This window comes from Rhodobacteraceae bacterium M382 (assembly GCA_025141015.1).
Classification (GTDB): Bacteria; Pseudomonadota; Alphaproteobacteria; order Rhodobacterales; family Rhodobacteraceae; genus Aliisedimentitalea; species Aliisedimentitalea scapharcae.
In genome coordinates, this window is record CP081098.1 from 1498011 (window position 1) to 2420756 (window position 922746).

General features: G+C 58.5%; 870 protein-coding genes, 8 tRNA genes, 10 pseudogenes and 2 riboswitches (2 of these 890 running past the window's edge). Of the genes and pseudogenes, 451 read left to right on the plus strand and 437 right to left on the minus strand.

Annotated elements, in window-relative coordinates:
• The 6 genes from K3727_06865 to cbiE form a co-directional block, all read right to left on the minus strand.
• Positions 1 to 261, minus strand: the beginning of a protein-coding gene (locus K3727_06865) for an energy-coupling factor ABC transporter permease (protein ID UWQ92496.1). 417 nt of this gene lie to the left of the window's left edge; the window shows 261 of its 678 coding nt (coding positions 1-261); the start codon lies at positions 259 to 261; its stop codon lies off the left edge, out of view.
• A gap of 56 nt (positions 262 to 317) precedes the next feature.
• Positions 318 to 539, minus strand: a riboswitch (cobalamin riboswitch).
• 30 nt (positions 540 to 569) lie between these two features.
• Positions 570 to 1295 (minus strand): uroporphyrinogen-III C-methyltransferase, encoded by a 726-nt coding sequence (gene cobA, locus K3727_06870; GenBank protein ID UWQ92497.1) that lies wholly within the window; start codon positions 1293 to 1295, stop codon positions 570 to 572.
• A gap of 2 nt (positions 1296 to 1297) precedes the next feature.
• Complete coding sequence (locus tag K3727_06875; protein UWQ92498.1) at positions 1298 to 2605, minus strand: cobyrinate a,c-diamide synthase; 1308 nt, start codon at positions 2603 to 2605, stop codon at positions 1298 to 1300.
• The gene (gene cobM / locus K3727_06880) at positions 2605 to 3390 is read right to left on the minus strand and encodes a precorrin-4 C(11)-methyltransferase (protein UWQ92499.1); all 786 of its coding nucleotides are present in this window, start codon (positions 3388 to 3390) and stop codon (positions 2605 to 2607) included. Before cobM ends, K3727_06875 begins: the two co-directional genes overlap by 1 nt.
• Entirely contained in the window at positions 3390 to 3776 is a 387-nt protein-coding gene (locus K3727_06885) for a cobalamin biosynthesis protein (protein ID UWQ93302.1), read from the minus strand. Before K3727_06885 ends, cobM begins: the two co-directional genes overlap by 1 nt.
• On the minus strand, positions 3773 to 4960 hold the full coding sequence (cbiE, locus tag K3727_06890) for a precorrin-6y C5,15-methyltransferase (decarboxylating) subunit CbiE (GenBank protein ID UWQ92500.1): 1188 nt from the start codon (positions 4958 to 4960) through the stop codon (positions 3773 to 3775). The genes K3727_06885 and cbiE overlap by 4 nt, the downstream gene beginning before the upstream one ends.
• On the opposite strand from cbiE, the gene K3727_06895 reads away from it, so the two are divergent.
• Positions 4959 to 5705: a cobalt-precorrin-6A reductase gene (locus K3727_06895; GenBank protein UWQ92501.1), complete on the plus strand. Its 747-nt coding sequence runs from the start codon at positions 4959 to 4961 to the stop codon at positions 5703 to 5705. The genes cbiE and K3727_06895 overlap by 2 nt on opposite strands.
• Here K3727_06895 and cobJ read toward each other — a convergent pair.
• From cobJ to K3727_06930, 7 genes are read right to left on the minus strand one after another with little or no spacing between them, the layout of a single operon-like run.
• Positions 5684 to 6466: a precorrin-3B C(17)-methyltransferase gene (gene cobJ, locus K3727_06900; GenBank protein ID UWQ92502.1), complete on the minus strand. Its 783-nt coding sequence runs from the start codon at positions 6464 to 6466 to the stop codon at positions 5684 to 5686. The genes K3727_06895 and cobJ overlap by 22 nt on opposite strands.
• Positions 6463 to 7179 (minus strand): precorrin-2 C(20)-methyltransferase, encoded by a 717-nt coding sequence (gene cobI, locus K3727_06905; protein ID UWQ92503.1) that lies wholly within the window; start codon positions 7177 to 7179, stop codon positions 6463 to 6465. Before cobI ends, cobJ begins: the two co-directional genes overlap by 4 nt.
• Before the next feature lies 1 nt (position 7180).
• Entirely contained in the window at positions 7181 to 7810 is a 630-nt protein-coding gene (locus K3727_06910) for a precorrin-8X methylmutase (GenBank protein UWQ92504.1), read from the minus strand.
• Between the two features lies 1 nt (position 7811).
• Positions 7812 to 8987, minus strand: coding sequence for a precorrin-3B synthase (cobG, locus tag K3727_06915; GenBank protein UWQ92505.1), 1176 nt, complete (start codon positions 8985 to 8987; stop codon positions 7812 to 7814).
• Positions 8984 to 12229: a cobaltochelatase subunit CobN gene (gene cobN, locus K3727_06920; GenBank protein ID UWQ92506.1), complete on the minus strand. Its 3246-nt coding sequence runs from the start codon at positions 12227 to 12229 to the stop codon at positions 8984 to 8986. Before cobN ends, cobG begins: the two co-directional genes overlap by 4 nt.
• Positions 12230 to 12235: 6 nt before the next feature.
• Entirely contained in the window at positions 12236 to 13270 is a 1035-nt protein-coding gene (gene cobW / locus K3727_06925) for a cobalamin biosynthesis protein CobW (protein ID UWQ92507.1), read from the minus strand.
• Positions 13271 to 13273: 3 nt separating this feature from the next.
• Positions 13274 to 13663 carry a DUF1636 domain-containing protein gene (locus tag K3727_06930; protein ID UWQ92508.1) on the minus strand — a complete coding sequence of 130 codons (390 nt, stop codon included), beginning with the start codon at positions 13661 to 13663 and terminating at the stop codon, positions 13274 to 13276.
• A gap of 101 nt (positions 13664 to 13764) precedes the next feature.
• Positions 13765 to 13996, minus strand: a riboswitch (cobalamin riboswitch).
• A gap of 28 nt (positions 13997 to 14024) precedes the next feature.
• Here K3727_06930 and cobO point away from each other — a divergent pair.
• Positions 14025 to 14663, plus strand: coding sequence for a cob(I)yrinic acid a,c-diamide adenosyltransferase (cobO, locus tag K3727_06935; protein ID UWQ92509.1), 639 nt, complete (start codon positions 14025 to 14027; stop codon positions 14661 to 14663).
• Between the two features lie 1024 nt (positions 14664 to 15687).
• Here cobO and glpD read toward each other — a convergent pair.
• From glpD to K3727_06960, 5 genes and pseudogenes are all read right to left on the minus strand, one after another.
• Positions 15688 to 17265: a glycerol-3-phosphate dehydrogenase gene (glpD, locus tag K3727_06940; GenBank protein UWQ92510.1), complete on the minus strand. Its 1578-nt coding sequence runs from the start codon at positions 17263 to 17265 to the stop codon at positions 15688 to 15690.
• Positions 17258 to 18043 (minus strand): DeoR/GlpR family DNA-binding transcription regulator, encoded by a 786-nt coding sequence (locus K3727_06945; protein ID UWQ93303.1) that lies wholly within the window; start codon positions 18041 to 18043, stop codon positions 17258 to 17260. Before K3727_06945 ends, glpD begins: the two co-directional genes overlap by 8 nt.
• A gap of 213 nt (positions 18044 to 18256) precedes the next feature.
• Positions 18257 to 19819, minus strand: coding sequence for a thiol oxidoreductase (locus tag K3727_06950; protein ID UWQ92511.1), 1563 nt, complete (start codon positions 19817 to 19819; stop codon positions 18257 to 18259).
• Between the two features lie 118 nt (positions 19820 to 19937).
• Positions 19938 to 20882 (minus strand): annotated as a pseudogene (locus K3727_06955) (hypothetical protein).
• A 315-nt stretch (positions 20883 to 21197) separates the two neighbouring features.
• A complete protein-coding gene (locus K3727_06960; protein ID UWQ92512.1) occupies positions 21198 to 21362 on the minus strand; it encodes a hemin uptake protein HemP in 165 nt (54 codons plus the stop codon).
• Between the two features lie 345 nt (positions 21363 to 21707).
• Here K3727_06960 and K3727_06965 point away from each other — a divergent pair, with 345 nt between their 5' ends.
• Positions 21708 to 21887 (plus strand): hypothetical protein, encoded by a 180-nt coding sequence (locus tag K3727_06965; GenBank protein UWQ92513.1) that lies wholly within the window; start codon positions 21708 to 21710, stop codon positions 21885 to 21887.
• 118 nt (positions 21888 to 22005) lie between these two features.
• On the opposite strand, the gene metG is transcribed toward K3727_06965, so the two are convergent.
• From metG to K3727_06990, 5 genes are all read right to left on the minus strand, one after another.
• Positions 22006 to 23724 (minus strand): methionine--tRNA ligase, encoded by a 1719-nt coding sequence (gene metG / locus K3727_06970; GenBank protein ID UWQ92514.1) that lies wholly within the window; start codon positions 23722 to 23724, stop codon positions 22006 to 22008.
• Between the two features lie 135 nt (positions 23725 to 23859).
• Complete coding sequence (locus tag K3727_06975) at positions 23860 to 25083, minus strand: MFS transporter (GenBank protein ID UWQ92515.1); 1224 nt, start codon at positions 25081 to 25083, stop codon at positions 23860 to 23862.
• Between the two features lie 91 nt (positions 25084 to 25174).
• The gene (locus K3727_06980) at positions 25175 to 25774 is read right to left on the minus strand and encodes a YceI family protein (protein ID UWQ92516.1); all 600 of its coding nucleotides are present in this window, start codon (positions 25772 to 25774) and stop codon (positions 25175 to 25177) included.
• A 186-nt stretch (positions 25775 to 25960) separates the two neighbouring features.
• On the minus strand, positions 25961 to 26569 hold the full coding sequence (locus K3727_06985; protein ID UWQ92517.1) for a hypothetical protein: 609 nt from the start codon (positions 26567 to 26569) through the stop codon (positions 25961 to 25963).
• 403 nt (positions 26570 to 26972) lie between these two features.
• Positions 26973 to 27371 (minus strand): rhodanese-like domain-containing protein, encoded by a 399-nt coding sequence (locus K3727_06990; protein ID UWQ92518.1) that lies wholly within the window; start codon positions 27369 to 27371, stop codon positions 26973 to 26975.
• Positions 27372 to 27503: 132 nt separating this feature from the next.
• Here K3727_06990 and K3727_06995 point away from each other — a divergent pair, with 132 nt between their 5' ends.
• The gene (locus K3727_06995; GenBank protein ID UWQ92519.1) at positions 27504 to 28547 is read left to right on the plus strand and encodes an aldo/keto reductase; all 1044 of its coding nucleotides are present in this window, start codon (positions 27504 to 27506) and stop codon (positions 28545 to 28547) included.
• A gap of 147 nt (positions 28548 to 28694) precedes the next feature.
• Here the strand turns inward: K3727_06995 and eda are convergent, their stop codons facing one another.
• The 5 genes from eda to K3727_07020 form a co-directional block, all read right to left on the minus strand.
• Positions 28695 to 29348 carry a bifunctional 4-hydroxy-2-oxoglutarate aldolase/2-dehydro-3-deoxy-phosphogluconate aldolase gene (gene eda, locus K3727_07000; GenBank protein ID UWQ92520.1) on the minus strand — a complete coding sequence of 218 codons (654 nt, stop codon included), beginning with the start codon at positions 29346 to 29348 and terminating at the stop codon, positions 28695 to 28697.
• 5 nt (positions 29349 to 29353) lie between these two features.
• Positions 29354 to 31162 carry a phosphogluconate dehydratase gene (gene edd / locus K3727_07005; protein UWQ92521.1) on the minus strand — a complete coding sequence of 603 codons (1809 nt, stop codon included), beginning with the start codon at positions 31160 to 31162 and terminating at the stop codon, positions 29354 to 29356.
• 13 nt (positions 31163 to 31175) lie between these two features.
• Entirely contained in the window at positions 31176 to 32624 is a 1449-nt protein-coding gene (zwf, locus tag K3727_07010; GenBank protein UWQ92522.1) for a glucose-6-phosphate dehydrogenase, read from the minus strand.
• A 4-nt stretch (positions 32625 to 32628) separates the two neighbouring features.
• Entirely contained in the window at positions 32629 to 33660 is a 1032-nt protein-coding gene (gap, locus tag K3727_07015) for a type I glyceraldehyde-3-phosphate dehydrogenase (GenBank protein ID UWQ92523.1), read from the minus strand.
• A gap of 607 nt (positions 33661 to 34267) precedes the next feature.
• Positions 34268 to 35254 carry a GlxA family transcriptional regulator gene (locus tag K3727_07020; GenBank protein ID UWQ92524.1) on the minus strand — a complete coding sequence of 329 codons (987 nt, stop codon included), beginning with the start codon at positions 35252 to 35254 and terminating at the stop codon, positions 34268 to 34270.
• A 133-nt stretch (positions 35255 to 35387) separates the two neighbouring features.
• Here K3727_07020 and K3727_07025 point away from each other — a divergent pair, with 133 nt between their 5' ends.
• Genes K3727_07025 through K3727_07040 form a run of 4 tightly spaced genes read left to right on the plus strand, consistent with a single transcriptional unit; the run spans position 35388 to position 38898 of the window.
• The gene (locus K3727_07025; GenBank protein ID UWQ92525.1) at positions 35388 to 36305 is read left to right on the plus strand and encodes a 3-keto-5-aminohexanoate cleavage protein; all 918 of its coding nucleotides are present in this window, start codon (positions 35388 to 35390) and stop codon (positions 36303 to 36305) included.
• Positions 36302 to 36664, plus strand: a complete 363-nt coding sequence (locus K3727_07030; GenBank protein UWQ92526.1) for a hypothetical protein — start codon at positions 36302 to 36304, stop codon at positions 36662 to 36664. The genes K3727_07025 and K3727_07030 overlap by 4 nt, the downstream gene beginning before the upstream one ends.
• Before the next feature lie 6 nt (positions 36665 to 36670).
• Entirely contained in the window at positions 36671 to 38140 is a 1470-nt protein-coding gene (locus K3727_07035) for a carnitine 3-dehydrogenase (protein UWQ92527.1), read from the plus strand.
• A complete protein-coding gene (locus K3727_07040; GenBank protein UWQ92528.1) occupies positions 38140 to 38898 on the plus strand; it encodes an SDR family oxidoreductase in 759 nt (252 codons plus the stop codon). Before K3727_07035 ends, K3727_07040 begins: the two co-directional genes overlap by 1 nt.
• A 191-nt stretch (positions 38899 to 39089) precedes the next feature.
• On the opposite strand, the gene K3727_07045 is transcribed toward K3727_07040, so the two are convergent.
• Positions 39090 to 39953 carry a helix-turn-helix domain-containing protein gene (locus K3727_07045; GenBank protein UWQ92529.1) on the minus strand — a complete coding sequence of 288 codons (864 nt, stop codon included), beginning with the start codon at positions 39951 to 39953 and terminating at the stop codon, positions 39090 to 39092.
• Between the two features lie 106 nt (positions 39954 to 40059).
• Here K3727_07045 and K3727_07050 point away from each other — a divergent pair, with 106 nt between their 5' ends.
• From K3727_07050 to K3727_07060, 3 genes are read left to right on the plus strand one after another with little or no spacing between them, the layout of a single operon-like run.
• Positions 40060 to 40266, plus strand: coding sequence for a DUF2061 domain-containing protein (locus tag K3727_07050; GenBank protein ID UWQ92530.1), 207 nt, complete (start codon positions 40060 to 40062; stop codon positions 40264 to 40266).
• Positions 40259 to 41164 (plus strand): fatty acid desaturase, encoded by a 906-nt coding sequence (locus K3727_07055; protein ID UWQ92531.1) that lies wholly within the window; start codon positions 40259 to 40261, stop codon positions 41162 to 41164. The genes K3727_07050 and K3727_07055 overlap by 8 nt, the downstream gene beginning before the upstream one ends.
• Before the next feature lie 21 nt (positions 41165 to 41185).
• A complete protein-coding gene (locus K3727_07060; protein ID UWQ92532.1) occupies positions 41186 to 42088 on the plus strand; it encodes a DMT family transporter in 903 nt (300 codons plus the stop codon).
• 123 nt (positions 42089 to 42211) lie between these two features.
• Here the strand turns inward: K3727_07060 and K3727_07065 are convergent, their stop codons facing one another.
• Together K3727_07065 and K3727_07070 are read right to left on the minus strand one after the other, a co-directional pair.
• Positions 42212 to 42913, minus strand: a complete 702-nt coding sequence (locus K3727_07065) for an NUDIX hydrolase (GenBank protein ID UWQ92533.1) — start codon at positions 42911 to 42913, stop codon at positions 42212 to 42214.
• Between the two features lie 35 nt (positions 42914 to 42948).
• Positions 42949 to 43365 (minus strand): DUF983 domain-containing protein, encoded by a 417-nt coding sequence (locus K3727_07070; GenBank protein UWQ92534.1) that lies wholly within the window; start codon positions 43363 to 43365, stop codon positions 42949 to 42951.
• A gap of 201 nt (positions 43366 to 43566) precedes the next feature.
• On the opposite strand from K3727_07070, the gene K3727_07075 reads away from it, so the two are divergent.
• From K3727_07075 to K3727_07090, 4 genes are all read left to right on the plus strand, one after another.
• Positions 43567 to 44049, plus strand: coding sequence for a calcium-binding protein (locus K3727_07075; GenBank protein UWQ92535.1), 483 nt, complete (start codon positions 43567 to 43569; stop codon positions 44047 to 44049).
• 97 nt (positions 44050 to 44146) lie between these two features.
• Positions 44147 to 44728, plus strand: coding sequence for an RNA polymerase sigma factor (locus tag K3727_07080; protein UWQ92536.1), 582 nt, complete (start codon positions 44147 to 44149; stop codon positions 44726 to 44728).
• On the plus strand, positions 44721 to 45122 hold the full coding sequence (locus K3727_07085; GenBank protein UWQ92537.1) for a hypothetical protein: 402 nt from the start codon (positions 44721 to 44723) through the stop codon (positions 45120 to 45122). Before K3727_07080 ends, K3727_07085 begins: the two co-directional genes overlap by 8 nt.
• A complete protein-coding gene (locus K3727_07090; protein ID UWQ92538.1) occupies positions 45119 to 45598 on the plus strand; it encodes a periplasmic heavy metal sensor in 480 nt (159 codons plus the stop codon). The genes K3727_07085 and K3727_07090 overlap by 4 nt, the downstream gene beginning before the upstream one ends.
• Before the next feature lie 205 nt (positions 45599 to 45803).
• Here the strand turns inward: K3727_07090 and K3727_07095 are convergent, their stop codons facing one another.
• Positions 45804 to 47198, minus strand: a complete 1395-nt coding sequence (locus K3727_07095; protein UWQ92539.1) for a diguanylate cyclase — start codon at positions 47196 to 47198, stop codon at positions 45804 to 45806.
• Between the two features lie 101 nt (positions 47199 to 47299).
• On the opposite strand from K3727_07095, the gene K3727_07100 reads away from it, so the two are divergent.
• The 11 genes from K3727_07100 to K3727_07150 all read left to right on the plus strand — a co-directional run bounded on the left by K3727_07100 (position 47300) and on the right by K3727_07150 (position 61202).
• A complete protein-coding gene (locus K3727_07100; GenBank protein ID UWQ92540.1) occupies positions 47300 to 47578 on the plus strand; it encodes a DUF3572 domain-containing protein in 279 nt (92 codons plus the stop codon).
• Between the two features lie 44 nt (positions 47579 to 47622).
• On the plus strand, positions 47623 to 48312 hold the full coding sequence (locus tag K3727_07105) for an HAD family hydrolase (GenBank protein UWQ92541.1): 690 nt from the start codon (positions 47623 to 47625) through the stop codon (positions 48310 to 48312).
• 215 nt (positions 48313 to 48527) lie between these two features.
• A complete protein-coding gene (locus tag K3727_07110) occupies positions 48528 to 50087 on the plus strand; it encodes a trimethylamine methyltransferase family protein (protein ID UWQ92542.1) in 1560 nt (519 codons plus the stop codon).
• A gap of 306 nt (positions 50088 to 50393) precedes the next feature.
• On the plus strand, positions 50394 to 52175 hold the full coding sequence (locus K3727_07115) for a DUF4153 domain-containing protein (GenBank protein ID UWQ92543.1): 1782 nt from the start codon (positions 50394 to 50396) through the stop codon (positions 52173 to 52175).
• 95 nt (positions 52176 to 52270) lie between these two features.
• Positions 52271 to 52858, plus strand: coding sequence for a heme NO-binding domain-containing protein (locus K3727_07120; protein ID UWQ92544.1), 588 nt, complete (start codon positions 52271 to 52273; stop codon positions 52856 to 52858).
• Positions 52855 to 53868, plus strand: a complete 1014-nt coding sequence (locus K3727_07125; GenBank protein ID UWQ92545.1) for a GGDEF domain-containing protein — start codon at positions 52855 to 52857, stop codon at positions 53866 to 53868. Before K3727_07120 ends, K3727_07125 begins: the two co-directional genes overlap by 4 nt.
• Positions 53869 to 54108: 240 nt before the next feature.
• Entirely contained in the window at positions 54109 to 55395 is a 1287-nt protein-coding gene (locus K3727_07130) for a peptidoglycan-binding protein (protein UWQ92546.1), read from the plus strand.
• Positions 55396 to 55660: 265 nt separating this feature from the next.
• Positions 55661 to 57739: a hydantoinase/oxoprolinase family protein gene (locus K3727_07135; protein UWQ92547.1), complete on the plus strand. Its 2079-nt coding sequence runs from the start codon at positions 55661 to 55663 to the stop codon at positions 57737 to 57739.
• A gap of 12 nt (positions 57740 to 57751) precedes the next feature.
• The gene (locus K3727_07140; GenBank protein UWQ92548.1) at positions 57752 to 59401 is read left to right on the plus strand and encodes a hydantoinase B/oxoprolinase family protein; all 1650 of its coding nucleotides are present in this window, start codon (positions 57752 to 57754) and stop codon (positions 59399 to 59401) included.
• Entirely contained in the window at positions 59398 to 60465 is a 1068-nt protein-coding gene (locus K3727_07145; GenBank protein ID UWQ92549.1) for an aminotransferase class I/II-fold pyridoxal phosphate-dependent enzyme, read from the plus strand. Before K3727_07140 ends, K3727_07145 begins: the two co-directional genes overlap by 4 nt.
• A 71-nt stretch (positions 60466 to 60536) precedes the next feature.
• The gene (locus K3727_07150; GenBank protein UWQ93304.1) at positions 60537 to 61202 is read left to right on the plus strand and encodes an Asp/Glu racemase; all 666 of its coding nucleotides are present in this window, start codon (positions 60537 to 60539) and stop codon (positions 61200 to 61202) included.
• A 218-nt stretch (positions 61203 to 61420) separates the two neighbouring features.
• Here K3727_07150 and K3727_07155 read toward each other — a convergent pair whose 3' ends face one another.
• Positions 61421 to 63328 (minus strand): elongation factor G, encoded by a 1908-nt coding sequence (locus tag K3727_07155; protein UWQ93305.1) that lies wholly within the window; start codon positions 63326 to 63328, stop codon positions 61421 to 61423.
• A gap of 308 nt (positions 63329 to 63636) precedes the next feature.
• On the opposite strand from K3727_07155, the gene K3727_07160 reads away from it, so the two are divergent.
• On the plus strand, positions 63637 to 64020 hold the full coding sequence (locus K3727_07160) for a rhodanese-like domain-containing protein (GenBank protein ID UWQ92550.1): 384 nt from the start codon (positions 63637 to 63639) through the stop codon (positions 64018 to 64020).
• A gap of 46 nt (positions 64021 to 64066) precedes the next feature.
• On the opposite strand, the gene K3727_07165 is transcribed toward K3727_07160, so the two are convergent.
• The 3 genes from K3727_07165 to K3727_07175 are packed head-to-tail and all read right to left on the minus strand — an operon-like array spanning position 64067 to position 68914.
• Positions 64067 to 65629, minus strand: coding sequence for a SpoVR family protein (locus K3727_07165; protein ID UWQ92551.1), 1563 nt, complete (start codon positions 65627 to 65629; stop codon positions 64067 to 64069).
• Entirely contained in the window at positions 65626 to 66957 is a 1332-nt protein-coding gene (locus tag K3727_07170) for a YeaH/YhbH family protein (protein ID UWQ92552.1), read from the minus strand. Before K3727_07170 ends, K3727_07165 begins: the two co-directional genes overlap by 4 nt.
• 22 nt (positions 66958 to 66979) lie before the next feature.
• Positions 66980 to 68914: a PrkA family serine protein kinase gene (locus K3727_07175; protein ID UWQ92553.1), complete on the minus strand. Its 1935-nt coding sequence runs from the start codon at positions 68912 to 68914 to the stop codon at positions 66980 to 66982.
• 1009 nt (positions 68915 to 69923) lie between these two features.
• Between K3727_07175 and K3727_07180 the strand changes: the two genes are divergently transcribed.
• On the plus strand, positions 69924 to 70598 hold the full coding sequence (locus tag K3727_07180) for a GntR family transcriptional regulator (GenBank protein ID UWQ92554.1): 675 nt from the start codon (positions 69924 to 69926) through the stop codon (positions 70596 to 70598).
• 147 nt (positions 70599 to 70745) lie between these two features.
• Here K3727_07180 and K3727_07185 read toward each other — a convergent pair whose 3' ends face one another.
• From K3727_07185 to K3727_07215, 7 genes are all read right to left on the minus strand, one after another.
• The gene (locus K3727_07185) at positions 70746 to 71702 is read right to left on the minus strand and encodes a dipeptide ABC transporter ATP-binding protein (GenBank protein UWQ92555.1); all 957 of its coding nucleotides are present in this window, start codon (positions 71700 to 71702) and stop codon (positions 70746 to 70748) included.
• On the minus strand, positions 71699 to 72676 hold the full coding sequence (locus tag K3727_07190) for an ABC transporter ATP-binding protein (GenBank protein ID UWQ92556.1): 978 nt from the start codon (positions 72674 to 72676) through the stop codon (positions 71699 to 71701). The genes K3727_07185 and K3727_07190 overlap by 4 nt, the downstream gene beginning before the upstream one ends.
• 4 nt (positions 72677 to 72680) lie before the next feature.
• On the minus strand, positions 72681 to 73580 hold the full coding sequence (locus K3727_07195) for an ABC transporter permease subunit (GenBank protein ID UWQ92557.1): 900 nt from the start codon (positions 73578 to 73580) through the stop codon (positions 72681 to 72683).
• Positions 73580 to 74587 carry an ABC transporter permease subunit gene (locus tag K3727_07200; protein UWQ92558.1) on the minus strand — a complete coding sequence of 336 codons (1008 nt, stop codon included), beginning with the start codon at positions 74585 to 74587 and terminating at the stop codon, positions 73580 to 73582. Before K3727_07200 ends, K3727_07195 begins: the two co-directional genes overlap by 1 nt.
• Positions 74587 to 75684 (minus strand): Xaa-Pro peptidase family protein, encoded by a 1098-nt coding sequence (locus K3727_07205; GenBank protein ID UWQ92559.1) that lies wholly within the window; start codon positions 75682 to 75684, stop codon positions 74587 to 74589. The genes K3727_07200 and K3727_07205 overlap by 1 nt, the downstream gene beginning before the upstream one ends.
• Before the next feature lie 66 nt (positions 75685 to 75750).
• Positions 75751 to 77334: an ABC transporter substrate-binding protein gene (locus K3727_07210; GenBank protein ID UWQ92560.1), complete on the minus strand. Its 1584-nt coding sequence runs from the start codon at positions 77332 to 77334 to the stop codon at positions 75751 to 75753.
• Positions 77335 to 77745: 411 nt separating this feature from the next.
• On the minus strand, positions 77746 to 80181 hold the full coding sequence (locus K3727_07215; GenBank protein UWQ92561.1) for an FAD-dependent oxidoreductase: 2436 nt from the start codon (positions 80179 to 80181) through the stop codon (positions 77746 to 77748).
• Between the two features lie 192 nt (positions 80182 to 80373).
• Between K3727_07215 and K3727_07220 the strand changes: the two genes are divergently transcribed.
• Positions 80374 to 81891, plus strand: coding sequence for a trimethylamine methyltransferase family protein (locus K3727_07220; protein UWQ92562.1), 1518 nt, complete (start codon positions 80374 to 80376; stop codon positions 81889 to 81891).
• Here the strand turns inward: K3727_07220 and K3727_07225 are convergent, their stop codons facing one another.
• A complete protein-coding gene (locus K3727_07225) occupies positions 81892 to 82086 on the minus strand; it encodes a SlyX family protein (protein ID UWQ92563.1) in 195 nt (64 codons plus the stop codon). It lies immediately after the preceding gene.
• Positions 82087 to 82182: 96 nt separating this feature from the next.
• On the opposite strand from K3727_07225, the gene K3727_07230 reads away from it, so the two are divergent.
• The 5 genes from K3727_07230 (at position 82183) to K3727_07250 (ending at position 87905) form a co-directional block, all read left to right on the plus strand.
• Positions 82183 to 82986, plus strand: a complete 804-nt coding sequence (locus K3727_07230; protein UWQ92564.1) for a crotonase/enoyl-CoA hydratase family protein — start codon at positions 82183 to 82185, stop codon at positions 82984 to 82986.
• A 192-nt stretch (positions 82987 to 83178) separates the two neighbouring features.
• Positions 83179 to 84666, plus strand: coding sequence for a histidine--tRNA ligase (gene hisS, locus K3727_07235; protein UWQ92565.1), 1488 nt, complete (start codon positions 83179 to 83181; stop codon positions 84664 to 84666).
• A gap of 2 nt (positions 84667 to 84668) precedes the next feature.
• Entirely contained in the window at positions 84669 to 85757 is a 1089-nt protein-coding gene (locus K3727_07240) for an ATP phosphoribosyltransferase regulatory subunit (protein ID UWQ92566.1), read from the plus strand.
• Positions 85754 to 86443 (plus strand): ATP phosphoribosyltransferase, encoded by a 690-nt coding sequence (gene hisG, locus K3727_07245; protein UWQ92567.1) that lies wholly within the window; start codon positions 85754 to 85756, stop codon positions 86441 to 86443. Before K3727_07240 ends, hisG begins: the two co-directional genes overlap by 4 nt.
• Positions 86444 to 86801: 358 nt before the next feature.
• Positions 86802 to 87905, plus strand: coding sequence for a cystathionine gamma-lyase (locus tag K3727_07250; protein ID UWQ92568.1), 1104 nt, complete (start codon positions 86802 to 86804; stop codon positions 87903 to 87905).
• 36 nt (positions 87906 to 87941) lie between these two features.
• Here K3727_07250 and K3727_07255 read toward each other — a convergent pair whose 3' ends face one another.
• A complete protein-coding gene (locus K3727_07255; protein ID UWQ92569.1) occupies positions 87942 to 88373 on the minus strand; it encodes a DUF1489 domain-containing protein in 432 nt (143 codons plus the stop codon).
• 177 nt (positions 88374 to 88550) lie between these two features.
• On the opposite strand from K3727_07255, the gene K3727_07260 reads away from it, so the two are divergent.
• The gene (locus tag K3727_07260; protein ID UWQ92570.1) at positions 88551 to 90833 is read left to right on the plus strand and encodes an adenosylcobalamin-dependent ribonucleoside-diphosphate reductase; all 2283 of its coding nucleotides are present in this window, start codon (positions 88551 to 88553) and stop codon (positions 90831 to 90833) included.
• A gap of 541 nt (positions 90834 to 91374) precedes the next feature.
• Positions 91375 to 92418, plus strand: a complete 1044-nt coding sequence (locus K3727_07265) for an AAA family ATPase (GenBank protein UWQ92571.1) — start codon at positions 91375 to 91377, stop codon at positions 92416 to 92418.
• A 660-nt stretch (positions 92419 to 93078) separates the two neighbouring features.
• Here the strand turns inward: K3727_07265 and K3727_07270 are convergent.
• The 5 genes from K3727_07270 to K3727_07290 form a co-directional block, all read right to left on the minus strand.
• A complete protein-coding gene (locus K3727_07270; GenBank protein UWQ92572.1) occupies positions 93079 to 93606 on the minus strand; it encodes a TRAP transporter small permease subunit in 528 nt (175 codons plus the stop codon).
• 52 nt (positions 93607 to 93658) lie between these two features.
• Positions 93659 to 94633, minus strand: coding sequence for a TRAP transporter substrate-binding protein (locus tag K3727_07275; GenBank protein ID UWQ92573.1), 975 nt, complete (start codon positions 94631 to 94633; stop codon positions 93659 to 93661).
• A gap of 24 nt (positions 94634 to 94657) precedes the next feature.
• Positions 94658 to 95941, minus strand: a complete 1284-nt coding sequence (locus K3727_07280; protein ID UWQ92574.1) for a TRAP transporter large permease — start codon at positions 95939 to 95941, stop codon at positions 94658 to 94660.
• A gap of 1 nt (position 95942) precedes the next feature.
• A complete protein-coding gene (locus K3727_07285; protein ID UWQ92575.1) occupies positions 95943 to 97472 on the minus strand; it encodes an amidase in 1530 nt (509 codons plus the stop codon).
• 117 nt (positions 97473 to 97589) lie between these two features.
• Positions 97590 to 98546, minus strand: a complete 957-nt coding sequence (locus K3727_07290) for a LysR family transcriptional regulator (GenBank protein ID UWQ92576.1) — start codon at positions 98544 to 98546, stop codon at positions 97590 to 97592.
• A gap of 1039 nt (positions 98547 to 99585) precedes the next feature.
• Between K3727_07290 and K3727_07295 the strand changes: the two genes are divergently transcribed.
• The 6 genes from K3727_07295 to K3727_07320 all read left to right on the plus strand — a co-directional run bounded on the left by K3727_07295 (position 99586) and on the right by K3727_07320 (position 103864).
• Positions 99586 to 99939, plus strand: coding sequence for a hypothetical protein (locus K3727_07295; GenBank protein ID UWQ92577.1), 354 nt, complete (start codon positions 99586 to 99588; stop codon positions 99937 to 99939).
• A 70-nt stretch (positions 99940 to 100009) separates the two neighbouring features.
• Entirely contained in the window at positions 100010 to 100768 is a 759-nt protein-coding gene (locus K3727_07300) for a hypothetical protein (GenBank protein UWQ93306.1), read from the plus strand.
• A 150-nt stretch (positions 100769 to 100918) separates the two neighbouring features.
• Complete coding sequence (locus tag K3727_07305; GenBank protein UWQ93307.1) at positions 100919 to 102052, plus strand: DUF1611 domain-containing protein; 1134 nt, start codon at positions 100919 to 100921, stop codon at positions 102050 to 102052.
• The gene (locus K3727_07310; protein UWQ92578.1) at positions 102049 to 103170 is read left to right on the plus strand and encodes an alanine/ornithine racemase family PLP-dependent enzyme; all 1122 of its coding nucleotides are present in this window, start codon (positions 102049 to 102051) and stop codon (positions 103168 to 103170) included. Before K3727_07305 ends, K3727_07310 begins: the two co-directional genes overlap by 4 nt.
• A gap of 49 nt (positions 103171 to 103219) precedes the next feature.
• Entirely contained in the window at positions 103220 to 103456 is a 237-nt protein-coding gene (locus tag K3727_07315) for a hypothetical protein (GenBank protein UWQ92579.1), read from the plus strand.
• A 126-nt stretch (positions 103457 to 103582) separates the two neighbouring features.
• The gene (locus K3727_07320) at positions 103583 to 103864 is read left to right on the plus strand and encodes a hypothetical protein (GenBank protein UWQ92580.1); all 282 of its coding nucleotides are present in this window, start codon (positions 103583 to 103585) and stop codon (positions 103862 to 103864) included.
• A 597-nt stretch (positions 103865 to 104461) separates the two neighbouring features.
• On the opposite strand, the gene K3727_07325 is transcribed toward K3727_07320, so the two are convergent.
• The 8 genes from K3727_07325 to K3727_07360 all read right to left on the minus strand — a co-directional run bounded on the left by K3727_07325 (position 104462) and on the right by K3727_07360 (position 113110).
• On the minus strand, positions 104462 to 105388 hold the full coding sequence (locus K3727_07325) for a carbohydrate kinase (GenBank protein ID UWQ92581.1): 927 nt from the start codon (positions 105386 to 105388) through the stop codon (positions 104462 to 104464).
• Positions 105389 to 105458: 70 nt separating this feature from the next.
• Positions 105459 to 106955: a mannitol dehydrogenase family protein gene (locus K3727_07330; GenBank protein UWQ92582.1), complete on the minus strand. Its 1497-nt coding sequence runs from the start codon at positions 106953 to 106955 to the stop codon at positions 105459 to 105461.
• The gene (locus tag K3727_07335) at positions 106955 to 107728 is read right to left on the minus strand and encodes an L-iditol 2-dehydrogenase (protein ID UWQ92583.1); all 774 of its coding nucleotides are present in this window, start codon (positions 107726 to 107728) and stop codon (positions 106955 to 106957) included. Before K3727_07335 ends, K3727_07330 begins: the two co-directional genes overlap by 1 nt.
• Complete coding sequence (locus K3727_07340) at positions 107725 to 108729, minus strand: ABC transporter ATP-binding protein (protein ID UWQ92584.1); 1005 nt, start codon at positions 108727 to 108729, stop codon at positions 107725 to 107727. The genes K3727_07335 and K3727_07340 overlap by 4 nt, the downstream gene beginning before the upstream one ends.
• A gap of 9 nt (positions 108730 to 108738) precedes the next feature.
• A complete protein-coding gene (locus tag K3727_07345; protein ID UWQ92585.1) occupies positions 108739 to 109572 on the minus strand; it encodes a carbohydrate ABC transporter permease in 834 nt (277 codons plus the stop codon).
• A gap of 12 nt (positions 109573 to 109584) precedes the next feature.
• Positions 109585 to 110523, minus strand: a complete 939-nt coding sequence (locus tag K3727_07350; GenBank protein UWQ92586.1) for a sugar ABC transporter permease — start codon at positions 110521 to 110523, stop codon at positions 109585 to 109587.
• A gap of 151 nt (positions 110524 to 110674) precedes the next feature.
• Positions 110675 to 111961: a sugar ABC transporter substrate-binding protein gene (locus tag K3727_07355; GenBank protein ID UWQ92587.1), complete on the minus strand. Its 1287-nt coding sequence runs from the start codon at positions 111959 to 111961 to the stop codon at positions 110675 to 110677.
• A 117-nt stretch (positions 111962 to 112078) separates the two neighbouring features.
• Positions 112079 to 113110, minus strand: coding sequence for a LacI family transcriptional regulator (locus K3727_07360; protein UWQ92588.1), 1032 nt, complete (start codon positions 113108 to 113110; stop codon positions 112079 to 112081).
• A 1154-nt stretch (positions 113111 to 114264) separates the two neighbouring features.
• Here K3727_07360 and K3727_07365 point away from each other — a divergent pair.
• Positions 114265 to 114846, plus strand: a complete 582-nt coding sequence (locus tag K3727_07365; GenBank protein UWQ92589.1) for a TetR family transcriptional regulator — start codon at positions 114265 to 114267, stop codon at positions 114844 to 114846.
• Positions 114847 to 114889: 43 nt separating this feature from the next.
• Here the strand turns inward: K3727_07365 and K3727_07370 are convergent, their stop codons facing one another.
• Together K3727_07370 and K3727_07375 are read right to left on the minus strand one after the other, a co-directional pair.
• Positions 114890 to 117295: an FAD-dependent oxidoreductase gene (locus K3727_07370; GenBank protein ID UWQ92590.1), complete on the minus strand. Its 2406-nt coding sequence runs from the start codon at positions 117293 to 117295 to the stop codon at positions 114890 to 114892.
• Positions 117292 to 119679, minus strand: a complete 2388-nt coding sequence (locus K3727_07375; GenBank protein ID UWQ92591.1) for an FAD-dependent oxidoreductase — start codon at positions 119677 to 119679, stop codon at positions 117292 to 117294. The genes K3727_07370 and K3727_07375 overlap by 4 nt, the downstream gene beginning before the upstream one ends.
• 102 nt (positions 119680 to 119781) lie before the next feature.
• Here K3727_07375 and K3727_07380 point away from each other — a divergent pair, with 102 nt between their 5' ends.
• The 8 genes from K3727_07380 to K3727_07415 all read left to right on the plus strand — a co-directional run bounded on the left by K3727_07380 (position 119782) and on the right by K3727_07415 (position 129558).
• Positions 119782 to 120747 (plus strand): LysR family transcriptional regulator, encoded by a 966-nt coding sequence (locus tag K3727_07380; protein ID UWQ92592.1) that lies wholly within the window; start codon positions 119782 to 119784, stop codon positions 120745 to 120747.
• Positions 120748 to 120846: 99 nt separating this feature from the next.
• Complete coding sequence (locus K3727_07385) at positions 120847 to 122379, plus strand: trimethylamine methyltransferase family protein (GenBank protein UWQ92593.1); 1533 nt, start codon at positions 120847 to 120849, stop codon at positions 122377 to 122379.
• Positions 122376 to 123683: an aspartate aminotransferase family protein gene (locus tag K3727_07390; protein UWQ92594.1), complete on the plus strand. Its 1308-nt coding sequence runs from the start codon at positions 122376 to 122378 to the stop codon at positions 123681 to 123683. Before K3727_07385 ends, K3727_07390 begins: the two co-directional genes overlap by 4 nt.
• Positions 123684 to 124111: 428 nt before the next feature.
• A complete protein-coding gene (locus K3727_07395) occupies positions 124112 to 125065 on the plus strand; it encodes an ABC transporter substrate-binding protein (GenBank protein ID UWQ93308.1) in 954 nt (317 codons plus the stop codon).
• An 8-nt stretch (positions 125066 to 125073) separates the two neighbouring features.
• On the plus strand, positions 125074 to 126141 hold the full coding sequence (locus K3727_07400; protein UWQ92595.1) for a betaine/proline/choline family ABC transporter ATP-binding protein: 1068 nt from the start codon (positions 125074 to 125076) through the stop codon (positions 126139 to 126141).
• A complete protein-coding gene (locus tag K3727_07405) occupies positions 126138 to 128177 on the plus strand; it encodes an ABC transporter permease subunit (protein UWQ92596.1) in 2040 nt (679 codons plus the stop codon). The genes K3727_07400 and K3727_07405 overlap by 4 nt, the downstream gene beginning before the upstream one ends.
• A 116-nt stretch (positions 128178 to 128293) precedes the next feature.
• Positions 128294 to 128956, plus strand: coding sequence for an NnrU family protein (locus tag K3727_07410; protein UWQ92597.1), 663 nt, complete (start codon positions 128294 to 128296; stop codon positions 128954 to 128956).
• Positions 128957 to 129042: 86 nt separating this feature from the next.
• On the plus strand, positions 129043 to 129558 hold the full coding sequence (locus tag K3727_07415) for a DUF2478 domain-containing protein (GenBank protein UWQ92598.1): 516 nt from the start codon (positions 129043 to 129045) through the stop codon (positions 129556 to 129558).
• Positions 129559 to 130234: 676 nt separating this feature from the next.
• On the opposite strand, the gene K3727_07420 is transcribed toward K3727_07415, so the two are convergent.
• A tRNA-Tyr gene (locus K3727_07420) sits at positions 130235 to 130318 on the minus strand.
• 119 nt (positions 130319 to 130437) lie between these two features.
• Between K3727_07420 and rlmB the strand changes: the two genes are divergently transcribed.
• The 4 genes from rlmB to K3727_07440 all read left to right on the plus strand — a co-directional run bounded on the left by rlmB (position 130438) and on the right by K3727_07440 (position 132846).
• On the plus strand, positions 130438 to 131214 hold the full coding sequence (gene rlmB, locus K3727_07425; protein ID UWQ92599.1) for a 23S rRNA (guanosine(2251)-2'-O)-methyltransferase RlmB: 777 nt from the start codon (positions 130438 to 130440) through the stop codon (positions 131212 to 131214).
• A 63-nt stretch (positions 131215 to 131277) separates the two neighbouring features.
• A complete protein-coding gene (locus K3727_07430) occupies positions 131278 to 131544 on the plus strand; it encodes a hypothetical protein (GenBank protein ID UWQ92600.1) in 267 nt (88 codons plus the stop codon).
• A 114-nt stretch (positions 131545 to 131658) separates the two neighbouring features.
• On the plus strand, positions 131659 to 132102 hold the full coding sequence (locus K3727_07435) for a hypothetical protein (GenBank protein UWQ92601.1): 444 nt from the start codon (positions 131659 to 131661) through the stop codon (positions 132100 to 132102).
• 273 nt (positions 132103 to 132375) lie between these two features.
• Positions 132376 to 132846, plus strand: coding sequence for a CoA-binding protein (locus tag K3727_07440; protein ID UWQ92602.1), 471 nt, complete (start codon positions 132376 to 132378; stop codon positions 132844 to 132846).
• Positions 132847 to 133074: 228 nt separating this feature from the next.
• On the opposite strand, the gene K3727_07445 is transcribed toward K3727_07440, so the two are convergent.
• The 3 genes from K3727_07445 to gcvA all read right to left on the minus strand — a co-directional run bounded on the left by K3727_07445 (position 133075) and on the right by gcvA (position 135654).
• A complete protein-coding gene (locus K3727_07445) occupies positions 133075 to 133392 on the minus strand; it encodes a phosphoribosyl-ATP diphosphatase (protein ID UWQ92603.1) in 318 nt (105 codons plus the stop codon).
• A 10-nt stretch (positions 133393 to 133402) separates the two neighbouring features.
• Positions 133403 to 134164, minus strand: coding sequence for an imidazole glycerol phosphate synthase subunit HisF (gene hisF, locus K3727_07450; protein ID UWQ92604.1), 762 nt, complete (start codon positions 134162 to 134164; stop codon positions 133403 to 133405).
• 593 nt (positions 134165 to 134757) lie between these two features.
• Positions 134758 to 135654: a transcriptional regulator GcvA gene (gene gcvA, locus K3727_07455; GenBank protein ID UWQ92605.1), complete on the minus strand. Its 897-nt coding sequence runs from the start codon at positions 135652 to 135654 to the stop codon at positions 134758 to 134760.
• A 123-nt stretch (positions 135655 to 135777) separates the two neighbouring features.
• Here gcvA and K3727_07460 point away from each other — a divergent pair, with 123 nt between their 5' ends.
• On the plus strand, positions 135778 to 136485 hold the full coding sequence (locus tag K3727_07460; GenBank protein UWQ92606.1) for an SDR family oxidoreductase: 708 nt from the start codon (positions 135778 to 135780) through the stop codon (positions 136483 to 136485).
• Between the two features lie 133 nt (positions 136486 to 136618).
• Here the strand turns inward: K3727_07460 and hisA are convergent, their stop codons facing one another.
• Positions 136619 to 137341, minus strand: coding sequence for a 1-(5-phosphoribosyl)-5-[(5-phosphoribosylamino)methylideneamino]imidazole-4-carboxamide isomerase (gene hisA, locus K3727_07465; protein UWQ92607.1), 723 nt, complete (start codon positions 137339 to 137341; stop codon positions 136619 to 136621).
• Positions 137342 to 137485: 144 nt separating this feature from the next.
• Here hisA and K3727_07470 point away from each other — a divergent pair, with 144 nt between their 5' ends.
• Complete coding sequence (locus K3727_07470; protein ID UWQ92608.1) at positions 137486 to 137884, plus strand: DUF2147 domain-containing protein; 399 nt, start codon at positions 137486 to 137488, stop codon at positions 137882 to 137884.
• Between the two features lie 104 nt (positions 137885 to 137988).
• Here K3727_07470 and K3727_07475 read toward each other — a convergent pair whose 3' ends face one another.
• From K3727_07475 to K3727_07495, 5 genes are all read right to left on the minus strand, one after another.
• Positions 137989 to 138744, minus strand: coding sequence for an ABC transporter ATP-binding protein (locus K3727_07475; GenBank protein UWQ92609.1), 756 nt, complete (start codon positions 138742 to 138744; stop codon positions 137989 to 137991).
• 12 nt (positions 138745 to 138756) lie between these two features.
• Positions 138757 to 139512, minus strand: coding sequence for an ABC transporter ATP-binding protein (locus K3727_07480; GenBank protein ID UWQ92610.1), 756 nt, complete (start codon positions 139510 to 139512; stop codon positions 138757 to 138759).
• Positions 139513 to 139524: 12 nt separating this feature from the next.
• Positions 139525 to 140727, minus strand: coding sequence for a branched-chain amino acid ABC transporter permease (locus K3727_07485; GenBank protein UWQ92611.1), 1203 nt, complete (start codon positions 140725 to 140727; stop codon positions 139525 to 139527).
• 3 nt (positions 140728 to 140730) lie between these two features.
• Positions 140731 to 141762, minus strand: a complete 1032-nt coding sequence (locus K3727_07490; protein ID UWQ92612.1) for a branched-chain amino acid ABC transporter permease — start codon at positions 141760 to 141762, stop codon at positions 140731 to 140733.
• A 135-nt stretch (positions 141763 to 141897) separates the two neighbouring features.
• On the minus strand, positions 141898 to 143244 hold the full coding sequence (locus tag K3727_07495; protein ID UWQ92613.1) for a substrate-binding protein: 1347 nt from the start codon (positions 143242 to 143244) through the stop codon (positions 141898 to 141900).
• A 232-nt stretch (positions 143245 to 143476) separates the two neighbouring features.
• Here K3727_07495 and K3727_07500 point away from each other — a divergent pair, with 232 nt between their 5' ends.
• The 5 genes from K3727_07500 (at position 143477) to K3727_07520 (ending at position 149611) form a co-directional block, all read left to right on the plus strand.
• Positions 143477 to 144784, plus strand: a complete 1308-nt coding sequence (locus K3727_07500) for a short-chain fatty acyl-CoA regulator family protein (GenBank protein UWQ92614.1) — start codon at positions 143477 to 143479, stop codon at positions 144782 to 144784.
• Positions 144785 to 144877: 93 nt separating this feature from the next.
• The gene (locus K3727_07505; protein ID UWQ92615.1) at positions 144878 to 145258 is read left to right on the plus strand and encodes a response regulator; all 381 of its coding nucleotides are present in this window, start codon (positions 144878 to 144880) and stop codon (positions 145256 to 145258) included.
• 44 nt (positions 145259 to 145302) lie between these two features.
• A complete protein-coding gene (locus K3727_07510; protein ID UWQ93309.1) occupies positions 145303 to 145617 on the plus strand; it encodes a hypothetical protein in 315 nt (104 codons plus the stop codon).
• On the plus strand, positions 145617 to 148286 hold the full coding sequence (locus K3727_07515; protein UWQ92616.1) for a sensor histidine kinase: 2670 nt from the start codon (positions 145617 to 145619) through the stop codon (positions 148284 to 148286). Before K3727_07510 ends, K3727_07515 begins: the two co-directional genes overlap by 1 nt.
• Positions 148287 to 148405: 119 nt before the next feature.
• Positions 148406 to 149611, plus strand: coding sequence for a FliM/FliN family flagellar motor C-terminal domain-containing protein (locus K3727_07520; protein UWQ92617.1), 1206 nt, complete (start codon positions 148406 to 148408; stop codon positions 149609 to 149611).
• A gap of 238 nt (positions 149612 to 149849) precedes the next feature.
• On the opposite strand, the gene K3727_07525 is transcribed toward K3727_07520, so the two are convergent.
• The 4 genes from K3727_07525 to K3727_07540 are packed head-to-tail and all read right to left on the minus strand — an operon-like array spanning position 149850 to position 152056.
• Entirely contained in the window at positions 149850 to 150284 is a 435-nt protein-coding gene (locus K3727_07525) for a TIGR01244 family phosphatase (GenBank protein ID UWQ92618.1), read from the minus strand.
• Between the two features lie 9 nt (positions 150285 to 150293).
• Positions 150294 to 150725 (minus strand): hypothetical protein, encoded by a 432-nt coding sequence (locus K3727_07530; protein ID UWQ92619.1) that lies wholly within the window; start codon positions 150723 to 150725, stop codon positions 150294 to 150296.
• Complete coding sequence (locus tag K3727_07535) at positions 150725 to 151153, minus strand: YeeE/YedE family protein (GenBank protein ID UWQ92620.1); 429 nt, start codon at positions 151151 to 151153, stop codon at positions 150725 to 150727. Before K3727_07535 ends, K3727_07530 begins: the two co-directional genes overlap by 1 nt.
• Positions 151154 to 151192: 39 nt before the next feature.
• Entirely contained in the window at positions 151193 to 152056 is an 864-nt protein-coding gene (locus tag K3727_07540) for an MBL fold metallo-hydrolase (protein UWQ92621.1), read from the minus strand.
• 262 nt (positions 152057 to 152318) lie between these two features.
• On the opposite strand from K3727_07540, the gene K3727_07545 reads away from it, so the two are divergent.
• On the plus strand, positions 152319 to 152534 hold the full coding sequence (locus K3727_07545; GenBank protein UWQ92622.1) for a hypothetical protein: 216 nt from the start codon (positions 152319 to 152321) through the stop codon (positions 152532 to 152534).
• 99 nt (positions 152535 to 152633) lie between these two features.
• Here K3727_07545 and K3727_07550 read toward each other — a convergent pair whose 3' ends face one another.
• Positions 152634 to 152852, minus strand: coding sequence for a hypothetical protein (locus tag K3727_07550; protein ID UWQ92623.1), 219 nt, complete (start codon positions 152850 to 152852; stop codon positions 152634 to 152636).
• A gap of 160 nt (positions 152853 to 153012) precedes the next feature.
• Here K3727_07550 and K3727_07555 point away from each other — a divergent pair, with 160 nt between their 5' ends.
• Positions 153013 to 153279, plus strand: coding sequence for a DUF2312 domain-containing protein (locus K3727_07555; protein ID UWQ92624.1), 267 nt, complete (start codon positions 153013 to 153015; stop codon positions 153277 to 153279).
• Positions 153280 to 153342: 63 nt separating this feature from the next.
• Here K3727_07555 and K3727_07560 read toward each other — a convergent pair whose 3' ends face one another.
• Entirely contained in the window at positions 153343 to 154593 is a 1251-nt protein-coding gene (locus K3727_07560; GenBank protein UWQ92625.1) for a Xaa-Pro peptidase family protein, read from the minus strand.
• Complete coding sequence (locus K3727_07565) at positions 154590 to 155378, minus strand: 2OG-Fe(II) oxygenase (protein UWQ92626.1); 789 nt, start codon at positions 155376 to 155378, stop codon at positions 154590 to 154592. Before K3727_07565 ends, K3727_07560 begins: the two co-directional genes overlap by 4 nt.
• Before the next feature lie 117 nt (positions 155379 to 155495).
• Here K3727_07565 and K3727_07570 point away from each other — a divergent pair, with 117 nt between their 5' ends.
• The 4 genes from K3727_07570 (at position 155496) to K3727_07585 (ending at position 160662) form a co-directional block, all read left to right on the plus strand.
• On the plus strand, positions 155496 to 156347 hold the full coding sequence (locus K3727_07570; protein UWQ92627.1) for a LysR family transcriptional regulator: 852 nt from the start codon (positions 155496 to 155498) through the stop codon (positions 156345 to 156347).
• 119 nt (positions 156348 to 156466) lie between these two features.
• A complete protein-coding gene (gene folE2, locus K3727_07575) occupies positions 156467 to 157570 on the plus strand; it encodes a GTP cyclohydrolase FolE2 (GenBank protein UWQ92628.1) in 1104 nt (367 codons plus the stop codon).
• Positions 157571 to 157636: 66 nt separating this feature from the next.
• Positions 157637 to 159085 carry a TrkH family potassium uptake protein gene (locus tag K3727_07580; GenBank protein UWQ92629.1) on the plus strand — a complete coding sequence of 483 codons (1449 nt, stop codon included), beginning with the start codon at positions 157637 to 157639 and terminating at the stop codon, positions 159083 to 159085.
• Positions 159085 to 160662: an acetolactate synthase isozyme1 large subunit gene (locus K3727_07585; protein ID UWQ92630.1), complete on the plus strand. Its 1578-nt coding sequence runs from the start codon at positions 159085 to 159087 to the stop codon at positions 160660 to 160662. Before K3727_07580 ends, K3727_07585 begins: the two co-directional genes overlap by 1 nt.
• Positions 160663 to 160939: 277 nt before the next feature.
• Here K3727_07585 and K3727_07590 read toward each other — a convergent pair whose 3' ends face one another.
• The gene (locus K3727_07590) at positions 160940 to 162679 is read right to left on the minus strand and encodes a trypsin-like peptidase domain-containing protein (protein UWQ92631.1); all 1740 of its coding nucleotides are present in this window, start codon (positions 162677 to 162679) and stop codon (positions 160940 to 160942) included.
• A 275-nt stretch (positions 162680 to 162954) separates the two neighbouring features.
• Here K3727_07590 and K3727_07595 point away from each other — a divergent pair, with 275 nt between their 5' ends.
• From K3727_07595 to glmM, 9 genes are all read left to right on the plus strand, one after another.
• Positions 162955 to 163884 (plus strand): glycine--tRNA ligase subunit alpha, encoded by a 930-nt coding sequence (locus tag K3727_07595; protein ID UWQ92632.1) that lies wholly within the window; start codon positions 162955 to 162957, stop codon positions 163882 to 163884.
• A 65-nt stretch (positions 163885 to 163949) separates the two neighbouring features.
• Positions 163950 to 164474 (plus strand): histidine kinase, encoded by a 525-nt coding sequence (locus K3727_07600; GenBank protein UWQ92633.1) that lies wholly within the window; start codon positions 163950 to 163952, stop codon positions 164472 to 164474.
• Positions 164475 to 164507: 33 nt separating this feature from the next.
• Positions 164508 to 165719, plus strand: a complete 1212-nt coding sequence (gene gltS, locus K3727_07605; protein ID UWQ92634.1) for a sodium/glutamate symporter — start codon at positions 164508 to 164510, stop codon at positions 165717 to 165719.
• A 9-nt stretch (positions 165720 to 165728) separates the two neighbouring features.
• A complete protein-coding gene (gene glyS / locus K3727_07610) occupies positions 165729 to 167960 on the plus strand; it encodes a glycine--tRNA ligase subunit beta (protein UWQ92635.1) in 2232 nt (743 codons plus the stop codon).
• 323 nt (positions 167961 to 168283) lie between these two features.
• On the plus strand, positions 168284 to 170866 hold the full coding sequence (locus K3727_07615) for a pyruvate, phosphate dikinase (protein ID UWQ92636.1): 2583 nt from the start codon (positions 168284 to 168286) through the stop codon (positions 170864 to 170866).
• A 198-nt stretch (positions 170867 to 171064) separates the two neighbouring features.
• Positions 171065 to 171706, plus strand: coding sequence for a cell wall hydrolase (locus tag K3727_07620; GenBank protein UWQ92637.1), 642 nt, complete (start codon positions 171065 to 171067; stop codon positions 171704 to 171706).
• Positions 171707 to 171838: 132 nt separating this feature from the next.
• Complete coding sequence (locus K3727_07625) at positions 171839 to 172759, plus strand: dihydroneopterin aldolase (GenBank protein UWQ92638.1); 921 nt, start codon at positions 171839 to 171841, stop codon at positions 172757 to 172759.
• Complete coding sequence (folP, locus tag K3727_07630) at positions 172756 to 173754, plus strand: dihydropteroate synthase (GenBank protein UWQ92639.1); 999 nt, start codon at positions 172756 to 172758, stop codon at positions 173752 to 173754. The genes K3727_07625 and folP overlap by 4 nt, the downstream gene beginning before the upstream one ends.
• A 9-nt stretch (positions 173755 to 173763) precedes the next feature.
• The gene (gene glmM, locus K3727_07635; GenBank protein ID UWQ92640.1) at positions 173764 to 175110 is read left to right on the plus strand and encodes a phosphoglucosamine mutase; all 1347 of its coding nucleotides are present in this window, start codon (positions 173764 to 173766) and stop codon (positions 175108 to 175110) included.
• Between the two features lie 58 nt (positions 175111 to 175168).
• Here glmM and K3727_07640 read toward each other — a convergent pair whose 3' ends face one another.
• The gene (locus tag K3727_07640; protein UWQ92641.1) at positions 175169 to 176089 is read right to left on the minus strand and encodes a DMT family transporter; all 921 of its coding nucleotides are present in this window, start codon (positions 176087 to 176089) and stop codon (positions 175169 to 175171) included.
• 157 nt (positions 176090 to 176246) lie between these two features.
• Here K3727_07640 and K3727_07645 point away from each other — a divergent pair, with 157 nt between their 5' ends.
• Entirely contained in the window at positions 176247 to 176750 is a 504-nt protein-coding gene (locus K3727_07645; protein ID UWQ92642.1) for a hypothetical protein, read from the plus strand.
• 66 nt (positions 176751 to 176816) lie between these two features.
• Here the strand turns inward: K3727_07645 and ilvC are convergent, their stop codons facing one another.
• Positions 176817 to 177839 (minus strand): ketol-acid reductoisomerase, encoded by a 1023-nt coding sequence (gene ilvC / locus K3727_07650; GenBank protein ID UWQ92643.1) that lies wholly within the window; start codon positions 177837 to 177839, stop codon positions 176817 to 176819.
• A gap of 132 nt (positions 177840 to 177971) precedes the next feature.
• Between ilvC and K3727_07655 the strand changes: the two genes are divergently transcribed.
• From K3727_07655 to K3727_07665, 3 genes are all read left to right on the plus strand, one after another.
• The gene (locus K3727_07655) at positions 177972 to 178427 is read left to right on the plus strand and encodes an Lrp/AsnC family transcriptional regulator (protein UWQ92644.1); all 456 of its coding nucleotides are present in this window, start codon (positions 177972 to 177974) and stop codon (positions 178425 to 178427) included.
• A complete protein-coding gene (locus tag K3727_07660) occupies positions 178424 to 178882 on the plus strand; it encodes an Lrp/AsnC family transcriptional regulator (protein UWQ92645.1) in 459 nt (152 codons plus the stop codon). Before K3727_07655 ends, K3727_07660 begins: the two co-directional genes overlap by 4 nt.
• Positions 178883 to 179099: 217 nt before the next feature.
• Complete coding sequence (locus K3727_07665) at positions 179100 to 180224, plus strand: aminotransferase class V-fold PLP-dependent enzyme (protein UWQ92646.1); 1125 nt, start codon at positions 179100 to 179102, stop codon at positions 180222 to 180224.
• 72 nt (positions 180225 to 180296) lie between these two features.
• On the opposite strand, the gene K3727_07670 is transcribed toward K3727_07665, so the two are convergent.
• Positions 180297 to 181496: a UbiH/UbiF family hydroxylase gene (locus K3727_07670; protein UWQ92647.1), complete on the minus strand. Its 1200-nt coding sequence runs from the start codon at positions 181494 to 181496 to the stop codon at positions 180297 to 180299.
• 79 nt (positions 181497 to 181575) lie between these two features.
• Positions 181576 to 182223 (minus strand): pyrimidine 5'-nucleotidase, encoded by a 648-nt coding sequence (locus K3727_07675; protein UWQ92648.1) that lies wholly within the window; start codon positions 182221 to 182223, stop codon positions 181576 to 181578.
• 145 nt (positions 182224 to 182368) lie between these two features.
• Between K3727_07675 and K3727_07680 the strand changes: the two genes are divergently transcribed.
• Complete coding sequence (locus K3727_07680; protein UWQ92649.1) at positions 182369 to 183019, plus strand: GntR family transcriptional regulator; 651 nt, start codon at positions 182369 to 182371, stop codon at positions 183017 to 183019.
• Here the strand turns inward: K3727_07680 and K3727_07685 are convergent, their stop codons facing one another.
• Positions 183020 to 184903 carry a glycosyltransferase gene (locus tag K3727_07685; protein UWQ92650.1) on the minus strand — a complete coding sequence of 628 codons (1884 nt, stop codon included), beginning with the start codon at positions 184901 to 184903 and terminating at the stop codon, positions 183020 to 183022. It lies immediately after the preceding gene.
• Positions 184904 to 185083: 180 nt separating this feature from the next.
• Positions 185084 to 186247, minus strand: a complete 1164-nt coding sequence (gene carA / locus K3727_07690; GenBank protein UWQ92651.1) for a glutamine-hydrolyzing carbamoyl-phosphate synthase small subunit — start codon at positions 186245 to 186247, stop codon at positions 185084 to 185086.
• A 187-nt stretch (positions 186248 to 186434) separates the two neighbouring features.
• On the opposite strand from carA, the gene K3727_07695 reads away from it, so the two are divergent.
• Complete coding sequence (locus K3727_07695) at positions 186435 to 186917, plus strand: GatB/YqeY domain-containing protein (protein ID UWQ92652.1); 483 nt, start codon at positions 186435 to 186437, stop codon at positions 186915 to 186917.
• Positions 186918 to 187055: 138 nt separating this feature from the next.
• Here K3727_07695 and K3727_07700 read toward each other — a convergent pair whose 3' ends face one another.
• From K3727_07700 to ctaD, 3 genes are all read right to left on the minus strand, one after another.
• Positions 187056 to 187541 (minus strand): DUF2244 domain-containing protein, encoded by a 486-nt coding sequence (locus tag K3727_07700; protein ID UWQ92653.1) that lies wholly within the window; start codon positions 187539 to 187541, stop codon positions 187056 to 187058.
• 139 nt (positions 187542 to 187680) lie between these two features.
• Positions 187681 to 188700, minus strand: a complete 1020-nt coding sequence (locus tag K3727_07705; GenBank protein UWQ92654.1) for a porin — start codon at positions 188698 to 188700, stop codon at positions 187681 to 187683.
• 237 nt (positions 188701 to 188937) lie between these two features.
• Positions 188938 to 190608 carry a cytochrome c oxidase subunit I gene (ctaD, locus tag K3727_07710; protein UWQ92655.1) on the minus strand — a complete coding sequence of 557 codons (1671 nt, stop codon included), beginning with the start codon at positions 190606 to 190608 and terminating at the stop codon, positions 188938 to 188940.
• Positions 190609 to 190890: 282 nt separating this feature from the next.
• Between ctaD and K3727_07715 the strand changes: the two genes are divergently transcribed.
• The 4 genes from K3727_07715 to K3727_07730 all read left to right on the plus strand — a co-directional run bounded on the left by K3727_07715 (position 190891) and on the right by K3727_07730 (position 193299).
• The gene (locus K3727_07715; protein UWQ92656.1) at positions 190891 to 191304 is read left to right on the plus strand and encodes an HIT family protein; all 414 of its coding nucleotides are present in this window, start codon (positions 190891 to 190893) and stop codon (positions 191302 to 191304) included.
• A gap of 551 nt (positions 191305 to 191855) precedes the next feature.
• Positions 191856 to 192497 carry a hypothetical protein gene (locus K3727_07720; protein ID UWQ92657.1) on the plus strand — a complete coding sequence of 214 codons (642 nt, stop codon included), beginning with the start codon at positions 191856 to 191858 and terminating at the stop codon, positions 192495 to 192497.
• Positions 192494 to 192913, plus strand: a complete 420-nt coding sequence (locus K3727_07725) for an alpha/beta hydrolase (GenBank protein ID UWQ92658.1) — start codon at positions 192494 to 192496, stop codon at positions 192911 to 192913. Before K3727_07720 ends, K3727_07725 begins: the two co-directional genes overlap by 4 nt.
• Positions 192910 to 193299, plus strand: coding sequence for a hypothetical protein (locus K3727_07730; GenBank protein ID UWQ92659.1), 390 nt, complete (start codon positions 192910 to 192912; stop codon positions 193297 to 193299). The genes K3727_07725 and K3727_07730 overlap by 4 nt, the downstream gene beginning before the upstream one ends.
• Positions 193300 to 193305: 6 nt before the next feature.
• On the opposite strand, the gene lipB is transcribed toward K3727_07730, so the two are convergent.
• Together lipB and K3727_07740 are read right to left on the minus strand one after the other, a co-directional pair.
• Positions 193306 to 193962 carry a lipoyl(octanoyl) transferase LipB gene (gene lipB / locus K3727_07735; GenBank protein ID UWQ92660.1) on the minus strand — a complete coding sequence of 219 codons (657 nt, stop codon included), beginning with the start codon at positions 193960 to 193962 and terminating at the stop codon, positions 193306 to 193308.
• Between the two features lie 31 nt (positions 193963 to 193993).
• Complete coding sequence (locus K3727_07740) at positions 193994 to 194650, minus strand: DsbA family oxidoreductase (protein ID UWQ92661.1); 657 nt, start codon at positions 194648 to 194650, stop codon at positions 193994 to 193996.
• 156 nt (positions 194651 to 194806) lie between these two features.
• On the opposite strand from K3727_07740, the gene K3727_07745 reads away from it, so the two are divergent.
• Positions 194807 to 194893: transfer RNA gene (locus tag K3727_07745), tRNA-Leu, on the plus strand.
• A 402-nt stretch (positions 194894 to 195295) separates the two neighbouring features.
• Here K3727_07745 and K3727_07750 read toward each other — a convergent pair.
• A complete protein-coding gene (locus K3727_07750) occupies positions 195296 to 197155 on the minus strand; it encodes an amidohydrolase (GenBank protein UWQ92662.1) in 1860 nt (619 codons plus the stop codon).
• A gap of 609 nt (positions 197156 to 197764) precedes the next feature.
• On the minus strand, positions 197765 to 198382 hold the full coding sequence (locus tag K3727_07755) for a sulfotransferase family protein (GenBank protein ID UWQ92663.1): 618 nt from the start codon (positions 198380 to 198382) through the stop codon (positions 197765 to 197767).
• A gap of 398 nt (positions 198383 to 198780) precedes the next feature.
• Between K3727_07755 and K3727_07760 the strand changes: the two genes are divergently transcribed.
• The 3 genes from K3727_07760 to K3727_07770 all read left to right on the plus strand — a co-directional run bounded on the left by K3727_07760 (position 198781) and on the right by K3727_07770 (position 201490).
• Positions 198781 to 199323 (plus strand): YaeQ family protein, encoded by a 543-nt coding sequence (locus K3727_07760; protein UWQ92664.1) that lies wholly within the window; start codon positions 198781 to 198783, stop codon positions 199321 to 199323.
• Positions 199324 to 199534: 211 nt separating this feature from the next.
• Positions 199535 to 200422, plus strand: a complete 888-nt coding sequence (locus tag K3727_07765) for a helix-turn-helix transcriptional regulator (GenBank protein UWQ92665.1) — start codon at positions 199535 to 199537, stop codon at positions 200420 to 200422.
• Positions 200423 to 200536: 114 nt separating this feature from the next.
• Positions 200537 to 201490, plus strand: coding sequence for an alpha/beta hydrolase (locus tag K3727_07770; protein ID UWQ92666.1), 954 nt, complete (start codon positions 200537 to 200539; stop codon positions 201488 to 201490).
• A 100-nt stretch (positions 201491 to 201590) separates the two neighbouring features.
• On the opposite strand, the gene K3727_07775 is transcribed toward K3727_07770, so the two are convergent.
• The gene (locus tag K3727_07775) at positions 201591 to 202070 is read right to left on the minus strand and encodes a helix-turn-helix transcriptional regulator (protein UWQ92667.1); all 480 of its coding nucleotides are present in this window, start codon (positions 202068 to 202070) and stop codon (positions 201591 to 201593) included.
• Positions 202071 to 202208: 138 nt separating this feature from the next.
• Here K3727_07775 and K3727_07780 point away from each other — a divergent pair, with 138 nt between their 5' ends.
• The 4 genes from K3727_07780 to K3727_07795 all read left to right on the plus strand — a co-directional run bounded on the left by K3727_07780 (position 202209) and on the right by K3727_07795 (position 204988).
• Positions 202209 to 202811 (plus strand): glutathione S-transferase family protein, encoded by a 603-nt coding sequence (locus K3727_07780; protein UWQ92668.1) that lies wholly within the window; start codon positions 202209 to 202211, stop codon positions 202809 to 202811.
• Positions 202812 to 202820: 9 nt separating this feature from the next.
• Positions 202821 to 203558 (plus strand): SDR family oxidoreductase, encoded by a 738-nt coding sequence (locus tag K3727_07785; GenBank protein ID UWQ92669.1) that lies wholly within the window; start codon positions 202821 to 202823, stop codon positions 203556 to 203558.
• A 64-nt stretch (positions 203559 to 203622) separates the two neighbouring features.
• On the plus strand, positions 203623 to 204537 hold the full coding sequence (locus K3727_07790; protein ID UWQ92670.1) for an AEC family transporter: 915 nt from the start codon (positions 203623 to 203625) through the stop codon (positions 204535 to 204537).
• 37 nt (positions 204538 to 204574) lie between these two features.
• Positions 204575 to 204988: a GFA family protein gene (locus K3727_07795; protein ID UWQ92671.1), complete on the plus strand. Its 414-nt coding sequence runs from the start codon at positions 204575 to 204577 to the stop codon at positions 204986 to 204988.
• Between the two features lie 230 nt (positions 204989 to 205218).
• On the opposite strand, the gene K3727_07800 is transcribed toward K3727_07795, so the two are convergent.
• The 6 genes from K3727_07800 to K3727_07825 all read right to left on the minus strand — a co-directional run bounded on the left by K3727_07800 (position 205219) and on the right by K3727_07825 (position 210540).
• Positions 205219 to 205902, minus strand: coding sequence for an aspartate/glutamate racemase family protein (locus K3727_07800; GenBank protein ID UWQ92672.1), 684 nt, complete (start codon positions 205900 to 205902; stop codon positions 205219 to 205221).
• Positions 205903 to 205908: 6 nt separating this feature from the next.
• Positions 205909 to 206631 (minus strand): ABC transporter ATP-binding protein, encoded by a 723-nt coding sequence (locus K3727_07805; GenBank protein UWQ92673.1) that lies wholly within the window; start codon positions 206629 to 206631, stop codon positions 205909 to 205911.
• A gap of 3 nt (positions 206632 to 206634) precedes the next feature.
• Positions 206635 to 207417 (minus strand): ABC transporter ATP-binding protein, encoded by a 783-nt coding sequence (locus K3727_07810; protein UWQ92674.1) that lies wholly within the window; start codon positions 207415 to 207417, stop codon positions 206635 to 206637.
• Positions 207414 to 208394 (minus strand): branched-chain amino acid ABC transporter permease, encoded by a 981-nt coding sequence (locus K3727_07815; protein UWQ92675.1) that lies wholly within the window; start codon positions 208392 to 208394, stop codon positions 207414 to 207416. The genes K3727_07810 and K3727_07815 overlap by 4 nt, the downstream gene beginning before the upstream one ends.
• A 4-nt stretch (positions 208395 to 208398) precedes the next feature.
• Positions 208399 to 209268, minus strand: coding sequence for a branched-chain amino acid ABC transporter permease (locus tag K3727_07820; protein ID UWQ92676.1), 870 nt, complete (start codon positions 209266 to 209268; stop codon positions 208399 to 208401).
• 84 nt (positions 209269 to 209352) lie between these two features.
• Positions 209353 to 210540, minus strand: a complete 1188-nt coding sequence (locus tag K3727_07825) for an ABC transporter substrate-binding protein (GenBank protein ID UWQ92677.1) — start codon at positions 210538 to 210540, stop codon at positions 209353 to 209355.
• Between the two features lie 333 nt (positions 210541 to 210873).
• Between K3727_07825 and K3727_07830 the strand changes: the two genes are divergently transcribed.
• The 4 genes from K3727_07830 to K3727_07845 all read left to right on the plus strand — a co-directional run bounded on the left by K3727_07830 (position 210874) and on the right by K3727_07845 (position 217288).
• Entirely contained in the window at positions 210874 to 211497 is a 624-nt protein-coding gene (locus K3727_07830) for a GntR family transcriptional regulator (GenBank protein ID UWQ93310.1), read from the plus strand.
• Between the two features lie 405 nt (positions 211498 to 211902).
• The gene (locus K3727_07835; protein UWQ92678.1) at positions 211903 to 214143 is read left to right on the plus strand and encodes a mechanosensitive ion channel; all 2241 of its coding nucleotides are present in this window, start codon (positions 211903 to 211905) and stop codon (positions 214141 to 214143) included.
• Positions 214144 to 214367: 224 nt separating this feature from the next.
• The gene (locus tag K3727_07840) at positions 214368 to 215810 is read left to right on the plus strand and encodes a coniferyl aldehyde dehydrogenase (GenBank protein UWQ92679.1); all 1443 of its coding nucleotides are present in this window, start codon (positions 214368 to 214370) and stop codon (positions 215808 to 215810) included.
• 146 nt (positions 215811 to 215956) lie between these two features.
• On the plus strand, positions 215957 to 217288 hold the full coding sequence (locus tag K3727_07845) for an MmgE/PrpD family protein (GenBank protein ID UWQ92680.1): 1332 nt from the start codon (positions 215957 to 215959) through the stop codon (positions 217286 to 217288).
• 231 nt (positions 217289 to 217519) lie between these two features.
• On the opposite strand, the gene K3727_07850 is transcribed toward K3727_07845, so the two are convergent.
• Genes K3727_07850 through K3727_07860 form a run of 3 tightly spaced genes read right to left on the minus strand, consistent with a single transcriptional unit; the run spans position 217520 to position 219615 of the window.
• On the minus strand, positions 217520 to 218500 hold the full coding sequence (locus tag K3727_07850) for an alpha/beta hydrolase (GenBank protein UWQ92681.1): 981 nt from the start codon (positions 218498 to 218500) through the stop codon (positions 217520 to 217522).
• A gap of 11 nt (positions 218501 to 218511) precedes the next feature.
• The gene (locus K3727_07855; GenBank protein UWQ92682.1) at positions 218512 to 219135 is read right to left on the minus strand and encodes a pyridoxamine 5'-phosphate oxidase family protein; all 624 of its coding nucleotides are present in this window, start codon (positions 219133 to 219135) and stop codon (positions 218512 to 218514) included.
• A gap of 15 nt (positions 219136 to 219150) precedes the next feature.
• A complete protein-coding gene (locus K3727_07860; GenBank protein UWQ92683.1) occupies positions 219151 to 219615 on the minus strand; it encodes a nuclear transport factor 2 family protein in 465 nt (154 codons plus the stop codon).
• 386 nt (positions 219616 to 220001) lie between these two features.
• On the opposite strand from K3727_07860, the gene K3727_07865 reads away from it, so the two are divergent.
• From K3727_07865 to K3727_07875, 3 genes are all read left to right on the plus strand, one after another.
• Positions 220002 to 221063, plus strand: a complete 1062-nt coding sequence (locus tag K3727_07865) for a Hint domain-containing protein (protein ID UWQ92684.1) — start codon at positions 220002 to 220004, stop codon at positions 221061 to 221063.
• A gap of 308 nt (positions 221064 to 221371) precedes the next feature.
• Entirely contained in the window at positions 221372 to 221992 is a 621-nt protein-coding gene (gene rpsD / locus K3727_07870) for a 30S ribosomal protein S4 (GenBank protein ID UWQ92685.1), read from the plus strand.
• 188 nt (positions 221993 to 222180) lie between these two features.
• Positions 222181 to 222753, plus strand: a complete 573-nt coding sequence (locus K3727_07875; GenBank protein ID UWQ92686.1) for a hypothetical protein — start codon at positions 222181 to 222183, stop codon at positions 222751 to 222753.
• A gap of 109 nt (positions 222754 to 222862) precedes the next feature.
• On the opposite strand, the gene K3727_07880 is transcribed toward K3727_07875, so the two are convergent.
• Positions 222863 to 223324 (minus strand): Lrp/AsnC family transcriptional regulator, encoded by a 462-nt coding sequence (locus K3727_07880; GenBank protein UWQ92687.1) that lies wholly within the window; start codon positions 223322 to 223324, stop codon positions 222863 to 222865.
• A 102-nt stretch (positions 223325 to 223426) separates the two neighbouring features.
• On the opposite strand from K3727_07880, the gene K3727_07885 reads away from it, so the two are divergent.
• The 4 genes from K3727_07885 (at position 223427) to K3727_07900 (ending at position 227872) form a co-directional block, all read left to right on the plus strand.
• On the plus strand, positions 223427 to 224851 hold the full coding sequence (locus K3727_07885) for an aminotransferase class V-fold PLP-dependent enzyme (GenBank protein UWQ92688.1): 1425 nt from the start codon (positions 223427 to 223429) through the stop codon (positions 224849 to 224851).
• A 98-nt stretch (positions 224852 to 224949) separates the two neighbouring features.
• Positions 224950 to 226038 (plus strand): histidinol-phosphate transaminase, encoded by a 1089-nt coding sequence (hisC, locus tag K3727_07890; GenBank protein ID UWQ92689.1) that lies wholly within the window; start codon positions 224950 to 224952, stop codon positions 226036 to 226038.
• Entirely contained in the window at positions 226035 to 226958 is a 924-nt protein-coding gene (locus K3727_07895) for a prephenate/arogenate dehydrogenase family protein (protein UWQ92690.1), read from the plus strand. Before hisC ends, K3727_07895 begins: the two co-directional genes overlap by 4 nt.
• Positions 226955 to 227872 (plus strand): extensin family protein, encoded by a 918-nt coding sequence (locus K3727_07900; protein ID UWQ92691.1) that lies wholly within the window; start codon positions 226955 to 226957, stop codon positions 227870 to 227872. The genes K3727_07895 and K3727_07900 overlap by 4 nt, the downstream gene beginning before the upstream one ends.
• Positions 227873 to 227878: 6 nt before the next feature.
• Here K3727_07900 and K3727_07905 read toward each other — a convergent pair whose 3' ends face one another.
• Positions 227879 to 228880 carry a DUF2125 domain-containing protein gene (locus tag K3727_07905; GenBank protein ID UWQ92692.1) on the minus strand — a complete coding sequence of 334 codons (1002 nt, stop codon included), beginning with the start codon at positions 228878 to 228880 and terminating at the stop codon, positions 227879 to 227881.
• A gap of 66 nt (positions 228881 to 228946) precedes the next feature.
• On the opposite strand from K3727_07905, the gene K3727_07910 reads away from it, so the two are divergent.
• From K3727_07910 to K3727_07920, 3 genes are all read left to right on the plus strand, one after another.
• Positions 228947 to 229489 (plus strand): gamma-glutamylcyclotransferase, encoded by a 543-nt coding sequence (locus tag K3727_07910; GenBank protein ID UWQ92693.1) that lies wholly within the window; start codon positions 228947 to 228949, stop codon positions 229487 to 229489.
• A gap of 74 nt (positions 229490 to 229563) precedes the next feature.
• Positions 229564 to 230763: a biopolymer transporter ExbB gene (locus tag K3727_07915; GenBank protein ID UWQ92694.1), complete on the plus strand. Its 1200-nt coding sequence runs from the start codon at positions 229564 to 229566 to the stop codon at positions 230761 to 230763.
• A gap of 3 nt (positions 230764 to 230766) precedes the next feature.
• Positions 230767 to 233163 carry a peptidoglycan -binding protein gene (locus K3727_07920; GenBank protein ID UWQ92695.1) on the plus strand — a complete coding sequence of 799 codons (2397 nt, stop codon included), beginning with the start codon at positions 230767 to 230769 and terminating at the stop codon, positions 233161 to 233163.
• A 185-nt stretch (positions 233164 to 233348) separates the two neighbouring features.
• Here K3727_07920 and K3727_07925 read toward each other — a convergent pair whose 3' ends face one another.
• The 3 genes from K3727_07925 to gloB all read right to left on the minus strand — a co-directional run bounded on the left by K3727_07925 (position 233349) and on the right by gloB (position 237606).
• Positions 233349 to 234332: a M23 family metallopeptidase gene (locus K3727_07925; protein ID UWQ92696.1), complete on the minus strand. Its 984-nt coding sequence runs from the start codon at positions 234330 to 234332 to the stop codon at positions 233349 to 233351.
• The gene (gene clpA / locus K3727_07930; GenBank protein UWQ92697.1) at positions 234332 to 236659 is read right to left on the minus strand and encodes an ATP-dependent Clp protease ATP-binding subunit ClpA; all 2328 of its coding nucleotides are present in this window, start codon (positions 236657 to 236659) and stop codon (positions 234332 to 234334) included. The genes K3727_07925 and clpA overlap by 1 nt, the downstream gene beginning before the upstream one ends.
• Positions 236660 to 236838: 179 nt before the next feature.
• Entirely contained in the window at positions 236839 to 237606 is a 768-nt protein-coding gene (gene gloB / locus K3727_07935; GenBank protein ID UWQ93311.1) for a hydroxyacylglutathione hydrolase, read from the minus strand.
• Between the two features lie 61 nt (positions 237607 to 237667).
• On the opposite strand from gloB, the gene K3727_07940 reads away from it, so the two are divergent.
• The 7 genes from K3727_07940 to K3727_07970 all read left to right on the plus strand — a co-directional run bounded on the left by K3727_07940 (position 237668) and on the right by K3727_07970 (position 244338).
• Positions 237668 to 238414 carry a methyltransferase domain-containing protein gene (locus K3727_07940; protein UWQ92698.1) on the plus strand — a complete coding sequence of 249 codons (747 nt, stop codon included), beginning with the start codon at positions 237668 to 237670 and terminating at the stop codon, positions 238412 to 238414.
• A gap of 604 nt (positions 238415 to 239018) precedes the next feature.
• Positions 239019 to 239579 carry a F0F1 ATP synthase subunit delta gene (locus K3727_07945; protein ID UWQ92699.1) on the plus strand — a complete coding sequence of 187 codons (561 nt, stop codon included), beginning with the start codon at positions 239019 to 239021 and terminating at the stop codon, positions 239577 to 239579.
• Positions 239580 to 241118: a F0F1 ATP synthase subunit alpha gene (atpA, locus tag K3727_07950; GenBank protein ID UWQ92700.1), complete on the plus strand. Its 1539-nt coding sequence runs from the start codon at positions 239580 to 239582 to the stop codon at positions 241116 to 241118. It abuts the gene before it with no gap.
• Positions 241119 to 241132: 14 nt separating this feature from the next.
• Positions 241133 to 242008 carry a F0F1 ATP synthase subunit gamma gene (locus tag K3727_07955; GenBank protein ID UWQ92701.1) on the plus strand — a complete coding sequence of 292 codons (876 nt, stop codon included), beginning with the start codon at positions 241133 to 241135 and terminating at the stop codon, positions 242006 to 242008.
• Between the two features lie 20 nt (positions 242009 to 242028).
• Positions 242029 to 243453 (plus strand): F0F1 ATP synthase subunit beta, encoded by a 1425-nt coding sequence (atpD, locus tag K3727_07960; GenBank protein UWQ92702.1) that lies wholly within the window; start codon positions 242029 to 242031, stop codon positions 243451 to 243453.
• 11 nt (positions 243454 to 243464) lie between these two features.
• Entirely contained in the window at positions 243465 to 243872 is a 408-nt protein-coding gene (locus K3727_07965) for a F0F1 ATP synthase subunit epsilon (protein UWQ92703.1), read from the plus strand.
• A gap of 115 nt (positions 243873 to 243987) precedes the next feature.
• A complete protein-coding gene (locus K3727_07970) occupies positions 243988 to 244338 on the plus strand; it encodes an H-type lectin domain-containing protein (protein UWQ92704.1) in 351 nt (116 codons plus the stop codon).
• Positions 244339 to 244873: 535 nt separating this feature from the next.
• Here the strand turns inward: K3727_07970 and K3727_07975 are convergent.
• On the minus strand, positions 244874 to 245890 hold the full coding sequence (locus K3727_07975) for a ribose-phosphate pyrophosphokinase (GenBank protein UWQ92705.1): 1017 nt from the start codon (positions 245888 to 245890) through the stop codon (positions 244874 to 244876).
• 105 nt (positions 245891 to 245995) lie between these two features.
• Between K3727_07975 and K3727_07980 the strand changes: the two genes are divergently transcribed.
• The gene (locus K3727_07980; GenBank protein ID UWQ92706.1) at positions 245996 to 246598 is read left to right on the plus strand and encodes a 2-hydroxychromene-2-carboxylate isomerase; all 603 of its coding nucleotides are present in this window, start codon (positions 245996 to 245998) and stop codon (positions 246596 to 246598) included.
• Positions 246595 to 247413: an alpha/beta hydrolase gene (locus K3727_07985; GenBank protein UWQ92707.1), complete on the plus strand. Its 819-nt coding sequence runs from the start codon at positions 246595 to 246597 to the stop codon at positions 247411 to 247413. Before K3727_07980 ends, K3727_07985 begins: the two co-directional genes overlap by 4 nt.
• A 116-nt stretch (positions 247414 to 247529) precedes the next feature.
• On the opposite strand, the gene K3727_07990 is transcribed toward K3727_07985, so the two are convergent.
• The 5 genes from K3727_07990 to K3727_08010 all read right to left on the minus strand — a co-directional run bounded on the left by K3727_07990 (position 247530) and on the right by K3727_08010 (position 251577).
• A complete protein-coding gene (locus K3727_07990) occupies positions 247530 to 248567 on the minus strand; it encodes a low specificity L-threonine aldolase (GenBank protein ID UWQ92708.1) in 1038 nt (345 codons plus the stop codon).
• On the minus strand, positions 248567 to 249037 hold the full coding sequence (locus tag K3727_07995) for a YcgN family cysteine cluster protein (protein UWQ92709.1): 471 nt from the start codon (positions 249035 to 249037) through the stop codon (positions 248567 to 248569). Before K3727_07995 ends, K3727_07990 begins: the two co-directional genes overlap by 1 nt.
• Positions 249034 to 249966, minus strand: coding sequence for a bifunctional riboflavin kinase/FAD synthetase (locus K3727_08000; GenBank protein ID UWQ92710.1), 933 nt, complete (start codon positions 249964 to 249966; stop codon positions 249034 to 249036). The genes K3727_07995 and K3727_08000 overlap by 4 nt, the downstream gene beginning before the upstream one ends.
• 189 nt (positions 249967 to 250155) lie before the next feature.
• Positions 250156 to 250599, minus strand: coding sequence for a MaoC family dehydratase (locus K3727_08005; GenBank protein ID UWQ92711.1), 444 nt, complete (start codon positions 250597 to 250599; stop codon positions 250156 to 250158).
• Positions 250600 to 250701: 102 nt separating this feature from the next.
• On the minus strand, positions 250702 to 251577 hold the full coding sequence (locus tag K3727_08010) for a TIGR01459 family HAD-type hydrolase (protein ID UWQ92712.1): 876 nt from the start codon (positions 251575 to 251577) through the stop codon (positions 250702 to 250704).
• 179 nt (positions 251578 to 251756) lie between these two features.
• On the opposite strand from K3727_08010, the gene K3727_08015 reads away from it, so the two are divergent.
• On the plus strand, positions 251757 to 252566 hold the full coding sequence (locus K3727_08015; protein UWQ92713.1) for a M48 family metallopeptidase: 810 nt from the start codon (positions 251757 to 251759) through the stop codon (positions 252564 to 252566).
• Between the two features lie 69 nt (positions 252567 to 252635).
• Here the strand turns inward: K3727_08015 and K3727_08020 are convergent, their stop codons facing one another.
• Both K3727_08020 and K3727_08025 read right to left on the minus strand, forming a co-directional pair.
• On the minus strand, positions 252636 to 253556 hold the full coding sequence (locus K3727_08020; GenBank protein UWQ92714.1) for a manganese-dependent inorganic pyrophosphatase: 921 nt from the start codon (positions 253554 to 253556) through the stop codon (positions 252636 to 252638).
• 208 nt (positions 253557 to 253764) lie between these two features.
• Entirely contained in the window at positions 253765 to 254742 is a 978-nt protein-coding gene (locus K3727_08025) for a TraB/GumN family protein (protein ID UWQ92715.1), read from the minus strand.
• A 128-nt stretch (positions 254743 to 254870) separates the two neighbouring features.
• Here K3727_08025 and K3727_08030 point away from each other — a divergent pair, with 128 nt between their 5' ends.
• The 3 genes from K3727_08030 (at position 254871) to rpsU (ending at position 256641) form a co-directional block, all read left to right on the plus strand.
• Positions 254871 to 255572: a hypothetical protein gene (locus K3727_08030; protein ID UWQ92716.1), complete on the plus strand. Its 702-nt coding sequence runs from the start codon at positions 254871 to 254873 to the stop codon at positions 255570 to 255572.
• A gap of 128 nt (positions 255573 to 255700) precedes the next feature.
• Entirely contained in the window at positions 255701 to 256303 is a 603-nt protein-coding gene (locus tag K3727_08035) for a class I SAM-dependent methyltransferase (GenBank protein UWQ92717.1), read from the plus strand.
• A 137-nt stretch (positions 256304 to 256440) separates the two neighbouring features.
• On the plus strand, positions 256441 to 256641 hold the full coding sequence (gene rpsU, locus K3727_08040) for a 30S ribosomal protein S21 (protein ID UWQ92718.1): 201 nt from the start codon (positions 256441 to 256443) through the stop codon (positions 256639 to 256641).
• Positions 256642 to 256765: 124 nt separating this feature from the next.
• Here the strand turns inward: rpsU and K3727_08045 are convergent, their stop codons facing one another.
• Positions 256766 to 257704 carry an alpha/beta hydrolase gene (locus K3727_08045; GenBank protein ID UWQ92719.1) on the minus strand — a complete coding sequence of 313 codons (939 nt, stop codon included), beginning with the start codon at positions 257702 to 257704 and terminating at the stop codon, positions 256766 to 256768.
• A 205-nt stretch (positions 257705 to 257909) separates the two neighbouring features.
• Here K3727_08045 and K3727_08050 point away from each other — a divergent pair, with 205 nt between their 5' ends.
• The 6 genes from K3727_08050 to K3727_08075 all read left to right on the plus strand — a co-directional run bounded on the left by K3727_08050 (position 257910) and on the right by K3727_08075 (position 263473).
• Positions 257910 to 258197: a co-chaperone GroES gene (locus tag K3727_08050; GenBank protein ID UWQ92720.1), complete on the plus strand. Its 288-nt coding sequence runs from the start codon at positions 257910 to 257912 to the stop codon at positions 258195 to 258197.
• A 105-nt stretch (positions 258198 to 258302) separates the two neighbouring features.
• On the plus strand, positions 258303 to 259955 hold the full coding sequence (gene groL / locus K3727_08055) for a chaperonin GroEL (GenBank protein UWQ92721.1): 1653 nt from the start codon (positions 258303 to 258305) through the stop codon (positions 259953 to 259955).
• Between the two features lie 76 nt (positions 259956 to 260031).
• Positions 260032 to 260571, plus strand: a complete 540-nt coding sequence (locus K3727_08060; GenBank protein ID UWQ92722.1) for an N-acetyltransferase — start codon at positions 260032 to 260034, stop codon at positions 260569 to 260571.
• A gap of 74 nt (positions 260572 to 260645) precedes the next feature.
• Entirely contained in the window at positions 260646 to 261497 is an 852-nt protein-coding gene (locus K3727_08065; protein ID UWQ92723.1) for a DMT family transporter, read from the plus strand.
• Positions 261498 to 261539: 42 nt separating this feature from the next.
• Positions 261540 to 262325: an alpha/beta fold hydrolase gene (locus K3727_08070; GenBank protein UWQ92724.1), complete on the plus strand. Its 786-nt coding sequence runs from the start codon at positions 261540 to 261542 to the stop codon at positions 262323 to 262325.
• A complete protein-coding gene (locus K3727_08075) occupies positions 262322 to 263473 on the plus strand; it encodes an alpha-D-ribose 1-methylphosphonate 5-triphosphate diphosphatase (protein UWQ92725.1) in 1152 nt (383 codons plus the stop codon). Before K3727_08070 ends, K3727_08075 begins: the two co-directional genes overlap by 4 nt.
• Positions 263474 to 263585: 112 nt before the next feature.
• Here K3727_08075 and K3727_08080 read toward each other — a convergent pair whose 3' ends face one another.
• The 3 genes from K3727_08080 to K3727_08090 form a co-directional block, all read right to left on the minus strand.
• Positions 263586 to 264677, minus strand: a complete 1092-nt coding sequence (locus K3727_08080; GenBank protein ID UWQ92726.1) for a 5-(carboxyamino)imidazole ribonucleotide synthase — start codon at positions 264675 to 264677, stop codon at positions 263586 to 263588.
• Positions 264670 to 265158, minus strand: coding sequence for a 5-(carboxyamino)imidazole ribonucleotide mutase (gene purE / locus K3727_08085; protein UWQ92727.1), 489 nt, complete (start codon positions 265156 to 265158; stop codon positions 264670 to 264672). Before purE ends, K3727_08080 begins: the two co-directional genes overlap by 8 nt.
• Before the next feature lie 372 nt (positions 265159 to 265530).
• Positions 265531 to 265755, minus strand: coding sequence for a DUF465 domain-containing protein (locus K3727_08090; GenBank protein UWQ92728.1), 225 nt, complete (start codon positions 265753 to 265755; stop codon positions 265531 to 265533).
• A 164-nt stretch (positions 265756 to 265919) separates the two neighbouring features.
• On the opposite strand from K3727_08090, the gene K3727_08095 reads away from it, so the two are divergent.
• From K3727_08095 to K3727_08110, 4 genes are all read left to right on the plus strand, one after another.
• Complete coding sequence (locus K3727_08095) at positions 265920 to 266333, plus strand: Hsp20 family protein (protein ID UWQ92729.1); 414 nt, start codon at positions 265920 to 265922, stop codon at positions 266331 to 266333.
• A 3-nt stretch (positions 266334 to 266336) separates the two neighbouring features.
• Positions 266337 to 266561: a DUF1150 domain-containing protein gene (locus K3727_08100; GenBank protein UWQ92730.1), complete on the plus strand. Its 225-nt coding sequence runs from the start codon at positions 266337 to 266339 to the stop codon at positions 266559 to 266561.
• A gap of 126 nt (positions 266562 to 266687) precedes the next feature.
• Positions 266688 to 267566 (plus strand): PhzF family phenazine biosynthesis protein, encoded by an 879-nt coding sequence (locus tag K3727_08105; protein UWQ92731.1) that lies wholly within the window; start codon positions 266688 to 266690, stop codon positions 267564 to 267566.
• Positions 267566 to 268429, plus strand: a complete 864-nt coding sequence (locus K3727_08110; GenBank protein ID UWQ92732.1) for a hypothetical protein — start codon at positions 267566 to 267568, stop codon at positions 268427 to 268429. Before K3727_08105 ends, K3727_08110 begins: the two co-directional genes overlap by 1 nt.
• A 327-nt stretch (positions 268430 to 268756) precedes the next feature.
• Here K3727_08110 and K3727_08115 read toward each other — a convergent pair whose 3' ends face one another.
• The 4 genes from K3727_08115 to trxB form a co-directional block, all read right to left on the minus strand.
• A complete protein-coding gene (locus tag K3727_08115) occupies positions 268757 to 270475 on the minus strand; it encodes a bifunctional sulfate adenylyltransferase/adenylylsulfate kinase (GenBank protein UWQ92733.1) in 1719 nt (572 codons plus the stop codon).
• Between the two features lie 219 nt (positions 270476 to 270694).
• Positions 270695 to 271195, minus strand: coding sequence for an RES family NAD+ phosphorylase (locus tag K3727_08120; GenBank protein ID UWQ92734.1), 501 nt, complete (start codon positions 271193 to 271195; stop codon positions 270695 to 270697).
• 8 nt (positions 271196 to 271203) lie between these two features.
• Positions 271204 to 271539 (minus strand): ribonuclease E inhibitor RraB, encoded by a 336-nt coding sequence (locus tag K3727_08125; protein UWQ92735.1) that lies wholly within the window; start codon positions 271537 to 271539, stop codon positions 271204 to 271206.
• A 5-nt stretch (positions 271540 to 271544) separates the two neighbouring features.
• Positions 271545 to 272486: a thioredoxin-disulfide reductase gene (gene trxB, locus K3727_08130; GenBank protein ID UWQ92736.1), complete on the minus strand. Its 942-nt coding sequence runs from the start codon at positions 272484 to 272486 to the stop codon at positions 271545 to 271547.
• Between the two features lie 242 nt (positions 272487 to 272728).
• Here trxB and K3727_08135 point away from each other — a divergent pair, with 242 nt between their 5' ends.
• A complete protein-coding gene (locus tag K3727_08135) occupies positions 272729 to 273229 on the plus strand; it encodes an Lrp/AsnC family transcriptional regulator (GenBank protein ID UWQ92737.1) in 501 nt (166 codons plus the stop codon).
• Between the two features lie 255 nt (positions 273230 to 273484).
• Here K3727_08135 and K3727_08140 read toward each other — a convergent pair whose 3' ends face one another.
• From K3727_08140 to lgt, 5 genes are all read right to left on the minus strand, one after another.
• Positions 273485 to 274267: a Hint domain-containing protein gene (locus K3727_08140; GenBank protein UWQ92738.1), complete on the minus strand. Its 783-nt coding sequence runs from the start codon at positions 274265 to 274267 to the stop codon at positions 273485 to 273487.
• Between the two features lie 337 nt (positions 274268 to 274604).
• Complete coding sequence (locus K3727_08145) at positions 274605 to 274757, minus strand: hypothetical protein (protein ID UWQ92739.1); 153 nt, start codon at positions 274755 to 274757, stop codon at positions 274605 to 274607.
• 295 nt (positions 274758 to 275052) lie between these two features.
• On the minus strand, positions 275053 to 275808 hold the full coding sequence (gene pgeF / locus K3727_08150) for a peptidoglycan editing factor PgeF (protein ID UWQ92740.1): 756 nt from the start codon (positions 275806 to 275808) through the stop codon (positions 275053 to 275055).
• Entirely contained in the window at positions 275805 to 276872 is a 1068-nt protein-coding gene (locus tag K3727_08155) for an SAM-dependent methyltransferase (GenBank protein ID UWQ92741.1), read from the minus strand. The genes pgeF and K3727_08155 overlap by 4 nt, the downstream gene beginning before the upstream one ends.
• Positions 276872 to 277756: a prolipoprotein diacylglyceryl transferase gene (gene lgt, locus K3727_08160; protein UWQ92742.1), complete on the minus strand. Its 885-nt coding sequence runs from the start codon at positions 277754 to 277756 to the stop codon at positions 276872 to 276874. The genes K3727_08155 and lgt overlap by 1 nt, the downstream gene beginning before the upstream one ends.
• A 95-nt stretch (positions 277757 to 277851) precedes the next feature.
• Between lgt and K3727_08165 the strand changes: the two genes are divergently transcribed.
• The 5 genes from K3727_08165 (at position 277852) to K3727_08185 (ending at position 281459) form a co-directional block, all read left to right on the plus strand.
• A complete protein-coding gene (locus K3727_08165) occupies positions 277852 to 278100 on the plus strand; it encodes an accessory factor UbiK family protein (GenBank protein ID UWQ92743.1) in 249 nt (82 codons plus the stop codon).
• 624 nt (positions 278101 to 278724) lie between these two features.
• The gene (locus K3727_08170) at positions 278725 to 279225 is read left to right on the plus strand and encodes a YbjN domain-containing protein (protein UWQ92744.1); all 501 of its coding nucleotides are present in this window, start codon (positions 278725 to 278727) and stop codon (positions 279223 to 279225) included.
• Between the two features lie 128 nt (positions 279226 to 279353).
• Complete coding sequence (gene proC / locus K3727_08175; protein ID UWQ92745.1) at positions 279354 to 280169, plus strand: pyrroline-5-carboxylate reductase; 816 nt, start codon at positions 279354 to 279356, stop codon at positions 280167 to 280169.
• The gene (locus K3727_08180; protein UWQ92746.1) at positions 280162 to 280500 is read left to right on the plus strand and encodes a tRNA-binding protein; all 339 of its coding nucleotides are present in this window, start codon (positions 280162 to 280164) and stop codon (positions 280498 to 280500) included. The genes proC and K3727_08180 overlap by 8 nt, the downstream gene beginning before the upstream one ends.
• Before the next feature lie 2 nt (positions 280501 to 280502).
• A complete protein-coding gene (locus tag K3727_08185) occupies positions 280503 to 281459 on the plus strand; it encodes a D-glycerate dehydrogenase (GenBank protein UWQ92747.1) in 957 nt (318 codons plus the stop codon).
• A 65-nt stretch (positions 281460 to 281524) separates the two neighbouring features.
• Here the strand turns inward: K3727_08185 and K3727_08190 are convergent, their stop codons facing one another.
• Positions 281525 to 282115, minus strand: a complete 591-nt coding sequence (locus tag K3727_08190) for a thymidine kinase (GenBank protein UWQ92748.1) — start codon at positions 282113 to 282115, stop codon at positions 281525 to 281527.
• Positions 282116 to 282538: 423 nt separating this feature from the next.
• Between K3727_08190 and K3727_08195 the strand changes: the two genes are divergently transcribed.
• Positions 282539 to 283000 (plus strand): hypothetical protein, encoded by a 462-nt coding sequence (locus K3727_08195; GenBank protein UWQ92749.1) that lies wholly within the window; start codon positions 282539 to 282541, stop codon positions 282998 to 283000.
• A 291-nt stretch (positions 283001 to 283291) separates the two neighbouring features.
• On the opposite strand, the gene carB is transcribed toward K3727_08195, so the two are convergent.
• On the minus strand, positions 283292 to 286639 hold the full coding sequence (carB, locus tag K3727_08200) for a carbamoyl-phosphate synthase large subunit (protein UWQ92750.1): 3348 nt from the start codon (positions 286637 to 286639) through the stop codon (positions 283292 to 283294).
• A 187-nt stretch (positions 286640 to 286826) separates the two neighbouring features.
• On the opposite strand from carB, the gene K3727_08205 reads away from it, so the two are divergent.
• The 5 genes from K3727_08205 to K3727_08225 all read left to right on the plus strand — a co-directional run bounded on the left by K3727_08205 (position 286827) and on the right by K3727_08225 (position 293470).
• Positions 286827 to 287960, plus strand: a complete 1134-nt coding sequence (locus tag K3727_08205; protein ID UWQ92751.1) for an aminodeoxychorismate synthase component I — start codon at positions 286827 to 286829, stop codon at positions 287958 to 287960.
• Entirely contained in the window at positions 287903 to 288571 is a 669-nt protein-coding gene (locus tag K3727_08210) for an aminotransferase class IV family protein (protein UWQ92752.1), read from the plus strand. Before K3727_08205 ends, K3727_08210 begins: the two co-directional genes overlap by 58 nt.
• Positions 288572 to 288774: 203 nt before the next feature.
• Positions 288775 to 290625 (plus strand): aspartate--tRNA ligase, encoded by a 1851-nt coding sequence (gene aspS, locus K3727_08215; GenBank protein ID UWQ92753.1) that lies wholly within the window; start codon positions 288775 to 288777, stop codon positions 290623 to 290625.
• Between the two features lie 195 nt (positions 290626 to 290820).
• The gene (locus K3727_08220) at positions 290821 to 292212 is read left to right on the plus strand and encodes a DUF1800 domain-containing protein (protein UWQ92754.1); all 1392 of its coding nucleotides are present in this window, start codon (positions 290821 to 290823) and stop codon (positions 292210 to 292212) included.
• A gap of 22 nt (positions 292213 to 292234) precedes the next feature.
• Positions 292235 to 293470 (plus strand): DUF1501 domain-containing protein, encoded by a 1236-nt coding sequence (locus K3727_08225; protein UWQ93312.1) that lies wholly within the window; start codon positions 292235 to 292237, stop codon positions 293468 to 293470.
• 247 nt (positions 293471 to 293717) lie between these two features.
• On the opposite strand, the gene K3727_08230 is transcribed toward K3727_08225, so the two are convergent.
• Complete coding sequence (locus K3727_08230; GenBank protein ID UWQ92755.1) at positions 293718 to 294437, minus strand: response regulator; 720 nt, start codon at positions 294435 to 294437, stop codon at positions 293718 to 293720.
• A 197-nt stretch (positions 294438 to 294634) separates the two neighbouring features.
• Between K3727_08230 and mce the strand changes: the two genes are divergently transcribed.
• Positions 294635 to 295039 (plus strand): methylmalonyl-CoA epimerase, encoded by a 405-nt coding sequence (gene mce, locus K3727_08235; protein ID UWQ92756.1) that lies wholly within the window; start codon positions 294635 to 294637, stop codon positions 295037 to 295039.
• Positions 295040 to 295095: 56 nt separating this feature from the next.
• Positions 295096 to 295362 carry a DUF1467 family protein gene (locus K3727_08240; GenBank protein ID UWQ92757.1) on the plus strand — a complete coding sequence of 89 codons (267 nt, stop codon included), beginning with the start codon at positions 295096 to 295098 and terminating at the stop codon, positions 295360 to 295362.
• Positions 295363 to 295449: 87 nt separating this feature from the next.
• Here the strand turns inward: K3727_08240 and K3727_08245 are convergent, their stop codons facing one another.
• Positions 295450 to 296151 (minus strand): EI24 domain-containing protein, encoded by a 702-nt coding sequence (locus tag K3727_08245; protein UWQ93313.1) that lies wholly within the window; start codon positions 296149 to 296151, stop codon positions 295450 to 295452.
• Positions 296148 to 296726: a nitroreductase family protein gene (locus K3727_08250; GenBank protein ID UWQ92758.1), complete on the minus strand. Its 579-nt coding sequence runs from the start codon at positions 296724 to 296726 to the stop codon at positions 296148 to 296150. Before K3727_08250 ends, K3727_08245 begins: the two co-directional genes overlap by 4 nt.
• A gap of 206 nt (positions 296727 to 296932) precedes the next feature.
• On the opposite strand from K3727_08250, the gene K3727_08255 reads away from it, so the two are divergent.
• The gene (locus K3727_08255) at positions 296933 to 297220 is read left to right on the plus strand and encodes a DUF167 domain-containing protein (GenBank protein UWQ92759.1); all 288 of its coding nucleotides are present in this window, start codon (positions 296933 to 296935) and stop codon (positions 297218 to 297220) included.
• On the opposite strand, the gene K3727_08260 is transcribed toward K3727_08255, so the two are convergent.
• A complete protein-coding gene (locus K3727_08260) occupies positions 297196 to 297435 on the minus strand; it encodes a hypothetical protein (GenBank protein ID UWQ93314.1) in 240 nt (79 codons plus the stop codon). The genes K3727_08255 and K3727_08260 overlap by 25 nt on opposite strands.
• Positions 297436 to 297560: 125 nt before the next feature.
• Here K3727_08260 and K3727_08265 point away from each other — a divergent pair, with 125 nt between their 5' ends.
• From K3727_08265 to K3727_08285, 5 genes are read left to right on the plus strand one after another with little or no spacing between them, the layout of a single operon-like run.
• The gene (locus tag K3727_08265; protein ID UWQ92760.1) at positions 297561 to 298277 is read left to right on the plus strand and encodes a M48 family metallopeptidase; all 717 of its coding nucleotides are present in this window, start codon (positions 297561 to 297563) and stop codon (positions 298275 to 298277) included.
• A gap of 4 nt (positions 298278 to 298281) precedes the next feature.
• On the plus strand, positions 298282 to 298665 hold the full coding sequence (locus K3727_08270) for a YigZ family protein (protein UWQ92761.1): 384 nt from the start codon (positions 298282 to 298284) through the stop codon (positions 298663 to 298665).
• A gap of 22 nt (positions 298666 to 298687) precedes the next feature.
• Complete coding sequence (locus tag K3727_08275; GenBank protein UWQ92762.1) at positions 298688 to 299005, plus strand: hypothetical protein; 318 nt, start codon at positions 298688 to 298690, stop codon at positions 299003 to 299005.
• A 22-nt stretch (positions 299006 to 299027) separates the two neighbouring features.
• Positions 299028 to 299303, plus strand: a complete 276-nt coding sequence (locus K3727_08280) for a hypothetical protein (GenBank protein UWQ92763.1) — start codon at positions 299028 to 299030, stop codon at positions 299301 to 299303.
• A 19-nt stretch (positions 299304 to 299322) separates the two neighbouring features.
• Positions 299323 to 299583 (plus strand): hypothetical protein, encoded by a 261-nt coding sequence (locus tag K3727_08285; protein ID UWQ93315.1) that lies wholly within the window; start codon positions 299323 to 299325, stop codon positions 299581 to 299583.
• A 168-nt stretch (positions 299584 to 299751) separates the two neighbouring features.
• Here the strand turns inward: K3727_08285 and K3727_08290 are convergent, their stop codons facing one another.
• A complete protein-coding gene (locus K3727_08290; GenBank protein ID UWQ92764.1) occupies positions 299752 to 299994 on the minus strand; it encodes a CDGSH iron-sulfur domain-containing protein in 243 nt (80 codons plus the stop codon).
• A gap of 151 nt (positions 299995 to 300145) precedes the next feature.
• Between K3727_08290 and K3727_08295 the strand changes: the two genes are divergently transcribed.
• Positions 300146 to 300502 (plus strand): diacylglycerol kinase, encoded by a 357-nt coding sequence (locus K3727_08295; protein UWQ92765.1) that lies wholly within the window; start codon positions 300146 to 300148, stop codon positions 300500 to 300502.
• A 99-nt stretch (positions 300503 to 300601) separates the two neighbouring features.
• Here K3727_08295 and K3727_08300 read toward each other — a convergent pair whose 3' ends face one another.
• Together K3727_08300 and rimO are read right to left on the minus strand one after the other, a co-directional pair.
• A complete protein-coding gene (locus K3727_08300) occupies positions 300602 to 301504 on the minus strand; it encodes a hypothetical protein (protein ID UWQ92766.1) in 903 nt (300 codons plus the stop codon).
• On the minus strand, positions 301486 to 302889 hold the full coding sequence (gene rimO / locus K3727_08305) for a 30S ribosomal protein S12 methylthiotransferase RimO (protein ID UWQ92767.1): 1404 nt from the start codon (positions 302887 to 302889) through the stop codon (positions 301486 to 301488). The genes K3727_08300 and rimO overlap by 19 nt, the downstream gene beginning before the upstream one ends.
• Before the next feature lie 116 nt (positions 302890 to 303005).
• On the opposite strand from rimO, the gene K3727_08310 reads away from it, so the two are divergent.
• Positions 303006 to 304970: an AsmA family protein gene (locus K3727_08310; GenBank protein ID UWQ92768.1), complete on the plus strand. Its 1965-nt coding sequence runs from the start codon at positions 303006 to 303008 to the stop codon at positions 304968 to 304970.
• Positions 304971 to 305130: 160 nt separating this feature from the next.
• Here K3727_08310 and K3727_08315 read toward each other — a convergent pair whose 3' ends face one another.
• The 4 genes from K3727_08315 to K3727_08330 are packed head-to-tail and all read right to left on the minus strand — an operon-like array spanning position 305131 to position 309893.
• The gene (locus tag K3727_08315) at positions 305131 to 306627 is read right to left on the minus strand and encodes a phosphomannomutase/phosphoglucomutase (GenBank protein ID UWQ92769.1); all 1497 of its coding nucleotides are present in this window, start codon (positions 306625 to 306627) and stop codon (positions 305131 to 305133) included.
• A gap of 22 nt (positions 306628 to 306649) precedes the next feature.
• Positions 306650 to 307483, minus strand: a complete 834-nt coding sequence (gene kdsA, locus K3727_08320; protein UWQ92770.1) for a 3-deoxy-8-phosphooctulonate synthase — start codon at positions 307481 to 307483, stop codon at positions 306650 to 306652.
• Between the two features lie 3 nt (positions 307484 to 307486).
• On the minus strand, positions 307487 to 309256 hold the full coding sequence (locus tag K3727_08325) for a capsule biosynthesis protein (protein UWQ92771.1): 1770 nt from the start codon (positions 309254 to 309256) through the stop codon (positions 307487 to 307489).
• The gene (locus tag K3727_08330) at positions 309234 to 309893 is read right to left on the minus strand and encodes an ATP-binding cassette domain-containing protein (GenBank protein UWQ92772.1); all 660 of its coding nucleotides are present in this window, start codon (positions 309891 to 309893) and stop codon (positions 309234 to 309236) included. Before K3727_08330 ends, K3727_08325 begins: the two co-directional genes overlap by 23 nt.
• A 280-nt stretch (positions 309894 to 310173) precedes the next feature.
• Between K3727_08330 and K3727_08335 the strand changes: the two genes are divergently transcribed.
• The 3 genes from K3727_08335 to K3727_08345 all read left to right on the plus strand — a co-directional run bounded on the left by K3727_08335 (position 310174) and on the right by K3727_08345 (position 312119).
• Positions 310174 to 310767 carry a uracil-DNA glycosylase family protein gene (locus tag K3727_08335; protein UWQ93316.1) on the plus strand — a complete coding sequence of 198 codons (594 nt, stop codon included), beginning with the start codon at positions 310174 to 310176 and terminating at the stop codon, positions 310765 to 310767.
• Between the two features lie 9 nt (positions 310768 to 310776).
• Positions 310777 to 311580, plus strand: coding sequence for an SseB family protein (locus K3727_08340; protein ID UWQ92773.1), 804 nt, complete (start codon positions 310777 to 310779; stop codon positions 311578 to 311580).
• Between the two features lie 125 nt (positions 311581 to 311705).
• Positions 311706 to 312119 carry a nuclear transport factor 2 family protein gene (locus K3727_08345; protein ID UWQ92774.1) on the plus strand — a complete coding sequence of 138 codons (414 nt, stop codon included), beginning with the start codon at positions 311706 to 311708 and terminating at the stop codon, positions 312117 to 312119.
• 97 nt (positions 312120 to 312216) lie between these two features.
• On the opposite strand, the gene yghU is transcribed toward K3727_08345, so the two are convergent.
• Positions 312217 to 313101, minus strand: coding sequence for a glutathione-dependent disulfide-bond oxidoreductase (gene yghU / locus K3727_08350; GenBank protein UWQ93317.1), 885 nt, complete (start codon positions 313099 to 313101; stop codon positions 312217 to 312219).
• Between the two features lie 269 nt (positions 313102 to 313370).
• Here yghU and K3727_08355 point away from each other — a divergent pair, with 269 nt between their 5' ends.
• Positions 313371 to 313889: a YHS domain-containing protein gene (locus K3727_08355; GenBank protein ID UWQ92775.1), complete on the plus strand. Its 519-nt coding sequence runs from the start codon at positions 313371 to 313373 to the stop codon at positions 313887 to 313889.
• A gap of 161 nt (positions 313890 to 314050) precedes the next feature.
• Here the strand turns inward: K3727_08355 and K3727_08360 are convergent, their stop codons facing one another.
• Positions 314051 to 314644 carry a GcrA cell cycle regulator gene (locus K3727_08360; GenBank protein UWQ92776.1) on the minus strand — a complete coding sequence of 198 codons (594 nt, stop codon included), beginning with the start codon at positions 314642 to 314644 and terminating at the stop codon, positions 314051 to 314053.
• 164 nt (positions 314645 to 314808) lie between these two features.
• Between K3727_08360 and K3727_08365 the strand changes: the two genes are divergently transcribed.
• Positions 314809 to 315621 (plus strand): ABC transporter permease, encoded by an 813-nt coding sequence (locus K3727_08365; GenBank protein ID UWQ92777.1) that lies wholly within the window; start codon positions 314809 to 314811, stop codon positions 315619 to 315621.
• Positions 315622 to 315623: 2 nt separating this feature from the next.
• Here the strand turns inward: K3727_08365 and K3727_08370 are convergent, their stop codons facing one another.
• From K3727_08370 to K3727_08380, 3 genes are all read right to left on the minus strand, one after another.
• Entirely contained in the window at positions 315624 to 316868 is a 1245-nt protein-coding gene (locus K3727_08370) for an MFS transporter (protein ID UWQ92778.1), read from the minus strand.
• A 110-nt stretch (positions 316869 to 316978) separates the two neighbouring features.
• Positions 316979 to 317857, minus strand: a complete 879-nt coding sequence (locus K3727_08375; GenBank protein ID UWQ92779.1) for a DMT family transporter — start codon at positions 317855 to 317857, stop codon at positions 316979 to 316981.
• Positions 317858 to 318007: 150 nt separating this feature from the next.
• On the minus strand, positions 318008 to 319249 hold the full coding sequence (locus K3727_08380) for an MFS transporter (GenBank protein ID UWQ93318.1): 1242 nt from the start codon (positions 319247 to 319249) through the stop codon (positions 318008 to 318010).
• A gap of 335 nt (positions 319250 to 319584) precedes the next feature.
• Here K3727_08380 and K3727_08385 point away from each other — a divergent pair, with 335 nt between their 5' ends.
• The gene (locus tag K3727_08385) at positions 319585 to 320760 is read left to right on the plus strand and encodes an aspartate aminotransferase family protein (GenBank protein UWQ92780.1); all 1176 of its coding nucleotides are present in this window, start codon (positions 319585 to 319587) and stop codon (positions 320758 to 320760) included.
• 76 nt (positions 320761 to 320836) lie between these two features.
• Positions 320837 to 321763 (plus strand): ornithine carbamoyltransferase, encoded by a 927-nt coding sequence (gene argF, locus K3727_08390; protein UWQ92781.1) that lies wholly within the window; start codon positions 320837 to 320839, stop codon positions 321761 to 321763.
• A gap of 144 nt (positions 321764 to 321907) precedes the next feature.
• On the opposite strand, the gene K3727_08395 is transcribed toward argF, so the two are convergent.
• Positions 321908 to 322324 carry a VOC family protein gene (locus tag K3727_08395; GenBank protein ID UWQ92782.1) on the minus strand — a complete coding sequence of 139 codons (417 nt, stop codon included), beginning with the start codon at positions 322322 to 322324 and terminating at the stop codon, positions 321908 to 321910.
• A 334-nt stretch (positions 322325 to 322658) separates the two neighbouring features.
• Complete coding sequence (locus tag K3727_08400; GenBank protein UWQ92783.1) at positions 322659 to 323123, minus strand: NUDIX hydrolase; 465 nt, start codon at positions 323121 to 323123, stop codon at positions 322659 to 322661.
• Positions 323124 to 323343: 220 nt separating this feature from the next.
• Here K3727_08400 and gndA point away from each other — a divergent pair, with 220 nt between their 5' ends.
• A complete protein-coding gene (gene gndA / locus K3727_08405) occupies positions 323344 to 324744 on the plus strand; it encodes an NADP-dependent phosphogluconate dehydrogenase (protein UWQ92784.1) in 1401 nt (466 codons plus the stop codon).
• 30 nt (positions 324745 to 324774) lie between these two features.
• The gene (locus tag K3727_08410; protein UWQ92785.1) at positions 324775 to 325524 is read left to right on the plus strand and encodes an SDR family oxidoreductase; all 750 of its coding nucleotides are present in this window, start codon (positions 324775 to 324777) and stop codon (positions 325522 to 325524) included.
• A 163-nt stretch (positions 325525 to 325687) separates the two neighbouring features.
• Here K3727_08410 and hrpB read toward each other — a convergent pair whose 3' ends face one another.
• Positions 325688 to 328138: an ATP-dependent helicase HrpB gene (gene hrpB, locus K3727_08415; GenBank protein ID UWQ92786.1), complete on the minus strand. Its 2451-nt coding sequence runs from the start codon at positions 328136 to 328138 to the stop codon at positions 325688 to 325690.
• Positions 328139 to 328302: 164 nt separating this feature from the next.
• Here hrpB and meaB point away from each other — a divergent pair, with 164 nt between their 5' ends.
• The 4 genes from meaB (at position 328303) to K3727_08435 (ending at position 330912) form a co-directional block, all read left to right on the plus strand.
• Positions 328303 to 329280, plus strand: coding sequence for a methylmalonyl Co-A mutase-associated GTPase MeaB (gene meaB / locus K3727_08420; protein ID UWQ93319.1), 978 nt, complete (start codon positions 328303 to 328305; stop codon positions 329278 to 329280).
• A 276-nt stretch (positions 329281 to 329556) separates the two neighbouring features.
• On the plus strand, positions 329557 to 329847 hold the full coding sequence (rpmB, locus tag K3727_08425) for a 50S ribosomal protein L28 (GenBank protein ID UWQ92787.1): 291 nt from the start codon (positions 329557 to 329559) through the stop codon (positions 329845 to 329847).
• Between the two features lie 165 nt (positions 329848 to 330012).
• Positions 330013 to 330372: a hypothetical protein gene (locus tag K3727_08430; protein UWQ92788.1), complete on the plus strand. Its 360-nt coding sequence runs from the start codon at positions 330013 to 330015 to the stop codon at positions 330370 to 330372.
• Between the two features lie 57 nt (positions 330373 to 330429).
• A complete protein-coding gene (locus K3727_08435; protein UWQ92789.1) occupies positions 330430 to 330912 on the plus strand; it encodes a copper chaperone PCu(A)C in 483 nt (160 codons plus the stop codon).
• A gap of 71 nt (positions 330913 to 330983) precedes the next feature.
• Here K3727_08435 and K3727_08440 read toward each other — a convergent pair whose 3' ends face one another.
• Positions 330984 to 331700, minus strand: a complete 717-nt coding sequence (locus K3727_08440) for an NAD-dependent deacylase (protein UWQ92790.1) — start codon at positions 331698 to 331700, stop codon at positions 330984 to 330986.
• A 131-nt stretch (positions 331701 to 331831) separates the two neighbouring features.
• Here K3727_08440 and K3727_08445 point away from each other — a divergent pair, with 131 nt between their 5' ends.
• Positions 331832 to 332287 carry a low molecular weight phosphotyrosine protein phosphatase gene (locus K3727_08445; GenBank protein ID UWQ92791.1) on the plus strand — a complete coding sequence of 152 codons (456 nt, stop codon included), beginning with the start codon at positions 331832 to 331834 and terminating at the stop codon, positions 332285 to 332287.
• A 206-nt stretch (positions 332288 to 332493) separates the two neighbouring features.
• On the opposite strand, the gene K3727_08450 is transcribed toward K3727_08445, so the two are convergent.
• Positions 332494 to 333459, minus strand: a complete 966-nt coding sequence (locus K3727_08450; protein ID UWQ92792.1) for a LysR family transcriptional regulator — start codon at positions 333457 to 333459, stop codon at positions 332494 to 332496.
• 79 nt (positions 333460 to 333538) lie between these two features.
• Between K3727_08450 and hisD the strand changes: the two genes are divergently transcribed.
• Positions 333539 to 334864 carry a histidinol dehydrogenase gene (gene hisD, locus K3727_08455; protein UWQ92793.1) on the plus strand — a complete coding sequence of 442 codons (1326 nt, stop codon included), beginning with the start codon at positions 333539 to 333541 and terminating at the stop codon, positions 334862 to 334864.
• A gap of 55 nt (positions 334865 to 334919) precedes the next feature.
• Here hisD and K3727_08460 read toward each other — a convergent pair whose 3' ends face one another.
• Positions 334920 to 335237: a hypothetical protein gene (locus tag K3727_08460; GenBank protein UWQ92794.1), complete on the minus strand. Its 318-nt coding sequence runs from the start codon at positions 335235 to 335237 to the stop codon at positions 334920 to 334922.
• Between the two features lie 202 nt (positions 335238 to 335439).
• On the opposite strand from K3727_08460, the gene K3727_08465 reads away from it, so the two are divergent.
• The gene (locus K3727_08465) at positions 335440 to 336630 is read left to right on the plus strand and encodes a DUF4062 domain-containing protein (GenBank protein ID UWQ92795.1); all 1191 of its coding nucleotides are present in this window, start codon (positions 335440 to 335442) and stop codon (positions 336628 to 336630) included.
• A 148-nt stretch (positions 336631 to 336778) separates the two neighbouring features.
• On the opposite strand, the gene lepA is transcribed toward K3727_08465, so the two are convergent.
• On the minus strand, positions 336779 to 338593 hold the full coding sequence (gene lepA, locus K3727_08470) for a translation elongation factor 4 (GenBank protein ID UWQ92796.1): 1815 nt from the start codon (positions 338591 to 338593) through the stop codon (positions 336779 to 336781).
• Positions 338594 to 338603: 10 nt separating this feature from the next.
• Here lepA and K3727_08475 point away from each other — a divergent pair, with 10 nt between their 5' ends.
• From K3727_08475 to K3727_08495, 5 genes are all read left to right on the plus strand, one after another.
• The gene (locus K3727_08475) at positions 338604 to 338828 is read left to right on the plus strand and encodes a hypothetical protein (protein ID UWQ92797.1); all 225 of its coding nucleotides are present in this window, start codon (positions 338604 to 338606) and stop codon (positions 338826 to 338828) included.
• Positions 338829 to 339325: 497 nt separating this feature from the next.
• Positions 339326 to 339835, plus strand: a complete 510-nt coding sequence (locus K3727_08480; protein UWQ92798.1) for a PhnA domain-containing protein — start codon at positions 339326 to 339328, stop codon at positions 339833 to 339835.
• A gap of 136 nt (positions 339836 to 339971) precedes the next feature.
• The gene (locus K3727_08485) at positions 339972 to 340622 is read left to right on the plus strand and encodes a protein-L-isoaspartate O-methyltransferase (GenBank protein UWQ92799.1); all 651 of its coding nucleotides are present in this window, start codon (positions 339972 to 339974) and stop codon (positions 340620 to 340622) included.
• 87 nt (positions 340623 to 340709) lie between these two features.
• Positions 340710 to 342128, plus strand: a complete 1419-nt coding sequence (locus K3727_08490; GenBank protein ID UWQ92800.1) for a TolC family outer membrane protein — start codon at positions 340710 to 340712, stop codon at positions 342126 to 342128.
• Positions 342129 to 342202: 74 nt separating this feature from the next.
• Entirely contained in the window at positions 342203 to 343267 is a 1065-nt protein-coding gene (locus K3727_08495; protein UWQ92801.1) for a hypothetical protein, read from the plus strand.
• A gap of 111 nt (positions 343268 to 343378) precedes the next feature.
• On the opposite strand, the gene K3727_08500 is transcribed toward K3727_08495, so the two are convergent.
• Together K3727_08500 and K3727_08505 are read right to left on the minus strand one after the other, a co-directional pair.
• Positions 343379 to 344851, minus strand: coding sequence for a cobyric acid synthase (locus tag K3727_08500; protein ID UWQ92802.1), 1473 nt, complete (start codon positions 344849 to 344851; stop codon positions 343379 to 343381).
• A 374-nt stretch (positions 344852 to 345225) separates the two neighbouring features.
• Positions 345226 to 345546, minus strand: a complete 321-nt coding sequence (locus tag K3727_08505; protein UWQ92803.1) for an elongation factor P — start codon at positions 345544 to 345546, stop codon at positions 345226 to 345228.
• Positions 345547 to 345763: 217 nt separating this feature from the next.
• On the opposite strand from K3727_08505, the gene efp reads away from it, so the two are divergent.
• The 5 genes from efp (at position 345764) to preA (ending at position 350528) form a co-directional block, all read left to right on the plus strand.
• The gene (gene efp / locus K3727_08510; GenBank protein UWQ92804.1) at positions 345764 to 346327 is read left to right on the plus strand and encodes an elongation factor P; all 564 of its coding nucleotides are present in this window, start codon (positions 345764 to 345766) and stop codon (positions 346325 to 346327) included.
• 176 nt (positions 346328 to 346503) lie between these two features.
• A complete protein-coding gene (locus tag K3727_08515; GenBank protein ID UWQ92805.1) occupies positions 346504 to 346902 on the plus strand; it encodes a RidA family protein in 399 nt (132 codons plus the stop codon).
• Positions 346903 to 347027: 125 nt separating this feature from the next.
• On the plus strand, positions 347028 to 347666 hold the full coding sequence (locus K3727_08520; protein ID UWQ92806.1) for a cupin domain-containing protein: 639 nt from the start codon (positions 347028 to 347030) through the stop codon (positions 347664 to 347666).
• A gap of 160 nt (positions 347667 to 347826) precedes the next feature.
• Positions 347827 to 349161 (plus strand): NAD(P)-dependent oxidoreductase, encoded by a 1335-nt coding sequence (locus K3727_08525; GenBank protein ID UWQ92807.1) that lies wholly within the window; start codon positions 347827 to 347829, stop codon positions 349159 to 349161.
• 62 nt (positions 349162 to 349223) lie between these two features.
• Positions 349224 to 350528, plus strand: a complete 1305-nt coding sequence (gene preA, locus K3727_08530; protein ID UWQ92808.1) for an NAD-dependent dihydropyrimidine dehydrogenase subunit PreA — start codon at positions 349224 to 349226, stop codon at positions 350526 to 350528.
• Positions 350529 to 350620: 92 nt separating this feature from the next.
• On the opposite strand, the gene K3727_08535 is transcribed toward preA, so the two are convergent.
• Positions 350621 to 351232 carry a TetR/AcrR family transcriptional regulator gene (locus tag K3727_08535; protein UWQ92809.1) on the minus strand — a complete coding sequence of 204 codons (612 nt, stop codon included), beginning with the start codon at positions 351230 to 351232 and terminating at the stop codon, positions 350621 to 350623.
• Between the two features lie 246 nt (positions 351233 to 351478).
• On the opposite strand from K3727_08535, the gene K3727_08540 reads away from it, so the two are divergent.
• The 6 genes and pseudogenes from K3727_08540 to K3727_08565 all read left to right on the plus strand — a co-directional run bounded on the left by K3727_08540 (position 351479) and on the right by K3727_08565 (position 358279).
• A complete protein-coding gene (locus tag K3727_08540; protein UWQ92810.1) occupies positions 351479 to 352729 on the plus strand; it encodes a Zn-dependent hydrolase in 1251 nt (416 codons plus the stop codon).
• Between the two features lie 108 nt (positions 352730 to 352837).
• A complete protein-coding gene (gene hydA, locus K3727_08545) occupies positions 352838 to 354292 on the plus strand; it encodes a dihydropyrimidinase (GenBank protein UWQ92811.1) in 1455 nt (484 codons plus the stop codon).
• A gap of 214 nt (positions 354293 to 354506) precedes the next feature.
• Complete coding sequence (locus K3727_08550) at positions 354507 to 355304, plus strand: ABC transporter ATP-binding protein (GenBank protein UWQ92812.1); 798 nt, start codon at positions 354507 to 354509, stop codon at positions 355302 to 355304.
• A gap of 87 nt (positions 355305 to 355391) precedes the next feature.
• On the plus strand, positions 355392 to 356309 hold the full coding sequence (locus K3727_08555) for an ABC transporter permease (GenBank protein ID UWQ92813.1): 918 nt from the start codon (positions 355392 to 355394) through the stop codon (positions 356307 to 356309).
• Positions 356310 to 356394: 85 nt separating this feature from the next.
• The gene (locus K3727_08560) at positions 356395 to 357237 is read left to right on the plus strand and encodes an ABC transporter permease (GenBank protein UWQ92814.1); all 843 of its coding nucleotides are present in this window, start codon (positions 356395 to 356397) and stop codon (positions 357235 to 357237) included.
• 130 nt (positions 357238 to 357367) lie between these two features.
• A pseudogene (locus K3727_08565) lies at positions 357368 to 358279 on the plus strand (ABC transporter substrate-binding protein).
• Positions 358280 to 358484: 205 nt separating this feature from the next.
• Here the strand turns inward: K3727_08565 and K3727_08570 are convergent.
• Both K3727_08570 and K3727_08575 read right to left on the minus strand, forming a co-directional pair.
• The gene (locus K3727_08570; protein UWQ92815.1) at positions 358485 to 358772 is read right to left on the minus strand and encodes a sulfotransferase domain-containing protein; all 288 of its coding nucleotides are present in this window, start codon (positions 358770 to 358772) and stop codon (positions 358485 to 358487) included.
• A 3-nt stretch (positions 358773 to 358775) separates the two neighbouring features.
• The gene (locus K3727_08575) at positions 358776 to 359003 is read right to left on the minus strand and encodes a hypothetical protein (GenBank protein ID UWQ92816.1); all 228 of its coding nucleotides are present in this window, start codon (positions 359001 to 359003) and stop codon (positions 358776 to 358778) included.
• Between the two features lie 501 nt (positions 359004 to 359504).
• On the opposite strand from K3727_08575, the pseudogene K3727_08580 reads away from it, so the two are divergent.
• The 3 genes and pseudogenes from K3727_08580 (at position 359505) to K3727_08590 (ending at position 361779) form a co-directional block, all read left to right on the plus strand.
• Positions 359505 to 360320 (plus strand): annotated as a pseudogene (locus K3727_08580) (substrate-binding domain-containing protein).
• A 197-nt stretch (positions 360321 to 360517) separates the two neighbouring features.
• A complete protein-coding gene (locus K3727_08585) occupies positions 360518 to 360715 on the plus strand; it encodes a hypothetical protein (protein UWQ92817.1) in 198 nt (65 codons plus the stop codon).
• Positions 360712 to 361779: an Mrp/NBP35 family ATP-binding protein gene (locus tag K3727_08590; protein UWQ92818.1), complete on the plus strand. Its 1068-nt coding sequence runs from the start codon at positions 360712 to 360714 to the stop codon at positions 361777 to 361779. The genes K3727_08585 and K3727_08590 overlap by 4 nt, the downstream gene beginning before the upstream one ends.
• Positions 361780 to 361944: 165 nt before the next feature.
• Here the strand turns inward: K3727_08590 and K3727_08595 are convergent, their stop codons facing one another.
• The 8 genes from K3727_08595 to acs form a co-directional block, all read right to left on the minus strand.
• Positions 361945 to 362445 carry a flavin reductase family protein gene (locus tag K3727_08595; protein ID UWQ92819.1) on the minus strand — a complete coding sequence of 167 codons (501 nt, stop codon included), beginning with the start codon at positions 362443 to 362445 and terminating at the stop codon, positions 361945 to 361947.
• 90 nt (positions 362446 to 362535) lie between these two features.
• Positions 362536 to 363945, minus strand: coding sequence for a 3'-5' exonuclease (locus K3727_08600; protein UWQ92820.1), 1410 nt, complete (start codon positions 363943 to 363945; stop codon positions 362536 to 362538).
• A 3-nt stretch (positions 363946 to 363948) separates the two neighbouring features.
• A complete protein-coding gene (locus tag K3727_08605; protein UWQ92821.1) occupies positions 363949 to 364470 on the minus strand; it encodes a hypothetical protein in 522 nt (173 codons plus the stop codon).
• A gap of 135 nt (positions 364471 to 364605) precedes the next feature.
• Positions 364606 to 366429, minus strand: coding sequence for a CBS domain-containing protein (locus tag K3727_08610; protein UWQ92822.1), 1824 nt, complete (start codon positions 366427 to 366429; stop codon positions 364606 to 364608).
• 225 nt (positions 366430 to 366654) lie between these two features.
• A complete protein-coding gene (locus tag K3727_08615; GenBank protein ID UWQ92823.1) occupies positions 366655 to 368436 on the minus strand; it encodes a cation acetate symporter in 1782 nt (593 codons plus the stop codon).
• A gap of 6 nt (positions 368437 to 368442) precedes the next feature.
• Complete coding sequence (locus K3727_08620) at positions 368443 to 368724, minus strand: DUF4212 domain-containing protein (GenBank protein UWQ92824.1); 282 nt, start codon at positions 368722 to 368724, stop codon at positions 368443 to 368445.
• A 204-nt stretch (positions 368725 to 368928) separates the two neighbouring features.
• Entirely contained in the window at positions 368929 to 369612 is a 684-nt protein-coding gene (locus tag K3727_08625; protein UWQ92825.1) for an adenylate kinase, read from the minus strand.
• 11 nt (positions 369613 to 369623) lie between these two features.
• On the minus strand, positions 369624 to 371588 hold the full coding sequence (acs, locus tag K3727_08630) for an acetate--CoA ligase (protein ID UWQ92826.1): 1965 nt from the start codon (positions 371586 to 371588) through the stop codon (positions 369624 to 369626).
• Between the two features lie 550 nt (positions 371589 to 372138).
• On the opposite strand from acs, the gene K3727_08635 reads away from it, so the two are divergent.
• Genes K3727_08635 through thpR form a run of 4 tightly spaced genes read left to right on the plus strand, consistent with a single transcriptional unit; the run spans position 372139 to position 375782 of the window.
• Positions 372139 to 373155, plus strand: coding sequence for a C4-dicarboxylate TRAP transporter substrate-binding protein (locus K3727_08635; protein ID UWQ92827.1), 1017 nt, complete (start codon positions 372139 to 372141; stop codon positions 373153 to 373155).
• A gap of 59 nt (positions 373156 to 373214) precedes the next feature.
• Positions 373215 to 373856, plus strand: coding sequence for a TRAP transporter small permease (locus K3727_08640; protein ID UWQ92828.1), 642 nt, complete (start codon positions 373215 to 373217; stop codon positions 373854 to 373856).
• Between the two features lie 6 nt (positions 373857 to 373862).
• Positions 373863 to 375266 (plus strand): TRAP transporter large permease, encoded by a 1404-nt coding sequence (locus tag K3727_08645; GenBank protein UWQ92829.1) that lies wholly within the window; start codon positions 373863 to 373865, stop codon positions 375264 to 375266.
• Complete coding sequence (thpR, locus tag K3727_08650) at positions 375267 to 375782, plus strand: RNA 2',3'-cyclic phosphodiesterase (GenBank protein ID UWQ92830.1); 516 nt, start codon at positions 375267 to 375269, stop codon at positions 375780 to 375782.
• Positions 375783 to 375863: 81 nt separating this feature from the next.
• On the opposite strand, the gene K3727_08655 is transcribed toward thpR, so the two are convergent.
• The 3 genes from K3727_08655 to K3727_08665 all read right to left on the minus strand — a co-directional run bounded on the left by K3727_08655 (position 375864) and on the right by K3727_08665 (position 379860).
• Positions 375864 to 377402, minus strand: coding sequence for a trimethylamine methyltransferase family protein (locus tag K3727_08655; protein ID UWQ92831.1), 1539 nt, complete (start codon positions 377400 to 377402; stop codon positions 375864 to 375866).
• 102 nt (positions 377403 to 377504) lie between these two features.
• Positions 377505 to 378473, minus strand: coding sequence for a D-2-hydroxyacid dehydrogenase (locus K3727_08660; protein UWQ92832.1), 969 nt, complete (start codon positions 378471 to 378473; stop codon positions 377505 to 377507).
• 40 nt (positions 378474 to 378513) lie between these two features.
• Positions 378514 to 379860 carry an MmgE/PrpD family protein gene (locus K3727_08665; protein UWQ92833.1) on the minus strand — a complete coding sequence of 449 codons (1347 nt, stop codon included), beginning with the start codon at positions 379858 to 379860 and terminating at the stop codon, positions 378514 to 378516.
• A 221-nt stretch (positions 379861 to 380081) separates the two neighbouring features.
• On the opposite strand from K3727_08665, the gene K3727_08670 reads away from it, so the two are divergent.
• Complete coding sequence (locus K3727_08670; GenBank protein ID UWQ92834.1) at positions 380082 to 380969, plus strand: LysR family transcriptional regulator; 888 nt, start codon at positions 380082 to 380084, stop codon at positions 380967 to 380969.
• A 150-nt stretch (positions 380970 to 381119) separates the two neighbouring features.
• Here the strand turns inward: K3727_08670 and K3727_08675 are convergent, their stop codons facing one another.
• The 3 genes from K3727_08675 to K3727_08685 all read right to left on the minus strand — a co-directional run bounded on the left by K3727_08675 (position 381120) and on the right by K3727_08685 (position 386273).
• The gene (locus K3727_08675; protein UWQ92835.1) at positions 381120 to 383537 is read right to left on the minus strand and encodes an FAD-dependent oxidoreductase; all 2418 of its coding nucleotides are present in this window, start codon (positions 383535 to 383537) and stop codon (positions 381120 to 381122) included.
• 245 nt (positions 383538 to 383782) lie between these two features.
• Positions 383783 to 385036 (minus strand): aminotransferase class V-fold PLP-dependent enzyme, encoded by a 1254-nt coding sequence (locus K3727_08680; protein UWQ92836.1) that lies wholly within the window; start codon positions 385034 to 385036, stop codon positions 383783 to 383785.
• Positions 385037 to 385319: 283 nt separating this feature from the next.
• Positions 385320 to 386273 (minus strand): helix-turn-helix domain-containing protein, encoded by a 954-nt coding sequence (locus K3727_08685; GenBank protein ID UWQ92837.1) that lies wholly within the window; start codon positions 386271 to 386273, stop codon positions 385320 to 385322.
• A 270-nt stretch (positions 386274 to 386543) separates the two neighbouring features.
• Here K3727_08685 and K3727_08690 point away from each other — a divergent pair, with 270 nt between their 5' ends.
• The 7 genes from K3727_08690 to K3727_08720 are packed head-to-tail and all read left to right on the plus strand — an operon-like array spanning position 386544 to position 395136.
• Complete coding sequence (locus tag K3727_08690; protein UWQ92838.1) at positions 386544 to 388295, plus strand: hydantoinase B/oxoprolinase family protein; 1752 nt, start codon at positions 386544 to 386546, stop codon at positions 388293 to 388295.
• Between the two features lie 25 nt (positions 388296 to 388320).
• Positions 388321 to 390447 carry a hydantoinase/oxoprolinase family protein gene (locus K3727_08695; GenBank protein ID UWQ92839.1) on the plus strand — a complete coding sequence of 709 codons (2127 nt, stop codon included), beginning with the start codon at positions 388321 to 388323 and terminating at the stop codon, positions 390445 to 390447.
• A 3-nt stretch (positions 390448 to 390450) separates the two neighbouring features.
• On the plus strand, positions 390451 to 391245 hold the full coding sequence (locus K3727_08700; GenBank protein UWQ92840.1) for an ABC transporter ATP-binding protein: 795 nt from the start codon (positions 390451 to 390453) through the stop codon (positions 391243 to 391245).
• Complete coding sequence (locus tag K3727_08705; protein UWQ92841.1) at positions 391245 to 391979, plus strand: ABC transporter ATP-binding protein; 735 nt, start codon at positions 391245 to 391247, stop codon at positions 391977 to 391979. The genes K3727_08700 and K3727_08705 overlap by 1 nt, the downstream gene beginning before the upstream one ends.
• Entirely contained in the window at positions 391976 to 392890 is a 915-nt protein-coding gene (locus K3727_08710; GenBank protein ID UWQ92842.1) for a branched-chain amino acid ABC transporter permease, read from the plus strand. The genes K3727_08705 and K3727_08710 overlap by 4 nt, the downstream gene beginning before the upstream one ends.
• Positions 392891 to 392893: 3 nt before the next feature.
• Complete coding sequence (locus K3727_08715; protein ID UWQ92843.1) at positions 392894 to 393952, plus strand: branched-chain amino acid ABC transporter permease; 1059 nt, start codon at positions 392894 to 392896, stop codon at positions 393950 to 393952.
• An 11-nt stretch (positions 393953 to 393963) separates the two neighbouring features.
• Complete coding sequence (locus tag K3727_08720) at positions 393964 to 395136, plus strand: ABC transporter substrate-binding protein (GenBank protein ID UWQ92844.1); 1173 nt, start codon at positions 393964 to 393966, stop codon at positions 395134 to 395136.
• Between the two features lie 252 nt (positions 395137 to 395388).
• Here K3727_08720 and K3727_08725 read toward each other — a convergent pair whose 3' ends face one another.
• Positions 395389 to 396318, minus strand: coding sequence for a helix-turn-helix domain-containing protein (locus tag K3727_08725; GenBank protein UWQ92845.1), 930 nt, complete (start codon positions 396316 to 396318; stop codon positions 395389 to 395391).
• 104 nt (positions 396319 to 396422) lie between these two features.
• Between K3727_08725 and K3727_08730 the strand changes: the two genes are divergently transcribed.
• The 3 genes from K3727_08730 (at position 396423) to K3727_08740 (ending at position 400668) form a co-directional block, all read left to right on the plus strand.
• Positions 396423 to 397598: a TauD/TfdA family dioxygenase gene (locus tag K3727_08730; protein UWQ92846.1), complete on the plus strand. Its 1176-nt coding sequence runs from the start codon at positions 396423 to 396425 to the stop codon at positions 397596 to 397598.
• 142 nt (positions 397599 to 397740) lie between these two features.
• Entirely contained in the window at positions 397741 to 399843 is a 2103-nt protein-coding gene (locus K3727_08735; protein ID UWQ92847.1) for an acetate--CoA ligase family protein, read from the plus strand.
• A gap of 3 nt (positions 399844 to 399846) precedes the next feature.
• Positions 399847 to 400668, plus strand: coding sequence for an enoyl-CoA hydratase/isomerase family protein (locus K3727_08740; protein UWQ92848.1), 822 nt, complete (start codon positions 399847 to 399849; stop codon positions 400666 to 400668).
• Between the two features lie 71 nt (positions 400669 to 400739).
• Here K3727_08740 and K3727_08745 read toward each other — a convergent pair whose 3' ends face one another.
• Positions 400740 to 401618, minus strand: a complete 879-nt coding sequence (locus K3727_08745) for a LysR family transcriptional regulator (GenBank protein UWQ92849.1) — start codon at positions 401616 to 401618, stop codon at positions 400740 to 400742.
• Between the two features lie 109 nt (positions 401619 to 401727).
• Between K3727_08745 and K3727_08750 the strand changes: the two genes are divergently transcribed.
• Both K3727_08750 and leuB read left to right on the plus strand, forming a co-directional pair.
• The gene (locus K3727_08750) at positions 401728 to 402921 is read left to right on the plus strand and encodes a TauD/TfdA family dioxygenase (protein UWQ92850.1); all 1194 of its coding nucleotides are present in this window, start codon (positions 401728 to 401730) and stop codon (positions 402919 to 402921) included.
• Positions 402918 to 404030 (plus strand): 3-isopropylmalate dehydrogenase, encoded by a 1113-nt coding sequence (leuB, locus tag K3727_08755; protein ID UWQ92851.1) that lies wholly within the window; start codon positions 402918 to 402920, stop codon positions 404028 to 404030. The genes K3727_08750 and leuB overlap by 4 nt, the downstream gene beginning before the upstream one ends.
• A 145-nt stretch (positions 404031 to 404175) precedes the next feature.
• On the opposite strand, the gene K3727_08760 is transcribed toward leuB, so the two are convergent.
• The 7 genes from K3727_08760 to K3727_08790 form a co-directional block, all read right to left on the minus strand.
• Entirely contained in the window at positions 404176 to 404937 is a 762-nt protein-coding gene (locus tag K3727_08760) for an ABC transporter ATP-binding protein (GenBank protein UWQ92852.1), read from the minus strand.
• On the minus strand, positions 404934 to 405938 hold the full coding sequence (locus K3727_08765) for an iron ABC transporter permease (GenBank protein ID UWQ93320.1): 1005 nt from the start codon (positions 405936 to 405938) through the stop codon (positions 404934 to 404936). Before K3727_08765 ends, K3727_08760 begins: the two co-directional genes overlap by 4 nt.
• Positions 405939 to 406030: 92 nt before the next feature.
• Entirely contained in the window at positions 406031 to 407149 is a 1119-nt protein-coding gene (locus K3727_08770) for an ABC transporter substrate-binding protein (protein UWQ92853.1), read from the minus strand.
• Positions 407150 to 407233: 84 nt separating this feature from the next.
• Positions 407234 to 407608 (minus strand): hypothetical protein, encoded by a 375-nt coding sequence (locus K3727_08775; GenBank protein UWQ92854.1) that lies wholly within the window; start codon positions 407606 to 407608, stop codon positions 407234 to 407236.
• A 233-nt stretch (positions 407609 to 407841) separates the two neighbouring features.
• A complete protein-coding gene (gene betC, locus K3727_08780; protein UWQ92855.1) occupies positions 407842 to 409308 on the minus strand; it encodes a choline-sulfatase in 1467 nt (488 codons plus the stop codon).
• A gap of 11 nt (positions 409309 to 409319) precedes the next feature.
• Positions 409320 to 410141: an MBL fold metallo-hydrolase gene (locus K3727_08785; GenBank protein ID UWQ92856.1), complete on the minus strand. Its 822-nt coding sequence runs from the start codon at positions 410139 to 410141 to the stop codon at positions 409320 to 409322.
• The gene (locus K3727_08790; protein UWQ92857.1) at positions 410138 to 411148 is read right to left on the minus strand and encodes an extracellular solute-binding protein; all 1011 of its coding nucleotides are present in this window, start codon (positions 411146 to 411148) and stop codon (positions 410138 to 410140) included. The genes K3727_08785 and K3727_08790 overlap by 4 nt, the downstream gene beginning before the upstream one ends.
• A 95-nt stretch (positions 411149 to 411243) precedes the next feature.
• Between K3727_08790 and K3727_08795 the strand changes: the two genes are divergently transcribed.
• The 7 genes from K3727_08795 (at position 411244) to K3727_08825 (ending at position 417866) form a co-directional block, all read left to right on the plus strand.
• Positions 411244 to 412194 carry a helix-turn-helix domain-containing protein gene (locus K3727_08795; GenBank protein ID UWQ92858.1) on the plus strand — a complete coding sequence of 317 codons (951 nt, stop codon included), beginning with the start codon at positions 411244 to 411246 and terminating at the stop codon, positions 412192 to 412194.
• Positions 412195 to 412432: 238 nt separating this feature from the next.
• Positions 412433 to 413293, plus strand: coding sequence for a LysR family transcriptional regulator (locus K3727_08800; GenBank protein ID UWQ92859.1), 861 nt, complete (start codon positions 412433 to 412435; stop codon positions 413291 to 413293).
• An 89-nt stretch (positions 413294 to 413382) separates the two neighbouring features.
• Positions 413383 to 414603 (plus strand): acyl-CoA dehydrogenase family protein, encoded by a 1221-nt coding sequence (locus K3727_08805; GenBank protein ID UWQ92860.1) that lies wholly within the window; start codon positions 413383 to 413385, stop codon positions 414601 to 414603.
• Between the two features lie 118 nt (positions 414604 to 414721).
• Complete coding sequence (locus K3727_08810) at positions 414722 to 415027, plus strand: hypothetical protein (protein UWQ92861.1); 306 nt, start codon at positions 414722 to 414724, stop codon at positions 415025 to 415027.
• 185 nt (positions 415028 to 415212) lie between these two features.
• On the plus strand, positions 415213 to 416205 hold the full coding sequence (dusA, locus tag K3727_08815) for a tRNA dihydrouridine(20/20a) synthase DusA (protein ID UWQ92862.1): 993 nt from the start codon (positions 415213 to 415215) through the stop codon (positions 416203 to 416205).
• Positions 416206 to 416235: 30 nt separating this feature from the next.
• Positions 416236 to 417060 carry a sulfite exporter TauE/SafE family protein gene (locus K3727_08820; GenBank protein ID UWQ92863.1) on the plus strand — a complete coding sequence of 275 codons (825 nt, stop codon included), beginning with the start codon at positions 416236 to 416238 and terminating at the stop codon, positions 417058 to 417060.
• A gap of 11 nt (positions 417061 to 417071) precedes the next feature.
• The gene (locus K3727_08825; GenBank protein ID UWQ93321.1) at positions 417072 to 417866 is read left to right on the plus strand and encodes a hypothetical protein; all 795 of its coding nucleotides are present in this window, start codon (positions 417072 to 417074) and stop codon (positions 417864 to 417866) included.
• Between the two features lie 71 nt (positions 417867 to 417937).
• Here K3727_08825 and K3727_08830 read toward each other — a convergent pair whose 3' ends face one another.
• The 3 genes from K3727_08830 to ccmI are packed head-to-tail and all read right to left on the minus strand — an operon-like array spanning position 417938 to position 419878.
• Complete coding sequence (locus tag K3727_08830; GenBank protein ID UWQ92864.1) at positions 417938 to 418168, minus strand: DUF1289 domain-containing protein; 231 nt, start codon at positions 418166 to 418168, stop codon at positions 417938 to 417940.
• Position 418169: 1 nt separating this feature from the next.
• Positions 418170 to 418649 carry a Holliday junction resolvase RuvX gene (ruvX, locus tag K3727_08835; GenBank protein UWQ92865.1) on the minus strand — a complete coding sequence of 160 codons (480 nt, stop codon included), beginning with the start codon at positions 418647 to 418649 and terminating at the stop codon, positions 418170 to 418172.
• Positions 418646 to 419878 (minus strand): c-type cytochrome biogenesis protein CcmI, encoded by a 1233-nt coding sequence (gene ccmI / locus K3727_08840; protein UWQ92866.1) that lies wholly within the window; start codon positions 419876 to 419878, stop codon positions 418646 to 418648. The genes ruvX and ccmI overlap by 4 nt, the downstream gene beginning before the upstream one ends.
• 186 nt (positions 419879 to 420064) lie before the next feature.
• Between ccmI and K3727_08845 the strand changes: the two genes are divergently transcribed.
• The 4 genes from K3727_08845 to K3727_08860 all read left to right on the plus strand — a co-directional run bounded on the left by K3727_08845 (position 420065) and on the right by K3727_08860 (position 425500).
• A complete protein-coding gene (locus K3727_08845; protein ID UWQ92867.1) occupies positions 420065 to 421309 on the plus strand; it encodes a sarcosine oxidase subunit beta family protein in 1245 nt (414 codons plus the stop codon).
• A gap of 226 nt (positions 421310 to 421535) precedes the next feature.
• Positions 421536 to 421865, plus strand: a complete 330-nt coding sequence (locus tag K3727_08850) for a sarcosine oxidase subunit delta (protein UWQ92868.1) — start codon at positions 421536 to 421538, stop codon at positions 421863 to 421865.
• Between the two features lie 58 nt (positions 421866 to 421923).
• Positions 421924 to 424941, plus strand: a complete 3018-nt coding sequence (locus K3727_08855) for a sarcosine oxidase subunit alpha family protein (protein ID UWQ92869.1) — start codon at positions 421924 to 421926, stop codon at positions 424939 to 424941.
• Positions 424934 to 425500 (plus strand): sarcosine oxidase subunit gamma, encoded by a 567-nt coding sequence (locus tag K3727_08860; protein UWQ92870.1) that lies wholly within the window; start codon positions 424934 to 424936, stop codon positions 425498 to 425500. The genes K3727_08855 and K3727_08860 overlap by 8 nt, the downstream gene beginning before the upstream one ends.
• 109 nt (positions 425501 to 425609) lie before the next feature.
• Here the strand turns inward: K3727_08860 and K3727_08865 are convergent, their stop codons facing one another.
• The gene (locus K3727_08865) at positions 425610 to 425999 is read right to left on the minus strand and encodes a helix-turn-helix domain-containing protein (GenBank protein UWQ92871.1); all 390 of its coding nucleotides are present in this window, start codon (positions 425997 to 425999) and stop codon (positions 425610 to 425612) included.
• Positions 426000 to 426098: 99 nt separating this feature from the next.
• Between K3727_08865 and K3727_08870 the strand changes: the two genes are divergently transcribed.
• The gene (locus K3727_08870) at positions 426099 to 426422 is read left to right on the plus strand and encodes a hypothetical protein (GenBank protein UWQ92872.1); all 324 of its coding nucleotides are present in this window, start codon (positions 426099 to 426101) and stop codon (positions 426420 to 426422) included.
• A 295-nt stretch (positions 426423 to 426717) separates the two neighbouring features.
• Here K3727_08870 and K3727_08875 read toward each other — a convergent pair whose 3' ends face one another.
• A complete protein-coding gene (locus K3727_08875; GenBank protein ID UWQ92873.1) occupies positions 426718 to 427482 on the minus strand; it encodes an FkbM family methyltransferase in 765 nt (254 codons plus the stop codon).
• Between the two features lie 104 nt (positions 427483 to 427586).
• Here K3727_08875 and K3727_08880 point away from each other — a divergent pair, with 104 nt between their 5' ends.
• Positions 427587 to 428186 carry a superoxide dismutase gene (locus tag K3727_08880; GenBank protein ID UWQ92874.1) on the plus strand — a complete coding sequence of 200 codons (600 nt, stop codon included), beginning with the start codon at positions 427587 to 427589 and terminating at the stop codon, positions 428184 to 428186.
• 171 nt (positions 428187 to 428357) lie between these two features.
• Complete coding sequence (locus tag K3727_08885; protein ID UWQ92875.1) at positions 428358 to 429227, plus strand: DMT family transporter; 870 nt, start codon at positions 428358 to 428360, stop codon at positions 429225 to 429227.
• Here K3727_08885 and K3727_08890 read toward each other — a convergent pair.
• Positions 429224 to 429775: a TIGR00730 family Rossman fold protein gene (locus K3727_08890; GenBank protein ID UWQ92876.1), complete on the minus strand. Its 552-nt coding sequence runs from the start codon at positions 429773 to 429775 to the stop codon at positions 429224 to 429226. The genes K3727_08885 and K3727_08890 overlap by 4 nt on opposite strands.
• 852 nt (positions 429776 to 430627) lie before the next feature.
• On the opposite strand from K3727_08890, the gene K3727_08895 reads away from it, so the two are divergent.
• The 3 genes from K3727_08895 to xrtE all read left to right on the plus strand — a co-directional run bounded on the left by K3727_08895 (position 430628) and on the right by xrtE (position 435519).
• Positions 430628 to 431896 carry a LysM peptidoglycan-binding domain-containing protein gene (locus K3727_08895; GenBank protein UWQ93322.1) on the plus strand — a complete coding sequence of 423 codons (1269 nt, stop codon included), beginning with the start codon at positions 430628 to 430630 and terminating at the stop codon, positions 431894 to 431896.
• A 127-nt stretch (positions 431897 to 432023) separates the two neighbouring features.
• The gene (locus tag K3727_08900) at positions 432024 to 433841 is read left to right on the plus strand and encodes an ABC transporter ATP-binding protein/permease (protein UWQ92877.1); all 1818 of its coding nucleotides are present in this window, start codon (positions 432024 to 432026) and stop codon (positions 433839 to 433841) included.
• Positions 433842 to 433935: 94 nt separating this feature from the next.
• A complete protein-coding gene (gene xrtE / locus K3727_08905) occupies positions 433936 to 435519 on the plus strand; it encodes an exosortase E/protease, VPEID-CTERM system (protein UWQ92878.1) in 1584 nt (527 codons plus the stop codon).
• Positions 435520 to 435616: 97 nt separating this feature from the next.
• Here the strand turns inward: xrtE and K3727_08910 are convergent, their stop codons facing one another.
• The 3 genes from K3727_08910 to K3727_08920 form a co-directional block, all read right to left on the minus strand.
• Positions 435617 to 435856: a VPEID-CTERM sorting domain-containing protein gene (locus K3727_08910; protein UWQ92879.1), complete on the minus strand. Its 240-nt coding sequence runs from the start codon at positions 435854 to 435856 to the stop codon at positions 435617 to 435619.
• 260 nt (positions 435857 to 436116) lie between these two features.
• A complete protein-coding gene (locus K3727_08915; GenBank protein UWQ92880.1) occupies positions 436117 to 439923 on the minus strand; it encodes an efflux RND transporter permease subunit in 3807 nt (1268 codons plus the stop codon).
• Complete coding sequence (locus K3727_08920; GenBank protein ID UWQ92881.1) at positions 439920 to 441173, minus strand: efflux RND transporter periplasmic adaptor subunit; 1254 nt, start codon at positions 441171 to 441173, stop codon at positions 439920 to 439922. Before K3727_08920 ends, K3727_08915 begins: the two co-directional genes overlap by 4 nt.
• Positions 441174 to 441431: 258 nt before the next feature.
• On the opposite strand from K3727_08920, the gene K3727_08925 reads away from it, so the two are divergent.
• The 5 genes from K3727_08925 to K3727_08945 all read left to right on the plus strand — a co-directional run bounded on the left by K3727_08925 (position 441432) and on the right by K3727_08945 (position 446970).
• Positions 441432 to 442091, plus strand: coding sequence for a tetratricopeptide repeat protein (locus K3727_08925; protein ID UWQ92882.1), 660 nt, complete (start codon positions 441432 to 441434; stop codon positions 442089 to 442091).
• A 73-nt stretch (positions 442092 to 442164) separates the two neighbouring features.
• The gene (locus K3727_08930; protein ID UWQ92883.1) at positions 442165 to 443493 is read left to right on the plus strand and encodes a PQQ-like beta-propeller repeat protein; all 1329 of its coding nucleotides are present in this window, start codon (positions 442165 to 442167) and stop codon (positions 443491 to 443493) included.
• A gap of 50 nt (positions 443494 to 443543) precedes the next feature.
• Complete coding sequence (der, locus tag K3727_08935) at positions 443544 to 445016, plus strand: ribosome biogenesis GTPase Der (protein ID UWQ92884.1); 1473 nt, start codon at positions 443544 to 443546, stop codon at positions 445014 to 445016.
• Positions 445017 to 445356: 340 nt separating this feature from the next.
• On the plus strand, positions 445357 to 446307 hold the full coding sequence (locus tag K3727_08940; GenBank protein UWQ92885.1) for a fatty acid desaturase: 951 nt from the start codon (positions 445357 to 445359) through the stop codon (positions 446305 to 446307).
• A gap of 123 nt (positions 446308 to 446430) precedes the next feature.
• Entirely contained in the window at positions 446431 to 446970 is a 540-nt protein-coding gene (locus K3727_08945; GenBank protein UWQ92886.1) for a helix-hairpin-helix domain-containing protein, read from the plus strand.
• A gap of 167 nt (positions 446971 to 447137) precedes the next feature.
• Here the strand turns inward: K3727_08945 and serS are convergent, their stop codons facing one another.
• Both serS and K3727_08955 read right to left on the minus strand, forming a co-directional pair.
• Positions 447138 to 448427: a serine--tRNA ligase gene (serS, locus tag K3727_08950; protein ID UWQ92887.1), complete on the minus strand. Its 1290-nt coding sequence runs from the start codon at positions 448425 to 448427 to the stop codon at positions 447138 to 447140.
• Between the two features lie 131 nt (positions 448428 to 448558).
• Complete coding sequence (locus K3727_08955) at positions 448559 to 449932, minus strand: pentapeptide repeat-containing protein (GenBank protein ID UWQ92888.1); 1374 nt, start codon at positions 449930 to 449932, stop codon at positions 448559 to 448561.
• A gap of 200 nt (positions 449933 to 450132) precedes the next feature.
• Here K3727_08955 and yajC point away from each other — a divergent pair, with 200 nt between their 5' ends.
• The 11 genes from yajC to K3727_09010 all read left to right on the plus strand — a co-directional run bounded on the left by yajC (position 450133) and on the right by K3727_09010 (position 457305).
• Positions 450133 to 450417, plus strand: coding sequence for a preprotein translocase subunit YajC (yajC, locus tag K3727_08960; protein UWQ93323.1), 285 nt, complete (start codon positions 450133 to 450135; stop codon positions 450415 to 450417).
• A gap of 34 nt (positions 450418 to 450451) precedes the next feature.
• Positions 450452 to 452113 carry a protein translocase subunit SecD gene (gene secD / locus K3727_08965; protein ID UWQ92889.1) on the plus strand — a complete coding sequence of 554 codons (1662 nt, stop codon included), beginning with the start codon at positions 450452 to 450454 and terminating at the stop codon, positions 452111 to 452113.
• Position 452114: 1 nt separating this feature from the next.
• A complete protein-coding gene (gene secF, locus K3727_08970; protein UWQ92890.1) occupies positions 452115 to 453083 on the plus strand; it encodes a protein translocase subunit SecF in 969 nt (322 codons plus the stop codon).
• Positions 453076 to 453366, plus strand: coding sequence for a hypothetical protein (locus K3727_08975; protein UWQ92891.1), 291 nt, complete (start codon positions 453076 to 453078; stop codon positions 453364 to 453366). Before secF ends, K3727_08975 begins: the two co-directional genes overlap by 8 nt.
• 27 nt (positions 453367 to 453393) lie before the next feature.
• Entirely contained in the window at positions 453394 to 453747 is a 354-nt protein-coding gene (locus K3727_08980; GenBank protein ID UWQ92892.1) for an Mth938-like domain-containing protein, read from the plus strand.
• A 46-nt stretch (positions 453748 to 453793) separates the two neighbouring features.
• The gene (ccmA, locus tag K3727_08985; protein UWQ92893.1) at positions 453794 to 454408 is read left to right on the plus strand and encodes a heme ABC exporter ATP-binding protein CcmA; all 615 of its coding nucleotides are present in this window, start codon (positions 453794 to 453796) and stop codon (positions 454406 to 454408) included.
• A complete protein-coding gene (gene ccmB / locus K3727_08990) occupies positions 454405 to 455061 on the plus strand; it encodes a heme exporter protein CcmB (GenBank protein UWQ92894.1) in 657 nt (218 codons plus the stop codon). Before ccmA ends, ccmB begins: the two co-directional genes overlap by 4 nt.
• A 42-nt stretch (positions 455062 to 455103) precedes the next feature.
• Positions 455104 to 455835, plus strand: a complete 732-nt coding sequence (locus K3727_08995; GenBank protein ID UWQ92895.1) for a heme ABC transporter permease — start codon at positions 455104 to 455106, stop codon at positions 455833 to 455835.
• Positions 455832 to 455990, plus strand: a complete 159-nt coding sequence (ccmD, locus tag K3727_09000) for a heme exporter protein CcmD (GenBank protein UWQ92896.1) — start codon at positions 455832 to 455834, stop codon at positions 455988 to 455990. Before K3727_08995 ends, ccmD begins: the two co-directional genes overlap by 4 nt.
• Positions 455983 to 456525 carry a DsbE family thiol:disulfide interchange protein gene (locus tag K3727_09005; GenBank protein ID UWQ92897.1) on the plus strand — a complete coding sequence of 181 codons (543 nt, stop codon included), beginning with the start codon at positions 455983 to 455985 and terminating at the stop codon, positions 456523 to 456525. The genes ccmD and K3727_09005 overlap by 8 nt, the downstream gene beginning before the upstream one ends.
• 231 nt (positions 456526 to 456756) lie before the next feature.
• On the plus strand, positions 456757 to 457305 hold the full coding sequence (locus K3727_09010) for a DUF2059 domain-containing protein (GenBank protein ID UWQ92898.1): 549 nt from the start codon (positions 456757 to 456759) through the stop codon (positions 457303 to 457305).
• Between the two features lie 101 nt (positions 457306 to 457406).
• Here K3727_09010 and K3727_09015 read toward each other — a convergent pair whose 3' ends face one another.
• Both K3727_09015 and acnA read right to left on the minus strand, forming a co-directional pair.
• A complete protein-coding gene (locus tag K3727_09015) occupies positions 457407 to 457748 on the minus strand; it encodes a DOPA 4,5-dioxygenase family protein (GenBank protein ID UWQ92899.1) in 342 nt (113 codons plus the stop codon).
• A gap of 177 nt (positions 457749 to 457925) precedes the next feature.
• The gene (acnA, locus tag K3727_09020) at positions 457926 to 460613 is read right to left on the minus strand and encodes an aconitate hydratase AcnA (GenBank protein ID UWQ92900.1); all 2688 of its coding nucleotides are present in this window, start codon (positions 460611 to 460613) and stop codon (positions 457926 to 457928) included.
• A gap of 243 nt (positions 460614 to 460856) precedes the next feature.
• On the opposite strand from acnA, the gene K3727_09025 reads away from it, so the two are divergent.
• Entirely contained in the window at positions 460857 to 461555 is a 699-nt protein-coding gene (locus K3727_09025) for a DUF1223 domain-containing protein (protein ID UWQ92901.1), read from the plus strand.
• 6 nt (positions 461556 to 461561) lie between these two features.
• Here K3727_09025 and K3727_09030 read toward each other — a convergent pair whose 3' ends face one another.
• The 6 genes from K3727_09030 to purB form a co-directional block, all read right to left on the minus strand.
• The gene (locus K3727_09030) at positions 461562 to 462485 is read right to left on the minus strand and encodes a lysophospholipid acyltransferase family protein (protein UWQ92902.1); all 924 of its coding nucleotides are present in this window, start codon (positions 462483 to 462485) and stop codon (positions 461562 to 461564) included.
• Positions 462486 to 462493: 8 nt separating this feature from the next.
• The gene (locus K3727_09035) at positions 462494 to 463465 is read right to left on the minus strand and encodes a DMT family transporter (protein ID UWQ92903.1); all 972 of its coding nucleotides are present in this window, start codon (positions 463463 to 463465) and stop codon (positions 462494 to 462496) included.
• A 115-nt stretch (positions 463466 to 463580) separates the two neighbouring features.
• Entirely contained in the window at positions 463581 to 464681 is a 1101-nt protein-coding gene (locus tag K3727_09040) for a flagellar motor switch protein FliG (GenBank protein ID UWQ92904.1), read from the minus strand.
• Between the two features lie 81 nt (positions 464682 to 464762).
• Positions 464763 to 465311 (minus strand): hypothetical protein, encoded by a 549-nt coding sequence (locus K3727_09045; GenBank protein ID UWQ92905.1) that lies wholly within the window; start codon positions 465309 to 465311, stop codon positions 464763 to 464765.
• Positions 465312 to 465412: 101 nt separating this feature from the next.
• Positions 465413 to 465571 (minus strand): hypothetical protein, encoded by a 159-nt coding sequence (locus K3727_09050; GenBank protein UWQ92906.1) that lies wholly within the window; start codon positions 465569 to 465571, stop codon positions 465413 to 465415.
• A gap of 133 nt (positions 465572 to 465704) precedes the next feature.
• Positions 465705 to 467009 (minus strand): adenylosuccinate lyase, encoded by a 1305-nt coding sequence (gene purB / locus K3727_09055; GenBank protein ID UWQ92907.1) that lies wholly within the window; start codon positions 467007 to 467009, stop codon positions 465705 to 465707.
• A gap of 78 nt (positions 467010 to 467087) precedes the next feature.
• On the opposite strand from purB, the gene K3727_09060 reads away from it, so the two are divergent.
• Positions 467088 to 467270, plus strand: coding sequence for a hypothetical protein (locus K3727_09060; GenBank protein UWQ92908.1), 183 nt, complete (start codon positions 467088 to 467090; stop codon positions 467268 to 467270).
• Between the two features lie 144 nt (positions 467271 to 467414).
• On the opposite strand, the gene K3727_09065 is transcribed toward K3727_09060, so the two are convergent.
• Positions 467415 to 467672 (minus strand): adenylosuccinate lyase, encoded by a 258-nt coding sequence (locus tag K3727_09065; GenBank protein ID UWQ92909.1) that lies wholly within the window; start codon positions 467670 to 467672, stop codon positions 467415 to 467417.
• Between the two features lie 222 nt (positions 467673 to 467894).
• Here K3727_09065 and K3727_09070 point away from each other — a divergent pair, with 222 nt between their 5' ends.
• The gene (locus K3727_09070) at positions 467895 to 468251 is read left to right on the plus strand and encodes a hypothetical protein (protein UWQ92910.1); all 357 of its coding nucleotides are present in this window, start codon (positions 467895 to 467897) and stop codon (positions 468249 to 468251) included.
• Between the two features lie 94 nt (positions 468252 to 468345).
• Here K3727_09070 and K3727_09075 read toward each other — a convergent pair whose 3' ends face one another.
• Entirely contained in the window at positions 468346 to 469557 is a 1212-nt protein-coding gene (locus K3727_09075; protein UWQ92911.1) for a bifunctional alpha/beta hydrolase/OsmC family protein, read from the minus strand.
• Between the two features lie 240 nt (positions 469558 to 469797).
• Between K3727_09075 and K3727_09080 the strand changes: the two genes are divergently transcribed.
• Complete coding sequence (locus K3727_09080) at positions 469798 to 470670, plus strand: hypothetical protein (protein ID UWQ92912.1); 873 nt, start codon at positions 469798 to 469800, stop codon at positions 470668 to 470670.
• Positions 470661 to 471656 (plus strand): Hint domain-containing protein, encoded by a 996-nt coding sequence (locus K3727_09085; GenBank protein ID UWQ92913.1) that lies wholly within the window; start codon positions 470661 to 470663, stop codon positions 471654 to 471656. Before K3727_09080 ends, K3727_09085 begins: the two co-directional genes overlap by 10 nt.
• A gap of 2 nt (positions 471657 to 471658) precedes the next feature.
• Here the strand turns inward: K3727_09085 and K3727_09090 are convergent, their stop codons facing one another.
• A complete protein-coding gene (locus tag K3727_09090; protein ID UWQ92914.1) occupies positions 471659 to 473002 on the minus strand; it encodes a Xaa-Pro peptidase family protein in 1344 nt (447 codons plus the stop codon).
• 157 nt (positions 473003 to 473159) lie between these two features.
• Here K3727_09090 and K3727_09095 point away from each other — a divergent pair, with 157 nt between their 5' ends.
• The gene (locus K3727_09095) at positions 473160 to 473909 is read left to right on the plus strand and encodes a DUF3445 domain-containing protein (GenBank protein ID UWQ92915.1); all 750 of its coding nucleotides are present in this window, start codon (positions 473160 to 473162) and stop codon (positions 473907 to 473909) included.
• An 84-nt stretch (positions 473910 to 473993) separates the two neighbouring features.
• Here the strand turns inward: K3727_09095 and K3727_09100 are convergent, their stop codons facing one another.
• The 5 genes from K3727_09100 to K3727_09120 form a co-directional block, all read right to left on the minus strand.
• The gene (locus tag K3727_09100; GenBank protein UWQ92916.1) at positions 473994 to 474860 is read right to left on the minus strand and encodes a hypothetical protein; all 867 of its coding nucleotides are present in this window, start codon (positions 474858 to 474860) and stop codon (positions 473994 to 473996) included.
• A 266-nt stretch (positions 474861 to 475126) separates the two neighbouring features.
• Positions 475127 to 475921, minus strand: coding sequence for a lytic murein transglycosylase (locus K3727_09105; GenBank protein UWQ92917.1), 795 nt, complete (start codon positions 475919 to 475921; stop codon positions 475127 to 475129).
• Positions 475922 to 476011: 90 nt separating this feature from the next.
• Positions 476012 to 477262 carry an Hsp70 family protein gene (locus K3727_09110; GenBank protein ID UWQ92918.1) on the minus strand — a complete coding sequence of 417 codons (1251 nt, stop codon included), beginning with the start codon at positions 477260 to 477262 and terminating at the stop codon, positions 476012 to 476014.
• 57 nt (positions 477263 to 477319) lie between these two features.
• Positions 477320 to 478534 (minus strand): hypothetical protein, encoded by a 1215-nt coding sequence (locus K3727_09115; protein UWQ92919.1) that lies wholly within the window; start codon positions 478532 to 478534, stop codon positions 477320 to 477322.
• A gap of 215 nt (positions 478535 to 478749) precedes the next feature.
• The gene (locus tag K3727_09120; protein UWQ93324.1) at positions 478750 to 479631 is read right to left on the minus strand and encodes an aminotransferase class IV; all 882 of its coding nucleotides are present in this window, start codon (positions 479629 to 479631) and stop codon (positions 478750 to 478752) included.
• Positions 479632 to 479839: 208 nt separating this feature from the next.
• Between K3727_09120 and K3727_09125 the strand changes: the two genes are divergently transcribed.
• Entirely contained in the window at positions 479840 to 480292 is a 453-nt protein-coding gene (locus K3727_09125; protein ID UWQ93325.1) for an Lrp/AsnC family transcriptional regulator, read from the plus strand.
• Between the two features lie 173 nt (positions 480293 to 480465).
• Here the strand turns inward: K3727_09125 and glnA are convergent, their stop codons facing one another.
• Together glnA and K3727_09135 are read right to left on the minus strand one after the other, a co-directional pair.
• The gene (gene glnA / locus K3727_09130) at positions 480466 to 481872 is read right to left on the minus strand and encodes a type I glutamate--ammonia ligase (protein ID UWQ92920.1); all 1407 of its coding nucleotides are present in this window, start codon (positions 481870 to 481872) and stop codon (positions 480466 to 480468) included.
• Positions 481873 to 481939: 67 nt separating this feature from the next.
• On the minus strand, positions 481940 to 482278 hold the full coding sequence (locus K3727_09135) for a P-II family nitrogen regulator (protein ID UWQ92921.1): 339 nt from the start codon (positions 482276 to 482278) through the stop codon (positions 481940 to 481942).
• A gap of 180 nt (positions 482279 to 482458) precedes the next feature.
• Between K3727_09135 and K3727_09140 the strand changes: the two genes are divergently transcribed.
• Positions 482459 to 484054 carry an NAD(P)H-hydrate dehydratase gene (locus K3727_09140; protein ID UWQ92922.1) on the plus strand — a complete coding sequence of 532 codons (1596 nt, stop codon included), beginning with the start codon at positions 482459 to 482461 and terminating at the stop codon, positions 484052 to 484054.
• 33 nt (positions 484055 to 484087) lie between these two features.
• Here K3727_09140 and K3727_09145 read toward each other — a convergent pair whose 3' ends face one another.
• Positions 484088 to 484585, minus strand: coding sequence for a Hint domain-containing protein (locus tag K3727_09145; protein ID UWQ93326.1), 498 nt, complete (start codon positions 484583 to 484585; stop codon positions 484088 to 484090).
• 195 nt (positions 484586 to 484780) lie between these two features.
• Here K3727_09145 and K3727_09150 point away from each other — a divergent pair.
• A tRNA-Leu gene (locus K3727_09150) sits at positions 484781 to 484865 on the plus strand.
• 737 nt (positions 484866 to 485602) lie between these two features.
• Here the strand turns inward: K3727_09150 and K3727_09155 are convergent.
• Positions 485603 to 487912: a hypothetical protein gene (locus K3727_09155; GenBank protein UWQ92923.1), complete on the minus strand. Its 2310-nt coding sequence runs from the start codon at positions 487910 to 487912 to the stop codon at positions 485603 to 485605.
• 681 nt (positions 487913 to 488593) lie between these two features.
• Between K3727_09155 and K3727_09160 the strand changes: the two genes are divergently transcribed.
• Complete coding sequence (locus K3727_09160; GenBank protein ID UWQ92924.1) at positions 488594 to 489325, plus strand: hypothetical protein; 732 nt, start codon at positions 488594 to 488596, stop codon at positions 489323 to 489325.
• On the opposite strand, the gene K3727_09165 is transcribed toward K3727_09160, so the two are convergent.
• The 3 genes from K3727_09165 to K3727_09175 form a co-directional block, all read right to left on the minus strand.
• Positions 489256 to 490050, minus strand: coding sequence for a helix-turn-helix domain-containing protein (locus tag K3727_09165; protein UWQ92925.1), 795 nt, complete (start codon positions 490048 to 490050; stop codon positions 489256 to 489258). The two genes, K3727_09160 and K3727_09165, sit on opposite strands and share 70 nt — an antisense overlap.
• A 283-nt stretch (positions 490051 to 490333) precedes the next feature.
• Positions 490334 to 491659 (minus strand): aspartate aminotransferase family protein, encoded by a 1326-nt coding sequence (locus K3727_09170; protein UWQ92926.1) that lies wholly within the window; start codon positions 491657 to 491659, stop codon positions 490334 to 490336.
• Positions 491660 to 491667: 8 nt separating this feature from the next.
• Entirely contained in the window at positions 491668 to 492426 is a 759-nt protein-coding gene (locus K3727_09175) for a 3-keto-5-aminohexanoate cleavage protein (GenBank protein UWQ92927.1), read from the minus strand.
• Positions 492427 to 492716: 290 nt separating this feature from the next.
• Between K3727_09175 and K3727_09180 the strand changes: the two genes are divergently transcribed.
• From K3727_09180 to aqpZ, 4 genes are all read left to right on the plus strand, one after another.
• Positions 492717 to 493604 carry a MurR/RpiR family transcriptional regulator gene (locus tag K3727_09180; protein UWQ92928.1) on the plus strand — a complete coding sequence of 296 codons (888 nt, stop codon included), beginning with the start codon at positions 492717 to 492719 and terminating at the stop codon, positions 493602 to 493604.
• Positions 493605 to 493954: 350 nt separating this feature from the next.
• Positions 493955 to 495058 carry a porin gene (locus K3727_09185; protein UWQ92929.1) on the plus strand — a complete coding sequence of 368 codons (1104 nt, stop codon included), beginning with the start codon at positions 493955 to 493957 and terminating at the stop codon, positions 495056 to 495058.
• Between the two features lie 211 nt (positions 495059 to 495269).
• On the plus strand, positions 495270 to 496604 hold the full coding sequence (gene tig / locus K3727_09190; protein ID UWQ92930.1) for a trigger factor: 1335 nt from the start codon (positions 495270 to 495272) through the stop codon (positions 496602 to 496604).
• Between the two features lie 203 nt (positions 496605 to 496807).
• Positions 496808 to 497500: an aquaporin Z gene (aqpZ, locus tag K3727_09195; protein UWQ92931.1), complete on the plus strand. Its 693-nt coding sequence runs from the start codon at positions 496808 to 496810 to the stop codon at positions 497498 to 497500.
• 30 nt (positions 497501 to 497530) lie between these two features.
• Here the strand turns inward: aqpZ and K3727_09200 are convergent, their stop codons facing one another.
• From K3727_09200 to rpsF, 4 genes are all read right to left on the minus strand, one after another.
• Positions 497531 to 498001, minus strand: coding sequence for a lytic transglycosylase domain-containing protein (locus K3727_09200; protein ID UWQ92932.1), 471 nt, complete (start codon positions 497999 to 498001; stop codon positions 497531 to 497533).
• A gap of 392 nt (positions 498002 to 498393) precedes the next feature.
• Positions 498394 to 498996, minus strand: coding sequence for a 50S ribosomal protein L9 (gene rplI, locus K3727_09205; protein UWQ92933.1), 603 nt, complete (start codon positions 498994 to 498996; stop codon positions 498394 to 498396).
• 12 nt (positions 498997 to 499008) lie between these two features.
• Positions 499009 to 499236, minus strand: a complete 228-nt coding sequence (rpsR, locus tag K3727_09210) for a 30S ribosomal protein S18 (protein UWQ92934.1) — start codon at positions 499234 to 499236, stop codon at positions 499009 to 499011.
• A 28-nt stretch (positions 499237 to 499264) separates the two neighbouring features.
• Entirely contained in the window at positions 499265 to 499618 is a 354-nt protein-coding gene (rpsF, locus tag K3727_09215; GenBank protein UWQ92935.1) for a 30S ribosomal protein S6, read from the minus strand.
• Between the two features lie 377 nt (positions 499619 to 499995).
• Between rpsF and K3727_09220 the strand changes: the two genes are divergently transcribed.
• Positions 499996 to 500526 (plus strand): hypothetical protein, encoded by a 531-nt coding sequence (locus tag K3727_09220; GenBank protein ID UWQ92936.1) that lies wholly within the window; start codon positions 499996 to 499998, stop codon positions 500524 to 500526.
• 166 nt (positions 500527 to 500692) lie between these two features.
• On the plus strand, positions 500693 to 501268 hold the full coding sequence (locus K3727_09225; GenBank protein UWQ92937.1) for a YceI family protein: 576 nt from the start codon (positions 500693 to 500695) through the stop codon (positions 501266 to 501268).
• A 99-nt stretch (positions 501269 to 501367) separates the two neighbouring features.
• Here K3727_09225 and K3727_09230 read toward each other — a convergent pair whose 3' ends face one another.
• The gene (locus K3727_09230) at positions 501368 to 502639 is read right to left on the minus strand and encodes a cytochrome b/b6 domain-containing protein (protein ID UWQ92938.1); all 1272 of its coding nucleotides are present in this window, start codon (positions 502637 to 502639) and stop codon (positions 501368 to 501370) included.
• A gap of 195 nt (positions 502640 to 502834) precedes the next feature.
• Between K3727_09230 and fabD the strand changes: the two genes are divergently transcribed.
• The 4 genes from fabD (at position 502835) to K3727_09250 (ending at position 506065) form a co-directional block, all read left to right on the plus strand.
• Positions 502835 to 503767: an ACP S-malonyltransferase gene (fabD, locus tag K3727_09235; GenBank protein UWQ92939.1), complete on the plus strand. Its 933-nt coding sequence runs from the start codon at positions 502835 to 502837 to the stop codon at positions 503765 to 503767.
• A gap of 78 nt (positions 503768 to 503845) precedes the next feature.
• Positions 503846 to 504583 (plus strand): 3-oxoacyl-[acyl-carrier-protein] reductase, encoded by a 738-nt coding sequence (gene fabG, locus K3727_09240; protein UWQ92940.1) that lies wholly within the window; start codon positions 503846 to 503848, stop codon positions 504581 to 504583.
• A gap of 342 nt (positions 504584 to 504925) precedes the next feature.
• On the plus strand, positions 504926 to 505159 hold the full coding sequence (locus K3727_09245; protein UWQ92941.1) for an acyl carrier protein: 234 nt from the start codon (positions 504926 to 504928) through the stop codon (positions 505157 to 505159).
• A 162-nt stretch (positions 505160 to 505321) separates the two neighbouring features.
• On the plus strand, positions 505322 to 506065 hold the full coding sequence (locus K3727_09250; protein ID UWQ92942.1) for a 1-(5-phosphoribosyl)-5-[(5-phosphoribosylamino)methylideneamino] imidazole-4-carboxamide isomerase: 744 nt from the start codon (positions 505322 to 505324) through the stop codon (positions 506063 to 506065).
• A gap of 81 nt (positions 506066 to 506146) precedes the next feature.
• Here K3727_09250 and K3727_09255 read toward each other — a convergent pair whose 3' ends face one another.
• Positions 506147 to 506866: a PilZ domain-containing protein gene (locus tag K3727_09255; GenBank protein UWQ92943.1), complete on the minus strand. Its 720-nt coding sequence runs from the start codon at positions 506864 to 506866 to the stop codon at positions 506147 to 506149.
• 270 nt (positions 506867 to 507136) lie between these two features.
• On the opposite strand from K3727_09255, the gene fabF reads away from it, so the two are divergent.
• The 20 genes from fabF (at position 507137) to K3727_09355 (ending at position 524264) form a co-directional block, all read left to right on the plus strand.
• Positions 507137 to 508402: a beta-ketoacyl-ACP synthase II gene (gene fabF, locus K3727_09260; protein UWQ93327.1), complete on the plus strand. Its 1266-nt coding sequence runs from the start codon at positions 507137 to 507139 to the stop codon at positions 508400 to 508402.
• Entirely contained in the window at positions 508403 to 509557 is a 1155-nt protein-coding gene (mltG, locus tag K3727_09265) for an endolytic transglycosylase MltG (GenBank protein UWQ92944.1), read from the plus strand.
• Positions 509558 to 509852: 295 nt separating this feature from the next.
• Positions 509853 to 510197 (plus strand): hypothetical protein, encoded by a 345-nt coding sequence (locus tag K3727_09270; GenBank protein UWQ92945.1) that lies wholly within the window; start codon positions 509853 to 509855, stop codon positions 510195 to 510197.
• Entirely contained in the window at positions 510118 to 511476 is a 1359-nt protein-coding gene (locus tag K3727_09275; protein UWQ92946.1) for a terminase family protein, read from the plus strand. The genes K3727_09270 and K3727_09275 overlap by 80 nt, the downstream gene beginning before the upstream one ends.
• 214 nt (positions 511477 to 511690) lie before the next feature.
• Positions 511691 to 512878 (plus strand): phage portal protein, encoded by a 1188-nt coding sequence (locus tag K3727_09280; GenBank protein UWQ92947.1) that lies wholly within the window; start codon positions 511691 to 511693, stop codon positions 512876 to 512878.
• Positions 512871 to 513095 (plus strand): hypothetical protein, encoded by a 225-nt coding sequence (locus tag K3727_09285; GenBank protein ID UWQ92948.1) that lies wholly within the window; start codon positions 512871 to 512873, stop codon positions 513093 to 513095. The genes K3727_09280 and K3727_09285 overlap by 8 nt, the downstream gene beginning before the upstream one ends.
• Positions 513096 to 513121: 26 nt before the next feature.
• Positions 513122 to 513679 (plus strand): HK97 family phage prohead protease, encoded by a 558-nt coding sequence (locus K3727_09290; GenBank protein UWQ92949.1) that lies wholly within the window; start codon positions 513122 to 513124, stop codon positions 513677 to 513679.
• Positions 513680 to 513712: 33 nt separating this feature from the next.
• Entirely contained in the window at positions 513713 to 514891 is a 1179-nt protein-coding gene (locus tag K3727_09295; protein ID UWQ92950.1) for a phage major capsid protein, read from the plus strand.
• 175 nt (positions 514892 to 515066) lie between these two features.
• A complete protein-coding gene (locus K3727_09300) occupies positions 515067 to 515681 on the plus strand; it encodes a head-tail connector protein (protein ID UWQ92951.1) in 615 nt (204 codons plus the stop codon).
• Positions 515678 to 516016, plus strand: a complete 339-nt coding sequence (locus tag K3727_09305) for a head-tail adaptor protein (protein UWQ92952.1) — start codon at positions 515678 to 515680, stop codon at positions 516014 to 516016. Before K3727_09300 ends, K3727_09305 begins: the two co-directional genes overlap by 4 nt.
• Positions 516013 to 516426 carry a DUF3168 domain-containing protein gene (locus K3727_09310; GenBank protein ID UWQ92953.1) on the plus strand — a complete coding sequence of 138 codons (414 nt, stop codon included), beginning with the start codon at positions 516013 to 516015 and terminating at the stop codon, positions 516424 to 516426. Before K3727_09305 ends, K3727_09310 begins: the two co-directional genes overlap by 4 nt.
• Before the next feature lie 37 nt (positions 516427 to 516463).
• Entirely contained in the window at positions 516464 to 516877 is a 414-nt protein-coding gene (locus K3727_09315) for a phage major tail protein, TP901-1 family (GenBank protein ID UWQ92954.1), read from the plus strand.
• A gap of 3 nt (positions 516878 to 516880) precedes the next feature.
• Entirely contained in the window at positions 516881 to 517198 is a 318-nt protein-coding gene (locus K3727_09320; GenBank protein UWQ92955.1) for a gene transfer agent family protein, read from the plus strand.
• Positions 517195 to 517413 (plus strand): phage tail assembly chaperone, encoded by a 219-nt coding sequence (locus tag K3727_09325; protein ID UWQ92956.1) that lies wholly within the window; start codon positions 517195 to 517197, stop codon positions 517411 to 517413. Before K3727_09320 ends, K3727_09325 begins: the two co-directional genes overlap by 4 nt.
• The gene (locus K3727_09330) at positions 517406 to 518065 is read left to right on the plus strand and encodes a phage tail tape measure protein (protein UWQ92957.1); all 660 of its coding nucleotides are present in this window, start codon (positions 517406 to 517408) and stop codon (positions 518063 to 518065) included. The genes K3727_09325 and K3727_09330 overlap by 8 nt, the downstream gene beginning before the upstream one ends.
• Positions 518066 to 518076: 11 nt before the next feature.
• Positions 518077 to 518709, plus strand: coding sequence for a DUF2460 domain-containing protein (locus K3727_09335; GenBank protein ID UWQ92958.1), 633 nt, complete (start codon positions 518077 to 518079; stop codon positions 518707 to 518709).
• The gene (locus tag K3727_09340) at positions 518709 to 519596 is read left to right on the plus strand and encodes a DUF2163 domain-containing protein (protein ID UWQ92959.1); all 888 of its coding nucleotides are present in this window, start codon (positions 518709 to 518711) and stop codon (positions 519594 to 519596) included. Before K3727_09335 ends, K3727_09340 begins: the two co-directional genes overlap by 1 nt.
• Positions 519593 to 520039 (plus strand): C40 family peptidase, encoded by a 447-nt coding sequence (locus K3727_09345; protein ID UWQ92960.1) that lies wholly within the window; start codon positions 519593 to 519595, stop codon positions 520037 to 520039. The genes K3727_09340 and K3727_09345 overlap by 4 nt, the downstream gene beginning before the upstream one ends.
• Positions 520039 to 523968: a glycoside hydrolase/phage tail family protein gene (locus K3727_09350; protein ID UWQ92961.1), complete on the plus strand. Its 3930-nt coding sequence runs from the start codon at positions 520039 to 520041 to the stop codon at positions 523966 to 523968. The genes K3727_09345 and K3727_09350 overlap by 1 nt, the downstream gene beginning before the upstream one ends.
• Positions 523968 to 524264: a hypothetical protein gene (locus K3727_09355; protein UWQ92962.1), complete on the plus strand. Its 297-nt coding sequence runs from the start codon at positions 523968 to 523970 to the stop codon at positions 524262 to 524264. Before K3727_09350 ends, K3727_09355 begins: the two co-directional genes overlap by 1 nt.
• Here the strand turns inward: K3727_09355 and K3727_09360 are convergent.
• Positions 524245 to 524583, minus strand: a complete 339-nt coding sequence (locus K3727_09360) for a TraR/DksA C4-type zinc finger protein (GenBank protein UWQ92963.1) — start codon at positions 524581 to 524583, stop codon at positions 524245 to 524247. The genes K3727_09355 and K3727_09360 overlap by 20 nt on opposite strands.
• Before the next feature lie 83 nt (positions 524584 to 524666).
• Here K3727_09360 and cysE point away from each other — a divergent pair, with 83 nt between their 5' ends.
• Complete coding sequence (cysE, locus tag K3727_09365; protein UWQ92964.1) at positions 524667 to 525476, plus strand: serine O-acetyltransferase; 810 nt, start codon at positions 524667 to 524669, stop codon at positions 525474 to 525476.
• 77 nt (positions 525477 to 525553) lie between these two features.
• On the opposite strand, the gene K3727_09370 is transcribed toward cysE, so the two are convergent.
• The 51 genes from K3727_09370 to K3727_09620 form a co-directional block, all read right to left on the minus strand.
• Positions 525554 to 526876: a pyruvate dehydrogenase complex dihydrolipoamide acetyltransferase gene (locus tag K3727_09370; protein ID UWQ92965.1), complete on the minus strand. Its 1323-nt coding sequence runs from the start codon at positions 526874 to 526876 to the stop codon at positions 525554 to 525556.
• A gap of 270 nt (positions 526877 to 527146) precedes the next feature.
• Positions 527147 to 528526, minus strand: coding sequence for a pyruvate dehydrogenase complex E1 component subunit beta (locus tag K3727_09375; protein ID UWQ92966.1), 1380 nt, complete (start codon positions 528524 to 528526; stop codon positions 527147 to 527149).
• 17 nt (positions 528527 to 528543) lie between these two features.
• Positions 528544 to 529533: a pyruvate dehydrogenase (acetyl-transferring) E1 component subunit alpha gene (gene pdhA, locus K3727_09380; protein UWQ92967.1), complete on the minus strand. Its 990-nt coding sequence runs from the start codon at positions 529531 to 529533 to the stop codon at positions 528544 to 528546.
• Between the two features lie 223 nt (positions 529534 to 529756).
• Positions 529757 to 530317 carry a hypothetical protein gene (locus tag K3727_09385; protein ID UWQ92968.1) on the minus strand — a complete coding sequence of 187 codons (561 nt, stop codon included), beginning with the start codon at positions 530315 to 530317 and terminating at the stop codon, positions 529757 to 529759.
• Positions 530307 to 531380, minus strand: a complete 1074-nt coding sequence (locus tag K3727_09390; GenBank protein ID UWQ92969.1) for an ABC transporter ATP-binding protein — start codon at positions 531378 to 531380, stop codon at positions 530307 to 530309. The genes K3727_09385 and K3727_09390 overlap by 11 nt, the downstream gene beginning before the upstream one ends.
• Entirely contained in the window at positions 531377 to 531559 is a 183-nt protein-coding gene (locus tag K3727_09395) for a hypothetical protein (GenBank protein ID UWQ92970.1), read from the minus strand. The genes K3727_09390 and K3727_09395 overlap by 4 nt, the downstream gene beginning before the upstream one ends.
• A complete protein-coding gene (locus K3727_09400; GenBank protein ID UWQ92971.1) occupies positions 531516 to 531734 on the minus strand; it encodes a Com family DNA-binding transcriptional regulator in 219 nt (72 codons plus the stop codon). Before K3727_09400 ends, K3727_09395 begins: the two co-directional genes overlap by 44 nt.
• A 121-nt stretch (positions 531735 to 531855) precedes the next feature.
• Positions 531856 to 532029, minus strand: a complete 174-nt coding sequence (locus tag K3727_09405; GenBank protein ID UWQ92972.1) for a hypothetical protein — start codon at positions 532027 to 532029, stop codon at positions 531856 to 531858.
• A gap of 13 nt (positions 532030 to 532042) precedes the next feature.
• A complete protein-coding gene (locus tag K3727_09410; protein UWQ92973.1) occupies positions 532043 to 532453 on the minus strand; it encodes a DUF4376 domain-containing protein in 411 nt (136 codons plus the stop codon).
• Complete coding sequence (locus K3727_09415) at positions 532450 to 532785, minus strand: hypothetical protein (GenBank protein ID UWQ92974.1); 336 nt, start codon at positions 532783 to 532785, stop codon at positions 532450 to 532452. Before K3727_09415 ends, K3727_09410 begins: the two co-directional genes overlap by 4 nt.
• A gap of 11 nt (positions 532786 to 532796) precedes the next feature.
• Positions 532797 to 533903 carry a hypothetical protein gene (locus K3727_09420; GenBank protein UWQ92975.1) on the minus strand — a complete coding sequence of 369 codons (1107 nt, stop codon included), beginning with the start codon at positions 533901 to 533903 and terminating at the stop codon, positions 532797 to 532799.
• Positions 533900 to 534304: a phage tail assembly chaperone gene (locus K3727_09425; protein UWQ92976.1), complete on the minus strand. Its 405-nt coding sequence runs from the start codon at positions 534302 to 534304 to the stop codon at positions 533900 to 533902. Before K3727_09425 ends, K3727_09420 begins: the two co-directional genes overlap by 4 nt.
• Positions 534301 to 539067 carry a hypothetical protein gene (locus tag K3727_09430; protein ID UWQ92977.1) on the minus strand — a complete coding sequence of 1589 codons (4767 nt, stop codon included), beginning with the start codon at positions 539065 to 539067 and terminating at the stop codon, positions 534301 to 534303. Before K3727_09430 ends, K3727_09425 begins: the two co-directional genes overlap by 4 nt.
• Positions 539064 to 539459: a hypothetical protein gene (locus K3727_09435; GenBank protein ID UWQ92978.1), complete on the minus strand. Its 396-nt coding sequence runs from the start codon at positions 539457 to 539459 to the stop codon at positions 539064 to 539066. Before K3727_09435 ends, K3727_09430 begins: the two co-directional genes overlap by 4 nt.
• Positions 539456 to 540058, minus strand: a complete 603-nt coding sequence (locus tag K3727_09440; GenBank protein UWQ92979.1) for a hypothetical protein — start codon at positions 540056 to 540058, stop codon at positions 539456 to 539458. Before K3727_09440 ends, K3727_09435 begins: the two co-directional genes overlap by 4 nt.
• A gap of 3 nt (positions 540059 to 540061) precedes the next feature.
• Positions 540062 to 540712 (minus strand): hypothetical protein, encoded by a 651-nt coding sequence (locus tag K3727_09445; protein ID UWQ92980.1) that lies wholly within the window; start codon positions 540710 to 540712, stop codon positions 540062 to 540064.
• A 3-nt stretch (positions 540713 to 540715) separates the two neighbouring features.
• The gene (locus K3727_09450; GenBank protein UWQ92981.1) at positions 540716 to 543244 is read right to left on the minus strand and encodes a phage tail length tape measure family protein; all 2529 of its coding nucleotides are present in this window, start codon (positions 543242 to 543244) and stop codon (positions 540716 to 540718) included.
• 5 nt (positions 543245 to 543249) lie between these two features.
• Complete coding sequence (locus K3727_09455) at positions 543250 to 543459, minus strand: DUF1799 domain-containing protein (protein ID UWQ92982.1); 210 nt, start codon at positions 543457 to 543459, stop codon at positions 543250 to 543252.
• 140 nt (positions 543460 to 543599) lie between these two features.
• Complete coding sequence (locus K3727_09460) at positions 543600 to 543926, minus strand: hypothetical protein (protein UWQ92983.1); 327 nt, start codon at positions 543924 to 543926, stop codon at positions 543600 to 543602.
• A 13-nt stretch (positions 543927 to 543939) separates the two neighbouring features.
• The gene (locus K3727_09465; protein UWQ92984.1) at positions 543940 to 544872 is read right to left on the minus strand and encodes a hypothetical protein; all 933 of its coding nucleotides are present in this window, start codon (positions 544870 to 544872) and stop codon (positions 543940 to 543942) included.
• A complete protein-coding gene (locus K3727_09470) occupies positions 544869 to 545018 on the minus strand; it encodes a hypothetical protein (protein UWQ92985.1) in 150 nt (49 codons plus the stop codon). Before K3727_09470 ends, K3727_09465 begins: the two co-directional genes overlap by 4 nt.
• Positions 545015 to 545443, minus strand: coding sequence for a hypothetical protein (locus K3727_09475; GenBank protein ID UWQ92986.1), 429 nt, complete (start codon positions 545441 to 545443; stop codon positions 545015 to 545017). Before K3727_09475 ends, K3727_09470 begins: the two co-directional genes overlap by 4 nt.
• Positions 545443 to 545871 carry a DUF1320 domain-containing protein gene (locus K3727_09480; GenBank protein ID UWQ92987.1) on the minus strand — a complete coding sequence of 143 codons (429 nt, stop codon included), beginning with the start codon at positions 545869 to 545871 and terminating at the stop codon, positions 545443 to 545445. The genes K3727_09475 and K3727_09480 overlap by 1 nt, the downstream gene beginning before the upstream one ends.
• A 78-nt stretch (positions 545872 to 545949) precedes the next feature.
• Positions 545950 to 546312, minus strand: coding sequence for a hypothetical protein (locus tag K3727_09485; GenBank protein ID UWQ92988.1), 363 nt, complete (start codon positions 546310 to 546312; stop codon positions 545950 to 545952).
• A gap of 10 nt (positions 546313 to 546322) precedes the next feature.
• Entirely contained in the window at positions 546323 to 547291 is a 969-nt protein-coding gene (locus tag K3727_09490; protein ID UWQ92989.1) for a capsid protein, read from the minus strand.
• Positions 547292 to 547312: 21 nt separating this feature from the next.
• Entirely contained in the window at positions 547313 to 547693 is a 381-nt protein-coding gene (locus tag K3727_09495) for a hypothetical protein (protein ID UWQ92990.1), read from the minus strand.
• Positions 547690 to 548790, minus strand: coding sequence for a phage protease (locus K3727_09500; GenBank protein UWQ92991.1), 1101 nt, complete (start codon positions 548788 to 548790; stop codon positions 547690 to 547692). The genes K3727_09495 and K3727_09500 overlap by 4 nt, the downstream gene beginning before the upstream one ends.
• Before the next feature lie 114 nt (positions 548791 to 548904).
• Positions 548905 to 549396, minus strand: a complete 492-nt coding sequence (locus K3727_09505; protein UWQ92992.1) for a phage virion morphogenesis protein — start codon at positions 549394 to 549396, stop codon at positions 548905 to 548907.
• 99 nt (positions 549397 to 549495) lie between these two features.
• Positions 549496 to 550761: a phage head protein gene (locus tag K3727_09510; protein UWQ92993.1), complete on the minus strand. Its 1266-nt coding sequence runs from the start codon at positions 550759 to 550761 to the stop codon at positions 549496 to 549498.
• Entirely contained in the window at positions 550754 to 552385 is a 1632-nt protein-coding gene (locus K3727_09515) for a DUF935 domain-containing protein (protein UWQ92994.1), read from the minus strand. Before K3727_09515 ends, K3727_09510 begins: the two co-directional genes overlap by 8 nt.
• 42 nt (positions 552386 to 552427) lie before the next feature.
• Positions 552428 to 554110 (minus strand): terminase family protein, encoded by a 1683-nt coding sequence (locus K3727_09520; protein ID UWQ92995.1) that lies wholly within the window; start codon positions 554108 to 554110, stop codon positions 552428 to 552430.
• Positions 554111 to 554132: 22 nt separating this feature from the next.
• Positions 554133 to 554420: a hypothetical protein gene (locus K3727_09525; protein ID UWQ92996.1), complete on the minus strand. Its 288-nt coding sequence runs from the start codon at positions 554418 to 554420 to the stop codon at positions 554133 to 554135.
• Complete coding sequence (locus K3727_09530) at positions 554417 to 554737, minus strand: hypothetical protein (GenBank protein UWQ92997.1); 321 nt, start codon at positions 554735 to 554737, stop codon at positions 554417 to 554419. The genes K3727_09525 and K3727_09530 overlap by 4 nt, the downstream gene beginning before the upstream one ends.
• Positions 554737 to 555291: a DUF3486 family protein gene (locus K3727_09535; GenBank protein ID UWQ92998.1), complete on the minus strand. Its 555-nt coding sequence runs from the start codon at positions 555289 to 555291 to the stop codon at positions 554737 to 554739. The genes K3727_09530 and K3727_09535 overlap by 1 nt, the downstream gene beginning before the upstream one ends.
• A 3-nt stretch (positions 555292 to 555294) precedes the next feature.
• A complete protein-coding gene (locus tag K3727_09540; GenBank protein ID UWQ92999.1) occupies positions 555295 to 555591 on the minus strand; it encodes a hypothetical protein in 297 nt (98 codons plus the stop codon).
• Entirely contained in the window at positions 555588 to 555920 is a 333-nt protein-coding gene (locus tag K3727_09545; GenBank protein ID UWQ93000.1) for a DUF2730 domain-containing protein, read from the minus strand. Before K3727_09545 ends, K3727_09540 begins: the two co-directional genes overlap by 4 nt.
• Positions 555921 to 555932: 12 nt before the next feature.
• On the minus strand, positions 555933 to 556139 hold the full coding sequence (locus K3727_09550) for a hypothetical protein (protein ID UWQ93001.1): 207 nt from the start codon (positions 556137 to 556139) through the stop codon (positions 555933 to 555935).
• The gene (locus tag K3727_09555; GenBank protein ID UWQ93002.1) at positions 556136 to 557056 is read right to left on the minus strand and encodes an N-acetylmuramoyl-L-alanine amidase; all 921 of its coding nucleotides are present in this window, start codon (positions 557054 to 557056) and stop codon (positions 556136 to 556138) included. The genes K3727_09550 and K3727_09555 overlap by 4 nt, the downstream gene beginning before the upstream one ends.
• 101 nt (positions 557057 to 557157) lie before the next feature.
• Positions 557158 to 557544: a helix-turn-helix domain-containing protein gene (locus K3727_09560; GenBank protein UWQ93003.1), complete on the minus strand. Its 387-nt coding sequence runs from the start codon at positions 557542 to 557544 to the stop codon at positions 557158 to 557160.
• Positions 557541 to 557996 (minus strand): regulatory protein GemA, encoded by a 456-nt coding sequence (locus K3727_09565; GenBank protein ID UWQ93004.1) that lies wholly within the window; start codon positions 557994 to 557996, stop codon positions 557541 to 557543. The genes K3727_09560 and K3727_09565 overlap by 4 nt, the downstream gene beginning before the upstream one ends.
• Positions 557993 to 558244, minus strand: a complete 252-nt coding sequence (locus tag K3727_09570) for a hypothetical protein (GenBank protein ID UWQ93005.1) — start codon at positions 558242 to 558244, stop codon at positions 557993 to 557995. Before K3727_09570 ends, K3727_09565 begins: the two co-directional genes overlap by 4 nt.
• Positions 558245 to 558246: 2 nt before the next feature.
• Entirely contained in the window at positions 558247 to 558519 is a 273-nt protein-coding gene (locus tag K3727_09575; protein ID UWQ93006.1) for a hypothetical protein, read from the minus strand.
• Positions 558520 to 558530: 11 nt separating this feature from the next.
• Positions 558531 to 559136 carry a DUF3164 family protein gene (locus K3727_09580; GenBank protein UWQ93328.1) on the minus strand — a complete coding sequence of 202 codons (606 nt, stop codon included), beginning with the start codon at positions 559134 to 559136 and terminating at the stop codon, positions 558531 to 558533.
• A 212-nt stretch (positions 559137 to 559348) separates the two neighbouring features.
• Positions 559349 to 559567, minus strand: coding sequence for a hypothetical protein (locus K3727_09585; protein UWQ93007.1), 219 nt, complete (start codon positions 559565 to 559567; stop codon positions 559349 to 559351).
• Complete coding sequence (locus tag K3727_09590; GenBank protein ID UWQ93008.1) at positions 559560 to 559874, minus strand: hypothetical protein; 315 nt, start codon at positions 559872 to 559874, stop codon at positions 559560 to 559562. Before K3727_09590 ends, K3727_09585 begins: the two co-directional genes overlap by 8 nt.
• On the minus strand, positions 559871 to 560233 hold the full coding sequence (locus K3727_09595) for a helix-turn-helix transcriptional regulator (GenBank protein ID UWQ93009.1): 363 nt from the start codon (positions 560231 to 560233) through the stop codon (positions 559871 to 559873). The genes K3727_09590 and K3727_09595 overlap by 4 nt, the downstream gene beginning before the upstream one ends.
• Before the next feature lie 8 nt (positions 560234 to 560241).
• Positions 560242 to 561087, minus strand: a complete 846-nt coding sequence (locus tag K3727_09600) for a hypothetical protein (GenBank protein UWQ93010.1) — start codon at positions 561085 to 561087, stop codon at positions 560242 to 560244.
• Positions 561084 to 561827: an ATP-binding protein gene (locus K3727_09605; protein ID UWQ93011.1), complete on the minus strand. Its 744-nt coding sequence runs from the start codon at positions 561825 to 561827 to the stop codon at positions 561084 to 561086. The genes K3727_09600 and K3727_09605 overlap by 4 nt, the downstream gene beginning before the upstream one ends.
• A gap of 63 nt (positions 561828 to 561890) precedes the next feature.
• Positions 561891 to 564017, minus strand: coding sequence for a Mu transposase C-terminal domain-containing protein (locus K3727_09610; GenBank protein ID UWQ93012.1), 2127 nt, complete (start codon positions 564015 to 564017; stop codon positions 561891 to 561893).
• A 3-nt stretch (positions 564018 to 564020) separates the two neighbouring features.
• Positions 564021 to 564914, minus strand: coding sequence for a ParB N-terminal domain-containing protein (locus K3727_09615; GenBank protein ID UWQ93013.1), 894 nt, complete (start codon positions 564912 to 564914; stop codon positions 564021 to 564023).
• A 32-nt stretch (positions 564915 to 564946) separates the two neighbouring features.
• A complete protein-coding gene (locus K3727_09620; GenBank protein ID UWQ93014.1) occupies positions 564947 to 565279 on the minus strand; it encodes a hypothetical protein in 333 nt (110 codons plus the stop codon).
• 593 nt (positions 565280 to 565872) lie between these two features.
• Here K3727_09620 and K3727_09625 point away from each other — a divergent pair.
• From K3727_09625 to K3727_09655, 7 genes are all read left to right on the plus strand, one after another.
• The gene (locus K3727_09625) at positions 565873 to 566208 is read left to right on the plus strand and encodes a helix-turn-helix domain-containing protein (GenBank protein UWQ93015.1); all 336 of its coding nucleotides are present in this window, start codon (positions 565873 to 565875) and stop codon (positions 566206 to 566208) included.
• 219 nt (positions 566209 to 566427) lie between these two features.
• Entirely contained in the window at positions 566428 to 567030 is a 603-nt protein-coding gene (locus K3727_09630; protein ID UWQ93016.1) for a LuxR family transcriptional regulator, read from the plus strand.
• 61 nt (positions 567031 to 567091) lie between these two features.
• Complete coding sequence (locus K3727_09635; GenBank protein UWQ93017.1) at positions 567092 to 567769, plus strand: hypothetical protein; 678 nt, start codon at positions 567092 to 567094, stop codon at positions 567767 to 567769.
• Positions 567770 to 567907: 138 nt separating this feature from the next.
• Complete coding sequence (locus K3727_09640; GenBank protein UWQ93018.1) at positions 567908 to 568279, plus strand: thermonuclease family protein; 372 nt, start codon at positions 567908 to 567910, stop codon at positions 568277 to 568279.
• A gap of 355 nt (positions 568280 to 568634) precedes the next feature.
• Positions 568635 to 572240, plus strand: a complete 3606-nt coding sequence (locus K3727_09645) for an SIR2 family protein (GenBank protein UWQ93019.1) — start codon at positions 568635 to 568637, stop codon at positions 572238 to 572240.
• A gap of 192 nt (positions 572241 to 572432) precedes the next feature.
• Positions 572433 to 573365: a hypothetical protein gene (locus K3727_09650; GenBank protein UWQ93020.1), complete on the plus strand. Its 933-nt coding sequence runs from the start codon at positions 572433 to 572435 to the stop codon at positions 573363 to 573365.
• Between the two features lie 686 nt (positions 573366 to 574051).
• Complete coding sequence (locus K3727_09655) at positions 574052 to 574531, plus strand: hypothetical protein (GenBank protein UWQ93021.1); 480 nt, start codon at positions 574052 to 574054, stop codon at positions 574529 to 574531.
• Positions 574532 to 574661: 130 nt separating this feature from the next.
• On the opposite strand, the gene K3727_09660 is transcribed toward K3727_09655, so the two are convergent.
• On the minus strand, positions 574662 to 577421 hold the full coding sequence (locus K3727_09660; GenBank protein UWQ93022.1) for a calcium-binding protein: 2760 nt from the start codon (positions 577419 to 577421) through the stop codon (positions 574662 to 574664).
• A gap of 843 nt (positions 577422 to 578264) precedes the next feature.
• Here K3727_09660 and K3727_09665 point away from each other — a divergent pair.
• Positions 578265 to 579938 (plus strand): hypothetical protein, encoded by a 1674-nt coding sequence (locus K3727_09665; protein UWQ93023.1) that lies wholly within the window; start codon positions 578265 to 578267, stop codon positions 579936 to 579938.
• A gap of 2 nt (positions 579939 to 579940) precedes the next feature.
• Here K3727_09665 and K3727_09670 read toward each other — a convergent pair whose 3' ends face one another.
• Positions 579941 to 580639 carry a hypothetical protein gene (locus K3727_09670; GenBank protein UWQ93024.1) on the minus strand — a complete coding sequence of 233 codons (699 nt, stop codon included), beginning with the start codon at positions 580637 to 580639 and terminating at the stop codon, positions 579941 to 579943.
• Positions 580640 to 581306: 667 nt separating this feature from the next.
• Between K3727_09670 and K3727_09675 the strand changes: the two are divergent.
• Positions 581307 to 581477, plus strand: a pseudogene (locus K3727_09675) (helix-turn-helix transcriptional regulator).
• 9 nt (positions 581478 to 581486) lie between these two features.
• On the opposite strand, the pseudogene K3727_09680 reads toward K3727_09675, so the two are convergent.
• The 8 genes and pseudogenes from K3727_09680 to panB all read right to left on the minus strand — a co-directional run bounded on the left by K3727_09680 (position 581487) and on the right by panB (position 590468).
• A pseudogene (locus tag K3727_09680) lies at positions 581487 to 582243 on the minus strand (IS5 family transposase).
• A gap of 295 nt (positions 582244 to 582538) precedes the next feature.
• Positions 582539 to 583981: a hypothetical protein gene (locus K3727_09685; GenBank protein ID UWQ93329.1), complete on the minus strand. Its 1443-nt coding sequence runs from the start codon at positions 583979 to 583981 to the stop codon at positions 582539 to 582541.
• Between the two features lie 21 nt (positions 583982 to 584002).
• Positions 584003 to 585361: pseudogene (locus K3727_09690) on the minus strand (hypothetical protein).
• Between the two features lie 435 nt (positions 585362 to 585796).
• A pseudogene (locus K3727_09695) lies at positions 585797 to 586120 on the minus strand (hypothetical protein).
• A gap of 405 nt (positions 586121 to 586525) precedes the next feature.
• A pseudogene (locus tag K3727_09700) lies at positions 586526 to 587428 on the minus strand (hypothetical protein).
• Between the two features lie 165 nt (positions 587429 to 587593).
• Entirely contained in the window at positions 587594 to 588070 is a 477-nt protein-coding gene (locus K3727_09705; protein UWQ93025.1) for a hypothetical protein, read from the minus strand.
• A 443-nt stretch (positions 588071 to 588513) separates the two neighbouring features.
• Positions 588514 to 589605, minus strand: a complete 1092-nt coding sequence (locus tag K3727_09710; GenBank protein UWQ93026.1) for an aromatic ring-hydroxylating dioxygenase subunit alpha — start codon at positions 589603 to 589605, stop codon at positions 588514 to 588516.
• Entirely contained in the window at positions 589602 to 590468 is an 867-nt protein-coding gene (gene panB / locus K3727_09715) for a 3-methyl-2-oxobutanoate hydroxymethyltransferase (protein ID UWQ93027.1), read from the minus strand. The genes K3727_09710 and panB overlap by 4 nt, the downstream gene beginning before the upstream one ends.
• A gap of 118 nt (positions 590469 to 590586) precedes the next feature.
• Between panB and K3727_09720 the strand changes: the two genes are divergently transcribed.
• The 3 genes from K3727_09720 (at position 590587) to K3727_09730 (ending at position 594219) form a co-directional block, all read left to right on the plus strand.
• Positions 590587 to 591060: a MarR family transcriptional regulator gene (locus K3727_09720; protein UWQ93028.1), complete on the plus strand. Its 474-nt coding sequence runs from the start codon at positions 590587 to 590589 to the stop codon at positions 591058 to 591060.
• A gap of 10 nt (positions 591061 to 591070) precedes the next feature.
• Positions 591071 to 592174, plus strand: a complete 1104-nt coding sequence (locus K3727_09725; GenBank protein ID UWQ93029.1) for a glycine cleavage system protein T — start codon at positions 591071 to 591073, stop codon at positions 592172 to 592174.
• Positions 592175 to 592632: 458 nt separating this feature from the next.
• Positions 592633 to 594219, plus strand: coding sequence for an RNA-directed DNA polymerase (locus K3727_09730; protein UWQ93330.1), 1587 nt, complete (start codon positions 592633 to 592635; stop codon positions 594217 to 594219).
• 681 nt (positions 594220 to 594900) lie between these two features.
• On the opposite strand, the gene K3727_09735 is transcribed toward K3727_09730, so the two are convergent.
• Positions 594901 to 595599, minus strand: coding sequence for a cytochrome b (locus K3727_09735; GenBank protein UWQ93030.1), 699 nt, complete (start codon positions 595597 to 595599; stop codon positions 594901 to 594903).
• On the opposite strand from K3727_09735, the gene K3727_09740 reads away from it, so the two are divergent.
• Positions 595598 to 596401 (plus strand): LytTR family transcriptional regulator, encoded by an 804-nt coding sequence (locus tag K3727_09740; protein ID UWQ93031.1) that lies wholly within the window; start codon positions 595598 to 595600, stop codon positions 596399 to 596401. The two genes, K3727_09735 and K3727_09740, sit on opposite strands and share 2 nt — an antisense overlap.
• 235 nt (positions 596402 to 596636) lie before the next feature.
• Here the strand turns inward: K3727_09740 and K3727_09745 are convergent, their stop codons facing one another.
• Both K3727_09745 and K3727_09750 read right to left on the minus strand, forming a co-directional pair.
• Positions 596637 to 597029, minus strand: coding sequence for a nuclear transport factor 2 family protein (locus tag K3727_09745; protein UWQ93032.1), 393 nt, complete (start codon positions 597027 to 597029; stop codon positions 596637 to 596639).
• Between the two features lie 42 nt (positions 597030 to 597071).
• The gene (locus tag K3727_09750) at positions 597072 to 597974 is read right to left on the minus strand and encodes an MBL fold metallo-hydrolase (protein UWQ93033.1); all 903 of its coding nucleotides are present in this window, start codon (positions 597972 to 597974) and stop codon (positions 597072 to 597074) included.
• 103 nt (positions 597975 to 598077) lie between these two features.
• Between K3727_09750 and K3727_09755 the strand changes: the two genes are divergently transcribed.
• Complete coding sequence (locus K3727_09755) at positions 598078 to 598980, plus strand: helix-turn-helix domain-containing protein (protein UWQ93034.1); 903 nt, start codon at positions 598078 to 598080, stop codon at positions 598978 to 598980.
• 320 nt (positions 598981 to 599300) lie between these two features.
• Here K3727_09755 and K3727_09760 read toward each other — a convergent pair whose 3' ends face one another.
• Both K3727_09760 and K3727_09765 read right to left on the minus strand, forming a co-directional pair.
• Positions 599301 to 599594, minus strand: a complete 294-nt coding sequence (locus K3727_09760) for a DUF1330 domain-containing protein (GenBank protein ID UWQ93035.1) — start codon at positions 599592 to 599594, stop codon at positions 599301 to 599303.
• Between the two features lie 498 nt (positions 599595 to 600092).
• Positions 600093 to 600689, minus strand: coding sequence for a TetR/AcrR family transcriptional regulator (locus tag K3727_09765; protein UWQ93036.1), 597 nt, complete (start codon positions 600687 to 600689; stop codon positions 600093 to 600095).
• A 126-nt stretch (positions 600690 to 600815) separates the two neighbouring features.
• Between K3727_09765 and K3727_09770 the strand changes: the two genes are divergently transcribed.
• Positions 600816 to 601259, plus strand: coding sequence for a DUF4345 domain-containing protein (locus K3727_09770; GenBank protein UWQ93037.1), 444 nt, complete (start codon positions 600816 to 600818; stop codon positions 601257 to 601259).
• Between the two features lie 383 nt (positions 601260 to 601642).
• Here the strand turns inward: K3727_09770 and K3727_09775 are convergent, their stop codons facing one another.
• Positions 601643 to 603082 carry a hypothetical protein gene (locus K3727_09775; GenBank protein UWQ93038.1) on the minus strand — a complete coding sequence of 480 codons (1440 nt, stop codon included), beginning with the start codon at positions 603080 to 603082 and terminating at the stop codon, positions 601643 to 601645.
• Between the two features lie 3 nt (positions 603083 to 603085).
• Entirely contained in the window at positions 603086 to 603745 is a 660-nt protein-coding gene (locus tag K3727_09780) for a response regulator transcription factor (GenBank protein UWQ93039.1), read from the minus strand.
• 232 nt (positions 603746 to 603977) lie between these two features.
• On the opposite strand from K3727_09780, the gene K3727_09785 reads away from it, so the two are divergent.
• The 6 genes from K3727_09785 to K3727_09810 all read left to right on the plus strand — a co-directional run bounded on the left by K3727_09785 (position 603978) and on the right by K3727_09810 (position 610258).
• Complete coding sequence (locus K3727_09785; protein ID UWQ93040.1) at positions 603978 to 605234, plus strand: ABC transporter substrate-binding protein; 1257 nt, start codon at positions 603978 to 603980, stop codon at positions 605232 to 605234.
• Between the two features lie 110 nt (positions 605235 to 605344).
• Positions 605345 to 606220: a sugar ABC transporter permease gene (locus tag K3727_09790; GenBank protein ID UWQ93331.1), complete on the plus strand. Its 876-nt coding sequence runs from the start codon at positions 605345 to 605347 to the stop codon at positions 606218 to 606220.
• Positions 606213 to 607100, plus strand: a complete 888-nt coding sequence (locus K3727_09795) for a carbohydrate ABC transporter permease (protein ID UWQ93041.1) — start codon at positions 606213 to 606215, stop codon at positions 607098 to 607100. Before K3727_09790 ends, K3727_09795 begins: the two co-directional genes overlap by 8 nt.
• A gap of 4 nt (positions 607101 to 607104) precedes the next feature.
• Complete coding sequence (ugpC, locus tag K3727_09800) at positions 607105 to 608220, plus strand: sn-glycerol-3-phosphate ABC transporter ATP-binding protein UgpC (GenBank protein ID UWQ93042.1); 1116 nt, start codon at positions 607105 to 607107, stop codon at positions 608218 to 608220.
• 40 nt (positions 608221 to 608260) lie between these two features.
• Complete coding sequence (locus K3727_09805; protein UWQ93043.1) at positions 608261 to 609223, plus strand: glucokinase; 963 nt, start codon at positions 608261 to 608263, stop codon at positions 609221 to 609223.
• Between the two features lie 12 nt (positions 609224 to 609235).
• A complete protein-coding gene (locus K3727_09810; protein ID UWQ93044.1) occupies positions 609236 to 610258 on the plus strand; it encodes an oxidoreductase in 1023 nt (340 codons plus the stop codon).
• Positions 610259 to 610414: 156 nt separating this feature from the next.
• Here the strand turns inward: K3727_09810 and K3727_09815 are convergent, their stop codons facing one another.
• Genes K3727_09815 through K3727_09835 form a run of 5 tightly spaced genes read right to left on the minus strand, consistent with a single transcriptional unit; the run spans position 610415 to position 615226 of the window.
• Positions 610415 to 611371 (minus strand): sugar phosphate isomerase/epimerase, encoded by a 957-nt coding sequence (locus K3727_09815; GenBank protein UWQ93045.1) that lies wholly within the window; start codon positions 611369 to 611371, stop codon positions 610415 to 610417.
• Positions 611368 to 612216 carry a hypothetical protein gene (locus K3727_09820; protein ID UWQ93046.1) on the minus strand — a complete coding sequence of 283 codons (849 nt, stop codon included), beginning with the start codon at positions 612214 to 612216 and terminating at the stop codon, positions 611368 to 611370. Before K3727_09820 ends, K3727_09815 begins: the two co-directional genes overlap by 4 nt.
• Positions 612213 to 613214, minus strand: a complete 1002-nt coding sequence (locus K3727_09825; GenBank protein ID UWQ93047.1) for an Ldh family oxidoreductase — start codon at positions 613212 to 613214, stop codon at positions 612213 to 612215. The genes K3727_09820 and K3727_09825 overlap by 4 nt, the downstream gene beginning before the upstream one ends.
• On the minus strand, positions 613211 to 614200 hold the full coding sequence (locus tag K3727_09830) for a sterol desaturase family protein (protein UWQ93048.1): 990 nt from the start codon (positions 614198 to 614200) through the stop codon (positions 613211 to 613213). Before K3727_09830 ends, K3727_09825 begins: the two co-directional genes overlap by 4 nt.
• Before the next feature lie 24 nt (positions 614201 to 614224).
• A complete protein-coding gene (locus K3727_09835; protein UWQ93049.1) occupies positions 614225 to 615226 on the minus strand; it encodes a sterol desaturase family protein in 1002 nt (333 codons plus the stop codon).
• A gap of 97 nt (positions 615227 to 615323) precedes the next feature.
• On the opposite strand from K3727_09835, the gene K3727_09840 reads away from it, so the two are divergent.
• Both K3727_09840 and K3727_09845 read left to right on the plus strand, forming a co-directional pair.
• Positions 615324 to 616259, plus strand: coding sequence for a LysR family transcriptional regulator (locus tag K3727_09840; protein ID UWQ93050.1), 936 nt, complete (start codon positions 615324 to 615326; stop codon positions 616257 to 616259).
• A gap of 378 nt (positions 616260 to 616637) precedes the next feature.
• Positions 616638 to 617603 (plus strand): transporter, encoded by a 966-nt coding sequence (locus K3727_09845; GenBank protein UWQ93051.1) that lies wholly within the window; start codon positions 616638 to 616640, stop codon positions 617601 to 617603.
• Between the two features lie 303 nt (positions 617604 to 617906).
• Here K3727_09845 and K3727_09850 read toward each other — a convergent pair whose 3' ends face one another.
• Positions 617907 to 619463 (minus strand): arylsulfatase, encoded by a 1557-nt coding sequence (locus K3727_09850; GenBank protein UWQ93332.1) that lies wholly within the window; start codon positions 619461 to 619463, stop codon positions 617907 to 617909.
• 171 nt (positions 619464 to 619634) lie between these two features.
• Between K3727_09850 and K3727_09855 the strand changes: the two genes are divergently transcribed.
• The 3 genes from K3727_09855 (at position 619635) to K3727_09865 (ending at position 623105) form a co-directional block, all read left to right on the plus strand.
• Complete coding sequence (locus tag K3727_09855; protein ID UWQ93052.1) at positions 619635 to 620546, plus strand: LysR family transcriptional regulator; 912 nt, start codon at positions 619635 to 619637, stop codon at positions 620544 to 620546.
• A gap of 300 nt (positions 620547 to 620846) precedes the next feature.
• Positions 620847 to 622019, plus strand: a complete 1173-nt coding sequence (locus K3727_09860) for an adenylate/guanylate cyclase domain-containing protein (protein ID UWQ93053.1) — start codon at positions 620847 to 620849, stop codon at positions 622017 to 622019.
• Positions 622020 to 622328: 309 nt separating this feature from the next.
• Positions 622329 to 623105: an ion transporter gene (locus tag K3727_09865; GenBank protein ID UWQ93054.1), complete on the plus strand. Its 777-nt coding sequence runs from the start codon at positions 622329 to 622331 to the stop codon at positions 623103 to 623105.
• 34 nt (positions 623106 to 623139) lie between these two features.
• Here the strand turns inward: K3727_09865 and K3727_09870 are convergent, their stop codons facing one another.
• From K3727_09870 to K3727_09880, 3 genes are all read right to left on the minus strand, one after another.
• Positions 623140 to 623439: a septum formation initiator family protein gene (locus K3727_09870; GenBank protein ID UWQ93055.1), complete on the minus strand. Its 300-nt coding sequence runs from the start codon at positions 623437 to 623439 to the stop codon at positions 623140 to 623142.
• 153 nt (positions 623440 to 623592) lie between these two features.
• The gene (locus tag K3727_09875) at positions 623593 to 624738 is read right to left on the minus strand and encodes an aminopeptidase P family N-terminal domain-containing protein (protein UWQ93056.1); all 1146 of its coding nucleotides are present in this window, start codon (positions 624736 to 624738) and stop codon (positions 623593 to 623595) included.
• Between the two features lie 164 nt (positions 624739 to 624902).
• Complete coding sequence (locus K3727_09880) at positions 624903 to 626093, minus strand: phosphoglycerate kinase (GenBank protein ID UWQ93057.1); 1191 nt, start codon at positions 626091 to 626093, stop codon at positions 624903 to 624905.
• A 133-nt stretch (positions 626094 to 626226) separates the two neighbouring features.
• Here K3727_09880 and K3727_09885 point away from each other — a divergent pair, with 133 nt between their 5' ends.
• The 3 genes from K3727_09885 (at position 626227) to K3727_09895 (ending at position 628444) form a co-directional block, all read left to right on the plus strand.
• Complete coding sequence (locus K3727_09885) at positions 626227 to 626733, plus strand: peptidylprolyl isomerase (GenBank protein UWQ93058.1); 507 nt, start codon at positions 626227 to 626229, stop codon at positions 626731 to 626733.
• Positions 626726 to 627271 (plus strand): peptidylprolyl isomerase, encoded by a 546-nt coding sequence (locus K3727_09890; GenBank protein ID UWQ93059.1) that lies wholly within the window; start codon positions 626726 to 626728, stop codon positions 627269 to 627271. The genes K3727_09885 and K3727_09890 overlap by 8 nt, the downstream gene beginning before the upstream one ends.
• 201 nt (positions 627272 to 627472) lie before the next feature.
• On the plus strand, positions 627473 to 628444 hold the full coding sequence (locus K3727_09895; protein UWQ93333.1) for a DUF3179 domain-containing protein: 972 nt from the start codon (positions 627473 to 627475) through the stop codon (positions 628442 to 628444).
• 143 nt (positions 628445 to 628587) lie between these two features.
• Here the strand turns inward: K3727_09895 and K3727_09900 are convergent, their stop codons facing one another.
• From K3727_09900 to K3727_09915, 4 genes are all read right to left on the minus strand, one after another.
• The gene (locus K3727_09900; protein ID UWQ93060.1) at positions 628588 to 629085 is read right to left on the minus strand and encodes a polymer-forming cytoskeletal protein; all 498 of its coding nucleotides are present in this window, start codon (positions 629083 to 629085) and stop codon (positions 628588 to 628590) included.
• Positions 629075 to 630403: a peptidoglycan DD-metalloendopeptidase family protein gene (locus K3727_09905; GenBank protein UWQ93061.1), complete on the minus strand. Its 1329-nt coding sequence runs from the start codon at positions 630401 to 630403 to the stop codon at positions 629075 to 629077. Before K3727_09905 ends, K3727_09900 begins: the two co-directional genes overlap by 11 nt.
• Positions 630404 to 630605: 202 nt before the next feature.
• The gene (locus K3727_09910) at positions 630606 to 631454 is read right to left on the minus strand and encodes a ferritin-like domain-containing protein (protein UWQ93062.1); all 849 of its coding nucleotides are present in this window, start codon (positions 631452 to 631454) and stop codon (positions 630606 to 630608) included.
• A 73-nt stretch (positions 631455 to 631527) separates the two neighbouring features.
• Positions 631528 to 631995 carry a peroxiredoxin gene (locus K3727_09915; GenBank protein ID UWQ93063.1) on the minus strand — a complete coding sequence of 156 codons (468 nt, stop codon included), beginning with the start codon at positions 631993 to 631995 and terminating at the stop codon, positions 631528 to 631530.
• A 76-nt stretch (positions 631996 to 632071) separates the two neighbouring features.
• Between K3727_09915 and K3727_09920 the strand changes: the two genes are divergently transcribed.
• The 4 genes from K3727_09920 to K3727_09935 all read left to right on the plus strand — a co-directional run bounded on the left by K3727_09920 (position 632072) and on the right by K3727_09935 (position 638621).
• Complete coding sequence (locus tag K3727_09920; GenBank protein ID UWQ93064.1) at positions 632072 to 635461, plus strand: AsmA family protein; 3390 nt, start codon at positions 632072 to 632074, stop codon at positions 635459 to 635461.
• A 41-nt stretch (positions 635462 to 635502) separates the two neighbouring features.
• Positions 635503 to 636582, plus strand: a complete 1080-nt coding sequence (gene queA / locus K3727_09925; protein ID UWQ93065.1) for a tRNA preQ1(34) S-adenosylmethionine ribosyltransferase-isomerase QueA — start codon at positions 635503 to 635505, stop codon at positions 636580 to 636582.
• 85 nt (positions 636583 to 636667) lie between these two features.
• Entirely contained in the window at positions 636668 to 637939 is a 1272-nt protein-coding gene (locus K3727_09930; protein UWQ93066.1) for an MFS transporter, read from the plus strand.
• A gap of 103 nt (positions 637940 to 638042) precedes the next feature.
• Complete coding sequence (locus K3727_09935) at positions 638043 to 638621, plus strand: DUF924 domain-containing protein (protein ID UWQ93067.1); 579 nt, start codon at positions 638043 to 638045, stop codon at positions 638619 to 638621.
• Here the strand turns inward: K3727_09935 and K3727_09940 are convergent.
• Entirely contained in the window at positions 638618 to 639067 is a 450-nt protein-coding gene (locus tag K3727_09940) for a hypothetical protein (GenBank protein ID UWQ93068.1), read from the minus strand. The two genes, K3727_09935 and K3727_09940, sit on opposite strands and share 4 nt — an antisense overlap.
• Before the next feature lie 197 nt (positions 639068 to 639264).
• On the opposite strand from K3727_09940, the gene lpdA reads away from it, so the two are divergent.
• Positions 639265 to 640659, plus strand: a complete 1395-nt coding sequence (gene lpdA, locus K3727_09945; protein ID UWQ93069.1) for a dihydrolipoyl dehydrogenase — start codon at positions 639265 to 639267, stop codon at positions 640657 to 640659.
• A 310-nt stretch (positions 640660 to 640969) separates the two neighbouring features.
• Positions 640970 to 641506 carry a class I SAM-dependent methyltransferase gene (locus K3727_09950; GenBank protein UWQ93334.1) on the plus strand — a complete coding sequence of 179 codons (537 nt, stop codon included), beginning with the start codon at positions 640970 to 640972 and terminating at the stop codon, positions 641504 to 641506.
• A gap of 21 nt (positions 641507 to 641527) precedes the next feature.
• Here the strand turns inward: K3727_09950 and K3727_09955 are convergent, their stop codons facing one another.
• Positions 641528 to 641887 (minus strand): sulfurtransferase, encoded by a 360-nt coding sequence (locus K3727_09955; protein ID UWQ93070.1) that lies wholly within the window; start codon positions 641885 to 641887, stop codon positions 641528 to 641530.
• Between the two features lie 163 nt (positions 641888 to 642050).
• On the opposite strand from K3727_09955, the gene uvrA reads away from it, so the two are divergent.
• Together uvrA and K3727_09965 are read left to right on the plus strand one after the other, a co-directional pair.
• Positions 642051 to 644933, plus strand: coding sequence for an excinuclease ABC subunit UvrA (gene uvrA, locus K3727_09960; protein UWQ93071.1), 2883 nt, complete (start codon positions 642051 to 642053; stop codon positions 644931 to 644933).
• 205 nt (positions 644934 to 645138) lie between these two features.
• Complete coding sequence (locus K3727_09965) at positions 645139 to 645723, plus strand: VOC family protein (protein ID UWQ93072.1); 585 nt, start codon at positions 645139 to 645141, stop codon at positions 645721 to 645723.
• Between the two features lie 223 nt (positions 645724 to 645946).
• Here K3727_09965 and mmsB read toward each other — a convergent pair whose 3' ends face one another.
• The 6 genes from mmsB to K3727_09995 form a co-directional block, all read right to left on the minus strand.
• A complete protein-coding gene (gene mmsB / locus K3727_09970) occupies positions 645947 to 646819 on the minus strand; it encodes a 3-hydroxyisobutyrate dehydrogenase (protein ID UWQ93073.1) in 873 nt (290 codons plus the stop codon).
• Between the two features lie 3 nt (positions 646820 to 646822).
• The gene (locus K3727_09975) at positions 646823 to 647863 is read right to left on the minus strand and encodes an enoyl-CoA hydratase/isomerase family protein (GenBank protein ID UWQ93074.1); all 1041 of its coding nucleotides are present in this window, start codon (positions 647861 to 647863) and stop codon (positions 646823 to 646825) included.
• Between the two features lie 14 nt (positions 647864 to 647877).
• Positions 647878 to 649023 (minus strand): acyl-CoA dehydrogenase family protein, encoded by a 1146-nt coding sequence (locus K3727_09980; protein UWQ93075.1) that lies wholly within the window; start codon positions 649021 to 649023, stop codon positions 647878 to 647880.
• 197 nt (positions 649024 to 649220) lie between these two features.
• On the minus strand, positions 649221 to 649532 hold the full coding sequence (locus tag K3727_09985; protein UWQ93076.1) for a cupin domain-containing protein: 312 nt from the start codon (positions 649530 to 649532) through the stop codon (positions 649221 to 649223).
• A gap of 228 nt (positions 649533 to 649760) precedes the next feature.
• Positions 649761 to 651665, minus strand: coding sequence for a DUF3604 domain-containing protein (locus K3727_09990; GenBank protein ID UWQ93335.1), 1905 nt, complete (start codon positions 651663 to 651665; stop codon positions 649761 to 649763).
• A gap of 249 nt (positions 651666 to 651914) precedes the next feature.
• Positions 651915 to 653039 carry a carboxylate-amine ligase gene (locus K3727_09995; protein ID UWQ93077.1) on the minus strand — a complete coding sequence of 375 codons (1125 nt, stop codon included), beginning with the start codon at positions 653037 to 653039 and terminating at the stop codon, positions 651915 to 651917.
• Positions 653040 to 653189: 150 nt separating this feature from the next.
• Between K3727_09995 and K3727_10000 the strand changes: the two genes are divergently transcribed.
• The gene (locus K3727_10000; protein ID UWQ93078.1) at positions 653190 to 653678 is read left to right on the plus strand and encodes a DsrE family protein; all 489 of its coding nucleotides are present in this window, start codon (positions 653190 to 653192) and stop codon (positions 653676 to 653678) included.
• A gap of 72 nt (positions 653679 to 653750) precedes the next feature.
• Here the strand turns inward: K3727_10000 and rsgA are convergent, their stop codons facing one another.
• Complete coding sequence (rsgA, locus tag K3727_10005) at positions 653751 to 654827, minus strand: ribosome small subunit-dependent GTPase A (protein UWQ93079.1); 1077 nt, start codon at positions 654825 to 654827, stop codon at positions 653751 to 653753.
• Positions 654828 to 655307: 480 nt separating this feature from the next.
• A complete protein-coding gene (locus tag K3727_10010) occupies positions 655308 to 655718 on the minus strand; it encodes an SAM-dependent methyltransferase (protein ID UWQ93080.1) in 411 nt (136 codons plus the stop codon).
• 96 nt (positions 655719 to 655814) lie between these two features.
• Between K3727_10010 and K3727_10015 the strand changes: the two genes are divergently transcribed.
• On the plus strand, positions 655815 to 656390 hold the full coding sequence (locus tag K3727_10015; protein ID UWQ93081.1) for a TetR/AcrR family transcriptional regulator: 576 nt from the start codon (positions 655815 to 655817) through the stop codon (positions 656388 to 656390).
• A gap of 11 nt (positions 656391 to 656401) precedes the next feature.
• Here K3727_10015 and K3727_10020 read toward each other — a convergent pair whose 3' ends face one another.
• The 4 genes from K3727_10020 to K3727_10035 all read right to left on the minus strand — a co-directional run bounded on the left by K3727_10020 (position 656402) and on the right by K3727_10035 (position 661240).
• Positions 656402 to 657073, minus strand: a complete 672-nt coding sequence (locus tag K3727_10020) for a glutathione S-transferase family protein (protein UWQ93082.1) — start codon at positions 657071 to 657073, stop codon at positions 656402 to 656404.
• A 125-nt stretch (positions 657074 to 657198) separates the two neighbouring features.
• The gene (locus K3727_10025; GenBank protein ID UWQ93336.1) at positions 657199 to 658002 is read right to left on the minus strand and encodes a DMT family transporter; all 804 of its coding nucleotides are present in this window, start codon (positions 658000 to 658002) and stop codon (positions 657199 to 657201) included.
• 539 nt (positions 658003 to 658541) lie between these two features.
• Entirely contained in the window at positions 658542 to 659057 is a 516-nt protein-coding gene (locus K3727_10030) for a fasciclin domain-containing protein (GenBank protein UWQ93083.1), read from the minus strand.
• A 683-nt stretch (positions 659058 to 659740) separates the two neighbouring features.
• A complete protein-coding gene (locus K3727_10035; protein UWQ93084.1) occupies positions 659741 to 661240 on the minus strand; it encodes a CoA-acylating methylmalonate-semialdehyde dehydrogenase in 1500 nt (499 codons plus the stop codon).
• A gap of 137 nt (positions 661241 to 661377) precedes the next feature.
• Between K3727_10035 and K3727_10040 the strand changes: the two genes are divergently transcribed.
• The 3 genes from K3727_10040 (at position 661378) to coaD (ending at position 663354) form a co-directional block, all read left to right on the plus strand.
• Positions 661378 to 662274: a LysR family transcriptional regulator gene (locus tag K3727_10040; protein ID UWQ93085.1), complete on the plus strand. Its 897-nt coding sequence runs from the start codon at positions 661378 to 661380 to the stop codon at positions 662272 to 662274.
• Between the two features lie 59 nt (positions 662275 to 662333).
• On the plus strand, positions 662334 to 662768 hold the full coding sequence (locus K3727_10045; protein ID UWQ93086.1) for a CBS domain-containing protein: 435 nt from the start codon (positions 662334 to 662336) through the stop codon (positions 662766 to 662768).
• An 88-nt stretch (positions 662769 to 662856) separates the two neighbouring features.
• Positions 662857 to 663354 (plus strand): pantetheine-phosphate adenylyltransferase, encoded by a 498-nt coding sequence (gene coaD / locus K3727_10050; GenBank protein ID UWQ93087.1) that lies wholly within the window; start codon positions 662857 to 662859, stop codon positions 663352 to 663354.
• Positions 663355 to 663517: 163 nt separating this feature from the next.
• Here the strand turns inward: coaD and K3727_10055 are convergent, their stop codons facing one another.
• Both K3727_10055 and gap (K3727_10060) read right to left on the minus strand, forming a co-directional pair.
• A complete protein-coding gene (locus K3727_10055) occupies positions 663518 to 663661 on the minus strand; it encodes a hypothetical protein (protein ID UWQ93088.1) in 144 nt (47 codons plus the stop codon).
• Between the two features lie 90 nt (positions 663662 to 663751).
• A complete protein-coding gene (gap, locus tag K3727_10060) occupies positions 663752 to 664753 on the minus strand; it encodes a type I glyceraldehyde-3-phosphate dehydrogenase (GenBank protein UWQ93089.1) in 1002 nt (333 codons plus the stop codon).
• A 267-nt stretch (positions 664754 to 665020) separates the two neighbouring features.
• Between gap (K3727_10060) and K3727_10065 the strand changes: the two genes are divergently transcribed.
• Positions 665021 to 665992 carry a DUF808 domain-containing protein gene (locus K3727_10065; protein UWQ93090.1) on the plus strand — a complete coding sequence of 324 codons (972 nt, stop codon included), beginning with the start codon at positions 665021 to 665023 and terminating at the stop codon, positions 665990 to 665992.
• 290 nt (positions 665993 to 666282) lie between these two features.
• Here K3727_10065 and K3727_10070 read toward each other — a convergent pair whose 3' ends face one another.
• A complete protein-coding gene (locus K3727_10070; protein UWQ93091.1) occupies positions 666283 to 667527 on the minus strand; it encodes an FAD-binding oxidoreductase in 1245 nt (414 codons plus the stop codon).
• Between the two features lie 201 nt (positions 667528 to 667728).
• Between K3727_10070 and K3727_10075 the strand changes: the two genes are divergently transcribed.
• On the plus strand, positions 667729 to 668214 hold the full coding sequence (locus K3727_10075; protein UWQ93092.1) for a RidA family protein: 486 nt from the start codon (positions 667729 to 667731) through the stop codon (positions 668212 to 668214).
• A gap of 127 nt (positions 668215 to 668341) precedes the next feature.
• Here the strand turns inward: K3727_10075 and tkt are convergent, their stop codons facing one another.
• Entirely contained in the window at positions 668342 to 670363 is a 2022-nt protein-coding gene (tkt, locus tag K3727_10080) for a transketolase (protein UWQ93093.1), read from the minus strand.
• A 285-nt stretch (positions 670364 to 670648) separates the two neighbouring features.
• Here tkt and K3727_10085 point away from each other — a divergent pair, with 285 nt between their 5' ends.
• Positions 670649 to 671383 carry a hypothetical protein gene (locus K3727_10085; GenBank protein ID UWQ93094.1) on the plus strand — a complete coding sequence of 245 codons (735 nt, stop codon included), beginning with the start codon at positions 670649 to 670651 and terminating at the stop codon, positions 671381 to 671383.
• Positions 671383 to 671778 (plus strand): cell division protein ZapA, encoded by a 396-nt coding sequence (locus K3727_10090; GenBank protein UWQ93095.1) that lies wholly within the window; start codon positions 671383 to 671385, stop codon positions 671776 to 671778. Before K3727_10085 ends, K3727_10090 begins: the two co-directional genes overlap by 1 nt.
• Before the next feature lie 856 nt (positions 671779 to 672634).
• Here K3727_10090 and grxD read toward each other — a convergent pair.
• From grxD to K3727_10125, 7 genes are all read right to left on the minus strand, one after another.
• Positions 672635 to 672997, minus strand: a complete 363-nt coding sequence (gene grxD, locus K3727_10095) for a Grx4 family monothiol glutaredoxin (GenBank protein ID UWQ93096.1) — start codon at positions 672995 to 672997, stop codon at positions 672635 to 672637.
• A 211-nt stretch (positions 672998 to 673208) separates the two neighbouring features.
• A complete protein-coding gene (locus tag K3727_10100; protein UWQ93097.1) occupies positions 673209 to 673448 on the minus strand; it encodes a hypothetical protein in 240 nt (79 codons plus the stop codon).
• 52 nt (positions 673449 to 673500) lie between these two features.
• On the minus strand, positions 673501 to 673737 hold the full coding sequence (locus K3727_10105; protein ID UWQ93098.1) for a BolA/IbaG family iron-sulfur metabolism protein: 237 nt from the start codon (positions 673735 to 673737) through the stop codon (positions 673501 to 673503).
• A 65-nt stretch (positions 673738 to 673802) separates the two neighbouring features.
• The gene (locus tag K3727_10110; GenBank protein ID UWQ93099.1) at positions 673803 to 674459 is read right to left on the minus strand and encodes an ureidoglycolate lyase; all 657 of its coding nucleotides are present in this window, start codon (positions 674457 to 674459) and stop codon (positions 673803 to 673805) included.
• Between the two features lie 184 nt (positions 674460 to 674643).
• On the minus strand, positions 674644 to 676809 hold the full coding sequence (purL, locus tag K3727_10115) for a phosphoribosylformylglycinamidine synthase subunit PurL (GenBank protein ID UWQ93100.1): 2166 nt from the start codon (positions 676807 to 676809) through the stop codon (positions 674644 to 674646).
• 175 nt (positions 676810 to 676984) lie between these two features.
• Positions 676985 to 677290: a hypothetical protein gene (locus K3727_10120; GenBank protein ID UWQ93101.1), complete on the minus strand. Its 306-nt coding sequence runs from the start codon at positions 677288 to 677290 to the stop codon at positions 676985 to 676987.
• A 38-nt stretch (positions 677291 to 677328) separates the two neighbouring features.
• On the minus strand, positions 677329 to 678234 hold the full coding sequence (locus tag K3727_10125; protein ID UWQ93102.1) for a LysR family transcriptional regulator: 906 nt from the start codon (positions 678232 to 678234) through the stop codon (positions 677329 to 677331).
• 170 nt (positions 678235 to 678404) lie between these two features.
• On the opposite strand from K3727_10125, the gene K3727_10130 reads away from it, so the two are divergent.
• The 10 genes from K3727_10130 to K3727_10175 all read left to right on the plus strand — a co-directional run bounded on the left by K3727_10130 (position 678405) and on the right by K3727_10175 (position 689978).
• Positions 678405 to 681830, plus strand: coding sequence for an indolepyruvate ferredoxin oxidoreductase family protein (locus tag K3727_10130; GenBank protein UWQ93103.1), 3426 nt, complete (start codon positions 678405 to 678407; stop codon positions 681828 to 681830).
• Between the two features lie 105 nt (positions 681831 to 681935).
• Positions 681936 to 682814: a lysophospholipid acyltransferase family protein gene (locus K3727_10135; GenBank protein UWQ93104.1), complete on the plus strand. Its 879-nt coding sequence runs from the start codon at positions 681936 to 681938 to the stop codon at positions 682812 to 682814.
• Between the two features lie 20 nt (positions 682815 to 682834).
• Positions 682835 to 683644, plus strand: coding sequence for an aspartate/glutamate racemase family protein (locus tag K3727_10140; GenBank protein UWQ93105.1), 810 nt, complete (start codon positions 682835 to 682837; stop codon positions 683642 to 683644).
• A gap of 103 nt (positions 683645 to 683747) precedes the next feature.
• The gene (gene argC / locus K3727_10145) at positions 683748 to 684776 is read left to right on the plus strand and encodes an N-acetyl-gamma-glutamyl-phosphate reductase (GenBank protein UWQ93106.1); all 1029 of its coding nucleotides are present in this window, start codon (positions 683748 to 683750) and stop codon (positions 684774 to 684776) included.
• Positions 684777 to 684787: 11 nt separating this feature from the next.
• On the plus strand, positions 684788 to 685231 hold the full coding sequence (ccmE, locus tag K3727_10150) for a cytochrome c maturation protein CcmE (GenBank protein UWQ93107.1): 444 nt from the start codon (positions 684788 to 684790) through the stop codon (positions 685229 to 685231).
• 191 nt (positions 685232 to 685422) lie between these two features.
• Entirely contained in the window at positions 685423 to 686034 is a 612-nt protein-coding gene (locus tag K3727_10155; GenBank protein UWQ93108.1) for a peptidoglycan-binding protein, read from the plus strand.
• On the plus strand, positions 686025 to 686606 hold the full coding sequence (locus K3727_10160) for a holin family protein (GenBank protein ID UWQ93109.1): 582 nt from the start codon (positions 686025 to 686027) through the stop codon (positions 686604 to 686606). The genes K3727_10155 and K3727_10160 overlap by 10 nt, the downstream gene beginning before the upstream one ends.
• Before the next feature lie 75 nt (positions 686607 to 686681).
• Positions 686682 to 688649 (plus strand): heme lyase CcmF/NrfE family subunit, encoded by a 1968-nt coding sequence (locus K3727_10165; GenBank protein UWQ93110.1) that lies wholly within the window; start codon positions 686682 to 686684, stop codon positions 688647 to 688649.
• A complete protein-coding gene (locus tag K3727_10170) occupies positions 688646 to 689128 on the plus strand; it encodes a cytochrome c-type biogenesis protein CcmH (GenBank protein UWQ93111.1) in 483 nt (160 codons plus the stop codon). The genes K3727_10165 and K3727_10170 overlap by 4 nt, the downstream gene beginning before the upstream one ends.
• A gap of 73 nt (positions 689129 to 689201) precedes the next feature.
• Positions 689202 to 689978, plus strand: a complete 777-nt coding sequence (locus K3727_10175) for an enoyl-CoA hydratase/isomerase family protein (GenBank protein ID UWQ93112.1) — start codon at positions 689202 to 689204, stop codon at positions 689976 to 689978.
• A 184-nt stretch (positions 689979 to 690162) separates the two neighbouring features.
• On the opposite strand, the gene gltA is transcribed toward K3727_10175, so the two are convergent.
• A complete protein-coding gene (gltA, locus tag K3727_10180) occupies positions 690163 to 691455 on the minus strand; it encodes a citrate (Si)-synthase (protein UWQ93113.1) in 1293 nt (430 codons plus the stop codon).
• A 123-nt stretch (positions 691456 to 691578) separates the two neighbouring features.
• Complete coding sequence (gene gltX, locus K3727_10185; protein ID UWQ93114.1) at positions 691579 to 692979, minus strand: glutamate--tRNA ligase; 1401 nt, start codon at positions 692977 to 692979, stop codon at positions 691579 to 691581.
• Between the two features lie 79 nt (positions 692980 to 693058).
• Here gltX and K3727_10190 point away from each other — a divergent pair, with 79 nt between their 5' ends.
• On the plus strand, positions 693059 to 695068 hold the full coding sequence (locus K3727_10190; protein ID UWQ93115.1) for a ComEC family competence protein: 2010 nt from the start codon (positions 693059 to 693061) through the stop codon (positions 695066 to 695068).
• Positions 695069 to 695355: 287 nt separating this feature from the next.
• On the opposite strand, the gene lexA is transcribed toward K3727_10190, so the two are convergent.
• The 7 genes from lexA to K3727_10225 all read right to left on the minus strand — a co-directional run bounded on the left by lexA (position 695356) and on the right by K3727_10225 (position 700928).
• Positions 695356 to 696051: a transcriptional repressor LexA gene (lexA, locus tag K3727_10195; protein ID UWQ93116.1), complete on the minus strand. Its 696-nt coding sequence runs from the start codon at positions 696049 to 696051 to the stop codon at positions 695356 to 695358.
• A 166-nt stretch (positions 696052 to 696217) separates the two neighbouring features.
• Positions 696218 to 697390: a molybdopterin molybdotransferase MoeA gene (locus K3727_10200; protein ID UWQ93117.1), complete on the minus strand. Its 1173-nt coding sequence runs from the start codon at positions 697388 to 697390 to the stop codon at positions 696218 to 696220.
• The gene (gene moaC, locus K3727_10205; protein UWQ93118.1) at positions 697387 to 697860 is read right to left on the minus strand and encodes a cyclic pyranopterin monophosphate synthase MoaC; all 474 of its coding nucleotides are present in this window, start codon (positions 697858 to 697860) and stop codon (positions 697387 to 697389) included. Before moaC ends, K3727_10200 begins: the two co-directional genes overlap by 4 nt.
• The gene (gene trpC / locus K3727_10210) at positions 697860 to 698672 is read right to left on the minus strand and encodes an indole-3-glycerol phosphate synthase TrpC (protein UWQ93119.1); all 813 of its coding nucleotides are present in this window, start codon (positions 698670 to 698672) and stop codon (positions 697860 to 697862) included. The genes moaC and trpC overlap by 1 nt, the downstream gene beginning before the upstream one ends.
• A gap of 14 nt (positions 698673 to 698686) precedes the next feature.
• Positions 698687 to 699334, minus strand: coding sequence for a uracil-DNA glycosylase (locus K3727_10215; protein UWQ93120.1), 648 nt, complete (start codon positions 699332 to 699334; stop codon positions 698687 to 698689).
• Complete coding sequence (gene trpD, locus K3727_10220) at positions 699331 to 700350, minus strand: anthranilate phosphoribosyltransferase (protein ID UWQ93121.1); 1020 nt, start codon at positions 700348 to 700350, stop codon at positions 699331 to 699333. The genes K3727_10215 and trpD overlap by 4 nt, the downstream gene beginning before the upstream one ends.
• The gene (locus tag K3727_10225; protein ID UWQ93122.1) at positions 700347 to 700928 is read right to left on the minus strand and encodes an aminodeoxychorismate/anthranilate synthase component II; all 582 of its coding nucleotides are present in this window, start codon (positions 700926 to 700928) and stop codon (positions 700347 to 700349) included. Before K3727_10225 ends, trpD begins: the two co-directional genes overlap by 4 nt.
• A 186-nt stretch (positions 700929 to 701114) precedes the next feature.
• On the opposite strand from K3727_10225, the gene K3727_10230 reads away from it, so the two are divergent.
• From K3727_10230 to K3727_10245, 4 genes are all read left to right on the plus strand, one after another.
• A complete protein-coding gene (locus K3727_10230) occupies positions 701115 to 702620 on the plus strand; it encodes a divergent polysaccharide deacetylase family protein (GenBank protein UWQ93123.1) in 1506 nt (501 codons plus the stop codon).
• A 57-nt stretch (positions 702621 to 702677) separates the two neighbouring features.
• Positions 702678 to 703478: an alpha/beta hydrolase gene (locus K3727_10235; GenBank protein ID UWQ93124.1), complete on the plus strand. Its 801-nt coding sequence runs from the start codon at positions 702678 to 702680 to the stop codon at positions 703476 to 703478.
• Positions 703479 to 703571: 93 nt separating this feature from the next.
• Entirely contained in the window at positions 703572 to 704612 is a 1041-nt protein-coding gene (locus K3727_10240) for a hypothetical protein (GenBank protein UWQ93125.1), read from the plus strand.
• A 4-nt stretch (positions 704613 to 704616) separates the two neighbouring features.
• Positions 704617 to 705330 carry a hypothetical protein gene (locus K3727_10245; GenBank protein ID UWQ93126.1) on the plus strand — a complete coding sequence of 238 codons (714 nt, stop codon included), beginning with the start codon at positions 704617 to 704619 and terminating at the stop codon, positions 705328 to 705330.
• A gap of 89 nt (positions 705331 to 705419) precedes the next feature.
• Here the strand turns inward: K3727_10245 and trpE are convergent, their stop codons facing one another.
• The 6 genes from trpE to fabI form a co-directional block, all read right to left on the minus strand.
• Positions 705420 to 706931 carry an anthranilate synthase component I gene (gene trpE, locus K3727_10250; protein ID UWQ93127.1) on the minus strand — a complete coding sequence of 504 codons (1512 nt, stop codon included), beginning with the start codon at positions 706929 to 706931 and terminating at the stop codon, positions 705420 to 705422.
• 27 nt (positions 706932 to 706958) lie between these two features.
• On the minus strand, positions 706959 to 708803 hold the full coding sequence (locus tag K3727_10255; protein UWQ93128.1) for a SurA N-terminal domain-containing protein: 1845 nt from the start codon (positions 708801 to 708803) through the stop codon (positions 706959 to 706961).
• 101 nt (positions 708804 to 708904) lie between these two features.
• Entirely contained in the window at positions 708905 to 710080 is a 1176-nt protein-coding gene (locus K3727_10260; protein UWQ93129.1) for an aminotransferase, read from the minus strand.
• Between the two features lie 134 nt (positions 710081 to 710214).
• Positions 710215 to 710718, minus strand: coding sequence for a xanthine phosphoribosyltransferase (gpt, locus tag K3727_10265; protein ID UWQ93130.1), 504 nt, complete (start codon positions 710716 to 710718; stop codon positions 710215 to 710217).
• 11 nt (positions 710719 to 710729) lie between these two features.
• On the minus strand, positions 710730 to 711338 hold the full coding sequence (locus K3727_10270) for a LysE family transporter (protein ID UWQ93131.1): 609 nt from the start codon (positions 711336 to 711338) through the stop codon (positions 710730 to 710732).
• An 8-nt stretch (positions 711339 to 711346) separates the two neighbouring features.
• Positions 711347 to 712153, minus strand: a complete 807-nt coding sequence (gene fabI / locus K3727_10275; GenBank protein ID UWQ93132.1) for an enoyl-ACP reductase FabI — start codon at positions 712151 to 712153, stop codon at positions 711347 to 711349.
• Between the two features lie 131 nt (positions 712154 to 712284).
• On the opposite strand from fabI, the gene pdxH reads away from it, so the two are divergent.
• The 7 genes from pdxH to K3727_10310 all read left to right on the plus strand — a co-directional run bounded on the left by pdxH (position 712285) and on the right by K3727_10310 (position 720241).
• Entirely contained in the window at positions 712285 to 712890 is a 606-nt protein-coding gene (gene pdxH / locus K3727_10280) for a pyridoxamine 5'-phosphate oxidase (GenBank protein ID UWQ93133.1), read from the plus strand.
• Positions 712891 to 713012: 122 nt separating this feature from the next.
• Complete coding sequence (locus tag K3727_10285) at positions 713013 to 713555, plus strand: cold shock domain-containing protein (protein UWQ93134.1); 543 nt, start codon at positions 713013 to 713015, stop codon at positions 713553 to 713555.
• Positions 713539 to 714027, plus strand: coding sequence for a DUF192 domain-containing protein (locus K3727_10290; protein UWQ93135.1), 489 nt, complete (start codon positions 713539 to 713541; stop codon positions 714025 to 714027). The genes K3727_10285 and K3727_10290 overlap by 17 nt, the downstream gene beginning before the upstream one ends.
• Before the next feature lie 44 nt (positions 714028 to 714071).
• Positions 714072 to 714148 (plus strand) — tRNA-Pro (locus tag K3727_10295).
• A 711-nt stretch (positions 714149 to 714859) separates the two neighbouring features.
• Positions 714860 to 718510, plus strand: a complete 3651-nt coding sequence (locus K3727_10300; protein UWQ93136.1) for a vitamin B12-dependent ribonucleotide reductase — start codon at positions 714860 to 714862, stop codon at positions 718508 to 718510.
• Positions 718511 to 719037: 527 nt separating this feature from the next.
• Entirely contained in the window at positions 719038 to 719283 is a 246-nt protein-coding gene (locus tag K3727_10305) for a hypothetical protein (protein UWQ93137.1), read from the plus strand.
• Between the two features lie 247 nt (positions 719284 to 719530).
• Positions 719531 to 720241: a class I SAM-dependent methyltransferase gene (locus K3727_10310; GenBank protein UWQ93138.1), complete on the plus strand. Its 711-nt coding sequence runs from the start codon at positions 719531 to 719533 to the stop codon at positions 720239 to 720241.
• 98 nt (positions 720242 to 720339) lie between these two features.
• On the opposite strand, the gene K3727_10315 is transcribed toward K3727_10310, so the two are convergent.
• Complete coding sequence (locus tag K3727_10315) at positions 720340 to 721890, minus strand: trimethylamine methyltransferase family protein (protein ID UWQ93139.1); 1551 nt, start codon at positions 721888 to 721890, stop codon at positions 720340 to 720342.
• Positions 721891 to 722283: 393 nt separating this feature from the next.
• On the opposite strand from K3727_10315, the gene K3727_10320 reads away from it, so the two are divergent.
• From K3727_10320 to K3727_10335, 4 genes are all read left to right on the plus strand, one after another.
• Positions 722284 to 722802, plus strand: a complete 519-nt coding sequence (locus K3727_10320; protein UWQ93140.1) for a hypothetical protein — start codon at positions 722284 to 722286, stop codon at positions 722800 to 722802.
• Between the two features lie 269 nt (positions 722803 to 723071).
• The gene (cysS, locus tag K3727_10325) at positions 723072 to 724556 is read left to right on the plus strand and encodes a cysteine--tRNA ligase (protein UWQ93141.1); all 1485 of its coding nucleotides are present in this window, start codon (positions 723072 to 723074) and stop codon (positions 724554 to 724556) included.
• A 96-nt stretch (positions 724557 to 724652) separates the two neighbouring features.
• Complete coding sequence (cimA, locus tag K3727_10330) at positions 724653 to 726278, plus strand: citramalate synthase (GenBank protein ID UWQ93142.1); 1626 nt, start codon at positions 724653 to 724655, stop codon at positions 726276 to 726278.
• On the plus strand, positions 726268 to 727044 hold the full coding sequence (locus K3727_10335) for a squalene/phytoene synthase family protein (GenBank protein ID UWQ93143.1): 777 nt from the start codon (positions 726268 to 726270) through the stop codon (positions 727042 to 727044). The genes cimA and K3727_10335 overlap by 11 nt, the downstream gene beginning before the upstream one ends.
• Positions 727045 to 727094: 50 nt before the next feature.
• Here the strand turns inward: K3727_10335 and K3727_10340 are convergent, their stop codons facing one another.
• Entirely contained in the window at positions 727095 to 727685 is a 591-nt protein-coding gene (locus tag K3727_10340) for a YceI family protein (GenBank protein UWQ93144.1), read from the minus strand.
• Positions 727686 to 727782: 97 nt separating this feature from the next.
• Here K3727_10340 and K3727_10345 point away from each other — a divergent pair, with 97 nt between their 5' ends.
• Positions 727783 to 728214: a MarR family transcriptional regulator gene (locus tag K3727_10345; protein ID UWQ93145.1), complete on the plus strand. Its 432-nt coding sequence runs from the start codon at positions 727783 to 727785 to the stop codon at positions 728212 to 728214.
• A 2-nt stretch (positions 728215 to 728216) separates the two neighbouring features.
• On the opposite strand, the gene K3727_10350 is transcribed toward K3727_10345, so the two are convergent.
• On the minus strand, positions 728217 to 729485 hold the full coding sequence (locus K3727_10350; protein UWQ93146.1) for an MFS transporter: 1269 nt from the start codon (positions 729483 to 729485) through the stop codon (positions 728217 to 728219).
• 63 nt (positions 729486 to 729548) lie between these two features.
• On the opposite strand from K3727_10350, the gene K3727_10355 reads away from it, so the two are divergent.
• Both K3727_10355 and K3727_10360 read left to right on the plus strand, forming a co-directional pair.
• Positions 729549 to 730175 carry a DNA-3-methyladenine glycosylase 2 family protein gene (locus tag K3727_10355; GenBank protein UWQ93337.1) on the plus strand — a complete coding sequence of 209 codons (627 nt, stop codon included), beginning with the start codon at positions 729549 to 729551 and terminating at the stop codon, positions 730173 to 730175.
• Positions 730172 to 730837, plus strand: coding sequence for an alpha/beta fold hydrolase (locus K3727_10360; protein UWQ93147.1), 666 nt, complete (start codon positions 730172 to 730174; stop codon positions 730835 to 730837). The genes K3727_10355 and K3727_10360 overlap by 4 nt, the downstream gene beginning before the upstream one ends.
• 206 nt (positions 730838 to 731043) lie before the next feature.
• Here the strand turns inward: K3727_10360 and K3727_10365 are convergent, their stop codons facing one another.
• Both K3727_10365 and K3727_10370 read right to left on the minus strand, forming a co-directional pair.
• A complete protein-coding gene (locus K3727_10365; GenBank protein UWQ93148.1) occupies positions 731044 to 731469 on the minus strand; it encodes a VOC family protein in 426 nt (141 codons plus the stop codon).
• Between the two features lie 13 nt (positions 731470 to 731482).
• Complete coding sequence (locus K3727_10370; protein UWQ93149.1) at positions 731483 to 732058, minus strand: pseudouridine synthase; 576 nt, start codon at positions 732056 to 732058, stop codon at positions 731483 to 731485.
• A 261-nt stretch (positions 732059 to 732319) separates the two neighbouring features.
• On the opposite strand from K3727_10370, the gene K3727_10375 reads away from it, so the two are divergent.
• Positions 732320 to 732904 (plus strand): HNH endonuclease, encoded by a 585-nt coding sequence (locus K3727_10375; GenBank protein UWQ93150.1) that lies wholly within the window; start codon positions 732320 to 732322, stop codon positions 732902 to 732904.
• Between the two features lie 118 nt (positions 732905 to 733022).
• Here K3727_10375 and K3727_10380 read toward each other — a convergent pair whose 3' ends face one another.
• The 3 genes from K3727_10380 to rocF are packed head-to-tail and all read right to left on the minus strand — an operon-like array spanning position 733023 to position 735918.
• Complete coding sequence (locus K3727_10380) at positions 733023 to 734069, minus strand: ornithine cyclodeaminase (protein UWQ93151.1); 1047 nt, start codon at positions 734067 to 734069, stop codon at positions 733023 to 733025.
• Complete coding sequence (locus tag K3727_10385) at positions 734066 to 734995, minus strand: amidinotransferase (protein UWQ93152.1); 930 nt, start codon at positions 734993 to 734995, stop codon at positions 734066 to 734068. Before K3727_10385 ends, K3727_10380 begins: the two co-directional genes overlap by 4 nt.
• A complete protein-coding gene (gene rocF, locus K3727_10390; GenBank protein ID UWQ93153.1) occupies positions 734992 to 735918 on the minus strand; it encodes an arginase in 927 nt (308 codons plus the stop codon). The genes K3727_10385 and rocF overlap by 4 nt, the downstream gene beginning before the upstream one ends.
• Positions 735919 to 736026: 108 nt before the next feature.
• Between rocF and K3727_10395 the strand changes: the two genes are divergently transcribed.
• Complete coding sequence (locus K3727_10395; protein UWQ93338.1) at positions 736027 to 736452, plus strand: Lrp/AsnC family transcriptional regulator; 426 nt, start codon at positions 736027 to 736029, stop codon at positions 736450 to 736452.
• A gap of 40 nt (positions 736453 to 736492) precedes the next feature.
• Here the strand turns inward: K3727_10395 and K3727_10400 are convergent, their stop codons facing one another.
• Both K3727_10400 and K3727_10405 read right to left on the minus strand, forming a co-directional pair.
• Positions 736493 to 736963, minus strand: a complete 471-nt coding sequence (locus tag K3727_10400; GenBank protein ID UWQ93154.1) for a disulfide bond formation protein B — start codon at positions 736961 to 736963, stop codon at positions 736493 to 736495.
• A gap of 2 nt (positions 736964 to 736965) precedes the next feature.
• Positions 736966 to 737544 carry a DedA family protein gene (locus tag K3727_10405; protein ID UWQ93155.1) on the minus strand — a complete coding sequence of 193 codons (579 nt, stop codon included), beginning with the start codon at positions 737542 to 737544 and terminating at the stop codon, positions 736966 to 736968.
• A 148-nt stretch (positions 737545 to 737692) separates the two neighbouring features.
• Between K3727_10405 and K3727_10410 the strand changes: the two genes are divergently transcribed.
• A tRNA-Leu gene (locus K3727_10410) sits at positions 737693 to 737778 on the plus strand.
• Positions 737779 to 737991: 213 nt separating this feature from the next.
• Here K3727_10410 and K3727_10415 read toward each other — a convergent pair.
• From K3727_10415 to K3727_10425, 3 genes are read right to left on the minus strand one after another with little or no spacing between them, the layout of a single operon-like run.
• A complete protein-coding gene (locus K3727_10415; protein ID UWQ93156.1) occupies positions 737992 to 739527 on the minus strand; it encodes a trimethylamine methyltransferase family protein in 1536 nt (511 codons plus the stop codon).
• Positions 739528 to 739553: 26 nt separating this feature from the next.
• Entirely contained in the window at positions 739554 to 740426 is an 873-nt protein-coding gene (locus K3727_10420; GenBank protein ID UWQ93157.1) for a dihydrodipicolinate synthase family protein, read from the minus strand.
• 12 nt (positions 740427 to 740438) lie between these two features.
• On the minus strand, positions 740439 to 741758 hold the full coding sequence (locus K3727_10425) for an FAD-binding oxidoreductase (protein ID UWQ93158.1): 1320 nt from the start codon (positions 741756 to 741758) through the stop codon (positions 740439 to 740441).
• A 69-nt stretch (positions 741759 to 741827) separates the two neighbouring features.
• Here K3727_10425 and K3727_10430 point away from each other — a divergent pair, with 69 nt between their 5' ends.
• On the plus strand, positions 741828 to 742721 hold the full coding sequence (locus tag K3727_10430) for a LysR family transcriptional regulator (GenBank protein UWQ93159.1): 894 nt from the start codon (positions 741828 to 741830) through the stop codon (positions 742719 to 742721).
• 42 nt (positions 742722 to 742763) lie between these two features.
• Here K3727_10430 and K3727_10435 read toward each other — a convergent pair whose 3' ends face one another.
• Positions 742764 to 743633, minus strand: a complete 870-nt coding sequence (locus K3727_10435; protein UWQ93160.1) for a LysR family transcriptional regulator — start codon at positions 743631 to 743633, stop codon at positions 742764 to 742766.
• 115 nt (positions 743634 to 743748) lie between these two features.
• Here K3727_10435 and K3727_10440 point away from each other — a divergent pair, with 115 nt between their 5' ends.
• The 4 genes from K3727_10440 to K3727_10455 all read left to right on the plus strand — a co-directional run bounded on the left by K3727_10440 (position 743749) and on the right by K3727_10455 (position 749594).
• A complete protein-coding gene (locus tag K3727_10440) occupies positions 743749 to 745290 on the plus strand; it encodes a trimethylamine methyltransferase family protein (GenBank protein UWQ93339.1) in 1542 nt (513 codons plus the stop codon).
• A 13-nt stretch (positions 745291 to 745303) separates the two neighbouring features.
• Entirely contained in the window at positions 745304 to 746395 is a 1092-nt protein-coding gene (locus tag K3727_10445) for an aminomethyltransferase family protein (GenBank protein ID UWQ93161.1), read from the plus strand.
• A gap of 281 nt (positions 746396 to 746676) precedes the next feature.
• Complete coding sequence (locus K3727_10450) at positions 746677 to 747348, plus strand: TorF family putative porin (protein UWQ93162.1); 672 nt, start codon at positions 746677 to 746679, stop codon at positions 747346 to 747348.
• A 314-nt stretch (positions 747349 to 747662) separates the two neighbouring features.
• A complete protein-coding gene (locus K3727_10455; protein UWQ93163.1) occupies positions 747663 to 749594 on the plus strand; it encodes a malonate decarboxylase subunit alpha in 1932 nt (643 codons plus the stop codon).
• A 56-nt stretch (positions 749595 to 749650) separates the two neighbouring features.
• Here K3727_10455 and pta read toward each other — a convergent pair whose 3' ends face one another.
• Positions 749651 to 750649, minus strand: coding sequence for a phosphate acetyltransferase (pta, locus tag K3727_10460; protein UWQ93164.1), 999 nt, complete (start codon positions 750647 to 750649; stop codon positions 749651 to 749653).
• A 240-nt stretch (positions 750650 to 750889) separates the two neighbouring features.
• On the opposite strand from pta, the gene K3727_10465 reads away from it, so the two are divergent.
• Both K3727_10465 and K3727_10470 read left to right on the plus strand, forming a co-directional pair.
• Positions 750890 to 752005, plus strand: coding sequence for a class I SAM-dependent RNA methyltransferase (locus tag K3727_10465; protein UWQ93165.1), 1116 nt, complete (start codon positions 750890 to 750892; stop codon positions 752003 to 752005).
• Positions 752006 to 752233: 228 nt separating this feature from the next.
• Positions 752234 to 752310, plus strand: a tRNA-Met gene (locus K3727_10470).
• Here K3727_10470 and K3727_10475 read toward each other — a convergent pair.
• A complete protein-coding gene (locus K3727_10475; GenBank protein UWQ93166.1) occupies positions 752289 to 752708 on the minus strand; it encodes a hypothetical protein in 420 nt (139 codons plus the stop codon). The genes K3727_10470 and K3727_10475 overlap by 22 nt on opposite strands.
• A gap of 394 nt (positions 752709 to 753102) precedes the next feature.
• Between K3727_10475 and K3727_10480 the strand changes: the two genes are divergently transcribed.
• Positions 753103 to 754692: a sulfatase-like hydrolase/transferase gene (locus tag K3727_10480; protein UWQ93167.1), complete on the plus strand. Its 1590-nt coding sequence runs from the start codon at positions 753103 to 753105 to the stop codon at positions 754690 to 754692.
• 223 nt (positions 754693 to 754915) lie between these two features.
• Here the strand turns inward: K3727_10480 and K3727_10485 are convergent, their stop codons facing one another.
• A complete protein-coding gene (locus K3727_10485) occupies positions 754916 to 755602 on the minus strand; it encodes a hypothetical protein (GenBank protein UWQ93168.1) in 687 nt (228 codons plus the stop codon).
• Between the two features lie 257 nt (positions 755603 to 755859).
• Between K3727_10485 and K3727_10490 the strand changes: the two genes are divergently transcribed.
• Together K3727_10490 and K3727_10495 are read left to right on the plus strand one after the other, a co-directional pair.
• Positions 755860 to 757083: a hypothetical protein gene (locus K3727_10490; protein ID UWQ93169.1), complete on the plus strand. Its 1224-nt coding sequence runs from the start codon at positions 755860 to 755862 to the stop codon at positions 757081 to 757083.
• 66 nt (positions 757084 to 757149) lie between these two features.
• Positions 757150 to 757953, plus strand: a complete 804-nt coding sequence (locus K3727_10495) for a hypothetical protein (GenBank protein UWQ93170.1) — start codon at positions 757150 to 757152, stop codon at positions 757951 to 757953.
• A 791-nt stretch (positions 757954 to 758744) separates the two neighbouring features.
• Here K3727_10495 and K3727_10500 read toward each other — a convergent pair.
• The 4 genes from K3727_10500 to K3727_10515 form a co-directional block, all read right to left on the minus strand.
• Entirely contained in the window at positions 758745 to 759929 is a 1185-nt protein-coding gene (locus K3727_10500) for a VWA domain-containing protein (protein ID UWQ93171.1), read from the minus strand.
• 13 nt (positions 759930 to 759942) lie between these two features.
• Positions 759943 to 760110 (minus strand): hypothetical protein, encoded by a 168-nt coding sequence (locus K3727_10505; protein ID UWQ93172.1) that lies wholly within the window; start codon positions 760108 to 760110, stop codon positions 759943 to 759945.
• Positions 760111 to 760114: 4 nt separating this feature from the next.
• Complete coding sequence (locus K3727_10510) at positions 760115 to 761488, minus strand: DUF2927 domain-containing protein (GenBank protein ID UWQ93173.1); 1374 nt, start codon at positions 761486 to 761488, stop codon at positions 760115 to 760117.
• Between the two features lie 272 nt (positions 761489 to 761760).
• Entirely contained in the window at positions 761761 to 762600 is an 840-nt protein-coding gene (locus K3727_10515; GenBank protein UWQ93174.1) for a MoxR family ATPase, read from the minus strand.
• Positions 762601 to 763043: 443 nt separating this feature from the next.
• On the opposite strand from K3727_10515, the gene dksA reads away from it, so the two are divergent.
• Positions 763044 to 763466, plus strand: coding sequence for an RNA polymerase-binding protein DksA (dksA, locus tag K3727_10520; GenBank protein UWQ93175.1), 423 nt, complete (start codon positions 763044 to 763046; stop codon positions 763464 to 763466).
• Positions 763467 to 763673: 207 nt separating this feature from the next.
• A complete protein-coding gene (locus tag K3727_10525; GenBank protein ID UWQ93176.1) occupies positions 763674 to 764861 on the plus strand; it encodes an FAD-dependent monooxygenase in 1188 nt (395 codons plus the stop codon).
• A gap of 15 nt (positions 764862 to 764876) precedes the next feature.
• Here the strand turns inward: K3727_10525 and xth are convergent, their stop codons facing one another.
• Entirely contained in the window at positions 764877 to 765683 is an 807-nt protein-coding gene (gene xth, locus K3727_10530) for an exodeoxyribonuclease III (protein ID UWQ93177.1), read from the minus strand.
• A 367-nt stretch (positions 765684 to 766050) separates the two neighbouring features.
• Here xth and K3727_10535 point away from each other — a divergent pair, with 367 nt between their 5' ends.
• From K3727_10535 to K3727_10555, 5 genes are all read left to right on the plus strand, one after another.
• Complete coding sequence (locus tag K3727_10535; protein ID UWQ93178.1) at positions 766051 to 766788, plus strand: hypothetical protein; 738 nt, start codon at positions 766051 to 766053, stop codon at positions 766786 to 766788.
• Between the two features lie 72 nt (positions 766789 to 766860).
• Positions 766861 to 767940, plus strand: coding sequence for a hypothetical protein (locus tag K3727_10540; GenBank protein UWQ93179.1), 1080 nt, complete (start codon positions 766861 to 766863; stop codon positions 767938 to 767940).
• Positions 767940 to 768860: a DMT family transporter gene (locus K3727_10545; protein ID UWQ93180.1), complete on the plus strand. Its 921-nt coding sequence runs from the start codon at positions 767940 to 767942 to the stop codon at positions 768858 to 768860. The genes K3727_10540 and K3727_10545 overlap by 1 nt, the downstream gene beginning before the upstream one ends.
• Before the next feature lie 614 nt (positions 768861 to 769474).
• Positions 769475 to 769744 carry a transposase gene (locus tag K3727_10550; GenBank protein UWQ93181.1) on the plus strand — a complete coding sequence of 90 codons (270 nt, stop codon included), beginning with the start codon at positions 769475 to 769477 and terminating at the stop codon, positions 769742 to 769744.
• Positions 769741 to 770109 (plus strand): transposase, encoded by a 369-nt coding sequence (locus K3727_10555; protein ID UWQ93182.1) that lies wholly within the window; start codon positions 769741 to 769743, stop codon positions 770107 to 770109. Before K3727_10550 ends, K3727_10555 begins: the two co-directional genes overlap by 4 nt.
• A 292-nt stretch (positions 770110 to 770401) precedes the next feature.
• On the opposite strand, the gene K3727_10560 is transcribed toward K3727_10555, so the two are convergent.
• On the minus strand, positions 770402 to 771832 hold the full coding sequence (locus K3727_10560; GenBank protein UWQ93183.1) for an amidohydrolase family protein: 1431 nt from the start codon (positions 771830 to 771832) through the stop codon (positions 770402 to 770404).
• Between the two features lie 79 nt (positions 771833 to 771911).
• Positions 771912 to 773333, minus strand: coding sequence for an amidohydrolase family protein (locus K3727_10565; GenBank protein ID UWQ93184.1), 1422 nt, complete (start codon positions 773331 to 773333; stop codon positions 771912 to 771914).
• Between the two features lie 233 nt (positions 773334 to 773566).
• Between K3727_10565 and K3727_10570 the strand changes: the two genes are divergently transcribed.
• Both K3727_10570 and K3727_10575 read left to right on the plus strand, forming a co-directional pair.
• Positions 773567 to 774562, plus strand: a complete 996-nt coding sequence (locus K3727_10570; GenBank protein ID UWQ93185.1) for an AraC family transcriptional regulator — start codon at positions 773567 to 773569, stop codon at positions 774560 to 774562.
• 2 nt (positions 774563 to 774564) lie between these two features.
• Entirely contained in the window at positions 774565 to 774927 is a 363-nt protein-coding gene (locus tag K3727_10575; protein ID UWQ93186.1) for a DoxX family protein, read from the plus strand.
• Between the two features lie 405 nt (positions 774928 to 775332).
• Here the strand turns inward: K3727_10575 and K3727_10580 are convergent, their stop codons facing one another.
• On the minus strand, positions 775333 to 775656 hold the full coding sequence (locus K3727_10580) for an iron-sulfur cluster assembly accessory protein (GenBank protein UWQ93187.1): 324 nt from the start codon (positions 775654 to 775656) through the stop codon (positions 775333 to 775335).
• A gap of 91 nt (positions 775657 to 775747) precedes the next feature.
• Between K3727_10580 and K3727_10585 the strand changes: the two genes are divergently transcribed.
• The 8 genes from K3727_10585 to K3727_10620 all read left to right on the plus strand — a co-directional run bounded on the left by K3727_10585 (position 775748) and on the right by K3727_10620 (position 783117).
• Positions 775748 to 776884: a deoxyguanosinetriphosphate triphosphohydrolase gene (locus K3727_10585; GenBank protein ID UWQ93188.1), complete on the plus strand. Its 1137-nt coding sequence runs from the start codon at positions 775748 to 775750 to the stop codon at positions 776882 to 776884.
• An 82-nt stretch (positions 776885 to 776966) separates the two neighbouring features.
• The gene (locus tag K3727_10590; GenBank protein ID UWQ93189.1) at positions 776967 to 777266 is read left to right on the plus strand and encodes a hypothetical protein; all 300 of its coding nucleotides are present in this window, start codon (positions 776967 to 776969) and stop codon (positions 777264 to 777266) included.
• Positions 777267 to 777343: 77 nt separating this feature from the next.
• Positions 777344 to 779089: an arginine--tRNA ligase gene (argS, locus tag K3727_10595; protein UWQ93190.1), complete on the plus strand. Its 1746-nt coding sequence runs from the start codon at positions 777344 to 777346 to the stop codon at positions 779087 to 779089.
• Between the two features lie 100 nt (positions 779090 to 779189).
• The gene (locus K3727_10600; protein UWQ93191.1) at positions 779190 to 780395 is read left to right on the plus strand and encodes an SPOR domain-containing protein; all 1206 of its coding nucleotides are present in this window, start codon (positions 779190 to 779192) and stop codon (positions 780393 to 780395) included.
• A gap of 11 nt (positions 780396 to 780406) precedes the next feature.
• Positions 780407 to 781411: a beta-N-acetylhexosaminidase gene (gene nagZ / locus K3727_10605; GenBank protein ID UWQ93340.1), complete on the plus strand. Its 1005-nt coding sequence runs from the start codon at positions 780407 to 780409 to the stop codon at positions 781409 to 781411.
• A complete protein-coding gene (locus K3727_10610; GenBank protein UWQ93192.1) occupies positions 781404 to 782198 on the plus strand; it encodes a segregation/condensation protein A in 795 nt (264 codons plus the stop codon). The genes nagZ and K3727_10610 overlap by 8 nt, the downstream gene beginning before the upstream one ends.
• 62 nt (positions 782199 to 782260) lie before the next feature.
• A complete protein-coding gene (scpB, locus tag K3727_10615; GenBank protein UWQ93341.1) occupies positions 782261 to 782848 on the plus strand; it encodes an SMC-Scp complex subunit ScpB in 588 nt (195 codons plus the stop codon).
• 71 nt (positions 782849 to 782919) lie between these two features.
• Positions 782920 to 783117 (plus strand): hypothetical protein, encoded by a 198-nt coding sequence (locus K3727_10620; GenBank protein ID UWQ93193.1) that lies wholly within the window; start codon positions 782920 to 782922, stop codon positions 783115 to 783117.
• 74 nt (positions 783118 to 783191) lie between these two features.
• Here the strand turns inward: K3727_10620 and K3727_10625 are convergent, their stop codons facing one another.
• The 8 genes and pseudogenes from K3727_10625 to K3727_10660 all read right to left on the minus strand — a co-directional run bounded on the left by K3727_10625 (position 783192) and on the right by K3727_10660 (position 788726).
• Positions 783192 to 784271: a 2'-deoxycytidine 5'-triphosphate deaminase gene (locus K3727_10625; protein UWQ93194.1), complete on the minus strand. Its 1080-nt coding sequence runs from the start codon at positions 784269 to 784271 to the stop codon at positions 783192 to 783194.
• A 57-nt stretch (positions 784272 to 784328) separates the two neighbouring features.
• Positions 784329 to 784405, minus strand: a tRNA-Pro gene (locus tag K3727_10630).
• Between the two features lie 576 nt (positions 784406 to 784981).
• Positions 784982 to 785260 (minus strand): annotated as a pseudogene (locus K3727_10635) (MerR family transcriptional regulator).
• Positions 785261 to 785275: 15 nt separating this feature from the next.
• Entirely contained in the window at positions 785276 to 785578 is a 303-nt protein-coding gene (ihfA, locus tag K3727_10640) for an integration host factor subunit alpha (protein UWQ93195.1), read from the minus strand.
• A gap of 93 nt (positions 785579 to 785671) precedes the next feature.
• Entirely contained in the window at positions 785672 to 786643 is a 972-nt protein-coding gene (locus K3727_10645; GenBank protein ID UWQ93196.1) for a ketoacyl-ACP synthase III, read from the minus strand.
• A 13-nt stretch (positions 786644 to 786656) separates the two neighbouring features.
• Positions 786657 to 787766 carry a phosphate acyltransferase PlsX gene (gene plsX, locus K3727_10650; protein UWQ93197.1) on the minus strand — a complete coding sequence of 370 codons (1110 nt, stop codon included), beginning with the start codon at positions 787764 to 787766 and terminating at the stop codon, positions 786657 to 786659.
• 23 nt (positions 787767 to 787789) lie between these two features.
• On the minus strand, positions 787790 to 787996 hold the full coding sequence (rpmF, locus tag K3727_10655) for a 50S ribosomal protein L32 (GenBank protein UWQ93198.1): 207 nt from the start codon (positions 787994 to 787996) through the stop codon (positions 787790 to 787792).
• Between the two features lie 193 nt (positions 787997 to 788189).
• Positions 788190 to 788726, minus strand: a complete 537-nt coding sequence (locus tag K3727_10660; GenBank protein UWQ93199.1) for a DUF177 domain-containing protein — start codon at positions 788724 to 788726, stop codon at positions 788190 to 788192.
• Positions 788727 to 788812: 86 nt separating this feature from the next.
• Between K3727_10660 and bamE the strand changes: the two genes are divergently transcribed.
• The 4 genes and pseudogenes from bamE (at position 788813) to K3727_10680 (ending at position 792582) form a co-directional block, all read left to right on the plus strand.
• On the plus strand, positions 788813 to 789280 hold the full coding sequence (gene bamE, locus K3727_10665; protein ID UWQ93200.1) for an outer membrane protein assembly factor BamE: 468 nt from the start codon (positions 788813 to 788815) through the stop codon (positions 789278 to 789280).
• Between the two features lie 124 nt (positions 789281 to 789404).
• On the plus strand, positions 789405 to 790148 hold the full coding sequence (locus K3727_10670; protein UWQ93201.1) for a GNAT family N-acetyltransferase: 744 nt from the start codon (positions 789405 to 789407) through the stop codon (positions 790146 to 790148).
• A gap of 94 nt (positions 790149 to 790242) precedes the next feature.
• Positions 790243 to 792027 (plus strand): ATP-binding cassette domain-containing protein, encoded by a 1785-nt coding sequence (locus tag K3727_10675; GenBank protein UWQ93342.1) that lies wholly within the window; start codon positions 790243 to 790245, stop codon positions 792025 to 792027.
• 6 nt (positions 792028 to 792033) lie between these two features.
• A pseudogene (locus tag K3727_10680) lies at positions 792034 to 792582 on the plus strand (chloramphenicol phosphotransferase CPT family protein).
• Here K3727_10680 and K3727_10685 read toward each other — a convergent pair.
• Both K3727_10685 and K3727_10690 read right to left on the minus strand, forming a co-directional pair.
• Positions 792583 to 793338 carry a 3-hydroxyacyl-CoA dehydrogenase gene (locus tag K3727_10685; protein UWQ93202.1) on the minus strand — a complete coding sequence of 252 codons (756 nt, stop codon included), beginning with the start codon at positions 793336 to 793338 and terminating at the stop codon, positions 792583 to 792585.
• 30 nt (positions 793339 to 793368) lie between these two features.
• A complete protein-coding gene (locus tag K3727_10690) occupies positions 793369 to 794346 on the minus strand; it encodes a GNAT family N-acetyltransferase (GenBank protein ID UWQ93203.1) in 978 nt (325 codons plus the stop codon).
• 46 nt (positions 794347 to 794392) lie between these two features.
• Here K3727_10690 and K3727_10695 point away from each other — a divergent pair, with 46 nt between their 5' ends.
• Positions 794393 to 794530: a hypothetical protein gene (locus K3727_10695; protein ID UWQ93204.1), complete on the plus strand. Its 138-nt coding sequence runs from the start codon at positions 794393 to 794395 to the stop codon at positions 794528 to 794530.
• Here K3727_10695 and tyrS read toward each other — a convergent pair.
• A complete protein-coding gene (gene tyrS, locus K3727_10700; GenBank protein ID UWQ93205.1) occupies positions 794527 to 795783 on the minus strand; it encodes a tyrosine--tRNA ligase in 1257 nt (418 codons plus the stop codon). The two genes, K3727_10695 and tyrS, sit on opposite strands and share 4 nt — an antisense overlap.
• A 143-nt stretch (positions 795784 to 795926) precedes the next feature.
• Between tyrS and K3727_10705 the strand changes: the two genes are divergently transcribed.
• On the plus strand, positions 795927 to 797036 hold the full coding sequence (locus tag K3727_10705) for an anhydro-N-acetylmuramic acid kinase (GenBank protein ID UWQ93206.1): 1110 nt from the start codon (positions 795927 to 795929) through the stop codon (positions 797034 to 797036).
• Positions 797037 to 797052: 16 nt separating this feature from the next.
• On the opposite strand, the gene K3727_10710 is transcribed toward K3727_10705, so the two are convergent.
• Both K3727_10710 and K3727_10715 read right to left on the minus strand, forming a co-directional pair.
• Entirely contained in the window at positions 797053 to 797955 is a 903-nt protein-coding gene (locus K3727_10710) for a fatty acid desaturase (GenBank protein UWQ93207.1), read from the minus strand.
• 70 nt (positions 797956 to 798025) lie between these two features.
• The gene (locus tag K3727_10715) at positions 798026 to 798445 is read right to left on the minus strand and encodes a cupin domain-containing protein (protein ID UWQ93208.1); all 420 of its coding nucleotides are present in this window, start codon (positions 798443 to 798445) and stop codon (positions 798026 to 798028) included.
• A gap of 70 nt (positions 798446 to 798515) precedes the next feature.
• Between K3727_10715 and K3727_10720 the strand changes: the two genes are divergently transcribed.
• Entirely contained in the window at positions 798516 to 799934 is a 1419-nt protein-coding gene (locus K3727_10720; GenBank protein ID UWQ93209.1) for a YdiU family protein, read from the plus strand.
• Between the two features lie 108 nt (positions 799935 to 800042).
• On the opposite strand, the gene K3727_10725 is transcribed toward K3727_10720, so the two are convergent.
• The gene (locus K3727_10725) at positions 800043 to 800921 is read right to left on the minus strand and encodes a DMT family transporter (GenBank protein ID UWQ89311.1); all 879 of its coding nucleotides are present in this window, start codon (positions 800919 to 800921) and stop codon (positions 800043 to 800045) included.
• A gap of 186 nt (positions 800922 to 801107) precedes the next feature.
• Between K3727_10725 and K3727_10730 the strand changes: the two genes are divergently transcribed.
• From K3727_10730 to eno, 3 genes are all read left to right on the plus strand, one after another.
• Complete coding sequence (locus K3727_10730; protein UWQ89312.1) at positions 801108 to 801521, plus strand: transcriptional repressor; 414 nt, start codon at positions 801108 to 801110, stop codon at positions 801519 to 801521.
• 165 nt (positions 801522 to 801686) lie between these two features.
• The gene (locus tag K3727_10735; GenBank protein ID UWQ89313.1) at positions 801687 to 802580 is read left to right on the plus strand and encodes a DMT family transporter; all 894 of its coding nucleotides are present in this window, start codon (positions 801687 to 801689) and stop codon (positions 802578 to 802580) included.
• A 168-nt stretch (positions 802581 to 802748) separates the two neighbouring features.
• Positions 802749 to 804026, plus strand: coding sequence for a phosphopyruvate hydratase (gene eno / locus K3727_10740; protein UWQ89314.1), 1278 nt, complete (start codon positions 802749 to 802751; stop codon positions 804024 to 804026).
• Between the two features lie 250 nt (positions 804027 to 804276).
• Here the strand turns inward: eno and K3727_10745 are convergent, their stop codons facing one another.
• From K3727_10745 to mazG, 5 genes are all read right to left on the minus strand, one after another.
• The gene (locus K3727_10745) at positions 804277 to 804573 is read right to left on the minus strand and encodes an antibiotic biosynthesis monooxygenase (protein UWQ89315.1); all 297 of its coding nucleotides are present in this window, start codon (positions 804571 to 804573) and stop codon (positions 804277 to 804279) included.
• A gap of 285 nt (positions 804574 to 804858) precedes the next feature.
• The gene (locus K3727_10750; GenBank protein UWQ89316.1) at positions 804859 to 805308 is read right to left on the minus strand and encodes a GNAT family N-acetyltransferase; all 450 of its coding nucleotides are present in this window, start codon (positions 805306 to 805308) and stop codon (positions 804859 to 804861) included.
• Entirely contained in the window at positions 805305 to 805817 is a 513-nt protein-coding gene (locus K3727_10755; protein ID UWQ89317.1) for a GrpB family protein, read from the minus strand. The genes K3727_10750 and K3727_10755 overlap by 4 nt, the downstream gene beginning before the upstream one ends.
• Positions 805814 to 806755, minus strand: a complete 942-nt coding sequence (locus tag K3727_10760) for a nucleoside hydrolase (protein UWQ89318.1) — start codon at positions 806753 to 806755, stop codon at positions 805814 to 805816. The genes K3727_10755 and K3727_10760 overlap by 4 nt, the downstream gene beginning before the upstream one ends.
• Before the next feature lie 113 nt (positions 806756 to 806868).
• Positions 806869 to 807687, minus strand: coding sequence for a nucleoside triphosphate pyrophosphohydrolase (gene mazG, locus K3727_10765; GenBank protein UWQ89319.1), 819 nt, complete (start codon positions 807685 to 807687; stop codon positions 806869 to 806871).
• 63 nt (positions 807688 to 807750) lie between these two features.
• Between mazG and K3727_10770 the strand changes: the two genes are divergently transcribed.
• From K3727_10770 to K3727_10785, 4 genes are all read left to right on the plus strand, one after another.
• Positions 807751 to 808914 (plus strand): amidohydrolase, encoded by a 1164-nt coding sequence (locus K3727_10770; GenBank protein UWQ89320.1) that lies wholly within the window; start codon positions 807751 to 807753, stop codon positions 808912 to 808914.
• 81 nt (positions 808915 to 808995) lie between these two features.
• Positions 808996 to 809964: an agmatinase gene (gene speB, locus K3727_10775; protein UWQ89321.1), complete on the plus strand. Its 969-nt coding sequence runs from the start codon at positions 808996 to 808998 to the stop codon at positions 809962 to 809964.
• On the plus strand, positions 809957 to 810904 hold the full coding sequence (gene speB, locus K3727_10780; protein UWQ89322.1) for an agmatinase: 948 nt from the start codon (positions 809957 to 809959) through the stop codon (positions 810902 to 810904). The genes speB (K3727_10775) and speB (K3727_10780) overlap by 8 nt, the downstream gene beginning before the upstream one ends.
• Before the next feature lie 134 nt (positions 810905 to 811038).
• On the plus strand, positions 811039 to 811452 hold the full coding sequence (locus K3727_10785) for a DUF1499 domain-containing protein (protein UWQ89323.1): 414 nt from the start codon (positions 811039 to 811041) through the stop codon (positions 811450 to 811452).
• Here the strand turns inward: K3727_10785 and K3727_10790 are convergent.
• Positions 811393 to 811683 carry a hypothetical protein gene (locus K3727_10790; GenBank protein ID UWQ89324.1) on the minus strand — a complete coding sequence of 97 codons (291 nt, stop codon included), beginning with the start codon at positions 811681 to 811683 and terminating at the stop codon, positions 811393 to 811395. The genes K3727_10785 and K3727_10790 overlap by 60 nt on opposite strands.
• Before the next feature lie 60 nt (positions 811684 to 811743).
• Between K3727_10790 and prfA the strand changes: the two genes are divergently transcribed.
• The 3 genes from prfA to K3727_10805 all read left to right on the plus strand — a co-directional run bounded on the left by prfA (position 811744) and on the right by K3727_10805 (position 814601).
• Complete coding sequence (prfA, locus tag K3727_10795) at positions 811744 to 812799, plus strand: peptide chain release factor 1 (GenBank protein ID UWQ89325.1); 1056 nt, start codon at positions 811744 to 811746, stop codon at positions 812797 to 812799.
• Between the two features lie 29 nt (positions 812800 to 812828).
• Positions 812829 to 813644: a peptide chain release factor N(5)-glutamine methyltransferase gene (gene prmC, locus K3727_10800; protein UWQ93343.1), complete on the plus strand. Its 816-nt coding sequence runs from the start codon at positions 812829 to 812831 to the stop codon at positions 813642 to 813644.
• A 228-nt stretch (positions 813645 to 813872) separates the two neighbouring features.
• Positions 813873 to 814601 carry a DUF4167 domain-containing protein gene (locus K3727_10805; protein ID UWQ89326.1) on the plus strand — a complete coding sequence of 243 codons (729 nt, stop codon included), beginning with the start codon at positions 813873 to 813875 and terminating at the stop codon, positions 814599 to 814601.
• A 5-nt stretch (positions 814602 to 814606) separates the two neighbouring features.
• Here K3727_10805 and K3727_10810 read toward each other — a convergent pair whose 3' ends face one another.
• The 8 genes from K3727_10810 to lptF all read right to left on the minus strand — a co-directional run bounded on the left by K3727_10810 (position 814607) and on the right by lptF (position 823455).
• Positions 814607 to 815173: a TetR/AcrR family transcriptional regulator gene (locus K3727_10810; protein UWQ89327.1), complete on the minus strand. Its 567-nt coding sequence runs from the start codon at positions 815171 to 815173 to the stop codon at positions 814607 to 814609.
• A 112-nt stretch (positions 815174 to 815285) separates the two neighbouring features.
• Entirely contained in the window at positions 815286 to 815840 is a 555-nt protein-coding gene (locus K3727_10815) for a hypothetical protein (GenBank protein UWQ89328.1), read from the minus strand.
• 145 nt (positions 815841 to 815985) lie between these two features.
• Complete coding sequence (rsmA, locus tag K3727_10820; GenBank protein ID UWQ89329.1) at positions 815986 to 816831, minus strand: 16S rRNA (adenine(1518)-N(6)/adenine(1519)-N(6))-dimethyltransferase RsmA; 846 nt, start codon at positions 816829 to 816831, stop codon at positions 815986 to 815988.
• Entirely contained in the window at positions 816828 to 817802 is a 975-nt protein-coding gene (pdxA, locus tag K3727_10825; GenBank protein ID UWQ89330.1) for a 4-hydroxythreonine-4-phosphate dehydrogenase PdxA, read from the minus strand. The genes rsmA and pdxA overlap by 4 nt, the downstream gene beginning before the upstream one ends.
• The gene (locus tag K3727_10830; protein UWQ89331.1) at positions 817799 to 819046 is read right to left on the minus strand and encodes a peptidylprolyl isomerase; all 1248 of its coding nucleotides are present in this window, start codon (positions 819044 to 819046) and stop codon (positions 817799 to 817801) included. The genes pdxA and K3727_10830 overlap by 4 nt, the downstream gene beginning before the upstream one ends.
• The gene (gene lptD / locus K3727_10835; protein UWQ89332.1) at positions 819031 to 821217 is read right to left on the minus strand and encodes an LPS assembly protein LptD; all 2187 of its coding nucleotides are present in this window, start codon (positions 821215 to 821217) and stop codon (positions 819031 to 819033) included. The genes K3727_10830 and lptD overlap by 16 nt, the downstream gene beginning before the upstream one ends.
• A 1-nt stretch (position 821218) precedes the next feature.
• On the minus strand, positions 821219 to 822322 hold the full coding sequence (lptG, locus tag K3727_10840) for an LPS export ABC transporter permease LptG (GenBank protein UWQ89333.1): 1104 nt from the start codon (positions 822320 to 822322) through the stop codon (positions 821219 to 821221).
• Complete coding sequence (gene lptF / locus K3727_10845; protein UWQ89334.1) at positions 822319 to 823455, minus strand: LPS export ABC transporter permease LptF; 1137 nt, start codon at positions 823453 to 823455, stop codon at positions 822319 to 822321. Before lptF ends, lptG begins: the two co-directional genes overlap by 4 nt.
• A gap of 143 nt (positions 823456 to 823598) precedes the next feature.
• Between lptF and K3727_10850 the strand changes: the two genes are divergently transcribed.
• The 4 genes from K3727_10850 (at position 823599) to pssA (ending at position 827126) form a co-directional block, all read left to right on the plus strand.
• Complete coding sequence (locus K3727_10850) at positions 823599 to 825077, plus strand: leucyl aminopeptidase (GenBank protein ID UWQ89335.1); 1479 nt, start codon at positions 823599 to 823601, stop codon at positions 825075 to 825077.
• 8 nt (positions 825078 to 825085) lie between these two features.
• Entirely contained in the window at positions 825086 to 825544 is a 459-nt protein-coding gene (locus K3727_10855) for a DNA polymerase III subunit chi (GenBank protein ID UWQ89336.1), read from the plus strand.
• 133 nt (positions 825545 to 825677) lie between these two features.
• A complete protein-coding gene (locus K3727_10860) occupies positions 825678 to 826370 on the plus strand; it encodes a phosphatidylserine decarboxylase (GenBank protein ID UWQ89337.1) in 693 nt (230 codons plus the stop codon).
• A 66-nt stretch (positions 826371 to 826436) separates the two neighbouring features.
• Positions 826437 to 827126, plus strand: a complete 690-nt coding sequence (pssA, locus tag K3727_10865; protein UWQ93344.1) for a CDP-diacylglycerol--serine O-phosphatidyltransferase — start codon at positions 826437 to 826439, stop codon at positions 827124 to 827126.
• On the opposite strand, the gene K3727_10870 is transcribed toward pssA, so the two are convergent.
• The 4 genes from K3727_10870 to K3727_10885 all read right to left on the minus strand — a co-directional run bounded on the left by K3727_10870 (position 827127) and on the right by K3727_10885 (position 830682).
• Positions 827127 to 827708, minus strand: coding sequence for a TIGR02281 family clan AA aspartic protease (locus K3727_10870; protein ID UWQ89338.1), 582 nt, complete (start codon positions 827706 to 827708; stop codon positions 827127 to 827129).
• 80 nt (positions 827709 to 827788) lie between these two features.
• Positions 827789 to 828403 (minus strand): MarC family protein, encoded by a 615-nt coding sequence (locus K3727_10875; protein UWQ89339.1) that lies wholly within the window; start codon positions 828401 to 828403, stop codon positions 827789 to 827791.
• 41 nt (positions 828404 to 828444) lie between these two features.
• Positions 828445 to 830298: an ATP-binding cassette domain-containing protein gene (locus tag K3727_10880; protein UWQ89340.1), complete on the minus strand. Its 1854-nt coding sequence runs from the start codon at positions 830296 to 830298 to the stop codon at positions 828445 to 828447.
• A 111-nt stretch (positions 830299 to 830409) separates the two neighbouring features.
• The gene (locus K3727_10885) at positions 830410 to 830682 is read right to left on the minus strand and encodes a hypothetical protein (GenBank protein ID UWQ89341.1); all 273 of its coding nucleotides are present in this window, start codon (positions 830680 to 830682) and stop codon (positions 830410 to 830412) included.
• Between the two features lie 209 nt (positions 830683 to 830891).
• Here K3727_10885 and ndk point away from each other — a divergent pair, with 209 nt between their 5' ends.
• The gene (ndk, locus tag K3727_10890; GenBank protein UWQ89342.1) at positions 830892 to 831314 is read left to right on the plus strand and encodes a nucleoside-diphosphate kinase; all 423 of its coding nucleotides are present in this window, start codon (positions 830892 to 830894) and stop codon (positions 831312 to 831314) included.
• A 152-nt stretch (positions 831315 to 831466) separates the two neighbouring features.
• Here the strand turns inward: ndk and K3727_10895 are convergent, their stop codons facing one another.
• The gene (locus K3727_10895) at positions 831467 to 831808 is read right to left on the minus strand and encodes a TfoX/Sxy family protein (GenBank protein UWQ89343.1); all 342 of its coding nucleotides are present in this window, start codon (positions 831806 to 831808) and stop codon (positions 831467 to 831469) included.
• A 322-nt stretch (positions 831809 to 832130) separates the two neighbouring features.
• On the opposite strand from K3727_10895, the gene K3727_10900 reads away from it, so the two are divergent.
• A complete protein-coding gene (locus K3727_10900) occupies positions 832131 to 833354 on the plus strand; it encodes a cytochrome P450 (protein UWQ89344.1) in 1224 nt (407 codons plus the stop codon).
• 7 nt (positions 833355 to 833361) lie between these two features.
• Here K3727_10900 and K3727_10905 read toward each other — a convergent pair whose 3' ends face one another.
• A complete protein-coding gene (locus tag K3727_10905) occupies positions 833362 to 833976 on the minus strand; it encodes a response regulator transcription factor (GenBank protein ID UWQ89345.1) in 615 nt (204 codons plus the stop codon).
• A 336-nt stretch (positions 833977 to 834312) separates the two neighbouring features.
• On the opposite strand from K3727_10905, the gene K3727_10910 reads away from it, so the two are divergent.
• Positions 834313 to 834780, plus strand: coding sequence for a molybdopterin-dependent oxidoreductase (locus K3727_10910; GenBank protein ID UWQ93345.1), 468 nt, complete (start codon positions 834313 to 834315; stop codon positions 834778 to 834780).
• 20 nt (positions 834781 to 834800) lie between these two features.
• Positions 834801 to 837323: a response regulator gene (locus K3727_10915; protein UWQ89346.1), complete on the plus strand. Its 2523-nt coding sequence runs from the start codon at positions 834801 to 834803 to the stop codon at positions 837321 to 837323.
• A 142-nt stretch (positions 837324 to 837465) separates the two neighbouring features.
• Here the strand turns inward: K3727_10915 and K3727_10920 are convergent, their stop codons facing one another.
• On the minus strand, positions 837466 to 838065 hold the full coding sequence (locus K3727_10920) for an invasion associated locus B family protein (protein ID UWQ89347.1): 600 nt from the start codon (positions 838063 to 838065) through the stop codon (positions 837466 to 837468).
• A 513-nt stretch (positions 838066 to 838578) separates the two neighbouring features.
• Here K3727_10920 and K3727_10925 point away from each other — a divergent pair.
• Entirely contained in the window at positions 838579 to 840129 is a 1551-nt protein-coding gene (locus K3727_10925; GenBank protein UWQ89348.1) for a DUF853 domain-containing protein, read from the plus strand.
• A gap of 93 nt (positions 840130 to 840222) precedes the next feature.
• Here the strand turns inward: K3727_10925 and K3727_10930 are convergent, their stop codons facing one another.
• The 5 genes from K3727_10930 to K3727_10950 all read right to left on the minus strand — a co-directional run bounded on the left by K3727_10930 (position 840223) and on the right by K3727_10950 (position 845330).
• Positions 840223 to 841527: a branched-chain amino acid ABC transporter permease gene (locus K3727_10930; GenBank protein UWQ89349.1), complete on the minus strand. Its 1305-nt coding sequence runs from the start codon at positions 841525 to 841527 to the stop codon at positions 840223 to 840225.
• On the minus strand, positions 841524 to 842534 hold the full coding sequence (locus tag K3727_10935) for a branched-chain amino acid ABC transporter permease (protein UWQ89350.1): 1011 nt from the start codon (positions 842532 to 842534) through the stop codon (positions 841524 to 841526). Before K3727_10935 ends, K3727_10930 begins: the two co-directional genes overlap by 4 nt.
• Positions 842535 to 842537: 3 nt before the next feature.
• A complete protein-coding gene (locus tag K3727_10940; protein UWQ93346.1) occupies positions 842538 to 843251 on the minus strand; it encodes an ABC transporter ATP-binding protein in 714 nt (237 codons plus the stop codon).
• Positions 843251 to 844036, minus strand: coding sequence for an ABC transporter ATP-binding protein (locus tag K3727_10945; GenBank protein ID UWQ89351.1), 786 nt, complete (start codon positions 844034 to 844036; stop codon positions 843251 to 843253). The genes K3727_10940 and K3727_10945 overlap by 1 nt, the downstream gene beginning before the upstream one ends.
• A 97-nt stretch (positions 844037 to 844133) precedes the next feature.
• Positions 844134 to 845330, minus strand: a complete 1197-nt coding sequence (locus tag K3727_10950; protein ID UWQ89352.1) for an ABC transporter substrate-binding protein — start codon at positions 845328 to 845330, stop codon at positions 844134 to 844136.
• Between the two features lie 170 nt (positions 845331 to 845500).
• On the opposite strand from K3727_10950, the gene K3727_10955 reads away from it, so the two are divergent.
• On the plus strand, positions 845501 to 846622 hold the full coding sequence (locus K3727_10955) for a PQQ-dependent sugar dehydrogenase (GenBank protein UWQ89353.1): 1122 nt from the start codon (positions 845501 to 845503) through the stop codon (positions 846620 to 846622).
• Positions 846623 to 846652: 30 nt separating this feature from the next.
• A complete protein-coding gene (locus tag K3727_10960) occupies positions 846653 to 847063 on the plus strand; it encodes a hypothetical protein (protein ID UWQ89354.1) in 411 nt (136 codons plus the stop codon).
• Between the two features lie 21 nt (positions 847064 to 847084).
• Here K3727_10960 and K3727_10965 read toward each other — a convergent pair whose 3' ends face one another.
• Entirely contained in the window at positions 847085 to 848089 is a 1005-nt protein-coding gene (locus tag K3727_10965; GenBank protein ID UWQ89355.1) for a GlxA family transcriptional regulator, read from the minus strand.
• Positions 848090 to 848275: 186 nt separating this feature from the next.
• On the opposite strand from K3727_10965, the gene K3727_10970 reads away from it, so the two are divergent.
• A complete protein-coding gene (locus tag K3727_10970; GenBank protein ID UWQ89356.1) occupies positions 848276 to 849646 on the plus strand; it encodes a 3-deoxy-7-phosphoheptulonate synthase class II in 1371 nt (456 codons plus the stop codon).
• Between the two features lie 236 nt (positions 849647 to 849882).
• On the opposite strand, the gene K3727_10975 is transcribed toward K3727_10970, so the two are convergent.
• A complete protein-coding gene (locus K3727_10975) occupies positions 849883 to 850578 on the minus strand; it encodes a PAS domain-containing protein (GenBank protein ID UWQ89357.1) in 696 nt (231 codons plus the stop codon).
• Between the two features lie 278 nt (positions 850579 to 850856).
• Between K3727_10975 and K3727_10980 the strand changes: the two genes are divergently transcribed.
• From K3727_10980 to phoB, 10 genes are all read left to right on the plus strand, one after another.
• Positions 850857 to 851738 (plus strand): YicC family protein, encoded by an 882-nt coding sequence (locus tag K3727_10980; GenBank protein ID UWQ93347.1) that lies wholly within the window; start codon positions 850857 to 850859, stop codon positions 851736 to 851738.
• A gap of 27 nt (positions 851739 to 851765) precedes the next feature.
• Positions 851766 to 852407 (plus strand): guanylate kinase, encoded by a 642-nt coding sequence (gmk, locus tag K3727_10985; protein ID UWQ89358.1) that lies wholly within the window; start codon positions 851766 to 851768, stop codon positions 852405 to 852407.
• Positions 852404 to 852931: a gamma carbonic anhydrase family protein gene (locus K3727_10990; GenBank protein UWQ89359.1), complete on the plus strand. Its 528-nt coding sequence runs from the start codon at positions 852404 to 852406 to the stop codon at positions 852929 to 852931. Before gmk ends, K3727_10990 begins: the two co-directional genes overlap by 4 nt.
• 111 nt (positions 852932 to 853042) lie before the next feature.
• The gene (locus K3727_10995) at positions 853043 to 854089 is read left to right on the plus strand and encodes a PAS domain-containing protein (protein UWQ89360.1); all 1047 of its coding nucleotides are present in this window, start codon (positions 853043 to 853045) and stop codon (positions 854087 to 854089) included.
• 268 nt (positions 854090 to 854357) lie between these two features.
• On the plus strand, positions 854358 to 855359 hold the full coding sequence (locus tag K3727_11000) for a substrate-binding domain-containing protein (GenBank protein ID UWQ89361.1): 1002 nt from the start codon (positions 854358 to 854360) through the stop codon (positions 855357 to 855359).
• Positions 855360 to 855450: 91 nt separating this feature from the next.
• Positions 855451 to 856827, plus strand: coding sequence for a phosphate ABC transporter permease subunit PstC (gene pstC, locus K3727_11005; GenBank protein UWQ89362.1), 1377 nt, complete (start codon positions 855451 to 855453; stop codon positions 856825 to 856827).
• A 14-nt stretch (positions 856828 to 856841) separates the two neighbouring features.
• A complete protein-coding gene (gene pstA, locus K3727_11010) occupies positions 856842 to 858626 on the plus strand; it encodes a phosphate ABC transporter permease PstA (GenBank protein ID UWQ89363.1) in 1785 nt (594 codons plus the stop codon).
• Positions 858627 to 858650: 24 nt separating this feature from the next.
• Entirely contained in the window at positions 858651 to 859448 is a 798-nt protein-coding gene (pstB, locus tag K3727_11015; protein ID UWQ89364.1) for a phosphate ABC transporter ATP-binding protein PstB, read from the plus strand.
• 76 nt (positions 859449 to 859524) lie between these two features.
• The gene (gene phoU / locus K3727_11020) at positions 859525 to 860235 is read left to right on the plus strand and encodes a phosphate signaling complex protein PhoU (protein UWQ89365.1); all 711 of its coding nucleotides are present in this window, start codon (positions 859525 to 859527) and stop codon (positions 860233 to 860235) included.
• 3 nt (positions 860236 to 860238) lie between these two features.
• A complete protein-coding gene (gene phoB, locus K3727_11025; GenBank protein UWQ89366.1) occupies positions 860239 to 860928 on the plus strand; it encodes a phosphate regulon transcriptional regulator PhoB in 690 nt (229 codons plus the stop codon).
• 118 nt (positions 860929 to 861046) lie between these two features.
• On the opposite strand, the gene K3727_11030 is transcribed toward phoB, so the two are convergent.
• Positions 861047 to 861958, minus strand: a complete 912-nt coding sequence (locus K3727_11030) for a LysR family transcriptional regulator (GenBank protein ID UWQ93348.1) — start codon at positions 861956 to 861958, stop codon at positions 861047 to 861049.
• A gap of 103 nt (positions 861959 to 862061) precedes the next feature.
• Between K3727_11030 and K3727_11035 the strand changes: the two genes are divergently transcribed.
• Complete coding sequence (locus K3727_11035) at positions 862062 to 863288, plus strand: acyl-CoA dehydrogenase (GenBank protein UWQ89367.1); 1227 nt, start codon at positions 862062 to 862064, stop codon at positions 863286 to 863288.
• Positions 863289 to 864048: 760 nt separating this feature from the next.
• Here K3727_11035 and K3727_11040 read toward each other — a convergent pair.
• Positions 864049 to 864123: transfer RNA gene (locus K3727_11040), tRNA-Asn, on the minus strand.
• Positions 864124 to 864216: 93 nt separating this feature from the next.
• Entirely contained in the window at positions 864217 to 865131 is a 915-nt protein-coding gene (locus tag K3727_11045) for an MBL fold metallo-hydrolase (GenBank protein UWQ89368.1), read from the minus strand.
• 78 nt (positions 865132 to 865209) lie between these two features.
• Between K3727_11045 and K3727_11050 the strand changes: the two genes are divergently transcribed.
• Positions 865210 to 866529: a two-component sensor histidine kinase gene (locus tag K3727_11050; GenBank protein ID UWQ89369.1), complete on the plus strand. Its 1320-nt coding sequence runs from the start codon at positions 865210 to 865212 to the stop codon at positions 866527 to 866529.
• 6 nt (positions 866530 to 866535) lie between these two features.
• Here the strand turns inward: K3727_11050 and K3727_11055 are convergent, their stop codons facing one another.
• Both K3727_11055 and K3727_11060 read right to left on the minus strand, forming a co-directional pair.
• Positions 866536 to 867840 carry a DUF2235 domain-containing protein gene (locus K3727_11055; protein ID UWQ89370.1) on the minus strand — a complete coding sequence of 435 codons (1305 nt, stop codon included), beginning with the start codon at positions 867838 to 867840 and terminating at the stop codon, positions 866536 to 866538.
• Between the two features lie 109 nt (positions 867841 to 867949).
• Positions 867950 to 869995: an ASKHA domain-containing protein gene (locus tag K3727_11060; GenBank protein ID UWQ89371.1), complete on the minus strand. Its 2046-nt coding sequence runs from the start codon at positions 869993 to 869995 to the stop codon at positions 867950 to 867952.
• A 318-nt stretch (positions 869996 to 870313) separates the two neighbouring features.
• Here K3727_11060 and K3727_11065 point away from each other — a divergent pair, with 318 nt between their 5' ends.
• The 6 genes from K3727_11065 (at position 870314) to K3727_11090 (ending at position 878762) form a co-directional block, all read left to right on the plus strand.
• Positions 870314 to 870832 carry a hypothetical protein gene (locus K3727_11065; GenBank protein ID UWQ89372.1) on the plus strand — a complete coding sequence of 173 codons (519 nt, stop codon included), beginning with the start codon at positions 870314 to 870316 and terminating at the stop codon, positions 870830 to 870832.
• A 107-nt stretch (positions 870833 to 870939) separates the two neighbouring features.
• Entirely contained in the window at positions 870940 to 872388 is a 1449-nt protein-coding gene (guaB, locus tag K3727_11070) for an IMP dehydrogenase (protein UWQ89373.1), read from the plus strand.
• A 239-nt stretch (positions 872389 to 872627) separates the two neighbouring features.
• Positions 872628 to 873773 (plus strand): DNA cytosine methyltransferase, encoded by a 1146-nt coding sequence (locus K3727_11075; protein UWQ89374.1) that lies wholly within the window; start codon positions 872628 to 872630, stop codon positions 873771 to 873773.
• Complete coding sequence (locus tag K3727_11080) at positions 873770 to 874627, plus strand: hypothetical protein (protein UWQ89375.1); 858 nt, start codon at positions 873770 to 873772, stop codon at positions 874625 to 874627. Before K3727_11075 ends, K3727_11080 begins: the two co-directional genes overlap by 4 nt.
• A gap of 549 nt (positions 874628 to 875176) precedes the next feature.
• The gene (locus K3727_11085; GenBank protein UWQ89376.1) at positions 875177 to 876343 is read left to right on the plus strand and encodes an RsmB/NOP family class I SAM-dependent RNA methyltransferase; all 1167 of its coding nucleotides are present in this window, start codon (positions 875177 to 875179) and stop codon (positions 876341 to 876343) included.
• Positions 876344 to 876536: 193 nt separating this feature from the next.
• Positions 876537 to 878762, plus strand: coding sequence for a response regulator (locus K3727_11090; protein ID UWQ93349.1), 2226 nt, complete (start codon positions 876537 to 876539; stop codon positions 878760 to 878762).
• Between the two features lie 37 nt (positions 878763 to 878799).
• Here the strand turns inward: K3727_11090 and K3727_11095 are convergent, their stop codons facing one another.
• Positions 878800 to 879393: a sulfotransferase family 2 domain-containing protein gene (locus K3727_11095; GenBank protein ID UWQ89377.1), complete on the minus strand. Its 594-nt coding sequence runs from the start codon at positions 879391 to 879393 to the stop codon at positions 878800 to 878802.
• A gap of 193 nt (positions 879394 to 879586) precedes the next feature.
• Between K3727_11095 and recA the strand changes: the two genes are divergently transcribed.
• From recA to K3727_11110, 3 genes are all read left to right on the plus strand, one after another.
• Positions 879587 to 880654: a recombinase RecA gene (gene recA, locus K3727_11100; protein ID UWQ89378.1), complete on the plus strand. Its 1068-nt coding sequence runs from the start codon at positions 879587 to 879589 to the stop codon at positions 880652 to 880654.
• Between the two features lie 213 nt (positions 880655 to 880867).
• Positions 880868 to 883540, plus strand: a complete 2673-nt coding sequence (alaS, locus tag K3727_11105) for an alanine--tRNA ligase (GenBank protein UWQ89379.1) — start codon at positions 880868 to 880870, stop codon at positions 883538 to 883540.
• Positions 883541 to 883543: 3 nt separating this feature from the next.
• Complete coding sequence (locus tag K3727_11110; protein ID UWQ89380.1) at positions 883544 to 883831, plus strand: DUF1330 domain-containing protein; 288 nt, start codon at positions 883544 to 883546, stop codon at positions 883829 to 883831.
• A 75-nt stretch (positions 883832 to 883906) separates the two neighbouring features.
• On the opposite strand, the gene K3727_11115 is transcribed toward K3727_11110, so the two are convergent.
• The 4 genes from K3727_11115 to K3727_11130 are packed head-to-tail and all read right to left on the minus strand — an operon-like array spanning position 883907 to position 890004.
• Entirely contained in the window at positions 883907 to 885268 is a 1362-nt protein-coding gene (locus K3727_11115) for an aminotransferase class III-fold pyridoxal phosphate-dependent enzyme (GenBank protein ID UWQ89381.1), read from the minus strand.
• A 43-nt stretch (positions 885269 to 885311) separates the two neighbouring features.
• Complete coding sequence (locus K3727_11120) at positions 885312 to 886418, minus strand: mandelate racemase/muconate lactonizing enzyme family protein (protein ID UWQ89382.1); 1107 nt, start codon at positions 886416 to 886418, stop codon at positions 885312 to 885314.
• A gap of 11 nt (positions 886419 to 886429) precedes the next feature.
• Positions 886430 to 887509, minus strand: coding sequence for an alcohol dehydrogenase family protein (locus K3727_11125; GenBank protein UWQ93350.1), 1080 nt, complete (start codon positions 887507 to 887509; stop codon positions 886430 to 886432).
• Positions 887510 to 887535: 26 nt separating this feature from the next.
• Complete coding sequence (locus tag K3727_11130; GenBank protein UWQ89383.1) at positions 887536 to 890004, minus strand: FAD-dependent oxidoreductase; 2469 nt, start codon at positions 890002 to 890004, stop codon at positions 887536 to 887538.
• 126 nt (positions 890005 to 890130) lie between these two features.
• Between K3727_11130 and K3727_11135 the strand changes: the two genes are divergently transcribed.
• The 4 genes from K3727_11135 (at position 890131) to K3727_11150 (ending at position 893021) form a co-directional block, all read left to right on the plus strand.
• Positions 890131 to 891018, plus strand: a complete 888-nt coding sequence (locus tag K3727_11135) for a MurR/RpiR family transcriptional regulator (protein UWQ89384.1) — start codon at positions 890131 to 890133, stop codon at positions 891016 to 891018.
• Positions 891015 to 892106, plus strand: coding sequence for an aromatic ring-hydroxylating dioxygenase subunit alpha (locus K3727_11140; GenBank protein UWQ89385.1), 1092 nt, complete (start codon positions 891015 to 891017; stop codon positions 892104 to 892106). Before K3727_11135 ends, K3727_11140 begins: the two co-directional genes overlap by 4 nt.
• Before the next feature lie 48 nt (positions 892107 to 892154).
• Positions 892155 to 892556 carry a hypothetical protein gene (locus tag K3727_11145; GenBank protein UWQ89386.1) on the plus strand — a complete coding sequence of 134 codons (402 nt, stop codon included), beginning with the start codon at positions 892155 to 892157 and terminating at the stop codon, positions 892554 to 892556.
• A 78-nt stretch (positions 892557 to 892634) separates the two neighbouring features.
• Positions 892635 to 893021, plus strand: a complete 387-nt coding sequence (locus K3727_11150) for a carboxymuconolactone decarboxylase family protein (GenBank protein ID UWQ89387.1) — start codon at positions 892635 to 892637, stop codon at positions 893019 to 893021.
• A gap of 74 nt (positions 893022 to 893095) precedes the next feature.
• Here the strand turns inward: K3727_11150 and K3727_11155 are convergent, their stop codons facing one another.
• Positions 893096 to 893404 (minus strand): hypothetical protein, encoded by a 309-nt coding sequence (locus K3727_11155; protein ID UWQ89388.1) that lies wholly within the window; start codon positions 893402 to 893404, stop codon positions 893096 to 893098.
• On the opposite strand from K3727_11155, the gene K3727_11160 reads away from it, so the two are divergent.
• Together K3727_11160 and rpoH are read left to right on the plus strand one after the other, a co-directional pair.
• Positions 893403 to 894431: an RluA family pseudouridine synthase gene (locus tag K3727_11160; protein UWQ89389.1), complete on the plus strand. Its 1029-nt coding sequence runs from the start codon at positions 893403 to 893405 to the stop codon at positions 894429 to 894431. The two genes, K3727_11155 and K3727_11160, sit on opposite strands and share 2 nt — an antisense overlap.
• A gap of 153 nt (positions 894432 to 894584) precedes the next feature.
• Positions 894585 to 895481, plus strand: a complete 897-nt coding sequence (rpoH, locus tag K3727_11165; protein UWQ89390.1) for an RNA polymerase sigma factor RpoH — start codon at positions 894585 to 894587, stop codon at positions 895479 to 895481.
• 64 nt (positions 895482 to 895545) lie between these two features.
• Here rpoH and K3727_11170 read toward each other — a convergent pair whose 3' ends face one another.
• Positions 895546 to 896718, minus strand: a complete 1173-nt coding sequence (locus K3727_11170; protein UWQ89391.1) for a membrane dipeptidase — start codon at positions 896716 to 896718, stop codon at positions 895546 to 895548.
• Positions 896719 to 896857: 139 nt separating this feature from the next.
• On the opposite strand from K3727_11170, the gene K3727_11175 reads away from it, so the two are divergent.
• Positions 896858 to 897127, plus strand: a complete 270-nt coding sequence (locus tag K3727_11175; protein ID UWQ89392.1) for a DksA/TraR family C4-type zinc finger protein — start codon at positions 896858 to 896860, stop codon at positions 897125 to 897127.
• 47 nt (positions 897128 to 897174) lie between these two features.
• On the opposite strand, the gene K3727_11180 is transcribed toward K3727_11175, so the two are convergent.
• Positions 897175 to 897597, minus strand: coding sequence for a MarR family transcriptional regulator (locus tag K3727_11180; protein ID UWQ93351.1), 423 nt, complete (start codon positions 897595 to 897597; stop codon positions 897175 to 897177).
• A 154-nt stretch (positions 897598 to 897751) separates the two neighbouring features.
• On the opposite strand from K3727_11180, the gene K3727_11185 reads away from it, so the two are divergent.
• Complete coding sequence (locus tag K3727_11185) at positions 897752 to 897976, plus strand: hexameric tyrosine-coordinated heme protein (GenBank protein UWQ89393.1); 225 nt, start codon at positions 897752 to 897754, stop codon at positions 897974 to 897976.
• Positions 897977 to 898093: 117 nt separating this feature from the next.
• On the opposite strand, the gene K3727_11190 is transcribed toward K3727_11185, so the two are convergent.
• The 3 genes from K3727_11190 to K3727_11200 all read right to left on the minus strand — a co-directional run bounded on the left by K3727_11190 (position 898094) and on the right by K3727_11200 (position 901262).
• Positions 898094 to 899914 (minus strand): M3 family oligoendopeptidase, encoded by a 1821-nt coding sequence (locus K3727_11190; GenBank protein UWQ89394.1) that lies wholly within the window; start codon positions 899912 to 899914, stop codon positions 898094 to 898096.
• 107 nt (positions 899915 to 900021) lie between these two features.
• Positions 900022 to 900972 carry an alpha/beta hydrolase gene (locus K3727_11195; GenBank protein UWQ89395.1) on the minus strand — a complete coding sequence of 317 codons (951 nt, stop codon included), beginning with the start codon at positions 900970 to 900972 and terminating at the stop codon, positions 900022 to 900024.
• Positions 900972 to 901262, minus strand: coding sequence for an SCP2 sterol-binding domain-containing protein (locus K3727_11200; GenBank protein UWQ89396.1), 291 nt, complete (start codon positions 901260 to 901262; stop codon positions 900972 to 900974). The genes K3727_11195 and K3727_11200 overlap by 1 nt, the downstream gene beginning before the upstream one ends.
• 84 nt (positions 901263 to 901346) lie before the next feature.
• On the opposite strand from K3727_11200, the gene K3727_11205 reads away from it, so the two are divergent.
• The 5 genes from K3727_11205 (at position 901347) to K3727_11225 (ending at position 906484) form a co-directional block, all read left to right on the plus strand.
• Positions 901347 to 901907 (plus strand): tetratricopeptide repeat protein, encoded by a 561-nt coding sequence (locus tag K3727_11205; protein UWQ89397.1) that lies wholly within the window; start codon positions 901347 to 901349, stop codon positions 901905 to 901907.
• 46 nt (positions 901908 to 901953) lie between these two features.
• Entirely contained in the window at positions 901954 to 904860 is a 2907-nt protein-coding gene (locus K3727_11210) for a disulfide oxidoreductase (protein UWQ89398.1), read from the plus strand.
• Positions 904861 to 904868: 8 nt separating this feature from the next.
• Positions 904869 to 905243 (plus strand): RNA-binding S4 domain-containing protein, encoded by a 375-nt coding sequence (locus K3727_11215; protein UWQ89399.1) that lies wholly within the window; start codon positions 904869 to 904871, stop codon positions 905241 to 905243.
• Positions 905244 to 905308: 65 nt separating this feature from the next.
• Positions 905309 to 905647 carry a ferredoxin family protein gene (locus tag K3727_11220; protein ID UWQ89400.1) on the plus strand — a complete coding sequence of 113 codons (339 nt, stop codon included), beginning with the start codon at positions 905309 to 905311 and terminating at the stop codon, positions 905645 to 905647.
• A 318-nt stretch (positions 905648 to 905965) separates the two neighbouring features.
• Positions 905966 to 906484 (plus strand): CarD family transcriptional regulator, encoded by a 519-nt coding sequence (locus K3727_11225; GenBank protein ID UWQ89401.1) that lies wholly within the window; start codon positions 905966 to 905968, stop codon positions 906482 to 906484.
• A gap of 299 nt (positions 906485 to 906783) precedes the next feature.
• On the opposite strand, the gene K3727_11230 is transcribed toward K3727_11225, so the two are convergent.
• Positions 906784 to 907557 carry an adenosylcobinamide-GDP ribazoletransferase gene (locus K3727_11230; protein UWQ89402.1) on the minus strand — a complete coding sequence of 258 codons (774 nt, stop codon included), beginning with the start codon at positions 907555 to 907557 and terminating at the stop codon, positions 906784 to 906786.
• 101 nt (positions 907558 to 907658) lie between these two features.
• On the opposite strand from K3727_11230, the gene cobT reads away from it, so the two are divergent.
• On the plus strand, positions 907659 to 908675 hold the full coding sequence (cobT, locus tag K3727_11235) for a nicotinate-nucleotide--dimethylbenzimidazole phosphoribosyltransferase (GenBank protein ID UWQ89403.1): 1017 nt from the start codon (positions 907659 to 907661) through the stop codon (positions 908673 to 908675).
• A 34-nt stretch (positions 908676 to 908709) separates the two neighbouring features.
• Here the strand turns inward: cobT and K3727_11240 are convergent, their stop codons facing one another.
• The 8 genes from K3727_11240 to K3727_11275 all read right to left on the minus strand — a co-directional run bounded on the left by K3727_11240 (position 908710) and on the right by K3727_11275 (position 918457).
• Positions 908710 to 909291, minus strand: a complete 582-nt coding sequence (locus tag K3727_11240; protein ID UWQ89404.1) for a nucleotidyltransferase family protein — start codon at positions 909289 to 909291, stop codon at positions 908710 to 908712.
• A gap of 151 nt (positions 909292 to 909442) precedes the next feature.
• Positions 909443 to 911872, minus strand: coding sequence for an FAD-dependent oxidoreductase (locus tag K3727_11245; GenBank protein ID UWQ89405.1), 2430 nt, complete (start codon positions 911870 to 911872; stop codon positions 909443 to 909445).
• Between the two features lie 81 nt (positions 911873 to 911953).
• Positions 911954 to 912715, minus strand: coding sequence for a hypothetical protein (locus tag K3727_11250; protein UWQ89406.1), 762 nt, complete (start codon positions 912713 to 912715; stop codon positions 911954 to 911956).
• An 81-nt stretch (positions 912716 to 912796) separates the two neighbouring features.
• Positions 912797 to 914407, minus strand: a complete 1611-nt coding sequence (locus tag K3727_11255) for a hypothetical protein (protein ID UWQ89407.1) — start codon at positions 914405 to 914407, stop codon at positions 912797 to 912799.
• A gap of 2 nt (positions 914408 to 914409) precedes the next feature.
• Positions 914410 to 915717, minus strand: coding sequence for an HlyC/CorC family transporter (locus tag K3727_11260; protein UWQ89408.1), 1308 nt, complete (start codon positions 915715 to 915717; stop codon positions 914410 to 914412).
• A 103-nt stretch (positions 915718 to 915820) separates the two neighbouring features.
• Positions 915821 to 916786, minus strand: coding sequence for a tyrosine recombinase (locus K3727_11265; protein ID UWQ89409.1), 966 nt, complete (start codon positions 916784 to 916786; stop codon positions 915821 to 915823).
• 2 nt (positions 916787 to 916788) lie between these two features.
• Complete coding sequence (locus tag K3727_11270; GenBank protein UWQ89410.1) at positions 916789 to 918318, minus strand: hypothetical protein; 1530 nt, start codon at positions 918316 to 918318, stop codon at positions 916789 to 916791.
• Positions 918308 to 918457, minus strand: coding sequence for a hypothetical protein (locus K3727_11275; GenBank protein UWQ89411.1), 150 nt, complete (start codon positions 918455 to 918457; stop codon positions 918308 to 918310). Before K3727_11275 ends, K3727_11270 begins: the two co-directional genes overlap by 11 nt.
• An 82-nt stretch (positions 918458 to 918539) precedes the next feature.
• On the opposite strand from K3727_11275, the gene K3727_11280 reads away from it, so the two are divergent.
• A complete protein-coding gene (locus tag K3727_11280; protein ID UWQ89412.1) occupies positions 918540 to 919130 on the plus strand; it encodes a shikimate kinase in 591 nt (196 codons plus the stop codon).
• Positions 919130 to 920242 carry a 3-dehydroquinate synthase gene (gene aroB / locus K3727_11285; GenBank protein UWQ89413.1) on the plus strand — a complete coding sequence of 371 codons (1113 nt, stop codon included), beginning with the start codon at positions 919130 to 919132 and terminating at the stop codon, positions 920240 to 920242. The genes K3727_11280 and aroB overlap by 1 nt, the downstream gene beginning before the upstream one ends.
• A gap of 19 nt (positions 920243 to 920261) precedes the next feature.
• Here the strand turns inward: aroB and K3727_11290 are convergent, their stop codons facing one another.
• The 3 genes from K3727_11290 to K3727_11300 all read right to left on the minus strand — a co-directional run.
• Complete coding sequence (locus K3727_11290; protein ID UWQ89414.1) at positions 920262 to 921332, minus strand: site-2 protease family protein; 1071 nt, start codon at positions 921330 to 921332, stop codon at positions 920262 to 920264.
• Positions 921333 to 921481: 149 nt separating this feature from the next.
• Positions 921482 to 922618, minus strand: a complete 1137-nt coding sequence (locus K3727_11295; GenBank protein ID UWQ89415.1) for an acyl-CoA dehydrogenase family protein — start codon at positions 922616 to 922618, stop codon at positions 921482 to 921484.
• Positions 922615 to 922746, minus strand: partial view of a CoA transferase gene (locus tag K3727_11300; protein ID UWQ89416.1) — the final stretch only. The gene runs 1038 nt beyond the window's last position; 132 of the gene's 1170 nt are visible here — the last part of the coding sequence; its start codon lies beyond the right edge, outside the window; the stop codon is at positions 922615 to 922617. The genes K3727_11295 and K3727_11300 overlap by 4 nt, the downstream gene beginning before the upstream one ends.

Here is a 922746-nt window from a genome sequence, read left to right on the forward strand (position 1 = left end):
AGGGGCTGCGCCCAGGATCAGGAACAAGGTCGAGCCGAGGATAAAGTGGACTTCGGACACGCCGACGGGGAAATGTGGCAGCACCTGAAAGAAGGTGAAGGCCGCAGCGGTCGCCATGACCGAGCGCACCGCCAGCGATATGGCACCGGATACGCCAAAGGCAGACGCGGCTTCCTTGACCATATAGGTGGCGGCACCGGCTGCAGTTGCGTAGGACAGCGTGATTTTGGCACCGTTTACGATGCCGGGTTCGATATGCATAATGTGTCTCCCTGCCGTCTCACCCGACGGCCGAAAAGTTCAGGACCAGTCCGGGACCATCCCGGACCGCTGACGGCAGGTCTCCTGACTCGCGGGTCATAGTTTGCCCCGACCTTCCCGACGCCCTTTGGGGCGATCAGTGGTCTTTGGCGGGGCACACTCTCCGCTCACAGTTGCGGGGGCAGTCACGGATTTGGCGCCTTTTGGCTACACCACACCGTGTTCCCTTTTAATCCCTTGGTCTTGGACCGCTGGGAACCGTCAATGGCCTTTGTTTTCATAAGGAATCGCAGTCTGTCAAGCGTCACTTACGCGTCCGCAACAGCCAAGGCTCCATACAGGATCAAAACCGGCGCCTTGGTATCCAGCTGCGCCAAATGAGCGGGCAGATCACCCAATGTGTGATGCGACAGGGCCTGGTCCGGCGTCGAAACACCGGTGGCCAACAAACAGGCAGTGTCGGCGGACAACCCACGCTCCAGCAGCTGTTCGGCAAGGGCGGCAAAGGTGCGTTTGCCCATATAGACCACGGTTGTTGCTTCGCCATCGGCCAGCGCCGCCCAGTTCAGTTTTTCGGGCAATTCGCCAGTAACATCGTGGCCGGTGACATATTGCAGGCGCCGTGCCGTCAACCGTCGGGTCAGCGGGATGCCCGCCGCCGCTGCTGCGGCCGATGCGGCTGTGACACCAGGGATGATTTCGTATTCGATCCCGGCTGCGCGCAGGGCGGTCAACTCTTCTTCGAGCCGTCCGAAAATTCCGCAATCCCCGGATTTCAACCGCACAACCCGCGCGCCGGTGGACGCATAGTCCACCAAAAGCTGGCTGACGTGGTCCTGCTTGGGGGACGGGCGGCCCGCGCGTTTGCCAACGCCGACCAGATCGGCGTCCTCGCGCGCATGGCTCAGGATCGGGCCGGAACTCAGATCGTCAAACAGAACCGCATCGGCCTGTTGCAGCGATTTGACCGCCTTGACGGTCAACAGGTCGGGATCGCCCGGCCCAGAGGAGACAAAACTGACAAAGCCGCTCATCGTCACGCTTCTCCAGTGATGAGGTGAAAGAAAGTGCCCGTGACATTGCCTTTGATCGACCCGGTTTCTGGCACCGGGTTGCCATCGGCGTCAAATACCTGTGCCAGCGGGGCGTCGGGTTCGTCCAGGATTGTGGAGTAATGGAATTCATGCCCACGCAGGGCGCGACCTGCGTCAAACCCGGGCATGCCCGCGCCCAGAACCGCCCGGCGATACCCGAGATGGAACTTGCGTTTTTCATAGGATGTGACCAGGCCCAGCAGACCGGCCATCTGATGGCGCACACCCTGTTTGTCGATCAGCGCCTCGCCCAAGGCCATGTATCCACCGCATTCGCCATGCACCGGTTTGGTCTGCGCATGTTTGCACAGACCAGCACGGAAATTCTCGGCAGCGGCCAAGGTGCCGCCGTGCAATTCGGGGTATCCGCCGGGCAACCAGACCAAATCTGCGTCCGCCGCCGGGGCCTCATCGGCCAGCGGTGAAAACGGCAGGATTTCTGCCCCCGCATCACGCCAGCCTTTCAGAAGGTGCGGATAGGTAAAGGAAAACGCCGCATCCCGTGCCAATGCAATGCGCTGGGCAGGGGGCTTTGGCAGACCGTTTGTTGCGGGCTCGACCGGCCCAGCCATGGCGGCGGCCTTGATCGCGTCGAGATCGACGTTGTACCGCAGGAAAGTGGCATAGCCTGCAATCGCGGCGTCCAGATCGGGATGTTCAACGGCCTGGATCAGCCCCAAATGCCGTTCTGGTAAAGTCAGATCACCGCGCCGGGGCAGAGATCCCAGAAACTTGATCCCGGCGCGCTCCATTCCCAAACGGGTCAGGCGTTCGTGCCGGGGGCTGGCGACGCGGTTCAGGATCACCCCTGCAAAGGGCAATTCCGGGTCGTAATTTTTGAAACCCAACGCTGTAGCGGCGGCCGATTGGGCCTGCCCGCCGACATCGACCACCAGAATAACGGGCCACCCCATGCGCTTGGCGGTTTCCGCACTGGTGCCGAACGCAGTCTGGCCCCGCGTGGCGACCCCGTCATACAGACCCATGGACCCTTCGCCGATGCAGATTTCTGCGCCCTCAGCTTGCGCCGAAATTGCGTTCAACAGGTCCGGCGCCATCGCCCAGGTATCCAGATTGAACGACGCCCGTCCGGCGGCAGCCAGATGAAACGCCGGGTCGATATAGTCCGGGCCGCTTTTGAACGGCTGAACGGCCAGCCCGTCGTCGGCCAAAGCGCGCAATAGACCCAGCATGACCGTGGTCTTGCCGGTGCCCGATGCAGGCGCTGAAATCATCAGACCTGCTGGCATTATTCTACTCCTTCCGGGAACCGTGGATTGGTGCCGACGGGGCGATAGCGGCGGTCATAATCGCCAGCATACAGGCAACTTTCGTCGAACTCCTCGGCCCCGATGGCGCGGCCGACCAAGATCAGCGCAGTGCGACCGCGTTCACCATCGGTGGCCTCGATCAACGTGTCCAGTGTCGCCTTGACCACCCGCTGATCCGGCCAGGTTGCCCGCCAGATCACCGCCACCGGGCAATCGGCACCATAATGGGGGGTCAGCCGGTCAACGACATCGTCCAGCACATGCACCGACAGGTGAATGGCCAACGTGGCACCTGTGCGGGCAAAATTCTCCAGCGTTTCGCCTTCGGGCATCGACGAGGCACGCCCCGAAGTCCGGGTCAGGATCAGCGATTGTGCAACACCCGGCAGGGTCAGTTCAGCGCCCAAAGTGGCCGCCGCGGCGGCAAAGGCGGGTACACCTGGAGTGACGTCATAGGGAATATCTTCGGCACGCAGGCGGCGCAGCTGTTCGCCCATCGCCGACCAGACAGACAGATCACCAGAATGCAAACGGGCCACATCGTGACCGGCGGCATGGGCGGTTTTGATCTCGGCAACGATCTCGTCCAGCGACATGGACGCGGTGTTCACGATATGCGCGCCCTCGGGGCAATGTTGCAGCAATTCGGTCGGGACCAGCGATCCGGCATACAGACATACGGGGCAGGCGGCGATCAGGTCGCGCCCGCGCAGGGTGATCAGGTCAGCAGCACCCGGTCCGGCGCCGATAAAGTGAACGGTCATCAGGTTCGTCCTTTTGCAGTCGCCTGCGCAATCGCCACTGTGGCGTTGCCGTTGGCGGTTATTACGCGGGGGCTTAGTAAACGTACAGTTGCCCCTTTGACGCTGGTCCGTGCGCCTGCTTGTGCAGCGGCTTCGGCCAGCGACCCGGTTCCAAACCGGGCCTTGATCCGGGGGGAACAGGTCAATGTCTGTTCTCCGGCAATTTCATTTTCGTCCAACGCGATCAGGGGCACATCCAGCTCTTTGGCCAGTTGTTGCAGCACGGGTGTCTGTGCCTTGGTTGAGATCGACGCCACCGCATCCGGTGTCTGCCCGGTCAGCGCCAGAACGTCGCGTAGATCAGCAACAGTTGCGCCTGAGCGAAAGCCGAACCCCGCCACCTTCATCGGGTCACGCTCCACTGGATCACCGGGCGGGCCCGGTCCCAGCCATGCATACTGCCCAAGGGGGCGGCTTCGGCGATTTCCGCTTTTAACAGATGACCGCCGCGGGTCTTGTGGGCGGTCATCAGCAGCGTCTCGGTTTCCAGCGTCACACCATTGGCAACGATGCGTGTGCCTGCGGGCAGGATATTCCAAAGGTGATCCAACAACATCCGCGAGCCACCACCGCCGATAAACACGGTGTTGGGCAGCTCAACTCCGTCCAGCACGGCGGGGGCCTTGCCAATGACCGGCGTCATCCGGTGGGCTATTCCGAATTTTTCCGCGTTTGCACGAATATTTGTCAGACGATCTTCGCGTGGTTCGAAAGTGATTGCGCGCGCGCCACGTGCGGCCAGACACCATTCGACCGAAATCGACCCGGACCCGCCGCCGATGTCCCACAACAGCTGACCCGGACGCGGGGACAGGGCCGATAGCGTCAGGGCACGGATTGGACGTTTGGTGATTTGGCCATCACTGTGGAACAGATCATCCGCCAACCCCGACGCCTGGGGTAGCCCAGCAGCACCGGCCGCCTGAATCGCCACGGTAACAAGCGTGTCTATCTCTTTGAGATCAAAGATCTCTGCCGTGGCGGTGCGGATCCTCTCACGCGGGCCACCAACACATTCCAGAACGGTGAGCGTCGATGCGCCAAACCCCTGTGTCTCCAGCCATGTGGCCAGCTCGGCCGGGGCCGCCGCGTCGCGCACCGTAGCAATGATCTGAACACCGGGTGCCAGAATCGGAAGCAATTGCTCAAACGGGGCCGCATGCAGCCCTGTGCATAACACCTCTTCCAGCTTCCAACCCAGCCGGTTGGCGGCCAAGGCAAATGTGGATAAGCTGGGAAACGATTGCCATTCCCCATCCGCCAGATGACGTGACAATGACCCGCCCGCCCCATGCCAGAATGGGTCACCCGACGCCAGAACCGCCACTTTGCGGCCTCGTGCAGCCAGCACAGGCGTGATGGAAAACGGTATTTGCCAGGGCTGACCGCGGTCACCGGCATTCACCAGATCCAGATGGCGCGGACCACCAAAGATGATTTCTGCCGCGTCCAGCGCGGACTGGCTTGCATCCGACAGCCCGCTCAGGCCATCTTCGCCCAAACCAATAATCGACAACCACGGGTTACTCATGACACGCATCCTTTTGCTTGGCGGCACAACCGAAGCGTCGCGCCTGGCCCGCGTTCTCGCAGAACGCGGTGCGGATGCGGTGTTTTCCTATGCCGGACGCACGGCCAGCCCGGTGGCGCAACCGTTGCCCATGCGCATCGGCGGCTATGGCGGCGCGGGCGGTCTGGTCCAATACCTGCGGGCCGAAAACATCACCCATGTGATCGATTCCACCCATCCTTTTGCCGCACAGATGAGCACCAATGCGGTTGCGGCCTGTGCGCAAGCGGGTGTGAAATTGGCCGCGCTGGAACGTGCACCATGGCAGGCGGTGGAAGGAGATTCGTGGTTGCATGTCAGCGATATGCAATGCGCGGTTGATGCGTTGCCCGAAGACAAGGCCAACGTTTTTCTGGCCATCGGAAAACAGAACCTCGACGTGTTTGCCGCCAAACCCCAGCACCATTATCTGCTGCGTCTGGTCGACGCGCCAGAGGCGGCGCTGCCCTTGCCTGATACGTCCCTGGTCATTGCCCGCGGTCCGTTTGACGCCGACACTGACACAGCCCTGATGCGGGAACACGCCATCACCCATGTGGTTGCCAAGAATGCCGGTGGCGCGGGGGCCGAGGCCAAGCTGATCGCCGCACGGGCTTTGGGCGCGACGATCATCATGATCGACCGCCCCCAGGTGCCGCAGCGCCGGATCCTGCGATCCGTTGATCAGGTTCTGGCCTGGTTGGATCACGTCGCCGACCCTTCCTGATCTGGGGCCTGATCGGGGGCAAAACGGGGCGTATAGACATACCGCCCGACGACCCGTGTGTCGCTGTTGCCGACAATAACCACGGTGCGCATATCCGCCATTTCGGGCGTCGCGTCCTTCAGCGGAACGGTGGTGATCGTCTGCCCCGGTTTGGTCACGTCGCGGGCAAAGCTGATCAGCGTGTCACCGCCACAAGCTTCGCGTAGGATCTCCAGCGCGCGGGCGAACTGATGCGGGCGCGATTTTGAACGCGGATTGTAAAACGCCATGGCAAATCCGGCCTCGCCAGCCGCGCGCAGGCGGGTTTCGATCAGGGACCAGGGTTTCAGATTGTCGGACAGGTTGATTGCCGCGAAATCATGACCCAAGGGCGCGCCGATCTGGGCCGCCGCTGCCAACATGGCTGTGATGCCGGGCAGGACCTTGATGTCGATGTCCAGCCACTCGGGCTTGCCGTCTTCCAGCGCTTCGAACACGGCCGAAGCCATGGCAAACACACCGGGATCACCGGAGGAAACCACAACAACCCGTTTGCCCTCGGTCGCCATTTCCAGCGCATGGGCGGCGCGATCGACTTCGACCCGGTTGTCGCTGGCGTGCAGGGTCAGCCCGTCACGCGGTTCGATCCGTTTGACATAAGGGATATAGCCGACAATGTCGGTGGCCTGGGCCAGCGCATCGCGCACTTCCTGGGTGACCAATGCCTCGTCTCCGGGGCCAAGCCCCGCGATAACGACCCAGCCGTTTTCCGAAACACTCATGGTCTGCGCCCCTGTCCATGAACCATCGCGATGGAGAAATAGGGCACAGGACCGTCCAACTCGGACAGCTTGTGTACTTGTTGCTCGGCCATGGTGCCTTTGACCACGATCCAGGCGTCGTTCAAACGGCCAGCCCGTTCCAATGCGCGGCGCAGTTTTGGCAGATTGCGGCCAATTTTCATCACCACCAGCGCGTCGGTTCCAGCGGCACGTTCGGTCAGCTCGTCTTCGGAGAGCGTCGCCATTGCCACGGTCAGCACATCGTCGCCCCAGGTGATCGGGTGGCCGGTGGCGGTCCAGCAGCCGGACATGCCGGTAATGCCGGGGATCACGTCGACCTGTGTCCGGTCGCGCAGGCGGGTATAGAGATGCATGAACGACCCATAAAGGAACGGGTCACCTTCGCACAGGACCACGACGTCTTCGGATTGAGACAACTCGGCCAGACGGTCGGCCCAATCGTCATAAAACGCCGAAAGCTGCCGGTTGTATTCGGGATCGGAGAAATGGATTTCCGTGGTGACCGGGTATTCCATCGCATGTTCCACGGCCGTATCGGGCATCAACCCGTTGACGATGGTCCGGGCCTGGCCCACATGGCCGGCCTTGCGGAAATAGGCCACATGACGCGCCGATTGGATCGCGCGGTACGATCGGACGCTCATCAATTCGGGATCGCCGGGACCCAGCCCGGCACAGATCACTTTACCCATGTCACTCTTTCCAGCTGGCCAGCGCGTTGATCGCGGCCACGGTGATGGCCGATCCACCCAAGCGGCCTTTGACGATCATCGACGGCACCGGCGGATCTTGCATCAATGCGTCCTTGGATTCCATGGCGCCGACAAACCCCACGGGGCAGCCGATGATGGCGGCAGGGCGGGGGCAATTGGGATCCTGCAGGATGTTCAGCAGGTGAAACAGCGCCGTGGGGGCGTTGCCAATGGCAACCAGCGCGCCTTCGAGCTTGGGCCGCCACAACTCTACGGCAGCCGCAGAGCGGGTGTTGCCCATCTCCTTGGCCATCTCGGGCACTTTGGGGTCGCGCAGGGTGCAGATCACTTCGTTGTCGGCGGGCATGCGCGGACGGGTGACGCCTTCGGACACCATATAGGCGTCGCACAGGATCGGCGCGCCATTGGCCAATGCGGCGCGGGCGATTTCGGCCATGCCGGGGGTGAAGCGCACGTGTTCTTCCAGCCCCACCATACCAGCGGCATGGATCATGCGGACAACAACGGATTCCTCATCCTTGTTAAAGCGGGCCAGATCGGCTTCGGAGCGGATGGTGGCAAAGCTCTCTTTATAGATCTTGGCGCCATCGGTTTCATAGGTGTGGAGCATCTCAGGTCCCCTGGGTCAGAATGTCGGGTGCGCGGCGCAGGGCGTCGGCGGTCAAATCGGTTTGGGCGGGTCGATCCGCGGCGGTGCCACCCCGGATCAAGTCAAAAGTATCAGGGCCAGTCGCGGTCAGCGTCAGCGGGGCCGGGCCCGGATGCGCGCATCCTTTGGCGCAGCCTGACACGTGCAGGGTTTGGTTGGCCGGCAATGTGGGAGCCAGATCCAACGCCAGCTGACGGGTGGCGCCAAGCGCCTGCGGGCACCCGGGCGCGCCTGTGCAAGCGGTCACACGCAGGCGCGGGTCAGCGGCGTCAAAGATGGCACCGTCGCAGGGGGCACAGGTGGCAAGCCCTTCGAGCAGCAGCATCCGCCAGGGTGTGAGCCGGATCGGGGCCAGATCCGCAAGGGTGGCAAAGCTGTCGGCCTCGATCTGACCAAACGCCAATGCCGCGAGCGTGCCCGAGGGGCAGGGGCCGGGCAGGGGCTGAGTTTGTTGGGGGCGCATTGCACCGGTGGTATGGCCCTGCGGTAGTGTGGCGCCGTTTGCGATCAGCGTCTTCATCCGTCCGCGACCCGAGGGCGCGCCACCAGAGGCCAGAAACCAGCGGGCCAGATCCAAGGCCGCGTTAGCCGCGGTTTCTACTGTGACCAAAAGCCCGGTTTCGGCACCATCAGCGCGCAGGATCACCCCGTCAGATGTCCGTTCAATGCGAATGTCGGCGGCCACATTCTGCAACACCGGGGCTGGGCCACAATCCACCGCGAAACCGAATTTTCCGGGCAGTTTCAAATCGGTGGCAGCTGTCAGTGCCGTGCTGAGTGCCTTGGCGATCCGGTGCGTGTCATCCCCGTCGCGCCAGAATGGGGTCAGCAGCACGTTACGGCGTGCTTCGGCTTCGGCGTCGTCGTCCACCAGCCCCAGTTTGCGCAGCCCGGCGATCAATTCAGGATGAGACTCCTGACGAATGCCGCGCATCTGAAGGTTGGCGCGGGCGGACAGGTCCAGCAACCCATTGCCAAAGCGGCGCGACAGCTCGGCAATGCCGATGCCCTGTTCGCGGGTCAGATGTCCCAGAGGCGCGCGGACGCGTACCACCAGACCGTCGCCCGACATCATCGGACGCAGGGCACCGGGGCACCAGCCGTAAACCTTGGGGCTGTGGGCGGAGGCTGCGCTCATGCTGCGCCCTCCAGTTCGGCCATGATCGAATTGCGCCGTGTGATCCACAGGCCCGCGTCATGCAGCGCCCGGAACCGGTCGCGCATGGCCTGGAGCGCCTGTGGGTTTTCACGTTCCATGAAATCGACCAGATCGTCGCGCCCCAGCGTGGCTTCGAAATAGAGATCGAACAGATGCGGCTGTACCACCTGCGCCAGATGGGCAAAGGCCGCCATATGGTCCAAGGTTGCAGAAATTTCGGCTGCGCCCCGGAACCCATGCTCCATCATCGCGGTCGCCCAATCGGGGTTGGCGGCGCGCGCGCGGGTGACGCGGGCAATTTCTTCGCCCAAAGATCGCGCCTGTGGCTGATCGGGGCGGGTGGCGTCCATGTGATAGAGCGCCGGGGCCTTGTGGCCGACGCGGGCCATGGCGGCGGCAAATCCGGCCTCATGCGCGGCATAATCCGAGGCCATCAACAGGTCGGTTTCCGGCAGATCCTGCAAGTGGACAAAGCTGTCGGCACCCTTCAGCCGGTTTTCGAGAGCGGCGCGGGCGTTGGTGATGTCGCCCTTGGCGTCGATGGCGTGGGACGAGGCGTTGAGCCAGGCCTCGCCTGCGGCTTCGCGGGCCTCGTGGGTATAATCGTCCAGGGACGCGGTCATGTTCAGGCCGTATTGCCCGGGGCGGGGGCCAAAGACGCGGGGTGTCTCGGTCAGATAAGGGTTGTCGTCGGCGCTTTCGTCACGGGTGTGCAACACTGCGGCGGCGGATTCGAACATCTGCGCCAGCCCGGGGAACACATCGCGGAAGAGCCCCGACACGCGCAAAGTCACGTCGATCCGGGGACGGTTCAGGAGCGCCAGCGGGATCACTTCGAATCCGGACACACGTTCCGAATTCTCGTCCCATTTCGGTGCCAGTCCCGCCAGATGCAAGGCCATGGCAAATTCTTCACCTGCGGTGCGCATGGTGGCGGACCCCCACAGGTCGATGACCAACCCTTTGGGCCAGTCGCCATGGTCCTGAAGGTGGCGGCGCAACAACTCTTCGGCCAGTTTCACGCCCTGCGCCTGCGCCGCCCGCGACGGGACCGCGCGTGGGTCGGTGGTAAACAGGTTGCGCCCGGTCGGCAATACATCCGAGCGCCCGCGAAATGGAGAACCGGAGGGGCCGGGGGCGACCAGACGACCGGCCAACGCATCGCGCAGGCCCTGGCGTTCACTGTCACCGCAGTCACCGGTGCCAAAGATGTGCAGACCTTCGCCGTATTGGCTTTCTTTGATGTCACAGACAAAGCGGTCGATGCGTGTGATCGCTTCGGCAGGCGAGCTGTCAGGTGTCAGTCCCAGGTCGGCTTCGACCCCGGTGCCCTGGGCTTCGGCGCGGATGTCCGAGATCAGCCGGTCACGCCGGGCCGGGTCCAGCCCATCGGCAGTGGAATATTCATCCAGCAGGCTTTCCAGCCGTCCCATGCCTTCGGGCAGGGCGGTCTGTGCCAGCGGCGGCGGCAGATGCCCGATGGTCACGCCGCCGATACGGCGTTTGGCCTGGGCGGCCTCGCCGGGGTCATTGACGATGAACGGATAGGTGACGGGCAGGGCGCCCGTCAGTGCCTCGGGCCAGCAGTCGCTGCCAAGCGCCACGGATTTGCCCGGCAGCCATTCCAGCGTGCCATGGGCACCGATATGTACCAGCGCGTCGATCTGGCCCTGCATCCATAGATAAAACGCCACATAGGCATGGCGCGGCGTGCGTTCGAGATCGTGGTAATCATCGCTGCGTGTCTGAACATCGCCGCGTTCAGGTTGCAGCGCGATCAGCGCCTGACCGGCGCGCAGCGCCTTGAACACGAACTGACCGTCGATACAATCGGGATCACTGTCCGGTGCGCCCCAGGCCGCATTCAGATCGTCGCGCAGCGTTGTAGGCAGGGCGTCGCGCGCGGCGAGGTAGTCCTTTACCGGCCAGCTCAACGAGTCGCGCATCAGCGCCTGACCCAGATCTGAGGGCGCAGCGACTGCATAGCTATGTGTGGCCAGATCCGTCAAAATTTCGGTGCAGGAGGCCAGCGCGTCCATTCCCACGGCATGAGCCAACTGGTGTGCCTTACCGGGATAGGTGGACAGGATGATGCCGAGGCGTTTGTCCGCGTTGGACAGGGTGGCCAGTTTGCGCCAGCCATCAACACGATCCACCACGGCGCGAATGCGGTCCGCATCAGCGCGGTGGGCAAAGCGAGAGTATTGCAGATCGAGGTCCTGGCGTCCGGGGGCCTTGAAGCTGGCAACCCCGGCAAAGATCCGACCGTCGACTTCGGGCAGCACCACATGCATCGCCAGATCGGCAGGGGATAGCCCGCGTTCGGCCTCGGCCCAATCCTTGCGCCGGGCGGTTGACAGAGCGACCTGAAACACCGGGCAGCCGACAACCGACAAGGGGGATCCAGAACCATCCGCCGCTTGGGCTGAAAAGGCTGTGGCGTTGATGATCGCAACCGGGTCCAGCGCGGGCAATGTCTCGCGCAGCCATCCCGCCGCGGCAGGGGCTTTGAGCGAGGCGGCAAAGACGCCCAAGGCGGCATAGCCGCGACTGCGCAACTCGGCGATCAGCGCATCCACTGGTTCGGTATCGGCAGAAGTTAGATAAGAGCGGTAAAAGCTGACCAGAGCCAGCGGTTTGCCGTCCGGATCAACGTCCGGCACGACGCCCCGATCCGGATCATAAAACCCGAATTGCGGCATGGATTTGAGCCCCAGTACCGGCCCGGCATAGAGACCAGCAGCCAGCGCCAACTGTGCCAGCGCCGCCTGTGCAGCCACAGCACCGCCCGCATCGCACAACGCCTGCAATCGGCGTAATGTGGAAACGGGCAGGGTGGACAGTTCGTCCAGGCGTGCATCTTCGCGCCCGTCCGCAGGCAAGATGGCCAAGGCAATGCCCTTGCGCCGTGCCAAATCCTGAAGCGTGGCCAGACCATAGGACCAATAGCTTTCGCCGCCGATCAGACGCACCAGAATGCCCTTGGCCCCCTCCAGCGTCTGTTCGGCATACACATCCACCGACAGCGGATGTTTCAGTGCCACCAGGTTGGCCAATCGGCACGTGGGCAGTTTGCCATTCGCGCGATGCCAGCCCGCCGCAAAAGCACCCAGGTCACTGTCCGAGAACGACAACACCACCAGGTCCGCAGGGTTTTGCCCCAGATCCTGTGGGGTGTCGGTCTGGTCCAACCCATGGCTTTCGCGAAAGACGACATGCATCGTGCGTCAGGCTCCCAATTCGGCGCGGATCGCCGTTTCGTTGATGTCGTCATGCTCGGCGATCACAACCAATTGGGTCTTGCGGGGCTGACTGCCCCAGGGCTGATCGTACTGCGCCCGCAGCCGTTCACCGACGGCCTGAACCAGCATGCGCATCGGCTTGCCAGTAACAGCGACGTACCCTTTGACCCGCAGGATGTTGCGTTCGCGCGCAAGACGGATGATTGCATCCTGCAGCACTTGGGGGTCATCTACTTCGCCCATTTCGACCACTATGGATTCGAAATCGTCATGTTCGTGGTCATGATGGCCATCATGGTGGCTGGGGCGGGCATCCAGGTCGTCTTCGGCGGCGGCGTTCAGGCCCAGAATCACCCGCGGGTCAATCACGCCTTCGCTCATGGGCAGCACCGGCAGCTTGCGCGGGGTTTCCGCATCAATCACGGCGCGTGCCTTGGCAATACCCTCTTCGCCAGCCAGATCCGCCTTGGAGAGCAGCACGATGTCAGCGCAGGAAATCTGGTCCTCGAACACCTCGGACAGGGGCGTTTCGTGATCCAGCGACTCATCGGCTTCGCGCTGGGCCTGAACCGCGTCCAGATCGGGAGCGAACTGGCCTTTGGCGACAGCTTCGGCATCGGCCAGAGCAATCACCCCGTCCACGGTGATGCGCGATCGGATCGCGGGCCAATCAAACGCCTTGAGCAACGGTTTGGGCAGCGCCAAACCGGATGTTTCGATCAGGATATGCTCGGGCTGCTCCGGCAGGGCCATCAGCTGTTCGATGGTCGGGATAAAGTCATCCGCCACGGTGCAGCAGATACAGCCGTTGGCCAGCTCGACAATGCTGTTTTCCGGACAGTTTTCATCGGCGCAGGATTTCAGGATGTCACCATCCACACCGGCGGTGCCAAATTCATTGACCAGCACGGCCAGACGTTTGCCCTGAGGGTTCTGCATCAAATGCCGGATCAGCGTGGTTTTGCCAGCGCCAAGAAAACCGGTGATGACGGTGACGGGGATCTTGTTGAGGTCGGACATGACTTACTCCTCTGTCGGCATTTCAGCCGGGGGGATACGTGCGATGGATTGTTTGCGAAAGACAACGGGGCGTTCGCGCCAGGGCACCAGCCCGTTGTCGGTATTGGCATAGGCGGTGACGCCGGCAATGATGTCTTCGGCGTGTTGCGCCGGGTCCATATCGCCGTACACATAGGACCAGCGCGCCGGCCCACCGGTCAGCGCCATGGAACAGCCCCGGGTACAGGCCGACAGGCATTCCGCCGGGCGCAAGCTGATATTGTCCGGCAGGTCGAAGGCCTGCAAGGCTTCGTACATTTCGGTGCCCGGGCGTTTGGCTTCCGGGTCGCTCATCTCTCCACGACGGCAGGTCGTGCAGATCGTCAGTGTTACCTGGCCCTTTTTAGCCATCATGGCAGACCTCTTTCGCGCGTTTCGACGACAAGGGAGAGATGGCCAGCAAGGGCGCCATGAGCGGCATGCCCAACAGCCGGACGCGAAACACCCCGTTCGCCCGTTACAGTTCCAGCGCTGGCAGGTCTCCCGGCTTGCGGATTTCGAGAAACCCACGTGGGGCTCTCTGCGGCTGGCCTGCCTTCCCAACCTTGCGGTCAGTGGCCAGGCAACCTCTCCGGTCACGGTCGCGGGGGCGGCTGCGCTTCGGCTTTGGACATTTACATGTCGCGCAGCCTATCGCATTCCCTCTTCGCCTGTCCTAGAACAGGCACCAGCCTTGCCCCCTTGCGGCAAAGGCCTGCCCCTTGTCAAGAGAAGGATGTCCCCCGTGACCGACACGCCAGAAACACCAAGTGATGACGATGCCCGCCACGCGGCGAAAATGGCCAAGAAAAAAGCCGCCCGCGACAGGATGATGGCCACCAAAGACGGTGAAAAAGGGCTGATCATCGTGCATACCGGCCCGGGCAAGGGCAAATCCAGCTCTGGATTTGGCATGATCATGCGCTGCATCGCCCATGAAATGCCTTCGGCTGTGGTGCAATTCATCAAAGGTGGTTGGCAGACCGGGGAGCGCACCCTGATCGAAACGCATTTTTCCGACCTGTGCCAATTCTATGCCATGGGCGAAGGGTTCACCTGGGAAACCCAGGACAAGTCCCGCGATATTGCCGCCGCGCAACGGGGCTGGGAAAAAGCCAAGGAAATGATTCGTAACCCCGAGATACAGATGGTGTTGCTGGACGAAATCAATATCGCGCTGCGCTATGAGTATCTGGATATCAACGAAGTGGTGGAATTTCTGGCCACTGAAAAGCCCGAGATGACCCATGTGGTGTTGACCGGTCGTAATGCCAAGGAAGAGCTGATCGAAATCGCGGATCTGGTCACTGAAATGGCGCTGGTCAAACATCCCTTCCGGGCGGGTGTGAGGGCGCAAAAGGGCGTGGAATTCTGATCTTTGGGTGAGGTCCGGTCGGCGGTTCCTTCGGCGCGCCGATCGGGGCAGATTACGCCGTCGTTTCCTTGACGCTCAGTGTCAGGGCCGACAGGCGGGTGATGTTTCCCACTGAACTGCTCTGCCATAGCTTTGGCAAAGCAAAGGGTTTGTGCAGCTCCCGGTGTGTGGGCCACCGGACTGAAAGTTCTCGGGGGGGGCAGTCTCAGGGCGCTTGTTGCATGTCTGAGCCATTCATCAACGCGGTCGGCGGGGTGTTTCCGATTGCGCTGAGGAGGCGACCTTCGCTGTCGTCGCTACACCACTCCTGGGTTTTGAACCTGCATCGTCCAGGCTCGGGACCCAGTGTGTGCTCAGGTCTTTCGCTCGGAACTTTCCGGTAAACCCTGCGATTGCGGCATTCGGCAGGGTCACACGGACCAATGGCGTGACGCGGCTCATTCCAACGGCAGATCAGCGGCCCGGTGTGTCATCCTGGTGATCGCCTCATCCGACATCTTCAAATGTTTTATCTCGGGCGGCATCTGGTCCGAATATTTTTTGCACCAGTTGTGGAGTGTCACCTCGGCAATTCCGCTCGGCGGCACCGCTCGGCATTGCGCGCGCCATCAGCGTGCAATCCTCCACCTGCTTGGGCAAAAACGCCATCTGTGCATGTGTGACCTTGCCCGCTTGTTGCACCTCTCTGTCTGCCGCGCGGGGAAAAGCACTGGAAAACTCCAGCGTTAGACCGTCCAGTAGTCAGCTATTCAGGTCAGGGCCAGGACCCCCGCACCGATGACCGGTCCGCGCGTCCGCTCGAAGCCGGGCACAGGGCTGCTGCTTCTTTCTGGTTGAAAATACCTGGTCGCTGCCCGTGACAGACAAAGCGACGCCAGTGGTCAGACCGACGCGTTCGATGCCGGCGGTGTGCTCCCGCCCGGAGCTCAGCGCATCGCAGATGCGCCTCCTCCCGTTGGGCCAGGCATCGCGCGGGCAAGCCCACCCGATGCCCGCCGTCCGTCGAGCGCCCGGTTTGTGTGACCTATACTTTGCGACCGGTGCAACTGGCAGCGATGAAGGCGTCGATCTCAGAGACCTGCTGTGGAGAGACCCGCAGCCCCAGCTTGCTTCGCCGCCACAAGAAGTCTTCGGCCGTGCGCACCCATTCCTGATCCATGGCCCATTCGAGTTCCCGGGCCGTGATCGTGGCCCCAAAGGACTGTCCCAGATCGCTTTCGGATTTGGCATCGCCCAGAACGATCCGGGCTTCGGTTCCATAGGTCCGTATGAGTCGGCGCGCCCAATAGGGGGTTAGAAACGGATAGCTCTGCTCAAGCGCTTGCACCTGCGCCCCAACCTCGTCCACGCCAAAATCGCCACCTGGCATTGCCACGCCTGCCGTCCAGTTCGACGCGAGATCCGGAAATACCGCCTGGGCCTGTGCCATCGCGGCTTCGGCCAGTTTGCGATAGGTTGTGATCTTGCCTCCGAATACGGTCAGCAAAGGCGCGGCGGCCTGATCCAGATTGAGCACATATTCCCGGGTCGCGGCGGTCGCAGAACTGGCACCGTCGTCATACAGGGGGCGTACCCCTGAATAGGTCCACGTGATGTCATCCCGGCTGATGGGGTGTTCAAAGTACTCTGACGCAAATTTCACCAGATACTCCTGTTCGGCCTCGCTGCAGGTTGGGGCCGTGTCGGGGGTATCATGATCGGCATCGGTGGTTCCAATCAATGTGAAATCTTCTTCATAGGGGATCGCAAAGATGATCCGCCCGTCCGTACCCTGAAAGAAATAGCACCGGTCGTGATCAAACAGCCTGTGGGTCACAATATGGCTGCCGCGCACCAGCCGTACGGTTTCACGGCTTTTGATCCCCAACGGATCCTTCAGGACATCCGCAACCCAGGGGCCGGTGGCATTGACCAGCATGCGGGCGCGGTGCGTCTGGATGGTGCCGGTGGTTTTGTTCTGGACTTTGATCACCCAGAGATCCTGCTCCCGGCTGGCGGACACCACCTTGGACCGTGTCAGAATGTCGGCCCCGCGGGCCTGTGCGTCCCGCGCGTTCAACACGACCAGGCGGGCGTCCTCGACCCAGCAATCAGAATATTCAAAAGCCGTGCTGAATTCGGGTTTCAACACCTGCCCGGCAGGGTCTTGTGTCAGGTCGATCTTGCGGGTGCCTGGCAAGATGCCGCGCTTACCCAGGTGATCATACAGAAAGAGACCCAATCGGATCAACCAGGCCGGTCTGCGCCCCTTCATCCAGGGCATGACCCACGTCAACAAGCGCGAGGTCGGGGTGTCGCTTTCAAACCGCATGTCGCGATGATACGGCAACACAAATCGCATCGGCCATGAGATGTGGGGCATGGCGCGCAGCAGAGTTTCCCGCTCGACCAATGCTTCGCGCACCAGGCGGAATTCAAAGTACTCCAGGTATCTGAGTCCCCCATGAAACAGCTTGGTCGAGGCCGACGAAGTGGCCGAGGCCAGGTCATTCATTTCGGCCAGTGTCACGCTCAATCCACGGCCCGCCGCATCGCGGGCGATGCCGCAGCCGTTGATGCCACCGCCGATAATGAACAGGTCCTTGATTTCACTTTCAGACATTTTCGGTCCTTTCGGCTTGGGAGGCGACAAGGATCTTGGTGCCAGCAGCGCTGGCGGCTTCGGCGAAATCGGACGGGACGGGGCGGTCGGTAATCACCATGTCCAATTCGGAAATCGCGCAGATTCGTACCGCTGCGGTGCGCGAAAACTTTGACCCGTCACAGACCAAAATGCGTGTGCGGGCATTTTGCAACAGCGCGCGTGCAACCGTGACTTCGCGTGCATCGTGATCCAAAATTGCCCCATCGGTGTCCAGGGCCGAAGCCCCGATGATTGCGAAATCGGTTTTATATCGGGAGATGAAGGCCGCTGCATCTTCTCCGACAACCGCACCATCGCTTTGCCGGACAGCACCGCCCACCAGGATCAGCTCTCTGAGCCGGGCAGACATCATGAGATTTATAATGTTGATATTATTGGATAGAACCGTGAGCCCCTGATGATCTGACAGCGCGCGGGCGACCTGTTCCGTCGAGGTGCCGATGTTCAGGGAAATCGAACAATGTTCGGGGATGTGTTCGGCGACCAGCGCGGCCATGGCGTGTTTTCCGGCGGCGTTGAATTGGCGTCTCTCATCATACCCGCGCCCGGCCGCCGCTCCCAGCGGAACCGCGCCGCCATGGACACGGGACAACAGGCCCCGGTTGCTCAGGTCGCGCAGGTCCGATCGAATGGTCTGGCTGGACACTGACAGACGCTGGGCCAGATCATCGACTTCGACCTGCCCGTTTTTGGTCAGGAGCGCAATGATGTCACTATGACGGTTCGGGGCGTTCATGTCTGGGGCTCGCATGGTTTTGAGACCGTCAGGTACTTTCATTTCCTTTCGTTGTCACGCATTTATTTTCGTTTTGCTTTGGTTTGTGTCCCCCGCGTGTATCCGGGTACCTGCAGCGCAGGGCCACGGCCCTGCGCCGCGCGGCCCAACGGGCCCCCAGCATCCTTGGATGTTGGGAGGGACGGGCGGGAGAACTCCGGTTCGGATGGGCTGTCAAAGACTGGCGAGAAAGCGCAACAAGGCGTCGCGATCTTCGGCAGACAGGGAAATCACCGCATCCCGGGATGCGCGCGCTTCGCCGCCATGCCACAGAACCGCCTCCAACATTGTACGGGCACGTCCGTCGTGCAAGAAGCCCGCGTCGGGTGAAACCTGGGTGGTCAGACCGAGCCCCCACAAGGGCGGGGTACGCCATTCCCGTCCGCTGGCCAGCCCTTCGGGCATGTCATCGGCCAATCCGTCACCCATGTCGTGAAGCAGCATATCGGTGTATGGCCATATCAACTGAAAGCTCTGTTCCGGTTGATCCGGCAGCTTGTGAGTTACGAATTTGGGGCGGTGGCAGTCGGCGCAGCCGCTTTGGTGAAACACGGCCTTACCCCTCAGAACTTGGGGGGCATTGGCATTTCGTCTGGCTGGCACTGCCAGATTGCGGCTGTAGAACGTGATCAAGTCCAGCCCGATGTCGTCGATCTCTGTGAAGCGTGCATCATCGTCGCCATGCGGGGCGGCCTGACAGGCGGGTTGGGCGGCGGTACAATCGCCCCATGGATCAGGGTGCATGGACGATGAGATGCCGATGTCGAACGAAAACGCCGCTGCAGACTGGTCCCGAACCGTAGGGCTTGCTGCCTTGAGGCCAAAACGGCCCAGCACTGTCCTTTGGTATCGATCGGACCAGACCAGATTGGCGCGTCCCGAGATGCCGTCCGCGTCGTGATCGTCGGGGTCTGCTCCGGCCAGGATTTCGGTAGCGGGAATGGCTTCGAGCAACCCCAGACCAATCATCTGGGGTGCGACCCGGGGGGAAAGACGGGCCCCTTTGGCAAAAGGCCCCCAACCAAGGTCGACAACCTGGTGGTCGGGCACGCGCAGATGCACCGTCACCCCATCGGCCAATACGACAGGATGTTCTTTCCATTGGACAGTGATGCGACCTTCGGCACGCAGTCCGGGCAGGCTGTGATCCTGAATCTGACCTCCATAAACAGGATCTGGGGCAGAGGCGGTTGTGGACCTGTCCCTTGGTCCGCTCTCTGGCACCGAGATTTTGAACAGCAGCGATCCGCTGTCGCCCGTCTCATCAGGGGCCGCGCCGCGACCGTCCCGGATGTGACAGGATTGGCAGGCGCGGGCGTTGTACAGCGGTCCCAACCCATCGGAGGCTTTGGTCGATGAGGGCGAGGACACCCAAAGTTTTTCGAACAATGCATTGCCCAGTTGAAACTCGAGCTTTTGCTCAAACTCCATGTTGCCAGAGGGTTGTGAAAATGCGTCCTGCCCAAAGACGTCACCACCTGTGGCCGCGCCACCCGGGTAGGCTTCAAAAGCTTCGGGCTCCTGCGCGGTGACAGGTCGCTCAACTGCAATCCGGGCTCGGTTCTGTTCCTGCTGGGTCCAGGGCGCAACAGCCAGATGCGACCAGCCCGGGTCAAACTCCTGACTGACCGCCGGGGTTCGATCCTGGTCTGCGGTGTTTTCGCTGGCCAGCGCAATACTGGAACAGGCAACACAGAGCGTCGCAAAGAGGGTAACCGCGTGTTGCACCATAATCATGATATTGTCCGGTTTGGATGTAGAAACAGGCTTACAGGACGCAAAGCCCCTTGCCAAAACGAAAGCGGCCCGGAGCTGGTCCGGGCACGCCGTTGCCGGGTTGCAGGTGCGCCGGCTGTTACCCGCCAAACGGCAGGATCAGGTTGATACCGATCACTGTGTCCTTGACGCCTGAATTATCGACACGCGCCAGTGCGCCGCCAACGGTCCAGCCATTTTGCAGTTCGTATTCCGCAGCCAGTGACGCCAGCTTGGTCTCTCCCGACGTGTCCAGATCCGCCTGGGCCAGGGTGCCGGACAGGGTGACTTCGCCAATCGCGTAAGCCGCGTTCAACGTCACATAAGTCGCATCATCGACGGTGCCACCAAAGTTCGAAAACCGAGCCACCTCACCGAACATGTCCAGCCCGGAGTCAAAGCTGTGGCCGATCCCAACCACGAGGCCCTGTTCATCGTCCACATCACCGACGCCGGCGCTCAGATGGCGGGCACCGATCTGGTAATAGGTGTCTCCGACTTCGCCATCCCATTGAATGGCAAAATTATCGAGCTTGCCGGTATTGCCTGCGCCACCAGCGGCGACGGTATTGCGGCCCCGATCAAACCCGACAGACCGGCTGAGTCCGGTGTCGTCGGCATAAAAGACCCCAAAGGACAGCGTGCCAGCCCCGTCAAACTGAACGTCGGCCAGGATCCCAATCTGTTCGATCAACTCATAATCTTCGGCCAGCGTACCCCCAAAGAAACCGGCGGTATTGTCCCAGGCTGACCCAAAGACCGGATGCAGTTTGCCCAACGAAACGGTGGCGGATTGACCAACGGCAAAGAACAGGCCCAGCTCTTCGATATAGGCGCCAAAGTCGTCAAAGCTGCGATCGGCTGTGGCGTCGGTCAGGGACTCGGCTGTGAGGGTAGAGAATACGCCGATCCCATTGCCAAACGTATAGGCACCGCTGAACGTCATAATGGCATAGGTGTCGCGGATTTCATTGGCCGCGACAGGAGAGGACACGATTTGTTCGTTTCCGATCTCGATTTCTCCTTCCCATTCGAAACTTTGGGCAACAACGGGCTGTGCCAGCAAAAGAGCTGGGGCGCTGGCCAGGATGGCCAGGGTAGTGGGCTTTTTCATCTTGTCTTCTTCTTGAGTTTGGAGAGGGTTGCAGTGTTAAGTTATGATATAACGTAACATGCCTACTGGCCGCCTTGAAAAGCATCAAGGCGAATCTGCGCTGAGCTGCGATATTGTGGGCAGGACGGGTATTCGGCAGAACTTGGGTAAGTGCCGGGCGACCGTCCCTCCGATCCAAAGATCAAAAAGGCGAAAACTGAGTCGCTTGCATGCGACCGATTTCGATCAATTTGACCTAAATTGGATCTATTTTGTCAGGATCAACTTCCCCGCCCGAGTGATGCGCAGGGAATAAATTTGACCGTTCAGCAGAATCCGCGCCTGATTTCCGCCCTTGGTCAGTTCTTCGGCGTGAAATGTGGGGAATACTTCGGTTGCGGTGGACACGGTGTCTCGGACGATTTGATTCATGGCATCAGCCTCGTTGCGGATCACATGGGGCCCTTGGCATCCGCTGGAACGGGTGCGGGGCCCCTATGGGGTTGCGTTGATGGTCGTGGCTTCCCGATTCCAGATCGGGTGGCTGATGTATAATACCTGATTGATATAGTCAGCTTTGTCAATCTGACTTTTTTACTAAGGTATTATTTTTTGACAAACACTTGGTGATCAGTGTTCGCCAAGGCGCTGTATTTGTGCTTCAACTGAAACAATCCAGGGGGCGACCGGCCTGAAATATCAGGTTTTTTCAAATCTCCCTTTGGTTTCAGAGAGAATTTTACGCATTATGGGGCAAAGCTTTTGGGGATTGGAGACATGAAACGTATTTCACTCGTGCTGCTCTTGCCGTTGATTTTGACGGCTTGTGGCGGCTGGAAGCAACCGACAGAAGAGCGGCGCGCGACCAAAGAACGCTGCGTTGCCGGTGACTATGACGCCTGTGCTGAAATCGGGCATCTGGCCCGCGAAGAGATGAACGGGCAGGTGGTGGAATAAGACGCCAGTCTCTTGTGGTGTCGGGTTTTCCGACGACGGATTGAAGAAAAAGCACCTCGCAGCGATGCGGGGTGCTTTTGTGTTTGTGCAAGGATCAGATGTCGACCGCCGGGATCGGTCAGTCCCGGGTGCCCGAGAACCGAGTTTGCCAATCTTCGCGTTGATCGTCGGTGATCTTGGCAAACAGGACTTCGGGGACGACAAATTCATGTCCCGGTGTCAGCGCGGACAACGCGGCCGGCACATCATCGGGCCAGCTGTCGTCGGTGCATTTCATCGACTCGAGCATACTGGCCGAGGCCTGTGGAATGAACGGCGCGCTCAGCACGGCATAAAGCCGAACCAGGTTCAGGCCCAGCCGGACCTGCGCAGCGGCCTGTTCTGGGTCGGTTTTGAACACGGACCATGGCGCGGTATTTTGCAGATATTCATTGCCCGCAACCCAGATTGCACGCAGCTCTTGGGCGGACTTGCGAACTTCCATAGCTTCCATATGGGCTTCATAAGTGCGGACCCGTGCAGTGACCTCGTCGATCAAGGCCTGTTCCTGCGGCCCATATTCGGCACCCTCAGGCACCGCTTCGCCAAATTTCGAGCGACAGAATTTGGTGATGCGGCTGACAAAATTGCCCAGCACATCCGCGAGATCTTTGTTCACCGACTGCTGGAAGTTTTCCCAGGTGAATTCGCTGTCGCTGTTTTCCGGTGCATGGCTCAACAGCCACCAGCGCCAATAATCGGCGGGCAGGATCTCCAGCGCCTGATCCATGAACACGCCGCGCCCTTGCGAGGTCGAAAACTGACCGCCATCATAATTCAGGTAGTTGAAGGATTTCAGGTGATCGACCATCTTCCATGGCTCGCCCGAACCCAGAATGGTCGCCGGGAAGCTGAGCGTGTGGAAGGGCACATTGTCCTTGCCCATGAACTGGACATAGCGCACGTCATCGGCCCCTTTGTCGGTGCGCCACCACCGTTCCCAATCGGCGTCTGTCTTGCCATTGGCCTCGGCCCATTCACCGGCGCAGGCGATGTATTCGATGGGGGCATCGAACCAGACATAGAACACTTTGCCTTCCATGCCGGGCCAATCATGGCCACCCTTTTTCACCGGGATGCCCCAATCCAGATCGCGGGTGATGCCACGGTCCTGCAATCCGTCACCGTCGTGCAGCCACTTTTTGGCGATCGAGGTTGTTAGAATAGGCCAGTCGGCCTTGCTGTCGATCCAGGCGTCCAGATCCTCCTTCAGAGAGGACTGGCACAGATACAGGTGTTTGGTCTCGCGCACTTCCAGATCGGTGGACCCCGACACCGCGCTGCGCGGTTCGATCAGATCGGTCGGGTCCAATTGTTTGGTACAGTTTTCACACTGGTCGCCGCGCGCCTTGTCATAGCCGCAGTTGGGACAGGTCCCTTCGATATAGCGATCGGGCAGGAACCGGCCATCAGCGTTGGAATACACCTGTTTTTCCGAGACTTCGCGGATCAACCCTGCCTCTGCCAGCTTGCCTGCAAAATGCTGGGTCAGCACGTGGTTCTGCGGGCTGGAGGACCGGCCAAAGTGATCAAAGCTCAGGCAGAATCCCTTGGCGATCTCGGCCTGGACAGCGTGCATCTCGGCACAATATTCGGCGACCGGCTTGCCGGCCTTTGCGGCGGCCAGCTCGGCCGGGGTGCCGTGTTCATCGGTGGCGCACAGGAACATGACTTCATTGTTCCGGCACCGCTGATACCGGGCATACAGGTCCGCCGGCAGCTGGCTGCCCACAAGGTTGCCCAGGTGTTTGATCCCATTGATATAGGGAATTGCCGAGGTAATGAGAATCCGCGCCATTTTTATCCGCCGTCTGATGTGGTGCGGGCGTGTTTACCGCAGCTATGGGTATGCGTCACCCCCGAAACGAAGCCCATTTGTACACCGCGGGGGAAAGTCACGTCTTTCTCACTGTGTCAGGCTGGACTGCCTGGGCTAGCGACGCTCGCGCTGACGTCGCAACAACCGGCCGACCACAAAGGACGTTCGCGGCGAATAGACATATTTGGTCCGGTCTTCGGGGGTTGGGCGGGCCCGCATCCGGGTCAGGCCAAAGATGATCAGCACCACATGGCCCAACGCGATGAATCCGAACAGGGCTCCGGGGCCATAGGCCTCGATCAGGCTGGAGGCGACATAGGGGGCGGCAATGGCCCCCAACGCAAAAAAGAACATCAGCGCGGCGGCGAGCTCGATTCGCTGCTCTGATGTGGCAAAGTCATTGGCGTGGGCAGCCGAGACAGAAAAGATCGGAAAGGTGGTAAAGCCAAAAAAGACCGCCGACAGCATGACGCCAGTGATGCCTGACGAACTGGCCATCATGGTGATGCCGCAGGACACAATGGCGACGACAGACAACCAGATCAGCACCCAGCGGCGGTCGTATTTATCCGCTAACCAGCCCATCGGATATTGCGCCAACGCACCACCCAGAACAAAAGCCGCCAGGAAAAACGCGATCTGCCCGATCTCTAACCCGACTTCCTGGCCGTAAATCGGACCGACCATCCGAAAGGATGCCGAGCTGAGCGCCGCGACGATCACACCGGCCACGGCCAGAGGCGAACAGCGCCAGGCCAATTTGGGCCGCAGACGGGGCGCATCGGGTGTTTCGGGCTGGCTCGCCTTGGTCAGGGTCAATGGCAACAAGGCAGCACAGCACAGGATTGCCAACAGGTTATAGGACACATAGCTGGCCGGCGGCAGCACGGCGATGATCAACTGGGCTCCCAGCGATGCGCTCATGTCGACGATGCGGTAAACCCCGGTTGCACGGCCGCGGTTTTCATTGGTGACCTTTGAATTCAACCAGGCTTCGATCACGGTGTAACAGCCGGCCACGCAGGTGCCCGACGCAATCCGCAGCATCGCCCAGACATAAGGGTCTTCGGTCAACGTGTGGCCGATCAACCCCATGGCACCCAACGCAGTACAGACGGCAAAAGCACGCGAATGCCCGACCGACCCCATCAACCGCGGGGCCCACCAGCAGCCAATGAAAAAGCCCAGGAAATGCGCCGACCCCAACAGACCGATCTGTCCCTTGTTAAAGTTCAGCGACAGGCCGGAAATTGCATCTAGCGGCCCGACGCCTCCGGTCGAGAGCTGCAGCAGAATGACGGACAAAAACAGGGCGGCAAAGGAAATGATCAGGCGCATGACGTCACACCATGGCGCAAGGTGGGCGGGCCGCTTGGGATTTTTCGACGTATTGATGTCGCGAATGGGGTATTGTCATCACTTCGTCGCCTTATTCCGTAACATGGATCACGGCGCGGATGTCGATCTGTACCTGATCGGCAACCAGCTTGGGAAATCCGACCGCTCCGAATGCCTGCCTGCTGATACTGCCTTTCAATTGAATGCTCAACCGGTCCAGGGCGTCGGGCGCGCTGCCTGCGGGGCGGTAGATATCAGCGCTCAGGGTGATTTGACGGGTCACGTCGCGGATGGTCAGGTCTCCGATAACCGCGGCCCCGTCTGACAATCGCCCACTGGGTGCCAATCGGATTTGCGTGGATCGAAAACGGATCATCGGATAGTGCGCCACATTCAGAACCTCTGGTCCGGTTAACGCCTGTGTTGCCAGAAATATCCCGGTACGGGCTTTGGCTACATTCAGATCAACGGCCACGACCGCCCTGTGCAGGGCCTTGGGATCGATCCGGATATCTGCCTTGTGAACAGGGATGGTGCCGCGCTGTTTGCTTCCCTGCAGGTCAAATAGGAACCCGACCTGCGACTCCCCTTGTACCAACTGATACTGCCGCATTTGCGCCAGGGCCGTGCGGGGTAGGGCGATCAGCCCGGCCAGTGCTGCGATCGCTTGGCGTCGATTTGGAAATGTCACGTGATGCGCCCCTTTGTGTGTGACCGTAACATCTTTCCGCTCGCTGTCAGCCGGGGGTCACTGTTTTGTCAGATCCAGAGAGCCGCCTTCCTGCTTCTTTCTGGTTGGAAATACCTCGGGGGAGCCGCAGCAGAGCTGCGGTGGGGGCAGCGCCCCCAACAGGTTGGCGTTCTGCCAGTCAGCGGGTCAGACCGTTTCCGGCTCCACCAGGTTCATCCCGGCTCCGGGGGCCCGCTGCTGCAATTGCCAGCCGCGCGGTGGCAGGGTCCGGGCGCGCAGCCGCTCCAGATGCCAGATCCGCAACCGGGCCTGATGACACGGGGTCATCCGCCAGCGGCTTTCGATGCCCTGCGCCCCGCCCTCGCCGGGGGTCAGCAGCAGCCCCAGCGGTGCAGGCCCCAGGGTGCCGCCCTGTTCGGCGGCCAGATGCAGGCGGCGCACCGGGGTCAGTGCGGGCGGTGCAGGCAGGTCGGCCACAACCAGGGGCACCGCTCCTGCGCGCAGGGCCTCTTCCATCGTCCACAGCAGATCGTTGGCCCGCGCCGCGCTGACAAAGATGAACCGCCCCGGGTCGACAAAATCCCGCATCCCGTCCGGGTTCAGCTGTCCGGGTTCCCAGGTCGGAGAAATCCACAGCACCGGCCCGCTACAGACAGACGCCAGCCACAGCGCAAAACTGCGCCGCGCCGCGCCGCACGCCTCATGCACCCGCGCTTGCGACAGGGTGATTCCGGGCAGCAGGGTAAGATGCGGGCGCGCCCGCTCTGGCGCGCGTCTGAGCAGATGAGTCGACATGAGAGCACTTTACTATGTTCCCGTTATGTTCTCAATATTCTTTCACGACCTCTCAGACCACAGGAGGAGCCCCGTCCCTCGCGCATCGTCGCAACGCAACCAAATCGACCGTTTCCCTTACTAAAAGGGCTGGGCGGCTGGTGGCCATAACGAAGCGGGCAGCGTCGAAATCTGATGCCTGGGGGACCGGACGGTCGCCACCGCCATCTACACCACAATCTTCATCGACATCAGCGGCGCGAAACTGGCCGATGCTGCGTGCGATCTTGTCGATTGTCGTGATGTTTCACATTTGAAGCCAGACAGCGCTGTCCGATCTCCCTCAAAGATTTTGCCCCCAGAGATTTCGGCCCCAAAGCCCGGTGCACCGACACCGACACCGACGACCAACCTGGGTCCCGGTTCAGCCCTTTTCAACCGTGGGGCCGTCCTGTTTGACCCATGCGCTGAACCCGCCTTCCAGGTGCATCACGGGCTTCAATCCCATGTCCTGGGCGGTGCGCGCGCTCAGCGCCGAGCGCCAGGCGCTGGCGCAATAAAACACATAGGTCTTGTCCTGATTAAAGACCTCCTTGTGATAGGGGCTGTCGGGGTCGATCCAGAACTCCAGCATCCCGCGCGGGCAGGAAAAGGCACCGGGGATCATGCCGCTGCGTTGCAGTTCTCGGATGTCACGCAGGTCGACAAACACGTAATCCTCGTTGTCATACAGGGTTTTGGCCTCGGCCACAGACAGGGTTGTCACGACCTTGTTGGCGTCGTCCACCAGGGTTTTGATTCCTGTGGTGATGGTTTGGGGCATGGCGTTCTCCTTGGCTGTTGTGTTGCAGGCTGGCGCAAACAGGGCGAAGGCTCAATGCCAAAACGGGGGGCTTGTGGTCGCGCCCCAGAGCGTTACCTTCACAGCAACCGCGAACAAAGAAGGAATGTCCCGATGAAAATGAATCCGCTGGGCCGGACAGGGATGATGGTCTCTGAGCTGTGTTTGGGTACCATGACCTTTGGCACGCAAACCCCCGAAGACGAAGCCCATGCCCAGATTGACCAGGCGCTGGCGGGTGGGGTGAATTTCATCGACACCGCCGAAATGTATCCGGTAAACCCGATCAGCCCCGAAAATATTGGGGGCAGCGAGGCAATCATCGGCAATTGGAACGCACGTACGGGGCGGCGTGGCGATTACATTCTGGCCACCAAACACTCGGGTGAAGGCATGAAGCACGTGCGCGACGGGGCACCGATCAGCGCGGCGACCATTGCCCCCACGATCGAGGCCTCGTTGCGCCGGCTCAAAACCGACTACATCGACCTCTATCAGTTTCACTGGCCCAACCGGGGCAGCTATATGTTCCGCCAGAACTGGACCTTTGACCCATCCAGCCAGAACCGCGAAGAAACCCTGGCGAACATGGCTGAATGCCTGGAGGCGCTGCAGGAACAGGTGGACAAGGGCAATATCCGCGCCTTTGGTCTGTCGAACGAAAGCGCCTGGGGCACGGCACAATGGCTGCGGATTGCCGATGCGCAGGGCGGGCCACGGGTGGCGTCGATCCAGAACGAATATTCTCTGGTCTGCCGGATGTATGACACCGATCTGGCCGAGCTGAGCGTAAACGAAGATGTTGGGCTATTGGCGTTTTCGCCGCTGGGGACCGGATTGTTGACCGGCAAGTATCAGGGCGGCGCACTACCCGAAGGGTCACGCAAGACGATTAACCCCGAGTTGGGCGGGCGCCATTCGGACCGGGTTTATGACGCGGTGGACGCCTATCTGGAGATCGCGGCGCGTCATGGGCTGGACCCTGTGCACATGGCGCTGGCCTGGTGTCGGACGCGGCCCTTCATGGCTTCGGCAATCTTTGGGGCGACACGGTTGGCACAGTTGGATCACATCCTCGGATCGACCGATCTGGAGTTGAGCCAGGAGGTTCTGGACGAAATCAATGTCGCGCACCGGGCGCACCCGATGCCCTATTGACCGGATGCGGCCCGACCGGACGCTATCGGCAAAGGCTTCGATTTCACAGGGGGTGAGAGGCGTGCCAGGGCACGCCCCCTCTGCGTCAACGACCGGGTGGTGGTTTCCTTCGACTGCGGTGCCAATCAAACTTTTGCCGGATCCCGTTCATGATGAGGTTCCCAGCTTGGAGGCGTCACGGGCGAGGGTTTCGATTCCGCTCCAGTCCCCAGCCGCAATCTTGTCCTTTGCCGCGACCCAGCTTCCGCCTGCGCAGATGACGTTTGGGAGGTCTAGATAGCTTTTGGCGTTCGCTGGGCTGATACCGCCTGTGGGACAGAAAGTGATTTGGGGAAGGGGGGCACCGATAGCTTTCAGCGCTGGTGCACCGCCCGAGGTCTCGGCGGGAAAGAATTTGAGCATGTCATAGCCGCACGCCAACAGACGCATCGCTTCGCTTGCAGTTGCAGCGCCAGGCAAAAGTGGCAGATCCGCCTCTTCGCAGGCCTTCAGCAATTCATCCGTTGCGCCGGGGGAGACGCCAAAGGTTGCGCCAGCCTGTTTTGCTGCGCGCACATCTTCGGGGGTGACCAAGGTGCCGGCGCCGACATGCCCACCCGGCACCTGGGCCATGATGGCGATGGCATCCAAGGCTGCTGGCGTGCGCAGCGTGACTTCCAGCGCTGGCAATCCACCTGCGACCAGGGCCTCGGCCAGGGGGCGGGCGCTGGTGATGTCGTCGATCACCAGAACTGGAACAATAGGGGCGAGCGCACAAATCCCTCGGGTCAGCTGGCTTGCATCAGATGGCGTAAGTGTCATGGCGATCAGCCTCCGAATATGGTTGCGCCTGTGTTGGCGGCACTGACGGTGTTGCGGAACATGGAAAACAGCTCGCGGCCCGTGCCTGCTTGGTTGGCGGACAGATCCGCCACCTCGGCCGGGCGATCAAGGACACCTGTGGTCAGGATGTCCAGCGTTCCGGCCACGGCATCCACGCGCAGCACGTCACCGTCCCGAAGTTTTGCGATGGGACCGCCATCGACAGCTTCGGGGCAGACATGAATGGCGGCTGGCACCTTGCCGGATGCACCAGACATGCGCCCATCCGTGACCAGCGCAACTTTCTGGCCCCGTCCCTGCAGGATCGAAAGCAGCGGCGTCAGGCTATGCAGTTCAGGCATGCCGTTTGCTTTTGGTCCCTGAAAGCGCACTACTACGATCAGATCGTCGGTGAAGTCTCCGGCCTTGAACGCTGCCTTGACGGCCTGCTGGTCAGCAAACACCCGTACGGGTGCTTCGACCACCTGATGTTGGGGAGCCACAGCCGAGACTTTCATCACAGCGCTGCCCAGCGATCCGGTCAATAGGCTAAGACCCCCGGTCGGTTGGAACGGGTCGCTGGCCGGGCGCAGGATCTTGTCGTTCAGGCTGTGACCCGCGCCGTCGCGCCAGCCCAGCGTACCGTCGGCAAGCACCGGATCCCTGGCGTAGTGTTCCAGCCCGGTCCCAACCACCGTTTGCGTGTCGGGGTGCAGCAGGCCAGCGTTCAGCAAATCGCCGATCAAATAGCCCAGACCGCCCGCCGCGTGGAAATGGTTCACGTCTGCCAATCCGTTGGGATAGACCCGCGCCATCAAAGGCGTCACCGCCGACAGATCTGCAAAATCCTGCCAGTCCAGCACAATTCCGCCCGCCCGCGCCATCGCGACAAGGTGGATCAGCAGATTTGTCGAACCACCCGTGGCATTCAACCCGACGATTCCGTTCACAAAAGCCTTTTCGTCCAGAATGTTGCAGACTGGCGTATACTTGTCGCCCAGGGCGCTGAGGCGCAGGGCCTGCCGACTGCCTTCGATCGTCAGCGCATCGCGCAATTCGGTGTTTGGCGGCACAAAACTGGATCCGGGCAGATGCAGCCCCATGAATTCCATCAGCATCTGGTTGGTGTTGGCGGTGCCATAAAAGGTACAGGTGCCGGGGCCATGGTAGGCGGCCATTTCGGCAGCCATCAACGCATCACGGCCAACTTTTCCGGTCGCAAAGTCCTGACGGACCTTGGCTTTTTCATCATTTGCCAACCCGCTGGTCATCGGACCTGCTGGCAGGAAAACGGCTGGCAGATGGCCAAAGGTCTGGGCTGCAATCACCAGTCCGGGCACGATCTTGTCGCAGACCCCAAGAAAAACAGCCGCGTCAAAAGTATTGTGGCTCAACGCCACCGAAGCCGCCAACGCGATCACATCCCGAGAAAACAGGCTCAATTCCATCCCGGCTTCGCCCTGGGTGACACCATCGCACATGGCAGGCACACCGCCCGCGACCTGTGCCGTTCCCCCCACATCACGGGCCGCCTGCCGGATCAAATCGGGATAGCGTTCAAAGGGCTGATGCGCAGACAGCATGTCATTGTAGGTCGTAACAATGCCGAGATTGCCAGATTGCCCATCACACAGTCCTTCTTTGTCCGAACCGCTTGCCGCATAGGCATGGGCCTGCCCACTACAGGACAGATGCGCCCGGGCCGGACCTTTGGATGTGGCCTGAGCCATGCGCTCCAGATAGGGTTTCCGGGTTGCTTGGCTGCGGGCAACGATGCGTTCGGTGACGCGGAGGAGCGTTGGGTTCAGGGTCATGTTCTGTTGCCTTTCAATCAATCTCGCGCCAGCGCCGGCCATCCCGATGTAATAGCATCAATGCGTCTTCGGGTCCCGAGCTGCCGGGATCATAGGGGGCGGGGGCCAGGCGGGCCTCTTCCCAGCCCGAAATGATCGGATCGGCCCAGGCCCAGGCGGCTTCGACTTCGTCACCGCGCATGAACAACGTCTGATCGCCCCGGATCACGTCCATGATCAACCGCTCATAGGCGTCTTGGGCTTGGGCCTGTTCGCCGAGGGCATCGGCAAAGGTCATGTCCAGCGTAACCTCGGCCAGCCGCATTCCGCCGGGGCCGGGTTCCTTGATCGTGGTACGCAGGGTGATGCCTTCGTCGGGTTGCAGGCGAATGATCAGGGCGTTTCCGCGCCGTCCCTCCATTTTCGGAAAAATCATGTGTGGTGGATCCCGGAACATCACGACAATCTCTGATGTGCGCGCGCGCAGTTTCTTGCCAGTGCGCAAATAGAAAGGTGTGCCTGCCCACCGCCAGTTGCCGATGTTGACCTTTAACGCGACAAAGCTTTCGGTGTTGCTTTTGGCGTCGCCGGCGTGATCACGGTAGCTGCCAGAGCCATCGCGATCCCGATACTGACCGCGTATGATATCGGCTTGGGGAACAGGCTCCAGGGCCTCTATCACCTTGACTTTTTCGTCCCGCACCGCGTTTGGGTGCAGTCTGGACGGTGGCTCCATCGCGGTAAGGCACAAGAGCTGCATCAGGTGGTTCTGCACCATGTCCCGCATCGCGCCCGAGCGGTCATAGTATTCGCCGCGCCCCTCGACGCCGAGGCGTTCGGCTACGGTAATCTGAACGTGGTCCACATGTGTGGAATTCCACAACGGTTCCCACAGGGAATTGGCGAACCGCAATGCCATCAGGTTCTGGACAGTCTCCTTGCCCAGGTAATGGTCGATCCGATAGATCTGATGTTCTTCGAAGCTGTGGCGCAAATCGGCGTTCAGGGCCCTGGCCGAAGCCAGATCGTGGCCAAAGGGTTTTTCCACCACGAGGCGGCTGTCGGGTGTCGCAATGCCATGGGCATTCAAATTGGCGGCAAGCGCACCAAACAAAGCCGGGGACACCGACAGATAGAACGCCCGGGTCACGCCATTGCGCAGCTTTTCACCCAGTTCGGTCCAACCCTGTTCCCCAGTTGCATCGACGCAGACATAGCTGATCTTGGCAAGAAAACCGTCCAGCACATCGGTCTGTGCGCTCAGGTCGGGCGCGAATTCGGTCAAGGTCGCGCGCATCTGTTCGCGGAAGGCGTCTTCGGCCATCGCTGAACGGGCCGCCCCGATGATCCGGGCATCCGCAGGCATTTGCCCCACGGCAAAGCGATGGAACAAACCCGGCAGGATTTTACGGCGCGCCAGGTCGCCTGTTGCACCAAAGATAACCAGGTCAAAAGGATCAACTGGTATAACACGAGACACCATTGATTCAACTCGCCAAGCTGAAAGCGTTGCCAGTTCGGAGCAGGGCTCCGATCCGGCGGCCGGTGTCGATCATTCGATTGGAGAATCCCCATTCGTTGTCATACCAGCTGACGATACGGATCAGGCCATCATCTGTCACCGAGGTTTGCGCTGCGGCAAAGCAGGACGAATGTGAATCGTGGTTGAAATCAATCGAGACAAGCGGATCTTCTTCATAGGAGAGGATACCGGCAAGCGGACCCTGCGCCGCCTTTTGGATCACCGAATTGATGTCATCCCGCGTTGCCAAAGACCGCGGCACAAAGGAGAGATCCACCAAAGAGACATTGGGTGTCGGTACGCGTATGGCCGAGCCTTCCAGTTTGCCCTTGAGCTGTGGCAGGACCAGCGAGATTGCCCGCGCCGCGCCAGTTGACGTGGGTACCATCGACAGTGACGCGGCCCGCGCGCGGTAAAGGTCGCTGTGGCTGGTGTCGTGACTGGGCTGGTCGCCGGTGAACGAATGGACCGTGGTCATATAACCGGTTGTGATGCCAAACGCCTGATCCAGGACCATTGCAATCGGGGCCAGACAATTGGTGGTGCAGGATGCATTGGAAATGATCACGTCATCAGGTGTCAGATCCGCATGGTTGACTCCGTAAACAACGGTTCGATCAACATCCGTGCCCGGTGCGGAAATCAGTACCCGTTTGGATCCATTGTCGAGGTGCAGCGCAGCCTTTTCACGCGTCGTGAACAGGCCGGTGCACTCATAGGCGATATCGACGTCTCCCCAGGGCAGGTCCTGGGGGTTGCGGATGGCGGTCAGGCGAATTCTGTTTTTTCCAACCACCAGCCGGTCACCGTCCACAAGAACGCGTTCGTTCAGCCGCCCGTGAACGCTGTCGTATTTCAAAAGGTGGGCAATGGTCTGTGCCGGGGCCAGATCGTTGATGGCGATGACCTCGATATCATGGGTGTTCCCCTCGATGAGCGCACGCAGCACACCCCGACCAATTCGCCCAAATCCGTTGATTGCAATCTTGACTGTCATTGATTCATCCTCCGCGCGGGATAGGGCCAGAGAGCGGCCGCATCTATTGATGATAGCGCTAACATGGATGGAAAAGAAAAGCGAGTCTCTTGTTGGGCCTCTCTTGGGTCTCGGTTTTGTTCAACGCTCTCCTGCCCACGGGGGATTGGCACCGGCACGCAAAACAGGGACGGCCGCAACCCTGGCACCATGCGACAAGGCCGCTTCCAAAACCTCAGGCGACAGAGTTTTCAGCTTGGGCCTTTTCAGTTGGCCAAGTTCCAACCTTTTTCTCCACCGGCATAGGGGCGGGCAGAATCCAGTTCAGGTCTTGGTCGGGCACGTTGACAATATCGGCTTGTTTCATCATCCGACCCGCCGAGTTTTCGTCGAAAACGCAATACGTCGCTTGGCCATCCACAAGGCGGAAAAACGCCAGCGTTGTTTATCGGTCCGAGAGGATCACATGAGCGGTGCCCGCATAGAGTGCCCGCTTGCTTCACATGGCGGCATTTTGGACGGGCGGATTATTCGAGCGCAAATTGGGATGAGAGCGGGGCCCGTCGTTCCCGCCCGTTTCTGATGTTCCCTCTGCCCAGGGGCTTTCCGACCCGGCACAGAGAGGAGATTAGTGTAAGGTCGTGCGCTGGTTTTCCAACCGCAGGTCACGCGCCGAGGTCCCATGAGCGGTACGAAAGGCGCGGGCAAAGCTGGATTGAGATGTGAAACCGGTGGCAATCGCCACATCCATCAGCGGTGTTTCCGTATCAGTGACCAGACGGCGGGCTTCGGCAAGACGCAGTTGCAGGTAATGGTCCTGCGGCGTGGTGTCCAACCGCAGGCGGAACTGTTGCTGCAAGCTGCGCGGTGAGCTGCCAAGCGATTTGGCAATTTCAGCCAGCGGGATCGGGTCGTCCAGCGCCGCCTCCATCATGGCGTGGGCCTTGGCCGTCAGGGCATTGTGTTTGTGCGAACCCAGGCGGCTTTGTGGACGCTGAGCAGGGGCCGTAGGGCCGTCGTACAAAAACAACCCAGCCACGCGCGAGGCAAAGCCTGCGCCATGGCGGGCCCCAATGATGTGCAACATCATTTCGATCGCCGGAGTGGCCCCACCGCTGGTCAGGCGCGACTCTGAAACCACGAAACGATCCTGCCTGACGTCGACATCGGGAAAGCGGGTGGCAAAGTTCTCCAGATCTTCCCAGTGGTTCGTCGCGGCATGGCCGTTCAGCAGCCCAGCTTCGGCCAGCAACCACGGACCACCGTCGATCCCGGCGATGGTGGCACCGGTGCCCGCGATCCGGCGCAATCCGGCCAGAAGCGAGGGCGTCGCATGGCGCGCGAGCTGAAATCCGGCGACCACAATCAACAGCTCGCAGCTGTCCAATCGCGACAACGGGATGCCGGGTACCTGCACCCCGCTGGTCAGCGTTGCGGGTGCACCGGTGGCGGTGACATAGTCCCAGTCAAACGCCGCGCGACCCGCCAAACGGTTGGCCGCCCGCATCGGATCTACGGTCGCCGCAAAGCTGAGCGTGTTGCAATCGTCCAGCACCAGGACGGCGGTTTTCAGGGCCCGATGTTCGGGTTGAAGGATGTTTTTTGCGGATTTCATCAAGTACGATTCGCATGTTGTAAAGTTTGGAGCCCAAGGCTGCGGCACTCTGATTGCGAAATCAAATCGGAATCGGGGGACAAGCCTGGGGATATCCCTCGGGGAAACCCGGTAAAACTTGGGGAAAGAAAATATGCCTCTCGAAATGAACCGCGAAGTCTTTATCACCTGTGCTGTGACCGGATCGGGCGGTACCCAGGATCGCAGCCCGCATGTGCCGCGTTCGCCCAAACAGATCGCCGACAGCGCCATCGCCGCGGCCAAGGCGGGGGCCGCCATTGTGCATTGCCACGTGCGTGATCCCGAAACCGGCACACCGTCACGTGATCTGGCAATGTATCGCGAAGTCACCGACCGCATTCGCGACGCCGAGGTCGATGTGGTGCTGAACCTGACCGCGGGCATGGGCGGCGACATCGTGTTCGGCGGGGTCGAAAGCCCGTTCCCGGTCAATGCGGCCGCCACCGACATGATTGGTGCCACCGAGCGCGTGGCCCATATCGCGGAATGCCTGCCGGAAATCTGTACGCTGGACTGCGGCACGATGAACTTTGCCGAGGCCGATTACGTCATGACCAACACCCCCGGTGCGTTGCGCGCCATGGGGCAGATGATGACCGATCTGGGCGTGCAGCCGGAAATCGAAGCCTTTGACACCGGCCACCTGTGGTTTGCCAAACAGCTGGTCAAGGAAGGCATTCTGAGCAGCCCTGCGCTGGTGCAGCTGTGCATGGGCGTGCCGTGGGGGGCTCCGGATGACCTGAACACGTTCATGGCGATGGTCAACAATGTGCCGGACGACTGGACCTTTTCGGCCTTTTCGCTGGGGCGGAACCAAATGGCCTATGCGGCGGCCGCTGTTCTGGCTGGTGGAAATGTACGGGTCGGTCTCGAAGACAACCTGTGGCTGGACAAGGGCGTGCTGGCCGAGAACTGGCAGTTGGTTGAGCGTGCCAATACCGTGGTGTCCAACATGGGTGCCCGCGTGATCGGAGCGCAAGAGGTGCGTGAGAAGCTGGGTCTGACCAAACGGGCCCCGGTGGCCAAGTGATCCGGCTTGCCGCTGTTTTTGGCCTGATGGCCTGTTCCGCTCTGGCAGAGCAGGCCCCCGGTTGGGAAGGTCATTGGAGCGGCAATGCAAGTTGGTGCGTCCGGGCGGGCGAGGTCGGAGACGAAACGCCGACCTGGTTCGGGCGCGACGGGTTTTTTGGCATCGAATGGAGCTGTGACATCACCCGTGCACGCCCAACAGGCCTGCCCAACAGCTGGACCATCGACACGACCTGTCTGGATGCAGGATTTGAATACAAGCAGTCGCAGCTCTTCCTGCTGACCGTTCAGGACCGGCTGCTGATCATCGACGAAACTGGCGTGACCGACAACCTGGTACGCTGTGTCAAAGGACAATAGAGACACATGAAAACCGCAGCAATCATTGGTGGTGGTGTGATCGGCGGCGGCTGGGCCGCGCGCTTTTTGCTCAATGGATGGGACGTTCGGGTGTTTGACCCGGACCCCGAAGCCGAACGCAAGATTGGCGAAGTACTGGGCAATGCGCGTCGCTCGCTGCCCGGTCTGGGCAATGTGGCATTGCCGCCCGAAGGCACCCTGACATTTCATGGCACCGTGGCCGAAGCCGTGACCGGAGCCGAATGGATCCAGGAAAGCGTGCCCGAGCGGTTGGATATGAAACAGCGGGTTTACGGCGAACTGCAGGCGCATTGCGCGCCGGATGCGGTGATCGGGTCGTCGACCAGCGGGTTCAAGCCGTCGGAATTGCAGGCCGGGCGCGACAACCCGGGCCAGATCGTGGTGACCCACCCGTTCAACCCGGTGTATCTGTTGCCGCTGATTGAACTGGTTACCACCCCGGCCAACACGCAGGGCGTGATCGACCGGGCCAAGGAGATCATTTCGTCGGTTGGGATGTATCCACTGCACCTGAAGAAAGAGATCGACGCACATGTGGCGGACCGTTTTCTGGAAGCGGTCTGGCGCGAGGCGCTGTGGCTGGTCAAGGACGGCATCGCCACCACCGAAGAGATCGACAACGCAATCCGCTATGGTTTTGGGATCCGTTGGGCGCAGATGGGCCTGTTCGAGACGTATCGCGTCGCGGGTGGCGAAGCCGGGATGAAGCATTTCATGGCGCAATTCGGCCCGGCGCTGAAATGGCCCTGGACCAAGCTGATGGACGTGCCCGAGTTCACCGATGAACTGGTGGATCTGATTGCCGGGCAGTCTGACGATCAATCCGGCCATATGTCGATCCGTGAACTGGAACGCGCGCGCGATGACAACCTGGTGGGCATGATGCGGGCGCTGGGGGCCAATGACTTTGGCGCGGGTGCATTGCAGAACGCCCACGACCTGACGCTGGAGACCGAAGCCGGGCTGTCCCGCGGGATGGACGGTGTCGATGTTACGCAGCCGATCCTGACCCAGTCCCGCGTGGTGCCGCTGGATTGGACCGATTACAACGGGCACATGAACGAAGCGCGCTATCTCGAGGCGTATTCCCAGGCGACGGATCGGCTGATGATCATCATTGGCTGTGATGCGGATTACATCGCCAATGGCGGCAGCTATTTCACGGCGGAATCGCATGTGCGGTATCTGGACGAGGCCCACGCCGGGGATGCGATCGAGGTGAAAACGACCGTGATCCAGGGCGGCGGTAAGAAAATGCACCTGTGGCACGAGATGTTCGTGGGCGACCGTTTGGTGTCCACCGGGGAAACAATGTTGCTGCATGTGGATCTGAAGACCCGCAAGACATCGGCTCCGGCCCCGCACATCGAGTCCAATCTGGTCAAGATTGCCGAGGCACACGCGGCGCTGGACGCTCCTGAAGGGTTGGGCCGCGGCGTGGGGGCCCCCCGGTGATGACGGGTCGGGTTTTGATCACCGCAGGCGCGTCCGGAATTGGGCGCGCCATGGGCGAAGGTTTTGCCGCAGCCGGATACGACGTTTGGATCACCGATGTGGACACCGGCGCGTTGGAACAGGTCCCTGCCAATTGGCGTAGCTTTGCAGTGGATGTGACCGACGAACCAGCCATGCAGGCGGTGTTTGCCGAGGTCGACGCAGCCGGAGGCTTGGATGTCCTGTGTGCCAATGCCGGAGTGGCAGGGCCGACGGCGTTGATCGAAGACGTGGCACTGGCAGAGTGGCGACGCTGTGTCAGCGTCAATCTTGAAGGTGCATTTCTGGCTGCGAAATACGCGGCGCCGATCATGAAGGCCGCCGGGCGGGGATCCATTGTGGTGACGTCGTCGACCGCTGGACAGTTTGGCTATCCAAACCGTGCGCCCTATGCGGCGGCGAAATGGGCGGTGATTGGATTGATGAAGACCCTGGCCATGGAGCTGGGCCCGCATGGGATCCGGGCCAATGTCGTCTGCCCCGGAGCGGTAGAGGGCCCGCGTATGGAAGGCGTGCTGGAACGCGAAGCCGCGGCCAAGGGCATGACCCGGGATCAGGTTTATGATGGCTATGCGTCGGGCACCTCGATGCGGTCCTTTGTCGAAGCCAGCGACATTGCCAACATGGCGGTGTTCCTGGGGTCTGATGCGGCGCGGATGGTATCGGGTCAGGTGATCGCAGTGGATGGGCATACGGAAAACCCCGACCCCAAGGTGTAGGATGTATGTGTTTATGGCCGCGCCCCTGGCGGGGCGCGGCGATGTCGCTGGCGCCCTGCGGGCGCAGGTCCGGTGGTGGCCTGCGGGCGAGCCCATTCTTGGTGGCACCCAAAGGGTGCGTTAGGGGCGCTGCCCCTCATGCACCTGCGGTGCATTCACCCCGGGATATTTTTAGCCAGGCGAAGGACGGATCAGCAGGTCAGCCTGGCGAGAAGGTGATCAATGTGATCTGGGATCTGGCGGGCGGTCAGGTCAGCTTCGCGCACCAGCCGGTCGAAATGTGTGGTGAAGGTTTGAATCCGGTCGCTGTCACGAAATGCCAGATAGTGCGATCCGGCATAAAAGACGCACAGAAGTGGACCAAAGAGGGTGACCGGGGCCGAATAGAGGCGTTTGGCGTCAAACAGATAGATCCGTAAACGCGGGTAAAGCTGGTCACAGACCGTTTTCATGTGTCCGAGCTGCTCCCGCCGGATTTCGAGCGGTAGCCCATTGTAATAACCGGTCCCGGTGGCGAAATTGTCCAGCTCGTAGAGCGGCATGGCGATTTCATAATCTGACGGAGCCTGTTGCATCCAGGCCAGCCGGTCCTGCGAGGCGCCGATCGCCTGATCGGCAGTGCGCCCCAGATGCGGGGCGTATTCCCATTCCAGCAGGGCGCGGGTCTTGAGCATGTCGGGCAGGGCGGCAGGAACGTGGCGGATCTTGTAACCGGCGGCTTCGCGGTGCCATTCAAAAATACGCTCGTCAACCAGCGCCCGGGGGGCTTCGGTCAGTGACAGCGACCCCGCCAGCAACTCTGCTGCGCTTTCGGGGCGTTCGGAGAGCGAGAGCAACCAATCCGCCGAAACCCCCAGCACGGCAGCGCAGGCCCCGACCACATGGGCGTTGGGGAGACGCGCGCCATCATCTGTCAAAAGCTGGGATATTGTCGAGCGGTCCACCCCGGTCTGACGCGCCAGGGCGCTTTGGCTGAGACCGCTGTCCTGCAGTGCCCGGACCAGGCGCAGGCGAAATTGTTCGGCGCGCAAACGTTTGTCGATATTTATGCTCATATGGTGACTAATATCACGTTCTGTGAGTTTTGTTAATCATATTCGGAATTCGAAAACCCATGCTCTTGCAGTAACAGTTTTGTGAAATCAACGAGCAGGGGCAAAAATGGAATCGGGTTTAAGATCAATGGTCAAAGCGGTGATCTGGAATGTGATGGGATTGCTGACCATGACCATTGTCGGATTTCTGGCCACCGGGTCGGTTGCGGCAGGCGGTGTCATGGCGGTGGTTAATACTGCCATCGGTTTTGGCATGTACCTGTTTTACGAACGGGTCTGGGCCCGGATCGGATGGGGGCGGCGTCATGTCTGAGCGTCGGGTCCACTGGGCCGGAGTGGAGTGGATTACCCTTGGATTGATTCTGGCCTGTTATGCGATCTGGTTGGGTGCGCTGTGGTGGCTGCCCGGGTTGAACATGGTGTTGGCGGTGCTCGTGTTGGGAGTTGTGATCGCGTTCCATGCCTCGCTGACCCATGAGGTTCTGCATGGTCACCCGTTCAAGTCGAAATGCGTCAACGAGATGACCATGTTCCTGCCGCTGAACCTGTTCATCCCGTATAATCGGTTCCGAGACACGCATCTGGCGCATCACCGGGATGCGTTGTTGACCGATCCCTATGACGATCCGGAATCCAATTTTCTGGATCCTGCGGTATGGCACGCCATGCCGGTTTGGAAACGGGCGCTGTATCGGGTGAACAATACGCTGTTGGGGCGGATCCTGGTGGGGCCCGCCATTGGCCAGACCTGTTTTACGCTGGACGATCTGCGCGCCATGGGCCGGGGCGACGGGGCTGTTCTTTGGGCCTGGATGTTGCATGTGCCCGGAGTGGCACTGGTGATCTGGGCGGTTGTGGCATCTCCCATGCCGGTCTGGGCCTATGTGCTGGCGGCCTATATCGGGCTGGGGCTTCTCAAGATCCGGACCTTTCTGGAACATCGCGCCCACGAAAAATCCCGGGCACGAACCGTGATCGTCGAAGACCGCGGGCCGTTGGCCTGGCTGTTTCTGTTCAACTCGTTGCATGTGGTGCATCACATGCACCCAGGTGCTGCCTGGTACGAGCTGCCGCGGCTCTATCGGGAAGGCAAGGAGCGTTACCTGGCCTGCAACGAGGCCTATGTGTTCCGTTCTTACGGCCAGGTGTTTCGGCAGTATTTTCTTCGTGCCAAAGATCCGGTTCCGCATCCGCTCTGGCCTCAGGGCTGAATTGCCGTCATAGACGGGAACATGAGCTTATGGATTCCGGTCGCAATCGCCGCCGCATCGTTTCAAACGGTGCGGTTCATGCTGCAAAAGGTGCTCAGCACCGCCACCCTGTCGCCCGTCGGAGCGACGTTTTCGCGGTTTGCCTATTCGATGCCGCTGATCCTGTTGGGGTTGGCGGGCTATCTGGTTGTTTCAGGGCGTGAACTGCCGACGTTGAACGCGACGTTCTGGATGTTTGCCGCGATTGGCGGAACGGCACAGATCCTGGCCACAGTTTGTGTGGTGGCGCTATTCAAACAGCGTAATTTCGCGGTGGGGATCACTTTCAAGAAGACCGAAGTGATCCAGACCGCAATCGTTGGACTGCTGGTGCTGGGGGACCAGGTATCGCTGTGGGGCACGGTTGCAATTCTCATTGGCCTGGTGGCAGTTCTGGTCCTGTCCAAAGCGCCCGACAGCACCGGGGCCTGGTGGCGGCATCTGACCAACCGGGCGGCGCAGCTGGGTCTGGGCTCTGGGGTGTTGTTTGCCTTTTCAGCGGTCAGCTATCGGGGGGCGTCTTTGGAGCTGGGCATGCTGGAACCGGCGTTCCGTGCAGCTGTGACATTGGCGGCCGTTGTGTCGCTACAGGCGGGCAGCATGGCATTGTGGCTGGCGTGGCGGGATCGGCCGCAATTGCGCGCAGTCTGGGCCAGCCGCCGTGTGGGCCTGTGGGTGGGGCTGACCAGCATGGGAGGGTCTTTCTGTTGGTTTCTGGCCTTTACCCTGCAGAATGCCGCCTACGTCAAAGCGCTGGGCCAGGTCGAATTGATCCTGAGCCTGCTGGCTTCGGTGCTGTTTTTTCGCGAAAAGATTTCCGCCCGCGAAATGTTGGGTATGGCGCTGTTGGGGGGGTCGATCCTGGCGTTGGTTTTGACCATCTGATTCCAGTGTCCAGATGCTGTGACGCAGCGCCCGACGGGCGCTGCGCGGCCCAACGCCAAGCCTGGCATCCAGAGGATGCAAGGCGCGGGGGCGGGAGTATCCCGTCGATTTTTCACGGATGGATCAATCCGTGTCAGGCATCGCGTGACCGCGCAGGCGCAGGAACAGGCTGGCCTCGTCGTTGTTGTGAAAATAGGGGACCGATTTGGGGGGCGTTCGGTCCCGGGCACGACCGGCAACTTCGGCCAGCACCACCTCGGTGATAAACGGCAGATCGAACTGACGGGCTTCGCTCAGTTTGATCCACTGCAGATGCGACAGTTCGTCAGACGCATGGGTGAAATCATCCAGATCGCCCTGAATTTCGCCCGCATCCACCAAGAAGAACCGGGCGTCAAATCGGCGTGGTCGACCGGGAGGGGTCAGGGCCCGAAACACGAACTGCAACGGATGGGCGGCCGGGACGTGGCCAGTGGCGGCAAAGCTGGTCCAATCCTCCGGGGCGTCGCCCTGCCAGGACCCGGGGGTTCCCAGCACCAGACCGGTTTCTTCCCACAGCTCGCGCACCGCGGCCACAGCCAGCGCATGATGCAGACCCTCCGGAGCCTGATCGGCCAGGCGGTCGCGGCACAGATCTGGCAACGCAGTACCCAAGGGCACATCGGCATCCGCCGCGTCCACTGCGCCGCCGGGAAACACGAACTTGTTGGGCATGAATGCGGCTTTGGCACCCCGCTGCCCCATCAGGATTGCCGGATCATCCATCCGGTTCCGCAAAACAATTACTGTTGCCGCATTGCGAATGGCGGTCTTGTCCGTGCTCATACTGCGTGCCCTTTTCCCCGATGATCCGCTGTCGATCAATCGCTGTCCCCGAACCCGTGCATACGCCGTGCCCATTGGAACCCGATGACCGCGCCCTTAATTCTGGGCAGAAGGTACAGAGACAATCCGGTGCAGCCAACCGCAAAGATGGTAAACAGTGTCAACGGCTCCGGCCTCCAGGTGGTAAATACCACATGCAACAATGGTGCCATCAGATGTCCGACAATCAGGATCGTCAAATAGGCAGGGGCATCATCCGCGCGGTGATGGTGTAACGGCTGTTCGCAGATCGAACAGGCGTCATTCACCTTCAGGTAGGCGTGCAACAGATTGCCGCTTCCACAATTGGGACATTTGCGCCGCCACCCTTTCAGCAGGGCCGGTTTCAGCGGGCGATCGGTCTGCGCCTCGGTCTGATCCGGAAGCGACTCCAAAATCTGGGATTGGGTCATGAGAAATTCCTGTGTCTTTGATCCATATTTGGGGGGTGGGTCGGGTCAGGGAAAGAGGCGAGCCTATCTCTGCGGCAGGATGCCGCGAAAGCGAGGGAGCCAGAAGAAAATGCATTTTTCTGCGACGGAACCCGTGGAGCGTTTCGTTAGAGAAGCATGGTTGGCGGCACCGGGTCGCCCATTATCACAGGAACATAGACCATGAAAAACACTGCTTTCATCGCTGCCATTCTTGCCACCGCAGGTGTGATCGTGGCTGGAACGGCACATGCGCAACCAGGTGGTTTTGGCAAACACGGTCCTAAGGTGAGCTTTGAAGAACTGGATACGGACGGCAATGGTGAAGTGACCAAAACGGAAATGGAAGCTCATCGTGACGCCCGGTTTGCCAAGGCAGACACCAATGGTGACGGCAAGCTGACCCTGGACGAAATGCAAGCCCAGGCCCGGAAAAAGGCCGAAGCGCGCAGCGCCAATATGCTCAAGGAGTTTGACAAGAATGGTGACAATGCACTGAGCCAGGATGAGATGCCCAAACCCCGTCGCGCAGGCAAAATGTTCACGCATATGGATGCGGATGGAAGTGGCGGGATCTCGGCCGAAGAATTCGCCGAGGCCAAATCTCGCATGGGCCAGAAACGTGGCTGGATGAAAGGCAAGGGCAAGGATTGCAGCAGCAACTGATCCGGCCTAGGTGATAACAACAGGAGCAAGGCGGCCAGAGGCGGGCCCATGGACCGCGCTGCCTTGCTCCGGACGCAACGCTGACAGGCCTGAATACATGACAAAGCCGGAACAGATTCCGTCAGAAGATGCGCTGTTGGTGTTGTTTGCCAACGGGGACCCTCGGGCTGCGCGGGATCTGACGGATCGGTTGGCACCACGTGCTTTTGCTGTTGCACAACGGGTGCTGGGCGACCGGGCCGAGGCCGAAGACGTTACCCAGGAAGCCATGATGCGTCTGTGGCGAATGGCACCGGACTGGCAAACCGGCCAGGCCAAAGTGTCGACCTGGCTGTATCGTGTGGTTATGAATTTGTGTCTGGACCGCAAGAGGCGTGCGCGCGGTGGGGCGGTTGGGTTGGATGCCATCCCGGAACCCGCAGACCCCGCCCAAAGCGCGGCAGATCGGATGCAGGACAACGCCCGTTGGGATGCGCTGCAGCAGGGATTAATGCAATTGTCTGACCGACAGCGTCAGGCCGTGGTTCTGCGCCACATCGAAGAATTATCCAATCCGGAGATCGCCGGAATTATGGACATCACAATCGAGGCGGTTGAAAGTCTGACCGCTCGGGGGAAACGGGCCCTGGCAGCCGCATTGGCTGGTCAGCGCAAGGAGTTGGGGTATAGCGATGGTTGACCAAAGCAAAGATTCCGAAGAGCCGGGCGACGCGGATGCAACACTTGAGGCGTTGTTTGCAAAGGCGCGGGCCATTCCGCCCGAGATGCCGGTGGGATTGAGCAATCGGATCGTGATGGATGCCCAACAGATTCAAATCAGCCGATCACAGGCCAGTGTCGAGATGGGGCCTCCCGAAGCCGGACCTGGGCTGTGGGCTCAGCTGAGGGCAACGCTGGGCGGATGGCCTGCGCTGGGCGGCATGGTGGTTGCATCGCTGTTGGGTGTCTGGATCGGCGCAGCACCTCCGGCGTTCCTGCCGGATGCGACACAGACCCTGGGGCAGACTGCCCAAGACGTCGATGTTTTTGACAGTTTCGATATGGCTATCGTGTTTGCAGAGGACGGATCATGAGCACCGAACAGGACAAACCGCAAAAGACCCCGATGCGCCCGTGGCTGCGGGTCGTGTTGATTGGATCCCTGACGGCCAACCTGTTGGTGGTCGGCCTGGTCATCGGAGCAGCCTGGCGGTTCCGGGATCATGACGGAATGCGCCCCACACCGTCCGTTGGGGCGATGATGTACCGGGAGTTGTCCCGCGCGGATCGCAATGAACTGCGCCAACATGCCTGGGGAGATCGCGGCAAGTTCAAACAAAAGCGGCTGGAAGACGGGCTGGCCGTGACCCAGGTGCTGCGGCAGGTGCCTTTTGATCCTGACGCATTGTCAGAATTGTTGAGGGCCCAGGTGCATCGACGCGAGACGTTTCAAGCTGGCATTCAAGAGAAATGGATCAATCGGGTTGCGAAAATGAGCGATGGAGAGCGTCAGGACTATGCTGATCGTCTCGAAACCCGCATGAAAAAAGGCGGACACAAACGCCACTGATGCCCTGGAAATTGATCCAGCATAGACCGCTGTAGGTCTGTCTGATCACGAATGTCAGTAGCCGGGCCCAGAGCATTCGGATGCGGTGCCCCTGAACATTCCACGAAATCCTGGCGTGGTCCAAACATCAGCCCGGGCAACGACGGGGGCTTTTTGCCTGGCGGCAGTTTCCCACCTACAGCGTCCTGGCAAAGGACCGGTCCCGTCACGCGGCTTGGGGCGACAGGGTCACCCGATTGCGCCCGGCATGTTTGGCCGCATATAGCGCCTGATCAGCCTTGCCAATCAACTGTTCAACCTGGTTGCGGCCGGTGTCTGAAAGTGACGGTCCCAAGGTGCCACCGATGCTGATGGTGACGGGGACAGGGTGGTCGACTTTGGCGACCTGAAACGGGCTGTGGTTTACGACCCGGCACAGTTCACTGGCAGTTTTCTGCAATTCGTTGGCCGTTGTCCCGGGCATGACGATCAGGAATTCCTCGCCGCCGACCCTTGCAGCCAGATCACCCGGACGCAGAACCGACCGCAATCGTTTGGCGGTTTCGACCAGAACCGCATCCCCGGCCGGGTGGCCGTAGCGGTCGTTGATCGATTTGAAATGATCCAGATCTGCGAGGATCACCGCAAAACTCTGGTTATGCAGCTCTGCATGCTGTGACAACCGGGCCAGATAGGGCAGGGCATAGCGGCGATTGTATAACCCGGTCATCGGGTCCAGAACCGCCGCGCGTAATCCGCTGCGCACCTGGTCGCGGACCCTGTCGCTTTGTGCCTTGAGGCGCAGTTGGGTTCGTAATCGCAGCGCCAGCTCGTCGACACAGAACCCGGTCTGCATTGCGTCATGGGCCCCCCGGTCCAGCGCTTCGGCCGCCAGTTTCGGGCTGGCCGGGTTGGGCACGGCAATGACAACCGTCTGGCGCGTGGCAGCGCGGGCGCGCAAATCGGCGAGCAGTCGCAGTCCGGCGCTTTCGGCGCTTTGGTCCAGCTCCAGAATGACCGCATCCGGCACCGGATCTGTCATCAGCGCCTGGATGTCGTTCAGTTGATGGGTGCGCAGTTGGTACGGCACCTCGGGTTTCAGCCGGGCGCGCCACAGCGCGGCAGTGGCGGCGTTCTGCGCCACAAGTGCAACTGAAATTGTCGATTGCGCCGGAGCAAAGGGCTCCATGCTTTCAGCGAAGCCCATCGCAGGCGTGCTGTTGCTTTGGTGGGTGATCTCAGCGGTGTTGGTGCGATTGCGGATCAGGCTGCGGATCCGAGCCTGAAGAATAACATCATCCAACGGGTAACTCAGCACGTCGTCAATTCCAGCCGACAGCGCGGCCAGCCGGTTTTGGCGGTCATTCTGTTCCGTAACAGCAATTATGGGTACGCCTGCAAATCCATCGCTGCGGGCCAGCATGGCCTTGATATCTGTGACTTTGCCATCGGGCAGGGACATGGCCGACAGGATCAGGTCGGGGCGGGTTCGTTGGATGGTCGCACCCAACCCTTCCAGCCGTTCAGCCTGTACCACATGATAGTACGCAGCAGTGAGCTGAACCTTGAGCATGATCCGATTGGTGGCCACGCCATCTATGATCAAAATGGTGCCCTGCACATTAACACCTTTTCCATACTTGCTATACACGATGGTTGAAGTGTTATTGAATGTGGTTAACAAACCCTTTCTTCCATCGCTAAAAATGGTGAGGTGCGCGCGTGAACGCCGATACTGCCGAAACACTTGCCCTGCAGGCGCTGACCTGGCTGGTGGGTAATGATGAACTTCTGCCCGTGTTTCTGGGGGCCACCGGAGCGGACGCCAAGGATCTGCGTGCCCGGGCGGATCAACCGGAATTTCTGAGCTCTGTGCTGGACTTCCTGATGATGGATGATGCCTGGGTCATGGCGTTTTGCGACGCCCATGGTGTCGCTTACGAGATGCCAATGCGGGCGCGGATGTCGCTGCCGGGTGGTGCACAGGTGCATTGGACCTGATACAAGGCCCGCAACTGAACGTCGCGACCCAAAAGGATCCCACCATGCCCGTTGACGCCATTCTCTTTGACAAGGACGGAACCCTGTTCGATTTCGCGGCTACGTGGAACGGTTGGACAGGTCAGATGATTCGCGACCTGTCCGACGGAGACGAAGATCTGATCCAGGCCCTGGCAGATGTTGTCAGCTATGATCTGGAAACCGGCAGCATCCGTCCCGACAGCATTGTCATCGCCGCTTCGAACGCAGTGATTTCAAAGGCATTGGCCGAACCGCTGCCCGGAAAAACAGCCGAGGAAATCGCCGATTATCTGGCCCACAGTGCAGCAACTGCGCCGCTGGTGCCTGCCACGGACCTTGCACAGATGTGCAAGGCGTTGACAGATCACGGTGTGACGCTGGGTGTGATGACCAATGACGCAGAACATTCGGCCCGCGCGCATCTGACGTCGGCGGGAATTCTGGAACAATTTGCCTTTGTCGCCGGGTATGATAGCGGGCATGGCGCAAAGCCGGACCCTGATCCCCTGCTTGCATTTTGCAAAGCCGTCGGCGTGGATCCTGCCCGCGCCGCCATGGTCGGCGACAGCGAACATGATCTTGTTGCAGGTCGCGCCGCTGGTATGCGCACCCTTGCGGTGCTGACAGGGATGGCTGGCGCGGATGAACTGAGCCCACATGCCGATGCGGTGCTGCCCGATGTGGGCCATATCCCGGCCTGGCTGACCCAGTAACCCTTTTTCGATTGGCACCACTGACAGATCCCGTTGGCCCCCCGGCCAGCGGGTTTTTGCTTTTTGCGGGTGGCGTGATCCCGTGGCGATCCTGTGCAATCTCTCTCGAATTTATTTGGAAATCCAAAAACGACAAAACTTGTCGTGTTTGTTTGTGCGGCTTTTGCGGGTCAACGGCACAAATTCGACACATCATGACGCAAGGGAGACATGGCATGGCAGATTCGGCGGGACGCAAACGGCGCGGTGGCGGTCGGGCAGGGGCATCGGCACGGCGCGGAACCTCGGTGATTGAACAAATGCCCTGGTCGATCCCGATCAACAGGGACAATCCGGTCGAACCCATGCCGCCCGAAGGGGTTGAAGCCATCCACGAGGGCGCCATGCGGATCCTCGAAGAGATCGGTGTGGTGTTCCTGAACCCCGAAGCGCTGGCGATCTTCAAACAGGCTGGCTGCAAGGTCGATGGTGAACTGGTCCGTTTTGATCGCGATTTCATCATGGAGATGATCGCCAAGGCCCCCAGCGAATTCACCATCACCCCGCGCAACCCGGATCGGACCATTCCCATCGGTGGCAACCACATGCTGTTTGGCAATGTCTCATCGCCGCCAAACTATTGGGACATGGAAATCGGCCGCAAGGTGCCCGGCAATCGAGAGATGTGCCAGAACCTTCTCAAACTGACCCAGTATTTCAACTGCATCCACTTTGCCGGTGGCTATCCGGTGGAACCGGTGGATATTCATGCGTCGGTGCGTCACCTGGATGTGCTGTTTGACAAGCTGACTATCACCGACAAGGCCATGCACGCCTATAGCCTGGGCAAGGAGCGGGTCGAGGACGTGATGGAGATGGTGCGTATCGCGGGTGGACTCAGCCACGAAGAATTCGACGCAAAACCGCATATGTACACCAACATCAACTCGACCTCGCCGTTGAAACACGACTACCCGATGATCGACGGGTGTCTGCGGCTGGCGCGGCGTGGCCAGGCCATCGTTGTATCGCCCTTTACCCTGGCGGGTGCCATGGCACCGGTAACCATGGCCGGAGCGGTTGCACAGTCGATTGCCGAAAGCCTCTGTGCCATTGCGCTGTTCCAATATGTGGCCCCCGGAACACCCTGTGTCATCGGCACATTCACCTCGAATGTGGACATGAAGACCGGCGCGCCCGCCTTTGGTACACCGGAATACATGCGTTCGACCCAGATGACCGGCCAGATGGCGCGGTTTTACAACCTGCCAATGCGGTCTTCCGGTGTTTGCGCGGCCAATGTGCCGGACGGTCAGGCCATGTGGGAAACCTCGAATTCGCTCTGGGCGGCCGTGCAATCGGGCACCCATATGGTCTATCACGCGGCTGGCTGGCTCGAGGGCGGGCTGATCGCCAGCCCCGAAAAATTCATCATGGACTGCGAAATCCTGCAACAGATCCAGCGCTACAACCAGCCCGAGATCTGGCGCACTGACACCGATGACATTGCCTTTGATGCGATCCAAGAGGTCGGCAACGAAGGCCACTTCTTTGGCATTCAGCACACCCAGGACCGTTACTCCACTGCCTTTTACCAACCCTTCCTCAGCGATTGGAAAAACTACGAAGGCTGGGAAGCCGCCGGTGCGGTATGGACCCCGGAACGGGCCCATCACATGTTCAAGGACATCATTGCCAACTTTGAAGAGCCCCCGATGGAGGTCGCTATCCGCGATGAGCTTGCCGACTTTGTGGCGCGGCGCAAATCCGAAGGCGGTGCCCCGACCGATTTCTAATCCGGCACGGCCCTGAAAAACAGCGCAGGACGCCCGCAACCGGCGTCCGCGTATCTTTATCTCTCCCCGAAAAAGCGGCTTCTTTCTGGTCGGAAATACCTCGGGGGAGCAGCCTTTGGCTGCGGGGGCAGAGCCCCCTCTTGGCTCTCATGTTTCGCTGCGTTTGTCTGGTGTCGTTTGCCGCAATGCCAGGCCCAACGGGCGGGAACGGGCGGGCGCGCGCCGATGCGGGCCTGCGCCGCGTTGCAGTTGTGATCCACGCTGGGCTAGAACAGTCAGGCCCCTGCGTCGCATCAAGGATCGCTCATGCCCGCTTCTGTCCCTGCACCATCCTCCGCATCCTTGATGAAGGATCGCCTGTTGTTCAGCGTCTTGGGGAGCGGACTGGCGTTGGCGCTGTGGGGGTTGGGCGAGAACTGGAACCATTCGGCCTGGCCCCGGGGTGCATTTCTGGCGGCATTCACATTTGTATCGGTCTATGCGGCGGTGGTTCTTGCGCTGATTGGCCCGGTGTCCATGGGGCGGGCGCTAATCGGTGCCGGGCTGATTGCTGTACCGGCGACGGTTCTGGTGTCCTTGGGGGGGCAACGATATGTCGATCCGATGCAGCTGCTTGATCGGGCACCGGCCCTGACAGTCACGGTGCTTCTTGTCTATCTCGCAACCCCCTTCCTCTCGGTGATCCTGCGCAATCGCAGCGCCTGGCGGGATTACGCACTGCTGTTTGATACAGCCTGGTCCTTTAGCACGCGCTATCTGTTGGCCTGGATCCTGGTGTCGGTGTTCTGGTTGCTGGTGTTTTTGTCGGATGCGCTGATGAATCTGATCGGCATTGATCTGATTGAACGGCTCTTGGACTCTGAATGGGTGGTGTTCGGTCTCAGCGGAGGTGTTTTGGGGCTCGGGCTCGCGGTTGTGTACGAGCTGCGCCAAACCCTGTCTCCTTTTGTCGTGCTGCGGATGTTCCGCATGCTTGTGCCCTTTGTGTTGGTGATCGTCGCGCTCTTTCTCGCTGCCTTGCCGTTTCGGGGGCTTTCGCAATTGTTTGGCGCGGTGTCCTCGGCTGGAACGCTGATGTCGGTGTGCATCTCGGCAATATGTCTGATTTCGATTGCCGTGGATCGGGATGACGATGCCCGGGTGTCGTCGGCGGGGCTCAACCTTGCAACACGGGGGCTGGCAATTCTGCTGCCCGGGTTGGCGGGGCTGGCGATCTGGGCGATTGCGATCCGGGTGGCCCAATATGGATGGACGCCGGATCGCGTTTTGGCAGCGGTGTTTTCCATCGTCCTGGGGCTGTATGGGGCCGGCTATGCCGGGGCCTCACTGATCAACCGTCGCTGGACCGGACTCATTCGTGGATGGAATGTGATCATGGCCTTTGGTGTCATGACAGTATCGGCGGCGTGGCTGACGCCGGTACTGGATGCCAACCGGATCAGCACGAACAGCCAGATCACCAGGTTTTCTGCCGGTGAGTTGACGACGCAACAACTGGCCCTGTGGGCAATGCAACATGATTGGGGCACTGCCGGGCAGGCGGGTTTGGCCCGACTCGAGGCGTTGGTTGATCATCCGGAACACGCCCAATTGGTCCAAAGCATCGAGGTCGTGCAGACGCAGCCCGACAAATATCGGTTTGAACAGACATTGATTGACCAGCGTGCACCCGAAGAACTGGCCCAACTCGTCGCTGCAATGCCTGTCCGCCCTGAAAATAGCCCCCTGAGTGTTGCGGATCTGTCCGGGTTGCCAGAGTTCCGCCGGACGCAATGGCTGACGGCCTGTACACAGATCAGGCCCGAAGGCACACCAGGCTGTGTTATGATCCGGGGACAGTTTTTGCCGGGGTCAGAAGAACAGGCGATGGTCCTGTTTGTGGATGAATTCAATCGAACCAGGGTCAACCATCTGATTGTTCGCGCGGACGGCGTCCAGGTTCAGGATGCGTATGACATGGCAACCCGTGGTTGGCCTGAACTGCCTGCAAACGCAGTGGCCGATGCGTTGAACGGCGACTTTGACCTGCGCCCGCGCGGCGGCGTTGCCTTGCATATCGGTGGCCAGACGCTCGAGGCCATCCCCTGAAACAGGGAGGTCAAAAGTACCTCCAGTTTTATTTGTTGGGTTTTTCTTAAGGGTTGTCCGGTGAAATCTGGGCAACGCGACTAGAGAGGCCAGACATGCACGGTCTGATCAACAAGGCCATACAATCTTTTGTATGCAACACATATGGGCAGGAACGATGGCACACGGTGATGGACCGTGCCGGCCTGGGATTCACCGATTTTGAGGCGATGCTGATCTATGAAGATGAGCAGTCACAAAAAGTGCTCGCTGAACTGGGGCGCGAATTGGGTCGACCGTTGGATGAAATCCTGGAGGATATGGGAACCTTTCTGGTATCCCATCCCCAGCTTGAAGCGCTGCGTCGTCTATTGCGGTTTGGAGGGGTGACTTATGTCGAATTCCTGCATTCGCTGGATGATCTGCCTGATCGCGCACGGTTGGCAGTGTCGGATTTGCATCTTCCCGCCATGGAACTGAGGGAATATGCATCAGATCAATTCACGTTGACCTGCCACCCCGGATTGCCGGGGTTTTGCAGCGTCATGGTGGGCGTTCTGCGTGCCATGGCCGATGACTATGGTGCGTTGGCCATGCTGGACCTGAACCCATCGGGCGGGCAAACCGATGTGATTTCCATAACTTTGATTGAAACCGCGTTTGCAGAAGGCCGCAGCTTTGAACTGGGGGCCCGGGCAGGATGATTTCGTCGCCGGAATTCGCCAAGATCCTTGATTGTATCTGTCCAATGTATGTCATGCTGGACGAGACGGGCCATATGCTGCGCGTAGGGCCCACCTTGCAAAAGCTGAGACCACAAAGCCTGATGCCAGGCCAGCGGTTCCTGGAAGTGTTCGAATTGAACCGTCCCCGGTCGATTGACCGTATGGAAACCTTGATGTCCACGGCCGGGGCCAAGCTACACCTGTGTTTCAGAGATCAACCCAGAACAAGCCTGAAAGGGGTGTTGGTTCCCTTGCCAGAGGAAAAGGGAGCTTTGGTCAATCTGTCTTTTGGTATTTCGGTGCTGGACGCGGTGCGTGACTATGCGCTGACCAGCGCCGATTTTTCGGCAACGGATCTGACCATTGAACTGTTGTATCTGGTCGAGGCAAAGTCGGCGGCAATGGAAGCATCGCGAACGTTGAACCTGCGTTTGCAGGACGCCATGATTGCGGCAGAGGAACAGGCCTTTACGGATACGCTGACCGGGTTGAAGAACCGCCGCGCCATGGACCACATTCTGGATCGCACGATTTCCAAATCAAATTGCTTTGCCGTAATGAACCTGGATCTGGACTATTTCAAGACGGTCAATGATACGCTGGGTCATGCTGCTGGGGATCATGTGCTGGAACATGTGGCGCAGGTCATGATCGCGGAAACGCGCCAATCGGATACTGTTGCACGGGTGGGCGGTGATGAATTCGTTCTGTTGTTCGACGGTTTGCAGGACCGGGACATCCTGGACAGGATTGCAAGCCGTCTGATCAATCAACTGGAAGAGCCGATTTTCTTTAATGGTCAGGTCTGTCGGATCTCGGCCAGCATCGGCACTGCGCTGTCGGTTCCGGACCAAAAGACCGAAGCGGCCGTTCTCTTGCACCAGGCGGATGTCGCATTATACGCGGCCAAGAATGCAGGGCGGGCGCAGCATTTCTTTTATGACCCGTCGCTGGAGGAAACCGAAGAGCAGAAGACGGTGGCGAATTAGTACGCGGTGCATATGCTGCCAGAATGTCCGACCCTATGTGACACCCATGCAAAATGGAGGGAACCGAGGTTATTGGACCCGATCTCGCCTTGTGAATAGGGACAGGGGGATGATCATCTGTATCGAAACCTTGACACAGATGATTGTATTTGGTCGGCTGAGAGCAGGTTTTTCATAAGTTTAATACCACGCCGTCGACCAGGGGCTCCCATGAGGCGGCCAATTCATGAGGGTGGAAAAATGTTTGCTCGTAAACTCTGTATGTCAGCCGTCGCGGCCAGCTTGGTTCTGGGTCCCGTGCAACGCGCACAAGCCAATGATGCGGCCGCGTTGCTGGGCGGAATGATCATCGGCGGCGCAATCGTGAACGAAGTCAACAAAAGCAAGCGCCGCAAGACCACAACCCGTCGCAAGTCTACAGTGTCCTCGGCCCAAAGGGCGCAGAACCGGCAGGTTCAGGAATCCCTGAATTACTTTGGATATAACGTAGGGGCGGTGGATGGTTCCCTGGGGCGGCGCAGCCGCGCTGGGATTTCGCGGTATCAGGCTGACATGGGGTACACATCAGACGGGTATCTGGACGACTATGAACGCGAATTTCTGATCAACAGTCACCATCGCGCGCAGGCAAGCATTCATGTCGCGCCTTATAACCAGATCCTGGCAAGCCAGGGGACGATCGGGGTTTTGCGGACATATCGCAATGAACAGCTGGGCATTGCCACACCGCAGGGTCAGTATCAGCAGCCCTATACAGCGGCATCCCAGGCGCCAGCGAGCGTGCCGGTGACCGCGCCTGCTCCAACCGCCGCGCAGCCCCAGGGTATTCTGGCCCGAAATCAGACGGCGGCGCTGCCGACATTCAATTTTACACCTACGGAACAATCCGCCGCGACGCATTGCAACCAAATCAATGTCATGACCACGACCAATGGTGGGCTCACGTCAGCCGTCCGTATTGGCGATGCCGAATTTGCGCTGTCTGAACAATTCTGTCTGGCCCGCACGCAGGTTCAGGTTGACGCAGCCCGGGTCGAATCCACCATTCCCAACATGACACCGGCGCAGATCGAACAGCAATGCGATGGGCTGACCCAGGTGATCCAACCGCATATGGGCGCGCTCAGCACAACTGATCCGCAACAGGTCACCCGTCAGATCGGTGTGGTTCTGCAGAATTCCGGCCATCCGATCGCACAGTTGATCTCGGGCGGTAAAGTGTGCCTGGGGGTTGGGTATCGCAATGACAATTCCGAAATGGCCCTGGCCTCGGCTCTGGTTCTGAGCGCTGGCGGCGAGCCTGCTTATGCCGAATTGGTCAGCCACCACCTGCGCGGCGGTTTCGGCACCCAAAGTTCGTCTTTGGCGGCGGCCAGCTGGATGCAGATGACGCTGGCCTCCTTGGATGCAGGTGCTGCGCCGTTCACCGGTCAAACACCTGATCGCATTGCCGTTCTGCGGGCTGCGCTCTCGGGAGGTGGACAGGCCGCGACCACGATCCCGGTGTTTTCATCCTCTAACAACTGATCGGGCTTGGGCCTGATTTTGCAACTGCGCGCTGCCCTTGGTTGGGGCAGCGCGTTTTTTATGGCCCCGGATTTTTGTTGCCATGACCCCGTTTTTTTTGGTTGCGAGACTGTCGGTTGTGGATCAACCATTGTGATATGAAAACTGTGCCATCTCTGCTGCGCCGTGCGACCGGCTGTGATCTGGTGACCTGAACGGTCGCTTGGGGTGTGTGACACCCGCTCACGCTGTTTGTCCTTTGTTTTCAATTCTCGGAACCTGCAACATGACTCATGACGCGCTGCGTCTGGCGATCGATATCGGTGGCACCTTTACAGATACCGTTCTTATGGCCGGTGAGGATCAGATCCTCGCTTCGACCAAGACCCTGACAACCCATGACAATCCGGCCGAGGGGGCTCTTTTGGGCGCGACGCGGGTGATGCAGGACAGCGGACGCGCGCTGCACCAGGTGACTGGGTTTATTCATGGGACAACCCTGGCAACCAATGCGCTGATCGAACGGCGTGGCGCACAGGTTGCGACCATCACCACCCAGGGTTTTCGCGACATCCTCGAAATCGCCTATGAGCGACGTTATTCGCAATATGACATAGATCTGGAAAAACCTGATTTGCTGGTGACGCGGGAGCGGGCCTTTACCGTATGTGAACGGATGTCTGCCGATGGGCAGGTTCTGATCCCTTTGGATGAAGACATTTCGGATCTGTTGACAGCGCTTGATGGTTCGGGTGCACAGGCTGTCGCCATCTGCCTGATGCATTCCTATGCCAATGACGCCCATGAACGGCATCTGCGGGAATTGATACAGATCGCGCGCCCGCATCTGGAGGTGTCAATTTCCTCCGAGGTCAGCCCCGAAGCCCGCGAATTTGACCGGCTATGCACCACCGTGGCCAATGTTTATATCCAGCCCCTGATGCGCCATTACCTGGAACGTTTCCAGGCAGCTTTTTCCGATCAGGGGCTGACCTGTCCGATCCTGATGATGACTGCGGGCGGCGGTATGTGCACGTTGGGAACCGCGGCGCGCCTGCCGATCCGGCTGGTTGAATCCGGTCCTGCGGGAGGGGCCATTCTGGCCGCACGGATTGCCGCGCAGGCGGGGTTGGATGAGGTTCTGAGCTTTGACATGGGCGGCACCACGGCCAAGCTGTGTTTGATCGACAATGCCCGCCCCCAGACCGCGCGACAGTTTGAAATTGCCCGCGCCGCGCGGTTCATCAAGGGATCAGGTATGCCTGTTCGCATTCCCGTGATCGAGATGATCGAGATCGGGGCCGGCGGTGGATCAATCGCGGCGGTGGACCGTCTGGGCCGGCTGAACGTCGGTCCGCGCAGTGCCGGATCAGAGCCTGGTCCAGCCGCCTTTGGTCGCGGCGGCGATGACCCGACAGTCAGCGACAGTGACATAGCACTGGGCTATATCCGACCCGAAACATTTGCAGAGGGCCACCTGAAGATCGAACCCGAGGCCGCCCGCCGGGTGTTGGCCCGCGACATAGGGGACAAGATGGGGACCGATGCCACCGGGGCCGCCGATGGGGTTAGCCGCATCGTCGATGAATCCATGGCCAGCGCGGGGCGCATGCATGCTGTGGAATCGGGCAAGGATCTGGGGAATCGCACAATGATTGCCTATGGTGGAAATGGCCCATTGCACGCAACACGCGTGGCCCGGGCCTGTGGTGTGTCGCGTGTGTTGGTTCCGCCAAACCCCGGGGTCGGTTCCGCCGTCGGTTTCCTGTTTGCGCCGGTGTCGTTTGAAATCGTGCGTAGCCGTTATACCTTGCTTGATGACATCGGATCGGGTGTCAACACGCTGTTGACCGACATGGGAAATGAAGCCCGCGCGGTTGTAGAATTGGGGGCTGATGGTCAAAAGATCGAGCTGCGCCGCACGGCCTTCATGCGCTATGCAGGACAGGGGCATGAGATCGAAATTTCGCTGCCGAACCATGATCTTGCTGCGGGCGATCTCCCGTTGCTGACCCAATCGTTCGAGGCGGAATATCGCCGCCAGTTTTCGCGTCCGGTGCCGGGTATGGTGATCGAGATCCTGAACTGGGCGGTCTATGCGTCGACCCCGGCCCGCAGGGTTCAGGATGCGGTTGCCGCGCCACCCGAACGGGTTTTGCCCCGACACGATACATCCGAAATCAGCTGTGACATTGATGGTACCCTGAAACAGGCGCATCTGATCGCCCGTTGCGATCTGAGTGCAGGGGATGTGGTGCACGGGCCCGCGCTGATATTTGAACCGCAGACCACCACATTGGTCAGTGCTGATTTCACCGCTCGGGCCGATGCTCTGGGCAACCTGATCCTGACACGGCAGGGCTGAGGAGAGACCAAGATGACCCAAATTAGCAATGCCCGCCTGCAAGTGATGTGGAACCGTTTGTTGGCGCTGGTCGAGGAGCAGGGGCAAACCCTGATCCGTGCCGCCTTTTCCCCGATCGTGCGCGAATGCGGCGATATTTCGGCCGGGATCTTTGACGCCCAGGGACAGATGTTGGCCCAGGCCGTGACCGGAACGCCTGGCCATATCAATACCATGGCCGAAGCGGTGCAACACCTGCGCGCCCGGTTTCCGTCACAACAGATGCAGCCCGGCGACATCTATATGACCAATGATCCCTGGCTGGCTTCGGGGCATCTGAACGATTTCCTGTTGATGATGCCCGCGTTCAAGGACGGCAAGGTCGTTGGCTTTACCTCCTGCACCTCGCATTTGGTGGATCTGGGTGGTCTGGGCATGGGGCCCGAGGGGTCGGATATCTATGACGAAGGCCTGTTGATCCCCCCCTGCAAGCTGGTCGAAGGTGGTGTGCCCAACCCGCTGTTGATGGACATCATCCGGGCAAATTCTCGCGAACCCATTGCCAACGAAGGCGACATCTATGCTCTGATTGCCTGTTGCGAAGCTGGTGTGAACCGGCTGCTGGGCATGATGGAGGAATACAAGCTCGACGATCTCGAGGAATTGTCCGCCTACATCATCAACACCTCCCGGCGGGGCACATTGGAGGCTATCGCAGAAGTTCCCAATGGCGTTTATCGCAATGCCATGCGCACGGATGGTTATGATCGCGAAATCGAGCTGCACGCGACACTCACCATCAGCGACAACCGAATGGTGGTGGATTTCGATGGCACCTCGGGGTGTTCCAACAAGGGCATAAATGTGCCGCTGAATTATGCGACGGCGTATACGGTGTTTGCGCTGCGCTGTATCGTTGGATCGGACATTCCCAACAACGCCGGGTCGCTCGAGCCGTTTGAGGTCACGGGACCTGCGGGATGTATCCTGAACGCGCAGCGGCCGGTGCCGGTGGCAATGCGGCACACCTTGGGGCAAATGACGCCGGATCTGGTGTTCGGGTGCCTGCACCAGGCGCTGCCTGAACGGGTGCCCGCCGAAGGGGCCTCGTGCATGTTTGATCTGCCAATGCGCCACGCGCCCGAGGTGGCCCGCGACGGGGGGCGCGAATTCGCCATCGAACCCGTCCATAATGGCGGCACCGGCGCGCGACCCCATGCAGACGGATTGTCGGCGACGGCCTATCCGTCCGGCGTCTGGGGGAGCCAGATCGAGATCACTGAGGCTGTGGCACCTGTCACAATCTGGCGGCGCGAATTGCGCCCGGACAGCGGTGGTGCCGGGCAGTATCGCGGTGGATTGGGGCAGCGCATTGAATTGAGCGCGACCAATGATGCGGCGTTCATGGTGTTCCTGTCGGTTGAACGGTTGAAATTTCCAGCACAGGGCCGGGCCGGGGGGCTGTCCGGCGCACCGGGCCGCATCCGGTTCGACGGCGCGGACACGGATATTCCGGGCAAGGGCGAATTGCGGGTCGAACCCGGTCAGCGGTTGATTTTTGAAACCCCAGGCGGGGGTGGTTTTGGTGATCCGCTCCTGCGCGATCCGCAGGCGCTCGCGCAGGATCTGGCCCGTGATCTGGTCACGCCGACCGGGGCCAAGAAATACGGAGGTGCCACATGATCAATCCCACTCCACACATCGGGGCCATGGCCCCCTATGCTCTGGCCGACCTGGGGCCCGAAGGTGCCGTTTCAATGGCCCAGAATGAAAGCGCCTTTGCCCCCAGCCCATTGGCTCTGGCCGCGGGGCAGGCGGCGCTGGCGCAGGCGGCGCTTTACCCCGATCCTGACTGGATTGACCTGCGTGCAGCAATCGCCCGGGTGCATCAGCTGGACGCTGGCCGTATCCTGTGCGGGGCCGGGTCGATGGAGCTGATTGGCGCTTTGATTTCGGCCTTTTCGGGACCCGGTGACGAAGTTCTGGGCAGCCAATTTGGCTATGCCTATGTTGCGACCGCCTGTCAGCTGAGCCAATCCCGATATGTAACCGCACCAGAACTGGATCTGGTGGTGTCTCCAACCGAAATCCTGGCCCGGGTTACGCCAGCGACGCGTATCGTGTTTGTCTGCAATCCGGGCAACCCGACCGGCACAACAATCGCCAACGCAGATCTGGTGGCGTTGCGCCGGGATCTGCCGGATGATGTACTCTTGGTCATTGACCAGGCTTATGGTGAATTCGCTGACCCGCTGGACGATCCGGCGTGTTTGTTCGCGCTTGTCGATTTGGGCAATACGATCATCACCCGCAGCTTTTCCAAAGCTTATGCGCTGGCCGGCGTGCGGGTGGGCTGGGCCTATGCCCCTGACCGGATCGGTTCCGAAATCCGCAAGGTTCTGAATCCCAACAACGTTTCGATCATTTCACAACAGATGGCGCGGGGCGCGATAGAGGATCAGGCGCATCTATCCGGTATCGTCGCCAGGACCGGCGCACTGCGCACTGCGTTTTCAACACAGTGCCGGGCCTTGGGTCTGCATGTCCCGCCGTCTCAGACGAATTTCGCCTTGATGCAATTTGGCTCTGCCGAAGATGCCCGACGCGCGGATCAGGCGCTGCGGCGACATGGCCTGATGATGCGGGGCATGGGGGGCTATGGGCTGTCGGACTGCCTGCGGGCCACAATCTGCGACCAAACGGTGATGGACCGTGCGGTTGCTGTTCTCAAAGGAGTGCTGACATGACAACGATCACCCGGAACGGCCCCCGGATCGGGGTTCTGGTGCCCTATACCAACTGCAATATCGAACCGGATATGCAACTGTTGTGCCCGCCCGGCGCGACCATACATTGTGCCCGTATGGGCGGCTATGACGTTGATGAAATCCCCGGCTCTGATCAGATGGCGGGTCTTGGGTCTTCGGATATATCCGATCCGCTGATGCTGTTGTCCGGGGTCAGGCCCCATGCCATTCTGTATGGATGCACCTCGGCGACGCTGACCCACGGGCCAGCCTTTGACGCGGATCTGTCCGAGCGGATCAAATCCGGGTCTGGTGCGCTGTCTCTGACAGCTGCGGGTTCCTTGGTGGCTGCCATTCAGGCGCTCGGCGCGGCGCGGGTGGGCTTTGCTTCGCCCTATCTGGGGGAAATCAACGACCAGGCCATGCGATTTTTGTCCGGGCAGGGCATCGAAACCGTCAAATGCCACGATGTTGGCCGCCCCTTGGGCAATTATGGACAGGGAGAGTTGACGCCGGATGAAGTCTTTGAGCTGGCGCTGCAAGCGGATCACCCCGATGCGCAAGCCATCGTGCTCAGCTGCACGGATATGCGGTCGGTCGAATGCATCACCCGGGTCGAAGCGGCGCTGGGCAAACCGGTGGTTAGCTCGAACCAGGCGATGATGTTCTGCCTGATGCGTGCGCTTGATCTGCCCCGTCATGATGATGCACCGGGACGGCTTTTTGATCTGCTTTAAAACGTGTCGTGAAAAGCTTGAGAGAGACTGTTTCGATTAACACGTTGAAATCACTGATGTCAGGCGGTTCAGGTGTCTCGCGAAACGCCCAAGGACGCATTTTGCCTGTGGACTATACAGCCTCAGGATCGTGGAAGGGCACAGCTCTCTGCTTCTTTCTGGTCAAAAATACCTCAGGGGGTCTGGGGGACAGCGTCCCCCAGCCTCGTCACCCGCGCCTAAAGGCCGAAATCTTCTTTGCGGGTTTCCTGATAATGGTCAAAGTCGGACGTGTACCAGGCTGTCCCACGGGTATTTGACGCCAACGCATTGGCCAGATCATCCAGGGCCGACATCGGCAACAGCGTGTTGAACACGTCCCATCCGGCGGCCGTCGGATGTGCCTCGAACCCCAAAACCTGACCTTTCATGCCACTGATCACCGGAACGAGTGCCCCGGTGAAGGACGATGGAACGTGGATGTCGATCTTCATGATGGGTTGCAACAGAACCGGTGCCGCCGTTGCCATCGCGTCATTCACGGCGTTGCGCCCAGCCGTTCGAAAGGCATAGTCCGAACTGTCGACCGAATGGTGTTTACCGTCTTTCAGCGTCACGCTCACATCGACAACCGGAAACCCGACTGGCCCCTTGGCCAGCGCGTCGCGTGCACCGGATTCCACAGAAGGAATATAGTTGCGCGGCACAGCACCACCTTTGACGATCTCGTCGAACCGGAACCCGGCCCCGCGGGTCTGAGGGGCCAATTCGATCACCACATCGGCAAATTGTCCGGCACCCCCGGATTGCTTGCGGTGACGGTGGCGGTGTTCCACGGATTTGGTGATGGTCTCGCGTAACGTCGGTGGCAGCTGTTCCTGTGTGGTTTTAATGCCAAAGCTGTGTTCAAGCATGGCAATGAGACGGCGCAAATGCTGCGGTCCCTGGCAGGATAGAACTGCGTGTCCCGTCTGTTCATCCTGGCTGACCTGGGCGGCTGGGTCGATTTCGGACAGCTTGTCCAGCGCTGTCGTCAGCCGGGTTTCGTCGCGTTCGCTCAGCGGTGTGATCAGGCGGCGATAGGTTGACGGGTGACCGCTGGCCCAACCAGGCAACGCCGATGCGCCATCCGCGTCATACGACCATCCGAGAGAGAGCTGATCGGATTTGGCCGCAACGCCCAACTGCCCGGGGGCCAATTCCTGAATCTGTTGCCCGGATCCGACGGCCGTCAAATTGCCGATCGACCCGCCAGCCAGGGCTGTGTTGCTGTTAACAGGCCCGCCCAAGGCGCGCACCACGATGGTTTTGCCCAGATGTTTGACCAGATCGGCGGCACATCCCACCGCCTGTGGGGGTTTGCCGGTTGTCAGGCGTTCACAGGTGGCTTCAATCCCTGGGGCTTCGTGACGAAGGGATTTCATGATCCGGGTCATGCCGTTGCGATGCAGCGCAGATCCAATAAGCGCGGGGACCAGATCGTTGTGTTGCAGAACTTGGGTGGCCACGTCAAAAACGTCGTCAGCCATGGGTTGTTTGTCTTCGATCAACTGTTCCAGGAGCGTGTCGTCAAAATCGGAGTAAGCCTCCAGCAGCTCGGTCCGGGCCTCCTGTTCGCGGTTCAGTACGTCGCTGGGGATTTCGATCAGGGTGGAAGGTTCCCCATCGTGATATTCCCAGGCCCGTTCGGATATCAGATCTACAGCGCCGACAATATGGTCCCCGTCACGCATCGGAACCTGACGCAACACGATATTGTGGCCGCAATAGGACTGCAGCGCCATGACGATATCGCTCAGCCGGTCAGTGGCAACATCCACCTTGTTGATGAACAGAAAGGCCGGAATACCGGCCTCTTCGATCAGGCGGATGAATGGGGCGCTGAGCACTGCGGCCTCGGCGTCGGCAGGCACACACAGCACCGCCGCGTCGCTGGCAGCGAGCGCAGGCCCCGCCTGACATAGGTTTTCAGCGCCGCCAGCAATGTCGATCGCGCCCCAATCTTCGCCCATATAGCTGAACGTGTGCACGCTGGCAGTACCAGAGATGTCGAGGGTCTGATGCGGAGTGTCATCCAACCCCGCCAATGTTGCCGCCAGAGTTGACTTGCCCGAATGCGACGGCCCCAATATCGTGAATACCCTCATCGTCAGTACCTCTCTCATGCATATCTCAATTCCTGCGCTGCACGACAGCGGGGATCGTGCGGCGGGTCCGCGCAGGAAAACGGCCATGGATATCCACAGTGTCGCCGATATCCACTGGTCGCATCGGGCCGCATCGGGCCACGTCGCAAGAGGTCTCAACCATTCGGCAACATTTGGATTTTTCGCCATGCAAGGGGCGGGGTCAAGCTTATTGCGCAATTTCCCGAGCGTCGGGGTGACGCAGGTGTCTGGTCAGCGCGCGTACCTTGCAATACCGTACGCCCGACATATTGAAATGGAGATCTCGAATGCCGGTGACATTACAAGCCATGATGCAAGAGGCGAATGCCGTAGTTGAACGCATTGACAGCAGTCGCGCGCAGGAATTGATGGGGCAGGGGGCGCTGTTGCTGGACATCCGCGATGCACCCGAGTTGGAGAAATCCGGGCGTGCCGTCGGTTCGCACCATATCCCTCGTGGGATGTTGGAGTTTCGCGCTGACCCGGCCAGCCCGTTTCACGATCCCGAAATGCGCCCGGAGCGCGTGATTGTGCTGCATTGTGCCAGCGGTGGACGTGCGGCCCTCGCGGGAAAGCTTCTGCGGGACATGGGGTATGATCAGGTGTTCAATCTGGGTGGGCTAGGGGATTGGGCCGGCCCCAAACAGGAGCCGGTAGACCCCGGCATGTAAGACAGTACCGGGGCGGGCTGGTATGGCGCGCCCCGAGATCCCGGTGTCAGGCGGCGTCCGCCGCAGCAACCCGCGTGGTGCGGCTGTACAGTGTCTCGCCTGAATCGCGGTCAATCCCAGTTAGTTTCACCTCATAGCCCCACAAACGCTTGATGTGCTTCAGGACTTCGGTGCGGTCCTCGTCGACCAGATCAATGCCGTTTTGTACCCGGTGCACCAGTTGCAATTCACGGTCGCCTTTCAGGTCTGCGTCCACCACCTGAATATCCGGTTCCAGAAACGCCAGATCATAGGACCGGGCCAGAATTTGACGCACCTCGCGGTATCCGCGTTTGTTGTGGATCTGGCTGACCACCAGATTGGCCTGTTTTTCGTCGTCGGTGATGACAAACAGCTTGAGTTGTCGGATCAGATGCGGTGACAGGAATTGCAGGATAAAGGATTCATCCCGGTAATTGGCCCAGGCATTGCGCATCACCGATTTCCAATCAGGATCGCCTGCAAATTCGGGGAACCATTCACGGTCCTCATTCGTAGGGTTTTCGCAGATCCGCCGAATGTCCTGCATCATGGCAAAACCGATGGCATAAGGGTTGAGCCCGTTGAACCGCGGGTCGTCGAATTCCGGCTGCATGATCACATTGGTATGGCTGTGCATCATCTCCATGAATGCGCCTTGGGTGATCAGCCCTTTCTCATACAACCGGATGATGATGTAGTAATGGGTGAAGGTCGCACAGCCTTCGTTCATCACCTTGGTCTGTTTCTGCGGGTACATGTATTGCGCCAGATACCGCACGATCCGCACGATTTCACGTTGCCAGGGCGCTAAATTGGGGCTGTGTTTTTCCAGGAAGTACAGCAGATTTTCCTGTGGGAGACTTAGCTCCCCCTGGCGCGAACTGAGCGCGGCCTCGCCCTCGGATTGGGCCTGTTCTGGAGAACCCAATATCGTGTCGGTCCACAGATCCAGAACACTGCGACCGCTTTTGGCACCCTCGCGCTGTTGTAACATCGCCGCCTGTTCCTGTGCTGTCGGCTTGGGGGGGCGCCCGTACCGAAACACCCCCTGATCGCGCAATGCATGGGCCGCATCCAGCACCTGTTCAACCGCATCCAACCCATGGCGTTCTTCGCAATCGGCGATGAAGTTTTTGGCAAAGGCCAGATAATCGTGGATGCCTGACGCATCGGTCCAGTCGCGAAACAGATAATTGTTCTTGAAAAAATGGTTATGCCCAAAGGCCGCATGTGCCATGACCAGCGTTTGCATTGCCATGGTGTTTTCTTCCATGTTGTAGCTGATGCAGGGGTTTGAATTGATCACGATTTCATAGGCCAGCCCCATCATCCCCTTTCGGTAATAGGTTTCGTCGCGCACGAAATGTTTGCCAAAGGACCAATGCTGATACATCAACGGCATTCCGACACAGGAATAGGCATCCAGCATTTGTTCCGCCGAAATGATTTCAATCTGGTTGGGATAGATATTCAGTCCCAGATCGTTCAGCGCGATTTCCTGGATCGCATCATGGACCGTGCTCATCAGATCAAAGCTCCAGTCCGGGCCGTCAAACAGCGGACGCGCATGTGTGGTGGAATCGATCATGAGGTGTCTCCCGCGACTTTCTTGGCAAACAATTTGCGGAACATCGGATAGATATGGGCCGGTTCCGACACGCGCAGCATTTCAAAGTTGGGGAAATTCTGTTTGACCCGACGATAGGAATGCCACAGATCGCCCCCGGCACCTGGGTCGTTCAACAGGCGGTCTTCGCTTTCGGGGACGATTTCGACATAGGCGAAATATTGGCAAAACGGCAAAAGCTGTTCCGTGAGCAGGCTCTCGCATTTGACCGAGTCGTTGCCAAAGTTTTCTCCGTCCGACGCCTGGGCCCCATAGATGTTCCATTCGTCGCTCGGGTATCTGTCGTCGATGATGTCGCGCATCTCCTGTAACGCGGTGCTGACAATGGTGCCGCCGGTTTCGCGGGCATAGAAAAACGTCTCTTCATCGACCTCTTGTGCGTGGTGTGTGTGACGAACAAACACGATCTCCGAATGCTCGTATGCGCGTTCCAGAAACAGGTTCAACAGGATGAAGAACCTTTTTGCCAGATCCTTTTCGCGCTCTTGCATGGATCCCGACACATCCATTAGGCAAAAAATCACAGCCTTGGAATTGCGCACTTTTTCCGTCGTGAACGTATCAAACCGCAGATCCAGCGGGTCGATATAGCCGACGACCCGGCGTTTGCGTTCCAATGCCTCAAACTGATGGCGCAGGTCTGCCAACAGACGTATCTGTGCAGCATTTGGATCGCTCAAGGCCTCAAGATCGACGATCTCTTGCTCCAGTTTGGCAAAGTCATCCGCCGACGGGCGTTTCAACGCAATCCGTCGCCCCAAAGAGTTGCGCATGGTGCGCACCAGGTTGAGGTTGTTGGGAGTGCCGGATGTGGTGATGCCCGCCCGTCGGGTCGCGATGGTTTCGGTTTCCACTGATGCCTTTTTGATCAGGTCCGGCAGTTCCAGCCCGTCAAACAGGATCTGGAGATATTCCTCGCGGGTGAGGTTGAAGGAAAACCCATCTTCGCCCTCGCCACTATCGGCCCCTTCGCGCCCGCCCTGACCAGCACCACCTTTGGGGCGGGGAAAACTGTCCCCCACCACAAAGTCCTTGTTGCCCGGAAACACCCGTTGACGAAACCCGCCGGTATTGGATTGCGTCAGCCGAGGTTCGCGAATGCCTTTGACCGGGATTGTGACCCGTTCGCCGACACTGTGATCGTCGGTCCCGTCGCCTTTGACCGATCGTTTCTGCACCGATTTGTCGACCATGTCCTTGATATGGTGACGGGTGCGGCGCAGAAACCGTTGCCTGTTGCCCAGACTCTTGCCTTTGGGATTGCGACGGCGGTCGATAAAGTGATGCATCGTACGTGCACCTCCTCGATGATTACCCTGCCTTGTTCACACGCATGTACCATTCGACCAGTCGCCGGACCTGGCGAGTGGTATACCCATGGCTTTGCATGCGTTCGACAAACTCCATGTGCTTGCCTTCGGTGTCGCTGTCTTTCTTGGACCCGAAACTGATCACGGGCAGCAGCTCTTCGACCTGGCTGAACATGTGCTTTTCGATGACGTCGCGCAGCTTTTCATAGGAATTCCACGCCGGGTTCGATCCGGTGTTGGCGCGGTGGCGCAGGGCGAATTTGACCACCTCGTTGCGGAAATCCTTGGGGTTTGAAATCCCGGCCGGTTTTTCGACCTTGGACAGTTCCTTGTCCAGGATCTCCCGGTCATAAAGCTGTCCGGTGTCAGGATCCTTGTAATCCTGTTCTTCGATCCAGGCATCCGCATAGGAAATATAGCGGTCAAACACGTTTTGCCCGTATTCCGAATAACTCTCCAGATAGGCTTTCTGGATCTCATTGCCGATGAAATCTTCGTACCGGGGGGCCAGTTCGGTCTTTATGAACTCCAGATAGGTGGCTTCGGTCTCGGGCGGAAACTGTTCGCGTTTGATCATCTGCTCCAACAGATACATCAGATGCACCGGGTCGGCGGCAACTTCTTTGGTGTCATAGTTGAACACATTGGACAAAACCTTGAACGCGAACCGTGTCGACACGCCGCTCATGCCTTCGTCGACACCGGCATGGTCCTGATATTCTTGAACCGTCTTGGCCTTGGGGTCGGTATCTTTCAGTGTTTCGCCATCATAGACGCGCATTTTCGAATAGAGGTTCGAGTTCTCATGTGGTTTCAGGCGTGACAAAACACTGAAGCGGGCCAGAATCCGCAACGTCTCCGGTGCGCAGGATGCATTGTTCAGTTCACTGTTTTCCAACAGTTTATGATAGATCATCGCCTCTTCGGTCACGCGCAGGCAATAGGGGACTTTGACGATGCTGACCCGGTCGATAAAGGCTTCGTTGTTCTTGTTGTTCTTGAACGCCTGCCATTCGCTTTCGTTTGAATGGGCCAGAATAAGGCCGGTGAACGGGATGGCCCCAAAGCTTTCGGTGCCCATATAATTGCCTTCCTGCGTTGCGGTCAGCAACGGGTGCAACATCTTGATCGGAGCCTTGAACATCTCGACGAATTCCATGATGCCTTGGGTGGCCCGGTTCAATCCGCCGGAAAACGAATAGGCATCCGGGTGATCCTGACTGTAATGTTCCAGCTGCCGGATATCGACCTTGCCTACCAGGGTCGAAATATCCTGGTTGTTCTCATCGCCCGGTTCCACCTTTGCCACACAGATGCGTCTTAGGCGGGAGGGGTGCAGCTTGACGACCGTGAACTTTGAAATATCACCGTCGAATTCGTCCAGCCGTTTTACGGCCCAGGGTGACATCAGGCCGGGCAGGCGGTGTTTTGCGATGCCATATTCGGTCTCCAGCATGTCGCCCATGCGGGTTGGGTCAAACAGCCCCAGCGGAGATTCAAAGATCGGGCTGATCTGGTCCCCGGCCTTGAGCACATAAATGGGTTGTTCTTCGACAAGTCGTTTCAGCCGCTCGGCGAGCGAGGATTTACCGCCACCGACGGGGCCCAGCAGGTACAGGATCTGCTTGCGCTCCTCCAACCCCTGCGCTGCATAGCGGAAATAGCCAACGATCCGTTCGATCGTATCCTCCATGCCGTAAAAATCCTTGAAGGCGGCATATCGTTTGATGGTGCGGTTTTGAAAGAGAGGGCCCAAGCGTGGATCCTTGGAGGTATCCACCAATTCTTCCTCTCCGATGGCGGCCAACATGCGTTCTGCCACGGTGGCATAGGTCTGGGGATTTTCGCGACATGCATTCAGATAGTCATGCAGCGACATCTCCTGCTCTTTTGTTTCTGCGTACTGCTCCGCAAAAAGCTCGACAATGTCCTTCATCGACACGTACCTCCTGGTTGCCAATATCCTCCACGGTCCTCCCTGTGCGAAAACATAGTGCTGTCCGCACGTGAGGAAACTTTGTCCACAACGTTTTCTGAGCCTGCCCAAACCCGCTCACGGGCTGCCATTCCCTGGTTTGGCACAGCGCGCGCAATCCAGAGTGTTGAATCTATTCAACATTTTATTTGGCGATTGGGTTCATGTTACATCAATTCCTTGGATTTTTCTATCCCAATTTGGTTAACAACCTTCAAAGACTGTTGGAGAGACCGTGATCATGGCACTGGCCTGAGCGGCTCGGCACGTACCAGATGATCCTGGGCGAGGCCGGGTTTTCGATGGCCCAGGCATCCGATCAGCCAACATTTCCTACATGAAAACACACATCAGGTCATCGGCGCGCACAGGGGGGCACAGGGGGGCACAGGGGCGTACAGGCGATCACAAAACTGAAACATCCAGCGCTTCAAACTTGGTTTTTCGATGAATTTTCTGCGTTCCAGACGGACCTTTCGGGCCAAAATCCGGGCGGCTGTCGCGATTTTGTGAAGGGAGGCGGGCCAGGATTTCGCACATATGCGAATGTGATTCTTTGTGCGGAAACAAGACAGTTGACGCATCTGCGGCTTACGTCCACGTCAGTATTTGTCCCAGACACACTTTGAGGGTGCACAGCGTCGAACCAAATGTTCATGGGGCGGGTCATCGGGAGGGAGGCCTATGTTCTGTTTGCAACCGCTCCGTCAGGAGGGGTTCTGTTTCTCGCGTGAATTTGGCCCAGGTCGTGGCGCTGTCCGGGGATATACCCATCGGGTCGCCATGGGATCAAAGATGAGCTAATTAGAGGTGGCGCAGCGATGGTCGACGGCTCTGGTTTGCGATCATCGTTGTTTTATGGTGCAAATCCAGATTGGATAATGGATACATTATTCCCTTTTCCCAAAATCATTGCCAATATCGCATGTGACGAGGCCAAAAATCCGGGGATCGTTCATGGGGGAGTGACATGGCAGGTAAGTTTCAGGCTGTTGATATCGGCAAAACCGCATCGGCGGCGACGATCATTTTTAACGCATTGCGCAAAGCCATCGTTGAAGGGGATCTATCGGATGGAGACCCGCTCCGCCAGGACGAGATTGCCCGTATGTTCAACACCAGCCGCATACCGGTGCGTGAAGCTTTGACCATGCTGGAGCAGCAAGGGCTGGTCAAAACCGTACGGTACAAGGGCGCTGTCGTGGCGGCGCTTTCGATGCAGGAGGCCAGCGAAATCTTTGATTTCCGGGCCTTTCTCGAGGCAGAAGTGATCCGGCAGGCTGTGCCGGTCATGAGTTCGGGGGTCTTGGATCAGGCCCAGCAGTTTCTGGAGAAGTTTGCAGCTGCGAGCGAGCCCATGGAGTATGGTGATCTGAACCGTGGGTTCCATGCGACCCTGTACCGTGCCAGCGGACGGCCCTATCACCTGAGCGTGATCGAGAATTCGATGGACCGGATCGACCGTTACCTGAGGGCGCAATTGGTTCTGAGCGGGGGGATGTCACGTGCGGATCGCGAACATCAGGCCATTCTGGACGCTTGCCGCAAGGGCGACGCGGACAAAGCCGCGCAACTGACGGCCGACCATATCCTGGGGGCAAAGGCTTCGTTGGAAGAACATATCCACGCCAAGCCGCAAACCTGAAAAGCCGCTTCGGGCGGGATTGACCACGCGGTTAGAGCTCGGGTTCAACGCCCTTGCCCGGCCCTGTCGACAGGCGTTTCAAAACGCCTATCCCGGTGCCCGCCTGCGACAATATTTCGACCGGCTTACAATGGGCTTACAATGGGCTTACAATGGATGGTAGCAGGCGACCTGATGTCCGGTCTCACCCTCCATCGGTGGCATTGCTGCGCGGCACGTGTCTGTTGCCAGCCAACAGCGCGGTGCAAAAGCACACCCGGGCGGTACGTTCAGGGGCGATGGCAACTCGCCTTCCAGCTTGATCCGATCCTTTTTGGCTTCGGGGTCCGCACGTGGTGTGGTCGACAACAAGGCCTTGGAATAGGGGTGGCGAGGCGCGGCAAACAACGTCTGTTTGCTGGCCTTTTCCACGGCACGGCCCAGGTACATGACGATCACGTCATCGGCGAAATGTTTGACCACCGACAAGTCATGCGAAATGAACAAATAGGCCAGCCCCAACCGGTCCTGCAGTTCGACCAACAGGTTCAGAATCTGGCTTTGGATTGACACATCCAGCGCTGACACCGGTTCATCCAGCACCAGGATTTTGGGGTTCAGCATCAGAGCGCGTGCGATGGAAATGCGCTGTCGCTGACCGCCGGAAAACATATGCGGATAGCGATCAAAATGTTCCGAACGCAATCCCACCAGGTCCATCATCTCGCGCGCCCTGGCTTCACGCTCGCTTGCGGGCATCTGCGGGCGATTGATCACCAGCGGTTCCATCAGGATGGTGCCGATTTTCTGGCGTGGGTTGAGCGAGCCATAAGGATCCTGGAACACGATCTGCACGGTTTCGCGCAGCGATGCCCATGTGTCGGGCCGAACTTCGGTGCCGTCCAGGGTCAACCGTCCTGCGCTGGGCTCTTCGATCATCGTTATCAGGCGGGCCAGAGTGGACTTTCCACAGCCGGACTCTCCGACGATCGCCAGCGTTTTACCCGGTGACAATTCGAAATCGACTCCGGCAAGCGCGCGCACGGTCTGGGTCTTGGACAGGAAGCCCTCTTTGACATCATAGAAGCGGGCCAGCCCTTCGGCTTTTACGATTGGGGCGCTCATGTCAGCTCTTTCTCTTGCAATGTCCGCGCATGGTGACACAGGGCCCGGCCCAATTCGGGGGCTTCGGGGCGCGGGGGCGTTGTCTGGCACAGGTCTGTGGCGTGGGTGCAGCGCGGCGCAAACAGGCACCCAGCCGGTCGGTCGAATTGCCCCGGCACGACACCGGGGATCGAGGGCAACAGCCTGGATGTGGCGCGTTCCGGCAGAGCGGCCAAAAGCGCCGTGGTGTAGGGATGGTATGGGTGACGGAACAGGTTTCGGACGGATTGTTCTTCGACCTTTTGACCGGCGTATTGCACCTGAACCCGTTCGGCGGTTTCAGCAACAACCCCCATGTCATGGGTGATCAACACCAACCCTGTGCCGGTGTCTTTGCGCAAGGAAACCAGCAGATCCAGGATCTGCGCCTGAATGGTCACATCCAGCGCGGTGGTGGGTTCGTCCGCGATCAACAGCTTGGGGCTGCAGGCGATGGCCATGGCGATCATGACCCGCTGGTTCATCCCGCCAGACATCTGGTGCGGGAATGTATTCAGGCGGGTTTCCGGAGCCGGGATGCCGACTTTTTCAAAAAGTTCGATGGCGCGTTTGTTGCGTGCGGCCCGGTCCAGTCCCAGATGGATGCGCAGGGCTTCCTTGATCTGAAAACCGACGGTGAAACAGGGGTTCAGCGACGACATCGGCTCCTGAAAGATCATCGCCATATCCTTGCCGATGATCTTGCGTCGATCCCGTGGGCTGAGACCGCGCAGGTCCTGTCCCTGAAACGACATTTCATCCGCCGTGATCGTGGCGGTCCAGGGCAGCAGCCCCATCAGCGCCAGCATGGACACGGATTTTCCGGATCCGCTTTCGCCAACAATGGCGAGGATTTCGCCCTCGTCCAGCGTCAGGTCGACGCCGTCCACCGCCCGAAAAGATCCCGACGAGGTGGCAAAATCGACAGAGAGGTTGCGTATGCGCAGCAGTGTCATGGTATCAGCTCCGCTTGAGTTTCGGGTCGAGCGCGTCGCGCAGCCCGTCGCCCATCAGGTTGATGGCCAGCACGGTGACCAGAATGGCCAGACCGGGAAAGGTGACAACCCACCAGGCGCGCAGGATGAATTCGCGGGCCTCGGCCAGCATGGTGCCCCATTCCGGGGTCGGCGGTTGCGCCCCCATTCCCAGGAACCCCAACGCGGCAGCATCCAGGATCGCAGTCGAAAACGACAGCGCCCCCTGCACGATCAGCGGTGCCAGACAATTGGGCAGCACGGTGATGAACATCAACCGCCACAACCCGGCACCGGCCACGCGGGCAGATGTCACATAGTCCTTTTGCCGCTCGGCCAGAACCTGTGCGCGGGTCAGGCGCACATAATGGGGCTGGAACACGATGGCGATGGCGATCATCGCATTGGTCAGTGACGGCCCCAGAATGGCCACCAGCACCAGCGCCAGCAACAGCGACGGAAAGGCCAGAATGATGTCCATGATCCGCATGATGATATTGTCGACCATCTTTGGGGCAAAGCCCGACAGCAGCCCGATCAGGATCCCGCCCGACGCCGCGATCGTTACCACCACGATGCCGACAAAGAACGAATAGCGTGACCCCGCAATCAGGCGCGACAGCATATCCCGACCCAACGGATCGGTGCCCAGAATGAACTCCCAACTGCCACCCTCGCTCCAGACCGGGGGTTGCAGGATATGATCGCGGAACTGTTCTGTGGGGTCATAGGGTGCGATGAACGGCGCAAACGCCGCGCAAAAGGCAAAAGCGGCAAAGAAGTAGAAGCCAATGACCGCACCACGGTTTTCGCGGAAGTAATACCAGAATTCGCGCAGGGCGCTGGGGCGGGCGGGGCTGTTGGGTGTCATGGTCTGATCCGCCATTACCGCTTCCTGATCTTGGGGTTGATCACGCCATACAGCAGATCAACGGTTAGGTTCACGATCATCACGATCACGGCAATCATCAGCAATCCGCCCTGCACAACCGGATAGTCGCGGCGCGAAATGCTGTCGACCATCCACTTGCCGATGCCAGGCCAGCTAAAGATGGTTTCTGTCAGGATGGCCCCGGCCAGCAGCGTACCAACCGACAGGCCGATCACGGTGACCACGGGGATCAGCGCATTGCGCAGTGCGTGTACACCGTTGATACGTGTCGGGCTCAGGCCCTTGGCGCGGGCGGTGCGGATATAATCTTCGCCCAATACCTCCAACATGGCGGATCGGGTTTGGCGGGCAATCACGGCCAGCGGGATAGTGCCCAAGACGATGGTCGGCAGGATCAAGTGGCGCACCGCAGATTTGAACGCGCCCTCCTGGCCAGACAGCAGGCTGTCGACCAGCATCAGCCCCGTCACATCGTCAAACCAATAAAGCAGGTCGATGCGCCCGGACACCGGGGTCCAGCCCAGATTGCCGGAAAACACGATGATCAGCAGCAACGCCCACCAGAAAATCGGCATCGAATACCCGATCAACGCCGATGACATCAGCGCCCGGTCAAAGAATTTGCCCCGGTTGACGGCGGCAATCACCCCCGCAGGCAGCCCCAGCAACACCGCAAAGATCATGGCGCAGAAGGCCAGCTCGAACGTTGCAGGAAACAGGGCAAAAAATTCGTCCCAGACCGGTTTTTTGGTGACAAAGCTTTCGCCCAGATCGCCCTGAACCACGCCAACCAGATAGTCGGTGTATTGCTGCCAGACGGGTTTATCAAACCCCAGTTTGACCACCATCTCCTGATAGCGTTCTTCGGTCATGCCGCGTTCGCCGGCCATGACAATGATGGGATCCCCGGGCAGCACCCGGATGAACATGAAGGAGATCAGCGTCACCCCGATAAACGTCGGAATGAAAGTCCCCAGTTTGGTGAGCAGGTAGCGTAGCATCAGCGGCCTATGATCAGCAGATCTTTGGTGAATGTTGTGAGGGTGCGACAGCCGTCTTCGGTGATCAACACGTCGTCTTCGATCCGGACGCCGAATTTGCCTTCGCCATAGAGCCCCGGTTCGTTGGTATAAACCGTGCCCGCAGGCAGAACCATCGGATTGCCGCGCATGATATAGGGGGCTTCGTGTACATCACGGCCCAATCCATGCCCGGTTTTGGTGCGGATCCGGTCTGCGTAGGGCGACGCTTCGAGCACGCCGGTCACCGCGTCATCAATGTCATGGGCGGTGACACCGGCGCAGGTGGCTTCCAGCCCTTTCATATTGGCGGCGAGCACGGTGTTATAGACGGCGCGCCCTTCGTCGGACACCTCGCCAACAAACACGGTGCGGGTGATATCGGCGGCAAACCCGTGTTTGCGCGCGCCAAAGTCAAACAGCAGCGCGTCGCCGGATTGCACGGGATAGTCATCGCGCGCATGGGCATGAGGCAGGGCGGAGTTCGCACCCGCCGCGACAATGGGGGCAAAGGCCAGATCATCGGCCCCTTCGGCAAACAGCGCCGCAATCAGCGCGCCTTCGATCTGTTTTTCGGTCTGCCCGATGCGCACCCCGTCCAGCACCCGTGTCAGGGCGCGTTCGGAAATGTCGATGGCGGCCTGCAATGCGGCGATGTCGTCGGGGGTTTTGATCATTCGCAGGGCCGAGATTTCGCGTTCGGCATCAACGATGTCCAGGTCGCCATAGGCCTGCGCCAGGGCGTGATGCACAAACACCCGCATGACCTGACCTTCGACGGCCAGTCGCTTCATCGGCATATGTGCTGCCAGCGCGGCAAAGGCATCCATGTATCCGGTCTGGTCGCGCCAATCGAATGTGGCCCCGTCCAGTCCCACAAGGGCCCAGCTGGAGAGTTCGAGATTGGGAACAATGGCCGCCGGGGCACCATCGGCGGGGATGACCACCAGAAACGGGCGTTCGTGGCTCATGAAGCTGTGGCCAAGGGCGCGGGTGAAATTGGGCCCCGGCACCAGGGCCACGGCATCCACCGACAGGTCACGGGCGACCTGACGATATTCGGCCAAGCGATCGGTCATTTTGGGGTCTCCGACAAAAGAGGAAACCGGGGCTGTGCGTGACAGCCCCGGTTCAAATGTTTGGTCTTATTCGACGCTAACGCCGTAGAAGATGTGGCTGCCCAGCGGGTGGACCTTGTAGCCCGAGACCTTGGTGCTCATCGGCATATAGACAACCGAATGCGCGATGGTCGCCCAGGGGGCCTGATCCTTGAACACGGCCTGTGCCTCTTCGTACAGTTTGGTACGTTCGGCGGTGTCGGTGGTCACCTTGGCCTTTTTGATCAACGCATCAAACGGCTCGTGGCACCACTGTGCCCGGTTCGATGCTTCGACCCCGTCGCAGCCCAGCAGAACGGCCAGGAAGTTGTCCGGATCCCCATTGTCCCCGGTCCAGCCCAGCAGAACGGCACCATCGCGGTTCAGTTCCTTGGAACGGGCCAGGTATTCACCCCATTCGTAGGAAACGATTTCCACGTTTACCCCAACCTTGGCGAAATCGGCCTGCATCAGTTCGGCCATACGACGCGCATTGGGGTTATAGGGACGCTGAACCGGCATCGCCCAGATCTTCATCTCCAGACCGGACACGCCTTCGGCTTCCAGCGCGGCCTTGGCGGCCTCGGGATCATAATTGTCGTCCTGAATGGCGTCGCTATAGCTCCACATGGTGGGCGGGATCGGGTTTTTGGCGATCTGGCCCGACCCCTGGAACACGACGTCAATGATGGCCTGTTTGTCGATGGCCATGTTCAGCGCCTTGCGCACCTTTGGGTTGTCGTAGGGGGCCATGGTGGTGTTATAGGCCAGATAGCCGACGTTCAGACCTTCCTGCTCCATCATGGTGATGTCGCCGTCTTCTTTCATCGCTGCGATATCAGCCGGGTTCGGGTACGGCATGATGTGGCATTCGCCGGCTTTCAGCTTCTGATACCGCACGGACGCATCCGGAGTGATCGCAAAGATCAGGTTGTCCACGTCGGCCTTGCCGCGCCAATAGCCTTCGTTGGCCTGATAGCGGATCACGGCGTCCTTTTGATAGGCGACCATCTTGAACGGGCCAGTGCCAATGGGGGCTGTGTTCAGCTTTTCGGGGGTCCCAGCGGCCATCATCGCATCGGCGTATTCAGCCGACAGAACCGATGCAAAATCCATTGCCATATTGGCAACGAATGGCGCTTCGGGTGTGTTCAGGGTGAATTTGACGGTATAGTCGTCAATCTTTTCAACCGATTTCACCAGGTCCGGCATCCCCATGCCGTTGAAATATTCCCAGGTGCCGCCATTGACCTTGTTGAACGGGTGATCGTCCAGACGCTGGCGTTCAAAGGTGAACACAACGTCATCGGCGTTGAAATCGCGGGTCGGGGTGAAATCGGCGTTCGAATGGAACGCGACGCCCTGACGCAGCTTGAAGGTATAGACCAGGCCATCATCGCTGGCTTCGACGCTTTCCGCCAGCCCGGGGATGACGTTGGTGGTGCCGGTTTCGAATTCCATCAAACGGCTATAGATCGGCTGGGCCGAGGCGTCGAAAGTGGTGCCCGCAGTGAACAGCGCCGGGTCAAACCCTTCGGGCGATCCTTCGGAACAGTAAACCAATGTGCTGGACAATGCCGGCGCCGCCATCAGGCCAAGCGCGGCAGTCGCCGCTAAAAAACGAGACTTCATGATGTTCTCCCAATGATTGTTTTTTGATCACGGCCCCGACCCGAAACACTCCCCGTTTCCCGGCTCTTTGTCGCAATGCGACCTCAGGTCAGGGCCGTGACATATTTCATATTGTATCCAATTACGCCAATCGGGAGTCAATGCGAATTTGTTACGGGAATGAAATCAGAAACGGGAAGCTGTCACGGCTTTGATTTGAAAGTGAAAATATTATTCCAAAAGCCGGGGGCAATGCGAACCTTGGGGAAGCTGCCGCAAGGTCAGGTTTCGCTGTGGGAAGGAGATTTGCACCGTGTTAAACGAGACTCCTGTCGAGTCATCCGGTCGAACGGCCCGGTATCCCAGCCGGTCAAGTCCGCAGCCTTGGATCGACCGTTCCAAGGTTGCGGAAATTTGGCGTGTGGTCCTGTCTCAGCCGCGCATGCGGGTGTGGTCGGGATCATAGGGGCAGGGTGGGATCACAGTCGCACCAACAATCGTGCCGCACAGATCCAGATCCAGGGTCTGACCAACCTTGCCCAGGTCCGGCAGGACAAAGGCATAGGCCAGGTTCATCCCAACCCGATACCCCCAATCCCCCGAGGTCACAGTGCCGACCACCTCATCGCCGTGCATCAGCGAGGCACCGCCATGGGCGGGAGTGGTGGTGCTGTCTATCTGGAGGCTCACCAGCTTGCGGTTTGGCCCATGCGCCTGCCGTTTCAGTAACGCTTCGCGCCCAACAAAATCACCCTTGTTGAGTTTCACGAAACGATCCAGCCCGGTTTCGAAGGGGTCGAATTCGGTAATCAGATCGGCCTTCCAATGCAGGAAGCCCTTTTCCATCCGCATCGACTCCACCGCGCGGGCACCGAACAGCTTCATGCCATGGATCTCACCCGCCTGACGCAGCGCCTTGTACGCGGCATAAAGCGAAGCGTTGGGCACGTGGATCTCATAAGCCAGTTCGCCCGAGAAGCTGACTGCCATCACCGTGGCAGGCGCAAAGCCGATGAAACATTCCCGCACGCTCAACCAGGGAAAACCCGCCGCAGACCAGTCGCCCCGGGACACGGAGGAGAGCACATCGCGCGCCCGGGGACCGGCCAGAACCAGAATGGTCTGGTTGTTGGTGAGACTGCGGACTTGTACATCTTCGTCGTCGCGCAGGTGCTGTTGCAGCCAATCCATGTCGTGGAATTCAGATGCGGCGGCCGACCCGTACCAGACCCGGTCGGGGCCTCGATCCGTGGCGGGCAGGTTGGCGACTGTGGCCTCGCCTTTGACCATGCCATGATGGTTCAACAGATAACCGAGGCCCACCCGGCCCACGCGTTTGGTGACGGTGCCGCAGAACATCCGGTCAAGGAAACTGTGCCGGTCCGTCCCGGTGATCTCGAACCTGTTAAAGCCGTTAACTTCGGCCAGACCAACGGTCTCCTGCACGGCTTTGACCTCTGCGGCGACAAGATCGTGCGCCTCGTCGAAATCGAAACCCAGAGTGGGGTGGAAATCGGATGTGGGTTTGAAATACTCCGCCCGCTCCCAGCCGTTGACGGGCGTGAATTCGGCACCTTCGACCTCCAGCACCGGGGTCAGCGGTGTGGTCTTGGCATACCGCCCGGCAGGGCGGTGTTCGTTGGGGAAGTGGAAACGGAATTCGTTCTGATAGTCCTGAATGGCGTATTGCGCGCAGAGTTCCACATTGGTGTGGCCGGTATAACGACGCGGATCCAGGCACCAGGTGTCATAACACGCCTCACCGTGCACGATCTGTTGTGCCAGCAGCCAGCCGTGACCGCCGCCTTCGCCCAATCCCGCGCGCAGGCCGATAATGCAAAAAGCGTTGCGTTTGCCCGGAATCGGCCCGACCAGCGGTGCGCCGTCGATGGTATAGGTGATTGGCCCGTTGACCACGGTGTGAATGCCGACCTCTTGCAGGGCGGGCATCCGCGCAAATGCGCCGTCCAACACATCCATGATGCGTTCCAGATCATCGGGGCACAGCGCGTTGACAAAATTGGGGTCGATCCCGTCCATGCCCCAGGTCTTGCAGTCCTGTTCATAGAATCCGACCAGCAACCCGTTTTTCTCCTGCCGGCAGTAATAATCGCTGATCGGGCAGCGGATCAGCGGCATCCGGTGCCCGGCGTCCTTGATCGCGGGGATTTCTTCGGTCAGGAAATACTGATGCTCCATCGACATGACCGGGTGATGCACGCCCATCATGGCGCCGACCTCGTTCACGCGATAGCCGCAGGCGTTGACCACGATATCACAGTCAATGTCCCCATGTTCCGTGTGCACGGTCCAGGTGTCGTCCTTGCGCTGGGTCAGCGAGGTGACGGGAGTGTTGCGGTAAACCTCGGCCCCGGCCTTGCGGGCGCGCCGGGCCAATGCCTGACACAGCTGCGCCGGGTCGATGTCCCCATCCAGCGGATCCCACAGACCGCCAATCAGGTTGTCAGTCGAAATCAGCGGGTGTCGGCGGGCGCATTCCTGGGCGTCGATGACTTCGAAATGCACATCCATGCCCCGCGCCATCGAGGCGAAATGGCGATAGCCCTGCATATGGGCTTCGGTGTTGGCCATGCGGATGCCGCCGTCACCGTGGTGGTAATTGATCGGATACTCAGGATCGTTGGCGAGTTCCTGATACAGGTTGATGGAATGGGTTTTGAGCCCGACCATGGTCTGGTTCATGCCGAAATTCGTCACCTGAGCAGCCGAATGCCAGGTGGTTCCGCTGGTCAATTCGTTGCGTTCGACCAGAACCACATCGGTCCATCCCTCTTGCGTGAGGTGATAGAGCGTTGAACACCCGGCGATGCCGCCGCCGATGACCACTACTTTGGTGCGCGATTTCATGTGCCTGATGTCTCCGAGCAAGAATGTAACTGGGACCATGGAAGGACGGGTTTTGCGGGTAAGGGTCAACGGGTTTGATCTGAGTTACGAAAAAAACGAAAGTATAATTCGATAATCTTGGATTTAGGGATTGCCACTTGCCCAAATCATCCTGGCCCCGGCCTTATGGCACCCAAGGCAGGGGAGGTTGCAATGCAGCAAGCACGTAAACGCGGTGGGCGCAAAGAGAGATTGGCGCTGCGCGCAGCACCTCCGCAGGTGAACCCCTGCCCACCAGGACAATCCGGCGGGGCCTATCGCCCGCTGTCCGAAACGGATCTGCACAGCATTTATGACACGGCTCTGCGCCTGTTGGCGGAACTGGGCATGGGCGAAGTCCCCGACCGATTGCACCGGGATCTGTTGGCGGCAGGGGCCAGTGATGCGGGCAACGGGCGGGTTCTGTTTCCCCGCGCGTTGATCGAAGACGCGATTGCGGCGGCGGCTAAGATATTCGTGTTGCATGGGCGCGACCCGGATCGATCCATCGAAGTGGGCGGCGACAAGGTGTATTTCGGCACGGGCGGCGCGGCGGTCCAGACCTTGGATCTGGATAGCGGGCTGTATCGCCCGTCAACCCTGTTGGATCTGCATGATTTCACCCGATTGCAGGATCGGCTGACCAATGTGGCCTGGTTCACCCGCTGTTGCGTGGCGACCGATGTGCCGGATGTGTTGGATCTGGACGTGAACACCGCCTATGCGCTGATGCGGAACACGACCAAACCTGTGGCGACGTCGTTTACCATTGCCGAAAACGTTGATCCCATTGTCAAAATGCTGGATATCGCGGCCGGGGGCGAAGGCGCGTTTGCGCGCCGCCCCTTTCTCAAGGCGCACATCAGCCCGGTGATTTCACCCATGCGTTATGGCGAGGACGCGGTGGATGTCGTTTATGAATGCATCCGCCACAATATCCCGATGTCCTGTATCACCGCGGCCCAGGCGGGGGCGACAGCGCCTGCGACCATGGCCGGGTTTCTGGCGCAATCGCTGGCGGAAACGCTGGCCAGTCTGGTGATGGTTCACGCCATTAGTCCGGGCTATCCGATGGTGTTCTCAAATTGGCCGTTGGTGATCGATCTGCGCACCGGTGCCTTTTCAGGGGGCGGTGGAGAGACCGCGCTGCTCAATGCCGCCTCGGCGCAGCTGTCCAACTGGTTGGGCCTGCCATCGGGTGTCGCCGCATCGATGAGCGACGCCAAGGCGATTGATGCCCAATATGGCGTGGAAAAGGGGCTGACCTCGCTGGCGGCGGCACTGGCCGGGGGCAATCTGATCTACGAAAGCTCAGGCATGACGGCGGCATTGCTGGGGGTCAGTTTTGAGGCGTTTGTTCTGGATGACGAAATGCACGCCCATACTTATCGCGTTCTGCGCGGGGTCGAGGTCAGCGACGATACGCTGGGTTTTGACGCCATTTGCCAGTCGGTTCTGGGCGAGGGGCATTTTCTGGGCGGGGCGCACACATTGCAGGCGATGGAGCGGGATTACTTTTACCCACCGCTCGCGGATCGAGACGAGCCACGCAGCTGGGCGATCTCAGGCGCGCGCGATGCCTGGAGCGTGGCCAAAGACAAGGCGCGCGAGATCCTGACGACGCATCATCCCGAATACCTGAGCGGCGCGCAGGATCAGGCAATCCGCGATCGGTTCAAGATCCTGACGTGATCAATAGTGTGGCGGGCGTTCGTCGCCGATGACCACGCCGCCACCGCCATCCTGTTCGCGCATGGCTTCGCGTTCCATCAGCATGTGAACCCGGCGCGTCAGCACGTCGATTTCGCCCTGCTGTTTGGCAACCACGTCGTTCAGATCATCCACGGTGCGGATCAGATGGGCGATTTTCTCTTCGAGATGCTGCATGGAATCCTCATGGCGTTGATCGCAACGTCATAGGGGCAAACCTCTTGCCGGTCCATGGCGTGTTGCGCAGGCTTGGCCGTGAGGGAGGAATTTATCATGACAGTCAGCAGTGAAACCCAAGGTGGGATCACCACCATCACCATCCAACGACCAGAGGTGCGCAATTGTGTGAACCCGGCCACGGCGCGGTTGCTTTATGATGCGTTTCTGGCGTTTGAGGCCGACCCGGATGCGCAGGTCGCAGTCTTTACCGGAACCGGCGGCTATTTCTGCGCGGGCTTTGACCTGAAGGAAGCAGGCAGCGGCGACGCGGATGATTGGATTGACAGCCTGGATATTCCCGAAACCTGGAATGATCCGATAAATGTTCCGCGCCCTGGGCCCATGGGGCCATCCCGGTTGATGCTGTCCAAACCGGTGATCGGGGCGATCGAAGGGTTCGCGGTTGCTGGAGGCATGGAACTGGCGGCCTGGTGCGACATGCGGGTCATGGCCGAGGATGCCGCAACGGGCGTGTTCTGTCGTCGCTGGGGAGTGCCGCTGCTGGACGGTGGTACTGTGCGATTGCCGCAGATCCTGGGACAGGGTCGGGCAAATGACATTATCCTGACCGGACGGCCCGTCACCGGCGTAGAAGCGCATCAGATCGGGTTTTCGGATCGGTTGTGCGCACCGGGGCAGGCGTTGTCCGTGGCAATGGATCTGGCGCGTGACCTGACCCGGTTCCCGCAGGACTGTATGCGGGCCGACCACCTGTCCGCACGCCAGACCCCGGCACAGTTGGCTGCCGCCCTGCGTCGGGAATGGGTGTCGGCGACGGCTTTTGTTTCTGAGGGGCGTTCGGGCGCGGCGCGGTTCGCGGCAGGCAAGGGGCGGTCCGGGAGTTTTTCCGATATCTGAAGCGACGAAGCTGCGCCGGGATGCGGTTTTCTGGGGAAAACCCGCAGACCTCTGGCGGGGATTTTTTGCACTGGACCTGGCTGGGCGCGCGGTTATGGACCGCTCAGCTGGGCTCTCGCGCCTTGCTGTTGTTACACGCATGGGCTAGACCGCGCGGCGACGACAAACCCGTACTGACGCGAGGAGGCCGAGATGGCCAAACCCAAGAAGACCCCCCGCCCCAGGGCCGAGACGCCCAAGGGGTTCCGTGACTATTTTGGTGCCGAGGTGACGCAGCGCACCGAGATGCTGCGTGCGATTGCGGGTGTCTATCATCATTACGGGTTCGAGGCGCTGGAATCTTCGGCGGTTGAAACAGTCGAAGCGCTGGGCAAGTTCTTGCCCGATGTGGATCGCCCGAACGAGGGTGTGTTTGCCTGGCAGGAGTTTGACGAAAACGATCGCGGGGATTGGATGGCGCTGCGCTATGATCTGACCGCGCCTCTGGCCCGTGTCTATGCGCAGCACCGCAATGACCTGCCGACACCCTATCGCCGGTTTGCAATGGGGCCCGTGTGGCGCAATGAAAAGCCCGGCCCAGGGAGGTATCGCCAGTTCTATCAATGCGACGCCGACACCGTGGGCACCGCGTCGATGGCGGCAGATGCCGAAATCTGTGCGATGCTGAGCGACACGCTGGAAACCGTGGGCATTCCGCGCGGCGACTATCTGGTGCGGGTGAATAACCGCAAGGTTCTGAACGGCGTGCTCGAGGCGATGGGTCTGGGCGACGATCAGGGCGCACGCGACAATGTGCTGCGCACCATCGACAAGTTCGACAAGGTGGGCGAGCAGGGCGTGCGCGAATTGCTGACCAAGGGACGTCTGGATGCCTCTGGCGCGTTCATCGACGGTGTTGGCCTCAGCGACGATCAAGCGGCCCCCGTGTTGGCGTTTCTGACATCCAAGGCGGCAGATGCGGCGGGCACCATTGCCAACCTGCGCGCGGCCATTGGGTCCAGCGACATCGGTGCCAAAGGCGTGGCCGAGCTGGAACAGATTGGTGAGCTGTTGGCCGCAGGCGGATATGGATCGGACCGGATCGAGATTGACCCGTCGGTCGTGCGTGGTCTTGGGTACTACACTGGACCGGTTTATGAGGCCGAGCTGACCTTTGATATTCTGGATGAAAAGGGGCGCAAGCGTCAGTTCGGATCTGTGTCTGGTGGCGGGCGCTATGACGATCTGGTCAAACGGTTCACCGGACAGGAAGTCCCCGCGACAGGGGTTTCCATCGGCGTAGACCGCCTGTTGGCGGCTTTGCGCGAAAAAGGCCGGATCGCCGCCCAACCCAAGGGGCCGGTTGTCGTCACCGTGATGGATCGCGACCGGATGGCGGATTATCAGGCCATGGTGTCCGAGCTGCGCAATTCAGGCATCCGCGCAGAGGTCTATCTGGGCAACCCCAAGAATTTTGGCAACCAGCTGAAATACGCGGACAAACGCAATTCGCCAGTGGCCGTGATCGAAGGCGGGGATGAAAAGGCCAACGGCATCATCCAGATCAAGGATCTGATCCTGGGCGCACAGATCGCACAGAGCGCGACCCTGGAAGAGTGGAAAGAGCGCCCCAGCCAATTCGAAGTGCCGCGTGACCAGTTGGTCGCCAAGGTGCGCGAGATCCTGGAAGGGCAGGAATAATCATGCCAGATCGTTCCCAGATCGCCGCCCGCGCGGCACAGTTGCGCGTGCGGTTCGAAGCGGCCGGCGGGTTGGTGGTGGACCCGCCGCTGTTGCAACCCGCAGGTACCTTGTTGGACCTTTATGGCGAAGATATCCGTGCGCGCGCCTATGTGACCAGCGACGCATTGCGCGGCGAACAGATGTTGCGCCCCGATTTCACCGTGCCGGTGGTTCAGATGCATATGAGCGAAGGGGCCGAACCGGCGCGTTATACCTATTCGGGCGAAGTGTTCCGGCGTCAGGAACACGACCCCGATCGCGCCAACGAATATGTCCAAGTCGGATACGAGGTGTTTGACCGCGAAGATCCGGCTGCCGCCGATGCCGAAGTGTTTTCATTGTTTGCCTTGCAATTGCGTGGGGTGTCGCTGCGTGCTGCGACCGGGGACATCGGAATTCTGATGGCCGCTGTCGAAGGGCTGAACACCAGCGACAAGCGCAAATCCGCGCTGATGCGTCATATCTGGCGTCCGCGTCGTTTCCGGGCGCTGCTGGATCGGTATGCCGGGCGTGCGCCGATACCAGAGGGCCGCAAGGCGTTGTTGTCGACCAAAGGCGATCTGTTGCGGGGGGCCGTTGCAATCGGCAAGCGCAGCGCCGCCGAAATTGCCGAACGCATCGAGGTCTTGCGCGCTGACGCCGCCGCACCACCGATTGCCGAAAAGGAAATCCTGGCGCTTGAAGCCCTGATGGCGGTGCGGGAAACCGTGCCTTATGCCATCGAACAGATGCGTGATATTGCTGTTGATCTGCCCGCGATCATCCCGGCTTTGGACCGATTGGATGCGCGTACCGCCGCGATGAAAGCACGAGGTGTCGATGTGGACAATCTCGATTTCGAGGCCTCCTATGGGCGTACGTCGATGGAGTATTACGACGGTTTTGTCTTTGGCTTCTACGCGGAAACCCGCCCTGATCTGCCGTCGATTGCCAGCGGTGGTCGGTATGATGCCTTGACCTGGCATCTGGGGCAGGGGGCAGAAATTCCGGCCGTGGGCGGTGTGATCCGCCCGGATCTGATCCTTGAGATTGAGGAGTCCCGGATATGACCATCAAGCTGGGCGTGCCGTCCAAGGGGCGGCTGATGGAGAAGACATTCGACTGGTTCGCCAAACGGGACATTTCCCTGTCACGGACGGGATCTGACCGTGAATACGCAGGACGTGTAGATGGCGTTGATGGGGTGGATCTGGTTCTGCTGAGCGCTGGCGAAATCCCGCGGGAACTGGCCGCAGGGCGTATCCACCTGGGCGTGACGGGCACCGATCTGGTTCAGGAAAAACTGCCACGCTGGGAACAGCAGGTCGAAGAGATCGCAGCTTTGGGTTTTGGCCATGCGGATCTTATTCTGGCGGTGCCGCAGTTCTGGATCGACGTTGATGCACTGGATGATCTGGACGCAGCGGCCGCAGTTTTTCGCAAAACCCACGGGTTCCGTCTGAGGATTGCAACCAAATACCACCGCCTGGTGCGGGAATTCCTGAATGACGCAGGCGTGGCTGACTATCAGTTGGTCGATAGCCAGGGCGCAACCGAAGGCACAGTCAAGAACGAAACCGCTGAAATGGTCGCCGATATCACATCGACCGGTGAAACCCTGCGTGCCAATCACCTGAAGCTGTTGTCTGACGGGTTGGTTTTGAAATCACAGGCCACTTTGTGGCGCAGCCGTGTGGCGCGCTATGACAAGGATGACAAGCAGGCCTTGAACCAGTTGCTGGATCGGCTCGTCTGACCAAACGGTCCGCCCTGTTTGGTCAATGGCCACATCATTAAAGGCTCTCAGCCGGGGCGTGTCTCCGGCTGGGTTTCTTGTCTCGGCGCACTGGTTTTGACGACTGTTCCAGGGAACATGTGAACCCGATAGGGGACGGATGAAAGCCCACTAGAAGAACCAACACCGCAGGACAGCCGATTTGGTGGTGCGGGCCTTGTTGGTGGGGACTGTTGAACGTGGTGCCGCATCTGACGCGCTGCCGTGCACGTATTGTCCCAAACCTTTGGGCAAAGCCTCTTGCATTGGGCGGAGCGACCAGTATCCATGATCCGGCCCGCATACCTCCTGTGCGGGCTCGAAGGACAGGACATTCACGATGACAAACCCCATGTTGCCCCGCGCCGGTGAAATGTTGCATCTGCGAGGGAATGCGCTTGAAAAAGGCGATCCCGTGGCTTTGCCACTGGTCCAAAGTTCGATGTATCATCTGCCGGGCACCTGGCAAGGTGAGCGGTCTTATGGGCGGGTCGACAACCCGACATGGGAACAGCTGGAACATGTGCTGTCGCATCTGGAACAGGCACCTTGTCTGAGCTTCCCTTCGGGGATGGCAGCGATTTCAGCGGCGTTGTTTGCCACGGTGCGGGCCGGGGCACGGTTGTTGATCCCGTCGGACGGATATTATGTCACCCGCCGCCTGTCGGATCGGTTTCTGGCCAATCTGGGGGTCGAGGTCGTAGAGCGACCGACGACCGCTTTTGATCGTGGCGGGTTTGACGGGTTTGACGTGGTGTTTCTGGAAAGCCCGTCCAATCCGGGGCTCGACATGGTTGATCTGGCAGATGTGGCGAAACAGGTGCGGGCCGCAGGTGGGGTGACCATTGCTGACAATACCACGCTGACCCCGCTGGGGCAGAGACCGTTGGATCTGGGCATTGACGTCGTGGTGTCGTCGGATACCAAATCCATGGGCGGCCACTCGGATGCCCTGATGGGGCATGTGGCGACGCGGAATGAAAAAATCCTTGAGGCCGTGAAAGAGTGGCGCACGTTTTCGGGGTGTATTCCCGGCCCGCAGGAGGCCTGGTTGCTGCACCGGGGGCTTGAAACGCTGGACGTCAGGTTCGACCGCATGTGCAGTTCGGCACAGATCGTTGCTGAACGGTTGGTCGATCACCCAGAGGTGCAAAAGGTTCGCTATCCGGGGTTGCAGGGGGATCCGGCTCATATGTTGGCGGTGCAGCAGACACATCGGTTCGGGTTTCTGATATCGCTGACATTGGCAAGCGCGGAAAAGGCCGACAGCTTTATCAATTCCTGCCCGCTCTTGCGGCCGGCAACTTCCTTTGGCGGGGTTCACAGTTCGGCCGAGCGCCGCGCACGCTGGGGAGATGACGTGGCACCCGGGTTTGTACGCCTGTCTGTGGGATGCGAACCCATAGAGGAGCTGTGGGCGGCGATGGACGCTGCGCTGGGATAGCGCCTGTGGTGTTTGCGACCCCCTCGGGTGCCCCGATCAGATGACCCCGATTTCGGCCAGCGCCTGGTTCAGCTCTGGGGGCAGGGTGTCTTCGCTGTGTCGTCCCATGGGCAGGTCTGGCGGGCTGTCTTCGGGTTTGAGATAGCGCCAGCCCTGAAATGGACGTTTCTGGGCGGTCTGTGTGCGGTGCAATTCAGGATCCAGAATGATGGCACAGCGACGAATCCCGTCTTCGCCGATCACCTCATCCAGACGCAGCACCCGTTGACGGCATTGAACGACGCCTTTGATGACCCAATAGATCGACCCGCCGTTCAGGATCTCGGCTTCGCGCTTGGGCCACATCCGGGTGACATGGCGCGGCAACCCATCGGGCAGTTCTGCCCGACGCATCTCTTGCCAGTCAATCAGGGATTCGACGCTCTCCGAGCCAACGGACAGTTTGATCAGATTGATATGCTTATCCACAGGTCATCCCCAGAGTCGTCCCGAGCTTCATCATGATATTGTAGTTTACTGGTCGCGGGCTTCAAGGTATTGTGTGTGTCTCAGGAAAAAACCTCTCTAAACCGTGAATTCGGCGTTGAGGGTTTCTGGAATCCTGTAGTATCGAAGCCGCCAGCCTACCCAGGAAGGATTCGCCCCATGAGCCGCTTTGCCGCCCCGATCGCCGAACAGATTTGGGATATGAAATACCGTTTCAAAGGTGCCGATGGCACCCCAATCGATCAAACGGTCGAAGACAGCTGGCGGCGGATTGCCCGGGATCTGGCCAAGGTCGAAGACGATGCGGCGGTTTGGGAAGACAAATTCTATGGGGCGCTGGAGGATTTCAAATTCCTGCCAGCAGGCCGCATTACCGCAGGCGCAGGTACCGCGCGTCAGGTTACTTTGTTCAACTGTTTTGTCATGGGCACCGTGCCAGACAGCATGGGCGGTATCTTTGACATGCTCAAAGAGGCTGCGCTGACCATGCAGCAGGGGGGTGGTATCGGATATGATTTCTCGACCATTCGCCCGCGTGGTGCCGACGTAAAAGGCGTGGCGGCCGATGCCTCGGGCCCCTTGAGCTTTATGGATGTGTGGGACGCCATGTGCCGCACGATCATGTCCGCCGGTTCGCGCCGGGGTGCGATGATGGCCACCATGCGGTGTGACCATCCCGATATCGAACATTTCATCACCGCCAAATCCGATCCCGCCCGTTTGCGCATGTTCAACATGTCAGTGCTGGTAACCGATGATTTCATGGAAGCGGTCAAGGCAGACGGGTCGTGGGAGCTGTCTTTTGGCGGCAAAGTCTACCACACGGTTCAGGCGCGCGACCTGTGGAACAAGATCATGCAGGCGACGTTTGATTATGCCGAGCCGGGCGTGATTTTTATCGACCGGATCAACACCGCAAACAATCTTAGCTATTGCGAAACCATCGCTGCGACAAACCCCTGTGGTGAACAGCCGCTGCCGCCATATGGTGCCTGTCTGCTGGGGTCGATCAACATGGCGCGGTTGGTGTCGAACCCGTTCGAAACCGGTGCCGCTCTGGATGAGACAGCCATGCAGGAGCTGGTCGCTACGGCCGTGCGGATGATGGACAACGTTGTCGATGCATCCAAATTCCCGCTCGAGGCGCAGGCGCTGGAAGCACATAACAAACGGCGGATCGGTCTCGGTGTCACCGGTCTGGCCGACGCGCTGCTGATGATGGGGCTGCGCTATGGTTCGGACGCGGCGGCGCGTCAGACCGAAGGCTGGTTGAAAGCCATCGCCCGCGCCGCATATCTGGCGTCGGTGGATTTGGCCAAGGAAAAAGGCGCGTTCCCGCTGTTCGACGCCGAGCCTTATCTGAATTCCGGGACGATGCAGGCAATGGACAGCGATGTGCGTGATGCAATCCGTGAAAACGGCATTCGCAATGCACTGCTGACATCAATTGCACCGACCGGCACCATCAGCCTGTATGCGGGGAATGTCAGCTCGGGGATCGAGCCTGTGTTCGCCTATGCCTATACTCGCAAGGTTCTGCAGAAGGACGGTTCGCGCACCGAAGAGGAAGTGGTTGATTACGCCGTGCAGATGTGGCGTGACAAATTCGGTGACAAGGAATTGCCCGATTATTTCGTCAATGCCCAGACCCTGGCCCCGACGGCCCACGTCAAGATGCAGGCTGCAGCTCAGAAATGGATCGACAGCTCAATCTCGAAAACCATCAATTGCCCCGAAGACATCAGCTTTGATGACTTCAAGGACGTTTACATGCAGGCATGGGATCAGGGCTGCAAGGGCTGCACGACCTATCGTCCCAATGATGTGACCGGGTCGGTTTTGACCGTTTCGGAAAGTTCCGAGCAGGCACCGGGTGAAAGCGCCGGAGCCCCGCATGAGGTTGAAGGTGGCGATGTCATTTACATGTCTGAACCGCTGGACCGTCCGCAGTCGCTCGAAGGGCATACATATAAACTGAAATGGCCCGACAGCGAACACGCGATCTATCTGACCATCAACGATATTGTGATAAACAACCATCGCCGCCCGTTCGAGGTCTTCATCAACTCCAAGAACATGGAGCATTATGCCTGGACCCTGGCATTGACACGGATGATTTCGGCCGTGTTCCGGCGTGGGGGTGATGTGTCCTTTGTGGTGGAAGAGCTCAAGGCCGTGTTCGATCCGCGCGGTGGGGCCTGGGTGCAGGGCAAATACATCCCGTCGATCTTGGCCGCCATCGGGGGCGTGATCGAAACCCATATGGTCAAAACCGGGTTCCTCGAAGGCGAAGGCATGGGGCTCAAAGCCGACCCTCAGGCGCAAGTCGTCAACTTGGACCAACCCCGCGGCAAAGCCTGTCCGAGCTGCGGCCAGTTCGACATGCAGATGGTAGAAGGCTGCATGACCTGTCGCAGCTGTGGTCACTCCAAGTGTGGCTAACGGAGCACCGGGACTCGTTGTTGTTTCAGGGTGCATAAAGAACCCATATGGGCGATTTCGTCGCCCATATGCCAAGTGATTGTCGCCCAAGTTTGCGTAACCTATTGAAATAAATCATTATAGTTAAATCTCGAAATCTGGCGATTCGAGGATAGAATGCAGCCGTCGGTTTGCTGGCGGCTATTGACGCACTGCGTGAAATCCAGATCATGATGAGCATGGAATTGAACAAGCTCATACACGCCAACTACACCTGCTGACCAAGCAGCGACCTTCTCCCGAGCGGACAATTGCTCGGATCGTTTCCCATCAAATGGAATACTGTCATGACGAGAATGACGGATCCACCTCTCGGGAATCTCTTCAGTTGATGGCCTCCACACGCATCCATTTCAAAGGTCGAATACGGCGCTGACTTGAAGACGTCACGTTGGAGAGTGCGGGGCAACAGAGCCGTTGCTGAGACTGCTCAGACTTTGGTCATGGTCACTCTGTATCCAACCCATAAGAATTTTTGGAAAAGATGGTTTTGAGGTGCGAGATGTCTCACGAACTGGACGACAAGTTAAAGAAATTAGCCGCGTCTGCAAACTACTCACCCGCTGGCCTGAAAGACCTTTTTGAAGGCTGGGACATTGTGGATTTCATGATGGTCGAGGCGGCCATTCGTCAAGCGAGTGATCCAGCAGAATGGCAACAGTCATTGGATACTATCCCTCGTGATCGCCACGAGGATTGGATGCAAAGCTGGGAAAAACGCCTCCTCGAGGCCTGGGAATTCTCAGGGTTTTCGGACATGAGAAGGGCTGCCACTGTACTTCGTCGATTGCTGCTCATTACCCAACAGTCGGAATTCGAGCTGATTAGGGAAGCGTTTCGGTTGCCCTTGGAGCTGCCTGAAGGAAGGGGGGTGCCAGAGTACCTGATTGGTATGGATGACAAGACGGAGTTGTCCCGAACTGTCAGAAACAACATTGACAAGCCGGAGCGCCTGTTTGCCGTTCGTGACCTTGCCCGGTTCGATGACAAGGCGTTGGTCGCTGCTGAGGAGGTCAAATCTTGCTTCCCGAACGCAAGTCAGGTGATCGATGGGCTCTTGGCTGAGATGCTTCGAGGTTTCGAGTTCGGCAATGATACCATTAAATTTCGACCGACGATCATTCTGGGCGAACCAGGCATCGGCAAGACCACCGTCGTACGCAGTTTGCTTGGTTCCCTCGAGATGCGGCCAGAGATCGTCTCGGTGGCTGGTCACACTGACTCTCAGGTGTTCGGGGTGTCGGCTGGTTGGTCGAGTGCGATGCCGAGTGTGATGACGAACGCCGTATTGAGACAGAAAATCCTTAACCCTGTCTTGGTGCTCGATGAAATTGACAAGGTACGTCCGAGCCATAATGGGGATATATATGCGGAACTGTTGCTTCTCACCGAACCCTCGGATGCAAAGGCATACAGGGACAAGTTCCTGAGCGCTGCTACCGATTGCTCTCGAATGTCCTGGCTTTTCACTGCGAATGACCTGACAAGTATTCCGCCCCCGCTAAAAAAACAGGTGCACCATCTACAAAATGGAACGACCCACTGATGATCAATTACCCCCAATCATCAGATCCATGCATTCCTCATATGCGATTGAACGCGCAGTGGACCCAAGATTGATCCCCTTATGCTTGGGAGATATCGAATTACTGGAGCGAGACTTCAGGGACTATCGGGACCTGCGCCGCCTTCGAGAGATGATCCGCATCTTAGTACACCTGCGCCAAAAAGAACTTCCGCATGCCTAGTGTTTAGGCCTTCGGCCGCATAGGTCCCAACGGCCGTAGATGGACTTTCTGGTGCTGGTCAAAGTGCCACATGTGGAAGTGTCAGGGTTAGTCACTCTGGCGACGATCTTAGCAAGCTTTGTCTGCTTTGCGCAGATAGTGACCTTTGCAAAGTCAATCGAACAGCCCTTTGCCGCGCTTGACCAGCACACCGGTTGCTGCGTTGCAGCTACCCCGAAGCAGCCGTTCGAAACATTGCGCAGCATTATAGATGGCCCGAGATCAGCAAGCGGACTTTTCAGACCTTCGACGCTTTCGGATCAATGGCCGCTTCCGTGGTTTTGCACCTGAACCCTCTCCTGTATAATTCACACATAAAACAACGCCAGAAGCGCGTAAGAGCGCTTTTAGCGCCTGAAAGAATTTTGGTCCGATTGACAGGTTGTGGCAGTGTGGAAGATTGATTGAAAACAGTTTATTTAGTCAAGTTGCGTGGCGGTATCTTTCGCCACGTCATCACCTGCCCATCTGGCGAACAGGTGAATTAGAATTATGATCATTGACACAGGGACCGCCACAGAAATCCAGACCATTGGAATCCCAAGCGTATCTGCTGTCAGGCCAGATTGCCGCGCCAGATATCCTTTTGCAAACCCGCCTCGCAGTCCGATAAAGCAGAAATAGATTACGGGCAGGATGAAAGTCAGCACTGCAAGGCTTTGGATGGCTTTCGCAAAGGCCGCCAGAATGTGAGGTGGTTCAGGGAAAACACTTTGCATCAACACCGCATCTGACTGTGTCTTGAACGATAGCGTCGCGCCCAGCAATCCGGTCCACACCATCGCGTAGCGGGCGACATCTTCGGTCCAGACGGGGGGCGAGGAGAAGACATAGCGCGCGATGATCTGCACCACGACTGTCACGAACATCACACAAACCGCAAAGACAGCGATGCGGCGCATGAGCAGGTGCAAGCTGTCGCTGGTGCTGAGGATGAGGTGGCGCATGTGTCTCTCCGGTAATGGAGGGCGGGCCGCAGGGAGCAGCCCGCCAATTGGATTAGCGGTTCTCGTCAGAGAGCTTTTTCCAAAGCGCGGTATCTTCTGCCGACATCAGGTCTGAATCGTAGACTGGCAATGATGCTTCGCGGAAGACGGCGCGTTCCTCAGGCGTCAGGCGCTGAACTGTTACGCCTTTTTCCTCAAGCGCGCTCAGCCCATTTTCCGACGCTTCTGCAAGCCACGCCCGTGCAGCAGCATCCGCTGTGATAACCGCCCCATCCACTGCGGCACGGTCCGCGTCAGACAATCCGTCATACCAGGCTTTTGAGACAATCACGGCACGCAGCGGCCAAATCACATCGGCAGTGGCAAAGTTCTTCACGAAGTCGGTTTGGCCGAACATCACCGGCACGAAGGGAGAGTTCAGGTAGCCATCAATCACCCCAGTTTGCAGGCCCGCTGGGACTTCGCCCCAAGGCACGATCGTGCCGCTAGACCCCCACGCCTGATACATCGCGATTTGCGCGTCATCCAAAGCCCGCATCCGCAGGCTGGCCATATCCGCGGGTGAGCGCACGGCTTGCGTTGTAGTAATCACGCCAGAGGCGGGGCCAAGCGGGGCCAAGGCCAAAAGGATCGCGTCTTGTTTGGCAAGGTTTTCGTTGATGCGCGTGTAGACATCTCCGGCGGCCAAGGCGCGGTCCATGTGCCCGATGTCGCTGAAGATATATGGCAGACGGACCCCGTAGATAAAGGGATCAACCTGTGCGACGGCACGTACATCCGAGAGTGATACTTCGAGCAGGCCGGTTGAAACCTGATCGAATTTTTCGGCCTCATTGCCGACAGAACCGCGCGGCATTTCGCGCACGTCCATACCTGCCTCTTTGAGCGCATTGCCAAAGGCGAATGCCCAGTTGTACGAGCCTGATGTTTCCAGATCCGGTTTGCTGTCCAGCGCAATTTTGACCTCTGCTGACGCAGATGTGGCCATCGCGAGCAATGCCGCTAGTGTAAGTGCCTTGAGTTTCATTGGTCGTCCTCCCTTTTGGATTGGTTAGTTCACGGAAAATCCGAACAGGCGTGGCAACGTGAGACTGATCGCGGGCCAATAGACCAGCGCCAGCAACAACAGCACCTGAACGAAAATGAAGGGCAGGACAGCATAAGCCAGCCGCCAGTAATTGAGATTTGTCAGGGCTGATACAACCACAAGGCATTTACCCAGCGGTGGCGTAATCAGACCAACACACAGGTTGAAGCACAGCACGATGCCAAGGTGGATCGGGCTAATGCCTTGCTCTAGCGCTTGGGGGGCGAACAGCGGGATTAGCAGGGTCAGGGCCACGGGCGTGTCCATGAACATGCCCGCGATCAGAAAAATACCGATGAGGAAGAAGAGGTACTTTGTGCCTGTCAGCCCAAAGGATTCTACCCATGTCGCCAAGGCCTGTGACCAGCCCAATTGCCCCGCTAAATAGCCTAGCACCGAAATCGCAGCGAGAATGATAAAGATCGTGCCGGTCATCTTTGCAGTGGCCTCAACCGCGTCAAAAATCATGCGCCAGTTCAACCCTTTGTAGAACTGGCCTGCCATCAACGCAAAAAACACCGCAATTGCAGAGCCCTCGGTTGGAGTCGCCAGCCCGAACACAAGCGAGCCAAGGATCGCCACAGGCAGGCACAGTGCAGGTGCTGCGTTCAGCAAGCTGGGCAAAAAACGCGGCAGGTCGTCAGATGCCCCGCCCGGATGCCCTTTGATCTGCGCGATGACCGCGTTCAGGATCATCAGGGCTGCCGCAAGCATCAGACCGGGCACAACGCCTGCGATGAACAGGGCTGCGACAGAGGCCCCGGTCAAACCGCCATAGATGATCATGATGATCGATGGGGGGATGATCGGCCCGATCATCGAGGACGCCGCCGTGATGGCCCCTGCGTAATAGGGATCATAGCCACGCGCCTTCATTTCCGGCACGAATGTGCGCGACAAGGCAGCACTGTCGGCTATTGCCGAACCTGAAATCCCCGCAAAGAACACGCTTGTCAGGATATTCACATGCCCCAAGCCACCGCGAAAGCGGCCCACGATGGACATAGCAAAATCGATCAGGCTGCGGGTCACCCCTGCGCGGCTCATGATCTCGGCGGTCAGGATAAACAGTGGCATCGCCATGAAAGCAAAAACATCAAGCTGGGCGAAAATACGCTGTGGCAGGATCGAGAGAAACTGTGTCTTGTCGACGGCGACAAAGGTCAGGACGGAGACAGCGCCCATGAGATAGGCAAAGGCCGTGCCGCTGATCAGCAGTAAGATGAAGACGAAAGGGATCAGCCACATGTCACACCGCCGTCCGCATAACGCCGCCGTTGGGTGAGGGTTCTGCGCGCACGTCAGGTGGATGCGTCACAATAGAGGTCAACTCCACTTTCGAGTGTGGAAGGCTAGCCATATTTGCCAAAGGTCGAGCCGTCTGCTCCGAGTGCTCAAAGAGATTTTCCATAGCCTTTGCTGCGCTTAGCAACCGGTCGTCGCCCCGCATAGGCCCTAACACTTGAAGGCCAAAGGGCATGCCAGCCGAATCGCGTCCACAAGGCAGAGTGATAGAAGGCGCGCCCGTCAAAGACCCACGATAGCACAGCGCGAGCCAGCGGTAGTAGATGTCCATCTTCTGCCCGTCGATTTCACCGGCATAGGACTGTGTCCACGCAAACGGCGATACAGGCGATGTTGGCAGCACGATCACATCAAACTCAGCGATCAGCGCGTTGAATTTGCGCAAGATGTGCGTTTGCTCGGCATGGGCCCAACCACGATCGGCCAGTGACATAGTTTGCCCAAGGGCAACATTATCTCTGATATGCGCGCCAAAGTTGTTGGGTTCTTGGGCCACGGCCTCGCCGAAGGCTACGCCAAAACTCTCGGCCCGTAGAATATCGAAGCAGTGGTCCATATCACCCAGATCGAGATTCGCCGCGCGGCATTCCTTGACCTGCGGACGAAGCACCTCAAGACGGGCGCGAAACGTCTCACGGATGCTTTGCTCGACCGGAGCGCCACCAAAATCTTCGCTGAAGCCAACGCGCAATTCTTTCAAGTCTGTGGATGGCAGCTCTGTGAAACGGCCTGTGACAGAGGGAGCAGAAAGCGGATCATCAGGATCATAGCCCTGACAAACCGACAACATTAGCGTCAGATCATCCATCGTACGCGCCATCGGGCCAAGCACCGAAATGCCCGACCACCCCAAGGGTCGCGTGGGATGTGCAATCACATCAACAGAGGGACGATACCCGACAACTCCGCAAAGTGCTGCTGGCATCCGAAGGGACCCGCCAGTGTCGGACCCAGTGCAAAGGGGCAGTAGGTTTGCTGCCAAAGCGGCAGCGGAGCCACCAGACGATCCACCAGCGATCAAATTTGCGTCAAACGGATTGCCCGTCGCACCCCAAACCGGATTGCGGCTGTTTCCTCCGGCACCCATTTCAGGGACATTTGTTTTGGCAAGTATGATTGCGCCCGCTGCACGCAGCCGTCCAACCATCAGCAAATCTTCGTCGGGCACAAAACCACGCGTCCGGACGCTGCCGTGCGTTGTCAGCAAGCCTTTGGTGTTCTGCAAGTCTTTGACGCCAATCGGCAAACCGTCAAGTGCGCCCTTTGGATCACCGTCCTTCCAACGCTGTGTCGCGGCCGCGGCGCTGGCGATGGCCCCTTCGATATCCATAGCGGATAAAGCGTTAATCTTGGGATTGAAGCGGGAGATTTGTTCAAGACAGGCCGCCAAATACTCACTTGGCGTCAAAGTTCGGGCCTTGAAGGCCGCAAGGACTTCACAGGCCGATAGTGCGAGCAGAGCCTCCCTAGTCAAAGGCTCGTTCCAATTATCGTAATTGTCCGAACAGACACCCGAGCCCTCCCAAACTGTGTGTTTGGTTAAGATAAGGTATGAGTAATGCGGAAAATAGTGAAATACACACCAACAACATTAACCAAATGGAATGGTATTAATGTCTTCAGTGGTTTGCTGCAGGCATTTGAGGAACAACGATAACGTCGCATTCTGCGAAACTTGGTCTTTGCGCCAAAAGCAGCGTGCCTCTGACAATAAGTCGCGCGTATCAAGCGGTAGGATCATGGTTTCACCCCGCGCTGCCTGTGCCTGTGCAAGTCGTTGCGGAAGCAAGCCGAGCGCAGGCATTGTCCGTAAAAGTTCAAGGTTCAGGGCAAGTGACAAAGATGCAATTGTATTGGTCGGGGGCGACAGCCCATTTGCGGCAAAAAGTGCGTCTACGGCCTGGCGCGCCACTGAGTTGGGCTGCGGCAATATCCACGGATAACTTGCGACTTCCGCCCATGTTACATCACCGGCTTGCGCTAGCGGATGGTTTCGCCCAGCAACGACGACAACCGGTTCGGAAAACAAGGCCATTTGGTCAATTCCAGCCAATTCCTGAGGCTGCCAAATCCTTGCGATCACCAGATCCAGCGCCCCCGCCTCGAGCTGCGGTAACAATTCAACAAAATGCCCTTCGGAAACGGATACGTTTGCTTGCGGCGTGCTGCGCTTGAACAATGCAATCGTGCCGGGCAGCAAGGTAGGTGCAACCGAACTGACAACGCCGATAGAGACAGACCCTGAAACTCCACTGGTCATCGCTTCAATGTCAAATGCTGCGCGATCAAGTTGGCCAAGTGCTTGGCGTGCATGATCTGCAAGACGCGTGCCGATAGGCGTCAGGTAAAGCCTGTTGCGGTCCCGGGTAACAACAGGCACGCCAACAATCTTTTCCAACTCGGCAATCTGTTTTGACACGGCTGGCTGCGTGACTCCAAGCGCCTCGGACACTCGTGCGACGAGCTTGAGATCGGAAAGCGCCACAAGAGCACGTAAGTGCCGAAGCGTTATGCCCTGTTGAAATCCCTTGCCCAAAATTGGTCGCACCTCTTCGCAAACTCAAATTGATTGTGTCATGGCTTTCACAAGGGGACACATGCCCAGTTTGTATGCGAAGTTGATTAAACATGTCGATAGAACGTAAAACTCTGGATCGTCATGCTTGGTAATAACTTAGCCCACGATCCTGTCCTAAGCGTACAAAGTAGCGAAGGCCCTATGCCTCCCATTTCGGCCATTGGTACAGTTTGCAGCATTCGGCAAAGTGGGCTCAGACCGGCCATTGACCTATAGTTTTCTGCATTGGCGGCTCGAACGGCGGCATTTGGAAAATCCAGCCTGACAGTTTGCGTTCGCAGCAATGATCCGCATTTCGTCCCTACGTGTCAGTTGGGCGAGTCCGCTTTGGGCTGGGAGCGGTCGTCTGTGCCAGGTGCGGAGAATGACGGCACCGAGCCCTCTTTGCCAATTTTCTGTGACGCGGCGAAGGTCTGCTCCTGGGCCGGCGAACCAAGAAAGATGGCTGGAGGGTGATCTTCAAATGCGCGGGGTGGAGGCTTGCCAACCTTGACCTCTTTTGGGGTATGGGTGGCCTGAGAAAATTGAGCCGGAGTCACCGACGTTGCATTTTCGATGCCAAGAGACTATGTGAGAGATACGAAAGTTGGGGTTCTCTGAGGCATTGGCGTATCAGCCTGCAAGAGCGGACCACAACCCTCCATCATGAAAATTCAGCTGTCACGTCCTGTAGCAGGGATCTGATGTTTGGGAAGGGTGCCGATGTCATCGCGCACGACCACGTCAGTTGTGACATTTCTTCATCCGTTTGTGGTCGCGGGATACGCAAATGAGCTGGCCGTTGGTGAATAGGACGTGTTGGCAAACGATGACGTGATGCTGAGCCACAGCTTTGCGGCCTAACGACGGACAGCGACGGTTCTATTGATCAATTGGTACGCAGGAAAGTCAGAGCTGCGCGCAGTGGATCATCGAGACCTAGAGTTGGCTCTGGCGCAATATCAGGCCAACGCAAGGACATACGTAATCAAAATAGTGCGGCGGCGCTTTCTCCGTCAGAGGATCAAAAATGACATTTCCCGAATGGACGAAACCCGGTGTTTACGGAACCTTGGTTGGCGCTGTCGCTGTCTCAATTGTTGGCTTCAGCTGGGGTGGCTGGACAACTTCAGGTACCGCGCAGGATATGGCCGATAGCTTTGCCGCAGAGCAAGTCACCTTGGCCATGGTGCCGGTCTGTCTCGGCCTTTCAGAAGCTGATGCGGAACGGGTCGAAATACTGGCAACGCTTCGAGAAGCTTCCAACTTTCAGCGGCGCAAAGCGATGATGGAAACCGGCTGGGCCACATTGCCGGGCACTGATGCCCCGAGCCGAGATCTGGCAGACGCCTGTCTCGCAGAGCTTGCTTTAGATGGATCGTAAATCAGGAACAACGGAACCACAGGCTCCGCACTCCGTCAAAGCCCAAATCCCCGCAAACACATCAACAGTCATGGCCCTCTTTATGGGTTCAATTATTGCAGCCATACTGCTTGTACTCCCAGCCTTTGCCCAAACCGACGCACAACCAATACCTGAGAACGCCAGTGCCAAGAGTTACGGTGATGGATGGAAATGTAATATTGGTTTCCGACTAGACGAAAATGCCTGTGTCGCTGTTGTTGTGCCGCAAAACGCATACGACACGAACCGGTCCTATGGGTCAGGATGGGAATGCCTGCATGGGTTTCGCAAAACTGACGAAGCTGAATGCGTTGCAGTAGAGGTGCCCGAGGGTGGGTTTTTGGACCCGTCAGGCGAACGGTGGCGGTGTTTGCGGGGCTACATCAAGTTCGATGATACATGTCAGGAAATCGTGCTGCCAGCGAATGCATACCTGGTAGGTGCCTCACATAGCTCTAGTTGGTCGTGCGAGCGCGGCTTTGAAGAAACTGACGGCCAGTGTCTTGCCATTGAGGTTCCGGCCAATGCCTTTCTGAACGGATCAGGATACGGTCAGCCCTGGACATGTGAGCGTGGCTTCTTTGAGAAAGCTGGTCGGTGCGAAGCCGTCGCGATCCCTGCCAATGCATATTTCGACGACGCAACCTACGGAACAGGGTGGAAGTGTGATCGTGGATACGTCGCCTCTGGGGAGACATGTCAATTTATAAACGTTCCCGAAAACGCGCATCTGGACAGGACGGGCAACCGATGGAAATGCAATAAAAATTTCCAAAATTCCAAGGGGCAGTGCGTGCTGAACAACTAGACGCACTACACGGAAACGCTTTCACCGAAATACGCAAGTGAGGGCGGGTCCGCCTTTCGTACCGAATTTCAATAGGGAACTAACATGGAAACCAAATCTGAAACTGTTGATACCATCCGTCGCCCTATCAGGGGTCCGCAAGCGCCGCCAATGACACAGATCAAACCCGCAGGCATGACGTCAGGCAGGCAAATAACAGCCTCACCGACGGCCGTCGTCTATTGCGAGGGGAACTTCGCGCAAATCGATGGCAAGACGGCAAATGGCCTTGTGCGCCATTCTCAAGCGTATCGCATCCTTTCTGTTATCGACAGCACCTGTAGCGGACAAGACAGCGGGACCGTTCTGGATGCTGTCAGCAACAACATACCGATCTTTGGTCATCTGGAGGCGGCAGCTTCCCATGAAGCCACCCTTCCCGACACGCTGATCTATGGGATGGCTCCGTCAACAGGGCGTCTCTCGACGGTGGACCGGGGTGTTGTTCTGCAAGCGATCGAGCTAGGCATGAACATCGTGAGTGGGTTGCATGAATATCTGAGCGACGACAGCGAAATAGCCAACGCTGCATCGATGCGGAATGTCACGATCCGCGACATCCGCAAGCCGAAACCCAGCAAGGATATGCGCCTGTTCGACGGCAGTGTTGCCGGTGTCAAGGCGCTGCGCATTGCCGTTCTCGGCACCGATTGCGCCATTGGAAAGCGGACTACGGCGACCGTCTTGGCCCGGGCTTTGAATGCGAAGGGCATCAAGACAGTGCTTGTCGGCACGGGCCAGACCGGCCTGATGCAGGGCGCGAAGTATGGTGTCGCAATGGATGCCGTGCCGCCCCAGTTCTGTTGTGGCGAGCTTGAAGGCGCGATTGTTGCGGCTTCTGAAGCCGAACAACCCGATGTTATTTTGATCGAAGGTCAGGGCGCACTCAGCCATCCCGCATTTTGCACATCTGCCTTTATTCTGCGTGGGAGCCAGCCAGATGCTGTCATCCTTCAGCACGCACCCAAACGTGCACATCGCTGCGACTTTCCCGATATGCCGATGCCCGCGCCTTTAAGTGAGATTGCTTTGATCGAAGCCTTTGCTGACACAAAGGTCATCGGTGTCACGCTCAATCACGAGGGGATGTCTGAGGCAGAAATCACAACCACCATCGCCGCGCAATCACACAAACTCGGGTTGCCTGTCACCGATGCCTTGGCCCGACCGGTGTCACATTTACTTTCAATGGTGGTCGCTGCGTACCCCGGCTTGATGCAAAGGCCCTCTGTGGCCGCGATATGAGTTGCCCGCGCATCGAAGTGGATCTGGGCAAGATACGGCGCAACACGCAGACACTTGTCGCGCGCCTGGGCCCACGTGGAATCGGAGTCACGGGCGTGACCAAGGCTGTCTGTGGGCATCCTGCGATTGCACAGGCGATGCTCGATGGGGGGGCTAAGGGGTTGGCCGAAGCACGAATCGGCAATGTTCAAAGGCTACGTGCGGCAGGTCTGACAGGGCCCATTACTCTGATCCGTACGCCGATGCTAAGCCAAGCCGATCAAGTCGTGCAATCCTGTGAAACAAGCTACAACACAGAGGTTTTAGTCATTTCGGCCTTGGCTGCCGCCGCGATCCGCAATGGTTCTGTCCACGGTATCGTCCTAATGGTCGAGATGGGTGACCGGCGCGATGGGATATTACCCGAGAATTTGGCAGATATTGCTCAGATGGTCATACAAACGTCTGGGGTTGCGTTGAAAGGGATTGGGGCGAATTTTGCGTGTTTGAACGGGGGCGCTCCCACGGCCGCTCAGATGATGTCTCTTTGCGACCTCGCGAATGAGATTGAGGGCGGATGCGGTCTATTCCTCAGAATCGTGTCTGGTGGCAACTCAGCCAATTTGCCCTGGGCGCTTGGCGAACGCACGACGGGTCGCGTCAACGACCTCCGTCTGGGCGAGGCGATTCTTCTGGGTGTTGAGCCAGTTTCTGGGGACCAGATCGGCGGGATGCACACGGACGCCTTCACTCTTGTTGCCGAAGTTATCGAAACCGATGCAAAACCCTCGCCTTCCCCTATTGCCCTGATCGATCCAACGACGGACCGACTTCGCATTGTGACAACCAGTGGTGCCAGTACACGCGTGATCCTCGCGATAGGGCATCAGGACACCGACATTCTGGGGCTTTCAATGCCTATTGGAAGCACATTGATTGGTGCAACCAGCGATCATCTTGTCCTTGGAGCACCTCGACCCCGGCCGACGGTGGGTTCCGAGGTGAGATTTCAGATGAATTACAATGCGTTGATGCATGCCATGGCCACGCCCGATATCAAGGTGAAACTCTTGGGCAGCCCACCCACATGGCTATCACAGCATACCCAAAGCAAGGTCGACCACTTGGCGCTGGTTTGAAAGACTTCGCTTGGTTCAGCCGACCTTAAACCACAAAGGAAACTGAAAATTGAAGAAGCTCACAAAAACCAATGTGTTCAAAGAATATGTTTCAAAACCGGAAACCCCGATGGACAAGACGACGCGTGTCGTCAGACAAATGGTCGACGAAGAAACGGAGCAACGTGACGCCAAAAATTCCCGACTGCGCAATGCTCGCCTTGAAAGAGAGGCGAACACGCCACCTGAAACCAAAGCTTCAGCAGCGCCCAAACCGCGTCGCACCAAAGCCACTTCGACGCGGTAGCCGAACTTCGGCGACTTTGTTTGCGTGATGTGTTCCGCAGGGCAGCAGGCACTTCAATCAGGCTGAAATCGGCCAGGGCTGGTCCCAGAACTTCCAATCGTCCCAGCCGAGCACAAGGATCCATCCATGACAAACGCAGAGCGTTCCCCAGAAAAAACACACGATATCTGCCAGACTTATGTTGAAACGAAGGCTGGGCGAAACGGGCAGACCAGCCTGAAAATTGCCAAGCAATTTGAATATTCCACAGCGTCGGAAGCACAAAACAGAGCCGAACGAGAAGCTCTATCAGAGGATTGCGCGGGTGCCGACGCATACATGGTGAGTGAAGACCCGAACAGTGGAGAAGTTGGCGAGCCAAGCTTCCTCGTAAGGCTAGGCAATGTTCCCGAATTTGACGATTTTTAAGATCCCGAAAATAGCCGCGGCTTGCCCGGAGTTCATGTCCCTCAAACACGACAATTCCCTGGTCACCAGGAGCGTTGGGGGCGAGCTCTTCCTCGACCCGAACTACGCAAGCGAAGTCAAGCGGTCATTGGTACGAGTGCAGCGAGTTCACACTCTATCCCGCGGTGCGGTCGCATCTTACAAGTGACACTAATATCCGCTTCGGGGCTGTCAGTAGCATTCTGGGCTGGAGCCAGCCGTATCGACCCAAGCCGTGGATGCTGTTCCGACCGCCTGCGGTTGCAGTAGGCAGAAAGCGATCTTTGAAAAGTCACTGTTAAGGCAGCCAGGTTTATGATGTGAGCGGCCCTTAGTTGCTTGCCGATCACGCATCTCAACACTCGATGCTGTGCGGTCCGTCAGGTCGGACTTTCGTCGCAGGCATATGAAATTGGAGCCTTGGAAGGCAAAACCGGACAAAGCAGGCTTTCACGGCGGGTGCCCGAGCGGAACTGTCATTCTGAAATCTTGGCGACGGACGGCGACCTAGCACAGCGTTTTGGTTGTACGCGGCACTGCGGATTGGCGGCTTCGAAACGACACAGGCTCTTGGCGGTGTCAAAGCTCATCACGCCATGGCGGGTTTGAACCGGCTCGGCCAACATTGATTGCTGCAACCTGCGTGCCAAATTCAATGGCCCGTTGAATAGCGCACTCTGAAACCGTTTGCAGAGCGGATTTTGTGAGCACGCCGGCCTCGGACAGTCCTGCAAGTACACCGGCATTGAACGTGTCGCCTGCGCCAACGGTGTCGACGACATCGACTTTTTGACCGGCCACAAAAACAGATTGCCCGTCCGGCAGCCATGCCTGGGCACCCGACCTGCCATGTGTCAATATCACGACAGAGGGTCCAAACGACCGTAGGTGGGCGATTTTCATTTCGAGCGCATCGGTTGTTGGAATGATCCAGTTCAGGTCTTCATCAGATACTTTTACGATGTCCGCCAGCTTGAGCATCCGTTCGATACGGTTTCTGAAGTTCGGCTCATCAGTGATAAAACTGGGCCGAATGTTGGGATCGACCATCACAACACAGTTGCCTGCGTGCATTTGCGCAAACTGCATGTATGTTTCGGCCCCCGGATCGCAGGCTAAACTGATGCCGCCAAAGTAAAGAGCGGAAACGTCGCCCAGATTGCCAGGTAAATCATCGGTTGCGATCATCCGCCCGGCCGAGTTCTCGTCAAAGAACGAATACGATGCGTGACCTTCAGACAGTTTGACAAAGGCCAAAGTCGTAGGGCGATCTGATCGTATGATCCTGTGCGTTTCGACGTTGCTGGCCCGCAAGTCGGCCATAAGCTGATGACCAAACATATCTGTTGAAATGCCGCTCAATAGGCCGGTTCGGCAGCCAAGCCGCCCCAATCCAATTGCCGTGTTGAATATCGCGCCACCCGATCGCGGCACATATCCATTCGAGCCCCCAAGCGTTGGCTCGGGGATCATGTCGATGAGAGCTTCACCGCAGCAAAGGATCATGGGCTTCCCTCAACAAATGCTAAGATACTGAATCGTGTTGCACACATGGTATTCCAAATTTTGGCAGTTCTCACTGGGCGAGGTAAGTTGCCATCGCTTTTTCGAGCCCTTCGTCCCAGATCACGTTTAGCCACTTGGTAAAGCTGTCCGAAAATTGAGGCTGATCTGCCAGGTCTCCGTAAATCTGGCGCATCTCAAGCCATGTGACCGGGTTTTCGCGTGCTTGATTGGCTTTCGTTCTCAATTCGTCCCAGAATGGGTCATTGGGTTCAATTGTGCTGCCATCCTCGCGGGTGCCTTGGCACATCCGTGCCCAGGCCGCTTCGATCAGGGCAAGCCCCTTGATTGGCGTGCCATTCGTCAGACCATCACGGATTGAGGGGATCACAAAACCAGCATGGCGAGACGATCCGTCAAATGCCACCCGCCGGGTTGTATCGACAATCTGCGGGTTCGAGAACCGGCCATGGATCAGTGCGACATAGTCTTTGGGTGTCGTACCCAAGACAGGTTTTACCGATGGTGCGATTTCTTCCGTCGCAACCTTGGTGAACAGTCGGCTGATCAGATCATGCTTCATACAATCCGCAATCGTTTGGACCGAAAGAATCTCTCCTGGCACCGAGATCACCTGATGGCCGCCGTTCAGTATCCTTATTTTCATCGCCTCATAGCCGTGAACATCATCCGTGAATGTCACGCCGACATCATCCAGATCGGGCCGCCCGGCACAAAAGTTATCTTCGATAACCCATTGGCGGAAATTTTCATGAGTCACCGGGGCCTGATCGTCGATGCCCAGCTGATGGACCAAGGCCAGCTCATTCGGACCGGTTGCCGGGACGATGCAATCGACCATTGAATTCGGGAACGTACAGCTGAGATCAATCCAATCTGCCAGCTCGGGGTCGGACATGCGCGCCAATGACACCACCGTTTGCCGCAATACATCTCCGTTGCCCTGCAAGTTGTCGCAACACAGGCAGGTAAACGGACCGGACCCATTTTCGCGACGCAAGCGAAGCGCTGCAACAACTGCACCGAATGCGGTTTTGGGCTGGTCGGGTTTGCGGCTGTCATGGACAATATCGGGGTGCGTCGGGTCAAACCCCTTGTTGGCAGGGTCAATAAAGTAACCGCCCTCGGTCACAGTCATCGAAACGATGCGAATCTCCGGGTGGGCCATCCGTTCGATCAGTCGCCCGTTACCTTGCTCAATCGGCAGGTAATCGATCATCGAGCCGACGACTTCGGCAAATGACGATGATGGATCCAGCTCAATCAAGGTTGTCAGGCAATCCTGCACCACCAGCTTGTCCCGCATGATGGCGTCGTAGGGGCGAACACCGGCGCCAATGATCGCCCAATCCAGCGCCGCCCCCCTTTGCATCAAGCGATGCAGATACCATGCCTGATGGGCACGGTGAAAGTTACCAAGGCCAATGTGGACAATACCCGGTTTCAGCTTGGCACGATTATAGGACGGGCGCAAAACAGCCTCTGGAAGCTCGTTCAGAGTTGCATTGCTCAGTTTTACCAGATCGGTTCCCTGCGGTTGCTTTTCCATCAGCTCATCCAGTTTCCACCGTCCACATTGTAGGTTTGTGCAACAATGTAATCGGCGTCTTGCGAGGCGAGAAAAACCGCCATTCCAGTCAGATCTTCGGCCTGCGCCATGCGCCCAACAGGAACAGCTTCGCCAACTTCTTTTTTCTTTTGTCCGGGGGCTTTGCTTTCGTATTTTGCAAAATAGGCGTCTACGCCGTCCCAGTGTTCACCATCCACCACACCCGGTGCGATGGCATTCACGTTGATCCCATGTTTGATCAGGTCGAGACCCGCCGATTGGGTCAAGCTGATGACGGCGGATTTGCTGGCGCAGTAGACGGCAACCAAGGGTTCACCGCGTCGACCGGCCTGGCTGGCCATGTTGATGATCTTGCCCTTGATGCCGTGTATAATCATATGTCGCGCAACGGCTTGCAGCGTGAACAAGGGCCCGGCGACATTGGCATCAAAAACCCGTGCGTATTCTTCGCGTGTGATTTCCACAATCGGGGCTGCGGTGAACACCGCCGCGTTGTTGATCAAAATGTCGATCTGACCCAGGCTTTTGACGGTTTGGGCAACGGCGGCATCAATGCTGTCTTGCCGGGTGACATCCATTTCAACGGCCATTGCACCCTCACCGATTTCGGCAGCGGCGACCCGCGCGCGATCACAGTCGATGTCCGCGACGGCAACACGGGCGCCTTCGGTGACATAGGCCTTGGCAAAGGCCAGCCCGATCCCCCGGGCAGCCCCAGTTATCAGCGCCGATTTACCGTCCAGTCGTTTCATTCGATCCGCAGCCCCTGCGCATCGAATTTATGGATCTGGTTGGCTTGGGGTGTCAGGTAAATCGTATCGCCGTGTTTCACCGAAATATCCCCGGTAATGCGGACGGTGACCATGTCGGCAAGCCCGGTGTCATGAACGTGGATAAACGTGTCAGACCCCAGATGTTCGGCGACGCCAACGCGCCCTTCCCATTGGCCTGCAGTCATGCTGACTTCGGTATGCTCCGGGCGGATGCCAATTGTATGTGCGCCATGTTTCTCGGCCTCTGGCCCCGAGAAAAGGTTCATCTTTGGCGAGCCGATAAAGCCGGCAACAAAGACATTCTGTGGCTTGTGGTACAGATCCAGCGGTGAGCCGACCTGCTCAATCACACCTGCCTGAAGAACAACAATCTTGTCGGCCATGGTCATTGCCTCCACCTGATCGTGCGTCACGTAGATCATGGTGGTCTGCATGCGCTCATGCATCTCGCTGATTTCAAGCCGCATTCCCACGCGCAACGCTGCGTCGAGGTTCGATAGCGGTTCGTCAAACAGGAAGGCCGAAGGGTCACGGACAATGGCACGGCCAATGGCGACCCGCTGCCGCTGCCCACCGGACAGTTGCCCCGGCTTGCGATCCAGATAATCTATTAGGTTCAAAGATCGGGCCGCAGTTTCAACACGTTTGTCGATTTCCGCCTGATCCATCTTTTCCATACGAAGTGGAAAGCCAATGTTCTTGCGCACCGTCATATGCGGATAAAGCGCATAGGACTGGAACACCATGGCCAGGCCCCGTTTTGACGGGGGCACGTCGGTCATATCCATACCGTCAATCGCGATGCCGCCAGAGGTCAGGTTTTCGAGCCCGGCAATCATGCGCAACAGCGTGGATTTACCACAACCGGACGGGCCGACAAAAACTGCAAATTCGCCGTCTTCGATGGTCAGGTCCAGCGGAGGGATGACTTCGACATCACCGAACCGCTTGGATACTTGATCGAGTACAATACGTCCCATGGTCTTTCCTTATTTCACGGCGCCAAAGGTCAAGCCTTGGACAAGTTGTTTCTGGCAGAACCATCCAAGGACAACGATGGGCCCAACTGCGGCGGTTGAGACGGCGGACAGGCGCCCGAAGAACAAGCCTTCTGGTGCACGGTTGCCTTCGATGAGCTTGGAGAGCGTGGCGGCGTCGATCGTAGTCAGACGGACCGTCCAATAGGCTTCGTTCCAGCAAAAAATGAAAACCAGAAGCGCAGTAGAGGCGATGCCACCCCAGGCAAGGGGAATGAGGATCTCTTTGATCTCACCCCAGGTATTGACGCCGTCCATCTTGCCCGCTTCGATGATGTCCCTTGGGATTTCCTTGAAGTAGGTGAACAGCATCCAGATTGCGATTGGCAGGTTGATCAGGCTCAGCACGGTAATGATCAAGATATGCGTGTCATAAAGCCCGATGCCTTTGGCAAGAAATATCATCGGATAGAGCACGGCCGCTGCCGGAAGCATTTTGGTCGACAACATCCACATCAAGATGTCTTTGGTGGCGCGGCTTGGATTGAACGCCATCGCGTATGCTGCGGGGATACTGACAAAAAGTGTAAATATCGTGGCCGACACAGCCGTGATGATCGAGTTGCGTGCAAAGCGCCAGTAGTCGTAATTTTCCACCATGTTGAAATAGTTCTCAAGCGTTGGTGTAAAGAAGACCAGGTTCTCTGGCTTTACCGCGTCGGCATCTGTCTTAAAGCTGGTCAATACCATCCAGAAAATCGGGAAGAAAAAGAGCAGTCCGACACCCCAGGCCAGAACAGGCCGCCCATAGGTGCTGAATTTCGAAGTTTGTGCAACGATTGGCATGATCTGGCGCTCCTATTCCATCAGGGTCTTGCCAACCATCCGCAGCAGGAAAATGGCTACGATGTTGGCTAGGATGACGGCAAAGATGCCGGTTGCGCTGGCGGCGCCAATGTTGTTGTTGGCAAACTCGCCAATCAGGTACGGCAGGTTCTTGTTGCCATTGCCCCGGCTGACGATTTCGATTTCCGCATACAGCGACAGGTGAAAAATGGCCTGGATCATCACCACGATTGCGATCGGTCGGCCCAGATGCGGCAACGTCAGAAAGCGGAATTGAGACCAGGTGCCCGCGCCATCCAGAACCGCCGCTTCTTTTTGCTGCTGATCCTCGGATTGAAGCGAGGTCATAAAGATCAGGACAGCAAACGGCGTCCACTGCCACGTGACCATCATGATAACTGCGATGGCCGATGTCTGTGTTGCGCGAAAGGATATCGGTTCGAATTCAGGCCAAAGCGAAAAGAAGCTGCCCAACACGGGCATTTGCCTCAGGCCGTCCAGCATGTCGTTCACGCCGGCAACTGCGATGCCTTGCAGGCCAAGAACCGGATCAAGGATCATGTTGATCCAGAGAACGGCATTGACCGCAGGCATCACAAAGAACGGCGAGATCAGCAATACCCGTACAATCCCCTGTCCGGGAAAAGTCTTGTTGATCAGTACGGCAATCAAAATACCCAGTATGACCGTCAGGAACAGAATGCTGCACACGATGAACAGGCTGTTCTGAATGGCGAGCACGAAGTCCTTGGAATTCAGAACAAATTCGTAGTTGCCGAAACCACGCCAGTTGCTCAGGCTTGGTGATGTCCATTCGGGTCGGCGCAGGTTGTTCAGCACGTACCGAATGAAAGAGAAATAAAGGGTCATCCCAAGCGGGACCAGCATCCAAATCAAAAGCAGCAAAACCGCAGGTGTTTGAAGAAGCCGAGGAAGCTTTCTGTCAGACATGAATCTATCCTTCGAGCGGAACGGTGATTTCGTTCAGCTTGTGATGAGAGCGTTGCGAATGCTTGGACTGTATCTGCGGCTTGATCGTTTTATCAACAAAAGCTGCAGGGTTATGAGAGGGCCCGGTGAACCTGGGCCCTCTTTGGTGTGATCAGTCGTAGTAACCAGCTTCGCGCATAATCGAATCTGCTGCGTCCTGCGATGCGGCCAGGGCGTCTTCGACGGATTTGGCACCAGACAAAGCGGCTGCCATTTCCTGTGCAACGGCTGAACCCACTTCGGGGAATTCCGGGATGGCCGCGAATTGAACTCCGACATAAGGCTTCAGGTCGGTTGCGGCAGGTGCTGCGCTGTCGATCGCGGCCAGTTCAGCCGCTGCAAAGCCAGCAGCGGCCTGAAATTCGGGGATCGCATAGGTCGATGCCCGTTGGCCTGTCGGAACTGCCCCCCAACCAAAGTCCGGGTGGTTGCCAACAGCCTGGACATAGTCTTTTGAGGTTGCCCATTCGATGAAAGCACCCGCCGCTTCGGCATTTGGTGACCCTGCAGGAATTGCCATTGCCCACGCCCACAACCAGTTTGCACCAACCGGGTTGCCCGCGTTCGGCGATTGAGCGTATGCGACACCGTCAACTTCCAGGAACGAGGCCGCGATCGTTGCGTCAATCCACATGCCGCACTTGCCTTCGTTATAAAGCGCAAGGATCTCGTTGAACGAATTGCCTTCTGAACCCGGAGGGCCGTAGTTGCCGAGCAGGTCAACGTAAAAGTTGATTGCAGCGTTCCATTCAGCGGAGTCCAGCGTTGGCTTCATGTCTTTGTCGAACCATGCACCACCAAAGGAGTTCACGACTGTCGTGATAAACGCCATGTTGTCGCCCCAACCCGGCTTGCCGCGAAGACAGGCACCATAGACACCGTTGTCCGGGTCGTGGATCGCGGCGGCCGCTGCTTTGACATTTTCCCAGCTGTCATTGTCAGCGATGGAAACGCCAGCCGCGTCCGTCAAATCCTTGCGGTACATGACCATCGACGATTCACCGTAGAACGGGGCCGCGTAAAGCGTCCCGTCATGCGACAAACCATTGCGCATGGCGGGCAGGATGTCGTCTACGTCATAGTCCGTTCCAAAAGTCAGGGGTTCAATCCAACCGGCCGCGCCCCAGATCGGTGCCTCCTGCATGCCGATGTTGATGATGTCGTATTGACCGCCGCCGGTTGCCGTATCGGACGTGACCTGTTCGCGCAGAACGCCTTCTTCGAGGGAGACCCAGTTCAGCTCGACACCAGTTTCGGCGGTGTAAGCTTCGGCCACCTTCTGCATGTTGATCATATGGCCGTTGTTTACGATTGCGATTGTCAGGCTTTCAGCGGTCGCAGCAGAGCCCGACATGAGAGCAATAGCGCTGGCCGCGCAAAGTGCTTTTCCAAAGGACATCCGGGTTCCTCCCTAGGTTGGATGTGATGCACGAACGGTAGCAAGTCTCATTGCTTCGCGTCAATTAAAACTTTTACGCGCGTAAATTTATGTAATTATGGGTTCCCTTTCAGTCCCTTACGCTGAACCTCGCATCTCCAACTTGCCTTCAAACAAGGTTTCCTCTCGCGTTTTCAGACGCTCGTTAGATTCGATCAGCAACAGAGCCGTCTCAACACTTCTGGCGGCAATGGCATCATAGTTTTGCGAAACGGTGGTCAAACTTGGACATGTAAAACGGGAAAATGGGTGATCGTCGTGCCCTGCGATCCTAAGAGAGTCGCCCTCAGCCAACCCAACCTTGATACCGTTTTCATATGCTGCCGAGAGCAGTCCAATGGCGAGCCTGTCATTGGAGCAAAGAATTGTGTTCGTCAAAAGTCGACGGCTTGTGAGAACCCGTGCGCCCTCGCGAAACCCGATCTCTTCGAAATTCCAGCCCTCTCCGTCGACCTGGATCAGATGTGGTTCATGCCCCAGACGTTCCATCGCTGCCTGATAGGCCGAGCGACGTTTGTAGGCATTTGGGTTTATCGGTGTCCTGACTTCAAAGAACGCGGGGGGCTCACCGGATCGGCACAGATACTCGACGATCAAGCCGACACTTTGGTCGTTGTCCGAGCCAAAAAATGCTTCGCCGATGTTGTCGAGGTTGGCGTCAAAAAGCACCGTCGGAACTTCGCGTGCGAACTCTGCAACCTGCGCATCAAGCGATGCCCGGCCGAGAGGGGCCAACAGCACAGCCGCAGGCTTGATAGACCGAAGGCTATCAAGGTTGGAAATCTCTTGTTCCGGCCCGCCATGCGAACTGAGCAATAATGGATTGAAGCCAGCCTTGACGATAAGCCCCTCGATTGTTCGCGCAATACCGGCAAAAAACGGATCGGTTAAATTTGGAACCACAAGCCCGATGTTCTTGGTCTGGCGTCGGTTCTGATTGACCGCATAAATGTTGGGTCGATAGTTGTGCTCCTTGAGCGCAGCCTCAATTTTTTCGCGTGTTGACTGTCGAACGCTGTGTGGATCATTGAAGTATTTCGAAACTGTTGGACGGGAAATTCCGCTAACGGCTGCAAAATCCTCCATATTCCTGATTTTGGGATCGCTCATAGGCGAGACCTTCCATAGCTCTGCGATATATGTGCTGTCCAAGAGTGCTCAGAAACAAATATCTATGTAAAGATATTATTTTGCGCGCGTAAAGTTGCTGCTACCTTGCAGCGATAGCCTGGTCGGCCGCGCGTCCAATATGAGGTGATGCCACTCAACTGATATTGACGAGGCCGTTCGCTCAGAAAATTGGTTTGCTTTGGGCCTTGAGCGAGGACCTCCCCGTCTGATCATGTTGTCTTGCTTCTCATCTGACCAACGTTTCGAAACGCAGGCAGGGCATCTGTGGCCAGACACGCCCCAGGCAATCTGACCGAGATAGCCGCAACTCCGGTACTGAAGCATCGCGCCTTTTGACGGCAGGTTCAGCCCAACCGTGGGGAACTTCCCCGAGCGCGCGACTGCTGCCTCATGCGTGCTAACAGAACAGGTTGCCATACCGGAATCCGATACATTGAATTCTCGAAACGTTTCCACAGTGCTCACAACTTCTTTCAGCTTTCTGTTCGGCTTCCTCCAGGCTCGACTGGATGAACGGGGCATCTGTTACGCCGCCCAGGTGAATTCTAAGCGCGCCGTATTTTTGTTTGATATGGCAAACTGAGGGGTGGTTTTTTCTTCCCTGTTACCATGCAGTTTAGTCCCTTCGAGGCATTCCGTGACAATCCGGATCCAACCAACAGTGCCTTTTGAGAGGTGTTTTGCTACGGAACCGCGGATGTCATCACAGTCGAGCCGGTCACCCGAGAACCAGACAGCGATAGCTCCAAACATCTCACCCAAGCTCACCAGCCGCACAATGCCTCTGGTTGGGAGGGGAGGTGGCTGACTGTCCGATTTTCAGGGATCACCTCACCCAACCGGCATTGCAAACAAGCTTTCTGCCGTTTCTTCAAGTGAACATACCACCCGAGAGCCAGTAAGAGATCGTAAGGAACACGATGAGCACATATGTCGATCTGACCAAATTTCTGATCGATGCTGTCGCCCATGGAACCTGCGTCTTGAACAAGACAAACGGCGGATCCGTCCCGATCTTTTCTCGGACATCTGCTCAGCGGTGGGCTGTGCAATAAAGCCCTCATTCTCGCAGAGGAAATTGTAATGGTCGATCTGGTGTCTTATGTACTGATCAGTAACCAATGGAGCGGTACATGCGACCGAACAAACGTGAAGAGCTGGTCAGCAAGGCGTTGACCGTCTTCTACCAGAACGGGTTTCACGCCACCGGAATGGACCGGTTGGTGGCTGAAACCGGTATATCAAAAACGTCGATGTACAAGCATTTCCGCACCAAGGACGAATTGATTCTGGCGGCGCTGCGCCTGCGTGACGAGCGGTTTCGCAACTGGTTCATGCGCCGGGTCGAAGAACTGGCCGTGGCACCGCGTGACCGGCTGTTGGCGGTGTTCGACGTTCTGGGAGAATGGATCAACCTGGATGAGTTCAAAGGGTGCATGTTCATCAAGGCCAGTGCCGAATTTCAGGATAGATCTCACCCGATTCATGTACAATCGACCGAACATAAACGGCTGGTGTACGATTATTTGTCCGGGATTGCAGCACAGGCCGGGGCTCGGGACCCCGAGCAGCTGGCCTGTCAGTTGATGATCCTCAAGGAAGGCGCGATTGTATCGGCCATTCTGAATGTCGGGTGTGATGCCGTGGTCCAATCGAAAGCGGCGGCCAAAGCCCTGATTGACCAGGCCCTCGCATCACCGACCCCAACGCATTGATCGCCCGCACCCCAAGCAAATAGCCGCGATATGCGGGCGATCCTCAGCCATTCCGCATACGGGCGTTTTCCGGATCATAAGGGGGGTGGGAGAGAACGCTGGCCTCACGTCTGTGCCCCAAAATCTCGACCTGCAAACCGTCTACGGCATCGCGATTGCGCAGATAAGCCAAGGCCAGTGTTTTGCCGGTGCGATGTCCGTGGGCGGCTGAGGTTACAATACCGACACAAGAATCGCCCTGATACAGCCCGTGGGCATAATAGGGGTCCACATCGCCGGGTTCGACCTCCAGCAGCACCAGCTCCCAGCGATCGGGCGACGCCATGCGGTCGAGCAGCGCCGGTTTGCCGATGAACTCCCGCCCTTCGGGTTTGATCAGATGCCCGGCACCGGTTTCCGCTGGGGTGCGTTCAGTGGTGAAGTCAGCCCCCCAGGCTGCATAGCCCTTTTCCAGCCGCATGGCGTTCATCGCATAGGCTCCAAAATAGCCCAGGCCATGAGGGGTTCCCGCCTTTTCAATTACTTGGAACAGATCCTTCATCTGTTCCGCTTTCACATGCAACTCCCAGCCCAGTTCGCCGACATAGGACACCCGAAGGGCCCGCACTGGGATATCGGCCACCGTGATCTCGCGCAGTGACAGCCAGGGGCCCAGATCGTCGTTGGTCAGGCTTTCCAGGACGGCGCGAGAGTTCGGCCCCATCAGGCCTAGCACCCCCCAGGTTTCGGTCACGTTGGTGAGGATCACGTCGAACCCGTTTGCGCGTCTGCGCAGCAGGTCGGCGTCGCGTTCTTCAGCAGCGGCGGCCGATGTCAAATAGATGTGCTGTTCGCCCAATACGGTGACGGTGAACTCGGATTCCGTGCCGCCCGCGGGGCTGAGCGCGTGGGTCAGACCGATGCGACCCACCCGGGGGCAACGGTTGGTTCCCAGCGCGTCGATAAAGGCGCGCGCGTCAGGGCCGGTTACCTCGAACTTGGAAAACACCGACATATCGGCCAGGCCTACAGCCGTGCTGACTCTTTCGCATTCCTGCGCAACGGGGGTGAACCAATTGGACCGGCGAAAGCTTGGCACCGCTTCGTCTCCCAGGTGGTCGCTGAACCAATTGGGACGTTCCCAGCCATAGGCTGCGCCCATCACCGCGCCGCGTTCGACCATCAGGTCGTGAATGGGTGACAGACGTTTGCCGCGCGCGGCGGGGCGTTCTTCGTGCGGGTAATGCACACCGAACTGCAGGCCGAAACACTCAACAGCCTTGGTCACACGATAATCGCGATCCGCCCAGCGGCCGAACCGGCGGCTGTCCACCGCCAGCGCGTCCATGGGCGGGGCACCATGGGTCATCCAATGCGCCAGGAACCAGCCTGCGCCCCCCCCCTCCATCACACCCATGGACGATCCGGTCAGCAGCCAGGCATTGTCCAGCCCATGTGCCGGGCCGATCAGCGGGTTGGCATCCGGCGTAAAGGTGATCGGGCCGTTGACCACGGATTTCACCCCACCGGTTTCCAGAGCGGGAATGCGCTCCATCGCGGCCATGATGATATGTTCCACCCGGTCCAAATCCGGCGGCATCAGGTCCGCGCCGAATTCGGGCGGGCAGCCGTCGATCGACCAGGGTTGGGCGTCCTTTTCATAGGGTCCCAGGATCAGCCCATCGCGTTCCTGACGCACGTACCAGCTTTCTTCGGGATCGCGGATCATAGGCAGTTCCGGCAGGCCCTGTTTGATCCGGTCCGCGACCACAGGCACAGTGTCGGTCACCAGATATTGATGCAGCACCGGGACCGACGGGATGTTCAGCCCCATCATGTGGCCGATCTCCCACCCCCAGGTGCCGGCAGCATTGACTAGATGTTTGGCGCGGATGGTGGCTTTTTCTGTTTCAACGATCCAGAGACCGTCTTCGCGTCGCACCGATGTCACAGGGTTATAGCGCAGGATCGTCGCGCCGTTCCGGCGTGCCATCTTGGCCATGGCATTGGTGGCCAGCGAGGGATCCACATGGCCATCATCGGGTTCATAGATCCCGCCCAGCAACCCGTCCGTGCGGGCCAACGGGTGCAGGCGTTCCACGTCATCCGGGGTGAGCATCTGCAAGTCGTAGCCTGTAAACCGCGACAGGCCCGCCACATGGGCAAATTCATCCATCCGATCGGGATTCGTGGTGATCCGCATCGCGCCAGAACGGTGAAAACCGCAGGTATCCCCGGTCTCATCGGGCAGGATATCGCGGTAAAGCCGCACAGATGTGGCGCGCAGTTCCTGGATGGTGGGGTTGTGGGCAAAATGGGTGCACAGACCGGCGGCGTGCCAGGTCGACCCATGGGTCAGGTCGTTCTTTTCGGTCAGAACCACATCACTCCACCCGGCTTTGGTCAGGTGGTACATCAGCGACACGCCCATGGCTCCGCCGCCGATGATCAAAACATTTGCGTCGGTCATGCTTTCATCCGTTCGCTTGAGGGATCGAAGGGGGGGCGTTTCAGCGCTGTTGCTGTGTGTCGCGTGCCTGCGATCTCGATTTCAAAATTGCGTTCTGTGGTGGCGGTCAGCGTTTCACCCGGAGCGATGTCGATCACCCCCAGCGCCAAGGTCATGTTGGTACGGGCTCCGCGTGCCCCGGATGTGGTCAAACCAACCACACGACCGTTTTCCCAGATCGGTTCGTCGTGCAGAACCAGAGGGTGGCTTGGGAGGGTGAACAACACCATGCGTCGGGTCAGGCCGGTTTCGCGTTGTGCGGTCATCGCGGCCTTGCCCTTGAAATCCTGGGACCAGGCGATGGTGAACCCCAGACCAGCCTCCAGCGGTGTGATGTCTGGCCCCAGATCATGGCCCCAATGTTTGAACCCTTTTTCGATGCGGCAGCCATCCAGCGCGAAATGGCCCAGCGGCGTCGCGCCCGCTGACTTCAATGCATCGAACACAGGCCCTGCAAGGGGGCTGGCGATGTTCAGCTCCCAACCCAGCTCACCTACGAAACTCACGCGGGTCGCACGTGCTGGGCGCTGGGCAACCGTCACATTGCGGGCGGTGGAGAAGGGGAAGTTCTGCCAATCATCTGAACTCAACCCCTGCAACACCGCCCGCGCACCAGCGCCCATGACGCCGATGACAGCCTCGTCTTCGGTGACGTCTTTGAGGGAAACCTGGTTACCCGCATGGCGACGCAGCCAGGCCATGTCCTTCTGCCGGGTCGCCGCGCCCGAGGTGATGCGGAACTGATCTGCGCCGAGCCGGGTTATCGTCACATCCGCCTCGATCCCGCCCCGGTCATTCAGGAGCGGTGTGTAAACGGCGCGGCCCAGATCGACGTCCACGTTCGCCGCCGCCAGATGTTGCAACAGGGGCAGGGCACCGGGGCCAGTCACGTCAATCTTGGTAAAGGGCGTCAGATCGATCAGCGCGCAACCGGTTTCCATCGCTGCAGCCTCGCGCTGTGCAACCGGGTACCAGGGCTGGTCGCCTGTCGAATAGGGCAAATTCCTTTCTGCGTCGCATTGCGCATACCACAGGCCCCGCTCCCAGCCTGCTGTCAGGCCAAACTGCGCACCCGCCGCCGCCCAATGGTCATGCAGCACAGATTTGCGCAGACCCCGTCCGGCCTTGGGCTGTTTGAACGGCCAATGCAGAGCAAAGGCGTCGCTGACGGCCTCTTTCATGCGGGTTTCGATATGGTCAGCAGCTGCGGTCAGCGGGTCGACGCGCGCCACGTCGACCTCCCACAGGTCCATGGGAGGCTGTTCGTCGTGCATCCAGTCGGCCAGCACCCGGCCGATCCCCGCCGACGACATCACCCCGACAGAATTCATGCCCGCCGCCACAAACAGCCCGTCCACGTTTGGAACCTGACCAACCAGCGGGCGGGTGTCATTGGTGAAACTTTCAGGGCCGTTCATAAAATGCTGGATGCCGGTGTCGGCCAGCGCCGGGATCAGTTGCAACGCGCCTTCCATAAAGGGCATGAACTGGTCCCAATCCTCGGGCATCGCCAGAAACGGGCGGTCGCCCTCGGGGCCAAACGCGTTCCAGACCTTGGCGTCGGGTTCAAACCCGCCAATGACCAGCTTGCCCGCGTCGCCCTTGACGTAGAACCCCCGGTCCAGATCGCGCAATACCGGATAGGGCGCGGGCAGGCCGGGCATGGGCTCGGTGACCACATACATATGTTCGACCGCCTGCAAGGGGAGGGCGACCCCGGCGGCGTCGGCCAGCCGTTTCGACCAGGCCCCGGCGCACAGCGCGACCTGATCAGCCAGGATCTCGGTTCCATCCGCCAGGGCCACGCCCTTGCAACGGCCCTGTTCGACCAGCAGTCGTTCAACCCGAAGACCTTCGCGGATCTCGGCCCCTTTCGCACGCGCCCCTTTGGCATAGGCCATGCACAGATCGACCGGGTTGACGTTGGCGTCTTCCTCAACCCGCAGCGCGCCCACAAGGCCTGCGGGGTCCAGCCCCGGTACGTCCACGCCATCAGGCGAGACAATCGAAGGCGTCAGTCCGAAATGCCGCCCCAGCGCACAGATTCGGTGCAATTCATCCATCCGTGCCGCGTCCCGCGCCAGCCAATAGCCGCCGGTTTGGCGATACCCAGTCGACAGGCCGGTTTCCTCCTCCAGTTTCGGGAACAGCTCTCCGGCGTACATGGCGAGCCGGGTCATGTTGGGCGTCGCGCGCAGCGGTCCGACGATCCCGGCTGCGTGCCAGCTTGTTCCGCTGGTCAGCTGATTGCGGTCCAGCACCGTCACCCGGGCACGATCCGCCAGATGATAGGCTAGCCCAAGCCCAATGGCCCCGCCGCCAATGATCAGAACAGATTTTGTCACCTTCGCCCTCCCTTGGGATGTGCGCAGACGATGAGAGGATTGCAATTGCGACGCAAGCGGTCATAGAACTTCATTAGGAAATCTAATCCGGGGTAGCAGATAATGAAGAATTCCAGCCCGACCCCCGACTTCAACATGCTGCGCGCGCTCGAAGTTTTTATGGCGGTGAGCGAAACCCGCCAGGTTACTGTGGCGGCGCAGACGTTGGGGATGACACAGTCGGCGGCCTCGCAACATCTGAAGAAGCTGGAACAGGGGTTGGGCGTTGCGCTGTTCAGCCGCGCCTCACGGCCGCTGGAGTTGACCCATGCGGGCGAGGTGCTGCAACGGCGCGCCTTTCGCATTCTGAATGAGGTCGAAGACCTGAAGCTGGACTTGCGGCGGTTGCAATCTTCGACCTTGCCAGTGCTGCGGATCGGGCTGTTGGCGTCCATTGCGACGTCGCTGACACCAGGGTTGTATGACCTGGTCGAACAGGAATTCCAGGTGCCGGAACTGACCTTATCCGCCGGGTTGGCCACAGATCATCAAACCGCACTGAATGGGCGCAAGATTGACATTGCTGTAACATCAGACCCCCAGTTCGATGTCAGTGACTATCAGGTCGTTCCCGTGTTGGACGAGCCCTTTCTCCTCGTGTTGCCAGAGAGTTACGAGGGGCCTGAGGACGATATAGGAGAAATTGCCAAACGGCTGAAACTGGTCCGATTCAGCACCGATGCGCCCGCGGGGCGTCGCACCGACCAGCACCTGCAACGCTGTCGTGTGGATCTGAGTCGATCCATGGAAGCGGACCGGGCGTCGATGGTGGTGGCGGGCGTCATCACTGGAAAATGTTTTGCCATTCTGACGCCCACATTGCTGATTGATGCGGTTGCCGAAGGCATGGCGCTAAAGATCCGAAGCCTGCCGTTCGCCGGCTTCAAACGCTCGGTCCTGGTGATTGCCCGGTCCGGAGAATTGGGCGATATCCCCGAGCGGGTGGCCGCATCCTGTGCCGCGATGTTGCGCCACCAATTTGAAACCCGGTTTCCGGACCTGCCGGAACAGATCACCTATCACTGCTAATCCTTTGTATTAGTAATTGTGAACTTACCGGGTTTTCCTGTGCAGCCCCGGTTTTCCCTGCCAATGATCCTGTCAGATCTGTGATTTTGGGAGGGCCGGATGGCTCGGGATACAAACAAACGATCCGGGCGACGTGAACGGATGGCGGCCCGCAAGGCGGCGCAATCCCTGTCGGTGCCTTATACGCTGCGCAGGATCGGGCTGGTCAGCCTGATTGATGACGAGGCGATTACGATTATTGAACGCAATGCCGACCGGATCCTGGACGAGATTGGCATGGAGTTCCGGGGGGACCCGGAGACGCTGGAGCTGTTTGCCAAACACGGCGCGCGGGTCGATGGGGAACGTGTGCGGTTTGACCCGGGTTGGTGCCGCGACAAGATCAAGACCGCACCACAGATGTTCACCCAACACGCCCGCAACCCGGCGCGTTCTGTGCAGATCGGTGGCAACGCGCAGGTCTACGCGCCCAGCTTTGGTTCGCCCTTTGTGCATGACATGGAGAGAGGGCGGCGCTATGCGACGCTGGAAGATTTCCAGAATATCACCAGGATGCATCATCAGCTGGGTGCAGTGAATCACTCCGGTGGGGTTGTCGTTGAACCTGTGGATGTGCCCGTTGGGTTACGCCATTTGCATATGGCGCACACGCATCTGACGATGAATGACAAGCCGTTCATGGGCGCGGTGACAGCCCCGGAACGGGCGCGCGACACGATCGAAATGTGCCGCATCGCCATGGGGCGTGACTTTGTTGATCAGAACTGTGTGCTCTATTCCGTGGTCAATACCAATGCACCGCTGGTGATGGATGAGACCATGCTGTGGGCGCTCAAGGAATATGCCCAGGCGGGGCAATGTACAGTGGTGTCGCCCTTTGTTCTGGGAGGCGCAATGTCGCCGGTGTCGGTCGCGGCCACGTTGGCGCAGGTGCTGGCCGAGGTCATGGCCTCGGTCGCGTTAATCCAGCTGATCCGCCCCGGAGCCCCGGCCGCCTTTGGCACGTTCTTCTCTCCGATCAGTCTGAAAACCGGCGCGCCGACCTTTGGCACACCCGAAGGCACGCAATTTCAGATGTGTGCTAAAACACTGGCCGACCGGTTGGGGCTTCCGTTCCATTCAGTGGGCGGGCTGACCGCGGCCAAGGTGCCCGATGCGCAGGCTGGTTATGAATCCCAGGCGCAATTGATGGGGGCCACCATGGCCGGGGTGAACTTTATCATCCACGCCACCGGGTGTCTCGAAGGGTTGCTGACCACAGGGTATGAGAAAATCGTCATGGACGCGGACCGGTGTTCGGCCATGCAACGGTTCACCCAAGGGGTGGATTTTTCCGAGGCCGCCCAGGCGATGGACGCGTTTTTCGAAGTCGAACCCGGAGGGCATTTTCTGGGGGCGACCCACACGCAGGAGAATTTTGAAACGGCCTTCTGGATGGGCGATATGTCCGACAACGGCACCTATGAACAATGGAACGCCGAAGGCGCGTTGTGGCAGCACGACCGGGCCAGTGCCCGGGTGAAGCAGCTTTTGGATGACTATCAGGCCCCGCCAATGGAGGCGGGCACACGCGACGCATTGGACGACTTTGTCGCCCGCAGAACTCATGAGATCGAGGGAGAAACCGCATGACCCTGCACACCGATTGGACACTGAACGAAACCGCAGCGCGGCGCGATAATTTCTATGCCGCCAGCCAAAGCAAGTTTATCCCTTTCAAGGACCCGATGGTGTTCAAAAAAGGGTCGATGCAATACCTGTGGGACGTGGAGGGGCGTAAATACACCGACCTGTTGGGCATGAACGTCTGCATTTCTGTCGGGCACTCCCACCCCAAAGTGGTCGCCGCGGCGATGGCGCAGGCGCAGGAGCTGACCCATTGCACCACCATGTTCTATCATCCGGTCCCGGCCCATTTTGCCGAGGAACTGGCCGCGACCATGCCCAATCCCGATGGCGATATCGAATGGGTGGTGCATTTCACCAATTCCGGGTCCGAAGCGATTGACCTGGCGATGACGATGGCGCGGTCCTACACTGGTAACCTGGATCTGCTGGCGCTGCGCACTGCCTATCACGGACCGACGGCGGCTGCGCAGTCGATCACCGGGATTTCCGGCTGGCGTCATCCGGGCATGCCCGGCAACGTCGCCTTTGTCGCCGAGCCGAACCAGTATCGCGGTATCTTTGGCGAGGGAGTTGATCCCTATCTGGACGAAGTTGAACGTACGATCAACACCGCCACCACTGGCCGGATTGCTGGCATGTTCATCGAAAGCGTCCAAGGCTATGGCGGTATCATCGAGATGCCACATGGTTATATGTCCGGCGCCGCCGAACGGGTGCGCGCGGCGGGTGGCCTACTGATCGCGGACGAGGTTCAGGCAGGCTTTGGCCGTACCGGTGATCACATGTGGGGGTTTGAGCGCGACGGGGTGATCCCGGACATCGTGGTCATGGCCAAAGGTATCGGGAACGGCTTCCCTTTGGGGGCCGTCGTGGCACGCAAACATATCGCAGCACCCATGGCAGAGAAGTTCATGTTCCACACCTATGGAGCCAATCCGACCTCCTGCGCGGCAGGGCGGGCCGTGTTGCAGGTGATTAAGGAGGATAACGTGCAGGAAAACGCCCGCACGGTTGGGGCGGCGCTGTTGGAGCGGCTCAGGGCTTTGAAACACAAGCACGAGGCCATTGGTGATGTTCGGGGCAGAGGGTTGATGCTGGCCATTGAAATGGTCAAGGACCGCAAGACCAAGGAACCAGACCCGCAAACCACGGCCGCCGTGTTCGAAGCCTGTCGCGACAGCGGCCTGATCCTGTCCAAATCCGGCGCTTTCCAGTCCTGTTTGCGGATGGTGCCACCGATGTGCCTGTCGCTTCTGGACGTGGATCAGGTCCATGACGGCCTGGATCGGGCTTTCTCCTCTCTCTGATCAGGGGACTCCCAGGTCTGACGCCAGTGTCTCCAGTGCCTTTTGGCATCTATGCCCCCGCAATGTGTCATGGAACCATTACGGGGGTTTTACGTTGGGCGGGCATAACACAGAGGGGCGCGCGCCGGTTCGGGGTGCTTCTGATGGATAAAATCAGAATGGATTCTCGTAGGATCGGAAGGAACGGCCCAAGGTGAAATGGTCAGTCAAAAACTTAAACGATTGTACAGTCAACATAAATCAGACTTTCACATCAGGGGGTTGACCGTTGCGGCTGCTGCGCGCAGCATAAGGCAGAACTTGCGATGTTGAATGCGTTGCGCGGCCTGGGGCGTGGACAGGGGGCCAAATTGGACCCGATCCCCGGCTGATACTGTGCCGAGTTCCAAAAAATAATGAATACCAATCTGGGAGAAGATGAAATGAAAATGAAGGGTTTTGGCGTCGCACTGGGTGCGTTGGGCATGATTGCAGGCGCGGCTCAGGCAGCTGAGATGGGAGCCGTGGACAAGCCGATCAAGCTGGCCATCAACGAATGGACCGGTCAGCATGTTTCGACCCATGTGGCGGGCGAGATGCTCAAGGCTGCTGGATATCAGGTGGAATATGTGACCGCCGGTTACATGAATATGTATCAGGCGATGGCCGATGGCGAATTGCACGGCGCGATGGAGATCTGGTCTTCGAACGTGTCTGATGATTATGCCAAAAAGGTCGAAGGTGGTGGTGTGGCCGAGCTGGGAGATCTGGGGCTGGATGCCAAGGAAGGCATCGCGTACCCGGCCCATGTTGGCGAAATGTGTCCGGGTTTGCCCGCGTGGGAAGCGTTGAAAGACTGTGCCCAGGTGTTTGCCTCGGCTGAAACCATCCCGATGGGGCGTTTGGTGGATTACCCGGCGGACTGGGGTACACCGGGCGCGGACCGTATGACCGGTCTGGACCTGCCGATCAAGGCGATCCCGGCTGGGTCCGAAGGGGCGCTGATTGCCGAATTGCGGGCGTCGACCGAACGCAAGACGCCGCTGTTGATCACCTTCTGGCAGCCGCATTGGGCGATGTCGGCCTATGATGTGCAATTTGTTGATCTGCCCGTTGGCGAAGACGCCTGCTTTAATGATCCGGCCTGGGGACCGAACCCCAATGCGGTCAATGACTGCGATTTCGCCCCAAGCCGTATCTTCAAGGCGGGATGGTCCGGGATGGCCGACACCTGGCCCGCGGCCCATGAAATCCTGACCAACTATCAGCTGGACGTGGCCGATCAGCAGCCCATGATGGGCGCAATCGACGTGGACGGCGGTTCGGTCGAGGAGGTTGTCGCCAAATGGATGGCTGACAACGAAGGTAAATGGCGCCCCGTCGTCGACGCAGCCACCAACTGAGCTGACACGTGAGCACAGGTAACAGGCCTGCCAACACGCCCGCGATTTCCTGCCAGAATGTCTGGCAGGTTTTCGGGCCGGGCGCTGAAACGGCCCTGACCGATGCATTGGCTCGGTCAGGGGATGACCCGGGAGCGGCGGAACAGGAATTGCGCGACAAGGGATTGATCCCTGCAGTTCAGGACGCAAATTTCGAAGTCCACGAAGGCGAGCTGTTCGTGATCATGGGCCTCAGCGGGTCGGGAAAATCAACGTTGATCCGCTGTATCTCGCATCTGCTGCATGCCACGGGTGGGGAAATCCGCATTGACGGCGAAAACATCGTCGAGGCCAGCAAGGCCCGGCTGATCGAACTGAGGCGCAAAAAGCTGGGTATGGTATTTCAGCATTTTGGCCTGTTCCCGCATATGACCGTATTGGACAACGTCGCCTATCCGCTGCGGGTGCAAGGAAAGAAGAAAGCCGACCGTCACGCCAAGGCGCGGGAGGTGATTGAATTGGTGGGCCTTGAGGGGCGCGAACACCATTACCCGCGTGAATTGTCCGGTGGACAGCGGCAGCGGGTCGGGATTGCCCGGTCGCTGGTGGCGGATTGTTCGGTTTGGTTTCTGGACGAACCGTTTTCGGCGCTGGATCCGCTGATCCGGCGACAATTGCAGGATGAATTCCTGCAAATTCAGGACAAGCTAAAAACCACCATTGTTTTCATCACGCATGACATCAACGAAGCGCTGAAATTGGCAGACCGCATTGCCATCATGCGCGACGGCAAGATTGTACAAATTGGTACGCCTGCCGATATCGTGCTGAATCCGGTGGATGACTATGTGCGCGAGTTCTCCAAAGATGTGGCCAAGGGCCAACATGCCCATGTGGTTTCGGTCATGCGGACCGAAGGGGACCTGAGCCACGGGCCGGATGATCCGGGCCTGCTTCAGGGTATGACTCTGGATGCAGCGCTTGCCCGGTGTATGGATCTGTATGAACCAGTGCCGGTGCGCGATGCCGGCGGACAGGTGGTCGGGGTGGTGAACCCCGCCGATCTCGCCGCCGCGTTGCAGGTCGAAACACCATGACAGGTGGTTTGACCAAAGGTGCGCTGGCGGCATTGATCACCTTGGCTGTTGCCGTCCTGTGTCTGGTGCTGGAAAACGCAGCGCCCTGGGTGGTGACCTGGCCCCAGGCCTGGGTTCTGCCTGCGACCGAATGGGTGGGGGCGGGGCTGACCTGGTTTCTGGAGGCCGTGAAGCCGGCGGCGCGCGCCTTTTCCGCAGTAATGTTCTATCCGATGGACTGGGCCAACTGGGTGCTGACAGCAGCGCCCTGGCCGCTGGTCATCGGGGCCACGACCGCCTTGGGCTGGATCCTGGGGGGCACCGCTATGGCGGCGCTGGGTCTGGTAGGGCTGAGTTTTGTTCTCGCTTCGGGGTATTGGATCGAGAGCATGAATACGCTGGCGCTGGTCGCGGTTTCGGTGCCTTTGGCGTTGACAATCGGCGGTGCGATCGGTGTGCTGGCCAATGAATATCCACGGATCAAGAACGCCGTGCAGGCGTTGTTGGACATCATGCAGACCGTGCCGACATTTGCCTATCTCACACCGTTGTTGCTGTTGTTCGGCTTTGGCCCGGTGGTTGGGCTGATCGCTTCGGCGATCTATGCCGCGCCCCCGATGGCGCGCAATGTATTGTTGGGATTGGAGCGGGTCGAACCCGAGATCAAGGAAGCTGCGATCATGGCCGGAGGGACCCGGTTGCAGCAGCTGTTTCAGGTCGAAATACCGTCCGCTTCGACCCAGATCATGGTGGGCGTCAACCAATGTCTGATGGCGGCGTTGTCGATGGTGATCATCGCTGCTGTTATCGGTGGGTTTAATGACATCGGCTGGGAAGTTTTGTTGACCATGCGCAAGGCCCAATTCGGGCAAAGCCTGTTGGCCGGGATGGTCGTCGTCGTTTTCGCCGTGGTCATCGACCGGATGAGCGCGACCTTGGCCAAGGATCGGCGTCAGAGCTATGACAAGCGGGTTGCGATTGGTGTGCTGGCGCTGGGCGTCGCTGTCTCGCTGATCTTTTGGGCGCGCTTGCCGGATCCGGCAGGCTTTACCCTGTTACAGCCGGTGGCGGATGGCGTGGATTATGGGCTGACTGCCTTTACCCGGGCCAACGGCGATTGGTTGGCCAGCTTCAAGAACAATTTCCTGTTCTATGGGTTGCTGCCGCTGAGGATCGGTCTGGACCAGGCGGTGTTGCCCTTTACCTGGGGATTTCAGTGGACCACACAGATGAGCCTGATGCTGTTTGCGGCTGCGGCTGCTGGTGGGATCGTGCTGGGGCTGCGCGGGCGCATGACCCAAGGGGCGCTGCTGTGTATCGGTGCCATTGTTCTGGAAACCGGGATTGCCAATCTGCCCTGGCCCTTTGTCCTGGTGGGCACCGGGTTGTTGGGCTGGGTGTCGGGCGGGCGCAAGTTGGCCATTGTTTCGGTTCTGTTGCTGGGCACCATCCTGTTGTCGGGGCTGTGGGAACGGGCGCTGTTGTCCTTGTACCTGAGCGGCGCGGCAGTGTTTGCCTGCGCGGTTCTGGGCGGTGGTATCGGGTTGATGAGCGCGCTCAGCCCCATGGTGTGGCGGGTGGTGCAGCCGATCTGTGACATGTTGCAGACCATCCCGTTGTTTGTGTTCCTGATTCCGGTTCTGATGGTGTTCCAGATTGGCGAGTTTTCTGCCTTTCTGGCGATCATCGCTTATGCCATCGTGCCGATGATCCGATATACGCGCCACGGGCTGACTGAAACTCCGGCTGAAATGCTGGAGGCTGCCACCGCCAGCGGGGCGACCGAATGGCAGATCCTGCGTGATGTGCGCGCGCCTTATGCGGCCCCGACCATCCTGTTGGGGCTGAACCAGACCATTCTCTATGCCTTTGCAATGCTGGTGATTGCGGCGTTGATCGGGACCACCGGATTGGGCCAGTCGATCTATCTGGCGCTGGGCAAGGCCGACGTTGGGTTGGGCATCTCTGCTGGGGCGGCGATGGCTATTCTGGCACTGATTGCGGATCGGATGGTACAGGGGTTTGCCGAAGAACGCCGCCGCGCATTGGGTCTGTGAAACCCGCCTGAAACAACCCCGGTATGCGCCGCCTGTGGTGTGTACCGGGCCACCTTGCCAACCCTCGCAATCCAACAGATGATGTGCGCCAACACACGGCGATCAAAGAGGCAGAGATGGGCGGTTGGGGTGAATTCGGGGCGGCCATGGTCGTCTTTTTGCTGAGTCACGCGATCCCGGTGCGCCCGCCTGTGCGGCCCTGGTTGGTGGCCCGAATGGGGTTGGTGCCCTATCTGGTCTGTTATTCGATCCTGTCCATCGGTGTGTTGATTTGGTTGGTATTGGCCGCGCGCTATGCGCCCTATATTCAGGTGCTACCTGATTGGGAGGGCTGGCGTTGGGCTCCGGTGCTGATCATGCCGCTGGTTTGCTGGTTGGCGGTGGCTGGTCTCGGCACATCCAACCCGCTTAGTTTTGGTGGCATGAAGCGCGGCGAATTCGACCGTGAAAATCCCGGAGTTCTTGGGTTTACCCGGCACCCGTTGCCAATGGCGCTGGCCCTATGGTCCGGCGCGCATCTGTTGGCCAAGGGCGACCTGGCCCATGTGATCCTGTTTGGGGTTTTTGCGGGGTTTGCGGTGATGGCGATGAAAATGCTGGATCTGCGCAAACAGCGTTTGATGGGGGTCGGGGCCTGGCAGGACTTGGCCTGCAACACATCGCTGTTCAATCCTGCGGCGCTGCGGCCGCGTCTGTGGCAGGTGGCGGCGGCCATCGCCATCTTTGTCGTGTTGTTTCACCTGCACCTGCCAATCATCGGGTTTTCACCCTTACCCTGAGAAGGGGGGCTTTGCTTTGTTCAAATCCTGCTTATGTTCTGCTGTGATACTCCGAGCCCATCCAACAACACACGAGAGACCCTGAGATGAACCTGGCCTATGTTATGACCACCGAACGCGGTGCCACCGACCGGTTGCTCAGCGGATTTGCCGCACAACTGACACAGCAGGGGGTGCGCTGTGTTGGCATCGTGCAGACCAACACCGAATGCGCAGATGACCGGCTGTGTGATATGGATGTGCAGGTGCTGCCGGATGGCAAGGTGTTTCGTATTTCTCAAACCTTGGGCCCCGGGTCCAAGGGATGCCGGCTGGACCCTGCCGCGCTGGAAGAGGCGGTCGGGCTGGTCACGCAATCGCTGGCCGGGGTGCCAGCGCCGGATCTTCTGATCGTCAACAAATTCGGCAAACACGAGGCCGACGGGCGCGGTATGCGACCAGTCATCGGCGAGGCCATGGCCCGCGGGATCCCGGTCCTGACCGGGGTCAACCGCCTGAATCGCGAACGCTTTGAGGATTACTGCGAGGGAATGGCTGTGGCGCTCGACCCCACGGTCGAGGCGTTGGAGAGCTGGTTGGATGGGGTTCGGGCCAAACCCTGATCAGATCGTGGTTTGGGTGGCTGCTTGCGCACTCTGTTGCGTTCAACCGCTGGCTTAGGTCGCGTCTCTGATCACGATCTTCTTGGTGCCGTGTTCGGCAACCAAGCCGACCATGATTTGACGCGAAGATATCTTTCTCACTCCCTGTGACCGGCAACACATTCGCGGAAGACGTGCGACGGGGCGCTTTCAGCGGCTTTGGGGCATCTTGGTCGGACCGTCGGCGTCCGATGTGTGAATCACGAAGCGCAAAAAACCAACGCATCCTGATCATTGCAAATCACAATCTGCGAACAAGACACGCCCTGGTCAATTTGATGATACCAAAAGTCAGATCGTAATCGTGCTGGATCGCGTGGCCAAATCCAATCGCACCTCATTGATCAAAGCTCGTGACGCCAAGGCTGAGAAGCCCAAACCAAACAAGCGGCTCGCAGATCAGGCTGAATATGTGAGACCAACCAAGGATCGGTTTGGCGGCTTTCTAGAGCGACCAAGAGTTATCTTGGCAAGATGTTGTAAAATAAGTGAAATTGAAAAACCGCGCTCAAGCATTCTGTGCCGAAGCTGGTCTTTGCCGAGCCTTTGGAAGACAGTCTGAGAATTGATTTTCGAACCTCAGGAACCACTCTTGCCTTCAGGGAGGCCGTGGATTTCTTCAACCAAAAGGATGAAATGGTGGGCGACCCTGGAATCGAACCAGGCGTGCGTCTCCGCGAGGGAGTTACAGTCCCCTGCCACACCTTGCGGCCTGTCGCCCACTGTCAGGTGGTTGTTGCACCTGACGTGAGGGCGTGATTACTAGCGGACAAAAGCAGCGTCAACAGGAAAATCCCAAGATTTTCACGTGGCGTTGAAAAAAGCCTGCTGGAGAAGAAAATGGCCAAAAAACCCAAATGGATCGTCGAAAAAGAACAGGCCCGCAAGGCCGCTGGATCCGAAACGGTCTGGCTGTTTGGCCTGCATGCGGTTCGGGATGCGCTGATGAACCCCAAGCGCGAGAAATTGCGTCTGGTTGTGACATTGAACGCGCGGGCCAAGCTGGAAGATGCCATTACCGCCGGTGGGATCGAACCCGAAGTGGTCGACCCCAGAAAATTCAATGTACCGATTGATGCCAACTCGGTCCATCAGGGGGCCGCGATGGAGGTGAAGCCACTGAACTGGGGGGGATTGGCCGACAATTGTATCGGTCGCGAAGCTCCGCGTGTTCTGCTGCTCGATCGGGTGACCGATCCGCATAATGTGGGCGCTATTTTGCGATCGGCCGAAGTGCTGGGTGCCAGTGCTGTCATTGGGACCCGTCACCATTCTGCGCCCGAAACGGGTGCATTGGCCAAAACGGCCAGTGGTGCGTTGGAGCGTCAACCCTATTTGCGGATGCGCAATTTGGCTGACACTATTGCCGAGCTTCAGAATATGGGGTTCCTGGTTCTGGGTCTGGATGGCGAGGCCGAGGTCACCATCGAAGCCACCCTGGAGGGACGCAAGGACAGGCCCGTGGCGCTGGTGCTGGGAGCCGAAGGGCCCGGGCTGCGCGAAAAGACCAAACAGGTGGTCGATCAGTTGGTCAGAATTGACGCGGCGGGTGGATTTGGGTCTTTGAACGTCTCAAACGCCGCGGCAATCGCCCTATATGCTTCGGTAGAGCGATAGGAGGCGACCATTCCCCAGACTGACAAGATTCTGACCTGCTGTTATTGTGGAACCCGCACCATCATGGCCGCTCTGCGCCGCCAGGGTCATACGACCCTGGTGTGCAGCTCTTGCGGTGCACCATTGGCTGCGCAGAAGGCACGGAAATCGACTGTGGTCGCCGCTGTGGCCCATACCGCGGCCGGATGTGGCGCGACCGGTGTCAAAATCGCAAAATCACACAAGTCTTCCAAGTCCAAAAAAGCCAAATACAAAACGCGCAAGCGCAAGGGGATGTGGTCGCGGGTGTTGGACGAGGCATTCGACGCAATCGAAGACATTTTTGATTGAGACGGACGTTGCGCTGCAATTTCGATCACAAAAGCGTATGAAAGGTTTCCAGACGGGGGCCGGGACGTCATTTTATTGGAAATACAACATCAAAGATGACTGACCCGATACACCATGCGCCGATTTATCATCCTCCTGATCATGCTCGTGTTCCTGCCATTGACTGCGGCCCGGGCGGACACATCGATTTTTAGCGAATCCTCTGGGGTCGCAATCGGCGGGTATGATACCGTCGCCTATTTCAAAGCGGGCCATCCGATGCCGGGTCAGCGCGATTTTGCCGTGATGTGGAAGGGCGTTACCTGGTTGTTTGTCTCGGATGGAAATCGACAAGCCTTTGAATCCAACCCGCGCGCGTATGCTCCTCAATTCGGCGGATATTGTGCTTATGCAGTTTCCAATGGGTATCTGATGAATGGGGATCCCATGGCGTGGGAGATTGTGGACAACCGCCTGTATCTGACGTTTAGCCCGCCGGTGCACCAGATTTGGCGTAAGGATCGTGACGGACATATCGCCAAGGGCCAGGGTAATTGGCCTGTCGTGCTGCGGAATTAGGACCCCAGAAAGTCACAAGTTGGAGAGCAGGGTTTAAATCCATCCTGTGTGACCCCAATTTAATAACAGACCCCGGACGGGAACACCCGGAGGTCTTTTTCACTGTCCCTCGTTCCACACTGTGCGCCCGGCCCCCAAGACCCGGGCGCATTTTTTATGGCATTTCTCAATTGGAGTCGCGGGGAGACATGGCGTTTGTATCCCGTGTGGTGTCGAATGCCGACTTGCATTGCCTGAGCGTCAATGGTTGTGTGCGGGCCACAGGAGAAGAACATGGCGGATTACAGTGATTCACTGCTCAAATCGGTACTAAAAAGAACCAAAACCATAGCGGTGGTGGGGGTGTCGATGAATTCTGTCCGCCCCAGTTATTACGTGGCGCGCTATCTTGGGCTCAAGGGTTACAAGGTCATCCCGGTGAACCCCGGGCACGCGGGTAAACGGTTGTTTGGCGAAGTCGTGCGCGGTGATCTGAGTGATATCCAAGGGCCGGTCGATATGGTTGATATCTTTCGCCGGTCCGAAGCGGTGCCGGGGATCGTCGATCAGGCGTTAGCGCAATTCCCCAATCTACAGACGATCTGGATGCAGATCGGGGTCGAGCACGCCGAAGCGGCAGCCAAAGCCGAAGCGCGGGGCGTTACAGTTATCCAAAACCGCTGCCCAAAGATCGAATACCAACGACTGTTCGGCGAGTTGCGCATGGGTGGATTTGCCACCGGAATCATTTCTTCGAAGCTGTAGGGCGATATCCTGACCCAAATGAGCGCCTGCGGCGCGCAGGTTATGTCATCGCCGCCCTTGGGGCGTCGCCTCCGTGCGCGTGGGACGGTGACATGTGGAATTGGCCTGTTGCAAGGGTGTTGCGGTCAGGCAAGGTCGCTGTCAGTCAGGGGGGCGGCGGGATGACTGGGCGGCCAGATACGGCGACTCCGCACGCCTGATGTGGGCCTGCGGAGTGGGGTGAAACTCTCAGGACGTCGGACGCGCTGCTTTTTCAACCAGTCCACTTAATCCCTGGCGTCGGGCCAATTCGTTCAGCACATCGTCCAGGGGGATGTCCCTGGCTGCCAACATGACCAGGAAATGATAGAGGACGTCGGCACCTTCGGTGGTGAGCTTGCTTCGGTCACCTTTAACAGCTTCGATGATGGCCTCGATGGCCTCTTCTCCGAATTTTTCGGCGCATTTCTCGGGGCCCTTTGCCAACAATTTGGCGGTCCAGCTGCTGTCGGGATCAGCGGACTTTCGGGCGTCGATGGTGGCGGCCAATTCGTGCAGGATGGACATAGTGGAGCCCTCAGTTCGAACGCATCGGGATGCCGGCGGAAATCATGTGTTCCTTGGCTTCACGGATGGTGTATTCGCCGAAATGGAAGATGGATGCAGCCAGCACAGCGCTGGCACCGCCCTCGGTCACCCCATCCACCAGGTGGTCCAGGGTCCCGACACCGCCCGAGGCGATCACGGGCACATCCACAGAATCACTGATCGCGCGGGTAAGGGGCAGGTTGAACCCGGATTTGGTGCCATCGCGATCCATTGAGGTCAGGAGGATTTCGCCCGCCCCCTTGGCGACCACCAGCTTGGCAAACTCGACCGCATCTATCCCGGTGGGTTTGCGCCCGCCGTGGGTGAAGATCTCCCATTTGCCCGGAGAAACGGTTTTGGCGTCAATGGCGCAGACAATGCACTGGCTGCCGAACTGATCAGCGGCTTGGGCGATCACATCCGGGTTGGCCACGGCAGCCGAGTTGAAGCTGACCTTGTCAGCTCCGGCCAGCAACAGGGCGCGCACGTCTTCTTTGGTGCGGACCCCGCCGCCCACGGTCAGGGGCACAAAACATTGTTCGGCGGTGCGACGCACCACATCGAACATGGTGCCGCGGTTTTCATGGGTGGCGTGAATGTCGAGAAAACAGATCTCGTCCGCGCCCGCCGCGTCATAGGCCTTGGCGGATTCAACCGGATCGCCTGCGTCGCGCAGGCCGACAAAATTGACGCCCTTGACCACACGGCCGTCGGCGACATCGAGACAGGGAATGATGCGGGTTTTCAGCATGGGGGCGTTATGGACCGGTTTGATCCGAGGGGGAAGGGGTTTTCCGGTTCGACCCGCGCCGATTGGTCATTTCGCTCTTGATTTTTTTGGGTCCAAAGGGGGGCGGGCAGAGGAGATACATCTGGGCGGCTGCTTGCGCTTGGTTTGACAGTCGGGCGCGGTGAAGGTCAATAAAGTCAACGGGTTAGCAGGATTGGTTTCATTGGGTTTGAGAGCGTTGGCGGCCTTCTTTATCGATTGTTGCGATGAGGGGATGGTTTTTGATGAGATGAAACCAAGCAGCTGATGGCAAGGTGGCCGCGTGACGTCGACCATCAATCATCTGCCCAATACCCATAGCGACAGTTTCAACTCTGGAGGCCGGGTTGTTGGTCGCCGCCTTTTGGCCGCCGCCAACGGGTTTGATGGTGCCCGTTCAACACACCGGAACGGGCTTCAATCCACAATTTGGTGTTCTCAAGCAGCCATTCCGCTTTTGGATCAGTTGTTTTGCTCGCCGCGACGCCTGATTTCCTATCACGTCACGCCACCCCATCACAGGCGACGCGATGAATTCTCGCTTTGGCATCAGGGCGTGTTTGGCATCCATGGGATCAACGGCTTTCCGCCCCTTGGTATTGGCTCTCGTTGCGCAGCCAATCGCGGACGGTCGCAATCAGCGCCGGGTCACGTGGCTTGCGGGGGCTGACGATGTAGTACCCGTCGCCGGTTGTCAGCGCTGCTTCAAATGCCTGACACAGGCGGTTGCTGCTCAGGTCCCGGTCAACCAGTGCTTTGGGCGTCAACGCCACCCCCTGCCGGGCGAGCGCGGCGTCGATGGCCAGAGAGGTGTGGCTGAAGGTCATGGTTCTGATATCCGGCAGCGGCTGCCCCGTGCACATGGTTTCAAGAAACAGCGGCCAGCGACCATGGGAATCTTCCAGCAGCACATGATGGCGCAGATCCTGTGGGACACGGATTGGCTGGGGTCCTTGTGCCAGGTCGGGGTGACAAACGGCGATCACGTCTGAGGAAAATAGAGGATCCGCCAGCAGCCCGGGGCCAAAGGGCGGTGTGCCCAGGCGAATTGCTATGTCGACACCGTCGGATTGAAAGTTCACCAGAGTGTTCGAGGCATCCAGGCGGATACGGATATCGGGGTTCCGCGCGGAAAACTCTCCCAGTCGTGGCACTAGCCATCTTGTTGCCAGAGAGGGCGACGTACTGATCGTCACAACGACCTCTCCGGGCGTGATCGTATCGGTGGCTTCGGCAATCATGTCGAACGCGCGGTGGATCGACGGCAGGTACCGCCGTCCTTCGTCGGTGAGAGACAAGCCTCTTGCATTTCTATTGAACAATTTGATTTTCAATATTTTTTCTAAAGACCGCACCTGTTGAGACACGGCACCCTGGGTGACGCCCAGCTCCTGGGCTGCCCGTTTGAAGGTCAAGTGACGGCCAGAGGCTTCAAAGGCCTTTAACGCGTTGAGGGGGGGCATTCGGCGCATGTGGGCGTCCGCACAGAGTATAGAATTTCTACTGTCTTAACGCAGAAGTTCTGGTTGGTCAAATCTGGCCGCATGGCCCAAGCTGAGACGAAAGCCGCAGTTAACGTATCTGGAGAGAGAAAAATGACCGATCAAAAAGTTGCAATCATTACCGCAGGGGGCAGTGGCATGGGCGCGGATGCGGCCCGGCGGTTGGCGGCGGATGGGTTCAAGGTGTCGATCCTGTCGTCGTCGGGCAAGGGTGAGGCATTGGCCGCAGAATTGGGGGGAATCGGCATTACCGGGTCCAACCAGTCGAATGCAGATCTTGGGCGGTTGGTCGACACGACCATGGATGCCTGGGGGCGTGTCGATGTGCTGGTGAATTCAGCCGGCCACGGGCCCCGGGCTCCGGTTTTGGAGCTGAGCGACGAGGAGTGGCACCTGGGGATGGATGTCTATTTTCTGAATGTGGTGCGCCCCACGCGGCTGGTTGCGCCAATCATGGTACAGCAGAAATCCGGGAGCATCATCAACATCTCGACCTTTGCCGCCTTTGAGCCGGATCCGGTGTTTCCGACCTCTGGTGTGATGCGGGCCGGGCTGGCTGCCTTTGCCAAGCTGTTTTCCGACGCATATGCGGGCGACAATCTGCGCATGAACAACGTGCTGCCCGGTTTTATTGACAGCCTGCCGGAGAATGCGGACTTCAAGGCCAGAATCCCGATGGGCCGGTACGGAAAATCCTATGCAGAAGTTGCGGCGACCGTTGGTTTTCTTGCGTCAGAGGGCGGCGGCTATATCACCGGGCAGAACCTGCGGGTTGATGGCGGCATCACCCGGTCGGTGTGATGCCGGGCATCCGGTCGGCCTGACAGTCGACCGGAAACAGCAACGTAAAAAAGGGCAGGGGGTGTTGCCCCCGGTGGGCCGATGGCCCAGTCCTGCACCATTCACCCTGGGGGTAGTTTAACCAGAAAAGAACTCAGGCGCGAAAGACCGTCAGCGCCTCTTTCAGGTCGATGGCACCGTCATACAGCGCGCGACCTGAAATGGCACCATTCAACGGCGCGCCGCAGGATTTCAGCGCCTGAAGGTCGGCAATCGACGAGACGCCGCCCGAGGCAATGACCGGGATCGACACCGCATTTGCGAGCGCGGCTGTGGCCTCGACATTGGGACCTTTCATGGCACCATCACGCATGATGTCGGTGTAGATAATCGCGGCCACACCAGCATCTTCGAACGATTTCGCCAGATCGGTGACCATGACGTCGGTCTCTGTGGCCCAGCCCTTGGTTGCGACCTTGCCATTGCGCGCATCAATGCCCACCGCGACCTTGCCGGGGAACGCGCGGGCGGCCTCGCGTACCAGATCGGGATTTTCAACGGCGACGGTGCCAAGGATCACACGGGCCAAGCCTCGGTCGATCCAGCGTTCGATGGTGGCCATGTCGCGGATGCCACCACCCAGCTGAGCCGGGACCTGGGTCTGTTTCAGGATCTCTTCCACCGGGGCGGCGTTGACGGGTTCACCTGCAAAGGCACCGTTCAGATCCACCAGATGCAGCCATTCACACCCGGCGTTGACAAACTCCAGCGCCTGGGCCGCGGGATTGTCGTTGAACACGGTGGTCTGCTCCATGTCGCCATGCACAAGGCGAACGGCCTGACCGTCTTTGAGGTCGATGGCGGGGTAGAGGATCATGGTTCGGCATCCTTTTGCTGTCTGTCGCGGGTGCTATGCACCGGTCCCTGCCGAAATGCAACGCGACCCAAAGTCAGTCTTGCCCGGTTTTCATGGGAGGGTCACAGTGGGTCCGAGTGATAAGACAGCCAGGGAGACAACGCGATGAAACGACTGATTGCAAGCGCAGGGGTGATAATCGGTCTGGCGGGGGCGGCATTGGCCGATCCGGCGGCCGGCACATGGAAGACGGAACCCGGGGATACGGGGGGCTATCTGCATGTGGACGTGGGGCCCTGTGGCTCTGCCATTTGTGGCACGATCAAAACCGCCTTTGACAAGAATGGGGTGGAACAGACCGACTATGAACACAAGGGAAAGAAGATGATCTGGGACATGCAGGCCGACGGGGGCGGGTCCTATTCAGACGGTCAGATCTGGGCTGCGGATTCGGGCAAGACCTATTCGTCCAAAATGTCGCTCAGTGGCAATGCGCTAACCGTCAAGGGCTGTGTCGCAGGTGGGTTGATCTGTCGGGGGCAGACCTGGAAACGGGTGAACTGATCACCTTGAGTTTTGCAAAAAAAGAAGGCCGGGCTGCGCGCAGCACCGGCCTTTTAGTCGGTCAACACCGGCAGGGGGACTACCGGTGAGACGGGGAGTAAAACTTAGATCGCAAGATATTCAGCGCGCAGCTCTTCGTTCTCCAGAACTTCGGCGGCCGCGCCGTCGAAAACGATGCCACCCGTGTCCAGGATCACGGCCCGGTCGGCCAGCTCCAGCGCACGAACCGCGTTCTGTTCAACGATGACAGTGGTCATGCCCTGTTCCTTGATGTGGATGAGGGTTTTTTCAATCTCGTCCACGATGACAGGTGCGAGACCTTCATAGGGTTCATCCAGCAACAGCACCTTGATGTCACGGGCCAGAGCCCTGGCGATGGCCAGCATCTGCTGTTCGCCCCCGGACAGAGTGATGCCTTCCTGCTTGCGCCGCTCCCCCAGACGGGGAAACAGATCATACAGGCGTTCGATCGACCAACCGATGGGCGGGGCGATTTGGGCCAGTTGCAGGTTCTCTTCGACCGTGAGACCGGGGATAATCCGGCGATCTTCGGGCACGAGGCCCAGCCCGACGGTGGCGGCTTCGTGGCTGGCCATATTGTGCAGCGGTTGGTGATCCAACCAGATCTCGCCGTGTTTGACCTGTGGGTCGCCCAGACGGGCGATGGAGCGCAGGGTTGATGTTTTGCCCGCGCCGTTGCGGCCCAGCAGGGCGAGGATTTCGCCTTCGTGGACGTTAAAGCTGATGCCTTGGACGATATAGCTTTCGCCATAATAGGCATGCAGGTCCCACACCGACAGAAAGGCCGGTGCGGTTGTCGCCTGATTGGCGTTCTTGGAGAAATCGGGTTTTACGTTCATCTGTTTCTCTCCTTACGCCGACTCGCCCAGATACGCTTCGCGCACCTTGGGGTTGCCCTTGATGTTCTGCGGATCGTCTTCGACCAGCGGCGTGCCCTGGGCCAGAACCGTGATCCGATCCGCGAGGCTGAACACCACATGCATGTCGTGTTCGATGATGGCGATGGTGATGTCGCGCTCTTCCTTGATCTGTTTGAGCAGATCAATGGTGTTGTTGGTGTCGGCACGTGCCATTCCGGCAGTGGGTTCGTCCAACAGCAACAGGCGTGGCTCCTGAGACAGGCACATGCCGATTTCCAGACGCCGTTTGTCACCGCGCGACATGGCGGCGGCGTGCATATGCCGTTTGTCTGCCATGTTCATGTCCACCAGCATGGCTTCGGCCTTTTCCAACACGTCCTTTTGTCCGGACACTGACCCGATGGCGTTCAGTTCGAACGCGCCGTCCCGTTTGGCAAAGCAGGGGATCAGCATGTTTTCCATCACTGTCAGATCGCCAAAGATCTCGGGCGTCTGGAACACGCGCGAAATGCCCATCTGATTGATTTCATAGGGCGCACGCCCCAGAACGGATTGACCATCGAACATGACCGACCCGGTGTCTGGGATCAGCTTGCCCACCAGGCAATTCAGCAGGGTGGATTTACCGGCCCCATTGGGGCCGATGATGGCATGAACGGTGTTTTCCTTGACGCTCAGGTTCACGTCACCCAGCGCCTGAAGGCCACCAAACCGTTTGCCCACGTTCTTGACTTCGAGAATTCCCATCGCTCTCGCTCCTTATTCCGCAGGTTCGGTTTTGCCGGATTTGCTGTCTTCGGATTTCCCGCGACCCTTGATCCAGTTTTTGACCTTTTGACCACCTTCAACCAGGCCACCTGGCAGGAAGATCACCACCAGCATGAACAGGATGCCCAAGGTCAGATGCCAGCCCTTGCCGATAAACGGATGCACGACAAAGACCATGAAATCTTCAACTCCGTCAGGCATGAAGGCGAACCACTGATGCAGCACGGTGTCGTTGATCTTGGAGAAGATGTTTTCGAAGTATTTGATAAAGCCAGCGCCCACGACGGGACCGATCAGAGTGCCCGCACCGCCCAGGATAGTCATCAGAACAACTTCGCCCGATGCGGTCCACTGCATGCGCTCGGCACCGGCCAGCGGATCCATCGACGCCATCAGACCACCGGCCAGACCGGCATACATGCCCGAGATGACAAAGGCGGCCAGCGTATACGGACGGGTGTTCAAACCGGTATAGTTCATCCGCTGCTGGTTCGATTTGACTGCCCGCAGCATCATGCCAAATGGCGAACGGAAGATGCGTACCGCCAGATAGAAAGACACAAGCATGATGAGGGCACACAGGTAGTAACCGACATTGAACTGGAACGCCCAGGGACCGACGACCATTTCATAGGTCGACCGCATCTCCAGACCAAACAGGCTGGTGACCGGGATCGACCCATCTGCGGTCTGGGATACACCCAGAACCCGCGGGTCATCCAATGTCAGCTGCAGGCCGGTTTCGCCGTTGGTGATCGGTGTCAGAACCGAATAGGCTAGGTTGAACGACATCTGTGCAAAGGCCAGCGTCAGGATCGAGAAGTAGATCCCCGAGCGGCGCAGGCTGACAAAGCCGATGACGACGGCAAACAGGCCGGCAACGATGACGCTCAGCACGATGGCCGGGATCACGTTCATACCAACCAGCTTGAACATCCAGACCGCCGAATAGGACCCGACACCCAGAAAGGCCGCATGACCAAAGGACAGGTATCCGGTCAGGCCGAAAAGAATGTTGAAGCCGATGGCAAAGATGCCAAAGATCACGAACCGTTGCATCAGGTCGGGATAGCCCGCGTTGAACTGCGCCATGGCGCTGCCCGTGGGGAATGGGTTCAGGATGAAGGGTGCGAACAGCGCCAGACAGGCGACGATGATCAGCAGGGTGGTGTCTTTTTTGTCCAGTCCGAACATTGCTTAATCCTCCATCACGCCTTTGCGGCCCATCAGACCCCGTGGACGGGTGAGCAGAATGATGATTGCGACCACATAGATGATGATCTGGTCGATGCCGGGGATGATCGATTTGACTTCGTTCATCGAGGCAAAACTCTCCAGGACGCCCAGCAGGAAGCCCGCCAGAACCGCTCCGGGCAACGAGCCCATACCGCCGACAACCACCACAACAAAGCTGAGAACCAGGAAGTCCATGCCCATGTGATAATTGGGTGAATTGATAGGCGCATACATCACCCCGGCCAGCCCTGCGACGGCTGCCGCGACCCCGAACATGATGGTGAACCGGCGATCGATGTTGATGCCCAGCAGCCCAACGGTTTCGCGGTCTGCCATGCCAGCCCGTACGACCATGCCAAATGTCGTGAACTGCAAAAAGGCAAACACGCCGCCAATGATCAGGGCCGAAAAGGCGAAATACACCAGGCGCCAGTAGGGATAGATGATCGCGTTGGGGTCAAATCCCAGCATGACACCGAAATCGAACGACCCTTTGAACACGTCCGGCGCGCCGGTAGGGATCGGGTTGGCACCATAGAAATACTTGACCACTTCCTGCAACACGATGGCCAGGCCAAATGTCACGAGAATCTGATCCGCATGGGGACGCTTGTAGAAATGTTTGATCAGGCCACGCTCCATCACATAGCCGATGAACAGCATGACCGGGATGGCGAACAGGATCGCCAATGGCACAGACCAGTCGATTATGGCGGCCCCGGTTTCCGGGCCGAACCAGGATTCGACGTAGGCCGTCTTGACCTTGGCCGGGTTGCCAAGAAAGTCAGTTTTGGTTTCGTCGATTGTTTCAAACGACAGGTTCAGAATGCGTTGAACGGTGACCGCGCAGAAGGCACCGATCATGAACAGGGCCCCGTGGGCAAAGTTCACCACGCCCAGCGTACCGAAAATGAGAGTGAGCCCGAGCGCGATCAGCGCATAGGCAGAGCCCTTGTCGAGCCCGTTTAGAATTTGCAGGAGGATTGCGTCCATGGTCCCCACCTTGGTTGAGGGTCACATGCGCCCTCCTGACCGATCGGCCGGGAGGGCGCTTTGACAATTGGCAGTTCCGAATTCCGGGTCGGAATTCGGACCGGAATTATTGAATAATTCCGGCACCGTTTCGCATTATGCGCCCGAGTTACAGGTACCCAGCGCGCCACCTGCGAACATCGGATGATCCGGTGCATAGGTGACCTGCGAGGCGGGTGTAACTTCGACAACTTCCAGAAGGTCGAACTCGGACGTCGGGTTCTCTTTCCCGCGCACAACCAGAACGTCCTTGAAGCACTGGTGGTCTTCGGCGCGATACAGCGTCTTGCCGTTGCCCAGACCGTCGAATTCATAGCCTTCCAGCGCTTCGACGATGCCACAGGGGTTAAAGGTGCCCGCGCGTTCGGCTGCATCTGCATAAAGCAGAGTCTGGCAGTACACGGTGTGGGCGGCCTGTGACGGCGGGAAGCCGTATTTGGTGCCAAAGGATTTGACGAACGCCTTGGAGGCATCGTCCTGCAGCGACCAGTGCCAGTTGGTGGATCCGTGAATGCCCTTCACGTTTTCACCGGCACCTTTGGCCATCAGGCGCGAATACAGCGGAACAACGATTTCGAACTGTTTGCCGTTGACGATCTTTTCGCGCAGGCCAAACTGAACCGCGTTGGTCAGCGAGTTCACCATGTTGCCGCCATAGTGGTTCAGAACCAGAACATCCGCGCCCGAGTTCAGGACCGGTGCGATATAGGACGAGAAGTCGGTCGCCGCCAGAGGTGTGCGGACCTTGTTCACGGTGTTCCAGCCCAGGGCTTCGGTCGCGGCTGCGATCGATTCTTCCTGGGTCCAGCCCCATGTGTAATCTGCCGTCAGGTGATAGGCGTTCCGGTCGGTGCCATAGAGGTTCTTGAGAACCGGTGCCAGAGCTGCGCCTGACATGTAACCGTTAAAGAAGTGACGGAAACCATTGGCTTTCTTGTCTTTTCCGGTGGTGTCATTCGAGTGTGTCAGGCCGGCCATAAAGATCACGCCAGCTTCCTGGCACAGGCCCTGAACAGCAATCGCAACACCCGAAGAAGAACCGCCGGTGATCATCACCGCACCGTCTTTTTCGATCATCGATTTGGCCGATGCACGGGCTGCGTCGGATTTGGTCTGGGTGTCGCCGGTGACGAATTCGACCTTTTTGCCCAGGATGCCGTTGCCCTGCAACGCCTTGGAGCTAAAGGTGTTCATCATGCCGCCGTCGCCGCCACCATTCAGATGTTCGACTGCGAGTTCGTAAGCGCGCAGTTCGTCGGCACCTTCGTCCGCATAGGGGCCGGTCTGGGGCACGTTAAAGCCCAGGGTAACCGTGCCGCCGGTGGGTTCATTGGTATAAGCAGCCGCAGAAGATGCGGTAAAGATCGTCGGCAGTGCAACACCAGCGCCAGCAAGAGCACCGGTTTTCAGCACACCACGACGGGTGACATCGGATTTTGTCATGAATTCCTCCCATTTCGAAAAACGCGCCATGAGGCTCCTCAACCAACACGGCGCAGACACATGTCTGTGCAAATGCATTATGGGCGCGGGATGTAAAATTGCGCAATAAGGCCCTTGAAAAACACGATAATTTTGTAAATAACTGCACAGGTGTTGGATGGTTTTTGTAAATAAACTTATGTTGCAGCGCAGAAAGCCGTTGAAAACACGTATAATTGAATGAGTGAATACCATGGTGCGTGAAACTCTGACCGGAAGCCGAATTCGCGAACGCCGTCTGATCGCAGGGTTGCGCCAGGCCGATTTGGCGCGGCAGGTGGAAATTTCTGCCTCCTACCTCAATCTCATCGAACACAATCGGCGCAGAATCGGTGGCAAACTTTTGGTGGATATTGCCCAGGTTCTGGGGGTCGAGCCTTCGATGCTGACCGAAGGGGCTGAGGCAGCGCTGATTGCCACCCTGCGCGAAGCCGCCGCAGATGCGGTGTCCCAAGTGGCCGAAACCGACCGTGCTGATGAATTTGCAGGCCGTTTTCCCGGCTGGGCCGAGGTGCTCGCCGGGGAACACCGCCGGGTCGCTTCGTTGGAGCGAACGGTTCAGACGCTTTCGGACCGGTTGACCCATGATCCGCATCTGGCCGCCTCGCTGCACGAGGTGCTGTCCACGGCGGCCGCGATCCGTTCAACCGCATCGATCCTGGCCGAAACCGGCGAGATCGAACCGGAATGGCGGGACCGGTTTCACAAGAACCTGAATGAGGACAGCCTGCGCCTGGCCGAAAGCTCCCGCGCGCTGGTGAATTTTCTGGATGAAAGCGACACAGGTGAAGATCGCCGTGGCGTGCCGCAGGAAGAAGTCGAAGCCTTTTTCCAAGCCCATGATTTTCATTTTCCCGAATTGGAGGGGGCTGGCGGTGACATTGACGCTCTGGTCTCGGGTGCGGTTGAATTGGGGTCTTCGTCGGCCCAGATCATCGCGCGCGCAGCGTTGGCGCAATATGTCGCGGATGCGCAAGAACTGCCGTTGGACCGGTTCCAAAAGGCCCTGGAACAGGTCGGGGTGGACCCGGTCAAATTGGCGGATATCTTTGCCTGTAGCCTGCAAACAGTCTTTCGCAGGCTCGCCGTCATGCCGGCCAGCGTCACCGGGGGCGAAGTCGGGCTGGTGATTTCTGATGGGTCGGGGTCTATCCTGTTTCGTAAACCTGTAACGGATTTTGCCCTGCCCAAATTTGGGGCCTCTTGTCCATTGTGGCCTGTGTTTACTGCCTTTACCCGCCCGAACCTGCCCATTCGGCGACGGGTGTCCCAGGCCGGTCAGACCACGGCCAGCTTTGACTGTCTGGCAATCTGCTGGCCGCGCGAGGCGCTCGATTTTGATCGTGATCCGCTGTATCACGCGGCGATGTTGATCCTGCCGGTGCCGGCGGCCCAAGCGGGGGACCAGCCTGGCCTGCCCGTGGGCAGTTCATGCCGGGTGTGTCCGCGCAAGGAGTGCGGCGCACGACGTGAGCCGTCCATTCTGAGCGAAGAGTTTTGACAGGTCGTCAACCACACGGCTAATCTGCGGGACGGGACAATCAAATATCAGGACCTGACACAACAAGGGTCCGCCGGGGGAGGATGACCAGGGATGAGCCGACGTGTTGTGCTGATCGAAGATGAGCCGAATATCATAGAGGCGATCCGTTTTCTTCTGACCCGGGACGGGTGGCAGGTCGATACCCATTCCAACGGCAGTGATGCAATGGATGTGATCCGGGCTGCACAGCCGGATCTGGTGATCCTGGATGTGATGCTGCCGGGCAAGAATGGCATGGAGATCCTGCGCGACCTGCGCGAGGAAGACAGCTTTAAAACCCTGCCGGTGCTGATGCTGACGGCGCGGGGCCAGGCACGGGACCGGGAAATGGCGGAAAAGGCCGGGGTTAACCGGTTCATGACCAAACCCTTTTCCAATGCCGAGGTCATGGACGCCGTTCGGGATCTGTATGCCCAAGCGCCCCGCCCATGACTGTGCCGGATCGAGACGGCGAACCGCGTGTCGGACAGCCGCGCGTGCAATCTGCGGCGCAACCCAGCAAGGCGCTGTTTCTGGAACATCGTTCGTATCGGCGGCGCCGGTTGATGGATGTGGCCAAGCTGTTGCCGATCCTGGGGTCGGTCCTGTTTCTGGTACCACTGTTCTGGCTGCTGGGCGGGGCGTCGGCCGACCCGGTTCCGACATCGCGGGCGGTTATCTATATCTTTGTGGTCTGGGCCTTGCTCATCTGTGTGAACGCTTTGTTTGGCGTCGCGGTGCGCCGCTGGGCCGAAAGCTGGGTGACGACGCCACAATCGCCTAAGAATACGGCGGACGAGGAGCACGGGTGATGGCGTCGCTCAATCTGCTTGTCGGGGTGTGTTTGGGGTATGTGGTCCTTTTGTTCCTCGTGGCGTTTGCTGCCGACCGTTATGCCGTGCGCGGCGCGGCGGCGCGCTGGTTGCGCTCGCCGCTGATTTATACGCTGTCGCTGTCGATCTACTGTACGGCTTGGACCTTTTACGGGGCCGTCGGGTATGCGGCGCGGTCTGGGCTGGAATTTGTCACCATCTATCTTGGGCCCACTTTGGTCATGGCGGCCTGGTGGTGGGGGCTGCGCAAGCTGATCCGGGTGGGACGCAGTCAGCGGGTCACGTCGATTGCCGACCTGATTTCGTCGCGCTATGGGAAATCCAACCTGCTGGCGATTGGTGTCACCATTCTGGCCGTAGTTGGGGTGACGCCCTATATCGCGCTGCAATTGCAGTCGATCACCCTGTCCTTTGAAATTTTTGCCGAGGCCGACCCCGGAACAAGCTATATGCCGGGGTCCTCGGTGTTCTGGGTTGCGGCGGGGCTGGCCGTGTTTGCCATCCTGTTCGGGACCCGCAATCTGGACGCAAACGAACGCCACCACGGCGTTGTCACGGCCGTCGCTCTCGAAGCGGTGGTGAAGCTGGTGGCGCTGCTGGCCGTGGGGATTTTTGTGGTTTGGGGGCTGGCCGGTGGGGTTACGGAAACTTTGGCGGCGATCGACGCCTCCAAGATTGGTCGCTGGGAGGTTGATGGCACCCGGTGGGTCGGCATCACCTTTTTGTCGGCTGCCGCCTTTTTGTGCCTGCCGCGTATGTTCCAGGTCATGGTGGTCGAGAACGTCGATGAACGCCATCTGCGCATCGCGTCATGGGCCTTTCCGTTGTACTTGCTGCTGATCAGCCTGTTCGTTCTGCCCATTGCCGCAATTGGTCTGGATATTATGCCAGCCTCGGCCAACCCGGACTTGTTCGTTCTGACCATCCCGCTCAGCCAGGGGCAGGAAAAGCTGGCGATGCTGTCGTTTCTCGGCGGTTTCAGTTCTGCGACTTCGATGGTGATCGTCGCAGCCATGGCACTGTCGACCATGGTGTCGAACCATATCGTGATGCCGATCTGGCTGCGCTCGCGCGGGACAGGGGTGTCTGTGTCAGGTGATGTCCGCAATGTAGTCCTGATGGCGCGGCGAATTTCGATCGCCGGTGTGATGGCGTTGGGGTATGTCTATTACACTCTGTCGGGTGGCGGCGCGGCATTGGCCGCCATCGGGTTGATTTCCTTTGCCGGTATTGCCCAGATTCTACCCGCGTTGGTGGGGGGGCTGTTTTGGCGAGGAGCCACCCGCATAGGGGCGCTGGCGGGGTTGAGCACCGGGTTTGGTCTTTGGTTGTTCACCATGTTGTTGCCCAACCTTGGTGGGGCATTGATGCCGGAAACAATCTTGCGCGACGGGTTGTTCGGACTCAGCGGTCTGCGCCCCCAGGCGCTGTTCTGGATCGAGGGGCTGGACCCGACCATTCATGCGGTGATCTGGAGCATGGGGCTGAACACCGCCACGTTCTGTATTGGGTCGTTGCTCAGCTTTCCCAGCCCATTGGAACGCCTGCAGGGGGCGCAATTCGTGAATGTGTTTGAACACTCCACGGGTCCGCGTGGCTGGACAGGATCGGTTGCCCAATCCGAAGATCTGATGATCATGTCCCAGCGTATTCTGGGCGCGGACGAGGCTCAGGCCTTTTTTGCCAAGGAGGCCCAACGTCAAGGCGGGCCGGGCCATCTGCCAGAGCCCACGCCCGGGTTTCTGGAAAATCTGGAGCGCGAACTCAGCGGCTCGGTCGGTGCGGCCGCGGCGCATGCGATGATTGGTCAGATTGTTGGCGGATCGTCCGTGTCGGTCGAAGATCTGTTGGCCGTGGCGGATGAAACCCAGCAGATGCTGGAATATTCCAACCAGCTGGAACAGAAATCGGCCGAATTGTCCCGTACGGCCGGACAACTGCGCGAAGCCAATGAAAAGCTGACCCAGATTTCGTTGCAAAAGGATGCGTTTCTCAGTCAGGTCAGCCACGAATTGCGCACACCGATGACGTCGATCCGGGCGTTTTCTGAAATTCTACGCGACGCAGACGGGTTGGAGATAGATGACCAGATCCGATATTCCACCATCATCCACAGCGAGGCCGTGCGGCTGACCCGGCTGCTGGATGACTTGTTGGATCTCAGTGTGTTGGAAAGCGGTCAGGTTAGCCTGAACATACGACAGGGCGAACTGGGCGATGTGCTGGATCATTCGGTGTCTGCGGCCCTGGCCGGGTCGGATCGACCGTTGACGGTGAGGCGCGACCCCATCGGCGAATCCGTGACGTTGAGCTCGGATCTGGACCGGCTGGCCCAGGTGTTTATCAACGTCATTGCCAATGCTCAGAAATATTGTGATGCGCAGGCACCTGAACTCAGGATCGAAGTGCGTCGGGTTGGGGCCATGGTTTACGTGGATTTTGTCGACAACGGCAGTGGCATTCCGGCGGATGCGCAAAAGATGGTGTTTGAAAAATTCGCCCGTGTCAGTTCGGAAAAGGCTGGTGGTGCAGGGTTGGGGTTGGCGATTTGCCGCGAGATCATGCAGCGTCTGAACGGAGATGTGCAATATCTGAACGGGCAGGGCGGCGGCGCATTTCGCGTCAGCTTGCCGCTCGGGACGCCCTAGGATCACCGCGTTTTCTATTCCGGTGATGGGCCTGAAAATCCTCTGAATTTAAAGACATTCGTAACCAACCGCGGGTTAGATCTGATCCAGGAGGGCTGGATGGTAGGCTGGACCAGAATATGACCGACACCGCGGACAATGATACAGGTCACGACGCAACCGAAACGGTTTTGCGCAGGAAACTGTCTGCGGGCAGGCCCGCGGAAGAACCTTCGGGGGACTCGCGGGCGATTTTGCGGGCTGTGCGGCGGGCCTTGGCCCGTGCGGCCGAAGACTTGTACGACCTGCCCCTGGCGGTGATCGGTGCCAAACAGGCGCTGTGCGCCCCGGATGGGCTGAGCGGTTGCCTGGCCGATGGTCAGCTGTTGCTCCTCCTGGATGGGCCGGATGGGTGTCCAGGAGCGATTGCGATGGATGGTGCGGCTGTAACAGCGGCTATTCAGCAACAAACCATGGGGCAGGTGTCTGGCCCGTCATCCGTCGCACGAAATTATACCGGGACGGATGCGGCCATGATTGCGCCCCTGATCGACGCCATGTTGACCCGGGCTGAACGCAATCTGGGCGAATCGCCCGATCTGCATCAGATCCGGGGGTTTCGGTTCGGGGCGCGGGTTGACGATGTGCGAAGCCTGTCCTTGATGCTCGAGGCAGAAAGATACCTTGTTTTTGAACTGACACTGGATCTGGCTGTTGGTCGCACACAGGGGCACATGTGTTTGATCCTGCCTGACATGCCGGATCTTCCAGAGGAAGAAACCGCTTCTGATGCCCAGCAGGACGTGGCCGATCTGAGCGGCAGCGCTGGTGTGGTCCGGGCTGAATTGTCGGCGGTTCTGACCCGTATGCAATTGTCGCTCGAAGATCTGATGGCGTTGAAACCCGGGAAGGTTCTGCCGCTGGCGGCCGCGACGTTGAATGGTACTGAAATCACTGGAATTGACGGGAGCACGGTGGCGTTTGGACGGCTTGGGCAGGCGGCGGGCGCTCGGGCTGTGCGCCTGCATGCCACCGGGCGACGCCGCATTGTTCGGGATGCAGATCCAGGCGAGTTTGCCGCCCATATCGGCCCCGTTGACCTTCCAGGGCATTCCGGCACCTCTGCGGATGGGGCGGAGGCACCGCAACAGCACTCTGCAAACAAGGTGGTGACGATCGAAACCGCACAGGAGGCGAGCGTTCATTCCGAAGTAGAAGGTACAATCGGAGACACCCTGAACGCACCCATGGACACCGCAGAGGATTTTTCAGTCCTGACACCGGAACAGGTGGCCGCGGAAATTTCAGAACTGGCGGGCTTGGAGGGGGTGAGCCCGAACGGATAGTGCCGTGCTACCGCGGCGCAACGCCCAGGATCTCAGAATACGCAAGAATGGCCCCCTCTAAAAAGTCCAAAGAACAATAGGAGGACCATGCCGATCTGTTGATCAAAGTGGATAGCCACCTGGACCAATGGCTGCTGCGAGCCTACCCCGAGGGCGGCAGTTCATCACCTGCACATCGTCCGGTTCCACGCTGGATCCGCGACGGCGGCAGGACGGGCCGGTGACGGGGGTGTTGCGGTTATCGGCGTTTGGACTGCGCGATATGTTCCAACGCGGGGCGCAACCCATCGAGCTGGAAGCCAGCGCCATGCGTTTTTTCCAGCACGGTGTCCGCGCCCAATTCGGCTGCATGGCCCAGCGCCCAGATCACCGAACACCGGGTTCCCGACGCGCAATAGGCCAAAACCTGTCCTTCGCAGGATTGGATCAGGTCCAGTTGCTTGGCGACATTTTCCGGCGTCATTGTCTGATGAGTAAGCGGCAGGTCCAGAAACTCCAACCCTGCCGCCTCGGCCGCGGCGCGAATGGCGCTGGCCTGATGCGAAGGCGGCACTTCTGCATCGGGTCGGTTGCAGATGATCCGGGTAAACCCGGCGTCAATGATGGCGGGTATGTCCTCGGCCGAGATCTGAGGAGATACAAAATAGCGGGGTGTGATCGAGCGTGCGTCCATGATCGTTTATTAGGCTTTTGCTGCCATTTGGTCCAGTGCCGTTGCAACCCGGGGGGCTGCCAGCATTCCGGCCAGCATTGCCACCATGAACAGCGCGCCCTGCCAACCGCCATAGGAAAGCGATGCGATCGCTGGCCCAGGGCACAGCCCGGCCAATCCCCACCCCATGCCAAACATCACCGACCCAGTGATCAACCGGTGGTCCAATTCGGGACGGGGCAGGTCGGGGAATTCACCTCCAACCAGCGGCGCGCGCCCAGGGACCAGCCGCCAGGCGACGAACATCGGAATGATTGCCCCCCCCATGACAAAGGCCAACGTCGGGTCCCAGTCTCCAAAAACATCCAACCAACCCTGAACCTTGGTGGTGTCTGTCATGCCTGACACGAACAACCCGGCACCGAACAGGCCACCGGCGAGAAACGATATCATTGCCCGCATCAGATCAGCCCCCACACGTGACGCAACAGCGCCAGAGTCAATCCACCGGCCAGAATATAGAATACCGTGGCCACAACCCCGCGCAGCGACAGCCGCGAAATCCCACAAACTCCGTGTCCCGACGTACAGCCATTGGCAATCCGTGTCCCGATGCCCACCAGCAACCCGGCTGCAATGATCACGGTCACGTTTGAGGTTATATGGGTGTCAATCTCAACCGCATAGAGCGGCCAGAGAACCAAGGGGAGGATCATGACACCAGCCAGAAACGCCATCCGTTCCAACCACGAGTTACGTCCGGTTCCGTCTATCAGGCCGCCCAAAATACCGCTGGCCCCCATGATGCGACCGTTGCCCAACAAATAGACCGCGCCGCCACAGCCAATCAGCATTCCGCCGACCAGCCCCCAAATCCAGTCCATTTCCATATATTTATCCCCCCGGATGTTCGCGCGTTATGTTTGAATTCAGATCTTGTTTACCGGAAGCTTCAGAAACACATCCCCCTGCTCATCCGGCTCGGGCATCTGGCCTGCTCGCATGTTCACTTGCAGGGATGGCAGAATCAGACGCGGCATTCCCAGCGTTGCGTCGCGGGCATCGCGCATGGCCACGAATTCGGCGATGGGACGGCCTTGGCCAATGTGAATGTTCAGCGCCTTTTGCTCGCCCACTGTGGTTTCCCAGGCGAATTCATTGCGCCCGGGTGCCTTGTAGTCGTGACCGACAAAAATTCGGGTGTCGTCGGGAAGGCTCAGGATTTTCTGGATCGATTCATACAACATTTCCGACGATCCACCTGGGAAATCGCACCGTGCGGTACCAAAATCAGGCATGAAAAGCGTATCGCCAACAAAGGCTGCGTCGCCGATCACATAGGTCAGGCAGGCGGGGGTGTGGCCGGGAGTGTGCAGCACTTCGGCGCGCATCTGTCCGATATGCAGGCTGTCGCCATCCACGAACAATGCATCGAACTGGCTGCCATCGCGTTGAAACCGGGTGCCTTCGTTGAACACCTTGCCGAATGTATCCTGGACAACGGTGATGTTCTTGCCGATCCCGATCTTGCCGCCGATCTCTTCTTGTATATAGGGGGCGGCAGACAGATGGTCGGCGTGCACATGGCTCTCCAGGATCCACGCGACCTTGAACCCTTGTTCCCGGACATAGGCGATGATCCGGTCGGCCGACTTGGTGTCAGTCCGCCCTGACGCCTGATCGAAATCCAGAACGGAATCAATGATCGCACAGGTGCTGCCGTTTGGTTCGCTCGCGACATAGGAAACGGTGTTGGTGGCGTCGTCAAAGAATGCGTGGACCTTGGGTGTCATTGAGGGCTCCTTAACTATCCCAGAAATTTACATGCAAAAAACACAATATATCAAGCCTGGATTTAATCTGTTGACGCAAATCAAGGCAAGACTCGGAGGGATGCTTCAAAATCATGCAGGAAGCCTCTCCAACACCTACGTTAACAGGAAATTAACAAAAATTGGTGAGGCATGGGTAAACGGTAGGTGATCATTTAACTTCTGTCACATGGACGCGTTAGCATGTGATCTTACCAAGGGCAATTCAGGGGAGGATTGAGACATGTCCAATCAGGAACTAATCAAAGTTGCTGAACATCTGGAACAACGGATCGACGGGGCGACCAGCGCAATGCGTTTGGCGTTGCAGCCGGAATTCACAAGAACATTGGACCGGATGCGTGATGCCGGGGTCAAGATCCCTTTGCGGTTGAAGCGGTTGGACGAAATCCTGTGTGAAGAAGCCGTCGAAGACAGTTTCGATAACATGCCCGTCTAATCGGTGCCCGGACTGATCTGTGCCCGGTCTGATTTGTGGCCGGACTGCAGGGACAGGGTGGTTTTGTGACAGGGGGTTTTTCTGGGGGCGGGACGGCTGTTACCCCAGAGAAATTCCCAGAATTACCATCATCAAACCCAGAACAGACAGCGCCAGCGCCCCAAGGTTATAGGGCAGAACGGCCTGAACAGCCGCCCGCAATTCGTCATCCGACAGATTTTGGCGGCGGGCAGATGCCACACGCAAGATGCACCAGACCAACCCGGCCAGCCCGGTGACCGACAGGCCTGCGCCGGCCCAAACGAGAATATCGAACATATTGATCTCCTAACGGTGGCAGATACCCGCAGTGCGCCTAGCCGATTGGGTCACTGCGTGCAAGATGGCGCGCAGTCCCGCATTCCCTGCTTGCGGCGCGACGCGCGGCCTTGTATCCCGCAAAACCAGCCGAAATTCATTTGTGACCCTGGAGACCTTCATGGACGTGACCGAAGATACCAAAAGCGACAGCTATCGCGTGACCGCAGGCGAATTGCGCCAGTTTGTCGAGCGGATGGAACGGTTGGAGGTGGAAAAGAAGGACATTGCCGACCAGCAAAAAGAGGTTATGGCCGAAGCCAAGGGGCGCGGGTATGACACCAAGGTCCTGCGCAAGGTGATTGCACTGCGCAAGCGCGACAAGGACGACATTGCCGAAGAAGAGGCCGTTCTGGAAATGTACAAGGAAGCGCTGGGTATGGACTGACCCAGTTCACGATTCCACGTCAAAGGGCACCCCGACGGTGCCCTTTTTTGTTTTTGGCGCGATTTAGAACTCCCAGGGGAACTGGTCCAGACGCTGAGGACCTTCAGGTGTCACCAGAACCTGAGTTTCCAGCTTTATCGATTCTGATCCCGCCTCGCCGATCAAGCTTTCGATGCAGATCACCATATTTTCTTCGATGTGCCCCCCGTGCGCCCCGTCAAAGTCCGGGTGCAACGGAATCACCGGCCATTCGTCCGCCATGCCCACACCATGGGCAGCCAACGAATAGCGATAGGGCACATAGGCGTCCGGGATCTGCCAGCTCTTGGCGTTGAATTCGGCAAAGCTCAGCCCCGGTTGCAACAGTGCCAGGTTATGGTCGATCTGGTCGCGGGCCGCGCTGTACAGCCGTTTTTGCGTGTCATTCATCGGCGTATACCCGCACGTCCAACTGCGTGACAGATCCGCGCAATAGCCGTAGGGGCCGATCATGTCGGTGTCAAAGCTGATCATTTCACCCGGCTGGCATTCCCGGTCCGAACATTCCTTGTACCAGGGGTTGGTATTGGGGCCGCAAGTCAACAGCTTGGTCTCCAGCCACTCACCGCCGGAGCGTGCGTTTTCGAAATGCAGATGCGCCCAGAGTTCGCGTTCAGTGACGCCGGGCACCGAATGTTCGTAAATGCGCGCCATTCCAGCCTCGCACACCCGGATGGTCCAGCGCATCAGCGCGATTTCGTCAGCGGATTTGATCGCACGGGCGGTTTCGGTAATCTGTCCACCATCCAGGATCTGAACACCGCGCTGGGTCAGCGCGTGAACCCCTTCGGGCTCCATCCGGTCCACGCCCAACCGCATATTTCCGCCGCCGTATTGGCGCAGAAGATCGCTGATTTCATCGGCCCAAGGGGCAAGCCGTGCCCCCGCCTGATCGCCTGCACACATGAACATCCATCCGATGGCGGTGCGGATTTCATCAATGCCGGGCAAGCCGTCGTTCAGATGTTCGCAGTCCTTGAACTCGAACATGATGCCCGGCCCGTTGGCCAGGATCAGCGCGTAACGGATCGGATTATGCGCAGTCCAGATCGACATGTTGGAGCAATCAAACGCATAGCGAATGTTGACGGGATCATACAGCAGCAACCCCGCCACATCCTGACGCGCCATTTCTGCGCGCAGACGTCCCAGCCGATAATCGCGCGCGCGGTCCAGAACATCCAGCGACAGCGGCGATTTCAACGGTTTATCGGCACCATCGGCGTTCAGAAAAACACGTTTACGCTCGTCCTTGAAAATACTCAGTTCCGTCATGCTGCGCGTCCATAAAAGCCGATCTGGTCCTTGGGGGTGAACGTCACGCCGGGGCGATCAAAAAAGGAAAAGACCGCAATCACACGGGGCGTCTCACCCTTGACGGTGCCGACGCGGTGGGGGGTGTTCTTGCCGCGAAAAATATTCAGAGTTCCCGGGCTGAGTGTGATGGATTGCACGTCGGGATCATCACCGCGCAACATCCGGGCCACGCCGTCGTAGTTGGGGTCATCGTCGCTGCGAAGGCCGGTGCGATAGATGAATTCACCGCCCTGATCCGGGGCTTGCATCAACATGGTGGTGGTGAATTCAGAGCGATCAAAATGCCAGTTCAACTCCTGGCCTTCGCAATACGACATCACATTCACCCGCGCCAAAGGGTCGGACATGGTGAACAAATCTTCCTTGCCCATGGTCGCGGCCATGAAGGTGGCAAACTCGGGCCAGTCGTACAGGCGCAACAGCGCAGAACCGCCCAGTTGATCGGCGCAGAGCGTCAAATTCGAGGTCTTGAACCGGGTCAGGGCCGGATGGTCGTCTGCCAGGCCGTCGATCTTGTCCTGAAAATAGATATTGTGGTCGCGTTCGTGGCGAAAGCTTTGGGTTGCGAAACTGGGAGACAGGGATTTGGCGGTTTTCTGGGCCACATTTGGGTGCATCAGTTCGTGCAGATTGAACATTCCGTCTCGCTCCAGATCGGTTCGGCAGCGATCGACCAAATCCTGCCACTCGGGGCTGCCGGGACGGTCCAGCGGGAATTGATCCAGATCCAGTATGTCGCGCATGTCTTTCTCCTTGGGGTGAAACCTGAGGTGTGCCGAGATGGACTGTGCCCACAGCACTTGCAGCTCACCACCATAATTATTCTTGGCGACCATAAGAATTTCTTGCACTGTGTCGCCATGAAGCTTCCTCCTCTCAACGCTTTGCGCGCTTTTGAAAGCGCGGCCCGCACAGGGAGCTTTTCCGCTGCCGGGGCTGAACTGGGTGTCACGTCTGCCGCTGTGTCCATGCAGGTACGCAATCTCGAAGACTGGCTGGGGCTCAAGCTGTTTGCCCGGCGGGCCAATCAGATTCGTCTGACGGATGCGGGGCGGGAATACTATATGAATGCGGCCAGCGCGCTGACCGACATCGCCGGGTTTACCCAGGCGCTGACCGAAGGCGAGGCGCGCCAACCATTGGTGATTGCCGCCACGCCGGCACTGGCACAATTCTGGTTGCCGGACCGGTTGCAAGTCTTTCGAGGGATGCGCCCTGATGTACCGGTGCACATCCGTACCGAAACCGACCTTGTCGATCTGGACCCGGCCGGAGTGGATGTGTTGCTGACCTATGGCGGGGAGCATCCGGATTATCGCATTCGGACCCTGTTCTCTGACAGATTGATCCCGGTGGCTGCCACGCCTGACATTGACCTGGCTAACGCTCCGCTGATTGATGTGGATTGGGGAATGTCGGTGCGGTCGGTCCCGCGCTGGGCACAGTTCGTGACAACACACGGTTTGAACAGAACGGACCCGATTGCCCTGGTGGCACCATCGGTGCCTGTGGCCGTGTCGATGGTGCGGGCCGGGATGGGGGTCGCGCTGTTGCCGCAAACCGTGTTGGCGCAGCAGATCAAATCGAAATCCGTGTTCCCGGTCACGGATTTGTCCCTGCCGATGCCGCGACCCTATGTCATGGTCATGGCGAACTATAAAACGCGGTCCCGGCGTCTTCAGGACCTTGCGGGAGCGCTGGGCGTCCTTTAAGCGGCCAAAGCTGCCGCATTTGGCTAATCCATTTTGTGTTTTATGACGTATCAGTCTATGAAGGGGATCTGCTGTCTGCATTGATAATTGATGTGGCATCACTGGAAGGAAGCGCGCCGATGAACATTCATTCCCGCGATATCGACGATTTGCCGAACCGCGACGAAGCTGAGGCTGCGTTGGATGTGTTGCGCGCATGGGCGGTGTCGGCGACACCGACTGAAATTGCACAACTGGACCCTGCCGTGGCGCGTCTGTTGCCCGGGCGCGAAGTGTCGAATTATCCTGACCTGTCGCGCAATTATCCCGAAGAGTTCACGGCCGATGCAGACTACAGGGCCACAATGCCTGATCTGCAAAATGGCCCGTCCAGCCTGATCCGTGGTGCCAAACAGAACATTCAGCACGTGGGGATTTCGAATTTCCGCCTGCCGATCCGTTTCCGGACCCGGGATGGGGGCGAAATGACGCTGGAGACCAGCGTGACCGGAACCGTGTCGCTGGATGCCGAGAAAAAGGGCATCAACATGTCCCGGATCATGCGGTCATTTTACAAACACGCGGAACGCACCTTCAGCTTTGCGGTGATGGCAAATGCGCTGGACGACTATCTGGCCGACCTGGACAGCCCGGATGCGCGGATACAGATGCGGTTTTCCTTTCCGGCGCGGGTGGACAGCCTGCGTTCGGGGCTCAGCGGTTATCAGTACTACGACATTGCGTTGGAATTGGTTGATCATGACGGTGTGCGTGAAAAGATCATGCATCTGGACTATGTCTATTCGTCAACCTGTCCCTGTTCGCTGGAGCTGAGCGAACATGCACGCGCGTCGCGCGGGCAACTGGCCACGCCGCATTCCCAGCGGTCCGTGGCGCGGATTTCGGTGCAGGTGGATGACGCCGGCAACCGGGTCTGGTTCGAAGATCTGATTGACCACTGTCGCCGCGCTGTGCCGACGGAAACTCAGGTCATGGTCAAACGCGAAGACGAACAGGCCTTTGCCGAGTTGAACGCCGCCAATCCGATCTTTGTCGAAGACGCAGCGCGCCTGTTCTGCGAAGCGTTGCAAAGCGACCACCGGGTGCGCGATTTCCGGGTTGTCGCCAGCCATCAGGAGAGCCTGCACAGCCATGATGCGGTGTCGATCCTGACACATGGCGATCTGTTCAAGGCCACCAGCCTGGATCCGCAACTGTTCGGAACCCTGATTCACCGGGGTTAACCCCCCGGCGTTTCCCGGCCTGCTGTGGGTTGACACTCCCCGTGCTGCGGGCCAACCCTGCGCGTCATGTTGGATCTGCGACCCGTCGGATATGTCATTGGATTGCTGGTTGCCATTCTGGGCGCAACCATGTTCCTGCCTATGCTGGCCGACCTGGCTCAGGGGCAGGGCGAATGGCCTGTGTTTCTGCAAAGCGCTGCCGTGACCATTCTGGTGGGTGTCTTGATGGCGCTCAGCTGTTCCAATGGGGTCAAACAGGGGCTGACAATCCAGCAGACCTTCCTTTTGACCACCGGTGTTTGGGTGGCGCTGCCTGTGTTTGGGGCGATTCCGTTCATGTTAGGCGATACCGACCTGCGGTTTGTCGATGCGTTTTTTGAATCGATGTCGGGATTGACCACCACCGGATCAACGGTGCTGTCCGGGCTTGACGACCTGCCACGTGGGATCCTGCTGTGGCGGGCGCTGCTGCAATGGTTGGGGGGCATCGGTATCATTGTGGTCGCCATGGTGTTCCTGCCTGAACTGCGGGTTGGGGGCATGCAGATTTTCCGTTCTGAAGGGTTTGACACCTTTGGCAAGATCCTGCCCCGCGCGACCGAGATTTCGTCGCGTATTTCGGTGATCTATATCGGGCTCACCGGAGCCTGCGCGTTGGCCTATGCTGCCACCGGGATGGGGGCCTTTGACGCGACGGCTCATGCGATGACCACGGTGGCGACTGGCGGTTTCGCCAATTATGACGCTTCATTCGGGGCGTTTGGCGGGATGTCCGAATATGTGGCCGTCGTGTTCATGATGCTGGCGGCCCTGCCGTTTGTTCGCTTTGTACAGATGACCTCTGGCCATGTGCAGCCGCTGTTTCGCGACAGTCAAATTCGCGTGTTTTTTGCCACTGCCGTCGTGCTGGTGCTGGCGTTGTCGTTGTGGAACATGACCCAGGGCCCTGAACAAAGCGAGACAGTGTTCCGCAAGACGTTGTTCAACACTGTTTCCCTTCTGACGGGCACTGGCTATGCCTCGACCGACTACATGATCTGGGGCGGTTTCCCGGTGACAGTTCTGTTTTTTGCCGGTCTGATCGGCGGATGCGCGGGGTCTACGGCCTGTTCGATCAAGATCTTTCGCTACCAGCTGTTGTTTGCCTCGATCAAGGTACAGCTGCAGCGTATTCGGTCACCGCATGGGGTGTTTGTGCCGCGTTATGCTGGACGTGCGGTGGGGCCGGACGTGCTCAGCTCGGTGATGTCATTCTTTGTGTTCTTTACAGTGACGCTGGGCGCATTGTCCTGGGCGTTGGGGCTGACGGGGTTGGAATTCACCACCGCCGTGTCAGGCGCGGCAGCGGCGCTGGCCAACATTGGCCCGGGCCTGGGGGAACAGATTGGACCATCAGGTAATTTCTCTGGGCTGAACGACACAGCGAAATGGCTGCTCAGCGCAGCAATGCTGATTGGCCGACTGGAACTGTTGGCGGTTTACGCCATTCTGACAATTCGCTTCTGGAGGGCGTGATGGAAAGAAAACTGGGTGCGCAGATCTCGCATATGCTCAAGGATCGCGGAGTCGAGGTGATTTTTGGCATTCCCGGCGTACACAATCAGGAAATGTATCGCGGTATTGAAGAGGCCGGGATCACCCATGTGTTGGCCCGTCACGAACAGGGCGCGGGGTTCATGGCCGACGGCTATGCGCGTGCATCCGGCCAACCGGGAGTGGCCTATGTGATCACCGGGCCGGGGCTGTGCAACATCATGACGCCGATGGGGCAGGCCTATTCCGACAGCGTGCCGATGTTGGTGCTGTCGTCCTGTCTGGATGAAGTGGCCGACCGGCGCGGTCAGTTGCACCAGATGAAAGACCAACGCGGGGCCGCTGCAACCGTTTGTGAATGGTCCGAAGAGGCGCGTACACCGCGCGCGGCCTATGGTCTGGTGGAACGCGCCTTTGATGAATTCGAAACCAATCGCCCGCGATCCAAGCATATTCAGGTGCCCATTGCTCAATTGGAAAGCGTGACCGCCGAGGCCCCGTTCCCTAACATGGCCGCCGAGCGGGTCAAGGTCGCCGCCCCAGATGTGGCTCCGGTGGTGTCGCTGGTGAATGTTGCCAAGCGGCCTTTGTTCATTCTGGGCGGAGGGGCGGCGTCGGTCTATTGGCGCGATCTGCTTGAGCCGCTGGGGATCGCCACCATGACCTCTTATGCCGGGCGCGGTGCCATGGGGTTGAATGCGCCGTTGGACTTTGGAGCCTGTCTGGCCCGCCCTGGCAGTGCCGAAGTGGTGGCCCAGGCGGACTTGGTTGTTGTTGTCGGGTGCGAACTGGCCGAGGTGGACATGTGGCGACCTGACTTGGGGCACACGGCGACTTTGGTGCGGGTTGATCTGGATCCGGAGGTGTTGAGCGATGCGCAACGTGCCGCGGTCAAGATACAGGCCGACGCCGACAGCTTTGCCCGGGCGTTCTGGGATGCAACCAAGGGGCAGGCGCGCCAGACCGACTGGACCGCAGATGAAGTGGCCGCCATCCGAACCCGTTGGCGCAGCGAAGTAGACGCCGAGCGACCCGGGATTGTGCCGATCTGCGACGCGCTGCGCGCCGTGATGCCCGCAGATGCGATGATCTATTCGGACATGACCCAATTTGCCTATGTGGCCAAAGAAGTCTGGGACATGCCGCGCCCGGGGCAATGGCACCATCCGACCGGGTTCGGAACATTGGGGTATGCGCTGCCCGCCGCCATTGGCGGGGCGGTGGCGCGTCGCGGCAAGCCGACGGTTGCGATCGCCGGCGACTATGGGTTCCACTATACGATGCAAGAACTGGGTGTCGCGGTGGAACTGGGGCTGCCGTTGCCGATCATCCTGTGGGACAATGGCAAGCTCAAGGAGATCGAAGACAGCATGACCCGGGCCCAGATTGCCCCCAATGCTGTCATGGCGCACAACCCGGACTTCTGCAAATTGGCCGAGGCCTTTGGCGCGATCTCCGTGGCTCCGTCTTCGATCAATGAGCTGCAGGGGGCGGTGCTGGATGCCTTTGGTGCCAGCGGTCCCACGCTGATTTATGTGACGCCCAACATCGCAAGTTGACTGGGGCGCTCCCGCCCCTTTGACGCCTTTCTGACGAAAGCCCCCAAAGCGTTGGGCCGGGCGCCGCGCATGAATGCGCGGCGCCGCCACCGTCGCACGCAGGCCGCCATCGGCGGCCTGCGTGGCCCAAGGCCTTTGCCAGCGCATCTTGGATGCGGGGGCAGGGCGCGGGAGCGTTTGGAGGACTGGGGCAATCGTGGACGCTTGGGGGAATGAAAAACGCGCACAGACATAATCTGTGCGCGGTCTCATTTCACCTCGGATGACCTGTGGCGGTTCAATCCCAGCAACTGACCAATACGGTCATGCCGGTCGCCAACCGGGTCATGGCATCCGGCGACAGTGTGTTGGCCTCGCGGCTGTCCTGGGCTGCGATCCCTGCCTGCTGGAGCAAAGCCCGCAACGTATCGGCGTTGGCCGCAAAGCTGACACCTTGGGGCAACTGCTGGGTGCCGGCCGGAGCGGCGGCAAGGATGCCCAGCACCGCGCCATTCGCATCCAGAACCGGACCACCGGCATCTCCCGGTTGTGCGGCCAGCGCCAACCGGGTCACTCCGGTTTCGCCACGCAATCCCCGCAGGTCCGACAGGGTACCATAGGTCAGTGTCGGCGCGCCGAGAATCCCTTCGTAGGAAAATCCGGCCACGGCCACTTCGGATTGCAGCAGCGGGGAACTGGCCCGCAACTGGGCCACTTCCATCGGGGCCAGACGCTCGACCGGGCGTACCAGTGCCAGACCAGTCGAGGCATCGCTGGCCACCAGTTCCGCCTGGAAGTCGCTGTTCAGTGTAATACGGGTGCAGTTTTGAACCGCATCGACTGTTGTCACCACTGTGCCTTGGCCATCCACAAATGTACCAGAGCGCGACAGGCGCGGTTTGCGCACCTGAAGTCCCGACACAAGGTCGATACGTTGTTCAGCGTCAGCACCTGCCGCGGGATCCAGCACACCATCGAGACGGGTAAAGCTGGTCTTCATTTCGGTCAGAACCCGGCTGCGGCGTTCTTCGTCTCCGGCGGGCCAGATCAGGGTAAAGCCTTTGATCTCGCCTCCGTTCAGGGCGGCTTGGGTATAAGAAACGATACCGTTGCCGCGCCCTTCGATGACAAAGCTGTCGGACTTGCGTTCCCGCTGGCCTTCCAGAGGAATGATCTCCAGCGTTTGCAGGATATCATAGAGGCCAAACAGGGTGGTCTGATCACCGGGCTGGCTGATCATCAGCACCCGGGCACCCAATGACCCAGACGTCGGGTAATGGGCGAAGGGTGGTTCGTAATGAGAAAAGCCGACCTCTTTGGTCGGGAGTTGCATTTCAATTCCGGCCTTGTCATCCCTGATGCGGGCCATGCCAACCGAAATCAGAGGTGCATTATACTGGTCCATCAATATCTGACGTTGCTTAGTGGTCAGGATTCCGGTCTGTTCAAACCCGTTTGCCGCCTGCCAATCCGCCATAGAGGCGCGGGTCCCGCGGCCGAACGAACCGTCGATTGCCGCTGTATAAAACCCACCTGCCTGCAACGCGATCTGCAAGGCCTTGCGTTCGTTTCCGTTCAGGCCCTGTTCACTGCGCCGGGCCTGGGACGGGGTTTCATCCGAAGGTTCCGGATCGGGCTGTAATGTTGCAATTGTTCCGGCTCCCGAAGAGGGGGCCGCAATCGGGTTGCTGGACAACAGGTTTTCGCCAACCGGCCAGAATTGCTGACGCAGGTTCGATGACTGGGAGATGAAACTGTCGCGGGGAATCTGCCGTTCGAGACGATACACCTGCAGAACACGCTGCGCGTCTTCGCGGGTATAGGGGCCCAACAGAATTCCGTACCAGTTGCCCCCCAGCGAAAACCCGGTCACGTCGGCCAACGCCTGCGAGTAAATTTGTGCCCGGGCCTGTGCGTCGCGCAGGCTGGGGTGTGCTTCAATTTGGATCCAGACAATATCCTGGCTGCTCTGTTGCGCCATGGTCGGCCCTGTCCAGCTTGCTATCACAAACAGGAACGCCGCGATCAATCTTGTCATATCAGGTCTCGTGCCCTTTTAATTCATAATCTGCGGGGAAGATAAACATTTTCCATCCAAAATGGGAATGCCCATGACGGTCTCTGGACAGGGGGAATTTCCGAACACGTAACAGCAGGGCCCGATCATGGCCGTGTGGCGCAGGTTTTCATGCGCAGGAATAAATGGGCACGTCAGTGTCGACAGGAGTTCAGGACCATATGAGCCGTTGACCCCGTCGGGGCGCTTGCATAGGTAAGACGCGCATTTGCAGTCCGTTTACAGATGAGAGTTCCATGATCCAATCCACCGGTGCCCCGCGTTCGTTTCAGGAGATCATCCTGCGGCTTCAGACATATTGGGCCGGGCAGGGCTGTGCGATGTTGCAACCCTATGACATGGAAGTCGGTGCTGGCACCTTTCACCCGGCCACCACATTGCGGGCGCTGGGGTCAAAATCCTGGGCTGCCGCCTATGTTCAGCCGTCGCGACGTCCCACCGATGGGCGGTATGGCGAAAACCCCAATCGTCTGCAGCATTATTACCAGTATCAGGTGCTGATCAAACCCAGCCCGCCCAACCTGCAGGAGCTGTATCTGGGCAGCCTCGAAGCCATCGGCATCGACATGGAGCTGCACGATATCCGCTTTGTCGAAGACGATTGGGAAAGCCCGACACTGGGTGCCTGGGGGTTGGGCTGGGAGGTTTGGTGTGACGGCATGGAAGTCAGCCAGTTCACCTATTTCCAGCAGGTTGGCGGGCATGACTGCAAACCGGTTTCGGGCGAGCTGACGTATGGTCTGGAACGTCTGGCGATGTATGTCCTGGGTGTGGATCACGTGATGGACATGCCATTCAACGACCCACAGTCGCCAATCCCGTTGAAATACGGTGACATCTTCAAACAGACCGAAGAAGAATACGCGCGCTGGAACTTTGACGTTGCCAATACCGAAGTGCTGCTGCGTCATTTTGAGGAAGCTGAAGCCGAATGCGCCGCGATTCTGTCGCAGGAGCACATCGACCCCAAGACGGGCAAGCGTATCATCATGGCTCACCCGGCCTATGACCAATGCATCAAGGCGTCGCATATGTTCAACCTTCTGGACGCTCGCGGCGTGATTTCGGTCACGGAACGTCAGGCCTATATCGGGCGCGTGCGGGCCCTGGCCAAACAATGCGCCGATGCATTTGTGTTGACCGATGCAGGCGGCCACGTCGCCTGATCGACCGGTACCGGGACATGGATGTCCCGGGCAATTGGGGAACTCCCCCGAAAGGCAAGTAAACAATGACCGGTAAAATTCTGACAATCGTTCTTATTCTGACCGCTGTGATCGGCGGTGCCGCGATGTATTATCTGCAGGTCTATGCCTTTTATACCGAAGTCACGCCGACACCGGGGCAGGATGTCATTCTGGTACCTGCCGATGGGGGGGCACCTCAGGCGATCCCCTATTCGGGGTTTCAGGCCATCGATGCCGATAGCTCTCCTATCCGCTATCGGGCCTGTTTCCAAACCGATCTGACGATCGAGGCTGCCCGTGCGACATTTATCGAAATGCCAGATCAGTCACCCCGGACCGCTCCGGGGTGGTTTGATTGCTTTGACGCCGAAGCATTGGGCGGCGAATTGGAAGCCGGAACCGCAACCACGTTCCTGTCGCACAAGAATATTGAATATGGCGTGGATCGCATTGTGGCGCTGACCAGCGACGGACGCGGCTATGCCTGGCATGAGCTGAACAATTGCGGTGAAAAAGCATATGATGGCACGGTTGTGGGCGAGGAATGCCCACCGCTGCCGCAACGCTGAATTAATTGCAAACACGGAAAACCAGGCTGTCCAATGGATGATCCGATCCTCATTCCCAATTTCATCTCCGTGACCCTCGGGTTTGCGGTGTTTCTGTTGGGCGCGGGGCTGAATGCACGGATATCCCTGTTGCGTCATCTCAACATCCCCGAACCGGTGACCGGAGGCCTGTTGGCGGCATTGGTCGGTTGGGGCCTGTATCAATGGGGCGGCACGGCCATTGAATTTCAGATGGACGCCCGGGATTACTTTTTGGTGCTGTTCTTTGCAGGGATTGGATTGAACGCCCGCCTGTCGGATCTGATTGCCGGGGGAAAACCGCTGGCAATCCTTCTGGGGCTGACGCTGGCCACGATTGTCGCGCAGAACCTGATCGGTGTCATTGGTGCGGTGGTATTCGGCTATCCGGCGCAGGCCGGGGTATTGTTCGGATCGGCTGCATTGATCGGCGGGCATGGCACCGCAATTGCCTGGGCCCCTGATGTGGCAACCGCAACGGGTCTGGAGGGTGCGACCGAGCTGGGCGTGGCCGTGGCGACCTTGGGGCTGGTGCTGGCCGCGCTGGTTGGCGGTCCCATTGCTGGGTATCTGATCAATCGCCACGACCTGAGCCCATCGCGCCCGGACGAGGAAAACACGATAGGCTTGTCCCATGACGCCGCCGCCGAGGGGCAGGGGATCGACCATCTGGGCCTGATGCGGGTGATGCTGTATCTGAACCTCGCCATCATTCTGGGCTATGCCCTGCACGCGCTGATTGCCCAATTCGGGTTGAAGCTGCCGCTGTTCGTGCCCTGTCTGATCGCCGCTATCGTCATCGCCAATCTGCGCGCCCTGTTGTTGCCCAATGCCAACCCTGTGGCCCGCACGCCGGCGCTCGCTCTTGTGTCGGAATTTGCGCTGGGTGCGTTTCTGGCCATGTCGTTGATGAGCCTGCAGCTGTGGACCATTGCCGGGCTGGGCATGACCATTGCAATGATCATGCTGGCCCAGACGCTATTCGCGGTTCTGTTCGTGCTCTATGTGCTGTTTCCGCTGTTGGGGCGGGGCTATCGCGCGGCCGTTCTGGCGGCTGGCTTTGGTGGGTTTGCCCTGGGGGCGACCCCCACGGCGATTGCCAATATGACCGCTGTGACAAAACGCTATGGGCCGTCGCCTATTGCCTTTGTCGTGCTCCCCCTTGTATCCGCTTTCTTTGTCGATATCGCCAATGCGATTGTCATCCAGATAATCGTGAACCTCTGAGGACCCCAGATGCCCGATCTGCTGATTGAATTCTTTTCCGAAGAAATCCCCGCCCGCATGCAGGCGCGCGCTGCGGGTGATCTGAAAAAGCGGGTGACCGATGGGCTGGTCGAGGCCGGTCTGACCTATGCAGGCGCGGCAGCGTTTTCGACTCCGCGCCGGTTGACGCTGGCGCTGGAGGGGGTGTTGGGCGAAAGCCCCACCATCCGCGAAGAGCGCAAGGGTCCAAAGGTCGGTGCCCCGGACAAGGCGGTCGACGGGTTCCTGCGCGGCGCGGGCGTGACCCGCGAACAGCTCGAAGAGCGCGATACCCCCAAAGGCGCGGTCTATTTCGCCACCATCGAAAAACCGGGCCGCCCTGCGGCAGAAATCGTTGCCGAGGTTCTGGAAGATACCATTCGAAATTTTCCTTGGCCGACATCCATGCGCTGGGGCACAGGGACGCTGCGCTGGGTGCGCCCGCTGCATTCGATCCTATGCCTGCTCAGCGAAGAATCCGGCAATACTGTGGTCGATCTGGACATTGACGGGATCAAATCGGGCGACACAACCTGGGGTCATCGGTTCATGGCCCCGGCACGCTTTGCTGTCACCGGGTTCGATGATTACGCTGCCAAACTAAAGCGGGCCTTTGTGGTTCTGGACGCAGGCGAACGCGCCGATGCGATCTGGCAGGATGCCACCAATCAGGCGTTCGCCAGCGGGTTGGAGTTGGTCGACGACAAGGGCCTGTTGGCCGAGGTAGCCGGTCTGGTCGAATGGCCGGTGGTGCTGATGGGGGCCATCGACGACGAATTCCTGGACCTGCCACCCGAGGTGCTGCAAACCTCGATGAAGGAGCACCAGAAGTTCTTTTCGGTGAAAAATCCCAAGTCCGGACGGATCGAAAAATTTGTGACCGTCGCCAACCGCGAAACCGCCGACAATGGTGCGACCATTCTGGCCGGCAACCAAAAGGTGCTGAGCGCCCGTCTTGCAGATGCCAAGTTCTTTTGGGAGAACGACCTGCGCACGGTGAAATCCGAGGCCGGTATGGGCACGTGGGTCGACGCGCTGTCCAATGTGACCTTCCACAACAAATTGGGCACCCAAGCCGAGCGCATTGACCGCATCGCCGCGCTGGCCCGCGAGATCGCCCCGGTTGTGGGCGCTGACGCCGATTTGGCCGAACAGGCCGCCCGGGTGGCCAAGGCTGATCTGTCGTCCGAAATGGTTTATGAGTTCCCCGAGCTTCAGGGCCTGATGGGCCGCTATTACGCCGAGGCCGCAGGCCTGCCGCAGTCGGTCGCCAACGCCTGTGATATGCATTATTCGCCGTTGGGTCCGTCGGACGACGTTCCGACCGAACCGGTGTCAGTCGCCGTGGCGCTGGCTGACAAGCTGGACACGCTGACCGGGTTCTGGGCGATTGACGAAAAGCCCACTGGTTCGAAAGACCCCTTTGCCCTGCGCCGCGCCGCGCTGGGGGTGATCCGGTTGGTGTTGGAGAATGACGCGCGTTCTGGGCTCGACCGGTTCATTGATGAACAGCTGCTGCGCCATGAACTCGCTCAAAATGGCGAAGATGATGTGTCTCGTGGGCTGCTTGCCGACATGCTTGGAGAAATTGCCGATCATGGCGTCTTTGGTTCCGCAGTGCGCACGGTGTTGGACGCTTTTGACGGCGATCTGCCCAGACGTATGGAAGAGCTCAAACAACGTCTGCCGGATGTGTCGCGTGATCTCCTCACCTTTTTCCACGACCGCCTCAAGGTGTTCCTGCGCGATCAGGGCATTCGCCACGATGTGATCGACGCCTGCATTGCGATGGAAGGCAATGACGATCTCACCCTGCTGGTCAAACGCGCCCGGGCGCTGGAAGATTTCCTGAAGACCGAGGATGGTGAAAACCTGCTCCAGGGCTTCAAACGCGCCAATAACATCCTGGCCCAGGCCGAAGAAAAGGATGGGGTCGAATACTCCTATGGCGCGGATGTGAAATTCGCCGAAGACGCCAGCGAAATCGCGCTGTTCAACGCGCTGGAAACCAGTCAGGGGGCGATCTCTTCGGCCATCGAAGCCGAAGATTTCGCGGCCGCGATGGGCGGCATGGCGGCGCTGCGTGGGCCTGTGGATGCGTTTTTCGAGGCGGTGCAGGTGAATTCCGACAATCAGGTGGTACGCCGCAACCGGCTGAACCTGCTCAACCAGATCCGTCAGGTTTGTGGTCAGGTTGCTGATCTGACGCGCATCGAGGGTTGAGCAGGGCCAAACCCAAACCACAAGCGCTCCCGCCCGCTGTCCAATGATCTGCGATCACCGGACAGCCGTTGGGCCAGGCAGCGCGCAGGCAGGCCTGCGCGCTGTGGGAAATGAAACCGATGGTATGCGCCCAGACTGATGTGGAGCGCTGGCACCGCGTGCCCTATGGGCGCGCGGTGCCAGGCCCAAGGCCCAAGGCCTGTGCCCTTGCATCTGTGATGCAGGGGCAGGGCGCGGGAGCCCGCCGAGGTGTCAAAGTTGCACCGCAAGGCGCAAAAGCTTTTCCTTGCGCATGGGCGCAACCGGCTTATGCTGCAGGGCAAATGAAAGGTGCTGCAGTGCAGAAACGAGCGCAAGCCGAATTGTCCAAAGACCCGCATACGACGCTGATCACTGCGACAGCGCCTGTCGCAGCCAATACCCATGGGGGCCGGGCAAAATGTCTGCAACGGCTGGTCCGGCTGGATCTGCCGGTGCCGCGCACTGTTGCTTTGTCATTTGAAACGGTGCACCAGATTGCCGAGGGCGAGATGCCCGATATCGCAGAAATCCTCTCGCAGTTTCCCGAAAACGCCTTGCTGTGCGTGCGCCCGTCTTCGGAAGACCCCGATTGGGGCGGTCCCGGTGCCATTTTGAACATTGGCATGAACGACGCCCGCTACGTTGATTTCTGCGAGGCGCTGGGGGCCGAGGCCGCAGCGGCCCTGTATCTGCGGTTCGTCCAATCGTATGCCGTGCATGTGGCGCGCCTGGATCCGGATGAATTCGAACATGTGGCCGATGACGGACCCGAAGCATTGTCCGAAATCCTGCATGCCTATGAAATGGAAACGGATGAAGCCTTTCCACAGGATCCTGCGGAACATCTGGCAGCGGTGTTGCGATCGATGGCCCGTGCGTGGGAAGGCACCTCGGCGCGTTTGCTGCGCCAGGCCAAGGGGGCTCCGGCGGATGCCGGTTTGGGGTTGGTCGTACAGGAGATGATTCCTGGAGTTGGACAGGGCGAATGCGGATCGGGCGTCTTGCAACTGGTCGATCCGACCACTGGGGTGCCCAAGATTGTTGGACGCTACCTGAGCCAGTCACAGGGGCGTGACGCTCTGGGGGCCGGGGCCAGTGCGCTATATCTCGAAACCGACGACCGCGGACCGGCGCTCCAGGATCTTGCACCCAAGGCTTTTGACGACCTCAAGGCCCACGCCGCCCTGATGCGGACCAAGCTGCGCGAGGAAATGCAGGTCGAATTTGTCATAGAAAGCGGCCGGGTCCATATTCTGGACGGGGTTCGTGTCGCGCGCGCGTCGCGGGCGGCACTGCGGATCGCCGTCAGCCTGGCGCAGGACGGCATTATCAGCCCCCAGGAAGCCGTCATGCGCATCGACCCGCACGCGGTCAGCGAATTGCTGCACCGTCAGGTCGATCCGGAGGCACCTCGGGATGTGATTGGCACAGGAATCGCCGCCAGCCCGGGCGCGGCGACGGGGCGATTGGTCTTCACGTCGGCCGAGGCACAGGCCAGCGCATCCCGACGCGAACCCTGCATTCTGGTGCGGCGTGAAACCTCTCCCGAAGACATTCGCGGTATGCATGCCGCTGCCGGGGTGCTGACAGAACGGGGCGGTATGACCAGTCACGCTGCGGTGATCGGGCGCGGTCTGGGGCTGCCCTGTATTGTCGGGGCCTCTTCGATGGTCTTCAATAGCAAGACGAAAAAGGTTACTGCGCCGGATGGCCGAGTGTTTGCGGCTGGAGATGTGGTAACGATTGATGGCAGTTCTGGTCAGGTGCTCGCCGGGGAGCCGCCGATGCTCGAGGCGGCGCTGGATGACGCGTTTCAGACTTTGATGGGATGGGCCGATGCCGAACGCGACATTGGCATTCGGGCCAACGCAGATACGCCAGCTGACGCCCAAACTGCCCGGAATTTCAATGCACAGGGCATCGGGCTGTGCCGAACCGAACATATGTTCTTTGATCCCGGCCGTTTGACCGTGATGCGGGAAATGATCTTTGCCCAGACCAGCAATGGCCGCCAGGCTGTGCTGGCGCGTCTCCTGCCCATGCAACGCGATGATTTTGTTCAACTTTTCCGCATCATGCAAGGTCAGCCGGTGTGTATCCGCCTGTTTGATCCGCCGTTGCACGAATTCCTGCCAGGCACCCGCGGAGGCCAGCGTGAATTGGCCGAGGCCCTGGATATTCCGGTTTCGGATGTCACCCGCCGGGTGGAGGAAATGAAGGAGTATAATCCGATGCTGGGTCTGCGCGGTGTGCGGCTCGGTGTTACGGTGCCCGAAATCTATGACATGCAGGCGCGCGCCATTTTCGAAGCCACATTGGAAGCCTCCCATGACGGTGACCCGGTGGTGCCCGAAGTGATGATCCCATTGGTGTCGGCGCGGCGCGAGGTCGAATTGGTCAAGACCCGGATTGACGCGGTCGCAGCGGCGGTCAAAAGCGAACGGGGGCTGGATTTCGATTATCGTCTGGGCGTGATGGTGGAAACGCCACGGGCCGCCTTGCGCGCGGCAGAAATCGCACCTCACACGGCGTTTCTCAGCTTTGGAACCAATGACTTGACGCAGATGACTTATGGTCTGTCACGCGATGATGCGGGACGCTTTATGTCGGATTACGTCAACCAGGGGGTTTTCCCCGAGGACCCGTTTCATGTGCTGGATACAGAAGGTGTGGGCGAGCTGTTGCAATTGGGGGCCGAACGGGCGCGCGAAGCCAACCCGGATCTGACGCTGTCAATCTGTGGCGAACATGGCGGCAACCCCGAATCAATCGCCTTTTGTCGACAGACCCAATTCGACTATGTATCCTGTTCTCCCTTCCGGGTGCCCGTGGCGCGACTTGCTGCCGCACAGCTGGCAATCTCCCACAAGATCGGCGACGCCTGACCACCGAATTCCGCCAGATATAGTGATCCAGCCTAGGTTATTCTCGGGTGCAACAGCCCAGGCGGAAGCCTGGGTGATCCATGTAACGGCTAGAATTTGCGCTAAACTGGACTTTTTCCCACCGTTGCTATAGATGGCCCGCAGCGTTCGTTTCTGGGGAAGACCGGGCGTGACCGTCTTGTTGTGGGGTTGACCGGAATGAAACGACTATGTGCTGCCACCCTGGCGCTGGCTTTTGCCGCGCTTCCAGCCTCTGTGAGCGCAGAGGCGGGGCTGGATACCCTGGTGAAACAGGAACGCAAGAATCTGCAAAATGTACCGGGCGGGAAATTGCGCAAACTGTTGACGTTCAATGGGAAACCCAAGGCACCCGAAATTCCGCTGCAATATACGCGAACCTGGGTGGATGCACAGCCGGCACCCGAAGGTGACGCGAATTATGCCTGTCTGGCCGAGGCGCTGTATTTCGAAGCCCGCGGCGAAACCGTCAAAGGCCAATTCGCTGTGGCCGAAGTGATCATGAACCGGGTCAAAAGCGACAAGTTTCCCAATTCCTTGTGCAGTGTAATCCGGCAGGGAACAGGGCGTAAATATCAGTGCCAATTCACCTATACCTGTGATGGGCACAAGGAAGTCATCGCGGAGAAACAGGCGTATATGCGCGTCTCCAAAGTCGCCCGTGCGGTGATTGATGGTGTCGGCAGCGACCTGGTTGATGGTGCCACATATTACCACACCACGGCGGTTCGCCCCCGGTGGTCCAAAACGTTCAAAAGGACCGCCCAGATCGGGGTTCACCTGTTCTATCGCCCCAACTATCGCACCGCATCCTCCGAATGACTTGATCCGCCGAATTGCGGCGTGGATGTTCGACGTTTTCAGAGACTGGCATGGCGTTTGCGAGAGTGTTAAAGCTGCGCGCACAGCCTAGGCTGTTGCTTCTTCCATTGTTGCTGCCAAAGGTGCGCGCCCATGAACTCTGAAATCTCCCACGCGTTTGGGCATCCCGCTGACCGTTCTGTTGCGACAGCAGGCGATGGCCCGTTGGACCGGATCTCTTTGCGTGATCACCTGGTCGAAGTCGAGATCGGCGCATTTCAGGCCGAACGCGGCACCACCCAGCGGATCAGTTTCAATGTGGTGGTCGAGGTTACCCCGCTGCCGGATGATGTCGATGACGATGTGGATCGCATCCTGTCCTATGATCGTGTCACCGAGGCGATCGCCCATGAGTTGGCCGCCGAACGCCTGAATCTGCTGGAGACCCTGGCCGAACGGGTTGCCGATCGGATCCTGTTGGAACCGCAGGCCATCCGCGTCTTTGTGCGGATCGAAAAGCTGGACCGGGGCAATGGTGATCTGGGGGTCGAGATCGTGCGTTCCGGCGATCCAATGGGCAAAGGGGTGAACCACACCGACGTGCCGCATCCCCGGTTGATGTTTCTGTCCAATGCAGGGATCGACAGCCCGCTTCTGGGTGGTTGGATTGACCAGATGGCATCACGTGACCACCCGTTGATCCTGTGTGTCGGGGCGCATCCATTGGCGGTGCCCCATACCGGACACAAGATGACCCAACAGCGGATCGACCTGCTGGCCATCGAACAGAATGCCTGGCGGCTGGCAGCGCGGGATCCGCGGTGCGTTGTGGTTGCCACCCGGACCGAGCTGGATTGGGCGATGAAAAACGGTCAAATCTGTGTCTGGGCCCCGTCCAAGATCGTGTTGGATGCCGTCGAAGGGCCCTCGGCTGCCCCCTCCGAACCGGTGGCCCTGGCGGCCTGGTTTGCTGCGACATTCGCGGGGGACGAAATGTTGGTTGTCGATCAGGCGCTGCCCGAAAATCCGGGCGTGCCATTGCGCGCCATAGGGCTGGAGCAGGTGACACTGTGAGCTATTTCCGCCCTCTCGTCCAATCGGGAGAGATCCGCCCCGACACCGCCGTGACACTGGCCGGGATGCCTCATTTGTGGTTCACTCATGTCGAGATCATGCAGCGAAACGCTGGCTCCGAGATTGTGACTGTTGAGGCCGTTCCTGGCGATGTCCTGGCCCGCCTGTCTGCACCACGGGAACCCATTGCCGGGCTGGATATGGGACAGGCCCAGATCATGGGGATCCTCAATGTGACTCCCGACAGTTTTTCGGATGGTGGGCGCCACAATGACCTGACTGATGCCACTGCTGCGGCCTTGCAAATGGCACAGGACGGGGCGTCGATCATCGACATTGGCGGCGAATCCACGCGTCCTGGAGCCGATTTTATTGAAATCCCCGACGAGATTGAGCGCACAGCCCCGGTGATCGGGGCGATCCGCGCCAAAAGCACGGTGCAGATCTCGATCGACACCCGCAAGGCTGCGGTGGGGCAGGCTGCGTTGAATGTGGGCGCGAACCTGATCAATGATGTGGCCGGGTTTACCTTTGACCCTGAATTGGGATCGGTAGCGGCCAGGGCGGGGGTGCCGGTTTGCGTCATGCATGCGCAGGGTGATCCCAAGACCATGCAGAACGACCCGCAATACGATCATGTGGTCTTGGATGTTTATGATTTTCTCCAGGAGCGGATCGCGTATCTGGAATCCCTGGGGGTTGCCCGGACCCAGATCGTGACGGATCCGGGGATCGGGTTTGGCAAAACGCTGGAGCACAATCTGAGCATTCTGAGAAATATTTCGTTGTTTCATGCGCTTGGCTGTCCCATTTTGCTAGGGGCTTCGCGCAAGCGGTTCATCGGAACCATCGGCAAGGCTCCGCTTGCAGATGACCGGGCACCTGGGTCCATCGCCGTAGGGCTTGCAGCCTTGGCGCAGGGGGTGCAAATTCTGAGAGTACACGACGTTGGCGAGACAGCACAGGCAGTGCGCCTGTGGCAGGCCGCGCGATAAGGGGTATTCATGAGAAAATTGTTTGGAACCGATGGGGTCCGTGGAACTGCGAATACCCACCCCATGACGGCGGATATGGCTTTGCGGATCGGTGCCGCGGTCGGGCGGTATTTCCGCCGCGATGCATCGGGCGTGCATCGGGTGGTGATTGGCAAGGACACACGGCTGTCCGGCTATATGTTCGAAAGCGCGCTGACGGCCGGGTTGACGTCGACCGGCATGAACGTGCTGTTGCTGGGGCCGGTTCCGACCCCTGCGGTGGGGTTGATGACCCGATCGATGCGGGCCGATCTGGGCGTAATGATCTCTGCCAGCCACAATCCGGCCGAAGACAATGGGATTAAATTTTTTGGTCCCGACGGGTTCAAATTGTCGGACCAGGACGAAATTGAGCTGGAAAAGCTGATCGACAGCGGGGTCGATCTGGCACGTGCTGGACATATTGGGCGCGCCAAACGGATTGACGATGCGCGTTTCCGCTATGGTGAACGGGTCAAAAGTTCGTTGCCGCGCGGCATTCGCCTGGACGGGTTAAAGGTTGTGATTGACTGTGCCAACGGGGCCGCTCACCGCACCGCGCCGGAAATCCTGTGGGAACTGGGTGCCGAAGTGATTCCGATCGGGGTGTCGCCGGACGGGTTGAACATCAACGCCAAATGCGGATCGACCAAACCGCGTTTGGCAACGGAAACGGTTGTGGCCCATGGGGCGCATGTCGGGATCTGTCTGGATGGCGATGCGGATCGGGTTATCGTGATTGATGAAACTGGCACTGTTGCGGACGGGGATCAGCTGATGGCGTTGCTGGCGTCGCAATGGGCGGAAGATGATCGGTTGGCCGGAAACTCTCTGGTGGCGACGGTGATGTCCAATCTTGGGCTCGAGCGGTTCTTGAACGACAAGGGGCTGAACCTGGAACGTACGTCTGTTGGGGACCGTTATGTGGTCGAACGGATGCGCGAGGGCGGTTTTAACCTGGGGGGCGAGCAATCCGGGCACATCGTTATGACCGATCATGCCACCACCGGGGATGGACTGATGGCGGGGTTGCATTTCCTCGCTGCGATGGTGCAGTCGGGCAATAAGGCCAGTGAACTGGCCCAGCAATTCACTCCGGTACCACAGTTGTTGAAGAACGTGAGGTTCTCCAATGGCCAGGCACCATTGGAACTGGATGTGGTGCAAAGCGCCATCCATCAGGCAGAGATTGCGCTGACTGGGAAAGGGCGCCTGTTGATCCGTAAGTCGGGAACCGAACCTTTGATCCGGGTGATGGCGGAATGTGAAGATGCGTCATTGCTGAACCAAACCGTGGACAGCGTGGTGAACGCTGTGGCTGACGCCGTTTCGGGCTGAGATCGAATGGCGCGTGTCGCTGTTGGGTCGGATCTGGCGCAGGTACCGCGGTTCGGCGTTATGCGCGCCGGAACAGGCGGGCCAAGGCACCAAATTGGCTGAGCGCCAAACCGATCAAGATCAGCCCCAAGGCCCAGATCAAACTGCCGGGCAGGGGTTCGTTCAGGATCAAAGCGCCCAGCAGGATCGACCACATGGGGACCTGATAATTTACCAGGCTCATAAAAACCGGTCCGGCTGTGCGCACCAGTGTGACCCGTATCAGGTTCGCGCCCGCTGTGGGCACAAGGCCCAAAAATAGGACAGCCCACAGAGTTTCAGACGAAGGCATTGGCGGAACTCCTTCCTGGATCAGTGCCGCAGGCAGAACGACAACCGCCCCGATCAACAAAAGCACGGCGGTCAAACCGACGGAGTCAACGGCCGGTAACCGCCGCATCATAACCGAACTGAGCGCATAGCATCCGGCTGCGGAAACACAGGCCAGGCGTCCGGCGAGCTCCATGTCTGCACCGCTGGAGTGGAAGGCCTGTCCCCCGATCAACAGGGAAACGCCCCCAAACCCGATGGCGGATCCGATGGTTCGGCGCAGGGTCAGCCGTTCACCCGGAATCAGGAAATGGGAAAGCGGCAGCACCATCAAGGCCACGGACGCCATCGAAACGCCTGCAAATCCGGACGTTACATACTGTTGCCCCCAGCTGAGCAAGATGAACGGAAGAGCCGAGCTGAGCAATCCGATGACCCATAGCGAAATCTTTTGCGATGTACGCAAGGGTTCCGCAAACAGCCGCCCTCCGCGCCATTGCCAGAATGCACAGGTCAGCACCGCAGCAAAAACAATCCGGCAGGCAGCAACCCAGAATGGAGGCAGCCCCCTCAGCGCGATTTCGATGACCAAAAATGTTCCTCCCCAGGTCACACCCAGGATCAACAACATGATCCAGCTTTTGGATGTGATTTCGGGCGTTTGGGACATCGGGTTTCCAACCTGTTCGGGGCCTACTGCTTGGCTGACCTTTTGGGGGTGGTCAATGGAGATCACGTTGCTGTCTGGCGACGAGCGGGAAAACCTTGCGGCATCTGGTTGGGCTGGATAGTTTTCAGAACCGGATTGAATGGAAAAGGTTTGATAGATGAAAATTTCAAAACTGGTTTTGGCCACAATGTGCACGTTGGGTGTTTCGGCTGGCGCGTGTCTGGCAGAGATGCAGGTCGCGCTGAAAGGCGGCTGGAATGGCAAGACGATTCCTGCGGGTCAGCATTGTGGATTTCAGGGCGGCAAGGGAATGAGCCCGCCGATGAGCGTCAGCAACCTGCCCGGAGGAACGGTCTGGGTCTATATTGAATTCAACGATCGGGATTACCGCCCATTGTCGCGCAAGGGCGGGCATGGGGTGATCGGTTACCCCGCCAAAGGATCCAAGGCCAATGTGGTGTCCGTGCCTGAAAAAAGCGAGAATCTGCCCGGCGGAGCCAAGGTGATCAAACCCGCACGGTCCAGTGGCAAATACGCATCCAAAGGATATTTGGCACCCTGTTCCGGGGGCAAGGGCAACCGATATTTTGCAGACGTCAAAGCGATATCAGCCCAGGGAAAGGTACTGGAGAGGGCCCAGATCGAACTGGGGCGGTATTGACGCCGAACAAAAAAGAGCGCCCCAGACGGGGCGCTCCGAGATAGGCGAACTAGTCCTGTGTGAGGCTTAGTTCTTTTCTTTGTCAACCATTTTGCCAGCAGAAATCCACGGCATCATGCCGCGCAGTTTCGCACCGGTTTCTTCGATCATGTGTTCGTCATTGGCACGACGCGATGCTTTGATGGTCGGCTGACCAACGGCATTTTCCAACATGAAGTCACGGACGAATTTACCCTGCTGGATGTCGTTCAGGACTTCCTTCATGCGGGCCTTTGTTTCGTCGTACTTCAGGATGCGCGGGCCGGTCACGTACTGGCCGTATTCGGCAGTGTTCGAGATCGAGTAATCCATGTTGGCGATGCCGCCTTCATAGATCAGGTCAACGATCAGCTTCACTTCGTGCAGACATTCGAAATAGGCCATTTCCGGTGCGTAACCAGCTTCGACCAGAGTTTCGAACCCGCAACGGATCAGTTCGACCAAACCGCCGCACAGAACAGCCTGTTCGCCGAACAGGTCGGTTTCGCATTCTTCGCGGAAGTTGGTTTCAATGATGCCGGAACGACCGCCACCGATGGCCGAGCAATAGGACAAGCCGATTTCCAGCGCTTTGCCGGATGCATCGTGGTCCACAGCCACCAGGCAGGGCACGCCGCCGCCTTTGGTGTATTCGCCGCGCACGGTGTGGCCGGGGCCTTTGGGGGCCATCATGATGACGTCGATGCCTTCTTTGGGCTCGATCAGGCCAAAGTGCACGTTCAGGCCGTGGGCGAATGCGATGGCAGAGCCTGGCTTGATGTTGTCGTGGACGTATTTTTTGTAAGTTTCAGCCTGCAGTTCGTCGGGCATGGTGAACATGATCACGTCACACCAGGCTGCCGCTTCGGCGATACCCATGACGGTCAGGCCTTCGCCTTCAGCTTTCTTGGCCGAGGCCGAGCCTTCGCGTAGGGCGACGACAAGGTTCTTGGCACCGCTGTCGCGCAGGTTCAGCGCGTGGGCGTGACCCTGCGAGCCATAACCCAGGATGGCGACTTTCTTGTCTTTGATCAGGTTGATATCGCAATCGCGATCGTAATAAACGCGCATGTTTCACGTCCCTTTGTTTGTGTCTGGCGGCGATCATAGGGTGTGTTTCGGGGAAATCGACCTGAATTCCGCATGAATATTCTGAATTTTGTGACATTTTCATTCGCTAAAATTTAATATAGCGTGAATTTCATGCTGGATGATCTCGACAGACGAATTCTGCGCCACATGCAGGCGGACCCGACACTCTCGTCGCCTGACATGGCGGACCGTCTGGGGCTGACGGTTTCCCGCCTGTCCCGCCGATTGGACAAGCTGTCCGAAACAGGTGTCTTGCGGGGGCAGCGCGCGGTGATCAACTGGCAGGCGCTGGGATATGCGGTCGAGGTATCGTTGCGGGTGACGCTGGACAAGACCCAGACCCGGGCCTTTGACGACTTTATCATAGCAGCGCGTGATATTGCCGAAGTGATAGAGATCCAGACCTTTCTGGGGCGTGTCGATGTGCGGCTGTCGGTGATCGCGCGCGATATGGCACATTACCAACAGGTCTATCGTACCCGCATCCTGACGCTGCCCCATATTGCGGATATCGAAGCGTTGATGTTGGTCAGCCGTGTGAAATCCGACGAAAGCCTGCCTCTATGATGGACCTGGACGACATCGACCACGCCCTGTTGCGGGCCTTGGCACAGGATGCCAAGCAATCTGCAGGCGCTTTGGGGCGTCGGTATGGGCTCAGCCAGCCCGCAACCTGGCGACGGATTCGCAGGTTGACCGAGGCCGGGATTATTGCCGGACGCAGGCTGGATCTGGACCGGGAGAAGCTGGGGTTTGGCGTGACCGTCTTTCTGGGGATCAAGCTCGCCACCAAGGGTCGGGTGAGTCTCGAAGATTTTGAACGCGCGGTGTCTGCCATCCCCGAGGTGCAGACGGTGGAACATGTGTTGGGCATGTACGACTACCGCCTGCGCGTCACTGCCCGCGATATCGCCGATTTCGAACGGGTTCTGCGGCGCAGGGTCATGACATTGCCCGGGGTCGGGGATGTGGAGGCGAATGTGCTGCTCTCCGAAGAACGTCGCCCAGGCCCTTTGGGATAACCTCTGTCAGGCACCGGCGGAAACCTTTTGCGCCGATGCGAAACGATTTGGCGCAAAAGACGCATAACCTTGTCGTCTATGGGCTGTCTTTTGATAGGGTGCCTCGCCAGTATCCCGAATTGAACAGGCCCGGGTACGGCCTACATGCAAAAGTAGACTTTGCCAATATGGTCGCGGAGCGCTAGCCGTTTGGCAGAAGAAAAACAGGGAGAGCCAGATGGCACTTTTGAACACGGTGGACCCGACAGGGTTGGATGAATTCTCGGTGGTTTTCACTGACCGGTCACTGAACCACATGTCCAAGACCTTTCAACAGGTTATGCTGGACATTGATGCCATGCTGAAAGAGGTGTATAACGCCAAGGCCACAGCCGTGATCCCCGGTGGTGGGACCTACGCGATGGAGGCCGTCGCCCGTCAATTCGCGCGCGGTGCCAATGCGCTGGTGGTGCGCAACGGGTGGTTTTCCTATCGCTGGAGCCAGATTTTCGAATCCGGTGGGCTAACGGCCTCGGCCACGGTGATGAAGGCGCGCCAGACCGGCAATTCGACCCCATCACCGTTCACGCCTGCACCGATTGACGAAGTCGTTGCGGCGATCCGTGAGCAGAAACCAGACGTGGTGTTTGCGCCGCATGTGGAAACCGCTGCCGGCGTGATCCTGCCCGACGACTATGTGACCGCGATGGCGTCGGCCGCCCACGACGTTGGCGCGTTGATGGTGCTGGACTGTATCGCCAGCGGGTGTGCCTGGATCGACATGGAAGCCACTGGTGTCGATATCTTGATCTCGGCCCCGCAAAAAGGCTGGAGCGCATCGCCCTGCGCGGGTTTGGTGATGTTCTCCGATCGCGCGCTTGCGCGGCTCGAGGAAACCACCTCGGACAGCTTCGCGATCAACCTGAAACAGTGGCGCACGATCATGAAGGCCTATGAGGACGGTGGCCACGCCTATCATGCCACCATGCCGACGGATGCGCTGCGCGACTTCCGCGATACCATGTTGGAAACTCGCGAATATGGGTTCACTAAACTGCGTGATGCGCAATGGGCCTTGGGCAATGGCGTGCGGGCGATGTTGGCGGACAAGGGCGTGACCTCGGTCGCGGCCGATGGGTTTGGCGCGCCGGGTGTGGTGGTCAGCTATACCGGCGATCCCGAAATCCAGAACGGCAAGAAATTTGGTGCTTTGGGTATGCAGATCGCTGCGGGCGTGCCGCTGCAATGCGACGAACCTGCGGATTTTCGTACCTTCCGCCTCGGGCTGTTCGGGCTCGACAAACTCTATGATGTCGATGCCACGATCGCGCGTCTGCAGTGGGCGATTGATCAGGTTCTCTGATCTGCGGCTTCTTTCTGGTGAAAAATACCTCCGCCGGAGGCACCGGCTTTCCCATCGGGAAAGCCGGTTTTCTTACGTCACGCCCAGACCCATCTGCATCAATGTCTTGCGCACCGGGGCCAATGAATACAGCGCGTTCAATCCCATGGCACGGGCATCCCGCAAGGGCTGCGCTTCCAGCATGGATGTGCGGTTCAGAAGGTCGATCCCCTTGACCCGCAACTGGATCTCATTGTGTCTGGCTTTGTGATACGCCTCTAACATCTGCACGTCCCCCAAACCTTCGGGGCGGTCTTGTGCCAGCTTCAAGAGTGTTCGCAGATCGCCCAGCGACATGTTCAACCCCTGCGCCCCGATCGGAGGCACCACATGTGCAGCCTCCGCCATCAGGGCCAGTCGCTCGCCGTTTAACCGGTCCGCCGACTGACTGATGATCGGCCAGATGGTCCGACGGGATGCCAGCTTCAGATCGCCGAACAGGCCACAGCTGCGTTCGGTCATCGCGGCCTCAAAGTCTGCGACCTCCAGATCAAACAGCTCCTGAGCACGCGGTCCCCGCTCCATCCAGACAATCGCCGAAGACGGCTGACCCTGATAATCGGGGAGCGGAACCAAAGTGAAGGGCCCGCCCGAGCGGTGAATTTCGGTCGATACATTCTGATGCGCAATCGGGTGCGTGCTGGCAAAGGCCAGTGCCTTTTGCCCATAACGGGTGGTTTTGACAGTGATCCCGGCCGCCTCCCGCATGGGAGAGCCGCGCCCGTCACAGGCCACCACAAGCTTGCAGGTGACTCGGTTGCCGTCGCTCAGCCCGACGCGGGCCTGCGCGGTGCGGGTAAACAGCGAACGAGTGCCGATGCCGGGGCGAAATTCGACATTGGGCAGGTCTGCCAGACGTGCGACCATCTCGCGTCGCAACAGCCAGTTGGGCAGGTTCCATCCAAATGGCTGGTCCGAAATGTCGGCGGCGTTGAAATCCTTGATCACGCGGGGGGCGGGTGTATCGCCACCCGCATCCACAATCCGCATGACCTGGAGCGGGGCTGCGTGGTCCTTCAGCCGGGCCCACAGGCCGCAGTCTTCCAGCAATGCCTTGGCTGGCTGCAAAAACGCAGTGGTTCGCATGTCCGATCCGGCCACGTCGCGTTCGGTGACGGGCGCTGTGGGATCCACACAGACCACGGTAAAGCCGGCCGCGCCAAAGGCCGCTGCCGCTGTCAGCCCGGCAATTCCGCCGCCGGAAACCAGTATGTCACATGTTGTGTCGGCCATGATCTGTGCCCTTTTTGCCCTTGTGATTGATCTAGGCCTCTGAACCGGGGAATGGCAAGTGACATCCGGTCACGGGGGCTCAGGTCACGATCTTGCGCAGGAATCCAGTCAGGTCGTCTGTGTGGTGGTGGATGTGGTCGCCATCATGGCGGGCCGGGGCCACATGTACGGTGCGCATTCCCATGGCATGGGGCGCGGCCAGATTGCGTTGATCGTCTTCGAACATGGCGGCCCGCGTCGGGGTGATGCCCGCCTGGGCAAACACGGTGTCAAACGCCTGACGTTCCGGTTTGGGGTGATAGTCGGCGTGTTCGACGCCATAGATGCCATCAAACAGCCCGCTCAAGCCACGGGCTTGCAACACGCGTTCCGCATAGGGGGCCGATCCGTTGGTATACACAATCTTGGTCCCTGGAAGGTCACGGATATAGGCGGCCAGATCCGGGTCAGGCTCCATATGCTCCATGGACACGTCGTGGACTTCGATCAGATAGGGGTCGGGATCGACGCCATGTTCGCGCATCAACCCCGCCAAAGTTGTGCCATAGGTGCGCCAATAATGATGGCGCAGGCGATCGGCTTCGGGCCGCCCCACGTTCAACTGCTCCATCACATAGCCGGTCATCTTGACTTCGATCTGATCAAACAGCTGCATATGCGGTGGGTACAATGTGTGGTCAAGGTCAAAGACCCATTCCCCGACATGTGAAAAAGATGTTTTTACCATGCCCCGAGATGTAGGGCAGGGCCGGGGGCTTGGCAATCAAAGTGCCACCAAATCGCGCAAGGGAATTGTGTCAATCTGCAACCCAAGGCTTGATTGCCGACGGACCCGACCTGTAGACATGTCCAACCGATGACACGAGGACGCCATGAACAGCAGCCGCCCGACCCAGAAAGATGCCTATGCCCTGATCCTCGAAGCGATCGACGTCGGGGTCTACAAGCCCGGTGATCGGCTGGTGGAAAGCGATCTGGCCGAGCGGTTTGGCGTGTCTCGCACTCCGATCCGCGAGGCGCTGCAGCGTCTGGAAACCCAGTCACTGTTGGAACGGGATGGCCGATCGCTGATCGTGGCCTCGCTGGACCACAACCAGATGGCCGAACTGTATATGGTGCGACGGGAATTGGAGGGGCTGGCCGCGCGGCTTGCCGCCCGACATGCGACCGAAGAAGAGGTCAAGGTGCTCAGGGAGATGGTGGAGACCGACAATGCACTGGTCGGCAATCCGACCGAATTGGCCAAGGCAAACCGTCGGTTCCACGAGCAGATCCACCTGGCGTCGCACAACCGGTATCTGGTGCAGCAACTGGATCTTGTGCACCGCACCATGGCGTTGATGGCAACCACGTCATTGGCGGCCGAGGGGCGGGGCGAAATTGCCCAGAATGAACACGACGGGATCGTAGCGGCCATTGCCGCGCGCGATGAAGACGCGGCGGCCGAGGCGCTCAAGGAACATATCTCTGTCGCCTTCATGACTCGGTTGAAACAGGATGCGAAAAAGCGGATCAAAAGCTGATCAGATCGTTTCGCATTCGGATCCTGCATGACCGTGTTCGGTTTTGTCCCAGAAGAACGGGCACCAGATCAGTTCGTATAGCGCCTTGTACGCCGCAAAGACCCCCAGCGGAAAATAGGCCATGATGGTCAAAACCCAAGGGATCAGATAGCGGCGATTTGACGATGAAACGGCTGTCATGCCGATCCCGATCGCCAGCACTTCGAACAGCATCAAAACGCCGGTGCCAAAGTTCAGAACATGCGGGGGCAACATGTCGGCGGCAGGATGGGGCAGGCCCAGCAGGATCAGCCAGAAGGACCACAACAGCGGGGCGAGCAGGAATTGTCCCAATGTGCCAAGAAAAAACGCCTGAAATCCCAGAAACCGTTTCAGCCCCAGATCTTGCCACAGCTCGATCGGGTTTCGCATGTGCACCAGATAGGTGACCATGAATCCCTTGAGCCAACGTGAACGCTGTTTGACCCACGGCCAGGGGCGGCAATTGGCCTCTTCATAGGTGGCGGTTTCGATCAGCTCGGTCCGGTACCCGGCGCGGCACAGACGCACGCCCAGATCGGCGTCCTCGGTGACATTATGGGCATCCCACCCCCCCAGTTGCTCCAGGATCTCGCGTTTGAAAAACAGTGTGGTGCCGCCCAGCGGAACCACGAGACCCAGGTGCGCAATGCCAGGAAGGACAATGCGGAACCAGCTGGAGTATTCGATGGTGAAACAGCGGCTGAGCCAGTTGGAGCGCGGATTGTAATAGTCCAGAACCCCTTGCAGGCAAACGACGTCATCGTCCGCATGGGCAAATCGGTCGGCGACCATTTCCAATTGGTCCGGGGTCGGGGCATCCTCGGCATCCCAAACACCCACGATGTCGCCGCGGCAGAAATCCAGCGCATAGTTCATGGCACGGGGTTTGGTGGTCAACCCATTGTGGGTGGGGACTTCGATGACCCGCATCCATGCTGGAAGATCGGTTTGGGCCAATGTGTCCCGGGTCACGTGGTCGTGCTCTTCCAGAACCAGGATCACGTCCAAAAGCGATTTGGGATAGGTCAGCCGGCTGAGGCGTTTGACCAGTGCGCGGGCAATGGCCTTCTCCTTGTAGAGCGGCACCAGCACCGAAATCTTGGGCAATCGTGCGTTTGACACAGGGGGCGGCGACACAGGGGCAGCAATGAACCCATGCGTCGCAAGATGCATGGCGAACCCGGCGGCTTTCAGCGAGGTGAACAGACACAGCGTAAAAAGCGCCAGGATGCACCCTATGGTGAACAGCGTCAGAGGAAAGGCCCAGAACAAAACACCCATCAACAGCGGCAGGCACAGACCGACATAGCGATGCACCCGGCTATCCCAGGTGCGGCAGCTGTATTTTCCCGCAACCCGTGCACTGGCCGCCCGGGCCAGATCGGGCGTGAAATGCGAGGCAACAAAGGCGGCAATTTCCGTCTCGGTGGCGAGAACCGGGGCCACATCAGGGAAAACCGTTTCAAATTCGGGCAGCAGAGCGTCAAACCGGTCGGGCCTGGAGGTTGCGATCAACACCGTTGATCCCAGTCGCATCCAGGGCACAACACCGTGATGCAGCCAGAATTGCGCGGATTTTGTGGACAGCAGACGATCGTCGCCAGTGCGCGGATGCAAGGTCACCTGTTGAAGCCCGTGTTGCTGCGCCAGCGCGAACTGGATATCGCGCGGGTCAGCCCATCCTTCGGCAACCAACAGTTCCCCTATCGGTGCCCCAAGCCGCAATTGCATTTCCAAAGCGCGGATCAGCTGGTCCTGGCTGATGACGCCATTGTCGACCAGATATCGCCCCAGTGGCAACCGGGGCTGATCGGCCAGCTCCATCGGAGTAGGCCGTAAAAGCCGCAGATTTTGTTCACTCATGCCGTCAACCCAAGCCCTTTGCCCGAGAGTGGCCGAATCAGGGTTAACAGCGGGTTAAAGCATAAGGTCTTTCCCAGTTTCGGGGCGGGATTGACGGGAGGGGTACGCAAAACACCCGCCGGAGCGGGTGTTTGAGTTCATTCATAGTTGTTTGTCTTTGCCCACGCAGATTTACGGGGGTCAGGCAGATTTGCGGGCGGCCATCGCTTCGGCAAAACGTTCGAACAGATAAAAGCTGTCCTGTGGGCCCGGGCTGGCTTCGGGATGGTGCTGGACCGAATACACCGGGCGATCAGCCATGCGGATGCCGCAGTTTGACCCATCAAACAGCGACGTATGCGTTTCGATCACACCATCGGGCAGGGTCTGAGCATCGACCGCAAACCCGTGGTTCATCGAGGTGATCTCGACCTTGCCGGTGTCGTGGTCCTTGACCGGGTGGTTGGCACCGTGATGGCCGTGGTTCATTTTGATCGTTTTGGCACCCAACGCCAACGCCAGCATCTGATGACCCAGGCAGATGCCAAAGACCGGAATGTCGGTGTCGTTCAGGATTTCCTTGATCATCGGCACGGCGTATTCGCCTGTTGCAGCCGGATCGCCGGGGCCGTTGGACAGAAACACGCCATCGGGGTTGTGGGCCATTACCTCTGCCGCAGTTGCCGTGGCAGGCAATACGGTTACATCGCAACCTGCCGAGGCAAGACAGCGCAGAATGTTGCGCTTGGCACCATAATCCACGGCGACGACCTTGTGTGCCGGTGTCTGTTGGCTGGCGTAACCATCGGGCCATGCCCACCGCATTTCATTCCAGCGATAGGATTGGGCACAGGTGACGTCCTTGGCCAGATCCATCCCTTCGAGGCCGGGCCAGGCACGGGCCGCGGCGACCAGCGCCTCGACATCAAAATTGCCGTCTGGATCGTGGGCCAATGCCACATGCGGAGCACCCTGTTGGCGGATCGCACGGGTCAGGCGGCGCGTATCCACGCCCCCAATGGCGATACGTCCGGTGCGCTCCAGCCAGGACTTGAGCTCTTCGGTGGTACGCCAGTTCGAAGCCAGCGTGGGATCCCATTTCACAACCATGCCGGCGGCAACCGGGTCCGCGGTTTCATCGTCATCGGGGTTCACACCCACATTGCCGATGTGCGGAAAGGTAAAGGTGACGATCTGCCCGGCATAGGAGGGGTCGGTCATGATTTCCTGATAGCCGGTCATTGCCGTGTTGAAGCATAGTTCGGCCACGGTCTGTCCTGTGGCGCCGAACCCGATGCCATAGAACACGGTACCGTCGGCGAGTGCCAGACATGCGGTGGGCTTGGGCGGTGCGGTCAGGGCCATTGCACGACTCTCCATGTGGGCTAAATTCATGGGCTTGTACGGGGCAGGGGCGCGCGGGTCAAGGCCATGGTTTTTTTGCTAGGTTGTTTGAAAACAATGACTTAGGGGAAATGGTGCATGGTTGTGTCAGCCAATTTGTTCCGGTATTGTTGGCAGTTCGAATATCCATGGGGATGGACAACTGAAAATGGACATGCGCACGCGGGTCAACACGGCCCTGAAACAGGCAATGAAAGACAAGGCCGCTCAGCGGTTGTCGACCTTGCGGCTGATCAATGCAGCAATCAAGGACAAGGACATTGCATCTCGTGGTGGCAACGATGAAGGCACCGGAGTTGGTGACGACGAAGTTCTTGCCATTCTGGACAAGATGACCAAACAGCGCCGCGAAAGCGCGCGCGCCTATGAAGAGGGCGGTCGCCTGGATTTGGCCGAACGCGAGCTTCAAGAGATTGGGGTAATTGAAGAATTTCTGCCCAAGCAATTGGATGACGACGAAGTCGAGGACGCCGTACGGGCAGCCGTGGCCAAGACCGGTGCCGGATCTATCCGCGACATGGGCAAGGTCATGGGAGAGCTGAAAAGCCGCTATACGGGTCAGATGGACTTTGGCAAAGTCGGCCCGATGGTCAAGGACCAGCTGTGTGCCGGTGGCGGTCAGGGCTGTTAACCGGCCCGATTTTCCCATGCATCACGGCATGAACCAAAGGAAGTCCGGGACCATTGGTTTCGCGGGCTTTCCGATGTCGGGACCAACTGTCCGACCGTGCGATTCGATTCGACGGTTTGGGTCCGCACAGGCGGCCTCTCAGCTTCGAATGCGGTGTGAGAGTTCGTGATACAGGGCCTTGCGCTCGTCCTCGGACAAAAAGGCACCGATTTCGACCTCACGACCATTGCCGCGTAGTGTGATGTAATAGGGCACCGGGCCGCCCTGTTCATGCATTTCAACTGTGGTCCAATAGCGGTTGCAGGACCAATCCTGCATCGCTCCGTGTGGATTGTGGCGCTCCAGCCGCGCTTCTTGCGGGCCGAGTTCCAGGATTTCGAGGATTTTTTGGTCGTGGCGATTGCGATCCAGAGCGTACCACATTCCCAAGACCGCCAGCGTCAGAAAGGGCAATAACCCCCACAGAACGACAGTTCCCAGAAAGGGCAGGAGGGGGAGAGCAATCAACACCGCAGTCCCCAGAATGAACCACTTGTGCGCCTTGGGCGGCAGTGATTGGTGGGGCCACAGCTGCAACACCTGAAGCGGTTCGGTGGATGAGGTCGTGTTCCATTGATAGGGCATCTTGGGGTGGTTCTAGCACGTGATGTACGGGTGTCGAGCCTTCTGATGGTCGGGGGATGTCCCAAGCCAGGCTGGCGATTGTGCACCCAGGGACCATTTGAGGCGACTGCAAACGAGGGGGCGTTGGTCGAGGCCGGGATCAGAAGGCGTATTTCACAGCCAACTGCAGACGATCCGAATCAAAGGATGCCCCGTTTCCCTGTGTGCGGTTGACCGTAAAGTATTCGGCCATCAGCGTGGTGTTCTTGCGCAGCGTGAAAAACGCCGACAGGTGCATCGAAGTCAACCGATCCGTATCTGTTCCAAAGGCCTGATTGACGTTCATCCAGTCAACCGTTGCAGCCAGTTTGAGCTTGGGGTTGACCTGTTGGGTTACGGTCAATGCTGCCGAATTGACGCCCACGGCATTTCCGCCGATTGTCAGCGCATTTCCAGTCAGCCCAGCATTGATGATATCCGCAATGCCTTCGCCAGTGGTAAAGTTGGCCTTGAGCTTGCCACCTTGCCAGAGACCCAGCACAGTCGAAAAATTCAGCCCCCAGCCTTCGACCACAGCGCCGCTGATGGTCGTGTCGCGCCACAGGCCGGACACCCGGACCATGCCGTTGTTCAACCCGTGCCGCAGTGCCAGCGTATAGGCGAGATCGCTTGAATTGCTCTTGTCCTGTTCGACCGAGGCAGAAAGGCTCGTGTTGCCCCAGCCCTGGAATGTGTACCGCACTTGTGGCAATCGGGCCAACGGATAGCCCAGAGAGGTTTGCAGATCGACGGTATCGGCAATGTTCTCGACCGACATGAAATTGGTCCAGTTCTGGCCGACCATGAAGCCGTACCAATCAATATAGGCATGTCTCAGGCGCAGTGAATCATTGGCTCCGAAAAAGTCGCCTTCGAACCGCGCAAAAAGATTGTCGGGTCCGCGAACGTCAAACCCGATGCGGGTGTCATTCAGCTGTTGCCGGTTATAACTGCCCGGAGGCCCGCCGGCGGGTAGCCCGATGTTCTTGAGCCCGCTCGTCGTGCCGCCAAGATCAAAGCCGTCGTCCCATATGGCGTCAGCCTTGATGTATCCATAGGGTGTGATCGTCACGCCATGTCCCAGATCCAGGGTGAGCGGAGAGCTGTCCTGTCCCAGCACGGCACCAGGTTCGAATGTCAAAAAAAGGGAGCTGGCTAAGACTGTTAATCGGCTCGACGTTTTCATTGTTTCCGCGCCCTCATCCATCACTAAATAGTTATTTGAATACCCCTAAATGGCCCCAAAATACACAGTTTGTGAAAAATGAAATTGGGGCTGTGTCAATTCTGATAAGGTCCCTTTTCTCGAAACGGATCGTGACCAACAAAAAAGGCCCCGCATTGCGGGGCCTTTTGTATTTCATTGGTCAGAGCCGGATCAGTGTGCGGGGCTCTTGTCCCAATCTTCCTGCTTTGGCAGCTGCTCGAACGTGTGTTCGGGCGGCGGCGATGGCAGGGTCCATTCCAGCGTATCTGCGTATTCATTCCAATAGTTGTTTTCGGTGATACGGGCACCGCGCAGCAAGGCGTGGATGACGATACCAAAGAAAAGAATGAACGAAGCAAAGGCAATGAATGCACCGATCGAAGACACATAGTTCCACTGAGCAAAGGCTTCGGGATAGTCGATATAACGGCGCGGCATGCCCTGACGACCCAGGAAGTGCTGTGGGAAGAAGGTCAGGTTGGCACCGATAAAGAACAGCCAGAAGTGGATTTTGCCCCAGAATTCCGAATACTGACGACCGGTCATCTTGCCAAAGTAAAAGTACATCCCGGCAAAGATCGCAAAGACAGCACCCAACGACATTACATAGTGGAAGTGCGCAACCACATAGTAAGTGTCATGATAGGCGCGGTCGACGCCAGCCTGGCTCAGAACCACACCGGTCACACCACCTGCGGTGAAAACAACCAGGAAGCCAAAGGCGAACAGCATTGGGGTTTTGAACTCGACCGACCCGCCCCACATGGTGGCAATCCAGCTAAAGATCTTGACCCCTGTCGGAACCGCGATGACCATCGTGGCCAGCATAAAGTAGGCCTGTTGGTTCAGCGACATGCCGACGGTGTACATGTGGTGTGCCCACACGACAAAGCCCAACGCACCAATCGCGATGATCGCCCAGACCATTGGCAAATAGCCAAAGACCGGCTTGCGCGAGAAGGTCGCAATGACGTGCGAAATGATGCCGAACCCGGGCAGGATCACGATGTAAACTTCGGGGTGACCAAAGAACCACAGGATGTGCTGATACAGGATCGGATCACCGCCACCGGCAGGATCAAAGAAAGTGAAACCAAAGTTGCGGTCCATCAGCAACATGGTGATTGCACCCGCCAGAACCGGCAACGACAGCAGAATCAGCCACGAAGTGACAAAGATCGACCAGCTGAACAGCGGCACCTTGAACAGGGTCATGCCCGGGGCACGCATGTTCAGGAAGGTGGTGATCATGTTGATCGCGCCCAGGATCGAAGAGGCACCCGAGACGTGAACCGCGAAAATCGCCAGGTCCATCGAGAAACCGCCTTCGTTGGTCGATAGCGGCGGGTACAGAACCCAGCCGACACCCGAACCCAACTGGTCATTGCCACCCGGAGCCAGGACCGAAGCCACGGCCAGCGAGGTGCCCGCAACATACAGCCAGAAGCTGAGGTTGTTCATCCGCGGGAACGCCATGTCCGGCGCACCGATCTGCAACGGCATGAAATAGTTGCCAAAACCGCCAAACAGGGCAGGGATGACCACAAAGAACATCATCAGGATGCCGTGCGCGGTGATCAGCACGTTCCACAGATGGCCATTGGGAGTACATTCAGCGGCAGATGCGAACAGACGCGCACCTTCCATACACATGTACTGTACGCCCGGGTCCATCAGTTCCAACCGCATGTAGACGGTGAAAGTGACCGAGATCAGGCCGACGATCGCCGAAACGATCAAATAAAGGATACCAATATCCTTGTGGTTGGTGCTCATGAACCAACGGGTAAAGAAACTCCGTTCGTCCTCGTGCCCGTGACCATGAATGGCTGCGTCTGCCATTTAGGTGCCTCCTGTTGCATGTCGAAAGGCACATCGGACCCCAGCAGGACCCAATGCGCCTAGATTCACATGAGTTTTAGAGTTTCAGGCGACCCGCTTCAATGGCCGAGTTTGATCTGGATCAAGATAAATTGCCGCGCCTGCTTGATGTGGAGACGGTCCGGCGAGATTCAAGGGGGGAAATCGGCAATTCTGATCCAGAGCGTTCGAGTTGCATGGCTTGACCTTGCCCCACCTGGGCCGCAGAAAACATATGACAGATATGACCAAGGAAACGTTTTCATGACCTACGACCCCGACAATATCTTTGCCAAGATCCTGCGCGGCGAAATTCCGTCCAACAAGGTGTATGAAGATGACGACACCTTTGCCTTTATGGATATCATGCCGCGGGCCGACGGGCATCTGCTGGTGATCCCCAAAACGCCCTGCCGGAATGTTCTGGACGCCAGCCCCGAACAATTGGCGGCGGTCATGTCCACGGTTCAGAAAATGGCACAGACCGTGTTGCGGGCGTTTTCGGCCGATGGGGTTACCATTCAGCAGTTCAACGAAGCGGCAGGCGGACAGGAAGTGTTCCACCTGCATTTCCACGTTCTGCCGCGTCATGACGGGGTCAGCCTGCGGGCACCGGGTCAAATGGGCGACTTTGACGTCATTGCCGGGCATGCCGATCAGATCAGATCCGCGCTCTGAATCCGGGGCGCAACAAAAATTGCCGCCCCGCAAATGTGCGGAGCGGCGGGCTGTGCTGAAAAACTTGCAGTGTTATGCGTTACCGATCAAAATTCGAGATGAGAAACCTAACCGGTTCCCATTTGTTCGGGCCGCGATAAGATCGACGGGATAGATCCGTTCTGACCCTGTGGCGTTAATAACGGATCAATATGTAGGTTTTTTGACAGGTCTATGGGCTTCAGGTGCAGCAACCGACACACGGGAACCATGGCGACACGTCGGATCACACGCGCACAGGTGGTGTCGACGATCTATGAATCTGTGATCAACCCGGCACAGTTCGAAACATTCCTGGACCTGTGGTCGCGCCATTTGCACGATACGGTCGCGTAGGATCTGGGCGACGCCCTATCGGACGGGTTTGAGGCCAGTGGTGATCTGGAGCAGGCGGGGCCGGATGCCAACCTGCACCAGCATTTCACCCAAGCCCAAAGAATGTTTGAGAATATGGAATGTCTGGTGCCGCAAACCGACATTCTGGATAGCGTTCGCCGGTCCAATGGGTTGATTTGGCGGTATCCGAAGACGGACTGCTGCGGGCAGCCAGCGAGGCGGCGCAGATCTGGATGGCCGGAGCCGGGGCGCTGGCGGACCTGCATGCACAGATCACCGGTCAATCTTGTCAGGTGCTGGACCGGATGGTCGACCAGTTGCACGAACAGTCGGTCAAAATGCTGACACCGGCTGTTCTGAGGGCCAGGACCCAGCCGCGCCATCTGATAGCGTGGCAGTCGCACAATGGCGGCACGCCAGGACGGGCAGGGGGGCACCGGCCCTGTTTGTTGATCATGGCTTTGGATTTTCAGTGGACGGCGCACGTCGCGCAGGTGTTGGCAGAAGCCTTTGATCTGACACGCGGCGAGGCGGAGGTTACCGGGCATCTTTTGGACGGCCTGACGCCGAGCGAGATTTCGGCGGCAACCGACAATTCGGAACATACAGTGCGTACCCAGATCCAATGGTTCTGGCCAGGACAGGGGCACCGGGGCCGATCGAATAGATCCGTCTGGTTGCATGTCTCAGCAATCAGGTTTCGAATGCAGCAGATGATCAGGGGCCGCCGGGGTTGTTGCCCGGCGAAGTGCGGGGTTCGCGGGCTGGCTGCAAGGTCCAGGTGTTTCACGCAGGAAACCCTAAAGGCATTCCGGTGATCTTTTTGCATGGTATGTTGGACGGGACAGCGGTTTTGCGATGTCTGCAAGGCAGGGTGCAACATGAGAACTATCAGGTTTTGGCACCGATGCGGCCGGGGTTCGGTCTGAGTGATCCAGTCACGAATGCCAATGAGATGATGGATCGTGTGACCGAACAGATTGCTGGCCTGATCAAAAGCGAGAGGCTGGCAAAGCCGATCCTGCTGGGGCATCTGGCAGGCGGGATTTATGGGCATGTCCTGGCGCATCGGTCGCGGGATCGCGTGGCCGGGTTGGTGGCTGTTTCCAGCGGGGCTCCGGTCACCCGGCTGGGTGATATTTCGTCCATGTCTGCCCGCGTGCGGGCGATCGCCTATACAGCGCGATATACCCCTCTTTGTTGCCTGCGGTGTTGCGGGCAGGGGTTGCAATGATCGACAGCCATGATGGGGATGGCTTTATGGATGTGCAATTCCCCAAGGGGAGCACGGACCGACGGACGATCCAGCCGTTGGCGTCAGGGTCCCTGATCCAGGGTGGCTATCGTCTGTCCGTTCAGCAAGGCGTTGCGGGATTTGCCTGTGCTTCCTATTGGGCGGTGCGGGATTGGGGGGAGTTGGTTCGGGGCGCTATGGTGCCGGGCATCTATCTGCATGGCGGGCAGGATATGGTGAACCGCGCGCATCGCGTCACCCAGGCAATGACGCGCTGGCCCGAAGTGCAAGTGCGTGTTCTGCAAGATGCCGGGCAGCTTTTGTTTTATGAACGTCCCGATCTCGTGTTTGCCGCGCTTGGCGAAATCGCGGCCTTGCATCGGTGATCTGAATCAGTCGGAGCCACCAAAGACAGTGTCGAACCCGCGCCGAAGGGCGACGTCCAAATCGTCCATCACCACAGGCAGACCCAAGTCTACCAGGCTGGTGACACCGTGTTCAGTGATGCCACAGGGGACAATGCCGCCAAAATGGCCCAGGTCCGGGTCTACATTGATCGAAATGCCATGAAAGCTGACCCATTTACGTAGGCGGATGCCGATGGCGGCGATCTTGTCTTCGCTGGGGTGCCCGGTGACGGTCACAGGTTTGTCGTCGCGCACGACCCATACTCCGACACGCCCGTCGCGGATATGGCCGGTGACATTGAATTCTTCCAGTGCCAGAATCACCCAGCGTTCCAGCTGGGCGACAAAGCGGCGCACATCATGACCGCGTTTGCCGACATCAAGCATAACATAGACCACCCGCTGTCCGGGCCCATGATAGGTATATTGCCCGCCGCGTTTGCTGTCGTAGACAGGGAACCGATCGGGATCTGTCAGATCTTCGCGTTTGGCGCTGGTGCCAGCGGTATACAGCGGCGGGTGCTCGACCAGCCAGATACATTCATCCGCTTCACCCGCAGCAATGTCTGCTGCGCGCGTTTCCATAAAGGCGACAGCCGTTTCGTAATCGGTCAGCCCGTCTGTTGTGATCCATTCAACCATGCTCACTGCTTATGCCAGCGTGCCCACAGGCTCAAGCCGCCTCTGCCTGGCAGCGCGTCAGAACATCGGCATAGGCGTCAGTGCCCTGCGCGCCCGTGACCAGATATTTGCCTGCAAAAACCATGGCAGGAACACCCGTAATCCCGCGCGAGGTCCAGAATTGTTGTTTCTGGCGAACCTGTTGTGCGCGCTCGCCACTGTTCAGAAGCCGTCGGGCTTCGTCCGGATCTAGCCCGACCGACTCCGCCATGCCCACCAGGACATCGCTGTCGGATACATCCAGCCCTTTGGTGAAATAGGCTGCAAACAGCGCCTGTTTCAGGTCAGTCTGTTTGTCGCTGTCTTCGGCCCAGTCCAACAGCTGATGGGCGCGAAAGGTGTTCACCATGCGCATCTCATCAGTAAAGTTGAAGGCAATCCCCAGATCTGCACCCAGATCCGTCAACCGTTGCCGTGCCGCGATGCTGTCCTCAGCGCTGATCCCATATTTTTGCATCAGGTGTTCGCGCAGATTCTGCCCGTCGATGCCCATGTCAGGGTTGAGTTCGAAAGGATGCCAACGTACCGCCGCACGAATTCCTTCGCGTTCCAGTGCCTGACTGAGCTGGCGGAACCCGACAATGCACCAGGGGCACACAACGTCGGAAATAATATCGACCTGAACAGTGGCGGCAGTCGTGGTAGTCATCTGGCGGGGTTCTCCAACAAGGGGATTGCAGCGCTGCAACACAGTTGCAGATAACGGCCGGGATCATTATTTCAACCCGCTTGAAAAAGAAGTGATTTGCCTCTTCACAACCTTATCCAGCTCGTCTATATCGCCCCGTACCAAGCCTAAGACAGTGCGGTCGTGGCGGAATTGGTAGACGCGCAGCGTTGAGGTCGCTGTTCCTTAACCGGAGTGGAAGTTCGAGTCTTCTCGACCGCACCAACTAAAATAAAAATTTCTAATATCTTTAAGTGCTTGATGGAGTGGTAGTGTTTCGCGTCCACCTTGCCTTTCCCCTTTCCCCTTTCCCCTTTCAGCACTTAGATCATCGCGGATACTGTCGTCCTATCACCAGGATGACCGATAATCAGGCCGCTGTAAAAAGGTGGATAGCCGTCATGAAAAAGATGCCTGGAATGAGTGCTGATTCCGGTGGTTCACGGCAAGTCGACTTGAAGGCAGAAATGCGCAGAAAGCGGAGTTTGCAAAGTGTAGGCCATTTGCCGACAGCGGCCGTTCATGTCGTGTGCGGTTAAAGCCGGTTGGGAGCCCCACAGAAACTTCACCGTTGCACCCCCTTGAGCAGGCGTCAAACCGTTGCCAAGCACCGCAAAATTGAAGAGCTCAAGCCTGAAAAACTTGCCGTCCGTCCATCCAGGTTTCAAGAACATTGATCGCCTTGATCTCATTTGGGTCAACGTCACGTGGATCCTGATCAAGGATTACCATATCCGCCAGTTTTCCGGGTTCCAAACTTCCAACTTCGTGATCAGAGAAAAGCTGCCAAGCGGCTTCCGAAGTCATGGCGCGAATGGCAGTCTCCACTGAAATCGTCTCTTGAGGCGCAAGAATATAGTCTGGTTCTTTCCAGGTGCGCCGGGTCACTGCCATCTCGATCATGTGCAAGGGGTCCGGATCAGTCACCATAAAGTCCGAGTGCAATGTGAAGCCAACACCTGCTTCGTCGACACTGCGGCAGCGGTCGAGAAGCTGTACTTTTTCTTCGCCAAAAACCTCGTCACGCATGGCGATGCCCCAGAAATGAACGTGGCCGATCAGGAAGCTTGCAGAGACACCGAGATCCTTCATCCGCGCGATCTGTTCATCATGAAGGATCGAACAGTGTTCGATCCGTGGGCGGACGCGGGACATGTCGATCCCTGCCTCTCGTAGCGCCTCGCAGGTGTCGAGGATATTGTCGATAGCGGCATCGCCATTGCCATGGATCGCCAAGTGCCAGCCCTTACTGGCCCTCTCAAGCGCGGCGGCGGTCAGTTCGTCGGGCTGCATATAGGCCAAGCCTCGATTGTCGCTGTCCAGATAGGGGTCGCGTTGCAGGCCGGTAAACCCTTGGTTGGAGCCATCGGCGACAAGCTTATAGCCTGCAATACGCGCAAGCGCATTTCCATCGCCTTGCATGACCTTGGCTTCGTCCCAAGCCTCAGCCCCGATAGTATAGAACGGATAAGCCCGAATGCGCGCGTTCATGCGCCCAGATTGTGCCGCGGCGGCCATGACCTGGGCGTCTGCAGGGGACTGTGCCAATGCACCAAGGCTGAGCTCAGAAACTGTTGTCAGGCCAAATTTCGCCCACTTGTCCAACAGCCCAAGCAGACCCTCAACCGGGTTCACCTCCGCCATCGCGGGGTAGTTTTCCGCGATCTTTAAAAACGCGACGTTGTTCTTCATCGTACCGGTCAGCTTGCCCTCTGCGTCCCGCACGAACTCTCCCCCTGGGGGATCTTCGACATCATTGGTCACGCCAGAGACTTCAAAGGCCTTGGAATTGGCATAGGCCAAATGGCCAGAGGCGTTCAGGACAAAAATCGGGTGCTCGGTTGAAATTGGGTCAAGATCCGCGAAGGTCAGAGCGTCAGCCCCTTCCTGCACGGCAGGGTCAAAATTGCGGAACACCAGCCAGTCGCCAGCCGGTGTTTCTGCCACCCGCTGCGCAATATGATCGAGCACTTCAGCGACGGTGGAATAGCGGGCCATGCCAACGTATTCCATAATGGCATCCACCACCGAACCAGACACAACGTGAGTATGTGCGTCGATAAACCCTGGCAGCACTGTCTTGCCACCCAGATCGATTATGTTGGCATCTGCACCGGCCACGGCGCGGACCTCGCCATCACTCCCAACAGCCAAAATCCGGTTTCCACGCAAAGCAATCGCTTCGGCTTCCGAAAAATCGTCGTCTACCGTGAGGATATTGCCGTTGGTGAATACTGTGGTGGCCTGCGTAGATGTTGCGGACTGCGCTTGGCCCCCGTTTGGCAACAGCGTTGACAGCCCGGCAAAGGCCGCGCCAGATTTGAGAAAGTCCCGTCGGCCAAAGCGCGCCCAGTCGATCCCCCAGTTGCAAGACCATCCGTTCTCACTGGCGGCTTCCTCTTTCAGATTACGTACAGTGTTGTTAACGGAAAAGAGTCCCCCAAATGTGCCACTGCAACACGGACAGCCATAGAGTTCATGTTTCATTATGTCTTCCCTCAAAAATCGCAAAAGAACACGGGCACAAAGTTGACCGCCGACATGACTAAAGCTGGCATATAGGAGACTTCAAATAAACTCCAAAAAATGGCAGTCTAAAGGTGAGGTCGACCATATTCCGTTTGGTAAATGTTTCCAGCGTCTACCCATTTTCGACGCGCGCGGTGAAGGTCCGCTTTCGCAAATCCGCATCTAGGGCCGTGTGTCCGTTTCGGGTTGGGAGCAGCCGCACCGACCCACGCCTTGGATGCTGTTCTGGCCGTCAATAGCTGCTGTGTGTAGAAGCGGATTTTGCAAAGTCACGCGCTCGGCCCACGCCCGCCGTCCATCAGTAGCGCCGGTGCCGCGTTGCGGCTTCCCGAGATTGGCCATTCACGCATCGTGCCGCATTTTCGAAGGGTGAGGGGCCATAGCGCGAGACAATAGCTGCCATTGAATGGTTTTGGTGCAAATGCGCATTTACCCGTAGTCTGGCCGTGGGCCGCGCGTCGAGTTTCAGGTCACAGGTGCTCTCGTGGGGAATCATGAATTATTGGAACCAATGGCCAAGACTGTCGTCACACGTTCCGTCAATTCGCTAAATCGCGGGAGGCAGACCTATGAACGGCCAATGTGTTTGTCAGTCAGGCGCTTATTCAAGTCCTTGGTGGTGTTTCCCATCGGATAACTGATCTCGGGGACAGAAATCCCCAACCAGTTGCACAGCGGATCCCACCCGTCGCCAAGATTATGAACCAACAGCCGCTCTGGGTCGACAGTCTCGATAACCTCTTCCGTGTTCCGGTTATAGGTCGCAATGGCGTGACCCCGGTCGTCTGGACGCCCGCCAAAAACCTGCTCAGCGACCAACAATACACCTAGCCCGTCCGGATCATCACCACTTTGGAAGTGTTTCAAAAGCGTTGCCTCAAAACTGGTCCACCAGCTTTCCGCCGAACGCAGCGTCAGCAGCACTTTCGCATCGGGATATTCATCTATCAAAGTCCGCCAGTAGTGAGCAGAAGGCCAGTCGACGCAGGCGTGATAGCCGGTAAACAGCAATTCCCAGTCCGGCTCGGCACCTTTGGCAAGATCAAGCCATGGCTGCCTTAGTGGCGTCCCCTCTTCAAGCTCGAACATATGGTGCGTAGGCCCGACGCCAAGAATGTTCAAAGCGGTGCGCATTGAATCGGTGCCAGTCCTGCCAAATCCAGTTCCAATAACGTTTAGTGTCATGAAAATCTCCAAACCTGTTGGTGCCTTGAAATTGGGCCGACTGGCTGCCTCAATAGACGCCGCTCAGGTCTCGGTGTCAAAGTATTCCCACGGGGCGCGGCAGCAGCGATAGGCTATCGCCGGTTTTGAGGGCAACCAGGGCTCTCTGCTGCCATTGGATCGGTTGCAGCATGGGCAAAACGCCAGCGATACGGACGGCCCAAATCTGCCGTTACCCGGCTTGTTGAACGCTGCGCTGCGGCTGCCCCTGTCCAGCCATGCGTGCCCAGCTCAAGACTGTGATGGCTCTAAGTCGTCGGAGGGGCGTGAACGTCGCCGGGCGATGCCAATCGCTTTCCGCTTTCACAAAGCCACGCTGCACTCTAAACACACTCATCTTCGCTATTCCGGGAAAAATCATGGCGCAAAAAGCCACTATTTATAAAGTCGAGCTTTCCGTTTCCGATATGGATCGTCATTATTATGAAACCCACAAGCTGACCGTTGCCAAACATCCTTCGGAGACGGATGAACGGCTGATGGTGCGTCTTCTCGCTTTTGCACTGAATGCCCATGAACAATTGGAACTTACGAAGGGCCTGTCAACTGATGATGAGCCTGACATTTGGCTCAAAAGCCTGAGTGGCGAGCTTGAATTGTGGGTGGCGTTGGGGCTTCCAAGCGAGAAGATCGTACGTCAATCTTGTGGCAAAGCCAAAGAGGTGATTGTCTATAGTTATGGCAGGACGGCCGAGGTGTGGTGGGAAAAAATCAAAAACAGCACCACCCGGTTTAATAACCTTCAGGTTGTCAATTTTTCAGAGACGGATACCAGTGACTTGGGAAACCTTGCAAGTCGCTCGATGAAGCTGCAGGTCAATATTCAGGATGGCGATGTGATGGTCAGTGTTGATGATAGCATCGTGTACGTGACCCAGACCAAATGGAAAAATGCAGTGTAGGCACGGGAGATTAAGCATCTGCTCTACTTCCGGATGATGCCATCATTTGGGGTCGCAACCAGCTTGCTCAACGCGGACGGCTCTTGACGATCATTCGTGCCCCACGCCGCGCATGTCTACGTCGAGCCGAAATCAAAAATGCTGCACAGTCAGGGAATGATACATATACTTCTCAATGGCGACTTCCGATTTGTGAGGCTTGGAGTTCAGTTTGCCCCGAAGATATGCAGATATCTATCCATCTGAGCCATTGCTGAACAGCGATGTGTTGGATCACCCGTCGGCGGCGGCGTTGATGTCTGTCCGGTATTTTCGAGCCGAACCCGACAGTATGCCGGAGGATGTTTTTTCCGAGCACCACGTGCTCTTGAACCTTCAAGACACCCCGCACCGTGTCCAAAACTGGCGCGATGGAAAGCTGCGTGATTTCACGTTCCACCAAGATGAAATTGTCGTTACTCCTGCTGGCATGCGGTCAGGCTGGCGCTGGTTTGCGCCATCGGATGTGATTGTCGTCACGCTTGATCCGAGCAAGATCGCACGATTTGCGCAATCCCAACTGGGGATACTGCTCGATCCACAACAGCTCTGCGATCTGCCCCAATTCACCGACGCCGATCTCTGCGCAGCAGGGGTCATCCTGCGCGACGCACTGGAAGATGACGACATTTCGTCTGCCGTGATGTTCGAGGCAATGAGCCGTGTGTTTCTCGTCAAGCTGCTACAGCGCTATGGCAAACGTCGCCCGGAAGAGGTGGAGCTCTCGGCCCGCTTCACATCGCAGCACTACCAGGCTGTGTTATCCCATGTACAAAGTCGGCTGGATCAAACGATTTCCGTTGAAGAGCTGGCAAAGGAGACGGGCATGAGCCCCTCCCATTTCGCTCGCGTCTTTAAGGAAACATTGGGAACAACTCCAATGCAGTTCGTCATGGCATATCGCATCGAGCAGTCCATCAAGATGATGGAAGACGCCACGCGACCGCTTGGGGATATCGCTCTGGCCTGCGGATTCTCGGATCAGGCGCATTTTACGCGCAGCTTCAAACAGCTTACAGGACGGACCCCGCGCGCGCATCGGGCCACTCAAAAGACCTAAAGCAGAATCCTTCAAAACTTAGGCGGGCAGGTGCAATTAATCCTGCCGGCCACCGCGTATCTCATTGGTTATCGGGCTTCGAGCCCACCCAGATCACCACGAGGAGATACCCCAATGAAAAAGCTTTCCGTTACAGCCGCCGCAGCTCTCATGGCGTCCACGGCCGCCATTGCTCAGGTCGAGACCCGTACCGTCACCTTCGAGAACGAAGGTGCCATCCTGTCCGGCACCTTATATCTGCCAGAAGAGCGTAACGACGCGCCGCTACCCACCGTCGTCGTGACCGGTGCCTGGACGTCCGTTCAAGAGCAAATGCCCGCGAACTATGCCCGCGAGATGGCCGAACGTGGCTTTGCTGCCTTCACCTTCGATTTCCGGGGGTGGGGCAAATCTGGCGACCTGCCGAACAGCTTGCGCTTTGTAGAAAGCCCCGAAGCCAAAACCTCGGACATCAAGGCCGCCTTCGAGTTTGTCGCAACCCTGCCCGAAGTCGACGTCGATCACATCAACGGTTTGGGGATCTGTGCGTCCGCTGGCTACATGGTCGATGCCGTTTCCGGCAATCCGCTGGTGCAGCGCCTTGGTCTGGTGGCGCCGTGGCTGCAAAACAAAGAGATCGTCGAAGCGGTCTATGGTGGCGCGCAAGGCGTTGCTGGCCTGATCGAAGTCTCTCACGGTGCTGAAGCCAAAGGTGGTGAGATCATTCCTGCCGCTGGTCCTGAGGGGGCCGAAGGCGTTCTGATGCCAATCGGTGGATACTACTACGAAGCCGACCGCGGTGCGATCCCGGAATATGACGACAAGTGGAACAATGCAGGATGGGAAGGTTGGCTGACATATCACCCTGCCGGCAATCCAGAACGCTTGGACAAACCGCTCTCCATTGTGCATTCCGAGAGCGCCGCTATTCCGCAGGGCGTGCAGACCTTCCTTGCAGGCTTTGCCGGTGATGCGACGGCACAGTGGCTGGAAGACGTGACCCAGTTCGATTTCTACGACAACCCCGAGGACGTCGCCCGAGCGGCTGAAACCATGGCCGAACACTTCCGCATTGGCCTTGACGGCTGACCTGATCAGGTAGGCGCCGGGCCAGGGGGATTGTTGCCATGCTGTCGGCAATCTCGAGGCGACGTGTTTCATCGTCCCCGGGCGTGACCTCTGGCCGGTTTCACGGCACACGCCTTGCGGTGTGCCGTTCCTGTTCAAACGGGTGGGAAAGCCTGGCCTCGGCGTCGTGGGCATCCATCGGTTCGCCGCAGTCGGGGCAGGTCATTTGTGGCCTTACGACTTGACCGCAGGTTTTGTGGACGATCAGCACGGGTGAAACCTCGGCGTTCAACCAGCGATCACCCCATTGTTTCAGCGCGATGATGAGCGTCCACAAGTCGCGCCCTTTCTCGGTCAGGCGGTATTCATGGCGTGGCGGGCGGACTGAATAGGGCGCACGCTGGATGATCTCTTGCGCTTCCAGTTTTTTCAAACGCTGCGACAGCAGGTGGGACGACATGCCCGTGAGGCGCAGGAAATCGTCAAATCGCCGGGTGCCGAGGAACATTTCCCGCACAATCAGAAGCGTCCATTCATCGCCCACCTGCGCAACAGCGCGTGCGATGGTGCAGGAGTGTGACGGAAGGTCAGAGCGGCTCATGAATGGTCACTTCATTTTTTGAATTGACTAGTTTCTAAAGTTGAAGTCTCCTGATTGTCAAACAAATCCCAAAGGGCTGCCCTGCAAGTGCTTTGCCCGAAGCTGGCACTTGGCCAGCAGGTCTCGGAGAGGTCCGTCATGAAAGTCTATTTTGCACCCCAATCGCGTGCCGTGCGCACTGTCTGGCTGCTCGAAGAAATCGGGCAGCCCTATGAGCTGGAGAAATTTACGCTGGGCCAGAAAGAAATGCGTGGCCCCGACTACACGGCGATAAACCCCAATGGCCGTGTTCCCACGCTGGTTGATGGGGACGTCACGATCACCGAGAGCACCGCGATCGCGCAGTATCTGGCAGCCAAATATGCCCCTGACCTTGGGCCCGGCCCTGAGGCCCAAAACTTTGCCGAATACCTGCAATGGCTGCACTATGCCGAGGGCATGATCATGCCGCCGATCAACACCTATGTGGTCGAAACCATCCTGTTGCCGCCTGAACGGCGCAATGATGAGATCGCGGCACGCGCACTCAAGCTTTTGAACCGCACACTTGCGGCCGTCGAACGCCACATGGAAGGTCGGGAATTTCTGGCCGGAGAGTTCACGATTGCAGACACGATAACGGGCCACGCGGTTCTCATGGCACGGCGCTTGGGGGCAGACTTTGCACATCTGCCGAACCTGACGGCCTATGCGGACCGGCTCGAGGCCAGGCCCGCCTTTCAGGCGGCAGAAACGGTATAGGCTAACGGTATGAGCGCAAAACCCATCTGTCTGATCATCGGTGCCGGGGACTATATCGGCGCAGCCATTGCCAAGCGTTTTGCCAGTGGTGGCTATCACGTCGTGATGGGCCGCCGCCGCGGGGAAAAATTCGCCCCGCTTATTGCCGAGATCGAAGCGGCAGGGGGCAGCGCCCAGGGCTTTACTTGGGACGCGCGCAAGGAAGAGACCGCTACAGAGATGTTCGCGCATGTCGAGGGTGAGATCGGACCGATAGACATCTGCATCTTCAATGTCGGTGGCAATGTTCGGTTTCCCATTCTCGAAACGACGGAACGCGTCTTTCGCAAGGTCTGGGAAATGTGCGCGTACGGCGCGTTTCTGACTGGGCGCGAAGCCGCGAAATACATGGTCGCGCGGCGACGCGGCTCGATCTTCTTCACTGGGGCAACCGCGTCGGTTCGTGGCAGTTCGGGATATGCCGCCTTTGCCTCGGGTAAATTCGCGCTGCGGGGACTGGCGCAATCGATGGCCCGTGAATTGGGGCCGCAAAACATCCATGTGGCGCATCTTGTCATTGATGCAGGCGTCGATACCGAATTCGTGCGTGATCGGATGCAGCAGGCGGGCAAGGACCCTGACAGCCTGCCACCAGACACGCTGATGAACCCCGAAAGCATTGCCGAAACCTATTGGACCCTGCATCACCAACAGCGCGATGGCTGGACGCACGAGCTGGATATCCGCCCCTACGCTGAAACATGGTGACCGTCGGCGGGGGGTGTGACCCCGCGCGCGCCAGCGCTCTCCCAAACCCACAGAAAGCGACGCAATGTTCGACCAATTGCTGAACGGGGTGCTCCCAGTCTTTGCGATTGGCGCGCTGGGCTTTGTCTTTGGTCTGCGTGGCATTTTTGATTTCAACATGGCCATGGCACTGAACAAATTCGTGATGTTCGTCGCGATGCCGGCACTGGGGTTTCGATTGCTGGCCAATGCCCCGCTGGGAGACTTCAACCTGGTCATGCTCGGCGGGTATTTTGTTACCGAATTGCTGATATATACCGCCGGTTTCCTGATCGCCCGGCGGATCTTCAAAGCAGATGTCATGGAGGCTGCTCTTCTGGGATCGGCCATCGCTCTGACCAACCACATCCTGTTCGTTCTGCCGATTGCGATCACCCTGTTTGGCGAAGGCGCAGTTACGCCGATTGTCGCCATCATCTCCATGGACGGGATGCTGATTTTCAGCGGGTCTTTGATCCTGATGGATGTTTTGGCGACCAAGGATGCTTCTCTTGGGCACACAATTGGCAAGATCGCGCGCAATCCTCCCTTGGTTGCCATGGCACTTGGGCTTGTTGTCGGCGTGCTGGGCTTGTCGGTGCCCAGGGGCTTTGACGTCTTCACGGACTTTCTGGGCGGCACGGCGTCGCCGGTGCTGTTGTTCGCGCTTGGCGTCATTCTGAGCCGGAAGGCCAGCGGGTCCCGACCTATGTTGCCGGTGGTCATCACAGGTGTGAAGCTGGTGGTTCACCCGTTGCTCGCCTGGGTGATTTTTGCCGGTGTTCTGCAACTGGCACCCGAGGAGCGCAACCCGGCCATGATGGTGGCAGCTGCGCCTTGTGGGGTCATGGCCTTCATGATGGCACTGAACTATGGCGTGCGGGTTGACGCCATCGCCCGTGCCATTCTTTATTCATCGATAGGATCTTTGGTCACAGTGACACTGGCAGCAGCGCTATAGTGCGGCAGACAAATGAAAATTGTAGCAAGGAGAAAACATGACAGATAGTTTTTCAGGCGGCTGTGCCTGCGGTGCGATCCGCTATACCTCTTCAGGTCCTGCACGATACATGGGCAATTGTCATTGCCGCCATTGTCAGCAGGCCACCGGGGGTGCCTATTTCCCCGCGGTTCTGGTTAAGCAATCCGATTTCAAAATCGAGCAGGGTGAGCCAAGCTGGTTTGAACGCCCAGCCGATCGTGGACATGCCATGCGCCGGGGTTTTTGTGCGACATGCGGCTCGCCATTGTTTCTGATTAACGGTGCGGGCGAAGGGGCGATCGTGATTTATGCAGGCAGCCTGGACGATCCGAGTTGGTACGCGCCCAGTCGTGACATCTTTGTAAAGAGCGCGCAGCCTTGGGACGTGATGGATCCGAACCTGCCAAAGTCCGATGAGATGCCCCGATAGGAACACAAGCCCTCGGCATGGATATTTTTGCGAGACTTGGAACACTTCCGCCTCGAACGCTGGGGCGGATTGATCTGCAAGGTCAGGTCCAATTCACGGACTCCCGACCATGCAGATCAATGCGCGACGTCGCACTGCGAGTGTTATCCGCGCCCTGCACAGCCCAAAATTCATGCACAGCGCCAGGCCCCTGAAGTGGTCGCACCACCGTGGCAACCGGGGCAGGTCAATCATCCAGCGGAATAAGCCCCGATTTTGGACGTCGTCAGCCTGTTGTTGACCAACGCTTCGGCAAATGTCACCGCCGCCGAAACACCGTCGATAACCGGCAAACCAAAATCCACACTGAGTTGCGCCATCAGATCGGCCATTCCCGCGCACCCCAGAACAATCGCTTCGGCGTTGTCCTGTTCGATTGCCTGGCGGATTTCAGAGCGAATTTTGAGCAGGGTTTCAGGATCACCGTCCTCGAGTTTGAGCACAGGTATGTCCGTGGCCCTGACGCGCGCACATTTCCGGGACAGGCCATAACGCATCAGATTGTTTTCCAGCCCCGGAACCGAGCGGGACAGGGTGGTGATGACGCTGAATTTGGTCGCGACCATACCTGCCGCGTGATAGGCGGCTTCGCCGATACCCAAGACAGGAACCGAAACCAGAGAGCGCACGGCATCCAGCCCGGTATCATCAAAGCAGGCAATGACGATCGCATCCACATCCGGATGTCTTGCGACTTCATCCAGAAGACCTGGAACGCATGTTGCGACGTCCAGAAAGCCCTGAATGCTGGCCGGTCCGCTTTGCGAGTTTGCGGCAACGATTTCGGTGTCATCGCGCGCCACAGAGCGCGCGGCAGCTGCAATCTTCTGTGTCATCGAGACAGTGGTATTGGGGTTAATGACTAGGATTTTCATGTCCGATCAGACCTCGCCGCCCAAATACGCTGCCTTGATCCGGTCATCGTGCAGCAATTCCTTGGACTTGCCTTCGATCACCACATTGCCGGTGGCCATGGCATAGGCGCGGTGCGAAATGCTGAGCGCCATGCGCGAATTCTGTTCCACCAGCAGCACGGACACCCCTTCGTCGCGGTTGATAGCAACGATTGAACGGGCAATGTCCTGAACCAGCTTGGGCGCGATCCCCAGGCTGGGTTCATCCAGCAGCAACAGCTTGGGTTTGGCCATCAGGGCGCGCCCGATCACCATCATCTGCTGTTCGCCGCCCGACAATGTGCCAGCCGCCTGTGTGTAGCGTTCCTTGAGCCGCGGAAAGCGGGTCAGAATGCTGTCCAAGGTGGTCTGGATGTCGGCCTTGTTGGTGCGGGTGAAGGCCCCCATCATCAGGTTGTCCTTGACCGACATGAATGGAAACACCCGCCGCCCTTCGGGCACCATGGCAATGCCGCGTTTGACGATGCTGGACGGATTGACACCATCCACGCGGTCGCCTTCGAACGTGACAGAGCCTTTGACCGGATTGGCCAGCCCGGTAATGGCGCGCAGGATCGACGATTTCCCGGCACCATTGGCACCGATCAACGCAACGGTTTCGCCCTGGTTGACGGTCAGCGACACCCCCTTCAGCGCATAGACATGGTCGTAATACAGCTCGACGTCTTTGAAATCCAACAGTGCTGTCATGGCTTACATCCCGATTTCATCATCGACACTGCCCAGATAGGCTTCGATGACTTTTTCATTGTTCTGGATTTCCGACGGTGTGCCTTCGGCGATCTTTTCGCCAAAGTTCAACACGACGATCCGGTCCGAAATCGTCATGACTGCGGGCATATCGTGTTCCACCAGCATGATGGTCACGCCACGTTCGTCACGCACCGAACGTACCAGATCGACCATGTTCATGGTTTCATCATGGTTCATGCCTGCAAAAGGTTCGTCCAGAAGCAGAACCTTGGGGTCTGTTGCCAGACCGATGGCGATGCCCAACGCGCGCAGATTGCCCTGGGGCAGGTTGCTGGCCAGTTCGTTGCTGATCGCGGACATGCCCAGAAAGTCGAGCAGCTCGTCGGCGTATTGGCCAAAGGCAGTAACGTCTTCCCTGGCGGTTTTGGACCCCCAGAAGTACCCGGCCAGCGACGCCTTGGCGCGCAGATGCTGGGCCACGACCACGCTTTCACGCACAGTCATGCTTTTGAAGATCGTGGTTTCCTGGAACGTTCGAACGATGCCTTTTCGCGCCACGATGTGCGGTTTGAGGTTGGAAATCCTTTCGCCGCGGTACAGCACCTCGCCTGTTGTGGTGGGGGTAAACGAGGAGATCATCTTGAACAAGGTCGATTTCCCGGCCCCATTGGGCCCGATCACCGACAGGATTTCGTTTTCGGAAACGTCAAAGTTGATGTCGTTGTTTGCGGTCAAGCCACCGTATTTTTTGGTCACGTTTTTGACCTGTAGCAGAGCGCTCATTTTTCACCCCCTTTGCCGATACGCAGGCTCAGCAGCCCATTGGGGAGAAAACGGATCACCGCGATCAGGATGATCGAATAGACCAGCATCTGGTACTTCCCGAGCTCGAACAAAAGGTCCCAGCCAAAGTAGAGCACCAGCGTGCCCAGCATCGGACCAAAGACATACCCCAGCCCACCCAAAAAGCAGTTGAGCATGAAGTTTACCGAGTCCGCGACCTGAAAGCTGGAAGGATAGACCGACTGGGCGATGGATCCGAACATTGCTCCGCCGATGCCGCCAAAGAAGCTGGATATGGCAAAGACGACGATGCGGATATATGAGATGTTGACACCGATCGAGCTGGCCAATTCCTCGTTCTGCTGCATGGACCGGCACAGATGACCCAACCGTGAGTTCACCAGACGATAAAGGGCGGCATAGGTGGCAATCATCAGAATGCAGGCCGTGTAGTAGAACGCAAGTTTGGTGTTGGCCATGGCGGCGAAATCAGGGATCAGCGGGATACCCAGGATTGACATGCCCGCGGGCAGGGGGATCGACGAAATCCCCTTGGCCCCATTGGTGATGGGCAGGGCCAGAGCGGTCAGCGTCACCACCTGGGTCAGAACCAGGGTGATCATCGCGAAATAGACGCCGCGCAACCGCAGGATCGGCAGGCCGATCACCACCGCGACCAGGGCCGCGAACAATCCAGCCGCGGGCAGCGAGATCCAGAACGACCACCCGGCCTTGACCACCAGAATGGCCGACACATAGGCCCCGATCAGGGCAAAGGCACCCTGACCGATGTTGATGCGGCCGATGTAGAAGGTCAGCCAGACCCCGGCGCTTGCGATGGCCAGAAGCGCGACCGACGTGAGCGTAAAGTAAAAGTCCCAACGCCCCGTTGCCCCGATGATCAGCGGCACGCCGACAAAGATGGCAAACAGGAACACTCCGACGCCAATCAGTTGTTTTGCAGAGAATTTCATCATCAGATCAACCCCACGGCTTGCCCATCAGGCCCTGAGGCCGGATGGCAAGAAAGATCATCAGCGACACGAAAATCAGCAGATAGGTGATGTCGCCATATTGCGAGAGAACCGCCAGGCCGATAGCCTCCATGAAGCCAAGAATAATGCCCCCCCAGATCGCTCCGGAGATCACGCCGGCTCCACCGATCATCACCATCATGAATGCCTTGATTGATGTTGGTCCGCCCATGCCCAGATTCACGCCGGTGATGGTCACCAGCAGGCCACCGACCAGCCCGGCCAGCATCGCGCCGAGCGCAAAGCCGATCATCGAATAGCGGTCCACATTCACCCCCATCAACTGGGCAGCCGTGCGGTCCTGGGCCAGCGCACGCAGGGCGCGACCGGTTTTGGTGTATTGCATCAACCCGATGAATGCGACAATCGACAGGATCGCCAGAACACAGATCAATATCCGGTCATAGGGCATGATCAGGCGGAAATCATAGTTGAACACGCCATCGACGATCTTTGGGACACCGCGTTGTTTCTCTCCGAACACCAACAGGATCACCGCGTCGAGCAGAAAGGCGATCCCGGCGGCCAGCAGCATCGTGCTTTCCTCGCGGGCGGATGCCTTGATCACAGGGGCAAACAGGAGTTTTTCGATCAGCGCGCCCAGAATGGCCAGGGTGACGCAGGACATGATCAGGGCGAGCACAAACGGCACACCCCACTGGCCATAGAATGTATAGGTGACGAAACCGCCGATCACATACATTTGGCCATGAGCAAAATTGAGGACATTCATCAGGGCGAAAATCAGGGTCAGACCTAACGCGATCATTGCGTATTGGGACCCCAGATAGACACCATTAGCCAATATCTGTTCCATGACGGCTTTCTTTCTTGGAAAAGCCCCGGGCCAGAACGGCCCGGGAAAGTCTGCTCAGGAAAAACCTGGCAAGGGGAGTTGGTCTTAGTCGACTTCGGCAACGAACAGCGTTTCAAACGCACCGTCGCGATAGACATTCACCACCAGCGGCACAGCCACCTGACGGCGCTGACCAAAGGACGACATCCCCACATAGCGCAGCTTGGCGTCGCCATTCATATAGGGGTTGGGAGCCTCGAATGTGTCCATGGTGGTCTGGAACGACCCCACATCATTGATGGCCGCCGGATCCGCCTTGAGCGTTTCCAGGATATATTCCAGGGCATAAACCTTGGTGTTGGATTCATCGTTATATTCGCCGAACATATCTGTGTAACGCTGGACGAATTCTTTCATCATGGGCGAGGCCAGTTCCGGCGTGGACGCACCGCCGACCGAAATGAACCCATTGGCCAGATCCCCAGCCCCTTCGGCCAGAACACCGGCATCCTGCGCGGTTTCAGTGGAAATCAATCCTTGGAAACCCAACTCGCGCGCCGAGCGGATCAGCTGGGGCGCATTTGCAGGCGATACCCCGGACAGCACCAACAAATCGGGGCGTGTGCGCATGATCGGGGTCAGAACCGGGGTGAAATCCGTGGTATCGACCTGATAGGTCACATTGTCAGAGACCACCTCCAACCCCAGCGCCTTTGCCGCCGCAACGCCGCCGTCGCGTTGGCTCAGCGGGTCGGATTCATTTGCTGCGATGAAGGCGACGGTTTTGACGCCTTCGTTTTCCATCAGGTGTTTATAGATCGCGGGGCCAGACTGGTAATTCGCCACCATGCCCAGAACCGCGTTGGATGCGGGCGCTGTGTACAGCGATTTGGGGAAGGCATAGGGGAAATACATGATGCCGTTGGCCTCGGCCACCGGGCGCACGGCTGCCGCGCCGTCATCGACATTGGGGCCGACCACGTAGTGGATGCCTTCCTGGGCCATCTTTTCCATACCGGCAATGGCGCGTTTGGGGTCTTTCTGATCGTCAAATGACACGATTTCGATGTCATAGGTTGTGCCGCCGATGGTGTAGCCACCGGTTTCGTTCAACCAGGCCGCGCGGGCCTCCATCGAACGCTGGTTTGAAATCCCCCAAGCCGCAGCCGGACCGCTGGTCACGCCAACAAAGCCGATTTTTAGGACTGGATTTTCCGCAACAACTGTCGTGGCCTGGACCGCTGTGAGTGCCACAGCTGTCACCGCTGCCTTTATCAGTGTTCTACGTTGCATTTTCATCTCCCGTTGAATTCGATTTCAGCGCCTTGGGCACCGTTATTGATCGGCAAATCTGATGGGCGCATCACGTCTGCCGCGCCTTGACTTCACGATTGTTAACAATTTTTGTCAACACAATTTGCACAAGTGGTCGACAAAAAGCTCTCGCACTTGGTGCAAGGCTGACTTAAAGTTTAGATGTATCGGGTGCCCCCGGTGCCGTCCAACCAGACGTAGTTGAAAGGTTTCAGAGTGAGCACCAAATCTCAGCCAACCGGCCCAGGTGAAAAGGATATTTCATTTGAACCGGACGAAAATCTGATCGTCGAGCGAATCTATAAGGCCGTGATGGAACAGCGGTTGGCGCCGAACACGAAGCTGAGCGAAGCGCGCCTGTGCGAGACTTTTGGTGTGGGGCGTATGCGGGTTCGTCGGGCGCTTTTGTTGCTGTCCAGTCAGGGAATCATCGACCTACAGTCGAATCGTGGTGCGTTCGTCGCCTGTCCGGACAAATCCGAAGCCAACGATGTTTTTGCTGCCCGGATGCTGATCGAGCCGCCGCTGGTTCGGCAACTGGCACAGCAGGCGAGCAAGGCCAGCTTGACGCTTTTGTCTGATCATATTGCGCTAGAGGATGATGCCCACAAGGGAAACGAACGCACCGAAATAATCCGTCTGTCCGGTGAATTTCATACAAAGCTCGCGCAAGCGACCGGAAACAACTTTATCACACGCATGATGCGAGAGCTGGTCACGCGCACGTCTTTGATTGTCGGTCTGTTCGGTTCGTCAGAAAACGCCATTTGCCCGGATGACGAACACATCAGAATACTCGAAGCGATAGAGGCCCGGGACCCGGACCGGGCCGAACAGCTGCTGATTTCGCATCTGAATCATATTCAACACGGTTTGGATATGGATGTACGACGCCAGCCAGAGGACGATCTGGCCCATATTCTGGGATCCACCTGATCGTATTCTCGCGTTGATCACAGGCATTTCGCCTGGCGCGCAGATAAACAACACCGGGCTTTGCAACGTCGGCGGAACAAGTGTCCCAGGATCGCGCCGCCCATCTTCCTTGGCGTAGACCTGTTGCTCCGGGAGGCCCGTTGCGGGTTTGCAGGTGCCGCAAAACCTGCGGGTTACAGCGGGTCAGAGATGTGAAAGCGTAGCCAACTGTATGGTTGTGTTGGGCAAAACCACATCCTACTATCCTCGGGATTAATGACCTTCGCCTATTTTACAGGAGCGCACCGCGATTTTTCGACAGGCCAGAATTGTCCACGGCTTGGCGAAGAGGACGCGCTGCGACATTGGAGTTAGAACATGCCGCGCGGTTTCAAACCCGAAATAACTTTAGCCAGAGACACGTTGATGTCACTGATGTGCGTCGCAGTGACGGCGATCATGGTTTTTCTGATGGCGCCGGTCGCCAATGCACAAGCCGTGGACACGACACAGTTGCAGCAGACTGTTGATGATCTGTCATCGACGCTGAACCAGGACCAGGTCAATGCCCTGAGCCAGTTCCTGACAGCCATGTCCCAGGAAACGTCGGCGGTTCCCGTCGCGGACGGGGAACAGCCGACTTTGATAGGGGCCTTGAAAACCGCGGCGGTGAATTTTGTTTCCTATGTCAAAGCCAGCTTTGGAATTCTACCCAGCTTCATCGCGACATTGTTGGCGGCTTTTGGCGGGTTTATTGCCACGATGGGCATCGGTGGGCTCAGCTTGTTTGCGCTCAAGCTGGCAGCGGCTGTAGCGGTCGGTTTCGGCGCGAGCATGTTGGCCAGCTTTGTGGTCTCCAAGCTGCGGCGCAACTTGAATGTTCATGATGAGATCGGGGATGAATTGGGCGATCAGGTCAGAACGTTGACCTTGCGCTTCTTTATGGATGGGGCCGGTTTGATTGCCTTTGCGATTGCGTCGCTCGCCGTGGCGCGCCTTATTTTTACCATGCCGAATGACGCGACATTGGCGGCGTCGATGATTTCGCTACTGTTGTTGACCCCTCTGATCGCCCGGGCGATTTTCCGGTTTCTGCTGGCACCGCATCGGCCGGACCTGCGTACGGTCACGACTGATGATTGGACAGCCCAGTTCATTTCACGCAGCTTTGTCGGGATTGCGTTCGTTGGGGGGGCCGCATTTTTTGTGAACGGCCAGATGATGGATGCGTCGCTGGAGTGGAAAAATGGCCTGCGGTTTTATGCCGGGTTCGCCATTCATGCCTGGATCATCTATGTGACCTGGCGTGCGCGGGCCGGGTTGACATCTATTCTGCTGGGCAATGATGACAACCAGACAACCGGGTTGGCGCGGATGGCGGCCTGGTGGCCCAAGGTCACCATGATCCTGGTGTCGCTCAACTGGTTGACCATGCAGATCCTGATCGCAAACGATGTGCGTTCAATCACTCCAGTGGCCAGCGTATCGGGGTTGGTTCTGGTGGTTGCTGCACCGTTTCTGGACACGGTCCTGCGCGGCTTCGTCAATCACTTTGTTCCCAAACCGGACTCCACCAGCCAGGTCGCGATCGAGGCAAGCCAGAAAATCCGCTTTAGCTATGTTCGTATCGGCCGGGTGCTGTTGATTACGTCTTTGGTTTTGATGATCGGTAAACTTTGGGGACTGGGTGTCGGAAACCTGCAAGAAGGCAGCATGGGTCAGAAGGTGGCTCTGAACGGCATCGAGGCGCTGTTGGTGGTTGCCGTCGGTTATATCATCTGGGAGATTCTGAACCTCTGGGTGAACAACCGTCTGGCCGAAGAAACCGGAGGAGCCGAACAAACCAGCGAAGATGCCGAAGCTGGTGGTGCAGGCAAAAGCCGTCTGGTTTCGGTCTTGCCGCTGATCCATATGGCGGCTCAGGCGACGATTATTACCATCACGGCCCTGCTGACGATCTCGCAGTTCGGGATTGATATTGCCCCGTTGCTCGCTGGGGCGGGCGTGTTGGGGCTGGCCATTGGTTTTGGGGCCCAGACCCTGGTCAAGGATGTGGTGTCGGGCGTGTTCTTCCTGCTGGATGATGCGTTCCGGTTGGGTGAATTCGTCGATGTCGGCGGGACATTGGGCGCGATCGAAAGCATCTCTGTGCGGTCATTGCGTCTGCGCGATGCCACCGGCCCGGTGCATATCGTACCCTATGGCGAAATTGCCAAGCTGACCAACCACAGCCGTGACTATGTGATCATGAAGCTCAAGTTTACCGTGCCGTTTGACACCGACCTTGAGAAAGTGCGCAAGCTGTTCAAGAAGATCGGTCAGGAATTGATGGCGGATCCGGCCCATGCAGAAAACATGCTGGCACCGTTCAAATCCCAGGGGGTCGCGGATGTGAATGACGTGGGTATTGTGCTGCGCGGTAAGTTTACCGCAAAACCGGGCACCCAATTCATGATGCGCAAGGACATCTACAACAAGGTTCAAAAAGCGTTCGAAGAGAACGGGATTGAATTTGCCCGCAAGGAAGTTCGGGTGAATATGCCCGAAGGGCACGACCAGCATCCATTGACAGAAGAACAGAAGAAAACGTTGTCTGCGGCTGTGGCCGAGGCGGCGGAACCCGCCGATCAGGGCGCAGGCTCGGCCGCACCAAAGGATGATCGCTGATCTTTTGATCCGGACGCGCGGCCGCCATTGACGCCGGCCTTCGTAACAATCGTCAAATGCCCCGGGCTGGTCTGGCCCGGGGCATTTGCGTTTCTACTGTTTAAGGTGCCGCAACGGTTTTCTGGTTCCTGGCCGGTGAACCGCCTAGGTTGCAAGCAAGGGTTGGCAACCGGCCTGAGTGGGTGTGTTGCACAGCCCATGTCCGCGATCACAGGGATATGTTCATGACCCAAAACGACCCACATTCCTCTGTCTTTGCCGGTGTAGCGTTGCTGCACGCGCAAAGGGCGGCGCAGAACCACGAAGGCACGCCTTCTGCGCGCCTGAGAATGGATCGGTTGAGCCGGGCAATCGACCTTCTGGTCACCCATAAATCCGACTACCAGCAGGCCCTGAGCGCGGATTTTGGCCATCGGTCTCCCGATTTCACCGCCTTTGCCGATGTGGCCACGTCAATCAATGCGCTGCGACATGCACGCAAACACGTGAAATCCTGGATGCGGCCCAGTCGCCGGGCGTTGGAGTTTCCACTGGGGTTGACCGGAGCAAGTGGCCGGATCGAATACCAGCCCAAGGGTGTTGTGGGGATCATGGCCCCGTGGAATTTTCCACTGAATCTGATGTTTGTTCCGCTCGCCGGAGCTTTGGCGGCAGGCAATCGCGTGTTGATGAAACCGTCAGAGTTTACCCCCGAAACCTCGGCGCTGACCGCCCGACTGATTGCTCAGTCATTTGCCCCGCAAGAGGTCAGTGTCATCACCGGGGACGCGGCGACGGGGGCGGCGTTTTCTGCGTTGGCGTTGGATCATCTCGTGTTTACCGGGTCGACCGCTGTCGGGCGCCATGTCATGCGCGCGGCTGCTGAAAACCTGGTTCCCGTGACGCTGGAACTGGGCGGGAAATCCCCGGTGATCATTGGCGCTTCGGCCGATCTGCAAATGGCGGCAACCCGCATTATGCACGGCAAGATATTCAATGCGGGCCAGATCTGCATTGCCCCCGATTACGTGCTGCTTTCCAAGGACCAACAGGCGAAATTTGCAGCGGCGGCAGAAAAGGCCGTCGACCAGATGTTCCCCAGTGGGCTCAGGGACAACCCCGACTATACCTCGATCCTGAACCAGGCGCATTATGACCGAATGCAGGATTATTTGCGTGACGCCCGCGACAAGGGGGCGAACATTGTCGAACTGAACCCCAAGAGCGAAGATTTTGCACAGCAACCTCATCACAAATTGCCGCCAACCCTGATCCTGGGAGCGACCGATGATATGGCGGTCATGCAACAGGAGATATTCGGACCGCTTTTGCCTGTGCGCGATTGCCCAGATACTGCCGCGGCAATCCAATATGTGAATGCGCATCCCCGTCCACTTGCCTTGTATTTCTTTGGCCGTTCGCGTCGCGAAGAACACGACGTCCTGTCCCAGACCGTGTCGGGTGGGGTGACGGTGAATGACACAATCATGCATATCAGCCAGGACAATCTTCCGTTTGGCGGAGTGGGTCCATCAGGGATGGGACACTATCATGGTAAGGACGGATTTCGCGAATTCAGTCACCAAAAGGCCGTGTTCCGCCAGATGCAGCCCGATCTGCTCAGGTTTCTGCGCCCCCCCTATGGGCGTGCGTTTCGGGCGTATCTGAAAACTCTTGTCAAACGCTGACTGTCGGTGCGGTCCTTGTGTTTGTCGCAAACCGTAAAGCTTGGCATGAATGCCCAGAGTGAAATCACAGGGAGTGAAATCACAGGCGGGCAGGCGACCCATTGGGTGGGTGGTTTTGTGATCCAAACACGAGAGAGGAATCACAGATGGCTGGAACACAGCTGAAAGCGGTAGAGTTCATTCACGGCCTGAAATCAACCGATCTGCCGCCTGCCGTGCTGCATATGGCGCGCCGCTGTCTGGTGGATACGATTGCGATCTGGGTCGCAGGGATGGAGACCGACACCAGTCGGATTGCCCGCGACCACGCAGTGCGCCGCTATGGCGGCGCGTTGGCGATGCCGTTTGACGGGCGTTTGGTTAATCCCGTCGGCTTTGCCTTTGCGGGGGCGGCGACCATTGATGCCATCGACGGGCATGATGGGCATCAATCCTGCAAGGGGCACGCCAGCGTCGCGTTGGTTCCGACGGTTCTGGCCGAACTTGGGGCAGATCCGGCTGGGGACTTGGATGATCTTTTGACACATCTGGTGGTGGGGCACGAAATTGCGATCCGATCTGCGCTCTCGTTGCACGCTACAGTGCCGGACTACCATTCGTCCGGGGCGTGGAACGCGCTGGGCTGTGCGGCCATCGCTGCGCGGTTGCGGGGACTGGGCCACGACGGGACCCGGCATGCACTGGGCATTGCGGAATACTATGGTCCGCGGGCCCAGATGATGCGCTGTATTGATCATCCATCCATGGTCAAGGACAGCAGCGCCTGGGGCGCATTGACCGGGGTGTCGGCCGCCGATCTGGCCGAAGACGGGTTCACGGGCGCACCGGCCATCACCTGCGAGGCACCAGAGGTGGCCGAAATCTGGGCCGATCTGGGGCACCGCTGGCGGATCCTCGAAAGCAATTTCAAAGCCTACCCGATTTGCCGATGGGGCCAGCCCCCGGTCGAAGCCGTTTTGACCCTGATGCGGGACCATGAGGTCGCGTTTGAAGACGTGACAGAGATTCTAGTGACCACCTTTCACGAAGCAACCCGTCTGGCGTCTCGTCGCCCTGCGGATGGGGATACGGCGCAATACAGCTTGCCATTGGCGGTGGCATTGGCCCTGCGGCACGCGACGATCCTGCCGGACCATCTTTTGCCGGGCTGCTATGACCAGCCCGAGATCTGGAAGCTTGTCGATCGGGTCTGCTTTGCGGAATCCGACGACTACAACGCGGCCTTTCCTGATGAACGGTTTGCCGATGTGACCCTGTCCATGCGGGACGGGCGTCGATTGGTTTCGAAGGCCGCCGTGGCGCGGGGCAATTTTGATGCACCGTTGGCAGATGCCGAGCTTGTGGCCAAACTGGACCACTACGGCACCGCGCGGCTATCGACTGAGGCCCGCCAACAGATTGCCAGCATCCTGTCCGGGGGTACGCCTGCGCCGTCGCTGAGGGATCTCATCGCCTGTTTGCATCCGCAGGCATCATGACCCAACGCAAAATCGGGCAGAGCAGCCAGGGAAATGGCCTGACTCCAGAGCGATAAAGGGGGACCTGGCGGGGTGAAACTGGGCGTGACTTGTCGGGTTGGTGTTGTCAGGCACGACACGACCAGTGGAGGCGAAGTCAGAGACCAAGTCGGGTGCATTCGACGCCCTGGCCGCGCCAACGATCAACGCCGCCCCAATGGAGCGGCGTTTTGGTCTGTCTCCCAGTTTGGCCTAGCGCATCGTGCGATCCAGAAAATCAATCATTTCCGATGCGATTTCCTCGCCGAATTCTTCGAGCGCGAAATGTCCGGTGTCTAGCAGGTGGAATTCTACGTCTTTCAGATCGCGTTGGTACGGATATGCCCCATCAGCGGGAAAGATCACGTCGTTCTTGCCCCACATCAACAGCGTCGGCGGCTGATGTTCCCGGAACAAGGCCTGCCATTTCGGGTATTCGGCAACATTGGTGCCATAATCCAGAAACATCTCGAGCTGAACTTCCTGATTGCCGGGGCGATCCAGCAGATACTGAACGTGCCAGAAATTGTCTGGGCTGATCGCTGTTGGGTTTTGAGTCCCGTGGGTGAACTGCCATTTTGTGGCATCCATGGTCAGAAATGCCCGCAAGGTGTCGCCGTTCTCTGCGCTGGGATTGGCCCAATAGGTTTTGATCGGATCCCAGAATTCACGCAGCCCTTCGTCATAGGCATTGCCGTTCTGAATGATGAACCCGCTGACCCGTTCGGGGTCGTTGGCGAACATTCTATATCCAACCGGCGCACCGTAATCCATCAGATAGACCGCATACTGATCGACGCCTTTGGCATCCAGCAATTCAGTGACGATGCGGGCGTTGTTTTCAAAGCCATAATCGTACGTGGCTGCATCCGGCATGTCCGACGCGCCAAAGCCGGGGTAATCCGGCGCGATCACGTGATAACGTTCGGCCAATTCAGGGATCAGGTTGCGGAACATATGCGAGGACGTGGGAAACCCGTGCAGGAGCAGAACGGTTGGATTGGCCGGATCTCCGGCTTCGCGATAGGCGATGGTCAGCCCGTCAATCTGTTGGGTTTTGAATGTGGCTTTGGTTTGGGGCGCTTGTCCGGCATCCACCGCCGAGGAAAGCGCTGCTGCGAGCAGAATTGCGCTGCCCAGCAGGGCGGCACGTAACGTTTGGAGTGTCTTGGGGGGCATGTGATTACCTTTCATGAGGGAGGGTTTTACAAAGATGTCGATGCCTTGAGCGCCGCATTTTCCGTTTCCAGTCGCGATATGCGTTCCCGTAGAGGTTCCAGAAACGGATCCAGCTCTTCGAGTGTGAGGCGCTGGGGAATATTGCGGGGGCAGTTCCAATCAAAGGCGGCAATGTCGATCAGCACGGCCCGTTCCGCCGTCATGTCCTGTCCGTCGGGCATCAGGCGGGCAATCAGATCCGGGTCTTGCGCGGCCTCTACCGTGCGAACGGTACCCCAGAGCTTGAGCCGGGCCTGATTGGGGTAATCCATCAGGATCAGCGATACCCGGGCATTGTCTGTCAGATTGCCAAGGCTGATGTATTGGCGGTTTCCGCGCAGGTCGGCATAGCCGATGGTGCGCGCGTCCAGCACCCGCAAGAACCCGCGGGGCCCGCCCCGAAACTGGACATAGGGCCAGCCGGTTTCCGACACGGTTGCCTGATAGAACCCGTCGCGCATATGGATGAACTGGGCCTCATCGGGGCCCAAGGCATCGCCGCCATTGCGCTCGGGCGACAGGAATTTGGCATATCCAGCAGCGCTGCCCATTCGGGCCTGTTCGGCCTGCACAGACGGGGTAAAAGCGATCTCAGCAAATGCGCGGGGCATGGGGGTGTCCTTTCTTTACAGGTTTAACGCGTCAAGACCGGGGTGATCCGATGGGCGCGGCCCCAACGGCCAGTGAAACAGGCGATCCGACTCGGAGATGGGCAGGTCATTGATGCTGGCGATACGTCGCTGCATCCGCCCGTCGGACGCAAATTCCCAGTTTTCATTCCCGTAGGAGCGGAACCACCGAACGTCCGCGTCATGCCATTCATAGGCAAAACGTACTGCAATCCGGTTCCCGGCCACGGTCCAGAGCCCTTTGATCAGGCGGTATTCGTGTTCGCGCTGCCACTTTCGGGTGAGAAAAGCGGATATTTCGCTGTGACCTTGCAGGAAGTCCGCGCGATTGCGCCATTGGCTATCGGGTGAATAGGCGGGGGTTACGATCTCAGGCGTTCTAGAATTCCAGGCATCCTCGGCGGCACGGACTTTTTGAATGGCGGTTTCGAACGTGAAGGGAGGCAGGGGTGGTCGGGTCATGAGTAATCCAATTCATAAGGTGTACCGATCTGTATCGTTACGGGTAATATGGACCGTATTTCTCACAGTTCAACGGCTAAAATTGTGATGGAAAGGATTTCAAAAGATGATGCTTTTGGAGAGTCCAATGATTTCAAGTCTTTGAATGAGGTAAGCTATTTTCAAACTTCTTTATTAGTGCACCGATCTGTTCATATAAATGTCCGAAACGTCAAAGTCGGGGGGGCGGAAACATCATGGTGCGGTCATGTGATGCAAGGGGGCGATGACAAACTGAGGTGTTAGGAACACGCTTCAAATTGATGATAACAAAAGCCTTTCCCTGACGAATCGGCTCTGTTAACGTCCCAGGTAATAAAAAAAGACAGAGGCAGGCGTATAGGCAGATGAAAACGGGCTTTCGTGGCACGTTTGTCATTTCCTGGTCGCAAACGGATGTGGACGGCTTGAATGCCGCTCCAATTGAGGCTCTCGAAGTGGGGGCGGCGTGGTCGTGGCGTGGGGACGTAGTCCGCGTTGATGGCCCGACGGGTTTGTTGCGGCTGGATGGTGCAAACGGAGAGGATGAGCTTCGCAGGCGCGCGGCACGAAAAGTGCGTCGTCTTGTTGGGGCTGCGGTCCAGAATCGTACAGATGTAGAGGCGATTGAAGTCGAGGATCCCATTCTCGACAGCAGCTTTGTGGTGACCAATGGTGCCCAAAGCTTCACGATTACAGTCATCGAAGTGGGGCCGGGACAGACCCCGCTTTTGATGTTTGTTGATGATATTCCACCCGCGAATGTAGATCTGTGGGTTGTCCATCATTCTTTGGGAGGAATGACCCGGCGCGCCGAGGCGCGCCAGGGTGGTGTCATCTGTTTTACCCCTGGAACCCGGATCATGACCCCGGATGGACCTTGCCTTGTGCAGGACCTGCGCGAAGGAGACAAAGTCCAGACCCGGGACAATGGTCCAAAGGAAGTCCAGTGGATCGGAGCGCGGCGTATGACTGGCGCGCGCCTGTTCGTAATGCCGAAACTACGCCCGGTACGGATTAAAATGGGTGCATTGGGGATTGGGCGACCGGAAGAGGAGCTGTTGGTATCGCCTGAACATCGCATGCTGGTTCGCGGTGATGCAGCGCTGGCGTTGTTCAATACGCCCGAAGTGTTGGTGGCGGCGCGAGAATTGGTGAATGGATCCACGATTGTGACGGATACGTCCGTGCGTGAAGTGACCTATATTCACCTGCTTCTTGAAGATCACCAGATCCTGTGGGCCAATGGCGTTGAAACCGAAAGCTTCCATCCTGCCAATGCGGCGATGTCTGGCCTGGATGATATGGACCGAACCCGTCTGTTTGGGTTGATGCCAGGGCTCGAACGTGATCCCCATACCTATGGGACTTTTGCGCGGCGCAATTTGACGGCTTCGGAGGCCGCATTGTTCCTGCACGAAGCAGCCTGAGCAGGGCGCGCGGTGCCAGGGCGTTTCCATAGCGCTCGGGGCGCGTCCCTGATTTCTCTTGGCTTCTGATGGCCCGGCTTCTGATGGATTGACACATCACTTGGTGAAACCTCTATAGGGTCGGAGTCCGACGAGACTGTTGGAACTGTGCGAATTGGCGTTGACATTGCTGCCGTGCCGCATATAAGCGCGGCTTCATTGGTGTTGGTGGCCTCCGCAAGGAGATCCCTGTCATGTCGCAAGGCAAGAGGACAACGCCCTTCATAGCAGCCCAAACCGGGCCGCGACCTTAACGAAGGAGATCAGCCGTGACCAAACGCACGTCTGCCAAGTATAAAATTGACCGCCGTATGGGCGAAAACATCTGGGGCCGTCCGAAATCCCCGGTGAATCGCCGCGAATACGGCCCCGGCCAGCACGGTCAGCGCCGCAAGGGTAAACTGTCCGACTTTGGTATTCAGCTGCGCGCCAAGCAGAAGCTGAAAGGCTACTACGGCGACCTGACCGAGAAACAGTTCCGTCGCATCTATGGCGACGCAGAGCGTGTCAAAGGTGATACAGGTGAAAACCTGATCGGTCTGCTGGAACGTCGTCTGGACGCCGTTGTCTATCGCGCCAAATTCGTTCCTACCGTTTTTGCAGCCCGTCAGTTCGTGAACCATGGTCACGTCAAAGTGAACGGCAAGCGCGTCAACATCCCGTCCTACCGTGTCAAGGAAGGCGACGTGATCGAGGTTCGCGACAAGTCCAAGCAACTGGCCTCCGTTCTGGAAGCTGCTGCCCTGGCCGAGCGTGACGTTCCGGATTACCTGGACGTTGATCACTCCAAAATGACCGCCACATTCGTGCGCGCACCGGGCCTGAGCGATGTGCCTTACCCGGTTGTGATGGAGCCGAACCTGGTTGTTGAATTCTACGCGAAGAACTAATCTTCGCCGAAGCAATCACGAATTTGGAAAGGCCGCGCAGTTTGCGTGGCCTTTTTTGCATCTGGCCTCTGATGGCCGACAGATCCAAAAAACAGTTTCCTCCGCGTCTCAGCTGGTTAAACTGACCCTGCAACCAAGGCCCTCGATCAAGATCTGAACACCAGGCCGGGCACAAATGGGAGAATTGGATGAAACCGTTATTAACCGGGACGCTGGCCGTTGTTGCCTTTTGCTGTGCGACCCTTGTGGCCGCAGCGCCGTTAAAACTGAAACCTGCCAACCCGCAGCCATCGGGATTACGGTCGGGTTTGTCCGTCGTCTATGCTTACCCAGACGAGGTGAAGTCCCTGAATGATGCGGATGCTGCGCTCAGAAAAGGGGCGCAGGCGGGACGTCCACTCAAAGGATTGGACTATCGCGATACCAATGAAGGCGACAAGACGCTGACATCCAAGCGGGCCTTGCATGTCGTGGCCAAGATCAAAGGCTATGTGAAATTCGATGCCCCCGGCGTTTATAATATCGATTTTCTCAGCAATGACGGCCTGAGGGCCAAAATTGGTGGTCAACTTGTTAGCCGATTTGACGGCCGTCAGCCGTGTGAACCCACCTATGGGTCCGAAGTTGAAGTCCCTGTGGCTGGTTGGTATCCGCTAGATATTGTTTATTTCCAACGTCTTGGGACGTCATGCCTGCATATGCGGTCCGCACCGGCAGGCAAGCGGATAACCTGGATGCCCAACAAGGCGTTCGGCCATTAATCCCAATCTGCACTCTTAATCTACGACGCCCCCAATTTTGGGGGCGTTTTCCGTTTCTCTTTGGGGTTCGTGTGCAGCAGATGGGCAAACCCTGGGCGACGCATAGTCTTCAGACGGGTAGGGGGCGGGCTTCGGCGATAGCTTCCATGGCGAAATACGAGGTCACGCTGTCCAGCTCGACGGCTTCGATCAGCCGCTGATACACGCTGTCATAGCTGGCCATGTCCTGGGTGACCACTTTGAGCAAATAGTCATAATCCCCACCGATCCGATGGAAATCGATGACCTCGGGAATTGTCAGGACATGACGGCGGAACTGTTGCAGCCATTCTGTCGAATGGTGCCGGGTGCGCAACATCACAAAAACCACCAGATCCAATCCCAATGCCTGACGATCAACCCGTGCTCCTGAACCCTGCAACACGCCAGATTCGTTCAACGCCTTGAGCCGGCGCCAACAGGCATTCTGAGACAGGCCGACACGATCCGCCAGGTCGCGTTGGGACAAAGAAGAATCCCGCTGCAATTCGCGCAACAAGGATCTGTCAATATGATCTGGAAATTCGCCCATACCAGATCGTATGACACAAATTATGGCGAAAAACACCAAAAATCGATTAACAAATTGCACAAACAAGGTGTCAGATTTGGGTCATCAAATCGGAGACCCGCTATGCCTTTGAACGCTTTTAAAACCCGCCTCCAAACCATGGTTGCCAAGGATGAGCTGCGCCACAGTGTTATTGGCGAAGGTAGCATGATTCCCGGCCTGAACGGGAATGTGCCTATGGTCTATGCCGATTACGTGGCATCTGGACGCGCCATGCGTCCGGTTGAAGAATTCGTCATGGAGCAGATTTTGCCGTTCTATGCCAACAGTCACACCGAAGCGTCGTTTTGCGGCTCTTACATCACTCGGTTGCGCCGGTCGGCGCGGACCGAGATCGCCCGCCTTGTTGGCGCACAGGAGGAGGACGCGGTGATTTTTGCCGGGTCTGGTGCCACGGCGGGCTTGAACCGGCTGGTCAGTTTGATGGGGATCGATAAGGCTGACCAGCCGGTGGTGTTTCTGGGCCCGTACGAACATCACTCCAACATTCTGCCATGGCGCGAAAGTGGGGCGCAGGTGATCGAAATCCCTGAGGCGCAGGATGGCGGAGTGGACTTGGACGCGCTGGAACAGGCGTTGAAGACTCACGCGCACAGCGACCTCAAAATCGGCAGCTTTTCAGCGGCTTCAAATGTGACCGGGATCATCACTGATCCTGATCCGGTGACGCGATTGTTGCATGATCACGGCGCGCTGGCGGTCTGGGACTATGCCGGAGGCGGGCCGTATCTGCCAATGGACATGGGCGGCAATGGGGCCGAACCAAAGGATGCCATTGTGGTGTCGCCGCATAAATTCCCCGGTGGGCCGGGGGCTTCGGGAGTTTTGGTGGTGAACCGCAATATCGTGCGGCGCACCTCGCCCAGTTGGCCCGGAGGTGGAACTGTCAGTTTTGTCTCGCCCTGGGATCATGCGTATTCCGACGATCTGGCCACGCGTGAAGAGGCGGGTACGCCGAATGTGGTCGGTGACATCCGCGCTGCATTGGCCTTTTTGGTCAAGGAGGCCGTGGGGCAGGACACGATAGCCGAGCGTGAACACAGGTTCGCGGCCAGGGCCTGGGCGGTATGGGGCGACAATCCACAGATTCAGGTTCTGGGCCACCGGACCGCACTGCGATTGCCGATTTTTTCCTTTCAGGTCCAAGACCAGGACGGCAACCCGGTGCACCAACAGCTCTTTACCCGAATGCTGAGCGATATCTATGGCATCCAGGCGCGTGGCGGTTGTGCCTGTGCGGGGCCCTATGCACACCGTCTTTTGGGGATTGATCAGGCGGAATCGCAGACGTTGCATCAAGATCTGTTGGCGGGGCTGGAACTGCGCAAGCCGGGGTGGGTGCGGCTGAATTTCTCGTATCTGATGGACGATTCAACCGTGGACTTCATTTTGCACAGCGTCGCTGATTTGGCCGCCAAAGTGCATGATTACATTCCCCAATACGCCGTTGATCCGGCGACTGCACGGTTCACGGCGATGGCCGCCTGACACAGCGTACCGCGCCAAAACGCAGCGCATTGGCGTAAAACCTGTTCCCACCGTGGCATTTGCGTCCTAGAAGGGCTTTCGTGAAGGAGCCCAGACAGATGACGAAAATCGTACCGCAGCCCGGAATCATGGATATCGCCCTGTATCAGGGTGGGGCAGCGCATGTGGCGGGCGTGACCAATGTGGTCAAGCTCAGCTCGAACGAAAACCCTATTGGTCCCAGCCCGCGCGCCGTTTCGGCGATGCAGGATGAGGCGGCCAAGATGCATCGTTATCCCAGCTCTGATCATATGGCGCTGCGCCAGGCGATTGGCGACGTGCACGGATTGGACCCGGACCGCATCATCTGTGGCGCAGGCAGCGACGAAATCATCGCTTTTCTGTGCCAGTGTTTTGCCGGTCCCGGAGACGAGGTGCTGTATACCGAACATGGGTTCGCAATGTACCGCATCAGCGCGTTGGCCGCCGGTGCGACGCCTGTCGAAGTGCGCGAAAATGAACGTGTAACGGATGTGACCGCGCTTTTGGCTGGGTGCACCGAGCGCACCAAACTGGTTTTCATCGCCAATCCCAACAACCCGACCGGCACGATGATCAGCGAGGCCGAAGTGGCCCGTCTGGCCGATGGTCTACCCAAAGGAGCACTGTTGGTGCTGGACGGGGCCTATGCCGAATATGTCGAAGGGTTTGATGCCGGCGCGGCCGTGATCAACGCACGTGACAATGTGGTGATGACCCGGACGTTTTCGAAAATCTACGGATTGGGCGGAGCGCGGATCGGCTGGGGCTATGGGCCGCGCGCGCTCATTGATGTGCTGAATCGGGTGCGGGGACCATTTAATGTGTCTGCAACCGCGTTGGCCGGGGCCGAAGCCTCGGTTCGCGACACCGATTACGTGGATCACTGCCGGGCCGAAAACGCCAAATGGCGGACATGGCTGGCCGATGCATTGGCCGAAGTCGGGGTGGCATCGGATACCTCTTGTACCAATTTCATTCTCGCCCGGTTCTCCAGCCAGGCCGAAGCCGAAGCCTGTGATCTCTATCTTCAATCTCAGGGGCTGATCGTGCGCCGCGTGGCCGGATACAATCTGCCGACCGCGTTGCGGATCACCGTCGGAGACACAGACTCCTGCCGCCGTGTGGCGCAGGCAGTCCGGGATTTCAAGAATGGGGCAGGGGCATGAGCAAGCAGATTTACGACCGTGTGGCTTTGATCGGGTTGGGCCTGATTGCGTCGTCGATGTTTTGGGCGATCAAACGGGCAGGGCTGGTCGGCGAAGTCACGGGCTATGCCCGCAGTTCCGAAACCCGTGATACGGCGCGTCGGATCGGATTGTGCGACCGTGTCTGCAACAGCGCCGCCGAGGCAGCGGAAGGTGCCGACCTGGTGGTCTTGTGTGTTCCCGTGGGTGCCATGGAATCGGTGATAAAAGAAATCGCTCCGGTGTTGAAACCCGGCGCAACGATTTCCGATGTCGGGTCGGTCAAACGTCATGTGATCGAAACCGTGCAGCCGCATATTCCAGAAGGCGTGCATTTCGTCCCAGCCCACCCGTTGGCAGGCACCGAACATTCCGGGCCCGAGGCAGGCTTTGCCGAGTTGTATGACAATCGTTGGTGTCTGCTGGTGCCGGTGGAAAACTCTGACCCCAAGGCCGTTGCCGCGTTGCGCGGCTTGTGGGAAGGCATGGGTGCCAATGTCGAAGAAATGGAAGCCGACCACCATGACCTGGTTCTGGCCGTGACCAGCCATGCGCCGCACCTGATTGCCTATACGATGGTGGGGGTTGCCGATGACCTGCGTCGGGTGACCGACAGCGAAGTGATCAAATACTCTGCCGCCGGTTTTCGGGATTTCACTCGGATTGCGGCCTCGGACCCGACCATGTGGCGCGATGTGTTCCTGACGAACAAGGACGCGACCCTGGAGATCCTGGGGCGGTTCACCGAAGAACTGTTTGCCCTGCAGCGGGCGATCCGCACCGGAGATGGCGACCATCTGTTCGACTATTTCACCCACACCCGGGCAATCCGACGTGGCATTATCGAGGCGGGCCAGGACACCGACGCTCCGAACTTTGGCCGGGAGCACGCCAAACCATGACGCGCGTTGGGGCATACGCCGTGTCCCTTGCGGTCGCTCTGGCGGCGCTGCCTTTGGCCGCGGCAGCACCGGAAACGTCCCTGCGCCCTCAGGACCGCGGGGATCGTCCGGTCCTGACCATCTTCACCAGCGGTGGATCGCCGCTTGCCCCGGCGGCAGTTCCGATCCGACCGGTGGTGCGACCCGGCGATCGGGACCCGGTTTTGGCAGCATCTGTAGCTGCGGCCCCAGTGTCGGATGACGTGGCCGTTGTGAGCCGCCACGCAGCCGGGACACCCGCAGCGACACCATTGATTGCGGACCCGCGCAGCGGGCTTAGCCAGTCGCCGCGTCCCAATTTACGCCCGGAGGCTGTAGAGCAGGCCGGGTTGTTCACGCGCAAGCGCAAGATGAAGGGATCCGTCTGCAAGGACCCTGACATCAAGGGCGAAGCGGTCGGACGGGTTCCCGGTAAGCTGAACGGGTGCGGGGTCAAGGACGCAGTTCGGGTAACATCTGTGTCCGGGGTTGCGCTCAGCCAAGGGGCGATTATGGATTGCGAAACCGCCGCAGCGGTCAAAACCTGGGTCGACAATGCGGTCAAGCCGACGTTCAAACGGCGCGGACCTGTGGTGTCGATGCGTGTTGCCGCGCATTATTCCTGCCGCACCCGCAACAACCAACCCGGTGGCAAGATTTCAGAGCATGGCAAGGGCAAGGCCATCGACATCTCGGCCTTTACCATGAAGGACGGCGAGGTCATCACCGTTCTCAAAGGGTGGCGCGAAGGCACGACCCGGCGGATGCTCAGCAAGATCCATGATCGGGCCTGCGGCCCCTTTGGCACGGTTCTGGGCCCCAAGGCCGACCGATACCATCAGGATCATTTTCATCTGGATACGGCCCGTCATCGCGGTGGACCTTACTGCCGATAGATCAGATCAGCGCAGGATCAGACGTGGTGCAGGTCCCAACGGCAGTGGCCCCAGCGCGACATATCCGTCGCGAAAATTCAGCTGCACATCCAGCGTATTTGGGTTGCCACCCAGCCCGGCCATCATGCCCAGCACGCGTTCGGCGGGTTCAACGGCCCGCGCAGGCAGCGCACCTGCGGTTTCCGCCATCCGCAGCATATCCCGCCAATTTTCGGCCTTCAGCATGATCGCGCCGGTTGGCACACCCTGATCATCCACCTGCAGTTCACCGGTCGCGCGGATGCGCAATACACCCCAATGGGCGTCAATCTGTTTCAGGGAAATCGCGCGGGGTTGGGGGCGTGCGGTCTCCAGAGCGGTACGGTCCCATGGGCGGTCAAACGTGATCGTCGCCTGCAAGGTCAACGCATCGAACCGATCAGGCAGTCGGTCGTCCGACCCCATCAGAGTTCGGATCTTGGTTCCGGGCTGGAACCCCTGGGCCGTCAGGTCAATGGCGTAATCCTGTGGGGGGGCCAGTTGTTGCATCTGCAAATGCAGCGTCTGGGCCGCAGTGACCGTGGATTGCCCCTGACGAATGGACCAGTCATCTGCTGTCAAAGCCAGATCTTCCAACTCCAGGGCCAGCCCCGGTGCCAGAGACAATTGCGCCATCATGTCCTGGGCCAAAATGGTCACCGTCTGGTCAAAATAGCTGAGCAGCTGGGGCGTTTGTGCAAATCGCATCGTTTGGCGTCCGGGCCAGATCGCCGGGCTGTCCAGGCTGAGCCAATCCGCCCGCCAGGCAACGCCGGTCACCGGGTCCGCCAACACCGGATGTTCGATCCGGGTGACATGGCGCAGCGGATAGCCATGGCCTGACATCTCGGCATATTCAGCCTGCCATCCCTTGTTTTCCTGGGTTGTGAACCAACCTTGAAGGCCGCCACGCAGCCCATATCCGGCCGCAACCCAATAGAGTGACCACAGGATGGCCATCGCAACACAAAGTTTTCCCAGTCGGATCATGCTCGCGCCCCTTTTGCCCAAAGGTTTTTTGCTGTTTATAGGGCGAAACCTAGAAGGACCAGCAAGATGACGATGTGGGTATTTGGATATGGGTCGCTTTTGTGGAACCCCGGCTTTCCAGTGGCGCGGCGCGAAGTGGCGCGGCTGCATGGGTTTGCGCGGTCATTTTGCATGACGTCGATCCATCATCGCGGTACTGAAACTGACCCGGGTCTGGTTTTGGCGCTCGACGAAGTGGCCGATGCCCATTGCAAAGGATTGGCCTTGGCGGTTGCCGCCGGGCACGAGGAACAGACCCTCGCAGACCTGCGCGAACGGGAGCTGATTTCGTCAGCCTATGTTGAACGCGATCTGGACGTTCAGCTGGACAATGGCAACGTGGTTACTGCGGTTACCTATGTGATTGACCCGCATCACGAACAATACTGTGGCGGAATGCCATTGGAAGAACAGGCGCATATCATTGCTACGGCTGTTGGCGGGCGTGGACCCAATACGGAATACCTGTATAACACGGCCGAGCATCTGGCCGAGATCGGGTTGAGCGATCCGGATCTGGATTGGCTGATGGCGCGGGTCCGGGCGCTTACCTCTGTAAATACGGCATAAACTCTTGGCTCTTTGAGGTTAATGCGGGTAACCTCTGGCCTCAATGAGCAGTTACAGCGTCAGGAGCTGAGCGCATGGCGCAGCCAGACCAAAAAACCAGGCCCCAGTTCACGCAACCGATCCGTCAGGTTGTCCTGATGACGATCTCCTTTGGGCTGGCCGGGGGCGGGGCCTTTCTCGCATTGCCGAGCGTGCTTCCGGTTTTTGAAGCCAACCTGTGGTTGAACGGGTTCATCGTCCTGGTGTTTGTCATCGGCTTGCTGGCCTGTTTCTGGCAGGTTCGCCAACTGATGGTGTCGGTGCGGTGGATCGAACGCTTTGCCAGCGGGGAAACCGACCACTCCAATCTGCCACCGCAATTGCTGGCACCTCTTGCGTCGCTGCTCAGATCGCGCGGGGCGCGGATGCAGCTGAATTCCACTTCGACCCGTTCGATCCTGGATTCCGTTGCTACCCGGATTGATGAAGAGCGTGAAATCACGCGGTATATCGTCAACCTTCTCATCTTTCTGGGTCTGCTGGGCACCTTCTATGGTTTGGCCACCACTGTTCCGGCGGTGGTTGATACCATTCGCAGCCTGGCCCCCCAGGAAGGCGAAGGTGGGTTGGCGGTGTTCAACCGGCTGATGACCGGGTTGGAGGCCCAGTTGGGCGGCATGGGCGTTGCGTTTGCATCGTCGTTGCTGGGGCTTGCCGGGTCATTGTTGCTGGGGTTGCTCGAGCTGTTTGCCGGACATGGTCAGAACCGGTTCTATCGCGAGCTTGAAGAATGGCTGAGTTCGATTACCCGGGTGTCATTTTCCTCAGGCGAGGAAGGCGCAGGCGAGTCTGGAGTCGTGACCGAAGTTTTGGATCACATGACCGAACAGATGGATGCCCTGCGTCACATGTTCGTCCAATCCGCCGAAGGGCGGGATGCCGTGAACCATCGGTTGACCGATCTGGTCGAATCCATTGGACGTATGAATGAACGTCAGGAACAGAACGAAGGGGTGCAGCTGGGTCTGGAGCGGGTTGCCGTGGGTCAGGAACGGCTGATCGAATTGCTGCGCAACCAGCCCCAGAACGAAGGGTTGGATGCCGAAAGCAGGATGCGTCTGCGGTCAATCGATGTCCAGATGCTGCGCATTCTGGAAGAGATTTCGGCCGGTCGCCAAGAGAGCCTGGCAGAATTGCGCAAGGATATAGATCTTTTGGTCAAGGCGATGTCGGTGCCACGTGGCCGAGGACGACAATCCCAGACACCGCCCGATCCAGATAGCAGCGGATTGTAACCCATGGCGCTGTCACGACGCACCGGGCAAAGGTTCCAGGGGTCGATTTGGCCCGGGTTCGTGGATGCGATGACCGGTCTGTTGCTGGTCCTGATGTTCGTACTGACCATCTTTATGGTGGTTCAGTTCGTGCTGCAGGAGACCATTACCGGACAGGAAAGCGAATTGGACGAACTGTCCGCCGAGGTCAGCGCATTGGCCAGCGCGCTGGGGTTGGAAGAACGCGAGAGCAATCAGCTGGAGGCCCGGCTGGGCGCGCTGAACACGACGTTGAACACGACACAAAGCGACCTGGATCAGGCCCGGAGCCAATTGCAGGATCAGAGCACACTGATCGCGGCCTTGACCGGAGAACGGGATCGCCAGGCCGAGGCATTGGAAACGGCGCGCAGCCAGATCACCGATTTTGAAGCCCAGGTGGTGGTGCTTTTGGCTGATCAAACTACCGCACGCGACAGCATCGCGGCATTGCAGCAACAGCGCGAAGATCTCGAAACCGCTCGTTCCGCGTTGGAAGGTGAACGCGATTCACTGAATCTGGCTCTGGCACAAAGCCGATCAGAAATCGACGTGCAGGTTGAACAGGCCCGCCTGGCAGCGGCCAAGCGAGAGGCAATGGAGGCGTTGATTGCGGATCTGCAAAACCAGAGCGAGACACAGGAAAGCCAATTGTCCGAACGCCAGGCCCGACTGGAGGCCTTGCAGGAAGATCTGACGGCCGAACAGGCGGCGCGCCTGGCTGAAGCTGCCGCAGCCGAGGCGTTGCGAGACAAGCTGACAAATGCGGATGCCGAGCTGACAGCCATGACTCTCGCGCTCGAAGCGCAACGGCAAGAGGCCGAAGATACGCTGACCCTTCTGGCGGCGTCCAAGGCGGCAGAAGACGCGTTGCACGCGCGCCTGTCCGACCTGTTGTCTCAGATCGACGCAGCGCAGGCACAATTGTCGGACCGCGATGAGTTGGCCGAACGGCTGACCCGGGTTCTGTCTCAGATGGAAACCCGCCAGTCGGAAACCGCCCAGAAGATCTCAGCGTTGGAGGTCGAGCTTAATCGGGTGCGCAGGGATGCCACTCAAACCCGCGATGACCTGTCAGCGCAACTCACCGCGGCGCGTGCAGATGCAGCGCAAACCCGTGATGCGCTGGAGGCGGAGCTGGCACGGCAACAGGCCGTAACAGTTCAGACCCAATCCCAATACGAAGAACGGTTGGCGCAGGTTCAGGTGGATCATGCCGCCGCGCGGGCGTCGTTGGAAGCCGAACTGGCCGGTGCCCTGGCCGAGGCTGACGCCGCCGAACGCGCGTTGCGGGATCGGTTGGCCGCTGTTCAGGCCGAAGCCGACGCCACCCGGTCACGGTTGGGTGCGGAATTGGCTGCGACAAAATCCGAGCTGGAAAATGTGCGCAATTCGGCCAGCGCCACGGCGGCAGATCGGGCCAGCGTCGAAGAACGGTTGCTGGCCGCATTGGATTCGCTGGAACGTGCCCAGGCCGCAGCATCAGAAAACGACGTGTTGCAATCTCGGCTGGCCGCCGCGCTTGCGGCGCAGGAGACAGCCGAAACCGCGGCAACCGGAAATTTGAGCCTGGCCGAACAGCGGGCTGTTTTGCTGGCCCAAGCGCGGGCGGCATTGGCTGAGGAACAGGAAGTCGCGTCAGAGGCACAGCGCCAAACAGCGCTGTTGAACCAGCAGGTCGCAGCGCTGAGATCTCAGTTGGGCAGCTTGCAAGCCCTTCTGGATGACTACAAGGAACGGGATGTTTCGGCGCGTGTGCAGTTGCAGACATTGGGGCAGGATCTGAATACCGCTTTGGCCCGGGCTGCATCCGAAGAACGCAAGCGGAGGATCCTGGAAGAGGCGGATCGCAAACGGCTGGAGGCGGAGGCATTGGCGCTGGAGGCCGAAGCCAAGGCATTGGCCGAAGAAAAGAAAGATCTGGAGCGCTATCGTTCAGAGTTTTTTGGACGGTTGCGTGAGGTGTTGGGCAACCAGGAAGGGGTTCGCATTCAGGGGGACCGGTTTGTGTTCTCGTCCGAAGTGCTGTTTCCACCGGGCGGGGCCGAGCTGTCCGTGGAAGGCGAAGTCGAGATTGCCAAAATCGCGGGAATTCTGCGCGGCGTTGCTGATGAGATTCCAGAAGGTATTGATTGGGTGATCCGCGTGGATGGGCACACAGACAATACGCCGCTGGTGGGGCATGCAAAATTTGCGGACAATTGGGAGCTGAGCCAGGGTCGCGCGCTTTCGGTGGTCCGGTTCATGGTCGAATGGCTGGGCATTCCGCCCGAACGTCTGTCGGCCAACGGTTTTGGGGAATATCAACCGATCAACCCGTCGGACACCGCACAGGCGCGGGCTCAGAACCGCCGGATCGAATTGAAGCTGACCGAAAAATAACTGCGAAGGCTGGCTGGGGGGGCTCCCGCCAGGTTGGTCTGCATTGACATGCATCCAAACCCGTTGGGCCGGGCCGCGTTTGGCCAGCCTGACGTCTGGCCAAACGCGGCGGGCGCAGGTGGTTGGGTCTGTGCAAATCGGGAGGGGTGTGCGTCCAACCTGGATTCGGGTGGGGCGCAAGACCTTTAGGGCAGGGTCAGGGTAACCTCTGTTCGGTCAATCAGGGTTCCGTTGCGTGTCATGGTGACCGATCCGAGGTAGCGCCCGGCGGGCCAGACATCGACCCTGCGGCGCTTGCCTGTGGCGCGAAAGAACTGAGCCTTTGATTTTTCCAGCTGTGCCACATGGCTGGCAAATGGTCCGTCTGGCCCATCGATGGTCAGTCGTAAAATATCTCCGGCTTGACCTCCATAAGCATATCCCCACAGCACCAGCGCGTCATCGGTTTCTGTGAGAGTGATCTGATTTGCGCGTCCGGATTTGATGTCGTCATAGGTGGGAAGTTTATTGGCGAACCCTGCGCCGATCAGGCCGCCTGGTGTATAGTGGGGGAGGTCCTTCCACAGGTGGGGACCTGACCGCGAACAGCCGGTGTCTGACCGGGTCGACGGGGATGCGGGGGCAAAGGGGTCCACAATCTTGCCATTACGGCGCACCACAAGTTCCAGGTGCGGAAACTGGGTGTTGCCGGACAATCCGACCTGTCCCAGCGCCGTGCCTGCGGTAACCTGCTGGCCCTGTTCGACCAAGATCGAGCCGCGTTTGAGATGGCAGTATTGGGTTTCCCAGCCGTCAGCATGCACTAGGGCGACTCCATTGCCGCACCCTTTATCCTTGACCAGATGGCGGTTGGCGGCATTCACGATTTGATCCGGCATACCGTCGCGCAGGGCACGGACGACGCCGGGTGCCGCGGCGACTATGGTCACGCCGCGCGTCATGTCCGTCAGATAGGGCAGGGCATAATCTGTCCCTGTATGACCGTCATAGCTGAGTGTGCCACAGCGGAAGTCCATGGCACCGGGACCGGGGTCATGATCGACGAATTGCTGGATATAGCAATCGTCATCCAATGTGCATTCTATCGGTTGGTCGAGACGAAAATCGCTCGCGGCCACGGGGGCTGCGAGCGACAGAAGCAAACTACACAGTGATACAACCAGACGCATCAATCAGCGGTCAGAAGCGGTGGCTTGTCCCCCGAGATCCGAGGACTTTCCGGACCTTCGATGCTGAGATCCAGCTTGCCGTCCTTGACCGCGACCTTGACCAGCCCACCTTTTGCCAGCTTGCCAAACAGCAACTCTTCGGCGAGCGGCTTTTTGATATGCTCCTGGATGACACGGCTGAGCGGTCGCGCACCCATCTTGTCGTCATACCCTTTGTCGGCAATCCATTCTGCAGCCGGTCGGGTCAGTTCGATCGACACATTGCGATCCAGAAGCTGCGCCTCCAACTGAAGAACGAACTTCTCGACCACCTGGAGGATCACATCCTTGGGCAGTGGCGCAAAGCTGATCACGGCGTCCAGACGATTTCGGAACTCAGGGGTAAAGGTGCGTTCGATGGCTGCCGTATCTTCGCCCTCGCGTCGGTCGCGCCCGAACCCGATGGCGGCCTTGGCCTGTTCGCTGGCCCCGGCATTCGAGGTCATGATCAGTACCACGTTACGGAAGCTGACAGTGCGGCCGTTGTGGTCCGTCAGTTCCCCATGATCCATCACCTGCAACAGGATATTGTAGACATCCGGGTGCGCCTTTTCGATCTCGTCAAGCAAAAGCACGCAATGGGGGTGCTGATCGACGCCATCGGTCAGCATCCCGCCCTGGTCAAACCCGACATAGCCAGGAGGGGCACCGATCAGGCGGGAGACGGCATGTTTCTCCATGTATTCCGACATATCAAAGCGCAGCATTTCCACGCCCAGAATGTCTGCCAGCTGTTTGGCGACCTCTGTTTTGCCCACGCCTGTCGGCCCGGCGAACAGATAGTTCCCAATGGGTTTTTCCGGTTCTCGCAGGCCCGCGCGGGCAAGCTTGATGGCACTGGAAAGCGCACCAATCGCGTCATCCTGGCCAAATACCACACGTTTCAGCGAGCGCTCCAGGTCCTTGAGCACCTCAGCATCGTCCTTGGAGACGTTTTTCGGCGGGATGCGGGCAATCTTGGCCACGACGGATTCGATTTCCTTGACCCCGATGGTCTTGCGTCGCTTGCTTTCGGGGACCAGATGCTGAGCAGCACCGGCCTCGTCGATGACATCAATCGCCTTGTCGGGCAGTTTTCGGTCATTGATATAGCGTGCGGCCAGTTCGACCGCGGTCTTGATCGCGTCCGAGGTGAATTTGATGCCGTGATGCTCTTCGAAATAGGGTTTCAGGCCGCGCAAGATCTTGACGCTATCCTCGACCGAGGGTTCGTTGACGTCGATCTTCTGGAAGCGTCGTGCCAGGGCGCGGTCCTTTTCAAAGTGCTGGCGGAACTCCTTGTAGGTGGTCGACCCCATTGTGCGCAGCTTGCCGCCCTGCAAAGCAGGCTTCAGCAGATTTGACGCGTCCATGGCACCGCCCGACGTCGCCCCGGCTCCGATCACGGTGTGAATTTCGTCGATGAACAGCACTGCGTCCGGGTGGTCTTCCAATTCGGTGACGACCGCCTTCAGCCGCTCTTCGAAATCACCGCGATAGCGGGTGCCAGCCAGCAATGCCCCCATGTCGAGCGAATAGATCGTGGTTTCCGACAGAACGGTGGGAATTTCCCCGGCAACGATCTTGCGTGCCAGCCCTTCGGCGATAGCGGTCTTGCCGACACCCGGGTCGCCCACCAGCAGCGGGTTATTCTTGCGCCGACGGCACAGCACCTGAATGCAGCGTTCGACCTCTTCGTCCCGGCCGATCAGCGGGTCAATATCGCCCTCGCGCGATTTGGCGTTCAGGTCGACGCAATATTTCGACAACGCGCTTTCCTTGGCCTCGCCCTCCTGTACGGGTGTGGCCTGCATTTCATCTTCCTGATCTTCGGCACCGGACACAGGTCGCGCCTCGCCAAATGCGGGATCCTTGGCCACGCCATGGGCAATAAAGTTGACCGCGTCATACCGCGTCATTTCCTGATCCTGCAGCAAATAGGCGGCATCGCTTTCGCGTTCGGCAAAGATCGCCACCAATACATTTGCTCCGGTGACCTCGGTGCGACCCGAACTTTGGACGTGGATCGCAGCGCGTTGGATCACCCGCTGAAAGGCAGCGGTGGGCACGGCTTCGGATCCGTCAATATCGGTGACCAGATTGGCCAGCTCTTCGTTGACGAAATCGAGTAAGTTCGATCGCAATTCGGTCAAATCGACCGAACAGGCCCGCATGACGCGCGCGGCATCGGGTTCGTCCAGCAGAGCCAAAAGCAGATGTTCCAGCGTTGCAAATTCATGGCGTCGCTCATTCGCCAGCGCCAGCGCGGCGTGAATGGCCTGTTCCAGTGTGCTCGAGAATGAAGGCACGTGCATGCTCCTTCCGTATTGGGTCGGCCGGGGGATTCGCGCGTGTCGGTTCCCCCCGGAACCAACCATGACCTCATAGTGTTAGAGTTTGGTTGATCGACGCCTGGCTTCAAGGCTTTTCTTTCATTTTTCCCACACATTTGTTGTGAGGGAAACAATGTTGCAAGCGTCGAGGGTGATCAAAAGATGTCCTTGCGCTTACGCACTTCTGTAAAAACATCTTCCAAATCAGCACCTTGCAGGTTCAATACCTGTTGAATTTCTTGTGACTGCGCACGCAAGAACGGGTTTGTCGCTTTTTCCAGCGCCAGCGTCGATGGCACTGTTGCCTCGCCTGCGGCGCGGGCCCGGGCGATAGCGACGATACGGGACTGCAAGTCAGGGTTGCCGGGTTCGATGGTTTCGGCAAACCGGGCGTTGGCTTCGGTGTATTCATGCCCGGAATAGACAATTGTGTCGTCGGGCAGGGCGGCCAGCTTTGACAGCGACTGCCACATTTGCCGCGGCGTGCCTTCGAACAGGCGCCCGCATCCCAGCGCCATCAGGCTGTCGGCGGTAAACACGGCTTTGCTGGCAGGCATGTAAAAGGCGAGATGGCCAATGGTATGGCCCGAAACATCCAGAACCTGCACCGTTTCTCCACCGATGGAAAAGCTGTCGCCTTCGACCACGGCCAGATCCAAAGGTGGCAGGCGGTGTGCATCTGCATCCGCTCCAACGACTTGGGCGGGGTGGGCCGCCAGGATCTCGGGCAATGCGTCGATGTGGTCCCAGTGGTGGTGGGTCAACAGCACGTGGCTGAGGGTCCAACCCCGGTCGGCCAGGGCGGTCAGGATTGGTCCCGCTTCGGGCGCATCAATAAGAGCGGTGTCGCCAGTACTGGCATCATGGGCCAGAAATGCATAATTATCGCTCAGGCAGGGGATCGTCAGGATCTCAAGGGGCATGGTCATTCGGCTCATCATTGCTAAACTGCCCCCAGCTTGGCCCAAGGAGCAGGCACCCGCAATGCATCTTGATGTGCAGGACCTGAGGAATTTTTATTATCGTAGCACGCTGGGCCGCGCTGCGCAGGCTTCTATTCGGGGTCGGCTGCTCCGGATGTGGCCGACGGCTCAGGGGCAGACGGTCGCGGGTTTCGGCTTTGCCGCGCCACTGTTACGCCCGTATCTGGCGGAAGCACGTCGGGTCATCGCGCTGATGCCTGCCCCACAGGGTGTGATGCAATGGCCTGCGGGGATGCCCAATGTTTCCGTGCTGTGCGAAGAGACCCTGTGGCCCGTGGAAACCGGACATGTGGATCGGCTGGTGGTCATGCATGGGCTGGAGACCTCGGATCGGCCAGCCCGGTTGCTGGACGAATGCTGGCGGGCGCTGGGGCCGGGCGGACGGGCGATATTCGTGGTGCCGAACCGGGCCGGTTTGTGGTCACGGTCGGACAAGACGCCGTTTGGGTATGGGCGACCGTATACATTGGGTCAGGTCGAAGCTCAGCTGCGTGACCATCACTTTACTATCGAACGCCATGCGGCAACGTTGTATCAGCTGCCGTCGGCCAGACGCAGCTGGCTCAAGGCCGGACCGCTGTTTGAAAGAACAGGTCGGTATCTGCCTGCTATGCTGGCGGGCGGCGTCTTTCTGATCGAGGTGTCCAAACGGGTAAACCCGACAGGTGGGCTGGTCACCAAGGACAAGGCCCGCGCCCGGATCCGAATTCTCGAGGGGTTGTCCAACCCCGTTCCCAAGCCGATCTGACCCGGACACTGCCGCCGGAAGGGAGGCTGCCAGAACCAGAGTGTTAGGCCGCCCCGATGTTTTGCACGATGGCCGGGCGAGACGCCTGTTTTCTCTGACCCAGGTTTCAACATTTTCCCAGGGCCTCCGCCGCCGGTCGTCGGTGCAGATTGAAAACAACTGGCGTGGCGACGGAATGCCGTTTGGTCAGACTGGTCTGTGTCCTGACGCCTTTCGCAAAGCGAAAAGAGACCGGGGTGGCGCCCCGAGTTTCCGGGTTCCAATGGTGTCCGATACCAACTGTGACGAAGTCCGACCCCAATCTGTCGGTTTCGACATTCGAGACCAAATTTCACCCAGAATCCAGAGCGAGGAATCGCCAAAACCTGCAATTTGGTAACATTTTTCAACTGCCCAATCAGGTGCAAACGGTCGCAGTTGAGTTAAGATATTGAAATAAAACAATTTCATTGATTACCTGTTAACGCTATAGACAGTTGATAGCGGGGTCCCGAACTGCTACATCCACGCTGATTTTAACGCCCTGCCGCAATGGCGGGGCTGACTCACGCCCCCGGACACGCCGTATTGGCGCCAACCGGGGCCAAATATCGGAAGGGTGGACGTGTCCGAACCAGCTTCGATTTCCGCAGGCATTGCCAAGCGCTATGCCACTGCGATCTTTGAGATCGCCAAAGAGAACAAGAACCTTGATGGTCTTGAAACCAGCATTGCCGACTTGGGCACTGCTTTGGCTGACAGCGCAGACCTGCGGTCCCTGATCACCTCTCCGCTGATTTCGCGCGACGAGCAGCAGGCCTCCATCTCGGCCATTGCCAATAAGATGAGCCTGGCACCTGTGATGCAGCAATCGCTGGCTCTGATGGCGCAAAAACGCCGTCTGTTTGTTGTTCCTCAGCTTATTGCCGTCCTTGGCGACATGCTGGCCGAGGAACGTGGTGAAGTGGTCGCCGAAGTGACGTCGGCGAAGGCCCTGACCAAGACCCAAGCCGACAAGCTGGCCAAAACACTGGCCGAGCGTGTTGGCAAGACTGTCACCATCAATGCGACCGTCGATGAATCCATCATTGGCGGTCTTGTCGTTAAGGTGGGCTCGAAGATGATCGATAGCTCGATCCGCTCCAAGCTCAACTCCCTCCAGAATGCAATGAAAGAGGTCGGATAAATGGGTATCCAAGCTGCAGAGATTTCTGCAATCCTGAAAGACCAGATCAAGAACTTTGGTCAGGAAGCAGAAGTGGCCGAAATCGGTCGCGTGCTGAGCGTCGGCGACGGTATCGCCCGCGTGTACGGTCTCGACAATGTTCAGGCCGGTGAAATGGTCGAATTCCCGGGTGGCATCATGGGCATGGCCCTGAACCTGGAAAACGACAACGTCGGTGTGGTTATCTTCGGATCTGACCGCGACATCAAAGAAGGTGACACGGTCAAGCGCACCAACTCGATCGTGGACGTGCCAGTCGGCAACGGTCTGCTGGGTCGCGTTGTTGACGGCCTGGGCAACCCCCTGGACGGCAAAGGTCCCATCGAATCTTCGGAGCGTGGCGTTGCAGACGTCAAAGCGCCGGGCATTATCCCGCGTAAATCGGTTCACGAACCGATGGCAACCGGTCTGAAGTCGGTTGACGCCATGATCCCAATCGGCCGTGGCCAGCGGGAATTGATCATCGGGGACCGTCAGACCGGTAAGACCGCCGTTGCTCTGGACGCGATCCTGAACCAGAAATCCTACAACGAAGCCGCTGGCGACGATGAAGGCAAGAAACTGTATTGCGTTTATGTCGCGATCGGTCAGAAGCGTTCGACAGTTGCTCAGCTGGTGAAGAAGCTGGAAGAAACCGGTGCGATGGAGTATTCCATCGTTGTGGCCGCGACCGCGTCCGACCCGGCTCCGATGCAGTTTCTGGCCCCCTATTCGGCAACAGCGATGGCCGAATTCTTCCGTGACAATGGCCGCCACGCGCTGATCATCTATGATGACCTGTCCAAACAGGCCGTGTCCTATCGTCAGATGTCCTTGTTGCTGCGTCGTCCGCCCGGACGTGAAGCCTATCCTGGTGACGTTTTCTATCTCCACTCCCGCCTGCTGGAACGGTCCGCAAAACTGGGTGACGACAGCGGCAATGGCTCGTTGACCGCTCTGCCGATCATTGAAACCCAGGGTGGTGACGTTTCGGCGTTTATTCCAACCAACGTGATTTCGATCACCGACGGTCAGATCTTCCTGGAAACCGAATTGTTCTACCAGGGTATCCGCCCTGCTGTGAACACCGGTCTGTCGGTTTCGCGTGTGGGCTCGTCGGCTCAGACAAACGCGATGAAATCGGTTGCCGGTCCGGTGAAACTGGAACTGGCTCAGTACCGCGAAATGGCGGCCTTTGCTCAGTTCGGCTCCGACCTGGATGCCTCCACTCAGCAGTTGCTGAACCGTGGCGCCCGTCTGACCGAACTGATGAAACAGCCTCAGTATTCGCCGCTGACCAACGCTGAAATCGTCTGCGTGATCTTTGCCGGTACCAAAGGGTATCTGGACAAGATCGACGTCAAGGCAGTTGGCCGTTACGAGGCTGGCCTGCTGGCGCATCTGCGTGGCAAGCATCAGGATCTGCTGGACTTCATCACCAATGAAGATCCCAAGATCAAAGGCGACGCCGAGGATAAGATCAAAGCTGCGCTGGACGAATTCGCCGCTAATTTCGCTTAAGGGGGGACTAGGCAATGCCGAGTCTTAAGGACCTTAAAAACAGGATCGAGTCGGTCAAATCGACCCGCAAGATCACCAAGGCCATGCAGATGGTCGCGGCCGCAAAACTGCGTCGCGCCCAAGAGTCTGCAGAAGAGGCACGCCCCTATGCCAAACGGTTCAATGCCGTCATGGCGGGGCTGGCCGCTTCGGTCGGCGGCAGCGACTCTGCGCCCCTGTTGCTTCGCGGCACCGGGAGCGATCAGGTTCAACTGCTGGTCGTCATGACCTCCGAGCGCGGCCTTTGCGGCGGCTTCAACGCCAACATCGCCAAACTGGCACGCCAAAAGGCCGAAGCGCTGCGCGCTGCGGGCAAGACAGTCAAAGTTCTGACTGTCGGTAAAAAAGGCCGTGACAGTCTGAAACGCGATTTGGGTGACGCCTATGTCGGCCACGTGGATCTCTCCGAAGTCAAGCGCTTGGGTTATGCCAATGCGCAGGACATCGCGCGGGACGTTCTGAACCGCTTTGATGCTGGTGAATTCGACGTTGCAACGATTTTCTATGCGGAATTCGTCAACGTTGTGACCCAGGTGCCCACAGCGAAGCAGATCATTCCGGCGTCGTTTGACGCTTCGGAAGGCGTGGAAGGCGGATCGGTTTACGATTACGAGCCCAGCGAAGAGGCCATTCTGGCCGATCTGCTGCCTCGTGGTGTCGCGACCCAGATCTTTTCCGCCCTGCTGGAAAATGGCGCATCCGAACAGGGTGCCCGGATGAGCGCGATGGACAATGCGACCCGCAATGCGGGCGAGATGATCGACAAGCTGACAATCGAATACAACCGTTCGCGTCAGGCCGTCATCACCAACGAGCTGATTGAAATCATTTCGGGCGCTGAGGCGCTCTAAAAGACAACCGGAGACGAAACATGGCTAATGCAAAAGGCAAAATCACCCAGGTGATTGGCGCCGTTGTAGACGTTCAGTTCGAAGATTCCCTGCCGGAAATTCTGAACGCTCTGAACACAACCAACAATGGTAAGAACCTGGTGCTGGAAGTTGCTCAGCACCTGGGCGAAAACACAGTCCGTACCATCGCGATGGATGCGACCGAAGGTCTGGTGCGTGGCGCCGTTGTGACCGACACCGGCGCTCCGATCTCGGTGCCTGTCGGGACCGGTACTCTGGGCCGCATCCTGAACGTCATCGGCGAACCGGTTGATGAAAAGGGTCCAGTCGAAAGCACGGGTAGCCGCGCCATCCACGGCGAAGCACCTTCGTTTGCCGACCAGTCGACCGCAACCGAAATCCTGACCACCGGCATCAAGGTCATCGACCTGCTGGCCCCCTACACCAAGGGTGGTAAAATTGGTCTGTTCGGCGGTGCCGGCGTTGGTAAAACCGTTCTGATCATGGAACTGATCAACAACATCGCAAAAGTGCACTCGGGCGTGTCCGTGTTCGCGGGTGTTGGTGAGCGGACCCGTGAAGGGAACGACCTGTACCACGAGATGATCGAATCCGGTGTTATCGTTCCCGATAACCTGTCGGAATCGAAAATTTCCCTGGTTTACGGTCAGATGAACGAACCTCCAGGTGCCCGTATGCGTGTTGCTCTGTCGGGTCTGACCCTGGCGGAACAGTTCCGCGATGACACCGGTTCGGACGTTCTGTTCTTTGTGGACAACATCTTCCGCTTCACTCAGGCCGGTTCCGAAGTTTCGGCTCTGCTGGGTCGTATTCCTTCGGCTGTGGGCTATCAGCCGACACTGGCCACCGACATGGGTGCCATGCAGGAACGGATTTCGTCGACCAAAAACGGTTCGATTACATCGGTTCAGGCCGTGTATGTTCCTGCGGATGACTTGACCGACCCTGCACCTGCGACATCGTTTGCGCACCTCGATGCGACAACCGTTCTGGACCGTGCGATTTCGGAAAAGGGTATCTACCCTGCCGTGGATCCGCTGGGTTCGACATCGCGTCTTCTGGACCCGCTGGTCATCGGTGACGAACACTATACCGTTGCAACCGACGTTCAGCAGATCCTGCAGCGTTACAAATCCCTGCAGGACATCATCGCCATTCTGGGCATGGACGAACTGTCGGAAGAAGACAAACTGGCCGTTGCCCGTGCGCGTAAGATCGAACGCTTCCTGAGCCAGCCATTTGACGTTGCAAAGGTCTTTACCGGCGCAGACGGCAAACAGGTTCCTCTGGAAGACACCATCGCGTCGTTCAAGGCCGTTGTGGCTGGCGAATACGATCACCTTCCCGAAGCAGCCTTCTACATGGTTGGCGGCATCGACGAAGTGATCGCAAAAGCCGAAAAAATGGCTGCTGAAGCGGCCTAAGGAGGGCCCTTATGGCTGATACCATGCAATTCGACCTGGTCAGCCCGGAGCGGAGCCTTGCTTCGCTTCAGGTGACCGCGGTCCAGATCCCGGGTGCCGATGGTGACCTGACAGCGATGCCCAATCACGCGCCGCTGATCACCACTCTGCGTCCAGGTATTCTGACTGTGGAAGGTGCCCAGGGAACCGAAAAATACGCCGTTACCGGTGGATTTGCGGAAATCGGGGAAAGCCTGTCGGTTCTGGCCGAACGTGCTTTGCCGGTTGCCGAAGTGACCCAGGATATCCTGGACAGCTTTGTCACCGACGCCGTGAACGCCCGCGACAACGCGACGCCCGAAATGCTGGATGCGTTGGCCAAACAGGTCACCGACATCGCGGCCATGGCCGCCGAGTTGGGGCTTCAGGCCAAAACCTGATCGTCCGACGGTGTTGAAAAAAGACAGGACCCCGCTGCAACAGCGGGGTCTTTTCGCGTTTTGTACATTGATTTTTGGCGATTTTCCGCAATAGCTGGGTATAAGAGGACTGAGTATGAAGAGATTGCGCAATCCGCGTACTGGTATTGCCCAGGGCGACGTCGAAGTTTTTGCCGACTATGTAGACAATGGTCCAATGTGGACCGGCGATGGTCCACGCGAGCGGGTCAAATCAATTAAGTTTGATGAAAAATTCGCCACGCCGCCTGCGGTGCAGGTCGCAATTTCGCTATGGGACATGGATACGGAAGCAGCCATTCGGGCCGAATTGGTGGCCCAGAACATTACTGAAACCGGGTTCGAAATCGTGTTCCGAACCTGGCATGACAGTCGGGTGGCACGGCTGCGCTGTTCTTGGATTGCTATTGGCGAACTTCCCTTTTCCGATGATTGGGATGTGTATTGAACATCTACCGGTGACGCGCTGCCTTTTGCGAATTCTGCCACGACCCGAACTCCTACAGGAGCGGTGGGCGGTTCGCATGACAAGATTTTTGGCAGGTATGTCCTTTCCGGGGTCGCTATGACAATTCAGCAAATGGACGTTGTGCGTTTTGACGGATGGCTGGCTCAGTCAAAGCGGGGGATCTGTTGGGCTGTCCTTGCAGGGTCGGCGTTGCGCGCCTGACCCGGCGATCCGGGCGTCGGGCGCTGAACGGGATCAGATGATCCCTGTTTGGGCCCGCCTTGGGCGTGTGGCGTGTCGCCAGCCCCAGAATCCCCGTGCCGCAGATCGCCAGATACCTGCGACAACCGCCGCGTTCAGGTGGTTTATGGCTGGTGGTCCCTCTCGGGGCTCTGACAGGCGCTGTGAGAGGCTGAACAGGGCCCATCGGTCCCTCGGCTGCCGATGGGCAATCAATGCAGCGCAGTGAGCGGACAAAAAAGGCTCCGAACCATGTTTGGGTCGGAGCCAATGATCATACACCTGAACGGCCTCTTCAGCGGTTGTACAGGGCCTCATAAATGGGCGTCAGGGTTTTGTCTTCAAACAAAGAGGATACCGAAGTCCCATGCCAGATGTTCAGAATAGCCTGGGTAAAGATCGGTGCGGTCGGTACGATCCGGATATTGGGACAGTTGCGCACTTCGTCAGTGGGTTGGATCGAATCCGTCAGCACCAGCGATTTCATCACCGAATTGGACACCCGTTCAACTGCGGGACCGCTCATGACGCCGTGGGTAATATAGGCGTGAACTTCCTTGGCACCATTGTCCAACAGCACCTGGGCGGCCTTGCACAGGGTGCCCGCCGTGTCGCACATGTCATCAACGATCAGACAGATCTTGTCGGTGACATCCCCGATCACGGTCATCTCCGCGATCTCGCCGGGTTTTTCGCGACGTTTGTCCACGATCGACAGCGGAGCATTGATCCGCTTGGCCAATTCGCGGGCACGGGCCACGCCGCCAACGTCAGGCGATACAACCATGATGTCGCTCATCTGGTCTTTGAACTGGGCCTGTACGTCCAGCGCAAAGATCGGGCTGGCATAAAGGTTGTCCACCGGAATATCAAAGAACCCCTGGATCTGGGCCGCATGCAGGTCCATGGTCAGGATCCGTTCGATACCAGCACCGGTCAGCATGTTGGCGACCAGCTTGGCCGAGATCGGTGTCCGTGCCTTGGTGCGGCGGTCCTGACGGGCATAGCCGAAATAGGGGATCACTGCGGTGATCCGCGACGCTGAAGACCGGCGCAGCGCATCGGCGATGATCAGCAGCTCCATGAGATTGTCATTGGCCGGATTCGATGTCGGCTGGATTATGAACATGTCCTCGCCTCGGACATTTTCATAAACTTCGACAAAGATTTCGCCGTCATTAAAGCGTTCGACACGCGCGTCGACCAGTCCTTGGTCAACGCCGCGATGAAGGCTCATGCGGCGGGCAATGGCTTCGGCAAGTGGAAGGTTGGCGTTCCCAGCAATCAGCTTGGGTTCGTTGAGCGTCGGCATAGGCTGAGATCCCCGGCAGCAATGACTATGTGACAGATTCGTGATGTTGACATCGCTTAGCATGGGCTTACCGTCTCGCCTAGTTCCAACCCGAGGAAAACACACATGGCCGATGTCGATTTCTACTTTTCCACCCTGTCCCCCTATACCTACCTTGCTGGCAACCGGTTGGAGGAGATGGCCGCCCGTCACGGGGCCAGAGTTACCTATAAGCCTCTGGATATCATGGGGTTGTTCTCGCGTACCGGGGGCACAGCGCCCAAAGATCGGCATCCGAATCGTCAATCCTATCGCACCGAAGATCTGATCCGTCAGGCGGCCCGCGCCGAAATGCCGCTGAATGCGAAGCCTATGTTCTGGCCGACAAATGCCGCACCGTCATCCTATGCGCTGATTGCGGCTCAATCTACCGGGGGGGGCAATCTGGGGGCGTTGTTGCAGGCGATTTCACGTGCTTGCTGGGCCGAGGAAAAGGATATCGCCCAGGATGATGTGATCAAGGACTGCCTGAGTGGTGCTGGGTTTGATCCGGGTCTGGCCGATAGTGGCCTGCTGGCAGGAGCCGAAACCTATGCCGCCAATCTCGAAGAGGCTGTCGAACGCGGCGTGTTCGGCGCACCATTTTACGTAACGTCTGATGGGGCCCATTTCTGGGGTCAGGACAGATTGGATGATCTGGCGTGGCATTTGGCCCGGACTGGCGCATGAAAGATAGGGACGCCGCGGTCCCGCAACCGCTTTTTGTGCGTTCCTTTGGGCAGGGGCCACGGCAGGCGCTGGCGCTGCATTGTACCATTGCCCATTCCGGAACCTGGCGGGGACTGGCCAGCGAGCTCGGTGACGAGCTCACGTTGATCACACCCGACTTCCTGTCCCACGGCCGCAGTCCGGATTGGGATCGTGAAGGGACCTATCAGGACCGCATGGTTGCGGCCTGCCTGCCGTTCTTTGACCAGAAAATGGATTTGATCGGTCATTCCTTTGGGGCAACCGTGGCGTTGTGTCTGGCTGTGTTGTATCCAGAGCGGGTGCGCAGCCTGACGTTGATCGAACCTGTGTTTTTTGCTGTGGCGATCGCAGATGATCCGATCTGCGTTCAACAGCACGAAAAGGACGCGGAACCCTTTACCACGGCTCTGACCAATGGGGACGAAGCGCTGGGGGCGCGCCTGTTCAACAGGATGTGGAGCACGGGGGATGCGCCGCGGTGGCCCGACTTGCCCCAGAGCACACGCGACGCGATGATCCGCGGGATACATGTGGTCGGTGCCAGCCGTGATTCAATCTATCTGGATTTGGCAGGGGTGCTCAAACCGGGCGTGTTGGAGCGTGTTACAGCGCCAGTCCAGCTGCTCAGGGGGAGCCTGACCCATCCGGTGATCGACGTCATCAACGAGGGCCTGTGCAGACGTCTGCCCAATGCCAGATCTGCCGTTGTCGAGGGGGCGGGTCACATGTTGCCGATCACCAATCCCCGTGAAACCGCGCGCTTTGTCCATGACCTGCTGAAGCGGTCAGCTTGATGCCTTGTGGGTCCGAGGTGATCAGCTGACTGTCCATGCTGGGGGCTGACGCGCGCCGATATATCCCGACGGAGATGGCACCGGCGGGAGGGGCAGCGTCGCCTTTTTAGTCAGAATTACAGCAAGCGTAGAAACCGGTCGATATCGGTTTCGCTGATCGACCAATCGCAGACAAACCGGGCCGTGAGCATCTCCTCGGAATTGTCTCCCTCCAGGTTTGAACCCCAGAGATGGTATTGTGCCCCGGCTGCGAACAGGCGTTCGTGGGTCGAACGGGGCAGCGCGGCAAACACCATGTTGGCCTGCGGTTCATGCAGGAATTCCGCACCCGCCGTGCGCAAACCATCCACCAGACGGGCGCATTTTTCATTGGCCGCCTGGGCACATGTCAGCCACAGGTCGTCTTTGAGGTAGGCGGCCATTTGGGCGGACAAGAACCGGTGCTTGGAAAACAGATGCGCGCCACGCTTGCGGCGCAGTTCAAATTCCCAGGCGTGTTTGGGATCAAAGAAGATCACCGCCTCGACGCCCATACACCCATTTTTGGTTCCACCAAAGGAGACTGCATCCACGCCAGCCTTCCAGGTCATCTCAGCCGGGCTGCAGCCTAGCGCCACCAGCGCATTGGCAAAACGCGCCCCATCCATGTGGACAGGCAGCCCGTGGTCCTGGGCAACTTTGGTGACGGCATTCAGTTGGTCCAGCGAGTAAATCGTGCCACGTTCGGTGACCTGGGTGATCGATACAGGTCCACGTTGCGGACCGTGCACGCCTCTGGTCTCTTCGGCCTCGATGGCACTGCGCAGGTCTGCCGGTGTCATCCTGTCGCCGTCGCCCACCAGGGTCAGCTTGGCACCGCCGGAATAGAATTCGGGCGCATTGCATTCATCCTCGTGGATGTGGGCAACCCGTGTGCAGAAGATCGTTTGCCAGGGTTGGCTCAGCGTTGCCAAAGCCAGAGAATTGGCCGCCGTGCCGGTCGCAACCAGGTAGACAGCGGCCTCGGGGGCCTCGAACAGGTCCCGAAGACGTGCGCGCACTTCGTCCATCAGATCATCGGCACCGTAAGCCATGGCAAAGCCTTGATTGGCCTGGGTCAAAAGATCCAGAATCTGGCCGTGAACCGGGCCGGAATTGTCAGAGGCAAAAAACATCAGATCGGCTCCTCGATGATATGATCTTCCCACTCGTCCTCGGGGGTTTCGAATTCCGAAACCGTCAGGCCGCGCACCGAAACACCGGCCTCGTGGACGCTGTCGGATGTGCCGGTGATCAGAGGGTGCCAGCCGGGCAACGGCTCGCCTTGCCACAGCAGGCGGTAGGCACAGGTCTGGGGCATCCAATAGGCGTGGGTGTCCAGATTATCCGGCTTCAACACGATGCATTCGGGTACGAATTGATGACGAATATCATATTGGACGCAGCGACAGCTGTCATCGTCCAGCAGGCGGCAGGCAACGCGGGTCAGGGCCACTTCGCCGCTGTCCTCGTCCTCCAGCTTGTTCAGGCAACACTTGCCGCAGCCATCGCACAAAGCTTCCCATTCCTGCTGGTTCAGCTTGTTCAGCGGCTTGCGCTCCCAAAAATGCGGGGTCAGCCCGCCACGGTCGATTGGATCGCTCATAAGGTGCCCAAAATATCACGTGCCTTGGCACAATCTGCATCCATCTGGGCGATCAGCGCATCCAACCCGTCGAATTGCAACTCGGGTCGAAGGAAGTCGACCAGGGCCACGGACAGGGTCGATCCATAGAGGTCGCCGGAGAAATCAAACAGGAAGGTTTCCAGATTGGGGTGATCGCCGTCAAACATGGGGCGAACCCCCATGGAGGCGGCCCCGTGATAGCTGCCCTGATGCGGACCATCCAGCACGTCAACCAACACGGCATAGACTCCAAAGGCGGGCTGGTGCAGCCCGTCGATGGACATATTGGCTGTCGGAAATCCGAGCTCGCGTCCGCGCTGTTCGCCGCCGATCACTTCGCCTTCGATGCGGTGCCAATGGCCCAGCATGGCGGCCGCGTCCCGAGGGTGGCCCTGGCTGAGCGCGGTGCGGATTGCGGTTGATGAAACGGTGTTTTCCGACTGTTCCATCAGGGGAGCAATCGTGACACCGAACCCCATTTCTTTCCCAAAGCGTTTCAGGTCTTCGGCATTGCCACTGCGCCCCTTGCCGAAACAGAAATCGGCACCAACAACCACATGGGACAGCCCCAGGCCGTCTGCGATCACGTCGCGGGCGAATCCTTCGGGGGTGAGGCTGGACAGGGCCGTGTTGAAGTTCAGCTCATACAGCCGCTCCACTCCCAGCTTTTCCAACCGGTTCGCGCGTGTTTCGGCATGCATCAGACGAAAGGGCGGGGCAGTTGGGGCAAAGAAGGCGCGCGGGTGCGGTTCAAAGGTCATCACACCCAAAGGCGCATCCGGGGCGGCTTTGCGCGCCAGGTCAATCACCGATTGGTGACCCAGGTGCACACCGTCAAAATTGCCAATGGCCACGGTGGCACCGCGGTCCTGGGGTTCGACGAATTGGTAATCTCGGATCGTACGCATGTGGCATCCGTAGCGCCAGAGCGCGGCCGGTTCAAGCAGGCACTTTCTCGACCGCGAAATGCGGGACGGGTGAACCCGGTATAGGGCGGTTCGAAACGTCATGAAAAAAGGGCCCTGCAAGGCCCTTGGTGCGCGATTTCAAACCGCGTGGCCAAGCCGCCTTGAAGCGGCTTGGAGAGGGGAGGTGCGTCAGTCGAACTTGCGCGATGGTGCCAGAACCATGGCTTCGCCTGCGAGCACCTTCTTGCCGTCGACGGAACAATGGCAGTCCAGCTTGACCCGGCGTTTTGCCATGTCGATGTCCACGACTTTGACTTCGGCATAAACCGTATCGCCCGGGCGCACAGGAGCCAGGAATTTCAGCGATTGGCCCATATAGACCGTGCCGTGTCCGGGCAGCTGTTCACCGATGACCGCCGAGATCAGGCCAGCTGTAAGCATCCCGTGGGCAATCCGTCCCTGAAAGATCGTGTCGCGCGCATAGTCGTCATCCAGATGCACCGGATTGCGGTCGGTCGAAACCTGGGCAAACATTTCGATGTCTTCATCGGTGACGATTTTGCGCAGATAGCGGGACATTCCCATCTCGATGTCTTCAATGCAGATGGTTCCGCGCGGCAGGTTATCCAACATTCGACCCTCCAGGCTGATCGGGCTTGAAATTTTCGGACGTCATTTCGCCCGCTTCGGCAACTTTATTACTTTGCAGGTGCAGAAAATCAAGCTCTAATTATGTCAACGAAGATGACCTATTGTGTAGGTCGGATCGAATTTTTCTGTTTCAAAGTAGGTGTTTAGCGCATCTTCGTCAGGCTGGACCGAAGTTTTTGTCTCTCTGGCTGCAAGCCCCCCCGAGATAAACAGGGAATCAATGCCCTCTCCAATGGCACCAGCAACGTCCGTCAAAGGGCCATCACCGATGGCCAGGATCTCGTCATCGGCCACATCCTGACCCAGGGCCATCAGCCGGCGACGCGCCAGATCATAGATCGGTGGGTGGGGTTTTCCAAAGTAGAGGCTCTCGCCACCCATGTCGGTGTATAGCTGTGCCAGCGCCCCGGCGCACCATTCCCGGGTTTCGCCGCGATCGACGACCAGATCCGGGTTGGCACAAAGCAGCTTCATGCCTTTCTGTTTGGCATAAAGGAAATCGGCCCGATTCACGTCCGGGTCTGCCATCGGATCAAATGGGCCACAACAGACGATGCCTTCGGCTTCCTGCAGCGGCACACGCGTAATGTTGATGGGCGTGTCGATCACGTTCAAGGGCTCAAAGAAACCTGCATCCCGTTTCCATTCCCCCATGAAGAACACTTTGGTGCCAACTGCACCGGTGTACATTGCGGCCCGGGCGGAATCGCCGCTGGTGGCAATGGTGTCATAGGCGTCTTCGGGCACACCAAAGCTGGCCAATTGCGTGGCCACACCTGCACGTGGTTTCGGAGAATTGGTCACCAGCACCACGATGCCGCCCTGCGCCCGATATGCCTTGAGTGCCGCCACAGCTGCCTCATGTGCGCGCACCCCATTGTGAACACAGCCCCACAGATCGACAAACAATGCCCGGTAGCGGGTGGAAACTTCGGACAGGGAAGTGATGATCTGGGTCATGGTGAGCCTTTGGGCAAGAGAACTTGTGGTGCACAGCTATGCCAAACCCGACCGGCTTTGGCCAGTGGTCGCGGGTTTTTCCCGCCGCTACCATATGCAACCTGTTATGGGTGCCTTTGCCGGTTGACTATGGTGCGATTATCCCTGCTCATTCGGGCAATTGAACGTAGGACGAATTGATGAAGCGATTGTTTGGCATCGTGCCGGGGTTGGCGCTGGCATTGGGTCTGGTTGCCTGTGGCCCGTCGTATGTCTTGCCCAGACCTGATGCGGCCCAATTGGACCGAGCAGCCAGAATTTATGCACAGGCACAGGCCGCTCCGCCGACCCGGATGTTAACCGATGCACAAGCCGAGAGCCGGTTTCGCCGGGTCGAAGCCCGGGTTTCTCCGGTGGCGATTGCCAGCTGCAAAGAACTGGCGGGTCAATTGGATGCAACTGACAAGGGCGAGATTTTTTGCGGTGTTCTGCTTGGTATCGACACAGAAACCGATGTGCCAAATGCGGCCTTGTTCCCAATTCTGGATGAAGAAACACAGCAGGTCTATCCGGCCATCGTCGTGACGCAGGCGCTTTTGAAACTGACCAGAAATGATGACGAGGCCGCCTTTGTTCTGGCCCATGAATATGGTCATCTGCTGGGGGGGCATATTCAAAAGCAATATCAACAGATCATGAGCGGGACAGTTTTGGGCAACCTTCTGGGCGGTGGCAACATTGGGGCGCAGATTGCCAGCCAGGCCTATTCCGGAAAATACGAGCTCGAAGGTGACGCATTTGGCACGCGGATCGCCTATGCGGCTGGATATGACCCCATCAAAGGGGCCCAGATCTTTGCCCGGCTGGCTGCAGAAGCTGAAAACAGCGGCGAATCCCACCCCGCCTTGTTCGAGACACACCCACCGGACGTTGAACGTATTGCTATGGTGCTGGCGACCTTGGCGCAGATTCAAGCGGGCATAGATCCGACGCGCAAGGTGTTGCATTGATCGCTGGCGGTACCCCAAACCAAAAAGGCACCCACTGAGGGGCGCCTTTTCCATTAATGATGGGTCGGATCAGACCTTGAGATTCGGAATGATCTGCTTTTTGCGGCTCATGATGCCGGGCAGAACAACTGCGTTGCCATCAACCGTGGCACCAAAACTCTTTTCGGCGACACCTTTGACCACGTCGTTGGGCACCAGCAGCGTGGCCTCTTCTTTCAGGATGTCCACGACAAACAGCAGAACCTCGTCCACGCCATCTTCGGCGGCGACAGTCTTGAAGGTTTCCATCAGGCTGTCCTTGCGGTTCAGCGGGATGTCGGGTGCGGTTGTCTCCAGCACCGAAACGCGGAACTTGGTGCCATCGACGGCGTATTCCTTGGAATCCATACGGATCAGTTCAGCATCCGAAAATGCCGAGACGTCCGATTTTGCAGCGAACATTTCCGCGGCGTAGGCAGTAACGTCAATGCCAAGATCGGCGGCCAGCGCCGCGACCACTTCACGGTCGCGGTCCGTGGTGGTGGGCGAGCGGAATTCCAGAGTGTCGGACAGGATACAGGTCAGCGCCGCGCCTTTGACGGCTTCGGGCATCTTGGCGGCGTCGTCGCCCATCAGGTCGTACATGATGGTGGCGGTGCAGGCCAACGGGCGGATGGTGATGTCGATCGGACCTTTGGTTTCCAGGCCGCCGACCAGCTTGTGGTGGTCAATGATGGCCTGAATATCGGCACCATTGATGTTGGCAGGCAGCTCGGCGGGGTTGTTGGTGTCTACAATGACAACCACCTGATCATCGGCAACATCGTCGATGATTGCAGGTTTTTCCAGGTTCCAGCGTTCGAGCATAAAGGCGGCTTCGGTGTTGGGTTCACCCAGAAGCTTGGGTTCGGCGGGCACACCTTTCACTTCGTTCAGATACCAGGACCAGATGATGGGAGAGCCGGTGGAATCGGTGTCGGGGGATTTGTGGCCAAAAACTTGGGTAGTCATGCGAATGTCCTGTCTCGATAACGGGCGTTAACTGGGCGTTTCGCGCGCCTTATATGCGGGCGAGAGGCGCTTGTCACCCCACCGATGCTGCGCTGCGGCGCATGGTCCGGGGCGACCTGTGATCGGGCAGGGGCGCATGGATCATGGGGGAATCGCATCTCCTCTGACGGGCGCACCCCGGTTGGGCGGGGCAGGTTGGCGCCATTCTTCACCAGGGCGCGCGTTCCAACCTGTAACCGCGGGCCTTGAGCAGGTTCAACAGGCCGGAGTGCCCCGGCAAATGGGCCGCACCGACGGCAACCACCAATGTGTCGCCTTGGGTGGCCAGAATACGCTTTGTCCATTTCAGATTGCGCGTAGTGATCAGGTTCTGGTCAAACCGTTGCCAATACCGCCGAAGCTCCTGATCTGAGGCGCGCGCGTATCGGCGCATGATCCAGCGTTGCAGGAGAATGGATTCCCAAACGGCTTCTTCGAAATAGGCCTCGACGACCGAGGAATCGTCAGGTTTGTCGGCAAGCATCATCTGCAATTCGATTTCGACATTGCGCACCTGATCCCGCAACGGCACGCGGGAAAAGGCAGCAAAGGATTCTCCAACGGTTTCCAACGCACCAATCGGGATCCTTTTGCGGATCGCATAGCGTTCGATCCGGCTGTCCAGCCCTCGGGTTGGACCGATCCCCAACATTGTGCAGGTATCGCTGATCAGGAACATAGAGGCAGCCCAGGGCTGAAGCGTATCGACTTTGGCCGGGTTCAATCCACGGGCGGTGGCCAGACGGGACAAAAGCGTCCATGTGTCTTCGGTCAGCAGATCCTGAAGGCGGGTCTGGGCGGGCAGCGTGAAATGACCCAGCTGCCGTTCAAAGATATTACCGTCCAGATCCTGATCGGTCACTTCGAACAGGGCGGCGTCCGCCTGATCCAGCACCGGGCGCAGATTTCGCATCACCCGCACCATCCGTCGGTCGCCGTCATGCAGGGTGCCAATGATGTGAATGCGTCGGCCCCCGCGCGTCGCGATCCAGTGATTGCCATAGGCAAACGGCACCTTGGCGGCTTCCCGTTTCAGGTTGGCCAGCTCAGTTGGAGACAGCTGTGTGCGATAATCAATTCCGCTGCACCGGGCCTGGGCTGTTCCGGCACCGACCAGTAACAAGAAACAAAAAACAAGTAATTTCATACTCGAAGCCCAGGAATTGCGTCCCCTTACACCTAGGGCAGGCAGGCCCTTACGACAAGCGCAGGATCATGTCGTCTGGCGGTGGACAGGTGTTGAACCCGGATGGCGTTCCCCTTTAGCATGGCAATATGAAACGTGAACAGGATCTGTATCCGCCGATCAAACAGCTGCTGATGACCCAAGGGTATGAGGTCAAGGGAGAGGTGGGTGCCGCTGATGTGGTGGCCTGTCGCGGTGATGAGCCGCCGGTGATTGTCGAGCTGAAGATGCGGTTTTCGCTCAGCTTGTTTCATCAGGCCGTGGCGCGCCAGGCGATGAGTGATCTGGTATATGTGGCAGTGCCAAAACCCACGGGGCGCACCGCGCGCCGCGCGCTCACGGACAACCTGTCGCTCTGTCGGCGGTTGGGATTGGGGCTGATCACCGTGCGTGCAGATGCGGTGGCCGAAGTGCACTGTGATCCGGGACCGTATGCACCGCGCAAATCCAAGGTGAAAACCGCGCGGCTGCTGCGCGAATTCAATCGGTTGCAGGGTGATCCCAATGCGGGCGGGGCCACCCGCCACGGTATCGTCACCGCCTATCGCCAGGACGCCCTGCGCTGCGCCGCACATCTGGCCGAACACGGAGTGGCCAAAGGAGCAGCGGTGGCCAAGGCCACGGGAGTCGCTGCCGCAACACGGCTGATGCGGGACAATCACTATGGCTGGTTCGACAAGGTGGACAAGGGTCTCTACGCGCTGTCCGCGGCAGGAGGCGAAGGTTTGAAACACTGGGCCTATAGCTGGGAGAACCTCGCAGATGTTGAGCCACCTGAAGGACAGCTCTGAAGCCATTATGTCAAATGCCGCGCACTGAACCAACGGCCGCTTTTTGGGGCTGTGGGAAATACAGAAATGCGCTACAGATCGAAGAATACGAGCATTGATGCTGTTCGGGGAAAGAGAATGTATAGAATTTGACGCAGGTTGCAGGAGAGCTTCGCATTGATTTTGTCGAAGGTTCAGTCGCCCACCGTCTTCGGTTCGGCGGCGGTCGTGGTCAAGATTTAGCCAAGGCCATGGGGCTGCGGGGGGGTAAAACTCCCATGATTGTTGATGCAACTGCCGGATTGGGCCGGGACTCATTTCTTTTGGCGTCTTTAGGTGCGCAAGTCACTTTAATCGAACGCTCAGAGAAAATGCACGCATTGTTGGTTCAAGGCATGGAGCGCGCAGCAAGAGAGGGTGGTCAGTTTCGCGAAATTATTGGCCGCATGACCCTTTTGAAGGGAGACGCGCTGGATTTGATCCCAGAATTGGCTGGCGAAGCCATTCTGATTGATCCAATGCATCCTGAACGGAAAAAGTCGGCATTGGTGAAACAAGAGCTCCGTCAAGTCCGCGAGATCGTCGGCACCGACGATGACGCTGCTGATCTCGTACGATTGGCGATCAAACATGCGCGTAAACGCGTGGTTCTAAAGTGGCCCGCCAAGGCTGCTCCTATTGAGGGCGTGAAGAAATGCACTCACCAAATTATCGGTAAAACAACGCGATATGATGTTTTTATGATAAATTAGGCGGACCTGGGAGCTATTGCAGACAATGATAGTTTCATCCGTATAGCGGACCTTGCTGTACAAGATCGTCCAGGGTTGCTATTTGGCCAATAGATTCAGATCACCACAACCCCAAACAAGAAAGTTGGTGTAACCACATGCAGGTTAGTGTTCGCGACAACAATGTCGATCAGGCCCTCCGAGTTCTAAAGAAAAAGCTCCAAAAGGAGGGGGTATTCCGTGAAATGAAGCTCAAGCAACATTTCGAGAAGCCTTCCGAGAAAAACGCGCGTCAGAAAGCAGAAGCGATCCGTCGTGCCCGCAAGCTGGCACGCAAGAAGCTGGAACGCGAAGGATGATCTAATTCAACTCTTGATGTTGAATAATCAGAGCCCCCGACAGCGGAGGTTGCCATAACTGCAGCGAAAGCCCGCTTTATCTGCGTAGCCGACAATCACCTTTTGCGCGGCCGGCTGTTAACCATCAACCACGCCGACCGATGAAATCGGTTACCAAATCAACGATCACCGGCGACAAGGCCGGCGTGATGATGTGGCCCATGCCTTTGATTGCATGGTATTCGCTGTCGGGGATGTGGTCGGCGATTTCCTGGCCCAACTCCAGCGGGATCAGGGTGTCGTCGGTGCCGTGGATTACCAGACAGGGCAGGGCGAGGGATGTCAGCCCGGGACGGCGGTCGCCTGCGGAGGCGATGGCCAAAACCTGACGGTTCATGCCCTCATCATCCACGCCGCGGTCATAGGCGCGGTTGGCCATGGCGCGGATGTCGGCCTCGGGCATGGGATAACCGGGGCTGCCCCAATTGGCGTGTTCTTCGACTTGGCCATCCAAGTATTCTGTGCGCGTGCGGGGGGCAACCAATAGGCTTTGGGCCAGGGCGACCAGGTCTTCGGTGCTGCCCGATGTGCGATCCACGAACGGGCGACAGGCGGTCATCACGATGGTGGCAGACAGAACCCGGTCCGCATGGTCGATGCACAGCTGTTGCAGGATAGCGCCGCCCATGGAAATGCCGAACACATGCGCGCGCTCGATGTTCAGGGCATCCATCACCCCGATCACATCCCCGACCATATCGTGAATGTCATAGGGCTGGGGCAGGGGGCCACCAGCGCGGATCAGATCCAGCACGGCACCAGCCTCGCCCGGGGCGTCCGGATGTGGGCATCGTGCAGAGAGACCAGTATCGCGGTTGTCAAAAATGATGGTTCGATACCCGGCGTCAACAAAACCCTGAACAAGAGCATCTGGCCAATGGGCCAATTGGCTGCCCTGTCCCCGGATCAGGATCAGGGGCGTGTTGTCCTTGTTCCCATGGTCTTCGACTTCGAGGTGAATGCCATTGGCCTGAATTTGCATGTCCCGGGTTCCTGCGTTGAATTGGCTGTTTTGTCGGGTCACTGTATCGGTCCCGAACGACCTGTAAACCAGACAAACGGTGGGTCACTTTGCTGATGAATGAAAAAAGTCAGCGTATCTTGTTGACTCGGGGATTTTCCGCTCCTAACTATTCGTCGTTATCACTCACCAAGGTCGAGTGATAATGCCTTCGCCAGGGAGCGGAGGGATATGAAAAACAACCTTTGAGCCTCAAGGAGCTGCAAAGATGGCATTGAAACCGCTTCATGACCGCGTACTGGTGCGTCGCACCGAAAGCGAAGAAAAAACTGCTGGCGGACTGATCATCCCCGAAAGCGCCAAAGAAAAGCCGAGCGAAGGCGTTGTCGTCTCGACCGGTGAAGGCGCGCGCAAAGACAGCGGCGAACTGATCGCAATGGCTGTTTCGGCTGGCGACAAGATCCTGTTCGGCAAATGGTCGGGCACCGAGGTCACAGTCGACGGCGAAGAGCTGCTGATGATGAAAGAAAGCGACATCATGGGGATCATCGAATAAGCACCACGGCTTGTTCGATGGTGCGTGCAAGCACGCACCCTACGTGGGCCCGATAAGAGGTGCCCACCACATGATTTCTAAAGACATTCTCAAGGAGAAATGAACATGGCTGCTAAGGACGTCAAATTCGACACCGATGCCCGTAACCGTATGCTGGCTGGTGTGAACATCCTGGCCGATGCTGTCAAAGTGACCCTGGGCCCCAAAGGCCGCAACGTGGTTCTGGACAAATCGTTCGGCGCACCGCGCATCACCAAAGACGGTGTTTCGGTTGCCAAAGAGATCGAGCTGGAAGACAAGTTCGAAAACATGGGCGCCCAGATGGTGAAGGAAGTTGCTTCCCGCACCAACGACGAAGCCGGTGACGGCACCACCACTGCCACCGTTCTGGCCCAGGCGATTGTTCGCGAAGGTCTGAAGCAGGTTGCAGCCGGTCTGAACCCGATGGATCTGAAGCGCGGCATCGACCTGGCAACTGCCAAAGTCGTGCAGGGCATCAAAGACGCATCGCGCGAAGTCAAAGACAGCGCCGAAGTTGCCCAGGTTGGCACCATCTCGGCCAACGGCGAAGCCGATATCGGTCAGCAGATTGCAGACGCGATGCAAAAAGTTGGCAACGAAGGCGTCATCACCGTTGAAGAGAACAAAGGCCTGGAAACAGAGACCGATGTTGTTGAAGGCATGCAGTTCGACCGCGGTTACCTGTCGCCTTACTTTGTCACCAACGCTGACAAGATGATTGCAGATCTGGACGACTGCATGATCCTGCTGCACGAAAAGAAACTGTCGTCGCTGCAGTCGATGGTTCCGCTGCTCGAGCAGGTGATCCAGTCGCAGAAGCCGCTGCTGATCATTGCTGAAGACGTCGAAGGCGAAGCGCTGGCAACTCTGGTTGTCAACAAGCTGCGCGGTGGTCTGAAAATTGCTGCTGTCAAAGCACCTGGTTTCGGCGATCGCCGCAAAGCCATGCTGCAGGACATCGCGATCCTGACCGGCGGTCAGGTGATCTCCGAAGATCTGGGCATGAAGCTCGAGTCCGTCACCATGGACATGCTGGGCAGCGCCAAGAAAATCGAAATCACCAAAGACGAAACCACAATCGTTGACGGTGCAGGCGAAAAAGCCGAGATCGAAGCCCGTGTTGGTCAGATCCGCGCACAGATCGAAGAAACCACGTCTGACTACGACCGTGAAAAGCTGCAGGAACGCGTTGCCAAACTGGCAGGCGGCGTTGCAGTCATCCGCGTCGGCGGCATGACCGAAGTCGAAGTGAAAGAGCGCAAAGACCGTGTTGACGATGCTCTGAACGCGACCCGCGCTGCTGTGCAGGAAGGTGTCGTCGTCGGCGGTGGTGTTGCTCTGGTTCAGGCAGGCAAAGCCCTGGCTGCTCTGGAAGGTGCCAACTCTGACCAGACCGCAGGTATCGTGATTGTGCGCAAAGCCATCGAAGCGCCGCTGCGTCAGATCGCTGAAAACGCAGGTGTTGACGGTGCCGTGGTTGCTGGCAAAGTGCGCGAAAGCGACGACGTCACATTCGGCTTTAACGCTCAGACCGAAGAATATGGCGACATGTTCGCATTTGGTGTGATCGACCCGGCCAAAGTGGTTCGTACCGCGCTGGAAGATGCAGCATCGGTTGCCGGTCTGCTGATCACCACCGAAGCCATGGTTGCCGACAAGCCTGAAAAAGCTGGCGCTGGCGCCGGTGGCGGCATGCCCGACATGGGCGGCATGGGCGGCATGGGCGGCATGATGTAATCATCTGCACCCTTGTGCTACAGAATTGGGGTCGCTCGCAGGAGCGGCCCCTTTTTTTGTGCTTGGAGGCATTGGGATGGTCAATGGACCCGATTTTGTTCGTGATATCAGACCGGATGGCTTCGCAGAGGTAGACGCGCTTGTGCAGGCGGCGTTTGGCGGTGTTGAGGAGGTCGCCTTGGTTCATGCGTTGCGGCGGGACAAGGACATGGTATCCGAAAGCGTGATCCATTGGGATGGACGCATTATCGCCTATGCGGGGCTGTCGCGCATGGTCGCGCCCGTTGGTTGGCTTTGCCTGGCTCCGGTGGCGGTTCTACCCGAGGCGCAGCGCGGCGCGTTGACCCCTGCTGGGCAGGCCAAAGGCCACTGGCAAGTTGGAAAACGTCTGGTTTCTGAACTGGCGTCTGCGGCCCGGATCCCTGAATTTGACAAAGGTCCGGCGATCGTCGTTCTGGGGCAACCAGAGTTTTATGAACAATGTGGATTTTCCCGGACGCGGGCTGCGCGGCTGACGTCGCCGTACCCACGCGACTTTACGATGCTGGCCGCACCGGGCGCGGATGTACCAAAGGCCGAATTGATCTATCCCGCAGCTTTTTCCTCCGATGATTGACCGGGATCAGAGCAGCTGGCCCTGTTCGAATTGTGAATGGTGCTAAACGATGTGACAGGCTAAGTCTGGATGTTATGCGCCTGACCCTTTTGACCACCCTTACCATGATTGCCTTTGCCGCCAATTCGGTTCTGAACCGATTGGCGGTGGGGCCTGGATACATAGACGCCGAAAGCTTTGCCCTTGTGCGACTGGGGGCGGGAATGGTGGTTCTGGTCGGTTTGGCATGGCATCTGCGCGAAAACCTGCGCCAACCGGTTGGGCGGCTGATGTCGGGAGGCGTGTCGCTGACGGTCTATATGATCGGTTTTTCATTGGCTTACAAATCTCTGGACGCTGGGTTGGGGGCATTGATCCTGTTTGGGGTGGTCCAGTTCACGATGGTGGCCTGGAACACGGCAATGGGGGCACCGCTCGGCCGATTGCAGCTGGGCGGCGGTGTCCTGGCCCTGGCTGGGCTGGCGTTGGTGTTGTGGCCGCAGGGGGCTGTTTCGGTGTCGCTGAGCGGCGTGTTATTCATGGTTTTGGCGGGACTGGGTTGGGGTGCCTATTCGCTGGTTGGGCGTGGGGCCCAAAGCCCGCTGGGCGCGACTGCCGGAAACTTCGTTCTGTCCTTTGTTCTGACGTTGGCCGTTCTGTCGATGGTGGGATGGCAGGGGAATATGACGCCTGTCGGAGTTGGTCTGGCCATCCTTTCGGGCGCGGTGACGTCCGGATTGGGTTATGCGCTGTGGTATACGGTGCTGCCCCGGCTTCCTGGACCATTGGCTGCTACGGTTCAATTGTCGGTTCCGGTACTGGCGATCGCTGCCGGTGCCCTGGCATTGGGCGAACATCTGGATCTGCGGATCATTCTGGGGTCAGGTATCGTGATCGCAGGGATCGCCACGGTCCTGCGTGGGGGAATTTCGCGCAAGGTCGGCTAAGCGGGGTTTTCGCCGGTCTGCTTTGGGCGTATCTCGGAACACATGCGGGTTTTGATAACGTTCCTTTTCTGTGTCTCTCCGGTCGCGGCGCTGGCTGAATGCGTGGTGTTGCTGCATGGGCTGGCGCGGACAGAAACATCTTTTGCAGTGATGGAACAGGTTCTGAAGCAACGTGGTTTCAACACCGTCCGCCCCGGGTATCCGTCAACGGATCTGCCCATTCCCGAATTGGCAGACCAAACGATTCCGGCGGCGATTGAATCCTGTGGAGGGGCAAAACCAGTGCATTTTGTAACCCATTCCATGGGGGGGATCCTGTTGCGATACTGGTTGCGCAGCAACCGCCCTGAGACCCTGGGCCGCGTGGTGATGTTGGGGCCGCCAAATCAGGGCAGCAAATTGGTGGACGAACTGGGCGACTGGGAAGTGTTTGGCCTGATCAATGGTCCTGCCGGGATGCAATTGGGCACTGGTCCGACCAGTGTGCCGCGCCGCCTGGGGCCGGTAGACTATCCCGTGGGGGTCATTGCCGGGACGCAATCGCTCAATCCGGTCTTTTCCACGCTGATCGACGGGCCAGACGATGGCAAAGTATCGACCGCTTCGACCCGGGTGCAGGGTATGAGAGACCATATCGAATTGCCGGTAACGCATACGTTCATGATGAACAATCCGCTGGTCATGGCGCAGACCCTGCGATTTTTGGCGACCGAACGGTTCGATCCGGATCTGTCTCTGGTCGATGCGGTTTTTGATTTTGGATTGCGGGATTGCAAGGGGCAGGCGTGCCAGGATGTTGATCCATCCAGAGAGGGAACGGACAGGTGACAGGTCTTGCATTGGATTTGATCGGAGCGCAGGTCATGCGCCCGCAAGAAGGGCTGCATCGCGGCACCGTGTCGATTGCTGATGGGGTGATCGTGGATGCGCCGGTCGGCCGATCCGTGGATTTGACTGGGTACCTGGTTATGCCCGGCATCATTGATCTGCATGGGGATGGTTTCGAACGCCATGTGGCCCCGCGCCGGGGCGCGATGAAGGTCATGGAAGAGGGATTGATCGCCGCCGAATCCGAACTGGCCGCCAATGGGATTACCACCGCGGTCTTGGCCCAGTTCCACAGCTGGGAGGGCGGGGTCCGTGGTCCGGAATTCGCCGAACAGGTGATGACGGCGATGGCCAAGGTCAGACCGCAGGTGGTTACCGATCTGATACCGCAGCTGCGGTTTGAGACCCATATGCTGGACAGCTATGCCGGGTTGCCGGATCTTCTGGCCAAATGGCAGGTGACGTATATCGTCTTTAACGATCACTTGCCGCATGACAGGCTGGCCGCAGGCAAGAAACCGCCACGGCTGACAGGGCAGGCGCTCAAAGCGCGGAGAAACCCCGAGGTTCATTTCGAACTCTTGAAGTCATTGCATGCCCAAAGCGGCCAAGTTCCATCGGCGCTGGATACGCTGTGCGCCACGTTGGCACGTGATGGGGTTACAATGGGATCCCATGATGATCAACGCGCAGAGGATCGGGCGCGCTGGCGCAAACGTGGCGTGAGGATTTCGGAGTTTCCCGAAACATTGGAGGCTGCCGAAGCCGCGCGTGGTGCCGGAGATCATGTGATCATGGGAGCACCGAATGTGGTTCGGGGCGGATCGCACAATGGCAATGCATCGGCGATTGATCTTATTGCCATGGGCCTGTGCGATGGGTTGGCGTCGGACTATCACTATCCCAGCCCACGTCGCGCGGCGATTATGTTGGCGCAATCCGGCGTGCTCGACCTGAGCGCGGCGTGGGCGCTGGTCTCGGAGGGGCCTGCTCGGGTTTTGGGGCTAGAGGATCGAGGGAAGCTGGCCGCTGGGCTGCGTGCTGATTTGGTTGTTTTGGATCCCAATAACCACCGCGTGGTCGCAACCATGGCAGAAGGGCGGTTCAGTTACCTGTCAGGGGACATTGTCGGGCGTTTTGTTGCCTGACATTGGGGAGATAATATTGCCCGGACACCCAAAGGCGTCCGGGTCACCCAAAATTCTTGGAAAGAATTTTGCCAAGAAAATTTGATAATTTTCTTGGCGCGTTGTGCAGAGGTCAGGTTTTGGTTTCCGGGCGTTGGATGCGATTGACGTGGCCCATCTTGCGCCCGGGTTTCGTGTCGGTCTTGCCATAAAGATGCAGGGCGCAATCCCGTTCGCGTACCAAGTCCGGCAGCTGATCGACATCATGACCGATCAAGTTTTCCATCACCACATCCGAATGGCGTTGACCATCGCCCAGCGGCCAGCCGACGATGGCGCGAATATGCTGTTCAAACTGATCTACGCTGCAACCGTTCTGGGTCCAATGGCCAGAGTTGTGCACGCGCGGGGCCACTTCGTTGACGATCAGACCTTGCGGAGTGACAAACAATTCTACGCCCATCACTCCGACATAATTCAATGCGTTCAGGATCTTGGCAGCCATCAGAACCGCGTCCATCCGCTGAGACGCGGATAATCTGGCGGGCACTGTTGTGGTGTGCAGGATTCCATCGCGATGCACGTTTTCGCCGGGATCGAAACAGGCGACATCTCCACCGAGCCCACGGGCAGCGATGACCGATACTTCGTGGCTGAAGTCGACAAAGCCTTCGAGCAGGGCCGGGGCACCGGCCATATCGGCAATGGCCCCTGGCGCGTCCGCGTCAGATTTGATGCGGACCTGGCCTTTGCCATCATAGCCGAATCGACGTGTCTTGAGGATCGCCGGAGCGCCGATTTCGGCCAATCCGGCATCCAGAGATGCTGCATCGGTGACATCGGCAAACGGGGCCGTGGCCAGCCCCAGGTCGCGCAGAAAGGTCTTTTCGATCAGGCGATCCTGACTGACCCGCAGAGCTTCGCGGCCCGGACGAATTGGACGGTGGGCTTCCAACAGATCCAACGCCGAGGTCGGTATGTTTTCGAATTCATAGGTGATGACGTCAACGGACTGGGCAAAGGCACGCAATGCGTCTTCGTCATCATAGGCCGCGGTGGTAACACGGTGGGCCACCTGGCCTGCCGGCGGGTTGGTGCCGGGTTCGTAAATATGCGTGAGAAAGCCAAGACGCGAGGCCGCGACGGACAACATGCGCCCCAGTTGACCACCACCCAGGATGCCGATGACGGCACCAGTGGCCAGGGGAGAAGGGGATTCAGTCATCGCTGGGCTCCTGCGGAATGGAATCAGACAGGGACTGGCGCCACGTGTCCAGCCGTTCGGCCAGGGCCGTATCCTGCAGGGCGAGGATCCCGGCCGCCATCAAACCTGCGTTGGCTGCGCCAGCGGCACCAATTGCCATTGTCGCCACGGGAAAGCCGCGGGGCATCTGCAGGATGGAATAGAGTGAATCTACGCCAGAGAGCGCCCGGGTTTGTACCGGAACACCAATGACCGGCACTCGGGTTTTGGAGGCCATCATGCCAGGCAGATGGGCCGCACCGCCGGCACCGGCAATGATCACATGCAGCCCATTGTCCACTGCGGTTTTGCCATACTCCCAAAGACGATCGGGCGTACGGTGAGCCGAGACGATCTTGGCCTCATACGGGATGGCCAATTGGTCCAGGATGTCAGCTGCTTCTTTCATGGTTGGCCAATCGGACTGGCTGCCCATGATTATGCCCACTTTGATGTCACCCATATTGTGCCCTTGCGTGATCTGCCCCGATGATTGCCCTCGGAGCCGGTTGAAAGGAGCGCGCACTATAGCCAAACCATGGCGCGAGGCAATGCGGCACAAGCCCGATTGGCCCGTGTTTTTGGGCACGACCCGCGGCTCCCGCCCCAACCTCGCAGGACTGTTGGCGTCAGCCGACCGGCCGAGGGGGCGGCAGCGCTCGGACGTTGGAGGGAAAATGCCGAAACCGTGCCCGGGCAGCTCTTTGTCAGACAGATGGCTACGGGTCGACTCCCGTTGCTTGGGGGCTGCGAGACCGCGGTTGGGTCACCGGCTGCGCAGGATGTGATTTTCCGATAGAAAAGAAGACGCGCAACAACCATCAAAGGCGTCAGATCAGGCAATGATATCCGGGGTCAGGCGGTCTTCAATCAACGATATCTTGTCCTTGAGCAGAAGTTTCTGCTTTTTCAGGCGGCGGATCGTCAGCTGGTCGCCTGTTCCGCGTTCTTCCAGCGCGTGAATGGCGTCATCCAGATCGCGGTGCTGCTGCCTGAAAACCTCCAATTCCACATGCAAAACATCATCATTCTTCATCGATAGTTCTGACGGGGCGTTCATGGGCGACTCGGGGTTGTTATTACTGCTTCTGCCGACATGATACGCGTTCACGTTGTTTTCGCCTAGCCCTTGTTAATCCCCGGTTTTCTTCCCATATTCGCAGATGTGCGGTTGCCAGAACGGGACCGTGCGCCCCGTCGCTTTGAAAAATGAAGGACGAATTCGTGTCAAAACTTACTCTGGGCTCATACCCGCATATGCTGGGCTTTGAACAGCTGGAACGTCTTCTTGAACGCTCGGCCAAGTCGGGCAACGAAGGCTATCCCCCTTATAATATCGAACAGACCTCGGATTATTCCTATCGGATTACGCTGGCTGTGGCCGGGTTCGCCGAAGAGGATCTGGCGATCACGATCGAGGACCGGCAACTGGTCATCCGTGGGCGCCAACGTGACGACAGTGACGGGCGGGTGTTCCTGCACCGGGGCATTGCCGCACGACAGTTCCAGCGCATGTTTGTGCTGGCCGATGGTGTCGAAGTGGGCGAGGCAATCATGGAAAACGGTCTGCTGCACGTGGACCTGACCCGGTCCCGGCCTGAAACTGTGGTCCAAAAGATCAACATCAAGAAAGGGTAAGCCATGCATGTGCCATTTGATTTCAACGATGCAGGTCAACGCATTGTTTATGTAAAAACCGTGGATGCGGCAGATCTCCCCGAAGAGGTACGTGCCAACGTCGGCGACCAGAAACAGCTCTATGCAGTACATGATGCTCAGGGTGCGCAATTGGCGCTGGTGGCGGATCGTCGTCTGGCCTTTGTGCTGGCGCGCCAGAATGATTTCACGCCGGTGGCCGTGCACTAATCATCCCGGGCACTCCCGGCATTCTCGGGTCACGCAGGCTTTGACCGTCGACACAGGCTCTGTCACAAGGGCCTGCGAGTTGCGCCAGCCATACACTAACTTGCCACTAACAGGGGGGGAAACCCGATGACCCGTTTTGATTTCGACTGGGTGGATGCGTTTTCGGATCAACCCTTTGGTGGCAATGGCTGTGCCGTGGTGCATGGCGGAGCGCTTCTGTCGGACCAGGTCTGTTTGAACTATGTGCGCGAGACATCATTGGTTGAATGCACTTTTACAGGCCCGTCCAAAATGGCCGATGTGCGGGTGCGATATTTTCTGGCCAGCCGCGAGATTCCGTTTGCCGGGCATCCGACGATCGCCACCGTTGCTGCAATGCGGGATCGCGGGATGTTTTCCGGGGATCGGGTTGTGCTGGAAACTGGGGCCGGATTGGTAGAGGTCTCCATCTCCGGCGATCAGATCGAAATGATACAGATTGCGCCAGTATTTGGCGCGACGCCGGATCCGGCGCTGATAGCGGCGGCGGTTTCGCTGCCGCGTGACGCCATTTTGGGAACGCCACAAGTGGTTTCAACTGGCTTGCCATTCTGCATTACCGTGTTGCGCAATCATGAGGCATTGCGGGCGGCCCGGCTGGACGTTGCGGCGCTCGATACGCTGTCTCGGGCTTTGGACGCGCCAGGCGTCGATATGTCCGAACCCTTTCTGGTTACCTTGCAAGGGGCGACAGAGGCGGGGGATACGTTTTCTCGCCTGTTGATGGCACCGCCCAGCCCGCCAGAGGATCCATTTACTGGCTCGGCCACGGGGGCAATGGCCGCCTATTTGTGGCATCACGGGCTCATGCACAAGGACAGTTTCATCGCAGAGCAGGGTCATGGGTTGGGACGTCCGGGACAGGCTCGGGTCACGCGGATCGGAACCGGGGATGCGATCACCGGCGTCAAGGTCAGCGGTGCAGGCTTTGTTCTGATGCGCGGCACTGTGGAGCTGCCTGCGTAATGGATATGACACCTGCCATTGCCGTTTTGCCGTATGGAATGAAATTGGGCCCTGGGTTGGGGCAACGGCCCGTCAGTGATCTGAATTGGCCACTGGGCTGTCCTGAACGATTGCAAGGACGCCAGATTGCGGATTTGCTGCCCACCGACCATCTGATCGTCTTTCCCCGGACCAATACCCATTTTCAGATTCGATATGGCACACAGGCCCGAATTTCCCTGATCCTGGGAGAACCTTCGGTCATCCATGCCAAACATCTGCGCCTGCTGCGGTTGACCCATCGGCGGTTTTACAAGGTGCTGACCTTTAGCGATTATCTGCTGACCCACCTGCCCAATGCGCATTTCTTTCCGCTGGGTACGACCTGGGTGCCAGAGTGGCGCGACCTGCCGCTGCGCAAAACCGAGATGTGTTCGCTGATAGCCTCGGCCAAGCGGGATTCCTCGGGGCACAAGTTGCGGCATCACATGGTCGAATGGGTCCGTGGGTCTGATCACCCGGTCGCGGTCATGGGGCGGGGCTATACACCGTTCGATGCGAAATCCGACGGGTTGGCCCCATATCGGTACTCCATCGTGATCGAGAACGTTCAGGAGAAGAACTATTTTTCGGAAAAGCTGGTGGATGCAGTGTTGTGCAACACGGTCCCAATTTACTGGGGGTGTCCCAATCTGGATCACTTCATGGACACATCGGGGATCATTCAGTGTAACAGCGCTGCGGATATTCAACGCGCTGTAGAAACGATGTCCGAGGATGACTTTGTGACACGTCTGCCCAAATTGCAGGCCATTCATCCGGTGCTAGAGCGATATTGTGATCTGGATCTGCGCGCCGCCGTCGCGATCCGTGACAGCCTGTAAGGAAAATCAGAGCACCCAAACCGGATACCTGGAGTTCGGGACAGTCTGACAAAATTGTCATCGTCCCCTTTTGCTGCCAATTCCAACTGTATCCGGGGCGTATCGCTACCCTGCGGATCCAAAGGGGGCACTGCTGTGGGCGAGATGTCATCTCGCGCTTGGCTGTGCGGGGGGAACCCAAGGCGGTGCAAGGCCGGGACAGGGGCGGCATCTCCCAAGGGGCTCGTGCCCTGTTCCCCCGACTGCGCCAACTGATTTGGTTGGCCCCTCCTGGACACAAAAAAGGCCCCCTGAAGCGGGGGCCTTTGGCAATCTGGGCATCAGGTATTACTGGATGCCGATCAGACCCATGCTTTCCAGTTTCAACAGAACCTGGTGGGCGCAGTTATCGACTTCTGTGCCTTCGGTTTCCACACGCAATTCCGGATCAGCTGGAACGTCATAGGGATCCGAGATCCCGGTGAATTCCTTGATCTTGCCTTCGCGGGCCAGCTTGTACAGACCCTTGCGGTCACGGCGTTCGCATTCTTCGATCGACGTCGCGACATGGACTTCGACAAAGGCACCAAAGTCTTCGATGTCTTCGCGTACCGCACGACGGGTGGTGGCATAAGGCGCGATTGGCGCACAGATGGCGATACCGCCGTTCTTGGTGATTTCCGATGCAACATAGCCGATGCGACGGATGTTCAGGTCGCGGTGCTCTTTCGAGAAACCCAGCTCGCTCGACAGGTTCTTACGCACAATGTCGCCATCCAGAAGGGTCACGGGACGCCCGCCCATTTCCATCAGCTTGACCATCAAGGCATTGGCGATGGTGGATTTTCCGGAGCCCGAGAAGCCGGTGAAAAAGACGGTAAAGCCCTGCTGGGACCGCGGCGGTTTGGTGCGGCGCAATTCCTTGACGACCTCGGGGAAGGAGAACCATTCCGGGATTTCCAGACCTTCGGACAGGCGCCGGCGCAATTCGGTGCCCGAGATGTTCAGGATGGTGACATTGTCACGATCTTCGATCTCGTCATTGGGTTCGTACTGGGCGCGTTCCTGCACATAAACCATGTGTTTGAAATCGACCATTTCGATGCCCATTTCGTCCTGATGCTCGCGGAACAGTTCCTGTGCATCATAGGGGCCATAGAAATCTTCGCCCTGGCTGTTCTTGCCCGGGCCGGCGTGGTCACGACCAACGATGAAATGGGTACAGCCGTGGTTGGCGCGGATCAGGCCATGCCAGACGGCTTCGCGCGGACCCGCCATCCGCATGGCGAGGTTCAGCAGGCTCATGTTGGTGGTGGCGGCTGGGTATTTGTCCAAAACGGCTTCATAGCAGCGCACGCGGGTGAAATGGTCCACATCGCCCGGTTTGGTCAGGCCGACAACCGGATGAATCAGCAGGTTTGCCTGGGCTTCCTTGGCCGCGCGGAAGGTCAGTTCCTGGTGCGCGCGGTGCAGCGGGTTGCGGGTCTGGAAGGCCACAACGCGACGCCAGCCGACTTTGCGGAAATAGGCGCGCAGTTCGTTCGGTGTGTCACGGCTGCCGCGGAAATCATAGTGTACGGGCTGTTGGATACCGGTAATCGGACCACCCAGATAGATCTTGCCAGCCTGGTTGTGCAGGTAATTCACGGCTGGATGGGCATCGTCATCGGCACCAAACACCTTTTCGGCTTCGCGTGCCTTGTTTGGTTCCCAGCGGTCGGTCACGGTCATGGTGGCGAGAATGACGCCTTCCTGATCGCGCAGGGCAATGTCTTGGCCCACGTCCAGCTGGGCCGCGAAATCTTCGGACACATCCAATGTGATCGGCATCGGCCACAGGGTGCCGTCTGTCATCCGCATGTTTTCGACAACGCCGTCATAATCTGCTTCGGACAGGAAACCCTTCAGCGGGTTGAACCCGCCGTTCATCAGCAGCTCCAGGTCACAGATTTGGCGGGGTGTCAGATCGTGGCTCACCAGATCGGAAGCTTCAACCTTCAATTTCTGGGCACTGTCGTAGGAAACATAAAGCTCCGGGATCGGAGCCAAATTGCTGGGCATCGTCATTTCAAATCTCTCGCTTGTGCGGTGACGGCAGGGCCAAATTAGCCCGTTCGCCGGGGACATATCCCCCTGCTGGCGTACTGTATAGTGCCCACAGTGCCAAAATTGGACAAACGGGAGGTTTTGGCGCAGTTACGGCGCTGAAACGCACTAAATTCCCCCAAAACCGAGGGCCTGTGGAATTCCAGACTTGCGCACGTGCGGTCGATTTCAAGGCCAAAGTCATGCAGGGTCGCGGGTGGGATCGGAACCGGGCCTCCAAGGACACGGCGGCTGTGTCAGGCGGATTTGGGCGGCGTTGACCGCGTTCCAGCGAAACAGAACAAGATGGGTCAGGTCCGAACGAGAGCGTGATGGATACAACATTCCCTGCGCGCCCAGGCGCCGCGCCCAATCCGAAATTGCCCAGGTGGGCGCGGGGGCTCCGGTTGCACGGACGTCCTGCCAGACCTGCGAAGCGACAGCAGGATCCGGTAACTCCCGCAGATCTATGAGGGCGGTGGCCTGGACAGATAAGCCCAGCAAACTGCGATCAGGATCGCAGGGTGACACATAACGACGAATGGCAACACCGGCCCCTTCGGCGCTCAGCGATGCATACAGAGCCGGTTGGCCGGAATGATGAAACCGCCCCTCTGGGGCCAAAACCGGGGCAAGCGGGGCGTCGTTGCGTGCAGTGAACAGAATGCGCCAGACCACGCCCGTAAAGGCGTGTTGGCGCATATCGGTGTTCAGCTTTCCATGCCCCAGCCGTCGGGTGCAAAGCCGTGGTCCAGCGCTGCGCGCGTGGCCACTTCTTCGCCGATCCAGATGGCCCCGGCGGAAATGATCTGGTCGGGCAGGGTGGCCATTAGGCAGGGCCCGCCGTCGGAGCCCGTGCCATCGTCGTATTGACAGTCATATCCGTCGCGGCTGAGCTGATCGGCCAGCGCGCGCCAATCGGCCTCATCCGACGTCGGGATGAGAAAGTAATCCACATCCGCCACGTCGGGCAGGTCATTTTCAGCCTGCAAGTCAGTGTAGAACGCCACGGTTTCGGCCTTTTGTGCTGCAAAATCGTGGGTCATGCCGTTTACTCCTGTTCCGCCAGGAAACGTTCGGCATCCAGCGCGGCCATACAGCCCATGCCAGCACTGGTAACGGCCTGACGGTATTTGTGATCGGTCAGGTCGCCTGCGGCGAACACGCCGGGAACCGAGGTTTCGGTTGATCCCGGATTGACGCTGACATAGCCGCCATTGTGCATCTCGAGCGTGTCCTTGACCAGTTCGTTGGCCGGGGAATGGCCGATGGCAACAAAGACACCCTTGCAGGGGATTTCTGTGATCTCGCCGGTCTGGACGTTTTTGACCTTGACCCCTTCGACACCCAACGGTGCATCGGTGCCCACCACTTCGTCCAGTTGGTGGAACCACAAAGGCACGATCTTGTCGTTTTTCATCAGCCGGTCCTGCAGGATCTTTTCCGCGCGCAGTTCGTCCCGGCGATGGATCAGCGTGACCTTGGAGGCAAAATTGGTGAGGAACAGGGCTTCTTCGACTGCCGTGTTGCCGCCACCGATCACGACAATCTCCTGACCACGGTAAAAGAACCCGTCACAGGTGGCACAGGCCGAGACGCCAAAGCCTTTGAACTTTTCTTCTGACGGCAGGCCCAGCCATTTGGCACGTGCCCCGGTGGCCAGAATCACGGCATCGGCCGTATAGATCGTGCCACTGTCACCGGTTGCGGTGAACGGACGTTTGGACAGATCCAGATCCGTGATGATGTCGCCGATGATTTCACATCCCATGGCTTGGGCATGATCCTGCATCTTGATCATCAGGTCCGGGCCCTGAACCTCGGTAAAGCCGGGATAGTTTTCCACGTCTGTCGTGGTGGTCAACTGGCCACCCGGTTCGATTCCCTGAACCAGAATAGGCTCCAGCATGGCCCGCGACGCATAGACGCCCGCCGTATAGCCCGCAGGCCCCGACCCGATGATAAGAACCTTGGTGTGGCGTGTCTCGCTCATGAACTTTCCCCAAATCAGCAGTGCGGCGGTTGGATTGCCGGTCGCGTTCATATAGCGATGCACGAACGTGGCTTAAACCCCCATTGGGCGCGACGATCGAACCGCGAAATTTTTCCAGATACCGGTAACACTGCAGTTTTGACCTTGCGACGCATCTCCGGAAAGATTATTGCGCTGTCGCGAAATATTATTGCGCGCCCCGCGGGCGCTGCTATAAGAAACGCAATTCAGGGGAGCTATTCATGGTCGCAACACGACTTGATCCGATTGATCGCAAGATCCTGTCGGAATTGCAGGCTGATGGCCGGATGACCAATGTAGAACTGGCCAAACGTGTGGGCATTTCGGCGCCTCCGTGTTTGCGTCGGGTCCGAACGCTCGAAGAGGCCGGGCTGATCCGTGGCTATCACGCGGATGTAAACGCGCGCGAACTGGGATTTGAAGTTCAGGTTTTTGCCATGGTCGGGCTGGACAGCCAGGCCCAAAGCGAACTCAGCGCTTTTGAAGAGAAATGCCGCGGCTGGCCGTTGGTTCGCGAATGCCACATGCTGAACGGTGAAGTGGATTTTATGCTGAAATGCGTGGCGCCTGATCTCAGCACGTTTCAGACCTTTCTGACGGGGGATCTGTTGACCACGCCCAACGTGGCCAGCGTCAAGACATCTCTCGTGATCCGCGGTGCCAAAGATGACCCCGGAGTGCCATTCGAGGTGCTCGAGGAGAGATTGGCCAAGGAAGCCTGATCTTCGATTTCTGCGGCTGGTGTCGAGAGCTGGCGCAACTGGGCGTTTGCAAACGCCGTCACAGCGCCCACGGCGCTGCTCTGCCCAACGTATTTGCCGGCATCTGGGATGCGGGCAAATGGGGCGGGAGCCCTATGTGAATTTGTGAAAAATAGGTTCGGCGCGCTGTATTCAGGGCTGGGAGGGCAAAGCCGCCATGACCCAAGAAGGCGGTTTCTGACTGAGTGTGTCCAAAAACTCGGCGGGCGACTCAATCTAGGCTCTGAGCGCGTCGATTTCGCCATCCCCGGTGCGGGGAAAGGCCTGCGGGCCAAAGTCACGCAGTTCACTGACGTGGGAAAACAAGTTGAGATAGATCGACCGCATTGCATGACTGATCATACGCAGCCCGTTGATGCCTGGGTGATAGGTCTCAAATTGCAAACCACCGACCCGAATGACAGCATGACGCTGGAGGCAGAGGTGGAACAATTCGACCGGTGTGGGGGGGGCGGTTTCGATGATGTTCATCCCGTCCTGGAATTCCTGTACAGGCACCAGCATCGATTTCGCCCCGGTTAGGCTGCGTAGATGCCCGGGCGTGCGAAGTAAACGGGCTGATGGACCTGCAATAACGCAACCCAAAGGCTTTTGCATACCAAAACTGTCCGCCATGATTCGTGTCAGTTTGTGATTGCGCCCATTGGGTCCCGGACGTCCGGGCACCAAGGTTGTCTTGCCAATCCACATGATTGTGTCGGCCGAGCTGTCCTGTGTCATGACCCGGTCACCAGGCAACAGGTCTTCGATAGAAATGGGACCGGATTCGGTGTCGATCAAAGATCCGCGCGTAAAGGCCGAAAATGCGGTCTCAAACAGCGGAAGAGCTGGGGCAATGTGGCGGTTCTCTGCAATATCCCCATTGGGCAACAGGGACATTGTCTCATAACGGCGCAGCTGTGGCCGATTGGGTGCACGCAGAGCAGCCGGATCCTGAAGGATAGGACTATGTTGCACCGCATTGCGCGCTGCGCGCGTCAACGAGTGGGGGATCGCCATGGATAGGCCCTCTCTTAAACGGGTCGCATCTGCGTCGGCCCCCACCGACAACGTCAGACGGACATGGTTACGTGTCACTGTCTGTACTGGATCCATAATGACAGGAATTAACAGGAACTGTCAAAATTCAGCACGGATTTACAAAGGTTTTGGTTAATGGTTCTGGTGATTTCCCAAAACTGTTTCTTATGCGCGATCAATCTGCCGGTTTTTTGGGGGGGCTCGATCCGCCCTACCTATAGGCAGGGCGGACCGGCAGTCCCGGCCGACAGCGGGCAGCATTCGGCGCGGGGGTCCTGAAGATGTGCGGCAGCCACACCTTCAAGGAGGGAACGGATCAAGCGGTTTTACGCGCACCCTGTTCTGGAGCGGCCTGACGACGCAAAACCGATTGCGACCGCGCGACGCCACGTGTCCAAGGCATGGCCGTGGTTTCAGTGTCGCGGGCGGTCTTGATGACGGATTTGATAAAGCGGGTACGTGCCTTCATGTCGCTCTCCTGCCTGGGTTGTCCCAGTTTGATTGCTGTGTCTCGATTGAGATCTTTATGGTGGCGGATTGCGGCCCGGTTATGTCCGATTGGTGGAATTTGCGACAAAAACCGCGCGGCCCAGATAACACCAATTTCAAAGGTGACTTTGTTCTAAGTGATTGTTTTTTGGAGAGAGTGGCATCGACCGGGGCAAGTTCGATGATGCAATAACCCGCTAGGGTTGCTTGATTGTGGCAAATTCCGTGCAGCTTTTGCCACAATCCTGATCAGTCCGTTACCAACGGGCGTCAACTTACAGGCAGATGGCCGAGATCAGGCGACCGTAATCCGCTTCTCCTGCGTGGGTACACCGGCGATAGGAATAGAACCTGTCCGGGTCGCTATAGGTACAATAACGCGTCCACTCGGCGGACCCGACACCTGCCTCGCGCAACCGAAACACCCCATAGGCGGGCAGATCGAACATCATCCGGTCGCCTTCGCCATTGGCAAAGAAACGGGAGTTGTCCGGATCATTGGACAGGAATTCATCCAGAAATTCCGGACCGACTTCATAAGCGCGTTGCGAAATTGCCGGGCCGATCACGGCCTGTATGTCCTCGCGCCGCGCACCCAATGCACACATGGCCTCGATGGTTGATTCAAGCACCCCATCCAATGCACCACGCCACCCGGCATGCGCGGCTCCAATCACCCCGGCTTCGGCATCGGCAAACAGAACCGGCTGGCAATCGGCAGTCAGGATCGACAACGCCAATCCGGGGACATCCGTGACCAGCGCGTCGGCCTTGGGTTTGCTGTCCAGCGGGGCCGAGACCGTCACGACATCGGCAGAATGCACCTGATGCACACCGACCAACGCGTGTGGGGCAATCTGCATGGCGTCCGCGACCCGGGCGCGGTTCAGCGCGACCGCTTCGGTTTGGTCCGATGATCCGCTGCCGCAGTTCAACCCGGAAAACACGCCGGAGGACGCACCGCCGCGACGGGTGAAAAACCCGTGTCGGATCGGGGACAGGGTATCTGAGGTGAGAATTTCCAGCGTCATGGGTCCAATCCGGGTGGAGGTGTTTTCTGGGCCGGGTAGAGGCCCAGCACTTTGAACAGGTTTCCCATTTCTTCGGGATGCGTCAACCGTCGATGTGCGGCGATCAGATCTTCGAACGCCGGCCCCTGTAACCGCGCAGCCAACGCGCGGGCGCGATCGGTGATCCCGAGGCGTTCCAGGAACACACCTTGGGGGGTGAGGCGCGAAAATTTCGCACCCGCCGACTGGATTGACGCCGTCAGCGCTTCGAAATCCACATGAGTGGTCAGATCGGCCTGTCCCGGATCTGCCAGGACATCCGTCGGCGCATGTCCGCGCAACGCCTGCAATGTATCACCAAGAGAGCGCCAATCCCCATAGTCAATGACCAAAGCTGCCCCCCCAAAGGTCGCGATCTGATGCGCGATTCGGGTGGCGATCAGACGGGCCGCGTCGCAGAGTTCGACCAGATCGCCATCCCGTGTGTCATCCATCCGGTGCTGCAATCCAGGTTGCGCCCCATGTGGTCCCAGACCAAAGGCCAACGTCCCGTCTTGCAATCCGACCTGCTTTTCGCGCCATCCATCGCCGTCGCGCAGGTATTGGCGCACGGGCAGCGCGTCAAAGAATTCGTTGGCGACCAGAAACAGGGGCTGATCGGCAAGCATATCCACCTCGGCCATCCAGTCAGGCTCATATCCCTTTAACGTTTGTTTCTGGGCGCTACGCAAAACCGGTGATGCTTCGATCAGGCAGATTCGGGCCGCGTCGTGAAACCCTGGGACGGCTCGGGTTGCCCGCAACAGGTCCGCCATCAAGGTTCCGCGCCCAGGGCCGAGTTCTGCCAGGGTAAAGGGAGTAGGCGATCCCTGATCCAACCAGCTTTGTGCCAGGGACAGCCCGATCAGTTCGCCAAACATCTGGCTGATTTCCGGTGCGGTGGTAAAGTCGCCGGATTGGCCCAGCGGGTCGCGGGTCGAATAATAGCCATGGGTCGGATGCAACAGGCATTCAGTCATGTATTCCGCTATGGTCAGCGGCCCGGTTTGATGAATGCGCTCGATCAGGATCTGTTTCAGAGTCATCAGGCCGACTTTCGCGCGCGCAATACAAAGAACAGCCCAAGCGCAATCATCGGAAGCGACAGGAGCTGTCCCATGGTCAGCCCATAACCGCCCAGTTGCCAAGCCAGCCCCAGCGGATTGCCCTCAGAGACGAAATGCGCATCCGGTTGGCGAAAGAACTCGACCACAAAGCGGGCCGCGCCATATCCGGCGAGAAAAACCCCGACGACCATCCCGGGCCGTTTCAAGGCCTCGCGCCGATAAACCAACCAGAGCAGCACCGCGCCCAACAGTACCCCTTCCAGCAAGGCTTCATACAACTGAGACGGGTGGCGGGCGCATAGCGTCAGGACATCGGGGCAATCCTGTGCGGCGACCCCGGGGAACACCACGGCCCAGGGTACATCCGTCGGGCGCCCCCACAGTTCTGCATTGACGAAATTCGCCAGCCGCCCCAACAGCAATCCCGGCGGCACCGTGTAGGCCACCAGGTCGGCAAGGCTGAGCCGGGGAATATTATGGCGAATGGCGTAAAACCAACTGGCCAGGACCACACCCAGCAACCCGCCGTGAAAGGCCATGCCGCCCTGCCAGACCTGCAGAATTTGCCCCGGATTGGCCAGGTAATAGCCGGGTTGATAAAACAGCACGAATCCCAATCGACCACCGACAATGACGCCGATGATGATCCAGGTCAGAAGATCCTCGATCTGTTCGGGTTTCATCGGGGCGGTGTCGTTTGGCCACAGCCCCGCGCGCCGCGTGGCCATGACTGCCATACGCCAGGCAATGACAATGCCCACGATATAGGCCAGCGCATACCAGCGCAGCGCAAACTCCATCCCAAAGGCAGTGATGGAGAACAATTCGGGTGATAGGTCGGGAAAAGTGATGACGGCTTGCATGCGCCCTGAATGCCCGTGGCAAAAGGGGGAAGTCAACCTTGCCCATGGCGTCCGGACACACCATATAGTGAGCAAGCCTGAAACGGAGATCGAACATGCAAACCCGCAACAAATTCATGGATGACATGTCGCAGCTGATGACCAACGCCATGGGCGTGGCCCAGGGTGCCAAGGACGAAGCCGAAACCGCGATGAAAAGCCTGATGGACCGCTGGTTGGCTGACCGCGATTTTGTCACCCGCGAAGAATTCGACGCCGTGCGCGCCATGGCGCAAAAGGCCCGCGAAGAAAACGAGGCGTTGAAAACCCGCCTTGCCGCGGTGGAAGACAAGATCAACGGCTGAATAGTCCTGTAATCCTGCAAGACAATGAACTGCGGCGCAGGCCGCGGTTCATCATTGGCGTGCGCCGCCATGGTGCCATCCGTACCGCCAATCCAAAGCGCCTGGGCCGAAGGCAGACAAGCCATTTCCATGCCTATGGACCGGGGACTGGGACCGCGACGTTCGCGGATGTGTTTTCGCCCAACAAGAGGCCGTAGTACTTGGGTCCTTGGTACTGGAGGCTTCGGGACTTGGGGTGGGTTCGCCCAATCTGCTTGGAGGGCTCCTGTTGTCTGCTTGCCTCAGGCCGGCCCTGGGGCGCACCCTGAACCGCGTGCCAGGTCACTTAAACGTCGGTGGGTTTGCACAATTGACCGCCTTGTCTTCAAATGTGCCAAAGGGGGCGGCGGGCTTCCATTTACGGAAATTTCCCTGTATGACCAAGTTGCCCCCAGCATTTTGGGGTTCTGAGCACTCTGTCCACAACTTATTGCAGTTATCCCCAAAATAGGGGGTTGCCAGATTGTTCCTGTAATCGCACCATATCTGGTACAGGCACGGGGGATCGCCCCGGTTTGTAGAGCAGGCATCTAGCGCTGGGGGCGCTGCCGCCCCGGCCCGCTAGAAAAGCAGTGAGGTGCAAAAATGGCCCTTTCCGAGCAGTTTCTGGAAGAAGACCTTCACCCCATCGATATTGTTGAACATCTGGCCGAACACCATGATTGGGATTTCGACCGGATCGGTGATGATCAGATTGCAATGGCGGTCGAAGGACAATGGCGAACCTATTCGATCACTCTTGCGTGGTCCGCCTATGACGAGACCCTGCGCATGGTGTGCACGTTTGAAATGGATCCGCCCGAGGACAAATTAACCGGGTTGTACGAGCTGTTGAACCTTATGAATGACCAATGCTGGGCCGGGGCGTTCACCTATTGGGGTGAGCAAAAGCTGATGGTCTATCGTTATGGATTGGTGTTGGCGGGCGGTCAGATGGCCAGCCCTGATCAGATCGACACATTGATCAATGCCGCCGTGCTGAGCGCAGAACGGTATTACCCGGCGATTCAGTTGCTGGTCTGGGGGGATCGCACCCCGAAACAGGCGCTCGAAGTCGCCATTGCAGAGGCCTATGGCCGCGCGTAAACCTATGCCCTGAACCGGGGGGCGTCGATGGGACGTGCTTCCGACATTTGTCACCTTGCCCCGTGACGGTCGGCCGACAGGCCACCGTTTCGGGGTTTTTGCGTGACGGTCTAGGGAAGGGGCAATTCATGGATATGTCGGTTATTGCGGACCGGGGGCTTGTGCTTCTGGGCTGTGGCAAGATGGGGTCGGCCATGTTGGCTGGCTGGCTCGACCAAGGTCTGCCGGCTGGATCGGTCTGGGTTCAGGATCCTTACCCGTCGGACTGGGTGCAGGCGCAGGGTGTGAATATCAACACCAATCTGCCCGGCAATCCGGCGATTGTGCTGGTGGCTGTCAAACCGCAGATGATGGGCGATGCACTGCCCGCAATGCAGGCGCTGGGCGGCGGGTCAACCTTGTTCGTATCGGTGGCGGCGGGCACTTCGATTGCTACCTATGAAGAGATCCTGGGCGCGGCCACACCGATCATTCGCGCCATGCCCAACACACCGGCGGCGATTGGACGGGGAATCACCGCGTTGATCGGCAATGCCCAATCCACCGATGCAGATCTGGATATGGCCGAGGGGCTGTTGCAGGCCGTCGGCCAGACTGTGCGTCTGGAGGATGAGGCGCAGATGGATGCGGTCACAGGGGTCAGCGGTTCGGGACCGGCCTATGTGTTTCACCTGATCGAAACCCTTGCCGCCGCAGGCGAGGCCCAAGGGTTGTCAGCCGATTTGGCGATGACGCTGGCCAAGGCAACCGTGGGCGGGGCAGGGGCGTTGGCCGAAGCGGCAGAGGAAACGCCGTCGCAGCTGCGTGTCAATGTGACCAGTCCGAACGGCACGACCCAGGCGGCGCTGGAGGTGCTGATGAATGAAACGGACGGTTTTCCTGTTCTGTTGAACCGGGCTGTTGGTGCCGCAACAAACCGATCCAAGGAGCTGTCGCGTGGCTGATCTGAGTTTTGACGAGTTCCTGAAGGTCGACATTCGGGTGGGTGAAATCATCCGGGCCGAGCCCTATCCCGAAGCGCGCAAGCCAGCAATCAAGCTCTGGGTCGATTTTGGGCCGGAAATCGGCGTAAAAAAGAGCTCAGCGCAGATAACGGCGCATTACATGCCGGAAACGCTGGTGGGCAAGCAGGTTCTGGCGGTCGTAAACTTTCCTCCGCGGCAGATAGGCAAGTTCATGTCCGAGTTACTCGTGCTTGGTCTGCCGGATGAAAACGGAGAAATCGTTCTCGTGGGGCCGGATGGAGCGGTACCACGGGGTGGGAGGATGCACTAATTATGAAAGTCTGGATTGCGCGGCCGATGACGGCCTCGGTCGAGGCCCGCGCGCGCGAAGCGTTTGCGGATCTTGAAATCCGTGAAACCAACGCAGTGATGAGCGAAGCAGAGATGCTGCGGGCACTGAGCGAATTTGATGTCGTGGTGCCAACGCTGGGCGACCGATTCACAGCCGAAATCTTTGCCAAAGTGGCTCAGCCGCGCTGCAAGCTGCTGGCCAATTTTGGCGTCGGGTATAATCACATAGATGTTGCCGCAGCGCATGCTGCTGGCGTGCAGGTGACCAATACCCCCGGGGCCGTGACCGATGCCACGGCAGATATTGCCATGACGCTGATCCTGATGTCCGCGCGGCGCGCTGGCGAAGGTGAACGCCTGGTGCGGGCCGGAACCTGGGAAGGATGGCATCCAACGCAGATGCTTGGCTTGCATGCGACTGGCAAGACCGTCGGGATCGTCGGCATGGGCCGGATCGGTCAGGCCATTGCACGGCGTTGTCATTTTGGTTTCGGCATGGACGTCCAGTACGTCGCACGATCCCCCAAGACGCTGGATTTCCCGGCGACGCGGGCTGAGGATCTGGCGGCTTTGGCGGGGGCGGTCGATTTTCTGGTCGTGGCTGTGCCCGGTGGGGCGGACACCACGCATCTGATCGATGCGCAAATCTTGGCCGCGATGAAGCCGACCGGCCATCTGATCAACATCGCACGTGGCGAAGTGGTCGAAGAATCAGCTTTGATCGCTGCGCTTGAAACGGGCTCGATTGCCGGGGCAGGGCTGGATGTCTATGAATTCGAACCCAAAGTGCCTCAGGCTCTGATGGATCGGGAAAACGTGACCTTGTTGCCGCATCTGGGCACTGCCACCGAAGAAGTGCGCAGCGATATGGGGCATATGGCATTGGACAACGTTGCCGCATTTCTGGCGGATCTGGAGCTTCCCAATCCGGTTGGGTGATCCGTACCAAAGCCTCTTTCAAGAGGCTTGGCCAACGCGGTTGCAACTGCGTTGGCCACTTTTGGTCAAATCTGTGAGCCGTCCGCTATTGCAGCGCGCCAGTGACGACGACACAGCGAGACATAGGTTTCATTGCCACCAATCTGCACCTGTTCCCCTTGGGTGATCGCACGGCCTGTCTCGTCCTGGCGGATCACCATGGTGGCTTTTCGACCGCAATGGCAAATTGTGCGGACTTCGCGCATTTCGTCGGCCAGAGCCAAAAGGGTCGCTGATCCCGGAAACAGTTCACCCCGGAAATCCACGCGCAGCCCATAGCACAAGACCGGCACATTCAAATCATCCACCACGCGTGCCAGTTGCCAGACCTGATCCGGTTTCAGAAACTGGGCCTCATCGACAAAGACACAGGCAACGGCCCCCTGTGACATGCGGCCCTGGATCATGGCAAACAGATCATCCTGGGGCGTAAACAGATCTGCTTCGGACCCGATGCCGATGCGGGACGCGATCCGGCCGACTCCGGCGCGATCATCAATCTGCGCCGTCAACAGATAGGTCTGCATGCCGTTTTCGCGATAGTTGTGGGATGCCTGGAGCAAAACCGTGGATTTGCCGGCGTTCATTGTCGAATAATTAAAGTAGAGCTTGGCCATGTCTGCGGTCTAAAGATCCTGCCCGGATGTTGGAACCTCAATCGGGCAATCATCTGCAAAAAATCGGACTTTTGGCGTGGTTTTGATGTCGAAAAGTGCGATCTGCCGCAGGTCAACCGCTGTCGGCGCTGCGTCTTGTATCCGGGACGGAACGGCCCTGGGGATGGATGGAAGACGGACTGGCCGACAGCTGACTTTGGTCGCCAATGCGACCATGGAGCCGGACACATACAATACTATGTACCGGCCCCAAACTCATGCTACGGTGGACAAACCACCAGAGAACTCTTTAAATCCCTTGATTACCCACGGGATATTTGAATTGTGACATTTGCCGTGTGTGGTAGAAATGGGAAAATAACCGGGCCATTCCCCTGCCATCTTGGCTGGGGGGAGCGCGGAACCAGAACCAGGGATGCATGAATGGCCGATATTGGGTCGTATTTGAAGAAACACACCGAGGCATTGGTCAAGGACGTGGGAATCGAGGCAGCCTGCCAGATTACTGGCAAGTCCAAAGCCACATTGGGCAGGTATTATTCGGACAATGCCGAACATGCAGATCGGTTCATGCCGGTTGATGCGGTGGCCAAGCTTGAGAAATCGGCTTCGTACCCGCATGTTACCAGTGCATTGGCCGAACTGAAGAACATTCGCCTGTCTTATGATGATCGCAAGCCGAACACCCCCAAGGCCGCAGGGGGCGTCAATTCGGATGTGATCGCGCTGAGCCAGAGATTTGCCATGCTGATGAGCGAATACCAGCAGGCGATCGAGGATGGGATCATTACTGTCAACGAAGCAAAGCGCCTGTTGCGGGAAACATCGCTGCTTCAGCAGGTTCTGATCGACATGAAGCTGCATCTCGAAGAAGAAAGCGCCTGAGTTGATTTCACTCCCGTTGGCGTTCTGAATGCGGCTGGTGCGTACGCGCAGCAGTCCCGTTGCTCGTGACCATTGTGCAGGTCTGATCTGTGTCGGGACCTGAGGGCTTGTTCCGGGTGGTCGCTAGGCTGATCGGGAGGAGACGGCAATTTGTGCCAAAGAGGGCATCGACCGGGAACACGCCGACATAATCCAACGGTCTCAGAGACCGCTCTGCCCATCACACTGCACACAAAAAACCCGGCCACAACGGCCGGGTTTTTCGTTGGATTGATCACTGAGGATGCAAAGTTACCCTTGCAGGCTCTTTACTTCGACTTCGCCTTCGGCCTGAGCCTTGATCGCCAAAGCTGCTGCATTGCTGCCCGCTGCGGTGGTGAAATAGGGGATTTTGTCATACAACGCGATCGAGCGGATCGCCTTGCTGTCTTCGACCGCCTGGGCACCTTCGGTGGTGTTCATCACCAATTGAACGGCTCCATCTTTCAACATGTCTACAATGTTGGGGCGCCCCTCGTAGACCTTGTTGACCACGTCACAGGCAACACCTTGTTCGGCCAGCCACCCTTGTGTGCCGCGGGTGGCGACGAGGGTAAAGCCCTGTTCGACCAGCGTCTGTGCCGCTTCGACCATCAGCTTGCCCTTGTCGGCATCCTTGATCGACACAAAGGCACAGCCCGAAGACGGCAAAACCATCCCGGCCCCCATCTGCGCCTTGAGAAAGGCGCGGGCAAAGGAGCGATCCCACCCCATGACTTCGCCGGTCGAGCGCATTTCCGGGCCCAGAATAGTGTCGACACCGGGGAACCGGGCAAAGGGCAACACCGCTTCCTTGACCGAGAACCAGGGCATGTCCGGGTCGGCCAGGGTCATGGGATCCGCCATCGGCGTGTCCACGTCATAACCGGCGTCGGCCTCATAAGGCGGGCGCATCGGGAAGGCCGACAGTTTTTCACCGGCCATCACACGCGCGGCAATCGACGCGATTGCGCTGTCGGTGGCTTTGGCAACAAAGGGCACGGTGCGCGAGGCACGTGGGTTTACTTCGATCAGGAAGATTTCGTTATTGCCATTCTCATCCGGTTTGATTGCGAATTGGATGTTCATCAGGCCGACAACATTCAGCGCACGCGCTAATGCGTGGGTCTGAACCTTGATCTCTTCGATCACATCCTTGTCCAGCGAATAGGGGGGCAGCGAACAGGCACTGTCGCCCGAATGCACGCCGGCCTCTTCGATGTGCTGCATGATGCCTGCAACATGCACGTCGGTGCCGTCACAGATGGCATCCACGTCCAGCTCGACTGCGCCGGCCAGATAGCTGTCCAACAGCACGGGGCTGTCGCCTGACACCACAACCGCCTCGGCGATATAGCGTTCCAGCTGGGCCATGTCGCGCACGATTTCCATGGCGCGTCCCCCCAGAACATAAGACGGGCGGATCACCAGAGGGAAGCCGATTTCCTCTGCGATTTCCATTGCTTGCGCGTCGGTCGAGGCAATGCCGTTGTGCGGCTGTTTCAGGCCCAGATCATTGACCAGCGCCTGGAAACGTTCGCGGTCTTCTGCCAGGTCGATGGCGTCCGGGGTGGTGCCCAGGATCGGAATACCTTCGGCCTCCAACGCATTGGCCAGCTTCAGCGGGGTCTGACCGCCGAATTGAACAATGACGCCATGCAGGGTGCCGTTTTCCAGTTCGGTGGACAGGATTTCCATCACATGTTCAAAAGTCAGCGGTTCGAAATACAACCGGTCCGATGTGTCATAGTCGGTCGACACGGTTTCGGGGTTGCAGTTGATCATGATGGTTTCATATCCCGCGTCCGTCAGCGCATAACAGGCGTGACAACAGCAGTAATCAAACTCGATCCCCTGGCCGATCCGGTTCGGACCACCACCCAGAATGACAACTTTGTTTCGGTCGCTGGGGCGGGCTTCGCATTCCACTTCGCCCATCATCGGGGCCTCGTAGGTGGAATACATATAAGGGGTCTGGGCTTCGAATTCGGCGGCGCAGGTGTCGATACGTTTGAACACCGCGTTCACACCCAGGGTGCGACGTGCCTTGCGCACTGATTTTTCGCTCTGATCGGTCAACTTGGCCAGACGGGCATCGGTAAAGCCCATCATTTTCAACGTACGCACAGTCGCTGCATCCGTCGGCAAGCCGTTGGAACGCACGTCTTCTTCGGTCTCGATGATTTCGCGGATCCGGGCCAGGAACCAGGGGTCGAATTTCGTGACGGCAAAGATTTCGTCGTTGCTCAGTCCGTGGCGCATCGCCTGGGCAATGGTGCGCATCCGGTCCGGGGTGGTCTGGCTGATCGCCTTGATCACCGCGGCCTTGTCAGGTGCGCCGGGGATGTCGACTTCATCAAAACCGGTCAGACCCGACTCCATCGACGCCAACGCCTTTTGCAACGATTCGTGAATGGTCCGGCCAATGGCCATGGTTTCACCCACCGATTTCATTGCGGTCGTCAGATAGGGTTCGGACCCCGGGAATTTCTCGAATGCGAATTTTGGGATCTTGGTCACGACATAGTCGATGGTCGGCTCGAACGAGGCCGGGGTGACCTTGGTGATGTCGTTGTCCAGCTCGTCCAGCGTATAGCCGACGGCCAGTTTCGCAGCGATTTTGGCAATCGGAAAGCCGGTCGCCTTGGACGCCAGGGCAGAAGAGCGCGACACCCGCGGGTTCATTTCGATCACGACCATGCGGCCATCTTCGGGGTTGATCGACCATTGAACGTTCGACCCACCGGTTTCCACCCCGATTTCACGCAGAACGGCGATCGAGCCGTTGCGCATGATCTGATATTCCTTGTCGGTCAGGGTCAGGGCCGGGGCCACGGTGATCGAATCACCGGTGTGTACACCCATGGGGTCGACGTTTTCGATGGAACAGACGATGATCGCGTTGTCCGCCTTGTCGCGGACCACTTCCATCTCGTATTCCTTCCAGCCCAGCAGGCTTTCATCCACCAGGATCTGGTTTACCGGAGAGGCGTCCATTCCGGTGCGGCAGAAGTGGATGTAATCTTCGCGGTTATAGGCCACGCCACCACCGGTGCCACCCATGGTAAACGCAGGCCGGATGATGGCGGGCAGGCCGATCTCTTCGAGATCCTCCAGTGCGAGTTGCACCCCGGCATCCAGATCGGCGCTGCCGTCGGGTTTCTTGGGGGCGGTGACGATTGTGGCCTTGGGGTTTTCGATGCCCAGCCGGTCCATCGCTTCGCGAAAGAGTTTACGATCTTCGGCCATTTCAATGGCATCGCGGGTGGCACCGATCATTTCGACGCCGAATTTTTCCAGCACCCCCATCTCTTCGAGCGCCAGCGAGGTGTTCAGCCCGGTCTGTCCGCCCATGGTCGGCAACAGCGCGTCGGGGCGTTCCTTTTCGATGATCTTGGCGACCACTTCCGGGGTGATGGGTTCGATATAAGTGGCATCGGCCAGACCGGGGTCGGTCATGATCGTTGCGGGGTTCGAGTTCACCAGGATCACCCGGTATCCCTCTTCGCGCAGCGCCTTGCACGCCTGTGCGCCAGAGTAGTCGAATTCGCAAGCTTGCCCGATTACGATGGGACCCGCCCCAATGATCATGATCGATTGGATGTCGGTTCTCTTTGGCATGGCCAGATTCCTTCGATTTTGCGCGAGTCAGCAGGCGCCGCCCGTGCGCCCAAATTGTCCTGCGTTATAGGCACCGCGCGGAAAGGTGCAAGGGGGATCGGAAATGGAAGTGAATTTGCCGCTTTCCCCCCTTCCGAATGCGGTCAGAGACACTATACCAAAGCCCAGCGGCAAATGGGGATGCCAGATGCATATTCGTTTCGACCAGGGACCGGCCGGGCCGGGGACGTGTTTTGAACAACCGGATCAGGTGATCCGGGCGGATACGGCGGGCGATGTGCCCGCTGCGCTGGACGCAATGGATCGCGCCCGGTCCCAAGGTGCGTGGCTGGCGGGATATGCCAGTTACGAACTTGGCTATGTTTTGGAGCCCCGGCTGGTGAATCGGTTGCCACGGCAACGCCGCTTGCCGTTGTTGTGTTTCGGGGTTTATGGCGCGCCAGGTGTCAGCCCCCTGGGGACAGGCGAAGCCGCTCTGGGGGCTTTGCGCCCGCGGTGGGATCAGGCCCGGTATACCCAGGCTTTTGATGTCGTGAACGCAGGTATTGGCGCTGGTGACATTTATCAGGCCAATCTGACGTTCCCGATCGAAACCGAAATCTTTGGCGACGCACCAGCGTTGTATGCCGCCCTTTGTGATCTGCAACCGGTTGGACATGGTGCCATGGTGTTGCAGGATGGCTTGCCCGATCTGTTGTCGCGCAGCCCCGAACTGTTCTTTCGCACGACGGCCGACGGCATGATCGAAACACGCCCAATGAAGGGGACACAACCCCGCAGCCCCGATCCGGTCGAAGACGCGCGTCGTCGCGACTTTCTCAGGACGGATGAAAAGAACCGCGCCGAGAACCTGATGATCGTGGACCTGCTGCGCAATGATATCAGCCGAGTGGCCGAAACCGGATCGGTCAGAGTACCTGAACTGTTCAGCGTCGAAAGCTACGCCACCGTGCATCAGATGGTATCGCTGGTGCAGGCACAATTGCGCGCAGAGGCCGGGTTGGGCGACATCCTGCGCGCGCTCTATCCCTGTGGGTCAATCACGGGCGCGCCAAAGATCCGCGCCATGGAGATCCTGAACGACCTGGAACCCTGGGCCCGCGATATCTACTGCGGAACGATCGGCTGGGCGTCCCCGGATGGAAGCGCCGAATTCAACGTGGCGATCCGGACACTGATGGTCGAGGACGGGCAGGTCACGCTGAATGTCGGCGGTGGCGTTGTCTGGGACAGCACTGCACCGTCCGAATACGAGGAAGCTTTATGGAAAACCCGTTTCGCCAAAACCCCGACTTTGCCTCAGACCCGGATTTCCGCCTGATAGAAACTCTGGGCTGGCACCCGAATGGCATAGGGTTCCGGCATCTGGACCGCCATTTGGCGCGACTGCAGCGGTCGGCACTGGCTTTGGGGCTCGCGTTTGATGGCGATGCTGTCCGAGAGGTCCTGGACACTGTCGGCGGCGTGCACGCGCAACGCTGTCGGCTGACGCTGGATGGGCAGGGACATATGGACCTGACCACTGCCGCGCTGGGCAAGACGCCAGAAGACTGGTGTCTGGTCGTCGCTGAAACGCGGCTCCAATCGTGCGACCCGTGGCTGCGGCACAAAACCACGCGCCGGGCGTTGTATGAGTCCACCCGCGCCAATCTGCCTGCGGGCGTGGGCGAGGCGATCTTTGTCAATGAACGCGAAGAGGTCTGCGAAGGCACCATTACCAATATCTTTGTGACGCTGGCGAATGCAGATCGGGTGACGCCGCCGCTGGCCTGCGGCGTGTTGCCGGGAATCCTGCGCGAAACCTTGTTGGACTCCGGCGACTTTCGGGAACAGGTGGTCACGCTGGACGATTTGCGCACAGCTCGATCCATCGCTGTTGGAAACTCGCTGCGTGGCCTGATCCCGGCCCGCTTTGCGGGCGGTCTTGGCTGATTGCACAGATCCGTCCTTCATCTGGCCGGAAATATCCCGGGGGTGAATGCGCCGCAGGCGCAGAGGGGGCTGGCCCCCTCAAATCCGGTGAAATCCAAAAAACCCGACGACCAGAGAGGGCACAGAGCTCTCTCCCCTTGACTTCCCCGGCCCGGCACGGTGTATCGGCGCGAACCGTTTTGACGCCCGAAGGGATCTGATCCATGCACGCTTATCGCAGCCATACCTGCGCCGCTCTGACCGCCGCCAATGTCGGCGAAACCGTTCGCCTGTCCGGTTGGGTCCATCGGGTCCGTGATCACGGCGGCGTTCTGTTCATCGACCTGCGCGACCATTACGGCATTACCCAGGTGTTGTGCGATGGCGACAGCCCCGCCTTTGCCGATCTGGAAAAGGTCCGCTCCGAATGGTGTATCCGTATCGACGGTACCGTCAAGGCACGCGCCGCTGATCTGGTGAACCCGAAACTGCCCACCGGCGAAATCGAAGTATACGTGCGTGAGCTGGAAGTCTTGGGGGCTTCCGAAGAGCTGCCGCTGATGGTGTTTGGCGATCAGGAATACCCCGAAGAAACCCGTCTGCGGTATCGGTACCTCGATCTGCGCCGGGAAAAGATGCAGGCCAATATGACCCTGCGTTCGGATGTGGTTGCCTCGATGCGCAAACGCATGTGGGACCGCGAATTCCGCGAATACCAGACCCCGATCATCACCGCTTCCAGCCCCGAAGGCGCGCGTGACTTTCTGGTGCCCTCGCGTCTGCACCCGGGAAAATTCTATGCGCTGCCGCAGGCCCCGCAGCAGTTCAAACAGCTGATGATGGTGTCGGGCTTTGACAAATACTTTCAGATCGCGCCGTGTTTCCGCGACGAAGACCCGCGCGCCGACCGGTCGCCCACCGATTTCTACCAGCTTGACCTCGAAATGTCGTTTGTCACCCAACAGGATGTATTCGACACCATCCAGCCGGTGCTGCAGGGCGTGTTCGAAGAGTTCGGCGGTGGTCGCAAAGTCGATACCGACTGGGAGCAGATCTCCTACAAGGACGCTGCCAAATGGTATGGCACCGACAAACCCGACCTGCGCAACCCGATCAAGATGCAGGATTGTTCCGAACATTTCCGTGGTTCCGGCTTTGCCATCTTTGCCAGCCTGCTGGAAAACGAAGGCACCGAAGTGCGTGCCATTCCGGCCCCAACAGGTGGGTCGCGCAAATTCTGCGATCGGATGAACAAATTTGCCCAGGCAGAAGGTCTACCCGGCATGGGCTATATCTTCTGGCGCAAGCAATCGGCAGATTCCATCGCGCAGGAACGTGGCATTTCGGTCAAGGACGTCAATGCGCTGATCAAATCTGGCGAAATCGTTCTGGGCAACGAAGCGGCGGGACCGCTGGCCAAGAACATCGGTCCCGAGCGCACAGAAGCGATCCGTCAGCAGCTGGGTCTGGACGTGGGCGATGCGGCGTTCTTCCTGGGCGGCAAGCCCAAGGCGTTTGAATCCGTTGCAGGACGTGCACGGACTGTCATCGGTGACGAACTGGGTCTGACCGACACCAACCGGTTTGCATTCGCCTGGATCGTCGATTTCCCGATCTACGAGGCAGACGAAGAATCCGGCAAGATCGATTTCGAACACAACCCGTTCTCGATGCCCCAGGGCGGCATGGAGGCGTTGCAGGGCAACCCGCTCGAGGTGCTGGGCTATCAGTATGACCTGGCCTGTAACGGGTACGAGCTGGTATCCGGTGCGATCCGGAACCACCGTCCCGAAATCATGTTCAAGGCCTTTGAAATCGCCGGTTATGGCAAGGACGAAGTCGAAAAGCGTTTTGGCGGTATGGTCAACGCATTCCAATTCGGCGCTCCGCCCCACGGTGGCTGTGCGGCCGGGATCGACCGCATCGTCATGCTGTTGGCCGACACGGCCAACATCCGCGAAGTCATCATGTTCCCGATGAACCAGCGCGCCGAAGACCTGATGATGTCGGCCCCTTCGGAGCCGATGACCGACCAGTTGATGGAGCTGGGCCTGCGGGTGATCCCGCAGGATTGATCTGACTGGATCAGACGGCGTTATTTTTAAACGGCCCGGCGTTTGGCGACCGGGCCGTTTTCTGTTTCAAAGCCCCAAGCGATTTTGGGCGGAAACCGGCGCGGGACGAAAGAGTGCGTCAAAAGCGTGCAGCGCGCGCGCAGTCCCGTTAGTCTGGGTGCATCGCTGGATTCGGGTTGACGGAGCGGGCTGCGGATGGGTTTTTCTTCTGAACTGGCGGAAATCCGTTTTGGATGTGGTCTTTCGCCCGACCTCGCGGCACCACGATCGGCGTTGGACATTCTGGACAGATTGGCAGCCCCGGACGTGATGGTGACGCAGTTTCCGTTGGAAACATTCGACGTTTTTCGCAATCGGCAGCTGTTGTTAGAGCGGAACACACGAACCGCGCGCAAAGCCCGGAAAAACCAGAACACAGCCAAGGCCGCGCGGTTTCAGCACCAGGCGGGCACGCTTCGCAAAAAGGCGCGGCAGGCAAAAATCGGCTGGCTTGGCCAGTCGATACTGCGCTGGACATGGACTGAACAGGGATTTCGCGAACGGCTGGTGACATTCTGGGCCGACCATTTCACCGCAATCGGCAAGGCGGGATTGTTTCGGTATGGGACACCCATTTATATCGAAGACGCAATCCGACCCCATATCCTGGGCCGCTTCAGCGATCTTTTGATTGCCGCAACGACGCATCCCATCATGCTGAATTATCTGGATCAGGACAAATCGGTGGGTCCCAGCAGTCTAGCCGCCCAGACCAATAGACGGTTAAAAGGGGTGAATGAAAACCTGGCGCGAGAGGTTCTGGAACTGCACACGCTGGGCGTTGAGGGGCCGTATGACCAATCGGACGTGCGTCAATTGGCTGAATTGTTCACCGGCCTGACACAAAACGCCAAGACAGGTTTCATATTCCGCAAGGATATGGCCGAACCGGGGGCCGAGACTGTCCTGGGCAAAGCCTATGCCGCCACTCCCGCGCTGGGTACGATCCATGATGTGCTGACCGATCTGGCCATGCATCCGGCGACAGCGCGCCACATCGCATCCAAATTGGCCGTGCATTTCGTGTCAGACACACCTGATCCTGTGCTGATTGATCACCTGACCCGTCGCTATCAGGACACGCAGGGTGATCTGATGCAGACTTATGCGGCCCTTTTGGAACATCCATCCAGCTGGGCAGACCCGTTGATGAACGTCAAACCCCCGTTTCCCTTTGTGGCATCAGCCTGCCGGGCTTTGGCGGTGTCTCCTGATCGGTTGCAAGGGGGCAGGCCGACGCGGATCACGCGTGGGATCATGGCATCTTTGGCGGTGATGGGGCAGGCTTGGTTGAAACCGGCCGGGCCAAATGGCTGGCCTGAAGAAGATGGTGCCTGGATCACGCCACAGGGTCTGGCCGCCCGGATGCGTTGGGCGATGGCCGCCCCGCAAGAGTTGCACATGGATTTGCCGGATCCACGGCAGTTTCACCAAAATGTTCTGGGCCGCTATGCCACGGCCCAGGTGAAATTTGCGGCGCGATCTGCGGAAACCCGATCCGATGCTATTGGCCTGACGCTGATGTCCCCGGGGTTTCAGCGCCGCTAGATTGAGTCGAAGGAGTGGTATGATGCCCCAAAGGTTGTCCCGGCGCCGGTTTCTGAGCCAAACGGCTGGTTTGGGGTGTACGCTGGCCGCAAGCCCGGTGTTGACCCCTGTCACCTTTGCAGCGGCCCCTTGGGAGACACGGCTGGTGGTGATCATCCTGCGTGGGGGCATGGATGCCCTGGATGTAATACAGCCTTACGGTGATCCGGATTATGCGGCGCTGAGGCGGACGTTGAAGGGTGGACCTGAATCGGGCGCAGCCGATCTGGACGGGTTTTATGCGCTGCATCCGGCGTTGATGCCGTTGCGCCCGCTTTGGGACCGTGCCGAACTGGGATTTGTTCATGCGGTATCGACCCCTTACCGGGACAAACGCAGCCATTTTGACGGGCAGGATCTGCTCGAAGCGGGCACGGCCGGATTGGATGGTCGCACGGACGGCTGGCTGAACCGGCTGTTACAGACTGTACCCGGTGCCGGACCGCGGACGGCCTTTGCGTTGGGTCGGGACGACATGAAGCTGCTGCGTGGCCCTGCCGGGGTGTCCAACTGGTCCCCCGAAGCCAATCTGGTGATGAGCCCACAAGCCGAACGTTTGGCCGGGTTGGTCATGCAAGAGGATCCATTGTTTCATACCGCGCTGAACGAAGCGCTGGATCTGTCCCGTGCGGAGATGGGGGGCACCCGTCTGGCGGATCAGATGGACGAGGGCATAGATGAAAAGATGGCCCCAATGACCATGCCAAAGCCCCAAAAGGGCAGGATGCACCGTCAAATAGCAGCTTTTGCCGCCCGCCAGCTACGCGGGGATACACGGGTGGCGTCCTTTTCCATCAACGGTTGGGATACGCACAGCCGTCAAAAGGCGGGGCTCAGAGCGGCGTTGGGGCGGTTGGCCGAAACAATCCTGGAGGTGCAGACCGGGGTGGGGCCAGATGTTTGGAGCAAGACGGCGATTGTGGCGCTGACCGAGTTCGGCCGTACCGTGCGCGAAAATGGCACTGGCGGCACCGATCATGGCACCGGCGGGGCCATGGTGCTGGCCGGAGGTGCAATCCGTGGCGGCAGGGTGCAGGGACACTGGCCAGGGCTGAAGGAAGCAGATCTATATGCGCGGCGGGATTTGATGCCGACAGCAGATGTGCGTGCGCAGGTTGCCTGGATTCTGAGGGATGTGGCCGGTCTGGACCAAACCACCCTGGAGAACACGATATTTCCCGGGGTGGACATGGGGGCGAACCCAAAGCTGTTGCGCTGAACATCAGCCCGCGAACACCCTATGGCAAACCGGTGCCCCATCTCGTGGCTTTGGCGCGGCAGCACCCCGGATCACAGGCGGGCATTTCGACGGTAACACCAATTGGGCAGGCTGCGCCCGACGTGTCATTTGATCACGGACGCTCCGGTCAGTTTGCGATTGCGTCGAATTTCACGGGCGGCGGCCCTGGCCTGAGCATAGAGCACGACAACCAGGGAAAAGATGGCCAGAACAAAGATTTCGAACATCAGATTGCCTTTCGGTGCAAAAGACGTTCCTGAACCAATCCGGCAATGCGGGCCGTATCCGAGGCCACAGGCCCCCCGTTGGCCCGGGTCCTGGCCAAACCCGCCGCTGCATCCGCCAATGACGTATCCCCGGCGCTGCGGGCAATCCCACCGACAAATTGGGCGACATAGTCCAGGACCTTGTCATCCTGCGATTCATTCAGCACATCGGCCACATGGGCCATATCATCCTGAAAGGCCAAGGGGTCCGGTTCGATCTGTTCGTCGTCACACAGACGCAGCCCGGCAGGCCGGTCTTCGGCGGGAAGCCGGGTCAGGACCGCCTGTTGAAAAACGGCCAGCGAGGTGACGGGTTTGGCCAGAAAACCATCAGCACCGGCCGACATGGCCAGCGTTTCGCCCGTGTCTTCGCCAGATGTGCCCAGAATGACACCGACACGGGGCACCGATTCGGCCAGATCACGGATCAGCGACAACCCCGACCCGTCCGGGAGCCCCAGATCAATCACGATGACGGCAGGTCGATAGACCTGTAGATGCCGATACGCGGACTTCAGGCAATCAGCCCGTCGGATGCGCGCCCCGCTACGCAAACACAAAAGGCGCATCGCTTCGGATGCGTATCGGCTGTCCTCGACAACCAGAATGGTCAGCCCCAATAGTGGGCGGGTGGGCGTCGGGTGCCGATTTGGCGTTGCAAAGGGATCCAGTTCGTCCATGTCATGCCTCCTGAGCACGAGGCTAGAGCGAGATGGCTAACACCGGGTTAACAGCAGGAGCATCCTCTCTGACCAGGTCACGAAACCATGGGGCCGGGCGCATTGGCGCACTTGTTCCCATGGCGCATCCAGACCATAACCGGGCCAACGCAAGACATAGCGCAAGACATAGCGCAAGACATCAGGAGAGAGAGAGTATGATTGGTCGTTTGAATCACGTCGCCATTGCCGTTCCGGACCTCGAGGCCGCAGCCGCCCAATACAGCACCGCATTGGGAGCCAAGGTGGGCGCGCCTCAGGATGAACCTGACCACGGCGTGACGGTCATCTTTATTGAACTGCCAAACACCAAGATCGAACTGCTTTATCCGCTGGGCGACAACAGCCCGATCAACGGGTTCCTGGAAAAGAACCCGTCGGGCGGCATTCACCATGTCTGCTATGAGGTCGATGACATCATCGCCGCGCGCGACCACCTCAAGGAAACCGGGGCCCGGGTTCTGGGATCGGGCGAACCCAAGATCGGGGCCCACGGCAAACCGGTTCTGTTCCTGCACCCCAAGGATTTCAACGGGTGTCTGGTGGAACTGGAACAGGTTTGAAACAACTATAGACCCGGGTGGTCAGCCAGACCGCCCGGAAAATTGGGAGACGCGTCATGTCCATCACATCAGGTCTGGTCCTGTTCTCTGTCATCTGGTTCCTGACCTTTCTGGTCGTGATACCCATTCGCCTGCAGACACAGGGCGACCTGGGCAAGATCGAGCCCGGAACCCATGCGGGTGCGCCCGAGCATCACCACCTGAAGAAGAAAGCCTGGATTACCACAGCCATTTCCTTTGTTCTGTGGATCGTCATTGTCGGGATCATCCTGTCGGGATGGATTACGATACGGGATTTTGACTGGCTGGGCCGGATGGACTGACGCCGGCAATCCAAACGGTTTCCAGAAAAACAAAATGCCCGGAATGTTAGAAACATTCCGGGCATTTGCGTGTCAGGGACATGTGGTTCAGCGTTCCGAGTTTCTTCCATTCACAGCGTGGAAAATATGGGTGAATGTGGCCGCGCCCAGGATCGGGATCACCAGGTTCAACAGCGGCACAGACAGCGGGATCGCCATCAGGATGCCGGCGATCCAGATCTTGCCCGCGTGCTGGCTGCGCAATTTGCGGGCACCGGGACGGCCCAGTCTGCGCATGGCCGCAAGTGTGAAATACTCCCGCCCCAACAGAAACCCGTTCAGCCCCCAAAAGATGAACAGCGCCAATGGTGCAAGAAAGGCATAGAGGATAAAGGCCAACAGATTGGCTCCGATCAGAACCCCCAGAAAGTTCACCGTATCGCGCAATGCGTCGCCAAAGGGCACCTTTTGCGCCTGGGGCAGGCTGGGATAATGTTTGTCTTCTACCGCTTGCGCCACCTCATCCAAAAACATCGACGTAATTGCCGACGCGACCGGGACCATCAGAAAAACTGACAGGATAATCATGAAGATAAAGGAGGAAATGCTCAGCAAATCGCCCAGCCAATGCACTTCTCCCAAAACCGGCAACGTCGCATCAGCGCCGACAAACCAATTTATCAGGATCAGAAACCCGGCATAAGCTGCGATCAGCAAAGCAAATGTCAGTCCGATTCCCAAAAACAGAACCCTACGGAATCGCGGGTCACCGATCTGGCCCAGAGCTTTGAGAAAGGACGAAAGGATCATTCCGAAACCCATTGGGTGATCTCCTCGAGATTCGGGCGGGGACGTTCGGGTGGGCGGGTGCCTTCGGTGGCGATGTGGACGAAACCGGCGATGCGTTCGTGTTCGGCCAGATCCAGCCCCTGTTCACAGAATGCGCGATCATGTGAAATCCAACCGGATAGCCAATTCGCGCCCCACCCCGAGGCCAGAGCCGCATTCAAAAGCGCCAGACAGACCGCGCCGGCGGAATAGGTCTGTTCAATGGCTGGGATCTTGGGCGACGGGATTTGGGTTTCGATGACGGCCACTGCCAACAGGCCCTGATCGAATTGCGAACAGCCCTTGGCAATATCCTCTTCGGTTTTGCCCAAAGCCGCGCCGCGTGCGCGGGTCAGATCCGACAGGCGCGCCATTGCACCCTGTTGGATGACAATGAATCGCCAGGGTTCCAGCTTGCCATGGTCCGGGCTGCGGGCTGCGGCGGTCAATATAAGGTCCAGATCCGCGCGGGTTGGTGCCGGGGCGACCAGAGTTTTGGCGGGGCGGGACCGGCGTGACAACAGAAAATCCAGAGCGGCTTGGTTGCGATCAGGCATATGTTAAACTCTTTTACATCAAGTGTGACCTATGTCGGTCAATCATGGTGGGATTTCAAGGGGGTCGTCAGCGATCGGGCATAATGAGGGCGCTTTTGCTGGATGGCCTGACAGGACCGGGCGCATGTGGGACCAGTGGTACCTGACCAGGCCGGGTGGGATCAACCCGGCTGGTGCATTGGCCAGAAGTGGCGCACAATCACCATATGGGTAAGCCAAAGAAGAAAGACCTGCCGGATCTGTCGGAACTGGCCTGCAAGGGCACTGAAATTCACCTGCGCGTGACGCCGCGGGCGGCGCGCAATGCCATCGTGCGTGACGGGTCGGTTTTGCGGGTCTCAGTCACTGTTGTGCCTGAGAACGGCAAGGCCAATGAGGCAGTGCAGTCGCTGCTGGCCACCGCCATGGGCGTGGCCCGATCTGATCTCGAGCTGAAACGCGGGCAGACCGCGCGGGACAAGCTGTTTGTCTACGTCGGGGCCTCACGCAGCTGATACACGCCCTCGGGCAGGTCCAGCGCCATGGCAAGATCCCGCAATTGTTCTGGTGACAAGGTGACGGTCACCACCTTGTCGGTGCGTGGGTCATACTGCTCCAGCGTCACACATTCCGCAAAAGAGTTGATGACAACATCCTCCAGCAGGGGGGTAGCCCCTTCATCCACCAGAGTGATCACGGTCGAGTCAAATTCGTGTTCGATGGTAAACATGGCTCCAGCTTGCGATGTCATCGGCGGTTTCACAAGCCCTGTTGCGGCCAAATCAGGCTGGGGGTGAACTCGGGCCTGTGTGTGTGATAAGTCTAACCGAATCCAACTGATTTTTGGGGTTAGCGATGCGCAAAGTTCTGATGATGCTGATGGTTATGGCCGGATGTGACGTTGCTGTGGAACCTGGCCCGGCACCGCAACCTTTGCCTGCGCGGGCCCAGAGCAGCGGCCCGACCTTGTCCACATCGGCCGCGATTTCGGCCTTTTCAGCGGCGTCGCGCCAGGTGGAACCCGTGGCCGAAAGCCTGTGTGCACAACGCACCAGCGGCATGAATTGTGATTTTCAGATCCGGCTGGACCGAGACCCAAAGCTGCCGCCAAATGCCTATCAGAGCCTGGACAAACAGGGGCGCCCGACCATCACCTTTACCCATGCGATGATGTCCAGCTTTCGCAACACGGACGAGATCGCATTTGTGATGTCCCACGAAGCCGCGCACCACATTCGTGGTCATTTGCAGCGCGGTGCACGGGACGCAACCGTCGGCGCATTGGTTCTGGCCGGTGTTGCGGCTGCGGCTGGGGCCAGCACGTCAACAATTCTGGATGCACAGCAGTTGGGGGCGGTGGTTGGCTCGCGCAGCTATTCCAAGAATTACGAACTGGAAGCTGACGAGTTGGGAACAATCATCACCGCCCGCTCCGGCTATAGCCCGCGCAAGGGTGTTGAATATTTCTATCGCCTTCCGGATCCGGGTGATCGGTTTCTGGGGTCACACCCGCCCAATAGCGATCGGATCACGGTTGTTCAGCGCACCATCCAGGCCAACGGGTTGAATTGATCCGATGGGTAAACCGGCTTCTCTCACCCGATTGGGAGTCATCCTGACAGACCGGGGATCCCGCTATGCCGTGACCGGGGCCAGGGTGACAAGCCGTGCAGAAATTGATGCGGTTCTGGCCGAACTGAAATCGGACCGCGCCTATGCCAAGGCCACGCATAATACCTGGGCTGCAGTCCTGCCCAATGGTGCGCTCAAGGCGGATGACGGTGAAAGTGGCGCGTCGATGGTGATCCTGCGGATGCTCGAACGTGAAGACATGAAGGATCACATTATCATCGTAACACGATGGTATGGTGGTAAAAAATTAGGAGGAGATCGGTTCAGGCGCGTGCAGGATTGTGTGCGGGCCTATCTGGATCAAAGAGAGCCGACCACCCACGGTTGACCTGTGTCAAAGCTGCTGGGCCATGCCTTTGTTAGAGTTGTCGTCAACGACAGTTTATCAAAGGAACACCCTTGTGCCCGATCGCGCAGATCTGAAACACCACGCTGGTTTGTTGGACAGAATGGCAGAAGCTCAGGGACTCGACCTGCAGGACGCTGTGATTTCCGGCCAGATTCCCTTTGACGAAATTGCCGATTCCGTTCTTCGATGCGCGCAATGTTCAAATCCCGGACACTGTGAATCCTGGTTGGCGACACACCAGGATGGCCCGGTTGGAACCCCACAATATTGCCGCAACAAGGAATTGTTTGAACTGGGCCGATACGGCCGAGGCCATTAAGCGGGGCAAGGGAGGCGGCTAGATGCATAAACTCGGGGATCCGATGACCCATTTGCGGCTGATGTGTCGGATGGGCCAACATGTGGGTGTTGATCTGGCACAGGCTCATGCAGATGGCAGGTTAAGCCAGGCCGATTGGGCCGAAATGGTTCACGCGTGTCGTGGGTGTGCCTGGGGCAGCGATTGCGGTGACTGGCTGGACCGGGCCCGAAATCCTGGCGAAGCCCCCGATGTCTGTCCAAACCAATCCCGCTTTGTTCAGCTGCAATCCAAACTTGAAAGTCCGAGCAATGTTTGAACCACGTCCTCTACATATGCTGATGCGCTCCCAGTTGGGGCCAATTGACCGCCACTTTTGGCTGAACCGTTCCGTGGCTCGCACCATGGGAGTGAATTTTTCCGAAGCCATTGCTCAGGGGCGCTTGGATGCGCCGGGCTATGCAGCGCTGTTGACGAAATGCCGGGCTGCAGATTGTTGTGAACAATGTGAAATCTGGTTGGCCCAGCAATCGGGGCCGGTGGATGAGGCTCCTGAACATTGTGCCAATCGTGAGGCGTTGAACGCCTTGCGGGACTGACACGACCGCGGCGGCTCCCGCCCGTCGTCGACCTTTCTGGCGAAAGATCTCCTCCCGTTGGGCGTGGCACCGCGCCAAAGGCGCGGTGCCACGCCCAAGTCTGCCAGAGGCTCCGGCGGAGCCGGGGACGCGCAGGCGCGGGAGTGCCTCGTTACCTATATCCAGATGTCAGAGTTTGGAGTGGGATCCGTCGCACAGCGGGCTTTTGCCGGAATGTTTGCACCCGCAGAAAAACATCTTTTTGTCTGCCTCGGCAGTGAATTTGACGGGGGCGAAGTCTGAGCCTTTGTGCGATCCATCGCAAAACGGCTGTTTCGAGGATTTGCCGCAGGCGCACCAGAAATAGGATTTTCCTTCGGTCACTTCGACCGGATAGGGGGCTTTTTGGCAGATGATGGGGGCGTCGGACATGGCTGGCTCTCCTCATGAGTGGTTGGTTGTGGCAACCGTGGCGCGTCGCCCGGCCATCGTCAAGCGGCCCCGACCGTTGCGTTGTCAGCATGGCCCGTGATGTGATCCACCAGGAGACCCCAGACCCCTGTTCAACGATCCCGGAGGTATCATGCTGTATTTTCTCAAACGTCTGCGCTCCCGCGTGATCTGGAGCTTGGCCGGATGCATGGACGCCTGGCGCAATGAACATTCTTTTCGCAGCTGGGTCTGGGCCAATCTGGTGTCGGGCGGGTTGGCATTCGTGCTGCCATTAGAGAGCGGGGAGCGTGCCCTGATCCTGGCGCTGGGGATACTGGTGCTGGCCGCCGAGCTGTTCAACACCGCGATTGAGCGGGCGGTGGATTACATTTCCGAGGAACATCACCCGCTTGCAGGCCGCGCCAAGGACGCCGGGTCGGGAGCGGTCATGCTTACCGCGATTGCCGCAGGGGTGGCTTGGGTGGTGGTGTTGGTGGGGTTGGTGTGAATCTCAAGTCCGGCTTTGCCGGACAGCGCCCGACCCTCCCCACGGGAGGGCGCTTTGCGCCCACCCTGGGTCAGGCGCTGGTTATTGAGACGTTCGGGATTAGTAAATTCCCAATCTAATGAGTGCCGGAAGTTCGAACATTTCTTTTCCATCTTTTTCTGCAGCAAGATCATTCTTGGCACTCTTTACAAATTCAACGTGAAATTCTTCAAAGTCATAGATGATTGAGGGGGCATCGACCTGACGGTCAAGTCTTGAGGTGGAAAAGTCTTGAGCAAGGCGCGCAACACTAACACGGTCTGAAATTCGATCTTCAAAACCGCGAGCATATTCGAGACAGTGACATGTCAAAGAATGAAGTAAGAGCCAATCTTGAGCTCTTTGGAGGCTGTGGTTGTCCGTAACCCGCCCTTGGCGGTCCTTGCGAATGCTCGGGAAGTCCTTTTCGTATGATCGAGAAAAATAGACTTGGTAATGATAAGGAATGCGGGAAAGAATCTCCGCGGATTGCTTATCCGAGTATTCGATGCATTCTTTGAGCGTTTGAAACTCAATGTTATCTATAAACGGTTTAATTTCTGCGTTCTGATATCTCTGGAAGTGAGTGTCGAGATCGGTGCTTGTTCTGAGATTGTTTTCTGAATTGATGAGTACTGTGAAGACATTGTGCTCGCAGCGACGCCCAATCTCAGCAAGTACTGCGGGAAGCATAGCCAAGCTTGCACGTTTTTTGGCTTCGGTCGCCGAATCTGCAAGGCGGTTTTGGTTCTCGATGTTGAAAAATACGCCCACAAGAGCGACACCTGACGCAAAGAGTGTAATCAGCGCCGAAACGCCATAAACCCAAAATTTGGAATATTCGCCGCCAATTTTGGATTCGATCAACAAAAAGTAGCCAATCCCGACAAAAACGCCGAGCAGGATCCAGAAGCTAGCGTTTTGTAGTAACCAAAACCTGACTCTGATTTGGGTTACAATTTCATCTACTTTTGGCGACCCCACAAATCATACTCCCCGGCCTCGTCAACTTCAACGGTCACAATATCTCCAACGCTCAACCCTTCAACCCCCTCATCAATAAACAGGTTTCCGTCGATCTCGGGCGCGTCGGCTTTGGTGCGGCAGGTGGCTACCCCATCTTCGTCGATGTCATCCACAATCACATCCATGGTCTGACCGACTTTGGCTTCCAGCTTGGCTTCGGAGATGGCCTGGGCCTTTTCCATGAACCGGTCCCAACGCTCTTGTTTGACCTCGGCCGGGACATGGTCGGGCAGGGCATTTGAGCGGGCACCATCGACGTTTTCGTATTGAAAACAGCCAACGCGATCCAATTGGGCCTCGTCCATCCAATCCAACAGGTGCTGGAATTCAGATTCGGTTTCGCCCGGATAGCCGACAATAAACGTCGAACGCAGGGTGATATCGGGGCAGGTGGCGCGCCAGGCGGCGATTTCGTCCAGCGTTTTGGCCGAGGCCGCAGGGCGGGCCATGCGTTTCAGAACATCCGGGTGCGAATGCTGGAACGGGATGTCCAGATAGGGCAGCACCGCATTGTCCGGGTCCGCCATCAGCGGGATCAGCTCGCGCACATGGGGATAGGGATAGACATAGTGCAGCCGCACCCAAAGGTCGCTGGCTGGGCCCAATTTACCCAGCTCGCGCGCCAGATCGGTGATGTGGGAACGGACCTCTCCGTCTTTCCACGGGTTCAGATCGTATCTGCGATCCAGCCCATAGGCAGAGGTGTCCTGGGAAATCACCAACAGTTCACGCACGCCTGCTTCGACCAGCTTTTCGGCCTCGCGCAGCACCGCATGGGCGGGGCGCGATGCCAACAGGCCACGCATGTCGGGGATGATGCAGAACTTGCACTTGTGGTTGCAACCCTCTGAAATCTTTAGATAGGAGAAGTGGCGCGGTGTCAGGCTGACACCAGTTGCGGGCAGCAGATCGACAAACGGGTCCGGATCGGGCGGCACGGCGGCGTGCACCGCGTCCAGCACCTGTTCGTATTGATGCGGGCCGGTGACGGCCAGAATGCGCGGGTGGTGTTCACGGATGTAATCCGGTTCGGCCCCCAGACATCCCGTCACAATAACCTTGCCGTTTTCCTTGAGCGCCTCGCCAATGGCATCGAGGCTTTCGGCCTTGGCGCTGTCGAGAAACCCGCAGGTGTTCACGATCACCGCATCGGCACCGGCATAGTCGGGCGAGATCCCATATCCTTCGGCGCGCAGCCGGGTCAGGATGCGTTCGCTATCCACCAATGCTTTGGGACAGCCCAGGGAGACCATGCCCAGAGTCGGCTGATCCGGGCGCGGGGCGTCGCGCAGTTGCAGGCTGGGGGCGATATCGGGGCGCAGGTTGGGCGGGTTCGTGGTCATGACCGCCCCTATAGTATGGCAGGACACGCCTGCAAAGGGCCATGTGCCATTGCGCACGCTGGACCATGCGGTAATCTGATGCACAACAGGCAGGATTACAGGCAGGGAGACAGCCCATGCGTTTGCTGGTTCGGATCGTTTTCGCCCTTGTGGCGGCCATCGCCGTGGTGATCGGCGCCCTTTTGGTGCTCCCCGGAGAGAAGATTGCGGCCATTGCTGCTGATCAGGTCGAAACCCAGACGGGACGAAAGCTGGAGTTTGACGGCAAGGTTGCGATTTCACTGTGGCCGGTTCTGGGGGTCAGGACCGGGCCGGTGCGTTTTGCCAATGCCGATTGGGCAGGGGTAGAGGCCCCGCGCATGCTGACGGCCCAGCGGGTGAATATCGGAGTCTCGGCACCAGACCTGCTGAGCGGAAATATCCGGATCAAGACGATCGATGTGGTGGAACCGGTCCTGCATTTGTCGACGCGTGCGGACGGGCAAGGCAATTGGGTGTTTGACACCCAGGCTGTGGCCGGGGACGTGACGGGGGAAACAGCGGCCGAGGGGCAGCCCTCGGAATTGCCACTGGCGGTCGAGAACATCACGTTGCGAAGCGCCAGCCTGACCTATGCCGCTTTTGGCGCAGCCCCGATTGTACAGACAGATGTGGATCTTGATCTGCTGTGGCCGGATCCCCAGGGGACGGCCGATGTGAAGCTGACATTGCGCCCGGCCGGGGCTCCGGTGCAGATCGAGGCCGAAGTCGGAACTTTTGCAGGCTTTCTGAGCGGTGATGTCGCGTCCGTTGGGGCGACGGTGCGGACTGAGGGGGGGCGGGCGAGGTTTGACGGACGGGCGAGCATAGCCGGGAATGCAGCCGGCCGTCTGACCGTCGAAGCCCAGAAGCTGGCCCAAGCGATGCAGGCCCTGGGACTGGGCGACCCCGAATTTCCCCAAGGAGCCGGGCAAAGGTTTGTGCTGGGGACTGACATGACCTTTACCACCGACGGGCGGCTGTCCTTGCGCGACATGGTGGCCAAGCTGGATGAAAATGAACTGACGGGGGCGGCCGACATCCTGACCAGCGGTGTGCCGAATGTGACCGCACAACTCAAGGCGCAGCATCTGGATCTGTCCGCCTGGGCGGCCCCGGATGCGGGCGCGGCCATTGGGACGGATGGGCCCCCGACCCAGACGACGGGCTGGCCCACGGACAAATTGGATGCCAGTGCGCTGGAACTGATGAATGGGACCATTGATTTGACGGTGGGTTCGCTGGATTTGGGAACCACGCAATTGGGGGCATCCAAGCTGACATTGGGCATGGATCGCGCGCGCGCGGTTCTGACGATGGCACCGATGGCGATCTTTGGGGGAACGGTGACGGGGCAACTGATCGTCAACAATCGCAATGGGCTGTCTGTTGGCGGCAAATTGAACGCCGCAGATATTGCGCTGAATCAGGCCCTGACCCAGTTGGCCGACGTGAACAGCATCAATGGGCAGGCGCTGGCACAGCTGGAGTTTCTAGGGGTGGGCGAGTCTGTCGACGCCATCATGAAATCGCTCTCTGGCAAAGGATGGTTCGAAGTTGGCAAAGGGTTTTTCACCGGGTTCGATCTCGAAGAGCTGATGCGGAGCGGCCAGGGCAATGGTGGTTCGACCGTGTTTGACACGCTAACGGCCAGTTTTTCGATCCAAGGGGGCAATCTGAGCAATCAGGATCTTTTGTTGCGTCTCAAGGGATATCGCGCCGAAGGAACTGGGCGGATCGGGTTGGGCGATCAGGATCTGGATTACCTGTTCACGCCCATTGCGGTGAATGCCAACGCGGGCAAGGGGCTTCGCATCCCGGTCCGGATCAAGGGGTCCTGGTGGGACCCCTCCATTCGGCCTGATTTGAGCGAAGCGCTGGAGGCCGATATCGAGGCCAAGAAGGATGAGTTGGAGGCGAAAGCCAAGGCCAAGGCAATCGAGAAACTGGAAGCGGAACTGGAAACGACGATTACCGAGGATCAGGACCTGGAAGAGCTGCTCAAGGATCAGTTGGAAGACAAGGCCAAGAAGAGCCTGTTGAAGTTGTTGGGAGCAGATTGATCCACCTGTCCCCAAAGCAGGTTTCCAACGCCTTGAAAACCGCCGGGAGGTGGCTGTGGCACAGCGGGGATCTTAGGGGCAAAAAAGCCGGGCATAGTATTGCCCGGCTCGATAATCGTCACAGATCATTGCAGCGCGTCTGTGAGGACGCGCGCTATTTTCAGATCGTTTGATCGTAATCGCCAACCAGGGGTTCGGTCCGGATCACGGCATCAATGTCGTTGAAAATGGCCCGCATTTCCGCATCACTGTCCGAGCTTTCGCAGACGACCACCAGGTTGGGCGTGTTCGAGCTGGCCCGAACCAAGCCCCAGGACCCATTGTCCAGGATCACCCGGGCACCATTCACGGTCACGACGTCCTTGATTGCACGTCCGGCGACGTGTTCGCCGGCCTCATGTTTGGCCACCAGCTTTTGCACCAGCCGTTCCAACACCTGATACTTTTCGGTATCGGCGCAATAGGGGGACATGGTGGGAGTCGACCAGGTTTTGGGAAGCGCCTTGCGCAGGTCAGACATGGACATGTCGGGATTGCGATCCATCAGCTTGCAGATTTCGACCGCGACCCGCATGCCACAGTCATATCCCCGCCCGATCGGCTCGGCCAGAAAGTAGTGTCCAGATTTTTCAAACCCGGCAAGCGCACCGATCTGTTTGACCCGGCGCTTCATGTGGCTGTGGCCGGTTTTCCAGTAATCCGCCGTCACACCGTTTTTCTGCAGCTCGGGGTCCGAAGCAAACAACCCGGTGGATTTCACATCGGCCACAAAGGTCGCATTCGGGTACAGCTTGGACAGATCGCGGGCCATGATCACGCCGACCTTGTCGGCAAAAATCTCTTCGCCTTCGTCATCGACCACACCACAGCGATCCCCGTCGCCATCAAAACCCAACGCCATATCAGCACCGGATGCTTTGACGCTGGCGGACATGTCGTGCAGCATCTCCATCGCTTCGGGGTTGGGGTTGTAATGCGGGAAGGTGTAGTCCAGTTCGCAATGGCTGGGGACCACTTCGACGCCCATGCGCGCGAAGAGTTCGGGCGCAAAGGCCGCGGCTGTGCCATTACCTGTGGCGCAGACCACTTTGAGCGGGCGGGACATTTTGAAATCGCCAACCAGGTCGTCCAGATAGGCCTCTTTGACGCCATCGACAAATTCATAGGACCCACCCGGGCGGGTTTCGCCTTCGCCGTTCAGAACGATATCGCGCAACTCGTTCATTTCGTCGGGGCCGTGGGTCAGTGGGCGTTCAAAACCCATTTTGACCCCGGTCCAACCATTGGGATTGTGGCTGGCCGTAACCATCGCCACCGCAGGCACATCCAGGTGGAACTGGGCGAAATAGGCCATGGGCGACAGGGCCGGGCCAATGTCCTTGACCTGAATACCGGCCTGCATCAAGCCAATGATCAACGCTTGTTTGATGCTCAGCGAATAGTCGCGATAGTCGTTGCCCACTGCGATCACCGGTGCGATCCCGCGCCGCTGCATCTGGGTGCCCAGACCCAACCCCAGGGCAGTCATGCCCGGCAGGTTGATTTCATCGGGGTATTTCCAGCGCGCATCATATTCGCGAAACCCTGTGGGGGTGATCATCGGGTCGCGCAGAAAGCTCCAGGTGTTCGGCGTCACCGGCGAAGTAGGTTTGGTCATGTGAAATCTCGTGGCTTGAGGGTCAAATCTGAACTGGGTTGGCCTTGGCCAGCCGATCGAATGCCATCAGCGTATCGATCAGTTTGGGCATTTGATCAAGGTAGATCATATTGGGGCCGTCACAGGGGGCGTTGTCTGGATCCTGGTGGGTTTCCATGAACACGCCAGCGACGCCGACAGACACGGCGGCGCGCGCCATGACGGGGGCGAATTCGCGCTGCCCGCCCGAAGAGCCGCCAAGCCCGCCGGGTTGGGCTACTGCGTGGGTGGCGTCCATGATGACGGGATGACCGGCGCGCGCCATTTCGGGCAGCGACTGCATGTCGACCACCAGGCGGTTATACCCAAAGCTGACGCCGCGTTCGGTCAGCATCACGTTGCCGTTGCCGGTGCTTTCGATCTTGGCCGCGACGTTGGCCATGTCCCAGGGTGCCAGGAACTGTCCCTTTTTCACGTTGACTGCAATGCCGGTTTCCCCGGCAGCCCTGAGCAGGGCGGTCTGACGACACAGAAAGGCCGGGATCTGCAGGATGTCACAGACCTGGGCGACCGGGGCGCATTGTTCCTTTTCGTGCACATCGGTGATGACGGGCACGCCGATGGTGTCCTTGACCGATTGCAGCACGGCAAGGCCGTTTTCCAACCCCAATGCGGGCGCTGCATTGACCGAGGTCCGGTTGGCCTTGTCAAAAGAGCCCTTGAACACGAACTGCGCACCCGCGGCGTCGCAGGCTTCCTTGAGCGTGCCTGCGATCATCTGGGCATGATCGGCGGATTCCAGCTGGCAGGGGCCGGCAATGATGGTCAGAGGGCGATCATTGCCGATCGTCAGGTCGGCGACTTGGATATGTTTCATGGCTTATTGAGTAACCTGTTCGCGAAGGATGGACGCGGTAAGCGAGAGCATCAGGTAAATACCCGAAAAGATCAGGAAAGCCAAAAGGGTATTCTCGAACTTGCGCGGATAGGACGGATCCTGGCTTGCGACCGGTGTCACCGAGGTGGTGAGATAGCGCACCTGCTTGTTGGCTTCCAACCTGGTGGTCTCGACCTGTTGCAGGGCCGATTGCAACATCATGTCACGGGTTGCCAGGTCGGCCTGGGCCATTTGTATCCCAATGGTCAACTGAGCCAGCGAGTTCTCTCCCTTGGACGCATCCAGCATCTGGGCGTTCAATTGGGCGCGGACCGATCGAAGGCGGGCAATATCTGCTTTGGCCCCGGCCACTTTGGCCCGGTTCGGGCGGGCATTGTCCTGAAGGGCGGCCAGTTGCAGCTCCTTTTCTTGGAGCTGAACTTCGACAGAATCGATGCGACCGCGCAAACTGGCGATGACGCTTTCGGGGTCCAGGACGGATCCGCGCTGTTGAAGGTTGACCAAAGCATGTTGCGCCTCGCGTCGGGCCTGGGCCGCTTCCTCAAAGGCGCTGCGGGCTTCGCGCATCTGGTCTTCGCGTTTTTCCTCGCTCAATGCGTTTACCCGCTCTTCGGCATAAGAGATCAGATTGCGTGAAAACGTGGCTGCAACTTCGGGATCTGCAGCGGTCACTTCCATGCGAATGACACCTTCGGTCGGGTCATAGCCAATCCTGACACGTTTGGAATACGTCCCATAGGTTTCTTCATTCGTTGGATTCGGGTTCAACCGTTGGATTGGATCGATCCAATCCTGTGTGAAATGGTCCCGGAAACCGGCCTCTCGGTCCAGGCGCAGCATGGCGTCCTTGGATTCCAGATAGGCCTGCGTCGCGATCGAGTCCTGACTGGTGGCAAATTGGGTGCCTGACAACAATCCACCAAACCCGGATGAGCCCCCGGATTCATTCTTGATGATCAGGAACTGGGATTTGGTCGAATACATCGGCGTGGCGACAAAATAGAAATAATACCCGACGATGATGGTCGGAATCCCGACAAAGAACAGCAGCCGTGTCAGCAGCAGCGCCAGTTTGCGCCGCCGACGTCGCGCAATATCGCGTTGGATTTCGGTGATTTCCAGTGCGCGCCGCTCGGCGGGGCTCACATCGGTCGATGGCAATGTCTGCTTGGCGGGTTGGATCGTCTGTGGAAGCTGAACTTTTGATTCGTCTGTCTTTTCGACAGCTTTTTTCTTGGCCGCATCCTGTGGCACGACCAGTTCCAGCATGTTGGAGCGCTGAAACGGATCAATTCCCTTTTTGCGCAACAGCCGGACCGCATCAAAATCCGAGGTGGCAGGCAGGTTGTGTTTCTGGGCAACGCGGCGCGCCATGCGCAGCTGGCGCCCGGTCAGACCTTCGCGGCGAATGGCGTCAATATCCGCATCGGCGCTGGTTTCCCGGGCCGAACTGACCTGTCCGCTGCGGGCAGTCGGCGTGGGGCGACGCGGTGGTTGCGCCTGTGGTGGGGGCGATGCGTCCGACGGGGGCGTCTGGGCAGTTGATTGTTTGTTCTCGGGCGCGGTGGTGCCCGACGCGGCCGGGGGGACACGTTCTGCCCCCGACACTTTGGCCGCAGTGGCCGCCTGGCGCGCAGAGGAGAGCGCAGAGGCGCGCGGCTCGGACGCAGCAACAGCCTGCGCGGGCGCAGTTTCGCCTGTTGGGGTGTTCCGGCGGATCCGGAACTTTTTAGCCTTGGGTTTCGTAGTCATACAGCTGTTTCGCTTCTTCCAAGGTGTCGAACATATACAACTGGCCGTTCAGCAGGACGGCCGCCGATTGTGCGAATTTTTCCAGAACTCCAGGGCTGTGGGATACGATGACCATCGTCGTTGTGGCCAGCCGTTCCTGCAGGATTGCCCCTGCTTTCTTATTGAACTCAACGTCGGTGCTGGCTGGCATGCCTTCGTCGACCAGGTAGATATCGAACTCCAGTGCCAGCATCAGCGAAAAGGTAAAACGACCTTTCATACCTGACGAATAGGTGCCCATGGGCTGGTCGAAATATTCCCCGAGCCCACACAACCAACGGCAATAGGCTTCGACATAGTCCGCATCGAGCCCGTAAAGCTTGGCAATATAGCGGGCGTTTTCCTTGGCCGACAGTTTGCCGACAACGCCGCCGGAGAACCCCATGGGGAACGATATGTTGCACCGGCGAAAGATCTCACCTTCGTCGGGTTTTTCCAGTCCGGCCATCATGTTGATCAATGTGGTCTTGCCGGTGCCATTTGGGGCGAGAACACCCAACGACCGACCCAGTTCGACATTGAACGACACATTGTCCAGGATCACTTTGCGTTGTGATCCCGTCCAAAAGGATTTGCTAACATTTCTAAACTCAAGCATCGCTTGTTCCGGTACTGCCCGCTTTGACCACCTTAGAGAGGTTCTTGTTCACGGATCGATATTGCCCTCATACTCTCTCATTATCAGGAGAGAGTTAACAGGTTACGTCTGGAATTTGGCCACATTATGTCGAATTGTGAAACAAATTACCAACGCTGTTGGCGTAATTGTGAGGGTCAGGGGCATTGATTCCAAGTACTTTCCCAAGAAACACTGTCTCAGGGCGTCAGCGCCGGTCGCAATACGACTGTTTCCGACGGGGAAACGAATTGGGAAAATGATGGAAACCATTGACGAATTGACCGGTCTGATCCGGGGCTGTCGGTTGTGTTCGGATCGTTTTGCGGCAACAACAACCCGCCATCAGCCACGACCTGTTGTCTGGTTTTCCGACAGCGCCCGCATCCTGATTGCGGGGCAGGCCCCTGGTGCCCGTGTCCATGACAGCGGCCGCCCCTTTACCGACCCGTCAGGGGATCGGTTGCGAGCGTGGCTGGGGCTGAGCGCGACGGAATTTTATGACAGATCCCGGCTGGCCATTGTGCCGATGGGGTTCTGCTTTCCCGGCTATAACGCCAAAAAGGCTGATTTGCCGCCGCCTCCGATCTGCGCCCACACCTGGCATACGCGGGTGATGGCACAGCTGCCCAACGTCGAGCTCAAGGTGCTGATCGGGGCCCATGCGCAGCGGTGGCACCTGAACCACAAGGGACCGGTTACTGCATTGGTGCAGGGGTGGCGGGATCATGCGCCGCAGGTGTTCCCCTTGCCTCATCCGTCCTGGCGCAATACCGCATGGCTGAAGAAAAACCCGTGGTTCGAGAGCGAGCTGTTGCCGGTCTTGCGCGCACGGGTGCGGCAACTGATGGAATAAGAGGGCCAGATGGACCAGATCAGCGGATTGGACAGGGCACATGCCGAGATGGAGACCGCCATGGCGCAGGCCGGGGATGCGGACAGCGCGCGGCTGCGGTTCTATGAACGCCTGGCTGATACGCAGCTGTGCGTGTTGCTGACACAAGAGGCACAGGGTGACCAGATGACACCCGAAGTTTTTGACCTCGCGGATGGGCGGTTCATCCTGGTGTTCGACAGCGAAGAGCGGTTGGCGGACTTTGCGGGGCGGGTGGTGCCCTATGCGGCGCTGTCAGGGCGCATGATCGTACAGATGCTGACCGGACAGGGCGTCGGGTTGGGGGTGAACCTGGATGTTGCCCCATCCCAGACGCTGATACCGGCCGAGGCCATCGACTGGCTGAGCCAGACCCTGGGTCACGCCCCGGACGAAGTCGAAGCAGGGCTGACCGAATTTACCCCTCCAAAAGGGCTGCCTGATGATTTGCTCAAGGCGCTGGACGCAAAGCTGTCTGGTGCGGTCGGGCTGGCAACTTCGGCCTATCTGGTTGGGGTGCGCTATGACAATGGCGGGGCCGGGTATTTGTTGGGGTTTGTCGATGCCAAAGATAACGCCCATGACGCGCTGGCCAAGGCCGCGGGCGAAGCGTTGACGTTTTCCGGTATCGAGGCGGGTGTCATGGATGTGGGGTTCTTTGCCTCTGGTGATCCGGTTGCCGACAAATTGGCGGCCGTGGGAATGCGATATGACTTGCCCGAACCGCAGCAGCCAAAGGTTTATGCCCCACAAAAACCGGGTGGAGATCCGGATAATCCGCCAAAGTTGAAATAGCAGAAACCTATGTTCGCCTGGGCAGCACAAACGCGGGTGCCCAATTCTTTGGTAAAAACTGGCATTCTGGGGTATCATTCCAGTGTCGGCAAGTTGTCGATTTCCCAAACATGGAGGGACCGAAGATGTCAATGAAGCAGAACGCGCGTGACTTCTTTGAGGCATGTGAAACAGGCAAGGGCTGGGATGTTTGCAAGCAATGGTGCACGGACGGGGCTACGTTTTCGGCCCAGGCCGATGCGCTTGGTGACGTGAACACGCTGGCTGGATATGCGGATTGGATGCAGGGATTGCTGGTGCCGTTGCCGGACGGACGGTACGAACTGAAATCCTTTGCCGTTGACGAAGACCGCGGAAACGTAACTGCGGCGGCTGTCTTCCACGGAACCCATACAGTGGACGCTGGGAACGGAGCCCCCACGGGGAAGTCCGCGGCAGCCGATTACGTGTATGTCATGGATTTTGATGGCGACAAGATCAGCCATATGACCAAGATCTGGAATGATGGCCACACTCTCAAGCAGCTAGGCTGGGCCTAATCAGATATGCCCGGACGTTTGACGTCCGGGCAAACTGTTGGGGCGTGATGCCCTTGGATTGGTGCAAGCACTGTCATGCGCCCGCAAACAGCCAGGGTCAGCTTTCAGATTCAGCGGGTTCCAGTTTATCCTGGGTCCGGGTTTCGAAATCCGACGCTGCATGGCGTTCGCGCAACTGGGTGTGCAATTCGCCAAAGCCCCGGTTCACCATACGACCACGGCTGACGGCGGGGCGGGCATCAATGGCTTTGGCCCAACGCATGACGTTGGTATAGCTCTCGACGTCCAGGAATTCGGCCGCGCTGTACAGGCGGCCCAGCACCAGCTGACCGTACCAGGGCCAGATCGCCATGTCGGCAACCGTGTAGTCATCACCTGCAATATAGGTCTTGTTGGCCAGCTCACGATCCAACACATCCAGTTGCCGTTTTGCCTCCATGGCGAAACGATCAATCGGGTACTGCCATTTTTCCGGCGCATAGGCATAGAAATGTCCAAACCCGCCGCCCAGATACGGTGCGCTGCCCATTTGCCAGAACAACCAGTTCAGGGTTTCGGTGCGTGCGGGGCCAGACGCGGGCAGAAATTCCCCGAATTTCTCGGCCAAATGCATCAGGATCGACGCGCTTTCGAAAACCCGTACCGGTTCCGGGCCCGAACGGTCCCACAGGGCCGGGATCTTTGAATTGGGATTGGCCTCGACAAAGCCGGACCCGAATTGCTCCCCTTCGCCGATGTTGATCAACCAAGCGTCATATTCTGCGCCGGTGTGGCCCAGTTCCAGCAGTTCTTCGAACATGATGGTGACCTTGACCCCATTGGGCGTGGCCAGCGAATGCAACTGGAATGGATGTTCGCCCACGGGCAGGTCCTTGTCGTGGGTCGCGCCTGCGATGGGGCGGTTGATGCTGGCGAACTGGCCGCCGCTTTCGGTATCCCACGTCCAGACTTTGGGCGGGGTATAGGTCGGTGTGTCGCTCATCTGTTCGCCTTCTTTTTTCGTGTTCATTGCCGGTCCCGGCCATACTGAGCCTCTGGGGCTGTCAGAGACTTAAGGTGCTTTGAGGAAATTCCAATGACTGGAAGGTCTGCGTTGTAACAATTTTAACAATTCCCTCACGCATTCTCCACTCTGGTCACAGGGCTGTTAGGCCCCCTACGCAATCCGAAATAATTGCATATTGTCAATCCAACCCGGCAATGACGCCGCGTGTGTGACTGGTAAATGCCCGATTAATAAGGAAGATCAAGATGAAGCGTATGATCATGGCTATTGCAGCCGCAGGTTTCTTTGCAGTGCCTGCGTTTGCCGGTGAACAATTCGTCGACGCGACCGGCTATGCGGTGTCCGGCTACGACGTGGTGGCCTATCGCAGCCTGGCCGAAGTGCCTGTTGGGCAGGCCGCGACACCGGCGGTGCCGGGCCGTGCCGATATCACGGTGGACTACAATGGGGCCACATTTGCGTTCTCAAGCGAAGAAAACCGCGCCAAATTCCTGGAAAAGCCCGAGTTTTACGTGCCCCAATATGACGGACATTGTGCCTATGGCGTGTCCAAAGGCGGCAAGGTTCCGGGCAACCCGAACCTGTGGCGGATCGTTGATGACAAACTGTATCTGAACATCACCAAGAATGTGGTCGGGTTCTGGGAAGAGGACATTCCCGGCAATATCAATCTGGCCGAAGGCAACTGGCCGGGAATCGATCCCAAACCGGCCTCTGAGAATCCGATCCCGAATTTCACATCGCCAGCACCAGATCAGGGCTGAACCAGCCACCTAGCGGAACACATGCCCGGCGCACCTCCCAAGGGCATGTCATTGTGCGTTAACGAGTGAAGCAAGTAAAATACCCCGGAGCCGACGGCTCCGGGGTATTGTTCTGTGCGGCATCGGTCTGTGACGACCTGCCAAAGCAGAGAGCCGACGTGTTACCGTTTGCGGTCGCGTCGGGCGCTCATCGGTTGGAACGCCACGCCCACATGGGCTTCGCAATAGGGTTTGCCCTGCTGGACCGGCAGGCCACAGAACCAGAAATCTTCGGTCGCAGGGTCGCCAACGGGCCATTTGCAGGTCCGCTCGGTCAATTCCATCAAGGTCAACCTTTTGGCCTTTTTCTCGATTTCATTGACCTTTGCCAATGCTTCGGGGCTGATTTCATTGGCTGACGGCTGAGGAGGCAGCGGTTGGCCCGCAGGAATGATCTGCTTGCGCGCAGGCGTTGTCGGGCGGGAGTCGCCCGAAGGTGCTGCTTCGACCGGAGTCACCGGGCGGGCGGGTTCGGTCTTTGGCTGCGGCTTTGGTTTGGCCTCGACCTTGGGCGCGGCGGGGGCTGGCTTTTCCTTTGGCTCGGCGGCCTTGGCGGCGCTGGCGCTGGTGGTGCGGTTGGACAGGCCCAGCCTGTGCACCTTACCGATCACCGCATTGCGGGTGACACCGCCCAGTTCCTTGGCAATCTGGCTGGCCGACTGGCCTTCGCCCCACATTTTCTTGAGCAGTTCGACGCGCTCGTCTGTCCAGGACATATTATGCCTTCCCACGCTAAAAGCGGCCCCCTGTTCTCAAAGTGGCCGCTTCGAAAATTCCACGATCAGCGACCTATTCTAAACACTGCTGGCCGAGTTACAAGGCACCTTGCGCCCCGGAGTGGGGACGCTATGCAGACAAGACACAAAAAAGCGAGGGTTGCATGTCGGAGCGCGGGTATCATGTCGAACTGGGAGAGCGCCGTTTTGGCCGGGTGAACTGGTTGGGGTTGCGCACGCTTGCCGGGCGCGAGATCTCGCGGTTTGTTGTGGTCTGGACGCAAACCTTGCTTGCGCCCTTGGTGACAGCGGGTCTGTTCCTGCTGATTTTCAACACGGCCATCGGACCGCGTCGCGGTGAGGTGATGGGGGTTCCGTTTCTTGAGTTCCTGGCGCCGGGGATCCTGATGATGGCGGTGATTCAGAACGCCTTTGCCAATACGTCTTCGTCGATTGTCATTTCCAAGGTGCAGGGCAATATCGTTGATACGCTGATGCCGCCCCTGTCCGGGGGCGAGCTGTTGTTGGGGTATCTTGCGGGGGCCGTTGTGCGCGGTGTCGTTGTGGCGCTGGGCATCGGAGCGGGGTTGGCGTTGGTTCTGGGGCAGGTGCCGCAGCACCCGTTGATCGCATTGGTCTTTGTTGTCCTGGGGGCCGGGTTCCTGGGAGGATTGGGCATCATTGCCGGGGTGTTTGCCGAAAAATTCGATCAGATGGCGGCGATCACCAATTTCATCGTCACGCCGTTGGCATTTCTGTCGGGCACGTTTTATTCCGTCGATGCCCTGCCGCCTGTGCTGCGGGTGATCTCGCATCTGAATCCGGTATTCTACCTGATCGACGGTGCGCGCTTTGGCATGATTGGCACATCCGACAGCGACCCGGTGACGGGGTTGGTAATTTGTCTGGCAGCGACGGGCGCAATTTGTGTCCTGGCCTGGTCGATGCTGCACCGGGGATACAGGCTCAAGGCCTGATCTCACTGGGCAGGAATGGACTCTGGTTTGGAAACGGCGACAGGGTGCATCCGATTGCGCCCCAATCGCGGATGCAGGCGGCGCGCCAGAACCGCAGCTCCAAATGCGGCAAACCCTCCGGCGGCAAAAATCCCGGCCAATGGCGTCGCCAACAGAACCAGCCAGGCTGCACCCGGGGTCAAGATGCCCGACACATCACGGTAGGACGAATAAATCGCTGACATTTCGGTCCGTTCGGATGGTTTGACGGCCATCAGGAACGGCAGACCGGCACAGATGTCCAGCTCGATCATGCAAAACGAGCCCAGAACCAATAGGGCAACGGCCACCACTGGCATGTTCGACAGAACCGCCGCCAGCGAGAAACACAGCGCAACCGCGCCAAACCCGGCCTGCACCGCCTGGCGGATTGACCGGCGGGAAATCCATCGCTGCAACAGGGGCGCGCCAAACAGGGCGGCGTTGGTGATTGACAGAAGAATGCCGCCCAGTTGGTCGCCCAGTCCATTTTCAATGGCAAAGATTGGCAGATAGACAACATAGACCCACCACCCGCAGGACCGGACCAGGGCAAAGACATAGCCCGTGACCAGGCGCGGCTGCTCCAGAAACCGGGGCAGAAACACCAACGGATTCGAGGCCGGGCCGCGCGCGCGGGTGATCAGTTTGCCATTGCCCAGCCGCATGAACCAGAACACGGCCAGCATCACCAATGCCGCGGTGCCCGAGATCACAAAGGGCGCGGGTGCCCAGTATTGATACGACAGAACTCCGGCCATGGGCCCCACCGTCCATCCGACAGCGCTGTAGAACATCCGCGAGGTTTCGCATTTGCCCAACTCGACCCGAGAGATGTAATCCAGCACATAGGCGTTGAAGCAGATGAACACCATAACGGTCCCGACCGTATTCAGGGCAAGCGCAATCACGGTGGACCGAGCGCTGCCTTCGATGGCAAAACCCGCCGAGGTTACGAACAGCAAAACCCCGATGGTATAGGCCCAGCGGCGCGGGATCAGGCGGATGATGCCGGGCATGAGCAAGCCGATGATCAGAGATCCCAGACCCACCAGAAAATACGCCTGTGACACCAGCCCCGCGTCGCCCAGGGCCCGGTACATGACCAGCGGGAACACGGAAATCAGAATGCCCCTGACAATCGCTTCGATCCCGGACAATATGCCGAAATTGCGAACTGTCGGGGTGGGGGCGTGGCGCAGCCATTCGGGTATACGGCGCTCTTGCATGGCGGAAATCCTTGCGAGGTCAATAGGATCACCCTGCCTGTCAAGATGAGACAGAAATGGATGTTTCCGACCTGTGCGTCGTCTTCAGACCGTTGCGCAATTTTTTCGTTTCAGCTCAGCCGGGCCTCGCGCCAGGCCAGGATTGCCGCGCCGGTCAGGATGATTCCGGCCCCCAGAACGGAAATGCCATCGGGCAATGTGCCAAAACCCAGGAAATCATACGCAGCGGCAAAGATCAGAGTCGTATAGCTGAACGGCGCAACAAAACTGGCATCCGCCCGCGCCATACCGTTGATAAACGCGGTCTGGGCGCAGGCCATTAACAGCCCAATGGCCGCCAATGCGCCCCATTGTTCCAAAGTCGGCGCTTGCCAGACCGGAATGACCGCCACGCTGGCGATCACCAGTCCCAACAGATTGTTGACCAGCAGCACCTGAAACAGCGGCTCGCGCCCGGCGAGCTTCTTGATGAAAATCAGCTCCATTCCCATGACCATGGCCGCGCCAAAAGCCAGCAGCGCAGCAGGTTGAAACGATGCCGGGGTCGGTCGCAACAGGATCAGCGCCCCCAACAACGCAATCGCAGCCGCCCCCCAGCGCCAGGGGCCGATGCGTTCGCCCAGCAATGGGATGGCCAGCACCATGGCAAACACCGGATTGAGAAAGGAAATGGCTGTGGCATCCGCCATCGGGATATAGGCGACCGAGGCAAACATCAGCGTGACTCCCAACCAGCCAAAGCTGGTCCGCCCGATGTGCAGCCCCCAGTTCGGGTGGCGCAACCGCGGCCGAATCACCGCGGCAACCGCGCCCAATCCCATCAGAGCGAATAGAAAACGCCCATGGCTGATCTGCAGCGGATTGAGCGCCGGTCCCAGCGTGTCTGTTCCCAATGCCTTGGCAAACAGTGTGGTTGCCGCGATGAACGCGGTCGCGACAGTGATCAATGCCGCGGCCAGGGCCGGATTCTGGGTCTTTGGAACAAACATGGCCCAGCGGTGATCGAGAAACGCCCAAAAGGCAAGTTGCGAATGTGCTTTTGTGTCAGCTGGCGTAGGACAGCTTTGGCATCTGGAACAGGGCCGGCTGTGGGCCGATTGCCCGGGTTCTGGGGGCGAACATTGGATGCATGGGGCAGATCACAGTCTGAGCGCGCGGATGGAATACAGCCAGATGGCCCCCATACCCATAGCCGCGAGAAGATAGGGCAGGCGCAGCGCCACGTCGCGCCCCAGATCAGGAGCGGCAGCGGCTACGATCCATCCCCCCAGTAATGCGCCAAACGGCATCATGCCCCAGCCAAAGAAACGATACAGGCTGTTGACGCGCCCCAGCAGGTCGTCAGGGATCAGCCTTTGTCGGTACGATACTGTAACGACGTTCCACAACAACGCCGCGAACATTTCGGTGAACAATGCGAGCGCCACAATCCAGGGCGAAGAGGCCAGCCCGATCACGACAAAGGACAGGGCGAACACCGGCAGAGCAATCATCAATGATTGTCTTTGACCCCAGCGTGCGGCGATGCGGGGGCAGATCAGACCTCCGGCGACACCGCCAGCGGCCCCGGCTGTCAGCAACAGGCCATGTTGGGCCGCGTTCAACCCCAGGATTTCCTGACTGAACAGGATCAACACCGTCACGGTCATCAGCGATAGCGCATTCATCAGCCCCAACAGGATCGCCAGCTGCAACACCGTGCGATGACCTCGCAGCCATGCGATGCCTTCGCGGGCCTCCTCCCACACTGAACGGCGTGCCGGTGTGATGCGGGGGGCGATGGCCATGCACCAGACCAGCGCGGCCGCCCCTGCAAACGTGATGGCATCCAGCACAAAGGGGGCTGGCACTGCAAATGCGATCAACACACCCGCCAAAGGGGGGCCGACAAAGGAGCCCATAACCTGTTCGATGCTCCAGATCTGGCCATTTGCCTGCTCCAACCGGTCTTTTGGCACCACGGCGGGCAGAACTGTCTGGGCAGCGTTGTCGCGCACGACCTCGGCGGACCCCAGCAAAAACGCCAAGGCCGAGATCGCAAGGATATACAGATGCGCCTGCGCGGGCGGAAAGTCGGGGGCCAGGAGGATGATTCCGATGACACCGCAGGTCAGAACCATACGCAGCACATCCGCCTGGACCATCAGGCGGCGCCTATCGGCGCGGTCGGTCCAGACACCGGCCGGGATCGAGAACAACAACCAGGGCAGGCGGGTGGCAAAGGCCACCAGCGAGATCAGCACCGGATCCCGCGTGATCAATGTCGCGAGCCAGGGGAACGCCAGGGCCGACACCCCATCGCCCAGATTGGAAATGGCAGAGGCCGAGAACAGCAGGCGATAATTTCGCAGAGACCAGATATATGTCATCGGCCCACTCATCCGCAGAACGACGGCAGTGTCAAACACCGGTTCGATGTCGGGTTCGCCATGCGCTGTCTGCCATCACCGCAACTGTGCCAGCTGTCGAATTGTGGCGCAGGGGTGCGCAAAAGGGGTTCACAGGTCGTGATTCCTTCGTTATGGACCCGTTTCATGATCAAACTGATGCATATCACCGCGTTGCGACGCCGACGTTGATGTCCCACCAGGCCGTTTTCCAGCCTGTTTGATCCCCTGCGCCTGTCAAATTGGCGCATTCCCACCTCTCCATCGTTGACCCGGACCTTCATGTGTTGCAGTCACAGTAGTTCCATTTGCCAAAAAGGATGATCCTGATGATCCCGTCCGTTCTGCCGACCTATAATCGTGCCGCGCTTCAATTCGTGAAGGGCGAAGGCGCCTGGCTGACCGAGGCAGATGGCCGACGTTTTCTGGACCTGGGATCGGGGATTGCCGTGAACGCGCTGGGCCATGCGCATCCGGCATTGGTCGAGGCGCTGAGCAATCAGGCAAATGCCCTGTGGCATGTGTCCAACCTGTATCAGATCCCCCAGCAGCAGGCACTGGCCGACAAGCTGGTTGAACATACCTTTGCCGATACGGTGTTTTTCACCAATTCGGGCACCGAAGCCTGCGAGCTGGCGGTCAAGATGGCGCGCAAGCATTTCTATGACAAGGGGCAACCCGAAAAGGTAGAGATCATCACCTTTGACGGCTCGTTCCATGGCCGTTCCTCGGCCGGGATCGCCGCCGCTGGGTCCGAAAAGATGACCAAAGGGTTCGGCCCCATTTTGGGTGGGTTTGTTCACCTGACATTTGGCGATCTTGATGGCGTGAGCAATGCGATCTCTGACGCCACCGCCGCGATCCTGATCGAACCGATCCAGGGCGAAGGTGGCATTCGCCCCGTTCCAGATGCCGAACTCAAGGCGCTGCGCCAGATCTGCGACGCCCACGGTCTGCTTTTGATCCTGGACGAAGTCCAATGCGGCGTTGGTCGAACAGGCAAGCTGTTTGCTCATGAATGGGCCGGGATCACCCCGGACATCATGATGGTGGCCAAGGGCATCGGCGGAGGCTTTCCGCTGGGGGCTGTTCTGGCCACCGAAGACGCGGCCAGCGGCATGACCGCAGGAACGCATGGATCGACCTATGGCGGCAACCCGTTGGGCTGCGCCGTGGGCTGTGCGGTCATGGATCATGTGTCCGACCCCGAATTTCTGGCCGAGGTGAACCGCAAATCCGGATTGCTGCGGCAAAAGCTGGAAGGGCTGATTGCCGATCACCCCGATGTGTTCGAAGAGGTGCGTGGATCAGGTCTGATGCTGGGGCTGAAATGCAAGGCATTGAACATGGATGTGGTCAATGCGGGCTATGAAAACATGGTTATCACCGTGCCTGCCGCTGATAACGTCATCCGTCTTTTGCCCCCGCTGACGCTGACGGATGAAGACATCGGCGCAGCTTTCACCCGTCTGGATCAGGCGGCCACCCAGGTGGAAAACGCCTGATCGTCCTTTGCGACCATTACTCCGAAGGATCGGGTCTGAGACGCCCGCCCCCTCGGTCAGAAGAAGAAGCACCGATATGAACCATTTTCTAGATATTCACAAAACCGACGCGGACGAACTGCACGCGATTGTTGATCAGGCGACCGCCATGAAACAGGCGCGCCTGGGTCGCCCAAAAGTGGCCCCCGATGACGAACTGCCGCTGGACGGGCGCATGGTCGCTCTGATCTTTGAAAAACCGTCGACCCGGACGCGCGTGTCCTTTGATGTGGGGGTGCGCCAGATGGGGGGGCAGTCGATGGTGCTGAGCGGCAAGGACATGCAGCTGGGCCATGGCGAAACCATCGCCGACACGGCGCGGGTGCTGTCGCGCTATGTCGATATGATCATGATCCGGACCTTTGATGAAACGGTTTTGACCGAAATGGCGGAATATGCCGATGTACCGGTGATCAATGGGCTGACCGACCGCACCCACCCCTGTCAGATCATGGCGGATGTGATGACCTATCAGGAACACCGCGGTTCGATCAAAGGCAAGAAAGTCGTCTGGTTGGGGGATGGCAACAACGTCTGTGCCTCGTTTCTGCACGCGGCTGGCCAGTTTGAATTCGATCTGACCTTTGCTGGTCCGGCGCAATTGGATCCCGAAGCCGACTTTATGGGGTTTGCCCGGTCAAAGGGATCGCAGATCCAGGTTGAACGGGATGCCTACAAGGCCGTTGAGGGGGCCGATCTGATTGTCGCCGATACCTGGGTTTCGATGCATGACAGCCAATCTTCCAAGGAACGTCGCCACAACATGCTGCGCCCCTACCAGGTCAACGAACACCTTATGTCGTTTGCCAAACCGGATGCGCTGTTCATGCATTGCCTGCCGGCACATCGTGAAGAGGAAGTAACCTCGGCCGTTATGGACGGGCCACAGTCGGTGATCTTTGACGAAGCCGAAAACCGTCTGCACGCGCAGAAGGCCGTGATGCGGTGGTGTCTGGGGGTCTGATCGCTGCCAAAACGCAGGGGGCGCACCGGTGCCGCCTCTCCGCGGTGAAACCGTGCTGAAGTTGTGCCGAGCGCAGCATGATTGCCAGTTCAGGTATGCAGATCAGATGCGCCCCAAGGCGCGCCTGGCTCCTGCGAAAAACAGCTATCCGTCTCGACCGGGTTCGTCTGGATTGCTGGAAAACACTGCAATCTTGTTTCCCTGAGGGTCGCGAAGATAGCCGACATAGAACTGCGGCCCATAGGCGTCACGAAAGCCCGGTTGACCCACATCAGACCCACCTGCGGCAAGCGCGGCTGCGTGAAGGGTGCGAACCTGCTCTTGATTGAACGCCTCGAAGGCAATCATGGTGCCATTGCCTGCGGACGCAGGACACCCATCAAAGGGTGATTTGACGTAGAAATCAACTGGGGCACCAGATTGCCCGGGGTGCCTGGGCAGAATATAACTCAGGTCCCCGTGATATTTCTCGAGCTGGTATCCAAGCGCAGGCAGGAACGCAGAATAAAACTGTTCTGCGAGGGCGATGTCGTCAACGCCAACGGTCACGTAGGCAATCATTCTGTTGGGTCCTTCTCGCGGGGGCTGGTATCGGCGCAACGCGCTTGCCACATCTTCACACGGCCATTCTGGATCAGGAGCGGCACAGCGACAGGGCGCGACGACACTGTGGGGCGGGCGGTGTTTGCCGCATACGGGGCCAGAGGCACGGTGACGACCACAGGCTGTTTCACACAGCATGAAAACTGGCCGTGTCGGATGACAGTCTGCGCAGGTGTCGCGGTTGGAACGGACATCGGCCTGTGGGCGTTTTCTACCAGGTTTGTGTGACAGTCGGGATGCGCTAGGATGTCGGGTTCTGGTGGCGTATTTTTTGCGGAATACCCGAACAGACTCACGCGTTGATCTGTAACAGCAGGTCGCGCAGTTGCGGTTCATGCACCAGATTGGCGGCCACTTCTGCGGGCATCCATTGGCGTTCGCGTTGATGGCTTTCGGGATAGTTCGGTGACATGGTATTCACCGCGACCCGGTAGACATAGGTTTGTACCGGTTCGGCCGTACCATTGCCGCGCTTTTTGACATAGTCATAGGTGCCGATCGGGTCGGTCTGCGGATCGGCGGATTTCACACCGGCCTCTTCCCAGGCTTCCTGAAGGGCGCTTTGGGCACCGTCCTTGCCTTTGATCGGCCAACCCTTGGGGATGATCCAGCGACCGGTGCCCCGGCTGGTGATCATCAGAACATCCACGCCACTCTTGGTCTCGCGACAGCACAGCGCAGCAACCTGCACCGCCTTGGGACGTGAGATCATCGGCTTGAGAAGCTCCTCCCAAGCATGTGTCATGAATTTGACCATGGTTTGCGCCTGTGTTCGCCTTGCAACTTATGTCACTTTGATTAACTAGATGTATATACATACGGAGAGGGCATTTGCCAAGGGTATTGGTGAATTCACGGTGTTTCTTTAACGTGTTTCGTGAAAATGTGCGGTTGGAATTGTCTTGGCCAAGGCCGAAAAACTGCACGCGAAGGCCGCATATTGGTCGATCTGGCCGTTTGAGAGGATTGCAGCAACAATGAAAACGGCGCAGATCGGGATTTATGGTCTAGGGACCATGGGGCGGGCTCTTGCCCTGAACCTGGCGGAGCACGGGATTGTGACCGCCGTGGCCAATCGCGAAACGGATTGGATTGATCCGTTTGTCGAAGGGGCCAGCCATCTGGGCGAGAACCTGTTGCCAGCATATGATCTGGAGAGTTTTGTCAAACGTTTGGACACGCCGCGTACCGTGTTGTTCATGATCCCGTCGGGGCCCCCTCTGGATGTGATGCTGGATCACGTGCTGCCGTTGCTGGACGCCGGCGACATGGTGGTGGATGCGGGTAATGCCGATTTCAATGAAACGGTGCGGCGCAGCGCCCGGGTTCAGGCTCTGGGTATCGACTATGTTGGCATGGGCGTGTCTGGCGGCGCGCGGGGCGCGCGCCATGGCCCGTCGATGATGGTCGGGGGGGATGATCACAGCTGGACCCGGCTGGCTCCCGTGTTGTGCCCGATCGCGGCCCGGTTCGAAGGGGACCCGTGTGTGGCGCACATGGGCCCGGATGGGGCAGGGCATTTCGTCAAGACCGTGCACAATGGCATCGAATATGCCGACATGCAGATGATTGCGGAAATCTATGGGCTGCTGCGGGATGGCGGCGGCTGGGATGCGCCCGCAATTGGCCAGTTGTTTCGTGCCTGGAGCGGTGGACCTTTGGCGTCCTTTTTGGTGGATGTGACGGCAATCGCGCTGGCGGCAATGGACGAGGAGACACACCAGCCATTGGTGGATGTGATCCTGGACAAGGCGGGTCAAAAGGGAACCGGGCGCTGGAGCGTGATCGAAGCACTCAAGCTGGGGCAGTCGGCCTCGACCATCGAAGGTGCCGTGGGTGCGCGGGCGTGGTCGGCAGCCCTGGACGTGCGTCGGACAGCGGCCGATGTGTTGCCGGGAACCTCGGTGGTCGGCGGATTGCCCGGGGCGCATGTGTTGGAGCGGGCCCTGCTCGCGGGGCGGATCCTGTCGCACGCTCAAGGGTTCGACATTCTTCGGGCAGCGTCTCAGGAGCACGCATGGGATTTGGACCTGGCCCGGATTGCCGAAATATGGCGCGCGGGATGCATTTTGCGGTCCGATCTGCTCAGCGACATCGCAAAATCACTGGCAGCGGACCCGCCGCAGGGGCAATTGGTTCTGGCACCTGAAATGGTGGGGCTGTTGGATCAAAGTGTTCCCGCATTGCGTCAGGTCGTCGGCGCAGCTGTGCAGACCGGTTTGCCGGTTCCGGCCTTGTCGGCGGCGCTGGCCTGGTATGACAGTCTGCGCCAGGCCAGAGGCAACGCCAATCTGATCCAGGCGCAACGTGACGTCTTTGGGTCGCATGGGTTTGAACGGATTGACAAAACTGGCCGGTTCAATGGGGAATGGGGCTAAAGCGTCTGTAACCCGGGGAAATATGGCATCATGAAAACCGCATTGATTACAGGAGCCGCGCGTGGAATCGGCCTGGCCACGGCCAAGGGGCTGGCCGGTGACGGCTGGCGAGTGGCAATGCTGGATCGCGATAGCCAGGCGCTGACCGAGGCCGTCGCGCAGATTGAAGGCGCTGTGCGGGTCGACGCGGATGTGTCCGTCCCAGAAGACGTAAGGCGCGTGGTGACGGAAATTACCGCAGGCTTTGGGCGGCTGGACGGATTGGTCAACAATGCAGGGGTGGCCGATTTTGGGCCAATCCGCGACACCAGTTTCGAACGCTGGCGTCGCGTGATGGAAACCAATCTGGACGGTCCATTCCTGATGACACAGGCGTTCACAGATCTGCTGGCCGACAATGGCGGGGGAGCGGTGGTCAACATTACGTCGATTTCGGGCCTCAGGGCCAGCACGTTGCGGGTCGCCTATGGAACGTCCAAGGCCGGGTTGGCACAGCTGACCTTGCAGCAGGCGGTCGAGTTGGGGGACCTGGGAATTCGGGTCAACGCGGTGGCACCGGGGCCGGTAGCGACCAAGCTGGCGATGGCAGTGCACAGCCAGGACATTATTGACGCCTACCACGATGCGATCCCGCTGAACCGATATGGCACCGAAGATGAAATTGCTGCAGCCGTGATGTTTCTGCTGGGGGACAAGGCCAGTTTTGTCACCGGTCAGATCCTGGCTGCCGACGGCGGATTCGAGGCGGCCGGAATAGGCCTTCCGTCCTTGCGCGGCTAACACCCCCGCAGTGCTCCCGCCCGGTCTTGCCGCATCTGCGATGCGTCTGCGACCAGTTGGGCCTGGCAGCGCGCATGGCGCGCTGTGGTCGCGCCTGTGGCAGATGATCGAGCGGAGGAAGTGTAGGGTGTGTGCTTGCACGCACCGATCGGTTGGGACGGCTTTATTTGCGGGGTTTGGCCCGTAGGGTAGGATCCGCCTGGGTCGGATCGTCGGGCCAGGGGTGTTTGGGATACTGCGCGCGCATGTCCTTGCGCACATCTTCATAGGAACCGACCCAGAATCCCGGCAGGTCCCGGGTGATCTGGATCGGGCGTCGGGCTGGCGACAACAATGTCACCTTGAGCGCAACGCCACCGCTGGTTGGATGTTGCGTGACGCCGAACATCTCCTGCAAACGCACCGAAATCTCGGGTCCGCCATCGCCGTAATCAATTGGAACCTTGCGCCCCAGGGGGGTAACGAAACTGCCCGGTGCGGCCCTGTCGATCAGCTGGGTCTGCTCCCAGCTGAGGGATGCGCGCAGGGCGGGGAGCAGGTCAAAGCGTTTCCAATCCTCACCTGACCGCACACCGGTCAGCATGGGCAACAGCCACGCTTCCAGGCGGGCCAGCAACCCATCTGTGGTGAAATCCGGCAGATCGTGCCCCTCGGCACGCACCAACTCGACGCGTCGCGCCAACCGCGCCGCGGCCCCATCCAGCCGCAGCCCCAGATCGCGCACACCATCCAGCATGGCAACCGCGACCTGATCGGCAGGAACATCCTTCCAGATCCGATCATCCAGCACGATGGCTCCCAGACGTTCCTGAGTGCGCGACAAAACCCGACGCTCGCGTTTGGACCAGCTACAGGCGTTGACCCAGGCGATGTGATCGCCAAACAGATCATGGATCTCTGCGAGATCAATGCGCGTGGCCAGCCGAATGCGGGATTCGCGCGGATTGCCATCGGTATCTAGTGCCACCAGGAACGGGGTGGCGGCCAACGGGTCGCCATTCTCAAGCATCGCACCTTTGCCGCCAGATAGGACGAAACGGGCGTCTGCGCCCTTGCGGCGCTGGGCGATCCGATCAGGGTAGGCCAGCGCCGCCATCGCGGCCCAGCTCATCCGATCTGCAGATGTCCGGGTTCTGGATTGAAGTCGCTTGGCCTCGGCCCGAATGCGCTCGATGGCCGCTCGATCTGCCTGAAAGGGGCGTTCGCGTGCAAATCGGCCCGGATCCCGCAGCGCTTCGAGTCGCAGGGTCAGATCACTGGGGGCACCACGCAACGGGTCGCGATCCGCCAAAAGCGCTGCCAGCATGGCGGCCTGCGGCCCGGCGTGGTGCAACATGTGGGCCAGACGCGGGTGCAGCGGGAGCTGTGCCAGCGCGCGCCCGTGTTTTGTGATGTGACCGACATGATCCAAGGCCCCAAGCATTTTCAGCAGTTCGACCGCCTCTGACAAAGCGCCCACAGGGGGAGGTGTCAAAAACGGCAGATCGCCCGGTGCCGCTCCCCATTGTGCCAACTCGAGCGCCAGTCCGGTCAAATCCGCCGCCTCGATCTCGGCCGGAGGAAAGGCGGCCAAGGCACCTTCTTCTCCCTTGGTCCACAATCGGTAACAGATCCCTTCGGCCACACGCCCGGCCCGGCCTGTGCGCTGGGTGGATTCGGCCCGGGTCACCCGTTCGGTGACCAGTCGGGACATCCCAGAGCCAGGATCAAATCTGGCGCGCCGTGCCAGTCCCATGTCGATGACCACCCGCACGTCCTGGATGGTGAGAGAGGTTTCGGCAATCGCGGTGGCAAGCACCACCTTGCGCCCTGATTTGGCGGGCTGGATTGCAGCGCGTTGTTTGGCAAAGGGCAGGGCACCGAACAGGGGATGCAGGCTGCAATGCTGGGGCAATCGCGCTGCCAACGCCTTTTCTGCCCGCCTGATCTCACCTTCGCCCGGGAGAAACACCAACAGGCCGCCGCCACTCTGGCGGGTGTCCCGCTCGGCCTGGACCACAAGATCGACCAGCGCATCCAGCCTGCGCGCGCGTGCGCCCAGCGGCGCATCAAGCCAACGGATGTCCACCGGATAGGCCCGCCCCTGGGAGGTGATCAGCGGTGCGGCCATCAGTGTGCCGACCGGTCCGGCATCCAGCGTGGCGGACATCACCAGCAGGAGCAGATCGTCACGCAGCGCCTCGGCCACTTCCAGACACAGCGCCAGACCCAGATCCGCGTTCAAAGACCGTTCGTGGAATTCGTCAAAGATCACAGCGCCAATACCCGGCAACTCGGGATCCGATTGCAGCATCCGGGTCAGGATGCCTTCGGTGACCACTTCGATCTTCGTCGCTTTGGAAACCTTGGCCTCGCCGCGGATCCGATAGCCCACAGTCTGCCCCACCGGCTCCCCCAGCGTTTCTGCCATGCGCTCGGCGGCGCTGCGGGCGGCCAGGCGTCGGGGTTCCAGCATCACGATGCGACCGGTGGTCACTTTGGCCTCCAGCATGGCCAACGGCACGACCGTTGTTTTGCCCGCGCCAGGGGGGGCTTGCAAAACGGCGCGCCCGTGGTCCCGAAGTGTCTGGGTCAGTTCGGACAGGACGGCGGCGATGGGGAGATTGCTCTTCATGCTCATCTTATCGCGGATGGCGGGCAGGAGGTCCAGCAATCGCGCCACCGTTTCTGTGCGCGGGCGGAGACCACAGGCCGCACCGAAAGGGGGATCAAGAGACTGGACTTTGGACCCGCCCCTGCGTCATCTATGGCGACCAGAATTTCGGAAAGACGCGCATGATGAACATTGAAGAGCTGAGCCAGAAGATTTTGAACGGAGACCGCCGGGCATTGGCACGGGCGATCACTCTTGTGGAAAGCGGACGCAGCGACCATCGCGAACAGGCCAGCGCGCTGTTGGCTGACCTGGCAACACATCGCCGGCAGGCCCTGCGCATCGGGTTGTCGGGAACGCCGGGCGTTGGGAAATCCACCTTTATCGAAAGCTTTGGCATGTTTCTCATCGCCCAGGGCCTGCGTGTGGCTGTTCTGGCGGTCGATCCCAGTTCGGCCCGGTCTGGTGGGTCCATCCTGGGTGACAAGACCCGGATGGAGCGGCTCACACGGGAACGTGCGGCCTTTATCCGGCCGTCGCCGAGCCAAAGCCATCTGGGCGGCGTTGCGCGCCGTTCGCGCGAAGGGGTGGCGCTGTGCGAGGCTGCCGGATTCGACGTCGTTCTGATCGAAACCGTGGGGGTTGGGCAGTCGGAAACCGTGGTGGCGGAAATGTCCGATCTGTTCCTGTTACTGCTCGCCCCTGCGGGTGGGGATGAATTGCAGGGCGTCAAACGTGGCATCATGGAAATGGCTGACCTGATTTTGGTGAACAAGGCCGATGGTGCCCTGAAACCCGTCGCGACCCGCACCTGTGCGGATTATGCAGGCGCGCTGCGGCTGCTGCGCAAACGGCCGCAGGACCCGGAAGGCTACCCCAAGGCGATGATGGTTTCGGCCATCGAAGAGCAGGGGCTGAGCGATGCCTGGGACGAAATGCAGACGCTGACCAGCTGGCGGCGCGAAAACGGCCATTGGGACCAGCGCCGGGCCGATCAGGCGCAATATTGGTTTGATCAGGAGGTTCGCCAGGCTTTGTTGGCCAAACTGGATACGTCGGCCGTGCGCGGTCGGATGGCTGAATTGGCGGCAAACGTGGCAGCGGGCGAGCAAAGCCCGTCAGCGGCGGCGCAGGTGATGCTGGCAGAGCTGGGCGCGTCCTGACGGCGTCATTTCGTCTCAAAAACTGTTCCCAAAGGCATGGCCCCCCTGGGGCCATTTCTATATGAAGGGCGGCGACTCGTCGTGGTGAAACCCAATTCTTGCTGCGGCGTGACGGATGCGTGACAAATCCGTGGCATATGGCTTGACCCTGACCGCGATTCCTCCTAAACGCATCCAACCAGTTTTCGGGCGCAGCCAATGGCAGCGCCCCTTGTGATTTGGCATTCGATTCGGACTGACCCCGCGCCGGTGCCTCTAGAACGAAGGAAGATGAATATGTCGCGCCGTTGCGAATTGACCGGAAAAGGCCCGATGACTGGCAACAATGTCAGCCATGCGAAAAACAGAACTCGTCGTCGGTTTCTGCCGAACCTGAACGATGTGACCCTGCAGTCGGAAACCCTGGGTCGTGGCGTCAAGCTGCGCATCTCGGCCGCCGCTCTGCGCTCGGTCGATCACCGTGGTGGTCTGGACGCATTCCTGGCCAAGGCAAAAGACGACGAACTGTCGGCTGCCGCGCTGAAAGTGAAAAAAGAGATCGCCAAGGCTGCAACCGCCGAAGCTTGATCGCTTTTACCATTCCGAATAGCTGACGCCGTGCACCTGCTGCGCGGCGTTTCGCGTTGTGGCGGGGGCGATGGGTGGCGGCGTTTCGCGCATGAGGCGGCGGGGCGCTCTGCCGCAGCCGTTGGGGTTGCAGAGGCTGCCTGACAGAGTCATATCTGGCGCGACATGCACAGGCTTTGCACATATCTGGCACAGATCCTTGCCCTGACGCTCACGCTGAGTCTGGTGGCGACCGGACACAGTGCGGCGTCGATGCGGACGATGAGTGACGCCACCGGTCAGATGGTGATCTGTACCGGGACCGGCCCCGAGATTGTCTATGTTGATGCGGAGGGGCAACCGACATCACCGCCCCATATCTGTCCGGAATGTGTGCAGAACCTGATGGTGTCCGCAGAGCCTCCGGTCCCTTTTGATCTGCCACAATCCGTTGCGGGGCAGGCTTTTGGGCCGGATGTGGTGTTGCCGTCTCTGACCGCGTTCCACCTGGAAGCCACTGCACGGGCACCTCCGGCCCGCGTCTGATCTGTTCCCACCCGATTTTTCGAACTATTCAGACCAACCTCTGTGAGGAGAACGACGATGTCTTTCAAAACTCTTATCTGTGTTACCGCTGCTGCTGTCACGATTGCCGGCGCAACCTACGCCGAAGGCATGATGAAGATCATGGACCCCTATGCCCGGTCCGCCCGTGAAAATGCGCCCACTGGGGCGGCGTTCATGGGAGTCATGAACATGACGGGCCAGGATGATGTGCTGATCGGGGCCAGTTCGGATATTGCCAAACGGGTCGAGCTGCACACCCATATCGACGCTGGAAATGGCGTGATGCAGATGCGCCACGACGAAGACGGGTTCCCGATTGCGGCGGGCGAAACCCATATGCTGCAGCGGGGCGGCGATCATGTGATGTTCATGGGGCTGACCAAATCGCTGGTGCAGGGCGAAACCATCAGCGTCACCCTGACCTTTGAGAAGGCAGGTGACATGGTTGTCGAAATTCCCGTGGATTCAGAACGTCAGGCCGAACATGGCATGAAACACGGCGAGATGGACAACAACTGATCGCGATGTGACGGGCGCGGTCCGACCTCGGGCCGCGCTGCGGCCGTCGACCGAACCGGGGCGGACTTCTTTCAGAAGTCCGCCCTTTTGGTGCTCTGTGAAGACAGAAGGTCAGTGACCCAGAGTGGGACGCTTTGGCTGGCAGGGCCCAGGCGTGTTTCGTCGAACAGCCCGCCAACCGCAGAGGATTCGAGGTTCAGTTCGACCGTATGTGCGCCTGCGCGGCGTGCCTCCTGGACAAAACCCGCGGCAGGATAGACCTGTCCAGAGGTGCCAATGGCGGCAAAGATGTCGACCGTGGCAAGCCGGTCAGAGATGATATCCATATCATAGGGCATTTCGCCGAACCAGACCACATCCGGGCGGGTCGCGGGGGCGTGGCAGGCCGGGCAGGTGTCATCAGTGGCCATCTCCTGGGGCGCAGGCCAGCGGTGCTGGCATTGGCCACACACAGCCCCGGCCAGCGTCCCATGCATGTGCATGACATCCCCGGACCCGCCCTGTTCGTGCAGGTCATCCACATTCTGAGTGATCAGCGTGACAGAGCTGCGCCATTCCTGCTGTAAGCGTGCCAACGCGTGATGCGCGGCATTTGGGCGGGCACCGGCCGCATTGGCCCGCCGGGCATTGTAGAACGCATGAACCAGGTCTGGATCGCGGGCAAACCCTTCGGGAGTCGCCACATCTTCGATCCGATGTCGCGCCCACAGGCCACCGGCGTCCCGAAACGTACCCAATCCGCTTTCGGCTGAAATGCCCGCGCCAGTCAGAATGACGATGTTGTTCATTGTTTTGTCCCTTTGCGCAAATGACCAGGTTGGGTGGGGCGGGGGTGGTCATTCGCTTTGATCTTCACGGTGAACCGTTTCATACTTGGTGGTTCAAAGACCCTCCAGTGCCGCTGTAAATCGGGAGCATCATGGCCCAGAAAATTCTGTTTGTCTGCCTCGGCAATATCTGCCGGTCCCCTGCCGCCGAAGGCGTGTTCCGCGCCCTCTGTCCGACGATCACGACGGACAGTGCCGGCACCGGCGGATGGCATGTGGGAGAGCCGCCGTATGACCCGATGCTCCAGGCCGCGCGGGCGCGCAATGTTGATCTGTCTGATTTGCGGGCCCGCCAGTTTACAGGTCGTGATTTTATGCGGTTTGACCTGATCGTCGCCATGGATGACGCCAATCTGCGCGACATCCAACGGCTGCGCCCTGATGGAAATACGGTGCCTGTTCGGCTGTTCACCGACTTTGCGCCCCAAGCCGGGGCGGATCACGTGCCCGACCCCTATTACACCCGCGATTTTGATGGCGCGCTGGATCTGATCGAAATCGCGGCCCAAGGGCTGAAGACCCGGATCGAAAGCGGTCTGACTCTCTGATCAGATTAAGGAAATTGAAAACTGATAGGTCTTGTTGTCAAATCTTGACCCCGGGGACTTGCCGCCGGGGAATGAGCTGTGAAATTTGAGGTCACCTTGGATTTTGCAACTGGACTTTGATGCCTCTTTCACAGCAATTCAATCGGCGAACGACCCTCCGCATCCGGACGGTGGCTAGGCACCGCCGCGGTCATGGGCAGAGGGTATCATCCTGCGATGACGCGCAGCTGTCCTGCCAGCCAGGGCTGCTGCGAGATCGCCGGATCAATCATCTGGCTTTGCACCAGATGGCGCAGGGTCTGGGCAATATCGCGGGGGACTTCATCGGCGAAGTCCGACCCGGCAAAGACCGAAATCGTGCGCGAAAACGCCCCGAACGGCAACGGAAATACGTCGATTTGATCGTGGAACCGGGCCGCCCGCATATAGCCAAGCGGCGTTGTCACCGCCCATCCTACACGACGCGCAACCATTGCAATCAACGCCAAATGGCTGCCGATTTCAAACCGCTCTTCAAAGTCCAGCTTTTGTCGGGCCAAATGTGCTTCGATTTGTCGACTGATCAACTGTTCGCGCGCGTACCGCAGCAGGGGCAAGTCGCTCAAACCACTTATTTCCGCCTTGGGATTGGTGAAATGGCCGCGCGGTGCCACCAGAATAAACGGATCGCGGATCACCGGGTATTCGGTGATGCCATCGATCAGTTGACCGGTGCTGGCCGAAACAGCAACCTGCAGGCTGCGCTCTTCCATGGCCTTGGTGATTTCATGGCTGGGCGCGGTGATCATCTTGAACCGGCATTTGGTCAGACTGTCGGCCAGGATCGTAGCCAGCCGCGGGGTCAGGTCATTGTCAAAATCGTCGATCAGCCCGATCGACAGCGTGCTCAGATGGGTCAGGTCCATCACGGTCAGCTCGCTTTGTGCCAGACGCAGTTCCGACAGCACGGATTCAGTGCGCGCCAAAAACGATTTTCCTGCTGGTGTCACCCGCATCGGGCGGCGACTGTGGTCGACCAGATCAGCCCCCAGCGCCTTTTCAAGGTTGCGCAATTGTTGGGACACGGCAGGTTGGCTCAATCCGGTTATTTCGGCGGTTTGTGCAACCGATCCCGTTTTTGCAAGGGCTTCGAAAACTTCGAGCCCGCGCAATGTAACCCCCTTCATCAGCATGTCTGGTCTCCGCAACGTTTTGTCTTTTCTGAAACTCTGACCCCAATGGGTCAAGGTGCAACATAGTCAGGTTTTCCCCATGTCCTTCGAAAAATTCGCCGAAATCCCAAGTGTTACCTATCTAAAATCCAGTCTTGGTATCGCTGAGGGTTCCGCAGGGTCAACTGAAACCATCGTGCGCGGGATGTTAGAGCGCATTGCCGCTGATGGAGAGGGCGCAGTGCGTGATTATGCCGATCAGTTGGACAGGTGGAGCGGCGATATCGTCGTCAGTCGCACAGAAATCGATGCGGCAGCGGCTCACGTGACCCCGGCGTTGAAGGAAGCCATTCGCTATGCCCACGAAAACATCAAATGCTTTGCCGAAGCCCAGCGGGCGAGCGCCACGGATATCGAGGTGGAAATCCGCCCCGGTCTGGTGGCCGGACAGCGCCAGATCCCGGTGAACGCCGCGGGATGTTATGTGCCGGGGGGGCGCTATGCACATATTGCGTCTGCCTTGATGACCATCACAACGGCGCGCGCGGCGGGGGTGCCCAACGTGATTGCCTGCTCGCCGCCGCGTCCGGGGCAGGGGATTCCGGCAGAGATCCTTTTTGCCATGGATCTGGCAGGGGCAGACCGCATTCTGAATCTCGGTGGTGTTCAGGGCGTTGCGGCCATGGCACAGGGATTGTTTGGCTGTCCGCCAGCCGACATTCTCGTGGGGCCAGGGAACCAATTCGTGGCCGAAGCGAAACGCCAGCTGTTTGGTCCCGTGGGCATCGACATGTTTGCCGGGCCGACGGATTCGCTGGTGATTGCTGATGCAACAGCCGATCCGCGGACCGTGGCCTGGGACCTGGCCGGGCAGGCCGAACACGGGTATAATTCACCAGTCTGGTTGGTGACGGATGACCGGGTGCTGGCGGAGGAGGTTTTGCGCCTGGTGCCTGTCTGCATCGCCAGCCTCCCCGAACTGAACCGAGATCAGGCCCGCGCCGCATGGGACGCGTTGGGAGAGGTGATCCTGTGCGCTGACCGCGGCGAAATGGCCCGCGTGGCGAATACATATGCCCCTGAACATCTGCATGTACAGGCGGCGGATCTGGCGTGGTGGCGGGGACATCTGTCGGCCTATGGATCGCTGTTTTTGGGCGAACACACCACGGTGGCATTCGGCGACAAGGCGGCAGGGCCAAACCATGTGCTGCCCACATCACGCGCGGCGCGCTATACCGGGGGGCTGAGTGCCCAAAAGTTCCTGAAAACAGTGACCTGGCAACGGGTGGAGCCTGAGGCAGTGGGTGATCTGGCGCGCGCGACAGCGGCGATTTCAAGGGCCGAGGGCATGGAAGGCCACGCCCGCACGGCGGACATCCGTTTGGAGAAGCTGCAAGCACAGGACACCCGCGCGGCCATGTGACCGCGCCGCCGGTGCGGTGCGTGCCAGCACGCACCCTACATCTGACGGGAGAGGATCAGCCGCAGGTTTTCTGGGCCTTCTGGCCAAATGCCTTGTACTTCAGCCACAGCCGCTCGTCCGAGCGGTTGTCGGACTGGCGCACTTCCTGGGCGCGGTGGGGATCGCTGAACCATTTTGACACTTTGCGGCGTTCGGAATGGCTCAGGCTTTTGTTCGCGACCTTCTGGATACAGCGACACAGCGACGGGTTGGCGGCGGTGCGGTTGGATTGGCGACACGCGCGTTCAATCACACCCGCCCCGGCGAGGGTCGGGGTCGGAACAGTTGTCATGGAAACGCCCACACACAGCAGGGCGATCGTCAGATGTTTCATGGTCTTGCCTCATAGCACCGGTGCCGGGTCTTGTGCCCAGTCACCTTGGGGTTTCGCGGCACTATGGCGCAAAGTTGGGGGTGGGGCAATGTTTGGGTGAAAAATCTCAAATGCAACCCTGGTTAGAACGCCTTCACTTGCGCGCAATTTTTGAATGAGCTAGTGCTGGCAATAAGGTGTAAATTATTACAGGTGAACCGAAGTGCGAAAGTCAATCAAACAAGTTTCGGTGTTCATCTCCTCTCCCAGCGAAGTTGAGGATGAACGATCGGCCGTAAAAGAGGTTATTCAACAGATCAATGAATTGAAGGGAACCGCTCTCGGATACAATCTTGTTCCTCTGACGTGGGAGAGTGATGTCGTACCAACATTTGGGATTCCAGCTCAAGAGAAAATTGATTCTGAAATTGGAGATGATTACGATATTTTTTTGGGCATTATGAGTGCGAAATTTGGAACCCCCACGGGAAATGCATCTTCTGGTACCCAGCATGAATTTGACCGAGCCTACAAACGAAAAACAGAAGCTCCTGACTCTTTAGAAGTCATGTTTTTTTTCCAAGAGGTGGGTCATTCTGGGCGAGAACTCGAAGTCAAAGAACTTTTGAAAGTAGAAGAGTTCAAGGCTTCCATTTCCGACAAAGGGATGTATGCAAAGTACAAGACCGTTGGTGATTTTAAAACAAAAGTAACGTCATATTTAGCTAGGTTACTTGATCGAGTTATCGAGAAGGATTCTGCAGAAACCGGACGTGTTGACACTGCGGTTTCGGAACTGAAAATCGAGAAAGAGAAAGATAGCAATAACCTTTCAGATCCGTTGTCCATTTTGAATCAGTTGGAAGAAGAAGATGAGATTGGATATATCGAACTCGCTGACCAAGCGAGTGATGCAATGATAGCAGCGACTACGCAGTTAGAAGCATTGAGCGGTGCTGTAACTCGCCTTGGACAGGAAACTCAAGAGCACGCACAGCAATTGAGTTCCGACCCCAACAAGTCGTCTTCAGAAATTAGGTCGGTGTTGAAGGGCGCTAGTCGCAGTATGGACGCCTTTGTTGAGACGTCATCTGCGATCTTACCTCTTTTTCGGGGCCATCTTTCTGAAGGTATTCAACTTTCTCGTGACTTGCTGATTATCGTGTCGAGCGACAACGTCGGTACTAATAATGAGCGTCGCGAATTTTTGGAAATGTTTGTTTCGTTGCAAGAAAATATGAGGACTGGTCTTCAAGGATTTGAAGATCTTTCGCGGACGTTGGCGTCTGTCCCGCGAGCTGTGTCGGAGTTAAATAGAGCGAAGCGAAGAACCAAGGCCATCATCGATGGCGTATGTGGACTTATTGTAAGTGCGATCAATGAGATAGATGAAATCGTTTCTGAGGCGATTTAATTAATTTGTTTGGAGAAATGCAAGGAAGTTCTATGTGTAACAGTAAGCTAAATTGTCCGCCATCGGCTAGCTGACACGCACCACACAACCGTGTGGGCACGCGATTTTCTTTGAAAATCACTGCCGCCCACCCACCCTTAAAATGGATTTAGGAATCCATTTTAAGGGCGGAAATAAACGCTTCCTGTGGGATGTCCACTTTCCCGAACTGGCGCATCTTCTTCTTGCCGGCCTTCTGTTTGTCCAGCAATTTCCGTTTCCGGGTCGCGTCGCCGCCGTAGCATTTGGCGGTCACGTCCTTGCGCAGGGCAGACAGGGTTTCGCGGGCGATGACCTTGCCGCCGATGGCCGCCTGGATCGGGATCTTGAACATGTGACGCGGGATCAGATCCTTGAGCTTTTCGCACATGGCCCGGCCGCGCATTTCGGCGCGGTCCCGGTGGACCATCATCGACAGCGCGTCTACGGGTTCGTCATTCACCAGCACCGACATCTTGACCAGATTGTCTTCGCGATAGCCGGTCAGCTGATAATCAAAGGAAGCATAGCCTTTGGTCACCGATTTCAACCGGTCGTAAAAGTCGAACACCACTTCGTTCAGCGGCAGGTCATACACAACCATCGCGCGGGATCCCGCATAGGTCAGGTTCTCCTGAATGCCGCGCCGGTCCTGGCACAGCTTCAGCACGTCACCCAGATAGTCGTCAGGGACCAGGATGGTTGCCTTGATCCGCGGTTCCTGGATGTGGTCGACCTTGGACATGTCGGGCATGTCGGCAGGGTTGTGCAGGTCGATTTTTTCGCCTGCTTCTCCGTCTTTGCCCTTCATGTAGACGTGGTAGATCACCGATGGGGCGGTGGTGATCAGTTCAATGTTGTATTCGCGCTCGATCCGGTCGCGGATCACTTCCAGGTGCAGCAGCCCCAGGAACCCACAGCGAAAGCCAAATCCCAGCGCCGCCGAGGTCTCCATCTCAAAGCTGAAGGAGGCGTCGTTCAGGGCCAGTTTGTCGATGGCGTCGCGCAGGTCTTCGAATTCGGCGGAATCAACCGGGAACAGACCACAGAACACAACGGGCTGGGCGGGTTTGAAACCGTCCAGCGCGATTTCGGTCCCATTCCGATCATTGGTGATCGTGTCGCCGACACGGGTGTCGCGCACCTGTTTGATCGAGGCCGTCAGAAAACCGATTTCACCGGGGCCCAGGGAGTCGACCATTGCCATTTCCGGGCGGAAGACGCCAACGCGGTCCACATGGTGCAGCGTGTCGTTGGACATGAATTTGACGCGCATGCCCTTTTTCATCACGCCATCAATGATGCGGACCAGAACAATCACGCCCAGATAGGCGTCATACCAGCTGTCCACCAGCATCGCCTTGAGCGGCGCGTCAAGCGTACCGGACGGGGCGGGCAGGTCGCGCACGATTGCCTCGAGCGTTTCGTGAATGCCCTGGCCGGTTTTGGCGCTGACGCGGATGGCTTCGGAGGCATCAATGCCGATCACGTCTTCGATCTGTTCGGCCACGCGGTCACAATCCGAAGCCGGCAAATCAATCTTGTTCAGCACCGGGACGATTTCGTGATCCGCATCCAGCGCGTGATAGACATTGGCCAGAGTCTGGGCTTCGACCCCTTGGGAGCTGTCGACCACCAGCAGCGAGCCTTCGACCGCGCGCATCGAGCGGGAGACCTCATAGGCAAAATCGACGTGGCCGGGGGTGTCGATCAGGTTCAGGACGTATTCCTGACCGTCATCGGCGATGTAATCGATGCGCACCGTGTTGGCCTTGATGGTGATGCCGCGTTCGCGCTCGATATCCATGCTGTCGAGCAGCTGCTCCTTCATGTCACGGTCCTTGACCGTGCCGGTCTCTTGGATGAGCCGGTCAGCAAGGGTGGATTTGCCATGGTCGATATGGGCGACGATGGAGAAATTGCGGATATGAGCGAGGTCTGTCATGGAGAGGCATATGATTTGGAATCGCGGATTGGTCAAGCGTTCGCATGCGTTTGTGCCCATCTCATGTTTTCAAGGCCACTTTCACGGAATTTCCGATTTTTCAGCAACAGCGGGATTTGGGCAAATGGCTTATGGCCAAGCAACAGGATTTACATCAAAGACGGATCGCTTTGGGAGCCTGGCGTGTTCTCCTGTTGGCGGTGCAGATTCTTCCGTTGGTGGTGCAGAATTTTGACACCGGGCTAAAGCTCGAAAACTCACATCCCGAAAAACTCACATAGAGATGAATGCAAAAGAAACCTGCGGACGCTCGCCGCTCAACTGTGCGCACCGTGCGGTGTGACGGCAACGTAGAGGATCGCCCGCAGCAAGACGCCAAAGAGGGTCATCGTTCCAAATGCGGCCGGTGGGTTTGTCCAGACATTGGGTCGTAAATCTCCTCGGCGCGTATGCAGCGGGTGCCCGGTCTTTCTTTGGTATGATGCCTAGGGATGTAACCTTTGAAAATCTGACGGGGTATGTTTCCGACTTGATCTCGGCCAATTTCACGATCCGGCCCCCAAATTAGAAGTTTTGCCCAAGGTTTACGACATCTCGGGTCTTGCAGCTTATGCTCTGATGGCAACTGATGGATGGTTGTCGGGCTGGTATTGGGAATGCCGACGCCGGCCCCTCTGTCTTTCCTGATCTGCACCTCTTATACCCGCCCCAAACCAACCTTGGAGATCCCCCATGTCCTGTTCGCTTTGTTCCTCTGACGCCCCTTTGCGGTTCTTTGCGGTCGAGGGCGGGCCGGATGAGGCAGGGTGCCAGATTTGTGACACCTGCCGCACCCAGATAGACGGCGATCTGGACGCCAACCACTGGCGGTGTCTGGCCGGGTCCATGTGGTCCGAAGATGTCGCGGTTCAGGTATTGTCGGCGCGGCTGCTGAAACGGTTGGAGGATCACGATTGGGCGCGGGATCTGTCAGATCAGCTGTGGCTGGACGAAGAAACCCAGGCCTGGGTCGATGCGGTGGCGGTTGCCTCCGCACACCGTGACAGCAATGGAGCGCCGCTGGCGCAGGGTGACAATGTCGTGCTGATCAAGGATCTGCCGGTCAAGGGCGCGGGGTTCACAGCCAAACGGGGCACCGCAGTGCGGGGGATTTCATTGGTTCAGGACAATCCTGACCACATCGAAGGCCGTGTCGAAGGCCAGCGGATCGTGATCCTGACCAAATTTGTGAAGAAGAAATAACACAAGGCTGGCCGATTTGCGCCAATCGGTGCATTCTGTCGCGGAGTTTGACAGGCTTTTGCGGCTTCTGCCGTTGCCGCCCCGGCGGGGATGTGGCAAAACCTGTTGCAACCGACTGAACAGAAGAGTTTAGCAAATGACAGACTTTGCCGCACGTCGCGTCATGATGGTCGACACCCAGGTGCGCCCCTCAGATGTAACCAAATTTCCGATCATTGACGCCATGTTGGACGTCCCGCGCGAGATTTTCGTGCCGGATGCACAGCGCGAGGCCGCCTATGCCGACGAAATCCTGCCGGTTGGTGGGGGGCGTATGATGCTGGATGCGCGTACTCTGGCCAAGATGCTGGATGTTTTGAATATCACCAATGACGAGCTGGTTTTGGATATCGGCGGTGGATTGGGATATTCCGGTGCGGTTCTGGCGCAAATGGCCCAGGCCGTGATCCTGGTCGAAGAAGACGAACTGGCCGATGAGGCACAGGAGCTTTTGGCGCAAACCGGAGCCGACAATGCGGTTGTCCACAAGGGCGCACTGACGGCAGGAGCCGCCGAACATGGCCCCTACGATGTCATTTTGCTTCAGGGTGGTGTCGAAGACCTACCAGCGGCCGTGACGGATCAGCTGAAGGAAGGCGGGCGCATCGCCTGCATCTTTATGTCGGGCAATCTGGGCGAATTGCGCGTTGGTCACAAGGCGGGCGGGGACATCTCGTGGCGTCTGGCGTTCAATGCGGCGGCACCGGTTCTAAATGGATTTGAAAAGGCGCATGAATTCGCGCTCTAAGGCGATCACCCCGGGTCATCCGGGGTGAGGGCGTTGTTTAATAATAGCTCCGGCAATTCGGACAGAGTCTAACAGGCGAGGCGACCCATGGGCACGAAACGGACAACAGGCATTTTTCAAAAATTGGTTCTGGCTGGCAGCGTCGCTGTCGGGGCTCTGGTTTCAGGGGCGCAGGCCGACAATATGACCGACGCCATGATTGGCGCTTACAAGACCAGCGGCCTTCTGGAACAGAACCGGGCCCTGCTGCGGGCCGCGGACGAAGATGTCGCCCTGTCGGTTTCGGGGCTGCGACCGGTGATCAACTGGATCAGCAGCGCCGAACGGAGCCTGCGGTACAATTCGGCCGGCGTGGCACATGGGACGGGGCATTCTACGACGCTCTTTACCGGGTTGCGGTTGAACCAGCTGCTGTATGATGGTGGGGCCACCCGGATTTCGGCTATTGCCGCACAGGAAACCGTTTTGGCGACCCGTCAGGCATTGGTGTCGATCGAGCAGCAGATTCTGCTGCGGGCGGTTGTTGCCTATACCAGCGTTCTGTTGCAGCAGGAAAATGTGGCTCTGCGGCAGAACAACCTGCGGCTGCTGCGCGAAGAATTGCGCGCGGCACAGGATCGTTTCGACGTGGGTGAAGTGACCCGGACCGATGTGTCGCTGGCCCAGAGCCGCGTCGCGGCGGCCGAGGCGAGCCTGACGGACGCCCGCGGAGCCCTGATCGACGCCAAATCGGAATACGCCAACGCGGTAGGCAATGATCCTGGCGTGGTGACGGCTTATCCCACGTTGCCCAAACGGGTGGCTTCGGTGTCCACAGCCCGTTCCATCGCCTTGCAAGGCCACCCGGATCTGCTGAACCAGCAACACCGGGTCAAGGCGGCCGAGCTCACGGTGCAGGCCCAGAACAAGACATTGGGCCCCTCTGTCAGCTTTCAGGCCGATCTGGGTTTGACCAACCAGGACACAAATTCGAGCATTACAACGGACAACCTGGCAGCGCGTATCGACCTGTCCCAGCCGTTGTATCGGGGCGGCAGCCTCTCTGCGGGCATTCGCCGGGTCAAAGCGGTGCGTGATGCAGAGCGCAGCGCCTTGATTACGGTTCAGCGCAATGTGGTTCAGGGGGTCGATAACGCCTTTGTGTCGCTGGATGTCGCGCGGGCCAACATTACATCGCGCAGGGAACAGATCCGGGCGGCCCAGGTTGCCTTTGACGGGATTCGCGAAGAGGCCACATTGGGGGCACGGACCACGTTGGATGTGTTGCAGGCGGAACAGGAACTGTTGAACGCCAACACTGCCCATATCCAGGCCCAGGCTGAACAGATCATCGCGTCGTTTTCGCTGTTGTCCGCGCAGGGGTTGTTGACCGCTGAACGGTTGGGGCTGGCGGTCGAAATCTATGACCCGCTGCTGTATTACAACCTGGTCAAAGGCGCACCCGCCAAGTACAGCAAACAGGGGCGTGATCTGGACCGTGTTCTGGAAGCGTTGGGAAAGAAATAACAATTCACTCTATCGGTTGTCTGAAACTCTGTCACAAGCTACACTTGCGACAGAGTTAAGAGTGGTGGCTTCGGATGTCTGAACCTGTATCAAATGCCGCGATAGAGGATGTTCTGTCGTCAATTCGCCGTTTGGTGAGCGAAGATTCACGCCGTGAGGAACTTGCTCCTGAACCGCGAGAGGTCCCAAAACCGCCACGGCTGGTCCTGACGCCATCTTTGCGTGTGGCAGAGTCCGCAGCGGAATCCACGCTCTCCTCTGCGCAGGGCAGCCCGGGCCCCATGCGGCTGGGGGACAGCCAACGGGTGTCCATCGCGGTCAATGACGGGGATCTTCAGGATGGGGACCAGGAGTTGACCCAAACCCAGGAGTTGACCCAAACCCAGGAGTTGACCCAAACCCAGGCGGCAGACGCTCCCGAAACGATCCCGGAAGAATTGGTCGCAGAAATCGTCTCTGACGACCTTCCCGATTCCCAAATGGAAACAGAGGCGGCCAAACCGGCAGATGATGCCGATGATGTGCCGTGGGCCGACCCTGAAAATACGTTGTTTTCAGCGGCCAAGGTCGAAGTCCTGACAGACCCGGTTCTGGTCCCGGAACACCCGCCCCATGACCAAGACGACGTGCAGGACCAGGTGGAGCGCCATCTGGACGATGCCGCGCACCTGCAGGAGGCCGCCGGTCACGATGACACAGCCGACGCCGACGAACCGCTCAGCGCCCGGATTGCCGCTCTTGAGACGGCCATCAATCAAAGCGATGACCACTGGGAGCCGGATGGCGATTTCGGAGATGATTATGCTGGCACCCCGACAGTGACCATCGAATGGCAGGACCATGTCGATGAGGAGCTTTCGGATCCGCTGGAAACCGATGACACCGCCGCGATGGCCGCGATCGTGCCAGATCCGGAGGCAGCCCCGATTGCCGACACCGAGTCAACCGAGGTCGATGAGGATCTGGATGTGCTGGCAGGCGAAGACACGTTTCTGGATGAAGAAAGCCTGCGCGAATTGGTTGCCGACATTGTCCGTCAAGAGCTGCAAGGGGCTCTGGGGGAGCGGATCACCCGCAATGTGCGCAAACTCGTGCGGCGGGAAATCCATCGGGCGCTGGTGGCGCAGGAACTGGACTGAGACCCTCTCAGATTATCTGGATCACCGCAGCCACGAGTGCCTTGGATGGCGCTCTGGCCAATCGTTGATCTGACTCGACATGCCTGGCCGTGCCAGTGGCAAAGCCTGGGGTCAACTGGCTGTGCGGGTGGTCTGCGAAACTGGCCCTGCCAGATCCCACAGCTGGTCCAAGTTGAGGTGTTCTTCCAGATGCACGGCAAGCTGATCCAGAACGTCGTCCACGCCGTCTTCATAGCGCAGGTCGCTTTGGTGCCCCAGTTCCTCCAGGAATTTGGCGCGAAAGGGGTCCGATGAAAACAGACCGTGCAGATAGGTGCCGCGGACCAGACCCGACCGGGATCGGGCGCCTTCGCGTCGCCCATCTATGCCCAGCCAGGCCCGATCACAATCCGGACCGCTGCTGCGTCCCATATGAATTTCGTAACCGTCGACCGGTTCATTGCTGTCCAGCACATGCGCCTGGGTCAGGGTAACGGTCTTGGTGCCGCCCATGACTGTATCGACATCCAGCAACCCCAATCCATCAACCTTGCCGGGGCGCCCATCGACACCATCGGGGTCGTCAATTGTCTTGCCCAGCATTTGATAGCCGCCACACACGCCCAGAACGTGACCGCCGCGCCGAACATGGGCATGGATGTCCACATCCCACCCCTGTGCCTTCAAATAGGCCAGGTCTCCGATTGTCGATTTGCTCCCCGGAATCAGGATCAGATCGGCGTCACCGGGCAGCGCGCGCCCGGCGGGAACGATGTCGACCGTCACACCAGGTTCGGCCGACAGCGGGTCCAGGTCGTCGAAATTGGCCATACGCTCCAGCTGCGGGACCACGATCTTGCAGGCCCCGCCCACGTGCGAGGCGATGTCCATCATGTCCTCGGCAGGCAGACGCCAGGCTTCGTTGAACCAGGGAACCACCCCAAGACAGGGCCACCCGGTGCGCTGCACGATGTCATCGCGCCCCCCGTCAAACAGGCTCAGATCGCCGCGGAACCGGTTGACGGCAAATCCGACGATTTGATTCAGATCCACGGGGTCCAGAACGGCCTGGGTGCCCACGATCTGGGCAATCACGCCGCCACGATGGATGTCCCCCACCAATAGGACTGGCACGTTTGCAGCACAGGCAAAGCCCATATTGGCTATGTCGCCCTGGCGCAGGTTGGTTTCTGCGGGTGATCCTGCGCCTTCGATCAACACCAGGTCCGCGTCGGCTGCCAGCCGCGCAAAACTCTCCAGCGCGGCATCCAGCAAACCGCTCTTGTCGCGCATGAAACTGCCCGCAGACCGGGTGCCGCGGCGTTGCCCATGAACGATCACCTGGGCACCGGTGTCGGTCTCGGGCTTCAACAACACCGGGTTCATGTCGGTATGCGGCGTGCGGCGCGCGGCTCGGGCCTGCAGCGCCTGTGCGCGTCCGATTTCCCCGCCCTCGGGGGTGACGGCGGCATTGTTGGACATGTTCTGTGGTTTGAACGGGGCCACCCGCAGCCCGCGGTTGACAAAGGCCCGCGCCAATCCTGCGACCACCAACGATTTTCCGACGTTGCTGCCGGTGCCTTGAATCATGATGGCGCGTGTCATGGTCTCTCTCCTGTCGTCTGGCTCTGACATGACCGATTTTTCCGTCTGGTGGAAGACTAGGAATACCCCATCCTGAATGCAGCTTTGGACCCGTCCTGTTTGTGCTCAAAGACGACAGCAGGCGCTGTCCCAGCCTCTTGTTGGGCTGTGCCCAGCAAGAGGCCACGCCCAACGGGCGGAGGTTTCCCGCCAGGGAAACCGACACCGGGCGGGAGCCCATCAGGACGATCACCAAAGGCGGGTCACAGCGGTACGATCACAGCAAAGGACGATCACAGGACAGAGATCACTCTGGGGCGACCACTCACAGCAGGGGGAAATTGGAAAGGCGCGCCGACCAGGCGCGCCCTTCAATCTGCGCAATGCATTTGATATCAGGCCGCTTCGGCCTGTTGAGCGGCATTGCGACGCTCGCTTTCTTCGCGTGACAGAGCAACCGAGGTCCGCACACCGCGACCCACGAACTCCATCAATCCGTTCACAACCCGCTCATTGGGGTCGATCCCGGCACAGCTCAGCACCTCGCGCCCATCGCGCGAGCGGGCCCAACGGGCAATTTGTTCTGGGCCATTCCCGTATTTTTTATCATCGGCAATGGCGTCATCCAGCGCAGCCAACACAACTGCTGCAAACAGTTTACGAGCCCGGTTTCCCTGCTCGTTGTTAAAGGCAGTGCCGTCAACGAAATCTCTCATCTCGTCTTCCTTGTTGTTCTTGCTCTTGCAATTTCGGCGTGGCGCTCCTTATGACTGAACAATAGTGATTCGGGTACCCCGTTTTTGCATAGCTTTTATGCATTTGGTGCATGGCTTGCTGCAGGTGCAGCACGAGATAGGTTGTCTTGCCAGTCTTGCGCCTGCCAGATATAGGGTCGGCAAGCAAATCATCAACTACCCCAGAGGGATTTAACGCATGGCTAAGATCAACGGCAATGAGATCCGTCCCGGCAATGTTCTGGAACACAACGGCGGGCTTTGGGCCGCGGTCAAAGTGGATCATGTGAAACCCGGCAAGGGTGGGGCATTCGCACAGGTCGAACTGCGCAACCTGCGCAACGGGTCCAAATTGAACGAACGCTTCCGCAGCGCGGACAAGGTCGAACGGGTGCGTCTGGAGCAAAAAGACCAACAATTCCTGTACGAAAGCGACGGAATGCTGGTGTTCATGGACACCGAAACCTACGAGCAAATCGAACTGCCTGCCGAATTGTTGGGCGATCGCCGCCCGTTCCTTCAGGACGGTATGACCATCGTTGTGGAATTCCACGAAAGCGAAGCGTTGAACGCCACTGTGCCGCAGAAAGTCACCTGTCAGATCGTCGAGACCGAACCGGTCGTCAAAGGTCAGACAGCGGCCAATTCGTTCAAACCCGCGATTCTGGACAATGGGGTCAAAGTCATGGTGCCGCCCTTTGTCGGTCAGGACGAAATGATCGTGGTGAACACCGAAACCATGGAATATTCTGAACGCGCCTGACGTGGCGTCGTTTGATGTGAATTGAACCCGTTTCTTTGGTTTGAAGAGGCGGGTTTTTCATTTTTGGGCGTTTTGTCATTTCTTTATGCTTGAAACTTTAAACTTGAAATAAATCCGGAAATTCCGCACACTCTCCAAAACCCGCCGCGTCCCGGTCACAAGTCAAGGAGCCCGTCATGCCCGCAATCTCTGTACATCCCGAAGGATGGAAACCCGCAAAAGGCTATGCCAATGGCATGGTGGCCGAGGGGCGTGTATTGTGTGTGGGCGGGCAGATCGGCTGGAATGCGCAACAGGTGTTCGAAACCCATGACTTTATCGGTCAGATGGTCCAGACCCTGAAAAATATTCGTGACGTGGTCGAAGCGGCCGGTGGCAAGGCCGAAGATATCATTCGCCTGACCTGGTATGTGACGGACAAACGGGAATACGTCGCGCGCCAGGGCGAAATCGGCAAGGCATACCGCGATGTGATGGGATACCATTTCCCGGCCATGGCGATGGTGGTGGTGGCCGGGTTGGTCGAAGATGACGCCAAGATCGAAATCGAAGCCACGGCGGTTCTGCCATCCTGAGACCGCTGATCGCCCCCTGATGGGTTTTCTTCGCAGCGTTTCTCTGGTCACCTGTGCGTGAAGATGCTTTTGTGGGGCGATGGTCGGGGCCATATGCCCCGTAGCGCGGACATCAGGAGGGCCTTATGCGGATCAATGCCGATTTTGCCGAAAGAGTGGCAGTTCACTTTGATGACACCCCGTGGGTTGCCTCTCCGGCCCCAGGGGTTGAACGCAAAATGCTGGACCGGATTGGCGAAGAGGTCGCGCGGGCGACAACCATTGTCAGGTTCGCACCGGGCAGCGCCTTCAAGGCCCATACCCATGACGGGGGCGAGGAATACCTGGTGCTGGACGGGGTGTTTCAGGACGAACTGGGGGATTTCCCGGTGGGATCCTATGTGCGCAACCCGCCCACATCGCGCCACACGCCTGCCGCGATGGACGGCGCTATTATTCTGGTCAAACTGCATCAATTCCAACCCGAGGACAGGCATCAGGTTCAGATCAACACCAATATCGGTGCCGATCCGGTGTTGCCGCTGTTTCATGACGCCCACGAAGAGGTGCGCCTCGAAACCTGGGCACCAGGAGCCAGGGTCGGCAAGGAACCCGAAGGGGGCATGGAGGTTTTTGTTGTGGACGGTGGCTTCACGGAAAACGGCGAAGAATTTGCGCGCTGGGACTGGCTGCGCCTGCCGCCGGGACAGGGGTTTTCAGGCTGCGCGGGGCCCGATGGGGCCCGTGTTTGGATCAAAACGGGGCATTTGGCCCAAATGCTGTAATTTTGTGCAATCCCGGATAGCGGTTTGATATCAAAGATTTGCTGGCCATCTGATTTCAGGTGGCCATATTTTTTTCATCCGGTCAAAATTTTACCAGTTGATAAAAAAATAAAATATGGCACTCTGATAGGACAAGAACAAAACATCAGGGAGACACCCAATGGCGACCAGCCATCAGGCATCCGGAGTTCAGGCAGGGCGTTTGTCCGCCGAACAGATCACCGAAAACTTTTCGGATCTGCATCCAGCCTATGACGCACACGAGGCGGCAGTGGCCGCAGATCGGTGCTATTTCTGCTATGACGCACCCTGCACGACCGCATGCCCCACAGACATCGACATTCCCATGTTCCTGCGCGAAATCCAGACCGGTCACCCCGAGGCTGCGGCGCGCACGATCCTGAGCCAGAACATCCTGGGCGGCATGTGCGCCCGGGTCTGCCCCACGGAAACGCTGTGCGAAGAGGTTTGCGTGCGTGAAACGGCCGAAGGCAAGCCGGTCGAGATCGGCCGCCTGCAGCGCTATGCCACCGACACGTTGATGGCGTCGGGCGTGCACCCGTTCACACGGGCGGACAGCACTGGCAAGAAAATTGCCATCGTCGGGGCAGGGCCTGCGGGTCTTTCGGCGGCGCACCGTCTGGCGATGTTGGGCCATGATGTGGTGATTTATGAGCCCAAACCCAAATCCGGCGGCCTGAATGAATTCGGGATCGCGTCGTATAAGTCGACGGAAAACTTCGCCGCACGCGAAGTCGAATGGTTGATGCAGATCGGTGGGATCACCGTTGAGCATGGCCAGGGGTTGGGCCGAGGTCTCACGCTTGATGGTCTCAAAGCTGATCATGACGCGGTGTTCCTGTCAATTGGTCTGGCTGGGGTCAATGCCCTGCGGGCCGCGGGCGAGGACAAGGACGGCGTGCGCGATGCCGTTGATTTCATTTCCGAACTGCGTCAGGCGGACGATCTTCGCACCTTGCCTGTTGGCCGCGATGTCGTGGTGATTGGCGGCGGTATGACCGCAGTGGATGCCGCCGTGCAGTCGAAACTGTTGGGCGCGGAAAACGTCACCATCGCCTATCGTCGCGATCGCAGCGCAATGGGGGCCAGCGGGTTTGAACAGGATCTGGCGGCCTCCAAGGGCGTCAAGCTGATGTTCAATGTTCAGCCAGTCGCCGTGCATGGCAATGGCGCAGCTGCCGAGATCGAGCTGGAATACACCTCCAGCACCGGCGGGTCTTTGACCGGAACCGGCGAAACCGTACGGATCGCTGCGGATCAGATCTTCAAGGCCATCGGCCAGACGCTGGAAGGCGCACCCGAAGGTCTGGAAATCGAAGGCCGCAAGATCAAGGTTGATGACGCAGGTCGCACATCGGTTGCCGGGGTTTGGGCCGGGGGCGACTGTGCCTCGGGCGGCGAAGACCTGACCGTAACCGCTGTGGCCGAAGGCCGCGACGCTGCAATGGACATCCACAGCAGCCTGATGGGCTGAGCGGGCGGCGGGTCGCAATTCTCCCAGGTGACCCGCGCCCCTTTTTCTAAAGGAACAGACAAATGGCTGATCTGACAACAGACTTTCTGGGGATCAAATCCCCGAACCCGTTCTGGCTGGCCTCGGCGCCGCCAACGGACAAGGAATATAACGTCCGCCGCGCATTCGAGGCCGGATGGGGCGGTGTGGTGTGGAAAACGCTGGGGTCCGAAGGACCGCCCGTCGTCAATGTGAACGGTCCGCGTTATGGCGCGATCTGGGGGGCGGACCGTCGCCTGTTGGGGCTCAACAATATCGAGCTGATTACTGACCGCCCACTGGAAACCAACCTCGAAGAAATCACCCGGGTCAAAAAAGACTATCCGGATCGCGCGATCATCGTATCGCTGATGGTCCCGTGCGAGGAGGAGGCCTGGAAGGCGATCCTGCCCAAGGTCGCGGCCACTGGTGCCGACGGGATCGAGCTGAACTTTGGCTGTCCGCATGGCATGGCCGAACGTGGCATGGGATCTGCCGTTGGGCAGGTGCCGGAATATGTCGAAATGGTCACCCGCTGGTGCAAGGAAAACTATGACAAACCGGTGATCGTCAAGCTGACCCCGAACATCACCGATGTGCGCCTGCCGGCCCGCGCGGCCATGGCGGGGGGCGCGGATGCGGTCAGCCTGATCAACACGATCAACTCGATTGTCTCGGTCGACCTGGACGCGATGGCGCCGAACCCGACCATTGGCGACAAGGGCACCCATGGTGGCTATTGTGGTCCCGCAGTTAAACCCATCGCGCTGAACATGGTCGCGGAAATCGCCCGCGATGCACAAACCCAAAACCTGCCGATCTCGGCCATTGGTGGCATCACCACATGGCGCGATGCGGCGGAATTCATAGCGATGGGCGCGGGCAATGTGCAGGTTTGTACCGCCGCGATGACCTATGGTTTCCGCATCGTCGAAGAGATGATCAGCGGGCTGAGCCAGTGGATGGATGAGAAGGGGTATGAATCGACTGCCGACTTCCTGGGTATGGCCGTGCCGAATGTCACCGACTGGCAGTATCTGAACCTGAACCACATCTCCAAGGCCAAGATTGACGAAGATTCCTGTATCAAATGCGGTCGGTGCTATGCTGCCTGCGAAGATACCTCGCATCAGGCAATCGCGATGAGCGAAGACCGGGTGTTCAGCGTCAAGGACGAAGAATGCGTGGCCTGCAATCTGTGCGTCAACGTCTGCCCGGTTGAGAATTGCATCACCATGGAAGTCATGGAACCCGGAACGGTTGACCCGCGCACCGGCAAGGTGGTCGAGGAAGAATACGCCAACTGGACAACCCACCCCAACAATCCGGGGACCTGCGCCGCCGAGTAACGGCGAGCAAATTCAAACAAGACGAAGCGGGCGGCTCAAACGAGCCGCCCGTAATCTGTTGTATCAATGCGTTAGTGGTAGAAGTTCACAGATCACGGCGGGGTCAACATGCGCCGATAAAGGCCCTCAAGGAATTCGGCAGCGCCGTCAAACGGGTCTTCATCTGCCATCAACGCGCGGACCTGAACATCGAAATCGGCGTAATGCTGGGTCAGCGACCACACCGAAAACAGCAGGTGTTTGGGATGGGTTCGGGCAATTTTCCCCTCGCGCATCCAGGTTTCCAGCACGGTGACTTTTTCATCGACCAATGTTCTGAGGTCGGTCGATAGCACCTCGATCATACGCGGTGCACCCTGAACGATTTCATTGGCATACAGCCGGCTTTCCCGTGGAAAATCCCGGCTCAGTTGCAGCTTGCGCTGAACATAGGCCAGGATCTCTTCCATCGGATCGCCCGCCGCATCCAATTCGCGCAGCGGATCCAGCCAGGTGTCCAGCAACTGGGACAAAAGTTCGGTGAAAATCGCCTCCTTGGAGGGGAAGTAGTAGAGCAGATTGGGCTTGGACAGCCCGGCTGCATTGGCAATTTGATCCACGGTTGACCCGCGAAATCCGTTGGCAGAAAACACATCCAATGCAGCTTCGAGAATGGCGGCGCGATTCTTTTTCTGGATGCGGGTCGGGGCTCGATCCTGGGCCATGGGCGTCTGTTTGATCCTCGGTATTGTCCTGGTGCGTGCGGTTTGCCTGAAATTTGATGATATGCCCGATTTTGTGGGGCTTTTTCCAGATGTCGCGCTGCAATTTCTTGACTGGTGTCCCACCCGTGATAGCCTGAGTTTGACCAGTTGGTCAAATCACAGTGGTGGCAGATGTCACGCAGACGTGATGACCAACAGCAAAAACAACGCCGCAAATGGCGAGACAGACGGGGAAGGACGACGGCGATGACCGCGCTTGGACAAAATCTGAAAATCAACGGCGAACGCCTGTGGGACAGCCTGATGGAAATGGCTCAGATCGGACCCGGTGTTGCCGGAGGCAATAACCGCCAGACGCTGACAGATGAAGATGGCGAAGGGCGCGCGTTGTTCCAGAAATGGTGCGAAGACGCGGGCTGTACGATGGGGCTCGATCAGATGGGCAACATGTTTGCCCGGCGCGAAGGCACCGACCCGGATGCGCTGCCGGTCTATGTGGGCTCGCACCTGGACACCCAGCCGACGGGCGGCAAATATGATGGGGTCCTGGGCGTGCTGGGCGGTCTGGAAATTCTGCGATCTCTCAATGACTTGGGGATCAAGACGAAACATCCGATCGTGGTGACGAATTTCACCAACGAAGAGGGCACGCGCTATGCGCCCGCGATGTTGTCATCCGGCGTGTTTGCGGGAATTCATACTCAGGATTGGGCCTATGACCGCGAAGATTCCGAGGGCAAGAAATTCGGCGATGAGCTGTCGCGCATCGGCTGGCGCGGTGACGAAGAGGTCGGCGCGCGCAAGATGCATGCGTTTTTTGAATTGCACATCGAACAGGGCCCGATTCTGGAAAACGAAGACACTGATATCGGTGTGGTCACACATGGGCAGGGGCTCAGCTGGACGCAGGTGACGATCACCGGCAAGGACGCGCATACTGGGTCGACGCCGATGCCGATGCGGCGCAACGCCGGGCTCGCCATGGCGCGGGTGCTCGAGGCGGTGGATGAAATCGCCTGGTCCCATGCGCCGCATGCGGTCGGCGCTGCGGGGCATATCGAAGTGTTCCCGAATTCGCGCAATGTGATCCCCGGGCAGGTTGTGTTCACGGTCGATTTCCGTTCACCCGAATTGGATGTGATCACTGACATGGAGGACCGTCTGCGCGTTGAAGGCGACAAGGTGGCCGAGGCCATGGAGGTCGAGATCGCATACGAAAAGGTTGGGGGATTCGATCCGGTGACCTTTGACGAGGGGTGTGTATCGGCTGTGCGCAATGCCGCCGAACGTTTGGGATATTCACATCTGGATATCATTTCCGGCGCGGGTCATGACGCCTGTTGGATCAACCGGGTGGCCCCGACGGCGATGGTCATGTGCCCCTGTGTGGATGGGCTGAGCCACAATGAGGCCGAAGAGATCAGCCCCGAATGGGCCGCAGCCGGAACCAATGTGCTGTTCCATGCGGTGGTGGAGACGGCGGAGATCGTGGAATAGGGGGCGCTGCCCCCCACATTGAAATCCGGGGATTTCAATGTTCCCCCCGAGGTATTTTGAACCAGAAAGAAGCATGAGGGCCAATGCATGGTCCCAAGGGAGTGTAAGATGAGCACAGTGATCAGGAATGGAACCATCGTCACGGCGGATCTGACCTATAAGGCGGATGTGCTGATCGAGAATGGGGTGATTGCCGAAATCGGCCCGAACCTGAAGGGTGATGAGGAGCTGGACGCGACGGGGTGTTATGTGATGCCGGGTGGGATTGATCCGCATACCCATCTGGAAATGCCGTTCATGGGCACCTATTCCACGGATGATTTTGAATCCGGCACCCGCGCGGCGTTGGCCGGGGGCACCACGATGGTGGTGGATTTTGCGTTGCCCAATCCGGGTGAAGGGTTGCTGGATGCGCTGAAACGCTGGGACAACAAATCCACCCGCGCCAATTGCGACTATTCATTCCACATGGCAGTGACATGGTGGGGCGAACAGGTGTTCAATGACATGAAGACCGTCATCGAAACCCGTGGAATCAATACGTTTAAACACTTCATGGCCTATAAGGGCGCGTTGATGGTCAACGATGATGAGCTGTATTCCAGCTTTCAGCGCCTGTCCGAATTGGGTGGCATCGCAATGGTGCACGCGGAGAACGGTGATGTGGTCGCCGAGTTGAGCGCCAAGCTGTTGGCCGAGGGCAACACTGGCCCCGAAGCGCATGCCTATTCGCGCCCGCCACAGGTCGAAGGCGAGGCCACAAACCGCGCCATCATGATTGCCGATATGGCGGGCGTGCCGCTGTACGTTGTTCATACGTCCTGCGAGGACAGCCACGAAGCCATCCGCCGTGCCCGGATGCAGGGCAAACGGGTGTGGGGCGAGCCGTTGATCCAGCATCTGACGCTGGATGAGAGCGAGTATTTCAACCAGGATTGGGACCACGCCGCGCGCCGGGTGATGAGCCCGCCGTTCCGCAATAAACAACATCAGGACAGCCTGTGGGCAGGTCTGCAAGCCGGATCGCTGAGCGTGGTGGCGACAGACCATTGTGCCTTTACCACGGAACAGAAACGCTATGGTGTGGGGGATTTCACCAAGATCCCCAACGGGACCGGTGGATTGGAAGACCGGATGCCGATGCTGTGGACCCATGGGGTCGCAACGGGGCGTCTGACACCCAATGAATTTGTTGCGGTGACCTCGACCAATATCGCCAAGATCCTGAACTGTTATCCCCGCAAGGGCGCGGTTCTGGTCGGGGCCGATGCGGATCTGGTGGTGTGGGATCCTGAAAAGAGTAAGACAATTCAGGCCTCTACCCAGCAATCTTCGATCGACTACAATGTCTTTGAGGGGCATGAGGTCAAAGGGTTGCCCCGGTTCACCCTGACGCGGGGCCATGTGGCGGTGCATGACGGCGACATGCGGTGCCAGGAAGGGCACGGCAAATTCGTGGCGCGCGAGGCCAACACAACAGTGAACAAGGCGCTGAGCACCTGGAAGGAGCTGACGTCACCGCGTCCGGTGGAGCGGTCCGGCATTCCGGCGACCGGCGTATAATCAAAAGACCGGTCCTACGCGCCGCTGCTCTGACCCAGAGATTGGCGCGCGGGGGCGATGCATCAAAACGGTTCCGGATGGAGGCTTGTCACCTGCCTGGAGCTGTTGAAGGAAGGAAAGAACGTGAGCGCAATCAATATTTTGCAAGGCAGACCTGAAGTCGGAATGTCGCCGGTGAAACACACCATGCGGCGGGTGCCCGGGGCGAAGAGCGATGACTGAGCGCGCGCAGGAGCAGCCGGTCATCGAGGCGCAGGGGCTGGATCTGACCTTTCAGACCAATGACGGTCCGGTGCATGCGCTCAAGGATGTAAATCTGGTCATAAACAAAGGGGATTTTGTCAGCTTTATTGGCCCGTCGGGCTGTGGCAAGACCACGTTCCTGCGTTGTATCGCGGCGCTGGAAACCCCCACCGGTGGCACGCTGAGCGTCAATGGTATGAGCGCAGAGGACGCGCGCCGCAACCGCGCCTATGGCTATGTGTTTCAGGCGGCGGGGCTGTATCCGTGGCGCACCATCTCCAAAAACATCAAATTGCCGCTGGAGATCATGGGCTATTCCAAAGCCGATCAGGAAAATCGCGTCAATAAAGTTATGGAACTGGTTGATCTTGCTGGGTTTGGTGAGAAATTTCCCTGGCAGTTGTCGGGCGGGATGCAGCAGCGGGCCAGCATTGCCCGGGCATTGGCCTTTGATGCGGACATCCTGTTGATGGATGAACCTTTTGGGGCCTTGGACGAGATCGTGCGCGACCATTTGAATGAGCAGCTGTTGCAGCTGTGGGCGCGGACCAACAAGACCATCGGCTTTGTCACGCATTCGATCCCCGAGGCGGTGTATCTGTCGACCAAGATCGTGGTGATGAGCCCGCGTCCGGGGCGGATCACCGATGTGATCGAAAGCCCGCTGCCCAAGGAACGGCCGCTGGATATTCGCGACAGTCCGGAGTTCATCGAGATCGCACATCGGGTGCGCGAAGGGCTGCGGGCGGGGCATGGCGATGATGTGTGATTTGGCCCAAACCGGGGGGGTGATATCCGTGCACCACACGTGCACCACCCGTACACCGCCGCGGCGCAGCAATTTTGGGGGTGAAACATGAAATCCCTGTTCGCCGTTCTGACCGTGATCGCGGCGATTGTCGCGTTCTGGTATGCGGCCTGTGTGCCGATGAACATCAAGGGCGTGCTGGTCGCAGCCGAACGCGCCGGGGTCGAGGTGACCCCCGCCACCGCCAAGGACCGCCGCAACATGGGCGAGATCGGTTTGATTGTGGGCAACACATTCGCCATTCCCGCGACATGGGCCCAGGATCGTCCGCGTCTGCCCGCGCCGCATCAGGTGGCGATCGAGCTGTGGCAGACCACGGTGGGCAAAAAGATCACGTCGAAACGGTCGCTGGTCTATCACGGCTGGGTGACGCTGAGCGCCACGTTGCTGGGGTTTGCCATTGGCACGGGCCTGGGCATTCTGTTGGCCGTGGGGATTGTGCACTCCAAGGTCATGGACATGAGCGTGATGCCTTGGGCGATCGTGTCCCAAACCATTCCGATCATCGCGCTGGCTCCGATGATCATCGTGGTGCTCTATTCCATTGGCGTGCAGGGGATCATCCCCAAGGCGGTGATTTCGGCCTATCTGAGCTTTTTTCCGGTGATCGTCGGCATGGTGAAGGGGCTGCGCAGTCCGGACAGTATGCAGCTGGATCTGTTGCGCACCTATAATGCCAGCCCGTCCCAGGGGTTCTGGAAGCTGCGGTTGCCGGCATCCTTGCCGTATTTGTTTGCCTCGCTGAAAATCGGCATCGCCGCGTCATTGGTCGGGGCCATTGTTGGGGAATTGCCCACGGGGGCGGTGGCCGGTCTGGGCGCGCGTCTGTTGGCGGGCAGCTATTATGGTCAGACGGTGCAGATCTGGTCTGCGTTGTTCGCGGCGGCGCTGTTGGCGGCATCATTGGTGGCGCTGTTGGGCCTGGTGGAACGGGTGATGCTGAAACGGATGGGGATGGGCGCATGATGGATCTGTTGTTGGGGGGCTCTGCCCCCGCGCCAGAGGCGCTCCCCCGGGATATTTATGGCCAGATGAAGCAGGGGGGCGTGGCATGATCATGGTGGGTCTGGCCGGTCTGGTCTGGATTGGGGGCTGGTGGGTCAATGGTCGGTTGGCCAATAGCCCGGTGGCCGATACGCGGGCGGTGCAATTGGCGGTGCCGGTGATTTTTGGCGTGACCGTGTTGATCGTCTGGGAGCTGTTGGTGCGCGGGCTGGAGGTGCCTTTGGTGATTCTGCCGGCTCCGACGTTGATTGCGGCGCGATTTGTCGGCAGCCTGCCGATCCTATGGGCGGATTTCGTGCAGACCTTTGCCAAGGGCGCGTTGAGCGGCTATGTCATGGGATGCAGTGCGGCGTTCTTGATGGCGATTGCGGTGGACCGCAGCGATTTTCTGCGGCGCGGGCTGTTGCCGGTCGGGAATTTTGTTGCCGCGCTGCCGATTGTGGGCACGGCGCCCATTCTGGTGATGTGGTTCGGGTTCGATTGGCAGTCGAAGGCGGCCGTGGTGGTGGTCATGGTGTTCTTTCCCATGCTGGTCAACACGGTGGCGGGGTTGCGCGAAACCAGCGCCATGCAGAGGGATCTGATGCAGACCTATGCCGCGTCCTATTGGCAGAGCTTTTTCAAGCTGCGCCTGCCAGCGGCGATGCCGTTCATTTTCAATGGGTTGAAAATCTCGACCACCTTGGCGCTGATCGGCGCGATCGTGGCCGAATTCTTTGGCTCGCCCACGGTTGGCATGGGGTTCCGGATTTCCACCAGCGTCGGACAATTGGCGCTGGATATGGTTTGGGCCGAAATCGTGGTGGCAGCGCTGGCCGGATCGGTGTTCTATGGCATCGTGGCATTGATCGAAAAATCGGTGACGTTCTGGCACCCGTCGCAAAGGTAATTTTCCAATGATCCCGGGACCACCCGGGACAATCCAATCAACAAGGAGTGAAAACAGATGAAAAAGCTACTGAACGGAGCAGCGTTGGCGCTGGCCCTGGCAGCCGGTCCCCGCATTGGCCGCTGATGAGGTGAAACTGCAGTTGCAGTGGGTGACCCAGGCACAGTTCGCCGGATATTATGTGGCGCTGGACAAGGGATTTTATGGCGAGGAAGATCTGGATGTGACGATCCTGCCAGGTGGCCCGGACATTGCCCCGCCGCAGGTTCTGGCCGGTGGCGGCGCGGATGTCATGTTGAACTGGATGCCGTCGGCGTTGGCCGCGCGGGAAAAGGGGCTGCCGGTGGTGAATATCGCCCAGCCGTTCAAGACATCGGGGTTGATGCTGACCTGCTGGAAAGACACAGGCATCACCAGCCCGCAGGATTTCAAAGGCAAGACCATCGGGGTGTGGTTCTTTGGCAATGAATATCCGTTCCTGAGCTGGATGAGCCAGGAAGGCATTTCCACCGACGGGGGCGACGATGGCGTGACCGTGTTGAAACAGGGGTTCAAACGTCGATCCGCTGTTGCAGCGTCAGGCCGATTGTATTTCCACCATGACCTATAATGAATTTGGTCAGGTGCTGGATTCCGGTGTCAGCGAAGACGAGCTGGTGACCTTTAAATACGAAGAACAGGCGTGGCACGTTGGAAGACGGCATCTATGCGCTGGAAGAAAACCTGAAGGATCCGGCCTTCCAGGACAAGATGGTGCGGTTTGTGCGCGCGTCGATGAAGGGCTGGAAATACGCCGAGGCGAACCCGGATGAAGCGGCCGAAATCGTGTTGGACAATGATGCCTCAGGGGCCCAGACCGAAGCGCATCAAAGCGCATGATGGGCGAAATTGCCAAGCTGACCGCGGGCAGCAACGGCACGCTGGATCCGGCCGATTTGATCGCACGGTCAACACGCTGCTGGGTGGCGGGTCCGACCCGGTGATCACCAAAAAGCCGGAAGGTGCCTGGACCCATGCGATCACCGACAAAGCGCTGAACTAAGGTCATAATCTCAGGAGAAACCTGGGGAGTGGGGAGACCCGGTGGGCCGTTGTGGTCCGCCGGGTTTCTTTTTTGCAATCTCAGATGCTGCCCCATTCCAGCCAGCGACGATCGTCGCCAGGCAACAGGTTCGGACATGCGGGCGTCATAGGCGGCCAACTCGGCCTCTGACAATTTGCCCTCCCATTTGTTGGACGACGCGCTGTCAAAGAAATCTGCCATCGTTGCTCCAGATGCCTTGTCCGGCAGATGGGGTGAACCGATGGGCGTTTGCCTTCATGTTGTCAAAGGTGGCGGCCTGGATCAGGTGTTGCATCAAGGCGGGCGGATGGGTGATCGAAATATGCGCGCTGATCCGGGCAAAGGTGGCCGGCAGGTCCCGCAACATGTCGGCGTAATGCAGGCGCAACAGGTTGTCGGCAGGTTCCATTGCACGGGTGGTGCGGTAGTGATCGACAATGGACGACAGGCTGGCGGCTTCGACGAAATTCACCGGTCAGGAAAACGCCGAATCCTTCGAGGGGTCCTGGAAAAATATTCTTTTGGAAAAAGGCTTGGCTGATTCCTTGATCTGGTTTGCGGCGTGTTTGCGAAAGGAGAAATAGACATCGATCGGATGCCTGTAGACGGTGATGTATCGCAGGTCGTCCCACATGGGAATGCCGTCCAGCGAGTATGGAGATTTGACGTGACGGCGATGGGTCTGGGCGTTCAGGCGCCCCATGACTTCGTCCCAGGTCGCGGATGCTGAAATCGATCCAGGGTGATTTCATAGAGGTCTCAGCATCCACGTGCGGATCTCCGGAAATCAGCAGGGCCAGAATGCCCTCTGTGTTCCAGGTTTGTTCCTGATTTGGGCGCAGTCGTGACAACGATATCCCCGATGCGGGGCTGAAAGGCGTTCCATCTGGCGCCATCGGTGAAATTGCCGGAAAGGATCGGGCGGCGGGTCCTGGTTGTTTGAGCATATAGGCACCTTCTTTTCGGTGATCTGTCGCAGGAGTGTGCCGGAACAGGGGGGCCAGATCTATCCTGTTGTCGTCTGGGGCGGTGGGGACAGACATCTTGCACCGGGTGGGGCAGGCCAAGGTGGCTGTGCGCGTCAAATTGTGGGACCCAAGTCGGAAGCTGGTCTGCGCTTGTCGTGTTTGCCGCCTGATCGTATGAAATGACATGAGATAGTTGGGCTGATTGTTGACGTATCGAGCATTTGAGGAGACGGAAAATGATGAAAACCTGGGGATGTGCTGCGCTGGCTGGTGCGATCATTTCGATGTGTTCGTCCAGTTGGGCGGGCGAAGAGTTCATTGTGGTGCAATCCACCACGTCGACGCAGAATTCGGGGCTTCTGGATGCGATTCTGCCCGGATTTCAGGATGACACCGGGATCGAGGTGCGTGTGGTTGCCGTTGGCACGGGCCAGGCGATCAAGAATGCGACCCAGGGGGACGGGGATGTTCTGTTGGTGCACGCCAAACCCGCCGAAGAGACATTTGTGGCAGAGGGGTGGGGCGTGCAGCGGTTTGACGTGATGTACAATGATTTTGTGCTGGTCGGGCCGGGCGCAGATCCGGCGGGGATCAAGGGCGGATCGGATATCGTCACGGCCCTGACTGCTGTGGCCACCGCCCAGGCACCATTTGCGTCGCGGGGATGACAGCGGCACCCACAAGGCCGAGCTGCGCCATTGGGGCGCGGCGGGCGTTGATGTGGCCGCGGCTTCGGGCAGCTGGTACCGCGAAACCGGATCGGGCATGGGGCGCACGCTGAACATCGCGTCGGGCATGGATGCCTATGCGCTGACCGATCGGCCACCTGGATTGCCTTTGCCAACAAGGGCGACCTGGAGATCCTGGTTCAGGGCGATACGCGCCTGTTCAACCAATATGGCGTCATTCTGGTGAACCCGGACAAACACCCATCCGTCAAGGCCCAGGCCGGGCAGACGTTCATCGACTGGCTGATCGGGCCCGATGGGCAGGCGGCGATTGCCGGCTATCAGCTGGACGGGCAGCAGCTGTTTTTTCCCAACGCCAAATAGGCGGCAGCCAGGGCGGGACACCCGGTTTCCGCCCTGGCATCTGATCTGTGGGGCCGGTTGGATCACAAACTGTGATCCGGCCCTTTGCGGGGGGTTCTTTTGGTCGGGTCGGGCAAAAAGAGCGCCAACCGCAAGTGGACTTTCCCCAACGGACCCCCACATTGCGACCTGAAGCAGCAAACCGAAAGGACCAGCCGATGAGCGACGGTTACAACATGTCGATGCGCAAATTTCTAAAACAGGTCGGGGTAACCAGCCAGCAGGCGATCGAAAACGCGCTGCGCGATGCCGGGGACACGGGGGGCAAAAGCTTTGAGGCCAAAGTGGTTCTGACCATCGACGGGCTCGAGCTGGAACATGTGGTGACAGGGACCATCAAGGATGACACAGAATGAGCGTGCGTGAGGCCGTGCTTGCCAATCTGGGCAAGATCACCGACCCGATTTCGGGCAAGGACATTGTCAGCGCCGGTGTGGTGCGGGCCCTGAATGTCGAAGGCGACACGGTGCGCTTTGTTCTGGAAATCGACCCGAAACATGCGGATCAGATGGAAGCCGTGCGGGCCACCGCGCAACAGGCCGCCGAAATGGTGCCCGGCGTGGCCAAAGTGTCGGCGCTGTTGACCGCGCATTCGCAAAAGGCCCCGCCGCCGGATCTGAAACCCAAGGCAAAACCGGCCGCGCCGCAGGGCCCCCAGGCGGTGCCTGGTGTGGATCGGATCATCCTGGTGGCGTCGGGCAAGGGCGGGGTGGGGAAATCCACCGTTGCGTCAAATCTGGCGGCCGCGCTGGCGGCGCAGGGGCGCAAGGTCGGTCTGTTGGATGCCGATATCTATGGCCCGTCACAGCCGCGCATGATGGGCGTGTCGGGGCGACCGGCCAGCCCGGATGGCAAAACCATCCTGCCGCTGCGCAATCACGGGGTCACCGTGATGTCGCTGGGTCTGATGATGGAGGAAGGCCAGGCGGTCGTCTGGCGGGGTCCGATGCTGATGGGGGCGCTGCAGCAGATGCTGATGCAGGTGCAATGGGGGGATCTGGATGTGCTGGTGATCGACCTGCCGCCGGGCACCGGTGACGTGCAGCTGACGCTGGCCCAGAAATTTGCGATCGACGGTGCGATCATTGTCTCGACGCCGCAGGATGTGGCGCTGTTGGACGCGCGCAAGGGGATCGACATGTTCCGCCAGACCAAGGTGCCGATCCTTGGGATGATCGAAAACATGTCCACCCACGTCTGTTCGAACTGCGGACACGAAGAACACATCTTTGGTCATGGCGGTGTCGCCGCCGAGGCCGAAAAGCTGGGTGCGCCATTGTTGGCCGAAATCCCGCTGCATCTGGATGTGCGTCTGGCCGGGGACGGGGGCGTTCCGATCGTGGTCAGCCAACCCGACAGCAAACAGGCCGAAGCGTTTTATGACGTGGCCCGCGCGCTGGTTGGACAGGGCGTGGCCTGACCGGCAAAGATTGGTGGATCCGGGGTGCGCGCGCAGGCAAGGCCGCCGCGCGCCCTGGGTGCGCCCCAGGTCTGTTCCAAGAGGATTTGGGCCAGACGCTGATCGGGTCCGGAGGCTGATCCGGGCCAGACGCTGATCCGGGCCAGACGCGGTCCGGGTGGCCGGTTATCCCTGACCCAGAAACCCGCCGTATTGCCCGCGTTTGAACATCAGCCCCTGTCCGGGACGGGATGTGGTCAACAACACTTCTCCCACCAGGATCGAATGATCACCGGCGTCGTGGCGGGCGTGTTTGCGACAGTCGAACCGGGCCAGACACCCGGGCAGGATCGGTTGGCCCTGGGCGTTCTTTTGCCAGGGGGTCGATGAAAAATCATGACCATTGCGGGAAAAATGCACCGCCAGATCCTGTTGATCCTCGGCCATGACATGCAGGGCGAAATGCGGAGCCATGACAAAGGCGTCGTGGCGCAGCGACGCGCGCGCCGGGCACCACAGGATCAGCGGCGGGGACATCGACACCGACGCAAAGCTGTTCACGGTCATCGCCAGCGGGCCGTTGTCGGTCATCGTGGTGACGACGGTGACACCGGTGCCGAAACACCCCAACGCATCGCGATAGGCGCGGGCCGTTTCAGGGCCGGGAACAAAGCTGGTTTCGGTCATGCGCGCGTGCCCTTGCTGGATCTGCCGCGTTGAGGTGCCACGCCAGCCGCGATTTGTCCACCGTCTGTTTTGCCCTTTGACCGGCGCGGATCAGTTCAGATCTTCGAGCAGACGCCCATGTTTGCGGGTCTGTTCGATCACGTCACCAAAGGTCGCCAACCCACGGGCCTGCAGCATGGGCAGCATCTTGCACAGAACTTCGGCTGTGGCCTGCGCATCCCCCAGCGCCGTATGGCGCAGATGGTCGGGGATGGTCACGTCCAGACGGTCACACAGCGCATCCAGCGTGTGGGTTTCAGAGGCCCCGAACAACACGGCGCTGAGCAGGACGGTGTCCAGGATCGGATGGTCCCAGGTGACGCCGGCTTTTTGCGCGTGGCGACGCAGGAACGCCATGTCAAAGGGGGCGTTATGCGCAACAATCACCGCATCGGTCGCAAACTGGTGAAAGGTTCGCGCGACGGCAAAGATGTCGGGCGCACCCTGCACCATATGATCGGACACCCCATGCACACGGGTTGACGCCGCTGGAATCGCGATACCGGGATCGACCAGCGTATTGATGATTTCACCGTCGATGATCCGGCCCTTGAGCACCCGCACGGCGCCCAGCTGAACGACTTCGTCCTTGTGCGGCAGCAACCCGGTTGTTTCGGAATCAAACACCACGAAGCACAGATCGGCCAGGGCGCGATCCTCAAAGGCGGCGTCGCCGGGGGTGTCGAGCAGATCAAAGTCATAGACCAGCGGGCGCGCCGCGTCCGGCGCGATCTGTGCATGTGCGCTGTCAAAGGTCATCATGTACCCACCGGCCTCGCCCAGAGGCTTGAGCCGCAGATCATAGCTTTGTTGTCCGGTCGCCCCCGTCACACGACAGCTGACCTCCAACCCGGTTTTCATCATGCGCGCATGGCCGGATTCGAGCCCGGTCCGATCCAGATAGTCAAACAGCGAGGCATTCAGCCGGGGGTGGGCGATCTGGGCCAGCACTTCGGCGGATTGCCCGTCATACAGCACGATCTGATGGCTGGGGCTGACCAGAACCATGGCCACCGGGATTTCGGTGAGCAGCGCGGTCAACCGGGCCTTGTCCTGGGCCAGCCGGGCGGTTTCCTGGGCCACGGTCTGCGCCGTGGACAGGGTGGTTTCGCTCAGCTGTCCGGCCAGCCCGGCGGCCGCCGGGGCCAGATCGCCCAGATACCGGGCGGCCTGGAGGTCCATGTCATTGCTGACACCGGCGTGGGCGCGCGCGCGCATTTCCGAGGCCAGGCGTTCGATCGGCTTTGCAACATTTTCATCAAACAGCAACCAGATCCCGGCACAAAGCGCCAAAATCGCAAAGCAGCTGAGCAAGCCGCTGAACACAAATGGATCCAGCAGCGCCGGCTGATCGGCGCGGGCATAGCCGATCCACAGGGCAGCGGTCACAACAGCCACCCCGCCCAGAGCCAGCAAACAGAAAAACAGGAAAATTCTCAAACGCAAACTCAGCCGGGTCATGGGTTACTCCCGCGCACAGATGGTGGTCAGGATGGCGTCATCGGCATCGGCCTGAACCCAATCGGCGTTGGTGACACGCCCGTCTGCATCAAATTCGGCATCTGGGGGCAACAGCGCCCGGCGATGGCTGTCGCAATCCATCACCACCGGGAGTTTGTTGACCGGGGCCCAGCGGCCAAAGAAGTAGAGTTCCGCCAGGCGTTGACCGGGCAGGGCGGCGTTGTCCTGAATGCTGGCCATGTCCACCGCGGCAAACCGGTTCACATAGGGCACGACCTGGGTCCAGGGGCGGTACCAGCTGGTGTGTTCGACCGTTTCGGCCACCACCAGGCCATCGGGCAACCCGTCGACGGTGCGCGCATACCAGCCGTATTCGCTGGTGACTGTGGCGATGATCATGCCCAGACCTGCGCCCACCGGCGCGGCCCAGCGGGGCAGGCGGCCGCCGGTCAGTTTGTTCAGCAACATCACCACGCCCGCCACGGCAAAGCCGGCAAAGATCACGCCTATCAATTCCAGAAACATTGCTCTGCTTTCTCCCGTTGCTGCAAGAGAAGGCGTCCGCCTTCATCTCGCTATAAAAACTCTTGTCCCCTGTCCGACAGGGGCTGCTTGCAGCCCCGTTGGGGGAGGCTCCCTCAGGGGGCATCGGCGCTGGTGTCAGCCCAGCATACCCTTGCCGTGGCCCACAGCCGATTGCATTGTCTTGACCACCACAAAGGCATCGCGCAAGTGGCTGCGTTCGAAATCCGACAGATCCGACGGCGGCAGAAAGTTGTCCGGGGCCTGAGCGGATTTGACCTGGGCGGCCTGATGTTCCAGCCGGGTTTCGGCGATCAGGTCATAGGCATCCAACAGATCACGCCCCCCCGACGGGCTAAGCACGCCGGCGGCTTCGGCGGCGACCAGACGGGCGCGGGTATTGGCCTCGGGCAATTTGCCCTGCAGCGCATAGATCCGCCCCAGGTCCACCACTGGCACCACGCCATTGTGTTTCAGATCCAGCGTATTGCGGTGTTCGCCCGAGCGGATCGTGGCAAAGCCGCGCAGCAGGCCCAGCGGCGGCGTGTGTTTCAACGAGTTGGACACCATATGGGCCACAAAGATCGAATTCTTGGACGCTGCTGCGAGGGTGTCGGCCTGCATGTCTTCGAACAGCGAAAAGGCCCCGCCAATGGGACGCAGGTCAAACATGACGCTGGCCAGCATCTGGGCTTCGGGGCTGGGTTTGGCGATCCAGCCGCGGAAATAGTCCTTCCAGGTGCGGACCGGCTGACACCATTGTGGGTTGGTCGCCATCATGTCGCCGGGGCAATAGAAATACCCGCAGACGTCCAGCCCGTCACAGACGAATTTTGCCAGGTTGCGGAAATAGGGCATGTCGTCTTCGGTCACGGCATCATCCAGAAACAGGCAATTGTCCTGATCGGAAACGCCGGTCTGTTCCTGGCGCCCCTGGGATCCGCAGGCCAGCCACAGATAGCGCACCGGGGGCGGGCCGAATTGGGCCTCGGCCAGGGCGAGCAGGCGGCGGGTGGCGGTGTCGGCGATGTCGGTGATCAGGCGGGTGACGACTTCGTGGCGGCTGCCGCCTGCCACCAGCTGCACCAGCAGGCGGGGGATTTCGGCGGTGACCTTGGCCATCTCTTCGGCGGTGGTGGCGCGGGATATCGCGCTGACCAATTCGGCCGAGCTGACCGCCTGAAAGCGGGTCAGGTCGGTCTGGGTGACTATGCCGACCAGTTTGCCGCCTTCGACGATCGGGATATGGCCGATGTGGCGCTCCATCATGGCGTGCAACACGTCCGAGCCGATGGAATTGGGGGCCAGCGTCAGCGGATCGGCTGTCATGACATCCGAGATCGGGGTGTCGATGGAACGGCCTTCGGCCAGGATCTTGCCGGTCAGGTCGCGGGTGGTGACGATGCCCTTCAGCCGGTCCTCATCGGTGATGCAGAGCGAGGAAATGCGCCAGTCCCGCATCAGCTTGGCCGCGGCCCGGACGGTGGTATCGGGGGCGCAGGTCACGGGGCGGCGGGCCATGAAGCTGTCCACTTGGGTGGTGGCCAATTCGTCGCCCTGCGCCGGTTCGCTGCGGCGGCGGTCAAAGAATTTGGCGACCTTGGGCTGGCTTTTCATCAGGGCGCGGAAATCCGCCTTGGGGAGCAGCAACAGGACAGAAGGCTGGGTGGCCACGGCCGAGGTCACGGCAATGCCGCCCCGTGTCAGGCCACGTTCGCCAAAGGAGTTGCGCGCGCCCAGGATCGACACGGGCATGTTGTTTTCGTCGCTGACCTCGATTTCGCCGTGGTGCACCAGATAGAGCCCGGCCAGCTCGTCCCCCAATGCATAGACCTGATCGCCGGGCGCGACTTCGACCAGATCAAAGCAGGGGGCGAGGGTGTCCAGAACATCGGCCGACAGGCTGTCATAGGGATGTACAGAGGCCAGGAAACGGGTCAGGTCAGTCGTGGAAAGGGGCATCTGAGAGGCCTGTTATCAAAAGGAAAGTTATGCCCAGATAGCGCTGAAAGTCCCGCAAGATAAAGAGGGCGGGGGGTCGCAGGTGCGGGTCTGGAGAAACGCAAAAAAGCCGCGTTGAGGCGGCTTTTCCACGCAGGGCAAACCCCGCGAAACAGGACCTTGGGCAAGGTCCGTGAACCAAGGCGTGTTGAAACGCCTTGGTTCGTGTTGGTGTCACCGGTTGGATCAGTGATCCTGGGCCGCGCCGGCCCCACGGGGGATACGCACGCTTTCCACCAGTTCTTCGATCTCGGTCGGGATCGGGTCGCTGGATTTGGACACGAAATAGGCGACGGTGAAGTTCACCAGAGCGCCGATGGCCCCAAAGGAGGTCGATTTGACAGTGCCCAGCAGCGGATCAGCATCTGTGAACTGGTTGGTGTCCGGAATGAACAGCCAGCCTTTGTGCATGAAGATGTAGATCAGGGTCACGATCAGACCGGACAGCATGCCTGCCACGGCGCCTTTGTTGTTCACCTTGGTAAAGATGCCCATCATCAGAGCCGGGAAGATCGATGCCGCCGCCAGACCAAAGGCCAGAGCCACGGTTTGCGCCGCAAAGCCGGGAGGGTTGAGACCCAGGTAGGTTGCGACCGCAATGGCAACAGCCATGGCCACACGGGCCGACAGCAGTTCGCCTTTTTCCGAGATGGCGGGGTTGATCGAGCCTTTGATCAGGTCGTGGGACACAGCCGACGAAATCGCCAGCAGCAGACCCGCAGCGGTCGACAGAGCCGCCGCCAGACCACCAGCCGCGACCAGACCGATCACCCAACCCGGCAGGTTGGCGATTTCGGGGTTGGCCAGAACCAGGATGTCCCGGTTGAATTTGGTCAGTTCGTTGCCTTCCCAGCCGTTTTCGGCAGCCTTGGCCTGCATGGCCTCGGATTTGTCGTTGTAGTACTGGATATGGCCGTCGCCGTTCTTGTCTTCCCAAGCCAGCAGACCGGTTTTCTGCCAGGTGGCCATCCAGTCATAGCGGGCGTCGTTTTCGATCTGTTCGACCGAAACAGCGGCACCATCGGTGCCATTGGGCCACATCATGTCTGTGATGTTCAGACGAGCCATGGCACCCACAGCCGGAGCGGTCAGATACAGCAGGGCGATGAACACCAGGGTCCAGCCAGCCGACCAACGGGCGTCAGCCACTTTTGGAACGGTGAAGAAGCGCATGATGACGTGGGGCAGACCCGCAGTACCGATCATCAGCGACAGGGTGAACAGCACCATGTTGAAGGTGTCGGCGTGGTGCATCGTGTACTCTTTGAACCCGAGTTCGGTCACGATGGCATCCAGTTTCGCCAGCAGCGGTTCACCCGAAGCAGTGTGTTCGCCGAACAGGCCCAGGGCCGGGATCGGGTTTCCGGTCAGCTGCAGCGAGATGAAGATCGCCGGAATGGTATAGGCCATGATCAGAACGCAATACTGCGCCACCTGGGTATAGGTCACACCCTTCATGCCGCCGAACACGGCGTAGGCGAACACCACACAGGCACCGATCAGCAGACCGGTTGTGTTGGACACTTCGAGGAAGCGGCCAAAGGCCACGCCCACACCGGTCATCTGGCCGATCACATAGGTGGTCGAGGCAACGATCAGACAGATCACGGCCACCACGCGGGCGGTCGGGCTGTAGAACCGGTCGCCGATGAATTCCGACACGGTGTATTTGCCGAACTTGCGCAGATACGGCGCCAGCAGCAGGGCCAGCAGCACGTAACCACCGGTCCAACCCATCAGGAAGGACGAGTTGTCATAGCCGGTAAAGGCAATCAGGCCCGCCATCGAGATGAACGAGGCCGCCGACATCCAGTCCGCCGCTGTCGCCATACCGTTGGTGACCGGGTGAACGCCGCGACCGGCGGCGTAGAATTCCGATGTGGAGCCCGCGCGGGCCCAGATCGCGATGCCGATGTAAAGCGCAAAGGACGCGCCCACAAACAGCAGGTTGATGGTAAACTGATCCATCTGGGTTTACTCCTCGACGCCGTATTCGCGGTCCAGCTTGTTCATGCGGATCGCGTAGAAAAAGATCAGGCCCAGGAACACCAGGATCGAGCCTTGCTGGGCGAACCAGAAGCCAAGATCGGTGCCGCCGACGCTGATGCCAGACAGCAACGGACGCAGCAGAATGCCGAACCCGAAAGAGACGACAGCCCAGATCACCAGGCTGACAAGAATGATCCGCACGTTGGCCTGCCAATAGCCCTTGTCGGCTTCGGCAGTCTGTGCGGAGGTGTTTGTTTGGTCCGCCATCGCGGGTCCTCCTTCGCTTCCTCCAGAGCTGTTCCATCCCTGCATTCAAGTCTCCCCGGGATGGGGCAGCTCCAATTTTGGGGCCTGACGCAGGGAGGGGGGCCTTGCGTCAGGCAACACTCCATCGGTCCGCCAAGGCGGGTCCTTTGGATGTTTCTCGGTGAATGGGCCCCCGGCAGGGCAGGGAGCCCTAGAGACGGATGATTAACGCATCGCGTCTTGAACAATGGAGTGCAGGCCGACGGCGATGTCGTCGATCTGGCCCATTGCGTCGATCTTTTTCAGCACATCGTGACCGTCGTAATAGGCGATCAGCGGGGCGGTCTGTGCGTGATAGGCTGTGAGCCGGCTGGCAACGGTTTCGGCGTTGTCATCGGCGCGCCGCTTCATGTCGGTGCCGCCGCATTTGTCACAGGTGCCTGCGGTTGCGGGCTGTTTGAAGCTGTCGTGATAGCCTTCGCCACAGGTGCCACAGGTGTAGCGGCCCGAAATGCGGGTGACCATTGCCGCGTCGTCGACTTCGAGGCTGACAGCGGCGTTGATCCGCTGGCCGGTTTCCGACAACAGCGTGTCCAGCGCCTGGGCCTGAACGGTGGTGCGCGGAAAGCCGTCCAGGATCACGCCCTGGGCACAATCGGCTTCGCCCAGACGGTCACGCAGGATGGCGATGACGATCTCGTCGCTGACCAGATCACCGGCCGCCATCACGGCCTGTGCGGCCTTGCCCGCGTCGGTCCCGGCGGCCACGGCGGCGCGCAGCAGGTCCCCGGTCGAGAGTTGAACCAGCCCGAATTTGTCTTCGAGCATCCGGGCCTGTGTGCCCTTCCCGGCACCCGGAGGGCCGAGAAGGATCAAAACAGCGGGGGTGGTTGAAACGGCAGCGTCCATGATCAATCCCCTTATTTCACAGCACGATTGGCGATCAGGTCGTCAACCACCGACGGATCGGCGAGCGTTGACGTATCCCCCAGGGCACCAAAGTCGTTTTCGGCGATCTTGCGCAGGATGCGGCGCATGATCTTGCCCGAACGGGTCTTTGGCAGGCCGGGGGCCCATTGGATCACGTCGGGCGATGCGATGGGGCCGATTTCGGTCCGCACCCAGGTGCGCAGCTCCTTGAGCAGCTCGTCGCTGGGTTCGCGGTCGTTCATCAGGGTGACATAGCAATAGATGCCCTGGCCCTTGATGTCATGCGGGTAGCCGACCACGGCGGCTTCGGCGACGGCGGCGTGGGCGACCAGTGCAGATTCAACTTCGGCGGTGCCCATGCGGTGGCCCGAGACGTTGATCACGTCGTCGACGCGGCCGGTGATCCAGTAATCGCCATCTTCGTCGCGACGGCAGCCGTCACCGGTGAAGTAATAGCCTTTGTAATCCGCGAAATAGGTTTTCTGGAACCGTTCGTGATCGCCCCAGACGGTGCGCATCTGACCGGGCCAGCTGTCCTTGATGCACAGCACGCCTTCGACGCCATTGCCGTCGATCTCTTCGCCCGACTGCGGGTCCAGAACCACCGGTTCGATGCCAAAGAACGGTTTCATTGCCGAGCCGGGTTTCATCGCGTGGGCACCGGGCAGCGGGGTCATCAGATGGCCGCCGGTTTCGGTCTGCCACCAGGTGTCCACGATCGGGCAGCGCCCGCCGCCAACGACCTCGTTGTACCAGTTCCAGGCTTCGGGGTTGATCGGTTCGCCCACGGTGCCCAGGGTGCGCAGGGAGGACAGGTCGCATTTTTCGACCCATTCGTTGCCCTGACCCATCAGCGCGCGCAGCGCGGTGGGGGCGGTGTAGAACTGGTTGACCTTGTGTTTCTCGCAGACCTGCCAGAAGCGCGACGCGTCCGGGTAGGTTGGCACGCCTTCGAACATCACGGTGGTGGCGCCATTGGCCAGCGGACCATAGACGATATAGCTGTGGCCGGTGACCCAACCCACATCCGCAGTACACCAGTAGATGTCGCCTTCGTGGTAATCAAAGGTGATTTCCTGGGTCATCGCCGCATAGACCAGATAGCCGCCGGTGGTGTGCACCACGCCTTTGGGCTGACCGGTGGAGCCGGAGGTATAGAGGATGAACAGCGGATCTTCGGCGCTCATCTCGGCGGGTTTGCAGTAGTCGTTCGCCTCGAGCGCCATTTCGTTATAGTCATAGTCGCGCCCGTCGATCCAGGTGGTCTGACCACCGGTGCGTTTCACGACCAGACATTTCACGCTGTCCTTGCAGTGCAGCAGGGCGGCGTCGGCGTTGGATTTCAGCGGGGTCTTGCGGCCGCCACGGGGGGCTTCGTCCGCGGTGATCACCACTTTGGCGTCACAGCCGTTCACACGGGCCGACAGCGCATCCGGGCTGAAGCCGGCAAAGACGATCGAATGGATCGCACCGATGCGGGCACAGGCCAGCATGGCATAGGCGGCTTCGGGGATCATCGGGAGGTAGATGATGACCCGGTCGCCTTTGCGCACCCCCATGGTTTCGAGGATGTTGGCCATGCGGCAGACGCGGTTCTGCAGCTGTTTATAGGTGATGTGCTGGGCGGTCTCATTCGGATCATCAGGTTCAAAGATGATCGCGGTCTGGTCGCCCCGGGTGTCCAGGTGACGGTCAATACAATTGGCGGCGACGTTCAGCGTGCCATCGGCATACCAGTTGATCGCCACGTCGCCAAAGCTGTAGTTGACGTCTTTTACTTTGGTAAAAGGCTTGATCCAATCGACGCGTTTGCCCTGTTCGCCCCAGAACGCTTCGGGGTCGTTGATCGAGGCGGCATACATCTCGTCATATTTGGCAGCGTCCACATGGGCCCGTGCGACCACATCCGCTGATGGTGGGAATACCGGGGTCGGTGTTCGCGTTTCGCTTGTCATAATAGGTTCCTCCCTAATGACCGTCTTGATATTCGGTCGCAAAATTCCGATGTGGCAAAAATCCAACCAATTCCACCCTCAAATTGGATTGCTGCCGTTGGAGGCGATCATATACGGAGTTGAAAATAAGTGAATAACTTCCCGTAATTTAACGATTTGCTTGTAAATGTTTTTCACAATCCGGCGTAAATTTGTAAATTTATCAAATGATGTCTGAAAATTTCCTGTTTTGGCAAAGCGTTGGATGTCAAAGGGGGTTGCCCCATTTGATTTCCTGACGGTGTGCAATGGTATGCAGAAGCAGGAGTCATCGAACTCAACCGGTGTGACATATTGTGTCGCTTGCCGGTGGGATCGCGCATTTTTCCTGCGTGCGCCTGTTTTCGAGACACCAGAGGCGAGTCAGCAGGCATTCGACGAACGATCAAAAAACGGGCTGCCGTAGCGTCGCTTTTGCCCGCTTGGGCCGCAGGGCTTGGCAGGGGGGGGCAATGGCGCTAGCCTTGCGACCAAGCGGCGCAAAACAGGCCGCAACAAATGGGAGTTTTTCATGAACAAGATGTTGACCGGGGCTGTTATGGCCGCCGCATCCGTTGCCGTCGCAGGCGAAGTCGCCGCAACCGAATGGAATGTATCCGTCTGGGGCAAACGCCGCGCCTTTACCGAACATGTCGAAAAGCTGGCCGAGCTGGTCAGCGAAAAGACCGGCGGTGAATTCACCATGAACATCAGCTATGGCGGTCTGTCCAAGAACAAGGAAAACCTGGACGGGATTTCCATTGGGGCCTTTGAGATGGCCCAGTTCTGTGCCGGCTATCACCGCGACAAGAACCCGACCATCACCGTGCTGGAACTGCCCTTCCTGGGGGTGAACACCCTGGCAGAAGAAGTCGCCGTGTCCCACGCGGTCTATGCCCACCCGGCGGTGCAAAAGGATCTGGCGCGCTGGAACGCCAAACTGTTGATGACCAGCCCGATGCCGCAATACAACATTGTCGGCACCGGCGAGCCGCGTGACGAGCTGGCCGAGTTCAAGGACATGCGGGTGCGCGCCACCGGCGGTATCGGCAAGGCGTTTTCCGCTGTGGGGGCCGTTCCCACATCGGTGACCGCGACCGAAGCCTATAACGCGATGGAATCCGGCGTGGTCGATACCGTCGCCTTTGCCCAGCACGCGCATCTGGCCTTTGGGACGATCAATCGCGCCGAATGGTGGACCGCCAACCTGAACCCCGGCACCGTGAACTGCCCGGTGGTGGTGAACACCGACGCCTATGACGCGCTGTCCGACAGCGAACGCGACGCGCTGGACAGTTCGGTCAGTGAGGCGATTGACCATTATCTGGCCAATTACGGTGCGCTGCTGGACAAATGGGATAGTGTTCTGGCCGAAAAGAACGTGACCAAGGTCGAATTGGCCGAAAGCGAACTGGATGCCTTCCGCACCGTGGCGGCCGATCCGATCCGCGAGGCATGGATTGCCGACATGACCGCCCAGGGCATTCCCGCCCAGGAGCTGTATGATCTGGTGATGAAAACCCTGTCGGACGTGCGCGCCAGCAACTGATCGCAATCGAGGCCGGGCCAGAGTGGCCCGGCCTTTTCCTATGGGCGAGGGGGAATGCAATGGCGTCGGGCGCTGCGGTTCTGGAGAGCGATCATCTGATCAGCCGGTTGGACCGGCAGTTGCTGAAGCTGGAGCAGGTCCTGGCCCTGCTCAGCGGCATCGCGGTGTTTTCGCTGATGGTGCTGGCGGTGGTGTCGGTGGGCGGGCGCAATGCGTTCAACGCGCCCTTGCCGGGCTATGTGGATTGGATCGAACAGGCGATGCCGCTGATCGCGTTCATGGGCATCGCCTATGTCCAGCGCGACGGCACGCATATTCGCATGGACATCGTGATTTCGCGCCTGAAGGGCCGTGCGCTGTGGCTGTTCGAGCTGATTTCGGTGCTGTTGATCCTGATCCTGATGATGGCGCTGGTCTATGGAAGCTGGTCGCATTTCCTGCGGTCGTTTGATTTCGCCGCCCCATTGTGGAGCCGCGACAGTTCGATTGACATCGGCCTGCCGATCTGGCCCGCGAAATTGCTGGCACCGGTGGCCTTTGGCGTGCTCTGTCTGCGGCTGATGGTGCAGGCCTGGGGCTATGGGCGGGCCTTTGTGCTGGGGTTGGATGCACCGGTGGCGGTGCCGATGATCCAGAGCGCTGCCGCCCAGGCCGCCGCCGAGGCCGAACAATTGGCCGATCCCAAGGCCGAGCAGGAGTAAGCGGACATGGAACCCATTGATATTGGCCTGTGGGTCACGGGCGGGTTGTTGGCCATGGTTTTGCTGGGGATGCGCGTGGCCTTTGCCGCCGGTATGGCCGGGCTGGTGGGGTTGGTGTGGATCTTTTGGGCCAAATTCGGCTATGCGCCGGACAAATTCACCAAGGCGCTGACCGTGTCGGTCAAGATCGCCGGCCAGGTGCCCCATTCCAAGGTCTCGTCCCAGGCGCTCAGCCTGATCCCCACCTTTATCCTGATCGGGTATCTGGCCTATTACGCGGGGTTGACCAAGGCCCTGTTCGAAGCCGCCAAACGTTGGATCGCCTGGCTGCCCGGCGGGTTGGCGGTGTCGACCATTTTTGCCACTGCGGGCTTTGCCGCCGTATCAGGTGCCTCGGTGGCGACCTCGGCGGTGTTTGCCCGGATCGCCATCCCCGAGATGCTGAAAATCGGCTATAACAAACAATTCGCCGCTGGCGTGGTGGCGGCCGGGGGCACCTTGGCGTCGCTGATCCCGCCGTCGGCCATTCTGGTGATCTATGCCATCATCGTGGAACAGGACGTGGGCAAGCTGTTGCTCGCCGGGTTCATCCCGGGCGCGTTTTCGGCGGTGATCTATGCGTTGTTGATTGTCGGCATTGCGGTGGTGTTCAAATCCGTTGGCCCCCCGGTGCGCGGGTTCACCTGGAAGCAACGGTTTGCGGCCTTGCCGGCGGCTCTGCCGATTGTCTTTGTCGTCGTGATCATCATCTGTTTTGTCTACAACCCCTTTGGCGGTGACGCCTGGGGCACCCCGACCGAAGGCGGCGCGCTGGGGGCATTTGTGGTGTTCGTCATGGCGCTGATCAAGGGCATGAAATGGGCCCAGCTGAAATCGGCGTTGTTGGATACGGCCAAATTGACGGTGATGATCTTTACCATCATCTGGGGCGTGCTGATTTACGTGCGGTTCCTGGGGTTTGCCGATCTGCCGGGGGCGTTTTCCGACTGGATCACGTCGATCGATGCGTCGCCCATGCTGATCCTGGTGTGCATTCTGCTGGCCTATGCGGTGCTGGGGATGTTCATGGACGCCATTGGCATGTTGCTGCTCACCCTGCCGGTGGTCTACCCGGCGGTGATGGCTCTGAACGGGGGTGAAAGCGTGGCCGCTGCGGATAGCGCCTTTGGCATGAGCGGCACCATGTGCGCCATCTGGTTCGGTATCCTGGTGGTGAAAATGGCCGAATTCTGTCTGATCACCCCGCCCATCGGCCTGAATTGTTTCGTGGTGGCCGGGGTGCGTGATGACCTGACAGTACAGGATGTTTTCCGGGGGGTGACGCCGTTCTTTCTGGCGGATGGGGTGACCATCGCGCTGTTGGTGGCCTTTCCGGGGATTGTGCTGTTTCTGCCCAGCCTGGCGGGCTAGATGCGGGCGTTTGTCGCCATTTCCATGTCCCCAGAGGTCAGCGACGCGATGGTGCGCCTGCAACGGCGTCTGGGTTTTGGCCGCGCAGTGCCAGAGGACAATCTGCACCTGACGCTGGCGTTTTTGGATGACCAGCCCGAGGATCTGCTGGAAGAGTTGCACGGGCATCTGGCCGGGCTGCGGTGCGCGCCATTTTCGCTCTCATTCGCGGGGTTGGGGGTGTTCGGATCTGCGGTTCATGTTCCGGCCAATGACAGTGCCAGCTTGACGACGCTGCATGGCAGGGTTCTGGGCACCTGCCGCAAAGCCGGAATAACGCTGGCGCGCCGCCGGTTCCGCCCACATGTCACCGTGGCCCGCCTGGGCAAGGGGCAAACCCCGCCACCGCTGCGGGCCGAGCTTGCCGATTTTCAGATACCGGACATGGAGGTGCAGCAGGTGACCCTGTTCGAATCCACCCTGCACCCCAAGGGCGCTCGCCATGATCCGCTGGCGATTTACCCGCTGCGCGCCTGATCCCCTTCATCTCGCCAAAAAACTCCGGGGAGCGCGAGGGGCTGGCCCCTCGCTGCGCGACCTCAGTCCCGCGTCCCGTGATCAGGGCTCGTCCGACCCGATCTCTTCCTTGCGCCGCGCCACATAGGCGTCCAGCTCTTCGACGATGGCAGGGTCCATCGGGGGGGCTTCGTAATCGCGCAGGGCCTGTTGCCACAGTTCGGTGGCGCGCTCCAACGCGTCCTTGGCCCCGGCTGCTTCCCAGTTCTCATAGTTCTGCCAATCCGACAGCATCGGTTTGTAGAACGCGGTTTCATAGCGGGCCATTGTGTGCTCGGCCCCAAAGAAGTGACCGCCAGTGGGCACCGATTTGATCGCGTCCAACCCCAATTCATTGGTGTCGAATTTCATCGGTTTGAGGAATTCGATCATGTTCTGGATGATTTCCACATCCATGATGAACTTTTCATAGGATGCGGTCAGGCCGCCTTCGAGCCATCCGGCGGCGTGATAGACGATATTGGCGCCGCCCAGCACCGCGCCCCAGGTCGACATCATGGTCTCATAGGCCGCCTGCAAATCCACCGCGTTCGAGGCATTGGTGTTCGAGGTGCGATAGGGGATGCCATAGCGGCGCGCCAGCTGACCGCCGACGATATTGGCCTTGGCATTTTCGGGCGTGCCGAACGCAGGTGCGCCGGATCGCATGTCCACATTCGACGTGAACGATCCGTACATCACCGGGGCACCGGGGTTGACCAGCTGGGTCAGCACCACGCCAAACAGGGCTTCGGCGTTTTGTTGCGCCAATGCGGCGGGCAGGGTGACCGGGGTCATCGCCCCCATCAGGGTGAACGGTGTCACCGTCACCGGCTGGCCATGTTCGGCCATGGCGATCAGCCCGTCGCCCATGGCATCATCAAACAGACGCGGCGAATTCACCGAGATGATGGTGATCACACCGGGATCATCGCGCATCTCATCGACGCTTTGGCCGCGGGTGATGGCCATCATGTTGATCCCGTCCATCGCCCGACCCCGGCCAATGGCGGTACAGTGGAACGACAGATCGGAATAGGTCAGATTGGCCCGATAGGTGTCGAGATGCCGGTTGTTGGCGGGCATTTCCATCGGGGCCATCACCTGATTGCCGATCAGGTTGATGGCGTTGAAATGATGCGCCAGTTTGATGAAGTTGCAATAATCGGTGTAATTGCCCTGACGCCGCCCGTTGATGCGGTCGTGCACATTGGGCGGGCCAGCCACCAGCCCGAAGGTCATGTTGTCGCCGCCCAGGGTGATGCGTTTGGCGGCATTGCGGGCGCGCAGGGTGAATTCGGATGGCACCGTTTTCAGGGCCTCTGTCACGATGCTTTCATCCATGCGGATGGTTTGCGTGTCGCGATCCACGATGGCGCCTGCCTCTTCGAACAGGTCCATCACATTGTCGCCCATCACCCGGATGCCGGCTTCGGACAGGATCCGCATCGACGTGTCATGCAGCTGGTCCATCTGGTCGGGGTTCAGCAGCTCAAACTTGGGGTAGCTGTTTTTGACCTGTTGCCAGGGCAATTGTTCGATACCGCCACCCTGTCGGGTGGATTTGCCGCGGCGTCCGCCGCCGCGCCGTTCACGTGCCATGTTTGTTTGGTCCTCCAAGACCTTTTCAGAGCGTTATTCAGTGATCGTCTGGGTCGCGTGCGACCCATTGGTATCTAACCTTTGGTATCTAGCCTGCGCGTGTCAGTAGCCGCGTGCCGGGCTGACGATATTGGTCAGGGGGTCACCCTGTCGGTAGCGGGTCAGGTTGTCGGAAAACATCTCGACCGATTTCAGATCCCAGCCCTCGTAAACGGACGAACAATGCGGGGTGATGATGACATTGTCATAGCCCCACAGCGCGTGATCGGCGGGCAGGGGTTCGATGCTGAACACATCCAGTGCCGCACCGCGGATGCGCCCCTGATCGAGCGCGTCCAGCAGCGCCGCTTCGTCGATCACCCCCCCGCGTGAGACATCGACGATCACGGCGGTGTCCTTCATCGCGGCAAAGGCATCTGCGCCCACGATGCCGCGGGTGCTGTCCAGCAGCGGCACACAGGTGACGATGAAATCGGCGCGGCCCCACAGGGCGGGCAGATCGTCAATGCCGTGGACATCGTCCACATTCGGGGTCGGTTTTGGCCGGGCGCGCACGCCCAGTGTGGTCATGCCCATCGCCTTGCAGCGCGCGGCGACGGCTTCGCCGGTTTTGCCCAGACCCACGATCAGCACGGTTTTGTCGTCAATCGGTTCAACCTGTCCGGCGGCGATCCATTCGCGGCGTTCCTGCGCGGCGCGAAATGCGGGCAGACCAAGCGAGAAATGCAACATCCCCCCCAGCGCGTATTGCGCCATCATGTCAGCGGCCACCCCGGCGGAATTGGTCACGTTCAGCGCCTGTGGATCCCAGGGGTTCATGTGATCAATGCCCGAGCCGCCCACCGACACCCATGTCACCGATGGCGCATCAATCAGCGCCTGACGCGGATACCCGGGCGTGCCGGCAAAGCGCACGGAATAGACCACCTCGGCCCCGGTTTCGGCGATCTTGGCGGGCAGGGCATCATAGCTGTCACAGGTATGGATCGCCAAATCCGGGTGACGTGCCGCCAGCAGATCGCGGGCAGGGGCGGGATTGCTGGTGTGCAGGATGACAGTCGGGTTTTTCATGGGGGTTCCTTTTGGGGCTCCTTTTGGGGCTCTGGGGGGATCAAGGGGCGTCAAAGATCAGCGAGGTCAGGTCGGACACCTTGCTGTCTGCGTTGACAAAGCCCAACACCGCATCGCGGATGTCGCTGGCGCGGGCCTCGCCCAGCGAGGGGGAGGCGAATTCCATGAATTTGGCGATGACGTCGGATTTGTCCATCGGGGCTTCGGGTCCGCCGCGGGCGTGCACATCGCCGGATGTGAGAACCTGGTTGTTTTTCAGCGTCACGGTGACATCGGCCACCCGACAGGTCGGGAAGCGATCGGAATGGCGTTTGTCCTCGGACACGGTGATGCGTTTGTGGATGTCGGCCACCAGTGGGTCGGTCAGCCCACCCCCCGAAATATGCTCCAGCCCGATCCGGCCATAGGCCATCTGGGTTGCCACCGCATAGGCCAGGGAATACTGCGCCTGGCTGGTGGTGGTGGGGATGCCGGGATAGAGGCAGGAGCTTTCGTGGAAGGTGTTGATATGCACCGAGGCGATATCGCCGTGGGTCAGTTTGTGCTCCAGCATCACCTGACGCACCGCATCAATGGGGGCGTGGGCCCAGCGGCAGATCGGATAGGGTTTCACATATTGGTGCTCCATCTGCCAGAAGGTGCCCAGATCGTCCCAATGTTTGGCGACCCGGTCCTCTTCGATGGTGATGGCGGGCGCACCAGTGAAACCCTTTTCCGCCAGAATGGCCGAGGACAACCCCACCATGGCGCCCCAGCCGGACCCGTCATGCAGCATCGACGGGTTGGCGATTTCGCGCATCATCTGGCTGCGGGGGCCGTGGTATTCGGCAATGCCCATGCCCTGGCGCAGCTGGTCGCGGCTGTGACCCCGCACGCGGGCGGCCATGGCCACCACACCCAATGCGTTCCAGGCCCCGGAGGTGTGATAATCACAGGCCGTGTCATGCAGCGAAATCGCGGCGCGTCCGGCGACCTCATAGCCGATGGTGGTCAGGGTCAGGGCCTCGGGGCCGGAGAAATCGGGGGCGCAATCGGCCAATGCGGCCAGCGTCGGGATCACCACCACGCCGATATGGCCCTTGGTCGGGTAATAGCCGTCGTGACCATCCAGATTGTCGGTGGCGGTGGCCGAGGCAAAGGCCGACCCGGCCAGCGAGACCTGGCGGCCATCAAACATCATCCGTGCCGACATGGTGGGATCGGCGCTGCCATAGAGAGCGGCGGCGGTGTCGCGCGCGATCGTTCCCGCCTGCATCGGGCCCGCGCCAATGGTGATGCCCAATGTGTCCAGAAACATCAGCGCCGCCGCGTCGCGGGTGCTGGTTGGCAGGTCATCAGGTTTCAGGTCAAAGGTGAAATCGGCGACTTTTTCAAACGTGTTGGTCATCTGGGGCTCGCGCTGTGAAACATTGGGCAGGTTCGTCATGGTGCAGACTAAGGGGTCTTGGTCCCGGTGACACACAAATTAACCGGGGTCATAGCGGTCGGATATTTCGCGAAATCTGCGTTAGACGTCGGTTTTGGGATAGTTCGCGACGGGAACTTGACGGACGGGGCGGGACGGATGGGGCCTTTTCGGCAGGGACTGGGCAGGTTAGGACATAGGCCATGAAACATCTCCCGCATCTGACCTTCTTGCGGTCCTTCGAAGCGGCCGCCCGGTCGCTCAGCTTTACGTCGGCCGCGGACGAGCTGAACTGTACCCAGTCGGCGGTGTCCAACCATGTGCGATCGCTCGAGGAATATATCGGGCGTCCGCTGTTCGTGCGCCACCCCAGATCGCTGTCGCTGACAGATGTGGGAGAGGCCTATCTGCCGTCTGTGCGCCATGCGCTGCAGGAGATTGATGTGGCGACGCGGTCGCTGTTGTCGCAGAATCACAAACGCGAAGTGGTGATTTCCTGTCCGATCAGCCTGGCCGAAAACTGGCTGCCCGGGGTGATCGCAGGGTTTCACAAGGCGCATCCGGACGTCGAAGTGACCCTGCACAGTACCGTGTGGGCGGATGTCGAGGAAAACGTGTCTGACATTTCGATTACCATCAACCATGTCGAAGATGTGGGGCGCGATCAGGTGCAATTGTGGGAAGAGACGCTGGCCCTGGCCTGTGCGCCCGAATATCGCGTGGGCGGAAAACCATTGCGCGAGCCGGCCCAGCTGTTGGAGGCCAAGCTGATCCATATTCTGGGGCGCCCGATTTATTGGGAAAAGGTGTCAAAGGCGCTGGGCGTCGAAATATCGTCCCAGAACAACGGGTTCCACACGAATTCCTCCAACACCGCACTTGAGCTTGCCGCCAGTGGGGTGGGCTGTGTGGCGGTGCCAAAATCGCTGGTGCGGCGGTTTGAAAAACGCGGGTTTCTGGAGCAACCGTTTGATTTTGATCTGGAGTGCCCCTGGGCGTATTTTGCAAATTTCAAGGACCGCACAGCAACCCCGTCGGTCAAGCTGTTCAAAGCCTGGCTGCTCAAGGCGGCAAGCGCTGATGGGGTGTGACCCGGCAAAATTTTTTATCTAAAAAATTTGCCCCCTGGCACCGGCTGAAAAGACATCACAAGGGGAGCCCGGTTTGAAACCTCTTGGTGACGGTGCCGCCGGGCCCAGAATTTTACCTAAAATTCTGAGCCCCTTGGTCAGCGGTGTGTGTTACCCGCGCAGGCGCGCGCCCTGAGGGTCAAAAGGCGCGGCTTCGAGGATGCGGGCACTGTGGGGTTTGCCCAGAATGAACACCTCTACGGCATCACCCGGTTTGGCGATCTCGGGGTTGGCATAGCCGATGGCCAGGGATTTTCCGACCGAATACCCATAGGCCCCGGATGTCACACGACCCACCGATTTTCCGTCCGGGGTAAAGATCGGTTCGCCCCCTGAGGCATCGGCGTTGTTGACCGCGTCGATCTCGAACACGGACAGCATTTCGCGGCAGGGGTTGTCCTTGACCTTCAGATACGCGTCCTTGTTGAGGAAGTCCTTGTCGAGCTTGATGAGGCCGGACAGCCCGACTTCCTGGGGCCAGTATTCCTGGGAGTATTCGCGTCCCCAGGAGCCATAGCCTTTTTCGATCCGCAAGCTGCCGAGCGCACGGCCGCCGACGGGGCCGCCGTTGAACTCTTTTGCGGCTTCCAGAAGCGCGGCATAAAGCTGAACCTGATCACCTTCGGCGCAATGCAGCTCCCAGCCCAGATCCCCGGTGAACGACACCCGCACGGCCAGACAGGCAACACCTGCGACCTCGATGCTGCGCGAGCGCATGAACCGGAACGCTTCGTTGCTGAGATCCGCATTGGTCATGCGTTGCAGCATGTCGCGCGATTTGGGGCCTGCGATGTTGAAGCCTGCAATACGGTCGGTTGCGACTTCGAATGTGGTGCCGTCGGGCAGGTCAATCATGTTGAAGAAGCGCTGGTGATAGCGTTCCGCCATGCCCGAGCCGATCATCATGTATTCTTCGTCGGCGACCTTGGTGATGGTGAAGTCCCCAGCCACGCCGCCGCGGACAGAAATCAGCGGGGTCAGGCAGGAACGACCGGTTTCGGTCGGCACCCGGTTGGCGACCAGCTTGTCGAGCCATGTATAAGCGCCCGGGCCCTTGATCACGTAGTTGGCAAAGTTCGAGATGTCGATGACGCCGACGTTTTCGCGCAGCATCTTGACCTCTTCGCCCACCGGTGCCCACCAGTTCTGGCGGGTAAAGGAGTTGGTGTCCTGTTTGCCGGGCTCGCCCGAGAACCACAGCGGGTGTTCCCAACCACAGTTCATGCCGAATACGGCCCCCATCTGCTGTTGCATCTCATACGCGGGGCGCACACGGGCCGGGCGACCGGCGCTGCGTTCTTCGTTGGGGAAGTGGATGGCAAAGCGGTGGGCGTATTGGTCTTCGACGCGGGCTTTTGTGAATTTCTTGTCGGCCCAGTCGCCAAAGCGCGCCAGATCCCAGGCGAACATGTCGTACTGCGGCTCGCCTTCGATGATCCATTGCGCGGCCAGCAGACCCAGGCCACCGGATTGCGAGAATCCGGGGATGATGCCGGTGCAGCAGAAGTAGTTCTTGAGCTCGGGCACCGGACCCCAGATGGCGTTGCTGTCAGGCGACCAGATCATCGGGCCGTTGATGACGCGTTTGACACCGGCGGTTTCGGCGCAGGGCACGCGTTCGGTGGCGCGGATCACGTTTTCCATGATCCGGTCCAGATCGTCGGGGAACAATTCGTGGGCGAAATCCTGGGGTGTGCCGTCTTCGGCCCAGAAGCGCATGTCTTTTTCATAGGCACCGATCAGGAAGCCGTTGCCCTCCTGGCGGAAGTAATATTCGCCGTCGCGGTCGGCAATCGAAGGCAGGCGACGGTCCATCGCCGCGACTTCGGGGATGGTTTCGGTGACGAAATACTGGTGCTCGGTGGGCTGCAGGGGCAGGGTCAGGCCGGCCATGGCGGCGACTTCGCGTCCCCACAGACCGCCCGCGTTCACCACCCATTGGGTGTGAATGTCACCTTTGGCGGTGCGCACGATCCAGGAGCCATCGGGCTGTTGTTCCGTGCCGATCACCGGGCAGAAGCGTTCGATCTGGGCCCCCATCTGGCGGGCCCCGGCGGCATAGGCCATGGTGACGCCCGACGGATCCACATTGCCGCCATCGGGTTCATACATGATACAGCGGATGTCATCGAATTGCGCCAGCGGGTGCAGTTCCTTGGCCTGTTCGCGGCTGACTTCGTAAAAGTTCAGACCGTAGAATTTGGCCTTGGCCTCTTGCAGGCGCAGCTGGTGTTCGCGCTCTTCGGTTTTTGCCAGATACAGCGAGCCGGGCTGGAACACACCACAGCCCTGATCGGTTTCCTTTTCCAGCTCTTTATACAGGTTCATCGTATAATGCTGGATCCGGGTGACGTTGTTGTTGTCGTGCAGCCCGTGGATGTTGGCCGCCGCGTGCCAGGTCGACCCCGACGTCAGCTCGTCGCGTTCCAGCAGGACCACATCGGTCCAGCCCAGTTTGGCCAGGTGGTACAGGATCGAACATCCGACCAGCCCGCCGCCGATCACCACTACCTGTGCATGGGTTTTCATCGTTCATCTACCTCGAAAACGAAAAGGGCTGAGCCCCGGTTGTGACAGTTGCAAAAGAGATAGCCCGTGCGCGTTGCGAACACCCGAGAAGAAATCGGACCCAAAGCCCTTGGAATTTTCATGACAGGTGTGTCGAGTCGCCGTTCCGGCCGGGTTTCAGGCCACGGTGCGGGCCATCTGTTGCCAAATCTGGTGCCGCCCCCCCCCGGTCGTTTGACCGGTCATTGGGGGGGCAGCGCAGGGACCTATTCGGTGATCTGTTTCATTGTGGCGAGAAATTTGGCGACCTCATCCACGGTGTTGTAATGGCACATCGAGACACGCACGCAGCTGTCCATCTCCAGCGGTGTCAGGATATTGCCGGAGTAATGGTCGGCCTTGCGCAGATGGGTGCGAATACCGTGGTCGTTCAACATCTTGACCACATCGACCGATGCCACCCCATCGACAACCAGCGACACCAAGCCTTCGCGTGCGGGGTTGTCGGCACCGCCGATGATGGTCACCTTGTCCATTTCGCGCAGCCCCGGCAGATTTCCGGTTCCGTTGATCATTGCATCGGTCAGCGCCTTTTCCTGGGCGTGAATGGCGTCCGCAGCAGCGGCAAATCTGGCGCGGCGATCCGATGCGCCGCCAACCGCCCCCCCCAGCCAGTCGAAGTAGTCCACAACATCGGACAGGGTCGCATAGGATCCGGTGTCGCGGGTTCCCATTTCCCAGTTTTCCGCAGGGCCATCAATGAGGCTGTTGTGGGGCAGGGCGCTCAGACGCGGAGAGATCCAGGCCAACCCGTACCCATGACGCGAGAACACCTTGTAGGGGGACACCACATAGCCGTCCACGTCATAGGCGGTCAGGTCCATCCGCCCGTGTGCCGCATGTTGAATACCGTCCACGATGATGACACAGGCCGGAGCCACCGCCCGGATTGCGGCGCTGCAGGCGGCGACATCGACGCCCATGCCGGTCACCGGTGACGTATGCACGATCGTGGCGACCACGGTGTCCGCGGTGACGGCATCGGCATAGGCCGCCGCCTCTATGGTGCCGGTCGCGTTGTCATGCGGGATCAGAACATGACGCTGGCCGGCCACCTGGGCCCAGCGATCACAGGCCGACCGGGTGGCAGGGTGTTCCAGCGTGCTGCCCAGAACCACGCCGCCCCGCGACGTGCCCAGGCAGGCATTCATGATCAGACGGAACAACAGTTCAGTGCCGCTTTCGCCGACAAAGAACTGACCACCGGGCGCGTTCATGAATTCGGCCATGTCTGTCTTGGCCTTGGTGATGACGCGGACCAGTTCATGGCTGCCCGGGTTGTCGCGCCCCTGATTGTCGGGGATGGCAGCATAACGGGTGGAGGTTTCGACCGCAGCGTTCAAGGTCAGCGCCCCGCCTGCGTTTTCAAAGAAGATGCGCGGCCCCTGCTGTGGGCAGTGATCGACCTGTGCAAATCGGCTTCGGATTTGGGTCAGCAATTCGGGAGAGATCTGAGGCATGGGGGCTCCGTGAGTGAGGCGTTGGACAACGCGGAATTTGGCGTCACGTTACCAGTTGGTCCTCCCGATACACGCAATTTATTCTGGGGCATCCCGCAATGAATTTGGTGGCTGGCGGGTCGACCCACGGGCCCGGTCTGGGCATGATCCCCGGTCTCGTCGGGCCGTCTGAGATGACGCGCGGCGTGGGGCGCGCAGACAGGGCAAAAGGGGATTGGGGGCGCAGACCGCGTTGCGACGGTGTTCGGGGCAAAGCCCCCCAACGGCGCGATCCTGGCCAGCCTTACGCGCTGGTGTCGGCCTTGAATTCCGAGGGGGTGACACCGAATTTGGATTTGAACAACCGCGAAAACTGGGCCTGATCCGAAAACCCAAAGCGATAGGCCACTTCGGCGATGGCCAACCCGGGGGCTGCGGCCAGCCGATCCCGTGCGGCGATCAGGCGGTGGTCGCGGATCTGTTGGCTGACGGTGCCGTTCACGTCCTTGAACAGGTCGTGCAGGTACCGTTTCGAGATGCCGCAGCCATCGGCGATCAGATCCGGGGACAGATCCGGGTTCTTCAGATTGGCGCGGATGAATTTTTCCACCCGCGTAATATGGGCCGACCGCACGGCCGACAGGTTGCTGGAATTGGCGTCGGAGGTTTCCTCCAGCGCCAGCCCCAACAGTTCGAGCAGTTGACGCCCGATGGTTTCGCTGGCCGCCGGCCCAAGATCGGCGAATTTCGATTGCGCCTGATCCACCATGCTGGCGAACAGCCCCGCCGTGCCAGAGGTGGCGTTGAACACGCGCGCGCAAAACCGGTCCGGTTGGCGCACGCGTTCTTCCAGCGCCTTCCGGCTGACCTTGAGCACAAACAGGTCATTGGGGTTTTCATACAGGAACCGGTAAGGTTCGTCGCCGCGTTCCAGGATGAACCCGCCGGGATCACAGCGCACCTCGCGCCCCAGCTGACGGAACTCGACCGTGCTGACGCGGGGCAGGGTGATCAGATATTCCTCTTGGCGGGCCTCGCGGATATGGGCGCGGCGGCGTTCATAGCTCAGAGGGTCCGATGTCAACCGCGACATGCCGACGTGGCCCATGGACATACGGCTCAGCTGACCATTGAAACGGATCGGGTCGCGGAACTGCAATTCCAGTGGAAAATACGCATCATTCACCACCGCATTCCATTTGCTGGAGCGGTGCTGCGGCTCTGTCTTGGCCGTCGAGAACGTGAACCCGGCGGTCATATGCGTTTCCTCCCACGCTGAACCTTATCCCAAATCCCCAGCAAAACAAAAGAAAATGGGACGCCTGCGCTGAGCGCCAAATGGTTCTGCGCTGAGTGACAAATTGTTCTGCGCGGGGGTGCAAACAGCTTTGCGCGGATCGTCAAGACCGCCCCGGCAACCCCGGTCATCCTGAAATCCGAGAACGACGTGCAAAGAACCATGCCGGATCGAGCGGCCCATGCGCCCCCGTCCGGTGGATCTTTTGCCCCATTCAGAGGACCAGAAAACATGGCTGATAACCCCGTAGACCCGATCACGCTTTCCGTGGTGCGCGGCGTATTGGAAACCACCCAGCGCGAAATGACGCTGGCGCTGGAAAAGACGGCGCGCAGTTCGGTGTTCAACCTTGCGCATGATTATTCCACGGCGCTGTTCAACCACACGCCCGAAATGATCCTGCAGGGGCAGGATATTCCGATTCACCTGGGATCGTTGATCCCGGCGATGAAATCGGTCGCGGGGTTCTTTGACGGGGATATCAACGAAGGTGACCTGATCCTGCACAATGACCCGGCCTATGGGGGCAGCCACATCATCGACACCTGCATGTATTACCCGGTGTTCTATGAAGGCGAGCTGGTGTTCTGGACCGTCTGCAAGGGGCATCTGACGGATATTGGCGGCCCGGTTCCGGCGGGATACAACCCCGAGGCCAAGGAAATCTATGCCGAAGGGCTGCGCATCCCGCCGATCAAGCTGTGGGACAGGGGGGTGCCGCGCGACGACATCATGAACATGTTGCTGGTCAACATGCGGGCCCGGCGGGATCAGGAAGGTGATTTCAACGCCTTGATCGGGGCCTGTCAGGTGGGCGCGCGCAACCTGATTGCGCTGATGGACAAATATGGCAAAGAGACGGTTCAGACCTGCATTGCCAAGCTGTTGACCATGGCCAATGCCCATATGAAGGGGCTGATCGCGCAGGTGCCGGATGGGACCTATTCCGGCACGGCGGTGTTGGAAGATGCCGGGCACGGGTTTGGCGATTTCGACATCACCGCGACGGTGACGATCACCGGCGACAGTTGCCACATCGAAATCGAAAGCCCGCCGCAGATCCCGTATTTCATCAACTCCTACGAAGGCAATTCCTATTCGGGTGTCTATCTGGGCCTGATGATGTTTGCGCAATTGCCGCCACCCTATAACGAGGGGCTGTATCGCAATGTCACGGTGGACATGGGCCGCAAGGGGACGTTGTGCAACGCCCAGTCACCTGCGCCGCATATGAATTGTACCACCACCCCGATGGAGACGTTGACCGATGCGGTGCGGCTGGCCTTTGAGCAGGCGGCCCCTGACAAGGTGTCGGCCAGCTGGGGGCACGCCAACGGCTGTAATATCGCCGGGTGGGACAATCGCCATGACGAAGAATACGTCACCATGGTTCTGGCTTCGATCATTTCGGGGGCCGGGGCGACCAACAGCCAGGATGGCTGGCACGCCTGTGGGCCCGAATGCTGTTTTGGGGCGCTGACGTCGGGGGATATCGAGATGCTCGAACATTCCTATCCGATCATCATTCACGAATACGGGCTGATGGAGGACAGCGGCGGCGCGGGCAAATTCCGCGGTGGGTCAGGCACGCGCTGGGCGGTCGAACCGTTGGATACGGACATGACCCTTGTCACCTTTGGCGAAGGTCGCCGCATTCCGGCGATGGGGGCCGCGGGTGCAAAATCCGCCATGGTTCACAAAAAGGTCGGCCGGTTGGAAATCACCCGCGACGGCGACACCCAGATCATCACCGACAATGTGATCGAGACCATCAAACCTGGTGAGATTGCCGCCAACCTCAACCCCGGTGGCGGCGGGTTCGGCAACCCGTTCGAACGCGACCCGTTGAAGGTGGTCGAAGACGTTCGAAACGGGCTGGTCAGTGTTGAAGGGGCCCGGCTGGACTATGGGGTGGTCATTGCCGACGCCGAAACCCTCGCCATTGACGAAACCGCCACTGAACACGCCCGTTCTGTCGCCTGATCCTATTGATCCGAAAGGAAAACACATGCGTACCCAATATCGCCTGGGCATTGATGCCGGCGGCACATTCACCGATTTCATTCTGGCCGACAAAAAGGGCAGCACCCAGATCTTCAAGGTTCTGTCCACGCCGACCGAACCGACCAAGGCCATCCGGAACGGTCTGGCGCTGATCACCGAGGAAACCGGCCTGACGGCGCAGGACATCGTGTCGAATTCCGACCTGTGCATCAACGGCACCACCGTGGGTCTGAACGCGCTGATCACCCACACCGGGGCCAAGACCGGGTTGATCGCCACGCGGGGCCACGAAGATTCCATCGAAATCCGCCTGGGCCACAAGGAAGACGGGTATCGCTATGACCCGGATTATCCGCCCGCCACCATGCTGGTCCCGCGCCATCTGCGCAAAGGCATCTCGGAACGGGTGATTTCGGATGGGTCGGTCAAGACCCCGATCAACGAAGACGACGTGCGCGCCGCCTGTCGGTATTTTCTCGCCGAGAACGTGGAGTCGGTTGCGATCAGCTTTGTCTGGTCGGTGCTGCACCCCGAGCATGAGCTGCGCGCCGCCGAGATCGTCCGCGAGATGATGCCCGATGTGCGCCTGACGGTTGGCAGCCAATTGTACCCGCAGGTGCGTGAATACACCCGCACCTCTACCGCGATCGTGAATGCCTATCTGGCCCCGATCCTGCAACGCTATGTCGAAGCGATCGATGCCTATTTCCGCGAATTGGGCAGCCAGCACCCGGTGCGCTATTTCCAGTCGAACGGCGGGCTGGCGCTGGGCAAGGTGGTCAGCGACCAGTCGGTTTATGCGATCAATTCCGGGCCGGCATCGGCTCCGCAGGCGGCCTTGGATGTGGCCGAACCCTGGGGGGACAAGAACATCATCACCTGTGACATGGGTGGCACCTCCTTTGACATCACCTTGACCAAGGATGGTCAGGCCAACGTCAACAAGAACATCGACTTTTTGCGCTATCGCATTGGAATTCCGATGATTCAGGTGGAAACCCTGGGGGCCGGTGGCGGGTCGATTGGCTGGATCGACTCGATGGGGCTGATCCAGATGGGTCCGCAATCGGCGGGATCCGAACCGGGACCGGCCTGTTATGGTCAGGGCGGTGACAATCCGACCACCACGGATGCCAATCTGACGCTTGGCTATCTGAATGCCGATGGGCTGGTTGGCGGGCGTCTGCCGCTGGATGTGGACAAGGCGCGCAGCGCGATCAAGACCAAGCTGGCCGATCCGCTGGGCATTTCGGTGGAAAAGGCGGCCTATGGCATGTTCACCATCGTCAACAACAACATGGTGAATGCGATCCGCCGGGTGTCGGTCGAACGGGGCTATGATCCGCGCGATTTCGTGCTGATGGGGGCCGGGGGCGCGACCGGGGCGCATATCACCGCGCTGGCCCGTGAAATGGGGATCTCCAAAGTTCTGATTTCCAAGCTGGCCTCGGGGTTGTGCGCCTATGGTCAGATCATATCGGACGTCAAATACAACTATATGGCTCCGGCACCGATCCGGCTGGAGGGGGCCGAGGCGGCGCAAACGCTGGATCAGCTGTTCAACAAGCTGGAGTTGCGGGGCCATGGAGATCTGAGCCAGGACGGGTTCAGCGACGACAAGATTTCGATCCGTCGCAGTCTGGACATGCGTTATGTCGGGCAGGTGCATGAATGCACGGTCGAGATCGCGCCCTTTGAGGTCACAGAGCCGTCGCTGGAGGACATCAAGGCGGCGTTCCACGCCCGTCACAAGGCGCTGTACACCTATGATGAACCGCATAACGCCGTCGAAGTGGTGAATGTCGAAAGCACCATCGCCGGACGTGTGGACAAACCCAAACGTATGAGCATTGCCGCGGGATCGGGTGCCGAGAGCACGTTGAAGGGCCGCCGCGCGATGGTGTTCAGCGCCGACGGACAGGCACAGGACACGCCGGTCTATGACGGTGCTGCATTGGGGGCGGGGGACGTGTTGCATGGGCCTGCCGTCATCGAAGAGGTCACCACCACCATCGTGATCGAGCCGGGTTGGACCGTGTCGCTGCACGAAAGCGGGGTCTATGTGCTGACGGCGGAGACCGCCCCGGAGGGCCGGCCGCTGAGCCAGCTCAAAGAACTGGCCGGGGTCTGAGCCATGGCGCGGCGACACAGCACGGCGTCCTCGCAGGCCGAGTCCGCCCGGGCCGAACCCTCTCAGGCCGAGCCCTCTCTGGCTGCATCCGGGGTGACCGTGGCCTTTGGCGGGTTCAAGGCGCTCACCGATGTCACGATGTCGATCACGCCGGGCAGCGTTCATGGGCTGATTGGCCCCAATGGCGCGGGCAAGACGACAATGGTCAACACATTGACCGGGTTCCAGGCACCGACCACAGGGTCGGTCGCCCTGGGGGGCAAGGAGGTGGGCCGGATGTCGCCGCACCAGCTGCGCCGCGAAGGCGTGGCGCGGACATTTCAGGCCGGACGGTTGTTCACCGGTCTGGATGTTCTCGACAATCTGGCCGTGACGGGTGTGGGGCTGGGGCATTCCCGATCCGGGTCCGAGGCCGAAGCGTTGCGGGTGCTGGGCTGGATGGGGGTGCCCCATTTGGCTGAACGGCCGGCGGCGGGGCTGCCGTATACCGACGAACGGCGTGTGGGAATTGCCCGTGCCTTGATGTTTGCGCCGGACTTCTTGCTGCTGGATGAACCGGCGGCAGGAATGTCCGAAGCCGAAGCCGGCGATCTCGCCGCGCTGATCGCGCGTGTGGCAACCGAACTGGGCACCGGCGTTCTGCTCATCGAACACAATGTCGGGTTGGTTCTGTCCGTATCTCAGCATGTCTATGTGCTGGATGCGGGGCAGGTCATCGAAGAGGGCGACGTCGATGTGATCCTCAAGAGCCAGGTTGTGCGCGATGCCTATTTTGGTGCCGATCAGGAGGCCGCGTGATGTCCAAGCTTGGCGTATTTGACGTGTCGGTGCGGTACGGGAAAGTCCCCGCGCTGACCAATGTGACCCTGCACATAGAAGAGGGAGAACGGGTGTTCATCTCTGGCCCCAACGGGGCCGGGAAGTCGTCGTTGCTGGGGGCGATCAGCGGTGCTGTGGCCCCCAGCCAGGGGCGGATCGAACTGGATGGCGACCTGTTGAGCGGTCGCCCACCCGAAGCCATTGCGCGGCTGGGCCTGTCCATGGTGCCCGAGGGGCGCGAGATTTTTGGCAGCCTGACGGTCGAGGAAAACCTGAAGGTCGGGACCGGGTTGCGAAGAGACCAGAGCGCTGTCTCCGCCGATATTTCGGAGATATTTGACGCGTTCCCAATCCTGGGGGAGCGTCGTCATGCCAGCGCCGGTGCGCTGTCCGGTGGCCAGCAGCAGATGCTGGCCATCGGCCGGGCGCTGATGACCAATCCCAAACTGATGATGGTGGACGAACCGTCGTTGGGATTGGCCCCAAAGATTGTGGATCAGGTGTATGAAACGCTTGTTGCCCTGCAGGAAGAGCGGGGGCTGACGTTGTTGATCGTCGAACAAAGTTCGACACGCGCGGCCCGTGTTGGCGGGCGCATGATCCTGCTGCGGGGCGGTGCGGTTGTCGGCGAGGGAGACGCCGCGACCTTTGCGTCCAAGGACCTGCTTCGCGACGCCTATTTCGGAACATCCAACACGGAGGCCGCGCTATGAATTCTGCTGCACAACTGTTTTTTGATGCGGCTTCGCTGGGTGGGATCTATGCGATGGCCGCCCTGGGGATCGCGTTGATCTTTGGGGTGATGAACCTGGTGAACTTTGCCCATGGCGAATACATCGCCTTTTGCGTGTTCGCCCTGATCGTGCCATCGACCGACGCCGTGGCGGTGTTGTTTCTGGGCAAGGCACCGGCCTTTGTGTTGATCCCGGTTCTGCTGGCGGTGGGCGCCGGAGCTGCCGTGGCCAGCGAATACATCGTGTTCCGCCATATGCGCCGGGCAACGCCGGTGGCGATGATGATTTCCTCCTTTGCGCTGGGCTTTGTCATCCAGAATTCGCTGCTGGCGATTTACGGAGGGCGGCCCAAGGCCATCAGCCTGTGGCCGGATCTGAACACGCCTGTGGCCGTGGCGGGGGCGCATGTCCCGCTGCTGCAGCTGATTGTCATCCTGAGCACGGTGGTGGTGGTCTGTGCCCTGGCGCTGTTGTTGAAGAAAACCCGCCTGGGGTTGGAAATGCGGGCCGCGGCCGAGAATTTCACCATGGCGCGGCTGTTGGGGGTGCGGGCCAATGTGGTGATCACCGGGGCCTTTGCCCTGTCGGGCGCGCTGGCGGCGGCCGTCGCGCTGATCCTGGCGACCCAGACCGGGGTCGCAGATGTCCGCATGGGCGGGCAGATCATGCTGGTTGCCTTTATCGCCACGGTCATCGGCGGGTTGGGGTCGTTGCCCGGTGCCGTGGCCGCGGGATTTCTGATTGGTGCGACATCCATTGTGTTGCAGGCCTTTCTGCCGCTGGAAGTCCGCCCGTTCCGCGACGCCTTTCTTTACACGCTGGTCATCGTTTGCCTGCTTTTGCGTCCGCAAGGGTTGTTCGTGCCCAGTTCAGCCAAGCCGAGGATTTGAACCATGATGGGTAAACACGCACAAAACCGGCTTCTGGCCTATTCCACCCCGATTGTTCTGATCGGACTTCTGGTCCTGATGGCGGGAATGGTCAGCCTGTTCGGGGACAAGGCGCTGGCCCGGACGATGGCCGAAACCCTGGTCCGGGTGGTGCTGGTGGTCGGTCTTTGGATCTTTGTCGGCAATTCGGGCGTCGTCAGTTTCGGCCATGCCGGGTACATGGCGATCGGTGCCTATTGTTCGGCGTGGCTGACGCTGAAGCCACAGATGAAATCCATGTTCCTTCCGGACCTGCCGCAATGGTTGGCGCAGGCGGAATGGCCGGTTTTGCCTGCCGCGATCGTGTCGGGGCTGTTGGCGGCGCTGGTTGCGCTGATCTCTGGCGCGGCAATCCTGCGGCTGTCGGGTATTGCCGCCTCGATCGCGACCTTTGCATTCCTGGCCATCGTCAACACCGTCTATTCCAACTGGGAAGGCGTCACCGGTGCGACGTCATCGGTGGTCGGGCTGGCCCGCTATGTGGATCAATGGGTGGCCTTGGCCTGGGCGGCCGCGGCGATCATTGCCGCCAATCTCTATGCCAATTCTGCCAGCGGGCTGGCGCTGCGGGCCACCCGCGAGGATGACGTTGCCGCGTCGGCCTGTGGGATCGACATGTATCGCCATCGGTTGATCGCATTGGTCGTCAGCGGGTTCTTTACCGGCGTATCCGGTGCGCTGTTGGGGCATTCGATCGGTGTTCTGAACCCGGACAGTTTCTATCTGAACATCACCTTCATTTCGCTGGCGATGCTGGTGGTTGGTGGCATTGCCAGCCTGTCGGGGGCGGTCATCGGGGTGCTGAGCCTGTCCGTGCTGATCGAGGCGCTGGTGCGTCTGGAACAGGGCGTGACAGTCGGGGCCACCGCGTTTGCCCTGCCCAGCGGGGCCCAGGAAATCCTGATCGGGATCGTGATGATCCTGATCCTGGTGCTGCGCCCGTCCGGGCTTTTGGCGGGCAAGGAGCTGCGCCTGCCCCGGAGGAGCGAGACACGTCAATCAAAAAATACCCAAACCAACTGAGGAGACGTTCCATGAAACACGCATTGATTGCATCCGCATTGACGCTGGCGCTGGCATCGCCAGCATTGGCCAGCGACGACATAACGGTGGGCTTTGCCATCGCCAAATCGGGCTGGATGGAAGCCTATGACACCCCCGCCGCAGCGGCGGCCAAGATCCGCATCGGTGAAATCAACGCCAATGGCGGGCTATTGGGGCAGCAGGTCAAATGGGTCGAGACCGACACCAAAACCGACCGGGCGCAATCGGCCAAGGCCGGTCTGCAGGTTCTGGATGACGGGGCCGATATGATGGTCGTCAGCTGCGATTACGATTTTGGGGCTCCGGCGGCCCTGGCGGCAGAAGCTGAGGGCAAGAATTCGTTCTTTCTGTGTGCCGAAGACGTGAAGGCCGGCATTCAGGGCGTTGGCCCGAACAGCTTTTCCGGTTCGGTTCTGGCGGCGGTGCAGGGCGCAACCATGGCGGAATGGTCCACGCATCAGCGGGACGCCAAAACCGGTTATGTCCTGTTGGACACGACCATCGAATACAACAAAGGCATCTGTACCGGTTTTGACTGGATGTTTCCAAAGGCCGGTGGCGACATCGTCGGGCGCGACACGTTCAAGAACAACGATGCCTCGATCGCCAGCCAGATCAGCCGGATCAAGGCGCTGCCCCAGGAGCCGGATGTGATCATGCTGTGCTCCTATATTCCCGGTGCGGCGGCGGCTGTGCGCCAGCTGCGCGCAGCTGGCATCCAGTCGATGATCCTGAATGGGTCGGCGGTGGATGGGTCCTATTGGCTGGACGCGGTTCCCGATCTGTCGGGGTTTGTGCTGCCGGTCCAGGGATCGATCTATGGCGACGATCCACGCGCCGAGGTCGAACGCTTTAACACCGCGTATGAGGCTGCGACCGGGGCCCGTCCGGCCAGTCAATACGCCTATCCCGGCTATGTTCTGATTGACCTCTGGGCCAAGGCCGTCGCCCGCGCGGGAACAGTGGAAGGCAGCGCCGTGACGGCTGAGCTGGAAAAGATGCAGAACGAAGCGACCACATTTGGTCCGCGCAGCTTCAGCGACACCCTGCATCATCAGAACAGCGCAAACATGCAGATCATCGAGATTTCCGGTGCGACCCCTGCAGTTGTCGACAATTGGACCATCAGTGAGCCGGTGCCGCTGGATGTGTTGTTGAAGTAAGCCACACAGGCGCGACATGCGCCCGTTCCAGATGTCTGTCCGGAGCGGGCGTACCTGTGTGCGGGGGCCTCTGCGCCGTGCGGCAGGTGTCCAACGTCAACAAGGGGAACACTGTCCGCGACTTGTCGAATGCACACATGTTGCAACTGAGGGCCACAGGCCCGTGGCCTGCGACAGTATCCCGTTCTACCCCCGCTGATCTCGCCCCGGTTGGGGGGCAGTGGTGCCCCGAGACCATCGCGGCCCCGGATCTCAGCTTTGGCGGTCGCGGGACGCGGGGTGGCCGTATCTTTGCCGATAGGCCCGGGCAAAGCTCTCCGGGTTTTCAAATCCGCACAGGCTCGAGATTTCGCTGATGCGCAGGCTGGAGTTCTGCACCAGATTGCGGGCCTCTGCCAGCCGCAGATTGCGGTAATAGCCGGCCGGGGTCTGGTGCAAGTGGTGTTTGAACAGCCGCCCCAATGTCCATTGCGGAACCCCGACGCGGGCGGCAATCTCGGCAACGGTGATCGGCTGATCCAGCGTGGCAATCATCAAATCGACGGCCTTGGCCAGATTGCGATCCAGGCGCGCCAGCGACGTGTCGGTCAGCAGCCGTTGTTGTGGGCCGGTGTGGTTGGTGGGCCGATAGGTCAGGATCTCGGCCACCCGATATGCCAGCTGCCGTCCGCTGAAATGTTCGATCAATCCCAGGGTCATGTCGAACGTGGCGACCCCGCCGGCGCTGGAACAGCGGGTGTCAGAGACGTCAAACAACCGGTCGGCAAACATATCCGCGCCGAATTTCTCGCGATAGCCGCGCAGCGCCTCGAAATGCACCGCCGCGGGGCGGCTGCGCAGCAGCCCGGCTTCGGCAAAGATCAACGCGCCAGTGTCAACACAGCCCATCAAAGCGCCTTGGCGGGCGCGGTGTTTGAGCCAGCCGAGCAAGGGTCCGGCAACCGCTGTTTCCGGGTGGTAGGAGGACAGCAGCAACACGACATCCGCCGGGCTGTGATCCAGTTGGTCGGTGTTGATGTCTATGCCGCTGGAACTGGTGAGGTGGCCGCCCTTGACCGACAGGAATCGCCAGCGCCACAGCGTGTCGGCGGTTTCGCGGTTGGCCACCCGCAGCGGTTCGGTCACCAGGGTGAGCGACAGGATCGGAAAGTTGTCGGTCAGGACAATGTCGGCATGTGGCATGGTGGCTCGGATCAGTTTGTCAAAATACGTTAGTTAATTGCCAATTTTGATCAACTGTTTTTGCGCGACTGTTCCTAACATCCGGGGGCAGTGGAGGAGAGCATATGACCGATCTGCCCTGGACACCGGATTTCGAAGTCTGGCCCATCGACCATCACGCCGCGCGTTTGCAGCACAGCGCAGAGGCGCTGGAGGTGATCTGGTCCGATGGTCGGACCAGCCAGCACCATGTGCTGCTGCTGCGCGAAAACAGCCCCGATCCAGCAACGATTCACCCCAAGGCGCGCGAGATGCGCATCTCTCCCACTGGGATCGAGGCAGAGGTGGCCATCACGGGGGCCGGGATCCTCGAAAGCGGCGCGGTGGACGTGAGATTCTCTGACGGCACCACCAGCGCCTATCACCCCGGCTGGTTGCGCGGCACCGCCTGGTTTGGCGCACCAGACCCGATCCCGCCGATCTTGTGGCGGGGCGCGGACCTGACGGAACCGCCGACGTTTGATGGCCCGCAGGCGTTGGAGGACCCAGGGGTGTTCCTGCGCTGGCTGGAAGCCCTGCGTGACTATGGTGTGGCGCGTTTGCGCGGGTTGCCACAGCAGGATGGGCTGCTGGAAGAGATCGTCACCCGCATCGGCCCGGTCCGCGAAAGCAATTTTGGCCGTCAGTATGTGCTGGAGATCAAGGACGACCCGGACAGCCAGGCCTTTACCTCGGACAGGCTGCTGCAACATATCGACATGCCGACGCGGGAAACCCCGCATGGGCTGCAGTTTCTCTATATCCGTGCCAATACCACCACCGGCGGCGAGGGGATCTATGTGGATGCTTACCGGATTGCCGAGGACATGCGCGAAGACGAACCAGAGCACTATCAGTCTCTGGTGACGGATGTCTGGGACTACAGCAACCGCGCCCGCCGTTCGGACTATCGCGCCCGTGGGCCGGTGGTCGAGACCGATGCCAGGGGGACCATCACCGGCGTGCGCTATAACACGTTTTTGCGCGCACCGCTGCGCGCGCCTCTGGAGGTGCAGGCCCGCGCCTACAGGGCGTATCGCGCCTTTTGCGCCCGGGCCCAGGATCCCCGGTACGAGATGACCATTCGCTATGAACCGGGCGACCTGCTGGCCTTTGACAACCGCCGAGCGTTGCATGGGCGGGCAGGGTATGACGCCAAAGGCGGCACCCGGTTTATCGAAGGGATCTATGCCGACCGCGATGACCTGCACTCTTGTATCCGCACGGCGCACCGGCGCATCAGAGCCGAGGCACAGTCATGAGCCCGGGTCAGGACCGCTTTGTCCGCGCGGTGCAGACCGGGGGAAACACTGGCCGGGTGACCAGGCGGAAAAACTGTGCGCCGGGGCCGGGGGGCGTGATTGAGGTTGGCGGGATTGGCGCACGGGCGGCAGAGGTTCTGACGTGACCAGGGCAGATCGTCTGAAACGGATGCTGAACCCGGCCCGTGTGGCCTGGTTTGGCGGTGCCGGCCTCGCGCCTGCGATTGGCTACATGCAGGCGAATGGTTTTGCGGGAGAGGCCGTCGTCGTAAACCCCAGGCGGGCCGAGATTGCCGGGTTGACCTGCGTGCCCTGTGTTGGCGACCTGCGCCGGGCCCCGGATCTGGCCATTCTTGTGATCCCCAAGGAGGCGGTGCTCGAAACCGTGCGCGCCCTGTCGGAACGGGGCTGTGGCGGGGTGGTTTGCATCACGTCCGGATTTTCCGAAAGCGCCGACGGAACCGCGCGTCAGGCCGAATTGGTGGCTGCGGCAGGCGAGATGCCGGTGATCGGCCCCAATTGCCCCGGCATCGCCAATTTCCTGGATGGCAACGCCTTTATGATGGACCACTTTGGCAATCACGCGCCGGGCCGGAATGTGGCCGCCAGGGGTGCAGCGGATGGGGGCGTGGCGGCCAAAGGCGTGGCGGTGATCTCCAATGGCGGCGCTTACCTGAGCGATCTTGGCTGTGCCGATCGCGCACAGCCAATCGCCTATCTGATCGGGCTTGGCAATCAGGCGATGGTGAGCATCGCCGACATGCTGGACGCGGTGCTGGACGACAATCGGGTGACGGCGGTGAACGTCTATTTCGAAGGCATCGGCGACGTGCAAAAGCTCTCCCAGGCTGCGGCCAAGGCGGCGCGCAATGGCATCCCCGTGGTGGCCATCAAGGGCGGCCGCAGCGCGGCAGGTGCCCGCGCGGCGCAATCGCATACGGCGTCGTTGTCAGGGGATGCAGCCGTGGCCTCTGCCCTGTTCCGCCGCTTTGGCTGGATCGAGGTGACAACCCCGACGGAGGCCATCGAAACCGTCAAGATGCTGAGTTTCACGCCGATCCCAAGAGGGGCCAAGACCGGATTTATCACCTCGTCTGGGTCCTATGCGGTGCTGGGTGGGGATATCGCCGAACAGGCCGGATTGCAGATGGTGGCCCCCACGGCAGCAGCGGCGGCGGCGCTGGATCTGGTGTTGCCTGCCTATGTCGGACCGGCCAATCCGCTGGATATTTCAGACGCCCATGGTTGGGCGCAGGCGGATCAATTGCCGATCTACCGGGCGTTTGCACAGGATCAGCATGATCTGTTTGTGCAGGTGATGTGCTACCCGCCGGAAGGCGGCTGGGACATGTCGACCTGGGACGCCACCACCGGCGCGCTGGCCGCGATCAAAGGCGATCGCCCGTCGGCCTTTGTCAACACTCTGGCCGAGGCACTGCCGCGCGCGGCCCGCGACCGGATGATCGCCAACGCCATGGCGCCCTTGCAGGGGATCGAGGACGGTTTGCGCGCGGTGGCCCATGCGGCGCGGTATGGCGCGCGGCGCGACATGCTGGACCCCGACGCCATGCTTTTGCCTGCCCCGCGCTGTCCGCTACCCGGCGGCACGGGCAACAGCATGAGCGAGGCGGCGGCAAAATCCTGGCTGTCTGAAGCCGGGTTGGATGTGCCGCGCCACTGGATTGTCGATGGTCCCGACACATTGGCGGACATCGCCTGCACCTGTGCGGTCAAGGCCCTGGTGCCGGGGCTGTTGCACAAGACCGAAGCCGGGGCCGTGGCGTTGACCGTCGCACCCCGGGATCTGCCCGCCACGATCCGCGCCATGGCGGGGCGGCTTGCGGCGCAGGGTCTGGACCCCGACGGGTTCCTGATCGAAGAGATGATCCAGAACCCGGTGGGCGAACTGCTGGTGGGCATCCGCCATGTCCCGGACATTGGCCTGACCCTGACGCTGGCCATTGGCGGCATCGCCGTGGAGCTGATGCAGGACACCGCCACTCTGATCCTGCCCGCGCCGCGCGCAGACATCGCGGCGGCGCTGAAGGGTCTGAAACTGGCCCCGCTGTTGCTGGGCTATCGGGGGCGACCTGCGGCAGATCTGGCGGTCATGCTGAGCGCCATCGAAACCCTGTGCGCCTGTGTCGCCGACCATCCTGACATTGCAGAGCTGGAAGTGAATCCGCTGCTGCTCACCCAATCCCGCGCGGTCATTGCCGACGCGGTGCTGACCCTGAAAGGCTGAGACATGACCGACTATACCCATCTGATCTACGAGGTCGACGCCGACCACATCTGTTGGCTGACGCTGAACCGCCCGGAAAAGCTGAATGCCATGAACCTGAAACTGATCGCTGAATTGCAGGCGGGGTTGGAGCGCGCCGACGTTGACGACGACGTCAATGTGATCGTGATCCAGGGGGCCGGGCGCGGGTTTTGTGCGGGGCACGATCTGGACGAGGACGCCGAAGAGGACCGCACGTCGATCTACGAATACCGCGCGCATTACTTTAAACAGTTCGAGGAGTTCACCACCCCCTGGCGGATCACCAAACCGGTGATTGCCAGCGTCAATTCGATTGCCATCGGCAAAGGCTTTGAGCTGAGCCTGTTTTGCGACATCACTATTGCGTCAGAGGACACCCGCATCGGCTATAACGAGGTGCGCTATGGAATTTCGGGCCACTGCATGGCTCTGCCCTGGCTGGTCAACATGAAAACCGCCAAGGACCTGCTGTTGACGGGCCGCGAGCTGACCGCGGCCGAGGCCAAGGAGATGGGGCTGATCACCGAGGTGGTGCCGTTGGACAAGCTGAAGGAGGCCACGCACACCAAGGCGCTGTTGATGGCGCGGATGCCGCGCGAGATGCAGCGGATGCACAAGATGTATCTGAACCGGGTCTACGAGATGCAGGGGCTGAAGACGGCGACCGACTATTATCTGGAACAGGTCGCCATCATGGGGGCCAACCCGGTCCCGGAATACGAGGCCTTTTCCAAATCAACGATCGAAAAGGGGCTGAAGGCCACATTGAAAGAGGCCAACGCACGCTATGAGGGGTTGGGATGACGCGCTGCGGCGTTTGATGGGCCGCCAATCCAATTGGCCCGGAGATCCCGGATCCGTGAACAGGGTCCGGGTTAGGTGTCGGCGGTGGTCGGGCGGGTCTGTGCCTGGTCGGTGACCCAATCGGCAAACAGTCTGGCCATGGGGCGGCGGTCTGAGTTCACCACCAGCCGATAGCCCCGGCTGGACCGGATCGGCTGCGCTCCGACGGGAACAAGCCGCCCCTGGTCAAAGAATTTTGCGATGAAAGGCAGAAACCCGATCGCAATGCCCCGGCCATAAGCTGCGGCTTCCAGAACGATATGCGGTTCGTCCAGGACTTCGCCACGATCGGCAAACCGCTCTGGCGCACCGACCGCAGCCAGCCAGTGACGCCAGGTGCTGCGGTCGCGATAATGGATCGGCGGCAGTTTTCCGTCCCAGAACGCGTCTGCGATCTGCAACCCCGGCGCGGCAACCGGAACCGCCTTGGTATCAAACAGCATGGCCGTTTCGGTCTCCGGGCCGTCCAGTTCGGCCCAGATGATCGAGACGTCGGCCAGACGGGACTCCGGCGCGCCGATCACATGGATCAGGTCCACCCGCAAACCGGGGTGCTGGGCCTCGAACGCGCCGATCCGCGGCAACAGCCACTGTGACGACAGATACGGCCCGACCGACACGCGCAGAACCTCATGTGTGGTCAACCGTTCTGTAATCTCCTGGAGTTCCTTCCAGATCACTGTCGTGGCTTGGGCCAGTTCGGTGCCGTCCTGGGTGAGGTGAACTTCGCGAATGCGTCGTTCGAACAGCCGTTTCCCCAGAGCGCGTTCCAGCGCCGTTATGCGGTGGCTCACAGCCGACGGGGTGACGTTCAGCGCCCGGGCTGCATGGGAAAAACTCAGGCTGTCGGCTGCATGGTGGAAATAGACAAGAGCACCAAGATAGGAGGGGTCTTTGGGATCAGGCAGCATGTGTTGTCCATGGTTGAGCTAAGCTCAACCATTCTGTGTTGAATTGGAATTTGTCAAACATATTCGCTGGAGACTTTATGGCGGTTAGAAAATGTACAGGAACACCGTCATGCCCTTTGCGCGCCACAGCATCCGGTCCGCCGCCGTCGAAAACAATCAGCTGGTTGTCCGATGGGAGGACGATCACCAAAGCCGGTTTCATCCCATCTGGTTGCGTCACCAATGCTGGTGCCCGGAGTGCGGCACACCAGAGACCGGGGTGCGCGGAATCCGCCTGCATCATATCGACGAATGGATCTGTATCGCGCAGGCGGAGGTCACGGACCACATTGTTCGAGTGCTCTGGCCAGATGGGCACAGGTCCGACTATCCGGCGCGCTGGCTGCGCAACCACTGTTATTCGGATGCAGAACGCAGGCGCAGGCGTGTGCAGCCGATCCTGTGGGACAGGTCGCTGGGCGCGGATCTTCCGGTGGGATCTCTGACCAAGGCAGAAGCGGACTCGGCGGTGCGGCTGAAGATCCTGGAAACGGTGCGCGACTATGGGTTCTGCAAGATCGTGGATGCGCCCACCGACAGCGCGGAAAGCCAACGGATGATCCGGTTGGTCGGGGCGCAGCGGCAGACCCATTTTGGGACCTATACGCTGAAAAAGAAAACCACCGTGACCAATGTGGGCGACACCACCGGCCCGCTGGATCCGCATGTGGACGAACCCTATCGTTATGCCGCAATCGGCATCACCGTGTTTCAGGTTCTGCGGCCCAGCACGAACGGGGGGGCGTCGACCCTGGTGGATGGGTTCGAAGCGGCCCGCCGTCTAAAGGAAGGCTGGCCCGAGGACTTCGAGCTGCTGTGCAAGATGCAGGTTACCTGTCAGCGGTTTGACCCGGGCGACAACAGCCACGGCAATATGCGTTGGTACAAATCCCGTTTGCCGGTCATCCGGCTGGATGATCGCGGAGAGGTCTGCGGCGTGCGGATGAACGAACGGCAAATCTCTCCTCTGGATGTACCCGGCGATCAGGTGGGGCCTGCGTATCGGGCGCTGAAACGGCTGTTTGATTTGCTGTATGACGACGACCTGCGCCTGACGCTGGACCTGAAGGCGGGCGAGGGGTTGTTGTTTGACAATCAGCGCCTGTTGCATGGGCGGACAGGGTTCACCCCCGAGACCCCACCCCGCGCCGTGCTGACATCTTCGGTTGATCTGGACGATTTCCATTCCTCCATGCGCCTGTTGCACCGGGATCTGGACCCGGATGCGATGCATCTGGTGCTGCCGCAGGGGATGGCAGGATGAGCGGCGCGTTCAAGGTGCTGGCGCTGGGCGGCGATCATATTGGTCCCGAAGTCGTGGCTGCCGGGTTGCAGGTGCTGCGCCAGGTTGCTGACCAGTTCGGTGTGGCGGTGGAGATTGAGGAGGACCTGTTGGGCGGTGCGTCCTGGGATGTGCATGGCACGTTTTGCACCGACGCAGTCGCGGCCAGGGCGCGGGCGGCGGACGCCATATTGGTCGGCGCGGTGGGCGGGCCGGAATGGGACAATATCCGGATTGACGGGCCGATCACCGAAACCGATGGGCTGACCCGGTTGCGGATCGAACTGGATGTCTACAACGCCCTGCGCCCGGCACGCGCCTGGCCCGCGCTGCTGCACAGGACGCCCTATCGGCAAGAGGTTGTGGAGGGGGCTGATCTGTTGGTCGTGCGGGAAAACTCTGGCGGTATCTATTATGGCGAACCCCGTGGGCGCGAGGTGCTGGATGACGGTCAGGAACGCGCCTATGAAATCAGCGAATACCGCACGGGAGAGGTCGAACGCATTGCACGCTGTGCCTTCGAGGCCGCGCGCGGGCGGGGCGGCCATGTCACTTCGCTGGACAAATCCAATGTGATGGAGAGCGGCAAGCTGTGGCGTGAAACGGTGGCGCGGATCGGGCGCGAGGAGTATCCCGACATTCAGCTGCGCCACCTGTTGATGGATTACGCGTTGTTTGCCGTGGCCCGCGCGCCGCAGGAGTTTGACGTGTTGCTGGCGGACAATCTGTTCGGAGATCTGATTTCGGATCTTGTTGCGGTGGTCTCGGGCGCGCTGGGTATGTTGCCGTCGGCGACATTGCCCGCCGCTGCGAGGGTGGGGCATCCGGTGAAAGGCGGTCTGTATGAACCGACGCATGGCAGCGCACCGGATATTTCCGGGCAGGGGGTTGCCAATCCGATTGGCACCATCCTGTCGGTTGCCATGATGTTCGAATATGGCTTTGGGCTGCCGGCGGCCGCGCGGGCCATCGAACAGGCCGTCGATCGGGTGCTGGCTGCCGGGCTGGCACCGCCTGATCTGGGCGGGACGGATGGGACGGCGACGATCACACAGGCGATCCTGCGCAATCTGCACCCGATCCCGGCCTGATCAGAGCGCCTTTCCTTGTTTCCGTGGCCGGAGGGGCGATGCGCGCGCGTGATCCGCCCCTCGAACAGGGGGCATTGCGGTCGCCGCCTATGATGTCGCCGCCTGTGAGATACACGCTGACAACATACGGGCGGTTTACAGAGGATCAGCCCACGGCGCGCAGCGGCACCACCTGAAGCGGGGTGTTCTCGCTCTGGGTTACACGGGCCTCGATCCCAAACATGATCCTCAACCTGTCCGGCGTCAGAACCTCGGTCGCGGGGCCAGCCGCGATTTTGCGACCCCCGCCCAGGCCGATGATGCGATCCGAATACTGTGCGGCGAGATTGAGATCATGCATCGCCATGCCGATGATCATGCCGTGCGTGTGGGCGATATGGCGCAGCCGTTCCAGCACCAGCAGTTGGTGCCTGAGATCCAGCGCGGCGGTCGGTTCATCCAGCAACAGCACACGCGGCTGGCGGAACAACGCCTGGGCCAAGAACACAAGCTGGCGCTGCCCGCCGCTGATTTCATCCAACGGGCGGCTTTGCAATGTGGCCAGCCCGAACAGATCAAGCGTAGCCAAAGCCTGGTCTGCAAGACCTGCCGGAAGGCGGAGGCCCAGGCTGCCAAGACGGCCAAGCAGGACAACTTCGAGCACGCTCAGCGAAGACTGCGCACTGGTATCCTGTGGCATATAGGCAATTGTCCGGCGCTGGTCTTGGGCCGAGATGGGTGCCCCCGACAATGACGTGGTTCCCTGCATGGGGATCAGCCCGGCGAGGGCCTGTAGGAGCGTGGATTTTCCAGCTCCATTGCAGCCGATCAGCGCCGTGATCTGCCCTGTGGGCCACAGATCGTCCAGCGCGTGGATGATTGTGGTCTGCCCATAAGCAACGGTCAGGTTTGTGATCTTGAGAGTCACCAGTGGCTCCTTTGTCCGCGCAGGATGAGAAAAAACAGGAAGGGCACTCCGATCAATGCCGTGACAATGCCGATTGGGATCACGCCACCGGGCGAAATCAGCTTGGACGCGACCGAGGCCCCCGTCATGGTGATCGCCCCCATCAGGGCCGCCATCGGCAACAGGATGCGCTGGTCTTCGCCCACCAGCATCCGCGCGATGTGCGGGGCGACCAATCCGACAAAGCCGATGGTGCCAACAAAGGCAACCGCGCCAGCGGTCAACAAGGCCACCACCGCAAACAGCTTGATCCTGAGGGCGCTGACATCCACGCCAAGAGCCGCCGCACGCGCATCCCCAAGGCGCAGCGCCGTGAGCTGCCAGAGATTGGGCAGGACGGCCAAAGTCGTCACGGCAAAGACAACTGCAACAATGGGAACATTGTTCCAACTGGACTTTAGCAGCGAGCCAAACAGCCAGAAGACGATGGCCTGCAGCACTTCGGGTGCGGCCATGTATTGCACGAGCGATTGTGCCGATTGGAACAGGAACAGGGTGGCGATCCCGGCCAGCACCATGGTTTCCGCGCGCATGGCGCGCATCTTTGAGACAGCAAAGACCAGCGCCGCCGCCAACACGCACATGGCAAAGGCAGACAGCGGTACGGTCAACCAGGGCAGAACCGGCAGGGTCACACCCGTCAGGATGGCCAACGCCGCTCCGAAACCGGCGGCCGCGGAAAAGCCCAACGTATAGGGGCTGGCCAGCGGGTTACCCAGAATGGTCTGCATATGCACACCGGCCGTGCCCAGCGACATGCCGACCAGGATGGCCATCAGGGACATGGGCAGCCGGATGTCCTGGACGATCACCCGTGTCATCGGCGCGGCCTGTGACGGGGTGAACATGCCGCTCAGCACGTCCGACAATCCCAGCATGGCGGGTCCGGTCAGGATATCCGCGATGGTCAGCGCGGACAGCATCACGATGGCCCCGGCCAGACGGGTCAGGCGCCGGCGCATCCCGGTGGCGTAGTGCGTGGCGTGGGTGGCGTCGGGGGCAGCATGAGCCGCCCCCTTCGCCTTCGTGGACCAGATCCCGTCCGGGGCAGCCATCAGCCGTCGACCCTGGGCAGTTGGGTCATATAGGCGCCCGTGAATTCGACCGGCATGTAGGTGGCAAAGAACCGGTCAAGCGTGGCCTGCGGGTCCAGGTCGCCAAAGTGTTCGGGATACATCGCCTTGGCGAGGAACTGCAGGAAGGCATAATCATAGAGCGTGCGGTTGCCACCATGATAGATGCCAAAGATGTTTCCGGTCTTCACCGCATCCAGATCCGCCCAACCCGGACGCCCCAGATAGGCCTGCATCCGTTCGTGGGTCAGCGCGCTGTCCACACCCGGTCCCATGATCACCGCCTGATCACGCCCGGCCCAGCCTGATCCCGCCAACAGGATCATCTGCGGGTTCTGTGCCAGAACATATTCCGGGCTCAGCTTGCCCCAGTTGCTGATTTGACCATTGGCGATATTGGTGGCCTTGAGCTGGTCAATGACGCTGCCCCATTGGGTACCCGAATAGGAGTTGTCGACCGTGTCTTTGCCCTTGCGTGCCAGTTCCACATAGACCTTTGGTGCCGCATCCTTGGGCAGTTTGGCCAGGCGGGTTTCGATGTCGGCCACGGCGGCGGCATATTCATCCGCCAACGTCCTGGCGCGGTCTTTGGCACCCATCAGGTCGCCCAACAGCTTGGTGGATTGCACATGCTTTTCGACAGTCTGTGCATTGTAGTCGAGCACGACAATCGGCACGCCTGCGGCTTCCAGACGGTCGGCCACGTCCCCAAGCGTCCTGTATTGCCAGGCGGCCAGGACGGCCACGTCCGGTTGGGCTGCAACGGCGGCCTCCAGCGAAAAGGTGCCGGAATCGATTTCACCGACATCCGCCAGATCGTTCAGTCGGGGAATGACAGCAGCGTAGGTCTGCCATTGCAAGTTGCGCCAGCCTTCCCAGGTGTCTTTGGAAATGGCGACAACCCGGTCATAGGCCTGGGGACCAGCGACGGCCATGAAGTCTTCGAAATAGAAGCCCAGCAGGATCCGTTGCGGATTTTCCGGTACTTCCACCGTGCGTCCCAACGTATCTGTCAGGGTGATGTTGTCCGCCCATGCGGGCATGGCGACGGACACCGCAAATGCGGCTGCGGCAACGCCGCGCGAAAATGTTTTGAACATGGGTTTTCCTTTGGTTCACACACTGTCCCGTCCGGCCTGCAAACCAGGGCCGGTCAGGACGTTCCATTCAGGGGTTGTGAGCGATCAAAGGCGTGGCGGTGCGCGGCTCTGATAATCGGCAATTGGGCGCAGCGGTTTGTGAGGTGGTGGTGACAGGACCAGCCTGTGCTGAAAGGTCTGGGCCAGAACGACCCAGCCAACATCTCCCCGCGACGCTGTATCCGTGATCAGCCCAAAGGATTGGCACCAATCACAGCCGGATCCGTCTGTCATGGGTTCAATGGGTGCGCCGGTTTCCAGGTCAATCGTGACCTGCTGAATGCCAAAGGGCGAACAGATTTCGATCTGCATCGCATCTGCCGACGACCCAACCACGATCCCGGACATGGAGAACTGAATGAACAGCCACGTCACCGCCGGGAGCAATAATCCGAGTTTATGGAGAGGTATATGCCGCAACAGGCCTGTCTTCTTCAGCTTCCGGGCTCTTGATCGCAGACTCCGTGGTGGGTTTCAAGCGCGTGCGTCCTGTGCGCGCCCTGTGTGGCGACGGCCCGCACCCCGCCCTGCCGATAGGTTTTGAAATGGGGGGCTGGCAGCGCAGCAAGCCCGCATACGGGGTTTGACCGTGAACAGCCGATCGGACCGTTCGACGCCAGACAAACCCTGTCGGGGTTGCATACAAGGGGGTGTTAAGTGCGGATATATTGGGTCGCCGCGTTCTGATCGACCTGATAATCCCAATGCGTGCCGTTGCGTGTCATGGCTGTGTTGACAACATGTTTGAGCGGAAGCCTCTGCCAGACCTCGGTTGCAATCCGGTCGAGATCAAAATCGCCTCCGGTGATGACAGCGTTAAGCTTCTTTTCGATGTCGGCAACCGATGGGTCTCCTGCGCGGTTGTGCCACTCGCCAGGATCTTGTGCCAGGTTGAACAGGCGCGACGGGGATCCGTGGTGATAGTGATACTTCCAATCCCCCAACCGGACAATGAAACTGGGGCGCATAATGCCTTCGCCATGATATTCCGAGATGACGGGAACGCTCTCCAGGTCAGCGCCATGCACCGCAGGCAACAGGGATCTGCCGTCCAATGTTTGGGCCGGCGTTTGACCTGCGATATCGATCAATGTGGCAGGGAGATCCAACAAGGAAACCGGGGTTTCGATCTGGCAGGGCGCGGCACCGGGACTATCAATGAACAAAGGAATGCGGGCGGACCATTCGTACAGGCTGCGCTTTTGGATCAGACCTTTTTCGCCCAACATCTCTCCGTGATCAGAGGTGAAGATGACGATGGTGTCGTCGCGCAGACCGGTTTCATCCAGAACATCCAACAGTTCGCCGACCTTGTCGTCCACATAATGCGCCAGAGCGGCAAACCCGCGGCGCATGGCGATCAGGTTTTCAGGCTGGCGGATTTCATCGCCGCGCACGTGCAGCCCGTGCCAACGCCGGATCGCGTGATCGTAATCCGAATATTTGTCGTCCATGTCTTCGGGATACTGCGGCAGCGGAATATCTGCATCCTTGTACATTTCCCAATATTTCCGGGGCACCTTGTAGGGGGGATGAGGGTTGGTAAACGAAACGGTCATCATCCAGGGTTTGTCAGGTGTGTGCCGCACGTATTCCAGGGCCTTGAATTGGGTTTCCTCATCGTACTGCAATTCCTTGGACCAGCCGGGGCCGATGTTTTCGGCCAGATATTGCGGCGTGAAATCAAAGGCTTTGAAGGTGGGGTCATCATTGGGCGGCAAGGGATAGGACCAAATGAACCCGGAGGGGTAGATGTCGGTGTTCAACCGGCGCTGAAACCCGTGCAGCTGGTCGGCTCCGATGAAATGCATTTTGCCTGACAACACGGTCTCGTACCCGGCATTGGTCAGGTAATGGGCAAAGGTCGGGATAAAGCTGTGATAGGGGTCGCCATTGTCGTAACAGCCGGTGTTCGACGTATAGAGACCCGTCATAAAGCAGGACCGCGCAGGCACGCAGATCGGACTGGGCGTGTAGGTGTTGGTGAAATTGGCCGACCGGCTGGCAAGCTGACACAGGTTTTTGGTTTTCGCACCGACTCCACCGCATACTTCGAGCATGAAGGGCGTCATTTGATCGGCCATGATGACCAGAATATTCGGCTGTTTGGTGTCGGACATGGCGTGGCCTTTCATTTGAGAGAACGGGGCGCGACGAGGGAGCGCGATGAACTGAACATTTCTGCGGTGAACACTTCGGACATATGGCTGCACATGAAACGGGCATCAGATTTCAAAATCGCATCCAAAAGCAAACGGCGACTTGTGTTCAACGCGGCGGCATCGGCCCAGACGGGGCAGAGGTCTGGCATCTCAATCTCGGCAGGGAGATGAAACAGATCCGCCAGAAAATAGAATGTCTGCCCCTGCGAGCACAGGCGCACAACGCGGTGCCCGTCGGTTTCGCCCGGGGCATCGATCAATGTGAGCGCAGGGGGCAATGCAGGGGTACAGGTGTCGAGATCAAGCAATCCCAAACCCAGCAACTGCTCCAATGGGCGGGGATCCGCCGCAGGGCCATCGGCGTGTTGTGCAGCGGCGGTCAATGTGGCGTCGCCCCAATCCCGTGCTGACAAGATATGCCGGGCATTTGGAAAATTCGCCTGGTCTGTGTCTGTGTCCCATACACCGCAAAAATGGTCGTGATGCCCATGCGTCAGGATCACATGCGTGACACCTTCGGGGGGACACCCGGCCCCGCGCAGAGCCGTACAGATACCGACGGGTTCGGTCCCCGTCACGGGGTATTGCCTGGGGTCACAGGCATCAATCAGAACGGACAGCCCCGGTCCCGCGACATGCAAACAAATCACGGGAAGACGGGAAGGTGCACCCGCGCCGGTCAGGGGCCCGCTCTCAAACCAATCCGCGACGGTGTCGCAGATCTCTCCAAGGATCAGCGCCGTGATGGTGAAATCACCAAGGGTGAACCGTTGGGCAATCGTATGGCTCATTGACGGGCCGCCGCCCGATATCTGCGGGCATAGTCCCCCCGGTTGCGGACAAACCAGACAGGTTGCTCAGGCTGCCACCAAAGCCGGGTCAAAGCCTCTGGCGGATAGGAGGCGCGAAAAAACGCACGCATGTCACCGGGCATGAGATCAGCGGCTCCTTTGGCACAGGGATTGACGCCCAATGCGCTGGCATAAAGGGCGCTGCCCTTGGGGGTATTCACCCAAGCGATCCAATCCTGGCCAAGCCCGGCATCCGCTGTCGCCCCCAGAACAAAATTCTGAAGATAACAGTTGGCCCCCTCAATCGGGGCAACAAAGCGATAGGGGAGGTTTTCGCGGTATAATTGGGCCATCGTGGAGTCCCAGCTATAGCCAATCAGGCAATCGCCGGATCGAAAGGCGTCTGTGCCTTCTTCTTCACTGAACCAGAAGCGCGCGACATGGTGGGCGCGGTCAGTCAGGAAAGCGCCGATGACATCATAATTGGCAATCATTCTGGCTTCGCTGCGATAAGAGTCGTCAAAGGGAAACGGCAGCTTTCCAGCGGCCTCGATCGCGCGCCCGGCAGCAACAAATGCGGTGTCTTCGCGCATTGCAAGACGCCCGGCATGAACAGGGTCAAACAGATCAATCAAACGCAGGGTATCGGCACCCGGCGGAACGTGGTCCCTGTGGATCCCGACGCCTGCGCCGCCCCAGATATTGGGAGAGCCCATGCGGTTGCCATCAATGATCGTATGAGAATCGGCGTGAAAGGCCGGGTCAATCCTGTCATACCCGATACGGGCGTCATCCAGTGCCGCGATGAGCCCACTGTTGAGCCAGCTGGCCAAGCGATCTGTCGTTGGACAGGCAATGTCAAACGCCTGTTTTTGGGCCAGTGCATGCATGTCGTCCTGATTGCGAACACCCTGGAACGACACCGAGATGCCAGTATCCTGACGAAAGCTGTCAAAGGCAGTCTGCAAGCCGGCGTCATAACCGGCCCACCCCAAAATTTTCAACATGCCTTCAACACTCCACAGATTTGCTCCCTTCAGGATTGCAGAATTAGGAGGAGTGGTTATCAGTAATACTGCCAAAATTATTCGAGATCCGGACAATGACAGATGCGCCCCGTGCCGTCTTTGCAATCCACGAAGGGTTTTCCCTGTTCGGTTATGGAGTCGCGCGTGATCTTATCCGTATGGCGGCCGATACGTCCGAGACCGTGAAGTTGGATGTGGTAACGGCCTCGGCCACGACCGGGCCTGTTCACAGTTCTTGCGGGGCCGCAGTTGTTGCCGATTGTGACCTGTCAGCGTTACCCCGCGCGCAGTATGCGTTTGTCTGTTCGTCGCGCGAACAACGCCCTGACGATATTGACGAGACGTTGGTGCAGGGGCTGCACCATTGTCACCGGCACGGGGGCTGGGTCATCGGTCTTGGCACGGGGGTTTCCGCTCTTGCTCAGGCTGGATTGCTGAGCGACCGGCGCGCTGCGGCGCATCCGGCGCAATTGCCCGTGTTGCAGGCGACTTTTCCCAGAACGACGTTCACGCTTGATCCCTATGTCCTAGATCAGCGGACAGCCACCACTGTCGGAGGCGACGCAGTGACGGACATGATGCTGGAATTGTTGACCCAAAGCTTTGACACCGCGATAGCCGAAACCGTACGGCGCGCAGTCATGCTGAAGCCGCAGCGATCAGGTTCACGCCTGGTTTCGGTCGGGTTGCAATGTTCCATTGAGGAGCTGGATCCCAGATTGAGCCGTTACATCCAGATTGTGGAACACGCCATTTCCGCGCCAATGCCGCTGGAACGCATTGGCCGCGCCATTGCGGTATCGCCGCGCACGCTGACCCGGCTGACACATCAATCGTTTGGCTGTGCGCCTGGTGAGCTGTCCAGCAGAATCAGATTGAGCTATGCGGCGGATCTGTTGCGAACGACGTCCAAGCCGCTTTCGGACATCGCCGAAATCAGCGGGTATCGCAGCACGGCCCATTTTTCGGAGGCTTTCCATAAACGTTTTTTGGTGAGGCCCGGCAAGTTTAGGTCAGAGAGTTAACAAACTCCTTTTGCGTGGATCTTTCCGGCATGTTCGATGTCGGGATCCTGTGCCGCGGGCAGGCGGACGACCTGCACAGCGCGCCATCGCGAAGAAGATCGTAGAAGAACACCAGGTCGCACAGGCCGTCCACAGACAGATCGCCGGGGATTCAGTTGGGGATTCAACGGTGACCCTTTCGGGTGGTTGTGGTATTGACGCGCCTTATTTGAGACCACAGCAGGACGCCATCGCTGCCATGAACATCAAGCAACTCAAAACCCTTTTGGCCGTGGTCGAACACAAATCCTTTGCGGCGGCGGGGGATCGTCTGGGGCTGTCTCATTCGGCGGTGAGTTTGCAGATCAAGGCGATGGAAGACGAATTGGGCGTATTGTTGTTTGACCGGATCAAACGGCCTCCGGTGCCGACGGCCCGTGGGCGTGCGCTGGCGGAACATGCGCAAAAGACACTGGCGCTGTTTGATGCATCCGCTTCGGTGGCGCGCGGGGAATTGGTGCGCGACAAGCTGACAATTGGTGCGGTTCCGACTGTGCTGGCGAGCTTTCTGCCCGCTGGCATCAAAGTGCTGCAAGCCCAATACCCAGCGCTTGAAATCACGCTCAGGAGCGGCAGTTCGTCGGGGTTGGCGGCACGGCTGGCAGAGGGGGATCTGGACGTCGCCATCTGTACAAAGCCGCTCAACCCCATTCCGGGACTGGATTGGCACGCGATCGCGACCGAGCCCTTTGTTGTGATCGCTCCGGCCCATGCCGAGGGCGATGATTGGCGCGGCCTGTTGCAAGATCATCCGTTCATCTGGTTCAACCGCAAGACCTGGGCGGGGCAAAGCATCGAAGAAGAACTGAAGGCACAGAAGATCAACGTGAGAGGCGCGATGGAAATCGATTCCCTTGAAGCGATCTCAAATCTGGTCAGCGAAGGGTTGGGTGTTGCCATCGTTCCGATCTGCAAAGGCAGGCGCCCCTTTTCAAATCGCATTCGGCATCTGCCCTTTGGAAACCCGCAGTTCAGCCGCGAGATCGGGGCTTTTACCATCACCGACGGGCGCTCGGATCTTGTGATTGGTTCCTGCATCGAGGCGCTTCAATCTTCTTGATTTTTTCTCATGAAAGAAATCAGAAAGTAGAATTACCATTAAATGCACTGCAGGTTTACGATCGGGTGACCCCTATCAGCAGGTTTGCAATGCTCCATCGTCCATTCCCAACGTCTGGCCCTTTGTTTGTTTTGTCGGAACGACAGTGTGATCTTCAAGCCAAGGCAAAAACCATCGCAGACACAACGGTCGGGCGACGTGCCGCCGAAACGGACCGGTCCGAGCAATATCCCCAAGACGTTGTTTCTGCTCTTACGTCTGCGGGATTGATGGGCATGAGCGTGCCCAAGGAGCTGGGCGGGCCGGGGGCCAGTTATCTTGATGTGACTTTGGTCATCGAGGAATTGGCAGCAAAATGCGGCGTGTCAGGGCGCATTGTGGTCGAAGGCAACATGGGTGGAGTTGGCGCGATCATCGCCTATGGCACACCTGACCAGCGCGCGAGCGCGGCGCAGCATGTGTTGGGCGGGGACAAGCCCGCGATCTGCATCACGGAACCGGACGCAGGCAGCGCCGCAACCGAGATGACAACCACAGCCACCCGCACGGGCGATACATGGGTTCTGAACGGCAAGAAACATTGGATCACGGGCGGCGGCGTGTCAAAGCTGCACCTGATCTTTGCCCGTGTGATCGAGGGCGGGGAATTCAAAGGCATCGGCGGGTTCATGGCCTATCTGGGCGAGGATGGGCTGGTCATCGGCAAGCGCGAGCCAACGCTGGGGCTGCGTGGCATTCCCGAAACCGAAGTGATCTTTGACAATCTCCGTCTGCCGCTGGATCGGCTGATCACGCCGCCCGAGGGCATCAAACGTGGTTTTGCCGGATTGATGGACGCCTATAACGCCCAGCGGGTCGGGGCGGCGACCGTGGCGCTGGGCATTGCGCGCGGTGCCTATGAAGAGGCTGTTTTATTCATAAAACGGCGCGAGCAATTTGGCCGCCCGCTGGCCGAATTCCAGGGGTTGCAATGGATGATTTCTGATATGGCGATACAGATTGATGCCGCGCGGCTGATGATCTGGCGCGCTGCAGCCAGCGCCGAATACCAATCCAGTGGTTTTCCTGACCCAATGCTGGCGGCACAGGCCAAGGTGTTCGCTTCGGAAATGGCCGTCAAGGTCACCAATGACGCGCTGCAATTGCATGGCGCACGCGGGTATTCGCGCAACAACAACGTAGAACGGATGCTGCGGGATGCACGGATGTTCACGATCGGCGGCGGTACTGCGCAGATGCTGCGCAATCTGGTGGCGGGCAGGGCGCTGGATATGAAAACCCCACAGACACGCGGCGGGTATCTGCCCTAGGAAACGCGCAACTGAAATGTTGACAGGCTAATTTGCCCTCGCGGTGATAGCGCAACGGCCATCCGTTGCAGTCTGTCGCCACGCCTGTGCCGTTCCGGGCAGTGAGGTTTCGGCGCTGATGCAGGCACAGGACCGCGCGGGGCTCAAATTCGCTATGACCAAACACGAAAACTCGGGCGGGGTCATGGCCAAAGGGACGTGGCATGTGAAGGGCACCCCGGGAGCCTGGATGGACCCCATCCTCTGGCTCTGGCCTTTGGCTCTGGAACGGACTGACCTGTCGCCGGTGTCTGACAAGATCCTGCGGCCGTTGATCCAATCCTCTCAAGGTCTGATCATGGCCGGCTATGACCCGATTGACATGCGGGTTGTCTGGCGTGACATCACAAGACCGAAACAGCTGGTGATTGCAGGGGGTGATTGATGTCTCGACCGGGGTAAACACCCATTCCGGCAGCGCGTTGAACCGTTATCGGCCCACTGTCTGCGCCTGCGAGATGTGCTACACCGTGGCACGCTCGAATCAAAAAAAACCGAAGCCCCCGGAAATGCAGCGAAATCAGGGGGAGTGGTGCTACACAATGCTTAAAGTCAATTGGAGTTAACGCTTTGAAAAATAACGCACAAAAAGCAGCGCGTTTAAGCGTGGCCCCGATGATGGATTGGACCGATCGTCATTGTCGTTATATGCATCGCCTTCTGAGCAATCAGGCGCTGCTTTATACGGAAATGGTGACAGCCCCGGCTTTGGTTCGGGGGGGGGCTTTGCATTTGTTGGCGCACAGCGACGCCGAACACCCGGTTGCCTTGCAATTGGGAGGCTCGGATCCGGTCGAGTTGGCACAGGCCGCCCGGTTGGGGGCCGAGGCGGGGTATGATGAAATCAACCTGAACTGTGGGTGCCCCAGCGATCGGGTCCAATCCGGTGCATTTGGTGCCGTGTTGATGACAAATCCGGGTTTGGTTGCTCAATGCGTTGCGGCCATGGGCGAAGTTGTGGATGTCGACGTCACGGTGAAATGCCGGATTGGGGTGGATGAGCAGGACCCGGAACAGGTGCTGCCGGGGTTTCTGGATCAGATCCGGTCCGCCGGGTGTCGCCGCGTGACGATCCACGCGCGCAAGGCCTGGCTTCAGGGTCTGAGCCCCAAGGAAAACAGGGACATCCCGCCTTTGGATTATGACCTGGTGCACCGGATGAAAGCCGAATTCCCGGATCTGCATATCTCGATCAACGGCGGCATCGCGTCGCTGTCAGAGGCCCGCCTGCATCTGGACAGGGGATTGGACGGCGTGATGATCGGACGCGCGGCCTATCACCAGCCCAGCGATATTCTGGCCAGTGCCGATCGCGACATATTTGGCACCGGAGAGGCGCAGGATCCGATTGATATTGTGCGCCAGATGCTGCCGTATATTGACAGGCATATCAGCCAGGGCGGGCGGCTACATGAAATCACACGCCATATGCTGGGCCTGTTTGCGGGCCGCCCCGGAGCCCGGCATTGGCGCCGGGTGCTGTCGGAAGGCGCGCATAAGACAGGCGCGGGGCCTGAGCTGGTCGAACAGGCTTTGATGCGCGTTGCACCGATCACCGCCTGACCAGGGGCCGAATTTTCAAAGGAAATCCAGATGCCTGATACGATGTTGCTGCTGCAGATGCTGGTGATGCTACTGATCATTGGTGGGGTGGCCGGGGTTTTGGCCGGTTTGTTGGGGGTGGGCGGAGGCATTGTGCTGGTCCCGGCCTTTTTCTATGCGTTCCAGACCCTTGGGTATGATGGACCACAATTGATGCAGATGTGTCTGGCGACGTCGCTGGCGACGATCATCGTGACGTCTGTGCGTTCGGTTCTTAGCCACAACAAGAAGGGCGCTGTGGATTGGCAGATCCTTCGTGGATGGGGTCCGGGCATCGCATTGGGCGCGGTGGCCGGTGTGCTGGCAGCAGCGTCGCTGCGGTCGACCACATTGCAGGGGTTGTTCGGGGTTCTGGCCTTGGTGATTGGGTTGTATCTGGGCTTTGGTCGGTCGGAATGGCGGTTGGGGGCTGAAATGCCCAAAGGCGCGCGCCGGATGATCCTGTCTCCGCTGGTCGGGTTTCTGTCAGTTCTGATGGGGATTGGCGGTGGCAGCTTTGGAGTGCCGCTGATGAGCCTGCACAATGTTGTGATCCACCGTGCCGTGGCAACGGCCGCAGGGTTCGGCGTGATCATTGCGGTGCCTTCGGTTCTGGGCTTCTTGTTCGTGCCCATTGATCCCGCCATGCGTCCACCGTTGACGGTGGGGGCGGTGAATTTGGTGGCCTTTGCAGTGATTGTATCGATGACGTTGATCACGGCACCCTGGGGGGTCAAATTGGCCCATGCAATGGATCCAAAACCGCTGAAACGGGTGTTCGCGGTGTTTTTGGTGCTGGTGGCGATCAACATGCTGCGCAAGGCGATGGGGGCCTGATGCTGGACGATATGCTGGACGATTTCCTGACCCGAGGTTGGGTGCGGTTTGCGGTTGATCCCGCAACGCGCGCCTGGGCGGACCACGCCCGGCACCACAGCCTGTCGGCCATTCATGATCCGCAACACGCGCCCTGGATGCAATGTCAGGGCACCTGGTTCATTGGTGTGGATGCGCTGGACAATGCAGCGTCGGGGCAATTGCCGGGTGGCCCGCCGCTGGCCGGTCCGGCGCTGGAGTTCATCAAAAACCACATCGGCCCGATCCCACAGCTGCACAAGGGGCAGCTGTCGGTGATGTTTCCGGGCTATCCAAAGCCCCGCGACGGCGAAGGTGAGGCGGCGTTTCGCTATCGTCTGAACCGGGACGCGGCCCATGTGGACGGAGTCAAGCTGATCCCGGGGGCGGCCACGCGCCGGCGCAATGTTGATGAACCCCATGCCTGGGTGCTGGGTCTGCCGCTGAATGGTGCCAGCGCGGATGCGTCACCATTGGTGGTGTGGGAGGGCAGTCACACCATCATGCGCGACGCCTTTGCTGCCGTTTTGAACGATCATGATCCCACCACCTGGGCCCAGATCGACATTACCGATGCCTATACATCCGCCCGCGCCAAAGTGTTCGAGACCTGCAAACGCGTGACCGTTCACGCGCAACCGGGCGAGGCCTATCTGATGCACCGGCTGGCGTTGCATGGGGTCGCACCCTGGGGAGCCGCGGCCAGCGCACCACCGGGCGAAGGGCGCATGATCGCCTATTTCCGCCCCGAAGTCACAAGCCTGGCCGACTGGTTGACTGCGCCCTGAAACGGCGCAGTGCCTGTCTGCGTCTGGTCAGAAATGTCGCCGCCTGCGGGCGGGTTCCATGAGGGCGCGCGTTACTGGGCTGTGCGGGCCGACCGCCCACCACGGCGTTTTTTCAGCAAAGGCGCGCGGGTTGGCAGCTCGGCCATGATGCTGGCCCGTTCTTCGGGGCTCATCTTGGACCACGACGTGATCTCGTCAATTGTGCGGAAACAGCCGGTACAGATCCGCTCTTTGGGGTGCACGACACAGATATCCACACAGGGGCTGTCGATTTCGTTGCGTTTCCAGACGGGAGTATTCATGTCAGCCCTGTTCCATCTTCAAATGACGCATCCGATCCAGCGCCCCCTGCAGAATATAGGAGGCCGCCACATGATCGATAACCTCTGCGCGACGCTTTCTGGTCGTATCTGCCTCCAAAAGCGCCCTTTCGGCGGCCACAGTGCTCAGCCGTTCGTCCCAGAACCCGATCGGCAGATCGGTGAGTCGCGACAGGTTGCGGGCAAAAGCACGGGTTTTCTGACAGCGCGGACCTTCGGATCCGTCCATGTTGCGGGGCAGGCCCAGAACAATGCCACCGATTTCGCGTTCCGAAGTGATTTCGAACAGCCGGGCGGCGTCCAGGGTGAATTTCTTGCGCCGGATGGTTTCCAGCGGCGTGGCAACTGTGCCGAGCCGGTCGGATACGGCCACGCCGACCGTCTTGTCCCCAAAATCCAGACCGGCCAGCGCGGTATAGCCGGGAATGGCGGCTGCAAACGCTTCGAATTTGTCCAGGATCATTCGACGACACCCGCTTGGATACCTGCCTTGACGATCAGCATCATGGCCTCGTTGTTGTCGGCAAATTTCTGGCTGGCTTCGTCATAGATGGCCCGGGCGCGATCCATGTCACCCAACACTCCCAGTGCGCCGATCAGACGGGCCCACTCATCCGGCGCGCCGCCTTCGGTGGCCAGACGATCCGACAGCTGATTGACCATCCCCTGGATCATTTCCTGACGGTCTGCGTCGCTCATCGATTGGGCCGCCGCAACGGCACCGGCGTCCGGGCCGGGCAGCGCGGCTGCGCCAGGGGCTGCGGCCAATTCGTATTTCACACCGGCCTTCCAGGCCAATTCTTCGATCTGGGCCCGGATCGGCACCAACCAGGGCGCGTCGGGCGGGCTGCGGCGCAGGGTCTGTTCCCAGATCTGAAAGGCCATGTCAGGGCGCCCGATCTGATCCATCATCAAACCCCAGTAATAGCGTGCCGGTCCATAGGTGGGGTCGATCTGCAGTGCGGTGCGCAATGCGGTTTCTGCCTCGGGCGAGACATAGCCGCCGGCGGCCAGGATCATCAACTGGGCCTGTTCGCCAAACTGTTCCGGACCGGCTTCGGACTGCAGCAGCTCAATTTCGCGTGACTTGGCCGCGTAGGCGGCCGTGTAGTTGCCCAGGTTCGCCTCGTGACGCGACAACAGGGCGTGACCTTCGATATCCTGCGGACGTTTTTCTACGGTTTCGCGCAGCTTGCTCACCAGCTCGCCATAGCTGGCTTCGACCTCGGGGGCGGGCTGGGGGGGCATCCGGGCTTCGACGTCGGCCTGGGAGGGGCGCGATGTGCGGTTCAATTCGGCCATCTCCAGCCGGGTGGACAGCGACAGGTCGCCATATCCCGGTGCCCCAAGCGCGCGATACAGCATCAACGATCCCGCGATCATGGCCGCACCACAGATCGCGACCACGATCAAGGACAGGTTGCGCGGCTGTTGGTTGCCTGCGTTAAATTGCTGCAACTGGGCATCGGCTGCCAAAATGCGACGCGAAATCTCGGTTCTGACCCGGTCGGCGTCGCTCTGGGCGATCAGCCCGCGCGCCAGATCGCGCTCCATTTCCTTTAACTGTTCGCGGTAGACCCGCAAATCATAGGCCGCAGCCGGTTCGCCCTGGCCGCGCGCGCGCAGCAGGACAAGGGCCAGAAACGCTGTAATTCCCAGCGCCATCAACGAAGGTACGATCCAGAAACTCATGTGTTCTCCCGCTTTGGCGTGTATCTATAGGCGTGACGTCCGGGAAAAAAGGTCAAAAGAATTGCCTGGGCAGAATGCGCCTGTCGCGCAATGTCGCAATGATACATAAATGCGACGATTTACGGCGCAGGTCTGATACCGTCCTGGGGCATATCATGCGTTACCTCGAACCGAACGGATTCGCCCATGAGACATTACTCAGCCTTTGCTGTTGCGCGGGAAGGCCTGCGCTATCACTCCGGATGGGAACGCGCCTGGCGTTCGCCCGAACCCAAGAGCCGCTATGACGTTGTCATCGTGGGCGCGGGTGGCCATGGTCTGGCCACAGCCTATTACCTGGGTAAGAATTACGGCATCACCAATGTGGCCGTGATCGAAAAGGGTTGGCTGGGCGGCGGCAACACGGGCCGCAACACCACCATCATCCGCTCGAACTATCTTCAGGATCCGTCGGCGGCGATCTACGAAAAGGCGCGCGGCCTGTACGAAGATCTGAGCCAGGAGCTGAACTATAACGTCATGTTCAGCCCGCGCGGCGTGATGATGTTGGCCCAGACCCAGCACGAAATCCGCGGCTATCAGCGCACGGCACATGCCAACAACCTGCAAGGTGTGGCAACCGAATTCATCAATCCCCAGCGGGTCAAGGACCTGGTGCCGATCATCAATCTGGATGGTCCGCGCTATCCGGTTCTGGGGGCCCTGTGGCAGCCGCGCGGCGGCACCGCCCGTCACGATGCCGTAGCCTGGGGCTATGCGCGTGCCTGTTCGAACATGGGCATGGACATCATCCAGCAGTGCGAAGTCAACGGTGTGCGCACCCACGAGGGCCGCGTGGTCGGCGTTGACACCACCAAAGGTCCGATTGATTGCGAAAAGATCGGCATGGTGGTTGCGGGCAACGCATCTGTGCTGTCGGAAATGGCGGGTTTCCGTCTGCCGATGGAATCCGTGGCGCTGCAGGCGTTGGTGTCCGAGCCGATCAAACCCTGCATGGACGTGGTCGTGATGGCCAACACCGTGCACGGTTACATGTCGCAATCCGACAAGGGTGAAATGGTGATTGGCGGCGGCACTGACGCCTTCAACAACTATACCCAGCGCGGATCGTTCCATCACATCGAGGAAACCGTGCGCGCATTGGTCGAAACCTTCCCGATGGTGTCGCGTCTGAAGATGCTGCGCCAATGGGGCGGGATCGTGGATGTGACCGGGGATCGGTCGCCGATCATTTCGTCAACGCCTGTGCAGAACTGTTTCGTCAACTGTGGCTGGGGCACCGGCGGCTTCAAATCGATCCCCGGATCGGGTTGGGCGATGGCGCAGCTGATGGCCACCGGCCATTCGTCGCTGGCCGAAGAATTCTCGGTCAACCGCTTCAAAGAAGGCAAGTTCATCGACGAAAGCGTCGCCGCTGGCGTGGCTCACTGATGTGTGCGGTGGCTGACAGCATCGGAAACGCGGATTTGCTCCCGATCAGCTTCGCTTTGGGCAGAATTGCTCAGATTGAAGTCGTGGGAAAAGAAGCTGCGTTTGCGCCGTCTCTCTACGAGGGCGAGCCCGATTCCGATCACGACCAAGCCACCGAGTATGTAGAACAACAGATCCATGCACTCAAATTGTGCTTCTTGGATCGCAAAAACAAGGGGGTGGCTCGATGCTGATCCTTGAATGCCCATATTGCGGTGTCAAAGCCGAAGAAACCGAACTGGCCGCAGGCGGCGAGGCGCATCTGAAGCGTTTCGGCCCCGGTTCGTCGGATGACGAATTCCACGACTATCTGTTCATGCGCAAGAACCCCAAAGGGGTGCATCTGGAACGCTGGCGCCATGCCAATGGCTGTGGCAAGTGGTTCCACGCGGCGCGGTGCACCATGACGTTGGAGGTGTTTGGCACCTATTCGGCGCAAACATATGAACCGCCTCAGGAAATCCGCGACGCGATCACCGCCAAGCGCCCCGGTTGGACGTGGGGGGAGGTCGAATGAACCCCGCAATCCGCACCATCCGTACTTTCCCGTTCTCATACCAGGAAGGGTCCAAGACATGAGCACACGTCTTGCCTCTCAGGGGCGGCTGATCGACCGCTCGAAAACGATCGACTTTACCTTTAACGGCAAGCGCATGACCGGGCATCCCGGGGATACGCTGGCCTCGGCGCTGCTGGCCAATGACCAGATGATGATGGGCCGGTCGTTCAAATATCACCGCCCGCGCGGCGTTGTGGCGTCCGGGTCCGAAGAACCCAATGCCCTGGTCGGTCTGGGCACCGGTGACCGGTTTGAACCCAACCAGCGCGTCACCACGACCGAGCTGTTTTCGGGTCTGACCGCCAAATCGCAGAACCACTGGCCTAACCTGGAATTCGACGTCGGCGCGATCAACACCTATCTGGCGCGCTGGCTGCCGGCAGGGTTCTATTACAAGACGTTCATCCACCCCAAACCGTTCTGGAAGCACGTGTATGAGCCGATCATCCGTCAGTCCGCCGGTCTGGGCAAAGCCCCTGACAAGGAGCTGAAGGACGCCGATACCTATGAACATTTCTATTTCTTCTGTGATGTTCTGGTTGTGGGCGGCGGTGTTGCCGGTCTGCAGGCGGCCAAGGCGGCGGCGGCATCCGGGGCCAAGGTTCTGCTGATCGAACAGAACAGCCACTGGGGCGGGCGCGCACCGGTTGACGGCGGCACCATCGACGGGATTGAACCCGGCGCATGGGTTGATCAGACCCTGGCCGAACTGGATGCGATGGACAACGTCACGATCCGTAACCGGACTATGGGTGCGGGCGTTTATGACCATGGTTATGCCCTGGGGTACGAGCGGATCAGCGATCACGAGCCGGGCAACGGCGCGCCGCGTCACCGTCTGTGGCGGATCCGCGCGTCGCAGATCGTCACCGCGACCGGTGCCATCGAACGGCCCCTGTCGTTTGCGGGCAACGATGTGCCCGGTGTGATGCTGGCCTCGGCCATGCGCGACTATGTGGTGAACTGGGGTGTGACCCCGGGCCAGAAGGTCGTCGTGGTCACCAACAACGACGACGCCTATCGCACGGCCATCGCCCTGCATCACGCAGGCTGCGAAGTGGTGCGTGTGCTGGACGCGCGCAACGCCGGTGGCGGTGCCCTGATGGAGGAAGTCCGTCAGCTGGGCATCCGCGTCGAAGCGGGCCGCGCCATCGCCAAGGTCAAAGGCGGCAAGCGGGTTCAAAAGGTGTCGATCTGTGCCCAGTCCGGAGTGGGCGGCGCGCAGGAAGAGATCGAAGCAGATGCGGTTGCCATGTCCGGGGGATGGTCCCCGGTTGTGCACCTGTGGTCGCATTGCGGTGGCAAGCTGATCTGGGACGATGCGGCTGCGCATTTCCGCCCCGATGCATCGCGTCCGCCGCTGGGTGACAACGGGCAGGGGTTTGTTGTGCCCGCTGGCACCGCCAATGGTCCACTGGATCTTGGGGCTGTGCTGAGCGACGCCAACAAGGCCGGCTCTGCTGCGGCAGAGGCGGCGGGGTTCCCGGCCACAACCGTTGCCACGCCCGAAGGTGTCACAACCGAAGAGTTGGCCATGGAAGCTGTCTGGCTGATGCCGGCGCAGGCCGATGTGTCGCTGCGGATGAAATCCTGGCTGGATTATCAGAACGACGTCAAAGTCACCGATGTTCAGCTGGCCGCCCGCGAAGGCTATGAGAGCGTCGAACACACCAAGCGTTACACCACGCTGGGTATGGCGACCGATCAGGGTAAATTGAGCAACATCAATGGCCTGGCGACCCTTGCGAATGCGCTGGGTGCACAGATCCCCGATGTGGGCACCACCACCTTCCGTCCGCCGTACCACCCGATCTCCATGGGCTCGATCGCGGGTGAAGCGCGGGCCAAGACGTTCCAGCCAATCCGCAAGACACCGATCCACGACTGGATTGAAGCCAATGGCGCGGATTTCGAACCGGTTGGCCACTGGCGTCGTCCATACGCCTTGGTCCGTTCGGGCGAGAGCGTGCATGACGCGGTGAACCGTGAGGTGACCAACACCCGCGAACGTCTGGGGATGCTGGATGCGTCCACATTGGGCAAGCTGATTGTCAAAGGCCCGGATGCCGGGAAGTTCCTGGACATGATGTACACCAACATGATGTCCAACCTGAAGGTCGGCAAATGCCGCTATGGGTTGATGTGTTCGGAAAACGGTTTCCTGATCGACGACGGCGTGGTTGCCCGCATCGACGAAGACACCTGGCTGTGCCACACGACCACCGGCGGTGCCGAACGTATCCATGGCCACATGGAAGAATGGCTGCAGACCGAATGGTGGGACTGGAAAGTCTATGTTGCCAATGTGACCGAACAATACGCGCAGGTCGCGGTTGTTGGCCCCAATGCCCGCAAGGTGTTGGAAAAACTGGGCGGCATGGATGTCTCCAAAGAGGCGCTGCCGTTCATGGAATGGCGCGATGGCACCATCGGCGGGTTCGATTGCCGGGCGTACCGGATCTCCTTCTCGGGTGAGCTGAGCTATGAAATCGCGGTTCCGGCCAGCCAGGGGCGTGCCTTCTGGGATGCGCTGATGGCGGCAGGGCAGGAATTCGGGGTAATGCCGTACGGCACCGAATGTCTGCACATCCTGCGGGCCGAAAAAGGCTTCATCATGATCGGGGACGAAACCGATGGCACCGTGATCCCGCAGGATCTGGGGCTGAACTGGGCGATCTCGAAGAAGAAAGAGGATTTCCTGGGCAAACGGGCGCAGCTGCGCAGCCACATGGCGGATCCCGATCGCTGGAAATTGGTGGGTCTGGAAACCGTTGATGGGTCTGTTCTGCCGGATGGGGCCTATGCGTTGGGCAATGGCGTCAATGCCAATGGCCAGAAGAACGTGATTGGCCGGGTGACGTCGACCTATCATTCGCCGACACTGGGCAAGGGCATCGCCATGGGGCTGGTCAAGCACGGGCCGGATCGCATGGGCGAGGTTCTGGATTTCCCCGGCACCGACGGCAAGATCTACAAAGCCAAGATCGTAGATATGGTTTTCTATGACAAGGAAGGGGCAAAGCAAAATGTCTAACCTCGCAAGCGTATTGAACGGGGCCAGCTTTAACGGGCTGGCCAAGGTAGACGAGGCGGGTCTCTTTGGCATGATCACCCTGCGCGGCGATCTGGGGTCGGCCAAGGTGGCCGCCGCTGTCAAAGGCGCAACCGGTCAGGACGTGCCGGGCGTGCGCCAGATCAATGGCGATCTGGCGGGCGGTGTTGCCTGGATGTCGACCGATGAATTGCTGGTGCTGGTGCCCTATGCGGATGTGACCGCCAAGCTGGCCGATATGCTGGTCGCGCTGGACGGCGAACACGCTCTGGCAGTCAATGTGTCCGACGCACGTGCCGTGTTCCGGGTGTCGGGTGTGTCGGCACGCGAAGTCATGGGCAAGATCGCCCCGGTTGATTTTTCGGCCGCCGCATTCGGTCCCGGTGATTTCCGCCGCTCGCGTCTGGCCCAGGTGGCCGGTGCGTTCTGGTTGGACAGCGAAGACAGCTTTGCCATCGTCTGCTTCCGCTCAACCGGCGACTATGTGTTCAACCTGCTGAGCGCTGCCGCAAATCCGAAATCTGCGGTTGGCGTCTACTAAGACCCACCCGCACGGTCCCGACAAACACAGGCCCCCCATCAAAGGTGTTGATGGGGGGCCTTTGTGTTTCTATGGCAGCATCTAGCGACGTCTTTGGGTCCGGTTCAGTTTATGCAGTGCGCAGTTGCGACAGCATCGGACAAGACGCATTTCCGCTATCGCAATTGGCTGTTAGTTCTTCCAACGCTGTTTCCAGGCGTCCAAGTTCGCTGATCTTGGCCCGCACGTTTGCCAGGTGAAACTGGCCCAACTCCTGAATTTTCTGACAGTCTTCTTCGGCGTTTTCGGATAGGTCAAGCAAGGCTTTTGCGTCCTTGAGCGGGAACCCCAGTTCGCGGCACTTTTTTAAAAAGCGAAGCCTGCCAACGTCATGTGCAGAATATAGACGTCGATTGTTCGCGGCCCGCGTGGGTTTGGGCACAATGCCTTCGCGTTCGTAATAGCGGATGGTTTCAATTCCGACACCACTTTGTCGGGCGGCTTTGCCAATCGCGATCATGTGATGCTGCCCCGCTTGATCCTGTAGTAACTACAGGTGTTATGACTCCCCATGAGCGGACCCGCAACCTGTCTTTTGGTTGGGGTAGGGAGGAGCGTTATGCGCAAATATTTTGGCTTGAGCTATTTGGGATCGGCGTCGGCCTTGGTCGTTGCGTCCTGCTGTGTGCTGCCCATGACAATGATGTTGTTGGGATTGGGCGGCAGCTGGTTGGCGATTTTTGGTCGCATAGCTGCGGCAAGCTATTACGTTTTGGCGGTTTCGACGGCTTTCGTTGCCCTATCATGGTGGGTCTCTTATCAAAGAGGGGACCCGGCGAGGATGAAATGGTGGCTTGCCGGAAGCACTGCCATAACAGGTGTCGCATGGGTGATCTTGCTCTCCGAGACCCAAATTAACGACTACCTGATCCTGCAGATGTGAGATGATGACAGATCAAAACGTTATTTTAAAAAGCACGCTGACGTGCCCCGGGTGCGGGCATGTCGAAACAGAAACAATGCCGACAGATGCCTGCCAATGGTTTTACGAGTGCACGTCCTGCAAGGCCGTCCTGAAACCAAAGGAAGGGGATTGTTGCGTCTATTGTTCCTATGGAACGGTACCGTGCCCGCCAATCCAGATGGGGGACGGGTGTTGTGGCTGACCACGGATGGCTCCACCAAGCCGCCAGATAAACCATACCGGTGGTGCGGTCGTGTTCAGCATTGGGCCGGGGTCAGTCGCTGAACACAAAGGTTGGAAAACGCGTCAGTATGGGGTCACTGATCATGTCGTCGCGTGTGATTGGAGTGCCCTGCGCATCTGTGCAGGCTGCATAGAACGACAGTTCATCAAACAATTGCTCCATGCGTTTGGCGCGGCTTTCTTTTGGCAGGAACGGGGCGTGCGTGGACAGATACAGCGCCGGGCGGTGTGCACGCAGCCAGGGCAGCAGGGTGGGCAGGACCGAAAATTCGGCCCCTTCGATGTCCATTTTGACCAGTGACACGCCCGACAGATCGGTGCTGTCGCAGAACTGCTCCCAGCCGATGGTCAGAACGTCATGACCATGAGAGGTGCTGTCGTTGAGCAGCGAGGTCATGCTGTCCCCGGCCTCGCCCCCAAAGGACGCCATGCGCGCCAAACCGAACCCGTCCGACAACGCCACAGAAAAACTGGACACATTGCGGATGCCGTTCAGGTCCAGGTTCCAGGCCAGATGACGATAGGCCACCGGATCAGGTTCAAAACACCAGACATGGCGGGCCTTGTGCGCACCATAGAGCACCGTGGGACCGATCCAGGCGCCGATATCCAGATAATCGCCATCCTTGCTCAGATATCGGTCCAAAACACGAAACGTCTCGGGCTCCCAATCATTGGCGGATGCCTTGCGCCAGAATTTCGAATGATATGGATCCAGGCGAAACGGAATGCCGTTTAGCTGCCCGCCGTAATAGCCACGGGCGCGGTAGAACATCTTGCGCGCTTTTGCGAACATCTCACTGTCCCCGATAAGTGTTTTCTTGCCTCGGCTCTTGACCTGACGCCGCACCCAAAGCATGTAACAGTGGGAACCGCAACTTTATTTAACAGGGGGCCACGATGGCTTTTGAACTTCCTGATCTTCCTTATGCACATGACGCATTGGCCGACAAAGGCATGTCCGCAGAGACGCTGGAATACCACCACGACCTGCACCACAAGGCCTATGTCGACAATGGCAACAAGCTGATCGCCGGAACCGAATGGGACGGCAAGTCGATGGAAGAGATCATCAAGGGCACCTATGACGCGTCGTCGGTTGCGCAAAATGGTATCTTCAACAACATCAGCCAGCTGTGGAACCACAACCAGTTCTGGGAAATGATGGGCCCGGGCACCTCGGCCATGCCGGGTGAGCTGGAAAAGGCATTGGTCGAAGCCTTTGGTTCGGTTGATGAATTCAAGTCGCAGTTTTCCGCGGCTGGTGCTGGTCAATTCGGGTCCGGTTGGGCCTGGTTGGTCAAGAATGCCGACGGATCGCTGTCTGTGACCAAAACCGAAAACGGCGTGAACCCGCTGTGCTTTGGCCAGACTGCGCTGCTGGGTTGCGACGTTTGGGAACACTCGTATTACATCGATTTCCGCAACAAACGTCCGGCGTATCTGTCGAATTTCCTCGACAACCTGGTGAACTGGGAAAACGTCGCGTCGCGCATGTAATCCAAAGACTGTTTCAAAGACCGAAAGCCCGGCCGATCTGGCCGGGCTTTTGTATTTGGAGCACGCGTCATGCAAGGCCGTTCGACCGGCCCCGCCCGCCTGTGAGGCAGGTGCTCGACGCATCCCTTTCGGGGTTTACTTTGTCGCCTGAATGATTTCAGCCTGTGGGCCATGACCGATCATCTCAAAGGCCTTCTTATCACCACATTGGGCGTTCTTCTGGTCATCCCGGATTCACTGTTTGTACGATTGATCGTGGCGGACCCCATGGTGATCTCGTTTTGGCGTGCGATGATGTCCGGTATGATTGTGCTGATCGTGGTTCTGACGACCAAAGGGGTGGGCGGGTTCAGGGCAGTGGCAGGAACCGGATGGCGCGGAGCTCTGTACATCGGATTGATTGCGTCGACCGTTCCGGCCTTTGTTCTTGCTGTCACCAACACCAGCGTCGCCAACGTGGTGTTCATCTTTGCGTCCATGCCCATCTTTGCCACGGCTTTCGGGCGGGTTTTTCTGGGCGAGCCCGTTCGGGCACGAATGGTCTGGACCATGGTGGCGGTCGGGGTTGGATTGGGAATTATTGCCTATGGATCGGGCAACCATGCAACCGCGTCGTGGCAGGGGGATCTCTGGGCGTTGTATATTTCGGTTGCTTATGCGCTGGCGCTGACAATTCTGCGCCAGCTGAAACATGTTTCGATGATCCCGGCAATCCCGGTTGCCTTTATCGGTGTCGCCCTTGCAATCTGGGTTGTCGCTGACCCGATGCCCGCCTTTCAGACCCAATGGCCATTGTTCGTTGGTCACGGGGCCTTTATCGGCGCGGCGACCTGCCTGTTGGCGATTGGTCCGCGGTTCATCAGCGCCGCCGAAGTCGCCCTGTTGATCCTGTTGGAATCTGTTCTGGCACCGGTATTGGTCTGGGCCGTTATAGGCGAACATCCGGGGTCTTGGGCGGTGTTGGGCGGCGCTGTGGTGATCGGGGCCTTGCTGGTGTCCAATCTTGTGGCCTTGCGCCGAACCGTGCGGGTCAGCCCCTAGCGCACCATGTCTCTCAGCGCGTCCAGGCAGTCCCCAGGGGTGGTGGCCCAATGGATGAAATCCCCCAGAGAGGCATCGGCAAACCCCTGATCTATGACATGGTCCAGCAAATCACGCAGCTTGTCCCAATAGCCGTCGATATTCACAATGACGATGGGTTTGTCGTGCAGGCCCAGTTGCCGCCAGGTGAGCACTTCGAACAATTCATCCAGCGATCCGGGGCCGCCGGGCAGCACCACCACGGCATCCGCATTCATCAACATGACCTTTTTGCGTTCGTGCATTGTTTCGGTCACCACATAGGTTGTCAGATCCGATTTGCCCACTTCGCGGCGTACCAGATGTTCGGGAATCACGCCAAAGGTGGTGCCACCAGCCGTTTGTGCGGCTCGGGCCACTTCGCCCATCAGCCCCACATCGCCGGCCCCGTAAACCAACCGCCAGCCACGTTCGGCCAGGCCCAGGCCCAGATCCCGCGCGCATTGGGCGTAGACCGGTGATGTTCCGGGGCGGGATCCGCAGTACACGCAGACGGATTTAGGGGTCATGGCCACACCTTTCGGGGAATGTCAAAGGGTTGAAACAAGTTGCTTTGACCCCTGATAGCGAGATTGATAGGTTGCCTCAACAAAATGGGTGCCACTCGCCCTGGGGGAAAGAAGAAAATGGCAGGAACAGCCGGTACAGGGGGCTTTGGGGCCCTGGGTTGGAGTGCGGTTGCCGTAGGGGCAGCCGCAGCAGGAGGCGTGGCGCTGTATGTCGCCGGGGTGATCGGGCCTCAGACGTCACAAACGTCAGAACCGGACGTGCCGGTGGTGCAGGAACAGATCGCGCAACCACCTGTTCAGGCGGGTGAACCTGCGCCTGTTGCGACCCTGGACACACCAAACGCACAGCGGGCCAATCCGCAAATTGACGATGGCGAGCCCCCCCTGCCTGCGGCTGAACCAAAGACAGAGGTCGCTGACACACAAGAGGCCGCGCAACCGTCCGAGCAGACCGAAAAACCCGCAGAGCTGGCGGCTGATCCCGAGACGGGTCAACAGGCACAGGCAGCAACCGATACAGCCGATTCTGATCAGGCTGTGACCGGTCAGACGGCGGATCAGCAGGACCCAGAGGCACCGGCCGAGACGGCCACCGCCGCACCAGAGCAGGACGAACCGGCACCGACCGCGAAACCCAAAGCACCAACCTTGGCCGCCCCGTCCTTTGATCTGGTAAGGGTCGAGACCGACGGCACCACTGTGATCGCGGGCAGCGGTCCCGAAGGCAGTCAAGTCACGGTGTTTCTGGATGGGGTGACGCAGGACAGGATCGATATCCAGCCCGGCGGACAATTTGTCAGCTTTTTGTCGCTTGGTCACAGCGACGCGCCGCGGGTCCTGACATTGCAGGCCATGCTGGGCGAATCCGTCGCCGCGGCGGCGGACAGCATCATTCTGGCTCCGGTGCCGCACCCGATTGCGCCTGAAGACGAGAGCGCAGAATCGAACCCGGCCAATGTTGCCGAGACGCAACCGGAACAGGACACGACCGCAGTGCCGCAGGCCAAGCCGGTGACACAGGCCGAACAGGTGGCTCAGGCCGACCCGGTAACGCAGGCCGACCCAGTGACACAGGCTGACCCAGTGACACAGGCTGCCCCGGTGGCACAGGCCGAACAGGTGGCACAAGCAGCCCCCAAGGCCGAGGCAGCAGGGCAATCTGCCCCGGCAGAGTCGCAAGAGACCGACAATGCAGCGCTCGACGCGGAACCGTCGGGGACCGATGGCACCGTCACCCCAGCGACTGCCGCAACGGCGACAGCTGAACCACAGCCCACCGCAACTGTGGACACAACACCGACGCAAGCCCCCCAGGCCGAGACCGTCGTGGCGGAGCAAACAGGCACAGCACCACGGGCGGAAACAGCACAGACTGCCGCGACAGATCCGGACGTCGCGACCCAGGCCACAGCCGAGCCCGAGACGCAGGGGACGACAAGTCAACCTGCGCCCTCCGCGCCCGTGTCCGAACCCGCCTCTGATGTGGCGTCCGCACCGGCGTCGCAACCGCAACAGACATCGGTTGCGGTCCTGCGCGCCGGGTCTGACGGAGTACAGCTGATCCAACCGGCCCAACCCGGTCTGAGAGGCAAGATCAGCCTGGACACCATCAGCTATTCGGTGACCGGCGATGTGATTTTGACCGGGCAGGCCGCGCCGCAATCCACGGTGCGGGTCTATTTGAACAACCGCGCTGTGTCGGATTTCAATGTGTCGCAGGATGGGCGCTGGAACGGGCAACTGGCCAGCGTCACCCCCGGTATCTACACCATGCGGCTGGATGAATTGGATGCGGGGGGCAAGGTGCTGTCACGGCTGGAAACCCCATTCAAACGCGAAGCGCCCGAAGTTTTGCGCCCGGTAACGCCGCAGCCACCGGCTGACACCCAGACCCAGACCGCGTCGAGCGATGGCACCGCTGCGCAACCGGCCGCACAGCAGCCTCAGGCCGCGCCGGTCATCCGGGCTGTCACAGTGCAAAAGGGCGATACCCTGTGGGCCATTTCCCAGGATCGCTATGGCGACGGGGTGTTGTACGTGCGGGTGTTCGAAGCCAACCGCCAGTCGATCCGAAATCCGGATCTGATTTACCCCGGACAGGTGTTTTCCATTCCGGAATGATCCCCCCGCGATTGTTCACCCCACCGCAACGGCGCAGCCCGCAACACTGCTGCGCCGTTTTCCTGGTCCGGGACTGGTCAATTCAGCTGCAGACACATATGTGTGAAGGCCGAGGCAGAGGTTCCATATGCGACGATCCACCCATGACACCAATGACGCGGCGACTCAATTGGAACGGGGCTCGGGTATGCGGGTCCTGCGCAAGGTCGCACCCTATCTTTGGCCCAGCGATCATCCTTGGGTAAAACGACGTGTGATTTTGGCCATGGCAATGTTGCTGCTGGCCAAGGTGGTCGCGGTTACCACCCCGATTTTCTACAAGGGTGCCGTGGATGCGCTGGCAGGCGAAGGCATTCCGCCCGTGGCGTTGGGCGCGATTGGGTTGACCGTTGCCTATGGCGTTGCGCGCCTGATGACGGTCGGGATGCAGCAGCTGAGGGACGTGATTTTTGCCCCGGTGGGGCAGCGGGCGTTGCGGCAGCTGGCCTTGCAGACCTTTCGGCATATCCACCGCCTGTCCATGCGTTATCACATCACCCGCAAAACCGGTGGTCTGTCCCGGATCATCGAACGCGGGGTCAAGGGCGTCGATTTCCTGTTGCGGTTCATGCTGTTTTCGATCGGTCCGCTGATCATCGAACTGATTTTGGTGGCGGTGATCCTGACGGTGCTGTTCGACGTTTGGTATCTGGTGGTCGTGGCCACCACCATCGTGTTGTATGTCTGGTTCACCTTCGCGGTGACCGAATGGCGGGTAAAGCTGCGCCGCGAAATGAACACCCAGGATACCGACGCCAATCAAAAGGCGATCGACAGCCTGTTGAATTTTGAAACTGTCAAATATTTCAACGCCGAAGAGCGCGAAGCTCAGCGGTATGATGTGGCGATGAAAGGCTATGAGGCGGCTGCGCTCAAGACTTCGTATTCTCTGGCCTTCCTGAATTTCGGGCAAAGTTTCCTGATCACCTGCGGGTTGATCGGGGTCATGATCCTGGCGGCCATCGGGGTGCAGGCCGGGGCGCTGACCGTTGGCGATTTTGTCATGGTCAACGCCTATATGATCCAGATCACCGTGCCATTGAATTTCCTGGGCACTGTGTATCGTGAAATTCGTCAAAGTCTGGTGGATATGGGCGAGATGTTCGACCTGCTGGAACAGCCGTCGGAAGTTTCCAATAAACCGGATGCCCGGGCTTTGGAGATCAAGGGGGGGGCATTGCAGCTGGACAATCTGCGGTTTGCCTATGACCCGGATCGCGAGATCCTCAAAGGGATCAGCCTGGAGGTGCCTCCAGGTCAGACCGTGGCCATCGTTGGTCCGACCGGATCGGGGAAATCAACGATTGGGCGTTTGCTGTTTCGGTTTTACGACGTGACCGGCGGGGCGCTCAGGATTGATGGCCAGGACGTCCGCGACGTGACCCAGACCAGCCTGCATGACGCGATCGGCGTGGTGCCTCAGGATACGGTCCTGTTCAACGACACCATCCGCTATAACATTGCCTATGGTCGCGCCGGAGCAAGCGATGCCGATATCGTAGAGGCCGCGCGCAACGCCCAGATCCACGATTTCATCCAATCACTGCCGGATGGATATGACACCACGGTCGGAGAACGCGGGCTCAAACTGTCGGGGGGTGAAAAACAGCGGGTTGGAATTGCTCGGACCCTGTTGAAAAATCCGCCGATCCTGTTGCTGGACGAGGCGACCTCGGCGTTGGATACCAATACCGAACAGGAGATCAAGGACGCGCTGACCCGGGCCGGGCAGGGGCGCACCGTGATCACCATCGCCCACCGTCTGTCGACCGTGGCCGAAGCCGATCTGATTGTGGTTTTGGATCGTGGTGAAATCGTCGAAACCGGAACGCATGACGCGTTGCTGGCGCAGGACGGTAAATACGCCCAGTTGTGGCACCGCCAGCAGGTTGACGAAGCCGCCTGAACCAGTTTTTTTTCACCAGGATGCCAAAACTTTGCCTCTGTTGTCGGGTAACGAACAGGTCAGGGTGACAACAGGGCAAAGGCCAAAGACGACCGTGTCGAACCGGATTTATTGGATTATAGGGCTGTTTGCCCTCGAAGTTCTGGCCATCGTGCTGGTATTTCAGGTGTTTTCATCGGTTGAATGTCGATTGACCGATATCGAAACCGCCTGTCGGGTGCTGCGCAGTGCCCTGATCCGGATGATGTGTCTGGGGGTGGGGCTGGGCGTGTTCATCTGGTTCCGCCCCCAGCTGCGACGCCAGGTGGTGCAATCGGCTGCTGTGCGGCCCAGAGACGAGCTCGGGTTGTGGAGTTTTGTGCATCTGGTCGGGCTGGTCCTGATCTTTTTGCCTTGGCTGTCTGCGGATGCAAACACGTTGAACGGCACCTTTCCCACCTATTTCCTGAGCCTCGCCCTGGGCGGGGTCTGTGCCGCGGTGGGTGGTGTGTTCATGGTGCTGTCCTGGCGTGATGTGGTTCGGTTTGGACGGGCCGGTGGAGTTGCCCTGGCTGTGGTCGTCCTGATCGCGCTTGTGATCCCGGATTTTGCCGATGTTCTGGCACCGTTGTGGTGGTCGCTGAATGGATTGCTGTTGGCCACGTTCTATGGGGTGGCGGTGGTTTTGTCCGCTCTGGGCAATGACGTAACGCTGAATCCCGACGCCTCGATCATCGGGACGGGAGATTTCTTTGTCGGCGTGGCGGATACATGTTCAGGGATCGAAGGGTTTGCCCTGACCGCCGGGTTCTTTGCCATCTATTCGATGCTGATGCGGGATACTGTCAAATTGGGCCTGTTCTGGGGTCTCATATTCCCGATTGCCCTGCTGATCAGCTGGTTCTTCAACGTACTCAGGATTGCCGGTTTGATCCTGATCGGGGAATATGTGTCGCCGGATCTGGCCGTCAACGGGTTCCACAGTTTCGCGGGTTGGCTGTTCTTTACCCTGTTGGCCCTGGGGGTGCTGTGGGTGGTCCAGGCCATGCCATCGCTGCACAGGGCGTCCGCCGCCACGCCGGACAAAGATCTGCCGCCCCTGACCGAAGACACGACCGCTGCATTCATTGTGCCGTTTATCGTCTTTATGGTCTCGGGTCTGTTTGCACAGACGTTTTGGCAATATCCGGTGCTGGCCTATCCGGTGCAAATGGCCGCCATGGTCGCGATTCTGTGGGTGTTCCGCAAACCATTCCTTGGGTTGGATTGGGGGTTTGATCCGACTGCCTTTGCGGCCGGAGGCCTGGTCGGTGTCGGGTGGTTGGTCACCGCATCGACCGGCGCGACACAACCGGGCCTGTCGACATTGGGCGCAGGGGCGTTGGTTGCCTGGGGGATCTGCCGGATCCTTGGAACATCGCTGTTGGTGCCGATGATCGAAGAGGCGTTTTTTCGGGGTTATCTGTTGCGCTGGCTTGGTGGGGACCATGTGATCCGCACCGTGTTTGCTGTGGCTGGGTCCAGCCTGGCGTTTGCGATGTTGCATGGGCGCCTGATCGAAGCCGGAGTGGCGGGCGTCATCTTTGCATTGGTAGCGTTGCGACGCGGGCGGGTGACCGATGCCATCATCGCCCATGCAACAGCAAATGGTGTCATCGCGATCGCTGCAGCGATGAGCGGCGACTGGTCATTGATCTGACCGGGTTATCTCTTTGGATTCCGGCAGGGCGTGCAGGCGATTGCTGGCCTCTGCCGGGAGCGTACGCGCCCTCACTTACCCCCGGTGACCGGGCGAGTTAGCGACGGCGACGTTTGATTTCCCGTGTCAGAAGAAGCGCGGCGGCCACTGCGGCTACGGCCAAGGAACCAGTAGAGGCGTCAATCTCGGGCACAGAAGAGCTGGTCGTGCCACCGCCCCCATAGTTCCAGTTCCCCCACCAGGATGACCACCAGCTATAGCTTTGGGCCGACGCGGAAACAGCCGAAAAGGAAAAGATAGGCACAGCGGCGATAAGGCGAAAGGCGACGCGTTTCATGTTTGGTCCTCGATAGATCCTGTTTCCACTATGGTAAAACCGCAAGGAAATACAAGTTCTAGCCAAACCGTGAGTAGGGATCGCAACAATCGGCACCCGCCGCGTGTACTGTTTCACCCTTCAGAACAATAGGATGCAAAACAGGCGCGGCGTGGCTGGTTTGTCTGGGCGCGACTGTATCCAGTCGAATCAACCTGTGCGGTGGTGCCCCCACAGAGTCACAAGAGGCGCGCGTAAGGCGCCTCTTGTTTTGCTTGGTCTTATTCCGCCGCCTTGAGCGATGTTGATGCCTGCGTCGGAGGGCGTTTGTTGGCCCGCGGGCCCGTGGTTTCCTCGCCGATGTCCGCATCCCACAGGATTTCGGTTGTGGGCAGTTTGCGCATGGTCTTTTTCAGGCGCATGTCCTGAGCAATGCGGCTGGACCGGCCAGAAGTGATCCGCGCCAGCAGGCGCAGGACCAAGGCCGCATAGGTCGACACCCAGACCCGCATGGCCAACAGGGATGGGGTGACAATCAGGGTCAGAATAGTCGCAATCCCAAGGCCAAAAACCACGGCCGTGGCCAGCTGCTTCCACCACAACGCCGTCGGGCTGTCGATCGAATACCCGCCGTTGATGAAATCCAGGCTCAGCCCGAACATCATCGGCGTCAGACCGGCCATCGTGGTGATGGTGGTCAGCAGAACCGGGCGAATCCGGGCCTCGGCGGTGCGGATGATCGCTTCGATCCGGGGCATGTGTCGGCTGAATTCCTGATATGTGTCGATCAGCACAATGTTGTTGTTCACCACGATCCCGGCCAAAGCCACGATCCCGGTGCCGGTCATGATGATCGAAAACGGCTGTTGCATCACCATCATGCCGATCAGAACGCCGGTCGTGGACAGCACCACCGCCAGCAACACCAGAACCGAGTTGTAGAAACTGTTGAACTGCGCCAGCAGGATGATGAACATCAACCCCAGCGCACCGGCAAAGGCGTTCATCAGGAAGGCACCGGATTCAGCCTGTTCTTCCTGATCACCGGTCCATTCCCAGGTGATGGATTGGGACAGCGGGTCAGTGTCAAGCCATTCGGTGATCACCGCGATCCGTTCGCTGGGATTGACCGGGACAAACCGGGCACCCGCGTCCAGAGCCGTGCGCAGATCGTCGATGGTCGCGGCACCGGTCAACTGTACCAGCTCCAACTGTTCGCCCGTCGGTCTCTGGATGGTTTCACCCGTCGGCTGGCTGCCCTCGGGGACCGCCCTGAGCAGCGCCAGACGTTTGTCTGCGCCGGTCTCAGCGTCGGGCCCGACGACTTTCATCAGCCCCGGCAACACATCGGCCTTGACGTCATAAAACCGCTCCTGGTCGATGCGGCTGATGGTGGCGACCTTTGGAACCGGTTTGCGGGTGATGAAGTTCGACAACGGCACCAATCCGTCGGCTGTGCGCAGCTTCAGGTTATCCAGGGTCGAGAGCACCCGATCATGTTCAGGCAGACGGACGCGAATTTCGATTTCCTCGTCCGAGGAGTCGACCCGCATCGTGTCCAGCAGAATGCCGCGGGTCACCAGCTGAACCATGGCCCCCACAGTGGCGACATCGGCGCCATAGCGTCCGGCCTTGGCGACATCGACGTCGATCTGCCAATCGATACCGGGCAAGGGCAGGGTGTCTTCAATCAGGGTCAGGCCGGGGGTCTTGTCGAAGTGCGCGCGCGCCGCCAGTGCCGAACTCGTGAGATCTTCCCATTTGTCGCCGCGAATGCGCAGATGAATCGGTTTGCCCTGTCCGGGGCCCTGTTCCAACGCATTCAGTTCGGCTTCGAAACCAGGCAGCTTTGCCAGTTCGGCCTTGAGCTCGTCGATCACGGTATTGCCGGTGAAATCGGTTGCGGTCACCTGTCGGGTCAGATGGCCATAGAACCAGGGTTCGGACTGGGTCGGGCGGTCTTCCCAGGGGATGATTTCGAACTGAACCTGACCAACGGTATCTGCGGGGGATTGCCCGCCACCAGGCCCGCCGGTGTCCAGCCCGCCTTCGCCGGCAAAGGCAAAGACGTTGATCACCGCAGGGTGGGCCGAAATGACGTCTTCGACCTGCTGAACCATCGCGTCATTTTCCGTCAACGACGTATTGCCGCGCGCCCGGACATAGACCGTGGCCTGTTCCGGTTCGGTATCGACAAAGAATTCGACGCCACGAGAATTGGCAGGGAACAAAACGACCGCCACATAGAACACGCTGGCAAACACGGTGCCGACCGCGACGATGGGCATGACCGGATTGCCAACGAGAAACTTGATGAGGTAGCCGAACGCAGTGTGGCGATACCCTGCGCGCACACGTTTGGGGGCACGTTCGATCCGCGCTGCCCCCAATGTGATGGACGCGGCAAAAGCCGAGAACACAAACAACACCGCCCCCAGGATCGATCCCATCAGGGGTGGCACCCCGACGCCAGGCAACAGATAGGATGAATTCAGGACCTGCATGATGCCCAGAAACATGCCGTACATCGCAGGCGGTACCAAAATCACCCGCACCAGCCAGGGAAGTTTTGCACGCAACCAGTCAGATCCATGCTGGAATACCCGGCTCATCCGGCCGGACACACCGCCCACGACAGGCAGATACAGCAGCGCCACCAGCAGAGACGCGGACAAGACAAAGATCATTGTGACCGGCAACATGCCCATGAATTCGCCCGGAACGCCGGGCCAGAACAGCATCGGCAGGAAGGCGCAGAGCGTTGTGGCCGTGGACGAGACCACCGGCCAGAACATCCGCTGTGCGGCCTCGACATAGGCATGCATCGGGCCGGTGCCTTCCTTGATCCGCTTGTCGGCATATTCGACCACCACGATGGCCCCATCGACCAACATACCGACCGCCAGGATCAGACCGAACATCACCATGTTGGAAATGGTGACCCCCATCAGCGCCAGAAAGGCAAAACACAGAAGGAAAGAGGTCGGAATCGCAAAACCAACCAGCATCGCCGCCCGGCTCCCCAATGCCGACAGGATGACGATCATCACCAGCGCAACGGCGGTCAGAACCGATCCTTCGAGCTGGCGCACCATCGAACCGACGACCCGGCTTTGGTCGTTCGATGTCCCGACGGTCACGGCGGCTTGCAGTTCGTTGGGCCACTTGCGCTGTGCCTCTGCCAAAGTCGCTTTGACCTCGTCAACGGTGTCGATCAGGTTGAACCCTTTGCGTTTGACCACTTGCAGGGCCAGGGTGTTTTCGCCGTCGAACCGGGCGGTGCCCTTGCGGTCTTCGAAGGTATAATTGATCTCGGCCAGCTCTCCCAGCGTCACCACCCGGTCGCCGTTGGTCTTGACCGGCAGCGCGTAGATGTCGCGCACGTCATCAAACGAGGATGGGATCTTGACCGAGAATGTCCCCTGATCGGTTTCGACTTCGCCCGCTGCGATCAGCTGGTTGTTGTTTCGAACGACGTTGATCAGCTCCAGCGCGGTGACGTTATAGGCCTCCAGCCGCAGGGGGTCGATCAGTACTTCGACCATCTCGTCACGATTGCCGGCTATGCCCGCCTCGAGAACCGCATCCAGGGCCTCGAAATCGTCCTGAAGATCCTTGGCCAGCCTGGCCATGGTGCGTTCGGGCACGTCGCCGGTCAGGTTGACGATGACGATCGGGAATTCGGAAAAGTTGATTTCCTTGATGGTGTATTGTTCCGCCCCATCCGGAAAATCGGCCTGGGCCGTGTTCATCGCGTCGCGCACATCAGCAATGGTCGAACTTTTGTCCCACCCGAAATCGAACTCCAACAGCAGACCCGCATAGTTTTCCGCCGCAGTGGCGGTCATCTTTTCCAACCCGTCGAGATCGACCATCTCGGTTTCCATCGGCTTGATCAGCAGGCTTTCGCTGTCCACCGCCGAAATACCCGGGAACTGTACCGATACAAACAGCATCGGGATGTCGATGTCCGGCTCGCCTTCCTTGGGCAGGCTGGCATAGGAAAAGGCCCCGACCAAAATCGAAATCGCGATAAAGGCCAGAACCATCCGGGCTCTGTCGGCGGCCCAATTGACGACGCCGATCATTGGGTTGCCTCCCGAAGGGTGGGTGCAACAGCAACGCCCTTGGTGACGAAATCCTGTCCGACCACGATGATGTCTGCGGTTTCGGGCAACCCGTCCAACCAGACGCCATCCACTTCGTCACGCAACAGCTTGACCGGGATGAAATCGACCACATTGTCCGGCCCGACGGTTCGGACCCCAAGAACACCGGCATTGTTCAGTGTCAGCGCCGATTGAGGCACCTTATGGGCGTTTGCCCCGGCCGAAGAGATGGCGATATCCGCAGTTTGTCCGTCGCGAATGGACAGATCTTCGTTCGGAACGGTGATTTCGACCTCGAATGTGCGGGTGGTCGGGTCCGCGGACCGGCTGAGGAAGGTGACATGACCGGTGATCCGCTCGCCGGTGGACAGCTCGGCACCAGCCAATGCACCGGGGATCACCCGGTTGACTTCGGATTCGGGGACAAAGCCGACAACCTTGATCGGATTCAGCTGGATGACCGTGCCGCACAGGCTGCCCGGTTGCATGAAGCTGCCCAATTCCGCGGTGTCGGTTTCCAACAGCCCGTTAAAGGGCGCGCGGATTGCAAGACGGGAGATGTCCCATTCTGCCGCCGCAACAGCGGCCTCGGCCGCTTCGATCCCGGATGCCGTTGCCTCCAGCCCCGCTTCGGCGCTGGCAATCCCGGCCAGGGCGGCACGTTCGGATGCTTCGGCCGAAACCCGTCGGGTTTCAGATGCATACCCGCCTTCGGACAGTTTCTGCGCGGCGTTCAGGTTGATCTGGGCTTCGGCCAGACGGGCCTGTGTTTCGACCAGTTTGGCCTGCGCTTCGGGAACCCGGCTTTTGGCTTCGACCAGGCGGGCGCGGGCTTCGGCCAGATTGGCGTCCCGAACACCGGGGTCCAGCTGGCACAACAATTCGCCCTTGGTGATATGGGCGCCCTTGCGCAACGGTTCGGACAACACGGTGCCCGCAGTTTCGGCGCGCACTTCGACCTGTCGGACGGCCCGTGTTTCCCCGCGCAGAACGACCGCACTGTCGATGGCCTGTGCTGCGCTGCGCATCACAACAACGCCGATGGCACTCGAAGTTTCGGCCGCAGCGGCGACAGCGTCTGCCATGCCGTCGCCGTCCGGTTCCGGGGCAGGAGGTTGTTCAGCTGCGGCATCATTGCGGGCAAAGGCCAGCAACGCTTCGCGCTGAAACACAGCAAAGAACAGTCCGGCGGTTACCAGAATGGCGGTAAGAAGCGGGATCAGTCGCATATTGGTCTTCTCTCAATCAAACACGGCAAGTCAATATTTCGAACGCAGTGGTTACCGGCGATATAGGTGTTGTCCAGACTAAACTAACCAGTTCAGATTATTTTTTTTCGCCTCGGGACGCAATATTGAGGGAAAATGCGGCTCGGCGGCCACTTGGCTTGCCTGTTCTGGCGGGGTAAGAGATGTCCGACACCCTTGTTGGCCAATGGGATTGGCCCCCGGAAAACCCGGAAGCAAGTACAGGATAGAGGCCAGGACATGAGCGACACAGACAGTTTTATCGAAGAGGTGACCGAAGAGGTCCGCCGTGACCGTCTGTTTTTGATGCTCAAGCGGTATGGCTGGATTGGCGTGGTTGCGATTCTGGTGATCGTCGGTGGGGCCTCCTATCGTGAATACACCAAATCACAGGAACAGGCACAGGCACAGGCATTGGGCGACGCGTTGATCGGTGCCCTGGCCGCCAATGATGCGGCGGGCCGGGCCGATGCGCTTGGCAATGTGGCCACCGAACAGGCGGGCAGCGCCGCAATCGCGGGTCTGTTGGCCGCTGGGGCCCTGGCCGAAGCTGGCGACACCGAAAAGGCGGTTGCCAAGCTGAAAGAGGTGGCGTTGCTGGGCGAGGTTCCGCAGATTTATCGCAATATCGCAACCTTCAAGGCGCTGTTGCTGCAATCTGACACCCTGTCGGTTGCGGAACGCCGGCTGCAATTCGAATCCCTTGCCACACCTGGCGCGCCGTTGCGGTTGCTCAGCGAAGAGCAGCTGGCGCTGTTGGATATCTCCGAAGGGCAGTCCGAGGCTGCGATTGACCGTCTACAGGCCATCATTGTTGACTCCGAGGCCAGCTCGGACTTGAAACAACGGGCCAGCCAAGTGATTGTGGCCCTCGGGGGGACACCTGCAGCGGCCTCCTGATGGGTGGCCCGTGGCGACCAATGTTGGACGGGCAGGCGACAAGCAAGAAACAGGAAGACAGGGCAGACCCAAAATGAAAGCAGCATTTTACCGCTCCCGCGCCGGTCTGGTGGCGCTTGGTTGTTCCGCTCTGGTCGGTCTTGCCGGGTGTTCTGAACGCGAAGTGATCCTGCCTGGGGTGCGCGAAGATATTCGCCCCAATCAGGCCGACGCGCTTGAGGTTGAAAACCGGTCGCAGGCGATTCGCCTGTCCAGTCAGTCCAGAAATGCATCCTGGCCCCAATCGCCGGGTATGCCAGTGTACCGGACGGACAATGCGGCCCTGTCTGCGGCACCGCGCCTGCTCTGGAGCACCTCGATTGGCGAAGGCGATGGACGCCGCCAGCGGATCACGGCATCGCCCGTGGTTGGTGGCGGGTTGATTTACACGCTGGATGCCTCGTCGACCATCAGCGCCGTGTCGCCATCCGGACAGCGCGTCTGGCAGGCCACCATTCTACCGCCCCAGGACGGTGACGGAGAAGCCACCGGAGGCGGGATCGCCTTTCACAAGGGCACGCTGTATGTGTCATCCGGTTTTGGTGTGCTGACAGCCTTTGACGCAAAATCGGGTGCGCAACGCTGGCGTCAGGAACTGGAGGCGACCGGAAGCGGCACGCCAACCGTGGTTGACAATTTCGTGTATCTGATCGCCGGAGACGACACCGGATGGGCCATCAATGCAGACAATGGGCGCATCCTGTGGCAAGTGACTGCAACCCCGAGCGCTGCGAATGTTCTGGGCGCACCGGCCCCCGTGGTCGCGTCCGAGCTGGCTGTGTTCAGTTTTGGGTCGGGTGACGTTGTTGCGACCTTTAAACGTGGCGGTTTGCGCCGCTGGGACGCGTCGGTGTCCGGGCGTCGGATAGGCAGCGCGTCGGCGCGAATTCTGGATGTGACCGGCAGCCCGATGATCGTGGGAAACAAGATCGTTACCGGCAATCACTCGGGGCGGACCGTGGCGATGGATTCAGTCACGGGTCAGCGGATCTGGACCCAGCACGAAGGGGCGCTGGGGCCGCTTTGGCCCGCAGGTGACAGCCTGTTTTCGGTTACGGACACCAATTATCTCGCGCGTTTGGCCCAGTCCGATGGAGAAGTGATCTGGAAGGTGGAGTTGCCGGGATTTGTCAAAAACAAACCCAGGAAGCGGTCCGAGATCGTCGCCCACTACGGCCCTATTGTGGCAGGCGGGCAGGTCGTGCTGGCCTCCAACGACGGACTCTTGCGCTTCTTCAAACCCGAAGATGGCTCTCTGGTGCGCAGCATCGAGGTGCCGGATGGGGCCACCACGGCTCCGGTCGTAGCGGGCGGAACACTGTACGTGGTTTCGACCAAGGGTGAATTGCACGCTTTCCGTTGACGCACGGATGCGCTATGAAGCGCGTCTGATTCAGAGATTGCAGGCCGCAAATGTCGTTTACCCTCGCCGTCGTGGGGCGCCCGAATGTGGGCAAGTCCACGTTGTTCAACCGCCTAGTCGGCAAAAAGCTGGCGCTGGTCGATGACCAGCCCGGTGTGACTCGTGACCTGCGCGAAGGCGAAGCCCGTCTGGGTGATTTGCGCTTTACGGTGATTGACACGGCCGGGCTCGAAGATGCCACCGACAATTCGCTCGAGGGCCGGATGCGCCGCCTGACCGAACGGGCCGTGGACATGGCGGATATATGTCTGTTCATGATTGACGCCCGTGCCGGGGTCACGCCGATTGACGAAATGTTTGCCGAGATTTTGCGCAAACGGTCCGCGCATGTGATTCTGGCGGCCAACAAGGGCGAAGGCAGCGCCGCCGACTCGGGCGTTATCGAAGCCTATGGGCTGGGGTTGGGCGAGCCGATCCGCCTGTCTGCCGAACATGGCGAAGGTTTGAACGACCTGTATTCCCAGCTGTTGCCGCTGTCCGAAGAATTCGAAAAGCGCGCCCGGGACGATGCGCCCGAAACGGACGTGGATCTGGACGATACTGACGAGGAGGGGGATGAGTTTGACGATCTGCCCCCGCAGCCGACCGCTGAAAAACCGCTGCAAATCGCTGTGGTGGGTCGCCCCAACGCGGGCAAGTCGACGCTGATCAACAAGATCCTCGGCGAAGACCGCCTGTTGACCGGTCCCGAAGCCGGCATCACCCGCGATGCCATTGCGCTGCGGCTGGACTGGCAGGGCACGCCCATGCGGATCTTTGACACCGCTGGAATGCGCAAGAAGGCCAAAGTACAGGAAAAACTGGAAAAACTGTCGGTGTCCGACGGGCTGCGGGCGGTAAAGTTTGCCGAAGTCGTGGTGGTTCTTCTGGATGCGGCAATTCCGTTTGAACAGCAGGATCTGCGCATTGCAGACCTGGCCGCGCGCGAAGGGCGTGCCGTGGTCGTGGCGGTCAACAAATGGGATGTCGAGGACGAAAAGCAGGAAAAACTGCGCGCGCTCAAGGAAGCGTTCGAGCGGCTTTTGCCGCAACTGCGCGGTGCGCCGCTGATCACCGTGTCGGCCAAGACCGGCCGGGGGCTGGATCGGCTGCATGCGGCCGTGCTCAAGGCCTATGATGTCTGGAATCGCCGCGTGCCGACCGCGACCCTGAACCGTTGGTTGACAGGGATGCTGGAACAGCACCCACCACCAGCGCCACAGGGTAAACGCATCAAGCTGCGCTATATGACCCAGGCCAAGACCCGGCCGCCCGGTTTTGTGGTGATGTGCAGCCATCCCGACAAGGTGCCAGAAGCCTATTCCCGCTATCTGATCAATGGGTTGCGTCAGGATTTTGATATGCCGGGCACGCCGATCCGATTGACGATGCGCGGGCAGAACGACAAGAACCCCTATAAGGGTCGCAAAAAACCTGGCTCGTCACGTTTGCGCAAACACCTCAAAACACCGGGCCGCGACTGACTTCCTGGTCTCAGGGGGCCGGCGCTGTATTTTCCATTCCAGGCCCAGCCGGTTGCATTTGCCGCAGTTCAAACCCCATGCTGGGACGTTGGCACAGGGGGCGGGAACTGTCCCAGAAGCCAAGCGGAACATGAGTGTTATGATGGAGACGTGGATGCAGGATCCGGATCCCCGGTTCGCCACGTAACGTAGCAGCCGCCTGGACGCGGTTTTTCGCTCCGCCCCCTTGCCAAGCGGGCTGTTGGGCGGCACTTTGCCGAAACTGGCGCTGGTCTGACGTGCCCGGCTGCCTGAAAATGAATTTGACAGAGGCAGTCCGCTTTGGGGCTGGGGCCTGACCATGGATCTCAGAAGCTATACGCGCCAATTTGCGCACAAAGACAACCGGCTGGCATCGCTCAGCTATTTTGGTACTTTTGCGGTCTATTTCACCTCTCTCTATCTGGCGATTGTCTATGCGTCCAATGGCCTGATCCTGGTTGCCGCCGGGATGGTGCATGCCTTTTCTGCTGTGCGTCTCTACGTGTTGCAGCATGACTGTGGGCATCATTCGCTGTTTGAAACCCGCAGCCAGAATGAACTGGCTGGCCACGTCCTGTCTCCGTTCACCTTTGCACCCTTTGAAGTGATGAAGCAGAACCACAATCTGCACCACGCGGGGGTCGGCAATCTGGAACAGCGTGAAACCGGCGAAATTCACACCATGACCCTACGTGAATGGAAGCAGGCAGGGTTCGGAACCCGACTGTTCTATCGTCTCTATCGCAGCCCCTGGATCCTGATCCCGGTCGGGTCCATGTTCACCTATTTCATTCGCTACCGCTGGCCCAAGAATACAGTGCGTTTCGGCGTGGCAGGCGTGCTGTTGCACAATGTGTCCATCTTGGTTTTTCTTGGCTGTCTCTACGCTTTGGCAGGGACAGCTGGCGTGCTGATCTGGTTGTTGTTCTCCTTTGTGGGGGGGATGATCGGGGTGTTTCTGGTCTATTTGCAGCACAATTTCGAAGACACCTATTGGGACCGGCGCCCGGATCTGGACCCGCAAAAGGCCGCGATCCAAGGGGCATCCTGTCTGGACTTCGGGTGGTTCTTTGATTTGGCTGTGGCCAATATCACCCTGCATGACATCCATCATTTCAACGCGCGGATTCCCTCCTATCGGCTCAGAACCTGTCACCATTCGATGCCCGAAGACATGGCTCCGCGTCGAATCGGGTTTATAGAGGCGGTTCAGGCGCTAAAGCTCAAGTTGTGGGACGAAGACCGCCAGCGGCTGGTTCCCTTTCCCTGAACCGACCCGGGACGGGCTAGTCACCTGGATCATCGGGTGTTTTCCAAAATTCGTCTGTATCTGTGTGACTTCTTTGCTAAGGTTGCATCGGAAATCGCGAAAAAATGAACATTTGGAGATCACATGACACCCATTATCGAACTGCGTGGCGTTGGTCAGTCTTTGGATCGGGTCTTGCGGGAGAACGGGATCGCGTCGGTTGAGGATCTGGCGCAGCGTGATCTGGCCAGCCTGTTGACCATTCGTGGCATTGGCGAGAACAATGGCGTTAAACTGCTGGCCGCGGCCCAGATCCTTTTGGCCCCCGAGAACGAACAGGCGGTCGCTCAACCTGTGTCCAGCGCCAAACCAGCCCCCAAACCAGAGCCCAAGTTGAGCAAGAAGAAAGCGGCCGCTCAGGCGCTGGCCAAGGCCAAGGCCGAAGCGGACCAATGGGCGCGCAAGCAGGCCAAAGCCAAAGCCAAGGCCAAGAAAGCCGCCAAAAAGGTCGAAGATCTGAGCGTCGAATTTGCCAAGGCCAAGGAAAAGGCCAAAACCAAGGCCAAGAAGGCCAAAGCCAAAGCCAAAAGCGACATCGCACACGAACGGCGCAAGGAACAGGCGATCAAAGCTGGTCAGAAAGTTCCGAAGAAAAAGAAAAAGGGGAAGTCAGGCAAATCCTGAACTGCGCCACCTGAACTGCGCCACCTGAACTGCGCTGGATGGGCCTGTCTTGGGCCGGTGCCCAGAACATCGTCTCCCATGCCACCGCGCCGTGACCGATGCAAAAGCAATTGGGGGCACATCGACCGATGCGCCCCCTGGTTTTGGTGTGTGGAAGCGGGCCCTGGTCAGACCAGCTTACCGTCCTTGTCCAACGTGGTCTTGCCGCCCAGATAGGGGGCCAGAGCAGCGGGCAGGCTGACAGAACCATCGGCGTTCTGGCCGTTTTCCAGAACCGCGATCAGACACCGCCCGACGGCCAGCCCCGATCCGTTCAGCGTGTGCACGAAATCCGGCTTGCCGCCATCGGTGGGTTTAAAGCGGGCATTCATCCGGCGGGCCTGAAAATTGCCACAGACCGACACTGACGAAATTTCGCGATAGGTGTTCTGACCGGGCAGCCAGACTTCGATGTCGTGGGTCTGGCGTGCGCCGAACCCCATGTCGCCGGTGCACAGCACCACAGTGCGATAGGGCAGGCCCAGACGCTCTAGAATACCCTGAGCGCATTCGGTCATGCGGTCCAGCTCGGCCCGGCTGTGGTCGGGATGGGTGATCGACACCATTTCGACCTTTTCGAACTGGTGTTGGCGCAGCATCCCCGATGTATCCCGCCCGGCGCTGCCTGCTTCGGACCGGAAGCACAGCGAATGCGACGTCATGCGCACCGGCAGGTCGGCTTCGGCCAGGGTTTCGCCATTGGCTGTGTTGGTCAGCGTCACTTCGGAGGTCGGGATCAGCCACCAGCCGTTGGTGGTCTGATAGCTGTCTTCGCCGAATTTTGGCAGCTGTCCGGTGCCATACATCATTTCTTCGCGCACGATGACGGGGCCATTGACCTCCGTCAGGCCATTTTCGCCTGTGTGCGTGTCCAGCATGAATTGGGCCAACGCCCGATGCAGCCGCGCGATATGGCCGCGCATCATCACAAAACGCGACCCCGACAGCTTGGCCCCCATTTCGAAATCCAGGCCCTGCGCGCCGGCCAGTTCGTAATGTTCCTTGGGCGCGAAATCAAAGCTGCGCGGCGTGCCCCAGCGACGGATTTCGACGTTGTCGTCCTCATCCGCACCAACGGGCACGTCGTCATAGGCGAGGTTCGGGATCACCTCGAGCGCGGCCGTCAGCTGCGCGTCCAGCTCCTTGGCCTCGGCCTGCATGGCGGCAACTTCGGCCTTTTTCTCGGACACCAGCGCGCGCAGGCGTTCAAACTCGGCCTCGTCACCGCTGGCCTTGGCGGCCCCCACGGATTTCGACGCCTTGTTCTGGTCGGCCTGTGCGGTTTCAGCGGCCAGGATCTTGGCCCGGCGGGCTTCGTCCAGCGCCAGGATCGTTGATGACACCGGCGCGTCCCCACGGCGCGCAACAGCGGCGTCAAAAGCGGCAGGGTTTTCACGGATCGCACGGATGTCATGCATGTCGATATGCTCCTAGGCGGTTGAATCAATATCTCCAGCATATGCCCCAAGGTTTAACGAAGGGGAAGCTGGAATGGGGGGAGAGGGCGAAGATTGGCCGCAGTGGGGTATTTTGGTCGAGTTGGGGCGGGTTAGGGTTGCGGGTCGTCCCACGTGGTTGGGTCGTCGGGGTCGAAGCCGATGGATTTTTGCCAGTCAACCAGTTGCTTGTCGAAATCCCACAGTTCTTTTATCTTGCTCCAGTTATCATTCCGTTGTCGTTCTGAGGGAAACGTGACTGAACCATCATAGAAAACGCTATCTATCTGGTGTTGCTGAATTTCCAGGCATGATAGATCAACATCATTTATGGCTACCCCTCTTAGCTGGGCTCCCTCCAGACTTGTATCCTTATCCAACTTTGTTCGGTGGAAATACGCCCCCTGCAAACAAGCTTCATAGAGCGTAGCGCCTTGCAGTTTCGAATGGGAAAAGTCTGTGCACTGCATCTGGGAACTGAAGAGTTTAGCTTGTTGCAAATTAGCAAACTGAAAATCCGCGTATTTAACATTGGCCAAAATCATACTCGCATCATGTAGATCTGCCATCTGAAAGGATGCATTTTGCATGTTTGCACCCGTAAGAAAGCTTCCAGCCATCTCAGCTTCTTGCAGCTGTGCTTTTTGCAACTCAGCGCGTTGAAGTGCGGCACCTTGCATTCTAGCTTCATAAAAAAATGCGGAGCGCAAATTGGCACCAAACATCTTTGTACCTTGCATTGCTGCTCCATGGAAATTTGCGTCTTCAAAGTTTAAATCAGACAAATTGTGTTTTTGAAGGTTCGCTTCTTGTAGATTTATTGAAATTTCCAAGGCGTCTACACCCGGAACGTCCTTCAATCTCCCCAGAACTTGAACAGCTTTTTCAGCGTCTGTTCTAATGATGTTTAAGTCGTGAACCCACACGCGCAGAGTTTCCCGCGTTGCCCCTTCTGGAGCTTCTTCCGCTGGAAACACTTTGGAGAGTTCACGAACGTATACGCAAAGTAGTCGTGAGATCCTTGGGGCGATATCTGGTCGTTCATTCGTCAGCCCCTCCAGCCTATCGATAGCTGCGTTACGCCTAACAATGTCGTCTTCCCAGATATTTTCACCATCTTTCCAGATTTGCCGCATGGCATGGAGGTCTTCGCTTGCGGCGTTGATCTTATCGTTGAAGAGGGACTCTTGCGCTGTATCCACCTGTTTCTGAGCAACCGCAGTACGCCAGATGACAAAGGGGACGCCGATCATTGCCGCCACGACCAGTCCGATGTTGCGGATGGCGGCGCTTTGGGATTCAGCATCGGCAAACCCGGCAAGGCCGGTGAGGGCGAGGAAAAACTCCCAGAAGACCAATGCGACAAAGGTGATGAGGATCAGGCTTCCAGTGACCGAAATCAGACCACCGAGCCAGCGGGCCTTGGTGAAATCGGGGATCTGCCGAAAGCCCAGCCAGTCGCCAATTTTGCGGGTAGGTTTTGCCATAAATCTCGCCTCAAATGTCCTTGGCTTTCATCATGACGTGAAAGCGCGTCAGGGCCAAGGGGGCGGGGCGCGTGGAGCCGGGGGAAATCAGATCGGCTGGTGGGGCGGGGTGCTCTTGCAAACACCCCCACCAGCGCATAGGTTCCCGCAAAATTCACACGCGGGACAACCCCGTGTTTGCCCTAACAAAGGAATATCCCATGGATGGTGGCGCAATTGCCCAGTTTCTCCCGCTCATTCTTATCTTTGCGATCATGTATTTCCTTCTGATCCGTCCGCAGCAGAAGAAAATGAAGGATCATCAGGCCATGGTCGACGGTGTGCGTCGCGGTGATCAGGTTGTCACCCAGGGTGGCATCATCGGCAAGATCGCCAAGGTCAAGGAAGACGGCGAGCTGGAAGTCGAGATCGCTGACGGTGTCAAGGTTCGTGTGGTCAAGGCGACCATCGCACAGGTGCTGAGCAAGACCGAACCTGCAAGCTGAACTCTGGCCTTCAACAATCTGAAAAGGCAGGGGAATGCTGCAAATTGATCTTTGGAAGCGGGTGCTGATCTGGCTGGTTTGTGTAACTGGTCTGCTGCTGGCCCTGCCGAATGCCTTCTACACCCGCGTCGAACAATCCAACGACGCGGTTGCCGCGATCGAGATTGGCGCGGACACGGACGAAAACCAGGCGACGGCCGGGCAATGGCCGTCGTTTCTGCCCTCGGCGCTGGTAAATCTGGGGTTGGACCTGCGCGGTGGGGCACATCTGTTGGCCGAAGTGCAGGTCGCGGATGTCTATGCTGCGCGCATGGATGCGATGTGGCCGGAAATTCGCGATGCGCTGCGCCCGGAACGGGCCACCATCGGCACCTTCCGCCAACAGCCCGGTCCCGAAGATCAACTGCGGATTCGCATCTCCAACCCCGAAGGCATGTCCCGCGCATTGGAAATCGTGCGGGGAATGGCCCGCCCGATCCAGTCGCTGACAGGGGCGGGATCCACCGACATCACAGTCACCAGCGATGGTGATGTGCTGACCGTGCAACTGAGCGACGCCGAAAAGCTGGCCACGGATGATCGCACCGTGCGCCAGGCGCTGGAAATCGTGCGCCGCCGGATCGACGAGGTCGGTACCCGCGAGCCGACCATCCAACGCCAGGGTGCAGACCGGATCCTGATCCAGGTGCCCGGTATCGGCAGCGCGTCCGAATTGAAGGCCATCATCGGCACCACTGCGCGTCTGGCCTTTCACCCGGTGGTTGGCCGGGGCAGCGATGGTGACGCATCGGCGGGTGTCGGCAACAAACTGGTGCCATCTCTGGATGAGCAGGGCATTTTCTATACCATCGAATCCGCACCTGTCGTGACGGGTGAGGAACTGGTGGATGCGCAGCCGTCGTATGATCAAAACGGGCGGCCCGCGGTGAACTTTCGCTTCAACACCTCCGGCGCGCGCAAGTTCGGCGACTATACGGCCGAAAACATTGGCAGCCCTTTTGCCATCGTTCTGGATGACGAAGTGGTCAGCGCCCCTGTGATCCAATCGCATATTCCAGGTGGGTCGGGCATCATCACCGGACGCTTTACAGTCGAAGACAGTACCAATCTGGCGGTGCTGCTGCGCGCAGGGGCATTGCCCGCTGAACTGACCTTTCTCGAAGAACGGACCATTGGACCCGAATTGGGACAGGACAGCATTGATGCAGGCAAGATCGCCACGGCGGTCGCCTTTATCGGGGTGCTGGTGTTCATGGGGCTCAGCTATGGTCTGTTTGGCCTGTTTGCCAATGTGGCGTTGATTCTGAACATCGGGCTGATCTTTGGCCTGTTGTCGCTGATCGGGGCGACGCTGACGCTGCCGGGGATCGCCGGGATCGTGTTGACCGTTGGTATGGCGGTGGACGCCAATGTGTTGGTGTTTGAACGGATCCGCGAAGAGCTGAAGACAGCCAAAGGTCCGGCCCGTGCCATTGAACGGGGATATGAAAAGGCGCTGAGCGCCATTCTGGATGCCAATATCACCACCTTCATCACCGCTGTGATCCTGTTTGCCATGGGGTCGGGGCCAGTGCGCGGCTTTGCCATCACGCTGGGGCTGGGCATCATGACGTCGGTGTTCACCGCGATCTTTGTCACGCGGGTGATCATCGTGATGTGGTTTGAACGGCGCCGTCCGAAAACGATCGAGGTATGACATGAGACTGAGACTTGTTCCCAAGGAAACCTCGTTTGACTTCTTTAACAGCTGGAAGCTGTGGGTTGGCCTGTCGAGCCTGATGATGGTGTTGTCCATCGGCGCGTTTGTGGTGATGGGGCTGAATTTTGGCATTGATTTCCGGGGCGGAACCACGATCCGGACGCAAAGCAGCCAGGCCGTGGATGTCGGGTCCTATCGCGGTGCGATTGAACCCCTGGGGCTGGGGGATGTGTCGATCACCGAAGTGTTCGATCCGACCTTTGATGCCGATGAACATGTGACCATGATCCGCATTCAGGCCCAGGAAGGCGCTGAATCGGTAACGGCTGATGTGATTGCACAGGTGGAAACTGCACTGACAACCGTGTCGCCGGACATCAAATTCGTCTCCGTGGAATCGGTAGGGCCCAAGGTATCGGGCGAATTGATCACCACCGCGGTCTATGCGGTGCTGTTGGCGATCGGCGCGGTTCTGGTCTACATCTGGTTGCGGTTTGAATGGCAGTTTGCGCTGGGGGCCGTTGCGGCGCTGGTGCATGATGTGGTGTTGACCATCGGGGTTTTCTCGGTGGTGCAGATCAAATTCGACCTGGCCATCATTGCCGCGTTGCTGACTATTGTGGGCTATTCGTTGAACGATACCGTGGTCGTGTTCGACCGGGTGCGGGAAAACCTGCGCAAGTTCAAGAAGATGTCGCTGGCGCAGGTGCTGAACCTGTCGATCAACGAAACGCTCAGCCGGACAGTCATGACCTCGGTCACAACGTTGTTGGCGCTGATTGCGCTGTTTGTGCTGGGTGGTGATGTGATCCGCGGGTTTGTCTTTGCGATGATCTGGGGTGTTGTGGTCGGGACCTATTCGTCGGTCTTTGTTGCCTCGACCATCCTGTTAAGGCTGGGCGTCAAGCGGGATTGGTCCAAACAGGCCAATAACGCGGGCAACCAGTTTGGAAATATTGATGCCTGACGCTTTGGCGGCGATCCTGGAACCTCCAGGGCTGATCTGGATGTTTCTGGCCTTGGGAGCCGCGGGCCTTGTCCGCGGCTTTTCTGGTTTTGGCGCTGCGATGATCTTTGGTCCGGCGGCGACACACTCTGTGCCAACAGCAGGCATGATGTTTCAGATGGTCGGGACGCGACCAGCGGCGACCAAGGCGGTGTTTGACCCCATGCGGGAGAAGCTCTATCGCGTAGGGTCATATACGGTTACCACCTGGGTCATACTCATCGGGCTGCTGGTCCTAAAGTAACCCCTGCGACGAAAAGGACGACACATTATGCAACTGTCAGAAGTGGGCTTTGGCGACGTAAAACCTGTCGATGGATATGGGGACGGTTTCTTTCGCGTCGGTGGGGTCGTATTTCAGGGGGCGATCTTGACCAGTGTCAAAGGCACTGCTTCTTGGGGCGGGTATCAGGACAGCGCGCCATTGGTGGCGCTGGCCAAAGAGTTTGATGTGCTGTTGGTGGGGACCGGGCCGGAAATCGCCCATATTCCCGCTGATTTGCGCAGGACATTGGAACAGGCCGGATTGGGGGTCGAGGTGATGAATTCACCTGCCGCCTGCCGGACCTACAATGTTCTGCTCTCCGAAGGTCGGCGCGTCGCATTGGCGGCCCTGACCGTCTGACAGGTCGAGCGGCAGAAAAGATAGAAACGAGAACAAGGCAGCTGGCATGAGCCTGAGCGTAACCGATCTGACCATCGCCCGTGGCGGTGTCCCTGTGCTGGAGGGGCTGAGCTTTGCCCTGACGCCGGGGCATGCGATGATCCTGCGCGGCCCGAATGGAATTGGCAAGACGACGCTGCTGCGCACTGTGGCCGGGTTGCAGCCGCCGGTGTCGGGGACGGTCACAGGGGCCGATGACACCATTGCCTATGCGGGCCATTCCGATGGCATCAAACCGACGCTGACGGTGTCGGAAAACCTGCGGTTCTGGGCCAGCGTGTTCGGGGCCGGATCCATTGAACCGGCGCTGAACGCCTATGACCTGGCAGGGTTGGCCGATCGCCACGCAGGCAACCTGTCCGCCGGACAGAAACGCCGATTGGGCCTGTCGCGGCTGGTGGTAACCGGGCGCCCGATCTGGGTGCTGGATGAACCAACCGTGTCGCTGGATGTGAATGCGGTCGAAATGTTTGCCGATGCAGTGCGCGCGCATCTGGGACAGGGGGGATCGGCGTTGATCGCGACGCATATCAACCTTGGGCTCGAAGGCGACGTGTTGGATGTGGGCCCGTTCAAGGCCAAGCCACCCGAGATTGACGATTTTGACGGAGGCTTCCTGTGATTGCTCTGTTGATGCGTGATTTGCGGCTGTCCTTGCGGGCCGGTGGCGGGTTTGGCCTGGGGTTGGCGTTCTTCCTGATCGTGACGGTGATGGTGCCGTTTTCGGTGGGGCCGCAATCGTCGCTGCTGGCCGAGATCGCCCCGGGCGTTTTGTGGCTGGGCGCGCTGTTGGCGTGCCTGTTGTCGTTGGATCGTCTGCTGGCGCTGGATTGGGAGGACGGCTCGCTCGATTTGCTGGCCACCGCACCGCTGCCGCTGGAAAGCACCGTGACAATCAAGGCCTTGGCCCATTGGATCACCACAGGTCTGCCGCTGGTTCTGGCCGCGCCGGTGTTGGGTGTGTTGCTGAACCTGCCGACACCCGGATACACTTGGGTGGTCGTGTCGCTGTTGCTGGGTACGCCTGCGCTGTCGGTGATCGGCACCTTTGGAGCGGCCTTGACCGTGGGGCTGAAACGGGGCGGGCTGTTGCTGTCGCTGTTGGTGATGCCGCTATACGTGCCGACGCTGATCTTTGGGGCCGAAGTTGCCCGCCGTGGGGCCATTGGCATGGACACCCACACCCCGATGTTGATGCTGGCGGGGATCACCGCTGCCAGCATTGCGTTGTTGCCCTTTGCCAGCGCCGCGGTGCTGCGGGTCAACCTGCGCTGATGTGATTTGAAAGAAACCCGAAGGAAGAGCTAAATACCCGTTATGTCATTCTGGGAATATGCCAATCCAAAGAAGTTCCTGACCACCACCGAACGGATGATGCCGTTCCTGTGGCTGACGTCAGGCACCCTGGTGGCCGTGGGCCTGATCTGGGGGTTCTTTTTCACGCCTGACGATTATCGTCAGGGATCAACGGTCAAGATCATCTTTCTGCATGTGCCCGCCGCGATGACGGCGATCAATTGCTGGGTGATGATGCTGGTTACCTCGCTGGTGTGGATCGTGCGCCGCCACCACGTCAGCGCGCTGGCCGCCCGGGCCGCCGCGCCCATCGGGGCGGTGATGACGGTGATCGCATTGATCACCGGAGCGATCTGGGGCCAGCCGATGTGGGGCACCTGGTGGGAATGGGATCCGCGTCTGACGTCGTTCCTGATCCTGTTCCTGTTCTACCTGGGGTACATGGCGCTGTGGGAGGCGATTGATAACCCGGACACCGCCGCTGATCTGACTTCGGTCCTGTGTCTGGTGGGGTCGGTGTTTGCCCTGCTCAGCCGCTATGCGGTGAATTTCTGGAACCAGGGATTGCATCAGGGCGCGTCGCTGAGTTTGGACAAGAAGGAAAACGTTGCGGATGCGTTCTCCAACCCGCTGTATGTCTGTCTGGCGGGGTTTGTTTTGCTGTTCATTGCGTTGGTGTTCTATCGGACCGGAACCGAAATCCGGGCCCGACGGATCAAGGCGCTGTTGGCGCGTGAAAGGATTGGCGCATGATACCTGATCTGGGAAAATATGCAGACACGGTGCTGTCAGCCTATGGGGCGTCGTTGCTGTTGCTGGCTTTGCTGGTGGTGATGTCGATCCGGCGCGGGCGCAAGGTGCGCGCCGAAATGAAACAGATCGAAGATCGGATAACACGCAATGGCTAAGATCTCTCCCCTGATGATCGCGCCGCCGGTGATCTTTGGCGCGTTTGTGTTGCTGGCGGCCGTCGGCATGTTCCGCGAGGATCCCAATTCCCTGCCGTCGGCGCGGGAAAACCAACCGGCCCCGCCGGTTGTGTTGACCGAATTCCCAGGCAAGCCGGGCTTTAGCGATGAAACCCTGCGGGACGGTGAGGTCAAGCTGGTCAATTATTGGGCCAGCTGGTGCGCGCCCTGTCGTGTGGAGCACCCCAATCTGGACAAGCTGGCCAACGAAGGCGTCACAATTCTGGGCATCAACTACAAGGACCAGCAGGCCAACGCAGTGGCCTTTCTGAACGAACTGGGTGATCCCTATGCCGGGATTGGACGGGACGAACAGGGCCGGATGGGGCTGGACTGGGGCGTGTACGGCGTGCCGGAAACCTATGTCATCGACGGCAATGGCATCATCATTCTGCGCCACGCAGGCCCGGTGACCGAACGTGTGATCGAAAAGACCCTGCGCCCTGCGATGGAAAAGGCCAAGGGCGGTAGCTGATTTCCAAGGCGTTCCCCGGATTATTATTGGGGGACGTAGCACCGGCATGCGAATGCGCCAATGTGTTAAATTGATTGCGTCTTTGGCTGATTTTCAGAGCTAAAGAAAGGATCGGACCTGCGAGACGCTATTCGCGTGGAGCATTCAATACCGAAAACTCGTGTTCAGGGTTTACTCTGCCTTGCGTTGATTTTTAAATTCCCTCATAAATCCTTGGTAGAAAATTTCTAAGTGATCGGAATTCTTGTGAAAACATTTTTTTGTGCATGTGCCATCTCTCTGATTGGTCTCGGTTCGCCTGTTCACGCGAACTCAAAGAAAGCGGCGGCCGAATATATCGTCAGCCAAACCATCACCCGGTCCATGTTTGAGGGAGCCATTGCCGCACAAAGGCCGATGATGATTGATGCCGTTCAATATCAGTTGAATGCCAAAGGAGTAACGCTGACGGACCCCGACAGGTTTTTTGACCTGTTGACGGAAGAGTTCTTGAGTGAATTCACCCAGTCGATGCAGGAACAAAGCGCTTCAGTTTATCTCAGGAATTTTTCCAAACAGGAACTGACGGATATCGCCGCATTCTTCCAAACGGACTCTGGTCAGGCCTATATACTGGCGGCTCCGAAACTGATGAGCGAAGGGGCGCGGATGGGGCAGGTTGCGGGGCGCAAGGCCGGCAAGAATGCCGTAAAACGTCTGGCTACACGTATTGAGGACGAGGGGCTTGTTGTTGTCGAAGACCCGAGCCTGTTGTCTCGTTTGCTTGACGCACTTCAATAAAACCGGTCAACAATCGCGATGGCAACAAATTTGGCACCTCTTGTCCGAGGGGACATGCAGCATTTGCGAGCCTTGCAAGCCGGTGCTGGACCCGCCTCAAGTCAATTAAAAATCGACAGGTCCAGCTCTAACCCGGTACCCAACCAGATGCCATGATCGCGGTGATCTTTGAGATGGTCGCTGGTTTCGGGGTGGGCAAACACGATCAACCCGTCGCGGTTCAGCGCGAGCCAGGGCAGTAGGTGCGAGAATTGATCAGGGGTTGCGCCCAATTGGCAGGACCACATTGGGTGCGGTCCGACATTTCGTTCATGAACACGCCCCATAACGACACCAAACTGGTCCGCAGCTGATTGGCACAGCTGCCGGGCCTGTTCGACGGTGTCTGAATTGAAATAGACGTGGGCGTGATAGCCGGTGATGGTTTGGATGTCCTGTGTCATGTCCCGACACTCAGGGATCTTGGTCCGATTGGCAATTCATCTGGTGCCAACATCATCTGTGCAAAATTGCAGTCCGCAAATTTTGGGTCCTGTGCGCCAATCTGATCGGGCTGTTCCAAGAAAAAAGCCCCGCCGTTCAGGCGGGGCTTTGATCAATCCAGGAGTTTGGATTTGATTTTATGATTTGGCCAGGTTGCGCAGCACGTAATGCAGCACGCCGCCGTGTTCGATGTATTCGATTTCAGGCGCTGTATCGATGCGGCACTTGAGAGTGATCTCTTTGACCGAACCATCCGCCATGGTGATGACACAGGGCACAGTCTGCAACGGCTGGATGGTGTCCAACCCGCTGATCGACACGGTTTCATCGCCGGTCAAACCCAACGATTTGCGCGAGTCGCCACCGGTGAATTCGAACGGGATCACACCCATGCCAACCAGGTTGGACCGGTGGATACGTTCAAAGCTTTCGGCGATCACGGCCTTGACGCCCAGCAGCGCGGTGCCTTTGGCCGCCCAGTCACGCGAAGACCCCGCGCCATACTGTTCGCCGCCAAACACCACCAACGGAGTGCCCTGTTCCTGATAGGCCATGGACGCGTCATAGATCGCGGCCTGTTCGCCATCGGGGCCTTTGGTGTAACCACCTTCGACACCGTCCAGCATTTCGTTCTTGATGCGGATGTTGGCAAATGTGCCGCGCATCATGATTTCGTGGTTGCCGCGGCGCGACCCGTACGAGTTGAACTCGCGCGGTTGCACCTGACGGTCCAGCAGGTATTTGCCCGCTGGTGTGGTGGTTGCAAACGATCCCGCAGGCGAGATGTGGTCGGTGGTGACCATGTCGCCCAGAACGGCCAGAACCTTGGCATCATTGATGTTGCTGATGGTGCCGGGTTCCGTACCCATGCCCTGGAAGTAGGGCGGGTTCTGGATGTAGGTGGACGCCGCAGGCCAGTCATAGGTTTCCGCGTCGGTGATCTCCACCGCCTGCCATTTTTCGTCGCCTTTGAACACGTCGGCGTATTTCGACAGGAACGCTTCGCGGGTGACGGTCTGTTCGACCAGCTCGGCAACCTCCTGGGTCGTGGGCCAGATATCTTTCAGATAGACATCCTTGCCTTCGGGTGTTTGTGCAATCGGGTCAGTGGCCAGATCGATGTCCATGGTACCCGCCAGCGCATAGGCGACAACCAGCGGCGGGGATGCCAGATAGTTGGCACGCACGTCAGGCGAAATCCGCCCTTCAAAGTTGCGGTTGCCCGACAGAACCGATGTCGCCACCAGATCACCTTCGGCGATGGCTTCGGAAATCTCCTGCTGGATCGGGCCAGAGTTGCCGATACAGGTGGTGCAGCCATAGCCGACCAGGTTGAACCCGATCTTGTCCAGATCTTCCTGGAGGTTTGCGGCCTCCAGATAGGCGGACACGACCTGCGATCCAGGTGCGAGCGAGGTTTTCACCCAAGGTTTGCGATCCAGTCCCAGAGCCGCAGCCTTGCGGGCCACCAGACCGGCGCCGATCATCACATAGGGGTTCGATGTGTTGGTGCAGGATGTGATCGACGCGATCACGACCTTGCCCGACTCCATGGTGTACTCTTCGCCTTTGACAGCAACCTCTTTGCCCATCGGACGTTTAAAGGTCTGTTCCATCTCGTTGGCAAAGGCGGATTTGGCGTTGGTCAGGGCCACGTAATCCTGTGGGCGTTTCGGGCCGGAAATGGCCGGAACAATGGTGCCCATGTCCAGCGACATGGTGTCTGTATAGATCGGGGCGTAATCGGCGTCTCGCCAGAATCCGTTTTCCTTGGCATAGGCTTCGACCAGGGCGATACGGTCCTTGTCGCGGCCGGTGTTTTCCATATAGCGCAGGGTTTCACCATCGATCGGGAAGAACCCGCAGGTCGCACCATATTCCGGTGCCATGTTGGCGATCGTGGCCCGGTCGGCCAGCGGCAGACGGTCCAGACCGGTGCCATAGAATTCAACGAATTTACCAACCACGCCTTTTTCGCGCAGCATTTCGACGACTTTCAGAACCAGGTCGGTGCCGGTGGTGCCTTCGACCATCGCGCCGGTCAGCTCAAAGCCCACGACTTCGGGGATCAGCATGGAAATCGGCTGACCCAGCATGGCGGCTTCGGCTTCGATCCCGCCAACACCCCAACCCAGAACGGCCATGCCGTTGACCATGGTGGTGTGGCTGTCGGTGCCGACCAATGTGTCGGGATAGGCGACGGTTTCGCCATTCTGGTCTTCGTCGGTCCAGACGGTCTGGGCCAGATATTCGACGTTCACCTGGTGGCAGATGCCGGTTCCGGGGGGCACAACGCGGAAGTTGTTGAATGCTGTCTGACCCCATTTCAGGAACTGATAGCGTTCCATGTTGCGTTCATATTCGCGGTCCACGTTCATCTGGAACGCGCGCGGGTTGCCGAATTCGTCGATCATGACCGAATGGTCGATGACCAGATCAACCGGCACCAGCGGGTTGATTTTCGAGGCAGAGCCTTTGAGCCCGACGATACCGTCGCGCATGGCGGCCAGATCGACCACGGCGGGAACGCCGGTGAAATCCTGCATCAACACGCGGGCCGGGCGATAGGCGATTTCACGGGGGCTTTTGCCGCCATTGGTGGCCCAGTCACCAAATGCCTTGATGTCGTCCACGGAGACAGAAAACCCGTCGTCCTCAAAACGCAGCATGTTTTCGAGCACCACTTTCAGGGCGGCGGGCAGCTTGGAAAAGTCGCCCAGGCCGGCCTCGGTTGCGGCGGGAATTGAATAATAGGCGATGGATTTGCCATTCACGCTCAATGTGCGGCGTGTCTTGGCGGTGTCCTGTCCAACGGTAACGGTCATGTCTGGCCTCCCTCGGGATTGGGTGAAAAGGGGATTTGCTGGTGGCTATCTGCCCCATGACGCGGGTCCATTCAATAGCGGAAACGGCAACTGCGGCGTTTTTGTATACCGTTGCACACAAAATTTTTCAAAACATGGTCACAAACCCGCGCGAATTGATGTCGTGGCTCTCAAGAAACCTTGATTGGTATTTCGGCGCATGCGGCGGTAGGTACAGACCAGACCTATCAGGAAAGCCCTAATATGAAAGCTCTTCGCGCCGCATGTGTTGCTCTTGGATTGTTGCTGCCGGGGATCGCAGCTGCACAATCTTCGCCCGTCGTGGTCGAACTTTATACGTCACAGGGGTGTTCGTCTTGCCCGCCTGCGGATGCGCTGCTGCATCAATTGGCCGCGCGTGAAGATGTACTGCCGCTGGCGCTGCATGTGGATTATTGGGATTACATCGGGTGGAAGGACCAGTTCGCCGATCCGTCCCATGCCAAACGGCAAAAGGCCTATGCCCATGTTGCCGGGCGCAAGATGATCTACACTCCGCAGATGATCGTGATGGGGCAGGAAGACGTGGTCGGGGTGGATACGATGAAATTGGCCGATCTGATCACACAGCATCGGGCTAACCTGGTGCCCGTGTTTCTAACAGCGCAGCGCACCGGGAATACAGTGGTGTTGGATCTGGTATCCGACCTGTCCGGGCCACAGGATCTGGTGGTTCAGCTCGTCCGCTATGCACCCGTGCGCGACATCTCGATCACCCGGGGCGAATTGGCCGGCAAAACGATGTCCTATGCCAATGTGGTCGCCGACTGGCAGATCCTTGGATCCTGGGATGGGTTCAGTACGACACAGATGTCGTTTGACGTGACCGGCGAAGACAAGGCTGCGATTGTGGTACAGCAGGCCGGTCTGGGCGCGGTCATGGCGGCAGTGCGGATCGACTGACCCGGTTCAGGCATCCCCGTCTTCGGGTTGAATACCCAGATGCATCCAGGGTTTCCACCGCCGGTGAATCCAGAACCATTGCCCCATGTTCTGACGGACCAGCTTCTCCAATTCGTCGTTGACGGTCTGGGTCATGGTGACCGGGTCGCTGTGTTCGATCGGGGCCTGCATGACGATTTCAAAATCCAGGCCGTTCTGCTTGCGGATGCCATAGACCGGGATCATTTCGGCCCCGTATTTCAACGCCAATTCGGCATTGACCAACGAAGTGACCGCCGGTTTGCCAAAAAACTGAAGCTCGCTGCCACCATGGGCGTGCAGATCGGCGACAATGGCGATGATACCGCCCTGTTTCAGATGGCGCACCATCTCCATCATGCCACGGCGGCCCTGTTCGAACATGGGGGTGCCGATGCGGGATATCGTGCGCACATAATGTTCGTTGAAATAGGGGTTCTTCATCCGTCGGTATAACGCGCCCATGGGGTGCCCGCGGGCAATCAGATTGGCGCGTGCCGCATCGTAATTGCCGAAATGCCCGGTGACCAGAATGACCGGACGCCCATCAGCCCGCGCCTGTTCCAATGCGGCCAGCCCGGGGCCTGTGACTTCGGCGGCATGGGCCCGCTTCAGGAATGGAGCACCGGAATACAGTTCGATGACCGTCCGCCCCACATTGTTGGACACTTCGCGGCACAGCCGATCCACGTCCTGTGTCGACAGGTCAGGCGCAACCAGCATCAGGTTCTTGCGCACCCGTTTGTCGAAACCGGCCAAAGGGGCAAGACGGCTGAGCAGCCATCCCATCGCCGGGACCCGCCATGTATAGGGCACCAGACGGGCCGCGCCGATAATGCCGCGCAACGCGACATTGGCCGCAAAGAATCCCGCCTTTTGCGCGCGGGTGAGCTGGGAAGGGTCGATGGGCATGGATTGGATCAGGCCTTGCGCCGATTGGTTTCTCGGTGCCAGACATAAAGCCCTGAACTGGCAATCACAAGCGCGCCACATATTGTCCAGATGTCCGGGATTTCGGCAAAGAACAACACGCCCCACAGGGTGGCAAAGATCAGCCCGCAATAGGCAAAGGGGGCCAGCATGGCGGCCTCTCCCTGGCTAAAGGCGCGGATCAGGCACAGTTGTCCAACCGTGCCACACAGGGCAATGACCCCCATCAACAGCAGGGATGTTCCGTCTGGTGAAACCCAAAAGAACGGCACAACACAGCTGAGCACGATTGTGCCGAACAACGCAGTGTACAGCATTGATGTCCAAGGGTCTTCCCGGGGGCCGACCTTGCGTGTGAGCAAGGCGTAGCCGGAATAGGAAACCGCGGCTGCGAGCGGTGCGAGCGCTGCCAGAGAAAACACGCCGGATCCGGGCCGGATCACGATCAATGCGCCGAGCATGGCCACCGCAATCCCCGCAACCCGGCGTGGACCCAGACGCTCGCCCAGAAACAGGGCTGCACCCAGGGTGATCAGGACAGGATTGACCGACATCAGCGCCGCCGCATCGCTGATCGGGATCAGGCTGAGGCCAAGGAAGAAAAACCCGGTAGCAAGGAGCAGGAACAGGGATCTGAGCGCCTGAAGACCAGGAAACGCCGTGCGGGAAACCTGACGCAGACGCGGCAGCAAAAGGACGAGCACCAGCGCCATCTGCCCGGCATAGCGCGCCCAAAGCGCGGGCACGACACCTGTGCGCGGTGCCAGTGCCTTGACCCCGGAATCCATCAGCGTAAAGCACAGGATTGCTCCCACCATCAGAAAAATCGCCTTCTGGCCCGAGCCGGCTGTGTCCTGCGATTGGGCCACGGCATCCGCCGCCCGCGTAGAAGCCAGGGCGGCAGGGTCTGCCTGTGGTACAATCGGGGCGCGCGCGGACTTTGGTGGGGGTGCCTGTGTCATGCTACGGGCTTAGGGGCAGGGCGGTGTGCTGTCCACTGTCTTGTCCCGTGCCGTTGGGGCGTTTTGCCCGTGTCCGGCAATGTCGGGATCTGCATGCGCACCGCCGATAGGTGGCTCACGCGGCGTCCTCTTCCCCCTCTGGCAGGATCAGTTCGATATCTCCAGCCTGTTCCAGCCCGCGGATTGCCCCCACGACGGTATTCATTGCGGATTCGCCATCGGCGGGCTTGATCTTGCCCTTTTCCGCCACTTCTTCGCGCAGATTGTCGGCCATCCGGCTCGAAATATTGGAGAGAATGAAGTCGGCGCTGGCCGTGTCCTTGGGGTCCAATGCGGCAAAGGCAAGCGCGACAATCAGATCACCCTGGTCCACTTCGCGGATCACCTGTGGCACGTCACGGGGCGACAGGCGTTCTGCAATATGGGCAAAGGTAAAGATCGACTTGCGTACCACGCTGGCAAAATCGGCGTCTTCTTCGTCCAGGGCGGTCAACATGTCTTCGCGCGTGGTCGCGGGCGACAGGTTCAGGATCGCGCCAACCCGCTCACCGGGACCCGTGTCAAAGGCGACCAGCGGTTTGTCGTCCAGCTGAGCCGCCAGGGAAATCCCGATCCGGTCCACGGTATCGGGAGTGACGGCTCCGGTTTGGGATACGGCATAAGTAATGCGCCGCGCGTCGGGGCCGGACAGTTTCCCCAACAGTTCCGCAGCCTTGGGTACATCGAGCTTGGACAAGATAACGGCGGCGATTTCGGTGCTTTCGGCCTGAACCAGCTCGGCCAGATCCTCGGCGGGCAGGGCGCGCAGGCGATCCCAGGGGTCGCCTGTCATGCGCACACCTGCCTCTTTGCGCAGACGGGCAGCGGTCTGTGGGCTGATCCGACCATCCAGAATGGTCAACGCCCCGCCAATCCCCTTGGGAAAGGACAGCCCAACCCCGTCAAGCATTTCGGCAAACTCCTGAACCACCGAAAACAACGTGTCACGGTCCACCAATCCCATCGTGCCCATCTGATGGGTCAGAACCCCCTGCAATTCGTCGGGCAGCTCCTCGAGCGGAATATCGGCCCCTTCGTTCAGCAGCAACCGGACCACAATCGCTGCCTTTGCGCGCCCCGCGAGGGACGAGATACTGGGTTTGGTCGGAACGGTGTCTGACACATCAACTGTGCGCGCTGCCGTGCCCGGCACCGTCAAAGCGGTCTCCTGCTGCATTCTATCAAGCCTCTGTCTTACACCGGTTTTGCTCCGGGACAGGGCCAGATTAGCGGCAAAGCAGTAAAGAAAAACTGAAGCTCAATACGAGAAAGTCAGCCCGGTTTCCAAAGCTGTGCGCAAGGACGTCTCTGGCCAGGTACCGGCCCCACCGCGGGCGCGGATTTCCTTCCATTGGGCTATGGCCAATTCGGTTTTGCCTTCGGCGACAAATCCTTGGCCCATGTATGACCGCGCCAACAGATTATCCGGGTTCTGCGTGATGGCACGTTGGTAATATTGATTGGCCAGCTCTGCATGTCCCAGTTTGCGATGCGTGAACCCCCAATAGGTCAGAACGCCGTCGTCGTTCTGATCCGCCATCGCAGACAGCACGCCCTGCGCATCGTCATAGCGTCCGGCATAAGCCAATTCGCGTACGGCACCATACAGTGTTTCGGTATCCAGAGATGAGTTCTTGGGCCTGACACACCGCTTCTTTTTCTCATCCCAGACACGCACGCCCTTGCACGTCTTGGTGGTCTCGGACGGTTTCGGCGGGTTGGTCCAGGTGGTTCCACCATTCCCGTTGCCACCAGCCGCAAAGGCAAATCCGGGCATGGCGACGGCCAAAGCAAGCAAAACACGCATTAAAATCACTCCAATTGATCACTTGGATAGAGTTTAGTGCAAAAAAGAACCGGCGCCCCTCAAAACGGAGCGTCCGCAATAAAAAACCTGTGAGATGTGCGTCAGCTGTTGATAATCTTGACGCAACTTTGGCTGTTTGAATCCCAAGTGGTGCCTGCCGCGCAGGATTGCGCCTGATGTTCGCGGCCCGAGCACCCCATTGCCGCTGCCAGGGATGGCAACAAGAGTGCTGCGGTCAGCACAAGAGTTCCGACTTTCATAATCCGTCCTCCCAATTTTGTGGGCGTATCATAGGTCCAGAGGACGAATATCCAAAGCAAAAGATGAAAAACGGTTCGTGAATCAAAAAGACCGGCACAGGGCCGGTCTTTGAGGCGAGTAAGCTATATCAGCTTAGTCTTTGAAGACACGCTTGAAAATCGTATCCACGTGTTTCGTGTGATAGTCCATGTCAAATTTTTTGTTGATCCCATCAGTGCCCAGCGCAGCAACCACATCCGCGTCTGCCAGCAACTGTTCCCGGAAATCGACCCGCTCTTCCCAGACTTTCAACGCGTTGCGCTGTACCATGGAATAGGCATCTTCGCGCGACACACCCGCCTGTGTCAGCGCCAGCAAAACCCGCTGTGACATCACCAGGCCGGGGAATTTGTTCATGTTGTCCAACATGTTTTCCGGGAAGACCAACATTTTTTCCACGACACCGGCCAGGCGGTGCAGGGCAAAGTCCAATGTCACGGTCGCATCCGGACCAATGGCGCGTTCGACCGAGGAATGCGAAATATCACGTTCATGCCACAGCGCCACGTTTTCCATCGCAGGCACCACGGCCATACGCACCAGGCGCGCCAGACCGGTCAGGTTTTCCGTCAGAACCGGGTTCTTCTTGTGCGGCATCGCCGACGATCCCTTTTGCCCCATCGAGAAAAACTCTGCGCCTTCCAGAACTTCGGTGCGCTGCATGTGACGGATCTCGATCGCGACGTTTTCGATCGACGAGGCGATCACACCCAACACGGCAAAGAACATCGCGTGGCGGTCGCGCGGGATCACCTGGGTCGAAATCGGTTCGGGCGACAGGCCGAGTTGGGCACAGACATGCTCTTCGACGGCGGGGTCGATATTGGCAAACGTCCCAACAGCGCCCGAGATCGCCCCGGTGGCCACTTCGTCACGGGCCGCCTGCAGACGGGTTTTGTTGCGATCCATCTCGGCATAAAAGCGGGCAAAGGTCAGCCCCATCGTGGTGGGTTCGGCGTGGATGCCGTGGCTGCGACCGACGCGCACCGTGTCCTTGTGTTCGATGGCGCGGGTCTTGAGCGCGGCCAGAACCCGATCCACACCCTCCAACAGAATGTCAGCCGCACGCACCAGTTGGACGTTCAGACAGGTGTCCAGAACGTCCGACGAGGTCATGCCCTGGTGCACGAAACGGGCTTCTTCGCTGCCGACGTGTTCGGCCAGATGGGTCAGAAAGGCGATGACATCGTGTTTGGTGACGGCTTCGATCTCGTCGATCCGGGCCACGTCGAACTCCACGTCCTTGGCCTTCCACACGGCATCAGCGTTTTCCTGAGGGATCACGCCCAGGTTTGCCATTGCGTCGCAGGCATGCGCCTCGATCTCATACCAGATGCGGAATTTGGTCTCGGGCGACCAGTTGGCAACCATTTCGGGGCGGGAATAACGCGGGATCATATCACGGCCTTGTGTAGTTCATTGGGTTGAGCGCGGTGTAAACTGTGCAGGACATAACGACAAGACGGGAGCGACACAATGAAACGGATGACCCATGTTTTATGGATTTCGGCGATCATGATCGGTGGGCTGGCTGCCCCGAGTCTGGCGGGCAACTCGTCCCAAAGCGCTCAGGTTGCCCAGCAGGCCGGCTCCAATGCATTAAGCACGCTCACCGGATCGCGGAAATCCGGTTCGGGCCATCAATGCAGCGGTCGCTGACCCATTGAGTCCGGGCTTTGGCAGATCTGTCAAAGCCATGTAACTGAACAATAAGCCAATGCCCCCTTCCGACGAGCGGAAGCGGGCATTTAAATCGCGTTTTTGGTCAGGATTGATGGTCGGAAACCGCGTGCCAGCGTGGTCTCATTCGGCCTTCATATGGGCGAACAGGTCTGAATTCATGCAATAATCCGGGGTTTTGTCCAACTCAGTGGTGCCACCTTGCAGTTCGACACAGCCAGTCTGGTTGCTGCATTGGCTGCAACGCATGACGGCGCGACGGTATTTCTGGGCCTCCATTTCGGGATCGCGCCCGATGGCATCGGCAAAATCGACCCCCATTCGTTCGGCCATACCGTTGACCAGATCGCTGCTTTGTCCGACTTTTGTAAACAGGCCCATGTTTCATCTCCTCACATCTGACCGGTGTGCCATTGGCATTGGAGCATTGTGAAGGGATTGCACCGGCTTTCCTTGATGTCGATCAATAACGCGTCAAACCGGGTGCCGAACCGGCAAGCGGGGTCACTAGTTTGTGACTAGAGCGCCCAGTCAGTCTCTCTTAGCGTTGGTGCGAGGCATCAGGGTGATGCAATCAGGGCACGCGTGCGGAAGGGGCAGAGGATGTCGAAGTGGGGACTGAGGAGTCTGGTGTTGGCAACGGGCATGGCAGGTCTGGGACTGCCGGTGATTGCCCAAGAGGGCTGGACGCCCGCACTGGGTGAGGAGATCCGCAGCGCGCTTGAAGGGCGCAGCCTGATCTATGACCGTGGTGCGTGGCAGGATTTTAACGCATCAGGGCGCACATTGTACAATGCGGGACGCGACAGCTGGGGATATTGGGCTGTGCGTGATGATCGGTATTGTTCGATGTGGCCACCGTCGGACATTTGGGCCTGCTACAAGGTCGAAGTCACCTCTACGGCGGTCCGTTTTGTCGATCCGGGCGGCGAGATCACCACAGGCACCTATCGCGATTAAGGCGACCGCCATGCCACGGGCCGGAAAATTATGAATTTTCCGGTCAAAAATCTTATCTAAGATTTTTGCCACCGCCCGTGGTGAAGGGCGTTCCTCAGATCAACCGGGTCACCACATGGGCAGAATGTTCCAAGGTGCGATGTACCGGGCATTTGTCGGCGATTTCCAACAGCTTTTCCCGCTGTGCCTGATCCAACCCGCCTTCGAGCCGGATGGACCGGGTGAACTGGTCGATCTTGGATGGCCCGCCCGGAGCGGCATCCTGGGCATGGACCTTGTCGTGGCTGATGTCGACGCTGACACCATCCAGCGGCCAGCCCTTGCGCCGGGCATACATGCGAATGGTCATTGACGTACAGGCCCCAAGCCCGGCCGAGACCAACCCATAGGGCGTCAGCCCCTGATTGGTTCCGCCATACGCCAGCGGCTCATCAGCCAAGATATGGTGATCGGGACCGGATTGGATATCCTGCAGGAACCCGCCGGGGTCGGCCTCGGTGACACGCAAGACGCCCTCCGGAGCACCGGGCGGCGGGGCCGGGGGGCACAGGTCCAGATACCGCTGCACCCAGGCCGAAATAACCTCTGCGGCGTATTCCGCGTCTTCGGCGCGCGAGATCAGGTGGTCGGCGTCATCCAGCGTGACAAAGCTTTTGGGATGTTTGGCAGCCAGAAAGATCTGTGAGGCGTTTTCGATGCTGACGGTTTCGTCGCGGGGACCATGCAACACCAGCAAGGCCGCCCGCAGGTCCGAGATCGCTGGCGCGAGCTGTTCCTGATTTATGTCGTGAATAAAGTCGCGTCCAATACGGAATGGGCGCCCCCCCAACGTCACATCCGCTGCGCCTTCGGTTTCAATCCGAGACAGGGCATCGGTGAAATGGTGGGTCACATGGCCAGGATCGAATGGCGCGGCCAGGGTGACCACGGCCTTGATCGACGCAATCCCCTCCCGCGCACGCAAAACGGCGGCTCCACCCAGCGAATGTCCGATCAACAACTGAGGTGCCATATTGCGCCCGTCCAGATAGCGGGCCGCAGCGATGAGATCCTGCACGTTCGAAGTAAATGTGGTGTTTTCGAATTCTCCTTCGGAATGTCCCAACCCGGTGAAATCGAACCTGAGCACCGCAATTCCCATTCCGGCCAATCGCCCCGCAATGCGCCGTGCGGCGGGAATGTCCTTGGAGCAGGTGAAACAATGGGCAAACAGCGCAGTGGCCAGAACCGGCCCATTGGGCAGGTCCAGACGGGCGGCCAGCTGATTGCCGTCATGGCCGGGAAAAGTGATGCGTTCCGTATTCATCGTGTCGAGATCCTTTTGGCGTTCCATCCAAGATGCGGCAGCGACCAGCCCGCGCCAACCCTTGTGACACTCAGGTCGCGCGAAGGTGAGCAGTCGGGAGTGTGACGGCATCATGGCGCACCGGCGCCCTATGACCCAATGGCACCCACGGGATTGCCATGTTCGCCCCGTACCAAGCGTCTACCTGAATGAAATCCCACCCGCGCCCCGCGGTTCGTGGGATACCGAAAGGGTGGTCAAATGTTGGATGGAGCAGGACAGAACGGCACCGAAACTGGCGCAGACCCGGGCTTGTACGCGTTTGTGCGTGCGCGCATTGAAGGGGGGCATGACCAATTGTATCAGGCCCTGGGGTGTCCCCAGGATGCCGAGGCGCTGGAATTTCGCCTGCTCAAACGCGGCAGTCGTGCGTTTTCTCTGGAATGCAGGGCCGGGACCACGTCTGCTCTTCTCAAGATCTTTTGCGGCCCTGACGCCGGAGCGGCCTATGCGCGCGAAAAGATGTCGCTGATGGTGATGGCACCAACCGGGTTGGTTCCCGGGATGTTGGCAGTATCTGATCAAAGGCACTTTCTACTCGAACACTGGCACAACCCTGTTGCCTGGCCCGAGACGTCACAGCGTGCGCCTGCGGTTGCGGCGGCACGACGGATCGGGGATTGGATTGCCCGGTTCGATGCGCGCGCGCCTGCGGGAAGCCGGTGCGGGAACTGGTTTGAATATCTGACAAAATGCGGCGGCGACATCGACCTGGGGCAGGTGCCTTGCGCGCGTGATATCCTGTGTGACATTCCGCTGTGCGGCACGGTTCTGTCCCGCAATGACGGTGCGCTCCACAATTTTCTGGAAACTTCGACGGGCGATCTGGTCGGTTGTGATTTCGAAAACGCGCGGATGAAGCCGCGGGGCTGGGATTACATTCAGGGATACATCAGTTTGATCGAACGATACCCGGAAGCGGCACAACAGGTGATCCAAGCCTATACGGAAGGGTTCAGCCATGCCCATCGGGGGGCTTTGTTGGTCAATGAGCTGAACGATGTTGCCCGCATTCTGTTTTGTGCCCGCGCCACACAGGGCCGTGCCCCACAGGAGGTGTTGTCGTGGCAGTAGAGGTTCTGACAGTCACCCTTGGACAGACCCGCAAGATCAAGGGAAAGGATCTGATTTCAGGCGACGAAGATGACAATCAGATCGTTACCGTTTTGGACGGCGGCGACCTGCGCAATTCCTATGTGTTTGAATTCTGGGGCAAGGGTACGCCGACCGAACCGGGGGCCGGGCCGGGCGGGGATGATGAATTTCATTTCGACCTTTCCGGCTTTGATGATGATTTTTCCATTTCGATCAAAAGCTTTGATGAAGGTGACTGTTTCTCGTTCACCAATTTTGACAGCTATTCGGTTGTCGGGAACACCTACACATTTCAATACACAGGGTCGGATGGGCAACCGCATACGGTTTCCATCGATGCAGAGTCGACAAATGGAACCGGGGTTGCCTGTGTCATGGTGTGTTTCGTGCGGGGCAGCCGTATCCGGACACCCGCCGGCCCGATGGCCATCGAGGATCTGAACGCCGGCGATCAGGTCATATGCGGTGACGGTCAGTCCCGTGAGATCCGCTGGGTCGGGGGGCGCAAACTGTCGGCTGCCGATCTGATGGCGCATCCCGACCTGAAACCTGTTCGGTTCGGCCGCAATGCCATCGCGCCGGGGCAACCCGACGCCCCGCTGTTTCTGTCGCCGCAACATCGGGTGTTGTTGCGGGACTGGCGGGCCGAACTGCTGTTTGGCGACAACGAAGTGCTGGCCGCGGCGAAATCCTTGGTCAACGACACCGATATCCGGGTGCAGGAGCCCTGTGGGGATGTCGAGTATTTTCACATTCTGCTGGATGGGCATCACACCGTTTTTGCCAATGGGGTCGAATGTGAAACCCTGATGCCGGCGGAATTGATGCGCAATGCGTTACCGGCCAAAGCCCGCGATGAGATCGCCCATATCTTTCCTGATCTGGTCGGGAATTTGGCCAGCTTTGGGCAATTGTACCGCAGGGCGTTGAAACCATTCGAGGTCAACGCCCTGCGGATGACCTGAGATCAGGCCTGGCCCATCAGGGCCGGGTCAAACGGGTATCTGGTCAGGTTTTCATGTCCGTCTTCGGTGATCAGCACCTGATCTTCGAGCTTGATCGAGAAGTCGCCGCCTTCGGGGCTGACCAACGCCTCGACGCATAACACCATGCCCGGCTCCAGCTCATAGTCAAAAGCACCTTCGACCATGGCATCAGGATAGGCGACCAGTGGCCATTCATCGCACAGACCAACCCCATGCATCATGCAGCCGTATTTTTGTTTCTGGTACTGGCTGTCCAAGGGATGGCAATTGCGCGACAGATCCTGAATGTTCACTCCGGGTTTCAGCATCTCCATGTTCTTCATGATGTGTTCATGACCATGCTGCATGGCATAGACCATATCCGCGGGTGGCTTTTGATCGCCGATCCACCAACTGCGTGAAATATCTACGCAAATGCCGTAGGATCCGACCAGATCAGTGTCAAAGCTGATGATTTCATTGTTCTGGATGATGCGTGGGCCGCATTCCTGGAACCAGGGATTGGTCCGGGGACCCGAGGACAGCAGCCGCGTTTCGATCCATTCGCCACCACGTTTGATGTTTTCGGCATGAAGCACGGCCCAGACATCATCTTCGGAGATGCCGCCACCAGGTATTTGTTCGCGGGCAAATGTCTCCATTTCCCCCACGGCGATCTCGCAGGCGACCGACGCGCACCGCATGGCCAGGATTTCATCAGGGCCTTTGACCGCACGGCATTTTTCAGTCAGTTCTTCGCCTGGCATGACTTCGATGCCCTGCGCTTCGAGCGCGCGCAGACCAGCGATCATGATCTTGTCCACGGCCAGGCGTTTGTTGCCTTCTGAATGTTCTTTGAGCAGCTTGCGTACCTCATTCGAGAACACATCCGCCTGCACATCCACCCGGTCACCACGGTCGAAATAGAACAGATCGGCACCAGCGCGTTGTTCTTTGACCAGGGGGTTGTATTCGCTGAGGAACGGCGACTGTTTATAGTCCCAGATCACCATATAGCCATCGGCACAGATCATCAGCGCGCGAAACGGGTTGTGGGTGTTCCACAGCTGCATGTTGGTGCTGTCGGTGGCATACCGAATGTTGAGCGGATCAAACACCAACAGCCCGCCATAGCCACGCTCGTTGATGAATTTCACCAACCGCTCCCAGCGAAACTGCCGCATCCGTTGCAGGTCGGGCAGGTGCAAACCGGCCTCGGCCCACTCGGAAAAGGCCAATTGGGTCGGGCCGATTTCGACACGGTTGTTGTCGTTAGGTGTGTTGTCGCCCAGCGTTGCACCGCGTGTGGGGTCGATTTTGCGGGTGTCGCGATAGTGTTCGTTCATGGCTGGTCCCTGTCTGGCAACGATTCCCGAACGAGTGTGCAAAGCGTCGCGGCGTCCATCTTGCCCATTTCCGACATTCCTGACACATGTGTTCATTAATCTGTCGCCGGCGATCAACCCGCCACAGCCCCGGTCGCCCCCAGCAGCGGAGCCTGATATGGACCCCATTGTACAGGAACGTATCCCCTATGACGTGTCAGGCAGCCACAGGCTGCCGGGCGTGCGTCCGCTGTCCATGGATCAGGTGATGGTGCGCGATGAGGCCTTTGCCGGACAGATGGCGGAACGCGACAGGGTGCTGCAAACGCGGCGACACGATGTCGTGGCGCTGCAGGATGGGGCCAAGGCGGCAGCCGATGAGCTGTTGGATCTGGTGTTGAACCTGGCCTATCCCGCACAGGCAGGGGCCGCGGTGGTGCGTCGACCAGATACCAAATCCGTATCAATTGACCGGACGGACCCATTGGGAACGGTTGGCCGGTTGGTTCAGGAGGATTTCTGCATCTTGCAAAAACAGGGGGATGAACACGTTCTGACGGGGGCGGTTTTGTGTTTTCCTGCAAGCTGGATGTTGTCGGAAAAGATAGGCCGCCCTTTGACGGATATCCACATGCCTGTCGATGGCTATGACCCCGGCGTTGCCACGCGTGTGCAGCGGCTGTTTGACGGGGTACAGCCAGGGCGGCCCATGTGGCGGTTTAACGTGCTGCGCTACAATGATCCGGATTTGCATCAGCCCCGCAGCCAATACGCAAGGCGCGGCGATCAATCCGACAAGAATGCAAAATATATCCGCAGTGAACGGCAGGTCATTCTGAGGCTCCCCGAAACACGGGCGGTGGTTTTCTGCATCCACACCTTTGTCGTGTTCAGCTGTGCCGGGGATTATTCGACCATTCCCGGCTGAGCTCGCGTAGAGGACAAACGATATGCGCCCACCGAACTTGCGAATTTGCAATTTCGGTGGGTGGAAATCGTTATATGCTTTGCATCAGGGCAGGTAGTTGACCACACTGGCCAGCGCGCCCGAGCTTTGTAGCATCACCAGCAGGCCGGTCAGCGACAGAACATGGGTGTTCAGGCGGAAATCTTCGCCCCTGACCAGATTGACAGCGGCCAGCGAAACCGCAACCGGTGCAGAGAGGAACACGACCATACCCGTCATTCCCCAGGTTGCGAGCCTGCGAATGTCGCTCGCGGCCTCTTCCTGGTCCGGAGACAATTCGGTCGGATGGGGGCCGACCCGAAAGGCCAGTGCCAGAGTTTCCTCCTGGGTGAGGTCGATCAACCCGACTTCACCGCTATGCGGAACCTGACCCAGAATGGTGTCATAATGTTCCATCAGGTCGGGCGCAGTTTCATCCACATCGGCAAAACGCTGACCGTGCTGGTCCAGGATCTCCTGGCGACCACGGACACGGCGCGGCGAAATATGGGAAAACGCTCCCAGGAACTCATCGATTGGCAGCGCCGTGTCCGGGTCCATCCATTCGACCTGTTCGGCGTCGCAAATGTCGACCATGCGATACAGCAGCACGACCATCATCAATTCGGTGATATCGCGATCTTCGCGCCCCGGAAGGACCGGGGTGAATTCGATAGCGATCCTTTGGATCTGGTCTTCATAAGAAGGAACTGCCTGCCCGCAGTTCATGTTTCCAAGGTCCTCAAGTTCGAGGTTGACCTTGTATTGGCTCGTCAGAACGACGGCTGACTTGCCGCCTTGGATAGTCTGGCGTTCGACCGGGTGTCCATAATCTTCTAAAGTTGCCGACACGATCCTGCTGAATTGGTCCAGCGGGTTTTCTGCGTAACCATAGAATACTAGTCCACCGTGATATCTGCCTGTAGTGGTCACGATGACGTCCTCCAGTTGCCTTCATTACGGTTAACGCTACGCCGTGAAAGAGATTAAAATGTGACGCAAAACAGAAATTGCAGCGGCACGTATGATCTGGGTGACGTTGGGTTCGAAAACTGGATTCCCCTGTGTTTCAAGGCGCATCAGGTAAATTAGTTGTGAAAAATTAAGCTTTGGGGCAAAACCTTGGCGTGGATTGGTCCGCATTCAGCCACAAAAGGGAAAAAGCGGATTGGATTTCCGCAGACCAGGGGACAATCTGTTCAGCGGTCGATCTGGGCTCCCATGATGGCGATCGCCTTTTGATAGACCGTGGCGGCGTTCCATTCCTTGATCACTCGGAAATTCGGTTCGCCCGGTTGATACCCTTTGCCAGGTCTCCACCCTTTTTTGCGCAGGTAATAAGCCGTCGATGCCAGGGCATCCGCCTGGTTGTAGAAATCGATGCGCCCATCGCCGTTTCCGTCCTGCCCGTATTGCAACGCATTGCCCGGTAGAAATTGGGTGTGCCCCAGTTCGCCATGTTTTGCCCCCAATGTCGCAGGAGTGATGGCCCCCTGATCGACCAGCTTGAGCGCGCCAATGGCGTGGGGCACAAAGAATTCAGACCGACGGCAATCATAGGAAAGGGTCACGATGGCCGACACGATCTGGCTGTCGCCCATGAAGCTTCCAAATGCAGTTTCCATGCCGTGAATGGCGATCAACACGCCCGCGGGCACACCGTATTTGCGTTCCAGTGCCGCGTAAAAATTGGCATTTCTTGCCTTGCGTTTGCGGCCCTGCGCAACGATCGTGGTGGACCCGCGCACTTTCATGAATTTGTCCAAACTGTATTTGAACGACTTCTGATTGCGGTCAGCAGCAATCGTGCGGGTGGCATATCGTGACTGCGCCAGCGCCTTGAGCCCGGGAGATTTCACCCCAGCCTGTTTCGCGGTTCTGGCGAAATCCTTTTTCCATGCGTTGAACCCAGCAGATGTATTTCCGCATGGCGCAGCCAAAGCGCTGGTTGCGAGGCTTGCAAAAACAACGGCGGGAAAAACAAGGTGACGCATGAAACCGGCTTTCAAAACAAGGACATTGCCTATTAGCCTAAGCCATTTGTTCCGAATTGCCAGCCAAAACACGGCCCGGGCGTATTCGCATCAGGCAAAGGCTGAGGTAGACGCCAACGCCAGCCCATCAGCCACCGCCGTCATTGCATTGGCATTGTGGATTCGGGCGTTGGGACACAGTTGGCGCAGGTCGGTTGCGATCGCGTCCAACAAGGACGATCCGCCGACCAGAACGATCCGGTTGATCCGTGGTGGTGCAATTTCGGCCAGTGTCAGCGCCTGTGTGGCATGGTCGGTGATTTCGCTGACCTGATCGCTCAGCGACCGGTTCAGCGCCTCAGATGACAGCGGCACCGTCAGGCCGCGTTCCAGAACCTTCAGATCGATGCGTGGGGCCGGATGATCCGGCTGGTTGGCCAGGATCTTGCCGCGTTCCACGGCAAAGGCCACATCATGGCCCAACTCGTCCTCCAGCACGCTGACCAACCGGGTCAGCTTGGCCGGCTCAACCGCGTGTTGGGCCAGGTCGCGTGCCTTGCGTCGGGTGTCGGCGCTGTAGAGGAAGGGAATCATCTGCCAGGTGGCCAGATCGTTGAAGATGCGGTTGGGTGCGGGCAGGGTACCCTGGCCAAAGCTGTTGCGGATGGCGCTGCCCCGACCCAACAGGGGCATGACGTGATCAATGCTGAGCCGGCGGTCAAAATCCGTTCCCCCCAACCGCAACCCGTGCGAAATCAGCACCTGGGTGGTGCCATCGCCCTGTTGTTCGAACACGGTATAATCCGACGTTCCGCCACCGATGTCGACAACCAAACCCAATCCGGCCTCTGGCGCGGTTGCACGCAGGGCGGCTTCGGGTTCATACATGAATTGCACATCTGCAAAGCCAGCCCGCAGATAGCAGTCGCGCAGGTCTATTTCTGCCTGCGCATTGCGCGCTGCATCCTGGCTGTGAAACAGCACGGGACGCCCGGACAGCGCATGGGTAAAATCCTGATGCGTGGCGGTTTCTGCCCTGGTTTTCAACGCGCGCAGAAAGCGGGCGATGATGTCGATGAAATCCATCTCCTGTTTGTAGATCCGCCGTTTCTCCCGCAACAGCGGCGTGCCCAGAAGGCTCTTGAGCGCGCGCATGAACCGGCCTTCGTCGCCTTCGATCAGCGCCTGTGTGGCGTCGCGACCGATCCGCATGGTGCTGGCCCCATGATCAAAGAACACGGCCGTCGGCAGCGTGGTTTCACCCGCCTCTACATCAATCAGCCAGGGACGACCGGCAACCGTTACTCCGGCTGCGGAATTCGATGTTCCAAAGTCGATACCAAGTGTGTTGGGTGCGGCCATGGCGCGGCTCCTGTCGATCAGCAGAGCCGCGCTGAATATCGGTTGCTTGTGCCGGAATCAAGACTGCAGAACGGCAATGACTTCGATCTCGATAACCATGTCCGGATATACCAGATTGGGCACAGGAATGCCGGTCGTGGCCGGGCCGGGCGCGGTGTAGGAATTGGAGCGGATCAGCAGATTTTCATGCAAGGCCTCGGCAGAGGCGCTGCCCTGATAAAAGGTGGTGACCTTGACCACATCATCCAGATCGGCCCCGAATTCGGCCAGGACCCGTGCCACATTGCCCATGGCAATGCGGGTTTGGGCCACCATATTGCCGGGTTCCAGCACATTGGCCTGCGCATCCAGGGCAACCTGACCGCCGACGTGGATGACCTGCCCGGATTTGACACCGTGTTTATAGGGCAGGGCAGTGGTCCAGTTCCAATGCCCGTCAGGCCAAACATGGCTGATCTGACCGTTGGTGCCGATACAGGCTGTGGCAGCGATGCGGGTCGTCAACCCGTCATGGGGAAAGGACGGCACCGGGATGCCCGTCGGTGTCGGACCGGGATCGGGGAAATATTCGGCGCGGATACGGGCAGAGATTTCCCAATCTTCGGCTGTGCCATCGCCCCGATAGAATGTGTTGACCTTGACCACATCTTTCAGATCGGCCCCCGCGGTCTGCAAGGCGCGCGACAACCGGTCCATCATCAGTCGCGTCTGGGTCACGATATCATCGGGGTGGGCGACAGATCCATCGGCGGCCATGGCCGTCATGTCACCGGTAAAGATCATGTCGCCGCATTTGATGACATGCGAAAAGGTGGCGGGCAGAGCAGGCATGTCATCCAGATAAAACGTCTGACGCGGCAGGGTGCCGCCATCTGCGTCACGCATGGCGACACCTTCGATTTCGCACAGCATGTCAGGGTAACACAGCTCTGGCAGGTTGATCAGATTGACCACCGGCCTGACCTCGGGGCCGATGATGTCGGCCATCTGAGCCAGCAGCCGGGATTCATCCTGTGCGTTCCCGACATAATAGACAACCAGCCGCACCAGATCCCCGAAACCGGCTCCCAGATCGTTTAGCAGGTCCGACATATAGGCCATGGAATTGCGCACCTGGCAGTCCAGATCTCCGATATTTCGCACGTTGCCCTGCGCATCCAGATCCACCTGACCACCTGTAAAGATCAGATCCCCCGCCCGCACCGCGTGATGGTGGGTCAGCCGGACCGGCCAATCCCAATGCCCGTCCGGAAAACTGTATTGTCTGGTCATGTTGTGGGGGATCCTTGGCATGTGGAACTGGCGAGAGTCGCAAGTAAGCACAGGTCCGGGACACCAGCCAAGTGTATTTCCGACCGAGGCCGGTCGCCTGGCCACAAAAAATGGTGCCTGATTTGGCACGCCTCAAGCCAGAAGTGTTGTAGCCCCAATGGCGGCTGGGCGGACCAGGCCGTCATCCAACTGGAGGCCAGCATTATTGCGTCGCCTTACTGGTCAGTTGCTCCTGGGTAGCTGACAACGCTCCGATATCTGTCGTCCGCGTGGAGCTGCCAATAGAGCGCCATCATGCGTTCTGACAGCAGGCCCACTTCTCCCGATCCAATGGGCTGCCCATCTATTTTGGAGACAGGCATGACGCCTCCGGCTGTTGATGTGACAAAGACCTCATCCGCCGATTTCAGGTCTTTAACCGCAATATCCTGCGCGTGACACGGGAGGCCCATTTCTGCGCAGAGGTCAAAGATGGTCTGACGTGTAATGCCCAACAGGACGCTCAGGTTGGGTGTTGAAACCACGCCGTCTTTCACTGCAAAAATATTGAATCCGGGTCCTTCGGATACGTTGCCGTTGACGTCAATCAATACTGCTGTGTCCGCCCCCCGTTCATAGGCCGCATACAGCCCCTTCACCATATCCAGCCAATGGTAGTTCTTGACCGTCGGATCGACCGAGGATGGCGGGATGCGCAGAACATCCGTCACGGCCAGGTGCAGGCCACGTTCCATCTGTTCCTTGTTGGCGACAGAGCCGAATGGAATGGCGAACGCAATAAGACGGTTTTCTGCATCCCGTGGGTCCCGGCTGAACTCCGGGGATGTCCCTCGGGTGCAGATGAATTCCACATAAGCGTTCTCGAGCCCGGACAAGGCCACGCAATTGTGCAGGATTTCCGTCACTTGGGCTGCGTCATATGGAATCGACATATGCAGTTCCGACATCCCGCGAAAAAAACGCTCCAGATGGTCGCCCAATCTGAAAAAAGCGCCGTTCCACACATGGACGACATCATAGGTCGCGTCTGAATGAAGAAACCCATAGTCCAGAACCGAAAGCTTCGCCTCCTGGATCGGCAAATACTGTCCGTCCATATAGGCAACGCCGGGTGGGTAGGTGCGAGGGTCGACGTGGCGCGCGGTTAACTTGGGCAATTTGTGCATGATCGAACTTTCGATGAAAAGAGTCGGCTGGTCCGATTAAAAGTATCGGGTTTTCCTGAGCATTTTGCCTGATATTGAGTATGCTGCCGGGCAAGATGATGCAAATTTGGCAAGGAGCGTGAACAATATGCCTGTCACACTGGATGACACCGACAGGAAGCTTCTGGAGCTGCTTCAGCGCAACAATCGCCTGACGGCAGACGAGTTGGGGGACCATGTCGGAACGTCACGCTCGTCGGTTCAACGGCGCATGAAACGGTTCCGGGACGAAGGGGTCATCGAAGCGGACATTTCCGTCCTGTCCGCCAAAGCCGTCGGGCGTCCTATGACCTTTATCGTAGAAGTGGAACTGGAACGCGAACGCACTGACCTGCTGGATGAATTTCGCCGCTCAATGCTGGCGTTGGATGATGTTCAACAATGCTACTACGTCACAGGGCACACTGACTTCATTCTGATTGTCACGTCCGCGGATATGGCCGCATATGAAGAATTCAGCCGACAGGTGTTTACGGACAACCCCAACATCCGAAGGTTTCACTCAAACGTCGTGGTGAGCCGCGTCAAAGCTGGTTTGCAGGTGCCGCTTTAGCATTTCGGCCGGGGACATCTATTGTTCGACGAATGCCCATTCCGGTCCCAAACCGATCTTTGGGGGTGTTGCAGATCGCTCCCGGGGTGGGGCGCGGGCTGCAATACGATTGAAAAAGGGCGTCCCAAATCGGCACGCCCTTTTTCAGTTTTATCAGTCAGCAGCTCAGCAGATCAGCAGCTGTAATACATTCCGAATTCCACCGGGTGGGGTGTGTGTTCGAACAGCTGGATCTCTTCCATCTTCAGCGCGATATAGCCGTCGATCTGGTCCTTGGTGAACACGTCACCCTGCAGCAGGAAGTCGTGGTCGGCGGCCAGCGAGTCGATGGCTTCACGCAAGCTGCCGCAGACGGTCGGGATGCCTTCCAGCTCTTCGGCCGGCAGATCGTACAGGTTCTTGTCCATGGCTTCGCCGGGGTCGATCTTGTTCTTGATGCCGTCCAGGCCGGCCATCAACAGCGCTGCAAAGCACAGATAGGGGTTGGCAGCCGGATCGGGGAAACGAGCTTCGACGCGCTTGGCCTTGGGCGATTCAGTCCATGGAATACGGACACAACCGGACCGGTTACGGGCCGAATAAGCGCGCAGAACGGGGGCTTCGAAACCGGGGATCAGACGCTTGTAGCTGTTGGTCGCCGGGTTGGTGAACGCGTTCAGAGTTTTGGCATGCTTGAGGATACCACCGATGAAATACAGTGCCTCATCCGACAGATCGGCGTATTTGTCGCCAGCGAACAGTGGCTTGCCGTCTTTCCAGATCGACATGTTCACGTGCATGCCGGTGCCGTTGTCGCCATAGATCGGCTTGGGCATGAAGGTGGCGGATTTGCCATAGGCGTGGGCCACATTGTGGATCACGTATTTGTATTTCTGCAGCTCGTCGGCCTGTTTGGTCAGGCTGTCAAAGATCAGGCCCAGCTCGTGCTGGCAGGACGCAACCTCGTGGTGGTGCTTGTCGACCTTCATGCCCAGACGCTTCATGGTCGAGAGCATTTCGCTGCGCAGGTCCTGGGCTTCGTCGGTGGGGTTCACCGGGAAGTAACCACCCTTGAGGCCAGGGCGGTGGCCCATGTTGCCCATTTCATATTCGGTGTCGGTGTTCCATGACGCATCCGAGGCATCGACTTCGTAAGAGACCTTGTTGATGGTGTTGGAGAACCGAACGTCGTCAAACAGGAAGAATTCCGCTTCGGGGCCCATATAGGCCACATCACCGATACCGCTGGACTTCAGATAGGCTTCGGCCTTCTGAGCGGTGCCGCGCGGGTCACGCTCATAGGCTTCGCCGGTGTCGGGTTCCACGATCGAGCAGTGAATGCAGATGGTTTTTTCCGCATAGAACGGATCCACATAGGCCGACGTGGTGTCAGGCATCAGTTTCATGTCCGAGTTTTCGATCGACTTCCAACCGGCAATCGAGGAACCGTCGAACATAAAGCCTTCTTCGAGGAAGTCTTCGTCGACCAGGTCCACGTCTACGGTCACGTGCTGCAGCTTGCCGCGCACGTCGGTGAAACGAATATCCACATATGCGGCGTCTTCGTCTTTCATCATCTGGAGAACTGCGTCTACGCTCATTCCCTTGGTCCTTCTGATTGTCGAATTTCAGATTGCGTTACAGGGCCTGCCGGGGCAGGCCGGGCTATTACAGGGCGTCCGAACCGGATTCTCCGGTCCGAATGCGAATGGCTTGTTCGACGGGGCTGACAAAAATCTTGCCGTCCCCGATCTTGTCTGTTTTTGCGGCGTCCACGATGGCCTCGACGGCGGCATCGACCTGATCGTCGTCCAGCACCACTTCGACCTTCACCTTGGGCAGAAAATCCACCACATATTCGGCACCCCGGTACAATTCGGTGTGGCCCTTTTGACGTCCAAAGCCTTTGACTTCGATCACGCTCAGCCCCTGGACGCCCACGTCCTGCAAGGCTTCTTTGACTTCGTCGAGCTTGAACGGCTTGATGATGGCTTCGATCTTTTTCATTGGCGGGCTCCTGGCAACGTGGTGCAAGCTTGTCTTGGGTGCTCAGATCACTTTCAAATCGCCGGGACAATCGGTTAGGCTGAAAACATTAGAGCCGCGTGACCTGAAAATCAAAAAATGCCCACTTTTTGTGCGGGCTGCTCGAAAAATGAGCAAAATTGAATCCACGAAAGGGACCATATGGCAGAGGTTTTGACTGCGGGTCAGATGCGCGCGATTGAACAGGCGGCCATTGCATCCGGGTCCGTTACCGGGCTCGAATTGATGGAGCGGGCAGGGGCCGGAGTGGTCGCTGCCATATTTGAGGCGTGGCCCCAATGGCAGACGCGAGGGACCACCGCCTCGCGCTCTCCGGAGAATTCTGGCCAAGAAGACGCTCTGAAGGCCGTCGTTCTGTGCGGGCCGGGCAACAACGGTGGCGATGGGTTTGTCATCGCGCGGCTGTTGAAGCAATCCGGTTGGGAGGTAACTGTGTCGGTGTTGGGAGATCCGGACAGGTTGCCGCCGGACGCCCGGACAAATTTCGACCGCTGGGTGGAACTGGGGACATACACACCGTTGACCAAGAACAGCCTGGGAACGGTTGAGACCGGGCCGGACCTGGTTGTGGATGCAGTGTTCGGAACAGGGTTGGCCCGCAAGATCGAGGGAGATCTGGCGGCTCTGTTTTCCCATCTTACGGAGTTGCGTGCAGAGACCGGCGTCAAATGCGTTGCCGTCGATATTCCTTCGGGGGTGTGTTCGGACAGTGGCCAGATATTGGGGATAGCTCCGCATGTGGATCTGACCGTGAGCTTCCACGCTGAAAAGCTGGGGCATACTCTGGACCAGGTCCAGGACCATTCGTCCCGTGTCGTGGTCTGTGATATTGGATTGCCCCATGCAACACCTGCCGAGGCACGGACCCGCTATGCCTGGAAAACAGAGCCGCCCGATGCGGATTCATTGCGCAAAACACCCCAAGCGCAGAAATACAGCTATGGTCACGTGCTGGTTCTGTCCGGAGGCTGCGGCCGTACGGGCGCGGCACGGCTTGCCGCGCGATCCGCGCTGAGGGTTGGGGCCGGATTGGTGACATTGGGGGTGCCTTGTGATGCCCTGACCGAGGTCGCCTGTCAGATCACGGCGGTCATGATGACCCAAATCTCTGATGTGGCTGCCTTGAGGTCCGTGTTAGAGGACAGGCGGTTGAACACCCTGTGCCTTGGGCCGGGGCTCGGGTTGGATGAACGCGCGCGCAGCCTGGTCGAAACGGTTCTCGAACACCGACGCCCTGCAGTGTTGGACGCGGATGCGTTGACGATGTTTCGTGATGATCCCAAGGTGCTTTTTGCCCGGCTGCACGCAGGCTGTGTCATCACCCCGCATGGGGGCGAATTTGCCCGGTTGTTCCCTGATCTTGCCGAACGCCTGATGGCGACAGCGGACAAAGGACCAGCCTATTCCAAAGTCGATGCGACCCGATCAGCAGCCCAGCGGGCCGGGTGCACCGTTTTGTTCAAGGGAGCCGATACCGTCATTGCGACCCCAGATGGGCAATGCGCAGTGCATGTGGCCCAGTTCGACCGGTCGGCCCCGTGGCTGGCAACAGCCGGGTCCGGGGACGTTCTGTCCGGGCTTGTTTCAGGGCTGTTGGCACGGGGGATGTCCCCCATGCAGGCGGCAGAAACGGCGGCATGGCTGCACGTGCAATCTGCGCTGGATTTCGGACCTGGATTGATCGCCGAAGACCTTCCCGAGATCTTGCCGCACACACTGCGCAACCTGATAGGGTGATCCCGGGTCTGCGGCCCGCAGTGGTCATATGTGTCAGGCGGCGCTTTGCAACGGGGTCGCCGGCAAGGGGCCACATTCCACTTCCAACCCGCCTGCATAGACAATGTGGGGGCTGTCGAAATGCAATTGAAACAGGCACCGATCCATTTCGCCCAGATCAGTGATGAATTCGCCGTCGATCAGGTCGCCAATTGCGGCCATCGCCTGGGACGCGCCGAAAACGGCCTTGGCGCGCCAGTCGCGGACCAAGATCCGGTGATCGGCGGGCAGGTCCATATCCTCTTCGGGGCGGGTGTCCCCCAGCGAACCCGCGGCAACCCGGACAGTCCGGACACGGCTGGTGGTCGAGGAAATACCCCTCAGAAGGACCAATCCCGCATCGCGCGAAATGATCTTGTCTCCGGCTACCAGATCCTCAACGGCGACTTCGCCCCGTTGGGTCAGAATAATCGTCCCGGTCAGAAAGCCCGTGATCGCGGGCTGCACAGGCGCAGACGGACTCCGCCCGCGGGCAGAGATGGTTTCTTGCATATTCATGGCAATACTCGCTCGGTTGCCTCATTTTTTTCTTAGAATGTGGCAAAAAATCGTTACTGCTGCGACCTTTTTCTGCCCGAGCGGATGAAATTGACAACTTGGGTGGCCAAACAGGCTCAGTTTCCTCTCGCATCCCAGGAGAAGCTTTGTTATTTAGCGCCGCACGCGCAGCACATAGCGCGTCAGGTTGCGGGTGTGGCGGAATTGGTAGACGCACCAGATTTAGGTTCTGGCGCCGCAAGGCGTGGGGGTTCAAGTCCCTTCACCCGCACCATCAAAACCTCTCTTTTTGCACGTTTTATCAATATATTATGGGCTTGGTTGCGTGTGTCGACCATACATTTTTCCCGGGTTTGGTGAAAACCTGGCTGGATCTACGTTTGGTTTTCCCGGGATGGGTGACCCCGTATCGCGTATCCATCTTGGTTCCGGCGCTGGTAAAACCGGGAGTACGAATCGTGAGATTCGCAAACCCAGTCATAAGAGCGCAAACACATCGGTGTGCGACGTGGATTTGGCATCGTTTGGCGTGGTGTGTTGGACCCATCAACGTCTGCACCGCCAGCCGGAACACGGCGTAGGCGTAGCGTTTCGGATATGGATTCCGCGCTACAGCGTGCTTCTATGGGCTCTGCTCGCCAGTGACAGAAGGGGCCTTTGATAGGTGCAGCCACTCGCACGGCATTGACTGTGGTGCTGGCGGAAAAAACATGTGGGGTCGCCGCTGTGGTGCCAATGTCTTAATGGGTTCGGCAAACCACCATGTTTGATTGGGTTTCGTCAAAAATCGATTTTGAAACCAGCCCGTGATCCGGACTTAACGACGTGACGGTGGGAAACTAGAGGCCACTTGGGGCCGCGATGAATGGCGTGTCATCGCTCGCGCCTTGTGCTGCGCTGAACACGCTGTGTCGGGTGTCGCAAGATGGTCCTGGACCCGCGTTGACAATGGGTTCAGGCCACTTGCACGCGTTTGCGCAAGTGGCCTGTTTTGTTAGGTTTTTTCAGATGTTACAGCACTGTGTCCAGCTGGACGTCGTCGACGCCCCAGGCGTAGGCAATGTTGTTCTTCTGGTGGAATTCCAGAACATTGGTGCCAACCAGCTGATCGGCTGCGTCAATCGAGAACTGCGACGCACCCAAACCGTTGTTCGGGGTGGTGTCCAGGTACCCGATGCTACTGCCGTTCAGGATCACTTCGACCTCGTCGGAGAAATCCACATCATAGCCGTTGAGCGACAGGATCAGTTCATCGGTGCTGCCAACAAAGTCAAAGCTTACGATGCCATCTGCATCGGACAAGCCGTTGAAGTTGTTGCCATAGGCCGCGCTGGCGGCACCGTCGATCACCAGGGTTTCTTCGTGGGTCGGTGCAGGCGGTGGTGGGGTCGTGGTGTCCGTCGCCAGCTGGACGTCATCAACACCCCAGGCATAGGCAATGTTGTTTTTCTGGTGGAATTCCACAACGTTTGTGCCAACCAGCTGATCGGCTGCGTCGATCGAGAACTGCGACGCACCCAGACCGTTGTTCGACGTTGTATCGAGGAACCCGATGCTGCTGCCGTTCAGGATCACTTCGACCTCGTTGGAGAAATCCACATCATAGCCGTTGAGCGACAGGATCAGATCATCGGTGCTGCCAACAAAATCAAAGCTGATGGTGCCATCTGTATTGGACAAGCCGTTGAAGTTGTTGCCATAGGCCGCGCTGGCGGCACCGTCGATCACCAGGGTTTCTTCGTGGGTCGGTGCCGGTGGTGGTGGGGGCGGTGGGGTTGTGGTGTCCGTCGCCAGTTGAACGTCGTCGATGCCCCAAGCATAGGCAATATTGTTCTTCTGGTGGAATTCCACAACATTGGTGCCAACCAATTGGTCGCCCGCATCAATCGAGAATTGCGACGCGCCCAGACCGTTGTTCGCGGTGGTGTCCAGGAACCCGATGCTGGTGCCGTTCAGGATCACTTCGACCTCGTTGGCGGCGTCAATATCATAGCCGCTGAGCGACAGGATCAGATCATCGGTGCTGCCAACAAAATCAAAGCTTACGATGCCATCTGCATCGGACAAGCCGTTGAAGTTGTTGCCATAGGCCGCGCTGGCGGCACCGTCGATCACCAGGGTTTCTTCGTGGGTCGGTGCAGGGGGCGGTGGGGTCGTGGTGTCCGTCGCCAGCTGGACGTCATCAACACCCCAGGCATAGGCAATGTTGTTCTTCTGGTGGAATTCCACAACGTTTGTGCCAACCAACTGATCGGCTGCGTCGATCGAGAACTGCGACGCGCCCAGACCGTTGTTCGACGTTGTATCGAGGAACCCGATGCTGGTGCCGTTCAGGATCACTTCGACCTCGTTGGCGGCGTCGATGTCATAGCCGTTGAGCGACAGGATCAGATCATCGGTGCTGCCAACAAAATCAAAGCTGATGGTGCCATCTGTATTGGACAAGCCGTTGAAGTTGTTGCCATAGGCCGCGCTCTCTGCGCCGTCGATCACCAGGGTTTCTTCGTGGGTCGGTGCAGGCGGTGGCGGGGGCGGTGGGGTTGTGGTGTCCGTCGCCAGCTGGACGTCATCGACGCCCCAAGCATAGGCAATATTGTTCTTCTGGTGGAATTCCACAACATTGGTGCCGACCAATTGGTCGCCCGCATCAATCGAGAATTGCGACGCACCCAGACCGTTGTTCGCGGTGGTGTCCAGGAACCCGATGCTGCTGCCGTTCAGGATCACTTCGACCTCGTTGGCGACGTCAATATCATAGCCGTTGAGCGACAGGATCAGATCATCGGTGCTGCCGACGAAATCAAAGCTCACGATGCCATCCGCATCGGACAAGCCATTGAAGTTGTTGCCATAGGCCGCGCTGGCGGCACCGTCGATCACCAGGGTTTCAACATGGGTCGGTGCCGGCGGTGGCGGCGGTGTGGTGTCGGTTGCCAGCTGGACGTCATCAACACCCCAGGCATAGGCAATGTTGTTCTTCTGGTGGAATTCCAGAACGTTGGTGCCAACCAGCTGATCGGCTGCGTCAATCGAGAATTGCGATGCGCCCAGACCGTTGTTCGACGTTGTATCGAGGAACCCGATGCTGGTGCCGTTCAGGATCACTTCGACCTCGTCGGAGAAATCAATATCATAGCCGTTGAGCGTCAGGATCAGATCATCTGTGCTGCCGACAAAATCAAAGCTCACGATGCCATCTGCATCGGACAAGCCGTTGAAATTGTTGCCATAGGCCGCGCTGGCGGCGCCGTCGATCACCAAAGTTTCGTCGATGGACACGGCGAAGCCGTCAAGTCCGCTATAGGTTATTGTTCCTGTCATAAGAAAACCTCGTTGTCAGAATTTTGTTAGTCGTGAGTTTGTGAGCTATCGTCGCCAAGTCACGGATCGTCTCTCTGCTCTGTGACATGGCCAAAGGGGGCTCATTGAATGAGCCGCACGGCAGGACGACCGGACAACGCCAGTCACGCCAGCGGTGCGTCTTTCCGTTAGCGGCGTAACGTTCTAGTCACATGCCAACTCAACTACCCAGGTACATCTTTGGGCATTGGGGGCGCGCGCGGAAATTCTTTTTTGTGTCTGCATTTATACTAACTGCCTGTAATTAAAGGAAACTTGCAGCGCAAGTGCTCGAATTTTTTTGATCCAGATAGGCATGGGCGCTAATTGGCGTCAAGATGGGAGTGGTGCGGTTTTTGCTTTTCGGTTGCGGATGAGTCCTCGTTGCATCAGTTCGGCGGGAGCAAGAGATCCCGTTTATTTCTTTTCGGCGCGGGCCATTCGCCTGTCCTGTACAGGCCCGGATCACCACCACGCCCGCGGTGTTCGGCGGGCAGGCGCGTTGAGAAAGACCACCATTCGCCACCGGTTGTGCACCAGCAGGTCAGCTGTCTCAAAACAACCCTAAGGGACGATTCTGTCGATTTTTGGGCGAAGTTGCTAAGCAGGTCGCGAGGGCCACAAAATTTGGTCCGCTAGGCAGAAAAACAAAGGATCACTGACATGGAAAGACCGAGCGACCTTGATGTGGCTAAGTTGTTTTCGTTGTGTTTGGAAAAAATGCGCGTGTTGGAGCTGGAAGTTGTACAGGTGACGGATTTTCAGGTTGCCGAAGAGCGCGCCCGATCCATGGGCAAGGCATCGTTTACCCCCATGTTATCGTCGAGTTTCAATGATTTCTCGAAGGATGACGCGTTTTGGTTGTTTCTTCAAAAAGGCAGCAAGGATGTGGGGTGCGTTGCCTGCCGCCGGGACAATCTCTATTCAGAATCCCTGTCCGAATTCTGGTCAAGAACCCAAAAGAGATACTATGGGTTGTGTGACGCCGGTGTGTCACATTCCCATGCTCCCATGGCGGTGAATGAAATCCGGGGGAGTGTCGCCTATCTGGGAGAGTTTTTCATTGCCGAAACAGCCAGAGGGTCGCGCAAACAGCTCGCGCTGTTCACGCATGCGTTGCACGCCTATGCACACCTGAAATGGAGACCGGATTGGTTGTATGCCTTTGTTCGGCTGGGTGACAATCGAAAAGGCTATGGTGTGGAATACGGGTTCAACCGGCATGTCCCGGCGGCACAAATTTGGCCATCGCCCCCGGACGGCAGGCAAAACAGCGAATATCTCACTGCTATTTCGCGTGAAGAAATTCTTCACATGGCAGATTGCTATTGGAGAAACCCGGATCTGTTTCTCAGCTTTGACTCACTCACCAGCGTCGAGAAATTCAGAACGTAGGGGGTGCCTTCGCTGTCTTTTACCGGAAGCATGAGGCGCATGAAGCTGATCTCCATCGGGGCATTCATTCCCGGCATGTCGACAATTCGGGTTTGTGGGCTCAACAGCCCGATCCCGCTGTGAGAGACGGTTTGAATGCACTTTTTGAGACCGGCAAGATCGGCTTCATCCAAAGTGCGCAGAAATTGCGCCATCATATCGGTGTCGTGGGACTTCAGGGCTCGGGCTGTCAGGCTTTTGTATCCGACTTTGTGAATGGTCGGGATGGAATTGTCTGTATCCGGGCCACTGACGAGATCGAAATGTGGTTCCAACTGGTCGCAGGCTTCCAGCCTGCCACCGTTTTCCTGCCACCAGGACGACACCATATCAATCGTGGGCGGTTCTCCCATATCAACCAATTGTCTATGTGCCGACTGGAGAATGGCATTCACCAGATGCGACGCCTTGGATTCGACATTGTCGGCAGGGCGGATAGAAAACTCGGTAGCTTGCAGATCGTCGCTCTTGCGAAAAAGCTCACCCACATCGGTGCCCAGCGCTTCGGCTATGCGGGCTGCAAAATCAATGCTTGGCAGGCTGTTCCCGTTCAGAACAGTGGTCACCTTGTTGATGTTCTTGTACCCGGCAGCCCGCGACAGTTGTGCGCGGTTCAGGTCCCGGCTTTTCATCAGACGTGTGATGTTGGTTTTCAAAACATCCAATGTGCCCAGATTTGTCGTCATCCTATCCCCGCAAATATTGGGTAAAAATTTTGATACCTTGATATCAAAAAACATATACAGGTCAAGCGAGGTAGGGTCATCAACGTCGCGTCACGGTTGTGGGGTTGGCCTGCGATCGGCCGCACTGGGCGTGTCGCACGCGCGGGTCGATGGTGAGCGTGGACAGCCGGCACCAGTATGCGTGACATTGCACGGCGATCAAGACCGCCGCGCGCCGCAGGCCGGGACGCGGGATGGGTGCGATCAAATTGGCCCGGTGGCCTGTGGCGCTGCAAAGGCCGGATTAACGGGGAAGAACCTGATTGATTGCCCGTTGCAGGCTGTCCAGCGCTGCGTCCAGTTCATCCTCGGTGGCAACAAATGGGGGGGCCAGCATGACGTGATCACCGACACGTCCATCGCGGGTGCCGGGCATCGGGTAACAGATCAGCCCTTCGGCAAAGGCGGCTTTCTTGAGCTTGCCTGCGATGCCGAGTTTGGGGTCAAAGGGGGTTTTGCTGTCGCGGTCCTGAACGAATTCGATACCGCGGAACATGCCCCGGCCGCGGATATCGCCCACATGCGGGTTCTGCCCGAACATGGCGTGCAGGCGGCTCTCCAAATGCTGTCCCAGCTGATGGGCACGGCTGGGCAGATCGCGGTCCAAAAGCTCCTGCAGGACAGCCAGTCCGGCGGCGGCGGCGACCGGGTGGCCGACATAGGTGTGCCCGTGCTGAAAGAATCCGCTGCCACGTTCGACCGCCCCATAGATGTGATCGCTGCACAGCATGGCTCCGATTGGCTGATATCCCGCGCCCAGCCCTTTGGCGATGCACAGGATGTCAGGGGCGACACCATCGGCATCACAGGCAAACAGATGGCCCGTGCGTCCCATGCCGCACATGACTTCGTCCAGGATCAGCAGCACGCCATAGGTGTCACAGATTTCGCGGATACGTTTGAAATATCCCTCGACGGCGGGGACCGCGCCCAACGTCGCGCCCACAACCGGTTCTGCCATGAAGGCCATGACGGTCTCCGGACCCAGACGCAGGATTTCCTCCTCCAGCTCCTGCGCAACGCGTTGGCCGTAATCGAACTGGCTCTCATCCGCGCGGCGTTCGGCATATTCATAGCAGGGGGCAATATGGCTGACATCGACCAGAAGCGGCGCAAACTGTTGTCGGCGCCAGGCGTTTCCGCCCGCGGCCAGCGCGCCCAGCGTGTTGCCGTGATAGCTTTGGCGTCGGGCGATCAGATGACGCCGTTCAGGTTGGCCATTTTCAATGTGGAACTGACGGGCCAGCTTGATGGCGGCTTCGACCGCTTCGGAACCGCCCGATACGAAATAGACCCGGTCCAGATCGCCTGGTGCATGTTTGATCAGCAGATCGGCCAGCTGTTCGGCTGGTTCAGAGGTAAAAAACCCGGTGTGGGCAAACGCCACAGCGTCCAGCTGATCCTTGATCGCCTGGGTGACACGGTCGTTGGAATGCCCCAGGCAGGACACTGCTGCGCCGCCGGAGCCATCAAAATAACGTTTACCGCTGGCATCGATCAGAAAACACCCGTCACCGGCAACTGCGACGGGGGGCTGGGTGTGGCAATGGCGGGGGAAAACATGGCTCATGGGGGTCCTCATGCGGCGAGATGTGAGAGTTGCACGGTCAAATCCGCGACCGAGGCGGCATTGTCGGGGTAAAGCGTTCCGTCAGCCGCGCATAAACTGTTTTCGAACCCGACCCGGATATCGCCACCCAGCCGGGCGGCCTGGATCAGGCAATTATGTTCGTTGGCCCCAAAGGCGCAAAGCATCCAGTTGGTTCCGGGATGGAGTGTGTCCAGCAATGGGGCAATCTCCTGTGGATTTGATGTCTGACCCGCGACGTAACGGCCCAGAACCAGAATGACGTCGCTCTGGCTGGGTCGAACGATGCCACGGGCGGTCCACGCCTGCAACAATGCTGCATCCGCCGTGTCATACAGGATATGCTGGACCCGTGTGCCAATGTCGGCGCAGGTCCCATAGACCGGATCGGCCAGCGCGGGTGCACGGGCGATTTCCCGGATCGAAATGCTGGCCCATTTGGGCGCGACCCGGTTCAATGTGTTCAGCTGTGCGGGGACATCAAATATCCCGGCGCTTTCGGTGGTGATCTGGACTGCCATGTCCGGCACCGAATTGGCCAGTTCATCCAACGCCTCGCGGTAGCGGCCCGGGTCCAGCGAATGGGCTCCCGCATCGTCGCGGACATGCAGATGCAACGCGTCGGCTCCGGCCCGGTGGCAGGACCGGGCCGTCGCGATGGTTTCGGACAGGGTCATGGGCAGGGCCGGGTGGTCGGCATGGGTGCGCCGGGCCCCATTGGGGGCCACCATGATCAGGGGGCGGGTCATGATTGGGGCCACATGCGCAGGCCCGGCGAGTCAAACAGCGGGCGATTTGTGACGATGGCGGCACACCGGTCTCTGGAACCTGCGCTGGCAGATGCCAGGTGGGGCACCGTCCAACGCCCGATGATGGCATCACAAATGACGACGACAGAGGTAAACGCGGGCAATGCGGGGGTCATGCAATCAATTCCTGTGACAGACCCGCACAGCATGTGCAAAAACAAAGGTCAGTCAATATTGGCAGAAAATAACGTATGTTATGATTCTGGAGAAGCTCAGAGAGGATGGCGGGCATGGATCCGACGCTGAAAAATCGAACACTCAAAACGCTCAAGGAGGCGCTCCCAACATTGCCCCCACAGTTGCGTCTTGTCGCGAAATACATTGTTGACCATCCGTCTGACTTTGGGCTGGACCCGATCCGCGAAACGGCGCGCAAGTGCGACGTAAGCACATTCACCCTGGTTCGCATGGCGCAGAAGTTGGGGTTTGACGGATATGACGCATTGCGCGAACCATTCCGCCAGGCGCTGGTATCTTCGAATGCGTTTGTCGAGCGCCCGGGGTGGTTGGATGCGCTGCGTGACCGGTCCCAATCCGGGCAGGTTCAGGCAGACGCGGCCGTCAATGCGATGGCGATTGTACAGCGGTCGCTGGAACGGCAACAGCCGGAACAGATGGAACGGGTGGTGCAAATGTTGCTGGGCGCGGATACCGTGTATCTGACGGCGGTGAGGGCCAGCTATGCCATGGCCTATTATTTGCACTATGTCGGGCGAATGGCCCTGCCATCCCTGGATCTGATCCCACGCCACATGAGCAGCGCCATGGACGAACTGCACTCCGCAGGCGACAGGGATGTGATGATCGCCATCAGCGTGACGCCTTATTCCCGGGAAACAATCGAGGCCTGCAAATTCGCCCGCAGCCAGGGCGTCAAGCTGGTGATGATTTCCGATAGCGAACTGGTGTCCTCAGAATTTGCGGCTGATGAAACGTTGGTGGCCTCTACACTCTCGACCCATCACTTTGGCTGTTACGCGGGGGTTATGGCGGTCATCGAAAGCCTGTTGGCCTTGTTGGTCCATCAGGGCGGGGAAACGTCCCGGGATCGAATCAAATCCTACGAGGATCTGCGCACAGGCCAAAGGGCCTATTGGGACGGGCCAAAAAAACATTAGTTTTTTACACACTAAGTTACACACTAAGAATGTGCTCGACACGGGACAGTCCGGTTTGGGGTAAGCGCGTGTATTGAATGTGAATTTCAAGAGGGTGAGCTACCCGGTTGTGATGGGGCCGGTATGTGGCTGGTGCATTGCCAATGGGGTGTTTTTCGTTTGGGAGATCTGAACGGGAAATTCCGTGCTATCCTTAGGGCATTGAAGTGAAAGGATTCCATGCGCATTTTCGTTGGCGCAGTGTGGCAAATATGCTCTTACCGCGGTCCCGGCGTGATGCCGTTGATTGGAAGTCCGTGCTGTGGTTCCCATTTTGCAAATGTCGAAACATTTAATGCGTTGGGCAAAACATGACGAACGTTTTCAAAATCTCCTCTGTTGTGGCTGCATTGGGCGCTGTTGCGGCTGTGCCTGCATCCGCCGAAATGAAATACGACAATGGTTCCGGCGGATCGGTGCTGTTGTATGGACAGCTGAGCCCAGCATATGTCTGGGTGGACGACGGCGTTTCCACCTATTCGAACCTGGTGGACAATGGACATTCCAACAGCCGGGTTGGCCTGTGGGTGACCCAGCCAGTGGGGCAGGACACCTTTACCTTCAACTTTGAAACCGCGCTGGGGCTGCGACAGTCGTTTGCGGTCAGCCAGAATTTCACCCCACAAGGCGTGAACTGGAGCAGGGCTTTCCTGCGCAAAATCGATTTTGCCTATAACTCCGACCAATACGGCAAGGTTTCGTTTGGTCTGGGCAGCATGGCCACCGATGGCATCGCCGAGAGTGACTTTGGCGGCACCGGCATGGCGTTGTACAACGGCATTGGGGATGCGGCTGGTGCGTTCCGTTTCCAACCTGTTTCGGGGGTCGGGGCAACCGTGCCAATCGGCACGGTAACCGCCAGCTTGGATGGTGGGCGCCGCGGACGTGTCCGGTATGATACGCCGGAATTCAACGGCTTCCGCGTGGCGGTTGCTGCGGGTACCGAAGTTCTGTTGGCCAATGACGATGATTTTTATGACATTGCGTTGCGTTATCGCACTGACGTCGGAACGGCCAAGTTCAAGGGCGGTTTCGGGTGGTCTCGCCGGGTGCGTAATGGCGTGAACCGGGACAATACCGTGGGGTCGATGGCGTTGGAATTGCAATCCGGCCTGAATTTTGCCGTTGCGGCGGGCAGCCGCCATGGCGGCGGCGACTATACCTATGGCAAGATCGGCTATAATGCCAACTGGATCTCTGCCGGGCAGACGTCATTGGGCATCGACTATTATGACGGGAATGATTTCCTGGTGGGCGGGTCGTCGTCAGGTGCCATGGGGATCGCCATTCAGCAAAAAATCGACCGCATCAATACCGAGGTTTACATGGGGTATCGCACCTATGAGCTGAACGACACCGCAACCGTTTATCACGATATCGATTCCCTGATTGTCGGCGCGCGCTGGAAATTCTGAACCGACCCGACAAATCAATCCGTCATGCAGCGCGCCCCGAATTGGGGCGCGTTTGTCGTTTTGGACCGGGCAGGCGGGCAGGAATCGCGTCTGTGGGGCCGGGTTGGGCGGCAATGCCTCTTGCACCTGAGGGCGTGGACCAATAGAAGGCCTCAAATTGTCCGGGGGCGAAGTCTGCGCGCTTGCCCCGAATCTCTTATGGGGAATGAAGATGCAGGTTACCGAGACGCTGAACGAAGGTCTGAAGCGCGGCTATAACATCACTGTTACTGCTGATGAGCTGAACGCCAAAGTCAATGAAAAGCTGGCCGAAGCCCAGCCCGAAGTCGAAATGAAAGGCTTCCGCAAAGGCAAGGTGCCGATGGCGCTGCTGAAAAAGCAGTTCGGTCAGCGTCTGCTGGGCGAAGCCATGCAGGAAACCATCGACGGCGCGATGAACCAGCACTTTGAGGACAGCGGCGACCGTCCGGCACTGCAGCCCAAAGTCGAAATGGTTGACGGCGACGACTGGAAAGAGGGCGACGACGTCAAGGTCGAAATGTCCTATGAAGCGCTGCCTGCGATCCCCGACGTCGACCTGGCGTCGATCTCGCTCGAGAAAATGGTTGTCAAAGCTGACGACGCAGCCGTTGACGAAGCGCTGGCCAACCTGGCCGAAACCGCGCAGGATTTCAAAGCCCGCCGCAAAGGTTCCAAAGCCAAGGATGGCGACCAGGTTGTCATGGATTTCGTCGGCAAGGTTGACGGCGAAGCATTCGATGGGGGATCTGCCGAAGATTACCCGCTGGTTCTGGGGTCCAATTCCTTCATCCCCGGCTTTGAAGAGCAGCTGGTTGGCGTGAAGACCGAGGAAGAAAAAGACTGCACCGTTTCTTTCCCCGAAGATTACCAGGCCGAGCATCTGGCCGGTAAAGAAGCCGTGTTCACCTGCACCATCAAAGAGGTGAAGGAACCGGTTGCTGCCGAGATCAATGACGAAATGGCCACCAAATTCGGTGCCGAAGATCTGGACGGCCTGAAAGGTCAGATCCGTGAGCGTCTGGAAGCGGAATATGCAGGTGCATCGCGCGCCGTCATGAAGCGTGGTCTGCTCGACGCGCTGGACGGTCTGGTGTCCTTCGATCTGCCTCCGTCGCTGGTCGAAGCCGAAGCCGGTCAGATCGCGCACCAGTTGTGGCACGAGGAAAACCCTGATGTTCAGGGCCACGACCACCCCGAGATCGAAGCCTCTGACGAGCACAACAAGCTGGCCGAACGCCGCGTGCGTCTGGGCCTGCTGCTCGCCGAGCTGGGACAGAAAGCCGAAGTCGAAGTGACCGACGCCGAGATGACCCAGGCGATCATGAACCAGGCACGTCAGTACCCGGGCCAGGAGCGTCAGTTCTTTGAGTTCATCCAGCAGAACGCCCAGATGCAACAGCAGATGCGCGCGCCGATCTTTGAAGACAAAGTCGTCGACTATGTCTTTGAACTGGCTCAGGTGACCGACAAGGAAGTGTCCAAGGACGATCTGCAAAAGGCAGTTGAATCCCTGGAAGACGAATAACTGTCAGGGCCCCATGGGTCTGTGCCAGAGAGACAAGCGGGGTCGCCTTTTGGGCGGCCCCGTTTTTTGTTATGACATCCATTGCGCGAATTGGGGGAGGTAGCTCCAGCACGGGTTCCCCGATAACCTTTTCCCAATGATTTTCCCGGCGACTTTTGTAGATGTCATGTTAGCCTGATCCTGTGATCTTCAGGGAGGGACACATGACAAAGAAATTATTGGCTGAATTTATTGGTACGTTTTGGCTGGTTCTTGGCGGGTGCGGCAGCGCCGTGCTGGCCGCAGGTGTTGCGGACGTGGGGATCGGTTGGTTGGGGGTCAGCCTGGCCTTTGGTCTGACAGTCATGACCATGGCCTTTACCGTCGGGCATATTTCGGGCGGACATTTCAACCCGGCTGTGACTTTGGGTCTGGTGATAGGCGGTCGTCATGATGCCAAAGAGCTGGTGCCGTATTGGGTCGCACAGGTTGTTGGCGCGGTTGCTGCTGCTGTGGTGCTGTATGTCATTGCCATGGGACAGGCCGATGCCACAGGCGTTGGGGGATTTGCGTCAAATGGCTATGGTGCCGCGTCCCCACAGGGATATTCGATGACGGCAGGTCTGTTGACGGAAATCGTCATGACCGCGGTGTTCCTGATCATCATCCTGGGGGCAACGTCATCAGGCGCACCGGCGGGGTTTGCACCGATCGCCATTGGGCTCGGGTTGACCTTGATCCACCTTATTTCGATTCCGGTGACGAATACGTCTGTGAACCCGGCACGGTCCACTGGCGTGGCGTTGTTTGCCGATGGTCCGGCGATGGCGCAGCTGTGGCTGTTCTGGGTTGCACCACTGATCGGCGCAGCCGTGGGGGCGATCATCTGGAAGGCTCTGTCGACGACTGGCGACTGATCGCCCGATAAAAAAGCAAGGCAACCGGTGTTATTGTATCAACGCGGTTGCCTTGAGCATCCCGCGGCGTTTGGCTTCATAATAGTAGCCGCGGGCATACCAGCTGACGGCAGTGTCGTAATTGCCGTCCGAGAGCAGCCAGGCACCGCGCAGGTATTTGACGGCGAATTGCAGGTTGGTGTCTGCGTCCAGAAGATCGCTGGCCTGACCTTTGAACCCCATGCTGCGCGCAGTTGCGGGCAGGATTTGCATCAGGCCGTAATAGGGACCGTTGCGGGCCCAGGGGCGGTGCGTGCTTTCGCGGATCACGACCTTGTGGACCAGGGCACGGGGCACCTCATAGTGGTCGGCCCATTTGTTGATCAGCCGTCTCAATTCCGGGGTTTCGTTCGGATACAACGGGGGCTCGGTCGGGGCGGCGCTTTGGGATCGTTTGCCCCGTCGGCCGCATGCCGAAAGTACAGCGGCTGAAGAGAGTATCAGAAAAGCGCGACGGTGCATTGGACAGAGCCTCGGTTTGATGGAATTGAGGCCACAGTACGCAGGACCTGGACGCTGACAAGGGGGCTGTCGTTTATGAGCGGAGGACTTCCGATGGTGGCACGGGGGCTGAACGGGGCGGCGATTGTCATGCAATCCACGGTACAATCCATTGCGCAACCCGCTGTGCAGGACATGTTTGCATCCATCAGGTTTGACCCCTGATTTTATTGGGTTTGATATCAAAAGAGCGCCGAAGGTATCAAAGCCACTGAAATACTCTCGTCCTAACCTGTTGAGTTGTGGACATGGGTTGTTGAGGGGCATCAAGCCTGGGGAAAGCAATCAGGACACATGAAAAAGGCCGCACCCCCTGGAGGGCGCGGCCAATTCTGTAAAAACCAGTGTCTGGATCAGACGTTGGTTTCTTCGGCGTCTGCCGGTGCGTCGTCTTCGTCCGCTGCGGACCCGATATCGTCAAACAGTTCAGCGATTTCGAATTCGGCGCGGGCTTCTTCTTCGGCAGCCAGCTCCTGGATGGACTTGCCCGATGCCTGCAGTTCGGCTTCTTCGGCCGAACGGGCAACGTTCATTTCGATCTCGACTTCGACTTCGGGGTGCAGTTTGACGGCAACAGCGTGCAGACCCAGGTCTTTGATCGGTTTGATCAGGGCAACCTGTTTCTTGTCGACAGTGAACCCGGCTTCGGTGGCAGCTTCGGCAGCGTCCCGTGGGGTGACAGACCCGTACAGGGCACCTGCGTCCGACGCGGACCGAATCACGATGAACTGCTGACCGTTCAGCTTGTCACCCATGGCTTCGGCTTCTGCCTTGGTTTCCAGGTTGTGGGCTTCCAGCTGTGCTTTCTGGGTTTCAAAGTGGGCAATGTTCGCTTTGGATGCGATCAATGCTTTGCTTTGGGGCAGCAGAAAGTTGCGGGCGTAACCGGCTTTGACGTCAACGACGTCGCCCATCTGGCCCAGCTTTGCGACGCGTTCAAGAAGGATAACTTGCATATCAGTTTCTCCTTACTTCACAGCATAGGGCAGCAGGGCGAGGAAGCGGGCACGTTTGATGGCACGGGCCAGTTCACGCTGCTTCTTTGCCGAGACGGCGGTGATGCGCGACGGCACGATTTTGCCACGCTCAGAGATGTAGCGCTGCAACAGACGTGTGTCTTTGTAGTCGATCTTCGGCGCGTTGTCGCCCGAGAAGGGGCAGACTTTGCGGCGACGGAAAAATGGTTTTGCGGCCATGATTTAGCGTCCTTTGTTAAGGCTGAGATCAGCGGCGCTCGCGACGGTTGTCGCGTTCGTCACGTTTCTGCATCTGGACCGAAGGCCCTTCGGCGTGCTCGTCGACCTTGATGGTCAGAACGCGCATCACGTCGTCATGCAGGCGCATCAGGCGTTCCATTTCCTGAATCGCCGGCGCAGGTGCGTCGGTTTTCAGAAAGGCGTAATGGCCCTTGCGGTTTTTGTTGATCTTGTAGGCCATCGTCTTGACGCCCCAGTACTCGCTTTCGACGACGCTTCCGCCGTTGTCAGCCAGAACGGCACCAAAGTGTTCGACGAGGCTTTCCGCCTGCGCGTTGGACAAATCCTGGCGCGCGATCATGACATGCTCATAGAACGGCATGTGTTCTCCTGTTTCTGTCGAGGCGCATTTCAAAGGCGAGGTCCTGACCCTTCCGCGACCCCACCACGAGAGACTGCGCGGTTCAATAAAACTGCGGAAGGCGAGGGTCCATATACAGGGTTTGCGTGCAGGAGCAAGGGGGCAGGGTCCGTTTGTGCCCGCACACTCGACGAAAGACTGGCAGAAACACTGGCGGGAACAAATGCGGTGCAGGTTGGCGTTGCACGTTTGAGTTGTGGTTTGAAAAAGAACGTGCCCGGACAATTTCAATGTCCTGCCCCATTTTCGACACTTAACACACCCAGATTTGGTTAACACAGCTTAAACGCGCCGATGCCAACGTGAGGCAGGCGCTCTATTATCAAAGGTCAAATGCGATGGCAGCGCTCGATACATCAGCACGGATCCCCGGCGACGCTCGGGCTTCGTCCCGCGGTATTTTTGATGATGCCATCCCCTTGATCTTCAACTTTAAACCGGATGTCACCTTTCAGTCGATTTTCCTGCGTGTTCTGGGAACGGCGCTGGTGCTGAGTTCGGCCATCATGTGGATCATTCCCGGCGCTTCGGGGGATGCGCAGATGGTGTTGATGAAGCTGGGAATGTCGGTGTTCATGCTGTTTTGTGGTCTGGCCGTGTCGATGATGAACCATCCGGATGCCCGCCCCGACGCCTATTTCGACCCGATCCGACGCGAAGTCCGTGTGCTGCAGAAAAGCAACCGGGGGCGTCCTCAGACCGTTCTGCGCCGCAGCTATGACTCGTTGGGGGCCGTGCGGTTCCAGGACAAAACTGTCGAGCTGACAGATATGGATGGGTCGATCCTGATGCGGTTGTCGCTGAGTTCGGCCGAAGAACGCCACGCCTTGCGGTCACAGCTGACCGGAGTGGTTCCGATCACCAGCTGAGCAGTGCCCAAACTGATATAAACGTTTTGCCAAGCCCGGTCCGTCGCCGGGCTTGTGTTCGTGTGTTCACAGATGCTGTTGGAAATCAAACACAACGTTGAATTGCTGATCGTGTATTCTGCCCCACATGTCACTGATACATGTTCAACACGGAGACTCCCCTGTCATGAAATCCATTCTGTTTGCCGCCGCTCTTGCCACTGCTGGTGCCACCGCCGCAGTCGCTGCACCTGAAAAATACGTTCTGGACAGCAGCCACAGCCAGGTTGTGTTCAACTATAACCATCTGGGGTTCTCGACCACCTATGGGATGTTTTCCGGTTTTGCCGGGGAAATCATGTTTGATGCGGAAAATCCCGCAGGTTCGAGCGTTTCCGTTTCGATGCCGGCCCGTTCGATGCTGACGGGGTGGCAGGAACGGTTTGACCACTTCATGTCCAAGGACTTCTTTGGCGCAGGTGACGCGGAAATGGTGACGTTCAAATCGACCGGCATCAAAGTAACAGGTGACACGACCGCCGATATCACCGGCGATCTGACGTTGAATGGGGTGACCAAACCCGTGGTTCTGAATGCCAACCTGAACCAGGCGGGTGATCACCCGATGGCGGGCAAGCCCTGGGCCGGATTTGACGCGACCACATCGGTGTTGCGGTCGGATTTTGATCTGGGCAAATTCGCTCCCTTTGTCAGCGACGAAGTTCAGATCATGATCTCGATCGAGGCCATGAAAGCCGACTAAAGCCTGGCTCTGAAGGAGCTGGAAGGCAAAGAAAAGCGCCGGGTCCGTGAGGATCCGGCGCTTTTTTGTGTGTGAAGAGACCCAGGTGCGCAGGACGGTTTAAGGTGTGTGAGCCGCTGTCAGGTCGATCCCGATATCGACGCCAAAGGCCAGCGATCCTTCGTCCTTGACGCCTCGACCGATGTCGAAATCCAGCCGGTTGACCTGGACCGCGCCGACCATCGTGGCAACGCCATCGGTGATTTCGAGCGTAAAAGGCAGGGTCAAGGGCAGGGTCTTGTCCCGAATCGTGAGCGTCCCGATGGCAGCATAGGTGTCGTCGGTCCGGGAAATATCCGCCTGAAACTTGGCGGATGGGAAATTGGCGCTGTCAAAAAAGTCTGCCCCCATTGCCTGTGCCGTGACCGACCCCAGCGACAGTGAGGCGACATCGATCGTGACCGTGACGGACCCGGCCTGACCATCGGTGACTTTCGGATCAAAGGTGATTGCAGTGTTCCAGGTGCCGAAACTGCCCTGAACGGCGCTGCCCATCTGGGTGACACCAATAGACAGCGTGCCACTGGTGACTTGCCAATTTGCGGCGTGATCGGAGTCGGCTGTTAGGGGTGTCTGTGCCTGGGTCTCGGTCGTCTGGGACGTGTGCTGAGCGGTGTCTGTCTGGGCCGAATGCGATCCAAAGGCTCCCAGCAGGCCGCCGGCCCCCAAAGCGGCCGCCCACAGGAACAGGGCAAAAACGGCGGGCAAGAGGCTGTGGGATTGGTCTGGTGGGGTTGGGGCGGTGTTGGTCCCGGGCAACATGCGGCGCAGGGTTTGATCGCGATCAATCACATGGTGTTTGATAGCACCGGCAACATGCAGAAACACGGACAGGAACAGCACGTAGATCAGAATATGGTGCAGCGCGCCGAACAGCATGGCGGTGGTTTCGGATTTGGCGACAAAGGGCAGGTTCTGTCCAAACGGCCACCAGATTGGCGCAAAGCCGGTCGTGGCGGCGTGGTGGACCCATCCGGTCAGAGGAACGAAAAGCAAGGAGCCATACAGCAACCAATGCACGGTTTCGGCTGCGAGCGCTTCGACGCGGTTGTCAGCATTCAACAGTCCGGGTTTTGGCTGCGTCAGCGCCCAGATGATACGAGCAAGAGCGATCAAAAAGATACTGACGCCAATGGTTTTATGGAGCGAGAACAACAATGTGGCACGGTTGATTTCGGCCTGACCACCAGTAAAGCCGGAGCTTTGAATCTCATGTGCCAGAGAGTTGGCGAACAGTCCCAAAGGGATGACGGTCAGCATCAGCAGGACGGTGGTCCAATGAAATGTCTTGGCCACACTGCCGTAGCTGCGCTGGGAATTGGAAAAGGGCACGGGGCGAGATCTCCTGTTCGCGGTCGATGTGTGATATTTTTAAACTATTGCCTGGAACGCCAATCGCAAAGGTGTGCGTGCGCACAATGGCCGTGCAAGGGTGGACAGATTGGGTTTGCGCGTCTGGGTGCTTGTTTGTACGGGCATGGCCGTCTAAACCAACATGAAAGATCCCCAAAGGAGTGAGAGATCCTGATGACGACAGCTTTTGTTTTTCCCGGGCAGGGGGCGCAAACCATTGGTATGGGCAAGAGTTTGGCCGATGCCTATCCTGCGGCGCAAGCAGTGTTCGACGAGGTCGATGACGCGTTGGGAGAGAAGCTGAGCGCGCTGATCTGGGAAGGTGACATTGCCGAGCTGACCCTGACCCAAAATGCGCAGCCCGCGCTGATGGCGACCTCGATCGCTGCGATGCGTGCGCTTGAGGCCGAAGGGATCACGATTTCCAGGGCCTCTTTTGTAGCGGGGCATTCTTTGGGCGAATATTCGGCTCTGGCAGCGGCCGGGTCGATCAGCATTGCAGACACCGCGCGCCTGTTGCGCACCCGTGGTCAGGCCATGCAGAGCGCGGTTCCGGTTGGCGAAGGCGCAATGGCAGCTGTTTTGGGGTTGGACCTGGACGCGGTGCGTGCCGTGGCCGACGCCGCCGCACAGGGCGACGTCTGTCAGGCCGCCAATGACAATGACCCGACACAGGTTGTGGTTTCAGGATCCAAGGCTGCGGTTGAACGCGCTGCTGTGATTGCCAAGGAAAAAGGTGCCAAACGGGCGGTTATGCTGCCGGTCAGCGCACCGTTCCATTGTGCATTGATGCAGCCGGCGGCCGAAGTGATGGCCGAGGCGCTGGCCGGGGTGCAGATTACGGCACCTACAGTGCCACTGATTGCCAATGTGCGCGCCGATGTGGTTACGGATCCGGATGAGATCCGCGCCTTGTTGGTCGAGCAGGTGACGGGGTCGGTGCGCTGGCGCGAAAGTGTTCAGGCCATGGCGGCCAAGGGCGTGAGCGAATTCTGGGAAATCGGTGCCGGGAAGGCGCTGTCTGGCATGATCCGCAAGATTGATCGCTCGCTGGCCTGTCGTCAGGTCGGCGGTCCCGAGGATGCAAAAGCCGCGGCCGAGGCGTAACCGGAATTTTTGAAAAATTCCGGCCCGTTTTCCGTGTCGGAAAACGGCGCCAGCGGGTCGGGTTGGAAAGGAAGATAAATGTTTGATCTTACAGGCAAGAACGTGCTTGTCACCGGTGCGTCCGGTGGTATCGGGGGAGCAATTGCCAAGGCGTTGCATGGAGCCGGGGCAACCGTGGCATTGTCCGGCACCCGGATTGAGCCGCTGGAGGCATTGGCGGCAGAACTGGGCGAACGCGCCCATGTTCTGACCTGCAACCTGAGCGACGCCGAAGCCGTCGAAGCGCTGCCGAAGCAGGCCGCAGCGGCGATGGGGTCGGTCGATGTTCTGGTGAACAATGCCGGTATCACCCGGGACAACCTGTTCATGCGGATGAAGGACGAGGAATGGGACAGCGTGCTGAACGTGAACCTGACCTCGACCATGCGTCTGTGTCGGGGTGTTTTGCGCGGGATGATGAAGGCGCGTTGGGGCAGGATCGTCAATATTTCGTCCGTGGTTGGCGCGACCGGCAACCCGGGGCAGGGCAATTATGCTGCATCCAAAGCAGGCGTGATTGGCATGTCGAAATCGCTGGCTTATGAAGTGGCAAACCGGGGCATTACGGTCAATGCCGTTGCACCTGGTTTCATCACCACAGCGATGACCGACAAGCTGACGGATGATCAGAAGTCCAAGATTTTGACACAGGTACCCGCGGGACGTATGGGCGATGCCGAAGAAATCGCCGCGGCGGTGTTGTACCTTGCCAGCCCCGAAGCGGCTTATGTCACGGGCACTACGCTGCATGTGAATGGCGGCATGGCGATGTTGTAAGCGGGCGCGGCGCGCTGATGAGGCCACAAGGGCACAGACAATCTGTTCGACACTGTTGAATTTGAGTTTGACACTTGTACCCTTGGTCCGGCATCACCATGTGCACGGTTCCCGGGCGACACCCTGTCGCTGGGTCCGGTAACAAACCGACCCAGCGAAATCGTTTGCCTCTGGTGTCGTCTGTGTTATAGGCGGCGCATCTTTTAACGGGCACCGGCACAAGAGTCGGGTCCGACCGCCCCCGCAAGGGGAAAGCAGTCGCCCTGATCGGGCAAAACCAAGCCACCCCGATCGGGCGAGGGCAGAAACGGGTCGAAAGGCCCAGAAGAACGAGGAAAGAACATGAGCGACGTCGCAGACCGCGTGAAAAAGATTGTTGTGGAACACCTGGGTGTTGAAGAAGACAAAGTGACCGAGAACGCTTCGTTCATCGACGACCTGGGCGCCGACAGCCTGGACACCGTCGAGCTGGTCATGGCCTTTGAAGAAGAATTCGGCATCGAAATTCCTGATGATGCAGCCGAAACCATCCAGACTTTTGGCGACGCAGTCAAATTCATCACCGAGGCTTCCTGATCCACTCAGTGGACCAGAAGTACCGTTGATTTCCCGAACGGCGCTTTCCTTTTGGAAAGCGCCGTTTTTCGTATGCAGGCCCTGTCGTTTAGCAGCGAGACTGAGATTGGGTGACTCTGTGTTATACTGAGGCCCGACAATTGGTTTAGGAGGCCGCCCAACATGATGATTTTTCCCACTATGGAGCTGCAAAACGGGCGTTGCGTGACCTTGGACAAGGGCAAGCTCGATTCGGCAATGATCTGGCATGTTGACCCGGTCGAAACGGCCCGCGGCTTTGCCGCGGCTGGGGCCGAATGGATGCATTTGACCGACTTTAACGCTATTGACGGGGATGATGGAAACGAAGCGCTGATCGAGGAGATCGTTCGCAGCGTCGGTATTCCCGTCCAGCTGGGTGGCGGTATGCGGACCCGCGACGCGGTCGAGCGTTGGATTGACAAGGGGGCGGGACGAATCGTCGTTGGTACCTTGGCTGCGCGAGATCCTCAGTTGGTGATCGAGCTGGCCAAGCATTACCCCGACCAGATCGTTCTGGCCGTCGATGTGTGGCAGGGGCAGGTGATGACCGAAGGGTGGCGTCAGGCCGGTGCCTTTTCGCCTGAGGATTATATCAAAGCCTTTGAAGGGGTGCCCTTTGCCGGGATCGTCGTCACCGACATCGACAGTGATATGGATGATGTCGAAGCGCAGCTGGGCCTGATTTCGGGGCTGGCGGCCACGGCAAAGTCACCGCTGATTGCCAGTGGGGTGGTGCGCTCGGCCGACGATATCTCGCGCCTGAAATACTTGCCGAACATTTCAGGAGCCTTGGTTGGGCGTGCGTTGTTCCGCAAGACCATGTCGCTCGAAGAGGCGCTGGAAGTTGCCCGACCGACCCCCGAAGCGGTGGCCGAATTCCAGTAACGAAGAGGCTGTAGCCGATTTCAGGATCCAGAATGAACAGGCCGGGGCCAAATGCGGTGCCGGTCGAAAAAACGGATTCTGCTAGGCGCTGCCGCTCAGCACCGTTTTCAAGGCGGCGGCGCTGAGACGTTTGCGAAACACAACACCAGCGTAATTGGAGTTGTGCCACACAACTCGGGCCGAAATCTGTTGCCCGGATACACCGATCTCCATCGCAGCCCCCGGATCACAGGCAGTGGACAGGCGGATTTTTGCGCCCAAACGGCTGAGATCCACCACCTGCGCCTGCTCGATCACAGTTGAAAGCTGGATAACGCAGGCCAGTGCGCAGGGATAGCGTTTGCCGCGCTTTTTCAATGTGCTGTCTCTGGCTTCGATCATTTTGATGGCTGCGGCCAGCATCAAAAGACCCAGAGTCGCATAGACACTGATCCGTCCGATAGGGAGCGGGGTTGATTGGCTGATGGGGGCGGCACCCTGCGGCGACGCCCGTTCTGTTTCGTCGCAAGGTAGCGGTACGATGTCCTTGCGAAAGGTCTGCAGATGTCGCTGGGCCTGTAGGCGGCCAACCATTTCGAATGCGCTGTTGCGTCCGTAATTCCTGTATTGCTCCAGTATCTTACGCTGTTGTTCAATGAGCTTGACGGCAGAAACAGATGCCCGGCCAATTCCGATCGCGGCGAGTTTGGCACGGAAACGTTCGGGGGCGGTCTGGATCAGACGTGAGCGTAGTTTTTCGGGCGCGCCGGCGGGCTGACCAGTTTCAAGAAAGGTCAGGAATGCCTGGCTTTCGGTCAACATTGCAAAAAGTTCTTCCTGGACGCGGCAATCCATTTTCTGCTGTCCGGCGTGTGAATGCGCCGGGGAGATCAGAAACGCGAAAAGAAAAAGAACACGCGCAACACAGGGCGGCATTAGTCAGAAAACCTTTTTTGCTCATTTTCTGATAGCAGATTCCCCCTAACGTCTGATTACCGCCCCTTGCGCATTGTATGCTTCGGTCACACTTGCACTGAGTTGGTAAACCAAGCTATTTGAGTTTGGAAATGCCGAGGCGAAGGAGAGCAGATGATGCGTCGAGTTGTTGTTACGGGGCTGGGGCTTGTGACGCCGTTGGCCAGCGGGCTGGAAGAAACATGGTCGCGGCTGCTGGATGGTCAATCCGGCGCGGGTCCGATCACTGTATTTGATGCCGAAGCAAGCGGCGTAACCACGACATATGCCTGTGAAGTTCCCAAAGGGGACGGCACGGACGGGACGTTCAATGCCGATGATTGGATGCCGGCCAAAGAGCAGCGCAAGATCGACGATTTCATTCTTTATGGCATTGCGGCGGCCGAAATGGCGGTTCGGGATGCGGGATGGACACCCGAAGACGAAGCGAGCCTGCAACGCACAGGGGTGATGATCGGATCCGGGATCGGGGGACTGAGTTCCATTGCCGATACAGCGGTGATGATCAAGGAACGCGGTCCCCGGCGGGTGTCGCCCTTCTTTATTCCTGGTGCGTTGATCAATCTGATTTCGGGTCAGGTGTCGATCCGGTTCGGGTTCAAGGGACCCAACCATTCGGTTGTCACGGCCTGTTCTACCGGTGCACATGCGATTGGCGATGCGAGCCGTTTGATCAAGTCGGGCGATGCGGATGTGATGATCGCAGGGGGGGCCGAAGCAGCTATCTGTGAAATCGGGATTGCGGGTTTCAACGCCTGCAAGGCGCTGTCGACCAAATATAAAGACGACCCCAAAAAGGCGAGCCGCCCCTATGACAAGGATCGTGATGGTTTTGTCATGGGCGAAGGGGCCGGTATTGTTGTTTTGGAAGAATACGAACATGCCAAGGCACGCGGTGCCAAGATTTATGCCGAAGTTCTGGGATATGGGATGTCGGGCGATGCCTATCACATCACGGCTCCTTCGGAGACCGGCGAAGGTGCCGAGCGTTCAATGCGGGCCGCGTTGGCCAATGCGGGGCTGGAGCCTGCTGACATTGATTACATCAATGCGCATGGTACTTCGACGATGGCCGACACCATCGAATTGGGCTCGGTTGAGCGCATGATGGGAGAGGCCGCGAGCAAGGTCACCATGTCGTCGACCAAATCCGCCACGGGCCACCTGCTGGGGGCAGCGGGCGCGATCGAGGCGATTTTCTCGATCCTGGCAATCCGGGATCAGGTGGCACCGCCAACAATCAATCTGGACAACCCCGCTGTTGATACGGCCGTGGATCTGGCTCCGAATACCAAACGGGAGCGGGAGATCAATGTGGCCTTGTCGAATTCCTTTGGGTTCGGTGGCACCAATGCCAGCGTGATTTTCGGAAAGTCCAAATAAATGTGGCGCAGCCTTGCCTCGAATATGCTGACATTGCTTGTGGTGGCGCTGTTCCTGTTGGGCGGCGTCATCTTGTGGGGCAAATCGCAATATAGTGCCCAGGGACCGCTGGAGGCCGCAATCTGTCTGAAGGTAGATCGCGGCTCTAACCTGACCCGGGTCAGCCGGGATCTGGCCGACAAGGGAGCCATTTCAAGTGGCGCAATTTTCCGCTTGGGTGCGGATTATTCGGAAAAGGCCTCGCAGTTGAAAGCGGGTAGTTTTCTGGTGGAAAGCGGTGCCTCGATGGAGGGGATCGTCGATCAGATCACCCGCGGTGGGGCCAGCACATGCGGTACCGAAATCGTTTATCGGGTCGGGGTGACCCGGACTGTGGCGCAGGTGCGCGAATTGGATCCGGCAACAAATCGCTATGTGGAACGGGCCGCGTTCAACCTGGCCGAGGATGACGTACCGCCAGCATATACGCAAAAGCGCGGCGAACCCGATACGCGGTATCGGGTGGCAATGGCCGAGGGGGTAACCTCCTGGCAGGTCGTTGAAGCGATCAAGGCGATGGATGTTCTGGAGGGGGCCGTTACTGTCCGTCCCGCCGAAGGAATGTTGGCACCGGACAGCTATGAAGTGGTGCCGGGCAGCCAGCGAGACGCGATTTTGGCCGAGATGCAGGAAAAGCAACAATTGCGGATCAATGCTGTCTGGGAATCCCGTCAGGAAGGCTTGCCGCTGAATTCGCCCGAAGAAATGCTGGTGTTGGCCTCTATCATTGAAAAGGAAACCGGAGTTCCACAAGAGCGCGGGCAGGTGGCCAGCGTGTTTGTGAACCGTCTGAACCGGGGAATGCGGCTGCAGACCGACCCGACCGTGATCTATGGTATCACCAAGGGTGAGGGCATTTTGGGGCGTGGATTGCGTCAAAGCGAACTGCGCCGGATCACCCCATGGAACACGTATGTGATCGAAGGGCTTCCCCCGACACCCATTGCCAACCCCGGGCTTGCCAGCTTGGAGGCAGCGGTGGCACCGGACCAGACCGATTTCGTGTTCTTTGTGGCCGATGGTACGGGGGGTCATGCGTTTGCCACGACCCTGGAAGACCACAACCGCAACGTCGCCGAATGGCGTAAGATCGAAGCCGAACGGCAGAACAACTGAGGTCTACGTCTACCAAGACGCAGGTCACCGGGTCCAAGGCGTTCAAGGACGCCTTGGACTGTGGTTGGGATGGCAAAGCCTGCTGGGTGAATTTTCAGAGTTTGTTAATGATACCGGACGGTTGCGTTGCGTTTGGACTGCGTTAAGATTTGACTCTGCGCGCGGTCTCGCGTATAAGTTGTGTCATGCTAGAAGAAGTGGGCAAACGGCCCCGGGGGGTACTCCGGTGGCCGTTTTTTCGTTTCGCCTGTGCGGAGGGGGCAACAAAAACTCACGCATGAGGTAGGCGGCAAACATGGCTTTGACGACCCCGGAAGAACGAATTCTGAAAACGGCTGATTTGCTTCGGTCGCTACAGGAGTCGATCAATAACCTGCGACAGCTGGCAGAAGACCTGCGTCGTCGGATGATGGCTGGGGAGGAAGCGGAACTGAACGAAACCAGTAAGGAAATGGCACGCGCGGAGACTTTGATCCGAACCTGCCAGAAAGTGGAGGCGTGCCTTGTTGAACAGCACGAAAGACAAGCCGGAATTGTCCAGGGCGGATACGCCTTTGACCTTGACCGGGCTAGACTTGAAATCGGGTGCAAATTGGCTCGCATCCGCTCCTGCTGCGATCAGGGAAGAATTTCTGAATGACCTAGGGGAGGGGGGGCTTAGGGCCCTCCCTTTTCTTTTTGAGTTCTGGGCCCTGCCGCATCAATTGCCACCTGACGGCGATTGGCGGGCCTGGGTGATCCTGGGCGGGCGCGGCGCAGGAAAGACGCGGGCAGGGGCCGAATGGGTCCGCTCGGTGGTTGAGGGGGCAATGCCGCTTGACCCTGGGCAAGCGCGTCGGTTGGCGCTGGTCGGTGAGACCTTTGATCAGGTTCGTGATGTCATGATCTTTGGGGACAGTGGGATCATGGCCTGTTCGCCATCGGATCGTAGGCCGCAATGGAAGGCGGGGGAGCGCAAGCTGATCTGGCCGAATGGAGCCGAAGCCCAAGCGTTCTCTGCCCATGATCCCGAAGGGTTGCGCGGGCCGCAATTTGATGCGGCCTGGGTGGACGAGCTGGCGAAATGGAAAAAGGGCGATGAGACTTGGGATATGTTGCAGTTCGCCCTGCGCCTGGGGGATCACCCCCGGGTGTGTGTCACCACCACGCCGCGAAATGTGAACGTTTTGAAGCGACTGTTGGAGGCTCCATCGACAGTTCAGACTCACGCTGCGACCGAAGCCAACCGGGCCAATCTGGCCGCGAGTTTTCTGGACGAAGTGCGGGCACGATACGCCGGGACCCGATTAGGGCGGCAGGAGTTGGACGGTGTCCTGTTGGTCGATGCCGAAGGGGCACTGTGGCGCAGCGAGGCGTTGCAGAGCGCACAGGTGCGATCCGTTCCGGACCTGGATCGGGTTGTTGTCGCGTTGGACCCGTCAGTGAGCGGTAGCGCACAGGCGGATGCCTGTGGAATCGTTGTCGTGGGTGCGCAGACGCAGGGACCGCCGCAGGATTGGCGTGCGTTTGTGCTGGCAGACCGGACAGTGCAGGGGGTTGGCCCCACAGGTTGGGCCAAGGCGGCGATCGCTGCGATGGATGAATTCGATGCCGAACGGTTGGTGGCTGAGGTCAACCAGGGGGGGCAGCTGGTCGAAGAGGTCCTGCGACAGGTGGATCCGTTGGTTCCCTATAAGGGGGTACATGCCAGCCGAGGCAAAGCGGCCCGCGCGGAACCTGTGGCGGCGCTTTATGAGCAGGGGCGTGTGCGCCATGTGGCGGGGTTGAGCGATCTGGAGGAACAGATGTGCCTGATGACGTCTCGGGGGTTTGAGGGACGCGGGTCACCGGATCGGGTGGATGCGTTGGTTTGGGCAATTCATGAATTGATGATTGCCCCGGCCAGCCAGTTTCGCAGGCCCCGGGTCCGGGTGTTGTGATCCTGTGATTGAGGTTCGCGGGCAACCGGCTGCATAGGGGCAGAGGCCCCGGAAGGTGGGCGTTTGCTTTGCATCACGAACATCCGGTTTCAGGTGTTGCTTTAGTTGCGAACGGTCTGTTTCCGGTTCTCGAACAATCATCAGCGATAACTCTCATCAACAGAAGGCCGGGTGGCGCGATTGGCGCGGCGGCGGGCAGATAGGAGCATCAGACATGGTATTCGATTTCTTGCGTCGTGGCAGCGAAAAGCAGGTGCCAGAGGCAAAGGCAAGTGCAACAGGTCCGGTGGTGGCATGGCATGGGACAGGGCGTGTGGCCTGGAGCCCGCGGGATGCGGTGTCGCTGACCCGGACGGGGTTTTCGGGAAATCCGGTGGGGTTTCGGTCGGTCAAGCTGATTGCCGAGGCCGCGGCCGCGCTTCCGTTGGTTTTGCAGGATCAGACGCAGCGGTTTGATACCCACCCGGTGTTGTCGCTGGTGAAACGTCCGAATGCGGCGCAGGGGCGGGCCGAGTTGCTGGAGTGTCTGTATGGGCAGTTGTTGCTGTCCGGCAATGCCTATGTTGAGGCGGTGGCCGGGGAGGCGGGGCTTCCGTTGGAACTGCATGTTCTGCGATCTGATCGCATGAGCGTGGTTCCGGGGGCGGATGGGTGGCCGGTGGCATATGAATATGCGGTGGGGGCGAAGAAACACCGTTTTGATGCCACCGGCCTGGTCTCTCCGATTTGCCATATCAAGAGCTTTCATCCGCAGGATGACCATTATGGGTTTTCGCCGATGCAGGCGGCGGCCATGGCGCTGGATGTGCATAATGCGGCGTCGCGCTGGTCCAAGGCCTTGCTGGACAATGCGGCCCGACCATCGGGCGCGTTGGTTTGGAACGGCGGCGACGGCCAAGGGTTTATGGGCGACGATCAGTTTCGCCGACTGAGCGATGAGATCGAGGCCAATTACCAAGGCGCGCGCAATGCCGGGCGGCCGATGGTGCTGGAAGGTGGATTGGATTGGAAGCCGATGGGCTTTTCCCCCAGCGATATGGAATTTCAGAAGACCAAGGAAGCGGCAGCGCGCGAGATCGCGTTGGCCTTTGGGGTGCCGCCGATGCTGTTGGGGATTCAGGGGGATGCGACCTATGCCAATTATCAGGAGGCCAATCGGGCGTTTTATCGTCTGACGGTGCTGCCGTTGGCGACACGGGTGGCGGCCGCTTTGTCCGAGTGGGTGTCCGGGTTTACCGGAGAGCCGGTGGAATTGAAGCCTGATCTGGATCAGGTGTCGGCGTTGTCTGCCGAGCGAGATGCGCAATGGGCGCGCGTGGCGCAGGCGGATTTCCTGAGCCAGGCAGAAAAGCGGGCGCTGCTTGGGTTGCCGCCTTTGGGTGAGGCACATGCGGATGGCTGATGGACAGGGGTATCCGCCGTTCGAATGCGCTCCCGGGCTTAGATTGGCGGCTCATGAACGGGTCAGCCAGATCCATCATGACAATATCAACCGTCGGCTGGATCGGATCGAAGAGCTGATGGAGCGGCTGGAAAAGCGTCTGTGGCTGACGGTTTATGGCGTGGTCGCGGCAATTCTGGCGCAGGCATTCCAGTCAATTCTGGTCGCGGCGCAATGAAATCAAAGGGGTGTGAGGAGTTTCTCATGGAGTACGATACAGGCCTGGAGCATAAATTTGCGCGGTTCGGCGACGGGATTCAGGTGGACGATAATGCGGTGATCCAGGGCTATGCCAGCGTGTTTGGTGAAGCTGATCAAGGCGGCGATATTGTCCAAAAGGGTGCCTATGCTGCGTCGATCAAGGCGCTGGAATCCAAAGGCGCGCGGGTCAAGATGTTGTGGCAGCATGACCCCGCCCAACCCATTGGGGTCTGGGACGAGGTGCGCGAGGATACACGCGGGTTGTGGGTCAAGGGACGGCTGCTGGAAAGCACGCAAAAAGGGCGTGAGGCGGCTGCGTTGATCGGGGCCGGCGCGATCGACGGGTTGTCGATTGGTTATCGGACAACAAAAGCCAGCAAGACCGACAAGGGCCAGCGGCTTTTGAGTGAACTGGAACTTTGGGAAGTGTCTCTTGTGACGTTTCCGATGCTTCCCAGTGCGCGGGTGGCGGCAAAGGGAGCTCATGCAGAGTTCGATGACGCCTGGCGCAGCATAGCCGCGGTGTTGAACGATGCCCGGCAGGAACTGGCGCGACGGTAAGCGCCCAAACCCACCCAGAACAGGAAAATGCTGATGAGCAAGACCGACCAACCGGCCTTGGCCGGAGAAGGTGCGCCCCTGGTTCAGGAGGTGAAGCAGGCGATGACCGGCTTCGTTCATGAATTCAAGGGCTTCCAAGATGAAATTGAATTGAAACTTCAACAGCAAGAAGAGCGACTGACCATGCTGGATCGTAAATCTCAAATCGCGGCACGTCCGCATCTGGCCACTTCTATTGACGATGGTGCTCCGCATCAGAAGGCGTTTGATGCGTATCTGCGCTCAGGTGACGACGACGGTCTGCGTGGCCTGGAAATCGAAGGCAAATCCATGTCGTCGACCGTCAATAGCGACGGCGGATATCTGGTGGATGCCCAGACATCGGAAGTTGTGAAATCGGTGCTGTATTCGTCGGCGTCGATCCGTTCGATCGCATCGGTGGTGAACGTCGAGGCGACATCATATGACGTGCTGATTGATCATACTGATGTGGGCGCAGGATGGGCCACCGAAACGGGGGCTACCGCAGAGACGGGAACGCCGTCGATTGATCGGATTTCCATTCCTCTGCACGAACTGTCGGCCCTGCCCAAAGCGTCACAGCGCCTGTTGGATGACAGTGCATTCGATATCGAAGGTTGGTTGGCGGGTCGCATTGCAGAGAAATTTGCCCGTGCCGAGGCGGCGGCATTCATCACTGGGGATGGGACTGACAAGCCGCGCGGCTTTTTGGACCACCCAGCGGTGGATGATGCGGTTTGGACCTGGGGCAATCTGGGGTATGTGCCGACCGGTATTGCCGGCGATGTGGATGGCGATGCCATTGTTGAGCTGGTTTATGCGCTTGGTGCGCAATACCGGGCCAATGGCAGCTTTGTCATGAATTCCAAGACCGCCGGACATATCCGCAAACTGAAGGATGCCGATGGTCGTTTCCTGTGGTCTGACGGGCTTGCGGCAGGCGAACCGGCGCGTCTGATGGGCTATCCAGTGCTGATTGCCGAAGACATGCCCGATGCTGCCACCGACAGCTATTCGATCGCATTTGGTGATTTTGCGGCTGGTTACACGGTGGCAGAGCGCCCTGATCTGCGCGTGCTGCGCGATCCGTTCAGCGCCAAGCCACACGTGTTGTTCTATGCAACCAAACGCGTGGGCGGTGATGTCAGCGACTTTGCAGCCATCAAGCTTCTGAAATTCGGCACCGTCTAAAGGCGCCGGATCGTGGGGCCCTGCGACGGGTCCTGCGGTGTGGGCAGGCACCGGATGAAACCTCTGCGTTGTCTAGCTGCTCCCCTCCGTCCGAGCGACGCAGGGCGCGGTGGCTGCCCGCTCAATCTTTGACAGTTAAGCGGCCCGGAGGGGTCCGAGCTTGCGGAGTGAATGGATGATGTTGACCGAAGAAACCACCGTGCCGGACATTGCGTTGCCGGTGGACCAGTTCAAGGCGCATTTGCGGCTGGGAACCGGGTTTGGTGAAGACACGCTTCAGAATGGTGTCCTGAATGGCTTCTTGCGGGCCGCCATCGTGGCGATTGAAGCACGGATCGGCAAGGTTCTGATTTCGAGGGCGTTCACCTGGAAAATTCATGCCTGGCGCGACCGGGCGGGTGAGATCCTGCCAGTCGCACCGGTATCGGTGGTGAACGCTGTGGTGATGACCGACGGCGGCGGGACCGAGACAGTGCTGGATGCGGCACTATACCGGCTGGCAGAAGATAGCCAGTCGCCAAGAATTCGGCCCACGGGCACGCTTTTGCCTGCAATTTCGCCCGGCGGAACTGTGCGGATCGACGTCATCGCAGGCATGGCAGAGGATTGGGGCGGCCTGCCGGCCGATCTGGGTCAGGCCGTGCTGCTGCTGGCGGCGCATTATTATGAATACCGCAATGAGACCGCGCTGAGCGATGGGTGCATGCCCTTTGGCGTCACGAGCCTGATTCAGCGGTATCGGACCATGCGGATTTCTGTCGGACGGGGTTTGGCGGGAGTGATGCAATGAAACCACCGCATCTGAACCGCAAGTTGGTCCTGGAGGGCGCTGTGCGCACCGCCGACGGTGCTGGGGGTTTCGTTCAAAGCTGGCAAGCCCTGGGCACTCATTGGGCCGCTGTGGAGCCGCGTACGGGGCGAGAGCGGGCCCGGGGAGAGTATGCGGTGTCGTCCATGAGTTATCGGGTGATTGTGCGCGCGGCTCCGATGGGGTCGATAGCCCGACCCAGCCCGGATCAGCGGTTTCGCGAAGGCAATCGTGTCTTTGTCATCCGGGCCATCGCGGAACGCGACCCCGGGGGGCGGTATCTAATTTGTTTCACGGATGAAGAGGTGGCGGCATGAGTTACGGCGTTGCAGCAGCGCTGCAGGAAGCTGTGTATCAGCATTTGTTGGCCGATGCGGGAGTAAGCGCGTTGGTTGGGACGGCGATCTATGATGCGCTTCCCGCGGGCACATTGCCCGAAACCTATGTGACCCTGGGCCCTGAGGATGCGCGGGATCGCTCGGATGGAACCGGAGCGGGGGCCGAGCATCGGTTCACGGTCACGGTGACCACCACTGCGGCGGGCTTTGCCGGTGCCAAGGATTTGGCTGCGGCCATTTGCGATGCGTTGATTGACGCGGACCTGATTTTAAGCCGGGGGAGCCTGGTGGGGCTGTGGTTCGACCGGGCAGTGGCTGCACGTGTTGGAACCGGCGGCACGCTTCGCACGATCACGCAGCGCTTTCGCGCCCGCGTGGAAGACAACTGAACTTTTTCAATTTTCGCTTAACAATCGGAGAAACGATATGGCTGCTCAAAACGGCAAGGACCTGTTGGTCAAAGTGGATATGACCGGTGGGGGTCTTTTTGAAACCATTGCGGGGCTGCGTGCAACGCGGGTGAGCTTTAACGCGGAGAGCGTGGATGTCACCAGTCTGGAAAGCCAGGGCGGTTGGCGTGAGCTGCTGTCCGGTGCTGGCGTGAAATCGGCGGCGATTTCCGGTTCCGGTGTCTTCAAGGATGCAGGCACAGACGAACGAGCGCGTCAGCTGTTCTTTGATGGGGAAACGCCTGCGTTTCAGGTGATCATCCCGGATTTTGGCATTGTCGAAGGCGCATTTCAGGTGACGGCTCTGGAATATGCCGGCAGCCACAATGGCGAAGCCACCTATGAATTGTCGATGGCCAGCGCCGGGGCGCTGAGCTTTACCGCGGTGTAAGCCATGACCAATCCGTGGAGGGGAGAGGTGGCTTTGACCATCGATGGGCAGCAGCGGGTTTTGAAACTGACTCTCGGGGCGTTGGCCGAGCTGGAACAGGAATTGGCGACCGGATCCCTGGTCGAGCTGGTTCAGCGGTTCGAGGGTGGAGGTTTCTCATCGGGTGATGTGCTGGCCCTGATCCGCGCTGGATTGCGCGGAAGCGGGGTCGATCAAGCGGTGGATTTGATGCAGGCGGACATCGCCGGGGGGCCGTTGGCAGCGGCCCGGGCAGCAGCAGAGCTGTTGGCGCGGGCTTTCATGCTGCCGGAAGGGCCATGAGCCGGTTTGACTGGCCCGCGTTGATGCGGGCCGGGATCCAGTTCCTGCGGCTGACGCCGGAACAGTTCTGGGCGCTGACCCCAGCCGAACTGAAGCTGATGCTGGGTCAGGCGGCCGGAAAGGCACCGATGGGACGGGATGGATTGAACGCGCTGTTGGCCGCCTATCCCGACAGGGGACCAGCCGGTCCCGAACAAGGAGATGACGATGAGTGATCAGGAAGCAATGGGCGATCTGGAGGACCAGGGAGCGGCGTTGTCGGATACGCTGGCTGATGCGACTGCGATGGCGGCGGGGTTCAATGGTGAATTGCAACGCATTCGCGAAGCCTTTGCGACAACCAGCCGTGACGCCTTGGCCTTGGAACATGGGTTGTCCCGTGGATTGAGGCGGGCGTTGGATGGCGTCGTCTTTGATGGGATGAAATTGTCAGATGCGCTCGAAACTGTGGCGCGGTCGATGATCAACGCCACCTACTCGGCAGCGGTGCGACCCGTCACGGACCATTTGGGCGGGTTGTTGGCCAATGGGGTCACCAGCGTCGTGCAGGGCGTGTTGCCGTTTGCTGACGGTGGGTCCTTTTCCCAGGGGCGGGTGATGCCGTTTGCAAATGGGGGGGTGGTGAGCGGTCCTGTGACCTTTCCGATGCGCGGAGGCATGGGGTTGATGGGCGAGGCTGGACCCGAGGCAATCATGCCACTGACACGGGGGGCTGACGGAAGGCTGGGCGTACGGGCGCAGGGTGGCGGTGCCGTGAACGTAGTTATGAATATCTCGACGCCCGATGTTCAGGGGTTCAACCGCAGCCAGGGGCAGATTGCAGCACAGATGAGCCGGGCCTTGGGTCGGGCCAATCGTAATCGGTGAAGGAGCACGCCATGAATTTTCACGATGTCAGATTTCCGGCTTCTCTGAGCTTTGGCTCGGTCGGGGGACCGGAGCGGCGCACGGACGTCGTCACGTTGGCCAATGGATTCGAGGAGCGTAACACGCCCTGGGCGCATTCACGTCGCCGCTATGATGCGGGCGTGGGAATGCGATCGCTGGATGATGTCGAAACGCTGATCTCTTTTTTCGAGGCGCGTCAGGGGCAGCTTTTTGGATTTCGCTGGAAAGACTGGGCGGATTTCAAATCTGGCCGCGCGTCTGGCGACATTGCTTATGACGATCAGGTGATTGGGATGGGGGACGGTACGACAACCGTGTTCCAGTTGACCAAAACCTATCGGTCGGGTGTGTTCACCTATACCCGCCCGATTGTCAAACCTGCGGTCGGGACGGTTCGGGTTGGGATCGAGCAGGACGAATTGCGTGACGGGGTCGAATATGAGGTCGATGCAACATCTGGTTTGATCACCTTCGACCAACCGCCACAAGAGACCATGGTCATTACGGCGGGGTTCGAATTTGACGTTCCAGTGCGCTTTGATACCGACCGTATCCAAACCAGTGTTGCCAGCTTTCAAGCCGGTGACGTTCCCAATGTGCCAGTTGTGGAGGTGCGGGTCTGATGGCTGGTATGGATGCAACGTTTCAGGCGCATGTCGAGACCGGGCTGACCACATTGTGCCGGTGCTGGGCAATCACGCGCGCAGATGGCATGACCTATGGGTTCACGGATCATGATTGCCGCCTGGAGTTTGAAGGGATCGACTTCAAGGCTGATACGGGATTGTCCGCGTTGTCCTTGCAGCAGAGCACCGGGCTTTCGGTTGATAACACCGAGGCAATCGGCGCACTGAGCGATGCGGCGATCCGCGAAGAGGACATCGAAGCAGGTCGGTTTGACGGGGCCGAGGTCCGGGCCTGGTTGGTCAATTGGGCAGATGTGACGGTGCGGTGGCTACAGTTTCGGGGCACCATTGGTGAATTGCGGCGAGGTAGCGGAGCCTTTCATGCCGAGCTGCGCGGTCTGACCGAGGCATTGAACCGCCCTATGGGCCGGGTCTTTCAGAAACCGTGTACGGCGGTTCTGGGGGATGGGAGTTGTCGCTTTGACATGGAAACCCCCGGCTATGCGGCCGAATTGACTGTGGGGAGTGTGGACGACGCGCAGAACTTTCAGTGGGACGCGTTGAATGGGTTTGAGCCGGGTTGGTTTGGCAAGGGGCGGCTGGTTGTCACCACGGGAGCTGCGGCGGGGCTGTGGGGGATGATCAAGTCCGACACATTCCAAGGGAGCCAGCGCGTTATCGAACTATGGGAACCCATTCGTGCCAAGGTTTCCGCCGGGGATCAAATCCGGCTGGAAGCCGGGTGTGACAAGCGGATGGAGACCTGTCGGCTGAAATTCAACAATTTGCTCAATTTTCAGGGCTTTCCGGATATTCCGGGTGAAGACTGGATGTTGGCCGTTCCCAAGCAAGCGGGAACCAACTCGGGGGGGAGCCTGAGGTGAACACCGATCCACAGAAAATTGCGCAGGTTGCGCGCAGCTGGATTGGGACCCCCTATCGACATCAGGCGGCTACCCGTGGTGCGGGCAGTGATTGTCTGGGGTTGGTGCGCGGGGTGTGGCGAGAGGTGGTGGGCCAGGAACCCACGGCGGTGCCCGCCTATAGCATGGACTGGTCGGAACCTCAGGGTGACGAGCGTCTGTGGCGGGCAGCGAGACGCTATCTGAAAACCAAGCCGCTGCAACATGAAGCGGTGGGAGACGTGATCCTGTTTCGGATGCGCAGTTCGGCGGTGGCCAAGCATCTGGGGATTGTCGTCGAGGTCGGACAACATGCCCGGTTTGTTCATGCCTATGCGGGGCATGGCGTAGTTGAAAGCCCACTGAGCGGCCCCTGGCGCCGCCGAATTGTCGGGCGGTTCGAATATCCAATGGAGATGCGGTAATGACAACGATTGTTCTTTCTGCTGCGGGCGCAGCCATAGGTGGCGCGGCTGGCGGCGCTGTTGCGGGGTTGTCGTCGGTTGCGGTTGGCCGCGCTGCTGGTGCGATTTTGGGGCGGGTCATTGACCAGCGTTTGTTGGGGGCGGGTGCAGAGTCGGTTGCCACCGGCAAGGTTGAACGATTTCGGCTGACTCACGCGGCCGAAGGGGCTCCGATTTCACAGGTATTCGGGCGGATGCGTGTTGGCGGTCAGGTCATATGGGCAACGGACTTTCAGGAATCTTCGACCACCACCGGTGGCGGAAAGGGTGCACCCAGCACACCCAGAACCACAACGTACAGCTATACGGTGTCGCTGGCGATCGCGGTCTGCGAAGGCGAAGTGACCAGCATTGGCCGGGTGTGGGCAGACGGTGAAGAAGTTGCGCGTGACGATCTGAACATGCGTGTCTATCTGGGGGCCGAGGACCAGTTGCCCGACCCGACCATGGAAGCCGTAGAAGGAGTCGGGCAGGTGCCGGCCTATCGCGGCACCGCCTATGTTGTGATGGAGGATTTGTCGCTCGAGGCTTTTGGCAATCGAGTGCCGCAATTTTCGTTTGAAGTGGTACGCGCGGAGCAACCAGCGGCTCAGGATTTTGACACAGATCTGGGCCAGATTATCCGAGGTGTGGCTCTTATGCCGGGGACGGGCGAATATACGCTGGCCAGCGAGCCTGTCTTTTATTCTGATGGACCCGCCAGCAAATGGGGCGCGAATACCAATTCTCCGTCGGGCAAGACCGACTTGGAAACCTCATTGCAACATCTGGACGAAGAGCTTCCGGCCAGCGATGCAGCATCTTTGGTTGTGTCCTGGTTTGGAAATGATCTGCGCTGCGGAGCATGTCAGGTTGTTCCGAAAATGGAAAAGCGGAGCGTCGAGGGGATCAATATGCCCTGGCGTGTTGGCGGGCTGACCCGGGCCACGGCTGATGAAATGCGTGTTGAGAATGGGCGTCCCATTTATGGGGGCACACCGTCGGATGATGCGGTTGTTCAGGCTATTCGTCATATGGCGGATGCGGGGCGACGTGTCATGTTCTATCCGTTTATCCTGATGGATCAGCCTGTTGACAACGGGTTGGCAGACCCATGGACCGGCAATGATCATCAGCCGCATTTGCCCTGGCGTGGGCGGATCACCTTGTCCACAGCCCCAGGGCAGGATGGCACGCCGGATCAGACGACGGGAGCGGATGCCGAAGTGGCGGCCTTCTTTGGCGCAGCGACGGCTGCCGATTTCGTGATCGGTGATGGCGTTGTCTCCTATACAGGACCAGACGAATGGGGGATGCGCCGTTTCATTCTTCACAACGCGGCGCTGTGTGCGGCTGCGGGTGGGGTTGACTCCTTTTGCATCGGTTCGGAAATGCGCGGTTTGACGCAGATCCGCGGTGCCTCCGGGTTTCCCGCAGTACAGGCGCTGATCGCGCTGGCAGCTGAGGTGCGCGCCATACTGGGGCCGGACACTAAGATCGGCTATGCAGCAGATTGGTCGGAGTATTTTGGCTATCAGCCCGCGAAGGAACCGGGAGATCGGTATTTCCATCTGGATCCATTATGGGCCGATGCAAATATCGATTTTGTCGGGATCGATAATTACATGCCTGTGTCCGATTGGCGGGATGCACCTGACCATATCGACAAAGCCGCGGGCTGGAACAGCATTTATGACCTGGGTTACCTGCGCAGCAATGTCGAAGGCGGGGAGGGATATGATTGGTATTATCATTCACCCGAAGCCGAGGCGGCGCAGATTCGGACGCCGATTGCAGATCTGGCGCATGGAGAGGACTGGATCTGGCGCTACAAGGATATGCGCGGGTGGTGGAGCAATCCGCATTACGAACGGATTGGAGGCCTGCGTCAGGCAGTACCGACTGATTGGGTCCCCCAGTCCAAGCCGATCTGGTTTACCGAACTGGGCTGTGCATCGGTTGATAAAGGGACCAATCAACCCAATAAGTTCCTGGATCCGAAGTCTTCTGAATCCAGTTTGCCCAAGTTTTCGACCGGGCATAGGGATGATTTGATTCAGCGGCAGTATCTGAAGGCAGTTCTCGGATACTGGGGGGAAGAAACAAACAATCCCGTGTCCGAAGTTTACGCCGAGCCAATGATCGACATGCAGAATGCGTTCGTCTGGGCGTGGGACGTACGTCCCTTTCCGGTGTTTCCGAACAATCGTTACCTGTGGAGCGATGGCACCAACTATGCGCGTGGGCATTGGTTGAACGGCAAAGTGGGTGCGCGCACGCTGGCGTCGGTCGTAAAAGAGATCTGTGTCCGGTCGGGCGTGTCCAACATCGACACCTCAGGATTGTATGGCGTGGTGCGTGGATATGTCATCGACCAGGTTTCAGATGCACGTGCGGCCTTGCAGCCTCTGATGCTGCGGTACGGTTTTGACGCGATTGAACGCGATGGCGTATTGCGGTTCGTGATGCGGGATGGGTTGGACGCGGCTGTGATTGACCTGTCTCAGCTAGCCGAAACGGATGAAACCGATGCGGTCGTCGACCACGCCCGTGAAGCCGATGCCGAATTGGTCGGGCGCGTGCGTTTGCAATTCCTTCAGTCGGGTGCAGATCATGAGGTCCTTGCCGAAGAAGTGGTTCTGCCCGAGCACGCGACTCATGCGGTCAGTTCCAGCGAACTGCCCCTGTCAATGACCCGGGCCGAAGCGCGCCATGTGGTTGAACGCTGGCTGGCCGAATCTCGTGTGTCTCGCGACACTGTGCGATTTGCCTTGCCGCCGTCGCGAATTGCGCTGGGCGCTGGAGACGTCGTCAAACTGCCCGTAGGGGAAGGCAAGGATGCGCTGTTCCGGATCGACCGGGTCGAGCAGTCAGGGTTGCAGTTGATCGAAGCCGTTCGGATCGAACCAGAGGTGTATACCCCCTCTGAACAACCCGAAGACCTGCCGTCCGCCAAGGCCTTTGTTGCGCCTACACCGGTCTTGCCGTTTTTCATGGATTTGCCATTGATGACCGGCGACGAAGTGCCCCATGCCCCCCACGTTGCAGTAACTGCAACGCCTTGGCCGGGTACCGTGGCTCTTTACGGCTCGGGAAGCGATGACAACTATGTTCTGGATGAAATCATTGCAGCCCGGTCGATTATCGGGGCAACGGAAAGCCCGTTGGCGTGGGCGCGGTCCGGTGTCTGGGACGAAGGGGTGGCGGTTCAGGTCAAGCTGTTCAATGGCGCATTGGAAAGCCGGGACAAGGCTGCGGTTCTGAACGGTGCCAACCTGGCAGCAATTGGCGATGGGACCAGCGGAAATTGGGAGCTGTTCCAATTCCGCACAGCAGATCTGATCGCACCTGACACCTATCTGCTGTCCGGGCGTCTGCGGGGGCAATTGGGGAGTGACGGTCTGATGCCGGATGCCTGGCCGCAAGGGTCGTCATTCGTCCTGTTGGATCGCACCCAGGTGCAGATTGACCTGACCAGCGCACAACGGCGAATTTCTCGTCACTATCGCATTGGCCCGGCGCGGCGCCCCTATAGCGATCCGTCCTATGTGCATCTGACCGAGGCGTTTGACGGGAATGGCCTGAGACCCTATGCGCCGAGCCACCTTCGTGCTGTGAGCCAACCGTCCGGTGATCTGGTGCTCAGCTGGGTCCGTCGCACACGAATTGACGGAGACGCCTGGGACAATGCCGAGGTGCCCCTGGGGGAAGAGAGCGAGCATTATCGGGTGCGTGTGCTGGAAGGCAATTCGGTTCTGAGAGAGGTTGAAGTAACAACGCCTGCCTGGATCTATACGGCTGCACAACAGGCGGCCGACGGGGCGAGCGCAGCGATAGACATTGAGGTCGCTCAGGTTTCCGTACGTTATGGGCCCGGCTTGCCGCGACGCATCACGGTCGGAGCCAGTTGATGCGACCGGTTTTGCACGGTGATGTTTCGTCGGCTGCACGGGTATTGTTACGTGTTCCCCGGACCGCCCGTGCGGCAGTGTGCAACAAGATGATTGATGAAGCTGAGGCGGCGGACAGTCATGTCCGTCGCTTTGGCACGTTGCACCCGTTGTTCGGGAATGGCTCCTTGATGTCATCGGCGCGCAAACGTATCCTTGCGGACGAGCCAGGATTTGACGATCTGGACTATTGTGCCTGTTTCGAATTGGTACTGAGGTGCCTGACCAGCTTCCATCTCAGCCGGAGGCGCAGCTGATACATCTGGTGGCGATCAGGTTCAGCTCGAGGCGCGCGGTCGGAATGTCATCGCCACAATCCTCGCAATAGCCATAGTCATCCTCTAGCAAGCGAGCCAGCGCCTGATGCAGCAGATGTTCTTCCTGATCGCGCCTGGTGCGCTGGGCGTTGGCCATGGCCTGGTTCTGCAATGCATCCATGCGGCTCAGCCGTCCAACGGATTGTTGATCCAGCGTGACAATGGCCTGACCCTCTTTACCCAACGCGTTTTCGTCCTGCAATTCCTGCAATCGCGCATGGATCAGGGCCTGAAATTCGTTGATTTCTAAGGGCGTCATAGAGAAAAAAGATCCTTCGACGGATTGCGTTTGGTCATTTCTGGTTTAGATGCGTATTCTAGGCAGAGAAAGGATACGATGCCATGTTTGAACCGCGCAAGACCATTGCCTCGGTTGATCCTGTCTGGGACCGGATCACCAGAGAAGCTCAGGAGGCCGTCCAGAAGCAGCCACTGATGGGGGGATTGATCCACGCCTGTATCCTGCATCACAGCAATATCGAGAAGGCTTTGTCCTATCGGATTTCCGCGAAACTCTGTTCGAATGAAATGTCGATGACGATGTTGCGGGAGATCGTTGACGGGGCCTATGCGGCAGATCCGACAATTGTTGACGCAGCCCGCGCTGATCTGATGGCGGTACACGACCGAGATCCGGCCTGCCATCGTTTGTTGCAACCGATCCTGTATTTCAAAGGCTACCAAGCCATGCAGGCCTATCGGGTGTCGCATTGGCTGTGGCATCAGGGACAGGAAGACCTGGCGTTTTTCTTTCAGATGCGCGCGTCCGAGATCTTCGGGATCGACATTCACCCCGGCGCACGGATCGGCAAAGGTATCATGATCGACCATGCCCATTCGATCGTCATTGGGGAAACTGCTGTTGTCGGCGACAATGTATCAATGCTGCATTCGGTAACATTGGGCGGGACCGGCAAGGAAGAAGAGGATCGCCATCCCAAGATCGAAGATGGCGTTCTGATCGGAGCCGGGGCCAAGATCCTGGGCAACATTCGCGTCGGCCATTGCAGCCGCATCGCCGCCGGTTCCGTGGTGCTGTCCGAAGTGCCGCCCTGCACAACGGTCGCTGGTATTCCTGCGAAAATCGTTGGAGAGGCCGGATGCGATCAACCGTCGATCTCGATGGATCACATGCTGGGCAAGAACCAGTAAGAAAACGTAATGAACAAACAAAAAAGCCCCGCCTCGAGTTGATCGAGGCGGGGCTTTTTTTGCGTACGGATCCGCAATCAGGCGAGCATGACCAATGGATTTTCCAGATTGTCCACGATCGCTTTGAGCAATTCGGCCCCCAACGCGCCATCAATCACACGGTGATCCACCGACATTGTCACCGACATCACGGTCGCAACCGTCAGCTCACCGTCATCACCAACGACAGGTTTCTTGACACCGGTGCCCACCGCCAGAATGCCGGCGTGTGGAGGATTTACGATGGCGTCGAAATTGTCGATGCCGAACATGCCCAGATTAGAAATCGCAAATGTGCCGCCCTGATATTCATGGGGCGCAAGCTTGCGCTCCCGCGCGCGGGAAGCCAGATCTTTCATCTCGCCCGACAAGGCCGACAGCGATTTGACGTCGGCGTCTTGCAGTACCGGGGTGAACAACCCGCCTTCGATGGCGACGGCGACGGCCACATCTGATGACTTCAACTGGAGCACCCGATCTCCGGCCCAGACCGCATTACAGGCGGGAACCTGTTGCAGGGCATTGGCAACGGCCTTGATGATGAAATCATTCACCGACAGTTTGACGCCACGCCCTTCGAGTTTTTTGTTCAGCTGCCCACGGAATGCCAGCAAGGCGTCCAACTTGATATCGCGGCGCAGATAGAAATGCGGGATGGTTTGTTTGGCCTCGGACAGACGCGCTGCAATGGTTTTGCGCATACCATCCAGAGTGATTTCCTCGTATTCGCGTCCTTCGTACATACGCGCCACCATATCGGCGCTGGGGCCGGTCGGTGCAGGCGCAGCTGCCACCGCAGTTGCTGCGCCAGATGCCGAAGCCGCAGCTGGACCCGTTGCGGCGGGTTGCACGGCGACTGTTGCGCTTTCAACATCAGCCTTGACGATCCGCCCGCGGGGCCCCGAGCCTGTGACCTGGGCCAGGTCCAACCCTTTGTCTGCTGCAATCCGGCGGGCCAGAGGCGATGCAAAGATGCGATTGCCGTCCGCCGCCACAGGGGCTGCCGGCGCAGGGGCAGGGCCCCCAGTGGGTGCAGGCGCGGCTTTGGAGGCGGTGTCGGCTGCGGGGGCAGCGGACGGCGCAGCAGCTGATGTCGTCGTGATGTCGGCAGCGGATTCACCATCTTCCAGCAACACCGCGATCGCAGTGTTGACCTTGACGGCTTCGGTGCCTTCGGGGATCAGGATCTTGCCGATGACACCCTCGTCAACGGCTTCGAACTCCATGGTCGCCTTGTCGGTTTCTATTTCGGCCAGCAGGTCGCCGGATGAGACGGTATCGCCTTCCTTCACCAGCCATTTTGCCAGCGTGCCTTCCTCCATCGTCGGGGAAAGGGCAGGCATTAGGATTTCGGTGGGCATGTCAGCGCTCCTCAATCAGAGTAATTTGATCATATGGCGCCTTGGGGCGCCGGGGGCCGCGGACCAGAGTGGTGATCGCAGCTACGATGTGTTTCTTGTTCTCGGCCATCCAGACATAAGCCGTCTGGTGAGAGGGCCGCGCGCCGACAAGCTGCAGGTCGTGTGAGAGGCGTTCGGGCACAAGTGCCCGGACCGTTCGGCCCTCTACCTCAACTTCGACCACATAGCATTCTGTGGCGGGATCGCGGCCCCTGACGTTCATGTCTGCCCTTACCGATAGGTGACTTGTTTGACGGCGGCGATCACTTCGTCGGTGGTGATCAGCGCGTGCCGTTCAAGATTGGCGGCATAGGGCATTGGAACATCCTTGCCGGTGCAGTTGATCACCGGAGCGTCCAGATAATCAAACGCCTCCTGCATCACCACCGAGGAGATATAGCTGCCTACAGACCCCTGTGGCCAACCTTCTTCGACGGTGACCAGACGGTTGGTTTTCATGACCGAGGCAATGATGCTGTCCGTGTCCATCGGGCGCAGGGTGCGCAGGTCGATCACTTCGGCGGAAATCCCGTCTTCGGCAAGCTTTTCAGCAGCTTCCAAAGCATATTGCATCCCGATTCCAAAAGAGACGATGGTTACATCGCTCCCTTCGCGCCAGATCCGGGCCTTGCCGAAGGGAACTGTGAAATCATCCATCTTGGGCACATCGAACGAGCGGCCATAGAGGATTTCGTTTTCCAGGAAGATCACCGGGTTGTCATCCCGGATTGCCGTCTTCAGCAGACCTTTGGCGTCAGAGGCCGAATAGGGCATGGCGACTTTCAGGCCGGGGATCTGCATATACCAGGCGGCATAGTCCTGGGAATGCTGCGCGCCGACGCGGGCGGCGGCACCATTGGGCCCACGGAACACCATGGGTGCGCCCATCTGACCACCGGACATATAAAGCGTCTTGGCCGCAGAGTTGATGATATGGTCGATTGCCTGCATGGCAAAATTGAAGGTCATGAACTCGACGATGGGGCGCAGGCCAGCCATGGCGGACCCGGTTGCAATGCCTGCAAACCCATGTTCGGTGATCGGCGTGTCGATCACCCGTTTCGAGCCGAATTCCTCGAGCAAGCCCTGAGAAATCTTATAAGCCCCCTGATATTCGGCGACTTCCTCGCCCATCAGATAGACGTCGCCATCGCCGCGCATCTCTTCGGCCATCGCATCGCGCAGGGCTTCGCGGACCGTGGTGGGGACCAGTTCCGTGCCTTCGGGCCAATCCGGTGTCAGATCCGGTTGCGGTGCAGCAGGAGCTGCCACCGCGGCGGCGGCAGGCGTCTCGGTGCCCCCTGCGGGGGCCGCCTCGTTGCCTGCGGCTTCTGCCGGGGCAGAAGCGGGCAGGGCGGAGGCGTCTTCGCCTTCTTCGACCAGGATCGCGATGGGGGTGTTGACGCGAACGGCCTCTGTCCCTTCGGCAATCAGGATCTTGCCGACGATTCCTTCGTCAACGGCCTCGAACTCCATCGTGGCCTTGTCGGTTTCAATCTCGGCCAAAATATCGCCGGAGTTCACGGTATCGCCTTCCTTGACCAGCCATTTGGCCAGGGTGCCTTCCTCCATGGTCGGCGACAGGGCGGGCATTAGAATTTCGGTTGCCATGTCTTATCTCTTCCCTCTCAGGCGTAAATGTCTGTCCACAGCTCTTCGAGAGCCGGTTCCGGGCTGCTGCGGGAGAAATCCGCAGCTTTGTTGACGATGTCCTTGATCTCTCTATCGATCGCTTTGAGGTCATCTTCGGTGGCGTGCTTGTTCTCGATCAGCATTTCGCGAACCTGTTCGATCGGGTCGCGTTCTTCGCGCATGCGCTGCACTTCTTCGCGGGTCCGGTATTTGGCTGGATCCGACATGGAATGACCACGGTAGCGGTAGGTCTTCACTTCGAGAATATAAGGTCCCTTGCCAGACCGGCAGTGGGCCACCGCGCGCTCACCGGCTTCCTTGACGGACAGCACGTTCATGCCATCGACAGCCTCGCCGGGAATGCCAAAGGCCTGTCCCCGTGTGTAGATGTCCGGGGTCGACGTCGAGCGCGCCTGAGCGGTGCCCATGGCGTATTGGTTGTTCTCGATCACAAAGACCACCGGCAGTTGCCACAGGGCGGCCATATTAAAGGTCTCATAGACCTGACCCTGGTTCGCGGCACCATCTCCGAAATAGGTAAAGGTGACGCGGCCATTTTCCTTGTATTTGTCGGCAAAGGCCAGACCGGCTCCCAATGGAACCTGCGCGCCCACGATGCCGTGGCCACCATAGAAATGTTTCTCTTTCGAGAACATGTGCATGGACCCGCCCTTACCTTTGGACAGGCCCCCTTCACGTCCGGTAAGCTCGGCCATGACACCACCTGGATCCATGCCGCAGGCCAGCATATGCCCGTGATCGCGATACGAAGTAATGCGTTTGTCGCCGTCTTCGGCGGCGGCCTCAAGGCCGACAACAACCGCTTCCTGACCGATATACAGGTGACAGAAGCCGCCGATCAGACCCATGCCATAGAGCTGACCGGCCTTTTCTTCGAATCGGCGGATCAAAAGCATTTCACGGTAATATTGTTTCAGCTCATCGCCGGAAGCATTTGTTTTCTTTACTGTCTTTCTGGCTGCCATCGTGGTGGGCTCCCCCTTTTGGCGTAATAGTTTAGTGTTAAACTATTTAATAAGCCATTTCAGGCGATCTGGCGAGTGATAATATGACGCGGGTGTAGCGGGTGTAGCGGGACTGTAGCGGGACAGGGATTCCTTCAATTTTGGACAGAGATATCTTCAACATTTGATTTTGGGGTTGAAGTCCTCTGCCGCTCACCGATTTGAAGGCCGTTTGAACCCCCGTTTAAAGACCAGAAATATCGCGCACAGCCGTCGTGATCATTTCGGCACCTAGAGGGGCCAACGACCTCTTCCAAAGAGACAGCGCGCTTTCACCGGGTAAGATCTGGACCGGTCGACGTAACCTTGTGCCGCCGACGATGACAGCGGGGCCTGCGTCAATGTTGTCGGTCATCCAATACACTGTGCCGCCGGTGATGCGGGTGCCGTCTGCCAAAGCGTCTCTGATCGCGCGCCGCCCCTTGTAGTTGGGCAGGAGCGAGGGGTGATACCCGATGGCACCGCATTTTGCCCATTCGATAAACCAGGCCGGAACAATGCGAAAAGAATGGGCGGACACAATTAGATCCGGTTGCCAAGGAAAGTCCGCCGCCAACAACGGCAAGTCGTTTGGCTTCAGGGCCATCGGCAAACCGAGCGCGCGCGCGGTATCTTGGGGCTTTTGATCGGTCGCCTCTGCAATCAGTGCAACGTCGCAGCCGAGTGCGTTAAGACGGCAAAGCGTTTCTGCGCCCAACCAGGAGCCGCCAATCACAGCGACACGGAAGGCTGATTTATTCGACATAACGAAATCCTTGAATTGCGCGCATGTGCCCGCCGATGCGGCCTCTTACGGTCGTTGATTTAGAAGGTTTGCCCCAGAGCTCAGCTGAGGTCTGATGCCAGTCAGCGCGCGCCCGGAGCGCCGCGCAGAGGCCGGGGTGTGAGGTGTGAAAGAGGGTCGGCATTGGGCGCTGATACCTGTTATCGCCGCGCCGCCATAACGCCGCGATCTCATTTAGAAAGCGCAGGCCCAGCCCGGCCCCTTGCCATTCCGGCATAATGACAAGACGGGAGGCGCGCGCTTCTTTCACCCCGGGGCGGGGCGAAAAGCAAACATGCGCGACGGGCTCTCCGTCAACAAAGCCGACGTAATAATCCGCCGCGATCATGCGCGGCAGTTTCAGGTAGTGATGCGGCTCAAACAGGGGCCAGTAGGAACCGTCGGTCTTGTAAATGTCCATTTTGATTTGCGGTGGCTGTCGAAGACGCCTCCATTTGAACTCGGCGGCGCTCGTATCGATGACCCAATCAGGCTGGAGCCAGTTCACCACGTCGTCATGACAAGTTACGCCGACGAATTGACCGCCCGTCTTGCGCCAGGCTTTGGCAAATGCCGCCGCTCCGATGCGCGCGACTTGGCGGTCAATGGTTGATGTGAACTCATCGACGACGGCCAAATCGGGGTGCTCGCACAGGATCCGTGCGAGGTCGGCCCGGAATTTCTCGCCGGTTGAAAGGTGACGATACGGGCGCAGCCAACTGGGCACACTGCCCAGGCCCACCGCCGAGAGAGCCGCCGTCACTGGATCCATGAGAGAATGCGGCGCGATGGCGTCAATGATGGCTTGGTCTTTCGGCCATTTTGCCGGGGCAAGGGGAGCGGCCCCGAACAAAAGGCGGGCGAGGGAGGATTTGCCCGATCCGGACGGCCCGACAATAAGGCCTATCCCCCAGGGCCTTTCGTTCAGATCAGCCGTCAGACTGAGGCGGAAATCCGCGTTGCCTTCCACGTTGAACATGCTGGAGACACGCGCGGCCCGGTAGGTGCAGGGCAAGGGGACTTTGTGATGAATGTCGAGTTTCATGTGGTGACCACCTTGCAGCGGTGGCCGTCTTGGATGAGCCGGTCAAACAGGGCTTTCTGTTTGGGCTCATCCTCGACCAGGACAATCACCCCGAACTGGGGTTTGTAGCGGGTGCCCTTTGGAATGCCGGGCGCGTCACTTGGTAAAGGTGGTAGTGGTATCTCGGTGGACTTGGGCATCTGAGCCTAATTCTCCATCGCGATCCTGTCGCTGTGGTGAAGGGCTCTTGGGGGGCCTCAGTTCGGTGAGTGTGCCGCAACGCGGACATTTGATTTCGAGAGCGCCGCATAGGGCGTTTTCTTCCATTTTAAGTAGCAGGCGGCGGCACCGCCCGCAACGTTGTTCATGTTTCATTAACTAGAATCACTCGAGGTTATCCGCAGGAAGCGGCCTTGAGTACACGGAGGTCGGCGGGGACAGTTTGCACGACACGCCCCGTGCCCGGCTTGCCGGGCCTTCCACTCCTTAGATCAGATCAGCGCGCCAGCTTCAGCACGGCGGCCAGGTGAGTTTTGAACTGATCAGCGGACAGCAGGGCAGCGCGTTTGTATTGGCGCAGGTCGAGGCCGTCCTGTTCATCGGGCAGCTTTTCGATGTCCCTTTTGAGGGCTTCAAGTTCTTCGACTTGCAGGAATGTGGTCTTGGACATTTCAGGTCTCCGTTCAGGTTGGGTTCTGGGGTGTGAGGGCGGTTGTAAAGGCGGCCGAGATGTCGAAGCCGTCAGGATTGGTGGTTGCGTCGATCTGGGCGCTGACCGCGCGTTCGGCGGCAAAGCTGGCCTGGACGTGGGCGGTGACGGCGGCTGTGATGCCCAGCAGGTCGGTCTCGCCCAGATCGGCCCAGTGGCCATTGGCCATCTTCCACGGCACCGGGACACTCAGAACACCGGCCTTGAGGCTGTTCACAGCCTCGGTCAGGGCGGCGCGGGTGTGGTCATCGGTGCGAATGAAGGTGCCATCGGGCAGGCTCAGCCCGCCGGTCTGATGGGTCCAGCGGATCTCGGCCAGGGTGGATTTGAGCGCGACGCGCCTGTCTGCGCGCACGTCAGCGGCGGATTTGAGGGTCATCTTCATGCTGGTGTCTCCTGGGCGATGCGGCGGATCGGGTCGGGAATGGGGCCGTTTGTGGCGGTCACGACGACCGGCCCGGCGGGCTGGATCGGATCGGCGCTGCGGGCGTCAAAGCCAAAACGGAGGGTGGCCTGGATCTCGCCACCCTGGCGGGTGACGGGGCCGACAAAGGGGATGTCTTCGCCCGCATCGGCTTCGAACAGCACTTCGCCGCCGTCTTCCAGATCGCTCAGATCCAGCGCAACGCCGTCAATGGTGAGGATGTCGCCCGCCACCGAGATTTCGGTTTCGGGTGCGCCGGGCAGGACGGCGTAGGCAATGAGGGTCAGTTTCATGGGGGGCTCCTTTACTTCCAGCGTCCGATTACAAAGAGATCGACCGGGGGCGCGACGGTGTTTGCGCCGGTTTCGTCCCAGGAATGCACGGCGCAGCTGATCGATCCGGCCCCGTCGATCTTGGCGGCGATGATGCGCGGGGCGGTTGTGAACCGGCTGGTCGCGATCACGACGGGCGGGGTCAGCCCGACAAAGAAGGCCGCCGGGAACGTCCAGGTCGCCGCGCCGCCGCTGACCGTGGCAAAGTTGTTGAGCCAACAGATCTGGGTGCCATCGGCCAGGCGCACATAGCTGCCATTGGGGCCAGAGCCATAGGTGCCATCCATCCGGATCAGATCGGACCAGGTGCCCTGATGACAGACCCGAATGTAGAGACCGCGCGCGCCGGTGACTTCGCGTTCCAGAAACAGCTGAGTGGCGTTGCCGGTGGGGCCGTCTTCGGTGGTGTGGAGATAGGTGCCCCGCGACCCGGCGGGGGGCTTGGTGCCCGCCGTTTCCGGGCCATAGCGGTAAAACCCGGTGGCCTGGTCCACATCATTTGTGTCGGTGGACAGCGGCACCAGCCCGGTTTCCCCCAGGCCAAACCCGCCGTTGAGCAGAACCCGGCCGAGCGTGGCGTCCGTCTTGGTTTGTTGCACGGCGGTGCCGGTCAACAGGCCGGTGATATGCGCCCCGCCTGCCAGCAGTTTGAGGATGGCCGAGCCGTTGCGCTGGCCAATCAGATTGCCGCCGCCATCGCGCCAGAACCCGGTGCCCGGCGCGTCCTTGAAGCCAAGGCCGCTGTCGCCCGCCGCCCCATCGCCGAACAGCCCGGCCAGAGCACCGTCTTTGTACGTGTTCCAGTCGTTCATGGCGGCGGTCATCGCTTCGTAGGCGAGTTTGCCAAAGCCGCGCACCGGCAGGATCCGGTAACTCTGTCCGGCCTGGGTGGAGCCCAGATAGGGCGGATCAATGGTGATCTCGGTGTCGCTGACGACACCGGTGATCTCATAGGTGACGCCGCCCTCGAGCTGGAACGCCTCGCCGGGGAAGGCGTTGCCGTTAAAGGCAGTGCCCACACCGGCCACGGTGGCGGATCCGTTGGTGACGGTGACGGTGCCGGTCTTGTACCAGGTCATAGTTCAAACCCCTCTTGATTGGGCCTTAAAGGCCAGTTGAACGTTCGTGGATCGGTGATTGTGTCGGGCAGATCGCGCAGGCGCTGGCGATAGACGGCCCAGGCCGCGCGCAGGGCCTCGGGCTGGTCCAGCGTCTGGGTCCAGTCGCAGGCCGCCAGAAGGCGCGCCCGCTCGACGCGCAAGGCGGCCCAGGCGGCGTCAATGGCGGCCTCGCTCAGGGCGATCTTGCCGCGCGGGCGCAGCCGTCCCTTGACCAGTTTCATATCCAGCGGAGCCGGGGCGTCAGAGCGGATCGCGCTCCAACCCGGCCCGTAAACGGCCAGGACACTCTCGCGGGTGCCGGTGGCGGTGCCGGTGACCACGCCGTCAGGATCTGCGATGACAAAGCGGTGCAGTTTCATCGGTAGCTGACCCCCGCAATGATGCTGGCGGAATTGACCTGAACCCCGTTGCCGAAAGAGACAAAGAGGTCATAGGTCTCGGTGCCCGCAGGCTGGCTGGCCAGCAGGGCATGAAAGGTCACCAGCTCCTGGAACTGGGTGCCGCCGACCGAGGCAACCACGCCCGCGTCCGAGCGGCGGCGCAGCTCAAACGACCAGTGACTGTCCAGCATCGGATCGGCCAGCACCATGGCCACCGAGACATTGAAGGTGACGCGGGCCACATGCGCCGCCGGAACCGCGATCCCGGTGTAGGAGCGCCAGCCTGCCAGCGGCAACAGCACCTGATTGTGGTTCACATCCAGATCAAAGCTGACCGCGTTGCCACCGATTTTCAGGGTGTCGATAGAAGCCTCGCCGATGTTGGCGTTGGTGACGTAGAGATTGCCCAGAAACGCGGTGTCCGCCGCCACGTCCTGCAGGACGGCACTGTCGATCTGGGCCAGCCCGGTGATCTGCACATAATCCGCGTCGATCCGTGCCGTGACAGTCGGCCCGCCGGTGCCGTCCTGCACGCTCACCAGTTCCAACACCGATTGACCGTTCAACCGCCAGACATAGCCAGCCGAGATCCCGTCTTGGGTGGCGCGCACAAAGGCGGTGTCCTGGGCCATGGCCGACAGGCTGTTGTAGGAGCCGCTGATCTCGGTCGTGATGGCCGCAATCGCGCCAGCCCCGTCCACCTTGGTGCTTTCAACCGTAGAGATCCGGGCATGGGCATTGGCCAGACCATTGTTCGGGTTGTTGATCACCGTTTCGATGTCGGTGGAGCGCTGCGCCTGGGCCGTATCAGCATCAGCGCGGGCAATCTCTTCGTCGGCGATACGCGCCAGGGTGGCGGCAAGGCCCGTGGTGGCGTGATTGATCACCGCCTCGATGTTGGTGGATCGCTGCGCCTGGGCCGTATCAGCATCGGCGCGGGCAATCTCTTCGTCGGCGATTCGCGCCAGAGTGGCGGCAAGGCCCGTGGTGGCGTGATTGATCACCGCTTCGATGTCGGTGGAGCGCTGCGCCTGGGCCGTGTCGCCATCAGCGCGGGCAATCTCTTCGTCGGCGATACGTGCCAGGGTGGCGGCCAGGCCGGTGGTGGCGTGATTGATCACCGCCTCGATGTCGGTGGAGCGCTGCGCCTGCGCCGTGTCGCCATCGGCGCGGGCAATCTCTTCGTCGGCGATACGCGCCAGGGTGGCGGCAAGGCCGGTGGTGGCGTGATTGATCACCGCTTCGATGTCGGTGGATCGCTGCGCCTGCGCCGTGTCAGCATCAGCGCGGGCAATCTCTTCGTCGGCGATACGTGCCAGGGTGGCGGCAAGGCCGGTGGTGGCGTGATTGATCACTGCTTCGATGGCGTCGGATCGTTGCACCTGGGCAGTATCCGCCGTCGCGCGGGCCAGCGTTTCGCTCCTGATCGATGCGCGGGCAGTGTTCAGCTCAGCCGCCAAAACCGCTCGTTCCACCGCTTCGGCCAGACGGCCTTCCTCGACCATGGTTGCGGCCTGGCGCAGGGCGATGGCGAGACCGGCACGGGTGCGCTCGTTTGTGTCCCGGCGCTCCAGCCAGGCGGCAAAGTCCAGATCCAGCGCGTCAGCCTCACTGTGGCGCACCGTCGAGACCAGCAATTCGGAGCGCTTTGTCTGGGACTGGATCCCATTTTCGGTTTCCGTGACCCGAACCGTCACCTCATCCAGCGCCGCAGCCGTGCCCTGGTGATCCCCATCCAGCGTCTCCAGGTCGGCCTGCAACTGGTCACTGCGCTTGGCCTGCGCCTCGGTTTCGGAGGCGCGCACCAGGCGTTCTTCGCGCAGGGCTGCATCGGTGGTTGCCGTCGTAGCTTTCAGCTCCAGGGTCTCATCGGCCTGGGCTTCGAACTGCGCGTCCACATAGGCGCGCAGCGCGCGCCGCCCACCGGCTTCAACCTGGCGCAGGGCCTCGCCTTCATTGCGCCCCTGCAGGAAGCTGGCAAAGGCCTGGTCCAGATCGTCCAAATCGTCCCGCAGCAATTGCCGGGTGGCGCTGACCGTCAGGGCGATTTCCGGCGCGTCCATGCCGCTCAAAGTAACTTCGGCAGCGTTTAGGCGGGTCACCGCATCGTCCAGGGCCGTCTGTGTCGCGACCAGTTCCAGCGTCCCTTCGATGCTGTCGAGCCGCTCGGTCACATGCACCATCGACACGGTGTCACCATCGACAATCAGGGTCGAGGACAGGCTGTCGATCCGGGCTTTTTCCGCGTCCAGCGCCACTTCCAGATTGGACGTGCGGATCACCAGGCCGTTCACCAGCGGGTTCTGGGTCGGGGTCAGCAGCGCCTGGCCGACCACGTATTCGAGATCGGTGAACGTTGCCGCGAGGCTCACCTTGGAGGCCAGCGCATCAACCAGGATCTGCACATCCGATTGCGTGCGCTCCAAGTGCGCCACGGATTTGATCTCGACCTTGCCGCTGTCCGGATCGGTGTAGATCCCGGCATCAATCAGGCGCTGATCCAGACCATAGGCCTGCGATTGCAGCCCCATCAAATGGTCCCAGACGTCCAGCATATCGTTGCGGCTCTGGCGGATGCGCGGCACCTCAAAATCCAAGCGATCCATGGTCAGGCTCAGATCCGCCGAGATCGCGGCGACACCCTCAAACAGCGGCACCGGCGGCACCGGCCCGACAGGCGCAATGGCGGCAGGGCCAACCGTCGAGCCAATGCGCTGCATCAGATCAAACAGCGCGCCATTGGTGATCTCATCAAGCACCGCGTCGTGACGTTCAAAGGCGGCATCGGCCCGGGCATTGGCGGTCGCGATCTTGTCATTGATGACGTCAGCCAGATCCAATTCGCCCAGCTTGTGGCCAAAGGTTGTGACAGGTTCGAACCCGCTCCAGAGCGTGTCGCGGTTGGCGGCGATGGCACGGGCGCGCGCCAGATAATCGGTGTCGGGCAGACCATAGGGCAGGGCCAGCCAGCCCCGGCCAACCTCCTGGGTGGAGCCGGTGAACTCGGGTGCGACGGCACCGGGTTGCCAGATTTCCCAGGCCAGTCCGGAGCAGGTGGCGGCAATTTCGCCAGACCAGATCAAGCCAATCCCGACACGACGGTCGCGCCCGTCATTGTCGGTGATCGTGACGGGATAGGCGTCAAAGCCGGGAACCCCTCCGTCCACAATCGCCGTTGCGGTCAGCGGGCGTGGCGGGTCGGGCAGTTCCAGCGCGGCAACCGGGTCAAAGTCCTCGGGGTCGCGTTCGCGGGTGCTGAGAGAGACCAGCAGGCGGCGCAGATCATAGGCCACCTCGGCCACCTCAAAGGCCTTGCCGGAATAGCTGTTATAGGCGGAGGTCCAGAGCAGCGTCTGCAACGGGTGCAGGCCAAAATACTCGGGCGGCAGATGGAACTGGTGGCGGCGCAGGCGGCGCTGATCGGCGATTGCGGCGTCCGCCAATTGCCGGGCCTGTGCGCCGTTGAACACGGCGGGCAGGCGCAGCTCGAACAGGCGCTGGGTGCCGTCTTCGACCTCCCAGGCGGCGTTGGTCTGCGCCTCGAGCGTGGTGGCATTCCACAGGGCGTCGGGCGCGGTATGGCTGGGAACGATTGCGTTGTAGATCTGATCGGCGGTCGGGAAGGGATCAAAGTGACGGCGCTCACTGACCAGAACGTCGGCATCTGTAATATGGGCCACTGGTGCGTCATCGACCCCGACCTGAACAGTCCAAACCCCGCCCAGTTCGGCGATCTGGGCATTGGCGGCGTTCAGCAGTTCGGGGAACACCTGAGCGGGCTGTTCATCAAAGCGGAATTCGAACCCGGCCTCAAATTGCGCCCTGCCAAAGAACGGCGGCACATGATCACAGGCGTCCATGGCCGCCGCCCAATTGGCAACAGGCAGGTCTTCGGCTTCGCACGTCCCACCCCAAGTCCGACCATCGGGCAGGGCAATGCCGCGCATGCCATTATATAGGATCACCATCGGATTGCGGCTGCGCTCCCAGGTGGCGGGATCGCCCCAGCGATGGGAGCCGGTGCCGCCAACCGTGCTGTCCTTGCGCGGGTCATAAAGCGGAATGCCGATCAGCTCGAACCGCAGCGCGGGCACCCCGTCCTGGAACGCCGCCTGGGAATAATCATAGGTCAGAACCGCATAAGGAACCCCGGTGCCGATGTGATCCGTGGTCCAGGGGCGGTCGGGATCTGCGCCAAAGGCTGCGACCAGTTCGGCGTCCGCCGCCGTCTGGGTGCCGTCATAATAGCGCAGCCAGGCCCGGTCATAGCCATCGGCGGTGCGTTTGGACAGGATCGGGCGGCCATAGGTCTCGTGCACCTCGGCGTCGAAGTCGACCCATTCGCCGTCCATGGACAGGCGGCTCAGCGCAACGCCTGGAATGTCGCCGAGTTCGATCACCTCGACATAAAACCGCCGGTTGATGTCATAGGAACCGCGATAGACCAGATGGCCAGCGGTGGCATAAAGCCCCACGATGGTGCCCTGGGGATCGCGGCCACCATCGGTGGTGAACTTGGTTTGAATGCCGGTCGGGCGGTTCTTCTGCTTGCGCTTTTGCGAGAGCAGCGACAGGCCGACACTCAGAACGGTTCTGAGGCCAAAGCCAACCAACGCCTTGAGTGTAAATGCTGTTTTAAACGCCGTTCCAATGGCGGCAATCAACCCGGAGATCGGGTCAGCTGCGGCAACCGAGGGCAGGATCAGCAGCGCCAGGACGGCAAGGGCGAGAACGCGCATCATGGCCGGAACACCCGCACAGCGCGGCTTAGCGGCACAATGTCCAGGCCTTCGGGGGCCAGCACATGGATATGTGGCCCGCCGACAATGCCAAAATGCTCCTGGCCCTGATCAGAGAGGATGGCGATATCCCCAAGACGCAGGTCGGTGGCGGGCACCTCATAGAGATGGCTGGCGGCCAGATCACCCAGGGTGTCAAAGCCGGTTTCGCGCAACAGCTTGCGACCCTGGGCAAGGGATCTGTAGCCCCCGCGAAAGGCGGCACCAGGATGGTCGCCGGTGACAACAGCGACCCATCCGCCCGCCATCTGGGCGCAGTCGTGATCGCCGGGCTTGATGCGGCGATGCTTGAGGGCGTTCAGGTATCTCAGCAAAAGCAGGGGCAGGTGGCTCATCCGTTCTGCCCCCACGGAATGGAAACTTCGCCCGCGATATCGCTGTACTCGCGGAACCGATCATTGGGCGCGCGTTTCTGCAGTTCCTCATTGGAGCGCATCAGGGGCAGGGCCGTGGTCAGATCCCGCGCCGAGCTGACCACAACCACCTCCTGCACGGAATCGGAGTTCTTTGGCCCCAGATCCTCGGGCGCGGTGTCGAGATAGCCCTTGAGCATCCGGATCGGCGCGCCCAGCAGATTGCCACTGTTGATGTCAAAGGGTTGGGCGTGCAGTTCGACCTTGGCGCGGCGTGGCTCATAGCCCCGGATCAACTGGCGCACCTCATCGGCAAAAGGGGCCAGCTTGAAGCGGTGCTGGCGAATGGTGAAGCCGACCCCGGCGCTGATCAACGGCACGTCGATAAAGCTGCCCGACCCGAAATAGGTGCGGATCTCGCCCCCGATCAGGAATTCCTGATGATCATCGCCGGTCCAGAACCCGATACTTTCGGGCAGGTTGGTCTGGCGGTTGCGCGCGGTGACCCACAACAGCGCGTGACCCATGGTGCCGCGCCGTTCCAAAAACTGTGAGAGTTGTTCGGGGCTCAGAACCGGCATGGCTTACCTCAGCGTCTGGATAAAGGAGAAGGTGCCGCCCTCGGAGACTGTGGCGCGGCCCGCGCCATAATCGGCCTCGCGCAGAACCGCCTTCAGCACCGGGCGCTGGAGCGTGACGTCTGCGTCCAATGCCGCGCCGGGGCGCAGGAACGGCGTGACCTGGATCAGCGGCGTGGTGCCGACGCCATTGGCAACGGCACCGACCACGACCCGGTGATAGGCATAGCGGGACGGGTTGGCCCCATATCGAAAGCCCATCAGATCGCCGGTCGAGATCGTGTATCCGGCGGGCAGGCCCTTGAGCGCCAGTTCCTGATTGTTGGGATCCAGCGCAGCGATCCGCACGGTCGCGCCCCCCAGACCCACCGCGCCGGGATCCGCAAGCGGGCCGTTATGGCGGATGTCATGGATCAGCAGCGAGGCCCCGGGTTCTTCCAGCAGCGACAGCCGCGCCTCGATGGCGGCAATATGGCTGTGATACTCCTTGCCCAGGGTGATCTCGCCCTGCCACAGCCGGGAGCCGACGCCATGGGCGATCACCTCGCCGCCGCCGGTCTCGCTGAAGGAGACCGCGCGACCTGGGCGCATCTTGATCTTGGCAATGGGCACCATGTCAAAAAACTCGGCAACGGGAACCGGAAAACTCAGGGCCATGGGCTATCCTCTCACCAGGGGATCATCAGAGATGCGCTGCACCGCGCCCGGCAATTGCGTGCGCTCAAAATCGCGCACCACTTCGACGCTGACCTCTGCCGAGGTCTCGCGCATCCGGACCTCCAGCAGGGGCGAGGCCAACACTTCCAGACGCACGGTGGATTGCTGGGCGGCTCCGGATTGGGCGGTGCCGGCTGCGGTGACCGGCGTTGGCGGTGCCGGCACAAAGCTGGGTGCGCTGGGGATCATCTGGCCGGACGCGCCGACCAGTCCGCCATTCGCCAGCATCTGCGGGCGGGGTAAGGACAACATCTCCGGTGGCAGTCCGGCATTGATCGCTTCCAGCAAGGGGCGGTGCTGTCGGGTGGCCTGGGCATTGACCATGAACTCGCCAGGGCTGCCCAGGATCGGCACCTTGTCGGAGCGATCCCCGCCCGGACCCGTGACATAGCCACCATCGGCCAGCCCCAGCGCTCCGAGCGCCACGCCAATGATGCCGTCGCCGCCCATCCCGAACAGATCCGCCAGGGGACCTTCGCCAAAGAACACCGCTTCCAGGGCAGCGCGTTTGATGGCCTCGGCAATGCCGTCCCAACTGTCGGCATAAGCCCCGTTGATACCCAGCAGATCACTGATCCCGTCGCGGGCCAGATCCTTGAAGAAGTCCTGCATTTCGACCGCGCGTTCCGTGGCCTCTGTTTCTGCGACCCGCTCCCGGATCAGACCCTCAATGGCGCTGCGTTCGGCCTCGGTGGCCCCGATCAGCACTTCGCGGTGCCGGATCATCTCCTGCATCACCGGATCGGTCTCGCGCAGGATCTCCAGGCGTTCGCGTTCGCGCGCGATCAGCCGTTCAATGGCCTGACGTTCCCGGTCCAGCGCCTTGCCGCTGCCGCCTTTCCCGGTGCGGGACTTTGGCGGCGTATAGCCGGGGCGGTTTTCACGGGGGACCGGGCGATCCCGCAGGATCCGGCCAGCATCGTCACTTTCGCCGCGCGGATCAAAGAAATCGGGATTGTCGCCGGTAAGTGCATCCATGCGCGCGGCGCGGGCCGCGTCCAGGTTCTTGGCCAGCCGGTCGGCTTCATCCGCCGCCAAAGAGATATTGCCCGCCATATCAACCGAGGCAATGCCATTGGCCGCGTCCCAGGCGTCCATAAGGGCCTGCTTTTCGGCCTCGGCGATCCCCATCGCTTCGACCTTGGCCTCATATGCACGCCGCTCAGCCGACAGGCGCAGTTCGGCGACTTCGACGCTTTGCGCACCAAAGCTGTTGATCGCCTGTCGCAGGTCGCCCTGGTGCTGCAACTCGGCCAGCATGTCACGCGCCGCCTGGGCTTCGGCATTGGACAGGGCCAGCGTCTCGGCCCGCAGTTTGTGGGCGTTCTGCAGGTCTTTGAGTTCGCGGGCGCGGGCGTTCTTCAGGAACTCTTCGCCCTGGACACGGGTCTCGGAATAGCGTTGGCGGGCGGCGTTCTCCGGGGTTTTCTCAACCGCGTTGATCTCATAGAGCTTCTGCAGGATCTGTTCGAGCTGCAGCAGGCGCTCGGCTTCCGTGACGTTGATGTCGCCGGACAGTTCGGCCCCCCGGCGGTAGTTTGCCAACAGCGTTTCAACAGCGGCGATCTGGGCGTCGATGGGCAGGTCGGCGGCGTCTTCCAAAGCGCGGAAATCGTCGATGATTTCATCCAGGAGCCGTTTGACCGGGCGATGCGCCTTGCCGTTGAACCAGCGTGCCTCGAACAGCTCGCCCAATTCGTTGCGATCATCGATCTGGAAACTGTTCAGATCCAGATCGCTCTCATCGATGAGGGCTTCGACCGAGACCGGAATGGTGGCCTTGAGCTTCACCAGTTCAAGGTCCTTGATGCGTTGGAGTTGCGCGCGCGCGGCATCGGCTGCATCCCCAAACCTGTCACGCAGATCAGCGGTGTCGGTTTCCGCCGCCTCAGCCGCCTTGCGGTAGGTTTCGAGCTGGTCGGTCAGCTCGCCCAGAGCTTCTTCAAACGTCAGGGCTTCGCCGCTGGCGCTGGTCAGCCATTGGATCATCGCCGCACCCGCCGCAATGCCGCCAATGGTGATCAGATTGACCGGCGTCAAAAGTCTCAGAAACGCGGCTTTGAGGGAACTGACCGCACCGGCGGCCCCCATGTGGCCAATGACCTGGGTGATCTGGGTGCCTTGCTGAATGGCAAGCTGTAGCGGGTTCTGACCGGCGGCCAGCATGACACCGATGTCATTGAACTGGGCAGTCAGGTTGCCGACTTGACCGGCAGCAAGCCCATGCTGCACCCCCAACGACTGGGCTTTTTCCGCCGCCAGCTGTTCCTCGACGCTTAACCCGCCGACCTTGGTCTTGGCTTTGTCGGCGGCATTGCCCAGCTTTTCGGTGCTGGCACCCGCACCACTGGTTTTCTGATTGAGATTGGCGGCTGAGTTCTTGAGCTGATCCTGTTCGGAGCGCAGGCTTTTGAGTTCTGCCTTGGCAGAGGACCCATCCAGCCTCGCTTCGCCCTGAACAACAAATGCCATAGATCTTACCCGCTGTTGAGCGCCTGCCGCGCTGCATCTTCCATGATCCGGACGCCGTCCCAGAGGTCCGCGTCCACGTCGATCCCCGCCAGCGCCAGCCCGTCACGCGCGCCGCTGTAATCCAGTCCCAGCCACTGAACGCCGCCCTGGGGCAGGACAACGCTGCGCCATTGGGTGCAGACCTGCAGAAAGGCGGTGAGGGCGGGCAGGTTCATTGCCCAAAGGGCCGGGCCGCGCTGTCCTGGAAAGAACGCCTCGGGCAGATCCAGACCAAAAAAGGCGGCATCCTCGCGCGCCTCTTGGAAGCGATCCGAGCCGCCCAGGTCGCCGGTTGCCCAGGCGCGCCCGGCCCATCTCAGTTTCCCGCGCGGGCCTCGGTGATGCCCAGCGTGTAAGTCCGCAACAGACCACCGCGCACGTAAGGAAGCGCCAGCATGGTTTCCCGTGTCGCCTCGCTATAGGCCACCGGCTTGCCCTTTGCGTCGCACAGGTCATCAAAGGAAACGATCCGGGCGCGCAGGTGGTCCTTGACGCCTTCCAGCGAGGTCCAGTCGATGCCCTGATCGTCATCGGCGATGACCCGGAACGTGGCCAGAAAGGTCTGGGTTTCAAAGCTGTCCCCGCTGGGCACCCGGCAGTCTACGGTGCGGGTGAACTCGGGGGTTTGGTCGATATTGAACATGGGTGGCTCCGGATCAGGTCAAAGTAAGAGAAAAATCGTCATTGCCAGCGACGGGCAGGGGCACCATGCGCAGCGGCCATTCCTTGACGTTCTGGGCGTTGCTCAAGCCTTGCGGTCGCTGCATCTGGGCCTTGGGCACATCAATCGTCACGATCCGGCCAGGGGCGGTGCCATGCACCAGTTGCAAGGCGGTAGTCGATTGATCGAGCGCCCGCTGGAACGGATCGAATGTGGTCAGGGCCACCGCCTCGACCGTGGTTTCGATGCTGGGTGCGCGATCAGAGATCACGATCTCTTCCTTGCCGATCAGGAACCGGCCTTCGACCTGGTTGCCCAGATCCAGCATCAAAGAGCGCAGCACCAGCGATTGACCCGCGATGGTGAAGGTCGGGGTGTTGGCGGTGGCGGCAAGCTGGGGATCTTTCCACAGCGCCAGATCGACGCTGGGCTGTACCCCTTCGGCGGGTTTCACAAACAGCCCGCGCAAGGTGAACTTCAGCTTCGGAATGCCCTGGGCCTGAGCGTCGAGTTTGACGGTGCCACGCGCGCCAATGGTGGCATAAAGCGTGCCGCCGATATTGAGATAGATGGTGGCGCTTTCGGGATCTTCGGTGATCGGAGTATAGGCCACGGATGTTCCGGCGCTGATCACCTCGGCCATGGAACAGGACCGCACCAGCGGCCCCCAGGCGGGCGGCGTGCCAGCAGTGCCCGAGGCTGCCAGTTCGACGTCAAATGAGATTTCGACCTGCAATTCGGTCGGGATGGTGGCATCGGCCCCGAACCAGGGCAATTCCAGATCCCGGCTGACGTCCGCGCCTTCCATGGGTTTGATCGACACATTCTGCGCCAGCACCGCATTGGCCGCACCGGTGGGGTTGGCATCGACCCCATATGTGCCCTCCAGCTTGAACAGCAGGGTCTTTGAATTCCAACGCTTGATCATGTCTGGCCCTCCGCTTCAGGCTGTTTCGGTTCTGTCTGGGGGGCAGGCTGTTTCGGTTCGGCCTGTTTGGTGGCTTCCTTGCGGTCCAGCTTGCCGGAGCTTTTGCGCACGTAGCTGCCGCCCTTGGTGGGGAGTTCTTTCGTCATCGGGGGATCCTCAGTTGATCGTTGATGGACAGTTCGACCTGATAGATCACGTCGCCGCCGGTCATGCTGACAACGCCCGCGCGGCGCAGCTCAAAGACGCCCAGATCCAGACCGGCATTCCAGCCCACCAGGCAGTCGATGATCTGGCGCGACAAATCACGCAGATGGGCAATCGCCTTTTCCCCGGTGCGGTCGCGCGAGCGCGCAATCAGCAAAACACCAATGGTCTCGCGGATCTCCTGGCGAAACAGGCCGGTCATGGCATCCGCCTTGCCGCCGGTGATCCCCAGCGGCACCACGAAGGTGGTGGTGGTTTCGGGCATCTTGTTCTTGCGCAACAGATCCGACAGCGAGGCGACCGGATCGACGCGATTGCCAAGCCCGGGCACATCAGATTTCAGGCGATCTGCAACAGCCTCCAGCATCAGATGAACCCTTTCATCTTGGAGGCTTCCAGCGGGCGTTCGCGGTCGGTGACCTGGACGCCAGAGCCACCGCTGCCGGGCAATTCCTTGCCCGCGATGTCAAGCTTGATGGTGCCCTGGGCAATTTCTTTCAGACGCGCCAGGGCGTCCTTGTATTCCGCCGCAACCAGGTCGGGCGCATCAAAGCGGTGCAGCTTGTAAAAGGCGATGGATTTGGCCAGCCCGTTCACCAACGCGGGCGTTTCGGAAACGGGCAGGCGATAGCGACCCGCCAGATAACCGTTGATCAGCGCGGCGGCATCCCCCAGCGCCTGATCCACCACATCCGTGTCGATCACACCGGTGGCCACGTCGCCCCGGTCGGTCAGGCCAACCAGCTCGCCTTCACCAAAGGCGTCAATCAGATCCTGAAGGGTTGCATAAGCCATCGTTCAAGCCGTCTTAAAAAGGGGGTAAAAAGGGCGCGACCACTGGGGCCGCGCCAGGTGGGCAGATAGCCCGGGGAATTAGGTATCAGGGTCGATGTCGACCTCGGCCACTTTGCTCAGGCCCAACAGTTCCAGATACGTGTCGGTGTTGAGGCTGATAGGATCACCGGGGCCATAGTCGCGCCCATCATGTTTGACGCGCTCCAGGACGTCGGTGTCGATCAGATCATCTTCGCCGGTTTCGCCGCCGTTGTTGGTCTGGCCCTTGTCACCGGTGTCACCGGTGTCGCCGGTGCCGCCATTATCAGGCCCGGTTTGCGATTTCTGCGCCTTGGCTTCAGCTGCGTCGACGCGCTCCTGAAGTTTCTCATCGGAGATATTAGCGGCAAATTTGACCTCCAATTCCTTGGCGCGTGCTTCGAGTTGTTCACGGGTGTTCATGTGCCAGCCCTCAAATCACGTTCTGGATCAGATAGCCGACCTCGGGCGCGATGATCAGCTCTTTGACCCGTTCGCCCCGGCGGATGCGAAAGCCGCCTTCCAGGCCGATATCGGGATCTTCGATCCGCCCGGAAATGGCCTGGCCGTATTCGGCGGTAAAACCCCAGGTGACGCCATTGTCGGTGTCGGCCATCGGGTCGATGTGCAGCATGGCAATGTTATTGCCCCAGGCCTTTTGCATGTCGGCAGGCTGGCCCTTTTTGGCGGCGTTGAACATCGCGTCCCCGATCAGAACCCGCTGAATGCCTTCGTCGGCAAAGAGATCCACGAATTCCTTGGTGCTGATCATGCCCTTGTCGGTCAGATTGCCACGCACGGCATTGACCAGATGGGGATGGGACGAGGTCTTGGACCAGGTGGAACGGCTGAACACAACGGTGTTGGGGCGCAGAATGAAGGTCTTCTCCAGACCTTCCTTGATCACGTCAATCGGGTTCGAGTTGGTGTAATCAGAGAATTTGTCAGTACCCGCCAGGGCCACCTTCAGATCCGCGTCATAGTTGGTGGCATCCTGGACCATGTTGGCGACCCGGATTTCGCGCAGGTTCAAAATGGTTTCGCTCAGGACTTCGACGGCGCGGCCTTCGGGGTCATGCCGGGAAACGCCACGGGACCGGGCATTGGCGGCGGCCTCGATGTCGGAATAAGGGATCGGCGCATCGAGACCGTAGTCCTCGACCGCATCGGTCTTGCGCGTCCCGGTGAATTCCATCTGGGTCACGCGGCCCTTGCGGCCAACGCGGGCATCCGGGATCTGGAAAGCCTCGTCCTTGGGATAGACGGTGTAGCCGAATTTCTCGTCACCGACAGAGACGCGCGGCATCACCTGATCGGCAATGCGGGACGCGGCGGGGTTCTTGTAGCCGATCGCAATCGCTGTCAGCGCGGCGTCGGTCTCAAAGGGGCGGCGTGGTGCCATGTTTCAGATCCTTTCGGGATATCAGCCCTGGTGCAGCAGACCGGGGGCGGCAAAATACTGGATGATGTCGTCGGCCACGCCAGGCGCTTCGGCGTAGCCGATAATGCGCACGGTGGTGGCGGCGGACGCGGTGGCGGCAATGCCCTTGGCGTTGGCATCGGCAGTGATCGGGTCCCCGGCCTGAACCGGACCACCCAGGCGCACTTCGGAAACGCCACCGCGATGCACATCACACATGCCGCCCAGATCTGCGCCCATGCTGTCGGCGGTACCAATCAGCGCGTCGGTGGAAGACGTGGCCGGTGTGACGGTGGATGCATTGGCGGGATCGGCAAAGGCAACGATCAGATGCCCAGCAATGGCGGCGGCGGCCTCATAAGAGCGGGTAAATGTCGGGATCATGCCTTGCCCTCCTGCACGGCATGCACAGCTTCGGTGATCGAAACGGTGATCCCCTCATCTGCGCGCTGTTTCTGATAGGTGTTGGCCTTGGCGGCCAGCTCCTGCGAATTCAGGGATGTGGTGGTTTCCGGCGGATCGCTGGACAGCACCGAACCGCCCAGGCAGGGCATGGCGCGGATCTCCTTTTCGACCGCATCAGGTTCTTTCTGATGGCGGGTGACATAGTGATCGCGCATCGACTTGGGGATCACCCGGCCACGTTCGATTTCCCCATCAACGAAGGCCACAGCCTTGTCCTGGGCGCGCTCTGTCATGATGCCGTCGAGTTTGCCGTTCAGGCTGGCATTCTGGGTGGTCAGCTCTGTGACCTCGGCCTGCAAAGCCGTCACGACCTCTCCGTCGGTGCCCGTATTGCTGCTCGCTGCCTTCGCAGCCGCCAGAACGTCGCCGCCATCGCGCACGCCCAGGGCAATGCCGATCTCGCCGATCTGCGATTGCAGGGCGGTGACGTCGCCATCGCCCTGCAGCCCGGTGATCTTGGCCTGAATGTCATCGTCTGAGGCGTCCGAGCCAAGGCCCAGCCACCCCGCAACATCGGTGCGAAACGTCATGTCTGTATTCTCCTGATGTAGGGTGGTCAGCCCTTGAAGGTTCGGTGTGTTGACCAGGCTCGCCCGTGCGATTGCGATGATCGTCTTGGAGCCTTTCTTGGGATGATTGATCACCGGGGAGATCCCCCGGTAGGCGCGGGTTGCGACCAGATCGCGCCCGGCATCGGTCCATTCGACCTTGCCCCAGACACCGTCGTCGCGGGCTTGCAGCTCGGTGATCCAGCCGCGCGCTGGTGCTGGCAGCCCTTTGGGGGCGGCAAGATCGGTGGAATGGCACTCATCGATTGGGAGCCGTCCGCCGGAGTGCAAGCTGGCGGCGATCAGCGTTTTGGCATCGCCGACAATATAAGGGCCACGGCTGTCCCCAGTGTGAACCTGGCCGCCTTTTGAAGGCAGCAGATGGATCCATTCGGGCACGGCCTGAGTGTCGGCGGTGACGCTGAGATCTTGAGCGCAAAGCGCGAGTGTTGTGTCAATTCCAGTCATGCAGCGATCATCGCTGCTGGGCAAAAACGAAAACACCCACCGGGGCCGGTGGGTATTTGGGTCTGTTCAATCCCCAGACAGGGTGGCCGGGAATTCAGGCCCGGTCAATACGGATCAATCGCGCCCGTCGGCCAACCCGTCCAGCCATTCCAGAATTTCCGCCTCGACATTGATTTCATCCTCTTCGGAGAAGCCTATAAAGGGGCGGGCCGGGATATTGCCCCAGGGCAGGGGCAGACCACGCGCATTGGCTCCGAATGCGCCTTGGGCGGCTCCGAACTGCATCACGGCGGCCTGGATCGCATTGGAACCCCAGCTGACGCCCTGGGCGTCGGCCTCATAATGGATCTGCTGGCGCATCTCGCCGGATTGGTTCAGTGGCTTGCCGAAACTCAGACCCCGCTTTGCATAACGCGCCAGGGTCACTTCGGACCTGGGCGCATGGGCGGTGCCATCCGGAGCCAGCCCCTCCAGGATCCGATCCTGTGTTGAGGCGACCAGCAATTCGCCGAGATCCTGGTAAAGCTCGGTCGGATCTGCCAACCCGGCCTCGACCCGCCTCAGTGCCGGTGCATAGGTGTCCTGGTTGAAAATCAGCTCATACATGACTATATTCCTTTTGCCGGAGCGGCACACTCCGTCGCGCTCATTCCCGCGAAACGTTTCGGACGTAAAGGGTCAGGGTCGCACCGGTATTTCCCATTTCTACGACCGTCTGGACGTGATGTAGAACGTCTTCAAAACCAGCATGCGTTTGCGCCTGCGGGTCTCAAAGACAATGTGCCAGGTCTCATTGCCCAGGATGACGGTCTTCTGGATCAAACGCCCGCCGGGTGCGGCAGATGACAGCCCCAGATCCGTGATCGCACCGGGACCATCCAGCAGCGTGGCCATCAAGGCAATGTCAGCCGGGGTGACGGCGCGCTGTCCGCGCGTCGCCTCGACAGATCGATCCATATGCTCACTGGCAATATGGCGGATGCTGTCTGGCTCAATCGAAAAATCAAACCCGGCGGCGTTTACATCAAGCCGCGCCAGTTTGTTGACTTGGCTCGACGTCAATCGGCCCAGGGTGCGCTGGGGATGGATGATGACATTGCGGATTGGCGCGCCGCCGCGTTCCCCCAGAACCCGTTCTGAGTAGCGGCGCACTTCGGTGATCAGGCTGGGCTGCTGGCGATAGGCGCGGGCAAAATCATCGACCGTCTGATCAGGCAGGGCGGTCATGAACTCCTTGGAAAGGACATTCGGCCATTTGACGCTTTTGCGGCTGACTTCCCGGATCAGGTCCGACGCGCTCGCACCGGGCGCATAGTCCCAGCCCTTATCAATGCCCTTGGGCGTGTTGGTTTTGGGATCGGGCGTATTCCAGCCAGCGGGCAGGCGCACGGACGGATCGCCACCCCGGCGCACCGCACCGGCCAGAGATCGCGCCCCAAACACTCGGCACGAACAGCCCCAGCCATTGGGCGGGAACCAGATCATCCAGAACGGATGATCTGGTTCCAGGATCAGTCCGTCCAGCGCCAGATGTTCAGGTCGCGGATCCAAAGAGCCGCCGTGGCGATAGATCCAATATTTGTAGCCTCCCTCGCGGAGCTGGGCGAACCGCCCCGCCTGATAGGACACCCGCATGTTGGTGCGGTAAATCACCCGCATCCGCCAATTCTCGCCACCCGGCGTGCCTTCGCCGGTCCAACCGTGCCAGCCCTGGCGTTCCACGATTGACCGAAAATCCCGCTTGAACGCCTCAAACCCGGTGCCCTCGGTGATCGCCCGATCAATCGCCGCGCCGAGATCCGCCAGCAGATCCGCCTTTGTGACCCCGGCCACCATGAACGCCCGGTCATGGGCGTTGCGTTCGATGTCATCCCAGCGCGACGTCGCAACCAGATTGCCCAGGCGCAGACGAAACGCGGCAACCTGGTGCTTGAAGGGTTTGCGGAATGTGCCGCGCAACGTGTCAGGCATCGGCGTTGTCTTCGATCATCGCCCGCCCGCCAGCCTCGGCGGCAAAGATCGCCTGGGCGGTGACCCGGCTCAGCTGCGCGGCGTCCAGATCCGGATAGGCCGCGAACAGCTTTTCGCGAAAATCTTCCAGGCTGGAGGAGGTCGCCAGCAGCGCCTCGACCTGCGCCATTAGCGCCCCAATCGCCGGGGTTGCCTCGGTTTCCAGCCGATCTGCCAAATCGGCCTCAGGACCATGATCACCTGAGAGCCCCGTGGGCGGGGTTTCGGCCTGTAATGCGACTACCCCCGCGCCAGAGCCGTTCCGGGTATTTAAGTGGTATTTAAATTCGCTCTCAGAGGGGTTTGCGGTGCCATCGTCGGGTTCATCCGGCGCGGTTTCGGGCTGAGAGGCGGAATTCGGGGATTTTGGGGCCAATTCGAGCCCCATCTTTTCGAGCATTTCCGCCTTGGGGCGATAGCCGTAGGCCAGGAACGGCGCGGCAGCCGAGGACAGCGCCGCCAGGTCTTCCCCTTCCTCGCGGCCAATGACGATCCGGGGCAGTTCGTCCGTGGTTTCGAATTCAAGCATCATCCAGGGCTGGATCAGGTCCTGATTGATGATCGCTGTGAGCTGTTTGGCATCGGCGCGTTCAATATCTTCCTGAACCTCGCGGTGTTCCTTGCCGGACCCAAGCCCGCCGGTGACCGCGTCGGTGGTGGCGGTCTGACCCAGGACCAGTTTGGAGGTTTGTTTGTCCAGCCAATCGCAGCGGCGTTCATAAAGATCCAGCGCCGCGCCCAGGTTGGGCATTTGCGCAAATTCGATCATCATGCCTTCGGGGATGATCGCTGCCATGTCTCCTGCGATATTGGCGACAGCATGAAACAGGGTTTTGCGATCCTCTTCAGACGCGCCCTGGCCGTATTTACCCACCCGCAACGGCTGGCCATAGGTTTGGGTGAAGATCGCCCAATCCCGTTGGGTGAGCGCTTTGAACAGCCATACCCAGGACGCGACCCGCGCAATGCCCGAGCGCAGGGGCAGGCCGGATTTCGCGGACATTCTGGCATAGATGAACTTGAAGGCGGGCAAAGGTTGCTCCCGGCCCAGATCGTCCAGCACCAGGGGCACGCTCAGGTTCTGACGTTCAAAGCGGAACCAGCGTTGGTCGCGCCGCTCCAGCCGTTTGGGCTCCCATTGCCCGGCGGAACGGTCCCACAGGATTTCGGTAAGGGAATAGGATTTCCCAACCGCGTCCAGGATCTCGAACAATTCACCGGACAATTCATCCCGATCTACCCAGGCCTCGACACGGGCCGCCATCTCCTTGGCTTTTGGTGTCTTGCCACCGGGTTTGACCTTGATGTCAAGTTGGCTGACCGCGCGTTTGCGGGTGCCCAAAACGCCGAGATAATGCGGGTCCCGTTCTTCGATGGTTTCGGCCAGTTCCATATAGCGCACCGGATCGCCATTGTCGGCAGCGCGCAGGATCTGGGTCAGACGGATCGGATTGAGCCCGTCGGCGGCATATCCCAACATGGGCGACCGGGCACCGCCAAACGTCGGGGCGGCAACTTCACGGGTCAACTCAGACCGGCGCAGGGGATTGCCGAAACGATCCAACAATTGCGGTTTACGGGCCATCGTTTGTGCTTCCCTCTAATTTGTCATTGGTAAAATCGACCATCAGATCACCCCCCGCATCCGGGCACCCAGCGGCGGTTCCCACCAGTCCCGCTGCTTGATTGTGTGACCGTCAGAAGATCCTGCGCTGCGATTGCCAAACAGATCCCCGCCATGGGCGGTCGGCACCGGGGTGTAGTCGATTTCAACCCAGCGCATCCGGGACGCAAAATGTGCCAGGGCAAGGGCGATGGCATAATCGCCGTGGCGCTTTTTGCCCTTCTTGTCCGTCTCGCGCAGATCCGGCACCCGTGGGATGCCCCGGATCGTCTTCACCTTGCGCAGATCGACCAGGTGATCATCGTTGCGGCCAATGGCGATCATGTTGTCTTCAAACGCGGTTTTAAGGGGCGGCATCTGCAGCCGGTACCAGTCCTGGCTGAATTTGATCGGCCACACGATGCCAGGGCTTTCTTCGTTTTCGCGCAGGCCGAACTTGCGGCCCATGTCCTCGGCCACGGTCCAGCCCATGCCGGTGGCATCAAACGCCCCACCGACAAGCCGTTCGCGCACCTTTTCCATGACCATGGCGACGATCTTCTTTTGCTCATCGCCCGGGACATTGCGCATTTCGACAGACAGCGCTTCCCGGCGGCGCAGGTTCTTTTCGATGGCCAGCAAGCAAAGCACCGACAGGTCGGCAACGCGGGCAAAGTCGAACCCCAGCGCATAGAGAACGTCCAGGGGCAGGGTGCCCAGAACCTCTTCGAGCTCATCCAGAAAGGGCTGCAGCAAAGCCTGCTGGTCGGCGGGTGGGCGTTGCAGGTAATCGGCTGGCAATTCCAGTTGCAGACAGGGGGCATCCGCCGTCATGCGCGCTTCGATCAATGGCGCGCTCAGCCAGGCCCCGGTGCCAGCCTTGGGGATGCAGTGCAATTCCTCGTCCGCATCGTCGCCGTACATGGCGAGGGTGCGGTTAATCCAGGCCTGTTTGGCCTCGGGTGACTGCTCCAGCCCGGTGACCATCGCGATCCGCTCATAGAGCCCGGCCTCGACCGCTTCGTAGAAATCGACGCGAATGACCTTGGCGGTGTCGCCACGCTCTCCTTCATTGACCTGGCGCACCAGCAGGTTGAACGGGTGGCTGTCGCCATTGTGGGTGGAAATGACCAGCACCTTGCCGCCCCACATGGTCAGGGCGTTGGCTGCTTTCAGCATTTCTTCCAGTTCGTCATGAAAGGCGGCTTCGTCAAAGATCACGTAGCCCTGGCGACCACGCAAGGATCGCGGCTTGGAACTCAGCGCCATGATTTCGAACCCGCTGGCAAAGCGGATCCGAAACGCCTGAATATCGCGGTCCTCATCGCCGCCCGTATCACGGAACAGATGTTCTTCAACGGCGCTGGCCGCCTGCGAAAACGCTTTGGCCCACATCGCGCAGGTATCAATGAACTCGCGCGCCATATCGAGATTGAAACCGATATACAGCGTGTCCATGCCGCCCGCGCGCTTTTGGGCCGCCGAGGTCAACACCGCATCCGCACCAACGCCCCAGGTCATCCCGATCCGGCGGGATTTTTCGCAGACGACAAACGGATAGGCCGCCGTCGTTTGCAGCAGCTTGGCCTGATAGGACAACAGCACGGCAGGCAGGCCATCCTTGGTGTCGATGGCGTCGGGGAAGGATTGGCGACTTTCGGCGCGCAGATCTTCCCATTCCTCTTCGGTGAGCGCTTCAGCTGTCATCGCCGAACCTGTACACGGGCCATCAGCAGGCCTCCCAATAGCCGTCGCGCAGAACGCCGTGCCAGCCGCAGACGGTTTGTTTGATCGAAGGCGTCAGGGTTGGATCGGGGATTGATCCATTCCATTCCCAGGAGGGCGACCCGTCGGGCTTGAATTTTTCGCCCACCCGGATCCGGGACGTGGTGCCACAGCCGCACGGGCACAGGAACCACACCATCGCGGTTTCATTCGTGAGGTCGATGAAAACACTGCCTCTGTGTGTGGCCGAGCGAAACGCGCCTTCTGTCTTATAGGGCAAGGCGCGGATCATGATTTGGCCTCGGCCCATGCGATGTGAAGTCTTGCTTCCAAACCGTCGGGAGGCAGGCTGTCACCCAGCAGATCCGGGCAGAAGTCACGCGGCCCCAGTAACCAAAGATGACGAATATTGGCAGAGTTCACGACTTTGGAGCGTTCGGGGTAGGCTTCAATCGCGCGGGCGTCTTGCCCCCAAACGCGGTCCTTGATGTCCATCAGGGCATCCCAGGAGATTGACCCGTCGTGCAGCACCCATAGGTGCCCCAATGTTGTATTGACGGATACGGCAAAGCCACAGATAAAGTGTTTTTCGATGTTGGGTTCACGCATCAGCCACTCCCGAACAGGATCTTGTCTTTGATGCTCTCGACGGTTTCGCCGGTCAGGCCCAGTTGCGCCGCCGCAGCACCAACTTCCTCGGCGGCTGCTTCACGGGCCTCTTTGGCGACACGGTCGCGCTCGTCATCCCGGAGCTTTTCGCGAATGCCTGCCGACAGCATCAAATCCTTCAACATGCGCGATAGGTTGGCGAGTTGTTTGGGTTCGAAATGCCCGTCCTGTTCTGACACCGCCTGCATCATTTGAAAGGCCGCTGTCGCAATCATTTGCATCAGCACCTTGTGCATGTTGCTTTCCGCCTCGATGTCCAAGTCGCCCAACAGGGTTTCAGCCATGGCAAAGGCGTCGCGCTGATCCTTCAACAGCTTGGAGAACTCGCCCACGGAGGTCTTGCCGATCCGGATCTCCAATCCGGCCTCCTGGAGCCAGAAATTCAGATCCTCGGTAACGTCGACGATATCGCCAAAACCACGCTCCTGCAGGACCATGGCCAACCGTTGGCGCAGCTCAATCGGGATCAGGTCCAGTTTCTTTGGCGGTGGCACGGATCAGCTCCCCGGCCGGGGGCGCTGGATCTTTGGATGACGCGCAATGTTTTGGGCAATCTCGACGCCGCGCACTGTGGCCGTGGCCACGATAAAGCTGCCGTTGCGTTCCAAGGTGACAAGGCCTTGTTCACCCAACCATTCCAGCTCGGTTTCGACCTGATCACGGGTGTAGGCGATGCCCAGCGGGGGAAGTTGCGCGCTCAGCATCGAGGCGTTGGAGGTGTATTTCGGCGCATCTTCCAGAAAGCGCAGAATGGCGATCCGGGCATGTTCGCGCAGGGTTTCGGAGTAGCTCATTTGTTCTCTCGCAAATAATCTTCGTGGCGGCTGGAAATGGTCTCAAGGCGGTTTTGGCTCTCGGCAATTGCGCGCATGGTGGAGCGCACCGCTTTGAGTTCGCCGTTGATATCGGCCAGCGTGAGCTGCATGGCGTGCATGTCATCCTTGTCGGGCATCGCCTCAATCTGCTGCTCAATTCTCTGAAGCCTCAGATCCTGCTCATTCATTCGCTTTGATCCGGCCTGGAATTTGTCCTCAAACCGCTGGTCGCGTGTCCGATACCAGGTGAACAGAATGGTGGCGAAGGCGATCAGCGCCGACCAGGTGAGTGTCGGATCAAATTGCATTCAGCGACCTCATCAGCCGATCCGCTTTGTGGCGCGCACGCGGCCAATGATTGCAACGATTGATCCGACAGCGTTTGCGATGGCGGCGGCGGCCAGAATGGCCCCTTGCACGTCTTCAGGAGAGATTGAATATCCCAACGCGCCGACAACCAGTGTGCCGATGCTGAAAGCACCGCCCATGACGCCTTTTGATTTCAGAAAGGACTTGGTCGCGATCATTTTGTTTTGTCTCCTTGCTTGAAACCCGCCGCGCTGGCGGGGTGATCGTCAAATGTGATGGCGGCGGTGTAACGGGCGACGATCCAGCCCTCCTGGCCGCCGTATTGAACGCAGAGCCACTGGCGGCCCTCGTAGATCCCGCGCCGCAGAACCGGCACGATTGCCTGATCAGGAATGCTGGCAAGCACGTTGGGATTGAAGCTGGGCCAGCGGCGGAAATTCAGCTTGTCGCCGGGCACATCGATCCGAACCATCTCATCGGTTTCAACGGGGTCCGACTGCGCATCGACGTCCTGATCGACAGGATCCTCGCGGCCAAAGATCAGGGCGCGGACATGTTCCAGCGGGAAAAGGGGATTGGTGTCCACCTTGCGCCCGGGTGAAACGTACCAGTGGGTGGTGATGTCCTTGAGCGACGGCACCCCGTCAAACAGCGCCGCCAGCAAGGCGATCAGCCTGTCGATCTGGGCTTCGGTATAGGGCATCCACAGCCCGTGGCCGTGGTCCGGCGTGGAAACCTCCTGAATGCCGTATTCGGCGATATTGAACCGCTCGCCGTACCACGCCAAAGCATGGGTTTCAGAATAGCGGGTCATGGAGCCGGGGTTCACCAGTTCGATGCCGACCGCGAAGTTATTGCACCCCTTGCGACCGTGATAGACCGAGCGGCCGGCATGGTTGGCACGGCGATTGACGGGAACCTGTTGAACGATCGAACCGTCCCGTTCGATCACGAACTGGACCGAGACTTTGCGGGTGTTGTTTTTCAGATAGGCGGCGGCATTGCCGAGGGCCAGGCGAGACGCGGTGTCGTGCAGAATGACGATTTCGGGGGTGATTTCACCGCCAATCCAGCGCGCCCGCTCAAAAGGCACATCCTGCAAAACTCCATCTTTGAACCCACCCGCGAAACCCATGGCACTGACCCCGAAAATATGACGTGTTAACGGGTGTCAGAATGGCGTGCGCGAGGGGGGTAAAAACACCCACCGGGATCGGTGGGTCAGTCTGAACAGGGTCAGAACAGGGAAAGCTGGTCGGGGTCTTTGGGCGTGTTCATGCCCTTGATGTACAGCCGGGCCGTACTTTCAACGCAGCCGAGTTTGCGGGCGATCTCGACCGTTTTCAAGCCCTGGGATTTATAGACCCGCGCCCGCCATTCTTTGACCAGGGGAACACGGCGGGGCAGGCGCTCGATGATGGAGGCAAGCGCCTTGGCCTTTGGATAGCCGATGAGGGCAACCACACTGGAGCGGGATTTGGGATCGGCGGCGATATAGATCTCGGTGCCGCCAAAGGCTTCGATGAATTTCAACGCATCTTCGAGCCCAAGCGCCTCGATGTAGGGCTCGGCCTGTGCGGGGGGCATCGGGTAATCGCCTGTATGTGTCCCCGATTTTCTCATCGGGCGTGCTGCTCCCAGTCGAAATCGGTGTCTGTTCGCTGGTTCCAGGCTTTCAAAGCTTGGATGACCTGGTCGATCTGATTCCACTGGCGCAGCACGTCGACGTCAGCAAGCTCGATGCCCCAATGCGACCCGAACCGGGCGCGGATGAACCTGTTCAACCCGGCGCGTGTCGGATCGCGCAGCTCACCGGCTTTGCCCAGCTCGGCCCACAGCACATGGATCAGGCGCAGATCGGCCCGTGGGGCGGCTTTGTGCTTTTGATGGCGCTTTGAAGTGGGTTTGAACCCGTCCGATTCCAGCCGTTTGATGACCTTTTTCAGATCCGCCTCGGTCATGTCACGCATGGACGACTTGCCGGTTTCCACCAATTGCAGGTCCCGGCGGGCAGCCGGATCAAGCCCAAGTTGACGGCACCCGATGTGGATCTTCTGCTGCAACGCGCGGGTCATAAGAGGCTGGTCAGAATGAGGTGGAAGCGATCCAGGAAGTCATAGACCGCAACCAAGGCGTCCTGACTGGTTCTGGCTTCGGGTACACCGGGAACCAGCCAGGTTTTATTGTCCGGGGACAGGCGGGCGCACTGACTGACAGCCTGGTCCAGTTGCGCGCGTGTGCCTTCGCCAAGCTTGACTGCCTCCCTGTGATCGGGTGTGTCCGAGAGAAAGATTTCACCTGACTTACGGCAATGAACAAACATGATCAGGCCTCCTCGGGCGCTTTGACTTTGTCACCAGACAAATGTGCCTGGATGGCTCCGACCGAGCGTTCGCAAAGCTGGCGCAAGTTCACTTTGAAAATCCGAACCGGATCGCCAAGGCTGCGAAACTCGATCACGCCGTCATTGATGTGCATGGCGACTTCCACGTCCCCTGTGGGTGTTTCAATCACCCCCATCGAGCGCACGACGGCCAACGATTTGGGATCAACCTCGACCAATTCGATTTCGATATCGTCAATCTTTCTCGCTTGCATGTTCGCCTCCCTCACGCTTTTGCCAAGTCAATGGTGACAGCCCGCCATGGTGCATCACAGGCGTCGCGCCGGTAGCAGCGAACATAGGTTTTCGAGCCGACGACCTTCATGGCGTCGTTGATGGCATCGGTGCCGCGTTTCCAGCGGGCGTCTTCGATATCGAGCTTCTTGAGGCGGAAAAGCTCTGTCCGGTTCACCTTCCCTTCCTTGTCGGTGTTGAATGCGTTGGTCACCACTGCCCGGATCTCCGGGCGGGCGGTTTCGGACCATTCGGTCAGGCATTCGTCGATCAGTTCCTTGGCGACCTGCAATTGTGGTCCGAAGTCGATAAAGTCCGCGACAGCCACACTGACCTTGAACAGACCATCAAAACTCATGAAGGTCTTGTTGCCTTTGAGGCCGCCACGCTTGATCTCATAGTCCTGCAAAAGGATTGCCTCGAAGCCGGACAGATCGTCAAAAGTGTGCTGTTTGAACCGTGCAATCTGATCAGACAAGGACACGGCATATCCCAGGATCTTACGTACGGTCTCGTCCTCCAGCAGATCCTGCGCCTTGATCAATTCGACCGGCACTAGCTTGCCCTGGGGGTCGGGCATATACTCATTGTTGCCCATGAGTTGGCGACCGTTTGGGATGGTTTTGGGGAGCGAAAGGCGGTTCGCACTGCCGATCCCGGCGAGTTCATTGACGATCTGGCAATTGAGGTTGGCAGCGTCCATGCCAGACAAACTGCCTTCGTTTTGCATCCAGCCTGCCCAAGCGAACGGTTCACGTTCAGGGGCAAATGGGCAATCATGTTTCAGGGCTTCGTAGATACCGGCTTGGGTCATTGCGTCTTCCTCACGGATTTGAAAACGGGGTTTGGAACGGGTTTGAAACGCGGGGTTGAGGGCGGTAGGATTCCGGCTGCAACGATCAAAGCCGCCATGGCCTCGACCTCTTCGCGGGTGCATTGCTCGGTGCCGGTCAGCCCCAGCAGATCCACTTTGTGGACAGCGCGGGCCGCTCGGGCTTCCATTTCGGGCTGCGTCAGACGTTCATTCATGATTGGACTCCAGATCATCAAGCACCGCGTCGATCAGATCTGCCTGGATGACGTGTTCCAGCAGCCGTTCAGCGAGCTTCAAGGGTGAAATTCCCCGCCGCATTGCATGGGGTTTGAGGGCGGCGCGAATGTTATGTTCGAGCGTCGGTGACCTGCGCGTGTCACCGTAAGGAACGCTGATCCCGGATTTCCGGGCGCGGGTCAGGTAGACCCGGGCGGTCTGGCGACGGATGCCCAGCTTTTTAGCGATCTCGTCGGGCTGCACTCCCCGGTTCGCCAATTCTGCCGCCCATTCAACTCGGGTCATGTTTCACTCTCCGAGCCCTTCTGGCCCCGGGGGCAACAGCGGCAGGCTCGGTCCATTTGCACCCGGATCGGGACGCTGGATGTCGTGCCCATTTGATCACGCCACTGCAGGCAAGCTTCCCCTTGGATCAGGCCCAGGGCGGGGCATTCGATCTCCTTTTGCTCAAACACATCGCTCACCCGGCCAGCGATGTTTTCGAGATTGCCGGGGTAGTTGTTGTGGATGACCTGGCTGACGACCGTGGAGGAAATACCCAGTTTCCTGGCCACTTGGTTTTGTGAACTTTCGTCGCATTCTTTGACAAGGGTGCGCACCCAGTCGGGCAGGGTGTCCCCCCATTTGTCCTGGGCGATGATCAAGCGATTGCTCATGACAGCCCCCCAAGCACTTTGGTGACCGTTTCTTCGTTCTGGTCAAAAATCACCGGTATCAGGCGTTTGATGGGGGGGAAGGGGCCTGTGTCGTGCAGCAGGCGGTACCAGGTCCTGGTCCTCTGGCGTTTTCCGCTGTTGACCCGGGCCTCCCTCAGATACTGGCCATCAACCAATGTTCGGCAATAGGCGCGCACGATAGGCGCGGTGATCCGGCCCGCTTCTTCGCCAATGCCCAGCAGAAGGTCCTCGACCGTAAATTCCTGCATGGACCGGATTGCGGTCCAGATCATCCCTTCGGATGACATGCGCGTGTCGCGCGACCATTCAAAGAACTCGTCCAAGTCCAGGGCCGTGAAGACAGGCATGTTCTGTTCCCGACCGATTTCCCGGATGATGCCGAGTCGGCGCATATCGCGAAAAAAGACCTCAGTTCGGTTGGCGCTGGCCAGATTGGCGTCAATCAACTCGCGCCGGAAAAAGCGGATCCGGTTCCGGATGAAACCGAACAGTGCTGTTTCTTCGGGCGTTGTCGGTGTCCAACCCGCGCCGGGTGCCGGGCATTGCAGCTCCAGGCGGCCGATTTTTTCGGCCACCAGATCCGGGTCCGGTTGATGGGTGGCGCTGTCCGGTGAGACTGCGGAATAGAAAACGCGGGTGTCGCGGCGCACGTAGACGTGCAGCTGGCCTTTGCTGACCAGTTTGCCCAGGAATGTTTCGGTCTGGTGGCAGGGGGCCAGATCCAGGCCAACGATCTCGGCGTAGGAGATCACGGGTTCCTGGACAATGTGGTTCCAGATGGCCTGCTCGAAAGGCTTTTTGAACTCTGTTTGGTGTGTCATTGCTGATATCCCTGCGGTGCCAAAAGCAGGCCGCTTTCAAAAGGGGTGTTGCCCCAGTCCCGGTGCGTCAACGTTTTGACCCCGATCTGGAGCGCGTGTTCGCGGATGGTGTCCAGGTCCCGGCAGGTCTCACGAACACTGCCTTCGTTGCGTTCCAGGACATGCATGAGAAGGTCGTCGGCAACCTGGACGCCACCGGCATAATGTCCGGCCAGGATGCGCGCGTCCTTGAGATCGGCAGGGACCGCAGGTGTCCATTTGAGGACGCGATTGTAGACCAGCGGCCATTTTGCCAACTTCAGGGCAAACTCGCTCATCCCGATCATGATCACGGGAACCGCCGCGCCATCCTGAATGTCCCGGATATCGTCAATCAGGTTGCGCTGAACGGCATAGTCCGCCTCATCGATGATCAAAGCCCGGTCTGCCCGGCGCAACCCTTGGATGGTGCGGTCCGTGAGTTTCTGCAGCGTGCCGTTCTGTGGCATTTTCAGCTCGACGAGAATTTTCTCCAGCAGGGTCCGAGCGGTCCAGCGCTTTTGGACGGATACATGGATGGCACCGGTTCGGGACGCGGCCCAGGTTGCGGCAAAGGTCTTCCCATATCCCGTGTTTCCGTGGAAAACGCCGAGACCGGGCAAGCCAAAGGTGCGGTTCCGCAAGGCTAGTATTTGCTGGTTCAGCGCGGCGACATTGCGCAGCGGCTGCACCATATTGCCAGTTTCAAGAAAGTTCGACATAGTATCCTCCGATCAAGGTAGCGCCGTCGCATGGGGTAGGGCCCGAGCGGCGGCGCAATTCGTTCAGCCGCTTTGGTTTCCAAGCATTTCGGCCATCATTTTTGCGCTCTTGTATTCAACAGACGTTTGGTAATCGGCGACCCATTCGGCCTCTGCCGTGCCTATGGGCTGACCCGCATCGGAGCGGGCCAGGATGTCCAACGCCTGGGAATATCGGTCCTCCGGGTTGGCGGCGGGTGCGAAACCGTCGGTCTGTATTTTTGGCTGGGCGCTTCTGTTCTCAGGCAGCGAAAGGATCAGGGCCTCACGCGCCGCGTCCAACTCGGGATTTTCCGGGGTCACAAAACGCGGCTTCTGCACACGGGGTTTATCGAAGTTCAAAGCCACGACTTTTGCCCGGAGCGGATCGGACGGGGCAGCAGGGTTGGTGTCCATATCCGCTGCAATGTCTTCGATGCTCACAGGGCGCAGTTCTTCGAGAATTTCCCTTTGCAGCTTCTTCACGCGGCGGTTTCGGCGGGCCTGTTCCCGGGCACCGGACAGGTCGAAGAACCCGACCTTCTGGCGGCATTCAGCAAAGCCCAGATATTCGCCATCGACGCTGTAGATCTCGAGACCGGCGTGGAGATGATCCGGATCGAACCGGGCAACGACCCGCAGGCCAGGATGCTGGCTCATCCATTCGGAATAATAGAAATTGCCGTAAAGCTTGATCTGTCCGTTCTGGGCGTTGAGTTTGCCCACTTGTTGGCAAAGCAACCACAGGCGGCGTTGTTCTTTTGTAGCCTTGCGAATTGGCGCGGCTTGGAAACTCTCGGCAAAGGTTTGATCAAAGGAACGCCCTTTGGCGGTTGGCGACAGGCGACCTTCGCGGGCGTTGTGTTCAATCACCCCCTCTTCGACAACCTTTAGAAAGGTGTCCATGGTGATCGCCCGCTCGCGGTAATTCTCGGGTTTTGCGACCGGGCTCTTGCCGACATAGGCCCCGTGGCACCGTGGATCCTTGGCGATGTTCTCGGCCCAGTCACCAAATGCCCGTTCAACAGGTTTGGCCTGACCGTGACCCGGTGTTGCCCAATGTACCTGAATGTTCATCAGATCCATGACGCCGCGCGGGTCGGTGTCCAGCACTTTGAAGCGAAACCGGGTTTTGGTGCCGCCGGTCATCCATTTGTTGGCAAACTCATGCCCGTTGTCGAACAGGCACCGCTTGGGAATGCCCCAGGTTTCGACCAATTCGCCAAAGGCGCTCATCACCATGACTTTGTTCGGCGAATGATCGACCCGCCAGGACAGGATCTTGCCCGAATAGAGGTCCTGGAACGCCACGATCTGCGGGCGATTGATTGTGCCGTCAGGCCAGCTCACAAAGACGTCGATCTTGTGGCAGTCGGCGTTCACACCTTCCAGAGCGTGCAAGCCGCTGCGGTCCCTGATCTGGGCCGGGAAGCTGCGCATCAGCCCCGCTTCGCCCTCCCGTGCCAGGACCAGGGTCAGATGCGGCACCTGATTTTCCAGATGACGTTTGGCGGTCTTTTGGGTCAGAGCGTCCCAGCCTTCGGCCTCGGCCTTCTTCATCGCCAGCCGCCAGGACTGGCTGAAAGAAGGCCCTTCCTGGCGCAGATAAAGCCCTTTTAAATAGTCCATGAACGCCTGGGTGCAGACGGCTTTTGTATCCTTGCGCGGGGCCGTCCGGTTGCGTGGGGCCAGATAGGCCAGCCAATCGGCGGGCTCGACACCTTCGACCAGGCGGGACCATTCATAAAGGCTGCGGGATGTGAACCCGTGTTGGCGACCGGCCTCGGTCATGGCGACGACTTTGGTAACGCCGGTGGCATACAAGCGATCTGCCAATTGCAGGGCGGCCAGACGGTCCTTGGCCTTTTGTTTTGCGCTGTTGGGCAGTGTGTCAAAGGCCGCCCACATATCGCCGCGCTCCGGGCGCTCTGCAGGAACGTCAGCCGCATCTTTCAACAGCTTGCGCCGGGTGCCCAGGGGCAGAACCGACCAGTGATATACCCAGCCGCCACCGCGCCCCTGTTTACGCTTGGCGCAACCCGGTTGCGCCTTCCAACCCAGCCGGTCGGCCAACAGGTTGATGCCGCGCTTGGTGCCGGGCAGTTCGGGCAGGCCGGATGCTGCCAACTCGTCTGCGGTCCACCAGATTTTATGGGGTTCGGTGACGCTCATGGTCTAGCCCTGCGCCTGGCGGCTTTTGAACAAGACGACTTCTGCGGGTTCGGGCGTGTCCTCGATCAGGGCAGGGGCACCCAGCAATTCCAATAGAATGTCGCGCTGATCGTTTGCAAACCGCCGCCGTGCCTCCTTGGACGCCCGGGCAAACACGTCATTCAGCTTGATACGGAAGTCTTCGACCGGGTCGGAAATGCCAGCACCGGGAGCCTTCTTGCGGTTCATGACCTCTTTGGCGGATTTGGCGGAGCCATCGCCCAGGGCGCGGCAGATCTCATAGCGGTCTGTGGGCTGGCTGCATTTGGCGATCTCTTGCAGATCCGCCAGTGTCACCTTCCTGGGCGCGTCGCGCAGTTGCCGGATTTCCTGGGGGCCGAGACATTGCCCGGCGGCGACCAGACGGCGAATTTGACGCTCTGAGACGTCCCTTTTTTCGGCCACGCTTTGGCAAAAGGACAAGATGTCCGTTTGCCTACCGCCAATATGCTGGTTGCCTCGGTCGCCGCCATGTTTGGTCTCGGGGTAGACCCGTTCATAGACCTCTTTGCGGCGCGCCAGGAACACGCTCAGTTCCAGCGTATCCAATTCTGCATGGGCCAGGTTGTCGTCAATCTCGGCCAGTTGGGCAAAATCATCGGTGCAATCCCAGACCTTGGCCGGGATGGTCTCGCGCCCCATCGCCTGAAACGCCGCCACCCGATGCCCTCCGGCAATCAACCGGATCTTGCCGCTTTTCTTGATCTTGCGCACATGGATTTCGTCTCGCAGGCCCAGATCTTCAATCGAACCCACCAGGGCTTCAACGGCGGTTTGCGAGACCGGGCGCAAGCGATTGCTGGTGTCGATGTCGGCCAAGGCAATTTCGGTGGTTTCAATCAGGCGGGCAGGGCGCATGGGGATACTCCGGAAAGACAGGGAAACAGGTGTCAGGCGATTGGATTGGCCTTCAAAAATTCCTGGCACCGGGACAGGGTGCCGTCTGCCAGCAGGATTTTGAGGTGCGCCTTGATCTCCAGATTGGCCCTGATTTCCTCGTTCACGGCTGCGTCGTAGCGGTCATTGAGGGTGCCGAAATGACTGGAGGACCGATCCGCCGCCAATGCCGCCTGGGACGTCCTGCGAACCGATGCACAAGTTTTCTGGTGAAAGCGGCAGGCTTCGATCAGCACGGCCATGCGTTCGGCGGGGGACAGAAGGCCCGGTGAAATGTGGGGCAGGTAGGTAATGCTCAGTGCAGGGGAAAAGACATTTTGGGTCATGATTTATGCTCCGAATGAAGGGGCCATAAGAGGAATTATGTTGAAGGTGTTTTGCGTCGCTGGGAGGGCTTTTTGATTCATGCGAGCAACGTCTGATTTTTCATGACGCCCTCCGGCCGTGAGACCCAAGCCCATGGACGTTGGGGTCAAAGACGCCTTTCAGTTTTAGGTGGGGAAGAACGTCTTGCTCCGGACGCTCCACGGGATACCCAAGCGTAAAGAGAATGCACCTCTGTGCCTTGGTAGAGGGATTGGGGTCCTCTCCGTCCAGCAAGGTTCTCAGGTAGCGGCCAGTGTAACCGCACAACCGGCCAAGGCGGGTGAGATTGACACGTCCCAGTCCCTTGTTTCTACGGTTGATCTCCGCCTTCAGGAACTTCTGAAACTCTTTCCCGCTCATAGGGGCGATGGTTTTGGTTTTGCTCGACATAAAAACCCTCCGTTAGATCCAGAGAGTAGACATATATTTCTATTTGAGCAATGCAAAACGTCTACAAGATAGAAATAAATATCTATACATGCGGCGCTGTATTATGACCTCAAGAACTTTATTTCCGTTTGCGCGAATTAAAGTTCCATGTGAGAATGCGCGCATGTCAGAAACACCAGATAACATCGGTCTAGATCACGAGCTGTGGCGGAAACGTCTTAGGCAGGCGATAGATGATCGTGGCCTAGGTTACAAAGAGCTCTCCAGCAGCGCGGGTTTCAACAAAGAATACGTCAGCAAGATGCTGAACGGCAGAATCAATCCCACAGTCGATAAGATCCTGAGGATCTGTGAAGTCGCTGGAATAGAACCGAGTTTTTTGTTTCTGCGTGATGTTGGCGGGCAGGGGATCAGGGAAACCGTCAAAGATGCGGCGAACCTGACTGAACAAGATGCTTCACTTGTCGCTAGGTTGATCGACAGCGCTCGGAAAAGCTGACTGCACTTCCATTTTGGCTCTCAAGTACGCCGCGATTCCGCTGCCTGGATGGTCCTGCTCCATGCTTTCCACAAGAAGGGCAATACGCTCCAAGGTGTTCGCCGTGACGGGTCTGTCTCTGCTTGATGTTCTCAAAATTATCACTTGTTATAGTTTTGACCTGATGCTACTTAGAGGCAAGATACACGTTATGCGGGCGCTTCCAATATGATTAGTGATATGGAGCCAATTTTTTTCTCGGTTCTGTCGGGGCTTTCGGACCAAGGTTTCTCTATTGGAGTCGGCTTCAGTAACAATGAACCCAAGTGGGTCCACTCGACTTATGCCAAGGAGTGGGTGGATACCTATGTTGAGAAGCGCTTCTTGAATTTTGACCCGACAATTATCCACGGACAGAAGAGATGCGGGCATTTTACTTGGAGCGAACTGGATGCGAAATACCCGGATAACCCGGTCTTCAGGGAGGCCGCAAAATTTGGTTTGTCTGAGGGCAACACGCTGTCTCTCAACATCTGTGGATCTAGGACTATTGTGAGTTGCGCGGGGCGCAAGTGGAACGCCGATGACGTCCGAAAAGCGAAAGCCGCAGCCAGTGCTCTTCACTGCCTCCAGGCCTCCGAGCCGTATCCTGTTGTAGCTACCGATAAAGAGCTTGATGTGCTCGACCTTATGGCGAGTGGGCTTCACGATCGGGAGATTTCAGAGCGACTTGGGATCAAGCTCGAGTCAGTTCGCATGAGACGGCGGCGGGTGTACGAAAAGACCGGCACGACGTCTCCTGCATCGGTAATATCATTTGCGATAAAAAATTGCTGGATCTGACAGATTTACAGACATTTGTTTCTATTTGAGTGGTTCCATTTCGGTCGTAAAGGAGACCTCAATGGAACTGCACACCTTTTGCTTTTCGGACTTACATCGACACGGAGACGTGTTCTGGGACTACCTCGCGCTTCGGAAACATCACTTTGTTGACCAACTGGGGTGGCATTTGTCCCACGATGGTCGCTTGGAGATGGACCAATACGATCATCCGCTGGCTGTCTACTCAGTTGTTACCCACGCCGGTTACGCAATTGCCGGTGCTAGAGCCTTGCCATGCAATGCAATGTGGGGAGGGTGGTCATACATGCTAAGAGACGCTCACCTGGGAAAACTTGACTTTATTCCGGCAGGGTTGATGAACGTTTGCCCTGAAACAGAAGAGACTTGGGAATGTACACGACTGGTTCTGCAAGACGAAATCCCATCACTACAACGGGCGCTGGTTCTCAAGTTGATTGTTTTCGGATTATGCAGGGAGGTTTCCACGCGTGGGGGAACATCGACGATCTCACTGTCTCCGGTTGCCCTCGGGCGGTTGTTGAGAACCATAGGTTATGACGCATTCCCGTCCGGCGAGAAGTACAAGGGCGTCGAGGACCGCCGCCTTTACAGGCCTTTTCAGATGCTCTGCGATCCTGGCGTAAACGAAGCTGAGTGTTCTCAATATCTTTCGCCCCTGTCTGGACATGGAGGACAGGAAGATCTTTTGGCCCGTCTCACTATGGCCGCAGCATGATGTTCACAAGCCTGTTTACCAAAGCACGTTGCCGAATTTGGTTTTTGGTTATGTTTCAATATGATGTCTACGTAGAATCATAAAGCCTGTTCGAATGGATTGGGCACCGTGCACCTGGCCGGCTATTAGGATAACGTCATGGGTTCGTTCGCGATCATAACTTGTCTTTCGCTCATGGCCGTCGATGGCGACACAGTAAAATGCGATGGCCAGAACCTTCGCCCGATGGGTGACGGCGCACCACATGTCTCCGGCTTTGATACGCCAGAGCTAAGCAGATACTCGGACTGCCCAGAAGAAACCCATTTTGGGCTACTTGCAGCGGTCCGGATGTCAGAGCTGCTGCAAACCAAAGGCCTGATTATCGAGGATTCCGGTGAAGTCGATGTCTTCGACAGGCCGCTGGTGGTGCTGAGGTTGCCAGACGGATCAACCATAGGACAAAGGTTGATCGACGAAGGCTTGGCGCGGGTTTGGACACCCGGTTACCGAGCCAATTGGTGCGAATGACAATAATGATTGAAAACGGTTGCTAAGTGCAGGAAGGAGATATTTCATCGACTTTCTGCTGCGGAGGTTTGGGATGTATCGTCACTGAGAACAGTCTTCAGATGCCCACAACCCAACGTTAACTGCATTCGCGAGTAGGCATTTTGGTAGATGCGAATGGAAGGTCACATGGTAGGAGACTTTCAGGGTACTTCCTTGATTGATTGCCGAATGAAAAGCGGGCGTCAGTCTAGTTCAGTTTGTCGGCTGACAAGCTTCATCTCAGGGTTGAATTGATGTACGTTGTGAGCAAATTATCACCTGGGTGTTGTAAGCGGCAGCATTCAGATCTGCTGCTTAAGTCCGAGGCGTAACCATGCCAGTCAGTTTTTTTCCAGAATGCCCTGACTTCCCCGACAATTTAGTTGATGAACTAATAAGAGGTGAAGTGGTTGTATTATGCGGAGCGGGCATCAGTGCCCCTCAGCTTGAACTTTTCAACGCACTCACTACTGGAGTATTCAAAGACCTCAATGTAGACATGACACCGGGAGAAATGGAGTCTTTTAAGGCCGGTCGATACGAAGAGGTATTGGGTTCGTTGGAGCGTAGATTGGCTCAACCAGCTAAAGTCGAAGATGCTGTATGTGATCGCCTCAGGAAGCCGGAAAATGCTGATCTGAACCAACACCAAACGCTTCTACGCCTTTCCAAAGACGTTGAGAATAGACCGACAATTGTCACTACAAACTTTGAAACTCTTCTAGAGCACGCCCACCGAAACTTGCCGAATGTTGGATCTGTAAATAGTGCCAGCTTTGCTGGACAAGCATTGCCTGCTCCAGGAAGCAATGGCTTTCACGGTATTGTTCATCTCCACGGTCGTCTTGATGATCAAGAACTGGGCTTGGGGCGAACACCTCTTGTTCTGACAAGTTCTGACTATGGTGAAGCGTATATGCGCTCTGGATGGGCTTCCCGCTTTCTATTCGATCTTTCACGTTGCCGGACAATTCTCCTAGTTGGCTATAGCGCTGGCGACTCTCCGGTTCGCTATTTTCTTAATGTTTTAGAGGCGGATAGATCTCGGTTTAGTGACTTGCGTCGCGTTTATGCACTTGCCTCTTACAAGGAAGACCCCAACGAAGTTCTGAAGCAGTGGACGACCCTTGGGGTCGAGCCAGTGCCCTACCCAGAGAAAGTTGAGGGCCACCCACATTACTATGCTCTTTGGGAAGGACTTTCTAACCTCGCTGATCTTGTTGAAAGACCTAAAACACGACAAAAGGAAATCATCTCAGAAATCATATCCAAAAAATTCTCAGATTCTTCTGGTGACCAACGAAACATGGTCATGTGGCTTCTCAAAGGCAAAAATGACTTGTGGGATTGCGTTATTAATTGCGTTGAAGACCCAGATTGGCTTGAATTCATCAAAGATAATAGGCTTTGGCCTGGTGAAATAGCGGCTAGGATTGTCGCATTTTGGCTGGCAAAGAACTTCCAGTGCCCTAGACGATTTGACTTTGCAGTAGGCTGGCTTCGGGACATGGGAGCTTCTCTCGTTATAAATGTACAGGAAAGATTGAACCAACAGCGGGGAATGCAACCAGATTGGCACAGGGTCTGGCGTCAATATTGCAAAGTACCGTTCTCCGATGAACATCAAAAGCGCTTAGACTACAGGGAGCTTATTGGTGTCCTTGAGACCGGCGAGATACTTTACAGCGATATAAAACGAGCAGTGGACTTTGTCGCGCCAAACTTTCGGATCTCACCAAGATTGATGACTGATAAAAAAGAGATTCCCGCAACCGAGGCCGTCAGAATTGGTGAGCTATGCTATGCTAGGTTGAAGGTCGACGACGACTACGAAGCTAGGGAACTGAGCGACAAACTGATCGAACGCCCAGAAATTGCTTGGCGTGTTGTTGAAATTGCCTTTGACCGGTTGCGGGAAGCGGTTTTTTTTCAGGTGGAGCTTGGGCAAATAACGAGCACCTTCGATTGGAACGACCTCTCAGTTCCTGCAATTGAAGACCACGAACAGAATGAAAACCGGGATGGCATTCTGCCTATTGTCCGCTTGATAATCGATTGTTTTCCGGCAGCCGTTGATGAGGATCTAGAGCGCTCGCTTTTGATGGTTCATTCATGGCTGAAACTTCCGGGTAACATAGGTCTCCGCCTCTATCTGCATGTAGCTAGAGCGATGAATTTAATCGATCCAAATGAAGCTATTGAGACACTGTTGCGGGCAAAATCCGAACAACTTTGGAGCAGTCGGCGTGAGGTCGCACTTTTCATTGAATGTCAAACCACAAGAGCTGACCGAAACCTAGTTGAACAACTAGAGGCTAGATTTTTGACTGAGGCTCCTGCGAGATTTCATAACGCAGGCACTTCTTCAACTGGTGCTGACTGGCGACCATTTGCTCGTGATCGAGATCTCTGGATCTATCTTACCATGCTTGAAAAAGCAGGAGTGCTGTCCGACCGAGGAGAGATAGAGCTAAAAGAAATACGAGAGCGAAGAGAGTTTCTTGGTCGGGAGGTCGAGGAACGGGATTTGTTCAGCTCTTTTTCGTTTGGCGTTCAGAGAGTCGTTGGACGGGAAGAACCAATTCGCACAGCTGACCCGGAGTTACAATTGCAGGTCGCCCATGAAATGCAAGAAAGCACCCATATGGAAGATCGAGAGGGATGGTCTGCGTTTTGCCAGTCTGATCCTGTTACCGCGCTTCAAGCACTTAAAGGCGGCGACTTCTCAACGGAGAACCTTTCCCTCTGGTCAACGTTTCTAAACAGCGTTTCATTTTCCCGAAACTTAGAGGAAGACCCGACTGTTGAAGTCGTCAAAGAGGCTCTTGCATATTTGGAGAACTGCCCTGCGGAACATTTAGCCTGTCTTTCCGACTCGATAGTGTCAGTTATTTTTCACCGAAAGAAGGAATTGACGAATGTAAGTGATTGGTGGTGGAAAATTTGGCCATGTGTTATCGAACCAGAACTAAGTGATTCAGAAAAACTAGTGGATCTAGCCTTCAACACAGCATCTGGGAAACTTGCAGAAATTGCCTTGGAAATGCATTCAAGCGCACTAACGGTAGAAGCCGACACTGGCGATGCTGAAGAGATGCTGTCAACTGCCTTGGGTTCTGCTGGAACCCAGGGGATTCTTGCAAGTGCGGTCTTGGTGCGCAATATCTCCTATTTGATTAACCACTGCGACATGATTGTAACCAATACCTTAGAGCCAAATCTGCGGGCACCCGAATCTAGAAATCTTCGCTCGGTATTCATTCGAGATAGCCATCTAAGCCCGCAAACTTTTAGGCGGCTCAAAGACATCGTTGTTACAAGCCTTCTTGAGTGCTCGGAAGAATTGGAAAGCTTCTCTGCTGAAAATATTGCGGCCCAAGTGTTAAGGCCTGCGTTGTCCCTTGCCGCGAACGAGGGTCAAGATTGGGGTGTATCAGCCCTTGAGGTTACTCAGATGCTCAGAAGCTGCCCAGCTTCAGTAAGAGCCGCGGTAGTACATATGTTGCTCAAATGGGCAGTAGCAGAGGGCAAGATGGAAGATGGAGAGGGAGCGGAAGAGTTTTGCGAAACAAAGGTATTGCCCTTTTTCATACATTTCTGGCCCAAGGAATCTGAATATGTTGATGAACTGTCAACGCAAGACTTCATAAGGTTACTTGTAGCTAGCGGTTCTAAAGCAGAGCTCTTGTTTCAATCGATCCAGGTATTCATTGCGCCCTATAAATCTCACCGCTTATCCCTTGCTGATCTGCCCGATTCCAGTATTCCGACAAAAGCGCCTAAGCTCGCACTGAGGTTGATTTGGCACGTCGTCAAAGAAGCGAACGATCAGGTCGTTTATGGATTGGATACAGCGCTTGATGCAATCGTCCGCAGTGATCCTGATTTGGAGATAGATCGCAGGTTTCAGCAACTCGAAGGTAAAGCTCTCAGGATCTAGTGCTCTATGGGACACCGGTTCGGTCAGAGGCTCTGTGCCAATGGCCAGCCATTGCGAGTGACGCCGACCCCATGAGGCCCCATGGCGAGCCATCGCATTCGAAGACATATGTAGATGGGATGACCGACTTCGACTGGTCAATGGCACGTCTCAGATGATTTTAGCAAACGAGAAAAATATAGGATCATATTGGTGCCGTATCGCAATCGCATAAAAGAGAACCGTTACACTGACTCAGATGTCGCAAGGTTCTACATCGATCAAAGAGGAAATCACGGTACCTTCATACGCGAGATTGGAGACTTTGTAGCTCATCCGGCACGTGACAAGGGTGCAGCCTTCAATGCTGTGGTTAGTACCTACGCACAGTTTGCTTTTTACCAAAGATACGGGTTCGCGAAAAAAGCGGTTGACCCGATTGGAGACTGTGAGTGGTGGTTGCAGCCCTACTTTCTCAGGAAAACAGCTTCTTACAAGGATGCCGAGCTCAAAAAGCACCTTAAGATGTCCAGGCCAGAACTAACTGCGCTGGTCAAGTCGTGGTTCCCCGATAAAGAGAAGTTTCCAAAGAAAATTGAAGCGACAGACCCATTTCGGTTCTTCGATGTGGTCGATTTTTTTCGTCAATCTATGAAGGCGGAGCCTACTTTCGAGGTGGATACTGTCAAAAAAGATCTGCGGTCTGCCTTCAAATCAATGGGGTTGGGGGCCGTAAAGGTAGATGATTTTCTAATTGGGACAGCGACCTTGTTAAACGGTATGGAAATTGCGCTTCCAGAAGGTGTGACGGTGGGCGTCCACCTTTACGTGAGAAGACAACGGGGGGGCAGTCGTACTAGCGCTGGATCCCGGACTTTGGCCAGCGTCGGCCATCAAGCAAATGCCCTCCCGGATGGGCTGCTCGAAATCTCGCTTGTTACAAATACTCCCCCAAGGCAAAAGTTGTTTGACCAACAGATTGCCTTTCTGGAAACAAAAATTGACACTAAACGGTATTTTGATCGGTCACTTGTTCGCAATCCTTCGACACCGTTTGCCGAACTAGATCTGAGAGCTAAACTGCAGTTCGTTTCGGATTCAACACCGATGGTTTCTGTGGTCTGTGACTGCCAGGGAAGACGGTAAGCCCTGCAATTCAAGCGCAGTCTTGAAAAAATCGCTTCCCACTTCTTTCGTGGAATTTTCGGCCCACAAAACGGACTACTTGCTGAAATCGTTGAGTGAATCGCTTTCTGGGAACTCTGTTCCTAACTGGGAAGAGGATTTCCCAGTTACGGTGCCTAATTTTGGCCAGTTCCGGCCCTGGCCAAAGGGCGAGTAATCGCTCAACCCCCTTGTTTTATTGGCTTCTGTCGGTGTGGTCAGAGTTTGAAGACATCACTGTCCCAAAATCCCCCACACAGGCCTAAAACGCCGTTTTGAAGGGTTTTTGAAGGACAAGCCAATTTGGCTCATCAAAGGCGAAAACACCCCTGTAACCCCCTTATTTCATTGGGCCATCCGTGTTCTTCCGAGGTCTTCGGACCTCTTCCGGATTGGTGAAGGAATAAGTGTCCAACAACATCCTTCAATCTTGGACAGAGATATCTTCAACATTGGAATTTGGGGCTGAAGTCCTGTGTCGTGCGCCGGTTTGAAGGGGGTTCAAACCCTGTTTGAAGAGGTTTGAAGGGCGGCGGTTTCAATGAGCCCACCGTCTGGAGACAGTCCACAACGGACCTTGGAGTAGGCTATTGGCTGCGACGGCTATGCGGTACAAATCTGCAGTTCGCCGCACAAGTGCCAACGGCAGCTAATCTGGAAAGCGTCCGGTGAACCTGACGCAACGGCAATGTCATAGCGGTTGCCGTCGCAAGAAGATTTTCCAGTTGCTGAAACGCGAGCAAATCAGACACCGCAAATATTGGACCCGCGAGGCGGCCGAATTCTCCAAAGAGCTTTTTCGTTCACCGACCTTGGACCGTGGAACAGAGATGTCAGGTGATCGGAATTTCACGTTGACGACCGGTTTCGCCGTCGTCGTTTTTGATCCACGTTCGCCTCAGCAGCGTGGCATGAGCGAAAACACCACCCCCTGCCGCGATGGTAATTCCAAAATGGCACGGATATGTCGATTCATAGACAGGCAACGTTGGGCGCTAACGCCAGACAGCTCACCGAGCGACCCGAAAAAACTCAACTGCGAAACTCCTGCCGAGCGTTTCATGCATGAGTTGCGTCGGTCCGTTAAAACCGCCGCTCGTCCCTGGCACTCGGAGCCAAAGTCAGGTGTCTGCCGTTTGGTCGATTGATCACGGTTAAGACCTTGGTGCTGCAAGCTTTGTGTTGTCTGTCGGACGATCAAGCCGAGGTTCTCATAGTGGCCGGCAAGATACAGGCGTTACTTGAACTGAATTGCCCTGCCAATTCGGCGTGAGATTCCTAGAAGATGAAATCGTCGGCGGTAAGCTGGCCGATCAACACGCCGGTCAGCGTGATGGTATTGGCTCCGTCGGTGATAACGGCGTGGCCCAAGACGTTAAACGAAAGATGGTTGGTCATTAGGTCTGTGAAGTCGGTGATGTTGGTTACCGCTGCGAGATTGATGTCTTCATTGGCGTCAAAAACGCTGAAATCGGTGACCATGTCGATGCCCCAGCCATTCGCGAAGACAAATTCGTCGGCATTGAGGCCGCCAGACAGTGTGTCATCGCCGCCATCACCGGATAGCATGTCATTGCCTGCACCGCCGTCGAGCAAATCGTCACCGATCCCACCGTTAAGCGTATCGGCCTGGCCATCGCCGTTCAGCGTGTCGGCGCCTTGATCGCCGTTCAGCAAGTCTTCGTCATAGCCGCCAAACAGCGTGTCGTTGTTGTCGCCGCCGTTGAGAGTGTCGGTCCCGTTGTCGCCATAGAGCAGATCGTCACCGATCCCACCGTTAAGCGTATCGGCCTGGCCATCGCCGTTCAGCGTGTCGGCGCCTTGATCGCCGTTCAGCAAGTCTTCGTCATAGCCGCCAAACAGCGTGTCGTTGTTGTCGCCGCCGTTGAGAGTGTCGGTCCCGTTGTCGCCATAGAGCAGATCGTCACCGATCCCACCGTTAAGCGTATCGGCCTGGCCATCGCCGTTCAGCGTGTCGGCGCCTTGATCGCCGTTCAGCAAGTCTTCGTCATAGCCGCCAAACAGCGTGTCGTTGTTGTCGCCGCCGTTGAGAGTGTCGGTCCCGTTGTCGCCATAGAGCAGATCGTCACCGATCCCACCGTTAAGCGTATCGGCCTGGCCATCGCCGTTCAGCGTGTCGGCGCCTTGATCGCCGTTCAGCAAGTCTTCGTCATAGCCGCCAAACAGCGTGTCGTTGTTGTCGCCGCCGTTGAGAGTGTCGGTCCCGTTGTCGCCATAGAGCAGATCGTCACCGATCCCACCGTTAAGCGTATCGGCCTGGCCATCGCCGTTCAGCGTGTCGGCGCCTTGATCGCCGTTCAGCAAGTCTTCGTCATAGCCGCCAAACAGCGTGTCGTTGTTGTCGCCGCCGTTGAGAGTGTCGGTCCCGTTGTCGCCATAGAGCAGATCGTCACCGATCCCACCGTTAAGCGTATCGGCCTGGCCACCGCCGTTCAGCGTGTCGGCGCCTTGATCGCCATTCAGCAAGTCTTCGTCATAGCCGCCAAACAGCGTGTCGTTGTTGTCGCCGCCGTTGAGAGTGTCGGTCCCGTTGTCGCCATAGAGCAGATCGTCGCCCCGATCACCATTTAGAAAGTCTTCGCTGGCGCCGCCAAACAGCGTGTCATTGTTGTCACCACCACTAAGCGTATCGCCCCCATCGTCGCCATTCAGCAGATCGTTGCCCATGCCTCCGTTCAGTATGTCGCCATGACCTCCTCCATTCAGCGTATCGTCGCCCAGAACACCATTCAGCAAGTCTTGGTCATTGCCACCAAACAACAAATCATTGCCATCGCCGCCGTCGAGCGTATCGCGCCCAATGCCGCCATTCAGTGTGTCGTTGCCAATCCCGCCAAAGATCAGATCTGCCGCGCCAAGCCCGGAAAGGTTATCGGTGCCGGGGCCGCCAGTGATGTAATCCCTTTCATCCGTGCCAATGATTGTTTCATTTTCGAACTGTTCAACAGCGCCAACATCAACGGAAGTACCAACAACCCGCAGGCCGCCGCGGCCGTCTAGCGGAAGAGGTTCAAGCCTGTTGCCATCGCCGTCAATATCAACTGTATCGGCAGGTATCAGGCCGTTGCTGCCCGCATCGGTCAGCGGGCTACCATGCAGTGGTGAGAGCGAAAGTACCGTGCCGCCATTGTTAAGCAATTCACCCAAAACAGGATCGCCGCCGCCGTTAACACTGGCATTGTTCGTTGTGAGGGTTGCTGCTGTGCCAATAAAGCTCGTGTTGGCAATCGCAATCGTACCCCAGGCGTCATGACCCGCAGATAGGTCGGAATAGTTTTGGGCGAAAACGGTGTTGTTCAGGATGTTGATTGAGCCAACCTCAACGTTCACGCCCCCGCCCACAGTGCCCGCGTGATTGCGAGCGACAGTGCTGTTGTTGAACGTTGTGGTCGAAAAAGAGGTCGTAACGATGCCACCGCCGTCCCTGTCGGACCTGTTTTCGACAATGGTTGAATTGGTCAAGTTGACGTTGCTGGACTGGGTAAACCAGGCACCCCCGCCGCCAAGACCGGCCATGTTTCCAACAAGCAGTACGTTGGTCAGCGAAACGTCCGCGCCTTCAACGTAAACCCCGCCACCTCTGGTGCGGCTGTGATTATTGGCAATAGTTGTGTCTGTGATATCGAGCGTTGCAATGTCATTGGCAAAAATTGCGCCGCCAGTGCTCATGTTGCCGTCTTGAAGGGTCAGGCTTGACAGGTCTACATCTGTTGTCGCGCCAGACATATAGAAAATCCGGCTGGCATCGTTCCCTGAAATAGTAACGTCAGCTCGGTTGTCACTGTTGATGTCACCGTCGATTGCTAGATCGCTTGAAATGGCAATCTCGCCGATTGTTAAACTGATGGTTCCGCTTAACAGATCAGCGGCGAAGACAACCGTGTCGTATTCTGGGGTGCTGTTGGCGATGGCCAGCGCTTCGCGAAGCGAAAGACCTGCGCCATCGTTCGATTCGCTCCCAAGGTCGGTGGTCGATGCGACCTCGTCGTCGATCGTCGTCACGGTAAGCGTCGCCATCGCATTGTCCTTTCAACAGCTGAAGAGCGTGTCACTCAAAGCGTCTTCAGCCCGTAGGCAAATGTTTCCCACCAGGCTTCAAGACCGATCCAACACGGCTTTTGGCATTGTCCGGCGTGTGGGACATGATCCAGACACTTGTCTTGTCGCAGGTTTCTCCGTCTTCTTGCACTCCTCTCAGAAACTCCAAGATCGGTTCGGGCCTCGCTTCTGATGCGCCATTTGGATGCCTTCGCCGCGTGAGGTTTTTCTTATTGCACAAGGTCGAATCGACGAAAAAAAACACAAACATTGGAAATCATATAATCCATCAGCAGTAATCTAATTGATCGAGGTCAAGTTCATGTAGAATTCAATAGTCAAATTTGCGCTCCTTCTTGGGTCGTTCTTGTAAGTCAAGATGTTTGCTTTCGGCGCTTCGCGCACCTTCAGACCTTACGCCGCATTCGGTAGATTGGGCTCCCTACTGCCGTTCGCCGCACCAGGTGCGGATGGCTGCAGGCAGCCCGAAGCGGACATTACTGTCACTTGTGGGTTGCGACCGCACTGCGGGACAGAACTGCCGTTGCCCCTTTCAAAACGAACGGCTGCTGTGCGCGCATTGCTACAGCAGCAAAAGCAGCAACGGGCTGGAAAGGCGCCACCTAGCGAACATTGCAGGTCACTGATATTGTGACCACTACACGACGAGATCGGTGTTCGGTTCTCGGTGGATTCTTTACAGAGAAAGTCATCTAGAGAAGAACGGATGTCTTACACTTTGATGAAGTTGTAACACTCAACATTTTTATTTAAGCAGGTCTGAACTTCTGTCTTTACTAAAGCGAACGTGGCCGCCAGCCTGTGCGTCCAGCATCCGTCTTCGTATTTGGAGCATTTTTGGACTTGAAGCCCGTTACGTTAGTTTTCTTGGACAAAGCTAAGCGCGCTGCTCAACGGCTGATAGGTTTTTCGTCCTCGATATATGGTCTGGTTGCTCTGCTCGTAGTCATCGCGTTTCGGTCAATCTTCGAAGTAAGTGTTACTGTATCGTTCGTTGTAGCACTTGGAACAGCTTGGTTAGCTCGAACAGCAGCACTTTACCTCCGCAACTACTTCTCAAGTAAGCCACTCCTTCAAACCCACAGCCAACTCGGTTCACTCCGCTCAAGACTCTTTTTGTGGGCAATTTTTATTATCATTGGCGTCCCAGTTTATTTGAGTTTGGAAAGATCAAGGATTTCCACAGGCCTTTCCCCTGTTCAACAAGTTCATCTGTTCCTTTGTGAGACGGTGCCAAAATTAACTCCGGGTTCCGACCTTTGCTCTGCTTATGCCGGAACAAGATTGGCCATTCGTCAGAGGTTGGCTGCAGAAGAAGTCGCGCGCCGGACACAGACTACGGAGGAAGCAGCACGCCTACCGCTGACAGCGGAGGAAGCAGCACGCCAACGGCTGGCGGCAGAGGAAGCAGAACGCCAACGGCTGGCGGCAGAGGAAGCAGAGCGCCAACGGCTGGCGGCAGAGGAAGCAGAACGCCAACGGCTGGCGGCAGAGGAAGCAGAGCGCCAACGGCTGGCGGCGGAGGAAGCAGAGCACCAACGGCTGGCAGCAGAGGAAGCAGCACGCCAACGGCTGGCGGCAGAGGAAGCTGAGCGCCAACGGCTGGCGGCGGAGGAAGCAGAGCGCCAACGGCTGGCGGCGGAGGAAGCAGAGCACCAACGGCTGGCAGCAGAGGAAGCAGAACGCCAACGGCTGGCGGCGGAGGAAGCAGAGCGCCAACGGCTGGCGGCGGAGGAAGCAGAGCGCCAACGGCTGGCGGCGGAGGAAGCAGAGCGCCAACGGCTGGCGGCAGAGGAAGCTGAGCGCCAACGGCTGGCGGCGGAGGAAGCAGAGCGCCAACGGCTGGCGGCGGAGGAAGCAGAGCACCAACGGCTGGCGGCAGAGGAAGCTGAGCGCCAACGGCTGGCGGCAGAGGAAGCAGAGCCCCAACGGCTGGCGGCGGAGGAAGCAGAGCGCCAACGGCTGGCGGCAGAGGAAGCAGAACGCCAACGGCTGGCGGCAGAGGAAGCTGAGCGCCAACGGCTGGCGGCAGAGGAAGCAGAACGCCAACGGCTGGCGGCAGAGGAAGCAGAGCGCCAACGGCTGGCGGCGGAGGAAGCAGAGCGCCAACGGCTGGCGGCGGAGGAAGCAGAGCGCCAACGGCTGGCGGCGGAGAAAAAATTGAGTGACTTGGACTTTCAAAGAGAACTTGCTCGACTGGGTTGCCTTCCCGGACCTCTTGATGGCGCTTGGGGGCGTCGAACTTCGTCTGCCCTAGAAAGAGTGGCAAGTGTATTAGGCGAACCCTTGGCCGATTATCAGCGTGACGCAAATCTACTAAACATCTTGAAGACTACGAAGGACAATGCTTGCGCGGAACTTTGCAAACCCAGCGAGACTCTCACAGAGCGGGGATGTGTAGCACCGGCAAGAAACAATGTGCCCCGAAACCAAGATTGCTTAGAGGTTTGGGGGTCGCTGAGTTGCGCAGAATGAGTTCAAAACTCTACTTCTATCCATGCGCCTTCCCTTTCGACCCTTACTTTTTGAGGAACCAAGTAAACCAAATCCCTCTGCACAATCGCTTTTGCGCCCCTCACCAGACCTTCAAACTCTTGGTCAAAGCAACGAGCCTTCCAACGTGCGCGATTGAAACCCGCCGCGACTATCTTGCCTGAGCACAAGGGAATTCTGTCTCCTGTCAGCCAAAAATTGAACTCCGTCGCGTTTGGTCCATCAAATTTTGTGGGGCTTTCACGGTAAACACCCTGCAGTTTCCTTGGTTGGTTTTGTCCGTCGAAAACTGTGATAGTTGTCGAAAACGAAGTCGGCTGGAAGACTGCCCGTCGATAGGCACTATTTAAGACGTTCCCTTTTTCGACAACGATGATGCAAGGTGCTTGAATGCGAAGTTGTCGACGCAACTTTCGCATCGACTGCTCACATTTTTTGATTGCGAAGGGTCGCGCCTCGTTCGGAGGAAACTCCGAGAACAGGCACGTGTGCGCCAATCCGCTTGCCCAAGCAACATAAATGTTGCGCTTGCTTCCACCTAGTTCCGTTGCACGCTGAAAACACCTTTTGTATTGATAGTAAGCTTCCGATTTTGACACTCCGTCAGCTTTTACAGGTCCTCCAAAAACGAATTGTCCAAAAAAAAGAACGATGAGAAAGAGGGCATTTGCTTTGAGTTTCAAGTTGATACATCCACAAAATTTCTCGCAGCTACAGACTGGAGTACAGGTTCGCGACGTGTCAACTGCCTATTTTTTCGCTAAATATTCGTATTTGGTCGACTTTCGAAAAGTCGAAGTTGAGCCGATATTTCAACGTGTCAATGAACCTTCGAGACAGTTGTCGGCACCAGTGGACCTGTCCGGTTTTCGTGCCGGTCCGATTTCTCACTTAGCCCAGGGCCGCTTGGGATGCTCGTTTAGACGCGCTGCACTGCTGCATCCGCAGTTCGAGTTGGACGGTAGCTACAGGCCGTCCTTACAACGGCCAATGAAGGCATTCTACGGTCTACCACCGTTGGTGCAGTGTGCAGCATTTTGCACTTTGGGCTCCCTACTGCCGTTAGCCGCACCAGGTTCGGTTGGCTGCAGGCAGCCCAAAGCCGACATGCGTTTTTGTCACCTGGGGTGGATGTGAACGATCGCTGTAGACACAAGATAGCTTCCGTGCAGGTCGAACGCACGAGATGTTGCGAACTGACTGGTTTCAACCTAGAGGTTAGAGAAAAGCCATTGGGCAGGCTGTACAAATTTTCTAACTAAGGATGACTGAAATGCACGTGAGCGATCTAAGCTACAGCAAGCTGACAAGTCAATTACTCAAAGCGTATGAGAAGCGGGAGAGAACGCATTAAAGCTCTGGCGTGAGCATCGTGGGTATTCTCAAACCAAGCTCGCTGAACTGTCAGGTGTGAACCGTGTGCAGATAGGTGATATCGAAAACCATGGATCCAAAGGATCTTTGGACTCTCTGAAAAAACTTGCGTCCGCGTTGTCCATTACAGTCGACGAATTTATCTAGGTTCAGGACTCATAACCAGTAAATGACGAGAGCTGCGAGAGCGATTGCTGAGAGAAAGACCTTTGGGCATCTGTCATATCGCGTAGCCACCCGGTGCCAATCCTTCAGTCTGCCGAACATGATTTCGATCCGGTTGCGCCGTTTGTACCGTCGCTTGTCGTACCTCACGGTCTTCTTGCGCTGTTTCCGGCCAGGGATGCAGGCGCGTATCCCTTTGTCTTTCAACGCTTCTCTGAACCAGTCGGCATCGTATCCGCGGTCCCCGAGCAGCCAGTCTACATCCGGCAGGCTACTCAGCAAGGCTCGTGCGCCGATGTAATCGTAACCTGTCCGGCGGTCACGAACATGTTCAGAGGACGCCCCTTGCTGTCACAGACGGCGTGCAGCTTTGTGTTCATACCGCCCTTCGTGCGACCGATCATGCGTCCACGCCCCCCTTTTTGACGCCCAAGCTGGACGCCGTGCGATGAGCTTTCAGATAGGTCGCGTCGATCATCACCGTCTTTTCCTCGCCGTGATCCGCCGCCAATCCCATCAGCATCTCGGCGAAGATGCCTTTGTCACTCCACCGCTTCCAGCGGTTGTAGAGGGTCTTGTGAGGGCCGTATTCCTGTGGTGCATCACGCCACCGTAAGCCATTGCGATTGAAGAAGATAATCCCGCTCAGCACACGCCGATCATCGACGCGCGGCTTGCCGTAGGACTTCGGGAAATAGGGCTCAAGACGCGCCATCTGCGCATCTGTGAGCCAGAAAAGATCAGACATGTTTACCGCTCGATTTTCGAACCGTGAATCACGACGCTAAACGGAAATCAATGGGTCCTGACCCTAGTGGAACTGTGTATGCCACAAATTGGCCTGCATGCTCCCTATTTGGATCTTCAGTTTCTAAATCGTGGTCTCAGAAATACGCCAAGCGAACCGACAACGCACATTCAGAGGCATTCCGGCCAACTTTCGATAGATACTCCAAAACCGAACCGGCCGTGTTCTCACCACTCGCCCCTTTGTTGGACACGATGTGGCCTGCAGACAAAAGCCTCGCAGGCCTCACTTTCACCTAAGCAAGTAAGTCGAACATCTCGCTGCCGATTCTCAGGTTGATCTCATCCTGACCAGCGCCGTCAATTAGCGCCCATATGATCTGTTCGGTCGGCTTAAAGATTACAAAGGCTTCACTTACGCTGGCACCGCCTGCACCATCGGTACTGGTGAAATTGACCTGGAAATCATCTGCCGATGCGGTTGCGTCGCCAAACAGCAGCACATCACCGTCCGCGGCGGCATAATCCTGGATCCAGTCCGACCCATGACCCTCCACACCGACGTGAAAGAACTTGTCGGCCCCGTCACCGCCATTGATCCGATCATGGCCAAAACCGCCGTTAACGAAATCATTCCCGGCGCCACCAAACACCAGATCCGAAAAGGCCGACCCGGTGATCACATCGTCGCCATCCTGGCCCTGCAGCTCATCGACACCGGCACCGCCAGCAATGGTGTCATTACCGCCCTGACCGAACACCAGGTCGTTACCAGCGCCCGCATCGATGCTGTCGTTGCCATCACCGCCAAAGATCACGTCGCGCAGGTCCGCCTCAGTATCACCACCAAAGATGAAATCATCCCCGTCCCCGCCGTTCAGTGTGTCATTGCCATCACCTCCTAGCAGGCTGTCATTGCCACCATTGCCGATCAAGCGGTCACTACCGTTTAGGCCACTAATGGTGTCATTACCTTCGGTGCCATGCAAAGTATCTGCGTCGGGCGTTCCAAATCGGGTCAGGTCCACAGCTCTTACGGCGCTAGTAATACTTTCATTGGTGCCATGACCGTCCGTGTAGGACACTACTACGGCGATCTCAGCTCCCACATCAGCCTGAGTTAGGGTATAGCTGTTGCCCGTCGCGTCGGAGATATCTGAACCATCTCGCTGCCACTGATACGACAATCCGCCCAGACCATCGCCGTCCGTAAGTGATGTCGTCACTGCATTCAGGCTCTGACCTTGGGTTGCTGTGCCGCTGATCGACACCCCACCGATCGGCGTGTCATTGACGTTCATCACCAAACCTGTCGCAGCGCTGGTGACACTTTCATCGGTTCCGAAATCGTCGGTATAACTGACCTGTACAGTCATCACTGCACCAGCATCACTTTGAGTCAATTCCAGGGTCTCACTGGTCGCACCGTCAATGTTCACACCATCGCGCTGCCATTGATAGCTGAACTCACCCAACCCATTAAGATCAGCGATTGCCGTTGCGTCCGCTGTCAGGGTTTCGCCCTGAGTTGGCGTACCTGTGATCGTTGGCGTACCGGTGGGCTCTGCGTTCCGGGCGACTCCGGTCATTGTCATCGTTGATCCGTCGCCCAACGTAACCACCAAGTGACCGCTGCCATTCCCCGAGAAGTTCACCGCTTCGCGTTCTGCCGTCGTCAGCGCCGAGAAGTCGAGACTATCCGTTCCCAGCACAAAGTCGCTTACGATATCGTCGCCCATGCCGTTTTCAACCACAAAGCTGTCCGCTCCATCGCCGCCGCTCAGGCTGTCATTGCCCAGACCGCCCAAAAGCGTATCGCTGCCGCCTTCTCCCAAAAGGCGATCCGCTCCATCGCCGCCGCTCAGGATGTCATTGCCCAGACCGCCCAAAAGCGTATCGCTGCCGCCTTCGCCCAACAGGCGATCCGCAGCAGCGCGACCTTCGATTTGATCGTCACCGCCGCCGCCCGTCAGGCTATCAACACCAGCGGTACCGACCAACGTATCATTGCCACCAGACCCCGCCTGCACCACTTGCGTCGCGAACAGATCGCCAATTGAAGAGGCCTCGGCTGTATCGTTGACGGCTCCCAACCGTGTCACCACATCGCTTAAAGTACCCGCAACACCCGTCAGTGTGGCAGTTGTCGTCGTGCCTGTCACATCCATCAAGGTGATACCGTCAACAGTTCCCTCAGCCGCTGCGATAATATCGGCTAAACTTAAACTGAGCGGATCAGCGGCAAAAGCCAGATCACTCCCCGTGATGACCAATCGCGCATTCGCCAGTTGCAGAACGATTTCGCCCGCAGCCTGAGACAGTACAGCATTATCAACCAGTGCAAAGTCTGAGTTTCCCAAATCCGCAAGCGATAAATCCAACCCTTCCAAAAGGGTCAGCACAGCGTTCGGTTCTGTCATGCTTGAGACGCTTAAACCAACCGTATTGACAGAATTGGACGCTGCGACCCTAGGAAAACCCGCAGACGTTGCAACAATTGTAGAGTCCAAATTGACAATGGGACTGTCACCGTCAGAAAAAGCAACAATATCAGTGCCCGTTGAGTTTGTGAACGTGGTGGCTGTGGATTGGCCATTGGAATTGGCCAATATGTCAATCTGTGCAGTACCCGTTGAATAAATTGCAGCACCATCGCCATTTCTAGTAATTAAATCTAGTCCTTTACCAAAAACACTGTGCGTCTTTTCTCCGAGATAAGTGGGGTAGCGTTCGTTTCCGTCAAAAGTGGTAGCGTCGATGGTTACCACCCCACCTTCTGCGAAAATGGCACCTCCAAGACTAGCCGCGTTACCATTGAACTGCGATTGATCGATATCAATAACACCAGATTGGTTATAAATGGCTCCACCTTCGCTGGGTTGAAAGCTTGAAGTTACATCGCTTTTATTGGTGACATCTTCTCTATAAAGATATTCAGAATCCATTTCAATATTCTCGAAAATGACCTCGGAAATATTGACCGTACCGCCTACGTTCAACAAAGCTCCGCCATTTTGGGCTGCTAACCTATCAGTTAAAGACCTATCAGTGGCAGAAATAGTCAGACCATCCAAAGTCAGTTCTGCGCCAGAATGCACATGAAGCGCCCTGTTTTCCATTCCATTCAAAATTGTAACTTCGGCATCTTCTGCGTTACGAACTGTGATATCTCCAGTGATATCAAGATCGCCCAAATCCAGATTGGCAGGTCCATCCGCAAATATCCCTCTATGTAAAAATTGACCTCTCGTACTATTACTAAGCGTTAAATTATAGATCCCCTCTCCCAACTCAATGATCGTAGGGGCGGACGCTGCATTCGCCATAGTCACAGCTTCACGCAGACTGATCAGCCCATCAGTGGCATCGACTACATCATTAAATGTCGTGACCAGAATATCAGCGGGTTGGATATCTAGGTTGAAAATGGTTTGGTCGGTAAACTGAAGATGTTCGATCCCCGTCAGGATATCAATACCATCGGCAGAAGTAACAGTTGTCGTATCGCCTGAACGGGTGATGGTGGCAGCTGCTAAAGTTCCTGCAAATATGGCCGTGTCAGTACCTGCACCACCGTTTATGGTGTCATTGCCAGCCCCACCGTTCAGGGCATTTGCCCCTGCATTGCCGTCAATTCTATTGTCTAACGTATTGCCTGTACCCTGAATGTTGTCAGTGCCTGTCAGCAACAGGTTTTCAACATTATTATCAAGGATGTAAGTAACAGAAGCATTTATCTGATCGGTTCCCTCATCCTGTAATTCTGTCAGCACATCACCAATGTTGTCGACGACATAAACATCATCGCCATCTTGCCCCGACAATGTATCGGCCCCAACACCGCCATCAAGCGAGTTGTTACCGCTGTTGCCTTGCATGAAGTTATTCAGGGTATTGCCCGTGCCAGACAAATTGCCTGTGCCCTGCATGATCAGGTCTTCGACGCCAACACCCAGAGTGTAGTTTACCGTGGACAGAACCGTGTCATGGCCCTCATCTACACGTTCAATCGACGCATCGGTTTCGTTGTCTACAATGTACACATCGTTACCGGCACCACCAATCAGGCGATCAACACCACCCCCGCCATCCAGCGTGTTGTTACCTGAGTTACCACGGACGGTATTGCCCAGCGTATTCCCTGTGCCGTTGATATCAGCAGTACCTGTCAGTGTCAGATTTTGCAGATTATCCCCAAGCGTGTAGCTGATAGAAGCGTGAACTGAATCAAGCCCTTCGCTCGCCAGTTGGTTGATAACATCCCCTACGTTATCAATGATGTAGGTATCATTTCCCAGGCCACCTGTCAGAGTGTCTGCACCAGTGCCACCATCAATTGTATCATGCCCTTCACCCCCGATAAGAGTGTCGTTCCCTGCGCCACCCATCAGAGTGTCTTGACCAGCGCCGCCATCCAAATAGTCGTTACCAGCGTCGCCAAACAGCGTGTCGTCGCCACCAAACCCATAGATGTGATCGTCGCCGTCGCCACCATATTGTTCATCATTGCCAACGTTAAAGTCAGCAACAGTACCCGTGGCCGCATGATTGGTCACAGACACATTCAGCAAAGTCTCATCGCCGGGGTCGATATTGCCAGTGCCATTACCCGATTGTTTAATTTCAATAGCAAGCGTCGTAAATCCGCTTGTATTTACATAAGACAGATAACTATCGTCCTCACTGAACCGAAGTGGGTCATCGACGACACCATCATCACCCGTTTGGAAAAGAAGGCCATCACTCAGATTCGTGGCTAATCGGACAAAATTACCACCGGCATCAATATGGCCAATTGAGGCGCGTGTGTTAAAGTTTGCAAAATCTATATCAAGGGTGATTGTTTCATTCGCCCCAACGGTAACCGTAAAGAATTCTGCATCAAACGAACCCTCCATATGAAGCGTTGTATAAGGCACAGAGCTGTCGGTGATCAGGGGGTTATCTTCGGTGTACCAGTTCGCGCTCGCGTCAATATTATACGCCACATTAGCGCGGCGGTTCGCTGTGTGATCCGCATCCGTGAGGATATTGCCGTAATCCCCCAACAACAGATCATTACCGCCATTACCGTTTTGCACATGGTTCGGCCCAGTTGTGCCGCTGCCCACAAGATAATCAGTGGTCGCGCCGCCATCGACAGGTGTGGTAGTAATGATCGGCATGAAAAATCCCCCACGGATCATAAAAATTTCAAATAAATCAACGTAAATGTTAGCTAGCACACATGCTGGGGTATACCTAATCAAATCGCAGGAATTTCTAATAAATAGAATACCTTACCCCTCCGCCCCAACTGAGACACTTCAAAGATGAGTGATATATTGCAAGCTCAACCAATTCTCAAAACATCAAGAAGCAGGGCTCCGACCCCGCGACACAGGCCGCACCAGTCGCACTAAGCGGCGGGGTTTATCAGGCCCATAATCGCGCAGAAAATAACACACACTTCGCTCAGCCAATTCAATATCGCGGAGTGCATGGAGCAAGAAACGTGTCACCTTCGCATCAATAGCCTGCACTGCAAGTACTATTGCTGCCGCACCATCCTCATTGGCAGCGTCTGCACCCAAAGGGGTACCTTCATGCATCCATGCTTCCGCGGTGGCCACATCGGTGAACATCCAGCAGGTGAACCCAACCGCCCGATCCCCACGCCTGGCAAAAGCATAATGATCGCGATCAATCGCATTCAGCATGGTACCTGCCGACATCCCCAGCGGCATCTCCCGAAACGGAGACTCGCCCGCGAGTAATCTTATAGCCAAACCAGCGGCCTCATTTGGGTCACGCAACCGCATCAAGCCAAGTTCGTCGGTATTGGCCATAGATTTTTCCAGATGTTGAGGGTTGTTTTTCAGTTTAAGCGAAGCATACACATACGCAAGCTCGCTTAAACATAAAGAAAGCTGCATGTAAGGCGAACGGCAGCTTTGCCTAAACTGTATTCCACCAAAACATACTCAAATGAAAGGTAGGTTTGGGCCGTTCCGGTTCATCCGGAACGCCTGGTGAACCAAGCTTTGCAAAGTTCACTACCTGCGCACATTAGCCATTGACGACCATAACAGCATCCAGGGCTTGAAACGATGCGGCTGGTTCCAGACCTGGAGATATGCAGGCTGCCCCAAGCGGACATGGCCATCCTGCACCTGGGCGGGAAGCGGACGTTCGCTGCATGAATTTTCGACCCTCAGTAAATCGGACAGCGAGAACCACAATGTTTGTGCAACGGATGCCTTGTTGTCAGTTCATAAAAAGTGCGTTGCGCTTAACTCCGCAAGAGTGTTCTGCCTTCTGCCTTGAGCTTCTTGTTCAGGATCTGGCGCACCTTTATGCCAGCTCCGTCAGCTCCCAGAGTAACTTCCAGAAAGTCCAAACCTTTTGGGTCGGCCGCGACACTCGCTTGGAGTTTCTCCAGCAGGTGTTTGTCCTCGTCAAAGGCAGCGGTCACACTCTTGCGGGTTGTGCCGGCCACCTCATCGGTCAGGCTGGGCACATCAAACGCCGCCATCCAGAAGTAATGCGTCTTGCCCCGTTGTGCAGGTGTCACGATGTGACATCCGCGCACGACGAAATCTGATCGTCGCCCCTCTTCCGGGGCGGGGTCATGGACGTTCCAATCGGAAAACGAAATCGCCAGCGATGGCATTCGGCCTTTCTGGACACGTTTAATCGGCTTGTCTTCAGGCAGCCCCATTCCCGCACAAAACAGCGGGGACAATGGCGCAAGATCAAACTCTTGCTCGTAACAGATCGTCTCGCCTTCCATGTAGGTTTCGGGCGCGGTGATCCAGTCATCCTGCTTGAAGGTATTTTTGTGCAAGAACGCGATATGGGTCAGATCCAGCACGTTTTCGCGGATCAGAACCCAGTTTGCGGCCACTTCGTAATAGCCATGGACCGGGGTCCAGCCCGGATCGGTCTGATAGCCGACCTCGGGCGGGTCGCAATCAATCGTGTCCTGATCGCCCATCCAGATCCAGATGTAGGCCCCGGCCTCGCGCACAGCGAACGAAGGGATTTCGGCCGTCTTGGGTTTCATATGCTGTGTAGGTGCCTTGGTGCAGCGTCCGGCTGTATTGAACTCCATCCCGTGGTAGGGGCAGATAATCTTGTCTCCCTCCACATGCCCCTCGCTGAGCGGTGCCCAGCGATGCGGACAGCGGTCATAGAGCGCCGCAGGGGTGCCATCTTCGAGGCGATAAAGAACAACGGGTGTTTCAAGCAGCCAGCGGGCAAGGGGTTTTGTCGTCAGCTCATCACGGTGGGCGGCCACCCACCACATGTTGCGCGGGTAGTTGTCCTCTAGCATCCCGTTGGGAATGGTCTGGCCGTTTGTCCGCTTCACATCGTCTTTCATGTCGCATCCTCCCTGTTCAACAGCGCGGTGAAACGCTCGATTTCTTCGGGTTTCATCTGATAGCAATGGTCAGCGTCCGGAAAACGCCCTGACCGCACATCCTGGGCATAGGCAGCAAAGGCATCTGTCGCATCCTGGGCAAGGCTGGCATAGCGCTTGGCGAACTTGGGCTTGAACGTGTCAAAGGCCCCAAGCAGGTCGTAGCCATTAAGCAGCTGACAAGTGCCCGCCGCGCCAGCGCCGATGGAAAAGGTAAAGATGTCCACGGCCTCATCCACGGCCTTGCCGACCTCGTAAGGCATGGCTTCGATCTCAAGGCCGATGGCACCAGCCGCCTCTATCGCGCGCGCGTTCTCGACGATCTCCAACGCGGCCTCTGCCGTGCGGCCCTGCATCTTGAAACCGCCCATCTGATGGACCTTATGCGGCAACAGGCCGACATGGCTCATCACCGGCACGCCAGCATCGGCAACCGCGCGGATGATATGCGCACCTTCGCGGCCCAGTTGCAGCTTCAGTGCGTCCGCGCCGCTTGCTTTCATCATGCGCACCGCATTGGTAACCGCCAGCTCGGGCGTCGCGTAGGAGCCGTAGGGCATAGACACGAGGCACAGCGTATTGGGTGCCCCACGCCGAACCGCCTGAGTGTGCATGATCATCTGATCGACGGTCATCGCGAGGGTATTTTCATGGCCATGCAACGTCATGCCCAGACTGTCGCCCACACCGACAATATCGACGCCTGCGCGTTCTGCCCATGTCGCGGTCAGCACTTCTCCGACGGCGACCATGACCAGCCGTTCGCCTGCGGCTTTCTTCTGCGCCAGCTCGGGCAGAGTCAGTTTTTGACGTGTCTCGGTCATCTGGCTCACTTGCGACAAGGGAGGGTTGCTTTTATTGTTCCATTTGGAACAATATGCGCAGCGAATGTGATCGCTGGCAATAGCAAATCCGGCAGGGAAAGAATCGACAGGCACAAAAATGACGGATGCAAACACCCCGGATCTGATGCAGATATTCGATACGATCGAATATCCCGAAGCCTTTCGGATCACCTATCTGGCCAATGCCATTGTGTTCCCGGCCTATGCCGATATCAAAAAGGACTTTGGCCTGGTGCGCGCGGAATACATCTTGCTGGCCTGCCTGTCGCACTTTGATGTTTTGACGGCGCAGGAGGTTGCCCGCATCTCTCGTCGTCCACGCAACACGATCAGTCGTGCGGTACACAGGATGCTTGTCGAGGGGTATCTTGACCGCGCACCCGATCCGCTTGATGGGCGTCAGGCTCGGCTGCGCATTACCCCCACGGGGCGCGAACTGCATGACAAGATATCCGGCTATCTCAGCCGCAGACAGGACGAGGTGTTGGGAAATCTCAACGCTGATGAACGCCGGTCTTTGACCCTTCTTCTGAAAAAGGTGGCCCTCTATGCCGCCAAGCTCGATAACTGAGGCGCTTGCTATGGCTGAAATCGGACCCAACACCCGTCTGCGGGTATCGCCTTTCTACGGGGCCACAATTCAGGCGGGGGTAACCGCCTTTTCTCCTTACAATTCGATGCTTATGCCGGTGTCCTATGGCGATCCGGATGCCGAGTACGACCGGCTGATGACCGGCGTTTCTCAATGGGATGTCAGCGTCGAGCGCCAGGTGGAAATCAAGGGTCCAGATGCCGGGCATCTGGTCCAGCTTATGTCCGTACGAGACCTTTCGACCATTGACGTTGGCAAGGGAAAATACATCCCGATGTGTGACCATCGCGGCGTGCTGATTAATGACCCTGTGGTCCTGAAGCACGAGGATGGGACCTTTTGGCTGTCGATTGGGGACAACAATATCCTGATGTGGGCCCGCGCCATTGCAGCCGAACGCGGCCTGAAGGTTGAGATTTGCGAGCCCGACGTTTCGCCCATGGCGGTTCAAGGCCCCAAGGCCGAGGATGTGGTCGCCGCAGTCTTTGGCGATTGGGTGCGGGCGCTGAAATACTTCTGGTTCGCCCCGGCGGAACTCAACGGCATCCCGCTGATCATCCAGCGGTCGGGCTATTCAAAGCAAGGCGGCTTCGAAATCTATCTCTGCGACGGCTCTCGCGGGACTGAACTGTGGAACGTCGTCAAAGAGGCAGGGCAACCTTGGGGCATTGGCCCTGGTAATCCCAATCCGGTTGAACGGATCGAAAGCGGCCTGCTGTCCTATGGCGGCGACACCGACGATCAGACCAACCCGTTCGAGGTGCGGCTGGGTAAATACGTCGATCTTGACCTTGATGACGATGTGGTCGGCATCAAAGCCCTAAGACGGATAAAAGCCGAGGGGATCAAGCGCCGGCAATTGGGCATTGTGCTGGAGAATTCGGAACGCCACCCGGGTCACGCAATCTGGTATGACCTGCTGAAAGATGGCCAACGCATCGGGCACATGACCTGCGGAGCGTGGTCCCGCCGCGCGCAAACGATGATCGGCTTCGCTCTGGTGGACAGCGATTGCTGCGTGGGTGATGCCGTCGAAGTCGAGCGCGGGGCGTATATGGATCGCGCCAGCCTCTGCGACCTTCCATTCTTCTAATGCTGAAAGAGCAATGTCTCCTCCGACGGGCCGCACCGCAGCGTTTGAGAACCCTATCGAAGGCAGCTAAGGGCCGTTCGCGCGACTTTGCAAAGGTCGCTATTGCACACAGCAGCCATTGACGGCCGGAAAGGCATCCAGGGTTCGTGCCGATGTGGCTGGTTCCAGCCCAAAGGGGATATGCTTGATCTACCCATCGAGCGGTGAGCTGCCATTCGCCGCATCTTGCGCCAATGGCGACTGTGCGAACTTTCCCACCATTTTGTCCGCGATAATATACTCCTGCAATAGCATTGAAGCCTTTCGCCTTTTGCGATTACCTGCAATCAGACTATTCAAGGAATGGATGAGTGTTCAGTGATACTTTAAGGCGCGCATTGCTGTCGAAGGGCTATTTTCCAAAAGAACTACCACCGGTGTTCACAACCGAAGATTTTGGCGAACATTCTGCTGATGTCCTGAAAACATGGGAGACTGACAAGGTTTTCAAGATCGACGTGAAGTCGCTTGGGAAGACCCCCCAAAAAAACAAACGCCGCAACGCCCACACTTACAAGCTGAGTAGCGCTGAGGCGGAGGTTCTTTCAAAACCCAAACGGGGGTATGAACGTAGGAACCTGCACATCACCCACCCGGTTCCGCAGGCGTTGCTGGTCAGTGAAATATCTGAAAATTGGAAAGCAATTCAGAAATGGCTTTCCAGGCAAACCTTTTCGATTGACGAGATACTCATATCAGAGGATTATGATCGGGCAATCAAAGATATTAATTTCCGCGCACACCGCGAGAAGTCATTCTATCTTGAGGCGATCTCAGATTGGTTGGTTAAAACTGACATCACGAGATTTTATCCCACAATTTATACGCATTCCATACCATGGGCCGCCTATGGAAAGGAGCGGGTCAAGAGCGACATGGACTACTACAAGGGGTCCTTTGCAGATCGCATCGATGTCTTGGTTCGCGCATGCAACAGGAATCAGACAATCGGCATCCCGATTGGGCCTGAAACTTCCAGGATCATCGCTGAAGTTATTTCGTCACGCATAGATATGGACTTCCATGCTCACGAGCTTGAGCTTTCGGATCTTAGCGTAGATAGGCTCCAAGATGATTGGAATGTCGGCACGAAAACCCTCGAACAGGCAGAGGATGTGATTACGTGTATAAGCTCCATTTATAGAGCTTACGGACTTGAGATAAACGGAAGCAAAACTTCTATTGAACACATCGTTGCATCCAAACGGAAAAACTGGCTATCAGAGATCGGTTCGTTCTTGTCTCATCACAACGGATCCTTGCGTGGAGCAAGACTCCGTGAGTTCATCACCATGAGCTTGCGACTGCAATCTGAACATCAATCTGACCCTGTAGTCAGTTACGCTCTGTCGGTCATCGAGCGCGCGGGGATGACGAACCCAGACATTCGTGAGATTGAGAGCTTCCTCTTGCAGGCAGCGGTCATTGCACCAGGCTCAATGGATAAGATTTGCCGCATAATTCTCAACATTCAGCACGCGACAGGAGCGATTTCGGCAAAGAGAATTGGGCGGCGCTTCGCATTCCTGGCCGAGAGGAACCTGGAAAAGGGTCACCATTTTGAGGTCATTTGGCTTCTCTACACTCTTAGAGGGTTGAAGCGACCGTTCGAAGCAAGGAAGCTTTGCAGCCTTTCTGAAAATGCGTCTTCAAGTGCAATTGCCCTTCTTCTCTTGGATATGAAACAAATGGGGATGGGTATTGGAACGCTCCCGCAAGCAGAATGGGAAAACCAAATTTCATCATCGAGCGTGCTGCAAGACTGGTCATGGCTTCTTGCATATGAAGGGTTCAGGAAGGGATGGCTGCACGACACCAAGGGAATTTTGAAAGAGCCCTTCTTCGCGGCCATGGATGAAAGAGACATCGTTTTTTACGATCCAAAGCGGAACATCCCAACTTCTCGTAGCGTACTGAAGAAGGCGTCGAAGCTTAGGAGACGGCAGTCGCATGAGATGAGGGCGTTTTTTGCAGCAATCCGTGGGGAAGTCTTTGATGAGTACTGACTGAGGCAGCTCAATGAATGGTTGCCTATAGGAGCAAAGCAGATAAGCGATGTCCGTGTTGGCTTGCACACCAATCAGTGAGGCACGACACTGCGAATGTCAGCTCTGAGCTGTTGGCCAAGCTTTGCAAGCTCCACTACCTGCGCACAGCAGGCATTGACGGCCAGAACAGTATCTTGGGCTTGGGGCGATGTGGCTGGTTACGGCCCGAAGGAGATGTTCATTCCAGTTGCAGTATGGCTGGCCGCCAGGGCGGAGAGCGTGCATTCTCGGCACCTGCATCGGAAATGTTTCGTTCGGGTAAAGCCGATGATCATTCGCAGACACTGAACAGCCACTTTCGGATGCCAGCCATAGCCAGCGCCGCTGTCAGTGACGATAGGACCTATGTGTCCAGACCTGCTTGGTCCCCATGCGCAATCCGCCTGTTTTCGATATACATGATCTCAAACCGCGGCACGTTTGGCGGGAATTTGATATTTTTGATGCCTGGCACTTCCGGGGCCGCAAAGCGTTCTTGCAGCCCGTTCAGTGGTAAATCCCGATCCCGCTCAGCAATCTCTGCCACGCCTTAAGGCCAAAGAAAACTGCTTCTGCCGGATCCAGCCCACGCGCGATTGGTCACCATGGTTGTTGGGCTGAATGCGGCAGCACAGCCAAGATATTTGCGCCTGTTGGTATTCATTTGAACATCATTCTTCCAAGTACATCATGTCCCTCTAGACGGTGTTTGACGACTGCGGCGATGTGAAGGACCACGACTGCCAGAAGGGTATAGGCAAGCCAGCGGTGAAGGTTTTCGCTCGTAGTTTCGATATTAAAGCCCCAGAGAATTTCAGCTGTCGGGAAGATTTTGGGCATGGGCAGGCCGAACCATTTTACGCCATGCCCCCCTAGGTCCACCTCGGCCCAGCCCAAAAACAAGACTGCGACAGGCAATGCATATAGCGCCAGGTGACCCAGATGAGAGCCAGTCTTTTCCCACGTGCTCAGAGCCGCCAAAGGGGGAGGAGCAGGGGTTGTCACGCGGACGACAATCCGCATCGCCAACAGCATGGCCATCGTCACACCCAGCGATATGTGAAAACCGAACAAAAACTCTTGTAGCGCAGAGTCATCAGCGACGACGGACGTCATTGCAAAACCAGAGATCCACATGACCAAGAAGCCGACAGCCATGAGCCAATGCAAGAGTCGTGCAGATAAACTGTAGTGATCCATTTCAGTATCCAATTTCAAACCTGAAAGTGATTTGCTGGACGGAGGCAAGGTTCTCCAGCGCAGATGCGTGAAAGGAACGGTTTCTGCGTTGACGGCAGCCGGGTTTTCGCGAACGGTCGTTTCTCGACCACTTACGAAGACGCTGTTAGCATCCCCCATGACATTGAATGATACCGCCCTCACAAAAGCACTTGTAAAGAATCTTTTTGCAGTCTCTTTGATTGGTGCAGGCTTTGTGCTGGCCTTGGAGCCTAGCCACACAGAGGATCTGCCTGTGATTGCTGCGTATGGGTTGTGGGTTAGCCATTTCTTTGTGGCGTCCACGATGTTTGTCTTTGGTGCCAACGTTCTCAACAGGCTAGGTTGCTGGGATCCAATTTCGAAATTGGCATCCGCTATAATTTTGCCGCCGCTTTTTGCTTTGGTGTCACTCGGATTGGACTATGGGTTCGGCAAGGCAGATGAAGAAATCTTGTCGGCGCAACCGCCCATGACAATCTTCTTGAGCGAGGTCGTGGCCGTCGCTCCGATGTGCCTTGCGGTTTCGCTGGTGGTGACGCTCATTCTACGCTACGCCGCTTTGCCAAAAGCTGCGGAACAGTTAAGGAAACCGTCGGATTCAGAGGAGGCAGGCCCCCCGCTGAACAGCCTGATCCCCTCAATTCCCCCGTCTCTGGGGAATGATATTATTCGTATGCATGCACAGGATCACTATGTGCAGATCGTCACGACCAAGGGCAGTTCTTTGCTCACTGAGCAATTTGGTGACTGCGTTGAAAAACTAAAAAAACTGGATGGTATGCAATGCCATCGGTCACATTGGATCTGCCTTGGGCATGCCAGAGACGTGACACGCAAAGGCAGCTCCTACACGTGCACGTTAAGCAACGGAGATCAAATACCCGTTAGCAGAAGGCGGTATTCCGAGTTGAAAGCACGGCATGGCTTTGGCCCGAAATAATAATTCATGTTGAAGGCGGCAAGTTGGGAAATCGCCGCGCTTTGCCCGATCAATGAACCTATGATTTCCCGCATGTCGCGAATATCGGCTTTGACAGTGCAGCGCAGCATACGGTTGCCCCATCAAAAAGGTGGCTATGGGCCGCCTGAGGCAGCGGCCCATGATGTTAGATTTTTCTGGCTTTCGAGATCGTCAAAGTGCCGTCTAGTTCGGCGTACCGAAGGCCTCGGGCCGTTCATTCACTTAGTGGATGCAGGAAAATTGCTTCTCGCAATACTTGCCAACGACCGTCCTGATATCGCCATTCGATGTTGCACAACAGGTTCATTTCTTGGCCATTCATGCCGCTATGTTTACGGGTGAGAACGCAGGTACCGGTCTCTCCCAAAACATGAAAGTCATGCCAGTCCGCCCAGGTGTTGAGCTGTGTTTTGCCCTCTTCGGCCTGCTTGCGGAAATGTGTGATGAATTCTTGCTTGGTGTAGGTGACCACAGACCTATCTGGCATCACCAGTGTGGTGTGAAAATCATCGTGGTAGATGCTTTCCAACGCATCCACATCGAAATTCGTGGCGCGGTCGATCAACTGGTCCATGGCGGCGCGGATGTCAGCGGTTGTATGTGTCATTGTGGGGATCTTTCTCGATTTTTACGGCGAATGTATTTGGCGTCAGGAAAGTGGATGAAACACAAAGCCGTCGCCGCTTTGTGCGGTCTTTCCAATGCCGGGATAGACCAGGTGGGTTGCAGCAAAGAGGCCCTGATTGTTGGCAAGCTGGTTGAGCAAGGCCATGCGCGTTTCGACCGCCTGTGCAGGGTCAATGTCCAACACATACGTGATATCGGGGGCGGCGAATTGCAGAGCTTCGGACAGGATCGCATCTGCGATGATCAACAACTCGCTCCCGCCCCCTGAAATACGGACACCGCTATGTCCGGGCGTGTGGCCGGGCAGTGGCAGCAAGGTCAGCCCGCTCCCTAGGTCGGTTTCGCCACTGTAAAGAGACAATCGATCGGCAATCGGCGCGATGATGGCCTGTTGCCCTTCGATGATGTCGCGCATCTCTGCGGGCATTTTGTTCACAAGGTCCGCATCCATCCAGAAATCCCATTCTGCCTGCGCCATATGGAGCGTCGCGTTTCTGTAACCACCGGCATCAGGACCGGATAGACCCCCAATGTGATCACCGTGCATATGAGTTATGATGATGTCGGTGATGTCTGTTTTTGCGATACCGCGGGCCATCAAAAGCGCCTCAAGTTTGCCAACACCGGGGTAAAGAGGGCCCGCGCCAGTATCAATCAGGATCAACCGGTCGCCACTGTGTACAAGCCATTGATTTGCGCCAATTTCGATCTCATCGCCAATGGTGCCAAGAGCCTCTGGGCTGGCATTCGGAAACCAGCCTGCTGGAATGTTGAACGTGCCATCAGACAGGCTGGACACCGCGATGTCACCAAGGGTCAGGGTCGCAAGCTCTCCGGCAAAGCTGGCGCTGGGAATGGCTGCGGTGCCAGCCGTTGCGGCCAATGTCAGCATGACCTCGCGGCGATCAAGAATGAGGGTTGTCATCGTGCTTCCTTCTTTTTCCTGAAAAAGAACTAAGAGCGGGCCGCCTTGATCGCGATTGGCGAATGTGACAATTAGATGGTCATATCAGACAAAAGGTGCTGTCATGGTGCGTGTTGCAATCGCTTCTTACTCAATGGCCCAGCAGGCCGCTGTGCTGGGGGTGCATGACCTTCTGGTCGCAGCAGGGGAGTTTACCGAGCCTGGCTTTGAGGTCGTCATTGTAGACCAGTTTGAGCGCCCCAAAGCGTTTGATGTGATCATTCTTCCGCCAAGCATGGGAGGTTGGCCAGAAGGCCGGGAACAGGCCGCGCTTTGCAAGTGGATTACTGCACTGCATTCTACCGGGGCACTTGTTTGCACCGTATGTGTTGGAGCCTTTATTCTTGCGTCAACGGGACTTCTGAGTGGGCGTCCGGCCACAACGCATTGGGAGCTGTCTGAAGAGTTTTCCAGGCAATTTCCGGATGTGAAGCTCGAAGCGGAGCGGTTGATTGTGGATGATGGCGACCTGATAACGGCCGGGGGCATGATGGCCTGGACTGATTTGGGATTGCTGTTGATCGCACGATATCTGGGCCCGGCGGTTATGCAGAAAGTGGCCAAGCTGTTTTTGATTGATCCTGGCGGACGAGAGCAGAGCTACTACAATCTCTTCACACCAAGTCTGGCACACGGAGATACCCAGATTGTCAAAGCGCAACAATGGCTGCAGGGCCACTATCGCTCGCCCGTAACTGTCCCTCAGATCGCCTCAGCGGCCGGGCTTGAAGAACGTACTTTCCTACGGCGGTTTCAGGCTGCGACTGGCCATCGGCCTTCTGAATACCTTCAACAATTGCGTATTGGCCAGGCACGGGAGTTGCTGGAATTGACACGGGATAACATTGGCCAGATTGCAGCAGCGGTTGGCTATGCCGACATCTCATCCTTCAGCAAACTGTTTCAAAAGATCACGGGACTGGCCCCCGGGGAGTATCGCAAACGCTTTGCGCTTGTGCGCAGATGATTGGCCTCAAGGCACCGCTCCTCTGCGGTCTGAACCAAGAGGGAATGATCGATCTCACTGGAGGGCGGCTATAGGTCCAATGTCACTTCGGTGAAAAATCACACGACAAGCATCATTGATCGCATAGACTGTTGAGCCGCACTAAATTTCTACAAAGTCGCAAGGCAGCTTTGGGTACACTGCACTGCAGTGGAGCCATGGGCTTCCCAAGTCTGAAATGGGCCGTCCGTATCGTTGGCGTTTTGCCCATGATGCGAAAATGATGCGACAGATCCAATGGCACCAGTGAGCCCGAAAAAGACGTGTCAAATCGACCGCTGTCATCCGACGCCATCAATGACCGCGAGATTACACTTTGCAGATTTGTGTCGATGCTCAGCCAATTCACGGTATTCCGGATCGGCAAGCCATTCTTCAGCTTTGGTTCGACTAGGAAACTTCATAACAACCGTGCTCGGAAAGCCCCAGTCGCCTTCAACCACTGTTGTTTTGCCGCTTGTCGTTGCCAGGAGTTCCCCATCATACCGTTGAAAGATAGGCATAAAGCCCGCAAGGTAAGATTTGTATCTCTCTTTATCAAAAATCTCGAGTTGACCGATCACATATGCTGCCATTTCACCCTCCAAGCATCAAATTGACGCAAGGATAACATGAAAAGTTCGACAGTGACTTCTCAATCTGCATGGCAGTTTTCCACCGGCCAGCGCCTCACTGAAACCAACAGATGATTGCGTTGAGTTATGAGTTGTCAGGTTTCGCCATTGCAGCGAAAGTTCACTGTGTCCCGCATCGCTGGCCTCTGATTGCCAGGAAGGCTGTGCTTTGTGTCGAATGTCAGGTTTGGTGACGCTGCATCGCGAAATTGGAAGGACTGGTTCGTAATTGGTAGAAGCCGATGGCGTCACTTTGCAAAATCCGCAATCTGCGCAAGTGTAAGGCCGTGCTGTCTGCTTTGGCAGAGTTCGGTCATCCGGTGAGGTGGATCTGACCACTGGCGGTCGTTTTTTGGTGCAAGGTCAGGTGCTGCACCGCTGCAAGTCGGCTTGTGAGCCCACAATCACCGATGCTGCGAGCTGCACCCAGGTCTGCTCTTCCTCACATTGCGAATTGGCTTAACTGAGGATGCTCGCAAGAAGTTGTTTGGTCATCAATGTCGCGTCGGCCCATGGGTAGCCAGGAATGGTGTTCATGCAAAGGGCGATGCCGATCATTCCAGATATGAGTGTGTCAGTTTTCATCTTAATGTCATGTTCCTGCGGAAGAGCCTCGCGGATCAAATTCGAAAACATCAAGACGTGTGCCAAGGTTTTGTCGTCGCTGACGAACGTACTGACATCCGCCCGCGTCACATCGTTAGACAAAAAGACAAGTCGAAAATGATCGGGGTGACTGATCCAATAGGCGGTAAAGGTTTGTGCGGCTGTCTGCAGCCGTTCCCTGGGGCCAACGACCGATTTCAGCTTGTTTTCGATGTCATTTGACATGTCTGTGAGGACGTCAGCCCAAAGGTATCGCAGGATATCCGTCTTGCCCTCAAAATGTGCATAGAGTGTCATCGGGGCGCATCCGACCTCTCTGGCCAAACGGCGCATTGAAACCGCCCCAAAGCCTTCCGCACGGTAAATCTCAAGCGCGTGTTTCCCGATCTTTGACCGGAGTTCCAGAATTTCAGCCTTGCTGCGGGGTGGCCTACCAGCGGTTCTAGCCATAATTATGCCCTCTGCAAATTATCCCGGAACGCGTGCCAAATAATGCTTGCCTTGTCAAGGCGGTGTTAATATAGAACACGTACCAAATATTAAGCGCCCACAGGGCGGGCATTTAGGACGCGTGAAATGAACAAGACAAATTTACTGAATTCGGTTGTTGTGATCGTTGGCGCCGTGATCGTCTTCCTGGGCTTGAATGTCGGCCTGGGCGGGATAAAGACGCTGGGATGGCAATCATCGCGCGAGTTTGTTTCGATCACCGATGCTGCAACATTCCATGCTCAAGATAGCCACATCCGGTTCATTGGTGGGGTCTGGTTCGGCGTCGGTGCTGCGTTCATGATTGGCGGCTTTGCAATGCACATGTTTCGCTCAACCTTGATTATTCTGTCGGCTCTGATCGCAATTGCGGGTTTGTTTCGGCTCAGCGGCATGAACACTGAGGTCATATTTAGCGCTGCGATCGCCCCGTCACTGGCATTTGAGCTGGTGGGTTTTCCGCTGCTTGCGTGGTGGTTGATGGCGTCTGGCAAACGGGACGCAGAGGTAGTCAAGGATGAGAGTTCCTGAAAGCGGACATCTACTGGATTGATTTGGAGGTCAGGTTTTGTCCGCATAGCTGGCCTCTGACTACCAGGCATACTGCGCATAGCCGCCGTTCTGGGTCGATCTCCAAGCTCTGCCTGTGCCAGTGTTCATGCTCTATTAACGAGGTGCACGTGATTGTCTCTCCGAGAGCGACCAATAGGTTGACGGGACCGCTTGCACACCGAACCCGTGCCTGATTGCGGGCGTTTCTTTGATCAGGTCAACGCGGTTGAAAAGGCGTTCACGACGTCAAACCCTCCAGTGTCTATAGGGTCGGGGAGGCAATCAATGCACACGCCCAATCGGACAGGGCGCGAACCGGTCTCGGCATCGCACGCTGCGGAGTCCGTCACATCAGGTTTGAATTAGGCAGTAACGCCCCTGGAAACCAAGGCTGATACCAATAATCCTCCCTGTTCCATGTTTGTGAATTCAAGCGTGCCGCCGTGAAGTTCGATCAGCTCGCCGGCAATTGAAAGCCCGAGACCGACACCGCGTTCGGGTTGTTGAGAGTGGCCGCGCACGAACGGCATCTGGACGCGCGCGATTTGGTCCGGATCGATCCCCGGGCCAAAATCTCTGATGCCAACGCACAGCATGTCCTTGGAAACCGGTTTGACCTCGACAATGGCACGGCCACCGTATTTCAGGGCATTGTCGATCAGGTTCGAAAAGGCCCGCCGCAGCTTGTCCGGTTGTCCTTGCATCATGCAGGCATTATCGGTTCTGACAGTGACGTCTTCGGCAGAGGTGAAAATCGACATTGCCGATCGCAGTTCGACCTCGTCGGGTGAAACGAATGCAACATTCTTGCCCGTATCGCTGTAGTCGCTGACCAAACTCTCCAGCAACGATGCCAGCGAAAATCGAAAGCTTTCTTCGGGTTGCGACCTGATGCTGAGCAGGTCCAGGGCTCCGTCGATAATGCTGGAGACTTCGTCGAGATCGGATTCGAAACGGTCCCGAAGGGCGTCGTCCGTCAACAGTTCGGTGCGCAAACGCAGGCGGGTTACCGGCGTGCGCAAATCATGCGAGATCGCCGCAAGATTTCGTTCCTTGGATTCCTGCTCCACTTGAAAACGATTGGTCAAACGGTCGATCTTGTCCCTGATGAGGTAGGCCTCACTGGACGCCAATGGATCGGCTGATCCGGTCACGGGGCCGCGTTCGGCCAGTTTGGCGAATGGACTCGCGAGGTTGAGGGCCAGGGGAACCACAAGCGACAAACCGATGGCGAATGCAGCAAACCCCAAAAGCGCAACGCGTGTTTGTCCGGGCCTGGATTGCCAGATCGTCGGGGCTGATATGGTCAACAGGACATCTTCGGACATAAAAACGTGCAGCTGCGCGTTTTGATCCTGTCGGGCGATGCCACGTGACAGTTCCGCCAGGCGTGCTGATGCGCTTTGTTCCTCAGTGCTCGCGCTGAGGGCCTGGGGCAACTGGGGTGGGCGCTCAAAGGCCACAGCGGCGCGCAATCGCTCGTCGTCGATAACAAGAATGAGCGGCACCGAATAGGGCGGCAGATCGTCTTGCAGCCGAAGGTGGCGCCGCAGCTTGAACCTCCCGGAGGTCACCACGTCGCTTTCTGTCAGATCTTGCCAGGTGTCCCTGTTCAGCAAATCGCGCAACAGATCGCCCGAGGTTTCGGCATAGGTAAGGGCGGAGCTGCGTTGAAAGAAACCATACATGGTCCAGGCCGACACAAACGCGCCCAACAGATAGGCCGTGATCACGAGCAAGGGCAAACGCTGGCTCAGTGATCGCGGCAACAAGGCCAGAACCGTCAGTTGGATTTTGCGCATGTCCTAGTCGATATCCTGGATTTCCGCACAGAACTGATACCCACGATTGCGAATGGTTCGAATGAAATCGGCATTTGGTTGGGCCACTGACATCTTTTTGCGCAACCTGCTGACAAGGATATCAACCCGCCGATCTTCCGGGCCGAGTTCCACATTCAGGATGGACCGACCAATTTCTTCGCGGCTGACGGGGTCGGGCAGATCCGTCGCCAGTTTCAAAAGAAGCTGGTATTCGGTTGAGCTGAGCGGGACCAGGATAGAGCGGGGGCTGTGCAGTTTCTGATTGGTCCGATCCAATACCCAACCGGCAAAGCCGATCTTGCCGGTCGCGTGTTGGCGGTTCACGGTCGTGTTGCGGCGCAACAAAGCATTCATTCGTGCCAGCAACTCGCGGGGATTGAACGGTTTTTCAAGATAGTCATCGGCTCCAAGTTCGATCCCATGAATACGTTTTCTGTCACCTTTTTCAGCGGAAAGGATGATGATGGGCACATTTGATGTTTCTCGCACCCACTGACAAAATTCCAACCCGTTCATTCCCGGCAGCATGATGTCGACGATCAGAATCTCAAAGTTGTCGGGAGCATGGGTCTGGGCGTCCTCGGCGCTTTGAGACACCTGACATTCAAAACCTCGCCCGTCGAGATAGGTGGACAAAAGCAAAGAAATTTCAGCGTCGTCTTCTATGATGTGTACACGTGGCAGGAGCTTACCTCGGATCCTGGGGGTGGTTTCAGTTGTTCCTGACCATAATAGCATGTGTTCCACTTCGCGAAGAGGTCGAAATCAGGCTGTTACAAAACGCAACAAAACAAGGTGTGGGCAGAATGGGCGATGGGCTTACCCTTTGGGCAGCGTTGGCACGACCAACTCTTTGATTCTGGGAGGAACAAGAATGAAACCGTTTTCCAAGGCGCTGGTCAGCGCCATTGCCCTTGCGGCCGCCGTTACCGCAGCCCCGTTGAAAGCTGACCCAAAGGCCGAAGTTTTGCATTACTGGACATCTGGTGGTGAAGCCAAGGCCGTCAAGGCCTTGCAAGAGGCCTTTGCTGCCCGTGGCGGCGAATGGGTCGATGCTCCGGTCGCTGGTGGCGGCGGTGACGCACAGGCCGCCGTTCTGCGGGCCCGCGTTTTGGCAGGGGACCCGCCTGCAGCAGTTCAAATCAAAGGCCCGAACATTCAGGAATGGGCCGAGGCCGGGGCGCTTGCCGACCTTTCGAATGTGGCTGCAAGCCAGAATTGGGACGCCGTGTTACCGGACGCGATCCAAAACATCGTCAAGTATGAAGGCAATTACGTGGCCGTGCCGGTAAACGTACACCGGGTTGACTGGATCTGGGCCAACCCCGAGGTTCTCGCCAAAGTGGGCGCTTCGGTTCCGACAACCTGGGACGAATTCAACGCGACCGCAGACAAGCTGCTCGCCGCGGGTATCATTCCGCTGGCCCATGGCGGTCAGCCCTGGCAGGACGCGACAGTGTTCGAAACCGTGGTTCTGGGCATTGGCGGCGTCGACTTCTACCGCAAGGCGCTGGTCGAATTGGACATGGATGCTCTTGGCTCCGACACCATGGTCAAAGTATTCGACCAGATGCGCAAGATGCGTGGTTATGTCGATCCGGACTTTCCCGGGCGTGACTGGAACCTGGCAACGGCCATGGTGATGCGCGGAGAAGCCGCGATGCAGATCATGGGTGACTGGGCCAAGGGCGAATTCGCGGCAGCGGGCAAGGTGCCGGGCAAGGATTACATCTGTGCGTCGACCCCATCGGAAAACGGGTACCTGCTGAATTCCGACAGCTTTGCCATGTTCAATGTCAAGGGCGACGACCTGATTGCGGGGCAAAACCTTTTGGCCGAACTCATTCTGGGTACCGAATTCCAAGAGACCTTCAACCTGTTCAAAGGATCGATTCCGGCCCGGACGGATGTTTCGCGCGGCGCGTTCGACGATTGTGCGATCAAGTCGATGGATGACATGGTGTCGGCCGCTGACGGCGGTACGCTGCTTGGTTCGATGGCGCATGAAATTGCGCAGGCCGGTGCCGTGCGCGGTGCCTTCATCGACATTGCCACCGCGCACTTCAACTCTGACATGTCTTCGCAAGAAGCCGTTGAAAAGTTGGTGAAAGCCATCAAACTGGCCCAGTAAACCTGCTGAGCTTCGCCTGTGGCCCGCATTTTGATGTGCGGGCTACAACATCTGGTTTCACTTGACGCATTCTCGGAGGAGATCAGCTTGTGACCCGACATTCCCCAAATATCACCGATCGAATTGCCCGCGTTCTCCCACAGATCGTCGTGGCCCCAAGCTTTGCTCTGATCCTGTTCTTCGTCTACGGCTTTATCGTCTGGACCGGCTATATTTCGCTGACCAAATCCAAGATGCTGCCAAACTATACCGTGATCGGTCTCCGGCCCTATGAACGGCTGTTCCAGATGGACCGCTGGACCGTGGCGTTGGAAAACCTGTTCATCTTTGGCTTTCTTTTCATTTTTGTTGCGATCGTGATCGGTTGCCTGCTGGCGATCTTGCTGGATCAGAAAATCCGCGCCGAAGGATTCATTCGCACCATCTATCTCTATCCGATGGCGATTTCCTTTATCATCACGGGGACGGCCTGGAAGTGGATCATGAACCCGTCGCTGGGACTGGAAACTGTGATACGCGGCTGGGGCTGGGAGAGCTTTTCATTCGGCTGGACCAACAGCGAAACTCTGGCTGTCTATGCATTGGTCATGGCGGCCGTCTGGCAAAGCGCCGGGTTTGTCATGGCTCTATTCCTGTCGGCCCTGCGCAGCGTGGATCAGGACATCATCAAAGCGGCCAGCCTTGATGGTGCGTCGCCCTGGAAAATCTATCTGCGCATCATCCTGCCTTCGATGCGACCCGTCTTCATGAGCGCGGTCGTGATCCTTGCTCATCTGGCAATCAAAAGCTTTGATCTTGTCGTCGCTCTTACTGGCGGTGGGCCGGGCTATTCCTCGACGTTGCCGGCGAACTTCATGTACGAGATGACGTTCCGCCGCAACGAGATCGCTGTTGGTGCCGCCTCGGCCATGGTCATGCTGGCCACGGTCGCCGCGATCATGGTGCCGTATCTGTATTCCGAATTGCGGGGGAAGAAACATGTCTGATACCACCACATTCGCTCCTGCTCAGACCCGATCAAACGCTTGGCTGCGCTTGTCGTTGTGGGTTGTCCTGTTCGTGTTCGCGATCTGGTTCTTGCTGCCTGCCTATGTGGTGGTTGGAACCTCGCTCAAGGATCTGGCCGAAATTCGCGGTGGATCTCTTCTGTCCCTTCCGCATGAGTTGAATTTCACCGCCTGGAGCCACGCCTGGAGCAAGGCTTGCATCGGGGTCACATGCGAAGGTCTGGAGCCATATTTCTGGAACTCGGTCATCATGGCGATACCGTCCGTCATATTGTCCACTTTGTTGGGCGCGTTGACGGGATATGCCCTGACCAAATGGAAATTTAGAGGGGCCAACATCGTATTCGCGCTGATCCTGTTTGGCTGCTTTGTGCCTTTCCAGGTCGTTATTCTGCCCATGGCGCAAACGCTTGGCCTGATTGGCATCACCAATACGGTTTACGGATTGATCCTGGTACATACGGTGTATGGGCTTGCCTTTACCACGTTGTTTTTTCGCAATTACTATGTCTCAATCCCGGATGAGCTGGTACGAGCCGCGACCATTGATGGGGCAGGTTTCTTCACCATTTTTCGCCGCATCATCCTGCCGCTGTCACCGCCCATCATCGTGGTGTCGGTGATCTGGCAGTTCACCCAGATCTGGAACGATTTCCTGTTCGGAGCCAGTTTCACGACCGGCGGGGCTCAGCCGATCACCGTGGCGATGAACAATCTGGTGAACACCACGACCGGCGTAAAGCAATACAACGTCGACATGGCCGCGGCGCTTATCACCGCTGCTCCAACCCTTCTCGTCTATATCGCAGCGGGCCGCTACTTTGTGCGTGGTTTGACCGCTGGTTCTGTCAAAGGATAAGAAAATGGCTTCTCTGACAATCAAGAATGCAGTCAAACGCTATGGGAGTGTCGAGGTTCTGAAGGGGGTCGACATCGACTTGCAGGATGGTGAATTTCTCGTGCTACTCGGCGCATCGGGCTGTGGCAAATCCACATTGCTGAACATGATCGCGGGTCTTGAAACCGTGACCGAAGGCGAAATCAAGATCGGCGACCGGGTGATCAACGATGTGCACCCCAAAGACCGCGATATCGCGATGGTGTTTCAATCCTACGCACTCTATCCGAACATGACTGTCGGCAAGAACATGGCTTTTGGTCTTGAAATGCGCGGGGTGCCAAAAGCAGAACGCCAAACTGCCGTGACCGAAGTTGCCAAGATGCTGCAGATGGATCACCTGCTGGATCGAAAACCCAGCCAGCTTTCGGGCGGTCAACGCCAACGGGTGGCCATGGGGCGTGCGCTGGTCCGTCGTCCTGAAGTGTTTCTGTTCGACGAACCGCTTTCCAATCTTGATGCCAAGCTGCGCCTGGAAATGCGCACCGAAATCAAACGGCTGCACAAACGTCTGAATGCAACGATGGTGTATGTCACCCATGATCAGATCGAGGCCCTGACATTGGCCGACCGGATCGCGATCCTGAAAGACGGCGAAGTCCAGCAATTGGCCAGCCCGGCCGAAATCTATGACCGCCCCAAGAACATGTTTGTCGCCGGGTTGGTCGGGTCGCCACCGATGAACTTTATCCGCACGAAACTGTCGCGCACCGAAAAGGGATATGGTGCGGAAATCTCGGTCCGCGCAAATGGCGGCGATCAGCCGGTCCTGCTTGACCTGTCGGATCAATCATTGGATCTTGGCCCATATGTCGGGCGCGAGATCGTCATCGGTCTGCGCCCGGAGGCAATCAGCCAGGCAGGGCAGGGGAACAGCGGAACACAAAGCTTTGCGTCCGAAATCGATGTGACAGAGGCCACCGGCGCAGACACGCTGTGTGTGCTCAACTGGAGCGGGATCGAGGTCATGGCACGGGTCAGTTCCGGCTATGCCCAGATCATCGAAGGCACCATGGATTTTACCGTGGACATGACACGGGCCAGCCTGTTCGACCCTGAAACCGAGATGCGGCTGGAGTAAGCCGCCAAACGGGCTTTCGGGCATAGGAAAGAGACAAGCCATGTGGAATTTCGTAGCAGATGTCGGCGGCACAAATATGCGTCTTGCCGCGATTTCGAATGCGGGATCGATTGTTGACCAAAAGTCGTATCACTCCAAAAGCGATCTGGACTTCCCCGAGGCCTGCGCGTGTTTCATACGCGAACATGATGGGCCACCCAAAGCTGTTGTGGTCGCTGCGGCAGGTGTGGTTACGGATGGCGCAGTGCAGCTGACAAATTCGGCGCAAAACTTTTCCGAGACCGAGCTGGCCGAGGTCTGCCAGACGCAAAACGTCAAAATCCTGAACGACTTTGAGGCGGCGGCCTGGTCTCTTGCGACGATCGGTGGGGGGGACACCCGGGTGTTGCAGGGGCCGACCGACGTACCGCATGGTCCGCGGCTGGTTATCGGACCTGGAACCGGGCTTGGCGTGGGGGCGTTGGTTTGGGTTCATGGGCAGCCCCATGTTGTACCCGGCGAAGGGGGGCATGTCAGCCTGTCACCACAGTCTTACGAGGAATTCGGCTACTTTGAACAGTTGGTGAGACTGTGGCCCGAGATCCGTATCGGAAATGGGGTGGCCGTCGAGGCCGAAGCCATCCTGTCCGGCACAGGTGTTCCCATGCTCTATGAGGCGGTCGCACATGCACGCCAGTCAATTGTTGACCCCAAAACCTCCGCGCAGGTGTTCACCCTGGCCAAGCGGGGAGAGGATCAGAATGCCAGCATCGCCATAGACCTGTTTCGCCGGGCACTGGGCCAGATCGCTGGCGATCTTGCCCTGGTCTTCAATGCCAAGGGAGGGGTCTTTCTGACGGGCGGCGTTGCGCTTTCCAATACATGGATCTTTGATCGACGCTTTCTTGATGCGTTCAACGCTGGTGGTCGCCACAGCAATTGGCGATCAGCCATGCCTGTGTACCTGTACCAGAACCCGGATTTCGGCCTGCTGGGGGCTCGAAACTATGTTTCCACACGCTAAAGGACGGGCAAGATGTCAAAGATCAAGGTCGGCCTGCTGGGATATGGAAACGCTGGACGGGTGTTCCACGCGCCCCTGATTGCGGCCGAACCCCGGTTGGAATTGACCAGGATTGGCAGTCGTGACTTCAGCGACAAAACGTTGCCGCAGGGAGCAACAGGCGCGCCGATCCTGGACGTCGTCAATGATCCCGATATCGACCTTGTGGTTGTTGCGACACCAAACGACAGCCATGCGTCGCTCGCCGAACTGGCGCTGCGCGCGGGAAAGCATGTTGTGGTTGATAAACCGTTTACCCTGGACAGCGGCTCGGCGGCCCGGATCGTACAACTGGCCGAAGACACCGGGAAAATGCTCAGCGTGTTCCAGAACCGTCGCTGGGATGGTGGGTATCTGACCGCACGGGACGCGGTGGACGACGGTCTTCTTGGGTCGATCAGTTATGGCGCGTTTCATTTCGACCGCTACAGCCCCGCAATCAAGGATCGGTGGCGCGAGTGGGATCGACCAGGGGCTGGAATTCTCTACGATCTTGGCCCGCATTTGGTTGATCAGATTGTGGTGCTTTTTGGTATGCCCGACGCCGTGACCGCCAATTTGGCGCGCCAACGCCAGGGCGCTATCGTCGACGACTTCTTTCACATCGTTCTGGAATTCGGACCAACACGGATCGTGGCCCATGCCAGTTCTCTGATGCCCGATCATGCGCCCCGCATTTCGCTGTTTGGTGCGCGTGCATGTCTGTTCCAATATGGGTTCGATGGCCAGGAAGACGCATTGAAACGGGGGGAACGCCCGAGCGATCCGCAATGGGGTCAGACACCGGGCGGTCGCGCCGAGATTGTTGATATGAATGGCGAGCGTCGCGCGCTGAAACTTCGGGACGGTCAATACGAGGCGTTTTACGCCGGGATCGCCGATGCAATTTGCGAAGGGGCACCGCTGGCCGTCACCGGATCACAGGCTCTGGAGGTGATGCGTGTGTTGGATGCTGCCAAAATTTCCGGCCAGACCGGCACGCGGGTAATGCTTTAGTCGCTTGGCGGTCTGGCTTGACTGCGCCGCGCCCGAAGCACGAATTTCTGCGTGTCGACGACCGCAGGTCCGCCAGCTAGCGGAGCCAAAATGATGAGACTTGCATTCTAGGTACGCGGCCCGGCCCGCTTACAGAATGTTGCGCTGAAACACTCCTCAGGATTCCCAGTCTCCGGATGCGCCAAGGGTCTTCAGGATTTGCCGAAATGCCTCATGTCCCCGGTGCAGGGCCTGACGTTCAAGATCGACAAGAGTTTGGGGGCTGAATTCGGAGTGCCGCAGTATGACACGTGCCGGATCAAAGGGCGGGTCGAGATAGGCAAACGCGCCGTCTCCCAGGCTTACACCCTTCAGCGCCTTGCGCCCGGCCTGAATGGGCGCGCTATAGGCCCAGACGTTTTCAAACGTGAACCGCCGCAATCCCTGGTCCAGAAGGCGGCGGGTCAGGTCGGCAAGCGGCAGGAAACCGTCTCCGACCGGAACACCGGCAACGGTGAGCTGGCCTGTATCTTGGGCCCGGATCATCACGTGGTCTTTGAAATGGATTGAATGGACATGGGGCAGCACCGCGTCCAACGCGGCAATCGGATCTTCCAGAACCATCTGTGAATTGCCATAGTCGTAAAGGATTTTCAGATTGGGATGGTTCACCTGTTCGACGATGTCAGCCAATTCCGGGCCGGTGAAATCTTCGTGGTTTTCCAGCACGATGATCACACCCAGGTCGTGTGCTTCATGCACCACGGCCGCCAGATCGGCGGATGTGTTTTGCATCATATCGCCCACGTCTGCGCGATGACGGGTGTAGGTTCGCAGGGATGTCGCCCCCATGCGATGCGCCACATTCAGCATTTTGGACATATGCGCGGGTGCCGTGTCCGAAGTATCCACCTCCAGGCTCATCCCATGCGCGACCAGATAGGCGCGCAGACGGTCCATACGGTCGGTGTCACATCCGCCCAGATGGCGATAGCTTGCATCGTTCAGCGACAGGCTGATGCCCTGAAACCCCATTGACCGTGCAAGATCGGCAAAGGCGATGGCGTCAAAGCCCGGCTGATGCGCAAAGTGATGCCGGAGGCTGAAGCTGTGGATTGTGGTATCAACGATCATGCGCAGTGTCCCATGTAGGTCAGTTCTGCGCCAAACGCGCGACGATATCGCGAACAGATGCTCGCATCTTGCAACACTTCGGCGCGCCATGCGCAATACCCGGCGAAACGCCATGCATAGGCAGGGCGCAGCAACGCGTAACGCTCGGCAAGGTCTGGGCGAGACAGGGCCGACCAGAAGTCGCCGACCTGCGCGTCGGTCAGGGGCGCGCGTTCGCCCAGGATCTGGAATCCGGGCGACAGGAAGCTGTAGATGTCTTCGCAAATGTCGCCGATGGCCGGGCATTGCCAATCAATCAGGCGCAAGTTCGACCCTGCGCCGACCAGATTGCCACCAACATCCGTATGGATCAAAGACAGCTTGTGCGGCGGGGGTACCTCGGCCCAAGGTGGTGGGGTGGTAGTGGGCTGTGATGTGCAGCGGGCAAACAGGGCATCGCCTTGGGCAATGATGTCTCTGACATCCAAGGGGACGTCGCGAAAACCTGTTGGATCGGCGACCTCTTTGCGCATCACAAGCGCGGCGACGCTGGGCATGTCTCCGTCCCACATGTTCCCTTCGACGTATTCGTAAACCAGCAGCGATAGATCAGCCCAATACCCGACCAGATCGGGGGCAACGTCCAGCCCCGCAAGACGGTGCAAGGCTTTGGCTTCGTCGTCCGGCAGATTGGGAAAGAGGGTGCCTGTCATCGGCTCGGCAAACTCTTTGGCGACAAGCCGTCGGTCCGCGGTATCGACACGCCAGACTGAATTCAGATACCCTCCCTTAAGCTTGCGAAAACCTGTCCGGTCATCTGCCAGACCCTGCTGGGTGAGAAAGCGCCGCAGCTCGGCCTCTGTCATGCGAAACCTTTCAGTGTTTCCAAGAGTTCCGCGTCAATCGGAATGCCATGTTTTGCGAGATGCAGCCTGTTTTCTTCGCGTCGCGCATTTGGCAGGCGGGCCCCGTCCTGTTCAGTGATGGAGGCGACGAGCGTGGTGATCGTCTGATGGAAACCACCGCCCGAGAATTTGTCTGGATCAAAGGCCACAAAGAACTGACCGTTGTCGATGGGTTTGCCGTCATTGTCGGTGAATGACCCCTGATCCGGTCCCAGATTGCCCCCGGCCAGCGCGGCGCAGAGCACCTCGACCAAAAGTCCGATACTGAACCCTTTGACCCCACCCGCAGGTGCCATCGACCCGGCCAGCCCGGCCTCGGCGTCAGTGGTGGGATTGCCCCGCGCATCCAGCGCCCAGCCAAGCGGGATTGGCTCACCTGCTTCGGCGGCGCGTTTCACGGCCGTCCAGGCCACTTGCGTTGCCGATTGATCAACCAAAAAGGCAATTTTGCCATTTGGTGCCGGAACTGCATAGGAAATCGGGTTGGTGCCGATGATCGGGGTTTTGCCGCCCACCGGGGCCAGATTTGGCACCGCGTTGGTCGCACCCAGGGCCAAAAGGCCAGCGCGCGCAAGATATCCGGTGTGAAACCCCAAGGTTGCGGCGTTGTAGGAGTTGTGAACACCCATCGCCGCAACGCCATGCGTCTTGGCCGCCGGGATCAGGTGTTTAAATCCCATCTCAATCGCCGGATGGGCAAAGCCGTGTCGCGCATCGACCCGAAAGCTGGTGTCTGACAGTGCCTCAACCTGTGGCACGGCCTTGCCATCGACCTTGCCGCTGCGCAGATGGGCGCAGTAATATTGCAGCCAGTAAAACCCATGCCCGTCCAGACCGGACAGCTCGGTCTCCAGAATGGCTTCGGTGAAATAGGCGGCGTTTTCTTGCGACGTGCCGCTGCCGGTCATCGCCTTCCAAATCAGGGTACGTGCGTCCTCAGGGGACAGCAAAACGCTCATTTCGCGTGCATCCTTCTTTTGCGTGCCCGAACGTTCGCGGTCATCTCGTCGGTTCCGTCATGGTAGGTGCCGAACCATTTATCGAGCGGGAATTCCGGGCTGCCATAATTGCATTCATAATAGCGGTGGTGAAGCTGGTGAAAGAACCCGCCAATCAGAATGCGCGCCTTGTTTCGGGCAAACACGGCCTCGTATCCCGAATGGCCGGTAGGTGCTCCCAACAACTGCCAGTGCAGCAAGAACATGATGTGCACGGGGTGGGCGGGCAGCACAACAAAGATCAAAAGGCTGCTGAAATAGAACACGTGTTCGACCGGGTGCATCGACAGGCCGGACCATGGCCCGACATTGACGTTGCGGTGATGCACCGAATGCACATACCGATAGAGCGGTGGCCAGTGGATCAGGCGGTGGACCAGGTAAAAGTGCACCCCCTGAAACAAGGTCAACACAGGGAAGAGCAAGACAAACCAAACCGGGCTTTGGGAAAACTCAACCGGCATCGTCCCCCCATTGGCAAAGGCCCAACGCATGGCAATCTCAAATCCCGACGCAATCGGCACACCAAAAACCAGCGTGTGAAACATGTTGTCCCATGTCTGGTATCCAAAAAGGAACAGCGCATTCTTGCGGCCTGTGATCGGGCGGGTATCAAAGCGCATGACATTGCCCTGACCGTCGATGCCATAGAACCAGATGTGCAGCCCGCCCACCACCAAAACCACCGCAACCATGTTGCGCAGCAGCACCAGCGCGGCCCAATCCCATCCAAACGTCGCCTCTGCAGGCACAAAGGGCATCAGCCAGAAGGCGATGACAAAACTGTAGACCAGAAACAGCGCCCGGTCAGAGACTTGGAGGAAGTTTTCAAAGATCCAGCGCAGAACTGCCCAGGGCCGGGGGGGCCACTGCCAGTATGGCATCTGGGCCAATGGCAGCTCTGGCGCGTGGTTCCAAACGGCGGATGTGCGGTGAGGTGTCGACATGGTTTGGCCTGTTCGTATGTGGTGTTAAGATGCGTGCATACGTTTTTTGGTTTCCCGCACGCGGTCCGTGGCCTCCGGGCTGCCGTCGTGATAGCTGCCGAACCAGTTGTCCCACGGCATTTCCGGGTTGCCGTAATTGCATTCAAAGTACCGGTGATGCAGCTGATGGTGGAACGACCCGATTTTCAGGTGGGCCTTGTCCCCCAACACCAGGTTTTCAAACCCGGCATGGGATGTGGCCGTGGCCAAGGCCAGCCAATACCCCATGAAGATGAGGTGGATCGAGTGTGCGGGCACAACGAGAAAGATCAGTAGCAGCCCCATGTAACCGATATGTTCGAACGGGTGCATCGAAAAGCCGGACCATGGCGCAATCGAGACACTGCGGTGATGCACCGAATGCACCCGTTTGTAGATCCATGGAATGTGCAGCGCGCGGTGCAGCCAATAAAAGTGCAAGGATTGGATCGCAGGCATCAACAGGAACAAGGCAAAGAACCAGATCGGGTTGCTTTTGACCGTGATCATGGGGGCCCAGCCATTGGCATAGCCCATCCAGACAATGGCATCATACAACGTCCAGATCGTGACGCCGGACAGAAGAGCGTAGGTGACGTTGTCCCAATATTGATCGTCCCACAGGAAAATACGTGCATTCTTGGCCAACCCGCGCCGGTCGAATTTGAAATCGTCGCCCTGTTTTTTCCACCCGTACAGCCACAGGTGCAGCCCCTGTGCGAAGATGATCATCAAAATCAGGTTGCGTGCCCAAAGCTGCAATACCCATCCCCAGCTCAGGTGTTGCATCTGCTCCAGCGGTGGCACCAACCATGCCCAAGTGGCCCAGGCCATCAGCGCATAGATCATGAATTCGGTCAATGGCAGCCAGTTGGTCGCAAACCACCGGATCGTTGCCATCGGATTGGGCGGCCATGAGAACAGCGGCGTGACAGCGACAGGCAGGTCAGGATGCCAATTCCATTCCTTGCTTGGACCGGCTTTCAGGTGCTCGTCAGTGTGGGACATGTGTGCTCCTCCCGTCAGGTCGATTTGGGTATACTTCATGTTTTTAACCAACATCGAAAACACTGGTATTTGTCCGCAAATTACATAACCTCAAGTTATGAATAGATATCGCAAATCCCTGCCGCCGCTTGACAGCCTGTTGTTTCTCAACGCGGTTGCAAACAATCGCAGCCTGAACAGTGCCGCCGACGAACTGTTTGTGACGCAGGCGGCGGTCAGCAAACGCATTCATCGGCTTGAAGAGTGGCTCGGAACGCCGCTGTTTTCCCGCGACGGGCGCGCCTTGCAAATCACCGAAGCGGGCGCTGGTCTGGCCGCAGATGTCGAGATTGCATTGGACTTCCTCGAGCGCGCGATTGACAAGGTCAAAGCCCCGGAGCAACCGGTGGTGCGCGTCGCTGCGAATGCGGCCGTCTCCATGTTCTGGCTCTATGGGCAACTGAAAGAATTCTCGCTGAGCGACAGTTCCTGCAACGTGAATGTCTCAACCAGCGACAGTACTGCTGATTTGTTGTCAGACCGCCATGATCTCGTGATCTTTTATTGTGACGGGCAGGTGCCCGGGTGGAAAACCGTCAATCTGCTGGGCGGTGATCTTGTGCCTGCGGCGACACCGGAAATTGCCCGGAAGGCCCGAGACCACGCGATGTTTGAAAGCACCGTGCCCGCGGAAAATGCGCCGGCTCTATTGGAATATGCAATCCTCACGCCAGAGTGGGTCAATTGGAAGGTCTGGCTCAAACGAATGGGGCGCGCAGATATTTCTGTCTGGCCTACAATCCCGTGCAACAGCTACGTACATTCCGTTGGCAAGGCTCTCAAAGGCGAAGGCGTCGTTCTCGCCAATTCGGATTTGCTCGACGCCGAATTTCAGTCCGGCAGGCTGGTCAGAATTGGCGATGTTGGTCTGACCCCAAAGAAATCCTATTTTCTATGCTACCGGGAAAATGCCCCGCTTTCACAATCCACGACAAAGCTGCGAGATTTCCTGATCAGCGGCATCCATACAGCTCCGAGCAGCCATTCCCGCTGACCATCCCATAGCGGATCTGTCCTGCGTGACGGTGGCAATCTCGGGTGACAATAGGGTTGGCTGCGAGCTGATTATCGGGAATGAGCACTGACGGTGCCCTGTGCGGTTGGTGCCAGCTCAATGATCGCGCGCTTTACGTGTTCTGGCACGTGGTTTTCGAGGGTCGGCTTCTTGTGGGAGAAGTCCACGAGAGCCGTTTCGCCATCTTGCTCGGAGAGCATCTTGAACCGACAAAAGCCGTCGTGCGAACGCCGGACATTCGCCGCGTTGCGCGTTCGGGTCCGGTACGCAGTCTGTGCCAGACATTTGCCCCGATCGCTGTCCATTGACTGCTGCAGGTTGCAGGCGGATACTCGGAAACACCAGAATAACAATGTCTTGTCTGCGCAATTGAACAAGGGGCTGATGATGCTGAATGCCAAGATCGGGTGGAATGCCAAGATTGGATTGCCTGTCGTGCTAATGACAGCGTTGGCGCACACGTCAGTCGACGCCGGAGAAGGTGCATTCTCCAATTATTTCCCAGGTGCCTACGGAAGCCTTTTGCCGGGCATGGCTCCGGAACCCGGATCAGTATTTGCAAACGTCAATTTGCTGTATCGCGGACAGGCAGATCGCGCAGTCAAAAACGGGCAGATCCAGGCGTCAATGAAAAGCGATGCGTTTTATTCCCTGTTCCAAGGTATGCACGTTTGGGATGCGCCCATGTTGGGAGGGCGGTTTGCCGTGGGCGGGTATATTCCCGTTGGTTATGCGTCTTACAGCGCCTCTGTCGGGGGGCTGGCGACGGCGCAGGACGAGTTCGCATTGGGCGATATTGGGATTATTCCGGCTTCTTTCTTCTGGTCTTCGGGAAAGGTTCATACAAATCTCTATGCTCTGATCATAGCACCCACCGGTCAGTATGACCCCAACGGATCAGTAAATATCGGACGCAATTATTGGAGCGCCGATCTGGTTGCTGCGCTTACATGGTTCGATCCCGAACGCGGCACCGAGTTTTCCGTTGTACCGGGCGTAATGTTCAATTCGGAAAATGAGGATACGAACTATCGAACCGGGACAGAGTTCCACATGGATTTCATGTTCAACCAATTCGTGTCCGAAGAGCTTTCTGTGGGACTACATGGCTATGCGTATAAGCAATTGACCGGAGACTCGGGGGCAGGGGCCTTGTTGGGGGATTTCAAAGGGGAAGCGTTTGGTATTGGTCCGGCGATTTCCTGGATTCCAAAATCTGCGGGTGGAAATGTCGCCTTTTCGGCCAGCTGGATTCACGATGTTCATTCCAAAAACCGTTTGTCCGGTGACTATGCCACTCTTTCATTTAGCATACAGTTTTAGACCCTAGGAAGACATGACTGCGCCGCTCTTGGGACGGGGACCAGGTGTGTGTTGGGTGGATGCGGAGGCCGAAAAAATCGCCGAACAGAGATGATCCGCGGGCTGGTGGAAACCTGTCTGCATGCCTAGATCGAGAAATGCCGCGGTTCCCCCAATAGAGCAGCCACCATATTGACCAACATGGCCGCCAACACAGCGACCACCACAGCAACCACCACGGCAACAATGGTCAAAATCCGACGTCAGATGTCAGTCCAATGCAAATCGAGGGCGAAAGGAATCCGCCCTCGAAATCAGTGCCGTTTATTGCGACATCCCGCCTTCGCTGGAAATCTGCTCTTCGACATGCGCCTGATTGGTCACATTTGATCCCCGCGGTGGAAAGGCCGCAAATGTACCTAAATGCCGCTGCACAAGTTTGGCCGCAGGTCCAAATGCCCACATTTTGTTGCCCATCCATCGGGTATACATTCCGGACTCGTCAGCCGCTTTTTCATAGGGGTCACGACGGAGGTTGAACAGGAGCGGGGCGTTCAACTCATCCTTGGGACCGGCCCAACCGTGTGTTTGGATGGTAAAATGGGCCTTCCAATCGCCATAGCGTACGGCCTGGAGATCGGGGCCTTCGTAATAAACGATTTCCTTCCGGTTGCTGCCGGTTTCGCCAGTGAGGAAGGATGTCTGGTTGTAGCCATCAAGGTGCACCTGATAGCCTTCATAACCAGCGAGAAGCGCCTCGGGCAGGTCGTCGGGTCCTCCAGCGGCCGCAACCAAGGTCGGCATCCAGTCCATGCCATCAAAGATCCCGTTGCTGACTTTCCCTGCAGGGATTTTGCCCGGCCAACGAACGATCGCAGGAACACGGAAGCCACCTTCCCAAGTGGTCCCTTTTTCGCCGTGAAAAGGTGTCGTGCCGCCATCTGGCCATGTCATCGTTTCGGGGCCATTGTCGGACGTGAACACAACGATCGTGTTGTCGGTGACCCCAAGTGTGTCCAGATGCGCCATGACTTTGCCGACATTGTCGTCCAGCTCTCGCATCACAACATCCTGCAACCCCCGTCCGTCGCCCATCAGCGCTTCATATTCAGGGCTCAGATGCGTCCACACATGGGCGCGCGCCGGAGCCATCCAGACAAAAAACGGTGTGTCGCTTTCGACCGCACGATCAATGAAATCAAGCGTATGAGCGGTCACCTCATTGTCGAGCGTTTTTTGACGCTCGGGCGGTGCGGGTCCATCGTCAACAATGCGCTGTTTTCCGACGGGGCCCCAACGCGGATCCACGGTCGCGTCGACCTCTTGGGTTGCATAGGCATGGATAATGTTGCGCGGACCAAAGGTGTCGTTGAATTTCTGGTCCTTGGGCCAATCAGGATCCGTCGTGTATTCCATCGCGTTCAAATGATAGAGCCACCCCCAATATTCATCGAAGCCTTTTACCGTTGGCAGAAATTTATTCATGTCCCCCAAATGGTTCTTGCCAAATTGCCCCGTTGTATAGCCCAGAGATTTCAACATGTTTGCGAGCGTTGGATCGTTTTCGTGCAAGCCTTTGTCCGGGTCACCGGGAAGCCCCACAGTATGCATGCCCGTCCGCACCGGGTACTGCCCGGTAATGAAGGCGGACCGCCCCGCGGTACAGCTTGGTTGCGCATAATAGTCCGTGAGACGCATTCCTTCGGACGCCAGTTGGTCCAGATTGGGTGTCTGGATGCTTTTGACGCCTTGATGATAACTCCCCAGGCTTGCCCAGCCAACGTCGTCGGCCATGATGACAAGAATATTGGGCTTGTCCGTCTCTGCATGGGCAAACACGGGCGTCAGACCCAGTATTGCTGTGGAAGCCAAGGTTAGCATCCAGCGGGTTCGTTGCGTGGGCATAATAGGTCCTTTTGGAAAATGGGATGGTGGCACGACGTTAAGTTGCGCCATCAAAATTAGCGACACAGGGTCAGTGGGAGCAACAGCGCTGGACTTTGTTTTCGATACCTGAAATTTAAAGTCTCATATCTGAAATTACGGTGAACCATGCTGAATGAAAATGCGCTGAATGCGTTCCTGGTCTTGGCTCAAACAGGCAGCTTTCAAGAGGCGGCACGCAAGATCGGCGTTTCGAACGCGTCATTGTCCCGGTATATCGCACAGGCCGAGGTCGAAACCGGTCTCACGCTTTTTCACCGCACACGCAACAACAGCAAACTCACGCGGGCGGGACAAGAGTATCTGACCGTCGCACAGGATCTGAAATCTGATCTTGATCGCTACCAAAATCGGGTTGCAGAGCTCGGGAACACAAATGGCGGCGTTCTTCGCGTTGGATGCGGACCTTTGACCACAAGAACGCTGATCCTTCCCACGCTTCTGAAAGTGCGGAAAGAAATGCCCAATCTGCGCTTTGAGATTCTGGTCAGCGCCTATGCACGCCCCTTGGATCTTTTGCAGAATGGTCAATTCGATATCTTTGTTGGCGATCTCACCTATACGCCAGAGGCGGACGACGTCGATATTTTGGTGATGGAAAAACAACAGGTTGTCTTTGTGGCACACCCCGCGCATCCCATTCATGGACGTGGCCCGCAATCCCTTAGTGACATTTTTGAGTTTCCTTTTGCTTCGCCCCATTTGCACAAACATTGGAAAGCAACGCTCACCAAAGCGCTCGGAGGTGACGTGACTGCAGCCCAAAAAGTTGCAGCGCTGCCGCAGATCGAGAGTGATGACTATGCGTTTCTGGCCGCCTTGCTGGACAGTCCCGATATCATTGTCGGTGGCATGCCCGAAACGTTCAAAGAGTTGTTGGCGTTGCAAACCGTCAAGGAAATCCCTGTTCTGAGCCCGCTGTATTGGAACATTTGCGCCTCGCGAAAATCCCAGGGGGGGTCTGCGGCGTTGGACCTGTTTTGGTCCAGGTTGGCGGACCTCAACACGGCTGACAAATAGGGTCGACGACGGTCGGGTCAGTCACACCAGGTTTGCCGTGGTTGGGTCGACCGGAATTCCGCGCTGATCGGCATGTCCTTTGATAACCGCTTCATTTGCGGCGAGGTACATGCAAAACGCCCTGTCATCCAAAACACAGCGCGATGTTGACATTCCTAGTGACGGTTGTGGTGTCGGATGGGGGGCTTGGTGCCTGAGCTGAGGGGGACAGAGCGTCCTCCCCTGTCTGCGGCAGATCAATCAGGACTGTGCCCGACCTTTGGCATTTCTACCTGGCAAATATGGCGCTACCCTAGGCTGATGGATGCGATTGATGATCTGAATCAATGGATGATGACCCAAGGTCGATGTTCGAACGACCCGGTCAAGGTGGTTTCGCATTTTTGCGCGACCTTGATCGACGCGGGTGTCCCGCTTTGGCGTGTGAACATCGGCCAGCGCTTTGCCAATCCGCTGTTGATTGCCTGGGGTGTGGTGTGGACGCCGGACAGCACCGAAATATACGACGTCACCCATGCACGTATGTTGACAGATGGCTATATCGGAAGCGCTTTTGAATACATTCTGGAGAACCAGCGCCCCCTGCACAAAAGCTTGCGCGGGCTTGATCCTGACCAGGATCACGTCTCTTACCTTGAATTTGCCCAGGCGGGCGGCACAGATTATTACGCCACGTTGCTGGATTATGGAGATGGCTCGCAACACGGTTGCACATTTGCCTCTCAATCGCCCAATGGGTTTTCACCCCGACATCTGGAAATGATCGAAGCAGCCAAACCCGGTCTCGCGTCGGCGCTGGAACCTGTGACCATGCGCAAATCGTCAAAAAGCCTGCTGCGTACGTATCTTGGAGATGGGCCGAGCGAAGCAGTTTGGACGGGCAGCATTCAACGCGGAGAACGCACGTCCCTGGAGGCGGTTGTGATGTTCTCTGATCTGCGCGGGTTTACCGCGCTCTCGGACAGCGCCCCAGAGGACGAGGTCTTTGACGCGTTGGAGGGCTATTTTGATATTGTCGTGCAGTCGGTCGAGGAGATGGGCGGGGATGTATTGAAATTCATGGGGGACGGCATTCTGTCTGTTTTCCCAATTCGAACGGCTGGCGAGCATCGACACCAATGCCAACACGCAACACAGGCGGCCAGAAACGTGCTGGGTGGGTTGGCCGTGCTGAATGATCGACGCCTGCAGGCGCGAAAATCGCCGCTGGACCTGGGGATCGGCATCAATGTCGGAACGGTCAGCTATGGCAATATAGGCAGCCCCGGCAGGCTGGATTTCACGGTGCTTGGCGGGGCAGTCAATGTCGCCAGCAGGATCGAAGGCCTGACCAAATCCCTGGGTCATCGGGTGCTCGCAACCCATGCCATTGCCGATGCGACCCCCAATCTGTTTACCGCGCGTGGGTCGCACAATGTGCGCGGCCTCGCGCATCCCGTTGATCTTTTCAGCCTTTCAGAGCCAAACCCATGACATGTACCCAAACACGGTTGCATGCGGGGCTGAGGTAAATCGTTCTGGCGCGGCGGGACAATACCGGCGGCAGGCGACCACACCGGAGGTGGAAAACACATCGCGACCCCGGCTGTGTGGGGTCTTGGGTCAGGGTGGATCCGCCACGCCGGGCCGCGCGCGGAACAGTCGCGCGATGGACCACGCGAGGCAGAGAGATTCCGCGGCGTTCATTGGTTGGGATTATGTTTGGTTTCCCGAATTCAATCGGCTTAAATGGAACAACCTGCAAAGGCGTAACCGCCTGTATTTCCTAAGGTGACGGTGCCCATGACCGAAAACTTCAAGACCAAAGTAACCCGGCTCTACACTGGTTCGGGCCAAACCTCGAAACGGTTCCGCTTTGCGTTGATCACCTTTGATGCTGTCACGATCATCTTTTTCATCATCACAGCCGCATTGCCCGCCAATCCGCTGTGGGAAGCCATCGTCGCGCTGTGTGGTGTTGTCATCGTTCTGGATTTTGCTGCCCGTCTGTGGATTGCACCTGATCGCAAGGTTTTTCTGCGGCAGGTTTACACGATTGCAGATCTAATCGTGATTGCCTCTTTGGTGATCTCACCGCTTGTCGAAGAGAACATTGCCTTTTTGCGGATCCTGCGAGGCCTGCGGTTGATCCATTCATACCATTTGATGCACGACCTGCGTCAGACCAGTCCGTTTTTCAACAAGCACGAAGATGCGGTGGTGGCTGGGGTGAACCTGTTTGTATTTGTGTTCTTTACCACCTCTGTGGTGCATGCGATCTATTCCAAGGAAGACGCAGGCGTCGAAGGCTATGTGGATGCGCTTTATTTCACCGTGACGACGCTGACCACGACGGGGTATGGCGATATCACGCCGCAATCAACCGGGGCCAGGTTGCTGACCGTGATGATCATGATTGTTGGTGTATCGCTGTTTGTGCAATTGGCCCGTGCGATGATCCAACCGACCAAGGTCAAATACAAATGCAAAAGCTGTGGTTTGTTCAAACACGACCAGGATGCCGTACATTGCAAACACTGCGGGACGCTGTTGCAAATCGAAACCGAAGGATTGACCTAGGCCGGGGCAGGGTGCGCGCCGGGTTGGTGCCAGATTAGCGGATGACAATTTCATCCGTGCGCAACAATCCCAGAACAGATCGGGCCTGTTGGTCCAAAAGATCCAGATCCAGGTAATCGTCGCTCAGCCGCCGGGTCAGGTTTTCCATTTCGGCGGCCTGGGCGTTCAGGCGTTCGAGATCGCCGCGCAGCAAATCTGCTTCCGCGGCGATCTCGACCCGACGAAACAGCCCGAAATCCCCCTGAACCGCTGCAAAGGTGAAATAAGCGCTCAGCGCAAATGCCACCGCAAAGAAAATCAGGGCACCAAAAGATGGTCGGTTTGTACGGGTCACGTTGGGTTGCCTGTATGCTCTGCCTCAAAGCTGCACCCGTTGTTCGGGTGTCTGCATATCTTATGACACAGGTGATTCGGCTTGTGAATCCCCTTTGAGTCCAATGCGCTATTTTTTTCTACTTTTCCTTGACCACCGAGTCCGAGGCCCGTTTCACAGGATCAAATCGGCGATTCCCTTGGGGTGATCCGTGATCTGTTCATAGCCATCGTCCGTGATGATAAAACTGTCACCCACCTGGGCCCGAAAGGTTTCCACCGATACCGACCCATCCACCGCCAGCACCATGCCGGGTTGCAGGATCGTTTCATCCCCCGTCACCAGTTGCGGTTTTTCCAGAAAGCTGAACCCGGTCGCGCGGCCACATCGGAACGGGTAATCATACCCCGCACCCTGAATGACCTCGGCATAGGCTTCATGCACGCTTTGCGCGGTAACACCGGGGCGCAGGGCGGCCAGCGCGGCGGCTTGGCTGGCGCGGGCGATCTCATAGACCTCGGCCTGGGACGGGTCGGCAATTTCACCAATCCAGAACGTGCGATCAAAGCCCAGCTTGAAACGATGAAAATTGGTCATGCCGCAGAAACACAGAAACACGGGGTCGCCATGCTGCATGATCCGGGTCGAAGCGCGATGATGGGTTTTGATGATATCCTGTCCCGATGCCATGATTTGCAGGAAATGGGTGTTGGGCGACATTTCGGTGTCCGCATAATGCGCCGCCAACAGGTCGGCGGCCTTGCGGGTCCCGGCCTGTGCGGTGGCAAGCGCCACTTCGAATTCAGGGACACCGGCACCAATCGCACCGCGCCCGGCGGCCATCATCGCAGTGGCCACCTGGCCGGCGTGGCGTGCCAGTTGCAGTTCGTGCTCTGATTTGATCATGCGCATATCGGCCAGATGCGGGGTAACCGTGACCAAACGATCTGCATCCACCAACCCGTCGATATACTGGCGGACCAATGGGGGCATGTGTCCGGGTTCAATGGCAACGCGTCGGGCACCTGTGAGAGCTGTGGGCAGTTCAGCGCGCCATTCCTCTCCGGCACCATCATTCCAGGCCGCAATCTGATCCACGCGGGCGGCGGTTTTGGCCATGACCTCGTCGATCACCGGGGTGATCAACAGGCTGTGCCCTTCGCGCGGTACCACCAGAATTGTGGGGCGGCCAAATTCCATATGCAGGTAATCATAATACCCAGTCAGGTAATACACGTTGTCGTCATCGGTGATCAGGGCCACATCAATATCATGATCGGCCATCTTCTGGCGGAGCTGGTCCATGCGGGCGTGAAACATCCGGATCCCTTTTTCTTGGCTGTCAGCCGTCACGCTAGACACATGTGTCCGATTCCCGGAAGGTATTTCTGCCCTGATGATGCGCGCCCTTGGGTGCCCTGAAACGCAAAAGGCGCTGCTCTTGATATGGAGAGCAGCGCCTGTGTTTTGATTTTAAAGGGGTTTTACTGGTCCAGCGCAGCAACGCCAGGCAGGGTCTTGCCTTCCATCCACTCCAGGAATGCGCCACCGGCTGTGGAGATATAGGTGAAATCCCCGGCGGCCCCGGAGGCGTTCAGCGCTGCGACCGTGTCGCCACCACCGGCGACCGAAATCAGCTTGCCCGCGCGGGTCATGGCAGCAGCCTTGAGCGCGGCGGCGTTGGTGGCTGCATCAAAGGGTTCCAGCTCGAACGCGCCCAGGGGACCGTTCCAGATCACGGTCTGGCTGTTTTCAAAGATCTCGGTGATTGCAGCGACGCTGTCGGGGCCAGCATCCAGGATCATGCCTTCGTCGGGGCATTGATCGGCAGGCAGCACCTGATGATCGGCATGGGATTCAAATTTTTCCGCCACCACAATGTCCGTGGGCAGAATGATCTTGCAGCCTGCGGCCTCGGCTTTGGCAATGATTTCGGCAGCCGTGTCCTTCATGATGCGTTCGGCCAGTGATTTGCCCACATTCTGGCCCTTGGCCACCAGGAAGGTATTGGCCATGCCGCCACCGATCACCAGGTAATCCACCTTTTCGATAAGGTTGCCCAGCAGTTCCAGCTTGGTCGATACTTTGGCCCCCCCGACCACAGCGGTTACCGGGCGTTTGGGCGCGCCCAGGGCGGATTCCAACGCTTCCAGTTCGGCCTGCATCAAGCGGCCAGCACAGGCGGGCAGCAGCCGGGCGATCGCCTCGGTCGAGCTGTGCGCCCGGTGCGCGGCGGAAAACGCGTCATTGCAATACACATCGCCCAGACGCGCCATGCCAGCGGCCAGGTCGGGGTCATTTTTGGTTTCGGCCGCATGAAAGCGGGTGTTTTCCAGCAGCAGCACTTCGCCCGGTTGCAGAGCATCAGCCGCCGCCGCGGCCCCTGCACCGACACAATCTGCGGCGAACAGCACTTTGGTTTCAAACGCACGTTCCAATGTCGGAACCAGCTGCTGCAGCGACAGGTTTTCGCGGCGTTCGCCACCGGGACGGCCGAAATGGGCCAGCAAGATCGGCTTGCCACCTGCGGCCAGGATGTCACGCACTGACGGGGCGATCCGGCGGATCCGTGTGCTGTCGGTGACAACCCCGTCCACGATCGGGACGTTGATATCCACGCGCACCAAGACGCGCTTGCCGTTCAGATCCATGTCGTCGAGCGTTTTCCAACCCATGACCGATACTCTCCAAAAAATGCCAATGTTTGCGCGTTTCTCTACCGGAAAGTGCGCGCGGGTCAATGGCGCGCCTTGTCCATCCGGGCCGGGATGATTAGTTTCCGCTCAATTACAATGACAGGAGAGCCTCATGGCCGAGATCAAAGACCCCGAAAACACCATCATCATGGAACTCAAGGACGGCAACGTCGTTATCGAGCTGCTGCCCGATGTTGCGCCTGAACATTGCGCCCGGATGAAGGAACTGGCCCGGGGTGGGGAATATGACAACGTGGCGTTCCACCGCGTGATCGACGGCTTCATGGCCCAGACCGGCGATGTTCAGCATGGTGATATGGAAGACGGGTTCAACCTGCGCATGGCAGGCACCGGCGGGTCGTCGCTGCCCAACGTACCGGCCGAATTCTCGAAGCTGCCCCATGACCGTGGCACCATCGGAGCAGCGCGTTCGCAGAACCCGAACTCTGCCAACTCACAGTTCTTCATCAACTTCAAGGACAACAATTTCCTGAACGGTCAATACACCGTTTATGGCCGCGTCGTTGAGGGCATGGAACATGTCGATGCCATCACCCGTGGCGAACCGCCAGCGAACCCGGACCGCATGATCAGCGTCAAGGTTGCCGCCGATGCGTAAGCTGGCAGCTGTTTTTGCGTTGATGGCCAGCCCCGCGCTGGCAACCGGTCTGCAGATCGAGGTCGCAGGCGAGGCCAATGGTGTCATCACCATTGACCTGCTGGACGAGGTCGCGCCCAAACATGTGGAACAGATCGCTGCGCTGGCCGCCGAGGGACAGTATGACGGGGTGGTCTTTCACCGCGTGATTGATGGTTTCATGGCGCAAACCGGCGATGTGCAGTTTGGAAAACTGGGTTCGGATATGAGCCGCGCAGGTATGGGCGGATCTGACCGGGCAGACCTGAAGGCCGAATTTTCCGATGTGCCATACGAACGTGGCGTGGTTGGCATGGCCCGGTCACAGAATCCAAATTCCGGGAACTCGCAGTTCTTTATCATGTTTGCACCGGGGCATTTCCTGAACGGTCAGTACACCGTTGTTGGCAAAGTGACGGGTGGCATGGACGTGGTTGATGCGATCAAACGGGGCGCTGGGTCCAATGGATCCGTCGTGGGCCAGCCTGATGTGATGAAAAAAGTTACCGTGACCGATTAATCGTCGGGCGGAGTAATTTTCTTTTTCAAAGAAAATTACCAAGACTTTTAGCTAAAAGTCTTGGGCGGCGCGTTTGTTGGACGGGCCGCCCATTTTTTGTCACGCAGCTTCACATCCTTGTGCCCGGGCTGGTTTTGTCGGCTCTGGCGGAACACCCTGTGGTCTCAAACCCGCGAATTGGGGTCAAGGGAGGGTGGCATGATGTGGACGCGGCTGGTTGGAATCATTTTTGCGACTCTGGTCTTTTCGGGGCCTGGTGTTGCGGATCCGTCGTTTTGGAAACACGAATGGCCGGCGACTGATTTTTCTAGGACGCAGGTATCGAATTGGGCCGAAATCCTGTCCGGAGGTCCGCCCAAGGATGGGATCCTTGCGCTGCAAGATCCTGAATTTATTCACGCAATCAAGGACACACGGATCAAACCGCGCGAACCGGTTATCACGCTGGAGATCGACGGCCAATCTCCGCGGGCCTATCCTCTGCGGTATTTGACCTGGCATGAAATTGTCAACGACAGGGTGGGCGCGCTGCCTGTGGCGGTAACGTTTTGTCCGCTGTGCAATTCAGCGGTGACCTTTGACCGGCGGGTCCGGACCAGGACCCTGACATTCGGAGTGACGGGCAAGCTGCGCAATTCCGATATGGTCATGTATGACCGCGAAACCCAAAGCTGGTGGCAACAGGCGGTCGGCACCGCCATTGTTGGGGAATTGACCGGGACAGAACTTCGCCTGGTGCCCAGCTGGCTGGAAAGCTGGGAGGAATTCAGGACTCGAAATCCGATGGGGTTGGTTATGGAAGAGCCGCCGTACAATCGATCATACGGGCGCAACCCATATCGCGGATATGACAGCCGCAAACGGCCGTTCCTGTACAATGGCGAATTGCCGCCACACGGTATTCCGGCATTGGCCCGGGTGGTGCGGGTTGGGGATCGTGCCTGGCCATTGACCCGGCTGATGGCGGACCCGCAGATCACCGAGGCCGGGGTCAGGATCTCATGGCGACCCGGGCAGGCATCGGCGCTGGACACCGGGCGTATCGCGCGGGGGCGCGATGTCGGGTCGATCCGGGTCCGGGACAGTCAGGGACGGGATGTGGCACATGACGTGATGTTCGCCTTTGCCTTTCATGCCTTTTGGCCGGACGGGGTCTGGATGTTGGGAAAATAGGATTTGATATCTGTGGCTTGTCTTCAGAATAAAGAAACGCCACTCCAAATGGAGCGGCGTTTCAGAGTCCCTGTCAGACTCGGCGAGATCGACGCGAATTCCTCCCGACGCGTTCGATCCGGTATTCGGGCCGGAACGCTGTATCAGCTATCGGCTTTGGGCGCGGCAGCAGCCGGCTTGGGCGCTGCTTTGCCCGGGTTCAGCGGGTCATCCTGACGCTGAACAGATCCCTCAAAATGGGCACCGCTTTCGATGGCGATGGTTTTGTGGATGATGTCGCCTTCGACCCGTGCGGTCGATGTCAGGCGCACCTTGAGACCGCGCACGCGGCCGACGATGCGGCCATTGACCACGACGTCATCGGCGGTGACTTCGCCCTTGATGGTCGCGGTTTCACCCACGGTCAGCAGGTGGGCACGGATGTCGCCTTCGACAGTGCCTTCGACCTGAATGTCGCCGGTGGTTTTCATGTTGCCACTGACGTGCAAATCCGAGCTGAGCACCGATGCCGGTGGCTTTGCCTTGGGGGCCGAGGCGCGAAAATCGCTTTTCTCGGGAGCCGATGGGGCAGAAGTGGGCGTCGGGCTGGCCGCTTCGGGCGCTTTGGGTGCCGGATCGTTGATTTTGCTCTTAGAAAACATTTCTTGCAGCCTTGATATAGATCATCGGGTTTACCGGTCTTCCGCCGACGCGCACTTCGTAATGCAAATGCGTACCGGTGGACCGTCCTGTGCTACCCATATCAGCAATATGGTCCCCGCGCGAGACCCTTTGGCCCACCTTTACGCGGATATTGCTGTTATGAGCATAAAGTGTCTCAATGCCAAACGCATGTTTGATTTTCACCAGTTTTCCAAAGCCGCTTTGCCACCCGGCATGGCTGACCACGCCATCGGCCGTGGCAAAGATATCCGTGCCGCGGGCACCGGCGAAATCTGATCCGTTGTGCATGCGCCGACCACCCGTTTTGGGATCGCGACGGTAACCGTAGCCGCTGGTATAGCGGACGGCCGCCCGTACGGGGCTGGCAAAGGGGGCCTGTTGGGCCGCGATGCGATACAGGTTCAACTGATCCATCTGGTTCAGAATCTTGTTGGCCCTTATTTCGTCGGGCGAGGGTTCTTCACCGCGTGTGGAAAAGGATAAAGGGGTGAGCGGACCGCCCTGGCCGCTATAACCGCGCCGCACCTGTTCGATGATGCTGTCGGTTGGCATGCCCGCACTGCGGAACATCTTGTCCAGGGGTTCGACCGAAATCGCCATGGCTTCTTCGAGCTGGCGGAAAATCTGGTCGTTACGTTCCTGCATCAGTTCGATCTCGAACTCCAGCTCGGCCCGTTGATCCAAGGCCGCCTGCGCGTCGGCGCGGATCGCGTCGCGTTCCTGGGCCGTGTCAGCCAGAACATCCGACATGAATTCCATCTGGACCGGGGCGCTGCGGGCCATGGTGATCGCGGCGCTGCCTTCCTGGGTTTGTTTTTCCAGTTCGTTCAGCGCCTTGTGCGCGTCTTCGCGTTCGCTCATGGTGTCGCGCAGGGTGGTCTGGATGACGTCAATTCCAGTTTCCAGTTCGCGCCGTTGGGTTTCCGACGCCAGCAATTCGGATTGCATGGTCGAAATCTGCTTGAGCGCCGCGTTGAACCGCTGTTGGGCCATGACGGCTTCTTCTGCACGCTGATCCCGTTCGAATGACAGGGCGTTCAACCGGTCCCGGTACACTTCCTGATCGCGTTTGGCCTGTTCACGGAAATTGCCCGAACCGATGCTGTCCATCAACAGGATCGCGGTGGCGACAATGGCCCACATGACCATCACCGTCGCGCCCCCAAAGGCAATCAGCTGTGTTTCCGGCTTGAGACGGATAAACCGAGTATCGGAATCCGACTTCAAAAAGACCCGGCGTTCGGGGAACATCCGTTCCAGCACCGAGTGAATTTTTATCGCTAGACGAGTGCGCAAGCGTCCATCCCTGGTTCTATTCCGTACGTGCGCCGCATCCCCTCGGTTGCACGTATTTCTGGACAGGGTGCATACTGTGCCCAACGCCATTCGGCAAGTCTGTTAACGAAACCAAACCCCAAGCAACCGCGGCAAGGGGAGGTGAACCGGCAGAAAATCGCCGAAGGACAAAGGGTTGTGGGAAATTTGGCGCGATTTGGCGTCAGCGGGACGTGCCCCGGTCACCGATTGGGTCCTCGGCCAGCGGCCAATAGAAATCAGGTGGCAACCCCGCCTCGGCGCGTTTTTCTTCGTTAAAGGGGGGCTTGAGCGCGCCGTGGAAATAGGTGCGCACCAGACGATGGAATTCATCTTTGGGGTCCAGATTGTGACGCCCGCACAGGAAGTGAAACCACTTGGACCCATAGGCAACATGGCCGACCTCTTCGGCATAGATCACCTCTAATGCGGCCACGACCTCTGGCAATTTGGCCTTGCGAAAAATGTCGATCATTCCCGGTGTGACATCCAGACCACGCGCTTCGAGCACCATAGGAACCACGGCGAGACGCCCCATGAAATCCTGGGCGGTGTCTTCGGCGGCACGCCACATGCCCGCGTGGGCGGGCAAGGCGCCATAATGGCTGTCCAAACCTTCAAGACATTCGCATATCAAGTTGAAATGGTTCGATTCTTCGTCAGCAGCCTTGACCCAGTCGTCATAAAACCCCACTGGCATTTCGACGTGCGAGAACCGGGCAATGATATCCCAGTGCAAATCAACGGCGTTGAGTTCGATATGTCCGACCGCATGCAGCAGCGCAATCTGGCCAGGCCGCGATCCGGGGCGACGCCGGGGCACATCGCGTGGCGACAACAATTCGGGGCGATCCGGGCGGGCCGGGTGCAGGGGCGGGTTCGCGGTGCCAATTGCAATCGGCGCACGATCGCCCCGGCGCGCCGCAAACCATTCGGCGGCATGGTGGCGCGACAGGGTGGTTTTTTCGCGCCCATCAGCAGTTGTCAAAACCTGGGCGGCACGTTCGGCAAGCGAGAGATCGTCGGGCATCATGGATCCTGTGAATGGGCCACTCCGGTTCACCGCATATCACAGCGAATGTCCAGAGCGGCCGATCCCGCATGGTTCAGCCTTGCAGCGCGCGCACGGCGTCCAGAACTTCGGCCACATGGCCGTCGACCTTTACCTTGTGCCAGACCCGGGCGATCTTGCCTTGGGCATCAATCAGGAACGTCGACCGCTGGATTCCCATGGATTTGCGCCCATACATGTTCTTTTCGACCCAGACGCCGTAATCTTCGCACATGGTGCCATCAGCATCCGACAAAAGCGGGGTTGTCAGGTCGTGTTTGGCGACAAATTTGTCATGTTTGGCAACGGTGTCCTTGGAGATCCCAAAAACCTGTGCCCCGGCATCGGCAAAGGATTGCAAATCTTGAGAAAACCCGATGGATTCCTTGGTGCAGCCCGGCGTATCATCACGAGGATAGAAAAACAGAACAACAGCGCGGCCGCGCAGATCGGACAGGCTGATTTCGCCGCCTCCATCCCTGGGCAGGGTAAAATCGGGGGCGAGATCGGAAACATCAGGCATCAGGAAGAACTCCGGAATGAATTTTCAACATCTGGGTTGCATCATAACCATCGCAACCAGGGATTAAAGACGTACTATGCGCTCTGTCGATCAGGAAACTGACACCGGCCAGACCGGAGATGCGCCGCCGTCCCGGCGACGACCGCACCGGCGGGCGTTGCGCTGGGGGGCGTGGGTGGTGGCGATTTTGTCCATCGCTCTCAGCGGCGCGATTTTTTTCGGGATGGATCGCAACCTGACGGCACCGGATTGGTTGCGCGCCCGCGTGTCGCAGCGGATCGAACAGAATCTGAATGGAATGACGCTGGATTTCGGACGGGTGGACTTTGTCGTGAACAAAGGCTGGCGTCCGCGCATCCGGTTGCAGGATGTGGTGCTGGCCCGCGACGACGGGCGGGTTCTGGCGCAATTGGCCCATGCCGAGGCCTCTTTGGCCATGCGTCCGCTGCTGCGCGGCCAAATCCAACCCAAACAGATCGAACTGAGCGGGGCGTATGGTCAGTTGCAACGGGATGCCTCCGGGCAATTCGCGTTGAGCCTGGGGGATGGGTCGACGTCCACGAAACAGGCCGCTAGCCTGCCGCAACTGATCGAACAGGGAGACCAGTTGTTTCTGCACCCCCAGCTTCAGGCGCTCACATCGGTTCAGATGGATGCGCTGACGCTCAGCTACGAAGATCTGGGCCAAGGTCGCGCCTGGACATTGGACGGGGGCCAGATCCGGTTGGTGCGCCGTGACGATGACCTGCGGATCTCGGCGCTGTTTTCGCTGCTCAGCGGGCGGGACTATGCCAGCGGCATTGATGCCAGCTATGCCAGCCGGATCGGTGATACCGAGGCGGATATTTCCGTGTCGATCCACGAAGTTGCCAGCCAGGATATTGCCGCACAGAACGTCGCGCTGGAATGGTTGGGGGTTCTGGATGCGCCGATTTCGGGGGCCTTGCGGGGCAACATCGACAGCGACGGGGCGGTCGGACCGATTTCCGCCACTTTGCAGATTGGCCAAGGGGTTCTGAAACCGGCCGATCAGGCCCGACCGGTGTCCTTTCGGGGCGCGCGCAGCTATTTTACCTATGACCCGGTTCAGCAACGTCTGACTTTTGACGAACTCAGCCTGGACAGCGACTGGGGGATCGGCGCAGCGGCTGGTGGGGCCTACCTTTACACCGATGACCAGGGGCATCTGACCGATCTGGTGGGGCAGTTCAGCTTTCGGGATGTTCAGGCCAATCCCGGCAATTTCTATGAGGCCCCCCTGACGCTGAGCAAAGCTACCGCTGATTTCCGGCTGCAGCTGAACCCGTTCCGCTTCACGCTGGGAGAGGCATTGGTGCATCTGGATCAAAGCAAGCTGCGCCTCAGCGCCGATGCTTCGGTTCAGGCTCAGGATCTGGTGTTTGCGCTGAATGCCGAACTGGATCAGCTGGACGTTCCGGCGGTGAAACGATTGTGGCCCGCGTCGCTGGCGCCCAAGCCGCGCAAATGGGTGGCCGATAATCTGTTGTCCGGCGACATGAGCCAGGGCCGCTTTTCGATCCGCGGCACGGCGGGGCAGAAACCGGTGATTCAGGCGGGGTTCACCTTTGACAATGCGTCGATCCGGTTTCTGAAGACCATGCCGCCAATCCAGGGTGGGGGCGGACAGGCCAGCCTGGTGAACGGACGTTTTGTGGTGCTCGCGACCAAAGGCACGGTGACAGGGGACGCCGGTGGACCGATCGACGTTGCCGGAACGTCCTTTATCATTCCGGACATCCGGATCAAGAAAGCCGCGCCCAGCGTAACCCGTGTCACGGGCCGGGGCGAGGTGACTTCGGTCATGTCATTGTTGGCCCGCCCGCCGCTGAGCGTGCTGAAGAACACGGTTTTGCCGGTCAATATGGTTGATGGCATGGCCTATATCACCGGCACTTTGGCCCTGCCATTGCGGGACAAGGTGCCGTTCGAGGACATCAAATTCCATCTCAAGGGGGACATTCGGGACGTGTCGAGCACGCTTTTGGTGCCCGGCCACACCCTGACGGCGGATGCGCTGGATATCACCGGAGACCAAAGTGCCATCCGCATTCACGGCCAGGGCGCGCTCAGCGGCATTCCGGTTCGGGCCGAATGGTCCCGCCCCATCGGCAAGGGCGTGTCGCCGGACAGTCAGGTGTCTGGAACCGTGGAGTTGTCGGCGCAGGTCATCGACACCTTTAATATCGGCCTGCCGCCCGGCACGGTGTCAGGGCGGGGGCAGGGGCAGTTTGTTCTGGATCTCGGCCCGAACCGTGCGGCCAGATTGTCGGTGACATCGGATCTGCAGGGGGTTGGCCTGCAGATGGCCGAATTGGGATGGCGCAAGCCGACAGGGACGTCCGGAACGCTCGACCTGTCGGGGGAACTGGGAGACAAGGTGCAACTGGACAAGCTGATCCTTCAGGCGGCCGGACTGACGGCGACCGGAAGCGTGATCAACCGGACCGGCGGCGGGCTGGACAGGGCCTTGCTCAGCTCGATCCGGGTCGGGGGCTGGTTGGATGCGGCCGTGGAGCTGGTCGGACGTGGCACATCGGCACCAGAGATCCGGATTCTCAGTGGAACATTGGATTTGCGCAAGGCCCCTTTCGGCTCTTCGGGGACGTCATCTGCGGCAGGAGCGGGCACCGGCACGGGCCCAATGGATGTGGCGCTGAACCAATTGCAGATCACCGACAGTATTTCCCTGACCGGATTTCGGGGCGATTTTTCCACCCAGGGCGGATTCAATGGCAAATTCAGCGGGCGTCTGAATGGCGGAACCGCGGTCACGGGCCTGTTGGTGCCGCGCGAAAACGGCAGCGCCATCCGTATTCAATCCCAGGATGCGGGGGGGGTCTTTCGGGACTCGGGAATTCTGAGCAACGGCCAGGGCGGGTCCTTTGACATGACCCTATTGCCGACCGCCGAAGAAGGCCATTTCGAAGGCCAGATGAGCGTGCGCAACACACGGGTCAAAAATGGGCCTGCGATTGGGGCGCTGGTCAATTCGATCAGCGTGATCGGTCTGCTCGACGAATTGACCGGCAACGGGATCCAGTTCAATGCGGTGGATGCCCGGTTTCGGTTGGGACCATCTGTCATCACCGTCTATGAAAGCAGCGCCGAAGGGCCGTCGATCGGGTTGTCGATGGATGGGACATTCGACGTCGAGCGCAGCCTGCTGAACATGCGCGGAGTCATTTCACCGGTCTATCTGTTGAATGCGATCGGCAGCCTGGTCACCCGCAAGGGCGAAGGCGTGTTCGGGTTCAGTTATCGCCTGACCGGCCCGACCACGGATCCATCTGTGCAGGTCAATCCGTTGTCCGGGCTGGCTCCGGCGATGCTGCGCGACATTTTTCGCACGCCCGGTGCCAAGGCTCCGCAAACCGAATTGCCTGTGGATCAGGGCAGCGGCGGAGCCGAAACAGGCTCCGAACGCGGCAACGCCGGTGACAGGTGACCCATTTTCAATTCTGGCAAAAGCCCCTATAGGCCCGGATCATGAAACTCTCTGATTTTGATTTCGACCTGCCCGAACATCTGATTGCAACCCGACCGGCCAATCCCCGTTCGTCGGCCCGCCTGTTGGTCGCCAATGGCGATGCTCTGACGGATGCGCATGTGACGGATCTGGTGGATTGGCTGCGTCCCGGTGATCTGCTTGTGCTGAACGACACCAAGGTCATTCCCGCCCGTCTCAGCGGTGCGCGCCATCGCAGCGGTCCGCAGGGCGATACCGCGGCCAAGATGGAAGTGACCCTGTTGGAGCCGCGCGCCGACGGGACCTGGGCGGCGCTTCTGAAACCGCTCAAGAAGATCCGGGTGGGCGAAGACATCCGATTTGGCGCGACACTGTCGGCCCGGTTGACGGATGTTCAGGACGGGCAGGCGCATTTGCTGTTCAATTTGTCTGGCGATGATTTTGATGCGGCCCTGGCCCAGGCTGGGGCCATGCCGCTGCCCCCCTATATTGCCGCCAAACGCCCGGCGGACGCGCAGGATAAAGAAGACTATCAGACGGTGTGGGCCCGTCATTCCGGTGCTGTCGCAGCCCCGACCGCATCGCTGCATTTTGACCAGCCGCTGCTGGATCGTCTGGCCGCGATGGGCGTTGGATTTACCCATGTGACGCTGCATGTGGGGGCCGGGACGTTCCTGCCGGTCAAGGTGGATGACGTCACCACCCACAAGATGCACGCCGAATGGGGCCGGGTCAGCGATGAGGCCGCGGCCCGCATTGCCGAAACCAAGGCCGCAGGCGGACGTGTGATCCCGGTTGGGACAACCGCGCTGCGCCTGATCGAAAGCGCCGCGCGCAGCGGAGCGATCGGTCCCTGGGAAGGTGAAACCGACATCTTTATCTATCCCGGGTTTACCTTTCGTGTGGTCGACGCGCTGATGACCAATTTCCATTTGCCCAAATCGACCTTGATGATGCTGGTGTCGGCGCTGATGGGGCAACAAGCTGTGCGCGATATCTATACCCATGCCGTCGCACAGGGGTATCGTTTCTTTTCTTATGGGGATGCGTCGCTTTTGATCCCCGGTGGGGCGAAACTGGCTCAGAATCCCGAACAATAATCATGGACAAGCACGGCTCTGGCCCTGTTAACATCGGGCGTGCCCCGAGGGGGTGGTTTTAACATCCAAGCAGCGGAGTTGCGCGATGCTACAGGTTTTGTCGAGCGCGTGGGCGCTGTTGCTGGGAATGGGGCTGTTGATGGTTGGCAACGGCCTGCAGGGTACCATGTTGGGGGTGCGCGGCGAAATCGAAGGGTTTTCCACCTTTGAGATGTCCATGGTGATGTCGGCCTATTTCGTCGGCTTTCTGGGGGGATCCCGCCTGGCACCCGAGATGATCCGCCGCGTTGGGCATGTTCGCGTGTTTGCGGCGCTGGCGTCGTTCATTTCGGCTGTGATGATCCTGTATCCGGTGCTTCCCAGCATCTATGTCTGGATCGCAGGGCGTATTTTAATCGGGTTCTGCTTTTCCGGTGTGTATGTCACGGCGGAAAGCTGGCTGAACAATGCCGCGGACAATTCCAACCGTGGCAAAGCATTGTCGCTGTATATGATCGTTCAGATGATCGGGATCATCACGGCGCAGGGATTGATTCAGGTGGGCGACCCGGGCGGCTACGAAGCGTTTGTGATCGCGTCGATTCTGGTTTCGATCTCCTTTGCTCCGATCCTGTTGTCGATCTCTCCGACCCCTGCATTTGACACCGCAAAACCCATGACCCTGCGCGAATTGATGCGGATTTCACCGCTGGGCTGTGTGGGCATGTTCATTCTTGGCGGGATCTTTTCGGCCCAATTCGGCATGAGCGCGGTTTACGGCGCCGCCGTGGGCATGTCGCTGACCAAACTCTCGCTCTTTGTCGCGACGTTTTATATGGGCGCGTTGGTGCTGCAATATCCGCTTGGCTGGATTTCGGATCGGATGGATCGCCGGGGGTTGATCCTGATTGTGGCCCTGGTTGGCGGCGGCGGTTCCGTGCTGGGTTTCATTTTAGGCGGCGATTTCAAGATGTTGCTTGTCTCGGCGTTTATTATTGGCGGCCTGTCAAACCCGCTGTATTCGCTGTTGATCGCCTATACCAACGACTATCTCGACCATGATGATATGGCCGCCGCTTCGGGCGGGCTGGTCTTTATCAACGGGCTGGGTGCGATTGCCGGGCCGATGATTACCGGTTGGCTGATGGCCGATGTGGTGCTGGGGCCGGCGGGGTTCTTTGCTTTCATGGCAGCCCTGATGTTTGTCATGGCCGCCTATGCTGCCTACCGCGCGACTCAGCGGGCCTCGATCCCGGTTGAAGATACCGGCACAATGTCGCCGATGTCTCCGACAGCCTCGCCGGTGGCGGTGGAATGGGCGCAAGAAGTCGCCATCGAAGCCGACCTGGAAGCCCAAGAAGAGGGCGAAGCGATATAATCTTGCATAAAAATGTCGTCTTGTTGCAATTTGTTACTGTAACACCTGTGTAAAACCCTTTTAAATCACAGGTGTGCTGGGCAGTAACAGTGGAGACAGACAGATGGTCGGGCCCGACGAGATTTTAAGGTATTGGTTGGACGAGTTGGGCCCTGCGGGGTGGTACTCGGGGGCAGCGGAACTGGATCAGAAAATTCGGGATAAATTCCTGTCCACATGGGAGGCCGCCTGTGAAGGCAAGTTTTCCCTGTGGCTGACGTATCCATCCGGGACCCTGGCCTATATCATTCTGATGGATCAATTCCCGCGCAATATGTTCCGCGATACCGGGAAAGCCTTTGCAACTGATCGCGCGGCGCTCGCCGTGGCCAAGGTCGCAATCAACAAGGGGTGGGATCTGAAGATCGACGAACCAGCCCGACAGTTCTTTTACCTGCCGCTGATGCATTCGGAAAACCTGTGCGATCAGGACCGCTGTGTGCGCCTGATGAAGGAGCGGATGCCAATTGCCGGAGAATCCAACCTGCTGCATGCCCGGGCGCATCGCCAGGTGATCCGTGAATTCGGACGGTTCCCCTATCGCAATCAGGCATTGTCACGCCATTCCACCGGGCTCGAAACCGCCTATGTCCAGGCAGGCGGATACGGGCACACCATGCGCCAGTTGCAGGCGACGGGTTAACCGGCTGGCACGCACCCCTTGATGTCCAAAACGCTGCGGGTCAGGGCATCCGCAGCCGTTTCAACAGTATGTGTGATCAGCACTTCCGGTGATTGTGCCAAGGTGCGGACCTGGCTTTGAACGCCCTCAATCCGGCTATCCAGCAGTTGAACCCGATGTTGCAGCCGTTGCAGGGCTGGTGTGCTCAGCGCGTTTGATTTGTCCTTGATCGCCACAAGATCCTGACGCAATTCGGCCAGATCGTTGCGCGCCCCCCGTACCTCATCCCGCAATGGCTCTACCTTTATGAGGTTTTGGGCAAAGGTGGCCGTCGCACCGTCCAGGACGACCGCGGTTTTCCATGCCAGAAACAGACACAGCGCAACAAGGATCAGCGTGGCGTTGAGCAAAGCGAGTGCGAGGTTTTTGAGCGTTTTGGCCATGACGTGTCCAATTTCCATTGTCATAAAATGTGTCCGCCGCCTGAAATTGATGCGACAAACCAGTGTTAGCCTATTGGCCGGGGTCGGTATAGGCTGACCTTACCGTGTTTTTGGCCCTGTTCCGTGCGTCTGAGATGTCGCAGGGGTGGGGGATTGATGTGTTTTGGGAATTAGTTTAACGGTAAACTAGTTTTTTTATTGCGCTGCGCCGAGGGGATATCATGGCCGCTAAAACCTATGATCTGATTGTTGTCGGGGCCGGCCCCGGTGGATATGTGGCTGCCATTCGGGCGGCGCAGCTGGGGCTGAAGGTTGCAGTTGTCGAACGCGAACATCTGGGCGGCATCTGTCTGAACTGGGGATGCATCCCGACCAAGGCGCTGTTGCGGTCGTCCGAAGTATTCCATCTGATGGAGCGGGCATCCGAATTCGGGCTCAAGGCCGAGAAGATCGGCTATGATCTGGACGCGGTGGTCAAACGCTCGCGCGGGGTGGCCAAACAGCTGTCCGGCGGCATTGGCCACCTGTTGAAGAAGAACAAGGTCACTGTGGTGATGGGGGCTGCGACCCTGCCTGCCAAGGGCAAGGTATCTGTCAAAACGGACAAGGGCACCGAAGAGCTGGAGGCGAAGAACATCGTTCTTGCCACCGGCGCGCGGGCCCGTGAACTGCCGGGGCTCGAGGCCGACGGTGATCTGGTCTGGACCTATAAACACGCGCTGCAACCGCCGCGCATGCCCAAAAAGCTGCTGGTCATCGGGTCGGGCGCAATTGGCATCGAATTTGCCAGCTTTTACAACACGCTGGGGTCCGAAACGACCGTGGTCGAGGTGATGGATCGGGTGTTGCCGGTCGAAGATGCAGAAATCAGTGCATTCGCCAAAAAAGCCTTTGTCAAACAGGGGATGAAGATCATGGAGAAAGCCATGGTCAAACAGCTGGACCGGGCCAAGGGCAAGGTGACGGCCCATATCGAAGTCGGTGGCAAGGTCGAGAAACACGATTTTGACACGGTGATTTCCGCAGTCGGAATCGTTGGCAATGTCGAAAACCTGGGGCTCGAAGCGCTGGGAGTAAAGCTGGATCGCACGCATGTTGTCACGGACGCCTATTGTCGGACCGGGGTCGACGGCCTGTACGCTATTGGCGATATCGCCGGCGCACCGTGGCTGGCGCACAAGGCGTCTCACGAAGGTGTCATGGTGGCCGAATTGATCGCGGGCAAACATGCCCATCCAGTCAAACCCGAAAGCATCGCAGGTTGCACGTATTGTCATCCCCAGGTGGCGAGCGTTGGGTATTCCGAAGCCAAGGCCAAGGAACTGGGGTACGACATCAAGGTTGGCCGCTTTCCCTTTATCGGCAACGGCAAGGCGATCGCATTGGGCGAGGCCGAAGGCATGGTGAAAACCGTCTTTGACGCCAAAACCGGCGAATTGCTGGGCGCGCATATGGTCGGGGCCGAAGTCACCGAGATGATCCAGGGGTATGTGGTCGGCCGTCAGTTGGAGACCACCGAAGAAGACCTGATGAACACCGTGTTCCCGCACCCCACGCTGTCCGAAATGATGCATGAAAGCGTGTTGGACGCTTTTGACCGCGTTATTCATATGTAAGGTCTGTGACAGGCAGGGCCGGTAGCAGGCTCTGCCTCCAACCCCTTTGGGTGTTCGGTGGAAGATATTCGTTTGGGTGCTGGGTCACATGACCCGGCCCGTTGTCGCACCAGAAAGCCCAACAACCGCCAGAGACAGCGGAGCAAGATCGGGTTTGGCGGTATTCCCCGCACTTTGGCACGGTTGAAGGGGAAATTGGCTGAATTCACTGTCAACCCAGGTGTCTGCGCTTGTGCGTGGCCCGGGGTCTGTGGTCTCTTGGTCTCACGAACAAGGAGACCAATCTGTGCCCAGCCTGAACCGTATTGTAATGGGGAAATCCAGCCGCGGAATGATCCGCGACCTGAAACCCGCCAGCCTGGATGTCGCTGAGATTTCAGGTAAATGGGGCGAGATGTTCAAGTTCCGGTCCTACAGACAATTCCGGTACCCCGAGTTTGACATCTGCGAAGGACCGTTTCGCGGCGCAGACGACCGGATCCTGAAATTCGACCTGATCCTGGCCAATCAGGTGTGGGAACATCTGGACCGTCCATATCAGGCGACCAAATACGTGCGGCGTATGCTGCGTCGGGGCGGGCATTTCTGGGTCGCGGTCCCGTTTTTCATTCCTTTTCACGCCGCGCCTAACGATTGTTCGCGTTGGTCGGCGCGCGGGCTCAAGAATTTTCTGGTGGAATGCGGGTTCGAAGAGGATGCCATCCGTGCCCGTCAATGGGGCAACCGGAACGCGGCGTTGCGCAATATGGAAGAGGTCTGGCCCCCGGAATATGACGAAGAGGCCGATTCGCTCGAAAATGACCCGAAGATGCCGATTTGTTCCTGGGCGATAGCCCAAAAGACCTAAGTGGCAGCGGCAAATGTATCGTCAGGCGGGTTCGACCGCCCCGCCGGCCCGCAGCCATCCGGGTAATCCACCGATGTTATGCACATCCTCATACCCCAATTGGCGCAGGATCTTGCGTGCTGCCATGCTGCGCCCCCCAGAGGCGCAATAAACTGCAATCGGAGTGTTCTGGCGCAGCCGATTATCAAAATCTGGGTGGCGTGGATCGGCCACGTCCCGCAGCCGGATCAGGGGAATATGCAAGGCCCCCAAGGCTTTGCCAGAGCTTTTGACTTCTGCGTGTTCGCGGACATCCACCAGAATGATGGTTCCGTCGCGCACCCCGGCAATGGCATCCTGCGGTGTCATTTTTCCGGGCAACAGGGATTTGAGCGTGAACATCGGGGCCTCATCTGTCGGTTTGGTGTTACGGCAATCTAACATTCAAAAAAGCGAATACAAATATTTTCTTGCCAAATTTCGCTTGTTCACACTTTGTTCGCTATTTTGTCTTGGATACCCGGCACCTGTCGCCTATCTCTAGGAAGATTGTATTGGGGGCATCATGGCTGAGCTGAAATCCATCGAAGTGCGCGGTGCGCGCGAACACAATCTGAAAGGCATCGACGTGGATATTCCACGCGATCAGCTGGTGGTGATCACCGGCCTGTCCGGCTCAGGGAAATCCTCGTTGGCGTTTGATACGATCTATGCCGAAGGACAACGCCGCTATGTTGAATCGCTGTCCGCCTATGCGCGTCAGTTTCTGGACATGATGGAAAAGCCGGATGTCGACCATATCAGCGGCCTGTCTCCGGCGATCTCCATCGAACAGAAAACCACGTCGAAAAACCCCCGTTCGACCGTGGGGACCGTGACCGAAATATATGACTATATGCGTCTGTTGTTCGCGCGTGCGGGGACCCCGTACAGTCCCGCCACCGGCAAGCCGATCGAGGCGCAACAGGTTCAGGACATGGTCGATCGGACCATGGCGATGGAGGAGGGCACCCGTGGCTATTTGCTGGCCCCCATCGTGCGCGACCGCAAGGGCGAATACCGTAAGGAATTCCTGGAGTTACGCAAAAGCGGCTTTCAGCGGGTCAAGGTGGATGGTGAGTTCTATGAACTGGACGAACCGCCGACATTGGACAAGAAATACCGCCATGACATCGACGTTGTCGTGGACCGGGTCGTGGTGCGCGAAGGCATGGAAACCCGGTTGGCCGACAGTTTCCGCACCGCGCTGGACCTGGCTGATGGCATTGCGATTTTTGAAACCGCCCCGCGCGAAGGGGATCCGGAGCGGATCACGTTTTCGGAAAACTTTGCCTGTCCGGTCAGCGGGTTCACCATTCCCGAAATCGAACCGCGCATGTTTTCCTTTAACGCCCCCTTTGGGGCCTGTCAGGAATGTGACGGGTTGGGGGTCGAACTGTTCTTTGACGAACGTCTGGTGGTGCCGGATGCCGCGCTCAAGGTTTATGACGGGGCGTTGGCCCCGTGGCGCAAGGGCAAGTCGCCCTATTTCCTGCAAACCATCGAAGCCATCGCCAAACATTACGAGTTTGACAAGAACATTCCGTGGAAGGATCTGCCTGCGCACGTAAAGCAGGTCTTCCTCTATGGGTCTGGCGACGAAGAAATCCCGTTCCGCTATGACGAAGGCGGCCGGGTGTATCAGGTGACCCGCAGTTTCGAAGGCGTCATTCCGAACATGGAACGGCGCTATCGCGAAACGGATTCAAACTGGATTCGCGAAGAGTTTGAACGCTATCAAAACAACCGACCCTGTGGTGCCTGCGAGGGCTATCGCCTGCGGGACGAGGCATTGGCGGTCAAGATCGGGTCTGCCGCGGGCAAGCAGGAAAACCTGCTGCATGTCGGACAGGTTGTACAGATGTCGATCCGCGAGGCGCTAGCCTGGATCGAAGATGTGCCAAACCATCTGACACAGCAAAAACAAGAGATCGCCCGCGCCATCGTCAAGGAAATTCGCGAACGGTTGGGTTTCCTGAATAACGTGGGATTGGAATACCTTACGCTGTCCCGTTCAAGCGGAACATTGTCGGGTGGCGAAAGCCAGCGTATCCGGTTGGCCTCGCAAATCGGGTCGGGTTTGACCGGGGTTCTCTATGTGCTGGACGAGCCGTCCATCGGGTTGCACCAACGCGACAACGACCGCCTGTTGGGCACGCTGAAGAACCTGCGCGATCAGGGCAATACAGTCATTGTGGTCGAACATGACGAAGAAGCGATCCGCGAAGCCGATTACGTGTTCGACATCGGCCCAGGCGCAGGTGTGCACGGCGGTCAGGTTGTCAGCCATGGCACCCCGGCCGAAATAACGGCGGATGCTGCGTCGATCACAGGCCAATATCTGGCCGGGACGCGTGAAATTGCCATTCCCGCCAAACGGCGTAAGGGCAACAAGAAGTCCGTCAAAGTGGTCAAGGCCACCGGCAATAACCTCAAGAATGTCACAGCAGACTTCCCATTGGGTAAATTTGTCTGTGTGTCGGGGGTTTCGGGGGGCGGAAAGTCGACCCTGACCATCGAAACCCTGTTCAAGACCGCATCCATGCGGCTGAACGGTGCACGCCAGACGCCGGCACCCTGCGAGACGATCAAGGGGTTGGAGCATCTGGACAAGGTGATCGACATCGACCAGCGCCCCATCGGGCGCACGCCGCGATCCAACCCGGCCACCTATACCGGTGCCTTTACCCCGATCCGCGACTGGTTCGCCGGTCTGCCCGAGGCCAAGGCGCGGGGGTACAAGCCAGGACGGTTCAGCTTTAACGTCAAAGGGGGGCGGTGCGAGGCCTGTCAGGGCGACGGCGTGATCAAGATCGAAATGCATTTTTTGCCCGACGTCTATGTCACCTGCGAAACCTGTCAGGGCGCGCGCTATAACCGCGAGACGCTGGAGATCAAGTTCAAGGGCAAGAGCATTGCCGATGTTCTGGACATGACGGTGGAAGACGCACAGGAGTTTTTCAAGGCGGTTCCATCGATCCGGGACAAGATGGACGCGCTGGCCCGGGTGGGGTTGGGGTATATCAAGGTTGGCCAACAGGCGACGACCCTGTCAGGTGGCGAAGCGCAACGGGTCAAGCTGTCCAAGGAACTATCGAAACGCTCAACCGGGCGGACGCTGTATATCCTGGACGAACCCACAACAGGTCTGCATTTCGAAGATGTGCGCAAACTGTTGGAAGTGCTGCATGAATTGGTCGAAGGCGGCAATACGGTGGTGGTGATCGAGCACAATCTGGATGTCATAAAGACCGCAGATTGGATCATTGACATTGGTCCCGAAGGGGGGGACGGCGGCGGTGAGATCGTGGCCAAGGGCACGCCGGAAACCGTGGCCGCAGAACCGCGCAGCCATACCGGACACTATCTGAAAGCCATTCTGGACGCGCGGGCCGTCGCGGCGGAATAGGCGGTTTCCGAGGCCTGATCGAACGGCGGAGTTCCTGCTGGGCGTCGACCTGCACGCCATGGGAAGGGAGAACGTTGGATAACGCTTTTGGGGGCTCTGCCCCCGTCTCAGCCATGGGCTGAGACTCCCCCGAGGTATTTTTGACCAGAAAGAAGCCAGGCCGCGCGGTTTCATGGCATCATGGGAATGTAGATGGGAGAGGATTATGCGCAAGATACCCGTGCAGGGCGTGCACCACATTACGCTGACAGGAGCGGATCGCCAGACAACGATTGATTTTTGGGAGGGGGTGTTGGGAATGCCGTTCGTTTTCGAGCAGCCCAATCTGGACCGCCCGAACGAAGGGCATGTCTATTTTGATCCGGGCGACGGGCGGTTGATTACCGTGTTTACCGACGAGACCCGCAAGGGCACCCCGGACCGCACACCGACCGAACCGGGATGTGTTCATCATCTTGCCTTTAGTGTCAGTCAGGCGGTGTTTGCGCAGACAGTCGATCGTTTGGACGAACGCGGGATCAAACATTCTGGCGTGCGTGATCGCGGGTTCATGGATTCAATTTATTTCAAGGACCCTTTGGGCTTGCTCATAGAACTGGCCAGTTACCGGTTCGAACCGCCCGCCGGGCACAGCCATGTGGATGTGTTGATATGCGCGCATCGCATCCGGGTGGGACGGGGGGATCATCATATCGATCAGCGCCATCTGGCCGATGCAATAGAAGAGATCGGAGCAGCGCGCGACAGCCTGTCGAACGACAGAACCGCCAAGGATCCGTATGGCGGCTGAGGTGTCTCAGGTCACTGATCAGTGACGCGGGCGACCGATCCGGTGTTCGCAACAATTTAGGTCTGTGAATTGCGTTGGTGCGGCTCGCTGCCCGGGGCCGGCAAAGGCCGCCCGAGAGCATTCGGCCCTTTGACGTTGGCGCACCGCGGCATCAGATGGGAGTCACAGAAAAGGGTCCACAGGAATGACCTGCGGACCCTGAGAGGTGAAGTGCCGGTTTTTTTCAGCCGCGGCTGCGTTTTTCGAACCGGGGCAACATGGCTGAGAAATCCATGCCAGTGCCATCTTCGTTTTCGACAAACTGTGCATAGAGCGCCTGGGCCAGTTCCCCCATGGGTGTGTCAGCATCAGCGCTTTGGGCGGCCTGCTGGCTCAGGCGCAGGTCCTTGAGCATCAGTTCGGCGGCAAACCCGGGTTGATAGCCATTGTCCGACGGCGATTGGGGGCCAACACCGGGGGCGGGGCAATAGGCGTTCATGGTCCAGCTGTAGCCCGACGACGTGGAAACCACATCAAACATCTTCTGGCGATCCAGTCCCAGTTTGTCAGCCAGAGCAAAGGCTTCGCAGGTGGCGATCATGGTGACGCCCAGGATCATATTGTTGCAGATCTTGGCGGCCTGACCGGCACCGGCCTCACCACAGTGCACGGCCTTTTGGCCCATGATGTCAAACAGCGGTTTGGCTGCGGCAAAAGCATCTGTGGAGCCGCCGGCCATGAAGGTCAGCGTTCCGGCCGAAGCGCCACCGATGCCACCAGACACCGGAGCGTCCACGAACAGCAGGCCCGCAGCCGTGCATTTTTCGGCTACGGCACGGGCGCTGTCCACATCTACGGTCGAACAATCCACCAATGCGGCCCCGGCGGTCATTGCAGGGATCACCTGATCCGCAACAGCGCGCAGGATCTGGCCGTTGGGGAGCATCGTGATGACCACATCCGCACCGGTAGCAGCCTCGGCCCCGGAGGCGGCCATGGTGACGCCCTGGATTGACACGTCTGCCATGTCAAAGCCGATCACGTCGTGGCCTTCGGCGGCGAGGTTGGCCGCCATGGGTCCCCCCATGTTGCCCAACCCGATAAATCCGATTTTCATCACTCAATCCTCCTGAAAAGTCAGTGCGTCGCCGCCCAGCGGTTGCAGCATCTGGCTGACCGCCACGGCGGGTACGTTTTGATCCGCATATTGCCACTGCGGGGTTCGGTCCTTGTCGATGATCGCGGCGCGGATCCCTTCGAGGAAATCGCCTTTTTCCATCGCGCGAAAGGTAAAGCGGTATTCCAGGTCCAGCGCCTTGCGGATGCTCAGGGTGCTTGCACGCAGACGGTGCAGCATTTCCACGGTGCAAGCCATTGACAGGGGCGAATTGCGGTTCAGCGCCTTTAAGGTCTTTTGTGTAAACTCGCTGTTTTCATTGCGCAATCCATTCAGGATATCCCCAAGGGTTTCGCCGCCGAATGTGCGATCAATGTCCGCTTGCAGCGGCCTGAGTGCGCCTGCGGGCGGTGTTTGGGCGTGGCTTGCGATATGGGAGGGATCGCCTGACGCTTCGAGCATTTCGATCACATCCCCCCAAGTGGCTTGCGGGAGGAAATGATCGGCAAAACCGGCCAGTATGGCGTCATCGGGGCCCATGCGGCCAGCTGTCAGCCCCAGGTATTCACCCATCCGTCCCGGTGCCAGCGCCAGCATCAGCGAACCGCCAACGTCAGGGATTAAACCTATGCCAACCTCGGGCATGGCGATCTGGCTGCTTTCGCCCACGACCCGGTGCGAGCCGTGACAGCCAATGCCAACGCCGCCGCCCATGGTGAACCCCTGCATAAAGCTGATCACAGGTTTGGGATATTCAAAGATCAGCGCATTGGTGCGGTATTCATCCCGCCAGAACGTGCGGCCATAGCCAAAATCGCCCTTGGTTCCGGTATCATACAGTTCGGCAATGTCGCCGCCTGCACAGAATGCCTTGTCCCCGGCTGCGTCGATCACGATCAGGGACACGTCATCATCTTCGCGCCAATTGCGCAGGGCGGTGTCGACGGCCATGCACATGTCATAGCTCATCGCGTTCAAGGCTTTGGGGCGGGTAAAGGTGATGCGCCCCGCGCGCCCCGTTACCCGAATGTCGATGTCTGTCATAACAGCGCTGTCCTTCAACGGTTTTCAGCCAGCAGCTGACGGGCAATGATCAGACGCATGATTTCATTGGTGCCCTCAAGGATCTGATGCACCCGCAGGTCACGCACGATTTTCTCGACGCCATAGTCGGCCAGATAGCCATAGCCGCCATGCAGTTGCAAACAGCCATTGGCCACGTCGAACGACACATCTGTCACCATCAGCTTGGCCATGGCGCAGAATTTGGACGCATCATGAGCGCCATTGTCCAGCTTCCATGCGGCCTGACGCAAAAAGGTGCGCGCGGCCTGCAGTTTGGTTTCATATTCGGCCAGACGAAATTGCAGGGCCTGGAACTGGTCGATGGTTTTGCCAAAGGCCTTGCGTTCGCCCATGTATTGGATGGTCATGTTCAGCGCCGCCTGCGCGCCGCCCAGGGCCCCGGCGGAAATGTTCAGGCGACCCCCGTCCAGACCGGCCATGGCATAGCTGAAACCTTTGCCCTCGTCGCCGATGCGATTGTCCAGGGGGACAGCGCAATCATCAAATTGCACCTGCGCGGTGGGTTGCGCCAGCCAGCCCATCTTTTTCTCGTTGGCACCAAACGACAGGCCGGCATTGCCGTCTTCGACCACCACGGTGGAAATCCCCTTGGGGCCGTCGTCGCCGGTGCGGACCATGGTGACATAGGCATCAGAATACCCGCCACCAGAGATGAACGCCTTGGTCCCGTTCAAAACATAGGTGTCATTTGTTTTTTCGGCGCGTGTTTTCAGCGCTGCGGCGTCAGACCCAGAGCCGGGTTCCGTCAGGCAATAGGAAAACACCTTTTCCATGGTGCACAGTTGGGGCAACCATTTCTGTTTGGTTTCTTCGCTGCCGAATTTGTCGATCATCCCACCGCACATATTGTGGATCGACAGGAACGATCCGACGGCGGGGCAGGACATGGCCAGCGCTTCAAAAACCAGCGTGGCGTCCAGCCGCGACAGGCCGGAGCCGCCGTATTCTTCGGAGACATACAGCCCACCAAAGCCCAGTTCACCAACCCGGGGCCACAGCTCCTTTGGGATGGTGCCTTCGGATTCCCACTGTTGGGCGAAAGGCGCAATGTTTTCCTGCCCAAAGGCCAAGGCCATGTCGAATATCGCGGTTTGTTCCTCGGTCGGTGCGAAATCCATGCGTATCCCCTTTTTCGATCTGTCGGCGGCGCGTCTGTTACCTGAATTGAACGGTTGTTCTATTACTCCTGAATTCTTACAGGAGTTTTGCAGGCAGGGGAAAGAAAAAGCCGCACGCCATCCCGAGTGGTGACAAACTGCCCCAGCAGCATGGGGACAGCGGGTCGCCGGGTCGGGGCTGTATCAGGGTATCCGCCTCAGCCCGGGCGATCTTCGAGCAGTTCGATTTCGACAAATGCGCATTCAAAGTCATTTGCATTGATGACATCGTGTTCGACCCCAATTTCGCGATAGTACGGCACGCCTCGGGTCATCTCTGCCATGATACGCTGCCCATCGCCCAGGTCGATTTCCAGAACCCCGTCGAATTGGGGAACAACGACATAATCATGGGCGTGGCGGTGCCAGCCGGTGTTGTCGCCGCGGTTTTTGAACCGCCATTCCGTGACCAGAACACGTTCGTTCCGTATCATCACGGTCGGAACCGCTGATCCTGCCTGTGTGCACATTTCGATGTCCTCCGTTGCTCACCACAGACCATACTATCCGTCCCCAAACGGGTCGAAAGCGCCAGTTGTTCCTGCTGGGTCGTGCCAGGCGGGGCCGCGACAAGGCCGGATTGAGTGTAAAGCCGCGGACCATTGCACCAGATTGCGCCGGTGGAGCGGGTGTCAGATGCAACAAAAAACCCCCGACCGGTTGGATCGGGGGTGTGCTGTTTCAACATTGACGCCGGTTCAACCCTGTGGCGTGTACCAGATTGGCGATGAATAGGCGCGTTCCTGATGGATCAGCTGCGCTTCTTCGGGGAGTTCGATGCCAAAACGGATTTTGTCATAGACAACCCAGCGTGGCGTGGGAATCTCCAGCACCCGCACATAGTAGAAAGCGCGCTCCTCTGGATCAAAGTCGGGATCGGTCCAGACGGCCGTCAGTTCAGAAGCACCGATCGTGTTGCTCCAGCTGGCCGTTTCCAGATCCACCGTATTGCCGACGGCAGGAACCTTGCCATCTGCGTCAGCTGTTCGCTCGCCCGACCAGACGACGTCATAGACTTTTTCCTCGAGCGAACCATCGGTGTTCATCCAGCCTTTGACGACCTGCATACGATCCAGGTTGGCACCGATCGGGTCCCTCAGGGCCACCAGCATAAAGGTCGGGGCACCGTCACCGACGCGTTCGCGCAGATCGCCGCCCATTGGCACACCTTTTTCATAGCCTGCGACCGCTGGAGAGCGGGTGCGCAGGTCATCGTCGTTGAATTCCCAGCCGCCAAAGAAGCGCAGACCGATGCGCGGTCCGGTGGTGGCATAGGTTTCACGCCGCTTGAACGCATCATAGATCGCTTCGCGGGTGTTTTCGGTGGCCCAGACAGCCGTATAGCCCGAGGCGACCAGCTTGTGCCCGTCGATCTGACCCAGCTTGCTCTTGATGAAGGGGTGTTCGATCCGGGTGGGTGACGGTTCGACACTGACGGATTTGGAAAAGAAGTTTTCCTCCTCGGCGGTGGTCAGGCCGGTGTGGCTGTCGGTGGCACCGCCCAAACCGAATTTGTACGGGTTGGTCCCGAATTTGGCTTCCAGCGCCAGACCTTGCTTCAACGCTTCGCGGGCGTATTCGCCCTTGAGCATTTCGTCGGTTTTCAGCTCGGTCAGGTCCAGATTTCCCACATCCCAGTTTTCGTAATCTGCGAATTCATCGTTGGGGCTCAGGAAGGGATGCGCTTCGCCATCACCCTTGATCTGGGTGATCTCGTAATGCGGTTCCCATTTGGCGCGCTGCTCGACATAATCCTGATCGACGACCCCACCGTGATACGTGCCTTCGGTCGGGAACATCCAGCCATTGGACAGGTTGCCATTGTGCGAGAACGCGACCGCACGACCACCGGTTTTCTCCTGATAGGCCTCTAACCACTTGTACAGATCATGCGGATCGGTGCTGCCATAAGGTTCCTGGGTGACGGGTGGTACCATCTGCAAGGCACGCGCTGCCCCATCGCGCAGCATCACATTGCGGTGCAGGTTGAACCCCTTGGGCACGCTGGTCCATTCAAAACCGATGAAGGCGCTGAAAGTGCCGGGCTCATTGTGATGTTCGGCCGCTTTGACGATTTTTTCCCAGGTAAAGGAATATGGATCGGCCCCTGGGCTATAGGATTCCAGCAACAGTTCAGGAAGTGTGCCCTGGGCAAAGTTGGTGATGAGGTCAAAGGCAGATTCACCTGCCGCGGCGCCCCCCTCCTTGTATCCTTCGTACCATTTGCGCCCTTTGGGATCGGCCAGCACGGCGGGTTTGCCAGCCTGCAGATCAGGCGCGAACCCCATCAGGTCAGTGTGGTCAGTCAGGACCATCCAATCCAGCGGCCGGCTGAGTTTGACAGGTTGGCCGGTTGACGATTTGATCTGTTCGCCCTTGGCAAACCGCCAGGCATCATCCGGTCCCAGAATGTTGCCAAAGGCACCGGCGTCCAGCGACAGACCGGTGTGCAGATGTGTTTCGCCCCATAATGGCCGCGCTGGAAAAGTTCGATTGGCATAGGGTGAATATGGTTTTTCGGGAAATGTCCCTTCGGCGGCTTCGTGGGACGGGGTGACCTGAGCCTGGGCGCTATGCAGGCCCAGAACCAAAGGCACACACATAGCCGTTAACAGCAATCTCATTTCTACCTCCTATATGAATTTCTAATCTATCTCGGGTAACCGACATTATTTTTCGGTGTGTTATGGAATTAGATTATCGTGATTTTTGGTTTTTTCAAACGTTCATATTCTAAGTCGCGATTTTGATTGGTTTATCGGGGCGTTCGAGCCCAATCTGTATTGCCAATTAGATGGCTTACGTGATGGGGATTTCGGGCCTGGGGGCAAAGTTTGACCGGATAAACCGGATTACAGATCGGTGTGAAACTCTTCGATCAGATGGCGGACCACGGCGGGGCCGGGTGCCTCACCGCGGGCCAGGGCAGTGGCATGGACCTGTCGTTGCCGGGTGGCGCTGGTGCCATTTCGGGCAATCCCAACCAGGGTTTCGATTTCCTGTTGGGTGCCCAAGGCTTCGGTATCTTCGGACAGAATGTCGCTCAACTCTTCCAGCAGGTCGACCTGGGGTTTGATCGACCGGTCGCCAAAATCAATCAACCCTTCGTCCACGCCATAGCGTTGTGCCCGCCAGCGGTTTTCACCGATCAGGAAGCGATCATAGGCCCGCCAGCGCATGTTGCGGGCGCGCAGTCGTGACAACATGCGCACCAATGCCTGAACCAATGCCGCCAACGCCAGCGTGTGTTCCAACCGGGGTGAGACATCCATGATCCGGGTTTCCAGCGTCGGGAACCGATGGGATGGGCGCAAATCCCACCAGATCTTGGTGGTGTCTTCGATCACGCCCAGTTCGATCAACGTGCCGGTGGTGCGTTCATATTCCGCCCAGCTTTTGAAATCCGGCGGCAGGCCGGTGCGCGGCAGGTTGTCAAACACGGTCAACCGATAAGACGCCAACCCGGTGTCTTCGCCATTCCAATAGGGCGACGATGTGGACAGCGCCAACAGATGGGGCAGGAAATAGGCCAGCTGGGGCAACAGGTCGATACGGGCGGCCTGATCCTCGACCCCGACATGAACGTGCATGCCACAGATCAGCATCCGTCGCACGACGGACCCCAGAGCCGAACGCAGGTTGTCATAGCGATCCATCGGCGTGTGGTGCTGTTCTTTCCAATTGGCAAATGGGTGGCAGGAGACGGCAATGGGCGAAAGCCCGAATTGGGCGGCGCATTTCGAGATACCCGACCGCAGACGTTTCAGATCCTGGCGCGCGTCTTCAATGGTGGCGCAGACCCGGGTGCCGACTTCGATCTGGCACCGCAGGTATTCAGGGCTGACCTGGCCTTCCAGCTCGGCCCGGCAGGCCTGCATCAGCGCCTCGGGGGCTTCGGCCAGGTTTAGGCTGTCCTGGTCGACCAGCAGGTATTCTTCTTCGATGCCCAATGTAAGCGACGGCATGGAAATGGCCATGACGCAATCCTCCCCTGAATGGGATCAGTCTGACGCAACAGGATAAAAAGGCCAATGGTCGAATTGGCGCATGACGGGGGCCGGGCAAACACTCCAGCGCAGGAGGGTATGATTTAAAACAAGTTCCAGTTTTGGAATGTGTATTACCCCATGGGGATGTCGATTCAGGAGAAACAAATGAAAGGTCGCCTATTCCCCATTCTTGCAGTCATCGCGATGGTCGTGACACTGGTCACGGCCGCACAGCCCGCGCAGGCGGAAACAGATACCCCCCGAGGGTTGTTTGTAAACCTGACCACCGATGACACATGGTCCGCTGCCAAAGCCATTATGTTCGCCCATCAGAAGTCGTTGAAGAACGGTCATGAAACAGCGATCTGGTTGAATGTGCGTGCCGTCTATCTGGCGGACAAGAAACGCCCAAGCCACGTTCACGGGTTGATGGCCGAACAGGGGATTTCGATCCAGGACATGTTGAGCGCCTTTATCGCCGACGGCGGCACGGTGATCACGTGTGGGGCATGTTCCAAGGCGGCAGGATTGACCCAGTTCGATTATATTGACGGCATCATCATGGGCAGTTGGCCGGTTGTCGAAGGATGGCTGTTCCGGGACGGGATGCAGACGCTCGCCTGGTAGGGGGCGCTTGTCGCTGTGCCGTTTATCCCCAAGGCCCCCCGAAGCAGATGTTCCGGGGGGCTGATTTGGGTGTCAGCGGCGTTTGGTCGATTGCACGGCCCTGATGTGCTTTTTCAGAGTCCGCGCCTCTGCTTTACGCTCGAGCATTGATTTGGCGTTAAAGGCCTCTTCGGCCACCAGTTTTTTCCACCGTTGCAGGCGGGCGTGATCAATTTCGCCCGCCGCCAGGGCTGCCTGTATGGCACAGCCGGGTTCAGTGTCATGGGCACAGTCGCGGAAACGACAACCATGGGCCAATTCGGTCAGATCGGCAAAAACGCTGGCGACGCCCTGATTGGCATCGGTCAGCTGCAGTTCGCGCATACCCGGCGTGTCCAGCACCATGCCGCCACCGGGCAATTGGTGCAGCTGTCGCCGTGTTGTTGTGTGCCGGCCTTTGGCATCATCTTCGCGAATGGCACCGGTTTCAGCCGAATTCTCGCCGGTCAGCGCATTGACCAAAGTGGACTTCCCCACCCCGGACGACCCGAGAAAGGCCAGGGTCTGACCCGGTTTGCGCCAATCGGTCAGCTGCGTTGCGACGTCCGTATCCTTGGCGTTCAGGGCCAGAACCACGATCTGATCAGAGATGGATTGCGCCTGTTGGACAAAGGCGGCGGGATCGACGCACAGGTCGGATTTGGTCAGCAAGATGACGGGTGTCACCTCTGCCTCGAAGGCGAGAGCCACATAGCGTTCCAGCCGGGCGAGGTTGAAATCCTGATTGCACGACGACACGATAAACACGGTGTCCACATTGGCGGCAATCAGCTGAATGCTGCGCCCGGTTCCAGGCGCGCGCCGTTTGATCAGGCTCTTGCGGTCCAGCGGTTCGCTTTTGGTCGGGGTTTCCAGATCCAGCAACAGCCAATCTCCGACCACCACGTCGGGCAACTGCGGGATCAGGGTGTCGATGCCATCGCCCAGTACATGCAACTGGGTGCGATGCGCCTCTATCACGCGGACGGGGGGCGTTTGTGTCAGCTGATCCAGGCTGGTCTGCTGCGAGAAATAGGCGCTCCAGCCAAGGGATTCCAGAAACGAAGGATCACGTTTGTTCAGATCGGTTGAGGATGAACCGGAGAAAAATTGGGAAAAGTCCCGTGTCATTGCGGTCTTCTTTCGATGTCCGGCCTCCGGACGGATCCGGGGCGGAAAGGCATTTTGGGGTTGGGTACAGCCCTCACATGCCCTGACCTGTGGGGGCAGGGGGAACGTCTGTGATGGATCTGCAACGGGAGCGCACTGTGCCTCCCAACCTTACCGGGACATAAAATCTCCATTTATCGCAACAGGGATAGAACCGGGCTCCCGAGCTGTCAACACGCTCCCGCCGTTGCATGGGGGACAAGACTCCATCCGCACGTGTGTATGACGGTGATTGAAAATCGAAATGACGAGATTGGCACATAGACCAGTTCGCGCGGGAAGCGGGCTTTGCACATCCGTGCAAGCCCCCCCCCCAAAAAGCCGCCGTTCTAGAGGCGGACCTTAAAGTCTACGCTCCCAGTGGAGCTTACATGATCAATTGCCACGCTCTGGGGCCGGGATTGCAAGCAACCGACAGCAAACGATTTGCCAGGGTCCAGCTCATCCTGTTGCCGGTTTAATGTCTACCAACCTGGTTCCGTTCAGGCAATCCATACCGCGAACACCGAGTCTACCATCTGCAATCCAGTGGATTGGCACAGTTGCAGCCGCTATAGGGTTGGGCCGGTGCGGGGAGCGAAGCGCGAAGGTTCCAACCTTTAGTCCGTCACCTCGCGCGCCACGGGTTTGGGTCACCAGAGAACGGTCTACCCCCTCGAACCAGTACAAAACCAATACTGACTGCCCTTCTCGAAGGCCACAAAGACCGTCAACGAATTCAGGATCAAGGATGATCTCGCACTCTGGTCCGTTTTTCTGAACATTATTCGGACAATCCGCGAGCCTTTCAAACGGGGTTTGAATGTGACCAATAAAGCTGAGTTTGTGCATCTGTTGACTCCAGTTAATCATACTATATAGTATGATACTGAAATACTTGAACCCCTGTCAATTTCTTCATACTACTAAGGATGATCTCACAAAGCTGGCTGTTTCTACATGGGAAAGATGGACGAAAGAAGAGAAGCAAAACGCCTGTCGATCCTGACTGCGGCACGCGAAGAATTTCTGTCCGCAGGATATGAGGCCGCCAGCATGGACAGGATCGCGGCCTCGGCAAGCGTGACCAAACAAACGGTCTATCGCTATTTTCCATCAAAAATAGAGCTGTTCGAAGCTGCCGTTCGGTTCATTGGGGAATCGAGTACGGCCACATTTGCGCGTCACCTGGAAAACCCCGACTCAAAAGAGGCGTTGGTCGGTTTCGCAGAGGGATTTATCCGTTGGCACCTTGAAGACGAGCCTCTGAGGGTTTTCAGGCTGTTGGTTGCGGAAAGTGCAAAATCGCCAGAGATTGTCGAAACGTTTTTTGCGGCTGCACCCGACGAAACCGATGCGGCACTGACAAAGTTCTTTTCAGAGCGGCTAGGTATTGCGGACCCAGAAGGTCCGCTGCTTATGTGGACGTCAACACTTTTGGCGTTTCGGGATAATGTCTTGTTAGGTCGGGAACGGCCAGATGATCAAAAAATCGCCTGGCTTGCCGAGGCCGCGACGCGGGTGCTGATCACGGAAATCGCCTGATCCATCACTCTTCATGTCGCTGGCTGCGCGTGCTGGCGGCATACGAGAGCGTTGCTTTGAGCGATTTTATCTGCCGACCTTTCGTCGAAGTTTTCGACAACAGATGATTTGACTGATGGCCTGCTCAGGACGTTCTTGGACCATCTTCTGACGTTAGGCAAAACATCAAAGAGGTTCAGGTTGAACCTTTCATCCAGCATGGCAATGGTTCGCAGAACAGGCGCAAAAACCCCATCGACCAGGCCAAAGTCGTTGCCATTAAAGAACGGGTTTTCACCAATCAGGTCTTCAATGTCGCCCAGCCTGGCGCGCAGCGCAGCTTTCTCAGCCTTAAATACACAAGGGTCGTCGGTGGTTTTCAGCGCATAGAGGTTATCAAGCAGAGCATAGCTTCGCGCTATCCACATGCGGTTCTGCGCTTTTAGGAATGCATCGTCCGGATAGAGGTCGCCGCCGGTTGTATCGTTGACAAATTCAATCATTGCAGCCGATTCAAACAGTGCTTTGCCGTCGATCAAAAGGAAAGGCGTTGCACCTTGCGGCGAGACTTCATTCACCCAGCCAGGTTTATTGCCTGGCTCGATATAGGTGACAGAGAAATCAGCTTTCTTTTCCATCAGGGCGATGATCGAAGGCTGGATGAACGGGCAGTAATCATAGCCCACGATTTTGAACTTGGTCATGGTGTCCTCTATTGTATTGGGGCTCGGGTTGAAGGGGCGGGAACTCCCCTGCGCGCCGGCTCCGAGTACCCGTGCGTCTTGTTGTCGGGGCGAACTAATAGGATTGCGGGCTGATGCCCGAGGCTTCAGTTTTCGCCCTTTGTGAGATGCAGCGTGTAGGCTGTGATGGTGATCAGGATAATTGCACCACCAGCAAGGCTGTTGGCCCCTGGAACCTCGGTAAAGAAGATATAGGCCCATATTGGGGCCAGAACGGTTTCAAGCATCAATGTCATAGACACCTCGGTTGCCGTGGCAAAGCGCGTCGCGACCATGGAAAGCACCCGTCCGAACGGAGCTGTAAGAAGGCCCATCGCCCCCATGATCAGCCACGTGTTCAAGCTGAAGGTGGAGGGTTCAGTGAAAAAGAACATCGTGGCCGCAAGCAGGAAGCCACCTGTGCCAACAGCCCCCATACGACTGACATCCGGAAACTTGCGCAAAAGTGTCATCATCAGTGCGAGACATGAAACCGCAAACACGGCCAACAAATCCCCGCGCCAGTTGCCGGTATCCGTAGAACCGGACACGACAACGGCAATACCTACAAATACCCCGACAATGGCGAACAGGGTTTGTTTGGACACTTTTTCACGCAGGAATATCCAACTGAATACCGCTGCTATTGCCGGGGTTGTGCTGAAAATCAGGAATGTGTTGGCAACAGAGGTATTCTTGATTGCCGCCACCAACCCGCTGGCACTGCCCAACATAAGCACACCCGCGACAAGCAAAGGCCATCCGCTTTCGCACAACACCCGAAACAGACCGCGCTTGTCGTTCAGTTGAATGACAACAGCCATTGAGATCGCGGTGAACAGGCCAAAAAGAAACGAGGTTTCAGCCTCTTCGACCCCGGAGAACCGGATAAAGACCGGATCGAGGCTCATCAATGCCGCCCCAATGAGCGCAATTCCAATGCCCTTGAGGCGGACATTCTTGCCTGTTTGGGTGTTTGTGACTTCAGACATAGTTAGATCCTTCGCTACCAAAAGAGAGAGGCAACTGCGGCTGCCCAATTTATCATACTGGTGAGTGTGGTAATTCGATCCGCACAGGTCTGTCAATACAAATCATACTCAATAGTATGATTTGTATGGTGGCGCTACCGACAAGGCCTGTTTGACAGCAAACTGCCGTTGGTGGACATGCTGTATCGGGTAAGGTTGAGCTCAAAGAGACGAACACGGCCTGCACGAACGACGGCTTCAGGGTAGGCCTTCAGACTTTTCAGTATCTGCTCCCTGCGCTTTTCTGACGTTTGAGAGAGGCGCAGCTTCTCCTTGGGCTGTGGAGCGAGTTAGAAGGTCCGCTTTGGGCTGCCTGCAGCCATCCTTATCTGGTGCGGTGAGCGGCACTAGGGAGCCTGAAACGGAAGCCAAAAAAAAGCCCCAGCTTTGCCGGGGCCTTTGTTCCACTGGGTTTTTCTTTAATGGCAGGCAGGGCGGGTGCCAGGCAGCAGAACTTTGTCGATCACATGGATCACACCATTGTCGGCCTCGATATTTGCGATAATCACGTTGGCGCTTTCGCCGGTACCGTCGGCGATCGACACGCCAGACGAATCTTTGGTGACGCACAACCGCTCCGAAGCCAAGACTGGTTTAAAGTAGTTCGAACCGTTCGGGATCATCTCGGCGGTCAGTTTGCGGTCATCGACATGGTAAAGGAGGATATTGGTCAGCTGGCCTTTGTTCTCAGGCTCCAACAAAGTTTCCACGGTACCCTCAGGTAGCGCAGCAAAAGCGTCGTTCACGGGCGCATATACAGTGAACGGACCAGGGCCTTGCAGCGTCTCAACCAGGCCAGCAGCGCTGACTGCGGCCACAAGGGTCGAGAAACGCTCGTCGCCCGATGCTATTTCGACGATGTCAGCCGCGCTCGCGGCGGTACCCAATGTCATGGCGGTTGCCGCGATTGCGGCGAATTTGCGGATAGTTGTCATTTGAATGCCTTCCCTTTGTATTGAACATTTTCATTTGCATGTGGAAGGGATACGTACCCACGGCCGAACTCAGATTTGCCCATCACGCCATTGTGAGAAATCGACATTCGATGCACTGATCTTCGCCAAAAATAACTGCGCTGTCTGAAACGTTCCGTGGACATGTTACAGACTCGTTCATCGAAAAACGGGCAATATCCAGCTGCAGCGTACCGCCAGGCAGCGTAGGTCTGGTTTGTCGGCACACCGTACATTCGGCCAATTCGAGATCACGCAGCTGTAGCGAATGACCGCCAAGCGGCCGCAATCGAAGCATGTTAGAACCGGGGGGAACATCGTCTTTGGGCTGCCTGCTCGACTTTGCAAAGCGAATTCGCTGCAGCGGTGGCGTCGTTGAGACAAAGGTGCGACGATTAATTGCGTGGTGCCCAGGGGCACGCGATCGTGGCTGCCTGGGGCGGAACAGCCGTCGTTTCCAAAGGTCGGACCCACGGCTCTGTCCCGCTAAACAACCAATTGAAACGAAATCACCCTCGCAGACTTCTGCGAGGGTGTTCTGATTTGATCCCCAATGGAGAGGGCGGGTGCGCGGGTGCCTCGACAGTGTGGCAAGGGGCGGGCGGTTGCCCGCCCTGCCGCGCATATGTCAGCCCCAACGATCACACGGGGACATAAGCGGTGGCTTATTCCATCACGGGGATGGAGAATTCGCCGCCTTCTTTGATGCCGGACGGCCAGCGGGCGGTCACGGTCTTGGTCCGGGTGTAGAATTTGAACGCATCCGGACCGTGCTGGTTCAGGTCACCAAAGGCCGATTTCTTCCAGCCGCCAAAGGTGTGATAGGCCAACGGCACAGGGATCGGAACGTTCACGCCGACCATGCCGATGTTGATCCGGTTGGCAAAGTCACGGGCTGCATCGCCATCGCGGGTATAGATCGCGGTGCCGTTGCCGTATTCGTGATCCATCGCCAGCGAAATGGCCTCTTCGTAGGACTGTGCGCGCACGGTGGTCAGAACCGGGCCAAAGATCTCCTGGGTGTAGATGTCCATGTCTTTGGTCGCGTGGTCGAACAGGTGTGGACCAACAAAGAACCCGTCTTCGTAGCCTTGCAGTTTGAAGTCACGCCCGTCGACCAGCAGTTTGGCACCCTGATCGATGCCGGTCTGAACCAGACGCTCGATGTTGGCTTTGGCGGCGGCGGTCACAACCGGACCGTAGTCGACGTCGTTGCCAGCGGTGTAGGGGCCGACTTTCAGCGCTTCGACGCGTGGGATCAGCTTTTCCATCAGGCGATCAGCGGTTTCATCGCCAACCGGAACCGCAACCGAAATTGCCATGCAGCGTTCGCCGGCCGCGCCGTAACCGGCACCAACCAGCGCGTCAGCTGCCTGATCCAGATCGGCGTCGGGCATGATGATCATGTGGTTCTTGGCACCGCCAAAACACTGGACGCGCTTGCCCTGGGCACAACCGGTGCCATAGATGTATTCGGCAATCGGGGTCGAGCCGACAAAGCCAACCGACTGGATCGTGTCATTGTACAGGATCGCGTCCACGGCTTCCTTGTCGCCGTTGACGACCTGCAGGATGCCCTTGGGCAGACCGGCTTCTTCCATCAGTTCCGCCAGCATCAGCGGTACCGAGGGGTCACGCTCGGATGGCTTCAGAATGAACGCGTTGCCGCAGGCGATGGCCGGGGCAAACATCCACATCGGGATCATGGCAGGGAAGTTGAACGGGGTGATACCCGCGGTCACACCCAGGGCCTGACGCATGGAATACATGTCGATGCCGGGGCCGGCGCTGTCGGTGAATTCACCTTTCAGCAGTTCAGGCGCGCCGATGCAGTATTCGACAACTTCCAGACCGCGCTGTACGTCGCCAGCGGCGTCGGGCAGGGTTTTGCCGTGTTCGCGGCTCAGCGCTTCGGCCAGCTTGTCCATGTCGCGGTTCAGCAGCGAGACGAATTTCATCATCACCCGGGCACGGCGCTGGGGGTTGACGGCAGCCCAGGCAGGTTGCGCAGCGGCAGCGATAGCCACGGCGTGCTCCATCTCTTCTTTGCTGGCCAGCGGTGTTTTTGCCTGCACTTCGCCAGTGGCGGGGTTGTAGACATCCGTGAAACGGCCAGACGTGCCTTTGACGTGTTCACCGTTGATATAATGGGTCAGTTCCTGCATCGGATCCTCCTCTAAAAATCCAGCATCAATTCCTGGCAAACCATAGGCTTGCAAAAAACGGTTGAACAGGGGCAAGATATCAAAAGGATTTTGCAAAAACGCACAGCGAAATAATTGGGGCAGTCAGGGAGATCGGAATGGAGCCGCATTGGGATGATATGAAAGTGTTTCTGGCCGTCGCACGGGAGTCCAGCCTGTCCGGGGCAGGGCGCATCCTGAAGATGGACCCTGCAACGGTCGGGCGGCGGATTGCACGGTTCGAAGGTGCAATGGAGACGTCCTTGTTTCTCAAGTCGCCGCAGGGATACGCCCTGAGCGCGGCGGGAGAACGTTTGTTGGTTCATGCAGAACAGGCGGAACAGGCGATGCGCGCCGCGTCCGAAGAGATGACCGGACCCAATGAAACGCTGGCCGGTCAGATCCGTATTGGTGCCCCGGACGGCAGCGCAAATTATATCCTGCCTCAGGTCTGTGCCAAGATCGGCGAAGCCAACCCAGATCTGGACATTCAGATTGTCGCCTTGCCCCGGGTGATCAACCTGTCACGGCGCGAGGCGGATATGGCGGTGACGGTCAGCGCGCCGACCGCCGGGCAGCTTCTGGTCAAGAAAATCTGCGATTACAAGCTGCACATGGTTGCGTCGCGCCACTATCTGCGGGCGCACCAGGGCATTAATACCGTTGACGACCTCAAGGATCACCCGATGATCGGGTATATTCCCGACATGATTTTTGACAAGGAACTGGATTACCTCAGCGATCTGGGGATTGACCGTGTGGCGTTGGCGTCGAATTCGGTTTCTGTGCAGATCAGAATGCTGGCGCAGGGCACCGGAATCGGTGTGGCCCACGACTTTACATTGCCATCCCACCGTCCGCTCCGGAAAATCCTGGTCGATGATATCAGCCTGACGCGCAGTTTTTACCTGGTGCGCCACCAGGGGGACCAGCGCAGCGACCGTCTGAACCGGTTTGCCGACGCTTTTTCCGCGGGCATCCGCGACGAGGTGGCGCGGCTGGAAGCGATGACTTGACTTGCCCTGATATTGCGGCAACCCTTGGATAAAGGAAATAAAATTACGGAGGTACCCCGATGCTGATCCAGGCAATTCTCAAGTCCAAGGCAAGTGACGCTGTGGTGACGGTCAAGCCTGATGCCTGTGTGTCGGATGCGGCGAAATTGTTGTCTGAAAAGGGCATCGGAACGGTGGTCGTTTCAGCGGATGGTGTCGCGGCTGACGGCATCCTGTCGGAACGCGATATTGTGCGTGAGCTGGCCAAAAGCGGCGGCGGATGTCTGGACAAGGACGTCAGCAACTATATGACCAGCAAGCTGGTCACATGTACGGGGCAGGCCAACATCGAAGATGTTTTGCAACAGATGACCAAAGGGCGGTTCCGCCACATGCCGGTGGTTGAAGACGGCAAACTGGTCGGCATTGTGACGCTGGGCGACGTGGTCAAGGCGCAGTTGGCGTTGGTGGCGATGGAGAAGGATGCCCTCGAAGGCATGATCATGGGACATTAAGTCCTCCGTATTTTCCCCCTCTTGCGTGGGCACATGCAACTATGTTTGCATGTGCAGCAATATATAGGATCAGAAATAGGAGAGCACCATGCGCGTGGGGCTGTATCCGGGTACGTTCGACCCGATAACATTGGGTCATGTGGACATCATTCGCCGTGCGGCTGCATTGGTGGACAAATTGGTGATTGGTGTCGCGATCAACCGTGACAAGGGGCCGTTGTTCACGCTCGAAGAGCGGGTGGCGATGATCGAAGCGGAATGCGCCAAGCTGAGTGCGGAAACGGGTACTGAGATCATCGCTCATCCCTTTGAGAACCTGTTGATTGATTGCGCCCATGATGTGGGAGCTCAGATTATCGTGCGCGGTCTGCGGGCTGTGGCGGATTTTGAGTATGAATTTCAAATGGTTGGCATGAACAGGGCGTTGGACGATACAGTCGAAACTGTGTTTCTGATGGCCGATGCCCGCCGCCAGGCAATCGCCAGCAAACTGGTTAAGGAAATTGCCCGTCTTGGTGGGGATGTATCCAAATTTGTTACACCGATGGTCAATGAGGCCTTGAAAGACAGACTTCACAGGCCGTGATCAGGTGTAATCGGCGGGTCCTGAAACCCCGTCCCGCGGCCGTTCGAACGGCCGTGGAAATTCCGATTTGCAATCAGGAAACAGATGCCTCGTCTGGCGCTGTGTCAACGGCGCGTGCGAGCGCCGTTTGAGGCGCAGAAGCCTGGGACAAACCGGGCCCAGGTCAGCGCCAGAAGGCCACCCATTCGATCAGATCGGCCAACTTTTTAGCCAGGAACAAGAGGTGTTCCTGACCATAAAGAATGATGTCTCCAATCAGGAGGATCAGGATCAGGCCACCCAGCCACATAGCGATGGTATTGGTCATCTGGACAGGTCCCTGGTTGTCGACAAAAGAAAACGCCCGGTCAGATATGCCTGACCGGGCGTTCGATCTCAAGAGGCGGCGTGCGCAGGGTTAACCCAGTTTGCCCATCGCCACGGCGACATCGGCCATACGCACCGAAAATCCCCATTCGTTGTCATACCAGGCCAGCACCCGAACCAGGCGACCGTCCAGAACCCGGGTCTGTTCCGGCGCAAAGATCGAGCTTTCGCTGGTGTGGTTGAAGTCGGTCGATACCAGCGGCGCAGGCTCATAGCCCAGAACACCCTTCATCGGGCCGGCGGCAGCTTCGGCTACGGCGGCGTTGACCTGTTCGGCGGTCACATCGCGACCCGCGCGGAAGGTCAGGTCCACCGCCGAGACATTCGGTGTCGGAACGCGAATGGCAGACCCGTCCAGGCGGCCTTTGAGGTTCGGCAGAACTTCGCCGAGTGCCTTTGCGGCCCCGGTCGACGTCGGGATCATCGACATGGCCGCGGCGCGGGCGCGGTACAGATCCTTGTGGCGGCGGTCCAAGGTGGGCTGGTCGCCGGTATAGGCGTGAATGGTGGTCATGATGCCGTGTTCGATGCCGAATGCCTCGTCCAGCACTTTGGCGATGGGCGCCAGGCAATTGGTGGTGCAGGACCCGTTCGAGATCATGGTGTCGGTCGCGGTCAGCTGGTCGTCGTTGACACCGAAGACGATGGTTTTGTCGACATTCTTGCCGGGTGCCGACAGCAGTACTTTCTTGGCACCACGGTCCAGATGCGCCTTGGCTTTTTCACCGTCATTGAATTTGCCGGTGCATTCCAGAACGACGTCACAGCCGTCCCAGTCCAATTCGTTCATGTCATAGGTCGAAAACATCTGCATGTCTCCGCGACCCAGGTTCATGGTGTTTTCACCGATGCTCACGTCGCCGGGGAAACGGCCATGCACGCTGTCGTATTTGATCAGGTGGGCGGCTGTTTCCAGCGGGCCTGTGGCGTTCACCTTGATCACCTCGATGTCATCACGGCCCGAGGCCGCGATGTGAGAGAGGGTGCAGCGGCCAATGCGGCCAAAACCATTGATACCAACTTTGATGGTCATAGACATGTCTCCGAACGGGCAAGAACTTTCTGCTGTCCTATATCGGGCACAGCATGTCACCTAAAGGGGGAAATGCGTCATTATAGGAGCCTGTTAGCGCAAAAAGTGACGGGTGGCGCTAACGCGTGCGGCTTTGGGCGCGGTGGCCATGATGAATCGACGGAACCAGACGGTTTGCGGGGGGCAGACGGTTGTGTCGGACGGCGGATCGGATAGGGTGCAAAGTCAATGAATTTGCGCTGCGAGCAGAAATAAAGGGGACGCGGGATGAGCGGTTTGCTGGCCTTGCTGGATGATGTGGCAGGCATTGCCAAGGTGGCGGCGGCGTCGATTGACGATGTGGCGGCGGCAGCGGGCAAGGCCGGGGCAAAAACGGCGGGTGTGATCATCGACGATGCTGCGGTGACGCCAAAATACGTCCAGGGGTTTGCGCCTGCGCGGGAACTCCCGATCATTTGGCGCATCACGCGCGGATCGCTATTCAACAAGCTCATCCTGCTGATGCCCGTGGCCATGTTGTTGGCCAATTTCGCGCCGTGGCTGATTACGCCGCTGCTGATGCTGGGTGGGTCCTATTTGTGCTTAGAAGGGGCTGAAAAGATCTTTCACGTGTTGTTCCCGCATGCCATCCACGAGATCGAAAGCGACATGAGCATTAAGGATCCTGGTCATCTGGAAGAACAGAAGATCAAGGGGGCGATCAAGACGGATTTCATCCTGTCGGCCGAAATCATGACCATCGCGTTGGCCGCGATCGAGGCCCCGAATGTCTGGATGCAGGCGGCAACCTTGGCCGTTGTGGCCATTGGAGTCACGGTCGCGGTCTATGGCTCTGTGGCGCTGATCGTCAAGATGGATGATGTGGGTCTGTTTCTTGCCAGGACTGCGCCGACGCCCATCGGGCGCGGTCTGGGACGCGGATTGGTGCGGTTCATGCCCGTGCTGATGAAGGTTCTTTCCGTCGTCGGCACGGCCGCGATGTTGTGGGTTGGTGGCTCGATCATCATTCATGGGCTCGAGGTTCTGGGCTTTGGCTGGTTGGGTCACCTGATCCACGATTTGGCCTTTGCGCTGGGACATGCGGTTCCTGCGGCGTGGACCGGGTTTGTGGAGTGGACGGCCAAGGCAACCATGGACGGGGTGTTTGGCGTGGCGCTGGGATTGGTGTTGATCCCGGTGGCAACCAAGCTCGTCGGCCCTGTCCTGGCCCGGTTGGGCGGCGCGCAAAAGACGCACTGAAGCTCCGATCGAGACTCAGACTGAGACCCAGATTTGCAGGACTTCTGCACTCCTTGCACATTCTTTGCACTGTCGGATCGGCAAGGGTGCGTCTGTCCGGCCAATGACAGCGCGCTTTCGTTGTCTCTGTCGGACAGGTGTGACGAACCTCGCCCCGAGCCGTGCTGTACAGTTCCCAAACCCGGTGGGAGAGGGGCAGGGCATGCGTCCCCGCAACCTGCCATGTCGCCGGTACGTTTGTCCCGGAAAATTTGTGCGGGTGAATTTGTGCGGGTGAAATTTTTGGGTGCCTAGATTTCGAAACGCGCCGGAGAATAGGGTGCCATGTCGATGTTTGGTTGGGACTGGTCGATCATCTGGGCAATCAGCCGCCCGGTTTTGGGCCCGGCAGTCAGCCCCACGTGCTGGTGGCCAAAGGCCGTGAAAATACCGCTGTCGCCCAGCTCTCCGATCAGCGGCAGGCTGTCGGGGGTCGAGGGGCGGAAGCCCATCCATTCCTGGGTGCCGGAATAGGTTAGGTCGGGAAATGCTTCGCGTGCCTTGCGCCGGAGCAGTTTGATCGGCGCGCTGCTGGGCCCGGCGTGATGGTCGCCCATTTCGACCGTACCCGCACAGCGCAGCCCCATCTCCATCGGGGTCACCCCGAATTTGCCGGTGGTCATCATCATCGGGTTGTTGGGCATCATGGATGGATTTTCGAATATCACATGGTAGCCGCGTTCGGTTTCCAGCGGCACCTTGAGCCCCAGTTTGCCCATCAGCTCCTTGGACCAGATGCCTGCGGTGATCACCGCATGGGAACAATCGAACCGGCCCTGATCGGTGTCGATATGGGTGATGTGGCCGTCCGATTTGGGGAAATCCTGTACCTGGGTCTGGATGAACTGACCACCGTTGTCGGTGAAATGTCGGGTCAATTCGGCGATGTACTGGCCCGGGTTCAGGATATGCCCCTGACCTTCGAGCACAGCCAGACATTGGATGGCCGGGCCCAGAATGGGTTCCGCGTCATGGGCGTCTTGTCCGGTCAGCACGGTGGGCGTGAATCCGGCGTGGCGTTTCATTTCCCAGGCATAGGCGTCGGCCTGATACGCCTGACGCGTGGGGTAGGCATAGCTGAATTTGCTATCGGCAATCCAGCGTTCCAGCGGTGTGCCGCGCACCAGGGATTTGTGCTGATCGACCGCGTCCGTCAGGATCGGGATCAGGTTTTGCACCGTGCGCCGGGTGGCGGCATCGGTTGCATGGGACATGAATTTGGTCAGCCAGGGCAGCATTTTCGGCAGATAGGCCCATTTCATGAACAGCGGACTGTTGGGATTGAGCAGGTATTTTGGCGCATCCAGCCACAGGCTGGGCGTGGTCACCGGCACCACCGCCCATTGCGCCAGTAACCCGGCATTGCCGTATGACGCCCCCATGCCCGGTTCGCCCTTGTCCATCAGGATGACGCGTTTCCCGGTGCGTTGCAGCCAGATGGCCGTGGACACACCACACATGCCCGCACCCACGACGATGATTGATTTGTCTGTCATTTGCCCACCCGGTTTTTCGCGAGTAAATCCGCGACTTTGCGATGACACAAGTTTCTTTTGTCAGGGCAGCGGTAAAAAGAGATCGATGACCAGATTCAGGCTGCGCGCTTGGGATCAGGTCGTGGCCGCTTTGAACTCCGGCAGACTTTGCTCTTCTTTTGGTATAGGCTTGAACAGGTTTATTGCAGCTAGGAAATTGCCATGACGACTCCGGAAAACCGGCTCAAAGACTTGGGTCTGAAACTGCCCGCGCCGACCAAATTACCCAAGGGCCTGCATTTGCCCTTTGACTTCGTCAATGTCCGAGGCACGCGGGTCCTGTTTTCCGGCCACCCCAAAAATGCACAGGATGGGAGCCTGGATGGCCCCTTTGGTGTTGTCGGTGCTGACCTGTCAACGGAGCAGGCATATGCGGAAGCCCGAGACATCGCTCTGACGGTATTGGCGAACCTGAAGGCAGACCTGGGCGAGCTATCGCGGATCGTGGGATGGGTCCGTGTCTTTGGCATGGTGACATCTGCGCCGGGCTATAGCGAGCAACATGTTGTGGTGAATGGCTTTAGCGACCTGATCATTGACGTATTCGGTCACGATATCGGGCGCCATGCCCGGTCTGCCATCGGAGTGGCGGGCTTGCCTCTTGGGTTCGCGATGGAAATCGAGGGGGAGGTTCTGATCTCTGACTGACAGGTTCTGGATGCGATGCCTGGCAGAAGATACTGCCCATGACCAGAGGCGTCAGCCTGTTTCAAAAGGCACAAAAAAGGGGCACCCAAAGTTGGTGCCCCTTAATCTTGGTCCCGAGCGCTGGTATTTAGCCCAGCAGCGCCTTGGCCTTGGCCACAGTGGCGGCCGCGGTGATGCCGAATTTCTCGAATAGCTCACCTGCTGGGGCGGAGGCACCAAAGGACGCCATGCCAACGAAATCGGCCTTGGAGTCGCGGCCGCGTTCGCCCAGCAGCCAGCGATCCCAGCCACCGTCACGTACGGCGGCTTCGATCCCGATGCGCACGGGGCCGGCGGGCAGCACCTTGCGGCGATAGGCTTCGTCCTGCTGTGCAAACAGTTCCATGCAAGGCATGGATACCACGCGGGTGCCGATGCCTTCGGCTTCGAGCTGTGCCTTGGCTTCCATGGCCAGCGACACTTCGGATCCGGTAGCGATCAGGATCACCTGACGTTTCGCGTCGGCTTCGGCCAACACATAGGCACCTTTGGCGGTCAGGTTGGCCATCTTGTGTTCGGTCCGGACGGTGGGCAGGTTCTGACGGGTCAGCGCCATGACCGACGGTGTGTCCTTGGACGACAGCGCGATTTCCCAGGCTTCGGCGGTTTCAACCGCATCAGCTGTACGGAACACATAGGTGTTCGGAGTCGCGCGACAGATCGCCAGATGTTCGACCGGCTGGTGGGTCGGGCCGTCTTCGCCAACACCGATGGAATCATGGGTCATCACGAACACTGTCGGAATTTTTGACAGGGCCGCCAGACGCATGGAGGGGCGGGCATAATCGGTGAAACAGAAGAACGTGCCGCTATAAGGGCGGATACCGCCGTGCAGCGCCATGCCGTTCATCGCCGCCGCCATGCCATGTTCCCGGATACCCCAATAGACATAACGCCCCTTGCGGTTGTCCAGGTCAAACACGCCCAGATCATCGGTCTTGGTATTGTTCGAGCCGGTCAGATCAGCCGATCCACCCACGGTTTCCGGCATCACCGGATTGATCGCTGCCAATGCCATTTCCGACGCTTTGCGGGTGGCCACTTTGGGCTGGTCTTCGCTGACCTGCTTTTTCAGCGCACGCACGACCGAGGCCAGTTTCTTGGGCGCTTCCAGCGCATAGGCGCGGGTGAACCGATCCTGTTTGCCTTGCGAGGTTTCGGCAAACCGCGCTTCCCAGGATTCTCGTTCGACTGCGCCCCGGCTGCCGATCGCTTCCCATTGGGATTTGACATCGGCGGGGATTTCGAACGGTCCGTGGTCCCAGCCATAAGCGGCCTTGGCCGCGGCCAATTGGTTGGCATCTGTCAGAGCCCCGTGACCCTTGGAGGTGTCCTGGGCGGCGTGACCCAGCGCGATATGGGTCTTGCAGGCGATCATCGACGGTTTTTTGGTTTTCTTGGCAGCGGTGATGGCTGCATCAATGGCCTGTGGGTCGTGGCCATCAATTTCCTGTACATGCCAGCCCGACGCTTTGAAACGCATGACCTGATTGGTGCGGTCCGACAGGTCGACGGTGCCATCGATCGTGATGTTGTTGTTGTCCCAGAAGACAATCAGCTTGCCCAGGGAATGGCGCCCGGCTAGGCCCATGGCCTCTTGGCTGATGCCTTCCATCAGGCACCCGTCGCCTGCAATGACATAGGTGTTGTGATCTACGATCTTGCGGCCGTATTGGGCGCGCTGGATCTCCTCGGCCATGGCAAATCCCACGGCATTGGCGATCCCCTGACCCAAGGGGCCTGTGGTGGTTTCAACTGCGTCCAGCAGGAAGTTCTCGGGATGGCCTGCAGTCAGCTGGCCCATCTGGCGAAAATTCTTGACCTGATCCAGGGTCACCTGCGCGTCGCCCATCAGGTGCAGCAGCGAATAGATCAGCATGGATCCGTGACCGGCGGACAGGATGAACCGGTCGCGGTCTGGCCACTGAGGGTTGGCGACGTCGAATTTCATGTGCTTTTCGAACAGCACAGTGGCGACATCGGCCATGCCCATGGGCATGCCGGAATGGCCGGAATTGGCGGCGGCCACGGCGTCAAGGGTCAGGGCACGGATGGCCGAAGCCTTGGCCCAATGGTCGGGATTGGCGGTGCGCAGGGCGTTGAGGTCCACGAGCGTTACCTTTTCGTGTGTGAGCGGAGGATTTGCCGCTCAATAACAGCCGCGTCGCAAAGATCAAGCAAATCGCGCCCAGATTGGCCCTGTTGGCGCATTGATGGGCGCAAACGCGCTCTGAGGTGCTTGAAACCTGCGATTGGGGTGTTTTACCTTGGGGTGAGGCCAGTTCAGTCGTCCCGGGATACGCGGGACGATTCGGGCTGGGTCCCGAACCGGGTCATGCGGCGCGGGACAAAAGGCACAAAGGCAGAAAAACAACCGCACGGGAAGGTGAGGGGCATGAGCCAAATCGAGGAATTGCAAGGCCGGATCCTGGCTGCGATGGATCGGATCAATGCCGGAGTGGAGGCCGTGTCCACCGCCCAGGCCGAGGCCCGGGAACCAGACGCTGATCTTGCGCTTGCGTTGGACGAGGAAAAGCTGGCCAATGCACAGCTCGAAGAGCGCCTGAAAACGATCAAGGCCAAACACCAGGCCGAAATCGACGCGTTGAACGCGCAAACTGCCGAGGCAGAGCCGCAACCGGATGCAGCGCCAACGGCTGAGGCGGAAGCCGAACTGGAAGGCCTGAGGTCTGACCTGGAATTGCAGGCCGGACGTATCGAAGAGCTGAACCAGGAGGTTGCATCGCTGAAAGGTGCAGCACAGGAAAAACAGGGACAGATCGATGCGGTAACCCAAGAGCGCGACCAACTGGTTGCCCGTATCGAGGGGATGGAAGCCGAACAGTCTACTGGAGCAGACGCGCAAAGCGCTGAAATCGTTGCGTTGGACGCTGATCTGCAACGGCTGCGCCAGGCCAACGAACAATTGCGCCAGACAAATGCGGCCCTGCGCGAAGCCAATGAAGCGGGGGTGGGCGAACCTGATCTGATCAACAAGGCAATGCTGGCCGAGCTGGAAGGCCTGCGTGCCACCCAGGCTGCGGACGCCGCCGAGGTGGGAGCCGTGATGACAAAGCTGAACACATTGCTGTCAAATGCCCGCAATCTGCCGGAAGGGGAGGAAGCGTAATGGCCGAAGTTACCATTCAGATTGGTGGACGTGGGTTCGAAGTGTCCTGTCAGGACGGCGAAGAGAGTTACCTGCACTCGGCAGCCAAGATGCTGGACGATGAGGCCCAGGTACTGTCCGATCAGATAGGCCGTATGCCCGAAGCGCGTATGCTGTTGATGGCCGGTCTGATGCTGGCCGACAAGACTGCGGCGGTGGAAGACCGTATTCAGGAGGTCGAGGCGACCTTGGCCGAACGCGAGGCGGAAATCGCCGAATTGCGCGCGGCACCAGCCCCAGAACCGGAACGCATTGAGGTGCCCGTGGTCCCGGCCGAAGTCACCGACACCCTTGCCGAGCTGGCTGCGCGGGCCGAATCCCTCGCGGCTGAGCTGGAAGAACGGGCCGCCGGATAACGCGTTTCTCACCCCTGGCCGCAGACGCTCGCAAAAGGCGCGCCTGCGGCGCACAGGGTCCATTTTGCGTTGCCACGCAGGCGGCGAGGCTGTGCCTCGCGCTCAGGAGTGTTTGGACCGGATGAAACTGGGATCCGTTCTTCATCTGGCCAAAAATATCCCGGGGGAGCAGCCATAGGCTGCGGGGGCAGAGCCCCCTGACTATCGGGCTCACATACTCTCCAGTCCCGGTCTCTCAAATTAGCTCTCAGCAATTTTCAAGAGCGACCGCTTGAGGGGACGTTGTCGGTGGGAGCACATAACCATCGTCTCGAACATAGCTTCGTCAGACATCGGCCTTGGGCGTTGGATACCACTCACTTTTCCACGCCCATCGGGCGCTCAACCTGCGCAGCCACAGTTCTTCAGAAATATGCGTTCTGCATGATGGCCAGCCATCTTCGCAGGATGCGCCGACCACCTTTGGGACACTCCTGATCGCAACACGCCGGAAAGTCCGTTCATTTGGGCCGGGATTGACCGCCTCGACCATAGCGGTTGCGAGCCGGGCGACGCCCCGAAAACGCCCGCGATGCGGATCGCCCGCGCCCGTGGGCATATCCAGGGGAATTTCTGATTGGGTTGCTGAACCGGCAGTCGATTGTATTGTTGTAACTTACCGGCCTCATTCAAAAATGCTGCACGCGCCACCGGTTCGTTTGGTCGGACCGTCAGGGCGACTTCAGGGACTTGGGGTCGACAGGCCAAACGGAAAAACCTCCGCTGAAAACTCAGCGAAGGTCATCTATTTATTCCACCAACCTTTGTCCAAAAGGGCCCCAGGGGGCAACCTTGGACTTTGTGGGAGAGGCGGATATCAGCCGTTGGCTTCGCGGATGCGGTTTGCCGCTTCCTTGTCAAAGGTGACGCCGTTGGTTTCGAACATGTCGTCCAGTTCGCCCGACAGAGTCATTTCTGTGATGATGTCGCAACCGCCGACAAATTCGCCTTTGATGTACAGCTGGGGAATTGTGGGCCAGTCGGAATATTCCTTGATGCCCTGGCGGATTTCTTCGTCGGCCAGCACGTTAACGTCGGAAAAGTCAACGCCCATGTAATTCAATACACCGGCGACGCGGCTGGAGAAACCGCATTGCGGCATGTCCTTGGTGCCTTTCATGTACAACACCACGTCATTGGCTTTGACGGTTTCGTCGATGCGGTTTTTTGCGTCGCTCATGTCGCGCGTTCCTTTGTCTCTGTGCCAGGGCGTTTGGGCCCGCCCCGTTTTATGTTCATCGTTTCAGCGAGTCCGGGTCGAACGCGCCATGACTTTGGTCAACCCATCATCAGGCGGCGGGTGCCCGGGTGGTGTTGTACCGCTTAGGCATTCAAATAGGGGTCAATGTCGGCTCCGACAAGCTTCAAAACCGTCATAAGTGCTTTGGCTGTCAATCTGAGGAGCCGCGTTCAGTCTGTGACCCGGTGTTGTGCCGCGTCTTTTTGGCCTTGAGCAGGGCGGCGCGAGTCTGGTCCAGCGCCGGGTCGTCCCAGCGTCGTTTTGTGACCGCGTGGCGGGACAAGGACCGGTGGCGATTGCGGCGCAGGATGGATTCGGCAACAGCCGCCACAGCAATCAACAGACCCAGCACCCCTAGGGCCAAAAGCGCGATGCCCGCACCGGTCAGCATGGTCTGAAATGTTCACGGGGCACAATGGGCACCCCGTGATGGGTATTGCTCATCAATCCGGAGCTTTGGTGGTGAGCCCCAGCGCATGGATTTCACCATTGGATCCGTCCATTTTGCCTTTGAGCGCGGCCATTACGGCGCGCTGCTGCTGGACGCGGTTCTTGCCGCGAAAGCTCTCGTCGATCACTTCGGCCGAGAAATGCACACCGTCATCCCCGACTACGGTGATCTTGGCGTCGGGAAAAGATTCGCGGATGAGCGTTTCGATGTCAGAGGCTTGCATGGCCATGGGAGAAGATCCGTCCTGTTTTCTTTTCAGATGTAAAGTGCGACAGGGCGGTGTTCAAGACAGGATCAGGGTGTTTCGGTCAATGGGACCGACAGGTAGACGCCAAACTCCTGGCCGATGTCACAGCTGACGCGGGCGTGGACGCGCCCCTGACGGTCAAGGAACCGCTGTGTGTCATGGACGGGAAAGATGCCTTCGTGCCAGATATTGGCGTGAATATAGAGCCCTCTGGAGCCATCGCACCAAAAGGCGATGATCTTGTCCGGAGTGATGTCGTCTCCGGGCGGTGCGACAGGCACGACAAAGGGTTTGTTGTCCAAAGGATAGAACATCTGACCGCCGTCAGGATGGTAATTCATATGCCACAACAGCGCTTGGTCGCGCGGGGCTGTTGCCGTAGCGGAGGATGCAGTTTGCGGATCTGTGGACCAACCCAGCACATAGTTGCCATTCACCGCCTCGTTGGCGCCATAGAGAACGTCGCCCTGCCACGTGCCATGAAAAACACCTTCGACATAGCCGGCTTCGTCGCCGGTGCCGTCATCGACGGGGCGCCAGCCCTGTTGCGGCCATTGGGTTATTTCGATCTCGAATGTTTCCGGGTCATCGACCAGACATCCATAGCCCCTGACCGTTTCTTCGGTGGCGACGACAAGAGGCACCCGGTGAAGCGGCAGGGAGGGTTTGTCGGATGGGTCGAACATATAGACGGGGGCGCTCATGAAGGGGGGATCCTGTGTTCTGTTGCGATTCCTGAGCCGAGCCTAATCCGGCACTGGTGTTCGCAATAGCTGTTTAAGTCCGGGACAAGGACCAAGAAAATCTGATGGCTCAGGCGAAGTGCCATAAAAAAACGCGCCTCCGCAAGAAGGCGCGTTTTCAGGTCTCAGGAGTGGGTGCCCTGTATCAGGCAACGGCCTCGGCAAAGCTGGAGCGGAAGATGTCTGCCAGCTCGCTCAGCGGGGCTTCGGCGCTCCCGAATTTCACGCTGTCACCGGTGAAACGGCCAACGGTTGTCAGGGTGATGCCCGCCTGACCTGCGGCCAGCATCAGCCCTTCGGCCTGGTCAAAGTTGCAGGCCACCAGATAGCGGGCCTGATCTTCGCCAAACAGGGTTTGGGTGTCGGCCACGTCCAGCTGAACGCCAACGCCTGCGGCTTCTGCCATTTCGAAGGCCGCCAGCGCCAGTCCACCGTCGGACAGATCGGTGCAGGCCTTGATCAGGTCACGGTTGGCACGGATGAATTCACCGTTACGTTTTTCCGCGTCCAGATCGACAGCAGGGGCGTCGCCATCGGTGCGGTTGAACACCTCATGCAGCAGGGCGGATTGGCCCAGGTGGCCGATGGTGTCCCCGATGACCAGCGCGATATGGCCATCGCGCGCTTCGCCCAGGATTGGTTCTTCGTCTGCGGCAATCAGGCCCACGGCCCCAATGGTCGGGGTCGGCAGGATCGCCTGGCCGTCGGTTTCATTGTACAGTGACACGTTGCCCGAAACGATCGGCATATCCAGCGCCGACACAGCCGCGCCGATGCCCTGAATGGCACCAACGAACTGGCCCATGATCTCTGGCTTTTCCGGATTGCCAAAGTTCATGTTGTCGGTTGTGGCCAGGGGTTTGGCACCCACGGCGGTCAGGTTGCGATAGGCTTCGGCCACGGCCTGTTTGCCGCCCTCGATCGGGTTGGCTTTGACATAGCGCGGTGTCACGTCGCTGGTGAAGGCCAGCTTCTTGTCTGTCCCGTGCACCCGGATCACGCCAGAGCCCAAACCGGGGCCACGGGCGGTGTCTGCCATGACCATCGAGTCATATTGTTCATAGACCCATTGTTTGCCCGCATAGTTGGGTGACGAGATCAGCGCCTTGAGACCATCAATGGGGTCAATGGTGGGCACGTCCGCGTCGGTCAGCGGGTCGGCAGCCGGGGTAGGGTCCCAGGGGCGGTCGTATTCGGGCGCGGTCGAGGCCAGTTTCGACAGCGTCAGGTCGGCCTTTACTTCGCCATTGTGCAGGATCAGGAAGCGGTCCTCGGCGATGGTTTCCCCGACGATGGCAAAATCCAGATCCCATTTGACGAATACGGCGCGGGCTTCGGCTTCGAGTTCGGGGTTCAGCACCATCAACATGCGTTCTTGAGATTCCGACAGCATCATCTCATAGGCTGTCATGTTCTCTTCGCGCTGGGGGACGTCTTCGAGGTTCAGTTTGACACCCAGTTTGCCCTTGTCGCCCATTTCAACGGCCGAGCAGGTCAAACCAGCCGCGCCCATGTCCTGGATCGAGATCACCGCGCCGGTCTGCATCAGCTCCAGCGTGGCCTCCATCAGGCGCTTTTCGGTAAAGGGATCGCCAACCTGAACGGTGGGGCGTTTTTCTTCGATGGTGTCATCAAATTCGGCCGAGGCCATGGTCGCGCCACCGACACCGTCGCGCCCGGTTTTGGCACCCAGATAAACAACTGGCATACCAACGCCCGAGGCGGCGGAATAAAAGATCTTGTCCGCGTCGGCCAGACCGGCAGCGAATGCGTTTACCAGGCAGTTGCCGTTATAGGCCGGATCAAAGCGAACTTCGCCGCCCACGGTGGGAACACCAAAACAGTTGCCATATCCACCGACACCTTCGACGACACCGTTGACCAGCTGGCGGGTCTTGTGGTGGGACGGTTCGCCGAACGACAGCGAGTTCATCGCCGCAATCGGACGTGCGCCCATGGTAAAGACGTCGCGCAGAATGCCGCCAACACCAGTCGCCGCACCCTGATAGGGTTCGATGTAGGAGGGGTGGTTGTGGCTTTCCATCTTGAAGATGACGGCCTGTCCATCACCAATATCGACCACGCCGGCGTTTTCACCGGGACCGCAGATGACCTGGGGGCCGGTGGTGGGCAGGGTGCGCAACCACTTCTTGGAGGATTTGTAGGAGCAATGTTCGTTCCACATCGCCGAGAAAATTCCCAGCTCGGTGAAGGTCGGCTCGCGCCCGATGATCTCGAGGATCAGATCGTATTCCTCGGGCTTGAGCCCATGGTTGGCAATCAGTTCAGGCGTGATGGCTGGTTCCTGCATCTCATAGAGTCCCCGGTGACATGAATTGCGGGCCTTTTAGGGCAAGGGGGGCGTCGGGGGAAGTCTAAAGACGCACCTCGCGAAAGCGCCGCAGAATCTTTGGTTGCTCTTTGGGGGGCTTTGGGCGCTGTGATTGCCTCTGAACCTGGGCACCGCGCAAAAAAAAGGCCGAGCACTAAGCTCGGCCGAAGTCCAACAGGGAGGTTGAAGAAGCTACGCGGTAAGCGCTGCTGCCTTCGAGAGTTGATTTAGGGATGCGGGGGCCTTGGATCAAGGAAAACAACGTCGCATTGACGGCATTGCCGGTATGCATTTTTTGCATGGCTGCTGATTTTTGGGGCGAAGTTTTGGGATCTTTGCTGAAATATGAAGCGAAATCAAAAGATTGGCGAAACTGCCAAAGCTGGTCGGCAAAACCCTGAACGGATGTTGCCGCCCAGGGCAGTTGATTTTTCAATTGGCGAATTTGCGAAGGTTTCACGATTTTGCAGTCGGCTTTGCCGCATGTGCCCAAAACGATCAGAGTTTGCCCAACGCCTTGAGGTGTTTGCGGTGGGCAATGATTTCTTCCTGAACGAAATCGCGAAACGCCTGTATGCGGCGCGAATGGCGGAGTTCTTCGGGATAGGCGAGGTAAACCGGCACTTCGGAAGAATCGCTTTCGGGCAGGACATGCACCAGATCGGGGAAATCTTCGGTGACGTAATCCGGCAGCACGCCAATACCCAGATTGTGCAAGACACCCTGCAAAACCCCGAAATAGTTGTTCACCGTCAACAGGGATTGCGGATTGTGGGTCATCAACCCCTGAACCATGACTGCCGAGGCCCCGACCTGGGCGGCTGACGGGTTCTGGCAGATCAGCCGGTGTTCGCTGATATCGGCTGCGGTTTCGGGGATGCCGTGTTTGTCGACGTATTTGCGCGAGGCATACAATTTCATCCGAACGGTCATCAGCCGTTTGCGGATCAGGTCTGCCTGGCTGGGTTCTTTCATGCGAATGGCGACATCTGCTTCGCGCATGGGCAGATCCAACACCCGCTCTTCGAGCATGAGATCAACCTTGAGATCGGGAAATTTCTCGTAGAGATGTGGCAAGCGCGGGGCCAGCCACAAGGTGCCGAACCCAAATGTCGTGGTTACACGCAATTCGCCGAACACCTCGTCCTCGCTGTCGCGGATCCTGGCCGAAGCCGCATCGAGCCGCTTGGACATGGCCGAGGTCGCGTCAAACAGAAGCTCGCCCTGTTCGGTCAGGATCAGACCGCGCGCGTGGCGATGAAACAGGGTGGCGTTCAGGCTTTCTTCCAGCGCGCGTATCTGACGACTGACTGCCGATTGCGACAGATTCAGTTTATCACCCGCATGGGTCAGGCTGCCAGCATCGGCAACCGCGTGAAAGATTCTCAGCTTGTCCCAGTCCATATCCGTTACTTCCGTTACGTTGCGGCCTAACTATATGAAATGCATCGCATATGCGACATTCAATTGTGTTACCGTCAGGGAATACTCAAAAAAATGTCTATACAGGTCAGCAATTATGACCTAATAATCCTGCAACCGTAGCGACGCGCCACGCGTTTGGGAGGCCCCGGATGTCCACACAGAAGATTTCGCTCAACGACAAATACCATTTGGATAAATCGCCGGTATTGCTGAATGGCACACAGGCATTGGTCCGGCTGATGCTGATGCAAAAGGCGCGTGATGTCGGGGCTGGATTGAAGACAGCCGGATTGGTGACCGGGTATCGCGGATCGCCTTTGGGCGCGGTCGATATGCAGATGATGCGGGCCGAAAAATTCCTGGCTGAGAGCGATGTGACCTTTCAATCCGGGTTGAATGAGGATCTGGCCGTAACTGCGCTGTGGGGCGCACAACAGGCGGAATTGCGTGGCGAGGGCAAATTCGACGGTGTGTTCGGTCTTTGGTATGGCAAGGGGCCGGGGGTGGATCGGTCCGGCGATGCGATCCGACACGCAAATATGGCGGGCAGTTCCAGGCATGGCGGCGTGATCATGGCCATGGGAGATGATCACACGGGTGAAAGTTCGACCGTGTTGCACCAGTCGGAATGGGCGTTGATGGATGCCTATCTGCCGATTGTCAGCCCGGCAGGCGTGCAGGAGATTCTGGATTACGGCATCTATGGGTATGCGTTGTCGCGGTATTCCGGGATGTGGGTCGGGTTGAAAACCATGAAGGACACGGTCGAGGTGACATCCGTTGTGGATGCACGGCCCGATCGGATGCAACTGGTGATACCAACAGATTACGACATGCCCGAGGACGGGTTGAACATCCGCCTGGTGGATGATCGCCATATCCAGGAAGAACGGCTGATTGATCAGAAACGGTTCGCAGCCGAGGCGTTTTCGCGCGCCAACAAGATGGACAAACGGATCTGGGGCAAGCCGGGGGCCAAGATCGGGTTTGTCGCGGCGGGCAAGAATTGGCTGGATCTGGTGCATGCCATGTCCTTGCTCAACATTGATGAAACGGCTGCTGAGCGGCTGGGGCTCACCACCTACAAGGTCGGGCAGGTCTGGCCGCTGGACATGCGCGGGTTCAACGATTGGGCCGATGATCTGGATCTGATCATCGTGGTCGAGGAAAAGCGCAAGCTGATCGAGGTGCAGATCAAGGAGGCGATCTTTGACGACCGTCGCGGGCGTCGTGTCTGGGGCTGGCACAAGGGCGGTGGAGCCGGATCCATGCATGGGGACGAGCTGTTCCCGACGCGTGGGGCGCTGGACCCGATCATGATCGCCGAAAAGCTGGGCCAGATTCTGTTGGATGAAGGCCGTGACAGCGACGCCTTGCGCGCTGGTATGGCGGCGCTGGAAGACGCACGCCGGGCCGACAACGCCGAAGAGATCGCCTCGCGTCTGCCGTATTTTTGTTCGGGTTGCCCCCATAACACCGGGACCAAAGTGCCGGACGGGTCGCGGGCCTATGCCGGGATCGGGTGTCATTTCATGGTGCAATGGATGGACCGCGACACGTTGGGGTTCACCCATATGGGGGCCGAGGGCGCGAATTGGATCGGCGAGGCCCCGTTTTCGACCCGGGCGCATGTCTTCCAGAACATGGGCGATGGCACCTATAACCATTCGGGTATCCAGGCGATCCGGGCTGCCGCCGCCCAGAACACGACGATGACCTTCAAGATCCTGTACAATGATGCGGTGGCCATGACAGGGGGACAGGACAATGATGGCGATCTGTCCGCTGGTCGCATCGCCCACGAATTGACAGCGATGGGGATCAAAACCCTGGCCGTGGTTTATGACGAAAAGGAAGACGTGGACGCCAAACAGTTCCCTGCCGGTATTCGAATGCATGAACGCGCCGAATTGATGTCCGTGCAGGAAGAATTTGCCAAGATCGAGGGCACTTCGGCCATCGTCTATGTCCAGACCTGCGCGGCGGAAAAACGGCGCCGGCGCAAACGGGGGACCTTTCCGGATCCGGACCAGCGGGTGTTCATCAATACAGACATCTGCGAAGGCTGTGGCGATTGTGGGGTTCAGTCGAATTGTGTGTCCATCGTGCCGGTCGAAACCGAGCTGGGCCGAAAGCGGGCGATTGACCAGTCCAGCTGTAACAAGGATTTTTCCTGTCTGAACGGGTTTTGCCCATCCTTTGTCACCGTCGAAGGGGCCAAGATCCGCAAGGAAGCCACCCGGACGCTGGAGCTGCCCGACCTGCCACAGCCGGAACTGCCAGTCATAGATGGCACGCACAACGTGGTGATCACAGGCGTCGGGGGCACAGGTGTTGTGACCATTGGCGCGGTGCTGGCGCAGGCGGCACAGATCGACGGCAAGGGTGCCGGTATGATGGAGATGGCGGGGCTCGCCCAAAAGGGCGGCGCGGTGCATATCCATTGCCGATTGGCCAACACGCCCGAAGACATCAGCGCCATTCGCGTGGCGACGGGCGAGGCGCACGCACTGATCGGGGGTGATCTGGTGGTCAGTGCAGGGGCCAAGACACTGGGGTTGACCGCGACGGGGCGGACAGGCGCGGTGGTCAACAGCCATGAAATCATCACGGGTGATTTTACCCGCGACACGGAATTTTCCATTCCTTCTGACCGGTTAGCGGTCGCTCTTCAGGCGCGGCTGCGGGATCGTGTGGTTCTGTTTGATGCGTCGGAGCTGGCACGGGTCACGATGGGGGATTCGATTTTCTCCAACATGATGGTGTTTGGCGCAGCCTGGCAACGCGGGCTATTGCCGATCAGTCACGAGGCCATCACGCAGGCCATCGAATTGAATGGCGCAGCCGTCGAACGCAACCTGCACGCCTTTGAAATTGGGCGGTGGGCGGCGCTGCATCCCGAGGACGCGGTCTCCATGAGCGGGTCAAACGTGGTCGAGATGCCGAATTCGTCTCAGGATCCGATCGCCTATCGCAAGGCGCAGCTGACTGCTTACCAGGGCAAACGGCTGGCGAAGCGTTATGCCAAGATGCTGGACGGAATCGACGATGAGGCCGTACGCGGCGCGGTGGCCAAGGGATATCACAAGCTGTTGGCATACAAGGATGAATACGAGGTTGCGCGCCTGTTGTTGTCATCACGCGACAAGGCGGCGGAACAGTTCGAAGGCGATTTCAAATTGTCCTATCATCTGGCACCACCAATCCTGGGGGGCAAGCCGGTGAATGGCCGCCCGCCCAAACGCAAATTCGGGGCCGGGATGGAGCGGTGGTTTGGTCTGCTGGCCCGGATGAAAGCGCTGCGGGGCACGCCGTTTGACGTGTTCGGGTATAGCGCCGAGCGCAAAATGGAGCGGGCGTTGATCAAACAGTATGAGGCCGATCTGAAAGACGTGCTGCCCAAACTGAGCAACAACACCCGCGACACGATCATCGCCCTGGCCGAGCTGCCATTGCAGATCCGGGGATTTGGTCCGGTCAAGCTGGCCAATGAACAAAAGGCTGCAAAACAGCGCGAGACCCTTTTGGCATTGATCCGTCAAGGTGGGGCTCAGGTCAAACAAGCAGCGGAATGATGCGTGGCCGCGTTGGTCTGTAACAACGTCACAGGCCTGTCATGAAATCTGTGCAAAATCCCGTACTGTCCCTAAATCAGGGACGGTAGACGGAGGAGATGCCCCATGAACATGCGCCACCATATCGCCCGCGACATCAGTTACGCCCATTCTGCGCAGACCCGACCTGGGCGCGCGATGATCCGTCTGATGGAAAACACCACCGGGCGATTGCGGTTGATCAAACGGGCGGACGGCTATGAGCAAGACGTGGCTGCGGGGCAGAACTTTTGGTCAGTGATGGTTGAACGCTATGGGCTGAGCCTGGATGTCATTGAAGGTGCGCTAAGCAATATCCCGACTGACAAGCCGGTGATCCTGATTGCCAACCACCCCTATGGCATTCTCGATGGGCTGATGATGGGGCATATCCTGGCCGAGGCACGCGGGGATTTTCGCATTCTGGCGCATCAAGTGTTTCGCAAGGCCGAAGACCTGAACCGGGTGATCCTTCCGATTTCTTTTGATGAAACCAAGGACGCCGTGCGTCGAAATTTGCAGACCCGCCGGGAGGCTCTGGAGTATCTGGGGCAGGGTGGTGCCATCGGAATTTTTCCCGGTGGAACGGTGTCCACCGCCACCAACCCCTTTGCCCATCCGATGGATCCGGGGTGGCGCGGGTTTACGGCGCGCATGGTAGCAAAATCCGACGCTGTTGTTGTGCCTGTTTTTTTTGACGGCCACACCAGTCGCCTGTTCCAGATCGCCAGCCATCTGCATTCCACCCTGCGTATGGGGTTGCTGATCAAAGAGTTCAGGAAACGTGTCGATACACCGGTGCGCGTCGTCATCGGGGACCCTATTGGTCGCGACATTCTGGACCCAATGGCAAAAGATACCAAGGCAATGATGGATTTTCTGCGCAAAGCCACGTATGAGCTGTCTCCGACACCTCTCAAATCTTATGAATACGGGTTTGAGTTCGAAGAGAAACATCGCGCCTGAGACGGTGCCCGAGAGAGATAATGGCAGTAGGCATATTCGATTCCGGTCTGGGCGGTTTGACCGTCCTGAACGCCGCCCAGAAACGTCTTCCGGACGTGGACTTCCTGTATTTTGGGGACAATGCCCACGCGCCCTATGGTGTGCGTGATGCCGAGGACGTCTATAACCTGACCGTCGCAGCGGTGCAGAAGATGTGGGACCGCGGCTGTGATCTGGTGATTCTGGCCTGCAACACGGCCTCGGCCGCCGCGCTGCGCCGGATGCAGGAGGGCGGATTGCCGCCCGGCAAACGGGTTCTGGGCGTGTTTGTGCCTTTGATCGAGGCGCTGACCGAACGGCAATGGGGCGACAATTCCCCCCCGCGTGAGGTCGAGACCCAGCATGTGGCGCTGTTTGCCACACCGGCAACCGTGGCGAGCCGCGCGTTTCAGCGCGAACTGGCCTTTCGCGCAATCGGCGTGGATGTCGAGGCGCAGGCCTGTGGGGGTGTGGTGGACGCCATCGAAGACGGTGATCTGATCCTGGCCGAAGCACTGGTGCGGTCTCATGTGGATGCGTTGAAGCGTAAAATGCCGATCCCACAGGCGGCCATCCTGGGCTGTACGCATTATCCGCTGATGGAGCAGACCTTTCAGGAGGCTCTGGGCGCGGAGGTCAAAGTGTTCAGCCAGGGCAATCTGGTGGCGGACTCGCTGGCCGATTATCTGCAACGTCACCCTGACATGATGGGATCTGGTGAGGCCGGGTATTTCACGACCGGTGACCCGAAACGGGTCAGCGACCGCGCGACCCAGTTTTTGCGACGACAAATCAGCTTTCAGTCCGCCTGACCTAGATTCCTGACTTAGGTCAAGGTGGCTCCCCTGCATTTCCCCTATTCCAGCCGCGGTCACACGCGGCACGACATGTGACATATGAAGGACGAGGTCTGACATGACCCATAAAATCGCAATTCTGGGTGCATCTGGTTACACTGGTGCAGAACTGGTGCGGCTGATTGCCGAACACCCGAATATGGAAATCGCCGCGCTGTCGGCCGACCGCAAGGCCGGGATGAGCATGGATCAGGTGTTCCCGCATCTGCGCCACATGACCTTGCCGACCCTGTGCAAGATTGACGAGATTGATTTCTCTGGGATCGACCTGTGTTTTTGTGCCTTGCCGCATAAAACCAGCCAAGAGGTGATTTCGGCCCTGCCCAAGGATCTGAAGATCGTCGACCTGTCCGCCGATTTCCGGCTGCGCGACGCGCAAGCCTATGAAAAATGGTATGGCAATGCGCATAGCGCGTTGGCCGAACAGGATGAGGCCGTGTACGGGCTGACCGAATTTTACCGCGAAGACATCAAGGGCGCGCGGTTGGTTGCGGGCACGGGGTGTAACGCGGCGACAGGTCAATATGCGCTGCGGCCGCTGATTTCCGCCGGGGTGATCGATCTGGATGACATCATTCTGGACCTGAAATGTGCGGTGAGCGGGGCGGGGCGGTCGCTCAAGGAAAATCTGCTGCATGCGGAACTGAGCGAAGGCTATAACGCCTATGCCGTCGGCGGCACCCACCGTCATCTGGGCGAATTCGATCAAGAGTTTTCCCTACTGGCCGGTCGCCCGGTTCAGGTGCAATTCACGCCGCATCTGGTACCAGCCAACCGGGGCATTCTGGCCACCGTCTATGTCAAGGGAGATGCGCAGACGATCCATGACACGCTGGCGTCGGCCTATGCGGAGGAACCGTTCATTCAGATGCTGCCCATGGGCGAGGTGCCCAGTACGCATCACGTGCGTGGGTCGAACTATTGTCATATCGGCGTGACCGCAGATCGGATCAAAGGTCGTGCAATCGTGATTGCGGCATTGGACAATCTGACCAAGGGCAGTTCAGGGCAGGCCTTGCAGAATGCCAACCTGATGTTAGGTGAGGAAGAGACAACGGGACTGAAGATGGCCCCGCTCTTCCCCTGAGGAGTTGAGAGATGAAGAACCTCAAGAAACAACGACGGATCCAGGTGATCATCGTGGCAGCGGTTGCGTTGGTCGTGGCGACCGGGTTGATCGGTTATGCGATGCGTGACGGGATCAATTTCTTTCGTGCGCCCAGCCAGATTGCCGAAGCCCCCCCCGAAGCCTCGGAAGTGTTTCGCATTGGCGGATTGGTTGAGGAAGGCACATTGGTGCGGGGTCAGGGCGAAGTCGTGCGGTTTTCCGTGACCGACGGCGGCGCGTCGATCCCGGTGACCTATACCGGGGTTCTGCCGGATCTGTTCGAGGAAAACCAGGGTATGATCGGCACCGGAAGTTATGTGAACGGTGTCTTTGAAGCAACTGAAATCCTTGCCAAACATGATGAGACATATATGCCCAAGGAAGTGGTGGATGCGCTGAAGGAACAGGGTGTCTATCAGGAACCGGAAAGCTGATCCAAACCAGTGGTTGAATGGCCTGACGGCCATGCCTCCGGCGGGAGTTTTTCCAGCAAGATGAAGACAGGAGCGTTGCGCGGTGAGCCCGGGCAGCGCTCTGTCTGGTTTGGGGGTATTAAGATTTTTGGCCTGTTGTCTTTGTCTATTCCGAGGGTGGATTACCCCGGATCTGGTGGAGGTCAGGCAACATGCAGACGGTACGACAGATTGCCGAAGAAATCGTGGCCCGTGAAGGCGGGTTTGTGAATGATCCCGACGACCCGGGCGGGGCAACAAAATATGGGGTCACCATCCATACCATGCGCCGGTTGGGGCTGGATCTGACCGGGGACGGTGTGGTGGGGGTCGCGGATGTGCGCCGTCTCAGCCGGGCAAAAGCAGTTGATATTTTCATCACCCATTATTTTGAGCAACCGCGCATTGATGAAATTCCGGTGGTGCTGCAGGCGTCGTTGTTCGACATGTATGTCAACGCCGGTGGCAATGCAGTGAAGATCCTGCAGCGGATGTTGCGAGACATGGGGTACGGTGTGTCCGTGGACGGGGCGATCGGGCCGCAGACATTGCGCGCGGTGCGCCAGGCCGTGGCCCCGAATGCAGTGGCCTTGCGCGATGCTTATGGGGTGGCGCGGCGCAATTACTACTTTCGACTTGCGGATCGCAGGGTGGCCAGCCGGAAATATGCCCGCACGCGGGACGGAGGCAAGGGGGGGTGGATCAAACGTGCCGAGGAATTCCTGTCGCCGCGCTATCACATGACGCAGGCCGACTTTGACCGGAGGGTCGCCGCATGGGGGTGATTGGAGAGCTGTTTGCACTGATGTTCGGCGGTGGCCGCAATATGGTGCGCGAAACCGCCGAAGTGTTTCGCGAGAATGCTGAAGCAGGTGCCCAGCGGGCCGTTGCGGTACAAGGGGCTGCGTTGCAGCAGTTTGCGGGCGAATTCGCGGTGGCGCGCAAAGGCGGATTCGACAGGTTCATGGATGGGGTCAACCGCGTGCCGCGACCGGCCCTGGCCTTGGGGACCTTGGGATTGTTTGTGGCGGCGATGGTCAATCCGCTGTGGTTTGCCGCGCGGATGCAGGGCATTGCTCTGGTTCCGGACCCGCTGTGGTGGCTGTTGGGGGTGATTGTCAGTTTCTACTTTGGCGCGCGCCATCAGTTGAAGACGCAAAACTTCCAACGTGATATGGCCCAGGCCGTTAGCCTGGCACCGCAGGTGGTTGACAATATCCGCGCACTCGACGCCCTGCGCGCGGATAGTCCCGGGGTGGCCAATGCCGGGCCGGACGCCGAAGTGACGCTGGCGGCGGTGACACCAGAATTGAATCCGGCATTGGAAGATTGGCGCAAGTTGCGCAAGACCGGCTGATCCGTGACGCATCTGTGACAGTGCGGCGCGCCGAATTCGATTGGCGCGCCGTTCAGCGCAGCCTATATAAGCCGCATGGTTACAGAACTCGGTCATTTCGCCCTCGTCCTCGCATTTGTGGTTGCTATCTTTCAGATGGTGGTACCGCTGATTGGAGCCCATAAACGCTGGCCTGGATGGATGGCCGTTGCGGAACCTGCGGCACATGCCCAGTTCCTGCTGACGGCGCTGTCCTTTGGCGCGTTGACCTGGGCGTTCGTTACATCTGATTTTTCGCTGAAACTGGTCTGGGCCAACAGCCATTCGGCCAAGCCGATGCTGTACAAGATTTCCGGCACCTGGGGGAATCACGAAGGATCCATGTTGCTATGGGTGCTGATCGTGACCCTGTTCGGGGCCACGGCGGCCAGTTTTGGCGGCGGCCTGCCACCCTCGTTGAAGGCGCGTGTACTGGCGGTGCAAAGCGCCATCGCGGTGGCGTTTTTTGCCTTTATCCTGTTCACCTCGAACCCGTTCCTGCGTCTGGCGGTCCCGCCCTTTGACGGGCAGGACCTGAATCCTCTGCTGCAGGATCCCGGTTTGGCGTTTCACCCGCCGTTCCTGTATCTGGGGTATGTGGGGCTGAGCATGGCGTTCAGCTTTGCCGTGGCGGCGTTGATCGAGGGCCGCGTGGATGCGGCCTGGGGGCGCTGGGTGCGGCCCTGGACGCTGGCGGCCTGGGTGTTTTTGACCATTGGCATCGCTCTGGGGTCTTGGTGGGCCTATTACGAATTGGGCTGGGGTGGGTTCTGGTTCTGGGACCCGGTAGAAAATGCCTCCTTCATGCCCTGGCTGCTGGCGGCGGCGCTGTTGCATTCGGCCATCGTGGTGGAAAAACGCGAAGCGCTGAAAAGCTGGACCATTCTGTTGGCAATTCTGGCCTTTGGGTTTTCGCTGATCGGGACATTCATTGTGCGCTCGGGGTTGCTGACATCCGTGCATGCCTTTGCCAATGACCCGGAACGCGGGGTGTTTATTCTGATCATTCTGGCCGTGTTCACCGGCGGTGCGCTGACCCTGTTTGCGGCGCGCGCACAAGCGATGGAAGCCAAGGGTGTCTTTGGGATGGTCAGCCGCGAGAGTATGTTGATTACGAACAACATCCTGTTGGCTGTCAGCTGTTTCGTTGTCTTTTTCGGGACCATGTGGCCGATTCTGGCTGAGATGTTCTTTGATCGCAAACTGAGCGTTGGACCGCCCTATTTCAACGCGGCCTTTACGCCGTTCATGGTGCTGTTGGGATTGATCCTGCCGGTGGGTGCGATGCTGCCGTGGAAACGGGGCAAACTGGGGCGCACGGCCTGGTCACTGCGGTATGTGTTTCTGTTGGCCGTTGCTTTGGGCGTTTTGGCCTGGGCCATGCAGACCGGGCGCAGCGCAATGGGGCCTGTGGGATTGTTCCTGGGGTCATGGATGGTCTTTGGGGCCTTGGCCGACCTGTGGATGCGGTCCGGGCGTGGGCTGAACCGGTTTGGCCGTCTGTTCCGCCTGCCACGCGCCGATTGGGGCAAGGCAACCGCCCATGCGGGGTTGGGTATCACCATCTTTGCCATTGCCGGGTTGACCGCCTGGGAGCGTGAAGACATTCGTATCGCCTATATGAACCAGCCCTTCGATGTGGGAGCATATACGCTGACCCTGACCGACGTGCAGGAGGTCGAAGGGCCCAATTATCGTGCGACCCAGGGCATCGTGACGGCGGACCGGAATGGTCAGTTTGAAGCCGTCCTCCTTCCGGAAAAACGCCAATATCCGGTGGCGCGGATGCCCACCACCGAGGCAGCGATTGACTATCAATTCCTGCGCGATCTGTATGTTGTTATCGGTGACAAACAGGCGGATGGGGGCTGGACCATGCGGACCTATATCAAACCGCTGGCGAATTGGATCTGGGGTGGGTGTATCCTGATGGCCCTGGGTGGGCTTCTGAGCCTGAGTGACCGACGGTTCCGGGTCGCGGCTGGTGCACGTAAATCCTCGACCGGCGGAGTGCCTGCGGAATGAAACAGGTTTTTGTCTTGCTGATTGTGGGGTGTCTGTCCGCCATGGCGAGCCTGTTCGCAGGATCCGGAGCAATGGCCGTTCAACCGGACGAAGTGCTCGAAGATCCGGCGCTGGAAGCACGTGCACGCGAGCTGAGCAAGGATCTGCGCTGTCTGGTGTGTCGCAACGAAAGCATTGATGAATCCAACGCTGAACTGGCGAGGGATCTGCGGATCCTGCTGCGTGAACGGCTGGTGGCGGGGGATGACGACCAGGAAGCGATGGCGTTCATCGTCGACCGGTACGGTGAATATGTGTTGCTGCGCCCGACGGCCAATGGGGCCAATTGGATGCTTTGGGCTGCCGGGCCAGTGATGTTGCTGTTGGCGGCTTTGATGGGGTTCTATTATCTTCGGCGTCGATCGACGGCACCCGCGCGCAATGACGATGGCCTAAGCGCCGAAGAGCAGGAGCGACTGCGCAAAATTCTGGACGATTGACGCGGGGTTCTGCTTTTGCTGGCCTGACGCTTGGGTCAAGTTTGCGATCAACACATATTCACGAGGCGCGCAAATGGACTATCAGACGATCACCTTTGACATCACTGACGGCTTGGCGGTTCTGACGCTGAACCGGCCTGACAAGATGAACGCGCTGACCAGCCAGATGCGGGCCGAAATCGCTCATGCGATGAAGGAAGCCGCCGCGCAGGCCCGCGCCGTTGTGCTGACGGGGACGGGGGCTGCGTTTTGCACCGGGCAGGATCTCAGCGACGCTTCCAGCGGTGGGGCGCTGGATCTGGAACGCACATTGCGGGACGAATACCTGCCGATGCTGGAAGCGATTTATGATTGCCCGATCCCGACCGTGTCTGCGGTCAATGGGCCCGCCGCTGGGGCAGGGGCAAATCTGGCGCTGGCTGCGGATGTTGTGATCGCCACCGAGAGCGCCTATTTCCTGCAGGCGTTTGCCCGGATCGGGTTGATGCCGGATGCCGGCGGAACCTGGCTGCTGCCACACAAGATGGGCATGGCCAAGGCCATGGGCGCGGCGTTGTTTGCGGATCGCATTTCGGCGAAACAGGCCGATGATTGGGGCATGATATGGGAATCGGTGCCGGACACCGATTTTGATGCCCATTGGCGCAAGCGGGCCACCTGGTTGGCCACGGGGCCCAGCAAGGCCTTTGGTGCCATCAAACAATCTATCCGCGGTGCTTATCAAAAAACATTGGCGGAACAGCTGTTGGTCGAAGCCCATATGCAGGGTGAACTGGGTCAGTCGCGCGATTTCATGGAGGGAGTCTCGGCGTTTCTGGAAAAGCGCCCAGCCAAGTTCGAAGGACGCTGAACCAGCCATAGGGGTGCGACCTGTGATACGGCTCGGCCACTGCGGTCCGAGCCGTTTTTTATTGAGGGTTTCCCGGCTCATTGGGCCCTGTGTCAGGTTGACCTTTTGGGGGCCCTGACAGGCCGTAAAACAAAAACCCCGCTTGCGACCAAGCGGGGTTTTTCTAATGTCATCTCGCTGTTGATCAGCGGTTTTCGATGTCCACGTAATCGCGCATGGTATCGCCCAGGTACAACTGACGCGGACGGCCGATTTTGGCCTGTGGATCGGCGATCATTTCCTTCCACTGCGAAATCCACCCGACAGTGCGCGACAGCGCAAAGATCGGGGTGAACATCGAAGTGGGGAAGCCCATGGCTTCGAGAATGATCCCGGAATAGAAATCCACATTCGGGAACAGTTTCTTCTCGGCGAAATACGGATCTTCCAGCGCCTGCTTTTCCAGTTCCTTGGCGACCTGAAGGATTGGGTTGTCTTCAACACCCAGCAGGTCCAGAACCTCGTCTGCGGATTGTTTCATCACGGTCGCGCGCGGGTCAAAGTTCTTGTAGACGCGGTGACCAAAGCCCATCAGACGGAATGGATCGTCCTTGTCCTTGGCGCGGGCAATGAATTCGGGAATCCGGTCGACGGTGCCGATTTCTTTGAGCATTTCCAGACAGGCCTGGTTTGCACCGCCATGGGCAGGCCCCCACAGACAGGCAACACCGGCAGCGATACAGGCGAACGGGTTGGCACCCGACGACGACGCCAGACGCACGGTCGAGGTCGACGCATTCTGTTCGTGATCCGCATGCAGGGTCAGAATGCGGTCCATGGCACGGGCCAGGATCGGGTTGACCTGGTAATCTTCGCAGGGCACGGCGAAACACATCCGCAGGAAATTGGATGCATAATCCATGTCGTTGCGCGGGTATTCGAACGGCTGACCGATGGTGTATTTATACGCCATCGCAACAATGGTGGGCATCTTGGCGATCAGGCGATGGGTCGCAACTTCGCGCTGACGTGGGTCGGCAATATCGGTCGAGTCATGATAAAAGGCCGACATCGCGCCAACAACACCGACAATGATCGCCATCGGGTGGGCATCGCGGCGGAATCCGCGGAACAGATAGACCATCTGTTCGTGAATCATCGTGTGGCGGGTGATGGTGGTTTCGAAAGTTTCCAACTGAGCCGCGTTCGGCAGCTCACCATACAGCAACAGATAGCAGACCTCTAGGAAATGCGATTTTCCAGCCAACTGGTCGATCGGATAGCCCCGGTGCAGCAGCTCGCCCTTGTCACCGTCAATATAGGTGATGGTGCTGTCACAGCTCGCGGTCGAGGTGAAACCGGGATCATAGGTGAACACACCCGCCTGGCCATACAGTTTGCGAATGTCGACGACATCGGGGCCCGCGGTGGGCGAAAAAATCGGCAGATCATAGCTCTGGCCGTCAATCGTGAGAGTGGCGGTCTTCGTCTCGGTCATGGTTGTCCCTTCCTGTTACAGGCATGTGGCAGCCAACAGGCGGCCCATGCGGGGCAGTCCCTGCGCACGTAATGCGCAGGTCCGTGGTAGTGGAGCAGCGTTAACCGGACGTTAATCCAGGTCTTATCCAGCTGCGTCGGTCAGTCGGGCCACTGTTTCGTCGCGGCCCAGAACCAACATCATGTCAAACACCGAAGGCGTTACGGCGCGTCCAGCCAGCACAGCCCTGAGCGGACCGGCCAGCTTGCCAAACTTGGTGCCCTGCGCTTCTGCGAATGCGTTCAGGGTCGCCTCCAGTTGATCTCGGTTCCAGCTAGCATTTTGCAACTGCGGCGTCAATTCACCCAGTATACCATCGGATACCGATGTCAGGGCTTTGGCCGCCTTTGCATCGGGTTCGATCGGGCGGGATGCCAGTGCAAAGTGTGCTTTTTCAATGAGTTCCGGGAAAGTTCGGGCCCGATCCTTGAGGCAATACATCGCACGTTCAAGATCCCGCGACTGTTTGTCATCCAGGGCCGGAAGCGCCGCTGCGGCCAGATATGCTTCGATTTCTTGCCGCAATGCAGCGTCATCGCTAACGGCGATGTGCTGACCACAGAGATTCTCGAGCTTTTTCAAATCGAAACGGGCCGGGCTTTTGCCGATTCCATCCAGATCAAACCAGTCGCGCGCCTGTTCGTCCGAGAAAAACTCATCGTCGCCATGGCTCCAGCCCAGGCGCGCCAGATAGTTGCGCATGCCCGCCGCAGGGTACCCCATGGCCTGGTATTCCTGTGCCCCCAACGCGCCGTGGCGTTTGGACAGTTTCTTGCCATCTGGTCCATGGATCAGCGGGATATGGGCCCAGACGGGAACGTCCCACCCCATGGCCTCATAGATCACCATCTGGCGCGCGGCGTTGTTCAGATGATCATCACCGCGGATCACATGGGTCACGCCCATGTCGTGGTCATCCACCACAACGGCCAGCATATAGACCGGGGTACCATCGCTGCGCAGCAGGATCATGTCGTCCAGCTGGTCATTGCGAATGGTCACATCGCCCTGCACCTGATCCCGGATCACGGTTGCGCCCTCCTGAGGCGCCTTGATGCGGATCACATAGGGCGCGTCCGGGTGGCTGGCTGGATCAGCGTCGCGCCAGGGTGAGCGGTACAAGGTGCTGCGACCTTCGGCCTTGGCCGTTTCGCGGAAGGTGGCAATGTCTTCCTGCGATGCAAAACATTTATAGGCCTTGCCATCGGCCAGCAGCTGATGGGCGACTTCGGCGTGGCGCGCGGCACCTTCGAATTGGCTGATGACATCGCCATCATGATCCAGCCCCAGCCATTCCATGCCTTGCAAGATTGCGGCTGTGGCTTCTGGCGTGGACCGTTCCCGGTCGGTGTCTTCGATGCGCAGCAGAAATTTGCCGCCACGACCCCGGGCATAAAGCCAGTTGAACAGGGCGGTGCGGGCACCGCCGATATGCAGAAAGCCGGTGGGAGACGGAGCGAAACGGGTGACGACCGGTTTGGACATGGGAGCCATTTACCTTTTGGAAACCTTGAGGAGCGTAGGATTTCCGCCTGTCTACCCAGCCGGACCGCAGGGGGCAAGCATGCGTCTTATCGCGGCGCTCGACAGTTTGATAATGCAGCAACGCGGGCACCTGTTTCCCTGGGTGCCGGTTTTACTGGCCATTGGGATCGGACTTTACTTTTCACGTCTGACCGAGCCGGGGATGACGACCTACGCAGGGACGGTCGGGTTCGGGGTGCTCGCAATGGGAGTTGCCCTGCGCTGGCCCGGCGGTTTGGCCGCGCTGGTCTGGGCGGTGGCCCTGGTGGCTTTTGGGTTTGGGTTGGCCGGTCTGCGGGCGCACCGGGTGGCGGGGCCGGTGTTGGACTGGCGCTACTATGGCCCGATCGAGGGCCGCGTCGTGGGCTTGGATCGCTCATCCACCGATGCGCCCCGGGTGACACTGGATCAGGTTTACCTGGAACGGGTCAGGCCGGACCGGCGGCCGATCAGGGTGCGGCTGTCGCTGCATGGTCCGCCCGAGACCCTGCTGCCGGGAACCCGTGTGATGACCACAGGACATCTGATGCCGCCACAGGGGCCGGCAGAACCCGGCGGATTTGATTTTCGTCGCCATGCCTGGTTTCAGGGACTTGGCGCGGTCGGCTATACCCGAAATCCGGTCCTGATCTCTGCGCCGTCGCAGGCTGGCCAGCGTGTGTTCAAGCTGCGCATGGCGGCGTCGCGTGCCATCCGTCAGGTGTTGCCCGGCGATGTCGGAGGGTTTGCTGCCGCGGTCACCACCGGTGATCGAAGCGGTGTCAGCCAAACGGCGCTCCAGGCCTTGCGTGACAGCAACCTGGCCCATTTGTTGGCGATTTCCGGACTGCACATGGGGCTGTTGGCCGGGTTTGTTTTTGGCCTGCTGCGGGTCGGCCTGTCGCTGATCCCGTCGGTGGCCTTACGCCTGCCGGTCAAACGGATTGCAGCGGCCGGAGCCTTGGGTGTCGCCGCCGGGTATCTGGTCCTGTCAGGCGGCAACGTGGCCACAGAACGTGCCTTTGTCATGGTCGCGGTTGCGCTTGGTGCGGTGATGGTGGACCGCCGGGTCTTTAGCCTGCGCGCTGTTGCCTTGGCGGCGCTGATCGTGCTGGTGCGCCGCCCGGAAACACTGTTGGGTCCGGGGTTTCAGATGTCTTTTGCGGCCACAACCGCCCTGGTTGCTGTGTTCGGCTGGATCCGAGAGGCCGAGATCTCGTTGGGTCCGCCCTGGTTGCAGCCAATTCTGGGTGTGGTGATTTCTTCGGCCGTCGCGGGGGCGGCGACTGGCCCCGTCGGCGCAGCGCATTTCAACGCCATGGCGCATTATGGCCTGATCGCCAATCTGGTGTCGGTGCCATTGATGGGGGTGTTGGTGATTCCGGCGGCGGTGGCGGCGCTGTGCCTGTGGCCCATTGGATTGGGATGGATCGGGTTAAAGGTGATGGGGTGGGGATTGGCGTGGATTCTCGAGGTCGCACGGGTAGTGGCCGGGCTGGACGGGGCAAAGGGATATGTTGTCAGCCCGGACCCGGTGGTTCTGCCATTGATTGGGCTGGGTTTTCTGGTGATCATTCTATGGCAGGGACGTCTGAGAGGCGTCGGTCTGGTTCCTGTTGTTCTTGGTTTTGCGCTTTGGACCCAAACGGTTCGCCCCGAGGTGCTGATTGACGCCAATGGTGCATTGGTGGGGGTGATGACGGATCAGGGCCGGGCGCTGTCCAAACCCAAGGGCGCGGGGTTTGTTGCCGGGATCTGGCTCGAAAATGACGGGGATGGCGCGGATCAGACCAGTGCAGCCAGCCGCTGGGACGGACACAAGACCAGGATCCGCCGGATGCGCCTGGGGCAACGCGAGTTGGTCCATGTGATCGGCAAACGGGCCGTTGCCGATTTTCAGGAGTGCAAGGCGAACCAGATTGTCGTTGCCTCTGTGCCCATGGATCTGCAGGGCCCTTGCGCGCATTTTGACCCGGCGCACCTGCGCGAAACCGGCAGTATTTCGGTGACAGATGGGCAGCTGAAAACCGCGCGCCAGATATCGGGCACCCGGTTGTGGACCGGTTTCTAGGGTGCAGGCCCCATTGTTTCGGCACCTTTAGCTGCGCTTCCATGACCTCGCAACAGTCTGGGTTGGGCCGGCCATAGCTGTGTTACGGACAAGCGGCGTATTCCACTGACATGGACTGCGCTGCTCTACAGGTTAAGCGGGGTGGCTCATCGAGCGAGTCGCATTGTTTCGAAGACAAACTGTTCCTGGGCAGAGGCATCGAGTCTCAGAAAAATACGGACAAACTGGCAGCATTGGATCAACGCACCCAGACGCCAAGCGCGTCCGGACCCGCAAGATGCCCAGGCTCAGTAGGTCCGAATCAACCCGACCAACCGGCCCTGAACCTTGACCTGTTCCGCAGGATAGACCCGAGTTTCATAGGCCGGGTTCGCCGCCTCGAGCGCAATCGAATGGCCGTGGCGCAGAAAGCGTTTCAGCGTCGCCTCGTGATCTTCGACAAGGGCAACGACGATATCGCCGTTGTCGGCCGTGTTCGATTCACGGATCACCACGATGTCACCATCGTTGATCCCGGCTTCGATCATCGAATCGCCCTTGACCTCTAACGCATAATGATCGCCCGAGGCGGATAGCATCTGATTGGGAACAGCAACCTGGTGCGACACCTGACTGATGGCTTCGATGGGTACACCGGCGGCAATGCGGCCCATAACCGGCAGTTCCACGGCCGTCATCACCATTGGTTCCGTATTGGCCGGGCGGCTGGAGTTGGGTTTGTTGCCTTCGATGACCCGCGGTGTGAAACCGCCGCTGTCATGGCCCAGGCTGTCGGGCAGGCGGATGATTTCAATGGCGCGGGCCCGATGGGCCAGTCGACGGATAAACCCGCGTTCCTCCAACGCCGTGATCAGACGGTGGATTCCGGATTTGGATCGCAGATCCAACGCGATCTTCATTTCATCAAAGCTGGGCGGAACACCGTCCTTTTTCATGCGTTGATGAATGAATTCCAGCAGTTCCAGCTGTTTCTTGGTCAGCATTCGGTGACACCCCCTGGCCTGTGGTTGGTCCATACGTTTGGTTTTGTTCTACGCATGTTCCCGTTTTGTGTCAACAGTGTTGCTGCTTTGGTCCAATGGGCGGCGCACCCGCCCGTTTCTGGTGATGGGCAGCAAGGCGGTGAACGTCAGGCCCGGATTTAAACGGCTAAAGCGGCAGATAGGCCACGGGCTCTCCGATGGCCCGGGCCGGGTCATTGGCAGGACGCACCAGCAGGGCATCGGCGCGGGCCAGAACAGACAACATGGCGCTGTCCTGGTTGTCAAAGGCGGCAATCCCGTTACGGTCCAATTGCGCGCGCATATAATGTTCGCGCGGACCATTCGCGGCGAGCGGCGCAGTCAAAGGCGCAGTCATCAGATCGGCCTGTGTGGTGTCCTGACCCATCATGGCACGGATCATCGGTTTGATGAAGATTTCGGCGCAAATCATTGCAGAGACAGGATTTCCGGGAAGCCCGACCATCGCAGACCGACCCAGTTTTCCGGCCATCAGCGGTTTGCCGGGACGCATGGCAACCTTGTAAAATGACCGCTCCATTCCCAGTTCCGCCGACACTGGCGCGACCAGATCGTGATCGCCAACCGAGGCCCCGCCGATGGTGACGATCAGATCGGCGCTGCTGGCCAGCTCAAAGGCGGTCTTTAGGCTGGTCACCGTGTCGCGGGCGATTGGCATGATGCGGACGTCTGCTCCCACTGTTTCCAGCATGGCCTTGAGCCCAAAGGTGTTGGATACGATGATCTGATCGGGGCCCGGTGTTTCGCCCGGCATGACCAACTCGTCCCCGGTTGAAATCAGCGCGACAATCGGTTTGCGCGCGACAGGGACGGTTGGAATGTTCATCGCAGCCATCAGGGCAATGTCTTCGGCGCGCAAAGACAGCGGGGGGGCGATAGTGGTGCCGGTGCTGAAATCGCCGCCTTCGGCACGGATATTGTCCTTTTCACCCGGTTCGTTCGCGATGGTGATCAGATCGCCGGTGCGGGTGATGTCTTCTTGTATGACCACAAAGTCTGCCCCGTCAGGCACCGGTGCTCCGGTAAATATACGCACGGCCTGTCCTGGCCCGACGGTCCCGTTAAATGAATGCCCGGCGGCGGCTTCGCCAATGACCTTGAACATGGCGTGGCGTTCGACTTCGGCCCGTTTCATTGCGTATCCGTCCATCGACGAGGCGGCAAACGGCGGCTGATTGCGCCGGGCTGTGACCGGCCGGGCCAAAACCCGACCCGCAGCCCTGATCAAGGGAACGTCTTCGACCCCCAAAGGGGCTGTCAGCGCCAAAAGCAGCACGCGGGCTTGGGTGACGGTGATCATGGTGCTTCGTATCGCCCGGATTTTCCGCCGTCCTTGAGCAGCACCTTGATACCGCCGATTTCCATTGCCTTGTCCACCGCCTTGGTCATGTCATAAACCGTGAGCGCCGCGGTCGAAACCGCGGTGAGCGCCTCCATCTCGACACCGGTCTGGCCGGTGGTTTTGACGGTGGCTTCGATCCGGACGCCCGGCAGGTCCGGATCCAGCGTCAGTTCCACGGCAACCTTGGTCACCGGCAGCGGATGGCACAGCGGAATCAGGTCAGGCGTCTTTTTGGCACCCATGATCCCGGCGAGACGGGCAACACCCAGAACGTCACCTTTTTTGGCGCGTCCTTCGCTAATGATATCAAAGGTTTCCCGTGCCATCTTGATGTATCCAGCAGCGACAGCCACGCGGGAGGTCACCGCCTTGTCCGAGACATCAACCATATGGGCGTCGCCCTTGGTGTCAAAATGCGTCAGCGACATTAGATGGCTCCCGGGATCAAAGGATTGGCAAGCAGATCACGTGTGGCCTGGGCCACGTCGTCCTGGCGCATCAGGCTTTCGCCAATCAGGAATGTGCGTGATCCATAGCGGGCCATATCGGCCAGATCTGCGGGCGTGAACAGGCCGCTTTCACAGACGATAGTGCGATCGGCAGGGACCAGTTTGGACAGGGTACGGGTGGTGTCCAGCGTGGTTTCAAAGGTATTGAGATTACGATTGTTGATGCCCATCAGGCGCGATTTCAAATGGCAGGCCCGTTCAAGCTCCTGCTGGTCGTGCACTTCGAGCAGCACATCCATGTCCCATTCAAACGCGGCCTGTTCCAGTTCGGCGGCCTGGGAATCGCTGACCGAGGCCAGGATGATCAGGATGCAATCGGCCCCCAGGGCGCGGGCTTCGGCGACCTGATAGGTGTCATACATGAAATCCTTGCGCAACGCAGGCAGCGAACAGGCATTTCGCGCCGCTGTCAGAAAGGATTTGTCGCCCTGAAAGCTGGGCGTGTCTGTCAGTACCGACAGGCAGGTGGCTCCGCCCGCTTCATATGCCCGCGCCAGGTCAGGCGGGTTGAAATCGGCACGGATCAGGCCTTTGGAGGGGCTGGCTTTCTTGATTTCCGCGATCAGGCCATAGCCATGCTGTTTGGCGCGAAACAGCGCATCGGCAAAGCCACGGACCGGGCTGGCGTCGCGTGCCAGGGCTTCGATCTCGCTCAGCGGTTTGGCCGCTTTGTCGGCGGCCACTTCTTCGAGCTTGTAGGCTTTGATCTTGTCCAGGATGGTTGTGCTCATGCCAGCGGCTCCGTTCATGCAGTCCAGTCGATTTGTTCCTCACCCCGGGCACGCAACCAATCGTTCACAGCCGAAAATGGCCGCGAGCCGAAAAAGCCGCGCCGCGCCGACAGCGGCGAAGGGTGGGCGGTTTTCAGGATCAGGTGATCGCCCGGATTGATATGGGTTGCAAGCTTTTGCGCCTGATTTCCCCACAGAATATAGGCAGTCGGACGCTGTGATGTGCGTGCCAGCACCTGATGCACCAATTTATCCCATCCCAGCGCCTTGTGGCCATTGGCCTCGCCCGTCGGAACGGTGAGTGCCGTGTTGAGCAGCAAAACACCCTTGTCAGCCCAGTCGCGCAGATCGGTCTGCTGTCTGGTGACGCCCAGATCGCTGTTCAATTCCTTTAGAATATTGCCCAGCGAGGCCAACCTGCCGGGAAAATCCGTAGGTATCGAAAACGCCAGCCCATCTGCCTTGCCGGGCGTGTGATAGGGGTCCTGACCCAGAATGACCACGCGGGTTTTTTCGGGGGGGGTGTGCTCTAACGCGGCAAAGCGTTGATGGGCAGGCGGCAGGATGGTGCGCGGATCGGCGTCAATGGCCGCCTGAATGGCGGGCCAATCCGTGTTGAAAAACGTTAGATCAGCCCATCCTTGAGGAATTTCGGTGCTCATGCGGCGGAAGTGATCCGGGCCACTGCTTCGATCTTGGCCTTGGCGGCACCGCTGTCGATGCTATGGGCGGCCTTGGCCACGCCATCGCGCAGGTCCGAGGCATGGCCCGCCACCACCAACGCCGCCGCCGAATTCAACAACACAGCATCGCGATAGGCCGACGGTGCGCCATCCAGCAGCGCGCGGAACGCCACGGCGTTGTCCTGGGGGCTGCCGCCGACAATCGCCTCGAACGGGTGAACCGGCAGGCCGGCGTCTTCGGGGTGCAGTTCGACATCGCGGATGCTGCCGTCCTCTTCCAAGGCCGATACCCAGCTAACACCGGTGATGGTGAGTTCATCGGTGCCGTCGGATCCATGCACCAACCAGGCCCGTTCGGATCCCAGCGTCTGGAGCGTTTCGGCCATGGGGCGGATCAGATCACGCGAAAACGCGCCCGTCAGCTGGCGTTTGACGCCTGCCGGATTGGTCAGTGGCCCCAGGATGTTGAAAATCGTGCGGGTTCCCAGCTCTGCACGTGTCGGCATCACATGGGCAATCGCCGGGTGATGCATGGGGGCCATCATGAAACAGATGCCCGCCTCTTTCAGTGCCTTCTCAACGACTTGGGGGCCAACCATCACGTTGATTCCCATCTGACCCAAGGCATCCGCCGCGCCAGATTTCGAACTGAGGTTGCGATTGCCGTGTTTGGCCACCACGGTTCCGGCACCGGCCACAACGAATGCGGTTGCAGTGGAAATGTTCAGCGTTCCCTTGCCATCGCCACCGGTGCCAACGATGTCCATGGCACCTGCGGGTGCAATCACGGCGTTGCATTTGGCCCGCATCACAGCGGCGGCAGCGGCGTATTCATCCACGGTTTCGCCACGGGTACGCAGCGCCATCAGCAGGCCGCCAATCTGGCTGGGCGTGGCTTCGCCTTCGAACAGGCATTTGAACGCGGTCTCGGCCTCGCTCCGGGTCAGGGGGCGGTCGGCAGCAGTGCCGATCAGCGGCTTCAGGGTCTCGCTCATGCGGGCACCTTCATGTCATTTAGAAAATTCTGGAGCAGGGCATGGCCATGTTCCGAAGCGATGGATTCCGGGTGGAACTGGACGCCGTGGATCGGCAGCTCCTTGTGTTGCAGGCCCATGATGGTGCCATCATCAAGCCAGGCAGTGACATCGAGGCACTCTGGCAGGCTTTCGCGTTCGACCACCAGAGAATGATAGCGCGTCGCCTCGAACGGGGTCGGCAGACCGGCAAACAGGCCAGTATTGGTGTGATGCATGGTGCCCATTTTGCCGTGTACGATTTCGTGACAGCGCACCACACGACCGCCAAAGGTCTGACCGATGGTTTGATGCCCCAGACACACGCCAAGCAGCGGCGTGCGGGTTTCGGCGGCGGCCTGTGTCAGGGCCAGACAGATGCCCGCCTGATCCGGATCGCAGGGGCCCGGGCTCAGCAGGATGCCTGCGGGGTTCATCGCCATGGCCTCCTGCACGTCGATGGCGTCATTGCGACGCACGACCATTTCGGCTCCCAATTCGCCCAGGTAATGCACCAGATTATAGGTGAATGAGTCGTAGTTATCGATCAGCAACAGCATGGCAGGCTCGTTCGTCATTAGGGCTGGTGGCACAAGGGCCAGCCGCAGTATAGTGGTCGCGACATACTTGTTCAGGGTTAGGCGGCAGCGTCAAGAGCACATAAAGAGCGCAACCCTGAAGCGCGGCTTGCTGCGGCGAAAAAACCGTGGTTAGGCAATACATGTGATTGAGGGAAGAAAACGGGCATGCGTGGATTTCTGGGTGGCGTCAGTATTGGGGCAATAGTTGCGGTGATCGGTGCGGTCGGGTTGTCGGTGATGACGCCCTTGCCGCCCCGGCCTGAGGTTGCAGTGGAGTCACCCGATGTGGTGATCCAGCCGCGCGATGCGGATGTCAGCCTGTCAAAACCGGCGGGTCAGGATGCGGATCTGGTCGAGGCGGCACCAACAGCGCCCAAGGACACAGACCCATCGGCTGGCGATCTGACAGCGTTGGCCCCATCGGTGATGGAACCGGCGGACAAACCCCAGGTGGGCGCGGCCTCGGAAGCCATCCCTGTTCTCGACCCCGAGGCCTCGGCACCGGAAATGACCGGCAGTCAGGATCAACCGGTGGTCCCATCGGACACACCCGAACAGACCCCGGATACCCCAGGCGCGGAAACTGCAGTGTCCACAGCCGTTGCCAATCCGGCGCAACCGTCCGTGCCACAGGTGGTCCCGGAAGGATCCGGTTTCGCCGAGCCGGCCCCTGCGGATCCCGAGAGTTCGGATCTGACCAAACAAACGGACCCGGCACCCGATGTCGCGGAAACGGTGGAACCCCTGGAGCCCGCAACCGAGGCCGCGCCACAAGTTGATACCTCGGTGGTCGAAGCCACACCCGAAGCCACGACCGAAGCCGCGCCAGAGCAACCTGCCCGGATTGCGGCCCTGCCGCAGACCGGAGCCGGAACCACCGGCACCGGCGCTCAGATCGGGACGCCGGTTGTTCCTTTGACCGACCGGGGTGCGGACCCCGAGAACACATCGGAGCCGGTCAGTGATGGTGCGCCATCCGCTGACATCGCACCAACTTCGCGACCGTTCGAAGCCTTTGCCGCGCCCTTTGACAACCCAGAGGGCAAGCCGTTGATGTCAATTCTTTTGATTGATGATGAACAGGCAATCGGTGCCGAAGCGTTGCTGGATTTTCCCTATCCGCTGAGCTTTGCAATCGACCCGTCCGACCCGGATGCAACGGACAAGATGGCCCGCTATCGCGCCGCCGGGTTTGAAGTGGTGGCGATGACGAATTTTGCGGCTGCGGCCACGGCAACGGATGCTGAAACAGCCCTGGAGGTCTGGTTTGCCAGCCTGCCTGAAACGGTCGCAGTATTGGAAGGCACCGGGAGCGGTATTCAGGGCAACCGGGCGCTGTCCGATCAGGTGACGGCGGTGGTCAAAGACACCGGGCGTGGGCTGATCACCCAGGACCGGGGGCTCAATACCGTGCAGAAGCTGGCGCAGCGGGACGGGGTGCCGTCAGGTGTGGTGTTCCGGGACTTTGACGGAGCCGGTCAGACACCGACAGTGATGCGACGGTTTCTGGATCAGGCCGCGTTCCGCGCCGGTCAGCAGGGTGCCGTGATCATGTTGGGTCGGGTCCGCCCGGATACGATTTCGGCGCTGTTGCTGTGGGGATTGCAGGATCGGGCCAGCCGGGTTGCCCTGGCTCCGATTTCGGCCAGCCTGGCGCTGAAGGCAGAGTAAGTCGCGCGGTGCGTGCCAGCACGCACCCTACATCTTGAGCACCAGGAGATCCAAAACATGCCCCATCTCACGGTCAATGGCGTGCGTCTACATTACACCGACAGCGGGCAGGGGGATGAAACCATCGTCTTTTCCCATGGTCTGTTGATGAGCGGCAGGATGTTTGACGCCCAGGTGGCGCAGTTCAGCAGCCGCTATCGCTGTATCACCTATGACCATCGGGGGCAGGGCAACAGCGACGCCCCCCTAGATGGCTATGACATGGAAACCGTGGCCGAAGACGCGGCCGCGTTAATCCGGGAGCTTGCAAACGGGCCGGTGCATTTTGCGGGGCTGTCGATGGGCGGTTTTGTGGGTATGCGTCTGGCGCTGCGCCATCCGGAGCTGCTGCGCTCGCTGATCATTCTGGAAAGCTCGGCCGACCCCGAGCCGGAAGACAACAAGCCCAAGTATCGCAAGATGAATTTCGTCGCCCGTTGGTTCGGTTTGGGGGTCGTGGTCGACAAGGTGATGCCGATCATGTTCGGGCAAAGTTTCCTGACCGACCCGGCGCGGGCCGCGCAAAAGGCGCAGTGGCGCGACCGGATCAAGGCCAACGATCGCAAGGGGATCGTTCGGGCAGTCAACGGGGTAATCGACCGGGTGGGCGTGTACCAGGACCTGGACCAGATCAGCACACCAACGCTGATCCTGGTGGGGGACGAAGATGTGGCCACGGTTCCGGCCAAATCCGAACGGATGCGTGATGCGATTGCGGGGGCTGAAATGCACCTGATACCGGGTGCCGGACATTCGGCGACCATCGAAGAGCCCGCAGCCGTCAACGCCCATATCAAAGCCTTCCTGGCGCGCGTCTGAGCGATTAGGGCCGATCCGGCCTTGGATTAGGGGGAATCCAATTTTTGTGGTACACTCGCTGGTGATTTTGAACCAAGCGATTTGAGGTGTGCCATGCGAAATTTGATTGCGGCTGTCGCGCTGTCCGTCAGCGCATTTGCCGGTGCCGGATTGGGAGCTGCTGAATGTGACCGGCAGATGTTTGCGCGTAACGGTCTGTTTTATTCCCCAAACGGTGATCCCGCCGAAGCCCTGCGTCTGGGACGGATCCGGTTCGGCGAGATCGGCCAGAGGAAACAGGCCAACATTCATCAGTTCAAGGGGCAGGTTCCTGCCGGATACCGCTATGGCGGGAAATTTTATCTGCGGTCGGGGGTCGGGGGCACCGATCATGTGCTGGTGCAGCCCAAAACCCATCAGGAGGCCGTCCTGATCCGGCGGATCAGCCACAGCGCTCAGCAGCTGGCGGGTTCGAAAAAGGCGCATTACGTTGCGCTGGGGCGGGCGGATCTCCCCTTTGGGCGCTGTGACGTGACCAATTCGGTCAAACAACAGGGGCTGCGCGAAGCCCAGCATTTCATTGAGAGCGGCCAATATGTTCTGGCCCATTCCGACGCGCGGGAATTGAAACGGGCCCCGGTTGTGGGCGAGAATTTCCATTTCACCTTTACCGGTCGCAACGGGTGCCAATACACCGGGCGCATTGTCGATCCCCAGGGCCAGCTGCGCACCAGTCAGGTGTATACCGGTCTCGAAAAAATAGCGATCAATGCCAAGGGGCAGTTGCTGATCGAACAGACTGCGCATGATGTGGCGCAGGTCTTTCTGCCCAGCCCAGCCTATGCGAGCCTGCCCCCGGTGCAACTGCCGGCAGATGCCGGATCGCCATATGTCGTGTCCAGCGTCGAAGCGAGCCTGTTTGATATCTCGGCCCATGACAATGGCGTGTGCCTGGAGATCCCGGCCCCGATTCCGACCGGAGATCTGAGCAGGTGGTTTTTCGGGGCTGTTGCAGCCGATAAAAAGGCCGCGATCCGCGCCGCCAAAACCGGCAATTGGCGACCGCATGTGACCGAACTACACTTCCAACAGATCGAAAACTCCAGCCAAAGCGCCTATGTCCGGCTGCAGTGGCCATCGTCCGCGGGGAACTGAGCCCATGCTGACAAAGGAAATGGAGAATATCCTGAAGGCCTTTCCATCGTTCATGTCCATGCTGTCGATGGCACGCAATCCGTTTGTCGAAAACCGATCAAACGAAGACACGATGGAAACCGTGACCAAGGCGATCTGGTTCGTGTTGCCGTTTCATTTCATGTCGTTTCTCGGCATGGTGCCGCTGGCCGGTGGGGACACGACATTGGTTTTGCTGATCGGCTTTATCTCTTTGCTGGGGCTCAGCTGGGTTGGAACGATTCTGGGCAGCCTGATGGGGGCGGTGAATGGGTGGGGTCCGATTCGTCGTGAAAACTGTGTGGCGTCCTGGGTATCGGCCCTGTTTGTCACCTGGTTCTTTTGTGTGCTGATCATGAGCGGGCTGAATGGCTATTTCTGGTGGAAATACGAAGATTTTGCGATTTGGCCCGAACTGTTTAATCGGATGGACAAGCTGCTGTTGAATACGCTGCTGTATGACTTTCGGGTCGAGGTCATAAGCATCGGCATCCCGTTGATCGCGGCGGGAGCGATGTTGTTGACGATCCCGCATGGTCGGCGCGGCACGCCCGGGCAGGCTTTGATCCTGGCGCTGGTATGCATGGTGTCCTGCACTGCGTTTATTCTGGCCAGTAAGGAATTGCTGGAGCCGATGACGCGTGTGGCGGGGGTGGGTCCGGTTGGGGCCGTGGCCGCGCTTGCACCGATCAACCCCTAGTTGGTCAAGCTCACGACCGGTGGGTAAAAAAACGGGGTCGCCCTAGTCTGGGCGACCCCGCTGAACTTGGCAGACATACAGCGTCTGATCTAGCCATTGCCGTTGCCGGTAAACCGACCTGCGTCCGCGGCGGCGCGGCGGATGGCGTTGGATTTATGCACGGTTTCCATATATTCGGCTTCGGGGTCGCTGTCATAGACAACGCCACCACCGGCCTGAATATATAGGGTCTGATCCTTGACCACGGCCGTGCGCAGCGCGATGCACATGTCCATGTCACCCCCGGCGCTGAAATAACCGACCCCACCGCCATAGACGCCGCGTTTTTCCGGTTCCAGTTCGTCGATGATTTCCATGGCCCGCACTTTGGGCGCGCCAGAAACGGTCCCCGCAGGCATCCCGGCAAAGAACGCATCCAGGGCGTCTTTGTCTTCGGCCAGTTCGCCGACGACATTGGACACGATGTGCATCACATGGCTGTAGCGTTCGATGATGAATTGTTCGGTCGGGCGTACGGTGCCGATTTTAGTCACACGGGCGGTGTCATTGCGGCCCAGATCCAGCAGCATCAAATGTTCTGCCAGTTCCTTTTTGTCGGCCAGCAGATCGGCCTCCAACGCCTTGTCCTCTTCGGGGGTTGCACCGCGGGGACGGGTGCCGGCGATCGGGCGAATGGTGACTTCGCTACCAAAGACGCGAACCAGGATTTCGGGGCTGGCACCCACCACCTGAAAACCGCCAAAGTTGAAGTAGAACATGAACGGCGACGGGTTGGTGCGCCGCAGCGAACGATACAGCGCAAAGGGGGGCTGACGAAAATCCTGCGACCAGCGTTGGGCCGGGACCACCTGAAAGATATCACCGGCGCGGATGTAATCCTTGGCCTTTTCGACCGCTGCCATATAGCCGTCTTTGGTGAAATTGCTAACCGGCGCCGCGATGTCATCGGCGTCGCCCAGATCGCGGGTTTCGGCGGGCATGGCGCGTTCCAGATCTCGCACCGCATCCATCACCCGTTCAGCGGCCTGGGCATAGGCGGCCTTGGCCGTCTGTCCGTCGCTGACCCAGGCGGGGGACACGACCGTGACCTCGCCTTTGACCCCATCCAGAACCGCCACAACCGACGGGCGCAGCATCAGCGCATCGGGCAGGCCCAGCGGGTCAGGGTTCACATTGGGCAGATGTTCCACCAGACGCACGGTGTCATAGCCCAGATAGCCAAACAGACCGGCCGCCGCCTGGGGCAGATCCTCGGGCAAATCAATGCGGCTCTCGCCGATCAGCGCCCGCAGATTATCCATCGGGTTGCCATCCTGCGCCGTGAAATCTTCGGCGTCATATCGCGCCGAGCGGTTCAGCTCGGAGAGCTCTCCGCGACAGCGCCAGACCAGATCCGGTTTCATTCCGATGATCGAATAGCGGCCACGCACTTCGCCGCCAGTGACCGATTCCAACATGAACGCATCCTTTTGCGCGCCTGTCAGTTTCAGCATCAGCGACACGGGCGTGTCCAGATCCGCGGCAAGCCGCGTATAGACAACCTGGTTTTCGCCCGCCTCATAGGCGCGGGCAAAGCTGTCGAAATCGGGGGTCAGGGCCATGGGTTTGGTCTTTCGAATACGCGGGGATTACTGGAAGCTGGCCGCGACGGCGTTCAATGCCTGCTGGTCCACCCGGGGGCTGGCCCGCATCTGGGCATCCGTGGCATAAGCTGTGAACAGCGCCTGTCCCAGCGCCTGATTGACCTGGATTTGCAAGGCCTGGGTCAGCTGGGTCAGATCGTCGGTCTGTTCCGGTGGCAGAGCCTCGTCCAATTGAACGATCAGAACCTGTTCTCTGTCCTGAACTATCCGCAGATCACCGGGTTCCATGTCGAACACCTGGGTCATCAGATCTGCCGGGGCATTGTCAATAAAGGCGGTTCGGGTCAGACCATTTTCCACTTTGACCGGCAGGCCGGTGGCCAGGAAATCACCCGAGGTGACCAGGTCGGCCAGAATACGGTCGGCTTCGGCGGTCAACGCCTGGGTCAGGCGATCAGCCTGAACTGCGGCCAGCACCTTGGCCTTGGCGTCTTCAAAGGGTTCTGGACGGGGCGGCAGCACGCTGTCGAGCCGCAGGGCAAACAATCCGCCGTCTTCGAGAAACTCGACCGTGGGGAAATCCGTGGGCTGAACTGCTTCGGCGATTGAACGGAAGGCGCTATAGGCGGCGATGCCGTCATTGCTGTCGGCGGTCCAGTCGATCTTGCCCAGGGCGAGATCGGTTTCATCGCCCAGCTCTTCGAGGGTGGCACCACCGGCCAACAGGTCGTCGATGTTTTCGGCCTGTGATTCCACCAGACGGCGGGCGCGTTCGCTGGCCAGCTCTTCGCGTAGCTCAGGTTCGGCCTGTTCGAATGTGGTGGTGCGGGCATCAAAGCGTCCATTGACCCGGAACAGGGCTGCGCCCAGATCGCTGGGCAGGGGACCAACAACATCCCCCACTTGGGCGGCAAAAATCGCCTCGCCAGCGGCACCCAGATCGCCCAGGGTCACATCTCCCAGATCCACGTCCGACAGGGTCAGGCCGCGTTGTTCGACCAATAGGTCGAAATTGGTGCCGTTTACTTCGATCTGGGCCATTGCATTCGATGCTGCGGCATCGTCGGCAAACACCAGACGTTCCACCAATCGCCGTTCCGGGGTCTGATACAGGTCGGCGCGTTGGTCATAAAGCTCACGCAGGGCGGTTTCGTCCAGTTCGACCTGATCCACCAGCATATCGGGGGTCAGGCGGGCATAGGTGATCTGTTTGGTTTCCGGCAGGGTGAACTGATCGGGGTTGCTCTCATAAAAGGCCCGCAGGTCCGCGTCGCTCGGCATGACCTGTGTCAGTACCACATCTTCGGGTGTGACACGGGTCCAGGTAAAGCTGCGCCGCGCGCCAATGTAATCGGTCAGGGTGTCGATCAGCGTGTGGGGCATCTGCACGCCGGTCAAGATAGCGCCCTGAACCAGGGTCCGGGCCGCTTCGGAGCGCAGATCCGTTTCGAATTCCACTTCGCTCAGTCCGATCTGATCCAACTGATAGCGATAGGCTTCGCGGTCAAAGTTGCCCTGGATGTCCTGAAAAGCGTCGATTTCAAGGATTTCGCGCTGCACGTTTTCGTCACCGATCGACAGGCCCAGTTCGGCCACTTCGTGATCCAGCGCGGCCAGGGTGATCAGGCGGCTCAGAACAACCCGGTCCAGACCCAATTCCCGCATCTGGGACATGGGCATGGCCTGACCGGTCTGGGCCTGAACAGCGTTCTGTTCGCGTTGCAATTCACGGGCATAGGATTGAACGTCGATCTCCTGATCGCCGACCAGGGCAACCGATGTGACCGAGCCCGAGAAATTAACGGCACCAAATCCGGCCAGGCCGACAATCAGCATCCCCATCAGGATCCAGACCATGGTTTTCGAGATACTTTTCATGCCTAAGGCCATGTTGCCCCCTTGTTGGCGTCCTGTTAGCGCGTGCGCTGCCTGTAAATGTTGCGGCCCTGTCTACGACGCACACCACAGGGGGGCAAGAGGGCCAGTCAAGTTCAGAAGCTGAGGTTGGCGAGCCGGTCAAACAGCTGGGCGATACCGTCGCGATCAATATTGGCAAACGCGATGCGGAATTGACGTTTTCCGCCGGGGTCGTCGTCGGGCATGAACATGGTTCCCGGCAGCATCAGAACAGAGGCCTCGTTCACCAACCGTTGTGCCATGTCCAGCGAAGACATGTCGAATGGGTGTTCAACATAGGCGAAATAAGCCCCCAGCCCCAGCAGCTTCCATCCCTGAGCCTCAAGCACGGGGAAGTGATCGGCGATGGCGCTCCGGCGGTCCAGAATTTCAACACGTTCGCCGGCGACCCAGTCCGACAGATTTTCGATTCCCCAGGTGGCCGCAATCTGACCCAGCTGGTTGGGGCAGATCGTGACCGTGTCGAGAAATTTCTCCATCTCGTACAGCAGGCCCGGTGCCGTCGCGATGGCACCGACCCGATGTCCGGTCAGGCGGTATGCCTTGGAAAAGGAATAGAGATGGATCAGCGTATTGTCCCACTCGGGGCTCGTAAACAGATCATGGGGCGCGCCATCGCGGCTGTCGAAATCGCGATAGGTTTCATCCAGAATCAGTTTGATACCGTTGGATTTAGCCAATTCGTAAAAAGCGCGGATCATTGGGGCGGGATATTCGACACCACAGGGATTGTTGGGGCTGACCAACGCGATGGCGCGGGTGCGCTTTGTAATCAGCGCAGCGGCATGCGCAGGGTCGGGCACCATGTCTGGTCCTGTCGACAGCGCGATTGCCGCCACCCCGGACATGTCCAGCCACATTTTATGATTGAAATACCAAGGGGTTGGGATGAGGATCTCATCCCCATCGCTACATAGGGCGGCAATGGTCGCGGCAAAGGCCTGATTGCAGCCCGACGTGATGGCGATCTGATCTGAGTGGATATGCGCGTCATAATGGTCGGACATCTGCCCGGCCAGCGCCGCCCGCAATGCTGGCCGCCCCAGAACCGGGCCATAAAGATGGCTGTCGTCCGTGTCGATTGCCGCACGGGCGATGGCCTGGCGCAGCGGCAAGGGCGGCGGGTCGATGGGCGCGGCCTGGGACACGTTGATCAACGGGCGATCCGCCGGGAAATCCGCGTTCTGCACCCAGCGGCGGGATTCCACGATTGGAGACACAAAAGTCGAGTGGGTTCGAGGGATCGTCATACGCGCAGCCTGTTGGGTTTTGTTATCTGGTTGTGGTCTCCAGCTTCACCACAATGTCGGCTGTTCAGCAAACAAAAACGCTCCCACTGTGGGGAGCGTTCTCCAAGCGAATGCCTGACGGACGGTTCCGCAGATCAATCGGTGCCGCGATAGGGTTCGACATATTGCAGCGCCATGTCCCACGGGAAAAAGATCCAGGTGTCCTGGCTGACCTCGGTGATAAATGTATCGACCATCGGGCGGCCTTTTGGTTTGGCATAGACGGTGGCGAAATGCGCGTTTGGATACAACGCGCGCACCAGTTCCAGGGTTTTGCCGCTGTCGACCAGATCGTCGATGATCAGAACGCCGGTGCCATCGCCCATCAATGCCGCATCGGGGGCCTTCAGCACTTCGGCTTCGCCCTGGGCCTGGTGGTGATAGGATTTGACGCTGACGGTGTCGACAGTGCGAATGTCCAGCTCGCGGCTGACGATCATTGCGGGTGCCATGCCACCGCGGGTGATCGCAACCACTGCGCGCCATGCACCGTCATCCGGCCCCTGGCCATCCAGCCGCCAGGCCAAGGCGCGGGAATCGCGATGGATCTGGTCCCAGCTGATGTGAAAGCCTTTTTCGTGGGGCAGACGGTCGGTCATGGTTCGGATCCTTATCGTTCGATCAACAGTCGCAGACCCAACGTGCCCAGCAGGGCGGCGGCTATGCGATCAATCAGAGGTTTCAGCCGCAGATACCCGGCGCGGGCCGGCGGCGTGGAGAGCAGCAGGGCAAATGTAGAGTAGAACAACAATTCGATCGCCAGGTGATTGGCGACGATCATCGCCTTTTCCCACAGCTGCAACTGCGGTGGGAAAATGACCAACAGGACAGCCGAGGCAAAGAGAACTGCCTTGGGATTGGCCAGATTTACCATCAGTCCGGTGACAAAGGCACGCCGGGCAGGGGGCAGGTCGGTATTCTGGGTCATGGGGGCACGTGCGTTGCGCCACATGCCGATGGCCATCCAGATCAGATAGGCCGCGCCAGATACCTTGAGCAGCACATAAGCCCAGGGAAACAGGGCAAACACGCCTTCCAGCCCCAGCAACGCCAATGTGGTCCACGCAGCCGCCATGATCGCCAGACCAAACCCGGTGATCAGCCCCCGCGAGGCCCCACCAGTCAGCGTGGCCCGCAATGCATACAGCAGCGCAGGCCCCGGGCTGGCGATGGCGACCAGCAGGGTCAGGTTAAAGGCGATGAGATGGGTCAGCTCCATGGTCTGAATCAGCCCTTTTCGATATCGGGCGCATCTACGGCCTTCATGCCGACCACATGGTAACCGGCATCGACATGCAGGTTTTCACCGGTGACACCGGATCCAAGATCGCTCAGCAGATACAAAGCCGATTTACCGACGTCTTCGGTGGTGACATTGCGGCGCAGGGGCGAATTGTATTCGTTCCACTTCATGATGTAGCGGAAATCGCCGATGCCGCTGGCGGCCAATGTCTTGATCGGGCCGGCCGAAATGGCGTTGACGCGGATGCCGTCCTTGCCCAGATCTTCGGCCAGATATTTTACCGATGCTTCCAGCGCAGCCTTGGCCACACCCATGACATTGTAATGCGGCATTACCTGCTCGGCACCGTAATAGGTCAGGGTCAAGGCACTGCCGCCTTCGGACATCATCTTTTCCGCGCGCTGCATCACGGCGGTAAAGGAGTAGACCGAAATATCCATGGTCATCTGGAAATTACCGCGGCTGGTGTCGACATAGCGACCCCGCAGTTCGTTCTTGTCCGAAAACCCGATGGCGTGCACCAGAAAGTCCAGCTTGCCCCATTTTTCCTCGAGCGCGGCAAACAAGGCGTCCATTGACGCTTCGTCGCCCACATCACAGGGGAGCACAATGTCGCTGCCCAATTGTGCAGCCAGCGGATCAACCCGTTTCTTGAGCGCGTCCCCCTGATAGGAAAACGCCAGTTCGGCCCCGGCTTCTGCACAGGCTTTGGCAATGCCCCATGCAATGGATTTGTCATTGGCCAGGCCCATGATGAGACCACGTTTCCCGGCCATCAATTGATTTGTCATTCAGGTTCTCCACCCGTGTGTATTGATTGACAGACCTTTAAGTTATCAAACTCCGCTCATCAAGGGTGCCCGGGCTTGCCGGATATTGACTTGGGTTCTACGGTGCCGGGGAAAACGACAAAAGGTGTGACATGTCAGATCGTGCAGGAATATTTGCAGGCGATGATCCGTTCGAAATTGCCCGAACCTGGTTGGCGGCGGCCGAGGCCGAAGAAGTGAATGACCCCAACGCGATTGCGCTGTCGACGGTCGATGCAAACGGGATGCCGAATGCGCGTATGGTATTGCTCAAAGAGATCGAAGCGGATGCCTTTGTCTTTTATACCAATTATGGCAGCGCAAAAGCGCGCGAGATCGACGCCACGGGCAAGGCCGCGTTTGTCATGCATTGGAAATCGCTGCGCCGTCAGGTTCGGGTGCGCGGTACAGTGACGCGCGAAGAAGGGCCCCAGGCGGATTCCTATTACAAATCCCGGTCGCTCAAGAGCAAATTGGGGGCCTGGGCGTCCAAACAATCCCAGCCGCTGTCCAGCCGCGCGGGGTTGGTCGCAGAAGTTGCAAAAGTGACCGCGATGCATGGTCCCAACCCGTCACGTCCCCCATTTTGGGGGGGATTTAGGTTACACCCGACAGAAATCGAATTCTGGGCGGACGGGGCGTATCGGCTGCATGATCGGTTTGTCTGGCGGCGTCAAAACCTTGATGATGCTTGGGAAATTGCCCGACTGAGCCCCTGATATTCACGTATCGCGAATTGCAAGAGTATGAAAAGTCTTGAAATTTTCGGCTTGAATTCCCCCTGCAAAATCGCGCATCTCATCAGAGAAGCGTATAAACTAGAACTTTCGGTGGAAGTGTGGTGGCAGAAGATCTGAGCAGTATGTACCACGTCAAAGGGGTCGTGAAGTGGTTTGATCCAGCCAAGGGCTATGGGTTTGTCCTGGCTGATGAAGGTGGCCCCGACATCTTGTTGCATGTGAATGTGTTACGGAATTTCGGGCAGAGTTCGGTGACGGACGGTGCGGAAATCGAAATCGTGACGCATCGCACCGACCGGGGCGTGCAGGCCGTCGAAGTGGTCAGCATTTCGGCCCCCGACCGTGAAGCGACAACCGGTTTGAGCGATTTTGCCGAAGTGGACGAGAGCACGCTACGGGACTTGCCCTTGGAACCGGCCCGGGTGAAATGGTTCGACAAGGGCAAGGGGTTTGGCTTTGCCAATGTATTCGGCAGCAACGAAGATGTGTTTCTGCATGTCGAAGTGTTGCGCCAATCGGGATTGGCGGACCTGCAACCGGGCGAAGCTCTGGCCATGCGGGTCATGGACGGAAAACGCGGTCGCATGGCGGCCGAGGTGCATTCCTGGGAAACAGCACTGAACGGTGATGATGAGGCTGAGTGACAGTTTAAAGGGTGCAGCGCTGATACTGGCCGCTTTGACCCTGGGTTGGGCCGAAGCAGCCCGTGCCGCGTGTTCTGACAAGACGGTCGATCTGAGAGGCGATTGGGGGCAGGCGGGATTCGTTGTCGAACTGGCCGACACTGCCGAGGAACGATCCCAGGGTCTGATGTTTCGCGAAACAATGGCGCGCCGGTCCGGGATGCTGTTCGTATATGACCAGCCCCAGCGTGCCGTGTTCTGGATGAAGAACACGCTGATTCCCCTGGATATGATTTTTACGGATCGTGCGGGACGGGTGACCCATGTCCATCATGACGCGATTCCCGGCGATTTGACGCCGATTGATGGCGGCCAACAGGTTTACGCGGTGCTGGAAATCAATGCCGGCTTGGCCCGTCAGTACGGGATCAATGTCGGGTCTGAACTGCGCCACAAAATATTTTCAGATGGACCGGCGATTTGGCCCTGTTAGGGGTTTCCAAATCAGATTGGTGTCGCTAGTAAGACGCCACTGATCGGGGCGTGGCGCAGTCTGGTAGCGCACCTGTTTTGGGTACAGGGGGTCGTAGGTTCGAATCCTGCCGCCCCGACCAGTAAAACTTCTGAATATCGTTGTGTGAACCCACACTCTGCCTCTGGCAGGGTGCACACGACGATTCGGGATTGTGTCTGCTTCCCCCTCTATATGCCACATCTAGTGCCCGGTGCTGATCCCCAAGTGACGTCACGGTGAGTCTCTGCCAAAGCGCGAAATGCGGGCCTCTGGGGGCGATATTTCGGCAACATGCAGGGGTGGTCCGAACAAGGTTAAAAAAAAGTTTCGCCGTTAATACTTCCTAACAAAACCCTAACGTCTCGCGCTGGACCCTGTGAACAAGTTCGGCCAACCCGCTCTTGAAACGTATAAAATCAGGACCGCGACCCGGGTCGTGTTTTGCGGCGGCTTTGGGATGGATCTGTGGATGAATCATCTACGGCACCTGACCGGCGCAAAGCCAATTTTGGGTCAAGAGGGAAAGCGGGCAAGGGGGCTGAATAATTTCATTGACCAGCTATGGGGGTATACGTCAAATTGTGGGGGCTGACAGCGTGGCTACTAAATCTGGTATCAAAGCCAGAAGCCCGGTTCAGACGGGGATAGAAAACCAACTGGAATATTTTGGCTGATGCGCCAAAGGATTGCGTGGCCGTTCGCGGACCGCTTCTGGCTGTTTCCTGCCCGGTTTGACCGTCGGCGCAAACGCTGGGACGCAGGGCTGTGCAGGCCCAAACTGAAAACACAAACGGCTGGAGACGTTGGGGCAATGAAGATCGAAAGAAAATTTACCAAGGCCGGGCAGGATGCATATGCAGAGCTGGATTTCGCAGGTGTCACCTCGGAAATCCGCAACCCGGACGGCAGTATCGTCTTTCGACTCGAGAACATCGAGATTCCCACCAGCTGGAGCCAGGTCGCCAGCGATGTGATTGCCCAGAAGTATTTCCGCAAAGCGGGCGTCCCCAACAAGATCAAGACCGTGCGCGAAAAAGGTGTGCCCGAATTCCTGTGGCGGTCTGTTCCGGCCGAAAACAACACTGGATTTGGCGGCGAAACCTCGTCCAAGCAGGTGTTTGACCGTCTGGCAGGGGCCTGGACCTATTGGGGCTGGAAGGGCGGCTATTTCACCACCGAAGAGGATGCCCGCGCCTATTTCGACGAAATGCGTTTTATGCTGGCCACGCAAAAGGCCGCGCCCAACAGCCCACAGTGGTTCAACACCGGCCTGCATTGGGCCTATGGCATCGACGGCCCGGCCCAAGGGCACCATTACGTCGACCACAAATCCGGCAAGCTGACCAAATCCAAATCCTCCTATGAACATCCCCAACCGCACGCCTGTTTCATTCAGGGTGTGTCGGACGATCTGGTCAATGACGGCGGCATCATGGATCTGTGGGTGCGCGAGGCACGCCTGTTCAAATATGGGTCGGGGACGGGCACCAACTTTAGCCACTTGCGTGCCGAAGGGGAATCTCTGTCCGGTGGCGGCAAATCGTCAGGCCTTATGGGGTTCCTGAAAATCGGTGACCGTGCTGCGGGTGCAATCAAATCGGGCGGGACCACCCGGCGCGCAGCCAAGATGGTGATCGTCGACGCCGACCACCCCGATATCGAAGATTTCATCCAGTGGAAGGTGCTGGAAGAGCAAAAGGTTGCGTCGATCGTCGCGGGATCGAAAATGCACGAAAAGATGCTGAACGGCATCTTTGACGCAATCCGCACCTGGGACGGTGCCGAAGTCGATGCCTATGACCCGGCCAGCAACGACAGCCTGAAACAGGCGATCCGCGAAGCCAAAACGGTGATGATCCCGGAAACCTATATCAAACGGGTTCTGGATTATGCCAAACAGGGCCACACCAGCATCGAATTCCCGACCTATGACACCGATTGGGATTCGGAGGCCTATAATTCGGTTTCAGGGCAGAATTCGAACAACTCGATCCGGGTCACCAATGGGTTCCTGCACGCGGTGGAAAAAGACGCCGATTGGGAACTGATCAACCGCACGGATGGGCGTGTTTCCAAAACCGTCAAGGCGCGCGATCTGTGGGAAAAGGTCGGCCATGCAGCCTGGGCCTGTGCCGATCCGGGTATCCAGTACCACGATACGGTCAATGAATGGCACACATGCCCCGCCGATGGTGAAATTCGTGGTTCAAACCCCTGTTCGGAATACATGTTCCTGGATGACACCGCCTGTAACCTGGCGTCGATGAACCTGCTGACCTTTCTCAAGGACGGCAAGTTCCAGGCCGAGGATTACATGCATGCGTCGCGTCTGTGGACCGTGACCCTGGAAATCAGCGTGATGATGGCGCAATTCCCGTCCAAGGAAATCGCGCAGCTGTCTTATGACTTCCGCACGCTGGGTCTGGGCTATGCCAATATCGGCGGTCTGTTGATGAATATGGGCTACAGCTATGACAGCGACGAGGGACGCGCCCTGTGTGGCACCCTGACCGCGATCATGACGGGCGTCGCCTATGCCACCAGCGCCGAAATCGCCCGCGAATTGGGCCCGTTTGCGGGCTATAAACGCAACGCCGACAACATGCTGCGGGTCATCCGCAACCATCGCAATGCGGCCTATGGCGCGTCGGATGGCTACGAAGATCTGGCCATCAAACCCGTACCGCTGGATCAGGGGAATTGCCCGGATCCGCGTCTGGTCGAACTGGCCATGGGCGCCTGGGACGAGGCGCTGGCTCTGGGCGAAAAACACGGGTTCCGCAACGCGCAGGCCACAGTGATCGCGCCGACCGGCACCATCGGGTTGGTGATGGATTGTGACACCACCGGAATCGAGCCCGATTTCGCGTTGGTCAAGTTCAAGAAGCTCGCCGGTGGCGGTTATTTCAAGATCATCAACCGCTCGGTGCCGGCTGCCTTGGAAAAACAGGGCTATTCCAGCGCCCAGATCGAAGAGATCATCGGCTATGCGGTGGGTCACGGCACCATCGGCAATGCGCCTGCGATCAACCATACCTCGCTGGCCGGGCATGGCTTTGGCCCCAACGAGCTGCGCAAGATCGACGAAGCGTTGGAAAGCGCCTTTGACATCCGGTTCGTGTTCAACCAGTGGACTCTGGGCGAAGAATTCTGTTCCGGTGTGCTGGGCATTCCGGCGACCAAGCTGAACGATCCCACGTTTGACCTGCTGCGCCACCTGGGGTTCACCCGGGCCGACATCGAGGCCGCCAACGACCACGTTTGCGGAACCATGACGTTGGAAGGCGCGCCGCATCTGAAGGAAGAGCATTATTCGATTTTCGACTGTGCCAACCCGTGCGGCAAAAAAGGCAAACGCTTCCTGAGCGTGAACAGCCATATCGACATGATGGCCGCCGCGCAGTCGTTTATTTCGGGGGCGATTTCGAAAACCATCAACATGCCCAATGATGCCACCATCGAAGATTGCCAGGCCGCGTACGAGCGCAGCTGGCAGATGGGGATCAAGGCCAATGCGCTGTACCGGGATGGCTCCAAGCTGAGCCAGCCGCTGGCAGCCGCGCTGGTTGAAGATGATGATGACGCCGCCGATATTCTGGAAACCGGATCGCAGCATGAAAAGGCTGCGGTACTGGCCGAAAAGATCGTCGAAAAGGTGGTGGTCAAGGAGATCATCAAATCGCACCGTGAAAAGATGCCTCACCGCCGCAAGGGGTACACCCAAAAGGCGGTTGTGGGTGGTCACAAGGTCTATCTGCGCACCGGCGAATACGAAGGTGGCACCCTGGGCGAAATCTTTATCGACATGCACAAGGAAGGCGCCGGTTTCCGGGCGATGATGAACAACTTTGCCATCGCCGTGTCCGTAGGCCTGCAATACGGCGTGCCGCTGGAGGAATTCGTCGACGCCTTTACCTTTACCAAATTCGAACCGGCCGGGATGGTTCAGGGCAATGACAGCATCAAAAATGCCACTTCGATTCTGGACTATGTGTTCCGCGAATTGGCGGTGTCCTATCTGGACCGCACCGATCTGGCGCATGTGAAACCTCAGGGGGCCACATTCGACGATCTGGGCCGTGGCGAGGAAGAGGGCGTGTCAAACGTGTCCGAGCTGAGCGAAACCGCCGCCACCAAATCGCTGGAAGTGCTGAAACAGATTTCGTCGACCGGATACCTGCGCAAACGGCTGCCCCAGGAGCTGGTTGTGCTGCAAGGCGGGCAGGGGGCCACGGCGCTGAACAGTGCGGTCGATCCCGAAGCGGCGTTGCAGGCATTGGTACCGGAAACCAACCCGGCCCCGGCCGCCGTCGCAGCCCCTCTCAGCATGGATGCCCGCGCCAAGGCCAAGATGCAGGGATACGAGGGCGAAGCCTGCGGCGAATGCGGAAACTACACGCTGGTGCGCAATGGCACCTGTATGAAATGCAACACCTGCGGTGCAACCAGCGGGTGTAGCTGACGACATCGCGTCCGCGCGGACGTGTAGGGGATCAAAGGTCACAGGCCGATGTCCCCGACGAACTCGGAGAGCAGGGGTGCATCCCACCCGGTCTCTCCAAACACTCAGGGTGGGGCGGAATCCAGTCCTTCTCACTCTCTCACGGGGCGGGTGCGCTCGCCCCCGACGACGTCCAGGCCGCAGGCAAAAAAACACCGGGCGGTCAACGAATAGAGCCTGGATGGCGAAACTAGGGGGAGCTTCGGCTCCCTTTTCTTTTTTGCCTGTGCCGACTCGGGTTTTGGTGCCCCTGTCGGGCGTTTTGAGCAAGACCTTGCCAGACCGACCATCCAAACCCTGTGTCAAACCGCCGAGCCATTTTCAGCCGACTTGGCTGTGCGGGTTGCCGCAAGGGAAACAGGGCGAATCCGGCAGAGATCGGCAGGAAATTCGACCTGAGGGCCGTGCCGGGTGTCGGCCCGGATCAGACATGGTCATGTCGGTCTTGTCCAACAGACGGACACACCAACAATCTGGAGAGTACCAAAATGAAACGTTTGACCATGCCCGCCGTAACCGCCCTGATCCTCGGCCTTCCGACATTGGGCTGGGCGTCTACGGCCGCCGATGCCAATGCCGATGGCGTGCTGAGCCTGGAAGAGGTGATGGTTGCCCACCCCGAAATCAACCCCGAAACCTTTGCCAGCATGGACGCCAATGACGATGGCGTTCTGGACGCTGACGAAGTCGCCGTGGCTCAGGAAGCAGGTCTGTTGCCAGCCACGGACGGCTAAGACACCCAAACCCACTCACGGTTGCAACAAGACCAGAGAGCAGCAGCTAGCGTATTGCCGACCCCCAGTTCAACCGGCAATCGAATCTCTGGTCGGTCACAGGGCGCGATTCTGTCGCGCCCTGTGGTGTTGGGCAACCACCTCTTGCCAATCGGGCCCCTGCCAATCGGGCGGGCCGCCCATTTCCTGCTGGCCCCTTTGGCCCTGATGGTGCATGTAAAAGAACGCTCACTACTCAGGTCCGTTCATGTCCCGACTAAAAAATCACGCCGCCCGCGATCAATGGATTCAAACCACGCTGCGCGCGTTACCGGCAGGGAGCAGCCTGTTGGATGTGGGGGCTGGGGAATGCGCCTACAAACCGTTCTGTGATCATCTGGATTACCTGGCCCAGGATATTGCCGAATACGACGGTGCCGGCGATGGCGTCGGGTTGCATACCGGTGAATGGGACACGTCGCGGCTCGACTTTGTGTGCGATCTGTATGACATTCCCGAAGACCGTCAATTCGACACGGTGTTCTGTTCCGAAGTTCTGGAACATGTGGTTGATCCGGTGCGTGCCATTGAAAAAATGGCCCGGTTGACCAAACCGGGTGGGCAGATGATCCTGACCGCGCCGTTCAATTCGCTGACCCATTTCGCGCCCTACCACTATTGCACCGGATTTTCGCAGTATTTTTACAAGCTGCATCTTGAGCGGTTGGGGTTCGAACTGCGTGAATTGACCGCCAACGGCGGGTTCTTCGATGTGATGGACCAGGAATTGGGACGGGTCACCCGGACCCGCAAACAGTTCAAGGCCGGCCCACGGGAGCCGTTGACCTGGCTGTTGACGTCCTTGGCGCGGCTGAATGTGCGGCTGATTGCGGCGCTGGATGGGGGACGCATGGACCGTCGTTCCGCTCAGCTGCAGACCTTTGGTTGGCATGTGATTGCACAAAAGAAAAAAGCCTGACGGCTTCTTTTCATCTTGCCAATAAAACTCCGGGGGTGCGGGGGCTGGCCCCCGCGACCTGATCTGCTGCGCAGGAATGACCTGCACAGCAGAACGTCTTAAGACGGCAGGTGAATGTTGAATGCCTGACGCAGGGCCATGTCCAACTCTGCATCGAATCGCGCCGGGGCGCGTTGGCTCAGGATCTGTTCTTTTTTGGCGATTGCCTTTTGGATCAGATCGGGTTTGCCAATTTCAACCCATTCCTTGGGTGAGGTCCGGTCGCCCAGCGAGGGGTAAACAAAATCCTGCTGCATGCGGCCAAGGGTTTGCTCAGTCCCCAGATAGTGGCCAGGGCCATTCAGACACACGTCCGCGATCTGATCCAGTGCCAGGGTGTCATCGCTGACCTCAATCCCACGCACACAGCGCATCGCCTGGCCCAGCAAATCGTCGCTCAGGATCAGGGATTCCAGGCAGAAGCCCAGCAACGAGGCATGCATGCCAGCCGCTTCGTAGACCATGTTCAATCCCGACAGACCCGCCATGACAGCAGAACACATCTGCTCCCACCCGGCCTGCATGTCTGGCAGTTTGGAATCGGCTGCACCCGCCGCCGCACCACCGGGCAGGTCATAAAACGCATGCATCTGGGCACAACCCGCCGTCAGCAATGCCTGTTCGCCTGACCCGACAGTCATCGCACCGGTGCGCAAATCCAGACCAAAGGGCCAGGTGCCAACGATCGCAGGCGCGCCGGGTTTCACGGCGTTTACATAAACCAGCCCGGCCAGACATTCGGCCACGGCCTGTACGATCGCACCCGCAGTGGTTGACGGAGCAGTTGCACCCGCCATACCTGCGGACAGCAGCAACACGGGCATGCCCGCCTTGATGCATTCCTCCATGACCTCGCAGCTTTCGGTCGCGAATTTCATCGGTGGAACGACAAAGCAGTTCGAATTCGACACAAACGGACGTTCGCGCCATTTGTCTTCGCCCCCGGCGATCATGTGCAGCATTTCCACGGCTGGTGCCACATAGCTGGGATCGGTGAACGAGGTGCCGACGTGTTTGAAGGTGCCCGAACACGCAGCATAGATGGTGTTCAGATCCATTTCCCGGTTATCCAGGATATCGCGGCACACCATCGGGCGCTGAACGAAATGGATATTGTCCAGATGGTCACAGATGCGGGCGGCGTCATGCAAATCCTGGACCGTCGAATCGCGGTAATCCCGCCCGTGCACGTCAACGATGGACACTGCCGCGCCGGCGGTGCCGTAGTGTACCTTGTTGCCGGACAGATCCAGATCGGTTTTGCCGTCGCGGCTGTAGAGCGTGACAGACCGATTGGCCATGGCCAGCGTATCTTCGACCAACGCACGTGGAAAACGGATGCGCCCGTCTTCGCCCAGGGTGCATCCGGCGGCGGTCAGATACTCGACACCGCTTTGCGGGGCGTCTGCCAGACCGATGGTTTCCAGCGCATCCAGCGCGGCATGGTGAATGCGCAGGACCTGTTCGTCGCTCAACGGTTTGTAGGTGCCGCCTTCCATGCCGGGGCGAATTGGGCGCAGGTGGTCGGGCAGGGCGGTGGCACGGGCGGAACGGCGTGCGGCGCGACCGCCTCCACGTGCTGGTTTTCCTGAGGGAGTCTGAGTGTTCATTGAAGAGCCTGTCGTCAGATGGGATTGTTTTGTGTGTGTGGTCGGATCACACCAATGTCGGCCGTCCCCGCGCCGCACGTCCCCGCGCCGCACCGATTGTGCGGTAGACTAGGCTGACAAAACACCGTTCACCCTGCATGGAACCCCCTGTTTAGGAGGTCGATAATAAATCCGGGAAACGGCGGATCTAGTCCATTTGCGACCTGAGTGAAAATACCGACATTTTTTTCACTTAGGAACATGGTTAAGAATACTTGGGGTTTTTGCCAGGAAAATTTCCAGGAGACCTTTATAAGGTATTGTAATTGTTTGGGTTTGCCGATTTTTCATTTTGATCTGAGAAACCTTTCCTTAAGGAGTCATGCCCAAAATCAACGGGAAGGAGACTCAAACGTGGCGATACGTGATCAGAGAGACCCCCGATCCATCATGGCGCGATTTGGCCGGATCGGTTGTATCGCTCTGGGGGTCGGGATCGGGGGCCTTGCCGGTATCGGAACAGGCTCGGCCGAAGGGTGGCTGCCCACCTCAACGGTGACACCCGCGCACCTGAGTGTGGGCCAGCGGGCCGACATGCCCGGTGGGGATGCCGTGTTCGGGGTCATGCTGCGCCGGGGGGAGCCCCTGTTCCAGCACCACACAGGACAGGCGCGGTCCGTTAATCAGGTTGCTGTGGGGACACGCTTTGGGTCTGGGGCCCTGGCTGGCTTTGTCGGTGTTGGGTCGCCGTTGTCACCCAGTCATCACGGCCATTGGACGGAATTGCCGATGAGCCTGGGGTTTGATTATGTCCCCGCGCAGCGGGTTTTGTTCACGGGCGAAATCCTGTTTCCAGCCGAACAGTTCACCGGGCGTGCCCCGTCTGCACCTGGGGGGCATTCTGTTTTGCTGAGCGCGTCATTTCGATTTTAGATACTGACAGAGACGGCCAGATCGCGGGCACAGGCGGAGAAGAGGGGCGGAACCGGGACGCGGACGGTGTGGGGGCACCCCGGCGTTTCATGGCAATTGTCTTGGCGTCCGCGAATAGCCGTGCTATTGCATCCCCATGAGACAGACAAACCGCCTCATTATCTGCTGCATTACCTGCTGAGCACATCAGCGGGCCGGTTTCTGTCGTTTTCATTTCCGAAACAAGTTGCTAAGCCCGCGCTGCGCGCAGCCTTGGGAAAGGAATTGTCATGGCCCCGTCCACCGCGACGATCAAATTGTTGAATACAAAGACCCGCAAGAAGGAGGTCTTTGTGCCATTGGATCCGCAGAATGTGCGCATGTATGTCTGTGGCCCGACGGTCTATGACCGGGCGCATCTGGGCAATGCCCGCCCGGTGGTGGTCTTTGACGTCCTGTATCGGTTGCTGCGCGAGACCTATGGCGCGGATCATGTCACCTATGCGCGGAACTTCACGGATGTGGATGACAAGATCAACGCCACCGCGCTGGCCCGCAAGGAAGCGGGTGCACCGGGAACGCTGGAAGAACTGGTTCACGAACGTTCGGACGAGACCATCAGCTGGTACCTGAATGATATGGGCGAATTGGGTGTGCTGGAACCCAACCACATGCCGCGCGCAACCGAATACATCGCCCAGATGATCACCATGATCCAAGAGCTGATTGCCAAGGGCCACGCCTATGCTGCCGAGGGTCATGTGCTGTTTGCGGTGGACAGCTGGCGAGAGGGCTATGGCAAGCTGTCGGGCCGGTCCGTCGATGACATGATTGCCGGCGCGCGGGTCGAAGTTGCACCCTACAAGAAGAATCCGATGGATTTTGTGTTGTGGAAGCCATCAACGGACGATCTGCCCGGCTGGGACAGCCCGTGGGGACGGGGACGTCCGGGCTGGCATATCGAATGCTCGGCGATGTCGTTGGAGTTGCTGGGGGAAACCTTTGACATCCACGGCGGCGGCAATGATCTGATGTTCCCGCATCATGAAAACGAGATTGCGCAAAGCTGCTGTGCGCATGGGGATGACAGTTTTGCGCAGGTGTGGCTGCACAACGAGATGCTGCAGGTCGAGGGCAAGAAGATGTCCAAATCTCTGGGCAATTTCTTTACCGTGCGGGATCTGTTGGAACAGGGTATCCCCGGCGAGGTGATCCGGTTTGTGTTCCTGTCGACCCATTACCGCAAACCGATGGACTGGACGACACAAAAAGCAAGAGAAGCTGCTCGCGAGCTGGATTACTGGGCAACGACGTTGTCGTGCGATCCTGAACTTCTAAATACGCCCTTGTCATCGGTTAGTCCGGATCAGCAAGTTGTCGAAGCACTTTGCGATGATCTGAACACATCTTTGGCGCTTACGAAATTGAAATCAATTGCGAAATTTGTCGATAATAGCCTTGAGTATTTGGAATTATCCGATGCGGACCAGTTAAATGAGCGACGCGTATTCGTTGCAAGTGCTTCACTTCTAGGCTTTGATCTTTTGGACCTTGCTCGTCGAGTGAATGACCGGCTGTCAGTTAAGGATCTGGAATATTATACGCTGTCCCTTGTGCAAGCTAGGATTGAAGCCCGGGAAAGTAAGGACTTCTCGGAAATTGATCGCTTGAAAACTGCTTTTGTGGCAGCAGGTCTCGAAGTGCGAATGACCAAGGATGCCATCGAGTTGATACCCGGGCCAGATTTCGATCTCACCAAGCTGGAGGGGCTGTGATGGGTTTGACCGGAACAGGGGGGCTGTCTGCCCCCCGATCGCAGGCGATCTCCCCCCGAGGATATTTTGGGCCATGTGAAGCAGGGGAGACAGCGCATGGCTGAGCGGCTGTATTTGTATGACACCACCCTGCGCGACGGGCAGCAGACGCAGGGCGTGCAGTTTTCCACCTCTGAAAAAATACAGATTGCCGAGGCGCTGGACGCCTTGGGCGTGGATTACATCGAGGGCGGGTGGCCCGGCGCCAATCCCACCGACAGCGAATTTTTTAATGCCGCGCCGAAAACGACGGCGGTGATGACCGCCTTTGGCATGACCAAACGGGCCGGACGGTCGGCCGAGAATGACGATGTTCTGGCCGGGGTGATGAACGCCGGTACGCGCGCTGTCTGTCTGGTGGGCAAGAGCCATGACTATCACGTCACCCAAGCGCTGGGGATCACGCTGGACGAGAACCTGGAGAACATCCGGGCGTCGGTTGCGCATATCGTTGCGCAGGGGCGGGAGGCATTGTTTGACGCCGAGCATTTCTTTGACGGGTACAAGGACAATCCGGGCTATGCATTGGCGGCCTGTCGCGCGGCATTGGAGGCCGGGGCGCGGTGGGTTGTGTTGTGTGACACCAATGGCGGGGCGCTGCCTGCCGAGGTGGGCCGTATCGTGGGCGATGTGATTGCGGCCGGTCTGCCTGGGGATCATCTGGCGATCCATACCCACAATGACACTGAGAATGCGGTGGCCTGTTCGCTGGCGGCCGTGGACGCGGGGGCGCGCCAGATCCAGGGCACCCTGAACGGGTTGGGAGAACGCTGTGGCAATGCCAATTTGACCACATTGATCCCGACCTTGTTGCTGAAGGAGCCCTATGCCAGCCAGTTCGACATTGGCGTCAGCATGGAGGCATTGGCCGGGATGACCCGGGTCAGCCGGATGCTGGACGACATTCTGAACCGGGTGCCGACCCGGCAGGCCGCGTATGTGGGGGCTTCGGCCTTTGCCCATAAGGCGGGGCTGCACGCCAGCGCGATTCTCAAGGATCCGAGCACCTATGAGCATATTGAACCGGGGCTGGTGGGCAACGACCGGGTCATTCCGATGTCCAATCAGGCGGGCCAGTCGAACCTGCGCAAGCGGTTGAGCGATGCCGGATTGGTGGTCGAGGCCGGGAATCCGGCGTTGGGCACCATTCTGGAGCGGATCAAGCAGCGCGAATCCGATGGTTATTCCTATGATACCGCTCAGGCGAGTTTCGAGCTGTTGGCGCGCGCAGAGTTGGGTCAGATGCCCGCGTTTTTCGAGGTCAAGCGCTACAAGGTGACTGTCGAGCGACGCAAGAACAAATACAATCGGATGGTCAGCCTCTCTGAGGCGGTGGTTGTGGTCAAAGTCGATGGGGAAAAACGCCTGTCGGTCAGTGAATCGCTGGATGAAACCGGCAGCGATCGGGGGCCTGTGAACGCGCTGGCCAAAGCGTTGCGCAAGGATTTGGGCCGCTATTCCAAGACCCTGGACGATATGCGATTGGTGGACTTCAAGGTGCGGATCACACAGGGCGGGACCGAGGCCGTGACCCGGGTCATCATCGACAGCGAAGATGGCAGGGGGCGGCGCTGGTCGACCGTGGGAGTCAGCGCCAACATAATCGACGCCTCGTTCGAGGCGCTTTTGGATGCAATCCGGTGGAAATTGATTCGTGATACTGGCGAGACGGATGCAGTTTGACGACGATCTGATCGCCTGTGCCGATTTGGTGCGCAAAGGCGACCCGCAACGATTTCGCGCGGTGATGGCGGCTCCGGTGACAGCGCGGCCTGCGCTGTTTGCGCTCTATGCCTTTAACGTCGAACTGAGCCGCGCGCCCTGGGCCAGCGCCGAAAGTATGATCGCCGAAATGCGTGTGCAATGGTGGCGCGATGTGGGGGCCGAGATTGCTGGGGGCGGGCCGGTGCGGCGCCATTTTGTGGCAACACCATTGGCGCGGGTTCTGCCCGCGCATCTGGCCACGCTGATCGATCCCATGGCCGAGGCACGCCGATGGGATATCTATCGCGACCCGTTTGAGGATGAAGCTGCGTTGGATGCCTATCTGGAGGCCACAAGCGGGGCGTTGACCTGGATGGCAGCGGCCATGTTGGGGGCCGCTGATGAAGAGGTGGCACGCGACTTTGGCTATGCGGTGGGGGTGTCGAAATACCTGCAGGCGATCCCGGACCTGGAGGCCCACAAGCGGATTCCATTGCCAGATGGTCGCATGGAAGCGGTGTCAGCTTTGGCGCGCAAGGGGTTGTCAAGATTGGAGAATGCGCGAAAAATCAGAGCGCGAATTTCCAAAGCGGCAAGCCCTGCATTCCTGGTCGGCTGGGAAACTGACGCCTTGTTGAACCAAGCGTCAGACACGCCGGAACGGGTGGCGGACGGGACATTGGGCATCGGAGAGTTTCAAACCCGGTGTCGATTGCTGTGGCGAACGGCCACTGGGCGTTGGTAACGCGAAACGCCGGACCCAAAGGCCCGGCGTTCCCAAGTTCGTGGCTCTGATTACTCCCAACCGCCAGCGCGCATTTCCGCAGAAATTTCCAGCTGTACGGTGTCGGATGTGCCCGGCGCAAACATGCCAACACCAAATTCGGACCGCAATAGGGTTCCGGTGGCTTCGACGCCGACCCAATCGCCTTTGTAATAGTCGAAATAACCGCCCAGCGGGTGTTCACCATCAAAGGTCAGTTCGACATCCAGAACGGCCGGTTTGGTTTGATCCTTGACGGTCAGATCTCCGGTCAGACGCAGGTTTTGGGCACCGGTCTGGACGGCGCTGGTCGAGGTGAATGTGATGGTTGGATAGGTTTCGATGTCAAAGAAATCGGCGCTTTTCAGGTGATTGTCCAACGCAGCGACGCCGGTGTGCAGACTATCTGGGTCAATCGTGATTTGCGCCGATGTGGCGGTGACATCCGCTGGATCAAAATCGATGGTCCCGGACACTTGGGTCCATTCTCCGTGCTGTTCGGTCAGCCCGGCATGGTTCCAGGAAAACCGGACTTCGGTGTGGCCCGGGTCCAGATGGTATGTCTCGGCCCAGCCGGGGGCCGCCAATGCCAGAACAAGCGCGGATGAGGTAAGAAGCTTCATGGGAGATCCTGTGCGGTTTGAAATGAAGATGTAATTGCATCTATATCGCCCGACATGTAAAAACAATTCGCGACGCAGTCGCGTAACGGAGTTGTGAATGAGCGATTTTGCCAAACTTGAGGCCGCCTGGATTGCGCTGAACCGCGCGCAGAAACAGGTATACCAACGGATCGAACGGGCGCTGCTCAACGCTGGCCTGCCACGATTGAATTGGTACGACGTGTTGTGGGAGCTGGAATTGAGCCCGGAGGGGCTGCGACCCTTTCAGTTGGAAGAGCGGCTGCTGTTTGATCAATCCAGCTTTTCCCGGCAGGTGGCGCGTATGACACAGGAAGGATTGATAGAACAACGCCCGGCGCAAGAAGATCGCCGGGGCAAGCTGTTGATCCTAACGCCCAAAGGACGCGCGCTGCGTGCGCAAATGTGGGAGGTCTATCGCCCGATGATCGACACAGGCATGGCTGAATTGATTGCCAACGGCGGATTGGATGGAATTGCCCCGGTGCAGAACCCGCACCGAGACGCATGAAATCAGGTTTCCTTGGGACGCAGAACCAGCCAGATCAACGCACCACCGGCGAGCATCAGGAACGGGGCCATTGCCATGTTCACAGCCGACCACCCTTCGACAGCGGACCCACCCGAACAGTTCATCAATCCGCCCGATGACAGGGACGCAAGAGTGACGCCACCAAACACCAACAGGTCATTCAACCCCTGCATCCGCCCGCGTTCATGTGGTTCATGGGCTCCGGCCAGCATGGTGGTGGCCCCGATAAAGCCAAAATTCCAGCCCAGCCCCAGCAGCACCAGCGCGACAAAGAAATTCTCGAGATTGACACCGTTCAGAGCGACCGCGCCTGCACCGGCCAGAATGATCAATCCGGCTGCAACGACCTTTTCGACACCAAAGCGGGCGATCAGATGTCCGGTAAAAAACGACGGAATATACATGGCCAGCACGTGGCTGGACACCACGTTGGCCGCGTCCGCTTCGTCAAACCCACAACCGACCACGGCCAGCGGGGTCGATGTCATCACCAGGTTCATCAGCGCATACGATACCATGGCACAGATCACGGCCACGGCAATGCGTGGGGTTTTCAGCATCTCCCACCGGGTGCGTCCGCGCGGGCTGTCATGTGACGGTGCTTCGGGTTTTGGGATGTCCAGAAACAGGAACAGGCCAGATCCCAGGACATTCAAAGCGATGACCGTCAGATAAGTGCCAAAGAAGGGGATGACATACGCCTGGCTGGTCATCTTGACCAACTGTGGGCCAATCAGCGCAGCCAACAAGCCCCCGGCCATGACATAGGAAATCGCCTTTGGGCGGAACTCATCGGATGCGGTGTCGGCGGCGGCAAAGCGATAAAACCCGTGCGCGCTCATATAGACGCCGGTCAGAAAGCTGCCGATCAGAAATACAGGAAAGGATCCCAGATACAGACCATAGGCCCCGATGGCCGCCCCCAAAGAGCCGCCTGTCGCCCCCACAAAGAAACCGGCAGGACGCCCCCAACGCTGCATGATCGCCGAAATCGGCGTCGCCGACAGCATTGATCCCAACACGATCAAAGAAATCGGCAAGGTTGCAAAACAGGCATTGGACGCCAAGGATTGTCCAGCCAGTCCACCAACGATGAAAATCATCGGCATCTGCGCCCCGAGCACGGCCTGCGCCAAGACGAGGATGGCCACATTCCGCTTGGTGCGCGAGTCGCCGGTATGGGTGCTTATCATTGTCATATTCGGATCCGTAGCGGTGAACCGAAGGAGGGACAAGAATGTTGCAGCCATTGTGAACAGGGTTAATGATCGCAGATCTGAAAGAGAGGAAGTAACGTGGCGTCAAATGAGAGCTTGGGACGGATCATTCGGGGCGATGCCTGCGTGCAGGAAGGTGCGGGCTGGCTGGCAGAACAGGACAGCCGGTTTGCCTCAGCCCTGGAGCAGACAGGCGTTCTGCCCTTGCGACTGCGCCCTGATGGGTTTGCTCAATTGCTGAATGCAATCGTATCACAACAGGTGTCGGTAGCCTCGGCGAATGCGATCTGGGCGCGTCTGGAAGCGGCTGAATTGACCCAGCCGGATCAGGTTGGGCGTGCCAGCGACGAGGATCTGCGCGCCGCTGGCCTCAGCCGGCCAAAAGCGCGCTATGCCAAAGCCTTGGCCGAGGCAGGGATTGATTACATTGGATTGCGCACACGCCCAACGGATCAGGTGGTCGCCACTCTGGTGCAGGTACCTGGCATTGGAATGTGGACGGCCGAAATCTATGCGATGTTTTCGCTTGGGCGTGCGGATGTCTTTGCGCCGGGTGATCTGGCCCTTCAGGAAGCGGCGCGGGTGCTGTTTGATCTGCCTGAACGACCCAGCGAAAAGGCCCTGCGACACATGGCCGACGACTGGTCGCCGTGGCGATCGGTTGCGGCGCGCATCCTGTGGGCCTATTACCGGGTGATCAAGGACAGGGAAGGGATCCGATGACTCGTGTTTTGACTGCAGGGCGCAAAGAACCACTTTCGGGGAGCACCCGGTCGATTGTCGTGTTCCTGCACGGCTATGGGGCCAATGGGGCCGATCTGTTGGGGTTGGCGGATCCGTTGGGCGAACATCTGCCCGATACGTTGTTCGTGGCGCCGGATGCACCAGAAGATTGTGCCGGCTCGCCGATGGGATACCAGTGGTTCCCGATTCCCTGGATCGATGGATCCTCGGAAGAAGAGGCTATGCGCGGAATGTCCGCCGCTGTCGACGATCTCAACGCGTTTCTCGACGCATTGATGGTCGATGAAGATGTGCTGCCCGAGCAGGTGGTTCTGTTCGGGTTCTCACAGGGCACAATGATGAGCCTGCATGTGGCACCGCGCCGGGAAGACCCGGTCGCCGGTATCGTCGCGTTCTCAGGGCGTCTTCTGGAGCCGGATCTGTTGGTGGACGAGGTGGTCAGCAAGATGCCGATCCTACTGGTTCATGGTGATGCGGATGATGTGGTTCCGGTGCAATCGCTGCCCGAAGCGGCAGAGGCGTTGCAAAAGGCCGGTTTCACCGACGTCTATGCGCATATCATGAAGGGCACGGGGCATGGAATCGCGCCGGATGGGCTGAGCGTCGCGCTGGCCTTTATGCGGGACAAGCTGAGCCTCTGATTTCGCCTGGCCCTGCTTCTTTCTGGTTCAAAATACCTCGGGGTTTGGGGCAGAGCCCCAATGGGATGACCTCGAGCACAGCGCCCCATCTCAGGTCGACATATTGAAACCGCGGGGCTCCCGCCCCTTTGTCAGGCATCAAAGATGCCAGACAAAGCGTTGGGCCTGGCAGCACGCCTGCGGCGCGCTGTGCGCGGGATGTCAAATTAGGCGTCAGACCACAGGTGCGGTTCGGCAATTTCGATGGAATTGCCGGCGGGGTCGCGAAAATACAACGAATGGGCCCCATTAGGCCAGTCGAACTCGCTTTCGATGACAACCCCGGCTGCAATCAGCCGGGCGCGCATCTGGTCCATGTCCGCGCGGGGTTGTGCAAAGCAAAAATGCCCTGGGCCCCGCGCACCATGCGGCGGCACCGGAAAGCGGGGTGAGCTGGTGGGTTTGTCTGTTTCGGCCGGGTTGAACACCAACAGTGTCGCGGTGCCGACCCGAAAGAAGACATGGCGATTGCCGATCCGCTGGATTTTCCGCAATCCGATGACGGTGCCATAGAAGACTTCGGCTGCATCCAGATCGTCGACATACAGCGCAGCTTCGAGAACGGCAGAGGGGGCAGGGGCGTTGGGCAACATGGAGCCCAGCGTATCAGCGGTTGCCGCGCTTGTCAGGAGGCGGCAGGTCAGCCCATTGTCCGATTTGCAATCCTGTCACGGTCCAGGGGCCAATCCGGGCCCGGATCAGGCGCAGGGTCGGGTGGCCGACGGCGGCGGTCATCCGGCGGACCTGCCGGTTTCGACCTTCGCGGATGGTCAGTTCGATCCAGCTGTCGGGGATGGACTTGCGCACCCGGATTGGCGGTGTACGCGGCCACAGCCCATCTGGTTCCGGTATCAGCGTGGCCTTGGCCGGGCGGGTCAACCCGTCCTTTAGCTCAACGCCATCGCACAATGCCTGGATGGCCTGTGTATCGGGCAAACCTTCGACCTGAACCCAATAGGTTTTGGCCATCTTGTGGCGGGGGTCGGCAATCTGGGCCTGAAGACGTCCGTCATCGGTCAGCAGCATCAGGCCTTCGCTGTCGCGATCCAGTCGACCAGCGGGATAGACCTGTGGCACGTCGATGAAATCGGACAGCGTGGCGCGCGGTGTTCCGCTGGTACCGCGATCGGTGAACTGTGGCAGCACATCAAACGGTTTGTTAAATCGGATCAAGCGGGTCATGGACCGCAAATACGGTCCTGCGGGCCCAGGCACAAGCCCGCGATTTCATCCGTACTGATCCGGCGCTGACCCTACACCAATCTTACGCCGATCCATGCCTGTCATTACGCTGTCATCTTTGTGGGGCACCCTTGGGCGAGATATTGTGTGATCTGGGGGCTTGTCAGGTCTCAACCACGATATATAGTTATCGTATGGCAGGGGCGGGTTCCCCGCTCTGGTGTCGGGACGCAGGCAGACAGGGCGAGGAAGACGTTGATCATGGACGGAAACTTCAGGACCGAATTTGTACGTGAGCCGGGGGCTTTGAAACAGCATCCGGCCTTGGTGCTGAACGCGGATTATCGACCGTTGTCCTATTACCCGCTATCGCTGTGGTCCTGGCAGGAGGCGATCAAGGCAGCCTGGTTGAACAGGGTGGATATTGTCGCCGAATATGACGAGGTGGTTCATTCGCCCAGCACCGAAATCCGAATACCCTCGGTGGTGGTGTTAAAGGATTATGTGACCCCCAGAAAGCGCGTGGCCTTCACGCGCTTTAATTTATTCTTGAGGGACGGATTCCGCTGTCAATACTGTGGTTCCAAAGGGGATCTGACGTTCGACCATGTCGTGCCGCGCGCTGCTGGTGGCGTGACCAGTTGGGAAAATGTTGTTGCGGCCTGTTCACCCTGCAACCTGCGCAAGGGATCCAAACCGTTGCATCGTGTGGGCATGTCGTTGCGCAAACCTCCGCGTCAGCCGGGAGCCGAAGAATTGCGCAATGTCGGGCGCAAATTCCCGCCCAACCACCTGCATGAAAGCTGGATGGATTTTCTGTATTGGGATGCCGAACTGGACGCCTGATCCAGCGCAGCCTGCGCAGGGGAGCACCCTCCTATGGTGCGGCAGAAAAAAGCCGGAGCCCATAGGCTTCGGCACTAGGTGGCGCCCCGAAGAACGCAGTGGTTTATGCAGTGTGTTCTCAGGGAGCAGCGCGCTGCAACATTCCGAACAGATCACGCGGATCGTCCGGATCCGCCAGCATGTCCAGATCAAAGAAATAGTCGGTGTCTTTGATCCGGTCGCGGATATAGCGCAGGGCGCTAAAGTCCTCGATGGCAAAACCAACACTGTCAAACAGCGTGATCTGGCGATTGTCACGCCGCCCTGGTTTGGTGCCTGAAATTACTTCCCACATTTCTGTTACGGCAAAATCGGGGGCCATCTGTTGAATTTCGCCCTCGATGCGGGTCTGGGGTGGGTATTCCACAAAGACGTCCGAACGGCTGAGGATGCCGGGTGCCAGTTCGGTCTTGCCTGGGCAATCGCCGCCGATTGCGTTGATGTGCACGCCGCTGCCAACCATATTGTCGGTCAGGATGGTGGCGCATTGTTTGTCCGCTGTGCAGGTGGTCAGAATGTGTGCGCCTTCGATGGCCGATTCCGGTGATGTACACCGCACCACCTTTAGACCGGTGCCGTCGAGATTGCGGGCACATTTTTCCGTGGCCGCAGGATCCTGATCATAGAGGCGAACGGATGTCACGCCGCAGATTGCCTTCATCGCCAGGCTCTGGAATTCGGATTGGGCACCATTGCCGATCATGGCCATGGTGTCTGCCCCTTTGGGAGCCAGGAATTTCGCCACCATGGCCGATGTCGCCGCCGTGCGGAGCGCCGTCAGGATGGTCATTTCGGTCAGCAGAATCGGATAGCCAGTGTAAACATCAGCCAAAAGGCCAAAGGCGGTGACTGTTTGCAGGCCTTCCGAGGTGTTCTTGGGGTGGCCGTTGACATATTTGAAACCATAGGCTTCGCCGTCAGATGTGGGCATCAATTCGATTACCCCGACATCGGAATGAGAGGCCACACGCGGTGTCTTGTCAAACAGCTCCCAGCGTTTGAAATCGGCTTCGATATAGGCGGCCAGATCGCATAGAACCTGTTCGATACCTACATGATGAACCAGCCGCATCATATTGTCGACACTGACAAAAGGCACCAGTGCCTTGTCGGATGGTTGGTTCATTGGGAGATCCTTTCTCTTGGGCTCAGATGGACGCCGGCCAGCATGCAACGCACCGAACCTCCGGCGGTTTCGATTGTCGGGACATGCAGGGGCAGCGGTTGGGCCGACCGTTCAATGATTGCGATCTGTTCGGGGTGCAGCGCATCCAGCGCGCGGGCTGACAGGGCCAGCAGACGGTGGTGGCCGGTCAATTCGATGGCATTGCCAGCAAAATTCGCGATCTGGTCGTGTGTCAGGTCAATGACCGCACGCCCCGATTCCTCCAAACGACCGGCAATCTGGCGTCGGCGGTTGGGATCCGTGATCATGTCCAGGCAAATCAACGCATAATCGGTCCCAATGCCCATCAGTACATTGGTGTGATAGACGTCGCGCCCCTGGGCATCCCGAGCCTGAAACGCCATCGGTTCGAAATTGAAATGGGTGCAAAACCGCTCTAACAGGATCGGGTCGGCCCGGTTGGATTGCACCGTATAGGCAATACGTCCGATATGGTCGAGCACCATGGCTCCGGTCCCTTCGAGCGCGAGCCCATCCTGTTCAAGCCCGGAATAATCTATCACATCCTGCACGCGGTAGTCGCGCTTGAGCAGTTCGATGACATCCATGCGCCGTTCCAATCGGCGGTTGGGGGCAAACATCGGATAGACCGCCACATGCCCTCCGGCATGAGTTGAGAACCAGTTGTTGGGAAACACGCTGTCGGGCGTTTGCGTCCCGGTGTCATCAAAGGCATGTACCGTGACACCGGCGTCGCGCAGCGTGCCAACAGCCGTGTCAAACTCGGCCAGCGCCGCCTGAGATGTGGCCGTGGCGGAACGGTTTGACAGGGTTTGGAACGCGTTGTCGTCACGCGTTTCAGGGTTCGAACAGAAATGATGCGGGCGGATCATCACCACCGCACGGGGTGCTTGCAGAATATTCAACGAAAGCTCCGGGTTGGGCGATCAAAGACATGGCGTCCCAGCGCCGAAGCACAGAGATCCACCATCAGATGTGCGGTGCGTCCGCGTTCATCCAGAAACGGGTTCAGTTCAACCAGATCAAGCGAGGTCATCAACCCGCTGTCATGCAGGATTTCCATGACCAGATGGGCCTCGCGCACGGTGGCCCCGCCCGGGACGGTGGTGCCGACAGCCGGGGCATATTCGGGGTCGATAAAATCCACGTCCAGCGAAACATGCAACATGCCGTTTTCTGCGGCGACCCGCTCCAGAAAGGCCGTCAGAGGGCGCACAATGCCCTGTTCGTCGATCTCGCGCATGTCGTGGCGTGCGATCCCTGTGCCCTGCAAGGCTTCGCGCTCTGGTGTATCGACCGAACGCAGGCCAATCATGCAGACGTTTTCCTGTGGCACGGGGGAGGTCACTTTGGGGAAACCGCCAAAGTCGGGGCGTCCGGTGAAATAGCCAACCGGAGTGCCATGCAGGTTGCCGGAATCGGTGGTCATAGGTGTGTGATAGTCGGTATGGGCGTCCAGCCACAGCACGAACTGGGGGCGCCCCTGTTTGGCGGCATGATTGGCCACACCAACAACCGATCCCAAAGACAGGCTATGATCGCCCCCCAGAAAGATCGGCAACCCGCGGTCCATCGCCTCTTCGGCCACCCGGATCAATCTGTTGGTCCAACCAATGGTTTCATTGGGGGCAAACAGCGGACCATCGTCGCTGTCGGCGGGATGTGACGCGGGGGTGAAATTTCCCAGGTCCTTGATCTTGTGCCCCAGCGATTGGATTGCCTGTGCCAGGCCAGCAGTGCGATAGGCATCCGGCCCCATTAGGCAGCCGGGCCGCCGCTTACCGCTGTCCACGGGAGCGCCGATCAGAATACAGGTTTGCGGAGTCACGTTTGGTGCCTTTCAAATGTTTCAATGCCAAATGGCCTCCGAAACGTGATGGATTCCAGCCACCAATTTGTGCAATATGGAACCCAATTGATCAAAATGGGTGTCGATATGGACGAAATGGACGGAAGGCTGATCGCCGCGCTCAGACATGACGCGCGCGCATCCTTGTCTGATCTGGCCTTGCAGCTGGGATTGTCGCGCACAACAGTGCGCAGCCGGATCGAACGGTTACAGCAACGCGAGGAAATTGTTGGCTTTACAGTTGTGTTGAAGGCCGATGTGATGCGAGACCCGGTCAGGGGATTGATGATGATCGGGATCGAAGGGCGCGGCGCCAACCGGATCACCCGGCAATTGCAAAGCTTGCCCGAGGTGCGCGCGATTCATTCCACCAACGGGCGTTGGGATCTGATCGTTGAACTGGGCACCGGCACACTAGAGGATCTGGACAAGGCCCTGGCACGTATTCGTGGGTTGGATGGTGTTCAAACCAGCGAAACCAACCTGCTCCTCTCGACCAAGAAACAGTCGTGAAGCCGGTCGGGCAGGGGCCTGGCCCCTGTTTGCGGATCGGTCAACCACGCCCTTTGCGGGCATGATTGGCGGCCGCGATCCACACTGCGGCCAACCCGAACGAGGCAATTGCATTCCAGCTGGCCATCGACAGGGTGAACATCTCCCATGGCACCTCGTCACAGCGCGCAAGCGGGGCCGTCATGATCTGCTCCATCAGCTGTTGCGGCGTCAGATCGGTGACCGGTCCAGATGTGCAGGTCGTCGGCCCTTCCCAGAATCCGCGTTCAACGCCGGTATGATAGACGCCGATCCCGGCGGTTGTCAGCGCCGCCAACGCACCCAGCCAGGGCAACAGCGCCCCACCAAACAACAGTGCCAAGCCCCCGATACCAACAGCGGCGGCATGGGGGTAGCGTTGCCAATAGCACATTTTGCACGGTGCCATGTCCCCAAGATACTGAAACCCAAGCGCACCCAGCAGCAGTCCAGCAGAGCCCAGCGCAGCGATGACAATCAAGATACGTTGCATGATTAGAGAAACCTCAGAACAAAGAAGCCACCAAACAGAAGAACGACAAAGACAGTGAACATCAGCCCCAGCCGTCTTTCGATGAAATCACGTATCGGGGCGCCGAACTTCCACAACAAACCGGCGACGACAAAGAAACGCAAGGCCCGCGCTAGAATCGAAGTGGCTATGAAGGTTCCAATCGGCATGCCTGTCCAGCCCGACATGATAGTGATGACCTTGTAAGGGAAGGGGGTTACCCCGGCACCCAACACCGCCCAGAATCCAAAGTCGTTGAACCGGGTGTTGAATTCGGCCACAGCGTCGCCCTTGCCCAGGGATTCCAAGATCGGTTGTCCGATGCTGTCATAAAAGAACGCGCCAATGGCATATCCCAGCATCCCGCCCGCAACCGAAGCAACCAGCGCCACCAACGCAATCAGCCAGGCCCGCGATGGACGCGCCAGAATCATCGGGATCATCAGCACATCCGGAGGAATAGGGAAAACCGAGCTTTCGACAAATGCCACAAGGGCCAGCCACCAGATGGCTTTGGGGTGTTCGGCCAGGGCCATTGTCCAGGAATATAGCCGTTGCAGCATAAAGCCCTCCGCGCGTGCCTGCCCAGCTGATTGACCATGGCACCGGGGCAAGGTCAACCGGGATCACAAATTTCCTGCCCAATGAGTGCGTTTTCTGTGTTTTTGCCTCTGGACCTCGGCTTGCTCCTTGGGTAGATCTCTGTTCGAGGCCCAAGTGGCGGAATGGTAGACGCAGGGGATTCAAAATCCCCCGCTGGTGACAGCGTGCCGGTTCGAGTCCGGCCTTGGGTACCATTGATTTATAAGGGAAAAGCGGCTTTTGGTCGCTTGATCAGAAAGTAGCTTTTCCCTTGCCTCACACATATCAAGCAGCAGGCGATAATTTGGCGTTGGACTGGTCCAGTTTTGCTGTGCCAGGGATCCATGCTGGCTGGTGATTGACCATTTTGTGACGAAACCCGGCCAGACAGGCTTTCCTTGATACCTGCTGTGCGGGTGACAATGCTATTATGCGATGGAAGGCGAAATTTCTGTTTGGCGGCGGGCGACAAAGGCGTCCAACTCTTCGTGTCGGGCGATGTCCAGAGATGGGTGTTCATAGTCGCGCAGCAGAGCCTCGGCTTTTTCTGCGGCGCGTGTCTGCGTGTCCTTGCTGCCCCGGGCCTGCCATTGTTCGTAGGCCTCATAATCCAGGATCTCGGGAGCAAAAAATGCGTCCTGGAAGTGTTTGAGCGTGAATTCATCACCCAGATAATGCCCACCTGGACCGACGCGCCGCACCGCCTCCAACGCTTCTTGCAGGCGATCAAACCGCACACCGGCGGCGTATTTCGCCATCAACAGGTTCTGTTCCGCATCCACGATCAATTTGCTCAGACAGTGCACCATGCCCGCTTCGTCCCATCCTCCTGCATGGAGCAGGAAGTTTGCGTTTGAAGTGACTGCCGCCATGTAGGAGGTCGCGGATTCATATCCCGATTGCGCATCAAAACTCTTTGATGACGCTTGGGACGCGGTCGTGCGCCAGGGGATTTGATATCTGCGGGCCAGTTGGCCCACCAGCGCATTCATCTGGCTGACTTCGGGCATCCCCGACATCGGCGCGCCGGTTTTCATCGACACTGACACCGAATACTGCCCGTAAATCGTTTTGGTTCCGGGTTTGACCAATTGGGCATAGGCAATACCGGCGATGGCTTCGGCATTCAGCTGGGCGACGGTGGCCACCACATCGGCGGGTGTATTGGCTGCTCCCAGCACAAACGGAGAGATCAGCACAACCTGATTGGCAGCGGCAAACACCCGCAACCCCTCCAGCATGGTCGAATCCCAGACCAGCGGCGAATTGCCCGAGATCTGCCCCATGATGACGGCGTTCTGTTCGAGAAAGTCGGCTCCATGGGCAATTCGGGCCATGGCGATGGAATCCTCGGCCCGCTCCTGGCCGGTGGTCAGGCCGAAATAAGCCAGATCCGTTTCCACCAGATTGGTGTGATTGATGTGTAGATGCCGCCAGGGGACCGGAATTTCGGTGGGTTCACAGGCAAATCCGGTGGCCATGTGAAACCCGGGGCTCATCTGGATCAGCTTGTTGATACGACGCAGGTCATCGAGGGTGGAAAATCGCCGGGTGCCATCCAGATCCCGAATGTTCGGTGCGCCCTGCATCGGGCAGAAAGATACCGTATCCACACCGATTTCAAATCGGGTGTCAGCGCCGCGTCCGGTCATTTCAAACCGATCTGGTGCCTGTGCCAACAGGCCCGTGACCAGATCGGGGTCCAGATGCACACGCTGTCCGCGCACATCGGCACCCGCCTTCTTCCACTGGTTCAGGGCCACCGGGTCGCGGAAATCAATGCCGATTTCCTTGAGGATCCACAATGAGGCCAGATGGATGTGTTCCAGTTCATCCCGGCTGACCAGTTCCACCGGTTTGACCCCATAGCGAATGGTACCCAAACGCGGCGTCACCTCGGCCGCACGGGCCGCCTGCCGGGCACGGCGTCCCTGGCGGATGGGGTGGGGCGGTGTCTGGTTCATGTCATGGATCCCCCGATACCCACATCTCAGGTCTCCAACGGGGCAAGGGTTTGGATCATGGCCGCCTGGGCGGCGGCGTCAATCTGGCGCAGCGGGCGGCGAACATTGCCCAGACCATAGCCGCGATGATGTGCGGCCACGACGACGCATTGCATGTAATCATGGGTCCAGATGTGCAGCAGCGAAGGCAGCATCTTTTGCCACAGAGCCAAAGCCTGGACATGTTCACCGGCGGCCACGTGGTTATACAGCGCAACCGTTTCATGCGGCATATAGTTGGCACCGCCCCAGATTGCGCCAGTGGCCCCGGCCATAAGAGCGTAAACAGCGGTGGTGTCACAGCCATTCAGCACCTTGGCCCCGGTTTGCAGGTATTGTTGATGGGTGGTCAGATCGCCCGCGCTGTCTTTGATATAGTTGAAATTGGTCAGCGCGCTGAGGCGGGCAAACAATTCCGGCGAAACCGCCAATCCTGTGGCCTGCGGAATGTTGTAGCCAACAATATCGATGTCGATTGCCGCGTCGATTTCGCGATAAAATTCAAGAATGCCATCGTCATCAACCGGCCCCTCCAGATAGGGGGGCAGGATCATGAGCGCATCTGCCCCTGTGGCTTGGGCATGGGTGGATCTGCGGATCACCTCGTCCATGTTCAACGCCGATGTCTGACAGATCGCATTACAGCGACCATTGATCCGTTTGATCCCGGTTTCGAACAGCTGGTTGCATTCGGATTCGGTCAAATAGGGGTGTTGACCGGTGCCCGACCCCAGAACCAGCCCGTGAACGCCCGCGTCGATATAGGCGTCGATCAGACGCTCCCATTCGTCATAGTCAATTGCGCCGTCCTCCCCAAAGGGGGTCTGCATTGCCAGGTTGATCCCTGCAAGATTGGCCATCTGTGCCTCCGTTCATGTTTCCTTTCCGGCCCGTAGGAACCGGTATTTTGTCGTTGCCCTGACGCCGATTTCGGTCAGCCAGGCGGGCAGACCCCGATTTGGCTTGGGGCGGTTGTTCAGAATATCAATGCTGCGGCTGGATTTGCCCAATGCCAATTCCGCCAGCGCCTTGCCAAAACCGACGCCGCGCGCCACGCCGGTGCCGTTGCAGAATGCCGCGCCAAAAACGCGTGTCCCGAGTTTGCCAAACACCATGCCGCCATTATGCGCCATGGTCAGCAACCCGCCCCAGCTGTGTTCATATCCGATATGGGACAGGTCCGGATACCGCCGGTCAAAGGCGATCTGGTGATGCCTGTGGGCGCGATCGACGTCTGCCTGATGCGATTGAAACCCGCGGGCATAGGAATAGACATTTCGCAAAAACAAACGGTTGTCCTGTGTCAGGCGCAGCGTGGTGCCAAAGCTTTCGGCGGGGATGACGCCAAATGGGCCCCGGGCACCAACCGTTTCCAGTTCGGTTTTGGTCAAGGCCCGCGTCATTGATCCATAGGTATAGACCGGGATTGCGGTCTGTTCGAAATAACCGCTGGTGGTCAGATAGGCGGCATTGCACAGGCACAGGGTGCGGGCCCGTATCACCCCATCCGGGGTTTCGCACAGATGGTGCTGTGCCTCGGTCGAGATCCCTGTAACCGGCGTCTTTTCATACACGGTCACGTTCTCCGGCAGCGCCGTAACCAGATTCACCAGATATTTGGCGGGCTGCAGCAAAACGGTTCCCGGTGTGTGAAGGGCCGATACATAGTGTTTTGACCCGGTTATGGATTGAATTTCGTCCTTGTCGACCCAGCTGAAATCCTTGCCGATCTGGGGCAGGGCGTGGGCCATGTCGTGCAGACATTGTACACCGCGATCTGTTGCAGCAGCGTGGTATTTTCCCGAAGCATCCCAATCACACGCGACACCCAGATCGCTGACGGCGCTGTGCATGTATCTGATGCCTTCGACATTGACGTGAAATTCTTCGGCGTTGCCTGTCTTGTCTTCGGCAAAATGTTTGTTGCGCGGGTTATGGGCGAGATCAATGGCAAACCCGGCGCAACGGCCGGCTGCATTGTTGCCGATGCGGCCCGCATCCACCAATATGATCCGCGCATTCGGAGCGAGATCAGCCAATCGACGCGCACAGTGCAATCCCATCCAACCGCCGCCCACAACCAGATAGTCACAGGTTATGTCAACACTCAGCCGACGGGCCGGTGTCCGGTTCCCAAGTGCCGCGTACCACCCGGAAGATGAGGGCTCCATATGAACATTCTTTAGCTTCATACGGTGATATTAGGGAGAGACGTGATTTTCAGTAGATAGTCTTTGTTCATCTGGATATTAGTTGAATTTATGTCTGGATTGCAAAAACTCCTCCCGTCTGCCAATGCGCTTCTGGTGTTCGAAGTGGCCGCCCGGTTGCAAAGCTTCAAGGCGGCGGCGTTGGAATTGAATGTGACTCAGCCCAGCATCAGCCACACGATCAAATCCATGGAAGCCCATCTGGGAGTGCAATTGTTCGAACGCGGCAATCGTGGGGTGCGTCTGACCAAAGCGGGCGCAGAGCTGAACGCCGTTCTGACCCCGGCCTTGGCACAGATCGAAGACAGGCTGCGAAACATTTCCGGACACGACAGCCAGACCATAACGATTGCCGCATCGACGTCGGTTGCGGCGCAGTGGCTGTTGCCGTTGACGGCCATATTTCAACGCGCGCATCCGGGGATCAATGTGCGCATCATGACCACCGACCGGAACGTCGAGCCGGGAAATGAAGTTGATCTGACAATTCGCCGGGGTTTGCTGAACTGGAGCAGGCCGAACAGCTGGATGCTGTGTCGGGAGGAACTGTATACGATTTGCAGCCCCGCATATCTCGAACGGGCCGGTCCGGTTCGGGGTTTGGAGGATCTGAAAAACCATGCGATCATTCACAACGCCGAACCGTTTCGCAACAGAATGACCTGGCAGGGGTGGTTGAAGTGTCAGGGGTTTGAGGGGCCGGAACTGCCGGAAACGCTGGTCCTGAACGATTACCAGCTGGCTTTGCAGGCCTGCCTGGCAGGCGAAGGAATTGCATTGGGCTGGTCAATCACATCAAAGAACCTGGTAGATACCGGGATCCTGGTGCGACCTTTGTGCCAGGAAATCCATACTGACTATGGGTTCTACATGATTGGCCCCAAAGCCCTCGAAATCTCGCGCGCCCGGATGAAATATGTCAATTGGTTGCGCGAAAACGTATGACGGGCCACCGCATTGTGGACCCCATCAGGGCAACCGCTGTGGCTACTGGGTTCTGATCCAGTCTACAAAAGCTTTGACGCTGTTTTGGACCTTGTCGCGACGTGGGCGTGCGATGAAATAGCCATAGTCGGCGAGCGCCTGATCCGACAGGTGATACAGCTTTTGTTCGTGCAACTCGCGGTCGATCAATGAATCCATGAGAGCAATGCCCTGGCCGTCTATTACGGCCTGGACCCGAACATTGGGGTCAGGGATGATCAGCGTGTCCCGTCGGATCCGTGGTGGCAGGTGGGCCATGTTTAGCCATTCGGTCCAGGCATTGCTGTCATCGTGATCCCGCAGCAACGTAAAGGTCGAGAACGCCTGTTCCAACCCAATCTCATTGACCAGCGCCAGGGCGGCTCGATTGCCAACGGGGTAGGCGGGGCAGGGCAGAAAGGGGATGATTTCTTCGTCCTGCCACTGTCCGTTGCCCCATCTGATTGCAATGTCGACGCCTTGGGCCTTGAGATCAAAAAGCCGGATCATTGGCTGCAGGCGCAATTGGATGTCAGGATGGGCCTGCATAAACGACATCAGCCTGGGCGACAGCCAACGGGCTGCGAAATAGGTTGAAACACCCACCGTCAAACTGCGGGTTGATGTTCCCTTGATCACCTGAATATCGGATTCGATTTCTTCATAATGATCCTGACAGAGGGTCAGCAGCTTCTGACCTTCGGCGGTCAGTGTCACACCGCGCGCGTTGCGATGAAACAGTGCAAGCCCCAGATCCGTTTCCAGCGTTTTGACCTGATAGCTGATGGCCCCTTTGGTCATGTTCAGAGCGTGGGCGGCATCCGAAAAGCTGAGGTATCGGGCGATTTCGACAAACAGCCGCAGGGAGTCGTGATGGTGAAAACGAACAGGCATGGAGAACCGTTTAAAATACTTGAACGCAAAGAGCAAAATTTATCCATTGTCGGATCACAAAAATCCTAAAATATAAAGCCAATGGAAATCTCGGGAGGGGTTTGAGTTGGAAAAAATGAACGTTCTGGGGCATATTACCCAACGTGGACGTCTGCGTCGGGGCCGATTGACCCGACACAATGCACCCCAGCCCGTGCCCGTGTATCGGCACCGCAAGATCCCGGTTTACGACTTGCTTGGGGATGCGGCATTGACCCGGATCGAGGATCAGGCCGATTGGATCCTGGACACGATCGGTGTCGAATTTCGGGGGGACGAAACAGCGCTCGCGCTCTTTGCCGCGGCAGGGGCGCGGGTTGATGGCGCGCGCGTCCGGTTTGAACCGGGGCTGGCCCGGCATCTCTGTGCGACGGCTCCGGCGGAATTCAGGCTGCACAGCCGCGACGCGACCAATTCGGTTGATCTGGGGGGCGACAATCTGGTGCTGATGCCCGGATATGGGGCACCATTTGTGACCGACCTGGACCGCGGGCGGCGCTATGGCACGCTGGATGATTTTCGCAACTTTGTGAAGCTGGCGTATATGTCCCCCTGGCTGCATCATTCCGGGGGGACAGTGGTTGAACCGACGGATGTTGCCGTGAACAAACGGCACCTGGACATGATGCTGGCCCATCTCACCCTGTCAACCAAACCGTTCATGGGGGGCGTGACATCGCCCGGGCGTGCCCAGGACAGCATCGACATGGCCCGATTGGTTTTTGGGGCTGAGTTCATGGACCGGAACGCCGTGATGCAGGCCAATATCAATGTCAATTCTCCTTTGATTTATGATGACACCATGTCGGGTGCCTTGCGGGTGTATGCGGCGGCCAATCAATGCGTCTGCATCTCTCCGGCCATTTTTGCCGGCGCCATGGGGCCGCTGTCTCCGGCGGCTGTGGCGGCGCAGACCTTGGCCGAGGCCATGGTAGGTATCGCGCTGAGCCAATTGGTGCGCCCTGGGTGCCCGGCGGTGTTCGGCAGCTTTCACTCGTCGATGAACCTCAAAACCGGAGCGCTGACCTTTGGATCTCCCGAGGCCAATATGACGACAATGGCGATGTCCCAACTGGGTCGCAGGCTGGGTGTGCCCGTTCGATCGGGAGGGGGGCAGGTCACCGCGTCCAACGCTGCGGACGGACAGGCAATGCAGGACAGCGCAGATGCGATGTGGGCAACGTTGCTGTCCGGCGGGCATCAGGTCTGGCACGCGGCTGGTTGGCTCGAAGGGGGGCTGGTCATGTCCTATGAGAAATTCGTCATGGATCTCGACCATTGTGGCGCGATGTTGAAGATGTTGCAGGGCTTTGGGGTCGAAGACGAAGACTTTGGTCGCGACGCCTATCACGAGGCTGGACCGGGTGAGAATTTCCTGTCGACGGGCCACATCCTGCGCCATTACACCACCGCGAATTTTCAGCCCCGGATCCCCGAAGCGGGGCCATATGAAACCTGGAACGAAAACGGTGCCCAGACCGTTGATCAACGCGCCACTGCGCGTTGGCAGCAGATGCTGGCAGCGTATGAACCACCCGACATGCAAGACAACATGCGCGCTGCGCTGATGGAATTCGTGGCCGAACGCAAAGCCGCCGTGCCCGATGAATGGTATTAGGAAGGACCCCAAAATGACCAAAGAACTTAGCCGCACGTCGGCTCTTGCTGCACGACATATTGCTCTTGGATCCGGGCTGGAGGATTGGAACGGGATGGGCACAGCCTGGACCTATGACACCGACCCGAATGATGAACATGATGCGGTGCGGGATCGGGCCGGGATGTTCGATATGTCTGCGCTCAAAAAGGTTTTTGTGCGTGGCCCGGATGCGCAGGCGGTTCTGGATCATCTGACCACGCGGGATCTGTCCCGGCTGGTTCCGGGCAGGTCGGTTTACCTGTGTGTTCTGACCGACTCTGGCGGCATTGCCGATGATGCGATCGTGTCGAACAACGGTGGCGAGGAATGGATGATCGTGCACGGGTCCGGTGACACCATGGCGCTGCTTGCGGCCTCGGCAGTCGGGCGGGATGTGGCGTTGGAGTTTACAGACGAATTGCATGATCTGTCAGTCCAGGGGCCCAAGGCCCTGCAGATTCTGAATGCGCATTGCGATATTGATTTGGCCGCTCTGGCCTATTTTGACCACAGGCCGGTCCATTTGTTTGGCCACCCGTGCCGGATTTCACGTACCGGATATTCCGGTGAACGTGGGTACGAGATTTTTGCCGATGGCGGGGTGATCAAGGACATTTGGGACAAATTGGTTGATGCCGGTGTCATGCCCTGTTCGTTCACTGCCCTGGACAAGGTCCGGATTGAAGCCGGTCTGTTGTTTTACGGGTATGACATGACCCAGGCCCATACCCCCTGGGAAGTTGGTTTGGAGTTCACGGTCAGCACATCCAAGGGAGATTTCCGCGGCAAGGAGGCCGTGATGGCGGCCCGGGGAGATGAAAAGATCACCAATGTTTGCCTGGATATCAAACATTCCGACATGGTCGAAGGCGGAGAAGTGTTGTCGATAGGGGGCAGCGCCGTGGGCGTGATCAACAGCCCCTGCTATTCGCATCGTTTGGGCAAATCTCTTGCGCTCGCGCATGTTCAGACAGGGATCCCGGTTGGGACTGTGCTCAGCGTTGCAAGCGAAACATTTGAAACCACGGCGACCATTGTCCCAAGCCCGATCTACGATCCGAAAAAGGCGCGCACGCACAGCTGACAAGAGCGGGGTGACGGCTGCGAACACACCCGAACAGATCGGTTTGTCCAATGATCTGTTCGGCGTGGCACAGGTGTTGCGGGCATCATCTGTGGCAGATGGCAGTGGCTGATGACGGCTCTGGTGCGGCGGATGCAGCCGCGCCTGAAAACCGGTTTTGTCGATTTGATCCGATGAACTGGGACTTGACGACATCAAGTCCAGATTGCCAAACTGAGCAAAGGATTATGCAACCAATCAGAGTTTAAAAACCAATATCTGAATTGCAGGCGGGGTATGACATGCGAAAGACGTTTTGGAGTGTTGTCTGCATCGCGGCCAGCACCATGCCCTTGGCGGCCCAAGAATGGCAGGTTCTCGGTGGTATTGAGGCGGTGTCCAATTACGTCTCCAATGGCGTCACCCAGTCCAATGGAAACCCCGCAATCCAGCCTTGGGTCGAGATCAACAATGCCCATTTCTACGCTGGCCTGTGGGCGTCGAACGTGGATTTTGGAAATTCCGACGATTACGAACTTGATATCTATCTGGGTTATCGGCGCAGCTTTGCGAATGATCTGTTTATCGACCTCGGCTATGCGCGGTATCTGTATGACGGGACCGGGGATTGTTGCGGTGAATTGAAGGTGACGGCCGCCTATCCCATTCATGATCGGGTCGGGCTGTTGGGGTATGTTGCCTACAATCCCGAAAGCGATGAATGGAACCGCCGTGCGACCCTGGCCTACAAGGTCAACGACAAGATTTCGCTGTCAGGGACGTATGGATATTCCGATTTCAACCAACATGATTACTGGGATGTCGGGGCGTCGTTTCCGCTGACGGATACGGTGGCGATGGATGTCCGGTATCAAGGGTCCGAAGCCGGGGACGAAGGGGTGGTTGTCGGTGTGTCCTGGTCTGCGTCGCAGGTGAGCATGGCGCAGCTGTTTTTGGCCCCCTTCCGCCGGTAGCGACACGCCTGGCGGACCAGAGCGTGGCGGTGGATGCCAATCGCACAACGCACACACGAATTTCAACTTGCAACATGTTGTGAACAAACGATTAGATCCGGCTGAATCCGCCGTTTCAGCCGACGATGGTATACCGTTGGCCGGGCATTTGTTTCCGATCTTACCCGTCGGCTCTCGAAATTGTCGCTAGTCAGATGTTGGCTGACGCAATCCGCTGACCGGGCCCCCGAAACGGTCGCTTAGAATGCTGTACCAAGCTTTGGTGCGGCCCCGACACCAGATCGATCAACGAGGCATCTGGGAGGACGCGCGACATGAAGGACAAGACCACAACAACCGAACAGGCAATGGCCCTGATCCGCACTGGTGACGTTGTGACCACGACTGGCTTTGTACAAAGCTGTATTCCAGAGATGCTGCACGCGGCGCTGGAAAAGCGCTTTTTACAGGAGGGCGCGCCCCGTGACCTGACGTTGATCATGTGTGCGGGGGCGGGCGACAGCAAGGGGCTGGGCACTGGCCGTTTGCACCATGATGGGTTGTTGCGCCGGGTGATTGCCGGCAATTTTGGCCGGATGCCAAAGGTGGCCCAAGCCGCCCAGGAGAACAAGATCTGCGGGTATAACCTGCCACAGGGTGTAATCTCGCAGCTGTATCGCGCCTGTGCTGCGGGGCAACCGGGGCTGTTCTCCAAGGTGGGTTTGCACACCTATGTCGACCCGCGCCATGGGGGCGGCAAGGTCAACAAGGTCACAAATGAAGACATCGTCAGCCATGTCGAAGTCGAAGGCGAAGAGTGGCTGTTTTACAAGGCGACCAAGATCGACGTTGCGTTCATCCGCGGAACCAGCGCCGACAGGTCCGGCAATATCAGCATGGAACGCGAGGCGTTGACCCTGGACTGTCTGGCCCAGGCCATGGCCGCCCACAACAATGGCGGTATCGTCATTGCCCAGGTCGAACGCATTGTCGAAGATGGCTCGATCAAACCCAAGGACGTCAAGATCCCCGGCTTGCTGGTGGATTGTGTGGTTGTCGCGGATGATCCCGAGATGCACCGGATGAATTATGGTGTTCAGCACAACCCGGCCCTGTCCGGCGAAATCCGGGTGCCGGTCAATGCCATGGCCAAGATGCCGTTGGAACAGCGCAAGATCATCGCCCGGCGCGCCGCATTCGAATTGCCACCCAATGGGGCGGTCAACCTGGGCGTTGGTGCGCCCGACGGGGTGGCCGCAGTGGCAAACGAAGAAAAGGTTACGCCGTATATCACGTTGACCACCGAGGCCGGGGCCGTAGGTGGGGTTCTGGCGGGCGGTTCCAGCTTTGGCAGTTCGGCCAATGCGGATTCGATCATCGACCAGAACCAGATGTTCGATTTCTACGACGGGGGCGGGTTGGATCTGACCTGTTTGGGGATGGCGGAATGCGATGCCCAGGGCAGCGTCAATGCCTCGCGGTTTGGCGGGCGGCTGAATGGCTGCGGCGGGTTCATCAACATCTCTCAGAATTCGCGCGCGGTGGTGTTTGCCGGGACGTTTACCGCCGGCGGCCTGCGTGTCGCCGTCGAAGACGGACAACTGCGCATTGTTCAGGAAGGGCGCAACAAGAAGTTCGTGCGCCTGATCGAACAGATCACCTTCTCGGGGCCCTATGCATCGGAACGCTCGCAGCCGGTTCTGTATGTCACCGAACGCTGCGTGTTGCAGCTGACACCCAAGGGGCTGGAGCTGATCGAGATCGCTCCGGGGATCGACCTGCAGCGCGACATTCTGGATCAGATGGAATTCAAACCCATCATGGACAATGTCACCACGATGGATCCGCGCATTTTCCGCGATGAACCCATGGGGCTGATGGATGACCTGCTGAACCTGAACCTGCCGGAACGGATCACCTATGATACCGAGCGCAACCAGCTGTTTGTCAATCTCGAAGGCTGGAGCGTCAAGAAAATGCGTGACATCGAAGATCTGTCACGGGTTTTGTCGGAGGCGTTCGACAAGAGCGGGCAGGGCGTCAATCTGGTGATGAACCAGAACGGTTTTCGCATCGCCGAGGATCTGCAGGATGAATACGCCGAGACGGTTGGAAAAATGCTCGACACATTCAGCGCCTCGGTGGCCCATTACACCACCAGCGCCTTTATGCGTCTGAAGATGAAGGAAACCTTGTCCAGCCGCGGAGTCCAGCCGCATATTTTTGAAAGCGGCGAAGAGGCGCAGCAGGATTATTGGGGGTCCTGAATTGGAAACGGCGCTGAGTGTTCAGCGCCGTTTTTCGTTGATCTGCCCGGTTTGGTTCAACCAGCTTCGGCCTGTGCGGCGGTGACTGCGATCATGTGAACGATGTCTTCGTCGTTGCAGCCGCGCGACAGATCGTTGGCGGGTTTGTCCAGCCCCTGCAGGATCGGCCCGATGGCATTGGCACCGCCCACACGCTGGGCAATCTTATAGGCAATGTTGCCAGCATCCAGATTGGGAAAGATGAAAATATTGGCGTCGCCGCCCAGGGGGGAACCTTTGGCCTTGGACGCCGCCACGGTGGGGACAAACGCGGCATCGAATTGCAATTCGCCGTCGATCAACAGATCAGGGGCCAGGTCGCGGGCCATGTCGGTTGCGGTCGCGACTTTGGTGACGCTGGGGTGTTTGGCGCTGCCTTTGGTCGAGAAAGACAACATGGCCACCCGAGGTTCATTCGCGGTCAATGCCTGGTAACTGGCGGCCGAGGCCAACGCGATTTGTGCCATCTCTTCGGCCGATGGATCGACCACGAGGCCGCTGTCGGAAAACACAAACGCCCCTTTTTTGGCGTGGTGATCCTGACAGAACAGCATCAGGAAAAAGCTGGAGATCAGTTTCGACCCGGGTTTGGGGCCGATCACCTGAATGGCGGTGCGGACGATTTCAGCCGTGGTGGTGATGGCCCCACCCACGGTGCCATCGGCACGACCGGTTTTGACCAAAAGCGCGGCAAAGACATGCGGGTTGCGCACCGCGACTTTGGCGTCCTTGGGGGAAATCCCTTTGTGCTTGCGCAGCTCAAAAAAGGCTTCGGCCATCTGCGGATTGAGCGGGGAGGTCTCGGGGTCATGCAGTTCGATGCCATCGGATGCGGCACCGATCGCATCCAATCCAGCACGGATTTCGCTCTCTTGCCCGACCAGCACAATCCGGGCAATGCCCTGATCACGGGCTGTGACGGCTGCCTTGATCACCCGGGGGTCGGCCCCTTCGGACAGTACGATCTTCTTTTGCGACCGGGCCGCGTTTTCCAAAAGCGTTTCCAGCGGTTTCATCGTTCACGTCTTTCTTTGGTAGGGGTGTGGCCCAAGATGGGCGTTCGTGCCGGTGATATCGAGATGTCCGCAGGGCAGGGGCATCGCCCAGCACGAGTTCCGAGTTGTTCGGGAAAATGCGCCTGATCGCCCCGGTGACGATAGGGCCAGAGCGGTGTTGTCCTTAGGTCCACAAATCCGCATCGGTCCAAACCGCACAATAGGGTCGCAGGCCTTGCTGTTTCCCGCTATGGAAACAGCATGACCCAGACCGATCCTTTCGAAATTTTCTTTGCCGTCCCACCGGGACTTGAAACCGCTTTGTGTGACGAAGCCCGTGACAAGGGGTTTGCCGCACCTCAGGCCGTGCCGGGCGGTGTGGTGACCCGGGGTGACTGGTCCGAAGTGTGGCGTGCCAATCTGGTGATGCGGGGGGCCTCACGGGTGCTGGTGCGGATCGGGTCGTTTCGGGTGTTTCATCTGGCACAGCTGGACAAACGGGCACGCAAATTCCCATGGGCCGACACGTTGCGCCCCGATGTTCCCTTGCGGGTCGATGTGACGTGCCGGCGCTCCAAGGTCTATCATGCCAAGGCTGCGGCGGAACGGATCGAACGGGCGTTGATCGAAGAGCTGGGCGCGACCATCGACCCAAAGGCCGCCATGTGTCTCAAGATCCGGATCGAAGATGACTTGTGTACCATCAGCATCGACACCTCGGGAGAGTCTCTGCACAAACGGGGTCACAAGGAAGCCGTTGGCAAGGCCCCGATGCGCGAAACCATGGCCGCGCTTTTTCTGCGTCAGGCCGGGTACACCGGACAAGAACCGGTCATTGATCCGATGTGCGGGTCCGGCACCTTTGTACTGGAGGCTGCCGAAATCGCCGTTGGACTCAATCCCGGACGCTCGCGCGCTTTTGCATTCGAGAAACTGGCCAGCTTTGACCGGCAGGTCTGGGATCAAATGCGCGATGCCGCACCGCTCAGCCCCTGCGAACACCGGTTTTACGGTTCTGACCGCAACCCCGGTGCCATCGAAATGAGCCAGGCCAACGCCGGTCGGGCAGGGGTTTCGCAGTGGACAGAATTTCATCACCGGGCCGTCAGCGATCTGGTCCGCCCCGAGGGGCCTGCGGGGCTGGTCATTGCCAACCCTCCTTATGGGGCCCGTATCGGCAATAAAAAGTTGCTATATGCGCTGTACGGCGCATTCGGGCAGACGTTGAAAGAACGATTTTCCGGCTGGCGTGCAGCGATCATCACCAGCGACACCGGGCTTGCGCGGGCCACAGGGCTTCCGTTTCTGCCTCTGGAACAGCCTGTTGCGCATGGCGGCCTCAAGGTGCGCCTGTTCCAGACCCCACGACTGCGCTAAATCCGTTCCTGGGGTGCCGCGCTGCTCCATGGACCACCATGTGATGCCCGACACATGGAATGATGCAAGAATGCGCTCTAATTTGTTGATAGAGCTTGAAAAAGCTGTTTCAGGGCCGGGCTGGTCATTCAATGGCGTCTTGATTCACGAAAGTGTCACGTTTTTCTGAAAATTGCGGAATGAGCGCTTGCAGTCCCCGATGATTAGATCTACATCAGCCTCAATTGACGCGGGATGGAGCAGCCCGGTAGCTCGTCAGGCTCATAACCTGAAGGTCGTAGGTTCAAATCCTACTCCCGCAACCACTACTGTCGAACAGGCCACCTTCGGGTGGCCTTGTTTGTTTTTGGGCCACCCCAAGTGCGAACCAGCCTGCCAGTTCTCCAACAATTTCAATGGTCAACGCGTCGCCATCTGGTTTCCTAGGTATCTCGCTCAGAAGGCTCCGGATGAGTGATGTGGCCTCCGCCTTCGAAGAGAATTCGTTCAACGCAACTGGTAGGCTGGCTACATTCTCCTGGTGGACGTCAGCCAGTCCGGGGTGCCGCCATACGGGCGGTTCGTTGGTTGATGGCTGTCTCTCGGGTGTTAATTCGACTTTGCGTGCTTCCACGGCACTCATCCTGTTCTCCATGCAGGGAGAAAACATGCCTTTGGCAATGGCTTGAACGATACGGGTGATTTGGGTGGTCACATTGGTCATTGCCCGCGCCGGCTTGGCACGGTCCTGTTTGATCGAACCTGCAAGTCGATTGAATTTCTCATGATAGGCGCAGACGAAGTCCGCAATGAAGTCGGGATGTACAAGTTTGTCTGTAAGACCGCACAGAACCCGATCCCCGAGGTCTGTTCGTTTGATTGTCTGGCGGTTGTCGCAGGTGCCTTAGGCAACCATTCGATAGTGGTATGGGGCATCGTGCGGGCAAAGCGTCGTTTGGCCAAATTCTGTTACAGAAACCAACGGCTTCATTGGGCTCCCTACTGCTTTGGTCGCACCAGGTACGGATGGCTGCAGGCAGGCCGAAGCGGCCATTTCTTTCACTTGTGGGTTGTCGCCGCACTGTGGGACGAAGCGGGTTTTTGCTGATTGACAATCAATGTCGGCTCTTCAACACTCAAATTTGCGCTGCGTATCCAAGAACTTCCGCTACCAATTGTTTAAAGAAGTACAATCGAGCCATGCGACACACTACAAATCCACCACCCCTAGCCAAAGCCTCATGAAACACCCAAACGTCTTGTGGATGGTCTCTGATCACCAAGCCTTTGCCAATCGAAAATTGAACATTGAGTATTTCCCGCTCCAAAAACGACTTGGTGAGATCGGAACTACTTTTAGACGAGCCTATACAGTCTTGCCGATTTGTTCTCCGGCACGAGCATCTATGTTGACTGGGCTTTATCCGCATATGCACGGGTTGACGGAAAATGACGGGCGTTTCGGAGGCAGAGCAGAACTTGACGTGGGCGAGGCGTTGCTTCAACGCGATTTCAGGACTGCTGGCTACCGTTGTGGATGGTTCGGGAAATGGCATCTGAACCACGACACTTCTGCGTGTGACCATGGGTTTGAAGGCTTCTCTCTGCCCGGCTACGGCTATCCGTACAATACACCTGAATACAAAGCCTATCTTTCGAGTATTCAGTCCGGTCCCCTCTTTGCTGAAATAGAGGTGCCCGGTGAATCACGCCTTGCGCCCGCAACTCAGGTGGACCTATTGGAAGAAGACTCGTGGTACGATTATGAAGCCGGTAGCGCCATACTTCATGGCCCTGAAGAGGTCCACGAAGCGCATTTCCTTGCCGACGCTGCGATCCGATGGATTAAGAGCGTTGATAGGACCCATCCGTTCTTTGTCCGGCTTGATCCATGGGGACCACATCCGCCCTATACTGTTCCATCCGGATTTCAATCGGAGATGCGAGACGAGGATATATTCTTGTCCCACAACTTAGACCATGATCTAGAAACACGCCCCGCGCACCACGCACAATACAGAGATCAGTGGCAACGGGATTTGCGCGAAGACAGTTTCGATTGGCCGCGTCTGACGCGCCGCGCGATCGAACATTCAATCGTGGTTGAAAGGGCCCTGAAGAAGGTCATTGATTTCCTTGAAGACTGTGGAAGGATTGAGAACACGATCATCGTCTTTTGCGCGGACCACGGCGATGCAGTTGCCTCGAACGGAGGGGTCATGAACAAAGGCAGCCTCTTGACCGAAGAAACGATCCGCATCCCTATGGTCTTTGCGGGGCCGTCCATCGCTAGGGGGAAAACGACTGACGCGCTAATCGCAAACGTCGACGTTGCACCTACACTCCTGGATCTCTGCGATCTCACGCCCAGCTCAACGCATCAGGGCCTGTCGGTGGAGGGGCAGTTGCACAATCCCAGAGGTTCGGCTTTGCGCGACAAGATCATGGTCCAACACTACGGTTTGCATATCCCGATCGTCCAACGTTGCCTTGTTCAAACGAATTGGAAGTACGTCTTGCAGGAAGACGGTTTCGAAGAATTGTACCGACTTGACGCAGATCCCTATGAACGCACCAATCTTGCAATCGAGGACCCGAATGCCAGCGCAATTCTCAATCAACTCAGGAGTAGTCTGCGTAAGGAGATGGAGTCTCTCGGGGACAACCAGAAGGAAATTCGGTCTGTTCTGGACACCTTGTCAGAGTAACGAGTGTTAAGCCTCTGTATCTCCGTTTTCTCGGTCAAGTCTGTATTGGTTCAGGCTCCATTTCCATCCCGAAATTCGAGCAATTTGAAGCAACTGTAGTTTTGGGCTCGGAGCAGCCCCTCTTTGCGCGATGCATCAACGTCTTCTAAGCGGGAGGAATTGCCGTCTCTACTCTCCCTACATTGTTACCCCGCCAACTTTTGGTTGATCCGGCAATGGGCTTTCAGCGCGATCTGTGAGTGTTCTCGACGATGGATTGCAGCGCGTTGCACCTGGAGATGCCGGTGGCGCGCTTTTCATTCTTTTCCGCCATGTCCAATGTTGCGTGAGCGAGGATATCACGAGTGATACCGACATGCTCAGGGTCAAAGTCTGTGCTAGACGTTGCGGCGCAGTCGCGGAATGCGTGGGGGCGCAGCGCCACGCCAAAGTGGTGCATCGTCCCCTTGGGAAAGTCCCGAGATTGGCCGTCTTTGGTCATTGGATCGTCGTGCTGGTTGATCCAGAGAACGTCTGACATCTTGCTCTGAAGACGTACCGGGCGAAGATTTTCCAAGTATGGGCGCATTGGTGTGACCACGTCGCGCGACAGCAAAAGGCTGTGCGCTTTCTTGTCCTTCACATCCTTGGGCTGACATCTCAGGTTATTACACTCAGTTTGATCTGCCGGGGGCCAATCTCCAAACTTCCTGACGAGAGGAATAGGATCAATCATCGCAATGACACCGCTTGGATAGCACCGCGTCGTGGCAGTCATAAGCAAACTGGTTCGACAACTCGGCAAAAAAACCGTCGTTGTCTGCAGTTTCTTGGGCCTCAGCAGGCGGCGCACCATCTCATATTCACCGGGAAAAGCGTTCGAGCAGAGCTTGGCCGCGATGTGACGGAAAAGGTGGGCGTGCACGGTCAAGCCCATTCGAACGAAAGGTGACTTTCACGAGCACGGGGACGGCACGAAACTGGGTGTGACCACATTTTTGTCAACACGGCCTGAAGCAACGAGAACCTGCCAATACAACAGAGGTTTGCCGAGCGCTTTTGTCCTTATCAACAGTTTGAATTTGGGTAATGAAATTTTTCGCATATAGATACAATCTATGCTTGAATTAATCTACGTTTTGGATTTTTACGGGATCAGGATTTATAACCCAGAAAAAGAATAGGTTCATGCCCGACACAACCTTTATCTATAACAGTACATCCAACACCGTAGACGTAGCAGATGAGCATTTTGGCCTTAACCTTTTGTTCACCCAGGACAAACTTGGCGGTGTTGCAACGACCGACTACGAAACCGTTGCGGCGAATGTTGAGAACAAAGTGATCCGCTACGCAGGCGGAACTATGAGCGAAGCATGGTTTGATCCGGCCAACCCCAACGCGACAAGCGGCACAAGTTTCTTTGATGGAGAGCCAAAGAACGGTCTGACGCCCCTTGACAAAACGATGCAATACGCTGCCGACAGCAATTCCGAGCTACTTATTGTTATTCCAACCGGACGGTACTTCAATTCAAATCTACAGAGCTCTGGCTACATCTCCGGCGCTGACAAAGAAGCTATTAGAGATTTTGTCGAGGCTGTGATTGCTGATACACTGGTCACCAGCGGTCAGGTTCAGATTGCCGGATTTGAAATTGGCAACGAATGGTACCAAGATAACTTCAATTGGACGGTTGAGCAGTTTGGCGAGCTTTCCAGTCAGATCGCTAAAGTAATTCAACAAAGGATAGACAGTGTGAACAACGGACAGGATCCGATGATCTTTGTCCAATCCGGTCGAACACTTGCTGAAACGGAAGCCATCAGAGATCAATTTGGGCGTGTGGAATATGATGCCGTTGATGGTGACACCACCCATTTCTATACGACGAACTCGAATGGCAATCCAATGGGGGCCGGCGGGGGCGTCCAGGGTCGGCTGAATGATATCTACAATACATGGAATGACCCCAATGGCACCGGGGACATCCCTGTTTTGGTTTCCGAATGGAATGTCGGTGGAAATGGTCCGACAAATACATCGCTGTCCGGTCTAATGCGAAATGCGCCTTTGATGCGCACCTTTGCGGAAATGATCGAAAACGGCGTGGATATCGCCACGTTTTGGACCGCTATAGCAGCAGGGGATGGAGCGGAGTCCCTCTCTTTGCAGGACAACGGTTCTCACCTTACGCCGACGGGTTATCTTTACCGGATGCTTTCGGAAAATGTCGTTGGCACAGAACTGCAAACTCAAAACTCGGAATTCCGACTTCCCGGTGATCAGGGCTACGCAATGGTCTTTGAAGGCTCGGACCAGGCCGTTATTTACCTCACGTCTGGCACAGCCCAACAGTTGAATATCACAGCCAACTTGACGGGATTAATCAACTCAAACTCGCATATTTAAGCAACACGGCTTGGTATGGTGGGGGCTGACAACACGGCCTATTATGGCGAAGGGACGATTGCGCACTTGACCGAAGCCGATCTTGCTCTTGATCCGGGTACAGACGCAATAGCTGATGTCGCGCTGGGGGCCTACGAACTGATCCAGATAGTTGTTACGGACCAATCCGTGAACACTGGTATCACATTATATGGAGACGACCAAAACGCCACCCATGATGAACTTTTCGGAACCATCAACGCCGACACGCTCATAGCGAACGCCGGCAACGACACTCTGATTGGGGCCGGTGGAAACGACACGCTGGTTGGAGGGCGTGGAAACGATATCTATTTTGTCGACAATGCGGGCGCTAGTATTGTTGAGAACGCCCATGAAGGCACCGATCATGTAAATGCTTCGGTCTCATTCTCACTGAGGGACTTCAGCCAGCACCTTGAAACTCTGACCCTTACTGGCAGTGGCAACATCAACGGAACCGGTAACGGGGAAAACAACACAATCACCGGAAACGCTGGCAACAACACCCTAAATGGTGCGTGGGGCGATGATACGCTCAGCGGTGGCGGCGGAAATGATACCTTTCGCGACGACGCCGGAGCGGACCGCATGACAGGAGGGGCAGGGGGCGATACCTTTGTTTTCCTAAATAACTTTGGTCAGGATGTGGTGACAGATTTCAACATTGCCCAATCCGGCGAGCATATCGACCTGAGCGCTGTGGTCTCGATCGTAAGTTTTATCGATCTGAGCAATAACCATCTCAGCCAATCCGCTGGGCACACGATCATTGATGCTGGTGGAGGCAATACGATCACCTTGCATGGGGTCAATATTAACAACCTGACAGCCGATGATTTCATCTTTTGATCCCGTTCATCCCAACATCGGGCAGGGGGACTTTACTCCTGTCCCTGGCTCTTTCGACGCCTGTAGGCGGCGATGCAGAAATGATGATCTGGGTCTGATGAAGCGACTGAAAGATATCACCGATCAGCAATCCGACGATATCCGCAACGACCCTACTCGCCGGTCAGCCCGATCATGTCAGCCACCAGAGGTTCCTCGTCAACACATCCAACTTGCAGCCGTCTCTGTTTGAATCTGCGCCGTCCCGAACCACGGCAATCCCGACGCTCTGAGATGTGGGTCCGGTTTCGCGCACATGGTCAATACACGCGAAGGGATCAGGAGTTCCGCCCGTTAAAGCCCAAATTGATCCACCGGATCCATTTCTAGACGGGTAACCTGTGCAACGCGCTGTTGACCGAAGGGTTATATGGCACCCTGGACGATACCCGGCGGAATCGGGTGCTATGGCACTGAGATTACAACACCGTCAGACCTCACGCACCGCCCGAGACCAAATCGCCGTACAAAGCGCTGGAGGGTTGAGCCATGTGACGGCCGCGCGCCCGGTGTGCTGCTCAGACCGAAACCGACGACAATCAAAACCAAACCCGTGAACGCGCGTCATGAACGAGGGATCAGCGGGGGCGGGCGGGTCATGGCCCTTGGCTGTGCCAAGCCACAACAATCGCAGTGATCGGATGATGTGCGTCTGCGCTGGCACGTCCCGATACGGCCTCAACTGGACCCCTGACAACGAAGCCATCAATACAGGGCTTTTTGCATTTGGCGGGCGCGGTTGATGGCAAAGCTCAGCGGGTCAGATCGCGCATTCCGCTTTCGAGGCCCGACAGGGTCATTGGCACCATGCGGTTTTCAAAGATTTCCTGAACCATGCCGATGGAATGGGTGTAGTCCCAATATTTTTCGGGCACCGGATTGATCCACAGGTTTGATGTCCATTGTTCACGCGCGCGCTGAAGCCACACCTGGCCGGCTTCCTTGTTCCAATGTTCACTGGCTCCGCCGGGATAGGCGATTTCATAGGGGGACATCGAGGCATCGCCGACAAAGATGCATTTGTAATCTGGCCCATAGGTGCGCAGCACTTCGTGGGTTGGGGTCTGTGCGTCCCAGCGGCGGCGATTGTCCCGCCAGACACCTTCGTACAGGCAATTGTGGAAATAATAGTATTCCAGATGTTTGAATTCGGTGCGGGCGGCAGAAAACAACTCTTCGACCACTTTGATATGCGGATCCATTGACCCGCCCACATCCAGAAACAACAGCACCTTGACTGCATTGTGACGTTCGGGGCGGGTTTTTACGTCGAGATAGCCGTTCTCAGCCGTGGATCGAATGGTTCCGTCCAGATCCAGCTCTTCGTGGGCCCCTTCGCGGGCCCAGCGGCGCAGGCGTTTCAGCGCGACTTTGATATTGCGGGTCCCCAGTTCAACCGTGTCATCCAGGTTCTTGAATTCGCGTTTGTCCCAGACTTTGACAGCGCGCTGGTGACGGCTTTCCTTTTGGCCGATGCGCACGCCTTCTGGGTTGTACCCATAGGCCCCAAAGGGGGACGTCCCGGCGGTGCCAATCCATTTGTTGCCGCCCTGATGGCGGCCTTCCTGCTCCTTGAGCCGCTCCTTGAGCGTTTCCATCAGCTTGTCGAACCCGCCCAGGGCTTCGATCTCGGCCATTTCTTCAGGGCTCAGGTGCTTCTCCGCCATCTTGCGGAGCCACTCTTCGGGGATGTCGACGGCGTCCATCACCTGCTGTGCAGTGATCTGTTCGAGCCCCTTGAAGCTGGACGCAAAGGCGCGATCGAATTTGTCGATATTGCGTTCGTCCTTCACCATCGATGTTCGCGCGAGAAAGTAGAACTCTTCGACGTCATACATCGCCAGTCCCTGTTTCAGGGCCTGCAGAAAGGTCAGATACTCGCGCAGGGAAACGGGCAGGCCCGCGTTGCGAAGATTTTCAAAGAAGGGCTGGAACATGGCAGTCCGATTGTCAGAGGGCGAAACGGTCGATCAGTACCGTCAGAATAGTCGCCACAATCCCCAGTGCGATAGCGTAAACCGCTGCATATTGCAGGATATCCGCTATTGCGCCGCCACGTTTTTTTGCTGCCCGCGCGCCAAGGATTGCGCCCACTACAATCGCTGCAATGATGATCATGTTATCAGATGCCCGTTTTTTGTTGCGGGTTCAGCGCCGAGATTTCCTGCATCTTGGCCCGAACCGCCCAGTCCGAACCGAACCCGTACCGTGCCCAGCCAAGGCTGTCCAGCCTGACAATCCGCGCCTGGTCCGGGCGATTGATCAACTCCAGCGCTTCGGCCTGCAACATCATCAATGTTGACAGCAGCGCCGCATTTTCCGATTGCGCGGCGACGGACAAATACGGGCGGATATTGGCCAATGCGCCATCGCCGTTGCCTTTGGTAATCTGATAGGCCGCAATCTGCGTCGATACATAGGCGCGATGCAGCTGCGTATCGGGAGAGTTTTCCAGGAACTGCATGGCGCTGTGGTAATGGCGTTGGGCCAGATCGGGATCGTGCCCTTGGGTCATTCGGCCCAGTATATAGTGGCTAAAGGCGCGGCGGTGATCGCGCCAGCCCATTTGCTGGGCCGTCGCGGCGGCGGCATGGGCGGCCTGACGTCTTTGTTCGGGCTTGGAGCCGGGGCCAAGTGCGGCCTGAACGTTTTCAACCCAGGACCGGGGGGTGACGGCCACGGGGCGTGTCGGTAAACCAACGCCTTGGGGATTGAGCCGCGCCAAAATGCGCGGCAACTGGGCGGCGACCTGACCTTTGGTCATACCGGTGCGCAGTTCCGGCGCATACGTGGCGCGCAGGATCAGCATGTCAAACCCGGTCAACACCGTATGGACATTGTCGTCATTGAACACGGAATCCGGTAGGCGATACAGATCATTCAGCGGTCCGATGGCCTGGGCCAGCTCTTCGTGCAGGCAATCGCGGATTTCCTGTGGGCTGGCGTCCCGCGGGATAAAAACACCCAGCCGGGACCGGTCGCGCAGCAGGGCCCAATTGGTCTTGGGGCTGTGTCGGTTGCGCCGGTATTCAGACAGGCTGGACGCGTTGGGCACCACGAAACAGGCGGCCTGGGGCAGCGCCCGTCTGATCTCCGAGCGGTCTACAGCCTCGATGGTGATATTGGCATCGCTGCCTTGAACCTGTCGGATGTCAATTCCGGCTTCGGTTCGAAAGCGGGCCAGAAGCCGGGTCAGATCGTGTCGCAGGTTCGACGGCGGTGCGCCGGTCACCCGGACAGAAATCGGCGTTTCAAACCGTGTGAAGACCGGCAATTCACGGCCGCTTTCCAGCTGAAAATGCAGATCCAGGAAATCGGCGGCGATATTGCCGTTGGATCGGGCAGGGGCGCTGGGGTGGGCGACGGAAAACGCCTTCATCGGGGGCAGGGAGCTTTCCGCGATCTGCGCCCGCGATGGCGGATCCTCGAATGGAACCGTGTCGCAGGCCGCGACCAGGGCAAAGACCGAACTGGCAAGTAGCAAAGATCGGATCATGCGTGTTTGGCCTCGCGCGGTTGAATCTGCCATACACTCGTCGCGCACAGGTTTTCTGCACGCTGCAAACGCGTTTCAATCGTTACCAATTCAAAAACTATCAGGGGCAATGCAAAGGATCCCATTAATGACAATCACATGTCAGATATCGCTATTGTGATACGTCATTTGGGCGAAACTGTGAAGCGAAACAGCCGCCACCGCGGCAATTGTGGGGTCAACTTCGTTTCCGATGGGGCAACGGCGCATCCGGAGATGCGCCGATCAGGTGTTCACCGACGTCCGCGCGCCATAAAGGCAAGACGTTCGAACAGATGGACGTCCTGTTCGTTCTTGAGCAATGCACCGTGCAGCTTGGGCAAGGCATCCGCGCCGCCCCGTGCCAGATCTTCGGGCGTGAGGTCTTCGGCCAGCAACAGCTTGAGCCAGTCCAGAACTTCGGAGGTTGATGGCTTTTTCTTGAGCCCGGATGTCTCGCGAATTTCATAGAACTGGGTCAGGGCCGTGGTGAGCAAGGTGTCCTTGATACCGGGGTGGTGGACTTCGACGATCTTGCGCATCGTGTCCGCGTCCGGGAACCGGATGTAGTGAAAGAAGCAGCGGCGTAGGAAGGCGTCCGGCAGCTCTTTTTCGTTGTTCGACGTGATGATCATGATCGGGCGGTGTTTGGCCCGGATGGTTTCACCGGTCTCGTAGACATGGAACTCCATCTTGTCGAGCTCCTGCAACAGATCATTGGGGAACTCGATATCGGCCTTGTCGATCTCGTCAATCAGCAGGACAACTTTTTCGTCCGCATCAAAGGCTTCCCACAGCTTTCCCTTTTTGATGTAGTTTTTCACGTCGTGGACGCGTTCTTCGCCCAATTGGCTGTCGCGCAGGCGGCTGACCGCGTCGTATTCATACAGCCCCTGTTGGGCGCGGGTGGTGGATTTGACATTCCATTCGATCATCCGAAGACCCAATGCGCCGGCGACCTGGCGTGCCAGTTCGGTTTTTCCGGTGCCGGGCTCGCCCTTGACCAGCAGCGGACGTTCCAGTGTCACCGCGGCATTGACCGCAACGGTCAGGTCTTCGGTTGCGACATATTCGGCGGTGCCGTTGAATCTCATGTGGGTCCTCGCGCGTGCGTGTGTAATTTCGTTGCGCACCATACCAGCCCGCGCTGGCGCAGCAAGAGCACGACCGGGCAAATGTCGGACATTTGGGGACATGACGCGGCGTAGGACGTTTGGCTGGATTGCAACCTGCAACCGTGCGGAACTGAGTCGCGGCTGCGCAACAATATGTCCCGACCGAGCCCAATGTCTCCGAGATTGCCGCGTGACCACACGGAACCACATTTATCACCGCCACGACAGGGCATACCGTAACAGTCTGCATTTTATTGCATATTTGGCCGCTAACGGTAGCGGACGTTGCGGCAGGCCCGCCAAGCTGTTTTTGTGTAGTGACAATCTGCTAGCGACCCGTTAAAGCCTGCGTCCAGAGGGGGAGCCAGAGGTCGGCATTCATTTCTTCAGCTGTCAAATCTGGCCAGACCGAAGGAGCGGAAATGAACCAGGAAGTGCTTCTGCCGGATGACTACAAACCGGCCGAAAATGAACCTTTCATGAATAAGCGGCAGCAGGAATATTTTCGTCGCAAATTGTTGGACTGGAAACAGGATCTTATGGCGGACAGCCGCGATACGATCGAAGGTTTGCAGGACGGCACGCGCAATATTCCAGATGTGGCTGATCGCGCAAGCGAAGAAACTGACCGTGCGCTGGAACTGCGTACTCGGGATCGCCAGCGCAAGCTGGTGTCCAAGATCGACGCGGCATTGCGTCGGCTGGATGAAGGTGAATTCGGATACTGCGAAGTGACCGGAGAACCGATTTCGTTGAAACGTCTGGATGCGCGTCCCATCGCGACGATGAGCCTGGAAGCCCAGGAACGTCATGAGCGTCGGGAAAAAGTGCATCGCGACGACTAAATTTGCCATGCCTTAGGCGTCGGGCGCTGCAATATCTGCGCGTCCGCTCATGAACGGTACAGGAAACGGCCAGAATCTTGGGGTTCTGGCCGTTTCCTTTGTTTCACTCAGATTTGCCGCGGTTTCCGGGAATTGTCTGTTGCGGGGCGCGCCGGGGTGTTTAAAACCCGTGTTCACACCCCGAGGCTGACACACAAGAGGATCACCATGAGTCTGAACGGTCGAAAGATAACGATTGTCGGGGCCGGGATTGGTGGTCTGGCGTCGGCGCTGTGTCTGCAGCGCAAGGGGGCTTGTGTCACCGTTTTGGAACAGGCAGATGCCATTTCCGAAGTCGGGGCCGGGCTTCAGATTAGCCCCAATGGCGTCGCCGTGCTGCGGGCGCTCGGGCTCGAAGAGGGGCTGCGTGAAACATCTGTCCAGGCCCGTTCGGTGGTGTTGCGCGATTACGCCCAAGGGCAGGACGTACTGTGTCTGGATCTGGAGCGTTACGCCAGCGACCAGGCCTTTTACTTTGTTCATCGTTCGGATCTGATCACGCTGTTGGCGAATGCGGTGCGCAAGGCTGGTGTACAGGTGCGCCTGCTACAGAAAGTCGCCAAGGTCGTGCCGGACAATCAGGCCCCCACGGTTTGGCTGGCAAACGGAGCCCAGGCGCGCCCGGATCTGGTTGTTGGGGCCGATGGGTTGCATTCACGGGCGCGCGTCGCGCTGAATGGTGACGATGCGGCGTTCTTTACCGGGCAGGTGGCCTGGCGGGCCACGATTCCCAACGATCTGAACCTCCCGGCGCAAGCCCAGGTGTTCATGGGGCCGGGTCGTCATATGGTGTGCTATCCGCTGCGCAATGGCGAACGGATCAATATCGTTGCGGTTCAGGAACGCGATGCCTGGGCCGATGAAGGGTGGCATTTCTCGGATGACCCGGAAAACTTGCGGGCCGCCTTTTCAGATTTTGGGGGCGTTGGGCATGAAATCCTTGCGCGGGTCGATACGGTCGGTCTGTGGGGGTTGTTCCGCCACCCGGTTGCAAAGCATTGGTATCGGGGCAATGTGGCGCTGGTTGGGGATGCCGCACATCCGACGCTGCCCTTTATGGCGCAGGGGGCCAATCTGGCATTGGAAGATTCATGGGTGTTGGCCGATTGCCTGGATCAGATCCAGGATCCTGATCTGGCCCTGATGCGGTATCAAACCCTGCGACGCCCCCGGGCGGCCAAAGTGGTCGGTGCGGCCAATGGCAATGCGTGGAAGTATCACCTGCGTCTGCCGCCAGTGCGCGGGATGGCACATATGGTGTTGGGATTAGGCGGGCGACTGGCACCTCGGCGCATGGTACGCCAGTTCGACTGGATTTATCGCCATGATGTCACAGCGGGCGCAGCGGCCCGCTGACATCGCGCTGTTGGATCAAAGATCCAGATCGACCCAGACCGGCACGTGATCTGACGGCTTTTCCCGCCCGCGCACATGTTTGTCGATTTCGCATGCGCGCAGCAGATCCGCAGCCTGTGCGCTGAGCAGAAAGTGGTCGATGCGGATGCCGTCATCGCGGTTCCAGGCACCGGCCTGATAATCCCAGAACGAATAATGCCCCGGACCCGTATGGCAACTGCGAAAGGCTTCGGTGAATCCGAGGTTCAGAATGCGACGGAACGCAGCGCGGCTTTCGGGTCGGAACAGGGCGTCTTTGCGCCAGGCGTCCGGGCGATTGGCGTCCTCGGCCTGGGGGATGATGTTGTAGTCACCCGCCATCAAAACCGGCATCTCGCTGGCCAGAAGATCGCGCGCGTGATCGTGCAGGCGCTGCATCCAGGCGAGCTTGTAGGCATATTTCCCGCCTGCCACCGGGCTGTTGTCGGGTTCCAGTTCCACGGGGTTTCCATTGGGCAGATACAACCCACAGATGCGGATCGCCTGTTTGCCGACCACTGTGGCCTCGATCCAGCGCGCCTGTTCATCGCTGTCATCCCCTGGCAGGCCCCGGCTGACGTCTTCGAGCGGCAATTTCGACAGGATGGCGACACCGTTAAAGCTTTTCTGTCCGTGGGTTTCCACATTGTAGCCACGGGATTCAAACAGATCGCGCGGAAAGGCATCGTCGATGGATTTGATTTCCTGCAGCAGAACAACATCGGGCTGTGCTTCGTCCAACCAATCGGGCAGGGCCTGAGCCCGGGCTTTGATACCGTTGATGTTGAAGGTGGCGATCTTCATGACCTGTCTCCCGGATGTCTGGCGCTGATGTTCTATCGCTGAACCCGTCGCGCAGGGCAAGCGTCAGGGGTGTTTCAATATCGAAAAATACGAATCGAACGAGTGGAGAGAACAGTGATTCCCGTTCGATTCGGACACAACCTATAGCTGCATGGCGTCGTTTGGTGACACATTTGGGGGGTGTGGATAAGTTTTTTGACTCTGATTAGAGTCATCACGTTTGGGAATTGAGTCAACTTTCTATTCGACTTTCTTAATGTGGATAACTTGGCGCAAGAACACCTTGTGGTAGAAAAGCCTCTTTTCAGGTCGCCTTCTGGGTGCAAGCGTTGAGGCACGATCAACTTCACAACTGGGGACTTCTGCCATGAACGCTCAACTCAAAGCCTACGACATCGAAACCGCTCTCACCAGCACGCCTGTCAACAGCCTGTTGGACGGCGAAGGAACTGCGATGTTCTCGTCCGGTTCTGCACCTGTTCTGACAACCGATCTGTTGGATGGTGACGCAACTGCTCTGTTCTCATCAGGCTCCGCTCCGACCGCATCGACAGCCACGATCACCGGCGAAGGGGTCGAAATGTTCTCGTCCGGTTCTGCGCCTGTTCTCAGCTCAACCGCTTTGACGGGCGAATTGGTTCAGATGTTCTCGTCAGGCTCCGCTCCTGCGGCATCGGCAGACGCCACCGCCGGCGAAGGCACCCAGATGTTCTCCTCGGGATCCGCTCCTGCGGCATCGGCAGACGCCACCACCGGCGAAGGTGTGCATATGTTCTCGTCAGGCTCCGCCCCTGCGGCATCGGCAGACACCACCACCGGCGAAGGCACCCAGATGTTCTCCTCGGGCTCCGCACCTGCGGCATCGGCAGACGCCACCACCGGCGAAGGCACCCAGATGTTCTCCTCGGGCTCCGCTCCTGCGGCATCGGCAGACACCACCACCGGTGAAGGCACCCAGATGTTCTCCTCGGGTTCCGCTCCTGCGGCATCGGCGGACGTAACCACCGGCGAAGGCACCCAGATGTTCTCCTCGGGTTCTGCACCTGCGGCATCGGCGGACGCCACAGCGGGTGACGCAACCCATATGTTCTCGTCGGGCAGCTGATCCGCGGGACACCGTCTGAAGTTGGTAACGGAGCGTTCAGAGAACGCATTTGAAAATAGGAAAGCAAACCAAATGTCGAATGTCATTCGCCTGAACGTTCCGTCCCAACGTCAAAGCAAGCGCGATCGCCGCGCGGCCTTGATTGCCAGCTTTGCCCAGCATCGTCGGTTCGGTGATGATGTGTTCTGGCTCAAGGAAAATGCCGAACTTCTGAATATCCTGGAATGTACGGGCCAAACGCTTGACGATGATGCGCTGGCCCCGCACCAGGGGTTCTATGCCCAAGTCGAAAAACGCATGGGGTTCTTTCCACAATATTATCGCTTTTTGCTGTCGATTTGTCTGGATCTCGAAGATCTGGGGCTCACCGGGACCAAAGGCGAAGCCCTGGCTGCTTGGATAGACCGCCAGGGACTGGCCGAAGCTGAATTGTCAGACCTTCAAAGGGCCGAAGCGCGCCGCCTATTGGCACGCCGTGGCGTCACTGCGTTGAAATGGGACACCAGCCTGACAGATCGGTTGCATCGTTTTGTTAACCGTTCCGAAACTTTTGCGATGCCCAATAAGAAGGCCGCATATGAGTTGACCCACATCGTGTTCTATCTCTCTGAATATGGCCGTCGCGATCCGCAACTGGACCAGGCGGCAGTTACCAGCCTCGAATATGCGGGGATCCTGGCCTATTTGGACCAGAACGCTGATCTGCTGGCCGAAATCTGTGTCGCCTTGCGATACGCAGGCAAAACCCCTTCGCAGATCTGGGAAGACTGGCTGGAGCGAGAAACCCATCGGTTTACCGTTTCAACCGGACCACAGGTCAGCCCGCAAGACGATTACCATGACTATTTTGTCTGCAATTGGCTGATGTCGGTGTCCGATCGTGACAGTTTCACCAAACCCGCCGAATTCGACAAGATGAGCTTTGCCCGCGCCGCGCCCTATGCCGCGCCGCTGCGGGACATGTCTGAAACCATGTTCAAGCTGGAAGATCAGCGCAGCGACGATTGGCAAGTCATGCGTCCGCATGTGGAAAACGCGCTGAGCGAGATCGGCCATGACATCCTGACCGAAGCGCAGATGAGTAGCGACAAGTTTGAGAGCTTCTTTGCCGGGTTCGCCCGTACCAGCATGCAGGGCGGGGTGCTGTTGTGATGAACGCAACGATGCAGAACACGGCCATTGGGGCCGGGCTGGTCATTATCTACACCGCGCTGATTTCTTCAGCGGATGCGATTACCAAACTGATTGCGGGCGGCTATGCCGCACCGCAATTGTTCTGTCTGTCCGGGTTGATCGTCGTGGGGCTGAGCGCGCTGGCGGATCGCCACCCATCCCAGCGGCGGGGGCTGCGGACCACCTGTCCGCGCGCCATGGCGCTGCGGTCCGGGGCGACTGTCCTGGCAGCTGTGAGCTTCTTCTATGCGTTCAAACTGTTGCCTTTTGCCGAAGTATTCCTGTTCATCGGTCTGATGCCGCTGTTGTCGGGGCTGATGTCGGGCATGGTTTTGGGGGAACACGTCCGGCCCTCTGCCTGGGTCGCTTTGGTGGCCGGGTTTGTTGGGGTTACGTTCCTGTTTCCGGCTGGGGTTCATTCCATTTCATGGGGCCACGGGTTTGCTTTTGCCGCTGCTGTGTTCGGGACGTTTTCCATGGTGATGGCCCGGTTTATCGGACGATATGAAACCAATGCACTGGCGCAGGTCTTTTTTCCCAATCTGGCGATCTTTGTTTGTATGGGCGCGGTGCTGCCGTTTGTCTGGAAGCCGATGCCGATCAGCGATCTGGCCTGGGTGGCGACCTACGCGGGGCTGTTGTTTGGGGCACGCTGGGTGGTTGTCGTGGCGCTGCGCCTGCTGGCCGCCTATGCTGTCACGCCGCTGATGAATCTGCAATTTGTCTGGATGGTTTTTCTGGGCGCGGTGTTTTTTGGCGAGCTGCCAGCAGCGGGAACCTACGTCGGGGTGAGCTTTGTCATCGGATCTGGGCTATTTCTGGTTTGGGACTTCACCCATACAAGCGATGTCGCGACAAGAACCGTAAAACCCAGTATCATCAAAGAGCTAAACTCATAACATTCGTAGCCCAGTGTTTTCTGATCTATTTCTAAGACATGCCAACAGGCGGGGCAACAGAATGGCAGTTGCAAAGACGAACGTGCGTATTTTCCAGCTGCGCGACATGCGGGCTCTGGGCAAAACGGGACCATAGGTGTGTCCCTTCCCGTGTCGTCCAAAGGGTGGTGCCGTTGGCTGGGGCAGGTCAGGATCGCAGGCCGGACACATGCGTTTGGTTCGGTTAGACTGGGCGATGTCGACCGTGATGAAGCAGGCCACGAATGGCGGTCGATCCACAGGCGGTTGCGGTAAGGCGAGACCGTTGCCGGGATCCGGGGCACCACATCGGGTGAGAGTTTCCATGACATGGCAAAAGCGACCCATGCGACCGAAAAGAACGCCCGAAAGGGCGAGAGCGGAACACTTGGTGTGTGCACGGGGCACCATCTTGGCTCATTGAACGGGGCGACATTACCAACCTGACCGCACCTGCGCTGTTGGCATAGCTGACACACGCGGTTCAGTCACGACCAGAAATTCGGCTGTGTTGACAGAGGTGCCCGGCGACACGGCTGGAAGCACGCCACGTCGGCAAGAAACCCCGGAGAGCTAATCCAAGGACGCTGTCACAAGTGACCCACACGGTCCGTGATGTCTGGGGCGGAGTCGATCTGGTGCGATTGGCAGAACCGGATACCTTCGCCGCCAATCTCGCACCATTGCGCAAAACCGTTCGGGTCGCCTATGCCAAACCGTCTTTCGGTGGGTCTGATCAGGTGCTGGTCTATATGAGCCGGTACGCGCACCGAGTCGCGATCTCCAACCATCGCCCCGTCTGCGTCGTTCCCGACACTGTCGCATTCCGATGGAAAACCAATGCATCAAGCGCGCGGATCGCATGACGAAGATGCGCCTGCCGACAGAAGAATTCATCCGACGCTTTCTGATCCACGTCCTGCCCTTCGGCTTCCATCGCATCCGACACTCGAGCTTTTTGGCTAACGCCATCCGCCGTGACAGGATCGCGAAGATCAGGCGTTTGCTGAATGCAGATCCGACCTGGTGCCGACATCGGGTGAAAGAACCCGCGACACCCCCGACGAACCACATGCGCAACAGCCTTGCCCCAAATGCAGCGGCGCAATGGTTATCGTTCAGACCTTTCTGCGCGGTCAAACACCCAAATGCCGCGCACCGCCATGGGAGGATGCCGCATGATACGACGAGCAAACCCGGCCCGTTCTTGCGCAGTAGCCGGAACACTTAGTGCGCTTAACTCAGCAAATTCAGGACTGCACAAGGCATGTGGCGTAAGATCCCGAGTCTAGATCGTAAAACCGTGTTGGGAAAATCAATTGGATTACAGGGCCTGTCATCACACAGTCGGTCACTCTGATTATCGACCTCTGCAGCCGTAACGCACAATCCCCATGGCAATGATACCCGCCCGCGCTTTGCTTCTTGTCAGGCTAGTCGCCGTTGCAGCTCACGCTGACAGCAGCTTTCAATCCAACTAGGGAACCCGAGACTATGGATTCGGGAGCCCAATTGCTCCCATGTTAGTTGAGAGTGTTTTTATGGATCTCGCCGTTTTTCATCACGAACGGGATCGTATCGACGGAGGATGTTGGGCGCGGCGCAGATCCGAACATCGACTCGGATGCCCCGATCACACTGAGATCTTCCAGCGGATCGCCGTCCACCAGGATGATGTCGGCGTAGGCACCTTCTTCTATCACGCCGATCTTTCCCTCCGCGTAGGGGTTCATGATGCCACTAAGTGCCAGCAGTTTGCCGGCATCCGACGTCATAGCCTGCAATGTGCGTAAGTTGCCAAATGATCGACCCCACTGGGTAATCTGGAAGTCGCGAGTCTGTCGCCACGCGGGAGGTGTCACGGCAAGGGAATCGGAACCAAATGCCATGTTGATCCGATATTCATTGGCCAGCTTGATCCATGCCTCGCCGTTCTTGTTGACCCGTGCGGTCTTAGCATAGGCGGGGAGAGTGGGATTGCCGTAGTATGGATGTTCCAAAATGTCTGGTGCAAACGCCGCCATCGCGGGCACCACCCACGCATCCGCCTCGGCCACCATCTTGAAGGTTTCGGGCTCGGACATCAGGTTGCCATGCTCGATCGATACCACCCCAGCGCGGATGGCGTTCTGCACCGAGATGTCCGTGTAAGCGTGCACAGCCGAATACGTTCCGAAATCACCGGTTGCCTTGACCATCGCTGCCAGTTCTTCGGGTGTGCCTTGTATCGAATCCAATGGATCACGCTCTGACGTAACCCCGCCGCCCGACATCATCTTCACAAAATCCGCACCCCCGGCCAGATTGTTGCGCGACGCTTTTAGAACCGCGTCACCACCGTCGGCCAGCGTGGTCAGGCCAAGTCCTTCGAGATAGGATTTTTCACCGCTCAACACAGTGGGGTTCCAACGCCAGTCGCCATGACCGGAAGAGGCACTGACACAAGCCCCCGACAGATAGATGCGGGGTCCCGTCAGGGTCCCGATGTCGATGTGTTTCTGGAGACCGGACGACGTGCCACACAGATCGCGCACCGTGGTCACGCCCGCAGGCAGGTATTCTTGCGCGCTTGCGTAGGCCAAACCGCCCAGCTCTTCCCAAGTCATCAGTTGCGCACCCTGAATGGCGCGGTCATTGCCCGAGCCGACAAACTGCATGTTCAGATGCACATGCATGTCAATGAGACCCGGCATTAGAGTTCGACCGCCGCCATCGATCATGACAGCGTTTGCAGCCGCCAAGGGCGCGGCAGAAACGGCCCTGATAAGGTTACCTTCGACGAGAACATTGGCGTTCTCTATGAGAGCCTCGTTCACACCGTCGAAAACATTCACATTGGTGAAAAGCGTTTGTGCCGGAGTGTCCTGTGCGGACGCAACGCTGGTAGAGAACACGGCAGCGGCAATGACCGATTCAAAAATCCAGGCCTTTTTTTGAATAGACCGGTTCTCCATAACTCTTCCTTTCCTAATTGGTTTGAAGGATGCGCGGGATACCGAGGGTAAAATTGGGGTACGCCACCCCGCGCTACGCTCAGTTGAGCGTGTTCTTATAGATCACACCGTCTTTCATGATGAGATGCATCGCCGGGATCTCTCCGGGTTTGCGATCCGGTGCGTCGAACAATTCTTTGCTGCCACCTATCAATGTGATGTCTTCCAGCGGGTTGCCATCGATCAATAGGATGTCAGCATATGCGCCTTGCGCGATCACACCGAGGGAACCGGCAGGATATGGGTTCTGGCCACCCGTGAGAGCGGCGAGATCGCCGCCGATGGAGGTCATGGATTTCAGCGTCTGCAAAGTGCCAAACTTGTCCGCCCAGAACCAGATCTCGTGATCGCGGTTACGGATCGCGTTCGCTGGCGTAACCGTGACGGTATCTACTCCAAAGGTGGTCTTTTCCAAAAGCTTGGGAAATTTCAAAAGAATATCTGGAATCCGTGCCATCCCCTTGGCAACCAACAATGATTTGGCCTTGTTCACTGACGGCTCAGGTCCAAACGTGCGCTCGATTGCTTCGAGAGAAGAAACCGAGAGCTGTGGATTATAGAACACGCCTGCGTCGACCATCATTGCGGCTGTTTCCTCATCCAGAAACTGCCCATGCATGATCTCTCCCAGGCCGAGGCGCAAACCGCGTTGAATATCGGGTGGGTTGTTCACATGCGCCGTTGCGTAGGTGCCCCAATCATTCGAAGCTCGGACCACGGCTGTCACTTCCTCGTCGGTGGCCTGTATCGTATGCAAGCCGTCCTTGGAGGAAAAAACGCCGCCGCTCATCATCATCTTGTTCAACACAGCACCGTTTGCGAGGTTCTGGCGGGCGGCACTCAGCGACGCATCGTGCCCATCAACGACATAGGCCAGACCAAGCTGTGCGACTTTGCCTGTGTTTCGGCTTTCGAGCGTGTTTTGCCCCTTCAGTCTCCAGTCGCCATGGCCGGAAGTTTGGCTGATCACGGCACCAGCGTGGTAAATCCGAGGACCGATGGCAAAACCGCCGTCAATTGCGCGGCGAATCCCAACCTGCAGGGCACCGACGTCACGCACGGTCGTGAAGCCATCCATCAAGATGCTTTGAGCCGTAAATGCCGCCATTGCCCCGACTTCTTGCCAGTCACGATCCTCAAATGTATCGTAGCCACCCACCATATGTTGCATGTTCAGGTGCACGTGACTTTCGATAAGCCCCGGCATCAATGTGCGGCCACCGCCGTCAATGACCGTGGCCTCCGGTGCATCAATGGCGTCCGTTGACACGGCCTTGATCAAATTGCCTTCGACCAGAACGCTGGCGTTCTCCATCAGAGATTCGTTCACCCCATCAAAGACATTCACATTGGTGAACAACGTCTGCGCTGGTGTGTCCTGAGCGAACGCAAAGCTGGCAGAAAAGGTTATTGCCGCAGCTAACGCCGCAACCCCAGTCGTATATTTCGACAGAACTTTCATTGGCTTCCCCTGAGATGACCGAGAACAAAATTTGGATCTCTTCTCTAGGCAGAATGCCCGATACTTAAACGAATTACCTGACAGTTCGAGGCGGCCCATTACGATTGCCGTTACAAAGTGTCAGGTTTTAGCGGGTTCCCTCTCCATTTTCCTGACGATCCGTCTATACTCTTCAACGTGTGACAAGTGAGGGCATTCTTGTGGCTGCAGATCATGATCGGAGTGACATACCGATGGTTCGGACCACTGTATTGGCTCCTGTGGTTCAGGCGTTGAAGGCCTGCGGCGAAGACATTGACGTTTTTCTAGCGGCTTTTGATCTTTCCGTCGCGCCCATTAGAGATCCGACATCCTACATACGCAATGATATTGTCTATCGGGTGTATGCAGCGGCGGCTGAGCTACGCAATGATCAGTGTTTCTGCACGTCCGTTGGTCGCAACATCAACCTTGCAGACTTCCTTCCGTTCGGCGCCGCCCTTGAGGAGGCCACGACAATTGGTGGGTTTATCTCTCGCTTCACCCAAGCTGTGGCCAGCGAGACGAACTCCATCTCTCAGAGCCTGTTCGTCGAAGACACCACGGCATATTTTAGCGCCAAACGTAAGTTTATCCCAACCGTGTCACCGGCCCACATCGACGGCTTTATGATTGGGATTTGGATCACATTCTTGCATGAAGCACTCGATTTCCGCTGGGATCCGGCTTCGGTGTTGGTCAGGATGTGCGATCCGGCTGTTCTACCGCAAGAGTTTCACGGCATCCGGGCGATCAAGAGCAATGACCGGGGCTTTTCCATTCGGTTTCCTGCTGCATGGTTAACGATTCCGCTGAATGGGGTATTCGCGTCCAAAGACACGGACGATTTAGTCGGTCCGCAACTGGATATGCTCGCTCCGAAGGGGTTTGTGGAGGCCATTCGGGCAATACTGGAGAAACACATCAGCGAGAATGATCTGAGCGTTGAAAAAGCGGCAGAGCTGTGCGGGTTTTCAAAATCGGCACTGGCACGCAGATTGGCCAAATTTGATACGACCATTATCGAGATTCTGACAGTTCTCAAAATGGACTCTGCAAAGCGAAATCTGACCAGTTCCAATGCCTCTATCCAGAGCATTGCGCTTGGGCTTGGTTACTCTGACGCAACCGCGTTTAGCAGAGCTTTTCGAAAGCGTACCGGGTTATCCCCTCGTGCCTACAGGCAATCAGTCAAAACAATGGACCAATAGCAATGATCGTGATCATTAGCATTCTACTTACCGTATTCTTCCTGTTCGCGAGTTCGATCAAAATATTCGGATGGCAGGACAAGATATTCCAAATCCAGCTTGAAATGTTCAAAAGCTACGGCCTGAACAGAGGCATTATGCGACTGGTGGGCATGGTTGAGTTGTTTGGTGCTATCGCTATCTGGTTCTCGGGTACAATCTTCTCACCGCTTGGGGCCATGGCGCTGCTCGGCACTTCGATTGGGGCCATCGGGTGCCATTTGATTTTCGACACTTGGAAGCAGGGTGTGCCAGCGATGATAACAGGGACACTATCAGCAGTACTTTTGTGGAACAGTAAGGAACTGATCTTGAGCGTGGTTTGACTGGTGTACCGGTCATTTCCAACCTTCATTCGTCAGGAGCGCAGCGACTGACCGGTTCCCGCCCAAAATGTAGAATGGTAAAATCTGCTTCGGGCCGGGGGGTATAAAAGAAACACTTTTTCACCTTTTGGCCAGCTCTGGTCGGTCTGGAAACCGGGCCGCACCATGCAGGGGCGATAGGGAAATCCGTATGGTGCCGGAAATTTATGGTCTGGAATGAGTTGCGTGACCAACGTGTCACCTGACAGCCAAGGTATACCCGCTGGTGCGCCGGTTCGGTTTTAACGTATTGATGGTAGATGATTTACGTATCTTGGTCCGCGGGCCCAGTTCATGCCCGACGATCATCCCAAGCCGGTCCTGCCAAGGATCAAGGCGCTGGGGAAGCTGCGTGCTGATCCCTGATTACATCGAAAACGATGTCCCGCAACCGCAGGATGAGGTGGCGTTCGGGTTGTTGATGACAAACCGGGCACCAATCAGCTCTTCGGTGAAATCGATCACCGCGTTTTCCAGAAACGGCAGCGACACGGCATCGACTACGACTTTCTGCCCTTGTCCTTCCAGCACAAGGTCATCGGACTTGGGCGCGTCCAGTTCGATTTCATATTGAAACCCGGAACACCCTCCGCCCTCTACAGCGACACGCAGGGCCTGTCCCTGGTCAGCCGCGCCAATCTCGGAGAGCCGTTCAAAGGCACGGTCGGTCACTTTGGGGGGCAGCATCATTTAGGAAAACTCCGATGGGTCATTGCGGCGCAGTACATTATATAGAAAGGTGGGGCACAGGCGACAAGATCGCAATGGGAAAAGATAATATATGTATGCGCCTTTTGCGTCGAACCCCGGGCGGTCCCGGGGACGGGTGGTCCCCGAGGAAGAAAGCGGATTTCGGTCGTGCTTTCAAAGGGATCGGGACCGGATCATTCATGCCAGCGCCTTTCGCAGGCTAAAACACAAGACCCAGGTGTTTGTCGAGCATGAAGGCGACAATTACCGAACCCGTCTGACCCATTCGATCGAGGTTGCACAGGTGGCCCGGACCATCGCCGGCGCGTTGAACCTGAACACCGAACTGACCGAGGCCGTGGCCCTGGCCCATGATCTGGGGCACACTCCGTTTGGCCACACCGGAGAGGATGCGCTCCACGCGCTGATGGCCCCCTATGGCGGGTTCGACCATAATGCACAGGCCATTCGCATCGTTACCTGTCTGGAAAAGCATTATGCCGAATTTGACGGGTTGAACTTGACCTGGGAAACCCTTGAAGCCATTGCAAAACATAATGGGCCGGTGGTGGGGGACCTTCCTTGGGCCTTGGCCGAATGCAATGCGGGTATTGATCTCGAACTGCACACCCATGCCAGCGCCGAAGCACAGGTCGCCGCATTGTCCGACGACATCGCCTATAACAATCACGATCTGCATGATGGTCTGCGCGCGGGATTGTTTTGTGACGCCGATATCGAAGCCTTGCCCATCGTCGGGCCCTGTTACGCCGAAGTGGACGCAAAGTATCCCGGTCTGGATGAAAACCGTCGGCGGCACGAAGCCCTGCGCCGGGTGTTTGGTGTCATGGTTGGCGATGTAATTGATACCTCGCGCGAGATGCTGCGCCAGTCAGGCGCGGGTACGGTCGAAGAGATCCGCGCCATGGAACGTCCGGTGATCCAGTTCAGCCCGGCGTTATGGTTGCAACTCAAAGAGATACGGGCGTTTCTGTTTACGCGCATGTATCGGGCACCCAGTGTCATGCAAAAGCGCATTCAGGTGTCCAAGGTGGTAGAAGCGCTGTTCCCGTACTATCAGGACAACCCGTTGCAAATGCCACAGCGTTGGCATGATGATATCCGCACAGCGTCGGGTGAAACCGCGCTGGCCCGGATCGTTTCGGATTATATCGCCGGGATGACGGATCGATTTGCGCTGTTGGAACATGAACGCCTGGGGTTGTGACTGGGTATAGGGGGGTCCTGTAACTGGTTCTATGAATTGCGCCGGTCCTGATTTCAAAAGGGGTATGGCGGTGGAACCCGGAATGACCCTTTGGAGCGTGACCTTTGAGGATGCACCGGAAATGGTGCGGATCCGCGGCAACCGCGCGCGACGTTTGGCCCACATAGATTTTGTTGCGGCCCATCCCGAATTGACCATTGGCGGTGAAATGGCCCTGACCCCACACCAGGATTTTCCCGGTGCGATCTGGACGGTCAACGCCGACAGCCGCCAGGCAGTGGAACAGTTGATCCATGCTGATCCGTATTACATTCCGTCCCTGCGCCGCTATGAAATCTTTGGCTGGGGTCGGATATCCCAGAGCAGTTCCGTAGCGCTTTAGACCAACAGATTGGTCACAGGCGGTTGACCCTTGGGCTGGGCGTGATAATTCCCGGCTGAACCAGAGGAACGCCAGACATGAACCTGTTTACCGATATCCGCACTCTTGTAATCGCGTCGCTGGATGCGATGGTGGCCGACGGCGCGCTGCCCGACGGGCTGGACTTTGCCAATGTGGCGGTTGAACCTCCGCGCGATGCGGCGCATGGCGACATGGCAACCAATGCCGCGATGGTGCTGGCGAAACCGGCAAAACAGAAACCACGCGACATTGCAGAAAAGCTGGCAGAAAAGCTGGCCATGGATGACCGGATCACCAGCGCCGAAGTCGCCGGTCCGGGGTTTTTGAACCTGCGTCTGGCTCCCGGTATCTGGCAAGACGTGATCGGGTCCGTTCTGGCGGCGGGTACCGATTTTGGCCGCTCGGATGTGGGGCAGGGGAAAAAGGTCAATGTCGAATATGTCTCGGCCAATCCGACAGGGCCGCTGCATGTGGGCCATACCCGGGGCGCGGTGTTTGGCGATGCGCTCGCCAGCTTGCTGGATTTTGCCGGGTTTAATGTGACGCGTGAATATTACATCAACGATGGTGGGGCACAGGTCGACGTGCTGGCCCGTTCGGTTTACCTGCGCTACCTCGAAGCGCACGGCCAGGAGGTTGCGTTCGAAGACGGGACCTATCCCGGGGATTATCTGATCGCCGTGGGCGAAGACCTGAAGACCCGGGTCGGTGACGCCTATGTCGGTCAGCCCGAAAGCGTCTGGTTGGAAGAAATCCGCGATTATGCCACCGAAGCCATGATGGACCTGATCCGGGCGGATCTGGCGTCTCTGGGCGTGGTCATGGACAAATTCTATTCCGAAAAATCGCTGTATGGCACCGGCCGGATCGAAGCTGCGCTGGACTCGCTGGAAAGCAAAGGCCTGATCTATGAAGGCGTTCTGGAGCCGCCCAAGGGCAAAAAGCCCGAAGACTGGGAGCCGCGCGAACAGACCCTGTTCAAATCCACCGAGCATGGGGATGACGTGGACCGGCCGGTCAAGAAATCCGATGGTGCCTGGACGTATTTCGCGCCCGATATTGCCTATCACTATGACAAGGTAACCCGGGGATATGACCTGCTGATCGACATTTTTGGTGCCGATCACGGTGGCTATGTGAAACGCATGAAGGCCGCAGTGTCGGCGTTGTCGGATGGCGCCGTGCCGCTGGACATCAAGCTGACCCAGCTGGTGAAACTGTTCAAGAACGGCGAACCGTTCAAAATGTCGAAACGGGCAGGGACCTTTGTGACCCTGCGCGATGTCGTCGATCAGGTGGGCCCTGATGTCACCCGGTTTGTGATGTTGACCCGCAAAAACGACGCGCCGCTGGATTTCGATTTTGACAAGGTGCTGGAGCAATCCAAGGACAACCCGGTGTTCTATGTGCAATACGCCAATGCGCGGGTGTGTTCGGCTTTGCGCAAGGCAACCGAGGTTGGTCTGGACGTGTCCGACGCCGCCACCGCTGCGGCGGATCTGAGCCTGATCACCGATCCCGCGCAATTGAGTGTTGCCAAAAAGCTGGCAGAATGGCCGCGTCTGATTGAAATCGCTGCGCGCACCAACGAACCCCATCGGGTGGCATTTTACCTCTATGAATTGGCCAGCGATCTGCATGGATTGTACCATTTGGGCAAGGATAATGCCGATCTGCGGTTCATCGACGAGGGTAACTCCGCTGCAACACAGGCAAAAATGGCGCTGGCGCGGGCTGTTTCCGTTGTTATTTCCGCAGGTCTTGGTATTCTGGGCGTAACACCGGTGGAGGAGATGCGATAACAAAATCGCCCAAACCGCCGGCCGAAGCAGAAGACCTGAGGCAGATACCAAGAGACCCCTGCGCGGAAAACGCCGCGCGATAACGGGCAGTGAGGCGGACATGGCAGATTTTGACCGGGCTGGGACGGGGGCTGGCGCTTTTGCGTCGGGAACCGGCAATACCGAGGCGTCGCAGGGCGCTTATGGTTCCTACAGCTACAATGGATATGCCCAACCTGGGCAGGCGGGTTATACCGGATGGGGCGACCCTGATCCGGCATACACATCAGACGGCTCCGATTTTGACACCGCGTCGGACGGCGGCGAACCGCTGTCTTTGGCATCTTCGCCAGGTCTGGGTCGTGCGGTCAGCCTGATGGGCGCTGTCGCGTCGCTGGCGCTGGTCGTTGGTATCGGTATCTGGGGGTACAAGCTGGTGGCGCGTGATGTCAGCGGCGTGCCTGTGGTCCGGGCCATCGAAGGCCCGATGCGGATACAACCGGCTGATCCGGGCGGCACACCCGCCGATCACCAGGGGCTGGCTGTTAATGCGGTGGCGGCACAGGGTACCGCAGCAGCACCGGCTGACCGATTGATGCTGGCACCCAAACCCGTGTCTTTGACCGGCGAAGATCAGCCGATAATTCAGCAGGCCCCAAACACAAATCTGGCCTCGGCTGATCTTCAGATTGCCGAAGCCATTCCTTTGATGAGCGAAGACGCCTCGGCCGATGCCGGGTCGATCGCCGCCTATCAGGACGGGCAGGTGGACGCTCTGGTTCAGCAATTGACAGAAGGTGTGCCAACGTTGCTGGACGAAGATCCGGCTGAAACGGATCAGGTCGCCGTGGCCCAACCGGGAATTGTGCAGCCAGAGCCGCTCAAACCGCTGCCAGCCGCCGCTGATGCTGTTGTGGATGTCCAACCCGCTGTGTTTAAGGGGCCTGGGTTGGCACGATCGTTGCGTCCTGTTCTGAGACCGGCCCGTTCCCCCCAAACCCAGGCGTTGCAGACCGCGTTGACGACTGCGACGGATACCTCGGCTGCATTGGATGTCGACCCCGACACATTGCCTGCTGGCACACGTTTGGCGCAATTGGGGGCCTATGACAGCGTTGGTTTGGCCCAATCCGAATGGGATCGGTTGAGCGGCCGGTTTGGTGATTATCTGGACGGCAAGAAACGTGTGATTCAAAAAGCCTCCAGCGGTGGGCGCACCTTTTATCGCCTGCGCGCTATGGGGTTCGACGACCTGAGCGACGCACGTCGGTTCTGTTCGGCGCTGGTTGCGGGCAATGCCGATTGTATCCCGGTCACAACCCGATGAGCGCCACGCAGATGCGGTACGGAGCCACCATACTTGACGCAACTGGGCTGAGGCTGACGGCCGAGGAAAAGGCCCTGTTCCGTGATGCACGGCCGTTTGGGTTTATCCTGTTTGCGCGCAATATCGACAATGCCGATCAGGTGCGTGCCCTGTGTGACGATTTCCGCGAGGCATCGGGCCATGACTGTCTGATCACGATTGATCAAGAAGGCGGACGGGTCCAGCGCCTGCGCCCGCCATTGGCGCGACAGTGGTTACCGCCCTTGGATCACGTAGAGCGGTCCGGCGCTGGCGCAGAGCGCGCCATGTATCTTCGTTATCGCCTGATTGCCGATGAGCTGAGAGGCCTGGGCATCGACAGCAATTGCGCACCCATGGCGGATCTGGCCAATGAGGATACCCATTCATTTTTGCGCAACCGCTGTTATGGCGACAGCGCCGAACGGGTTGCAGCTTTGGCCCGTGCCGCCGCGCAGGGACATCTGGACGGCGGTGTGTTGCCTGTTCTGAAACATATTCCCGGACACGGTCGTGCCACCGCGGACAGTCATTTTGATTTACCCCATGTGGCGGCAACGGCCAAAACCCTGGATCAGACGGATTTTGCGGCCTTTCGCGCCCTCAATGACCTGCCGTTGGGAATGACCGCACATCTGGTGTATGACGCGATCGACCCGGCCCCTGCGACCCTGTCGGCACCTGTCATGGGGATGATCCGGGATCAGATCGGCTTTGACGGGCTGATCATGACCGATGACATTTCGATGAAAGCGCTGAGTGGGTCGCTCATGGATTTGTCGCGCGCGGCGTTGACGGCGGGATGCGATGTGATCCTGCATTGCAACGGCAGCTTTGATGAGCGGGTCGAGACGATCCAGGCAGCAGGCGAGATGACAGATCTGGCACAGGCACGGGCCGAACGGGCGCTGGCCTGGCGCAAACCGCCCGCTGCGCTTGACATTGGGGCGGCCGAGACGGAACTATCTGCCCTTATGGGCGGACAGGTGTATGGCTGAGAACCTTTTTGACGACACGACACAGACGGTCGAAGAACGCCTGGCTGCCGAGGCGCTGATCGTTGATGTGGATGGGTTCGAGGGGCCGCTTGATGTGTTGCTGATGCTGTCACGCACGCAAAAGGTGGATCTGCGAAAAATCTCGGTGCTGGACCTGGCGCGACAATATCTGGCCTTTGTCGAAAAGGCCAAGGAACTGCGGATCGAATTGGCCGCTGATTACCTGGTGATGGCGGCCTGGCTGGCATTTTTGAAATCACGCCTTCTGTTACCACCGGATCCGACCGAAGAAGGGCCGTCAGGCGAGGAATTGGCGGCACATCTGGCATTTCAGCTGGAGCGGCTTCAGGCGATGCGGGACAGCGCCGCGCGTTTGATGGGGCGGGATCGGTTGGGGCGTGATTTCTTTACCCGTGGTCAGGCCGAAGACGTGACACGCATTCGCACGGTGACCTATACCGCGACATTGCTGGATCTGATGCAGGCCTATGCCCGAATTCGGACCAAGGATGAATTTCGTCCTTTTGTCATGGATCGGGATTCGATTTTCACGATGGAGCAGGCTTTGAACCGGATGCGGGGGCTGATCGGGTTTTCGGGCGGGTGGACAGATATTCTCAGCTATCTTCCGGATGGGTGGCACGCCGATCCCGTCCGGCGACGGTCAGCCACGGCGTCAACCTTTGCCGCCTCCCTGGAGTTGGTCAAGGAAGGCCGTTTGGAAATTCGCCAGACCGACACGTTTGAACCCATCCAGCTGCGCAAGACAAAGGAAGACGGGCAGTGAGCGAGCATTCCGAAGAAAGCGAGAGCCTGTTTGACGCTCCACCGTTGGCCGAACAGGAACGGATGGTCGAAGCCGTATTGTTCGCCAGTTCCGAGCCGGTGTCGATCCGGGATCTGCAGAAACGTATGCCGCATGGCTGCGATGTTCGTGCCGCTGTGGAACATCTGCGCAAACGATATGAAGGGCGAGGGGTGCATGTGGTTCGGATCGGGGACACCTGGGCCATGCGCACGGCACCCGATCTGGGTTTTCTGATGCAGAAGGAAACAGTGGAGACCCGCAAGCTTTCGCGTGCCGCTGTCGAAACGCTTGCCATCATTGCCTATCATCAACCTGTGACACGCGCCGAAATAGAAGAGATCCGGGGCGTGTCCGTGTCCCGCGGGACCATTGATCAGCTGTTGGAAATGGAGTGGATCCGATTGGGGCGGCGCAAGATGACGCCGGGACGTCCGGTGACATTTGTCGTGACGCCCGAATTTCTGGATCATTTTGGGTTGGAAAGCGCCCGCGATCTACCCGGCCTCAAGGAATTGCGTGCGGCGGGGCTGCTCGAAAATAGACCACCTCCGGGTTTGATCCCATCGGGTGTTTCACATGACGACGAAGATGACGAAGACGAGGATCAGCCGGAACTTTTTGAAGAATGATAGCAATAACGCCCTGAAAATGGCGTAATTTTGCACTAGATTCCGGGTTGGGCAGCAAAAGGAAAACTGAAATGAACATGAATCAGATCATCAATTTGATTATCCGTCAGGTGATGCGACGGGTCGTCAACGGGGGCATCAATGCCGGGATGAATGCAGCATCGGATGCAATGTCAAACCGAGGCCGCAAAGGGCGCAAGAAACAGCAGCCGATGGTCGAAGACGACTATTACGAAGACGAAATCCAGCGCCGCCGCAATATGCGTTAACTCAGACGAGATGCCCCGTCAGGCCGGTTGAATCGCAATCAGACTGATTGCGATGTTTCTGCGTCTGTATAGGCTTACGATGGGTTCTTAAAGTGTTTGGACAGTTTCAGACCTTGGCCCTGATAATTCGAGGCAATGCCAGATCCATATAGTTGCTGTGGTACCTCGGACATCTTTTCATAGACCAACCGGCCGACAATCTGGCCATGTTCAAGGACAAATGGCGCTTCGTGGCAGCGCACTTCGAGCACGCCGCGCGACCCGGTGCCTCCGACCGCATCATGCCCAAACCCGGGGTCAAAGAACCCTGCGTAATGCACCCTAAATTCACCGACCATGGCCAGATAGGGGGCCATTTCTGCGGCGTATTGGGGGGGGATATGCACGGCCTCGCGGCTGACGAGAATGTAGAACGCACCGGGGTCCAGGATAATCCTGCCATCATCGCTGTGTACATTTTCCCAATAATCCGCTGCGTCATAGGCCCCGATCCGATCCAGGTCGATAACGCCGGTATGTGGTTTCGCGCGATAGCCAACCAGAGTGGACCCAGGCAAACGCAGATCCACCGAAAAGCCCAAACCGTCCTGTATGACAGCCGGGCCGTCAACCAGCGGGGTCTGGGCGTGTACGGCCCGCAACGTGTCGTCATCCAGCACCGCCTGGCCTGTCCGAAACCGGATCTGGTTCAGACGCATTCCGGGACGCACCAGCACCGAAAAGGAGCGGGGGCAGATTTCCGCAAACAATGGTCCAGTGTATCCAGGACGAATTCGGTCGAATTCTTCGCCACCATCGGTGATTGTACGGGTCAGCAAATCCAATCGCCCTGTCGAGCTTTTGGCGTTCGCGACCGCTGAAATGTCGTCCGGCAGAGCCAGGGATTCCATCAGCGGAACCACATAGACACAGCCTTTTTCCAGCACGGCACCCTGGCTCAGATCTATGCGGTGCATTTCGAACTCGTCCAGCCGTGCAGAGACGCTTTGACCGTGCCCCGCAAGGAAAGAGGCACGGACACGATAGGCAATCGTACCCAAGCGCAGGTCCAGGCTGGCGGGTTGAATCTGTGCGGGATCTATCGCTGGCGAGGCTAAGATTTCGCCGGATATGATCATGCTTTCAAGGACTTGGCTGGGAAGAACGCCTGTCATAATGGCCCCTCTTAGATACTCAAAACGCCCGGGGATAGATCCCCGGGCGTTTTTGATTGGTCGGGCTAGCAGGACTCGAACCTGCGACCTTCCGTCCCCCAGACGGACGCGCTACCAGGCTGCGCCATAGCCCGAACATGGTGCTGTTCATACTGTTTTTCAGACCAAGAGCAAGCGAAAAACATGCGGAAAAGTCATTCTGCCGTCACATTATTTTTCGACTGGCCCAACCCGTCCAAAGCTGTGGCAATTTCGGTCAGATCGGCGATGTTCTGGCCGTCCAATGACGTGACCGAATACAGATGTGACAAGGGTCCCGGCGTGAATTCTATCTGAGCGTGGGCTGGCGGGTCTGCGGCCTCGACACGGGGAATCGTCAAAGCAGAACTAGGTGCCTTGGGTTCAGGTTCTTCATCTGGATGGCTGTCAGGGGCAGCAGCCTCTGCCTCTGCAACGGGCACTGGTCGATCTTCCGTGGCCTCCTGGTCGACCTCCAGGTCTGGCAACAGCTCGGCCGATTGGGGAGCGTCAACCGGATCTGGTTCGGGCGGGGGCGGGGCGAGATCCAGATCAATCTGTGCAGGCGGGGGCGTTTCGGCCACCCGTAACGCATCCGAAAAGGAAACCACAGTGTCATCAGTATCATCGGCCGTATCGTCGGGCACATTCTGCGCGTCGACAACCGCGCCGTGTTGAATTGGTGGCGCTGTTTCATCCAGCGACTGGGACAACGAAGAAACATGGGCAACCCCATGTTCGCGCAGGATTTTCTGAACGCCTTTGATGGTCAGGCCATCGTCGTGCAACAGCTTCTTTATGCCACCGATCAAAACCATATCAGAGGGCCGGTAATACCGACGCCCTCCGGCTCGTTTGACGGGTTTGACCTGGGCAAATTTGCTTTCCCAGAATCGCAACACATGAGCCTGTATTCCCAACCAATCCGCAACTTCGCTGATGGTGCGAAAGGCGTCGGGAGATTTTGTCATATGCGTTGGCCTTGATTAAGTCTTGTTACCGGCGGCAACACGATCCTTCATCAGATGAGAAGGACGGAACGTCAGAACCCGGCGTGGCTGAATAGGAACCTCTTCGCCGGTCTTGGGATTGCGGCCAACACGGGCCGATTTATCCCGAACGCTAAAGGTGCCAAAGGACGAAATCTTGACCTGTTCACCCTTTACCAAAGCGTCTGACATGTGTTGCAACATGCTTTCTACCAATTGAGCGCTTTCATTGCGGGACAACCCCACTTCTCTGAAAACCGCTTCGCTCAAATCCATACGTGTAAGTGTTTTTTCACCCATACCAGTCCCCGTTATTTTGCACGAGCATAGGGCGCAGGGAATTTAACTGTCAATATCAATGAATTGCACGCGCCAGTTTGTAGACGTATTCGGTTACCACCGCAGCACAACAGCCCCCCAGGCCAACCCGCCACCGATGGCTTCGGTCACAATCAAATCGTTTTGCTTGATTTGTCCGTTCTGCTTTCCGACAGACAGGGCCAGCGGAATGGAAGCAGCCGAAGTATTTCCGTGATCCTGAACGGTCACGATCACCTTATCCATCGGAAGGCCCATCTTCTTAGCGGTGCCTTGGATGATTCGAATATTGGCCTGATGTGGAACGATCCAGTCCACATCCGCGTTGTTCAACCCGACTTTGGTCAGAGCAGTTTCCGCGGTTTTCGCCAATTTTTCAACGGCATGGCGGAAGACTTGATTGCCTTGCATCCGCAAGTGACCGGTCGTGTTGGTCGACACACCCCCATCCACATACAGCAGATCCTTGTGGCGCCCATCCGAATTCAGATCGGTCGACAGGATCCCGCGATCATCTGTGGTGCCTGCCGCGTCCTGAGCTTCGATCAACAGCGCGCCTGCGCCATCTCCGAACAGCACACAGGTTGAGCGGTCCGTCCAATCCATGATGCGCGAGAAAGTTTCGGCGCCAATCACAAGGACCCGATCGGCCTGACCGGACAGAATCAGCGCATTGGCATTTGTCAGCGCATAGACAAAACCGGCGCAGACCGCCTGTACGTCAAAAGCGAACCCGCGGGTCATGCCCAACTGGGCCTGAACCATGGTCGCAGCCGATGGGAATGTCAGATCCGCAGTCGATGTGGCCAATACAATGGCATCGACATCATCCGGGCCGAGCCCGGCGTCGTCCAATGCGGCGCGGGCGGCCCTGGTGGCCAGATCCGACGTGGTTTGACCTGTGGCAGCAAAATGACGGCGTTCGATGCCTGACCGGGACCGGATCCATTCGTCGCTGGTCTCCAGGGTGGTTTCAAATTCGCTGTTCGGGACGACCCGTTCAGGCAGGTAATGTCCAACCCCAGTAACCACCGCACGTCGTGTCATATTTTGGCCTGCCTTATTTATTGTCCTTGTCGTCAGCTTGGGCCGACTGACTGTCATCTTGAGAGAGTGTACCGGTGGATGCAACCCGGGCCGCCAGTCTTTGTGCAAAACCGGATTGCGCCAGGGTAAAGGCCAACTTGATCGCTGCGGAGACGCCGGTTGCATCTGCGCCGCCGTGGGATTTGACGACGGTGCCATTCAGGCCCAGAAACACACCGCCATTGACCCGTCTGGGATCAATGCGTTTTTTCAGTCGCTGCAGCGAGGTATAGGCCAAGACCGAGGCCAGCCGCGACAGCGGCGAATATTTGAAGGCTTCGCGCAAGAGGTCCGAAATCAGGCTGGCGGTGCCTTCACCAGTCTTGATCGCAACGTTGCCGGTAAAGCCGTCGGTGACGATCACATCCGCGACACTGCCGGGAATATCGCTGCCTTCGACAAAGCCGACAAATTCGAAATTGGCGGCATCGGCATGATCGGTGATCAGCCGGTGGGCTTCTTTCAATTCGGCATGGCCTTTGTGTTCTTCGGTGCCGACGTTCAACAATCCGACCCGGGGACGGGCCAGCTCCAGACCGTTGCGGGCATAAGAGGCCCCCATCAGGGCATATTGCAGCAGATCGCGGGCATCGGCACGGACATCTGCCCCCACATCCAGCATCACGTTGAACCCTTGCGGATTGCGTGACGGCCAGAGAACGCCAATCGCCGGGCGATTGACGCCGGGCAGCTTGCGCAGGCGCAGCATGGACAAGGCCATCAGCGCACCGGTGTTGCCACAAGAGACGGCACCGTCGGCTTCGCCTTTCTTGACCGAATCAAGCGTCGACCACATCGACGTGCCCTTGCCATTGCGCATGATATGGCTGGGCTTGTCTTCCATCGTGACAACGTCTTTGGCGTGGCGAATATCGACGCGGCCTTCCAGAATCTTCTTGCGCGCAACCAAACGGCGGAGCTCGTCTTCGGGACCGTGCAGGATAAACCCGATGTCCGGGTTGATGCTGGCAGAATCGGCAAGACCGGCCACCACAGCAGTGGGGCCGGCATCTCCGCCCATGGCGTCAACCGAAATAACGATGCGGCCAGCGTTTGCGCGTGTGTCGTCGGGCTGAACCGTCATGCCGGGACCTGTCTGAGTTCAGCTTACGCCGCGTCTTCGTCCAGGTCGATGTCGTCGGTCATGGCAACGATCTCTTTGTCGTTGTAATGGCCGCAGGACGGGCACACGTGGTGCGGACGTTTCAGTTCGCCACAGTTGGTGCATTCGTTCGGGTTTGCAGCAACCAGTGCATCGTGCGCACGACGGTTGTTGCGGCGCGACTTGGATACTTTGTTCTGTTGGACAGCCATGTCTCAACCTTTGTCTGCTGTGGCCGGGGACAAGGTCCGGGGCCTGGGTTTCAGTGTCTCGTTCAAAACGGTGTGACGTGCGTTTAGGCCGCGGCCTGTCCGTTGTCCAACCTTAAATCCGATGAGCGCGCGAAAATACTGTGATTTTTGATCTTCGCAAGCGCTTTTTCCACCTGCATGGCAGGCTTGAGCCTCACTTATCCTTGTTCAGGGCATCCTTCAAGGCCGCCAAACCCGCAAAGGGTTTAACATCGTCATCTGTCAATGGCTGGACCCCGGGGTCGGCATGGACGGATTCGCCCAGGGCGACGCCGGCCTTGCGGGGATAGACCGGCAGATTCAGCGCCAGCGACTCGGCCATGATGGCCGCAACATCGATCTCTGTGCCCAACGGCTCAATTGTGTCGTCTTCGCTCATTTCGACTTCGTTGTCTTCTGGTGTGTCCCAGTCCGACAAGAACGTGCGTTCGATCCACAGGTCAATTCGTGTGGTGACCGGGTCCAACGAGACCACGCAAGGCTGTGTAACTGTTGCCCCCAGTTTTGCCTTGAGCCGCCAATCGCGTTTTCCCTGTGCCTTGATCTCGCCAGAGAAACGCAATTTGCGCAAATCCAGCAATTCAAGTTCAGAGGCCAGCGCCGACAAAGCGTCGGAATCAGGGGTCAGATCAAAGGGGGTCGGGCTGTTTTGCGACAGGTCGGCGACGCGCAGGGCCGGATAATGTGACATTTTCGTCGACTTTCGTTTCTTGAACCGATGGCAAGCTTTGGGTAATTCGGATAAAAGGCGTTGAACGCCAAGGCAAGAGGGCAGGCATGATCGTGAACATTTCAAGGTTGAAACTGGTGCGTGGTGCCGCGATGGCAATCGGGCTCGCTGCTGTGTTGGCCGGATGTAGTGCGAGCTATCGCAACCATGGCTATGTCCCCTCCGAAGAACTTTTGGCCGAAGTGGTCCCCGGTGTCGATACCCGCGACAGCGTTGCCGAAACTATCGGGGCTCCGACGTCATCGGGTGTTCTGAATGATGGCGGGTACTATTATGTCGCGTCGCGCGTGCGCCATTATGGGGCGAGCAAGCCCAAAGTTGTATCGCGCGAATTGGTCGCCATCAATTTCGACCAGTCCGGTACGGTGAGCGGTATCGAACGCTACGGGTTGGAGGACGGCAAAGCCATTCCGCTGGAACGTCGCGTGACCAGTTCGAGTATCGAAAACAAAACCTTCCTGCGTCAGTTGCTGGGCAACCTGGGACGCTTTAACCCCGCAACGGCGATCGAATAACCCGGTCCGTCGCAAAGCGGGAAACGCGGCAACAATTTCTGCGATGGGTTGCATGTGGTCGCCCCTCTGTCACATCCTGCGGGGCACAGGGCCTGTGGCCTGATGTCTTGGACGGAGTTCCCGGATGCCGACACGCGATACAATTCTGTTGTCAAAGGGGCGATATCAGGCCCGGCTTGGTCAGTCGGATGATGATCTGATCCGGGCGCAAAACCTGCGCGGCCTGTGTTTTCGCAGGGATGGCGTGGATCAGGACAGCTATGACCCCGGCTGTGTCCATGTTCTGGTCGAAGAACGCGTCACCGGCCGTCTGGTCTGTTGCTTTCGCATGTTGATGTTGCAGAACGGAGCCGATGTACCCCACAGTTATTCGGCCCAGTTCTATGATTTGACAGCGCTTTTTGGATTTCCGGGCTCGATGGTCGAATTGGGACGTTTTTGTATTCACCCTGATCACGCCGATGCTGACATCCTGCGTGTGGCCTGGGGGGCAATGACGCAGTTCGTGGATCAACATGGCGTCGAAATGCTGTTTGGATGTTCCTCGTTTGTCGGGACGCAGGCCGATCAATATCTGGATGTCTTTGCCGTACTGAAGCACCGGCATCTGGCACCGGAACGGTGGTTGCCCCGGATCAAGGCACCGGACGTCTTTCGGTTTGCCGCCCAGGTGCGCCGTCCACCAGATTCGCAAAAGGCCCTGCAGAAGATGCCGCCGTTGTTGCGGACGTATTTGTTGATGGGGGGGTGGGTCAGTGACCATGCGGTGGTGGATCAGCAGATGAACACGTTGCACGTGTTTACCGGCCTTGAAATCAATGCGATTCCCCCGGCGCGGAAACGTTTGTTGCGGGCTGTAGCCGGGTAATTTCAGGTATTTTTGACCAGAAAGAAGCCAGAGCGTTGACGCCCGGTGCCCAGCCGTTTAGCTGCCGGATATGGCACGTATTCCTCTTTTGCAGATGGCCGGAATTTCACTGACCTTTGGTGGTGATCCGGTGTTTGATAATCTTGATCTGGTGGTCCAGCCAGGCGACCGTGTCGCCCTGGTCGGCCGGAATGGGTCGGGCAAATCCACCCTGATGAAAGTCATGGCAGGATTGGTGGAGCCAGATCGCGGCGACATTGTTGTCCCGCCGGGCAAAAGCGTCGGTTACATGGAGCAGGACCCCGGAATGAAAGGGTTTGCCACGTTGGGTGACTATGCCGCCAGCGGATTGGAGCCCGGTGAATTGTACAAGGTGGAGCGGGCTGGAGAAGGGTTGAAGTTCGACCCGGCGCGTCCGATTGAAACGGCTTCGGGTGGGGAACGACGTCGCGCAGCATTGGCCAAATTGATGGCCGAAGCCCCGGATCTGATGTTGTTGGACGAACCGACCAACCACCTGGACATCGAAGCGATCGGCTGGCTCGAAGCCGAACTGAAGGCCACGCGCGCCGCCTATGTGCTGATTTCTCATGACCGCGCATTTTTGCGTGAATTGACCCGTGCAACCCTTTGGATTGACAGGGGAATGGTTCGGCGGCAGGAAAAGGGTTTTGATGCTTTCGAAGCCTGGCGTGACAAGGTCTGGGATGATGAGGACATGGCGCGTCACAAGTTGAACCGGCTGATCAAATCCGAAAGCCGCTGGGCCGTCGAAGGTATCAGCGCCCGGCGCAAGCGCAATATGGGCCGGGTGCGCGCCCTGCATGAGCTCAAGGACCAGCGCGCCGGTCAGATCAAACGTCAGGGCACTGCCGATATGGCGTTTGACGGGGCACCAAAATCAGGGCGCCAAGTGGTCGAGGCTGTTGACCTGTCCAAATCCTTCGATGGAAAACCTATTGTGCGCAACTTTTCGCTCAAGGTGCAGCGTGGCGACCGGATTGCTTTTGTCGGACCCAACGGGGTGGGCAAAACGACGGTGCTGAAGATGTTGTTGGGGTTGGAACAACCGGATGACGGACAGATCCGGATGGGCACCAATCTGGAACTTGCCATGTTTGATCAGACCCGTGACCAGCTGGATCCGGACATGAGCCTGTGGGACAATCTGACCAGCGACCCCGGCATGCGGGTTTCCGGCAAGGCGGATCAAGTGATGGTACGCGGTGAGCCGCGCCATGTGGTCGGGTATCTCAAGGATTTTCTGTTTGACGAACGCCAGGCGCGTGCACCGGTACGGTCGCTGTCGGGGGGCGAAAAGGCGCGGCTGTTGTTGGCGCGATTGATGGCACGACAAAGCAATCTTCTGGTATTGGACGAACCGACAAACGATCTGGACGTGGAAACGTTGGATCTGTTGCAGGAAATTCTGGACGACTATGATGGGACCGTTCTGTTGGTCAGCCACGACCGGGATTTTCTGGACCGGATCGCGACAACGACGATTGCCATGGAAGGCAACGGGCAGGCCGTGGCCTATGCTGGTGGCTGGAGCGACTATCAGGCCCAACGTGCGCCCGAACAGACCAAGGTCCAGGCCAAGCCCAAGGTAGACAAACCCAAAACCAAGCCGGAGCCCAAGGCCAAGTCGGGCCTGTCCTTTACCGAAAAGCATCGGCTGGAGGCTTTGCCGGGCGAAATTGAACGGTTGGAGCAGGAAATCGCCAAATTGGAACAGTTGATGGCGGACCCTGAATTGTTTTCACGCGACCCGGTCAAATTCCAGAAGGCCAGCGAAGCCCTGGTGGAACGGCAGAACAAGCTGTCAGAAGCCGAAGAAGAATGGCTGAAACTGGAAGAAAAGTCCGAAGCAGGATGATCTGATATGTGCGCGCAGGTCATTTTTCTGCATGGCCCTTCCAGCAGTGGAAAATCCACACTGGCCCGCGCGCTGCAGGCCTAGGTTGACCGCCCGTTCCGGCATGTGTCGATTGATCACCTGCGAGACAGCGGCATGATTCCGATACACCGGTTCCGCGCAGGTGATTTTGACTGGATGCAGAGCAGAGAACGGGTTTTCGAAGGGTTTCATACGTCGCTGTCTGCCTATGCGGACGCTGGAAACAATCTGATCGTCGAACATATTCTGGATCAATCAGAATGGGTCGGGCGGCTGGTCGCGCTACTTGCCGATCATGATGTGTTCTTTGTCGGGATGCATTGTGATCTGGAAACGCTCAACAGGCGGGAACAGCAGCGGGCGGATCGACCTGTTGGCAGCGCACAGCGGGATTTCGACACCGTTCATGACGGGCGTGTGTATGACCTGGAGTTGAACGGAGCCGATCCGGTCGACACCAATGTCTCCAAATTATTGCACGTCTGGCGCAGCGGGCGGCGGAAATCCGAATTCCGTGCCGCCCAACTGATGTGATCAACGCATGCGCAGGGCACCGTCGATGCGGATGACTTCGCCGTTCAGATATCCCATTTCGACAATGAAACCGGCCAGACGGCCGTATTCGCGCGGATCGCCCAAGCGGGCAGGGTTGGGCACATCGGCGGCCAGTTGCTGTTGCACGTCTTCGGGCAGGCCAGCCAGCATCGGGGTCATAAAGATCCCCGGCGCAATGGTCATCACCCGAATTCCGGTGGATGACAGATCGCGTGCCATCGGCAGGGTCATGCCGACCACGCCGCCCTTGGAGGCGGCATAGGCAACCTGGCCCTTTTGCCCGTCAAAGGCCGCAATTGATGCGGTGTTGATGATCACGCCGCGCCCACCGTCAGCTTCCGGTTCGTTCCGGGCAATTTCGACGGCGGCCAGACGGGACACATTGAAAGTGCCGACCAGGTTGATATCGATGGTGCGTTTATAGGCGTCCAGGGGATGCGGCCCATCCTTGCCGACGGTTTTGATGCCATAGGCGATGCCGGCGCAATTTACCGCCGCGGTGATCTTGCCCATCTTCTCAACAGCGGTTGCGATGGCTGCGGCAACGCTGTCTTCATCCGTCACATCGGTCTGGGCAAAATGCCCTCCGATTTCGGCGGCCACGGCTTGTCCGCGTTCAGAGTCCCGGTCGAGAATCGTCACCTGAGCGCCGTTCTCGGCAAAGTAGCGCGCGGTGGCCTCTCCCAGACCAGAGGCACCTCCGGTGATGACGGCGGCAGTAGTAGACAGCTGCATGGTGGCTTCCTTTGGTTTATGAACGTGTGTTCAAATAACCTGTGGGTGACCCTGCTGTCCAGTTTTTCGAGGCGAATGCCGGAACGTCATCAACCGGCGATCCAAGGCGGCCAAAGGACCAAGCGTACGCCCCAAGGGCGGCCACCAGATCCAAGTGCCTCCCAAAGTTTGCAAATCCGCACCGGTCCCCAATTTGAACCGGGCCAGACCGGGTGCGTCTTCTGTATTGACCAATCCAAGATCGAGCTGCACGCATCCCTGTTCGTGCAGCCATTCAATGGCATTCCAAATCAACAGGTTATGTGCCGAAGTTTGGCGACCTCTGGGGCTGCTGACCCCGATGTGGTAGGTGGCACCGCCCCCGTGGCGCAAGACAAGGATTGCGGCGACCGGGTCATTGCCGTCATAGGCTGTAAACAGCTTGGCCTGGCCCGGGTTTTCGCGGGCATAGGCCAATGTCAACGCGATGGGCCAGTTTTGATACCTGCGTTGGCGTTGCTGAATCTGATCGCTGGTCAATACCCAGTGAGTCGGATCCTGAGCCAGATTCTGCTGCGTGACCCGCAACGCCTGCGATTCGCTGTGGACAAGACGGTTGCGCCATTTTTGGTGCAGTTGCGCACGCAATTGGGTGAGGTCACGATCCAGTTTTAGGATCGCCGCACGTGCCGGACCGACCAATGGCACTGCACCCAATGGGCCAAGATTGGGTTCCGGGTGATCAGGCGACAGCAGGATCGGAGTTCGGGTCAACCCTTCTTCCTGAAGGATTTCCAAGAGGCGCTGTGGCTTGCGCAGCTGGACACGCGGTAGCATCGCGACGTCGATTCCGGGCCAGAATCGGCGCCTTAATACCAAAATACGATCCAATTGTGAGAGAATCAGCGGTGTTCGACCGAGATAGCGCAACGCTCCGGCAAATTCGCTGGATTGTTGCAGGGGGCGGACAGTATCGGTCCGGCGGGGCCTGACGGGCGGGGACATCTGGGCAGCGGCAATATCAAACATGTGCTTGATTAACCGGCGTGAAACCTAATTCACGGTTAATGGCGTCATGAAAAAATCTGTTCTGATCCTGGGCCACAGCGCCCGCGCCCCGCGAATGACAAAGGCGGCGGCCGTCCTAATGGCCACCGCCTTGTCGATTCCGGTCTTTTTGATCCTCAACCTGTTGGATTGGTTGTTGCTTTAGCCGGCCAGCTGGACCAAAGCGTGGCGTTTTTTTCCGGCACTCAATTTGATGGGAGAGGACAGGGCACCTGTATCAACCATCAACCCGGCGTCAGTTAGCGGCTGGTCATCCATCCGTGCGCCGTTTTCCGCAATCAGACGTTTGGCGTCCTTGCCTGATTTGGCCAGTCCGGATTTGACCAGAAGCTGGACAATGGAAATGCCATCCCCAATGTCCGCCGCCCCCAGGGTCAGAGTCGGAAGATCAGCACCGACACCGCCCTTTTCAAAGACCTCTCGTGCGGTGGATTCGGCGGCAGCGGCAGCATGTGCCCCATGCAGCAATGTGGTGACTTCATTGGCCAGAATCACCTTGGCAGCATTGACTTCGGACCCTTCCAGCGCGCCCAGGCGGTCACATTCGTCCACCGGAAGTTCGGTATAGAGCTTTAGGAATCGCCCCACATCCGCGTCGGTGGTGTTGCGCCAGAACTGCCAGAATTCATAAGGCGACCGCATTTCCGGGTTCAACCAGACGGCACCATCCTGGGATTTTCCCATCTTCTTGCCATCACTGGTGGTCAGCAGCGGCGAGGTCAGGCCATAGACTTCGTGGTCGATCACCCGGCGGGTCAAGTCGATGCCGTTGACAATATTGCCCCATTGGTCCGAACCGCCCATCTGCAGCACGCAGCCATAGCGCCGATTCAGCTCCATAAAGTCATAGGCCTGGAGAATCATGTAGTTGAATTCGAGAAAGGACAGAGATTGCTCCCGGTCCAGCCGTGATTTTACCGATTCAAAGGCCAACATCCGGTTGACGCTGAAATGGCGACCGATATCACGCAGGAATTCCAGATAGTTCAACCCATCCAGCCATTCGGCATTGTTCAGCATCAGCGCCCGGTTTGGCGCGTCGCTGTCATAGTCGATATAGGCCGAAAACACCTTTTTGATTCCGGCAATATTGTCGTCGATCTGTGCTTCGGTCAGCAGCGGGCGTTCATCCGCGCGAAACGACGGATCGCCCACCTTGGTGGTGCCGCCGCCCATCAGGGTGATCGGTTGATGCCCGGTCTTTTGCAACCAACGCAACATCATGATCTGGATGAGCGACCCCACATGCAGCGATTTGGCCGTCGCATCAAAGCCGATGTATGCGGGTTGCCCCGGTGTCATCAGAGCTTCGTCCAGACCCTGATAATCGGTACAATCAGCGAGATACCCCCGCTCCATCATGACGGCGATGAAATCCGACTTGGGATGATATGTCATGGCGTACCTCGGCTATTATTATGCGTGCTGGGGTATAAATCGCATTGACGACGGTTGGAACCTGTTTTCGTGGCAAAATCGCTGCTCTATGGTGATGGTTAACCGACCCGTAACATGTCGGAGCGAAAAATGAGGATAAGGCCATGAGCAGGGCCATTGCAAAAACCGGTGTGATCCGTGCCCTGGGCGCGATGAGCGGGACTTCGTTGGACGGGGTTGATGCGGCCGTTGTCGAAACGGACGGGCAACAGATCTTTGGGTTTGGTGACAGCAAGTTTCGCGCCTATTCCACCGACGAACAGACGGTCCTGCGCCGTGCCCTGGGGCATTGGCAGGGGGCCGAAGTCACCGCTGCGGCCCGGTTGATAGAAGAGACCCATACAGAGGTTCTGAGCGAATTCGACGATGTTCAAGTGATCGGATTTCATGGTCAGACCCTGGCCCATGCCCCACGACTTCAGGGGACGTTGCAGGTTGGTGACGGGGGCGTGTTGGCCGGACGGCTGGGCAAGCCGGTGGTCTGGGATTTTCGCAGCGATGACGTCGCGATGGGCGGCGAAGGCGCTCCGTTGGCCCCGTTTTTCCATTTCGCCTGCGCCAAATGGATCGGTGCCAACGACCCCCTGTGTTTCCTGAACCTTGGTGGGGTTGGGAATCTGACGTATGTGGATCCGCGGTTTGACCAGCCCGAACAGCCAGGTGCGCTGCTGGCTTTTGACACGGGGCCCGCAAATGCGCCGGTCAATGACCTGCTTCAGGCCCGATTGGGACTTCCCATGGACCGGGACGGTGCCATTGCACAGTCTGGCACCGTGGAAACCGGTGCGTTGGAATTGTTTTTGGCAGAACCATATTTCTCACGTGTTCCGCCCAAGTCGCTGGATCGTAATGATTTCTCTGAAATGATCGGTTTGGTTGGCGAGCTGAACAATGCCGACGCAGCCGCGACTTTGACGGCGATGTGTGCCGCGGGTGTGGCAGAGGGAATGCAGCATTGTCCAACCCCGCCGACCCGGGTTCTGGTGACCGGCGGTGGGCGGCATAATCCGGTATTGATGGAGATGCTGCGGGTGTCTTTGGATTGTCAGGTGGACCCGGTGGAAACGGTTGGATTGGATGGCGATATGCTCGAAGCGCAGGCCTTTGCCCATCTGGCCGTGCGTGTGGCCCGGGGAATGGCGACGTCCTGTCCTGGGACAACCGGGGTGCGCGCCTGTGTCGGTGGCGGCACCCTCAGCGTTCCCGAAGATTAGGTTTTTGGTGTAACGTCTAGTTTTGCAAGTTTTTTATGTATTCTCCTGTGAACACAGCATAGCCTGGTGACGTTGATTTCAGATGCGCCCGGGTTATCGCATGGAACGCGGGCAATTGGTGAAACGGCACATTCGGGAACGAATGATGTTCCGCATGGTAAGGCATGTTCCAGGCCAGAAACCGCACAAGGCGGTTGGTGAATGTGGTGCGCGAGTTTTCCAACATATTGGCCACAGGCGGGCACAGCCCGTGTTCAGCCAACAGATAGGCCCGCAGGAACGGTTGGCCGATCAGCACCGGTATCAGCCAGACCCACAGCAACAAAGGTGAATACAGCAGGCTGGCCAGAGCGACGCCATAGATGGCGAGCAGAATTCGGGCTTCGCGTTGAATATCCTTTTGACGCCGGTCCGGCAGATACGAAGCCGCAGCCTGCCCACGAGCATTTGTGATCAGCGTGCTCAGCATGGCGCGCCAATATCCCCAGCCGCTTAGATAGATCAGCCAGGTGCCCGGCGTTGATGGACGCGGCCCGTGTTCCAGTTCCGGGTCACGTTCGGGGTCATTGGTGAATTTGTGATGTGCCAGGTGAAAATAGCGAAACCAGACAAAGGGCAGGGCAATCGCCACAGCACAGAAATGGCCGACCGCTTCGTTTATCCAGCGGGTTTCAAACGGGGTCTGATGGGTGCATTCGTGGCTGAGCGTGAACAGAAACACCAGCAGAATGCCGAGCGGCAGCATCAACACCGGCCACAAGGGAACCTTCACCGCGATTCCCAGCATGCATAGGGCAATCGCTCCCAGATACAGGGCCAGATGGCGCAGGCCTGCGGCATCGGACCGTTTGGTCAATTGGGCTTTGGTTTCAGCGGGCAGCGCTTTTATCAGCGCGGTGTGGTCAAGTATATCAGACATACTGGACAATATTGTCCAGTATCCGATTCGACACAAGGATGACCTGTGATGGCGCCAAATGTTGTCTGGCTCAGCCGCGGGGAATATCGAACCCCGGCTCTGCCAATACAAACCCGTCAAAATCGAAACCCGGTGACACAGTGCAGCTGACCAGGGTCCATGCCCCGGTGCTGTGCGCCGCTTGCCAATGGCCCTCGGGCACAATGATCTGAGGCGCACCTTGGTCCAGATCCGGGCTCAGCACGTGGTCTGTCGCGGGGCCCTGATCGGTTGCGCTCAGCGACAGGATCAGCGGTGCCCCTGCGTGAAACAGCCAGATTTCGGTGGCGTCGACCTTGTGCCAATGGCTGCTCTCCCCGGCATCCAGCAGGAAATAGATACATGTTCCCGTGGGCCGGCCATCGTTCTCTGCCCGCCATGTTTCCCGGTACCAGCCGCCTTCTGGATGTTGGGTTAGCCCCAGTTTTGCAATGATGTCCTGTGCTGTCATGGTGCGGCAGTCTCCGGTTTCAGGTCGAATTGGCTATGGTAATTCCGTGGGTACGCCATATCTATGCGTCATGAGCGTGAACATCCCCTTTGACAACAGTTTTGCCCGTCTGCCGTCGACATTTTTTGCACGTCAAACGCCGCACCCCGTGAAACAGCCCGCCCTGATCGGGTTCAACAGTGATCTTGCCGACATTTTGCGTGTTTCCCAAGGTGACACAGTGGAGATGGCGCAGGTCTTTGCCGGAAATCAAATCCCCACAGGGGCCGAGCCATTGGCTCAGATCTATGCCGGGCATCAATTCGGGACCTTTAATCCGCAATTGGGGGACGGTCGGGCGATCCTGATGGGTGAAACCATTGGTCGCGATGGGCTGCGCCGCGACATTCAGCTCAAAGGGTCGGGTCAGACGCCGTTTTCGCGCCGGGGTGACGGGCGGGCCTGGCTGGGGCCGGTCTTGCGGGAATATGTGGTGTCCGAGGCGATGCATGCCTTGGGTATTGCAACAACACGGGCGTTGGCAGCAGTCGAGACGGGTGAAACTGTCTGGCGCGAGGGCGGCATGCCCGGGGCCGTGCTGACCCGTGTGGCCGCCAGCCACCTGCGCGTTGGCACCTTTCAATATTTTGCTGCGCGCAGTGACAAGACCGCTCTCAAGCAGTTGACCCAATATGCCATCGACCGGCATTACCCGGATGCTGACGGCCCGATGGGCCTGCTGCGCGCGGTGCGTGATGGCCAAAGCGCGTTGATTGCTTCCTGGATGTCTGTGGGTTTTATTCATGGGGTCATGAATACGGACAATTGTGCGATTTCAGGCGAAACCATCGACTATGGACCCTGTGCGTTCATGGATGTTTATCATCCGAACACGGTGTTCAGTTCGATCGACCGGATGGGGCGTTATGCCTATGCCAATCAGCCCGACATTGCGGTCTGGAATCTGGCGCAACTGGCAACCGCGTTGATCCAGCAGATGGAGGATCCGCAACAGGGCGTCGAACAGGCGACCGAAATCGTGCATGCAATGCCACAATTGACCCAGGATCTGTGGTTGGACCGTTTCCGGGCCAAGCTGGGCATGACGTCAAAACGCGATGGAGATCTGGAGTTGATCACTGGGCTGCTCAACGTCATGGCAGAACACCAGGCCGACTTCACCAATACGTTCAACGCTTTGGCAAATAGCAAGGCGCGCGACCAGTTTGCCGATCCGCTGGCCTTTGATGCCTGGGCCACAGGCTGGCAAGCGCGCCTGGATGCAGAAGCAGATCCTCAGGCCACCATGCGGGCGGCGAATCCATTGTTCATTCCCCGCAATCATCGGATCGAAGAGATGATCGCGGCCGCCGTCAACGGCGACTATGCTCCGTTCCATCGGCTCAACCGGGTTCTGGCGCGGCCCTTTTGCGACCAACCCGAGGACGCCGATCTGATGGCAGCACCGCTGCCGCAGGAGATTGTACAGGCCACGTTCTGCGGCACCTGAGCCCGTCTTCTGGTTGAAATATCTTCGGGGGACGGGGGGATGCAATTCGCCGCCGTTGGGGGGCAAACCGCCCCCTTCTACGCCTGGCGTTTGTATAACTGGCGCTGCTCACTTGCGATTGATCAGCACCACACCAACCGCCACCAGACCAAGAGCGGCCCAAATCTCGGGCCCGACACGTTCGCCCAACAGGATCCAGCCCATCAGAACTGCCAGAACGGGCGACAGGAAACTGAAGGACGCGACCGAACTGGCCCGATACCGTTTGATCAGCGAAAACCACAGCATATAGCCGAAGCTGGCGATAAATACTGCCTGAAAGGCCAGGCTGGCATAATGAATGGGCTGCGGGTCGCGGATCAAGGGGCCAAAGATCGGGGCCAGGATCAGCATCACCGGTGCAGACACCAGAAGTTGAAAGAACAACTGGGTCACGGGGGGCACGTGCGCCTGTGGTGTCAGGCGCAGACACAACGCAATTGCAGCCCAGCCAAAGGCGGCCAGCAAGGCCAGGGCATCCGCCCACAGATTGGCCGTGCCGCCGTCACGGTCCAACAGCGCCAACACCACACCACCCATGGCCAGAACCAATCCGATCGCACGGATTGGCGTCAGCGCTTCGCCAGGCAACAGGAAATGCGCCACCAGCGCGAGCCAAACCGGCATCGAATAGAACAGAATCGATACACGCGCGACAGATCCCAGATCGAGCGCTGCAAACAGACACAGGAATTCAAAGGCAAACAACAGGCCAGCAATCACGCCCCATGTAATTGCCCCGCGCGGCAACACGCCCAGCCGCTGGCGACGCACAGCCATCCAGAGGACCAGCACAACAAACCCCAGGACCGAACGAATCCCGGCCTGAAACAACGGGTTGAACCCGCTGCCGGTCCATTTGATGACCACCTGATTAAAGGCCAGAAGTGTCGCGAACCCGATCAGGGCCGCCGCTCCGAACCCATCGATTGCGCGTTTTTGTTCCATTGCGCCACAGGAGGCTCAGAAGCTTGCCATGTCAAGCAAACTGTTGTGCCTGCCACAGAGACGCGGCGCGGAGCGTTGGAAACCCGGGCACAGATCCGCAAATTCGAAACCAGAGGCAAAAACGCCGGTTCCCCTGTGCGCAAACATTAGATAAAACACGGGTCCAGTCGCCGATGGGGAACCGAGATGCCGGATACGATTATCGCACGCTGCGAGTCCAAAGGACTGCGCATGACAGGCCAGCGCCGTGTGATTGCACAGGTGCTGCAGGACAGCGCCGACCACCCCGATGTCGAAGAGCTTTATACCCGTGCCAGCGGCGTTGATTCCGGTATTTCCATTGCGACCGTCTATCGGACGGTCAAATTGTTCGAAGAGGCGGGAATTCTGGAACGGCTGGAATTTGGTGACGGGCGCGCCCGCTATGAAGATGCCGACCGCGACCATCACGACCATCTGATCGACCTGAACACAGGCGAGGTGATCGAATTCTGTGATCCGGAAATCGAAGCCCTGCAAGAAAAAATTGCGGCCAAGCTGGGGTACAAGCTCAAGGGTCACAAGTTGGAACTCTATGGGGTTCCAACCCGGAAACGCTGAGCAATTGGCGCGCTTTCATCACGTTTCGTGATATGGCGGGTCAAGAATAGTCATGAACACTGTCGGAAACGCGCTTGCCGTGTCGCAAAGTTTTCGGTCTTGCTGCGTCGGGAGCCGCCGCGTTGATTGGCAATGTGGATCTGGCCCCGAGTTTTGGAAACGCGCATGAACAACATCAACGGCATTTTGCTGGTGATTGCCTCTATGGCGGCTTTCACCCTGGAAGACATGTTTATCAAACAGCTGTCGGTCGATGTTTCGACCGGGCAGATCATGATGGTGCTGGGGGGCTTTTGTTCGCTGGCCTTTGTTGGCATGGCTGTTGTGTCGCGCAAGCCGATCTTTGTCGCCGAAGCCTGGCGTCCGGTGCCGTTGATCCGCGCGCTGATGGAGGCGTTGAGCGCGCTGACGTTCATCACCGCGTTGTCGTTGGTCGAGATCTCGACCGTGGCGGCGGTGTTTCAGGCGACGCCTTTGGTCATTACCATGGGGGCTGCTCTGTTCCTGGGCGAACAGGTCGGTTGGCGCCGGTGGAGCGCCATCTGCATTGGGTTTCTGGGCGTTCTGTTGATCATCCGTCCCGGTCTGGACGGATTCCAGCCCGAGGCCCTGTTCGTGGTGCTGACTGTCGTTACGGTGGCGGCCCGTGATCTGATCACGCGGTTGATCGACCCCAAGGTTTCGTCGGCCGTGGTGTCGTCGCAGGCGTATTTCTCGTTGTTGGTGGCCGGTGCGATCTTGATTGCCCTGTCGCCTGAAACGGTGGTGCCGCTGGCAGCTGGGCAGGTGTGGATATACGGGGGGGCCGTGTTGTTCGGAATCGCCGGGTATTACGGCATTGTAACGGCAATGCGGGTGGGGGATGCGTCGGCGGTAACACCGTTTCGTTATACCCGTTTGTTGTTCTCGATACTGGTCGGGATGCTGGTGTTTGGGGAACAGCCGGATTCATTGACCATGTTGGGCGCGACGCTGATCATCGGGTCAGGTCTTTATACCTTTATGCGCGAACGCCGGATGGCACGGGACATGAAACGGGCGGCGGCTGCGGCCTGCTGACCCAGAGGCAAATTTATTTCCCCCATGTTGGCGCAAACACCGCGATGTTAGCCCTAAATTGCCGTTTTTAACCGTGTTAGCGATAACGTCTGCGGTTTACATTTGGCCTGCTGCTGCTATGACGCAGGGCAACTTTGTACTTGATATGACCTAGCCGAGGATCGACGAATGAGCACCATTATCGACATTCACGCCCGTGAAATTCTGGACAGCCGGGGGAACCCGACGGTCGAAGTTGACGTGATCCTCGAAGACGGCACCATGGGCCGTGCGGCGGTGCCATCGGGTGCGTCGACTGGTGCCTATGAGGCGGTTGAAAAACGTGACGGCGACAAAAGCCGGTATCTGGGCAAAGGGGTTCTGGAAGCGGTTGCTGCCGTGAATGGCGAGATCGCCGAAGAGCTGGTCGGGTTTGATGCAACTGAACAGGTCGCTGTGGACAGCGCGATGATCGAATTGGACGGCACAGAAAACAAGGGCCGTCTGGGTGCCAATGCCATTCTGGGCGTGTCGATGGCTGTGGCCAAGGCCGCTGCCGATTTCACCACTCAGCCGTTGTATCGCTATATTGGTGGTACGTCAGCCCGTGTTCTCCCGGTGCCGATGATGAACATCATCAACGGCGGTGAACACGCTGACAACCCGATCGACATTCAGGAATTCATGATCATGCCGGTGGCCGCCAGCAACATCCGCGAAGCGGTGCGCATGGGATCCGAAGTGTTTCACACCCTGAAGAAAGAGCTGTCGGCTGCGGGCCTGTCGACCGGTATCGGTGACGAAGGTGGGTTTGCCCCCAACATCGCGTCGACCCGCGAAGCGTTGGATTTTGTGCTGAAGTCGATCGAAAAGGCGGGCTACAAGCCAGGCGAAGAAATCTATCTGGCGCTCGATTGTGCCGCGACCGAATACTACAAGGATGGCAAATATGTCCTGTCCGGCGAAGGCAAGACGCTGACATCCGAGGAAAATGCGGCCTATCTGGCGGCGCTGGTCAATGACTACCCGATTATTTCGATCGAAGACGGCATGTCCGAGGATGATTGGGATGGCTGGAAGGCCCTGACCGAAACCCTGGGCGACAAGGTGCAGCTGGTCGGCGACGACCTGTTCGTGACCAACCCGGTGCGTCTGGCAGAAGGCATTGAACGTGGCTGTGCCAACTCGATGCTGGTCAAGGTCAATCAGATCGGCACGCTGACCGAAACGCTGAAAGCCGTCGATATGGCCCACCGGGCCCGGTACACAAATGTGATGTCGCACCGGTCGGGTGAAACCGAAGACGCCACAATTGCCGACCTGGCCGTGGCAACCAATTGTGGTCAGATTAAAACCGGCTCGTTGGCGCGGTCCGACCGGTTGGCGAAATACAACCAGCTGATCCGCATCGAAGAACTGTTGGGCGAAGTGGCCGAATACGCAGGCCGTTCGATCCTCAAGGCGTGATTGCCTTTTGCCCGCATTTCAAAAGGTCCGGTGTTGAACCGGGCCTTTTTTCATGACGTCCGGGGCGGTCTCACCGATATTGATGGGCGCGTGCGCAGTTTGTGAGAGACGGCATTGGGGCGCTGCCCCAAACCCCGAGGTATTTTGCACCAGAAAGAAGCGGCAGGTCCGCTCTCCTGTATCCGGTTTTGGCATATGATCTTTGGCACATGGGTATTGCGTAAATTCGCCATCGGTGGCCTGATTTGTCTCAGCTGCCCGGAAAATCATAGTGGCGGATCGTGCGAAAGGCGACCAGCTCGGCTTCGGCCGGGTCGATATGGGCATCCTGGTAATCCTCACCCACGAATGATTTGAGTGCGTCCAGATCCTCCCAGATCATGATGAGGCTGAATTCACGGGGGGTTTCCGGGCGTGGCCCACCGGGCAGGACCTGAACAATTCCCTTGGTTGCCTTCATCATCGGAACAGCTGATTGAAAGAAGAATTCGGCGAATTCCTCCTCCTTTCCCGGATGGGTGACAACCTGAAATACACGCATAATCATAGAACCAACCTCCCTGATTTAGATTAAGGGTTTGGCGTCCTGTGTATGTCCTGCCATCTGTCGGTTATTGTCGGACCCGCCGTATCGCGGGTTTGTCAGTGTCCTGTGACCCCGAACGGATCCTTGCCGTCATAAGGTTTGATCGCGGGCTCTGCCAAAGCACGGAACTGCTGGAGATTTTCGATGTCATGGAGACGAATACGGGAGACCCGGTCGCCTTGTGGCATGTTAATCATCCTGTGCTGTGCAACGTGTTTGCTTCACCAGTATAACACAGACAGCGGTTCAAAGGTGTTTGGTCATTAACATGTAATTTTCACGCGGTTCGAATCTGCTGCGCAGATACAGGCGTCGGGCGGCTTCGTTGTTGCGGTCAACTTCGAGGTGCAAGGCCTTGAGACCCGCCGCGGACAGGGCCTTGGGCAGTTCGTGCAGCACATCGGTTGCGATGCCGCGCCCGCGCACTGCGGGACGGATATAGAGTTCATCAACGAACCCATCCATGCCGCCGAATTCCACCGACCAGCCAAAACTGACAACCACATAGCCCAGTGGAGCCCGGGCCGGACCGATCAGGTAGACACAGCCATGCGGGATACCCTGTAGCAATGGCAGCAGGGCGTCGCGGCGGGACTCGTCCGTGCCTTGCAGGTTCGCTTCGGTGTGAAAGGCCGTGACCAGGGTCATGAGCCGGTCCAGATCCTCGGAGCGGGCGAGATGGAGGGCAGTGCTCATTTCAGGTCGTCCAGTGCTCTTTGTTCCACCTTGTCAATCCAGGCGGATTTGCAGATCCCATAGTCACAGCCGCCATCCGGGTGGCGGGCCGCACAATGGGCTTTTTGCGCGGTGTAGGCCGCGCGCAAGGCAGAGTTGTGCACCAAGGCGTCGCGAAAGGCCAGATGGCGGCGGATATCGGGGGAACCGGCTGAAAAGCAGTGCGCCTGAAACAGGCGGAGGCCTGTGTCTGGATCATTGCGGCCCAGACATCGCCGCCCGGTCCTGTCGAGTGTGCCATACCAGTCGTAGCCCAGCTGTTCCAGCTCCGGGCGCGCCGCGTCGCAGGCTTGGAGGTCGTGAAACACCGCCAGCAAATCAATGATCCCGCGTGCCGGGAGACCGGGGATTGCGGTGGACCCGATGTGGTGGATGGCAACCAGGCCCAACACACCGGTTGACCGCCAGAGGTCAGCCTCACGTTGCGCCTGCCGGGGCCAATCCGGATCGGGCGCGACCAGCAGGCTCATAAACGCGCGAGCCGCTCGGTCAATAGATCAAAGAATCCGACATCATCAACAGATCCCATGAACATCGCATTGGCAGGTCGGTCGGTGACGCCCCACCAATCGGCGACGGTCATCCCCAGCGTCAGCTCCGAACCGGTTTCGATCTCGACATTGATGTGACGACCTGAAAACAGATCCGGGCGGATCAGATAGGCCGTGACACATGGGTCGTGCAAGGGGGCCCCATCCGAACCGTATTTCGCCTTGTCGAACCGTTCAAAGAAGTCGGTCATATCGGCAACGGCACGGCCAACCCGGGTTCCCAGCGCCCGAAAGGCGTCGTTGCGGGGTTTGGTGACCAGAACCTTGTGGGTGACATCCAACGGCATCACAGTAATCGGAGCACGTGATTTAAAAACAATATCAGCGGCTTCGGGGTCGACGTAAATGTTGAATTCAGCCGCCGGGGTAATATTGCCCACTTCAAAATAGGCCCCCCCCATCAGCACGATCTCCTGGATCCGACTGATGATATCGGGTGCTTGTTCAAAGGCTTTGGCAATATTTGTCAGCGGACCCAGCGGGCATAATGTTACCGTGTTTGCGGGGTGCGTTCGCAGGGTGTCGATAATGAAATCGACCGCGTGTCCCGGTGCCAATGGCATGGTGGGCTCCGACAATTCCGGGCCATCCAGCCCGGTCTTGCCATGCACATGTTCCGCTGTGGTCAATGTGCGCCGCAGCGGCGCGCCACATCCGGCAAAGACCGGGACATCTGGTCTGGCGGCCCATTCACAGACAATGCGTGCATTTTTCTGGGTCAAAGCCAGGGGAACATTCCCGGCCACGGCGGTGATGCCGAGCACATCAATTTCGTCTGGGCTGGCGAGCGCCAACAGAATGGCAACTGCGTCATCCTGGCCAGGATCGGTGTCGATGATGATCTTGCGCGCGCTCATGCCCGTCTCCTGTCAAGCCATTGCAAGGCGCGACTGTGTCAATTGAGGGGGCCGTTGTCCAGAACCCGATTGAACCTGCCCGATTGATTCTGTCCAATCGAGCATTGCCGTGATCACGATCGGCGTTCGTCGTGTTTGACCGCGTCCCACAGCGCATCCATCTCGGCCAGATCGCTGTCTTCGGGACGTTTGCCACGTTGGGCCAGCTTGGCTTCGACGGCTTCAAACCGGCGGATGAACTTGGCATTGGCCCGGCGCAGGGCGGCTTCGGGTTCGACCCCCAGATGGCGCCCCAGATTGGCCATGACAAACAGCAGATCGCCGAACTCTTCTTCGATTGCCGCATGGGGCAGGGTATCGCGCGCTTCGACCAATTCGGCGGATTCTTCGGCGATTTTGTCGATCACATGGGATGCATCGGGCCAGTCGAACCCGACACGCGCCGCGCGTTTTTGCAATTTGTACGCCCGCAACAGCGCAGGCAGGCCAACAGCGACACCATCCAACGATCCCCGTTGTTCCAGGCCTGCCCGTTCCGCCGCCTTGATCGTTTCCCAATCAACGGTCTGCTGATCGGCGGATTTGTCCCGGCTTTCGTCGCCGAACACATGCGGGTGGCGGCTGACCATCTTGTCGGACATGGTCGTGACCACGTCCTGAAAGGTGAAATGCCCGGCCTCGGTTGCCATCTGGGCGTGAAACACGGATTGAAACAGTAGGTCGCCCAATTCACCCTTCAGCTCGTCCCAGGCGCTCCGGTCGATGGCATCGGCCACCTCATAGGCTTCCTCGATCGTATAGGGGGCGATGGTGGCAAAATCCTGCTCAATGTCCCAAGGGCAACCAGTCTGAGGATCACGCAAACGGCGCATGATTTCCAAAAGACGTTCGATTCCGGCCTGTTGGTCGTGGATCAGGGGATTTTCGGGCATTGCAGTGGCCTTTGTTCCAGTGTCAGATGCATCAATCCCGAGTCTGACCCAGGAGTCCAGCCCATGCCGGTCGTGAACCGCATTGCCGATTATGCCGACGAAATGAAAACCTGGAGGCGGCATTTGCATCAAATCCCCGAGCTGGAATTCGATTTGCCCAAGACATCCGCCTATGTCGCTGAAAGATTACGGGAAATAGGCGTGGACGAGCTGCACACCGGAATCGCCCAGACCGGGATGGTGGCGATCATCACCGGGCAGGGTGACGGTCCGACCATCGGGCTGCGCGCCGATATGGATGCGCTGCCGATCACGGAGGAAACCGGCGTGGATCATGCATCGACCCATGCAGGCAAAATGCATGCCTGTGGCCATGACGGACATACGACGATGTTGCTGGGGGCGGCGAAATACCTGGTGGAAACCCGCAATTTCTCTGGCCGGGTCGCGTTGATCTTTCAGCCAGCCGAAGAAGAAGGCGGTGGAGCCGGGATCATGGTGCAGGAGGGGATCATGGATCGGTTCGACATCGGTCAGGTGTACGGGATCCACAATATGCCCGGCGCGCCGCTGGGTGAATTCGTGACCTCTCCCGGCCCGCTGATGGCAGCGGTGGACACATTTACCATCAACATTCAGGGACGTGGTGGCCATGGGGCGATGCCGCATGAAACCAAGGATCCGGTTATGGCGGCCTGTGGAATCGCCATGGCAATCCAAACCATTGTCAGCCGTAACAACTATGCGCTGGATGATCTGGTGATCTCGGTCACCCAGATCCACACCGGCACAGTCAACAATGTGATTCCCGATACCGCCTATATCAACGGCACCGTGCGCACCTTTGACGCCGAGGTGCAAAAAATGGTGATGCAGCGTATGGCCGACATCGCCCAAGGACAGGCAATTTCATATGGGGTCACGGCGGAGCTGGATTATGAGATTGGTTATCCCTCGACGACCAACCACGCGGAAAACGCCAAATTCGCCGCCGATGTGGCCCGCGAGATTTCGGGCGATGATCGCGTCACCGACGATGCAGCCCCGGAAATGGGGGCAGAAGATTTTTCCTATATGCTTCTGGCACGTCCTGGGGCCTATCTGTTTATGGGGCAGGGCGATGGTGCCGGGTTGCACCATCCGAAATACGATTTCAACGACGACGCATCCCCAATTGGTGCATCGTTCTTTGCCCGTTTGGTTGAACGGGCCCAGCCAATTGGCTGACAGGCACGGCAAATGAGTGACAAGAGCGGCTCTCTGCGTTATTTGATCAAATTATTTGATGCAGGACAGGAAGGTTGAGACATGGCACTGGAAGACGCAAAGAATGCAATTGATGATGCGTTTACACGTGAGAATCTGAAAGGTGTCAGCAACGAGCTGACCTTTGGCGGGGCCACATCGTTTCTGCGCCGCAAATACACCAAGGATCTGACGGGCGTGGATATCGCCGTCACGGGTGTACCCTTTGATCAGGCGGTGACCAACCGACCGGGAACCCGGTTGGGTCCCCGCGCCATCCGCGAAGCATCATCGTTGCAGGCGTTTGACGAACCTTATGGGTGGCCGCATGATCCGCTGAGCAATCTGGCGATTGTGGATTATGGGGATGTGGCGTTCGACTATGCCAATGTGCCCGAATTTCCCGCGACCCTGACGGATCATATCCGCGGTATCCTGAAACAGGATGTCGCGTCGGTCGTGTTGGGCGGGGATCACTATATCAGCTTCCCGATCCTCAAGGCCTATGCCGAAAAATACGGGCCGATTTCGCTGCTGCAATTTGATGCGCATACCGACACATGGCCCGATGACAACATGGACCGGGTTGATCATGGCACCATGTTCTACAAGGCGGTGAAATCTGGCATCGTTGATCCGGCGACGTCGGTTCAGGTGGGCATTCGCACCACCAATGAGGACACCTTGGGCGTGAACATCATCGACGCCCCGACAGTGCATGAAATTGGGTCGGTGGAAACTGCCCGCCGGATCAAGGATATTCTGGGTGACCGCCCGGTCTATCTGACCTTTGACATCGACGGGCTGGATCCGGCTTTTGCGCCTGGTACTGGCACGCCGGTCTGGGGGGGGCTGACGTCCGCCCAAGCGGCGCGGATCCTGCGCGAGATTGCCGGGATCAATATCAAGGGCGGCGATATTGTCGAAGTGTCGCCCCCGTTTGACACCACTGGGGCAACGGCCATCGCCGGGGCGCATGTGGCCACTGAAATCATCTGTCTTCTGGGCTGGAACAAACTGAAAAATGACTGAATTCAATCAACCGATCAGCGGCAATGACCTGGCACGGTTCTCCGGGCCGAACACCTTCATGCGTCTGCCGCAGGCGGATTCGCTGGAAGGGCTGGATGTGGCGATCCTGGGCGTGCCGATGGACATTGGCACCTCTTGGCGGTCAGGCACCCGGTTCGGTCCCAAGGAAATCCGCGCCGAAAGCGCAATGATCCGCCCCTATAACATGGCGACCGGCGCGGCTCCGTTTGACAGCCTGCAGATGGCTGATATTGGCGATCTCGCGATCAATACATTTTCGTTGTCCGACAGTCTGCGCATCATCCAGGAGAGCTATGCCGCGATCCTGGATACGGGGGTCATCCCTGTGGCCATGGGCGGGGATCATTCGATTACTTTGCCGATTCTGCGCGCGATTGCCCAGAAACACGGACCCGTAGCGTTGGTGCATGTGGACGCCCATGCCGATGTGAATGACGAAATGTTTGGCGAACGCGAAACCCACGGCACAGTGTTCCGCCGCGCCTATGAAGAAGGGCTGTTGGTGGCTGACAAGGTGTATCAGATCGGCATCCGCGGGTCAGGATATGCCGCGACCGATTTCACCGAGGCCCAAGGGTGGGGATTCCAGCAATTTCCAGCCTGGGAGCTATACCATCGGTCGCTGTCGGGCATGGGGGCCGAAATTCGCCGCGATATCGGGTCGCGCCCCGTCTACGTGACCTATGACATCGACAGTCTGGATCCGGCTTATGCCCCGGGGACAGGAACGCCAGAGATTGGCGGGCTGACAACACCGCAGGCGATGGAATTGATCCGTGAACTAAAGGGGTTGAATATCGTCGGCTGTGATCTGGTCGAGGTCTCACCGCCCTATGACACATCGGGCAATACGGCGCTGACCGCGGCAAATCTTCTTTATGAGCTGTTATGTGTTCTGCCGGGCGTAACCGCGCGTTAGGATCTGATCAGCCAGTATTGGACACGCTCCGGTTTGCCGGGGACTTCAGCTGCGCCATGGGGCATGGCAGGGGTGACGTCAGGTTAGTCATCGCTTTGCTGCGCAAGACGCCATAACGACATAGGGGAACCTGAATGGGGCGCGTGATGACCGGATTGTTGATCCTTTTTGCTGGGGTAGTGATTGCATTTGGATATGTGCGTTTGGCCCCCAGCGATCCTGTGTTCTGGCACAAATTGCCAGAGATCAACGCAGACAAGGATTTCAAACGGGGGGTGATCCGCGTGGTCGAAACCGGACCGGACGGATTGGCACGATTGAGCCAGATCGCCACAGAAAGCCCGCGCACCAAAATCCTGGCCGGCTCTATCGGCGACGGTAAGATCACCTATATCACCCGCACCCGCGTTGTCGGGTTTCCTGACTATACCACGGTGCAACAGGACGGTCCGCATCTGAAAATCTATGCGAGATCGCGGTTCGGGCGTTCAGATCTTGGGGTAAACCGTAATCGGGTTGAAGCGTGGATCGCGGCGCTGCAATCGTGAGGACAAACAGCCTTCCTGTACCTCGCGCCACATCGGTACGTTCAACGACATCTGGCATTGCGCCATAAAGGCGCGCCCGTCCACAAACAGACAGATTGTTTCGCCCAAATCGACGCGGCTGCCGCTGCTGTCGGTGCAATAGCAATCCTGAACTGTTCCATCCGGGCGGGTCACATCGGCCACGCCAATTGCCGGGGCCAACAGTGCGATCAAGCAAAGAATGTGTTTCATGCACCGAGCATACCACGCCATCCCCCTTGACCAAAGCCCCGTGATGTCGGACACCGCGTCATGGTTCCAGAAGATCGCTTAGAACAGATTGTCCAACGGTTTCAGTATCTCGAAGCCGCGATGTCCGATGGGGCCAGCGGCAGCGATATCGCGGCGCTGGCCAAGGAGTATTCCGATCTGAAACCGGTGGTGGACCAAATCACCGGTTATCGTCAGCTGGTGGCAGAGCTGGAGGAAGCCGAGCTGATGCTGGCGGATCCGGACATGAAGGAGCTGGCCGAGGAAGAAATTCCGGCTCTCAAACAGAAGCTGCCCGACGCCGAACGTGCGTTGCAGCTCGCCCTATTGCCCAAGGATGAGGCAGATCGCCGACCGGCGATCCTGGAAATCCGGCCCGGTACGGGCGGGGACGAGGCGGCATTGTTCGCCGGGGATCTGCTGCGCATGTACCAGCGCCATGCCGAAGCGCACGGCTGGAAGGTTGAAATCCTCGAAGAGCAGGTCACCGAATTGGGCGGGATCAAGGAAGTTGTCGCCCACATCAAGGGCGACGGCGTGTTTGCACGGCTCAAATACGAATCCGGTGTGCACCGGGTCCAGCGGGTCCCCACCACCGAAAGCGGTGGGCGAATCCATACGTCCGCTGCAACTGTCGCGGTGCTGCCCGAAGCGGAAGACGTGGATATCCAGATCAACGGCAATGATCTGCGCATTGATACCATGCGCAGTTCGGGTGCCGGTGGGCAGCATGTCAATACCACCGATTCGGCGGTCCGGATTACCCACCTGCCAACCGGTATTGTGGTGACCAGTTCCGAGAAATCCCAGCATCGCAACCGCGAGATCGCAATGCAGGTGTTGAAAACTCGGCTTTTTGATCTCGAGCGTCAACGGGTGGACAACGAACGGTCAGCTGACCGGGCATCGCAGGTTGGGTCGGGTGACCGCTCTGAACGGATTCGCACCTATAACTTCCCACAAGGTCGCCTGACGGATCACCGGATCAATCTGACACTGTATCGTCTGGATCAGGTGATGCAGGGGGATCTGGATGAAATCATCGACGCCCTGACCGCAGATGCACAGGCCCGGATGTTGGCGGAGATGGGGCAGTGAAGATTGCGCCACAAACGGCCGCTCAGGCCATGGTGGCAGCAACTCACAAGCTGCGCGCAGCAGGCGTTGCGGACCCGGCACGGGATGCCCGGATCCTGCTGGCCCATGCCGCCCGCGTCGATGCCAGCCGCGTCACGTTGATCGCGCCCGAAAATTTGGCCCCGGACATCGCGGAACGCTATGACCAACTGATTTCGTTGCGTGCTGTGCGTGTGCCGGTTTCACATCTGATCGGTGAACGTGAATTTTATGGCCGCAGGTTCAAGGTCGGGCCAGAAGTGCTTGATCCCAGGCCGGAAACCGAAACTCTGATCGAAACAGCGCTGAGCCAACCTTTTGATCGGGTGCTGGACCTGGGCGTGGGATCGGGCTGTATTCTGGTGACATTGCTGGCCGAGCGCACGCAGGCAACTGGGGTCGGGGCCGACGTCAGTGAAGCGGCATGTCTACAGGCCAGCGCCAATGTGGTCCTGCATCGGGTTGCCGATCGCGCTGAAATCCTTCAGTCGGATTGGTTCGACGCAATCGTCGGCACATTCGACCTGATCGTGTCCAACCCACCGTATATCGCATTGGACGAAATGGACGGCCTGTCACGCGAAGTCCGCGATCATGAACCTGTGCTCGCGTTGACTGACGGCGCAGACGGGTTGGAATGCTATCGGCGCATAGCCCCCCGGGTGACCGATTTTCTAAACCCCGGCGGCCGGGTCATGGTTGAAATCGGCCCGACCCAGGGGCAGGCGGTTGCCAGCTTGTTCCAAGCACAGGGGCTGCGCCGGATTCGGGTCGTTCCGGATCTGGATGGTCGGGATCGGGTTGTCTGTGCTATGCGCGCGTCCTAGTCGAAAAATTGCGACAGAAATACCGATTTTCGGGCAAAATGTGTAAAAATACCAGTCTGACCCTTGTGCGCCCGCGCTGGACGTGTTTACTCAGAGGTGTCGCAGCGAGGACTGAAACTGAACTGCCTCAGCGACGCTAAGCCCAAAATTGGCGAGACCCACCAAGTTCAAAACGCATTACGCGTCGGGTGGAGCCATCGCAAAAGCAATAAGGCTGACGTTAGGTAAATGAGATCGTCCAAGTCACGTTCGCGGAACAAATCGAACCGCAACCGCCCGTCCGGGACCAATGTTATCAACCGGGTGTTTGATAGCTCGGGTCCTGAAGGTAAGGTGCGCGGTACGCCGCAGCAGATCATCGACAAATATAACCAGCTGGCACGCGATGCCCAGCTGTCCAATGACCGTGTTGCGACGGAAAACTTTCAGCAACATGCCGAGCATTATCAGCGTTTGCTGAGCGAAGCGATGCGGGAAATGGAAGCCAAACGCGAAGAGCAGGAACGTCAGAACCGGGAACGTCAGGCTGACCGGGATCGCGAACGCGCCGAGCGTCAAGAACGCGAAAGCGTTGCGCGCTCTGATGATCCGGCACAGGCACCACAGCCCGATGTCCGTGATATGGGTGTACAACCTGTAGCGACGCCAGAAGATACCGGATTGGTCGACACGCCTGAAGGTGCCGACAAGCCGGCCGAGAAGGCACGGCCGCCGCGCAAACCTGCTTCCCCGCGCAAAAACACCCCCCGCAAGGAGCCGGCAGCGAAATCCGACGCGGCTTCTTCTGCGATGGAAACAGCTCCCGGCGCGGATGGCGTCGAAGGCGACGGCGCAGCTCCGGCCAAAAAGCCCCGCCGCAAGCCGAGCCCACGCAAGAAAGTGGAAGCCAAACCAGCCGAGGCCAGCCCCGATGCCGCTCCTGCGCCATCTGGCGATTCCACTGAAGCGGCCGAATAACCCTGTCAGACGAGCTCTGAGAGGGTGGTTTCCCAATCCTTGAAAGAACCTCCCATGCGGCCCATCGCGTGGGAGCCCAGATACAGGCGTTTCAGCATCTGGGCTTTTTGGCGGGCGATCGGATCCGATATGTCAGGGTGAATTTCCCTGACGACGGATTCCAATGCATCCGTCAGGCGATTTAGAATACGATCGCAGGCGATGACGGCCACGGGATCGGTCGGACCCAGTTCCACAATTGCATTGCAGATGAAACAGCCCGCGGTCCGGGACGGTTTGGCCGTGTGGTATTCTGTGCGCAGAAAGAAATCCGTCAGTCTTTGTCTGGGTGTGCCGTTGGCGGCGTTGGTCAGCAGCGCCACTGCCGTGGTCATGCGGGTATCCCCATAGTGTTGAATCGCCCGCAGATAGACCGAATGTTTGTCGGTAAACGCCTTGTAGAACGACCCGCGCGTCAACGACATCGCATCCAGAAGATCAGGCAAGTTGGTCGCGGCGTAGCCTCGGGTCCAGAACATGACCATGGCGCCTTCCAATGCATTGGTTTCATCGAACTGTCGGGGGCGGCTCATGGACTCTCCTCGCGGGTCTTGGCCCGATCACAAAAATCGCCCGAACCGGGTTCGGGCGACGGATTGGTCAAAATATATGGAATTCCGACAGATGTTCAATCTGCGGGACTGGTCACGATTCGGGCAGCTGCTGGGGGTGGGAAAATCCCAATGCCGGGCGTTGGGCATGAGATCCGAACTTGACCGACCCATCCAACAGTCCCTCATGAACCGTGGACCAATTGGCCTGTGACTGTTGCAGAAGCTGGTTTTTATTCTTTAGGAAACGGTCCTTTACCTCGGCTGACCAGGTAACATACAGCTTGTCATCCGCGATGAACCACCCGTCCAGGAAATCGACTTCGGCGGCATATCCATGAGCAACAGCCCAGGCACACCATCCATTGTTCTGTGGGGCGAATTTCTCGGGTGCAGCTTCAAACGCGGCCTTGTTTTCTGCATTGGCAAACACCCAAACCCGACCTTTGAAAGTCGCGCGATGGGCCTGATCGCCCTTGGCAGGTTTGTTTTGGGTGAAATAGGCAACTGGATCAAATCCGTCCATGGCAATGCCACGGCTGGTCGAGTTCACGACGTGATCGTGAAAATCACTGGCCTGAGCCGGGTTTGGGGGCAGTGCCACGGCCAGGAACATGGCCAGCAGAGACGCGATTACTGAAAATTTCATTTGATCCTCCTGTTGTGTACCAATTGGTACCTTAATATTGGGAACCATTTGGTACATAACTTGCGGATGAAATCAAAGCTTTGGTTATCACGAAGCCGTGATAGTCAAATGCGCTTCACAGGATCCCGAAGCAAAGGGGGAAATTTCATCTGGCGGCAGCGACCGATCGAGCCAGGGCGCAAAATGCTTCCAATGAAACCTGTTCGGCCCGCTCGGTTGGCGCGATTCCCGCAGCGTTCAGGTGATCTTCGATATTTGGTGCCACCGATTTGAGAGAGGCCCGCAACATCTTGCGCCTTTGATTGAACCCGGCGGCCACAACCTGCGACAGAACTTTGGCATCTGCGGGGAAACGCGGTTCGGGCAAGGCGGTCAGATGCACCACTGCGCTGGATACTTTGGGCGGCGGAGTAAAGGCCCCTGGGGGCAGGGACAAAACGATTCTGGCCTCTGTGCGCCATTGCGCCAGGATGGCCAGCCTCCCATAGGACTTGGACCCAGGCTCGGCCACGATCCGCTCGGCGACTTCGCGCTGAAACATCAGTGTGAGACTTTGCCAGAATGGCGGCCATTGCGGCGGGGTCAACCAACGCACTAGCAATTCGGTCCCCACGTTGTAGGGCAGGTTGGCCGCAACCCGCACGGGCGGGGTTAGATACTGCAACGGATCAATGTCCAGCGCGTCGCCGTTGATCACCTGCAGCTGTCCCGGATAAGCGGCTGCGATCTCATCCAGCGCGGGCATGCAGCGACTGTCTTTTTCCACCGCCAGCACCCGACGCGCACCTTCGGCCAACAAACCGCGGGTCAAACCGCCGGGGCCGGGGCCGATTTCCAGAACGTCACACCCGGTCAGATCCCCGGCCTGGCGGGCTATCTTGGCCGTTAGGTTCAAGTCGAGCAGAAAATTCTGCCCCAGCGATTTTCGCGCAGCGATCTGATGGGTGTCGATCACCTCGCGCAGAGGGGGGAGTGAATCGATGGAGCTCATGCGTGGGCGGCTTTCTTCTGGGCCATCTCCCAAGCCAGCTTTAGGGCCTGGATCAGACTGGACGGATTGGCGATGCCCTGACCGGCAATATCAAAGGCGGTGCCATGGTCGGGCGAGGTTCGGATGAACGGCAGGCCCAAGGTGACATTGACCCCATTGTCGAAATCCAGCGTCTTGATCGGGATCAGCGCCTGATCATGATACATGGCGATGGCAGCATCATATCGGGTGCGCGCGGCGGCGTGAAACAATGTGTCGCCGGGCAGGGGACCGATCAGGCCATAGCGCGGTGCCAATTCCGCAACCAACGGCGCGATCCAGTCAAGTTCTTCGTGACCCATTGCGCCACCTTCGCCAGCGTGTGGGTTAAGACCGGCAATGGCAATGCGGGGGGTGGCGATCGAAAACTGCTGTTGCAGCCCCTGGTGGGTGATGCGAATGGTGTCACGCAACAGGTCCGGCGTCAGCTGCTTTGGTACCTCGGACAGGGCAATATGAATGGTGGCGGGCACCACCCGCAACTGTGGACTGGCCAGCATCATCACAACACGGGTCGTTCCGGCCAAGGCGGCCAGAAATTCGGTGTGACCGGGATAGGCAAATCCTGCCCCGTCAATCAGCGCCTTTTTGTGGATTGGTGCAGTGCAGACTGCCGAGGCCGACCCGGTTTGCACCAGAGATACGGCGGTTTTGATTGCGTCGATTACCCCCTGGGCATTGCGGGGGTCGGGCTGACCGGGATGGGCCGGTGCTGCAAAGCTCTGGGCCAGGACCGGCATTGCACCGGCAACGACATCACGTGCCTGATCCAGATCGGTGATCCGGGAAATCGGCGTGCCGGTTGGCAGGTGGTTCGGGTCGCCAATCCAGACGAATGGACAGGTGCCGCGCAGCTGAGACCAGGCTGCAACAGCCAGTTCAGGCCCGATCCCCGAGGGGTCGCCACAGCTGAGCGCAAGGGGCGGGATCATTTATCAAGAATGACCGCATCGGCCCGCAATTGATCCAGAAGGCTGGTGGAAAATGCCGCAAGCCGTTGCTGGGTCAACCCGTCCGCGATCTGTGCGCGCGACGCATCCTGCGCCAATTCCGCCGTGCGCCCGCACATCATCAACAGCAACAGCGTCTGGCCATTGTTGCGCGTCAGCACGGTTGAAATTTCTCCCTGATCCAGTTTGGCCAGCTCAACAGCGATATCGCTGGGAATGTCCGAAGGGCTTTGTGATTGACGGTCCAGCAGTTCGGGGGGCTGACCCTTGGCAACACCATACAGGTCATCACACGTGTCAACACGGTCGGCAACTGATTTGGCGGCGGCCAACGCTTCGGGGGTGCGCCCGCCTGCAATGCGATAGGTGGCGTATTCAATGGCGGCATAGCGGGGGGCTGAAATATTCGCTTCGCGCACGCCACGCAATTGGAACAGCGCCAGGGCATTGTCCAAACGCATGGGGTTGGTCACATCACCGGGTTGCAAGGACAACAGGGTCGGACGCAACGCAGGCGGAAGCTGATCAAGCGACAGCCACCCCAGACGCCCGCCCTGATCCCGAGAGCTTGCAGCCGAGAATTGCGAGGCCAAACTGGAGAATTCCTCGTACGAGGTTGTCTGTTGAGCGTCTGCGGCAATTGCTTCGACTTGGGTGATGTTCTGTTCCGTAACCGGCATGATCAGTTCAGACAGGAGAATCTGCACCGACGATCCGCCGGATTGCCCCATGGCCCGGTCGATTTCAGCTTCGCTGGGACGGGCGCGGGACAAATAGCGGTCGGCAACGTATTCGCGCCAGCCCAGGCCAATTTTGACAAAGTCGCGAAAGGTTTCGGGGGAAACGCCGTTTTCACCCAGAATTTTGATGAACTCGTCTGGCTTCAATCCGGTTCGCGCCGCAAAATCGACAATGCCCTGTTGGATGCTTTCATCCGAGACCACCAGCCCTACGTCGTCGAGAACCTCCTGACGCAGGCGATCGTCGATCAGTTCCTTGCGCGCCGTTTCGACAGGATCGCCCGGTGCCCGCAGCAATTCCATCAACAGCGCACGCTGCTCCAGTTCGTACTGGGAAATCACGGATTCATTCACTGAGATCGCCGGTGAAAACAACCCTCCGGCGATAGCAGGAACCGGCAATGCCAATCCAGCGGCAATGACGAGGGACGCCAGCGACTGCTGTGCGATGCGGGTCAGGTGCTTGGGGGTCAGGAATGTTTGCATGCTCGCCTGTATTTTTCTGTTCCGCCGTCTACGGAAAATCCGTTGAGTGAGATGGTAAACCCGAAGTCGGTCGACGGTTCAATACTCGTCGACGAAGTGTAACGCCTGTTGAGCGAAAGATCGACCGTGATACATTCGTTTTGATACACTAGGCCAATCCCGGCCCAGGAGGCTTGGGATCCTTCGATGTCGTAGCGCACATTGGCGCTGGCCGTCCAGAAGTCGGTCACGTCATAGCTGCCGTCGAGCCACAATTCGGAAGTGGGAATTGCCCGTCCTTCGGCCGCGTCCGCGTCCAGCCACAAGAAGGTTCCCGACAGTTTGGTCCTGTTCGAGACCCAATCTCCGCGCAACTCAGTTTTGGAAAAGCTCAGACCGCCGTTCAGCAATCCGCGCGCCGTAAAGGCCAGGCCGGAAGCCGTGGAAATCTGACCGGCAAGCAGGATGTCCGACGAGGTGCCGCTCAGCCCGGATGTGGTCGAGAAATTCGGATCGGCGGGCTCTCTGAAAACCTGACCGATGGTTGCATAGGCATTCCAGCCGCCTTGCAGATACTGCGCCCAATTGACCCCATAGACCAGGGTCAGGCCTTCTTCGCGTACATCGTTGGAAGGAAACCGGGACAAGGCCAACAAGTTTCCCTGATCGAATTCGACAAAATTGCTTTCGTCGTTTGCGACCTGCGGTCCCGCGACATCCCGCCAGCCCAACTGAACGATCGGTTCAAAGAAATGCGTCGCCCCCGTTGATCGTTGCGCCGCCATTGGAAGTCGCAGCGTCAGCGCAGTTCGGGGAATGGTCCGGTTGGAGCGGGATGGATAGGCGGGATCATCGTAAATCCCGAAGGTGTCCGCGGCGACGCCCATTTCCCAATCGGCAACCAGACCGCTGTCGAGAATCCACTGTCGCCGCCAGTTCACGTCAACCGTGGCACGGGCCACGTCCCGACCCACGGTCGCAGGCGGTCCTGGGGTTGTCACGGATCCAGCCCGCCGGTGTCCCTGTGCATCCAGACCCAGGCGCAATTCCCCCCCGATCTGGGTTGGGAACAATCGCTTTTCATACTGAAAATGCAGGATGTTGGTCGGAATTTGGTCTTCGTCTTCACCGTCGCGTTGGGATTTGTAATCCACCAATGCCAGGCGGATCAATTCATCCCGCCGGGCGCGCTCCAGAGAGATTTCGCTGCGCAGGCGGTCTTCGTAGGGCAAACCGTAATCCAGAAGATATGCATCGTCCGATACGGATTTGATATCAAAGGCAAATCTGAAGTCACGGGCCAGGTTGAACAAACCAAAGGCGTTCAGATATCCGCGGCTGTTGTTGGGTTCCAGGTCATCGTCGGTATAGGCACCTTCGACAGTAACCCATCCGGTGCGAAAGGCCTGGCGATAGCGAAAATCCAATGTCCGGGTCTTGGATGACAGATACGGGGCCAACGTCAGGTCCTTGTGGTCACCAAGCCGAAAGAAGTACGGGACCTTGATCCCTGTGCTCAATTGGGACGTTGTCCGGACGGTGGGTATCAGAAAACCTGTCGCCCGCTCCAACGTCGGATCGGGCAGGCGCATCCCGGGAAAATAAAAGATCGGGACATCCAGAATTCGCAGCTGCGCATCTTCGAAATACAACTGGCGTTCCAACTGATCATGCGTGATCTTTCTGGCCCGGATTTGCCACAGGGGCGGACGCCCATCTTCGCAGACATGACAAGAGGTTACAGCCGTTTTGTAAAGCTGAGAGTACCGCCCTCCGACCCGTGTCATCTGAAGCGAAGCCAACTGCAGCTGTTGCTGGAACACCATGCGCGCCCCGATCAAAAGCCCATTTTGCAGCGCTTTATCCATTTCCGCCGAATTGGCTAGGATCGTGATTTCGTCGCCCTGGTCGATACGGATTGGACCGTCGATGGTCAACGTGTCGGTTTCCCGGTCAAACAGGATACGCTGGGCTTTCAGGCGGGTTTCCCCGTGGAAGGCCTCGACGTTGCCCTGTGCAATCAATTGGCGGTCTGGTGTGATGAACACACTGTCGGCCACCAGCACGGCCGGTTGTGGCTCCTGCTGGGGTTGCGCAGAGGGCTGTGCAGGTTGGGTCTGCGCAGACATCGGCAAGGTCGAAACCGCCAGCGCCAGCGGCACAACTGTGGAAAGAAGCAATGCGCGGATCATCTTATCCGTCCTCTGCATGAAGAAGCAGACCCAGTGACAACATCACCGAGGCGATTGGAGGAGCCCAGGCGGCCAGCGCAATGGGCAATTGTCCATTCTCACCCAGGATTTGGGCGAAATTTCGAACAAAGTACAGGGTGAATCCCAACAGAACCGCCGCCAGAACGGAAATGCCGGTGCCTCCGAACCGGGTGTGGCGCATGGTAAAGGCAGCTCCGATCAGGACCATGGCCACCAGAAACAATGGTCGGGCCAATTCGACCTGATACCAGACCTGATAGCGTTTGGTGGAAAACCCCGCCGTAGCCAATTCGCGAATGGTTTCAGGCAGGTTATAGATCGACACACCAGCAGGCCTGCCCAGGCTGTCGCGAATCCGATCCTGGGTCAATGTTGTCGGAACGCGCAGTTCATCATGTTGAGCCGCGTTTTTTTCAGGGTTCAACCCAGCGGCCAGGGGCCAGACCTTGGCGTTTTGCAAGACCCAGTCGTCTCCATTCAGTTTTGCCTGTTCGGCGATGATCTGACGAATGGGGCCGCCTCCGGGCGCGTAGGACAAAAATGTAACGTCAAACAGGGTCACATCGGTGGCCCCACCGGCATAGCCTTTGGCGTGAATCACCGACTGGCCAAAAGCGCCGCCCTGGCGCAGCCACAGCCCTTCGCCGCTGAGCGACAGAACCGACGGGCCACCATTGCGATACGTGTCCACCAATTCCTGAGATCGGTTCGATGTCGCCGCAACAATCGGATTCAACGTGGTGACCGTCAGGCCGCCGATGATGGCCGCGACCGCCACCGGTGCCGCCAACGCCCGAATGCCCGACCGTCCGGTGGCCCGCGTCACCACCAGCTCGCTGCTGCGGGCCAGCCCGACAAACAGCACGATCGTGGCCAGGATCATCAACAACGGGAGAATTTCGCTGATCGCGGCGGGCGCATTCAGCAAAGTCAGATGGGCCATCTGACCCAAAGAGACGGGAATGCCTTCGAACCGGCGAATTTGTTCGATGATATCGACCAGCATGATCAATGTCAGAAACACGGTTCCAATCAAAAGAAACGACTGCACGAACCGGCGGGCGAAATAAAGATCCAGCTTCACGAACGCGCCTCCTGTGCGTGGCGACGTTTCAAGAGAGGTGCAAGAGGCCGGGCCGCCAGTTGCAGGAACACGCCGGCAAAGGCCAAACCGACGGCTGTCGGCAGATAGATCAGCGGCCAGAGGTCCGGATTTTCGATCACTGGTTCGGATACGACACCGCGCAACATCTCGAGCACGATCAACAGCACAAAGGCACCAAATGCCTGCCGCCAGACCCCAAATCGTGAAAAACCGCCCACCAGCAGGGCGGAAAACCCGACCAGCGCAACGGCCACGCAGATCAACGCACGGGCAAAACGCAGGTGCAGTTCTTCGACCAGATGGCCTTCGGTGTATATCTCGCGCTCGGGCAGGGATTCGCGGCCTCGTATCAATTCCAGCGTCGCGATTGCCCGGATGTTGCGGACATTGGATTCGTCGGACTTCAGAACGGATGAGATGTTATATGAGAAGTCAGCAAATACTGTTGTCGACAGGGTGCGGCTTTCGGTGTCCAGCCGTTGGGCGAGCCCATCAACCATGATCAAATTCGCCGCTTCGTTGTCGCGCACGAGAAACGCTTTGGCACCAGTGTAGATGATGGTCTGGGTCGGGTCGCGCCGGTCCGACAGGAACACGTCCCGCAAGGTGCCGTCGGGGTCAATTTCACGAATGAAAAAGGCCACACCCGGCGCTGGGTGCAGAAAACTGCCCTCGCTCAGCAGTTTTGCGGTCACGTTGCGCGCCACTTCGGATTCGCGCACCGCAAGCTGGCTGATGGACGCGGGCAAAAGAAAATGGGTCAGGGCCGACATCATCGCCGCAGTGACCAGACCAAAGACCAATGCCGGACGTGCCAACCGCCACGGGCTGAACCCGGTCGCCTGCATCACCGTCAATTCGCTTTCGCTGTTGAGCCGATTGGTAACCCAGACGGCCGCAGCAAAGGCCGCCATCGGGAGCACCATCCGAATGAGATTCGGCAGCGAAAGCGCTGTGAACTCAAGGAAAACCAGCGCCGATTGGCCATCGCCAATCAAGCGGTCAAACAACACCACTGCACGGTTGATCCAGAACACTGCCACAAGGATCAGCGCGAAAAAGCCGAAGAACAGCAGAAATTGGGACAGGACATATCTGTCGTATCTAGACAACGCGATCCCCCCAGATCCTGTTATCGGTGTTTTCGCAGACCTTACTGTAAATGTTTGGCGGGGAAAACTGATATCTGGTCAACTTGCTCACAGCAGGGTACCTCTTGGCACAAACAAGCTGAAAATCCCGACAGGAGATCTTTATGACTGCACATCAGCCCATTCAATTTGTCGAACTTGAGACCGTCAAAATCGCCGAAACAGAGGGGCGCGTTGCTGTCATTGTAACACCAGAGGGGCAATTGGACCCGTCGGCACGCACCGCAAACCGGCTGACGAAAGGCGCGCTGGAGCGTCTGGTCGAAAGCGACAGTTTCAAGAAAGTCAAATCCGGTCAGGTGATCTCGCTGGCATGGCCGACGGGCATGGCAGCCGAGTCGCTGGATGTTCTGGTGCTGGAACGCGGGCTGGGTGTCACCGAGGCGCGCAAGGCCGGGTCGACGCTGGTCAAATCGCTGGGCAAGACGGCGCTGACGGTGATGATGGGCGGGCATCCAAAGGCAGCGGATGTGGCGATGGGCATGGCGTTGCGGCTCTATGAATTTGACGCGCACAAGACGCCAAAAGACGACGCTCAGGCACCCGGTGCGATCCGCGTGGCCCACAAGGCCAGCGTCGAGACGGCTGAAAAATTCGCGCCGATGCAGGCCGTGGCCGAAGGGGTGCATATGACCCGCGACCTGGTCAGTGAACCGGCCAACGTGCTGACAACCACAGAATTTGCCAACCGCCTGGCCGAGATGACCGCGCTTGGGTTGGACGTCGAAATTCTGGACGAAGACAAATTGGCCGAACTGGGGATGCGGACCCTGCTCAGCGTCGGGCAGGGGTCCGATAGCCCATCCAAAGTGGTGGTGATGCAGTGGAACGGGGGCAAGGAGGGGGAAGCCCCGCTGGCTCTGGTCGGCAAAGGTGTGGTGTTTGACACCGGCGGGATTTCTCTGAAACCTGCGGGCGGCATGGAAGAGATGACCATGGATATGGGCGGGGCCGGTGTGGTTGCAGGGACCATGCGGGCCTTGGCGGCGCGCAAGGCCAAGGCCAATGTCGTCGGTCTGGTCGGTCTGGTGGAAAACATGCCGTCGGGCAATGCTACCCGCCCCGGAGACGTCGTGAAGTCGATGAAGGGGGACACGGTCGAGATTATCAACACGGATGCCGAAGGACGTTTGGTTCTGTGTGACGTGATGTGGTATGCGCAGGAACGGTTCAACCCGGTCGGGATGATTGATCTTGCGACGTTGACCGGCGCAATCATCATCGGGCTGGGGCATGACAATGCCGGGGTGTTTTCGAATGACGACACGTTGTGCAATGCCTTCCTCAAGGCCGCGCGCGAAGAGGACGAGGGTGCCTGGCGGATGCCATTGGGCAAAAGCTATGATGACCTGCTGAAGTCCGCGATTGCCGATATGAAGAACATCGGGGGACGTCCGGCCGGATCAATCACTGCTGCGCAATTCCTGCAAAGGTTTGTCAAGGATGGCATGCCCTGGATCCATTTGGACATCGCAGGGGTTGCCCTGTTGAAATCCGAATCCGATTTCGCCCCAAAGGGCGCGACCGGATGGGGGGTGCGCGCGCTGGATCGTCTGGTGCGCAACGCCTACGAGACGGAGTAACCGGACCCTTGGGCGCTGCCTATTTCTATCACCTGACCCGCAAGCCGCTGGACGAAACCCTGCCGTTGCTGTTGCAGAAAGCACGGCAGGCCGGATGGCGGATTGCGGTTCGGGGAACAGATCCCGGTTATCTTGACTGGCTCGACGAAAAGCTGTGGCAGGGCCCCGAAGACAGCTTTCTGCCGCATGGGGTTGCGGGTGGCGCGCATGATGCCCTGCAACCGGTTCTTTTGACCACCGGCAGCGATCTGGCAAACACGCCCCAATGTCTGATGAGCGTCAGCGGGGCCGATGTGTCAACCGAGGAAGTCCAGGCAATGGAGCGGGTCTGTATCCTGTTTGACGGCTTTGACCAAGATGCGGTTCAGCGGGCCCGTGGACAATGGAAAAGCCTGACGGGGGCAGGCTGCGCGGCGCAATATTGGTCCGAAGAAAGCGGGCGCTGGGAAAAGAAGGCTGAAGCCTGATCTGCACCCGGATGTCTGTTTCAGGTTTCCTGAAGAGCCGGGCGTCGGGGATAACTTTTTCCATTGTCATATTGCCTTCGCAAACCGGATCGGGCAGGGAGACAGCAACTCCTAACAAAATGGTGCCTCTTCCATGAAAATGCGTGACACGTTCATCAAACCCATGCACCCGGAAGGGCGCAAATTCGTCGCCATCTTTGCGGGGATCACTTTGATCCTGTTTCTGCTGTCGACCTTTCTGGGGTGGGTCGGTGTCGGGTTGACGGTCTGGTGCTACTACTTTTTTCGCGACCCCAAACGGGCAACGCCAACCCGCGAGGGGCTGATCGTCAGCCCCGCTGACGGAATTGTATCGCTGATCGAAAAAGCCGTGCCCCCGGCTGAATTGGGCATGTCCGATCAGGCCCTGACCCGGGTCAGCGTATTCATGAGCGTCTTCAACTGTCATGTGAACCGTGCCCCAATCGCCGGACGCATTGCCGCGATTGCCTATCGGCCGGGGAAATTCTTCAATGCATCTCTGGACAAGGCAAGTTCGGACAACGAGCGCAATTCTCTGTGTATCGAAATGGCCGATGGCCGCCAGATTGCCGTGGTACAGATTGCCGGGCTTGTGGCGCGTCGGATCGTTTGTTTTTCGTCAGTCGATGATCACAAGAAAACCGGCGAGCGGTTCGGCCTGATCCGTTTTGGATCGCGTCTGGATGTCTATCTTCCCGATGGCGTGCAACCCATGGTGAATCTGGGTCAGACCATGATTGCCGGCGAAACGGTGCTGGCGGATTTGACCTCCCAAGAGCCGGCCCGGCTGGTGCGGGAAGACTGATCCGTGACCGCACCGCTCCCCCCCCGCAAGAAAAAGGCCGTTCAGGTTTTTCAGCTGTTGCCCAACATGCTGACCATTGCGGCGATCTGTGCGGGTTTGACCGCGATCCGCTTTGGTTATGATGGCAACTATGAAATGTCCGTGCGGCTCATTTTGTTGGCCTGTATTCTTGATGGGCTGGACGGGCGGTTGGCGCGGATGATGAACAGCGCATCAGAGATCGGTGCCGAACTGGATTCGCTGGCGGATTTTCTGAACTTTGGCGTCGCTCCGGCATTGATCCTGCACAGTTGGGCCTTGCAGGATTATCGAGGCGGCTGGATCGCGGTTCTTAGCTATGCGATCTGCTGTGTTCTGCGTCTGGCCCGGTTCAACGTCAGCAGCCGGATGGAAACGGACAAGCCGGCATCGGATTATTTTGTCGGTGTTCCGTCCCCCGCGGGCGCAATACTGGTACTGTTGCCGATGGTCGTGTCCTTTGCGTTGCCGGACGTCTCGCCCCTGCATCCGATCGCTGTCGGGCTTTATATCTGCCTGATCGGTCTGCTGATGATCAGCCGCATCCCGACTTATTCGTTCAAGAATTTTTCGATCGACCACGAAAACGCCAAGTATTTTTTGCTGGGAGGCGTGTTGTTGGTGGCGGCTTTGCTGACCTATTTGTGGACGGTTCTGTCGGTTCTGACCTTTTGCTATATCGGCCTGTTGTTCTGGGGATTGGTGGCGTCTGGGCGCTCCAAAAAACCGTCACCCTAGTCAGCGGGTCAAAACCAAAGATCCGTCGCGTATTTCAATGCTGGACCAGCGTTGCAGATAGGACATGCCCAATAACGATTGGTCCAGTTCCCCGCCATTGACCCAGGCCGACACCCGGTCATCCTTGTAGGGGCCCAATTCCACGCTCGACAGGCGAACGGGGGCGGTGGCCACTGTTCCGTTTGCGGTATAGGCGACGCTGGAAAAAATCATGTCATCCGCATTCAGCCCGACCTTGTTGGCGTCCGCCTTGTTCAACACCATCTGCGACGCGCCGGTATCGACCAGAAATTGCACCGGTTGGTTGTTGATCATCAACGTCAGGTAATAATGTCCATCCCGGGCGCGGGGCACAATGATCTGGTTGTTGTCAGTATGCACCGATTGCTGCGGTGTGATCGTTGCGCGAATGTCGTCCCAAACGCCGACGGCTGCGATCACGGCGACAAAGATCAACACCCAGGCCAACGCCTGCTGTGCGACTTTGCCCAGAGACAGCCGGTGTCGAGTGATATACCAGATCAGCACCGCGCCGCCCAGAATTGCCAGATAGGCCATTTCTGCAAATTGGTCGCCATTCATGCTGATATCCTGTGTGTCATTAGAAACATATTGGGGCTGTTAGCCGGAATGCCAATTCCCGAGCGCAATAATAATTACGTTTACCCGGCAAAGCCAAAGTCCCGCAGCCCGTCCAGAATAAACTGGACCGACAGGGCCGCCAGCAGCATTCCCAACAGGCGGGTGACCACATTGATCCCGGTTTTACCCAGGGCACGTTCGAACAGACCCGCAGCCATGAACATGGCCAGAACGATGCCCAGAACCGACGCCATCACAGCCAGCACCAGCGCAAAGCCTTCGTATCCCGGGGTCTGCCCGGACAACAGGATGACCGTGGCGATCGATCCGGGACCGGCAATCAACGGAATGGCCATGGGGAACACCGAAGGATCATCGACAGTATCTTCGCCCTGATCTTCGCGCCGTTTGCTGCGCCGTTCAAACAGCATGTCCAATGCGGTCAGAAACAACAGGGCCCCACCGGCAACGCGAAAGGCAGGCATGGAAATTCCGATAAAGTTCAAGACCGCTTCGCCCAATGCCGCGAACAGGGTCAACAGCACCGCCGCCGTCAGACAGGATCGCAGGGCAACAGACCGACGCCGGGCCGGAGACATGCCCTGGGTCAGCGCGGCAAAGACAGGCATCAACCCGATGGGATCCACGATAACGAACAAAGTGACAAAGGAGGTCACAAAGAAAGATGTATCCATGCCTGCGTCTCTCTGTTGGTTTTGCGCGTGCCTGTTTGATGTCAGGCCTCGGCTTTTTCCAGTTTTTCCAGGGCGTCCATCCAAATGGATTCGGCCCGATCCAGTGCCTCCAGCACTTCGGTATGTTTGCCCTGCCACACGGCCAGGTCTGATTGTTTGTGTGCCTCATAAAGCGACGGATCGGCCAGCTTTTCGTCCAGCTTTTTACGCATGCCGGTCAGCTTTTCCAGTCGGGCTTCGGCTGTGCGGACATCCGCGCGCAGCGTCAGGATCGTATCACGCGGGGCGCGTTTGGGTTTTGCGGCTTTCTGGGACTGCTGCTTGGATGCGGGTTTGTCCTTTTTCAACAACAGGGACCGGTAAGCTTCGAGATCCTGGTCAAAGGGTTCCACCGTGCCGCCTGAAACCAGCCACAGCCGGTCGGCCACCAGGCTGAGCAAGTGCATATCGTGGCTGACCAGGATTACGGCACCGGAATAGGTGGTCAGCGCTTCGACCAATGCTTCGCGGCTTTCGATGTCCAGGTGGTTGGTCGGTTCATCAAGGATCAGCATATGCGGCGCATCAATTGTGGCAATCAACAACGACAGACGCGCCTTTTGCCCGCCCGACAGACGCCCAACCTTGATTTCGGCCTGATCTGGTCCCAGGCCAAAGCCCGCCAAACGAGACCGCCAACGGGCAGGTGTCTCGCGTGGGCGCAAGCGGCGCAGGTGATCCAATGGGGTTTCGTCCACGTACAATTCATCGACCTGATGTTGCGCAAAATACCCTATGCGCAACTTGTTCGAACGCACCATCTTGCCTGCCATCAACGGCAAACGTTCGGCCAACAATTTGGACAGGGTGGATTTCCCCTGACCATTCTTGCCCAACAAGGCGATCCGGTCGTCCTGATCAATGCGCAGGTTCAGATGTTTCAGGACTTCGACTTCACCATACCCGGTGCGCCCGCCTTCGATATTGATGATCGGGGGCGACAGCTCTTCGGGTTCGGGAAAGGTGAAAGCGCGCAGGGCGGCCTCTTGCGGGGTCGACACCAGTTGGATCCGCTCGATCATCTTGAGCCGCGATTGCGCCTGTACGGCTTTGGAGGCCTTGTAGCGGAACCGATCTACAAAGCTCTGCAAATGTGCAATGCGCGCCTTGGATCTGGTGTTCTCGGATTCGGCCTGAGCAAGCCGTTCAGCCCGGCGTTCGGCAAATTTGTCGTAAGGGACCGCATAATAGGTCAGCTTGCGGTCTTCGAGATGCAGGATGGATCCCACAGCCCGGTTCAGCAATCCGCGGTCGTGCGACACGATCAGAACGGTATGCGGGTATTTCGCCAGATAACTTTCCAGCCACAGCGCCCCTTCGAGGTCGAGATAGTTGGTCGGTTCGTCCAGCAGCAACAGATCAGGCTGGGCAAACAGAACCGCCGCCAGCGCAACCCGCATTCGCCAGCCGCCCGAAAAATCGGAACAGGGGCGGCTTTGGTCAGGATCATCAAACCCGAGCCCCTTGAGGATCGAAGATGCGCGGGCCGGGGCCGACCAGGCGTCGATGTCGATCAATCGGGTTTGAATTTCGGCAATCCGCCCCGGATCGGTCGCTGTATCGGATTCGGTCAACAAGGCGCTGCGTTCGGTGTCGGCGGCCAGAACCGTGTCGATCAGGGAAACATCGCTCGAAGGCACTTCCTGGGACACGCCTCCGATGCGGGCCTTGGTTGGCATGCTGATCGTGCCGGATTCCAATGACAGTTCGTTTCGGATAATGCGGAACAGTGTGGTTTTGCCGGTGCCATTGCGTCCGACCAGGCCAACTTTGTGACCGGTAGGGATGGTAGCCGAGGCTTCCTCGAAAAGCGGGCGGCCCTCGACGGCGTAGGTGATATTTTGGATCCGTAACATGGGTCTTGCACTGAGCCAGAGGATGGCGGTTGTCAATGGGCAAGCAGAAGACAAAAGTATGATTGCAACGGGTCTTGCTGGCTGGTTCGTGGCTGGCGGACCCTGCTGACTTTACCTTAACTGCGTGGCCAGGGGGCCAAAGGGATAGGTGGCAAATCCGATCATCGGGTTCTCGCCTTCTTGGTCAAAGGCAAAGACGTGGATCTCATCGTGATTGAGCGTTGCACGGCAAAACGACTGCTCCTGTGGCAATTCCTTGGGGCACTGGTCCAGATTGACATGTGGCACAGCCGTTTCAAAAACGTCATAGGTCAATGGCAGCGGACCCTGGGCCAGGGCAGGGGAGGCAAGCAGGGCCAATAGCACTACGGGTTTGACGAACATGGTAAGTTCCTTCTTGTTCCAATTTTTAGGGTCCCGTTCGCGCGCGTCAAATCTGACGGAAACAGTCGGGTTTAAAAAGCCCCAAATGACCGGACTGTGCCAAAGCTGCGCAAACCCTCTTTATCCCGAACAGGAGCCATGTTATCGGGGCCTCAATTCAACATCGGCCGGGCGCTTGCCCGGTGTTACACTCAAGCAGGAGCTCTCTCATGGCGCTGGAACGTACTTTTTCGATCATCAAACCCGATGCAACCCGCCGCAATCTAACCGGCAAGATCAATGCCAAATTCGAAGATGCTGGTCTGCGCATCGTCGCACAAAAGCGCATCCATATGACCAAAGCCCAGGCTGGCAAGTTTTATGACGTGCACGCCGAGCGTCCGTTCTATGACGAACTGTGCGAATTCATGTCGTCCGAACCAGTTATCGTTCAGGTTCTGGAAGGCGAAAATGCGATCGCCAAAAACCGTGAAGTCATGGGCGCAACCAACCCAGCCGACGCCGCTGCTGGCACCATCCGTGCGGAATTTGCGGAGTCGGTTGGCGAAAACTCTGTTCATGGCTCCGACGCACCGGAAACCGCTGCAATCGAAATCGCGTATTTCTTCTCCGGTATCGAACTGGTTGGGTAATCAAAACTTTTTAAAAGTTTTGGCAAATTTCTTTGTAAGAAATTTGCACTGATCCAAAGCCGTCAGCCTGTGCTGGCGGCTTTTCTATTTGGGTATGTGGAAGAGTAGGGCCGCGTACAGACGGGCAGAGATGATGCCGGGAAAATTCTTGTCTAAGAATTTTGACGCCGTCGGTCGATGACGCCGATTTCGTCCAGCACCTGCTCGAACGCGCCCAAGCCTTTGCCTTTGGCGTGTTCCTTGAGCGCATCAAATCGCTGTCTCAGATCTGCCTTTTCTTGTCCTTTGCAATCATTCCATGGGCGTCCTTGCAGTCCCATGACCAGCACATAATACCCGATAAAGTGCGGTCGCGTGCCGCTGTCCAATAGCATGCCATAGGCCCGGTCCGCTCCCAGATCCCGCAATTGTTCGGCACTTGAAATACCAGCGCGAGCACAGCTTTGTTCAAAGGCAGGGCCCAGATTTCTGATCGAAGAAACAGGTGTCATCATCGGGAAAGTTTAGCCAAGTTGCTGGCAAAGGTCAGTAGCGGAATGTGATGAATTTCATCCCATTCGGCGTATCACCAGAAGGGTATCGGCCCGAATATGGGCGGCCATTGTCGGCGTTTGTGCTGAACCAGAAGGATCGGGGTGCCCAATCTGCCAGATCATGACAATGTCGAAATTTTGATGTTACAAAACGGGAAAGAAATTTCGGAAATTGTAATGCATAATGCAGTTGGGGAATTGACAAGCCGCGTCGAGATTTGTCCTCTCTCCCCGGTTAGGATCCCCAGCCGGGTGGTCACATCGTCGTCGGGAAGGAAGTGTTGTGAAAACTGAACTGGATGTCAGATGGCAGGGGTTTGACCTGGCCAATCCACCAGATGGGTTCATAGAAAACCCGTTTCCCTTTTATGATGCATTGCTGGCGCATGCGCCGGTATTGCAACAGCCAGACGGTTCGGTCCTGCTGTGTCGTCACGTGGATCTGGACCGAATTTATCGTGATACAACGTTGTATTCGTCCGACAAAAAGGCGGCCTTTGGTCCCAAGTTCGGCGTCGGATCCCCCTTGTTCGAACATCACACCACATCCTTGGTCTTTAACGACCCTCCCTTGCATACCCGTGTTCGCAAGATCATGACCTCGGCGTTGACGCCGCGCGCCATTGCGCGGATGGAGCCTGGGCTGATCGACACGATTGATCATTTGCTGGACGCACTGGCAGGGCGTGATCAGGTCGACCTGATTACGGATTTTGCGTCCTCCATCCCGATCCAGATCATCGGCAACTTGCTGGATGTCCCGATCGAAGAACGAGGTCCGTTGCGGGATTGGTCATTGGCGATCCTGGGCGCATTGGAACCTTCGCTGAGCGAAGCGCAATTGGAACGCGGTCACACCGCCGTGCGGGAGTTCAAGGTGTATCTACAGGATCTGATAGCACGGCGTCGGGCACATCCGGGTGATCCGGAAACCGATGTTCTGACGCGGTTGATCCGGGGCGAAGGCGTGGATGCACAGCTGAGCGAAATAGAGTTGATGCAGAATTGTATCTTTATTCTGAACGCAGGTCACGAAACCACGACCAACCTGATTGGCAATGGTCTGGCGCTTTTGAATGATTTCCCCGACTCGCGCGCATTGTTGTTGCAGGATCCGGCCCTGATCAATCCTGCGGTCGAAGAGATCCTGCGGTTTCGGTCGCCCAATCAGTTTGGCAACAGAGAGACCACGGCCGAAATCCAGATGGATGGTCTGACGATCCCGGCGGGGACCAATCTGCATCTGTGTATGGGGGCTGCGAACCGGGATCCGTCAGAGTTCGTTGACCCAACCCGGTTCGATATCACCCGTAAACCCAATCGGCATCTTGCTTTTGCCGGCGGGCCGCATGTGTGCGTAGGGTTGACTTTGGCGCGGCTCGAAGGTCGGATCGCCCTTTCGCGGCTCTTGTCGCGGTTCCCCAATTACACCTGTCTTGCGGGGCGCGAATCCGGTGGGCGCATTCGGTTCCATGGCTACGCCAGTTTGCCAGCGCGGATGATGTGAGCCAGGGTCAGAACAAACCGGATTCTTTTGCGGTCAGGGCCGCCTGAGTCCGGTTCTTGACGTTCAGCTTCCGGCACAAGGTACGCACATGCAGTTTGATCGTCACTTCCTGCAATCCCAATGTCAGGGCGATTTCCTTGTTGGATCGCCCTCTGCACAATTGTTCGAGCACCTGGAATTCGCGCCGGGTGAGCTGGCGTGTCAAAGGATGGTCCTGACCTGCCTGTTCGTCCTGCAACAGTGAAACGGGAACGAATTTTTCGCCGCTCAACATGAAGCGGATGGCGTTGATCATCGAATTTGCGGTCAGGGTCTTGGGGAGGAACCCGATTGCACCGTGTTCCAACGCCGCCTGGGCAATTTTGTTCGTTGCATTGCCGGACAGGATCGCCACGGCCTTGCCGCCATTGTGCTGCAAGGCCTGCGTCAGCCCGTCCAACCCGTTCATTCCTGGCATATCATAGTCCAGCAACACCAGGTCAAAGGGCCCGGAACGTTTGATCGCCGACAATGCAGCCGGTAGAGAAGAAACCGTTGAAATTTCCGAGACGATTTCATTGCGCACATAGGCGGCGATGGTTTCCAGGACCATGTCATGGTCGTCAGCAATGAGGATTTGCAATTGTGCGTCGTCCTGACAATTCCAGCTTGGAATCAAGCTATGGGTAATCACGTGGCATTCAAACCGAAGAATCGAACAAAAGTGTCTGATTCTTAGATCCTTTTACCGAAAAGGCATATAGTTGACCAATGACTATCCAACGTTAGAAAACTTGGTGTTAATGCGCATTTATAACACAGGTTACTATACTAAAGTAGTAGTATGTGATCGAATGCTCCTGTGCTCGGGGTGACGATGTATGGCACTCTCGCATCGTTTGAAAAACCAATGTCCTGAAGTGTGGGGGAATTGATGCTGCGGCGAACTTTTATACAGGCTGGAAGTGTTGCAGGCCTGATGCTGGGTGGCCCGGCCTGGGGGCAGGAACAGCAAGCCGAACCAGACAGGGCAGTCTTGTTGACGGTACGTTTGGCCGAGGGTGGTCAGGAAAAGACGCTGGCAGAATTCACCTTGAAAGACCTGAAGTCGATGCCGATCACAAGGTTTCAGACCAAAACCGTCTGGACCGAGGGCACACAGGAATTTACTGGCGTTGCTTTGTCCGATTTGATGAAACAGCTGGAGATTACCGCCGGCACTGTGGAAGCCTGGGCAATTAATGACTATCTGGCCGAAATTCCCATGACGGACGCACGCCCCGAGGGGCCAATCATTGCGTACCTGCGCAATGGGGACGAGATGTCGGTTCGGGAAAAAGGGCCGTTGTGGGTGGTGTACCCCTATGACAGTGACCCAGCGTATCAACGCGAAGAGATTTACGTACGCAGCGTTTGGCAGTTAAATCGCCTTATCCTGAATCCCTGAGCGAGTGACGCGGGACTTATATGCCAACAAGATCCCCGCACATCCGCCGCCTTCTGGTCATTGGTCTGTTTCTGGTCATCGGTCTGGTGATTGTCGGGTCGCAGACCATTCGGCTGGGCAGGGATGTTCTGTGGCAGTTGGATCAACTGTCAGTCACGAGCACGGACAATGTGCAGTGGAACCTGGTGCAGAGCGAGGTGGAGTTGATGCAATTGCAGATTGCGGTTGTGTCAGCACAGGAAAGCAGGGGCAGCCTGACCAGCCTGCGGCGTCGGTTTGATGTGTTCTATAGCCGGGTTCACACGTTTCGGGAAAGCTCGTCTTATGCGCAGTTGTTTCAGGACGCAGGGTCCCCGGACCATATTGCCGAAATGGTTGATTTTTTGGATCGCTGGGTCGGAGTGATTGACGGATCAGACGCAAATCTGATGGCGTCTCTTGAAGACTTTGTTTCCGAGATCAAAGCCTTACAACCAAAAGTTAGATCATCTTCCCTGGTGGCTGTTCGGGTGCATGCCAGCCAATCCGACGCCCGTCGAGATGCGATTGGGCAAACATTGGCCGCCATGGTCAAAACGGCTTTGGGGTTGGCTGCAATTCTGGTGGCCGGGGTTTTGCTGTTGATCCAGATGTACCAGAGATTGGGGCGCATTTCCAAGGAGCGAGAGGGCGTTCGTGCCCGTTTGGAGGGCATGGTATCGTCGTCTTTGGATGCGATCCTGACCATCAATCGCAGTGGCGAGATACGGGATTTCAACGCCGCGGCCCAGGAATTGTTTGGCTATTCGCAGGCGGAAATGCTCGGGACGCCAGTGACACAGTTGGTTCAGACACCAGCCGACGGATCGGACCACCCCCATGATTTGGTCGATGTCCTGTTACAAGCGGCCCACCAAAGCGATATTGCCCAAAAACGTCTGGCCTTGACTGGCAGGCGCAAGTCCGGAGAGCCGTTTTCAGCGGAATTGTCGCTCAGCGAAACCTATTCCGAGAGCCAGGAAATCCTGGTGATCTTCCTGCGTGATATCTCGGATCGGGTGCGATACGAAAACGCCCTGCGCCGCGCCCGGGACGAGGCGTTGGCAGGAGAACAGGCAAAAAGCCACCTGTTGACCGTGATGAGCCATGAGATGAGAACACCGTTGAACGGTGTGCTGGGCGCATTGGACCTGTTGGAGCATCAAGACCTCAAACCCGACCAGATCCGCCTGGTTGACGCGATACGGGTGTCTGGGGATCTTTTGCTGCATCATGTCAATGATGTGTTGGAACTGTCCAGATTGGAAGCCGAGGAGACGGCGCTCAACCGGGCGCGGTTCGATCTGGAACGTCTGGCCCAGGCGTTGGTGGACAGCCAACAGGCTGTTGCGCGCAAAGGCAACAATACGCTTGAATTGCGGTCCAATTTAAACGGTCGTCAGATCGTGTTCGGAGACGCCAGGTTGGTGCAGAAAGCAATGCTCAATCTGATCGGAAACGCATTGAAGTTCACCCGGAACGGCGAAGTCTGTATTGAACTGGATCGACTGGCAGGAACCGCCGAAGTCGAGATCCAGATCATCGACACAGGCCCGGGGATTGCAGACGGGGATCTGGACCGGATCTTTGACGATTTCGTCACCATTGACCCCAGTTATTCCCGAATGTCCGAAGGCACAGGGCTGGGGCTCGCGATTGTCAAACGGATGGTCGAAGCGATGGAAGGGCGGATCGGTGTCGAGAGTGTCGAAGGCGAAGGTAGCCTGTTTTGGATGCGTCTGCCGCTGCCCGTGGTTCGGTCTCCGGAAACCAGCCCACAGGGCGGGGTGGACAGCCCAATGGCCCTGCAGATGGATTGCGCCCGTATTTTGGTTGTAGAAGACAATGAAATCAACAGGATGCTTCTGGCTTCGATGCTGCGCAACCAGGGACATGTTGTGGTCGAGGCAGAGGATGGTCAAACCGGCATAGCGGCGGCCCAACGGCAAGGCTTTGACCTGATTTTTATGGACATCAGCATGCCAGGGATGGACGGGATTGAGGCTGCGCATCAGATTATGCGCGACGGGCCAAACCAGACGACACCAATCGTGGCGCTGACGGCACATGCCGGCATCGAAGATCAGGATCGTTTCATGGCCTCTGGTTTCGTCCAGGTCGTCACAAAACCGTTCACCGGCGAAGATCTGGAGAACGCTATTTCGCGATGGACCGAGTATTCGATGGGCAGCTTTTTGCAGGGTACGGGATCAAATCGAAACAGTGTTGAACTGCTGTGTCAGACAGTGGGAGATGACCATGTGGCCAGGCTGTTGCAGGACGTCAAATCAGATGTCGACCATCTTCATGATGAGATAAAGCAGGGAATGATCCTGTCTGGTCAGCAAAAAAAGCAGATCCACAAATTAGCTGGTTCCATCGGAGTTCTGGGGCTGCAGGGGAGTGGGTTTCTGGTCCGCTTGGAAATGGGAGACACGGAAGTGAGCGAACAAGATCTGCGCGCACTGGATTTGTTGCGCAAGGAAGTTCACCATCTGGTGCTGAACACCGCGTCCAGACCATGACATTGCTGGCCGCGGGTCAATCGCGCGGTGTCAGCAGATGCGACACGCGGCAACGCCCCCGTAGGTTTTGCATTTAAAAAGGCCGCACCCGTGAGCGCGGCCTTGTTTTATCCGATCAGGGGAACCCTGTTTATGTTTGATGTTACTGTTTGACGATATCGACGACGTCAAAACCGGCGGTGAACCCTTTCAGCGACAGGTCCAGTTCCACCAATTGATCCGGTGCGGGCGCAGGGCGCAACGAGATCTTGGCAGCATTGCCTTTCTTGAAGGCCTCAATGTCTTCGCCAGTCAGCCCGATCTGGGCCACACACCCAATGGGATTGCAGAACGAGTAATTGTACCGCTTGCCAGCACCACCATCCACCGAAATGGTCAGTTGGGCTGGCAGGAGGGTTTCCAGCGGAACCACAACTGTTGCCCCGGCCACGGCCTGACCACCGTCCTCGAGCCGGAACAGCGACATTTCGGCGATCGGGTTGCCATTGTTGTCCACGAGAACCTGCAAAAGCGAGCAAGGGTCGGTTTCGGCCTCTGTCTTGATACAGGCCAAATCCCAGTCACCGTGTTTCGCCTTGGAGTACCGTTCACCCAGCTGGGGACCATCTGCGACCGGTTCGCCCAGGTCGAGAACCGACGGGGTTTCACCGTCAGCGGACGTATCCCCGGTTTCCTGTGCAGCCAGGGGTGCGGTCATTGCGATCATCGCAGCCATTGAAATCGGAGTCAGGTATTTGAACATGAATGCCTCATTTTTCTGTAAAGGGCCGTCTTTGGTGACGCTCTACCATGGTCCACAGGTGAAGTCAGGGACTTAAGTAATGTGTCGGCGGGAAATCTCGTATGAAACTTGCGGGTCAAATGGCCCATAAACAACAAAAAAGGGAACCCGATTGGTTCCCTTTTCTGGAATTTTTTTCTCCCCGTCGGACTGGCCGACTTAGTTATTGGGGGGACGTTACGAAAGGCTAGGCTAACGGTCAACAGGTTTGATGAAAAAAAACCTGTCGGTCAGGCTTTGCTTAGTGCGCAACCGTATAAACAAAGATCACTGCCAACAATTGGGCAACCTGCAAAAAGCGCACCGCTTTTTGCCCAAAAAATGACCGTGCCCAGAGGCACGGCCCAGTCTGACAGGGAGGAAGTGTCCGAAGGAACAGAAGATCTGCCCCGCGAACAATAATGACTATCGCAGGCAAAGGTTAACTTTGTATGGTCAGGGCGGGACGTTGAATTCAGAGGGAAAACGGTAGTAATGGACGGCAAGATCTTTATCGGCGGCGGCGGTGTTGAATACGGTGAAAAACAGGGTTTGACGTTGAAATATGCGAATCGGCATGGGTTGATTGCAGGTGCCACCGGCACGGGCAAGACCGTAACCTTGCAGATCCTGGCCGAAGGGTTTTCCAACGCGGGCGTGCCGGTGATCCTGTCAGACGTCAAAGGCGATCTGTCAGGACTGGCGCTGGCGGGCTCGGTCGATCACAAGTTGCATCAACCCTTTATGGACCGCGCTGCAACGATCGGGTTTGATGATTTCGGGTATCATGCGTGCCCTGTGACATTCTGGGATCTGTTTGGCGATCAGGGGCATCCGGTGCGCACCACTGTCGCCGAAATGGGTCCGCTGTTGCTGGCGCGTCTCCTGGAGCTGACAGAGGCGCAGGAAGGCATTCTGAATATCGCCTTTCGCCTTGCCGATGAACAGGGACTGGCGCTTTTGGATCTCAAGGATCTACAGGCTCTGCTGGTTTGGATCGGTGAAAATCGCGCAGAGCTGAACCTGCGCTATGGCAATGTGTCGATTGCGTCGATCGGGGCGATCCAGCGTCGGTTGCTGGTGCTGGAAAACCAGGGCGGTGCCCAGTTATTTGGTGAACCGGCTCTGGAACTGGCGGACCTGATGCGCACCGACGATCACGGCAAAGGCATGGTCAATATTCTGGCCGCTGACAAACTGATGTCATCACCGGGGCTGTATGCGACCTTCCTGTTGTGGTTGCTCAGCGAATTGTTCGAAGAACTGCCCGAAGTTGGCGATCCGGACAAACCCAAGCTGGTGTTTTTCTTTGACGAGGCGCATCTGCTGTTTGACGATGCGCCCAAGGCGTTGATTGACAAGGTTGAACAGGTGGCGCGTCTGATCCGGTCCAAGGGCGTCGGGATCTATTTTATCACCCAGAACCCGGCGGACGTGCCCGAAGACATTCTGGGGCAACTCGGCAATCGGATCCAACATGCGCTGCGTGCGTTTACCGCCAAGGATCGCAAGAACCTGAAGCTGGCGGCCGAGACCTATCGTGAGAACCCGAGGTTCGAAACCGAGGACGCCATACGCGAGGTGGGTGTCGGCGAGGCGGTGACCTCGATGCTGCAAAAGAAGGGCGTACCCGGAATTGTTGAACGAACTCTGATCCGCCCGCCATCCTCGCATCTGGGGCCGATCACCATTGAGGAACGCAAACGGATGATGGCTGTGTCGGACATGGCCGGCAAATACGACACGCCCAGGGATCGCACCTCGGCCTATGAAATCCTGGCCAAACGGGCACAACAGGCCGCGACTGAGGCCGAACAGATCCAGGAGGCAGCAGAGGAGCAACCGCCCTTGCAGCGCGAATACAACGCGGCGCGGCGCTACACGGGTGCCAGAGTCAGCCGGTCGTCTGCACGTGTGGCAACGTCCCGGCGCAGCAGCGATACCTTTGGGTCCGCGATGAAACATGCGGTGATCAAGGAACTCAAGGGCACCACAGGTCGCCGTCTCGTGCGTGGTATTCTGGGGTCCCTGTTCAAAGGTCGCTGACGCGGCGAACAAAAAAGCGCGGCCCCGAACCTGGGACCGCGCTTCTTTCTGGTGATCAATACCTCCGCCGGAGGCATCGCGGCATTGCCGCGATTATTTCTCGGGAATCAATCCACGCGGTGCAAACCGAAGAACCAGCAGCAACACAATCCCCATGGTGAACAGACGCATATGGGCTGCGCTGTCGATCAGATGCTCCTTCAGCGCATTGCCTTCCGACATGCCCGAGGTGATCACCTGCATCAGGAACAGGCCGATGGGTTCCACCTGGACCCACAGGAACCAGATCAGCATGCCGCCCAGAACCGCGCCCATGTTATTGCCGGATCCGCCGACAATGACCATCACCCAGATCAGAAAGGTATAGCGCAGCGGCTGATAGGTACCCGGTGTCAGCTGACCATCCAGCGTGGTCATCATCGCACCGGCCAGGCCACAAACCGCAGACCCAAGAACAAAGATCTGCAAATGGCGACGCGTCACATCCTTGCCCATGGCTTCGGCTGCGACTTCGTTGTCCCGGATTGCCCGCATCATCCGGCCCCAGGGGCTTTTCAGCGCCATCTGTGCCATCCACAACAGAACCAACAAAACCACGGCAAACAGAACTGAATATCCCAGTTTCACATAAAGCGTCGATGCCGTCACCGGATCCAGACCCAGCGAGACAGCGTTTTCAACAAACCCGGGATCATTTTGCAGGTCGATTTCATAGGGAACGGGGCGGGGCAGGCCAATCACATTTTTCACACCGCGCGCCAGCCAATCCTCGTTCTTGAGCACGGCAATGATGATCTCGGCAATGCCCAGTGTCGCGATCGCCAGATAGTCCGAGCGCAGCCCCAATGCCGTCTTACCGATCAGCCAGGCGGCACCCGCCGCCAGCAAACCGCCCACAGGCCAAGCCAGCAGGATCGGCAGGTTGATGCCACCGATATTGCCGGCGGCCGCGGGGTTGATGGCCTCGATCGCGGCAACACCGGGATCGAACACGCCACGATACAGAAAAAACCCACCAACCAGAATGGCCAAGGTGATCAGGTTTCGGTTGCGTCCTTTGGGCAATCTCGCGTTGACCAGGACAGCTGTGGTGACGGTTGCAGCCCCCAACACCAATGCCAATACCACACGATAGCCACCGGCGCTCCAGGCTCCGGGGGTTGGTGGCGTTGCCACCAGAACGGCCGCCAGCCCACCCAAAGCAACAAAGCCCATGATGCCGACGTTGAACAATCCGGCAAAGCCCCATTGCAGGTTCACCCCAATCGCCATGATGGCCGAAATCAGCCCCATGTTCAGGATGAGCAGCGCGGTGTTCCAGCTTTGCATGAAACCTGTCAGAAGGATCAGACATCCCACCAGGGCAAAAAGAAACGTATTTTTCATGGGTTCGCTCATACCGATTTCCCCTTGAACAGTCCGGTGGGACGGAACAGCAGCACGATCAACAGGATCACAAAGCTGACTGCAAATTTATAATCGGTGCTCAGCAACTGGACCAATCCATTTGGCTCCAGGCTCTCTGGCATCATGTATTTCAACACCTTTTTCCAGGCATAGGTGATCGTCACTTCGGAAAAGGCGATGACAAACCCACCTGCAATCGCGCCCAGCGGGTTGCCCAGCCCCCCAACGATGGCCGAGGCAAAGATCGGCAGCAGCAGTTGGAAATAGACAAACGGTTTGAAGGATTTATCCAGCCCGTACAGCACGCCTGCCACCGTCGCCAATGCGGCCACGATCATCCAGGTGTACATCACCACGCGCTCCGGGTTGATCCCCGACAGCAGTGCCAGATCCTCATTGTCCGAATAGGCGCGCATGGATTTCCCGGTGCGGGTGCGGTTCAGGAACCAGAACAGCAACGCAACGGCAATGATCGCCACAACAACAGTGATGCCTTGGGTGGTCTTGATCGCCAGCCCTTCGCGCAGGCCAGTCAGTTGCTTGAATTCACGGGCGGAAATGATGAACCGTTCGCCATCGGAAAACTTTTGATCATTGGGTCCGATAATGAAACGCACGACACCGTTCATGATGAACATGACACCCATCGACACAATCACCAGGATCACCGGTTTTGCCTTTTGTTCTCGATAGAACTTGTACACCACACGGTCAGTGAACAACACCAGCAGCATACAGCCCAATATGGCCGCCGGCAGCGCCAGCAATGCGGTGGGCAACGGCCCCAGGCTGACACCCAGAGATTGCAGCCACCAGGTGACCAGCACCGCCGTCATCGACCCGAATGCCATGGTGTCACCATGGGCAAAGTTCGAAAACCTCAGGATGCCATAGATCAGAGTGACCCCCAGCGCGCCCAGAGCCAATTGGCTGCCATAGGCGATCGCGGGGACCAGAACAAAGTTGGATAGCGCCACAATGGCGTTGAGAAAATCCATGCCTCAGCCCCCCAGGAATGATTTGCGCACTTCGGGATCAGCCAACAGCTCTTTCCCGGTGCCGGTATAGGCATTGCGCCCCTGAACAAGAACATATCCCTTGTCCGCGATCTCAAGCGCCTGGCGGGCGTTTTGTTCCACCATCAAGATCGGGATGCCGGTGCGGCTGACCTCGATAATACGGTCGAACAATTCGTCCATGACGATAGGGGACACACCCGCGGTGGGTTCGTCCAGCATCAGGACCTTGGGCTGGGTCATCAATGCGCGACCCACGGCCACCTGTTGACGTTGCCCACCGGACAACTCCCCCGCCGCCTGATACCTCTTTTCCTTGAGGATCGGGAACAGATGGTACACCTGCTCCATCGTCTGAGAAAAATCGTCGGTGCGGATGAACGCACCCATTTCCAGGTTCTCTTCGACAGTCATCGTGGTGAAAATGTTCGAGGTCTGGGGCACGAACCCCATGCCTTTGACCACACGGTCCTGCGGTGACAGTTTGGTGATATCCTCGCCGTCCAGCCGAACCGAGCCCGAGCGCACATCCAGCATCCCAAACACGGCCTTCATCGCGGTGGATTTGCCAGCACCATTGGGCCCGACAATCACGGCGATTTCACCGGGATTCACTGCAATCGTGCAGTCATGTAAAATATCCGGCCCCTTGCCGTAGCCGCCGGTCATCGTGTCGCCGATCAGAAAAGGTTCCGACATCATGCGCCCTCCAACTGATCTTTGTTTTTCAATCCGGTGCCCAAATAGGCCTCGATCACCTGTTCGTTGGCCTTGATCTCCTCCAAGGTACCTTCGGCGAGCACCTTACCCTCGGCCATGCAGATGACGGGGTCGCACAGGCGACCAATGAAATCCATGTCGTGTTCGATCACGACAAAGGTGTATCCGCGTTCCTGGTTCAACCGGATGATTGCGTCACCGATGGTGTTCAACAGGGTGCGGTTCACCCCGGCGCCCACTTCGTCCAGAAACACGATCTTGGCATCGACCATCATGGTGCGGCCCAGTTCCAACAGCTTCTTCTGACCACCGGACACCTGACCGGCCTTGTGGTCCGACAGGTGTTCAATGGTCAGGAACTCCAGAACCTCGTCAGCCTTGGCGCGCAGGGCGCGTTCTTCGTCCGCGATCCGCTTGCGCCCGAACCAGGTGTTCCACAGGGTTTCACCAGATTGGGCTCCGGGAACCATCATCAGGTTCTCGCGGCAGCTCATCGAGCCGAATTCATGCGCGATCTGGAACGTTCGCAGCAGCCCCTTGTGAAACAATTCGTGCGGCGGCAGGCCTGTGATGTCTTCGCCATCCATGGTCACGCGACCCGAAGTTGGCGGAAGAACGCCTGCTATCACGTTGAAAAGAGTTGTTTTTCCAGCACCGTTCGGGCCTATCAACCCGGTTATGGAGCCCTTGGTGATTTCCAGCGATGCGCCATCGACTGCGTGAAATCCACCGAAATGCTTGTGTACGTCTTCGACGACGATCATTTCGTACAATCCCCCAACCGCTATTTTGCGGTCTTATTTATTGAAACAGCCCGGAACTTGCGTCCGGGCTGTCTGGTTCATGATCCTGCTGACAGGATCAGCGGTATTTGACGGTGGTGATCTTGCCACCCTTCATTTCGTACTGGCGATAGTTGCCAGCGCTTTCGCCGGGTCCGATCAGTTCCACAGCCGTGCCGCCGACATAGTCGATGTCGCCGCCATCCTTGAGGATCTGCAGGGCTTTGGCCAGTTCACCAGGATAGATTTTTTCGCCCGGCGCGTTGGCGACGTCCATGACCTTGCCTTTGTAGTCGGCTGGATCCTTGGAGTTGGCGGCCTGCATGGCCAGCATCACCAGCGCTGCGGCGTCATAGGATTCCGCAACAAAGGACGATGTGCCGTCAAAGCCATTGGCGTCGCCCATCTCGCGGATGGTGCCGGCACCGGGGCTGTCAGTACCGGGAACCTGTCCGGTAGAGCCGTCGATTTCATCGCCAAAGTTCTCTTCGAGCAGCGCGCCATACATGCCGTCAGGGAAGTGGAACGTGTCAAAGGCACCCGAATCCAGCGAAGCACGAACGATGCCCGATCCACCCTGATCCAGATAACCGGCCACAACCAGGCGGTCGCCGCCAGCAGCGGCCAGCGCGCCAACTTCGGCCGAATAGTCGGCCTTGCCGTCTTCATGTGCAGCGGTAATCGTGACAGTGCCACCCGCGGCCTTGAAGGCTTCTTCGAAGCTGGTGGCCAGGCCTTTTCCGTAGTCGTTGTTGGTGAATGTCAGCGCAACTTCCTTGATGCCCATTTCCATCAGGACTTCGGTCATCACGGCACCCTGACGCGCGTCAGATGGAGCAGTGCGGAAGAAAAGTCCGTTGTCTTCGGCAGTGGACAGTGCGGGGGATGTGGCCGACGGCGAGATCATGACCATGCCGTTGGGCACGGCGACATTTGCCAGAATGGCACCGGTCACGCCGGAACAATCCGCGCCGACAATGCCGTCGATCTTGTCCGACGTGATCAGACGCTCGGCAGCAGCGGTTGCAGCGGCGGCATCAACACAGGTCGAATCTGCCCGGATCGGAGTGACTGTGGCGGCGTCCAGCAACAGGCCGCTGTCGGTCACTTCCTTCATCGCCAGTTCGGCGGCCGCAGCCATTGGCGGGGTCAGTGATTCAATGGGGCCGGTAAAGCCAAAAATGATACCCAGTTTGACTTCTTTGGCGTGGCCACCGGCAAATGCGGTACCCGCTGTCAATGCAACGGCCGCAGTGGCCATCAGCAGTTTTTTCATAAGAATACTCCCAGTTTGTTGGAACATTGAATGCTCATATTTGACCCTAGGCAAGCTGTTGCAAAAAGAAAAGTCTTATCCGCAACGCGGTTTCGCGGGGTTAACATGCCCCCCCTTTTGCCAGGGCGCGGCGGGCTGTTACACTGATTTGAAAAAAAGGAAAAGTTGAAATGTATCGCGTCTTGAGGGGTTTTTTGATTTGCTTGGTGATTGCCGGGGGGGCGATGCCATCCCGACCTGTTGCCCAAACCAGCGTGCTGCCCAGCAGCCAAGGGGCGCTTGCGATTGAGGCCATGCTGACCGGGTTGGATACTCCCTGGGCCGTCGGGTTCCTGCCTGCCGGTGAATACCTGGTCACCGAACGGGACGGAAATCTTCTGTTGGTTCGGGAGGGAAAATCAAATGTAGTCAAAGGGGTGCCAAGGGTAAAAGCCCAAGGGCAGGGCGGTCTTCTGGATGTTCTGGTGCCCCGCGATTTCGCCTCTAGCGGACAGATATTCCTGACCTTTTCAAAACATCAAAAGGGCGGTGCCGGGACGGCAGTTGTCGTGGGGCATCTGGATACCGCCAGGGCACGGTTGACCCAAACCCGTATCATATTCGAGGCCGCGCCCAGTTCCGGCACTGGTCGACACTTTGGCAGCCGGATTGCCGAGGCCCCGGACGGAACCCTGTTTGTGACGATCGGAGATCGGGGCCAACCGCCCAGCGCTCAGGATCTGTCGCGACAGCAAGGGTCCATCATCCGCATCAACCGTGACGGTTCGATTCCTGACAGCAACCCCTTTGTGAACACCGCCGCTGCGCGGCCCGAAATCTGGTCGTATGGGCACAGAAATCCGCAGGGGATGGCCTTGTCCAGCGATGGCTCCCTTTGGGCTGTGGAACATGGTGCCCGGGGCGGGGATGAAGTGAACCGGATCCACAAAGGCGCAAATTATGGCTGGCCCGTTATCGCCTATGGGCGTCATTATTCCGGCGGCAAGATCGGAGAAGGCACGCATAAGACGGGTTTGCAACAACCTGATTTTTATTGGGATCCTTCGATCGCACCATCCGGGATGATGATCTATTCGGGGAGGTTGTGGCCACAGTGGCGTGGTCACATGTTTGTCGGCAGCCTGAAATTCGACTATATCGCGCGTTTGGCCGGGAGCCGGTTGCGTGAGCGTGAACAACTGGTGTCCCGCGAAACCGAACGGGTGCGCGACATCCGCGAAGCTCCGGACGGGTCGATCTGGTTCATCTCTGTTGGCAATGGCGCGATTTACAGGATCGCTCCCGGCCCCTAGTGTACACGTATTCTTGGTAGGGGGTGCACGATGGTGCGTTATGTTTTCGCGTTGGTTGTGATGGTGTTGTCCGGTCCGGCACTGGCCGAAAACGGGTCTTTTGCCAGTTATCAGGAATTGCGCCATCAGCTGGACCCGCTGGTCAAATCCCGCCAGATGGCGGCGGTTCTGACGTTGTTTGGCGGGTCGGACGAGATGACCCCCGAAGAGTTGAAGCGTCTGGATGAGCAGGTTCTCTCGCTTTACAAGCAGGATTTCACGCAGGTTCAGCTGATCAATCGGGTTGATCTGGCGAATGGCTGGCGGCAGGAAATGCTCGGCTATTGGGTGGGGTACCAGTACATCTATGTGTACATGCTGTTGCAGCAATTGCCGGATGAACTGCGCGCGGTTCAGTTCAAATTCAACAGCGATTTCGAGAGAATTTTTAGTAATTTCTGATGGTTGCGGTTCGCAGCTCTCTCAGATTGAGAGCCGCGTCGCATGTGAGCCACGTTCCCGATAGGGGGTGGTGTCGTAATGCGCACGATAGCATTTGGAAAAATGCGATGGCGACGCAAACCCACAGGCCAGCGCCACATTGATCACGCTCATGTCGGTTTGCATCAACAGGTTGCGCGCCTTTTGCAAACGCAATTCCATATAGTACCGTTTCGGGCTGCGGTTCAGATAGCGGCGGAACAGACGTTCCAGCTGCCGGGTCGACATGCCAACGTCCTTGGCCAGAATTGAAGGGCTGATCGGTTCTTCGATATTGTTTTCCATCATCTGGATGACCAGAGACAATTTTGGATGCCGCACCCCGATGCGGGTGGGGACAGACAGACGCTGAGTGTCCTGATCCGTCCGGATCGAAGAATAGATCAACTGATCGGCAACCGCATTGGCCAGATCTTCGCCATGATCATTGGCCAACAGTTTCAACATCATGTCGATTGAGGATGTTCCCCCGGCAGTGGTCATTCGGTTGCCGTCGATGACAAAGACCCCTTTGGTCAACTCGACATCGTCGAATTCCTCGGCAAAGCTGTCTGCGTTTTCCCAATGGATCGTCGCGCGTTTGCCGTCCAGCAATCCGGCCTTGGCCAAGGTAAAGGCGGCCGTGCACAGGCCCCCGATCAACACGCCTTTGCGGGCTTCGCGGCGGATCCAGCCCAAAATCTTCTTGGTTGTGGCCTTCTGGACCTGAATGCCGCCACAGATGATCAATGTGTCATCGCGTTGCAGTTCGCCCAGATCGCCATCCAGATTGAACGATGCGCCGGCAGAACAGGTCACCGATTCACCGCCTTCGCCAATCAGGGTCCAATTGTACAGGGTTTTGCCAGACATCCGATTGGCAATGCGCAAACATTCCACGGCCGACGCGAACGACAGCATGGTAAAATTCTCCATCAGCACAAAAACAAACCGCTTGACGCGATCTGTTTCGCCGCTGACTTCCACTGGCAGAAACTGTTCTTTCATGACGCAGGGATCCTTCATTTGCGACACGTGCCGTCGCCTATTGGACGCGCGACAGAATTGCACCATGTTCAGAGGTTCAACGCAACGTCAAGTGCGGACATTTCTTAACTGGTCAGTCTGACCTGTCTTTTGTATAGAGACCACTCTAACCCCAAGTCTTCAAAGACCCTATCGGAGATTAAAGCAATGACTGAGTGGCAAAAATCGAACTGGCGCGCGAAACCGCGGGTTCAAATGCCAGATTATACCGACGCAGACGCCCTCGCGGCTGTAGAAGGTCAGCTGTCTCAGTATCCCCCGTTGGTCTTTGCCGGCGAAGCGCGGAGCCTGAAACAACAGTTGGGCGCAGCCGGGCGTGGCGAAGCGTTCTTGTTGCAGGGCGGAGACTGTGCAGAAAGCTTTGATCAGTTCAGCGCAGATGCAATCCGGGATACCTTCCAGGTGATGCTTCAGATGGCCATGGTGCTGACCTATGGTGCCAAGGTTCCGGTCGTCAAAGTCGGCCGGATGGCAGGCCAGTTTGCCAAACCGCGCAGTGCCCCGACCGAAGTGATTGATGGGGTGGAATTGCCCAGCTACCGGGGGGATATCATCAACGAACTGGCCTTCACTCCCGAAGCGCGGATCCCGGATCCCAAAAAGATGCTGCACGCCTATACTCAGGCCGCCGCAACCCTGAACCTGTTGCGCGCCTTTTCCACAGGCGGCTTCGCGGACATGAGCCGCGTGCATTCCTGGACATTGGGATTCACCAATGCACAGGACGAACAGAAATACTCGGAAGTGGCCGACCGCATTCAGGACACGATTGATTTCATGTCGGCGGCAGGTATCACTGCCGATACCACGCATGAATTCTCGACGGTGAAATTCTACACCAGCCACGAAAGCCTGTTGTTGGAGTACGAAGAGGCGTTGACCCGTCTTGATTCGACCTCCGGAAACTGGCTGGCCGGGTCCGGTCACATGATCTGGATCGGTGATCGCACGCGTCAGCCCGATGGAGCCCATGTCGAATTCTGCAGCGGCGTTCTGAACCCGATTGGTTTGAAATGCGGCCCGACGACCACGGCTGATGACCTCAAGGTTCTGATGAACAAACTGAACCCTGGGAACGAAGAAGGGCGTCTGACCCTGATCGCACGTTTTGGCGCGGGCAAGGTGGCAGAGCATCTGCCCCGTCTGATCCAGGCGGTGCGCGAAGAAGGCGCCAAGGTGACCTGGGTTTGTGATCCGATGCACGGCAACACCATCAAATCCTCCAGCGGGTATAAAACCCGACCCTTTGACAGTGTGCTGCGCGAAGTGCGCGACTTCTTTGCCGTGCACAAGGCCGAAGGCACCATTCCGGGGGGCGTGCATTTCGAGATGACCGGTCAGGACGTGACCGAATGCACCGGCGGCGTGCGTGCAGTTACCGACGAGGACCTGTCGGATCGCTACCATACTGCGTGCGACCCGCGTTTGAATGCATCGCAATCGCTGGAACTGGCCTTTTTGGTCGCCGAGGAATTGTCGGATCTGCGCGCAGCCCGCAAGGAACGTCAGGCCGGTTGATCAAAACCGAATGTCCGCACAGTAAAAGAGCGCTCCGGGTAAACCTGGGGCGCTTTTCCTTTTGGGGGAGTGTCATTGGTGCGAGCGTATTCGCCTTTGGCGAACTTTGGAGCGTCGGGTGACACGCGCGCGTATCCCGGAGGTCATTCGGGGGCGGCCCTTCTGGACTGCGTGTCAGAACCCGGCAAACCGCCACGTCTGTCGGGCATGTCCTGTCAAAAACCGAACAAATGATATCAGTCGCGGGAAACCACCAGACGCAAATGTGATCCACGGGGATCATATTCGGACTGATCTTCGGCAAATTCTGTCACCGATTGGTCAGACATCCGGGCGTCTTGCTGACCTTCAGGGGTGTGCCCCAAACCGTGGACATGGCGGATTTCTGTATGATCGACATTGAACCTGCATTGTCCGGAACCGGGTTTGCCCTGGGTCACCAGAACCCCCAACGCGCGGGTGACGTCCCCCAGATCGCTGCGCAGCGGCAGCATCAGCAGATGCCCCACGACAGGGCTGCGGCCTAACCGGGGTTCGCTGATCAGGTTCAATTGGACAACAGCAGGCGCATCGAACATTTTTTCGGTCGCGGCACTGACGGCCTTGCGCCCTTCGACTCCAAAGAAGCTGGTCAATGGCATCCCGCGGACTTCCATCCCGGCCAATTCGGTCAGATGATGTCCAGCAAGACGGAACCGGGCTATCCCGGGGGCGATCCGTTCCAGAATAAAGGCATATTCCAAAAGGTTTTCGATCCCACGCGGGTCAATTTGCGAGCGTCGCGGAATATTACCGTCACCCCGCAACGCGGTCCAATAGGCCTCGGCCTGACGCACCGGGGACAAGCTCTGGCTATTCCGGAACCGGTCCATGGCGACTACCTTCCCTTTTTCCGACACCAAGCCAGAGCGAAATCGCGAACCAAACAACATGACAGTCTTCCTTTACACGCCCCACCTTTTGTTGAAGTCCGCCCGATGTGCGTTGACCCGCCATTTAGGACTAGCTTCATAAAGGTTACCCAACTGTTAATGTGTCACGAGTTGTCTCAACTTTGTACCAATTCCTTAACAGTTGGTTAACATGGGATCGGGTGGCAGTTCCTTGCCTAGGGGTTGCCCTGAGTGGCCCGATGGCATTAGGTGCGCGCAACCCCGTTAACATGCGACAGGAGACCTGAAACATGGCTGACCCGCAGCTTTTGAAGTCGATGACCGGTTTTGCATCGGGCAAGGGTGATCTCGCCCCGTTTGCCTGGAGCTGGGAGCTGCGCAGTGTCAACGCCAAGGGATTGGATGTTCGTCTGCGCGTCCCCGATTGGTTGGACGGATTGGAGACGGCTTTGCGTGCTGAGCTGTCAAAATCGGTAACCCGGGGCAATATCACGCTGTCCCTGCGGCTGGTACGGACCGACGATAATGGCGGTCAGTTGTCGGTGAACCGGGCGACATTGGACGGGGTGTTGGCAGCATTGGCAAGCGTCGAGGCGCGTGCGGCGCAAACCGGCGTGACATTGGCACCGTCCCGGGGAACGGATCTTTTGGCCTTGCGGGGGGTGATGGAAATCGCTGCTGCCGATTTGGATCACACACCGTTGGTTGCCCGTCTCAAGCAAGACTTTGGCGCGCTGGTTGCGGCGTTTGTACAGATGCGCGCCGATGAGGGGGCCGCATTGGAACAGGTGATGCAAACTCAGCTGCGCACGATTGAAACCCTGACGGAACAGGCGGGGCTTTTGGCTGAATCCCGTCGCGCGCAGGCCGCCGAAACACTGAAGTCAAACCTGTCGCGTGTTCTGGACAACACGGACGGGGCTGACCCGGACCGGGTCGCCCAAGAGTTGGCGCTGATCGCAGTCAAAGCCGATGTCACCGAAGAACTGGACCGGTTGAGCGCCCATGTCGCGGCGGCCCGGACCCTGTTGGAGACCGGTGGACCGGTGGGCCGCAAGCTTGACTTCTTGATGCAGGAGTTCAACCGCGAGGCCAATACCCTGTGTTCCAAATCACAAAACAGCGGACTGACGGCCGTGGGGCTGGAGCTTAAGGCAGTTATCGACCAGATGCGCGAACAGGTTCAGAACGTCGAATAAACCCGCAGTATCATTAGGAGAAATACAATGGCAGATCGACGCGGTCTTCTGATCATTCTCAGCTCGCCTTCGGGTGCGGGCAAATCCACCCTGGCACGCCGGCTGATGGCCTGGGACACAGGGCTCAAGTTTTCGGTCTCCGCCACGACCCGGCAACCCAGGCCGGGCGAGGAGCACGGGCGAGAGTATTTTTTCCTGTCAGAAGATGAATTCAAACAGCAGGTCGCCGAAGGCAATATGCTGGAACATGCCCATGTGTTTGGCAATTTCTACGGCTCGCCTGCGGGACCGGTCAAAGATACCATTGAATCCGGTCAGGATGTGCTGTTCGACGTTGATTGGCAGGGGGAAATTCAGATCCGCAATTCAGATCTGGGTAAACACGCTTTGTCGATTTTTATCCTGCCGCCGTCGATCACTGAATTGCGCCGCCGACTGGAAACCCGCGCACAGGACAGCGATGACGTGATTTCGAAACGGATGCTCAAAAGCTGGGATGAAATCAGCCATTGGGGCTATTACGATTATGTGCTGGTCAATGATGATCTGGACGAAACCGAAGAACGCCTGAAAACCATTGTCCAGGCCGAACGCATGCGCCGGATTCAACAGCCCCGCCTGCAAGATCACGTTCGCACCCTTCAAACACAATTCGAGGAACAGTCATGACCATCTATGCCCTTGGAGCGCACAAACCACAGATCCATTCCGACACCTGGGTGGCACCGGACGTAAACCTGATCGGCAAAGTGGTTCTGGAGGAGGGGGCCAGTGTCTGGTTTGGCACCACGATCCGCGCGGATCATGAAGAGATCCGGGTCGGTGCCGGTTCCAACGTACAGGAAAACTGTGTCATGCATATCGACGCGGGTTTCCCGCTGACAATCGGCAAAAATTGCACCATCGGCCACAAGGTGATGCTGCACGGTTGTACCATCGGGGACAATACGTTGATCGGTATGGGGGCGACCATTTTGAACGGGGCCAAGATCGGCAAGAATTGCCTGATCGGCGCCGGGGCGCTGGTGACCGAAAACAAGGAAATCCCGGATAATTCCCTGGTTATGGGGGCACCGGGCAAGGTGGTGCGTGAAATCACCGATGAACATGCCCGTCGTCTGACCATGAGCGCGTTGCATTATCAGGAAAACATGCGCCGGTTCCGGGATGAAATGACGCCGGTCCAGGACTAAGTGTGACGGGGTTTCCGTTTGGGATACCCTGGGCGCAATAACTGCCATATATCGGTTACAAACTTCTGACACGAGAGGGGGTACATGCCTGTTCACCGAAAGGGAGACCCGATGTCGGAACTGTTTTTTGCGCAATTGGTGGACGCGATTCCACTGCCGGCAGTGCTGGTCGGGCAAGAAGAACGGTTCCTGGGGGCAAATGCCGAAGCTCGGACCGTATTCGGAGCGTCGTTGGTCGGGCGTCATTTTGCCACTTTGCTGCGCCAACCTCCGGTGATCGAAGCAATCGAGACCTGTCTGGCCGATCGGACGCCACAAACCACCCGGCATCTGGGCAATGATGGGGCGCAGGACACCACCTTTGATGTGACCTGTCGCCATATTTCTGGCCCGCAGATCCCACAGGGCGGAGTGGTTTTGATCACCTTTCGCGATGTCTCGGAACTGGAACAGGCCAGCCAGATGCGCCGAGATTTTGTCGCCAATGTCAGCCATGAATTGCGCACGCCACTGACCGCGTTGATGGGGTTTATCGAAACCCTGCGCGGACCAGCCCGCAATGACGCGGGTGCACGGGACCGGTTTCTTGAGATCATGGACGGCGAAGCCCAACGGATGAATCGCCTGGTGGGGGATCTGTTGTCGCTCAACCGGGTTGAAAGCGAAGAACGGGTGCGTCCGCGTGAAACCGTTGACCTGTGCCAGCAGCTGGAGTCGATCCTCACGGCGTTGCAGCCAGTAGCGGACAAAGTGGCAACCACATTGGTTCTGGCCCCCCATGACCAGACTGTCGAAGTTCTGGGCGATACGGATCAGTTGCGCCAGGTTTTCACCAACTTGATTGAAAACGCGATCAAATACGGCAAACCCAAAGGAACTGTGACCATTCGGCTGACATTGGTCGACCGGGATGTTTCGGTGCGCGCCGCCGCAGTTTACGTTCAGATCATGGATGACGGCCCCGGCATAGACCCGGTGCATTTGCCACGCCTGACCCAGCGGTTTTACCGCGCCGACAATCACCGATCACGCGAGATGGGGGGCACCGGGTTGGGGTTGGCCATTGTCAAACACATCATCAATCGGCATCGCGGCAGATTGAGAGTGGACAGTGAATTGGGCAAGGGCAGCTGCTTTACGGTCGTTCTGCCGCGTTGATCCGCGACATCTGCAAATATCTGTCACAATCCGCTGTCACATTAGGTCGATTTCCGCGTCCCTGGCGCGTTGTTCCGGTAATGACTCGTTAATGAATTTGTCGACGGGATGACAAAATCACCCGGAAAAAGCGTCCCCGAACGAAAAATCCGATCTTTGTCATACAGCTGTTACATCGCTGTCACAAAAGCGCAATCAGACGCCCCTAGAGCTGACGCCAGGATCATCAAGGGGATGATCATTGCGACACGCACCCGAGGAGACCAAGATGTCTTTTGTGAAACTGACTGCATCCGCGCTGGCCATTGCGGCCATTTCAGCCACCGCCGCCGCCGCCCGCGACCAGATCCGGATCGTTGGTTCGTCCACCGTATTTCCGTTCTCGACAGCTGTAGCGGAACAATTCGGCCGCACCACCGATTTCAAAACTCCGGTTGTTGAATCAACTGGATCTGGCGGTGGCATGAAGCTGTTCTGCGCCGGCGTCGGCACCGAGCACCCGGACCTGACCAATGCCTCGCGCCGCATGAAGTCCAAGGAATTCAAGCTGTGCGCCGAAAATGGTGTGACTGAAATCACCGAAGTCAAAATCGGCTATGATGGCATCGTTGTTGCCAACGCCAAATCCGGCCAAGATTTTTCTGTGACCCGCGCTCAGCTGTGGACCGCCCTGGCCGCAGCCGGCCCGCTGCCCACCACCTGGGACGAAGTTGACCCTTCGCTGCCCGCGATCGACATCGAAGTTCTGGGCCCCCCGCCGTCGTCGGGTACCCGTGACGCATTCGAAGAGCTGGTGATGCAGAAAGCCTGTAAATCGCTGGAAAAAGGCGACAAAAAATACTGCAAGGGTGACGGCAGCCACATTCGCGAAGACGGTGTCTACGTCGAAGCAGGCGAAAACGACAACCTGATCGTGTCCAAGCTGGAAGCCAACCCCAATGCACTGGGCGTCTTTGGGTTCTCCTTCCTGGACCAGAACGCCGATGCGATCAAAGGGTCGTATGTGGATGGTGTCGAGCCGACATTTGAGAACATCGCTTCGGGTGATTACCCAGTGTCGCGTTCGATGTACTTCTACATCAAGCAAGCCCATGTGGGCGTCGTTCCGGGCATCCAGGAATTCGCTGTTGAATTCATGTCGGATGGTGCCACCGGCGAAGAAGGGTACACCGTTGACAAAGGCCTGATCCCGCTGCCGACCGACGCGCATAAAGCCGTCCAGGCCGCAGTCGAAGGTCTGACCAAAATGACCGGTAACGAGTGGAACTGATCCGCTCGTAATCGGGCAGGGGGCCACGTCGCCCCCTGTCGCTTCTTTTCAGAAACCCCCGGCTTTTGCCACATTTCCCCTGGATCACGCTATGACCTCGATACTGGCTGCCCTGGTGATTATTGCCGCGCTGGCAACATTTCTTCTGGGGCGGGTAAAGGCCGTGACGGTTTCGTCAGGCGATCAATCTGCACTGCATTCGCGCCCGTCCTATCACGGGTTCTTTGGCTTTCTGGTGGTCCTGCTGGGCGGGCTGGGGATGCTGGTGGTGGTGACCGTCGTTTCGGCCTATCACACCAATACATCCTTGATGTCCCAAATCGGGGACATGGCACCGGACATGGTCTATATCGAACGCCAGCTGGTGCTGTCGGATGCCAAGGCGTTGGCCACCGGGCAGGTGGCGTCCAAATCGGACACGATGCGCCAGGAAATCGCGGCTGAATTTGCATCGCTGGCTACGATCTGGACCTGGATTCGGGGCATTGCCGTCCTGGGCGTCATCGCCCTGGGCGTGATCTATTCCCAGCGGCAGATTTCCCTGTCCTCCCGCGCCCGCAACCATTCAGAGCTGATCATTCAGGCAATTCTGGCGGTGATGGCCGTGATCGCGGTTCTGACCACTGTCGGCATTGTTCTGTCGCTGATCTTTGAAACCCTGAACTTCTTTGCCAAGATCGACTGGCGCATCGACAAATTTCTGTTTGGCACAACCTGGAGCCCTCTGTCTGGTGTGCACACCGGTGAAATGGACGCAGACAAGGTCGGAGCCATTCCGCTCTTTGCCGGGACGCTGCTGATCACGTTGATCGCGATGCTGGTGGCGGTTCCGATCGGATTGTTTGCCGCCATCTACCTGTCCGATTTTGCCACCCCCCGCGTACGCGCCTGGGCCAAACCGATGCTGGAGATCCTCGCTGGGATCCCGACTGTGGTCTATGGCTTTTTCGCAGCCATCACCGTGGCTCCGTTCTTTCGCAACTCTGGCGAGGCGATTGGTCTGTCGATTGCGTCGGAATCGGCGCTGGTGGCGGGGATCGTCATGGGGATCATGATCATCCCATTCATCTCCTCCCTGTCGGATGACGTGATCAATTCGGTTCCCCAAACGCTGCGCGATGGGTCCTATGGTTTGGGTGCAACCAAGGCGGAAACCATCACCCAGGTCGTCCTGCCCGCGGCGCTTCCCGGTATCGTGTCGGCCTGTCTGTTGGGGTTCTCGCGTGCTGTGGGCGAAACCATGATTGTGGTGATGGCCGCAGGTCAGGGTGCCAATCTGACTGCCAACCCATTCGAGGCCGTGACCACGGTGACCGTGCAGATCGTCATGCTGATCACCGGTGACACCGAAGCAGAAACTGCTGCCGGGCCGGCCTTTACCCTGGGGTTCACTCTGTTCTGCGTGACCCTGTTGATGAATGTCGCTGCGCAACGGATCGTTGCCCGTTACCGCGAATTGTATGATTGATCGGACCTGAAACGATGTCAGACATCTCCCAGACCCCGCATGGCTCGTTGATCGAGGCCGCGCAATCCGACAAACGCCTGCGCCGCCGCAAGGCCAAGGTGACCCGGCTCAAGACCTATGGCATTGCTGCCATTGCCGCCTCTGGCCTGGCTTTGGTGTCGCTGTTGTCGTCGGTTGTGGTCCAGACCTCGTCGGCGCTGACCGAAAGCTATGTGACATTGCCGGTGACCTTGTCCGAGGACACGGTTGACCCCAACGGAGAACGCAACCCCAAGGAAATCCTGCGGGCAGATTTTGCGGGATTGACCAAGTCGACCCTGCGAGAGGTATTCCCATCCGTCAAGGCGCGCAAAGCCAAACGCGAAATGTATGACATCGTTTCGGGCGGGGCACCTTTTGAACTGGCCGCGATGGTCAGTGCAAATCCAGATCTGGTGGGGCAGACCATCGACTATCGGTTTCTGGCATCGGATGTAACGGATCTGTATCTCAAGGGCAGCTACGGGACGTTGGACCGTGTCGATGTGTCCGGTGCGCTTAGCGTCGAGATGGACGGGAAAGACGCTGTGATCACGTCGACGTCTGACGATTTCGCCAATATGCTGGCTGTGGTCAAACGCGATCTGGTGGCTGATGCTGCACATCTGCGACGCAAAGCGGCGATGCAGAATAATGGTGCGGCGGTTTTTGCAAAACGTGCACAGGACGCGACTGTCGAAGAAGACGTCCAGAAGAACCGCAAACTTTCTGCCGCGCGCGCCGCCGAACGCGACAACCTGCTGCAACAGGCAGCTGATCTGGACGCAAGGGCCCAGGACACATCCGCGCCCGAAGAGCTGACACGCGAAAACAATTCGCTGATGGTGCGGGTGGGTGACGGTTGGATCAAGCTGACCCAATTGTCCCCAACCCAGGCACACGGCATTGTTCTGACCCCACTGAGCGGCGCCGCCAACGCTGTGAGCGACTGGGGCCTGTTCACCACTGAACTTCCCGAAGCGTCGCGCAAGGTGTCTGACTTGTCGATTGCCCTGATCGAAGATCTCCAGGCACGCGGCGCAATCGACAGGGTATTCAATTGGCGGTTCTTCACCGCCAGCGATTCCCGCGAACCTGAACTGGCCGGGGTATGGGGCGCGGCCATTGGGTCGTTGCTCACCATGCTGGTGACTTTCTCTCTGGCGTTTCCGATTGGCGTGTCGGCTGCCATCTACCTGGAAGAATTTGCACCCAAGAACCGGTTCACGGCCTTTATCGAAGTCAACATCAACAATCTGGCGGCGGTTCCGTCGATCGTGTTCGGCCTGTTGGGGTTGTCGGTCTTCCTGGGGGTTTTTGGCGTGCCGCGTTCGTCGCCCTTGGCCGGTGGTATTGTGCTGGCGCTGATGACATTGCCCACGATCATCATCGCCGCACGCGCCGCGATCAAGGCCGTGCCGCCCAGCATCCGGGATGCGGCGTTGGGGGTCGGGGCCTCGAAACTGCAAGCGACGTTCCACCATGTCCTGCCGTTGGCGATGCCCGGCATCCTGACCGGTACGATTATTGGCATGGCCCAGGCGCTGGGGGAAACCGCTCCATTGATCATGATCGGGATGGTCGCCTTTATCGTTGATATTCCGACTTCGATCACTGACAGCGCCAGCGTTCTGCCGGTGCAGGTGTTCCGCTGGTCGGACTTCCCGGAACGGGCGTTTCAGGCCAAAACCGGTGCTGCCATTGCTGTATTGCTGTTCTTTCTGGTGGCGATGAACGCCGTCGCTATCATCCTGCGCCGCCGGTTCGAACGCCGTTGGTAAGCCGCGCATCAGAGGTATAAGATCATGAATGACATGAGAATTGTGGAGAGACACGTGGACACCCAACACGTCAAAATCGCGGCCCGGAACGTTCAGGTGTTTTACGGTGACACCCACGCCATCAAGGACGTGAATGTGGACATTCAGGACAAGACGGTCACCGCCTTTATCGGCCCGTCCGGTTGTGGGAAATCAACCTTTCTGCGGTGTATGAACCGGATGAATGACACCATCGACAGCTGCCGGATCACTGGTGATATTCTGTTGGATGGGGAAAACATTTATGACAAACGGGTCGATCCGGTTCAATTGCGGGCCAAAGTGGGCATGGTGTTTCAGAAACCCAATCCGTTTCCCAAGTCCATCTACGACAATGTCGCCTATGGCCCCAAGATCCACGGCATGGCCAAGAACAAGGCCGAGCTGGATGTGATCGTCGAAAAGGCTTTGCGACGCGGTGCCATCTGGGATGAGGTCAAGGATCGTCTGGACGCGCCAGGCACCGGTCTGTCCGGCGGCCAGCAACAGCGTCTGTGCATCGCCCGCGCTGTGGCCACCGAACCCGAAGTCCTGTTGATGGATGAACCCTGTTCGGCGCTGGACCCCATTGCGACGGCCCAGGTCGAGGAACTGATCGACGAGCTGCGTCAGCGGTTTTCGGTCGTGATTGTCACACATTCGATGCAACAGGCCGCCCGTGTCAGCCAAAAAACCGCGTTCTTCCACCTTGGCAACCTGGTCGAGTTCGGCGAGACCGGCCAGATTTTCACCAACCCCGAAGATCCACGCACCGAAAGCTATATTACGGGCCGTATCGGCTGAGCCCCGGGATCAGCCCCAGGAACGACCGCAAGAACAGCCGCAAGAACAGCCCCGGAAAAACCCAAGGAACAGATCCATGGTAGACCAACATATCGTATCCGCCTTTGACCGTGATCTCGAAGGGATCCAAGCCCAGATCATGAAGATGGGCGGGCTGGTTGAAGAGGCGATCATGAAATCCGCGCGCGCGCTGGAAGCGCGCGACGAAGAGCTGGCCGAAACTGTGCGCGCCGCGGACAAGGCCGTCGATGCTTTGGATGAATCCATCAATGAAGAGGCTGCCCGCCTGATTGCGCTGCGGTCTCCCACAGCAGGGGACTTGCGGCTGGTTCTGACCGTGATGCGGATCTCGACCAATCTGGAACGCATTGGCGATTATGCCAAGAACATCGCCAAACGTACCGGTGTTCTGGCTCAGGTGCCTCCGGTCAACGACAGCACCGCGGCTCTGCGGCGCATGGCGCGCGAAGTCGAACGTATGCTCAAGGACGCATTGGATGCCTATATCCAACGCGACGTCGAATTGGCCCAGGACGTGATCGAACGCGACCACGAAGTCGACCAGATGTACAACGCCCTGTTTCGGGAATTCCTGACATTCATGATGGAAGATCCCCGCAACATCACGCCGTGTATGCATTTGCATTTCATCGGCAAGAACATCGAACGCATGGGGGACCATGTAACGTCCGTCGCCGAACAGGTTATCTATCTGGTGTCCGGGGAACGCCCCGATGAGTTCCGGACCAAGGCCGACATCACCAGCACCACTCCGGTCGAGGGTTAACCCATGTCAGCGGACCAACCCAGCGTTCTTGTCGTCGAAGATGAAATGGCCCAACGCGAAGTGCTCGCCTATAACCTCGAAGCCGAAGGGTTCCAGGTGACCCGCGCCGAAAACGGTGAAGAAGCGCTGTTGCTGGTGTCCGAAGTCATGCCGGATATTATTGTTCTGGACTGGATGATGCCCAATCTCAGCGGTATCGAAGTCTGCCGCCGACTGAAATCGCGCCCCGAAACCCGGTCCATCCCGATCATCATGTTGTCCGCCCGCACCGAAGAGCTGGACAAGGTCCGCGGCCTGGAAACCGGAGCGGACGATTATGTGGTCAAACCCTATTCGGTGGTCGAACTGATGGCGCGGGTGCGAACCCAACTGCGTCGTGTGCGTCCATCGACTGTGGGGGTCAGGCTGGAGTTTCGCGATATCGTGCTGGATTCGGAAACTCACAAGGTCAGCCGTGACGGAGACCCCTTGAAACTGGGCCCGACCGAATTCCGACTGTTGTCGACCTTTATGGAAAAACCCGGTCGGGTGTGGACGCGCGAACAATTGTTGGACAGGGTCTGGGGGCGCGACATTTTTGTTGATACCCGCACCGTCGATGTCCATATCGGCCGGTTGCGCAAGGCGTTGACACAATTTGGTGGGGATGACCCGGTGCGGACCGTGCGTGGTGCGGGGTATGCCTTGGGGTGATCCCAATTCGCATCGACCAGACACCGGGGATCCGCTCTTCATCTGGCCAGAAATATCCCGGGGGAGTCCCTGCCTGCAGGGACGGGGGCAGAGCCCCCGGTTTGTCCAGCCCCAGGGGTCATCGGGGCAGTGGATCTTCGGGCTGGGCCTTGGTTGACATCCAGTCACGAAATTTGATTAACGCGGGGGCATCGGCCTTGTTTTCAGGCCAGACCAGGAAATAGGCCCCCTCGCTCTCAACGGCTTCGCTGTGCAGGGCGATCAACCGCCCTGTGGCCAGATCCTGTTCCACCAGATATTCAGGCATCAACGCCACGCCAAGCCCGTGCAAGGCGGCTTGGGTGATGGTTGCAAACTGGTCGTACAACGTCCCGGAGAGGTCCACATCACCCGTCAGCCCCTGTTTGTGAAACCAGTCTCGCCAGGCATGCGGACGGGTTTGAATATGCAGCAACGGCAGGGACAGAATATCCGCAGGTGTTGTCAGCCGACGCTCCCCCAACAGCCCCGGCGCACAGACCGGGATGACTTGCTCATTGCGCAATAGCATCGACTGAGTGCCCGGCCACATCGCATCCCCAAAATGGATCGCAGCATCAAACCCGTCAGAGGCAAAGCTGAACGGCACCAGACGGGTGGTCATGTTGATGGTTACATCCGGGTGCAATCGGGCGAATTCCGGTAGCCGTGGCATCAGCCAGCGCATTCCGAATGTGGGCAGGATTGCCAGGTTCAAGGTTCCGGCCAACGGCGCGGCCTGTAACCGCAGGGACGCTTGGGCGATCTGGTTCAACGCCTGGCGAATTTCGGTGACATAGTCCCGCGCCGCAGGGGTAAGCGACAGCCGTTTGCGGTCGCGCTGGATCAATGTGGTGTCCAGCTGTTCTTCGAGCGATTGCAGCTGGCGGCTGACTGCGCTTTGGGTCAGGGACATTTCTTCGGCCACAGCCGATGCGCTGCCCAATCTGTCCAGCGCCTCAAGCGCGCGCAGCGCGGAAATTGATGGGGTAAAACGGCGCGGTGCAATCATCATGTATTCCGGATTCTCATGAACTCATGTGAAATAGGCGATTTTCTTTGCTCTTTGCTCATAGTATGTCCAGTCCAAATTGGCAAATTCAAGGGCTGACATCATGACCGAAGCTTCGAAACCTGCACTGCGCGCCAAAGACGCCCCCGATCTGGGTCGTTTCAACTGGGAAGACGCGCTGCGTCTGGACGACCAGCTGAGCGAAGAAGAGCGCATGATCGCCGAGTCCGCCCGCGCCTATGCACAGGAAAAACTGCAAACCCGTGTGACCGAGGCCTACGCCAATGAACACACTGACCCGGACATCTTTCGCGAGATGGGGGAGATGGGCCTGCTGGGCACCACAATCCCCGAGGAGTACGGTGGGTTGGGGTCAAACTATGTGTCCTACGGTCTGGTGGCGCGCGAAGTTGAACGTGTCGACAGCGGCTATCGGTCGATGATGTCGGTCCAGTCTTCGCTGGTGATGTATCCGATCTATGCCTACGGCAGCGAAGAACAGCGCCAGAAATATCTGCCAAAACTGGCAAGCGGCGAATGGATCGGGTGTTTCGGACTCACCGAACCAGATGCCGGATCCGACCCGGCCAGCATGAAGACCCGCGCGGAAAAGACCGATGGTGGCTATCGGCTGACCGGATCAAAGATGTGGATTTCGAATGCGCCAATTGCGGATGTCTTTGTTGTTTGGGCCAAATCCGAAGCCCACGGCGGTAAAATTCGTGGCTTTGTCCTGGACAAGGGCACCAAGGGGCTGAGCGCGCCCAAGATCGAAAACAAGGCGTCCTTGCGCGCCTCGATCACCGGGGAAATCGTTCTGGACAGCGTCGAAGTTGGCGAAGAAGCGCTGCTGCCGCATGTGCAGGGGCTGAAAGGTCCATTCGGCTGCTTGAACCGGGCGCGCTATGGCATCGCCTGGGGGGCCATGGGCGCTGCCGAGGCCTGCTGGCACGCCGCCCGTCAATATGGTCTAGACCGCAAACAGTTCGATCGCCCATTGGCCAACACCCAGTTGTTTCAACTGAAACTCGCAAACATGCAGACTGAAATCACCCTGGGTCTGCAGGCTGCATTGCGCGTCGGGCGTCTGATGGATCAGGCCAATGCCGCGCCCGAGATGATTTCGATCATCAAGCGCAACAACTGTGGCAAGGCGCTGGAAATCGCGCGCCACGCCCGCGACATGCACGGCGGGAATGGCATCAGCCTGGAATTCAATGTCATCCGTCACATGGTGAACCTGGAAACGGTCAATACCTATGAGGGCACGCATGACGTGCATGCGCTGATCCTGGGCCGCGCACAAACAGGATTGCAGGCGTTCTATTAAGCCCTGGTTTCCACGCTGACAAACCAAGCCGGGCCACCCCGATGGTCCGGCTTTTTTGTGTCCTGGTCTTATCCAGCCTGATTGAGTTCGGACAAAAGAAGGCTGGAAGTGACGACCTCTGCGGGCCCAGGCGTCTATCGCCATTTCCGTCGTTGAACCCTGGCCATACTTTGGGAGGACATTCTGGACGCCCTGCAAATGATCGACAGGATCGTCAGCCGCGCCCATCATCAGGCAGCTGGCTCCACAGGGGGGCTGCGTAGCAGGGTTTTGGCTATGAGAACTGAGATCACGTCGGGCCAAACATCCGATACCTGAGGTTCGATCTTGTCATGGACGACAATCTACCGGAGCCCAGCGCGCTGCTGGCGGATCGTGGCCATGACACTGACCATACTCGGAACAACATGGATAAACGCGATATCCTAATTCAGATCCCAATGCGCAAGACTTGCAATATGCGCCTTGGTGTAGATCACATGCTTTACCGGTTGCGCAACACGGTTGAGCGGTGCCTCAACAAGCTCAAGAAAGTTCGGCCGTGGCAACCCGCTTCGACAAGACTGTTGAATGCTTCCTGGGCGTCATCGACATCGCATCACTCCGCCTTTGGATACGCCATTTGCCAACAGGGCCTAGTAGCGAACACTCCAAACCAAAATTTCGTCGCGGTGGCGACCCCGTGGCGATTGAATAGGAATATGGTCAAGGTCTGAAAGCAAAAAAGCCCTCTAAGGGACTAACCTTAAAGGGCTTTTTATGGCTCCGGCGGTAGGGATCGAACCTACGACCAATTGATTAACAGTCAACTGCTCTACCGCTGAGCTACGCCGGAACGGTGCGCGTTCTATAGCTTGGGTTTTGGGGTGCGTCCAGAGGGGAAATAATGATTTTTTCCATTTTTCACCCACACCTGTGACAGGCGTGTTTAAACCCTTTGAAATGTTGATTTGGCAGACAGTGGACCATGAGGTTTAACAAGGGTTCGACCCGTCAGATCGACCAAATGCGCGAGCACATTGCGTTCGGCGGCACCCATCAGGGCAGCGGGGGTTTCCAGGTATATCTGCTCGGCCAGGGCACGGGCTGTGGCTGGACCGCCGTCAAGGGCATCGATGATGGCCGCTTCGCGAGACAGGCGATGTGTGATCAACCAGTCCAACCGTTCCATCGGGTCGCTGACTGGGGCACCGTGCCCGGCATGAAAGACCGACCAGTCTCGGCCACGCAGGCGATTGCATGAGGTCATGAAATCGGTCAAATCGCCTTCGGGGGGCGAGACAAGCGAGCTGGCCCAACCCATCACGTGATCGCCGGTAAAACAGACGTCATTCCAACCCAATGCGATGTGATTGCCCAAATGACCAGGCGTATGGATCACCTCCAGGGTCCAACCATCGCCCTGGATCAGATCGCCATCTGTGACAACCTGATCGGGTAAAAAGTCGTGGTCCACACCTTCTCCGCCAGCCACAAGGCCAGAGGCCGCGAGCTTTTGCATCACCACGCTGCGCCCGGCCTGGGCATCACCAAAAGCCAGGATGGGCGCGCCCGTGGCCTGAGACAATCTGCGCGCCAGGGGGGAATGGTCCAGATGGGAATGGGTGACCACGATATGGGAAATGCTCTGTCCGGGTTCCACTGCGGCCAGCAGCGCCTGTAGATGTGGGTCACTGTCGGGACCCGGATCAATGACGGCCAACTGTCGGGTGCCCAGCAGATAACTGTTGGTGCCTCGATAGGTCATTGGGGATGGGTTGGGGGCCAGCACGCGGCGCAAACCGGGGGCCAAGGTTTCAGGCAGACCGGGAACCGGGTTAAAGTCATCGGGCGGCTGCGTCATGTCTAATGTCCTGTTGCGTCTTGCGAATCTGACCTGTGCTGTATTCACACCACTGATCTGGCACTATAGGCTTAGCGCATGTTTTTCCATTGGCTCAAACAATATATGCCGCGCAGCCTGTATGGGCGGGCCGCATTGATCATGGTGTTGCCGATTGTGGTTTTGCAATTGGTTGTTTCAGTTGTGTTTTTGCAAAGGCACCTGGAGGACGTGACCGTCCAGATGACCCGCACGATGGTCCGCGAGGTGCGGCTTGTCGCGCAGCAGGCGGATCCGTCGCAGACGTCGCAGCAAATGGTGGCCCGGGCACAGCCCATTCTGGATGTGTTGAATATGGGGTTGCGCGATGTCGAGCCGGACGAAGCCCCGTTCACAGACGACATCGGTTTGATTGATTATTCCGGGCACGTGGTTGCCGACACACTCTATCAGGTGTTTCCAGAAACGCTCGCGGTTCAGTTTGCGGACAACAGGGTGGTGCGGCTGGTGTTTCAGTCACAGATCGGGCCAATGGCCATAACGTTTGACCGGCGCCGGGTGACGGCGGCGGCACCGCATCAGTTGATCGTGACCATGTTGTTCTTTGGCATGTTGATGACGGTGATCGCCTTTTTGTACATGCGCAATCAGCTGCGCCCGATCAAACGTCTGGCCGAAGCGGCGCAAGCCTTTGGTCGGGGCCGTGTCGAGCCGTATTGGCCAACTGGTGCGACCGAAGTCCGGATCGCCGGCAGCGCGTTCCTGGACATGCGGGCCCGAATTGAACGTCAGATCGAACAACGCACCATGATGCTGTCAGGGGTCAGCCATGATCTGCGCACCCCCTTGACCCGGTTGCGGTTGGGATTGGCCATGATTGACGAAGAAGATGCCGAGCCGCTGTTGCAGGATGTGGATGACATGCAGCGTCTGCTGGATGCATTTTTGGATTTCTCACGTGGGGCAGGTCAGGGCACACCCGAAACGATTGCCCCGGACGTGTTTCTGCGTCGCGCGGTCGAGGATGCCAAACGGGAAGGCAAGCTGGTCGAACTGGGAGAGTGCCAAGGAACAGGCGACATCAAACTGCACCCGACGGCCATGCGCAGGGCGGTTGATAACCTGATCGGCAATGCGGTGCGTTATGGAAACCGTGCAAAGGTGTCTTATGTCCTGTCGGACAAATCCCTGCGGATCCGGGTCGAGGATGACGGACCTGGGATCCCGGCCGATCTGCGGGGCGATGCGATCAAACCCTTTACCCGGCTGGATCCAGCGCGCAATCAGAACCAGGGCAGCGGCGTTGGTCTGGGGCTTGCCATCGTGGCCGATATCGCCCGGGCCCACGGCGGCACTCTCAGATTGGGAGAAAGCCGCGAGCTGGGCGGATTGCAGGCAGACATCGTGATTGCCCGGTAACTCCGGTCAGGTCGTCAGCCCCCGAGATGGCGGGTTGATATTGACGGGCCGATATCCGGGGTGGCCGCGCTGGCGGGCATAAACGCTGTCATCAATCGTGTGATCGGCGGGGATGGCTCGGGGCTCCTGCATCGGCAAATACCAGAGCGGGCCACATTTTCGGCGTGGCCAATGACGCCGTTCGCGGGTCTTGAGGATCAGGTATTCCAAAGGCAACCAGCCGGCGGCCATCGAATTGTGGATCGGGGCCAGCGCATAGGGGTTATGCCAGGGGGCGTTGGCATCGGTGTCCGCTTTTGGCAGGGCGTGGACCAGATGATCTTCGCGGAATTTGCGGTTCAGGCGAAGGTGCCGACTGGGCTCTGGCGCGGCAACGTCATCGCATACGGCGTCTTCGTGATCGGCCTGAATTTCGGCCTGTTTGAGAGCGTCCAACATCCAGCTGAGCGTCAGCTTGCCGATTTCGGCGTTTTGACCCGTGCTGCCGCCAATGTCGCTGTGATATCCTGGGAACCAGCGTTGTTCGACATATTGTTTGCGCTTGTGCGCCGCATGGCGAAACCGGTTCGGGTAATAGTCGGTGGGTTTCCACGGCAGGGGGCGAAACATCGACCTTTTTTCATCCACCGCCAACGCATGCAGCACGATGCGCACCGACGGGTTGTGCACGACATTGGCGTGGGTCGCCAGTTCAAATACCGAACCAATGTCGGCCAAGGTCTTGATCGGGTTTGGAAATCGGATCATCGACGCAACTGTATCGAACAACCCTATCGCCCGAATCGGGACATTGGGCCGTGGACGCAAGACCCGGACATAGGCCCGCAAACGGGCAAATGTCACAGCGTCGTCCGCATCGCGTTTGGATTCTGTTACCGCGCGATAGGCCCGAAAGGCTTCGGTTACCAGATGCAGGCGTTCCGGGGCCAACAGGCCAAAATTGTGCAGAAATCCCAAAAGAACCCGCGACGCATAAGCGCCGCGCGAAAATCCGAACACATAGATCTGGTCCGCCTCGGGAAAGCCCGTTTGGGTGCCGTCCCGATAATGACGGGCGAGAAAGGAATAAGCCTCGAGCACATCGTTTTCCAACCCTCGGCCAAACGCCTGTCCAGCCAGCGCCTTGAGGTTGCGGACCAGCGCGGAATCAATCAACCGCGGACCTTCGAGAGTGCCAACGCCAGGGACATAGTGTTTCAGTTGGGTGCTGTCATCCCGCACACCGGTGTACAGTTTGAGGACATTGCTGTCCGTCGCCCCGATTTCGTTACCAGTGCCATCAAAACAAATAATAATTTTGCGCGGTGCCATCCCAATACCCCAAACGAAGAATACTGTCAGTATGGCACGAAATACATGAAACAATAGGGATAATTACCTGCCCCGAGCACAGGGATCGGGGCAGGTGGGAGGATCGGGATCAGCCGCGGCGACGGCGACGACGTCCGCCACCGGCCTCGCCATCCCCACCGCCGGTGTTGAAGTTCACCTGAGGCAGCGTCACCACCTCGGCGAGGATCGGAAAGGGTTCTGCCGAATTCGGCAGCGCCGAAGCATTGACGAAATGTTCCTGAAAACGTGGCTCAACCGCGGTTTCGATTTTTTCGATCTGGCGTACGGTCTCTTCGATCTCTCCGCGCGCCTTGGTGTTGAGCAGGGCAATCCGTGCACCCGTTCCGGCGGCGTTCCCTGCCGATGTCACCTTGTCCAATTCACAATCGGGGATCATGCCCAGAACCATGGCATGTTTGGCGCTGATATGGGCCCCAAAGGCCCCGGCCAGCACCACCCGGTCCACATTCTGAACATCGAATTTATCCATCAACAGACGTGCACCGGAATACAACGCCGCCTTGGCCATTTGAATGGCGCGGATGTCGGGGTTGGTCACGGTGATGGTTGGACCACCTTCGGCAGATCCATCCCACAGCAGATAGGCATTGGTGCGCCCGTCCTGAACACAGCGCGGCGTCCCGACCTGTTCGGCTGATCCGATCAGACCGCTGGCATCGACGATCCCGGCCATGCGCATTTCGGCGATAACCTCGATAATGCCCGAGCCACAGATACCGCTGATGCCGGTGGTGGCAATGGCCTGATCAAATCCGTCTTCGTCCGACCAGATGTCCGAACCGATGACCCGGAACCGCGGCTCCTTGGTTTCGGGGTTGATTTCGACCCGTTCGATGGCACCCGGTGCCGCACGCTGGCCGCTGGAGATCTGTGCGCCCTCAAAAGCCGGGCCAGTGGGCGATGAACAGGCCAGCACCTTGTTCTTGTTGCCCAGCAGGATTTCGGCATTGGTGCCCACGTCGACGACCAAAACCAAGTCTTCGGATTTATCCGGTGCCTCGGACAACGCCACCGCAGCGGCATCCGCCCCCACGTGTCCTGCGATGCAAGGCAGCAAATAGACGCGGGCGGCCGGGTGGATGTTCAGGTCCAGCTCCACCGCGCGCAGCGACAGCGCATTCGACGTGGCCAATGCAAACGGTGCCTGACCCAATTCGAACGGATCAATCCCAAGGAACAGATGATGCATGACCGGGTTGCACACAAACACCGCATCCACGATCAGCGCCTTGTCAATCTCGGCCTCAGAAGCGATTTGAACAAACAGCGCATTCATGCCTTCGCGCACGGCGTTGGTCATCTCCTGATCACCGCCCTTGTTCATCATCGAATAACTGACCCGGCTCATGAGATCTTCGCCAAAGCGGATCTGTGGGTTCATGATACCGCTGGAGGCCACGACCTCGCCGGTTTGCAGATCGCACAGATGCGCCGCGATGGTTGTCGACCCCAGGTCAACCGCCAACCCGTAGATCGAACCTTCGTAATAGCCGGGCCAGATGTGCATGATCTTGGGCGGGTGATTGTCATCACCCAGATGCACGGCCACGGTGACCTTCCAGCCGCCCTTGCGCAGGATCGGCTGCATACATTGCAGGATGTGCAGATCGGTCTGCACGTTTTTCAGTTCCCACTGAACGTCCAGCGCTTCGATCAGACGTTCCATATCGCCCGACGGTTTGTGCATGTCGGGTTCTTCGACCTCGACATAGAACAGACGGGTGGACGGGTTCATGATGATGTCGCGCGCCTCAGCGCGTTTGCGCACCACCTGACGGTGAACCTGGCTTTCTGGAGGGACGTCGATGACCACATCGCCTTCGACTTTGGCCTGACAGCCCAGACGGCGGCCATCAATCAGCCCACGCTTGTCCTTGTAACGCTGTTCAACCTTGTTCCATTCGCTCAGCGCGTCGTCCTGTACGGTGACGCCGTGTTTGGAAAATTCGCCATAGGACGGGGTGATCTGACATTTCGAGCAGATGCCGCGGCCGCCGCAAACGGAATCGAGATCGACTCCCAATTGGCGGGCTGCTGTCAGGACCGGGGTGCCGACAGGAAAATGCCCGCGCTTGCCGGACGGGGTGAATACGACGAGGGGATCGGTGGTCATTCGTCTGCCTTCTTTTTTGCGCGTGTTGCGCGAACAATATGGTGTTGCGCAAAAAGGAAAAGGCAGTCGGCGTCACTTTCTGGTTCGTGGGCGGCATTTGTGCAGAAAACTTGTGGATCAAATGTGCCTTTGCCGAGTGAAACCAGATGGGAAAGGCGCTGAATCACGATAAGTGAACGGAATCAGCACCGGTGTTAACCTTTGGGGCCGTGGTTTCGAAAAACACCGGAAAATTGCTGGAGTCACGCCCAATTCTGAACAGATTTCAGGAGCCATTTGGCACCATTGTCGAAGTGATTTTTGTAAAGGGTTCAATACATGGATTTTGGTTTTGATGTATCGGCGGCGGCTGCGGGTGTGTCCCAGGCGTCCGATGGGGTTTCAGGAAAATTCACTGTTATTATGATCATTGCCGCGGTTGGTATGCTGGGGCGCTCCTTGTTCGTGGCTTTTGGCTCTAGTCTGAGAATATCCAACCCACTCAAAGCTTTGTCAGGTATTGCAATGATTTTGGCGGCATTCGTCATCATGTTCGGTGGTATGGTTCTGGTCGGCAAAGGCCAAAGTATGTTGTTGATGGTACAACGCAATGTCGTCGATCCTTTTGTGGTTTCGGTACTGGATCGTGACAGCTGTGATCTGCATAGTGGTGCCTATTGCGTTATCGTGTTTGAACAAGACCGGGAACGTGTGGTGAATTGGCATGACCACCGGGTCGATATGTTTGCACTGGTCAACCCGCCCAGCGGCTCTGTGTTCCATACCGAACGTCCCCGCAGTCGGCCGCAGATCATTGTTCAGGGTGACGAGGCGGAAACTACACAACCGATATTCTGACGATCTGTCACGTTCGGGCGCAAAATAAGCCTCAAACAACCCTTTCCCCTGCTTTCGATCCATGCGATAGGGTGGCCGCCAAACGGGGCTATGCATGGGGATGACAAATGCAGATTCGTGAGGCGTTTACCTTTGATGATGTTTTGCTGGTGCCAGGGGCATCTGACGTGCTGCCAAGCACGGCGGATACGCGCACCAATGTGACGCAGTCGATTTCGTTGAACATCCCGCTGCTCAGCTCGGCGATGGACACCGTAACCGAAGCGCGCATGGCCATCGCAATGGCCCAGGCAGGCGGTATGGGCGTGATTCACAAGAACCTGGATGCCGACGAGCAGGCACGCCAGGTGCGCCGGGTCAAACGGTTTGAATCGGGGATTGTTTACAACCCGATCACCCTGACTGCGGATCAGACCCTGGCCGATGCCAAGGCGCTGCAGGAACGCTACCGCGTCACCGGCTTCCCGGTGGTGGACAGCGCAGGCCGGGTCGTCGGCATCGTGACCAACCGCGACATGCGTTTTGCCAGCGATGACAATACCCCGGTCAGTGTGATGATGACATCGGACAATCTGGCGATGTTGCAGGAACCGGCCGAGCTCGAAGAAGCCAAGTCGATGATGCGGGCACGCCGGATCGAAAAGCTGCTGGTGGTTGATGGTCAGGGCAAGCTGACCGGCCTGTTGACGCTGAAAGATACCGAACAGGCCGTGCTGAACCCCACCGCCTGCAAGGATGATCTGGGTCGGTTGCGGGTCGCGGCGGCTTCCTCTGTCGGTGACAGCGGATTTGCCCGGTCCGAGGCGCTGATTGATGCGGGTGTGGATATCGTGGTGGTCGACACTGCGCACGGCCATTCCGCAGGCGTGATCGAAGCAGTGAAACGGATCAAATCCCAATCCAATGCGGTCCAGGTGATTGCGGGTAACGTCGCCACAGGCGAAGCCACCCGTGCGCTGATCGATGCGGGCGCGGACGCGATCAAGGTTGGTATTGGACCTGGATCCATCTGTACCACCCGTATGGTGGCGGGTGTGGGCGTGCCCCAGCTGACTGCGATCATGGATTGCGCGGCTGCGGCCGGAAATGTCCCTGTGATCGCTGACGGGGGCATCAAATTCTCGGGCGACTTTGCCAAGGCCATCGCCGCTGGTGCATCCTGTGCCATGGTCGGGTCGATGATCGCCGGGACTGATGAATCCCCGGGTGAAGTCATCCTGTATCAGGGCCGGTCTTTCAAATCCTATCGTGGCATGGGCAGCTTGGGGGCCATGGCGCGGGGGTCGGCGGATCGCTACTTCCAAAAGGACGCGGCCAGCGACAAGCTGGTGCCCGAAGGGATCGAAGGGCAGGTGCCTTACAAAGGTGCGGCCAGCGCCGTGATTCACCAATTGGTAGGCGGCCTGCGTGCGGCGATGGGCTATACCGGCTGTGCCACTGTTGCCGAAATGCGCTCGAACTGTCAGTTCGTGAAAATCACCGGTGCTGGTCTGACCGAAAGCCATGTGCATGACGTCCAGATCACCCGCGAAAGCCCGAACTACCGGATCGGATAAACACGGGTGCGTGGCTGATGTGGGAAAGACCCCGCATCAGCCAAAGCGCGCAATGGATCATGACTGTCTCGGCCAATCTGATGCAAAACAGATGGTGTTTGACCGTGACTGATACAGTTTGGTGCCTGTGCTCGAATTTGATGTTGAACAGAGAAAGTGTCGTTATACGCAAAAATTCATTGTGTTCTTGATTGGTTCTTCGGGATTTGGTGTAATCGGTTTCAAAACGGGAGGCAAACTTGGGCAGTTTCTATGAATTCTTTGCAGGCGGCGGGATGGCGCGTGCAGGATTGGGGGCTGGCTGGGATTGTCTGCTTGCCAATGACTTTGATCGAAAAAAAGGGGCCACCTACGCCAAGAACTGGGGCGACGATCATCTGGTCGTCGATGACATCCGCAATATTGCGCCCGATGACATGCGGGGGACCCCGGATCTGGTTTGGGGGTCGTTTCCCTGTCAGGATTTGTCTTTGGCCGGGGGCGGCGCAGGTTTGCGAGGTGACAGGTCAGGTACCTTCTGGCCGTTCATTCATCACATCCAAGTTCTAAAGGACGAAGGGCGGGAGCCCTCGATCATTGCCCTGGAAAATGTTCTTGGGACGTTGACGTCTCATAAGGGCAAGGATTTCAACACCATCTGCGAGGCTCTTTCAAACCTAGGGTACAAATTCGGGGCAATCGTTGCGGATGCGGCGCATTTCATTCCCCAGTCCCGGCCCAGATTGTTTATCGTTGCAGTTCGGGACGGGCTTGGGGTGCCGGGTCTTGTTGCGTCCGAGGGGCCGATGGCACCTTGGCACACAAGGGGGCTGAGGAATGCGTTCGAACGTCTTTCAGACGAGCTGAAAGCAAATTGGTTGTGGTGGAGAATGCCTACACCACCGAAACGCAACGCAAAGTTCGCGGATCTTGTCGAAGACAATCCGACGTCTGTCAAATGGCACACCTCTTCTGAAACCACCGCCCTGCTGTCGATGATGTCAGAAGTGAACCTGGCCAAGGTCGAAACCGCAAAGGCGGCGGGCGTGAAAATGGTTGGAACAATCTACAAGAGAACCAGGCACGAACATGGGATCAAAGTCCAACGGGCCGAAATCCGATTTGACGAGATTGCAGGGTGTTTGAGAACGCCAGCAGGCGGATCTTCGCGACAATTGATCATGGTGGTCGATGGCGACAAAATCCGATCCCGGCTCATCTCTACACGAGAAACTGCACGCTTGATGGGGCTTGATGACAGCTATGCGCTCCCCGATCGCTATAACGAGGCATATCACCTGACCGGTGATGGCGTGGCTGTTCCAGTCGTGCGATACATTGCTCAACATCTGTTCGAAAAGATACTCATGGAAAAAGAAGCGACCAAGAGGCGAGCAAAAGCGTGAGCGAAATCCCCTGCGAAAAGAACGAAGAGCTACGACAGAAAATCCTGGAGTTTGCCGAGGTTCTGAAAACCGAGTCACACAAACTCGGTGATCATGGTTTGGATGAAAAAGATTTCTATCAGTCAGGCCTTTTTCGTGGGACGATTGAAAGGATCAGAGGGCAGTTTTCTGCTTCGATGAAAGAGAAACGCGATTTTGTGGCGTTGATACTTGGCCACATGGAGACCCGTGGCTTTATCGCAGGGTGGGGCTCGGCAGGCGAATCCAACAGGCATGACTATTTTGTTGAACTCAATACAGGTCGGACGGCCATCATCGAGTTGAAAGGCTGCCTGGACGGAAACAACACGAACATTTTTGAACGCCCGCCTCATGCGGATGAATTCATAATCTGGAGCGTTTGCAGCAATCCTGGAGCCGATCCCAGACACAATGTCTGGTCGGGTATCCATACACGATTGAGCGCCGAAATGATCGACCGCAACCAGAGAATTGATGGGCTCGTGGTTTGGGATTGGATCTGCGGGACAAGCGCCAGGCCATGTCCAAAAATCAGTGCCGATGAAACCCGATTGACAGATGTCGGGCGATACCGGATTCCTCCGCCGTGTATCTACCTGTTTCCAGGAACCGTCCCCAGTCCCAGGAACAATCCCAAGCCACGGGTCAATGGGATTGATGATGTGGGGATCTTGAAGGCAATGCACGATTGTTTTGGTGGCGCTGAGAGCGAGCTCAATCATGTTGAAATTGAAGTCGCATATCAGGGAGTTGATACCGTTCGGAAGACATCTATAAAACGTGGTGGAATTGTTCGTAAAACAACAGATCCAACGCCCATTAGACGGTCTTAGATTGTCAGGTCAGCTTGTGACACCGCCTGCTTGAATTGGTCGGGGTGTGGCGTTTCTAATGAGATGTTTGTCCTGGTCAGGAGCCTGCACGACGCGCAATTGGCAGACAAGCTGTTCGCCCTCCTTGGGGGGTGCGAGGTGTAAGCGGATGCTGTGGCGATACTCTAACAGCAACGTCAGGCCGCTCGCATTGACAATGGCGGCTATTGCGCACGACGGGCGGGCGCAAATCGATGCCGACGACCACGAAATGCAAACCTGCAATCCCCTTGAACGAGAGGCTTTTGCAGGCAGGCCGCCTGTAATTCTGCCCTTCACTATAAGTGCTCATTCGAATACTGATGCGCCCGTGAAAGGCAAAGTGATCGAGGCTTTGATGTGCTCTGATGCAAGCAACAAGGCGTTCGCCTTGGCATCACGGCGCAACATTTGGTGGTGATACGTGTGCATTGCGCGCGGATCATCCATGAAAGTCCGATCTACCACTTCGCCTAAACTGACCTGCCTGTCGCCACGCCGGCGTCAGGTCAAACACATTGGGGCACCGTCATGACACCGGCAGCACGTTTGCAGGCAGCAATCGAAATTCTGGACCAGATCCTGGATGGCAGCGCTGTGGAACAGGCATTGACGGGATGGGCGCGTCGCAGCCGATATGCCGGATCCAAGGACCGTGCCGCCGTGCGCGATCATGTTTTTTCCTCTGTGCGCCAAATGAATTCGCATGCTGCATTGGGGGGCGCGCGGACGGGCCGCGGCCTGATCCTGGGCGCGTTGCGCGCGGGCGGGGTGGACCCAGAGCCCCTGTTCACAGGGGAGCGGCATGCGCCTGCGGCCTTGAGCGAGGGCGAATTTGAGCGTGCCGTGCCGGATTTCCCTATTGTCGATCTCCCGGAATGGTTGTGGGGTGCGTTTCAAACCAGCCTGGGAGCGGACAAAGCCCATGATGCCGAACTGGCCTTGAGGGACCGTGCGCCGGTGTTTCTTCGGGTGAATTCGACCAAAGCGTCGGTTTCACATGCACAGGAGATTTTGGCCGAGGGCGGGATTGAAACCGTACCCCATCCCAGCGCCAGTACAGCGTTGATCGTCGAACGCGGCGAACGGGCAATCCGCAATTCCAGACCCTATCTGGATGGGTTGGTTGAACTCCAGGACGGGGCCAGCCAGGCCATTGTGGAACGAATGAACCTGCAAAACGGTATGCGCGTGCTCGACTATTGCGCCGGAGGCGGTGGCAAGACGCTGGCCATGGCGGCGGCGGCCCGGCTGGAACTGGTTGCACATGACGCGGCCGAGCAACGCCTAAGGGATCTTCCCGAACGCGCTAAACGGGCCGGTGCAAAGGTAAAAATTGCAAAAACTCATGATTTGAAGTCGATGGGGCGGTTTGATCTAGTGCTGTGCGATGCGCCCTGTTCCGGGTCGGGTTCCTGGCGGCGTGCGCCCGAAGGAAAATGGCGGCTTACCCCGGATCGGTTTGCTGAATTGCAGGACATCCAGGCGTCGATTCTGGCGGCCGCAGCGCAGTTGGTCAAACCGGGAGGTGTGTTGGGTTATGCAACCTGTTCGCTCTTGGTGCCCGAAAATTCGGCTCAGGTTGATCGGTTCTTGGACCATCACCCCGGATGGAGCGTGCATGACACGCATCAGTGGTTCCTTGATGAGGGTACGGATGGCTTTTTCCTCGCGCAGCTACAGGCACCTGCGGCTTGACACACGCAAGAGTTGAGTTGTACCGTCCTCCTGTGCTGGAATGCGAATTAAGCTGGGATTAACTCAAATCGCGCGAAATAGACGCCAGCGAATCCCCTGACGGAGTATCCTGGTGATCAGTCGAAACAGCTCTCCCATTCCGGGTCGGAATGCCACGGCACCAGAACATGCGCGTCTGGCAGCTGTTTTGGTGATGAGCGCAATGTTGGCAGCAGCGGGATTTGCCTTTGATATGCCGGTTCTAGCAGAACGGGGGGTATTGGCGGCGTCGCTGACTTTGGTGTTGGTGGCTATTGGGGTCACCTGGCGCACACGGATTCAGACCCGGGCCCGAAACCTTGCGACCGACCTGCTGACTCAATTTATTGAAAAAGACGCGGTTCCCAGCTTTGTCACAGATGAAGATGGGGCAATTCAGGCCTGCAACATGTCCGCCGATTTGCGGTTTCAGCAGACCAAAAGCGATACATTGGCTGGGTCGTTGCGTGCGGTTCTGTCCAATCCAACGGCGATTCTGTACCGGCTGCAGTGCCGGGCCAAGCTGGACGGCGCTGCGCGCGAAGATGTGGTAACCAGGCGGGGGCATGTGCGGCTGGCCGTGCACCAATTGGGTGAAACCGGTTTTCTGTGGCGCGTCGAAGATATGCCTGAAAAACCGCATCATGGACGTGGCCCCGAAGCCATGCCCGTGCCGATGGTCACTGTGGGGCGGTCGGGGACGGTTCTGTTCATGAATGACGCGGCGCGCACCCTGGTCGGTCAGCGCGTCAAATCGTTAAAGGCACTGTTCGCGACCCTGCCGGTGCAACCGGGACGGGTCAACACACTGACGACGGCCTCCGGACCGACGCAGGTCTTTGCCATGGAGGTCGCGACGTCTGTGGGGCGCCAGGAGTTGTTTTTTCTCCCGGTTCGAGAAACCCCCTCAAAATCCAGAATTACCGACTTTGAAACACTGCCGGTCCCGTTGCTCAGAGTGAACGCCAAAGGAGAGATCCTTGCCGCCAATACAATGGCGGCGACAATGTTGGGTCAGACGTATCGCACTGGCATGATGATTGGCGAGGTCATGGAGGGACTGGGGCGTCCCCTGGAGGATTGGCTGACGGACACAATCGCAGGGTCGGCCGTCCAGAAGTCTGAATTTCTGCGGCTCAAGCGGCGCGACAAAGAGGTTTTTGTCCAGGTAACGCTCAGCCGGGTGCCGGACGAAGACCGCCGCGAGCTGATCGCGGTCCTGAATGATGCGACCGAGCTCAAGACCCTGGAAGCACAATTTGTCCAAAGTCAGAAAATGCAGGCGATCGGTCAACTTGCAGGCGGTGTTGCGCATGACTTCAACAATCTGCTAACAGCGATTTCGGGCCATTGCGACCTGCTTTTGCTGCGACACGATCAGGGGGATCCCGACTTTGGTGACCTGATTCAGATCAACGAGAACGCCAACAGGGCAGCGGCGTTGGTCAGCCAGTTGCTCGCATTTTCGCGCAAACAGACATTGCGCCCCGAAACCCTGGATCTGCGCGATACCCTGTCCGACCTCACGCATCTTCTTAACCGTCTTGTCGGTGAAAAAGTGACGCTGACGCTCAGTCATGATCCGGTTCTCAGCCCGATCCGCGCCGACAAACGGCAATTGGAACAGGTGTTGATGAACCTTGTTGTTAATGCCCGAGATGCCATGCCCAACGGCGGCGAAATCCGAATTCAAACCGAAGTCGTCCATCTGGATGCCCCGCTGGAGCGGGACCGCGCCACGGTGCCGTCCGGGGAATACGTCGTGGTCAAGGTCAGTGACGAAGGAATGGGGATCGAAGCGGATAATCTTCAGAAAATCTTTGAACCGTTTTTCACGACCAAGCGGACCGGAGAGGGGACGGGGCTTGGTCTGTCCACCGCCTATGGCATCATAAAGCAAACTGGCGGGTTTATCTTTGTGGATTCGGTGCCGGGCAGCGGCACACAGTTTACCCTGTTCTTTCCATGTCATGATTTGGAACCCCATGCCCCCAAGCCGATGCCGAAATCCAGCGTCGTCACGACCCCGGTCGCAGGGGATGGTGTTGTGCTGCTGGTCGAAGACGAGGCACCGGTGCGTGCGTTTGCCTCGCGTGCGCTCAGGCTGAGGGGGTATACGGTTCTGGAAGCTGAATCTGCCGAAGACGCCCTGAAAACCCTTGAGGATCAAAACCTGTCCGTGGACGTTTTTGTCACCGATGTCGTCATGCCGGGGATGGATGGTCCCAGTTGGGTTCGGGAAGCGTTGAAAGTGCGCCCTGATGTGCGGGTTGTCTTTGTGTCGGGATACGCCGAAGGGGCATTTGGTGATGCGAAACCGGAAATTCCAAACTCCGTATTCCTGCCGAAACCGTTTTCCCTCACACAGCTCACCGAAACGGTTTTTGAGCAGATGCACTGACGACGACGGCTTAGGGATCTGTTCCGGCAGGCCGGAGTCAGGAGATACTGTCGTACAAATCGAACTCCGCGGCGCGTTTGCGCCTCAGAATGGTTTCGATGTCCGGAGAAAGGGTCAGTTGGAAATCCGGAGATACATTTTCACGTTTCAGTTCGAACGATACATTCAAACGGTCTCGCAGAAAGCCATTCAGCTTGTCCGGGTCTTCGTATCGGAACAGTTGTGAAACCGCGGTGCCATTGGGCTGGGGGGCAAGAAACTTGGCCTGACTGCCGACATTTGCAAAGGGGGGACAATCGCCTTTGACATAGGCGCGGACAAATTCATCAAAGCTGACATCATGAGTCGAATTCGGCCGCCCCTTCATATAGGGGCGCCGCCGGTACCTGTACCAGCTGCCCAGCCAGCTGATCGGTTCGCGCATGACGGCAATGGTTTCCATCTGTGCGTTACAGACTTTGTCGAACATCGGCCGAATGAATCGATTGTACCGATAGACCGGTGCATGTTTCAAATCCGGAGGTTCGGAAATCACCATGTCGGCCCGATCTCTCAGGGCCGTGTGATAGGCCGTTGTCCCGGTTTTTGGAACACATAGGAATACAAGGCGCTCTTTATAAAAAACAAGCATTTAGCGGCGCTTCTCTCAGGGCTGACAGATCGAAAATCATCGTAAACCAATCTTTAACACTATCGGGCAAGAGTAAAGAAGATGAATTTTTCATTTGAAATGTTCTCTTTTTGATCTCATAAGGAACAAGAGGCGAACAAACCAGCGATTGCCGCTCGGGCTCGGCTGTGACAATAAGGAAGGTAACGGGATAATGGCGGATCTTTTGACCATGAGCAGCAAGAAGAACGAAGACAAGAAAAAGGCGCTGGATAGCGCTTTGGCCCAGATCGAACGGCAATTCGGCAAGGGATCAATCATGAAGCTGGGTGATGAGGGTGCGATTCAGGAAATCGAAGCCTCCTCGACCGGGTCGCTGGGATTGGATATTGCCCTGGGGATCGGCGGTCTGCCAATGGGGCGGATTATCGAAGTCTACGGGCCCGAGAGTTCGGGCAAGACCACGCTGACTCTGCATTGTGTGGCCGAACAACAGAAAAAGGGCGGCGTTTGTGCCTTTGTCGATGCGGAACATGCGTTGGATCCGCAATATGCCCGCAAGCTGGGTGTGGACATTGACGAATTGCTGATTTCACAGCCCGATACGGGTGAACAGGCGTTGGAAATCACCGATACGCTGGTTCGGTCCGGGGCGGTGAACATGGTTGTCGTCGACTCGGTCGCGGCGTTGACACCAAAGTCGGAACTTGAAGGCGATATGGGAGACAGCAGCGTGGGTGTCCAGGCCCGCCTGATGAGCCAGGCCATGCGCAAGCTGACCGGATCAATCAGCCGGTCGAATTGCATGGTGATCTTCATCAACCAGATCCGGATGAAGATCGGCGTTATGTTTGGCAGCCCGGAAACCACAACCGGCGGTAACGCGTTGAAATTTTATTCGTCGGTTCGTTTGGACATTCGCCGCATTGGTGCGCTCAAGGACCGGGATGAAGTGGTCGGCAATGCCACAAAGGTCAAAGTGGTCAAGAACAAGGTTGCTCCGCCGTTCCGTACCGTTGAATTCGACATTATGTATGGCGAAGGCATTTCTAAGATGGGTGAACTTCTGGATCTGGGGGTCACGGCAGGCGTTGTGAACAAATCGGGGTCCTGGTTCAGCTATGGCGATGAGCGGATCGGCCAGGGTCGTGAAAACGCCAAGAAATTTCTGCGTGAAAACTCTCAGGTGGCCTTTGAGATCGAAGACAAGATCCGTGCCTCTCATGGACTGGAGTTCGACCGGCCCGACAGTGACGGTGCCGACGATATTCTCGAGGCTTGATACCGTGCGGCTAAAGCGGGGCGGAAACCTCGCACACGCGTGACAACCCAGAAACCTTTGGAACCAGGCGACCCGGCAGGGCCGTCTGGTTTTGATTTTCGGGCCATGTCGCATTTGGAGGGACCTGTGCGCATGCGGGCGGTGGACAGGGGACGGGTGCGCCGCTAAACCTGTGCCGAACCGCCACATTTCCTGCCCGAGACGAGACCCAGAATGCCGACGCTCAATGACATCCGTTCAACCTTTCTGAACTATTTTGCCAAGCAAGGGCATGAAGTCGTTTCTTCCAGCCCGCTTGTTCCCCGTAATGATCCTACGCTGATGTTCGTCAATTCGGGGATGGTGCAGTTCAAAAACCTGTTCACCGGGGTGGAAACCCGGAACTATTCTCGCGCGACCACCGCGCAGAAGTGTGTGCGCGCAGGCGGCAAGCACAATGATCTGGACAACGTTGGCTACACAGCACGCCACCACACTTTCTTTGAAATGCTCGGCAATTTCTCGTTTGGCGATTATTTCAAACATGAGGCGATCCCCTTTGCCTGGGAGTTGATCACCAAGGAATACGGGATCGACAAGTCGCGTTTGTTGACCACGGTCTATCACACCGACGACGAAGCCTTTGAGATCTGGAAAAAGCTGGGTGTGCCCGAAGATCGGATCATCCGCATCGCGACGTCGGACAACTTTTGGCAGATGGGGCCGACCGGGCCCTGCGGACCCTGCACCGAGATTTTTTATGATCATGGCGATCATATTTGGGGTGGGCCTCCGGGATCGCCCGAGGAAGACGGGGATCGGTTCATCGAAATCTGGAACATCGTTTTCATGCAGAACGAACAGTTCGAAGATGGCTCGATGATCGACCTGGAAATGCAGTCGATTGATACCGGTATGGGGCTGGAGCGGATTGGGGCATTGCTGCAAGGCAGCCATGACAATTATGACACCGACCTGTTCAAATCCCTGATTGAGGCCAGCGCGCATGCTACCAGCGTTGATCCCTATGGTGACAAGAACGTGCACCATCGAGTGATTGCCGACCATCTGCGCTCGACGTCGTTTCTGATTGCCGATGGGGTGATGCCGTCAAATGACGGGCGTGGCTATGTGCTGCGTCGGATTATGCGGCGGGCCATGCGCCATGCGCATCTGTTGGGGGCCAAGGATCCCGTCATGCATCAACTGGTGCCTGCGCTGGTCCAACAAATGGGCGCACAGTACAAAGAGTTGGGCCAGGCCCAATCCTTGATCGAAGAGACGCTGCTGTTGGAGGAAACCCGGTTCAAACAGACTTTGGATCGCGGCCTGAAGCTTCTGGACGATGAGCTTGCCGGTCTGGCAGAAGACGCATCGCTGTCGGGTGAGGCGGCGTTCAAGCTGTATGATACATTTGGGTTCCCGTTGGATTTGACGCAGGACGCGCTGCGTGAAAAGGGGCGTGATGTAGACACCGACGGGTTCGATGCCGCCATGGCCGAGCAGAAGGCCAAGGCCCGCGCAGCCTGGTCTGGGTCGGGCGATGCAGCGGACAATGCGATCTGGTTTGATGTGTTGGATGCCGGTGGGGCGACGGATTTCCTGGGTTATGACACGGAAAAGGCCGAAGGTCAGATCCAAGCGCTGATCGTGGACGGGGCCAAGGTCGACAAGATCGAAACCGGGGTTTCGGGATGGGTCGTGGTCAACCAGACGCCGTTTTATGCGGAATCCGGGGGCCAGGTCGGTGACACAGGTGTGATACGCCGTCTGGACAATCGCGATGATGTCGCTTTGGTCGAGGACACCCGCAAATTTGCCGATGGCAAGGTCTTTGCCCATAAGGTGACTGTGGAACGTGGTACGCTGGCTATGGGCGAGCCGGTTGAATTGGAAGTGGACCACACGCGCCGCAGCGCCATCCGTGCGAACCACTCGGCCACGCATCTGTTGCACGAAGCATTGCGCGAGACGTTGGGCGATCACGTGGCACAGCGCGGGTCGTTGAATGCCCAAGACCGGTTGCGGTTCGATTTCAGCCACTCCAAAGCGCTGAGTGATGGGGAACTGGCCACGGTTGCGGCGGATGTGAACCGCTATATCCGGCAGAATTCGTCGGTTGAAACCCGGATCATGACACCGGATGACGCACGCGGAATCGGCGCACAGGCGTTGTTCGGTGAAAAATACGGTGACGAAGTGCGCGTCGTATCGATGGGGCGGGCCGAAACTGGCAAGGGGCAGGACGGCATGACCTGGTCGATCGAACTGTGTGGCGGTACCCATGTCAGGCAGACCGGCGATATCGGAACTTTTGTCCTGTTGGGCGACAGTGCCAGCAGTGCCGGTGTCCGCCGGATCGAGGCGCTGACCGGTGCCGCGGCGTTCGAACATCTGTCGACCGAGGCCGGACGGATGTCGGATGTGGCCGGTATGCTAAAGGCACAGCCGTCGGATGTGGTGGACCGTGTCAAGGGGCTGATGGATGAACGCAAGGCGCTTCAGAACGAAGTTGCGACCCTGCGCCGTGAGTTGGCGATGGCCGGTGGAGCCGGGCAGGGCGCGGGTCCCGAAGCGCGCGAAATTAACGGCGTAAAATTCCTGGCTCAGGTCTTGTCTGGCGTGTCGGGCAAGGACCTGCCAGCGTTGATTGACGAACACAAAGACCGCCTGGGATCGGGTGCCGTGCTGTTGATCGCCGACACCGGCGGCAAGGCAGCCGTTGCTGCCGGGGTGACCCAGGATTTGACCGGTACAGTGTCCGCCGTGGATCTGGTCAAGGCCGCAGTGGTCGAATTGGGCGGCAAGGGCGGCGGTGGCCGTCCTGATATGGCACAGGGCGGCGGCAAGGACGCGACAAATGCAAATGCAGCGATCAAAGCTGCTGAAATCGTTTTGGGAGGATAAGATATGGGCGCACTTTGGATCGCACATGTAACCGTAACGGATGCCGAGGCTTACGGAAAATATGCCGAGCTTGCCGGGCCCGCAGTGGCCAAGCACGGCGGAGAATTCATTGCCCGGGGTGGTCGGTTCGTTCAGCTCGAAGGCAAGGAACGCCCGCGCAATGTGGTTGCCAAATTCCCCAGCGTGGATGCTGCGGTCGATTGCTACAACTCTCCCGAATATCAGGACGCGCTGAGCCATGCGCGCGGAGCCTCTGAACGGGAACTGATGGTGGTTGAAACCACGGATTGATCCAATCCATCGAACCCGAGTAGCAAAATGGCCCGCCCAGAGATTGGCGGGCCATTTTCAATTAAATCAACCGCTTCAGTTGCAGTCTTTGTCCGCAATTTCCAATGTGCGATCCAGGATTTCGATCCCGGACATCAGATCCTCGTGCGAGATATTGAGCGGCGGTGTCAGGCGGATGACATTGGAGAAGAACGACAGGTACAGCCCGTTGTTCATCGCATACCCCATCATGTCGTTCATCGGTTTGGCCGCGTCGCCCTTGGCCGCAAAAGGCACCAGCGGTTCGCGCGTGGCGCGGTTTTTCACCAGCTCGATCCCGTTGAACATGCCTTTGCCCCGGATGTCTCCGATACAGGGGTGTTTCTCGGCCAGCTTGTGCAGTTCGGCCCGCAGTGTTTCACCCATGGCAGTGGCATGGGCCAGGGTGTCTTCCTCCTGCATGGCGCGGATGGCCGCAACACCGCTGGCACAGGCCAGGGGGTGACCGGCATAGGTCAGACCGCCAGGCAGGGGCGTATCGCGCAGCCAATTGTGGATCTCGGTCGAAACCGACATGGTGCCCAACGGCACATAGCCCGAATTGATGCCTTTGGCCGATGTGATGATGTCCGGCTGCACCCCCCAGTGGTTGACAGCAAACCATTTGCCGGTCCGTCCGAACCCGGCCATGACCTCGTCTGCGATCAACAGGATGCCATATTTTTCGCAGGTCGCCTTGATCGACTGCAGATACCCGTCGGGCGGGACAAGGATGCCATTGGTGCCCACGATCGGCTCCAGGATCACTGCCGCAACCGTGTTGGGGTTTTCATACATCAGTAGCTCTTCGAGATGCGGACCGCCCTGGGCCACGGGACATTTGGCCGGATCGGTATGCCCCGTGGGCAGCCGATAGACATAAGGGTCCAACATCCGGACAATTCCGGGCATGTCGGCGCGGGTCAGATGGTGGCGGGGGTCTCCGGTCAACGACAAAGCGCCACCGGTGGCACCGTGATAGCTGCGGTAGCGGGCGATGATCTTGGTTCGGCCCGTATAATGACGAGCGACGCGGATCGCGGTTTCATTGGCCGCCGATCCGCCGGTGGTGAAAAAGGTCGACGTGATATTGTCTGGCGTGATCTCATTCATGATCGCAGCCAATTCGCTGCGAACGTCCGACCCCATGGCCGGGCTAATATAACACAGCTTGTCAGCCTGATCCTTGATCGCTTGAATGATCTTGGGGTGCTGGTGACCCAGGTTGGCATTCACCAGCTGGCTTTGAAAATCGAGATACCGTTTGCCGTCGCTATCCCAGAACCAGGAGCCCTGCGCCCCGGTGATAACGCGGGGGTGACTGCCTTGTTTTGACCAGCTTTGCAGATAATGGTCGGCATGCATGTCGCGCACCCATTCCGGATCATGGGTTGGATAGGCGTTGGAAAGGTCATCCATGGTTCAGATTCCCATCTGTTTCGGGTTTGGGAGAAGGGTGAGGTCAGGCACCGTAAATTGCAACCGGCGCGCCGAGAGAGTCGAAATCAGGGCGCACACCCAGTCCGGGCGTGTCGGTGGCGAACAGCCGGCCATCCGCCGTGGTCGGTCCACCGACCCCTGTGTTGCGAGTGTTGTAGTTCATCAAATCCGTCGAATTGATCAACATTTCGGACGGCGTCGAAGCCGCAAAATGAGCGACAGCGGCGGTGGTAATCTGCCCGCCCCAGGTGTCTTCGCTGACCACCGGAATGCCGTGATCGACCAAAAAGTCACGAACCCTGCGGGCTTTGGACAATCCACCAAGGTTCGAAATCTTGAGACAACAGATTTCTGCCCCCCGGTCGTTGACGATGCGGCGCGCCATGTCGATTCCGGTGACACATTCGTCCAGCTTCATTGGCTGCTGGGCCACCCGGCGCACCTGCTGGCATTCCTCATATGTTCGACAGGGTTGTTCCAGGATAAAATCCAGATCGCGGGTGGCACGGGCGACCCGCAAGGCATTATCGACGCGCCAGCCCTGATTGGCATCAGCCATTGCCTTTTCCCCAGGTTTCAACAGCGGAACGGTGCTGCGGATCCGGTCGATATCGGTGACCCAGTCGCCGCCGACCTTGATCTGGAACTGGCGATATCCGGCCGCGCGGTGGTGTTCCATTTCAGCGATGGTTTCTTGCAACGGTTTTTGCGGGGCAACCCGATACATGGGCGCACCATCGGTCAGCTTGCCCCCCATGAGCATCCAAACCGGCTGTCCGCTGGCCTGACCCAGCAGATCCCAGAACGCCGCATCAAACGGAGCCTTGGCATAGCCATGTCCCTGAACGATGTGGTCCATCAGGCGTTCCATCCGCCCAACCTGTCGCGGGTCTTCGCCAATCAGCTGGGGGGCAACCAGCCGCGCCAATGCCGCGACCCCTTCGGAATGCGCAACCATGTAGTTTTCGCCACAGGGGGTGAATTCACCACATCCCTGCAGACCTGCGTCCGTGTCGATGACCACGACCGAAGCCGAAGCGGTGCTGATCGGATTGCCCGCGCCCCAAGTATAGGTGCCGCCAACATAGGGCAGGGGAGTTTTATAGATCCGAATTCGCGTGATCTTCATAATGGGTTCCTTCAGGGCGTCACAACTATGTTGCCAACATGCTGTTTCTGCAAAAAGATCTCTTGCGCGCGGGCCAGATCCTTGAGCCCGAAGGTTTCGGCCAGCAAAGGTTTCAGCGCGCCGGTTTCGATCATGCCCACAACCCGGTGCATGGTGCCCGGCGGACAGATGGTGGCACCGGTCAATTGCAGGTCCTTGTAAACCAGCTGGCGCAGATCGAATTCGGCCATTGGCCCGGCGATACACCCCGACGTTGAATAGCGCCCGCCCTGACGGAGCGCATTGATCAGCGCCATGAACATAGGGGCCCCAACCACATCCAGCGCAATGTCCACAGGGCCCTGGGCTGCGGTGCGGATTGCGGTCTCCAGATCGTCGGTGTTGCGATCGATCACAATCTCCGCGCCCAGATCGCGCAGCAGGTCGGCCTTGGTCAGGCTGGCGACTGCGATCACCCGGCATCCGCGCAGGCGGCACAGCTGGATCGCGGCTGATCCGACCCCGCCCGACGCCCCAGTGATCACAACCGTTTCGCCCGGGCGCGGCGTTGTCCGATTTACCAGGTTTTCAGCCGTTGTATAGGCACAGGGAAACGTGGCGAGTTCCGCGTCGGTGAGATCAGAGGTCACAGGCAACGCATTGGCGGCCCGTACCTTGGTGTATTCGGCGAAACCACCGTCACATTCGGACCCGAAATAGCCGGAATTTGCGGTGTTCTGCCAATCTCCATGCCCCAGCAGCCAGGGATCAATCATCACCCGTTCGCCAATGCGCCCCGGATCTGTATCTGGGCCCACCGCAACAATGCGCCCCACCACGTCAGCGCCCTGGATCACCGGAAAATGGATTGTGCCGCTGCCCCAGGTGGCCTCGGTATCGTCAATGGTTTCGAACCCATCCGCTCCACCGTCACCGATCGCCTGATCGACGGTTTTGGAATACCAGGCGGTGCGGGTGTTGATATCGGTGTTGTTCAGCCCGCAGGCCCCAACCCGGATCACCACCTCGCCCGGGTCCGGGCGCGGTGTCGGGACATCTGTATAGACCAGCTTGTCCAATCCGCCGTGCCCGGTGAGCAGCACGGCCTTCATGGTGGCAGGAAGAGGGGCAGCGTGGCTCACTCTGCCGCCTCCAGCACCGCGTCGGTTCGCGGTTTTTGTGACATCGGGTCATAGGCGGGTTCACCCAGAATGCGGCCTGCGCGCGGCTCACCGGCGACGATGACTTCAACCTCGGTGCCAGGCACATTGACGTGCGGTTTGACATAGGCAAAGGCCAGGATCTTGCCCACCGTATGCCCATAGGCCACCGAAGCGGTTGAGCCGACGACCTCGCCATTCAGCTTGATCGCCTCGCCGCCATGACCGTCCTCGACACCGTCAGGATCAATTTCCAGATAGGCGCAGATCCAGGGTTGTTCATCGGCCTCGGCGCTGGCGCGGGTGGCTTCGACCCCCAGATACTCCTTGTCCAATCGGGCAAAACGCATCACGTCGGCCTCGGGCAGGGTGACCTCGTTGGTGAGCTCTCCGGCGCCCTTGAACCCTTTTTCCATCCGCAGGGCGTTCATCGCAAATGAACCATAATCGGCAATGCCGTGCGACGCGCCCGCCGCCCAAAGCGCGGTATAGACATCGACACAGGCAGCGTCGGGCATGTGCAATTCCCAGCCCAATTCACCGGCATAGGACATGCGGAAAGCCCAAACCTGATGCCCCGCCACCGTGATTTCCTGTGCTGACAGCCAGCGGAACCCGGCATTGGACAGGTCCGCATCCGTACAGGCGGCCAGAACGTCACGCGATTTCGGCCCGTTCAGCGACAGCGCCGACCAATCCTCGGACAATGTGGTGATCGCGACATCGGCATCATTGCGATTGTGGGTCAGATGGTCCAGCAGGCGCTGTTCAAAGAAGGCAGCACAAACCAGATAATACCGATCCGCCGCCATGCGCACGATGGTGGTTTCCAATTCGATCCGGCCACGACGGTTCAGCATATGGGTCAAGGAGATCGACCCATTCTTTTGCGGCATCCGGTTGGCGGTCAGCCGGTCCAACAGGGTATAGGCATCCGGGCCGGAGACTTCGACCTTGGTAAAGGCGGTGACATCCATGATGCCGACCCGTTCCCGCACAGCGCGGCATTCGGCACCGACCATGTCGAAGACTTCATTGCGGCGGAACGAATAATGGTCGCGCTGTTCCACACCGTCACGGGCAAACCAACGGGGGCGTTCGTGGCCAAACACCTCTTCATACACCGCGCCCTTGTCCCGTAGGAGGTCGTAGAGCGGCGAAGGTTTGATCGGACGGCCCGCCAGACGGTTGAAATGGGGGAACGGGATTTCGTGGCGCAGCTTGTAATCCTCATGCGCCTTGATCACCTGCCAGTCCTTGACCGCATAGGAGCCGAACCGGCGGGGGTCATAGTCGCGCATGTTGATGTCGGCAGCGCCATGCACCATCCATTTGGCCAATTCACGCGTCAGCCCAGGACCCCACCCAATGCCGATCTGGGTGCCACAGCAGCACCAGTAATTCTGTACGCCGGGGGCAGGCCCAACCATCGGGTTGCCATCGGGTGGATGTGAAATCGCACCGTGAACCTCGCGTGTGATACCCAGGTCGGCAAAAATCGGCATGCGTTCCAGCGAGTTTTCGAGCCAGGGCATGACCCGGTCATAATCGGCCTCGAACAGCCAGTTTTCATAGTCCCATGGGCATTCATCATGCCAGACCGAATTCGAGTTCTCCTTTTCGTAGATCCCGATCAGGCCCTTTTTCTGTTCCATCCGAATATAGCCGGATACCTGTTTGTCGTCGCGAATGACCGGCAGTTCCCGTTCCAGATTCTGAAATTCGGGGACCTCTTCGGTGACGAAATAATGGTGTGTCATGGAGGTCATCGGCAGCTGCAGGCCGGACCATTCGCCCATCTGGCGTGCATAGGTGCCCCCCGCATTCACCACATGTTCACAGGTGATGGTGCCGTGATCGGTCTCGACCACCCAATCTCCCGCGTCGTTTTGGCTTATGTTGGTGGCCTGACAGCGGCGAAAGATTTTCACCCCTTTTTGGCGGGCACCCGTGGCCATGGCCATGGTGACGTTGGAGGGGTCCACGTGACCGTCATCGGGGGTGTATAGCGCGCCCAGGACGCCGTCCAGATTGTAGAATGGGTGTTTTTCCGCAATGAAATCAGGGCCTACCAGTTCAATGTTGAACCCCAATGCGCGACCCACTGACAGGGTGTGGCGCAGCCAGTCCATTTCATCATTGGTATAGGCCAGGCGGAAACTCCCGCAGCCATGCCAGGTCACCGCTTGTCCGGTTTCTTGCTCCAGCTTGTGGGAATACAGACCAATGTTGTAATCCACCATCTTGCCCAATCCATAGGAGCTGGTGGAGTGGGTGATCTGCCCGGCGGCGTGCCAGGTTGATCCACTGGTCAGTTCGGCCTTTTCCAGCAGAACCGTATCATCGCCCCATCCTTCGTGGGCAAGATGATAGGCTAGGCCACAGCCCATAACGCCGCCTCCGACAATGACGACCTTTGCGCGTGCGGGGAATTCTTTGGAGGACATCGCTCACTTCCTGTTCGAGAGTCGCAGTTTTCGATGGACAGGGTTAGGGATCAGATGTACCACCGTCAATAGAAAATGGGACAAATGTTCGCATTGGCGAATTCTGGGGATTTGAAGAGGACTTGAATGGGACAAAAAAACGTATCTTCTGCAGTGCTTCAGCGGCTTTCGAGTGAGCTGGACGATCTGACACCAGAGGCACAGAAGGCCGCACGCTATGTTCTGGAAAACCCACGGGATGTGGGGGTGTCGACCGTGCGCGAGATCGCGGATGCGGCGGATGTCAAACCCAACACCGTGGTCCGCATGGCGCGCCAGGTTGGGTTTGATGGCTATGACGATTTCCGTGAACCGTTTCGTGAAGCGATCCGCCAAGGGCAGGCGTCGCTTCCGGATCGGGCGCGGTGGTTGCAGGACATGCAGAAACGCGGCGGGCTGGCCGAATTATATGCCGATATGGTCTCCAGCACGCTGCGCAATATAGAAGACACGTTTTCCGGTATTGATGAATCCGAGCTGAGCGCAGCGGCCGCCAAAATCTGGGAGTCACGCAACGTGTTTACCCTGGGTGTTGGGGTCAATCACGCCAATGCCAGCAATTTTACCTATCTGGCCCGCACTGGAATGGTTCAATTTCATGCCATTCCGCGCGCTGGATCGACCGCGATTGACGATCTGGCCTGGGCGGATCAACGCGACGTTCTGATCGCCATCACATGCCGTCCGTATCGCTCCGAGGTGGTCAACGCCGTGCAGGTTGCCAAAGAGCAGGGAATGACGGTGATTGCCTTGTCGGATTCCCCTGCCTCTCCGATCATACGCGCCGCAGACCACGGGTTTGTCATGTCCATCGACACCCCCCAGTTCTTTCCATCATCGGTCCCGACCATTGCGCTGCTGGAAACATTGCTCAGCTTTGTTATCGCGGCTGCGTCAGACAAAGTGGTGGATCGGGTCGAAAAGTTCCACGAACGTCGCCACCAACTCGGCTTTTATCAGGATGATCCATCATGAACATTCCCCTGACACACTCTTTGGAAGCCCGCTATTACACGGACCCCGAAATTTTCGGCAATGAGCTGAACGGTTTGCTGTCGCGTACCTGGCAATTTGCCGGGCATGTGGCAGATATTCCCAATGTCGGGGACTACTTTGCCTTTGAGATTGCCGGGCAAAGCCTGTTTGCCATCCGGGGCCGCGACGCGGTGGTGCGCACGTTCTACAATGTGTGCCAGCATCGCGCCCATGAAATGGTGTCGGGTACCGGCAATACGCGCGTTGTGGTCTGTCCCTACCACCAATGGACCTATGAGCTGACCGGGGGGTTGCGTGCCGGGCCCAACGTCAAATCGGTGCCAGGGTTTGACCGCGAAAAAATCTGTCTGACCGAGGTGCGAACCGAAGATTTCAATGGATTTCTGTTCGTCAATCTCGACAAAGACGCCGCGCCGATGGATGACTGGTTTCCCGGTGTGCGCGCTGAGTTGCGCAAATACGTGCCTCATATCGACACGTTGGCACCGCTGGAATGGGTCGAATGTCCTGAGAATTGTAACTGGAAGGTGTCGGTCGAAAACTATTCCGAATGTTACCATTGCCCGACCAACCATCCGACCTTTGCCGAAGGGGTGGTGAAACCCGAAACCTATGACATTCAGCCCGACGCCGGCGGCGGATATGTGCTGCGCCATGTGACGGAATGCCAAAGCCTCGAGTCGATGACCTATCCCATTGATCTGGACAGCAACGAACATGCCGGCGACTACCAAAGCTGGTTCCTGTGGCCGATGTTTTCATTCCAGTGCTACCCAGGCAATGTGTTGAACACGTATCACTGGCGGGCCAATGACGTGGACAATTGTACGGTTTGGCGTGGTTGGTACACCGAAAACGGCCACGAAAGCGATGTGATCCGCGGGTTGGCGGTTCAGGATCGCGAAACCACGGTCGAAGAGGACATCCGTCTGGTGGAATCCGTGCATCGCGGCCTGAAGTCCAAGGGATATGTACCAGGACCGTTGGTTTTGGATCCTGCTTGTGGCGTCATGAGCGAACATTCGATTGCAAAACTTCAGCAATGGATGCGCGAAGCGGTGGACTGATCGCGACCCCATCCAGTCCAGGTGATCCCATACGCCAGGGAGGCAGATATGACGGACCGCGTCGAGGTGTTCTACTCGCTGCAAAGCGATTACTGCAACGCTCTGCTGGATCGGCTCCTGGGCCTACGGGACCAGGAGATCAGTGTTGTGATCCGTCCAATCCTTGGCGGTCTTTTGCGCCTGGCTGAACGCTACCGGGATCGCGACGCGCTTGAGCAATCCTGTTTTGAACGGGACACCAGGCGTATCGCTGAAATGCTGGGGCTGCCTCGCGCCCATCCCGATCCTTTCCCCAGTCAATTGGCCCCCGGATCGCCCTGGATCGCCGAGTCAGAACAGCCGCTCAACCGCTATCTGAACCGGCTTTATGTCGGTGCGGCGCAGGTCGCAGTGACGTTGCAGATCGGGCAGCCGACGAACGGTTGCCCGGTGCCGAGAAAATACAGATGACTTGCCGAAATACGGCGATTCTGCCGAAGACACCCGCCGTTGTGGCGGCGGGCGGACAAACATGAAAAGGACAATCTCATGAGTTTTGACGAAGACCTGTTCCTGAAAGGCCTGGAGCAGCGCAAAGCGACGCTGGGCGCGGAATATGTGGAAAAGAACCTGGCCGCAGCGGATGATTTCACCCGCCCGTTTCAGGAGGCGATGACCGCCTGGTGTTGGGGGTTTGGCTGGGGTGATGATGTGATCGACCCCAAGACCCGTTCAATGATGAACCTGGCGATGATCGGTGCATTGGGCAAAATGCACGAATGGGAAATCCACTGCAAAGGCGCGTTGAACAACGGCGTGACCAAAGAAGAAATTCGCGCGATTATTCATGTGGTTGGCATCTATTGTGGTGTTCCGCAGTCGCTGGAATGTTTTCGCGTGGCCCGCAAGGTGCTCGAAGAGCGCGATCTCTTGTGATTGCGCAGCGTCGCCGCGGCAAAGGGCGCGGCGACGCTTATATGGACCGGATATTGCCCCAGGAGCTGCTGCGCTCAATCGGGCAGGGACACTGCGATGTCCTGGACCAGACGACCATCCTCGCGGGAAAATACCAAAATTCTGTCGTCATGCGTCACCACGGCGAACCAGGTTGCGCCCTGGGTAAAGGCCTGCGGCCGTGTCCCATCGGGCAGTACGATCTGATCGGGCAGAGCCATCTGTGCCGGGCCTGATTTCAGGCGGGTGACAAGCAGACCGACGACGATTACAACGCCGACAATCATCACGGCCGTCAGAACGGTCACCAGTACCCGTAGAAACCGAAGGTTGGCCGGCAATTCCGGCTGAGGAGAGTCGTCCATGACAACCACGCGCGTTACGTTTCAGATCGCGGAAAACCCGCCTGGTCGTCTTGATAAGGCGCTTTCGCGGGATGTGCCAGAGGCCGCAACCCTGTCACGGACCCGGTTGGCCCGGTTGATCGACCAGGGGGCGGTTTTGATCGATGGACAGGTGGCCAGCGACCCCAAGGCCAAAGTGGCCGAAGGGGCCCAGGTCGAAATCACCATCCAACAGGCCGAAGACAGCCACATCGGCCCCGAAGATATCCCGTTGGATGTGGTGTTTGAAGATGATGACCTGATAGTGGTCAATAAACCGGCGGGCATGGTGGTACACCCTGCGCCGGGGTCTCCGAACGGGACTTTGGTCAATGCTCTTTTGCATCATTGCGGGGATGATTTGTCCGGGGTCGGCGGGGTCAAACGCCCCGGTATTGTGCATCGGATCGACAAGGAAACCAGCGGATTGCTGGTAGTGGCAAAATCGGACGCCGCCCATCAGGGACTGGCGGATCAATTTGCGAAACACACGGTCGAACGCTATTACCGGGCCATCTGTTTTGGGGTGCCCGATGCCAATGATCCCAGGTTGCGCGGGGTCAAGGGGGCCAATTTCGAGTCCGGAAACATCCTGCGGATCACCACACAATTGGCACGCCACAAGACGGATCGCCAGCGCCAGGCCGTTCTGTTTCAGGGCGGGCGCCATGCGGTGACCAGGGTTCGGATTGTGCAGCCGTTTGGCACACCGCATGTTGCGACTTTGGTTGAATGCTGGTTGGAAACCGGCCGCACCCATCAGATCCGTGTGCATATGGCCCATGCCGGGCACGGTTTGATCGGGGATCCTGTTTATGGCGGGCGGCGCAAATTGGCAGCCAAATCGCTGCCACAACCTGCGTTGGACGCCATTCAGGCGTTTCCCCGTCAGGCGCTGCATGCTGCGGTTCTGGGCTTTGTGCATCCTGTCAGCGGTGACTCCTTGCGGTTCGAAGCCCCGTTGCCCGAGGACATGCGTGCGTTGCTGGCTGTGATGGGGCAGGGCTGAAGCTGTAACCAAACGCACATCTGCGCGAGGTTTGGATGTGTGCCTTTTCCTAATTTTTCTTTAACGCAATACTGGTACCACCCCTTGAAAGGGGCGAATTGCTGACCCATATGGAATGATGTTAAGTCCTTAAACATTGGGAGGGACAGCCGAATGGCCAATTATGCAAACCTGCCTGCGCCGACACCGGAAGGTGGATTGAATCGCTATATGCAGGAGATCCGCAAGTTTCCGCTGCTGGAGCCGGAAGAGGAATACATGCTGGCAAAACGCTGGGTCGAAGAACAGGACACCCAGTCTGCGCACAAGATGGTGACATCACACCTGCGGCTCGCCGCCAAGATTGCGATGGGCTATCGCGGCTATGGGTTGCCGCAGGCCGAAGTGATTTCCGAGGCGAATGTCGGGTTGATGCAGGCCGTAAAACGGTTTGACCCCGAACGCGGTTTCCGACTGGCCACCTATGCCATGTGGTGGATCCGGGCGTCGATCCAGGAATATATCCTGCGGTCCTGGTCGCTGGTAAAAATGGGGACAACCAGTGCCCAGAAGAAGCTGTTTTTCAACCTGCGCAAAGCCAAGGCCAAGATTGGTGCCTTGGAAGAAGGCGATCTGCGCCCCGAGTCGGTCAAACGGATCGCAACCGATTTGGGTGTGACCGAAGCCGAAGTGATCAGCATGAACCGGCGGATGTCCGGTGGCGATGCGTCGCTGAACGCCATGGTCGGCTCCGAAGGCGACAGCGCCATGCAATGGCAGGACTGGCTGGAAGACGAGGATGCGGATCAGGCGGGTGATTACGAGGCCAAAGACGAGCTGGACGCGCGCCGCGAACTGTTGGCACAGTCGCTTTCTGTTCTGAATGATCGGGAAAAGGATATTCTGACCCAGCGCCGCCTGGCCGAAAAGCCGCAAACGCTCGAAGAATTGAGCACGCAGTATAATGTCAGCCGCGAACGGATCCGTCAGATCGAGGTCCGGGCCTTTGAAAAACTGCAAAAGAAGATGCGCGAGCTTGCGCAGGCCAAAGGTATGTTGACGTCGGCCTGACCGCAGGAAGCCTGAACACCCCAAAGCCCCGGACAAAAATCCGGGGCTTTTTTGATGCAGACTGCTATTTGAGTCGGGCCATCAGGACCCGAACCATATTTTGACCTGCGACTTTGCGGATCTGGGTGTCGCTCATCCCCTGATCCAACATTGCCTGGGTCAGCGCCGCCAGCTCTGATGTATCAAATCGGGTAGCGACAGAGCCGTCGAAATCCGACCCAAGCGAAACGTGATCTTCGCCCACGACCGAAATTGCAGTTTTGATGGTTTTGGCAATCCCGACCGGAGTGTCGTCACAGGTGACATCTGCCCAGTACCCAATACCGATCACGCCGCCTGTGGCTGCGATCTGGCGCATCAAATCATCTGGATAATTGCGTTTCACCGGGCAATGCGAATACACGCCGGTGTGGCTGACGACGATGGGTATGTCAGTCATCCCTAGAACATCGCGGGCCACCTGGGGGCTGGAATGGGCGATATCCAGAATCAACCCGCGATCCACCACCTGCCGGACCACGTCGCGTCCAAAATCCGAAAGGCCGGTGTTGCCATTCCCGTGCAGCGAGCCGCCCAACGCATTGTCAAAAAAATGGTGCAGCCCAATCAGGCGATACCCGGCATCCTCAAGCGTTTGCAGGTTTTCGATCTTCCCCTCCAGCGGATGGGCACCTTCGGTGCCCAGAATGCCACCGACCACTTGCTGGCCTTGTTCGCGGTCGTGCAACAGAGCTTCCAGATCTGACCGCGATCTTAGAATTCGCAAGGTTCCGCCCGATCGGGTTTCAAAATCCGCCAGGCGTTCGGCCTGATACAATGCGCGTTGCAACAGGGACCCCCAGGTGCGTATCGGCCACAGCTGGCCAACAGCCAACAGGGTAATGTTGTCCATCGCATCGGTTTCATTGTGATCGTAATTCTGACCGGCAGGGGATTTGGTCACCGCAGTAAAAACCTGCAATGCGACGTTGCCTTCGATGAGACGTGGGATATCGACCTGTCCCCTGGTACCGCGTTGGGTCAGGTCCCGGTTCCACAGCAGCGGGTCGGCGTGCCAGTCCCCGATCACCATACTGTCGTGCAGGGCCTGTGCCGACGTGGAGATCGGGTAAGGATCATGTGGTTTGACGACATTTCGGCTGCGTTCAACGTAACCGGGGGCAAAGGCGAAAAAAACTCCTGCCAGCAAGAGGATCACCGCCATCAGTCGGCCCAGCCATTTTCCAATCCTGCGCATGTACCTATTCCTTGATCTGCCTCGGTGTCAGGCTAGGGGAGTGGCCGGATCCGACAAAGCATAACGTCGCTACCCCTTTGCAACTTGGGATCGCAACGCTAAATTGCGTGATCGGTGCAGGTTATGTCCGGAGGATGTTATGGCAGGTGGATGGGCCCGGGATGGGGCGGTGAGCGAACAGATCGAGGCGTCGATCTCGGACGAATTGGCCCGGATGCAGGCGGCCAAACGCCCCGTGGGGGCGAGCCTGAGCCATTGTGCCGAATGCGAGGAACCGATCCCCGAAGCCCGCCGTCAGGCCATCCCCGGTGTAAAGCTGTGCATTGAGTGCATGCAGGAACGCGACGCCAGCGTTCAGGCGCGTGGGGGTATCAATCGGCGTGGATCCAAGGATAGTCAGCTAAAATAGGATCAGGCTTGGTCATGACTCCGGGGGAATAGCTGCAATTCATTTGTCTATTTGGATCTGTTGTCCTGCGCTGCGACCAGATTCTGGGTCAGTTTCCGCAATCCAAATACGAGCGACTGAAGGTCCTCGATTTTCATCCCAGTTCCTGCGATCATACAGGCAGTAATGTCTGCCGCGTGGTGTTTCAGCTCGCGCCCGCTCTGTGTCAGACGCACAAAAACCTGACGTTCGTCCTGGAGGCCACGGTGGCGCGACACATGGCTCAAGGACTCCAGCCGTTTGATCAATGGCGTCAGTGTGCTGGATTCCATCATCAACTGCTTGGCCAGCTGGCCGACGCTTTGCCCGTCGGTTTCCCATAACAGGGTCAGGGTAATATATTGTGGATAGGTGAGCCCAAGAGGTTTCAGCAGGGGCGTATAGGCCCTGTTTATGACGTGCGCTGCGTTGTAGGTCGCAAAACAAAACATGTCATCGGCGTATTCAGGAAGAGGATGTGACATTCGGACTCGGTTAATTACGTGCAGATTAGATCGTCCACGATTTTAGCAGATTGACAGCGCATGACAAAATTATTTAGTTGTTGGTCGAAAATAATCGTGCACGATTTAATTGGAGGAAGTCATGTCCTGGTTACCGACACTCATCACCGATACACCTGAGCAAGGTTATGAACTTGCTATAAAAATGTCCCGGATGGCGGTAAAAATGACGCAACCGGATGATGCAGCCCGCGGACGAATGCGCCCCGAGTATGCAAATAATGCTGACAGTCTGATCATGTCGTCTCACGTCGTGGCCACGAATTTTCAGACCGTTGCTCAAGCCAATGATTTTTGGCGTCGCTAATCGTTTGGGAGCGTTTTGACCGGAAACTCAGCTGTCGTCGCATGAGCTGCGGGTGTGATAGTCATTTCCAAACTGTGCAAGCGCCCAACAAGGACGCTTGCAGGTTTGTTTGAATGATCAGTCTTCCATCGCTTCCAGTTCGTCAATGAACCCTGAAATCATCGACAACCCTTTGTCCCAGAACGTCGGATCCGACGCATCCAGACCAAAGGGGGCCAACAGTTCCTTGTGGTGCATCGATCCACCTGCGCGCAGCATGTCGAAATACTTGTCCTCGAACCCTTCGGCACCCGAGGCATAAACCGAATACAAGGCGTTCACCAAGCCGTCGCCGAACGCATAGGCGTAGACATAAAACGGTGAATGGACAAAGTGCGGGATATAGGCCCAGAAGGTTTCATAGCCTTCCATGAATTCGAACGCTTCGCCCAAGGATTCCGCCTGTACTGACATCCACAATGCATTGATGTCATCCGGGGTCAGTTCGCCGTCCGACCGGGCAGCATGCAATTTGCATTCAAAGTCATAAAAGGCGATCTGACGCACAACCGTGTTGATCATGTCCTCGACCTTGCCCGCCAACAGGATCTTGCGCTGCTCCTGGGTTTCGGCCGCATCCAACATTTTGCGGAACGTCAGCATTTCACCAAAAACAGAGGCAGTTTCAGCCAATGTCAGCGGCGTAGACGACAGCATTTCGCCCTGATCTGCGGCCAGAACCTGGTGGACACCATGGCCCAGTTCATGGGCCAATGTCATCACATCGCGCGGTTTGCCCAGGTAATTCAGCATCACATAGGGATGCACGTCGGTGACGGTCGGGTGGGCGAACGCACCTGGTGCCTTGCCCGGTTTCACGCCGGCATCAATCCATCCCTTCGAAAAGAACGGAGCCGCGATTTCGCCCATACGCGGGTCAAAAGCCGAATACGCATCCATCACCAGCTTTTCGGCCTCGTCCCAGCCAACGACACGGCTGTCTTCCATAGGCAGCGGCGCATTGCGGTCCCAGACCTGCATGACGTCCAGACCCAGCCATTTTCGCTTCAACTCATAGTAGCGATGCGACAGCTTGGGGTAGGCGGCAACAACCGCTTCGCGCAGCGCTTCGACCACTTCGGGTTCCACGTCATTGGACAAATGGCGCCCCATTTGCGCCGACGGCATACCGCGCCAGCGATCCAGGATTTCCTTTTCCTTGGCCTGGGTATTGTGCACCCGGGCAAAGGTTTTGATGTTGTCCTGAAACACCCGTGCCAATTCGCGGCTGGCGGCTTCGCGTTTGCTGCGGTCCTGTTCTGTGAGCAGGTTCAGCGTGCCTTCGATGTTCAGTGTCTCGCCATCAACGGTGAATTCGAGCCCGGCGATGGTTTCGTCGAACAACCGCTCCCACGCATCACCAACAACGCCCAGATCGTGCAGGAATTTCTCCAGTTCGTCGCTGAGCTGATAAGGCTTCATGGCGCGGATGCGGCGAAATACGGGTTCATAGCGGGCCAGATCAGTGTTGCTGGCGAAATGAGCGGCCAGAACATCGTTTTCGATCCGGTTGAGTTCCAGCGTAAAGAACACCAGCGGGGTGGTGAAGATAGTGATCTTCTCCTGCATGTCGGACAGGAATTTGGCCCGGTCCGCATCTGTTGTCAGCTGGTAATAGCGCAGGCCTGCATAGGACATGATGCGTCCGGCAATGGCGTTGATCTTTTCGTTTCGCAGCACACAGTTCAGCAAGCCATCCGCATTCAAATCTGCGAGCTTTCCTTCGTAATCCACTGCAAACGCGGAACATTCCGATTCCAGCCATTCGAGATCACGGGTCAGCTCCGGGGCGTCTTCACCGGGGTACAGGTCGCTCAGATCCCATTCGGGCAGACTGCCGAGACCGTCAGAGCCTGAGCTCGCATTGGCGTCGCGAACGGGAAAGGGAAGCTGGAACATGGATTACCTCATCTGATTGTTGCCCAACATCTATGTCGGGCTCCAGGAGATCACAAGCGGGGGAAGGGCCACAATTGCAGGATAGACTGCACGATCCATCGCGGCGGTCAGGATTGACCGTATGCGGTGAAATGCGCGGCCATCTTGTCAAAGATCGGCTGTCGCATCTTTGGCGTTTCGAGCATGACTTCGTGTTCGCCGCCGGCGATCAGATCCAGCGTGCCCTTGGCCCAACTGTTCATGCGGTGGTGAATTGCACCTGTGTCAACGATCCGTTCGTTGCTCCCCAGAAACGTCAGGCAGGGCATCTCGGGCGCTGGCCGTTTCGCCAAGGCACGGCATTCGCGAACGCCTTCGCTGAACCAACGGATGGTCGGTCCGCCCAGCACCAGATCCGGATGCGATTTGAGCTGGGTCTGCATCATGGCAAACATGTGAGGATCGGTTGTCAACGTATTGTCTTCGAACGGGTTTGACAGGACGTACGCCTGTCTGGAGGTCGTGGGAACAAGACGATTCCCTATACCAATCATAGGACCAAAGGCTGTCATGAAATTGCCCAGCGGACGCATGGCAGCGGACATCTGAATGCCCCACATGGGTGCCGAGAAACAGCAAGAGGCAACCGGGAGCCCCTCATACAGCGCGCGCAATCCGATGGCACCGCCCATGGAATGGCCAACCAGATGCCAGGGACGGGGCAATTGCAGCTCCGTGGCCCAGTCCAGGGCGGCTGTCACGTCCTGCTGGTAATCAGAGAATTGCTTTACGTGACCCAGATTGCGATCGGGCAACAGCCGATCCGCCAACCCCTGGCCGCGCCAGTCAACAGCCAGCGTTGCAAACCCGCGCAGGGCCATTTCGCGCGCAAAATCCCCGTATTTTTCGATATATTCCGTGCGCCCGGGAAACATCAGGACCGTGCCCTGATCCGCGTTTTCCGGGGTCCAGGCCCCAACGCGGATCCGCACGCCGTCAGATGTTTTCACCCAGGACGCACATCCACCGTCGGGGCCACCGGCCACATCAGCAAAGAAAGGAGCCGGTGACGCAGTCATCAGGCAAGCGCCGAAGCAAGCTGCATCGCGATGCCCATATCACCGTCAACCGTCAGCTTGCCGGTCATAAATGCGCTGGTCGGGTTCAGCTCTCCGGTCAGGATCGCCTGAAAGGTTTCGGTATCCGCGCTCAGCGTGACATCTGCATCATCGTCGCTGACCCGCGCCCCATTGGCATCCAGCACAATGGCGCCCAGATCTGCAATGGCAAATTTCGCCGACGCGTCAAAACCGCTGGCGCTGATCTTTTCGTTCAGTTCGGCTGCGGCCTGTTCAAGAATATCGCTCATCTCATTCCTCTGGTTTGTCAGCAGTGTAGAGGCACAGATCCGTGACTGGATTTTGGTGCATTTCACGCTACAGTGACGCCTAACATGGATATACGGCTAACAAATCTCAAAGGTATCGTGGCGGCAACCGTCATTGTGCTCACAATTTCGGGTGGAACGCAGGTTTTTGCTGAATACGAGGCCGATCTTTTGGCTGAACTGGCTCAGTCAGACCCCAAGGAGGCCATCGGACTGGAGCGTGAGCTGAAGGCGCTGTGGGGCAACAGCGGTTCGCCAGCGATGAATCTGCTGTTGAAACGGGGGCGTGATGCCTTGGAACGGGGCGACACCCGCGAAGCGATTGAACATTTCACGGCCTTGACCGATCACGCACCGGATTTTGCCGAGGGATGGAATGCACGAGCATCTGCCTTTTACGACTCCGGGCTGATTGGCCCGGCTTTGGCTGATCTGGAACGTGCGCTGTTTCTGAACCCCAACAATTACGATGCGATTTTTGGTCTGGGAGTAATATTTGAGCAGTTCGGTGACAGTTCGCGCGCCCATGCCGCCTATTCCCGGGCTCAGGCTATACATCCCCATCACGACGAAGTAACCAAAGCCCTGGAACGCCTGAAGCCCGAGGTTGAAGGCGAAGAATTGTAGGCCACCTTTTGCCTGAGCAATCAGGACGGGGACATCAGGGGCAATCATGACCGGATCTTCGCGAATCGCAGCCGTTTTGGGGCCGACCAATACAGGCAAGACCCACTATGCCATCGAACGGATGTTGGGATACCGCACTGGTGTCATCGGTCTGCCGCTGCGCCTTTTGGCGCGTGAGGTCTATGACCGGATTGTTGCCATTCGCGGCCCATCCGTTGTGGCGCTGGTCACCGGAGAGGAGCGCATCGTGCCGCCGCGAACCCAATATTGGGTCTGCACCGTCGAAGCGATGCCAGATGGCATGGGCGCTGATTTTGTGGCCATTGATGAAATTCAACTCTGCGCCGACCCGGAACGCGGACATGTTTTTACCGACCGGTTGTTGCGGGCACGCGGCACCCATGAGACGCTGTTTCTGGGCTCTGACACCATGCGCGGCCCGATTTCGGCGCTGGTACCACATGTGGAATTTCTGCGTCGCGACAGGATGTCGCAGCTGGTCTATACCGGGTCCAAGAAGATCTCGCGCATGCCGGCCCGCAGCGCCATTGTCGGGTTTTCGGTCGACAACGTCTATGCCATCGCCGAATTGATCCGCCGCCAAAAGGGGGGCGCAGCCGTGGTCATGGGGGCGCTCAGCCCGCGTACCCGCAATGCTCAGGTGGCGCTCTACCAGAACGGCGAGGTCGATTATCTGGTGTCCACAGATGCCATCGGCATGGGGCTGAACCTGGACATTGATCATGTGGCGTTTTCTTCGACCAGCAAATTTGACGGGCGCCGGATGCGCCCATTGGCGGCCAATGAGCTGGCCCAGATCGCTGGCCGGGCAGGGCGCGGTATGTCGGACGGCACCTTTGGCGTCACGGGCGAGGCGCGTCCCATGGACGATGGGCTGGCCGAGGCGATCATGGAGCATCGGTTTACCCCGTTGAAGAAGCTGAACTGGCGGTCCAACGCGCTTCAGTTCGGATCGATCGAGGCGCTGATCGGCTCGCTGGAAGCAGTCCCCACCGGCGACCATCTGACCAAAGCCCGCGAGGCCGACGATCTGCGAGCTCTGAAACTGCTGTCGCGCGAAACAAATGTGATGGCCCGTGCCAGCGATGGAACGTCGGTCCGGCTTTTGTGGGATGTTTGCCGAATCCCGGATTTTCGCGGGATCAGTGCAGGTGAACATTCCAACCTTTTGGGGATCATTTATGACCATCTGCATCAGCGTGGCGGGATTCCTGACGATTGGATAGCACGCCAGATCAAGCAGATCGACCGCAAGGACGGTGATATCGACACATTGTCGAAAAGATTGGCATTTATCCGCACGTGGACATATGTCGCGCAACGGAACGGTTGGGTTCGTGACGAAAGCCATTGGCGTAATGAAACACGCGCTGTAGAAGACAGGTTGTCAGATGCCTTGCATGAGCGTCTGACTCAGAGATTTGTGGACCGGCGCACCTCAGTGTTGTTGCGGCGGCTCAAACAGAAGGAGGCCCTTTTGGCCGAAGTAAATGACAAGGGTGAAGTGACCGTCGAAGGAGAATTCGTCGGTCGGTTGGAAGGGTTCCGGTTTAGCCCGGACAAATCTGCACAAGGGGCCGAGGCAAAAGCCTTGAAATCGGCGTCTTTGCAGGCATTGGCACCGCAATTCCATCTGCGTGCCGATCGATTCTATAACGCACCAGATACCGAAATCGATTTCACCGAACAGGGTGGCCTGATGTGGGGCGAACATGCGGTGGGCAAGCTGGTTGCTGGCCCTGACGCGCTGAAACCCCAGATCGACGTCTTTGTGGACGAGGCTGCGGGCGAAGATGTTGCACAGAAGGTGGAGCGCCGTCTGCAGCACTTTATCTCGCGCAAGATCGCGGCGCTGTTCGAACCGTTGCAGAACCTTGAAAAAGACGAGGCGCTGACCGGTCTGGCACGTGGGTTCGCCTTCCGCATGGTCGAGGCACTGGGCGTTTTGCCCCGCGCCGACATTGCGCAGGAGGTCAAGGACCTGGACCAGGACGCCCGTGCAGCCTTGCGCAAACACGGGATCCGGTTTGGTCAGTTCACCATCTTTATGCCGTTGCTGTTGAAGCCCGCGCCGACCCGGTTGCGTTTGGTTCTGTGGTCGCTGGTTCAGGGTTTGGACATCTTTCCCGAATCGCCACCCCCGGGTCTGGTTACGGTTCCTTCCGTTGCCGATGGTCCCAAGGGCTATGACACCATGAGCGGCTATCGCGTTGCCGGCGAACGGGCGATCCGTATCGACATGCTGGAACGTCTGGCCGACATGTTGCGCACCGAAGACAGCCGTGGCGGGTTTGAGGCCAAGCCCGACATGCTGTCGATCACCGGCATGACGTTGGAACAATTCGCCGACCTGATGCAGGGGCTGGGATATCGCGCTGAAAAGGGCGAGCGGGAAAAGGTGAAGGCCGCTCCTGTCGAAGCTAAGGCCGCTGAAGCCGCACCTGTCGAAGCTGCTCCTGAGAGCACTGAACAGACCGCAGCTGACGCGACATCCGAGGCTGACGCCGCCGCACCGGCTGACACTCCTGCCGAAACCGCACCTGTCGAAGCGGAGGCCGCCGAAGCTGCGCCTGCGGAACCCGAGGCACCGGGTGAACCTTCGGTCGAAAACCAGGCCGAAGCCGCCAAACCGGCCGAACCTGAGATCGAAGTGTTCTATACCTTCACCTGGGGTCGGACCCGTCAGGGCGGCAACCCACGTGGCCAGCGTCGTGATGCGGCTGGCGCCGGTAAAGGTGCCGGGAACAAACCACAAGGCAAAGGTCGCCCCCGTGGTGGCAAACCTGATGGTAAACCGCAGGGCCGCAAGGGAGGCCGCCCGCAACAGCAGGGGGCCAAGACATTCTCGTCGCGTCCACCCAAGAAGGAAAAGGCCATCGATCCCGACAACCCATTCGCCGCTGCGCTGATGGGGTTGAAGGACAGCAAGTGACCTGAACCATGTCCGAAGCCGCTCCAAAGCTGAGGATAGACAAGTGGCTGTGGCATGCGCGGTTTTACAAAACCCGCAGCCTGGCCGCAAAACAGGTCAGCGGTGGCCATGTCCGCCTGAATGGTAGCAAAACACTGAAACCGGCCCAATCCGTTGGGCCGGGGGACGTTTTGACCTTTGCTCAAGGAAATGTGATCCGCGTGGTCGAGGTCAAAGCAGTGGGAACGCGACGCGGACCCGCGCCCGAAGCCCAAGAGTTATACCTGGATCGCACACCAAAACAGGAAAAAACTCCGCAAAATCCCAGATACGAAGGAAAAGGTCGCCCGGACAAGAAAGAACGTCGTGCGCTCGATCTTTCCCGACGTGATGGGCGGCCATGACATCTTGAAGTGGCGCGCAGTCTGATTTAGCTAGGCGCTCAAACCATGATTACGGGACTTGGCTCATGACTTATGTCGTTACGGATAACTGCATCGGCTGCAAATACACCGACTGTGTCGAAGTGTGCCCGGTGGATTGTTTTTATGAAGGCGAGAACTTTCTGGCGATCCATCCGGACGAATGTATCGACTGTGGCGTATGCGAGCCCGAATGCCCGGCTGATGCCATCCGCCCCGACACAGAGCCGGATATGGATAAATGGGTTGAATTCAACCGCAAGTATTCGGAACTGTGGCCGGTGATCGTGTCCAAGAAGGATCCGCTGCCCGACGCCGAAGCGCGCGACGGCGAAGAGGGCAAGCTGGAATCGATCTTTTCCGAAGCGCCGGGCGAAGGCGGCTGATCTGATTCGCACATCCTGTGCAGGCGCTGTGATATACCCTGAATCCATATTGGAATTTGGGGTGTATGACGTTGATTTCACATAGAAATGCCCCGGTTTACCTAACGTCCGCTTTCGAAGGGGTGTAATTTGTGCTATATTGGCTGCGTAAATACCATCTCTGATCGGTTCACACCCCGCCGAAACTCGCGCTAGGGGTGGCTTTTTTTTTGCGAAGACCCTGACAGACGGGACTGATGATTGGTTCCGAATGGCGGGTTTGTCGCCTGCGGCCCCGGACCGAGTGGGACAATGACCATGATGCAAGGAAAGACCTGAATGACCAAATCCAAGAAGCTCGATTTCCGCCCTAACGAATATGTGGTTTATCCGGCGCATGGCGTGGGCCAGATCATTTCGATCGAGGAGCAGGAAGTCGCCGGCTTCAAGCTGGAACTGTTCGTCATCACCTTTGAAAAGGACAAGATGACCCTGCGGGTGCCCACGAACAAAGCCACAGAAATTGGCATGCGCAGCCTCAGCTCGCCGGATGTCATCAACCAGGCGATGAAAACGCTCAAGGGCAAGGCCAAGGTCAAGCGGGCCATGTGGTCGCGTCGCGCACAGGAATACGAACAAAAGATCAACTCCGGTGATCTGATTTCCATCGCTGAAGTTGTCCGCGACCTGCACCGCACCGACGATCAGCGTGAGCAAAGCTATTCCGAGCGTCAGCTGTATGAAGCGGCGCTGGAGCGTCTGACTCGGGAAGTGGCAGCCGTTTCTGGTGACGACGAAATCTCTGCGGCCAAACAGGTTGATGAGGTTCTGACTTCGCGTGCAGCAGCAGCAGCCTAACCCCTAGCGCCACAGGTGGGGGCGACAGTCGTGTCAGTCTGAATCGCCTCTCTACCTTTGTGGATCGCAAAACAGACCCAAAAGGGCCAAGCCGGCAAACCGCCAGGCTTGGCCCTTTTTCTGTTTGAAAGGGCCGAGTCGATGTCAGGTCAACCGGGCGACTGTTGGACGAACGCTGTGGTGTCGCGTCTTACACCGTTGGTGGGGACCAATGGGGGCGCTCAAAATGACAAATGGCCCCGACGAGGCGACCATCAAACCAGCCCCAACGCTGTCGCACGTATCCGGCGCGACGTTTATCAGATAGAAATCAGTGCGAGGCATCCGATCAACAGGGCAAGTTCCAAAACCTGTTGAGTAGCCCCTAGAATGTCGCCGGTCTGACCCTTGATTTTGACCTGGGCGAGACCGGCAAGTCCTAGCAACAGGGCAATTCCGATCGTGGACAGTACCAGGGTCACACTCAATCCTAGAATAAGCAGGCTGATCCCCGATGCGATAAGGCCACCGACCAGGACAGACCGCAGGGGCGGGCGCCCGACGGACTGCGACAAACCAGTGCTTCGGGCGTTGGGCAACGCGATCATCATGACCGGCATTGCCGCGCGCGACAGGGCGGCCACTGCCAGAACGGGCGCAAAGCCCGAGATCGGCAGCAGCGCAGCCAGCGTCGCCCACCGCAGCCCGACAGACACAATCAAGGCAAGCACCCCATAGGTGCCGATGTGGCTGTCTTTCATGATTTCGAGCCGCCGTTCCCGGGTGAACCCACCCCAGAACCCATCCGCTGTATCGGCCAGACCGTCTTCGTGCATGGCACCGCCGATCAGGATCTGAACGCAGAGGAAAACGCCGGCCGTCACGGTTGATGGCAGGCCAGCCGCGGTGGTCATACCGCCTGCCACAGCGGCACAACCTGCGACACAGATCCCGACCAGCGGGAAGGCCCAGACCGCATGTGCCTGACGCAGAAAGGCATCAGGGGGCATCTTCAGGAGGGGCAGCCGTGTCAACAGAACCAGGGCCAACTGGATATCTCGCAGAGAAAAGTGCCTTGTGTCGTTTTTGCGCATTGCCGGGCCTCTTGCAGGTCTTGCGGATGGGGCATCATTGTTTAAACACGGATAAACCCGGCTTAAACACCGGAGTCATACCCAATGCAATGAGGCTTTCCATGCTGCCAGAGCTTACCGATCTCGACCACTTTCGCACTTTGCTGAACGACGCTCCGGGTGCAGATACCGAAGCGACCAGCGGCGCAGAGGAACGCAACGGGCAGCTGACAAAACCGCCGGGCGCGTTGGGGCGGCTCGAGGATCTGGCGATTTGGTATGCGGGATGGCGCGGCACGCCACGCCCTGAGATCCGGTCTCCACAGGTGATTGTCTTTGCCGGCAACCACGGTGTGACGGCGCAAGGGGTTTCTGCCTTTCCCCCCGAAGTCACGGTTCAGATGGTCATGAATTTCCAACATGGCGGAGCGGCAATCAATCAATTGGCCAAACTCGCCGGCGCGCGCATGGATGTGCATGCGTTGGAGCTGGACCGGCCCACAGCGGATTTCACCCAGGCCCCCGCGATGAGCCCGGATGAATTGCTGGCCGCAGTGCAGACCGGGTGGAAGGCTGTCGATCCGCAGGCTGATCTTTTGGTGGTCGGTGAGATGGGAATTGGCAACACCACGCCGGCGGCCGCCCTGGCCTGTGTCCTCTTTGGGGGCGATGCTGGCGACTGGACCGGACGGGGCACGGGGGTTGATGATGCGGGGCTTGTGAACAAGACCCGAGTTGTTGCCGAAGGTGTTGCCCGGCACAGCGGTGACATTCAGGACGGCCTGGACGCGTTGGCGCGTTTGGGAGGGCGTGAAATCGCGGCGATGGCCGGAGCCATTGCAGCGGCGCGGGTGTTGCGTATTCCGGTGATCCTGGATGGGTTCATTTGCACGGCGGCCGCTGCCTGTCTGGCCCGTTCGGCTGATGGGGCTTTGGATCATTGTGTGGCCGGTCACCAAAGCGCCGAAGGGGCCCACTCCAAACTGCTGTCTGCCTTGGGCAAGGAACCGATGCTGTCGCTGGGTTTGCGATTGGGCGAAGGATCCGGGGCTGCGCTGGCGATCCAGGTTCTAAAGGGCGCGATCGCTTGTCACAGTGGCATGGCCACGTTTGCCGAAGCCGGCGTTTCGGACGGCTGAGCACGGTCTGTGGGACATCGGATTGAAATCGATGCTAGCGCTGTTTTCTCCATGCGTCCCAGGCTTCGGGCGTGTCGAGATCGGTAAGGGCGTGTTGTGCAGGTAGGGCAATTGGCGTGACCGGTCCCATGCGCAGCACGGGTCGTGCGCCCTGATCCCCGGACAGGGATTGTAGCGCAGAGAAATACGCCCTTGGAAACAGAACCGGGTGGCCCGGCGTGCCGTTCTGAGCAGTGGCTCGCAGGATGGTCCGACTTTTGTCTGTGTGGTGCTCTGCGATCGTCAAAAGATCCTGTGCTGTTAGCTCAGGCATGTCCGAAGGCAGGATCATGACTGCTTCCACCGTATCAGGCAGCGCAGCAACGCCACGCCGGATCGATGCCGCCATTCCTTCATCGGCATCAGGCACCCAGATTGGCGTCGCTTCACAGATCAGGGACACACGCGGGTGGGCCGGATCAGGCAAGGTGACGTAAACGGTGAGACCCGTCGCCTTGGCCCGCCTGCACATCTGAGTCAGCAGGGGTTGCCCTTCGATCTGTTCCGCCAATTTGTCCTGTCCCCGCATACGCGAGGATCGTCCTGCGGCCAGGAGAAGGATGGCAATAGTCTGCATCTTGATGGTCTCGGGTTTGAACGCACCAGTCCAGAGTGACGGGGTGAAACCCATTTGACCAGCGCGAAAACGACTTGAGCGCCGCTTGGTCCCGGGTTCGAAACCGGGTGCCCAAGGCATTTGTCAACGCCTTGGGCCGGGTGCCCGTCGTTTATCCGCGCATGCGGGCACCATCGATATCAAACAGTGGTTCGATGATCAGACGGGCCTTGTGCATTTTGCCAAGAATTTCAATCTCGACTTCCAGACCTTCGACCGCGCGATCCGTTGGGACGAACCCTTGGGCGATGGATTTGCCCGCATAATGCGAATACCCCCCGGAGGTGCAAAAACCGACCACCTCGCCATCAAGCCAGATCGGCTCATAGGCATTCACATCCGCGTCGGTGGCATCGACTTCCAAGGCGCACAGCGTGCGCGCGGACCCCGCATCGCGTTCCGCTTCGGCGGCGGCACGGCCAATGAAATCAACGTTCTTTTTGAAACTGATAAACCGATCAAGCCCGGTTTCTGCCGCCGTGTAGTCCGGCGAAAATTCCGACAGCCAGGAGCCAAAGAATTTATCCAGACGCAGCGACATCATCGCCCGCATACCAAAGGGTTTCATGCCATGCGGCTGGCCCGCGGTCCACAATACATCCCACAGCGCGCGTTGCGAGGTCAGGTCGCAGTAGATCTCGTAGCCGAGATCTCCGGTATAGGAGACCCGCTGGACGATACAGTCGGCCATACCCACGACAAGTCGACGTACATCCATGAACTTCATGTCTGAAATGTCGGCCCGTGTGCAGGCCTGCAGCACCTCCCGTGCTTTGGGCCCAGCGATCTGGAACCCGTTGCGGGTGTCCGAGATATTTTCGATCCGCAGGCCACGATCCGCTACTGGATCCTTGTTCTGCAGGAACCAGCGCATGTGATAGGCCTGCGACCCATAGGACGCGGTCAGTTGGAATTCGGTTTCCGACAGGCACGAGATGGTGAAATCACCGATCAGGCGGCCTTTGGGGGACAACATGGGCGTCAGAGACAGACGGCCCGGTTTCGGGACACGTCCGGCCATGATCCGGTCCAGCCACGCCCGTGCGCCTTCACCGCGGATCAGGTATTTTCCGAAATTGTGGGTTTCGTTGATGCCAACGGCCTCGCGCACCGCTTTGACTTCGCGCGCGGCGGCGTCAAAGGCGTTGGAGCGGCGGAAGGACGGGGTTTCATAACGCGGTTCGTCGCCTTCGGCGAAGTAATTCGCAACCTCCAGCCCAAATTGCTGGCCCCAGACAGCGCCCATACCATCAAAGATGTCGTACATCGGCGTGGTGCGGAACGGGCGGGCTGCGGACAGTTCTTCGTTCGGATAGGCGACCGAGAACCGCTTCTGATAGTTTTCAACCACCTTGGGCAGGGTATAGCCGGGGGTGATCCAGTCGCCAAACCGGGCGACGTCCATGGCGATGGTGTCGCGCTCGCATTCGCCTTCGACCATCCATTGCGCCAGCATCAGGCCGACGCCGCCGCCCTGGCTGAACCCGGCCATGACGCCACAGGCCGACCAATAGTTGCGCAGTCCCGGAATCGGACCGACCAACGGGTTGCCATCAGGGGCAAAGGTGAAGGGGCCGTGGATCACCGATTTGACACCAGCAGCCTCGAGCGCGGGGAAGCGTTTGTAAGCAAAATCAATGGATTCTTCGATCTTATCAAAGTCGTCTTGCAACAATTCATGACCAAAATCCCAGGGTGTGCCATCGACAGCCCAAGGTTTGCAGGGCTGTTCGTAGAACCCGATACACAGGCCGCGACCCTCCTGGCGCAGATAGCTTTCTCCAGCGGGATCCATCACATGGGGGTGTTCGCCACCTGCGTCGATGATCTCGGCAATCATCGGTACTTCGTCGGTGACGATATACTGGTGTTCCATCGGGTGCAGGGGCAGGTAAACACCGGCCATGGCACCAACTTCGCGCGCCCACAAACCAGCGGCGTTGACGATATGTTCGGCGTGGATGGTGCCTTTGTCGGTGACCACATCCCAGGTGCCATCGGGGCGTTGGTTGGTTTCAACGACCTTGGTGTGGGTCTGGATAGTGGCGCCACCCATGCGCGCGGCCTTGGCATAGGCGTGGGTCGTTCCCGACGGGTCCAGATGCCCATCCAGCGGATCATAGAGACCGCCCAGGATGCCATCGACATTGGTCACCGGTGCGATCTTCTTGATCTCTTCGGGGGTGACGATTTCCGTTTCCAGCCCCATGAACCGGTGCTTGGCCCGTTCGGCCAGCAGCATGTCGAACCGTTCCTGGTTGTCGGCCAGGGTCACGCCGCCAACATGGTGCAGGCCACAGGACATGCCGGTGATCTCTTCCAATTCCTTGTACAGCTTGATGGTATATCCCTGAAGCGCGGCCATATTGGTGTCGCCGTTCAGGGTGTGAAAGCCACCCGCCGCGTGCCAGGTCGACCCCGACGTCAATTCGGAGCGTTCAATCAACATGACGTCCGACCAACCCAATTTGGTCAGGTGATACAGAACCGAAGCGCCGACAACGCCGCCGCCAATAACAGCCACACGGGTGGTGGTTTTCATGGAATCCTCCGAAATTTGATACCAGGATCACCCTAGACATATGTGCCCAGTAGTCAGGCACAAAAACGACAACATATGTCGTTATTTTTGATCTTCACACCAGGAATTCATTTCTGCAGCCTTTTGGCGCAGCCACAAGATGTCGAAATTGGCAATCAGACGATACCCGCGTGCAAACAGCGTGTCAGCATGGTCCCGGGACATCGCAACATTGCCCAGGGGAAGCCCCGCCGCATGTCCGGCGGCCTCGACCCTGGCCAATGCGGCCTGAAAGATGGGGTGATCGAATTGGCCCATGACACCCAGATCGGTGCTCAGATCGAATTGTGCCGGTATCAAGACGTCGATCCCGGGTACGGCACAGATCTCTTCGATGTTTTCGACCGCTTCGGCGGTTTCAACCAACAGGCAGCAAACCAACTGATCCTGCTCTTGGGCAGGATAGTCCGACAGGTTGGTCTGCCAACGCGATTGCGCCAGAAACGGGCCAAAGCCCCGGGTACCATCGGGAGCGTATTTCAGGCTGGCTACGGCATTTCGGGCGTCGTCGGCGGTGCGGATCATGGGAAACACGATCCCTTCGGCGCCCAGATCCAACACCCGTTTGACCTGGTTGGTTTCATTCTGGGCGACCCGCACCAGTGGGGCACACTCTGTTCCGGCTGTGGCGGCGATCATGGCGTGGGCGGACCCATAATCGACCGCACCGTGCTCCAGGTCGATGATCACATTGTCAATGCCACTGGCGGCCAAGGCCTGGGTGACGGTGGCCGAGGGGATGGTACATAGAACCGAGCTGAGGCGAAGGGATGGATCGGCCAATTTCTGTTTCAAACGGGGCAAAGCGATTTCTCCGGACAATGAACACTGAAAACGTGGTTCAAAGCGTAACGCAGTGGGGCAATCTGTCAAAGAAAACCGGCTTTAGTCCGATGTGCGAAGGGGGGTGTTCTGAACGATCACGATGGCGATCAATGGCGCGAGGACCGACACCACTGCGGCTGTGATCAACAGGGCGCCAAGCTGGCTGTAATCGGCTGGTGTGGTGATGATGCCATCGGTTTGCACCTCGCGGGTGATCACAAATATCTCGTTCAGATAGCGCGTGCCCAGGCTGGATGCAGAGAGTGCCAGATTGGTGAAAGAGGCCATGACCGCAAAGAATGTCGCCTTGAGATTGCCGGGTGCATTGCGGGCGATCCAGGCCAGCATCGGGATCATCGCCACCTGTCCCAAAGGCGATTCTGCGGCCGTGTCCACCAGCGCAATGAACCGCGCATCGACAATGCCACCCGTCAGATCAGCGGTCCAATGGTGCACACCATAATACAGGCCGATGTTCGGCAGCGCCAGAATGCCTTCGGCCACCGTCAGCAGCAGGATGATCCAGACTATGGTCCGGCTGGCCATCATCGGGCGCAAGACGATCATCCCCGCCAGGGTCAGCAATGCGGTGATCAGGGACAGGACCGACAGGAACTGCTGATCAAACCCCAGCACATCAATTTCGAACCAGGTGGCACCTGGTCCGCGCAGGGGTACGGCGCGATAGACAAAAATGATGATGGCGGTGCCGATCAGCGCCCGCGCCTGACCAGGGTCCAACACAGCCACCAGCTGACGCATCAACAACAGGACAACGGTCATGGACCCGGCAAAGATGATCTCCTGGGAATAGGGAACGTCACCAAGACCCACCGAGAGTGACAGGGCGACAAACACGGCACCACCAATGAAATACCACCAGTTGGGCGTGACCGGATCGCGCGGCGGGTCGAGCCGGCTGTGGATTTGTCCCGGTGCAAGCCCTTGTGCACGCAGGGTTCTTTTGGCGGTGTGTTTTTGCCAAAGCGCCAAGGCGACACCGCTCAGCGACACACAGGGAATAAGCAAGGCCAGCGTATAGATCCCGGCATAAGCCGCGCCCTTGTCGATTTGGGGCAGGGCTTCGACCCCGTCAAACAACACCACATTGACAGCGGCAACGGCGCTGGATCCGGCGATCAACGCGATCCGGCCCAAAGTCTGCATGGTGGTATGCAGGGCGCGTGTGGTTTCCGATGTCAGGAGCCTGCCGTCAATGTCACGATGTGGCACGGCCTCGACCGACATGGCGTCGGCGACCACGTCCTGAATGACAAACCCGCAGGGTGCCAGCAACAGAGCAGTAATGAACCAGGCGTTGGCTGACATGATCGCCCCCATCATGTCGGGGAGGGTCAGCAGTGCCACCATAATCGCATAGCTGCCAGCCATCAATCCGGCTCCTGCCAGGATCAAAAGCGATTTCCAACGCCAGAACAGATCCACCAGATGCCCCAACGGCATTTTCAGCGCCCAGGGAAGACCAGTCCAAAAGGCGAGCCCGGCGAGAAAGGCCGCTGAAAGATCCAGGTATTCTTTGACATAAAAGGTGCTGACGACGCTGGTCAGCCCCTGTGCTCCAGCGGCAAAGTAAATCATCAGCGGTGGCAGAAACGACCAGCGCATCTGTCGTGCCAGATCGACAAAGACGGCCGAAAACCAACGCCCCATTCTCAAAGAGGCCGGATCTTGAGGCCAGTGATCCGGTTTCCGGCGCGCGCGGTCACTTCGAACCGGAACCCGTGGAAGGAAAACACCTGTCCCGGGATCGGGATCATCTGCGCTTCGTGGATCACCAGACCGGCGATGGTATTGGCTTCTTCATCTGGCAAAGACCAGTCTGTCGCCCGGTTCAGGTCGCGAATTGTCATCGTGCCATCAACAAGAAAATTACCGTCCTCGCCTTTGGTCACCTGCAATTCGGCGGCAGGATCGAATTCGTCGGTGATTTCGCCGACGATCTCTTCCAGAATGTCTTCGAGCGTGATCAACCCCTGGAGCGAGCCATATTCGTCCACCACCAGGGCAAAATGCGACCGGATGCGCAGGAACTGGCGCATCTGTTCATCCAATGTGGTGGTTTCGGGAACAAAATACGGATCTTTGGAGACCTTGGTGATGTCAAAGCTTTGCAGGCGTGCCGGGTCGCCATTGCTGCCGCCCGCCTGGTCGTACATGGCGCGGAACAGATCCTTGGCGTGAACAACGCCAACAATATTCTCCGGTTCCTGGCGGAACACGGGCAGGCGTGTATAGGGGCTTTCCAGACATTGTTTCAGGATTGCTTCGGGTTCGGCGTCGGCATCGACCATTTCAATGTTGGAACGGTGCAACATGATCTCTTCGACGGTGCGATCCCCCAGATCCAGCGCGCCCAGGATCCGGTCCCGGTCTTCTTTCTCGACGATGCCTTCGGAATGGCCCAACTGCAAAGCACCGGCTATTTCCTCGTGCACGGACAGCATCTGGCTGTCGGGGTCGATACGCACGCCGAATATGCGCAACACGCCGCGCACGATTTGGCGGACCACGGCGACAAAGGGCGAAAAAACCATGACCACCACACCAATGATCGGGGCCACGAACGAGGCGGTTTTTTCGGCGTTGGTGATGGCATATGTCTTGGGCAGCACTTCGGCAAAGATCAAGACGAGCAGGGTCATCACCAGCGTGGCCAATGCCACACCGCTTTCGCCAAAAGCGCGTGTGAACATGGCAGTGGCCAGAGAGGCAGCCAGAATGTTCACCAGGTTGTTGCCCAACAGAACAGAGCCGATCAGGCGTTCATTGTCTTCGGTGATCAACAAGGCCCGTTTGGCCCCACGCGATCCCTTGTCAGCCTGAGTGCGCAGCTTGCCCCGCGATGCCGCGGTCAGTGCGGTTTCCGAGCCGGAGAAAAAGCCGGACAACACCAGCAACAGCAGGATAATTCCTGCCGTGATCCAAAACGTGCTGTCCAAAAGGGTCGAAGCGGTTTCCATATCAGGTCCATCTGGTCCGGGTTTATGTAAATTCTGTCATTGGTTATGGGGGCGAAGCGGGCAGGGTTCAAGTCTCGGACATCCCGCAGACGCAGGGCTGGGGTCAGCTGTCGTCATCCTCAGCCGGAGCGGCCCGAGGCCCTGCTAGTGGATGGTGCTGCAGAACCAGTTCGCTCAGACGCGCGTCCAGAACATGAGTGTAGATTTCCGTGGTGGCAATATCCGCATGCCCCAGCAATGTCTGGATCGCACGCAGATCGGCTCCATTGGCCAGCAGATGCGTCGCAAAGGCATGGCGCAGTGTGTGGGGGGTGACCTTGTCCGGGGATACGCCCCCCGCAACGGCCAGTTCCTTGATCAGCAGATAGAACCGATGTCGGGTCAGGTATCCGCTTTTGCCACGCGAAGGGAACAGGAACCGGGACGTTGCCAAACCTTTGGTGTCTCGATCGGATTCGATTTCGTCACGCGCTTTCAGCCATTCTGCCAACGCATCGCGGGCCGGTGGTGACAACGGCACCATCCGTTCCTTGCCGCCTTTGCCCTGTACCAGCAACATGCGCGGGTCGCCTCGCGCCGAAGACACGGGCAGGGACACCAATTCCGTGACGCGCATTCCGGTGGCATACAGCAACTGCATCAGGCAGGTGTTGCGCAGGCGGTCCGCCTGTGTGCGCCCTGTCTGACGCGCAGCGTCCAGCAGGCGATCGACTTCGATCACTTCCAGCGTTTTGGGGAGCCGTTTTTCGCGTCCCGGGCCGCTGATTTGAATGGTCGGGTTGTCTGTGCGCCAGCCTTCTTCAAAGGCAAAGCGATAGAGCTGCTTGACTGCCGACAGGCGGCGCGCGCGGGTGGATTTCGACAGCCCCTGTGCATCGCAGTCAATCAGATAGGATTCGACCGTGTCGCGATGGGCGGTGGCGACATCATGCCCGTTGCGCTCCAGCCATCCAACGTAGTCTTTGAGATCACGCCCATAGGCCAGCAAGGTATTCTGTGCGGCCCCCTGTTCGGCGGCCTGGGCGTCCAGAAATGTGGAAATCCATTGAAAGGCGGTTGTTGGGGCCATGGTCAACTGCGCTCCAGCAGCAACAGCTGCAAAGACGCCCGGCGGGCCGTATCTTCGAGCCCGACGGCCCTGAACCCGGCGATGGCGTCGCTTAGGTCTTGCAGGTTTCCTTGTGCGCCACGATCAAACATTTCCATGGTCCGCAGGATCGCTTCGCCCAGTCGCCCATCTGCCAACAATCGCTGCAAGTCCTGAGAAACCCGGGAATCCGGTGAAAACCCACGTGAAATTGCCTGATCCCGTGCCGTGGTTGCATAAGCAGATTTGGGACTACCCAATGCGAGCCCCACCAAAAAGACATCGCTGCCCTGTGCAGGCATCAGAGCCGCCGCTTCATAGCTGGTCGATAGCAACCGGATACGCCAGGCCAAGGTGCCGGCCGGACCCTGGAGATCAATCCGGGCCAGTTGGTCACCAAATAGATCGGCAAAGGCAACTTCGAGGCCCGCCTGCTGCATGGCCTTCCATACCTTTGGCAGTGTTTTTGAAACCGCATCCGCGCTGCCGGTCCGCAACGCCGTATCAAATCGTTGCACGGCATCAACACGATCCCAGATGCCGCCCGAGGCCGCAGGGCGGCGATCCGTGTACAGCCCCAACAGCTGGTTGGGATTCAACGCACCGATCCGGGTCAATCTCTCGGCAGCCTCCAATTGTGCCTTCCACCCGGCCACATCGCGCAGATCCGCTGCGGCAAAACTCCGGGGTAGCTGGGTAGTCGGCAGACGTTCGCCAATTGTTTCATACAGCCGAAAAGTCAGCGGATCAGGCGTGCTGGGGGCGGACAGCGGCGGCGCGTCTTCAAAAATTCCGGGGCTGAGGAACCGATCAAGCAACGCCAGATCCGGGGGCGGCAAAGTCCCAAGCGCATGTGCGGTTTCCAACAACAGAGCCGCTGTTTCCCAATCTCCGCTCCGGGCCATGCAAAAAATTCGGGACCGGTCATCCGGGGCAAGGTATGGTTTTGAAATCAAAGTGTTACAGCTGACATCTTCGTCGCCGGTCAACAAGGTGGTGTCAAACCAGCGCGCAAACCGTGCCGTGTTGCCAGCCGGATCCGCCTGTTGGGCCAACGCCTGGGCCGGGTCGACTGCACCCAGGGCCATCAACCTGTCCAACCGGGCCAGCAGGATGGTGTCTGCATCTGCGACATTCGACGGGGGACGGGCTTCGGACAAGAGCACGGTGTATAGCAGCGATTGCATCGCCGGATAATGCTGGACCGGAACCCGGTCTATCAGACGTGACAAAACCTGGGGGTCGCTGCCGCGCCACAGGTCGATTGGCAACCCTGTGGCCGCCGAAGACACGATCCCGATTGGGTCCAACAACGCTTCGAGCGGGGTGACCTGAATTTGGGGGCTGAGCACCGAGTTGGATACCGGTGGTTCCAACAGGATCGTCGGTGGCAAATTGGGGCCGCCAGTCGATGGTTCCAGCCAGTCGATCACCGACAAGGGAGTCTGTGCCAGGACCAGCCCTGGCATCATCAGGGCAACAACAGCCGCCCTGATTGTGGGGTTAATCGGCATTCAGAACCACCGGTTTGCGCACCTCGGTCTGGGGGGCGCTGAAATCAGCACCAAACCATGGCCCGACATATGCATAGGCCACAAGCCCCAAAGAGGCGAGGATAAGGAGATAAATCAAATACTTAAACAGTCTTCCCATGGTCTTCTCGCTGCCTCGTGTGGTGTTCTTTTGCTCAAGTTATATATGGCCTTTTCGTCAAGATCACGTCATTCACTTAAGAATGAGCGAAAATGAGCATATTCCGGATTCTGCAGTCATTGCTGCCACGCCGGGACAGTTGAAAAAGACCATTGTCATGGTCGGTATGATGGGGGCGGGGAAAACCGCCGTTGGACGTGCCTTGGCCGCCCGATTGGGGGTGCCGTTTCTGGACAGCGATCACGAAATCGAAACTGCCGCCAATATGACGATACCCGAAATCTTTGAGCGTGACGGCGAACCCTTCTTTCGCGAGAAAGAGACGCAGGTCATCGCGCGATTGCTAAAAGAGGAACGCGGCGTGCTGTCGACCGGTGGTGGCGCGTTTCTGGCACAGCGCAATCGCGATCTGATCACTGACGACGGTGTGTCCGTCTGGTTGGATGCAAGCCTGGGCGTGCTGTGGAACCGGGTCAGACACAAAGACACCCGACCGCTGCTGCGCACAGCTGATCCGCGTGCGACGTTGAATGCCCTGTATGATGCGCGCGTGCCGCTTTATGCCAAGGCCGATCTGGCGGTGGTTTCGGATGGGGTGTCGTCGATCGAAACGATGGTGGACAAGGTGCTGGAAGCGCTCAAACAGCGCCCGGACGTATTGGATTGGAAATAATGCAGCAAACTGTGCATGTTGCGCTGGATACGCGCGCCTATGATGTGGTGATCGGACCGGGCTTGTTGGCCGAAGCCGGAGAACGGATTGCGCCCCTGTTGCGCCGCAAACGCGTTGCGGTTGTGTCGGATGCAAATGTGGCTGCGCTGCACCTGGAAACTCTGAGGGCCGGGTTGGCGCGCGCGGGCATTGATATGGTGTCTCTCGAGTTGCCACCAGGCGAAAGCACCAAAAGCTGGCCACAGTTCGAGCGTACGGTGGAATGGTTGCTGGCACAAAAAGTTGAACGCAATGACGTTGTTATCGCATTTGGCGGCGGGGTCATTGGTGATCTGGTGGGCTTTGCGGCCGCTGTATTGCGCCGGGGGGTGCGGTTCGTCCAGATTCCAACTTCGCTGCTGGCTCAGGTGGACAGCTCGGTCGGTGGCAAAACCGGCATCAATGCACCCCAGGGCAAAAACCTGATCGGCGCGTTTCATCAACCGTCTCTGGTTTTGGCCGATACCGAAGTTTTAGGTACGTTGACTGCTCGGGATTTCCTCGCCGGGTATGGCGAGGTTGTGAAATATGGTCTGTTGGGCGACGCTGACTTCTTTGACTGGCTCGAAACACAGGGGCCGGCGCTGGCTGCGGGGGACATGGCGGCACGGGTAGAGGCGGTTACCCGTTCGGTTCAGATGAAGGCTGACATCGTTGTGCGCGACGAAACCGAACAGGGTGACAGGGCGCTGTTGAACCTGGGCCATACGTTCTGTCACGCGCTGGAGGCCGCAACGGGGTATTCCGACCGGTTGTACCACGGCGAAGGTGTTGCCATCGGCTGTGCGTTGGCATTCGAATTGTCGTCGCGTCTGGGCCTGTGTTCCCAGGAGGACCCCAGCCGCGTTCGCGCGCATCTGCGCGACATGGGGATGAAGACGGATCTGGCCGATATTTCCGGAGACTTGCCCAGTGCCCAGGCGTTGCTGGATTTGATGGGACAGGACAAAAAGGTTGTGGACGGACAGTTGAGGTTCATTCTGGCACGCGGCATCGGGCAGGCATTCGTCACTGGGGATGTGCCCGCGCAGTCCGTATTGGATGTACTTGAGGATGCGCTTGCAGTGCGTTGAAATAAGTGACCAAACCTGCTTATCGGCCTCGGATCACCATCAGCTCACCAACATTTTCTCGGGTGATATAGCCGATCATTTGCCCACCTGCGGTATGGACGGCCACGGCCGGAGCACCGTTGTGAAGCGCATCCAGAACGGTTTCCAACCCTGCGCCCAGCGCGACAACAGGGATATCGGTCTGCATGATTGAACGAACCAGCGCATGGCGGGGTTCGTTCTGGGCCAGTGCAGCAAACAGGCGGTCGCGTGTGACAAACCCGACAAGCGCGCCCTGTGGATCAAGCACGGGGAATTCGTGCTGGGTGGTGCGGATCACAGCGCCTGTGGCGATGTCCAGCGTGTCTTCGGGGGTCAGGGCCTGAAAGGCCGTGATCATCGCATCCCGTGCCACCAGGCGACGCGCAACCGAGCGCATCGCAACGTCCTGACTTTCGGCGTTGGCGGCAACAAAAACAAAGACCGCCACCAGAACCAGAACCGGGTTACCGGTGCTGAGCCCGGCAAACCCCAGCAAGACAGCAACCAACTGACCGGCAGTGGCGGCAATGCGTGTGGCGCGCACCCGATCCATCGTCAGACATAAAACAGCGCGAAATACCCGGCCGCCATCCATGGGAAAAGCGGGAATCATGTTGAAAACGGCAAGGAATACATTGACCAGCGCCAGCCGTGCGAGGAACCCTGGACCGGTGCTGTCGATGTGGGCCAGGTCGTTCAAATCGATACCGGCGCCCGCCAACAAAAGCACAACCCAGATCACGACATTGACCATCGGCCCGGCCAGCGCGACGACGATTTCCTGTTTGGGGTTTTCCGGCATCCGTTCCAGCCGGGCCAATCCGCCAATGGGCAACAAGGTAATATCCGGGGTTCGAATGCCATAGCGCCGCGCCGCCAGCGCATGACCGAATTCATGGGCCACGACACAGGCAAACAGGGCCAGCACAAAGGCGATGTTTTCAACCGCCGCAGCCATGCCTTGATCTGAATAGGCGGCAAAACCGACCCAGGCCAAGAGAAGAAAAAAGGTGACATGGATCCGCAACTCTGACCCCAGAATCCTGCCAACCGGGAAGGACCAGACCATGTGTGTTTCCTCTCTTGTTTCACGTCATGACACGGATGATGTGGTCTGCACTATAACGTATTTGGCGCATTGGGTCTTGTGCAGGGCGTTGTAAATTGCCCGAAAGATCAAATTCCCCTGCGTTACACATGGCGGGCTGTTGGTGCCGTTCAGGACAACAATCCGCGGGCAATGATCGTGCGCTGGATTTCCGAAGACCCTTCGTAAATGCGAAAGATCCGCAGATCCCGCAGATAGCGCTCGAGCGGGAAGTCCCGGGTGTACCCATAGCCCCCGTGGATCTGTAACGCCCTGTCGGCAATCCGCCAGGCGGCCTCGGTGGCAAATAACTTGGCGTGGGCCGACTCGGTCGAATAACGTTCTCCTGTCCCCCGTTTCGCGGCGGCCTGCATCGCCAGCGCTCGCGCAGCGGCGAGATCCGTGGCGCTGTCGGCCAGCATCCATTGCAACCCCTGGAAGTCAGCGATTGGGTGGCCACCGACCTGTCGATCCTTGGCATAGGAAATCGCGGCCTTCAGGGCGGCATCTGCAATGCCGGTGGCCTGGGCGGCCACTTCGATCCGACCATTATCGAGCACTTTCATGGCGGTCCGAAAACCGGTGCCTTCGGCTCCCAACCGATTGCAAACCGGCACCCAACACTCCAGGGAGATGCCGAACACATGCCCGCCTTTTAGCCCCATGGTACGTTCATTGGGGCTGATCGTGACGCCATCGGTGACCTTTGGGTCGACAACAAAGGCGCTGACGCCGCGACCTCCGGCAGAGGGGTCAGTTTTTGCGTAGACCACAATAAAATCGGCAGCTCCAGCGTTGGAGATGAAACATTTGGCCCCTTTGATGCGATACCCGTCGCCCTCCCGAATGGCGGTGGTGGACATATCCGCGGGATTGGATCCGGCCTGCGGTTCGGTCAAGGCAAACGCACCCAGGGTCCTGCCTGCTGCGGCATCTGGTAGAACCCGGTTTTTCAGGTCAGGATCGCCACCCAACAGGATTGAATCCGTGGCCAGGAAATGTGCGGTCAACATCGACGCGGTCGACCCGCAAGCACCGGCAATCGCTTCAATTGCACAGTAAAGCGCGGGGCCGGACAGGGCGATGCCTCCGAATTCTTCGGGCAGGTTCATGCCCAACACTCCCAGATCTGCCATGGCGGGCAAATGCAGGCCAGCAAACAGGCTCTCTTCGTCCAGTTGGGCGGCCTTGGGGGCCAGGACTTTGGAACAAAACCGGTCGATTTGGTTTATCACGGCACGTTCATCTTCGGCGATTGTAGGGATCATTGGGCGGCTCCTGTGTTGAGAGTGGCACGGATTGCGGTGGCATCGGCGTTCAGGGCTGGGGCTGGGCTGCGGTTGCCTCGGGGGGCGTTGTTGAAGTGAACAGGTTGCTCCGGGACCGTCAGGTGGCC

Bases quoted from the DNA above. Each gene is read 5' to 3' on its own strand.
- cobA (UWQ92497.1), bottom strand. From the start codon at position 1,295: ATGAGCGGCTTTGTCAGTTTTGTCTCCTCTGGGCCGGGCGATCCCGAC.
- K3727_06875 (UWQ92498.1), bottom strand. From the start codon at position 2,605: ATGCCAGCAGGTCTGATGATTTCAGCGCCTGCATCGGGCACCGGCAAG.
- cobM (UWQ92499.1), bottom strand. From the start codon at position 3,390: ATGACCGTTCACTTTATCGGCGCCGGACCGGGTGCTGCTGACCTGATC.
- K3727_06885 (UWQ93302.1), bottom strand. From the start codon at position 3,776: ATGAAGGTGGCGGGGTTCGGCTTTCGCTCAGGCGCAACTGTTGCTGAT.
- K3727_06895 (UWQ92501.1), top strand. From the start codon at position 4,959: ATGACACGCATCCTTTTGCTTGGCGGCACAACCGAAGCGTCGCGCCTG.
- cbiE (UWQ92500.1), bottom strand. From the start codon at position 4,960: ATGAGTAACCCGTGGTTGTCGATTATTGGTTTGGGCGAAGATGGCCTG.
- cobJ (UWQ92502.1), bottom strand. From the start codon at position 6,466: ATGAGTGTTTCGGAAAACGGCTGGGTCGTTATCGCGGGGCTTGGCCCC.
- cobI (UWQ92503.1), bottom strand. From the start codon at position 7,179: ATGGGTAAAGTGATCTGTGCCGGGCTGGGTCCCGGCGATCCCGAATTG.
- K3727_06910 (UWQ92504.1), bottom strand. From the start codon at position 7,810: ATGCTCCACACCTATGAAACCGATGGCGCCAAGATCTATAAAGAGAGC.
- cobG (UWQ92505.1), bottom strand. From the start codon at position 8,987: ATGAGCGCAGCCTCCGCCCACAGCCCCAAGGTTTACGGCTGGTGCCCC.
- cobN (UWQ92506.1), bottom strand. From the start codon at position 12,229: ATGCATGTCGTCTTTCGCGAAAGCCATGGGTTGGACCAGACCGACACC.
- cobW (UWQ92507.1), bottom strand. From the start codon at position 13,270: ATGTCCGACCTCAACAAGATCCCCGTCACCGTCATCACCGGTTTTCTT.
- K3727_06930 (UWQ92508.1), bottom strand. From the start codon at position 13,663: ATGATGGCTAAAAAGGGCCAGGTAACACTGACGATCTGCACGACCTGC.
- cobO (UWQ92509.1), top strand. From the start codon at position 14,025: ATGTCCCCCGTGACCGACACGCCAGAAACACCAAGTGATGACGATGCC.
- glpD (UWQ92510.1), bottom strand. From the start codon at position 17,265: ATGTCTGAAAGTGAAATCAAGGACCTGTTCATTATCGGCGGTGGCATC.
- K3727_06945 (UWQ93303.1), bottom strand. From the start codon at position 18,043: ATGAACGCCCCGAACCGTCATAGTGACATCATTGCGCTCCTGACCAAA.
- K3727_06950 (UWQ92511.1), bottom strand. From the start codon at position 19,819: ATGATTATGGTGCAACACGCGGTTACCCTCTTTGCGACGCTCTGTGTT.
- K3727_06960 (UWQ92512.1), bottom strand. From the start codon at position 21,362: ATGAATCAAATCGTCCGAGACACCGTGTCCACCGCAACCGAAGTATTC.
- K3727_06965 (UWQ92513.1), top strand. From the start codon at position 21,708: ATGAAACGTATTTCACTCGTGCTGCTCTTGCCGTTGATTTTGACGGCT.
- metG (UWQ92514.1), bottom strand. From the start codon at position 23,724: ATGGCGCGGATTCTCATTACCTCGGCAATTCCCTATATCAATGGGATC.
- K3727_06975 (UWQ92515.1), bottom strand. From the start codon at position 25,083: ATGCGCCTGATCATTTCCTTTGCCGCCCTGTTTTTGTCCGTCATTCTG.
- K3727_06985 (UWQ92517.1), bottom strand. From the start codon at position 26,569: ATGTCGACTCATCTGCTCAGACGCGCGCCAGAGCGGGCGCGCCCGCAT.
- K3727_06990 (UWQ92518.1), bottom strand. From the start codon at position 27,371: ATGCCCCAAACCATCACCACAGGAATCAAAACCCTGGTGGACGACGCC.
- K3727_06995 (UWQ92519.1), top strand. From the start codon at position 27,504: ATGAAAATGAATCCGCTGGGCCGGACAGGGATGATGGTCTCTGAGCTG.
- eda (UWQ92520.1), bottom strand. From the start codon at position 29,348: ATGACACTTACGCCATCTGATGCAAGCCAGCTGACCCGAGGGATTTGT.
- edd (UWQ92521.1), bottom strand. From the start codon at position 31,162: ATGACCCTGAACCCAACGCTCCTCCGCGTCACCGAACGCATCGTTGCC.
- zwf (UWQ92522.1), bottom strand. From the start codon at position 32,624: ATGGTGTCTCGTGTTATACCAGTTGATCCTTTTGACCTGGTTATCTTT.
- gap (UWQ92523.1), bottom strand. From the start codon at position 33,660: ATGACAGTCAAGATTGCAATCAACGGATTTGGGCGAATTGGTCGGGGT.
- K3727_07020 (UWQ92524.1), bottom strand. From the start codon at position 35,254: ATGAAATCCGCAAAAAACATCCTTCAACCCGAACATCGGGCCCTGAAA.
- K3727_07025 (UWQ92525.1), top strand. From the start codon at position 35,388: ATGCCTCTCGAAATGAACCGCGAAGTCTTTATCACCTGTGCTGTGACC.
- K3727_07035 (UWQ92527.1), top strand. From the start codon at position 36,671: ATGAAAACCGCAGCAATCATTGGTGGTGGTGTGATCGGCGGCGGCTGG.
- K3727_07040 (UWQ92528.1), top strand. From the start codon at position 38,140: ATGACGGGTCGGGTTTTGATCACCGCAGGCGCGTCCGGAATTGGGCGC.
- K3727_07045 (UWQ92529.1), bottom strand. From the start codon at position 39,953: ATGAGCATAAATATCGACAAACGTTTGCGCGCCGAACAATTTCGCCTG.
- K3727_07050 (UWQ92530.1), top strand. From the start codon at position 40,060: ATGGAATCGGGTTTAAGATCAATGGTCAAAGCGGTGATCTGGAATGTG.
- K3727_07055 (UWQ92531.1), top strand. From the start codon at position 40,259: ATGTCTGAGCGTCGGGTCCACTGGGCCGGAGTGGAGTGGATTACCCTT.
- K3727_07060 (UWQ92532.1), top strand. From the start codon at position 41,186: ATGAGCTTATGGATTCCGGTCGCAATCGCCGCCGCATCGTTTCAAACG.
- K3727_07065 (UWQ92533.1), bottom strand. From the start codon at position 42,913: ATGAGCACGGACAAGACCGCCATTCGCAATGCGGCAACAGTAATTGTT.
- K3727_07070 (UWQ92534.1), bottom strand. From the start codon at position 43,365: ATGACCCAATCCCAGATTTTGGAGTCGCTTCCGGATCAGACCGAGGCG.
- K3727_07075 (UWQ92535.1), top strand. From the start codon at position 43,567: ATGAAAAACACTGCTTTCATCGCTGCCATTCTTGCCACCGCAGGTGTG.
- K3727_07080 (UWQ92536.1), top strand. From the start codon at position 44,147: ATGACAAAGCCGGAACAGATTCCGTCAGAAGATGCGCTGTTGGTGTTG.
- K3727_07085 (UWQ92537.1), top strand. From the start codon at position 44,721: ATGGTTGACCAAAGCAAAGATTCCGAAGAGCCGGGCGACGCGGATGCA.
- K3727_07090 (UWQ92538.1), top strand. From the start codon at position 45,119: ATGAGCACCGAACAGGACAAACCGCAAAAGACCCCGATGCGCCCGTGG.
- K3727_07105 (UWQ92541.1), top strand. From the start codon at position 47,623: ATGCCCGTTGACGCCATTCTCTTTGACAAGGACGGAACCCTGTTCGAT.
- K3727_07110 (UWQ92542.1), top strand. From the start codon at position 48,528: ATGGCAGATTCGGCGGGACGCAAACGGCGCGGTGGCGGTCGGGCAGGG.
- K3727_07115 (UWQ92543.1), top strand. From the start codon at position 50,394: ATGCCCGCTTCTGTCCCTGCACCATCCTCCGCATCCTTGATGAAGGAT.
- K3727_07120 (UWQ92544.1), top strand. From the start codon at position 52,271: ATGCACGGTCTGATCAACAAGGCCATACAATCTTTTGTATGCAACACA.
- K3727_07125 (UWQ92545.1), top strand. From the start codon at position 52,855: ATGATTTCGTCGCCGGAATTCGCCAAGATCCTTGATTGTATCTGTCCA.
- K3727_07130 (UWQ92546.1), top strand. From the start codon at position 54,109: ATGTTTGCTCGTAAACTCTGTATGTCAGCCGTCGCGGCCAGCTTGGTT.
- K3727_07135 (UWQ92547.1), top strand. From the start codon at position 55,661: ATGACTCATGACGCGCTGCGTCTGGCGATCGATATCGGTGGCACCTTT.
- K3727_07140 (UWQ92548.1), top strand. From the start codon at position 57,752: ATGACCCAAATTAGCAATGCCCGCCTGCAAGTGATGTGGAACCGTTTG.
- K3727_07145 (UWQ92549.1), top strand. From the start codon at position 59,398: ATGATCAATCCCACTCCACACATCGGGGCCATGGCCCCCTATGCTCTG.
- K3727_07150 (UWQ93304.1), top strand. From the start codon at position 60,537: ATGCAACTGTTGTGCCCGCCCGGCGCGACCATACATTGTGCCCGTATG.
- K3727_07155 (UWQ93305.1), bottom strand. From the start codon at position 63,328: ATGAGGGTATTCACGATATTGGGGCCGTCGCATTCGGGCAAGTCAACT.
- K3727_07160 (UWQ92550.1), top strand. From the start codon at position 63,637: ATGCCGGTGACATTACAAGCCATGATGCAAGAGGCGAATGCCGTAGTT.
- K3727_07165 (UWQ92551.1), bottom strand. From the start codon at position 65,629: ATGATCGATTCCACCACACATGCGCGTCCGCTGTTTGACGGCCCGGAC.
- K3727_07170 (UWQ92552.1), bottom strand. From the start codon at position 66,957: ATGCATCACTTTATCGACCGCCGTCGCAATCCCAAAGGCAAGAGTCTG.
- K3727_07175 (UWQ92553.1), bottom strand. From the start codon at position 68,914: ATGAAGGACATTGTCGAGCTTTTTGCGGAGCAGTACGCAGAAACAAAA.
- K3727_07180 (UWQ92554.1), top strand. From the start codon at position 69,924: ATGGCAGGTAAGTTTCAGGCTGTTGATATCGGCAAAACCGCATCGGCG.
- K3727_07185 (UWQ92555.1), bottom strand. From the start codon at position 71,702: ATGAGCGCCCCAATCGTAAAAGCCGAAGGGCTGGCCCGCTTCTATGAT.
- K3727_07190 (UWQ92556.1), bottom strand. From the start codon at position 72,676: ATGACACTGCTGCGCATACGCAACCTCTCTGTCGATTTTGCCACCTCG.
- K3727_07195 (UWQ92557.1), bottom strand. From the start codon at position 73,580: ATGGCGGATCAGACCATGACACCCAACAGCCCCGCCCGCCCCAGCGCC.
- K3727_07200 (UWQ92558.1), bottom strand. From the start codon at position 74,587: ATGCTACGCTACCTGCTCACCAAACTGGGGACTTTCATTCCGACGTTT.
- K3727_07205 (UWQ92559.1), bottom strand. From the start codon at position 75,684: ATGACCGATCGCTTGGCCGAATATCGTCAGGTCGCCCGTGACCTGTCG.
- K3727_07210 (UWQ92560.1), bottom strand. From the start codon at position 77,334: ATGAAGTCTCGTTTTTTAGCGGCGACTGCCGCGCTTGGCCTGATGGCG.
- K3727_07215 (UWQ92561.1), bottom strand. From the start codon at position 80,181: ATGAAATCGCGCACCAAAGTAGTGGTCATCGGCGGCGGCATCGCCGGG.
- K3727_07220 (UWQ92562.1), top strand. From the start codon at position 80,374: ATGCAGCAAGCACGTAAACGCGGTGGGCGCAAAGAGAGATTGGCGCTG.
- K3727_07225 (UWQ92563.1), bottom strand. From the start codon at position 82,086: ATGCAGCATCTCGAAGAGAAAATCGCCCATCTGATCCGCACCGTGGAT.
- K3727_07230 (UWQ92564.1), top strand. From the start codon at position 82,183: ATGACAGTCAGCAGTGAAACCCAAGGTGGGATCACCACCATCACCATC.
- hisS (UWQ92565.1), top strand. From the start codon at position 83,179: ATGGCCAAACCCAAGAAGACCCCCCGCCCCAGGGCCGAGACGCCCAAG.
- K3727_07240 (UWQ92566.1), top strand. From the start codon at position 84,669: ATGCCAGATCGTTCCCAGATCGCCGCCCGCGCGGCACAGTTGCGCGTG.
- hisG (UWQ92567.1), top strand. From the start codon at position 85,754: ATGACCATCAAGCTGGGCGTGCCGTCCAAGGGGCGGCTGATGGAGAAG.
- K3727_07250 (UWQ92568.1), top strand. From the start codon at position 86,802: ATGACAAACCCCATGTTGCCCCGCGCCGGTGAAATGTTGCATCTGCGA.
- K3727_07260 (UWQ92570.1), top strand. From the start codon at position 88,551: ATGAGCCGCTTTGCCGCCCCGATCGCCGAACAGATTTGGGATATGAAA.
- K3727_07265 (UWQ92571.1), top strand. From the start codon at position 91,375: ATGTCTCACGAACTGGACGACAAGTTAAAGAAATTAGCCGCGTCTGCA.
- K3727_07270 (UWQ92572.1), bottom strand. From the start codon at position 93,606: ATGCGCCACCTCATCCTCAGCACCAGCGACAGCTTGCACCTGCTCATG.
- K3727_07275 (UWQ92573.1), bottom strand. From the start codon at position 94,633: ATGAAACTCAAGGCACTTACACTAGCGGCATTGCTCGCGATGGCCACA.
- K3727_07280 (UWQ92574.1), bottom strand. From the start codon at position 95,941: ATGTGGCTGATCCCTTTCGTCTTCATCTTACTGCTGATCAGCGGCACG.
- K3727_07295 (UWQ92577.1), top strand. From the start codon at position 99,586: ATGACATTTCCCGAATGGACGAAACCCGGTGTTTACGGAACCTTGGTT.
- K3727_07300 (UWQ93306.1), top strand. From the start codon at position 100,010: ATGGCCCTCTTTATGGGTTCAATTATTGCAGCCATACTGCTTGTACTC.
- K3727_07305 (UWQ93307.1), top strand. From the start codon at position 100,919: ATGACACAGATCAAACCCGCAGGCATGACGTCAGGCAGGCAAATAACA.
- K3727_07310 (UWQ92578.1), top strand. From the start codon at position 102,049: ATGAGTTGCCCGCGCATCGAAGTGGATCTGGGCAAGATACGGCGCAAC.
- K3727_07320 (UWQ92580.1), top strand. From the start codon at position 103,583: ATGACAAACGCAGAGCGTTCCCCAGAAAAAACACACGATATCTGCCAG.
- K3727_07325 (UWQ92581.1), bottom strand. From the start codon at position 105,388: ATGATCCTTTGCTGCGGTGAAGCTCTCATCGACATGATCCCCGAGCCA.
- K3727_07330 (UWQ92582.1), bottom strand. From the start codon at position 106,955: ATGGAAAAGCAACCGCAGGGAACCGATCTGGTAAAACTGAGCAATGCA.
- K3727_07335 (UWQ92583.1), bottom strand. From the start codon at position 107,728: ATGAAACGACTGGACGGTAAATCGGCGCTGATAACTGGGGCTGCCCGG.
- K3727_07340 (UWQ92584.1), bottom strand. From the start codon at position 108,729: ATGGGACGTATTGTACTCGATCAAGTATCCAAGCGGTTCGGTGATGTC.
- K3727_07345 (UWQ92585.1), bottom strand. From the start codon at position 109,572: ATGCCAATCGTTGCACAAACTTCGAAATTCAGCACCTATGGGCGGCCT.
- K3727_07350 (UWQ92586.1), bottom strand. From the start codon at position 110,523: ATGTCTGACAGAAAGCTTCCTCGGCTTCTTCAAACACCTGCGGTTTTG.
- K3727_07355 (UWQ92587.1), bottom strand. From the start codon at position 111,961: ATGTCCTTTGGAAAAGCACTTTGCGCGGCCAGCGCTATTGCTCTCATG.
- K3727_07360 (UWQ92588.1), bottom strand. From the start codon at position 113,110: ATGAGCGATCCCAAAATCAGGAATATGGAGGATTTTGCAGCCGTTAGC.
- K3727_07365 (UWQ92589.1), top strand. From the start codon at position 114,265: ATGCGACCGAACAAACGTGAAGAGCTGGTCAGCAAGGCGTTGACCGTC.
- K3727_07370 (UWQ92590.1), bottom strand. From the start codon at position 117,295: ATGACCGACGCAAATGTTTTGATCATCGGCGGCGGAGCCATGGGCGTG.
- K3727_07380 (UWQ92592.1), top strand. From the start codon at position 119,782: ATGAAGAATTCCAGCCCGACCCCCGACTTCAACATGCTGCGCGCGCTC.
- K3727_07385 (UWQ92593.1), top strand. From the start codon at position 120,847: ATGGCTCGGGATACAAACAAACGATCCGGGCGACGTGAACGGATGGCG.
- K3727_07390 (UWQ92594.1), top strand. From the start codon at position 122,376: ATGACCCTGCACACCGATTGGACACTGAACGAAACCGCAGCGCGGCGC.
- K3727_07395 (UWQ93308.1), top strand. From the start codon at position 124,112: ATGAAGGGTTTTGGCGTCGCACTGGGTGCGTTGGGCATGATTGCAGGC.
- K3727_07405 (UWQ92596.1), top strand. From the start codon at position 126,138: ATGACAGGTGGTTTGACCAAAGGTGCGCTGGCGGCATTGATCACCTTG.
- K3727_07410 (UWQ92597.1), top strand. From the start codon at position 128,294: ATGGGCGGTTGGGGTGAATTCGGGGCGGCCATGGTCGTCTTTTTGCTG.
- K3727_07415 (UWQ92598.1), top strand. From the start codon at position 129,043: ATGAACCTGGCCTATGTTATGACCACCGAACGCGGTGCCACCGACCGG.
- rlmB (UWQ92599.1), top strand. From the start codon at position 130,438: ATGGCCAAAAAACCCAAATGGATCGTCGAAAAAGAACAGGCCCGCAAG.
- K3727_07430 (UWQ92600.1), top strand. From the start codon at position 131,278: ATGGCCGCTCTGCGCCGCCAGGGTCATACGACCCTGGTGTGCAGCTCT.
- K3727_07435 (UWQ92601.1), top strand. From the start codon at position 131,659: ATGCGCCGATTTATCATCCTCCTGATCATGCTCGTGTTCCTGCCATTG.
- K3727_07440 (UWQ92602.1), top strand. From the start codon at position 132,376: ATGGCGGATTACAGTGATTCACTGCTCAAATCGGTACTAAAAAGAACC.
- K3727_07445 (UWQ92603.1), bottom strand. From the start codon at position 133,392: ATGTCCATCCTGCACGAATTGGCCGCCACCATCGACGCCCGAAAGTCC.
- hisF (UWQ92604.1), bottom strand. From the start codon at position 134,164: ATGCTGAAAACCCGCATCATTCCCTGTCTCGATGTCGCCGACGGCCGT.
- gcvA (UWQ92605.1), bottom strand. From the start codon at position 135,654: ATGCGCCGAATGCCCCCCCTCAACGCGTTAAAGGCCTTTGAAGCCTCT.
- K3727_07460 (UWQ92606.1), top strand. From the start codon at position 135,778: ATGACCGATCAAAAAGTTGCAATCATTACCGCAGGGGGCAGTGGCATG.
- hisA (UWQ92607.1), bottom strand. From the start codon at position 137,341: ATGATCCTCTACCCCGCCATCGACCTCAAAGACGGTCAGGCCGTTCGC.
- K3727_07470 (UWQ92608.1), top strand. From the start codon at position 137,486: ATGAAACGACTGATTGCAAGCGCAGGGGTGATAATCGGTCTGGCGGGG.
- K3727_07475 (UWQ92609.1), bottom strand. From the start codon at position 138,744: ATGAACGTAAAACCCGATTTCTCCAAGAACGCCAATCAGGCGACAACC.
- K3727_07480 (UWQ92610.1), bottom strand. From the start codon at position 139,512: ATGGGAATTCTCGAAGTCAAGAACGTGGGCAAACGGTTTGGTGGCCTT.
- K3727_07485 (UWQ92611.1), bottom strand. From the start codon at position 140,727: ATGTTCGGACTGGACAAAAAAGACACCACCCTGCTGATCATCGTCGCC.
- K3727_07490 (UWQ92612.1), bottom strand. From the start codon at position 141,762: ATGGACGCAATCCTCCTGCAAATTCTAAACGGGCTCGACAAGGGCTCT.
- K3727_07495 (UWQ92613.1), bottom strand. From the start codon at position 143,244: ATGACAAAATCCGATGTCACCCGTCGTGGTGTGCTGAAAACCGGTGCT.
- K3727_07500 (UWQ92614.1), top strand. From the start codon at position 143,477: ATGGTGCGTGAAACTCTGACCGGAAGCCGAATTCGCGAACGCCGTCTG.
- K3727_07505 (UWQ92615.1), top strand. From the start codon at position 144,878: ATGAGCCGACGTGTTGTGCTGATCGAAGATGAGCCGAATATCATAGAG.
- K3727_07515 (UWQ92616.1), top strand. From the start codon at position 145,617: ATGGCGTCGCTCAATCTGCTTGTCGGGGTGTGTTTGGGGTATGTGGTC.
- K3727_07520 (UWQ92617.1), top strand. From the start codon at position 148,406: ATGACCGACACCGCGGACAATGATACAGGTCACGACGCAACCGAAACG.
- K3727_07525 (UWQ92618.1), bottom strand. From the start codon at position 150,284: ATGGACGCACGCTCGATCACACCCCGCTATTTTGTATCTCCTCAGATC.
- K3727_07530 (UWQ92619.1), bottom strand. From the start codon at position 150,725: ATGCGGGCAATGATATCGTTTCTCGCCGGTGGCCTGTTCGGTGCCGGG.
- K3727_07535 (UWQ92620.1), bottom strand. From the start codon at position 151,153: ATGGAAATGGACTGGATTTGGGGGCTGGTCGGCGGAATGCTGATTGGC.
- K3727_07540 (UWQ92621.1), bottom strand. From the start codon at position 152,056: ATGACACCCAAGGTCCACGCATTCTTTGACGACGCCACCAACACCGTT.
- K3727_07545 (UWQ92622.1), top strand. From the start codon at position 152,319: ATGTCCAATCAGGAACTAATCAAAGTTGCTGAACATCTGGAACAACGG.
- K3727_07550 (UWQ92623.1), bottom strand. From the start codon at position 152,852: ATGTTCGATATTCTCGTTTGGGCCGGCGCAGGCCTGTCGGTCACCGGG.
- K3727_07555 (UWQ92624.1), top strand. From the start codon at position 153,013: ATGGACGTGACCGAAGATACCAAAAGCGACAGCTATCGCGTGACCGCA.
- K3727_07560 (UWQ92625.1), bottom strand. From the start codon at position 154,593: ATGACGGAACTGAGTATTTTCAAGGACGAGCGTAAACGTGTTTTTCTG.
- K3727_07565 (UWQ92626.1), bottom strand. From the start codon at position 155,378: ATGCGCGACATACTGGATCTGGATCAATTCCCGCTGGACCGTCCCGGC.
- K3727_07570 (UWQ92627.1), top strand. From the start codon at position 155,496: ATGAAGCTTCCTCCTCTCAACGCTTTGCGCGCTTTTGAAAGCGCGGCC.
- folE2 (UWQ92628.1), top strand. From the start codon at position 156,467: ATGAACATTCATTCCCGCGATATCGACGATTTGCCGAACCGCGACGAA.
- K3727_07580 (UWQ92629.1), top strand. From the start codon at position 157,637: ATGTTGGATCTGCGACCCGTCGGATATGTCATTGGATTGCTGGTTGCC.
- K3727_07585 (UWQ92630.1), top strand. From the start codon at position 159,085: ATGGAAAGAAAACTGGGTGCGCAGATCTCGCATATGCTCAAGGATCGC.
- K3727_07590 (UWQ92631.1), bottom strand. From the start codon at position 162,679: ATGACAAGATTGATCGCGGCGTTCCTGTTTGTGATAGCAAGCTGGACA.
- K3727_07595 (UWQ92632.1), top strand. From the start codon at position 162,955: ATGATCCAATCCACCGGTGCCCCGCGTTCGTTTCAGGAGATCATCCTG.
- K3727_07600 (UWQ92633.1), top strand. From the start codon at position 163,950: ATGACCGGTAAAATTCTGACAATCGTTCTTATTCTGACCGCTGTGATC.
- gltS (UWQ92634.1), top strand. From the start codon at position 164,508: ATGGATGATCCGATCCTCATTCCCAATTTCATCTCCGTGACCCTCGGG.
- glyS (UWQ92635.1), top strand. From the start codon at position 165,729: ATGCCCGATCTGCTGATTGAATTCTTTTCCGAAGAAATCCCCGCCCGC.
- K3727_07615 (UWQ92636.1), top strand. From the start codon at position 168,284: ATGAAAGGTGCTGCAGTGCAGAAACGAGCGCAAGCCGAATTGTCCAAA.
- K3727_07620 (UWQ92637.1), top strand. From the start codon at position 171,065: ATGAAACGACTATGTGCTGCCACCCTGGCGCTGGCTTTTGCCGCGCTT.
- K3727_07625 (UWQ92638.1), top strand. From the start codon at position 171,839: ATGAACTCTGAAATCTCCCACGCGTTTGGGCATCCCGCTGACCGTTCT.
- glmM (UWQ92640.1), top strand. From the start codon at position 173,764: ATGAGAAAATTGTTTGGAACCGATGGGGTCCGTGGAACTGCGAATACC.
- K3727_07640 (UWQ92641.1), bottom strand. From the start codon at position 176,089: ATGTCCCAAACGCCCGAAATCACATCCAAAAGCTGGATCATGTTGTTG.
- K3727_07645 (UWQ92642.1), top strand. From the start codon at position 176,247: ATGAAAATTTCAAAACTGGTTTTGGCCACAATGTGCACGTTGGGTGTT.
- ilvC (UWQ92643.1), bottom strand. From the start codon at position 177,839: ATGCGCGTTTATTACGATCGCGATTGCGATATCAACCTGATCAAAGAC.
- K3727_07655 (UWQ92644.1), top strand. From the start codon at position 177,972: ATGCTGGATGATCTCGACAGACGAATTCTGCGCCACATGCAGGCGGAC.
- K3727_07660 (UWQ92645.1), top strand. From the start codon at position 178,424: ATGATGGACCTGGACGACATCGACCACGCCCTGTTGCGGGCCTTGGCA.
- K3727_07665 (UWQ92646.1), top strand. From the start codon at position 179,100: ATGGCACTTTTGAACACGGTGGACCCGACAGGGTTGGATGAATTCTCG.
- K3727_07670 (UWQ92647.1), bottom strand. From the start codon at position 181,496: ATGGCCGACACAACATGTGACATACTGGTTTCCGGCGGCGGAATTGCC.
- K3727_07675 (UWQ92648.1), bottom strand. From the start codon at position 182,223: ATGGTAAAAACATCTTTTTCACATGTCGGGGAATGGGTCTTTGACCTT.
- K3727_07680 (UWQ92649.1), top strand. From the start codon at position 182,369: ATGAACAGCAGCCGCCCGACCCAGAAAGATGCCTATGCCCTGATCCTC.
- K3727_07685 (UWQ92650.1), bottom strand. From the start codon at position 184,903: ATGAGTGAACAAAATCTGCGGCTTTTACGGCCTACTCCGATGGAGCTG.
- carA (UWQ92651.1), bottom strand. From the start codon at position 186,247: ATGGCCCTGACCGCACCGCCCAAGCCCACCGCATGTCTGGCACTCGCC.
- K3727_07695 (UWQ92652.1), top strand. From the start codon at position 186,435: ATGGACATGCGCACGCGGGTCAACACGGCCCTGAAACAGGCAATGAAA.
- K3727_07700 (UWQ92653.1), bottom strand. From the start codon at position 187,541: ATGCCCTATCAATGGAACACGACCTCATCCACCGAACCGCTTCAGGTG.
- ctaD (UWQ92655.1), bottom strand. From the start codon at position 190,608: ATGGCAGACGCAGCCATTCATGGTCACGGGCACGAGGACGAACGGAGT.
- K3727_07715 (UWQ92656.1), top strand. From the start codon at position 190,891: ATGACCTACGACCCCGACAATATCTTTGCCAAGATCCTGCGCGGCGAA.
- K3727_07730 (UWQ92659.1), top strand. From the start codon at position 192,910: ATGATCGACAGCCATGATGGGGATGGCTTTATGGATGTGCAATTCCCC.
- lipB (UWQ92660.1), bottom strand. From the start codon at position 193,962: ATGGTTGAATGGATCACAACAGACGGGCTGACCGATTACGAAACGGCT.
- K3727_07740 (UWQ92661.1), bottom strand. From the start codon at position 194,650: ATGACTACCACGACTGCCGCCACTGTTCAGGTCGATATTATTTCCGAC.
- K3727_07750 (UWQ92662.1), bottom strand. From the start codon at position 197,155: ATGAAACATGAACTCTATGGCTGTCCGTGTTGCAGTGGCACATTTGGG.
- K3727_07755 (UWQ92663.1), bottom strand. From the start codon at position 198,382: ATGACACTAAACGTTATTGGAACTGGATTTGGCAGGACTGGCACCGAT.
- K3727_07760 (UWQ92664.1), top strand. From the start codon at position 198,781: ATGGCGCAAAAAGCCACTATTTATAAAGTCGAGCTTTCCGTTTCCGAT.
- K3727_07770 (UWQ92666.1), top strand. From the start codon at position 200,537: ATGAAAAAGCTTTCCGTTACAGCCGCCGCAGCTCTCATGGCGTCCACG.
- K3727_07775 (UWQ92667.1), bottom strand. From the start codon at position 202,070: ATGAGCCGCTCTGACCTTCCGTCACACTCCTGCACCATCGCACGCGCT.
- K3727_07780 (UWQ92668.1), top strand. From the start codon at position 202,209: ATGAAAGTCTATTTTGCACCCCAATCGCGTGCCGTGCGCACTGTCTGG.
- K3727_07785 (UWQ92669.1), top strand. From the start codon at position 202,821: ATGAGCGCAAAACCCATCTGTCTGATCATCGGTGCCGGGGACTATATC.
- K3727_07790 (UWQ92670.1), top strand. From the start codon at position 203,623: ATGTTCGACCAATTGCTGAACGGGGTGCTCCCAGTCTTTGCGATTGGC.
- K3727_07795 (UWQ92671.1), top strand. From the start codon at position 204,575: ATGACAGATAGTTTTTCAGGCGGCTGTGCCTGCGGTGCGATCCGCTAT.
- K3727_07800 (UWQ92672.1), bottom strand. From the start codon at position 205,902: ATGAAAATCCTAGTCATTAACCCCAATACCACTGTCTCGATGACACAG.
- K3727_07805 (UWQ92673.1), bottom strand. From the start codon at position 206,631: ATGACAGCACTGTTGGATTTCAAAGACGTCGAGCTGTATTACGACCAT.
- K3727_07810 (UWQ92674.1), bottom strand. From the start codon at position 207,417: ATGAGCGCTCTGCTACAGGTCAAAAACGTGACCAAAAAATACGGTGGC.
- K3727_07815 (UWQ92675.1), bottom strand. From the start codon at position 208,394: ATGATGAAATTCTCTGCAAAACAACTGATTGGCGTCGGAGTGTTCCTG.
- K3727_07820 (UWQ92676.1), bottom strand. From the start codon at position 209,268: ATGGAACAGATATTGGCTAATGGTGTCTATCTGGGGTCCCAATACGCA.
- K3727_07825 (UWQ92677.1), bottom strand. From the start codon at position 210,540: ATGCAACGTAGAACACTGATAAAGGCAGCGGTGACAGCTGTGGCACTC.
- K3727_07830 (UWQ93310.1), top strand. From the start codon at position 210,874: ATGGAACAGCGGTTGGCGCCGAACACGAAGCTGAGCGAAGCGCGCCTG.
- K3727_07835 (UWQ92678.1), top strand. From the start codon at position 211,903: ATGTCACTGATGTGCGTCGCAGTGACGGCGATCATGGTTTTTCTGATG.
- K3727_07840 (UWQ92679.1), top strand. From the start codon at position 214,368: ATGACCCAAAACGACCCACATTCCTCTGTCTTTGCCGGTGTAGCGTTG.
- K3727_07845 (UWQ92680.1), top strand. From the start codon at position 215,957: ATGGCTGGAACACAGCTGAAAGCGGTAGAGTTCATTCACGGCCTGAAA.
- K3727_07850 (UWQ92681.1), bottom strand. From the start codon at position 218,500: ATGAAAGGTAATCACATGCCCCCCAAGACACTCCAAACGTTACGTGCC.
- K3727_07855 (UWQ92682.1), bottom strand. From the start codon at position 219,135: ATGCCCCGCGCATTTGCTGAGATCGCTTTTACCCCGTCTGTGCAGGCC.
- K3727_07860 (UWQ92683.1), bottom strand. From the start codon at position 219,615: ATGACCCGACCACCCCTGCCTCCCTTCACGTTCGAAACCGCCATTCAA.
- K3727_07865 (UWQ92684.1), top strand. From the start codon at position 220,002: ATGAAAACGGGCTTTCGTGGCACGTTTGTCATTTCCTGGTCGCAAACG.
- K3727_07875 (UWQ92686.1), top strand. From the start codon at position 222,181: ATGAAACCGTTATTAACCGGGACGCTGGCCGTTGTTGCCTTTTGCTGT.
- K3727_07880 (UWQ92687.1), bottom strand. From the start codon at position 223,324: ATGGGCGAATTTCCAGATCATATTGACAGATCCTTGTTGCGCGAATTG.
- K3727_07885 (UWQ92688.1), top strand. From the start codon at position 223,427: ATGCCTTTGAACGCTTTTAAAACCCGCCTCCAAACCATGGTTGCCAAG.
- hisC (UWQ92689.1), top strand. From the start codon at position 224,950: ATGACGAAAATCGTACCGCAGCCCGGAATCATGGATATCGCCCTGTAT.
- K3727_07895 (UWQ92690.1), top strand. From the start codon at position 226,035: ATGAGCAAGCAGATTTACGACCGTGTGGCTTTGATCGGGTTGGGCCTG.
- K3727_07900 (UWQ92691.1), top strand. From the start codon at position 226,955: ATGACGCGCGTTGGGGCATACGCCGTGTCCCTTGCGGTCGCTCTGGCG.
- K3727_07905 (UWQ92692.1), bottom strand. From the start codon at position 228,880: ATGATCCGACTGGGAAAACTTTGTGTTGCGATGGCCATCCTGTGGTCA.
- K3727_07910 (UWQ92693.1), top strand. From the start codon at position 228,947: ATGACGATGTGGGTATTTGGATATGGGTCGCTTTTGTGGAACCCCGGC.
- K3727_07915 (UWQ92694.1), top strand. From the start codon at position 229,564: ATGGCGCAGCCAGACCAAAAAACCAGGCCCCAGTTCACGCAACCGATC.
- K3727_07920 (UWQ92695.1), top strand. From the start codon at position 230,767: ATGGCGCTGTCACGACGCACCGGGCAAAGGTTCCAGGGGTCGATTTGG.
- K3727_07925 (UWQ92696.1), bottom strand. From the start codon at position 234,332: ATGCGTCTGGTTGTATCACTGTGTAGTTTGCTTCTGTCGCTCGCAGCC.
- gloB (UWQ93311.1), bottom strand. From the start codon at position 237,606: ATGCCCCTTGAGATCCTGACGATCCCCTGCCTGAGCGATAATTATGCA.
- K3727_07940 (UWQ92698.1), top strand. From the start codon at position 237,668: ATGCATCTTGATGTGCAGGACCTGAGGAATTTTTATTATCGTAGCACG.
- atpA (UWQ92700.1), top strand. From the start codon at position 239,580: ATGGGTATCCAAGCTGCAGAGATTTCTGCAATCCTGAAAGACCAGATC.
- K3727_07955 (UWQ92701.1), top strand. From the start codon at position 241,133: ATGCCGAGTCTTAAGGACCTTAAAAACAGGATCGAGTCGGTCAAATCG.
- atpD (UWQ92702.1), top strand. From the start codon at position 242,029: ATGGCTAATGCAAAAGGCAAAATCACCCAGGTGATTGGCGCCGTTGTA.
- K3727_07965 (UWQ92703.1), top strand. From the start codon at position 243,465: ATGGCTGATACCATGCAATTCGACCTGGTCAGCCCGGAGCGGAGCCTT.
- K3727_07970 (UWQ92704.1), top strand. From the start codon at position 243,988: ATGAAGAGATTGCGCAATCCGCGTACTGGTATTGCCCAGGGCGACGTC.
- K3727_07975 (UWQ92705.1), bottom strand. From the start codon at position 245,890: ATGCCGACGCTCAACGAACCCAAGCTGATTGCTGGGAACGCCAACCTT.
- K3727_07980 (UWQ92706.1), top strand. From the start codon at position 245,996: ATGGCCGATGTCGATTTCTACTTTTCCACCCTGTCCCCCTATACCTAC.
- K3727_07985 (UWQ92707.1), top strand. From the start codon at position 246,595: ATGAAAGATAGGGACGCCGCGGTCCCGCAACCGCTTTTTGTGCGTTCC.
- K3727_07990 (UWQ92708.1), bottom strand. From the start codon at position 248,567: ATGTTTTTTGCCTCTGACAATTCCGGCCCGGTTCACGGCCAGATTCTG.
- K3727_07995 (UWQ92709.1), bottom strand. From the start codon at position 249,037: ATGAGCGATCCAATCGACCGTGGCGGGCTGACCCCGCATTTTTGGGAG.
- K3727_08000 (UWQ92710.1), bottom strand. From the start codon at position 249,966: ATGCGTACGATCCGAGATTACCAATTCGTCGAACCCCAGGACCGCGGT.
- K3727_08005 (UWQ92711.1), bottom strand. From the start codon at position 250,599: ATGTTGGATAACCTGCCGCGCGGAACCATCTGCATTGAAGACATCGAG.
- K3727_08010 (UWQ92712.1), bottom strand. From the start codon at position 251,577: ATGACCCAGATCATCACTTCCCTGTCCGAAGTTTCCACCCGCTACCGG.
- K3727_08015 (UWQ92713.1), top strand. From the start codon at position 251,757: ATGAAGCGATTGTTTGGCATCGTGCCGGGGTTGGCGCTGGCATTGGGT.
- K3727_08020 (UWQ92714.1), bottom strand. From the start codon at position 253,556: ATGACTACCCAAGTTTTTGGCCACAAATCCCCCGACACCGATTCCACC.
- K3727_08025 (UWQ92715.1), bottom strand. From the start codon at position 254,742: ATGAAATTACTTGTTTTTTGTTTCTTGTTACTGGTCGGTGCCGGAACA.
- K3727_08030 (UWQ92716.1), top strand. From the start codon at position 254,871: ATGAAACGTGAACAGGATCTGTATCCGCCGATCAAACAGCTGCTGATG.
- rpsU (UWQ92718.1), top strand. From the start codon at position 256,441: ATGCAGGTTAGTGTTCGCGACAACAATGTCGATCAGGCCCTCCGAGTT.
- K3727_08050 (UWQ92720.1), top strand. From the start codon at position 257,910: ATGGCATTGAAACCGCTTCATGACCGCGTACTGGTGCGTCGCACCGAA.
- groL (UWQ92721.1), top strand. From the start codon at position 258,303: ATGGCTGCTAAGGACGTCAAATTCGACACCGATGCCCGTAACCGTATG.
- K3727_08060 (UWQ92722.1), top strand. From the start codon at position 260,032: ATGGTCAATGGACCCGATTTTGTTCGTGATATCAGACCGGATGGCTTC.
- K3727_08065 (UWQ92723.1), top strand. From the start codon at position 260,646: ATGCGCCTGACCCTTTTGACCACCCTTACCATGATTGCCTTTGCCGCC.
- K3727_08070 (UWQ92724.1), top strand. From the start codon at position 261,540: ATGCGGGTTTTGATAACGTTCCTTTTCTGTGTCTCTCCGGTCGCGGCG.
- K3727_08080 (UWQ92726.1), bottom strand. From the start codon at position 264,677: ATGACTGAATCCCCTTCTCCCCTGGCCACTGGTGCCGTCATCGGCATC.
- purE (UWQ92727.1), bottom strand. From the start codon at position 265,158: ATGGGTGACATCAAAGTGGGCATAATCATGGGCAGCCAGTCCGATTGG.
- K3727_08090 (UWQ92728.1), bottom strand. From the start codon at position 265,755: ATGAACGCCCCGTCAGAACTATCGATGAAGAATGATGATGTTTTGCAT.
- K3727_08100 (UWQ92730.1), top strand. From the start codon at position 266,337: ATGCATGTGCCATTTGATTTCAACGATGCAGGTCAACGCATTGTTTAT.
- K3727_08105 (UWQ92731.1), top strand. From the start codon at position 266,688: ATGACCCGTTTTGATTTCGACTGGGTGGATGCGTTTTCGGATCAACCC.
- K3727_08110 (UWQ92732.1), top strand. From the start codon at position 267,566: ATGGATATGACACCTGCCATTGCCGTTTTGCCGTATGGAATGAAATTG.
- K3727_08115 (UWQ92733.1), bottom strand. From the start codon at position 270,475: ATGACGATGCCCAGCAATTTGGCTCCGATCCCGGAGCTTTATGTTTCC.
- K3727_08120 (UWQ92734.1), bottom strand. From the start codon at position 271,195: ATGCGCCAACACGCCTTTACGGGCGTGGTCTGGCGCATTCTGTTCACT.
- K3727_08125 (UWQ92735.1), bottom strand. From the start codon at position 271,539: ATGACCCACGATTTTGCAGCACAAAAGGCCGAAACCGTGGCGTTCTAC.
- trxB (UWQ92736.1), bottom strand. From the start codon at position 272,486: ATGAGCGAGACACGCCACACCAAGGTTCTTATCATCGGGTCGGGGCCT.
- K3727_08135 (UWQ92737.1), top strand. From the start codon at position 272,729: ATGGTCGCAACACGACTTGATCCGATTGATCGCAAGATCCTGTCGGAA.
- K3727_08140 (UWQ92738.1), bottom strand. From the start codon at position 274,267: ATGGCGATCCCCCACTCGTTGACGCGCGCAGCGCGCAATGCGGTGCAA.
- K3727_08145 (UWQ92739.1), bottom strand. From the start codon at position 274,757: ATGAAGGCACGTACCCGCTTTATCAAATCCGTCATCAAGACCGCCCGC.
- pgeF (UWQ92740.1), bottom strand. From the start codon at position 275,808: ATGACGCTGGAAATTCTCACCTCAGATACCCTGTCCCCGATCCGACAC.
- K3727_08155 (UWQ92741.1), bottom strand. From the start codon at position 276,872: ATGACTCTGAAACAGATCCTGATCGAGCGCATTCATCAAACCGGGCCG.
- lgt (UWQ92742.1), bottom strand. From the start codon at position 277,756: ATGCAAGCCGTCATCACTTTTCCCGACCTATCACCCGAATTGTTCTCC.
- K3727_08165 (UWQ92743.1), top strand. From the start codon at position 277,852: ATGCAAACCCGCAACAAATTCATGGATGACATGTCGCAGCTGATGACC.
- K3727_08170 (UWQ92744.1), top strand. From the start codon at position 278,725: ATGGCCCTTTCCGAGCAGTTTCTGGAAGAAGACCTTCACCCCATCGAT.
- proC (UWQ92745.1), top strand. From the start codon at position 279,354: ATGGATATGTCGGTTATTGCGGACCGGGGGCTTGTGCTTCTGGGCTGT.
- K3727_08185 (UWQ92747.1), top strand. From the start codon at position 280,503: ATGAAAGTCTGGATTGCGCGGCCGATGACGGCCTCGGTCGAGGCCCGC.
- K3727_08190 (UWQ92748.1), bottom strand. From the start codon at position 282,115: ATGGCCAAGCTCTACTTTAATTATTCGACAATGAACGCCGGCAAATCC.
- K3727_08195 (UWQ92749.1), top strand. From the start codon at position 282,539: ATGGCCGATATTGGGTCGTATTTGAAGAAACACACCGAGGCATTGGTC.
- carB (UWQ92750.1), bottom strand. From the start codon at position 286,639: ATGCCAAAGAGAACCGACATCCAATCGATCATGATCATTGGGGCGGGT.
- K3727_08205 (UWQ92751.1), top strand. From the start codon at position 286,827: ATGCATATTCGTTTCGACCAGGGACCGGCCGGGCCGGGGACGTGTTTT.
- K3727_08210 (UWQ92752.1), top strand. From the start codon at position 287,903: ATGGAAAACCCGTTTCGCCAAAACCCCGACTTTGCCTCAGACCCGGAT.
- aspS (UWQ92753.1), top strand. From the start codon at position 288,775: ATGCACGCTTATCGCAGCCATACCTGCGCCGCTCTGACCGCCGCCAAT.
- K3727_08220 (UWQ92754.1), top strand. From the start codon at position 290,821: ATGGGTTTTTCTTCTGAACTGGCGGAAATCCGTTTTGGATGTGGTCTT.
- K3727_08225 (UWQ93312.1), top strand. From the start codon at position 292,235: ATGCCCCAAAGGTTGTCCCGGCGCCGGTTTCTGAGCCAAACGGCTGGT.
- K3727_08230 (UWQ92755.1), bottom strand. From the start codon at position 294,437: ATGGACGAACTGGATCCCTTTGCAACGCCAAATCGGCACCCGACGCCC.
- mce (UWQ92756.1), top strand. From the start codon at position 294,635: ATGATTGGTCGTTTGAATCACGTCGCCATTGCCGTTCCGGACCTCGAG.
- K3727_08240 (UWQ92757.1), top strand. From the start codon at position 295,096: ATGTCCATCACATCAGGTCTGGTCCTGTTCTCTGTCATCTGGTTCCTG.
- K3727_08245 (UWQ93313.1), bottom strand. From the start codon at position 296,151: ATGATCCTTTCGTCCTTTCTCAAAGCTCTGGGCCAGATCGGTGACCCG.
- K3727_08250 (UWQ92758.1), bottom strand. From the start codon at position 296,726: ATGCCTGATCGCAACCAAGCCGCTCTGGATTTTCTGTTGTCACGCCGG.
- K3727_08255 (UWQ92759.1), top strand. From the start codon at position 296,933: ATGGGTAAGCCAAAGAAGAAAGACCTGCCGGATCTGTCGGAACTGGCC.
- K3727_08260 (UWQ93314.1), bottom strand. From the start codon at position 297,435: ATGTTTACCATCGAACACGAATTTGACTCGACCGTGATCACTCTGGTG.
- K3727_08265 (UWQ92760.1), top strand. From the start codon at position 297,561: ATGCGCAAAGTTCTGATGATGCTGATGGTTATGGCCGGATGTGACGTT.
- K3727_08270 (UWQ92761.1), top strand. From the start codon at position 298,282: ATGGGTAAACCGGCTTCTCTCACCCGATTGGGAGTCATCCTGACAGAC.
- K3727_08275 (UWQ92762.1), top strand. From the start codon at position 298,688: ATGCCTTTGTTAGAGTTGTCGTCAACGACAGTTTATCAAAGGAACACC.
- K3727_08280 (UWQ92763.1), top strand. From the start codon at position 299,028: ATGCATAAACTCGGGGATCCGATGACCCATTTGCGGCTGATGTGTCGG.
- K3727_08290 (UWQ92764.1), bottom strand. From the start codon at position 299,994: ATGTCCGACGCCCCCATCATCTGCCAAAAAGCCCCCTATCCGGTCGAA.
- K3727_08295 (UWQ92765.1), top strand. From the start codon at position 300,146: ATGCTGTATTTTCTCAAACGTCTGCGCTCCCGCGTGATCTGGAGCTTG.
- rimO (UWQ92767.1), bottom strand. From the start codon at position 302,889: ATGACCACGAACCCGCCCAACCTGCGCCCCGATATCGCCCCCAGCCTG.
- K3727_08310 (UWQ92768.1), top strand. From the start codon at position 303,006: ATGCGTTTGCTGGTTCGGATCGTTTTCGCCCTTGTGGCGGCCATCGCC.
- K3727_08315 (UWQ92769.1), bottom strand. From the start codon at position 306,627: ATGACCAAACCTACTTCGCCGGTGACGCCGAACACCTGGAGCTTTCTG.
- kdsA (UWQ92770.1), bottom strand. From the start codon at position 307,483: ATGAAACATATCCAAGTCGCCGACCTGACGATCGGCAATGATCGCCCT.
- K3727_08325 (UWQ92771.1), bottom strand. From the start codon at position 309,256: ATGACTACGAAACCCAAGGCTAAAAAGTTCCGGATCCGCCGGAACACC.
- K3727_08330 (UWQ92772.1), bottom strand. From the start codon at position 309,893: ATGCTTGAGTTTAGAAATGTTAGCAAATCCTTTTGGACGGGATCACAA.
- K3727_08335 (UWQ93316.1), top strand. From the start codon at position 310,174: ATGGAAACCATTGACGAATTGACCGGTCTGATCCGGGGCTGTCGGTTG.
- K3727_08340 (UWQ92773.1), top strand. From the start codon at position 310,777: ATGGACCAGATCAGCGGATTGGACAGGGCACATGCCGAGATGGAGACC.
- K3727_08345 (UWQ92774.1), top strand. From the start codon at position 311,706: ATGTCAATGAAGCAGAACGCGCGTGACTTCTTTGAGGCATGTGAAACA.
- yghU (UWQ93317.1), bottom strand. From the start codon at position 313,101: ATGAGCGACACACCGACCTATACCCCGCCCAAAGTCTGGACGTGGGAT.
- K3727_08355 (UWQ92775.1), top strand. From the start codon at position 313,371: ATGAAGCGTATGATCATGGCTATTGCAGCCGCAGGTTTCTTTGCAGTG.
- K3727_08360 (UWQ92776.1), bottom strand. From the start codon at position 314,644: ATGTCCTGGACAGACGAGCGCGTCGAACTGCTCAAGAAAATGTGGGGC.
- K3727_08365 (UWQ92777.1), top strand. From the start codon at position 314,809: ATGTCGGAGCGCGGGTATCATGTCGAACTGGGAGAGCGCCGTTTTGGC.
- K3727_08370 (UWQ92778.1), bottom strand. From the start codon at position 316,868: ATGCAAGAGCGCCGTATACCCGAATGGCTGCGCCACGCCCCCACCCCG.
- K3727_08375 (UWQ92779.1), bottom strand. From the start codon at position 317,857: ATGTTTGTTCCAAAGACCCAGAATCCGGCCCTGGCCGCGGCATTGATC.
- K3727_08380 (UWQ93318.1), bottom strand. From the start codon at position 319,249: ATGAGTGGGCCGATGACATATATCTGGTCTCTGCGAAATTATCGCCTG.
- K3727_08385 (UWQ92780.1), top strand. From the start codon at position 319,585: ATGATCCCGTCCGTTCTGCCGACCTATAATCGTGCCGCGCTTCAATTC.
- argF (UWQ92781.1), top strand. From the start codon at position 320,837: ATGAACCATTTTCTAGATATTCACAAAACCGACGCGGACGAACTGCAC.
- K3727_08395 (UWQ92782.1), bottom strand. From the start codon at position 322,324: ATGATTGCCTACGTGACCGTTGGCGTTGACGACATCGCCCTCGCAGAA.
- K3727_08400 (UWQ92783.1), bottom strand. From the start codon at position 323,123: ATGGTCAAATTCATGACACATGCTTGGGAGGAGCTTCTCAAGCCGATG.
- gndA (UWQ92784.1), top strand. From the start codon at position 323,344: ATGAAAACGGCGCAGATCGGGATTTATGGTCTAGGGACCATGGGGCGG.
- K3727_08410 (UWQ92785.1), top strand. From the start codon at position 324,775: ATGAAAACCGCATTGATTACAGGAGCCGCGCGTGGAATCGGCCTGGCC.
- hrpB (UWQ92786.1), bottom strand. From the start codon at position 328,138: ATGAAGAGCAATCTCCCCATCGCCGCCGTCCTGTCCGAACTGACCCAG.
- meaB (UWQ93319.1), top strand. From the start codon at position 328,303: ATGAACATTGAAGAGCTGAGCCAGAAGATTTTGAACGGAGACCGCCGG.
- rpmB (UWQ92787.1), top strand. From the start codon at position 329,557: ATGTCGCGCCGTTGCGAATTGACCGGAAAAGGCCCGATGACTGGCAAC.
- K3727_08430 (UWQ92788.1), top strand. From the start codon at position 330,013: ATGCACAGGCTTTGCACATATCTGGCACAGATCCTTGCCCTGACGCTC.
- K3727_08435 (UWQ92789.1), top strand. From the start codon at position 330,430: ATGTCTTTCAAAACTCTTATCTGTGTTACCGCTGCTGCTGTCACGATT.
- K3727_08440 (UWQ92790.1), bottom strand. From the start codon at position 331,700: ATGAACAACATCGTCATTCTGACTGGCGCGGGCATTTCAGCCGAAAGC.
- K3727_08445 (UWQ92791.1), top strand. From the start codon at position 331,832: ATGGCCCAGAAAATTCTGTTTGTCTGCCTCGGCAATATCTGCCGGTCC.
- K3727_08450 (UWQ92792.1), bottom strand. From the start codon at position 333,459: ATGCTGATGAAGGGGGTTACATTGCGCGGGCTCGAAGTTTTCGAAGCC.
- hisD (UWQ92793.1), top strand. From the start codon at position 333,539: ATGTCCTTCGAAAAATTCGCCGAAATCCCAAGTGTTACCTATCTAAAA.
- K3727_08460 (UWQ92794.1), bottom strand. From the start codon at position 335,237: ATGAAACATCTGACGATCGCCCTGCTGTGTGTGGGCGTTTCCATGACA.
- lepA (UWQ92796.1), bottom strand. From the start codon at position 338,593: ATGACAGACCTCGCTCATATCCGCAATTTCTCCATCGTCGCCCATATC.
- K3727_08475 (UWQ92797.1), top strand. From the start codon at position 338,604: ATGATTTGGAATCGCGGATTGGTCAAGCGTTCGCATGCGTTTGTGCCC.
- K3727_08480 (UWQ92798.1), top strand. From the start codon at position 339,326: ATGTCCTGTTCGCTTTGTTCCTCTGACGCCCCTTTGCGGTTCTTTGCG.
- K3727_08485 (UWQ92799.1), top strand. From the start codon at position 339,972: ATGACAGACTTTGCCGCACGTCGCGTCATGATGGTCGACACCCAGGTG.
- K3727_08490 (UWQ92800.1), top strand. From the start codon at position 340,710: ATGGGCACGAAACGGACAACAGGCATTTTTCAAAAATTGGTTCTGGCT.
- K3727_08495 (UWQ92801.1), top strand. From the start codon at position 342,203: ATGTCTGAACCTGTATCAAATGCCGCGATAGAGGATGTTCTGTCGTCA.
- K3727_08500 (UWQ92802.1), bottom strand. From the start codon at position 344,851: ATGACACGCGCCATCATGATTCAAGGCACCGGCAGCAACGTCGGAAAA.
- K3727_08505 (UWQ92803.1), bottom strand. From the start codon at position 345,546: ATGAGAGATTTCGTTGACGGCACTGCCTTTAACAACGAGCAGGGAAAC.
- efp (UWQ92804.1), top strand. From the start codon at position 345,764: ATGGCTAAGATCAACGGCAATGAGATCCGTCCCGGCAATGTTCTGGAA.
- K3727_08515 (UWQ92805.1), top strand. From the start codon at position 346,504: ATGCCCGCAATCTCTGTACATCCCGAAGGATGGAAACCCGCAAAAGGC.
- K3727_08520 (UWQ92806.1), top strand. From the start codon at position 347,028: ATGCGGATCAATGCCGATTTTGCCGAAAGAGTGGCAGTTCACTTTGAT.
- K3727_08525 (UWQ92807.1), top strand. From the start codon at position 347,827: ATGGCGACCAGCCATCAGGCATCCGGAGTTCAGGCAGGGCGTTTGTCC.
- preA (UWQ92808.1), top strand. From the start codon at position 349,224: ATGGCTGATCTGACAACAGACTTTCTGGGGATCAAATCCCCGAACCCG.
- K3727_08535 (UWQ92809.1), bottom strand. From the start codon at position 351,232: ATGGCCCAGGATCGAGCCCCGACCCGCATCCAGAAAAAGAATCGCGCC.
- K3727_08540 (UWQ92810.1), top strand. From the start codon at position 351,479: ATGACCGCGCTTGGACAAAATCTGAAAATCAACGGCGAACGCCTGTGG.
- hydA (UWQ92811.1), top strand. From the start codon at position 352,838: ATGAGCACAGTGATCAGGAATGGAACCATCGTCACGGCGGATCTGACC.
- K3727_08550 (UWQ92812.1), top strand. From the start codon at position 354,507: ATGACTGAGCGCGCGCAGGAGCAGCCGGTCATCGAGGCGCAGGGGCTG.
- K3727_08555 (UWQ92813.1), top strand. From the start codon at position 355,392: ATGAAATCCCTGTTCGCCGTTCTGACCGTGATCGCGGCGATTGTCGCG.
- K3727_08560 (UWQ92814.1), top strand. From the start codon at position 356,395: ATGATCATGGTGGGTCTGGCCGGTCTGGTCTGGATTGGGGGCTGGTGG.
- K3727_08575 (UWQ92816.1), bottom strand. From the start codon at position 359,003: ATGGGGCGCCTGAACGCCCAGACCCATCGCCGTCACGTCAAATCTCCA.
- K3727_08585 (UWQ92817.1), top strand. From the start codon at position 360,518: ATGAGCGACGGTTACAACATGTCGATGCGCAAATTTCTAAAACAGGTC.
- K3727_08590 (UWQ92818.1), top strand. From the start codon at position 360,712: ATGAGCGTGCGTGAGGCCGTGCTTGCCAATCTGGGCAAGATCACCGAC.
- K3727_08595 (UWQ92819.1), bottom strand. From the start codon at position 362,445: ATGACCGAAACCAGCTTTGTTCCCGGCCCTGAAACGGCCCGCGCCTAT.
- K3727_08600 (UWQ92820.1), bottom strand. From the start codon at position 363,945: ATGACCCGGCTGAGTTTGCGTTTGAGAATTTTCCTGTTTTTCTGTTTG.
- K3727_08605 (UWQ92821.1), bottom strand. From the start codon at position 364,470: ATGTTTCTGGAATTGATAGGCGTGATCTTTGCCGGCTTTGCCGTGGCG.
- K3727_08610 (UWQ92822.1), bottom strand. From the start codon at position 366,429: ATGCCCCTTTCCACGACTGACCTGACCCGTTTCCTGGCCTCTGTACAT.
- K3727_08615 (UWQ92823.1), bottom strand. From the start codon at position 368,436: ATGGATCAGTTTACCATCAACCTGCTGTTTGTGGGCGCGTCCTTTGCG.
- K3727_08620 (UWQ92824.1), bottom strand. From the start codon at position 368,724: ATGGCGGACCAAACAAACACCTCCGCACAGACTGCCGAAGCCGACAAG.
- K3727_08625 (UWQ92825.1), bottom strand. From the start codon at position 369,612: ATGGACGCTGCCGTTTCAACCACCCCCGCTGTTTTGATCCTTCTCGGC.
- acs (UWQ92826.1), bottom strand. From the start codon at position 371,588: ATGACAAGCGAAACGCGAACACCGACCCCGGTATTCCCACCATCAGCG.
- K3727_08635 (UWQ92827.1), top strand. From the start codon at position 372,139: ATGAACAAGATGTTGACCGGGGCTGTTATGGCCGCCGCATCCGTTGCC.
- K3727_08640 (UWQ92828.1), top strand. From the start codon at position 373,215: ATGGCGTCGGGCGCTGCGGTTCTGGAGAGCGATCATCTGATCAGCCGG.
- K3727_08645 (UWQ92829.1), top strand. From the start codon at position 373,863: ATGGAACCCATTGATATTGGCCTGTGGGTCACGGGCGGGTTGTTGGCC.
- thpR (UWQ92830.1), top strand. From the start codon at position 375,267: ATGCGGGCGTTTGTCGCCATTTCCATGTCCCCAGAGGTCAGCGACGCG.
- K3727_08655 (UWQ92831.1), bottom strand. From the start codon at position 377,402: ATGGCACGTGAACGGCGCGGCGGCGGACGCCGCGGCAAATCCACCCGA.
- K3727_08660 (UWQ92832.1), bottom strand. From the start codon at position 378,473: ATGAAAAACCCGACTGTCATCCTGCACACCAGCAATCCCGCCCCTGCC.
- K3727_08665 (UWQ92833.1), bottom strand. From the start codon at position 379,860: ATGACCAACACGTTTGAAAAAGTCGCCGATTTCACCTTTGACCTGAAA.
- K3727_08670 (UWQ92834.1), top strand. From the start codon at position 380,082: ATGAAACATCTCCCGCATCTGACCTTCTTGCGGTCCTTCGAAGCGGCC.
- K3727_08675 (UWQ92835.1), bottom strand. From the start codon at position 383,537: ATGAAAACCCATGCACAGGTAGTGGTGATCGGCGGCGGGCTGGTCGGA.
- K3727_08680 (UWQ92836.1), bottom strand. From the start codon at position 385,036: ATGCCTCAGATCTCTCCCGAATTGCTGACCCAAATCCGAAGCCGATTT.
- K3727_08685 (UWQ92837.1), bottom strand. From the start codon at position 386,273: ATGACCGCCGGGTTCACGTTCTCGACGGCCAAGACAGAGCCGCAGCAC.
- K3727_08690 (UWQ92838.1), top strand. From the start codon at position 386,544: ATGGCTGATAACCCCGTAGACCCGATCACGCTTTCCGTGGTGCGCGGC.
- K3727_08695 (UWQ92839.1), top strand. From the start codon at position 388,321: ATGCGTACCCAATATCGCCTGGGCATTGATGCCGGCGGCACATTCACC.
- K3727_08700 (UWQ92840.1), top strand. From the start codon at position 390,451: ATGGCGCGGCGACACAGCACGGCGTCCTCGCAGGCCGAGTCCGCCCGG.
- K3727_08705 (UWQ92841.1), top strand. From the start codon at position 391,245: ATGTCCAAGCTTGGCGTATTTGACGTGTCGGTGCGGTACGGGAAAGTC.
- K3727_08710 (UWQ92842.1), top strand. From the start codon at position 391,976: ATGAATTCTGCTGCACAACTGTTTTTTGATGCGGCTTCGCTGGGTGGG.
- K3727_08715 (UWQ92843.1), top strand. From the start codon at position 392,894: ATGATGGGTAAACACGCACAAAACCGGCTTCTGGCCTATTCCACCCCG.
- K3727_08720 (UWQ92844.1), top strand. From the start codon at position 393,964: ATGAAACACGCATTGATTGCATCCGCATTGACGCTGGCGCTGGCATCG.
- K3727_08725 (UWQ92845.1), bottom strand. From the start codon at position 396,318: ATGCCACATGCCGACATTGTCCTGACCGACAACTTTCCGATCCTGTCG.
- K3727_08730 (UWQ92846.1), top strand. From the start codon at position 396,423: ATGACCGATCTGCCCTGGACACCGGATTTCGAAGTCTGGCCCATCGAC.
- K3727_08740 (UWQ92848.1), top strand. From the start codon at position 399,847: ATGACCGACTATACCCATCTGATCTACGAGGTCGACGCCGACCACATC.
- K3727_08745 (UWQ92849.1), bottom strand. From the start codon at position 401,618: ATGCTGCCTGATCCCAAAGACCCCTCCTATCTTGGTGCTCTTGTCTAT.
- K3727_08750 (UWQ92850.1), top strand. From the start codon at position 401,728: ATGCCCTTTGCGCGCCACAGCATCCGGTCCGCCGCCGTCGAAAACAAT.
- leuB (UWQ92851.1), top strand. From the start codon at position 402,918: ATGAGCGGCGCGTTCAAGGTGCTGGCGCTGGGCGGCGATCATATTGGT.
- K3727_08765 (UWQ93320.1), bottom strand. From the start codon at position 405,938: ATGCGCCGGCGCCTGACCCGTCTGGCCGGGGCCATCGTGATGCTGTCC.
- K3727_08770 (UWQ92853.1), bottom strand. From the start codon at position 407,149: ATGTTCAAAACATTTTCGCGCGGCGTTGCCGCAGCCGCATTTGCGGTG.
- betC (UWQ92855.1), bottom strand. From the start codon at position 409,308: ATGTCCGACACCAAACAGCCGAATATTCTGGTCATCATGGCCGATCAA.
- K3727_08785 (UWQ92856.1), bottom strand. From the start codon at position 410,141: ATGAGCCATACGATTGCCCAACGGTTCACCCTTGGTGATTTCACCATC.
- K3727_08790 (UWQ92857.1), bottom strand. From the start codon at position 411,148: ATGTTGAAAATTTTGGGGTGGGCCGGTTATGACGCCGGCTTGCAGACT.
- K3727_08795 (UWQ92858.1), top strand. From the start codon at position 411,244: ATGACAGATGCGCCCCGTGCCGTCTTTGCAATCCACGAAGGGTTTTCC.
- K3727_08800 (UWQ92859.1), top strand. From the start codon at position 412,433: ATGAACATCAAGCAACTCAAAACCCTTTTGGCCGTGGTCGAACACAAA.
- K3727_08805 (UWQ92860.1), top strand. From the start codon at position 413,383: ATGCTCCATCGTCCATTCCCAACGTCTGGCCCTTTGTTTGTTTTGTCG.
- K3727_08810 (UWQ92861.1), top strand. From the start codon at position 414,722: ATGCAGGCACAGGACCGCGCGGGGCTCAAATTCGCTATGACCAAACAC.
- K3727_08820 (UWQ92863.1), top strand. From the start codon at position 416,236: ATGCCTGATACGATGTTGCTGCTGCAGATGCTGGTGATGCTACTGATC.
- K3727_08825 (UWQ93321.1), top strand. From the start codon at position 417,072: ATGCTGGACGATTTCCTGACCCGAGGTTGGGTGCGGTTTGCGGTTGAT.
- K3727_08830 (UWQ92864.1), bottom strand. From the start codon at position 418,168: ATGAATACTCCCGTCTGGAAACGCAACGAAATCGACAGCCCCTGTGTG.
- ruvX (UWQ92865.1), bottom strand. From the start codon at position 418,649: ATGATCCTGGACAAATTCGAAGCGTTTGCAGCCGCCATTCCCGGCTAT.
- ccmI (UWQ92866.1), bottom strand. From the start codon at position 419,878: ATGAGTTTCTGGATCGTACCTTCGTTGATGGCGCTGGGAATTACAGCG.
- K3727_08845 (UWQ92867.1), top strand. From the start codon at position 420,065: ATGAGACATTACTCAGCCTTTGCTGTTGCGCGGGAAGGCCTGCGCTAT.
- K3727_08850 (UWQ92868.1), top strand. From the start codon at position 421,536: ATGCTGATCCTTGAATGCCCATATTGCGGTGTCAAAGCCGAAGAAACC.
- K3727_08855 (UWQ92869.1), top strand. From the start codon at position 421,924: ATGAGCACACGTCTTGCCTCTCAGGGGCGGCTGATCGACCGCTCGAAA.
- K3727_08860 (UWQ92870.1), top strand. From the start codon at position 424,934: ATGTCTAACCTCGCAAGCGTATTGAACGGGGCCAGCTTTAACGGGCTG.
- K3727_08865 (UWQ92871.1), bottom strand. From the start codon at position 425,999: ATGATCGCGATTGGCAAAGCCGCCCGACAAAGTGGTGTCGGAATTGAA.
- K3727_08870 (UWQ92872.1), top strand. From the start codon at position 426,099: ATGCGCAAATATTTTGGCTTGAGCTATTTGGGATCGGCGTCGGCCTTG.
- K3727_08875 (UWQ92873.1), bottom strand. From the start codon at position 427,482: ATGTTCGCAAAAGCGCGCAAGATGTTCTACCGCGCCCGTGGCTATTAC.
- K3727_08880 (UWQ92874.1), top strand. From the start codon at position 427,587: ATGGCTTTTGAACTTCCTGATCTTCCTTATGCACATGACGCATTGGCC.
- K3727_08885 (UWQ92875.1), top strand. From the start codon at position 428,358: ATGACCGATCATCTCAAAGGCCTTCTTATCACCACATTGGGCGTTCTT.
- K3727_08890 (UWQ92876.1), bottom strand. From the start codon at position 429,775: ATGACCCCTAAATCCGTCTGCGTGTACTGCGGATCCCGCCCCGGAACA.
- K3727_08895 (UWQ93322.1), top strand. From the start codon at position 430,628: ATGCTGGGCGAATCCGTCGCCGCGGCGGCGGACAGCATCATTCTGGCT.
- K3727_08900 (UWQ92877.1), top strand. From the start codon at position 432,024: ATGCGACGATCCACCCATGACACCAATGACGCGGCGACTCAATTGGAA.
- K3727_08910 (UWQ92879.1), bottom strand. From the start codon at position 435,856: ATGAAACGCGTCGCCTTTCGCCTTATCGCCGCTGTGCCTATCTTTTCC.
- K3727_08915 (UWQ92880.1), bottom strand. From the start codon at position 439,923: ATGATCGGCGTCGTCAATTGGGCCGCCGACAGAGCCCGGATGGTTCTG.
- K3727_08920 (UWQ92881.1), bottom strand. From the start codon at position 441,173: ATGCGACTGATCCCGCTTCTTACCGCCATTCTGGTAACCGCCGGACTG.
- K3727_08925 (UWQ92882.1), top strand. From the start codon at position 441,432: ATGAGCGACACAGACAGTTTTATCGAAGAGGTGACCGAAGAGGTCCGC.
- K3727_08930 (UWQ92883.1), top strand. From the start codon at position 442,165: ATGAAAGCAGCATTTTACCGCTCCCGCGCCGGTCTGGTGGCGCTTGGT.
- der (UWQ92884.1), top strand. From the start codon at position 443,544: ATGTCGTTTACCCTCGCCGTCGTGGGGCGCCCGAATGTGGGCAAGTCC.
- K3727_08940 (UWQ92885.1), top strand. From the start codon at position 445,357: ATGGATCTCAGAAGCTATACGCGCCAATTTGCGCACAAAGACAACCGG.
- K3727_08945 (UWQ92886.1), top strand. From the start codon at position 446,431: ATGACACCCATTATCGAACTGCGTGGCGTTGGTCAGTCTTTGGATCGG.
- serS (UWQ92887.1), bottom strand. From the start codon at position 448,427: ATGCATGACATCCGTGCGATCCGTGAAAACCCTGCCGCTTTTGACGCC.
- K3727_08955 (UWQ92888.1), bottom strand. From the start codon at position 449,932: ATGGCAAAACCTACCCGCAAAATTGGCGACTGGCTGGGCTTTCGGCAG.
- yajC (UWQ93323.1), top strand. From the start codon at position 450,133: ATGGATGGTGGCGCAATTGCCCAGTTTCTCCCGCTCATTCTTATCTTT.
- secD (UWQ92889.1), top strand. From the start codon at position 450,452: ATGCTGCAAATTGATCTTTGGAAGCGGGTGCTGATCTGGCTGGTTTGT.
- secF (UWQ92890.1), top strand. From the start codon at position 452,115: ATGAGACTGAGACTTGTTCCCAAGGAAACCTCGTTTGACTTCTTTAAC.
- K3727_08975 (UWQ92891.1), top strand. From the start codon at position 453,076: ATGCCTGACGCTTTGGCGGCGATCCTGGAACCTCCAGGGCTGATCTGG.
- K3727_08980 (UWQ92892.1), top strand. From the start codon at position 453,394: ATGCAACTGTCAGAAGTGGGCTTTGGCGACGTAAAACCTGTCGATGGA.
- ccmA (UWQ92893.1), top strand. From the start codon at position 453,794: ATGAGCCTGAGCGTAACCGATCTGACCATCGCCCGTGGCGGTGTCCCT.
- K3727_08995 (UWQ92895.1), top strand. From the start codon at position 455,104: ATGTCATTCTGGGAATATGCCAATCCAAAGAAGTTCCTGACCACCACC.
- ccmD (UWQ92896.1), top strand. From the start codon at position 455,832: ATGATACCTGATCTGGGAAAATATGCAGACACGGTGCTGTCAGCCTAT.
- K3727_09005 (UWQ92897.1), top strand. From the start codon at position 455,983: ATGGCTAAGATCTCTCCCCTGATGATCGCGCCGCCGGTGATCTTTGGC.
- K3727_09015 (UWQ92899.1), bottom strand. From the start codon at position 457,748: ATGACACAGGACATCCAAACCATCACCGGCTATCACGCCCACGTCTAT.
- acnA (UWQ92900.1), bottom strand. From the start codon at position 460,613: ATGACCGTTACCGTTGGACAGGACACCGCCAAGACACGCCGCACATTG.
- K3727_09025 (UWQ92901.1), top strand. From the start codon at position 460,857: ATGAAAGCTCTTCGCGCCGCATGTGTTGCTCTTGGATTGTTGCTGCCG.
- K3727_09030 (UWQ92902.1), bottom strand. From the start codon at position 462,485: ATGCCCATCGACCCTTCCCAGCTCACCCGCGCGCAAAAGGCGGGATTC.
- K3727_09035 (UWQ92903.1), bottom strand. From the start codon at position 463,465: ATGACACAGGCACCCCCACCAAAGTCCGCGCGCGCCCCGATTGTACCA.
- K3727_09040 (UWQ92904.1), bottom strand. From the start codon at position 464,681: ATGCAGCAGGAGACCGCTTTGACGGTGCCGGGCACGGCAGCGCGCACA.
- K3727_09045 (UWQ92905.1), bottom strand. From the start codon at position 465,311: ATGCGTGTTTTGCTTGCTTTGGCCGTCGCCATGCCCGGATTTGCCTTT.
- K3727_09050 (UWQ92906.1), bottom strand. From the start codon at position 465,571: ATGAAAGTCGGAACTCTTGTGCTGACCGCAGCACTCTTGTTGCCATCC.
- purB (UWQ92907.1), bottom strand. From the start codon at position 467,009: ATGATCCCGCGTTATTCCCGCCCCGAAATGGTTGCCAACTGGTCGCCC.
- K3727_09060 (UWQ92908.1), top strand. From the start codon at position 467,088: ATGAAACGGATGACCCATGTTTTATGGATTTCGGCGATCATGATCGGT.
- K3727_09065 (UWQ92909.1), bottom strand. From the start codon at position 467,672: ATGGGCCTGTTTACAAAAGTCGGACAAAGCAGCGATCTGGTCAACGGT.
- K3727_09070 (UWQ92910.1), top strand. From the start codon at position 467,895: ATGTCGAAGTGGGGACTGAGGAGTCTGGTGTTGGCAACGGGCATGGCA.
- K3727_09075 (UWQ92911.1), bottom strand. From the start codon at position 469,557: ATGAATACGGAACGCATCACTTTTCCCGGCCATGACGGCAATCAGCTG.
- K3727_09080 (UWQ92912.1), top strand. From the start codon at position 469,798: ATGTTGGATGGAGCAGGACAGAACGGCACCGAAACTGGCGCAGACCCG.
- K3727_09090 (UWQ92914.1), bottom strand. From the start codon at position 473,002: ATGAACGAACACTATCGCGACACCCGCAAAATCGACCCCACACGCGGT.
- K3727_09095 (UWQ92915.1), top strand. From the start codon at position 473,160: ATGGACCCCATTGTACAGGAACGTATCCCCTATGACGTGTCAGGCAGC.
- K3727_09105 (UWQ92917.1), bottom strand. From the start codon at position 475,921: ATGCGTCACCTTGTTTTTCCCGCCGTTGTTTTTGCAAGCCTCGCAACC.
- K3727_09110 (UWQ92918.1), bottom strand. From the start codon at position 477,262: ATGGCCGCACCCAACACACTTGGTATCGACTTTGGAACATCGAATTCC.
- K3727_09115 (UWQ92919.1), bottom strand. From the start codon at position 478,534: ATGACCAGACAATACAGTTTTCCGGACGGGCATTGGGATTGGCCGGTC.
- K3727_09120 (UWQ93324.1), bottom strand. From the start codon at position 479,631: ATGGACGGACAGTATTTGCCGATCCAGGAGGCGAAGCTTTCGGTTCTG.
- glnA (UWQ92920.1), bottom strand. From the start codon at position 481,872: ATGAGCGTAGACGCAGTTCTCCAGATGATGAAAGACGAAGACGCCGCA.
- K3727_09135 (UWQ92921.1), bottom strand. From the start codon at position 482,278: ATGAAAAAGATCGAAGCCATCATCAAGCCGTTCAAGCTCGACGAAGTC.
- K3727_09140 (UWQ92922.1), top strand. From the start codon at position 482,459: ATGGCAGAGGTTTTGACTGCGGGTCAGATGCGCGCGATTGAACAGGCG.
- K3727_09145 (UWQ93326.1), bottom strand. From the start codon at position 484,585: ATGCAAGAAACCATCTCTGCCCGCGGGCGGAGTCCGTCTGCGCCTGTG.
- K3727_09155 (UWQ92923.1), bottom strand. From the start codon at position 487,912: ATGACAGGAACAATAACCTATAGCGGACTTGACGGCTTCGCCGTGTCC.
- K3727_09160 (UWQ92924.1), top strand. From the start codon at position 488,594: ATGGAAAGACCGAGCGACCTTGATGTGGCTAAGTTGTTTTCGTTGTGT.
- K3727_09165 (UWQ92925.1), bottom strand. From the start codon at position 490,050: ATGACGACAAATCTGGGCACATTGGATGTTTTGAAAACCAACATCACA.
- K3727_09170 (UWQ92926.1), bottom strand. From the start codon at position 491,659: ATGAGCCATGTTTTCCCCCGCCATTGCCACACCCAGCCCCCCGTCGCA.
- K3727_09175 (UWQ92927.1), bottom strand. From the start codon at position 492,426: ATGACCCGCCCCCTGATCATGGTGGCCCCCAATGGGGCCCGGCGCACC.
- K3727_09180 (UWQ92928.1), top strand. From the start codon at position 492,717: ATGGATCCGACGCTGAAAAATCGAACACTCAAAACGCTCAAGGAGGCG.
- K3727_09185 (UWQ92929.1), top strand. From the start codon at position 493,955: ATGACGAACGTTTTCAAAATCTCCTCTGTTGTGGCTGCATTGGGCGCT.
- tig (UWQ92930.1), top strand. From the start codon at position 495,270: ATGCAGGTTACCGAGACGCTGAACGAAGGTCTGAAGCGCGGCTATAAC.
- aqpZ (UWQ92931.1), top strand. From the start codon at position 496,808: ATGACAAAGAAATTATTGGCTGAATTTATTGGTACGTTTTGGCTGGTT.
- K3727_09200 (UWQ92932.1), bottom strand. From the start codon at position 498,001: ATGCACCGTCGCGCTTTTCTGATACTCTCTTCAGCCGCTGTACTTTCG.
- rplI (UWQ92933.1), bottom strand. From the start codon at position 498,996: ATGCAAGTTATCCTTCTTGAACGCGTCGCAAAGCTGGGCCAGATGGGC.
- rpsR (UWQ92934.1), bottom strand. From the start codon at position 499,236: ATGGCCGCAAAACCATTTTTCCGTCGCCGCAAAGTCTGCCCCTTCTCG.
- rpsF (UWQ92935.1), bottom strand. From the start codon at position 499,618: ATGCCGTTCTATGAGCATGTCATGATCGCGCGCCAGGATTTGTCCAAC.
- K3727_09220 (UWQ92936.1), top strand. From the start codon at position 499,996: ATGGCAGCGCTCGATACATCAGCACGGATCCCCGGCGACGCTCGGGCT.
- K3727_09225 (UWQ92937.1), top strand. From the start codon at position 500,693: ATGAAATCCATTCTGTTTGCCGCCGCTCTTGCCACTGCTGGTGCCACC.
- fabD (UWQ92939.1), top strand. From the start codon at position 502,835: ATGACGACAGCTTTTGTTTTTCCCGGGCAGGGGGCGCAAACCATTGGT.
- fabG (UWQ92940.1), top strand. From the start codon at position 503,846: ATGTTTGATCTTACAGGCAAGAACGTGCTTGTCACCGGTGCGTCCGGT.
- K3727_09245 (UWQ92941.1), top strand. From the start codon at position 504,926: ATGAGCGACGTCGCAGACCGCGTGAAAAAGATTGTTGTGGAACACCTG.
- K3727_09250 (UWQ92942.1), top strand. From the start codon at position 505,322: ATGATGATTTTTCCCACTATGGAGCTGCAAAACGGGCGTTGCGTGACC.
- K3727_09255 (UWQ92943.1), bottom strand. From the start codon at position 506,866: ATGTTGACCGAAAGCCAGGCATTCCTGACCTTTCTTGAAACTGGTCAG.
- fabF (UWQ93327.1), top strand. From the start codon at position 507,137: ATGCGTCGAGTTGTTGTTACGGGGCTGGGGCTTGTGACGCCGTTGGCC.
- mltG (UWQ92944.1), top strand. From the start codon at position 508,403: ATGTGGCGCAGCCTTGCCTCGAATATGCTGACATTGCTTGTGGTGGCG.
- K3727_09270 (UWQ92945.1), top strand. From the start codon at position 509,853: ATGGCTTTGACGACCCCGGAAGAACGAATTCTGAAAACGGCTGATTTG.
- K3727_09280 (UWQ92947.1), top strand. From the start codon at position 511,691: ATGGTATTCGATTTCTTGCGTCGTGGCAGCGAAAAGCAGGTGCCAGAG.
- K3727_09285 (UWQ92948.1), top strand. From the start codon at position 512,871: ATGGCTGATGGACAGGGGTATCCGCCGTTCGAATGCGCTCCCGGGCTT.
- K3727_09290 (UWQ92949.1), top strand. From the start codon at position 513,122: ATGGAGTACGATACAGGCCTGGAGCATAAATTTGCGCGGTTCGGCGAC.
- K3727_09295 (UWQ92950.1), top strand. From the start codon at position 513,713: ATGAGCAAGACCGACCAACCGGCCTTGGCCGGAGAAGGTGCGCCCCTG.
- K3727_09300 (UWQ92951.1), top strand. From the start codon at position 515,067: ATGATGTTGACCGAAGAAACCACCGTGCCGGACATTGCGTTGCCGGTG.
- K3727_09305 (UWQ92952.1), top strand. From the start codon at position 515,678: ATGAAACCACCGCATCTGAACCGCAAGTTGGTCCTGGAGGGCGCTGTG.
- K3727_09310 (UWQ92953.1), top strand. From the start codon at position 516,013: ATGAGTTACGGCGTTGCAGCAGCGCTGCAGGAAGCTGTGTATCAGCAT.
- K3727_09315 (UWQ92954.1), top strand. From the start codon at position 516,464: ATGGCTGCTCAAAACGGCAAGGACCTGTTGGTCAAAGTGGATATGACC.
- K3727_09320 (UWQ92955.1), top strand. From the start codon at position 516,881: ATGACCAATCCGTGGAGGGGAGAGGTGGCTTTGACCATCGATGGGCAG.
- K3727_09325 (UWQ92956.1), top strand. From the start codon at position 517,195: ATGAGCCGGTTTGACTGGCCCGCGTTGATGCGGGCCGGGATCCAGTTC.
- K3727_09330 (UWQ92957.1), top strand. From the start codon at position 517,406: ATGAGTGATCAGGAAGCAATGGGCGATCTGGAGGACCAGGGAGCGGCG.
- K3727_09335 (UWQ92958.1), top strand. From the start codon at position 518,077: ATGAATTTTCACGATGTCAGATTTCCGGCTTCTCTGAGCTTTGGCTCG.
- K3727_09340 (UWQ92959.1), top strand. From the start codon at position 518,709: ATGGCTGGTATGGATGCAACGTTTCAGGCGCATGTCGAGACCGGGCTG.
- K3727_09350 (UWQ92961.1), top strand. From the start codon at position 520,039: ATGACAACGATTGTTCTTTCTGCTGCGGGCGCAGCCATAGGTGGCGCG.
- K3727_09355 (UWQ92962.1), top strand. From the start codon at position 523,968: ATGCGACCGGTTTTGCACGGTGATGTTTCGTCGGCTGCACGGGTATTG.
- K3727_09360 (UWQ92963.1), bottom strand. From the start codon at position 524,583: ATGACGCCCTTAGAAATCAACGAATTTCAGGCCCTGATCCATGCGCGA.
- cysE (UWQ92964.1), top strand. From the start codon at position 524,667: ATGTTTGAACCGCGCAAGACCATTGCCTCGGTTGATCCTGTCTGGGAC.
- K3727_09370 (UWQ92965.1), bottom strand. From the start codon at position 526,876: ATGCCCACCGAAATCCTAATGCCTGCCCTTTCCCCGACGATGGAGGAA.
- K3727_09375 (UWQ92966.1), bottom strand. From the start codon at position 528,526: ATGGCAACCGAAATTCTAATGCCCGCCCTGTCGCCGACCATGGAGGAA.
- pdhA (UWQ92967.1), bottom strand. From the start codon at position 529,533: ATGGCAGCCAGAAAGACAGTAAAGAAAACAAATGCTTCCGGCGATGAG.
- K3727_09385 (UWQ92968.1), bottom strand. From the start codon at position 530,317: ATGTCGAATAAATCAGCCTTCCGTGTCGCTGTGATTGGCGGCTCCTGG.
- K3727_09390 (UWQ92969.1), bottom strand. From the start codon at position 531,380: ATGAAACTCGACATTCATCACAAAGTCCCCTTGCCCTGCACCTACCGG.
- K3727_09395 (UWQ92970.1), bottom strand. From the start codon at position 531,559: ATGCCCAAGTCCACCGAGATACCACTACCACCTTTACCAAGTGACGCG.
- K3727_09400 (UWQ92971.1), bottom strand. From the start codon at position 531,734: ATGAAACATGAACAACGTTGCGGGCGGTGCCGCCGCCTGCTACTTAAA.
- K3727_09405 (UWQ92972.1), bottom strand. From the start codon at position 532,029: ATGTCCAAGACCACATTCCTGCAAGTCGAAGAACTTGAAGCCCTCAAA.
- K3727_09410 (UWQ92973.1), bottom strand. From the start codon at position 532,453: ATGAAGATGACCCTCAAATCCGCCGCTGACGTGCGCGCAGACAGGCGC.
- K3727_09415 (UWQ92974.1), bottom strand. From the start codon at position 532,785: ATGAAACTGACCCTCATTGCCTACGCCGTCCTGCCCGGCGCACCCGAA.
- K3727_09420 (UWQ92975.1), bottom strand. From the start codon at position 533,903: ATGACCTGGTACAAGACCGGCACCGTCACCGTCACCAACGGATCCGCC.
- K3727_09425 (UWQ92976.1), bottom strand. From the start codon at position 534,304: ATGAAACTGCACCGCTTTGTCATCGCAGATCCTGACGGCGTGGTCACC.
- K3727_09430 (UWQ92977.1), bottom strand. From the start codon at position 539,067: ATGATGCGCGTTCTCGCCCTTGCCGTCCTGGCGCTGCTGATCCTGCCC.
- K3727_09435 (UWQ92978.1), bottom strand. From the start codon at position 539,459: ATGAGCCACCTGCCCCTGCTTTTGCTGAGATACCTGAACGCCCTCAAG.
- K3727_09440 (UWQ92979.1), bottom strand. From the start codon at position 540,058: ATGCCGGTTCTGAGCCCCGAACAACTCTCACAGTTTTTGGAACGGCGC.
- K3727_09445 (UWQ92980.1), bottom strand. From the start codon at position 540,712: ATGGCCCTGAGTTTTCCGGTTCCCGTTGCCGAGTTTTTTGACATGGTG.
- K3727_09450 (UWQ92981.1), bottom strand. From the start codon at position 543,244: ATGGCATTTGTTGTTCAGGGCGAAGCGAGGCTGGATGGGTCCTCTGCC.
- K3727_09455 (UWQ92982.1), bottom strand. From the start codon at position 543,459: ATGAACCTGCCCGCCCTCACCGCCTTTCTGCAGGTCTGCACCCAATGG.
- K3727_09460 (UWQ92983.1), bottom strand. From the start codon at position 543,926: ATGTTCAATATCGACCAAACCCCCGAGTTCACCCGCACCGTAGACTGC.
- K3727_09465 (UWQ92984.1), bottom strand. From the start codon at position 544,872: ATGATCAAGCGTTGGAATTCAAAGACCCTGCTGTTCAAGCTGGAGGGC.
- K3727_09470 (UWQ92985.1), bottom strand. From the start codon at position 545,018: ATGACGAAAGAACTCCCCACCAAGGGCGGCAGCTACGTGCGCAAAAGC.
- K3727_09475 (UWQ92986.1), bottom strand. From the start codon at position 545,443: ATGCTGGAGGCTGTTGCAGATCGCCTGAAATCTGATGTGCCCGGGCTT.
- K3727_09480 (UWQ92987.1), bottom strand. From the start codon at position 545,871: ATGGCTTATGCAACCCTTCAGGATCTGATTGACGCCTTTGGTGAAGGC.
- K3727_09485 (UWQ92988.1), bottom strand. From the start codon at position 546,312: ATGAACACCCGTGAACAACTCGAAGCACGCGCCAAGGAATTGGAGGTC.
- K3727_09490 (UWQ92989.1), bottom strand. From the start codon at position 547,291: ATGGCACCACGCCGCCCCTTTGAGACCGACGCCGCGCTGACAGCGATT.
- K3727_09495 (UWQ92990.1), bottom strand. From the start codon at position 547,693: ATGATCCCGACATTTACCCGCTCTTATGAGGCCGCCGCCGCCATTGCT.
- K3727_09500 (UWQ92991.1), bottom strand. From the start codon at position 548,790: ATGACTGGAATTGACACAACACTCGCGCTTTGCGCTCAAGATCTCAGC.
- K3727_09505 (UWQ92992.1), bottom strand. From the start codon at position 549,396: ATGTATGAGCTGATTTTCAACCAGGACACCTATGCACCGGCACTGAGG.
- K3727_09510 (UWQ92993.1), bottom strand. From the start codon at position 550,761: ATGCCTGACACGTTGCGCGGCACATTCCGCAAACCCTTCAAGCACCAG.
- K3727_09515 (UWQ92994.1), bottom strand. From the start codon at position 552,385: ATGGCCCGTAAACCGCAATTGTTGGATCGTTTCGGCAATCCCCTGCGC.
- K3727_09520 (UWQ92995.1), bottom strand. From the start codon at position 554,110: ATGACAGCTGAAGCGCTCACCGAAGAGGAATGGGAAGATCTGCGCGCC.
- K3727_09525 (UWQ92996.1), bottom strand. From the start codon at position 554,420: ATGATCCGCGCCTTGCCCTATAAGACAGAAGGCGCGTTTCGCTCGGCC.
- K3727_09530 (UWQ92997.1), bottom strand. From the start codon at position 554,737: ATGCGTGAACCCAACATCGAAAAACACTTTATCTGTGGCTTTGCCGTA.
- K3727_09540 (UWQ92999.1), bottom strand. From the start codon at position 555,591: ATGAGCTACTCCGAAACCCTGCGCGAACATGCCCGGATCGCCATTCTG.
- K3727_09545 (UWQ93000.1), bottom strand. From the start codon at position 555,920: ATGCAATTTGATCCGACACTCACCTGGTCGGCGCTGATCGCCTTCGCC.
- K3727_09550 (UWQ93001.1), bottom strand. From the start codon at position 556,139: ATGATCGCGACCAAGTCCTTTCTGAAATCAAAAGGCGTCATGGGCGGT.
- K3727_09555 (UWQ93002.1), bottom strand. From the start codon at position 557,056: ATGGGTTTCGCGGGTGGGTTCAAAGATGGAGTTTTGCAGGATGTGCCT.
- K3727_09560 (UWQ93003.1), bottom strand. From the start codon at position 557,544: ATGAGAAAATCGGGGACACATACAGGCGATTACCCGATGCCCCCCGCA.
- K3727_09565 (UWQ93004.1), bottom strand. From the start codon at position 557,996: ATGACCCGCGCGTTGCAGCAGAAGATCCACATCGGGTGCCGTCAACTT.
- K3727_09570 (UWQ93005.1), bottom strand. From the start codon at position 558,244: ATGTTTGTTCATTGCCGTAAGTCAGGTGAAATCTTTCTCTCGGACACA.
- K3727_09575 (UWQ93006.1), bottom strand. From the start codon at position 558,519: ATGCAAGCGAGAAAGATTGACGATATCGAAATCGAATTGGTCGAGGTT.
- K3727_09580 (UWQ93328.1), bottom strand. From the start codon at position 559,136: ATGGGCAACAATGAGTATATGCCCGACCCCCAGGGCAAGCTAGTGCCG.
- K3727_09585 (UWQ93007.1), bottom strand. From the start codon at position 559,567: ATGAATGAACGTCTGACGCAGCCCGAAATGGAAGCCCGAGCGGCCCGC.
- K3727_09590 (UWQ93008.1), bottom strand. From the start codon at position 559,874: ATGACCCGAGTTGAATGGGCGGCAGAATTGGCGAACCGGGGAGTGCAG.
- K3727_09600 (UWQ93010.1), bottom strand. From the start codon at position 561,087: ATGACACACCAAACAGAGTTCAAAAAGCCTTTCGAGCAGGCCATCTGG.
- K3727_09605 (UWQ93011.1), bottom strand. From the start codon at position 561,827: ATGTCGAACTTTCTTGAAACTGGCAATATGGTGCAGCCGCTGCGCAAT.
- K3727_09610 (UWQ93012.1), bottom strand. From the start codon at position 564,017: ATGAGCGTCACCGAACCCCATAAAATCTGGTGGACCGCAGACGAGTTG.
- K3727_09615 (UWQ93013.1), bottom strand. From the start codon at position 564,914: ATGCGCCCTGCCCGCCTGATTGAAACCACCGAAATTGCCTTGGCCGAC.
- K3727_09620 (UWQ93014.1), bottom strand. From the start codon at position 565,279: ATGACCCAAAATGTCTTTTCCCCTGCACTGAGCATTACCTACCTGCCC.
- K3727_09625 (UWQ93015.1), top strand. From the start codon at position 565,873: ATGTCAGAAACACCAGATAACATCGGTCTAGATCACGAGCTGTGGCGG.
- K3727_09630 (UWQ93016.1), top strand. From the start codon at position 566,428: ATGGAGCCAATTTTTTTCTCGGTTCTGTCGGGGCTTTCGGACCAAGGT.
- K3727_09635 (UWQ93017.1), top strand. From the start codon at position 567,092: ATGGAACTGCACACCTTTTGCTTTTCGGACTTACATCGACACGGAGAC.
- K3727_09640 (UWQ93018.1), top strand. From the start codon at position 567,908: ATGGGTTCGTTCGCGATCATAACTTGTCTTTCGCTCATGGCCGTCGAT.
- K3727_09645 (UWQ93019.1), top strand. From the start codon at position 568,635: ATGCCAGTCAGTTTTTTTCCAGAATGCCCTGACTTCCCCGACAATTTA.
- K3727_09660 (UWQ93022.1), bottom strand. From the start codon at position 577,421: ATGGCGACGCTTACCGTGACGACGATCGACGACGAGGTCGCATCGACC.
- K3727_09685 (UWQ93329.1), bottom strand. From the start codon at position 583,981: ATGGGCGACGATATCGTAAGCGACTTTGTGCTGGGAACGGATAGTCTC.
- K3727_09705 (UWQ93025.1), bottom strand. From the start codon at position 588,070: ATGGCCAATACCGACGAACTTGGCTTGATGCGGTTGCGTGACCCAAAT.
- K3727_09710 (UWQ93026.1), bottom strand. From the start codon at position 589,605: ATGAAAGACGATGTGAAGCGGACAAACGGCCAGACCATTCCCAACGGG.
- panB (UWQ93027.1), bottom strand. From the start codon at position 590,468: ATGACCGAGACACGTCAAAAACTGACTCTGCCCGAGCTGGCGCAGAAG.
- K3727_09720 (UWQ93028.1), top strand. From the start codon at position 590,587: ATGACGGATGCAAACACCCCGGATCTGATGCAGATATTCGATACGATC.
- K3727_09725 (UWQ93029.1), top strand. From the start codon at position 591,071: ATGGCTGAAATCGGACCCAACACCCGTCTGCGGGTATCGCCTTTCTAC.
- K3727_09740 (UWQ93031.1), top strand. From the start codon at position 595,598: ATGACATTGAATGATACCGCCCTCACAAAAGCACTTGTAAAGAATCTT.
- K3727_09735 (UWQ93030.1), bottom strand. From the start codon at position 595,599: ATGGGGGATGCTAACAGCGTCTTCGTAAGTGGTCGAGAAACGACCGTT.
- K3727_09745 (UWQ93032.1), bottom strand. From the start codon at position 597,029: ATGACACATACAACCGCTGACATCCGCGCCGCCATGGACCAGTTGATC.
- K3727_09750 (UWQ93033.1), bottom strand. From the start codon at position 597,974: ATGACAACCCTCATTCTTGATCGCCGCGAGGTCATGCTGACATTGGCC.
- K3727_09755 (UWQ93034.1), top strand. From the start codon at position 598,078: ATGGTGCGTGTTGCAATCGCTTCTTACTCAATGGCCCAGCAGGCCGCT.
- K3727_09760 (UWQ93035.1), bottom strand. From the start codon at position 599,594: ATGGCAGCATATGTGATCGGTCAACTCGAGATTTTTGATAAAGAGAGA.
- K3727_09765 (UWQ93036.1), bottom strand. From the start codon at position 600,689: ATGGCTAGAACCGCTGGTAGGCCACCCCGCAGCAAGGCTGAAATTCTG.
- K3727_09770 (UWQ93037.1), top strand. From the start codon at position 600,816: ATGAACAAGACAAATTTACTGAATTCGGTTGTTGTGATCGTTGGCGCC.
- K3727_09775 (UWQ93038.1), bottom strand. From the start codon at position 603,082: ATGCGCAAAATCCAACTGACGGTTCTGGCCTTGTTGCCGCGATCACTG.
- K3727_09785 (UWQ93040.1), top strand. From the start codon at position 603,978: ATGAAACCGTTTTCCAAGGCGCTGGTCAGCGCCATTGCCCTTGCGGCC.
- K3727_09795 (UWQ93041.1), top strand. From the start codon at position 606,213: ATGTCTGATACCACCACATTCGCTCCTGCTCAGACCCGATCAAACGCT.
- ugpC (UWQ93042.1), top strand. From the start codon at position 607,105: ATGGCTTCTCTGACAATCAAGAATGCAGTCAAACGCTATGGGAGTGTC.
- K3727_09805 (UWQ93043.1), top strand. From the start codon at position 608,261: ATGTGGAATTTCGTAGCAGATGTCGGCGGCACAAATATGCGTCTTGCC.
- K3727_09810 (UWQ93044.1), top strand. From the start codon at position 609,236: ATGTCAAAGATCAAGGTCGGCCTGCTGGGATATGGAAACGCTGGACGG.
- K3727_09815 (UWQ93045.1), bottom strand. From the start codon at position 611,371: ATGATCGTTGATACCACAATCCACAGCTTCAGCCTCCGGCATCACTTT.
- K3727_09820 (UWQ93046.1), bottom strand. From the start codon at position 612,216: ATGACAGAGGCCGAGCTGCGGCGCTTTCTCACCCAGCAGGGTCTGGCA.
- K3727_09825 (UWQ93047.1), bottom strand. From the start codon at position 613,214: ATGAGCGTTTTGCTGTCCCCTGAGGACGCACGTACCCTGATTTGGAAG.
- K3727_09830 (UWQ93048.1), bottom strand. From the start codon at position 614,200: ATGTCGACACCTCACCGCACATCCGCCGTTTGGAACCACGCGCCAGAG.
- K3727_09835 (UWQ93049.1), bottom strand. From the start codon at position 615,226: ATGTCCCACACTGACGAGCACCTGAAAGCCGGTCCAAGCAAGGAATGG.
- K3727_09840 (UWQ93050.1), top strand. From the start codon at position 615,324: ATGAATAGATATCGCAAATCCCTGCCGCCGCTTGACAGCCTGTTGTTT.
- K3727_09850 (UWQ93332.1), bottom strand. From the start codon at position 619,463: ATGCTAACCTTGGCTTCCACAGCAATACTGGGTCTGACGCCCGTGTTT.
- K3727_09855 (UWQ93052.1), top strand. From the start codon at position 619,635: ATGCTGAATGAAAATGCGCTGAATGCGTTCCTGGTCTTGGCTCAAACA.
- K3727_09860 (UWQ93053.1), top strand. From the start codon at position 620,847: ATGGATGCGATTGATGATCTGAATCAATGGATGATGACCCAAGGTCGA.
- K3727_09865 (UWQ93054.1), top strand. From the start codon at position 622,329: ATGACCGAAAACTTCAAGACCAAAGTAACCCGGCTCTACACTGGTTCG.
- K3727_09875 (UWQ93056.1), bottom strand. From the start codon at position 624,738: ATGTTTCACGCCCGCATGGACCAGCTCCGCCAGAAGATGGCCGATCAT.
- K3727_09880 (UWQ93057.1), bottom strand. From the start codon at position 626,093: ATGGGTTGGAAAACGCTCGACGACATGGATCTGAACGGCAAGCGCGTC.
- K3727_09885 (UWQ93058.1), top strand. From the start codon at position 626,227: ATGGCCGAGATCAAAGACCCCGAAAACACCATCATCATGGAACTCAAG.
- K3727_09890 (UWQ93059.1), top strand. From the start codon at position 626,726: ATGCGTAAGCTGGCAGCTGTTTTTGCGTTGATGGCCAGCCCCGCGCTG.
- K3727_09895 (UWQ93333.1), top strand. From the start codon at position 627,473: ATGTGGACGCGGCTGGTTGGAATCATTTTTGCGACTCTGGTCTTTTCG.
- K3727_09900 (UWQ93060.1), bottom strand. From the start codon at position 629,085: ATGTTTTCTAAGAGCAAAATCAACGATCCGGCACCCAAAGCGCCCGAA.
- K3727_09910 (UWQ93062.1), bottom strand. From the start codon at position 631,454: ATGATGCCCGACGATCTCTCGCTTGCCGAACGTGCCGCCCAGGTTTTG.
- K3727_09915 (UWQ93063.1), bottom strand. From the start codon at position 631,995: ATGCCTGATGTTTCCGATCTCGCCCCCGATTTTACCCTGCCCAGGGAT.
- K3727_09920 (UWQ93064.1), top strand. From the start codon at position 632,072: ATGCGCTCTGTCGATCAGGAAACTGACACCGGCCAGACCGGAGATGCG.
- queA (UWQ93065.1), top strand. From the start codon at position 635,503: ATGAAACTCTCTGATTTTGATTTCGACCTGCCCGAACATCTGATTGCA.
- K3727_09930 (UWQ93066.1), top strand. From the start codon at position 636,668: ATGCTACAGGTTTTGTCGAGCGCGTGGGCGCTGTTGCTGGGAATGGGG.
- K3727_09935 (UWQ93067.1), top strand. From the start codon at position 638,043: ATGGTCGGGCCCGACGAGATTTTAAGGTATTGGTTGGACGAGTTGGGC.
- K3727_09940 (UWQ93068.1), bottom strand. From the start codon at position 639,067: ATGACAATGGAAATTGGACACGTCATGGCCAAAACGCTCAAAAACCTC.
- lpdA (UWQ93069.1), top strand. From the start codon at position 639,265: ATGGCCGCTAAAACCTATGATCTGATTGTTGTCGGGGCCGGCCCCGGT.
- K3727_09950 (UWQ93334.1), top strand. From the start codon at position 640,970: ATGGGGAAATCCAGCCGCGGAATGATCCGCGACCTGAAACCCGCCAGC.
- K3727_09955 (UWQ93070.1), bottom strand. From the start codon at position 641,887: ATGTTCACGCTCAAATCCCTGTTGCCCGGAAAAATGACACCGCAGGAT.
- uvrA (UWQ93071.1), top strand. From the start codon at position 642,051: ATGGCTGAGCTGAAATCCATCGAAGTGCGCGGTGCGCGCGAACACAAT.
- K3727_09965 (UWQ93072.1), top strand. From the start codon at position 645,139: ATGCGCAAGATACCCGTGCAGGGCGTGCACCACATTACGCTGACAGGA.
- mmsB (UWQ93073.1), bottom strand. From the start codon at position 646,819: ATGAAAATCGGATTTATCGGGTTGGGCAACATGGGGGGACCCATGGCG.
- K3727_09975 (UWQ93074.1), bottom strand. From the start codon at position 647,863: ATGACAGACATCGACATTCGGGTAACGGGGCGCGCGGGGCGCATCACC.
- K3727_09980 (UWQ93075.1), bottom strand. From the start codon at position 649,023: ATGGATTTCGCACCGACCGAGGAACAAACCGCGATATTCGACATGGCC.
- K3727_09985 (UWQ93076.1), bottom strand. From the start codon at position 649,532: ATGTGCACACAGGCAGGATCAGCGGTTCCGACCGTGATGATACGGAAC.
- K3727_09990 (UWQ93335.1), bottom strand. From the start codon at position 651,665: ATGTGTGTGCCTTTGGTTCTGGGCCTGCATAGCGCCCAGGCTCAGGTC.
- K3727_09995 (UWQ93077.1), bottom strand. From the start codon at position 653,039: ATGGCCATTTCCATGCCGTCGCTTACATTGGGCATCGAAGAAGAATAC.
- K3727_10000 (UWQ93078.1), top strand. From the start codon at position 653,190: ATGGGGATGTCGATTCAGGAGAAACAAATGAAAGGTCGCCTATTCCCC.
- rsgA (UWQ93079.1), bottom strand. From the start codon at position 654,827: ATGACACGGGACTTTTCCCAATTTTTCTCCGGTTCATCCTCAACCGAT.
- K3727_10010 (UWQ93080.1), bottom strand. From the start codon at position 655,718: ATGATTAACTGGAGTCAACAGATGCACAAACTCAGCTTTATTGGTCAC.
- K3727_10015 (UWQ93081.1), top strand. From the start codon at position 655,815: ATGGACGAAAGAAGAGAAGCAAAACGCCTGTCGATCCTGACTGCGGCA.
- K3727_10020 (UWQ93082.1), bottom strand. From the start codon at position 657,073: ATGACCAAGTTCAAAATCGTGGGCTATGATTACTGCCCGTTCATCCAG.
- K3727_10025 (UWQ93336.1), bottom strand. From the start codon at position 658,002: ATGAGCCTCGATCCGGTCTTTATCCGGTTCTCCGGGGTCGAAGAGGCT.
- K3727_10030 (UWQ93083.1), bottom strand. From the start codon at position 659,057: ATGACAACTATCCGCAAATTCGCCGCAATCGCGGCAACCGCCATGACA.
- K3727_10035 (UWQ93084.1), bottom strand. From the start codon at position 661,240: ATGCAGGAACTGACCCATTATATCAACGGTGAACACGTCAAAGGCACG.
- K3727_10040 (UWQ93085.1), top strand. From the start codon at position 661,378: ATGGAGCCGCATTGGGATGATATGAAAGTGTTTCTGGCCGTCGCACGG.
- K3727_10045 (UWQ93086.1), top strand. From the start codon at position 662,334: ATGCTGATCCAGGCAATTCTCAAGTCCAAGGCAAGTGACGCTGTGGTG.
- coaD (UWQ93087.1), top strand. From the start codon at position 662,857: ATGCGCGTGGGGCTGTATCCGGGTACGTTCGACCCGATAACATTGGGT.
- K3727_10055 (UWQ93088.1), bottom strand. From the start codon at position 663,661: ATGACCAATACCATCGCTATGTGGCTGGGTGGCCTGATCCTGATCCTC.
- gap (UWQ93089.1), bottom strand. From the start codon at position 664,753: ATGACCATCAAAGTTGGTATCAATGGTTTTGGCCGCATTGGCCGCTGC.
- K3727_10065 (UWQ93090.1), top strand. From the start codon at position 665,021: ATGAGCGGTTTGCTGGCCTTGCTGGATGATGTGGCAGGCATTGCCAAG.
- K3727_10070 (UWQ93091.1), bottom strand. From the start codon at position 667,527: ATGACAGACAAATCAATCATCGTCGTGGGTGCGGGCATGTGTGGTGTG.
- K3727_10075 (UWQ93092.1), top strand. From the start codon at position 667,729: ATGACGACTCCGGAAAACCGGCTCAAAGACTTGGGTCTGAAACTGCCC.
- K3727_10085 (UWQ93094.1), top strand. From the start codon at position 670,649: ATGAGCCAAATCGAGGAATTGCAAGGCCGGATCCTGGCTGCGATGGAT.
- K3727_10090 (UWQ93095.1), top strand. From the start codon at position 671,383: ATGGCCGAAGTTACCATTCAGATTGGTGGACGTGGGTTCGAAGTGTCC.
- grxD (UWQ93096.1), bottom strand. From the start codon at position 672,997: ATGAGCGACGCAAAAAACCGCATCGACGAAACCGTCAAAGCCAATGAC.
- K3727_10100 (UWQ93097.1), bottom strand. From the start codon at position 673,448: ATGCTGACCGGTGCGGGCATCGCGCTTTTGGCCCTAGGGGTGCTGGGT.
- K3727_10105 (UWQ93098.1), bottom strand. From the start codon at position 673,737: ATGGCCATGCAAGCCTCTGACATCGAAACGCTCATCCGCGAATCTTTT.
- K3727_10110 (UWQ93099.1), bottom strand. From the start codon at position 674,459: ATGAGCGCCCCCGTCTATATGTTCGACCCATCCGACAAACCCTCCCTG.
- purL (UWQ93100.1), bottom strand. From the start codon at position 676,809: ATGCAGGAACCAGCCATCACGCCTGAACTGATTGCCAACCATGGGCTC.
- K3727_10125 (UWQ93102.1), bottom strand. From the start codon at position 678,234: ATGGACTGGGACAAGCTGAGAATCTTTCACGCGGTTGCCGATGCTGGC.
- K3727_10130 (UWQ93103.1), top strand. From the start codon at position 678,405: ATGTCCACACAGAAGATTTCGCTCAACGACAAATACCATTTGGATAAA.
- K3727_10135 (UWQ93104.1), top strand. From the start codon at position 681,936: ATGAACATGCGCCACCATATCGCCCGCGACATCAGTTACGCCCATTCT.
- K3727_10140 (UWQ93105.1), top strand. From the start codon at position 682,835: ATGGCAGTAGGCATATTCGATTCCGGTCTGGGCGGTTTGACCGTCCTG.
- argC (UWQ93106.1), top strand. From the start codon at position 683,748: ATGACCCATAAAATCGCAATTCTGGGTGCATCTGGTTACACTGGTGCA.
- ccmE (UWQ93107.1), top strand. From the start codon at position 684,788: ATGAAGAACCTCAAGAAACAACGACGGATCCAGGTGATCATCGTGGCA.
- K3727_10155 (UWQ93108.1), top strand. From the start codon at position 685,423: ATGCAGACGGTACGACAGATTGCCGAAGAAATCGTGGCCCGTGAAGGC.
- K3727_10160 (UWQ93109.1), top strand. From the start codon at position 686,025: ATGGGGGTGATTGGAGAGCTGTTTGCACTGATGTTCGGCGGTGGCCGC.
- K3727_10165 (UWQ93110.1), top strand. From the start codon at position 686,682: ATGGTTACAGAACTCGGTCATTTCGCCCTCGTCCTCGCATTTGTGGTT.
- K3727_10170 (UWQ93111.1), top strand. From the start codon at position 688,646: ATGAAACAGGTTTTTGTCTTGCTGATTGTGGGGTGTCTGTCCGCCATG.
- K3727_10175 (UWQ93112.1), top strand. From the start codon at position 689,202: ATGGACTATCAGACGATCACCTTTGACATCACTGACGGCTTGGCGGTT.
- gltA (UWQ93113.1), bottom strand. From the start codon at position 691,455: ATGACCGAGACGAAGACCGCCACTCTCACGATTGACGGCCAGAGCTAT.
- gltX (UWQ93114.1), bottom strand. From the start codon at position 692,979: ATGTCCAAACCGGTCGTCACCCGTTTCGCTCCGTCTCCCACCGGCTTT.
- K3727_10190 (UWQ93115.1), top strand. From the start codon at position 693,059: ATGCGTCTTATCGCGGCGCTCGACAGTTTGATAATGCAGCAACGCGGG.
- lexA (UWQ93116.1), bottom strand. From the start codon at position 696,051: ATGCTGACCAAGAAACAGCTGGAACTGCTGGAATTCATTCATCAACGC.
- K3727_10200 (UWQ93117.1), bottom strand. From the start codon at position 697,390: ATGATCACCGTCACCCAAGCCCGCGTGCTGCTTTTGGCGCTGACAGCC.
- moaC (UWQ93118.1), bottom strand. From the start codon at position 697,860: ATGTCGCTGACGCATTTTGACACCAAGGGCGACGCCCATATGGTTGAT.
- trpC (UWQ93119.1), bottom strand. From the start codon at position 698,672: ATGAGCACAACCATCCTGGACAAGATCAAAGCCTACAAGCTCGAAGAA.
- K3727_10215 (UWQ93120.1), bottom strand. From the start codon at position 699,334: ATGAGCACCGAAATTCCTCAAGGATGGGCTGATCTAACGTTTTTCAAC.
- trpD (UWQ93121.1), bottom strand. From the start codon at position 700,350: ATGAGCGAGACCCTGAAGCCGCTGATCGGCACTGCTGCCGACCGCCCC.
- K3727_10225 (UWQ93122.1), bottom strand. From the start codon at position 700,928: ATGCTGTTGCTGATCGATAACTACGACTCATTCACCTATAATCTGGTG.
- K3727_10230 (UWQ93123.1), top strand. From the start codon at position 701,115: ATGCGTGGATTTCTGGGTGGCGTCAGTATTGGGGCAATAGTTGCGGTG.
- K3727_10235 (UWQ93124.1), top strand. From the start codon at position 702,678: ATGCCCCATCTCACGGTCAATGGCGTGCGTCTACATTACACCGACAGC.
- K3727_10240 (UWQ93125.1), top strand. From the start codon at position 703,572: ATGCGAAATTTGATTGCGGCTGTCGCGCTGTCCGTCAGCGCATTTGCC.
- K3727_10245 (UWQ93126.1), top strand. From the start codon at position 704,617: ATGCTGACAAAGGAAATGGAGAATATCCTGAAGGCCTTTCCATCGTTC.
- trpE (UWQ93127.1), bottom strand. From the start codon at position 706,931: ATGGCCCTGACCCCCGATTTCGACAGCTTTGCCCGCGCCTATGAGGCG.
- K3727_10255 (UWQ93128.1), bottom strand. From the start codon at position 708,803: ATGGCCTTAGGCATGAAAAGTATCTCGAAAACCATGGTCTGGATCCTG.
- K3727_10260 (UWQ93129.1), bottom strand. From the start codon at position 710,080: ATGACGATCCCTCGAACCCACTCGACTTTTGTGTCTCCAATCGTGGAA.
- gpt (UWQ93130.1), bottom strand. From the start codon at position 710,718: ATGACCGACCGTCTGCCCCACGAAAAAGGCTTTCACATCAGCTGGGAC.
- K3727_10270 (UWQ93131.1), bottom strand. From the start codon at position 711,338: ATGGAGCTGACCCATCTCATCGCCTTTAACCTGACCCTGCTGGTCGCC.
- fabI (UWQ93132.1), bottom strand. From the start codon at position 712,153: ATGACAAATCAATTGATGGCCGGGAAACGTGGTCTCATCATGGGCCTG.
- pdxH (UWQ93133.1), top strand. From the start codon at position 712,285: ATGTCAGATCGTGCAGGAATATTTGCAGGCGATGATCCGTTCGAAATT.
- K3727_10290 (UWQ93135.1), top strand. From the start codon at position 713,539: ATGATGAGGCTGAGTGACAGTTTAAAGGGTGCAGCGCTGATACTGGCC.
- K3727_10300 (UWQ93136.1), top strand. From the start codon at position 714,860: ATGAAGATCGAAAGAAAATTTACCAAGGCCGGGCAGGATGCATATGCA.
- K3727_10305 (UWQ93137.1), top strand. From the start codon at position 719,038: ATGAAACGTTTGACCATGCCCGCCGTAACCGCCCTGATCCTCGGCCTT.
- K3727_10310 (UWQ93138.1), top strand. From the start codon at position 719,531: ATGTCCCGACTAAAAAATCACGCCGCCCGCGATCAATGGATTCAAACC.
- K3727_10315 (UWQ93139.1), bottom strand. From the start codon at position 721,890: ATGAACACTCAGACTCCCTCAGGAAAACCAGCACGTGGAGGCGGTCGC.
- cysS (UWQ93141.1), top strand. From the start codon at position 723,072: ATGGCCCCGTCCACCGCGACGATCAAATTGTTGAATACAAAGACCCGC.
- cimA (UWQ93142.1), top strand. From the start codon at position 724,653: ATGGCTGAGCGGCTGTATTTGTATGACACCACCCTGCGCGACGGGCAG.
- K3727_10335 (UWQ93143.1), top strand. From the start codon at position 726,268: ATGCAGTTTGACGACGATCTGATCGCCTGTGCCGATTTGGTGCGCAAA.
- K3727_10340 (UWQ93144.1), bottom strand. From the start codon at position 727,685: ATGAAGCTTCTTACCTCATCCGCGCTTGTTCTGGCATTGGCGGCCCCC.
- K3727_10345 (UWQ93145.1), top strand. From the start codon at position 727,783: ATGAGCGATTTTGCCAAACTTGAGGCCGCCTGGATTGCGCTGAACCGC.
- K3727_10350 (UWQ93146.1), bottom strand. From the start codon at position 729,485: ATGGCTGCAACATTCTTGTCCCTCCTTCGGTTCACCGCTACGGATCCG.
- K3727_10360 (UWQ93147.1), top strand. From the start codon at position 730,172: ATGACTCGTGTTTTGACTGCAGGGCGCAAAGAACCACTTTCGGGGAGC.
- K3727_10365 (UWQ93148.1), bottom strand. From the start codon at position 731,469: ATGTTGCCCAACGCCCCTGCCCCCTCTGCCGTTCTCGAAGCTGCGCTG.
- K3727_10370 (UWQ93149.1), bottom strand. From the start codon at position 732,058: ATGACCCGCTTGATCCGATTTAACAAACCGTTTGATGTGCTGCCACAG.
- K3727_10375 (UWQ93150.1), top strand. From the start codon at position 732,320: ATGGACGGAAACTTCAGGACCGAATTTGTACGTGAGCCGGGGGCTTTG.
- K3727_10380 (UWQ93151.1), bottom strand. From the start codon at position 734,069: ATGAACCAACCATCCGACAAGGCACTGGTGCCTTTTGTCAGTGTCGAC.
- K3727_10395 (UWQ93338.1), top strand. From the start codon at position 736,027: ATGGACGAAATGGACGGAAGGCTGATCGCCGCGCTCAGACATGACGCG.
- K3727_10400 (UWQ93154.1), bottom strand. From the start codon at position 736,963: ATGCAACGTATCTTGATTGTCATCGCTGCGCTGGGCTCTGCTGGACTG.
- K3727_10405 (UWQ93155.1), bottom strand. From the start codon at position 737,544: ATGCTGCAACGGCTATATTCCTGGACAATGGCCCTGGCCGAACACCCC.
- K3727_10415 (UWQ93156.1), bottom strand. From the start codon at position 739,527: ATGAACCAGACACCGCCCCACCCCATCCGCCAGGGACGCCGTGCCCGG.
- K3727_10420 (UWQ93157.1), bottom strand. From the start codon at position 740,426: ATGGCCAATCTTGCAGGGATCAACCTGGCAATGCAGACCCCCTTTGGG.
- K3727_10425 (UWQ93158.1), bottom strand. From the start codon at position 741,758: ATGAAGCTAAAGAATGTTCATATGGAGCCCTCATCTTCCGGGTGGTAC.
- K3727_10430 (UWQ93159.1), top strand. From the start codon at position 741,828: ATGTCTGGATTGCAAAAACTCCTCCCGTCTGCCAATGCGCTTCTGGTG.
- K3727_10435 (UWQ93160.1), bottom strand. From the start codon at position 743,633: ATGCCTGTTCGTTTTCACCATCACGACTCCCTGCGGCTGTTTGTCGAA.
- K3727_10440 (UWQ93339.1), top strand. From the start codon at position 743,749: ATGAACGTTCTGGGGCATATTACCCAACGTGGACGTCTGCGTCGGGGC.
- K3727_10445 (UWQ93161.1), top strand. From the start codon at position 745,304: ATGACCAAAGAACTTAGCCGCACGTCGGCTCTTGCTGCACGACATATT.
- K3727_10450 (UWQ93162.1), top strand. From the start codon at position 746,677: ATGCGAAAGACGTTTTGGAGTGTTGTCTGCATCGCGGCCAGCACCATG.
- K3727_10455 (UWQ93163.1), top strand. From the start codon at position 747,663: ATGAAGGACAAGACCACAACAACCGAACAGGCAATGGCCCTGATCCGC.
- pta (UWQ93164.1), bottom strand. From the start codon at position 750,649: ATGAAACCGCTGGAAACGCTTTTGGAAAACGCGGCCCGGTCGCAAAAG.
- K3727_10465 (UWQ93165.1), top strand. From the start codon at position 750,890: ATGACCCAGACCGATCCTTTCGAAATTTTCTTTGCCGTCCCACCGGGA.
- K3727_10475 (UWQ93166.1), bottom strand. From the start codon at position 752,708: ATGACCAATGTGACCACCCAAATCACCCGTATCGTTCAAGCCATTGCC.
- K3727_10480 (UWQ93167.1), top strand. From the start codon at position 753,103: ATGTCGGCTCTTCAACACTCAAATTTGCGCTGCGTATCCAAGAACTTC.
- K3727_10490 (UWQ93169.1), top strand. From the start codon at position 755,860: ATGCCCGACACAACCTTTATCTATAACAGTACATCCAACACCGTAGAC.
- K3727_10500 (UWQ93171.1), bottom strand. From the start codon at position 759,929: ATGTTCCAGCCCTTCTTTGAAAATCTTCGCAACGCGGGCCTGCCCGTT.
- K3727_10505 (UWQ93172.1), bottom strand. From the start codon at position 760,110: ATGATCATCATTGCAGCGATTGTAGTGGGCGCAATCCTTGGCGCGCGG.
- K3727_10510 (UWQ93173.1), bottom strand. From the start codon at position 761,488: ATGATCCGATCTTTGCTACTTGCCAGTTCGGTCTTTGCCCTGGTCGCG.
- K3727_10515 (UWQ93174.1), bottom strand. From the start codon at position 762,600: ATGAGATTCAACGGCACCGCCGAATATGTCGCAACCGAAGACCTGACC.
- dksA (UWQ93175.1), top strand. From the start codon at position 763,044: ATGAACCAGGAAGTGCTTCTGCCGGATGACTACAAACCGGCCGAAAAT.
- K3727_10525 (UWQ93176.1), top strand. From the start codon at position 763,674: ATGAGTCTGAACGGTCGAAAGATAACGATTGTCGGGGCCGGGATTGGT.
- xth (UWQ93177.1), bottom strand. From the start codon at position 765,683: ATGAAGATCGCCACCTTCAACATCAACGGTATCAAAGCCCGGGCTCAG.
- K3727_10535 (UWQ93178.1), top strand. From the start codon at position 766,051: ATGAACGCTCAACTCAAAGCCTACGACATCGAAACCGCTCTCACCAGC.
- K3727_10540 (UWQ93179.1), top strand. From the start codon at position 766,861: ATGTCGAATGTCATTCGCCTGAACGTTCCGTCCCAACGTCAAAGCAAG.
- K3727_10545 (UWQ93180.1), top strand. From the start codon at position 767,940: ATGAACGCAACGATGCAGAACACGGCCATTGGGGCCGGGCTGGTCATT.
- K3727_10555 (UWQ93182.1), top strand. From the start codon at position 769,741: ATGACGAAGATGCGCCTGCCGACAGAAGAATTCATCCGACGCTTTCTG.
- K3727_10560 (UWQ93183.1), bottom strand. From the start codon at position 771,832: ATGGAGAACCGGTCTATTCAAAAAAAGGCCTGGATTTTTGAATCGGTC.
- K3727_10565 (UWQ93184.1), bottom strand. From the start codon at position 773,333: ATGAAAGTTCTGTCGAAATATACGACTGGGGTTGCGGCGTTAGCTGCG.
- K3727_10570 (UWQ93185.1), top strand. From the start codon at position 773,567: ATGGTTCGGACCACTGTATTGGCTCCTGTGGTTCAGGCGTTGAAGGCC.
- K3727_10575 (UWQ93186.1), top strand. From the start codon at position 774,565: ATGATCGTGATCATTAGCATTCTACTTACCGTATTCTTCCTGTTCGCG.
- K3727_10580 (UWQ93187.1), bottom strand. From the start codon at position 775,656: ATGATGCTGCCCCCCAAAGTGACCGACCGTGCCTTTGAACGGCTCTCC.
- K3727_10585 (UWQ93188.1), top strand. From the start codon at position 775,748: ATGTATGCGCCTTTTGCGTCGAACCCCGGGCGGTCCCGGGGACGGGTG.
- K3727_10590 (UWQ93189.1), top strand. From the start codon at position 776,967: ATGACCCTTTGGAGCGTGACCTTTGAGGATGCACCGGAAATGGTGCGG.
- argS (UWQ93190.1), top strand. From the start codon at position 777,344: ATGAACCTGTTTACCGATATCCGCACTCTTGTAATCGCGTCGCTGGAT.
- K3727_10600 (UWQ93191.1), top strand. From the start codon at position 779,190: ATGGCAGATTTTGACCGGGCTGGGACGGGGGCTGGCGCTTTTGCGTCG.
- nagZ (UWQ93340.1), top strand. From the start codon at position 780,407: ATGCGGTACGGAGCCACCATACTTGACGCAACTGGGCTGAGGCTGACG.
- K3727_10610 (UWQ93192.1), top strand. From the start codon at position 781,404: ATGGCTGAGAACCTTTTTGACGACACGACACAGACGGTCGAAGAACGC.
- scpB (UWQ93341.1), top strand. From the start codon at position 782,261: ATGGTCGAAGCCGTATTGTTCGCCAGTTCCGAGCCGGTGTCGATCCGG.
- K3727_10620 (UWQ93193.1), top strand. From the start codon at position 782,920: ATGAACATGAATCAGATCATCAATTTGATTATCCGTCAGGTGATGCGA.
- K3727_10625 (UWQ93194.1), bottom strand. From the start codon at position 784,271: ATGACAGGCGTTCTTCCCAGCCAAGTCCTTGAAAGCATGATCATATCC.
- ihfA (UWQ93195.1), bottom strand. From the start codon at position 785,578: ATGGGTGAAAAAACACTTACACGTATGGATTTGAGCGAAGCGGTTTTC.
- K3727_10645 (UWQ93196.1), bottom strand. From the start codon at position 786,643: ATGACACGACGTGCGGTGGTTACTGGGGTTGGACATTACCTGCCTGAA.
- plsX (UWQ93197.1), bottom strand. From the start codon at position 787,766: ATGACGGTTCAGCCCGACGACACACGCGCAAACGCTGGCCGCATCGTT.
- rpmF (UWQ93198.1), bottom strand. From the start codon at position 787,996: ATGGCTGTCCAACAGAACAAAGTATCCAAGTCGCGCCGCAACAACCGT.
- K3727_10660 (UWQ93199.1), bottom strand. From the start codon at position 788,726: ATGTCACATTATCCGGCCCTGCGCGTCGCCGACCTGTCGCAAAACAGC.
- bamE (UWQ93200.1), top strand. From the start codon at position 788,813: ATGATCGTGAACATTTCAAGGTTGAAACTGGTGCGTGGTGCCGCGATG.
- K3727_10670 (UWQ93201.1), top strand. From the start codon at position 789,405: ATGCCGACACGCGATACAATTCTGTTGTCAAAGGGGCGATATCAGGCC.
- K3727_10675 (UWQ93342.1), top strand. From the start codon at position 790,243: ATGGCCGGAATTTCACTGACCTTTGGTGGTGATCCGGTGTTTGATAAT.
- K3727_10685 (UWQ93202.1), bottom strand. From the start codon at position 793,338: ATGCAGCTGTCTACTACTGCCGCCGTCATCACCGGAGGTGCCTCTGGT.
- K3727_10690 (UWQ93203.1), bottom strand. From the start codon at position 794,346: ATGTTTGATATTGCCGCTGCCCAGATGTCCCCGCCCGTCAGGCCCCGC.
- K3727_10695 (UWQ93204.1), top strand. From the start codon at position 794,393: ATGAAAAAATCTGTTCTGATCCTGGGCCACAGCGCCCGCGCCCCGCGA.
- tyrS (UWQ93205.1), bottom strand. From the start codon at position 795,783: ATGACATATCATCCCAAGTCGGATTTCATCGCCGTCATGATGGAGCGG.
- K3727_10705 (UWQ93206.1), top strand. From the start codon at position 795,927: ATGAGCAGGGCCATTGCAAAAACCGGTGTGATCCGTGCCCTGGGCGCG.
- K3727_10710 (UWQ93207.1), bottom strand. From the start codon at position 797,955: ATGTCTGATATACTTGACCACACCGCGCTGATAAAAGCGCTGCCCGCT.
- K3727_10715 (UWQ93208.1), bottom strand. From the start codon at position 798,445: ATGACAGCACAGGACATCATTGCAAAACTGGGGCTAACCCAACATCCA.
- K3727_10720 (UWQ93209.1), top strand. From the start codon at position 798,516: ATGAGCGTGAACATCCCCTTTGACAACAGTTTTGCCCGTCTGCCGTCG.
- K3727_10725 (UWQ89311.1), bottom strand. From the start codon at position 800,921: ATGGAACAAAAACGCGCAATCGATGGGTTCGGAGCGGCGGCCCTGATC.
- K3727_10730 (UWQ89312.1), top strand. From the start codon at position 801,108: ATGCCGGATACGATTATCGCACGCTGCGAGTCCAAAGGACTGCGCATG.
- K3727_10735 (UWQ89313.1), top strand. From the start codon at position 801,687: ATGAACAACATCAACGGCATTTTGCTGGTGATTGCCTCTATGGCGGCT.
- eno (UWQ89314.1), top strand. From the start codon at position 802,749: ATGAGCACCATTATCGACATTCACGCCCGTGAAATTCTGGACAGCCGG.
- K3727_10745 (UWQ89315.1), bottom strand. From the start codon at position 804,573: ATGATTATGCGTGTATTTCAGGTTGTCACCCATCCGGGAAAGGAGGAG.
- K3727_10750 (UWQ89316.1), bottom strand. From the start codon at position 805,308: ATGAGCACTGCCCTCCATCTCGCCCGCTCCGAGGATCTGGACCGGCTC.
- K3727_10755 (UWQ89317.1), bottom strand. From the start codon at position 805,817: ATGAGCCTGCTGGTCGCGCCCGATCCGGATTGGCCCCGGCAGGCGCAA.
- K3727_10760 (UWQ89318.1), bottom strand. From the start codon at position 806,755: ATGAGCGCGCGCAAGATCATCATCGACACCGATCCTGGCCAGGATGAC.
- mazG (UWQ89319.1), bottom strand. From the start codon at position 807,687: ATGCCCGAAAATCCCCTGATCCACGACCAACAGGCCGGAATCGAACGT.
- K3727_10770 (UWQ89320.1), top strand. From the start codon at position 807,751: ATGCCGGTCGTGAACCGCATTGCCGATTATGCCGACGAAATGAAAACC.
- speB (UWQ89321.1), top strand. From the start codon at position 808,996: ATGGCACTGGAAGACGCAAAGAATGCAATTGATGATGCGTTTACACGT.
- speB (UWQ89322.1), top strand. From the start codon at position 809,957: ATGACTGAATTCAATCAACCGATCAGCGGCAATGACCTGGCACGGTTC.
- K3727_10785 (UWQ89323.1), top strand. From the start codon at position 811,039: ATGGGGCGCGTGATGACCGGATTGTTGATCCTTTTTGCTGGGGTAGTG.
- K3727_10790 (UWQ89324.1), bottom strand. From the start codon at position 811,683: ATGAAACACATTCTTTGCTTGATCGCACTGTTGGCCCCGGCAATTGGC.
- prfA (UWQ89325.1), top strand. From the start codon at position 811,744: ATGGTTCCAGAAGATCGCTTAGAACAGATTGTCCAACGGTTTCAGTAT.
- prmC (UWQ93343.1), top strand. From the start codon at position 812,829: ATGGTGGCAGCAACTCACAAGCTGCGCGCAGCAGGCGTTGCGGACCCG.
- K3727_10805 (UWQ89326.1), top strand. From the start codon at position 813,873: ATGAGATCGTCCAAGTCACGTTCGCGGAACAAATCGAACCGCAACCGC.
- K3727_10810 (UWQ89327.1), bottom strand. From the start codon at position 815,173: ATGAGCCGCCCCCGACAGTTCGATGAAACCAATGCATTGGAAGGCGCC.
- K3727_10815 (UWQ89328.1), bottom strand. From the start codon at position 815,840: ATGAAATTTTCAGTAATCGCGTCTCTGCTGGCCATGTTCCTGGCCGTG.
- rsmA (UWQ89329.1), bottom strand. From the start codon at position 816,831: ATGAGCTCCATCGATTCACTCCCCCCTCTGCGCGAGGTGATCGACACC.
- pdxA (UWQ89330.1), bottom strand. From the start codon at position 817,802: ATGATCCCGCCCCTTGCGCTCAGCTGTGGCGACCCCTCGGGGATCGGG.
- K3727_10830 (UWQ89331.1), bottom strand. From the start codon at position 819,046: ATGCAAACATTCCTGACCCCCAAGCACCTGACCCGCATCGCACAGCAG.
- lptD (UWQ89332.1), bottom strand. From the start codon at position 821,217: ATGATCCGCGCATTGCTTCTTTCCACAGTTGTGCCGCTGGCGCTGGCG.
- K3727_10850 (UWQ89335.1), top strand. From the start codon at position 823,599: ATGACTGCACATCAGCCCATTCAATTTGTCGAACTTGAGACCGTCAAA.
- K3727_10860 (UWQ89337.1), top strand. From the start codon at position 825,678: ATGAAAATGCGTGACACGTTCATCAAACCCATGCACCCGGAAGGGCGC.
- pssA (UWQ93344.1), top strand. From the start codon at position 826,437: ATGCTGACCATTGCGGCGATCTGTGCGGGTTTGACCGCGATCCGCTTT.
- K3727_10870 (UWQ89338.1), bottom strand. From the start codon at position 827,708: ATGAATGGCGACCAATTTGCAGAAATGGCCTATCTGGCAATTCTGGGC.
- K3727_10875 (UWQ89339.1), bottom strand. From the start codon at position 828,403: ATGGATACATCTTTCTTTGTGACCTCCTTTGTCACTTTGTTCGTTATC.
- K3727_10880 (UWQ89340.1), bottom strand. From the start codon at position 830,298: ATGTTACGGATCCAAAATATCACCTACGCCGTCGAGGGCCGCCCGCTT.
- K3727_10885 (UWQ89341.1), bottom strand. From the start codon at position 830,682: ATGTTCGTCAAACCCGTAGTGCTATTGGCCCTGCTTGCCTCCCCTGCC.
- ndk (UWQ89342.1), top strand. From the start codon at position 830,892: ATGGCGCTGGAACGTACTTTTTCGATCATCAAACCCGATGCAACCCGC.
- K3727_10895 (UWQ89343.1), bottom strand. From the start codon at position 831,808: ATGATGACACCTGTTTCTTCGATCAGAAATCTGGGCCCTGCCTTTGAA.
- K3727_10910 (UWQ93345.1), top strand. From the start codon at position 834,313: ATGCTGGGTGGCCCGGCCTGGGGGCAGGAACAGCAAGCCGAACCAGAC.
- K3727_10915 (UWQ89346.1), top strand. From the start codon at position 834,801: ATGCCAACAAGATCCCCGCACATCCGCCGCCTTCTGGTCATTGGTCTG.
- K3727_10920 (UWQ89347.1), bottom strand. From the start codon at position 838,065: ATGTTCAAATACCTGACTCCGATTTCAATGGCTGCGATGATCGCAATG.
- K3727_10925 (UWQ89348.1), top strand. From the start codon at position 838,579: ATGGACGGCAAGATCTTTATCGGCGGCGGCGGTGTTGAATACGGTGAA.
- K3727_10930 (UWQ89349.1), bottom strand. From the start codon at position 841,527: ATGAGCGAACCCATGAAAAATACGTTTCTTTTTGCCCTGGTGGGATGT.
- K3727_10935 (UWQ89350.1), bottom strand. From the start codon at position 842,534: ATGGATTTTCTCAACGCCATTGTGGCGCTATCCAACTTTGTTCTGGTC.
- K3727_10940 (UWQ93346.1), bottom strand. From the start codon at position 843,251: ATGTCGGAACCTTTTCTGATCGGCGACACGATGACCGGCGGCTACGGC.
- K3727_10945 (UWQ89351.1), bottom strand. From the start codon at position 844,036: ATGATCGTCGTCGAAGACGTACACAAGCATTTCGGTGGATTTCACGCA.
- K3727_10950 (UWQ89352.1), bottom strand. From the start codon at position 845,330: ATGAAAAAACTGCTGATGGCCACTGCGGCCGTTGCATTGACAGCGGGT.
- K3727_10955 (UWQ89353.1), top strand. From the start codon at position 845,501: ATGTATCGCGTCTTGAGGGGTTTTTTGATTTGCTTGGTGATTGCCGGG.
- K3727_10960 (UWQ89354.1), top strand. From the start codon at position 846,653: ATGGTGCGTTATGTTTTCGCGTTGGTTGTGATGGTGTTGTCCGGTCCG.
- K3727_10965 (UWQ89355.1), bottom strand. From the start codon at position 848,089: ATGAAAGAACAGTTTCTGCCAGTGGAAGTCAGCGGCGAAACAGATCGC.
- K3727_10970 (UWQ89356.1), top strand. From the start codon at position 848,276: ATGACTGAGTGGCAAAAATCGAACTGGCGCGCGAAACCGCGGGTTCAA.
- K3727_10975 (UWQ89357.1), bottom strand. From the start codon at position 850,578: ATGTTGTTTGGTTCGCGATTTCGCTCTGGCTTGGTGTCGGAAAAAGGG.
- K3727_10980 (UWQ93347.1), top strand. From the start codon at position 850,857: ATGACCGGTTTTGCATCGGGCAAGGGTGATCTCGCCCCGTTTGCCTGG.
- gmk (UWQ89358.1), top strand. From the start codon at position 851,766: ATGGCAGATCGACGCGGTCTTCTGATCATTCTCAGCTCGCCTTCGGGT.
- K3727_10990 (UWQ89359.1), top strand. From the start codon at position 852,404: ATGACCATCTATGCCCTTGGAGCGCACAAACCACAGATCCATTCCGAC.
- K3727_10995 (UWQ89360.1), top strand. From the start codon at position 853,043: ATGTCGGAACTGTTTTTTGCGCAATTGGTGGACGCGATTCCACTGCCG.
- K3727_11000 (UWQ89361.1), top strand. From the start codon at position 854,358: ATGTCTTTTGTGAAACTGACTGCATCCGCGCTGGCCATTGCGGCCATT.
- pstC (UWQ89362.1), top strand. From the start codon at position 855,451: ATGACCTCGATACTGGCTGCCCTGGTGATTATTGCCGCGCTGGCAACA.
- pstA (UWQ89363.1), top strand. From the start codon at position 856,842: ATGTCAGACATCTCCCAGACCCCGCATGGCTCGTTGATCGAGGCCGCG.
- pstB (UWQ89364.1), top strand. From the start codon at position 858,651: ATGAATGACATGAGAATTGTGGAGAGACACGTGGACACCCAACACGTC.
- phoU (UWQ89365.1), top strand. From the start codon at position 859,525: ATGGTAGACCAACATATCGTATCCGCCTTTGACCGTGATCTCGAAGGG.
- phoB (UWQ89366.1), top strand. From the start codon at position 860,239: ATGTCAGCGGACCAACCCAGCGTTCTTGTCGTCGAAGATGAAATGGCC.
- K3727_11030 (UWQ93348.1), bottom strand. From the start codon at position 861,958: ATGATTGCACCGCGCCGTTTTACCCCATCAATTTCCGCGCTGCGCGCG.
- K3727_11035 (UWQ89367.1), top strand. From the start codon at position 862,062: ATGACCGAAGCTTCGAAACCTGCACTGCGCGCCAAAGACGCCCCCGAT.
- K3727_11045 (UWQ89368.1), bottom strand. From the start codon at position 865,131: ATGACGCAGCCGCCCGATGACTTTAACCCGGTTCCCGGTCTGCCTGAA.
- K3727_11050 (UWQ89369.1), top strand. From the start codon at position 865,210: ATGTTTTTCCATTGGCTCAAACAATATATGCCGCGCAGCCTGTATGGG.
- K3727_11055 (UWQ89370.1), bottom strand. From the start codon at position 867,840: ATGGCACCGCGCAAAATTATTATTTGTTTTGATGGCACTGGTAACGAA.
- K3727_11060 (UWQ89371.1), bottom strand. From the start codon at position 869,995: ATGACCACCGATCCCCTCGTCGTATTCACCCCGTCCGGCAAGCGCGGG.
- K3727_11065 (UWQ89372.1), top strand. From the start codon at position 870,314: ATGGATTTTGGTTTTGATGTATCGGCGGCGGCTGCGGGTGTGTCCCAG.
- guaB (UWQ89373.1), top strand. From the start codon at position 870,940: ATGCAGATTCGTGAGGCGTTTACCTTTGATGATGTTTTGCTGGTGCCA.
- K3727_11085 (UWQ89376.1), top strand. From the start codon at position 875,177: ATGACACCGGCAGCACGTTTGCAGGCAGCAATCGAAATTCTGGACCAG.
- K3727_11090 (UWQ93349.1), top strand. From the start codon at position 876,537: ATGAGCGCAATGTTGGCAGCAGCGGGATTTGCCTTTGATATGCCGGTT.
- K3727_11095 (UWQ89377.1), bottom strand. From the start codon at position 879,393: ATGCTTGTTTTTTATAAAGAGCGCCTTGTATTCCTATGTGTTCCAAAA.
- recA (UWQ89378.1), top strand. From the start codon at position 879,587: ATGGCGGATCTTTTGACCATGAGCAGCAAGAAGAACGAAGACAAGAAA.
- alaS (UWQ89379.1), top strand. From the start codon at position 880,868: ATGCCGACGCTCAATGACATCCGTTCAACCTTTCTGAACTATTTTGCC.
- K3727_11110 (UWQ89380.1), top strand. From the start codon at position 883,544: ATGGGCGCACTTTGGATCGCACATGTAACCGTAACGGATGCCGAGGCT.
- K3727_11115 (UWQ89381.1), bottom strand. From the start codon at position 885,268: ATGGATGACCTTTCCAACGCCTATCCAACCCATGATCCGGAATGGGTG.
- K3727_11120 (UWQ89382.1), bottom strand. From the start codon at position 886,418: ATGAAGATCACGCGAATTCGGATCTATAAAACTCCCCTGCCCTATGTT.
- K3727_11125 (UWQ93350.1), bottom strand. From the start codon at position 887,509: ATGAAGGCCGTGCTGCTCACCGGGCACGGCGGATTGGACAAGCTGGTC.
- K3727_11130 (UWQ89383.1), bottom strand. From the start codon at position 890,004: ATGTCCTCCAAAGAATTCCCCGCACGCGCAAAGGTCGTCATTGTCGGA.
- K3727_11135 (UWQ89384.1), top strand. From the start codon at position 890,131: ATGGGACAAAAAAACGTATCTTCTGCAGTGCTTCAGCGGCTTTCGAGT.
- K3727_11140 (UWQ89385.1), top strand. From the start codon at position 891,015: ATGAACATTCCCCTGACACACTCTTTGGAAGCCCGCTATTACACGGAC.
- K3727_11145 (UWQ89386.1), top strand. From the start codon at position 892,155: ATGACGGACCGCGTCGAGGTGTTCTACTCGCTGCAAAGCGATTACTGC.
- K3727_11150 (UWQ89387.1), top strand. From the start codon at position 892,635: ATGAGTTTTGACGAAGACCTGTTCCTGAAAGGCCTGGAGCAGCGCAAA.
- K3727_11160 (UWQ89389.1), top strand. From the start codon at position 893,403: ATGACAACCACGCGCGTTACGTTTCAGATCGCGGAAAACCCGCCTGGT.
- K3727_11155 (UWQ89388.1), bottom strand. From the start codon at position 893,404: ATGGACGACTCTCCTCAGCCGGAATTGCCGGCCAACCTTCGGTTTCTA.
- rpoH (UWQ89390.1), top strand. From the start codon at position 894,585: ATGGCCAATTATGCAAACCTGCCTGCGCCGACACCGGAAGGTGGATTG.
- K3727_11170 (UWQ89391.1), bottom strand. From the start codon at position 896,718: ATGCGCAGGATTGGAAAATGGCTGGGCCGACTGATGGCGGTGATCCTC.
- K3727_11175 (UWQ89392.1), top strand. From the start codon at position 896,858: ATGGCAGGTGGATGGGCCCGGGATGGGGCGGTGAGCGAACAGATCGAG.
- K3727_11180 (UWQ93351.1), bottom strand. From the start codon at position 897,597: ATGTTTTGTTTTGCGACCTACAACGCAGCGCACGTCATAAACAGGGCC.
- K3727_11185 (UWQ89393.1), top strand. From the start codon at position 897,752: ATGTCCTGGTTACCGACACTCATCACCGATACACCTGAGCAAGGTTAT.
- K3727_11190 (UWQ89394.1), bottom strand. From the start codon at position 899,914: ATGTTCCAGCTTCCCTTTCCCGTTCGCGACGCCAATGCGAGCTCAGGC.
- K3727_11195 (UWQ89395.1), bottom strand. From the start codon at position 900,972: ATGACTGCGTCACCGGCTCCTTTCTTTGCTGATGTGGCCGGTGGCCCC.
- K3727_11200 (UWQ89396.1), bottom strand. From the start codon at position 901,262: ATGAGCGATATTCTTGAACAGGCCGCAGCCGAACTGAACGAAAAGATC.
- K3727_11205 (UWQ89397.1), top strand. From the start codon at position 901,347: ATGGATATACGGCTAACAAATCTCAAAGGTATCGTGGCGGCAACCGTC.
- K3727_11210 (UWQ89398.1), top strand. From the start codon at position 901,954: ATGACCGGATCTTCGCGAATCGCAGCCGTTTTGGGGCCGACCAATACA.
- K3727_11215 (UWQ89399.1), top strand. From the start codon at position 904,869: ATGTCCGAAGCCGCTCCAAAGCTGAGGATAGACAAGTGGCTGTGGCAT.
- K3727_11220 (UWQ89400.1), top strand. From the start codon at position 905,309: ATGACTTATGTCGTTACGGATAACTGCATCGGCTGCAAATACACCGAC.
- K3727_11225 (UWQ89401.1), top strand. From the start codon at position 905,966: ATGACCAAATCCAAGAAGCTCGATTTCCGCCCTAACGAATATGTGGTT.
- K3727_11230 (UWQ89402.1), bottom strand. From the start codon at position 907,557: ATGCGCAAAAACGACACAAGGCACTTTTCTCTGCGAGATATCCAGTTG.
- cobT (UWQ89403.1), top strand. From the start codon at position 907,659: ATGCTGCCAGAGCTTACCGATCTCGACCACTTTCGCACTTTGCTGAAC.
- K3727_11240 (UWQ89404.1), bottom strand. From the start codon at position 909,291: ATGCAGACTATTGCCATCCTTCTCCTGGCCGCAGGACGATCCTCGCGT.
- K3727_11245 (UWQ89405.1), bottom strand. From the start codon at position 911,872: ATGAAAACCACCACCCGTGTGGCTGTTATTGGCGGCGGCGTTGTCGGC.
- K3727_11255 (UWQ89407.1), bottom strand. From the start codon at position 914,407: ATGGGGCGTTGGTTTTCGGCCGTCTTTGTCGATCTGGCACGACAGATG.
- K3727_11260 (UWQ89408.1), bottom strand. From the start codon at position 915,717: ATGGAAACCGCTTCGACCCTTTTGGACAGCACGTTTTGGATCACGGCA.
- K3727_11265 (UWQ89409.1), bottom strand. From the start codon at position 916,786: ATGGCCCCAACAACCGCCTTTCAATGGATTTCCACATTTCTGGACGCC.
- K3727_11270 (UWQ89410.1), bottom strand. From the start codon at position 918,318: ATGCCGATTAACCCCACAATCAGGGCGGCTGTTGTTGCCCTGATGATG.
- K3727_11275 (UWQ89411.1), bottom strand. From the start codon at position 918,457: ATGGGAAGACTGTTTAAGTATTTGATTTATCTCCTTATCCTCGCCTCT.
- K3727_11280 (UWQ89412.1), top strand. From the start codon at position 918,540: ATGAGCGAAAATGAGCATATTCCGGATTCTGCAGTCATTGCTGCCACG.
- aroB (UWQ89413.1), top strand. From the start codon at position 919,130: ATGCAGCAAACTGTGCATGTTGCGCTGGATACGCGCGCCTATGATGTG.
- K3727_11290 (UWQ89414.1), bottom strand. From the start codon at position 921,332: ATGGTCTGGTCCTTCCCGGTTGGCAGGATTCTGGGGTCAGAGTTGCGG.
- K3727_11295 (UWQ89415.1), bottom strand. From the start codon at position 922,618: ATGATCCCTACAATCGCCGAAGATGAACGTGCCGTGATAAACCAAATC.